Here is a 906,620-nt window from a genome sequence, read left to right on the forward strand (position 1 = left end):
CTCAACCCCTACTGGCGCGCCACGCTGGTGGGCGTGGACGTGGATGAGGACGGGGTGGGGGACGCCATCGACACGCTGGGGCTGAGCGCTCCCGTCGCGGCACAGACCTTCCGCGAGCTGCGCAACGCGGGCTTCAAGGGGCTCCAGAGATGAACGCTCGTCACGCACGTCGCTCGAAGTCCCGCGTGGCCCGTGGACAGGCCTTGCTGGAGGCCGCCATCGGCGTCACGCTCTTCGTCACCATCGTCGCCTTCGGCATCCACTTCGCGGAGGTGGGCTTCCTGTCGCTGAAGGTGCAGGAGGCCGCGGTCTCCGCGCTGTGGGACGGCACGCACGGGCAGATGCACCACATCCCCGTCACGTACACGCAGGCGGGCAGCTCCATGCGGGACGCCGCCGCGAGCGCGCAGGAGCGCTACGCGGACTTCAAGGGCCTGTCCTCCACGCCGGGCGGGGGCCGCGTCACCATGGCCTTCACCCGCGGCACCGGCATGCAGGTGAGCTGCGGCATGGACGCGGGCGTGGGCTGGGCGGGCGCCATCGCCACGCGCCTGGTCTACCGGGACAACGGCGGCACCGCGTGTGGTGCCTCGGCCACGTTGAGCGCGTGGCGCTTCCCCCGCTCGTTCCTGGACGGGCCCGATGACGGCGCGCTCTACCAGAAGCAGAACCTGGACGACTCGCTCGCCAACCTGCAGGTGTGCGCGGTGGGCCGCGCGGTGGGCGGCGCATGCCAGGGCCGCTTCTCCATGCTCGTGGACGACTGGGGGCTCGCGGGGGCGCTGGAGTCCGCCACGTGCAACATCCTCATGCAGGACCAGCTCATCCCCTGCACCAACGTGCCCTTCCACGCGGCGGCGTGGTCCACCTACGCGCCCACGACGCTGCCCATCCAGGCGTCCGCGAGCAACCTGGCGGAGGCCACGCTGTTCTGGAACCCGCTGCCGCCGACGGCGCTCGCCATGGTGGGCCTGGGCATGAAGGAGCACACCTTCTGGATGAGCGCCGCGGGTGAGGACGTCGTCAACTTCGTCCAGACGCCCCCGCTGATGGACCCCATCTCCCGCTTCTACCCCACCACGCCCGGCTCCTACATCGGGCTCACCACGTTCCCGTACAGCCTGGCGCACGCGCAGCGCTTCGGCAACGGCGCCTGCTTCCTCGGAAGGGATTGTGATTGAGATGACGCGAGGACTCCTCTCGTGGACCCGGGGTGCCTTCCTCCTCGTCGCCGTGCTGACGGCCGGCCTGGCGCGGGCGGATGGCAGTCAGTGCAGCGCCGATTGCATCACCAAGTCGGACGCGATGATGCGCTCGTGCATCGACAAGTGTCCTCCGCCCCCGGATGACCCGACCCGGCCCGGGCCCTTCCAGTCCTGCATGGCGCGCTGCCAGGAAAAGCAGGAGAAGAAGTTCGCGGAGTGCTCGGAGCGCTGCGTGGACCCGGAGGGAATCGAGACACCGCGCAAGGGCAAGAGCGGGCGCGTGCGCTAGCGGAGCGAGTGATGACCCACGCGAAGAGCTGGCTGCGATGCGCGGTGATGGCAGGGGTGCTCGTGTCCGGTGTCGCGGCCGCGCAGCGCGCGCCGTTCAAGTGGGAGGTGCCCGGCGTGGTGGGCGTGGTGGACGTCTCCGCGCCGGTCATCGCCAGCGGCATCCCGGTGAAGATGACGGCGGTGCGCAGCAAGGAGCGGCCGGAGGTCATCCTGCGCTCGCTCGTGGACCGCTTCCTCGTCTGGGGGCTGCACGTGCCCGCGGCCTCGCGCCAGCCGCAGCTGCTGCGTGAGCCGATGATCACCGCGCTCGATACGCGCGAGTTCATCTCGTACACGGCCATCGTCCAGCCCAACCCGGACGGCACGACGACGGTGTTCCTGGGACAGGCGGACCTGTCCAAGGCGCCGCGCGTCCAGTCCAGCGTGGCCCCGGTGTACCCGGGCGGCTCGGGGCTGTTGCAGTCGGAGATGGAGGGAGCGCGCACGCTCGTGTACTCGGCGAGCGCCAGGGCGTTGGACGTGGAGGTCTACTACCGCAACGAGCTTTCGCAGGCGGGCTTCGAGGAGGTGGAGCCGATGCTCTTCCGCTCCTCGCAGGACGAGCTCCACGTCCGGGTGACGCCGGCCAAGGAGGGCAAGGTGTCCGTCGTCGTCGTGCGACGGGGCGTCGCGCCCGAGGAGGCGCCGAAGCCGGCCGGTGATTGAAAGCGCCGCACCGAGCGTGTTACGGGCGCTGTCGACATGAGCGACGCGCCCTCCCAGGACAAGGACTTCAAGGACACCGTCAACCTGCCGCGCACGGACTTCCCGATGAAGGGGAACCTGGCGCAGCTCGAGCCGAGGATGCTCGGCTGGTGGGCGGAGCGGGGCATCTGGGGGAAGCTCCTGGAGAAGAACGCGGCCGGTGAGCCCTTCGTGCTCCCGGACGGTCCGCCGTACGCCAACGGCCACCTGCACGCGGGCCACGCGCTCAACAAGGTCCTCAAGGACATTGTCGTGAAGTACCGCAACCTGGTGGGTCGCCACTGCGACTTCATCCCGGGTTGGGACACGCACGGTCTGCCGATTGAGCAGGCGGTGGAGAAGCGGCTGAAGGACAAGAAGGTGGACAAGCGCACCCTGTCGCGCGACGCCTTCCTGGAGCTGTGCCGCGCGTACGCGCTGGAGTTCATCGACATCCAGAAGACGGAGTTCCAGCGGCTTGGCGTGTTCGGCTCGTGGGAGGCGCCGTACAAGACGCTCGACTTCTCTTACGAGGCGCAGGAAATCCGGGAGCTGGCCGGCTTCGCGCGCCGGGGCATGCTCTATCGCCGCAAGAAGCCGGTGTACTGGTGCCTCCAGGACCAGACCGCGCTGGCCGAGGCGGAGGTGGAGTACGAGGAGCACGAGTCCCCGTCCGTCTACGTGGCCTTCCCCGCCGGCCCCGAGCTGGCGGAGCGGGTGCCCTCGCTGAAGGGCAAGGCGGTCGACTTCGCCATCTGGACGACGACGCCGTGGACGCTGCCGGCCAACCTGGCCATCGCCGTCAACCCGGAGCTGGAGTACGTGTTCTACCAGCTGGGCGCGCGCGTCATCTGCGTGGCCAAGGACCTGCTGCCCAAGGTGCTGGCGGAGGTGAAGTCGGACGAGCTGGCGGTGAAGCACGTGGAGCTGCCGGGCGGTGAGGTCTCCGCGGCGGCGCTGGTGGACCCCGCGCGCATCCTCGCGTACGCGCGCGGCGAGGAGCTGGAGCACCTGACGTACCAGCACCCGTTCTACGAGCGGCGCGGGCGCATCCTGCTGGGCGAGCACGTCACGCTGGACGCGGGCACGGGCCTGGTGCACACGGCGCCGGGGCATGGCCAGGAGGACTACGAGGTCGGCCTGCGCTACGGCCTGGACATCTACAACCCGGTGCGTCCGGACGGCCGCTACGACGACACGGTGGGCCCGGCGCTCGCGGGCAAGCGCGTGTTCGAGGCGAACCCGCTGGTCATCGCGGTGCTGGTGGAGAAGGGCGCGCTGCTCAACGACGCGAAGGACACGGTGGCGCACAGCTATCCGCACTGCTGGCGCTGCCACAACCCCATCATCCTGAGCGCCACGTATCAGTGGTTCATCCCGATGGACGCGCCCTTCCACGGGGAGAAGACGTTCCGCCAGGAGGTGCTGGCGGAGGTGGACAAGGTGAGGTGGGTGCCCTCGTGGGGGCACAGCCGCATCCGGGGCATGCTGGAGACGCGGCCGGACTGGACCATCAGCCGTCAGCGCACGTGGGGCGTGCCCATCTGCATCGCGTACTGCGAGGGCTGTGACGAGGCGCTCGTGTCGCCGGAGCTGATGGAGAAGGTGGCCCAGGCGGTGGAGAAGGAGGGCGCGGGCGTGTGGTACCGCACGCCGGTGAAGGACTTCCTGCCGGAGGGCTTCGCGTGTCCGCGCTGCGGCAAGGGCGAGTTCCGCCGCGAGACGGACATCCTCGACGTGTGGTTCGACTCGGCGTGCATGTTCTCCGCGGTGCTGGAGCGCAGGCAGCGGCTGCCCGCGGACCTGTTCCTCGAGGGGAGTGACCAGCACCGCGGCTGGTTCCACTCGTCCATGCTGGTGTCGGTGGGGACGCGGGACCGCTCGCCCTACAAGGCCTGTCTCACGCACGGCTTCGTGGTGGACGGCAAGGGCGAGAAGATGTCGAAGAGCCTGGGCAACGTGGTGGCCCCGGAGAAGATCATCAACCAGTACGGCGCGGAGGTGCTGCGCCTGTGGGTGGCGGCGAGCGACTACCGCAACGACGTGCGCCTGTCGGACCAGATTCTCAAGGGCCTGTCGGAGGGCTACCGGAAGATTCGCAACACGGTCCGCTACGCGCTGAGCAACCTGTACGACTTCGACCCGGCGAAGGACGCGGTGCCGTACGAGCGGCTGTCGCCCCTGGACCAGTGGGCGCTGGGGCGGCTGGCCGAGGTCGTGGCCCGGGTGAAGCAGGCGTACGAGGACTACGAGTTCCACCTCGTCTACGCGACGGTGGTGGACTTCTGCGCCGGTGACTTGTCGGCGGTGTACTTCGACATCCTGAAGGACCGGCTCTACACGTGGCGCAAGGACGGGACGCCCCGGCGGGGCGCGCAGACGGTGTTGCATGAGGTGGCGTCCGTGCTGCTGCGGCTGCTCGCGCCGGTGATGAGCTTCACGGCCGAGGAGGCCTGGGGTTTCCTGCCGGGCAAGTCGACGGAGAGCGTGTTCCTGGCGGGCTTCCCGGAGCCGGGGACGAAGCTGTCGCCGGAGCTGGCGGAGCGCTACGCGAAGCTGTTCGCGGTGCGCGAGGCGGTGCAGGGCGTGCTGGAGGCGGCGCGGCGCGAGAAGCGCATCGGCGCGTCGCTGGAGGCGCGCGTGTTGCTGATGGCGTCCGCGTCCGTGCGTGACTTCCTGATGCAGCACCTGGACGAGCTGCCCGGGCTCTTCATCACCAGCCAGGTGGAGGTGGTGGACGCGGAGGGCATCGATGCGGCGGTGCTGGACGTGACGCGGGTGTTCGGCGACGGCGCGAAGCTCCTGGCCGAGGTGAAGCCCGCCGCGGGCCACAAGTGCCCGCGCTGCTGGACGTACTCGGAGGCGGTGGGGCAGGGCGGCGACGTGTGCCTCAAGTGCCGCGAGGCGCTGGCGGCGTGAGCGCCGGATGCCCGGTGGGCTCGCGCCAGTCCCAAGCGGACGGCGCGGGCTCTGGGGCGCGCTGAGATGAAACGGGCCCGCGCTTCCGTGAGGAGACGCGGGCCCGGATGTTTCAGGTGGTGTGTCGAACGCCTACGGAGGCGGAGGCGTGGTCGTGCACTCGGCGACGGGAGCCTGGGTTGCCCGGACCGAGTCACAGTCCAGCAGGGAGGCGAGGCCCGTGAGCGGCTCCACCATCAGCAGGCTGCGCGGGCGGCCCGACTTCGCCGAGAAGTTGAGCTGGAGGTTGCCCGGCGCCGCTGCGGTGAGCGCCGCGGTGTTGTCGAGCTGACCGCGCATACAGGTCAGGTTGCTGACGGCCCGGCCCGAGCCCGGCAGGTAGCAGAGCCCATGGACTGGCGTGGCGTTCATGGAGTCCGGGATGACGACGTCCGGGCCCGTCTCGGAACAGCACTCCGGGCTGGCGCGGCACGTGGTGCCGGTGCAGGCATCCCTGGGGCAGGTGTTGTTGTCGAAGTCGTTGTCACACGTCAGCCGCTCCCAACGGGCCACCCGCTTGCGGGTTCCATCGGGCAGCAGCACGTTGTTCTCCACCACGATGCGGACCGGCTGGTTGGTGGCGATGGCCCGCTGACGCGCGCGCAGCGCCGACGACCACAGCTCGCGGGTCGCCGTCGCCTCTCGCTGGCCATCCAGCGGCTTGCTGATGCCCACCACCGCCAGGGTCACCATCATCCCGACGACGGCGATGGCGATCATCAACTCCAACAGCGTCATTCCTCGCGTGCGCATCATCCTCAAGGCCCCGGAGCGGGCTGCAGGCCCGCCGACACGAAGTTCCGGGGAGACACCCGGAGGGTATAGGTCCGGCGCCTGAAGCCGTCCTGGGGGAAGCCGTCCTCATCCGGGATGTTGATCTTCGCCGGGTCCACCACCGTGCGGTCCGAGCGCGGCGTCCGGATGACCAGGTCGATCTCCACCTCGCGAATCCGTCGGCGAAGCAGGTTGCGAAGGTCGGCTTCGTTGGTGGGCGCAGCCTCGATGGGCGCCACCACGTTCACCGCGCATTCCGCATTGCCAGTCGTGCACTGGTCGATGGGCGGGCGAACCCCTTCCTCGGGGTACCACCGGTAGGCGAGGGCCGGCTGGGTCAGGTCGATGACCGCGAATCGAACCTGCATCCGCTCCACGTCCCGGCTCACCACGGCCCAGTTGGCCGCGCCCGGAGCCAGGTACTCCAGCGCCGGGTGTCCGCCCCTCCAGTTCACGCGATACGCCGCGCTGACGGTGCGCATGATGTTCCACCCGGAATCGGTGAACATGCCCACATCACTCGTGCAGGGCCCACTGGTGGTCGCGGCGGCGCCATGGCCTGGAGAGGCCTCGATGACGGAGTCACCGGTGCGGACGTTGGTCACCCGGAAGTGGCAGGCGAGCGCACCAGCCGTCGGGTTCGCGACGAGCGCGGGGGTCGGCTGGCCCGAGGTGGGCTGCAGGCGCGTGTGGGGGGCCGGGGCGGTGCACAGGATGTTCCCCGACTTGACGGATGTAATGTTGGGTCTGCCGGGGGCCGCGAATGCGTCACATCGCTCCATCGTCACCATCGTCCGCGGGTCACCCCAGTAGAGCTGCAACACATCGGACGTCATGTCGGCGTAGGGCGTGCCCGCGGGAGGCAGCGCGAAGGTCGCGTCCGCGGCGAACGGCGGGGTGGCCGTCGCCATGTCCAGTGCGGTCCAGCTCTGGATGGCATAGCGCTGGTCGCCTTCCGAGAACTGGATGGGGGAGTTGCCCATGCCGATTCCCGCGCGCTGCACGTCCAGGGTGAGCAGGTCCTTCACCGCCCGCCCCGTCACCTGCGCCACCATCGTCTGTTCCTCGGTGAGGGCACGCCGCTGCACCTGCATGCCCGCGACCAACCCGATGCCGAGCACGATGACGCCCAGCGCGCTGGCGATCATCACCTCCAGCAGCGTGAAGCCGCCCATGCGACGAAGGGTCTTCCTCATGGCGCCATCCGGGTCTGCATCACCACCACCTGGCGGCCCTGCCGGCCCCGCTCCAACCAGCTCACCGAGACGCGGACGTTGGCCACGTTCCCGGCAAGTCCCCCGCCCAACTGCCGGGTGACGGCCGGCAGCCCCGCCGCGCCGTTCTCGATGGAGCCCGGAAGGCCCACACTGGGACTGTCGATGTCCACCGCCACCTCGTACTCACGCGCGACCACGCCCGCGGCGGGCGCGACGGTCCGCAGCTCTCCTGCCGCCGTCTGCCACACCGTGGTGCGCCGGTTGTCCCACGGTGCCAGGTTGGCGCAGGGCGGGGTGGCCGCGCAGCCCTCGGACATGATGCTCTCGAGCGTGCGCTCGGCGATGAGCTGGGCCTGCGTGGCGGTGAGGGTGCGCCGGTTGGACGCGCTGATCTGCGTCACCAGCATCATCACCGCCGCGATGCCCACGAGCATCACGGCCATGGTGGCCAACACCTCCAGGAGCGTGACGCCCCTGGAGGCCTGCAACCGCGACGACTTCATCGAGGCAGTCTCCCGTCCGGAATCGGGTCGTAGATGAGCACTCGCGAGCGGGTCTCTCCCGAGTTCGCCGCCCCATTGTTCCACTTGTTCTTCTCACCCACCAGCAGGGGCTGTCCCGTGGCCGGCAGGATGAAGACGTGCTCGTCGTGCACCACCGGCGCGCTGGTGCCATGGCCCACCAGGGTGGAGCTCGTCAGCGTCGTCTTGCCCGCCCCATCCGGCGCCTGGTTCGCGGTGTAGAACCGGCCGCTCGTGGTCTCGCTCAGGTTGCAGACGTCCGCGGCCGCGCCCACGGCGGTGGTCGTGAACACCTTGTCTCCGCTGAGCGACACGCCGCCCCACACCGCCTGGCCCGGGTCGAGCGGCTGCACCCACAAGGGGTCGAGCAGCGCGCAGGGCTTGGAGCCGTCCGGGTTCGGGTCCTCGAAGGCCATCAGGTGGTAGCGGTAGTCCTCCTTGTTCGGAGGGCCGTCGCCAATCTCGTCCGGGTTGTCACCCGTGCCGAAGTAGATGCGCACCACGGGCTTGGCCGTGTCGCGCAGCACCTTCACCGCGAGGTTGGAGTGGATCTGCTGGAAGTGGGCCGTCCCCGCCGGGTTCGAGGCCGCGTCCGTGTGGGTCGAGGCCGCGACCGGCGCGCTCGCCACGCGGCAGGTCCGCACCTGCCGGCCATACGTCCGGGTGGAGTCCACCGAGTCCAGGTTGATGCGGTAGACGCTGCCGGCCGTGGTGGGCACGTACATGACGTCGTAGTGACCATCGCGGTTGAGGTCCAGCATGGCGGTCGCACCCGCGATGCCGGAGCCCTCGTCGAGCGTGATGACGCCCGCGTGGGCGCCCTTGCCGGTGCCCCGCTGCAGCGGCTTGCCCGTCTTCATGTCCAGCAGGTAGAGCGTGCCGGCGCGCCCGGCCGTGGGCTTGAAGTCCGTGCCGATGATGGCCGCCCAGGTGCCGGTCGTGTCGCCGGAGCCCCACTGGATGCGCGTGACGGACGCCGGGTGACGTGAGCCGGTCTGGTCCGGCAGCAGCACGTCATCGTCGTCGTCGGCCTCGTCCGTGAACGCGTCCAGCAGGGCGTCGTTCTTCAGGTTGTACTCCCACAGCGGCATCGGGTAGTCGGCGCGCGTCGCGGCCGGGTCCGTGCTGGGGTGGGTGACGTCGAGCGCGAAGATGATGGGGCTGCCCTTGCCCGTGGCCGACACGAGCGTCGTGCGGGCGCCCTTCAGGGGCCGCTGCAGGGCCGTGGTGGCCGTGGCGGGCGTCCACGCCTCGCCGAGCCCGCCGAAGTCCACATTGGCCAGCGTGGGCGAGGCATCCATCGTCGGCTTGGGCTTGGTCCCCGAGCCCGCGTACTTCACGTAGTGGTAGACGTAGTCCTTCAGCAGCCCGCCGGGCATGTACGCGAACAGCTCCTTGCCCGTGCCGTACTGCCGCGGCGCGATGGGCTTGGCGCAGGTGGAGCCCGAGTGCAGGAAGTAGCCGCGCAGCATGATGTCGTCGGAGCACTCGTCCTTCCCGTTGAGCCGGAAGGCGCCCGAGTCGAAGGCGTGCAGCACGCCCGTCATCGTGCCCACGTAGGCCACCGTCGGACGCTCGGAGAGCTTGGACATGAAGTTGCGGCGGTAGACGTCGCGCTCGGCCGGCAGGGCGTTCATCGCCCAGTTGTCGAGGTACGGGGGCACGGCCACGGCCACGGTGGACAGGTTGATGCCGCCCATGGCCCACGGGCGCTTCACGTTCGTCGCCCCGGGCAGCTGATGGTCCTCCCAGCCGTAGAGCCACTCGCGGAAGACGTTCCGGTCGTTGAAGCCCTCGGTGATTCGCGCGGCGGGGGCCATGGTGGGCGTGCCGCACTTGCCGTCGCTGTTCATGTCGAAGATCTTCTTGCCGGCATCGAGCTGGTTGCAGAGCGAGTCGGGGAACGCGACGCTGTTCGCGTTGTCCATGTCATCTTTGAGCGTGATGCGGCTCTGGTCCGGCTTCATCGTGTAGATGGTGCGGTTGAGCGGATCCTCGTTGCGCAGGGTCATGGCCATCACCCGGCCACCGTCCCAGCGCTCGACGACATTGGTCAGGTTCGTGTTCTCGGGGTCATAGAGCGAGCGGAAGTACAGCCGGCCTCGCAGCGAGTAGTCCTTGCGCCCGTCGTACAGCCGGGTGGAGGCCTCGGGCATGCCCACGCCGGGCCAGTTCTTGCCCCAGGCGCTGCCGGGCGTCTCGTTCACACCCCAGAGGATGGCGTTGCCCACCGTGGAGGGCGACGAGCGGGAGTAGCTGCCCGAGCGCACGGCCTGGTAGCCCACGTTGACGTTGTCGACCACGGGGACGCAGCGGTCGTCCGGGCTGGTGATGTCCACCTTCCAGCACAGCTGCGAGCCGGTGAAGCCCATCTCCAGCAGGTCCAGCTCCTTCACGTTCGGGTTGCCCGTGTCGAACTGCACCGGAATCCAGGTGCGGTTGGGGTTGGGCTTCTTCACGTAAACGCCACCCTGGAACTCGAAGGTGTGGCAGTCCACCGCCACCGAGTAGGTGATGGTCGGCGGCGCGCGACCCGGAACCGAGCAGGCCCCCGGCGTCTCCTCGGTCCAGCAGGGCGGGGACGAGCACATGTGGGCGGCGGCGGGCGCGACGTCGTCGTAGCGCGTGAAGCGCACCTTGGTGATGACGAAGTCCTCCGCGTCGCTCAGGTCGATGTCGTTGGACAGGCTGGCGGAGCGGAAGGTGCCGCCGTTCACCTTGTTGATGACGAACACCACGTCGTTGAAGTCGCGGTCACCGCCACCCGGGAGGTCCTCGAAGCCGAGAATCCAGCGGAAGGGGTCCGTGGACGGCGCGCCCACGATGACGTGGGGCATGGCATTGCGCACGCCGCCGGGCCGGTTGATCGTCGCGGCCTCCTTGGGCATGACCAGGTTGCCGTACGTCGCCTCGTTCTTCAGCCGGAAGAGCGTGTCGTCGTCGAGCCAGCCGCACAGCTTCGTGTTGCTGGTGCCGGCCACCACGCACTGGTTGGAGGCCGTCCCCTGGGGATTGTCGGCGCTGCAGTTGTCCTGGTACGGGCAGCCGATGTTGCGCTCAGCCACGAGCGCGGCGGAGCTCGAGTTCTGGTCCAGGTTCCAGGCGGACTTGGAGAAGAACACGTTGATGGGGGTCTGCAGGTGCAGCAGGCACTTGCCCGCGCTGTCCTGCTTCAAGCACGGATAGACGGTGCCCTCGTTCGGGCCGTGGTTGGAGCTGTAGTAGACGATGAGGAAGAACACGATCTCCCGGTTGCCCTGGATGGTGCCCAGGTCCACCGTGCGGTCGCCGAGGTCGATCTTGTCCGCGGGGTCCGGCGCGGGCAGCGGAACGCCCCGGTTGTCATACGTGCTGACGTTGTAGTCGGGGACCGCGTCGTAGTCGTCCGACATGTCCTTGACGGGGGTCATGCTGAGGAAGGTCGTCTTGTCGCTGTCGTCGTCCGCGAGCAGGAACACCATCTGCCCGATGCCCTTGCCGCCGTTCTTGTCGTCCGCGGGCTCGAGCAGGTTGGGGATGCGCGGGAAAAGACCCTTGTCGGAATAGTCATCGGTGGCGGCGGTGCCGCTGCTCTGGGACGTGCCGACGATGTCCGTGTCGATGTGCGTGGAGCCGCCGCCTGGGCGGGCATCCGCGAGTCCAGCGCCGCCGGTGACGCGCCGCCAGGTGTTCGCGCAGCTCGCCTTCATCGCGATGGCAGGCTGAGAGTACGACTCCCCGTCGGAGGTGAAGACAGAGCTCGCGCAGCGGCGGTCGGCCGGGTCTCCGATGAAGTCCCGCTTCTTGGGGCCCGACTGGGGCGCGATGTTGAAGAGGTCCTCGTGCAGGTCGAGGACTCCGTTGCCGTTCGAGTCGATCAGGTCTCCGTCCGCGTTCAGGTACTTCGCGGCCTGGTCCAGGTACATGTAGCCCAGCGCGTGCGAGGCGCCTGCGGACTCGAACACGTAGCTGATGGTGACGCGCTGGTCGTACGGGAAGACGATCTTCTCGGGGTTGAGCTTCTCGGGCGGCAGCAACTGGATGTCGGCGTCGCCGCTGCGTCCGGTGGGGACGAGCTTCAGCTCCTTGGGGAAGGTCATCTGGCCCAGGTCGTTCTCGGCGTTGCCGAAGCCGGGCTGCTTGTCCTGCGCCAGGTTGTCCTTGCAGAGCTGGGCCAAGCCGTCATCGGCGAGCGCGGCGGGCGTGGCCAGCAGGAGGAGCGTCGAGAGTGCTCGGTGGAGGGCTTTCATCGGGACTTCCCCTGGGCCGGCTTGTAGGTCTGGATGCCGTCGGTCCGCTGTTGCGCGCGGCGGGTCTCGAGGTCTTTCTGGAGCTGCTCACGCAGCCGTACGTCCTGAGGCGGCGACGGCGGGCGGGAGCTGGTCTTGAGGTAGGCCAGCAGCGCGTCCATCTCCGTCGGGGACATCCCCCGCGTGTCGCAGCGGGTGTCGTCCTTGACGCGATGGGGGTTGGCAATCCAGGTGCGCAGCTCCGCGCTGGGCGTCTGGCGCACCTTGCTGGTGAGCTCCACCCGCTTCTCACCCGCGGGACGTTGCTGCTGCTTCATGTGCGCGCCCCCCGACTTCTTGAGGGTCGCGGCCGAGGGCTGTGGCGTGAGGGTGTGGCAGCCGACACAGGCCTTCTGGAAGATGCGCTCTCCTTCAGGAGTCGCCGTGGCGAATCCTGGCAGGAGCAACAACGCGAGAAGCAAAGGGCGTTTCATGGATGACTCGCGGGACGGCGAGGAGTTCGTCAGGGAGGCGTGTTGTTGGGGAGCGTTTCGATCTGCGTGGTGTCGGGCGCGTTCTGCTCCCGCGAATTGTTGTAGTTGTTGTCAGAGCCGCAGCCGGCCATGTTGCAGCCGGGGCCGTAGGCCACCGCGCCGCTCTGGTTGGCGATGAGGGCCTGGACGACGGAGCGCGTGGGGCGGCCGTCGCGGCTCAGCACCTCGCCCACCGCGGCCACCCAGATGAGGCCGTTGCCGTCGGACGTGGGGTTCGAGTCGATGTCGTCGCGAACGAACACGCGGTAGCGCACGTTGTTCTGCTCCGGGTAGTCCGCGTAGGCGACGTTGTCCGCCCCCTGCTTCTCATGGGCGGGCATGTCGTTCGGCGTCAGCCGCAGGTAGTTCCACGGGTCGCCGGGGCTGGCGGGCAGCAGCTCGTACCAGGGGGGATTGGCGCCCGCGAGCCCCAGCTCCGTCACCTCGGCGCCCGAGTTGATGATCGTCGTCAGCGTGTTCTCGTAGGTGGTGGCGTCGAGCGCCGTGCGCAGCCGGATGGCCTCGCGACCCTCGGCCAGCCCCGCCTCCGCGGCGAAGAACGCCTCCTTCTGCCGGCGCGCGTCCGCCTGGGTGTCCGCCTCGCGGCCCACCACCCGGTAGCTCAGCATCACCGCCATCGTCACCACGAGCACGACGCCCAGCGCGACGAGCAGCGTGAAGCCTCCATTCGCTCGGGTTCGGGCCAGGTCTCGGTGCGTCATCGTCGCGGCTCCTCTGCGCTCCCCCCGTGCGGGGAATGCTGGAAGTGTCGCGAACTCAGCAACTCACGTGCCCGCTGGGGCATCCCCGCAACCCTCTGAAATCGTTTCGGTGCGGGCTTTCACCCTGGCGTCGCGGGTCATTGGTGACCTCGCAAAAAGTGCGAGGTGCGACTCTTTGCGAGGTGCGGGCTTCAGCTCTCGAGCTCCAGAGCGCGCAGCCGGTCGATCAACGCCTGCATGCGCTCCTGGTGTGTGCCGGGCCAGAACACGCGGCGACAGTCGTTGCACTGCTGGAAGTGGGTGTACCTGCGCGCCACGTCCGGGGGGACGCGATGGGTCACCTCGTGGGGTTGGGCGGGACTCAGGAGCGCGTTGCAGGCGATGCACCGGGAAAACGGCTTCATCCGGGAGCCGAGCCCATAGCGCCGCACCACCTCGACCAGCTGCTCGGCGGGGTCCGTGGCGCGAGGGAAGTAGCCGAGGACGACCTCGCTCCGCTTGAGCACGCCGAGGTCCCGGGTCAGCAGGACGCGCTCCTCGGTGCTCGAGATTCGCGCCAGCTCGGGGTCGTTGAAGTCGTTGCGCCACAGGGTGTCGAAGCCGAGCATCCGCAGGAAGCCCGACAGCCGCCCCAGTCCCACGTCGAGCACGAAGCGCGGCATGCCCTCGACGTGCCCGAGCGCCGGGAAGGCCTCGATGTGGGCTCCGGGCGTCACCCGATGCGCGAGCGCCACCGGGGCACCGTCGACGAGCACCTTGTCCAGCTCGGGATGCGGCGGGCCGAGTGACTCGATGAGGTCTTTGAGCGACGGCGAGCCCTGGGGCGCCACCTGCAGCCGCGTGCCCCGCTTCTCCGGCGCGACGAAGTCGTTCAGCCTTCCATGAAGTCGGACGGTCACCACGGTGGGTTGCTCCCGATTGCGTGACGAGGAGGACTCGGACCCTGGCCCGTGGGACGCCCCCGCTCGCGATTTTCACCGCTGTAAATGTACGATTTGGCGGTACGTAGCGGGACTGCGGGCTTGGCGCACTTCTATACTCCGCGCCCCGTCGGGCCGTCGTCGTCGGCCCGGACCATCTCTCGAATCGTCTCCACGGAAGCAGGCAGAGCGAATGAAGAAGACCCTTTCCTATCTGGCGTGCGCGGTGGTCTCGCTCACGGTTTTCGCTCTGGCGTGTGGGGATTCTTCGGAGCCGAAGACACCGCTTCCGTTGCCGGATGGCGGCGTGATGTGGGCCGAGTGCAATCCCCAGCAGGATGGCGGCGGCTGTGGTGCGGGTGAGGAGTGCCGCTTCGTCCCGTTCTACGACCGGTCCATCTGTGTCCGGCCGTGTGATGAGCAGGGCGCCTGTGGTCAGGCCGAGGCGGCGTGCTGTCCCACCGGCGAGGCGCGTGACGGAGGCGACGCCACCTTCTGTCTGCCGACCGAGGTGTGCGAGGCCACGCCGGACGCGGGCGCGGGCGATGCGGGCGAGGACGCGGATGGCGGCTCGCTGACGGACGACGGCGGGACGCTCGAGGACGCGGGACCGGGCACCGAGACCGACGCGGGCACGACGGACGCGGGCGGCCCCGTCATCGTGGACGACGCGGGCACGACGACGGACGCGGGTGGCCCTGTCATCGTGGATGACGCGGGTACGACGACGGACGCCGGCACGACGGACGCGGGTGGCCCTGTCATCGTGGACGATGCGGGCACGACGATTGACGCAGGGTCTCCGGTCGACGCGGGTCCTGGCACGACGGACGACGCGGGCACGACGATTGACGCGGGCTCCCCCATCGACGCGGGCACGGACGCGGGTTCCCCCATCGACGCGGGCACGGACGCGGGTTCCCCCGTGGACGCGGGCACGCCGGACGCGGGCTCGTCGACGGACGGTGGTCCCGCGCCGGGCGGCTACACCAACATCCGTATCATGGCGGCGAACCTGTCGAGCGGGAACGGCCAGGACTACGACCCGGGCCACGGCATCCGCCTGATGCAGGGCGTGGACCCCGACGTCGTGCTCATCCAGGAGTTCAACTACAAGAGTGACTCGGTGGCGGACATCACCTCGCTGGTGAACCAGGTGGGCCCGGGCTTCCACTACTACCGGGAGGGCGGCGCGCAGATCCCCAACGGCGTCATCAGCCGCTGGCCCATCATCGAGTCCGGCGAGTGGAAGGACCCGGAAGTCGACAACCGCGACTTCGCCTGGGCGCGCATCGACATCCCGGGGCCCAAGGATTTGTGGGCCGTCAGCGTGCACTTGCTGACCCGCAGCGCCGGAGCGCGCAACGCCGAGGCAGCTGAAATCGTCGCCAAGGTCAGGGAGAAGGTCCCGGAGAGCGACTACCTGGTCATCGGCGGTGACCTCAATACGGACAGCTTCAGCGAGAGCTGCTTCACCACCTTCAAGAACGTGGTCGTCACCAGCGCCCCGTACCCCGCGGACAAGAACGGCAAGACGGGCACCAACGCCAGCCGTGCGAAGCCCTATGACCACGTCCTGGTCGACCAGGACCTGAACCAGTACCGCACGCCCACGGTCATCGGCTCCAACTCGTTCCCCAACGGCCTCGTGCTCGACAGCCGCGTCTACACCCCGCTGTCGGACATCGCACCTGTGCAGTCCAACGACAGCGGCGCCCCCAGCATGCAGCACATGGGCGTCATCAAGGACTTCCGCGTCCCTGCCCCCTAGCCTGACGCGGCGGGCGCGCGGCGGCGCCGAGACAGGCCGCCGCGTGCTCCGCTCAGAAGTTCCACTTGTGCTTGTTGCGCTCGATGAAGCGCGCCACCGGCGGGATTCGCGCGATGAGCGGCGTGAGCACGAACACCGCCGCCAGCCGCAGGGGCTTCACCACCTGCGACGCCGCGTAGGCCGCCGCCCACGTGCCCGCCTGCTCGCCCGCACCGGACGGCTGGAAGCCCAGCCGGATGGCCGCGTAGAAGCCCACCAGCACCAGGCCGAAGATGACGTAGTTCGTCACCAACGCCAGCGGGCCGTACTCCAGCATCAGCGTCTTGAAGCGGGCCATCAACGACGGCTTCCCGGCCTTCGCCTCGGGAGTCGTTGTGGGTGGGGGCGTGTCGGAGACTGAAGGATTCACGTCGGGCTCAACAGGCGGCATGTCCACACCATGCCCCAAACGAGCGATGTCCGGGAAACAGAGCATGCTGCCCGCCGGGGGCCGGTCGGCCCTCCGGGTTGTCAGGGCTTGGGGGGCGGGTTAAGGGATTGGGACGCGTCATGAAAGCCTCCCTCCGCCTCCTCATTCTCGTGGCCACCACGGTCCTCGTCGCGGACCAGGTGACCAAGTATCTGGCTGTGTCCCGGTTGACGGATGCCCTGGACGGGCGTGAAGGGATGGCCCGGGTGACGGGCTACTTCACCCTCCACAACCTCGACAACGACCCGCCTCGCGAGGACGGCGAGCGCAACGTGCTGCGGCCCCACCGCTTCGTGGAGGACTACTGGCACTTCCGCTACGTGGAGAACCCGGGCGCGGCGTGGGGCATGTTCGCCGACCTGCCCGACAGCGTGCGGCGCACGTTCTTCCACGTGGTGAGCGTGGCGGCGCTGGCCTTCATCTTCCTGATGTACCGCCGCACCCCGCTGGACCAGCAGCTGGCGCGCCTGGCGCTGGCGCTCATCACCGGCGGCGCGCTGGGCAACTTCCTGGACCGGCTGATTCGCGGCTACGTCATCGACTTCGTCGACTGGCATTGGCGCAACCAGCCGGGCATGCGCTGGCCCACCTTCAACGTCGCGGACGCGGCCATCTGCGTGGGCGTGGCCTTCATGCTGCTGGACTCGCTGAAGGTGCGCCGCCCGGAGGCCGTTGCGGCGCCGCTCGCCCAGAGCCCCAATCCGTGACGGGTGGGGGCCGGGTGGTGTAAGCCCAGGCCCGTGCCTCGCAAATACGTCATCCTCCTCGCCGTCACCCTGGGCGTCATCGCCCTGGACCAGTGGACGAAGTATCTCGTCGTCCGTGAGCTGACCTCCCAGATGCAGGGGCAGCAGACGCTGGGCGGCCGGCTGGGCGCCATGTTCAGCGCGCCGCCCGAGCGCGGCTTCGATGGGCTGCACTACCGCTCCCGCCGCAGCATCGAGGTGTCGGAGTCCTTCTTCCGCCTGCGCTACGCGGAGAACCCGGGCGCGGCGTGGGGTCTGTTCAGGAACCTCCCGCCCGAGCAGCGCGGCCCGCTCTTCCACGTGGTGAGCCTGGGCGCGGTGGTCCTCATCGTCTTCTACTTCCGCAAGCTGTCCGGCTCGGACCCGGAGGAGAAGTGGGCGCTGTGGGGCCTGCCGCTCGTCCTGGGGGGAGCGCTGGGCAACTACATCGACCGGCTGGCCCGGGGCTTCGTCATCGACTTCCTGGAGGCCCACTGGTTCGACAAGGCGGCGTGGCCGTCCTTCAACATCGCGGACGCGGCCATCTGCGTGGGCGTGGGCCTGCTGCTGGTGGACGCGTTCGTGCGCAAGGAGAAGCCCGCGCCGGCGCCCACCAAGGCCGCCTGAGCGTCACCTCGCCGGAGGGCCGCCCGAGCGGGCCGGCGTGCTCCCCGCCTTGCTCCGACGCGTGGCGCGGGTAGCCTCCCGAGCGCTCACGCCGCCCCTCTCGTCCGCCGGCAGGTCTCCATGCTCCCCGTCCTCTTCCGCCTCACCTTCACCAGCCTGTGGGCGCAGTTGCTGCTGTACGCCCTCGCCGTGGGCACGGTGGGCTACATCGCCTTCAACGGGTGGCGCGGCGCGGTGGGGGAGGTGGACCCGAAGACGGGCACGCGCAAGGCGGTGGTGCTCGCGGACCGGCTCCTGCGCGCGGCGGGCTTCGGGCTCGCGGGTGCGGGGCTGGCGTGGTTCGGCCTCAAGTACGCGCTGCCGGAGGGCGCCTTCCCCGGCGGCAAGGGCGAGGGCATCCCCCTGCACACCTACGGCGTGCTGCTCGCCACGGGCTTCATGACGGCGGTGACGGTGGCCGGGCGGCTGGCGCGGGACGAGTGGCGCAGGGTCGAGCTCGTCGATGGCCAGTGGGTGGACGTGGAGGGGCCCAAAAAGCGCGAGCAGGTGATGGACCTGGCCTTCTGGGTGCTCATCGGCGGCATCGGCGGCAGCCGGCTGCTCTTCGTGCTGGTCAACTGGAAGGACTACTCGCGCGACTGGACGCAGGCGTTGTCGCTGGGGGGCGGGCTCGTCTTCTACGGAGGGCTCATCGGCGCGGCGGTGGCGGCGTGGTTCTTCGCGCGCGCCCACGGCATGGACTTCCTGCGGCTGGCGGACGTGTGCATCCCCACCGTGTCGCTGGGGCAGTGCCTGGGGCGGCTGGGCTGCTTCAGCGCGGGCTGCTGCTGGGGCGACGTGGCGCCGGCCCACTCCGCGACGGCGGTGCACTTCCCGGGCTCGGGGCTGGCGCAGGACCTGTTCGGCCAGGTGGGCAATGCCTCCAGCCTCGCGTACACCTCCCAGCTCGACGACACGCGCTTCGTCGTGGAGGCGACAGGCCAGATTCTGCACCAGGCTACGCCGGACGCGGTGCGCATCTCCGACTGGGTGGCCCAGCACGGACACACCCTGGGCGTCTACCCCACCCAGCTCTTCGAGTCCCTGGGGCAGCTCGTCCTCTTCGTGGCGCTGCTGTACGTCCGCCGCTTGCGCCGCTTCCACGGGCACATCTTCGCGCTGTGGCTGATGGCCTACGCGGTGCTGCGCACCACCGTGGAGCTGTTCCGCGGGGACGTGGAGCGCGGGACGCTGCACGGCCTGCTCGAGTCCCTGGGGGCCCAGGGGCTGGCGGACGCGGTGCCGTTGGAGGCCTGGTTCAACATTTCCACCAGCCAGTCCATCTCCCTGTGCATGTTCGCCCTCGGGGCGACGCTGCTCTACCAGAAGGGGCGGCGAGGGGCGGGCGAGGTGGCGGGCGAGGCCGGACCGACACCGTCGGCGGCGTGAGGTTGATCCCCGGACGCCGGTTGGGGACACTCTGAGACGTCATGCCGCCCCCCGACGCCCGACAGTCCGCCGCGAAGTCCCCCGCCACGAAGGCCCCGGCGGACACCAGCTCCAGCGAGGCCGTCCTTCATGAGTGCGAGGCGCTGGAGGCGGAGCTGGCCGCGCTGCGCAACCTCTTCGAGCAGTACTTCCTGGGCAACGAGCGCAACCCGCCCACGCGCGCCCACGAGGACTTCAAGAAGCGGGTGAACAAGCTGAAGACGTCGTTCATCCGCAGCACCGCGGCCAAGTTCCGCGTGGGCAGCATCCACAGCAAGTTCCTCACGTACGAGCGGCTGTGGGTGCGCACGCTGCAGGAAATCGAAGCGGGCACGTACAAGCGCGACCTGTTCAAGGCCCGGCGTCGCGCGGAGGTGCGCGGAGGCTCGGCGAACAAGGACGCGAAGAAGGGCGTCGTCGAGCTGCCGGAGGACATCTCCGACATGGACTTCGAGGAGGTGGAGGAGGTGCTCCGCCCCCGCCCCGTCAACGAGCCACCCCTGGCCGCGGCCATCGCCGCCGCGGCGGTCGCCGCCTCCACGCCTTCCGCCGGGGGCACGCCCTTCCGTGGCACGCCCGCGGTGGCCAGCGCCTCGGCGGCGCCGAGCGTGGCGCCGGTGGCGGCCCCCGCCGGGTCGCGCGGAGGCATCCCGGGAATCGCCCCGCTGACGCCCGCCGTGGCGCCGGTGACGGGGACGCCCGCGCGCGGACTGCCCACGGTGACGTCGCCGCTCGCGGGCACGCCGGCGCGAGGCTCGGCCGCGGTTCCTCCGGGCATGGCCGCGAAGCCCGCGGGGACCCCCGTGCCCGTGGCACGTCCCTCGGCGGCGCCGGTCGCGGCGTCCAGGCCCGCGGCGCCCGTGGCCTCGGCGGCGCCCAAGCCCGCGGCGGCGGGAGGCGGCGGCATGTCGGACGACAAGCTGCGCGCCGTGTACGACGCGTACGTCACCGCGAAGCGGCGCTGCCAGGAGGACACCTCGAAGATGTCCTACGAGTCGGTGGCCGCCACGCTGCGCAAGCAGGTGCCGGAGCTGCTCAAGCAGCACAACGCCAAGGCGGTGGAGTTCAAGGTCGTCATCAAGGACGGCAAGGCCTCGCTCAAGGCCGTGCCGAAGTAGGCGCCTTCGCGATGAATCAGGACCTGGAATCGCTCAAGGCGCGCGTGTCGCGTCTGTCGGTGATGATTTTCGACATCGACGGGACGCTCACGGACGGGCGCATCTTCTGGGTGCCCAACTCCGGCTGGACGCAGATGTACAGCGTGCGCGACGGCATGGGCATCAAGCGCCTGCAGGAGGTGGGCATCGAGGTGGCCGCCATCTCCGGGGGCGACAGCCTGTCCGCGCAGATGCGGATGCAGTCGCTGGGCCTCAAGCACGTGCACTTCGGCAGCCAGGACAAGGTCGCGCACTTCGAGAAGCTGCTCGCGCTGCTGAACGTCTCCGCGGACCGGTGTGGCTACATGGGGGACGAGGTGGTGGACCTGCCGCTGCTCAAGGCGGTGGGCTTCTCCTCCGCGCCGCCCGAGGCCCCTGACGAGGTCCGCGCCCAGGTGCACTACGTCGCACAGAAGCCCGCGGGCTTCGGCGCCGCGCGCGAGGTGTGCGAGTTCATCCTGCGGCACCGCTCGTAGCACCTGTCCGTCCCTCGAATTCCTCCAATCCACGCCTGGGTGCGGCGAATCGTCGGCTCCTGAAAAGTCGACGGGGTCGCTTGCCCGCACGGGTTGTCGCGTCATGGGGCCCTCCCTACCTTGGGCTTCGCACATGAGGCCGCTGGCCGGCGCGAGACACGTGGGAGGCGATGTGGGGATGCAGAGGTGGCTCGGGCTGTCGGTGGTGGTGGGCCTCGTGATGACGACGGGGTGCTCGACGCCGTCTGAAGAATCTCGGGAGCGGCTCGCGGTGCTGGAGGCGGAGGCCGAGGAGCTGGACGCGGTGCTGGACAATGTCGAGGAGCGACTGCTCGGCAACCAGGCCATGCTCCAGACGTGGCAGGAACTGGGGCGTCGTCATCAGGAGGTGACGCAGCTGCACTGCCAGACGTCGGAGCCGCACATCCTGGCGCGCATGAAGCACTACGAGAAGATGGAGGAGCGCGGACGCCAGACGCGCCGCCGCAACAGCGTGGCGGCGGTGGACCCGGTGCTCACCTCCGGCAAGTCGTCCAAGTCGCAGCACGGCGCCAACTGACGCGCGCTCACAGGCTCATGCGCTCGCGGAAGCGTTGGGACTGACGGCGTGACATCTCTATCTCCGGGCCTCCGCGAAGGCGCGCCACCAGCGTGCCGCCGGGGCCCGGCTCCAGGGTGTCGACGAAGTCCAGGTTGATGAGGTGCTGTCGACTCGCGCGGAAGAACCGCGCGGGGTCCAGCTTCTCCTCCAGGTAGCTCAACGAGCGCAAGAGCAGCGGCTGATGTCCCGCCAGGTGCAGCCGTGAGTAGTTGCCCTCGGACGTGATGAGCGGGACCTGCGAGAGCTGCACGAGCCAGCAGCGCTCGCCCTCCTTCACGAACACGCGCTCCAGCGGCGCTCCCGGGGCCCGCGTCGGCTCGGACGCGCGCTCCGTCTGTCGGCTGCGCTGCCGGACCCGCTCCAGCGCCTCGGTGAGTCGCTCCGCTTCGATGGGCTTGAGCAGGTAGTCGAGCGCGTTGACGGAGAAGGCGCGCACGGCGTGCGCATCGAACGCGGTGGTGAAGATGACGTCGGGAGGTTCGTCGAGTCGGGCGAGCACGTCGAAGCCGCTGCCTCCCGGCATCTGGATGTCGAGCAGGAGCAGGTCTGGCTCCAGCGACTCCACCTGACGACAGGCGTCGTCCACGTGGGTGGCCTCGCCCACGACTTCGACATCGGGGAACGCGGCGAGCAGTCGGCGCAGCTCCGCGCGGGCCAGGCGTTCGTCGTCGACGATGAGGACTCTCATGAGGGCAGGGGGATGCGGACGCGCGCGGTGGTGAGGGCGGAGCCGGTCTGGTCGAGCTGGAGCGACGCGGTGGTGCCGCACAGCAGCCGCAGCCGCTCGCTCGCGTTGTGGAGTCCCACGCCGCCGGAGTGGGGCGCGGGAGGTGTGCCGACGGGCGCGGGGGTGTTGGCGACCTCGAGGAGGAGTGAGCCCTCGCGCACGTGGGCCTGCACCGTCACCGCGCCGCCCTCGGGCGAGGGGGCGATGCCGTGCTTGATGGCGTTCTCCACCAGCGTCTGCACCAGCATCGCGGGCACGGGTACGGCGAGCGCCTCGGGAGACACGTCCTCGCGCACGCGGAGCCGCTCCTCGAGGCGGATGGCTTCCAGGCTCAGGTAGTCACGCACCACCTGGAGTTCCCGCCCGAGCGGCACCGTCTCCGCGTCCTTCGAGGCGAGTGCGTAGCGCAGCAGCGAGGACAGGTGGGTCACCGCCTGCTGGGCGCGGGCGGGGTCCTCGACGATGAGGGCCCGGACGCTGTTGAGACAGTTGAAGAGGAAGTGCGGCTGGAGCTGGGCCTTGAGGAAGCGCAGCTCCGAGGTCTGCGAGGCGATGTGTTGCTGCAGGCGCTCGTGCTCGGCGGTACGCGCGCGCTCGATGAAGTGGACCGCGAAGTACGTCAGGAGCCACATCATCATGACCACGGACCAGAAGGCGCCGCCGAAGATGATGTTGGTGAGCGAGAAGTCCTCGAACCCCTGGATGCGGAACACGAAGCGGGACAGGACGTGGGCCACCACGGACTGGGTGGCCCCCATCGCCAGACAGACGAGCAGCACGCGCGGCGCGAGGCGGGACAGGGACAGCCGGGCCCACTCCCGGAAGCCGAGCCGGACCCGGGCGACGTGGGTGATGAGCACGCCCGAGAGGCTCATCGCGACGAGCCAGAGCATCCTGCGCGCGAACTGCTCGTCGGGCCGCTGCATCATCACGATGGACAGCACGGACAGCAGGCCATTGATGATGGCGTACAGTCCCCAGCCGCCCACCTGGCAGGCGGCGTAGACCCGGGCGCGTCGGGATGACATGCGTGCTCCTGCCGTCATGAGGACCTCGAGTCCATCACGCTTCAGCGGTGGGACTCCACGCACGTCAGCGGGCGTGCTCGTTCAGGAAGCCGTCGAGCGTGGTGAAGAAGCCCTCGGGGTCATCCCACATGATGAAGTGCCGAGCGGTGTCGTGCATGACGAGACGCGCGGTGGACAGGCCCTGGTACTGGCCGCGATAGAGCGCCTCGATGTTCTCGCGAGGGACGCGGTCCTTGAGCGCGGCCCAGGTGCCGAACACGAAGGTGGGCGCGGTGATGCGAGGCAGCTCCGGGCGCAGGTCGGTGGTGGACATCTCGTACACGGCCTGCGCGACGGTCTCCACGTCGGAGTCGACGCCCCAGCGGACGCCGACCTCTTGCCGGGCCTCATCGGTGGCGTAGATGCGCATCGCCTGTCGTGAGGCCTGGGTGCGCTGCTCCAGCGTCTGCTGGCGCATGAGGGCGAGGCCCTGCTCGGCGAACGGTCGAGCGGTCTCGACGGTGGCGCCCGGGTACATCAGGGCGGGCAGGAAGGGCACGCTGTCCACGATGAAGAGGCCGCCCACCAGGTCGGGCGCCTCGGCGGCCAGCGAGAGTGCCAGCACGCCGCCCAGGCTGTGTCCGACGATGATGGGCTTGTCGAGCTTGTGCTCACGGATGTACGCGATGAGCGCCGTGCGCATGGTGGGGAAGAAGGGCGCGGGGACGGCGGGCTGACCGGCGAACCCGGCGAGCGTGAAGACGTGGCTGTCGTAGCCGCCCTTCAGGTGGGCCACGGTCTCGTCCCACACCGCGCCGGACGAGGCGAGGCCGGGGATGAACAGGACGGGGCGTCCCTTGCCGGAGCGCTTCACCTGGAAGGCGGCCGGGGCGGCGGGGGCGCTGGTGGGCGCGGCGGTGGTGGTGGGGCTGGAGGTGGTGGCGCAGCCGACGAGCAGGCAGAGGGTGCAGAGCGCGGTCAGGAGTGGCGTGGGACGCATGTGGACCTTCCTCGGGTGGAGGACGCCGCGGGAGGCGCGGTGTCGGACGAGGAGGAAGGTACGCCCCGGAATCGCGCACGCTCCGGATACTCCATGAGCGGTCCGTCCCGGGGATGAGTGGCGCGCAGCGGGGACGTGCTACCGCGCGCGGAGCTCCTCACGAATCTCCATGAGGATGCGGCCGAGCATGTTCTTGCCACTGCCGTCTCCGCCGTCGCCCCAGTAGTCATCCTGGTCCGTGTGCTCGATGAGCCGCGCGTCGCCCGTGTCCAGGAGCAGTTGGCTCAGGTCCTCGTGCTGGGTGAACTTGGCGCGCACGGCCTCGCGCATGACGGAGACCTTGATGGACTCCCAGTCCCGACGGAGCTTGCGCTTGCGGTCGCGCCCCATGCGCGCGGCGAGCATGGGCGTGCGCGCCTGACGGAGGGACTCCTGGTCCTCGGGAGCCTCGAACTTGCGAGCCTGGAAGTAGTGCTCGCTGGTGGGCCACGTCCTGCCGCCGAGCTTGATGGGGTAGGGCGCGAAGTTCGAGCACCAGCCATGTGCGTCGGTGACGCTGTAGAAACGGATGACCTCGCTCATGGGTGTCCCAAGCGTGCCAGGACTTCACCCGGTTTGCCTTTGCTCGCCGGTTCCACATGCAAGGCCGTCTCGAATCCGCCCATGTGTCGCTCTTTTGGGTGTGCCAACAGGCGTCATGCCCCGCGTCATGGCGGGTACTTCATGACACGCTCGCTTTCCAGACTTCACCCCCTGTGGAGCCGGGTCGCAAGGGATTCCGCTGGGCAGGCGAGCGGGCACACCGGTCCGTGACGACGTGGTCGAATCCAGGTAGAACCGCCGCCGTGACACGCACCGCGCACACGGTCCTCGCCGCCCTCGGGGCGGGGTTGCTGGGATGCAACGACCTGGAGGTCTGTGGCTCGACGTCCCAGGACGTCACCCGTGATGACGGGAGCGTCTATCGGTGTGTCACCTCCGAGGACTGTCCGCGGACCTCCCGTGTCGATGTGTGCGTCACCGACGTCTCGCCCATCGCCGAGTGCGTGAGCTGCGTGGAGTCGCGCTGCGTCACCATCATCCCGGAGAAGTGCTAGTGCGGACGCTGCGACTGTCGCTCGTGGTGCTGGCCCTGGCGGGTGCCGGGTGTCGCGACAAGCCGGTGGACCACCTGCAGCGCGCTCGCGACGCCACCTTCGAGAAGCGACCGGACGAGGCGCTCGTCGAGTACCGCAAGGCCTTCGACATGTTGCGCCACGACAGCACGCCGGAGGCGCTCGTGCTGCGCGCCCGCTCGCTCAAGGGCGCCGCGGACGTCTACTGGCTGGAGCAGCGCAAGGTGAAGGAGGCCGTGGGCGTCTACCGCGAGCTCATCCAGCAGTGCCCCGAGTCCCCCGAGGCGCTCGAGGCCCGCATCATCCTGGCGGAGCTGTTGCGCGTGCACTACCGCGACCTGCGCGGCGCCATCGACCAGCTCACCGCGGCGCTGCAGCGCAACCCGCCGCAGGGCGCGGAGCTGCACTACCAGGTGGCCAAGCTCTACTTCGAGCTGGGTGACTATCAGCAGTGCGAGCTGGAGACGCGCCGCCTCGTCGAGCGCTTCGCCACCAGCGTCTTCGTGGACGACACGCTGTTCCTCCAGGCCCAGGCCATCGCGATGATGGAGGGCCGTCGGCAGGAGGCCTCGCGCGCCTTCGCGGACCTGCGCACGCGCTTCCCGGACTCGGAGCTGTCCCCGCACGCGCTCTTCGAGATGGGCAAGCTGCGCTCGGACGCCGGCGAGCACGAGAAGGCCATCGAGACGTGGGTGGAGACGCTGAAGACGCATCCCGACCCCACGCTGGTGCAGGACTACATCGCGCGCGCCCGCAAGCGCATCGCCAACACCACCGCCGAGGGTGTGGGCCAGCGCGAGGTGGCGTTCGACCGCGCCCGTCCCGCGCGTTCCTCGCTCGAGGCCGTGGGCGGCAGGCCCGAAGAAGCCGCGCACGAGCACGACTGACCGGCGCCGCTACGCCGGGACGTCCAGCACCGCTTCCAAGAGGGGCGCCGCCACGGACGGGTCATCCGCGTCCGCCACCAGCAGCAGGTGCACGCGTCCACCCTCCACGCGCGCGTCCACGCCCTCCAGCTTCACCTTCGCGTCGACGACGTCCAGGAACAGCGGCGTCCCATCCGGCGCCAGCAGGCCCACCGCGGAGCCCGCCACCGCGCCGTCCGAATAGGTATCCGGCGAGGCCTCCGCCGTCGCCGTGAAGATCATCCGCCCATCGGGCAGGGGCGAGGCGTCCGTGAAGGACAGCCGCACGCCGCCCGTGCGGCCCAGCTCCCAGCGCAGCGTGGTGCGCACCACCTCCGGCCCCAGCGCGCCCACCTCGATGGCGCGCATCGCGCGCTCCCGGTCCAGGTCCACCAGCGCATCCACGCCCGCGTCGCCGTTGCCCCGCTGGAGCAGCCGCAGCCGTCCACCCACCACCGCCGCGCCCTCGATGTTGAGCGAGCCCAGCTCTCGCGAGAGCTGCTGGTACATCGTCGCGCAGTCCACCGTCCGGACCTCGCCCGTGAGCGAGCCATCCGCGCCCAGCGTCACCAGCGCCCCGCGCATGCGCGCCAAGGTGGAGCCCGAGGGCAGCGCCAGCAGGGCCCCATGAGGCGCACCCGCCAGGGGACCCAGCAGACAGAGCGCCTCCAGGTCCGGCTTGGCCGCCTTGCGCGCGGCGGGCTCCTCGGGCAGCTCACCTTCGAACAGTCGCGACAGCCGCCCCGGTGCATCCCCGCGCGCGGGGAACGTCGCCAGGTGCAGCGAGTCATCCGCGACGACGTGCAGCCAGTCTCCGACGCGCACCAGGCCGCTGGCGGCGCTGACATGCGCGGGGAGGCCCGGGGACTCGGGGGCCTCCAGGGTGAGGGTGCGCCGTGGGGTGGTGCGAATCATGGCCGGGCTCCCGTCGCGGCAGGCGCGTTCAGAGCAGCGTACCGCGCAGCAGGAGGCTGGCGACGGTGAAGTAGATGACGACGCCGCTGACGTCCACCAGTGTGGCGACGAAGGGCGCCGAGGCGCTCGCGGGGTCGAAGCCGAAGCGGCGCAGCACCAGGGGCAGCATGGAGCCCGCGAGCGTTCCGAACGTCACCACGCCCAGCACGGACAGCGCCACCGCGCAGCCCAGCAGGAACGCGTGCTCGCCATACGCGCCGGACACCTCCTGCCACACGACGATGCGCGCCAGGCCCACCGCGCCCAGCACGAAGCCCAGCACCAGGCCGGACAGCACCTCGCGCCGCGCCACGCGCCACCAGTCCTTCAGCCGCATCTCGCCCAGGGCGAGCGCGCGGATGATGAGCGTGGAGGCCTGGCTGCCGGAGTTGCCGCCGGAGGAGATGATGAGCGGCACGAAGAGGCTGAGCACCACCGCGCGCTCAATCGCACCCTCGAAGCTGCTCATGGCGGTGGCGGTGAGCATCTGCCCGAGGAAGAGCACCAGCAGCCAGCCGATGCGCTTCTTGAGCATCCCGAAGAAGCCGACCTCGAAGTAGGGGGCCTCGAGGGCCTCCATGCCGCCGACCTTCTGGATGTCCTCGGTGGCCTCTTCCTGGACGACGTCGACGATGTCGTCCACCGTGACGATGCCCTTCATCCGGTTCTGCTCGTCGAGCACGGGCAGCGCCATGAAGCCGTGCTCGGTGAACAGCTGGCTCACCACTTCCTGGTCCGTGTTCTCCGACACCGTGACGACGTCGTGCTGCATGACGTCCGCGACCTTCTTGTCGCTGGCGGCCTGGAAGAGCTGGCGCAAGGACAGCACGCCCTGCAGGCGCTGCTCGGCGTCCAGCGCGTACGCGTAGTAGACGGTCTCCACCTTCTCGCGCGCCTGCTTGCGCAGGTAGCCGATGGCCTCGTCGATGGTCATCTCCGGCCGCACGCGCGCGAAGCGCGGGTTCATCAGACCACCGGCGTCGTCCTCCGCGTACGCGAGCAGGACGTTGACCTCCCGACGGCTGGCGTCGTCCAGCTGCGCGAGGATGGCGTCCGCCTGCCCCGGCTCCACCGCCACCGCCTGCACCAGGTCCGCCAGGTCGTCCGGCGGCAACAGACGCACCCAGGTGCGCCGCTCGCTGGCGGGCAGGTGGGTGATGAGCTCCGCCTGTTCGCGCGCGGACAGGTCGAGGAAGAAGTCGTCCGCCACCGACGTCGGCAGGAGCCGGAAGCCCTCCAGGCGCTCGTCGATGGAGAGCACCGGCCACACCTCATGGAGCTCCTCCACGGAGAGGGAAGCGCTCTGAGGGCTGTCCATCATGGGGCTCGCCTCGGCTGGTGTACGCGCGCGGCCAGTCGCGACGCGCCGGCCTCTCTACACCCGCACGGCGAGCGCGGCGAGAGGCAGGCAACCATCCCCGCGCGCTTTTTCCACGGACGTCACCGGCCCCGAGCGGAAAGCTCGCCCGTGTGGGCTCCAAGGGAGGGCCTCGGGCGAGGCCTCTCAGGGCCAGGCCTGCTCGTAGACGGTGGTGAAACCTCCGAGGGGACGCGAATCGCCACTCCAGTGGAAGCGGGGGGAGGTGTCGCGAGAGCCCTCGGAGAGGGGGAAGTGGGTGGGCAGCAGCTCCAGCCCGAGCACGGGCTGTCCGCTCAGCCGACGGGGCTGGGACAGGCGGGGCTCCCCGGTGGTGGAGTAGAGGGTGGGCACGGTGGGGCCCAGGTGGAGGAACGCCTCGGTGACCCCCAGCGACAGCTCCAGGCCGAGCGCGCCGTCCTGCTCCAGTCGGCCTCTCTCGAGTGTCCATCGGTAGAGCGTCCGCTCGGGGAACAGGGGCTGGGCGGAGCCGAGCAGGGTCCACAGGGCGCCGTCTTCCAGGCCCACGGGGCGGCCTCGCAGCGGCGCGCAGGGCTCGTCCGTCACCGGCAGGAGGCTGCCCTCGACGGAGGGCTCGAAGGGGCAGGCCTGGCTGTCCTGTGCGCCACGGAGCATCGACAGGACGAGGACGCGCCGCGCCGACGCGCGCACGAGCAGCCCCGTCGACTGGTCCCTCCCGAAGCGCCCCGGAGTCGCCGTCCCCCACCAGGGCGTGGACGGTGGCGCGGTGAGCACCCCGGCGTCGGTGAGCACGAAGCGGTGGAGCCGTTCGCTGTCGAGCACCACCAGCTCGTTCTCCGAGGCCAGTCGCGCCTGGAGGGGCCGGGTGCCCAGCGCGTCCGTGAGCAGCGAGTCCGTGAGCTCCAGCTCGGTGCCGGTGTCCACGTAGCGGCGCACGCGCCCGTCTCCCACCACCCAGACGACGTTGCCGGAGACGGAGACGTCGGCGGGGGTGGTGGCGGTGCCCAGGCGCAGCGGGCGGTCCTCGGCGCCGCGCACGGCCACGCCATCACACAGCCACAGGCCTCGCGCGGTGCGGTCCAGCTGACCGCACCTGGGCAGCGGCAGGGTGACGGGCGTGGGGCTTCCACGCCACGCGCCGGCCACATGGACGCCGAGCTGGCGCACGCCGCCCACGGGCGCGAAGGAGAGCAGGACGTGGTGTCGTCCCACGGAGGTGGGAGTGAAGCTCACCGTGGCCTCGCCGCCCATGTCGCCCAGGGAGACCTCCGCGGGGACGCGGTGGTTCTCCGGGTCCAGCACCTCGGCGGTGGCGGTGTCGGGGGCCTGGGCGGGACTGCCGTTGTCGCAGGCCAGCATCAGGGTGGCGACGTCCATCCGCAGCGAGGCGGCGGTGCCCAGGGGGACCACCACCGGGTCGCGGGTGAACAGCCCCGTCGCGGGGCTCACGGTGCACAGGGGCGCCTGGTCGTCCGCCGAGCAACCGACGCTGGCGAGCACCGCGGCCAGGGTGAGGGGGAGGGAGGTCTTCATCCAGCGGCCATCTCACCCGACGTCCGAGCCTCCCCCGGCCAGGGAGCGCTGCGACGCGGGCTTCCACGAACCTCATAGCGCGAACGGGGGACGCGGTCAGCCCTGCTTCCGGGGTGGGTGTCACCTCGTGGATGCCCGGGGCTCTGGCGCGTGACGGGATGGGAATCACTCGCATGTCAGGGATGAAATATCCGCGCGTCTCTTTTCGCTGAAAGGAGCGGTGACCATGACGACGGCGAACCTGACGAGCCCGATGAACCCCGAGATCCTGAACGACACTGTCAGCGGCATCGATGCGCTCGCGCCCGCCGCGCTACGTCCCGCTCCTCTTCCCGCCCTGCTGGGCGATGCCGCCGGCGGTCGACCGCCCGGAACCTGAGACCCCAGGCCCGTCCCCTCAAGGACGTGGCCGAAGGTACCAGGGCCGGGCTCCCCTCGAGGGAACCCGGCCCTTCTCATGTTCCGGGCCTCCCGCCCCCCAGCACACGCAGCCTTGGCCGAGAGGCGAGGCACCTGAGCGCCACTCAGGACCACGCGGGTTCGACTCCCGCAGGCTGCTTCACGAGCACACCGCAGGGACGCATCGCAGCCTTGGCCGAGGGGAAAGGCACCTGAGAGCCACTCAGGACCGCGCGGGTTCGACTCCCGCAGGCTGCTTCACGAGACACATGTGGGGTCGTAGCTCAGCGGGAGAGCGCTCGGTTCGCATCCGAGAGGTCCCGGGTTCAATCCCCGGCGGCTCCATTCCATCACAGTCGTTGTCGTCTGTTTCAAACGCCGCGGTAGCCCAATTGGTAGAGGTGCTGCGCTCAGAACGCAGAGGTTGCGGGTTCGACTCCCGCCCGCGGCATGGTGCTTCACGGGACGTAGCTCAGCTTGGACAAGAGCGCGCGCTTGGGGTGCGCGAGGTCGCTGGTTCGAATCCAGTCGTCCCGACTCGTTGCAGGCAGTGGTGGTTTCCTGGATGTAGCTCAGTCTGGCCAGAGCGCACGGTTCGGATCCGTGAGGTCGCAGGTTCAAATCCTGTCATCCAGATGTGAAGTGTTTCATGCTCCGGGATGCGATTGGATCGCAGCACGGCCGTCTACCGTGTGAACAGGGTTCGATTCCCTGTCGGAGCGCTGGAAGCACCCCTTCAGGGACCGTGGTTCAACGGGAGAATGCTCGGACGGCATCCGAGCGGTCCGGGTTCGATTCCCGGCGGTTCCATTCACCTCAGGCGGAGATGGGGGAGCAGATCTCCACCAGCACGCCGTTGAGGTCCTGCACGTAGGCCACCGACTGTCCCCAGGGCTTCTGCTTGGGTGGTTGGACGGGGCTTGCGCCTGCCTTCACCGAGTGCTCGTAGGCGCCGGCGACATCGGGCGTGACGAGCGCCACCTCCACCGCGGCGGGAGTCTCCTTCGGCCGATGGAAGCGCACGGTGAGTCCGTTGTGTCCGGCCATGTCCTCCGATGCGAAGGCCAGGGCGGTGGTGCCCGTGTCCAGCTCTCCGTACGTGTTGCTCTCGTGGAGGAAGCGCCGCTTCAGGCCGAAGGCCTTCTCGTAGAACGCGAGGGTGGCGGGGACGTCCGGGACGTAGAGGATGACATAGCCGAGCTTCATGAGAGGGCTCCGAGGTGGGAGTGAGGACGCCGATGGAGGCGGTCTCTCATGGGCCCGCTGGGGTGTCTTGAAGAAATCGGACGCGGCTCATTCCAGCAGGCCGGTGGGAGACACTCCCGCCAGCTCTCGGACCTCCCGGGTGAAGTGGGCCTGGTCCGAGTAGCCGCAGTCGAGCGCCACGGTGCTCAGCGCGGAGTTCCCCGCGCGAAGCTGCCCCAGTGCTCGCTGGAAGCGCAGCACCCGGGCGAGCAGCTTGGGCGCGGTGCCTGCTTCCTCGAGGATGTCGCGATGCAGGGTCCGCTCGCTGATGCCCAGTTCGCGCGCCAGCGTGGACATGCGCACCTGTCCCGAGGACGACTGGATGCACTGGAGCGCATGGGCGGTCCGGGCCTTCGGCAGGTGTCGCGGCGAGGCATTGCGGCGCAGGAGCTCTTGTTGGAGCAGGGCCTGGGCGTGCTCGAGGGAGCGGCAGGCGGACAGGCGTTGCTGGAGGGCAACGAGGGCTGGCGCGCAGTCCTTCACGGGGACGTTGAGGTTGCACAGCTCGCGAGGGCTCACGCCGAGCAGCGCGAGCGCCCATCCGGGCTTGAGCCGGATTCCGAGGCTCACCGAGCCGGGGGCCTCCTTCACGAGCGCGAAGGACTCCATGGGGCCGACCACCGTCACGCGGGGTTCGTCGCCACGTCCCAGGGTGCGCATGTCCGAGAAGCGCACGATGAGGTCCGTGCAGCCGTCGGGGAGGATGCGGTGGAGGCCTGGCGCGGCGGTGGAGGGCGTGACGTAGCGCCAGAGCGCGTCCACCCGGTCGGCCATGAAGGCCGGCGGCGCCAGCTCCGTGTATCCACCCTCGAGCATCCCTCGGTCTCCTCCTGGGGAGAGGATAGTACCGGGCGGCTCATTCCGCGCGGGCTTCGAGCCGGGCGAGGGGGATGGCGCCAGAGGGCTCGCGGGCCGCTGTGCACGGTGTGCTCGCATTGAAGACACATGTCTTTGTCAGGGCGAGAAGTCGAGCGCGTCTGTCGTTGGCGAAAGGAGCGGTGAATCTGCCGATGGTGAATCCGATGAGCCCGATGAATCTCAAGCGCAAGAACGACACTGTCCGCGGCATCGCCGTGCTGTTCGCGAACACCGAGCAGGACACCGTCTCCGAGGACGAGCTGTGGGAGGGAATCGCTTCCTTCCGTAGCGCTCCACCCGGCCGTTGAGCTTCCTGGCCACGTCTCGATGACGTGGCCGGGCGGTTTCAGAGGCCGGGCTCCCAGAGGGGACCCGGCCTCTTCTCGTTTCCGGGTTCCCTCTCTCGCAGTACCTGCCGCCCCGTTCGTCTATCGGCGCAGGACACCGCACTCTCGATGCGGGAAGACGGGTTCGACTCCCGTACGGGGCACTCTTCGCGACATCTTCAGGTCCTGTAGCTCAGCGGATTCAGAGCGCTCGGGTGCGAACCGAGAGGCCGCAGGTTCGATTCCTGCCAGGACCACTGTTTCATCTGTTTCATGCACGCCGAGCCAGCGGGCGACGGCATCGGTTCGACATACCGACTTGGCCGGGTTCGACTCCCGGGGCGTGCACTCCCGAAACCTCACGCGGTCGCGGACGGTCGCTCCGGCAGCCGCTCCAGCGCGGGCAGCGCATCGGGCCGGTCCCACAACACGAAGTGGCTGCACCCGTCGAGCGTCACCACCTCGAGCTCCGGACGGCCCTTCTGCGCGCTCTCCAGCATCGACCTGGACTCCAGCACCCGGTCCTTCCCCGGGACGAGCACGGTGCCGCGCCGCACGTTGCGGAACAGCGACTCGTCGCGCTCCTCGAACCAGCGAGCCAGGTCCACCAGGTTGGTCAGCATGGTCGACACCCGCTTCGGATTGAACGGGAACGCCATGATGAGCTCGCGCTTGCGCGCATCCTCCAGCGGCCCCCACGCCCCCCGGTTGTGCCGGGAGATGGGCGCCAGGCGCCACAGCGGGATGAAGAACGGCAGCAGCCACAGCTGCGCCCGCGTCAGGCGCGTGTACGCACGAGCACGCGGAAGCACGGGCGCCTCCAGCACCACCTCTACCTTCTCGAACAGGTCCGGCCGCAGCTTCGCCGCCTCCAGCACCACCGCGCCTCCGCGCGAATGCCCATGGACGCGCACCTGGTCCGTCCTCGGCAGATGCTCCAGCGCCTGCACCAGCACGGCGGCGTCGTGGGCAATCGTGCCCTCCGGAGCGCTCGGCACCTTCGCCCAGGGCGCTGGCACCTCGCGAGGACCTGTAATCGGCAGGTGGTAGTCGCAGCTCGTCACCAGGATGAGCTGGAGCCCCGGGTCCTCGTAGTGGCGCGTGAAGTAGCGCATGTCCGCCACGAAGCCGTGCATGCACAGCACCGTGGCACGCGGGTTCTCACAGCGCCGCTCCGCGATGACCGCCTTGCCCACCCGGTGGATGTGCCCGTCGAAGGCCTCGCTCGGACAGGGCGTGCACTCGCGGACGAGCAGCCACTGCCGCAGGGCGAGCACGAGAACGACGATGCCGACGAGGACTGCGATGGCCACGGACATGCAGACTCCCAGGGGGCCAGGCCTCGAACGGACGGCTCAGGTCGCCTCGCGCATCATATTTCGCGCGATGACCAGCTGCTGAATCTGGCTGGTGCCCTCATACAGGCGGAAAAGGCGCACGTCGCGGTAGAAGCGCTCGATGCCGTAGTCCGCGATGTACCCCGCCCCTCCGAAAATCTGCACCGCGCGGTCCGCGACGCGCCCCACCATCTCGCTCGCGAACAGCTTGCAGCAGGACGCCTCGGTGCTGATGTTCTGGCCCGCGTCCCTGCGCCGGGCCGCGTCCAGCACCATGCAGCGCGCCGCGTAGGCCTCCATGCGGCTGTCCGCCAGCATGGCCTGGATGAGCTGGAACTCCGCGATGGGCTTGCCGAACTGCTCGCGCTCCATGGCGTAGCGCAGGCTCTCCCGGATGAGCCGCTCGGCCACACCCACGCACACCGCCGCGATGTGGAGCCGGCCCCGGTCCAGCACCTTCATCGCCGTCTTGAAGCCCTGTCCCTCCACGCCGCCCAACAGCTGCGTCGCGGGGACACGACAGTCCTCGAAGAGCACGTCCGCGGTGTGCGTCCCCTTCTGTCCCATCTTCCGGTCCGACGGACCGATGATGAGCCCCGGGGTGCCCGCCTCGACGAGGAACGCGGAGATGCCCGCGGCCCCCTTCTCGTCCGGGTTGGTGCGCGCCATCACCGTGAACAGACCCGCCTCGGGCGCATTGGTGATGAAGCGCTTGGTGCCGTTGAGCACGTACACGTCGCCCTCGCGCCGGGCCGTGGTCCTCAACGAGGAAGCATCCGAACCCGCGTTGGGCTCCGTCAGCGCGAACGCACCGACAATCTCTCCCGAGGCCAGTCGAGGAAGGTACTTGCGCCGCTGTTCCTCCGTGCCATCCAGGATGATTCCCTGCGAGCCGATGCCGTTGTTGGTGCCGATGAGCGAGCGGAAGGCGGGCGACGTCTGTCCGAGCACGAAGGCCACCTGCACCTCCTGGCTCATGTTCAGCCCGACGCCGCCGAACTCCACGGGTGTGGACAGGCCGAACAGGCCAAGGGCGCGCATCTCCTCGATGATGTCCCGGGGGATGGCATCCTCGTCCGCCACGCGGTGCTCGTTGGGAATCAGGCGCTCCTTCACGAAGCGCTCCAGCATGGAGAGCAGCTGCTCCAGGGTCTCGTCCTCGCGGGCGGTGAGCATGGTGGTCCTTGTCAGCGGTGCTGCAGTGCCGCCTCGACGTTGCGCACCAGGTTCACCAGCCGGGGACCGATGTCCAACAGCAGTCGCTGACGCGGCAACAGGAACGACGGCCCGCCACAGTTGAAGGCCAACAGCCCGCTGCCATCCGGCGCGATGAACGGCACGCCCACCGCGTTGACGTCCCGGTCCCAGTCTCCGACGGAGAGCGTGAAGCCGTGCGTGCGGTACTCCTCCAGCGCCTGCTCGATGCTCGCCTGGAGGCGCGGCCACTTCTCCGGCTCGCGCTTGGCCATGTGTCCCATCAGGTAGCGACGCTCGCCCTCGGGGAGCGCGGCGAGCAGCGCCCGTCCCATCGCCGTGGTGGCGAGCGGCAGCCTGGAGCCGATGTCCAGCCGCAGCGTCACCGCCGCGGTGGAGCGACAGTGCTCCACGTACACCACGTTGAGCCGGTCCCGACTGCCCAGCGACACCGGGACGTTCGCGTAGTCCGCCAGGTCCTGCATCAGCGGCCGGGCCACGTCGCGCACGCCCATGTTGGAGAGCGCCGCGAAGCCGAGCGCGAGCACCCGCGTGCCGAGCTGATACTTGCCCAGCCGCTCCGAGTACGTGAGGTAGCCCAGCCGCGTCAGCGTATGGGTCAGCCGCGAGATGGTGGGCTTGGGCAGCCCCGTGCTCGCCGCGAGCTCCTGGTTGCCGAGCATGGGGCGCTGCGGGGTGAAGGCCCGCAGAATCTCCAACCCACGCGCGAGCGCCGTCACGAATTGACGGTCCTTCACTTCCTCTTCGCTCACCTGCTCCAGCGACTCCACGAACGGGGCACCGGCGTCACTGGGCGGAGATGAGGGGGCTGCGAAGCGTCTCATGACAGTCCTGACAAGAGCGGGATTGCCATCACGATAAACAGACAGTACAAATGGGTCAAGGTCTGCGAAATTCAGTTTCGCATAGCGAAACAAGGAATATCCAACCATGTCCCACGTGCTCGTCGAGAGGCCCGAGGAAGGCATCGCCTTGGTGCGACTGCATCGTCCCGAGGTCCGCAATGCATTGGGATTGGAGCTGCGCCAGGAATTGTCCGTGGCCTTCCGGGAGCTGGGCGCGGACGCGGCGGTGCGTTGCATCGTGCTGACGGGCGGACCGGAGTTCTTCGCGGCGGGTGCGGACCTGCGGGCCCTGGTGGACGCGACGCCGGTGGACCTGCTGCTGCGGGACACCCAGTGGCTCTGGCAGTCCCTGGCGGAGTGCCCCGCGCCGGTCATCGCCGCGGTGAATGGCTTCGCGCTCGGAGGTGGCTGCGAGCTGGCGATGCACGCGGACATGATTGTCGCGGGAGAGAGCGCCAGCTTCGGTCAGCCGGAGATTCGGGTGGGCATCATGCCGGGGGCGGGAGGCACGCAAAGGCTGACGCGCGCGGTGGGGAAGTTCAAGGCGATGAAGCTGCTGCTCACCGGCGAGCCGATGACGGCGCGGGAGGCGGAGGCCATGGGCCTGGTCACCGAGGTGGTCCCCGACGCGGAGGTGTTGGAGCGGGCGCTCACGCTCGCGCGGAAGGTGGCGAACATGCCGCCCCTGGCCGTGCGACAAATCAAGGAGGTGGTCCTCGCGGGACAGGACGCGTCCCTCGCGGAGGCGCTGCTCCTGGAGCGCAAGGCCTTCCAGCTCCTCTTCGCCACGCGCGACCAGAAGGAGGGCATGCGGGCCTTCCTGGACAAGCGCAAGCCCGCCTTCGAGGGACGCTGACATGGTCGACGTCCAAGCACCCTCGCTCACGTTGGGACTGGTCGGAACGGGCGTCATGGGTCGAGGCATCGCCCAGCTCGCCGCGCAGGCGGGAATCACCGTCCGCCTGTTCGATGCGCGTCCCCAGGCCGCGGAGGAGGCCCGCGCGTCTGTCGCGTCGACGCTCGAGATGCTGGTGACGAAGGGTCGCCTGTCGCCCGAGGAGGCGCGCGCGGCGACGGCTCGGCTCGAGCCTGTTCCCTACGAAGCGTCGCTCGCGGGCTGTGACGTGGTGGTGGAGGCCATCGTCGAGGACCTCGGTGTGAAGCAGGCGCTGTTCACCCGCCTGGAGGGCATCGTCGGGCCGGAGTGCCTGCTGGCCACGAACACCTCGTCGCTCTCGGTGACGGCCATCGCCTCGGTGTGCGAGCGACCAGGCCGCGTCGGCGGCTTCCACTTCTTCAACCCGGTGCCGTTGATGAAGGTGGTGGAGGTCATCGAGGGCGCGCGAACGGAGCCCTGGGTGGGCGAGGCGCTCGTGCTGCTCGCGAGGCGACTGGGTCACCGGCCGGTGCGCGCGGCGGACACCCCGGGCTTCATCGTGAACCACGCGGGGCGCGGCTTCGGCACGGAGGCGCTGCGCATCCTCCAGGAGGGCGTGGCCTCGTTCGAGGTGATTGACCGCGTGCTGCGGGACGCGGCGGGCTTCCGGATGGGGCCGTTCGAGCTGCTGGACCTCACGGGGCTTGATGTCTCGCACCCGGTGATGGAGTCCGTGTACGAGCAGTTCTACCAGGAGCCGCGCTTCCGTCCGTCGTACGTGCTGCGTCAGCGGCTCACGGCGGGACTGCTCGGGCGCAAGAGCGGGCAGGGCTTCTACTCCCACGAGGGAGGACGGCCTCACTCCGTGCCGGAGCCCGCGCTTCCGAAGGGAGAGCAGCGGCCGGTGTGGGTGGCCGCCGATGAGCCCGGCTGGCGCGAGGCGCTGCTGGCCGTGGTGCGCGCGGCGGGTTGGTTCCCAGATGATGGAGAGCATCCCGCGCCGGAGTCGCTGTGCCTGCTCGCGCCGCTGGGGCGGGACGCCACGACCACGGCACTGGCGCTGGAGCTGGACCCCGAGCGCACGGTGGCGGTGGACCTGTTGTTCGGTCCGGAGCGTCGGCGCACGGTGATGACGACGCCGGTGACGCGGCCCGCGTTCCTGGACTCGGCGCTCGCGCTGCTCGGGGCGGATGGAACGCTGGTGGCGCGCATCCACGACAGCACGGGCTTCGTCGCGCAGCGGGTGCTCGCCACCGTGGTGAACATCGCGTGCGACATCGCGCAGCAGCGCATCGCGAGCCCGGAGGACATCGATGCCGCGGTGACGCTCGGGCTGGGTTATCCGCTCGGACCGCTGGCCTGGGGTGACGCGCTCGGTCCGCGACGCGTGTTGAAGGTGCTGGACGCCATCCACGCCGCCTCCGGAGACCCGCGCTATCGCGCGAGCCCATGGTTGTCCCGCCGAGCCCGGCTCGGTGTCTCCCTCCTCACGCCGGAGAGGTGATTCGCATGAGCGCCTATATCTACGATGGGTTGCGCACGCCGTTCGGTCGTCACGCGGGAGCGCTGGCGCCTGTTCGCCCCGATGACCTGCTCTCCGGAGTCATCCGCGCGCTGCTCACGCGCGGCCCGTTCGAGCTGGGGGACATCGAGGATGTCGTCATCGGTTGCACCAACCAGGCGGGGGAGGACAGCCGCAACGTGGCGCGCCACGCCGCGCTGCTCGCGGGGCTGCCCATCGAGGTGGGCGGTGTGACGGTGAACCGGTTGTGCGGCAGCGGGCTCGCGGCGGTGCTGGACGCGGCGCGCGCGGTCATGACGGGGCAGGGAGAGCTCTTCGTCGCCGGGGGCGTGGAGAGCATGAGCCGTGCGCCCTTCGTGCTGCCCAAGGCCGAGTCGGCGTTCAGTCGCGACACCCAGGTGTTCGACACGACGATGGGTGCCAGGTTCCCGAACCCCCGCGTGGTGGCTCGCTTCGGTGGTGACACGATGCCGGAGACGGCGGACAACATCGCGCGCGACCTGGGCATCGGCCGCGCGGCCTCGGACCGGTTCGCGCTGGCTTCGCAGCAGAAGTTCGCGACGGCGCAGGCCCGGGGGTTCTTCGCGGGAGAGCTGGTCCCCGTGGAGCTGCCGGGACGCAAGGGGGCGGTCACCACGGTGACGGTCGACGAGCATCCCCGCCCGGACACGACGCTCGACAAGTTATCCACACTCAAGCCGCTGGCCGCGGAGGGGGTCGTCACGGCGGGCAACGCCTCGGGCATCAATGACGGCGCGGCGGCGCTGCTCGTCGGCTCGATTTGTGTCGGCGAGTCCGTGGGATGCAAGCCGCTGGCACGCATCGTCTCGGCCGCCATCGCGGGAGTCCCGCCACGCACCATGGGACTGGGGCCCGTGCCGGCCGCGCGCAAGGCGCTGGAGCGGGCGCAGTTGGCGCTGTCGGACATGGACATCATCGAAATCAACGAGGCCTTCGCTGTGCAGGTGCTCGGCTGCCTCAAGCTGCTGGAGCTGGGCGAGGACGACAGCCGGGTGAACCCGAACGGTGGAGCCATCGCCGTGGGACATCCACTGGGAGCCTCGGGTGCGCGACTGGCCCTGACAGCGGCGCGACAGCTCCAGGTCTCCGGTGGGCGCTACGCGCTCGTCAGCATGTGCATCGGGGTGGGGCAGGGCATCGCCGCCGTCCTCGAGCGCGTGTGAGTGGCTTCCTCTTCTGACGTTGGGAGAACCGAATGCAGGTCTACGACAAGCTCTACATCCAGGGTGAGTGGGTGGCGTCGCGAGGCGGTGGGCACATCGACGTGCTCAGCGCATCCACAGAAGAGGTGATGGGACGTGTTCCCGAGGGCACGGCGGAGGACGTGGACCGCGCGGTGCGCGCGGCGCGTGGTGCCTTCGAGGCCTGGGCCTCTTTGACCGTCCCGGAGCGGGCGGCGTTCTTGCGGAGGCTCCAGGCGGGGCTGACGGAGCGACAGGATGCGCTCGCGCGGACGATGACGGGCGAGGTGGGCATGCCCCTGGCGCTGTCGAAGGCCATCCAGGTGGGCACGCCCATCACCGTGACGGGGACCTACGTGCAGCTCCTCCAGGAGCACGCCTTCGAGGAGCAGGTGGGCAACTCGCTGGTGGTGCGCGAGCCGGTGGGCGTCGTCGCCTGCATCACACCGTGGAACTATCCGCTGCATCAGATTGTCGCGAAGGTGGCGCCGGCACTGGCGGCGGGCTGCACCGTGGTCCTCAAGCCCAGCGAGGTCGCTCCGCTCAACGCGTTCATGCTCGCGGAGATCCTCCACGAGGCGGGGCTGCCACCTGGGGTCTTCAACCTCGTGTCCGGAACGGGAGCGGTGGTGGGCGAGGCGCTCGTGCGTCATCCCGAGGTGGACATGGTGTCCTTCACGGGCTCGACGCGAGCGGGACGCCGGGTGTCGGAGCTGGCGGCGGCGACGGTGAAGCGCGTGTCGCTGGAGCTGGGTGGCAAGTCCGCGTCCATCGTCCTCGCGGACGCGAACCTCAAGAACGCGGTGAAGCGGACGGTGGGCAACTGCTTCCTCAACTCGGGTCAGACGTGCACGGCGCACACGCGCATGCTGGTGCCGCGGGCCTTGCACGATGAGGCGGCGCGCCTCGCCGTGGAGGTGGCCACGAGCTTCACCGTGGGCGACCCGTTCCAGGGAGAGGCGAAGCTCGGTCCCGTCATCTCCGAGGCGCAGCGTGCGCGCGTTCGTGAGTACATCCAGCAAGGCATTCGCGAGGGCGCGAAGCTCGTCGCCGGTGGGCCCGAGCAGCCCGAGGGCCTGCCGAAGGGCTACTACGTGAAGCCCACGGTCTTCGCGGGCGTGACGCCGGAGATGACCATCGCGAGGGAGGAGATCTTCGGTCCCGTGCTCGCCATCCTGCCGTACGACGATGAGGACGACGCGGTCCGCATCGCGAACAGCACCATCTACGGCCTGGCCGGCGGTGTCTGGTCGGAGGACGTGGAGCACGCGAAGCGAGTCGCGCGCCGGATGCGCACCGGACAGGTGGACATCAACGGCGGACGCTTCAACCCGCTGGCTCCGTTCGGTGGGTATCGACAGTCCGGCAACGGCCGAGAGCTCGGCCGCTACGGGCTGGAGGAGTTCCAGGAACTCAAGGCGATGCAGCTCTGAATCAGTCCCCCCTCATCCGAGTCAGGAGTCCCCATGAAGGCCGCGGTGTGTTTCGAGAAGGACGTGCTGACCATCACCGACGTGAGCTTCGAGCCGCCGAAGGCGCGCGAGGTGCTCGTTCGCATGGTGGCCTGTGGTGTCTGTCACACGGACCTGTCGGTGGTGAACGGCACGGTGAAGATGAAGCTGCCCTGTGTGCTGGGGCACGAGGGCGCGGGCATCGTCGAGGAAGTCGGGGAGGAGGTCTCCCATCTGCGGAAGGGGGACAAGGTCGTCCTCTCGTGGGTGGCGCAGTGTGGCGAGTGCTACTTCTGTCGCATCCAACGGCCGAACCTGTGCGAGCTCGGCGAGCGCATCAACGCGGGCAACCGGATGCCGGACGGGAGCACGCGACTGCGCAAGGACTCGCGCGAGCTGAACGTGTTCTCCGCGCTGGGGGCGCTGTCGGAGTACGCGGTGGTGCCGGCGCGGGCGGCGGTGAAGCTCCCCGAGGACGCGCCGCTCGACAAGGCGGCGCTGGTGGGCTGCGCGGTGACGACGGGCGTGGGGGCGGTGTTCAACACGGCGCAGATGCCGCCAGGGGCGACGGTGGCGGTGTTCGGCACGGGCGGCGTGGGATTGAACATCATCCAGGGCGCGGTGATTGCCGGCGCCGAGCGAATCATCGCGGTGGACGTGCACCCGAAGAAGCTGGAGTTCGCGAAGGTGTTCGGCGCGACGGACGTCATCGACGCGACGAGCGTGGACCCGGTGGTGGGCATCCGCGAGCTGACGCGAGGGCGGGGCGCGGACTATGCGTACGAAGCGGTGGGCCGCAAGGAGACCATCGAGCAGGCCTACCAGTGCACGCGAAAGGCGGGCACGTGCGTCGTCGTCGGCGTGGGGAGCGTGAAGGAGCAGATCTCCCTCAACGTCTTCGTGCTGCCGTTGTTCGAGAAGCGGCTGCTCGGCTCCTGGTTCGGCACCGCGGATGTGCACCGCGACATGCCTCGGCTGCTGGACCTCTACAAACAGAAGAAGCTCAAGCTGGATGAGCTGGTGACGACGACGTACAAGCTGGACCAGCTCGACCAGGCCTTTACTGACATGAAGAACGGAGTGAATGCACGGGGCGTGGTCCTGTTCTGAGGCCACGCTCAGTCGAGCCAGTCCTCGGCGACGCGCCACTCCGGACTTGGGGGGACCCTGGAGGTCCCCAATGCTTCGACCGCGACGGATTCCAGCTCATCGAGGGTCGCCGTGCGGCGCACCCAGTGAGGGCCTCCGTGAGGTGTGACGCGAGCTTCCCAGGCGTCTCCACAGGGAAGCAGGTGGACCGACCTGTCGAAGAGCCAGACGTCGGCGAGTGTGTACTCACCGTCGCGAGTCTCGGTCTCAGGTGCCGAGCGTCGTGGCGGTGTGGTGACGAAGATGCCCGAGGGAGCGAAGAAGGCGCGCCTGGAGAAGCTGAACCCCCTGGCTTCGAGACGTCGCCCGAGCTCGTCGAGAAGTTCCTGGTGCTGGGTCGTCATAGGGGCTCACGACCGACGCTATGACGTCCGGTGGCATGGGCACCAGGGGCAAGGCATCGAGCCCACTGGTGCCGCACTGACTCACGCCAGCTCTAGAAGAACACGTGCGTGAACCGAGCGCCGATGAACTGGCTCTTCGTCACGCCCTCGGACGCGGCGACGTCCGGCTGGAACTGGAGCATCAGCGTGGAGGCCTTCTCCAGCCGGATGCCCATCGTCAGCCGCAGCGACTGCACCGTGGTGCTCTTGGCGATCTCCAGCTCACCCGCCGGCGTGTCGATGGTGCGCTTGCCGGACGCCTCGACGATGTAGCCCGCGCCCGTGAAGAACGTGGACGACAGGTCCATGCCCAGGTGGAGGATGCCGCCGAACGACGGCGCCTGGCTCATCACCACCTTCGAGCCACCCTCCGCGCTCGGAATCAGGAACTCGTCGTTGTCCCCCTGGAACGCCACGCTGCCCATCAGCTCCGCCGTGAAGATCTTCTTGAAGCGCTGACCCGCGACCAGCTGCGGACGTACCACCCACCGGTTCGCCCCGATGTTCACCAGCCGGTTGCTGTCATAGCTGCCCACCGGCACCGTGACGTACGGCGTGAGCGCGAACCACGTGTGCGTGTTGTCCTCGGCGTTCTGCACCAACCCATATCCAATCGTCGGGATGTACGTCACATCGCCCACGCCCGAGGCGCGCAGCGCCGTCTTCGGACCCGCGGGCGACGCCGGGTTCGCCTGGAACACCGTCACGTCCACCACCGGCAGGCTCAAGTCCAGCGGCACCACCACCAGGTCGCCGAACTTCAGCACGTACGTGGCGCGGAAGGCCGCTTGGAGTTGTGAGAAGTCACGCTCACCGGACGCGGAGACGTGACGCAGGTACATGTTGGTGATGATGCCCCGGTGCGGGACGAAAAATCCCGCCTCGTAGTCTCGCAGGTCCGCCTGCTGGGCCTGAGCCCCGGTGGCCGAGAACAGCACTGCGAACAGGACACTGAGCAGCATGCGCTTCATGGTGATTCCCTCCCTCGAGGAACGTCGTCGATACGGTTTGCGTCAGTAACGGAACGGCCACGCCTGGAAGTACCGGCGGACCCGCAGCCACACGCCGAAGAGCCCCAGGGGCTCGAGCACCAGCACCACCACCACCACCAGCGACAGCAGCACCGTCGACTGCTGCGCGGACGTGAGCTGATTCACGAAGGGAATCGCGCCGCCCACCGTCTCCGCCAACGGGCTCAGGAACGTGAACGCGAGCGCGCCGCTGACGGCGCCGAACACCGTGCCCACCCCTCCCAGCACAATCATCGCGATGTACTGGATGGAGAGGTTCAAATCGAACGGCGGCTCCACCGTGATGTATTGCTGCTGGAACGCGAACATCGCCCCCGCGACGCCCGCCAGGAACGACGACACGCCGAACGCCTGCAGCTTCGCCTGCGTCGTCCCCACCCCCAGCACCTCCGCCGCCAGGTCCTGGTCCCGCACCGCCATCATCGCCCTGCCACTGTCCGAGCGCTGGAGGTTCTTCGTCAGCCACACCGTGAACGCGGCGAGCCCCGCGAAGAGGAAGTACAGCTTCCGCTCGAAGCCGAAGCGCACGCCGCCCACGCTCCACGCGGTGCTCATCGACGCCGCCGTGCCCGTCTCGTCGCGGAACCACCAGTACATCGGCACCGCCGTCCCGCTCAGCCCGCTCGTCACCTCCGGATACGCGAGCAACACATGCTGCGTGAGGAACACCAAGCCCAGCGTGACGATGGCCAGGTACAACCCCTTGAGCCGCAGCGCGAACGCGCCAATCACCACGCCCACCAGCGCGGACACACCGCCCGCCAGCGGCAACGCCAACCAGAACGGCCAGCCCAGCTTCGTGCCGAGCACCGCCGCCGTGTACGCGCCCAGCGCCAGGAACGCCGCGTGCCCCAGGCTCACCTGTCCCGCGAAGCCCGTGAGCACCATCAGTGACGCGGCGCCCACGATGGCCACCAGCCCCAGGTTGCCCACGGTGAGCCACCGCGTGCTCACCAGCCACGGGTAGCTCAACCCCACGGCCAGCGTCAGCAGCAGCCCCGCCCGCTGCCACAGGCCGGGAAAGAGCTTCAGGTCGTCCTCGTACCGAATCACCAGGGGGCGCGTTGGCATGATGTCGTCTCGCGCGCGTCGTCAGACGCGGCGCACCTCGTGCTCGCCCCACAGTCCGCGCGGGCGCAGGACCAGGAACAGAATCATCGCGGCGTAGGGGAAGACGGCGTGGAAGTTGTGCCCGAAGGCGCCCAGGTGCGGATTCACATACGCCTGCGACAGCACCTCCAGGAGCCCCAGCATGAACGCGGCCACCACCGCGCCCACCACCGACTCCAGTCCTCCGACGATGATGGCGGGGAACGCCCTCAACGCCACGTAGCCCAGGTTCGAATCCACCGAGCGCGGGAACATCCCCAGGAACACGCCCGCCACCGCCGCCGTCGCTCCCGCCAGGAACCACGTGAAGCCGAGCACCCGGCCCACCGGAATCCCCAGCACCAGCGCCACCTCCTGGTTCTCGCTCGCCGCGCGCATCGCCACGCCCAGCGGCGTGCGCTGCACCAGCGCGTGCATCCCCACCAGCACCACCGTCGTCGCGCCCAGCGACACCAGCGAGGACAGCAGCACGGTGGCGTTGCCCACCTGCACCTCCGCCATCGCATCCCACGGCGTGGGCATTCCACGCGTGTCCGTGCCGAATGCGATGACGATGCCCGCGCGCAACAAGAGCCCCAGGAACAGCGTCAGGATGATGGTGGTGAAGACAGGGCGCCCCACCATGCGGCGCAGCACCGTGCGCTCCAGGAGCGCGGCCAGGCCACCGGTGAGACACGCGGACGCGGCGAGCGCCAGCCACCAGGGCAGCACCTCCACCAGCGCCGTCATCAGGAACGCGCCCAGCGCGAGCAGCTCGCCGTGCGCGAAGTTGAAGAGTCGGGAGGCCCGATACACCACGGAGAAGCCCAGGGCGATGAGCGCGTAGCTCGCCCCGAGCGCCAGTCCGGAGATGCCGAGCTGGAGAAGCTGCGTCATTCGCGTGTCCTCGCGTACATCTCTTCCACCAGCTGGGAGTGCAGCTCGAGCACCGCCTTGCGGCGCACCTTGAGGGACGCCGTCACCTCGCCCGCGTCCTGCGTCATCTCGCGCTCGAGCAGTCGGAACGCCCGCACCTGCTCCACGCGCGCCAGCGTCTCGTTCGCGCGGGTGACTTCCTCCTCGATGAGCTTGCGCACCTCGGGCCGCTGCGTGAGGTCCGTGTACGAGGTGAAGGCCAGCTTGCGGCGCAGCGCCCAGTCCGCCACCGTCTCCGGGTCCACCTGCACCAGCGCGGTGACGAAGGGCCGCCGGTCGCCGATGGCCACTGCCTCCTTGATGTACGGACTGTTCTTCAGCGCGTTCTGGATGCGCTCGGGCGACAGGTTCTTCCCACCCGACGTGATGAGGATTTCGCGCTTGCGGCCGGTGATGCGCAGATACCCGTCCGCGTCGATTTCGCCCAGGTCCCCCGTGCGCAGCCAGCCCTGCGCGTCACGCACCTCGGCGGTGGCCTCCGGCTTGTTGAGGTAGCCGAGGAACACGTTGCTGCCGCGCACCAGCACCTCGCCGTCCTCGTCCAGCCGGCACTCCACGCCCGGCACCGGACGTCCCACGGTGCCCAGTCGCGTCGCGCCCGGGATGTTGAGGTGGCTGGTGCCCGCGCTCTCCGTCTGCCCGTAGCCCTCGTAGATGCGGACGCCCACGCTGTCGTACCAGGCGAGCAGCTCCGGGGAGATGGGCGCCGCGCCGGAGATGGGGAAGCGGCAGCGCCTCAATCCCAGTCGCTCCTGGAGCGGGCGGTAGACGAGCAGGTCGCCCACGCGCCACAAGAGCGCGTCCCACCAGCGACGCTGTCCTGTCCGCTCGCGCTCGCGAATCCCGGCGCCCAGGCGGGTGAAGGTCTCGAACAAGGTGCGCTTGAGCCACGATGCGTCGCGCATCTTCACCATCACCACCGCGTGCATCTTCTCCCAGATGCGCGGCACGCCCAGGAACACCGTGGGGGACACCTCGGCCACGTCCTGCTGCACCGTCTCCAGCGCCTCGCCGAAGTGGACCTTGCCTCCAACGGCCAGGGGCAACAGCAGGCTGAACAGCTTCTCCGCGACGTGACACAGCGGCAGGTACGAGACGACGCTGTCCTCCTGCCCCAACCCGAGCTGCGCGGTGAAGGTCGCCGAGCCCTCCAGCATGTTGCGGCTCGACACCAACGCGCCCTTCGGCGAACCCGTGGTGCCCGAGGTGTAGATGACCATCGCCGGCTCATCCGGACTGCGCGCCGCGAGCTGCGCCTTCAGCCACCCGGGCTCCCGCTCCAACAGCGCGCGGCCTTCCTCCAGGAAGCGCTCCCAGAGACGCAGGCGTGAATCCTCCACGCCGCGCAGGCCCCTCGGCTCGACGACGAGCACGTGCTCGACGGAGGGTGTCTCGTCGACGACGGCCGCCACCTTGTCGTACTGCTCCTGGTCCTCGCAGAGCACGACGCGACAGCGCGCGTCGTTGAGGATGTACGCCACGTCCGCGGCGGGGTTCGTCTGGTAGATGCCCACGCCGCGAGCGCCGAGCACCTGCGCGCCCAGGTCCGTGAACAGCCACTCCGGCCGGTTGTCGCTGAGGACGGCCACTGAGTCACCGGCGCGCACGCCCAGCTCCCACAGCATCCTCGCCGTCCACCCGACGCGCTCCAGGTAGTCCTGGAAGGACAGCTCCCGCCAGATGCCCAGGCGCTTCTCGCGAATGGCCACTGCTTTCGGATGTCGCTCCGCGCGCAGGTAGAGCTGGCCCGGCAGGCTCAGCGGCAGCGCCGTGCTCATGCCGCCACCGCCCCGCCGACGTACGCGCTGAGCACGCGCGAGTCCTCACGCAGCGCCGAGGGCGGCCCGTTCGCGATGACACGCCCGCGGTCCAGCACCGTCACCTGCGTGGCCAGGTCCATCACGAAGCGCAGCTCGTGGCCGATGAGCACCTGCGTCACCCCCAGCTCGTGACGGATGTCGAGCAGGTGGTTGGCCATGTCCTCGGTCTCCTCCTGGTTGAGCCCGGCGGTGGGCTCGTCCAGGAGCAGCAGCTTCGGCTCCATGCACAGCGCGCGGCCCAGCTCCACGCGCTTGCGGATGCCGTAGGGCAGCACCGACACGGGCATCCACCGGTAGTGCTCCAGGGAGAGGAAGTCGATGACCTCCTCGGCCTTCTCGCGGTGACGAACCTCCTCCTGCCTCGCGCCGCGCGTCCAGAAGAGGTGACGCAAGAGCCCCGTGCGGTACTTCGGGTGGCGGCCGAGCAGCAGGTTCTCCAGCACCGTGAGGTGCTCGAAGAGCGCCAGGTTCTGGAACATCCGCGACACACCGCGCCGGGCAATCTCCGGCGGCTCCAGTCCCGTGAGCGCCTGTCCTTCCAATCGCACGCGTCCCTCCATGTGCCGGTGGATGCCGCTGACGCAGTTGAAGAGGCTGCTCTTGCCCGCGCCGTTGGGACCAATCACGGCATGCAGCGCGCCGGCCTCGATGGAGAACGAGACTCCATCCAGGGCTCGCACCCCGGAGAAGGACAGGCCCACGTTGTCGAGCTCCAGCAAGGCCATGCTTCACCCTTCACGTTTCAGGACAACCAGCGACGCTTGCGGCGGTAGCGCTTCAGCTCGTGGTAGCCGCGCTGCCCCTCGCGGCCGAAGCCCAGGTAGAACTCCTGCACGTCCGGGTCCTCGCGCAGCTTCTCCGCCGGCCCGTCCAGCACCACCTTGCCCGTCTCCAGCACGTACCCGTGGCTGGCCATGCCCAGCGCCACGCGCGCGTTCTGCTCGACGAGCAGCACCGACACGCCCTCGGCGGCGATGCGCTGAATCAGCTCCGACACCTCGCCCACCGCCTTCGGCGACAGGCCCAGGAAGGGCTCGTCCAACAACAGCACCCGGGGCCTGCGCATCAGCCCTCGACAGATGGCGAGCAGTTGCTGCTCACCGCCGGAAAGGTAGCCCGCCTTCTGTCGCCGCCGCTCGCGCAGCACGGGGAAGCGCGAGTAGGCGGACTCGACCAGCTCCTTGCGCGCCTGCGCGCCCATGCCGAAGCCGCCCGCGAGCAGGTTCTCCTCCACGGACAGCTCGCCCAGGATTCGCCGACCCTCCAGCACCTGCACCACGCCCGCGTGCACCCGGCCGTCGGTGGACAGGGCCAGCAAATCCCGCCCGGACAATTCGACACGGCCCTGGGTGATGGCGCCGTCGTGCAGGTCGAGCAGGCCGCTGATGGCGCGCAGCGCGGTGGACTTGCCCGCGCCGTTGGGTCCGAGGAGGGCCACCACGCCCTGGTGGGGGACCTCCAGGGTGATGCCTCGCAAGGCACGTACCGCCGAGTGGTAGACGACCTGGAGGTTCTGCACGCGCAGCAGCGGAGGACTACTTGCTGTCATCGGCGGCCTTCGCGGCGGGCGTGCCCAGCGCCTTGGGCGGCGCGTAGCCCGCGACGACACTCCAGCTCCCCTGGTCCAGCACGGGCTTGAGCACCCGCACCTCCAGCGCCGTCGCGTAGGGGAAGCGGGATAGGTCCACCGGCTCCGCCGTCAGGCCGCCCGCGGTGGTGCGCTGGATGTTCCTGAGCGCCTTGAGGTAGCCGGCGCGCGTGACGTCCTTCGCCTCGATGGCGGCCTTCAGCGCCTCCAACTGGACGCGGCCCTGGACGTAGGACGCCAGCGTGTAGAAGTCCTTCGGCGTGTCGGGATACTTCGCGTGCAGCGCGATGAAGTCCTTCATGCCCGGCACGTCGTCGCCCCAGAAGGTGAGCCCGGTGGCCCAGTAGAAGTTGGCGAAGACGGGCGCGGGGATGACCTTCGGGTCGAAGAACCGGTCCACCCACGCGGGCGTCTGTCCAATCCAGGTCGGCTGATACTTGAGCTGCGCGGCCGTGCCGAGGATGGGCCCCGAGGCCCCGGGCAGCACCGTGAGCAGCACGTAGTTGGCGCCGGACTGCTGGAGCGCGGTGACGACGGCGGCGAAGTCCTTCTGCCCTGGCGCCACGCTCTGCTGCGAGACGACGGTGACGCCGTGGTGCTTCGCGGCCTCCGTCCAGCCCTCCAGCCCGTCCTTCCCGTAGTCGTCGCCCTGCGCGACGATGGCGGCCTTCACCTTGTCCGCGCCGCCCGCATGCTCCACCGCCCAGTCGAGGGCGCGCATCGCCTCCAGCTTGTAGGACGCGCCGATGGGCGGCGTGTACTGGTGCCGCGCCATCTCCGACGACTGTGACGCGGGGAAGGCGACCACGTTGTCCGCCGTGAGCTTGTCGCGCAGGGGCAGGGTGTTGGGCGTGCCGAAGCTGGTGCCCAGGAACAGCACCTGCTCGTGGAGGTCGCTGTACGCCTGCACCGCGTTCTGCGGGTTGTAGGCGTGGTCGCGCTCCACCAGCTCCACGCGCCAGCCCGGCGGCAACAGCCCCGAGTCCCCCGCGTTCACCTGCCTCGCGAGCAGCCGCTTGCCCGCGGCGAAGGGCTTGCCGATGGCGGCGCCAGGGCCGCTCTCGTCGTTGAGCGCGCCGATGTAGACGACCTTCTTCTCCAGGTCGACACCCTTGTCTGTCTTGATGTCCGACAGGGCGGCGGGACGCGTCTGCGTGCCCTCCGGAGCCGGAGCTTCTTCCTTCTTGCAAGCCATCAAGCAGAGAGCTGTCGCCAGGAGTCCGACCACGAGCCGTTGCATCGCAACCTCCCCGTCAGATTCGTGGCGGCACAGTAACCACACTCGCTCGGAAGAGAAAAGACAGTCACCGGTAATTCGATGGCTGTATTTCGCAGGGCGGAACTTCTCGGCGGCGTGTTTTGACTGTGTTTCGCACGGCGAAATGTCTCGCGCGGATGATGCATCGCGCAAGGCGCGCGGCGCGCAGCCTGGATGTGCTTTGTCAGGAGGAGCGGACGGGGACACGCGGGTGGCCGCGGTCCTCCCAGTCCAGCGAACACGTGGCCCACCCGGGCGTGTGGTTTCCCACCTGGTGGAAAGCCACGTGTCCCGCGCGCGGGGCGCTTCAGTCCAGCGACGACTCCGGCAGCGCGGTCTCCGACGTGACGATGCCATCCGCGTCCGCGTAGAGGTGGTGTCCGGGGCGGAAGGTGACGCCCGCGAAGCGCACCTCCACGTCGCGCTGGCCCTCGTTGCGCTTGAAGCTCTTGAGCGGGTGCGTGCCCAGCGCCTTCACGCCGAGCGCCATGCGGCCCACCTCTTCCGAGTCACGGATGCAGCCGTTCACCACCACGCCCGCCCAGCCGTTCTGCTGCGCGAGCAGCGCCAACTGGTCCCCCACCAGCGCGCAGCGGCGGCTGCCACCGCCATCCACCACGAGCACCCGGCCGTTGCCCTTCTCCTCCAGGGCCTTGCGCACGAGCGAGTTGTCCTCGGGGGCGCGCACGGTGCTGATGGGGCCGGTGAACGTGGTGCGTCCGCCGAAGTCGATGAAGCCGGGCTCGGCGACCTGGAAGTGGGCCGTGCCCGCGTGCGTGTCACACAGGTCCGCCGTCTTGAAGTCCATGGGGCTGCTCTCCTGGGAAGGGTGGCCTCGGGGCCGTCGTCGTCACAGCGCTGTATCACCCCCGTGTCCAGCCCCCGGGACATCGGCATCACGCCGATGTGCGTTCTGGTGTGATTCCCCGGGGATACGTTGACGAAGGGTCAACGCGGGCGGCGGTCGATGGGCCGTAGAAGGGGCGGGCATGGGGGCAGGCTACTCGGAGGGAGGCTCGCCTCGCGGCGCGTGCTATGGAACCCACATGAATCACGCTCACAGCCAGTCCCTGTTCGCCCGCGCGCAGGCGCGCATCCCGGGCGGAGTGAACTCCCCGGTGCGCGCCTTCCGTGGCGTCGGAGGAGACCCCGTCTTCTTCCGCGAGGGCTCGGGCGCCTGGCTCACCGACGTGGACGGCAACCGCTACGTCGACCTGGTGGGGAGCTGGGGGCCGCTCATCCTCGGCCACGCCTACCCGCCCATCGTCGAGGCCATCATCGAGTCGGCCCGTCGCGGCTCGTCGTTCGGCGCGCCGCACGCGGGCGAGGTGGAGTTCGCGGAGCTCATCTGCGCGACGATGCCGGCGGTGGAGATGGTGCGGCTGGTGTCCAGCGGCACCGAGGCCACCGTGGCCGCCATCCGCGTGGCGCGCGGCTTCACCGGCCGCGAGCACATCCTCAAGTTCGAGGGCTGCTTCCACGGCGCCGGAGACCCGTTCCTGGTGAAGGCGGGCAGCGGCGTGGAGACGCTGGGCCTGCCGGACTCGCCGGGCGTGCCGTCGGCGCTGGCGAAGCTCACGCTCACCGCGCCCTTCAACGACCTGGCCGCGGTGGAGCGCATCTTCGAGGAGAAGGGCCAGGACATCGCCTGCGCCATCATCGAGCCGGTGGTGGGCAACATGGGCGTGCTGGTGCCCAAGCAGGGCTATCTGCAGGGCCTGCAGGCGCTGTGTCAGAAGCACGGCGTGCTGCTGGTGCTCGACGAGGTGATGACGGGCTTCCGGCTGGCGCGCGGTGGGGCGCAGGAGCTGTACGGGCTGAAGCCGGACCTGACGACGATGGCGAAGGTGATTGGCGGCGGCATGCCGCTGGGCGCCTACGGGGGCCGCGCGGACATCATGCGCAAGGTGGCGCCGGCGGGGCCGGTGTACCAGTCCGGCACGTTGTCGGGGAACCCGGTGGCGGTGGCGGCGGGGCTGGCGTGCCTCAAGGCGCTGGCGGCGCCGGGGACGTACGCGCGGCTGGAGCAGGTGAGCCGGATGTTGGAGGAGGGCTTCATCGCGGAGGCGAAGGAGGCGGGGGTGCCCGTCACCGTCAACCGCGTGGGCAGCATGCTGACGGTGTTCTTCACCGAGCAGCCGGTGTTCGACTACACGAGCGCGAAGACGTCCGACACGGGGCGCTTCGGTCGCTTCTTCCACGCCATGTTGGATGCGGGCGTGTACCTGCCGCCGAGCCAGTTCGAAGCGGCCTTCGTCTCGCTGGCGATGGGCGAGGCGGAGGTGGCGCACGTGCTGGGAGCGGCGAGAAAGGCCTTCCGCGCGCTTGGCCAGACCGGTTGAGCCTCCGCCCCTGGAGGGGCCTGTTCGTTTCGGTCCCTACACCCTGGTGCGCCGCATCGGCGCCGGAGGGATGGGGGAGGTCTTCCTCGCGCGCGAGGAGGGCCCTCGGCGCGCCTGTGTGGTGAAGAAGGTCCTGCCGCAGTTGATGGAGAGCCCCCAGTTCGTGGGGCGCTTCCGCGACGAGGCCCGGGTGGTGGTGCGGCTGACGCACCCGAACATCGCCCGGGTGTACGCGATGGGCGAGGTGGAGGGGCAGCTCTACCTGTCGATGGAGTACGTGCGCGGCAAGACGCTCAGCCGCCTGTCGTATCGGCTGCGGCAGCTGGCGCGGATGATGCCCTTGGGCATCGTGCTGCACCTGGGCGAGCGGCTGTGTGAGGGATTGGCGTACGCGCACGACGCGACGGACGAGGAAGGGCATCCGTTGCACCTGGTGCACCGGGACTTGTCTCCGGCGAACGTGTGCATCAGCTACGCGGGCGAGGTGAAGATCATCGACTTCGGCGCGGCGCAGTCCACGCTGAAGGAGCAGCAGACGGCGCCCCGGGTGGTGATTGGGAACCTGACGTACATGTCGCCGGAGCAGGCGCGCAAGCGCTTCGTGGACCGGCGCGCGGACGTGTACGCGGTGGGCGTGTTGCTGTGGGAGCTGTTCGCGTGGAAGCCGCTGTCGCAGCGGGGAGACCCGGTGGAGCGGTGGCGGCGCGCGGCGTATCCGCAGTGGGAGCCGGCGGGGAAGCATCGGGAGGGGCTGCCGTCGAGCATCGAGGCGTTCCTGGCGAAGGCGCTGACGTCGGAGCCGGCGCAGCGCTTCCCGGACGCGGCGGCGATGGGCGCGGAGCTGGCGCGCTTGAAGGCGAAGCTTGCGCCCGGGGTGGGGGACGCGGAGCTGGGGAAGTTGTTGGCGCTGGTCTTCCCGCGGGAGAAGAAGGCGGAGGAGACGCTGCTCGAGGAGCTGCTGCGCGAGGAGGCGAAGCGCACGAACACCGAGCCGCAGCTCGTGGCCACGCTGGCGCCGCCGACGGCGCTCGCGTTCGAGCACAACGCCATCTACACGCCGGATGACTTCGTCCCGTCCGAGCGCGTCCAGGTGGGCCCCGCGCCGACGGCCGAGGACGAGACGATTCGTGAGCGGGGTGGGGGCGCGAGGCCCGGCGGCGACGAGACGATTCGTGAGCGGGATGGGCGCACGGGTCTCGGCGAGGACGAGCCGACGCACGCGATGGGCAGGCCCGGGCGCGGAGACGAAGCCCCGACGCTTCGGAGCGGGCGCACGGGGCAGGTCAGCGGTTCAGCCGCGGGCCCCGGCGATGACGAGCCGACGCATGCGATGGGCAGGCCCGGGCGCGCGGATGAGCTGCCCACGCTTCGGGGCGGACGAACGGGCGCGGGTGATATCGGGCCGTCGCGTGTCGGCGGTTCAGCCGCGGGCCTCGGCGATGATGAGGCGACGCACGCGAGTGGTCGGCCTGGGCTCCAAGATGACGTCCGTCTGCCTCGTGGTGGCAGTGCGGCGTCTGGCGATGATGAGCCGACGCGCGCGAGCGGCAGGCCGGGACGCGGAGATGAAGTCCCCACGCTACGTGGAGGCGCTGCGGCGCCTGGTGATGATGAGCCGACACGCGCGAGCGGCAGGCCGAGGCTCGGCCATGAAGTCCCCACGCTTCGCGGTGGGAGCGCTGGCTCAGAGAGAGATGCGCCGACGCACGCGGCGAGAAAGCCCGGGCTCGGAGATGACGTCTCCACGCTTCGTGGTGGGGGCGCTGCCTCGACTGACGATGAGCCGACGCACGCGGCGAGAAAGCCCGGGCTCGGAGATGACCTCCCCACGCTTCGTGGTGGGAGCGCGACCCCAAGTGATGCGGAGCTGATGCATGCGCGCGGGAGCCCACGGCTCGGAGACGAAGTCCCGACGCTTCGTGGTGGGAGCGCGGGGCCGGGCGATGATGAGCCGACGCATGCGGTTGGCGGACCCGGTCGCGGAGTCGACGAGCCGACTCCCACGCAGGGTGCTCGAGGTCCTGGCGACGATGAACCGACGCGAACGGAGGTCGACGGACGCCGCTTGGGTCACCCGGGGGCGGACACCGAGGCCGCTCGTGGTATGGGGCCGCAGGGCGCGATGCGAAGCCCGGTCATCCCCACGTCGAGCCGTCCGGAGCCGGCGCACGAAGAGGGCTGGCGACTCGCCGACGAGGACGAGCCCACCGCTGTCGCCGTGCCTCCGCGTGTGGTGGCGGCCGACCCCTCCATCACGCTCCCGCTCGATATCGAGGCCATCGAGTCGCGGACCGCGCAATACGGCGTCGACACCGGAGCGCCGCGAGCCGCGCCTAAAACCAATATCGAAGCCACCGAGGCGCTCGAGGCCGCGAAGGTCCTGGTGGCCATCGAGAAGCAGGTCCACGCCGCGCGGGCCAGCGCCCCCAGGTCCGAGGACACCGTGACTCCCGCCATGCCGAGCCCCCACCCCAGGCGCGCGCCCCGGGAGACACAGGTGGGCTTCGGCATCGACATCTCCCAGACGGTGGCCACCCAGGCCATCGAGGCCCGTCGGTTGGAGCTGGTCCGCGCCATCACCGGAGAGGACGAGGCGCCCGTGGTCGAACCCGAGCGCCCATCCGGGCGCTGGCTCCAGGCGCCTCGACTCGGGCTCGCCCTGGCGCTGTTCGTTGGCGCGGCCCTGGTAGGCCTGTTCGTGGTCTGGCTGACGGTGTGGCGGTAGGTCCCGCTCAGTCCGTCACCGCCATCCGGTAGCTGAAGCCCAGGCTCACCGTGGCCGTGGAGATCCAATTGCTGGTGAACCCGTCTCCGAACTCGTCGTCATTGTCATCGGACACGCCGCGCGCGCCGCCGCCCAGGTAGCGCAGGTTGAGGAAGGCCTCCAGCTGCGGCGTCACCCGAATCCCACCGCGCACCGACGCATCCAGCAGCGCGCCCGTGGTGTCGGAGTTGTCATCCCCGTTGATGAGGGCCGTGGGCGCATAGCTCCCATCCGCCTCCAATCCCAGCCACCACCGCTCGCTCAGCGCCCACTTCCCGCGCACCTTGAGCAATGGCACCGGCCCCACGTCGCGAGTCGCCCGCCGCAGCGTCCCATCCGCCGACGTGAAGACGAAGTTCGCGTTGCGCAGCTGCAATGAGACACCCACGGCCAGCTCGTCCTCGGAGACCCCGAGCAGGTCGAACAGGTAGCTGGCCCGATAGAAGGGGAAGCTGTAGCGCACGTTCAGCGGAGTCCCCTCGGGGAAGGTGAGCGCGTCGATGCGCACGTCGCGGCGCAGCACCACGTCCGTGTCGAACAACAGCGGCTGCACCAGGAACCCCACCGTGTGTCGCTTGCCGAGCGTCAGCTCCGCCGACAGGCGCACGAAGGTGTAGAGGTTGTCCTGTCCGCCATCCTCCGTGTAGCGGAACAGCGTCCCATCCCGCCCCTGGCGCAGGCTGTGCGAGAGCACGTCGAGGAAGCCCAGCTCACCCACGAACCGCAGGGACGTGCGCGGCTCCGCACGCGCGGGGATGCTCCCGCAGCACAGCAACACGACCAGGACGCCGACAGGACGGAGCATGGACCTTCCTTCTCGAGGAATCACGGGACGGCGAGCAGTGGACGCGAGGACGCGGGTGCCTCCAGCGGCAGGTAGAGCCGGAAGCACGTGCCGGTTCCCGGCTGCGAGTCCAGGGTGAGGTGACCCTGGTGCGACTCGATGATGCGCTTCACCACGGCGAGCCCCAGCCCCGTGCCCTTGGCCTTGGTGGTGAAGAAGGGCTCGAAGATGCGCGCGCGCACCTCGGCGGTGATTCCCGGGCCGGTGTCGCTGAACTCCACCATCACCTCGGGCGAGCCGGCCGCCCTGCGCACCGCTGCTCGCAGGCGTCCACCCTGGGGCATGGCCTGCATGGCGTTGATGGCCAGGTTGAGGAAGGCCTGTCGCATCATCCGCTCGTCCACCGTCACCGGCGGCACGTCCTCCTCCAAATCCAGCTCCACCCGCACGGCGCCAGGAGACTCCGCGAGCGCCCCGCGCACCGCGTCCTCCACCAGCGGCGCCAGGGGCACCGGATGTGGATGGGGCGCGGGCGGCCGCGCGAAGGTGAGCAGGTCCGCGACGATGCGGTTGAGCCGGTCGGCCTCCTCCGCGACGATGTCCACCAGCGGCTCGGCGGGGCTGTCCGGCCCGAGGATGCGCCGGATGGAGGCCACCGAGTTGAAGATGGCGCCCAGCGGGTTGCGCACCTCGTGGGCCACCACCGCGGACAGCTCGCCCAGGGCCGCCAATCGCTCACGGCGCACGAGCTGCTCCTGCGTCCGGGCCAGCTCCACGTAGCTGTCCTTCAGGTCCTCCACCAGCCGGGCGCCCTCGAGCGCCAGCGCGAGCTGGTTGGCGATGGCGCTCGCGCGCTCCACCTCCGCGGGCGTGAAGCGCCGGGTGCGCCGGGTCTCCGACGCGACCATCACCCCCACGGGCCGCTCGCGCACCACTAGCGGCAGTATCAGGAAGGATTGCGCGGAGGCGCTCTCGCGCAAGTCCTGGTCCACCCGGACGTCGGTGATGGCCTCCTCCACCATGAGCAGCTCGCGCGTCAGATAGGCCAGCCCCGTCGCGGAGCTGTCCGGCGCGCGCGCGGGCAGACACCGCCCGAGCAGCTCCGGGTGGCTGCCGCTCACCGCGCGTACCTCCAGCCACTCACCCGAGGGGTCCGGCATCAGCACGTATGCATCCGGTGTGTCGATGATGCGCGCCAGGCTGGTGACGCCCGTGGCGAGCAGCTTGTCGAGCTCCAGCGTGGTGGCCAGCGCGCGCGCCACCTCGTGCAGCAGCGCCATGTCCTCCGCGCGCCCGCGCAGCTCCTGCAACAGGCGATGCGTCTCGATGGCCGCGGCGAAGTGCGTGCCCATGGCCTGGAGCGTCTCCAGCTCCAGCGGCGTGAGCGTCCTCGGCTCCCGGAACAGGACGCTCAGCGTGCCCACGCCGCGCGAGCGCACGCGCAGCGCGATGATGACCACGGTGTGGAAGCCGCGCTGCTGCAAATCCTCACGCAGCCCGTCCGGGCACTCGCGTGTCTCCAGCACCCGGGGCGCGCCCTCCTGCTGCGCCTGCGTGCACAGCCCGCCCGCGAGCCACAGCCGCGCGAAGCGCTCCGTGTCCGCCTCCTCCAGGTCCATCCCGCGCGCGTACGTCACCTCCATCCCGTGGTCCTGCGGCAGCAGGATGGTCACCGCGTCACAGGCGACCAGCCCGACAATCTCCTCCGTGCCCGGGCCGAAGAACGCGCGAGGGTGGGGCGCCGACGCCGCCTCCGACGCCAGTCGGTTGAGCGCCGCCAGCGCGTTGTTCTGCGCGGACAGTCGGGAGATGGTGAGCGCCGCGTCGAGCGCCGCGGACACCTGCGCGCCAAACAGCCGCACCGGCGCGAGCTCCTCCTCGCGCAGCCAGTCCCCCGCCAGGGCCAGCATCGCCCGGGGACGTCCCTCCACGTCGATGCGCACCGCGACGGTGTGGGACGTGCTCGCCCGCGACAGGACGCCGCGAGCCTCCTCCGCCAGCGCGCCCTCCAGGAAGTGGCCGACCTCCACCGACAAGTCCTCGGAGTACGCCGAGCCCTCCTTCCATGCCCGGGCCAGCATCGTCGGCCAGCGCCCCACCACGTCCCGCACCCACCTGCCGCTCAGCTGCCGCGCGTCCGGCGGAACCAACGGGATGGGGACATAGGTCTGTCCCAGCCGGACGCCCTCGCCCTCGGGAGACAGCCACGCGAAGGCGAACCCCAGCTCCTCCAGCCCGGAGAACATCCGCCGCAGCACCTCGCCCTCGGTGCGCAGCGAGGGGAGCCCCGCGCCCAGCTCCGCCAGTCGTTGCAGCACGCCCCTGCGCTGACTGCGGGACGTGACGTCGCGGACCAGCGCCACCCAGTCCGGGCCGCTCGGGATGAGGGTCATCTCCACCTGTCGTTCTCCGGTGGCCGTGCGCAGCGCGGCCTCATAGGTGCTGGGGACCGATTCGCCGCGGAGCCTGCGGGACTGGCGCTCGGTGACCTCCATCACGCTCGACTCCGTCAGGAGGAGCGTCGCCGGGCGGCCCACCAGCGTCTCGCGCGGGTGCCCCACCAACATGCCCAGCGCGTCATTCACATACACGAAGCAGCGCTCGCGGATGACGCAAACGCCCACGGACATCTCGTCGAAGGAGCCATAGGGGGCCCCGCCCCGGAGGGATGGATTCACGGCACCCACGACTCTTCCACCGCGTGCAAGCGTCGAGAAGTGCACCCGCCCGCGCTTCGATGACCAGACCACAGACGCGGCCAACGACTCGCGGTTTCCCCTTACATCCAACGTCTGTCAGGACATATCCAGCCGCCTGGACCGTCCTTGGATGGATGCAAGGGAATGCGGGCGGGCCGCCCTCCCGCAGCCACACCCGCAAGTCATTGAGGTCGAGGCCCGCCCGTGCTCCCAACGGGCAGGCTCCCGGGAACGTCCGGCGTCCGGCTCAGGCCGACGCGCCCGGCACCGCCTCGGCGGCGCGGTGGTGGACCTTCTCGTACAGGCCGATGAGCTCCGCCTGCCCCAGGATGTGCCCCTCCATGGCCTTGAGCAGGTCCCGGCGGGTGGGCCGCCCCAGGTTCGGCAGCACCAGGTCCAGCGCGTACAGCTTGAAGTAGTAGCGGTGCCGGCCCACGGGCGGCATGGGGCCGCCGTAGGCCTGGTGGCCGAAGTCGTTCAGGCCCACGCGAATCCCCGGCGGCATCGTGTCCAGCTGGGCGCCCTCGGGCAGCTCCCGGGCGCCAGGGGGGATGTTGTAGAGCACCTGGTGGCAGAAGACGCGCTGGGGCCGTTGGGGGTCCGGCGCGTCCGGGTCCTCGACGATGAGCGCCAGGCTCTTGGTCCCCGCGGGCGGGTTCTCCCAGCGCAGGGGTGGGGCGATGTCCTCTCCCTCGCCGGTGAAGGCGATGGGGATGAGGTCCCCGTCGTTGAAGCGGGGGGACGACAGCACGAGGGGCTTGGGCATGGAGTCCTCCTGAAGTGGGCCAGGAGCAAGCTGGCGATGCGCCCACCCCGGCGCGGAGGGGCGACACCCCAGCCGCTGGAGCGCCGGGCACCAGGGGGACGAAGCGGCCGGGCCCTCGGTGTACCCCGGGGAGTCCTGCCTGCCCGCGCTGGAGGTGATAGCTGCGCTTGCGGCTCCCTCAACCCCCGCTGGGGGTGGCCCCTCCAGTGAGCTTGTACCGGTTGCACCTGTCGCGCATTCGGTGTTAAGCGGCGCCCGCGTGTGAAGGGGTTGGATCGGGTGGCATGGAAATCCGAGGGTTTCCCAGGGTTTGGGGAGGCGTCCGAATGGCGGCGAAGGAACCCCGGGAGCAGTCGGATGGGAGCGAGCTGGGGACCACGGCTCGCCAGATGAGGGCGGCGCAGCCCTACATCAACGCGGTGTGGAAGCTGGTGGGCGGGGCGGTGGTGGGGGTGCTGGGAGGCTACTGGCTGGACCGGAAGCTGGGGTCGGGGCCGTGGTTGCTGGTGGGGTTGAGCTTCCTGGGTATCTGCGTGGGCTTCTACGGATTCCTCCGGGAGATGGCCCGACTGGGGAAGCGCAAGTGACGGGGCAGGACGGCGAGGAGAAGGACCCGTTCAAGTCCCACGCGGGGCTGGCGGCCGGGGTGATGGTGGTGGGCGTGGCGGTGGGTGGGCTGCTCCCGACGGTGGTGGAGGACCGGGTGTCGGCGTTGTGGGGTGTGGGGCTGGCGTCGGTGACGGGCGTGGTGGCGCTGCTGCTCAAGCGGCGGGCGATGAAGCAGGACCTCAAGGCGGCGTTGAAGGTGGTCGGGGTGGTGTTCGGCCTGAGGATGGTGGCGGTGGTGGCGGGGCTCTTGGGGATGGTGTCGCGAGGAATGCAGCCGGTGCCGTTCATCGCCGGCTTCTTCGGGGTCTACTTCGCGCTGCAATGGATTGAAGTCAGCTACGTGATGGCCGCGTCGAAAAGCGCGGCGGGCGGAGACGAGTGATGCGCAAGGCAATGGTGCTGTTCGCCAGTCTGTTCGTGGCCACCGCGTGGGCCGCCGGGTCGGAAGGCCACGGCGAGGGGCACGAGCCGAGTGTGCCGGAGTACATCCTCCACCACGTCTCGGACACGAACGACTTCGAGCTCGAGGTCCCGCTCAGCAAGCCCATCCACCTGGGCGCGATTCCGCCCATCCGCATCGGCAGCTGCGAGCCGGTGATGACGGACCACGGGCTGGTGGCCCCCTCCGGTTGGGACGGGCTGGCCAAGGGCTGCCTGGACCTGTCCATCACCAAGCACACGGTGATGATGTGGCTGGCGGCGCTGCTGCTCTTGGGCTCCATGCTGGTGTGGAGCAACCGCGACAAGACCAAGCTGGTGCCGCGCGGCGCGGGCGCCAACCTCATCGAGATGCTGGTCCTCTTCGTCCGGGACGAGATGGCCATCAAGAACATCGGTAAGGAGGACGGCCCGCGCTACGTGCCTTATCTCCTGACCGCGTTCTTCTTCATCCTCTTCATGAACCTGCTGGGCCTGGTGCCCTGGATGGCGACGGCGACGGGCAACCTGGCCGTCACGGCGGGCCTGGCCATCTGCACGTTCCTGGTGACGCAGGCGGCGGGCATCCGCGCGGCGGGCCTGGGCGGCTACCTGAAGCACCTGACGGGCGGCGTGCACTGGCTCTTGTGGCCCATCATGATTCCGGTCGAAATCCTGGGCCTGTTCACCAAGCCCTTCGCCCTCACGATGCGTCTGTTCGCCAACATGCTGGCGGGCCACATCGTCCTCTTCTTCCTCATCGGCCTCATCTTCATCCTGGGCCACCCCGCGGTCGCGGTGGTGAGCGTGCCGTTCGCGTTCGCCATCTACCTGCTGGAGCTGTTCGTGGCCTTCGTGCAGGCCTACGTGTTCACGCTGCTGTCGGCGCTGTTCATCGGCATGGCGGTGGCGACGGGCCACCACCACGACGAGCACGGCCACGCGGACGACCACGGCCACGGGCACTCGGAGCTGGGCCCCAGCCACGACCACGGCAAGGCGCACGCCTGAGACACGTTAGCGGGGCGCCGGCAGTCGGGCGCTCCGGTCGGAGACCTGGCGATTCGAAAGGTCGCCAGAGGTAGTCCTGAAGGGCATCACGACCCCCCCACAAGCGGGTCCTTCGCTACGAAAAGAGAAGCACCGCCATGACCAACCTCGCTCTTGCCTTCCTCGCCGCCGGCCTCGGTGCCGGTCTCTCCATCATCGGCGCCGCCCTCGGCATCGGTAAGCTCGCCGCCGCCGCCATGGACGCGACGGGCCGTCAGCCCGCCGCCGGTGGCGACATCCGCACCACGATGATCATCGCCGCGGCCCTCATCGAAGGCGCCACGCTGTTCGCGCTGGTCGTTTGCGTGCTTCTGGCCACCAAGGCTTAAGGCCGCTTCGCAGGAAGCCTGGAACGCGCCGGCGCTCGCGACTTCGCGGGGGCCGGTGCTTCCCGGTGGTAGAACCCTCGAGATTTTCGCCGTCTGACTGACTCCCTCACGCCGGACACGCCGCCATGTTCCTGCCCTCCGTCCTCGCCGCCAGCAACCTCGTGAGCGTCCAGCCGGGCCTCATCTTCTGGACCCTCGTCACCTTCGTCATCGTCTTCTTCGTCCTGAAGTCGAAGGCGTGGGGCCCCATCCTGCAGCTGGTCGAGGAGCGTGAGAAGCAGATCTCCGCCGCCGTGGAGAGCGCCAAGCGTGAGCGCGCCGAGGCGGAGAAGCTCTTGGCCGACCAGAAGACGGCCATCGCCGAGGCCCGCCGTCAGGCCGCCGAGGAGACGCGCCGCAACCAGCAGGAGATGGAGAAGTTCCGCGAGGAGCTGATGGCCAAGAGCCGCAAGGAGGCGGAGGAGCTGAAGCTGTCCGCGCGTCGGGAGATCGACGAGCAGAAGACCAAGGCCATCGCCGAGGTGCGCTCCATGGCCGTGGACCTGGCGATGGAAGTGGCCGGCAAGCTCATCAACGAGCGCATGGACGACAGCAAGCACCGCGCGCTGGCCGAGCAGTTCGTGCAGGGCCTCCCCCTGAGCGGCACCGGCAACGCCGGCGTTCGCCGGTCGGCCTAGTTCGGGGAAGCGCGCCCACAGGCGCGCTTGTTCCAGGGAAACACCATGGCGCTATCCATCGGCATCGTCGGGCTGCCCAACGTGGGCAAGTCCACCCTGTTCAACGCGTTGTCGGCCGCGGGTGCGCAGGCGGCTAACTACCCGTTCTGCACCATCGAGCCCAACGTGGGCGTGGTGCCGGTGCCGGATGAGCGCCTGGACAAGCTTTCCGAGCTCATCAAGCCGCTGAAGAAGATCCCCACGTCGCTGGAGTTCGTGGACATCGCGGGCCTGGTGCGCGGCGCCTCCAAGGGCGAGGGCCTGGGCAACCAGTTCCTGGGCAACATCCGGCAGGTGGACGCGGTGCTGCACGTGCTGCGCTGCTTCGAGGACGACAACGTCACCCACGTCGAGGGCGGGGTGAATCCGGTGAGGGACCGGGACGTGGTCGACACGGAGCTGTGCCTGAAGGACCTGGAGACGGTGGACAAGCGCCGCGAGCGCACCCAGAAGAACACGAAGATGGGTGGCAAGGCGGGCGAGGAGGCCAAGGCGGAGATGGCGCTCCTGGACCGCGTGAAGGCGGGGCTGGATAACGGCGTCACGGTTCGCGCGCAGAAGCTGACGGAGGAGGAGAAGGCGGTCATCCACGACCTGTTCCTCCTGACGGACAAGCCGGTGCTGTACGTGGCGAACATCGGGGAAGGGGAGATTGGGAAGGAGGACGCCAACAAGCACGTCGCGGCGGTGAAGGAGATGGCCGCGAAGGAGGGCTTCGAGGTGGTGGTGTTGGCGGCGGCGCTGGAGTCGGAGATTCAGCAGTTGCCCGAGGCCGAGCGTCCGGGCTTCCTGGAGAGCGCGGGGCTGAAGGAGCCGGGTCTGCACAAGGTGGTGCGGGCGGGCTACAAGCTTCTGGGCCTGTGGACGTACTTCACGGTGGGCGAGCAGGAGTGCCGCGCGTGGACCATCCACCAGGGCTACAAGGCGCCGCAGGCGGCGGGCGTCATCCACTCGGACTTCGAGCGCGGCTTCATCAAGGCCGAGGTGATGCGCTGGGAGGACCTGGTGAAGCTGGGCAGTGAGTCCGCGGTGAAGGAGAAGGGGCTCCTGCGGATGGAGGGCAAGGAGTACGTCGTGCAGGACGGTGACTGCATGCACTTCCGCTTCAACGTGTGACGGTGGCGGCCCTGTGGGGCCGCGAGCCGGATGTACCGCGCGGGCGCGTTCTGGAGGGCCTTGGGGCCGTCTGGGAGCGCCCGCGAGGCGTTTGTGGGGTCAGAGGGTGATGCGGGGGCCGCGCACGGCGGTGAAGACCCAGAGGCCCAGGCCGACGAGGGCGATGAGGGTGGTGAAGATGGCGGCGCGCCGGGCCTGGGGGGCGGTGTCCGTCTGGCGGGAGGCGTAGAGCCACATGCCGCCCACGCGGAGGACGAAGAAGAGGGTGATGAGGATGCCGCCGACCACGGGCCAGCCCGAGGGGCGGGACAGGAGCACGCCCCAGGAGGCGAGGAAGGCGATGTTGCCCAAGAGGGCGGCGACGGCGAAGCGCGGGTAGGTGCGTCGAGGGTCCACGGGGACAGTGTCTACCGTGGAGGCCTTCCGGCCAACCCGGGAGTGAGTGGGTTGGCCGGAAGGTGACATCGCTATGGGCAGACCCGCAAACTCAATCTCCGAACTATTACACTCTAGTGAAGATGAGCCTGCAGTCTTTCAATGGTGTTGCACTGAAGTGGTAAGCAGGAACTCAGGACGGCCTCTCTCTCGACAAGGCTTCAAGACCTCCACATCAGCTCCCTTCCATGAATGCAAATCGGACCTGTACTTGAAGTTGTATAGTCCGTGAGTGCGGATTGAAGTTAGTCTACTCGACTGGCTATCGGACCACATACGTTTCTGTATGGCCCTCCTGTGGCTAAGTGAATCGCCCCGTAGGTGCAATTGCTTGTGTCGCAGTAGCAGACATGCGCAGTCGGACAATCTCTGTCCGAGTCACAGTGGAGGTATGCTGCCTCGTCGCCAAACCCGATTGTGTGGCAGGAGTTGCTGGAAAGCCCAGTCGAGCATCGCACGAACTCCATTCTTGGTCTGGAAGTGCAAGTTGCCAAGGAAAGGAATATTAATACAGGAAGGGTGAGCCATGCTTTTTTGGGTGTCGGAATTGGATTGGAGCTATTTCTTGATGTCATGCTCGTGTCGCCTGTGTCCTTCAGGTCTGAGTTGATTCTCAATGGAGAGAGAGACTTCCTTGATCCAGTAGTCGTTCGTGAAGCCGAGCCTGTTTGCCCAGGCGTGCCCCAATTCGTGGAGCAGGAGCATGTGGTACGGCATGCCAACACCAAGATGCTTTCTGATGTCCTGATGAGTCTTGTTGGTGTGCGCTCGATCAATCTGAATTACCGAGCACTGGTCATTGATTCTCCTTGTTCGGCCAGAGCTCTCGCTTAGGATGTTTGCCATCTCTAGGCGCACCAGGTAGTTGGATTTTTCGAGTAGGCTTATGAATTCAGACGTTCGCGGGTCACTTCTGAGGGTGTTTAGATGGTGAATTAGAAAAGGATCGGAGACTTCGATTACTAGTCCTGTGCGGTCAAAGTAGTAAAGAGGGTTGTGGGCGCCATAGGCGTAAACTGGAAGATGGGTTGGGTGACTAAGGAGTAGTGGCTCGGAACTTAGATAGCCGCCAATTGCGGGGTCGTAATATCGGTTCCAGTTTTCGAAGAGGTCGGTTTCGGCATCGTGGTACTGCCCTGGAAACCGCAGTGGAGTCCAGAATGGCGTCGCCCCCGACTGGAACCGCTGATACTCGTAGCCCTCCAGTGTGGCTCCATTGGACAAGCCACACTTGATGTTGCAAGGGGCTTGGTTCAGGTCACACGTTCCACAGATGGACGGATGTGCATCCGAGGAAAACTGTACGCGAAGCTGTGGCGTAGACGGTTGCGCCCAATGGCTCCAGACCCGTCCGCTCGCAGGTTGGGAAATGGCTGGGCCCTGAGGCAAGCCAGTGCCAACGTCTTCGAGGGTGACCGTGTCCGCACTGTCCTTGATGTCGACTTCCCCGAAGAGGGCGCGGAACCGTGTGCTGACCAGAGAACTGGTCGTTGCCTGTGAGAACGTTGCGAGGGCGGAGTTCGTGCTCGGAAGGTACGGATGTGATGTCTCGGCGGGTTGGGTGACCCGGTTTACGTACCCGAAAGGGTCGTAGTCCGCCGCGCCAGAGACCTTGCCGGAGGCGTCCAGCATCACCAGTGTCTTGCCCATCATGTCGGTGACGGGGAAGTAGACTCCGCAAGCCGCTTCCTCGCCATTGCGCGCGCAGTCGATGGCGGACCCGGTCTCCCGGTTCATCTGTGGGGACAGTTTCCCGCGCACGACCATGACAGGCCGTTGTCCGAGCCAGACATAGGTGTCGTCTACGTAGTGGTCGTAGCCTCCGCTGGGAGGAATCGCGCTGGGATTCCCACGGTCGATGAGAAGCCGGTTCGAGATGTCGTGGAAGAACTCATCTTCCGCCGTGCTCGGATACCGCTTGAGTCGGCGCCGGTTCAGTGCATCGTAGAAATACTCATAAGTACTTCCGTTGACCTGAACGGAGCGGAAGACCGTCTCGTTGCCGCCATTGGCGGAAGGTCCCGAGCTGAACTCCACCTGATGGCTGGGAGTCCCGCTCAATGGCCCCCAGCGCTTCACCGTCACTCGGCCGTCCGCATCGTGGGTGTACCCGAGGTGCAAGGCCGACGAAGTGCCAGGGCCGGTCCGAGTGCTCAGCCTGTCCACGAATGCGCCCGTCCCGTGCGCCAGCGAGAGCGTCTGTCCGTCTACCTCTTCTGTCAGGCGGTTCCCGCGTCCGTCATAGGTGTAGCCGCGCGAGCTGAACGATCCACCTGTCGCCGCGAAGTTCCCGGTTGGGCGCGTCGCGCTGGTGAGCCTCAGGAGCCCATCGTAGGTGAACTGCTCCGTCACGGGCGTCGTCGCTCCCAGGAGGCACGTGTCCGTCCGCACGATCTGGTCGGCCTTCCACGTGTAGAACCTCTTGTAGAGGTTTCCTGACCCTTGATTCAGCGCCAAGGAACCCGTGGAGACAAAGAGACTCCGAACCCGACCACTGAGATCCCAGGTGCCCGGCCATCCCCCCGCGGTAACTGCGCACGAGTCAGGCGCTGTTTCCGTGCTGGAACTGTAGGAGTAGTCGACGGACACCGGCTCCGAGGAAGACGGCGCGTTGATCTGGTACCCGCGCACATCTCCATAGGGCTCCCATTCGATGTTCGAGATGGACGCCAGCAGCGTCCAGGCCGAGCCGGACCACCGCTCCAATCGGATGCCACTCACTCGGTCAGACGAGATGGATGTGCTCTCGTGAAGCCGGTATTGATAGATGGCCCTGTGCCCATAGGGATACTCGATCGAGGTCAAGTCTCCCGCCGCCGAGTAGCCATAGGTCGTGTGAAGCGTGTTGCCCGGATTGTCGACCGGGCAGGTGAACGTATTCGTGGAACTCCTGCGGGCGCGGATTTCGCGTGTCACACGTCCATGAGCATCGTACGAGTACCAGGTCTGCCCGAAGGAGTCATTCCGGAAGCGCAAGCGTCCCTGGGTGTTCTGGGGCTGAGGGCAGCTTACGTCTGGTGCTTCGCTCGCATCATAGCCCAGCGTGTAGAGCACCTCGGTGGTGGCGTTCACTCCGGTGACGATACGCGCGGAGGACAGCGGTCTCCCCATGGAGTCATAGGCATAGGAGAGGTACTCCATGCCGAGAGCCATCTGAGGAGTCTGCTTGGCGCGAAGCTGCCCCATGGCGTCATAGCTGAAACGCGTCTTGCCGCTACCTCCCAACCAGGGCAGGGCGACTTCGATGATGTTTCCAAAGTCGTCGTACTGGTAGAGAGATTCCGGTTGTGTGCAGGCCGAGCAGTCATCCACGGCGCCGGTGGCCCCAGGGCATCCCGTACGCACTGAACGGACATTGCCTTGGCCGTCGTAGGAGAAGCAGGCACGAACTCCATCGGTGCGAGCGCCGATGTTCGGGTACTGCTCGGTTCCTGTCAGCCGGTTGGCCCGGTCATAGCTGAACGCCATGCAAAGTGGCGAAACGGGCCGGCCATCTGTCCCAAGGCCGTTGCACAGGACAGGTGGATTCGCATACGGCGCTCCTGCTGCCATGAGGCGTTGAGCGCCATCAAAAAGCTGAGGCCTCTCATAGTGGCTGAACCGAGCGTCGATGGTTCCTCCGATACGTGTATAGGCCGGCATTCCATCGAGATTGGCCTGTGAGTACTGCGCACGTCGCTCGATGACCTGGCCTCCATATCTGACAAGGTGGGTTGTCTCTCGATTGAGCCCGTCGCCACCTTTGCTGTACCTGATGGATTCATATGGGATTCCGCCAATGAACGGGAGTTTGCTGCGACTGCGCAATCCGTCGTACCAAGTCCCAGTGCAACTATTGGTCGCACCCATGTTATCGCGGTAGCAGAAGAGTTCATAGTCTCCTCGTGGTGACTGTACGAGAGTCAGGGCACCGTTGTCGTAGGTATAGTTCCAGGTGGCTCCCTGCGTCGTGATGGATGCGACGCGGTCTTGGTCGTAGGTGTAGCTGGTTTCAACTCCATTGGGGTCGACGACGAGCTGGGGTTGGCCCCAGAGATTGTAGTTGGAGTAGGTGGTCTCGAGACTCGCTTGTCCTGTGCACGAGGTGCTCCCTGTCGTTGACGGGAACCGCACGGACTTGTGGAGTCGATGTGCATTGTTGCCAGGAGCGTTGGCTGGCCAGTAGTGATGCTGGGTGACAGGGACTTGAGTGTTCAGGGTCGCTGAGCAGGTGGTCGCGGTCGGCCCGTCGACCCAGCAGGGCCCGTGAATCTCAAGGACACGGCCCAGGGGGTCATCCGCTGTAGAGCCTGTGCATGCGTGCCTGGTCAGGTAGAAAGTGCCGACATGCCGCAGGACAGGGCTTGTGTCCCAGGTGGTCCCGTCCAGTCTCCGGGTGTATCCGCTGCGAATCGTGGACATCAACCGGTTCGAGACAGGGTCGTGCGCGTACCGGGTGACTGTTTCGCCCGACATGGAGAGGACGGAGTCCTTTCGCTCCTCGGACAGTAGACGTTCACCGACCACCAGGCTCGTGCCCGCAGTAGCCGTCGTGTAGTCGTAGCTGACCGACTCCAAGGCACTTCCGCCGTCCCGGTCCTCCGCGCCGATGTGGACACGTTTCAGGTCCGGATACCCGCCAACACCGCCATCCGGGGGCCCGTCCCATTCCCGAACCGTCCAGCTGCCCTCGAAGTCTTTTTCGGCGAGGCTGACGGCGATTCCATTCCCGAACTGATGCCAGAGATACTCTTGGGTCTGAGTGCAACCCGAATGGAGACACGCACGGCTGACCTTTCGCACACGCCAAGCCTGTGCGAATGAAGTCTTCTCCAAGTCGTACGAGTAGGGATAGGCACTCAGGGAACTTAGGAGGAACCCATTGCCCGAGTAGCCAAAGTGTTGCGCCGTCTCGGTCTTGCGCCTCACGCAGAATGGAGAGGACGTGATTTCGCAGGGGAGCGACAGCGAATAGAGGGAGCTGAAGTAGACACTGCCGCTGCCTCCGTTCTTGGCTCTTCGAATGGAGGAATCCTGTCTGACTCTGCCTTCCTGGTTCAAATGGGTCGTGATCAGCTCTCCATCTTCTCGGAGGGTCCACTGGCCATTGCCGGTCTGCAGGTTGGGATAGGTATAGCTTTCGGTGGCTTTCCTGTCGTGATGAACCGGGGAACTCTCGATGAGGCCCGCCATCTCAATCCCACTCCCATTCTTGAGATAGTTGTACGAGATGATGGGAGTGGGTTGTGAAGAGCCCTGGACCGAGTCGACGAGGACCTGCTTCAAGACGCACTGGAGGGGGTGGTGGGCGTCAGTGCTTGAGATCAGCTTGTACTCGAACCGCAGCCGGGTCCCTTCTGCGCTCTCTACGGAGGCTAGATACGGTACGCCACTGTTGGCCCCGGTGCTGAGTCCAGGACAGGTGATGCCCGTGGGAGGAGCGTAGGTCAGTGTCGCGAGTACTCGAGGCTGCCCAGAGGGGGTCAGTTGCTGTGCATCCTCGATGCGAGTCAGGAAGTAGCGAGTGTCACCCGTCGTACTGCCGCTCGGTTGCCAGATGTCCGCGTAGATGAATCGACCGACTCCTGGCTGATGCAAGACGAAATAGCCGCTGGATGGCCCCGTGCTCTCCCACAGAAGTCGCCCCTGGGTTTCTCCTGAAAGAGGTGCCGGGTGCGCGAGGCAGGAAGTTGGCGAGCGTTGGCAGCCAAGGAACTCCAGCAACCTTCCACTGCCTTCTCGGATGTGCCAGCGCTCTGCCGAAGCGGAGGTCGCCTGTGGATAGACGAAGCTATAGAAGTTGTGCCACCAGTGGAGCGAGTTCGGGTGCGCAGGCGAATTGCCAAACGGAGTAGGGATGGTGGCACCGGAGGAGGTGACGAGGCTCTTCTCCAAGGCCCATCTTCCCTCGTTCGTGACATAGCTGCGCTTGAACTCGAGGTTGCCTAGTACGCCCGAGATGACGACATCTGTCGTATCGTGTTTGGTCGAACGGGAGCCCAGGAGGACTGGATCTCCGATATGTGTGTTGCCCCCCATGGTGTTGGAGTCACACATGTCGTCGGTGCCCTCGTTCTCGCTGGAGCAGTCGAGTTCTGAGGTGTATTCACAATAGGTGGTCGGAGTACTGAACTCGCCAGAGGTATGGCTGATGCCGCCGACGGCTCCCCGGCAGAAGCCTGCCTCGCAGGGGTCCGAGACGTTCTTGCAAGCCTGATTGATTTCACCGCATGCTGCCCAGGGCTCGTCGCAGTTTCCTGTTCCGCTCTCGATAGCCCAGTCCACGTCTCCGGTACAGAGCAGGCCCGTGGAGCAGCATTTGTAGTACCCGATATCTTCTGGATTTCTCGTGGGAGGGTAGAGGCAATTGCCGCTGGCGCAGGAGGGTTGTTGTGCACCATCGCAGTACATCTGTGCGTCCTGGCCGTTCTCGTCTTTGCCGCACGCACAGACCCAGAGATACTTTCGTTGGAGAGGATCTTCCGGATAAGGAGGGTGGCAGACCGAGAACTGCCCGGCGGCGGCGGCCCATGAGGGCAAGAACAACGACAAGAGAAGAAGCGTGCTTCTCCAGGACGTACCAATAGGCCTCGTCCAACCTCGGGTGGGCTTTGTCGGGAATGAATTCATAGGTTGGTTTACAGGCGGGTTCATGGGTGGCCCGTGTTGGGGAGTGCGTCAGCGGGGATGCACGCGGTCGCTGTCGGGTCGGAAGGATGGAGACGCCCGCACCGCCAGCCTCGCGGACACGGACTGCCCTGGTCGCAGCGCTGACTGCAGATGTAGCCACTCTCTCGGGACGCACCGAGGTGGATACAGACGTTGGAGATGCATTCGGCGGGGCCGGATGCGGAGCAGGAGTCGCCGAGGGCTTTGAGCGCCCCTTTGCTGGCGGACTTGAATCGATGCTCGCTGAGTACGGGGGTTGTCGAGGATGTGGATTTGGGCGGGCTCGGGGTGGGTTCCTCCGTGTCCTTGGCGCAATGGGTGTGTAGGAATGAGAGTGGAATCAGCAGGACTGCGAGCGTGAGGTGCCGTTTGGCCATTGGGTGGGATGGACTCCTTCGGGTCGGGGAATTGGCTGACAGCTACGCTGGAACGGGGCCGACGATGTTGCTCTCTCGGGCTGACAAGTGAGGCAGCGAGTGGGCGATACGCTGTTTGTCGTTGACTTCGATGGGTTGGCTGCTCAGCGCCGTCGACGGGTTCTGGCGCTTTCCTGGATACGCACGATTCGTGCCAGGGATTGTTGGTGTCCTGATGAAAGCGACCGTCCAGATTGCTGGACACGAGTCCGCGTAGCGAGACGCGCCTCGGAGTGAACCTGTTGGTCCACTCTCATCCTTCTTGTTGCAATGGGAATGTACGACGCAGCGATTCAGGAATTGGGGATGGAGGCCCTGGTTGCGGCTCCACTTGCTACGTAACGAGCCCTGGGACGCAGCAGGTGTCCCTGCTCACGTTGCTCCAGGATGTGCGCGACCCAGCCTGTCATGCGCCCCACGGCGAACAAGGTGGCTGCGGCGCCGGGTGGGAGGCCCAGGGCTTCCGCGAGCATGACCAACCCCAGGTCTATCGTCGGCTCCGGATGCCCGGCCTTGCGCATCGCATCGAGGACCGCCCTCGCCACGCGCACACTTTGCGCTTCGGGCTTCACCTCTCGCGCCGCGTCCATGATGGGCGGAGACCTCGGGTCGCCGTCGGGGTACAGCTGGTGCCCGAAGCCTGGCACCGCGTCACCTCGACGTAGGCGCTCGTGCACCACCGCCGTCGCTCGCTCGGGCTTCCCCACTTCCGACAACAGCGCCTCCACCCTGTCGCAGGCCCCGCCGTGCCTCGGCCCTGACAACGCCGCCAGTGCCGCGCTCACGCAGGCATAGAGGTCCGCTCCCGAGGAGGCCGTCACCCGGGCCGTGAACGTCGACACGTTCAGTTCGTGGTCCGCGCACAACACCAGGGCTCGATTGAGCAACTCCGGCGCTCGCTTCACCTGGGTGTCCCACGCGATGGCGAGCGACTCGGCCACCGTCGGTGCTCGCAGGGCTCGGGCCACGCGCCCGGGTGCCTGCGCCACGCTTGCCCAGCCCGCCAACTGTCGCAGCAGCCTTCGCGCCCGCGCCTTCTCTTGCTCCGGAGGCGCCGCGAAACGCCCCGCATCCCTTGCCGCCAGCAACGGCACCAGTGCCGACAACGCCGCCACCGGCGTCGTTCCTCGCGGCAACAGTCTCGCCAACTCGGAAGGCGGCAACGCGGGCTCCTCGCTTGCCCAGCGTGGGTCCTCCTCGGGCAGCGCCCCCGACCACAGCAGCTCCGCCACGGACTCGAGGCTCCTCCCACTCGTCGCCAGCTCCACCGCGGAGTGCCCCCGGTACGCGAGCCCCTCCGCTCCCACCTGGGACACGGATGAGTCGATGACCGGCTCTCCCCACCTCAGTGCACCTGACGCCACCGCCGCGTGCCCCGCCCGCGCGTCGTGCCGGACCTTCAGCCGCTCCAGGTCCGAGCGCACATAGCGGTTCTCCTTCGAGCCCGGCTCCGGCACGCAGCGCACGAGCCCTCGGCTCACGTAGGTGTAGAGCGTCGCCCGCTTCACTCCCAGGAGCGCCGCGGCCTCCACCGCCGTCACCAGCTCGTCCTCAGGTCGATGGACGAATCGAGATTGAGAGCGTCCACCCTTGCGTCTACTCATTCTCTCGCAACCTCCCGTCTCTCCATTCTCGACTCGACTCGATTCACTTGTCGATGTGAGCCTTTCCGCTCGCGTCCCACTCGTGATTGCGCCGAGAGGAGCACCGTCATGCCTTCTGTCGTCGACTTCGGACGCACGTCCTCCGACTACTCGAAACACCGCCAGGGCTTCCCGGACGCCTTCTTCACCCGGCTCGCTCGTGAAGGTGTGCTGCGTCCTGGCTTGCGCGCCGTCGACGTCGGCTCGGGAACCGGCACCGTTGCTCGGGGACTCGCCCGTCATGGCTGCTCCGTCACCGCGACCGATATCTCTGAGAACATGCTCTCGGCGGCCTGTCAGCTCGCCTCGGACGCGGCGCTCTCGATGGACTTCCGTGAGGCCCCCGCCGAAGCCACGGGGCTCCCCGCCAGTGCCTTCGACCTCGTGACCGCTGGACAGTGCTGGCACTGGTTCGACCGCCCCGCAGCGGCTCGCGAGGCACTGCGCCTGCTCGTCCCTGGTGGTCGGCTCATCATCGCCCACCTCGACTGGCTTCCACTGCCTGGCAATGTCGTCGAGGCCACCGAGGCGCTCATGAGCGCCTTCAATCCCGACCCTCCCGACCACGCACGCTTCGGCTGTGGCGTGGGGCTCTATCCCCAGTGGCTCCGCGACGTCACCGACGCTGGCTTCACGCCCCTGGAGACCTTCTCCTTCGATGTGCTCTTGCCCTACACCCACGAGTCCTGGCGCGGTCGCTGCCGCGCCAGCGCCCTGGTCGCCGCGACCCTGCCCCCCGACGACGTGGAGCGCTTCGACGCCGCCCACGCTCGTCTCCTCACCGAGCGCTTCCCACAGGACACGCTCGACATCCCTCACCGCGTCTTCGCGCTCCTCGCCACGCGTCCTTGAGAGGGGGCCCGTCAATCCCTCCATCTTCCTCGCCGCGCGTCCCTGTCACATCCCCACGGTGCTTGCACCTCGGGCGCCGCACCTCCCCGCGTTCACGGAGCACACCCCATGTCCTCACATCCCCACCTCATCCACGAGCCGGACCTCCCGTGGACGGAAGTCACACAGGGCCCCCGCGTGGCCTACCGTCGCAAGCAGCTCGGTGCCGCGGCGAAGGGACAGAAGCTCGGCTGCAGCCTCATGGAGCTCGCTCCGGGCAAGCACGCCTTCCCGCTCCACTTCCACCTGGCCAACGAGGAGGCCTACCTCATCCTCTCCGGCACCGGCCTCTTGCGCCTCGGTGACTCGACGCTCCCCGTGAAGGCCGGTGACTACGTGGCCCTTCCCCCGGGCGCACAGTCCGCGCACCAGCTCCTCAACGACGGCACCGGGACACTCCGCTACCTCGCGTTCTCCACCATGGTGGAGCCGGACGTCATGGTGTACCCGGACTCGAAGAAGCTCTGTGTCACCGCGGGCTCCGCGCCCGGGGGCGACAAGGCCTCTCGAACGCTGTTCACCGTCCTGCCCCTCTCCGCCGAAGTGGACTACTGGAGCGGCGAGGAGCGATAGGCTCCGCGCCCTCATGTCCTCCCTGCTCGACACCCTCACCAAGGAGCGCCTCCTCAAGGACCGCGATGCCGCCGCCGAGCTCGTGCGCCACGGCGAGCCGCCCCACGTCTCCCTACTGCGCCTGTGCGACGCGGGCCTCCTCCAGGGCGGCCTCTCCGTCGCCTACGGCGTCCGCCCCGACGAGCTCATGGGCCCCCTCACCACCGCCATGGGCGGCCCCGCTCGCAACCTCAAGGTCGTCGACGTCCGCGAGTGCCCCGTCCTCGAGCTGCACGTCCAGGTCGGCGACGTGACCGAGAAGTGGGAGGTGGAGGACCTCTCCGTCCTCGTCCACAACCTCAACGACCTCTACCGGGACGCCCCCGACGCCCGCGCCATCGCCGAGCTGGGCGAGTGGGAGGACGCACTCCAGCTCTGGTGTGTCGACAAGCGCACCCTGCAACGCTTCGCGCGGCAGCCCTTCTTCGCCCCTCGGAACGCCCGGGATCTGCGTTCCCGCACGGGGGAGTGAGGTGCGGGAGGACCTGTCACGCTCTCGCGATAATCCCGGGTTCTGAGGCAGCATGGGGGGACATGCGTCTCGTGTCCTGCCTCCCGCTGCTGTTGCTGTGGTCCTCGGCCGCCCTGGCCGAGCCTGACTCGTTCGGTCTGGGCGACGCGCTCAACGGCGCGCTCAGCGTCACCACCGCCAACACCGTCATCAACACCGCGATGCCCCTGGCGCTCGGCTCGGCGCGCGGGGACAGGTCGCTCGCGGTGACGTCCTCCGCGGCGCCTCCCGTGGGCGGCCTGGTGATGGTGCACCAGACGATGGGCTTCCCGGCGAGCACCCCCTCGGGCGGCACCGGCCAGACGAGTCCCGGTGGCGTGGGTCGCTGGGAGTTCGCGCGCGTGTCCCGGGTGACGATTGGCAGTCCTACCGTGCTCGAACTCTCCGCGCCGCTCGTGAATCCCTACACCGCGCCCGGCGCGCAGGTCGTCACGGTGCCCGAGTACTCCCGCGTCACCGTGTCCTCCTCGGGCTCGCTCGTCGCGCGGCCCTGGGATGGGAGCTCCGGGGGCATCGTGGCCTTCCTCTCCACGGGCGCGGTGAGCCTCGAGGGCAACATCTCCGCCGACGGCGCGGGCTTCCGTGGAGGCGCCGCCATCAACAACATCTCGAGGTCCGGCTGCGCGGGAAACGACCTCGCTCCGTCCCAGGGCGGCACCTTCAAGGGCGAGGGCGTGGTGGTGCAGCGCTACGGCACGGCCTCCGGACGCGGCAACCTGGTGAACGCGGGCGGCGGCGGTATCTGCCACAACTCCGGTGGCGGCGGTGGCGGACACCGGGGCTTCGGTGGAACGGGCGGACGATCCTCCTCCACGCTCGACAACTCGCGTGACGTGGGGGGCCTGGGCGGCACGTTGATGGAGTACTCCATCGTCGACGCCTTCCTCTTCGGCGGCGGTGGCGGCGCGGGCGAGGGCGACAACAACGTGGCGACTGGAGGTGGCGCGGGCGGCGGCGCGGTGTTCTTCCGGAGTGCCTCCCTGTCTGGCGGCGGGAGCATCACCGCCAACGGTCAGGCCGCGCTCTCGGTGACGGGGGAGGACGGTGCGGGTGGCGGCGGTGCGGGTGGCTCGGTCATCGTGAGGACCTCGGGCACGCTGGCGTGCAAGGTCGCGGTGCTCGGCGGGCGCGGGGGCGATGTGCGCGGCACGACCTCCCAGTTCGGACCGGGCGGTGGTGGCGCGGGCGGCTCCTTGCTGCTCCATGGCTCGTCGGTCTCGTGTGACATGGGGAGCTCGGGAGGCGCCGCGGGGGTGACGTCCACGGTGGGGGCGCATGGCCCCACGCACGGGGCGGGCGTCGGTGGCGGAGGTGACGCGAAGCTGTACTCGTATGCGTACGCCACGCCGACCAGGCCGGTCATCACCGCGCCCACCCAGAATCAGACCAACGTCTCCGAGCGTCCCCGCATCACGGGCCTCGCGGACCCGGGCATGCGCATCGTCATCTACGTGGATGGCGTGGAGGTGGCCCAGGTGACCTCGGGCGCCAGTGGTGACTTCTCCGCCGCGGTGGGCGATGGGCATCCGCCCCTGTCCTCGGGAGGCCACTCCGTCACGGCCATCGCCGACTCGCTGGGCGCGTACAGCAAGCCCGCGGACCTGGTGGCCTTCAATGTCTCGGGGCCGGATGCGGGCGCCATTCCCCAGCCCATCATCGTCGTGCCCGAGGAGGGCGAAGTGGTGGGGCCCACCCCTTACATCGCGGGCGTGGCGCCCAACGCGAGCACGGTGGGCCTGTACGTGGATGACCGCGAGGAGGTCATCGTCTCCGCGGACGCGTTCGGTCGCTTCCGCTACCAGATCCCCGACGACGCGCCGCTCGGGCCCGGCCCCCACCGTGTCAACGCGCATGGGCATGCCGCGAACAACCAGGACTATGGACCGGACTCGCCCAACACCGTCTTCGAGGTGGTGGAGGATGTCGACGGCGGGACGCCGCCGCCTGATTCGGGAACGCCGGACGCGGGTTCTCCGGACGCTGGTACGCCGGGTACAGGGGACGGAGGCTCCGTGTTCTCAGGTGACACGCCCGTGCTCGTGGTGCCCGCGGAAGGCGAGGTCGTCGACCCGACGCCCTTGTTCGCGGGTGTGGCTCGGCCCGGTGCCTCCGTGTCGCTCGACGTGGACGGGACTCGCGTGGCCACCGTCACCGCTGACTCGACGGGCGCGTTCCGTCACTCGGTGCCCAGCGACAGCGCATTGGCTTCGGGTGAGCATGCCGTGTCGGCGTACATGCTCAATGGCGAGTCCGGGACGCCGGGCCCCCGGTCCGCGGACACGGGGTTCCAGGTGCGTGGACCCATGGCGCTGGACGTGGGCTGCGGCGGCTGCGGCGCATCGCCCGTGGGCGCGGGGGCGTGGGTCCTGCTCGTGGGCGGGTTGGCGCTCCTGCGTCGTCGGCGCAGCTAGCACTCGAAGGGGGGGCGGAGGCCTCACGGACCTCCGCCGCCGCTGGAGACTTCCGTCCCTCAGTCGTCGCCGAGCAGCGAGCCCAGGCCGACGTTGCCGAGCACGCTGCCCTCGTCCCGCGCACCCCCCGGGCGCGCGGCGGAGAGGATGCGGCCCGCGAGCCGGCTGAAGGGCAGCGACTGGAGCCACACCTTGCCCGGGCCTCGCAGCGTGGCGAAGAACAGGCCCTCGCCGCCGAAGAAGGCCGTCTTGATGCCGCTCACCATCTGGATGTCGTAGTCCACCGTCGGCTGGAACGCGACGATACAGCCGGTGTCCACGCGCAGCACCTCGCCCGGGCCCAGCGTGCGCTCGCGCAGCGTGCCACCCGCGTGGATGAACGCGAGACCGTCACCCTGCAGCCGCTGCATGATGAAGCCCTCGCCGCCGAAAAGGCCCGTGCCCAGCTTCTTCTGGAACGCGATGCCCAGCGACACGCCCTTCGCCGCCGCGAGGAAGCTGTCCTTCTGCGCAATCAGCTCGCCGCCGAGCTCACCCAAGTTCACCGGGATGATCTTCCCGGGGTAGGGCGCCGCGAAGGCCACCTTGCGCTTGCCGCCGCCCCGGTTGAGGAAGACGGTGGTGAAGAGCGACTCGCCCGTCAGCAGCCGCTTGCCCGCGCCGAGCAGCGAGCCCAGAAAGCCGCTCTTCTTCTCCGAGCCGTCACCGAAGATGGTCTCCATCTCGATGCCGTCCTCCATGTACATGAGGGTGCCGGCCTCGGCCACCGCCGCTTCCTGCGGGTCCAGCTCCACCTCGACGAACTGCAGGTCATCGCCGTAGATGTGGAAGTCGACCTCGTGCATCTGCGCCATGGGATTGCTCCGCCGAAAAGGGTCGGCGCACCATAGCCGCCCCCTCGCGAGGCTCAACCCATGTCTACTGCGCGAGCACGATGGAGAGCGCTGTGACCAGCCCGGCGTCGTCCTCGGCCAGCGCGGGAGGAATGGACAGCGTCACGGCATTGTCCAACCTGCCGCCGCAGGTGCGCCAGCCGGTGTAGAGGTCCTTGCTCTTGCTCTTGGTGACGAGCTCATAGCTGCATCGGCCGACGTTCCCGGCGATCTGGTCGGGGCTCACCCGGAAGTTGGAGAGCTGGCCGCCGAACGTCCCCACGGCCTCGAGCATGTCCCCGTCCTCCGTCACCTTCAGGTCCACCGGCCCCTGGCCATAGATGCCCTTCACGGTGTCGCCCTCCACCTGGAGGTTCACCGGTCGACCGAAGGCCCGGCCGCGCACGACGTCATCGCCGAAGTACAGCTGGAGCTGAGGGCCCGAGAGGTTGTCCTCCGTGACGCGGAGACTCACGGCGCGCTCCCGCGTCCGCAGGTCGAGGTACTGGTCCGGGGAGTTCGCCGCCAGCACGGGAGCGCTGGCGAGCAGGCCGAGGGCGAGGAAGCGCGAGGGTTTCATGTCCTTGAACCTACGCAGCCCGTGGCGTGGGTGTGCTCAGTCCGCTGGCAGGGCGGGCGTGCTGCCTCCGGCGGGAAGCTCCACGGAATCTTCTCCCTCCGGACGCAGCACCAGCCTGCGCAGCGTCCATGTCTCCGAGGTGTAGACCACCTGGGCCTCCAGCACGCCGCGCCCCTTGGGGCCCTGCACGGTGAGGTCGAAGTCCACCTGTCCTCCCCGGCGGTCGGTGGCGTCATGGGAGCGCAGCGTGATGAAGCTGCTCGTCAGGGGCGCGCCCAGCCGCTCGGTGGCGAGCGGGCTGGCCTCCGCGGTGCGCAGCGCGAGCCGGTGCACGTCGTCCCGGCGCAGCGCCTGTTCGATGTCCTGGAAGAGCGAGCGCGACACCCAGGCCACCCCCGCGGCGAAGCAGCCGAGCCCCCCGAGGACGAGCGCGGCCGCCACCATCCAGCTCTGCCAGGGGCTGTCCACGCGGCGCGAAGGCATTCGGGTCTCCGGGAGCCCCACACTAACGGGCGGGCGCGCGGGTTGCCGGGCAGGCGACACGGGCGGCCATTATGCTCCGCCTTCGCAGCGGAGGTGCTGGACGTGGCGGAGCAGTCTCGAGCGGTGGAGCAGGAGTCACGACAGCGCCGCGCGGGCCCTGGGCGGGTGCTGCGCTGGCTGATGTCCCTGGGCGGCATCCTCGCGCTGATGGGCGGGCTGCACGCGTACCTGGCGGTGCGCCTGTTCGTGAGCCCTGCGTGGCCCCCGCCCTGGGGTGTGCTGGGCGTGGTGCTGATGGTGCTGCTCTTCGTGTCGATTCCGGCCGGCCTGTTCGCGGGGCGGGGTGAGCCCTCTGCGGCCCAGCGCGTGTTGCAGTGGACGTCGTTCCTGTGGCTGGGGAGCTTCGGCATCCTGCTCAGCGCCGTGGTGGTGGCGGACCTCGTGGGCGCGGTGCTGGGGTGGACGGGCGTGGTGCCGGACGCGCTGGTGCTCGCGCGAGGCAAGGCGCTGGTGGTGGGCGCGGTGACGGTGCCTGCGGTGCTCTACGCGTTCGTGACGGCGCGGGGGCGCGCGACGGTGGAGCGGGTGACGGTGCCGATGACGGGGCTCGGGCCGGGGCTCGATGGCCTGCGGGTGGTTCAGATTTCAGATGTCCACGTGGGGCCCACGCTGGATGGCAAATGGCTGCGGCGCGTGGTGGAGCAGGTGAACGCGCTGAAGCCGGACATCATCGCGGTGACGGGGGACCTGGTCGATGGACACGTGGAGGCGCTGCGCGAGGAGGTGAGCCCCCTGGCGGAGCTGCGCGCGTCGCTCGGCGTGTTCTACGTGACGGGCAATCACGAGTACTACCACGGAGGTCCCGCCTGGGAGGCGGAGGTGGCGCGGCTGGGGCTCACCGTGCTGCGCAACTCGCACCGCGTGGTGGATCGCGACGGCGCTCGGCTGGTCGTCGCGGGCGTGACGGACCACGACGCGGGACACATCATCCCGGCTCATGCGAGCCGTCCCTCCGCGGCGCTCGCGAATGCTCCCGAGGGCGTGCCGGTGGTGCTGCTGGCGCATCAGCCCCGCTCGGCGCTGCACGTGGCGCGCGACGGCGTGCGCGTGGACCTGCAGCTGTCCGGACACACGCATGGCGGGCAGGTGTTCCCGTTCATGTTCTTCATCAAGCTGCAGCAGCCCGTGGTGCGGGGGCTCGCGACCATCGCCGGCGTGCGCGTGTACACGCATCGGGGCACGGGGTACTGGGGCCCGCCCTTGCGCCTGGGGCCGTCGCCCGAAATCGCCGAGCTGACGCTGGTGCCGGCCACGGCGTGAACGGGGCCGGGCGTGTCATGCTCGGCGACGTGCCATCGTCGAGCCGTGGGGAGGTGTTCACATGACGTCTTCGGGATTCGAGGCGCTCCTCGAGGCCGTGCGCGGACCGGCCTCGGTGAATGTCCTGGTCCTCACCGGCGCGGGCATCAGCCTGGCCAGTGGCATTCCGACGTTCCGGGGCACGGACCCGGGCGCGGTCTGGTCCAACGAGGTGATGGAGAAGGGGACGCACGCGTTCTTCCAGCGCGCGCCGCACGAGTCCTGGAAGATGTACCTCCAGCGCTTCGAGCTGGCGCGGGCCGCGAAGCCGAACGCGGCGCACCGGGCGCTCGTGGCGTGGGAGGCGTGGCAGGAGGCGCAGGGGCGCGGCTTCGCCGTCGTCACCCAGAACGTGGACTCGCTGCACGAGGACGCCGGGAGCCGGCAGCTCGTGAAGGTGCACGGGAGCCTGCGATTGGCGCGCTGCTCCGCCCAGGGGTGCGAGCTGGGCGCTCCTCGCGGCACGGTGCCGATGGCGTCGGTGGACTTCTCGGCGTTCCACGCGAACCCGAGCCCGGAGACGGTGCCGCGCTGCCCTCGCTGCAACAGCCGCCTGCGGCCGCACGTGCTCTGGTTCGATGAGAACTACACGGAGCACGACACCTACGAAATCGAGCGGACGCTCATCCTGGCGCGACAGAGCCGCGTGATTGTCTTCGTCGGGACGTCCTTCTCCGTGGGCGTGACGGAGCTCGTCTACCGGCGGGGCCGGAAGCTGGACGCGAGGATGTTCAGCATCGACCCCTCGAACGTGTCGCTGGACCGGGGTATCGAGCCGGTGACGGCCCGCGCCGAGGAGGCCCTGCCCGAGCTGGTTCGCGCGCTCCAGTCCTGAGTCATCCCAGCACCTCCGGGCACCCTTGCGGCCCGGAGGTGCTGCTGTATGTCGAACCGAGGCACGCGGACGCACCTGTCAGGTCGATGAGAAACCCCTCGTCGGGTGGCGTCCGCCGTCGGGCGGCTTGAGTTCACACGACATGACGAGGGAGCGTAACCGTGACGACCTTCGCAGTGGACGCTGTCGAGGAAGCAAGGACTCCGCTGGACACCGTTCCGCTCGGGACGCTGGTGGGAAAGACGCACTGGATGGCGCCTGGCGCGGACACCCCGGTGGTGGACCCCCAGGGCATCCACCCGCTGCTCGCCGCGGTGCATCAGGCCTTCGCCGAGCACCGGCCCCTGGTGCTCTCCCCGGACGTGGTGTGGCTCACGCTGGCGCAGGGCGTGGCCCAGCACATCCGGTTGAATGCCGAGCGGCTCCGGGAGCGACTCGTCCGTCACGAGGGGCGCCGGAATCTCAAGGTCCAGGTGGGCGCGGTGCCTCGGACGGACGAGGACTTCCTCGCCATCCTGGAGGACTTCCGGGGACAGCTCCGCGAGGCGATGGGACCGGGCCTCCCCCGCCTGATGTCGTGTGACTTCTCCACCAGCACCGACATCGAGCGCATGGCTGGCGACGTCGTCCTGATGGATGCGATGTCGCCTTACTTCGACTTCACGTTGGCCATCCGGTGCGGCATCCCTCGGGTCACCTTGCTGGGCACGCCCGAGGACTGGCGGGCCATTCGTCGCCGCATCGACGTCATCGCCGAGCTGGACCTGGCCTGGTGGACGTCCTCGCTCATCCCCATCGCGGACGAGCTGGTGCGCGCCTCGGAGGGGCAGCCGGACCGTCAGCTCTGGACGGAGCTCTACAAGCCCGCGGCCGCGTATGGCTGGGACCGCATGGCGGGCTGGGTGATGCGGCTGTTCCCCTACATCGGCCAGTCCGGGAGCTTCGACCAGCGAAACCCGCTGCTCGCGCAGTCCCACGCGGAGTTCCTGAAGTCGCGGGACGCGGCCTTGGACGACTTCGATGTGCCGGGCGTCGCGCTGCACTGGGTGCCCGCGGGCTTGTCGTGTGTGCCGTTGCGCGTCCAGGACGAGCCGATGACCTGGCGGGAGACGTGGTCCCTGGAGGCGGGCGTGCTCGCGGTGACGGTGGAGGCCGACGGGGCCCTCATGCCTCGCGCGGGCGTCATGGTCCGCTCGGGGGGCGCCTCGGTGGACCTGCTCATCGAGCGGCTCGTCGCGGAGCACTCCGTCGTCCGGGCCACCCAGCCGAGCACGTACCGGGGCCTCGCGGAGCTCAACGCGCTCTATGACCACCTGGCCAGCGCCACGCTCTTCCCGGGGACACGGCCCTGGCGCGTGCGGCCCACCGCCGAGCATGCCGAGGTCCACATCCCCCTCGAGGGCGACGACTTCACGCCGGTGCGCTGCGTGGTGGACCTGCCGGACGGGACGGTGCTCGCGCTGCGCTCCTGCAGTGGCCGGCGCCCCTCCTGCTTCGTCCGGCTGCGCGCGGATGCGCTCGAGCCGATGGGGCTGCCACCCGGCGTGACGGCCGCGGAGACGGTGATGCTGGACTGCGAGACGCTGCGCACCCCCCTGCGCTCCCGCCAGCGGGCCACCGACATCCCCGTCGTGGGGACCTCGCTGACCGCGCTGCTCCTCCAGGCGCTGGACCAGGGCGGCGCCACCGAGCTGCCCGCCTCGGGCTCGCTCGCTGATCAGCTGGAGGCCTGGGAGAACCCCGGGGCCCGACGGCGACCGTCGTCTCCCTGACACTGTGTTGCGAGGGGTTGGGTTGAAAGAGACCCACTGAACGGATGGCACATCCCACGGGCCTGTGACGGGGCTCGTGGGATGTGGCATGGCTCCCTGGCGCAAGAGCGGACTAGTCGGATAATTGAAGTGAAATTTGATATTTCCGCTATTGCTGGCTACAGTCCGATGCGTGCCCCCCTCCACGATTGCCCAGCCCCGGCTGCTCAAGTCCGTTTCCGTGCCTCGCTTGAGGGAGGTGGGCGTCCTGGGCGTGTCCGGGGCGCGACGTTCCCTGAAGGGCTCGGGTGGGCCGACGGTGATGGTGGTCTCCGAGTCGCCGTTCTCGCGGCTGCTGATGGGGCGGGAGCTGGCGCCGTCCTTCGGGTTGATCCACGCGCAGGGCGTGGCGTCGGCGGGGCGCAGGTTGGAGATGGGGACGGTGCCGGCGGCGGTGGTGGTGGACCTGGACTCGGAGCCTCGTGCCGTTTCGCACGCGTTCCTGGCGCGGCTGGTGGAGAAGGACTTCCAGGGGCCGCGGGTGCTGGTGTCGGCGCGCTTCTGTCCGGAGCTGGCGGAGGCGTTCAGCGGCTCGTGCCTGACGCACTTCGCGCTCGCGCGGCCGTGGTGTCCGGGGATGCTGCGCTCGCTGGTGGAGTCGGTGCTGGGACAGCGCGCACCGCTTCGCGCCGCCGCGGGGCGCTGAGGGTTTCGTCGTGAGTCGGGTGTCTGGGGTTCCCGCCCGTCTGGCGGACGCGGGGTGGGGTCTGCTCACCGGTGCGTTGAGCGCCGTGCGCGGCCTGGTGCTGGGGCTGGTGGTGGTGCTCTCGGGCGTGGTGCGAGGGCTCGTTGCGCTCGTCCTGGGGCGTCGCCGCGAGGGGTGGTTCCAGCTGCGGCGGGGACTAGTGCGCGTGGCGCAGCTGCCGGTGGACGCGGTGCTGATGCTGGCCGGGCGGATGGTCAGCGCGGTGCAGGTGTTGCTGGGCCTGGAGCCGGTGGGACGTCGGCTCACGGGCTTCGAGGTGGCGCTGCTGCGGCCCGTGTTCGGCGCGAGCCTGGACTACGCGGCGGTGCGGGTGAAGGAGGGACCGGCGGGAGTGCTGGGCATTCCCGGGCGCGCCTTCGTGCATGGGGACACCGTGTTCATCCCGCCCAGGAGCGGGCCCACGGACGCGGCGTTGCTGGCGCACGAGCTGACGCATGTGTGGCAACACCAGCACGGTGGCACGGCGTACTTGAGCGCCGCGCTCGCCGCGCAGTTCTGGGGAGACGGGTACGACTGGCGCAAGGGCGTGCAAGCGGGGCTGCGCTGGGAGGAGCTCAATCCCGAGCAGCAGGCGCAGCTCATCGAGGATGCCACCGTGTCGGGCCTGGTCCACCCGGGCCAGGCGGCGCTGTCCCAGCGGGTTCGATTGAAGGGATGGACCGAGGCTGCGCTGCCGGTGCTCGATGAGGCCCTCGCGAGCCTGCGGGCAGGGCGGGGCGCGCCGTAGAAGCGCTGGCTCGCGGACAGGGTGAGGGGGCGTCACGCGAACTCGCGGGACGTTGGCGCGGTGGCGGCGCCTCCGTCGCCAGGCCCGCGACGCGGTGAAGATGCTCGGAGCCAGCCCACGACGAGGCCCTTGTGGGCGGTCGTCGCTCAGGCCTGGGTGGCGCAGGCGATGCACCGCGCGGCCTCGCTCGCCACGCAGCCGTTGAGCCCGGCGCCCCAGGCGGCGTTGGCCTCGAGGAGGACCCAGCCTCGTCCCTCGACGAGGGCCGCGTCGAGGACACAGGTTCTCGGGAGCCTCTCCCACGCCGCCACGGTGGCGAGGAATGCCCGTGCGTCCTCGACGCTGCCTTCACCTTCGTACAGTGCGCACGTGAGCACGCGGCCGTCGAGCATCCACGCACGGGCCTCGGCTCGCACGACGACGACCTCGGATGACAGCACCGGCGTCTCGGGTGGCAACCCCCGACACTCTTCCATCAAGGGTCCTGGCCCGGGCCACACGGCCGCGCGGAACACCTTGGGGACCATCGGCTTGATGAAGCGAGGGAAGGGGCCCGTGACGACACGCTCCAGCGTGGAGCCGTGCACCTCGCGCTTCACCCAGACCGCCTCCGCCTGGAGCAACAGGTCATCGGGCGGAGAGACGAGGGTGAGTCCCAGCTTCTGGGCGACCACGAGGCAGAACGTGTCGTTGCCATACAGACGGGTCCGCGCGGGCTCGACGTCGGGCGGGCTCCAGAAGCGGTCGAGTCGCAGCACCGTGCCGCCCCCATCTTCCCAGGCGCGCGCCACGGCGTCGCGCTCCGGGTCGACCTTGGCTGGAATCAACAACTGGAGTCCCTGGAACATCATCGCTCGACGTTAACGCATCCCGCGCGGACCCAAAGGTGACGCGGAAGCCGGCTACAGCTTCGGAGGCGCGATGGGGTCGTGCTCGGAGAGCATCTTCGCCACGCGCGCCTCGTCCAGACGGGCGCCGAGCTGCTCCATCTCGTGCTGGTCGCGCACCGTCTTCGACAAGCTGAACGCGGAGCCCACGCTGAACAGCAGCCCCATGGCCATGAAGGACTTCACCCACGTGTCCACCGGCAGGTGCCAGATGCCGATGGCGGTGACTCCCACGGAGAGGGCGAAGGAAAGCCAGGTCTGGATGACCCAGGCGGAGCTGTGCGCGACGACGACCTTGGGCGTGGAACGGGACATGGTTTCTCCTCGGGAGCGAGCCTTGGCTCGCTGATGGGGAAAACATGCCGCGTCCCATCGCAAAGCGCATGGAACTAATCGATGCGTGATTGATAACCTGGAGTGTATGATTCAGCTCCAGCGCCTCGAGGGCTTCTACCGCGTCGCCCGCGCCGAAGGCTACGCGCGAGCCGTCCGCTCATTCCCGTACCCCATCACCCAGCCCGGCATCCACCAGCAGGTCAAGCGACTGGAGTCCGAGGTGGGCGTGGCGCTCTTCGAGCGCGTGGGCAAGGACCGCGTGGTGCTCACCCCCGAGGGCCGCGCGCTGTACTCACACGTCGCGCCGTTCCTGGAGGGGCTCGACGCCGTGGTGCAGTCGCTGCGCAAGGGCGAGGTGGGCGGCACATTGCGCATCCACGCCTCCGGCCACGTCCTGCGCCACCTGCTGCCCGCGTGGCTGCGGCGACTGCAGGCCCGCCGCCCGGACATCGAGGTCGTCCTGCACGAGTCCAAGGTTCCCGCCGTGGACATCCTCTCCGCGGGTGACACGGACCTGGTGGTGGACCACCTCCCGGAGGTACCCGAGGACGTGGAGGCCCGCGTCGTGGGTCACACCGCGCCCTTCCTGGTGCTGCCCTCGAATCATCCCCAGGCGAAGAGCCGACGCGTGCGGCTGGACCTGCTCCGGGACGACGCCTTCATCGCTTACAGCACGGACAAGTACCTGCGTGAACTCCAACTGGCGGAACTGGCGCGCGCGGGAGTGCGGCCCCGGCGGTTGCACGCGGCGGACTCGTCAGAGACCATCCTCGGCTTCGTCTCGGCGGGGCTGGGCTATTCGCTGCTCGCCTCGCTGCTGCCGGGAGGTCCTCGCGAAGCGGGCGTGGTGGCGAGGCCGCTGCCGGGCGCACCATCGGGCGCGATTCAGGCCGCGTGGCGGCGGTCCTCCGCGCGCAGCCCGCTCATCCAGGCCGCGCTCACGCTCGCGCCGAAGCCTTGAGACGCCCCTGACGTACGACGGGGCCTCGCTTCCGCGCGTGGCGGAGGCGAAGCCCCGTGGGCACTGCGAAGGCTCGGTGTGGGCTCAGCCCTGGTACTGGTGCACCGACATGATGGGGTAGTTCATGCTGCTGATGGTGATGCGCTGCGAGCCGTCGGGGTTGACGTTGTTGGAGCCGATGAACATCGGCTTGCCGTTCTCCCAGCCGGCGAACATCACCACGTGCTGGCCGCTGCCCACCTTCATGGAGACCACGTCGCCGGGCTTGGCGTCCTGGAGCGACACGCGCTTGAAGTCCGGGTCCCGGTCCAGCTTGGCCTGAAGGCCCATCACGCTGTTGTCGTGCTGCGCGTCGGAGATCTGCCCCGCCTGCTCCAGACACGCGGAGACGAAGTTGGCGCAGTTGACGTTGTTGGGGACCCAGTCCTCCATGTCCGCCCCCACTCCGCTGCCCTCGAGCTTCAGCGAGCCCGCGTTCTTGTTCAGGTGCGAGCGCGCGATGTCGAACGGGCTGCCGCCGGGGCCCTTGGTGCCCTCGCCCGTCGTCATGTTGGCCGGGTAGTTCGTCGTGCCGCCCGTGAGGTTCGGACCCGAGCGCGACGGCGCCGAGTCGAAGCCGTCCTTGGCGCCGGGGATGTTGAGCGTGTCCCCCGTGTAGATGAGGTCCACGTCCTTGATCTGCGGATTCGCCTTCTGCAGGGCGTCCACGGTGGTGCCGTAGCGAAGGGCGAGCGTGGACAGGTTGTCGCCGGACTGGACGCGGTAGCTCATGTGCAAAGGCTCCGAAGGGGGCGGTGACGCGCGAGGAAGGTCGCGTACAACTTGCCCCTATTCTCGGAAGCCAAGAGCCCGAGTTGCGTGGGTGCGGGCCCAATTCCGCTGATCTGTCGATCACCCCGACACATGTCGCGCACTTGCGCGAGCGCGGCTCACCGAGGGTGTGACCTCGGCCCCCTGCGTCATGCACGCTGCGAGTCGTGCTGTCACACAGCCGCCATTGAGTCGGCCGTGGCACCAAGGTCCTTGAACAGGTGGGACGCTCCGCGCATGGTGGCCGGCGTGAGCACCTCCATTCCTCATCCCGACTTCGCGGCCGAGCAGTTCACCCGCTGCCCGGACGCCCGCTTCGAACCCGCGCCCGCGGACGGCGTGCTGCCGGAGGGTTTCTTCACCACCACGAACCTGCCCACCTACGTGCGAATCGATGGCGCGTGGCGCATGCCGCGGGAGCCGCGCATGGACGGCGCGCTGGTGCTGGATGCACAGGGCGAGTTGTGGATTCGCGAGGGGCGCCGCGTGAAGGCGGGCGAGCGCGTGGTGGTGGGGCACGCGGAGGACGGCTCCGAGGGCGTGTACGTGAACATGGCCTACCTGGGCGGAGGCGGGGAGGGCGAGTTCAAGTTCATGACGAGCGAGGTGTCTCGCGAGAAGCCCATCGACTACGCGCAGATGGCGCGGGTGCTGGTGGAGGAGCGCGAGCGCGGCGGTTATCCCATCTGGGTGACGGGGCCGGCGCTGGTGCACTCGCGAGCCCGGGCGGACATGACGTGGTTCATCGCCAACGGCTTCGTGGGCGCGCTGCTCGCGGGCAACGCGGTGGCGGTGCACGACATCGAGGCGTCCATCTTCGGCACCACCCTGGGCATGAGCGGCACGGGCGAGGCCACCAGCGGAGGCCACGGCCTGCACATGCGCGCCATCAACAAGGTGCGCGCGGCGGGCTCCATCGCCAAGGCGGTGGAGGCGGGCGTCATCACCAACGGCATCATGCACGCGTGCGTGGTGCACAAGGTGCCCTTCGTCCTCACCGGCTCCATCCGGGATGACGGCCCGCTGCCGGACGTGGTGACGGACAACGTGGGCGGTCAGGACGCCATGCGCCAGCACGCGAAGAAGGCCACCATGGCGGTGCTGGTGGCCACCGCGCTGCACGCCATCGCCACCGGCAACATGCTGCCCGCGTTCGTCACGGAGAAGGACGGCTCGCTGCGCGAGCTGGCCACCATCTGCGTGGACTCGTCCGAGTTCGTGGTCAGCAAGCTCAAGGACCGGGGCACCCACCAGGCCTTCGGCGTGGTGACCAACGCCCAGGACTTCATGCACATCCTGCGGCTGTACGTGGAGCGCGAGCTGTCCGCCCGGAAGGCCTGAGTCGCACGGGGACCCGGGCCCGAGCGCCGGGTCCCCCGCGCTGGGGCCTCACTGACAGGACGAGGCCTCGGCGCCGACGCAGCGGCCGCTCACGCAGCTGTTGTCGAAGTCGCACAAGCCCAGCGTGGGGCCGCAACGCTCTCCCTCGTGGACGATGGGCAGGCAGCGCGACGTGCTGCCTTCGAGGCAGGCGTAGCCCCTGGGGCAGAAGCGGCTCACGTTGTCGCACGCGTCGTCGGGACCCGTGGCCTTCACGCAGATGCCCCAGACCCCCGCCTCGGGACGGGCGTCCTTGCACCACATCCCCTCCTGGCACTCGGTGTCCAGACGGCACTCCTGCCGCTCGGCGCGGCGGGGACGGCACAGTCCAGGGTTGGACGGGTCCGCGTCGCAGAACAGCTCGCGCTGGCACACGGTGACTAGAAAACCGAGGCTCACGTCATAGGGGGGCGCGTTGCACAGGTGGCCCTCCTTCACGTGCGGCGCGCAGCGGTTGCCATTGCACACCAGCGAAGGGCCGCAGGGGTAGTAGCCCACGTCCTCGCAGACGTCCCCCTCCGCGCCCACGGGCCGACAGGTCCGGTAGCCATTCCAGTCGCACCAGAGCCCCTGCGCGCAGGGCAGCGAGAAGCTCGTGCCGTTGGGGTGCTGGCGCACGCACGAGACGTTCTCCTCCACGGGCTTCATGCAGGTCCGGGTCGAGCCCTCGAACACGAGCCCGGGCGCGCACTTCCAGGGATGGGTGACGGCCTGTCCCTCCGCTCCTCGCGGCGTGCACGTGCCCTCACAGGCGTTCTGGGAGGTGTGGCCGCAGTAGGCCTCCGAGCCGCAGTCCAGGTTCATCCCGCACCCGCTCGCGGGGCCCTGCTGGACGAACAGCTGACAGGCCGGCTCGTACTCGATGCCGTACTGCCACGCGGCGTCGGACAGGGCGGGCTCGGAACAGCTCCTGCCTCGGAGCGCGTCCAGACAGCGCTGGGCCGCGGCCCCATCGAAGCGCAGCCGACCGGACTCCAGCGAGTCCTCGTACCGCGTCCCCAGCCCCAGGGACTGGGGCCGGTTCCACTGGCGCATGTCGTCCTCGCACGCGCTCGCCCGGACGTATTCGCCGCACCGCTGGGCCCGCGCGCAGAGCGCCTGGACGACCTGGGTGCCGAAGTCCTCCATCGACACGTCCTCGTCGCCGCCACATGCCCACAGCCCCAGCAGCATCACCCCGAGTACCGCTCGCCAGTCGCGCATCGCTCGCCTGCCCATCCGTGATGGGGCCCGGCCCAGCAGGCCCCGCCTACGACATACGGACCGAATCCATACTTCAGGCTGAGCCGGCGCCGCACCCCTCGACGAGGTGCGGGTGGGCGACGGCTCGCGACTCAGTACGACTCCTCGGGGACCTCCATGAGGTCCAGCGTGCCGGACTCCACCATGCGCGCGGCGTGGGCGAGGCCCGGGAGTACCTCCGCGCAGTACCAGCGCGCGCTGGCGAGCTTGCCCACGTAGAAGGCGCGGTCGCCGGGGTTGGCCTTCATCCGCTCCAGCGCGACGCCCGCGTGACGCACCAGCAGCCAGCCGATGACCACCTCCGCCACGCCCGCCAGCACGCGGTTGCCCTGCAGGCCCACGTGGTAGACGGACTCGCCCAGCTTGCCCATCAGCGTGCCGAGCATCAGCTCCAAGTCACCGAGCGCCTTGCCCAGCGCGGCGCGCTCCGCCTGGAGCTCCTTGCCGCCCAGCTCACCCTCGGCCGTCTCGCGCACCTGGCCGAGCAGCGCCTGCAGCGTCGCGCCGCCGTCACGCGCCACCTTGCGCATGAGCAGGTCCAACGCCTGGATGTGCGTGGTGCCCTCGTAGAGCGTGTCGATCTTCTGGTCCCGGATGTACTGCTCCACCGGGTAGTCCGTCAGGTAGCCGGAGCCGCCGTGCACCTGGAGGCTCAGCGCGAGCAATTCGTACGCCTTCTCCGAGCAGTAGCCCTTCACCAGCGGCAGCAGCATGTCGTTGAGCGCGTCCATCTCACCGGCCTCGGTGGCGCGGTGGCCGCCCTTGAGCTCCACGCCGTCCTGCACGGAGGCGGTGTAGAGGCACAAAGCGCGCATGCCTTCCGCGAACGCCTTCTGGGTCATCAGCATGCGCCGCACGTCCGGGTGGCGGAAGATGGGCACGCGCGGCGCCGTCTTGTCGCGCGCCTGCAAGAGGTCCGCGCCCTGGAGCCGGTCCTTGGAGAACGCCAGCGCGCGCTGGTAGCCCGCCGACAGCGTGGCCATGGACTTCACGCCCACCGCCATGCGCGCCTGCTCGATGATGTAGAACATCTGGCGCATGCCGTCGTGGACCTCGCCCAGGAGCAGGCCGCGCGAGGGCTTGCCGTCGCCGAACGTCAGCTCGCACGTGACGGAGCCCTTCAGGCCCATCTTCTTCTCGAGCTTGGTGCACACGACACCGTTGTGCTCACCCAGGCTGCCGTCCTCGTTCACCCAGTACTTGGGGACGACGAACAGCGACAGGCCCTTGGTGCCCGGGGGACCGCCTTCCGGACGCGCCAGCACCATGTGGATGACGTTCTCGGACATGTCCGAGTCGCCGTTGGTGATGAAGCGCTTGACGCCTTCAATCTCCCAGACGTCGCCGCCCACCGGGCGCGCCTTGGTGCGCGCGGCGCCCACGTCGCTGCCGGCGTCGGGCTCGGTGAGCACCATGGTGCCGCTCCAGCGCTTGTCCAGCATGTGCGGCAGGAAGCGCTGCTTCTGCGCGTCCGTGCCCAGCCGGTCGATGATTCGCGCGAGCAGGTTGCCCAGCGTGTAGAAGGCGAGCGAGGCGTTGGCGCCCACCATCAGCTCGAACGCGGCCCAGCCCAAGGACGGCGGCGCGCCCAGGCCGCCCAGGTGCGGCGGCTGCTCCAACAGGTGCATGCCCGCGTCGAAGAACGCCGCCATGGACTTCTTCAGCCCGGGGGGCAGCGTCACCACGCCGTTCTCCAGCTTGGGCGGGTTGTGCTCCGCCTCGTCGAACGACGGCGCCAGCTCGTTCGCGCACAGCACGGAGAACGTCTGGAGCATCTGCCGGGCGGATGTCTCGTCCAGGTCGCCGAAGGGCGCGCGCCCCAGCGACGTTCGGCCGATGTCGAGGAACTCGAAGAGGTTGAACTCGATATCGCGCAGGTTGGGGACGTAGTGGTTGGCGGACGACGACATCTCAAGCTCCTCACGAGGACGAAAGGCCCACGAGGGTAGCCGAGATTGATTTTCGAGTCAGCCGAAGGCGCCCGCACCGCACCCATGGTGCATGACGCATGGAGCCGTGATGCACGAAGGGCCCCCGGGGAACCGGCCCCAGAGGCCCTTCGTCACGACAATTCCACGTGCGTGTGTGCTCAGCCCTTGAGCTGGAGCGACGGCACGGCGCCCTCGCCGAGGACCAGGTGGACCTGGCCCACCTTGGCGGCGAGGTCCTTGTAGGCCTCGAGCTCCTTGAGGCGCACGAGCAGCGGGTTCTCGGCGAGCACCTTGGCCGTCTGGGCGAGCGAGCGCGTGGCGGCGGTCTCCTCGCGGCGGGTGATGACGTTGGCCTCGGCCTCCTTCTGGGCCTGGATGACGCGGTTGAGCAGCTCCTTCATCTCACCGGGCAGCACGACGTCCTTGATGCCGAAGCGCAACAGCTCCAGGCCCACCGACTCGGCGCGCTCCTTCACCTGGGCGAAGAGGCCGTCGGCCAGGGCCTCGCGGGAGGCGAGCAGCTCGTCGAGCGTGCGGGTGGCGACGGCCTCGCGGGCGGCCAGCTGCATGGCGAGGTAGAGGATGTCATCCGGCGCGCGGGCGACGACGGCGAGCCGGCGCGCGTCCGCGACGCGGAAGGCGGTGGACAGGTTGAGGCGCAGCGTGACGCGGTCCTGCGTCATGACCTCCTGGCCGGTGACGTGGAGCAGCCGCTCGCGCAGGTCGATGACGGCCAGCTGCACCTTGTGGGCGACGGTCCACGCGGCGTGGCGGCCGGCGGGCAGCACGGCGTCGAGCGTGCCGTCCACGTAGCGCAGCGTCACCGAGCCCTCCGTGGCCGTGGCCTCCGTGTAGTCGCTCGCGGGGACGATGGCGCGCACGTCGTCGCGCAGGGGCGCGGTGGAGACGCCGGTGGTGTCCACGCGCTCCACGCGCACGGCGGGGGTGGGCGGCGTCAGGGCGCGCGCGGGGACGTGCTCCACGGTCCAGACCTGGTGCTGGCCGCGGCCGAGCCACTTCAGGGGGCGGCCCCGGTGGTAGAGGATGGCGCGCTCGTCGGCGCCCAGGTCGACGACCTGCAGGTCCGAGGGCGGCACGAGCGCGAGCAGCTCCGCGTCCAGGTTGGCCAGGGGCAGGCCCGTGGCGACGCGGACGATGCGCACGTTGCGGAAGGGGTAGGTGAGCCGGTAGCGGCCCGGCACGAGGTAGCGCGTCGGCACCTCGTCGACGAGGACGAACGCCCGCTCGTGCTGCACGACATCCACACGCATGAAGAAGCTCATCGCGCACCTCCTTTCCCCCGGAGGGGGGAGTGGTGAGACCGGGGCGCGAGGTGGCGCGAGAGGCGCGCGTCCCGGGGACTGCGAGAAAAGTGAAGGCTCCAGCCTTCGCGGGTGGAGAGCGCCGGCTGCGTGCCCGGGCCCCATCGACGCATCCCGCGCTCGCGGGCCGGACCGGGCGCGGACGACGACAGACATTCCGCTGACGGCGCGGAAGGGGACTGTCGTCCTGGCGGACGGCGTGGCTTCGCGGTGGGGGAAGGTTGGGTGGAGTGGGCCAGCGCTTCTACCGGCTCGGGATGGAGCCTTCTGGCGGAACCGATTTTTCAGATCGGGTCAGAACGAAGGATTCGAACCTTCTCCTCAAGATCCAATATCTTGTGCTCTACCGGGTGAGCTAGTTCTGAGCAGTCCCTGGAAGGGGGTGCTCGCTTTGGCTTTCGCGGCGGCCGGCCGGACGCCCCGATGTGAGGGAGTCACCGCGGACGATGGACCCGGGGGACACCCTGTCCGGGACACGAGCGCAGAGCACCCATGTCTGGATTCGGGAGCCCGGGGACAGCCCCGTGACACCTCTGGAATGCGTCGGGGGCGAGGGACGCGGGTGCCGCGCCGGGGCTGACAGTCAGCTCATCTTCTCCAGCAGGGCCCGCAGCTCCGCCTGCTGGGCGGCGGTCAGCCGGCCGAGCTTCGTGCCGAACGCCTCCGAGAGCAGCGTCGTCCCCTGCTGCATGACCTTGCGGCCGGCCGAGGTGAGCTGCAGCCGGTGACGCCGCAGGTCCGCGGTATCAATTTCACGGCGCAGGAACCCAGCGGCCTCGAGCCGCTTCACGTACAGCGTCACCGAGGGCTTGGGGATGCACAGGGACGCCGCCAGCTCGGCCGGGTAGGGGTGGTCGTCCACCTCCGCCAGCACGAACAGCTCCTTCGTCTCCAGGCCCAACGCGGCGATGTCCGAGGCGACACTGGCTATCACCGACATCAACAGCCGGTGGTTCAACGACCAGATTCTCGCCGGGTCGATTTTCGACATGGCCCCTTGCGCGGAAATTGGTTCAAAATTAATCCAGTTCCAGATTGAACTAAATCGTCGTCCTCACAATGTAGCACTCCCCTGGAGCCCACATGCCTCTCAACCACTACGTGACGCTGGGCCGCTCGGGCCTGCGCGTGAGCCCGCTGTGCCTTGGTGCCATGACGTTCGGTGAAGACCTCGGCTGGGGGTCCAGCGTGGAGGAGTCCCAGCAAATCATCGACCGCTACATCGAGCTCGGCGGCAACTTCATCGACACGGCGAACTTCTACACGAAGAGCCACTCCGAGAAGATTCTCGGTGACCACGTCGGTCGCCACCCGGCCCGGCGGGACAGGCTGGTCCTCGCGACGAAGTTCAGCGGGAATCTGTACCCCGGGGACCCGAACGGCGGCGGCTCGGGCCGCAAGTCCATCATCGCGGCCGCCGAGAACTCGCTGCGCCGCCTGCAGACCGACTACATCGACCTCTACTGGCTGCACAACTGGGACATCCACACGCCGATTGAAGAGACGATGGCCGCGCTCGAGGACCTGGTGCGCGCCGGCAAGGTCCGCTACCTCGGCGTCTCCGACACGCCCGCGTGGAAGATTGCCCAGGCCAACGTGATGGCCCACTTCCGCGGCTGGTCCTCCTTCATCGGGCTGCAAATCGAATACTCCCTGCTCGAGCGCAGCGTGGAGCAGGAGCTGGTGCCCATGGCGCTGGAGCTCGGCCTGGGCATCACCCCCTGGTCGCCGCTCAAGAGCGGCGCGCTCAGCGGCAAGTACACCCGCGCGAACGCCGGCCAGCAGAAGGGTGACCGCGGCGCCTTCGTGGAGTCGTACCTGAACGAGAAGACCTACGCGCTCGTCGACGCGCTCGGCGTCATCGCCAAGGAGCAGGGGACCAGCATCGCGCGCGTGGCGCTGGCCTGGGTGCAGGCACAGCCGGGCGTGAGCTCGACCATCATCGGCGCCCGGCGCCTGTCCCAGCTCGAGGACAACGTGGGCGCCCTCGAGGTGAAGCTGAGCGCCGAGCAGCTCGGCCGGCTCGACGCGCTCAGCAAGCCGACCTTCGGCTTCCCCCAGAGCATGCAGCCCATCTTCCCCGCCATCCACAACGGCGGCACGACGGTGAACGGCGTCTTCATGGAGCCGTCCCCGTTCGGCGTGGTGAAGGGCGAGAAGCCCTACTGAGGCTGGAGCCTGGGCAACAGCGGCAGGGGCACCGAGGCCGTCGTCTGGGATTGCGCCGGAGGCACGGGCGTGGGCTCGGCCTCGGGCGGCTCGGCGGGCGTCATCGGCTGACAGCTCGCCGGCTGGGGGGACGCCTCCGCCTCGCTCGACGTCGTGGCCCTCGGGGCGCCGCGCTTCGCGGGCAGCGAGCACATGGACGCGGGCGTCGCCACCGTGGGCCGTGCCACGCGGGGCGGCGTCGCGTCACCGCGCGCGCGCGAGTCGCCTCGTGACTGCGAGTCGCTGCGCGTGTCCGCCCGGCCTTCACTCGTCGACGAGGAGGTGGCGGTCGCCACCGCGGACGGGGTCGGGCGCTTCGCCGCCTCGCCGAGCGCCGTCGCCAGGCGCCCATTGCTCTCGTGCATCTGGTCTCGCACGCGGTCCAGGCTCGCCTGCGAGTGCGCGCGCTGCTGGTCCATGCTGTCCTGGAGCCGCTCGCGCTCCTTCAGCAGCTCCGCCTGGGCGGCCTCGCGCTGGGCATCCAGCTTCGCGCGGTACTGCTCCCGCTCCTGCTCCTGGTGGGCGCGCAGGCTGTCGCGCTCCTTGGAGACGTCGCTGAGCTGCGCCTCCAGCGCGCCCTTCTCCGCGGAGAGCATCCGCTCCGTGGTCACCATGCACGCCTCGAGCACCTTCTCGTCCGGCTCGCGCACGGGCAGGGGCTCACCCCGGTTCCACGCCACCATGGCGCTGCTCTGCCAGCGGTAGTCCGCGTGCATCACGCACTCCTGCACCAGCCGCGTGAGCCGATCCGCGGACCACTCGGGCTTCGGCCGCGAGCATGGGCCCACCTCCTCCCTGAATGTGGAGGGGAACGTGCGGGTCTGCTTCACCCAGCAACCGTCGCGCTGCTCCACCTTCACCGATGCGCACCCGCTCGCCGCCAGCACGAGCACCCACGTCGCCACTCGCCTCATGACGCCCCTCCTCCGTCCCACCCGCCGGCCCAGGCTCCGCGCTTCGCCCCGGATGCACGGTAGGAACGTCACCAACACCTGCCCATGCGGCGCAGCCCTCGCGCACCAGACGCATGTCGTGCATCGGACGCCTGACGGCAGACAGCCGAGCTCGCGATGACCCATCCCCGTGTGCTGCCCAACGCTCTCACCTGAATCCGAGGGTGAGCAGCCGGACGAGAGCCCTGCGCCTTGCTCGTGCGCGCGAGATGCGGAGGCTCAGCGGAGCAGGGCGCGGGTGTGGTTCAGCAGCTCAGGGCCACCCGGAGCGCCATGGCCCGGGACGATGATGCGCGTGTCGGGATAGCGCGCCTGCACACGCTCGAGGCTCGCGGGCCACTCGGAGACCACGGCGTCCCCCAGGTTGCCCAGGTCCTTCGCCGCCGCGTCCTTCACGAAGCACCCACCGAACAACACCTGGCTGTCGCGGTGCACCACCACGATGTTGTCGGGCGCGTGGCCCGCACCAGGGAAGAACAACTCCAGCGGACCGAGCGTCGCGACCTCCGTGAAGGCGCGCGTGGGCACCGGCTTGCCGCGCTCCTTCGCGATTCTCACGGTGTCCTCCAGGCCGTGCACCGGGATGCCCCTGGCGAAGAGCACGGGGATGCCCGCGGTCCGGTCGTCGTGGAAGTGCGTCGCCACGGCCGCGCGGACGGGCTTGCCCAGCGAGCTCGCGGCCCAGTCGACGAGCTGCTCGGCCTGCTGCTGGTTCCAGCCCGTGTCCACGAGCAGCGAGCCGTCCCCGTCCTCGACGATGAGCCCGTTGGCGGGAACGAAGCCGAAGTCCTCGTCCGAGAGCGTCGTGTGCATCCAGACCCCCGGAGCGATGCGCCGCACCGTGATGTCCTTCGCGAGCGTGTACTCACCTGCCCCTGTCGCCCGCGCCGCCTCCGCGGCGTTCGGACGCACGGGCGCCGAGGTGCAGGACTGCGTCAGCACGAGAAGGGGAACGAGGACGCGAAGCGGGCGTGAGGTCATGGGTTCAGTCTCGCGAGAGAGAGGAGCGGTGCACGCCTTGGCAACCTTCAGGCCAGTCCATCGCCCGGGTCCGTGTGCATCCTGGCGCGCGCGTGGCCCCCGGATGTGTCCGGGCAGCCACGGCGCCGTGTCCACGGGGCCGCGCTCCTGCCCGGGACTTCAGCTCGGCGCGTCGACGATGACGGTGCACTGGCCGGCGACCACCTGGGGGCGCTCGTCCACCCACTGCCAGACGCGCGTGTAGCGCAGCTGCGCGGCGAACCCGGTGCCCGCGGACTGGCCCGCGACGGAGGCCTGCACGACGACCACCGCGCCCGCGGAGAGGAACCGGATGACGGGGGGACCCAGCTCCAGCCGGGTGAGTCGCAGCGCGCCCGAGCCATGGCCCTCCAGGTCCGCATCCTTGTTGAAGACCTGTCCCAGGTGGTTGACGAAGACGAGGTCCTCGGAGAGGAGCTGGTCGAGCATGTCCACGTCGCTGGCGAGCATGGCCTGGCGCAGCGTCTCCTCCGCCGCCAGGATGTCTTCTTCCGTCATCATCCGCAGTGCGCTCCTGGCTGACCGACCGGGCAGTGTCGCCCGACACGTCGCGGGACTACCGACGCTCGACCTCCCACCAACCGAACCACAAAGTCCGCTCCTCGGCGAGCTGAACCCACCCGGGGGCATGCACGTAGGCACGCGGCTCCAGCCCCGCGTCCGTGACGGCGCGCGAGGCCTCCTCGAAGGAATACAAATGCAGCGTCACGGCGGGCCCCGCGGTCCGCACCTCGCGCGTGGGGGCCTCGTGTCCCTCGTGGCCGGGCCTGCGCTCCAGCGCGGTGAACAACAACCGCCCGCCCGGCGCCAGCATGTCCGCGATGTGCCGCAGCACGCGCCGCAGGTCGTCGCAGAAGTCCAGACAGCCCAACGCCAGCGCCACCTGGAAGCGCCCCCACTCCGCGGGGAACGGCTGGTAGTAATCATGCGCGTACCACTCGCCGGAGGGACGGGCCTGTCGCGCCAGCTCCAGCATCTGCGGCGACAGGTCCGTGCCCACCACGTGCACGGAGGGCTCCAGGCCCTTGGTGTGCAGCCCCGGCCCACAGCCCACGTCGAGCACCCTGCAGCCCGGGGACACCGCGTCCGTGAGGAACCGCTCGACGCGGTCCTCGTACCGGCCCAGCACGGGGAAGAGGGCCTCGTAGGCGGACGCAATCTCCCCGTAGATGGCCCGGACGGCCTCTTCCTGGGGACTACCGCGGGACATGGCGCTTCGCTCGCATGGGGACGGCCGTTCTACCGTGCCCCGAGTCCCAGGGCGCGCTGAACCTTCACGTGTGTCCACTGTCGAAGGACCACTCGGACGCAAAGTGTCTTCACTCGCGCACGCATCGCGCTCCAGGCGTGCGCGCACGCGTCCGCCGACAAGCGAGCACCCCGAGCCACGCATCGCCCGGGGTGCCGCGCTCCTTCAGCGCTCCACCTGCCGGAACACCGCCATCGAGCGCCCCTCCAGCTGGAACCTGCCTTGGGAGGGCACCTTCTCCGCGCCCCGCGCATCGTCCGCCGTGTACAGCTCCAGCTCCCACTTCTGTCCGTCCGTGAGGGCGGGCAGCGTGTAGGCCACCGGCTCGTGGTGGGCGTTGAGCAGCACCAGCAGCGCGTCGCCGATGATGCGCTGGCCGCGCTCGTCGGGCGTGGGGATGGCGTCGCCGCCGAGCAGGAACGCCAGCGAGCGCACGAAGGGCTTCTGCCAGTCCTCCTCGCTCATCTCCGAGCCGTCCGGACGGAACCACGCCAGGTCCTTGTGCTCGGAGTCCCACAGGTGCGCGCCCTTGAAGTAGCGGCGGCGCTGCAACACCGGCTGCCGGTGACGGAAGTGGATGAGCTTCTGTGTGAAGGCGAGCAGCTTCTTGCGCCGCTCGTCCAGCGACCAGTCCACCCACGACAGCTCGTTGTCCTGGCAGTAGGCGTTGTTGTTGCCCTGCTGCGTGCGCCCCATCTCGTCGCCCGCGACAATCATCGGCACGCCGGTGGACATGAACAGCGAGGCCAGGAGGTTTCGCTTCTGGCGCTCGCGCAGCGAGACGACGCCCGGGTCGTCCGTCTCACCCTCCACGCCGCAGTTCCAGGACTGGTTGTCGTCCGCGCCGTCGCGGTTGTGCTCGCCGTTGGCCTCGTTGTGCTTGTGGCTGTACGTCACCAGGTCGTGCAGCGTGAAGCCGTCGTGCGCGGTGACGAAGTTGATGCTCGCCTGCGGCTTGCGCCGCGCCTCCGCGTACAGGTCCGAGTTGCCCGTGAGCCGGTAGCCCACCTCGCCGGCGAGGTTCTCGTCGCCCTTCCAGTAGCGCCTCAGCGCGTCGCGGTACTTGCCGTTCCACTCGCGCCACGGCGCGGGGAAGCCGCCCACCTGGTAGCCGCCGAGCCCCACGTCCCACGGCTCCGCGATGAGCTTCACCCGGCTGAGCACCGGGTCCTGCTGGAGAATCTGGAACAGCGCCGCCCTCGGGTCGAAGCCGCCCTCGCCCGTGCGTCCCAGCACCGTGGCCAGGTCGAAGCGGAAGCCGTCCACGTGCATCTCGTCCACCCAGTAGCGCAGGCTGTCGACGATGAGCCGGGCGCCGTTCGGGTTGGACGCGTTGACGCTGTTGCCGCACCCGGTGAAGTCCAGGTAGTAGCGCGCGTCCGGCATCAGCCAGTAGTAGCTGGCGTTGTCGATGCCCTTGAGCGACAGCGTGGGCCCCAGGTGGTTGCCCTCGCACGTGTGGTTGTAGACCACGTCGAGGATGACCTCGAGCCCCGCGGCGTGCAGCGCGCGCACCATGGCCTTGAACTCGGCCACCGCGCTGCCCGGCGTCTTGCGGCTCGCGTAGTACTGCTCCGGCGCGAAGAAGCCGAGCGTGTTGTAGCCCCAGAAGTTGGACAGCTTCTTGTCGTCCAGGAACGAGTCGTCCGCGAAGGCGTGGATGGGGAGCAGCTCCACCGACGTGACGCCCAGCTTCTTCAAATGCTCGATGATGGGCGGTGAGGCCAGGCCCGCGTACGTGCCGCGCAGGTGCTCGGGCACCTCCGGGTGGCGCATGGTGAGGCCGCGCACGTGGGCCTCGTAGATGACCGTCTTGCGCCAGGGAATCTCCGGCCGGCGGTCATCGCCCCAGTCGAAGGAGTCGCTCACCACCACGCTCTTGGGCACGCCCGCCGCGCTGTCGCGCTCGTCGCGCGCCAGGTCCTGCTGCGCGTGGCCCAGCGGATAGCCGAAGACCGGCTGCTTCCAGTCCACCTCGCCGTACAGGGCCTTGGCGTACGGGTCCACCAGCAGCTTGTGCGGATTGCAGCGGTGGCCCTTGGTGGGCTCGTAGGGGCCGTGCACCCGCAGGCCGTAGAGCGTCCCGGGCTCCAGGCCGGGGACGTAGCCGTGGTGGACGAAGTCCGTCGCCTCCGGCAGCGTGAAACGTTCGATTTCGCGCGTCGGGTTCGCCGAATCGTAGAGGCAGACCTCGATGCGGGTCGCCGCCTGGGAGAAGACGGCGAAGTTGACTCCGGTGCCATCGAACGTGGCGCCGCGCGGCCAGGGCTTGCCCGGCCAGACCTCCCTGCTCATACAGGCTCTCGATTCCTCTCAAGGAAAATGCCCGCTGAATGTGGGATGGCCCTGGCGGACCGGCAAGCGTCAGGCCGCGGCGGCGTGGTCCAGCGAGCGCCATGTCCCCAGGGCCCAGTCCTCCTCCTCCGGGTCCGCGAAGCTCACCACGCACAGCGCCCGGTGGCGCCCGGAGCTGCACAGGGCCGTCAGCCGGCACTCGCCCGGCTCCATGTGCAGCGACGCGCGGCCGCTCACCCGCTCGCCCTGGTACTCCAGCTCCAGCGCGCGGCGCTCGGCCGTGGTGGTGGCGAAGTGCTCCTCCGCGTCGTCCTCGAGTGGCACGAATCGGACACTTCGCCGATGGTCCCGGGCCACCCACGTCCCGTCCTCCAGGTGCGCCTCCGCGAGCGAGCCGGGGATGCGGATCTCCCAGCCCGCCGGCAGCGCCACCTGCACCGCCCCGCGCCGGTAGCCGATGGACGGGCCGCGCGCCCCGTGGTGGTCCGCGTGGTGATGGACCGTCTCCGCCAGCGTGCCGCCCACGCCCAGGTAGCCGAGCACCTCGCGCCACTCGCGCCAGGGGTAGGCCAGCTCCGGGTCCTCGCGCCACGCCAGCTCCAGCGAGCGGGCCACGTCGCGCAACAGCCGCCGCTCCTCCTCGAGCAGCGGCGGGCGCCACACCACCTCCGTCCACAGCCGACACAAGGCGCGCCCCAGCCGCGCGTGCGCGCCGACGCCCTGTCGCCACCAGGGGAACACGTCCATGCCCACGCGCGGGTCCTCGTACACACGCCGCATCCAGCGCTCGTCGCGAGGCCCCAGCGGCGTGAGCAGCGCGCCGGGGTGCTCGAACATGTGGCCGAAGCGCAGGGACATGGAGAAGCCGGACTCACCCAGGCTGCGCATGCGCAGCACCTGGGCCACCGTCTCCTGCAGCCACGCCAGCATGTAGACCTCCACCGGCCCCGCGTCGCCCGTGTGGAAGTAGCCCGTGGGGTCTCCGACGTCCAACGTGTCGTCGGCCTGCACCCACTGGATGTCGAGCGCCTGGCCCAGGGCCTTGAGCGTGTCGCACAGGAACACGTGGTAGCCGGGGCCCACCGCGGAGGTCTCCGCGGAGATGACCACGCGCGAGCCGCTGGCCGCGAGGAACGAGACCTCGCCCGCGGCCGGATGCAGCCGCAGCCGCAGCTGCGGCGCGCCTCGGGGACCGGTGCCGAAGCGACTGCTCTCCAGCCACTCCGACACATTCATCTGGAACCAACGCTCGACCTGACCCAGCCACGTGCGCGCGTTCTCGGATGTCGGCGAGTGCGGTGCGTCCCCCCCACGCCAGCCGGCCAGCAGCAACTTCAAACTCATCACGCCTCTCTTGGGTTTGGGGCCCCCCGCGCATCGGGGACCGGGCATGTCTCCGCGCCTTGTCAGGAAAGCGCGTTTCACGCTGAACGTGCCACCGACCCGGTGTGCCGGCCGGCCCGTGCTCCACGTCGCGCGAAGGCCCGAGTGCGCGACGGAGCGCTGGCTCGCTCGGCTGCCGTGTGGACGGGCCAAGGCGAGGTGCCGGGTCTTCCGCGCCCCGGTGAGTGCGGGCGCGGAAGGTGAATGGTGATTCAGTTTTTCAAGAAGGGTGAAGCGTCAGTTCTGGGTGGTGGCGGCCGGGGCGTCCTTGCGGGCGTTGGCGGCGACCTTCTCGGCGATGCGGCTCCAGGCGGCGTGGGTGCGCACGGCCTCGAGCGAGGGCTCGGTGGTGAGGGACTGGGTGGCGGAGAAGCCCTCGTCGGCGGCGCGCTCCAGCCAGACGATGCACTCGTCGAGGCTGCCGGCGCGCGCGGCGATGACGCCCGCGTAATAGAGCCCGTCGGGGTGGCGGAAGCCGTCGTTCCACGCGCGGCGGTAGAGGAAGAGCGCGTCCTCGTAGCGGCCGTCCTCGAGCAGCTTGTCGGCCTCGGTGCCCAGGCGGCGCGCCTCGCTGGCGTCGGGCGGGACGGGACGCGGCACCGGCGGTGTCGGGTTCTGCGGGTCGTTGGTGTGCGTGGTGGCGCAGGCGGTGAGCTGGAGGAGGGCGAGGACCGCGAGGAGACGGCGCATGGCGTGAATACTCCGGGTTGCGAGGTTATCCGGAGAGGACGCTGCCAAGGCCGGGGCCACCATTCAAGCAGGCGCACGCTGCCCGCAGGCACTGGGGACATCACCTTGCGGGAAAGGAGGCCGTCATGAGCAAGAAGGACGTGTTGAAGATTCCGACCGAGAACCTCCCCACCATCCCCAAGCATGACGCTGGCGCCGAGGACGAGCCCAGGCGTCGTGCCCCCAAGACGCTGGACCCGAACACGGGGCCGGGTGGGACGCCGGGCGTGGATGACACCCCGCGCATCATCGAGCCGCAGACGACGCCCGGGCGCTATCCCGGCGTCAGCGTGAGCTGAGCGTCGACAGCGTGACGCGCGGCGAGCAGGCCCATGCCCGAGGCGGGGCGTGGGCCTGCTGTCGTTGCGCGGTCGTGACGGGGTGGGCGCGTCCCCGGGTCGGCCGGAAACACAGAGGCCCGCGCCGGTCGGGGCGCGGGCCTCCGGAGCTCCACTCGCCTTGGCGCCACGGTCAGCGCCTGGGCAGGGGGCTTTGCCTAGCGGCCGGACTCGGGCTCACGGGGCAGGGCGTCCGGAGCGTACGGGTCCTCGCGGTTGCTGGAGTCGGGCGCCGTCAGGTCGCCGTCGCCCGTGGTGCCGGGGTCCACGGCGGTGTCATCGGCGGGGTCCAGCGTGCCGGAGCCGCCGGTGCCCGGGTCCGTCGACGGGTCCATGCCCGTGGGCGGGCTCACCGGCGTGTCACCAGTGGAGGGCGGCGGGCTCATGGACGGGTCGTCCACGCCGGTGCCACCGGTGCCCGGGTCCAACGTGGGGTCCGTGGCGGGCGGCGGGCTCATCGTCGGGTCATCCATGCCCGTGCCGCCCGTGCCCGGGTCCTGGGTGGTGCCGGTCGGAGGCGTCGTCGTCGTGTCCGTGCCCGTCGTGGTGCCCGTGTCCGTCGTCGTGGGCGCCGTGGTGTCGTCGCGCTTGGCGCTCGAGTCGGACTTGCACGCGGTGCTGAACATGAGCGCGCCGGCGGCGAGCGAACCCAACACGACCTTCGTCTTCATGAACTTCTTCATGGTGGTTCCCCTCATTGGAAAGTTCTGGAGTGCTGCGGTGGTTGTGGCTGGCTGCTGCTGGCCGGGAACGTGAGCAGCCGGAACGCGGTGTGCAGGGAACGCTCCTCCGGCTGCCTGCTCTCCTGACGACGGCGGGGGCCCGACGTGGGGGCGACTTGTCGGGGCGGGACTGTCATTTGTCACCCGCACGGGGAGGCGGCCGCCGTTTCGATACCGTCCCGAGGTGCGGGGTGGAGTGTTTGTGATTGACGCCTGTCCCAGGCGTCGCGCGTCTCGTGGTGGTGTCGAGACAGGGCGTTTCCGGAGGTCCTTCGAGCGCCGCTTCGCGCGGCTCAGCCGTCGCTGTTGGGGCCGGTGAGCCGGGGGGCGTCGTCTCCCCGATTCCCCTGGGCGCGGCGGTGCAGGGACTCGCGCCACCTGGGGGTGAGCAGGAGACAGTCGGCCAGGGCCGCGGCGTCCTCGGGCCGCTGCTCGTGCATGGCCTGGTTGGCGAAGGTGACGGTGAAGCGGGGGTGGGGACGCTCCACGAGCTCCAACACGTCTCCCGCGCGGACCTCGCCCTCCTGGAGGACGCGGAAGTACCAGCCGGTGCGGCCGGTGCGTTGGATCAGCAGCGCCAGCTCCTTGTGGCGCCAGCGCCGCGCGGGCTTCCAGCAGGGCTGTCTCGGCTGGGACACCTGCACCACGGCGGTGCCGACCTTCAGCACGTCGCCGATGCAGACGCTCTCCTCCGCGCCGCCGGAGACGACCCAGTTCTCGCCGAAGGCGCCCGGGCCCAGGTCCTCGCGGCCGAGCTGCTCGCGCCAGAAGGCATGGTGTGACGCGGCGTAGGCGAGCACGGCCTTCTCGGGGCCTCCGTGCACGCGCAGGTCCGCCTGGCCGTCACCGGTGAGCCCCGTGCGGGTGAGCCACACGGGCCCCGTCACGGGCTGCTTGTGGATGCCGCTGGTCCACGGCCGCTCCATCGGGTCGGCGGCGCCGGGCGTGCCGAGCTCGCGGGGCATGCCGATGTGGAGCGAGAGGATGCGGGGCGTCTGGGTCTGCATCGGCTTCGCGACAAAGCAGGCGCGAGGGGGGCTGTCCAGCGTCGAGCCTGTGCCTGGGCCGCGCGACGGGAGCGGAAGACGTCTCCAGCGAGTCGCCCTCCGCTCCCTCAGGTCGCGCTCAGGCGCGAGCGGACGTCAGTACGTGCCGCCGTCCAGCACCGAGCCACCCGCGGGCGGCGTGAAGGTGCCGGAGGCGTTGTCGTCCGCGGGGCCCGGCACGGTGGTGGGGCCCGAGCCGCCCATGCCCGCGTCGCCGTCGAACGTGGGCAGGCTGCCGGGCGCCGTGGTCGTGCTGCCCGGAGCCGTCGTGGTGTCACCCGGCATCGTCGTGGTGCTGCCCGGGTTCGTGTCCGGCGTGCTCGGCACCGTGCCCGGCGTCGACTGCGTCGGGTCCTGCGTCATCGGGTCCGTCGTGGTGGGGCTGGGCGTCGTCGTCGTCGTGCCCGAGCCGCCCGTCGCGGGCTCACTCGTCGTGGTGCTGGGGTCCGCCTGGGCCACCATCACCGGCGCTTCCGTCGCGCTGCAAGCCGTGCCCAGCGCCAGGGTCCCCGCCATGGCACCCGCCCACATCCACCGCCTCATGTGCTTCACCATTGCCGCCTCCGTTCGTGGGTATGTGTTGCTTCAGCTCAAGGCGTCGCGTGCTCGGGCCCCGTGCCCCCCGCCGCCGCCCTCTCCTTCACCTCCGAGTCCAACCGCGCTCGCCGCTTGCGGTGCCCCCGCGCCGTCAGGACCAACAGCAGCGCGGGGAACGCCACCAGCATGACCAGTAGATTGGTGGCGAATCCCAGACTGGCCAGTGCCCCCACCGAGTTCAGGCCTGGATGCCTGGCCAGGAAGAGCGCGCCGAACCCCATGGCGCTCGTCAGCAGGCCGCCCGCAATCGCACGCCCCGTCTCCGAGTACACCGCCACGAAGTCGCTGCCCGGCGACGCCAGCCGTGTCAGCAGATGCACGCCCGCGTCCACCGTGGTCCCGATGAGCACGGGGATGATGAGGATGTTCAGATAGTTGAACTCCAACCCCACCACCGGCATCAGGCCAATCAAGGCCAGCAAGGACACCACCGTGGGCAGCAGGCACAGCACCGCCATGCGCAGCCCTCCCAGGGTCATCCACATGGCGAGCAGCACCGCCAGCGTCGCGCCTCCGAGGATGAGCGGCGCCTCGTGCGTCACCATGTCCAGGATGTCCGCCATCACCATGGACTCGCCCGCCGCGGACACGCGTCCGCCTCCCGGGGGCGTGACGCCGCGAATCTCGCGCGCCAGCGCTCGCACGGCCTGGCCGTCCGACTGGTTCACCGCCGGGTACACCAGCACGAAGCCACCCGTCGTCCCCTCGCGTCCGGTGAACTGCTGCCGCACGCTCGCCGGCAGGTCCGCGAGCGTGAAGGGCGGCGCCTGGGTCTGCCGACGCAGCTGCGCCACCTGCGCGCGCTGCTCCGCGGACAGCCGCTCCTCCGGGACGTTCTCGAGCAGCGCGTGGATGTCGCGCAGCACCACCTGTTTGCTCGGCTGGTCCCGGGGCACCAGCGAGGACAGCGAGGCCACGAAGTCGATGGTGGAGTCCTTGCCCCGCTCCCGCTGACGCCGGGCGAGCGCGGACGCCATCGCGTGCTCCTCCTGCTCGTCCCGCGTGAGCACCACCACGGGCGTCTGCGAGTAGCCGATGATGTCGTTGACCTGTCGGTCCAGGACGAACGACGGCAGGTCCTGGTCCTCGAGCGTCCCGAAGTTGTAGTCGAAGCGCACCCGAGGCACCTGGGAGAAGAGCCCCACCAGCACCACCGCGGAGATGGCGGTGATGGCCACGCGGTGGCGCACCAGCACCCGGCCCATCGAGGACTCGCGCGGCGCGACGCGCGCGTGTCGCGGCCGCCAGCCGAGGCGCGCCGTCAGCCCCAGCAGCGCCGGCAGCACCAGCACGTACGCCGCCACGAGCACCAGCATGCCGATGCCGGCGATGACGCCGAACTCGCGGAACGCTCGGAAGCGGGACGTGCCCAGCACGAAGAAGGTGAGCGCCGCCACCAGCGCGGACACCAGCGCCGCGCCGCCCGTGTGCGTGAAGGACTCGCGCGTGGCCCGCTCGGAGTCCTCTCCCTGCGTGCGCAGCTGGAGATAGCGGCCCAGGAGGTGGATGCCGTGCTCGACGCCCAGGCCCCCGAGGATGGCGCCCAGGAAGCCCGTCAGCAGATTCACCTGGCCATACAGGAGCGCGACCAGCCCGTACGTCCACGCGAGCCCCGCGCCCACCGGCGTCAGCACCAGCCCCACCGCCACGGGGCTCCGGAAGTGGAAGAGCAGGTAGAGCAGCATCAGCGCCGTGGCCACGGCGGACGACACGGCGATGTCGCGGACAATCTGCTGCTGCTGGTCCAGCTTCTTCTGGAAGGTGCCGGTGATGTCCACCCGGAAGCCGGGGCCGTACTTCGACAGGTCCTGCGCGTCGATGAGCCCGCGCACCTCGTCCACGATTCGCCGCGAGTAGCCCAGGTCCGCTGACGTCGTCTCCGGCTTGGCCAGCACGACGACGCGCCCGGCCTTGGCGTCCAGGTAGTAGTCGTCCTGGGCGCCCGACAGCTTCTGTCCGGCCGCGCCGCCGTACTTCGCCTCCAGGTCGGAGAAGTCGAGCGACGGCTCCGGCTCGTCCACCAGCGGCACGTAGAGCGGATTGGCCCGCTGCCGCTCCCACGCCAGCCGCGCGGCGAGCCGACGGTGGACCTCCTTCAGGTCCTCCTCCGACAGGAAGTAGAGCGCCCTGTCGCGGAAGAACGCGCCCGTGCGCTCCTTCTCCACGAAGCGGATGCCCGGCAGCTTCTCCAGCTGGGGCGCCAGGTCATCGGCGAAGCGGCGCAGCGACGCGGTGTCGCCTCCCTCGCCCACCACCGCCACCCAGCCGAGCGCGCCGAAGCGCGACTCCAGCTCCCCCAAATCTTGGACGCTCTCGAAGGAGCGGGGAAGCAGGTCCACCAGGTTGGCGTTGAGGCGGAGCTTGAGCGACAGCACTCCTCCCACCGCCGCGAGCAGCACCGCCAGGCCCAGCGCGAGCACCGGCCGCCGGTGGCTGCGCGCGGCCAGGGCGCCGAGCCCCCGCTCCACGCGCTGCATCCAACGGCGCTCTCCCTGCGTCGATGTGGTCGGCTCCGAGTCCATCCGTCGCGCGGGCGTCCCAGCCTCCCACCCCCGGAGAAGTCCGACGGCGTGGAAGGTGGCACGGCTTCCCCTCCCTCGGGTGTCCGCGAGAGCGGCCCCATGTGGGCGGGAACCTGGGGACGCGGCGCGGGGTGTGCAGTCCGCGCCGCTCGGCCGTCTGCCCTCCAGGAGGCCTTCGGGCCCGGTGCGCGCGGTCCAGATGCGCGACGCAGGGCCGTGGGCGTCACGAGCCCGCAGGCGGCCGTGCGGACAGTCGAGCGGGGGACGTGGGGGCCTGTTACAGAGGGAAAGTCATTCGGGGCCTTACATTCCGGCTTACGGCATAAACGCGTTGACTCCCCGGTTGGCGCATGCCCAAGGTGGGCCGCGGGTCGGCCCGAAAACAACACAGCAGGTGTCGCAACATGGGTGAGAAGCGTTGGTCGGAGCGGTTCGAGGGGGCGATGGGCCAACTCGCCGCGCGAAGCCATCGGCGTCCGATGCATGCGGTGGTGGTGGCGGTGGTGCTGACGCTCCTGGGCGCGTACTTCGCCAGGAACCTGACCCTCAGCGCGGACTTCGTGGGCCTGCTGCCCAAGTCGTTCCCGAGCGTCCAGGACATCGAGAAGATGCGCAAGCGCTTCGGTGGCCAGGGCAACGTGGTGGTGGTGGGGATGGGGGCGGAGCCCGAGGCGCTCAAGCGCTTCGTGGATGACCTGTCGCCGAAGCTCGCGCAGCTGTCGGAGATCCGCTACGTCAACTCGCAGCGGCCCAGCGAGTTCTTCAACGAGCACGCGCTGTATTACGTCGACCTGGAGGACCTGAAGACGATTCAGGGCCGCATCGACGCGCGCATCGCGTGGGAGAAGGAGCAGGCCAACCCGCTCTTCGTCCGGCTGGACGAGGAGCCCGCGCCGTCGGTGGACTTCTCCGACATCGAGCAGAAGTACACGGGCCGCGCCAACCAGCGCCTGTCGGGCCAGGGGGACCTGTACTACCTGGACACGACGGAGCGGATGGTGGTGCTGATGGCGAAGCCCAAGGGCAGCGCCGCGGACCTGAACTACTCGAAGAAGGTCGTCACGCAGGTGGAGGAGTTCCTGGCGACGCAGGACCTGTCGAAGTACGGGCCGGGCTTCAAGACGGCGGTGACGGGGACCTTCAAGAAGAAGATCGACCAGCAGCGCGTCATCGTGAGCGACCTGGCGCGGGCGTCCACGCTGGCCATGGTGTTGCTGGTGGTCTACCTGGTGTTCCACTTCCGCAGCGCGCTGTCGGTGGTGCTCACCATGGTGCCGGTGATGGCGGGCCTGGGGTGGACGTACGGCTTCGTGGGCCTGGCGTACGGGCAGGTGAATCTGCTGACGGGCTTTCTGGCGGCGGTGCTCGGCGGCCTGGGCGTGGAGCACGGCATCCATCTGCTGGGGAGATACGGGACGTTGCGCTCGGAGGGGATGACCTCCGAGGCGGCGGTGCAGGAGTCCTTCCGGCACACGGGCTTCTCCGCGCTCATCGCGGCGCTGGTGGCGGCGCTGACGTTCCTGAGCCTGGCGATGTCGGAGTTCAGGGCGTTTCGCGAGTTCGGCATCATCGCGGCGGTGGGCATGCTGGTGAGCATCTTCGCGTACGTGCTCATCCTGCCGGCGCTGTTGGGGATGGCGTCGCGCTTCGGGTGGGCGCCGCGCACGCAGGAGGAGGGGGCGGGGCCCATGGCGCTCCTGGGGCGCTGGCTGCCGCGCTCCTACCGTGGGGTGGCGGTGGTGATTGGGGTGGGCGTGGTGGTGCTCATCTCGCAGGCGTACCGCATCTCGTTCAACTACGACTCGCGCACGTTGGAGGACTACAAGCAGGCGTCGGCGGTGCTGGACCAGAAGGTGAACAACATCCTGGGCTACTCGCAGACGCCGGTGGTGGTGCTGACGGACTCGCAGGACATGGAGCGCGAGGTGGTGCGGCAGCTCGAGGCGCGCAAGGCGGCCCGGGGCAAGGAGTCCACCATCGACTTCGTGGGGGCGCTGGAGGACCTGGTGCCCCGGCAGCAGCCGGAGAAGCAGGCGGTGCTGGAGGCCATCCGGGCGCGGCTGGAGAAGCTGGACCCGGAGCGGCTGCCGGAGGACACGCGGGTGGCGCTGGCGCGGGCGTTGAACATGTCGAAGGCGAAGCCCTTCACGCAGGCGGAGCTGCCGGCGAGCGTGCGTCACCAGTTCGAGAGCCTGGATGGGAGCACGGGCGGCGTGGTGCTGGTGTACGCGGGCGGCGGGGTGAGCCTGTCGGACGGTGAGGGGACGCGGCGCTTCTCCAAGGAGGTGCGCGGGCTGCAGATGCCGGACGGCAGTCAGGTGTCGGCGGCGGGTGAGGCGCTCATCCTGGCGGACATCCTGGACATGGTGTCGCGCGAGGGTCCGCGCATCCTGGCGGCGGCGGTGTTGAGCGTGCTGGCGGCGATGTGGCTGACGTTGGGGAAGCTGCGCACGGCGCTCATCTGCATGGTGCCCACGCTCTTGTCGGTGGCGGGGCTGGTGGGGCTGATGGCGCTCTTGGATTTGCAGTTCAACTACCTGAACATCATGGTGCTGCCGGTGCTGGTGGGGACCACGGTGGACGCGGGTGTGCACCTGGTGCAGCGGTTGGGTGAGCCGGGGGCGGACTTCATCTCCGTGTACGCGGAGACGGGGCGGGCGATTACCGGCGGCCTGCTGACGAGCGCGATTGGCTTCGTGGCGCTGGTGTTGGCGAAGCACCCGGGGTTGAACTCGATTGGCGACCTGGCGAATCTGGGGTTCGGGTTGAACCTGGTGATTGTGCTGTTGGGGTTCCCGTCGCTGTTGCTGCTGGTGGAGCGCTGGCGGCGCAAGCACGGCGCGACGGCGGAGGAGCCGGCGCCGGGGGCGTAGCTCAGGAGGGCAGCGTGATGATGCGAGGCGAGGCGCTCGGGTGGTTCGCGGCGGTGTCGATGGCGGTGGCCCTGGTGGGGTGTTCCCACGGGGGCCAGCGTGAGGAGAAGAAGGGCGACACGCGCTGTGAGGAGTCGCGGAACCTCTCGTGCATCACGGGCACGGAGTGCTCCATGGACCGCGACCGGGGCTGTGAGGTGTGCCGCTGCTCGCCCGCGGATGCGCTGACGCCCACGGACAAGCGCCGGCCCACGGCGATGGAGCCGGAGCGGCGCTGGTAGTGGCTACGCGAGGTGGGCGACCTGGATGTCCAGGCGCTTCACCTTCTGCTCCTCCAGGAGCGCGTGCAGCTTCGGGGACATGAGCAGGAGCGGGTGAGGACGCAGGACTCCGCTACGCATGCCCACGTGCTGACGGGTGCAGGTCAGGTCGCTGCCGTCGTGGTCTCCGCGTCGGAGGGACAGCTCGGAGAGGATGTTCAGGCCGACGATGTGTCCCCTGGGGCAACGTTGCGCGTTGTCCTCGTCGAGGTCGAATGGGTCATTGCCCGTGCGAGTCGCAGGCAGGAGGTCCAGGGGATGGGCTGTCACGACGAGCTGGTGCCACTCCTTCACGGGTTCGGCTTTCGGGCCTGCGCGCCGGATGGGGCGGAAGTCCGCGCCTGTGATTCCATGCGCTCGCCAGAGGTCCGCGAGCCGAGCGGAGATGACCCACTCGTGGGCGAGGGTTCGCGCGAGGTCCGCGCGCTGGGGAATCCGGCGCGGGTCGAGGTGCAGGTCCGTGACCTGTCTGGCGCCTGCTCCGCAGAGCGCGCAGGCGGTGGACTCGTCGTAGTGAGTGCCGCACTCCTCACCGGAGGGCTCGAAGACCGCATCCAGGCGCAGCTCGAGCAACTCGGCGGACTTCAGCTCCTTGGGCGTGTAGTGGCGCAGGAGGCGCCAGCCCGAGAAGAACAACTTGCCCTGCTGTCGCAGGGCGCGGTCGAGTTCACGGATGCGTGGAATGCGCTCATCATCCGTGGGGAGTGTCAGCTTGCGCACCGTGCCACTCGGCAGCACGACACCCTCATCACCGCGGAAGAGTCGCGATGCTTCGGCTTCCTCGACACGGAGCTCGATGGTTTCGCGCATGAGCTAGGGCTGCAGTCCGATGAGCTGGGGAATGGGATGCTGGGAGTAGACCTGGACCAGGAGGAGCTGGAGCTTGTCCGGAGCAGGTCGCTCCTGACCATAGGCCCAGCGCTCGCGAAAGGCCTGGGTGATGGCTTTGTGGTACGCGGTCGGCAGTCGGTAGGTCGCACCTGATTTGGCGCCGCCCAGATACAGCGGGACCAGATGGTGCTCCTGGAATCCGGCGCTATTCGGATAGCGGGCCTGGGCTTCCTTGAGCCGCTGGGCATAGAGCTGTCGTGCCTGCTGGACGACTTGAAGGTTCGCCAGCCGATGCGCCTGGAGCTGACTCTGTTGCGGTGTCGGCGTCGGGGTGAGCAGAGGAGGGCGTCGCCACGGGCGTGCTCCGGGCCCTCGCCGAAGCGGCAGTCTCATACCCGCGCTCTCGCACGCAGTATCGGTTCGTGAGGCGCAGTACGCTTCCGGCTGCTCGAATTCGGCCCGGCCTGTGCCATCGGCTGCTTCGTCGGGCAGGAATGCCCCCGCAGTGTCTTCGTCCGTCGTGACGTGGATGCTCCCCCAGTCACGAAGATTGACGGTGGTGGCTCCGCAGCCCGCCTGAAGCAAGACCAGGACGTAACACCACAGGCTCAGGTGCCAGGCAGGTCGAGCACTCATTCGCCCTTCATAGCGCTTCCGGATCGTCTCGGGCTGCCCTGTTCAGCGCCGCGCACCCGGCTCGAAGCGCAGTGGCAGGCGCTTGGGGCCGTGGACGTGGAACGCCTCGCGGGGCTCCCACGGCGCGTCGCTCGCGAGCCTGAAGTCGCCCAGCATCTCCAGCAGGTCCGTGAGCGCCACCCTCGCCTCCATCCGCGAGAGCGCCGCGCCCAGGCAGAAGTGGATGCCGTGCCCGAAGGCAAGGTGCGCATTCGGCTCCCTCCCGATGTCGAACCGCTCCGGCTCCTCGAAGTGGCCCGGGTCCCGGTTCGCCGAGCCAATCATCGGCAACACGAACTTCCCCGCCGGAATCACCCGTCCGTTCAACTCCACCGCCCGCTTCGTCGACCGATACATCGACTGCACCGGCGAACGGAATCGCAGCACCTCCTCGATGGCCGAGCCCAACAGCTCCGGCCGCTCCCGCAGCCGCGCCAACTGGTCCGGATGCTCCAGCAAGCACAGGAGCGCGTTGTCGATGAGGTCCATCGTCGACTCCGTCCCCGCCACCAGCAAGAGCTCGAAGAAGGCGATGAACTCCCGCTCGTCCAGCCGCTCTCCATCCACCTCCGCCTCCACCAGCCGCGTCAGCAGGTCATCCTTCGGCGCCCTCCGCCGCTCCTCCAGGATGACCGGGAGATACGCCCGCATCTCGTCGCGCATCGCCACGTACCGCGCTCGCGCCCGCTCCGCCTCCTCTCCCTCGGAGATGGTGTGGCTGAGGTTCAGCATGATGTCCCGCCACCCGAGGAGCCGGGCCCGGCCCTCCACGGGAATCCCAATCATCTCCGCGATGACCATCGTCGGCAGCTGACTCGAATACTCCGCCACCACGTCCATCTCCCCCCGCCCCACCAGCGGCGCCAGCAACCCACGCGACAGCTCCCGCACGTGCGGCTCCAGGTTCGCGATGGAGCGCGGCGTGAAGGCCTGCATGATGATGCCGCGCAGCTTTGTGTGCTGGGGCGGGTTCTTGAACAACAGCCAGTCCGGCGTCCTCCCTCCCGGCCTGGTGACGACGGAGCTGAACACCGCATGGTCCTGCAGCGCCCGCTTCACGCTGTCGTAGTCGAACAGGAACCACAGGTCCGCTCGCGGCTCATGCAACAGCGGCGAGCGCTCACGCAACCATGCGTACAGCGCGAAGGGACTCCGACGCGTGTCATCGGTGAACAGGTCCAACATGTCGAGCGGTCTCCCATCGGAGGGACACGTCGAGCGCCCCGCCGCGCCATGCCTCCAGCGTAGGAATCCCCCCTCCGCGAAGCGCAGACCCCTCGCCCTCGAGTGTCCTCTCGTGGAAGGCACGACCGTCGTCAGGCATCGAGTGTCCGAGACACCCCACGCCATCCGTCAGACAACGAGCCGCCGCTACGCCGCGCGCCCGGACCGACGGGCCACCCACGCGGTGACGAAGTCCGCGAGGCCGCCGAGCTGCCGGTCATTCAACGTGCACTGCCACCGGGCCTTCCTCAGCGCGCGGTACGCATCCGGCGCCTCCCAGCCCTTCGCCACCATCACCGCCAATCCCATCAGCGGCCCACGCCCGACACCGTGCTCGCAGTGCGCATACAGGTGCCCGCCCCTCTCCAGCCGGGGCAGCGCCCACTCCACGCCCTGCACCAACTGCTCCACTGTCGGCGGATACCGGTCCGTCACCGGCAGGTTGAGCAGCTCGATGCCCAGCGCCGCCAGCACCTTCGCGTCGTCCACCCGCTCCGCGCGCAAATCAATCACCGCCGTGATTCCGCGCGCCTTGAGCTCCGCGTACCGAGACGGCGACACCGAGCCGCCCACGTGCAGCCACTCGTTCACCTGCGACACGTTGAGGCCCTGGCCCGGCAGCTTCGTGGTCCACTCCACGCAGCGTGCCACCGAGCGCAGCACCTGCTTGCGCACCCAGCCTCGAACCCCCGGCACGTGATGCACGTCCCGCAACAACGACACGCTCACAAATCACCCTCGAGCGTCACTTCCATCAGCCCCGCCACCGGCGTCTTCCCCGAGCGCTCCAGCACCGCCCGGTGCAGGTACGTCACCGGCGAGCCCACCACCGGCTTGATGAGCCCACCCAGCATGCCCAGCTCCTCCACGGGCGCGCTGCGCTGCAGGAGCGACGTGGACTTCAGCACCATGGCCTTCGCGCCATCGCCGCCGAACACGTCCACCGTCCACACGCTGCGCTCCTTCGCGCCCTCGCGGCTGAGCGTGAACGACTCCATCGCGTTCGGCGCGCCACCCTCCGTCCACGAGTACACCGGGCCGAACTCACCGTCCTGTCCCTCGCGCGCGAGCAACACCATCCGCTCGCCACCGTCGCGCAGCGCCCGGAAGCGCACCCACCGCCGCGCCAGCTTCCCCGGGGGAATGGTGGACCGCGTGTGGTCCGCGTACCCGCCGCCCGACAGCGTCACCGCCGCGCCCTTGGGCTGCTGCACCGTCGCCTTCAGCGGGCTGAACGCCAGCGTCACCTCGTGACGGTAGCGCGCGCTGCCCACCTCCACCTCGGAGCCCTCCGGCGAGCGCGGCTCCACCTGCGCCGCGTACTCCAGCACCACCCGCCCGCCCTCCAGCCCTGCCTCCACCTTCGTCACCCCGTCCGCGGAGCGCGCCGAGCACGCTCCCACCCGGAAGGTGCTGGTGGCCGCGTCATAGCTCCACTCCTTCGCGCCCACCTTCTTCTGCGGCGTCCACGCGCGCTGCCCCGGCTTGAGCACCGTCGCGCGGCAGATGCCCGTGCGCGAGCCCGGGCCGATGTTCGTCACCTGCAACTGCACCAGCACGAAGGTGCCGTCCTCCAGGTCCCCGATGAAGGTGAAGCTCTCCCCGTAGTTGTCGCTCGGGGAGAGCGTGGGCTCCAGCGCCGCGCCCGCCGCCGCCACGGTGGGCAGCAGCAGCGTCAGCAGGAGTCCCAGGACCTGGGACCGTCCCTCACGCCGCATGGGGGCGCTGCTCCATGAGCGCGTCCGACGAGTTCGTGTCGTTGAAGACGTAGTCGCGCTGCAGCGGCAGGTTCCACGCGAAGTACACCACGCCGCGCACCAGCCACCAGCCCAGCGTGTACGCCAGCTGCGGATGCAACGTGAGCAGCGCCACGCCGCCCGCGTTGAGCAGCGCGCTCGTACCGCTCACCACCGCGTAGCGCATCATCTGCCGGCCCACCGCGGCCGTGCTGCGGAAGGTGAGCACCCGGTTGATGGAGTAGTTCACCACCGCGCCCAGCAGCGCGCCCAGCACCGTCGCCCACGCGGGCAGCAGGCCCATCCACTCCACCAGCGCCAGCACCACCGCGAAGTCCGCCACCGTCGCGATGGCGCCCGCCGCCGCGTTCAGGCTCACAATCGCCTTCTCCGAGCGCGCCTCCTGGCGCTTCGGCGCCAGCGCCTTCACGAGGTTCCTGAACCGGGAGATGGCCGTCAGGTTGCTCATGATGGCGACGAAGACCAGGCCCACCACCGCCATCCAGTGCATGGGGTGCTTCTCCTCGGGCCAGAACACCGCCTCCAGAATCGGCGACAGCGCCGTGCCCGCGCCCAGGAACAGCACGCGCTCCAGTCGCTGCATCGCGCCGTCGCGCACGTTGACGCCCAGGCCCTCGCCCTTGGCGCGCACGTACGGCACCAGCGACGAGCCGAGCAGCGCGCCCAGCGCGGGCAGCAGCACCCACGTGTCCCGGTAGTACCAGGCCAGGCCCATCAACATCGCCGAGTCCACGTACCGGTCCAGCACCGAGTCCAGCGCCGCACCCGCGGGGTTGGCCTCCTTGCGCGTGCGGGCGATTCTCCCGTCCATCACGTCCAGGATGCCCGCCGCCAGGAACAGCCAGCCACCGAGCGCGAAGCGCCCCGCCGCCACCGCCACGCCCGAGGAGATGCCCAGCAGGCCCGACAGCATCGACAGCGCGTTGGCCGGCAGCCCCGAGCGCAGGATGACGGCCCACAGCGGCTGGATGACCCAGAAGAAGTAGTGGCGCAGGAAGTAGCCCACGAAGCCCGCGTTGCCCCGCTTGAGCGTCTCCTCGTCGCGCGGCACGCCCTTGAAGGCGACGCGGATGCAGAAGATGAGCAGGCCTCCCAGGAAGTACACACAGGCGAGGATGGCGGGGCCCAGCGCGGTCCAGATGCGGGCCGACGGAGACAGGTTTCCGGTCAACCAGGCAACCAGGTTCTCAAGCACGGGTGTCCCCTCCAGGTGTCAGCGGCATCGAAACAGTCATGGGCGCGCTCTTGCGAGAGAACGCGAGCTCCACCGCCAGGAAGGCCGCGAGCGCGAAGGCGAGGCCCGCGAGCACGTCCAGGACATAGTGGTGCGTCAGATAGATGGCGGAGAATGCGACGAGCAGGGCGAACGCCCCGGTGCCCACCCGCCACTTCCACCCATCCCTCCACACGAACAGCATCACCATGAAGGGGTAGGCTGCGTGCAGCGAGGGCATGGCTCCGAACACGTTGGGATTGCGCGCGTAGAAGCCGGCGAAGTAGTTGATGCCCAACAGGGCATCGAAGCGCGCCGTGCCCGCGGGGCTGGGCAGGGCGGCCAGGTTGGCGGGACCCGGGCCGTAATCCAGGATGTACCAGGGCGGCGCGGCCGGATAGAGCAGGTAGGTGACCACGCCCAGGGCGTTCACCACCAGGAAGGCCCAGCACAGCTTCTCGAAGCGCGCGTCCTTCTTCACGAAGAAGAAGATGGCCATCAGGAAGACTTCGTAAAGGTAGGCCGCGTAGGCGAAGCCGCACAGCAGGTCCAGCACGACGTTCGAGCGCGTGCTCCACCACTGGGGCCAGTTGACACCGCCGGGGGCGGGGAACCACTGCGTCTCCCACACCCACAAGTCACCTGTATGGATGGGGCCGCGCAGGAACAGCCAGAGCCCCTGGCTGTCCAGCAGCATGCCGGTCAGCCACAGCGGGAACCCACCGAAGAGGAAGCGGCGCGTGCGGGGGCCCGCCCAGGCCACCCCCAACAGCGCCGCGTCCGCCGCGACGTGGTCCCACCGGAGCCGACCGGTGGCCGTCACCAGCATCAAATGGCCCATCGCCAACAGGGTGACGAGCCAGATGAACGCCGGAGTCTTAGCGAGCGAGCGGGAGGTCATCCCCGTAGTAGTCGAGTCCGAGGTGGGTGATGGGCTCCTCACCGGCCACGACGCGCAGCGTGTTCTTCAGCTTGGTGAGCTGGATGAACAGGTCGTGCTCGACGGGCAGGCCCGGCTGCGCCATGGGGCTCTTGAAGTAGAAGGACATCCACTCCTGGATGCCCCGCCACTCCAGCCGCTTGGCCAGGTCCAGGAACAGCGCGATGTCCAGCACGAGCGGCGCCGCCAGGATGGAGTCGCGGCAGAGGAAGTTGACCTTGATCTGCATCGGATAGCCGAGCCACCCGATGATGTCGATGTTGTCCCAACCCTCCTTCGCGTCGCCGCGGGGCGGGTAGTAGTGGATGGACACCTTGTGCGAGTACTTGCTGTACAGCTCGGGGTAGAGCTCCGGCTGCAGGATGGTGTCCAGCACGCTCGACTTCGTCACTTCCTTGGCCTTGAAGGCCGCGGGGTCGTCGAGCACCTCGCCGTCGCGGTTGCCGAGGATGTTGGTGGAGAACCAGCCCTCGAGGCCGAGCATGCGGGCCTTGAGCGCGGGGGCGATGACCGTCTTCATCATCGTCTGGCCGCTCTTGAGGTCGCGGCCCGCGATGGGGACGCCCGCCTGCTTCGCCAGCTCCTGCAGCGCCGGCGTGTCCACGCTGGCGTTGGGCGTGGCGTTGGCGAAGGGCACGCCCTCCTTGATGGCCGCGTAGGTGTAGAGCGCGGTGGGGTTGATGTCCGGGCTGTTCTCGTCGAGCGCCTTCTCGAAGGCGGCCAGCGTCTTGAACGCCTCGGGCAGCGGACGGAAGGTCTCCACGCTGCTGCACACCACCATCACCGCGCGGGTGGCGCCGAGCTCCTTGATGAAGTCCCGGATGTCCTGGCGCAGCGCCTCGACGCTCTCGCGATGCGTCTTGGTGGACTTGGTGTGGTTGGCCTCGATGCGGCGGACGAACTCGGGGTCGTGCACGCCCTTCTTCGGCTTGATGCCCTGCAGGAACGGCTTGACCTGCTCCAGGTGCTTGTCGTGCAGCACGCCGGAGCGCACCGCCACCTGGTACGCGTCCTCGCTGATGATGTCCCACGCGCCGAAGACCACGTCACCCAGGCCCGCCAGCGGCACCAGCTCGCCCAGCTTCACGGTCCGTCCGTCCGTGCGCTTGCCCAGCCGCGCCGTGCCCATCTGCGTCAACGAGCCGATGGGCGCGCCCTTGCCCTGCCGCGCCAGCTCCACGCCCGCCATCAGCGTCGTGGACACCGCGCCCAGCCCGGGCACCAGCACCGCCAGCCTGCCCTCGGGCTTCGTGACCGACTTCTTGTTCTCCATCGTGGGGTTCCTTAAGGGGGGCGGGGGGCCGCCCTGTGGTGAGTCTTCTCGGACTTGCCGCTGCGCACCGACTGGATGCCGTGGGGTTTGCGGAAAATCTCGGATGCGGATGGTTGATACGCTAAAGCGTTCGTGACTTCAACGTGATGTGGGGCAGGCTGGTTACCACGGTGTGGCGCGGACTGATGGATCAGCGCAGGCCCAGGTACAAGCCGCCGCGAACGCGCCTGTCAGAGAAACACCACGTCGTGAGAAAAATGACACCTACCTGACCTTCCATGGGCGTGGAGGGTAGGTCCGGGGTCGCTAGGACCCGGGGTGAACTGACAGGGTGAGTGTCGAGGGGTGGGGGAAGCCTTCGAGGGGTGTGGGACGGCCCGCGAGCCAACAGTCGGCTGCGGGCCTGTCATGGCGCCCATGTCGCCGTGGCGCAACCCCAAGTGTCAATGGGAGCGCGGGTCGCCCAGCACCAGGGACTGGTGGTCGCCCGGGGCGTAGCTCTTGCCCGTGAGCGCGGCCTTCACCATGCCGACCAGCTGCACCATGCGGCTGGAGGGGGTGTCCCAGTACTCGGCGCGCTCGACGCGCACGCACAGGAGCGCGAGCTCGGGATCATCCATGCCGTCGGGGAACCAGGCCTTGAGCGCGGGGCTCCACAGCTCGCGAAGCTTGCGTGGGTCCTTCACCAGCCGGCAGCGGCCGCTGACGGAGACGTAGCGCTCGCGCGCGGGGTCGGAGAAGGAGACGTTGACGTGGTGGTCCTGCTCCACCTCGTCCACCTTGTGTGAGTGCTCGCGGGTGAAGAACCAGAGCTCTCCGTCGAAGTCATGGTCCTGGGTCCACATGGGACGGCTGTGCAGGCTCCCGTCGGCATCCACCGTGGTCATCATGGCGACCTTGATGCCGTGGATGAGCTGCCCCAGGTGTTCGACGGCGCCTCGCGTGCCCTGCTCCTGCTTCTTGCTCATGGCTGCCTCCTGACCTTGAAAACTAGGCAGTGTCCGGAGGCCGGGGCGGGTGGGGCCGGCTGGATGGCGCCAGGGCAGGCGGGCGGTGTGGTAGTGGGCGTGGAGAGCCCTCACGGTGGCGGGGTGGTTGCCGTGTCCGGGGATGGAAAGCGAGTGCGACGATGCTGAAGACCGCGTGGAACGAGTGGTGCCTCAAGGCGCTGCAGATTGAGACGGCGCTGCTGGCGCTGGAGGAGATCGAGCTGCCCGAGGAGATGCACGGGCTGCAGGACGCGGCGGAGGAGAAGCTGTTGGAGCTGGGGCGGGCGTGGAAGGAGCGGCAGCCGGCGAAGGACGGGCGTCGGTGGGAGAAGCAGACCCTGGACAAGGGCACGCCGAGCGACGCGGAGCTGGAGGAGATGGTCCGCGAGTTCCGCGAGGACGGCAAGCCGTGGACGCTCCTGCGCGCGACCAGCGACAAGCAGGAGGTGGTGGAGACGGTGGTGTCGGACGGCCGCGCGTGCATGGTGGCGGGCGGCTCGTACTACCTGGGCCAGTGGGACGCGAAGGACGAGGTGCTGGAGGTCGGCCGCGATGACGACGCGGGCGAGCCGGGCACCGGCGTGGTGCTCGCCGCCACCGGTGAGGTGCAGTACACGCCGGACCCGGAGCTGTAGCTCAAGTGTCCAGCACGCGGGCCATGCGCTCGCGTGTCTTCGCGTCGGGCATGCGTCCGAAGCCCGCGCGCACGTTGTCGGCCACGTGTCTGGGATTGCTCGTGGCGGGCAGCGGGCAGTTCACCGCGGGGTGGCCGAGGATGAACTTCAGGAAGAACTGCGCCCAGCTGTCGCAGTCGAACTCCTGGGCCCACTCCGGCAGCGCGCGGCCCTTCACGCGGCTGAACAGGTCGCCGGTGGCGAAGGGCTGCATGACGAGCACCGCCACGCCATTCGCGGCGGCGGCGGGCAAGAGCCGCTTCTCCGCCTCGCGGTCCGTGAGCGAGTAGGGCAGCTGGATGAAGTCCAGCGTCTCCTCCTTCAACAGGCGCTCCAGCTCCGGGAAGGCGCTCTTCTGGTAGTGGGTGATGCCCACGTAGCGCACGCGCTTCTGTGCCTTCCACTCGCGCAGCACGGGCAGGTGGGTGCGCCAGTCGACGAGGTTGTGGACCTGGAGCAGGTCCATGCGTCCGCGCCCCATGTCGCGCACGGACGTCTCCAGCTGCTCGAGCCCCGCCTCCTTGCCGGTGGTCCACACCTTGGTCGCGAGGAAGGGCCTGGGCGCGTCCGGCAGCTGGGCGAGCACGTCGCCCACCACGCGCTCGGCGCGGCCGTACATGGGGGACGAGTCGATGAGGCGCGCGCCCGAGTCGAGGAAGCGTTGCAGCACGTCCTTCAAGGGGGCGCGCTCGGCGGGGGAGGCGCCCACGTCGAAGGTCTGCCAGGTGCCGAGGCCGATGACGGGCAGCGCCTCGCCGGATTTGGGGATGGGGCGGGTGAGCATGGTGGGCTTGGGGACAGGCTGGGCGGCGTGGGTGAGCGGGGACAGCAGCGCGGCGCCGAGTCCCGCGACGAGCACGTCCCGACTCGAGGGTGGGGAGGGGGGCTGGGACATGGCGGGACTCTAACGGGTGACAGTATTTCGTGGGACCGGTGTTCCGTTGCGCGAGGGGGGCGTCACAGCCTCCCGCGAAGCAACCGTGGCTCGTGTGCCCGCGTGAAGGTGGGCCGAGCCCCTCTGGGAAACAACTCAGGAAGGTCCAGCGATGAAGCGCAAGGTCTCGGTGTGTGCGGGCGTCATGGCGGCAATGGTGGCGATGGCCGCGGGGGCCGAAGAGGCGAAGGCGGGCGACCAGGCGCCCGTGGCCTCGGCGGGAGGGGAGGGGTTGGTGGAGGGGCCTGGCGCGGAGCGGGTGATGGCCCCGCCTCCGCTGGTGGAGGCGACGACGGTGGCGGGGAGCTCGGCGCCGGTTGCTGACGCGCCCACGGAGGTGGAGGCCAAGGCCGCCTCGGAGGCTTCGCAGGAGGCGGAGGTCCACGTGCCCTTCAGCTTCACCGTCGTCCCGGGGCTGAGCACGTCGGGCTTCAGCCAGAAGAACCAGGTGCACGACGTGTCCATCGGCCTGCTCGCCACGCACGCCAAGCGGGTGCGGGTGATGGGGCTGGCCTTGGGCGGCAACTGGGTGACGCATGGCGCGAGCGGCGTGCTCGCCTCGGTGGGCGTCAACGTGTCGGGCGGACCGGTCAGCGGCACGCTGCTGACGGTGGGGGGCAACGTGGTGGGGGCGGACACGGAGGGGCTGCTCGCCGGCGTGGGCGCGAACATCGTGCGCGGCACGATGAAGGGCACGCAGCTCACGGTGGGCGCCAACGTGGCGACGCAGGCGCTGGACGGCGCGCAGCTGGGCGTGGGCGCCAACGTGGCGGGCGCCAACGTGGTGGGCGCGCAGCTCTCGGTGGGCGGCAACTTGGCGGGGGGCACGCTCAATGGCTTGCAGATGGCGGTGGGCGCGAACGTGGCGCGCGGCGTGTCTCGCGGCGTGCAGATGGCGGCGGGCGTCAACGTGGCCTCGGAGCTGACGGGCCTGCAGATGTCGTCGGGCGTCAGCTACGCGAGCAGGCTGGCCGGCGCGCAGGTGTCCATCATCAACGTGGGCGGCGACGTGGACGGCGCGCAGGTGGGCCTGGTGAACGTGGCGCGCCACATGGACGGCGCGCAGGTGGGGCTGCTCAACTTCGCGGGTGAGACGGAGGGCGAGTCGGTGGGCCTGTTGAGCTTCGTCGGCAACGGCCAGGCGCACGTGCAGGTGTGGGCCAGCGACGTGGCGCTGACCAACGTGGGCGTGAAGCTGGGCGGACGTCACCTGTACACGCTGTTCACCGTGGGCCTGAACCCGCCGATGGGCGGAGAGCGGCGGCGCTACACGCTGGGCGCGGGCGTGGGCGGGCACATCCCCGCGGGGCGGTTCTTCTTCGACGTGGACCTGCTCGGCTCCAGCGTGCACGCGAACCGGCTGTTCGACTTCGACGACGACACGAACCACGTGCTCGGGCAGCTGCGGGTGATGGCGGGCTGGCAGCTGTCCAAGCGCTTCGCGGTGTTCGGCGGCGTCAGCGCCAACACGCTCGTCACCTGGAACGGGAGCGACCCGTGGAAGGACCTGGGCATCGGTCCGGAGTGGCGGGAGGTCTCCGACAGCGGGCGCACCATCGTGCGCACCTGGCCGGGCATCCTCGCGGGCGTGCAGATTTGAGCGGGAGGGGCGGGTGCTTCCCGACGTGGAGGGCCCGCCCCATGTTCCCCTTGGACGCGCTCACCTGGGGTGGGCAGTCCGGGGGGCGGGCCCATGGAAGGCACCATGCGCGTGATGGCGCTGCACGCGCCGGGACAGCCGCTGCGCGAGGAGCGCTGGCCCATCCCCCAGCCGGGGCCGCAGGAGGTGCTGTTGCGCGTGAGGGCCTGCGCGGTGTGTCGCACGGACCTGCACTTGGTGGACGGTGAGCTGCCCCGCCCCAAGCTGCCGGTGGTTCCCGGCCACGAAATCGTGGCGAGCGTGGTGGAGGTGGGCTCCGAGGTGCTGGGGCTGGAGCCGGGCACGCGCGTGGGGGTCCCCTGGCTCGGCTGGACGTGTGGCCAGTGCCGCTTCTGCGTCTCCGGGCGCGAGAACCTCTGCGACTTCGCCCGCTTCACCGGCTACCAGATGGATGGCGGCTACGCGGAGTACACGCTGGCGCATCACGCGTTCTGCTTCCCGCTGCCGCAAGGGCTCGATGACGTGCACGCAGCGCCGCTGATGTGCGCGGGGCTCATCGGCTATCGGAGCCTGCGGATGGCGGGCGCGGGCGCGCGGCTGGGGATGTATGGCTTTGGCGCCGCGGCGCACCTGCTCATCCAGGTGGCGCGTCACCAGGGGCGGCGGGTGTTCGCCTTCACGCGTCCGGGTGACGAGGCGGGGCAGGCCTTCGCCCGGGAGCTGGGGGCCGAGTGGGCGGGAGGCTCGGAGGTCATTCCCCCCGAGCCGCTGGACGCGGCCATCCTCTTCGCGCCCTCGGGGAGCCTGGTGCCGGCCGCGCTGCGCGCCGTGGACAAGGGCGGCGTGGTGGTGTGCGGCGGCATCCACATGAGCGACATCCCCACGTTCCCCTATGCGTGGCTCTGGGAGGAGCGCGTGGTGCGCTCGGTGGCCAACCTGACGCGGGCGGACGCGGTGGAGTTCCTGTCGCTGGCCCCCCGCGTGCCGGTGCACACGCGGGTGCAGGTGTTCCCCCTGGCGGCGGCGAACGAGGCGCTCCTCGCGCTGCGCGAGGGACGGGTCCACGGCGCGGCCGTGCTGGAGGTTCGCGGGTAGGTGGGGCCATCCGCCCCGCAGGCTCTGCGCGCTGTCCCATTCCTCCGCAAAGCCTGCGGCCCGTGCCGCGCGAACCCCTGACATTCCGCGGGGTTGGTGCTGGCAGGGGTGATGCAATGAGAAGGGGTGCAACCCGAGCCCCGCACGAGCGGGGACAGCACCCGAGGTCGACGATGAAGCGAGCGTTGCAGATCACCTACCGGGGCATGGCGACGAGCGAGGCACTGAACGAGCACATCCGCGACCACGCGGAGAAGCTGGAGCAGTTCTTCGACGGCATCGTCGGATGCCATGTGGTGGTGGACGAGCCGCATCGACACAAGCACCAGGGAAACCACTTCCGGGTGCGTGTGGACCTGCATGTGCCCGGCAAGGACCTGGTCGCCGCCAGGGACCCCGACGAGCACGCCGCGCACGAGGACCCGTACCAGGCCGTGACGGACGCGTTCGAGGCCGTGCGCCGACAGCTCCAGCACTACACCGGAGCGCTGCACGCGCATCACCGCCACGGTTGAGCGCGGTGTGGGTCGGAGAGGGTCCGCGTGAGGGGCCCTCTCCGGGGGCTCATGCCGCCGCGCGCACCATGCCCAGCACCACCACGAAGTGCAGGGCCGCGGCGACGAGCGTCAGCGCGTGGAACACCTCGTGGTAGCCGAAGACGCCAGGCAGGGGGTTGGGGCGCTTGAGGGCATACGCGAGCGCGCCCAGCGTGTACGCCAGGCCGCCGGCGAGGATGAGCAGCGTGGCGCCGAGCCCCACCGCGCGGAAGACGTCGCCGAAGTACGGCATCATCGTCCACCCGACGCCGACGGCCAGCGCCGCTGTCACCCACTTGGGCGCGTTCACCCAGAACATCGACTGGAGGATGCCCAGGAGCGCGCCCGTGTAGAGCCACGGCATCAGGCGGTTGCCCACCTCGGGCGGCAGGCCCAGCAGCATCACCGGCGTGTACGTGCCCGCGATGAGCAGGAAGATGGCGGCGTGGTCCGCCCGGCGCATCCAGGTGCGCCCGCGCGGCGACCAGTTCACCCGGTGGTACGTCGCGCTGATGGTGAACAGGGAGACCAGGCTCACCGCGTACGCGCCGGAGGCCACGGCCGTGCGCCACGTGGGCGCCATGGCCACCAGGACGATTCCCGCGCCCACCGCGAACGCCGCCGCCCACTGGTGCAGCACGCCGCGCAGCTTCGGCTTCTCCCCGGCGAGCACCGCCGCGGTCATGGCGCCACCCCGCCGGAAGCGCTACCCATCCAGACGGAAGCATTCATGATGGCGATCCTCTTGGTGCGTCCCTACCGTCGGGTAGGTTCCGGTCGGGTAAGTTACTGGTGAGTAGGTTCGAGGTCAACGTGAAGAAGAAGCAGCGGCTCACGGGCGCCGAGCGCCGGGTCCAGTTGATGGAGATTGGCCGGGAGGTCTTCGCGGCGAAGGGCTATGAGCCCACCTCCATCGAGGAGGTCGCGCAGCGGGCGGGCGTGTCCAAGCCCATCGTCTACGAGCACTTCGGCGCGAAGGAGGGGCTCTACGCGGCCATCATGGAGCGGGAGATGGACGACCTGGTGGCGCGCGTGTCGTCGAGCATCACGGACGGCTCGCCGCGCCGGCGCTTCGAGGGCGCGGTGCTCGCGTTCATGGCCTACGTGAAGGACGAGCCCGCGGGCTTCGCGGTGTTGACGCGGGATTCCCCCCTGGCGACGGCGCGGCGCGGCCTGACGCGCGTCATCGACGACCTGGCCCACCGCGTGGGGGATGTGTTCCGCAGCGAGTTCGAGCGCGCCGGGTATCCATCGAAGGTCGCGCCCATCTACGCCAACGCGCTCGTCGGGATGGTGACGCAGGTGGGGCACTGGTGGGCCGCCGAGGGGAAGTCGTTCTCCACCGAGAGCGTGGCCCGTCACGTGGCGGCGCTCGGCTGGATGGGGCTGCGGCACCTGCCCAAGGCCCCGTCGCTGCCCGCGCGCGAGGGGGGGGTGGACGGCAAGCCCGCGAAGGCGAAAGCCGCGCGAAGTGCTCCGCGCGCGAAGTCCCAGGGGCGGTGAGGAGCGGGCGCCTCCGGGGCGAGACGGCGCGACGCCTCGCCCGCGAGTCGCCAGGGAGATGGCTGGCAACGCGAGATCGCCTCCTCCAGCGCTTGGGATGGAGCGCGCGAGGTCGCCTGCCCGACGCGCGCGTTCGACGATGTGGCGCGGACAGCGCGAGCTCGACCCTTCCATCGCTTGGGACGGAGCGCGCGAGGTCGCCTGCCCGACGCGCGTTCGACGCCGCGGCGCTGGCCCGCATGGCGCGCCCTCGGAGCGCCGAAGCGCTTGCCGCCGTGTGCGGGACGTCCGCCGGATGACGCCTGTCGCCTCCCCCGCGCGGGTGTGGGTGCTCGCCATCTAGCGCTCGTGTGCAGGGGGCCAGTGGGTGGCGAACAGTCCTGCGCATCCGCGGACGCGCGCGTGGACCGCTCGTTATCCTCGGCGTCTGCCCGCCATGAATGCTCCGCGGCTCCAGGTCCTGGTGGTGGATGACGAGGCGCCCGTCCTCGCCACCACCGCCGCCGTGCTCTCCGAGGACTTCGACGTCCAGACCGCGCGCGACGCGTTCGCCGCGCGCCGGCTGCTCGCGCGTCATCCGTTCGACGTCCTCTGCACGGACCTCCACATGCCCGGGCCCAGCGGCATCCAGCTGTTGCGCCAGTCGGTCATCCGGGACCCCTTCCTCGCCGGGGTGCTCGTGACGGGCTCGCGCGAGTACCTCGACTGGCGAGACAGGCTGGACACGCAGGGCCTCTTCTATCTGGTGCTCAAGCCCTATCAGCCCTCGGACCTCATCGGGATGATCCGCCGCGCCGCCGAGTCCGCCCGCCTCAAGCGGGAGATGAGCCAGCTCTCGCTCGGCCTGGCCGAACACAAGTGGGGGCCTCGATGAGCCCTCCCTCCGGTCCTCCGGGGGGAAGCTCACGACGAAGCCCCCTCGACACACGGCGCTCGCGGCCGGGCCTCGCGCCCTCGTGCCGACATCCCCTCACCCCGGGCCGTTCCCCACGAGTCCTCCACCACCCTGGCGCACGACGCACGGCGCCGTGTGTTCCCAGGGCCGCTGCTTCCAGGGGAGCGAGCAGGCACGCGGGTTTGCAGTCATCACTTCCGGACATTCCTTGGCCTATGATGCGAACGGTCTACGGCCCCGTACCGGAGGAACCGCCCGCGGCCCGGGCCACGAACACCCCATGAAGCCCACGGAGGATGTCAGCGGCCCCACGGTGGCTCTGAAGGAACGCGCCGTCCTGCTGTTCCACGAGCACCTGGGTGCCGTGCGCCGTCGCACGGACCGGCTGTTCGCGGGGTTGATGCTCGCGCAGTGGGCCGTGGGGGTCCTGGTGGCCCTCTTCGTGTCGCCCTATGGCTGGTCCGGCGAGGACCGCGCGCTGCATGCGCACGTGTACGCGGTGCTCTTCCTGGGCGCGGCGCTCACCGTGTTCCCCATCGCGCTGGCGCACTGGCGGCCCGGGGCCACCTCCACCCGGCACGGCGTGGCGCTGGCGCAGGTGCTGTGGTCCTCGCTGCTCATCCACCTGACGGGGGGGCGCATCGAGACACACTTCCACATCTTCGTCTCGCTCGCCTTCCTCTCGCTGTACCGCGACCCGTGGGTGCTGCTCACGGCGACGTGCGCCACCGTGGCGGACCACGTCATCCGGGGCCTGCTCTGGCCGGAGTCGGTGTACGGCCTGCCCAATCCGGAGTGGTGGCGCTTCCTGGAGCACGCGCTGTGGGTGGGCTGCCTGGACCTGGTGCTGCTGCACGCGGGGAGGGTGATGCGGCGGGAGATGCGCGAGGTGGCGGTGCGGCGCGCGGAGCTGGAGCTGGCGCGCGAGCGCGAGGAGGAGAAGTCCGCCGAGCTGGACCGCGCGCTGCGCGAGCTCAGCGGCTTCCAGGAGCACCTCATCCGCGTGGAGAAGCTGGCCGCCGTGGGTCAACTCGCCGCCAGCGTGGGTCACGAGCTCCGCAATCCCCTGGCCGCCGTGCGCAACGCGCACGCCTACCTCTCCCGACGGTTGAGCCGGGATGCGATTGGGGCCGCGGATGACCCACGCGTGCCCCAGTTCCTGGGCGTCATGGAGCGCGAGCTGGGGGCGTGCGCGAAGATCATCTCCGACCTGCTCGACTTCGCGCGCGAGCGTCCCCCCGCGCTGCAGCCGTGTCCTTTACGACCTCTGGTGGATGAGGCCATCGGCGTGGTTCCCTCCCGGGAGGGAGTTCGCATCGTGAACGATGTCCCGGAGTCATTGCCCGTGCCCAGCCTGGACAAGGAACAATTCCGTCAGGTGCTGGTGAATCTGGTGCAGAACGCGGTGGAGGCCATGCCTCAGGGAAGGACGGGACAGGTTTCAGTGCTGGCGGAAGGTGGAGACGCGGGGCCCTGGGCCATTCGCGTGGTAGATGACGGGACGGGCATCCCACCGGATGTGCTGCCCAAGATTTTCGAACCGCTGTTCACAACCAAGACGCGCGGCACCGGCTTGGGGCTGGCCATTGTGGCCAACATGGTGCAACGTCACGGAGGCACAATCTCTGTGCGAAGCGAAGCCGGCCGGGGTAGTGAATTCCATATTCATCTCCCGGCAACCGCGGCGGCGCAGGCCGCATGATGGAGGACGTGGCTTTGGGCCCCGCTCGCATCCTTTTGGTCGACGACGAGGAGGGGCTGCGCATCACGCTCGCGGCGAACCTGGAGTTGGAGGGCCACACCGTTCTGGAGGCCTCCAACGGCGAGGAAGCGCTGCGCCTGCTGGGTGAACACCCGGTGGACGTGGTGCTCAGCGACATGCGCATGCCGGGCTTGCACGGGGTGGACCTGCTCCGCCGCATCAAACAGGCGCGACCGGACATGCCCGTGGTGTTGATGACGGCCTTCACGGCGGAGGAGCTGGTGGAGGACGCGCTCGCGGAGGGCGCGTTCACCGTGTTGCCCAAGCCCTTCGACGTGGCGCACGCGCTGGACACCATCCTGCGTGCAGCGCGGGCGCCGCAGGTGTTGGTGGTGGACGACACGGAGCCGGTGGCGCGCGCCATGGTGCGTGCGCTGAGCACCGTGGGGCTGCGCGCGCGGGCCGTGTACAGCGGCGAGGAAGCGCTGACGTGGCTGCGCTCGGGCGACTTCGACGTGTGCGTGCTGGATTTGGTGATGCCGGAGATGAGCGGGCCGGAGCTGGTGGCCAAGGTGAAGGCGGCGGACCTGTCGGTGGCGGTCATCGCCATGTCGGGCCACGTGGTGCCGGAGCTGCTCCGGAAGGTGGCGGCACAGGGGGCGGTGGTGTGCATGACCAAGCCCGTGCCGCTGCGGGAGCTGGTGCAAGCGATTGCCCGGGTGAGGGGTCAGCCGAGGGCGCAGGGGCCCGCGGGGACCCAGGGCGCGAGGAATTGACGGATGGGCGCGCGCGCAGACCTCCAGGCTCGGGAGCGGGCCGCGGTGGCGGACGTCGTGGCCTCCACGTTGCGGCATGACCTGCGCAACAAGCTGGCCAGCGTCCGCAATGCCTCGTTCTACCTGATGCGGAAGATGCAGAAGACGGACGCCTGGGGCGCGGATGCCCGGGTGGAGGCCTTCTTCCAGCTCATCGACAAGGAGCTGGCGGCCGCGGAGGAGGTGCTCACGCGCCGCGCGCCGGTGTCGAGCAGTGACCGGCCGCTGTGTCACGCCAGCGAGGCCGCCGAGCGCGGGCTCGCGGAGGCGCGGGTGCCCGAGCACGTGCGGGTGGTGCGCGAGCTCAAGGCGCGCGACACGGTGCCGCTGGACGTGGAGGACCTGGCGCTGCTGGTGCGCTGTCTGGTGGACAACGCCGTGGAGGCGATGCCGCGCGGCGGAATGCTCACGCTGCGGACCTGGGACGTTGAGGAGGGTGAGGGCGGCGTGGGGATTCGCGTGGAGGACTCGGGAGAGGGGCTGACGGCGGAGGCGTATTCGCGTGCCTTCGAACCTTTCTATTCCACGCGCCCGGGACACGCGGGGCTGGGGTTGAACATCGTGCAGCGGTTGGTGCTGCGCCAGGGTGGGAAGGTGACGCTGGATGGGGGGCCCTCCGGGGGGACCCACGTCGAGGTCATCTTTCCCCATCGCCCGGAGGCGCGCGGCCGGACGCGGCTGGGGCAGGACGAGATACGGGGGAGCAAGTGATGGAGACGAGTTGGACCTTCGGGCGATGCCTGCTGCTGGTGGAAGATGACCCGTCCAACCGGATGACGCTCGCGGCGCTGCTGGAGGAGGCGGGGTTCGCGGTCGTCACGGCGGGCTCCTATTCGGAAGCGGAGCGGTGGCTCAACCAGCCGCGGCCCATCGACGCGGTGCTGCTGGACCAGAGCCTGGGGGACGGCTTCGGGACGGGGCTGATTCCGCTGGTGCGTCACCACATGCCGGGCGCGAAGGTGGTGTTCGTCACCGGAGCGGACAGTCCCATCGACATGCCGGTAGACGCGGTGTTCCGCAAGGGCGACCACTTCGACAACCTGCTGGCCTTCCTCTTCAAGCTGTTGCCGCAGCGGCCGCTGGGGATGTCGTCGTCCTCGGGCCCGCGTCGTCCGTGACGCGGGAGTCGCCGGCCTCCGGGCGGGCTGCCTCGGCGTCAGGGTGCTCCGCCGTGTGACAGGGTGTGAGCGCCCCGCTGGAGTGTGATGTCGGTGTGCAGGCGTGGCACGTCGCCGTGTTCGTGCATGAGCGGTGATGCAGCGGACAGCGAGCGCGCGCCCGGGCGGTGAAGCGTCGTGCATCGGACAGACGCGCTGGCGTGCGCCGGACCCATCCCTACGTTGCGAGCCCTGGCGCGAGACGGGTCGCGCGGTCGAGGGGAGGGGTGTGTGGGCGAGCTTCTGACTGGAGGCGAGGAACGGTTCCGCGCGCGGGACCTGGGTGCTCCGGAGACGGAGGGCCTGGGGCCCGGGGATGCGAACGACGCGCTGAACGTGATGGAGGCGCTGGAGGGAGACCTCGACGCGTACCTGGACCGTGAGCTCACGGTGGGTGAGCTGGCGGATGCGCCGTCGTCGCGCGAGGTGACGGAGGGCATGCGCGCGCTGCTGGAGCTGGCCGAGGAGGAGACGCGGTGGCTGGCGGGCCTGCCCGCGCCCTCGTGCGCCGATGAGGCGTCGGACGGGGTGGCCACGCCGGAGTCGGTGCCCGTGGTGCTCCCCGAGTGGATGCGCGCGAACCCCCAGGTGCCCGTCGCGGACCCGGTGCGGATGGCGTGGTCGTACTCGAAGGAGGCGCCGCGGGCCGTGCGCGCGACGGGGACTTCGGAGGCTCCGCTCAATCTGCAGGAGCGACCATGGGGGATTCCCCTGGTGCCGCCCTCCGCGCTGGAGGGGAGTGGCGCCGAGGGCGCGCGCACTGACTGGGATGGCGCCATCGCGCCGGGGATGTCGAACCCGTGGAGCGCGACGAGTGGTGCCGTGGCGCACGGGCGTGGCGCGCAGGCGTCGCGTCGGAGCCGTGATGTGGTCTCGGGCGTCCTGCTCGGTGTCGCGGGCGTGGGCGTCGTCGCGGCGGGGATGCTCGTGGTCGCGAGCGTGCGCATCTGGGAGCAGGGCTCGAGCGCGTCGGTTCCGTACGAGCGCGCGGGCGCGATGGGGAGCGTCGCTGGCGCGTCCGTGAACACGGCGGGTTCACCGATGCACGCGTCGGGTGCATACGCCGGGGGCGCCTCGGGTACGTCCGTGAACGTGGAGGGCTCGCAGGTGGGGAGCCTCACGGGTGTCTCGACGCAGGCCTCGGGCTCGTACGTCGGCGGCGCTGCGGGTGTGTCACCGAACGCGGCGGGTTCGCAGGTGGGGAGCCTCCCAAGTGTCTCGACGCAGGCCTCGGGCTCGTACGTCGGAGGCCCTGCGGGTACGTCACCGAGCGTGGCGGGTGCGCAGGTGGGAGTCCTCGCGGGCGCATCGATGCTCGCTTCGGGTTCGTATGTCGGGAGCGCTGCGGGTGTGTCACCGAACGCGGCGGGTTCGCAGGTGGGGGAGGTGATCCCCGGTGTGTCCACCTGGACGGGCATCGGCTCGACGGGCCCCATCGGTGTCCTGCGTCCCGTGCCCTCGGAGGCGTGGTCCCTCGGCGGTGTCCCGGGCGTCTCCGCCGGTGCTGCCCTGCCGGGTCTCGCGAGCGTCGGCACGCCGGGCGCGAGCGTGGGCACGAACGCACGTCCCACGTCGAGCACGGGCCCCAGCAACGCGGACCTCATGGCCCACCGTGACACGCAGGCGGTGAAGAACGGCGAGCGTCGCTCCCGCGTGGAGCCCCCCGCGCCCGTGCCCACCGCGAAGCCCGCGGCCCCTGCGGTCGCCGCCGTGGCGACCGCCGCCGTGCAGGAGATGACCTTCGACGAGCCCGACACCGGCAACGACGCCGCTAGCGCGCCCGCCGACACCGGGGATGACTCGGACGCCGCCAACGAGCCGGAGTCCGAGCTGGATGAGGAGTTCGCGCGCGAGCTGGGCTTCACGGAAGAGGCCGACGCCCAGGCCGAGGAGGACACCGCGCCGACCCGCACGGTGTACGTGCCTCCGGCGCTCGAGGCGAAGCAGCACCTGACGCCGGAGGACGTGAAGCAGGTGGTGCTGGCGAATCAGCCCGCCATCACCGCGTGTCTGCGCCAGCACGCGGCAGACACCTCGGCCGAGAAGAGCGGCCGCTTCGTGATGCGCTGGTCCGTGCAGCCCGGCGGCGAGACGACGAACGTCGCCATGGACACGCAGGCCCTGCGCGCCACGCCGCTCGCCGGCTGCATCGAGGGCGTGGTGCGCACCTGGAAGTTCCCCGTGCACGCGGTCCGCATGCAGGAGCCCATCCGCTTCCCGTTCGTCTTCTAGTCCGCGCGTCGACGAGGGGGCGGGGCCGTGCTTCAGGCCTCGCCTGTCTCGTGTCCGAAGACCTCGCCGGGGTTCGGCGCGGCGGGGCCCTCCGGCGCCTTCTTGACCAGCGGCGTGCGCCACCGGCCGGAGAAGTAGTAGGCCATGCTCACGGCCAGCGACACCGCGAAGCTCAGCGCCATCGCCAGCCACACGCCCGTCACGCTGTTCATCCGGTGCGACAGCCAGTACGCCACCGGCACGCGCACCACCCAGAGGCTCACCAGCGAGAACACCGTCGTCACGAACGTGCGCCCCGCGCCGTTGATGATGCCGTTGCTCACGAAGATGAGCGCGAACAGCACGTAGGTCGTCCCGACGATGTGCAGGTAGGAGACGCCCGGCGCGATGACCGCCGGGTCCGAGATGAAGATGCGCAAGAGCGCTTCCGGGAACGACACCGCCACCAGCGAGATGAGCAGGGTGATGCCGCCGCTGAACAGGCAGCCCCACTTGAAGATCTCCTGCACGCGGTCATACCGCCCCGCGCCCAGGTTCTGTCCCGCCAGCGTGGACACGGCCATGCCGAACGTCATCGCCGGCATGAACGCAATCTGGTCGATGCGCGACGCCGCGCCGAAGGCCGCCGTGGCCACCTCGCCGAAGCTGTTGACGATGCCCGTCACGAACACCATGCCGATGGAGACCAGCGACTGCTGCACCGCCGCCGGCACGCCGATGCGCAGCGTCTTCAACGTGGTGGGGCCCAGGTGGCCCAGCCGGGGCATGCGCGGCGCGACGGGCACGTCCTTCTTGCGCAGGTAGATGATGAGCGCGGTGAGCGCGAGCAGCTGCGAGACGACCGTGGCCCACGCCGTGCCGTTCAGCCCCAGCTTGGGCAATCCCATCCAACCGAAAATCAGGATGGGGTCCAGCACCGTGGTCAGCAGCAGCGAGGCCGCCTGGAAGTACAGCGGCGTCTTCGAATCCCCCACGCCCTGCAGCAGGCTGCGCGTCAGGAACAGGCCGAAGCCCAGCGGCATGGAGAGCAGGAAGATGCGCAGGTAGCTGACCGACTCCGCGTGGATCTCCGGCGGCGTGGCCATCAACGTGAGGATGGTCGGCGCCAGCCACTCGCCCAGCAGCGTGAGCACCAGGCCCAGCGCGTAGATGAGCAGCGTGGAGCTGTCCACCACGCGGCGCAGCTCGTCCATCCTCTTGGCGCCGTAGCTCTGCGACACCAGGATGCTCGTCGCCATGGTGAGGCCCATGCCGATGGAGAACAGGACGAAGACGACGGGGAAGCTCACCGTCACCGCCGCCAGCGCCTCGGTGCCCAGGAAGCGTCCCACCCAGATGGCGTTGACGAAGCTGTAGGCCGTCTGCAGGAAGCTCCCCACCAGCATGGGGATGGAGAAGGCGACGATGTGACGGGGGATGCTGCCGGTGGTCAGGTCGCGACCGAATGACGGTTTCATGAGCCGAAGCTCTCGTTCAGGGGGTCCATCGAAAGTCCCTCAGGAGCGGCCCTCACCCGAGCATGGGCCATGAAAGGAACTCGCCAGGAGCCTGAGCGGGCCACGCGATTCCAGCGGAGGGTGACGTCGTCTTTCCGGGTCCGGGCGTCCCTCGACACCCATGAGGCAGCTTACGGAGCCCCCCTGTCGTCGCAAGGTCTTTCGTGGGCGCGCCAGGGAGCCTGTCAGGCGAGCATGTGTGCGGCGCGCGGCGCGTGTTGGCCTTAATGTTTCGAAATGTCGCGCAAGCCACCCCCACCCGAGGCCCCGCCTGGCGCTCCCGCGACGGAGCTGCACGTCTGTCACAACTGCATGGTGCGCCTGGACTCGAGCCTGGGTGGCGTGGATCTGCCGCGCCGCATCCGCGAGGCCGTGGCCGCGCGAGGCCTGGGACCGACGACGCGCGTGTTCTCCTCGGGATGTCTGGGCGAGTGCCCGCTCGGCCTCGTCACCGTGCTGGTGCTGCCTCCCAACGGCACGGGCTCGAGCCTCCAGCTCATCGACGCGGCGAAGGACGGCGAGGACCTGGCCGAGCGCCTCGCGAACCCACCGCCGCCAGCTGGGCGGCCTTGAGCAGCGCCTCCACCATGGGCACGCAGCTCGCCTCGCCCTTGCCCGCAATCGCGTAGGCGGTGCCGTGGTCCGGCGACGTGCGCGGCACCGGCAGCCCCAGCGTCACGTTGACGGTGCGCTCGAAGTCCAGCGCCTTGGCCGGGATGAGCCCTTGGTCGTGGTACATGGCCAGCACCGCGTCGTACCTGCCGGCGATGTCATCCGGCCTGGCGAACAGGCCGTCGGCGGGGAGGGGCCCGTGCGCGTCCACCTTCGCCGCGCGCGCCCTGCGGATGGCGGGGCCGATGACCTCCACCTCCTCGCGTCCCAGCAGGCCACCCTCGCCCGCGTGTGGATTGAGCCCCAGCACGGCGATGCGAGGCTTGCGGCCCACCACCGGCTCCAGGCTGCGTGACAGGAGCTTGAGCTGCGCGACGAGCTTCTCCACCGTGAGCAGCGAGGACAGCGAGGACAGCGGCACGTGGTTGGTGGCCAGCGCGATGCGCACGCGCGGCCCGTCCATCATCATGAGCACGTCCGCGCCGAACGCCTCCGCGAGCACCTCCGTGTGGCCCATGAAGGGAATGCCCGCGCGCGAAATCTGCTCCTTGGACACCGGCGCGGTGCACAGCGCGTCCACGTGTCCCTCGCGCATCGCCTCGATGGCGCGGGTGATGAACGCGAACTGCGCGCGGCCGCCGACGCGCGAGGGCTTGCCCGGCACGCGCTCCGGCTCGTTCAGCCGCGTCACCTCCACCACGGTGGGGGACTCGACGCGGCCCAGCGCGGCGAGCTCCACGCGGGCATAGCGGCGGAAGAGGGGGAAGCGCTCCAGCGTGGGCCCGTCCCCGAAGACGACGGGGATGAGCGCGCGACGCACGGCGGGGCGGGCCAGGGCACCGGCCGTCACCTCCGGCCCGATGCCCGACACATCACCCAGGGAGATTCCGACGAGGGGGAGGCTCACGCCCCCGAGCATCCCCCGCCGGACCTCCGTCCGGCTACATCTTCACTTCGACGTTCGCCTTCTGCCGCAGCTCCTGCACGTACTGGTCGAGGAACTTGTCCGTCTTCTCCTGGAGCAGCTTGTTCTCCAGCTTCGGACGCATCTCGTCGTACGAGGTGGCGGCCACCGAGCGGCGCTCCTCCACCTTCAGGATGTGCCAGCCGAAGTTGGTGCGCACCGGCTCGCTGACCTCGCCCTCCTTCAGGTTGAAGGCGACCTTCTCGAACGCGGCCACCATCACGCCGCGCTTGAACCAGCCCAAGTCTCCGCCGTCCTGCGCGCTGGGGCCCTCGCTGCGCGCGCGCGCCAGGGAGGCGAAGTCCATGCCCTCGCGGCGGGCCTCCTGGGCGATGCCCTCGGCCTTCTTGCGCGCGGCGGCCACCTGCTCCTCGGTGGCCTTCGGGTCCACCTGCACCAGGATGTGGCGCGCGTGGACCTCCGAGTCCTCGCTCTCCACGCGGGCGTACTGGTTGTAGGCCGCCTTCAGGTCCTCCTCGGTGACCTTCACCTTGGGGCCCACCTTCATGCGCAGGAGCCTGTCCCGCAGGATGCGCTTGCGCAGCATCTCCCGGTAGGCCTTCATCGTCAGCCCCTCGGCGGCGAGCACCTGCTCGAACTGTGCGGGGTCCGTGATGTTGTTCTGCCGGCGCACGTCGTTGACCAGCTCGTCCACCTCGCCCTCGGTCGCGGAGATGCCCATCTCCGTGATTTCGGACTCCATCAGCTTCTCGCCGATGAGCGTGTCGAGCGCCGTCTTCATCAGCTGCGCGCGCATCTCCGCGCGCTTGCGTGGATCCGGGTCGTTCAGGCGCGACACCTCCGGCGCCGCGCGCTGCTGCACTTCCGACAGCGCGATGACGTCGCGGTTCACCACCGCGGCCACCTTGTCCACCAGCTCCGCGCGCGCCGACGTGGCGCCCCCCAGGAGCGCCGCCGCAGCGACGAATGCCACCAGCTTCTTCATTCCGTGCATCCTTCCGCACCACCCAGGCGCCGTCCAACCTTCCGACGACCCCCTGCATTTCCCGTCACTTCGCCGCCTGCGGGACCACCGCGGGCACTCCGCGGATGGCCTGCAGCGTGGCCTCGTTCACCTGGACCTGCGCCTTGTCCCGCAGGTCCTTCTCGAAGGCTTCCTGGGCCTCGGTGCGCTTGTGCTCCAGGAGCTTGGCCTCCACCCACTGCCGGGCCTCGGCGAAGTCCCGCTTGCGGGCGGGCTTTCGCTCCAGCACCTTGAACAGGTGGTAGCCGTACTCGGTGGACACCACGTCCGAAACCTGACCGACTCCCAGCTTGAATACCACCTCGTCGAAGGCCGGCGGCATCTGTCCTCGGGGGAAGAAGCCCAGGTCGCCTCCCACCTTGGCGTCCGCGCTCAGCGAGTACCTGCGCGCCAGGTCCGCGAACTTCTTGCCCGACTTCAGCTGCGCCTGCACCCGGCGGGCCTCGTCCAGGCCCTTCACCACGATTTGCGCCGCGTGCACCTGCTCGCTCTCGTTCAGCTCCGCCTCGTGCGCGGAGTAGTACGCGCGCAGCTCCTCCTCCGTCACCGCGACGCGCGAGTACACGTGGCTGGCGAAGAGCTTCTCAATCGTGAGCCGGCTCGCCTCGCGGGCGCGCAGCTCCGCCATGGACAGCTGGCCCTGGGCCAGCACCTCGTTGAAGTTGCCGGCCGGGTAGTCGCCCGACAGCCGCAGCACGCCCCGGTCCACCTCTTCGGGCGTGACGGTGAGGTTGTTCTTACGGGCCGCCTGCAAGAGCAGCATCCGGTGGATGTACGTGTCCAGCAGCGTGCGCTTGAAGGGCTCGATCTCCTCTGGCGTGCGCTGGGACACGTCCGTGGACGCCAGCTCCCGGGCCAGCTCCTGCTCGAAGTCCGTGCGCGACAGCACCTCGCCATTCACGGTGGCGACCACCGTGTCTTCCGGCGCGGACTTGACCGGGGTGTTGCAGGCCGGGCCCAGCGCCAGGGCGAGCACCAGGGACAGAAGGGGGGCGCGGGTGGGAGAAAGACGCATGCGCGAGGTCCTGGGGGAAGGGTGGGGGCGACTCCCAAAGGTGGGGATGGCCCCCCGAGCTGGCAAGCGAGCCCTCATGGGCTGTGCGCCCTGTCGGACGCCCCGTCGTCGCGCCGCCCGCCGTCCCGGGCGCGCTCGGCCGGCACGTGTCCACCAGGGGCGGCGGCCAGCGGGGCGGGGCGTGGGAGGCGGGGGGACAGACTCATGGGGGAGAGGCTCAGCGGGGTAGCACGCGGCCGAGGAGGGGACAACCCGGGCCCAGGCCCTCACGTCGGCCGGCTCACGGCCGGGTGGCGTGCGCGGAGAGGAACGCCTCCACCAGGGGGAAGATTTCATCCGGGGCGCGGCGGCCCAGCACCAGGTCCGCGTGCCCGTAGTCCGCGCCGAAGCCGTGCCCCCGCCCGGCGACGAGGAACTTCACCGGGCCGCCCAGGGCCTCCTTCGCCCGCGCCACCGACATGGGCGGGGCGAGCAGGTCCTTGCTCCCCGCAAGCAGCAGGAAGGGGATGCGCACGTTCGACAAAGCCTCGCGGTAGTCGAAGCCGCCGTCGTAGGTGGTGAAGCGGTTGGTCGAAATCCACCGGGCGAACTGGCGCCCCACGCCGCCGGAGATGTTCGCGGGCACGTTGGCCAGCGCGCGCCGCACCACGTCCGGCTCCATGTTCTCCGCCAGCATCATGTACCGGCTCAGCGGGCCCGGCGGCGCGCCGAGCAGCGCGATGCTGGTGACGCGGCCGGTGGGGATGACCTTCAGCCGCAGGAGCGGCTCCACCTTCTGGATGAAGGTGCGCAGCCCCGGCTGCACCGCGAAGGTGAAGGGGCTGCCGAGGATGGCCGCCGCGCGCACCGGCGCTTGCGGATTTCGCGCCAGGTGGGCGTAGAGCATCAGCCCGCCCTTGGAATGCCCCACCCAGAGTACTTCCTTGGAACCGGTGGAGACCACGGTGCGCAGCGCGGTGCGCACGTCGTGCTCGGCCTGATCATCGAACGTGAAGTCCGAGCAGTCGCCCGCCAGCCCCCGGCCGCGCAGCTCCATCACCCACGTCTCGAACCCCGAGCGGGCCAGGTAGCGGGCCAGGCTGTACTGCTCGTCGAAGTCCAGGTGGAAGCGGTTGGCGCCCAGCCCGTGGCAGAGGATGACGGGCTCGGCGTGCCGGCGCTCCCCTCGGGCGTGGTAGCGCCCCAATGAGATGGCCGCGCCGTCGTCCGTGGGCACCCGATAAAGCTCGTCCGGGCGGAACGTCAGCGTCAGCAGCCCCTCTTTTCCGCGCGTCATCGTCCGCGAGAAGAGGTCCGCCATCCGCCCCAGCCGCGCCGCCTGTCTACGTGTCACACCCCTACTCTACGCCGGTCCAGGGCTCGTTGCCGTGTCCAATCCTGGGCAGTCACCCCTGTCGGCAGGGGGGTTGCAAGGAGATGTAGGCATATCCGTTCGGAGGAAACTGGATGCGGCAAAACCGGGCAATCAAGGAAGCATTGTCATCCTTCATCGCCACCGTTTTTCCCACAGACACCCTCCTGCGTGCCCTGAGGGTGATGGAGCGGCACCAGGTACAGCTGTTGGGCGTGGTGGGGGAGGGGGGCGGGCTGATGGGGTTGGTGAGCGAGCAGCACATCCTGGCGGCGTGGCGGGGAGATCCGCTGGCCCCGGTGTCGGCGGTCATGGCGAGGGTGGGCGAGCCTCCTCCGGAGCGGCAGCGCTTCCGGCTGAGGTTGCCGAAGCTGACCCTGCGGCGTGGGGGCAAGGGGCGCCTGCCCACCTGACGTCCGGGGGCGCGCCGGGCGCGGCGTGGCGCTACAGTGGCGCCCCCCGTGCCGGACGACGCCCCCCGCTGGACTGTCTACATGCTGCGCTGCCGTGATGGCTCGCTCTACACCGGCGCCACCAACAACCTGGAGCGCCGGGTGGCCACCCATGGTCGGGGGCGGGGCGCGGCCTACACGCGGGCGCGGCTGCCGGTGACGCTCGTCTGGAGCGAGGCGGCCGAGGACCGGAGCGCGGCCCTGCGGCGGGAGGCCGCCATCAAGCGCCTGTCCCGGGGCGACAAGCTGCTGATGGTGGAGGCGGCCCGTCCACCCGCCAGGCGTCGCCCGCGCTGACGGCGGCGGCTCGACGTCATACCTCGGAGCGGGGATGTCTGTTGCTCGGTGAGCCTTTCTCCGCGCATGTGTTTTCATCCCGGAATCCGGGTCTTTTCCGTTCCGGATGCCGATACACGAAACCCGGCCCACGCGTTACCGTGCAGTCATTCCTCACAGCAGGGGTCGGTCATGCTTCGGTCTCGTTCGGGAGTCTTCCTCGCGTTGGTCATCTCCGCCCTGGGTACCGGTTGCGGGATGGTGGTGAACCACTCCCCCGAGGTCACCGCCGGGCCCATCCCCAGCCCGAAGACGGTGGCGCCGGGCGAGGTGGTGCAGATGCTGTTCGAGGTGAAGGACCCGGACGGGGACGGCATGGAGTACTACTGGACGCAGTCGCCCGCGGAGCCCGCGGGCCGGTTCAGTGACCCTCACGCGCGCGCCCCCACGTGGACGGCGCCGGACGTGGATGGGCCCAAGCACTTCCTGCTGCAGGTCAACGTGGTGGACAACGAGGGCGGCGGCTTGCTCGGCACGGCGCCGTCGGTGCTGGTGCGGGTGCCGTAGTGCTTCAGGGGGCCGTCTGGGGGGCGGCCGGGGGCGGAGCGCCCGTGTCCCGGGCCTTGCGGTTGGCGCGCATGACGAAGAGCACGCCCAGCACCAGGAAGATGAAGGCGCCCACGCCGGCGCCGATGGTCTGGTAGTGGATGAGGTCCGTGGTGACGTTGCGAATCACCTCGGGCAGGTTGCACATCGTCTGGCTGGCCAGCGGCGTCTCGTTGTACCAGCCCAGGTAGTTGGGGCCCACCCAGGACGCCACGAGGACGCCCAGCAGCGTTCCCAGCAGGACGAAGTTGAGCAGCGTCTTGGCGGCGTTCATGGGCAAGCACCTCGGAAGGAGGACGGCGGGCCGTGCTTAGTATGTGCACGGCGCGCGGGCCAGGGGGGAACGTGTTAAGGGAGGGGCGTGCCGCTGCTCCCGCTCGCCCTCCTGTTCAGTCTCGTCGCGCTGGTGTGCGCCGCCTTCCTCCTCGTCCACGCCTTCCGTCGCAGCGTGGGCACGGGGGTGATGGTGCTGCTCATCCCCTGCTACGTGTTCTTCTACGCGTTCAGCCAGTTCGAGCACCGCCACAAGGGCTTCATCGTCGCCGGCTTCGTGTCGTGTGCGGCGCTGGCGGCGGTGTTCCTGGGGCTGGGCGCGCATGCGCTCGCGCCGCCGCCCATCCGCTTCCCGCCGCCGGGCTTCTGACGCTCCGCCGTGGCGCGCTGCGGCCTTCATCCGGAAGAGCCCGCGGTCGCCACCTGCGCGCGCTGCGGCACCTTCCTGTGTGCCGAGTGCGTGGAGCTGGTCCCGGAGGGCTCCGTGTGCGAGCCGTGCCGGGCGCGGCTGCGCATGGACGGGCCCGCTTCGCGCGTGGCCTGGGGTGCGCTGGGGTTGGGCGTGGCGGGGCTTGTGCTCCTGCCGTGCTCGCTGGGGATTCCCCTGCCGCCGCTGGTGGCGGGCGCGGGCGCCCTGGTGCTGGGGCTGCGTGAGACCGGGCGCATCCGCAGGGCCGAAAGCCCCGTCCGGGGGAAGTGGCCCGCGCGCGTCGGCTGGGTGCTGGGAGGGCTGACGCTCCTGCTGGTGCTCGTCTGGGTGGCGATGTTCCTGTTCCTCGCCATCGACAGGTGAGGCCCGTCGTCAGACGCCGCGCTCGTTCGGGTCCCACATGTACTTGTGCATCTGGAGCTGGAAGCGGACGGAGAGCCGGTCCTCGATGGTCCACTCCGCCAGCTCGCGCGGGTGCAGCTTGCCGAACACGGTGGAGAACAGCAGCGAGAAGGGCTTCTCGGTGAGGCGGTGCTCGGCGATGAGCGCCTTGGACCACTCGTAGTCCTCGCGCGAGCCGATGACGAACTTCACCTCGTCGTTGGCGTTCATCGACGAGAAGTTGCGCAAGTCGTTGCGCGCGCACTCGCCCGAGGACGGCGTCTTCATGTCGACGATCTTGTGCACCGCCGGAGGGACCAGGCGCACGTCGATGGCGCCGCTGGTCTCCAGCAGCACGATGAGCCCCGCGTCGAGCATCGACTGCATCAGCGGATACACGCCGGGCTGCAAGAGCGGCTCGCCGCCCGTCACCTCCACGCGCGGCGTGCGCAGGGCCTTCACCTGCTCCACCACGTCCGCGTTCTTCATGCGCGTGCCGCCGTGGAAGGCGAACTCGCTGTCGCAGTACGTGCAGCGCAGGTGGCAGCCGGTGAGGCGGACGAAGGCGCACAGCAGGCCCGCGTGCGAGGACTCGCCCTGGAGGGAGAGGTAGATCTCCTTCACCACCACGGAGTCGGCGGTGGGGACCAGACGGGGCTCGATGTGCGGACGCGCGGCGGGCATGGCTTCTTCGTGAGACGGGAGGGAGCGGCGCTTCAACCCCAGTCAGCCCACGAGGTCAAGCCGCTCCCCCAATCCCGAGCCAACGCCCCGGCCGCGCCACCGGATTCCCCGCCCGGCCCCAGGGCGCCAGGGGGCGGGAACCCCGAGCAATCTGGAGGACTTGCGGCTGTCCGGACGCCCGGGTGCGCCCAGGCCTTCAGGTGCCGGCGGTGCCCTGACGGGGCGGAGCGGCCTCGGGCTCCGCGGTGGGGGCGGCGGCCGTGCGGTGGTGATGCACGGGGCAGCCCTTGGGGAAGGTGCCCAGCTTCTCGACGTCGAAGCCCTGGGGGTAGGTGCGCAGGTTGGAGCCCTCGCGCCCGAACAGCGGCGTCTCGCGAGGCGACAGCGCGTAGCGCACGAACCGGCCGCGCAGCCACAGCGCGGAGCGGAACACCTTCCGGCTGAGCGAGGACGGGCGCGGGTAGTGGAAGGCGTCCAGCAGCGCATCCTCCATGAGCGTGCGCGCGAAAAGCGTGACGAGCGGCTTGGGCGCGAGGTTCGACGGAGGGAAGGTGGTGAGCAGCTCCAGCGTGGCGTCGGCGACGGCGCGGCTGCGCGTGTCGAAGGCGAAGTGCTTCGCCTCGTAGCCGTCCATGAAGCTGACGAAGTCCTCGTACGTCCCGGGGATGTCCTGGATGCCCATGTGGCGACCCATGGCGCGGTAGTAGTGCGTCCACGCCGTCACCTCGTGGGGCGTCAGCGCCCTCCAGCCGAACTCCGCGAGCCAGCGCACGGGCGTGACGACGAAGGTGGACAGCACGTAGCGCATGTCGTCGTTGGAGATGTCATAGGCGCCGTGCATCTGGTTCATCCGGCGCAGGGCCGCGCGCCCCGCGGTGCTGGCCATGCCGTGCTCGAGGATGGCGTCGAGGATGAGCACGGTGTCGTCGTAGCGCTTCTGGGGGCGCGCGGTGAACTCGCCGGTGTCGTGCAGCAGCACGCCGATGCTCGGCACCGCGTAGGTGCGGAACAGGGCGAAGCTGAGCGCCTGGGTGATGTCCCAGGGGAACTCCTGGGTGGCGAGGATGCGGACGATGTCCTCGTACTGCGTCACCGCGTCCAGGCGGTCGGTTCGGTCGCGCAGCGCGAAGCGCTTCATCCGGGTCCCTCCTGCGAGAGCTGGCGGGCACTGTACCGAATGCCCGTGGCGCCCGCTTGTTGGCACTCGCGGGCTCACCGCCCGGTGGGAGGGCGGGCCTTCACGCGCTCGACGAAGGCGTCGATGAGGTGTCGGGCGATGCTCAGGCGCGGCGGGACGCGGGGCAGGTTGTCCGGGTGGAACCAGTGGGCCTCGGCGATCTCCTTGCCGTCGACCTGGATGTCGCCGCCCGCGTACTCGGCGGTGAAGCCCACCATCAGCGAGCGCCCGAAGGGCCAGGGCTGCGAGCCGAAGTAGCGGATGTTCTTCACCTCGATGCCGACCTCCTCCTTCACCTCGCGCGCGACGCACTCCTCCAGCGACTCACCGGCGTCCACGAAGCCCGCGAGCGTGCTGAACATGGGCTCCGGCAGGGTGGAGTTGCGCGCGAGCAGCATCGTGTCGCCCCGGGTGACGAGGACAATCATCGCGGGGGAGATGCGCGGATAGAACGGAGTGTTGTCCACCGGGCACCTGCGGGCGCGCTCTCCGGAGACGAGCTGCGTGGGCTGGCCGCAGCGTCCGCAGAAGCGGTGCTGCACGTCCCACTCGGAGATGGCGAGCGCGCGCCCCGCGATGGCGAAGCGCACCTCGTCCAGCCGCTTGTAGAGCGCGCGGGCGGGCACCAGCGTGGTGCCCTCGGGCGGCGTGAAGTCCCGGGGAAGCGGCGCGGTGTAGCAGTCCACGCCGTCCAGCGTGCCCAGGTAGTGCGCCGCCGGGACGACGTCGGGGAACGCCGCGCCGGTGGGCAGGACGATGGCGCCATCGCGCTCGGAGATGAGCAGCTCCATGCCGCGCGCGAGGAAGAGCAGCGCGTTGTCGCGAGGACGCGCGGGCGGCTCGTGGCTGGGGAGGAAGATGGGGGTGGGGCTCACGGGGGGCAGCTTAATGGGCCGGGCCCACGCACGCAGGACTCGTTCCGGGGGCCCCGGGTGGCTTCACGGGGGCGTGGCGCGGGGGGCTGGGACGTCACGTCAGCCCTCCCTCGCGTGGGGACGGGGGCTTTCAGGTGCCCTGCTCGATGAGCTCGACGCGGTAGCCGTCCGGGTCCTCGACGAAGGCGATGACGGTGGTGCCGTGCTTCATCGGCCCCGGCTCGCGGACGACCTTGCCGCCGGCCTCGCGGATGGCGTCGCACGTCTTGCGGATGTCCTTCACGCCCAGGGCCACGTGGCCGTAGGCCGTGCCCAGCTCGTACTTCTCCACGCCCCAGTTGTGGGTGAGCTCCAGCGCGGGATGCGTGTCCTCGGGGCCGAAGCCGACGAAGGCCAGGGTGAACTTCCCATCGGGGTAGTCGCGGCGGCGCAAGAGCGTCATGCCGATGATCCGGGTGTAGAAGTCGAGCGACTTCTCCAGATTCCCCACGCGCAACATGGTGTGCAGGATTCGCATGCCGCGCTTCATAACGCCCCGGGCGCCGCGCGTCTCGCGCGGGCTGTCGGCACTCGGACTATGGGTTCACGGAGGACTCGTTCGCCCGGACCTTCCGTGGAACGGTGAACGTCCCCACGGCCACCCGGCCATCGGACATCGGCCGTCCCGGCGCCTCGAGCAGGGGCACGCGCGACTGGTCGCCGCCCGCGTGCCACAGCCCCACCATGACCGTCCACTCGCCCTGGGGCCAGCCGCGCGTGGACACGGAGAACGCGTCGCGCAGCAGCGTGTCCCTGGGTGCGTCGGTGAAGAACCAGGTGCCGCCCACCACGTCGTGGTCCGCGCCGAGCCGACGACCGTCCGCCGCGACGATGTGCACGAAGATGCCCACCGAGCGCGGCACCGGCCCCGTCACGCGCCAGTTCAGCACCATGGACGCGATGCCCTCCGCGTCGGGCTCCTCGGGAATCTCCGCGGCCACCAGCTCCACGGGCACACCGAAGCGTGCGTTGATGGGCGTGGCCTTCGCGGGCAGCTGCGCCACCGTCAGCGGAGAGCCATCCTGGTTGCGCGGGTCCGGCTTCGCCACGGGCTCGCTCCAGGCGGTGGCCACGGCGCCCCACGCGACGAGGGGCACCAGGGCCACGCCCACCGTCGCGGGCCAGGACAGCCGCTGTCCCCGACGCTCGCGCCACAACAGGAAGCCGAGCCCCACCCACGCGAGCACGGACACCAGGGTGCCGCCGAGCCCCGAGCGGGGCAGGAAGCTCAGCACCACCTGATGGCGACCCTCGGGCACGCGCACGCCGAGCAGCCCGTCGCGCGAGACGACCTCGCCCTGTGAGGACTTCCAGCCGGGGTGCCAGTTCTGGTTGACCAGCAGCACGGTGGGCCGCGTGGCCTCCACGTCCACGGTGACGCGGTTGGGCGTCCACTCCACGCGGCGCGCGGTGCCGGAGCCGGGCTCCTCCAGGTACTCCTCCTGGTTCAGGTCGCCGCGCAGCTTGGAGGACATGGGCACGGGCCACGCTTCACCGCAGGCGATGGAGCCTCGGTTGAGCGCGAGCAGGTGGCCTTGGGACCAGCGGTTGCCGCGCGCCTGCGCGAAGGGCTGCTCCTTCTCGACGGGCTGCGGAATCATCTGCGCCCAGTGAGAGAGGTTGTCGAAGGCGCGAAGCTGGAGCCCCCAGCTCGCCAGGGCCACCGCGCACGCGGCCGCCGCGGCCCAGGTCCACCGCGCGGGCGAGCGCCACGTGCGCGCCAGCAGGACGGCGAGGCCCAGCGCGGCCAACTCGGCGAGGAAGAAGCAGGTGGGGACGAGGAAGCGCTCGGGGTAGCGGAACGTCTCGAAGATGGGCAGCGTGCGCAGGCCCGCGAACAGGGACGGTGACGCCGCGTAGCCCGCGGCCATCCACGCGCAGAGGCCGGCGACGATGGCGGGGTACAGCGCGCGCCGCCACGCGAAGGCGAGGGCCGGCAGCGCGAGCGCGAGCGCGGCGGGGGCGAAGTAGAAGTTGCCGGTATCGCTGTAGCCGGAGCGTGCCGGCAGCTCGAGCAGCATCTTCACGAGGGGCGTGAGGTCGTTGCCCGGCGTGCCGGCCATGACGCGCGGCGAGGAGCGCATCGTCTCGAGGATGGGCCACAGGCGGAAGGCACAGGCGGCCAGCGTGAAGCACGCGGTGGCGCCCAGGGACCACAGGGCCTGGAGGCGGCGGGGCGTGCCGCGAAGGGTGTAGAGCGAGCGGCCCGTCTCGAGGACGACGAAGAGGGCGCCCATGGGCACCGGGTAGGTGCCGCCGAAGGCGAGCAGCAGGGAGAAGACGGCGGCCACGAGCGCGGCGCCGGACAGTCTGCCCTCGACGGCGCGGCGGGTGCCGACGAGCAGCCACGGCAGCAGGAGGAAGCCCGCGAAGTTGAGCCAGCCGATGGACCAGGACAGCGCGGTGAAGCCCATCAACCCGAAGAGGGGCGCGGCGCCGAGCGCGCCTGCCGCGGAGCCCACGCGTCGTCGGGCGTAGTGGAAGAAGCCCTCCATGCCGAGCACGAGGAACATCCACAGCAACACGGGCTCCGCGCGGCGCGGACCGATGAGCGAGGACACCAGCACGGTGGGCGCGAAGACGCGCGTCTGCGGACTGCCGAGCGCGTACTGCCCGCCGCAGGACCAGGGGTTCCACAGCGGGAGCTGTCCGTAGTTCGTCACGCTGCGGGTGCCCGCGTCCTCGTACGAGTCGAGCAGGTGCGAGTCGCGGAAGTCGTTCAGCCCGCCGGCGACGGACAGGGGCCGCCAGCACGCGATGAGCGCGATGACGCCGAAGAGGGCCAGGCGCACGCTGGTGAGCGAGGCGGCGCGGTGCACGGCGCGGAGCAATCCGTGGGACGAGGTCGTCATGCGCGAAGGGGCGCGCCGTGGAGCGCGAGAGCGGGAGAGGTGGCTCGCATCCGTCGAGGATGGAGTGAGGAAGCGGTGGGGCGGAGCGCTTCATCGGCTCCGGGCGGCGTCACGCGCGAGGTACTTCCGCGCATCGGCGAGTGAACATCGGCCGTCGCCGCCCACCCAGAATGCAGTGAGGAAGCGGTAGGACGGAGCGCTTCATCGGCTCCACACGACGTCACGTGTGAGGTGCTCCCGCGCATCGGCGAGAGCGCATCGGCCAGCGGCTCCCACCGAGGAGCCAGTGAGGAGTCGGCGGGGCGATGCGCTCCGTCCGTCCCGGGCGACGCCTCGTGTGGGAGGCTCGCCCGTGGCATCGGGAGGTCAGCGACTGTCGCTGCCCACCGTGGTTGCAGTGTGCAACCGGCGAGGCCAAGCGCTCCGGTTGCCCCGGGCGACGTCACGCGCCGGAAGCCCCCTTGCGTCGGAGCGCACGCATCATCCGCCCGCTCGCGAGCGCCGCCGTCGCGCGAGGCACGCGCAGACCACGCGAGGTGAGAGGTCTCGCCGCGCATCAGTCGTAGAACGGCCGCGGCTTGCACGGGCTCGCGGTGGCCTTGCGAGGCGCCGTCACGGGCGACGAGGCGCGCAGCTCCGTGTCGATGGCGTCGAACACGTCCGTGACCGGCACGTCACGTCGCCGCGCCTCGTTCATCACCCAGCCGCGCTCGGAGGCGCCGAAGTCGTCATCCTGGGACCAGTGGTCGCCGGGGAACGAGTGCATCGAGCGCCGCCGCCAGTGGGGCTCGGCCTCCGCGGCCATCCTGCCCAGCAGCTCGCGCTCCTCCGGGGACAGGCGCCGCGAGGGGGCCCTCACCTCCGAAGTCACCGCCCGCGCCACCACCACGCCGCCGCACAGCGCGAGCCCGAGCCATCCCGAGAGTGCCACGCGTCGCCAGTGCGCCTGCGTCTTCGTCATCGTCATGGAGCCCACCCGTCGTCGATGGGTTCCTACTCCAACTCCCACGGCCGCATCACCCGAATCCTCCGCCCGAGACCAGGCGGGCGGAGCGCCGTCCGTCCGGCCTCAGGAGCGGTCGTTCTCGTCGGTGTCCGCTTCCAGCTCGTACGGGTTCGCGAGCAGCCGGTGCGCCCCCTCCATCATCTCCACCACGATCTGCCCGGCGGGCTGCACGCTCTCGATGCGCGCCATGCTGGAGCCGCTGGCGGGCAGCACCATCTCCTCCAAATCCCCCTGCGTGTCGGGCGTGGGCACGAAGGCGCTGAAGCGCGGCATCGTGTACAGCGCGTCACCACCCGCGAGCCCCGGGAACAGCCGCGTCGTGCCGATGGTGTCCTGCGTCTGCGTCGGCGCCTTCGCCTCCCGGCCCGCCCACTCGCGCACCACGCGGTTGCGCAGCACCCGCTGCCTCGGGCCGCTCCACTCCGGACCGAAGAGCGTGGTGAAGTCCGAGTCGCGCGCGTCCCCGTCCACCAGGCGCTGCTTGTAGCCCGGATGCGCGTACGCCTCCACGGAGGCCACCATGCGCGTGCCCACCCAGACGCCGTCCGCGCCGTGATACATCGCGCGCGCCGCGCTCAGCGCGTCCGCGATGCCTCCCGCGGCCAACAGGGGCAGCTCGCTCGTCAACGCGCGCAGCTCCCGCACCAGCTTCAACGTGGGCGTGGTCCCCCGGTTGTAGCCCGCCGCCTGTCGCCCCTGCGCGATGAGCCCGTCCACGCCGAGCGCCAGCGCGTCCTTCGCGAACTCCACCGAGCCCGCCTGCACCCAGACGCGGATGCCCGCGGCCCTCAAGTCCTTCACCCACGCGGCCGGAGGCAGGGCCCAGTGGAACGCGACCACGGGGACACGCTCGCTGATGCACGTGTCGATGTGCTCGCGCGTGGTGAGGTCCCCGGCCCGCGCATGGTCCAGGATGAAGTCCACGCCGAAGGGCCGCTGGGTGCCGGCGCGGATGGCCTGGATGCGAGCGCGCAGGAACGGAGCGGGCTCGGGCGCCGAGCCCAGCATGCCGATGCCACCTGCTTCCGACACCGCGATGACCAGCGGCGGCAGCGCCACGAAGGCCATGCCCGCGCTGACGAAGGGGTAGTGCACCCCCAGGTCCTTCGTCAGCCGCGTGTGCAGCGTGTTGTCCTCCATCACCTGGATGGGGCGGCGAGGCGCGCGCTCGGCCTCCGCGTCGGAGGCGAGGCCCTCGTCCTCCAGCTCGCTGTCTCTGGGAGCTCCCGAGGGGCCGGCCCGATGGGAAGGGGGCGCGCCGCGTCCGTCGTTCGTTCCGTTCATCGTCTCTCCTCGATGTCGCTGGCTCGCTGACCGCGCTGGAAAGGTTACCAGCATCCCCCGGTTGTTGAGGTCAGGGGGCGACACGGCGATGGTCCGCCCGGATGCTCGACGACATGCGCCGGTGTCCGCTGGTGAGCAACGCTCCCGCGCCTACGTCCCGAGTGACTTCCGCATGTGCCGATGTGGAATGCCGACTTCCAGGAACGCTTCCGCGTACGTGGAATAACCCAGCCGTTCGTAGAAGGGGACGACCGCCTGTCGGGCATGCAGGTGGACCTGGGTGAGGCCTCGCCGCACGAGCTCCGCCTCCAACGTCCGGACCAGTCGGGCGCCCAGCCGCTGACCCTGGAGCTCGGGCGTCACGGCCATCTGGAACAGTCGGCCTCCGTGCGTGTCCTCGGGATGGAAGAGGACACAGCCGCGCACCTGTCCGCCCACGTGCGCCACCAGATGGAGGCTTGTGTCCTCGAAGGGGAACGTCACCTGCTCGCGCGTGTAGCCGAGCGGCTCGCGCAGCACCCGGAAGCGCAGCTCCAGCTCCCCGGCGTACAGCGCGTGGCCGGGTTGGATGAAGTCGAGCGCGAGCCCGGACGGCGCGGCGCCGGACGCGCTCATCAGAACGTCCCGGTCAGCTGCAGGGTGAAGGTGCGACCGTACTGGGGCACCGGCGCGATGGAATTCTCGTCCGACACCGGAATCCGATAGCTGGTGTCGAGCAGGTTGTGGACGCCGGCGAAGTAGCGCAGCGGGCCGTAGTCACCGGAGAGGCCGAAGCTGATGAGCAGCGCCTCGCCGCTGTCGGCGCCGCCCTCTCCGGTGGGGCGCGCGCTCTGGTAGGTGGCTTGGGTGGCCAGCCGCATGTCGCCGCCGCCGATGGGCATCAGCAGGCGACCGGAGACCAGGTGCGCGGGGGCCGCGGCGGCCACCTCGTCCGAGGCGTTGCGCAGCCGCACGTACGAGTAGCTCATGTCCACCAGCAGGTAGCGACCCGGCTGCCAGTGCACGCCCGCCTCCGCGCCCCACGCCAGCGTGGTGCCGCTGTCGTTGCCGAACACGAGGCACTGGGTGCTGGTGCCGCACTGGCCGGAGGGGTTGGCCTCCTCCTGCAGCCGAACCAGGTTGGAGATGCGGTTGTGGTAGCCGGCCACGGTGAGCCGCAGCTCGTCCGTCAAATCGTGGCCGTGCTCCAACTCGAAGGTGGTGATGGTCTCCGGGTCCAGCGCTTCCGGCGCGGCCTGGGTGATGCCGTCCGCGTAGTGCAGCTCGTAGATGGTGGGCGCGCGGAAGGCGTTACCGGCCACCAGCTTGGTGAGGCCCGCGTCGTAGGGGCGGGCGATGAGCGCCACGCGCGGCGTGATGGGGGTCTCGTCCACGTCCGTGTACTTGTCCAGGCGCAGGCCCGCCGACAGGCTCAGCCGGGGGTGCAGCTTCCACTCGTCGAGCAGGTACGCGGACAGGATGGTGCGCGTCTTGGTCTCGAGGATGGGGCCGGGGTTCGTCGACTGCCGCACGCCCAATTGGCCCTGGGCCTCCACGCCGAGGGTGAGCCGGTTGCCCTCGAACAGCCCCACCCGCGCGCGCAGCTCCGCGTTGACCCAGTCCGCGTCGCCGGTCTCCTCGCGCGGGCCGCCGGCCGACTCCTGGTACACGTAGATGCCGTCGTAGCGGCTCAGGTCGAACGAGCCGCGCGCGGACAGGCTGAAGTTCTCCGAGAACTCGTGCTCGTAGCGCCCCTCCGCGAAGAAGCGCAGGTCCTTCACGCGGTTGCCCTCCGTGCCGGGGACGGTGCCGTAGGGGGCGGTGGGCAGCTCCTTGGAGCGCACGTTGAGCATGGCCTGGAAGGCGAAGTCGCCCACGCGCGCGCGCATGGAGCCGGTGGCGGCGCGCTCCGCGTCCAGGCCGGTGACCAGGTACTCCTGGTCGGCGAGCAGCCGCGTGGTGTCCGCGCCCGAGGCCGTCAGGGCCGCGGCGCTCACCAGGATGGAGCGGTTGCCGTTCGCCCACGCCGCCGTGGCGTGTCCACGCGTGGTGCCCAGCGCGCCCACGGCGCCCGTCACCTCCAGGTGCTTGTCCTGGCCGAGCGACTCGCGGGGCACCACGTTGATGACGCCGAAGAAGGCGCCGGTGCCGTAGAGCGAGCTGCCCGGGCCGCGCACCACCTCGATGCGCTCGATTTCGAGCAGGTCCACGTTGAAGTCGTGCGCGGCGAAGCCCTGGCCGGCCCACACGTCGTTCATGGGGTGGCCGTCCCAGAGGATGCTGATGCGCGTGTTGAGGTCGCCCGGGGGCGAGAAGCCGCGCACGCCCAGATAGGTGTACGTGCGGTCGTCGGTGAGGAAGAAGCCGCGCACGCCGGACAGCGCCTCGGCGAGCGTGCGCCAGCCGAACGCGCGCAGCTCCTCCTGGGTGAGCACCGTGGTGGAGGCGGGCGCGTCGTCGACGGCGACCAGGCTCTTGGACGCGGCGCGCACGGGCGGGGGCGCGTACCTCAGCTCCGCGTGGACCTTCACCTCCTGGTCGGCGATGACCGTCACCTTCTGGCGCAGGGGGCGCACCTCGCGGCTCTCGACCTCCAGCTGGTGCTCGCCCTCGGGGAGGGTGACGACGGTGGGCGTGAAGCCCGCGGGCTGGCCGTCCACGCGCACGGTGGCGCCGTCGCGGTTGGCGGTGACGACGAGCCGGCCCGAGGGGCGGTCCTGCACGCGCAGCGACACGGAGAGCGGCACGCTGCCGTCGGCGGGCACGTCCACCACGTACTGGCCGGGGGCGTAGCCGGGCGCGCGCACGTAGAGGATGCGCTGGCCGGGCGGCAGGCGGGCGCGGCCGGGCAGCTTGGTGATGACGGGGCCGTTGGGGGCGTCACGCACCTCGGCGCCCTCGGGGGTGCCGGTCAGCTCCACGCCGCCGGTGATGAGGAACAGGTCGAAGGTCTGCTCCGTCTCCTTGCCGCGCGCCACCACGACGGTGGCCTCGGTGGGACGGTAGCCGTCCTTCTTCACCATGATTTTGTGCCGGCCCGGCGACAGCGCGAGCGTCTGCGGCGAGCGGCCCCGGCTGCCCAGGTCCATGCGGTCCACGTAGACGTCCGCGCCCTTGGGCACGGTGGTGACCTTCACCAGCGCGACCTTGGGGCGCAGCCGGTCCAGCGAGCGGGAGACCTCCGAGGCGTCCTCGGTGGGCAGGTCCTCGGTGAGCAGGTCGTTGTAGTAGCGGTACGCCTCGTTGAACTTGCCCAGCGCCTCGAAGCAGCGGGCGATGTTGAAGAGCACGTTGCGGTTGGGCACCAGCCGGTAGCTGGTGAAGTACGAGCGCAGCGCCTCGGTGTACTGCCCCTTGGCGTAGGCGTCATTGCCCAGCTCGAAGGCGATATCCGCCTCGTCGGCGTTGTTGTCCGCCCACGAAGGGGAGGACAGGAGCAGGAGCGACAGGACGAGCAGGCCAGAGCGTGAGGGAACCATGGGGCGGCGACATTCTTCCCTCTATGGAATGGGAGGTCCATGGGGGCTTTTGGGTGGGGGTTCAGATGTCAGACCCATGAAGTAGGAATGAGTGGACACGCGGTATGGGGTGGGGTTCCACTTCGGGGAGGCGGCGCGGATGTTGGAGGGGTGGGGTGCGGGCGGTGAGAGGAGCAAGGCGATGGGAGAAGGACCGAAGCGACCGGCGACGTACGAGGACCTGCTCGCACTGCCGGAGCATGTGGTCGGGCAGATAGTCGACGGGGAGCTCATCGTGATGCCCCGGCCGGCGAGTCCGCATGCGAAGGCCAACTCGGGTTTGTATGGCGAGCTCTATGGTCCCTTCGAGCGGGGACGAGGCGGGCCCGGTGGGTGGTGGTTCCTCGTGGAGCCGGAGCTGCACTTCCGCAAGGACGTGCTGGTGCCCGACCTGGCGGCCTGGCGAAGGGAGCGGATGCCGGAAATCCCGGACGTGCCGTATTTCACGCTCGCGCCGGACTGGGTCTGTGAGGTGCTCTCTCCCTCCACGGCGCCGTTGGACCGGGTGAAGAAGAAGCGCATCTACGCGCGCGAGGGTGTGGGCCACGTGTGGCTGGTGGACCCGAAGGCGCGCACGCTGGAGGTGTTCCGACGGGACGGGGCGCGGTGGGTCGAGCTCGGCACCTACTCGGGAGACGAGCGGGTGCGGGCCGAGCCCTTCGAGGCGCTGGAGCTGGCGCTGGGCGACCTGTGGCTGACTGCGGAGGTGAAGCCCGGGTCGCCCTGAGCCGGGTGCTCAGTGCAGGGCGCGCTTGTCGGGTGTGTCCACGGTGAGCGGGGCGGGCTGGCGCATGAGCACCTCGCCCACGCGCTGGAGCACCTGGGTGGTGGCGCCCTCCGGGTCACGGAAGAAGTGGGGCGTCCAGAGCCGCACGAGCTTCCAGCCCTGGCCCTCGAGCACGCCGGTGCGGAACAGGTCCCACTCCACGCGGTCCGCGGCCTTGGGGTAGCGGGTGCCGTCGCACAAGAGGCCCACGGTGACGTCGCCGGGCGAGGTGGGGTGGTGCAGGGCCACGTCCACACAGAAGCCGTCGTTGCCCCAGTGCACGTCGGAGGAGACCTGGTGGCGGCGGGCCAGGTGGTGGGCCAGCGCGCGGGCGAAGGTGGAGCCCGCGTCGGTCTCGCGCTCGTGGACGACGAGCTCCCGGGGGGCGGCCTCGGGCGTGGTGGGGCGCTGGGGCTGGGAGAGGGACTCGGCGAACTGGAGGTAGGCGAAGAGCAGCCAGCCGCCGTTGGGCTGCCGGCCGGGCTCCACGGGGGGCAGGGCGGTGTACGCGTCGCGAGGGATGGAGGTGACCAGGTGCACCTGCTGGCGTGCGCGGGTGACGAGCACGTTGAGGCGCCGGCCACCGCCCGCGCTGCCGAGCGGTCCGAAGCGGCGGTAGAAGTGGCCCTGTCGGTCCGGGCCGTAGGTGGTGCTGATGATGAGGTGGTCGCGCTCGTCGCCCTGGACGTTCTCCAGGTTCTTCACGAAGAGGCCCTCGAAGGAGCCGGCACCCCGGCGGGTGCGCGCGGTGGCGAGTCGTGCGGAGAAGGTGGCGTCCTCAGCGGCGAGTTCGTCGAGCACATCGGTGATGGCATCGCGCTGGGACAGGTTGAAGCAGGCGATGCCGATGGATGGGGGCTCGGGCCGGGCGAGCAGCTCCTTCACGAGCTGGCCCACGGCATGGGCCTCGACCTGGTTGACGCGCTTCTCATAGGTGCCGCCCACGGGGAGCAGGCGCAGGGCCGCGTGCGGCGCGCGGTGTGAGGGGTGGGCGGGGATGGCCTGGAGGCGCTTGTCGTAGAAGTGCTCGTTGCTGAAGGCGATGAGGTCCGCGTCGCGCGAGCGGTAGTGCACGTCGAGGTAGCACTGGTCGATGTCCAGGTTGAGGGCGGCGGAGAGCAGGTCCTCCACCTCGGACTGCTGCTCCTCGAAGAGGCCCTGTTCGGTCTCGGCCTCGGCGTCCTGCTGGCTCTGGACCACGGCGGACTCGAAGAAGCGCGTGGGCGGAAGCTGCTTCGGGTCTCCGGCGATGACGACGCGCCTGGCGCGCGTGAGCACGGGCAGGGCCTCCTCCAGTCGGCACTGCGAGGACTCGTCGAAGATGACGACGTCGAAGATGGGGCGGCGCGGGAAGATTTGCGCCACCGTCTGGGGACTGGCCATCCACACGGGTCGGGCGTCGAAGAGCGGGTCTCCGCCGTCGATGTCCAGGCCGGTGGCGATGACCTGTCGCACGCGCATGGCGCGCTCTCCGCGCAACATGAGGCGTCGGCGCAGCTCCGCGCCCTGGCTGTTGAGTCGACCGCCGTTGGCCGCGAGCAGCCGCTCACGCTGGCGCTGCGTCCACCGGTGGAGGATGGCGTCGCGCACGAGGCCGCGCTTCTTCTCCTCGAGCACGCGGTAGCGCGCCTGGGTGGCCTGGGTGCGCTCGGCGTCGACGTGCTGGAGGGTGGAGTCCTCGCGAAGGCGCGAGGTCGCCTCGGCGGCGAGCGTGGCCTTGAGCACGGCCGTCCAGCCCGTCCGCGCGTCCGTGCCCAGGCGCGCGAGCGACTCGACCGAGGTCGCCAACGCCGATGGCATGCCCGACAGGAGCGAGCGCAGACGCAGCATCCCCTCCACCGTGGACAGACGTGACTGGAGCGCGGTGGCGACGGGAGTGAGCAGGGCGCTGGCGCGCAGTTCGTGCACGCGGAGGGTGAGCCACTCGGAGGAGCACAGCCCTGTCTCGGCGAGCCGCTGCTCCAGCCTCGCCACGGCCGCGCCCCGGGCGGCGGAGCGTCGCAGTCCCGTCAGCAGCGCGGCTCGTGTCGCGGCGTCCGTCGTCAGGGCCCGTCGCACGGCGTCCCGGCACGAGGCGAGTCGTGGCGTCGAGTCCAGCGCACCGAGGACCTCGAAGAGCGCGGCGTGGGCGCGCAAGTCCCGGGCGAGCGTCTCATCGGGCAGGCTCGCGGAGGTGGGGACGAGGGTGGCGCGGTGGAACTCGCCCAGGAGCGCGCGAGCGCGGGCGCCAGTGAGGAAGTGACGGACGCGCTCGGCGGTGGCCGCGCCCAGGGTGAGGCCGAACTGCTGGAGCACCTTTCGCGCGCCGGCCTTCCGGGCGAAGCAGAAGAACGCGTACCACTTGCGGGCGATGCCCAGGTACGCGCCCAGCGTGGCGAGCGCGGTGGACAGCGCACCCAGGGCCTGCGGCTGCTCGCGGTGAATCAGCGCGAGCTCGGTGTCGAGCGGGCCCTCGGAGAGCACCTGGACTTGAGGGGAGAGGCTTTCGAGCTGGGCCTTCGCGGTCCGCACCGTGTCCGGTGAGGCCGCGGCCCAGCGGGCGAGGGACTCCGGGTTCGTGGTCTCCAACACGGGGGCGAGCTGTTCGGCGAAGTGGGCGCGCGCGAGCCCCTCGGCTTCCGGCTCCGCGCCGAAGGCTGGGATGTCCGGCGAGGTGAGCGCGTCCGCGTCACGGGCCGCCTCGACGGTGGCGCCGAGTCGCTCGCGCCAGGTGGTGAGGGGCGTGGCGAGGTAGGTGGCCAGGTCGATGCCCAGGGCTTCGCGCCAGGGGTTGTCCGGGTAGCTCTCCTTGAGGGCGCGCTCGAACACCTCGCGTGCCTCGCGCTCGCGAGCGGTGACGTCGGCGAGGCGCGCGGAGGTGAGTGACGCGGTGGCGGGCGTGAGCGCCTCGGGGGACTCGAGGGCGAGCCACTGGCCCACCAGCTCGTGGAAGGACGGGGCGGAGCCGTCTTCGGGGCGCGCGGAGAGGGCGTGCTCGGCGGTGGTGAGCTCGTCGTGGAGCGTCTGGAGTTCCGTGTCCACGCGGGACAGCTCGCGAGGGACAGCGGCGTCGGTGCGGGTCTCCGCCAGCGTGTCGAGCTGCTCGCGGATGCCCATGTAGAGGTCGCGCTGGTCTCGCTGGGCGTCGTGCACGACGGCGCACAGGCTGCCGAGGCCCAGGTGGTCCAGGCGGTGCTTCACCACGTCGAGCGCGGTGCGCTTGTCGCAGACGAACAGCACCCGCTCACCCCGGGCGAGATGGTCTCCGATGGCGTTGGCGATGGTCTGGGATTTTCCGGTGCCCGGAGGGCCGTGGATGACGAGCCCTCGGCGACTGCGCGCCAGGCGCACGGCGCGGGCCTGGCAGGGGTCCGCGATGGTGACGAGCCGCTCGTCCTCGGCGCGCTTGAGTCCCTCCAGGTTGCGCTCTCCGCCGCCTGGGTGGGCGGGCTGGTCGAGTGACACGTCCACGCGCAGGAAGCTCTCGATGGGGCCGGAGAAGGGCTCGCCGTCCACGAGGGCGCGCATGTCGTCCACGAGGCTCTGGTTGGACAGCGGGTACAGGCCGAGCACGGCGCTCGGGAGGATGGCGGCCTGCGTGGCGGCGTCCTCGTCCGGACGGGGCACGGCGGACAGGGCCGTCTGGGCCGTGAAGGGCTCGGGGGCGGGCAGCTCCAGCGACTTGGAGACGAGGGCGACCAGCTCGTTGACCTCGCGCCACGGATCCTCGCCGGTCTCGTCGGCGAAGAGCTCGCCGAAGCGCTGGCCCGTCTGCTGTTCCAGCCACGCGAGCAGGGCGGTGTTGGGGGCGACGCGGTCGACGCCTTCCTCGGCGCCCTCGAGCTCCACGCACGGGGTGCGCCCCTTCTTGAGGGTGATGCGCACGGGGACGAAGGCGATGGGGGCGAGGATGCGCCGGGTGCCGAAGCCGCGCTTGTCCTTGGGGCCCGGGGGGAGTTGCAGCAGTGGGAAGCCAACGTGGAGGACGTGCGCGCCGGTGTCCTGCTCGAAGATGCGCGCGTCCTCGACGATGGCGGCGAGCTTGCGAAGCAGCGCCTGTTGCTCCTCCTCGGCGCGGGTGGGGGATGGGCGGTCGTCACGGGCTTCGTCCTCGAAGGCACGCTCGTCGCGGATGAGCGCTGGGGTGTCGCGCTCGATACTCAAGTCGCTTTCGGGCCGGGAGGATGCGGCGAGCGCAATCGCGTCATCCCCCACGGGGGTGGTGCGCTCGTCGCGGGTGTTGTCCTCGTGGCGCGTCGAGGTGCTCGCCGCACGAGGAGGGGTGGGGTTCTCGTCGCGGGTGTTGTCCTCGTGGCGCGTCGAGATGCTCGCCGCACGAGGATGGGCGGGGCTCTCGTCACGGGCGTCGGCGGCCAGGCGATCCGAGGTGCCTCTGGTGCCGCCGGGCGCGGCCAGACGCCCCTTAGCCACGGGAGGCTTCACGGCGAGCCGGACGGCGGCCTTGTCCCCGAGGAGCGCGGCCAGCACGGCGTGGGGCGAGGTGCCGTCCAGGCGGGTCAGCGTGGCCAGGTCCAGGCGCTGGCGGCTGTGGTGGGGGCGGCAGTTGAGGCTGGGGCCGGAGGCGAGCGCGGCGTAGAGGCGCTCGAGCATCTTCTCGAGGACGCGGTTGCGGGGCTCGGACGACACGGGCGGTACCTCTCGGGAGGAGGGAGAGGGTGGGTCTAGCACGTCCCCCCGAGTGGGGACCTCAGCCGGACAGTGCGGCGGCCAGGGCGCGAGCGGCGGCCTCCAGCGCCTCGGCGGGCAGGTGGTCGGCGGGAGGGGCGTCGAACACGGCGCGGCCCCACAGGCGCTGGGGCGTGCCGGCGAACCGCGGCACCAGGTGCAGGTGGCAGTGCCGGAGCACGTCGCCGATGGCGAAGGCATAGGCGTGCTCGGCGCCGAGGACCTCGCGTTGGGCCCTCATGACGCGGGCGGCGAAGGCCCCCAGCTCTCGGGAGGTCGCGTCGTCCAACTCGTACCAGGCGCGGGCGTGCTGCTCGCTGGAGATGACCACCCATCCTGGCACGGGGCTGGGACCGGCGACGCCGTGAAGCACGAGCCCGGGGGCGCGAGCCAGGATGCCTCCGACGGGGCGGTGCTCACCGCGAGTGATGGCACAGCCGAGACACGGTTCGTTCACATCCACCATGCGGGCAAGGTATCAGCCATCTGCTCAGGTAACGCGTCTCAATGGATGAGATTCAACCCAACGGGGTCTGGATGGACCCCGTTGTCGGACCCTGGAGGTATGTGATCGCCGGGGCACGCCACCGAGTGGCGATGCACCCGCGACTGTCACCTTCTTGACGTGGAGGGCCCGGGTCGGAGAGTGTCCGATGCGCGCTCTTTCGGGGTTTTGGGGCGTCAGAGCCAATCCAATACAAGGTGGGGAAGATGAAGAAGCATCTGGTCATGGCCGTTGTGCCGTTCCTGGCGCTCGGGTGTGGAGACGATTTCAAGGACGAGAACGGGGACGGAATCGCGGACGGCGTGCGTGAGCCGGACAACGTCACGGTGGTGACGCCGGCGACGCCGAAGGGGACGGTGTCGGGCCAGGTGTTGGGGACGGACCTCAAGCCGCTGGCGGATGCGTCGGTGGAGATCACGATTGGCAGCTCGGATGAGCCGCTGGCGGGGACGACGGACGCGAAGGGCAACTTCGAGTTCAAGGGTGTCCCGGCGGGCTCGCAGGTGCTGCTGACGTTCACGAAGACGGGCTATGCGACGCTGCGCGCCACTTCGGAGGTGCCTTCGTCGGCGGGCAACGTGCCCATCAACAACGCGAACGTGAGCTTCGGTCCGGTGACGCTGACGCGGCTGGACGGCTCGCTGCGCTTCCTGCTGGTGACGCCGCAGGGGCGTCCCGCGGCGAACGTGCGCGCGACGCTCGAGGCCTCGCCGGCTGGCACGGTGGTCTTGAGGAACAGCGATGACACCACGAGTGTGGTGAGCACGGTGGTGGTGGAGGCGACGTCCGACGAGCAGGGCGTGCTGCTGTTCCAGAACATCCCCGCCGCGCAGGAGCTGGCGCGCTTCACGAACCAGACGGGGCAGTACCGTCTGTGGGTGGCGCCGACGGACTCGAACGGCGATGGCGTCCCGGAGATCAACGGCTACGTGGATACCTACTCGGCCGCGTCCGTGGTGTCGGTCGGCACCACGCGCATCCTGAACCTGCCGGCGTCGCGGCCCACGGGCAGCGCGCTGTTCGTCGAGTCCAGCAACGTGGCGATGCTGCGTGGAGCCTCGAGCTCGCAGCCGCTGCACAACATGGTGCGCCCGGGCGAGCCCATCTATCTGTACTTCAACCAGCCCGTGCAGCAGGGCTCGCTGCTGGCGCGCCTGACGGACGAGTACGCCAAGGAGGCGCTGCCCGCCACCGTGGCACTGGGGAACGGCGGCTACAGCGCCACCATCACCCCCTCTACCGGCGCGATTCAGACGGGCAAGGAGTACAACCTGGACCTGAGGGCCGTCTCCGTGGAGACGGGGGAGATCTACGAGCGAGTCGGCTTCTTCTTTGGCGGTGAGCCGACGGCCCCCGCGGCGGTGACCGTCACGGAAGCTCGTTACAGGGAGAGCTCGCTTCCTCCCGTTGCGCAGCAGCTCACGACAGGGGAACGCGTTTACTTCACCTTCAGCTCGCCCCTCTCCCCGTTGCGTGTCGGGGACGGGCAGGTCCAGGTCTTGTTCAATTACGACCTCGACGGCAACGGCACTGTGGGTGGTGTCTCGTACGGTGAGGTCAATAACATCAGTGGACAGGGCTTCCCCCTGTACATGGATGAGCCGACCGCGCCGTTCATCACGAATGCAAGCCAGCCCGAGCGGCCCGTTTTCGCCATCACGGAATCCGGATTCAGCACCCGTTATTACTTCACGTTCCAGCATCCCTCGGGGGCGGCTTATGCGCCCATCAATCCGACCCTCGTTTCCGGGTTCACGGTTGCATTCTCGAAGCTGGCCAGCCGTGGCATCAACCAGACGTACGAGAACATCTGGGGCCAGCCTGTCGTCACGGACCTCACGGTGACTGGCCTGGGCATCACCCCCGCCCCGACTCCCTGAGACAGCCCCGCCGAATGATGGCTCGACGTAGCGCCGTCCGAGGCTGATGACGCCCCCGTGGATTTCCACGGGGGCGTTGCTGTTTGTGGAGGCCCATCGAGGATTCCAGGCCCCCTGGGTGGACGGTGTGTCCTTCCATGTGGACGCCCGTCTGCTGCGTGAGATTTCTTCAGGGGCCTCGTGAGTGACCGGGCTCCGTCTGGGGGCTGCGCGAGGCCCGGCATCGATGGAACGCAAATTGCCCTCCTGTCACGTCATGCGTCATTCCACATTGCGTCTTGTCGTCGTCTCCCTCGGGCTCCTCTGGAGCGCTTGCCTCGATATCCCAGACATCCATGTGGAGGAGCCTCCCATGGAGGTGCCCGACGCTGGGCTGCCCACCGTGGGGGCACGGCTCATCCTGTCCCGGGCGGCGACGAACGGTGGTGTCGACCTCCAGGTCGAACTGACGGGAGCCTCACCGGAGAAGGTGGAGTTGCTGGTGGATGGTATTGCGGTGGAGACGTTGCTTCCTCCGTACAGGCTGCGCCTGGAGACGCAGGCGTTGTCAGAGGGAGACCACGAGCTGCTCGTGCGGACGACACTGGCGGAGCGGGTGTTCCTGAGCGAGCCACGATTGTTGAGGGTGGATAGAACAGCTCCGGTCCTCTTGTCGCGCGTTCCCTCGCCAGGCGACTCTCAAGTCCGAGCTGGTCATACGGTTCGCGCTGAGTTTTCAGAGGGGCTCGAGCCGTCGACAGTTCATGTGTCCTCCGTTCGTCTGGAGGTGGACTCCAAAGTCATCGCAGGGGACGTGGCCCTGTCCTCAGACGGTAGGGTGTTGACGATAAGTCCAGCGAGCCGACTGCCGAAGGATGTGGCTGTCCAGGTGGTGATGGATTCCTCTGTGACAGACTTGGCTGGAAACTCAATTCAGCAGGGTGATGAATGGCGCTGGACGGTTCCTGGCTTCCTCCCGCTGGGCAATGCGCTTACGAGCGACCCTCCTCAATACAGCACGCCCAGCTTTCCCGAGGTGCTCGTCCCGACGTCGGGCAGGCCCCTTGTCGCATGGGGAGACAGCGGTAGCGGAGGCGTGTTCATTCATCAATGGGCGGGCGCTGCCTGGGAATTGCTGGGCGGAACTCCACTGAGGGTTGCTGGGAGGGTCACCTATTTCAATGCGCGCCTGGATGAGAGTCAGCACCCGGTGGTGGGGTGGCTCGACGATGAAGTGGGGGAAGTTCATGTCCGGCGATGGACGGGGAGTGAATGGGTCTCGATGGGTGCCGTGATTCGTGCCCCGAAAACCTACTGTTGGGGACTCTCCTTGAGAACGAATGGGAAGGGGCGTTGGTTCGTGAGCTTCGCCATCCGCGAGGAGTTCTTCGTTTATGAATGGGATGGCACAACCTGGCTTCGACGGGGCCTGTTTCGACCCGCAGAAAATTGGAGTGTGGGCTCGACGGCGATGGAACTCGATGGGGGCGGGAATCCAGTTGTCATCTGGGGAGAGATGAATGCCTCGGGTGATACCATTCGCTACGAGACGCGCTGGTGGAGTGAGGGAGAATGGAAGAGCACGCCATTGACGCTGGGGCACCCGAGTGGATGGGCCTGGGGTGTGGGGGCCCCTGGGCGCCCTCTCGTGGCGATTCATGATGCGGCAAAACTCTCTTTTTGGGAGTGGCGGAGCGCTGCATGGCGCGAGCTTGGCAGTGCCTTCGAAGAACGGTTCCCAGCTGGGGCTAGGGCTGAAGTGCGTCGCTTCGCTTTGGATTCCTCGGGGGCGCTGGTGGTCCTCCTGGGGGAGCCGGAGGCCGCTGGGCAGCCCGAGACGCTGCACATGCGAAAGCTCGTTGGTGGCGAATGGGTTCCTCTCGAGGGGCTGCTGCGTCCGCCGCCCGATTTGACTCCGAATCCCTCGCCCCGATTCGGAGTCACTCCGGACGGACGGTTCCTGGTGACTCGAATCGAATCCACGGGTCAGCCGCCGAATGCGCAGCACTTCATCCAGGTCTACATCTCCAACGACTGACCCCCGCGACACGGGCCACGCCGTGCACCACCGTTCTCCATTGAACGGTGGTGGGGTGCCCCCTGGGGCGATGTGGGGTGGGCGCGATGACGGATGCGTGCATAGATTGTCCTGTCCACCGCTGTTTCCCTACACGCGAGGCACCTGCTTCATGAAGCGCACGGCCATCCAGACTTCGGAAGAGCCGGTGGCGGACGCGACCCCGGCCGTGTCTCCCGGGAATCGCAAGCGCATCCTCGTCGTCGACGACTTCGACGATGCCCGCGAGATGTATGCGGAATACCTGGAGTTCGTCGGCTTCGAGGTGGACACCGCCCGGGACGGCGTCGAGGCGGTGGAGAAGGCCCAGACGAGTGAGCCGGACATCATCCTCATGGACCTCTCCCTGCCCGTCATGGACGGCTGGGAGGCCACCCGACGTATCAAACAGGACACTCGGACCCGCGATATCCCCGTCATGGCGCTGACGGGGCACGTGCTCGCGGGCAACGCCGAGCACGCCCGCGAGGCCGGCGCCGACGAGTTCGTCGCCAAGCCGTGCCTGCCTTCGGACCTGGAGAACAAGATCCGAAACATGCTCAAGCCGAGCAAGACGCGTAAGCCGAACGGGCAGGAAGGCTGACACCTCCCACCGGCGGGAAGTGACGACCACCCGACATCGGGTGGCCCCTTCCGGCGCGCTCCTGCCCTTTCGGACGGGGGAAGGGGTTGCCGCGGGACGTCCGGATGCCTAGCCCGTGGGAGTGGGCACCCCCGCCACCTTCCGGCCGCCAGACTCGTGGACTCCTCCGGAGGAGTTCGACGAGTACCGAATCGTTCGGCCCATCGGCCGGGGACGCACGGGGCGGGTGTACCTGGCCCAGGACACCCTGCTCGAACGCCCCGTGGCGGTGAAGTTCATCCCCGCCCTCGGCCCCAATGCCCTGGCGCGCTTCCTCGTCGAGGCCCGCGCCGCCGCCCGCATCCAGCACCCCAACGTCGTCACCCTCTACCGGGTGGGACAACTCGACGAACAGCCCTACCTCATCTCCGAGTTCATCCGCGGCGTCAGCCTGGACCGGCTCGTCAAACCCCTGCGCTGGGAGCGCGTGCTCGCCATCGGTCGGGACCTCGCCCGGGGCCTCAGCGCCGCCCACCGTCGGGGCGTGCTCCACCGCGACATCAAGCCCGGCAACGCCGTGCTCACCGAGAGCGGCGCCGTGAAGCTGCTCGACTTCGGCCTCGCCAAGCTGCTCGACGGCGCGGTGGGCGACGAGGTGCCCTCTCCTCGCACCACCACCCCACCCGAGCTCCCCATGGACCTGGACCCGGAGCTCAACCCGCACTTCTCCGCCCGCTCGCTCGACGGCGTCTTCCTGCCCTCGCTGCCCCAGGGCGCCCTCGTCGGCACGCCGTACTACATGTCCCCCGAGGCCTGGGCCGGCGAGGACCTGTCGGCCCGCAGCGACGTGTACTCGCTGGGCATCGTCCTCTACGAACTCTGCGTGGGCCGGGGCCCCTACCGCGACGTCGTCTGGCGCGAGCTGCCTCACGTCGTGCGCACCCAGGACGCCCTGCCCCTGGGCGAAGTCTCTCCGCAGGTGGACCCGACCTTCGCCGCCATCATCGACCGCTGCCTGCGCCGCGAGCCCTCCGAGCGCTTCGCCTCCGCCGCCCAGCTCCTCGAGGCCCTGGAGGCCCTGTGCCGCGAAGACACGCCCACCCACGTCCCCGAGGGCAATCCCTATCGCGGCCTGCGCGCCTTCGAGGCCGAGCACCGCGCCCTCTTCTTCGGCCGCCGCCGCGAGTGCCGCGCCGTGCTGGAGCGCCTGCGCGGCGAGTCCTTCCTGCTCATCACCGGCGACTCCGGCGTCGGCAAGTCCTCCCTGTGCCTCGCCGGCATCCTCCCCGCCGTCGTCGAGGGCGGGCTCGAGGACGGCCGTCGCTGGCACACCGTCCGCCTGGTCCCGGGACGCAAGCCCCTGGTCGCGCTCTCCGCCGCGCTCGCCGCGCTCCTCGCCACCGAGGAGGAGCTCCTCGCCGAGGCGCTGCGCGCCGAGCCCGCGTGCCTCGCCCGTCGCCTGCGCGCCCGTCTGGGCGCCCGTGAGGGCCTGCTCGTCTACGTGGATCAGCTCGAGGAACTGGCGACGCTCGCCGAGCCCAACGAGGCGGCGCTCGCGGGACAGGCCCTCGGCAGCCTCGCGGAGGGGGCCAGCGGGGTGCGGCTGCTCGCCTCCAGCCGCAGCGACTTCCTCACCCGGCTCACCGCCGTGCCCGGCCTGGGCGCCGAGGTCCCCCGCGCGCTGTACCTCCTGCGCGCCCTCACCGCCGAGGAGACCCGCGAGGCCGTCACCGGCCCCTCACGCGTCAAGGGCGTCCGCTTCGAGTCGGAGTCCCTCGTCGACGCGCTCGTCACCGCCGCGGCTGAGGGTGGCCTGCCGCTGCTCCAGTTCGCGCTCGCCGAGCTCTGGGAGGCCCGCGACACGAAGACGCAGATGATCACCCAGGCCGCGCTCGATTCGATGGGCGGCGTGGCCGGAGCCCTGGCCCGACACGCGGACGCGGCGGTGGAGCGCCTCTTGCCAGACCAGCGCGTCGCGGCGCGAGGCGTCCTGCTCCGACTCGTCACCGCCGACGGGACCCGCGCGCGCAAGACGGACCGCGAGCTCGCCGGAGACGACCCGCGCTACCAGGCAGCGCTCGAGGCCCTGGTCCGCGCGCGCCTGCTCGTGGCGCGCGAGGCCCCGGAGGGCACGTCCTATGAGCTGGCCCACGAGGCGCTCCTGTCGGGCTGGGACTCGCTCGCGCACTGGCTGACCGAGGCCGCCGAGCGGCGCGAGGTCCAGGCGCTGCTGGAGACGGCCGCGGCCCACTGGGAGAAGCACCACCACTCGCGCGAGCTGCTCTGGGGCTCACGTCAGCTCGCCGAGGCGGCGGTGCTGGACGTGGCCGAGCTCAACCGCCGCGAGCGCGACTTCCTGCGCGCCTCCCGCCGCACGCTCATCCGCAGCCGCGGTCTGCGCCACGCGCTCGTGGTGGGCTTCGTCCTCTCGCTCGGCCTCGTCTACGGGGGCCTCAAGCTGCGCGAGCGCTGGAGCCTGGAGCGTCAGGTGCGCGCGGAGCTCGAAGAGGCGCGCAAGTCACTCGAGTCCGCGCTGGAGACCAAGGACCTGCTCCACTCCGAGCGCTCGGAGGCCTTCCGTCTCTACGGCAGCGGCCAGAAGCCCGAGGCGGAGCGGCTGTGGGGCAAGAGCGTCGCGCGCGCCGCGCAGGTGCGCCATCGCTTCGATGGAGTCGCAGGACGACTCGAGCGGGCCCTCGCGCTCGCGCCCGAGCGGCCCGAGGTCCGCGACGCGCTCGCCGACTTCCTCTTCGAGCGCGCCCTGTGGGCCGAGCAGGACGGAGAAGTGGCCATGGTGCCCACGCTGCTCCAGCGCCTGCGCCTCTACGACGCGCACGGTGAGCGCTGGCGGCGATGGACCGCGCCCGCCCGGCTCACCCTGGGCGTCGCCGCGCACGACGTGCAGGTGGAGCTGCGTCCGCTGACGCGCGACACGCTCGGCAACGAGCAGCCCGGTGAGCCGCTGCCGCTGGAGTCCGAGCCCTGGATGGACGTCTCCGTGCCACCGGGCGCCTATCGGCTCACGTTGCGCGCGCCGCACCACGAGGCCGTGACGCAGCCGCTGCTCCTGCGTCGCGGAGAGGCACGACGACTGGAGTTGCGCCTGCCGCGCGAGGGCTCGATTCCCTCGGGCTTCGTCTTCGTTCCCCCGGGCGAGGTCCGCTTCGGCAGCGCCGCGGACGCCAGCGTGCGCGAGTTCTTCAACGCGGTGCCGCAGCACGCGGTGCAGGTGCCGGGCTTCCTCATCGCGCGGCACGAGGTGACGTACGCGGACTGGCTCGTCTTCCTGGAGACCCTGTCCCCCGAGTCACGCGCCGCGCACAGCCCCCGCGTGGGCACGGGGGGCTATGCGGGGCACCTCGCGCTGGACCAGGTGGACGGTGTCTGGCGGCTGCGCTTCCAGCCCGGCAACGTGCCCTACGAGGCCCGCGCGGACGAGCCCATCCGCTACGCGAACCGCACCCGCCGCGGGACGCAGGACTGGCTGCGCTTCCCGGTGAGCGGCATCTCCTTCTCCGACGCGGAGACGTACGTGTCCTGGCTGTCCTTCAGCGGAAGGGTGCCGGGGGCGCGGCTGTGCTCGGAGCTCGAGTGGGAGCGCGCGGCGCGCGGTGTGGACGGACGCGAGTTCCCGCACGGCGACAGGCTGGGCCCGGACGACGCGAACATCGACACCACGTACGGCAAGCAGCCCGGAGGCTTCGGTCCGGACGAGGTGGGCAGCCACCCCGCGTCACGCAGTCCGTTCGGCGTGGATGACATGGCGGGCAATGTCTGGGAGTGGACCCGCTCGTGGCTGGAGCCAGGGCGCGCGGTGGCGCGAGGTGGGAGCTTCGCGTTCGCGGCCACCTCCGCGCGCTCGACGAACCGCGAATTGCCCGAGCCGTCGTTGCGCGACGTGACGATGGGCCTGCGCGTGTGCGCGGACCTGTCCGCACCCAGGCCGTGAGCCTGCCCGGATGTGGGTCCGGGGAGTGGCCCGGCACAGGACGTTGGAAGCGCCCGTTCACCCTGTCGTGCCTGCTCGCCACCCCCTCGAGGGTGGGACGATTGTCGTGGGGTCATCACTCCTCCTTGCGAGCGGGCAGGCTCCTGCGAACCTTGTGTCCAGTAGCGCAGGGTCGGGGAGGGTCGGGGCATGGTGGCGAGGCGGATGGTGGGGGCGATGGTCATCGCCTGCGGGCTTTGGGGTTGTGGAAGCGCGGTGGAGGTCGAGGAGTCCCGGACGCTGGGGACCCAGGTGGCCGGGTTGTCGTCGCCCAATGGGCGCAACCTGAATGGCCGCAACCTCAACGGGCGCAATCTCAACAGCACGGAGCTGGGGCAGATGCTGGTGTCGGTGCGCTTCGCGGGCGCCGAGCGCGCGGACGCGGGCGCTCCCGCGCTGTCGGACACGTGGCTGGACGGCAGCGTCCTCCACGGCGCGACGTCGCAGGGCGTGGTGTCCGGGATGGACTTCCTCGGGGCGCGCTTCGTGGGGGAGCTCGGGAGCGGGGACACGGTTCCCCTGCGCATCGATGACATCCAGCCGGCCACGGGCGCGAGCGCGGATGTCTGGGTGTATCGCGTCTCCTACTACGCGGCCGACGAAGGGGCGTGGAAGCCCGCGTGCCAGGCGGCGGATGGCTCGGCGCTCGGGGCGATTGCGCTGACGGGGCGCTGGGACTACCGGCAGGGCGTGGCGGGCGGCGGCGCGAAGCTCGAGGACGCGCAGGCCTTCACCTTCGCGTGCGAGGGCGCGGCCCTGGCCAAGTGCGTGCGCTTCGGCTACCGCCCGTGGGCGGGCAGCGTGAATGGCCAGAGCCTGGGCGAACTGCACCAGGCCTGCACGCGCATGGTGCGCGCGGACTTCTGTGGCGACGGCACGTCGTATACGACGGATGGGAACTGGGTGAACCTGTACGACGCCGCGGGCGTGCAGCAGGACACCGAGAGCTGGAGCCTGGAGGCGGAGTGGGACGCGGCGGGAGCGCGCTGCCGCTCGCAGACGACGCGCGCGGGGACGCAGGCGGTGGCGTGCGCGTCGGGCGCGGTGGTCCCCACCTGTGGCCCGTCCTCCAGCTTCGAGACGGGCACGCTGCTGATGAGTGAAGTCCCGGTGGCGCCGTAACCACGGACACGAAGGGCGCGGCATCCGCTCGGTGAGGCTGGTTGCCCGCTGTGCCCGGGAGCAGGCGGCCTGCCTTTGTCTCCTGGGGTGGGCGACACGAGAGGCCGACTTCCGGAGGCGAGGGGCCGACACCACGTTTAGCCGGCCCGCCAGGGGCAGGGGAGGGACTGGCGGAGGACGGAGACGCGCGGTGAGACGAGCCCGACGGATGAGAGGGACGGTCGCTGGCGGAATCAAGGTCGTGCTGCTGGCGGCGGCCTGCGCGGTGGCTGCATGCAACAAGGGCTCGGAGGAGCAAGCGCCTCCGGCCCCGCCCGTGCTGACCCTGGGGCAGGAGAACGTGGCGCGTGTCCAGGCGAGCGAGCTGCGCTCCGGCCCCGGCATCTCCGGCACGCTCCAAGCCCGCACCGCGGCGGCGGTCCGCGCGCAGGTGGGCGGCACCATCCTCGACCTCAAGGCGCAGCAAGGCCAGGTGGTGAAGCAGGGCCAGGAGCTGGCGCGCATCGACGACGCGACGTTGCGAGACCAGGTCATCGCCGCGCGCACCGCGGTGGCGACGGCGCGCAATGCCTTGCAGGTGGCCGAGGCCGAGCAGGAGCGCAGCGCGAAGCTGGCCAAGGCGGGGGTCATCACCCAGCGGGACTTCGAGCGGGCCCAGCTCTCCGTGGCTCAGGCGAAGGGGCAGCTCGCGGAGGCGCGCTCGCGCTACGCGTTGGCGCAGGAGCAGTTGGGGCGCACGCGCGTCGTGGCGCCCTTCGCGGGGGGCGTCAGTGAGCGGCAGGCGAGCGCCGGTGACGTGGTGCAGCCCGGTGCGCCGCTGTTCACGGTGGTGGACCCGCGCACGTTGCGCCTGGAGGCCTCCGTGCCGGCGGCGAACCTGGACCAGGTGAAGGCCCGGACGCCCGTGGAGTTCCGGGTCACTGGTTATGGGAACCGCGCGTTCACCGGACAGGTGGAGCGCATCAACCCGGTGGTGGACCCGAACACGGGGCAGGTGCGCATCTACGTCGCGATTCCGAACACGAACCTGCAATTGCTCGCGGGTTTGTTCGCGGAGGGACGCGTGGCCTCGGAGTCGGTGCGAGCGCTGGCGGTGCCGTTGGACGCCATCGACGACGCGGAGGGCAAGCCCTCCGTGCTGCGCGTGCGCGACGAGAAGGTGGAGCGCGTGAGCGTCACGCTGGGGCTTCGTGACGACGTCGAGAAGCGGGTGGAGGTGCGCCAGGGGCTCCAGCAAGGAGACGTGGTGCTGCTCGGCTCGGCGCGCGATGAGGTGAGCGAGGGCATGCAGGTGAAGGTCTCGCCGCCGCGTGAGGGGGACTCGCCGCGCGGGGACGAGGGCCCGGGCGTCGGCGGTGGTGGCGCGCAGCAGGGCGAAGGCGCCGCGCCCAGGTCACCACCGGCCGGGCGCGACGACGGTGCACGTCCCACGCAGTCGCCGCGAGGCTCCACCGAGGGCGCGACGCAGCCCACGCCCTGAGCCCACGTCGTTCCTTCTCCTCCTGTCGGGAGTCACCCCGTGTTCATCTCCGATTTCGCCATCAAGCGGCCCATCGTCACCATCACCGCCATGGTGACGCTGGTCGTCTTCGGCCTTGTCGCCTTGTGGCAGCTCGAGACGGACGAGTTCCCCGACGTGCAGGCGCCCGTCATCGCCGTCACCATCGTCTACCCGGGCGCCTCGCCCGACACGGTGGAGCGCGAAATCGTCGAGCCCATCGAGGACGCCATCTTCGCCATCAGCGGCGTCGACCCGAAGGAGACGACCGCCACCGCCACCGACGGCCTGGCCACCTTCACGGTGTTCTTCGAGTTCGAGAAGGACATCCAGGAGGCCTCGCAGGACATCCGCGACGCCATCTCCAGCAAGCGCGCGGACCTGCCTCGCGAGATGGAGGAGCCGGTCCTCACGCGCTTCGACCCCGCGGATGCACCCATCGTCTCGCTGACGCTCACCTCGGAGCGGCTCGATGTCGCGGCGCTGTCGCGCGTGGCGGACCCGCTGGTGGTGGGCGAGCTGCGCTCGGTGCCGGGCGTGGCGCAGGCGGACGTCGTCGGCGATGTCGAGCGGGAGATGACGGTGCAGCTCAAGCCCGAGGCGCTCCAGGCCGCGCGCGTCTCGCTGGCGGAGGTGGTGCAGGCGCTGCAATCGCAGAACCTGGCCGCGCCCGTGGGGCGCATCAACTCGAAGCTCGAGGAGGAGTCCATCCGCCTCAAGGGGCGCCTGGAGAACGTGGACGAGTTTCGCGACATGGTCGTGGCCACGCGTGACGGACAGGTCATCCGGCTGGGACAGCTGGCGGATGTCTTCGTGGGCTCGGAGGAGCCTCGCACGCTGGCGCTCTACGACGGCGCGCAGGCGGTGGGCATCGACGTGCTGAAGTCGAAGGGCTACAGCACCACGGAGGTCGCGGACGCGGTGCGCGCGCGCGTGGAGGCGCTCCAGAAGAAGCTGCCTCCGGATGTGAAGCTGGCCATCGTCCGCGACGCGGGCGTGCGCGTGGAGAGCGCGGTGGAGAACGTGCAGTCCGCGCTGGTGGAGGGCGCGCTGCTCACGGTGTTGGTGGTGTTCATCTTCCTCAACTCGTGGCGCTCCACCGTCATCACGGGGCTGGCGCTGCCGGTGAGCGTGCTGGCGGCGTTCATCAGCGTGTGGGCCTTCGGCTTCACGCTCAACACGATGTCGCTGCTCGGCCTGACGCTGGCCATCGGCATCCTCATCGATGACGCCATCGTGGTGCGCGAGAACATCGTCCGCCACATCGAGATGGGGAAGGACCACTACACGGCGTCACGCGAGGGCACGTCGGAGATTGGCCTCGCGGTGTCGGCGACCACGTTCTCCATCGTCGCCGTCTTCGTGCCGGTGGCCTTCATGTACGGCGTGGCCGGACAGTGGTTCAAGCCGTTCGCGCTCACCATCGCCTGCGCGGTGCTGGTGTCGCTGTTCGTCTCCTTCTCGCTGGACCCGATGCTCAGCGCGTACTGGGCGGACCCGCAGGTGGAGAAGGGGGCTCGCAAGGGCTTCATCTCGCGCATCCTCACGCGCTTCAACGATTGGTTCGACCGGCAGGCGGACCGCTACAAGCGCGTCATCGCCTGGGCGCTGGACCACCGGCTCATCATGGTGCTGGTCGCGGTGGGCTCGCTCGTGGGCGCGCTGGTGCTCCAGGGCACCGTGGGTGGCGCGGGCTTCGTGCCGGTGAGTGACCGCTCGGAGGTGGAGCTGCTGGTGGAGACGCCGTCCAGCTCCAGCCTCGAGTACACGCGGCGCAAGGTGGAGGAGGTGACGCGCATCGTCCGCGCGCACCCCGAGGTCGCCTATACGTACAGCACCATCGGCGTGCCGCTGCCGCTGAGCGCTCCGGGCGTGGACCAGGCGTTGGTGTACGTGAGGCTCACGCCCAAGGCGGACCGTGATTTGAGCCAGGACGCGCTGGGCAGCAAGCTGCGCCAGGAACTCGCGGCCGTGGGTGGTGCGAAGGTGTCTGTCTTCACGTCGGGCTTCGGCGGGGCGATGAAGCAGATCCAGCTGGAGCTGCGCGGGCCGGACCAGAAGACGCTCACCCAGCTCGCGCAGCAGGTGCAGCGCGCGGTGGAGCAGGTACCCGGCGCGGTGGACGTGGGCCTGTCCACGCGAGGGCAGAAGCCGGAGCTGGTGGTCGACCTGAATCGAGGGCTCGCGGGTCAGCTCGGGGTGACGGTGGGGCAGGTGGCGCAGGTGCTGCGGCCGGCCTTCGCGGGGCTGGACGTGGGCGACTGGGTGGACCCGATTGGTGAGACTCGGGATGTGATGGTGCGCCTCGCGCCCGAGGCGCGGGACAATCCAGATGACCTGGCGCGGCTGCCCATCCTCGTGGGCGCGGTGCCGGGAGGGACGCCGCAGCTCGTCCCATTGGGACAGGTGGCGGACATCCAGCAGGCGCTCGGCCCCGCGCAAATCACGCACCTCAACCGCGAGCGGGTCATCAACATCCAGGCGAACGTGCAGGGGCGCTCGTTGACGGAGGTGATGCGGGACATCCAGGCGCGGGTGGACAAGGTGCAGATGCCCGCGGACTACGAGCTGACCACGGGCGGTGAGTCCGCGGACCAGGAGGAGGTGTTCTCGCGGGTGTTCATCGCGCTGGGTGTGGCGGTGATGCTGATGTACCTCATCCTCGTCATCCAGTTCGGCTCGTTCCTGGACCCGCTGGCCATCCTCATCTCGCTGCCGCTGTCGTTGATTGGCGTGGTGGGCGCGCTGCTGATTACCGGGGACACGCTGAACATCATGAGTCTCATCGGCGTCATCCTGCTGATGGGCATCGTGGCGAAGAACGCCATCCTCCTCATCGACTTCGCGAAGTGGTCCCACGAGAAGGGCATGCCGTTGCGCGAGGCGCTCATCGAGGCGGGGCGCATCCGTCTGCGACCCATCATCATGACGACCTTCGCCCTGGTGGCGGGCATGATTCCGGTGGCGATTGGCGCGGGCGAGGGCGGTGACTTCCGGGCGCCGCTGGGCCGCGCGGTGATTGGCGGCACGATTACGTCCACGCTGCTGACGCTGCTGGTGATTCCGACGGTGTACGAAATCCTGGTGGATGGCCGGACGTGGATGGGACGCAAGCTGCGCAAGGTGTTCCACTTCCGCGCGCCGCAGGGGCCGGGACATCAGGGCCCGCCGCAGAGTGGCGGTGGGGAGCCGCGTCCCGTGCCCCAGTCGCCGCAGAAGTGACACTGGGTCCGCTCCGGGTGTCCGCGTGCACGCTCGGAGTGTCGTCCTCGGACGGATGTTGAACGTCGGCTCAGATGAAGGGTTGGCGTGTCCGGCTCGGGCACCTAGGGTCGGTCGTCATCCGCCATGTCCCGAGCCCCGCTGCCTGAAGACCATCATCGACTCGTCACCCAAGCCCTGGCCGCGCTCGATGTCCGTAACCTGGTGCTGAGCATCCACGACCCCAGCTTCCCCAGCCTGCCGTCCGAGGACTCGGGACGGGGCTCGCCCTACTCCGAGGGCGCCGCACTCTTCCTGGAGTCCGCGCGCGCCCTGGGCTTCACCGGCATCCAACTGGGGCCCCAGGGGCAGACGACGGAGGCGAACGCGTCGCCGTATGACGGCACCCTGTTCTCACGCAACATCCTCAACATCGCGCTCGCGCCACTGGAGCACGAACCGTGGGGCGCGCTGCTGCCTCCTGGCCGCGTGGAGGCGCTCTCACGGTCCCGGCCCCATGCGGCCCATCCCGGGGAGCGCTACCGGTGGGCGTTCCGCGCGCAGCTCGCGGTGCTCGATGAGGCATGGGCGTCTTTTCGACGGCAGCGCGCGGAGCCGAAGCCGTCCGCTGCCATCCAGGACCTGTCCCGGCGCTTCACCTCCTTCCGGCAACGCCACCGCGCATGGCTCGTGCGCGATGCCCTGTTCGAGGTGCTGTGCGAGGAGAAGGGCGTTCCGGACTGGCGGCCCTGGGCGGACTCGCTGGACGGGCGTTTGTGGAACCCGGCTCCAGGTGAAGAGTCCGCGGCGGCGGCTCGGGTGCTCGCGCTGGAGTCGCGATACGGCGACACGTTGGAGCGCTATGCGTTCCTCCAGTTCCTCGTGCACACGCAACACGAGGTGCTCCGGGAGCGGACGGCCACGTGGCGCCTGAAGCTCTATGGCGACCTGCAGATCGGCTTCTCGCCGCGCGACGCGTGGGCGTGGCAGGGACTGTTCCTGCGCACGTACCTGATGGGCGCGCCGCCCAGTCGCACGAACCCCGACGGCCAGCCGTGGAACTACCCGGTGCTGGACCCGGAGCAGTTCTTCATGGAGGGCGGAGAGGGCCCGTCCCAGGGCTTCCGCCCGGGCGCGGTGCTGCGCTTCATGGATGCTCGGATGGACAAGATGCTCGCCGAGTACGACGGGCTGCGGCTGGACCATCCGCATGGGCTCGTGTGCCCCTGGGTGTATCGCTCCAACCAGTGGGACCCCGTGGCCGCCGTTCAACAGGGCGCGCGGTTATTCTCGTCACCCGACCTGCCCGAGCACCCCGAGCTGGCGCGCTATGCGCTCGTGTCACCGGAGCAGGTGGACCGCTCGGTGCCTCGCTATGTGGACGGAGAGGTGAAGTCGCTGACGCCCGAGCAGGTGGAGCGCTTCAGCGTCCTCTTCGACACGGTGGTCGCCGCGGCCAGGCGCAATGGTCGCGAGCTGGGGGACCTGCTGGGGGAGGTGCTGAGCACGATGCCGTATCCGCTGGGCCGCGTGCTCGCTCGGTACGGCATGGGCCGCTTCCGCGTCACGCAGAAGGCGGACCTGCGCAATCCGGCGGACGTGTATCGCAGCGAGAACGCGGCGGCCGAGGACTGGATGATGGTCGGCAACCACGACACGAAGTCGCTATGGCGCCTCGTCGGCGACTGGCAGTGGCGTGGGACGCTGCGGGCGCAGGCGGACTATCTGGCGACGCGGCTGTGCCCGGAGGTCGAGCACCGTGAGGCCTTCGCGCGTGAGCTGGCGACGGACCCGGGGCGACTCGCGCAGGCGAAGCTGGCGGACCTGTTCGCCAGCCGCGCGCGCAATGTCATGGTGTTCTTCACGGACCTGCTCGGGATGCCGGAGACGTACAACGAGCCGGGCACCATCGACGAGCGAAACTGGTCGCTCCGAGTGCCCGCGGACTGGATGCGTGAGTATCGCGAGCGGCTTCGCGGCGATGCGGCCATGAACCTTCCTGGCGTGCTCGCGATGGCCCTGCGCGCGGGGGGCGCTCCCGTGAGACAGAAGCACCGCGAGCTGCTCGCGGGACTGGACCGATTGGCGGCGGAGCTGCGTGGCGGGGCGTGAGGGGCCCCTACCCGTTGCTTGATGACAATGGGGCCGACCCGCGAACGCATCGAGGCGAGCAGGACTCAGGGTGGGCGAGAGATGCGGTGAGGTGCTACCGCATCAGACTCGTTCCCGCGCATGACCGAGGGAGCGCAGTGCAAGCGCTCGCCCCGGAACGAGCACCTCAGTGCTTCACGTCCACCACGAGTCGCGTCGGCTCGCGCAGCTCCAGGATGCGGAACGGCGCGTTGCTCTTGTTGCCCAGCACCCACGTCACCTCGCCCTCGAAGTCACACGTGCGCTCCAGCTCGAGCAACACCGGCAACGCGGGCTTCAGCTCGCGCGTGGCCACCGTGGGCTCACCCGCATCCGTATGCGCCTTCGCCGGCGTGAAGCTCACCTGGAGCTGGCCCTTGCCCGCCAGCGTCACCGGGTTGCCCGAGCCACACTGCACCACGGGCTCCTTCGCGTACTCCACGCGATAGCCCGGCAGCTGCGTCCCCTCGAACTCGAACACCACGCGGTCGTAATCCGGATGCGCTCCCGCGCGCACCGAGCGCAGCGTGGCCTGCGGCACGTCCCTGCGGTCCAGACTCACCGCATCCGTGGTCCACTCGCGGTTCTTCGGGTTCTCGGGCGTGACTCCACCCGAGCCACCGCCCGACGGCGTCCCTGTCCCCGCGCCAGTCGCGCCGCCCGATGGCGAGCCCGTGCCTGACGGAGCGCCCGCGCCCGCCGATGGCGAGCCCGCTCCCGAAGGAGCCTCCGCACCAGGCTCCTCGGGAGGCAGCTCTCCCACGGCCACGGGAGGCTTCGCGGCGGCTTCACCTCCCCGCGCCACGGCGCCCTCGGGCGCACCCGAGGGCCGCGCGGGAGTGTCATCGGGCGCTGGCAGCTCGGCCGCCGGATGCGGCGGGGCCTCTTCCTTCTTCGAGCACCCGGTGCCCACGAGGCATCCGGCCAGCCACAGCGATGACAGCCAGCGTCCCGCACGCTTCATCGTTCCTCCCCAGGGGGCCCGCGAAAGAGGGGCCACGGAGGACACCCTCTCTCACGACAGGGGGGCCACGTGCCAGCACCACCGGCCCGTGACGAGAAGCCGACAGTGTCACTCCGCCGAGGCCGTCGCCCGCGTCAGCGCCCCCAGGTCCGCGTCCCGCAGGAACTTCACCAGCACCCCGTCCATCTTCCGCGTGCCGTTCTCCACCACCGTCGGCTTCAGGAAGAAAAGATTGTTCCAGTTGAAGTCGTACAGCGCCTGCTCCGCCGCGTCGGACCAGCTCCCATCCATGGGCCCGCGGTAGTACCCGAGCTTGCGCAGCACCTGCTTCACGTCCCGCGCGATGTCCGCCGTCAGCGTCACGCGGTCCTGGGCGTACACGTCCGCGAGCGTGCCCTGGTAGCGGTTGAGCTGCACGCCCAGCTCCTGGAGCGCCTTCGTGCTGCCGTGCACCACCGCCTCCGCGAGCACGTGCGTGTAGAACGCCGTCTCGCTCGTGGTGTTCCACACCCGGATGACGCCCGAGCGCTCGCCGTTGTTGTCCCCGCCCACGCGCGCGCCGTGCACGAGCGACGCATACAGCCGCTGCGGCAGGCTGCCCTTCGCGCGCTGGAATCCCGCGGCCATGGCCGTGCACATGTCCGGCGTGGACATGTTGTTCGCCTGCACCACGAACGTCGCGCCCTGGATGGCACAGGTGTGCGCGCTCGTCTGCGCGCCCGAGCGCTGCCCCGTCGTCACGCTCCCGTCCGGATGCAGCTTCACCGCGGCGAGCTGACGGATGGGCGCGTACGGGTCCAGCGCCAGCACCGCGTCGATGGCGGCCTGGGGCGCCTCGCCCGCGTCGATGCGCGCGATGACACCCTGGGCATCATCCACCGACGGCAGCGCCATGGTGGCCACCGCGATGTCCGAGCGTCCATAGGGCACCAGCCCGCTGACCCCGCTCGGGAAGGAGATGACGGCCATCCCGCACGACTGCTCCGCCGCGTCACACGCGACGATGGCGCGCGTGCCGAACAGGCTCCGGTTGAGGGGCCGGCTGCCTTCCGCCGACGCCTGGGTGGAAGCGAGCAACAGGAACGCCATGAGCCACGAGCCCCGCTCGAACAGCTTCATACGGACACCTCTGGGCAAGGCGCTCCCGTGGCGGACCGCGACGTCCCGCGTGGAGGAGCCCTTCCTGTCAGGGATGGATGTCGGTGCGCGGAACCCGCCCACGCCCCGAAACTGCTGGAGCCCTGAACGGAAGGCCCTTCCGGGACATATCGGGAAGGCTCGCCAACCGTTGCGCCCGGCAAACACCCGTGGGCCGGGCCGGGGAGGGCCCGCCGGGCCGGGTGCCCCGCGTGTTCCGCTTCCGGTACGTGCGAAGCCGTGGCACTCCCACCCCGGGATTGCAGGACGCACCCCACAAGTTGCCGGGTGGCGGGTATGGTGCGCGCCCGGCCGCAGCCCGCGTCCCCCTTACGCGCACGAACCGGAGACACATCCCCCATGGCTCTCGACCTCACCTCCCTCCCCCGTCCCTCGAGGGACGACGCCACCGTCGGCACCATGGCGCGGGGCCTCGTCGGCAGCGAAATCCTCCGCATCGCCGCGGAGGTCCGGGAGCTCGTCGCCAAAGGTCGCAAGGTGTGCAACCTCACCGTGGGCGACTTCAGCCCGCGCGAGTTCCCCATCCCCGAGGGCCTGCGCACGCACATCACCACCGCGCTCCAGGCGGGCGAGACGAACTATCCGCCCTCGGACGGCGTGCTGGACCTACGCCAGGCGGTGCAGCGCTTCTACGAGCGCGCCCTGGGCCTGAAGTACCCGCTGGAGGGCATCGTCATCGCGGGCGGCGCCCGGCCCATCATCTACGGCACCTTCCGCAGCGTGCTCGATGACGGGGAGACGGTCGTCTACCCGGTGCCGTCGTGGAACAACAACCACTACATCCACATGATGAACGCGAAGGGCGTCGTGGTGACGACGGACCCCTCGCATGGCTTCATGCCCACGCTGGAGCAGCTCACGCCGCACCTGGGCACCGCGCGCCTCTTGTGCCTGTGCAGCCCGCTCAACCCCACGGGCACCATGATTTCGAAGGACGTGCTCGGCGCCATCTGCGAGCGCGTGGTCGCGGAGAATCGCGAGCGCGAGAAGACGGGCAAGAAGCCCCTCATCCTGATGTACGACCAGATCTACTGGGTGCTGAGCTTCGGCTCGGAGAAGCACGTGACGCCGGTGGAGCTGGTGCCGGAGGTGGCGCCCTACACCGTGTTCGTGGACGGCATCTCCAAGGCCTTCGCCGCCACGGGCGTGCGCGTGGGCTGGGGCGTGGGCCCGCCGAGCATCATCGCGCGCATGCGCGACGTGCTGGGCCACGTGGGCGCGTGGGCGCCCAAGGCCGAGCAGGTCGCCGTGGCGCGCTACCTGGACGACGTGCCCGCCACCGAGTCCTTCCTGAAGGAGATGCACCAGCGCGTGGACGCGCGCCTGGAGGCGCTGCACAAGGGCCTGTCGCGCATGCGCGAGGCGGGGCTGCCGGTGCGCCACATCGCGCCCCAGGGCGCCATCTACCTGTCCGTCCAGTTCGACCTGGTGGGCAAGAGCGGCCTGAAGACGAATGACGACATCCGCAAGCTCCTCCTGGAGAAGGCGGGCCTCGCGGTGGTGCCCTTCCAGGCGTTCGGCCTGAAGGAGGACACCGGCTGGTTCCGCCTGTCCGTGGGCGCCACGTCCGTGGCGGAAATCGAGGACGTGCTGCCCCGCGTGGAGGCCACCCTGCGCGAGGCGCTCGGCGCGAAGTAGTCGAGCTGGCTCGAAGCCCGGGCCCACGTCCCCCTGGACGCGGATGTGGGCCCGGGAATACACGGAAAGGACCGGAGTTCAGCCAGGGACGCGCCCGGCTGACGCATCCGTTGTCGCCGGTCCCCACCCGAGACGCGCGCGCCTTCGTGCCCATGCTCAAGCGATTCGTGGATGTCCGTGACGAGGAGGTCCGCGCAGTCCTCGGGTCGTTCGTCTATTTCTTCACGCTGATGTGCGGCTACGCCATCCTGCGCCCCATCCGCAACGAGATGGGGACGGCGGGCAGCGTGAAGGGGTTGCCGTGGCTGTTCACGGCGACGTTCCTGGTGATGCTGCTGGCGGTGCCCGCGTTCTCCGCGCTGGTGGCGCGCTGGCCCCGGCGCGTGGTGCTGCCGCGCATCTACCGCTTCTTCCTGGTGTCGCTGCTGGTCTTCTTCGCGCTCCTGAAGCTGGAGGTGGCGAAGGAGCCGGTGGCGCGCGTCTTCTACATCTGGCTGAGCGTCTACAACCTGTTCGTGGTCTCCATCTTCTGGAGCTTCATGGCGGACGTCTTCGCCAGCGAGCAGGGCAAGCGGCTGTTCGGCTTCATCGCCGCGGGTGGCACCACGGGCATGCTGGTGGGGCCGTTCCTGGTGGGGCGGCTGGCGGAGCCGGTGGGGCCGGTGAACCTCATCCTCATCTCCGCGGTGCTGCTGGAGGTGAGCGCGCAGTGCGTGCGATGGCTGAGCCGCTGGGCGCGTGACGTGCAGCATCAGCCGCCCTCGGCAGAGGGGCCCGTGGGGGGCGGGGTGCTCGCGGGGCTGAAGCTGCTGGTGGCGTCGCCGATGTTGTTGGCGCTGGGACTGCAGGTGCTGCTGTACGCGGCCACGTCCACGTTCCTGTACTTCCAGGAGGTGCAGCTGGTGGCGCAGGTGGGCAAGGACGCGGCGTCGCGGACGGCCCTCTTCGGGGACATCGACTTCTATGTGCAGTTGTTGACGTTGGCGCTGCAGACGCTCGTCACCGGGCGCATCATCTCGCGCCTGGGGTTGGGGGCGGCGCTGGCGGTGGCGCCGGTGGTGACGGGGCTGGGGTTTTTGGGGCTGGCGGCGGTGCCGGTGCTGGGCGTGCTGGTGGCGTTCAAGGCGCTGCGCGGGGCCAGCCACTACGCGCTGGAGCGGCCGTCGCGCGAAATCCTCTTCACCACGGTGGACCGCGAAGCGCGCTACAAGTCCAAGAGCTTCATCGACACGGTGGTGTACCGGGGCAGCGACACGGTGAGCGCGTGGTTGCAGGGTGGGCTCACCGCGCTGGGGTTGGGGATGACGGGGCTGTCGTTGGCGGCGGTGCCGTTGGCGGGGCTGTGGCTGGGGGTGTCGCTGTACCTGTCGCGGGAGCAGCGGCGGCTGTCTCGCGAGGGTGGGGACGTGCTGGCGCCCGCGGCGCCGGACAATGTCGCCGCCCGTTGAGCAATCTTCCTCGCAGTGCTTCCTCGTGGCAGGAGACGACACGCTATGAAGCTGTCTCGCAGGGATGTGATTCAGGGTGCCGTGGTCGCGGGCTCGTTGTTCGCCATGGGCTGTGCGTCCTCGAAGGGCGCGTCGGGTGGTGGCACGGCGGAGCCGACGCCGCGGGGGCAGGGGAGCGGAGGGACGAAGGCGGACAAGTCCCTGAGCATCCTCATCCTGGGGGGCACGAAGTTCCTGGGGCCGGCGCTGGTGGAGTCCGCGCAGGCCCGGGGGCACACCGTCACGCTGTTCAACCGCGGCAAGACGAACCCGGGCCTCTTCCCCAACGTGGAGAAGCTGCAGGGAGACCGCGACCCGAACAAGGGCGAGGGGCTCAAGGCGCTCCAGGGCCGCAAGTGGGACGCGGTGGTGGACACGTCGGGGTACGTGCCGCGCATCGTGAAGGCGTCCGCGGAGCTGCTCGCGCCGAACGTGGGGCACTACACCTTCGTGTCCAGCATCTCGGTCTACAAGGACGCGTCGAAGCCGGGCCTCACGGAGACGGCGGCGGTGGCCACGGTGGACGAGCCGAACTCGGAGGACGTGAACAAGTACTACGGCGGCCTGAAGGCGCTGTGCGAGAAGGCGGCGGAGACGGCGATGCCGGGCCGCGTGTTCAACGTGCGCCCGGGGCTCATCGTCGGGCCGGACGACCCGACGGACCGCTTCACGTACTGGCCGGTGCGCGTGGCCCAGGGCGGCGAGGTGCTCGCGCCGGGCACGGGGCATGACCCCACGCAGTTCATCGACGTGAGGGATCTGGCCGCGTTCATCATCCTGGGCGTGGAGAAGAACCTGGCGGGGCCCTACACGGCGACGGGGCCGGACAAGCCGCTGTTGATGCGGGACTTCCTGGAGCGCAGCAAGAAGGCGCTGCGCAGTGACGCGACGTTCATCTGGGCGCACCCGTCCTTCCTGGCGAAGCACAAGGTGGAGGCCTTCGGAGACATGCCGGTGTGGGTGACGCCGACGGGCGAGGAGGCGGGCCTGCTCCGGGTGAACATCGACAAGGCGCTGGCGGCGGGGCTCACGTTCCGGCCGCTGGAGGAGACGGTGCGCGACACGGTGGAGTGGTTCAAGTCGGAGCCGCCCGAGCGTCAGGCGAAGCTGAAGGCGGGCATCGCTCCGGCGCGCGAGAAGGAGGTGCTCGCGGCGTGGCACCAGGAGCACGACCAGGGCACCGCGACTCCCACGCGCTAGGCGCGGATGACGGTGACCTGACGTCCCGAGGGCGTCCGGGCCTGTTCGGCCCGGGTGCGCTCGGCGATGGGCGGCTGGTTCGAGCGACGGTCGAAGAGCATCAGCCAGCCGCTGTCCAGACCCAGGCCCTGGAGATAGCCGTCGAGCTGCTCCAGGCCGTCGTTCAGCGGGTCCGACTCCCTGTCGCGCCAGACCTTGATTTCGATGGCGAGCGTGTCCGGTCCATGGCGCACACACAGGTCCATGCGGCCCCGGCCGACGGCGTACTCGCGCTCGATGGTGCCGCCTCCGTTGACCACGCGGTGGAGGAAGGCCATGAGCACCAGATGCGGCGCCACCTCGTGGTACGGCGCCGTGGCGAGCAGCGGCTCGCCGTGCTGACGCCAGAAGGAGAGGAACGCCTCTCGCAACTGTTCGAGGTCCATTCGCCCGTCGGCACGCAGCCACGATGGGTGGATGGAGGGAAGCGCCGCTCGTGACGGGAAGGCCAGCTCCCGGACGATGATCTCCCGATAGATGGGGTTGACGACCTCCAGGCCTCCTTCTGGTTTGAACCGGACGAGGCCCAGGTCGACCGCGAAGCGAACGTCATCCGGAGGCAACGGAGGCGGAATGTCGCCGGAGAGCATCGGCTCGAGGATGGCTTGGATGCGAGGCTCGCGAAGACGGGCCGCGAGGCTGTCCAGGTGGGTCTCCTGGCGATAGATGAGAGTCGCCTTGGCGCGCTCGATGTCCTGACGGCGCACGGGCTGGCTCACGTCAGTGACCAGCTCCTCCACGGCCACCTTGGCCAGCGCGTTGACGAGCCAGGGCTGTCCCTGGGTGAGTTCGAAGGCGAGTGAGATGGCCTCGGACTCGAAGCCTTGTCCCGTGTCGGCGGTGTGCTGGGCGTAGAGCTCTGCGACCTCCTCCTCCGTGAAGTCGCGCACCGTCAGCGAGCGCACCTTGATGTTGAAGGGGCTGGAGGTTCCCAACCGGCTCGAGTCCCCCGAGGCCACGTTGTAGTCGCGGACGTCCCTCAAGCCGATGAGCGCCATCGACGAGGGGAAGTGCAGGGGGCGGTTGCGATAGCCGTCCCGGAGCTGGCGCAGCACGGAGACGAGGACTTCGTTCTTCAGTGCATCGACCTCGTCCAGGAAGACGACGAGCGGCTTGCCCGTGGCCTCGGACCAGGCCGAGAGCGCGGAGGCGATGCGGTATCCAGGAGGCGCGTCCGGGAACTCCGGGGGCTGATGCGTGGCGGGCAGTTGTGCTCGCGCTGCGGACCGCCAGCTCGAGAGGATGGCATCCGCGGCGGCGCCGGTGTCGTCGGGAAACCCCGCGCCCACCTCCATGCTGACGAGGGCCGCCACGTAGCGTCCCTCCTGCGAGAGCTCGCGAGCGAAGGACAGCAGTGCCGTCGTCTTGCCCACCTGCCGAGGTGCGTGGACGACGAAGTAGCCCTGCTGCTCGACGAGCCGCCGGACCTCGGGCAGCCGGCGCATGGCCGGCAGCATGTAGTGGTGGTCCGGATTGCACGGACCGGCGGTGTTGAACCAACGGGGCATACCCGGAAGGTACTTGCGTCTCCTTCCTGGGCAAAGGCCCATGGACCCGAGGGTGTCCGGACCTGTTCGGCCCGGATGCTCAGAGTCGCCCGAGGATCTCCGCCTTCTTGCGCTCGAAGTCGTCCATCGTGATGAGCCCCTCGCCCAGCATCCGCTGCAGGTCCGCGAGGGACTTCACCGGGTCCTTCGGAGCGCTGACAGGTTTGCCCGCCAGGAGCGCGGCGAGCTGGCTCAGGTCCTGCTCGACGACGGGCCCGACGACGGCGACCCGCTGGGGGTCATCGGGGTCGACCTTGACGTTGAGCTCCAGGCCCGGCGTGAACACTCGCACGTTCCAGTCGTGGTAGCGGTCCAGCACCCAGACCTCGTAGCTCGGGCGGTCCGGCAGGGTGACTTCGAGCAGATGGTTGTAGCGGGCGCGCTTCTGGTTGCTCATCGCCGTGCGCTCGCTGCGCAGCAGGATGGCCCGGGCCGGCAGCCCCTGCTCACGCACCTTCCGGTGCTTGAGCCACGTCCCGAGGATGCGGACGGTGAGCCAAACGCCGACGCCGGTGCCTATCAGGATGAGCAGGGGAACCAGGAACCGGGCTGCGGACAAGGGCGTTTCGGCGTTCATCTTGCTCTCTCGACGGTGACGGCACGGCCCCGACCGCGGCCGCGTCCAGCGACTCTAGACGCACGGCCTCCGGCTCGAAACCCGTCATGTCCGCACGACATGCCATGATGTCGCGGAATGCGGACCCTGACTCCGCGAGAGGACTCACGATGATGTCTCGCCCGTCCTGGTGCTCGCCCTGGCGGCAGGGTGCCGTCGCGCTGCTCGCCCTGTCGCTCGTGGCCTGTGGTGGCAAGGAGGTCCGTCCGGAGGGCAACGCGGGGACTCCGGACGCGGGCCCCGGTCAGGCACATCCCTGTGTCCCGGTGAGCCTGGAGCGCGACGTGGACCTGGAGGGCTTCCACACGGACCGCTACACGTGGCGCGACGGCGACTGCGCGCCCCGCTCGGCCTTCCTCGTGCGCAACGACTCGCAGGACCCCGCGGGCTGGCACGGCGGCTACCTCCGTCGCTACGTCTACGAGGCCCACGGCGCCGCGCGTACCTGCGACGGTGCCACCAACGAGGTCCCCGGCTGGGGCATGGTGACGTGCCACGTGCGCGCCGGCGCCGACTGGGGCAACTGGACCGAGAAGGTGACGGGCACGGGCCGCACCCTCTTCGAGGGACGCCACCACGCGCTGCACGAGTTCCGCTGGCCACTGCCGCTCGATGGCCACATCGTCGACGTCACCGTCCACTACCTCTTCGCCACCGGACGCGACCACCCGCTCTACGCCATCACCCACGATGTCTCGCGCGTCGCGCCCGACGCGCTGGAGGCGGACGTGCGCTCGCCCTATGGCGACCTGCTCTTCGACGGCAACGCGAACGCCGAAATCGCCGGGCTGGGCTGGGGAGACCGCTACCGCTTCCGCACGCTCGCCTCGCCGGTGACGATGGCCAGCGGCTGGGACTACCGCGAGCCCAACGTCGTCCCCTTCACCCGCATGTGGACCACCACCCCGGACGCGGAGATGGGCGTGGTGCAGACGCAGACCTGGCAGCAGAAGCCCGCGGGCGGCTACTGGCTCTACTCGAGCTGGGGCCAGCGCAACGAGCGCGGCCCGCTGCCGGACGACTGGAACTGGACCTTCCAGCTCAACCAGTACCAGCTCCCCTCCACCACGCGCTCCCACCGCATGGCCTGGGGCAGCAACTACGGCGCGCTCGGCTGGCGCCAGTACGCGCGCTACGGCGACGACGGCATGCTCTCCGGCCACCCCTACCAGAGCTACTCGGTCTTCATGGTGCTGGGCACGCACACGGAAGACTCCGTGCTCCGCCGCGTCTCGGAGGTCGAGTCCTGGCAGCGCGTGCGCCTCACCGCCACCCGGGGCACCGTGGTGACGCAAGGGCCCGGCGGCGTGGGCCGCACCGACTCCGTGCCCTTCGACGTGCCCGGCTACAACCCCGTCTACGCGACGTGGGAGGCCCGCGCCGCGGACAACCGCGCCGAGCTGCGCTTCGACACCGGCACCCAACCGCTCGAGCACCCCGTGCTGGTGCTGCGCGGCTACACCGCCACGACGCCCCCTTCGCGCGTGCTCCTGGACGAGCGGGTGCTCACCGCGGACGCGGACTACTTCGCCTCCGTCGACGACGCGGGCGACGCGCTGTGGCTCACCCTCCACCGCACCCTCACCGGCACCGCGACGCTGCGCCTGGAGTGACGTGCCCTGGAAAAGCAACGGGGGATGCTCCGGTGTACGCGGAGCACCCCCCGGATGAATGACCTGGCTCGGAGTCCGCTCTCCCCCTCTGGCGAGCGTCACTCCTCCGGGTCCCCTGCCACGGACGACGCCGCCCCCGCGACGCCACCCTCCTACCCGCCCTGAGTGTCCGGAGGGCCTTGGACCCCTCCAGCGAAGACCTCGACTGCGACTCGAGCGCTCCCCCCGGTGCGCTCGCCGACGGCCGGACCCTCGGGTGCCCCAAGCACCCGGTGTCTCAGCTACCGGCTTCAGGGCCAGGACCGCGCCGGCTGCGAGATGGCTCGCATCCGCGCCAGCGTCTGGGCCCAACCGAACGTCTGCGGGCGCATGGAAGCCACCCGCGTCACGTGCTCCATCTCCTGCCTCAACACCCCCAGCGCCTTCGACTTCGTCAGCGCCACGAGCTCCCTGCGCTTCGCCCCCGCGAAGACAGCCAGCTCCGGCACCGCGATGTCCCCCTCTCGTGCTTCGAGAGCGCTGGGGTGTCCCCCCTGGATGCGACCCCGGGCCCTGTGTGCCGCGGCCCCCCGTCCCCTGTCCGTACGCTTCACACCGCCTGGCCCGCTGTTTCCCCCCGGAACCCGCTGGCCCGACTCATGCGCGACGTGCGACATTCGCCTCTCCCTTCGCACCCACTGATGACCGCCGTCCCCCCGGCCACACGCTCCGTGGCGTGTGTCGACCAGGGCATACTGGCTCAGTCCGTGGAACGAGTTTTCCGCGCTAGCGCCAAATGCTTGCGCGAACGCGCCAGCTTGTCGGCAGGGCTGGCGGCGGGACGAACGTGGTGGGTTCCACCCGGAGTGGAGGGAGACCTGGGAGGTGGGTGGGTGGAGTGAGAGGGTCCGCCTCGACTGGCGGAGGGGCGAGCGGGCGTCGTGGGTAGGGACAGTGAGGGGCTGGCCATGTCAGCCTGACGCGGTAGGGAAGACGGTTGCGACGTGTGCCTGGGGCGGATGTCCCGGGTATTGGGCGGCGGGAGGGGACAGGTTTCATGAGGTGGGAAGCGATGGGCCAGGTGCCCGGCGAGGACAGGCGAGGTGGGGAGGGCGCGGCGGCGCGGGGCGCGGGGCGCTCGTCGTTGCTGGCGGTGTTGGCGGAGAAGCCAGCCGTGGCGCGGGACATCGCGCGGGTGTTGGGCGCGCAGGAGCGGGGTGACGGCTTCCTGCGTGGCAACGGCTACGTGGTGACGTGGGCCATCGGCCACCTGGTGGGCCTGGCGCAGCCGCACGAGATAAGGCCGGACTGGAAGAAGTGGAGCCGCGCGCTCCTGCCGATGCTGCCGGAGGGCTGGCCCCTGGTGGTCTCCGAGCAGACGCGCTCGCAGTTCGACGTGGTGCGCCGGGTGCTGACCTCGCCGGAGGTGGGCGCGGTGGTGTGCGCCACGGACGCGGGCCGCGAGGGCGAGCTCATCTTCCGCTACATCTACGAGGCGGCGGGGTGTCGCAAGCCGGTGCGGCGGCTGTGGGTGTCGTCGCTGACGGAGCGGGCCATCCGGGACGGCTTCCAGAAGCTGAAGGACGGGCGGGAGTACGAGCCGCTCGCGGCGGCGGCGATGGGGCGCAGCCGGGCGGACTGGTTGGTGGGGATGAACCTGTCGCGCCTGTACACGCTGGCGCATGGCGGACAGGGGGAGATGTTGAGCGTGGGGCGGGTGCAGACGCCCACGCTGGCCATGGTGGTGGAGCGGGAGTGGGCCATCCGCAACTTCGTGCCCCGCGACTACCTGGAGGTGGTGGCCACCTTCGCGCCCCGGAGCAAGGACGTGGCGCCGGGCGCGCGGTACGACGGGACGTGGTTCCGCTCGGGGCCGGATGGCAAGCCGGTGATTCCTCCGGGGATGGAGGGCGTGCGCGAGGCGCGCCGGCTGGACGCGGACGGGGTGGAGGCCCAGGCCATCATCGACCGCGTGAAGCGGGGGCAGGCGACCATCGAATCGCTGGAGGCGGAGGAGAAGAAGATGGCGCCTCCGCTGCTCTACGACTTGACGGAGCTGCAGCGCCACGCGAACCGGCTGTATGGCTTCAGCGCGCAGCGCACGTTGGAGGTGGCGCAGGCGCTCTACGAGAAGCACAAGCTCTTGAGCTATCCGCGCACGTCGAGCCGGCACCTGTCGCAGACGGTGGCGGACACGCTGCCGGAGGTGGTGGGCACGGTGCGCGGGCCCTACGAGGAGGACCTGGCGCCGGGCACGGGCGTGCGTCCGCTGGGTCGGCGCTACGTGGACGATGGGAAGGTGACGGACCACCACGCCATCATCCCCACGCCCACGTCGCCGCACGGGCTGCGCCTGTCCTCGGACGAGCAGCGCATCTACGACCTGGTGTGCCGGCGCCTGTTGCAGGCGTGGCACGAGGACCATGTGTGGCGCGTCACCACGGTGGTGACGGCGGTGACGTCGCCCGGGCCGAAGAGCGCGGTGCCGGTGGTGGACCGCTTCCAGAGCACGGGCACGCAGGTGGAGCGCATCGGCTGGAAGGTGCTGGACATCGGCGGGGGCAAGAAGGCGCCGAAGCCGAAGTCGGACGCGCGCAAGGGGGACGAGGAGGCGGAGCCGGAGGATGACTCACAGTCGTTGCCCTCGGGGCTGGCGCGGGGGCAGCCGCAGACGGTGGAGGACGTGGAGGCGGTGAAGAAGCGCACGCGTCCGCCGCCGCGCTTCACGGACGCGACGTTGCTGACGGCGATGGAGACGGCGGGCCGGCTGCTGGACGAGAAGGAGCTGGCGGAGGCGATGCGCGAGACGGGGCTGGGGACGCCCGCCACGCGCGCGGCCATCATCGAGGTGCTGCTGGACCGCGAGTACCTGGTCCGCAAGGGCAAGGTGCTGGAGGCGACGGAGAAGGGGCTGAACCTCATCCACGTGGTGCACCCGGACGTGAAGACGCCGGCGATGACGGGCCAGTGGGAAGCGTGGCTCCAGCGCATCGAGCGGGGCGAAGGGCAGCTCGACGAGTTCATCCGGGGCATCGAGAAGTACGTCATCGAAGTGGTGGGGCAGGGGCCCTCGGGGCCGGTGCGCGCCGGTGTCCCGGGTGGGCGCGGTGGGCCGGTGGCTCACGAGGGTGGGGTTGGAGGGTGGGGCGGCGCGATGGGGACGGAGCATCGTGCGGAGACCTCGTTCTCACGGGGCACTTCGGACGCGCCCGGTGGCGCAGGACGTACCTCGACGGACTCGTTCACTGGCGCATCGAGGGATGAGGCCTCACGTGGAGGCGACTTCGCGACGGCAGGCCGTGGCTCTCCGCGCAACGCTTCGCTTGGAACTCCCGCCTCGTTCGGCGGTGGCTCCTCGGAGCTGGAGCCTGCTCGTCGCACGGCGCGAGGCACTTCGCCCGGTGGTGCCGCCGACGGTGGAGGGGCCTGGCGCGCGGAGGCCTCAGCCGGCTCGCGCTCCTCACAAAGTGCAGGGTTCTCGGAAGCAGCCGTGGTGTCGGCGCCTCGTCGGACGAGCGCTCAGGGCTCGTTCAACACGGGCGTGTCTCGTGGGCCGGGCTCCTCACGGGGCGGTGTCTCCGTGTCGACGGGGGGGCGCCCGGAGCGTGTCCCTCGCGCTCCCACGCCTCCGGACCGGCTCCGACCGCTCCTGAAGGAGGCCTTCGGCTTCTCCGACTTCCGTCCGTACCAGGAGGCCGTGTGCCGCGCGGCCACGGCGGGCGAGGACCTGCTGCTCGTCATGCCCACGGGCGCGGGCAAGTCGCTCTGCTATCAGCTCCCGGGTCTGGCGCGGGCGGGGACGACCATCGTCGTCAGTCCGCTCATCGCGTTGATGGAGGACCAGGTGCTGCGGCTCCAGTCGCTCGGCTTCGCGGCGGACCGCATCCACTCCGGCCGGGACCGCGCCACCTCGCGACAGGTGTGCTTCGACTACCTGGAGGGGAAGCTCGACTTCCTGTTCATCGCGCCGGAGCGACTCGGCGTGCCGGGCTTCGTGGAGTTCCTCGCGCGGCGCCCTCCCACGCTCATCGCCATCGACGAGGCGCACTGCATCTCGCAGTGGGGCCACGACTTCCGTCCCGACTACCGGCTGCTCGGCGCGCGGCTGCCCCTGCTGCGTCCCGCGCCCGTGGTGGCCCTGACCGCCACCGCCACGCCGGACGTGCAGCGGGACATCGTGCAGCAGCTCGGCCTGCTGGGCGCGGGAGGCAAGGCGCGCACCTTCATCCACGGCTTCCGCCGCACCAACATCGCCATCGAGGTGCGCGAGCTGAACCCCGGCGCTCGCGGAGACGCCATCCACGGGCTGCTCCAGGACGAGGAGAACCGGCCCGCCATCGTCTACGCGGCCACGCGCAAGCACGCCGAGCAGCTCGCGGAGTTGCTCGCGGGCGACTTCCCTTCGGCCGCGTACCACGCGGGCCTGCCGCCGGGAGACCGCGACAAGGTCCAGGCGGAGTTCCTCGGGGGCTCGCTGGAGGTCATCGTCGCCACCACGGCCTTCGGCATGGGCATCGACAAGCCGGATGTCCGCACCGTCATCCACGCCGCGCTGCCGGCCAGCCTGGAGGGGTACTACCAGGAGCTGGGGCGCGCGGGCCGTGACGGGAAGCCGTCTCGCGCCGTGCTGCTGCACTCGTACATCGACCGGCGCACGCACGAGTTCTTCCACAAGCGCGACTACCCCGAGGCGTACGTCCTGGAGCGCCTGTTCCAGTCCACGGCGCTGGAGCCCGAGCCGAAGCCGTCGCTCCAGGGCCGCGTGCGCACGGACCCGGAGGTGTTCGACAAGGCGCTCGAACAGCTCTGGATTCACGGCGGCGTGGTGATGACACCCGACGAGACGGTGCGGCGCGGACGTCCCAACTGGTCCGCGGCGTACAACGCCCAGCGTGAGCGCAAGCTGCTGCACCTGGAGCAGATGGGGCGCTACGCGGAGGCCCATGGCTGCCGGATGAAGCAGCTGGTCTCTCACTTCGGTGACACCCAGGACTCCGGTGAGGCGTGCGGCCTGTGTGACGTGTGCTCGCCCGAGTCGTGCGCCACGCTGCGCTTCGCCGAGCCGTCGGCGTCCGAGCGCCACTGGCTCGAGCGCATCCTGGAGTCCCTCCAGGAGCGGGATGGACAGGCCACCGGGCGACTCCACCGCGAGCTGTTCGGGGATGCGCTGCCCCGGCGTGACTTCGAGCGACTGGTGGGGGGGCTGGTGCGCGCGGGGCTGACGCGGCTGGAGGTCGACTCGTTCGACAAGGACGGCCAGGTCATCTCCTTCCAGCGCCTGTCGCTGACGGACGAGGGCCGCCGCACGCGCGTGGTGGACCCGCAGCAGGTCTTCCTGCCGCTGGCGCTGGAGAAGGCGTCCAAGAAGAAGCGCGGGAAGACGACCAGACGCGCGACGAAGAAGCGCGCGGGCTCCAGTCGGAGCGAGGCCGGCGGCCGACAGTGGCGGGCCTCCTCTCCCTCGGACGACTTCGAGCAGCGCTCCTCATGGAATGCGTCCAGGACCGCGCTGTCTCCCGAGTCCCGCATCCCCGTGGGGCGAGGCACCCCCGAGGAGCCCGTGTCACGGGGGGCTCGCTCCTCGCGCGGCCGTGGGGTGACGCAGGAGGAGGCCCCCGCGGGGCTGGTGGATGCGCTGAAGGCGTGGCGGCTCGCCGAGGCGCGCAAGCGCAAGGTGCCCGCGTTCCGCATCCTCACGGACCGGGTGCTGGGCGCCATCGCCGCCGCGCGGCCGGAGAACGGCGCCGCGCTGATGGCCGTCCACGGTGTGGGGCCCGCGCTCACCGAGCGCTACGGCTCCCAGATTCTCTCGCTCGTGGCTCGCAAGCGCTGAGGGACGCCCACGCTCGGAGCGGGGCTCGCGCCTGGGTGCCTGCTCCAAGCGCCGCGCCCCTCCCGAGCCATGTCTCGAACCGGGAGGCCCTGGTGTCTCCACTCGCGAACATCGTCGACGTGGACGCGGGTGGCTGCCTCCTCTCACGCGAGGGCGGTCGACCCGCCCGCCCGCGCCGTGCACTTGTCACCCGTGACGGTGTGTCCCTCGCGCGCGGCGACCCCTCGCGAGGCTCCATCGCGCCGTGTCCGTGCCGTTCCGGCTCCGCGGGAGGGCGTGCCCGATGCCGTGCCCGGGGAAAACATCTTCCCCTCCACCGGGCCTCGGGCAGCCTGCCGGGCGTGCAGTCCTTTTCGCTGCACGCGGGGGCAGTGGGTCTCTCCCCCGTTGCGCGTCACCTTCCGGCCTGTGACCGCGATGGCGAGCAACCGCGCGGGCCTGAGGGGGGAGCGGAAGATGGAACTCGGATTCGAGACAATCGGAAACGCCACACTCATCTGCCACGACAACGGACCGGTGCTGGTGACCGACCCGTGGACTCACGGTGCCGCGTACTTCGGCAGCTGGACCCTGTCCCACGACATTCCCGAAGAGCAGCGCGACACCATCCAGCGCTGCCAGTACGCGTGGCTGTCCCACGGACACCCGGACCACCTGAGCCCCGAGTCCCTGGAGAAGCTGCGCGAATTGACCATCCTGGTCCCCAACCACTTCGGCGGACGCATCCGCGATGACCTGCGCGAGCAGGGCTTCAACGTGCACGTGCTGGTGGACCGCGTGTGGACGCAGCTGTCGCCGCGCATCCGCGTCATGTGCATCCCCGACATGAACCAGGACGCGGTGCTGCTCGTCGACGTGGGCGGACGGCTGCTCGTCAACCTCAACGACGCGGGAGACCGGGGCTGGGGCCGCTTCGTGCGCGGCCTGGTGCGCCGGTATGACCAGTCCTACCTCCTGGCCCTGTCCGGTTACGGCGACGCGGACATGATCAACTACTTCACCGAGGACGGGCAGCGAATCGCGCCCTACGCCGCGGCGAAGACGCCCGTGGGGCGCACCATCGCCCGGCAGGCGGAGTTCTACGGCGCGCGCTACTTCGTGCCCTTCAGCTCCATGCACAAGTACCAGCGCGCCGACAGCATCTGGGCCTCCGAGTACACCACCACGCTGGAGGACTACTCGCGCGGCTTCGAGTCCCCGACGTGCTCGCTCCTGCCCGCCTTCGTCCAGGTGGACTTCGCCCAGGACGACGTGCGGCTCATCCGCCCCACCGAGCGCGCGCTGACGCCCGTGGACCCGACGGAGTTCGGGGACGACTGGGGCGAGATGCTCGAGGCCGACGAGTCCCGCATGCTGCGCGAGTACTTCGGCGCCATCGAGCACCTGGGCTCGGTGCTGGACTTCCTGCGCTTCCGCGTGGGCGGCCAGGACCACGTCATCGAGTTCCACCGCCGCCGCTTCCGCCGGGGCATCACCTTCGAGGCCCCGCGCCACTCGCTGATGACCGCGGTGCGCTACCGCGTCTTCGATGACCTGCTCATCGGCAACTTCATGAAGACGACGCTGCACGGCGACTTCGGCGAGGGCCGGCTCTACCCCGACTTCAGCCCCTACGTGGCCAAGTACGCGGACAACGGCAAGGCGCGCACGCGCAACGAGCTGCGCACGTACTTCTCCGAGTACCGCCGCAGGGACCCGGTGGGCTTCCTGCGCGGCCAGGTGGAGGCGCACTGCGTGCGGCCGCTCCAGACGCAGTCGGCGGAGCTGTTGCGCTCGTTCCTGCCGCCGGACTCGCAGGCCTTCCGCACCGCCAAGGAGGCCTTCTGGAAGGTGCGCCGCGTGCTGCTGTAGCGCGGCGCGCGTCGCTTCAGAGGTACGGGGACAACAGCCGCGCCAGCCCATCCCTCAACCGGATGGGCAGGGGCCGCGCGTCCACCTGCTCCCGGGTGAGGGGACGCGCGCGCGATAGCCGCTCGTCCACCACCGCATCCAGGCGCCGGGCCAGCCCGGCGTCGTAGCACTCCACGTTCAGCTCGAAGTTGAGCCGCAAGGAGCGCGGGTCCCAGTTCGCCGAGCCGATGAGGCCCCACTCGCCATCCACCACCATCAGCTTGGTGTGGTCGAACGGGGGCTCGGTGAGGAACACCCGGCACCCGTCCGCCAGCACCTGCCAGAGCTGCGCGGTGCTCGCCCACTGCACCACCGGCAGGTTGCCCTTCCTGGGCAGCACCACGTCCACCCTCACCCCGCGCAGCGCCGCCACGTTGAGCGCGGTGATGAGCGACGCGTCCGGCAGGAAGTACGGTGTGACGATTCGCACCGACGCCCGCGCGGTGGACAGCGCCCCGAGCAGCACCGTGCGCAGCGTCTCGAAGTTCTCGTCCGGCCCGTCCGGCACCACCCGCGCGAGCACCGCCCCCGCCGACTGCTGCTCCGGGAACCACGCGTCCCCGCTCAGCCGCTCGCGCGTGGTGAACACCCAGTCCTCGGCGAAGGTCTCCTGCAGCTGCGCCACCACCGGGCCCTCCAGCTTGAAGTGCAAGTCCCTCGCGGCCTGCTCCCCCGGCCAGAAGTGCTCGCGGATGTTCATGCCCCCGGTGAAGCCCACCTGTCCGTCCACCACCAATATCTTGCGGTGGTTGCGCAGGTTCATGAACGGCAGCCGGTACGGCATCAGCGAGGGCAGGAAGCGCGCGGCCGTCACACCCTCACGCGACAGCCGCCCCAGGATGGTCGGCCACGTGTAGCGCGCGCCCACCGCGTCCACCAGCACCCGCACCTGCACCCCACGCCGCACCGCCTCACCCAGCGCCCCCGCGAAGTGCCGGCCCGCCACGTCGTTGTCGAAGATGTAGCTGCACAGCGAGATGGAGGTCCTCGCCCGGGCAATCGCCTCCAGCATGGCGGGGTACGCGTCCGTGCGGGACTCCAGCACCGTCACCTGGTTGCCCGGCAACAGCGGCCGGTGCAGCACCGCGTCCCCCAGCCGCGCCAGGGGCGCCAGGTGCGCGGCCTCCGGCTTCACCCGGGACACGCCCTCGGCCACCACCGCCTCCACGCCGCGGATGGGCGGGAACATCCCGTGCCCGCGCCGGGGCGTCAGCGAGCGCGCGCGCCGTCGAATCCGGTTGATGCCCAGCACCAGGTACAGCGCCGCGCCCAGCACCGGCACCAGCCACACCAGCCCCACCCAGCCCACCGCCGCGCGGACGTCCCGCTTGTGCAGCACCACGTGCGCGCTGGCCAGCACGCTCACCAGCACCGTCAGCCCCGCCGCCAGGTGCGGCCACACCGCCTCCAGCCAGGACAACCACCACGCCATGTCGAACGGAAGAGGGCCCACGACGCCTTCGGCTATACACGACGCCACGGCGCGGCGCGCCGCGAGCTGTCCGCCGCGCCGCAGCTGCTTGACGCGCCCCGGCGGTGATTGCATGGTGCGTGGCTGATTGCGCCCCCAAGCGTGTGCGGGGAAACCCTGACCCGGTTTCCGACAGCCCCTGGGCGACTGACTGATTCGCAGACAGAACCGTCTGATTCCCGAACAGTCCCGGCGCGAAACGAAAACCCTCACCGCCACGCCGACTTCCACCGGACTTTGTCAGGCCCATTTACAGTCGGTCTGTTTTGACATGGAGTGCTTACTATCCAGTTTGTGCTCGAAAAACAGTCTATCCAGCTATGTGGGCGTCGTTGGCCCGACAGTTGCTCAAGGCCGGGGCGCGCCGTTGCCGCGGCTGGTGGAGGGACCAGGTGGGGCGGCGCATCCCCCGCAGTCGTGTGTTTCCGAGGAAAGACCGATGCTCAAGTTCCGCTCCATGGCGCTGCTGGCTGGTGTGACGCTCCTGGGTTCCGCGTGTGGTCCCGACAGCGCCGAGACGCTGGCGCCGAAGATGACGTGGGAGGAGTTCAAGGCGGGCGCCGTGCAGGATCCGGAAGGCAAGTGGATCTTCGACATGGACCAGGCCGTGGACAGCGAGGAGGAGCTGCGCGCCTACTACGACAACAACGTGGTCGCGGACCATGGCAAGACCCAGAACGGGCTGGCCGTGTACAACAGCGGCGGCACCGCGGCGGGCGACATCAAGTGGAGCTCCGCGCAGAAGGGCAACCTGACGTACTGCATCAGCAACACCTTCGGCACCACCAACAAGGCGAAGATGGTGACGGCGATGAACAGCGCGACGGCGGCCTGGGAGGCCACCGCCAGCGTGAACTTCACGCACAGCACCAGCTACGACGCCAGCTGCACCGCGTCCCAGACGGGCGTGCTCTTCGACGTGCGCCCGGTGAACTCCGGTGGCCAGTACCTGGCGCGCGCGTTCTTCCCGAACTCGGGCCGCTCGGGCCGCAACGTGCTCGTGGACAACACGGCCTTCGGCAGCATCGCGCCCTGGACGCTGGCGGGCATCCTGCGCCACGAGCTGGGCCACGTGCTGGGCTTCCGCCACGAGCACACGCGCGTCAACGGCTCCTGCTACGAGGACGCGAACTGGCGCGCGCTGACGTCCTACGACCGCTCCTCGGTCATGCACTACCCGCAGTGCAACGGCACCCAGACGGGCGACCTCATCCTCACCACCCTGGACAAGCAGGGCGCCCGCGCGCTGTACCCGTGATTCGCGCTTGAAGCACCGGCCGACCCCCATCCCCGTCGCGACGGCGGGGACGGGTGAAGGCCACAGGCCGGAAGGTTCCTTCTCCCGCGGAGGGGGGTGCCTTCCGGCCTTTCTGATATGGGCGCGGGGGGGCGCCCTCCCAGGCTCAGTCCATCTTGCGCGCGCCGGCCGTGGTGGCCTGGCCGAAGTAGATGAGCGTCTTGGTGTTGTCCTCGCTGCTCTCGATGTCGAGGCACTCCAGCTCGCCGCTCTCGCTCTCGTCCGCGTAGATGTGGTCCGGCTTCTGGATGCGGTGGGTGATTTCGCCGCCGGGGCCGCCGACGATGATTTCCACCACGCCCCGGTCGCTGCCCTTCTCCTCCAGGCTGATCTCCACCAACGGCAGCCCCGAGGCGAGCGGCTGGTCTCCCAGCTCCATCCCCTCCACCTCGATGCGGACGGGCTGCTCCTTCTCCATGTTGCTGAGCAGGGCCAGATAGTCCGCCCAGCCCTCCCGGGGAATCTCTCGCGTGTGGTCCGTGTGCGCCATGTGTGCGACCCTCCGGTGTTCGTGTTCCCGCTCAAACCGTAAGGTGCGTGCGGGCGGGATGGAGGCCGGACCCGGTTCCCCGCTCGGTGGGGGAGGGAGCGTCGGGCGCTATTCCGTGCAGGAGCGCACCCGGTCACCCTCCAGCACCAGCCGCACGGTGGAGGCCGCGTCCGGGCGGCCGAAGTGCTCGTAGGCCGCCTGCTCCAAGAGCGGCGCCAGCGTGGTGCGCAGGCCGCGCGCGCCCGTCTCGCGCTTGAGGGCGCCAGCCACCACGTGCTCGCGCACGGCCGGCTCCACGTGCAGGCGCAGGCCCTCCTGCTCGAACTCGCGCTCGTACGCGCGCAGCACGTTCTGCTGGAGGATGTCGCCCAGCGTGGCCGCGTCCAGCGGGGTGAAGGAGACCAGGCGGTTGAAGCGGCCGATGAGCTCCGGGATGAAGCCGTAGCGGGCGAAGGCGGTGGTCTGCTCCAGCTGCTCCTGGGTGACGGCGGTGGCGATGGACTCCTCGGGCTCGCGGCGGGGCTCGCGGCCGAAGCCGAGCCGCTCGGTGCGCGCCATGCCCTCCGCCGTCGCGCGCAGGCCGCTGAACGCGCCGCAGGCGATGAAGGTGACACACGCCATCTCCATGGAGTCCGGCGGCATCCGGCTGGTGAAGCCGAAGTCCGGCGGGAAGTCCGCGTGCGCCGCGGACAACAGATGCAAGAGGCTGCGCTGCACGCCGAAGCCGCTGACGTCCTTCGTCGTCTGTTGTCCGGCGAAGCGGCTGTCGGAGCGGCTGGTGGCGAGCTTGTCGAACTCGTCCATGCAGATGACGCCGCACGCGGCCCACTCGGTGTCGCGGTCGGCGGCCTCGTACAGGCGCGACAGCAGGGTGTTGACGTCGTCACCCACGTAGCCCGTCTCGGAGAACTGGGTGGCGTCCGCGAGCACCGTGGGCACCGCGAGGATTTCGCGGAAGAGCAGCTCCACGAGGAACGTCTTGCCGGAGCCGGTGGGCCCCAGGAACAGGCAGTTCTCCCGCAGGCCCGGCTCGGGGGCGAGCCCCTCCAGGTGGAGGCGGCGGATGCGGCGCAGGTGGCGGTAGGCGAGCACGGACGCGGCGCGGCGCGCCTCGGGCTGGCCGCGGTAGCCCAGGTCCGTGAGGCGCGCGTCGATTTCGCGCGGGGACAGGACCTCGATGGCGGCGACCCGCTCGACGACATCCTCGCCGCGGGGAGAGGGCCGGGGCTCCAGGCCATGGCGGACGACAGTCATCGAGGATGGCTCCGGGGGCGTCGGGCCGGAGGACCCCGGACCCGAGAGGCCGCATCATCCCGGCGCTCCGGGGTGTCCACAAGCAGCCCGGCGAGCTCGAGCCCCCTCCCGAGCGGCAGGGCCCGGCGCCCAGCCCCCGGGAGGGCGGACGGGCAGGTGCGCGCGGGCGCGGGGCGTCCGGCTGCATAGCGTGGGGGAATGAGCCTCCCATCCCTGTCCCTGCCCTCGCTCGTGCCCGTGACCCAGCCGCGCCGGTACGGGGAGTGGCGAGCGCTGTTCCGCACCCTCCCCACCCCCGCGCGCGACACGCTGCCGGGGCGCTACCGGGGAGAGCTGCTGGGGCCCGCCTGGTTCCAGGGCCTGGTGCGACAGGGGCTGGGGCTGCTGGGCTTGCGTGGCTGGTGGGGCAAGGACTTCGCGGCGGGAGGGCGCGACGGGGTGAACCTGGTGCGGCGCGAGGGGGGGCTTTCGCGCTCGGTGCCGCTGGTGCTGCGCGACGGCGTCTCTCGCGTGGACGGACGCGCCTCGCTCCAGGTGGAGTACCCGCGTGGGGCCGGCTGGCAGTGGCGTCCCTTCGTGGACGAGGTGCGCTGGCTGGAGGGGCACACGCTGCTGGCGATGACGCACCTGGAGCTGCCGCTGCTCCGCCACGTCATCATCCCCTTCCTCCTGCACCGCGAGCCCACGCTGCACTGAGGCGGACGAGCGGTGGCCCCGTGTCGGGCGGGAACGCCCACCCGTGAACATCCGCGGGGGACGGCTCGGACCTCCTCGCGCGCAAGTGCTCCCCAGGCAGGCCCGAGCGCATTACAGGGATGCCCCTCATGGGTGCTCTGTCGGAGAAGCGGAACGTGAAGCCGTCTCAAACCTCTTCGTTGGGTGCATGGGTGGAGGCGGGCCCCCGGGTGCGCTGGCGGGTCTGGGCTCCCAGTCACTCGCGGGTCGAGGTGGTCCTGTTCGACGCGAAGGGCGCGCCGGGTCGCGCGCTGCCCATGACGTCGGAGGCGGATGGCTGCTTCGGCGCGGTGCTGGAGGGGCAGGGCGCGGGCGTGCGCTACAAGCTGCGCGTGGACGGGGAGGGCCCCTTCCCGGACCCGTGGTCGCGCTCGCAGCCGGAGGGCGTGCATGGCCCGTCCGAGGTGGTGACGGCGGACTTCGCGTGGACGGACGCGGGCTGGGAGGGCGTGGAGCCCCGCTCGCTCGTCCTGTACGAGGTGCACGTGGGCACCGCCACGCCCGAGGGCACCTTCGAGGCGCTCATCCCCCGGCTGCCCGAACTCAAGCAGCTGGGCATCACCGCGCTGGAGCTGATGCCGGTGGCGAGCTTCCCCGGCCGTCACAACTGGGGCTACGACGGCGTGGACCTCTTCGCGCCGGCCCAGGTGTACGGGGGACCCCAGGGGCTGCGCCGCCTGGTGGACGCCGCGCACGCAGCGGGGCTCGCGGTGGTGCTGGACGCCGTCTACAACCACTTCGGCCCGGACGGGAACTACCTGCGGGCCTTCTCGCCGCACTACTTCACCGGCCGCCACCACACGCCGTGGGGCGACGCGGTGAACTACGACGGCGAGCACAGCCGCTTCGTGCGGGAGATGGTGCTCGCCAACGTGGAGATGTGGATTCGCGACTACCACCTGGACGGCCTGCGGCTGGACGCGGCGCACGCCATCGTCGACGACGGCACGCCCCACCTGCTCACCGAAATCTCCGAGCGCGCCCGCGCCAGCGCTCCGGGCCGCCGCGTGGTGCTCATCGCCGAGGACGAGCGCAACGAGCGCAAGCTGATGCTGCCCGCATCCGAGGGCGGCCACGGCCTGGACGGCGTCTGGGCGGATGACTTCCATCACCAGATGCGCCGCGCCTTCGCGGGGGACTCGGAGAGCTACTACCAGGACTACACGGGCAGCGCGGAGGACCTGGCGCGCACGCTGGTGCGGGGCTGGTTCTACGAGGGCCAGCCGTCGAAGAACCTGGGCCACGCGCGCGGCACGAAGGCGGAGGGACTGGAGCCGTGGCGCTTCGTGTACTGCATCCAGAACCATGACCAGGTGGGCAACCGCCCCCTGGGCGAGCGGCTGGGCCACGACGTGTCCCCGGCGGCCTTCCGCGCCATGAGCACGCTGCTGCTCGCGTCGCCGTACACGCCGCTGCTCTTCATGGGCCAGGAGTGGAACGCGAGCACGCCGTTCCTCTACTTCACGGACCACCACGCGGAGCTGGGGCGGCTCGTCACGGAGGGGCGCCGTCGCGAGTTCGCCGGCTTCTCGCGCTTCGCGGGCGAGGAGGTCCCCGACCCGCAGGCCCAGGACACCTTCACGCGCTCCCGGCTCGACTGGAGCGAGGCCCAGCGGCCCGAGCACGCGGGCGTGCTGGCCCTGTACCGCGAGCTGCTCGCGCTGCGTGCCTCGGACCCCACGCTCACGGACGCGCGCCGGGGCACCTATGACGCTCGCGCGGTGGGCCCGGACGCGCTGGTGCTGGAGCGGCGCGGCGGAGGCCAGGTGCTCCAGGTGCTGGTGGCCCTGCGCGGCGAGGTGGAGCACGCGGTGCCCGCCGACGCCCAGGTGGTGCTGTGGAGCGACGCGCCGCGCTTCGGCGGAGACGTGTCGGCCTCGCCGCTCACCGGCGGCACGCTCCGGCTCAGCGGCCCCGGCGCCGTCGTCATGCGATACGCGGATGCGAAGCGGGGCTGACCGCCCGTGAAGTCCCACGGGGCACCGCGCGCTGACGCGGTGCTTCCTCGTGTGGGCGCCAGGGAAGCAGGTGACAGGCGCGCCGATGGGCCCCATCAGGGCGGCGCGTCATGGCCTTACGAGGGGCCTTGCCGGTGTCGACAGGGGGGCCCTCCCGTGCTCAGCATCGCGGCCATGAACGTCCTGAACGTCCAGACCGCCACCGAGTCCTCCGACCGCATCTGGGAGAAGGAGATCCTCCCGGCGCTCGAGCGCTACATCCGCATCCCGAACAAGTCGCCCGCCTTCGACCCGGACTGGGTGAAGGCCGGACACATGGAAGCCGCGGTGCAGCTCATCGTGGAGTGGTGCCGCGCGCAGGCCCCGCACCTGCCCGGCCTCACGCTGGAGGTCATCCGCCTCAAGAACGAGCAGGGCGCGGAGCGCACGCCGGTCATCTACATGGAGGTGCCGGGCACCAAGGGGGACGACACCGTCCTCATGTACGGCCACCTGGACAAGCAGCCGGAGATGACGGGCTGGCGCGAGGGCCTGACGCCGTGGACCCCCGTGCGCGAGGGCGACAAGCTCTACGGCCGAGGCGGCGCGGATGACGGCTACTCGGCGTTCGCGTCCCTGGCGGCGCTGCGCTTGTTGCGCGAGCAGGGCGTGGGCCACGCGCGCACGGTCATCCTCATCGAGGCGTGCGAGGAGAGCGGCAGCTATGACCTGCCGGCGTACATCGAGGCGCTGGCGCCGCGCATCGGCAAGCCGTCGCTGGTGGTGTGCCTGGACTCGGGCTGCGCCAACTACGACCAGCTCTGGATGACCACGTCGCTGCGCGGCATGGTGGCCGGCAACCTGCGCGTGGACGTGCTCACGGAAGGCGTGCACTCCGGTGACGCCAGCGGAATCGTGGCGTCGAGCTTCCGCGTGCTGCGCCAGGTGCTCTCGCGCGTGGAGGACGAGTCCACGGGCCGCGTGAAGGTGGACGGCCTGCACGTGGAGATTCCGAAGGAGCGCCGCGAGCAGGCGAGCGCCGCGGCGAAGGTGCTGGGCGAGGAGGTCTTCGGCAAGTTCCCCTGGGTGTCCGGCATGAAGCCCATGTCCGAGGACGGCGCGGAGCTGGTGCTCAACCGCACCTGGCGTCCGGCGCTGTCGGTGACGGGCGTGGACGGCCTGCCGCCCCTGCAGAGCGCGGGCAACGTGCTGCGGCCCTTCACCACGGTGAAGCTGTCCATGCGCATCCCCCCGCGCCTGGAGCCGAAGGCGGCGCAGAAGGCGCTCAAGGACGCGCTGGAGCAGGACCCGCCGTACCAGGCCAAGGTGTCCTTCGAGGGTGACAAGGCCAGCATCGGCTGGGACGCGCCGCCGCTGGCCAGCTGGCTGTCGCGCGCGGTGGAGTCCGCGTCCGGCACGTACTTCGGCCGGCCCGCCATGGCCATGGGCGAGGGCGGCACCATCCCCTTCATGGGCATGCTGGGCGAGCGCTTCCCGGAGGCGCAGTTCCTCATCACCGGCCTGCTGGGCCCGGGCAGCAACGCGCACGGCCCCAACGAGTTCCTGCACATCCCCACCGGCAAGAAGCTCACCTGCTGCGTGGCCAGCGTCATCGCGGACCACTTCCAGCGCTAGGCCCCGCCTCCGCCGGCGCGTGGCCCCCGCCGCTCCCCGCACCTGGGAGCGGCGGTGCGGGGCCCGCCTCGCGAAGCCCGTCCCACGCCGACTCCAGGGCGCATCGATACATCCACCGAGACATCCGCCTCCGACCCGGGGGAGGGGCGTCGAGGTGTGTCTGTCTTCCAGCGCCCGTTCCACGAGACACGCGTGGATGCGTGGTTGCGAGGGATTGTCCCGAAGTCCTATCACCCGGCCCGCGCATCCAGATGGATTCACGGCGTTCGGGTCCGTGCTTCCCGACGAGCAGCGGTCTCGTCGGAGTCTGGTGGCGTGTGTCTTTTCACCCGAATGGACAGTCATCCAAGCAACGGAGCCAAGCGAATGAACGCCAGCAGGTCGCCCGTGGTCAGCACGAAGGAAGGGCAGGTGCAGGGTCTGGTGGAGGGCCCGGTCTTCGTCTTCAAGGGGATTCCCTACGCGCAGCCGCCGGTGGGCAACCTGCGCTGGAGGGCGCCGCTGCGGGCCCAGCCGTGGCGTCACATCCTGGATGCATCCGAGTACGGCCCGGCCTCCATGCAGTCGAGGCAGGCTTGCATCGAGTCCGGCGGCGGGGACCCCGGGGAGCCGGACGAGAACTGCCTGCACCTCAACGTCTGGACGCCGAAGCTGGACGTGGACGCGAAGCTGCCCGTGGTGGTGTGGCTCCACGGCGGCGCCTTCGTGCTCGGCGCCTCGCGCTTCGAGGCCTACGACGGCTCGCCGCTGGCGATGAAGAACGTGGTGGTCGTCACCCTCAACTACCGCCTGGGCCACCTGGGCTTCTTCGCGCACCCGAAGCTGCAGGAGGAGCAGCCGAACGGCCCCGCCAACTTCGGGCTCCTGGACCAGATGCTCGCGCTGGAGTGGGTGAAGGACAACATCGCCTTGTTCGGCGGGGACGCCGGCAATGTCACCCTCATGGGCGAGTCCGCGGGCGCCAAGAGCGTGCTGGCCCTCTACTGCTCACCGCTCATGCGCGGCCGGGACCTGTTCCACCGGGGCGTGGCCATGAGCTCGTATGTGCTCGCGGAGAAGCCCCTGGCGGACGCGAGATACTGCGGCGAGGCCACCGCCCAGCGGCTGGGCCTGGACTGGCACGAGGTCTCCATGGAGAAGCTGCGGGCCCTCCCCGCGGAGCGCTTCTGGCCGCTGCCGTCGGACGTGAACAACGCCCCCTGCCCCATCGCGGGGGACTCCGTGCTGCCCCTGGGCATCCGGGAGACCTTCCTGGCCGGGGAGCAGCTGGACCTGCCGCTCGTCATCGGCAACACCAGCGATGATTCCAGCGTGGTGGCCTCCTTCGGCATCGACCCGGGCACCATCCTGGAGAAGCTCGGCGGGCTCGCGGACACGGTTCGCGCGCTGTACGGAAAGCAGCTGGGGGACCGGGAGATTGGCCGGAGGATGTGTCGCGACTTCGTGTTCGCCGTGCTGCCGCGCTACCTGGCCACGCTCCACGCGTCCCGCGGCAACCCGGTGTGGCGCTACGCCTTCGACTACACCGCGGAGATGCTGCGCCCCCGCAGCCCGAACGGTGTGCCCCACGGCCAGGAGATTCCGTTCTTCCTCGGGACGACGGAGCTGGGCCCGCCGAACCAGGGGTTCATGAATGACAAGGACAGGGCCTGGGCCGGCCACATGCTCGACGCCATCGTCCGCTTCGCGCGCGACGAGAAGCCGGGGAGCGTGGGCGGCGTCGACTGGCACGAGCACACCCAGGAGGCGGACCGGCTGCTGCGGCTCGCGCCCACGGTGACGGCGGAGACGGACTTCGACAAGGCCATCCTCGACGTGGCCACGCTGTGCATCCCCCTCATCGATGCCTTCGCCAAGCCCAAGCCCCCGGCGATGCCTCGGGGGGCCGCGGGCGGCTCGAAGGGCGCCACCTCCACCGCCGCGAAGAGCAAGGGGCGGCCCCAGGCCACCCCTTGAGTTTCACGCGGGGATGAGGCGGGCCGTCAGCGGCCCGTCTTGATGCCCAGGTTGCCGCTCGGGGTGCCCCCGGGCGGCCGCTTCGTGGTGCCAGGGGACTTGCCGCCCTGGCGCCGCAGCTCCAGGCGCAGCTCGTCGTCCGCGGCGGAGACCTCGCGCGTCACCGGCTCGTAGCCCGCGAGCGCGAGCGTCACCGACACGATGGGCGCGCCCTTCTCCAGCGCCAGCTTCATGGGCGTCACGCCGCGCTCCTCGCCGGCGATGCTCACCGTGGCGCCGGGCGGCTCGGTGATGACGGGCAGCTCCACCGTCTTCACCGGCTCCACGGGCGGCGGCTTCGTGGGCTGCGCGGGCGGCTTCTCCGGCTCCACCACCACGGCCTGCACGGGCGGCTTCTCCGCCGGCGGGGTGACGCTCGCGGGGCCGCGCAGGAAGACGATGGCGGCGCCGGCCACCAGCAGGGCCGCGCTCACGACGATGACGGGCACCCACGGCACGCGCCTGGGCTCCACCACGCGCTCCATGGGCGAGGTGCCCCGCGTGCGGTCCTGCACCACGGGCCCGCCCACCGCGGCGGCCACGGCCTGACGCGAGCGCGTGCCCGGCGTGACGTTGCGCTGCTGGCGCGAGGCCGACGTGCGCGCGCCCTGCGCGGAGGGGCCCACGCCGCTCAACGACGAGTTGGAGCGCGAGTCCAGGTCCGCGTCCTCGGCCAGCTGGTCCAGCTTCGCCGGGTCCGTCTCCGTGGAGATGCGCTCGTTGTAGAGCTCGCGCAGGTACGCGGACAGGTGCGCGCTGCTCGTGGGCAGCCGCAGGTTGAGCGCGTAGTCCTCCAGCGCCAGCCGGAACGCGCCGCAGTCCGGGTAGCGCTCCTCGGGCGTGGGCGCCAGGGCCTTGAGCACCACCTCATCCAGCCCCGGTGGCAGCTTGGGGTTCAGCTGCGAGGGCCTGGGCACCTGGCAGTCCTTCACCAGCCGCAGCGTCATCAGGTCGGAGTCGCCCTTGAACAGCCGCTTGCCGGTGAGCAGCTCCCACATCACCACGCCCAGGGCGAACAAGTCGCTGCGCGCGTCGATGGCCAGGCCGCTCGCCTGCTCCGGGGACATGTAGGGGTACTTCCCCTTCAGCACACCCGTGGCGGTGTTGGCGCTGCTGGTGGCCGCCTTGGCCACACCGAAGTCGATGACCTTCACCCCGCCGTCGAAGCCGACCAGGATGTTCTGCGGGGACACGTCGCGGTGCACCAGCCGCATGGGCCGGCCTTGTGGGTCTCTTGCCTGGTGCGCGTAGTGCAGCCCCGCGGCCGCGTCCGCGATGATGCGCAGGATGAGGCCCACCGACAGGGGCTTGCCCTGGGTCCGGGAGAACTTCTCCAGCCGCCGCACGTCGTCGCCCTGGACGTACTCCATGGCGAGACAGTGACGCCCTTCAATCTGCGTCAGGTCGAGGATGGTGATGAGGTTGGGGTGGGTGAGACGGGCCACCAGCCCGGCCTCGTCCAGGAACATGGACAAGAACTCATCGTCCTCCGCCAGGTGCGGGAGGATGAGCTTGAGGACCACCAGCCGCTCGAATCCCGTGCCGTGCTCACGGGCCAGGAACACCTGGCCCATTCCGCCCGACGCAATCTTCCGCAGCAACTCGTACTTACCGAATGGCACCGCCATGATGTGTCCGGGAGGATATCTCCCTTTCTCACCGTGCGGGAAATGGCCAGTCGTCTGTCACCCCACATTGACGGAATGGGGTGAAGGTCCGGGTGGGTCTCATGCCTTCATCCGGTAGCCCGAACGGAGCACGAAGTAAACGGCGGCGGTGGCCACCAGCGCGACGCCCGCGAGGATTCCGGCGCCCAGCGCGGGGGAGAACATGCTCTTGCCGAGCATGCCGTAGCGCAGCCCCTCCACCATGTAGACCATGGGGTTGAAGAGGCTGATGGTGCTCCAGGGCGCGGGCAATTCGCGCACCGAATAGAAGACGCCGCCCAGGAACGTGAGGGGCAACATCACGAAGGTGGGGAAGAAGTTGATCTGCTCGAACTTCTCCGCCCACACGGCAGCAAGCAGGCCCAGCACGCTGAAGACGTAGGAGGCGATGAGCAGGAAGTAGGCGGCCACCCACGCGTGCTCCAGGCTGAAGCCGGTGAACAGGCCGGCCACGGCCCAGGTGAGGCCACCGACGACGAGGCCGCGCACCATGGCGCCGCCGATGAAGCCCGCCATCAGCTCGCCGGGGCCCAGCGGGGCCACGAGCAGGTCCACCACGGTGCCCTGGATCTTCGTGATGAACAGCGACGAGGAGCTGTTGAGGAAGGCGTTGTTGGCGATGCCGAGGAAGACCAGGCCCGGCACGATGAAGTGCAGGTACGGCGAGCCCTCCACCTCGGCGACGCGGCCGGAGATGGAGTAGCCGAAGACGATGAAATACAGCGTGGTGCTGATGAGCGGAGAGAGGACCGTCTGCCCCGGCACGCGCATGAAGCGCCGGACCTCCTTCACGAACAGCGTCTGCATCCCGAGGACGTTCATGGTGGTGTCATGGCGGCGCGGCCCCGAGGCGTCGCCTTGGGAAGGCGCGTCCTCGTGGGCGGGCGCGAGAAAGGGGTGGGGTCAGGCGGCCTGGGGCGAGGGACGACCGCGGAGCACTTCCAGGAGGACATCCTCGAGGCGCGAGCGGCGCGTCTCCACGTCGGCGATGGGGAGCCCCTCCGCGTACAGCACGCGCAGCAAGTCCCCGGCGGGGGCGGCGCCCTCGCGCTCGACGTAGGTGAGCGAACGGCCGTCCTCGGACAGGCGCGAGGTGAAGCGGCGCGCGGCCTCCGACAGGCTGGACTGCGGCTCGGTGAAGCTGACGACGACGCGCTTCTCGCCGAAGCGGCGCAAGAGCGTGGCCTTGTCCTCCACCATGAGCAGGCGGCCCTCGTTGATGATGCCCACGCGGTCGGCCAGCTCCTCCGCCTCCTCCAGGTAGTGGGTGGTGAGGACGATGGTGGTGCCCTCGGAGGCCAGCTTGCGCACGTACGTCCAGAGGTCGCGGCGCAGCTCCACGTCCACGCCCGCGGTGGGCTCGTCGAGGAACACCAGCCTGGGCTTGTGCACCAGGGCCTTGGCGATGAGCAGGCGGCGCTTCATGCCGCCGGACAAGGCGCGCGTGAGCGAGTCCTTCTTGCCTTGGAGGTTGAGCGCGGTGAGCACCTCGTCCACGCGGGCCTCGTCCTGCTTCTGGCCGTAGAAGCCCTGCTGGATGCGCAGGGACTCCGCCACGGTGAAGAACGGGTCGAAGTTGATCTCCTGCGGCACCAGGCCCACCTGGTAGCGCGGGCCCACGCTGTCCTGGTCCAGGTCCTGGCCGAAGACGCGGATGGTGCCGGCCGTCTTGCGGACCAGGCCGCACACGCTGCCGATCATCGTCGTCTTGCCGGCGCCGTTGGGGCCGAGCAGCGCGAAGATCTCCCCTGCCCGGATGGTGAGGTCCATCTGCTGCAAGGCGGTGAAGTCGCCGTAGCGCTTGGTGAGTCCCTGGAGCTCCAGGGCGGGGGTGGGGGTCGACATGGCGCCGCCTCGTGTAACACCTTCGATGGCGGGGCGCTTGGCTTGTGAGAGCCCGCATGCGCCCGGGGATGACGAGGTGTGTCGTGTCGACCCTCACCCCGCGAGGAGGCGGCGTGCCTTGCGCCCTCGGGAGAGGGACCGCGCGTCCGGGCGCCCTGTCACACCGTGCAGGGGAAGAAGACGTCCGTGGTGACGGAGGCGCCCGCGGAGTCCCAGACGATGTACTGGACGTGGGCCTGGAGGCCGGCGGTGCAGCGGCCGTTGGCGCGCGACAGCACGTCGCCCATGGGCAGCATGGTGAGGATGGTGGCGTTGCTGACGCCGACCCAGTTGAAGCCGTAGGGCGGGGTACCGCCGCTGATGATGCCCTCGCACGTGAAGGTGGGGCGTCCGAAGCCCTGCATGTTGCAGGAATGGATGGTGCCGGTGAGCGTCGTCAAAGGCTGCTCGCCCTGGGTGGGGGCGGGCGTGTCCTGGGCGACCTCGGGGCCTTGGCAGGCACACAGGAGCAGGGGGACGGCGAACAGGGGAAGGCGGCGCATGGCGACCTCGGGGGGGCGAAGTGGGTCGTGGTGCCGGACGCGATGAGCCCGGGAGCCAAGCACGGCGGGGTGGAGAGGGGAAGGTGAGGCGGGCAGTGGACTTCCGCCGAGGGGCGGGACGCTCTCGCCTTGAGTGCGTTGTTCCACCCTGGTATCCGCGAGCCCCCACCCGCTCAGAGCAGGAAGCCCCAGATGGCCCAGAATTTCATCTTCACGATGCAGGACCTGCGCAAGGTCAAGAACGGCAAGGAGATCCTCAAGGGCATCTACCTGTCGTTCTTCCCCGGCGCGAAGATTGGCGTCATCGGTCCGAACGGCTCCGGCAAGTCGACGCTCCTGCGCATCATGGCGGGCGTGGACACGGAGTTCTTCGGCGTGGCCAAGCCGGACCCGGGCGCGAAGGTCGGCTACCTGGCGCAGGAGCCGCAGCTGGACCCGTCGCTGGACGTGAAGGGCAACGTGGAGCTGGGCCTGAAGGAGATTCGCGCCTCGCTGGACCGCTTCAACGAGGTCAGCGCGAAGTTCGCCGAGCCCATGAGCGACGCGGAGATGGAGAAGCTCCTGGCCGAGCAGGGCCGGCTGCAGGACGCCATCGACGCGGTGAACGGCTGGGAGCTGGACCGCACCATCGAGATGGCCATGGACGCGCTGCGGCTGCCGCCGGGCGACGCGGACGTGACGAAGCTGTCCGGTGGTGAGAAGCGCCGCGTGGCGCTGTGCCGCATCCTGCTGGAGAAGCCGGACCTGCTGCTGCTCGACGAGCCCACCAACCACCTGGACGCGGAGAGCGTCGCGTGGCTGGAGCAGGCGCTCAAGGAGTACAAGGGCACCATCGTCTGCATCACCCACGACCGGTACTTCCTGGACAACGCGGCCGAGTGGATCCTGGAGCTGGACCGCGGCGAGGGGGTGCCCTGGAAGGGCAACTACTCCAGCTGGCTGGACCAGAAGCAGAAGCGGCTGGAGCTGGAGGAGAAGTCGGAGAGCCACCGCCAGAAGACGCTCAAGCGCGAGCTGGAGTGGGTGCGCCAGTCGCCCAAGGCCCGCCAGGCCAAGAGCAAGGCGCGCATCGCGGCGTACGAGGAGCTGCTCAACCAGGGCCAGGAGAAGCGCGACGCCACGGGCGAGGTCATCATCCCGCCCGCGCCCCGCCTGGGCGGGCTGGTGGTGGAGGCCAAGGGCCTGCGCAAGGCGTACGGCGACCGGCTGCTCATCGACGACCTGAGCTTCAAGCTGCCGCCGGGCGGCATCGTGGGCGTCATCGGCCCCAACGGCGCGGGCAAGACGACGTTGTTCCGGATGATGACGGGCACGGAGAAGCCCGACGCGGGCGAGCTGAAGATTGGCGAGACGGTGGTGATGGCCTACGTGGACCAGAGCCGCGACGCGCTCAACGGCGACAACAGCGTGTTCGACGAGGTCAGCGGCGGGCTGGACCACCTGGACCTGGGCCGCGCGGGCCAGGTGCCCAGCCGCGCGTACCTGGCGGGCTTCGCCTTCAAGGGCCAGGACCAGCAGAAGCGCGTGAAGGACCTGTCCGGCGGCGAGCGCAACCGCGTGCACCTGGCGAAGATGCTCAAGAGCGGCGGCAACCTGTTGCTGCTCGACGAGCCCACGAACGACCTGGACGTGGAGACGCTGCGCAGCCTGGAGGACGCGCTCTTGAGCTTCGCGGGCTGCGCGGTGGTCATCAGCCACGACCGCTGGTTCCTGGACCGCATCGCCACGCACATCCTCGCGTTCGAGGGGGACAGCAAGGCCTTCTTCTTCGAGGGCAACTTCGAGGACTACGAGGCGGACAAGAAGAAGCGCCTGGGCCCCGACGCCCTCAATCCGCACCGCATCCGCTACCGCCCCGTCTCCAAGTCCTGAGCGCCGGGCCGCGCGTGGGAAGGTCTCCCACTCTCTCCTGGTAGAGAGGGTGTGGAGACCTTTCCGTTCTTGATGTGGCTTCACGGGGGGTTCTAGCGTCCCGGCGCATGAACCTTCGAACCCGTGGGCTGTTGAGTGTGGTGGCTGTCGTGATGTTTGGACTGACGGCGTGCAACGCCGGGGACCCGAGCGAGGAGCAGGGCGTGCTCGAGTCCTCCGAGGCGGCGCTGTGCAGCGTGGAGCAGTCCTGTCCGAGCGGGATTCCGGTGACGTGCTCGTCGGCGGGCAGCACGTGCACCTCCAGCCCGGACAACGGCGGCTGGGTGGAGTGTGATGGCATTCGCACCTATTGCCCGCCCGCGTGTACGTGCGGGAGCACGCGCTACACGGCGACGCGCTCGGGTGAGGGCGCCACCTGCGGCGCGGCGATGAGCCAGGCGCGCACGCTGCTGACCTCCACGGTGGCGGCGAACTGCCCGGCGGGCGGCTGCAACATCTCCGACACCCTGGGCCAGTGCATCCCGCTGGGCCCCAACCGGACGGATGGCTTCCGCGCCAGCGTGACCCGGACGTACTCGTGCAAGGAGCCGGCGAACTGCCAGTAACCCCCGTGGCACCGCGACGGTCCCGGTTGACCCTTTCGTGACATTCATTGCGGTCGGAAACTTTGAATGTCGTGGGATTGAGTCGCCGGGACCTGTCGCTGGTTGTGGCGTCTTGATGCGCCCGTGGGTGCTCGACGCTGGTTTTAGTCAGGCAGAACATTTTGACTTTCACTGCGTCCCAGGCCTCGTCCGCCCGGGAAGTGTCGGCGTCCAGACAGACTCACTGTCGGCCAGAGCAGACACCCGACCCGCAAGTGATTGCAGGTGATTGGGTCAAAAAATAGTCGTGAGGCTGAAAATTGAGTGTGGCAATCAGGTCACGGGCTGTCCGGAATTCCCCAGATAATGCACCGCATTAACAGGCGGACAGGGGGTGCGGGAGCGCGTGGTTTCCCTCTGTAGGGGAAGGTGAATTTGGGTGGGTTCGCAACTTTGGGTGGGTGATCTGGAAAATCCGTTTGGCGTCTGTTGATGCGCTTTCCCGGCTGACAGCCATTGGGGAGGGGCGCGTCGGACCTCATAGGGAGCCATCCACATGTCTGTCAGGAACGTCAGCAACCGCGAGCGCGACACCCGCAGCTACAAGATCCAGGAGCGGGACACGCTCACGAAGATCGCCAAGCGCGAGGGCACCACGGTCGACGAGTTGGCCCGTCTCAACAACCTGGCGGACCCGAACAAGATTCGCGCGGGGGCCACCCTGCGGCTGCCCGGCCAGCAGGACGGCTTCGAGGCGGCGGCGTCCACGCAGAACAACCAGGGCCTGCGCCGCCAGCAGACGCAGACCCCGGGCGACACCTTCGACGCGGGCACCACGGCGGCGGCGGGCATCACGTCCAACAACGTGTCCGGCACGCAGAACGGCTACCGCAACATCCAGGACCTGGGCGCCTTCACGCGCGGCGGCTCCAACTCCGAGGCGGCCATCATCGTCGGCACCTCCGAGGGCAACCGCCGCCCCGACGGCTCCACCACCTCCAGCTACGGTGGTCACACGGACCCGGGCAACGCGAAGCACAACCGCGGCTCGTTCTCCTACCAGGGCGGCGGTGCGCGCTCGCCCGAGCACGCGGACCAGATCTGGAACCGCGAGCTGACCAACGCCACCCCCGCCTACGAGCGCGCCGCTCGCGCCGCGGGCCTGGACCCGAACAACGCGCTGCTCGCGTCCACGTTCTTCGACCTGCACACCCAGTCGCCTCGCGCCGCGCAGAACTTCATCAACCGCGAGATGCCCAGGCTGGCCCAGGACCCGCGCGGCGTCACCCGCGACTCGCTCATCGACGCGCGCGTGAACGCGTACCGCAACGACCAGGGTGTCCTGCGCGCCGCGGGCTTCGACCACAGCGAGAGCCGCCTGCGCGCGGACCAGACGCGCCGCGAGACGGCGCTCGTGTCGGCGCTCGACGCGCGCGGCTACCGCACCGGCAACACCGACCAGGCCCAGCCGAGCAACGTCCCCATTCCCCAGCCGCGCCCGGTCTCCGAGCGCCCCACGTCGGACACGGTGCTGCCGGACAACGTGCCGATTCCCCGCCCGCGCCCGTCCTCGGAGCGCCCCGTCACCACGACCGGGGGCGCGACGCCCACGGACATGAGCGACACCGCGCAGGTCGCGGCGGCCACGGACCGCGCCGCGGTGCAGACGCGCACCCCGTGGATCAGCCAGTACGACGCCTCGCAGGTGGAGCGCGCGGGTGACAAGGCGTGCTTCCGCGCCGCCACCGCGATGGCCCGCCAGGCCGGCGCCAACGTGACGAGCGTCGACCAGCGCATCCAGGTCGCCACCAGCGAGGGCCCCAACGGAATCACGGTGGACCGCGCGGCGGCGGAGCGCGGGCGCAACTACATTGACCAGCAGCTGGCCGCGGGCAAGCCGGTGGTCGTGGGCGTCAACCACAAGACGGGCCGCAACGTCGGCAACGCGGACGGCATCACGGACCACTTCGTGGTCATCACGGGTCGCGGCACGGACGCGCAGGGCCGCACCTACTACACGTTCAACGACCCGGCGACCCGCAACCAGAGCCGCGGCGCGGACACCAACGCGAACAACCGCTTCTACGTGGACCCCAACACGGGCAACCTCACCCGCCCCGGTCCTCGCGACGGCTACGTGGTCGGCCGCCAGTTCGACGTGACGATGGTCCGCCCGAACGCGTAATCACCCGCGTCGCATGGACGAAGACAGCCCGGCGGCCCCTGGTGGGTCGACCGGGCTGTTCCATGTCCAGGGCCGGGGGACGAGCCTCGCCGCGAGTGGCCTGGCCCCCGCCTCGCGCCTGGTGTGGGGGCAAGCGGCGCGGCACGAGCTCGGCCTGGCTCCGCGGGAGGGCCTCGTCGCGAGAAGCTCGACCTGGCTCAGGGCGAGCGCCGCGCCGCGACGAGGCCTGGTTCCTGTCTCGCGTCCTGATGTGGGGCAAGCGGCGCGGCACGAACTCGGCCCGGCTCAGCAGGAGGGCCTCGCCGTGAGAAGCTCGACCCGGCTCAGGGCGAGCGCCTCGCCGCGACGAGGCCTGGTTCCTGTCTCGCATCCTGAAGTGGGGGCAAGCGGCGCGGCACGAGCTCGGCCCGGCTCCGCGGGAGCACCTCGCCGCGAGAAGCTTGACCCTGCTCAGGGCGAGCACCTCGCCGCGAGGAGGCCCAACGTCGGGGCCCGACGCGCGCGCCGTGCGGCTCGCCTCCGTCACCTCGGGGAGGGTCGCCGTTCCGGAGCGGGCGCGACCTGCTCCCCGGACTCCACGCTCACGTCGCGCGGCGCGAGGCGAGCGCGCCCCTCAGCTCCCGCACCTCCGCGAGCAGCTCCTTCGCGGCCGCCACGGGGGACGTCGTGGCGACGGGCCCCTCGGGCCGCGTGATGAGCTCCGAGGGCTCGCCCAGGCCCGTGTCGCGGTGCATCCGCACGCGCTCCAGGATGGCGTCCCGAATCGCCTCGGGGTCGCTCACGCCTCGAAATCGCGCCTCGTGCAGGTGCTCGGCCGGGTCCAGGTCCGCGTCGTTGCCACGCGCGCCGCTGCCGCCACCCGCCGTCTCCACCTTCACGTCCGCGATGCCCAGCAGCCGCTGGAGCGGGTTCTGCTGGATGGAGATCTGCTGGATGTTGGCGAACGTCATCGTCTTCTCGCGCAGCGACATGACGCCCTCGTGCACGCGCAGGCTGCGGTCCGTGAGCGCGTACCAGCGCAGCTCGTAGTCCAGCCGGATGACGAAGAAGCTCACCGGGAACATCACCAGGTAGCCCACCCACACGAACGCCTCGAGCGCGTACATGACCGGCCGGGTGTACGGGAAGTCGAGGATCATCGGCACCCAACGGCTGATGAACAACCAGCCCACCACCGTGCCCGCGAGCACGCCCACCTGCTTGAGCGCGAGCAGCACCCGCCGGTAGTTCAGGTACGCGGGCGCCGCGTTGAACACCCGCACCGTGCCCTCGGGGAGCTGGCGCTCGGAGGGCACCTTCAACCAGCGCAGCAGCCATGCATGGGGCACGTCAGCCATTCGTCTTCTCCGGGGTGACGGCGGGCGTGCCCAGCTCCTGTCGCAGCGCGCGCACCTCGGCGGCGACCTCGCGCAGCGCGGCGGCCAGCGCCTCCGACTCACCGGACACCAGCGCTGCGGGCTTCACCTGCGCGTCCGCCTTCGTGTCCCGGGCCCCGCGCATCTTCGAGTAGAGCAGGTCTCTCATCGCCTCGAAGTCCTGCACGCCCTCGATGGTGATCTCCGCCTGGGCGCTGCCGCTGGCCGTCTGGATGAGGATGCGCGCGAGCCCCAGCCATCGCTCCACCACGTGGCTGGACAGGTGGATGTCCTGGATGCGCGCGTACGTGAGCGACACCTCGCGGCGGAAGAGGATGCCCCACCGCATGGTGATGCCCTCCTCGTCCAGCTCGTAGCGCAGCGTGCGGTACTTGAAGTACCGGATGAGCGCGAGGATGGGGAAGCCCGGCCCCGCCAGCAGCGAGCCCAGCAGGTAGTTGGCCAGGAGGTTCTGGTGGGGCTGGAGCACCACCGGCAGCTTCCACGGTGAGGCCGCTTTCGCGGGCGTCATCGCGTGCTGGGGCGGGCGCGAGGAGGTGGCGGGTCCGCCAGGAATCATGGATGGCTCACCAGGGTGTCTCGGACGGTCACTGTCTGTTCCCAACGCGGGAACCCGACACCCATTTCATACACCGGTCCACCCCCCCGTCGTCATGCCCCCGCCCCCGCGCACGCGCGGGCAGATGGATGCCCGGGAAGACAGGGGAAATGCTCCTTTCCGCCAGAGGTCGGGACCGCCGTGCGAACACCCCGGAAGGCAGCCGCGCGTCGCGCCATCGACACCGCGCCGCGGGTGCTTCCGCGGGGAAGGGGAGGCTGACCACTCGGTGACGCGCGGGCTGTGGAGCACGTCACGCTTGCCGGAGCGTGCTGACGTCTCAGAGACAACCTCGCGGGTTTCCACGTATCGGGCGCTTGGTTCAGCGCCGCGCGACCCTACCGTGGCGCCGCATGAACGTGATGCGCTGGTTGGGTCTCGAGGAGATGTTGTCGGGTCTGGATACGCCGGTGGGTTGCACGGCCGAGCAGCTCTCTCGAGACGACATCCCCCGGCTCACCACGCTGCTGTCCACCTGGTACCCGGACATCCGCGTGGGCACGGAGAGCCGTCACCTGGACCCGTCCTTCTACGAGCGTGAGGTCTATCTGCGCGGCGAGTCACCCGAGCGGCCGCTGTACGCCATCGTGTGTCGCGAGCAGCGCAGCGGGGACATCATCGGCCTGCTGACGCTGGAGCGGAACGTGCGAGGGCTCCAGCTCTCCGCGGCGCTGGGCGTCGTGGAGCCGTCGCGCCGGGGTGTGGGCATCGGCTCGCTGGGCACCTCGGCGCTGGAGGTGGTGGGGCGCAACATCGGCGCGGAGGTGGTGCTGTACTACTCCACGCTGAAGACGCCGCTGGGGCAGCGCAACGCCGAGGACCGCGGCTACACGCTGGTGGGGCTGGTGCCCGCCTTCGACGTGGACGCCATCGCCCCGGGCACGGTGAAGCGCGTCTACGAGGCGCTCTACGCGAAGGTGCTCGTCGCCGAGGAGCGCGTCCACGTGCCCGCGTGGGAGATGCTCACGCCTCCGACGCGGGCGCTCTTCACGCACCTGTTCGGTCCCCACCCCGCGCAGACCGCTGTCACCCCGGAGGTCCGGGAGCAGTGCCATGGTTGAGGTGCGGACGTACGAGGGCGGCGCCGAGGACGCGTCCCGCTTCATCAACCGCGTCTGGGGCGAGTACTACGCGTCCCAGGGGCCACTGACGGACTTCCAGCCGCGCATGCTCGACTGGGTGCTGTTCGGCAACCCGCTCGCCACGCCCGAGTACCGGCTGGGTGCGTACGTGCATGGCAAGCTGGCGGGGGTCTTCTTCGCGGAGCCCATCCGCCTGCGGCTCGGGGGCCAGGACGTGGATGGCACCTATGGGAGCTGGCTGAGCGTGGACCCGGCGTTCCGGGGCCATCGCGTGGGCCACAAGCTGGTCGAGGAGCTGGGGGCCCGTCAGCGCGAGCGCGGCGCGGCCATGACGCTGGCGTGCGTGGGGCTCGGTTCGGTGGGGGAGCGGTTCTGGAAGAGGGTGCGGGGCACCCGCGCCTTCGGCTCGCTGGGGCTGTGGCTGCACGTCTTCGACCCGGCCGCGGTGGCCCGCTGGGCGGCGTCCTTCCCCGAGCGCGCCTTCTTCTCGCTGGCCAGCCGGCTGCCACGAAGGCGGCCCGTCGACCTGGACACCCACGGCATCCGTCCCTACCGCCCCGAGGACCTGCCCGCCTGCATGGCGCTGGTGGAGCAGTCCATGGAGCACGTGAGCCTGGGCTACGGCTACACCGCGGAGCGGCTGGCCCATCAGCTCCAGTACCGCGACGTGCCGCGCACCCTGGTGCTGGAGCGGCACGGCGCGGTGCGAGGGCTGGTCAACTCCTACCTGTTCCAGATGAACGCCCGGGACACGCTCACCATCGCCCTCGTCGACCTCCTGGCGCTGGACGCATCGGTGCCGCGCGAGGAGCGCAAGCGCTTCCTGCGTGTCGCCATGCGGGACATGGCCACGCGCGGGGCCCACTGCGCGGCGATGGTGCGCAGCCCCTGTGTCCCCGCCGGGCTGATGCTCGGCTCGGGGTGGGTGCCCTGGTCCGGAGGCATGCGCATCGTCTGCGCGCTGGCCTCTCCCGAGGTGGCCTGGCCCGCCTCGCCCCGCGTCTTCACGCACCTGCGCTGAGATTCCCTCGGGGAGCGTCCCCTCGCGCGGGGGGCCCGCTCGGCGACGGTAGAATCTACCGTCGCCTGGGGGCTCGGGGCTCGACAAGGAACTGGGAGAAGGCGCCCGGCGCGCTATGGTTCATGGAGAGCCGGGACTGTCGCCCCGAGGAGCCATGAACTTCGTCTTCATCTCTCCGCACTTCCCGTCCCACTTCTTCCACTTCGTCACCGCGCTGCGCGAGCGGGGCGTGACGGTGCTGGGCATCGGTGACGCGCCCTACGAGTCCCTGCGCCAGGAACTGCGCGACTCGCTGCGCGAGTACTACTTCGTCCCCAGCCTGCACGACGAGGACGCGCTCACCCGGGCGGCGGGCTACCTCACCTGGCGGCACGGGCGGCTGGAGCGCATCGACTCGCTCAACGAATCCTGGCTCGAAGTCGAGGCGCGCCTGCGCGAGGACTTCCACGTCCCCGGCCTCCACCCCGCGGACATCCACCGCATGCGCTCCAAGTCGGGCATGGCGCAGGTGTTCCATCAGGCGGGCGTACCCCATCCGGACCTCATCCGCGTGCGCGACGCGGCGCAGGTGAAGCAGTTCGCCGCGCGCGTGGGCTACCCGCTGGTGCTCAAGCCCGACGTGGGCGTGGGCGCCGCCAACACCTTCAAGGTCGCGAGCGACGCGGACGTGGACACGGCCCTGGCCCACCCGCTGCCCACGACCTACGTCGCGCAGCCCTTCGTGCGCGGCACCATCGTCACCTACGACGGCATCGTGGACCGCCACGGCGTCATCGTCTTCACGCTCAGCCACGAGTACAGCGACGGCGGCATGGAGACGGTGGTCGAGCGGCGCGACATCTCCTTCTGGAGCCACCTGGAGATTCCCCCCGCGCTGGACGTGCTCGGCCGTCAGGTGGTGGAGGCCTTCGGCCTGCGCGAGCGCTGGTTCCACCTGGAGTTCTTCCGGCTGCCCGACGGCCGCTTCGTGGTGCTGGAGGCCAACCTGCGGCCGCCCGGCGGCTTCATCCCGGACATGATGAACTACACGTGCGACATCGACGTGTACCGGCTCTGGGCGCGGGTGATGACGGGGGACCCGGTGGCGGACTTCCGCTACACGCCGCGCTACCACGTGTGTCACAGCGCCAGGCGCCACGGCCGGCGCTACCTGCACTCGCACGACGAGGTGGTGAAGAAGCTGGGGCCCGCGCTCCTGCTGCACCGCGAGCTGCCGCCCATCTACCACAGCCTCCTGGGCGAGGAGATGTACCTGTCCCGGCACACCGACCTGGACGCGATGCGGGAGGCGGTGCGCTTCATCCAGGCCACGAAGAAGTGACCAGGCCTCAGCGCTCCTTCCACGTGAGCAGGTACGTGGTGTGGCCCTCCTCCACGGACAGCGTCGTCACCTTGGGGGACTCCGCGCCGCCCACGCGCAGCATGTTCTCGAAGAGGGACTCCGCGTAGCCCGGGGTGTCGAGCACGGAGTTCATCCGCATCTCGAACTCGGTGGGGCTTTTCTCCACCAGCTGCACCTCGGTGTAGTTGTCCGTGGCGCGCAGCGTCTGGGGCAGCCGCAGCACCAGCCGCCGGGGACCGAGCAGCCGCATGACGCCGAACACCGCGCGGCCGATGAACGTGCGTCCGTAGCCCTCCACGTGCGCGGCGGCGAGCTGGCGGAAGCCCTCCTCCAGCGTGAGACCGGGCCAGGTCTCCTCAACGATGACGCGCAGGCAGCGGCTCCACATCACCACCGGATAGGTGGGGTTCAGCGGCCCCTTCACGTTGATGCCGGCCTGCTCGAGCCGCTTCTGGAGCCGGGGGGAGATGCGGCCGGAGAGCCCGTGCTGCAACAGGCCCTCCACGACCTGCGAGTAGACGATGCGCTGCTCGAGGGGGACGGAGGTGCCGGACTTCACGCCAGCAGCCAGCGCATCGCCAGGGGCAGCCGACGCTGCCAGTCCCGCTCGTGGTGTTCACCGCCCGGCTCCAGCACCAGCGACACCTCGTGGTCCGCGTAGCCCAGCGTCTTGAGGTGCTCGTAGAACGCGCGCGTGCCGCGCCCGTAGTCGAGCGGGACGCCGTCGGCGTGGATGAACTCCTGCTCGCCGGCGTCCAGGTAGATGCGCGTCCAGCGGCGCGGGTGGGTGCCCCACTCGGAGAACAGCCGGCTGTTGCTCCACATGACGGTGGGCGACAGCGCGCCGATGCGGCCGAAGATGTTCGGGTAGCGCGAGCCCAGGTACAGCGACATCAGCCCGCCGAGCGACGAGCCCATGGCGCCCGTCCACTCGGCGCCCTCGCGGGTGCGGTAGTGCTGGTCGACCAGGGGCTTCAAGTGTTCGACGAGGAAGCGCGCGTAGGACTCGCCGCGCGCCTTCACCCGGCCCGTGGTGTCGTCCCAGGGGGAGTACTCCTGGAGCCGCCCCTGGCCCGAGTCCACCGCGACGATGATCCACGGCTCCAGGTGGCCCGAGTCCACCGCCTGTTCGAGCGCGAGGTTGGCGCACCAGGTGTCGAAGAGCGCGGACTCCGGATGGGCGAAGACGTTCTGCCCGTCGTGCATGTACAGCACGGGGAAGCGATGCCAGGGCATCGAGTCGTACGCGTCCGGCGTGTAGATGCGCACGGTGCGGGAGAAGCCCTCCTGGGGGGAGGGAAGGTCTCGGACGATGTGGACGTGGCCCATGTGGATGCGGCCGACAGCATACATGGATGGGCCCCCGGCGCCCGCTCCGGCGCGGCCAGGGGTTCTGGGGCGCACACCCGAGGGGTCATCCGCCTGACAGGACGGCTGGCCTCGGGAGTGCAGCCCGACACGGGGACCTGGGGTCGTCGGTGCTTCCTGTCATACTGGGAAGGCAGCGGCCGCCCCCCTCCGGAGTCCCCCTTGTTGGAACTGAACCGACTGCACCTGTCCGCGTTGTTGATGTTGACCGAGGCCGACCTGGAGCGCGCGAGGGCGGCGCTGGATGGCAGTGACGAGGCGCGGCTGCGCTATGCGGCGGCGCTGGCCCGGGCGGTGGCGGCCCGGTCCGTCATGGAGGAGCTGCTGCTGGTGGACTCGCGGCATCAGGTCCTCGCCTGAGGCCTCGCGGGGTGTCCGGAGGCTGGACGCTCAATCCCAGGTCCGGATGCGGGAAGCGTGGGGCGCCACTGTAGGGAAGCGTGGTCTGTGGCGTGCAGTGCCGGCGCCGCGTGCATCGGTTCCTGGGGTGGTGGGGGTGGTTGTGGCTGTGGGGGATGTCGTCGGCCTGGGCGGCCCCGTACGAGGTGGAGCCCGACGTCGACGGTGAGCTGGAGCTGTTCGGGCTGTTGGAAGAGGGGACGCTCTCCGCCGAGAGCTGGGCGGCGCTGGTGGCGCTGCGCCGGGCGGGGGTCGAGCCGGAGCGGGCGACCCGGGACATGCTCCATTCGCTTCCGGGCCTCACGTACGCGCAGGTGGATGCGTGGTTGCGTGCGCGTGACGCCGGTGACGCGTCAGCGCTCCTGACGGAGGCGGAGGTGCGGCGGCTCGCGCCGTTCCTGGTGGGGGAGGAGTCGGGGCGCGTGACGGGGGACGCGAGGTTGCTGACGGCGTTCGCGCTGTCGGACTCGCGAGGGCCTCCGGTGGCGCTGCAGATGCGGGCCGGAGGACTTCGGGGGCTGCGCGTCGGAGTGCTCGCGGTGTGGGCGCGTCGCAAGGTGGGGATGCCTCGGCGGGATGCGCGGAGTCGGGCGCTCGTGGTGGAGGCGCCGGGCTCGGCGGTGTTGCTGCCCAAGTTCCATGCGCGGTGGACGGGGACGCGGGCCTCGGTGCTGGTGGGGACGTATCGGCTGGGGTTCGGTCAGCGGCTCACGCTGGACACCACGGCGCTGCCCTCGCCGGAGGGTGTCCTTCCGGATGATGGCGTGCGTCCTCCAGGCGCGCTCGAGCGGGAGTGCCTGCTGACGTCCTCGGCGTGTGACGAGGACGCGCGCGACGCGGACATCACCCCGGACTTCCGTTGGGACGAGGCCTTTCGCGGGGTCGCGGGGAGCGTGCGTGGGGCGCTGGGTAGCGGAGTGGAGCTGACGCTCACGGGCTTCGGTTCGTATCAGGGGCGCTCGGTGCGGCGCTCGGAGGTGTTGGACAGGGGCGGGTGTTCCTCGGGCGCGTGCGCGGCGCCGGAGGTGCTGGTGGCGGGGGTGCGCAGGGAGAAGCTCCGGGCTGGTTCGTTGCCAGGGGTGTTTCGTGAGTGGGCGGGAGGGGGCAACGCGACGCTGGCGGTCTCGCCGCGAGCGCGGCTCGGGGTGACGGGGTGGGGGGCGCGGCCCGGGTTCGCGGTGGAGGGCGCGGTGCTCGACTTCCAGCCGGGCGCTCGCTACCCGTCGGGCGGGGGCTTCGGCGCGGTGGGCGTGGATGCGGCGTGGGGGGCGGGGCCGGTGGATGTCTTCCTGGAGCTCTCGCGCAGCTTCGACTCCGTGCCGGGGGCGGGTGGGGGTTGGGCGGCGCTTCAGCGCACGGTGGTCTCGGGAGTGGGGCGAGAGCTGGAGGTGTCGCTGCGCTACTACGGACGGGGCTTCGTGAATCCCTACAGTGGCGCGACCTCGGGAGCGGACGTGTTGGAGGGGCAGCGGGTTCGCAACGAGCTGGGCGTGCGATTGCGCTACCTGCACCGCGACGAGGGCGCGTGGCGGCTTCGCGGACAGGTGGATGGCTGGACGCTGCCCTCGGATGGCGTGGTGGAGGGGACCGCGGGGCTGACGCGTCTGAGGGCCTCGGCCCGGGTGGATGTGCTGGCCTGGACGTGGTTGCAGCCGTCGCTCCGGCTCGATGCGCGCTTGTCCGGCGCGGGGTTGTCCACGCTGTGCGCGGAGGTGGAGCGGGACGGGGACGCGGAGCCGGAGGAGATGGCGGCGTGCTCGAACGGAGGGCGGCAGGGCGCCACGGCGCGGGTGCGCTCGGTGTTGTCGGAGCAGGTCGAGGTGGCCTGGGAGTACGGCCATGCGCGCGTGGTGGAGACGGGGGCGACGACGGCGCGATGGGATGGGCGGGCGCTCGTCGAGCTGAAGCTTCGGCCGGCGGAGTCCTGGCGAGTGGGAGGTCGGGTCCAGTGGAAGGACGAGGACCTGTCTGAGAGGACGCGGCTCCGACAGGAGGTGCGCACGACGGTGGACCTGCGCTGGAGCGTCCTGGAGAGGACGACGATGCGAGGGCGCTACGCGTGGGTCGTGGACCTGAAGGACGCGCGGACCGCGCGCACGCCGCCGGATGAACCGCGCCACCTGTTCCAACTGGATGTGGAGACGCGGTTCTGACGTGGCCTGCGCTGAGCACCTTCGCGGGAGGACGAGGAGGGGCTGGTGGTGGAGACGCGGTTTCTGAAGCGTGGAGTGGTGGGGAGGGGAGTCGGTGATGAGGAGGGGTGACGTGAGGCGCTGGGGATGGTGGTTGTGCGTGGTGGGGTTGAGCGGCTGTGGGGCGCCGGCGGAGGAGTGGGCAGAGGACGCCTGCGCGGACCTGTTGCCGGGGGACGTCGTCATCACCGAGTACCTGAACGACCCCGACGGAACGGACACGGGGCGCGAGTACGTGGAGCTGCACAATCCGCTCTCGGTGCCGGTGAGCCTGGAGGGACTGACGCTCCATGCCTCGCGCTCGGATGGCTCGCAGGAGAAGACCTTCCTGTTCGACGCGCCGCTGTCGTTGGCACCCGGTGACTACCTGGTGCTGGGCGACGTTCGCGAGGGAACCGTGCCCGCGCACGTGGACCTGTCCTACGGCGATTCGCTGGGCGCGCTGGGGAACTCGTCGGGACGGCTGGGGCTGCGGTGTGGGTCCCGGGTGGTGGATGAAGTCCCGCTCACGGCGCCCGCGAAGAGTGGTGTCGCGCGTGTGTATGACGGGCGACTGGTGCCGGACTCCGCCGGCAATGACGACCCGACGCGCTGGTGCGACTCCGAGGGCTCCACCGTGGGTGGTGGGTTCCAGGGGAGTCCGGGCGCGGCGAACGCGCCCTGTGCTCCGACGGAAGGAGCCTCCGGAGGCGAGGCGGGCGTGGAGCGCTGTTCCCCGCTGGAGGGCCTGGCGGCGCGTCCGGTGCGGTGGCCCCGCGTGGGTGAGCTGGTCATCACCGAGCTGATGGTGAACCCCATCGGCGATGACACCTCGGCCGAGTGGGTGGAGGTCCTGGCCCTGGCTCCGGTGGACCTGAATGGATTGACGGTGGGCTCGGACACCTCGGGGACACGGCTGCAGGGGACGCAATGTCTGTCGCTCCCCGCGGGAGGGTCCGCGCTGCTCGCCCGTCGCGCGGATGCGGTCCTGAACGGAGGGCTGCCCACGCCGCTGGCCACGTTCGGTGTGGACCTCCGCAACGCGGGCGGTGTCGTGCTCGTACGAGCAGGGGACGTGGTCGTGGACGCGGTCGAGTACGGCCCCGCACGCGAGGGCGTGGCGACCCAGGTGTCGGTGGAGCGAGCGAATGCGTCCGACAACGATTCACTGTCGTCATGGTGTCCCGCACGGGAGCGCTATGGCGAGCGTGGCAACCTGGGGACTCCAGGACGCGGGAACGCCCGATGCACCGAGGGGGACACAGACGCCGGGACCGCGGATGGCGGCGGAGGGGACGCCGGTGCATCGGATGCAGGGCGCGACGCGGGCTCTTCAGGTGGAGGCTCCACGGATGGCGGGCGCGATGCAGGTTCGACCTCGGACGCGGGGCCTCGCGACGCCGGTCCGCCGGATGCTGGACCGCCAGATGCCGGTCCCCCAGGCTCCACCTGCATCGACCGGGTCACGGGACGCGCTCGCGCGGTCCGCGTACCGGAGGTCGGCTCTCTCGTCCTCACGGAGCTCATGGCGGACCCGACCGTGGTCGCCGACGGCGTGGGCGAGTGGGTCGAAATCCTCGCGACACGCGAGGTGGACCTCAACGGCGTCACGATGATGAACGAGAGCGGAGCGAGCACGCCGCTCGACGCCGCGCTCTGTTTGTCGCTGAGGACTGGCAGCCGCGCGGTGCTCGCGCGCAGCCTGGACCCGGCGCTCAACGGGGGCCTGCCGGCGGTGCTGGCCACCTTCTCCTTCAACCTCGCCAACACCGCGGGAGCCCGCTCGCTCCGGTTGATGAGGGACGGCAGGGTGCTGGACGCCATCAGCTGGTCGAACGCCGCGACGCCGGGCGTGTCCTGGCAGGTGGACCCCGCGAGCAGTGATGCCCAGCGCAATGACCTGCCAGGCAGCTTCTGCGCCGCGCCTTCGAGCGCGCGCTATGGCCTGGGAGACCGGGGCACGCCGGGACTGGAGAACCGCGCATGCCCGCGCTGAACCCCATCCCCGCGACCTGGTGGTTCGTCCTCCTGACGGCATGGCTCGTCACGAGCGCCCTCGGGTGCGGTGCGGACCCGGGTGGCAGGTGTGGTCCCTCGACGGGGCTGGTGACGGAGGTCCTCGACGGTGACACCCTCGTCCTGGAGGGCGGCGTGCGTGTCCGCTATCTGCTCGCGGACACCCCGGAGCTCACGGTGGGCAGACGCGAGTGCTTCGGCCGCGAGGCGCACGCGTTCAACCGGAGCCTTGTCGAGGGCCGCCAGGTGACGCTCGTCGACGCGGAGGCGTGTGAGGACCGCTTCGGTCGCCGGCTCGCCTACGTCTTCGTCGATGGCCGCGACGTGAGCGCGCTGCTCGTGGAGCGGGGCCTCGCCTGCGTGCTCCATGTCCCGCCCGCGGGTGACTCACGCCGTCGGGAACTCGAAGCCCTGGAGGCCCAGGCCCGGCGTGCCCGACGTGGCTTGTGGGGCGCCTGCTCGCCGGTGCCCTGCGCATGAATCACGCAGAGCACACGCAGCGCCCTGATGCCCGCCTCCCGAGCGGGGCTGCGTCCAGTCGGCACGAGAGGGCAAGGAGCCCGCAAGCCTCGGGCGCAATATCCCATTGCTGACGGCCATGCCTCCGCGCGAATCATCCAGCACGGTCCGCTCCCACGAGCGACCGGCCAAGGGCGGGCCAGCACGAGCGCGCCCCCGGGAGGACGCGCGCTGCGTGGCTGGGACGTGTCGGTCCTGGCCTCGCTCGAGACGGGGGAGGAGGGCGTGCCCATGAACCCCTGCCCCATGCCCACCAGCCTCCTGCTGGACCTCCTGTCCTCGCGGCGGGAGGACATCGCCCGGCGCTGGGAGGCCCGCGCGGGTGCGGCGGCAGACGAGGCCCCGCGCCGACGCCTCGAGCAGCTGACGGGCTCCCAGGCCTGGGTGGACTCGGTGGTGGAGCTGCTGCGCGTGCTCAGCGTCTCGCCTGATTGGAGCGGTCCGCTGGCCCTGGGCGGGCGCGGCGCGGAGCATGCCCGGGAAGGCTCGGACATCGCCGCGGTGGTGCGCGAGTACGGCCTGCTGCGGGAGGTGCTCGTGGAGGTGCTGGAGGACGCGGGGTGGGCCCCGGACTTCGAGGGCCTGCGCGCGCTCAACCGCGTCATCGACGTGTGCATCGCGGACGCGGTCCAGCGCCACTCCCACCAACGGGAGCGGACGCTGCGCGAGACGGAGACGAAGCTGCACGACATCCTGGAGCACGCGCCCGCCGCCATCTACGCGAAGGACGCCTCGGGGCGTTACCTCTTCGTCAACCGGGCCTTCGAGGTCCACGGCAGCGTGCGCAGGGAAGAAGCGGTGGGGCACTCCGATTACGAGCTGTTCTCCCGCGAGGTGGCGGACGTGTTCACCGCCAATGACCGCCGCGTCCTCTCCACCGGCCAGCCCCTGGAGTCCGACGAGCACGTGCGGCGCCCGGACGGCTGGCATACCTATCACTCGCTCAAGTTCGCCCTGCCCGGCGTGGGCGGACAGGCGCATGCGGTGTGCGGCATCTCCACGGACGTCACCGAGGCGCGCCTGGCGCAGAAGGAGCGCGACGAGGCCCGGGAGCGGCTGCGCCGGGTCATCACCGAGCTGCCCGTCGTGCTGTGGGCCACCGACGCCGTGGGCAACATCACCCTCTTCGAGGGACAGGGCCTGAAGGCCATGGGCGTGGAGCCCGGCACCATGGTGGGCCGCAACACCGCGGAGGTGTACGCGGGCCGGCCGGAGCTGCTCGACGCCGCGCGCCGCGCGCAGGCGGGCGAGACGTTCTCCCTGGAGATGGAGGTCGGCGGCGGGTGGTTCATGGCCTACGTCTCCCCGGACCTGGGCCCGGACGGGCGGGTGCGCGGCGTGTCGGGCGTGTCCCTGGACATCACCGAGCGCCGCCGCGCCGAGGAGGTCCTGCGGCAGTCGGAGATGCGCTACCGGCTGGCCACGCGCGCCACCAGCGACGTCATCTACGACTGGGACCTGGCCACCGGGCGCATCGAGTGGAGCGAGCTGGCCCTGCACCAGTTCCGCGTGGCGTCCCACGACGCGCCGATGGACATCGACTGGTGGACCCTCAGCATCCACCCCGATGACCGCGAGCGCGTCGCCCGGGACATGCAGGCCGTCATGGACCAGGGCCAGGAGCACTGGCGCGACGAGTACCGCTTCCGCCGGGGTGACGGCACCTGGGCCGTCGTCGAGGACCGGGGGCAGGTGGTGCGCGACGCGGCCGGCCGGCCCCTGCGCATGGTGGGCGCCATGCAGGACGTCACCGAGCGGCGCGCCACGGAGGAGGAGGCCCGGCGCCGCGCCGAGTTCGAGCAGCTGCTCATCGGCATCGTCGGCCACGATTTGCGCAACCCCCTGTCCGCCATCACCATGGCGTCCACCACGCTCCTGCGGCGCGAGAACCTGGACGAGCGCCAGCGCAAGGTCATCGACCGCATCCTCTCCAGCGCCAATCGCGCCACGCGCATGCTGCGCGACGTGCTGGACTTCACCCAGGCCCGGCTGGGCGGGGGCATCCCCATGCAGCCCCGTCCCCTGGACCTGCACGAGCTGACGCGGCAGGTGCTGGACGAGGTGCGGCTCGCGCACCCCGAGCGCACGCTGGAGCTCGAGTACGGCGGCAGCGGCGCGGGCCTGTGGGACGCGGACCGGCTGGCCCAGGTCATCACCAACCTGGTGAACAACGCCATCAGCTACAGCCCCAGCCACTGCCCGGTGCTGGTGCGCACCCATGGCACGCGCGACTCCGTGGTGCTCTGCGTGCACAACATGGGCGACCCCATCCCCACCGAGCTGCTGTCGCGCCTGTTCGAGCCCATGAAGCGCGCCGAGCGCCCCGAGTCACGGGACGGCCGCGGCGGCCTGGGACTGGGCCTCTTCATCGTGAAGCACATCGTCGATGCCCACGGCGGCCGGCTGCGCGTGCGCTCCAACGCGCGCGACGGCACCCTCTTCATGGTCCGCCTGCCGCGTGTGCTCTCCGCCCCGGCGCATGTGGCCGCCTGGCCCTGACGCCTCGCCTGCCCTGGACGACTCCACGGGGTATTCCGGACCTGCCGAGCAGGCATGGCGCACTTGCTCCTGGGGACGCACCCGGATAGCACGGGGGGCATGACTCGTTTTTCTCGGAGGGGTGAATGAAGAAGGTCCTCATCGGGGTGGGAATCGGCTGTGGCGTCATCATTCTCGGCATCGTCGGGTTCATGGTGGTGGGCGGGCTGTGGGTCGCGAACAAGGCGAGCGACGGCCTGGCGGCCGTCAAGAAGATCGAGACGCAGCAGAAGGAGCTGGTGGAGCTGAACAAGGCCCACCCCTTCACGGTGCCCGCCGACGGTGAGGTGCTGGCGCTGAAGGAGGACCGGCTGACGACGTACCTCTCGGTGCGCGAGTCGTCGCTGCCCGTCTTCAAGACCTACGAGGAGAAGTCCAAGGCCTTCGGGGACAAGCACGGCTCGGGGGCGGACGCGAAGCCCTCCTTCGACTCCGCGATGGAGGCGATGAACCTGCTGGGCAGCATGATGGCGGACGTGCGCGCCGCGTACATCGAGAGCCTGAAGAAGCACGGCATGTCGCCCAACGAGTTCCAGACCATCACCTCCACCGTCTACGCGTCCATGGTGGCGGAGAGCTCGGCGGCGGTGCAGCAGATGAGCGCCAAGGCCGTGGAGGCCATGGAGAAGCAGGTCGCGGAGCTGGACAAGAAGCTCGAGGACGGCTCGCTGTCCGCCGATGCGCGCGCGCAGCTCGAGGAGGCGCGCACGGGCCTGGAGGAGCAGATCGAGGCGCTGTCGGACACCGCCAACGGCACCGGCGAGACGCTCTCGGAGGCGTCCAAGAAGGCCGCCGCGGCGAACATGGCGCTCATCAAGAAGCACGAGGAGCGCGTGAAGGTCATGGCCAACGCGGCCTTCGACGGCTTCGTGCTCGGCGACGCCACGGACGACCTGTCCGGCGCGGGCGCGGGCGTCGAGGACTGACGCCGCGCTGTCGCGTCCGGCTCCGGCCCCTCCTTATTGGGGGGTGGCCGGGGCCTCCCGGCGGCGGGCGATGACGCTGGCCACGACGGCGGTGCCCACCAGCGCGACGATGACGAGCACCGACGGCAGCGGCGGCACGTGGAACCAGGGCGTCACCACCATCTTCAGCCCCGCGAACGCAAGCACGCCCGCAAGCCCGTAGTGCAGGTAGCGCAGCTTGCCCAGCGTGCCCGCCAGCACCAGGTACAGCGCCCTCAAGCCCAGAATCGCGAAGGCGTTGGAGCTGTAGAGGATGAAGGTGTCCTTCGTCAAGGAGAAGGCCGCCGGCACCGAGTCCACCGCGAAGAGGATGTCCGTCAGCTCCAGGCCCAAGAGCGCCAACAGGAGCGGCGTGGCCACGCGGCGGCCGTCCTCGCGACGGACGATGAACTTCTTGTCATGCAGGTGCTGCGTCACCGGCAGGTGACGCGACAGCCAGCTCACGGCCCGGTTGTCCCGCTGCTTCGCCGGGTCCTCGCGCAGCACGCGCCAGGCGGTGACCAGCAGGATGGCGCCGAAGACGTAGGACACCCAGGACCAGCGCTCCAGCGCGGCCGCCCCCACGAAGATGAAGAGCGCGCGGAAGATGAGCGCGCCGAAGATGCCCAGGAACAGCACCTGGTGCTGCGCGCGCACGGGGACCGACAGGCTCTGGAAGATGACGAGGAAGACGAAGGCATTGTCCAGGCTGAGGCTCTTCTCGATGAGCCACGCCGCCAGGTACTCCTGGCCCGCGTGAGGGCCGAGCACCGCCCACACCAGCCCGCCGAAAGCCAGGCCCGCGGTCACCCACACGCCCGTCCACATCCAGGCCGCCCGGCGGGACTCGCCGTGGTGGCCCCGGTGTCCGAGCAGGTCCACCACGAGCAGCGTCAACACCGCAGCCCAGAAGACGCCCCAGAGCCATGTGGGAATCGGGTGCATGGTCGTCGCCTGAACCTATGCATCCTCTCCTGCGGGGGGCCCGGTGTCCCGCAGACGAGCGTTGACCAATGGGGCAGGGCAGACACCCCCGGGCTGTCCGCTGTGGCCTTACCAACCCATACAGACAGACAAGGGCCTTTCCGCTCTCTTTGCGAGCATCCCTTCACGGGATGTGTCAGTTTCCGCGCGGGGCAGCCCATGAGGGGATGCCCTCATGACGAGCGTCGCGCGGGGGAGGGGCGCGGCGCGGCCAGGGACCAGGAGGAGTCGTAGCGATGAACAAGGTCATCTTCGCCTGTGTGCGGAACGCGGGTCGCTCGCAGATGGCGGCGGCGTTCTTCAACGTGCTGGCGGACCCGGACAAGGCGCGGGCCATCTCCGCGGGGACGCAGCCTGGCGAGCAGGTGCACCCGGAGGTGCTCGAGGCCATGCGCGACGCGGGCCTGGACCTGACGGGCGCCCGACCCCAGCGGCTCACGGACGAGCTGGCGAAGGACGCGCATTGGCTCATCACGCTGGGCTGTGGCGAGGCCTGCCCGAGCGTGCCGGGGCTCAAGCGCGAGGACTGGCCGCTGGATGACCCCCAGGGCAAGTCGGAGGTGCTGGTGCACCGCATCCGCGACGAGGTGGCCGCCCGCGTGGTGGGGCTGCTGGAGCGCGAGGGGTGGCTGAAGGCCGGTCAGCCGGGGACGTAGGCCGGCCAGGTGGCGCGGGCGACCGCTCGCCCGCTCCGAAGCCCGGCGTGCACGGGCAGGACGCATCCTGCGGACGTCTTCAGCCGACGTCCGTCCGGGGTGCGCCGTCATGTCATCGTCCTTGCCTGCTGTTCCCACGACCGCCAGGAGCGCCGCTCCCGTGGAGCCCGTCGTCCGGCCCCGGGTGAAGCCCTTCGCGCCCCGGCGCACGCTCGGCGTGGCCCTGGCAGTGGGCGTGCTCGCGGAGGTGCTCCTGGGGCGGGAGCACTGGGGTGTGTCGTTCCCGTTGGTGGTGCTGGCGCTGGTGGGCGCGCTGCTCGGGGTGGGGGGCCGCGAGGGCTGGCAGCGCGCCGCGCCGAACACGTGGCTCCTGACGCCGCTGCTGGTGGTCGCGGGCTTCATGGCGGTGCGCGACAGTCCGTGGCTCCAGCTGTTGAACCTGCTGACGGTGGGGGCGCTGTTGGCGCTGGTGGCGCACTTCTGGGCCGCAGGCCGCGTGGAGCGGCTGGCGTTGGGGGACTACCCCGGCGTGGTGGTGTCCACGGTGTTCCGCAGCCTGGTGCAGCCGCCCGCGATGGTGCGCGAGGCGGTGGACCTGCGCGGAGCGATGGCGAGGGCGCCCGGGGTCTTCCCGCTGCTGCGCGGGTTGGTGCTGACGCTGCCGGTGGTGGGGGTGTTCCTGCTGCTGCTCGGGTCGGCGGACGCGGCGTTCGCCTCCGCGCTGGAGCGGGTGATGGCGCTGGAGGTGGGGACAGTGCTGGAGGAGGGGGTGGGGCGGGTGTCGGGCGTGCTGTTCTCGGCGAGCGTCACGGCGGCGCTGGTGGGGCACGCGCTGCGGCGCCGGACGAGGAGGGAGCCAGGCGAGGAGGAGGTGGGCGAGGGGCGGGCGTGGCTGGGGCTCACCGAGGCACTGACGCTGCTCATCGCGGTGGATGTGTTGTTCCTGGTGTTCGTGCGCTTCCAGGTGGCGTACCTCTTCGTGGGGGACGCGGTGGCGCCGGCGCCGGGGTACTCGTATGCGGAGTACGCGCGCCGGGGCTTCTTCGAGCTGCTGCTCGTGTCGATGCTGACCTTGTGCCTCATCATGGGGCTGGCGCGGTGGACGGTGCGCGGGACGGCGAAGGCGAAGGTGGCCTTCCAGGTGGCGGCGAGCGTGATGACGGTGCTGACGGTGGCCATCCTCGCCTCGGCGATGAAGCGGCTGGGGATGTACGAGGATGCCTTCGGGTACACGCGGCTGCGGGTGTTCACGCACGTGTTCATGGTGTTCCTGGGCGGGGTGCTCGCGTGGCGCGGCGTGACGCTGTGGTGGCGGCCGGAGCGCTTCGCGGTGGGGGCCTTCGCCGCGGCGCTGGGGGCGGTGGTGACGGTGAATGTCATCAACCCGGACGCGCTCATCGTCCGGCACAACCTGGCGCGGGAGCTGGCGCAAGGGGCGGGCGAGGCGAGCGTGGACGTGGGGTATCTGCACGAGCTCTCGCTGGACGCGGTTCCGGAGCTGGTGCGGGGGCTGTCGTCGACGAGGCTGCTGAGCGACGAGTTCCGGGCCCGGGCGTGCGAGGACGTGTCCTGGCCGGAGTGGAGCCTGGCGCGGTGGCGTGCGTGTCGGGCGCTGCGCGTGTGGGCGCCGGCGCCGGTCAGCGCAGGTGGTAGTTGAAGGGCAGCTCCACGGTGACGCGGGGGCCGAGCGCGGACGGAGGCGGCGGGAAGGGGGCCGCCTCGCGCACGGCGGCCATCGCGGCGTCGCAGAGGACGTAGTGGGGGCAGCGGCCGACGATGGAGAGGGCGAGGAGCTGGCCTCGGGCGCCGACGGTGATGCGCAGCGCGAAGCGGCCCTCGATGCCGGCCATGGCGGCCTGGTGCGGGTAGCGCACGTTCTCGAAGCGGTCGCGGAACATCACCTCGAAGTAGTCCTCCTCCCAGGCGGCGCGCTGCTCGGCGGTGGGCGGGGGAGGGGTGACGGGCAGCAGGCCCGCGCTGCTCGCGACGAGCACGCTGTTCACCATGCCGCCGATGATGCCCCCGGCGACGCCCCCGGAGACGCCCCCGGGTGTGGCGGCGGCGACGGTGTCGAGCGCGGCGACCTGGGGCCGGGCCACGGGCGGGTCGATGACGGGCGGTGTCTCGGGCCGTGGGTGCTGGGGTCGAGAGAGGGTGGGCTTGGGGAAGGGTCGGGCGCGCCGGGCGGTGGCGAGGCGCGGAGCGGAGGGCGTGGTGGCGGCGGGGGCGGGCGGGGGCGGAGGTGGCGCGGCGAGCAGGCGCAGGACGAGGGTGTCCTCGTCCTTCGTGGTGAGCGTGGGGGTGCGCGTGGAGCCGTGCCAGATGCTGTCGAGGCCGACGAGGAGGAGGGCGTGGAGGGCCACCACGAGGGGGGCCACCCAGAAGGTGCGCGTGGTGTCGGCGGTGCTTCGCGAGCGGGCGTCGACGACGGAGGCGAAGAGCCTCGTGTCGGCGGCGTCGTCCTTTGGACTTGCGTCCGGCATGTCCATTCCCCCTTCCCTCACGCGGTAGACCGGAGTCTAGCGAAGGGCCCCATCCATCCGACACCGTGTTAGTGGCGAGCCCCTCGTTCGTGAAGGGAAGCTGCCCTCGGAGGCGAGGGGGCGATATCCTCCGCACGCGCTGGCGGCCCCCGGGGCCATGTGCCCGGTGCGCCGCTGCGGGCGAGCGCGGAGCTCGCGTTGCCTCAGCTTCCAGCGGACGCGCGCCACGCTTCGACGAGCCCCTTCCCATCGTCACCGTATCGCACGGTGTAGACCTCACGCCGGAGCGCGCCCGACGTCTCGCGCGAGTGGTGGACGATGAGCGGCGCCACGGGGAGCCCTGGAATCGCCTCGCGCAGCTTCTCGAGCACCCCCTCCGGGCTCGCCGCCTCGAGCACGAACGCGGTGGCGTGTCCGGTGAGCGCGCAGTTGAGCAGCAGCTCCAGGTCCTTCACCGTCCGCGCCTCGTCCGCCAGCACCACATCCGGGTCCTGCCGCAGTAACGCGCGCAGCACCTGCGCGAGCGGCATCGACTCCCCCACGCGCGCCGTCCCCAGCCGCGCATCCGCCGACCTCGGCTGCTCCAGCGCGGCGAGCACATTCGTGAAGTCCGGCAGCACCTCCATCACCGCGTGCAGTGACGTGCTGCGCCCCGTGCCCTTCTCTCCCGAGAACACCACGGGCGTCCCCTGGAACAGCGAGTCCAGCCGCAGGAACCGCTCCGAGAGATACACCGCCTCCTCGCGTCCCAGGCTCAGCGTGGAGAACGCCGGCTGGTCCGCGCGCAGCTGCCGGCTTCGCGCATGGGCGACGATGCTCGGCGCCACCTCGCTGTCCGCGAACGTCACCCAGAACAGGACCTCCGGGTCCGTCTCCACGTCGAACGGAGATGTCACCGTGCCGCGCGCGGGACGCGCCGTGTCCCGCCCCCGCTTCGACAGCTCCGCGATGGCCCGCGCCAGCGGCGCATGCAGCTGCCGCGCGAACGGCTGACGCACGGGCTTGCGCTGCTGCCCGAGCAACCCCTCATGCCCAGGCGCGTCCGCGACCGGGAGGAAGAACGACGCGCCGGCCTCATCCGTCTCCGCGTCCGCCCACACCGAGAACACCAACGTCCCCGTGCGCGCAGCCAGGGAGAACAGCGCCGACGCGGCCTCGGCGGGGGACTCGGGCCAGGCCGCGGGCTCGGGGACGGCGAGGCCCTCGGCGGTGAAGCCCGCGTGCAGACCGGAGAGCAGCTCGACGAAGGAGGTGGCGGGGTTGCTCAAGGACGCTCCTGGGTGGGCAGCGATGATGACACGGGCGAGGGTGACGAGGGGACGGCCCCGGGTTACGAAGGGACATGAGCCAGGACTGGAACGCCACCAACGCCCCCACGACGCAGTTCGACGCAGGGCCGCAGCACCAACTGCTGCACCGGATGACGGGCGACTGGGAAGGCCCCACGCGTACCTGGTTCGACCCCACCGCCACGCCCGAGGAGTCCCGCACGCACGCGCGCATCGAACCGCTGCTCGGCGGCCGCTTCGTCCGCGTCGACTACCACTCCACCGCCATGGGCAAGCCGCACGCGGGCCAGCTCATCCTCGGCTTCGACAAGACCGAGGAGCACTTCACCGCGGCCTGGGTGGACAGCTTCCACATGAGCGCCAACATGATGCTCTCCACCGGCGCGCCCCGGGAGGACGGCCACGTGTCCGTGCTCGGCGGCTACACCGCGAGCATGTGCGACGAGCAGGGCGTCACCCAGAAGCAGCAGTGGGGCTGGCGCACCGTGATTCACCAGCCCGACGCGGACACCCTCGTCCTCCAGTCCTTCAACATCTGGCCCGAGGGCCGCGAGGACCGCGCGGTGGAGACCCGCCTGACGCGCCGCCGTCAAGCCTAGCGCCCCCAGCCCCGGGAGCGTCGACGCCCGACACTCGGGGGAACAGACGTGCCCACGCGGGCGCGAGGGCATGGGATAACGAAGGGGGACGGGTGCCCGTGATGGGAGGGACGCGTGGGCCGGAAGGCCCGCGGGTTCCGGGAGAGGACGTGCATGAAGCTGGATGACCTGGTGCTGGCGTTGACCGTGTCGCTGCTCCGCGTGGAGAAGGAGCGGTGGCTGGACGTCCTGACCCGCCTGGAGACGGAGCTGGGCTCGGGGTGGACGCTGCGGCTGTTGGAGGTCCCAGGCACGTACTCGGTGGGCGCCCGCACCAGGGAGGGACGCGAGCTGCCGCTGGAGGCGTGGCGCGAGGTGCTCGACGGCGAGGAGCTGGTGAGCGTGCGCGCCATGGACCTGGGCGGCATGGGCCCCGGGGAGATGCCGGACCACGTGGCCGCGGCCTTCGTCAACTCGGAGGCGCTGGTGCTCGACGTGCGCACCCAGCGCGGCAACAACCTGTACCAGCTGGAGGTCGTCTTCAGCAGCGCGTCGCTCATCACCCCGCGGCAGTTCGTGGACTTCGCGCGCGCCCAGCCCCACCCCGAGAAGGTCCTGGAGGCGCTCTCACGCGTCATCACGGACTCCAATCTATTGAACCAGCGCCCCGCCGTCGCTCCGTCCCAGGTGGCCGACTACCTGGCCTCGCGCGAGGGCTCCGCGCTGTTCGACCTGCTCGGCGGAGACCTGCTCAAGGAGCTGCAGTCCGCCGTGCTCCGCGGCGGCGCGCAGGTGGTGCTCACCGAGGCGTTCCAGCCGTTCTTCCGCACGCTGGACCCGGACGACTTCGAGCGCGGCCTGCTGCCCCCGGAGCGCCTGTCGGAGTTCGTGCCCTCCGACGAGCGCGTGTACCTGGCCAGCCCCGACGCCGCGAAGGACTTCGCGACGCTGACGGACGCGCAGCCCTTCGCGGAGCAGGTCTGGGCGCGCGCGGCGGAGAACCTCAACCGCTTCCTGCCGGAGGGCGAGTCCCCCCACACCGGCGAGTCCCTGCGCGTGCTCCTGCGCGAGGGCCCCGAGGAGAAGACGCAGGGCATCCCCATGGGCAACCTCATGGAGGAGCTCCAGATGACGTGCAAGGCGCGCGGCGCGGAGCTCCTCATCCCGGACGGCTTGCGCGAGCGCGTCAAGTCCATGGGCCCCACGAAGGAGGAGCGCGCCCGGGACCCGGGGATGATTCCGGAGCGCGAGCGGCTGCGGCTGGCACCCAATGACGCCCGCTACCAGATGTATCTCTTCAACGCGCTGAAGGTGGCGCGCTCGCCGCTGCTGTCGCCGCGCGCGACGACGGACACCCGCGCGGAGCTGCTGTCGAGCCTGAGGGACACCGAGGAGTTCGCCGCGCGCAAGGGCTCACCCTTCGCGGAGGCGTTCCGGCTGGCGCGCTTCGTCCTGGAGAACACCGGCTTCCAGCTGCGCGACGCCACGCCCGAGCGGCTGGCCGCCGTGCGCGAGGCGCTGCGAGCCGAGGGCCTGGGCGAGCGCGCGTGGGACGTGTTCGAGCGCCGCTTCTCCCTGGTGACGCTGTTCCAGGTGTTCCCCTCGTCGGAGGAGCGCCTGCGGGGACTCTTCGCGTGCTCGCTGGCGGACGTGTTCGGCGGCATGGGCTCGTGGAACGACGAGTTCTTCGAGTCCGACGAGGACCAGGCCTGGTACGAGCGCGTCACGCAGCGGCTGTTCCGCGCGCTGCGCGAGTTCTTCGTGACGATGGTGAACGCGCGCTGAAGCGCTCAGTCGTCGCGGTGGACCGTCTTGGGGGAGAAGGCGGGCAGGCAGATGGCGACGTACTCGGCGCCCTCGGCCTCCGGGGTGCTGTAGCGCACCCACTCGCCGGGCTCGCAGATGACGGCCTGTCCGCCGCGCACGTCGAGCACGCCGCCCTTGTGCTCCACGCGCAGCACGCCCGCGAGCACCAGGGTGATTTCCTTGAACTCGGGCCGCTGCCCCGGCTCCTCCCACCCACCGGGGCTGTTCATGTGAGCCACGCTGACGTCACCCGTGCGCGTGGTGGCCTTGCCCACGAACTCGTGGATGAGCTTCGGCTTGTTGCCCACGGCTGTCACGCGCAACGGGGCGGGAATCAGGGTTGGCATCGAGCGCTCCGGGTCGGGGTTCTCGGCGAAGGCCGCACACTACCGCACGCGGCGCGCCTCACCCACCTCTTCGCTCTCGCCCAACAGCCCCCACACGTCGAGTCCAATCTGGGCCGGCGGCCGGTAGTCCGCGAGCCGGGGCATGGGACTGGGCTGTCCGGGCTCGCCCATCATGTCCGCGAACTCCAGCCAGCGCCCGTCCGGCGCGGTGACGCGCAGGATGTAGTCCCACTCGAAGGCGTCGCTGAAGATGACGAAGCACCATCCGTTCGAGCACACGAAGGGCACGCCCCCGCTGGGCGCCTCCTCCGCGCGCAGGCGCTGCGCGGTCGGGATGGTGACCTCCTCCTTCTCCAGCGCGTACAGCACGGCGAGCACCTCGTCCTCGGTGAGCTTGTGCTCGCTCGGGTGCTCCTGGAACTCCAGCCGGTTGCCGAACGGGTCCTCGCCGTGGAAGCGCCGCACGTCGGGCACCTCGTGGCTCCACTTCACCGGCGCCTTCGCCTGGGACAGGCGCTCGGCCAGCAGGTCCAGGGTGAGCACGCGGAAGGCCGGGTGCGCCTTCTTCGCGGGGACGAAGGGCTCCTCCACGCCCAGGTGCAACCCGCGCCCGTCCGGGAGCTCGAACCAGAGGCCGCCGCGTTTCGCGAGTTCTGGCGGTTTGGGAATCTCTCTCAGTCCCAACAGCTCGCCGTAGAAGGCGCGGGCGCGAGGCTCACCGCCCGGGGGCATGGCGAGTTGGATGTGATCAAGCCCTTGAATCATCGCGTCGCTCCCCCTGTCGAGGGGCATGAGTCTGCCTGGACTCCGGGTGCGGCAGAAGGCCCTCGTCGGCGCCTGCGCGCGTGGTTGCCTGCCCGCGCCCATGACGCGCATCGACGGAAATCCGCGAGGTTCCGCCCCTATTGACGATTGGCAGGCGACTTGAAATGGAAGGTGGAGGGGGCGCAGTCTGCCCGTCACCGACACCTCTGTCGGGCCCATTTCCTATCAAGGACGCGTGATGCTTCCCGTCATCCTCGCCCTGCTCTTGTCGCAGACGCCGCCCGCCGCCAACCCGCGCCAGCAAGGTGTGCCCATCGGCAAGGGCAAGACGCTGCCGACGGTGCGCCTGAGCGCGCCCTCCGGCGGCTGGACGGTGGACCGCATGATGCTCATCGAGGGCACGGTGAGCGACGCCACCATCGACCCCGTCGTCGTGTCCATCAACGGCGACCGCTACCTGATGCGCACGTTCAACGGGCGCTTCAGCCGCAGCTTCCCCGCTGCGAGCGGGAAGAACGTCGTCACGGTGATGGCCACGAACCAGGCGGGCACCGCGCGCGCTCAGGCGACCAGCTACGCGCAGGTCCCGCCCGTGCCCTTCAAGGTCATCCTGACCAGTGACACGGATGGCGTGTACACGGACCTGCACGTCTACGAGCCCACGGACTCGAGCGTGAAGGACGGCCAGCTGACCATCTCGTCCATGGCGCACGTGTACTGGGCGGACACGGCGAGCCCGTCGGGTGGCACGTTCTATCTGAACTCGCAGGGCGGTGACTTCGACCAGCCCGCGTACGGCCCGTACCTCTACATCCACCGCGCGCCGCCCAAGGGCGTGTACCTGGTGGCGACGAACTACTGGCCCAGCGGCGACAAGGCGCACACCGTGGCGACGCTGAACCTGTCGCTGTTCGAGGGCACGCCGCAGGAGGTGCGCCGCATGGTGCGAATCCCCCTGGCGACGCCGGGCACCACGCGCGTGCTCGCGTGGGTGAACGTGCTCGGCGACGGACAGGCGGAGGTCTACGTGCCGTCGGCGGACCCCAAGCCCACGCGCGCCGGCTGGCCGAAGAACCTGGCCGAGGCGCTCAAGGAGCTCCAGTCGAACGGCGACAGCGGCGGCGGCGAGGGCGACTACTGACGCGTCCGTGTGACGCGCTCCGGTCCTCCGTCATGCTCGCCCTGCCTCTCATCCTGCTCGTGAGTTCCTCCGCGCCCGTGTCCCTCGGGGCGCCGAGGGATGTGTCCGCGCTCGCGCCGCAGGCGGGCTCCGCGTCGCACGCGGCACCGTGGGAAGCGGCCGCGCTCGTGGCGCACGCGGCACCGCGAGAGGGCTTTGCGTCGCATGCGACGTTGAGGGATGCCTCTGCGCCGCTCGTGGCGTATGCCGCGCCGCAGGCGGGCTCCACGCCCGCGGCCACCTCGGGGACGCAGGCCGTGCTGGTCCCAGCGCCCGAGTCGCGCGACGTGCTGTTGCGCCGGCAGGTGGCGCAGGTGGCGCTCGCGCAGGTGCGCAAGCAGGACCCCGCGTGGCATCCGGACCAGCGTGACTGCGCGGGCCTCATCCGCTTCGCCGTGCGCACCGCGTACAAGCGCATCGCCCCCGCGCGGCTGGAGACGCCGCTGTGGACCGACGCGCGCGGCACGCCCACCGACTTCGCGGACGCGGAGACGCTGGTGCGCCGCAACATGGTGCTGCTGGGCCGCGACGACGCCACGCGCGAGTCGCTGCGCACCGGCGACGTGCTCGCGTTCCTCCACGAGCATGACTCAGGCCCCGTCTTCCATCTCATGCTGGTGGTGCGCCCCGAGGACCGGGCCCACGCGCCAGCGCGTGTCGTCTACCACCCGGGGGAGAAGGGCGCCCAGGTGCGCACCGGGCTCCTCCACAATCTCGCCGACGAGGCGCCGCGCGAGTGGCGCCCCGTGCCCTCCAACAACGCCTTCGTCGGCTATTTCCGTCTCAAGGAGTGGATGCCATGACGTCTGTGTCGAGCCCGCCTCCGGGCACGCCGCCGCCCCCGGCGAGCCCTCCGCCCCGCTCGGGCCCTCCCAAGGGAGTGCTCATCGGCGCGGGTGTGGTCGTCGTCGGCGCGCTGGTCGCCGGCGCGTTCCTGATGGGCCGTCGCACCGGTTCCACCGGCGGCGACGGCACGCCCCACACGCCCCTCATCACCGGCGCGAGCGCCAACGGCTCCGTGCCGCCTCCCGAGGTGGACGGCCTGCCGGAGCCCACCACGGCCGACATGGAGGTGCCCGGCTCGGGCGCGCCCCCGGCCGTGTGGCTGGACGTGCACCACCCGGCCAGGGTGCGTGACGCGCTGGCGCGCAACGCGTGGCTGCGCTCGCAGCTCTCCCAGCCCCTGGGCCAGGGCTTCGTCGGAGGCTGGGCCGCGTTCTTCGGCTCCACCGGCGAGGACCTCAAGGCCGACTTCAAGGGCGCGGTGCTGGACCTGATGCTCGGCAAGCTCGGCGACACGCCCTTCCGCGTGACGTGGTTCGCCGGTGACGCGCGCGCGAGCACGCCCGCCTTCATCGTCCCCGGCTCGCGGACCTCCATGGTCTCCGCCTACGACGTGCTGGACTCGGTGGCGAGCCGCGGCACGCTGACGGCGAAGACGTGCCCGGGCGGCACGCCCGCGCCGAAGGCGGACGGCGTGGAGCTCAAGCGCTGGCTGGTGGCGGAGCAGACGCTGTGGGCGGCCAAGGTCGCCGACCGGGTCGTCTTCGCGCGCCACCCGGTGGCGGTGCTCCAGGGCCTGTGCGCGGACCTTCCGAAGCTCGAGGCCAGCGACGGCGTGGACGTGGAGCTGGGCTTCCAGCCGCAGACCTTCGGCCGTGACGCGCACCTCTTCACCCACGTGCTGGGGCTGTCCGAGGACACGCGCCTGCAGTTCGGCGTGGAGGGCGACCGGCTGGTGGGCCGTGGCATCGCGGGAGCGCTGATGGAGGGCACCGCGCGCCTGGACACGGCGCCCCTGTCCGACGAGCTGCTGAAGCTGGTGCCCGAGGAGACGCCGGTGCTGCTGGCCATGCAGCTGAAGCTGCCCGAGACGCTGACGGCCGAGTCGCTCAAGGCGTTCTGGGCGTCCGGAGGCGAGGGGCCCACGCGCACGCGCCAGGTGGCGGTGACGTGGACGCCGCGGGGCGACGCGTCGCTGCCGCAGGAGGTGGCGGTGCTGTGGGGCCGCGCGGAGGACGCGCCGGCGCTGGAGGCCATCTTCACCGGCGGCAGCCACACCGTGCAGCGGGCCACCCTGTGCAATCACGTGGTGCTCGCGTCGAGCGAGTCGGAGATGAACACGCTGCGCATGTCGTGCTCGGGCAACAAGCCCAGCATGCTCGCGGCGGCGGGGCCGGTGGTTGCGGGGCTGCGTGAGCCCACCTCGCTGTCCTTCGGGGTGAACCTGGGACGGCTGTTCGGCGGGCTCACCATGGACGGGTACCTGTCCGAGTCCCGCGTGGGGCGTGGCGCGCCGATGCAGAAGGCGACGCCCCCTGAAATCGAAGCGGCGCGGCGCGACCTGGAGTCGCTGCCGTACCTGGGCCTGCGCGGCACCGTGCGCGGCGATTCGTTGGTTCCTGGAGGTTTCGGGTCATGAGGATGGTAGCTCGACTCGCGGTACTGGCGGCGGTGGCGCTGTCCGGCGTGGCGATGGCCAAGCCGCTCTACATCACCGTGCCGCGCGCCTATGGCAGCGGAGAGCCGGTGGCGGTGGACGTGGCCTTCGAGGACAAGGGGCCCGTGGAGCTGCGCGTGCTCAAGCCGGACAACCTGGACGCGTTCATCCGCGCCCAGGGGGATTTGCGGCGCGCGTACCAGACGCCGCCGACGATGAACAACCCGGGCCGCGCGCTCAGCCGCGGCGTCAACGCGGTGACGCTGCCGGGGCACTGGCTGCTCAACTCGCTCAACGTGGGCTTCCGCGACACGGTGAACGACGCGCTGCCCGAGGCCGCGGACGTGCCGGGCTCCAGCGAGCCGCTGGCCAAGGTGTCCGAGGGTCCCAAGAAGCTGGTGGGTGTGCCGCCGGGCTTCACCGTGACGCGCAGCCAGTGGCTCAACCTGGACCTGGGCGGCGCCGAGCGCGACTTCAACGTGCCGGGCTTCAGCTCGGGCGGGGGCTACGGCTTCCAGGAGCGCCGCGTGTTGCTGGCGCCGCTGCCCGCGGGCACCTACGTGCTCCAGCTGGTGCAGGGCCTCATCGAGGGCCAGGTGGTGCTGGTCGTCACGGACCTGACGGTGCAGCTGAAGCAGACGGACAATGAGGTGCTGGTGCGCGTGGCGGGCAAGGACCAGAAGCCCGCGGTGGGCGCGCAGGTGCAGGTGTTCCTGTCCAAGGGCAAGGGCCCCACGGGCAAGACGGACGCGAAGGGCGAGGTGCGGCTGGAGGTGACCGAGCCGCGCATCATCGCCACGGCGTCGGCGGGCGGGGACACGGCGATTGTCGACACGGACTTCTACTCGACGCTGGCGGTGACGCCGGACGTGTTCATCTACAGCGACCGTCCCATCTACAAGCCGGGCCACGAGGTGAAGTTCCGCGGCGTGGTGCGCCAGCCGGACACGTTCCTGGCGCGGCTGTTCACGCCGAAGAAGCGCGAGGTGACGGTGAAGCTCATCTCGCAGGAGGGCCGGGCCCTCACCACGCGCGCGTCGGTGGACGAGTTCGGCGCGTTCAACGGCACGCTCAAGGTTCCGGACGACCTGGGCACGGGCGTGCTGCGCGTGTCGGCGGAGCTGGACGGGCAGCCGCACCAGGGCGAGGCGCGCGTGCAGGACTACGTGAAGCCGACGTTCTACCTGGAGGCGGAGCCGGAGTCGGAGACGGTGGTGCCCGGCCAGGCGCTGCGCGTGAAGGTGCGCGCGCGTCGGTACGCGGGCGGCGTGCCCGACGGCGCGAAGTACGAGGTGTTCCTCTACCGCAGCCTGCTGGACGCGCCCGCGTGGGTGGATGACGCCGGCAAGGGCGGGCAGGGCAGCGACGTGACGTACGGCTCGGCGTCCAGCACCGAGGGCAAGCTGAGCGTGCCCGAGCGGCTGTACTCCTCCGTGGCCGAGCGCGGCGCGAGCGAGGACCCGTGGGCGAGCGCCACCGCGTTCAGCGCGGAGGGCGAGGCGCAGATTGAAGTGGCGGTCCCGGAGCTCAAGCCCGGTGAGGACCGGCTGCCGTACCGTTACTCGCTGACGGTGCGCGCGCGGGATGACCAGGAGACGTTCGCCAACTCGACGACGTCGTTCTTCCTGTCGAAGGTGGAGGTGCTGGGCACCGCGCGCTACTCGGACGCGGTGGTGTCCAAGGGCGGCGAGGCGACGCTGTCGGTGCGCGCCACCACGCTGTCGGGCAAGGCGTACGGCGTCACGCAGGGCGAGGTGGAGTTCGTGCTGCGCCGCGCCGACGGCTCGGAGAAGAGCCTGGGCAAGCGCTCGTTCACCACGGCGGCGGACGGCACGCACCGCGAGAAGGTGCCCACCTCGGACGTCGGCGCGGTGCTCTCGCGCGTGACGGTGAAGGACAAGCGCGGCGAGGTGTGGCAGGGCGAGGAGTCGCTGCTGGTCATCGGCTCGGCGGACGAGGCGGTGGCGCAGGTGCCCAACCTCACGCTGGCCTCGCTGTCGGGCACGCTGGAGCCGGGCGACACGGCGCGGCTGGTGGCGCTGATGCCGGATGGCTGGGGCGCGGGGGGGCGCGACGAGGGCCCGGTGTGGGTGACGCTCGCGGGGGCCACGCTCTTCGACACGCAGGTGGTGGCGCTCAAGGGCCGCACGCTGGTGCACAGCTTCAACGTGGAGAAGCGCTTCGGCGGCGCGGTGTACGCGTCCGTGGCGTACCCCACGTCGACGGGCCGCTGGGAGGAGCGCACGGTGGCGTTCCGGGTGATTCCGCGCGAGCGCACGCTCACCGTGGAGCTGCAGCCGCGCCGGGCCGAGGCCACGCCGCTGACGGAGCAGACCATCGACCTGCGCGTCACGGATTACGAGGGCAAGGGCGTGGTGGCCCAGCTCTCCGTGGGCGTGGTGGACAAGGCCGTCTACGCCATCCAGTCCGAGTTCCGTCCGCGCGTGCTGGACTTCTTCTACCCGCCGGCGCGCAACAACGTGTCCAACTTCTACTCGGCGGAGTTCCAGGGCTACGGCTACGGCGAGGCGCTGGCGCGCAAGATGGCGGGCCTGCCCGACCATGCCTTCGCGTCCATCAAGCCTCCGAACCGTCAGGCGAAGGACCTGGAGAAGGACACGGCGCACTGGGACCCATCGGTGGTGACGGACCGCGATGGCCGCGCCACGGTGCGCTTCACGCTGCCGTCCAACCAGACGCTGTGGGTGGTGACGGCGGTGGCGGCGGACACGTCCGGTCGCTTCGGTGAGAGCACCTCCGAGTTCGCCACGCGCGGCGGGCTGAACCTGTACGCGGCGCTGCCGCAGTTCCTGCGCGAGGGGGACGAGGCGCTCGCCTCCATCCGCCTGTCCGCGGGGGAGAAGTCGCCGGCCAGCCAGCTGCTCGACGTGAAGCTCGCGTCCGCGGGTGCGCTGAAGGCGGACCAGTCCCAGCACAAGGTGGAGCTGGCCAAGGGCGGCGAGAAGGTGGTGCCGCTGACGCTGCGCGCCTCGGCGACGGGCGACGCGCAGCTGCTGGTGGACGTGGCGGGCGCGAAGGACCCGCTCAAGGACCGCAAGCTGTTCCAGGTGGAGCCGGCGGCGGTGCGGGACGTGGTGAAGGTGAGCGCCTGGGGTGGCGGCGCGCTGGAGGTGCCCGCGGCGAAGGAGGCGACGCTCGCGAGCGTGGAGCTGGTGCTCCAGCCGTCCATCGTCGACGCGGCGCTGTCCAACGTGCGTGAGCTGCTCACGTACCCGTACGGGTGCCTGGAGCAGCTGGTGTCCACGACGGTGCCGAACGTGGCGGTGTACCAGGTGCTGCAGCAGGCGGGCGCGGTGGCGAAGCTGGACACCGACACGCAGGCGCTCTTGGCGGAGGCGCGCAGCCGCTCGGTGCAGGGCACCGCGCGCATCCTCAACCTGTCGGTGAAGGGCGGCGGCTTCACGTGGTTCGGTGGCTACGAGACGCCGAGCCTGCCGCTCACGCTCATCGCGCTGGACGGCCTGGCGTACGCGGCGGAGGCGGGGCTGGTGGAGCGCACGGATCCGCGGCTGGTGGAGAGCGCGCGCTGGCTGGAGGCGCAGCAGGACCTGTCGCCCGAGTACGACGCGACGCGCGCGTACGTGCTGGCGCGGCTGGACGGTCCGAAGCAGGCGGCGCGGGTGCGCGCGCTGGTGGAGTCCTCCGAGTCCGGGGAGCTCTACCCGCTGGCGCTGGCGGTGCTCGCGGCGGAGAAGGCGGGCGTCATCAAGGAGCCGGCGCTGCAGGCGCGCATCAACGCGCTGGTGAAGCGCAGCTCCGAGGGCTTCACCACGCTGGCCGCGTACAAGCCGGGCCAGCAGCTGGAGCAGTCGGAGGCGTTCTTCCGCTTCCCGCTGCGCCGGGTGGGCCTGACGGCCATCGCCGCGCACGCGGCCTCGTTCGGCACGCTGGACATCACCCGCGCGCGCCGCCGCATCCTGGAGATGCTGTCGGAGCCGGACCTGTCCACGTTCGACCGGAGCACGGCGCTCTTGCACTCGCTGTGGCTCCTGGAGCGTGACGCGAAGGCGTTCAAGGGCATGACGCCGCCGGAGGTGAAGGGCCTGAAGGGCGCGGTGAAGTTCTCGCCGCGCGGCATGGGCCTGGTCGCGACGCTGCCCGCGGGGACGCGGACGGTGGACGTGGGCGGCTTCGACGGCGTGGCGACGCTGCAGGCCACGACGCTCACGCCGCTGTCCGCGGTGCGCGAGCAGTCCGAGGGCATGTCGCTGCAGCGCGCCTACTACGTGCTGCGCGAGGGCGGGAAGGTGAAGCTGGGCGCGGGCGACACGGTGGCGCAGGGCGAGGAGGTCTACGTGGAGCTGACGATGGACGCTCGCGGCGGCAACAAGGTGCGCTCGGCGTACTACGTGGTGGAGGACGCGGTGCCCGCGGGCTTCGTGGCGCTGCAGGAGGACAAGGCGTTCCGCGGTCCTCCGCACTCGCTGCCCCTGGTGCCGGAGGCGCTCAAGCGCCGGGTGCTGAGCCCGGAGCGCGCGACGTTCTTCTTCGAGGAGCCGGCGTGGTGGAGCGACAGCCCGCGCACGGTGGGCTACGTGCTGCGCGCGCAGTTCCCCGGCACGTTCTCCGCGCCGCCCGCGCGCATCGAGGACATGTACGCCGCGAGCATCCGGGGCCGCACGGCCGCGGACTCGCTGAAGGTGGTCCCGTCGAAGAAGGGCACGGGAGACCTGTAGTCGATGGGGTGGGCTTCCATGGTGGCCGTGTTGCTGGCGGCCACCCCCACCTTCGTCACGCGAGGTGACGTGACGCCCGAGTCGGAGCTTCGCCGCGAGGCGGAGGCCGGCTGGGCGTCGCTGGAGGCGGTGTATTCCGCGGAGGCGGGTGGGGCGCCGACGAAGGCCCCGGTCTCCATCCTCCTCCAGCGAGGCGCGGCCCTGTCCCCCGAGCGCAACGCGCAGGGTCGGCCGGGGCTCGTCGAGCTGCGGCAGAACACGCCCGGCGTGTTGGATGAGCGGCTGCGCGTGGCGCTGCGGCACGAGCTGGCGCACCAACTGCTGTGGTGGGCGTGTCCGCAGTCGAGCGAGGACCGGCTGTTCCACGAGGCCTTCGCGGTGGCCGTGAGCGGTGAGCTGCCGGCGTGGCGCGAGGGCGGCTATCAGTCCCTGTCCCGCGCGGCGTCGGAGCTGGCGTCGTCGCCGGCGGTGGACTCGACGCGGGCGCGGCGGGCGCTGGCGCGGCTGCTCAGTGAGTCGGTGGGGTTCCCCAAGGCGCTGTCGCGCCGGCTGCGTCAGTGTCACGACGGCGCGCGGTGGGTGGTGCCGCTGTCCATCGACGAGCTGGCGGAGGTGGAGGTGCGCGCCGCGGGGCCGGCCACGGTGGTGGTGAGCCGGCACTCGGGTGAGGTGCTGTTGTCGGAGGGCGAGGCGCGGCGCGCGCTGCCGTATGGCTCGGTGCTCAAGCCCTTCGTGTACGCGGCGGGCGTGGGGCACCCGGTGCTGGCGCCGCGCGTGGACGTGCAGGAGTGGAGCTGCGGGCCCGGGCTGCCGGCGAAGGTGGACGCGCGCACGGCGCTCTTGCGCTCGTGCAACGGGTACTTCCTGGACTGGGAGGCGGCGGGCTCGGCGCCCAGGGCCTTTGGTGCCTGGGGCCCGGTGTTGTCGGCGCTGGGGCTGACGGGGACGCCCGCGGACATGGCGGACATGGTGGGGCTGCGCTCGACGCTGTCGCTGTCGCCGTGGGGCGTGGCGCAGGCGTATCGGCTGCTGGCGGAGGCGCGGCCGGACGTGCTGGCGCTGCTCGCGGACAACGCGGACCGGGGGACGCTGGCGGAGCTGCCCGCGTCGAAGGCACTGTCGGGCGTGTCGACGAAGACGGGGACGGTGCGGGACGCGGCGAGTCGTCCGCAGTACGGCTGGATTGCCGCGGTGGACGGGGACCTGGTGGTGGTGGCGGTGCGGCCGGGGAAGATGCCTCGGCAGTTCGCGGAGGAGATTCCGGCGGCGCTGGCGCGCGCGCGCAAGCAGGCGGGAGTGGAGGCGGCGCGGGTGCAGGTGTTGGGCCTGGTGCCCGCGCGGGAGGTGGAGGCGCGGTGTCCGGGCGTGGGGTTCTCGGTGGACGGTGGAATGCCGAAGCCCTCTCCAGTGGAGTGGACGCGGCTGGAGACGTTGACGACGAAGGGCGCGGCGGTGTGCCTGGGCGCGCCGTGGCGCGTGCGCTTCCCGAAGGGGCCGGAGGAGGGGCGCGACTACGCGGGCGTGTTCACCTGGTCGCCCCCGCCGGCGTACCGGCCGCCCGAGGGTGTGCCCACGTCACCGAGCGCGATGAAGGCCCGGCGGGGCTCGGACTTCGTGTTCCGCACCACGCGGCTGCAGTACACGGCGGGCGTGGTGGCGGCGGAGGACGTGACGCTGAAGGGCGAGCCGCGCGTGGCGCTGGCGCGTGTGGTGGCACACAACGAGCGACACAGCCGACACCCGGGCCGCGCGGTCTGCGACACGACGCACTGTCAGGCCTTCCGGGGCACGGTGCGCGTGCAGCGCGATGACGCGAAGGCGCTGGGGATGCCCGCGCTGAAGTGGAAGGAGTGGCTGCTCTTCTCGCAGGGCGGCGAGGAGCCGTGGAGACAGGAGCGTCCGCGTGGCGAGGTGGAGCGGCTGCTCGGGCGCGGGCTGGTGTCGCTGCGCTTCGAGGCGGGTCGGGTGAACTACCTGCTCACCGAGCGCGATGGGACGGCGACGTACGAGGAGGGGCGCTCGCTGCCGTGTGAGCTGTTGCGCTCGGGGTTGAAGCTGCCGTCATGTCCACGCACGGCCTCGTTCAACGGGAGCGTGCTGGTGTTCGAGGGACGCGGACGGGGACATGGCGAGGGGCTGGACGTGGAGGCGGCGAAGGCGAGCGGCCTGCGCAGCGATGCGATTCTCGAGGCGGCCTATGGGAAGAAGCGCCCGGCGCCTCGCGACGTAGATGGGGAGTAGGAATGGATGCGAAGACGTTGGACGGGATGGGTCGGGAAGTGTCCTTCGAAGAGCTCGCTGAGCGCTTCAAGGGCCACGACATGCGGGACTGGCTGCTGGAGAACCGCACGCTGGTGAGCGAGGAGCCCAGGCCTCGGCTCCTCGAGGGCGGCCTCCACGTGGACCACGACCTGACGACGGGGGATGGGCCGTGGGTGCTGGTCATCGACGGTGACCTGGTGACGACCGGTGACCTCGTCTGCACGACGGACGACTACGCGGTCAGCACGTTGTTCATCACGGGCCAGCTCCAGGCCCGCAACATCCGCTTCGAGAGCAGCGCGCGCGTGTCGGTGGACGGTGACGTCGTGGCGTCCGGAGTCATCGTCGGCACGGGGGGTGACTCGGAAGCGAGCCTGGGCACGAGCAGCACGCTCACCGCGAGGGCCGTGGTGCTCGACTCGAACACGGCCATCTGGGCCAAGGCCGGCAAGCCTCGCTCGGTGCCCGAGGCCTACCGCGCGCTCATCGTGGGAGGCAAGGGCTGGCAGTCCTTCACACCGGACGTCGACGTCGGCGACCCGTCGCATCACCCGCAGACCTTCGTCCCCGAGGTCATCCGGGGCGGGGTCCTGGATGCGTACAAGACCTGGTCCCATGTGCGGACGGGCGGCGGCCCGTTCCTCCCCGAGGTCGAACAGGCGCTGAGGCATAAGAAGGGTCTCTGACCTCAGGCCGCGGATTGGAGGCCCGGCGACTTCGGAAACACGAGCGTCGCGCGGGTGCCCTTCTCGGCGGCGTGCTGGAACGACAGCGTGCCGCCGTGCGCCTCGACGATGCGGCGCACCAGCGTGAGCCCCAGCCCGACGCCGCCTGTCTCCCGCGCGCGGCTGCGGTCCGTGCGGAAGAAGGGCGTGGTGAGCTGAGGCAGGTCCGTGGCGCTCACGCCGATGCCCCGGTCCTCGACCTCCATCCGCACCGTGTCCCCGTCCTCGGCGGCCCGCAGCGTCACGGCGCTCCCCGGCTCCGAGTACTTGCGCGCGTTGTCGAGCAGGTTGTGGAGCGCGCGTCGCACCAGCACCGGGTCCACCTCCAGCGTGGGCAGCGTCTCGGGCAGCTCCAGCGCGAGCGGGCACTCGGGCGCGGTGCGCTGGAAGCGCTCGGCGGTGTCCCTCAGGAAGTCCGGCAGGGACACGCTCACCCGCTGGACGCGCGGCCCGGGCTGTCCCGCCTGGTTCGTCTCCAGGTCCAGCCGCGCCATCTGCATCACCCCGTCGACCAGCTGCTGGAGCTCGCCGATGTCCCGACGCAGCTCCGGGAGTCGGGTCGCCAGCTCCTCGGGCTGACCGTCCTCGACCAGGTCCAGCGTCACGCCCAGGCGTGCCAGGGGCGTGCGCAGCTCGTGGGAGACGTTGGCCATCAGCTCCTTCTGTCCCCGGATGAGGGCCTCCTTGCGCGCCGCCATCTCATCGAAGGCGTGGCCCAGCATCGCCACCTCGTTGCGTCCCTTCAGGTTCGCGCGCGCGGACAGTCGACCCTGGCCGAACTCGCCCACCACCTTCGTCAGCCGCTCCAGCGGAGACGCGATGGCGCGCGCGAGCGGAATCGACAGCAGCGCGAGCACCAGCAGGACGACGGTCACCACGAGCCCGAGGAACATGTAGCTGCGCCGGGTCGCGGAGGCCTCGCGGAGCATGTAGCCATCCAACGTGGAGCCTCGCCACGTGAGCGTCACCCAGAACAGGGTCCCCTCGCGTGTAATCCAGCTGTAGCCCAGCCGGATGGTCTGCCACTCGGTTTCATCGAGCATGCGCGGGGGAGGATTCGCCGTGCTCCGCCGCAACCGCCCCTGGACGTCGAACAGGGTGATGTGGTGCCCATGCTCCGCGACGATGGACTGCATCAGCGGCTGGAGCTCGGGAGCATCCGTCGGCGCGAGCTTCACCACCTGCTCCAGCTTGTGGTCCAGCTCCTTGATGCGTCCGCCGCCCTGGGCCTCGATGGCCTCGGCGACGATGGCCAGGGCGATGACGGAGCCCCCCAGCATCAGCAGGCCATACAGGTAGATGCGCCAGAACATCCGGCGCGGGCGCAGCTGCTCGGAGAGCTTCATGACTCCTCACCCTGCTCCAGCACGTACCCCACGCCGCGCACCGTCTTGAGCATGCGCGGGTTGCGCGCGTCGTCCCCCAGCTTCTGGCGCAGCCGGGACACGTGCACGTCGATGGCCCGGTCCACGGGGCCGTCAGGGTCGCCGCCCTTCGCCAGCTCCAGCAGCTGCTCCCGGGACAGCACCCGGCCCGCCCGCTCGGCGAGCCCCAAGAGCAGCGTGAACTCGTGCCGCGTGAGCGACAGCGCCTGTCCGTGCAGCGAGGCCCGCATGGCGCTCCGGCTCAGCGAGAGGCCACCCACGCGGACCACGTCGCGCGTGGGGCCCAGGTGCCCCCGGCTGCGGCGCACCAGGGCCTGGATGCGCGCGAGCAGCTCCCGCGAGGAGAAGGGCTTGGGCAGATAGTCATCCGCGCCCAGCTCCAGCCCCATCACCCGGTCCGCCTCCTCGCCGCGCGCGGTGAGCATGAGGATGGGGACCGCCGAGCGCTCCCGCAGCTCCCGGCACACGGTGAGCCCGTCCTTCCGGGGCAGCATGATGTCGATGAGGATGGCGTCGAACGCGCGGCGCGAGGCCTCCACCAGCCCCTGCTCCCCGTCCCGCGCGAGGCAGGTCTTCACGCCCTGGCGCTCCAGGTACTCGGCGGTGAGCCGCGCCAGGTGCGCGTCGTCCTCGATGAGGAGCACTTCGATGGCGGAGGCGGGTGACGAGGCCATTGGTAGATGGGTGGCGCGGTACCGGTCAGCGGCCCGTTTCCACCCGCCTCCTTTCAAACCGTACGTGCGGTTTTCCCGCATACGGCTTAACGAGAGTGTTGTCGTGCAGCATGCACGGTTTCGGGTAACGAATCGTCCCACGCAATCGGTGGAGCCCCTGTCCCCAGAACCATTCCCGATTCCACTCGTGAGCCTGTCCGGCTCGCAGGTTCCTTCCCCTGCGCTTCACCATGAACTGGTGCAGCCGCCTGCACACGTAGGAGTCGAGCTGATTGAACTTCCGGGCTGCATTCCCGCTGCGGAAGTAGTTGCCCCACCCTCGCAGCACCGGATTCAGGTCGGCGATGATGACTCGCACGTCCTTCACCCCGTACCGCTGACGACTCGTCAGCTCCTTCACCCGGGCCCTCACCCGCTTCATGCTCCGCGCTGACGGCCATCTGTGCAGGTAGTAGCGCTTGAGGCCACGCTCCTCCAGCAGCTTGCCCGACATGCGTTGATGCAGGTGACAGCCCAGGAAGTCGAAGCCTTCCTTGCCCTCGGTGAGTTCCACTCGCCGCGTCTTCTCCGGATGCAGTCGTAGCTTCAGCCTCTCGAAGATGATTCGCACTCTTCGTTCAGCCTCCTCGACAGCTTCGCGGCTTTTGCACAGCACCACGAAGTCATCCGCGTAGCGCACCAGCTCGCCTACCCGCGCGCACTGCCGCTGCCACACGCTGTCGAAGACGTGCAGGTAGATGTTGGAGAGCAACGGAGAAACCACTCCGCCCTGCGGCGTCCCCGAGACCGTCTCGGAGTACCGGCCCTCTTCTACCACTCCCGCACTCAGCCACTGCCTCAGCAGCTTGAGCACCCTGCGGTCCGACACCCGTCGCTCCACCCGCTCCATCAGCAGCTCATGCTCGATGCTGCCGAAGTAATCGCGGATATCCGCGTCGAGCACGTGGCGACATCCGGCATTGACTACCTCCCGGATGCGCTCCAGGGCCTGCAACGCGCTTCGGCGAGGCCGGAAGCCATACGAGGACGGCAGGAAGTCCGCCTCGAATACCGGCTCCAGCACCAACTTCACCGCCATCTGCACGATGCGGTCCTTCACCGTCGGAATGCCCAGCGGCCTTCGCTTCCCGTCCGCCTTGGGGATGTACCGCCTCAGTACCGCGGGCGGCCTGTACGCTCCTGCTCGCAGCACCTCGCCCAGCTCCTCTACCAGCCGCTGCGCGCCGTACCGCTCCACCGCCGCCAGCGTGACTCCATCCACGCCAGCCGCGCCCTTGTTGCGTCGAACCCGCTCCCACGCTTCCCACAGGACGTCACTCCGGTGGACTCGGTCATACAGCGCATGGAAACGGCGCTCCTTGCACCGCTTGGCTGCCACGAAGAGCTTGCGCTGGAGTCGTCGAACTTTGTCGGTGGACTCTGGTCCACCGGGGAGATTGGAGCCGCCGTGGCGGCTCATGCCCTCGCTCTTACCTCCCACCCAAGCACCACTCAAGCAGGGGCCCTTCCCTCCGGGCGCGTTGTCCTGCACGCCCCTCATCGGTACTACGGCCCCCTCGGACTCCCGCTGCACTCCCCTCGCTTTCGCCTTCGGCTTATACGCGGGGCCCTGCCGCGACGACGGCTGCGCAGTCGGGTCTCTCCTGTTCCCCACCACTCCTTGAACACGTGCCGCGCCCCATACCCCGGGGAGTTCCGCTGCTTCACACCCGGACTCGTCCGCAGCGGACCTGGCCTTCACCGTGACATGCTCGGCTCGGCTCTCCCATTGTGTCTCTGTCGAGGCGGCAGGCTTCACTTCATGTTGCGGCCCGTGCTCTTGCTCCCTCCCTGTCGGAGGCTTTTGACGCCCCGCTGTAGCCTGCCGCCTCTCGGCGACCGGCTGGGGCCTGCTACCGGGCACTCCGGTGTCTACCCGGACGGGACTCTCACCCGCAGGTCTGGTGGAGCATGGACGTGCTCCTCTTTCTCGTCCTTCAGGACGCACCATGGGTCCAGTCTAGTTCCGCTCGGCGCGAGCGCCCGAGGTCAGCAGCTGCTCCACCCACGCCCGGGGATGCAGCCTGCGCAACTGCCACACGCTCCCGTCCACCAGCCACTGCCCCCACTGCGCCGGGCTCGAGGGGCGGCGCCACAGGTCGACCAGGGCCGCGTGGTGCACGGACAGGTCCGTCAGCGGGGAGCGGGACACCGCTTCGGTCCAGGCATCGGCGCGAGGGCGCTCCCGCAGGACGGCATACGTCGACGTCGCCACCAGCAGGCAGGCGGCGGGGGCCAGGAGCACGGCGCGGGACACATCGGTACGGCAGGTCTGACACAGGGACATCGCGAACCCCCAGGAACCTTCGGACCGCTCGGGATGGTGCGTACTCAAGACGCGCGATGTCGCGTGGGTATGTGGCGAATGTAAACGATTGTAACGACGGGACGGGCACACCCTGTCTCCGGATGGGAATTGGCGCGTCGGAGCGGATGGGCCCTGGTCGCGCGCAGAGGGGCAGTCCATCCGTCTTGGGGAAGGCGACATGCCAGCCCATCCGCTTCGAGTCTCGCGAGTCGGGCAGGCCGTGGGGCGGGTTGCTCCTCGGCGCGGGAGGTTCGGCGCGGCTGGCATGGGGGGTGTTCTCGGGGGGCGGGGCACCCGAGGCGGCGCAGGCCACGGTGCGGGTGACTGCGGGCGCGGAGCTGCCCGGTCCCCGCCGCTGTTCGTCCTGCACGTCACCATCGAGAGTTCGCAGGGACCCGGCATCGTACTCAACGGCACGGCGGGGTTCGCGGAGGGCTCCTCGGACCTGACCATCCGGGGCGCGGGGAACGAGGCGCGGCCCCATCCGATGATGGTCAATCCCAACGCCCTGGAGACGCTGCCCGCGGGGACTTATACGGGCAACGTGGAGGACACCGTCTACGTGGGGCCGTCCATCGCGTCGTCGTCGGTGTACTACCCGGGGCGGACGCGACGTTGAGGGATTTGGGGGTGCCGTATCGGCTGGAGGGGCTCCAGGTGGGTGGGCCGGACGCGCCCGCGAAGCTCACCATCGAGGCGGGCGTGGAACTGCGCTTCGAGCCGGAGACGCTGCTGCGCGTGGTCGACGCTAGCAGCACGCTCGTCGCGGCGGGCACGGCGGCGAAGCCCATCGTCTTCACGTCGGCGCGGGAGCAACCCGTCCGCGGGCGCCTGGGCGGGCATCGCCTTTGACGAGCTGAACCCGGAGTCCTGGCTGGAGTCCGTGGTGGTGCGCTACGCGGGCGGGCCGTGCCAGTGCTCGGGGTTCGGGTGCAACGACCTGCCGGACTCGTTCGACGTCAGCTCGGCCATCCTGGTGTTCAAGGAGTCCGTGGCGCCGTTCATCGCGAACGCGCGCATCGAGGACAGCGCGGGGCACGGCATCCTGCGCGGGTGGGATGGCGCGGACGTCGACCTCGCGGCGAGCACCACGTTCGCGCGCATCGCGGGGTGCACGCAGACGGCGCCGAAGGACGCGGGCGGCCGCTGCCCCTCGGAGCCGCCCGCCTGCCCGCGCAGTCCGTGACGGAGGGCCGGGCTCAGGGGCAGGGCGTGCCGGGGTCCGCGTACTGGCAGCGGTCCGCGTACGGGTACGTGTAGGCGTGGCAGGCGGTGGGCAGCGGCACGGTGCGGCTCGCGAGGAGCGGGCGCACCTGCCGGCCCCGACACGCGAGCCAGGTGCCCTGGCTCCGGTCCGCCCCGAAGGCCACGTCCCGGGCGGCGGTGTCACCGGTGAAGGCGTAGACGGCGAGCGCATGCAGGGGGCGCCAGACGGCCTGGCGGTCCTGGCTGTTGAGGACGTTCTCCGGGTTCTGGGTGAGGCTCGCGCGGGACATCGGCACGGTGTGCGTGGCGTTGAGCCCGCAGCCACACGCGTCGCTCACCACCGTGTGCCACGCGCGCTCCAGCCCCGTGGGCAACTTGTTCCAGAGGTCCTGGACGGCCGTCGCGTGGTCGTTGACCTCGTCGTCCGCGTACACCTGGATGACGGCGCGCACGTCGGGCGGCAGCGTCGCGTAGTCGCGGCCCCACGAGTACCAGGGGGCCATCGAGAAGAGGAACCGCCCGTTGCTTCCCCAGCCACGGTCGACGAAGCCCCGGCGCGCCATGTCCGGTGTCGCGGCGCCGCCGTAGCTGTGACCGAAGAACCCCACGCGCGTCAGGTCGAAGCGGCCCTGCTGCTGGGCGACGGCGGCGAGGAAGCCCTGCCACAGACAGTCGTAGCGGGCTTCGTTCGGACGCTCGACGTCCGGGGTGAGCGGGTAGGGGACGAAGACCACGGCGTAGCCCTGGCTCGCGAGCATCTGGAACAGCTCGGCGTACAGGTCCGCGTCCGTTGCGCCGAACGCGTGCGAGAAGAAGAGCACGGGAACGGAGGTGAGCCCCGTCGGGCGATAGGTGATGACCTGTCCGCGTGCCACCGGGTGCGGATTGGCCACGCGCTCCACGGTGACGGCGTGGGGGCCAGGGACGCCCCAGTCGCTCACCGCGGTGACGAGTGTCCCGGGCTGCGGCTCGACACAGGGCGTGGGGAAGGGAAGGGTGGAGCAGACGCCCGCGGTGATGTCCTCGCCCTCCGTTCCGGCGTCAGCGGTGGGGTCCACGGGCGTGCCGCCGTCCGTGGGGAGGCCTCCATCCTCCGGGAGGCCGGCATCCGGGCCCGTGAGGACGACCTCGTCGGGAGGAGGGCCCTCCGAGCCATCCGCTGACGAGGAACACGCCGAGACGAGGGACACACCGAGGAGGGCAAGCAGGCGAAGGCGGGACATGTCGGGGCTCCGGATGTCCCCATCAACCCGCGTGCACCCGATTGGTTACATGCGACCCGGAGGAATCGCACGCAACCCGACACGACGACGCCGGAGCCTCCCCATGGGAGACCCCGGCGTCGGGTCCGACAGGCTGTCCGTCGAACGTCGTCGCGACTAGCGGTACGCCGCCGCCATGTCGTCGGCGCGCGTGACCTGGCCGGCGCTGAAGGTGTTCATGCAGCTGTCGTCGGTGTAGTCCATGAAGTTGGTGATGGGGTCCAGACCGCCACCCGAGCAGGTGTCGCGGCCGGTGGGGCAGCCGTACGCCGGCGAGGCCTCGGCCGGGGTGTCGCTCACGCTGTCGCCCGTGGCGGTGCAGCCGCCCTGGAACGTGTGGTACAGGCCCAGCCAGTGGCCGACCTCGTGCGTGCCCGTGTCACCCTCGTTGTAGGGCGCCGCCGTGCCGCCGGGGACGCTGCTGTAGAGGATGACCACGCCGTCCTGCTGCGGGTTGGACGCGTAGCTGGAGGGGAACGTCGCCCAGCCGAGCAGCCCGCCGCTCAGGTTCGCGGAGTAGATGTTGAGGCTCTCCTTGCCACCCTGGCGCAGGGCCTTCTTCATGGCGCGCTCGTTGGCGCTGCCGCTCTTGAGCGCGTACCACTTGGAGTTCGTGGTGCGGGTGATGCCCTGCAGCACGAAGCGGAACGGCGTGTTCTGGTAGGCCGCGTTCAGCACCGCCATCTGCGCGTTGATCTGCGACTCGGGGATGTCACCGTTCGCGATGCCCGTGCCCTTGTTGACGACGTGGAAGTACGTCGGCACCGTCACCGAGCCCACCGCGCGCAGCTGGCTCTTGCGCGAGGCCAGGAACGCGTCGATGGCCTGACGCTCCTCCGTCGACGGCTCCTCCGCCGCGCAGCCGCGGTGCGCCGCGACCTGCTCCGTGGTGTCCGCCGGGGCCTCCGCCTCCGGAGCCTCGTCTCCGCGACACGCGGCCAGGCTCAACAGTGCACCCGCGACCACGGCCAGACGACCATTCCTCTTCGCGACGCTGCCAATCATTGTCAACTCCAGGGAAGTTGGTGATTCATTGGATACTCGAATGATTCAACCAGAGTCAATCCCTGCCCAGGCGGAAGCTCATGCGGGCCGGTGTGTGAGACATGGATGCACCATTGGGAAATCTGTATGTAAAATGTCTTTAATTGGCGCGAAAATACCCGGAGAGCGGCCACGGGAAATCGACAGCGCCCGGAGCGGGAGCGTCGGGCGGCGCACGCGGGCGCGGGGCCCGGGGGAGGGGCTGACGAGCGGGCGTCGTTTGCCGGGGCGCGGGGGCCGGACCACTTTCGGGCAATCCCTGTCCAGGAGGACGGCATGGCTCGAAGGATTCGTGGTGGTGGGGTGGCGGCCCTGGCGGCGGCCCTGGTGTTCGGCTCGATGACGGGCTCCGCGCTCGCGGACGACGCGAAGAAGGACCGCAAGGAGCAGAAGCGCATCGGTGAGGCCGTGGCCGAGAAGGAGCTGTATGTCGGCAAGCTGGCGCTCTTCGATGCCAAGCAGATTGCCCTGGGCAATCTGGCGTTGGAGAAGACCCAGGACGAGCAGGTGCGCACGTTCGCCCAGAAGCTGGTGGATGACCACAAGCAGCACCTGTCGGGCCTGAAGGCGTGGGCGGACAGCAAGCAGATCGAGGTGGCCACCATCGACCTGAACCAGCCCGCGTCCGGCACGGGCGGCTCCGGCGCGATGCAGGAGGGCTACGACAAGAAGATGGAAGGCGTCGACGAGCGCCTGAACAAGGCCATCACCGAGGCCGAGAAGGACCTGGACAAGCTGCGCGAGAAGAGCGGGAAGGACTTCGACAAGGACTTCCTGTCGCGCGTCGCCGATGACGGCAAGAAGGGCCAGGACATGGTGGCCGATGGCATGAAGAAGTACGAGACCGACGCCGCCTTCAGCGAGCTCTTGCGCCGCACGCGCCAGGGCATCGCGAGCAACGAGCGGCAGGCCAAGGAGATGGAGAAGGCCCTCCGCCGCTAGGACTCGCGCGCTCGACGCATGACAGCACCCGCGCGGTGACCCGGTGCTTCCGGCGTCACCGCGCGGTGTCGTCTCGGGGAGGCGCTGTGTGCGCCGCTGGGCGCCTTTCGCGCTCCCGGGTTGACGCGGTGGGCGGTGGGTGTTTATCCCGACGCATGGCGAATGCCTGGAAGTGGGTAGCTGCCTGGTGGTGTGTCGTCCTGTGCTCGTGCGCGACGTCCGCGCCCCAGGTCCCGCCTGTCCCGCCGGAGGGCGCCACGCCCGTGGGGCCGTTCCTGCCGGCGGCGCGCGCGCTCTTCGCGGGGTGCACGCCGGTGCCCGACGGCCCCACGTCGCGTGTCTATCAGTGTGGCGACTCCACGGTGTGGCTCGTCGAGCGCAAGGCCGTGACGTCCGAGCGTGTGCTGGCGCTGGCCCGGGCCCGGCTGGTGGAGCGGCTGGGCGAGCGCGTGGTGGTGGCGGAGGGCGCGCTGCCGTTGGCGGACCGCTCGTGGCCCGCGGCTCGCTTCGCGGTGTGTGACGCGGAAGGGGGAGGCACGGAGGCCTCGACGCCCTGCCGCGCGGGCGGCTACCTGGTGTCCGTGGCGGGGCCGCTCGGCCGGCAGCGGGAGCTGGGCTGCGTGGCGAAGAACAACGCCCAGCCAGCGGTGGCGCGCTGCCTGGAGCTGTTCGAGTACCTCGCGGCGAAGGGCAATCCCGAGGGGGAGCTGCTCGACGAGCAGGCGATGTTGCTGCCGCCGCGCCTGCCCTGGCGCTCGCTGGCGGTGCCCGAGAAGTGTCAGCCCTCCGAGTCCACCAGCCGCGCGGGACGCATCCGCTGCGACGACGCGTCCTTCGTGTGGAGCGTGTATCGGCCCGCGCGCACCGAGGTCACGGTCCGCTGGAGGGACCAGAGCGTGTCGGAGCTGCGCGCCGCCCTGCCCGGCGCCGGGCCCGTGAAGGAGGTGGCCTGCCTGCTGGAGCAGCAGCCCGCGCGGTGCCTGCGCTTCACCGCGCCCACGTCACGCGGGCCCCTGGTCGTCTGGGCGGGGGCGACACACTGGGATGACCGCGCGGTGTTCGCGGCGTGCAGCTTCCTCGAGTCCGAGGAGCCCGCGTTCCCCGCAGTCTGCAATGGCGCCTTCTCCGTCCCCTGAACGCAGCGAGGAAGGAGTCCGCCCGTGTACGCGTTGCAGCAGGTCTCCAAGCGCTTCGGTGACACCCTCGCGCTGGACGCGGTGACGCTCACGCTCCAGCCGGGGCGGACCACGGCGCTGCTCGGGCCGAGCGGCTGCGGGAAGTCCACGCTGGTGCGCCTGCTCAACGGGCTGCTGCGTCCGGACACGGGGCAGGTGCTGTACGCGGGACAGCCGCTGCCCACGGACGAGAAGGCCTTGCTCGCGCTGCGCCACCGCGTGGGCTACGCGCTCCAGGGCGGGGGACTCTTTCCTCATCTCACGGGTGAGGAGAACGTCGTGCTGATGGCCCGGCATCTGCGCTGGCCGGAGGCGCGCATCCGGGAGCGCCAGGCGTTGCTGGTGGAGCTGACGCGGTTCCCACCCGAGGCGCTCGCGCGCTACCCGGCGCAGCTGTCGGGAGGACAGCGGCAGCGCGTGGCGTTGATGCGCGCGTTGATGCTGGACCCGGAGGTGCTGCTGCTCGACGAGCCGCTGGGCGCTTTGGACCCGCTGGTGCGGCATGAGCTCCAGGCGGACCTGCGCGCCATCTTCGCGCGGCTCGGCAAGACGGTGGTGCTGGTGACGCATGACCTGGCGGAGGCGGGGTTCCTCGGGGATGACATCGTGCTGATGCGGGACGGGCGCGTGGTGCAACAGGGCTCGCTGACGGAGTTAGAGACCCAGCCCCAGGACACGTTCGTCACGCGCTTCATCCAGGCCCAGCGGCTGCCTCCCGGGGGAGGCGTCACCGGATGAGCGCTCGCGCGAGGTGGACCTTGCTGGTGCTCGTGCTGTCGATGGGGGCCTGTGCTCGCGCGTCGAGCACGCCGGAGGGCACGGCGTCCGTGCGCGTGGGCTCCAAGAAGTTCACCGAGTCCGTCATCCTCGGGGAGATGGTGACGCAGCTCGCGCGGAGCACGGGGGCGAGCGTGAGGCATCGGCGCGAGCTCGGCGGCACCGCGGTGCTCTGGGAGGCGCTCAAGCGGGGCGAGCTGGATGTGTATCCCGAGTACACCGGCACGCTGCGCCAGGAGCTGCTCTCCGGCCGCGCGCTGCCCGATGACGCGGCCCTGCGCGCCGCGCTCGCCGAGGTGGGCCTGCGCATGAGCAAGCCCCTGGGCTTCAACAACACCTATGCCCTGGGCATGAAGGAGGCGGAGGCCGAGCGGCTGGGCATCCGCCGCATCTCGGATTTGCGCGAGCACCCGGAGCTGCGCTTCGGCTTCAGCAACGAGTTCATGGAGCGCGCCGACGGGTGGCCCGCGCTGAGAGACACGTACAAGCTCCCGCAGCGCGACGTGCGCGGCCTGGACCATGACCTCGCGTACCGGGGACTGGAGGCCAGCTCCGTGCAGGTGACGGACCTGTACTCCACGGACGCCGAAATCGCGGCCTACGGCCTGCGGGTCCTCGAGGACGACGCGCGCCACTTCCCCGCCTACGACGCCGTGCTGCTCTATCGCGAGGACCTGGAGTCGCGCGCCCCCGACGCCCTCGCGGCCGTGCTGCGCCTGCAGGGCAGCCTCTCGGAAGACGCGATGGTGAAGCTCAACGCCCGCGCCCGACTGGAGCGCGTGCCCGAGCCGCGGGTGGCCTCCGACTTCCTCGCCGCGAAGCTGGGCGTCTCCACCGAGGTCCACGGCGAGGGGCTCGTGTCGCGCGTGCTGCGCCGCACCCGCGAGCACCTGTTCCTCGTCGGCGTGTCGCTCCTGGCCGCGCTCGCGCTCGCCATCCCGCTGGGTGTGCTCGCCGCGCGCAGCCCTCGGCTGGGGCAGGGCGTGCTGGGGCTCGCCGGCATCATCCAGACGATTCCCTCGCTGGCGCTGCTGGTGGTGATGATTCCGCTGCTGGGCATCGGCTCGCGACCGGCCATCGCCGCGCTGTTCCTCTACAGCCTGCTGCCCATCGTCCGGAACACCACCGCGGGCCTCACGGGAATCCCGCTGGAGGTTCGCGAGTCCGCGGACGCGCTCGGCCTGCCTCCGCGCGCCAGGCTCTGGCGCATCGACCTGCCCATGGCCTCGCCCTCCATCCTCGCGGGCATCCAGACGGCCGCCGTCATCAACGTGGGCACCGCCACGCTGGGCGCGCTCGTCGGCGCGGGAGGCTACGGGCAGCCCATCCTCACCGGCATCCGGCTGGACGACACCCGCCTCATCCTGGAGGGCGCCGTCCCCGCCGCCGTGCTGGCCCTGCTCGTCAGCGGCCTGTTCGAGGCCCTGGGCCGCGCGCTCATCCCCAAGGGGCTGCGCCTGCGCGCCGAGTCGGAGTCACGCTGACGCCTCAGGCGGCCGAGGCGTGCGTCGGCACCGGCTCCGACACCCGCTCCGCGCGGGGCGCGTCCTTCGACAGGCCCGCCGCGCACAGCCGCACCACCGTCATCCACACGAAGTCCGCCAGCAGCAGATGCACCAGCTGCAGCCACACCGGCGCGAGCAGCACCACGTTGACGAGCCCCGCCCCCAGCTGCAGGACGTAGAGGCCGGTGAGCAGCATCGCGGACTGCTTCACCTCCGGCGACGGCCGCAGCCGCGACATCCACCGCCCCACGTACACCAGCGCCGCGCCCATCAGCACCGCGATGATGGGGTGATAGATGCGCCGGCGCACGAAGAGGTGGGCCTGGTCGTTCGCGTGCTGCGCCAGCCCCTCCGCCAGCGTCTCCGAGGGGAACAGCGTGTCCCCCAGCGCCGCCACCGCGCCGCTCACGCCCAGCAGCATCATCCCGGCCACGCACACGCCCACCAGCACGCCCACCCAGCCCTGGCCCCGGAAGGCCAGGCTCGCCCGGCCCTTCGAGAACCACACCACCAGCGTCTGCGCGCCCACCAACAGGAACGTGTTCACCAGGTGCACGCCCATCCACACCGCGCGGCCGACGGACGCATTGTCCGCCACGTACTGGAGCAGCACGATGCCGGCGCCCACCAGCGCCTCCGTCATCATGAAGAACAGCGCCCAGTTCGCCGCCTTGCGCACCGGGTGGCCCTTGGCGTGCGCCCGCATGGCCCACACGCTCAGGGCCACCGCGAGCAGCATCACCACGCCGCTGGTCAGCCGGTGGGTGTACTCGATGAGCGTCTGGACCGTCGGCTCGCGGGGCACCACCTGCCCGTTGCACACCGGCCAGTGGTCGCCACAGCCCGCCCCGGAGCCCGTGGCGCGCACGAAGGCGCCCCACAGAATCACCCCCAACGTGAAGACGAGCACGCCGAGGCTGAAGCGCTGGAACGAGCGGGTCGAGGCGGGATGAGTCATCGCGCTCCCCCCTTATCGCAACCGGGCTCCACCCGCCGCCCACGCACCCCATCCAGCGTCACCCCGCCCATCAGCCCGCCTGCTCGGCGCCTCCCTCGCTCGGCGCCGGGGCATATCCGGATAGGGCCCGCCGGATGTCCCACCCGGCCCATTGGATATGTCTGCTCCCTTTGACTACCTCATTGGATGATGTCCATTGGACACTTCCCTGCCCCTAAGGGCTGGCACGTAGAGTGCTTAGCGATCGCTCAGTGCGCGACGGACCTCTCCGGAGGCTGGCGACACACGGTTTGAACAGGTGACCACCCTCGGGCGGTCCCGGCACCCAGGGTCGAAGCTTCCCCCCTCTTGGGCCCATGGGTGTGTTCTTTGAGAGGCAACAGTCGGAAGCAGTACCGCGCTTCGGGCCGGGGTTCCCCCCCTCCCCGGCCCGGAGCGGACCTCTTCCGACGCGCGCCTCATGAGGTTCCCACAGGGGTGTGGGGAAACAGGGCGGGGCGCATCGCGGGTTGGGGTGGTTCCTCGACTTCAGCCCGCGATGCGCATCTGCTTTGCCCCCAGCACCGCCGGCAAGGGCCCGTACGCCATGGAGCGCTCGATGACGTTGCGCAGCTCGCGCACGTTGCCGGGCCACGGGTGGGCCATCAGCGCCTCCAGCGCGTCGGAGCCCAGCTGCGGTGGCGGCTGTCCCTCGGGCGTGAGCTGCCGCACGAAGTGCTGCGCCAGGGCCACCACGTCCTCGCGCCGCTCGCGCAGGGGCGGCACGCGCACCGGCACCACCTGGAGGCGGTAGTAGAGGTCCTCGCGGAAGCGGCCCTCGCGCACCAGCTGGCCCAGGTCCCGGTGCGTGGCGGCCACCACGCGCACGTCGACCTCCACCGGGCGCGTCTCGCCCAGGGGGAAGACCTCGCCGTTCTCCAGCACGCGCAGGAGCTTGGGCTGCACGTCCAGCGGCAGCTCGCCAATCTCATCCAGGAACAGGGTGCCGCCGTGGGCCGCGCGCAGCACGCCGGGGTGGTCCGTGGCCGCGCCGGTGAAGGCGCCCCTGCGGTAGCCGAAGAGCTGTCCCTCGAAGAGCTCCTTGGGGACGGCCGCGCAGTTGAACGCGACGTAGGGCCGCTGCGAGCGCGTGGAGAGCAGGTGCAGCGCCCGCGCGACGACCTCCTTGCCCGCGCCGGACTCGCCCGTGACGATGACGGTGGAGCGGCTGGCGGACAGGCGCGAGAGCTCCGCGCGCAGCCGCTTCATCGAGGGTGACGCGGCGATGAAGCCCGGCAGCTCCGTCTCGCGCCCGGGCTCCTCGGACGCGGGCTCGCTCGTGCCCGACACGCCCGCTTCCACCGCCGTGAAGCCGCGCAGCGTCGCCACCTCCAGCGCGAAGCCTCCCAGCCGGGACAGGAGCGTGAGCAGCGCGCGGCCATCCACCGGCAGCGGCCCCACGACGCCCAGCCGCAGCCTGCGTCCACACCCGTCGCCGAACTCCACCTCGTCCGTGGCCGGCCGCGCGTCCAGGCCCGCGAGCACCGTGACGCGGCCCTGCGAGTCCACCTCTTCCAGCCGGGGCGCGCAGCCGGGGAACAGGCCCTCCAGCACGCCGAGCAGCTCGCGCTGGATGAGCGGCGCGCCCATGCCGCGCACGGACAGCCGCTCGAAGGGCACCACCAGCGCCTCGGAGCCCAGGCGCGTCGTGGCCCCGGGCTCGGAGGCGGGGCTGCCCGAGCCGGCCGGGCGCGCCGTGGCGGGGATGAAGTTGGGCTGCGGCGCCATGCCGATGCGGCGCAGCTCCGCGTCGCTGGCGGCCAGCAGCTCGTCGGCGGCCGGGTCTCCCTCGTGCTTGCCCAGCCACGCCAGCAGGCTGCGCGTGAAGGCCGCCATGCACACGTCGCCGGAGAGGCGGAAGGTGCCCAGCGAGGCCTCGAGCAAATCCCTCGCCTCGCGCGTGCGGCCCTCGACGACCAGGAGCATGCCCTCGAAGCGGTGGAGCAGCGCGGAGTGCCACGCCGACGGCATCCGCTCCAGGAAGGCGCGCGTGCGGCGCAGCACCACCCGGCCTTCCTCCCGCTGCCCGGCGTAGGCGCGCGCGGCCGTCTCGTACAGCAGGCACTCACGGCGCAGGTAGGGCCAGCCGCCCAGCTCCATGCCGCGCGCTCCGGCGGCCGCGAAGCCCGCGGCGGCGCGCTGGGCGGTGCCCTCGCTCAGGTCCGCCATGGCCTCCACGAAGAGGGCGTACGCGCCGGTGAGCGAGCGCTGGATGTTGCCGTCGTACGAGGACAGGCGGGAGGCCAGTTTGCGCAGCTCCGCGGGCCGGTTCACCGTCAGCCACAGCTTCGCGCGCGTCACCGCGAGCTGCAGCGGCGTCCAGCTCAGCTCCTCCACCACCGCGTCGGCCTCGTCCAGCGCGGCCTCCGCCTCGGCGAAGCGCGCCAGGCGAATCAGCGCCTCCGCCTCCGCGCGCGCCGCGAAGATGAACGAGAAGCCGCGCGCCATGCGTCCGCCGTACGCGGCCTCGCGCGCGCGGCGCACCAGCAGCAGCGCCTCCTCCGGCTCGCACGCCTCGTCCAGCCGACGCTGCGCGAGGAAGGCGAGGTTGCGCGCCTCCAGGAACGCGTATCCCAGCCGCGCCGCGCCCTGGGCCACTTCACGGAAGCGGCGCGTGGCCTGCGTCGTCTCTCCGCGGATGGCCTCCTCGTGCGCGCACACGTCCTCGGCGAGCAGCCGCAGCGCCGGGTCCGTCACGTGGGCGAGCGCCTCCGCCACGCGCCCCGAGTAGCGCGCCACCCGCTCCGTCTCGCCCAGGTAGAAGGCGCCCGCCGTCTGCGCCATGCGCAAGAGGCAGCGCGCGTCCGAGTCCGGTTCCTCGACCAGCAGCGCCTCCGCGCGGGCCACGTGCGCGTCACTCTTCACGGCGTCGAACAGCTTCCCATCCGGCGACGCGTAGAGGTTCGCCGCGAGCGCGTGCACCTGCAGCTCCACGCCCCGCGGCAACAGGCCCATCTCCGCCTCGCCCAGGTGCGGCAGCAGCGTGGCGAGCGCGCCCCGGCTGTCCTCGCGTCCCCAGCGCTGCAGGTGGGACAGCCCCACCGCGGCGAGCGCCCTCGCGCCCGGGGTCCGCAGCACGCCCGACGCCAGGAGCGTGAGCAGCTCCTCCTCCGCCGCGCGCCACTCGGCCCGCTTCAGTCGGTCCAGAGCAGGCTGCAGCCGCTGGCTCTCCTCGGGGCGCAGCTCCTGGCGGGACAGGGAGGGCAGCCGAGCGCCCGTGAGCCCGCCACCCTGCAGCTGCTTGAGCGCCTGCGCCACCCGACCTCGGGGACGCCGCGCCTGGGGCGCGTCTTCCGGCAGCTCCCAGCGATACACCGTCAGGGGGGTGACTCCCAGCATCCGGGCGAAGGCAGCACGACTCTGGCCCCCACGCAGCGCGCGGATGGCCTCGGGGCTCAGCTCCCCGCCTTCCCCCTTTTCCTCGATGCTCTCCACGACACCGAACCCCTTGTGCCCCCCGCGAACACAATCTCATGGGCCTTTTCCAGGGGGAATGCAAACGATTGAGCATTTCCCCGGATTACCCACGAGTATCACCCGTCTCGACTCGGTGCGGGGGAGCACGAAGCGCCCAACATGATGTGGGATTCACCTCCCCGATGGCGGGGGAGGTCGTTATCGTATCGCGTGCCCCGAGCCTCCGAGCCACCTCCTCCGAGCGCGCCTCCCCGCCAGCAGGACGAGCGCCTGCGCCGTCTGGAGGACGCCTTGTCGGAGGGCCAGGCCCGCGAGGACGCGGCGGTGGAGGCGTGGGTGCGCAAGACGGGGCGCCTGCCTCCCCGGAAGGTCCGCCGGCAGTGGGAGAAGCAGTGGCGCAAGGAGGCCCGGCGGGACGCGCGCAAGGCGACGCGGCCCCGCTCACGGCGGCGCTCCTCGAACGCCTCCAGGGACCCGGTCAAGGCGGCGGCCTTCATCGCGCCGGCGATCGTGTGCCTGCTCATCGCCATGGGACAGCCCCGTCGGCTGTGGTGGCTCGTCTTCGTTGCGCTGGGACTCTTCCTGGCGTCGGCGAAGTACCTGAGGCGCCCCACGGAAGAAGAGGAGGCGCAGGCCACCGGGCTCGGGGTGAAGCCCGCCACGTCCGCCGAGCCCGTGGACCCCAAGGTGGCGCGCGTGGACGCGGTGTGCGCGAAGCTGCTGGCGGAGCTGGCCCAGGGGCCCGCGGTGCTGCGCGAGGTGGTGCACGCCCCCGAGCGCACGGTGGAGGCGCTGCGCCAGGGCTGTCACGCGCTGGCGAGCCGGGAGCGGACGCTGCGCGCGCTGGCCACACCCGAGGAGGCGAGCCGGCTGGAGGAGGAGCACCGCGCGCTGTCCGCGAGGGTGGCGACGGAGCAGGACGCGGTGGTGCGTGAGCGGCTCCAGGGCGCGCTGTCCGCGCTCGAGTCGCAGCGTCAGCAGCGCGCGGAGCTGTCCACGGCGGCGGACCGGCTGGAGGCCGAGTACACGCGGCTGTTCTACACGCTGGAGGGCCTCTACGCGCAGGTGCTGCGGGTGCGCACGGCGGACGCGTCCGGCGAGGACGTCGCCGGACTGGGTCTGCGCCAGAGCGTGGAGCAGCTCGGCGCCGAGGTGGAGGCCGTGACGGAGGCGCTGGAGGAGGTCCACCGCCCGCCGGACGGCCGGGTGCGCACGCGCTGAAGCGCTACTCGCTGAGCGCGCCGCCGCGAGCCGCAGGCGCGTCCCCACCGGTCGCGACGCGCACCGTCTTCGCGTTGAGGAACTCGTGGATGCCCAGGTCCGCGAGCTCGCGCCCGTGGCCGGAGTTCTTCACCCCGCCGAAGGGCAGCCGCGCGTCGGACACCACCATCTGGTTGACGAACACCATGCCGGACTCGATGCCGTCGATGAAGCGGCGCTCTTCGCCCGCATCGCGCGTCCACACGCTGGCGCCCAGGCCGAAGGGCGTGGCGTTGGCCAGCTCCACCGCGTGCTCCACGTCGCGCGCACGCAAGAGCGTGGCCACCGGGCCGAACAGCTCGTCATGGAACGCGGGCGCGGAGGGCGGCGGGTCCGCGAGCACGGTGGGCGGATAGAAGTTGCCGGGCCGCTCCAGCGGCTTGCCGCCGAGGAGCAGCCTCGCGCCGGCCTTCACGCTCGCCTCCACCTGCGCGTGCAGGCCCTGGAGGATGCCCTGCGTGGCCAGCGGGCCCAGGTCCGTCTTCGGGTCCATGGGGTCGCCCACGGTGACCTTCTTCAAACGCTCGACGAAGCGGCGCTCGAACTCGGCGGCGATGGGCTCGGCGACGATGAAGCGCTTGGCGGCGATGCAGGACTGGCCGTTGTTGATGAGGCGCGCGGACGCGGCCGTCTCCACCGCCTTGTCCAGGTCCGCGCTGGGCATGACGATGAACGGGTCGCTCCCGCCCAGCTCCAGCACCACCTTCTTGAGCGACTTGCCCGCGGACTGGCCCACCGCGCGGCCCGCGCCCTCGCTGCCGGTGAGCGTCACCGCGCGCACGCGGGCGTCCTCGATGACGCGGTTGACGTCGGCGGTCTCGATGAGGAGCGTCTGGAACGCGCCCTTCGGGAAGCCCGCGTCCAGGAACAGCGTCTCCAGCGCGAGCGCGCACTGGGGCACGTTGTGCGCGTGCTTGAGCAGGCCCACGTTGCCCGCCATCAGCGCGGGCGCGGCGAAGCGCACCACCTGCCAGAAGGGGAAGTTCCACGGCATGATGGCCAGCACGGGCCCCAAGGGTTGGTAGCGCACGAAGGCGGTGTCTCCGCCCACGTCGATGGGCCGGTCCTTGAGCAGCCCCTCCGCCTTGGCCACGTAGTAGCGGCACGCCGTCGCGCACTTCCTCGCCTCGGCCTTGGCGGCCTCCAGCGGCTTGCCCATCTCCTCGGTCATGATGCGGCCGTAGTGGTCCGCCCCCGCGTCCAGCAGCTCCGCGGCGCGGCGCATCCAGCGGGCGCGCTCGGCGAAGGGCGTCTGGCGGTACGCGCGGAACGTGTCCGAGGCGAGCTGGAGCCTCGACTCCAGCTGCTCCGGAGTGAGGGCGTCGAACGTGCGCAGCGTCTTGCCGGACGTCGGGTCGATGGTGGCGATGGCCATGGGAGGCTCCTTGCGGGAGCGCGGTGATAGCAGTCGGGCGCGCGTGCACAATGCCCGGTGGTGGCCAGCGTCAGGGCCCGCACGCGCCGGGGCCCCCGTGTTCCTGATATGCGACACATGTCGCCCGCGTCCGCCATGCCCCAATTCCTCGTCCTGCCCGACGGCCACCGCCTCCCCCTGGACAAGCCCGTCCTCTCCCTGGGCTCCGACGCCACGTGCGACGTGGTGCTCACGGGCACGGGCGTGAAGCCGAGCCACGCGCTGCTGTTTCGCGACGCGCGCGGCTGGAGCGTGTCCCCGGCGGGGCGCGGCTGTGATGTGCGGGTGAAGGGGCGGCGCGTGGACCTGGCGCCGCTGGAGCCCGGCGACCGCATCCGCCTGGGCACGGTGGAGGTGGAGCTGGTCGAGATGGGGGAGGGGCGCGCGGAGGGCTCGCGGACGCCCGAGCCCCGGCGCCTGGTGGCGGTGATGGCGGAGCTGTCCTCGCGGCTGCTCGCGCAGCGGCCACCGTTGGAGTTGCTCGACGTGGCGATGCGGGGCCTCGCCGACGTGGTGGGCGCGGACGTGGGCTTCCTGGTCGCGGCGGACTCGAGTCAGGGGCCCCGGCGCGTGTTGTTCGCCACCGGCGCGAAGGCCGACGCTGGGGTGGTGGACAGCCTGGTGGACCGGGTGCTGACGTCGGGCGCGCCCGTGCTCGTGGCGGACGTGGCGGCGGACGCGGCCTTGGCGAGGGCTCCGAGCCTGGAGGCGCTGCGCTTGGGCTCCGCGCTGGTGGTGCCGCTGCGCGTGGAGGTGGTGCCGTTGTCGGTGGTGTACCTGGGGCGCAAGCTCGGCGCGCCCGCTTTCACCTCGGCGGACCTGGAGGAGGCGCTGGCGCTCTGCGCGATGACGGCGCTGCTGCTGTCGACGCGGCGCGAGCTGACGGAGCTGCGCTCGCGCGTGGAGGGGCTCACTCGGCGCATCGAGGCGGCGACGTTCGAGGGGCTCATCGGCGAGTCCCCGGCGATGCGCGCGCTGTATCGCCAGGTGGAGCGGCTGGGCCCCACGCCGCTCAACGTGCTCATCCAGGGAGAGACGGGCACGGGCAAGGAGCTGGTGGCCCGCGCGCTCCATCGCCGCGGAGGGCGTCCGGGGCGGCTGGTGGCCATCAACTGCGCGGCGCTGCCGGAGAGCCTCATCGAGCGCGAGCTGTTCGGCCACGCGCGCGGCGCCTTCACCGGCGCGGGCGCGGAGCGGGCGGGGCTGGTGGAGGCGGCCGACGGAGGCACGCTGTTCCTGGATGAGATTGGCGACATGCCGCTGTCGCTCCAGACGCGCCTGTTGCGCGTGGTGCAGGAGCGCGAGGTGACGCGGCTGGGGGAGCACACGCCGCGCAAGGTGGACGTGCGGGTCGTCTCCGCGACGCACGTGCCGCTGGAGGAGGCGGTGCGCAAGGGCACCTTCCGCGCGGACCTGCGCTACCGGCTGGAGGAGGTGCGCGTGGACGTGCCGCCCCTGCGCGAGCGCGGTGACGACGTGCTCCTGCTCACGCACCACGTGCTGACGCAGGAGTCGCGCAAGGCGCGGGGCCTCACCCAGAAGGCCATGGAGGCGCTGCGAGGCCATCCGTTCCCCGGCAACGTGCGCGAGCTGGTGTCGCGCGTGCGGCGCGCGGCGGTGCTGGCCACGGACGAGCTGCTGCGCCCCGAGGACCTGGAACTGGGCGCGGAGGACGGGCCCATGGTTCCGCTGGAGGAGGCGCGCGAGGCCTTCGTCCAGCGCTACGTGCGTGAGGCGATTGCCCGCTGTGGCGGCAGCAAGAAGGACGCGGCGGCGGCGCTGGGCATCGGCCTGCGCTCACTGTTCCGCTACCTGGGCGAGGGGGACTGACACGCCGCCTCCTCGGGAGGCCCTGTCCGCGTGCCAGTCCTGGCACGTTTCCCCCGTCGCTGCGCGGCTGTGAGCGCCGTTCTTCGCGCAACCCCTCGGAATCGCGGGGCTTCGCACTCGCATGAGCCCGCGGCACGGCGGTTGCGATGGGGCCTGGCCATACGCCGCTGACGGAAAGGGCCGGCGCGCGGCGAGAACGACCTTCACGGAGACGAACATGAAGCGATGGCTGATGGCGCTGTTCCTGGCGGTGGTGGTGACGGGCTGTGGCAGCACGAGCGAGGACGACGACAAGAACCCGAACAACCCCGACCCGAACGACCAGGAGAAGATGCTCTGCAGCGCGAGCAAGGCCTGTCCCTCCGGGCAGTTCTGCTTCAACGGCTTGTGTGCGCTGGGCTGCCAGTCGAACGCGAACTGCGCGGCGGACCAGTACTGCGACACCGAGGACACGGGCGCGCTGGCCTCGTACTGCAAGAACAAGAAGGTGCCGACGTGCACCTCCGACACCCAGTGCCTGAGCAACCAGACCTGCATCGAGGGCCTGTGCAGCCTGCGTCCGCCCGCGAACCCGCCCACGTGCGACCCGAACACGTCCGACTTCAAGGATGGCTGCGACACCTACTCGGTGTGCATGGACCCGGATGACGACGGGGCGCGCCAGCCGTACTGCGCCAGCTTCGCGCCGTGCGCCGAGGACGGGGCCTGCCCGGTGGGCCTGGGCGGCGCGGTGTGCAACGACGGCTACTTGTCGAACAAGGGCCGCTTCTGCATGCAGGGCCTCTGCCGCGACAACTCCAACTGCCCCTCGGAGTGGAGCTGCGTGAAGCCCTTCACGGGCTCGGTCATCGGCTTCTGCAGCCCGGGCGCCTTCGGCTTCCCGTGCCAGGAGAACTCGCAGTGCAAGAGCGGCCAGTGCTTCGGCGCGCCGGGCTTCATGGGCACCTGCATGTAGCAGGGCGCTGAAGTCGGTCCTCGTGCTTCCAGGGAGCACGAGGGCCGTGCCTCGCGGGGGCTCGCGCTCCCGCGGGGATTTGCGCGTAGAGTGGCGAGGCCTTGTTGATGCGTCGCTTCCTTTCCTGCTGTGGGCTGGTCGTGCTCGTGCTGCTGTTCGCGCCGGGCTGTCCTCTCGACATCCGTGTCCGCTGTGACGAGTCACACGCCTGCGCCTCGAACGAGGTCTGCGTGCGGGGAGGCTGTGAGCCTCGGGCCGTGGAGCGGGTGGGGGAGGACTGTGACGGGGACTCGGAATGCGGCCCCGGGCTCACCTGCGGCCTGGGCTTTCCGGGGGGGTACTGCCTGCTCGAGTGCTCCGCCGACGCGCCATGTCCCTCGGGCACCGTGTGCGCGAAGGACCTGGGGGTCTGCCTGCTCGGGTGCGGCGAGGACTGCTACCGCCCGGGCTACGGCTGTGGCCCGGTGCCCGACTCCTCGGGACTGCTGAACGCCTGCGTGCCCGTCGCGACGCAGGCGGATGGGGGTGGCTCGGACGGCGGCGGTGGCGCGGATGGGGGTGGCGGCCTGGATGCCGGGTGCACGACCGCGGTTTGCGAGGCGCCGGACGCGGGCTGCTCGGGTCCGACGTGTGGTTCGTCGGATGGGGGCTGCGCGGCCACGGTGGGGATGGGGGGCGCGTGTACTCGCGCCTGTGAGTGCCTGGAGGCAGCCGCGGCCTGCGTGGAAGGGCGGTGCGCGGAGACGTGCACGTCCGACTTCACGTGCCGGGATGGGCGACGTTGCAACAACGACGAATGCGAGGTGGGGCCCCGGTTGGGTGAGGCCTGCAAGGACCCGTTCGACTGCGCGGACACCGCGAGGTGCCGTCCGGAGCGGCCCCGGTGCGAGGAGTCCTGCAACCCGAACGCGGGAGGCGGCATCTGTCCCGCGGGCTACCAGTGCGCGTTGGATGGGCTGTGTGTGCGGGAGTGCACGGGAATCCCTGAATCGACGGGGGAAGTCTGTGAGAACTCGTGGGACTGCGCGACGTGCGCGGTGTGCCTGAGCTCGGGGGCGGAGTCGCGGTGTCGGCGCACCTGTCGGCTGGACAGGGACTGCCCCGGGGGTGCTGTGGGAGCGTGCGAGCAGGTGGGCGAGACGAAGGCCTGCCGGCTGTAGCACTTGGGTTGCTCGCGGGAGGCGGCTCCCCGAGAATGCGCCCGTGATGAAGGGTGAGGTGGTTTCGGGCCGCTACCGACTCGAGCGGGAGCTGGGGCGTGGGGGGATGGCCACGGTCTTCCTGGCCGTGGACCTGCGCCTGTCCCGGCCCGTGGCGTTGAAGCGGATGCACCCCGGCAAGGACCCCGGGCGCGTGGAGCGCTTCCGACGCGAGGCGGAGCTGGCGGCCTCCCTGCGCCACCCCAACATCCTGGAGGTGCACGACTTCGGTGAGGACGCGGAAGGGCCGTTCCTCGTCTGTGAGTGGGTGCGGGGCGAGGACCTGCGCAGCCTCGCGGCGAGGCTCGGGCCGGTGCCGCCCGAGGCGGCGCTGGTGCTGGGCTGGGAGCTGGCGCGGGCCCTGTCCGCGGCGCACGCGAGCGGCGTCGTGCACCGCGACGTGAAGCCGGACAACGTGTTGGTGGCGGAGGGCGGGCCGCTGAAGCTGGCGGACTTCGGGCTGGCCGCGCTGGAGGACCAGGAGCGGCTGACGAGCACGGGCGCCGTGACGGGCTCGCTGGCGTACATGGCGCCCGAGCGCATCGACACGGGCGCGTTCACCCCGGCCTCGGATGTGTATGCCGTGGGGGTCATCCTGTTCGAGCTGGTCTCGGGCGGGACGCCGCACGCGGGCAAGGGCGCCGCGCACCTGGCGGCCTCGGTGATGACGCGGGATGCGCCGTCGTTGACGGAGGTGGTGCCGGGGACGCCCGAGTCCCTGTCGGCCCTGGTGTCGAGGTGTCTGGCGAGGGATGCCCGGAACCGGCCGACGGACGGCGGCGTGCTGGCGGCGGAGCTGGAGGCGCTGCTGCGGCAGGAGGTGGGGCCGCCCGCCGAGGTAGCTCGCGAGTTCTTGAGCAACCCCATGGCGGGTGCCATCCAGTGGCGGAAGTCTCGCTTCCAGCGATTGCTCGCGGAGGGGCGTACGCTGCTGGCGAAGGGCGAGGGTGCTCGCGCCGCGAAGGTGCTCAACGCCGCGTTGGCGTTGGAGCCTACGTCGTCCGAGGTGGTGGCCTTGCTGCGGGAGCGGCAGCGGCCCAGGAACTCGCGGGCGTGGTGGGCCGCGGGGTTCGTGCTCTGCGCGGCGACGGGGTTGGGTGGATGGACGTTGTCTCGCCATCGCGAGGCGTCGCGAGCCGAGGATGTGCTTTTGGTGCCAGGGGCCGGGGACTCGACGCTGTCCCCGGATGACGCGACACAGCTCCGTGAAGGTCCGTCGGGTGCACGCGCCGACGACGCGACGTCGCTCCGTGAAGGTCTTTCGGGTGCGCGGGCCGAGGACGCGACCTCGTCCCGGGATGGACAGGCAGGCGCAGAGGGCGAGGGCTCGACGCCGTCCCGAGGGGAAAGGGCGGGCGCACGAGCCTCGGACGTTGGAGAGGCAGGCGCGGGGAAGGCGTCGTGCGCGGAGGGAGGCTCCTCTTCGGAATGTCTGAAGGCGCTCGCGCGAGGGAGCGAGGACGCGGGGCGCGGAGCCGAGCCCCTCCTGGATGATGGGCTGGGAGGCGAGAGTGTCAGCGCGGCGCGCGAGGCTCTCGCCGAGCTGTCGCGGACGCAGGCGAAGAAGTCGATGGGTGCTCGGTCCACCGGAGGCCCTTCGGGGCGCGCTGGGAGCGCCTCCGTGCCTACGGCTCCGCGTCCGAGCACCGTGGGCGAGACGACCGCGGGGGCTTCGACGCAGCCGGAGCCGACCCCGGACACGGACGTCGCGGACGCTGGCGAATCGAATACACGGGGAGACGTGACGTCGGTAGCGCATGCCCCCGTGGGAGATTCAGTGAAGCCGGAGTCGATGGAGGGCTCCCCTGTCGTTCCCGTGACGGGTGACCCCGCGCCGACGGCGCGTTCGGACGCGAGTGCCGCCGCGCCCGCGAGCCCCGGGGTGCTGAAGCTGACGGCGCGCCCGTGGGCGGAGGTCTTCGTGAACGGAGAGAGCCGGGGGTACACGCCTCGGGTGCGCGAGGTCTCGTTGCCCGCGGGGACGCACCATCTGCGCTTCGCCAACTCGTTGTGTGACGAGGTGGAGATGCAGGTGTCGCTCGCGCCTGGGGAGACGGTGACGCGGGACGTGGTGTTGCCGTTGCGCAAGGCGGAGGTGCTCATCCTCGCGCCCGTGGGCTCGCGGCTCTTCGTGGACGGCCGGGAGGTGGGCGTGGCGCCGCTGGCGAGCGCGGTGAAGGTGGAGCATGGCCGCCACACCGTGACGGCGCGGCGCGCGGGTGCGCCCGTGTTGCAGCGTGAGGTGGACGCGGTGGCGGGACGGCAGCTCGAGGTCTCGATGGAGGGGCCGCCGTGATGATGGGGTTGGCCCTGGTGCTCGGGGTGCTCGCCGCGTCGCCGTTGGATGGCGCGCGGGAGGCCTACCAGTCCGGTGAGCTGTCCCGGGCGCGCGCGGAGCTGGAGTCATTGCTCTATCCATTGCGGCTCGATGGCGACGAGCTGGAGGCGCATGCGCACCTGCTGCTCGGGGCGACGTGGCATGCGCAGGAGGAGCTGGCGCGCGCCGAGGACGAGGTCGTGCGCGGGCTGGCCGCCCACGAGGGCGCGGCGTTGGACCCGCTGTTGTATCCGCCGGACTTCCTCGCCTTCGTGGAGCGCGCGAGGACCCAGCATGCCTCGCGCATCGCGGAGCTGCGGGCCGAGCGACGTCCTCGCCTGATGCCTCCGCCGACGCCCATCGCCACGCCGGTGCGCGAGGTCGCGACACGAGAGGCGCCTCCGACGATGTCCCGGGCCTGGTACCTGGCGCCGATGGGCGTGGGGCACTTCAAGCAGGGACGCTCGGGGATGGGCACGGCGCTGGCGGTGAGCCAGGGCCTGGGGCTCGCGATGGCGGGTGTGTCGCTGGGGACGTCGCTGTCGCTGCGGGGCCCGGATGGGCGCTACAGCGCGAAGGACGAGGGGACGGCGCGCACGCTGAACGTGACGTACCTGGTGGGCGCCTATGCCTTCGCGGCGGCGTATGCGTATGGTGTGTTCGACGGGCTGGTGCTGACGCCCGAGCCGCCCGCTCGCCCGGTGCCCTGAGGGACGGGCGGGATTTTCGTGCCGCGCCGCGCCCTTTTAGGGGAGGCAGGAGGACTGGAGACCGCCATGACGACCGACATCATCCGCGAGCGCCGCTTCAACCCCATCATCGCTGGTGTGTTGTCGTTCTTCTTCCCGGGGTTGGGGCAGCTCTACAAGGGGCAGCTCTTCCGGGCCATCCTGTGGTTCTGCTTCGTGGGCGCGGGGTACTGGTTCTTCGTGTTCCCCGGCATCGTGCTGCACTTCTTCTGCGTGCTGGGCGCCGCGTTCGGCAGTGCGGGGCAGGACCGGTTCCGGCTGTCGCGGTAGCGGCGCGCCGTGACGGAACGATGACCGCTCGCGGGACGTCCGCCCGCCAGCCGCGTCTCGCGTCCGTGTACCCAGGTGACTGTCCCTTCCAGCAAGGAGCAGCCGCATGGGTATGTCCGTCGGTGGTGGCCGGGGTGGCGTGAAGAGTGAGATCAACGTCACGCCCCTGGTCGACGTGGTGCTGGTCCTCCTCATCATCTTCATGGTGGTGACGCCGATGATGCAGCGAGGCCAGCAGGTGGCCCTTCCTCCGTCGCGACAGCCGGACGAAGAGAAGGCGACCCCGAGGGATCCGCTCATCCTCTCGATGACGTCGGACCGCCGTCTGTTCGTGGAGGCGGAGTCGTACGCGGACGAGAAGGCCTTCCAGGCGAGGCTCCAGGCCGCGATTCGAGCGGAGCCAGGCCGGGGGCTGTTGCTCAAGGCGGACCAGTCGCTCACCCACGGTGATGTGCTGAAGGTGATGCGACTGGCCCAGGGCGCCGGGGCGAAGCAGGTGGCGCTCGCGGTGGTGAAGCCCGGAGAGGGCGCTTCACCGTAGGCCCGTGTGTCGAGCGGCTACTCCAGCTCCAGCTCGACACCGCCTCCGAGGCGCAGCGCGAGGTTGAGCAGGGCGCCGGTGATGAGGCCGAGAACGAAGCCCGCGAGGCCGTAGAGGATGACGGCTCCCACCATCAGGAGGAGCCCGCCGCCCAGTCCCAGCTCGCCCAGGTGCAGGCCCTTGCCGAGGATGGCGTAGGTGCGAGACGAGCCGAGCAGCAGCACCGCCATGCTCGTCAGTGTTCCCACGGTGACGCCAATCAACGCATAGAAAGCACCCAGACACTTGCCGAGCGAGATGGCGCCGACACCGCGAATCACTGTCATTCCAAGTCCTCCCCCTCCGCCAGGACTGGCGGCACTTCGCTCCCCTCTAAGGGGCCGAGGACCTGGACGAAAATGAAGCTGCCGCGGAGGTGCTACCTTCGTCATGGCGACCCAGCGAGCGAGCCGGCATAGTGGCCTTTCGCTGTAGAACATGATCTTGGTGGGTTCCATGAGATGGGCAGTGCTGGTGGTGACGCTGGCGTCGGCCAGCATCGGTTGTTCCCACACTCGGCAACTGGAGCGGCAAGTCCACGTCATTTCCGAGGACGCTAACGGTGTCGGCGTTGACCACGGGAGTGGAACTGGCGGTTCGGGTGTGGAGGCGTACTGCAACGAACTGCAAAGGCAGTGCTTCCAAAAGTGCTGGGATCGCAAGCCAAGTATTTCAAGCATCAAGAAGGGCTCTGCGATGCACCATCATCACTGTACCCAGATATGCCGCGAAGAGTTCATGAGGTGCATCGAGAAGCAGGAGGAGGCAGAGCGGCAGGATTCTTCGCAGAAGGAGAAGCTTCAGCTTCACTTCCCCACGATGGATGTCGCGCTCGTCTGGCTCAGGGAGCACAAGTCCGAGGTGGCGATTGGAACCGTGGTCATCATCGCGGGCGTGGTTGCCGCGCCCTACGTCATTACCATCGCAGCGGGCGGCGCGCTGGTTCTGGCCCCGTTGTGAGCAAGTGACCTATGTCCCGTGACGATATGGCGAACACCCTCGGTCTCGATTTGGACAGCATGCTGCTGGCGCTGAACCCCTTTATCGACAGTCAGGAGGAGGGCTCGAAGGAGCAGGAAGCTCTCAAGCTTGCCCAGGCTGCCCTCCTCTACATTCGAGACAGTGCGAAGGAGGCTGAGTTCGCCAGGTACTACGCGCAGTTCTCCGAGACCTCCTTCACGGTCGAGGTCTCACAGGACTTTGAGTCGAGAGAGGAGGCGGACCAGTGGCTCGCCAGCGGGAAGGCCCGGGACTCCGAGCGGGTGAGAATCGCTGGCAAGGGCTTCATGGTCGTCCAGGCGCAAGGACGGTTGTTGTTCATGGCCGCGCCTCTTCCAGAAGAACTGAAGGCGGGTGAATCCGAGTAGGAACCCGGTCCGCCTCAGGGCATCCCGCCGTCAGTCGGACTCCTCCTCGTCGAACAGGCCGGTCGGCAGGCCGTCGATGCTGTGAGCGTTCTTCTTGCGCCGGTACTCCGTCAGCCCTTCCTCTCCCTTGCTCTCCGCCCAGCGCGTGAGCGTGGGCCTGTCCGCGGTGAACTCGTACAGGGGCACGCTGTAGCCACAGGACTTCTGCACGAGGTCGATGTCGAGCTTCACCATCTGCCGCGCCCCCAGCGGCTCCACGCCGCCGAACTCGTGGGCCAAGAGCCGCGTGTACTCGGCGCTGCCCCGACGCAGCACCTGTCCCCGCCCATAGAGGCGCAGAATCATCGGCGGCCCCTCGAAGGCGCAGAACATGAGCGTGAGTCGCCCGTCGGCGCGCAGGTGCGCGGCCGTCTCGTTCCCGCTGCCGGTGAGGTCCAGGTAGACGACCTCGTTGGGCCCGAGCACGCGCAGCGAGTCGAGCCCCTTGGGGGACAGGTTCACCCGTCCCGTGCTGGCGGCGGAGGCCGTGAAGAACATCCGCTGGCGCAGGATGAAGTCGCGGTGGAGGGGCTCGAGGTGCGGATACTGGGTGGCCATGAGGAGTCCCGAGGGCAGGCGCGTCGAAGGCGTGGAGGACAGCGGACACTCAGCGCTTCCCAGGAGTCTCGGGGCGCACATCCATGCATAGTGTCACGAACATGTGGCGTGGCTTGTGGGCTCAGTGGGCGCGGATGTCGGACCGGAACGTGGCGGTGACGCGGCTCTTCGGGATGCTGCTGCTCCTGGCGGTGTGCTGCCTGGGCTTCATCGCGCTCTCGGACGAGGTGACGGAGGGCGAGACGCAGGACTTCGACGAGCGCGTGCTGCGCCTGCTGCGCAGCCCCCAGGACCCGTCCCTTCCCCGAGGCCCCTGGTGGCTGCGGCTCACCGCGGAGGACGTGACGTCGCTCGGCGGCGCGCCGGTGCTCTTCCTGGTGACGCTCGCGGTGTGCGGCTTCCTGCTCCTGGTGCGTCGCTACCGGACGTTGCTGCTGGTGCTCGTGGCCACCGTGGGCGGCACGCTGCTCAACGGCCTGCTCAAGCAGTTCTTCTCTCGCCCCCGTCCCTCCGTGGTCCCGCACCTCAAGGAGGTGATGACGACCAGCTTCCCGAGCGGCCACGCGATGCTGTCCGCCATCGTCTACCTCACCCTCGGCGCGCTCCTGGCGCAGCTCACCGAGCGCCGACGCCTCAAGGCGTACATCCTCACCGTGTCGCTCCTGCTCCCGGTGCTCGTGGGCCTGACGCGCGTGTACCTGGGCGTGCACTACCCCACGGACGTGTTGGGCGGCTGGGTGGCGGGGCTCGCGTGGGCGCTGCTCACCGCGCTCTCCGCGCGGGGCCTGCGCCGTCGCAGCCCGGCCCTGCGTGAAGAGGCCCGGCGTCAGGTGGAGTGAACGCCGCCCTCGTCCACCAGGGCCGCTTGGTCGCCCGGTCGCCGACTTCCGGACCCTCTCAGCGGCTGAGAGCAAACGACCCCCGTCTGCGCGCCCACGAAAAAGCCCCCATGGGCCTCCCGCTGGGCGAAAGTCGCGCTCCCGTGCGCCGTCCATCCCGCTGCCCTCCGAGTCGTCCGCTCCCACCTCGCGCGAGGTGCGCGGCATGAGCGTGTGGCGCTGGCTGGGCCGGTGGCTTCCCTTCGCTCGCGGCGAGCACGTCCCCATCTTCTACGACGAGGACTACCGCCTCCCGCTCACCGGCATCGAGACCACCGTCGGCGTCGAGCCTCGCGGCGTGGACTTCACCACGTGGTATCTCCTCGAGAAGCACGTCGTCCGCCCCGAGGACGTCTACCACCCCAGGCAGGTCAGCTACGCGGAGCTGTCCCGCGTCCACGACGCCGCCTACCTGGAGTCCCTCGGCCAGCCGGAGACACTCGCTCGCATCTACGCGGTGGACCCGTCCGAGGTCCCCGTCGACACGCTCCTCTCCAACGTGCGCCTCGTCTGCGGCGGGACCCTGGGTGCCGCCCGGCTCGCGTTCGGCCGCAGAGGCCCCGTGGTCAACATGGCCGGCGGCTTCCACCACGCCGCCCCGGGACGCGGTGGCGGCTTCTGCGCCGTCAACGACATCGCCGTGGCGCTCGCCGCCCTCCAGGCCGATGGCTACGAAGGACAGACGGTCGTCCTCGACCTGGACGCCCACCCACCCGACGGCACCGCCGAGTGTCTCGCCGGCCACCCCAAGGTGTGGATCGGCTCCCTGTCCGGCAGCGACTGGGGCGCGCTGCCCGAAGGCGTCGACGAGACGCGCGTCCCCGAGGGCGTCACCGACGAGCAGTACCTCGCCCTCCTGGACGCGATGCTCGAGCGCATGCCCAAGCCTCGCCTCGCCTTCGTCATCGCGGGCTGCGACGTGCTCGCCGGAGACCGCTTCGGCCGCGTGGGCCTCACCGTGAAGGGCGCGCGGCGCAGGGACGAACTGCTCGCCCGGGCGCTGCGCGGCGTGCCCAGCGTGTGGCTCCCCGGCGGCGGCTACCACGCCGAGTCGTGGAAGGTCTTCGCCGGCACGGTGCTCGTGCTGTCCGGCATGGCGGGCCGTCGCATCAAGGCGCGCTATGACCCGATGAGCGCCCGCTACCGGCGCATCTCGCGGATGCTGTCCCAGGAAGGCGCGCCGCTCGATGAGCCGCTGACGCTCGAGGACCTGGAGGGCTCGCTGGGCCTGGGCGGCGCCGTGCAGCCGCGCGTGCTCGGCTTCTACACGGCGCAGTCGCTCGAGTACGCGCTGTTCCGCTACGGCCTGCTGTGGCAGGTGGAGCGCCTGGGCTACAGCCGCCCCCGCGTGGAGGTCAGCTCCACCGGCGCCGGAGACCGCATCAAGGTCCTGGGCCGCGCGGGCGGCGAGGAGCACCTGCTGGTGGACGTCGTCGTGGAGAAGCGCTCCATCACCGGCGCGCCGTACTTCTTCGTCAACTGGCTGAGCCTGCGCCACCCCCGCGCGCGCTTCAGCGAGCGGCGTCCCCAGCTCCCCGGCCAGGACGTGCCCGGCCTGGGGCTCGCGCGCGAGGCCACGGAGATGTTCGTGCTCATGGCCAGGCGCCTGGGGCTCGCGGGCGTGGCCTTCCGCCCCATGTGGTACCACCTGGCCGTCGTGGCCCGCGCGCGCTTCCGCTTCGCCGACCCCGCGCGCCAGGGGCGCTTCGAGGCGATGATGCGCGACCTCGCGTCCATGCCGCTCCTGGAGGCCACGCGCGCGATGGCCGAGGGCCGCGTGATGCTCGACGGCGAGCCCTACCGCTGGGAGGCCGACGACATGGTGCTGCCGCTCGAGCCCATCCCCGTCGACACCGACGCCATCACCGCCGAGCGCGAGCGCCACCACTTCACCGTGGCGCCCCGGCTCGGCTGAGCCCCCGCGCCCCCGCGCGGACATGGTAGGCAGTGGGCGTGGACCTGGACGCGCTCCGCCGTGAGCAGCACAAACGCCGCCTCTCCTGGATGCCGTGGCTCTACTTCGTCCTCAAGCCCCGCCACCGGGGCTGGGCGGAGGCGTGGCAGCAGGAGGTCCAGGCGCTCCTGATGGAGCTGGAGACCGTCACCATCGCCGAGGGCTGCTTCGTCGCCCCCGAGGCCCGCATCTTCGCCGAGCCCGGTCGCACCGTCGCCCTGGGCCCCGGCTGCAGCATCGCCGCGGAGGCCTTCGTCCACGGGCCCGTCACCCTCGGTCCGCGCGTGAGCCTCAACGCCCGCGTGAGCCTGGATGGTGGCGCGGCCGGCATCCGCGTGGGCGAGGGCACCCGCATCGCCAGCGGCGCCACCCTCTACGCCTTCGACCACGGCCTCGCCCCGGACCGTCCCGTGCGTGACCAGCCCGTCACGTCCCGGGGTATCAACGTGGGCGCGGATGTATGGATAGGTGCCAACGCGGGCGTGACGGATGGCGTCACGATTGGCGACCACGCGGTGGTGGGCATGGGGGCCGTCGTCACTCGCGACGTGCCGCCCTGGGCCATCGTCGGAGGGGTGCCCGCCCGCGTGCTCGGCGACCGCCGCGAGCGCCCCCGCTCGGGGATGCCGGGCGGGTGGGAGCCAGGCGACCAGGGGTGAACCTTCTCCGCCTTCATTGACTTCCCGACATTCGCCGCCCCTATGCTGGAGGGGAGGTCGCCACCGGGAGGGGCACAGGGTCTGGAGCGGTTTTCACCCGACCCCCCGACGCGGGCGCAGGAGGCCGAAGTGGCAGACGAGCGGCGGGACGAGGGGCGCGTCGAGGCCCTGGCACAGGTTCCCGAGGCGAGCACGAGCGGCCTGACCGCGCGGCCCGCGTCCACGGATGGAGGGGCCGCGGTGGCGCGGCGGCTCCAGTCCCTGGATGGGCTGCTCAGCGAGGTGGTCTTCCAGCTCGACGCCCAGGGGCGTGTCACGTACCTGGGGCCCGGGTGGGAGAAGCTCACCGGGACGCTGGGTGTGGTGTCGCAGGGACATCCGCTGACGGACGTGGTGCATGGGCTGGACCGCGAGAGCGCGCGTCACCTGCTGGAGTCGGTGGCCACGCAGCAGGTGGCGGACGCCCGGCAGGAGCTGCGCCTGTTCGTCGGCGGCGAGTCGCGCTGGGTGGTCCTCACGGCGCGCGGCGTGCCGGGGCAGCCCGGTGAGGTGGTGGGCACGCTGCTGGACATCGACTCGCGTCGGCGCGCCGAGGAGGCCGTCGCCACGCGCGAGCGCTACCTGGAGACGATGGTGGAGGTGCAGCGGCGGATGATGCCGCACCAGGACCCTCGGGACTTGTACACGTCCGTCGTCGAGCCCCTGGGGCGCGTGTCCGCCGCCTCCCGCGTCTACGTCTTCGAGATGCACCGCGCGCAGAACGGGGCGCTGCTCGCCTCGCAGCGCGCCGAGTGGTGCGAGCCGGGCATTCCTCCCAACCTGGAGGACCCGAACATGCACGGGCTGCCGCTCCTGGAGGCGCTGTGGCCCGAGCAGGCCGCGGACCTGATGCGCGGCGAGCCGGTGCAGGGCTTGCCCCAGGACTTCACCGAGGTGCTCACGCCCATGCTGGAGGCGCAGGGCGTGCGCTCGGTGCTGCTGTTGCCGCTGCACGTGCACGGACAGCTCTTCGGCGTCATCGGCTTCGACAACTGCCGGGAGGCGCGGCCCTGGGGGCCCATCGAGGTCAATCTCCTGTCGGGCGCGGCGGGCACGCTGTCGCTCGCGCTGGAGCAGCGCAACGACAAGGCCCTGCGCGTGCGCACGGAGACGACGCTGCGGCGCACCGAGGCGGGCGTGCACCTGCTGCTCGAGTCCTTCCCGGACCCGGTGATGGTGCACGTGGGGGACGGGGTGTTGCTGTCCGTCAACCCCGCGCTGGTGCAGTACCTGGGCTATCGGGACGCGTCGGAGCTGCTCGGGCGGCACGTGCTGGAGCTGGTGCGCGAGGAGGACCGGAGCGCGGCGCAGCTCTACCTGGGGCAGGCGCTGGAGGGGAAGGGCGCGGCGCGCGCGGTGGAGGTGCCGCTGGTGCGCCGCGACGGCGAGACGGTGGTGGCGGACCTGGTGACGCTGGCCGTGGTGTTCGACGGGACGCCCGCGTGGGTGACCATCGCGCGGGACTTCACCGAGCGGAAGCGCTCGCAGGCGCAGCTGATGCTCGCCGACCGCATGGCGTCCATGGGGTTGCTCGCGGCGGGCATCGCGCACGAGCTGAACAACCCGCTCGCGTATGTGTTGTCCAACCTGGACTTCCTGCACGCCACGGTGGGCCCGCGCGCGCGGCCGCTGACGCCGGACGACCTGGTGGAGTGTCGCCAGGTGCTGGACGACGCGCGCGAGGGCGCCGAGCGGATGCGGCAGATTGTCCGCCAGCTGCGGGTGTTCTCGCGGGTGGACGACACGCGCGAGGAGCCGGTGGACGTGCACCGGGTGCTCGACTCGGTGGCGCAGATGGCGGCCAGCGAGGTGCGGCCCCGCGCTCGACTGGTGAAGAGCTACGGCGAGGTGCCGCCGGTGCGCGGCAACGAGGGCAAGCTGTTCCAGGTGTTCCTCAACCTGGTCATCAACGCCGCGCACGCGATTGAAGAGGGCCAGTCGGAGACGAACGAGATTCGCATCACCACGCGGCCGGACGACGGCGCGCGCGTGCTGGTGGAGGTGAGGGACACCGGCGGCGGCATCCCCCCGGAGCACCTGCGCCGCATCTTCGACCCGTTCTTCACGACGAAGTCCGCGGGCATCGGCACCGGCCTGGGCCTGTCCATCTGCGACACCATCGTCACCGCGCTCGGCGGACACATCTCCGTCGAGTCGTCCGTGGGCGTGGGCACCACCTTCCGCGTGGCCCTGCACGCCGCGCCCCCGGGCATCTCCGACGCCCACCGGGGGCTGTGACGCGCTGTCCGGTGACACGCCACCGGGTGTGGCGTGTCGTCGAGACCTGAGCAGGCCTGTCCGGTGAGTCGTCACCTCGCGCGGCGAGTCGTCGAGACCTGAGCAAGCCTGTCCGGTGATTCTTCACCTCGCGCGGCGTGCCGACACGGCTTGAGCAAGCCCGTCCGGTGAGTCGCCACCTCGCGCGGCGAATCGTCGAGACCTGAGCAAGCCTGCCCGGTGATTCGTCACCTCGCGCGCTGTCGTTGGACGGAGCCTGCGCAATCCTGCGCGGTGAGACACAGCTCGCGTGGCGCAGGAGTCGAGTCATCCTTCTGGGGGGGCGTCGCCTCACCCGATGTTCGGTGGGACAGCGCGCTCCATGACACGGGCGCGCTCGCGTCATGACTCGCGCTCGCGTCATGACTCGCGGTCGCGGGTGGCTCGACATGCAACCGTGACACCACCAGGGCTGTCGACGTGCTCGTTTTCGGCACGCGCATGCGGTTCCCCTCCACGGCGCAACTGTTTCCGCGCGCGACGCGAATCCGACGGGTCCGCCCCTTTGATTCGTTGCCCGCACTCTTGCGTGGCGTATCCCCTCGAGGTCTCCCGATGCCTTTGTTCCTCCGCTCGTCCTGGGTGCTCTCCGTCACATGGGGTCTGCTTCTCTGCGCATCCCCAGGCTGCCGCGACAAGTCAGACCCCCCACCCGATGCCGGCTCGCCCGTGGATTCGGGCACCCCCGACGCCGGGTCGCCACCCTGGGATGGCACGTACACCGTGCTCGAGGAGCTCGGCGACGGCACGGGAGACCCGGGGGCGCTCGCGCCCTGCGACGTCGTCCCCCAGGTGGGTGAGAGTCCCGCGGGGGGATGCCTGGACCCGTCCGTCTTCGACCTGTCCGCCTGCGACACCTCGACGCTCGCGAATGTCCCGGCGGACGGCATCTTCCACACGCGACTGCGACGGGAGACCGCGCAGCCGGACGGCGGCCTGGTGGGCTCGTACTACACCGTGACGATGGACCTGGTCGGCGACGGCGGCCCCAGCAAGTTCTACTACGCGCCCGTCACCCATGAAGTGCGCGAGGCGAACCGTCTGCTCCTCGGCATCCACACCGTGGGCCGCGACGGAGGCAGCACCACCACCGTGCTGGCCGGCTGCGAGGCGCCGGACCACCGCTCCTTCACGGGCTGCTTCGCCCGGTGCACCAACGGCCGGGTGACCCAGCGGGCCACCGCGCACGCCGACCGCATGCTGTGGCGTGAGGGCGAGGAGGAGTCCTCCGGTGGCCTCTCGCTCGTGTCGGAGACGTACGTCGCGCAGGGCACCCCGCTGGACATCTACGTCGCGAAGAACCACGCCTATGTCGTCTCCGCCAACGCGTATCTGCGCCCCGGCAAGCCCGGCGGCATCACCGTCTTCGACGTGACGGACCGGAGCCACCCGGTCCTGAAGAAGGTCATCAGCCTGCCGGACGACCAGCTCTGGAACAGTGTGTGGGTGAAGGGGGACGCGCTGTACGTCGCGAGCCAGGACACCGGCATCGTGGTCTTCGACATCTCCGACCCCGCGGACCCGAAGCTCGTGCGCCGCGTGCCCTCCAGCGCGCCCTACGCCGTGCACACCGTGCTGGTGGACGGAGACCGGCTCTACGGCATGGGCCTGTGGCCCTCCAGCAACACGCTGGTGTTCGACGTGTCGTCGCCGCTCGAGCCCGTGCTGCTCCAGCGGCTCGCGTTCCCCCTGGCCGGGGCCTACGACGGCGCCCATGACGCCTTCGCCTATCAGGGCCGGCTCTACATCAGCCACTTCGAGGGCGGCCTCAAGGTGGTCGACGTCGCGAACCCGGACGCCATGCCGCTGCTCGGGACGTACACGTACCCGAACACCACCGCGCACCACAACGCGGTGGGCACCTTCGCCGGCCGCACCCTCGTCTTCGAGGGCGGAGAGAACCACGGCGCGCACCTGCGCGTGCTGGACGCGACCGACCCGGCGAACATCGTGAAGATTGGCGAGTTCCGGCTGCGCCCCACCACGTCCATCCACAACATGCTCCTGGTGGGCTCACGCCTGTATGTCGCGTGGTACCAGGAGGGCGTGCGGGTGCTGGACGTGTCCAACCCCACCAAGCCCCGGCAGATCGCCTACTACAACACGCACCGCGAGACGGACCCGGAGCGGACCGATGACGTCTTCGAGGGCGCCATCGGCATCCGCATTCCGGGAGACGGCTACGTGTACGTCGTCGACACGTCACGCGGCCTGCTCATCATGAACGAGCTGGCGGGCCCCTAACTGCAGATGCCCAGGGGCTGTGAGCCCTCCACGCCGAGCAGCGGTATCTTGTGGGTGATGCCCGCCCACTGCGCGATGGTGATCCACCAGGTCTTCTTGAAGAAGAGCACGCGCACCTTCGCGTAGGCCTTGAGGGTGCCGGACAGCGCGTTGAGGTCCAGGTCCGTGCGCAGCTTCCAGTCGAGCGAGCACACGGGCCAGAACACCTCGCCGGAGGCGGGGAGCGTGGCGTTGATGAGCGCCAGGCTCCCCTCCACGCCGATGGCCACGACGATGACGTCCACCGACGCGGACGCGGTGACGTTGGACCAGCCCCCCGGCGTCGCCGACAGCCTGGCCACCGTGGGGCCCACCAGCCCGTGCACCGTCAGCTTCACGCCGCCGGACAGCGAGCCCTTCACCGTGACGGGCACCGGCCCAATCATGAACGTCTTGGACGCGGAGAAGAACGTGCGGCTCCAGTTGATGGGCGGCGGCGCGTACGTGGCGTACAGCGGCGTGGACCAGACCTCCTGACCCACCACGTACAGCGCGGCGGTGCCGCTGTTGTCGCCCCCGTTCTGCCCCACCACCTGCGCGCGGCCGCGCACCAGGTCGTGCTCCGAGGAGAACACCTGGGCGAACAGCTTGCCCTCGGCCACGGCCACGACCTTCTTGTCCGCGTTGACCGTCGCCGTCTCCGCCGTCAGCACGGCGTTGAGGTGATAGCCCGCGCCGAACAGGCTGTTGCCGAAGCGCTCCGTGCGCACGTAGGACTTGTTGAACGTCTGAGACGGATTGGTCCACGGCATGATCTCCGTGGGCGGTGGCACCATCGGCGTGAAGGCCTCCGGAATCGTGGCCTGCTGGATGTCGATGTTGTGCGTGAAGTCCGTGGCGTCGTACTGGAGCTGGCCTCCCGTGCGGTTCGCCTCGTCCTGGAGGATGGCGTACTCCTGCGTGACGCTGTAGCTCGCGGCCGGCGAGAAGGGCGCCACCTGCGACTCCCAGGGCACCTTGTCATTCAACGTGTAGCCCGGCGCATACGTGACGAAGGGGTACTTCGAGGGCTGGACGACGTACGGCGTGGAGTCGACATAGCTCTGCGCCGCGACGAGCCCTGGAACGACGACCAGCATCAGCGCGAGCGCGCGCGATACCGCCTTGTTCATGGGACCTCCCGAGGGGTGGATGGAGAGGTCTATTTACTCCGAGTGAAGTCGAGGATGTGATTGAAAGCGGCGGTCTCATCCCGGAGTGAGGCGTTGTGTCTGCCTTCTCACGCTCGTCAGGGTTGAGGTGTGATGAGGGGGTACCCATTCACCGTGGAACGTTCGGACTCGCTCGCCCTCGGTGGGCGGGCGATGCACGGACGGGGCTGCTCGGCTACGGCGTAGCGCATGCCATGGGGAGTTGGCACGTCGTAGTGTCGATGGGCAACGACGGGACGTTGGCGCAGTCCCGCACCGGCGTGCCGACGTAGCATCCCGTGCAGCACCTGTAGGCGGTGCTGTACCCGTTGTATCCCGCAGGCACCGGAATCTGTGTCCCGTCGTAGTAGGACCAGTGCGCGACGTTGCATGTGTTGCAGCGCGCGTAGACGGTGTCTGTCAGGCGGCATTGGGTCAAGACTGGGTCAATCACGCCTCGGCCGATCCACGCAAGAAAGTCCTCGCACCCTCCCATGCTCGCCTCAACCATCTTCCATCCGCACGACAGCTTCTGGTCTCGTGCCGCGCATCGGGCGCAGTCTGCAGCCGGGTCTCCTCCCCCAAACCCAGCGGTGGTGCACCGGCTGCAGAAACGGGCGCACGACCACACCTGGTCCGTCCCGTTGTCTCCTTCTTCGTGGTGCAGGCCCGTGCTCCAGTGCAGCAACTCATGGATGAGCGTCCGTTCGAGCCCCTGTCCGGCGACGACGTAGGGCGCGAGGTTCATCCGATAGGGGCCAGAGCGCAGCTCATCCAGTCTCAAGGGCGGTCCAGGGTCGGTTGCGGCGCGAATGCCAGGGCACTGTCCTCCACACCCGATGAAAGTCTTGATGTCGGAGGCCAGCGCGGACTGCATCATTGTCCCGAGAGTGCTGTTGGTCGCCCCCAGGCATTTGGTTGAATCCGGTATCTGCTTGAGTGCCTCGATGAGCTTCGCCGTCTGCTCGCTGGTGCAGGCCCCGGGCGAAGTCCCGGTGACGATGTTGACGGCGGGCATCGAGGCCACCGACGTCGTCGACGTCATGTCCGCCGGGAAACCGGCCATGCTGTCGCAACGCGTGCCAGCGCTCCAGTGGGTTTCCCGCTCCTCTTCGGGGTACGGCTGAATGGCTGGAGCCTCTCTGTCGGACTCCACCCGCCAGCCGCGCCCGCCTCCATCCAGCGACACCAGTCGTTCTCGGATGATTCTGATGTCTTGACGGGAGCCTAGCTGGGTCCGGCGCTGGTCGAACTCTCCGTCTCCATTCGTGTCCTCGAGCCACAGTTGCACCATCACGCCGCCGTCGAACGAGAGGTCATACAAGGAGTCGGTTCGCGAGTCCTCGTCGTAGTCGCCCCAGTGAGTGGTGAGGTCTCCCTCGCGTCGTATGGTGAGTACCGGACGGGTGCTTTCACCGTTGTAGTATTCGACGAATCGCGCACCCCCATCCTCCACCCGGGAGACGATGCGATTCGTCGTCCCGTCGCGATTGGGAATGGTGATGCTGCCTCCGAGTCGCTCCACTTCGCTGATGGCTTGAAGCTCCTTCGCCGCGGGTGACTCGTCCACCACGACGACGTGGTGTCCACGAGACGGTGTGCCTCCGTCCGGCCGTGCCTCGGGTCGGCTCCGCTCGGCGCCGTCCTGACAGCTCGCCAGTCCGAATGCCGCCATGGCCGCGACAGCTCCAGCCGTGATTCGCATGCCCCGAGCTCCTCGCGCCGTTGCCGGGTCTGGATACCGCGGCGAGGCAGGGTGTCCTCTTGCCCTCGGGGGCAGCGTCGTCTTCTCGGCAGATGTGTTCGCTGCCTCCACCGAGCGGGTGAACGCTCACCCCAAGGTGTCAGGGCTGGGGCGTCGTCGGGGTTTCCACGTAGGTGTTGGCCATGCGTCGCAAATCAGGGTTCTTCTCGTGCTGGCTCGCCCAGCGCAGCAGGGCCAGGGCGCCCGGGGTGGCGTGGCGGTGCTGGCCGAGCAGCTGGAGGATGTCGGAGCGCACGCCATCGGAGGGGTCCTCGCGCAGGGCCTGCCCCAGCACGGGGAGCAGCAGCGGCTCGAGCGGGCGGAAGCCGCAGGCGAAGACGGCGGCGCGGCGCACCTCGGAGGCGGTGTCGTTCACCAGCCGCTCCACGAGCAGCCGGTCCGCCTCCGGGCCAGGGATGTTGCGCAGCGCGACGAGCGCGGCCTCGCGCACCCGGGAGGCGTCGGAGCGCAGCGCCTCGGTGAGCGTGTCGAGCACGCCCGGCGAGCGGGTGTTCCCCAGCGAGCGCAGGAGCAGGGCGCGCTGCTCGGCGTCGCGCGCGGCGCGGTAATCGTTCTTCAGCTCCTGCACGAGCGCCTCCGCGTCGCGGCCCGCGGTGTCGCTCATCTGGAGCGCCGCGTTGCCCAGGGCCAGCGTGGCGGTGCCGCGCAGCTTGGGGTCATCGGTGCGCGACAGCTGCCGCAGCGTGTCCACGCCCTCGCGGATGGGGTTGTCCGCCATGCCCAGCGCGGAGACCGCATCCATGCGCACGTCCGACGTGAGCGCGGTGTCCCCCGTGGCCTGGACGAGCGCGCGCAAGGACTCCGGCGTGCTCGCCGCGGAGAGCGCGCCCAGCATGGAGCTGGCGGCCAGCGGGGACAGGCCCTGGGTGCGCAGCAGCGCGGGGATTCGCGCGGCCTCCTCGGGGCGCAGCAGCAGGAGCGCGCGCAGCTGCTCCAGGGCGCGCGTGCGCGCGTCGTCGCGGGCCTTCTCGTCGGACGGCAGCGAGAGCAGGTCCGCGAGGATGTCCTCCAGGCGGCGCTTGCCCAGCACCTGCCGGTGGTGCGCGAGCGGGTCCGCCGCCTGGCCCTGGAAGCTCGCCAGCGCGGCGGCGCGCAGGCGTCCGGAGCGCGCGGCGAAGGCGCCCACGAGCGTCGGCTCCTCGCGGCGCTCCAGCAGCCGCAGCGTCAGCTCCATCGCGTTCGTCACCGTGGGCATCCCCTGGCCGGACTCCACCGTGAGCTGCTCGCGCGATTGGAGCGACTGGAGCCCCCCGTCCTCGCCCAGCTCGAAGGTGGCCCCCCCGCTGACGCTCATGCGCGGCGACGTCCCGAGCGGCTGCAGCCCCTGGGGCGTGGCCACGGCGGTGTACTCGCGCTTGCGCTTGTCGAAGCGGCGCTCACCCTGGCGCTGGTACTCCGCCGAGTACTGGCCGGAGGTGTCCTGCTCCTCGGTCCGCCACGTCGGCGTGGGCGCGCCCTCCCGCACGAACTGGGACGTGGCCACCACCGAGCGGAGCAGCCCCATCGCCAGCTCGTCCACGCCCTGCTCGAAGTGGGTGAGCGTCACCGCGCCGCGCGCGTCCCGCGTCACGAAGAAGGGCTGCGACAGCGCCGCCTCCATCGCCTGCCGCGTCTCGGGCGACAGCGCCCCCTGTCCCTCCACGTCGAGCGTGAAGGCGGTGGGCCGCAGCTGGAGGCGCACGATGACCTCCGCGCCCTCCGCCGAGACCAGGCCCTCGTCCCACTCGCCCTTCAGGGTGATGCGCATGCCGGGCGGCGCGCCGCCCTGGGACGCGGGCTGTCCGGTGAAGGACATCGTCAGCCCCAACGTCAGCGCGTGACGGTGCAGCGTGCCCGGCGCCCAGCTCCGGGAGCCTCGTGGCGCGAGCGGCTCCGAGGGCGCCGCGCCGGGGCTCGGGAGGGTATGCGTCTTCGCGCGGACGTGGGCGACGGTGGGGTCGGAAGACGTCGTGTCGGTGGCATTCTTCCACCACACGCCACCCAGTCCCGCCAGGAGCAGGACGGCTGCCAACGCGACGACGTTCAGCCGCTTGCGGCGCATGAGTCCCCCGGGACGATTCCTTGACTTGGGTACGGCACCCAAACCACGCTTGTGATTGCTGGGTCGGGAACGGCCAGGTCCCGAGGATATAGCGAAACCCGTCGGTGGGGGGCTGACCCGATGAAGCCACATCGCTATCGTCAGCTCGCACTCCCCGTGTGCGAGCTTGAAGCGCCCTCGAGGTCGAGGTGGAGCGGGTGGTGGGGAGTCGTCGCCGTGTTGGGATTGATGGCCTGTGGTTCCCGGGAGCAGGCGCCGCCGCCCCTGGTGCTGGGCGCGAGCGTCCAGGCGATGCGGGGCTGTCCCGCGGCCCGCTCGGCGTCGGTCCAGGACTCCTGCATGGCGGGCTGTCACCTGGGCTGCGGTGACGGGGTCTGCCAGGACGAGACCGAGGCCACCTGTCCCGTCGACTGTTTCTGCGGAGACGGTGTCTGTACCGCGGAGGATGTGAACAGCTGCCCCGTGGACTGTGGCTGCCCCGGCTCCTGCGCGGGGGCATGTCATACGGCGACGCTCGTCTCGGCCCGGCACGCCTGCCCGCGTGAAGCGGTCCCCGGACGTCTGCTGCCGGGTGACCCGTTCGCGATTCCCGACCTCCGGCCCTAGGAGCCGACATGTTCCGGTACTTCTCTCTCGGGTGGGCCTGCTGCGCGCTGCTGGCGTGCTCGTCCTCGACCATCTCGCCCCGGGGCTTCCCGGACGTTCAGTGGCTGGGCTTCACCGAGGCGCGGGTGACGCACGCCGCGGGAGGCACCCAGGCGCGCGGGCTGCACACGGCCGACGTCGACGGGGACGGCGTGAAGGACCTGGTCCTGGTCGCCTCGCAGACCGAGCAGGTCTGCATCCTCGACGGAGCGGGGAAGGGCGCCTTCGCCGCGCCCCGCTGTCTGTCGGCGGGCACCACGCCCATGGACGTGGCGGTCAGCGACGTGAACGCGGACCGTCGCCCGGACCTGCTCATCGTCGGCCACTTCGCCAATGCGTTGACGGTGCGGCTGGGCGCGCAGGACGGCACCTTCCGCGAGGGCGTGCCCCACTCGCTGGGCAATCACTCGCAGCAGGTGCGCGTGGCGGACCTGGACGGTGACGGGCTGGTGGACGCGATGACGAAGAACGCGGGCTCGGGGGGGTACTTCAACATCACCTTCCTGAAGGGGAAGGGAGACGGCACGTTCGGCGCGGCGGTGCCCCACTCCGTCACGGGGCTGCCGAGAGATTTGGTGCTCGCGGACGTGAACGCGGATGGTCGGCCCGACGTGCTGGTGCTCAACACCAACAGCTTCACGGTGGACGTGCTGCTCGCGACGGAGCGCGGCGAGCTGTCCGCGGCGGCGCCCGTGCGCTTCGCCGGCTCCGCGGACGACGAGCCCTTCCGCCTCGTGTCCCTGGACGTGAACGGGGACGGCCTGCTGGACCTGGTCATCTCGCACAGCGTCTCGGACTCCGGCTACCTCTCCGTGCACCTGGGGGACGGAAGGGGCGGCTTCACCGAGGTGTCCTCCCTGCCCGCCGACGCGCCGGGCGAGCTGGTGGTCGCGGACTTCAACCAGGACGGCCGGGAGGACGTCGCCTTCGCGGGACTCGAGGGGGGCGTCTACCTGCTGCTCGGCGAGGAGGCCGGGGGGCTGGGTGCGCCCACGCGCGTGGCCGCGGGCACGACGCCTTCCTCCCTGGTCGCGGAGGACCTGGACCAGGACGGCTTCCCGGACCTGGCCTGGACGACGCGCGACTCGGTGGAGGTGCTCCTGGGCTCCACCGTCCGTGTCCCGCGCCGTTGAGGCTCGCGCAGTGAATCCCTCGAGGAGGTTGGCATGAAGCAGCTCTGGGTCGTCATCTGTCTCGTCACCGCGGGCTTCGCCAGTCCCGCCTGGGCGCAGCTCAGCGGCCGATGCGGCGGGGACGACAACCTCACGCCGCAGCAGGTCGCCGGACGCAACGCCTGGGCGCGCAAGTGCAACTACATCTCCGCGGCGAAGGAGGCGATCCTCAACGCGGACAACGAGTATCAGGTCTTCGCCAACGGCTGTTTCCAGTACCCCTGCTCCACGAACAACTGTCAGTACTTCGTGCCCGTGTCGGCGAGCGCGCCGTGCGTGTCCGGGCTCATCAACCTCGGCTCGTGCGTGGCCCACCGTGAGCCTCAGGCTCCGCGCGAGGGGCTGCTCGCCTATCTGGAGACGCTCGAGGCGCCATGGCCGCCCGCGTGGCTCCGGTTCGCCGCCGCTCGCGACGCCTCGCGGGACGCGGCGGGCCCGACATGAGCGCGGCGAGGTTCGCGGTGGTGGCGCTGTGGCTCGCGGCCTGTGGCCCCGTCGCGCCGGTGGAGTCGGAGCTGGGCGAGGCGTCCCAGGCGCTGCCCTACTGCCCCTGTCCGATGGTGCCGCTCCAGGAGACCTCGGACGTCGACCCGATGTTGCCCCAGTGCAACCTGCTCTATTGCGAGGTCTGCGGGGACGGCTACTGCGCGGCCTCCGAGAGCCCGTGGAGCTGCCCCTACGACTGCGGCCCCGCGAGCGTGTGCGGAGACGGCGCCTGCAACGGCGGTGAGTCCGAGGGCAACTGCCCGTCGGACTGCTACTGCGGCGACGGCCAGTGCAAGGGCGAGACGGTGTACACCTGTCCCGTCGACTGCGGCTGTCCCAACCCCTGCGGCGACGGTGTCTGCGGCGCGGGAGAGTCCACCGCCACGTGCCCCGCGGACTGCGGCACGGCGTGTGGTGACGGCACGTGCAACGGCACGGAGAGCGTGTACACCTGCCTGGACGACTGCGGCTACTGCGGCGACAGCTACTGCGCCAGCACGGAGAGCTGGGGCTCGTGCCTGGATGACTGCGGCTTCTGCGGCGACGGACTCTGCTCTTCCAGGGAGTCGCCCTACACGTGCAGCCAGGACTGTGGCTTCGCCGGCTCCTGCCTGCTGCCCGAGTACCCCTGCAACATCCCCTGACGTGTCAGGGAGGCGGGGCTCCGGCCGTGCTGACCGGAGCCCCGTGACGACGGACGGTGTGGGGACTACAGCCCGCCGACGTCGACCTCGTCCCTCAAGGACAGCCGGTAGTCATCCTGCGCCCACTCGTTCTGGAAGCGCACGGAGCCGGTGAGGAAGCCCTCCGCGTTCATCACGTTCTCCAGCTTCACCTGGCTCTCCGGCCGGACGTTCCACACCTGGCCCTTGAAGCTGAAGACGGTGACGCGCGTCAGGTGCAGCGGCTTGCCGTCGGCGCCCATCAGCGTGTCGCCGGCCTGAAGCGTGCGCGCCTTCACCATCGTCCCGTCGCCGAGCACCATCGGGTGCTCCGCGGTGACCTCCAGCCGGCGGCCTTCCTGGGTCTCCAGGGCGAAGATGTCCTCCTGCGTGTCACCCGCCACGTAGCTGCGGATGGTCTGCTCGCCGTAGCGCAGGAGCCCCGGCTCGGAGGTGGGGCTCAGCGCCGTGACGGTGGTGACGCCGGACGCGTACGCCTCCGGAATCGGCAGCATGCGGCCGTCGAAGGCCACCTTCTGCGTGGGCGTGGTGCAGCCCGCCACGCAGGTGCCCAGCTTGTTCAGGCCGGTGATGCACGCGGAGGCCTCGTCCGCGGGCACGTGGAAGGTGCACGTGGAGCCCGCGGGCACCGCCGGGTACGCGAAGCAGCCGTTGGTGAAGACCTGGTACTCGTTCTCCGTGTTCAGGTACGCCTCGCGCGAGGCGGTGATGAGGCCACACTTGCGCGCCCAGGCGTTGCGGCCCCGGGCGAGGTCGATGGTGACGAGCTGGTCGTCCTGGAAGCAGCGCGTGGACAGCTGCGCCAGGGCGGTGCTCGACAGACAGATTGAGAAGACTGCGGCTGCGATGAAGACGTTCTTCATGGGTTCTCCTTGAGGTGGTGGGGTGGGACTTCCGCTCGGCGCCGCGTGTCAGGGCACGCCCGCGGCGCTCCAGGCGTCGCGCACCGAGTTCACGACCGAGGCGTCGTACCGGTCCGTCGCGGCCTGCACGGTGTAGGCCTTGGCCTGGGACATGGTCGTCGTCGACGTGAAGTAGGTCGTCGCGGCGAAGTAGAAGGTCTGCGCCGCGCGGTTCATGCCGATGCCACCCACGTTGATGGGCGACTTGCCGCGCGGGTGCGTGCCGCCCGTGACGAGCAGCTTGAAGACCAGGTTGGGGATGCCCGAGTTCCAGTGCACGCCACCGTTGTCGGCGGTGCCCGTGTAGCGCTCGGGGTAGAAGTCACGCGACGAGTTGTCGCGCGTGGGGTTGTCCATGTAGCGCAGCGCGTCCCCGGAGATGTTCGGCGTCCAGATGTCCTCGCCAATCTTCCAGACGTCCGCGTCCAGCGCCCCGCCGCGCGCCCAGCTCTCGCAGATGGCCGCCGCGATGTCCGACAGGCTCTCGTTCAGCGCGCCGGACTCGTTGCGGTACACGAGCCCCGACTCGTACTGCGTCACCGCGTGGGTGATTTCGTGCGACACCACGTCCAGGTCCAACCCGAGCTGGCCCGAGTTCACGTTGTCGCCATCCCCGAACACAATCTGGATGCCGTCCCAGTACGCGTTCACGTACGCGGAGCCGTAGTGGACGGTGCTGGTGATGGTGGCGCCCCGGTCGTCGAACGAGTCGCGACCGAAGATGGTCTCGTAGCAGGCGTACGTGGTGCCGATGTGGTCGTAGTTCCGGTCGATGTGGGCGTCGCCCGTGGCCCCGCCACCCTCCTGGCGCCGCAGGGTGCCGGGCGTGGTCCACTGGTTGTTGGCCGAGTGCACGCGCCGGTTGAGTCCCCCGTGGATGAGCGGGTGCACGTCCAGCACCCGGCCCGACGACGCGTCCACGTAGACGCGGTCCTTCGCGGGCGCGTCCTCGCGGGTGCCCACGCGCAGCACTTCATAGGCGGCCGACAGCGGACCCTCGGCGCCCAGGAAGTAGACGAAGCGCGGCTCGCCCTCGACCTTCAGCGTGTCCAGGCCCTCCAGCGCCGCGTCGGTGACGGCGTGCAGCGGCAGCCGCGCGAGCGTCGACGGCTCCCCCGCGCCCCGCGCCGAGCCGTTGGCCGCGTACACGACGCCCTTGTCGTCCACGTGCACCACCAGCTCGCCGCCCTTCACGGGGACGCCGTGGCGGGTCTGGTCGTAGCGCACGTGGGTGTAGCCCAGCTCGTCAGTGCGGCTGTTGCGCACCGTGAGCTCCTCGGCGCGCAGGCCGAACACCGGGGCCAGGGTGCGCAGCACGGGCGCGAGCGCGTCCGCCGCCTTCAGCGAGACGAGCGAGCGGTCCACCGTGCCGAGCGAGCCGCGGATGAAGCTCGGGGTGCCGTCCCGGCCCGCGTCGACGACCTCCACGCGGCCCAGCGCCGCCAGCGCGGCCTGTCGAGTCTCCGGGGTGTTGTCCCGGGTCGGGTCCACGGGGGCCTCGCCGCAAGCGGCGCCCCACATGGCACAGCACGCCCCAATCAATCCCAGTTTCCAAGTCCGAGTCACGACGCGCTCCTTGTCTTGCGGGTAGGTGCTGCTCTGCATGGCTCCAGCGCGTGCGGGCCTCCCACGCCTGCGCTCGCGCGGCAGGGGCGGAAAGGGACGGACGTGTCGTGTCGTCGTCGGAGGCCGACGGCGCTGGCACTGCGGGACCCATGGGGATGGGTCCAGTCCGATGGCGGACTAGAGGTGCGCGGTCATCCGCTGGACCTCGGCGGGGCTGGCCCCCGACTCCGCGAGCCCGGCCATGAGCGCCTCCCTCAGGAGGCTCTTGAGCCGGGGATTGTCGAGCCGTGTGTACGTGTCCACGGCGAGCTGCCGGTCCACCTGCGCCAGGCGGAAGAGCAAATCGTACTTCTCACCCACCAGCCCCTTCTTCACCGAATCTGACAGGCCGCTGTCGATGGGCGACAGCGCCAGCGACGTCATCGCGTCGCGGGCGGCGGGCTCGTCCGGCGCCAGCTCGAAGAGCAGGTCGATCATCGCCATGCGCTCGAGCACGGGCTCCGGCTTGTCCTCCATGAACCGCGCGTCGGCGGGGAGCTGCTGCAGGGCGGTGGGGTCCGCCAGCTCGCTGCGCAGGCCGTCGATGCGGGAGGCCCCGTCGCGCGCGAGCTCCTCCACGAAGACCTCCTTGCGGAAGAACGCGTTGAAGCGCCCGGCCCGGTACTGACGCGCGGACTGGCGCGCGGCCTCGCGCCGTGTCTTCTGCTCCGCGTCGTCCGTGGGCGCAGCCGCCTCCGGGCTCGTGGCCCGGGCCGTGGGCGCGGTGGGGCGCGGCGACAGCGTGCGCGTGGCCTGGGGCGCGGTATGCGACGCGGGAGCGCGGGGCTCGGTCGGCGCGGGCTCGTGCGCGGAGGGCGAGCGCGGATGGACGAGCGCATACAGGCCCGTGCCCCCGAGCACGACGAGCGCGAGGCCCGGTCCCATCCATCGCCAGCGTCGGGGAGCTGGGGGCCGGGGATTGTCGGCGGGAAGTCCGTTCATGGCTCCACTCCTTGAAGGAATCAGAACAGCCAGCGCGGGGGGGCCGGCTCGGCGTCGAGTCCGAGGAAGCGGCGGTTCACCACGCGGTTCTCGGGGTCCACCGTCACCTGCACCACCGGCTCCGGGAAGGGCACCGTCACGCTCAGCGTGTCCGACTGCGGCGACAGCCCGTAGTTCAGCGTCACCCGCCTGCGCTCGGTGGCGCCCTCGACGAGGACGTCCACGGAGACGGGGTAGCGCGTGCCGGACACGGAGCGCTGGACGGCGGTGAGGGTCAGCTCGCCGTCCTCCAGCGCATGGCTCACCTCGAAGAAGGGCCAGTCCGGGTCTCCGCCGCCGTACACCCACGCGTCGAAGTACGGCCCCAGGTCCTCGCCGGACGCCTGCTCCAGCGCGACGCGCAGGTCCGCGACGCTCCGGTCCCCGGGGACGGACAGGAAGTTCTTGATGGCCTGCAGGACGATGTTCTCGCCCAGCAGCGGCTCCAGCTGGAGGAACAGGAGCATGGGCCCGGTGCCGTAGACGTCCGACGCGAAGGAGAGGAAGACGGGGGCCGGGTCGTCCTCGGGCTGCGGGTAGTACGCGGCGGTGCGCGCCAGCCGGTCCCAGTACGCGCGCGTCTGCTCGGCCTCGCCCGCGGGGCGGCCCAGGCGCTCGTAGCGGTACGTGAGGTACTCGGCGATGGCCTCCTTCCACACGAAGTCGAACGGGCTCGACAGCGTGGTGCGGTTGCCCGCCCACTGGTGCACCACCTCGTGCATCAGCGTGTGCATCGTCATGTTCGCGTAGTCGCGCCGGAGGTCCGGCAGGTCCTCGCGCAGGATGAGGTTGGCGGGGTGCTCCACGCCCAGCCACTCGGTGGGCGCGCCCGCCACGCGCAGCTCGGTGCCGTACGGCAGCGGGCCCAGCTCGCCGATGACCCAGTTGAGGTACGCCTTGACGTCCGCGGCCACCAGCGACGAGGCGAGCTTGCCGCCGGCCACCTCGTGGAAGACGACCTTGAACTTGCTGGACTGCTCGGTGAACGTGCTCGAGCGCCACGCGGGATTGGAGGCCACCGCGAAGGACGAGTACGTGGGAGCCTGGGTGAGCCCGGTCAGCGTGCACTTCGTGGTGGTGCTGTCGGGGCGCGTCAGCTGTCCCGGGCACAGCACCCGCTCGCCCGTCGCGTGCTTCACGGTGAAGACGTACTGCGTGAGCTGGTCCGTGCGGTCGTCGCACGGGCCGAAGCGGTCGCACGACTCCACCCAGCTCAAGAGATACGAGAAGGTGTTGCCGGCCCTGTCCGTGCGGCGCGAGAAGCCCACCTGGGTGAAGTCGTACGTCTCCAGGGGCACCGTGTAGCGCGCCTCCAGCTTCACCTGGCCCGCGAACTGGCCGCGGCCGCAGACGCGGATGCCCTGCTCGGTGGACTCCGAGCGGGTCGGCTCGGCGTCGTTCCAGCGCAGTCCCGTGAGCCCCTGGGGCGCGTTCACCACGAAGCAGTCACCGCCTGGCGGCGCGACGTCCAGGTACAGCGTGGACTTCGCCTCGCCCGTCTGCGTGGCGAAGTCGTACTCGTAGCGGGTCACCCGCGCGGAGAAGTCACCCTCGGGCCACAGGGGCACGAATGGGTGTGACTGCGCGTCGAGCGCGTCGAGGGCGCCCTCCGGCTCCACCGTGGGGCCACAGCCGAGCGCTCCGAGCGCCCACAGCCCCCAGACCACCCGTGTGAGAACACCTGCCAGCGGCTGCGCGGACCATCCTGGGATGCTTCGCATGGCGTCCTTGTCGTGAGGTGACGAGCACGATGAAGCGCGAGAGCCCCGACCCGAGCCCCCCTGGGGGGCCCTCGCGCAGGTCCAGACAGGGTGTGCGCGGGACTACAGGCCGTCGACGCTGGCCTCGTCACGCACCGACAGCCGGTAGTGGTCGTCCGCCCACTCGTTCTGGAAGCGCACCGAGCCCGTCAGCAGGCCCTCCACGTCCAGCACGTTCTCGATCTTCTCCTTGCTGAGCGGCTGCACGTTCCAGGTGGTCCCCTCGTAGCGGAAGACGGAGACGTCCTGGAGCTCCACCTTCTCGCCGCGCACGCCGAGCAGCACGTCGCCCGCCTGGAGCGTCTTGGCCTTCACCATCTCACCGGTGGCGAGCACCATGGGGTGCTCGGACGTCACCTCGACGCGGCGGCCGTCCACCGTCTGCAGCGCGAACACGTCCTCCACCGTCTCGCCGGCGACGAAGGCGCGGATGGCCTGCTCGCCCGTGGTGGGCGCCACCAGCGAAGCGTCCTTCGTGAGCGCCGTCACCGTGCGCACGCCGGACGCATACGCATCCGCGATGGGCCAGTACTCACCACCGAAGGACACCTTCTCCCTGGCCGTGTAGCAGCCCGTCACGCACGTGCCCAGCTTCACCAGTCCGGCGATGCACGGCGCGTTCTCGTCCGCGGGGATGAAGAAGGAGCACGTGGCCGTCGGGCCCGTGGCGGCGAAGGAGTAACAGCCGCTCGCGTACACCTGGTACTCGCCCTCCGCGTTCAGGAAGTCCCGCTTGGCCTGGGTGATGTAGCCGCACCGGAAGGACCAGTTGTTGCGACCCTGCGACAGCGTGTACGTGGTGAGCTGGTCGTCGGTGAAGCAGCGCGTGGACAGCTGCGCCGACGCCGTCGTGGAAAGCACCGCGCACGCGAGGACAACCAGATACGACAGTCGCTTCATGGCTCGCTCCTGGAGGCTGGGGCTGCTGGGTTTCGCTGCCCCGGGATATATCGAGGGTTTACTCGCAGTAAAGTGGATTCCCGCCGAACATGGGATTCCTGGCGACGAATGTTGGCTGTTATTGATTTGCAGTGTCTGCTGATAATTCCATCCGCGCGTCGCGCTGCGGGGTGGAGTGTTCGCGGGTGAAAGCCCTGAATCCACGGGGGCTTGTGTGGACTCCTGGTCGGATACGGGCGGGGCCTGCGGACGTGCGGGCGTCTCAGGGATTGCCGCAGGTATGCCTTGCGCGGGTCAGGTGCGGGTGGGGCCCGGTGGGGGGCTCCATGACTGCCATTGGGTTGCACTGGCAGTGTGGATTGCGTGTGGCGGTGGGGCGGAGTGTCGTCCCCCGACGCGAAGTGGCTGGACGGGGGCGGACGGACGCGCGAGTCCTTATGACGAGGCTCCACCCTGGCGAAGGCGACCTCGGGCGCCTTGGAGGAAGGCATGCGCGTACACCCGGTCCGGCTGGTGCTGGCATGGGTCCTGGTCTGGGGGACGGTGGCCTGGGGCGCCGCTCCGGGCACGGGGCCCGGGGACTGCGAGGGCAACACGCGCTTCCTGGTGGGCGCGGGCCTGGGGGACATCACCGGCCCCGCCGCGGAGGTGGGGATGATGGGCTACGGGCAGCTCTCGCAGCAGACCGCGGGGCTGCACCAGCGGCTGCGCTCGCGGGCCTTCGTCATCGTCTCGCCGTGCAACGGGCGCCGGGTGGCCATCGTCAGCGCGGACCTGGGGATGATGTTCCAGGCGGTGAAGACGCAGGTGGTGGAGCGGCTGCGCGCCCGCTTCGGCGCCGTGTATTCGAATGACAACGTGCTGCTCGGCGCCACGCACACGCACTCGGGGCCGGGCGGCTTCTCGCACCACACCTTGTACAACCTGACGACGTTCGGCTTCGTGCCGCAGAACTTCGAGGCCATCGTCTCGGGCATCGTCACGTCGATTGCCCGGGCCCACTCGCGGCTGGGCGAGGGGACGCTGCGGCTGGAAGCGGGGGAGCTCGTGGGAGCCAGCCGCAACCGCTCACCGGAGGCCTACCGGCTCAACCCGCCCGCCGAGCGCGCCCGGTACGCCCACGACGTGGACACGCGGATGACGCTGCTGCGGCTGACGCGCGCGCAAGGCGGCGACGTGGGGCTCATCAACTGGTTCGCCGTGCACGCGACGTCCATGGGCAACGACAACCACCTCATCAGCGGGGACAACAAGGGACTGGCCTCGTACTGGTTCGAGAAGGCGCACGACAAGGGGGACACCTTCGTCGCGGCCTTCGCGCAGGCGAACGCGGGGGACGTCACGCCCAACATCCTGGGCGGCACGAATGGCGGTGGGGCCGACGACTTCGAGGACACGGAGCTGTCCGCGCGCAAGCAGCACGACTTCGCCGCGCGGCTGTGGGCCCGGGCCACGACGCCGCTCGTGGGGGGCGTGGACTTCCGGCACACCTTCGTGAAGATGGACGCGGTGGACGTGGCGCCCGAGTACGCGGATGGGAGGCCGCGCCGCACGTGTCCCGCGGCGATTGGGCTGTCGATGCTGGCGGGCGCGGAGGACGGGCCCGGCTATGGCGTGGAGGGCGCGTCGTGCGCCGTCATCCATGACCTGTGGAGCCAGTTCACCTGCGCGCTCACCACCACGCCGTGTCAGGGGGAGAAGCCCATCGTGCTGGAGATGGGCGCCATGCTGCCGCACCCGTGGAGCCCGGACGTGTTGCCGCTGCAGCTGGTGACGGTGGGGCCGCTCGCGCTGGTGGCGGTGCCGTTCGAGGTGACGACGATGGCGGGGCGGCGGCTGCGTCGGACGGTGCTGGAGCGGCTCTCGCCCCGGGGCATCACGGAGGTGGTCATCGTGGGGCTGGCCAACGACTACGCGGGCTATGTCGCCACGCGCGAGGAGTACGCGCGCCAGTCCTACGAGGGGGCGTCGACGCACTTCGGGCCGTGGACGCTCGCGGCGCTGCAGCAGGGGTTCGATTCGCTCGCGGTGGGGATGCGCGAGGGGCATCCGGTTGCTCCGGGGCCCCTGCCCACGGACCTGCGCTTCATCCAGGCGAGCCTCCAGCCCGGCGTGGTGTACGACGACAAGCTGCTCTGGGTGTCGTTCGGCGACGTCATCACGGACGCGAAGGCGTCGTACGCGCGAGGGGACTCGGTGAAGGTCACGTTCTGGGGCGCGCATCCGAAGAACGACTTGCGCCTGGAGGGGACGTATCTGCGCGTGCAGCGCAAGGGCTCCATCGGCGCGTGGGTGGACGTGGCGGATGATGGTGACTGGGAGACGCGCTACCGCTGGGAGCGCGAGAGCTGTGTGCCCACGCTGGGGTGCTCGCACGTCACGGTGGAGTGGCACATCCCGCGCGACGCCGCGCCGGGCACGTACCGCATCCTCCACGAGGGCGAGTGGAAGTCCGGCTGGGATGCGCGCGTGCGCCCGTACTACGGCGCCTCGCGGGTGTTCACGGTGAAGTGACGGCGTCCTCTGGGGCGTGGGGCCGGGAGAGCAGCTCGCGCAGCCGGGGAGGCGTGGGTTGGAGCTGCACGCCGATGCCCGCCGTGGAGCCCCAGGTGCGGGCGTGCGCGGTGTCGACGTGACGCACCACCTCGCCCTCGCAGGTGAAGTCCTCGCCGTCCAGGCGCAGCGTCAATGACAGCCGCGTGAAGAGGGGAGGGAAGGGCTCCTCGCAGCCGAGGAACAGGCCGCCCTTGCAGACCTCGACGCGGTGGGCCTCGAGGCCCTGGGGATGCTGGATGCGCACGTCACAGGGGGCGGGAGTCCGCGTGATGGGGCGATGGGGGCTTGTGCGCGACGCGGCGTGACGACGCGCGGCGGGTGGGCATGGCAGTGCATCGGAGTGTTCCGACAGGCAGCGCTCGCAGTGCATGGTCACCTCGCTCGGGGGCTCCCGCGGGGGCGGAAGGGGCGACACCTGGCTGTATACCGGGTGCGGGAGCCGGTGTGACGAGGCCTCCGGGGCAGCACGAGTGGGATGACGGCTAGCGCACAGAGGGGCTCTCGGGGCCTGGCCCGCATGGGCGGGGGCGTGTCGGCTGCGGGACGTCTGTCTCGCTCGCCCAGCGCATTGAGGCAGCGGGGTGAAGCGCGGAGGCTCGCGGCGGTGATGGGACGTGCCCCGTCATCCACTGCCACCCGACGGGCAGTGCGCTTGTTGGAGAAAGGCCCATCCATGAGCATCCATGGTCTCGAAGGGAAGAATGTCCTCATCGCGGGGGGCGCCAAGAACCTGGGCGGGTTGATGGCTCGCGACCTGGCGCGACATGGGGCCAAGGCGGTGGTGATTCACTACCACGACGCGAGCGCGAGGAGCGCCGCCGAGCAGACGCTGCGTGCCATCGAGGCCGCGGGGGCCAAGGGGGTGGCTCTCCAGGGAGAGCTGACGAGCGCCCGGGGGATGGAGCAGCTCTTCGCGGAGGCGAGGGCCGCGGTGGGCAGGCCGGACATCGCCATCAATACCGTGGGAAAGGTGCTCAAGAAGCCCATCGTCGAGACCACGGAGGCGGAGTTCGACGAGATGAGCGCGGTGAATGCCAAGACGGCCTTCTTCTTCCTCAAGGAGGCGGGGCGGCACCTGAACGACAACGGCAAGGTCTGCACGCTCGTCACGTCCCTGTTGGGGGCATACACGCCCTTCTACGCGACCTATGCGGGCATGAAGGCCCCCGTCGAGCACTTCACCCGGGCGGCCTCGAAGGAGTTCGGCGAGCGGGGCATCTCCGTGACGGCGGTCGGCCCGGGCCCCATGGACACGCCCTTCTTCTACCCGGCGGAGGGAGAGGACGCGGTCACCTACCACAAGACGGCGGCGGCGCTGTCGAGGTTCTCCAAGACGGGCCTCACCGACATCGAGGACATCGTTCCGTTCATCCGGTTCCTCGTCACCGAGGGCTGGTGGATGACGGGCCAGACGATTCTCGTCAACGGCGGATACACCACGAAGTAGTCGCCGGGAGTGGGATGCGAGTCGCTCACCTTCGATGGAGGCGAGCGACTCGGGCCCGACGGGGGATGCCGTCAGGCGCTCTCCGGGGATGACCGCGACACGGGCTGTCGCTCCAGCAGTCGCTGGTAGGCGAGCACCAGGACGAACTGGTGCAGGCTCACCGACGCCATGACCATCAAGGTGGCGACGAGGTTGGCGGCGAAGGAGAAGGGCGCCGGCAGGTGCTCCGTCGCGTCGGTGAGGAGGGAGCCCACGGTGTCCGAGAGGGGCATGAGGATGAGCACTGGGAGCAGTGCGCTGAGAAGCCTCCTGCGATGGCCTCGGACGAGTTGATAGGAGAACCGGAGCGCGGCGAGTGGACCTTTGCCGTCCACCGCGACGGCGGCGGGGGCCAGGCTCGTGCAGAGCGCCATGTAGACGCCTGGCAGCACGAGGAGGAACGAGCCCCCCAGGACGACGAGGAACGTCAACACGTACGTCAGGAGCAGGAGGGGGATGCGCCCGAGGACGACCCATGGGGAGCTGACGTCCGGGGCTGGCAGCCCGGCCTCCTCGCGCAGCCGCCGGGTCACCGCGCGCATGAGGAGGATGCTCAGGCCGAGCTCCGCCGCGACCAGGGACGTGATGCCGGGCAAGGTGCTCTGGGTGAGGTGGAGGAGGGCCCCGGAGCCCATGAGGCAGAGCCACTGGAGGATGAAGAGCCCCGCCAGGAGCACCCGGTGCTGGAGCAGGAGCGAGCAGGCATCTCGCAGGAGCCGCGTGGGGGCCATGGCCGTCGGGTCCTCCCGAATTCGACGTACGCACGGCGCGCAGCGGGCGGCCTCCGGGTGGGCGCGACAGCCGGCGCAGCCGAAGCTGCCACACCGGTCGCAGACGAAGACGGAGTCCTCCAGGGGATGCACGGCACACGTGGGCGCGATTTCGGAGGCGGCGGACGACATGGGACGGCTCGGGGCAAGAGGTAGCCCGGGCCGCTCGCGCGCCCTCGGGCGCCGCCACCCTATGAACCGGGGTCCCTGCGCACCGGTCCTCCTCCGGAGGCTCGCCCCTAGGGGCCGCTCCGCCCATCCGCGAGCGGACAGGGCCCGCGTGGGCCCTGTCACCCCGTGGAAAGACTCCCGTCGGTGCGGGCGGCGCTCAGCCCTTCGCCTTGAAGGGCGCCGCGTCGATGCGCACGCCGATGTACGAGGGGAAGCGCGGCACGCCGTCGTTGGACAGCTCCTGGTAGCGGAACGTGATGAGCGTGCCGAGGGCCGGCGGCGAGGCGCGCTCCGCGTCGGAGAAGCCCGTGCCCACGCTGAAGCGCTTGCCGTTGCGCAGCTCCACCTCGAGCGCGCCCAGCCGCCCCTTGTGCCGGCCCGCGCCCGCGACATGGCCAATCACCACGGCCTCGTCATCCTTGAAGCTCTTCACCTTCAGCAGCGTGTGCGAGCGGCCCACCTCGTAGCGCGAGCCCGGCTGACGCAGCATCAGCCCCTCGCCGCCCAGGCCCTCCACCCGCTCCAGCTCCGCGCGCAGGTGCGCCGTGCCCTGGCAGCGCTCGTGCGGATGCCACCGCGCGTACCCGGGCTTCGTGTCATCCACCCACTTGCGACAGTGCTCCAGCCGCTGCTCGAAGGCCGCGTCCACGCTCGGGGCGTCGAACACCACGAAGAGCAGCTCCTTCCAGTCCTGGCTCTTGTCCTGCCGGCGCACCACGCTCACCGTGCGCTGGAAGCGCTTGCGGCCACCGAACAGCTCTCCGTCCAGCGGGAAGTCCGGCAGGCCCGCGGTGAACCAGTCCGGCGCGAAGAACTCGTTGCCCAGGCGCGACCAGAAGCGCTTGCCATCCCAGTACGCGCGCACGCCGTCGAGCTTCTCGCTCATCCACCAGTCCGTGAGGTCCACGTCGTTCTCCCACGGATGGGCGAGCAGGAGCGGTGGAGCCTTCTCGGTGGCGTCCTCGCCGGACTCGGACTCCTTCGCCGTCTTGACGCGGGTGGCCTTGGGGAGGGCCTCGGCGCCGCCGACGCGGGCGGCTTCGGCGTCCTCACCGCGCAGCTTGCGCAGGTGCTTGCAGGTGCGCCGCTCGATGCCGATGGACTGGTTGCGCCACGCGGGACAGGAACACGAGTAGACACCTCCGGTGTTCTTGAGGATGTAGGGCTTGGCGCCCGAGCCCTTCATCTCCGCCTGCTCACCGTCCGCGAGGTCCGCCACTGATATCCCCTCCGTGCCGCGTGTCCTCGCGGCGACCGTGAGGAGAATCGTACCCCTGGGGTCTGACGTTTCCCAAGCACGGTGGCGGTGTGGCGCCGTGTTCCGCGCGCTGGACCCGCGACGTTGGACGGGTATCCGGAGTTCGACGGGGCGCCACGGGGGCAGGCGGGCGGCCCGGTGTCGCGCGTGAGGGGCCCGCGGGACGTGGAGAGGTGGTCATTCGACGCGCGAGGCAGTGGCGGACGGGCGGCAGGCGTCGCACCATGTCCGGAGGTCCACGTTTCATCGAGGAGGCGTCACGGGATGGTGGTCATCGTCATGGGCGTCTCGGGCGCCGGCAAGTCGACGGTGGGGCGCGCGCTGGCCCAGAGCCTGGGCTGGCGCTTCCTCGACACGGACGACCTGCACTCGGCCGCCAACGTGGCGAAGATGGCGGCGGGCATCCCGCTGACGGACGAGGACCGCTGGCCCTGGTTGGCGGACGTGCGTGGTGAGCTGGAGCGCTCGCTGGCGCGCGGTGAGGACGTGGTGCTGGCCTCGTCCGCGCTCAAGCGCTCCTACCGCGAGCGGCTGGAGGTGGACCCGGCGCGAACGCGGTGGGTGTTCCTGCATGCGCCGCGCGAGGTGCTGGCGCACAGGCTCGCGCAGCGGCACGGGCACTTCATGCCGCCGGAGCTGTTGGCCAGCCAGCTGGCGACGCTGGAGGTGCCCGAGCAGGCGCTGCCGGTGGACGTCTCGGTGCCGCCGGAGGAAGTCGTCGCGCGCATCCGTGAGGGCCTGAAGCTCTGACGTCAGCGCCCCGCGCGGGCGAGGAAGTCGGACGTGCCCTCCAGCTTCGCGTAGGCCATGCCGAGCGCGGCGAGGAACGCGGCGTGGACCTGGGGCGCGGGCACGCTCACACCATTGAGCTCGAGGGCGCGGGCGGCGCAGGCGTCGTGGAGCACGGTGACGGAGTAGCCGAGGTCCGCGGCGGCGCGCACGGTGGCGTCCACGCACATGAGGGTCATCATGCCGGTCACCACGAGGTGCTTGATTCCGAGCGCGCCCAGCTGCTTCTGGAGGTCCGTCTCGCGGAAGCTGTTGGGGTAGTGCTTGAGGATGATGCGCTCGTCGGGGCGGGGCGCGACGAGGGGGTGGGTCTCCGAGCCCGGGGTGTTGGGGAGGAAGAAGGTGGCGCCGGGCTGCGCGGAGATGTGGCGGACGTGGATGACGGGCAGGCGGTGCTGGCGGAAGTGGTCGAGGGCCGCGCGGGCCTGGGTGGCGGCGGCGTCGGCGCGGTCCAGCTCGGCGCGGCCGCCGGGGAAGTAGTCGTTCTGGATGTCGATGAGCAGCAGGGCGGTGGTGGGGTCCAAGGGGTCCTCCATGGGGTGGGGCTTCATGGGATGGAATAACCAGACGGGATGCACGCGACGAGTGCCTGGATTGACAAAATCCGGGCGGAAAACGACAAGCGGCCATGGCGTCGTCTCCCACACGAATCGCGGTGTTGTCGCTGGAGGGGTGTGTGGCCTCCAGCGTGATGGGGCCGCTGGACGTGTTCGCGATGGCGAACCTGTTGAGCCGGGACGTGGGGATGTCGGAGCCGTTCGTGGCGGAGCTGGTGTCGCCGGGTGGGCGGCCCGCGAGGAGCTTCCACGGGCTGGAGTTGATGGCGGCGCGGGTGCCGGAGCCGGCGGAGCGCTTCGACGTGGTGTTGGTTCCGGCGATGGTGGGTGGATTGGAGGAGGTGTTGGGGGAGCGGGTGCTGACGCGGTGGTTGAAGGCGCAGCATGCGAGAGGGGCGAAGCTGGCGGCGGTGTGCGCGGGTGCGTTCGTGTTGGCGGAGACGGGGTTGTTGGAGGGGCGCGAGGCGACGACGCACTGGGGGTTGGCGCAGCGCTTCGCGGCGAGCTATCCGGGGGTGAGGCTCAAGCCGGAGCTGTTGTTGGTGGACCAGGACGACGTGCTCACGGCGGGAGGAATCACCGCGTATCTGGACCTGTGTCTGCATCTGGTGGCGAAGCAGGCGTCACCGGAGCTGGCGGCGTTGTGCGCGAAGATGTTGTTGGTGGAGCCGGGGCGCAGGTTGCAGGGGCCGTACGCGGTGCACTCGGCACCGAGGGACCACGGGGACGCGGCGGTGCTGCGCGCGCAGGAGTGGCTGGAGGCGCACTACCAGGGCCCGGTGACGCTGGCGGAGGCGGCGGAGGCCGCGAGCCTGGGCGCGAGGACGCTGCTGAGGCGCTTCCAGAAGGCGACGGGGGACACGCCGCTGGACTACGTCCAACGCCTGCGCGTCGAGGCGGCCCGGCGGATGCTGGAGACGAGCCCGCGCACCGTGGAGGACATCTCGCAGGCCGTGGGCTACGCGGACACCACGTCGTTCCGGCGACGGTTCAAGGCGCGCACGGGGCTGACCCCGGATGCGTACAGAAGACGGTTCGCGCTGCGGTGAGCCGCGTCTGGGGTAAGGTAGACCCCGTCTGGTCGGGGCTGTCCAGGTCCGGCCCGAGATGCGGGCTCCCAACACCGATGCAAGGCCACGTCAGTCTGGCGGTGGCCAATGGTGGTCTGGTGCGACCCGGCTCGTCATTGAGCCTCGTCTTCAGCGCACGCGGCTGGCTTGGTGCAGGGGGGCGCTTGACCGAGTTCGCGAGGGCACATGAAATCGAGCCATGCGCTTAGCAATCGCCGTCTGCATCTGCCTTCCACTCGCTATGGGGTGTGCATCTCCTGAGAGGGAAAGACGGGCGCAGCGACTTGCGGCGATTCGCGCCCTGAATACTCAGGGTGCCGCATGGCGGAGTGCTGAAGGGTTCCAGGCGACAAGATGGGGGATGACGCGCTCAGAGGTTGTCGCTGTGCTGGGGCCGAGAGCAGCTGTCGAAGACGGCAAGGTGGTCGCCGATATCGTGGTGGCTGGTTATGAGGCCGAGGTGTACTGCTCGTTCGCGGGCGGACGCCTCTCAGATGTCTCTTTGTGGCTCCCATCACTCGCTTCGGCACGAAGCTCGTATGCCGACATCAAGGGGCTCCTCTCGAGCAAGTATGGAAGGCCAGCTCGGGAGAGGACGACGGATACCGTCATCGATGACCTTGAGACCCTTCATGTCCTGCGGCAAATCGGCGACTCGCTCAATCAGTCCGCACGACTGGCTTCGGGAGTCCGCTCCGCTCAGGACAGCACTGCTGCTGCCATCCACAGTGAAGGGACATCCATGCGTGTCGCGATGGAGAGGGACCGACTGCTGAAGTCGCCGTTCGAAGCCAGGGCTGCGTGGGCTACTGGCGAAACGGTGGTGACGCTCGCATTGACGCAAGAGCGCGGCGTAGGGGCTGATGTGCTCGTGAGGTACCGCAGTTCCATTCTCTGGAAGGAAGCGGCGGCACAGAGGCGGGTGGAGCAGGCCCGCAGGGCAGCGGACTTCTGACCGAGAAGCAGTCGGTTTCTTTGCTGGAGCCTGCCAGTTCACCCTTCGTTGTCGTCCACCCACTGGAGCACTGAAATGAGCAATCATGAGTGGAGCGAGGCTGACGATATCGTCGCCTTCTATCTCTATCGATTCGGTACAGCCCTGCTTCCGTGCGACATGGCTGCCATCGCGGAGCAACGAGGAATCAAGCTGGGAAGCATGAAGATGCGGATCAGCAACTTCAAGGCGTACGCGGGCGCAGGTCGTCTGGGGAATATCGCGCGACAATCCGCGCAGGTCTTCGAGCGGTACAAAGACACTCCTGAGCCTCAGCTCCGGGACAAGGCATTCCCTGAGTGGAGTGAATCGACGAAGACTGGAGTCGGATTGAAGTAGTCGAGCAGCGGTGGGACTGGGACTACCGTGCGCAGCCATGTCGCAGTTCGTACAGACGCTCGAAGGAGGGCCTCCATTGGATGAGGACACGGTCCGCGCCTTCGAGGCGTCGCACGGCTTCCAACTCCCAGGCGAGTACCGAGACTTCCTGCTCGCCACGAATGGGGGGCGCCCAGTGCGGGACCTCTTCAGTGTCGAAGGTCTTCCTGGGGGGCGTTGGTTCGTGTCCACCTGTTCTTCGGTCTCAACGACTCCATCGAGTCGTGCAATCTGGACTGGAACCTTCGCGTGTTCGAGGAGCGCATTCCGACGAAGCTCCTTCCCATCGGGACGACAGAGGGTGCCGACAAGATCTGTCTAGCCGCCGGAGGCGATGCTCCGGGCGGCGTCTTCTTCTGGGATGCTTCCGCGCAGGCCGATGGGAAGCAGCTCTTCTTCATCGCCGAAGACTTCGGTGCCTTTGTCGCGTCCCTTCAGGCGGACGACCTATCTCCCACGATTGCCATCTCGTGACGGGGGCGCCGCCCGCGGAGAGCGCGAGCGCCGTTTCCCACGGGCCTCTCCGGCGGACAGAATCTCCGGGATGCGCGCGGCGAGCAGGTCGATGGCCGCGCGGACCTTCGAGGGCAGGTGCTTGTTCTGCGGCCACACGGCGAAGACTTCATTCCCGTGTCGCCCCTCTTCCTGAAGCAACAGCGTCAGCTCTCCCTTGCTCAATCGCGGCGCGACCAGCCAGCAGGGCAGCCACGCGAGCCCCGCGCCCCTCACCGCCTCGTCGGTGATGGCTTCCAGGTCATCGAAGCGCAGTCGCCCTCGCATCGACACCAGCCGCTCACCTCCTCGTGGGTCCGGGAACCGCCAGGGCTTGGTTGTCCCCTGTCGTCCGTAGAGCACGGCCTCATGCTTCCCCAAATCCTCGAGGGACTTGGGTCGACCACGTCGCGCCAGATACGCGGGTGACGCGCAGACCACCATGTTCTGCACGCCCAGTCGCCGCGCCGTCAGTCCCGCATGGTCCGACAAGGGCGCGACTCGAATCGCCAGGTCGAACCCCTCCTCGATGAGGTCCACCACCCGGTCGCTCACGGACAGCTCCACCTCGAGCCCCGGATGCTGTCGCGCCAGCTCCCCCAGCAGCGGCGCCACGCAGTGACGACCGAACAGCACCGAGGCCGTCACCCGCAGCCGCCCCGTGGGCGCGCGATGCCCCGAGTCCAGCTCCGCCTCCGCCGCCTCCAGCTCCGCCAGCGCCCGCACGCACCGCTCGTAGAAGACCTGTCCGTCCTCGGTGAGCCCCTGCTTGCGCGTGGTGCGCAGGAACAGCCGCGCCCCCAACCGCTCCTCCAGCCGCGCGATGCTCTTGCCCACCGCCGACCGCGACAACCCCAGCCGCTTCGCCGCGAGCGCGAAGCTCCCCGCCTCCGCGGCCTGCACGAAGGTCAGCACTCCACTCAGCCGGTCCGTCACGACACGCCTCCCATTGGCGAATTCCTGTCTCCAGTGAAGCCTCCAAAGCTCTCCACTGGGGACCTGCCCTCCCCCGTATATCCCCCAGGCCCTCGAATGGCATGACCCTGGAGACAGCAACGATGGATGGCGTGATGAAGCGGTGGGAGCTGCGCAAGCCGGGCCGCGTGAACCTGCAACTGGCGAGCGTGCCCATTCCCCAGCCCGGCGCGGGCGAGGCCCTGGTGCGCGTGTCCGCGGTGTCCCTCAACTACCGCGAGAAGCTCTTCATGGACGCAGGCGGATACTCCGACGTGCCGTGGCCCTTCGTGCCCACCTCCGACATGGCGGGGGAGGTGGTGGCCACCGGCGCGGGTGTCTCGCGGGTCCGGGTGGGCGAGCGCGTGCTCGCGGCCTTCAACACGGACTGGGTGGACGGCCCACCTCCTCGCGCACCGCGAGCCCTGGGAGGGAGCGTCCCCGGCGTGTTGTCCGAGTACGTCGTGATGCCCGAGGGCTGGCTCGTCGCCGCGCCCAGGACGCTCGATGATGCCCAGGCCAGCACGCTGCCCTGCGCGGGGCTCACCGCATGGACGGCGCTCGTGGAGCAAGGCGCGCTCAGGCCCGGACAGACGGTGGTGACGCAAGGCACCGGGGGCGTGTCGCTGTTCGCCGCGCAGCTCGCCTCCGCGCTCGGCGCGCGCGTCATCGTCACCTCGGGAGACGACGAGAAGCTGGCTCGCGCGAAGACGCTGGGCGCGGCCCATGGCATCCATCGTCGCCGCACCCCCGACTGGGAGAAGGAGGTGCTGGAGCTGACGAGCGGACGTGGCGCGGACCAGGTGCTGGAGTTGGTGGGCGGCGACAACCTGGGGCGCTCCGCCAGCGCCCTCGCGTCAGGCGGACGCATCTCGCTCATCGGCGTGCTGGAGGGCTTCGACATGCGCTTCCCCGCGCTCCCGCTGCTCCGGAGCCACGGCATCATCCAGGGCGTGCTCGTGGGACACCGCCGGGGACTCGAGGACCTGGTCCGAGCGGTGGACACGCTGCGCGTGGCGCCCGTCATCGACGCGACGTACCCGCTGCGCGACTTCCCCCAGGCCCTGGCGCACCTGGACCGGGGGCCGTTCGGCAAGCTGGTCATCCGCGTCCGCGAGTGAGCCGGAGGCCAGGGCCCGGGAGGGCCTCATGCCGATGAATCGTTGCTCACGATGCAGTTCGTCGGCCTCACCCCTTTCCCTTCACGCGCTGGACGCAGGTAGGGTTCGGGGACTCTGCCGGCCGGGGGCGAGAGGTTGGCCGCATGAGAGGTGGTGGGTTCGTGAGACTCGCCGGATTCGTCATTCATGGAAACAACCAGGACACGCTGCCCCGGTGCCTGGAGAGCCTGCTGGCTGTCTGTGACGACGTCGTGGCCGTGGACTCCATGTCCACGGACGGTTCCTCGGACATCTCCCGGCGCATGGGGGTGAGGTCCGTGTCGATGGCCTGGGAGGGATATGGCGCCGCCCGGGCCGCGGCCGTCGCCTCGCTGAGGCCCTCCGATTACGTCTTCTTCCTGGACTCGGACGAGCACCTGGACGCAGACGCCGTGCGAGCCATCGTCGGCTGGAGGGAGAGCCACCCGCGCGAGGCCGTCTACCGTCTGCCCTTGCGCGACTGGGCCGAGGTCGACGGTCAGCGCTTCCTGTACCGCACGCATTGGCGCTCGCGCCTCCTGCGCAGGGAGGTGGCCGCCTGGCGTCCGGAGATGATTGTCCATGAAGCGCTGCCTCGCCGACGTGCACAGCGGCTCCAGGCGTTCATCGAGCACCGGTTCGCCACGTCCGTCTCCCTGCGCTCCGCCAAGGAGCACCGCTACGCGCTGCTCTGGGCGGTGATGGCGTTCGTGGAAGGGCGCACGTCCAAGCCCGCGTCGCTCCAGCGCCCCGCGCACCTCCTGCGAGATGGCCTGCTGCATGGAGCGCTGTGGCGCGGCGGATGGAGGGCGCTGAAGCTCGCCTGGGTGGTGGCCGGATACCACGTGGCGAAGTACCGCTACCTGTGCGAGCTGAAGCAGGGCCGCCATCCCGAGCTGGTCCAGGCCTTCAAGGAGCGACGCTTCGGCGAGCTGTTCCAGCGGGTTCACGCCCTGCGGCTGACCCCATGACACCCGAGGTGGCGCGCGCCTACCGGAACGCGGGCCAGGTGAACGAGCCGGTCCCGGCCCAGCGCTCCGCCAGGCGCTCCTCGAGCGCATCCAGGGTGCGCGACAGGGCGGGAATCGGGTCCACGTCCTCCCGCAGCGCCCGGGCGCGAGCGAGGTGACGCAAGAGGGCGGCGCGCTCGGAGAACCCGGGCGCCCACTCCCTGTCCCGCTCCAGCGCGCGAGGCGACATCCACTGGAACATGTTCACCGTGCGCGCGGTGGCGAGCAGCGCGCGGGCGCGCAGCCATGTCGCGTCGATGCGCGCCGCCTCGCACGAGGGCGCCAGGGTGATGCGGTACGTGACGTCCGCGCGCGTGATGAGCTCCTCGGGCAGCGGCACCACCAGCAGCCACATCAGCGCGTCGTACAGCGCGTGGCGCATGCCGCAGTACTCGAAGTCGAGCAGCCGCGGGCCGCTGGCCGTGAACAACGTGTTGCCCGGGGCCATGTCCCCATGCGTGAGCGCGAGGAACGGACCGGGCTCGGCCAGCTCGCGCGCCACGTGCTCCAGGTCCTCCTGCGTCCCCGGCTCCAGCTCCGCGTCGACCGCGTCCGTCCACCGTCGCAGCCGGTCCACGTGCTCCAGCAGATAGCGCGCGTTCTCGATGCGCACGCGCCCGGGCCGAGGGCTCAGCGCATGGCGGAGCATGTCGAAGTCCCCATGCAGGCCCCAGGTCCGCGCGTGGAGCTGCCCGGTGAGGCGGGCCACGGCGAGCAGCCCGCCGATGGCCGCCTCCGGGTCGTCCCCCTGGAGCAGGTCCTCCAGGGTGGGGCCGAGGCCCAGGTCCTGGAGCACGAGCAGCCGCGAGTCGACGCTGCCCGCGATGAGGCCCGGGGCGATGGTGAGGTTGTGCCGGCCGAGCAGCTCCAGCCCCGCCCACTCATCCAGCCCGAGCACCAGGTCCTGATGGAAGTGCTTGAGCACGACGCTGGTGACGTCTCCGCCGCGCACGCGGGCGCGCACGACGTGGCAGCGCGACTGGGTCCGCAGGACCTGGGGCTCGGTCAGCAGCACGGGGCGTCCCCAGGCCGCGGAGAGCGAGCGCGCGCCATCGGCGAGCAGCCGCGCCAGGTCCAGGGCGCTCAGGGGAGTCGCTCCACGGTGGCGCCGGCTCTCTCCAGCAGCTCGCGGTACCACGCGAAGGCCCGCGCGGTGCGGTCTCCCAGGGCCTTGGCGCCCCAGAGCACGGTGAGCGTGCGGCGGGTGTCCGCGTTGGTCTTGGTGCGCTGCGCGTCCTTCACGGCGTTGGCGCACGGGCCCTCGGCGTCGAAGAGGCACAAGAGGCCCGCGAGGTCGATGGTCTGGCCGGAGGCATTGAAGACGTACTGGGCGCCCTCGGGCGCGATGCCGACGCGGAACGGCTGGGTGGCGCGGTCCAGGTCCACGACGCTGATGGGCAGCCCGCTGTGCAGCGACACCGCGTTGCACGCATCCACGGCCGTGTTGATGCTGCCGAGCGAGCCATCCCCCGCGGCGCGCACCAGGTACTCGGAGGCGGGCTTGCCCCGGCCCGTGGGCTTGTAGCCGCCGTGGCGGAGCATGTCGCGCACGGCGCCGCGCACGGTGTCGTCGCTGGAGAGCGGCGCGGCCGCGTCCGACCTCAGCAGCGCCACCAGCCACTGCGGCGAGGGCGACGCGCCCAGCGACGCGGGGAAGGTGGTGGTGAAGCTCAGCGTGTCCAGGGACGGATGCGGGTCGACGGTCAGCACGGCGGGCCACTCTACGCCACCCGGCGCGCCCGTGCTGGGCTGGGAGCGCGCCAGGGCTTGTTGGCAAGGACCTCGGCGAGCGTCATGCCCGCGGTCGGGCGTGTTCGTGACGCCAGTCCCGGGGCGTCATGCCGTAGGCCTTCTTGAACGCGCGGCCGAAGTGCGTCAGGTCCACGAAGCCCCAGCTGATGGCGATGTCCGCGATGCCGCGCGCGTCCATGTCGGGGTCCTCGAGCGCCTGGCGGCAGCGCTCCAGGCGGCGCGAGAGGACCTGGCGCATGAAGCTCTCGCCGCCTTCCGCGAACAGCCCATGCAGATAGCGCGTGGACATGCGGAAGTGGGCGGCGGCCGTCGCCGGACTCAGCGAGGGCTCCGCGAGGTGACGCTCGACATAGAGGCGGAGGGCATGTCGCCGGGCCTCTCGCACGCTCGCGGCGTCGGTCTGGAGGGTCCGGCCCTGGGTGTTGAAGGCCAGGGCGAGCAGCTCGAGCAGGTTGTCCGAGACGGAGCCCGCGACGGGCTCGGCGAGCTGGTTCACCGCGAAGGCGCGCAGGTAGGCGGAGACCAGGGCCCCGACGCCCTCCTGGGTGTGGAGCACGCTGCCCACCAGGTCATCCGGACGTGAGAGCCGTGGCCGCAGCGTGGAGTAGGGCGCCACGATGACGATGCGGCGGTAGTCCGCGTCGAACGAGAGCTCTCCCGGTCGGGTCCCATCGAAGAGCTCCACGTCACCGGGGTGGGAGTACCGCTCCTCGCGTCCCTGGCGCAGCCGGCAGACGCCCTCCACCTGCATGCAGAGGTAGTAGCACTCGCGCGGGGCCCGGGCGATCTCCGGCTCCCCCCGATAGACGCTCTGGGCCGAGGAGTGCAGGTACGTCACGCCCAGCGGTCCTGCGTCGTGATGGTCGAGCCGCCCGAAGAAGGGACTGGAGGAGGACTTGTGCTCCGTCCTCAGTCCCAGGAGCACCTTGCTCGCCAATTCCTGCCAGTACTCATGCCGCTGCTGCTCGGAGACCCCGTCCGTCGAGAAGACTGTGCGCAAGTGCCGCCCCCAGATGTCGTGGCACGCATCCTCCCACCCACCTCCGACACTCCCAGCGCCCACGGCCGAATCCCCGTGCACCCTCGGCCGAGCCCCCCTGCCGCCCATTCCCTATACCTGCCTCCGACCGACACCGATGCTCGGTTCCTCTCAAGGAGAGTCTTCATGAAGCAGTTCCTCGCAGCGTTTGTGCTTTCGTTGGCCGTCGCGACCCCCGCCATGGCGCAGCATGATGGGCCGTTCGCCGACACGGACGCGCTGGTGAGCTATTGGTCGGCGCAGGACACCCAGAGCTCGCTGACGCAGATCTACGTCAATGGCAAGCGCGTGTACCAGCGCTCCGGCTTCGGGCCGGCCTTCGTCAAGGAGTACTTCGATTGCCACGACGGCTCCGGCATCAAGTCCTTCTGCAACAACATCTTCGACGGCTACTTGACCGTGGAGGGCACGTACGGGACGTACAGCCCCGGGCTCGCCGTCTACCTCGACGGCGTGCTGTATCGCTCGGGCAGTCCCTTCTCTCGCGTGGACATCAAGACCTGCTACGGCGACGCGAGCTATTACGGCCCGGTGAGCTACTACATCGTCGAGAGCGTGATCGACGGCTTCGGCCCGCCGTATCCGGGCAACGACTGCTTCTGACCCATCGTCCCGAGCCGCGCCCGTCCTGTGTCGGAGGGGCGCGGCTGTCGGGCCGCTCAGTCGGGTTCGGACAGTCCGAAGTAGTGGGACAGGTAGTCGCCGAAGCTCTTGTACTTGAGCCAGAACTCGAAGCGGTTGTGGCAGCCGAGGACGGGATACTCGCCGCGACGGTTCGCTTTGTGGAAGAGCAGCAGGTGCTCCTGGCTCCCCGAGGGCAAGAGCTCCAGGGCGAGCGCGTTCACCATGGTGGGGTCGGGCAGCAGGTCCACCCAGGCCTGGACCAGCTGCTCTTCCGTGAAGGACTCCGCCGCCGGCGCGTGCTTGGTCATGGCCCGGGACCAACCGGTGAGGATGTCCCGCAGCGGCCGGACCTCCAGCTCGGGTGGGGTGCCTTTCGCCAGGCGAAACCAGCTCGCATCGAAGGCGAGCCACTCGCGGAGGCTGGGTGGGAGTGGACGCGCGTCCGGGAGGGTGAGCGCGTTGATGGACTGAGCATCGAGGGGACGCGGGTCCTGGTGCTGGTGGAACCAGCCCTTGCCGCGTCCGCCGTGTTGCACCAGGTGTTCGATGACCTGCTTCGTCGCGCTCAGGTTCATGTCGGCCTCGCTCTACTTCGGAACGCACGACGAGGGGAGAGGGTCTCGCGTGAGTTGCTCCTCGCGCGGCGTGAGCGTGGAATTGTGTGCTCACACTCCATTGGCCCGCACAGGGCGAAGCGGATGAATCTCGCGTGTTAGGTTCGGCGCCTTCCGAGCTTGAGCGCGCGCGTGTGTGTGGCCGAGGCGTGGCGCAGAGGAGTCAATCGATGGCAGACGCGAACCAGCGGACGATGCGGGCGGCGCGCTTCGATACGGCGACGAAGACGCTGACGGTGACCACGGTCCCGGTGCCGCAGCCCGGTTCCGGTGAGGTGCGGGTCCAGGTGAAGGCGTGCGGCATCTGTCTGTCGGACGCGCATCTGCTGGATGGCTCGTTGCAGTCGCCGCTGCCGGTGGTGACGCCGGGGCACGAGTCCTCGGGAGTCATCGACGCGGTGGGGGTGGGGGTGCCGCGCTGGACGGCGGGGCAGCGCGTGGCCATGGCGGGCGGCAAGCCGTGTGGACGGTGCGCGAGGTGCTCCAACGGGCAACCGGCGGAGTGCCTGGACTTCCACATCATGGGCTTCCACTACGACGGCGCGTGGGCGGAGTACGTGGTGGTGCCTTACTTCGTGCTGTCTGCGATTCCGGACCATCTGCCGTTCGAGCAGGCGGCGATTCTCGCGGACGCGGTGGCGACGCCGTACGCGGGGCTGGTGGAGACCGCGCAGCTGCGGCCCGCGCAGTCGGTGGGCCTGTGGGGCATCGGTGGGCTGGGAGTCCACGCGGTGCAGATTGCGCGGATGATGGGGGCGACGCCGATTCTCGCGTTCGACACGAACGAGGCGGCGCGGAAGCGGGCGCTGGAGTTCGGCGCGGACGTGGCGTTGGACCCGCGCGCGCCGGACGTGCGCAAACAGGTTCTCCAGCACACGAACGGCATGGGGCTGGATGTGGCGGTGGACCTGGTGGGCGCGAACGCGGTGCTCGCGCAGGCGTCGATGAGCCTCGGGCGGCACGGGCGCGCGGTGATGGTGGGCCTGTCGCCGGAGCCCATCCAACTGGGCGCGGGGGTGAACTTCGGCGTGCGCTCGCAGGCGCTGCTCGGCCACCTGGGCTACGAGAAGAAGCACCTGGACCAGCTGGTGGCGCTGGTGGGCGGCAAGCGCCTGGACGTGTCGCGCTCGGTGACGGCGACGCTGCCGCTCAAGGACGTGGCCAAGGGCGTGGAGCGGCTGGTGAGCAAGGAGGGCAACCCCATCCGGCTCGTCATCACGCCGTGAGCCTGAGGACCCGGGCACGCGAGTGCTCGGGTCCCATCGAGCGTCACGCGGTGCTCACCGCGTGCTGGCGGACGCGGCGAGGAGGCGGGCCACGTCTCCGAGCGTCGTGACTCCGGGGAAGCGCGCCGTGCCGGGCGCGGGGGCCGGCCTCAGCCACGCCGCGATGATGACCCCCAACAGCGCCGACATCCCACCGACGAACAGGGGCATGGAGCCCAGGCGGTAGCCTGCGGCTGTGCTCACGAGCGCCAGGACGAAGAGCCCGAGGCTCGCCTTGCGAAAGGGCGTGGACGGGATTTCGACGCGAGGCAGCGCCCGGGGTGAAAGCAGTCCCACGACGTCCTGGAACGTCGCCAGCTGTTGCCAGCTCTGGAAGGACAGGGGTGTGGACGGGCGCGCTCTTGCGACGGGGAGCCCCGCGCCCAGCAGCGCGGTCCGCAAGGTGATGAAGGCACCCGCCGTCAGGCAGGACGTCCCCGCCACGCGCAGGGGCTCGAGGACGGGCAGCCGCAGCCGCGGCGCGAGGAACTCACACAGATGTCCCATCGTCGGCGCGCGATGCGCGCGCAGGGCGGCGTCGAGCGCATGCGGTGGAACCTCGACGTACAGCCACGACTGGAGCCAGGCCGCGAGCGGCTTCCATCCGAGCCAGAAGTCCCGGAACCCAGCATCCAGGGCTGCTTCCCAATGGGACAGTGGAGTCTCGAAGTCGAGGGGCGGGTCCTCCTCCACGCTCGCATCCAGCGCGGCGTCGTGCGCGAGCTTCGCGCGCAGCAACGCCAGTACATCCTCCGGGGTCGCGGAGCGTGTCCGCCAACGTCGCGTGTCGCGCATCGACTCCCTCCCAATCAGGCCCGAGGTTAGTGGACCCGGCCTTCCGCCGCGAACCCAGGATGCGAGCCTGCGAATCCGCTCACGGCGGAACGCGGCCCCCGCCCCATGTAGGTCTCCCTCCCGGCCCGGGGGCGTGCGCCACCCTGGCTGGCCGCCCTCGGGCATGGGAAGCGATTGCCGGAGGTTCGGAACAGTCCTCCTCTGGCGTCCCCCATGGCATAAGGGCGCCGCGCCCGCTTTCTCCGGGCACCCCCTACGCACATGATTCGTCTCGACAACATCAGCAAGCAGCACGGCCAGCAGATTCTCTTCATCGAGGCCTCGGCCGCTCTCCACAAGGGGGAGAAGGTCGGCCTCGTCGGCCCCAACGGCGCCGGCAAGTCCACGCTGTTCCGGATGATCACCGACCAGGAACACCCCGACGAGGGCCAGGTGGCCGTCGACCGCGGCGTCACCATCGGCTACTTCAGCCAGGACGTCGGTGAGATGTCCGGCCGCAGCGCCGTCTCCGAGGTCATGGATGGCGCCGGCCCCGTGAGCACCGTGTCCGCCGAGCTCAAGCAGCTCGAGGCCGACCTCGCCGACCCCGACAAGGCCGACGAGATGGAGAAGCTCGTCGAGCGCTACGGCCTGGTCCAGGGACGCTTCGAGGAGCTGGGCGGCTACGCCCTCGAGGGCCGCGCGCGCGAGATTCTCGCGGGCCTGGGCTTCAGCGAGGAGATGATGGACGGCGACGTCGGCGCCCTGTCCGGTGGTTGGAAGATGCGCGTGGCGCTCGCCCGCATCCTCCTCATGCGCCCGGACGCGATGCTCCTCGACGAGCCGAGCAACCACCTGGACCTGGAGAGCCTCATCTGGCTCGAGGGCTTCCTCAAGGGCTACGAGGGCGGGCTCCTGATGACCTCGCACGACCGCGAGTTCATGAACCGCATCGTCACCAAGATGGTGGAGATCGACGGCGGCACGCTGACCACCTACTCGGGCAACTACGACTTCTACGAGCAGCAGCGCGCCCAGAACGAGAAGCAGCAGCAGGCCCAGTACGAGCGCCAGCAGGCCATGCTCGCCAAGGAGCTGAAGTTCATCGAGCGCTTCAAGGCCCGCGCCTCCCACGCCGCCCAGGTGCAGAGCCGCGTGAAGAAGCTGGAGAAGATTGAGAAGGTGGAGCCCCCCAAGCGCCGCCAGACGGTGCTCTTCGAGTTCCAGCCCGCCCCGCGCTCCGGTGACGACGTGGTGAGCCTCAAGGCCGTGCACAAGGCCTACGGCAAGAAGCGCATCTACGACGGCATGGACTTCCTCGTGCGCCGCGGCGAGCGCTGGTGCGTCATGGGCATCAACGGCGCGGGCAAGTCCACGCTGCTCAAGCTCGTGGTCGGCTCCACCACGCCGGACCAGGGCACCGTGGCCATGGGCGGCAGCGTGAAGCTCGGCTACTTCGCCCAGCACGCCATGGACCTGCTCGACGGCGAGCGCACCGTGTTCCAGTCGCTGGAGGACGCGTTCCCCCGCGCCGGTCAGGGCTCGCTGCGCGCGCTGGCCGGCTGCTTCGGCTTCTCCGGCGACGAGGTGGAGAAGAAGTGCCGCGTGCTCTCCGGTGGAGAGAAGGCGCGTCTGGTCATGGCGAAGATGCTCTTCGACCCGCCCAACTTCCTGGTGCTCGACGAGCCCACCAACCACCTGGACATGGCGACGAAGGAGATGCTGATCACGGCGCTCTCCCGCTACGAGGGCACCATGCTCTTCGTCTCGCACGACCGGCACTTCCTCGGCGCGCTGTCCAACCGCGTGCTGGAGCTGACGCCCGAGGGCATCCACCAGTACGGCGGCGGCTACACCGAGTACGTCGCGCGTACCGGCCACGAGGCCCCTGGCCTGCGCACCTGAGGCATCCGTGAGACGGCGGGCCGGCTACTCGAACAGCCGGCTCGCCAGTCGCGCCAGCTTGCGCGCCTTGCCCGTGTACGGCGGGAAGAACAGGTGCGCCAGCGACGTGCGCCCCTGCCGCAGCACCGCGCGCTCGTGGCTGAAGGCCTTGAAGCCCGCCTCGCCGTGGTACGCGCCCAGCCCGCTGTGGCCCACGCCCCCGAAGGGCAGGTGCGGGTTCACGTTGTGCAACACCACCGTGTTGACGCACGTGCCGCCCGCGCTCGTCTCCTGGATGAGCCGCTCCACCGCCGCGTCGTCCTGGCTGAACACGTAGAGCGCCAGCGGCTTGCCGCCCGCGCGCACGTGTGCCACCACCTCGTCGAGCGACTCGTACCGGAGCACCGGCAACACCGGCCCGAAGATCTCCTCCTCCATCAGCGGCGCGTCCGGCGTCACGTCCGCCACCACCGTCGGCGCGATGAAGCGCGTCTGCGCGTCCACGCTCCCGCCCACCACCACCCGCGCGCCCTGCGCCACCGTGCGGTCCAGCAGCCCGCGCACCCGCGCGAAGGCGCCGTCATCCACCATCCGGCAGAAGTCCGCGCTCGCCCGGCGCGCCTCCTCGGTGCGCCCGTAGAAGCGCTCCACCGCCGCCTTCAGCGCGGCCAGGAACGCCTCCTCCTGGGACGCATGCACCCAGACATGGTCCGGCGCGATGCACGTCTGGCCGCCGTTGAGGAACTTGCCCCACGCCACCCGCTCCGCAGCCGCCTCCAGGTCCGCGGACGTGTCGAGGATGGCCGGTGACTTGCCGCCCAGCTCCAACGTCACGCCCGCCAGGTGCCGCGCCGCCGCCTCCATCACCCGCCGCCCCACCCGGGGCCCTCCGGTGAAGAAGAAGTGGTCGAACGGCAGCCGCAAGAGCGCCTCGCCCACCTCCGTGCCGCCCTCCACCACGTGGACCTCGTCCTCGGGGAACGTGTCGCGCACGAGCTGCGCCAGGAAGCGCGAGGTGTTCGGCGTCTTCTCGCTGGGCTTGCAGAGCACGGTGTTGCCCGCCGCCACCGCGTCCACCAGCGGCGCCACCAGCAGGTTGAACGGGTAGTTCCACGGCGCCATCACCAGCACCACGCCGCGCGGCTCGTAGCGCACGTGGCTGGAGGTGCCGGTGAGCACGAGCGGCGTCGTCACCTTGCGCGGCTTCATCCACCCCTTGAGGTGCTTGCGCACGTGCTCCAATTCCATGAGCACGGGCAGCACCTCCGTCGACTCCACCTCCGCGGCCGGCTTGCGGAAGTCCGCGTGGAGCGCCTGGGCCAGCGCCTCGCGCCGCTCCAGGATGAGGGCCTTGAGCTTCTCCAGGCGGGCGAGCCGCTCACCGGGGCCGCGCCTGCCCACCTCCCAGCGGCGGGCCCGCAGGCGCTCGAACGCCTCCCGCAGGCCCTGGGGCACCAGCTCCTCCTCCTGTTTCACCACGCGCATCCCGGCTCCTCGAGGCTGGCTGCCCTATTCCAACAACCGCGTCGCGCGGGAGGCCCAGTCCTGGGCCTTTCCGCGGTACGGCGGGAAGAACACCGACGCGAGCGACTTCATCCATTGAACCGACACGGCCCGCTCATGGCTGAAGGTCCGGAAGCCGTAGACGCCGTGGTAGTGCCCCAGGCCACTCATGCCCACCCCGCCGAAGGGCAGGTTCGGGTTCGCCACGTGGATGAGGACGTTGTTCACCACCGCGCCGCCGGACGTCGTGTTGCGGAACACGTCCTCGATGGCCCGCTTGTCCTGGCTGAAGACGTAGAGCGCCAGCGGCTTCTCCCCCCGCTGGATGTGCGCGTACACCTCGTCCCGCGAGCGGAACGTCATCACCGGCATCACCGGTCCGAAGATTTCGCCCTCCATGATGGGCATGTCCGGCGTCACGCCCGTCAGCACGGTGGGCGAGATGTAGCGCGAGGGCCCGTCCGCCACCCCGCCCATCTCCACCTTCGCGCCCGCCGCCACGGTGCGGTCCACCAGGTCCTTCACCCGCCGCCACGCCGCCGGCTCCACCAGCCGGGCGAAGTCGGGGCTCGCCTGCCGGGCCTCCTCCGTCTCACCGTAGAAGCGCGTGATGACCGCCTTCACCGCGTCCACGAACTGCTGCTTCTTCGACTCGTGCACGAAGATGTAGTCGGGGGCCACGCACGTCTGGCCGCTGTTGAGGAACTTGCCCCACGTCAGCCGCTCCGCCGCGGCCTGCACGTCCGCGGACTCGTCGATGATGGCGGGCGACTTGCCGCCCAGCTCCAGCGTCACGCTGGCCAGGTGCTGCGCCGCGGCCTCCATCACCTTGCGGCCGATGCGCGGGTTGCCCGTGAAGAAGAAGTGGTCGAACGGCAGCCGCAAGAGCGCCTCCGCCGTCTCCGCGCCGCCCTCGAACAGCGCCACCTCGTTCTCCGGGAACACGTCGCGCACCAGCCGCGCCAGGAAGCGCGCGGTGTGCGGCGTCTTCTCGCTGGGCTTGCACAGCACGGCGTTGCCCGCGGCGATGGCGGCGATGAGCGGCGCCATCAAGAGCTGGAAGGGATAGTTCCAGGGCGAGAGCACCAGCACCACGCCGCGCGCCTCGTAGCGCACGTGCGCCGACGAGCCCGCGAGCAGCATGGGCGTGCCCACGCGCGTGGGCTTCATCCACGACGACAGGTGCTTCACCGTGTGGTTCAGCTCCTCCAGCGTGGGGTGGATCTCCGTCAGCTCCACCTCCAGCGCGGGCTTGCGGAAGTCCTGGTGGATGGCCTCGGCCAGCTCGTCGCGGCGGGCGATGATGGCCTCGCGCAGCCGCTTGAGCTTCGCGACGCGCTCGGCCGCGGTGGTGCGCGACAGGGCCCAGCGGTTGGCGCGCAGCGAGTCGAACGCGGCCTGCAGGCGCGCGACGTCGGCCTGGGGTTTGGACTCGGTGGAAACGGGGACGAGCTCCAGCATGGTTGGCTCCTCGATGAAATCAGGTGGGTGCTTCAGCGGGCCTCGAGCCCGCGCAAGAGGGTGGTGAGCGCCGTCGTCAGCTCGGCGGTGAAGTCGATGCGCAGGGGGGCCATGTGCGGCAGGGCGAGCACCTCGCGCGCCACGGGCGCCACGTCCGCCATCTGCCGCAGGCCCGTCACCAGCGCGTGCAGGTGCACGAGCACGCGGGCGCCCTCACCTGGGTGCAGGAAGGACAGCCGCGACTCGAGGAGCGCGCCCGTGCGCGCCATCGCCTCCAACAGCCGCTCCTTGAACCGGCGCGCCTGCTCCACGGAGACGTTCTGCTCCAGCACCGTCTGCAGCATCGCGAGCAGCCGCGTCAGCGACAGCTCCGGCTCCAGCGACTCGGCCACCGCGCGCGCCAGCCACGGCCCCGTCCACGCCCCCTCCACCGTGCCCAGCCTCGCCTCCAGCCGGGCGAACCAGGCGAAGAGCAGGTCCTCCAAGAGCGCGAGGAACAGCGCCTCCTTGGTCGGGAAGTAGAGGAACACCGTCCCCTTGGCCAGATGGGCCCGCTCGGCCACGTCCGCCATCTTCACCTCGGAGTACGAGGTCGCCTGATAGAGTGCGAGCGCCTCGTCCAGCAGCACCCGCCTGCGCGCCTCCTTGTCCTCGTCCTTGCGCGCGCGCTTGGGTGCCACCCGCCCCACCTGCTCCCCGGAATCGCTGACCATGCCCTCAGTGGTAGGTGACCTCAGGTCATTCGTCAAGTGACCAAAGGTCATTTCCGCTGGCCGGCACCTGGAGTGTGGTGGGTGGGTGTGAGATGATGTCCGCCATGCGTCCCATCCAGACGGAGCTGCTGTCCGGAAGCGAGCTGTACCGGGAGGTGGTGCTGGAGAAGCTGCTCCACGCCCGCGAGTCGGTGTGGCTGGCCACGGCGAACGTGAAGGCGATGTACGTGGAGTCGAAGGGGAAGTTCGTGCCGCTGGTGGACGTGCTGGACGGGCTGGCGGCCCGGGGCGTGTCCCTGCGGCTGCTGCACGCGGAGCTGCCGAGCCGCCCGTTCCGCGCGGCGTTCGATGCCCGGGCGCGGCTGGTGAAGGGTGGCTTGAATCTGAAGGTCTGCCCCCGCGTGCACTTCAAGGCAGTGGTGGTGGATGGGGCGTGGACCTATCTGGGTAGCGCGAATCTGACGGGGGCGGGCCTGGGGGCCAAGGGCGACGCGGTGCGTAACTTCGAGCTGGGCTTCGTCACGGAGGACTTCGACGTCATCGACCGGGTGACGGCGCTCTACGAGGCGGTGTGGAGCGGGGCCGAGTGCAGGGGATGCAAGCTGCGGCACGTGTGCCCGGACCCGATAATCCCCGCACCCGGGGGGCGGGAGGAGATGAGAAGCTCCCGCGGCGCTCCTCGGCTCGGCAAGTCCCGTCGGTTGAGGCGCGCCACCTCGGAGTCGTCACGACGATGATGAAGCTCTACTTCGCGCGGAACACCCGGGCCACCCGGCCCCGGTGGTTGCTGGAGGAGCTGGGCGTTCCCTACGAGCTGGTGCCGGTGGACGTGCTCCAGCGCGAGCACAAGAGCCCCGAGTACCTGCGCATCCACCCCATGGGCTCCATGCCCGCGCTGGAGGATGACGGGCAGCCCATCTTCGAGTCGGCGGCCATCCTGCTGCACGTCGCGGACAAGTACCTGGAGCAGGGCTTCGCCCCGCCGCTCGGCTCGCCCGAGCGCGCCGAGTACTACCAGTGGATGTTCTTCTGCATGTCCACCATGGAGCCGCCCTTGTCCGCGTACTCCGCGCACAGCCGCTTCCTGCCGGAGGAGCAGCAGGTGGTGGGCGAGGCGGAGCGCGGGCGTCGTCGCTTCACGGACATCGCGCGCATGCTGGAGTCGCGGCTGCAGGGGCGCACGTTCCTGGTGGGCGAGCGCTTCACCGCGGCGGACGTGGTGATGACGTCCATCCTGGAGTGGGGCGGGAGCATGGGGCTGCTGGAGGACTTCCCCGGCTTGCGCGCCTATGTGGAGCGGCACCTGGCGCGTCCCGCGGCGCGGCGAGCCCTGGAGTAGGCGGCCCCGTGCATCAACCCGTCGTACCCAGTCCCTCGCCCTCGGAGCTCGCGGCCCACGTCGGGTTGAAGCGCCGGGGCTTCATCGTCTCGGCGTGCGTGCTGCTGCTGTCGCTCGGCACGCACCCGCTGCTCTTCGGCGGCTTCATCCCGACGGTCATCGTGGTCCACATCGCGTGGGCGGCGGTGCTCGTGGGCACGGCCGCGGCCATGGGCTCGCGGTGGGTGACGGTGCATCGCGCCAGCGTCGTCACGGGCGTGGCCAGCATGGTGGCGCTGGTGCTGGACATCCACTTCACCGGAGGGCTGTCGAGCACGCTGTACCCGCTGCTCTTCGCGATGCCGCTCATCATCGCCGTCTTCGCGCCGGGGGACGTGGTGACGGTGTGGGCCTCCGTCGTGCTGACGCTGGTGGGCATGCTGGTGGCATCGTGGCACTCGGACGTCTCCGAGCAGCGGCTCGTCGGGCAGGTGACGCTCTTCTTCTTCCTGGCCTGGGTGGCCGTCTTCAGCTGCAAGCAGTTCCGCCGGATGCGCGACACCGAGCGCGACGCCGTGAACGCGCGGCTGGCGGCGCTGGAGCAGCTGGCGCGCAGCGAGCACCTGCGCGCGGACGCGGTGCGCAGCCAGGCGGAGATGGAGCGGCTGGCCCTGGTGGGGCGCCTGGCCGCGGGCGTGGCGCACGAGGTGAACAACCCGCTGGCGTACGTGAAGTCCAACCTGGGCTACCTGGAGGAGGTGTCGGGCGAGGGCGCGCAGGACCTGGAGGACCTGCGCCGGGTGCTGTGGGAGACGCGGCAGGGCGTGCTGCGCATCGAGCAGATCGTCACGGACCTGCGCCGCTTCTCGCGCGACGCGTCGGACGCGGAGGAGGCGGGCAGCGTGGCGGAGGCGCTCGACGAGGCGGAGCGGCTCGCGTCGGTGCGGCTGCGCAGCCTGGGGCAGGTGGTGCGCGAGGTGGAGCCGCACCTGGTGCGCGTGCGGCTGGGCCAGCGTCAGCTGGTGCAGGTGGTGCTGAACCTGCTGCTCAACGCGGCGGACGCGCTGGACGGGGCGCGGCCCTCGCGCGCCGCGCGCATCGTGCTCAGGGCCTCGCGGGTGGAGGGGGGCGTGCGTCTGGAGGTGGAGGACAACGGACCGGGCGTTCCGGAGGCTGTCCTTCCGCACCTGTTCGAGCCGTTCTTCACCACCAAGGCCCCGGGCAAGGGCACCGGCCTGGGCCTGGCGCTGTGTCGCGAGTACCTGGCCCGCGTCGGCGGCACGCTGACCGTGGCCAACTGCCCCGATGGCGGCGCGTGCTTCACGCTGCACCTGCCCGCCGTCCCCGAGAAGGAGCCCCCGGCCTGAGGACGCGGGCGGCTACGACTTCGCGGGCTCGGTGCCGGTGGGCGCGATGGGCTCCTCGGCGGCCTTGTCCGGCTCAGACTCCGACGAGGACTTGCCCAGCTGCCGCTCGCGCCACGCGCTGGGGGACTCACCCACGAGCTTGCGGAACAGGCTGCTGAAGTGCTGCAGCGACGCGCAGCCCACCTCCACCGCGACGGCGGTGAGCTTCATGTCCGTTTCCAAGAGGAGCCCCTGGGCCATGCGCACCTGCACGGCGTTGAGCTCCGCCTGGAAGGACGTGCCGGCCTCCTTGAGGCGGCGCTGCAGCGTGCGCTCGGACATGCCCATCTCCCGGGCGACGTCCGACAGGTTGATGTCCGGCAGCTTGCCCTTCATCGCCTGGTGCAGCTCGCGCAACAGCGGCGACTGGCCGGTGGCCTCGGCCACCAGGTCATTCAGCTTGGAGAGCAGCGGCGCGGCGCGCGCCTCGGGCTGTCCCAGCCACGCCAGCGCGGCGGCCGGCTCGGTGAAGACCTTGCTGGGGTACGCGCCCGTCAACAGCGTGTAGAAGCCGCCCACCACCGCGCCCGCCACGCCCTCCGGACGCACCAGCGCCTGGCGCTGCACCGACGTGCCGAAGGACTTCTCGCGCGCCTGCATGTACTTCACGAGCACCGCGAAGGCCGCGGGGTCCGCCGCCTCCAGCCGGCGCGCGTCCACCAGCGAGGCATGGGGCGCCGCGGGGGCCAGCTCCACGTCGAGCACGTGCACCAGCCTGCGCACGTGCGCCTCCGCGGGGCGTCCCCACAGGATGAAGCCGCACAGGTCCGCCGAGGCGTACCAGTGCAGGAACCCTTCCCCGACTAGGTAACGGCCGTGGGGGTCCCGGAAGTAATCGTCGACGCCGTCTGCCGATCGCACGGCTCGGCAGAATAGCGCTTCGCCACCTGGAGCACCCAGCGGGGATTGATGGGCGACAGTCCCGTCACCAGCTCCGGCCTCACCAGGGCCACGCCCTCCAGCTCCCGGGTGGTGGCCGGCAGGTCCCGCCAGGGCACCTGGGGCTTCACGTGGTGGGCCTGGTGGTAACCCGCATTGAAAAAGAACAGGTTGTACAGACGGGACGTGGACGTGGTTCCCAACGCACCGCGCTGCGTGGAGTCGGTCTCGAAGTGGGCGGCCAGGTTGAGCCAGTGGATGCAGAACTGGCCCACCAGCAGCACGCCGAACCACGCCAGGCCCAGGGCGGGCCGCCAGACGATGACCGCCAGCAGGGCCCCGTCCACGACGAGGAAGTCCAGCGCCAGCTCCAGGCGCTGGTTGCGCTTCTTGGCCCAGCGCCAGACGTTGGCCACGGCCTCGAAGGGCCAGAACCAGGGCGTCAGCGCCGAGCGCAGGCAATAACGCACCACGCCTTCGCCGGGCTTGCGCTGGCCCCAGTCACCCGGGCCGTCGTTGTACCGGTGATGGTTGAAGTGGTGGATGTAGTAGCCGCGATAGGGAAACCCACACGCCATGCCCAGCGTCCGGGATACCAGCCAGTGCAGCACGCGCGGCTTCGCGATGCTCACGTGCATGTGGTTGTGCAGGACGGCGTAGTTCCAGAACATCACCGCCCAGCCCACGGCGCACATGCCCACGCGGCCCCAGGCGCCCAGGTGGTCCCAGCTCCAGAGGAAGGAGGGCAACCAGGCCCACCACAGCGCGTGTACCGCGAGCTGCGGCAGGTCGAGAGCGGGGGCGGGGAGGGGGCGAGTCATGGGGCACGAAGCTAGGCCCGCCCCTGTCTCGCCGCTTCATTCCATGCGCCAAGCGATTGCGAAAACGCGCAACCTCGAGCGTCCTTCGCTGGCATCGCCTTCAACCCGGGTCCACCCCGCCCCGGTGCTGATTCCGCCCGCGCTCGCCGTCTTCCACGTGACGGGAATGGGCGAGCGCGAGCGGCGCCGCCGCGCTCACGACTCCAGCGCGTTGGCGACCTGTCCCAGCAAGCGCAGCCGGGGCGCGTCCAGCTTGCGCACCGTGCGCAAGAGCCGGCGGACCTCGGGACGCTCGCGGTACTCCGGCGGGTCCTCGGCGAGCGTGGGCGCGCCTTCGACGCCGGCCGTCATGCCCAGCAGCACATCCGAGGAGCAGTTGAGGACCAGACACAGCTTCCTCAGCGTGCGGACGCTGGGGAGCATGTGACCGCGCTCCAGCCGCCCGTACACCTCGGTGGCGATGCCCACGCGCTCGGCCACATCGGCCTGGGTGAGCTCCAGCCGCTGCCGCGCCGCGCGAACTGCATTTCCAATGATGGTGGCCAATCGTTGTTCCATGGCGTGCGGAAACCTGTCGAAAAGAGGGCTTCGCCCCCCGCGCTCGGGCGGAGAGGTTCCGGGGAGAAGTGACTGCGGGTTCGGTGCCTCGTGGAACACAGACTACGGGTGGGGTCTGACATTCAGGTGCTTCCGGAATGGCGTGCGAAAGCGCTTGAAAAAAGCGCCGCCGGCACGCCCCGCGGGAGGCCCTCGGAAGGCCCCTCCGGCGAGGCTCCGGACGTGGTTTCCGGCGCGCTCCGGGCGTGCCTCGCGAAGGTGGGTGGTGTCGCGCGGTCGACACCGCTGGGGCCCGAAAACTCGGCGCGGGGGCGATTCGCACGCGGCGCGTGGGGCGTTCGCGTCGCGCGGACGCGGACCGTCCTCGCGCACGTCGCCGTGAGCGTGGGCGAAGCTCACCGCGGGCGTCTTGCTTCGCGTTCGTCCGGTGCTGGACGTCACCGGCCGGACGGCCGCACTCGCGGTGCTGGGGCGCGGGGGTGGCGTCCGGGCCGTCGGCGTGCGGCGGAAAGCCGGGGCTCACGTCCGAGGCCGAAAATTCGGCCCGCGCGGCGTTGTCAATGGACGGGTGGGGACTTCACGGAAAAGCCCTGGTGTTTCCGTGGTTTACGAAGGCGGGACGTCTGACGTAGGGTGGGCCCCCCCGGTGGGTCGGGGGTGCACCGCGTGCCTCGCGGGGAGGGCCGTTGAGGTCGTGAGCGACGAGCGTCCGGACGCGCTGCTCAAGAGCGCACTCGAGAAAATTGTCTACTTCGAGGCCCGTGCGGAGCAGTTGCTCAGCGAGCTGGGCTCGACGCGTGAGGAGATGGAGCACCTCAAGCGCGAGCTCGCGGAGACGCATCAGCGCGAGCTGAAGCTGCGGCGCGAGGTGGCGGAGCTGGAGGTGCGCGTCGGGCGCGCTCAGGCCGAGCGCGAGGAGTCGGTGCGGCTGACGCAGGCGCTGCGCGGCGAGCGCGACCAGCTGATGGACCGGCTGCTGACGGCGAGCCGGCTGCGCGCCTCCACGCAGGAGCGCGACGACGAGGACGATGACCTGGGGTTCGACCTGGCGTCGTTCATCTCGCAGCTTCGCAGCGAGGCGCTGCTCAAGAACGAGACGGGCAAGGGCGCGGCGGCGACGGTGATGTCGATGAAGGTGCCCGTGCGAGCACCCGCGGTCCCGCTGGCCGAGCCGGTGGCGAAGGCCCAGCCTCCCGCGGCGGCCTCGAGCGCGCCGCCCGCGTTGCTGGAGCCGCTGCTGGAGGGACTGTCGCCGGTGGCGCGCGAGGCGCAGCGCTTCCTGCAGGCGGGGCGGCTGGGCGTGAGCGCGGCGCAGCTGGCGGAGCTGTCCGGGCAGGGTGGGCTGGGGGCTCCGACGGACGAGACGCTGTTCGGGTTCTCGGTGCGGGAGCTCTCGGCGCAGGACCCCGCGGCGCGCATCCGCGCGGCGGAGCGGCTCAAGGCGCTGTCGCAGCCCGCGGCGGCTCCGGCGCTGGCGAGCGCGCTGCACGCGGAGACGGACGCGGCGGCGCAGGTGGCGCTGCTCCAGGCGTTCGCGGCGCTGTGCCGGGAGGAGGGCGCGCAGGTGGTGTCGCCGCTGTTGTCCTCGCCGGTGCCGGAGGTGCGCATCGCGGCGCTCAAGGCGCTGTTGACGCTGGCGCCCCGGGACGCGGCGCCGCACCTGGCGCAGGCGATGAAGGACCCGGACCGCTCGGTGCGTCGGCGCGCGTCGCTGCTGGCGCTGGGGCTGGAGGGTGAGACGGCGCGCCGGCTCGGTGAAGAGGCCATCCACGACGCGGACGCGGAGGTCCGTTCGCTGGCGGCGCTGGCGCTGGGCGCGGGGAGTGGCGAGAACGCGCGGGCCTTGTTGCTGGAGGCGCTCGGGGACCGCGAGCCTCGCGTGCGCAAGGCGGCGGCGCAGAGCCTGTCGCGCATCCTGGGGCAGGATGTGTCCGGCGTCGTCGCGCTGGACGACACGCACCGGCGCCGTGAGATTCGTCGACTGGCGACGTTGCCGGTCAAGCCCGTGCGCGCGCGGCTCGAGGAGCCGGCGCGAGGGGTGCCCGCGGTGGCTGTCGCGGCGACCCCCGTGGCCTCGCAGGGAGCCCCCGTGGGAGCGCAGTTCGCGACCCAGGCAGCCTCTGTCGGCGCTCCGCAGGGAGCGCAGTTCGCGGTCGCGACCCAGGGCGCTCATCGTAGCGCGGGCGCCGTGGTTGGCGCCGCTCAGGGGATGCAGTTCGTGGTCGCCGCGCAGGGCGCCGGCGCGGCGCAGGTGGCGGGTTCGGTCCAGGGTGGAGTTCCTGTCGCGCTGGCCTCGGCGCAAGCCCGTCAGGGTGCGATGGCGCCCCCCTCGATGGGGGCTCGTCCCGTCGCGCCGCCCACGCACGTGGCGCAGGCCCCGCAGGCCCGTTCCTCGGTGCCTTCGTCGACGCACGTGGCGCAGGCCCCGCAGGCCCGTTCCTCGGTGCCTTCGTCGACGCAGGGAGTCCAGGCGCCCCAGGTCCGCCCGGTTCCCCAGCCCGCGCAGCCCGTGGCCGCCCCGCCGAATGCTGGCGCCCCGCAGCGCGCCGCGCCTCCGCCTTCCCGTCCCGCCGCCCCGGCGCCCCGGCTCTCGCCCGTCCAGGCGGCCCTCGTGGCCATGGGCGCCCCGGCGCCGCAGCCCGCGACGCGCTCCGAGGAGCCCCGGCCCGTCGCCGCGCGCCCGAGCGCCTCGCCCGTGGAGACGCTCTGTGCCCCCATGCTCCACGAGGTCCGCGTGGCGGTCCGTGGTCGCTCGCTCGCCGAGCTGACGGCCGCCCTGGGGGTGCCCGTCGAGCTCGCTCAGGAAGCAATCACCCTGCTCTCAGCCCGGGGGGCCGTGGTCCGAAGGGGACACAAATACTTCGCCGCTTGAGGCAAGGTAGCCGCCCCGTACGTCTTTCGAAGGGTCGTTCATGGAAGCGCCGACATACAGCTCGAAGCAGGTGGCCGAGATGCTCGGCGTGTCTCCGAAAGCGATTCCGGAGGACGCGAGGAAGGACGTGTACACCCCGGACGACGTCTGGGACCTGCGCACGACGCTCGACCGCTTCCCGGCCAAGGTGGGCCACCGCCGCCAGCTCTTCCTGAACTTCAAGGGCGGCACCGGCAAGACGTCCCTGTCCACGTCCTACGCGTGGCGCGTGGCGGAGCTGGGCTACTCGGTGCTCCTCATCGACCTGGACAGCCAGGGCCACGCCACCAAGTGCCTGGGCTACGAGGGCGAGGAGTTCGAGAAGACGCTGCTCGACGTGCTGGTGCGCAAGACGCCCCTGGCCAAGGTCATCCAGAAGTCCCCGCTGCCCAACCTGGACTTCGTCCCGTCCAACCTCAGCATGTCCACCATGGACCTCTCGCTGATGCCCATGGCCGGCCGCGAGTTCAAGCTGCGCAACGCCCTCAAGGACGTGGAGGCCCAGTACGACGTCATCGTCTTCGACGCGCCGCCGTCCTTCGGCCTGCTCAACCTCAACGCGCTGATGGCCGCCAACGACCTGTTCGTCCCCGTGCTGGCGGACTTCCTGTCGTTCCACGGCCTGAAGCTGCTGTTCGAGACCGTGCAGAGCCTGGAGGAGGACCTCAACCACGTGCTGGACCACGTGTTCATCGTGGTGAACTCCTTCAACGCCACCTTCAAGCTGGCGAAGGAGGCGCTGGAGGCGCTCCAGACGCACTACCCGGAGTTCCTGCTGCCGACCATCATCCGGCAGTGCACCAAGTTCGCCCAGGCCTCGAGCGAGGGGCGCCCCGTCTTCGTCGCGGACCCCACGTCGAAGGGCGCCAACGACATCCAGGCCATGATTGACAACGTCCTGCCGCGCCTCGTCGCCGCGGCCGCCGCCGCCCCGAAGAAGGGCACCCAGCAGGCTGGCTGAGATTCGCCATGAAGAAAGCCTTCGAACAGAACGTGTCTCGCGCCAAGCCGCGCCTCCGCCTGGGGGCGTTCACCGGCGCCGTCGAGCAGACCGAGCCCACCGAGCCTCCCGAGCAGGCCGCCGACGTCGCTCCCCCCGAGCCGACGAGCGCCGACCTGTCCGCGGAGGTCCGCGCCCGCATCGAGCGCGCCCGCGCTCCTCGCCCCACCGCCGCCGAGGCGATGGAGGTGGCGCTGTCGCAGCCCGAGGGGCCGCGCGCGCGGGAGCCGGTGTTCACCCAGCAGGTCGCCGAGCCGGTGACGTATGCGTCGCCGGAGCCGGAGGCCGCCGTCTACGACGACGGGGTGGGTGAGGCGCCCGTCACCTTCGCTGCTCCGCCCACCATGGCGTTCCACCTGGACGGCCTCGAGGCCGAGCCGTCGTCGGAGGCGCACCCCATGACGCAGGGCTCTCCCCACGCTTCGCTCCCCCACGTCACCGCCACCGTCGCGGAGCCCGTGGCCCGCGTCGAGGCGCCGCCGCAGGAGGTGGAGGTACAGACGCCCGCGCCGCCGCGCGAGGAGGCGATGGACTCGGACGCGCGCCGCGAGCGGCTCAAGGCCCGGCTCAAGGCGGTGCGGGAGAATCCGCGTCCGGAGCCCCTGCCGGCCACCGTCGCGGAGGCGGGTCAGCGCGCGGTCGAGCGCATCACCCACCTGCAGGCGGAGCTGGTGAAGGTGAAGGCGGCGAACCTGTCCCTCACGCAGGAGCTGGAGGTCGCGCGCCGTCAGGCGGAGAAGGCCACCGAGGAGGCTCGGCTGCGCATGGACGAGGCGCGCCGGCTGTCGGCGGAGATGGAGGGCCGCGTGAAGCTGCTCGCGGACCTGGAGCGGGAGCTCGCGGCGCTGGAGGGTGAGCGCGACGAGGCGCTGCTGTCCCTCCAGGAGAACCGTCAGGCGCTCCAGGCCTCCGCGAAGGAGCACGAGAAGCTCGAGGAGGAGGTCTCCCGGGGCAAGCAGGCCCTGGTGGACAGCCTCGCCGAGGAGGAGCGGCTCGCCACCGAGCTCGAGTCCGCGAAGGACGAGTCGATGTCGCTGCGCCGCGCGGTGGAGGCGCTGCAGGGAGAGCGGGACGTGCTCGCCCAGCAGGTGGCCTCGCTCACCGCCGAGCGCGCCGAGCTGCTCGAGGCGCGCAAGGCGCTCGAGGCCGTGCACCGCGCGCTGAGCCAGGCCGCGTCGCGCTGAACGCGTCGTGGCCATGGGCGCCCCGAACGGGGGGCGCCCGAGCCCGCGCCTACTTCCCGTCCTTCGCCACGTTGCTCCGCCCCGCGCCCTTCTTCACCGCGGCGACGAGCTCCGGCTGGAGCGGCGGGCTGCGCAACCCCTCCAGCGACAGCTCCGCGAACTCACCCTCGCGCGGCCTCAGGCTCGCGAGGAAGGTCTTCAGCCGCTCCTCGCGGTCCGCCTTCTTCGGGTGCCGCGAGCCCAGGCGGGAGCCGTCCTTCGTCTTGCCGAGGACCGCGATGTACTCCTTCGGGTCGTAGCCGGCCGAAATCATCAGCCGCGCGGCGAGCTGGTCCGCCGCGTACTCCTGCTCCTTGTCGTTGCCGCTCTCCGCCAGGCCGATGACCTTCTCCGTCAGGTCACCGAGCAGCGCCGTGTCGCTGTCCAGGTCCAGGTTGCCACCGCTGCCTCCCGCGGCGATGAGCTGACCGGAGCCCGGCACGTTGGCCTCCATCGTCACCGCCACCTTGCACAGGCTCACCTTCGCGGCGTTGTACTGCTGGATGGAGTGCTTGAGCACCACGTGCGCGATTTCATGCGCGAGCACGCCCGCCAGCTGGCTCTCGTTGTCCAGCTCCGACAAGAGCTTCCGGGTGACGAAGACGTAGGCCCCCGGCGTGGACACCGCGTTGAAGTTCTGGTCGTCGTTGAGCACGCCGAACGTCCAGTCCAGCGTGGGCCTCGGCGACTGCGCGCCCAGGTTCTTGCCCACCGTGTTGAGGTACTCGTGCACCGCGTGGACGCTGGTGTCCTTCGCGCCGCCGGTGGTGCCCATCAGCCCGCCGCCGCCCTCCACCCAGTGGACCGCCATGGCGCTGCCGATGGCGTACTCCTCCTTCACCGTGGGCTCCACATCCAGCTTCGCGCACTCGTCGCGCTGCTTCTGCGAGGCCACCGAGTTGTTGACCGTCTTGCCGGCCACGTCCGCCACCTGCGCGAGCGTGACGCCCTTGCACGACACCGTCAGCAGCCCCAGGCCCAGCAGCGCCGCCGTCCTCCCGAGCGCCTTCATCACGAGCCTCCCTTCGGCTTGCTCTTCGCCCCGCCCGAGCGGGCCGTCGTCTCCGCGCCCACCACCGGGTGCAGCCCCGCCGCCGCGGCGTGCTTGGCGATGTCCTGGGTGGACACGTCCTTGGCCGCCTTCTCCAGGCTCTGCAGCTGCGCCACCGCCTGCTTGTGCCCGCCGCCCTTCTTGTTGCCATACGCGACGGCGCCGGGGCTGAGCGCCTTCACCGCCGCGCCGCTGGACACGAAGCCCTCCGGGTTCACCTTGCGCTTGCCCTGGTCCCCGACGACGAGCTCCAGGTTGGGCGCGGTGGTGGACAGGTTGGACTGGAACACGAAGCCGCGCTTGCCCGTGGACGTCTTCACCTTGTGCCACTGCTTGTTCTTCGCGTCCGCGCCCTCCCACTTCACCTGCTCACCCGGCTGGAGGATGACCACCGCGTTCGCCGTGGGCGAGGGGCTCTCCATCACCCGCGTGTTCTTCGCCTTCACGTACAGCGAGCCCCCCACCGCCACCGCCGAGGACAGGCCCGGCAGCCCCATCATCAGCAACGCGGCCACCCACGCCGCTCTCGTTCTCATCCCCATGACTTCAGACTCCTTTCACTTGTCCAGGCTCGCCACGCCATCGAAGCCCGGCGGCGGCGACTCGGCATACTTCCGACAACGCTCCAGCAGCGCTTTCGTCGGCCCGTCGTCCACGTCCTCGGCCGCGAGCCGCTCCAGCGCCGACGCGGCCTCCTCGAAGCGCCCCTCCCGGTAGAGCGCCAGCGCCGCGTGGTAGCGCTCCACCGTCGCCCGCTTGCGCGCGCCCAGCCCACCCTTGAGCGCGAGCAGCTCGTACACCGTGACGGCCTCCGTCTTGCCCGCCACCCGCACCCGGTCCAGCTCGCGCACCTCGATGTGCTCGCGCGCCAGCTCGTACGTGCGCGGGCCAATCATGATGACCGAGCCGTACGCCTTGTTCGCGCCCTCCAGCCGCGCCGCCAGGTTCATCCCGTCGCCGATGGCCGTGTAGCTGAAGAGCTGCTCGCTGCCGAAGTTGCCCACGAAGTTCACCGCGGAGTTCACCCCGATGCGCGTGTAGACGTCCGGCAGCCCCTTGGCGCGGAACTCCTCGCGCATCGCGTCCACCTCCGCCTTGGCCGCAAGCGCCCCCCGGCACGCGCGCACCGCGTGGTCGTCCTGGCGCATGGGCGCGCCGAACAGGCACACCACCGCGTCACCGATGTACTTGTCCAGGCACGCGCCCTCCTTGAGCAGCACGCCGCTCACCCGCGTCAGGTACGTGTTGAGGATGCGCACCAGGCTGCGAGGGTCCTCCTTGAAGCGCTCGCTGAAGGTGGAGAAGCCGCGGATGTCGCTGAAGAACGCGCTGATTTCGACGTTCTCCCCGTCGAGCTTCGGCAGCTTGCGCTCGGCAATCATCTGCTCCACGAGCTTGGGCTCCATGAAGCGACTGAACGCCGCGCGCACGAACTCCGTCTCGCGGTTGGCCACCAGGTGGTTGAAGGCCACCGCCGCGACGCCCGCGAGCAGCCCCGCCATCGAGGGCAGCGCCGTCAAGAGATGCCAGCCCTTCGACAACACCAGCCCCGCGACCAGGTACATGCCCACCGGCAGCACCACCGGCCACGCAATCTCCAGCGGCGTCCAGCGCGTCGTCATCAGCAGCACCACCGACACCAGCGCCACCACCAGCGTGAGCCCCAGGTCCACCGCGAGCGGCGTGCGCGTGATGAAGCGGCCATCCCCCAGGAGCGTGTCCAGCACCGACGCCTGCTTCATCACGCCGGGCACCTCCGCGAGGAACGAGGTGGCCTTGATGTCGCCCAGCCCCAGCGCCGTGCCGCCGATGACCACCACCTTGCCGCGGAACACCTCCCGCGGCAGCCCCGAGGGCTGTCCGTTCTCCCGTCGCACCCAGCCGTCCAGCACGTCCAGCAGCGGCACCGTGCGGAAGCGCTCGTGCAGCGGGCCCCCGCCGTAATCCATCGCCGCGCCGCCATCCGCGTCCACGCGGTACTGGCGTCCCCCCACCCTCAGCAGCCCGTCGGAGAGCTCCACCTTCTCCGCGCTGAAGAGTCCCGCGGCCACGCGCACCGGCAGCGTCGGGTACGTGTTGACGCCGTCCGAGTACGCGAAGCGCGTGCGGCGCATGAACCCATCCGGGTCCGTCTCCGTGTCCACCAGTCCGAAGCCATCCACCGCGCCCACCAGCACCGGAATCGGCGGCACCGGATGGCGCACGGCGCGCGTCCCGTCCGTGTCTCCAGGGACGTGGTGCTCACCCGCCGCCTCGCGTCCCTCCAGCAGCGGCGGCGCGTGGCCCTGGACCTTCACGGGGAAGGCGAGCGCCCGTGCCATCTCCTCGGGCGTGACGGCGGGCAGCACGCTGTCATCCGGCGTGTCGGTGAAGGCCTCGCCGTCTTCCTCCGGGAAGGTCTCCTCGCCCACCGGGGGCGCGGCCTCCGGAGTCGCCACGGGGACGGGAGGCGGGGCGAGCGGGGACGGCGGCGCCGCGTCGAAGTCCGCGCGGGGCAAGGGCTGCGCGTTGACGTTGGTGGAGACGCCGAGGAAGAACGGGATGCGCGTGTCGCGCAGCACCTGGGCGAAGGCCAGGTCCGTGGACGCGTCCGAGGAGCGCTCGTCCATCACCGCGTCGAAGACGATGGCGCGCGCGCCCTCCGCCTCCAGCTGTTCCACCACGCGGGCCCAGAGGTTGCGGCTGTAGGGCCACGTGCCGAAGTTGAGCGTGTAGCGCTCGTTGGCGCGGATGCCGTCCAGCGTGCCCTGGTCGATGACCACCACCGACACGGTGGGTGACAGGCCTCGTCCATCCGTGAAGGCCGTCAGCGCCTGGTCGTACGCGCCGCGCTCCAGGTCGTCCAGCCAGCCGCCCCACCACGCCAGGGCGGACAGCACCGTGGACAGCGCCGCGATGCCCAGCATCAACCGCCAGTGGTCACGCCAACGCTGACGGATGATTCTCCCGGTCTCGCCTGCCACGGCCCCCTCTTGCCATGTGTGGGGTGTATCGCGCGTCACACTAGCCCAAGCCTTCGCGTCCTCACGGCAGACGAGCGTGAAAACAAAAAATCCCAGGTGAGCCTCGATACCCGGCTCGAGCGTGCTCCTCCGTCCGCCCTCCAGACGGAGGACATCCCGTCCTATTCTCGGGCGTCTCACGGGCCCGCCCACGCAGGGGCCGCGAATCGCACACCCGGCGTGTCCCGCTCCCCGCGGGCGGCGGTGTGGGCAGCGACAGGGCTGCCGAGCCTCCGTCAGTCCCATGCGGTGGCGGGGTGACTTGCTGGCGGGGTTTGCCGGAGTCCCGGTGCGACCGGACCTTACCTCCCAACACGGCGGGCGCGACGCCTTCCGTCCTCCTCTTCTCCGCACGCGCAAAAGGAGTCCGACGTGGCCCTGGACATCTTCCAACAGAAGGGCGTCCCCCTCGACAAGCAGGTCTTCACCTGGAAGGACCTGGTGCGCAGGCCCTACAGCAAGCTGGACGACGACGCCTTCACCCGGGTGCGCGTCATCTACATGAACGGCATCATGGCGGATGCCCTGCGCACCAAGCACATGATGGCGCGCATCAACGCGTCCTTGCGCGAGCCGCTCGCCCGCATCCGCCGCGTGGAGCACTTCGAGCAGACGCTCATCAACTGGCTCAACCCCGCGGACCAGAACCCGCTGGAGACGACGCTCGGCTTCGAGCAGGTGGCCATCGAGGTGACCGCCAGCGTGGCCCTGCGCGAGCCCGACCCCTACCTGGCGCAGACCTACCGCTTCGGGCTCCTGGAGGACTTCGACCACCTGTACCGCTACTCGGCGCTCTACGACCGGCTCGAGGGCAAGGACCCCAACAACATCACCCAGTCCTATACGGACATCATCCCCGGCCGCCCCACCGTGGTGGAGCACCGCCACCCCGTGGATGACCTGCGCCGCCCGTACGACAAGACGCGCGCGCACCCGCTGACGAAGATTCACGCCATCAGCATCACCGCGGCGGAGAACCAGACGCACGACTACTACATGACGGTGGGCCCGTTCTTCGCGGACCCGGTCGCGCGTCAGCTCTACGCCGAAATCGCCGCCATCGAGGAGCAGCACGTCACCCAGTACGAGTCCCTGCTCGACCCGGGCGAGACGCTGCTGGAGAAGTGGCTGATGCACGAGGCCGCGGAGGTCTACAACTTCTACTCCTGCCTCGAGTACGAGACGAACCCGCGCGTGAAGGAGGTGTGGCAGCGCTTCCTGGACTACGAGCTGGGGCAGCTGCACTTCGTCAAGGACCTGTTCGAGAACGTCGAGCGCCGGGACGCGGCCGAGGTGCTACCGAAGACCTTGCCCGAGCCCATCGAGTACAAGCAGCACCGCGAGTTCGTCCGCAAGACGCTCAGCCAGGAAGAGGACCTGGCCACCAACGGACCGGACTACGTGCGCATGGCGGAGCTGCCGGCGGACCACCGCTCGCGCGTGTACCGCGACCAGCTCAACTCGGAAGGCTCGCCGTCGGAGATCGCCGCGGCCGGCTACCAATGGACTCCTGGCACGGAGCTCGCCGCGCGGGCACAGCGCATGGGCTCGGTGGTCGAGGGAAGGAAGGTTCACTGACATGAAGAAGACGACCAGTGACATGGGACTCAACCGCACGGGCATCGCCACGTCGCCCATCGACAGCGCGGACATCTTCCAGCAGGCGCAGGAGCGGCTGCCCAGCTCCGCGGGGGATGGCTCGCTCATCCTGGAGGTCCGCCAGCAGTACGCGCGCGAATCCGATGGCCTGGGCAGCGTGCCGCCGCCGGCCAACCTCAAGGGCGTGGCCAAGACGGCGGTGGAGCTGCTCAAGGGCGCCAGGCCCACCGTGTTCCTCGACAAGCTGGGGGAGCGGCTCGCCTTCGAGCGCTCGGGCTCGCGGCTCTACGAGGGCGCGCTCGCCAAGCTCGACGTGTACGGCACGTGGGAGGGCGGCCCCACCCGCGAGGGCCTGGAGCGCATCCTCGACGACGAGCTGGCCCACTTCGGCCTCGTCTCCGAGACGCTGACGAAGCTGGGCGCGGACCCCACCGCGATGACGCCGTGCGCGGACCTGGTGGCCGTCACGTCCATGGGGCTTCCCGCGGTGCTGTCCGACCCGCGCACCAACCTGCGCCAGTCCCTGGAGGCGCTGCTGGTGGCGGAGCTGACGGACAACGCGAGCTGGGAGCTGCTCATCGAGCTGGCGCGCGGCCTGGGCCATGACACGCTGGCGGACCGCTTCCAGCTCGCGCTGGACGCGGAGGCCGAGCACCTGACGCTGGTGCGCGGCTGGCTCGCCTCGGGCATCACCCTGGAGGCCCGCGCCTCGCAAGCCGAGCCGGCCGGCGCTCCGGCCTGACGTCGACTCAGAAGGACGAGCCCGGCTCCTGGAGGAAGCGCGCTTCCTCGGGAGTCGAGGCCCGTCCCAGCGCGTCGTTGCGGTGCGGGAAGCGCCCGAAGCGCTCGATGACGTCCCGGTGCCGGCGCGCGTAGTCGAGCGTCTCCAGGCTGCCGGAGTGGTGCATCGTCAAGAGCTCGAAGAGGTCCACCGACAGCCGCTGGTCGTACAGCTCCTCGCTGTGCTCGAACGGCAGGTACATGAACCAGCGCCACACCGAGGGCAGCGTCACGTCCAGGCCCCGGGCCAGCGCGTGGCGGGCCACCGAGCGGGCCTTCGCGTCCGTGGCGAACGCGCGCGGCGTGCCCCGGAAGAGGTTGCGGGGCACCTGGTCGAGCAGCAGGAGCAGCGCCAGGCACGTGCGGGCTTCGTTGCGCCAGGAGTCCAGCTCGCCCGCGGCCGCGCGCTCGTGGGCTCCCTGGAAGCGCTCCCTGCACTCCGCGTCGAAGGCCGCGTCGCGCTGGAACCAGACGGCCCGAGGTCGGATGCACGCTGGATTGCGAACCGGGTCCGCCGGCTGACCGAACCAGAAGTCGAGGACTTCCTCCGCACTCACCATGTCGTTCCTCCCCAAAGGCTCGATAGAGCGCCCACCCGTCAACAGTCAACGGGGGTGGACCCGGGGGCAGGTCGTTACCACCTTGCAGCGAACACTGCGCCCGCACACCGCGCGCAAGGAGACAGACCATGCACACCTCGTGGGAGACCTCGACGCGCACCGTGCCGGGGCCGGTCAAGCGCACCGCCCTCAACCCCACGCTGCGCACCGAGTCCATCATCGCGCTGGGCGCGTTCGGCGCGCTCACGCTGGGCGCCGCCGCGCTGGGGGCCCGCCACAGCACCGCCGACACGCGCTGGTACCGCCACCTGCGCAAGCCGCCCTTCCAGCCGCCGCCCGCCGCCTTCGGGCCGGTGTGGACCGCGCTCTATGCGCTCATCGCCGTCTCCGGGTGGCGCGTGTGGACGGCGCCGGCGGGGCCCTCTCGCTCCCGGGCGCTCGGCTGGTGGGGCGTGCAGCTGGGCCTCAACGCCGCCTGGTCCTGGCTCTTCTTCGGCAGGCACCAGCCCAGGAAGGCCCTGGCCGACAACCTGGCGCTCCTGGGCAGCATCGGGGCCTACATCGCCGCGACGCGCGAGGTGGACCGGCCCGCCGCGTGGCTGGTCGCGCCCTACCTGGCCTGGGTGGGCTTCGCCAACGTCCTCAATGGCGAAATCGTCCGGCGCAATCCCTCTTCCGGACACTGAGCCCCGGCGGCGATGGCCCCGGCGGAAAATTCGCCGGGAAATCCGGCCGGGAAGATGGCGGCGGGGCGTCGTTGAGAGGGGCGACCCGCCATGGATGCTTTCGCCCTGCAACCACCTGCCGCACGCGCCCGTCGCCCCCGGTCCCGGGGCTTGACGGCCCATGACGCGCCGGTCCAGCCTGCACCCCGCGTGGATAGCGGGCCTCCCTCAACGCCGACCCTGGACAATCGCTGGTTCTCCGCCTTCGTCCGGACGCACGAGGCGGCGTTGCGCGCCACGGCGCTCCGGCTGTGCGGAAACGCGGCGGAGGCCAACGACCTCCTGCAGGACACCTACGAGCGCGGGTTTCGCAACCTGTCCCGCTACCGCCCCGGCACCGACGGACGCGCGTGGCTGCTCACCATCCTCCACCACATCTTCATCGACAAGTGCCGCTCGAAGACGCGCGAGCGTCGCTCGGACGTGTCGGCGGAGGAGCTGGAGGAGCGCATCGCCGCGCCGGAGCCGGAGGCCGCCCCCGCGTGGGCTTCCATCAGCACGGAGCAGCTGCGCGAGGCCCTGACGCGGATTCCCGAGGAGTTCGCGACGGTGTACCGGCTCCACGCCCTGGAGGGGATGCCCTATCAGGACATCGCCGAGCGTCTGGGGATTCCCAAGGCGACGGTGGGCACGCGCCTCATCCGCGCGCGCCGCAAGCTGAAGGAGCTGTTGATGCCCGGCGCCACCGGCAAGGCGGAGGCGTCATGAGCGCCCCGGAGCCCATGGACCCGCACGACCTGGTGCACGCCTTCGCGGATGGCGAGCTGTCCCAGGAGGAGGCGGAGCAGTTCCGCGAGCACCTGGCCACGTGCGAGGCGTGCCAGGAGGAGCTCGACGACATCCTCCAGCTCCAGGCGCTGGGCACCCGGCTGGGGGCCGAGGAGGCTCGCGAGGCCCCGCGCGACGTCACCGCACCCGTGCCGCAGCAGCCCGTGGCGTCCGCGCCCCCGCGCGCGTTTCGTCCCGCGTGGAGCCGCCGCAAGTGGGTGGCCGCCGCCGCGCTGTCCGGCTCGCTGGCCGCCCTCCTGGTGCTGGTGGCGGTGCGCTCGGGGCCGTCGAGCGTGCGTGACGATTCGCAGCTCTTGGCCCTGGCGCCCACGCGCTCCATGGAGGCGCGGCTGAGCTGGTCCGGCGCCAGCGCGCACCGTCCCTACGGCGTGCTGCGCTCCGGCGACGAGCGCCCGCGCGAGCTGGTGCCGCTGCAGGCGCTGGCGAAGCTGGAGGAGCAGGGAGATTTGCAGGGCCTCGCGGTGGGGCACCTCTTGCGCGGTGAGCGCGAGCAGGCGGCCGACTACCTCCAGCGCGCGCCCGCGTCGCCGGACGTGGACAGCGACAAGGCGGTGGTGGCGCTGACGAAGGGCGAGCTCGAGTCCGCGCTCGTCCTGCTGGACGGTGTGCTGGAGAAGCACCCGCGTCACCCGCAGGCCCTGTGGAACCGCGCGCTCGTGCTGCGCGAGCTGGGCCTGGACGCGCTCGCGGCCGAGGCGTTCGACACCGTCGCCTCGCTGGGCGAGCCCGGCTGGGCCGAGGAGGCGCGGGAGCGCGCCGCGGTGATGCGCCGTCAGCTGGAGGGACGTCGTGGGGCGTGGGACTCCGCGCAGCAGGCCGGCCGTGCGCTCGCGCTGCAGGGCACCGCGTTCCCGGAGGACGTGGCGCGGGCGGTGCCGGGCACGGCGCGCAACTGGCTCAACATCGCGCTGTGGACCGCGCCCTCCGCCGAGCGGGTGCGCGAGCTCCTGCCGCTGGCGCGGGTGCTGGACGCGCGCTACGGCGGCGACACGGTGGTGGCCTCCGTGGAGCGCGTGGCGGGGCTGGACTTCGCGCGCCGCGCGCCGTTCGCGGCCCGCTTCCGCCAGGTGCTGGAGGGCACCTTCGATGCCGCCTCGCTCGAGCCGCTGGTGAAGGAGCTGTCCGGCTCGCGGCACCAGGACATCCTGCTGGGTGTGCTGCCGCTGGCGGGCGGGCTGCCGGCGCACATCGACGTGTACGAGAAGGTGGCGCGCGCGCTCGGTGACTCGTGGCTGACGCTCAACGCGGAGCGCGAGCGCGCGCTGGCCGAGTACGGCAAGGGAGACCTGGCCGGCGCGGAGGCGCGGCTGTTGCGCGCGGTGGCGGCGTGCGAGGTCGCGAAGGCGGACTACCGCTGCGGCCAACTGGAGCACCTGCTGGCGCACATCTACAAGGACGAGCACCGGCTGGTGGAGGCGCGCGAGCACGCGCTGGCGGGCCTGGGCTGGGCGCGGCAGACGCAGGAGTGGACGCTGCAGGCGGACCTGCTGCTGGTGCTGGGCGACATGGCGCGCTTCCGCAACGCCTTCGCCCTGACGCGCGCGTACCTGGGTGAGCAGGCCCTGCGAGACCGGGGCTGCGCGGCCGACCGGCACGTGCACGAGAGCCTGGCGTCGCTGCACGTCTTCGCGCTGCGCCCGCAGGCCGCGCGCGAGGAGCTGGAGAAGGCCCCGGTGTGCGACGTGCCCTTCTTCCTCAACGGCGCGTTCGTGCTGGCGGACCTGGCGCGGCTGGACCCGAAGCCGGGCGACGTGGAGAAGGTGCGCGAGGGCCTGGCGAAGCTGGACGCCGCGGGCTGGCTGCGCCCCGGTGAGAAGGTCATGGCCACGCACATCCAGGGCCGCGCCGTCATCGGCTCGGACCGCGCGGAGGGCCAGCGACTGCTGGGGCAGGCCATCGTCGCCGGTGAGCTGCTGGGCGCGGCGGACCCCGTCGCCGCCAAGGCGCGCGCGTACAGCTACTCGTCGCTCATCCTGGACGCGGGCTCCACCGGGGACTGGGCGCGGGCGCTGTCCCTCTTCGCGCAGGAGGCCCGCGTGCCGGCCCCCGAGCGCTGCGCCCTGGGCGTGGAGGTGCACGACGAGCGCACGCTGACGGCCGCGCGCGGACCCACGGGTGAGCTGCTGGGCCACCAGGACGCGAGCCGCCGCTCGCCCGACTTCGACGTGGCCTCGCTGGTGCCCGCCTCCGTCATCGCCGCGCTCAAGCCCTGCGAGCACGTGAGCGTGTTCGCGCGCTACCCCGTGCACGGACAGGCGGGCCTGCTGCCGCCGGACATCGCGTGGAGCTACCACACGGGCACGAAGGCCCAGGCGCCGAAGGTCTCCGCGCCGCGCCCGCTGGTGGTCTACGACGTGGACGCGCCCGCGTCGCTGAACCTGCCCCGGCTGCGCAGCTGGGAGCTGTCCGGCGGGCCGTCTCCGCGCCGCGTGGAGCTGACGGGCGCGGCCGCCACGCCGTCGCGCCTGCTGGCGGAGCTGGCGCAGGCCACCGAGGTGGAGATCCACGCGCACGGCCTGGTGAACCTGGGCGTGTCGGACGCGTCGCTGCTGGTGATGGCGCCGGAGGCGGGCGGCCGCTACGCGCTCACCGCGGGCCAGGTGCGACAGCAGAAGCTGCAGGGCGCGCCGGTGGTGCTGCTCGGCGCGTGTCAGGCGGCCCGGACTGCGCCCTACCTCCACGCGCCGTGGAGCCTCCCCGTGGCCTTCGCCGAGGCGGGCGCGCGCGCCGTCATCGCCTCACCCATCGACATCCCGGACGCCGAGGCCGGGCCCTTCTTCGCGCGGGTCATGGAGCGCATCCGCGCCGGTTCCTCCGCCAGCCTCGCGCTCCGAGACGAAAGGCTGCGCGTGTTGTCCACGCAGCCCGACAGCTGGGTGAAGACGGTCGTCGTCTTCGAGTAGCCCCGTCACCGCCGTCAGTCCCTCACCTCGGCTCGCACGAGCCGAGCACGCTCCACGTGTCTCTTCACACCAAGGAAACCCCGCCCATGAAGACGCTTCGCTCCGCGCTGCTGTGCCTCGTCACGCTGTCCACCTTCGCCGCGTGCGGCGTCGACTCCATCGACCAGGCCTCGCCCGAGACGCTGGAGTCGCTGGGCTCCGTGTCGCAGCAGGCCGTGCTGCCGCCTCCGCCGATTCCCAACTACTGCCCGGGCACCACCATCCCCGGCACGCCGTGGGTCATCCCCACCGCGCCCACGGCGCTGTCCAGCATCCCCAACGGCACGCCGATGTATCCCAACAGCGCCTCGCTGCTCAGCGCGTACACCGTCATCGTCACGGACCCGAACGACGCCAACGCCTTCTACGCCTTCGGCTTCGACGTGCGCGCCCAGCGGCTCATCTTCTGGGTGTCCGGCGCGAAGACGGAGCTGCGCCGCCTCAACAGCCAGCTCGCCACCGACATCACCGTGCTGGAGACGTCCAGCGGCATCGACCTGGGCTTCTCCTGGGGCACCAGCGGCCAGGTCGGCGGTCCGCTCATCCCTCGGCCGGGTGTGGCCGAGGGCGCGTGGAAGGTCGCGTTCAACAACTGGGCGCAGCTCGACAACTATCTCATCAGCCCGCCCGCGCCCGGCACCGCCCCCGTTCAGTGACGCAGCTTCGAGGGGGGAGGCGGATTGAGGGCCAGCACACCCGCCATGTAGCGCGCCTGGCCTTCCGTGGTGCAGCGGACCTCCTGGATGCGCCCCGCCACCTTCACCCGAACCAGCCAACCGTCATTGTCGCGAGTCCAAGCCGGAGTTTCCGTCGTCATGTCCCTGCTCCTCTCGGGTTCGACTTCTCTGACGGGATGAAAAGCAGCCCTCGTGCCAGCGTCTGAAACACCTGAATCCAGGTGCTGGCGCGCAGCGGATGCACGGTGGTGGACACGGGGGGCTGTAGTTCTTTCGGGAGCGGGGGTGGCGAAAGCTTCAGTGGACGTGGCGCTCCGGCTGGGAAGCGGGCGGGTGAGAGGGGGCTCCCGTCAGCAGGGGCAGGGCGACATGGAAGGTGGAGCCTTCTCCCACCCGGCTCTCCACCCAGATGCGGCCGCCGTGGCGCTCGACGATGTCGCGGCTGATGTACAGGCCCAGGCCCAGTCCGCCGTACGAGCGCGTGGACACGTTGCGCGCGCGGAAGTAGCGCTCGAAGAGCAGCTTCTGCTGGTCCTCGGGGATGCCGATGCCCGGGTCCTTCACCGACAAGAGCGCCAGCTCTCCGCGCGTCTCCAGCTTGACGTGGATGACGCCGCCATCGGGGCTGTACTTGAGGGCGTTCTCCACCAGGTTGGTGACCACCTGCTCCAGCCGGTATGGGTCCGCGAACACCTGCACGTCGTGCTCGGGCCGCTCGTAGCGCAGCTCGTGTCCGCCGCGCTGTGCCTCCATCGCCTGCAGCACGTGCTCCACCAGGCTGTCCAGGCGCGTGGCCTGCGGATGCAGCGCCAGCCGGCCCGCCTCGATGCGGGACGCGTCCAGCAGGTCGTTGATGAGCCCGGTCATGCGCAAGATGTGCTGGCGCGCGTGGCGCAGGGTGGTGGGGTCCACGCTCTCGCCGCGCTCGAGCCTGCGCTCCAGCGTGGCCAGCCGGAGGCTCAGCGGCGTCAGCGGCGTCTTCAGCTCGTGCGAGGCGATGGACAGGAAGTCGTCGCGCACGCGGATGGCCTCACGCGCCTCGCGGTAGAGCCGCTCGCGCTCCTCCTCGGCGAGCCTGCGCTGGGTGATGTCCTCCACCAGCACGCCCACGCCCAACAGGTGTCCGTCCGGCGCGCGCACCGGGTAGCAGCTCCCCGTGAGCAGCCGCCGGGGGCCGGGATGGCCCACGGCCTGGGTGTCCACCTCCTGGCCCACCACGGGCTCGCCGGTGTCCAATACCTGTTGCAGCATGGCCGCCGCGGCGCTGCCGCCCTCACCCAGCACCTCGTAGGGCGTGCGCCCCAGGTGGGCCTCGGGGGGCAGGCCGTTGATGCGCGCCAGCCGCCCGTTGACGCGCACGTAGCGCAGGTTCGTGTCGAGGAAGCCCAGCGCCACGGGCGCGGTCTCGAACAGGGTGATGAGCAGGGCCAGGTTCTCGTCGCGCTGGCGCTCTGCGCGGCGGCGCTCGGAGACGTCCTCGACCAGGCCCACGCCGCCCTCCACCTGTCCCGCGTCGTTGTAGCAGGGCGCGAAGCGGATATGGACGGGCGTCACCTTGTGGCTGGTCACCGCGGCATAGTCCCCCACGTAGTCCGCGCTGTGGCCGGAGAGCGTCTCGCGCACGCACGCCATGAGCTGCTCGTCGCGCAGCGACATGAGGTTGAGCCCCACCACCACGCGCTTGGGGGTACCGACGATGGTGGCCAGCCGCTCGTTGCAGGCGGTGATGATGGGCGTGGTGTCGTAGTGGAAGATGCCCAGGGGGACGTTCTCCACGACGAGGCGGTAGAGGTCGTCGCCGCTGGTCCGCCTGGCCTCACCACCATCGCGAGGCGGCTCCATGGGCTCGCGGATGGTGTCGATGACCTCGTGCAGGCGCCGGAGGCTGAGGACGATGCGCTCGTCCTCTCCCTCGCCGGAGGTGCCCACCGTGAGCTCCACGAGCACCTCCACGCCGTCCTGGCGTCGCGCGAGCACCCTCGTGGGCCGCCCTCCCAGCGCCTGCCTGCGCGAGAGCAGGTATCGCACCAGGCTCTGGTCGCCGTGGTTGAGCCGCTGGGGGAAGAGCTCGGCCACCGGGTGTCCCTGGAGCTCCTCGCGCGTCCAGCCGAGCAGGCGCTCCGCGGCGCGATTGATGAGGTACACGTGCTCATGGGAATCGCAGGCGATCCACGGGTCGACCGCGGCGTCCAGCCAGGCACTGAGCTCCTCGTTGGCTGCGGCCATGTCGTCCCCTGCGCCCGTCGTCGGACGGAAAGACGCGAGCCGCCCACGCGCGCCATGGGCGTGGCCCCTCGAAGGGGCTCATCCCGTGGTGCCTTACAGGTAGCCACGACGGACCTGGGACGCGCCGGTGCGCGGGCCCGGCGCGCCTGGACGCTCAGCGCCGACGCTTGCCGGCGGGAGGCTTGCCCGGCTTCTTGCGCGCGGCGGCCTGCTTGCCTCGCGCGGGCCTCGTGGCACGGGCCTTCGACGCGGGGGGCGGCGGAGGCTTCGCCAGGCAGAGCCCCTCCAGCTTCTCGCGCATCGCGCGCGTGGCCTCCTTCAGCAGGTCCACCTCCTCGCGCAGCGACGCCAGCTCACGCGCCTGGGGCTCGCCCTCGCGCAGCGCTCGCACCGTCTCGCGCGCGGCGCGGCGGGCGCGGGCGTCGCTGAGCGGGGTGCCCTCCAGCGCGGGGATGATGCGCCGGTCTCCCAGGGTCCTTGCTGCCTCGAAGACGCCCATCTGCACGCGGAACATCGGGTCCCGCAGCAGCTCCGCCAGCAAATCTACCGCCTCGCGCTGACGGCCGGCCACCTCCGCCAGCCGGGCCACGGCCTGCGTGGCCGCGCGGCGCAGGAAGGCGGGCTGGCCATACGCGGTGCGCGCCTCCACCAGCGGGAAGGCGGCGGGGTCCTGCGACTCGGCCAGCCCGTCCATGGCGCCCACGGCGATGGCGTCCTGGAAGGACGGGCGCGTGGAGGTGGTCTCCAGCACCGTCAGCGCGTCCGCGGCGCGCAGCTTGCCATAGCTGCGCGCGGCCTCCGCCTCCACGAAGTAGCTGGTGTCTCCGGATTGCAGGAGCGAGCGCAAGAGCGCGATGACCTCCGCGTCGCGGCGGAACTCGCCCAGCGCGGCCACGACGGCGCGGCGCACGCGAGGGTGCTCGGCGCGCAGGCTCGCGAGCAGCCGGGCGCGGGCCTCCGGCGTGCGGATGCGGCCCAGGGCCTTGGCGCACGCGGCGCGGGTGCCCCAGAACAGGCGCGCGTCCGCGAGCGCGGTGCCCAGTGTCTCCACGGCGCGGTGGCCTCCGTCGCGCCCCAGCGCGTGGGCGGCCTCGGTGCGGGCGCGGGACTCGGGCGCGGCGCGCAGCTCCTCCAGCCAGAGGCCCACGGCCTTGTCCACCTCCAGCGTGCCCAGCACGTCGCGGCGCGGGTCCACGCGCACCTGCGAGGGCGCGGTGGGGCAGGGCAGGTGGAAGAAGTGCTCCGCGTCCGTCACGTCCAGCCGGTGGCGGGTGTCCCGGCCCTCGACGGTGACGACGACGTCCAGCGGCAGGCGGAACAGGGGCGTGCCCGCGTCGGTGCGCTGCGTCTGGCGCACCTTGAGGCGCAGCCGGCCCTCCTCGGCCTCGTGGCGCACCTCCACCTTGAGCTCCGGGTGGCCGGGGGCGAAGACGTACTGGTCGAAGAAGGCGTCCAGGTTGTGGCCGGTGGCCTGCTCGAAGGCGCGCGACAGGTCCACCGTCTCCACCGAGCCGTGCCGGTGGCGCGAGACGTAGTGGCGCAGGCCGCGGAAGAACAGCTCGTCGCCCAGGCGGCGGCGCAGCTCGTGGAGGACCAGGCCGCCCTTCTCATAAAGGTGCCGGTCGAAGACATCCAGCGGGGCGTGGAAGCGGCGCGAGACGATGGGCCGCGCGTAGCGCTCCTTCACCTCGCCCAGGTAGGCCTCCAGGTCCGCCTGCCGGTGGTGGTCGGCCTCGTCCTGGCCGTCCGCGCGCTCCTTCCACAGCACCTCGAACCAGGTGGCGAAGCCCTCGTTGAGCCAGCCGTGGGGCCAGTCGCGGCAGGTGAGCAGGTCCCCGAACCACTGGTGCGCCAGCTCGTGGGAGATGAGCGGCTCCGCGTTGTAGTCCGCGTGCGCGCGCGCGTCGTGGAGGACGGAGTCGGTGAGGCTGGTGGCGGTGGTGTTCTCCATGCCGCCGAAGATGAACTCGGTGAGGAACACCTGCGCGTAGCCGCTCCACGGGTAGGGCTCGCCGGTGGCCTCCTGGAACACGCGCACCATCTCCGGGGTGCGGCGCACGCACCGCAGCGCGTCCTCGCGTCGACCGCGCGGGAAGAGGTAGCGCAGCGGGACGGTGCCCGCGGTGTCGGTGAGCTCCTCGAAGTCGCCCACCGCGAGCGTGACGAGGTAGGGCGCGTGCGGCTGCTCCATGCGGTAGTGCTGGGTGCGCCGCTGGTCCTGCACGGTGTCGGAGACGAGCACGCCGTTGGAGAGCGCGGTGAGGCCGTCGGGGAAGGTGGCGATGAGCTCCGAGGTGGCCTTCTGCGCGGGCGTGTCCAGGCAGGGGAACCAGTGCCGTGCGTCGGTGTCCTGGTTCTGGGTCCAGGCCTGACGGGGCCGGTCCGGGTAGGCGGCCTCCGGGCCCCAGAAGTAGAGGCCCCGGCGTGGGCGGGCGGTGTAGTGGATGGCCACCTGGGCGGCCTGGCCGGGCGGCAGCGGCGCGGGCAGCTCCACGCGCACGTGCGAGCCGGAGTTGGTGAAGCGCACGGGGCGCTCGTCGACGAGGACGCGCGAGACGTCCAGGTCCACCGCGTCGAAGGTGAGGGTGGACGACAGCCGCACGGCGGACACGCGGGTGGTGCAGACGCCGGTGACGCGGCCTTGCTCGAAGTCGAGCTCCAGCTGGATGCGCACGTGCTCGGCGCGCAGGGGGCGCTCCGCGGCGTAGTGCTCGGTGGCGCCGGGGAGGCTGAAGGCGCGGGACTGGGGGAGGGCGGGCTCGGAGGAGTGACGGTGGCAGCAGCGCATAAGCGGGGATGACTCTTCCGCAAGCGCGCGAAACCGTCGAGCCGGTGTTTCGTCGCACTGTTCCGCCCTGCACCCTCTTGCCGCGCCAGGACATAACGCCTGTCTGGATGGCGCGGGACGGACTACGTTGTCCACCGTGCAGTTCGTCCTCTTCTATTCGGACAAGCGGGTGCGCGAGCAGCTCTTCGCCCATGTGGACGGGACGCGAGGGGTGTTGCTGGTGACGGGTGTGCGTCATGGGGCGGCCATGCGCGCGCCCGAGCTGCGCGAGCCCTTCGCCACGCTGGAGTTCCTCCACGGCCGCGTGTTGACGCAGGTGCTGGTGGCGGACGAGGGCACCCCGGACGGCATGTGGAGGGACCCGCTGGGAGACCTGGGCGACAGGCTGCACCCCGACAGCAAGGATGACGCGTACGCCGTCACCACGGGCTACCTGCTGCTGGTGGATGGCCAGCCGCGCCAGGTGGTGCGCAAGCACGGCCTGCCCGCCGAGGACCTGTGGTTCCTGGAGGACGCGCTGAGCCGGCTGGAGCCGCGCATCCCCGCGCCGGACCCCGCGCGCCGACCGGGGAAGAAGCGCCCGGAGCCCGCGCCTCGCGCACCGCGTCGTCCCGCCAGCACCGGCGCGGCCCGGGAGCCCGAGGAGGCGGGGGGGCGCCGTGCGCGGGACGAGGAGCGGGAGGGCGGCGAGAGTCCGGGGCGTCGCTCCCGAGGCGCCTGGAGCGGTGACGACGAGCAGGTCGGAGGCGAGCATCCGGGTCGTCGCTCGCGAGGCGCCTGGGGCGGTGACGACGAGCAGGTCGGAGGCGAGCATCGCGCACGCGGGGCCCGGAGTCCTCGCGACCCGGAGGCCACGCCGCCCCGGGGCACCCGGGTACGCAGCGAGGCCCCCGCGCGCAAGGACGCATGGGAGGTGCTGGGGCTCGAGCGGGGCGTGTCGCGGGACGAGGCGCGCAAGGCGTTCCGCGCGCTCATCGCTGGCTACCACCCGGACAAGGTGGCGCACCTGGCGCCTGAGTTCCGCGAGCTGGCGGAGCGCCGCACGCGCGAACTCCTGGAGGCGTGGGAGACCGTGGAGCAGGAGCTCGGGTCGTAGCGGCGCGCCGCGGCCGCCCCTGTCATCCGGGCACGGGCCGCACGGTCAGCCCACGCTCGGCACCCCGGGCACGGGCATCGTGACGGGGAGCGCCTCCAGCGCGAAGCGCGCGACGATGGGCATGTGGTCCGACAGCCCGTGGAAGCGGCTCTTCAAGTCCCCGAACGGGTGCGTCTCCTCGGTGTCGAGCCAGCGCACGCCCCCGCCGGAGAACATGTGGTCCAGGTGCATGCGCATGTGCATGAAGCCCGCGGTGGGGAAGCCCCGCGACACGCTCGGGTCAATCTGTCCCACGGCGGCCTGGGCGCACGTGAAGGAGACCTCCCCGGTGAGGTAGCGGAACACCGGGGACGACGGCGGCGAGTTGAAGTCCCCGCAGACGATGAACGGCTCGTCGGCGCGGAGGCTGCCCACGAACTCCGCCAGCTTGCGCGCCTCGTGGAGCTGGTTCACGCCGCAGCCCATCTTGTCCTTGGTGGACCAGAACTCGCGGGCGAAGGGCGTGGGCAGGCTCAGGTGGGTGTTGAAGACGTGGAAGGGGCGCCCGTCCTCGCGGCGCAGCAGGCGCATGTGCGCGCAGATGCGGCTCTGCTTGCGGTCCTTGAGCCGCTGCACGTGGTGGTGGGTGATGGACATGGGCGCGTCCACGTTGTGCTTGTCCACCTGGAGGGTGCGCTTGTTGACGAGCACCGCCAGCCCCGTGGTGTAGAGCGACACCTCGCCCAGCTTGTAGTGGTGCGCGCGGAAGTAGAACGCCTCGTAGGGCATGTCGCGCCCCTGCGCGGCGAACGTCTCCTCCATGCGCCCCATGAAGGCCATCAGCTGCGTCTCGCCGGGCAGCTTGGGGCGGTGGGCGATGGTGCTGCGCAGCGAGGTGGTCTCCACCTCCTGCAGGCACACCACGTCCGGCAGCGGGTCCAGTCCGGCCAGCGCGAAGGCCACCCGGCGCTTGGGGCCCACGGTGCTCGCCAGGCCCCGGAGCATGTGGCCGAAGTAGCGGACGTTGTACGTGACGATTCGAAGCGAAGAGTCGGGCATACGAGGTGCGTGCCCGTCCCGGGCACGCCGCAAAGCTACTCATCCGCCCGCCCGCGCGCCCCCGATTCCTCACCTGCCGGACAGTTGACAGACGGTCGTCCCCGGTCGGGAAGCTCGCGCCGGCCCGTGGGTTCCCTCGCCCTGGAGGCCATGCTTTCCTGGTCGGGAGGAAGGCGCCCGCCTGCCCGGTGGGGTGGCGGACGCCCAGGGCCGGCGAGGGTGGTCTCCCGTGGAACTGGAGGGTCGATGAACGCGATGGGATGGGCGGCGCCGCTGGTGCTGCTGGTGGCGGGCTGTGGCGGCTTCGAGCAGGAGACGTATGACGTGGAGCTGGACGCGGCCCAGGCGGCGGCCGTGCCCTACTCGTGCACCGACAAGACGGCGAAGGAGCCGGTGGCGGTGCCGGGCATCGGCGGCGTCTCCGGCCTGGCGCTCCAGCAGCGCTGGACGGTGCGCGCCGAGGAGTACGGCGCCACGAGCATCGAGGTGCCCGACGTCTCCTTCACGCTGCACCGGGGCGACGTGGCGACGCTCGACGAGGACGACGCCCCGGACATCCTCCAGGGCACGCGCTCCGATGAGGGGCCGTTCCAATACGTGGACATCCGCTCCATCCCGTCGACAGTGGCCGGCGAGTCGAACATCGTCTACGTGCTGCGCTTCTACATCGCCAACGACTCGCTGGAGGACGACGACATCGAGGGCTTCATCGACGTGCGACGCACCTCGTTCGAGGGCCTGGGCATCGACGCGAGGGAGCTCGAGGAGTGCACGTACAAGGTCCGCCTCGCCGGTCGCCGGGTGAAGTGAGCCCGGGGCGCGAGGGCCCCGGGCCCGGCCTCATGGCGCGCGCTTGAGGCGCACCACGGTGTCGAGCAGGTGCTCCAGCGCGGCCTGGGGCTCCAGGCTCAGCCCCGAGTGCACCGGCCCCGTCTGGAGCATGGTGCTGCGCGGGGCCACGAGCCAGTGCCAGCGCTCCTTCTGCGGCAGCTGGCCGATGGGGCCCGCGCCCTTGCCGCCCATGCAGACGCGCTGGAAGCTGTCCAGGTGGCAGCGCACCGTCTCCAGGTCGATGTCGGGCGCGAGCGCCTTCAAGCGCGCCTCGTCCACCTCCACGCGCGCGCCCAGGAAGCGCTGCGTGGTGCAGAAGAGGACGACGCCCACGTTGATGAACTCCTCGCGCTCCACGCGCGGGACGACGCGGATGATGGCGTAGTCAAACGAGCTGTGCGCGGGCACGGGCGGCCTCCTCGATGAAGGCCGGCAGGGCCTGGGCACGCTTGCACAGCCAGCTCACGTAGGCGGCGCGGTGCGCCTCCACGGTGGGGAAGGGGGACTCGGCCGCCTTCAGCCAGCCCTCCGGAATCCCCGCCACGGTGGTCTCCATCAGCTCCCGCGTGAAGTGCGTGGACAGCAGCGCCTGGGCCTGGGGGAGCTGGCTGGCCCACGGCAGCAGCACGTGGTCCTTGATGGGCGCGAAGCGGCTCTGGCTGCGCTCCTCCCAGTCCTCCCACGCGTGGTGGAAGTAGAGCGACGCGCCATGGTCGATGAGCCACAGCTCCCGGTGCCAGCACAGGAGGTTGGGGTTCTTCGGCGTGCGGTCCACGTTGGTGATGAACGCGTCGAACGCCACCAGCGACGACGCCACGTCCACCTTCGGCGCCGGCCCCGCCACCGGGTCGAACGTCACCGAGCCGGGCAGGTAGTCCAGCGCCAGGTTCAGCCCCGCGCTCGCCTTGAGCAGCTCGCGAATCTCGCTGTCCGGCTCGTTGCGGCCCAGCGCCGGGTCCAGCTCCACCAGCACCAGCTCCGGCACGCGCAGCCCCGCGGCCCGGGCCAGCTCCGCGGCGATGTACTCCGCGATGAGCGCCTTGGCCCCCTGGCCCGCCCCCCGGAACTTCACGACATACAGCCCCGCGTCGTCCGCCTCGACGATGGCGGGCAGCGAGCCCCCCTCTCGCAGGGGCGTCACGTAGCGCGTGGCGACGATGGTCCTCGGCATCCTTCCCGTCCTCGCCCCACGCCGCGTCCGGGCCAGGGCCTGGGGCCAAACCCCCGGAAGGAGGGGCCCGGCCGCGCTCTACCACGCCTGACGCGCCTGCCCACCCGCCAAGGGGGTTCACTTCAGGTGGAAAAAGCAGCCCTCCAGGAAACTGATCCTGACGAGCTGCGACAATCAGGGACAGTCGTTGATTCCGCTTCCCCCCGGAGCCGCCAACATGACCGTCACCCGCAAGCCCCTGTCGCTGCCGTCGCCCACCACCCGTACCGGGGAGGCTGCTCGTCCGGAGGCGCCCGCGACGCCCGCCGCGGAGCGCGTGGTGGCCCGGCCCGGCAAGAACGGCACGGACGGCTTCGAGTCGGCCAAGTCGGCGCGGCCCTCGAACTTCGTGGACCGTCCCACCGGTCACCGCCCGGACCCGAACGCCCCGGTGCTGCCGGCCACGGCGTTCGCCTTCGGCCCGAGCAAGGCCACGCTGGCCGGCCGTGACACCTCCACGCCGGTGACGCTGACGGCGTCCGCCACGCCCAACGCGGCGGTCAAGGACCTGGCGACGGTGACGTCCACGGTGAGCTTCGACAAGGACGTCTCGCTCGACTCGCTGAAGCTGAACCTGGACCTGGCGCACTCGTACCGGGGCGACCTGGTGGTGAAGGTGACCAGCCCGTCCGGCAAGACGGCGACGGTGTCCAACCGCCAGGGTGGCAGCGCGGACGACGTGAAGGGCTCGTTCGACCTGAGCACCACGTTCAAGGGCGAGTCGGCCAAGGGCACCTGGACGCTGTCCGTCGAGGACAAGGCGCGCGCGGACACGGGCACGCTGAAGAGCTGGGGCCTGGAGGCCACGGGCAAGGCGCCGGGCACGGACCCGGTGGACCCCAAGCCCCCGCGCCCCACGGGGGACCCGGTCATCGCGGTGTTCGACGGCGGCGTGGACTTCAAGCACAGCGACCTCGACAGCGCGATGTGGACGAACCCGAACGAGATTGCCGGCGACGGAATCGACAACGACGGCAACGGCGTGAAGGACGACATCCACGGCTACAACGTCGGCTTCAACAGCGGCGACGTGATGAAGGGCCAGGGTACGGACCACGGCACGCACGTGGCGGGCATCATCGCGGCCGAGGACAACGGCGAGGGCAACACGGGCATCGCCGCCGGCAAGGCGAAGGTGATGAGCATCGGCGGCCTGTACGACGGCGCGGACCTGCTCACCAACTTCGAGCGCGGCGTGGACTACATCGTCAACATGAAGGAGAACCACGGCGTCAACGTGCGCGCGCTCAACGCGAGCTTCGGTGACGAGTACCGCGACGCGGCCTCGCAGGCGCGCTGGAAGGCCGCCGTGCAGAAGCTGGCGGACGCGGACATCCTGCTGGTCGCGGCCACGGCCAACGGCAACGGCAGCAACATGAACAACGTGCAGGACTTCCCGGCCAACATCGACCTGCCCAACGTCATCACCGTGGCGGCCATGGACCAGCGCAACGACAAGCTGGCGCGCTTCTCCTCGCACGGCGACAAGGTGGTGGAGCTGGCCGCGGTGGGCGAGAACGTCCTGAGCACCGTGCCCGGCGGCGACTGGGAGAAGATGAGCGGCACGTCCATGGCCACCCCCACGGTGGCGGGCGCCGCGGCCCTGATGTTCGCCGCGAACCCGGACCTGACGGCCGCCCAGGTGCGCGACCTGCTGGTGCAGACGGTGGAGCTCGACCCGGACCTCAAGGGCAAGGTCAGCACGGGCGGCAAGCTGGACATCGCCGCCGCCGTGAAGGCCGCCGAGGAGTTCGTCACCACGCCCCCCGCGACCGTCGCGGGCCGCTGAAGCGCCCACGGGCCCGGACGTCCTCCGGGACCTGAGCGGTCGGGTGGGTGGATATCCGGCCCCTGTCTTCCGCGGGTTTCGCGGTGGCAGGGGCCTTTTTTCGGCCCGAATTGATTGCGCGCGATTGAATTGCGCCCTAGATAAAGGGGGTCGAAAAGAAGCGACTCTGAACTTCCAGGAGAACAAGCCATGGCTCCCGTCACGATTTCGCCGCTGTACACCGCCCACGCCACCGCCCACGGAGGCCGGTCGGGCAAGGTCCAGTCCTCGGACCAGGTCATTGATTTGCCGCTGGCGATGCCGAAGGAGCTGGGCGGCGCGGGTGGGGCGGCGACGAACCCGGAGCAGCTGTTCGCGGCGGGGTATTCCTCGTGCTTCGAGAGCGCGCTGCGGCTGGTGGCGGGCAAGGCGGGCAGGAAGCTGGGGCCCGAGGTGGGCATCACCGCGTCGGTGACGATTGGGAAGACGCCGGACGGGGGCTTCGGGCTGGCGGTGGAACTGAAGGGCATCCTGCCGGGCATCCCCCGTGACGAGGCGGAGAAGCTGATGCACGCGGCGCACGAGGTGTGCCCGTACTCACGCGCCACGCGCGGCAACATCGACGTGAAGCTCTCCGTCGCGGAGCAGTGAGCGAACAGCCGTTCAGGCCTGCAAGGGAGTTGGTATGGGGAGGAATGTCGAACTCCTCCCTGTCCGCTCCCTCGCCTCGCGCATCCCTGTCCCTCGTCGCCCGTGAGAAGGGGGCGGTACGCGCCTGGTCCTTCGAGCGGGCTGGAGCGGCGGTGACGTTCCGAGAGGGCCCGCTCGGTGGGAAGTCGAAGCAGACCGAGAAGACGTTCGAGACCGAGGCCGAGGCGATGGCCTTCTGCGAGAAGAGCCTGCGCGCGAAGGTGGAGAAGGGGTACTTCGCCTCGGAGCTGGGCTTTCGCGCCGTGCCTGTCGAGCAGGTGCGCGCCGAGCTGAAGGTCGCGGACGCCGCCGAGGGCCGGGTGCTGGTGCATGACGGTGACCTCGTCATTCCGCACGACCTCATCCTGGATGACGGGTTCGGGTTGCTGGCGCCGGAGCAGGACGCGCAGGCCCCGTTGGTGGGGCTGTGGGTGCGCGGCGCGCTCACCGTCGAGGGCTGCCTGCTCAACTTCGAGGACGACACGGGGCCCTTCCTGCAGGTGGGAGGCGCGCTGGTCGCCCGGGGTATCGGCGTGGGTGGCTCCCAGGTCCGGGTCGATGGGAGCGTCCGTACGGGCGAGCTCATCGGCGTCTACAACCACGGGCTCGTCGATGTGGGCGGCGACCTGGACGCGCGCATCGTGGCGACCGAGCACACGGTGAGCGTGGCGGGGACTCTGAACGCGATGCGCTTCCTGGGGTGGGGCGCGAGTGTGTTCCGAGTCGTGGACGGTGTGGAGGAGGTGAGTGACCCGCATGAGGCCTCGGGTGTCTTCGTGGCGGGGGTGCTCAAGAAGCCGGAGGGGCAGGTGGACCTGTCGCTCGCGCGCAAGCGGCTGGCGGAGGGGAAGCCGAACCTGCTCGAGGCGCCGGTGAGTGTCCGCGCCGAGTTCCGCAAGCAGATGGCGAAGAAGCTGGAGGCGCCGGAGAAGCTCAAGAGCCTGGTGCTGAGCCGGAAGAACCTCCGCGTCCTGCCGGCGGAGTTGTTCCAGTTCCGTCGGTTGGAAACGCTGGACCTGTCGGGGAACAAGCTGCGCAGGCTGCCCGAGGAGCTGGGGTTGCTGACGGAGCTGCGAGAGCTCCGGCTGGGAGGCAACGGGCTGCAGGAACTGCCGGAGTCGGTGGGGGAGTTGGGGAAGCTCGTCCACCTGGACCTGGAGGCGAACTGCCTCTGGCGGCTGCCGGAGTCCCTGGCGCGCTGCACGGAGCTGCGGAGCATCAACCTCGTCAACAATCCCTATTCGTACGTGCGCGCCTCGTTCGGGAGCTGGCGGCAGGTGAAGGTGCTGCGGGACTTCCCCGAGGTGCTCACACGGTTGCCGAAGCTGGAGGTGGTGGAGTTCAACGGGACCTTCCTGCGCGCGTTGCCGACGCGGACCTTCGACAGTCGGGGCTTGCAGCGGGTGAGCATCAAGGACTCGCTCATCACGGAGGTGGACAAGGCGTTGCATCCGTTGGTCGAGGTCGACCTGGAGGCCGCGAAGAAGACGGCGGCGGACTTCGTGCGCTTCTGGTTCGCGCACGACTCCGTGCACCTGGAGGACTTCTATGACGCGAAGACGCGGACGTATGACTTCGCGGACGTCATCGCGCTGGTCCACATGCTGGTCGAGAGCGCCCTGCCTGTCACCGCGGCGTACGAGGGGGTGCTGGCGACGTGGAAGGACCAGGTTGAACGTGTGGGCCACGTCATCGACCGGGCCGAGCGGAACCCGGAGCACTCGCGCGCGCTGTTCGGCGCGCTCCGGGATTCCCTCGACACGGTGGGCAACACCACGGGGGCGAACGTGCTCGTGGATGGGCTGCGTGGGCTGTTCGACGAGCGAGCGCGCGCGGGGGGGTAGAGCCCGGCACGCTCCGTGTCGCGGGGGACACGCTGTGCCATGAAGGACGCACGGGTTTTCCCTTAAGGACGCGGTGTCATGTGCGTGCGAGAGGCACGCGGGTGCGTCACTCCTCGACGCCCTCCCTCGGAGGACTCGCGGGAGGCGCCTTGGGGGGCCTCCTGGCATGTCCCTTGAAGTCTCCCCGGGGTGAAGGGGGGAAGCCTGTATGCATGAGCGTCAGCTCATTCCGATGGATGTGGCGGGGACCGCGGTCCTGGTGGCGGCTCGGATGTTGTTGGAGGAGCCGGACGTCGAGGAGTTCTTCGGGTGGTGGCGGCCCGAGGCGGGAGGACGTCCGCCAGGGCGGTGGAGCGCGGCGGAGGGGACCCGGTTGTATGCCGTGGCCGAGCGGGGCAACGGCGTCATCGGCCTCGCGGCGCTGACCCACATCCGCCGCGAGGAGCATTACGCCCGCGTGTGCTGCTCCATCCTGGCGCAGCATCGCCAGAATGGCGCGGGGCACTGGACCCTGTCGGAGCTCATCCGGCAGGGCGTCAGGCTGGATGGACTGCGACACCTGGAGACCTCCGTCCGCGCGGGGCATTCGACGTCGCTTTCGACCCTGGAGTCGCTCGGCTTCCGGCGCCTGGACGTTTCAGGCCAGCTGTCCGGCGACATGTCTCCGAGCGGGTATGTCTATCTCCGGTTGGATTTGCCCTCCGGGTCGGTGGGGTACTTCCCACGTGTCATCGCGCGCAATCTCTGCGCGTGACGCGGCCGCTGGCGGGAGACGGACTCCCGCCCCGCGCATTCCTGTCGCGGGTGGCGGCGCGTGAGCCGGCGCAGCGCCCTGGCGGGCTTGCCGGGCCGGCGGGGCCACCTCCAAGCGGCTTGGTTGGAGTTTGTGACTTTGCAAGTCAATCTCAAATTTGTATGCTTGGGTCCATGGCACAGGTCCAGACGGTCGAGGCGCTCGAAGGGGTGGTGGGCTCCCGCCCGCTGGGCGTGATGCTCAAGTCGTTGGACTCGCTGGACGACCACTGCGTCAAGCTGCTGGCGTGTTCATCGTTCGCGGTGCTCGGCTATGTCGACGTGGACGGGCAGGGGCGCGCGACGGCGGTTGGCGGGCCCCTGGGGTTCGCGCGCGTCGTGGACTCGACGCACCTGGAGCTGCGGCTGGACGCGCCCATCCCGCTCAACCCGACCGTGGGCTGTGGCCTGCTGTTCTTCATCCCGGGCCTGGGCGAGACGCTGCGGGTCAACGGGCACGCGACGCTCGAAGGACACACCCTTCGCGTCACCGTGGAAGAAGCCTTCGTGCACTGCGCGAAGGCCATCATCCGCTCGGGGCTCTGGAAGTCACCGAAGCCCGCCACCTCGGACACTCGCGCCGCGGGCACCTGGAGTGGTGACCCCGAGGTGCACGACTGGCTGTCACGCACGCCCTTCGTCGCGCTGGCCTCGTGGGATGCGCAGGGCCTCGCGGACGTGAGCCCCAAGGGCGACCCCACGGGCTTCCTCCGACTCGACGGCACGCGCGTGGCCGTGCCCGACCGCCCCGGCAACCGTCGCACGGACACGTTCCACAACGTCCTCGAACAATCCCGCGTGGCGCTGCTCGCGCTCATCCCTGGTGAGACGCGCTTCCTGGAGGTCTCCGGCGTCGCCTCGCTCTCCACCGAGCCCGCGCTGCTGGCCTCGATGGCTGTCGAGGGCAAGGTGCCGAAGATGGCGCTGCTGCTGGAGTCCCACGCGGCGCGTCTCCACGCCAGTCAGGCCATCGTCGACGCGGGGCTGTGGGACACCGCGCGTCACGTGCCCGCGAGCCAGCTCCCCAAGATGGCGGATGTGTTCGTCGACCACGTCCGGCGCAGCCCCCAGAAGGGCGCCGCCGCCGCGACGGTGCGCGCCCTCGTGTCCAGGAGGATGCTGAGCTGGGCACTGGAGCAGGACTACAAGAAGAACCTGTACTGAGTCCGCGAGGGCTCCCGTGTCTCGCGACGCAGGGAGCCCTCGTGCACCGTCAGAACCGCTTCACCTCGGTCAACACCTGCCGCGAGTGCCGCGTCACCGTCCCGAAGCGCGCGAGCGACTCCGCGCGCAGGTGCTTCGCCGCGTCGCTCGTGGTGTAGCGCTGGAAGTCCGCCTCACTGGCCAGCTCGAAGTGACACACGTACCGGGTCCAGCCATCCGGGGCCCGCTCCGTGTCCTTCCACTTGCGGCACCCCAGGAACCCCGGCTCGCGCAGCACCTCGGGGACGTGCGTCCCTTCGTGCCACTGGTTCCACGCAGCCTCCGCGCCGGGCTCCACCTCGATGACCACCGTGTACAGCGCCGTCACGGCTGCCACGCACCGAAGCCCGTCAGCTTCGCGCCACCCTGGGACTCACGCTTGCCCTTGGACGAGACGCGATAGGTGAAGTCCGACAGCGGCTCGAACCGCGCCTCGTGCGCCAGCCCGCCGAGCGTCTTCTCCCACGGGTCCGCGGCGAACAGCAGCGTGCGCACCTGCTTCGCGTTCGTCGGCCCCTCGTTCGCGTCCACCTGGAGCACCGGCACCCGCTTGGTGCCCACCGCCAGCGTCTCGCGCACGGCCGGCGCAGAGTTGGGGACCGCGGGCGGCCACTGCTTGGGCTCCAGCCCCAGCGAGATGAACGACAGCAGCACCTCCTCCAGCGGCATCACGCTCGCCTGCGAGAAGTCCTGGCACGGCGCCTCGTCCGTCGCGGGGTTCACCGGCGCCTCCGTGCGCAGCACGTAACCGGCCTCCGCCGACTGGCACGTGCGCAGCACCGTCTTCGTGCCCTCCGACTCCATCTCCCGGTCGAACCACGTGCCAGGACCCAGCGGCCACTCCAGGTCCGGCGCCATGCCCGCGCCCTCCTTGCCCTGGCGCATCGACACCAGCGTGAGCTGATGGCTGCCCGCGCCGCCGAAGCCCGACAGCGTGGTGCTCGCGTCGAGAAGCCCGTTCGTCAGGTACAGCGGCCCCGCGTCCACCGCGTACAGCCGGTTCTCCAGTGGACCATCCACCGGGCGATTGTCGCGCAGATAACGCTTCGCCTCCCACGTGCGGCCCGCGGCCGTGGGCTGCTCGGACGTCGCGGTGCCCTCGCGCGCGACCTCCAGCGGCCGGGAGGCCTCCACGCGCATGGGAATCGCCAGCCGCCGCGACAGCCGGGGCTGCGTCAGCTCACCCCCCTTGTCGCTCTGGAGCGTCAGCGTCAGCCACACGCGCGAGCTCTCCACCGCCGCGACCTCCAGCGTCAGCTGACCCGCCGCGGCCGAGCCACCCTGCGCGTCGCGCGGCGGCGTGCGAATCGCGGAGAACGAATAGACGACCTGGTCGCCCACCCGGGCGCGGTGCCAGGCAGAGGTCCCCTTCGTCGAGGCAGGAGCCTCGGGCGCGGCGGTGCCCGTGGGCGTGTCCGTGGCGCTCCCGGACGTGCCGCCTTGCGTCACCGGCACACCATCAGTGGGGCCCGCGGCGCGGGGCTTCGTGCTCTCACAGCCGGAGCCGAGCGTCAGCGTCGCGCACAGGAGCGCGGAGCGGGACAGGAAGGAAGCGGAGGGCTTTCGCATTCGGGCGTCACCTCACGAGAAGGGCCTTGCGCGGCATTGCGCGACCCCAGGCGGGGCTTGATACACCGGGGGACAGGTCATCCCCAACTTCCTGGAGTTTCCGCGCTCATGCCCACCCCACTGTCCATCCGCCGGGTCGTCCTCTACAAGCATGGCGTCGGGTACTTCGAGCGCCGGGGCAGCGTCACGGGCAGCGACACCCTGCACCTGGACTTCAAGGCGCGGGACATGAACGACGTGCTCAAGTCGCTGACGGTGTTGGACCTGTCGGGCGGCTCGGTGTCGGCGGTGAGCTACGACTCGACGAAGCCGCTGGAGCAGCTGCTCGCGGAGGCCACCATCCGGATTCCGGAGGACGGCAGCCTCACGGCGCTGCTCGGGCAGATCAAGGGCGCGCGCGTGCGGGCGCGCGTGGGCGGCGGTCAGGTGGAGGGCGCCATCATCGGCCTGGAGTCGCTCGCGGTGGCCGCCGGTGAGACGAGCGTGGTGCGCCCCTTCCTGTCGCTGCTGGTGGGCGCGTCGCTGCGCACGTTCGACGTGCTGGACATCACCGAGCTGGAGTTCCTCGACGAGGCGGTGCGCAAGGACTTGGAGTTCTATCTGTCCACGGTGCTGTCCTCGTACAAGAAGGACAGCAAGCGCATGAGCATCCTCACCGCGGGCGAGGGCGAGCGCGAGGTGTTCGTCAGCTATGTGGTGGAAGCGCCGGTGTGGAAGACCAGCTACCGCATCCTCCTGGACGAGGGCGAGTCGCCGCTGCTCCAGGGCTGGGCGCTGGTGGACAACACGGGGGACGAGGACTGGGTGGACGTGGAGCTGGCGCTCGTCGCGGGCCTGCCGGTGTCGTTCGTGCACGACCTCTACAACCCCCGCTACATGAAGCGTCCCGTGGTGGAGGTGAGGACGGAGGCCGCCGCCGCGCCGGTGATTCCGGAGGAGAGCTACGCGAGCGCCCCGGCCGTGATGGATGAAGAGAGTGATGCCATGCCGATGATGGCCGAGCTGGCGCCCGCGCCGGCGATGGCGCCGGGCCGCTCCCGCTCGCTGATGCGAAGCAAGGGCGGAGCGACCTCCGGTGGTCCTGGTGGGCCCCGGCTGCGCGATGTGCTCGAGCAGCAGGGCTCGAAGGTGACGACGCTGACGAAGGACGTGGGGGACTTGTTCGAGTACGGCGTGGACCGGCCGGTGACGGTGCACCGCAACCAGAGCGCACTGGTGCCCATCCTGCACAAGCCGTTCGAGGGGCGTCGGGTGCTGCTCTACAACCGGGCCACGCGCGAGAAGAACCCGATGGCGTGCATCGAGCTGAAGAACACCACGGGCCTGACGCTGGAGGGCGGCCCGGTGACGGTGACGGAGGACGAGCGCTACGTGGGCGAGGCGATGCTCGACACGATGAAGCCGCAGGACACGCGCTTCGTGCCGTACGCGGTGGAGCTGGGCTGCGTCGTCACGGTGGAGGAGGGCGCCGAGGACGGGCCCGTCTTCCGCGTGGTGGTGAGCCACGGCAGCCTGATGGCGGAGTACCACAACGTGCGGCGCACGACGTACGTGGTGCGCAACAAGGCGCCCCGTCCGCAGGTGCTGTTCATCGAGCACCCGCGCATCGGCTGGGAGCTGGCCAAGGACATGCCCGCGCCCGAGGAGACGACGGACGGCTTCTGGCGCTTCAAGCGGACGCTGGCCGCGGGCGCGCAGGAGACGTTCGTGGTGTCCGAGCGCACCACGGGCCATCGGCACTACGCGCTGTCCTCGGTGGGGCCGGACGACGTGGCCTTCTTCCTGTCGCAGCGCTACGTGGACCAGGCGATGTCGGACGCGCTGCGGGAGGTGATTGCCATCCGCGAGCGCGTGGCCACGCTCACGCGCGACGAACAGCAGCTCACCCAGGAGCGCGCGCAGCTCTTCAAGGACCAGGAGCGCATCCGCTCCAACATCGAGTCGCTCAAGAGCGGCGTGTCGCAGCGGGAGCTGGCCGAGCGCTTCGTGGCCAAGCTCAACGAGCAGGAGGACCGGCTGGAGGCCATCGCCCGCGAGCTGGAGCGGCTGGCGAAGGAGCGACAGGCGGCGCAGGAGGAGCTGCACCGCCGCGTCCAGTCGCTCAGCCTGGTGTCGAACCTCTAATCACAGCTCACGGGGTGGCGCGGTGGACTTCATCACCGCCCACCACGGTGAGGTGGACCTGGGCGCCGGGCAGCTCGGAGACGGGCGCGTCCACGGGGTCCACGGACAGGGCGACGAAGTCCGCGTCCATGCCGGGCTGCAGGCGGCCACGGCGCGCCTCGGCGAAGGAGGCGTAGGCGGCGCCCACGGTGAAGCCCTCCAGGGCCTCCTGGCCGCTGAGGCGCTGGTCGGCGTACCAGCCGCCCTCGGGCGCGCCTTGCGCGTCCTGGCGGGTGCGCGCGGCGTACAGGCCGGCGAGCACGTCGGGGCGCTCCACGGGGAAGTCGCTGCCCAGGGCGAGCACGGCGCCGGAGGACTTCAGGCGCTGCCATGCGTAGGCGCCGCGGATGCGCTCGGGACCCACGCGCGCCTCGGCCCAGGGCATGTCGCTGGTGGCGTGCGTGGGCTGCACGCTGGCGATGAGGCCGATGCGGCCCAGGCGGGTGATGTCATCCAGGCCCATGATTTGCGCGTGCTCCACGCGGTGGCGGCCCGCTTGGGTGGACGTGGCCTGCATCGCGCGCGCGAGGGTGTCGAGCACCAGGGTGTTGGCGCGGTCGCCGATGGCGTGGGTGCAGACCTGGAAGCCGGCGCGCATGAAGTCGGTGACGCGCTTCTCGTACTCCTCGGGGGTGAGGAGCAAGAGGCCGCGGTGGCCGGGCTCGTCGCTGTAGTCCTGGTGCAGGGCGGCGCCACGGCTGCCGAGCGCTCCGTCCAGCACGAGCTTCACCGCGCGAAGGGTGAGGCGCTCGCCCTGGTAGGGGCCCATGCGGAGGAACTCGGCGCGCTCGGGGGCCTGGCCGTCGGCCATAGCGTAGACGCGCAGGGGCAGCTTGCCTTCCTTGTCCAGGCGCTGGAGCAACTGGAAGGTGGCCAGGTCCATGCCAGCGTCGTGTACGCCGGTGAGGCCCACGCGCGCGGCGCGGTGGAGGGCGGCGGTGAGCTGCGCGGTGCGCTCGGCCTCGGTGAGGGGCGGCAGCACGGCGTGAATCAGGCCGATGGCGTTGTCGACGAGGATGCCAGTGGGCTCGCCGCTGGCGTCACGGAGGATGCGGCCGCCGTTGGGGTCCTGGGTGGTGCGGGTGATGTTCGCGCGTCGCAGCGCCTCGCTGTTGACCCAGGCGGCGTGACCGTCGATGCGCGTGAGGTAGACGGGCGTGCGCGGGTGCTTGGCGTCGAGGTCCTGTCGGGTGGGGAAGGTCTTCTCGGGCCAGTCGTTCTGGTCCCAGCCTTGTCCGACGAGCCACTCGCCCTGGTAGGAGGTGCTCGGCGCGTTGGCGACGCGGGCGAGGGCCTCCTCCTTGGTGGTGGCGCCGAGCAGGGTGACGGTGGCCTCCCACTGACCGAGCGAGGACAAGTGTCCGTGCGAGTCGGTGAGGCCGGGGACGATGGTGGCGGAGCCCAGGTCCACGACGCGCGCGCCGGGACCGGCGGCGGCGAGGACCTCGTCACGGGTGCCGGTGGCGAGCACCTTGCCGTCGCGGACGGCGAGGGCCTCGACGACGGGGCGGCCCGGGTCGAGGGTGCGCACGCGCGCCGCCACATAGACGGAGGTGCCCGCGGTGTCCGGGCGCGGGGTGTTCCGCGTGCAGCCGCCGAGGAGGGAGAGGAGCAGTACCGCACCGAGGAGCCCGCCGATTCGTCGCAGCATCGTTTCGCGCACCTGTCTGGATGGAGGGCCGCCCCGAGCCTGGGGCGGGCGCGCGACACTCTGGCGCACCCGGTGGTCGGGGGCCAGTCTGCTCACGACGACCGAGCGTTCGGCATGGGTGCTAATCGTTCTCGTCATTCGCCCGAGGTCGGTCAACGGGAGGAGGTTGGTCATCCGACCGATGCGGCCTCCCGCTCACGTCGGGTTTCGCCTTCGTTTCGGCTCCTCGGGTGGAAGGCGACGCAAGCGCCACACGTTCCAGGCCTCCAGGGCCGTCGTGGCCGTGAAGAAGAGGGCCAGGACCCCTGTGATTTTCGTGGCCCACGTCACGCTGAAGAACATCGCGCACAGCCACAGGGCCAGAAAGAACAGGACCAGTCGGATGCCGCTGCGGAATGCGACCTCGGACTGACGGATGCGGGTAGCTCGCTTCATGGTCGACCCGGGACTCGATTTATCGGAAGTGTTCGAACCCAAGACATGATGGATGTCCGATGTCCTCACTGGCCATGAGCAGGAGCCCGTGGAGGACCGTTCCTTGGGCGCTGTCCGCAAACTCTGACATGCATCCTCGCGCGTTGATGAGTCATGGACGCATGGCCTCTGGATGGAGACCTGTCTCTGCCACGGACTGCTAGCTTGCGCCCTCATGGACACCGACACCCCCGCGCTCGCCTCGCTGTCCATTCCCCTGGTCTCGCTGCGCATGCAGGCCTTGGAGGCGGGGCCCGCGGACGGCCCGCTCATGCTCCTGCTGCACGGCTTCCCCGAGCTGTCGGAGAGCTGGCGTGACGTGCTGCCCGTGCTCGGCGCGGCGGGCTATCACGCCGTGGCTCCGGACCTGCGCGGCTATGGCGGCACGGACCGTCCCCGGAAGGGCTACGACCTCGACACGCTCGCCGAGGACATCTACCAGCTCGCCCGCCACCTCCAGCCCGACCGCCCCATCCACCTCGTGGGCCACGACTGGGGCGGCGGCATCGCCTACCACGTGGCCGCCACCCGCCCCGACATCGTCGCCACCCTCACCGTCGTCAACTGTCCCCACCCCTCCGTCCTGCTGCGCCGCATCTGGCGCCCCGCCCAACTGCGCCGCTCCTGGTACATGTTCTTCTTCCAGCTCCCCTGGCTCCCCGAGCGCGCCCTCTCCGCGAACAACGGCGCCCGCGTCCCGGGCCTCATCCGCCGGGGCATGTCCCGCAACTCCCAGGTCAGCGACGCGCGCCTCGCCCCCTACGCCCAGAACCTCTCCCACCCGGACGCCGCCCGCGCCGCCGTGGATTACTACCGCCAGTCCTTCCGCGACCTCCTCACCCCCAACGGCGCCCGCCGCCTCCTCCAGGGCTACCCCCGCATCCGCGCCCCCTTCCGCCTGGTCTGGGCCGAGGAGGACCGCGCCCTGGGCCGCGAGCTCACCCACGACCTGGAGCCCTGGTTCGAGCTGCCTCCCCAGGTGCGCTTCCTCCCAGGCGTGGGCCACTTCGCTCCCCTGGAGGCGCCCGCCCTGGTTTCCGCGCAGATCCTCGAACACGTGGGCACACACCCGCCCCAGCCCATACGCCGAGCGTAGACAGACACGGAGGAGATGGTTGTCCCCGGCAACCTTCCCCCCGGGGACTTGGCGGCGGGGCAGGGGTGAGGGATGTTCCGGCCGTCTCACATTCCCTGGAGTCAAGCGCATGAACCCGTCCCAGTCCCGCCTCGGGGCGTTGTCGTTGCTCGTCGTCGCCGCCCTCTGTCTGACCTCCGCCACCGGCTGCGCCGGCCGCCGCCGCGAGGCCTTCCTCAACGACAAGGCGCGCACCCACGTCTACCGCAAGCCCGCCGCCGAGGTCTGGCCGCAGGCCATCGCCCTCCTCAAGGAGAAGGGCTACTCCATGCGCGCGGGCAAGGACGGCTTCGAGGCGTCCACCGAGTGGCTCATGCACGGCGCCCCCTCGTCGCTGGGCACCACCCAGGTGCGCTACCTGGTGAAGGCCGTCGAGCGCGGCCCCGGCCAGTGCGCCATCGAGTACTACAAGCAGCTGTCCACCGAGTCCCGCGGCGCCCAGAGCGGCGGCCGTCAGCAGTCGGAGTTCAACGACCCGGCCCCCCGCGCCGACGGCACCACCTTCAATCGCGACCCGGAGATGGAGTGGGAGCTCTTGCAGAAGGTGGACGCGGAGTCGGCCACCGCCCTGCGCGCCGAGGCGGAGAAGATCCAGTAACGAAGTCGAGCGTCCCCGAGGAGCCGCCGCGCGTCAGTCGCGCAGCGGCAGCTCCAGGGTGAAGCCGTCGTACGCCACCTCACAGGGCCCCTTGTACTCCTCGCGCGCCTGCGCGAGCAGCTTCGCGGGGTCCGTGTCGTGGCGGCTGGACAGGTGGGTGAGCACCAGCCGGCGTGCTCCCGCCTCGCGGGCCACCCGCGCCGCCTCGCGCGCCGTGGAGTGATGCGTCTCCAGCGCCCGCGCCTGCTCGTCGTCGGAGAAGGTGGACTCGTGGATGAGCAGGTCCGCGTCCTGGGCCGCCTTCACCACCGCGGCGCACGGCCGCGTGTCCCCGGAGATGACCAGCTTGCGCCCCGGCCGCGGCGCGCCCAGCACGTCCTCGGGCTTCACCACGCGCCCGTCCTCCAGCGTGACGCTCTCGCCCCTCTGCAGCTTGCCGAAGTGGGGCCCCGACGGCACGCCCAGCTCGCGCGCCTTCTCCAGGTTGAAGCGCCCCGGCCGCTCGTCCTCCACCAGCGCGTACGCCAGCGCGTTGATGCGGTGGTCCACGCCGATGGCGTGCAGCGCGTACCCGTTGCGCCGCACCACGTCGCCGTCCTTCACCTCGTGGATTTCGACGGGGAAGGACATGGCCTCCACGCCCAGGTGCACCGCTTGGTGCAGCAGGCGGCGGGCCGGCGGCGGGCCGTACAGGTGGATGGCGTGCTCGCGCCCCATCATCCCCAGCGTGCGCAGGAAGCCGATGATTCCCAGGTAGTGGTCGGCGTGGAAGTGCGTGAAGAAGACCGCGTCCACCGTGAAGCCGGTGCCGAAGCGCACCATCTGCCGCTGGCTGCCCTCGCCGCAGTCGAACAGCAGCAGGTCCGTGTCCGCCTTCACCGCGAGGCCCGACAGGTTGCGGTGCAGGGTGGGCTGGGCGGCGGAGGTGCCGAGGAAGGTGAGCCTGAGGAGGGACATGCCGGCACTTCCCACGCGAAGAGTGTCTCCCGCGCCCGGACCGCCAGGGCGCGAGGCGCCATTTAGCAGGCTTTGGACCCGCCCGTGCTATGTGAGCCGCCCCCCAGACACCGCCATGCCCGAATCCCTGACGTTCGCCCCCACCTCGGACCCCCGCCGCGTGCGTGCCCCGGATGGCCGCGTGCTCTCCGTGCCGGAGGGCTGGGTCCTGCTGCCCCCCGGTGACGCCGGGCTCACCCGCCGCGTGAAGGCCGCGGGCCCCACCTGGACGGTGGTGGAGAAGGTGGGCCGCAAGCTCTTCTCCCGAGGCGTGTGGGCCCCCGAGCCGCACATCCTCCAGGCCAAGGCCGCGCTGGACGCCGAGCGCGCCACCCCCGCCTACGCCAGGAAGCTGGCCGCCGGCCGCGACCGGCGCGCCCGCGAGCAGGAGCAGTACGAGGTCGACTTCGCCAACAGCGTCCTGCGCTTCCTCGCCTTCTCCCCCGCGTGGCTGGCCCACGCCAAGAAGCTGGCCGTGCTCGTCTCCGCGCACGCCACCCCCGTGGGCAGCGGCACCGTGGCCCGGACGGAGCGCATCCCCGTGGAGCGCCGCGCCGAGGCCGCCGTCATCGCCTGGATGCGCCACCAGACGACCCAGTACGACGACATGAGCATCGCCCGCGTGAAGGGCGCCCGGCGTGAGGTGCGCCGCGAGCTGGCGGAAATCTCCCGCGCCGTGCTGGACCTGCACCGCCGCGACGTGCCCCACGGCCCCTCCGCGTGTCCGCTGTGCACCGCCCTGGCGCGTGTGGGAGCGGGTACTCCCCAGCCCTGAGCCCGGCCTCCGGGGTGGAATGACGGTGGGGTTTCTGACCCGCCGTTCACTCACATTGCGTCATTACTGACCGGCGGGTTAATAACGGGTCCGTCATGCCGAGACCCGCGGACCCCCACGCCAGGGAAGCCCTGATGACCGCCGCCCGGGCGGAGTTCGCCCGCAAGGGGCTGCGCGGGGCGCGCATCGAGGACATCACCGCCGCGTGCGGGCTCTCCAAGGGCGCCTTCTATCTGCACTTCGAGTCGAAGGAGGCGCTGTTCGCCGAGGTGCTGACCTCGCTCGAGACGCGGCTCAACTCGCTGAACACGCGGCGGATGGAGGCGGTGGAGCGCCACTTCCGCGAGCAGGGGCTGCCCGGCCCCCGGGACAGGCGGGATTTCATCGAACGCTACCAGCGCTTCTTCCAGACCGAAATCGACTTCGATTTGGAGTCGCTGGAGCTGATGTGGTCCCACCGGGACATCGTCGCGGTGCTCGTCAGCGGCAGCCAGGGCACGCCCTTCGAGTCGCTCTTGTGGCGCATGACGGACGCGCAGGTGGAGCGCGTGGCGCGCGACTTCCGGCGGATGCAGGAGGCGGGGGCGGCGGACTCGGAGATGGATGCGCGCCTGTTCGCCTCGTTCATCGTCGGCGCGTACGTGCTGCTCGCGCAGCGCATGGTCCACCTGCAGCAGAAGCCGGACCTGACGGCCTGGGCGCACACGCTCCAGCGCCTGTGTGAAGGCGGCACGGTGCCGCGCTTCGAGCCCTCCGCTGTCGCCCGGCCCTCCGTACGCGCGCAGCGGCCCAAGACTTCCACGCGACGGGCACCCGCCCGCGCGAAGACCCGTCACACCCCGAGGAAACGTCCGTGAACCTCCCCAGCAACCCCCGCGCCCCCAGGGCGCTCGCCATGGCGGGGCTCGTCGCCGCGACGCTGTCCGTGTCCGCCTGCTCCCGCGCGGATGCGTCCTCCACGCCCGCCGCCGGAGCCAAGACGGAGGCCGCGCCGCCGTCCGTGAAGCTGGTGTCCGCGCGCACGGTGAAGGCCGCGCCGCGCGAGGAGGTGACGGGCACGCTGTTCCCCGCGCAGATGCTCCAGGTGGGCTTCGAGGTGGGCGGGCGGCTGGCCGCGGTGAAGGTGGGCAAGGGGACGGTGGTGAAGAAGGGGGACGTGCTGGGGCAATTGGACGTGGAGATTGCCGACGCGCAGGTGGCGCAGGCGGAGGCCGCGGTGGCGGCGGCGCAGGCCGGGGCGGACATGGCCGCGGACGTGGCCGCGCGCAACCAGACGCTGCAGAAGGAGGGCGGGGTGAGTGATTTGCAGAACCGCTCCACCGCGGCGCAGGCGGCGCAGGCCCAGGCGCAGCTGCTCGCGGCCAAGGCGCAGCTGGCGCAGGCGCGGGCGGCCCGACGTCGGCACGACCTGAAGGCGCCCTTCGAGGGGACGCTCATCGACGCGCCGGAGCAGACGGGCGCCACGGTGGGGCCGGGCACGCCGCTGTTCAACCTGGAGCGGCTGGACACGCTCCTGCTCAAGACGACGGTGGCGGAGTCGCTGCGCGCCCGGCTCAAGCCCGGCCAGAAGGTGCGGGTGGAGTCCATCGCCGGCGGCGCCTTCACCGAGGACGCGGTGGTGCGCACCATCCTGCCCTCCGCGGACCCGGCCACGCGTCGGGTGCCGGTGGAGCTGGCGGTGCCCAACGCGGACGGCCGCTTCGTGGCGCACACGCTGGCGCGCGCGGTGCTCCAGCTGGGGGATGACCAGGACGCGCGGGTGGTGCCGGGCTCGGCGCTGTCCTCGGCGAACGGGGACCACGTGCTCATCGTCGGCTCGGGCGGCGAGGTGAAGCGGGTGGACGTGCAGGTGCTGGAGCGGCGCGAGCGCGAGGTGGTGGTGCTGGCGCGCTCCGAGTTCGAGTCGGTCATCGACCACCCCACGCCGAGCCTGTCGCAGGGCTCGCGCGTCACCGTGAAGTAGAGGGACGCCGCCATGCTCCTGAGCGACGTCTCCATCCGTCGGCCCGTCTTCACCACGATGCTGTCGCTGTGCCTCGTCGTCCTCGGCCTGATGGGCCTGGGGCGGCTGGGCACGGACCTGTATCCGGACGTGGCCTTCCCCGTCGTGGTCGTCAGCACCGTCTACAAGGGCGCGGGTCCGGGCGAAATCGAGACCCAGGTCGTCAAGCCCATCGAGGATGCCGTCGCGGGCATCAGCGGCGTGGACAAGATCCACTCCTGGAGCCGCGAGAACCTGAGCACGGTGGTGGTGCAGTTCAAGCTGTCCACCAACATCGACCGCGCGGTGCAGGAGGTGCGCGACAAGGTGGCGGGCATCGCCAACAAGCTGCCGCAGACGGCGGACGCGCCGGTGGTGGGCCGGGTGGACCTGTCTGCCACGCCCATCCTCACGTACGCGGTGTCCGCGGACCTGCGCTCCCAAGATTTGCGCCGGCTCATCGATGACCGCATCAAGCCCGCGCTCGCGCAGCTGGAGGGCGTGGCGGAGGTGCGAATCACGGGCGGCGACACGCGCGAGATTCAAATCGACCTGGACCTGGACAAGGCGCGCTCGGCGGGCGTGTCCCCGCTGGAGATTGCCCAGCGGGTGGGGGCGGAGAACCTGGACCTGCCGGCGGGCCGGCTGCAGCTGGGCTCGAGCGAGCTGACGGTGCGCTCGCTGGGGCAGTTCAAGGACGTGGAGGAGATCCGCCGGTTGCCGGTGGCGCGCAGCCGCACGGGCGCGCAGGTGCGGCTGGAGGAGATTGCGACGGTGACGGACGGGGTGGCGGAGCGGCGCACGGTGGCGCGGCTCAACGGGCAGGACGCCGTCATCCTGGACGTGGTGAAGCAGCCGGGCTCCAACACCATGGCGGTGAGCGACAACGTCAAGCGCGTGCTCAAGGACATGGGGCCGGAGGTGGGGCAGGGCTTCACGGCGCGGCTGCTCATCGACCAGTCGGACCTCATCAAGGAGAACGCGCACGAGGTGTGGGTGGCGCTCATCTTCGGCGGCGCGATGGCGGTGCTCATCATCCTGCTGTTCCTGCTGGATGGTCGCGGCACGTTCATCTCCGCGCTGGCGCTGCCCACGTCGGTGCTGGGGACGTTCTTCGCGATGTACCTCTTGGACTACACGCTCAACCAGATGACGCTCCTGGGGTTGTCGCTGGCCATCGGTCTGCTCATCGACGACGCGGTGGTGGTGCGCGAGGCGATCACCCACCGGCTGGAGAAGGGCGAGGACCCGATGAGCGCGGCGGCCAACGGCACGCGCGACGTCGGCCTCGCGGTGCTGGCGACGACGCTGTCGCTGGTGGCGGTGTTCGTGCCGGTGGCGTTCATGCCGGGCATCGTCGGTCAGTTCTTCAAGCAGTTCGGCATCACGATTTCGGTCGCCGTGCTCATCTCGCTGTTCATCTCCTTCACGCTGGACCCGATGCTGTCGGCGCGGCTCGCCAAGCAGCGCAGGCCGGGCGAGGTGCACAAGGACAACGCGGTGGCGGCGTGGCTGCGCGCCTTCCTGGACGGCACGGAGCGCGTGTACGAGCGCATCCTGCGCTGGGTGCTCGCGCACAAGTGGCTGACGACGGGCATCACCGTGGTGGTGCTGGTGGTGTCGTTCGGCGCGTCGAGCCGGCTGGGGTTGGAGTTCCTGTCGGCGGAGGACCGCTCGCAGTTCATGGTGGATTTGCAGCTGCCGGACTCGGCGAGCATCGCGGAGACGGAGTCGCGCACGGGGGAGGCGGAGGAGTTGCTGCGCAAGCTGCCGGAGGTGACGGCGGTCTACTCGGTGGTGGGCACCAACGGCGACGTGAACAAGGCTCGGCTGCGCGTGCTGACGGTGGGCAAGGGCGAGCGCACCAAGGGCATCCCGCAGTTGAAGGAGGAGGCGCGCGAGCTGCTCACGGGGCTGGTGGCCACGCGGGTGAACCTGAGCGACCCGCCCATCCTCGAGGGCATGGGGGGGGACTTCTATCCCATCATGGTGCGGGTGACGGGGCCGGACCTGGCGCGGGTGCAGGTGGAGGCGGAGCGAATCGCCGACATCCTGCGCAAGCTGGAGGGGACGGCGGACGTGCGGGTGGAGGCGAATCCGCCCAAGCCGGAGCTCCAGGTGCACATCGACCGGGCGCGGGCGAGCGACGCGGACATCAACGCTGCGGGGCTGGCGACGCAGCTGCGGCTGGCGATTGGCGGCGACGTGGTGGCGAAGCTGCGCGAGGGCACGACGGAGACGGACATCCGGGTGCGGCTGGCGGAGAAGGACCGGAGCACGCCGGAGCGGGTGCGGCAGCTGGAGGTGTTCACGCCCCGGGGTCTGAGGCCGGTGACGGACGTGGCGAGCGTGGAGCTGCGGGACGGGCCGAGCGTCATCGAGCACGAGAACCGCGAGCGGCAGATTGCCGTGTTCTCACAGCTGGGCAAGGGCGCGGCGCTGGGCAACATCGCGGCGAAGCTGAAGGAGCAGGTGGCGCTGGCGCCGCTGCCGCCGGGGTACACGATTGTCTACGACGGCCAGATGAAGAGCATGGATGAGCAGAACGAGGCGTTCGGCACGGCCTTCATGCTGGCGTTCGTGTTCATCTACATGGTGCTGGCGAGCCAGTTCGAGTCCTTCAAGCACCCGTTCACCATCATGGCGTCCTTGCCGCTGGCGCTGGTGGGCGCGTTGTTGGGATTGGTGCTGACGGGCTACCACCTGTCGATGGGCGCGATGATTGGCATCATCCTGTTGATGGGATTGGTGACGAAGAACGCCATCCTGCTCATCGACGGAGCGTTGCAGCACCTGCGCGAGGGTGACTCGGTGGACGAGGCGCTGATGAAGGCGGGGCCTCGTCGGTTGCGTCCGATCCTGATGACGAGCGCGGCGATGGCGATTGCCATGGTGCCGACGGCGGTGGGCACGGGGACGGGCTCGGAGTTCCGGGCGCCCATGGCCATCTCGGTGATTGGCGGCGTCATCACGTCCACGTTCCTGACGCTGCTGGTGGTGCCGGTGGTGTTCGCGGCGATGGAGCGGGTGGGGCGCTTCGGTCGCAAGAAGACGCCCGCGGCCGGGCCCGCCGTGAAGCCGGTGGAGTCCGGGCCCAGTCAGGCCGCGTGACACCGTCTGTGTGAAACACGGGGCCCGAGGCGGTTGGCTCGGGCCCTGTCTCCGGAGTGGCTCACCCGCCCGTGTACACGGGCGTCATCGTGTCGAGGATGGCGCGCATGAGCGCCTGTCCGTCCGGCGTGTCCGGACACAGTCCTCCCCAGACCAGCGTGAGGCGCTCGGAGACGGGGCGGAAGTACATGCGCCCTCGCATCCTCACCGGCTCATAGCTCTCCCGGCCACCGGCGAGGTAGTCCTCCTCCGGCAGGCCGAACACCGCGTAGTAGCTCAGGTCCGGCGCCTGCGCGTCCTCGGTGCGATGCAACCCGCTGGGGATGAGACAGGCCACGTCCGCGCTGTGCCACGCGCCCTGCCGCCCCGTCGTCACCTCCAGCGGCTCGAAACACATCCGCGACGCCGGGCACCCCATCTCCCCCGCCGTCAGGAAGTTGTAGTCCAGCCGCGGAATCTCCAGCATCTCCTCCACGTCCACCCGTCCATCGCTCCGGAAACCCCATGGGTTGCCGTCCCGCTTGTACGAGCGCACGCCATAGGCGCCGTAGAACACGTTGTACCAGGGGCTGTGCGGATTGAAGTAGTCCGAGCACCCCACGTCGTCCGGGAAGTCCGCGATGGTGAAGGCCACCAGCAAGTCGAACAGCCGCTTGTTCTCGAACGCGAGGAACGGCTCGTGCGCCACCGCCCCGATGGAGCCCCGGACCGCCGGCACCGGCGTCACCCACCCCAGCTCGTCCAGGAAGTTCGTCTTGCCCGGCAGCGGCGTCGCGTTCATGGCCATCACGGCCAGCTCTCGTTGGAGACCCATGGTGTTTTCGTTCCCCGCTGCAACGACAGATGGGTCCAGAGTACACTGGTGAACATGCCGGAGAAGCTCGTCTTCGAGCACACCTTCGAAGGGCTCTTCGTGAGGGGACTCGCGGGGCGCGTCACGCCCGTCCTGCGAGACCGCCTGCACGAGGTCGGCCTGGACCTGAAGAAGAAGCTCCGGCCCGCCTACGACTTCGACATCTGGTGCTCCGCCGTCCGCGTCGCCGCCCAGGAGCTGCACCCCGACGTGCCCCCCGAGGAGGGCTATGCCCTGCTGGGTGAGCGCATGGTGGACGGCTACCGCGAGACGGCGATGGGGCGCGCCCTCTTCAGCGTCATCCAGCTTCTGGGCCCTCGACGCGGCGTGGGCCGCGCCCAGCAGATGTTCCGCTCCGGCAACAACTACACCGAGGCCCGCATCGAGGATGTCTCCTCCAACGAGGTGGACCTCTGGATGAACGAGGCCGGCCCCATCCGCTACTTCACCCAGGGCGCCCTGCGCGCGGGCCTGCGCGCCACCGGCGCCGTGCAGCCGCTCGTCACCGTGGCGGGCTTCACCTCCGCCGACGTCACCTACCGCTGCACGTGGCGCAATGGAGTCTCCTGAGCCCTCCCTGCCGGGCCTGCTCGCCGTGGACCTGGGCCTGCGCTCGGGGCTCGCCCTGTACGGACCGGATGGGCGGCTGCGGACGTACCGCTCGCAGAACTTCGGCAGCCAGTCGCGGCTGAAGCGCGCGGTGCCCTCGGTCCTCGCGGGCTCGGGCGAGCTGGCCTGGCTCGTCCTCGAGGGCGGCGGACCCGTGGCGGACGTCTGGGAGCGCGAGGCGTCACGGCGCGCGCTGCCCGTGCTGCGCGTCTCCGCCGAGGACTGGCGCGAGCGGCTCCTGTACGCGCGTGAGCAGCGCAGTGGCGGACAGGCGAAGGACGCGGCGGACGGACTGGCGCGCAGGGTCATCGCGTGGTCCGGCGCGCCGAAGCCGACCTCGCTGCGCCACGACGCCGCGGAGGCCATCCTGTTGGGCCTGTGGGGCGTGCTGGAGGTGGGCTGGCTCGCGCAGGTGCCGCCCGAGGTCCGCGCCCGGTAGGGGCCCTTGCCGCGTCCCTGCTATGACGGGGGCTCGGGTTGCGCCGGAAGGAGGCCACGGTGAAGCGGTGGGTGGATGCGCTCGCGCGCACGGGGTACCGGGGCGCGTACACGCTGGCGCGGCTGTACTGGCTCGTGCGTCACCCCAGGACGCAGGGCGTCTTCGTCGGCGTGTGGCACGCCGGCCGGGTGCTGCTCCTCCAGAACTCCTACAAGCACCCGCTCAGCATGCCCGGCGGAGGCATGGACGGGGGCGAGTCCCCCGAGCAGGCCGGCGCCCGCGAGCTGCACGAGGAGGTCGGCCTGCGCGTGGACGTGTCCTCCCTCGCCCCGTCTTCGAGACCGTGGGCACCTCCGAGAACAAGGAGGACCACGTCCGCTTCCTCGAGCTCGACGTGGACCACGAGCCCACGCTCACCATCGATGACCGCGAGGTCACCTGGGCGGCGTTCATCGACTTGGACACCGCCTTGCGCCTGCCCGTCTCGCCCCTGGTCCGTGCCTACCTGGAGCACGCGCGCTCACGCCGCTGACCCCCGGCAATCCCACGCGGGCAGACGATGGGCCCACGGGGCCATGCCCGCTCCCGCCGCGTCACCTCCGCGGCCGTGTCTCGAGACATGGCACCGCCAGGCCGGGGTGAGCCGGCGTCCTCGAGACAGGGATTGCCAGGGTGAGAAATCCCCGTGCGGGCGCGACAGTGACGTCGAGGAGGGGGCCCGTGCGGGGAGAGGAGACCGTCGTCAGCGGGCGTGGGCGACCGCGGGCTCGTTGACCAGGAAGTGCTGGGTACGGGCCTTGGCGAGCTGCTTGTCCGCTTCCTCGATGGACACACAATTCACGGTGATGTCGCCGTTCTCCGTCACCGTCTCGGAGGCCACGCGCGCCGTCTGGAGCCGGGCGATGACCGAGTCCGACACATGCACGCACACCAGGCAGCCCCGCTCGCGGCCGTACTGGACGACCTCGCCGAAGATGGCCGCCGACTCCGGCTCCAGCGCCTTCAAGCCCCGCATATCCGCCAGCACCAGGTGCCGGCCTTTCGCATACGTATCCGTCGCGGTCCGGTAGGCCGCGGCGAAATCCTTCATCTCATTGGGTCGGACAAAGCCCTTCAACCGCACCGTGACGGTGCGGCGGTTCGTATCGTTGGAGACCTCGAACATGGAGCCCTCCCTCCTGGGGAGGACAAACAATAACAAACATCCGGGCCACTCCGAAACCACCCCCGGACAGTCTGTCCGCCCTGGAATAGTCGAAAGGAATTGTGTCGCAACAGACCCGGGACGATGGAACATTGCCACCAGCGCGCATCCCCATCTCACGCCAGCGCAATCCTCCGCGCCCAACGTGAAGTCGAGTCACATCCGACTCAGGCGCGCTGACTGCTCTCTCCGGTGACGACCGCCGAGCCGATGAGGTGCGCCAGCCGCAGCGCCTCCGGCACGTGGCCCCTGTCAGTCACGCGCCGGAGCGCCTCCGCCACGTCGTCGGGCCCGGCGCCCTGCACCTGGAAGGTGAAGCCCGCAAGCTGATGGATGGGCCCCGCACGGCAGAGCGTGGCCCAGCGCTCGTCCGCGCGCGGCAGCCGCCTCAGCGCGCGCTCCACCGCGTCCAGGTCCGGCGGCCTGCGCATCACCGCCACGCACGGCTTGCCCAGGCGCGCCGCGAGCGCGGGCAGGTCCACCACGTTGAAGCCGCCGAACGCGATGCCATCGAGCAACACCAGATGCACTTGCGGCAGGAACTTGCCGCCCTCCAGCAGCCGGCACACCTCGCGCGTGCCGTTCCAGCCGTCCCTGCGCACGCGCCCCCAGACGAGCCCCTCGAAGCGCGTGCCCGCGCAGACCACGCCCGCCAGGGGCACGGAGACTCCCGCGCGGCGGGGAAAGGGCCCATCGTCGAAGCCGATGACTCGGGGGAAGCGGGGCAGGCGCATGGGCGGCCCAGCCTCGCAAAGCCCGCCCCCCGTCGGAAAGGAAGAAGCCCGACCCCGCGCGACGCGGAGACGGGCTTCAGGGACGTCCGGACTGGGAAGAAGGCTCAGCCGGCGCGAACGTTCTGCGCCTGGAGGCCCTTGGGGCCGCGGCCGACCTCGAACTCCACCTTCTGGCCTTCCTGCAGCGTCCGGAAGCCATCCATGTTGATGGCCGTGTGGTGGACGAACACGTCCTCACCGCCACCGTCCTGCACGATGAAACCAAAGCCCTTCGCATCGTTGAACCACTTCACGGTACCAGTTGCCATGAATCGCGTTCTCTCGGGTGGTGCGGCGCGCCGCGGTTATCGGCCTCTGAGAATGTAGAGGCCGTAAGTCGGACATAGTCTGCCTGGGGCGGCCGGCTGAGTGGAAGCCCCCTCGGCCGCTTGCCGTGCGGGAGGGGTGAGGAGTGGTGGCCGGGATTCCTACTTCCGCGGGCATGCGGGGAGGGGCGCTGGCGGTGGGCGTGCCTACCGTCAGGAGGAGCCCTCGGTACCGCCCCGGAAAGGACCCCGCGATGAGCCTGTCCATCCTGCCTCCCCCTCCCATCACCCCCCGGGCGGAGAGCGCCCCCCGCCGGGTGGCGCGCCACCTGGTGGATACCAGCGCCCGGGCGGGCATCCTCTCCCGGCCGCTCCTGGAGCGCTTCCCGCTGCGCCGCTGGGTGCCCTCGGAGGTCCACACGCTGCTGGACTACCGCGCCGGCGTGGCCGCGGTGGTGGCGGGCCACCTGTCCGAGGATGGGACAGCGCGTCGAGCGGGCTGGGCCCTGGGCGCGTCGCTGGTTGGCATCACGCTGCTCACCGACGCGCGGCTGAGCGTCTCGAAGCTCATCCCCATCGAGGTGCATGAGCTGTTTGACTACGTCCACGGCGCGGCGGCGGCGCTGGCGCCCTTCGCGCTGGGCTATGCGAAGAGGCACCCCCTCACCGCCGCGGCGCACGTGCTGCTGGGCCTGTCGTCGCTGGCGGTGGCGCTGGTGACGGACTACCGCTGCCAGACGGGCATGCACCTGGGCGGCGAGCACCTGACGGACCCCGAGGGCATCGGCGCCTGAAGACGCGAAGCGGCGGGGCCCTGGGACAGGCACCCCGCCGCTGTTGAATCACGAAGGGAAGGCGGCGCTCAGGCCGTCTTCACCGCGGCCTGGGGCTTGGACTCGGGCGCGCTGGCGCCGGCGACGCTCTGGATGCGCATGCCGTAGAAGCTGCGGTAGACGAACACCGTCGAGAGCACGAAGAACACCACCGACAGGATGCGGGTGAGCTGGCCCTGGCCCGCGGCCTCCAGCTCCACCGCCAGCTCCACGGCGAGCAGGCCGAAGAGGGTGGTGAACTTGATGACCGGGTTGAGCGCCACGGAGGACGTGTCCTTGAACGGGTCGCCCACGGTGTCACCGACGACGGTGGCCGCGTGGAGGTCCGTGCCCTTGGCCTTGAGCTCCACCTCCACCAGCTTCTTCGCGTTGTCCCAGGCGCCACCCGCGTTGGCCATGAAGACGGCCTGGTACAGGCCGAAGATGGCGATGGAGATGAGGTAGCCCACGAAGAAGTACGGCTCCAGGCAGGCGAACGCGAGCGTGCTGAAGAAGACCGCCAGGAAGATGTTGATCATCCCCTTCTGCGCGTACTGCGTGCAGATTTCGACGACCTTCTTGGAGTCCGACACGCTGGCCTTCTCCACGCCCTCCAGCTTGATGTTGGCCTTGATGAACTCCACCGCGCGGTAGGCGCCCGTGGACACCGCCTGCATGGAGGCGCCGGAGAACCAGTAGATGACGGCGCCGCCGGTGATGAGGCCCAACAGGAACGGGGCGTGCAGCAGGGACAGGTACTGGGCCTTCTCCGGGTCGAGCACGCCGTTCTTGATGCCGACGAGCAGCACGATGATGGAGAAGATCATCGTGGTGGCGCCCACCACGGCCGTGCCGATGAGCACCGGCTTCGCGGTGGCCTTGAAGGTGTTGCCCGCGCCGTCGTTCTCCTCGAGGTACTCCTTGCCCTTCTCGAAGTCCGGCGTGAAGCCGAAGTCGCGCTTCACCTCGTCCTTCACGTCGGGGACGTTCTCGATGAGCGACAGCTCGTAGACGCTCTGCGCGTTGTCCGTCACCGGGCCGTACGAGTCCACGGCGATGGTGACCGGGCCCATGCCCAAAAAGCCGAAGGCCACCAGGCCGAAGGCGAACACCGGCGCGGCAATCATGAGCTGGCCCACGCCCTCGCCCGCGACGCCCGAGCCGCTGAACCAGAACGCCAGGCCCATCAGCATGGCGATGACGAGCCCCATCCAGTACGCGGAGAAGTTGCCAGCGACCAGGCCCGAGATGACGTTGAGCGACGCGCCGCCCTCGCGGCTCGCCGTCACCACCTCGCGCACGTGGCGGCTCTCCGTGGAGGTGAAGACCTTGATGACCTCCGGGATGATGGCGCCCGCCAGCGTGCCGCAGGTGATGATGGCGGACAGCTTCCACCACAGCGACGGGTCGCCGTTGAGGTTGGGGATGAGCAGGTAGCTGACCAGGAACGTCAGCGCCACGGAGATGATGGACGTCACCCACACCAGCGCGGTGAGGGGGTGCTCGAAGTTCATGTGGTCCGCGTTCTTGTACTTGGCGGACTGGTACACGTTGTTGAGCGCGTAGGCGGCCAGCGACGCGAGCACCATCACGATGCGCATCATGAATATCCAGACGAGCAGCTCCACCCGGAAGCCCTCGCCCACCGCCAGCAGGATGAAGGTGATGAGCGCCACGCCCGTCACGCCGTAGGTCTCGAAGCCGTCCGCGGACGGGCCCACGCTGTCACCCGCGTTGTCACCCGTGCAGTCCGCGATGACGCCCGGGTTGCGAGCGTCGTCCTCCTTGATGCGGAAGACGATCTTCATCAGGTCCGAGCCGATGTCGGCAATCTTGGTGAAGATGCCGCCCGCGATGCGCAGCGCGGACGCGCCCAGCGACTCGCCGATGGCGAAGCCGATGAAGCACGGGCCCGCGAAGTCCGCCGGGATGAACAGCAGGATGGCCAGCATCAGCAACAGCTCCGTGCTGATGAGCACCATGCCGATGGACATGCCCGCCTGCAGGGGGATGGCGTAGGTGGGGTAGGGCTTGCCGCGCAAGCTCGCGAAGGCGGTGCGGCTGTTGGCGAACGTGTTGACGCGGATGCCGAACCAGGCGACGCCGCACGAGCCGGCGATGCCCACGAGGCTCGCGACGAGGATGATGCCCACCCGGCCCGCGTCCATGTGACGCAGGAAGCCGAAGTAGCCCACCATCACCACCGCGATGAGCGCCCACAGCACGCCGATGAACTTCAGCTGCGTCATCAGGTACGTCTTGCACGTCTCGTAGATGAGCTCGGAGATCTCGAGCATCGCCCGGTGCACGGGCAGCTTCTTGAGGCTCGCGTACTGGAGGAAGCCGAAGACGAGCCCCAGCACGCTCACCGCGATGCCGGACAACAGCAGTTGATGGCCATTGAGTCCGCCGCCCAGGAACGTCTTGGAGGCGAAGTCGGGGAGGACCAGGTCCGCCTCACTGGCGTGAGCGGACGTGGCGGCGAGGACCGACAGGAGCCCCAGGGCCCTGGCGACCACGCCGGTGACGCTCCGGGACGGAGCGTCCTTGCGTGAAACGGTGCTTGTCATGGGGGTGCAACTCCTCACAGAGACTCGGCCGGAAGCGCGACCCACAACGCCGCGCCCCGGGATGACAGGGAGTGGTGTCGAGGGGTTGGCCGTCTGCGAACGAAGTTGCCGCGCGCCGACGCTTCAGCACAGCCTCGCCCTTCAAGGCGCGCGAACGGCACGCGTCCGAAGGCGAGACGGCGAATACCATGGCCGCCCGTGGGAAGTCGAATCCGAGACAGGCTTCGATTGCCCGCAAGACAAATGATTGGGATGCCGCGTCTAAGTATTTCCCGCCATTTTTCGTGTCAGGGTTTCAGGCGGAAAAGAAAACCATCCTGCGGCTGCGGATAGGGCGTCCCTGGCGGAAGCTTTCGCCGCAGCGCGCCAGCCACCAATGTATGCCCTGTGACATCCACGGCCACAGTGCGGGCTGACGGCTGCTGGGGGCTTTCGAGCGTGCGGACCCAGAGCGCGTCGCCCTTCTCGGGCTGGAGGCGGGCGACGTAGAGGCCCGCGGGCGCGGCGGTGCGGGCCAGCTCCAGGGCGCCGTCGTGGGTGCCGGAGACGGTGAGCTGTCCGGCGTCATCCGTGGCGAGCGCGGTGGCGGTGGCGGCGAAGGAGCGCGCCCAGCGCTCCTGGCCGTCCGCGCTGAAGGCCGCGACGAAGCCGTGGTGGTTGCCCGCGTCGTGGGGCTGGCCCTGGAAGTAGAAGCGGCTGGAGAAGGCGCCCGCCACGTAGACGCGGTCGGGGCCCACGGCGAGCGCGTTCACCGCGCCGGTGGAGCCTCGGAAGTCGCGGCTCCACGCGTGGGTGCCCTCGGGCGTCAGCTTGAGGACGAAGGGCGTGCGCTGGCGCACCGTGAGGAACTGGCCGCCGCCGAAGCACACCGCGCCCGCGTAGGCTCCGCCCACGTAGATGCCGCCGAAGGCATCCACGCCCGCGGCGCGCGCGGTGACGAAGCCCTCCGCGCCCGCGGACCAGACGCGGCTCCAGCGCGTGCGGCCCATTGCGTCCAGGCGCAGGACGAAGGCGCCGCGCTCACCGTCCGGAGGCGAGCGCACGGCGTCGCCGAAGTCGTGCTCGCCGCTGAAGTCACCCACCACCACCACGCCGCCCGCGTCGGAGGTGACGGCCTGGATGGTGAGCGCGCCCTCGCCCGTGAAGCCCTTCACGGCCTCGACGGAGCCCGTGGGCGACAGGCGCGCGATGAAGGGACCATCCGGCAGGCGCGTGCCCGAGAGCGTGGCGCCGGAGATGGCGCCGCCCAGCCACGGCCGTCCCTGGGTGTCGATGACGAGCCCGCCCACGCGCACGCGCGAGGTGCCCTCCTCCGGAACGACACCGTGGGCCCAGCGCAGGGCCCCGTCCGGGGAGAAGCGCGCCACCAACAGATGAGGCTTCGATGCACTCCGGTTGAAAGGCAGGGGGCCGCCCCCCACGTCCATAGGCTCCCGGTATGTCGCCGCGACGAGGACGTCCCCGTCGGGAGCAATCACCGCGTGTGGCGCCTCGCTGTCCCCGTGCGCCAGCGGACGCGACCACGCCATGACCCCCTCGCCCTCGCCACCCCGCTCAGCCGTCCCCACCACCACCACCGGGCCTGGAGCACGTGGTGCTGCAATCGCCTGCTCCCCGCACGCCACGAGTGCAGGCGCCAGCAGACACACCACGCTCAACCACCGCCAACCCGCCATCGCCCGCCCCAGCCTCTCCCGCCGCCCAACCCCCCGACGACCCTCTGCCCTTCAACCGTGGGGATGCTTCTGCAAGCAGGTTGCCAGCGGCGTCCCCGCAAGGGTTTTCCCTCTGAGGGGCCCGGGGACATGGGCCTGGAGGGCGGGGTGGATGTCCTGTCTCCTGAAAAAATCCCTGTCCACCAGCCAACGCGGGAGGAAAAACGACGCGGCCGGCAGGAAGGCAGACAGGCCTGTAGCACCCACGAGCAGGCGAGGTGGCGGGGTGTGGGTCCGGCAGCTGTCAGGTGTCTGACATTGCGGCCGCGCGCGCCACGAACGCGCCACGAAGCGGCTGTGAATGCTGCCGCACGGCGGGTGTGACACGGCGCTGGCCAAATCTTGACCAAGTTGAGTCAGCGCCTGTCTGGCCATTGAGGCACCTTGCGCCTCGTCGAAGCCCGGGCCTCCGGGTTCGACGGTCCTCTCCAGGCACTCGAAGCCACACCGCTCCCCAGTCCGCGGGGAGAGGGCCGCGTCTTGCCGTCAATCCCCCGCGATACCTGAGGAGTCGTCCATGAACAGCATGAAGTGGGTGATGTCCGCCACGGTGGTGGCGATGTCGGTCGTCGGTTGCGGTGGTCAGTCGGTGGTGGGAGGGCAGCAGGTGGAGTCGAGCCGCGGGCAGGCGCTGGCGCAGGCCTTCTACGGCTCCGACACGCTGAAGGACACGTTCATCGCCGGGTCGCTGCAGGCGGGCTCCGGGCTGAGCGTGGAGGGCAAGGGCTCCGGCGTGGGCGAGGCGTGCATGCGCAACGGCGTGGGCTCCAGCGGCTTCTGCGGCGCGGGCCAGCAGACGCTGGCGCCCATGTCGCGTGACTTCGCCGCGCCGAAGACGGCGTCGGGGGCCACCTGTCTGGGGGGCGCCGCCGCGGACGCGAAGGGTTGCTGCCCCGGCGAGCGCAGCAACACCATCGCGCTGGACGCGGTGAACGCGTTCGTGAAGACGAGCACGTACACGGCGCTGGCGAGCAACGGCCTCACCACGCAGGAGCTGCGCCGCATCTTCTTCGCCACCGACAACGCGAACGTGGCCATCCCCGGCGCGTGCCCCACGGACTGGAGCGCGTTCGGCCTGCCGTCGGCGCCCATCGTCAAGTACCGCCGCGACGACCTGTCCGGCACCACGGACACCTTCAAGTCGCTGCTCAAGGGCGGCACGTTCTGCCCCGGCGTGACGGTCATCGTGGACGAGTCCGCCGCCAACCCCAGCCCCTGCACCGCGTCCGACGGCGCCACCGCCTGCATCGGCAAGCTGACGGAGGCCAGCGCCAACGCCATCGGCTACGCCGGTGACTCCGCGTCCCGCCCGGGCAACTCGAAGCTCAAGCTGAAGGCCGTCTCGCCCATCTCGCCCACCACGAGCCTCTACGTGGAGTCCAACGCCACCAACGTCCGCAAGCTGCTCCAGGCGGGCGCCACGGACGTCTACCCGCTGTCCCGCCGGCTGTTCCTGAACGAGAACCGCACCGCGGCCCGCTCGTTCGACGAGGCCACGCTGCACGAGTGGATCTACGACACGAACTCCGAGGACTTCGAGGCCATCCTGACCGAGCAGGGCTTCATCGCCTGCAGCGACCTGGGCGCGCTCGACTGCGGCGGCGACAAGGGCCGTGGCCAGGGCCTGTGCAACTAGTCATCGGCTGACCCGCTGGAGCGAGGGAGCGAGGGGCTCCCTCGCTCCCTCTCGTCTTTTCAACGCGTTCCCAACCGAAGTCCTGCTCCCATGCGCTCGAACCTTCATGTCGTGCTTCGCTCGTCGCTGCTCCTCGTCTCCACCTCGCTCGTGGGCGCGCCCGCCCTGGCGTCCGACCCCCAGGCCGCGCCCTGGGTCTGCCGGGATTCGCGGGGCGCGGTGGGGGACGTCTCGGAGCTTTCCCTGCCCGCGGGCTCGGGTCCCCTGAGCATCACCGTGGGTCCGGACCTGGCGCTCTGGTTCACCCAGGCCGGCTCCAACAAGGTGGGGCGCGCCACCCGGAGCGGGGTGCTCACCGAGTTCCCGCTCCCCACGTCGGGCGCGGGCGTGCAACAGATTGCCTCGGGCTTCGACGGGCACCTGTGGTTCACGGAGCTGGCCGCCAACCAGGTGGGTCGCATCTCCCGTGACGGGGTGGTGACGGAGTTCCCGCTGCCCAGCCGCGGCTCGAGCCCCGCCGGCATCGCCGCCGGCCTGGATGGCAATGTCTGGTTCACCGAGGTGGTGGGCAACCGCATCGGCCGAATCACGCCCGAGGGCGTGGTGACGGAGTTCGCGCTGCCGACGGCGGGTGCCCAGCCTCGCGCCATCACCCAGGGCTTCGACGGCAACCTCTGGTTCGTGGAGCAGGCGGCCAACAAGATTGGCTCCATCTCCTTCGACGGCGTCATCCGGGAGTTCGAGCTGCCGGTGGCCCGGAGCGCGCCGTCCGCCATCGTCGCGGGCTTGGATGGCAATGTCTGGTTCACCGAGCAGGCCGGGGACCGCATCGGCCGCATCACCCCGGAGGGCGTGGTGACGGAGTTCGCCCTGCCCACGCCGGGGAGCCAGCCCAATGCCATCGCGCTGGGGCCGGATGGTCAGCTCTGGTTCACCCAACTCGCCGGCAACCGCATCGGCCGCATCTCCTACGCGGGCACCATCACCGAGTATGCCCTTGCGTCACCCAACAGCCGGCCCTCCGGCATCGTGCTCGCGCCGCCGGGCTCCTGGTGCCTGGATGCGCACCTGTGGTTCACCGAGCGCGGCACGCACAAGCTGGGACGGATTCGCGCCATCGCCGTGCCGTGACATGGCCGGGACCTGAGCGCCTTTCTTCGCATCCGGCCGTGACGTGTTCGTGAGACGTCGAAAGGCAGACGTCTTGTGTCATGGCTGGGTGCGGGCGGGGGCGTGTCTGGTTTTGTTGCAAGGACTTGGCATTGACTGCCGGTGCGCGCGGCTAGGGTGCGCCCCATCCTGGCAGGTCTCCTTCATCCAGCTGGACCCGGTGGGGGAGGCCTGGGGTGGTCACGGTGCATCCGGAGAATGCGGGAGGGACATCATCATGGGGATGACACGGATTGGGCCGGGCCCAGGCCGCGCGCTGCTGTTGTGTCTGACGTTGATTCCAGTCGCGCTGGCCTGTTCGCCCGGGTCGGAGCCCGTGAAGGAGGTGCCGGTCGAGGTGCCTGCCTACAAGCGGGCGTGTCTCCCCGCGCGTTCGGCGGAGCGGATTCCGCTGCGTCAGGCGGGCACCCGTCCCACGGTGACGGAGACCTTCGACCACCTGAAGACGCGGGTGGATGCGCAATGCGCCTCCTGCCACGTGGCGCCCAACATCCAGGGTGGCTTCCAGTACACCTCCGATGTGGAGGGGTTGAAGCGGGACGGCGCGCGCATGGCCTTGAAGGCGGCCCAGGGCGAGATGCCGCCGCGCGCGACGCCCTCGCAGCTCAAGGAGGCGGTGGAGGTGTCCTGCGCGCTCCAGTCGTGGCTGGCGCAGGGCGCTCCGGCGGGGGCGTTTCCCGTCCGATGTGAGGCGTCGTCCGAGGGCGGTGTCGCGGTGGCGCGCGAGGTGGGCGACGCGATGACGGACCTGGGCAACTGCGTGCCCTACGTCTCCCCGGAGTATCCGCTGGGCAGCGATGCTCCGAAGGACACCTTCTTCGCGGGGCTCACGAAGCTGCCGCGCCTGCTGTCGGAGACGGACACCGACATCATGACGTTCGACATGGCGAAGCTGGTGGAGCACGGCACCGTGGCCTTCGCGCCCACGTACCCGCTCTTCTCCGACAACGCCAAGAAGCTGCGGCTGGTTCATGTCCCCGCGGGACAGTCCATCCGGTACGACGCGGAGACGAAGCGGTTCCACATCCCGCCGAACACGCGCTTCTACAAGACGTTCTTCAAGGCGGTGTCCGATGGAAACGGGCACCGGCGCTATCGAAGAATCGAGACGCGGCTCATCGTGGTGCGCGAGCCGTGGAGCCAGTCGCTCTTCGGCACCTACCTCTGGAACGAGGACGAGACGGTGGCGGAGCTGCATGACCTGCGCTACCGGGACAACGAGCCGTTCTCGGACCGGGTCCTCGTCTACAAGGCGTTCGAGATTGGCGGCGCCACGCGCAACTACGCCGTCCCCGGAGCCCACCGCTGCGTCCAGTGTCACACGGGCGCGGAGGCCCGGAACTTCGTCCTCGGCTTCACGCCGCTCCAGCTCAACCGCCGCGCCTCGGGCGAGGCGGGCGTGGACGCGAAGACGCGGGTGGAGGAGGACGAGCTGAACCAGATGGACCGGCTGGTGCGCTACGGCGTCGTCACCGGCGTGCCCGTCTTCCGGGAGCTGGCGGCGCTGGAGGAGCACCTGCCCCGGCTGGAGCGCTTCGCCGAGGCCCGCGCGCTGCCCGGGTCGGAGGAGGCCCGGAAGGCGGCGCTGGAGCTGCAGGGGTACTTCGTCGGCAACTGCGGCCAGTGCCACAGTCCTCATGGGTTCGCGGTGCGGAGCAACCCGGCGATCGCCTCGCTGGACTTCACGGCGGAGGGCATCCTGTTCGGCTGGAACCCGTGCGGCGTGAAGGAGAGCAACGGGCAGCGGGTCTACGCGGACTGCGAGGTGCCCAGCTTCCAGCAGGACCTGGTCCTCCGCACGCCCTCCAGCACGCTCTACCAGCGCGTGGCGCGGGACACGGATGCGCGCGTCATCCATATGCCCACCAACGTGCCGGGCAAGGACTGCCGCGCGTCGCTCCTGGTGGCGCGCTACCTGGCGACGCTCGAGTGGCCCGCGGAGAAGTCGTTGAGCCCGGAGGCGAAGCTGGAGGCGGTGCGGACTCGGCTGCGGCAGGCGGACACCGCGGTGGCGGGCTCGTGCTCGGACCCGGCGGACGTCACCTGGATTGCCGAGGACTTCACCGACAAGGTGCCGTACGAGCCGCGCGGACATGACTGGTGTCAGGCCATCGGCCACGGGCCGTTCGAGTTCCTCACGCGGTACGCGATCACCGAGCGCCACGAGCAGCTGGCGAAGAAGCGCTTCCCCACCAACTGGTGGCAGCCCAAGCGCGTCTGCTCGTTCCCCACGCGGAGCAGTCCTCCCGACGGGCATGACCCGTGGAACGACTCGCGCGACAAGTGGATGGTGAACGCGCTGGGCAACCCGCGCGCGCCTTGGGGCGAGCTGTACTACTCCACGCCGGGGGCCACCGCGTACCAGGGCATCTGCGCCAACTGTCACGGACGCGCGGGGGATGGACAGACGGGCGCGGCCAAGGTGCTGGTGGCGCTCAACGGGGGCCGCGTGGCCAACCTGGTCAGCGGCATGTTCGGCGCGACGGACGGGGTGTCGAACCTGGGGTTGTTCGACACCCTGAACCCCCATGGGGCGGCTCGCTACCTGGCGTACATGGCGTCGGGTGGGACGACGGTGCAGTTCACGCCGGAGTTCATGAGCGCGTGGATCAAATACGGCGAGGTGGACATCGACTTCTCGCCGCGCGCCTCGGACTGGAGCAAGTGGGGCGCGAACATGCTGGGTGCGGGGCGTGGGGCGTGTGACCTCATCCGCACGGGGAGCTTCGGCACCGCGTCGGCGGAGCCTCCCAGCGGCAATCGCAACGCGGTGGGCGGCGTGCGCATGTGGGAGGAGGTCTGCACGCTCGACAACGTGCTGACGGACGCGGTGCGCGGCGGACAGGAGCCCGCGCTCACCGAGTGGCTGCAGCGCGCGCAGTTCAACGTGGGGGTGATGGCCTACTTCTACCTGCGTGACGAGCTGTCGCGTGGCGCGAGCGCCATCCATCCCCTGCGGACCGAGTGTGAGCGTGGAGTGACGCCGTGAGCGGCCCTGGCCGTGTGAGTCCTTTCTTCCGGAGCGCCAACGTGACCCAGAGCAGACTCCTGCGTGTGTGGCTGTTGATGCTGGCGGGCCTGTTGTCGGTGGGGCCCATCGGGTGTGGAGATGATTCCGAGGACCCGAGGCCCGACTCGGGCGTGCCGGACTCGGGCGTGCCGGACTCGGGACGGGACTCCGGCCCCGGACCTGTCGACAGTGGTCCGGATGGGGGCCCTGTCGTCCCGGATGCGGGGGCTCCGGATGCGGGCCCTGTCGTGCCGGACGCGGGGACTCCGGATGCGGGGATTCCGGATGCGGGGCCGGACACGCGGCCTCGGGCGCGGGTGCGCTTCGTGAATGCCTTCCTGGGTTCGAAGGGCAATCCCACGGATGTGACGGACCAGCCCTGGGCGCCCTTCTCGGTGGACCTGCACGTGGGGGACTCGAAGCTGTTCACCTCGGTGGAGGCGGGGGGCGAGGCGGTGACCGCGTTCCAGGAGGTGATTCTCACGGGCGACACTCAGGAGGTGGTGTTCGTGGCGCGCGACACGGAAGGAGGCGAGTCGGCTCCGGTGCTCGCGCAGGTGGGCTTCACGCTGGAGGCGGGGACGTGGGTGACGGTGGTGGGCGCGGGCTCGTTGCTCCAGGTGGGACAGGAGCGACCGGACCGTCCTCGGCTGGTGGTGTTGAGGGATGACGCGTTGGGGGTCGAGACGGAGCCGGACCTGGTGCGGGTGCGCTTCATGTCGGCGGACCGGGTCACCTCCGCGACGGCGACGCGGCGCCTGGCCGACGAGGCGGGCAATCCCTACGAGGGCAACACGGTCAATGCCTACTCGGTGGACGAGCACGAGGAGGGGGTGCGGGTTCCACGGGAGGACGTGAGGGTGAGCGTCACGGGGGCGAGCCCGGCCTTCACGCCCTCGCAGAGTGGATGGCTCTACTACAACCTGCCGCCGCGGACGCTCGAGGAGGGGCGGGCGTACTATGTCATCAACACCGGTGAGGACCGGCGCACGCTGCCGGATGATGGGGCCTCCGCGCTGCTCATCATCACCGCGAAGCAGGACCAGGTCGTGCGGCTGCGGCGCGGACCGCTGGTCTACTTCTTCAACGGGCTGCTCCCCGCCACACCCGGGGGCACGGCGTCCTCGCTCCAGGTCGTCTACCAGTCGCTCAACATCGCCACGGGCATCACCTACGGCACGTCGCCGAAGGTGGCGGACCTGCCCGTGTCGGAGACAGGCGTACCCGTGCGCGTCACCGTCAATGGTCAGCCCGGGCAGGCGGTGCTCGAGTCCGCGAACAGCGGGCCGCTGGAGGCCGGTGGCCGCTACCTGGGCGTGCTGTGTGGACGACAGGGCGCCTCGCCGACGCTCACCGTGGTGAGGGAGCGGTTCGCGGCGGAGGTGCCTCCGTCGGCGTTCCTGCGCTTCATCCACTGTTCGGCCAGCGCGCCGACGCCGCTCGACTTCGGGTCCTATTCGATGCTGGAGGATGGCTTCAGTCGGGGGGACTTCTCGCCGCTCCTCACGGGGGCCTCGTTCCTGACCGCCACCGAGCCCGCGGCGGGTGTGGTCTTCTCTCCGCCCGTGTCCAACACGTCCCCGGCGTACACGTGGCTGGGCGTGCGCACGACGGGTGGGTCCTCACTGGAGCGCTTCATCCGGGGCAGGGTGCTCGCCACGCCATCCTTCCTCATCCTCATCGGTGAGTGGGAGGGCTCCCTCACGTACCGGACGCTCAACGTCCGGCAGAACAACTGGGGCGCCTCGGGCCCCAACGACGCCAGCTTCAGTCCGCTGCCGGCGCCGTGAGTCGGGCCTGACGGTTCCGACGCCCACCCGGGCCCTTGCAACAGGGGCTCGAGGTGGGCGCGGTGTTTTCAGCGACCCGGGGTGTCAGACGTCGATGTAGCAGAGGCACATCCCATTGATGCAGGCGCCATTCGCACCCGACAGGCTGCACTGGTATTGGCACTGGGACCTGCTGCAGATGGGCGGGATGGAGGGGCCCGCGGCCTCCGCCGCCAGCGGGAAGGCTCCCAGGGTGAAGCCTCCGCCCAGTCCCACCATCAACGCCGTGCTCATCATGATTCGATACATGTGTCCTCCCATGCGCGGAGGATTCCGCGCGGGAGGACTACCCGGGCGACGCCGTGCTCATTTCCAGCCGGAGACCGTCGACCTGGAGTTGTTGCTTTTTCAGCCTCATTCCCTGGGCTCGGGAATGGTTGTCGTGAGATGGAAATATCGGCTCAGGTCTGGTGTCGCGCCACCGCACGGAAGAACTGGGTGAGCGAGGAGTCCAGCAGGGACTGCACCGACTCACACGAGCACGGGTTCCGGCGGCGCTCCCTTGCGCGGCAGCTTCTTCTCGGGAGGCGGGCCCATCACATCCTCGACGGCGACACCGCTCTCGTCGAGACGTGCGGCGAACTCCGCGAAGCGCTCGCTCACGAGGATGTACACCGGCATCGCAGCGAACCGGACCACGTCGAGCGTCGGCACGCTCCCCGCGTCGAGCCACCACGTGTCGGACGTGGCGTACTTGGACTGACCACACGTGACACACGGCTCGCCGTAGTGCACGCGCTGGCACCCGGCGCCCAGCGCGCCTTGTCGGGTGAGGGCCAGTTCGTAGAGCGGCCCGCGCTTGTTCCCCGTGATGCGGCTCTCCACGGGCGCGATGCCCGTCAGGCCCGCCGCCGTCATCTGCTCGAGCACGTCGCCGTGGACCAACATCGTCCATGGGTCTTGCAGGACGAAGGGCGGGAGACTGCCGCTGGCCTTCCCAACGAGAGGGCCCAGGCCCACGCCTGGCTGAACGACGGCTCCCTCCGGCAGGTAAGGCATCACTCCATCACGGAGCCGCACGTACTCATCCCAGGGCACCTGCCGTGCCTTGCGGAACTCCTTCTCTCCGGGGTGGTTCGAAAGGTTCACGGGGGGGAGTTCCAACCCGAGGTCCGAGTACTCGGTATCGCATGTCGGGCAGACCGAGTCGGGCAGGCGCCATTGCCGTTTCGCGATGTAGCTGCCTCGGTGCTTCGAGCCCGTTGCGGACGTCTTCAGCCGAAAATAGCGCATCACCCACCTCCCTCTTCCGCGAGACTCCAGTCACCGAGCTTCTGCCAGTACGACATGGGCATGCCCACCAGACCGTACTTTTGAATCATGTAGCCCGCCTGCTCCATCAACTCCCACCTCTCCGCGCGCTTCCCGTCCTTCTCCACCCGCTGGATGAACTCTCGCCAATCGCTGTTCCACGGTCCACCGTACCCGTCCCGATGGATTCGCTTGTGCTGGGCCACGTCGATGGCGAGGGCGAACTCGTGGATGTTGATGCCACGCCTGGTGAAGTACTCCTCCAGCGCCCTGGGGAAGATGTGGTGCTTCTCCTTGGGCCCGGACGCCCATTCGGCATGAGCCTTGCGCACGCGGGCCTGACTGGGCAGTTCCTCGTCTCGGTGGAACTTGAAGACCATGACCGGCTCGCGGCCCGGCATGGGCATGGAGGGGAGCCAGTTACGCTGTGGGGCTCGCGCGGCCCTCGTGGGCGCACTCCCACGCAGCGCCAGCGGAGGTGTGGCCACGTCCTCGCACCGGTAGAGGCCACACGTCTCGCCCTCACACGCGACGACCGTGCACCCGGCATCTTCTGACTCCGCGGCGCACTCCGAGGCCGACTGTCCAGCCCCGTCGCCGAGTCGTGCCCTATCGCCAGCGTCTGTCGTAGCGCAGCCGATGAGCAACCATGCGGCCGTCACCCACAACCACTTCCAGATGGTGTTCATGCATCCCCGCTTTTGCAGGCGAGAGTAATCACAACCCAAGCCAGGGTTCGCGAACCTCCCTCACCTGTCCGGCCCCATCACCCCCGAAGTGCCTCCTCCAGCAGCATCTCCAACTTCATCCGAATGGCTCCCAGGAACAGCGTGCGCACCGGCACGTGGGAATACCGGCCAGGAGCGGACCGTCACCTGGAAGCACGCCACGCCCCACCTTCTCCTGGGCGTCCACCCCAATCTTCCAACGCCCCAGGCCTACGCATGCACATCGACGCCTCCGTGGATTGCCCTTGAAGGGACTTTCAGGACATGCCTCGACCCCTCGAGAGGTGGTAGGGCCCGCAGGAATGGCCAGGCGACAAGTGCTATCCGAAGACGAGGTCGTGCGTGTCCGATGAACTGGACTGGGACCCCATCCGCACCCTTGCCCGTCGTGTGTTGCAGGGCGGTGAAGGCCTCGTGCTCACCGATGACATCCGCACCCTGCTCGAGCGCACGGCCCGTGAGGTTGGTATCGGTATCTCCGAAGCCACCGATTTGCTGGCAACGGACGCTGGCGCCCGGACGCTCTTGGAAGAGTGCGCGCGGCGCATTCGCGAGGGCTCCAGCCGCATGGTGTCTTCACTGAACCAGATGTACCGTCACAAGCGAGCCGGCGACTTCGATGCTGCTCGCCAGGTGATGCGGGACGTGCTCGCCGTCGAGCGGGTGCCGCACTATCGCGAAGTGGCCCAAGGACAGCTCGACGAGATGTCCGACGACCCGTGACGTGAGTCGTGGCTCGGAGACACCACGTCTTGCGGTCCCGTATCCGCGAAGCCCCCGCGTGGTGCCGTGCTAGCGTCCCCGCACCTTCCTGCCCTCTTCACCCACCATGCGCTTCCGGACATTCACCTGGGTTCTCTCCTCCTGCCTGCTGGGCGCCGCGACCGCTGTCGCCACACCGCCGGCTCAGCCGAAACTCCCGCCGCTTCCACAGTTACAGGCCTACACCGTGGATGCGCCCTGGTTGCAGCCCATCCTGCCGCTGCGCATCGCCGACCACACCTGGCAGATTGGCACCGAGGAGCTGACCGCCCTGCTGGTGGAGACCCAGGACGGTGTCGTGCTGCTCGACGGCGGCATGCCCCAGATGGCCGACCATCTGCTGGAGAACCTGCGGCGTCGTGGCTTCAAGCCCCAGGACCTGCGCCTGCTGCTGAGCAGCCACGCCCATGCCGACCATGCCGGTCCCTTCGCCGCGTTGAAGCGCCGCACCGGCGCGCGGGTCGTCGCCAGCGCCGAATCCGCGGTCCTGCTGGCTCGCGGGGGCGTCGATGATCTGCACTTCGGTGATGACTTCGTCTTCGCCCCCGTCGTGGTGGACCGCGTGGTGATGGACGGCGAGGTCGTCAAGCAGGGCAGCGTCGAGTTCACCGCGCACTTCATGCCAGGGCACACCCCTGGCAGCACCGCCTGGACGTGGACGGATACACGAGACGGCAAGCCCGTGCGCATCGCCTACGTCGACAGTCTCAGCACCCCCGGGTATCAGTTGCTGGGCAACCCGCGCTACCCCCGACTGGTCGACGACTATCGACGCAGCCTCGCCACCGTGCGCGCGCTGCCTTGTGATGTCTTGCTGTCACCTCATCCGAGCTTCAGCGGCTGGGAATACTCCGCCGGAGACAAGGCCGGCGCCAAGGCGCTGACCTGCAAGGCCTACGCGGACGCCGCCGAGCACGACTTCAACGCCAGGCTGAGCGAGCAGCGTCGCAAGCCTCGTTGAACCACGCGTGCCCACCCGAGCCCTCGAAACAGGGGCTCGTGGCGGGCCGTGCCTTCTTCACTCCGCGCTGAGCCGGGCCTCCGGCCACCGCTGACCCGAGCTGTAGTTGAGGGGCACCCACCGGTAGCTCCGCCCCTCCGCGCTCAGTCGGCCCAGTCCAGGAAACGGCATGTGCGAGAGCCCAATCAGGTCTCCGCGCGCCGCGGCGTCGGCGAACACGCGCGCCCGCTGCGCGGCGGCGGACCGGTCATCCACGTCATAGGCCACCGTCACCGACGGCTCGCGCAGCTGCACCGAGCCGAAGTGCATCAGGTCGCCGAACAGGACCAGCCGCTGGCGCCGGCTCTCGATGATGAAGCTGCTGTGCCCCGGCGTATGTCCCGTCGTCGGCATGACCCGGATGCCCGGGACGATGGTGTCCCCACCGCCGAATGCCCGCAGCTTCCCGGCCGCGCGGTAGGGCTCCACCATCGCCCGCGCCTCCTCGAAGTACTTCGGGTCCACCGTGCCCGTGCCCTTGTCGCGCCCGAGCCAGAAGTCCGCCTCGCGTGCATGCACCTGGAGGAGGGCGTTGGGGAACAGCCGACGCGCGCCGGACATCAGCCCTCCGGAGTGGTCGGAGTGGATGTGCGTGAGCAGCACCACGTCGATCTGCGCGGGCTGGTAGCCCGCGGCCTGGAGGCTCTGCTGAAGCCGGCCTCCCACGTCGGGACCAAAGAGGCCCCCCACGCCCGTGTCCACCAGCACCAGCGCCTTGCCCGTGTTGACCAGGAACGCGTTGATGGACAGCTCGACGGGGTCCTCCAGGTGGTCGCGCGAGAGCAGCTCCTTGACCCGCTCGGGCGTCGTGTGGGTCGCCACGTCGCGAACCGTCTGCGGAACGGTGCCGTCGGACAACGCCGTGACTTCGAAGTCCCCGAGCAACATCCGGTGGAAGCCAGGTGCCTGCGTGCGCACCTGGGGCGCGGCCGCGTGGACAGCGGTCGGGATGACGGGCGCCGTGGCCAACACCCACATCGTGAGGGCGCGTGAGACTGCGTGGAAAGCACCGCGGGAGAGAGGTCTTGTCATGGGCGATGAAATAGCCCCCGGCCCTGTCTGGGATAAACGGGCGCCCGCCCTACACACTGTTTCACCCCGGAAACAATCGAATGCGATATGCCACGCGCGGAGGTCGTGATTGGACAAGTTCATGGCCATGGAGGCCTTCGTCCGCGTGGTGGAGAGCGGCACCTTCACCAAGGCCGCGGACGCGCTGGGCCTCCCGAAGACCGCCGTCACCCGGCTCATCCAGCAACTGGAGTCGCACCTGCGCGTGAAGCTCCTGCACCGCACCACGCGTCGGGTGACCGTGACTCCCGAGGGCCAGAGCTACTACCCCCAGGCCCTGCGTCTGCTCGGCGAGGTGCGCGAGCTCGAATCCACCCTGTCCCAATCCAAGCGCGGCCCCAGGGGCCGCCTGCGCGTGGAGTCGAGCGGCACCTTGTCCCGGCTGCTCCTGGTGCCAGCGCTGCCGTCGTTCTACGCGCGCTACCCCCAGATGCACCTCGAGCTGGGGGTGAGTGACCGCGTCGTCGACCTGCTCTCCGACAACGTCGACTGCGCGATTCGCGGAGGCGGGGTCAAGGACGAGTCCCTGGTGGCGCGGCACCTGGTGGACCTCACCTATGGGCTGTGCGCGTCACCCGCGTACGTGGAGCGCCACGGCTGGCCGCGCCATCCACAAGAGCTGGCGGGCCCCTCGCACGCGGTGGTGAGCTACTTCTCCTCGCCGAGCGGCAAGGAGCTCCCCTTCGTCCTGCTCCGCGACGGCGAGCGGCTGGAGGTCCACGGCCGCAGCCTGCTGACGCTCAACGAGACGAACGCGTACCTGGCCGCGGGGCTCGCGGGCCTGGGCGTGATGTTCGCGCCCCGCTTCGTGCTGGAGCCCTACATCGCCAGGGGCGAGCTGGTGCGCGTGCTGGAGGGCTGGCGGCCCGAACCCCGGCCCCTGTTCCTGGTCTACCCTCCCGCGCGCCAGCAGGCCGCCGGCCTGCGCGTCTTCATCGAGTGGGTGACCGAGCTGTTCTCAAGCCGCCCCGACCTCTGACACCAAGACGCCCACCCAAGGCCGCAAGGGGCCTCGTGGTGGGCGTCAGGTGCTTCACGCATGCGCTCGAAGTGAGCGCGGTGCGTGACTCAGTTCACCTTGACCTGCAGCTCCTTGAGGACCTGGTCACCGCGCATCACGGAGACCGTCCAGTTGCCCGGCTTGTTGAGCCGCACGCCCGTCCACTGCCGCGCGCGCCAGCCGTCGCCCTTGAGCTTCACGTCCTTGGTCTCACGCACCACGTTGCCCTGCTTGGTCTGCACCATGACGTCCTCGACCGAGTCGCCCTGGGGCACCAGGTAGGCCTGCCACAGCATCACGGTGGTGTTCGCCTTGATGCCCTCGGCGGCGACCTCGGCGATGCACTCGTACTTGTTGGGGCCGTCCTTGGCCACCTCCGTACAGAGCTTGGCCTCCACCAGCACGGGTCCCTGGCCCTTGCCGTTGTAGAAGAAGTTCCAGGTGTCACGGACCGCGTCCGCGCTCGGAACCTTCGCGGGCTCCTTGGCCGGAGCCTCCGCCGCCGCGTCCTGCGCCAACGCCAGCGACGACATCCCCAACACCGCACACACCATGGTCCGCGTCATCAGCTTCTTCATGCTCGGGGTCCCCTCGTTGGATGAGTTGGGATCCGCCTTCCCCGGCGGGTCCTGCCCGGAGGTCTAGCACGGAACCCCGTCGCGTCTCATCCGAGCCACCAGAACGCCAGCGTCACCAGCGGCAGGTACACCAGGAACGCCACCAGCAAGAACCCCAGGATGTCCTTGAACTCCAAGCGGGCCACGGCCAGGAGCGGCAGCGCCCAGAAGGGCTGGATGAGGTCGGTGGCCATGTCACCCCAGGCGTACGCGAGCACCACCTTCTCCGGCGCCACCCCCAGCCGACTGGCCGCGTCGAGCAGGTAGGGCGCCTCGATGGCCCACTTGGAACCCCCCGACGGGACGAAGTAGTTCACCACGCCGCTGTAGAGATAGACGATGGCCGGGAAGGTCTGCGGCGTGGACAGCGACACGAAGAGCTGGCCGATGCGGTCCGTCAGCCCCGTGGCCTTGAAGATGCCGTAGATGCCCGCGTACAGGGGGAACTGCAGGACGATGCCGTGCAGCACCGTGCCGGCCTCCTCCGCCGCCTTGATGAGCCGCGCGGGCGTGCCGTGCAGCAGCACCGCGAGCACCAGGAAGGTGAAGTTCACCACGTTGAGGTTGAGCGCCCGCCAGCCGCCGTTGAGCCACAGGTACTGGCCCAGCCACAGCAACCCCAGCACCCCGAAGAGGACGTTGAGCAGCCGCGCGTGGTCCAGCCAGACGGCCAGGCTCTGGTCGGCGGGGCGCTCGGGCGGAACGAAGTCCCCCAGCTTCTCCAGCACCGCCGGGTCCACCCGCACCACGTGCTCGGGCCTGGGATGCAGCGCCCACGCCAGCAGCGTGAGGCCGGCGACGACGCCCACGGTGAGCGAGACGTTGAAGGGCGAGAAGAGCGTCCGGTCGATGGGGATGAGGCCCATGCTCTTCTCGAGGAAGTGGCCCGGCGTGGCGACCAGCAGCGGCGCGGAGGCGGACAGGCCCGCGTGCCACGTCGCGCCCAGGCCGAAGTACGCGCACGCGACGAGCAGCCGGTAGTCCACGTCCGGCCGGCGCCGCGCGACGAAGCGCACCAGCATGGCGCTGGCCACCAGGGACAGGCCCCAGTTGATGTACGCCAGCGCCATGGACACGAAGGCCATCAGCGCCACCGCGCCGCGCGGCGTGCGCGCCAGGCCGGACGCCTTCTCCAGGAGCGCTCGGACAGGCGTGGTGAGCGCGAGCAGGTAGCCAGTGAACATCACCAGTGCCATCTGCATGGAGAACGTGAGCAGCTCCCAGAAGCCGCCGCCCCACGCGTCGAGCACCTTGGGGGGACTTGCGCCCACCCAGCCCATGGCGAGGCCCATGGTCAACAGGCTCAGGAGTACGGCGATGGAGAACGCGCTGGGCACGAAGCGCGCGGAGAAACGGCCAAGGGCTTCGGCGATGCGGACGAGGGTGTCCACGCGGGGCAGGGGCTCCTGGAGGGTTCCAGGTCCGTTCTACGGCATTCCGAGGGCTTGTCGTGCTCCCTGTAAGCAATCCAGGCGCGCGGGACGTACGTTTTGCGGTATGAGCGCTCCCATGTCTCCTTCCGAGCAAGCGCCGCGGCAGGACGCGCGTGTGTCCACCGGCGTGCCCGGCCTGGACGCCGTGCTGGGCGGTGGCCTCATCACCTCGGGTGTCTACATCGTCGTGGGCGAGCCCGGGGCGGGCAAGACACTCTTCGCCAACCAGCTCTGCTACCACCAGGGCCGAGCCGGGGTGCGCTGCCTCTACGTGACGCTCCTGGCCGAGTCGCACGCGCGCATGCTCGCCAACATGCGGGACATGGCCTTCTTCGACCCCGCGCTGCTGCCCGATGGCGTGTACTACGTCAGCGGCTTCCGCACGCTGGAGGAGCAGGGGCTGCCGGGGCTGTTGGAGCTGTTGCGCCGCGAGGTGCGCAACCACAACGCCAACATCCTGGTGCTGGACGGCCTGGTGCAGGCCCAGGAGGCGGCGGGCAGCAGCCGCGACTTCAAGAAGTTCATCCACGAGCTGCAGGTGTCCGCGGGCCTGTCCCGCTTCACCGCGCTGATGCTCACCAGCTCCAACGGCCCCACCGTCCACCCCGAGTACACCATGGTGGATGGCATCCTGGAGCTGCGCGAGCGGACCCTGGGCGTGCGCTCCTGGCGCGAGCTTCAGGTCCGCAAGTTCCGCGGCGGCGCGACGATGGGGGGGGTGCACACCTTCCGCATCTCCAACGCGGGGCTGGAGGTCTTCCCCCGGCTGGAGGCCCGGATGCGGCGCGGCCCGCCGCCCGAGCCGCGCGAGAAGCGGGTCCACTTCGGCATCCCGTCCATGGACGCCCTCTTCCCCGGCGGGCTGGCGGCGGGCTCCACGTCGCTCTTGCTGGGGCCGCCGGGCAGCGGCAAGACGCTGATGGGCAGCAGCCTGCTCGTCGAGGGACTGAGGCAGGGCGAGAGCTGCCTGTACATGGGCTTCTACGAGTCGCCCGAGCGGCTGCTGCACAAGGTGGCGGCCGCCGGCATGGACATGTCCGGCGCGGTGAAGGAGGGCCGGATGCACCTGCTCTGGCAGCCCCCCGCCGAGTGCATCCTGGACGTGCTCGCGGACCAGCTGTTGAGCGCGGTGCGCAAGCACGACGTGTCGCGGGTGTTCGTGGACGGGCTGCCCGCCATGAGCCAGGCGGCGCCGGACCCCGCGCGCATGCCGTCGTTCTTCGCGGCGCTCACGCAGGAGCTGCGCTCCTCTTGCGCCACCACCATCTTCAGTCTGGAGACGCCGCGCCTGTTCGGGCCGGTGCTCGACGTCCCCCTGGAGCCGGGGCCCTCCGCCGTGGCGGAGAACCTCTTCTTCCTGCGTCACGTGGAGCTGGAGGGGCGTCTGCGCCGGCTGTTGACCCTCTTCAAGCTGCGGGACACCGACTACGACCCCTCCATCCGGGAGTTCGTCATCTCCCGCCAAGGAATCGAGGTTCAGCCTCCCTTCGACGTCGCCCTGGACACCCTGTTGACGGGGCTTGCCCGCCACCGGAGCGGTGGCCATCCCTGATTCGCGAGGAGCGCAGCCCGCCCGTATGGAGACGGTCCTGGTGGTGGATGACGAGCAGGGCATCCTGGAGGCCCTCGCGGACCTTTTGCGCGAGGAGGGCTACCGGGTGCTGACGGCCTCGCATGGTCGCGAGGCGCTGGCGCGCATGAGCGAGCTGCGCCCGGACCTGGTCCTCACCGACTGGATGATGCCGGTGATGGACGGCCCCGCGCTCATCAAGCACATCCGCACGGAGCCGGAGTGGAAGGGCGTGTCGCTGCTGGGCATGAGCGCGGTGGACGTGGCCGCGCTGCGCGCGGAGTACCCGGGCATCCCCTTCCTCCAGAAGCCCTTCGACATCCCCGCCCTGATGAAGCAGGTCCGCAAGGCCCTGGACGGCAAGCGCGCGCTCTAGAAGGGCCCCCATGTTCTACCTGCTGAAGCTCGGCCCGGTGCCGCTCTCCCAGGGCACGACGGACGTGTACCTGCGCATCACCGACGCGGGCGAGCCGTCCGCGCCCGTGTTCGAGCGCGACGACGTGGCGGGGCTGACGGTGCTCCTGGAGGGGCTGGAAGCGCGCGAGTCGGTGCGGTGCGAGCCGGCGTTGGCCCAGGCTGGCGCCGCGCTGGGCGTGCGGGCGGAGGAGCCGACGGAGGCGGCGTTGTCGTCGCGGGCGGCCATCGCCACGTTCCTGGCCTGGGGACAGCGGGGGTTGTCCGGGCTGGGCTCGGACAAGGCGCTGTTGTTCGTGCAGGCGGCCACCGAGTACTGGGAGGCGCGGCCGTGGACGCATTGGGATGACAGCCAGCCCTTCGAGGTGGCGGTGTCCGGTCCGCTGACGCACACCTTCGAGGGCTGCGTGTTCCACACCGGCGATGGCCGGGCGGGGCTGGCGCTGTACTTCCAGCCGGGCGCGCTCCAACAGCTGATGCACATGCAGGCGCAGGGACAGGCGGAGGCGGCGCAGGGGCTGCCGGCCATCGCGGTGACGCTGGACACGACGCCGGCGTACGCGGTGGAGGCGCTGTCCTCGGCGGGGCGGGTGCCCCGGCTGCCCATGCCGCTGAAGACGGGCGCGGGCGGCGTGGGCGTGCCGTCGACGGTGGAGGCGCTGTTGCTGGTGGCCACGCTGCGCGCGGTGGCGCGGCTGGGGCCCGAGCAGCAGGAGGTGCTCAGCAGCGTGGTGGCGGGGGACGCGCGCATGGAGGTCCATGTGCGCGCCCCGAAGCCGCGCGTGCGGCACTGAGGCGGCCTTACCCGCGCGGGGCCGCGCCCAGGCCGTGGCGCTGCAGCAGGCGGCGCAGGTGCGTGCGGTGCATCCCCAGCGCGCGGGCCGCGGCGGCCACGTTGCCTCCGTGGGCGCGCAGGGCCTCCTCCACGCGCGCGCGCTCCGAGTCCTCCAGGGGCGGGCGGGGGCGGGGCGGCCTGGGCGCTGGCGCCTCTTCTGGAGTCCGCTCCCGTGGGTCGGTGTTGAACGCGTGGCCCGCGCCCGGTGCCAGGTGCCCCGCCTCGATGCGTCGGGCGCCGCGCAGGAGGGCCTCTTGGCTGGCGCCGCGCACCTCCACGCGCAGCTCGCGCACGTTGCCCGGCCAGGCGCGCAGCAGGCAGGCCTCGAACAGCGAGACGTGCGCGCCGAGGCCCTCGGGGCCCTCCTGGAGGAAGCGCGCCACCAGGAGCGTGAGCTCCTCCGGGCGTTGTCGCAGGGCGGGCAGGCGGACCTCCGGGCGACCGAGCCGGAAGTACAGGTCCTCGCGCAGCCGTCCGGTGGCCACCTGCGCTCGCAGGTCCCGGTTGCTGGCCGAGCACACCCGCACGTCCACCTTGCGGGCGCGCGAGCTGCCCAGGGGGAGGACCTCGTGGGTCTCCAGCGTCCGCAGCAGCTTGGCCTGCACCTGGAGGTCCAGTTCCGTCACCTCGTCGAGGAACAGCGTCCCGCCGTCCGCGGCCTGGAGGTAGCCCTCCGCGTCGTCGGCGCCGGAGTAGGCGCCCCGCTTCGCGCCGAACAGCAGGCGCTCGGCGAGCCCCTGGGGGATGGCCGCGCAGTTGACGGCCACGAAGGGCCCCGCGCGCCTGGGGCCCAACTCATGGAACGCCCGCGCCACGCCCTCCTTGCCCGCGCCGCTCTCGCCGTGGATGTGCAGCGTCAGGCCATGCTGGGCCAGGCGTGACACCTGCTCCAGCAGCCGCCGCATCGCGGGCCCGCGCACGAAGCCCCCGTCGTCGATGACGCCCTGGCGCGCGAGCGGGCCCACATCCGCGCTGGGGATGAACAGGGAGTCGCCCAGGCGCAGGACGCGGTGCACCTGGCGCCGCTCGCCGGAGGGGAGCGGCTCTCCGTCCACGAAGGTGCCGTTCTGGCTGCCCAGGTCGGTGACCCAGCAGCGCTGGCCGTCGTGGCTCACCCGCGCGTGGTGGCGTGACATCCTGGGGTCGGCCGGCTCGCTCAGGCCGGGCGTGCCCCGCCCCAGCGCCTGCTCGCCGTGGAGCGGCACTGCCACGGCCACCGGAGCGCCCGCGCCGAGGACCTGCACCAGCCCGGGCCGGGGTGGCTCGTCCGAGTCCCGCCGCGCGGCGGCGTCGCTCTGCCCCAGGGTCGACCCCTCGTGTTCCATGGGGCCCATCTTACGTAAACCGGCGGTGTCACCAGGCACTGTGCCACCTGGGTGTGCCACGTGCGCCGCTGGCGGGGGGGCGCCGCTCGGGCGTGGGCGCGGGAGGGGGTTGGCACGGGGCTGGCTAACGTGGCCACCGCGAACGACCCGCGCCCTTGGCGCGGCTCTCGAGGAGACATCTTTGGCGAGGATTCAGCAGGCGTGGCTCGTGGGCACTCTGGCGTTGTTGGCGGTGGGTGGAGGGTGCCGGCTGACGGCGCCCCCGGGGCCGCTCCAGGCGGGGCGGTCCGACGGTCCGACGGGGGGCGGGGGCTGTCCCACGGGGCAGTGCGACCCGGACCCCAACGGCCTGGGCATCTACATCGCGGAGGGCGACGACTACTGCTTCCAGCACGAGGGGCGGCCCGTGTGGTGTCCGGAGGGCTTCCTGAACACCGCGGAGGGCGTGCTGATGCGGGTGCGCTCCACGGCCGAGCGGCGCACGGTGCTCGACGTGCCGGTCCGGCTCACCCGTCCGTCGGAGCCGGAGCCGGAGGCCATCGGGGTGCTCACGGGCCTGCACGCCAGCCCCGCGGACTTCTTCGTGGCGCTCACGCAAGGGGGCGAGTCGCGCAAGGTGCGCGGGGCCTCGCTGGCGAAGCTGTCGTTCTACTTCCACCTGCCGGTGGACGTGGGGGGCGGAGACCGCCGCCAGGTGCTCCACGAGCTGTCGCTGGGCGCGCCGGAGGCGGGCCGCTTCCAGGTGCGCTACCGGGTGGTGGGGACCGGGGACTGGCAGCCCCAGTGCCGGGCGACGGGGGGGCAGGGTGACGCGCGGTCCGTCTTGCTGCCGGGGCGACAGGTGGATGGCCTGAGCGCCGCGGTGCGCGAGCGCGCCAGCGCGGTGACGCTGGCTTGCGAGACGGGCGCCATCGCGGCGTGCCTGAAGTGGAAGTATCAGCCGTGGGACCCGGAGACGCACCAGGACGACGCGGAGCGGGAGCTCGTCTATCGGTCCTGTCTGCAGGCCAAGCGCGCCGCGTACTTCGTGGGACAGGGGGACCTGCGCGCGTTCACGGTGAGCGGCACGCCGTTCCTGCGGCGTGACGCGCACGGGTTCGACCCGCGCTCGGGAGCGCGGCTGGAGGATCTGGAGGCGCTGGAGGCGCTCTGGGGACCTCGGGGGGCGGTGTGCCTCAACCCGGAGAACCGTCGCCAGTCGACGCCGCCGCTGCCGAAGGGGCTGTCGCTGCCCAGGTGCGGCCCTGCGCCTCAGTGGCGCACGGACGCGCCGCTGGCGACCGGCGTGCCCAGGGCGGCGGAGCGCTGAGGCGCGCAGCGGGGGCGAGGTGGCGGAGCGCTGGGGCGCGGGTGGCCAGCGTGTGCGAGGTGGCGGAGCGCTGGGGCGCGGGTGGCCAGCGTGTGCGAGGTGGCGGAGCGCTGGGGCGGGGCGCGGGTGGCCAGCGTGTGCGAGGTGGCGGAGCGCTGGGGCGGGGCGCGGGTGGCCAGCGTGTGCGAGGTGGCGGAGTGCTGGGGCGGGGCGCGGGTGGCCAGCGTGTGCGAGGTGGCGGAGCGCTGGGGCGGGGCGCGGGTGGCCAGCGTGTGCGAGGTGGCGGAGCGTGGAGGCGCGCCGAGGGGGAGCCAGCGTGCGCAGGCCGGCGGAGTGCTGAGACACTTCGCAGGTGCTCCCGCCACCTTGTTGCGTCGGACTCGCGCGGGGAGGGGCGGTTCAGGGGGCCGCGGGCCGGGCTCGGAGTGCGGCCCCGGTGTGCGCGGGCTCGGCGAGGTCCTGGACCAGCCGGGGGTACGCGCGGCTCAGCCGTGGTGCGCGCTCGAGGACCTGGTCGAGCACGGTGCGAGCCTCGCCCAGGGTGGCCTCGCGCGAGGCCGTGTCCGACAGGCCCCGGGCCCGCGCCCACAGCAGTCCGGCCCGGAGGGCTTCGGCCTCCGCCAGCCCTGGCGACAGCCGTAGCGCCTTCTGCACGTGGGACAATCCCTCCTCCTCCACCTCGTGCGAGACGGAAGGGGACGCGGCGCGGGCCCATCGCCAGCATGCGCGCGCCATCATCAGGTGGCTCTCGTCATAGGCGTACAGCGCCACCGCGCGCCGCGCCTCGTCGAGCGCGCGGCGCAGGCGGGGCAAGCCCGAGCCGCCTCGAAGTTGTTCCAGGTCCGCCGCCGTCAGCTCCAGCCAGGCCCCCATCACCCGGCAGTCCGCGCAGGAGGGACTCAGCCGATAGGCTTCCTCCAGAGCGCGTCGCCCTGCCTCCAGCGCGGCAGTCGCTTCGCCCTCGCGCAGCGTCCACCGTGCGTGCTCCTCTTGGACAGTGCGCGGGAGGGTGAAGGCGCTTTCCGAGCGCGTGTCGAGCCGCTGCGTCTCCAATGCAGCCGTCGTGTCACCGGCCTCGCGCAGCGTCCACCGTGCGTGCTCCTCTTGGACAGTGCGCGGGAGGGTGAAGGCGCTTTCCGAGCGCGTGTCGAGCCGCTGCGTCTCCAGTGCAGCCGTCGTGTCACCGGCTTCGCGCAGCGTCTTCGCCGCTTGCCCCTCCTGGAGCGGAGTCTGGAGGGGGATGGCACGCTCCGAGTTCGCAACGAGCGTGGCAGTTGCATCGCCGCTCTCGTGCCGCATCTTCGGCGCTTGCGCCTTGTAGACCGAGGTCTGGAGGGGGATGGCACGCTCCGAGTTCGCGTCGAGCGTGGCAGTGGCATCGCCGGCCTCGCGCCGCGTCTTCTGCGTGCGCGGGGCGTGCTCCGAGCGCGTGTCGCGTAGCGCGGCCGTCGCATCACTGCCCTCGCGGAGCATCCACCGCGCGCGCTCCACGTGGACCGTGGCCTGGTGGAGGAGGGCGCGCTCCGAGCGCGCGTTGAGCCGCTGGGCCTCGAGCGCCGCGCTCAGCGCCCGCTCCAGGGCCGGACCCGGGTCCTGCTCCGTCTGCTCCAGGTGGCGCGCCCGCGTCAGCTCCGCCGCCGCGGTGTGCTCAAGCGCGGAGTGGAACCGGGCGTCGATGGCGCGCGCCCGCCCGCTCGCCTCCAGCGCCCGCTGGACGTCGTCCTCCGGGTCCTGGCCGAGCCCCAGCCGGTGGCCCGCCATCGCCACGTAGAGCTCCGCCAGGTTCGAGTGGGCGAACAGGTACTGCGGGTCCACGCGCGTGGCGTCGAGGAAGGCGCGCGCGGCCTGTTCGTAGGCGGGCAGCGGGTCCCCACCGTGCTCCCGCAGGTGGTTGCCCCGCCACCGGTGCACGAGCCCCAAGTCGTTGAGCGCCCAGGGATACAGCGGCTGCAGCTCGAGCGCGCGCGACAGCCAGCGCAAGGCCTCGCTCCAGGAGGCCTCCGGCGCCTCGCCCGCGCGCGCCTGACGCAAGCCCCGCATGAAGTGGCTGTAGCCCAGCGAGTCGAGCGCGAGCACGTCGCGCGGGTCCAGTTCCACGGCCCGCGCCGCCGCGCGCGTCCACTCCTCGAGGAGGGCCGCAGCGCCGCGCGAGTCCGGCTCCCCCTGGAAGTTCACCGCGCGATACTGATTCATCAGCACCTGGGCCCGCTGGGTGTGGCCCGCCGCGCGCTCCGGGTCGGCGGTGAGCGAGCGCTCCACGGCCCGCTCCGCCTCGTCGAGCGCGGCCTTGCGAGAGCGCCCCTCGCGCTTGTCCAGCTCGGAGCGCTGCAGCCACACCTCGGCGAGCGCCGCATGACCCCACGCGTCGCTGCGGCCCAGCTCCAGCGTCTTCTCGTAGCGCTGGCCGGCCTCCTCCAGCCATCGTCGTGCCTGGACGTAATCCCCTTGCTCCAGCAACATCATGGCGCGAGCACGGGCCACGTCCCCCGCGAGCGCGCGGGCCTCGGGCATCCAGGAGGCCTGGGCCATGGCCTCTTGGGCGGCGTGCTCGGCGGCCTCGTGCTCGCCGCGGTACAGGGCGATGAGCCCCTCCAGGTAGCGCGGCGACTCCAGCTCCAGGCTCCGGCTCCGCTCCAGCGAGGCGAGGGCGGGCGTGAGGAAGCGCGCCTCGAGCTGCCGTCGCTGCTCGTCCACCCACCGCGCCCCGCCCTCGCGCCGGGCGTCCTCCAGGCCCTGGCGATAGCGCTCGCCGAGCGCCCGGCCCAGCGCGTAGTGCAGCCCCGGCGTGTCCACGCCCAAGGCGTGCGCGCGCTCCAAGGCTTCGTGGGCCTGCTCGAACTCGCGCAGCGCCAGGTGCCCCCGACCGAGCGCCTGACGCACGAGCCCCTCCTCCTGGGGGCCGAGCCCGGTCTCCATGGCCGACAGCTTCGCCAGCCGCTCGCGGGCCAGCCGCAGCTCGGGGCGGGTGTCGTGCAGGGGCAGGGCCTGGAAGGCGCGCACGAACGACTCCAGCTCCCGCACCTGCTGGCCCAACTGCTCCGCCAGGAGCACCCGCGAGGCGGTGCGCGCCTCCAGCTCCCTCCGGGACAGCCACGCCTGTCCTCCCGCGGCGCCGAGCAGCAGCATGCCGGACAGCGAGCCGGCCGAGAGCCAGAAGGCGACGCGGTGCGCTCGCGCCAGGCGCCGCACGCGGTCCACCAGGCCGGGCCCGCGGCCGAGGATGGGCTGCCCGTCGAGGATGCGCCCCAGGTCCTCCGCGAGCGCGAGGCTCGAGCCGTAGCGCTGGTCCGGCTCCCGGGCGAGGCACTTGAGGCACACCGTGTCCAGGGCGGCGTCCAGCGTGGGCACGCGCGCGCGCGGCGGCGTGAGCTCCCCATCCAGCACCTTCGCGAGCGTCTCCAGGGGCGTGGCGCCCTGGAAGGGCGGGGCCCCCGTGAGCAGCTCGTACAGCGTGGCGCCCAGGGCGTAGATGTCGGCGCGGTGGTCGACGGCGCGCACCTCGCCGCGGGCCTGCTCCGGCGCCATGTACGCGGGCGTCCCGAGCACGGCGCCCGTGGTGGTGAGGCCATGTCCCAGCGCCAGCTCGTAGGCGAGGCCGAAGTCCAGGATGACGGGCGTGGGGCGGTCCGAGTCCGCGCCGCGCACCATGATGTTGGAGGGCTTGAGGTCGCGGTGGATGACGCCCAGCGCGTGGGCGGCGTGGACGGCCTCGGCCACGTGCTTCATCAGGCGCAGCTTGCGCGTCAGCGTCATGCGCGCCGCGGCGTGCTCCAGCAGCTCCCCCTCCACGAGCTGCATGGCGATGAACGTCCGGCCATCGACCTCGCCGACCTCGAAGACCTTGCAGACATGCGGGTGGTCGATGCGCGCCTGGGCGCGGGCCTCCTGCACCAGTCGCATGGCCCGCTCAGGGGCCGCGCCCTGGATGAACTTGAGCGCCACCTGTCGCCCCAGCCGCGTGTCGCGCGCGCGGTGGACCTCACCCATCCCGCCCCGGCCCAACAGGCCGAGCAGCTCGTAGTGTCCCCAGGACGAGGCCGCGGTTGCGCGCGGGGCTTCGTCGCGCGAGGCGCCGGAGACCGAGCCCTCCGCCGTGGCGGCGGTCGCCGGTGAGTGCTCCAGCGCGGGCGGGGTGGGCGTCAGGGGCGGTCCATCTGCGCCGTGCGGCGGCATGGCCCGACGCTACCACACGCGCGCGTGCACCCAGGTGGCACACCCGGAGGCATGTGCCATCCGAGTGCCATTCGTGGTGCCACGTGAGGGGCGAGGACGGGCGCCCGCTCGGAGCGCGCGACGACACGCATGCGGCATGTGCCTTGCTCAAGCAGGCGGCGGCGCGAACGCGCGCCCCAACCCATCACCGAGAAAGACACCCTCATGTCGAAGCTGCGTCACACCCTGGTCATGCTCACGATTCCCGCCGTGCTGTGGGGCTGCGGCCCCGAGGACCTGACCGAGGCGCCTGGGCAGAACGGCGCGTCCACGCCCGGCGCCGAGTCACTGGCCAGCACGTCCGCCGCGCTGGTGGCGAGCAACGAGTTCACCTGGTCCCAGGGCAACCTCGCCAAGCCGATGGGAGGCACGGACGGGCGCTCGTGCTTCCTCACGCGCGTGGGCGGCGACCTCCAGGGAGGTGGCGAGCGCGTGGACATCTTCCAGTCGGGCGGCTCCTGGTACCTGGGCGGCGCCTCGCAGCAGACGGGCATCCACGGCGCGGCCCGGTGCGTGGAGGCCGAGGGTGACACCACCGAGTACCAGTGGACGCAGTCGATGGCGTACCCCGTCTACATGGGCACCGCGACCAACCGCGTCTGCTACCTGGTGGGCATCGCCGGCAAGTTCAACGGCACCGGAGAGTGGGTGCACGCCTACGTCAGCGGCGGGAGCTGGTACCTGAACGGCAACTCCAGCCAGAGCAGCGTGCGCGCCCGCGCGCGGTGCATCGACGTCTCGCCGTCCGGCACCGACCCCGCGTATACGAATGAAGTCGCCTGGTACCAGGGCTCGCCCGCGTCCTACCTCATGGCGACGCCCTCGACGCGCGCTTGCGGCCTCACGTTCGTGCGCGGCAAGTTCGAGGGGAGCGGTGAGTACGTGCGCATCTACAACGACTCCGGTTACTGGTACCTGAGCGGCTCCTCGAACCAGACCGGTGTCGCCGCTCGCGCGCGCTGCTTCTGACGCGGGGCTCGCACGCCGGCGCTTCGGGCGGCCTCGGGCGACAGGGCCCGAGGCCGTGCCGGCGTGAGTCCAGGCGTTCCGGGAAGGGCGCGGGGCGCGCCCGGGAACCGCCGGGCGCGCCTTCCTCCCGGGCGGGCGGGCAGGCTCGGTCCGCGTGTCCGACTTCACGCGCCGTGGCGGACCTCCCCTGGGTCAATGTTGGCTGGCGCACGAAGTCGCGAGCGAGTGTCCGGTGGTGGGCACTGTGCCCTCCCGAGGGGGCTGTCGGGGGCGGGGAGTCGCGGGACAACGGAGAGGCCGCGCCCATCCCAGGGACGTGCAGGGGCTCTCCATGACTGTGAAGAAGGTTGTCTCGCGTCGCGCTCGTGCGGTGGTGCCACCGCAGCGCTCCGTGGAGGACGACTCGGATGCGTTGGACTCGCGGCAGCTGCTGCGCGTGCTGACGGCGGTGCGCAAGGGTGACTTCTCCGTGCGCATGCCCGTGGACAAGGTGGGCAACGCGGGCAAGGTCGCGGACTCGCTGAACGAAATCATCGAGCTCAACGAGCGCATGGCGCACGAGTTCGAGCGCATCGGCAACGTGGTGGGCAAGGAGGGCCGCATCACCCAGCGCGCGCACGTGGTGAGCGCGGTGGGCTCCTGGGCCGACTGCGTGGAGTCGGTGAACACACTGGTGGCGGACCTGGCGCAGCCGACGACGGAGATGGGCCGCGTCATCGGCGCGGTGGCCAAGGGCGACCTGTCCCAGACGGTGGCGCTGGAGGTGGACGGCCGGCCGCTGAAGGGCGAGTTCTTCCGCACCGCCCGGCTGGTGAACGGCATGGTGGAGCAGCTCGGCGCCTTCGCCTCCGAGGTGACGCGCGTGGCGCGCGAGGTGGGCACCGAGGGAAAGCTGGGCGGCCAGGCCCGCGTGAAGGGCGTCGCCGGCACGTGGAAGGACCTCACGGACAACGTGAACTCGATGGCGTCGAACCTGACGTCGCAGGTGCGCAACATCGCCGAGGTGACGACGGCCGTCGCCAAGGGCGACCTGTCCAAGAAGATCACCGTGGACGTGCGCGGTGAGATTCTCGAGCTGAAGAACACCATCAACACGATGGTGGACCAGCTGTCGTCCTTCGCCTCGGAAGTGACGCGCGTGGCGCGTGAGGTGGGTACGGAGGGAAAGCTGGGCGGTCAGGCCGTGGTGAAGGGCGTGGGCGGCACGTGGAAGGACCTCACGGACAACGTGAACTCCATGGCCTCCAACCTGACGTCCCAGGTGCGCAACATCGCCGAGGTGACCACGGCCGTCGCCAATGGAGACCTGTCGAAGAAGATCACCGTGGACGTGCGCGGCGAGATCCTGGAGCTGAAGAACACCATCAACACGATGGTGGACCAGCTCAACTCGTTCGCCTCCGAGGTGACCCGCGTCGCGCGTGAGGTCGGCACCGAGGGAAAGCTGGGCGGACAGGCCGTGGTGAAGGGCGTCGCCGGCACGTGGAAGGACCTCACGGACAACGTGAACTCGATGGCGTCGAACCTGACGTCGCAGGTGCGCAACATCGCCGAGGTGACCACGGCGGTGGCCAACGGAGACCTGTCGAAGAAGATCACCGTGGACGTGCAGGGCGAAATCCTGGAGCTGAAGAACACCATCAACACGATGGTGGACCAGCTCAACTCGTTCGCGTCCGAGGTGACGCGTGTCGCGCGTGAAGTGGGGACGGAAGGAAAGCTGGGCGGCCAGGCCGTGGTGCGCGGCGTGGGTGGCACGTGGAAGGACCTCACGGACAACGTGAACTCCATGGCCTCCAACCTCACCGCGCAGGTGCGCAACATCGCCGACGTGACGACGGCGGTGGCCAAGGGTGACCTGTCGAAGAAGATCACCGTCGATGCACGCGGCGAGGTGCTGGAGCTGAAGAACACCATCAACACGATGGTGGACCAGCTGTCGTCCTTCGCCTCCGAGGTGACGCGCGTCGCGAAGGAGGTCGGCACGGAAGGAAAGCTCGGCGGTCAGGCCGTGGTGCGCGGCGTGGGTGGCACGTGGAAGGACCTCACGGACAACGTGAACTCCATGGCCTCCAACCTGACGTCCCAGGTGCGCAACATCGCCGAGGTGACGATGGCGGTGGCGCGCGGTGACCTGTCCAAGAAGATCACCGTGGACGTGCGTGGCGAGATTCTGGAGCTCAAGAACACCATCAACACGATGGTGGACCAGCTCAACTCGTTCGCGTCCGAGGTGACCCGCGTCGCCCGTGAAGTGGGGACGGAAGGAAAGCTCGGCGGTCAGGCCGTCGTGAAGGGCGTGGGCGGCACGTGGAAGGACCTCACGGACAACGTGAACTCCATGGCCTCCAACCTCACCGCGCAGGTGCGCAACATCGCCGAGGTGACCACCGCCGTCGCCAACGGTGACCTGTCCAAGAAAATCACGGTGGACGTGCGCGGCGAGATCCTGGAGCTGAAGAACACCATCAACACGATGGTGGACCAGCTCAACTCGTTCGCCTCGGAGGTGACCCGCGTCGCGCGCGAAGTGGGGACGGAAGGAAAGCTCGGCGGACAGGCCGTGGTGAAGGGCGTCGCCGGCACGTGGAAGGACCTCACGGACAACGTGAACTCGATGGCGTCGAACCTGACGTCGCAGGTGCGCAACATCGCCGAAGTCACCACGGCCGTGGCGCGCGGTGATTTGTCGAAGAAGATCACCGTGGACGTGCAGGGTGAAATCCTGGAGCTGAAGAACACCATCAACACGATGGTGGACCAGCTGTCGTCCTTCGCCTCCGAGGTGACGCGCGTCGCTCGTGAAGTCGGCACGGAAGGAAAGCTGGGCGGTCAGGCGGAGGTGAAGGGGGTGGCCGGCACGTGGAAGGACCTCACGGACAACGTGAACTCCATGGCCTCCAACCTGACGACGCAGGTGCGCGGCATCGCCAAGGTGGTGACGGCGGTGGCCAACGGCGACCTGAAGCGCAAGCTCGTCGTGGACGCGAAGGGTGAAATCGCCGAGCTGGCGGACACCATCAACGGGATGATCGACACGCTGGCGGTGTTCGCCGACCAGGTGACCACGGTGGCCCGCGAGGTGGGAATCGAAGGGAAGCTGGGTGGACAGGCGCGCGTGCCCGGCACGGCCGGCATCTGGCGCGACCTCACCGACAACGTGAACCAGCTCGCCGCGAACCTGACGACGCAGGTGCGCGCCATCGCCGAGGTGGCCACGGCGGTGACCAAGGGTGACCTCACGCGCTTCATCACGGTGTCCGCGCAGGGCGAAGTGGCCGCCCTCAAGGACAACATCAACGAGATGATCCGCAACCTGAAGGACACCACGCGCAAGAACACGGAACAGGACTGGCTCAAGACCAACCTGGCCAAGTTCACCCGCGTCCTCCAGGGACAGCGAGACCTGCTCACGGTGTCCAAGGTCATCCTGTCGGAGCTGGCGCCGCTGGTGGACGCGCAGCACGGCGTCTTCTACATCTCCGAGCGCGCCGAGGCCGGGGAGCAGATCCTCAAGCTGCTCGCGTCCTACGCGTACCGGGAGCGCAAGGGCCTCTCCAACACCTTCAAGCTGGGCGAGGGCCTGGTGGGCCAGTGCGCGCTGGAGAAGGAGCCCATCCTCCTGTCGGACGTGCCGGACACGTACATCCGCATCTCCTCCGGGCTCGGTGAGGAGGTGCCGCGCAACATCGTCGTGCTGCCGGTGCTCTTCGAGGGGGAAATCAAGGCCGTCATCGAGCTGGCCTCGTTCCACCGCTTCAGCGAGGTGCACCTGGGCTTCCTCGCGCAGCTCACCGAGTCCATCGGCATCGTGCTCAACACGATTGCCGCCAACATGCGCACCGAGGCGCTGCTCAAGCAGTCCCAGGCGCTCACGGACGAGCTGCGCAAGCAGCAGGAGGAGCTGACGGAGACGAACAAGCGCCTGGAGCAGCAGGCCACCTCGCTCCAGCAGTCCGAGGAGCTGCTCAAGCGTCAGCAGGAGGAGCTGCGCCGCACCAACGAGGAGCTGCAGGAGAAGGCGAAGCTGCTCTCCGAGCAGAAGACGGAGGTCGAGCGCAAGAACGGCGAGGTCGAGCAGGCCAAGCGCGCGCTGGAGGAGAAGGCCGAGCAGCTGAGCCTCACCTCCAAGTACAAGTCCGAGTTCCTCGCCAACATGAGCCACGAGCTGCGCACGCCGCTCAACTCGCTGCTCATCCTCAGCCAGACGCTCAGCGACAACGTGGAGGGCAACCTCACCGGACGTCAGGTGGAGTTCGCCAAGACCATCCACGCCTCGGGCGCGGACCTCCTGGAGCTCATCAACGACATCCTCGACCTGTCCAAGATCGAGTCCGGCACCATGACGGTGGACGTGGGCCCGCTGCGCTTCAGCGACCTGCGCGAGTTCGTGGACCGCACCTTCCGCCAGGTGGCGGACAAGAAGGGCCTCCAGTTCGACATCGACCTGTCGCCGGGCATGGCGGGCGAGGTGGAGACGGACGCGAAGCGGCTGCAGCAGGTGCTCAAGAACCTGCTGTCCAACGCCTTCAAGTTCACCGAGTCCGGCTCGGTGTCGCTGCGCATCGGCATGGCGAGGAACGGCTGGACGCCGGACCACCCGGTGCTCTCCAGCGCGCCCTCGGTGGTGGCCTTCTCCGTGCGCGACACGGGCATCGGCATCCCCAAGGACAAGCACCACATCATCTTCGAGGCCTTCCAGCAGGCGGACGGCTCCACCGCGCGCAAGTACGGCGGCACCGGCCTGGGCCTGTCCATCAGCCGCGAAATCGCACGCCTGCTCGGCGGCGAAATCCGGCTGGAGAGCGAGCCGGGCCAGGGCAGCATCTTCACCCTCTACCTGCCCCTGGACTTCATGGCGGAGCGGCCCGGCGTGGACAACCGCCTGGTGTCCAGCGTGCTGGCGCAGTCGGTCGCCATGCTGCCGCCGCCCCTGCACCTGGAGGAGCCCTCCTCGGCGCCCACGGGGCTCGTCACGCTGTCCATCGATGATGACCGCGCCACCATCCAGCCCGGGGACAAGGTGCTCCTGGCGGTGACGCACGCGCCGGACCACGCGGCGCGGCTGCGCGCGGCGGCGCAGGGCGCGGGCTTCAAGGTGCTCGTCTCCACGGAGGTGGAGGGCGCGCTGGACGTGGTGCGCGACTCGCGGCCCGTGGCCGTGGCGGTGGATCTGGACCTGCCGGAGATGGCGGGCTGGGTGGTGCTGGACCGGCTCAAGCACGACGCCAGCACGCGCGCGCTCCCGGTCTACACCGTGTCGGATGACGACCACCGCGAGCGCTCGCTCAACCTGGGCGCCATCGGCCACCTGCGCGCGGCGGCGGACCCGGCCGCGGCGGTGGCGGCGCTGGCCTCCCTGCGCGACTTCGTGGAGCGCAAGGGCCGGGGGCTGCTCATCGTCGAGGACGACGCCGTGCACCGCCAGTCGCTCCAGGAGCTGCTGGGCAGCGACGACGTGCAGACGATGGCGGTGGGCACCGCGGCGGCCGCGCTGGCCGCGCTGGCGGAGCGCCGCTTCGACTGCATGGTGCTGGACCTGGGCCTGCCGGACCTGCCCGGCACGGAGCTCATCCGCCGCGTGCGCGAGGCGCATGGGGCCGGCGGGCCGCCCATCATCGTCTACACCGGCCGCGAGCTGTCGCGCGCGCAGGAGACGGAGCTGCGCCGGGTGGCGGAGGCCATCGTCGTCAAGGACGCGCAGAGCCCCGAGCGCCTGCTGGAAGAGACGAGCCTGTTCCTGCACCGCTCACCCGCCACGCTGTCGGAGACCAAGCGCCGCATGCTGGAGAAGGCGCGCGAGCGGGACCCGCTGCTCGTCAACCGCAAGGTGCTGGTGGTGGACGACGACGTGCGCAACATCTTCGCCCTCAACACCGTGCTGGAGCGCTACGGCATGAAGGTGGCCTTCGCGGAGAGCGCGCGCGAGGGCCTGGCGCAGCTGGAGACGGACGAGGACATCGAGCTGGTGCTGATGGACGTGATGATGCCGGAGATGGACGGCTACCAGGCCATGCGCGCCATCCGCCGCATGGAGCGCGTCTCGCACCTGCCCATCCTGGCCCTCACCGCGAAGGCGATGAAGGGTGACCGCGAGAAGTGCCTGGAGGCGGGCGCGTCCGACTACATCACCAAGCCGGTGGACATCGAGAAGCTGCTCAGCCTCCTGCGCGTGTGGCTGCACGCGCCCCGGGGTGCTCAGGCCAAGGGCCCGCGCACGGAGGTCTCCGGGTGAGCGCCGGGGCCCAGTCCTCGGCGCTGGAGACGCTGGAGGCGGAGCTCCTGCTGGAGGGCGTGGCCCGCCACTGGGGCTTCGACCTGCGCAGCCACTCGCGTCCGCAGTTGCTGCGGCGGCTGCGGCGTCACCTGCGCGAGGAGCGCCTGGAGTCCTTCTCCGCGCTCCAGGCCCGCGTGCTCCACGACAGCGACGCGCTGGAGGGGCTCCTGCGCGCGCTGTCGTGCACACCGCCCACGCTCTTCTCGGACGCGGCCTTCTTCCGCGACTTCCGCGCGCGCGTCGTCCCCGTGCTGCGCACCTGGCCGTCGGTGCGCGTGTGGCACGCGGGCTGCGGCACGGGCGAGGACACCTACTCGCTGGCCATCCTCCTGCATGAAGAGGGGCTGTGGGGGCGGTGCCGGCTGTACGCGTCCGACGCGAGCGAGGGGCTGCTCGCGGACGCGCGCACGGGCGTGGTGCCCCTGCCCGCCGAGGACTGCGCGCGCCGCCACGCGGAGTCGGGTGGCAAGGGCTCGCTGTCGGACCACTACACGCGCGACGGCAACTGGGCGCTCCTCCAGCCGAAGCTGCGCGACGGCATCTTCTTCACCCAGCACAACCTGGCCATCGACGGCTCGTTCAACGAGTTCCACGTCATCGTGTGCCGGGACACGCTGCTGTCCTTCAACCGCGCGCTGCACAACCGCGTGCACTCGCGGCTGTACGAGAGCCTGGCCCGCTTCGGCTTCTTGTGCCTGGGGCGCAAGGAGTCGCTGTCGCGCACGCCCCACGCCCAGGCCTTCGAGGAGCTGGAGGGCAGTGGTCGCATCTTCCGGAGGGTGTCATGAGCGTGGGGTTGCTGGTGGTGGGCGCGCCGCGTGTCGCCGCGGCGGACCTGGAGACGCTGCTGTCCGTGTTGCCGGCGCACCTGCCGGCGCCCGTCGTCGTGGCGCTGCACCGGGGGCCGCACGACCGGCTGGTGGAGCCCCTGGGCCGCCGCTGCGCGCTGCCGGTGGTGGAGCCGGACGACAAGGACGACCTGGTGCCCGGCCGCGTGTACCTGGCGCCGTGGGGCTACCACCTGCTGGTGGACCGGGGCTCGGTGTCGCTGTCGGTGGAGCCTCCCGAGCACGGCTGTCGTCCCGCCATCGACGCGCTCTTCGAGTCCGCGGCGGACAGCCACGGCGCCGCCGCGGCGGGGCTGCTCTTCGGCGGCCATGACGACGGCCTCACGGGGCTGGGCCTGCTCCAGGCGCGCGGCGGACGCGTGGCGCTGGTGGGCGGCGAGGACGTGGAGCTGTTCGACGCGGAGGTCGAGCGCTTGTCACTCGGGGACGTGGGAGGTTGGCTCGCGCGACTGGCCTACGTGTCGCGCGGCAGGGTGCAGCCATGAGCCCCGTGTCCGTCCTCCTGGTCGACGACCAGCCCGAGGGGCTGCTCGCGCTGGAGGCGACGCTCGCGCCGCTGGGGCTCCAGCTCGTCACCGCGCGCAGCGGCCGCGAGGCGCTGCGCCACCTGCTCTCCCAGGACTTCGCCGCCATCCTCCTGGACGTCGTGATGCCGGGCATGGACGGCTTCGAGACGGCGAGCCTCATCCGCGAGCGCGAGCGCAGCCGCCACACCCCGCTGCTCTTCCTCACCGCCCTGTCGCGCGGCCAGCTGCCGGAGCTGCGCGCCTACGCCGTGGGCGCGGTGGACTACCTGCTCAAGCCCTACGAGCCGGAGATCCTCCGCTCCAAGGTGAGCGTGTTCGCGGACCTCTACCGCAAGACGGAGCTGGTGAAGCGTCAGGCGGAGGTGCTGCGGCAGACCGAGCGGCGCGAGCACGAGAACGAGCTGGCCGAGGCCCAGCGCCGCGTGGACGCCGAGCGCGCCCGCGCCCGCGAGGAGCTGCTGCGCCGGGAGATGGAGACGCACCGCAACCAGCAGCGCTGGCTGGAGGCCGTGCTCGCGGCGCTCCCCACGCCGCTCGCCCTGGTGGAGCCCGGCACGGGCCACACCCTGCTGGCCAACCGCGCGGCCCAGGGGCTCGCTGGCGGAGGGCTCGCGTACCGCGAGGCCCAGGGCCTCCACGAGGGCCTCGTCGTGCGAGGCCCGCAAGGCCAGGTGCTCTCCACCGACGAGCAGCCCCTCATGCGCGCGGCCCGCGGTGAGGCCCTCCAGGGCTTCCATGTGGATTGGGAGTGGGGTGGCCAACAAGGCTCGGTGCGCGCCTTCAGCACCTGGCTGCCCCGGATGCATGGCCGTCCGGAGACGGTGCTGCTCGCCCTGCTGGACGTGGCGGCGCCGAGCGCCACGGTGCAGCTTGTGGAAGGACTCAGGCAGCTTGCGCCCGCCCACCCGGGACGGGAGGACATGGAGGGCCCGCTTCCCGTGAGGCAGGGCGAGCGGGCGAGGGACACGTCCGCGCCGGAACCTGAACATCCTGTTGCGAGAAAAGGTTGACGCACAAAATAACGTGGGCATGGTGGCCCTGTGAGCGACGCCGGACTTCCGCCGCGGGTCCAGCGCTTCATCACGACGCACATCGACTCCCTGGAGAAGCTGGAGGTGCTCCTCCTGCTTCGAGCCCAGCCGGGGCGGGAGTGGACCGCGTCATCGGTGAGCCTGGAGCTGCGCATCACAGAACCTTCCGCCGCCGCGAGGCTGGCGGACCTCACCGCGAGGAGCCTGCTGGTGAGCGACGGCGGACGTGTGCCCGTCTATCGCTTCAGTCCGGCGAGCTCGGAGGACGTGCAGGCCGTCACGGAGCTGGCGGCGGTGTACGGTGCGCGCCGGGTGAGTGTCATCTCCTTCATCTTCTCCCGGCCCCTGGACAAGGTCCGGGGCTTCGCGGAGGCCTTCGTGCTGAAGAAGGACAAGGACGGCGACCATGGCTGAAGCGGTCTACATCCTCTGTGCCTTGACGAGCATGGCGTGCGCGGTGCTGCTCCTGCGCGCATGGAAGCGCAGCCAGTCACGGCTCCTGCTGTGGAGCGGGCTGTGCTTCGTGGGCATGGCGGTCAACAACGTCCTGTTGTTCGTGGACCTGGTGGTCCTGCCGACGACGATTGATTTGTACCTGCCCCGCCAGCTCACCACCCTGGCCAGCGTCTCCGTCCTGCTGTACGGCCTCATCTGGGACGGCTCGTAGCGAGAGGAACCCCCCATGTTCCACTCCATGCTCAATGGCGCGGTGGCGATGGCGTGGCTGGCCTGCGCGCTGTTCTTCCTGCGCTTCTGGAAGCAGTCGCACGACCGGCTGTTCGCCTTCTTCGCGCTGTCGTTCGCGGTGCTCGGGGTGAACTCGGTGGTGGCCGCGCTCATCGACGTGCAGGACGAGCGGCGCTACTACATCTACGTGGCCCGGCTTGTCGCCTTCCTCATCATCCTCTACGCCATCTGGGACAAGAATCGCGAGAGTCGACGCGGCTGATGTGTCCTGACGCGCACCCGTCCTCCGCGTTCAGTGGTGGGGCGGCGCGCGGGTGGTTCTCCTTCCCGGTACAGGAGAACCACGCATGCGGCTCGGTCGTCGCGACTTCCTTCGTCTCTCCGCGCTCGGGGGGAGCGCGCTCGCCTTCGGCCCCGGGTTCTGGAAGGCCGCCTACGCGGCCCCGGCCCAGGCGGGCCCCGGTCCCTACGGCGCCATCTCCGGCTCGCCCGACGCCAACGGCCTGAGGCTGCCGGCGGGCTTCACCTCCCGCATCGTGGCGCGCTCGGGACAACCGGTGGGGCCCACCGGTTACGTCTGGCATCCGGCGCCGGACGGGGGGGCCTGCTTCGCGCGGCCGGAGGGTGGCTACGTCTATGTGTCCAACAGCGAGGCCATCTCCGGCGGCGCGAGCGCGGTGCGCTTCGACGCGGGCGGCCGGGTGCTGGCGGCCTATCGAATCCTCGCGGGCACGCGGCTGAACTGCGCGGGCGGGCCCACGCCGTGGGGCACGTGGCTGTCGTGCGAGGAGCACCCGACGGGTTGGGTGTGGGAGTGCAACCCGGCGAGGCCGTCGCAGGGCGTGGAGCGGCCGGCGCTCGGCGCGTTCCCGCACGAGGCGGTGGCGGTGGACCCGGTGGGCCAGCGGCTGTACCTGACGGAGGACCAGCCCGAGGGGCGGCTGTACCGCTTCACGCCGTCCGTGTGGCCCCGATTGTCGGAGGGCACGCTGGAGGCCGCGAAGGTGTCGGGCGACGCGCTGGCGGGTGAGGCCCGGCTGTCGTGGGTGCGGTGCTCGCCGGAGAAGTCCGTGTCGCGTCAGCCGGACGTCGCGGCGCGCACGACGGTGTTCGAGGGCGGCGAGGGCTGCTGGTACGACGGCGGCACCGTCTACTTCACCACCAAGGGAGACAACCGCGTGTGGGCGCACACGCCGGCGACGGGGAGGCTGGAGGTCATCTACGCGGCGTCGCTCCTGCCGCTCGCGCCGCTGACGGGCGTGGACAACGTGGTGGTGTCGCGCTCGGGGGACCTGTTCGTCGCCGAGGACGGCGGCACCATGGACCTGTGTCTCATCACCCCGGGACCCCAGCGCGTGGTGTCGTCGTTCCTCCGGCTGAGGGGACACTCGGGCTCGGAGCTCACCGGGCCGGCCTTCAGCCCGGATGGGCGGCGGCTGTACTTCAGCTCGCAGCGCGGCACCTCGAACTCCATCAACGCCGGTGTCACGTTCGAGGTGTCCGGTCCCTTCCGCTGAGGCAGGCGCGCGGCTTGACGACGCGGGAGGGCTCTTGCAGATACGGGGGCCATGTCCACGCTCCCTTCCTTCTCGCCCCGCCGCGCGCTGGGCCGCACCGGCTTCGTCGCCACGGCGGTGGGCATCGGTGACATCGCCGACCGCTCGACGCCCCGCGAGGTGCTCGTCGCCACGCTCACGCGCGCGCTGGACGCGGGGCTGAACGTCATCGACACCGCACCGAACTACGAGGAGGGCCTGAGCGAGGAGGTGGTGGGAGAGGCGCTGCGCGGCCGGCGCGAGGGCGTGTTCCTCATCGACAAGGTGGACGTGCTCGACGCGCCGGTGGGGCCCCAGGTCGCGGCGAGCCTGAAGCGGCTGGGGCACGCGCACGTGGACCTGTTCGTCTTCCATGCCGTGTCGGAGCTGCCCGCGTGGGAGGCGCTCGCCGCGCCGGGTGGGGGACTGGCGCAGCTGGGCGAGTGCGTGCGCGCGGGACAGGCGCGCTTCCGGGGCATCTCCAGCCATCATCCGGAGGTGCTGCGCCGGGCGGTGCTGTCCGGGCTGTGTGACGTGGTGATGTTCCCCCTGGGGCCCTTCGTGGACGCGCGCTACGTGGAGGACGTGCTGCCGCTGGCGCGCTCGCGCGGCGTGGGCGTGGTGTCGTTCAAGACGTTCGGCGCGGGCAAGCTCCTGGGCGACACGGAGGGCTATGGCCGGCCGCTGGAGTCGCGGCCCCGGGGCAAGGTGGGCTCGGGTGGACGTGAGGACCGGGAGGCGCCGCTGCTGCCGCACCTGGGCGTGGAGGAGTGCGTGCGCTTCACGCTGACGTTGGACCCGGACGTCATGTTGATGGGGATGAGCCACCCCAACGAGCAGGACGCGGCGCTCGCGGCGGCCCACGCGTGGCGTCCGCTCACGCCCGAGGCGCTGGAGGACGTGCGCGTGCGCGCGCGCCGGGCCATCGACGGCAAGGGCGCCGTGTGGTGGAACCCGACCGCGGCTTGAGTCGAAGACCCCGAGTCATTTCGCCTGAAACACACCCCGGGCGTGGGGGGTGTGGCCATTCAACGTCTGGCGGGTCTGGGATTGGACAGTCCTCCCGTCCGCGGAGGTGGGCGGCATTGTTGCGGGCGTCGGGACGCTCTTAGCTGCGGGCTTCACCGCGCTCTCGGGGTCGCCTTCATGTCCGCCGAGCCGAACCCACTCGACGACCTTCCTGGCGACACCGCCGGGACACCGCGAGGCGCCGCGGCGACAGGGCCTCGCGCCGAGCCCGCGTCCTCCGAGTCCGCGCGGCTGGCCTTCCTGTATCGCGCGGGTGAGGCGCTGGGGGCCTCGCTGGAGTGGCGCACGGTGTTGCGGCGGCTGGCGGAGCTGGTGGTGCCGGAGCTGGCGGACTGGTGCGCGGTGGACGTGCTGGGGGACGACGGCCGCGTGGAGCGCGTGGCCGCGGCGCATCGGGAGCCGGGGCGGGTGGCGCTGGTGCACGAGCTGTTCCGCCTGCGTCCGGTGGACCTGACGATGTCGGACGTCATCGCGCAGACGCTGCGCACCGGTGTCGCGTCGCGGATGGAGGCCGTGTCGGAGCGGGCCTGGGAGCGCGAGGTGGCGCTGGGCGCGCGGGTGGGGATGGTGTTGCCGCTGGTGGCGCGCGGCCGGGTGTTGGGGGCGATGTCGCTGCTGCGCGGTGACGCGGCGGCGGGCTTCACGGAGCAGGACCTGGAGGTGGCGCGGGAGCTGGGGCGGCGCGCGAGCCTCTCCATGGAGAACGCGCTGTTGTACGAGGAGGCCCGGGTCTCCCAGGCGCTCTCCGCGCGACTGCAGACGGTGACGGCGGCGCTGTCCCGGGCGGCCACCGCGGAGGACGTGGCCCGGGTGCTGGTGCATGACGGGCTGGAGGCCTCGGGCGCGGCGCGTGGCACGGTGATGAGCCTGACGGACGAGGGCTTCATCCACTTCATCGGCGCGTTCGGCTATTCGCGGGAGTTCAGGGCCGCGCTGGAGGGGAAGCGTCCGCTGGTGGTGCCGGTGCTGGCGCGCGCGGCCGAGCGGCGGGAGGCGCAGTGGTTCTCGCGCCTGGAGGACCTGTTGCCCCTGACGGGCATCGTCCGGCGCGAGGTGGCGGTGCTGGGGGGCGGGGCGCGCGCGGTGCTGCCGCTGCTCACGGAGCGGGGCGTGCGCGGCTTCGTGTGGCTGGCCTGGGAGGGGCAGCGCGACTTCACCGCGTCGGAGCGCTCGTTCCTGGAGGCGCTGGCCCAGCAGTGCTCGCAGGCGCTGGAGCGCGCGGTGCTGTACGGCACGCTGCGCGAGCGGGGCGAGCGGTTGCACCACGCGCTCCAGATGGGGAAGGAGGCCGAGGAGCGGCTGTTCTTCCTGCTCGAGGCGAGCCGCGCGCTGGCCGAGCACCTGGACGACGTGGAGTGGACGCTGGAGCACGTGGCGCGCGTGGCCGCCAGCAGCGTGGCGTCCAGCTGTCTGGTGGAGCTGGTGGGGCCGGATGGCACGCTGCGGTGCGTGGCGTCCGCGCACCAGGAGCCCTCGCGCGATGCGTCGGTGCTCCAGGCGCTCGGCGGAGAGGGCGCGCTGTCGCTGTCGCGCGAGTGCTTCCATTCCGGAGAGCCGCGCTTCGTGCCGGACGTGGACGCGGCGCTGTGCGAGCGATTGTCGGACAGCTCCGAGCAGCGGGCGCTGTTGCAGGCGCTCAGGCCGGCGTCGCTGTTGGTGGTGCCGGTGCGCACGCGCGGACGCACGCTGGGCGTCATCACGTTGGGGACGTCGCCGCCGCAGCGGCCGCTGGCCATGTCGGACGTGTCGATGATGGAGGAGCTGGCGCGACGCGTGGCGGTGGCGCTGGAGAACGCGTCGCTGTATCGGGACGCGCAGGCGGCGGTGCGGCTGCGCGACGAGTTCCTCTCCGTGGCGAGCCACGAGCTGAAGACGCCGTTGACGAGCCTGAAGCTCCAGCACGGGCTCATCGACCGGGCGCTGGGGCCGGACTCGCGCGAGAAGGTGGCGCCGAGGTTGTCCACGGCGATGCGGCAGGTGCAGCGGCTGGCGTCGCTGGTGGACCACCTGTTGGACGTGAGCCGTGTCTCGCTGGGGCGGCTGGCATTGGAGCCCACGGAGGTGGACCTGGGGCAGGCGGTGCGCGACGCGGTGGACCGGATGGAGGAGGTCTTCGCGGTGGCCGGGTGCACGGTGCGGGTGGAGATTCCAGAGCCGCTGCAGGGGCGGTGGGACGCGCTGCGGTTGGACCAGGTGCTGGTCAACCTGCTCACCAACGCGGCGAAGTACGGCGCGGGGCGGCCGGTGCAGGTGTCCGCCTCCGCCGAGGGCGAGGCGCGGGTGCGCCTGTCGGTGCGCGACGAGGGCATCGGCATCTCGGAGACCGACCTGCCGCGCCTGTTCGGCCGCTTCGAGCGCGCGGTGTCGGAGCGCCACTACGGTGGGCTGGGGCTGGGGCTCTACATCAGCCGGCAGATCGTGGAGGCCATGGGCGGGAGCATCGAGGTGGAGAGCCGCGAGGGCGTGGGCTCCGTCTTCACCGTGCTGTTGCCTCGTTCAGCAGGCTGAGGGCGCGCTCGAGCACCTCGTCGCGTCCGGCGCGCAGGCCCTCGAGGGTGGGGTGGACCTCCACGTCGGGGCGCAGGCCCACGCCCTGGACTGGCTGGCCGTCGGGTGTCTCGAAGCGCTGACCGGTGAAGAGGACGCAGAGAGCGCCGGGGAGGCAGACGTTGGTGGTGTCACCCACGGCGCCCGCGGTGGCGCTGCCCACGAGGCGTGCGCCGGACGCGGCGCGCAGCATCATCGCGGTGTATTCGCCCTGGCTCAGCGTCCGCGCGTCGACCAGGAGGATGACGTGTCCTCGGTAGAGGGGACCGTTGTTGGGTGGGAGCAGGGTGGGGAAGCGCTCCTCCAGGCGCTCTCCGGCGGAGAGCCGGGGGCGGGAGATGAGCGCGGACGTCGTGGCGCCGCGCGTGTTGAGTCGCGGCGCGAGCGCCCAGGCGCTGCCCTGGGGATAGCCGCGCAGGTCGAGCACCAGGCCCCGCGTGTCCTTCATGGCGGTGAGCATGGGGTCCACGGACTCGGCGCGCAGCCTGCGCAGGTCCACGTAGCCGATGCCGCCGCTCAGCATCTTCCAGGGGGCGTCGTCGCGGGGTGGGGGACGCAGGAACGGGAGGAAGTCGCGTGAGCGCGGCAGGCGTGACTCCTTGAGGCGGCCGTCGGAGCCCTGGAGCATGACCTCGACGTGCTTGCCGTCCGCGCCCGCGAGCAACAGGCTGGCGACGCGCTCGGCCCTCGCGGCGTCGTGTGAGGCACCGAGGAGGGAGGTGAGTCGCCGCGCGTGCAGGGCGACGGGCTCCTGGTCCACGGCGACCACCTCGTCGCCCACGTGGATGCCGGCGGCGCGGGTGACCTCGGGCGCGGGCAGCTCCGTCACGATGAAGCGCCCCTGCACGGGCCGCAGGACGACGGGCGCGGTGGCCTCGGCGAGAGAGCGCAGCGGCTGGCCCTGCTCCGCGACGAAGATGTGTCCGTCGTGGACGCGCGCGGCCAGGGTGTAGAGGACCTGTGTGTAGGCGCGAGCGTCCGCCGCCGCGCGAGCCTGACCGAGGAACGTGGGCAGGACGGCGTCCCAGTCCCGCAGGGCTTTCGGGTCGGGATGAAAGAAGCGCATCACGTTCCAGAACCGGATGACGGCGAGCAGCCGATGCGGTTCCGGTGGATACCCCGGGTGCTCGTACATGGCCTCGGCGCTGATGATGGGGAGCGCGGAGGCGGACCTCGATGGGGCTGCGCTCGCGCGAGTCCGCGTCCCCGACGTGCCCGAGCGCACCCGTTGGAGCGCGTCCTGGAGCGCGGGCCCCGAGTCACCCTCGTCCGCCTCCACCGGCACGGTGACGTCCGCGGACAGTCCCGAGGCGCCGGAGGCGAACACGAGCTCCGAGGCGCGCACCACCGCGCGATATCCCCCGGGCAGCGGCAGCGTGCGAGTCCTCACGGCGGAGGACTCGTCGAGCCCACCCTGCGCGATGACTCGCGTGCGAGGCGTGGACATCAGCGCGAGCACCAGCGGCGTCAGCGGCGTCCGCGCGTTGACGAGCAGCGCCACCGAGCGCTTCGGCGTCCCGGACACCGGCGTGAAGCTCCGCGCGAGCCGCGTCTCGACGGACGCGCTGTATCCCCCGGAGCTGGGCCCCCACTGCACGGGATGGCCCGAGTACACACGGAAGCGCTCCGCGGGCGCCGTCAGCTCCTCCGCCACCAGCGAGCGCTCCAGGAAGCCGAGCGCCATCTCCGCCCACGCGGCCGCGTCATCCCCACTCATGCGCAGGTCGATGACCACGCGGCGAGCTCGCGCGAGCTCCGGCTCCAGCGCGCTCATCGCGGGATACAGCGCGTCGACATTCGCGAAGGTTCGGTCCAGGTCCAGCACCAGCGCGTCACCCACCCAGCGCGACAGCGGCCCAGGTGCCGTGCTCGTGGCCACCACCGGCCCATCCCGCACGACCCGGGTGAGCGGGTCCTCGAGCGTGCGCAGCATGCCGCCCACCGTCGCGGCGAGCGCCTCGGGGGTGCCCGCCGCGAGCGCACCGGGCAGCGCGGCGAGGAGCGCCGCATCCCAATCGACCGCGCCCGTCGCGAGCGCCGGATGCGCGTACTTCACCTCGCCCCAGACGCGCCCCAGCGCCGCGGCGTTCTCCAGCGCGGGCGCGACGCTCGCACCCGGTCCACCCGGCTCCGCGCCCGCTCCGACCCCCGCGCCGAGCAGCACCGTCAACACCCCGACACCGAGTGTCCAGCTCGGCACCCGTCGGATTCTCACGTGCTCCACAACCACCTCCGATGACGGCCCCGCCCGCTCGACACCACCCTCACGGAAAAGTTCCCGAGCGAACCGCTCCGAGGCGTCTGCCGGCGCCCTCATCGAGGCTCCGCGTTCAAGCGCGTCCACGCCTGGTGAAGCGCGTGGCCGGGGGCGTGGGTGCCGGGTCTTCTTCGCGTGGTGGAAGTGCTCGCGGGGAGCAGTCGTCTACAAGGGCTGGCTCCCTCGCTCCAGGCGTGTGGCCCGGCCATGCTCATGGCTCCGAGGTCTCGCGCGGCGCTCGACACCCGTACACCTGGAACTGGAGAACGTTCATGCGACGTCTGAACCTCATTGCGACTCCCTCTCTCGTGGTGGCCCTGTGCGCGTTGCTCGCGAGCGGATGCGGTGGCTCACCCGGGCCCGACGCGGAGCCGTCCACCGGCGCGCCCCAGTCCGGCGGCCTGGAGGGTGCGCCCGGCACCGACGAGGGCGAGGCCGCGGGAGCCGACTCCGATGATCCGTTCCACCCGCTCAACGCGGGCAAGGTCACCCTCTGCCACATCCCGCCGGGCAACCCCGACAACGCGCACTCCATCACCGTGGGCCTGGCCGCCGTGAAGGCCCACGTCAAGCACGGCGACACGCTGGGCGCCTGTGACAGCGAGCCCGACGCGGGCACGGGTGGTGAGCCCGACGCGGGCACCGGCGGTGAGCCCGACGCGGGCACCGGCGGCGAGCCCGATGCCGGCTCCTGCCAGCCCGTCGAGGCGCCCTGTGGCGAAGGCGCTGCCTGCTGCTCGGGCCTGGCCTGCTCGACCGACGGCTACTGCGAGCCCATCATCGGCTGATGAACAGGGCCCACCGGCCCTCCCGAAGACGACGCCTCACCCAGACCCCTCCGGCGGCGCCCCCGTGGCTCCGCCCGAGGGGTCTTCCTGTTTCCGGGGAGCCACGCCCCTCGGTTCATCCTCATCACATCTTTTGACTCAAGGAACCCGACCCCCTGCGTCTTCCCTTCAGGGGGGCGGCGAGACAGGGAAGGCGTGAAACGTGTTCCACAAAACATGGGAGTGAGACGGAGAGAAAAGGAATCCCAGAAACCCAACCGCGCATTGCGAGCCGAGCGGTAAAGTTTTCAACCGAATGGCTGTAGTTTCTGCGGAGAGAGCAGGGGAGACTTCCAGCAATGAGGGCGCGTTCCTCCCTCACTGTCCGGAACCTGAAGTCACACGACTCCTTTCGCATGAAGCGCCGGTGCCAGCGCGGTTGAATCGAGGGTGGCACACGACTCGCAACCCGTCTTCCGAATCACCCTGTCCCCGCGTCCCCCAATCGCCCCGTGTTCGTCCAGAACGTCATCTGCTCCTGCGTGCCTCCGCACTCCGACCCCAGTGAGTGTCCGACCTGGGTGCGTCCTCACCGGCACACGCCGGCGGAAGGGAACACGATGTTGTACGCGGGGACGCCGCCGCCGCCCGTCCGGGTGGAGACGCTGACGCCGGTCCCCACGCCCGTGCCGGGCTCGTTGGTGGGGCACCAGCTGGGGCACTTCAAGCTGCTGAAGGAGCTGGGCCGCGGCGGCATGGGCACGGTGATGCTGGCCGAGCACGCCCTCATCCAGAAGCGCGTGGCCATCAAGGTGCTGCACTCGCACCTGGCGCAGGACCCGGACCTGGTGGCCCGCTTCCTGTCGGAGGCGCGCACGCTGACGGTGGTGCAGCACGAGAACGTCGTCGCGCTCTACGACTTGGACACGCGCGACGGCCGTCCCTACCTGGTGATGGAGTACCTGGAGGGGCAGAGCCTGGCGGCCTTCGCCAAGGAGCCGCTGCCGCCCGCGCTGGTGGTGGACCTGCTCTCCCAGGTGTGTGACGCGCTGGGCGCGGCGCACGCGCACGGCATCGTCCACCGTGACTTGAAGCCGGCCAACGTCTTCCTGGTGCCGGGGCCGCAGGGCCGCCAGCGCGTGAAGCTCCTGGACTTCGGCATCGCCAAGCTGCTGTCGCGCCCGGCGGGCGTGCACACCACGGAGGTGGGCGTGCTGCTGGGGACGCCGGAGTTCATGGCCCCCGAACAGTGCGGCGACGAAGTGGTGGACGCGCGCACGGACCTCTACGCGGTGGGCGTGCTGGGCTACTTCCTGCTCACCGGACGCGTGCCCTTCGCGGGCCGCACCGCGGCGGAGGTGCTCATCGGCCACCTCCAGAAGCCGCCGGTGCCGCCGCACGAGGTGCGCCCGGACGTGCCCAGGACGCTGTCGCGCGTGCTCCTGCGCGCCTTGGCCAAGCGCCCCGCGGACCGCTTCGCCCAGGCCTCGGACCTGCGCGCCGCGCTCGCCACCGCGCTCGTGCCCGAGCCGGAGCCCGCGGCGCCCGGCTTCACCGCCCGGGTGCGCATGGCGGGCGCGCCGCACTCGCACGAGCTGTCGTGCGAGTGGGTGGGCCGCGCCGGCCTCTTCCTGCACACGCCCGCCGCGCCGCCGCCGCTGCTCTCCGACGTGGGGCTCCTGCTGCGGCTGCCCGGCGGCGAACTCGCCTGCACCGGCCAGGTGGTGCGCCACGTGACGGAGGAGCAGGCCAGGGCCTGGCGCATGTCGCCGGGCTTCGGCGTGCAGCTTCGCGACACGTCCCCCGCCTTCCAGGAGGCGCTCGCCCGGCTGAAGTCCGGCGTGCGCCTGGAGCCGCCCACGCCGCCGCCGTCCCCCATGCGCGAGGACGCCGAGGCGGAGCGCGTGCTCCAGGGCTTCCGCAACCGGATGTCCGGGGACCACTACGCCGTGCTGGAGGTCCCCCGGGACGCCACGCCGGAGACCCTGCGCGTGGGCGCCCAGCGCGCCCGCACGGCGCTCGAGCCCCTCAAGGCGCGCAACCTGTCCCTGGGGCAGCGCGCCCAGCTCGAGCGGGTGGGGGAGCGGGTGGCCGCGGCGCTGCATGTGCTGGGGCACGTGGAGCGCCGGGCGGAGTACGACGCGCGCCTGGGCAACGTGGAGGGCGTGGAGCGCTGCCTCGCCGCGGGCCTCACCGCCACGGCGCTGGAGAACTGCCGCCGCCGCTTCCTCGCCGAGTTCCCCGGCCGCGACGGCCGCGCCGCGGTGCAGCGGCTGTCCGGTGACGCGCTGTCCTCGGTGGGCCGGCTGCAGGAGGCGCTCGCCGCCTACGAGCAGGCGGTGCGCATGGACCCGCTGGATCTGGAAGGGCTCAAGCGCTGGCGCATGCTCCGGGCCCGGCTGCGCAACACGCCCACGCCCCGGTAGGCGGGCGGGCGGGCGCCAGGGGTGGACCGCCGTTCCTTGCGTCCCGGGGTGGGCTCCTTGTTAATCCACCCTGGACCCATGGCCTCCGACTCCGACGACTCGCTTCCACCCCAAGGGCGCTTCACCCGGCTGCGCAAGCTGGCGGGCCTCTCCATGCAGGTGGGCACCGACGTGCTCAAGAGCAGCGCGAAGCGCCTGACGGGCGGCACGCCGGAACTGCTCAGCAGGAACGCCGCGGAGAAGCTCGTCTCCACCCTGGGGGAGCTCAAGGGCGCGGCCATGAAGCTGGGCCAGGCGCTCTCCATGGACCCGGACCTGCTCACCCCCGAGGTGCGCCAGGTCCTCGCCCGCCTGCAGAACCAGGCCCCTTCCATGTCCTACGACATGGTGTCGCGCGTGGTGCGCGAGGAGCTGGGCTGTCCCCCCGAGGAGGCCTTCCGCGAGTTCAGCCGCGAGCCCCTGGCCGCCGCCTCCCTGGGCCAGGTGCACCGCGCGGTGCTCGCGGACGGGCGCCCCGTGGCGGTGAAGGTGCAGTACCCGGGCATCGCCGAGTCGCTGACGCACGACATGGAGAACCTGGGCCTCGTCGTGAAGACGATGTCCAAGGCCTCGCGGCTGATGGACGGCTCGGCGTACTTCCAGGAGTTCCGCGACGAGCTGCTGCTGGAGCTGGACTACCGGCGCGAGGCGGAGCTCGCCCGGGGCTTCGCCAGGAGCGTGGCCCGGCTTGAGGACCTCCACGTCCCCGGCGTCGTCGACAGCCACAGCGCCGGGCGCGTGCTGACCATGGAGCTGCTGGAGGGCCTGACGCTCAAGGACTGGGTGACGAAGGAGTCCTCCAACGAGGAGCGCTTCCGCGTGTCGCGCCAGCTCATCCGCGCCACGTACGGGCCCTTCTTCGGCGCGGGTGAAATCCACGCGGACCCGCACCCGGGCAACTTCATGGTGATGCCGGACGGGCGCCTGGGCCTGCTCGACTTCGGCTCCATCAAGCGCTTCAGCCCGCGCTTCGTGGACGCCAACCGGCGCATGTTCCAGCAGTCCCTGAAGCTGGAGCCCTTCGACGTGCTGCGGCTGAGCCTGGAGGTGGGCTTCACCGTGGAGCTGCCCGGCGACGAGGCCGCGGACCTCATCCGCGAGGTGCTGCACATCGCCGGCAGGCCCATGCGCACCACCCCGTACGACTACACGTCCTGCGAAATCCCCCGCGACATGCGCAACCACTTCACGCGCAACGCGGCCCGCTTCCTCAAAATCAAGCCGCCGCCGGAGGCGGTGATGTTCTTCCGCTCCACGGGGGGGCTGGCGCAGAACCTGCGGCTCATCGGCGCCCGCGGGGACTTCCGCGGCGTCTTCCTGGAGATGGCGGAGCTGCTCGGCTGAGAGGAGCCCGCGCGCGTGCTACGGCGCGGACGAGGCCGCCTGGCCGCGGCCCTTGGCGTGGATGGCGTGGAGCCTCCGCGCCAGCTCCTCGCCCTGGGTGCTCTTGGTGATGTAGCCGTCCGCGCCGGACTCCAGCGCCAGCTTGCGCAGCTGCGCCTCGTCCGACGCGGAGAAGAGCACGAAGCGCGTGCCCGCCGGGGCCTGCCCCCGCGCCAACGTCAGCACCCGGTCCCCGGTGAGGGCCGGGATGTTCACGTCCAGCAGCACCAGGTCCGGCATCGTCGTGCGCACCAGGTTGGACACGCCCAACGAGGAGCGGTGGGTGCGCACATCGAACCCGTACGCCGACAGCGAGCGCTCCGCGAGCGTGAGCTGCTCCTGATCGTCATCCACCACCAGCACTCGGATTTTCATCTCCGACATGACTCCTCCCCCTCATGGGCGCCCGACGCCCACCGGATGTCGCCACCAGGCCGGGTGGCCTACGGATTATCACCTAGCCGAGGGCCGCCTGTCGCCCCCTTGCGCCCTCGCGAAGTCGCCCTTCGCGCCGCCGTGACAGGACGTGGTGGGTGGACCGGGTGTACCTCCACCCGCCCCGTCCACCCCGGCCGGGGCCCCGTGTCTCAGCCGGAGCGGTACTCGGAGGCCCGGCCGCCCCGGCCCGTGGCCGTCCGCCTGAGCGAGGGGAGGGTGAGGGTGAAGACGGCGCCGCCCTCCGGGCGGTTGGACGCGACCAGGGTGCCGCGTGCCCGCGCCACCACCTCGTGCGCCATGGAGAGGCCCAGGCCCGTGCCGTGCTGGCCCTTCGTGGTGAAGAAGGGCTGGAAGATGGAGAGCAGGTGCTGCTCGGGGATGCCCGTGCCCTCGTCCTCCACGGTGATGACGACCTGGCCCGCCGAGGTCTGGTGGCCGCGCACGCGCAGGGTGCCGCCCCGGGGCATGGCGTCGCGTCCGTTGCGCAGCAGGTTGAGGAACACGCAGCGCAGGTCCGCCGCGGAGCTCTCCACCAGCGGCATCCGGGGCACGTCCACGTCCAGGTGCAGGCTCAGCCCCTCGCGCGCGGCCCGCGACTCCAGCTCCCCCCGGGCTATCTCCACCGCGTCACGCACCACGTCGGCCAGCTGCACCGGCTCCACCGGAGACTCGGGCTTCTGCCGCGCGAAGTCGCGCAGCCGCGACAGCCGCGTCGTCGCGTCCGCCACGATTCGCAACAGCGTGTCCACGTGGGCCGGCGTCTCCTGCTCACCCTGCTTGCCAGGGCGGGTCTGGAGCAGCTCCAGCCGCAGCTTCATGGCCACCAGCAGGCTGCTCAAATCATGGGCGATTCCCGAGGCCTGCTCACTGAGCATGCGCAGGTGCTCGCGCTCCGCCAGGGCGCGGCGCTCCTTCTCCAGCGCCTCCTCCTGACGCGCCTGCTCGGTGATGTCCCGGGCGAGCACCAGGACGACCCTGGGCGCCAGGTCCGCGCGGACATGCCGGACGCCCACCTCCAATTGCTGATGCCCCCCCGCGTAGGTGTAGCGCGAGATGCGGGCCGGCTCCTCCGGCGTCGAGTCCAGCGCCCGCACCTCCGCGGCCACGACGCTGCGCAGCGTCAGCAGGGCGGGCCCCTCCTCCTGTCCGCGCTCTGTCAAACGCCGCCACGGACCCCGGGCCAGTGTGAGGGATTGCCAGCGCAGGTTGACATACAGCGCCGCATCCCCTCGGAGCAGGGCCACCGCGCCGGCAATGCCTTCCAGGGCCGGCGAGTGTCGGGAGGGCGTCAGGGGCTCGTCCTCGAAGTCGGGCCCGTGTGTCTTGTTCACCTTTTCGAGGAGGGCCGCCAGCTCATGCTCGGTCGACGACGCGGGTGACATGCGTTGAGCTGTAACCCAGGGCGCGGCACGCGGCAAGGGAGGGTCCCCCGCCCTCACGGAGCCCCAGCCCGCACGGGTATGTCTGATGTGGACTGTACTGCCATTCCCCCGTGCGCCGACTGCGAAAGACTGACATACGGATGGGTGCCCGACATGGACAGCATCCCTGGATGGAGGCTCCGCACGCCAGTGAATGGCTTACCTTGAACAGTCCCTGAACAACTTTTGAACATCGCCTGATGAACAAGGTCGCGGAAGGGCTCTCGTCGGAAGTGAATCCCGAGGGCTCTCATCGCATCTGGAGTGATGATGACGACAGACATTTCCAATGAGAGAATCCGGGTGGCGCTCCTGGAGGACCAGCAGGTCTTCAGGGAGAGTCTGGTATTGGTCCTCGAGAGTGCGGGCATGGACGTGGTGGCGCGCTGCTCCCAGACGCCGCCCTTCCTGGCGCGGGTGCGTGAGCAGATGCCGCACGTGGCGGTGTTGGACCTGAAGCTGGAGCCGCCGGACCAGGATGGGACGGCGACGGGGATGACGGCGCTGCAGTGCCTGCATGACTTCTATCCGTCGGTGAGGTCGCTGGTGTTGTCGAGCCACCACGAGCCGGAGGTGGTGGAGCAGTGCCTGCAGGCGGGCGCCGCGGGCTACCTGTGGAAGCACAACGTGGGCTGCGCGGAGGTGGTGGAGGCGGTGACGCGCGTGGCGCGCGGGGAGCGGCTGATGCCGCCCGGGCTGTCGTGGGTGCCGTCGCTGCCGGGCTTCATGCTGCAGCACGAGGTGCCGACGGGCGGCGCGGAGCTGGGGCTGCTCACGCCGCGCGAGCGCGAGGTGCTGGGGTATGTGGCCGCGGGCGCGGACAACCTCAAGATTGCCGCGTGCCTGAGCATCACCGAGCGCACGGTGAAGGCGCACATCACCAGCATCTACAAGAAGATTGGCTCGGAGAACCGCACGCAGCTGGCGGTGCTCGCGCTGCAACTGGGCGTTCAGCGCCCGGCAGGCATCTGAGACCGCGGTGCGCCAGCACTTGCAGGCAATGGGCGCGGGCGCGGGCGCATGAGAGGGTGGGTGGACCCGTGGCGCTCCACTCCCGAAAACCCCCGCGCGCGGGTCTTCGCGTCACCGTCCCCGGCGGGCCAGGGCAGCTCCGAACGCAGCGGCTGCCCTGGCCCGTTCACTGTCGACGCCGCACGGCGTCAGGGCTTCTGGGCCGTCACCAGCTCGAAGGGGCCGCCGGGCAGCACGCGCACGTGGTGGAAGCCCGCCTGCGTGAGCATCCGCTCGTAGAGCTCCACCTCGCGCAGCCGGCTGACGCACGAGTCCACGCCGATGAGGAAGTAGGTCCAGAAGAACTGCGCGGCCAGGCGCTCCGGGGTGCGGAACTCCTCGCAGATGATGACGCGCCCGCCCGGGGGCAGCGCCGCCCACGCCGCCTGCAAGAGCGCCTGCGCCGTCTGCGGCGCCCAGTCGTGCAGCACGCGCACGAAGCTCATCACGTCGTAGCCCTCGGGCAGCGGCTCCTTCAGGAAGTCCCCGGCCACGAAGCCCAGGCGCGAGGCGGACAGGCCGAAGCGCTCGCGCGTGCGCTCCACCAGCGCGAGCGTCGCCGGCAGGTTGAAGACATCCACCTTCAAGCCCGGGTGCTCTCGCGACAGGTGCGCCGCGAGGCTGCCGTCGCCGCCGCCCACGTCGAGCACGCGCTGGCCGTCCCTCCACAGCGCGGGCGCGTGCAGGCGCAGCGCCTCGAGGATGGGCGGCAGCCCCGCCGCCATGCTCGTCTCGAAGCCCTCCAGCTGTTCGGGGGTGCGCAGGGGCCAGTCGAAGTCCGCGGGGGCGATGGAGTGGTGCCCGCGCAGCACCTCCGGCAGCCGGCCGTGCAGGGTGCGCCAGGCGAACTTCTCGCGGTCCGTCTCCCGGCCGTCGGGCCCCAGCACCGCGAGGGCCGCGTCGCGCAGGCCCTCCACCGCGTGGTAGCGCGCGGACGCGAGCGCGTCCGTGTCCTGCTCGCGCGTCACCAGGCCCAGGCTCTCCAGACAGTCGAGCAGCTTGTAGAGCCGGCCCGGCACCAGGCCATGCCTCGCGGCCAGCTGGGCCAGGGTGATGGGCTCGGGGCCCTCCAGCGACTCGAGCAGCCCCAGCTCCAGCGACGCCGTCAGCACGTCCACCGCCTTGGCGCCGTTGTAGAGCAGGTGCAGCAGCGCGCGAGGCGAGCGCTCCACTCCGCCCGCCCTCGACGTCACGACTCGCCCCGGGTGGGCGTGAAGCCCGCGTGCGCCACCGGGCACCCGCCGCCCGTCCTGGCGGGCGCCGCGTAGGCCGCCGCGCTCATCGCGCCCTCCATGCAGCCGTCACGGCGCGCGCCCGGGGAATGGCCTCCCTCCCGGCGCCAGCCGGCCGTCAGCTCCACGCGCACGTCCCAGAGCTGACGGAACAGCGGCAGCGTCATCCGCCCCGCGAGCACCTGCGTGGGCAGCCCGTCCAGCGCCTTCACCGAGCGGTCCACGCCGATGGTGCGCCGCACCAGCTGGAAGTGTCGGTACAGCCAGCCCTGGAAGGCCTCGTCCACGTCCACGAACTGCTCGCACAGCCGCTTCAGGTCGTCCGGCCCGCCGCCCGAGTACACGTCCAGGAGCGTGCGCGAGCGCCGCGCGAGCAGCCGCTCCAGCGCGGCCTCCAGTCCCTCGGACGCCTTGCGCAGCATGTTGTAGCCCGGGGACTCCTGGCCGCTGCCGTTGCCCAGGCTGCGGCGGATGACTTGGTAGGTGTCCGGCGTCATCGTCTCCATCACCCCCAGCTCCGCCTCCAGGCTCCGGAGGATTCGCACCAGCCGCTCCAGCCGGGCGGACGCGGCCCACAGGGCGTCCCTGTCGAACTCCGCCACCACCTCCACCGCCTCGCGCGAGCCCAGCTTCAGCCACAGCTCCTGCGCCTGGTGCACCACCTGGAACATCAGCTCGTCGTGCGAGACGCGCTCCTCCTCCGACGCCTGCAGCGACAACAGCTGCTGCGTCTTCAGATAGACCTCGTAGTCCAGCTCCCCCTTCCCCACCCACTTCTTCAACAGGGGGTTGAACAGCGGTGCATCTAGTTCTTGCCGTAACTTTTCCGCAGGACTGTAATCATTGAACGTGTGCATGGACCCCTCCGGAGGGGAGAAATGGGCATTCAGGGGCGGAGAGCGAAGCAGACGTGCCCGACGGTGACGGCCAGAGGCTCGCGACGACGACGGTGCTGCTGCTGCAGGTGGAAGCCGCGCCAAGGCCCTTTCGGGCACGAGGCGCGGCGGTGAGGGCTTCAGGGTGAAGGCGGGCGCGGCTTGAGGCGGAAGGTGCGCAGCCGGTTGGCCAGCTCCTCCCCCTGGACGCTCTTGGAGATGTAGCCGTCCGCGCCGGACGCCAGCGCGAGCGAGCGCAGCTTCGACTCGTCGGAGGCCGAGTAGAGGATGAACTTCGTCTTGGCGGACGCGTACTGGCGCGCCAGGTTGACGACCTTGTCGCCCTTGAGGGCGGGGAAGTTCACGTCGATGAGCACGAAGTCCGGCTCCGACTGGCTCACCAGGTTGGACACACCCAACGCCGAGGTGTGCGTGAGCACCTCGAAGCCATACGCGCTCAGCGAGCGCTGCACGAGGTCGAGCAGGTCCGGGTCATCGTCCACCACCAGGACGCGTGCTTTTTCTTCAGCCATGGCTTCTCCCTAGATGCTTGCGGATCATCTCGAGCAACTGGTCACGATCAAGGGGCTTGGTGAGGTACGCGGTGCAACCGGCCGCGTGCGCCTTGTCCTGATATTCACGCCCCGCGTGAGCCGTCACCGCGATGACGGGCACGTTGGCCACGGAGGGTACCGCACGCAAGCGACGTGTTGCCTCCCAACCATCCAACCGCGGTAGGGACAGGTCCATCAGGATGAGGTCCGGATTGTCGCGCGTGGCGCGCTCCAGGCCGTGCTCTCCGTCCTCCGCTTCGATGACTTCGAACAGTCCGCCCAGGTAGCGCCGGACGATGTCCCGATTCTGGGCACTGTCCTCCACGTACAGGATGCGCGGCAGCCGCCCCGCGGACGCGGCGCGCTGGGAGAGCAGCAGGCCCTTGGCCTGGGCGATGACGTCCTCGAGCGCGTGGCCGCCCTTCTTCACGAAGCCGGCGAAGCCGTCGCGCAGCAGCGCCTCCTCCTCGTGGGTGAGCGACTTGCCGGTGAGCACCACCACGGGCACCTGGAGCTTCTCGGCGCGCAGGCGCCGCAGCACCTCGAAGCCGTCCAGGTTGGGCATCATCAAATCCAACACGACGAGCGACGGCGGGGACACGCGCGCCTTGAGCAGCGCGTCCTCGCCGCTCCGGGCCTCGGCGGTGCTGAAGCCCGCGCGGCGCAGGTTGCGGCTGACCAGCTCGCGCGTGGCGGAGTCGTCGTCCACCACCAGCACTTCGCCCACCCCGGCGGACGAGCCCAGCGACTGGGCCAGGCTGCGCTGCACCACCTCCACCAGCCGCTCGGGCTCCACGGGCTTGACCAGGTACTCGCACGCGCCCAGCGAGAAGCCGCGCGAGCGCTGCTCCTCCACGGAGATGAGGATGACGGGGATGCCCGCGAGCGCCGGCTCGCTCTTGAGCTGGCTGAGCACGCTCCACCCGTCCAGCTTGGGCAGGTGGATGTCCAGCAGGATGGCCTGGGGCTTGAGCTCCCGCGCCCGCTTGAGCGCGATGATGCCGTCCTCGGCCACCACCACCTTGAAGCCCACGGGCTCCAGCTGGCCCGTCACCAGCTGCTGGATGAGCGGATCATCATCCACCACCAGCACGGTGCTGCCCGGCTGCGCGAGCGCGCCCACGTGGCTGGCCACCTCCGCCACGGGCACGCCGCGCTCGGCGTGCTGTGAGGCCTGCGCGCCCGTCGGCGCCGCGTCCGGGGTGTTGGGCAGGCGCACCGTGAAGGTGGTGCCGCGGCCCAGCGTGGACGTCACGGAGACGGTGCCGCCCAGCACGCGCGACAGCTCGCGCACGATGGCGAGCCCCAGGCCCGTGCCGCCCACCTTGCGCGTGGTGGAGCCGTCCACCTGGCGGAACTTCTCGAAGATGAAGGGGAGCTGGTCGGCGGGGATGCCCACGCCGGTGTCCTCGACAATCATCACCACCTCGTCCCCGTTGGGGACCAGGCTCAGCGCCACCTCGCCCGTCTCGGTGAACTTGGCGGCGTTGCTCAACAGGTTGAGCATGATCTGCCGCAGCTTCAGCGCGTCGGTGCGCAGGGTCTCGACCGCCGCGTCCACGTGCACCGTGAGGGCCACGTCCTTGCCCTTGAGGTACTCCTTCACGGTGGCCATGCACTCCTCGGCCAGCTCGCGCACGTCCACGGGCTCGGTGACGACGTCCACCTTGCCCGACTCGATCTTGGACAGGTCCAGGATGTCGTTGATGAGCGCCAAGAGCGTCTTGGCGTTCGTCTTGACGACGTTGAGGTCGCGCCGGCCGTGGGCCGTCAGCCGCGAGCCCTCCTCGCGCATGAGCAGGTCGCAGTAGCCGATGATGCCGTTGAGCGGCGTGCGGATTTCATGGCTGAAGTTGGCCAGGAACTCGCTCTTGAGGCGGGCGGCGGCCTCGGCCTCGCGGGCGCGCTCCTCCTCGTTGCGCTTGGCCACCGCCAGCTCCTGGGCCAGCCGGTCCAGGTCCTCGTTCTGCTGGCGGATGATCTCCATCTGCAGCGCGCGCTGCTGATAGGACGCCAGCGAGCGGGCGGACACCGCGCGCGTGCGCTTGATCTCCTCCAGGCTCGCGGCCAGCTGCTTGTTGGCCGCCTCCAGCTCCGCCTTGGAGGCGCGCAGCATCTCCTCGTTCTGCTTGCGCTCGGTGATGTCCTCGGTGACGCCCAGCACGTAGCGGGCCTCGCCGGAGGCGTCGAGCAGCGGCAGCTTGCGCGTGGCGAAGATGCGGTCCACGCCGCCGGCGCGCGCCACCTCCTCGAACGAGCGCATCTTCTTGGACGCGAGGATGTCCGAGTCGATGGCGATGAACGAGTCGGCCTGCTCCTTCGGGAAGTAGTCGTGGTCCAGCTTGCCGAGCAGCCACTCCTTGGTGACGCCGAACGCGTCCGCGAACGTCTTGTTCGCCACCACCAGCCGCCGCGTCGCCGCGTCCTTCACGAAGAGGACGAAGGGCAGGGCGTCGATGATGTTGCCCAATATCCAGTTGGCGTGATGCAGCTGCTCCTGGGTGGCGTCATGGCGCAGCCGGTCCCCGGCCAGGGGCAGCTCGCGCCGCAGCACGTGCCCCAGCCGGTTGAAGCGGTCCTCGCTGACGTAGTCGCGAGCGCCCGCGCGGGTGCTCGCCTCCAACAGCTCGTCGCTCCACTCGCGCGACAGGACGACGAACGGCAGCTCACGCGAGTGCTTGCGCCACAGGGCTTGCGCCTCGGCGAAGCCCAGGCCGGGCAGCTCCGAGCCGCACACGACGAGCGACCAGGGGCGGGCGAGCGCGGCCTCCAGGGCGGGGGCGCTGGTGGCGCGCTCGACGTGGGCGATGACACCCGCGTGCCCGAGCGCCTCTTCCACGCGCTGACACTCGCGCTCACTGGCGACGAGCAGCAGGGACGTGGCGTCCGCCACGGGGACGGAAGGGGGGAGGGAGGTGGCCATGACTCAGTTCGCCCCGAACACCAGCGCGGTCAACGTGGTGTTGATGTGGAACCCTGAATAGATTTCGAAGTGCACGTTCATCCCAGCGGCGGTGGGTGCGGCCTTCAGGGTCTCCGCGAGCTGGGCCACGCTGTTGGTCGCATGCGCGTACCACATGCGCCCGCCGCAGTGGAACAGGAGAGCGGCCTGGGGGTTCTGCACCCGGCGGGGCATCTCGTCGGTGAAGAAGCCGCGCGTCATGCCCGCCATGTCCCCCAGCTTCATCAGCTCCAGCTCCGTGCCCTCCTCCAGCAGGTTGGCGAAGAGGATGGAGCCGTCCTCCTGGGGCCGCCACGCGGCGCGGATGAAGTACTCGCGGCCCACGCGCAGCGCGGTGGGGCGCACCGCGAAGCCCTCGGGCGTGCCGAACTCCAAATCCTTCACGTCCTTGACGCCCAGGATTTCAGCGTAGCGCCTGGCGGCCGGGTGCCCGTCGATTTCCAGCGCGCGGGTGTGGCTCTCGTCCACCTTGGTGATGGTGAGCTTCTCCCCGGTGGGCACGTACCAGTGCGAGCGCAGGGCCGCCCAGGGCGCGCTGGTGCGGAACAGCGCCACCAGCACCGCGTCGGTGGCCACCTCGCCGTCCACGTGCACCAGCGCGGACTGCTTGGCCGGGTCGCGGTTGTCGTCGCTGGCCCCGCCGCCCACCAGCACCAGCGTCTGGCTGCGCTCCAGGATGCCCAGCAGCAGCTCTTCTTTCTTGTAACGAAAGCCGTCGTCGATGACGAGGCCCACGTACCGCCTGGGGTCCAGGTCCTGCTGGCGCACGCCCAAATCCTCGCACGCGCGCTTGATGGCGTTCTGCCCGGCGGTGATGGCGTCCACCGACAGCTGCGTGCCCAGCCCCAGGCCCACCTCCACGTCGCCGGAGAGCGCGGACAGCACCACGCTGCCCTCGTGGATGCCGGTGTTGTCCAGCTCGCCCGCCGTCGTCGCGCCGATGAGGCGCGTGCCCGGGGGGAGCCGCTCGCGCACCGCGCGGTTCAACGCATGCTGGTCCCGGTTGCGCGAGGCGAACATCGTCACCAGCACGGGCTTGACGTTGCCCAGCTGGCTCAAGAGGTCCTCCGCGGCCGCGGCCGGCTCCGTCAGCGTGGTTCGAGCCGTCTGCATCTTCACTTGGGCCATGGAGGACCTCCGAGGTGTCTGGCGGCGGCTACAGGCCGCTGCGCGGGTGCTGGGTATGACAGGCGCCGGTGCACTGCTGGAAGGACTCGGGTCCTCCGCCGACGTACATGCTTTCAATCTTCCCGAACTGGGCCTCGTGGCTCTTCGGGTAGCTCTTGTGGCACGACAGGCACGCGGCCTTGCTCGTGCGCTGGATGCTCTCCTTCGTCAGGTGGCAGGAGGAGCACTGCTCCAGCGGCTTGTCGAAGCGGTTGGAGCGCGAGTGGATGAAGTGCGTGCGCACGAAGATGGGCCCCTCCAGCTCGAAGCCCAGGGGCGCGTGGCAGCCCGAGCACGCGGCGCGGTTGTCGTTGCCGTGGAGCACCTGGGAGAGCTCTCCGCCCTCGCTGTGGCAGCTGTTGCACGGGCCGGTGGTGAGCCTCGCCTCGGTGCGGCGCGGGGTGCCCACCTGGATTTCAATCGTCCGCGAGCCGGGCAGGTCCTCGCCCAGGTACACGCGGCGGCCCTTCACCGTCACCAGGTAGGTGCCGGGCGTGGCGTCGGCGGGAATCTTGTACTGCCACTTGTCCGTGTTGGGCCGGTCCCACAGGCCCTCCTCCGGGAAGAAGGCGCCGCGGAAGACGATGTTGGCGAACGGGAGGATGGCGAACTGCGAGTACACGCCGTCGCGCGCCTCGGTGGCGACCACCTGCTCGTCCACCTCCGGGTCCAGGAAGGCCTCCAGCGCGATGACGCTGCGGATGGGCTGGATGTTCTGCGCGGGCCCGATGATTTGGGACATCAACATCCGCTCCCGGTGCTTGCGCCGGTAGTACGTCGTCGTCGCATCGAAGAAGGCCCGATAGTACTGGATGCCCGCCGCGTTTCCGTCCGGCGCGACCTCATTGTAGGACGGCAGACTGCCTTCGGGGTGCAGTCTGTTGCCCGCCCCGTCCTTCAGGGCGACCTGGAAGGTGATTTCGGACCCTGGGGCATACGTGCCATCGCGGCGCGGCGGGGTGAGCGCCTTCACGTCGATGCCGAAGCCATAGGCGTAGTCGGCGTCGCGCACCTGCTCCACGGGGATGATGTAGGGCGTGAAGGGGCGCAGGCTCCAGCGCAGCCGCAGCGCGGTGGTGGTGGTGGTGAGCGTGAAGGCCTTCGCCTTGGCGTGCTCGTACGCGTTGCGCACCTCCACCAGCGCCTCCTCCTCGAACTTCCGGGCGCCCGTGCAGTTGGTGGGGGACTGGCAGTCGGTGATGGACTGGATGGCGCGCAGCCGGCGGATGAAGAAGTCGTCGGTGCGCTCGCGTCGCGAGTCCTCCGAGCCGATGTTGAGCACCACGGGCAGGCCCGTGAGCCGGCCGCGCGAGTCCACGGGCTCCACCGTGAAGATGCTGGGCACGTCCATCCACGCCGCGCCCCGGTAGAAGCGCCGGCGGGTGAAGGCACCCGGGCTGCCCAGCAGCACCGGCTCCTCGTCCACGGCCTTGAGGCCCGACCAGCCCAGCCCCGCGAAGTCGCTCTGCGTCTTCAGCGCGGCGAGCCCCGTGTCGCGGTTGGACAGCACCGAGGCGCGCAGGTCGATCTGGTTGATGTAGAAGCTCGAGCCCGCGCGCACGCGCAAGAGCTGCCCCTTGCCGTTGTCCACCTCGAGCGCCAGCCCCACCGGCTTGGGCGCAGGCGGCCACGGCCAGCCGAACAGCTCCTGGGACTCCGACGCGGTCTCTCCGGCCTCCGGCGCCAGCGCCGCCTCGTCCAGTGACGCGTCTTCTGGTCCGCCGCAGGCCACCAGCAACCCCGTCACCAGGGCCCACGCCAACGTCTGGCGGGCCGTGGGGTAACCGAGCGAGCGGTGCGTACACGCTTCGCGCTGGGACCAGGGTGCTCCAAGTCCACCCATGGGTGACTCTCCTCGTACATGTGGTTGAGGGCACCACCATTGGCGCCCCGGCCAGCGGACCCTGTAGCCCTTCGCCCGCAGGGGGCGAGGGGGGCCGGATCTCTCCCGTTTCCGGGTTTCCCCGGTTCGAGCCTTTTTAGCCGTACGAAGAATATCTGGACTGAACAGACGCCTTCAACTTCTGGGAAAATAATCCGCCCTCTTTAAATCCCGGAAGCCTCCAACTGTTCGGATTTCCTCAATACGCTGCGGGCTGAACCGACTCAAGCGGTCGCTTGCAGGGGGATGTGAGCCCTGCCCTGCAGGGCACGGGGAAGTTCAACAGTGAATTCCGCGCCTTCCCCGATTCGGCTCCGGACGTGGATGGAGCCGCCGTGGGCCTGGACCAGCTGTTGGACGATGTAGAGGCCCAGGCCGGTGCCGGGGTGGCGGCGGCCGTCGCCGTGGACGCGCTCGAAGCGGTGGAACAGGCGCTGCTGGTCGCCGGGGGCGATGCCCAGGCCCGCGTCCTTCACGGTGACGCGCGCGTGGGAGGCGTCGGCGTGGACACTGATTTCCACGGGGTGGCCGTGGCCGAACTTGAGGGCGTTGTTGATCAGGTTGGTGAGGACGCGGTCCAGGCGCAGCCGGTCCCACGAGCCGGTGGTGTCCTGCTCCTGCACGCGCACGGTGAGCGCGCAGCCGGCGGCGGTGGCCTGCTCCGCGTGGCGCTCGGCCACCTCCCTGGTCAGCGCGGCCAGGTCCATCTGCTCGCGGTCCAGCGTCATGGGGCCCGCGGACAGGCTCGACAGGTCCAGCAGGTTGTGGAGCAGCCGGCCCATGCGCCGGGCCTCGCCCTCCACGCCCACCAGGCCCTCGCGCAGCCGGGGCTCGTGCGCGTTCACCTCCAAGAGGCGCAGGCGCCTGAGGCGCAGCTGGAGCGAGGACAGCGGGTTGCCCAGGTCATGCGCTGCCACGCCGATGAGCTCCAGCGCGCCCTGCGCCTCGGAGAGCAGGCGCGCGTTGTCCAGCGCGAGCGCGGCCCGGGCGGCCAGCTCCTCCATGAAGGCGCGGTCCACCTCGCCGTAGCGCCGCGCGCCGGTGGACAGCAGGCACAGCGCGCCCAGCACGCGCGAGCCCACCGCCAGCGGCACGGTGAGCGAGGAGGTGACGCCCAGCACGCGCAAGAGCTCGCCGTGGGCGCTGCCCTCGAGCGCCACGGGCAGGTGCTCCGCTTCCACCTCCGAGAGGAGTTCCGCGCGGCCGGTGCACACCACGTGACAGGGGCCCACCTCGTCCGCGTCGGGGCAGCGCAGGAGCGGCTCCCACAGGCGGCTGGCGGCCTGGTCGTCCGCGCACGCCACGGCCTGGGGCCGCACGCGGCCGTCGGCGGAGGGGAGGAAGAGGATGCACGCGTCGGCGACCTCGGGTACGCACAGGCGCGTGAGGGCCTCGCCCACCTCGCGCGCGCCGGACAAGGGCTGCAGCACGCGGCCCGCCTCGGCGAAGAGCGCCTGGGCGCGCTCCATGCGGCGCCGCTCGGTGATGTCGCGCGTCACCTCCGCGAAGCCGCACAGCCGCCCGCGCGAGTCCGACAGCGCGGTGAGCAGCGTCTCCGCCCAGAAGCGCGTGCCGTCGCGCCGCACGCGCCAGCCCTCGGACAACAGGCGCCCCTCGCGTCGGGCGCGCTCCAGCTGGGCGCGAGGCAGGCCCGCGGCCACGGCGTCCTCGGGGTGCAGCCGCTCCAAGGCACAGCCCGCCACGTCCTCGGCGGCCCAGCCCGTCAGCCGCTGCGCGCCGGCGTTCCAGGCCGTCACCCGGCCGCGCGAATCCAGGAAGCACAAGGCGTAGTCCGTCACCGCCTCCATGAGCAGGCCCAGGCGCTGCTCGCTGTGCTCGTGGCGCGCGTGCAGCGGCGCCAGCAGGTGGCTCAGCACCAGCCCCAGCGCGCCCACGCCGGCCAGCCCCACGAAGCCCGCGAGCAGTGCCTGTCTCAAGGCCAGGCGCGAGACCTCCTCATGGGTGAACAGTCCGTGCACGACGGACAGGAGCGTCGCGAACAACAACAGGCCGGCGAGCATGCAGGCGGACACCCCCGCACCCACCCGCTGGGCGAACGTCCAACGTCGCATCATGTGAGGCTCCCCCCGCTCCTGGCGAAAGCCCGCAACCGGCCCGCATCAGGAAGGTGATGGACAGCATCCCCGATGCGAGGACAGCGGAAAATTGCCCGGTTGGACAAAGTCTGAGTCACCCCAGGGAGGTTGCTGACACTCCCTGGGTGGAAGGACTCCCCATCTGGAATGGCCATCGCCAGGGCGCGGGGTTATGAGGCGTGCCCCCTCTCATTCGTCTCGCGTCTGTCCACACCGCCTATGTCTCTCGTCGAAGGTCTGAAGGTCCGCTATCTCCCCCAGCCCGAATGGGGTGTGGGTCACCTGCTGTCCCTCCAGGAGGACGGAGCCAAGGCGCTCGTCGTCTTCCCCGCACGGGAGGACGCCCCGGTGCTGGTGTCCACCAAGGGCGGCGCCCTGGTGTCCTACCCGCTGCCTCCGGGAGAGCCGGTGGTGACGTACAAGGGGCGGCTGGCCCTGGTGGTGGCCGAGGAGCCGGGAGCGCGGGGCCTGCGGCGCTACGTGCTGAGGTACGCGGACACGGGCGAGGAGGACGAGCTGCCGGAGTCCGAGGTGCGCGCGCTGCCGCCGCGCTCGGACCTGTTGTCGACACTTCGCGAGGGTCGGGTGGGGGACGCGCGCGCCTTCACGCTGCGCAAGCAGGCGCTGGTGCTGGACGACGAGCGGCGGTGTGACGCGCTGGGCGCGCTGCTCGCCAGCCGCGTCATGGTGAAACCCCACCAGGTGGGCGTGGTGCAGCGGGTGTTGTCCGCCCGGCGTCCGCGCTTCGTGCTCGCCGACGAGGTGGGCCTGGGCAAGACGATTGAAGCGGGCATGGTGTTCAGCGCGCTGCGGCTGTCGGGCCTGGTGCGGCGCTGTCTGGTGGTGGCCCCCAGCCACCTCACCGTGCAGTGGCTGGTGGAGCTGTTCCACAAGTTCAACCAGCTCTTCACGCTGATGGACTCGGACCGCTACGCGCAGTCCCTCAAGGAGGCCCCGGGCGTGTCGCCCTGGGCGCGCTTCCCGCTGGTGGTGACCAGCCTGGAGCTGCTGTCGCGCAGCGAGGAGCACCGCCAGGAGCTCGCGGGCGAGGACGCGTTCTGGGACCTGGTCATCATCGACGAGGCGCACCACCTGAAGGGCGAGCGCGCCTTCGAGGCCGCCTCCGTGCTGGCGAAGAACTCCTGGGGCATCTTGCTGCTCACCGCGACGCCCATGCAACTGGACCCGGCCGAGTACCACGGGCTGCTCACGCTCATCGACGCGGCCACGGCCCCGTCCGTGAAGGGCTTCGAGGAGCGGCTCGCGCGCCAGGAGGAGCTGTCCACCGCGGTGCGCGCGCTGCGCGAGGGCGGCAAGGCCCAGGCCACGGCGGCGGTGAAGGCCCTGGCCCAGCGCTTCCCCGAGGACGCGCGGCTCAAGACGCTCAAGGAGCCCGAAGCGCTCCTGCAGCACCTGGCGGAGACGTACAGCCTCAGCGACACGCTGGTACGTAACCGCCGTGCGGTGGTGGGTGGTTTCTCCACGCGCAGGCTGCACCGGCACCCGGTGGCGCTGCCCGCCGAGGAGCTGAAGGTCCGCGACGCGGCCTTGGAGGTGCTGGCGCAGGGCACGCTGAGGGGCGCGCCCCTGGGCAACGTGCTGCGCCGGCTGGAGTCCAGCTCCGCGGCGTTCTCCGGCGCGGTGAAGTCCAACCCGGTGCTCAAGGCGAAGGCGGACGTGCTGAAGCTGCCGTCGCGCGACGCGAAGTTCAGCGCCTTCGTGGGCGTGCTGCGCGGCGTGTGGAAGGCGGAGCCCTCCGCGAAGGTGCTCGTCTTCACCGAGAGCCGCGACACGCTGGAGATGCTCCAGTCGGAGCTGTCGCGCGAGAACGTGGAGGCCTTGGGCTACCACGGAGATTTGCCGCTGGTGGAGCGGGACCGGCAGGTGGCGCGCTTCAGGGATCCGGAGGGCCCCAAGGTGCTGCTCTGCACGGAGGTGGGCGGCGAGGGCCGCAACTTCCAGTTCGCGCACCACCTGGTGCACTACGATTTGCCCTGGAGCCCGGCGACGGTGGAGCAGCGCATCGGCCGGCTGGACCGCATCGGCCAGACGCACCCGGTGGAGATCCACGTCTTCGACGTGGCGGGCACGCTGGCGTCGGACGTGCTGACGCTGCTGGCGGACGCGGTGGGCGTGTTCGGCGAGACGGTGGGCGGCCTGGACGCGGTGCTGGAGGAGGTGGAGGACCGGCTGGCGGAGCTGGCGCTGCTGCCGCGCGAGGCGCGCGTGGCCTATGCGGGCGAGCTCAAGGCCAAGGTGGAGTCGGCGCGCGAGCAGGTGAAGCGCGCGTATGATCCGCTCCTGGACGTGCGCAGCTTCGACCGCCCCGCGGTGGAGCGCCTGGTGAAGAAGGCCCAGGAGCGCATGGGCATCGAGTCCGACGAGGAAGGCGACGACGGCGAGGCGCCCGGGCTGGAGGACGGCCTGTGGGGCGTCGCGCGGGACCTGGACGAGCGGCTGGAGGAGACCGTCACGGAGCTGGCGCGCCGGGTGGGCATCGGCGTGGACACCGACGAGCAGGTGGAGGCCTTCCAGGTGGCGTTCCAGTTCGGCCACGCGCTGAAGGTGGACGGCCTGCCGGGGCTGGACGTGCTGGAGGACCGCACGCAGCTGGGCACCTTCTGGCGCGACACCGCGGTGGAGGCCGAGGAGCTGGAGTACTTCGCCACCGGCCACCCGCTGGTGGAGGCGCTGTTCGGCTTCCTGCGCGACGGTCCCTATGGCCGCAGCGCGTTCCGCTTCATCGAGAAGCGCGGGCCCCAGAAGGCGCGCGGCGTGGAGCTGCTCTACCACCTGCAGCTGCCGGAGCCGGAGGACACCTCGCCCGGCGCGCGCGTGCCCAGCCGTCAGCTGGCGCGCTTCCTGGAGCGCACCCTGGTCCACGTGGCCGTGGTGGACGGGGGCGCCTCCGGCCCCAGGGCCGACGACGCGCTGCTCCCCGCGCTGGAGACCGAGGGCAAGACGCTCAAGGGCGACGAGGTGTCGCGCGCCTTCCCGGGCTTCGACACCTTCCTCGACGCCGCGGTGCCCGTGGGCCAGAAGGCCGCCGAGGCCGCGCTGAAGAAGCTCACCACCGCCGCCCGCGAGGCCATCGAGGCCGAGCGCGACGCCGGCCTGGAGCGCCTGCGCCTGTCCCTGGACCACCAGGGCCTGTCGGATGACGCCCTCGCCACCCAGCTGGGCGCCGAGCATGCGCACTACGAGCGTCTGCTCCACGCACTGCGTGACGCGAAGGTGACACTCGACTCGGCTTGCGGTTTCATTCTCAACCGCTGAGACGTGCGGGGCAGGGCGGGGTGTTGCGCCCGTGACGCGAGGTGTCGGAGGCTCGCGCGGACAGTCCCACTGTGTCGTGGACAGTGGGGCTGGGTACCGAATTTGGCTACGGTCCAGTTGACCGATTCCTCAATCAACAAGATTCAGGGAATTGGAAGGTGTATGCTTCCCCGCGCCATTTCACCCACATCCAGGCAGTCCGGACAGGCAGCGGTGGAAGCGGCGCTGACGCTCCCGCTGGTGGTGTTCCTGGTGTTGGGGACGCTGCAGCTCTTCATGATGCTGCAGGCGCGAATCCTGGCGCAGGTGGCGGTGTACCGGGCGGTGCGGGCTGGCAGCCTCAACCACGCGGACTGCCTGCCAATGATGCACGCGGCGATGGTGACGATGCTGCCGTCGGTGGTGCGCACGGACAGCCCGCGCGCGCTGGCGGACGCGTTCCGGGTGCGGCGGGACAACGAGTACCGGGTGACCAGCTCCTACGGGAACCTGTTCCGGGGCCCCATGGTGGAGATCGTCCGCGACTCGCCGGACGTCGCGTGGGTGCAGTCGCTCGCCTTCAACGAGGACCTGCTGTTCGACCAGTCCACGGACAGCGACGCGGCGCTCGACAACCGCACGTTGGAGATCCGCATGGTGGCCTGGTACTACATGCGCATCCCCTTCGCGAACTGGGTGATGAGCCGGATGTTCCTGGCCCACTTCGGTCTGCGTCGCTACACCGCCACCAACCCGCTGATGCCGGCGCAGAAGCAGTCGGACTGGTGGAACGACGAGGCGCCGCCCCTGGGGCCGGATGACTGGCCCGGTGGCGCGCTCGACGAGCGCATGGTGGCGTGGAGCCGGCAGGGTCACTTCGTGTTCCCCATCCAGGTCCACGCGGCGATGCGGATGATGACGCCGGTGATGGCCCAGAACTTCCCGCGAGGCGCCGAATGTCCCGTCACCGGCTTCTGAGTGCTCCGCGCGGTCAGGCGCTCGTCCTCTTCGCGCTGACGCTGCTGCTGCTCGCGTTGATGGTGCTGATGACGCTGGGCTTCGGCATGCGCGCCAAGGAGCGCGTCGAAATCCAGATGGCGGCGGACGCGGCGGCCTACAGCCAGGCGGTGGCCGCGGCGCGCACGTTCAACGCCATCTCCGTGATGAACCGCGCGCAGGTGGCGCACATGGTGGCCATGGCCGGCACCCAGGCGCTCATCAGCCGCAGCAGCCAGGTGTACGCGGCCCACATGGTCTGCGCGCCCAAGTACACCGTGACGGAGTGGGAGGCGCGGGACAAGGACGCCGCCACGCAGACGAAGCTGGCCCAGGGCAAGGCGGGCAACCTGTACCGCGCGGGGCTGGAAATCTACGCGCACCTGCTCACCGAGCACATCGCCGGACAGAAGCTCGCGGTGCGCATCGCCCGGGGCGCCAACCCGGAGCTGGAGGCGACGGCGGACGGCGCGGCCAAGAGCTTCCTGGAGCTCAACGGCTCCGAGGACGTGCCTCGCCACGGGCCGCTGATGGACGCCGTGCGGCGAGGCGGCGGCGCCTGTGGCGGCGGCGCGGTGTGCCCGGTGGGCGGCGCCTCGCGCGCGCACCTGAACGCCACCATGGGCAGCCTGGGCTGGACGTGGGTGCACAACCGGCCCACCGGCAGCGCGGGGTTCGGCACGGGCGGCGCGGCGCGCTCCACGGCCTTCCGTCGCTACGGCTCCGCCGCGGAGATGGACCCTTCGACCTACAACACGGTGTCGGGGCGCAACGCCACGGGCCATGACCACGGGACGGCCATCGTCCCCACGCAGTGCGCGAGCAACGCGCCGCCCGCGCCGGTGCCGGTGACGGACGCGTGGGTGATGTCCGACGAGCAGCAGACGCCGCAGGACCAGCACGTCTACGGCCTGCGCCTGCCGCCGGGGCAGGCGCCCGAGGCGGGCGAGCCCCTCTACGAGCGGCACACGCTGGGCGCGTGCGTGACGTGCCCGGGCATCTGGCCGTTCGCCATGAGCTACAACGTGGACGAGATGTGGCGCGGGCCGAGCAACCACTACGCGCAGCCGAAGCTGTACTCGGTGCTGCATCGCGATTACGGCAGTGACGCGCGCCGCAGGAACCCGGACCCGTGGAACCTGTTCTTCCGCTTCAAGTTCTCGGAGGAGAACACGACGGAGTTCGACCTCTCGATTCCGCTGGGGCGCTCGCGTCCGACGGGGCGTGAGAGCGTGCAGCGCAACCAGGTCGCGCTGTCGGCGGGCATCGTCTACTACCACCGGCCGCGCGCGGCGGCGCAGGGGGGAGGCTGGCGCGAGCCGCCCAACTTCCTCAACCCCTTCTGGCGCGCCACGCTGGTGAGCGCCGAGGGCGCGGTGGACGACAGGCCGGCTCAGAGCCTGGAGACGGCGGGGTTCGCGGAGCACGGCCGGACGCTGCGGGAGCTGGAAGAGGCGGGTTACCGCGGCGGCAGCCGGCGGGGAGCGGGGTACTGACATGCGCTCGCGACGCGCGGCACGACGAGGTCAGTCGCTCATCGAGACGGCGCTGGGGTTGATGGTGTTCGTCACCATCCTCCTGTTCGGCATCTACTTCGCGGAGGTGGGCGCGCTGACGCTGAAGGTGCAGGAGGCCGCCAACTTCGCGCTCTGGAACGCCACGGGGCGCGTGATGCACGACCCGGCGGCGGGGGAGTGGCAGCGGCCCTCCGCGGTGACGGGCGCGCTGGCGGAGGCGAACGGGCGCTACGTGGATTACGACGGGCGCAGCCGCATGGACGGAGCGGGTGGGGTGCCGGTGCAGCTCGCCGTCGCTCGCGCGCAGCCCATCCAGGTGGACTGCGAGCCGGAGCTCCCGGCGGGAGTCCCCACGCTGGAGCCGCAGCATGCGGGAGGGCCGCTGGCGACGATGCGGGTGGCGTCGCCGGGCATGCGCTGCACGGCGTCCACGCGGCTTCGCGCCGAGCGCATCGGCCGCTTCATGGAGCCGAGCTTCTTCCAGACCTCGCAGCGCGCGGCGGCGGCGACGTTCCGCGTGTGCGCGGCGGGGCGCGCGACGGCGGGCGAGTGCCGGGGGCGGTTCGGGGTGTTCCTGGACGACTGGGGTCTGTCGACGGTGGCGGAGGGACGGGCCTGCGCGCTGAGCATCAACAGCGGCAGGGTGTGTGGCAACCCGGACTACTACCTCTGGGCGGAGCGGGTGTACCGGCGCAACGGTGGTGGCGGGAACGCGGGCTCGGCGCTGGCGGGCCTGGTGGGCGCGGAGTCGGTCAACGAGGACCAGTTCTTCATGAGCTTCCGGGGCGAGGAGGACCGCTACGAGGAGAACATCGGCGCCACGCACGCGGGCGGCCAGTCCGTCTGGGAGACGACGCCGTTCCGGGCCTCGAACCTGGCGCGCCGGTACGACGTTCCCCGGGAGAACCGGTGGCTGGGTGGAGTGCGGGTGCGGTGAGGTCCGTGCTCGCCGTCCTGTGCCTGCTGGGCACGGCGCCTGTCGCCGCGAGCACGCCGGGGGGCGAGCAGGAGCCCGTGAAGCGAGGCTCGCCGAGCACGGGCATCTCGGAGCCGAAGTCTCGGCGCGCGGCCCGGGCGAGCGACCTGGCGCGGCCTGATTCAAACCTGGTGCGCCCTGGTGCGAGTCCGAACACCGCGCCATCGGGCACTCCGAGCGTCGTGGGCGCGGGCACTGCCACCGCGAAATCGAGCACTGCGCCATCGAGCGCATCACGCGCAGGTCGCGCGGGCACGCCCGCAGCGAAGTCGGGCCCCACGTCATCGAACGCGTCTCGTGCCACAAGCGCGAGCGACGCCGCGAAGTCCGGCGCAAGCCCCTCCGCGGACACCGGACCACGCTTCGCGTGGCCGTCGCTGCGCGTGCTCGAACAGGTGGACGCCAGCGAGGTGCTCGACGCCAACGGCGTACCCGTGGTGCTCCGCGCCGTGGTGGTGAAGGACTCCGCGCAGGACCTGGTGCAGCGCTTCGCGGATGCCTTCCGCGCGGGCGGCCTCCACGTCCCTCCAGGCTCCGAGCAGCCGCAGCTCGCCAGCGGCGCGGCCATGCTCACCGGCGTCGACATGTACCGGGGGCTCACCTACACCGTCATCCTCCAGCCTCAGGAGGGCGGCGTCACGCTCGTGTACCTGGGCGAGGCCAACCACGCCCTGGCCCGCGAGCCGAGCATCGCCGGTGACGTCGCCACGCTCCCTCCCGGCGCGCACGGCGTGATGCGCGTGAGCGACGAGAGCTCCAGGACGCTGTCCTTCCAGGTCCCCATGTCCGAGGCCGAGGTGCGCACCTTCTACGCCCAGGCGCTGGGGCGCGACGGCTGGCGGCTCGCCGACGGGGAGACGTCCGTCTACACCCGTCCCGGTGAGGAGCTGCGCATCATCCAGGCGCCCGCCGAGAAGGGGCTGCGCTCCGTGGTGCTCGTGCACCGGGGTCGACTTCGCGGGCCCTGAGGCGCGTGTCGTCGCGCCACGTCCCGCGTCGGACACCACCCTTGCGACTCAGGTGCGCAGCTTCTCGCGCAGCGCCTTGGCGCGGCCCTGCATGTCCGGGTCCATGCTGGTCAGCTCCACCGACTTCAGCCGCTGGTCCAGGCTCTGCGGCTTCTTCTGCAGCTTGCCTTCCTCCACCAGCACCTCCAGCCGGGCCAGCGCCTTGTCGACGATGCGCTCGCGCGGGTGGTCCAGCAGGCTGTCGAGGAAGTACGCGTCCTCGGGCAGCTCCGGGTACTTCTCCAGGTAGTCCACCACGGCCTTCACCCAGTCGGCGCGCGTCTCGGACTCCGTCACCTTCTGCATGGCCTGCTTCTGGGCCTTGCGCTTGCCCTCCGGGTCGAACGTCTTCGCCAGGCCCTCGGGCAGCTCGCCGCCCGTGAAGAGCGCGTCCGCGGCGGCCTTGTACTTCTGGTAGCTCGCGCTGCGTTCAATCTTCTGCTGCGCGGGGTCATCCTGGCGCGAGTGGTACTTGCTGCCCTTGGCGCGGCCCGCGTCGATTTCGCGCCACGTCTTGTTGCGCTTCCCGGAGAAGCCGCCGCCGTCGTCGTTGTCCTTGGCCATCCTTCATCTCCCCTTGCGTGCGCCCCAGAGCGCCGCGAGTCCGCGTTGGACGAGGGTGCGCACCACCTCCAGCTCCTGTGCGGTCAGGGGCTGCTCCTCGTCCTGCTCCGCCTCGAAGAGCGCCTCGGCCGCGTACGTCCGCAGCGACTCGGGCACCGGTGGAGCCGTCGTGTCCGCCACCAGCGCCGCCGGGCGCACCGAAGCGACTCCCGGCGACCAACCCAGCTCCAGCATGGCGTACAGCTCGAAGAGCAGGTGGCGGGCGACCCCGTATCCTTCGTCCGTGAGCCCCGCGGCGTCAAGCGCGCCCAGCAGGGCATCCTGTCGGTTCTCGAAGGCGTGCATCAGCCGCGTGCGCGCCTTCTCGTCATCCTCCAGATAACGCCAGGCCGCCTCGATGAATTCGCTCGAGGGCTCGCCCGGGTGGAAGTCCGCGGGAAGGACGGGACGGCTCTTCTTCGGCCGGGGCGGCCGCTCCCCGTCCTCCAGGCGCACCCCGCGCCCCTCCACCACCAGGTCCCAGAGCCCCAAGAGGTTCTGGTAGAGCTTGCGCGCGATGTCCGGCGACGGGAAGCGCGGCTCGCCCTCGAAGAGCCCCGGGATGACGTCGCCCTGGGGGCGGCCCCTGGCGTGCGCCGCCTGCATGCGGGCGAGCACCTCCGCGGTGTCGTACGGGCTGCCGGACAGCTCCAGCAATCCATCCAGCATCGACGCGCCCTCGAACTGGCGCTGGAAGTCACTGCCTCGGTCCTTGGAGCGGCTCATGGCGGCGGGACGCTTACCCCGGCGGGCTGCCGAGCGCACGCGGCATCAGGAGTCCTGGGGCCACTCGCCCATCAGGTCGTCCTGGCGCTCCTTCGGGTTGGACGTCCACTCGAAGTCCTCCGGGACGTGGCCGCCGCCGTGCTGGCGCGTGCCGTCCCAGCTCACCTGTCCGGTGAGGAAGTGCTCGTCGGGCTCCCCCGTGATGGGCGCGCGCTCGTCGGGCAGCGTGAAGGGCGTCTCCAGGGGTTCTTTGGGGATGAGGATGGGCATGGCGGACCTCGCTGCGCAGGCGTCGGGCGCGCCAGGTGTTGGCTGGCGCACGCGCCCGTCACCCCTTCAACGTGGGCAGGCGGCCGCGGCCGCGGGAGCCTTTGGGGGCGGGCGGGCGGGGGCATGGCCGCCTTCCGTTTCGGAGCCGGCGCACCTAGTCTCCCATCCCGAATGGCCGAGTCCTCGCCGGAGACGTTGAAGACCGCGGTGCTGGCCCTCTCCCGCGTCCACGCGGTGGAGGGTCCGCCGGGAGAGAACGGGCTGCGCACCGTCTGGCACATGGGGACCGACGGCGCGGAGCTGATGTCCCAGGTGGACTCCGACGGGCGCGTGCGCAGGCAGGAGCTGACGCTGCTGGAGGACCACTACATGTGGGCCAGCGGCGAGGGCGTGCGCACCGGCCGCGTGGAGGCCCACGGCGGCCCCACGGTGCCCGTGGTGAAGGCGGACCCTCAGCTGGTCCCCCACCGGCTCGTGCGCGCCGCCCAGGCGATGGGCACGTACACCGGCCAGGACCGCTACATCCTCCACATGCAGCGCGTGCTGGCGCTCGCCCGCGAGGGCCTGGAGATGGCCGGCGCGGGCGTCATCGTCCGCGAGTCCCAGCGCCCGTCCGAGCCCACGTTGCCCTCACTGGAGTCCGCGCCCGTGTCCCCGCCCGTCACACCCGAGCCGTCGTCGCAGGCAGAGCAGGTCCAGTACGTGTTCGGCGCGCCGCATCCTCACGAGGTGGCCCCGCCGGTGTCGCGCGGCTCCGAGGGCATGGTGATGCTCGCCGTGTTCGGCGTGGGCGTGGTGGTGGGCCTCCTGTTGCTCATCTGGCTGCTCTGAGCGGGGGCGATCTCCAGGCCGAGCAGTCGCAGCATGTCCAGCGTGGTGGGCACCGTGTCGCCAGGAAGGGTGACGTGGGTGGTGCGCGCCACCGAGCGCACCGGGTGCAGGTCCATCACCAGCAGCGCCGTCACCGCGGCCGCGGGCACCAGCCTGGGGACCCAGCGCGGCCTGCGGTGGGAGGGGTCCTGGCGGCTGAGGCCGCGCGCCAGCAGCATGATGCCCAGCACGACCAGTACCGACGTGCACATCCACCGCAGCTCGCGCAGCCGCACGGCGGACTCCATGCCGAAGGACACCCACTCCTCGCGCCCGGCATGGGGCACCTCTCCCAGGCCGGTGAGCATCTCCAGGAAGTGACGCGCCTCCAGCGCGCCCACCGCCGCCACGGACGCCAGCGCCGCCGTCACCCCGCTGGCCAGCAGCAGCCCCCGGGCACGCCGCGCGCCCCCGGCCTCGTCCGCGCACGCAGGGCCGAAGCGCGCCAGCGCCAGCCCCAGCGAGAGTCCCAGCAACAGCGCGGTGCTCGTCCACGCGCCCAACAGTCGGGGGGCCATGGCCTGGCCGGTGCTCAGGGCGACATCCAGCGCGGTGTCCTGCGTGGACAGCCGAGTCAGGCTGGACATCGCGCGGCCCACCAGCACCTCGGTGCCGAGCAGCCCCACCATCCACGGCAGCGTGGCCATGCCCAGCATCACCGCCAGCGGTACCCGACGACCCAGCCCCGTGCTCGCCAGGGCCAGCGACAACAGCGGAAGCTCCACCAGCAACGACAGGGCCACCATCGCGGCGAAAGGACCCGCTGCGTCCACCACCTCCGCCAACGCCTCCGGGCCGTTCATCAGCGGTGCGAGCGTGAAGCACCACACGACGACAGTGACCGGCACGGCCGAGGCGACGCAGAGTGCAGGGGCGAGACGGGGCCGCAGAGTAACAAGCATTCCCGGATAGACTAGTCTCTCCAGGTAATTCTTGGAATTCAGACTGGGGGACGACCGATGAGCCAGTACACGACGGTGGAGAGCGCGCCGGCGATGGGGGAGGCGAGCACACCCAGCAGGTAGAGCTGCGGGCACCCGCCCTCGGCGCAGCCGATGCGGCCGTAGGCGAGGGCGCCGGCGAGCAGGAGCGGCACGTGCATGCCGATGAAGAAGATGCCCAGGCCCCGCACGACGAGCCCGCGGTACCAGGTGCGGGTCCACAATCGGAAGACGACGGGGACCAGGACGAGGGTGCTGGTGGTGGCGGCGGCGAGCACCCCCTGGCGCGCGGACACCGCCACGCACGCGAGGGCGGCGAGTGCCAGGGAGGGCACCAGGAGCAACGCGTTGAGGGACAGGGGCTTCCGGTGACGCATGACGCGCTCGGGACGCTGGCAGAGCAGGTGCCCGGAGGCAAGCACCGCGCGCGCGGGTGTCGGGCACTTGCCGCGAGGCGGGAGCGCTCCTTCCGGTATCTCCGTGAAGGAGAACCCACGGAGGTCGCGGATGCTGGAGCGGGGCGAGGGGAATCTGTTGGACGCGAAGGTGGACGCGCTCGTCAACGCGGTGAACACCGTGGGCGTCATGGGCAAGGGGCTCGCGCTCCAGTTCAAGCAGGCCTTCCCGGAGACCTTCGCGCCCTATGTGCATGCGTGTGAGACGGGAGCGCTCTCCATCGGACGTGTGCACGTGGTGCGGCGCACAAGCCCTCCGCGCTTCATCATCCACTTCCCCACCAAGGCACATTGGCGAGAGCCGTCGCGGCTCGAGTACATCCGCGATGGGCTGACGAGCCTCGTCGCCGTCGTGCGCGAGCAGGGGATTGGCTCGTTGGCGCTGCCAGTGCTCGGCTGTGGCCTGGGTGGGCTCGACTGGGCGGACGTGAAGCCAAGGGTGGAGCGCGCCTTCGCGGACCTGCCCGACGTGCGCGTCGTGGTGTTCGAGCCCGGTGGACCCCAGGCGCCGGCGAAGCAATCCCGGCGGCGCGGTCCGACACGCAAGCCCTGACCCGCGCGCGCCATGGCGCGCCCTTGCTTGCGGCCTCGCGGCGCGTGTGCGGCTTCCGCGTGAGTGTTCTCCGCGATGAAGCGGGCCTTACGCTGCGACCGCGCCCTCACCCAGCAGTCGCGTGTACCGGCCGCGCAGCGCGAGCAGCTCCGCGTGGGTGCCCGCCTCGACGATGCGGCCTTCTTCCACCACGGCGATGACGTCCGCGTCGCGCACGGTGGACAACCGGTGCGCAATCACCAGCACCGTGCGCCCGCGCATCAGCGTCTCCAGCCCCGCGCCCACCGCGGCCTCGCTCGCCGCGTCCAGCGCGCTCGTCGGCTCGTCCAGCAGCAACACCGACGGCTTGCACAGGAACGCGCGGGCCAGCGCCAGCCGCTGCCGCTGTCCACCCGAAAGCCTCGCGCCGCGCTCGCCCACGGACTCGTCCAGGCCCCCCGGCAGCGCGCGCACGAAGTCCTCCGCGTGCGCCAGCTTCAGCGCCTCCCACAGCTCCGCGTCCGTCGCCTCCGGCCGTCCCAGCCGCAGGTTGTGTCGCACCGTCCCCGAGAACAGCACCGGCTCCTGCGGCACCCACGCGAGCTGTCCGCGCACGCTCGACGGCTTGAGCGACGACAGCGGCGTGTCATCCCACAGCACCTGTCCGCCCGACGTCGGCAGGAAGCCCAGCAGCACGGAGAACAGCGTCGTCTTCCCCGCGCCCGATGGCCCCACCAGCGCCACGCGCTTGCCCGCGGGCACCACCAGGTCCACGCCGCGCAGCGCCTCGCGCCCATCCTGGTACGTGGCCTTCACGTCCTTGAGCACCAGCGCCCTCGACAGCGGCCGGGCGTCGTCCCCCGTGTCCGGAGGCGAGGGCTCGTCCGCGATGGCGAACAGCCGCTCCGCCGCGGCCAGGCCCGTGAGCACCTGCGACAGCGTGCCGCTCAGCGACTTCACCGGCTGGTACAACAGCAGCGCCGCGGCCAGGAACGACAGCAGCCGCCCGGCCAGCTCCGGGTCCGCCGACACCGCGCGCGCGCCCCACGCCACCGCCATGGCCACGCCCGCGATGCCCAGCAGCTCCACCGTGGGGCTCACCGCGCCGCGCAGGAACAGCGAGCGGCGCATCTCGCCCAGGTACTTGTCCGCCTCCACGTCGAAGGCCTCGAGCGCGCGCGCCTGCCCGCCGTAGGCCTGCACCACCGGCAGGTTCTGGAGCTGCTCGGCCATCAGCGACGTCTGCACGCCCAGGCTCTGCAGCGAGCGGGCGGCGACCTTCTTCAGCGAGCGGGCGAAGCGATTGATGGGCAGCACGGTCACCGGCACCACGATGAACGTGAAGAGGAAAAGCTTCGCGTCGATGAGGAAGCACGTCGTCAACAGGGCCAACGCCTGCAGCCCGTCCTTCACGTACGATGACAGCGCCTGCGTGATGGAGAACTCCACCAACGGTACGTCCGACGTGAAGCGCGCGAGCAGCTCTCCCGAGTGACGCCGCTCGAAGAACGCGGGCGGCTGTCCGAGCAGGCGCCCGTAGAGGAAGCCTCTCAAATCCGCCATCACCCGCTGGCCCAGCCGCTGCATCAGCCCGCCCTGGAGGAACTGGGCCGCGGCCTTCACCAGCGCGAGCGCGATGACCACCAGCGGCAGCCGTCGCAACAACGCATCACCCGGCAGCGACACGCCCGCCACCGTGACGGGCTGACTCGTCAGCACCGCGCGCAACAGGGGGCCGACGACCCACGCGTACGCGGACGTGGCCATCGCGGCCACCAGGGACGCGCCCACGCCCGCCGCGAGCAACGGGCGGTAGGGACGCAGATAGCCGAGGAGTCGGCGGTAGACGTGTGCGGAAGGACGAGGAGCCACTGTTCGGCGGCGGACTCTGTCACCGAGTCGTCGGGAGGTCCACGTCCAGGGGCGACCGGAGCGTCGTGCCTCGTCGCCTGCCCTGCCACCAAGCATCATTGGCAGGCAGGCCCATTCCATTGCCCCCCTCCATCCCTGCGGACAGCTTCAGGGGAGCCATGGACACCAATAACGAAAAAGAGGTCCTTTTCAATCCGGGCTGCGAGCCGGTGGTTGAAGACGAGGAGCGCCGCCGGCTCCTGTGGCTCATGGCCGAGTACTTCCGCACCATCGGATACACGGACATCAAGGCCCGTCTCCCCGGCTTCATGCCGCCTCCCATCCTGTCGGGCACCATCGAGGATGCGCGTCCCGACTTCACCTGCCGCCAGTCCGACTCGGCGCGCACACCCATCATCCTGGAGATCGTCACCCCGAGCATGGTCGAGGAGCCGACCGCGGAGAACCGCTGGAGCCTGCTCGCCAGCGCCGCCAAGCTCTACAACGCGGAGCTGCACTTCGTGGTGCCCAAGTGGGCCTCCACCGGCGCCGTGGACCCGACGCTCAAGCGTCGCCTCGCCCGCATGGAGCTGACCGCCAACCGCGTGTGGACCGTCTAGGCCCACCCGCCCCAACCGAGGCTCGACGCCCTCTTCGACCGCCCGGCGGGCCCCACGGCCCCCGGGCGGCCCTCGTTTCCGCCCCCTGGATTGCTGGCGCGTTCGGCTGCGTTATAGTGACTCAGAGTTTTTCGCTGAGTCAAAAAGTCCAGCAAATTCCAGGGGTTGAAGCGAATGCCAGCGGCGGCGGGACAGAAACGCGACTACTACGAGGTCTTGGGTGTGGCCAAGACCGTCTCCGCGCAGGAGCTCAAGAGCGCGTTTCGCAAGGTGGCGCTCCAGTACCACCCGGATCGCAACCCGGGGAACAACGAGGCCGAGGAGAAGTTCAAGGAGGCCTCGGAAGCCTATGAGGTGCTGAGCGACCCCGACCGGCGGGCGAAGTACGACCGCTTCGGGCACTCGGGCAACCCCTTCGAGGGCTTCGGCGGCGCGGGTGGCGGGTTCCAGGGCGTCAACATCAACGACATCTTCGGCGAGATCTTCGGCGACATCTTCGGCGGCGGCCGGGGTGGCGGACGCCGCACCAGCTCGCGTGGCGCGGACCTGCGCTACAACCTGGAGATCACCTTCGAGGAGGCCGCGTTCGGCAGCCGGCCCAAGGTGACGATTCCCCGGCCGAAGAAGTGCGAGACGTGCAGCGGCTCGGGCAGCAAGAGCGGCGCGGGTCCGCGGCCCTGCGGCACCTGCGGCGGCAACGGCGAGCTGCGCTACACCCAGGGCTTCTTCGCGGTGTCGCGGCCGTGCGGTGACTGCGGCGGCACGGGCGCGGTGGTGCCGGACCCGTGCGCGCGCTGCAAGGGCTCGGGCAAGACGCCGTCCGAAGAGGTCATCGAGGTGGCCATCCCCGCGGGCGTGGACAACGGCACCCGCGTGCGGCTGACCGGCATGGGCGAGCCCGGCGACCGGGGCGGCCCCGCCGGCGACCTCTACGTCACCGTCATCGTCAAGGAGCACCCGCTCTTCCAGCGCGAGGAGTACGAGGTCTTCTGCGAGGTGCCCATCTCCTTCACGCACGCGGCGCTGGGCGCGAAGATCGACGTCCCCACGCTCGACGGGAAGGTGAAGATGACCATCCCCGCCGGCACCCAGTCCGGAAAAGTCTTCAGGCTCAAGGGCAAGGGCATCCCCCATCTGCACAGCCAGCAGCGCGGAGACCAGCACGTGCGCGTGGTGGTGGAGACGCCCACGGAGCTGTCCTCCAAGCAGCGCGACCTGCTCGAGAAGCTCGCGGAGCTGTCGGGCGAGGAGTCCCATCCCCAGTCGAAGAGCTTCTTCGCCAAGGTGAAGGAGCTGTTCGGCTGAGGCGTGTGAGGCCGGACCTGCCGTGTCCGGCCGGCCGCCCCACGTGGAGGCCCGGGAATCCATGGAGCGTGGCCCCCGGGCCGCGCGGGCGTGGTCCGGGTGCCGCGCCAACGTGAGGAAGTCAACGCGGCCTGGGGCAAGCGGCCGCATGGGCATGAAGGGTGCAGCAGGGGAGGGGTTCCGCGAGGAATCTTCTCCCCGCTCCGTTGTCGACGGAGGCGCGTCGCCGCTGCTATGCACCCCACTGCCATGGAAGTCCTGCCTACCTTGCGCCGCTCGCTCATCGTCGCGCTGGCCCTGCTGCTGACGGCCTGTCCTCGTTCCTCCCGCATCCCGTCCGGTGGCACCACGGGCGAGGACGTGCCCACGGGGGACCCGTTCCCGAAGAAGCCCGCCATCGAGGTGCGCAAGGACGCGTCCGCGGACGCGGCGCTCGCCCAGGCGCGGCAGACGGCCCAGGCCACGCCGGACAAGAAGCGGGCCGCGGAGGCCTACCTGTCCGTGCGCAAGGCGTACCCGGCGACGACGGCGGGCCAGGACGCGCTCTATCAGGCGGGTGTCCTGTTCTTCGAGTCGAAGGACTACGTCAACGCGCGCAAGTCCTTCAACGAGCTGCTCTTCGAGAACCCGCTCTACACCCAGGCCGAGGACGCCAAGCGCAAGCTGGCGCTGTCCGCCATGGAGGTGGGCGCGTACCGGGACGCGTACCAGACGCTGTCCAGCCTGGCCGAGCGCGCCGAGGGCGCCGAGAAGGAGCAGCTGCTGCGTGACGCGGCGCGCGCCGCCGAGGGCGCGGGCCTGTACGGCCAGTCGCTGACGATGGCGGTGGAGGAGGCGGGGCAGGCGAAGACGCAGGCGGAGCGTGACGCCGCGGTGGCCCGGGTGGAGGCGCTGGTGGAGGGCCGCGCGGACTTCGTGGACATCGCGCGCGTGGCGGACGGGCTGTCGCCGTCCAACCCGGCCTGGCCCGTGCTCACCTTCAAGCTGGCGCGCGTCTACTACCACCTGCGCGAGTGGAACCGGCTGGAGGAGACGCTCAACCGCTTCCTCGCGGAGGCGCCTGGCAGTCCGTTCGCGCCCCAGGCCCGGGAGCTGCTCGCGCGCGCCACGCGGCGCGTGGAGGCCAAGCCCCGCACGGTGGGCGTGCTGCTGCCCATGACGGGCCGCTACCAGCCCATCGGCGAGGCGGTGCTGCGCGGCATCCAGCTGGGCCTGGAGGGCAGCGACATCGAGCTGGTGGTGAAGGACACGCAGGGCGACGTGAACAAGACGGGCCAGGCGATGGAGCAGCTCGCGTTCGACGACGGCGCCATCGCTGTCTTGGGGCCGGTGCTCGCGGAGGACTCCAAGCGCGCGGCGCTGGTGGCCGAGGAGCTCCAGGTGCCGCTGCTGACCATGACGCGGCAGGATGGCGTCACGGACCTGGGCGCGTACGTCTTCCGCAACATGCTGACGAACGCCGCGCAGGCCAACGCCGTCGCGGACTACGCCATCAACGTGAAGGGCTACAAGAAGTTCGCCCTGCTGTACCCGAACATCCCCTACGGCGTGGAGCTGGCGAACGAGTTCTGGGACCAGGTGGTGGACCAGGGCGGCGTGGTGCGGGGCGCGGAGCGCTACTCGCACGACCAGACGACGTTCACCCAGGAGGCCAAGAAGCTGGTGGGCCGCTACTACCTGGAGGACCGCGGCGACTACGTGGAGGGCGTGAGGGATTTGCAGGGCGAGAACCTGGACGCGTTCCGCCGCCGCAAGGCGCTGGAGAAGGTGAAGAGCAACGTCGAGCCCATCATCGACTTCGAGGCCATCTTCATGCCGGACGACTGGCGGCGGGTGAGCCTGGTGGCCCCGGCGCTGGCGGTGGAGGACATCGTCACCAACGCGTGCGACCCGCGCGATTTGGAGCGCATCCGCAAGACGACGGGCAAGAAGGAGCTGAAGACGGTGACGCTCTTCGGCGCCAACCAGTGGAGCAGCCCCAAGGGGCGCTCGGGCCTGCCGGAGCTCATCGAGCGCGGCGGCAAGTTCGTCACCTGCTCGGTGTACGTGGACGGCTTCTTCGTGGACTCGCAGCGGCCGGCCACGCGCAACTTCGTGCGCAAGTACCGCGAGTCGTACAAGCAGGAGACGGGCAAGGACCCGGGCCTGCTGGAGGCCATCGGCTACGACTCCGGCCGCATGCTCCGCCAGCTGGTGGAGAAGAAGGAGGGCGCTCCGCGCACGCGCGCGCAGATGCGTGAGTCGCTCGCCAACCTGAAGGACTTCGACGGCGCCACGGGCCGCACCTCGTTCAACGACAAGCGCGAGGCCGTCAAGCAGCTCTTCCTCCTGTCCATCGACAACAAGGGCGTCACCGAAATCAACGTGGACAAGGAGCGCGAGAAGGCGGCCTCCGCGACGGGAGGCTCGGGTTCATGAGGGGTGGGGTGGGGCTGCTGGCGGCGGCGCTGCTGGCGGCGGGCGGTGGTGGGTGCGCGCATGGTGTCGCGACGCTGCCTCCGGACGTGGTGTCCCGGCTGGACGAGACGCCGGGCGCCTATGTCACGGGCGCGACGGCGGGGCTGGGCAAGGGCGCGGTCCTCAACCGGACGGACTTCATCTGGGGCCTGGACTTCTCGCCCCGGCAGCGGCGCGTGGCGTACACGCGGCTGGGCTCGCGCTCCTACTTCCTGACGCTGTGGGCGCTGGAGACGCCGCCCCGGAAGCTGGGCGACCCGGCCATCAACCCGTACGAGTTCGACGTGGAGGGCGTGGCCTTCTCGCCGGACGGCAGCCTGGTCGCCACCGCGGGTCGTGACGGCGCGGTGCGCCTGTTCGACGCGGCCACGGGCGAGCCCAGGGGCGTGCGCGCCACTGAGGAGCCGCTGTCCGTCGTGGCCTTCCACCCCGAGGGCCAGTGGCTGGTGGCGGGCGGCGTGAAGGGCCTGCTCACGGTTCTGGCGGTGCCGGACCTGGCCTATGTGTCCGAGGAGCGCGGGCACGAGGGGCCGGTGAGCGGCGTGGCCTTCTCTCCGGATGGGACGCTGTACTCGGGCGGCTGGGACAAGCACGTGCGCGCGTGGACCACCGAGGTCCAGTCGCTGTCGCCGCGGGAGGCGCGCGTGCGCTTCGAGCGGCGCGGGGGCTCGGCCATCGTGGTGGGCGCGCTCAACGGCAAGACGCCGGTGGGCTTCACGCTGGATGCGCGCGTGCCCCAGGTGGTCATCACCCGCGAGGCCGCGACGCAGGCGGGCATCGACCTGTCGCAGCTGAAGGACACGGTGGACGTGCCGGGCGCGCTGGGCACGACGCAGGCGCGGGTGGCGCGGGGACAGTCGCTGCGCTTCAAGTCGCTGGAGGTGCGCGACGTGGACGTGGCGGTGTGCGACGCGTGTGTGCCGCAGGGCTTCCAGGGCGTGCTGGGCGCGCCGTTCTCCGACCAGGTGGACGTGGCCTTCGACGAGCAGACGCTGGAGGCGCGCCTCGCGCTGAAGGGCGGTGCCGAGGCGGGCGCGGCGGTGGTGGACACGCTGGTGCTCGCGCGGCGCTCGGACTTCACGTTCCCCGCGTACGTCAGCGACGTCACGGTGGACGCGCGGGGCGCCCGGCTGGGCGTGGGGTTGTCGGAGCAGAAGCCGGAGAGGGACCGCGCCGTGTACGAGCGCGAGCGCAAGGGCGTCGAGGAGCCTCGGGGCGACTTCAACGCGGGCGCGGTGGTGGACGCGGCGACGGGGAAGGTGCTGCACAAGTGGCCGGTGCACCGGGGCGTGGTGTCCACGGCGGCGATTTCTCCGGATGGGCGCTCGCTCGTGTCCGGGGGCTGGGACAAGCAGGTGCACCTCTTCACCGAGGGACAGGAGGCCGCGCGGGGCTCGTACGGCTTCGATTGGTCCGTGCGCCGCGTGCGCTTCAGCCCGGATGGGCGCATGGTGGGCGTGGCCGCGTGGACGCCGCAGGTGGCCAGCAGCTCCGGGGAGAGCGACCCGTCCGCGGTGCTGCTCGACGTGGGCTACGTCGACGGCGCCACCGTGGTTCCTCCCGGGGCGCCCGTCGCTCAATAGTTGAAGAAGATGTGCTCGCGGGGCACGCCGCGCTCACGCAGTGCCTCGATGACGCCCTGGGACATGCCGGGCTGTCCGCAGACGAAGGCGCGGGCATCCGCGACGGCCTCCTCGCCCAGGTGCGTCTGCACGTAGCCGGTGAGCCCCTGCCAGCCGCTGGCGCCGGGCTGGCTGACGGTGCGCACCACCTGGACGCCGCCTTCCTCCCACGTGTGCAGCTCGCCCTGGTACGCGAAGGCCCCGGGCGTGCGCGCGCCGAAGTAGAGCTTCACGCGGCCGAAGTGCGAGCGGTCCCTTCGCACGGTGGCGATGACGGGCCGGATGGCGGAGATGCCGGAGCCGGTGGCGAACAGCAGCACGTCGTGCCCGCGGGCCCGCTCCACGGGGAAGCCCTTGCCCTCGGGCGCGGACACCTGCACCGGCGCGCCGAGCGGCAGACGGATGAGCGCGTCGGGCAGCGGGCTGCCGTCCTTGAGCAGGAACTCCCAGCGAAGCCCCTGGGCCTCGGGCGGGGAGGCGATGGCGAACATCCCCGGCTGCAGCCCGGGCAGGCACATCCGGACGTACTGGCCGGGGTGCGCGTGGGTTCCCACCAGGGGTGTGCCCTGGATGTCGAGCACGAGGTCGGTGAGCCCATCGGCTGCGGGGGTGCGGGCGGTGACGGTGGCCGGATGCCAGTCGGGCATGGTGAGTGCGGTTCTAACCCGTGTGTCGGGCGCGTGCTGCCCCTGGTAGCCTGGGGCGGTGAAGAGTCTCTTGTGGATAATCCTGTTCATGCTCGGCCTGGCCGGCGTGCTCATTCCGCTGACGTATCTCTATACGGCCAGCAAGCTGCCCCAGCTCGAGAGCGAGTTCGACGTCGAGAAGCTGCTCAAGCACAGCATCGAGGGCGAGCGGATGAGCCTGCGCGCGGGCCAGTTCGAGCGCAACCCGCGCCCCATCACCTTCAACCGGCCTGACTTCTCCCGGCTGCCCAAGGACCTGGTGGCGCTCTACATCCGCCACATGGACTGCCCGCGCTACTTCCAGACGCCGCGCGAGGACGGCGCGGCCTGGGCCTGGCGCCTGTTCGTGGGCGCCACGATGGGCTCGTCCCCGCCGGGTGAGGGCGCCTGTGAGCGGCTGCTGGCCATGCGCATCGCCCAGTCGCTGGGCATCTCCGGCAAGCTGGAGCTGACGGTCGCCGCGCACCGGCTGCACACCTTCATGCAGAAGGACCAGCTCATCGCGTACGACCTGGCCATCCTCTACTTCGAGCGAGGCATCGTCGGCGTGGAGGACGCGGCCTTCCGGCTCTTCAAGAAGGAGCTCAACGAGCTGCAGCTGGCGGAGTTCGCCGAGCTCCAGCTCGCGCTGCCGCCGTTCTACCGCTACTGGGACATCCGCCAGTGCAAGAACCCCACGGTGCTGCGGCAGGACCGCGACACGCTGCTGGGGGACCTGGCCGGGTGGAAGCTGGTGAGCGAGGACCGCGCGCGCAACGCGACGTCCCAGAAGCTGGGCTGCATGGAGTGAGCGGGACGCTCGGGCGCGCGTCGGTCCGCCCGGGCCTCACTTCTTGATGAACATCCTCTCCAGCAGGTCGATGCCCTGCTGGACATTGCGGAGGGACTCGGCGTCGCCGGCGTCCTTGGCGGCGATGCGGAGGTTGTCCAGCCGATTCAACATGGCGCCCGGGCTCGTCACCCGCTTCTGAGCCAGGAGCTCGGGCAGGGCTTCCTCCAACGATTCGATGCGCTTGAGCACCTTGGCGCGCGACTGCGGGTCCAAGGGGGGGGGGGTGGGCTTGCTCGCGCTCGAGGGCCGTCCGGCACGGGCCAGTGTCTCCGGCTCGTCGGTGGTGGAACTCGTCTCTCGCGTGGACTTCGCGAGGGCCAGTGATTTCCTCGTGGCGGTTGCCGAGCCCTCGGACCCTGCTTCGGACTCGGACGGGGCTGCGACGGGCGCGCTCGCGACGGTGGGAGCCTGCTGTGCGGTGGAGCCCGCGGGATTCTGGCCATCACCGACGGCCGAGGTTCCGACGGCGCCACCCACCCCAGGGACCTGCTGCCCGGCGCGGGTTTCATCCCGGGGAAGCGCGGCGAGCTGCGCGGTGCCAGCCTCGTTCCGAGCCGCCCCGGCGAGCTGCGCAGACCCAGCCTCGTTCCCCGCCGCCTCGGCGTGGGCTTCGTCCCGAGCCTCCGCTGCGAGACGCTCGGCGGGAGCTTCGTTCTCCGCCGCCGCGGCGTGGGCTTCGTCCCGAACCTCCGCGGCGAGCCGGTCGGCGCGAGCGTCCACCTCGCGCTGCGGCGTGAGCGGCACGGCGCGGGCCGGCTCGCGCAGTATCAACGCCGCGGCGCCGACGAGCAGCAGCGCGGCCGTCCCCACCGCCACGGGCAGGTGCTTGCGCGCGGGCGCATCCAGCACGGCCGTCGGCCGCAGGCTCCGCTCCGCGCCCAGCTCCGTCGGCGCGGGCACGGGCGCGGTGGGCCTGCGCGAGGCGGCGTCGTCCGGGACGGACGGCTTCGGCTGGGTGGGGGCGAGCGCGCTCGCGTTGGAGTGCGTGGTGGAGCGCAGGGAGCGGCGCAGCTTGTGGAGCTGCTGCCGGAGCGCGTCCGCCGAGTTGGGGCGCGCCTCCGGGTCCTTGGTCAGCATCTGCAGGATGAACGCATCCAGCGCGGGCGGCAGGTCGGGCACGAACTCCGACGGCCGGGGCGGACGCGCCTCCACGTGCTTCATCAGCAGGTCCACCGGCGAGCTGCCGATGAAGGGCAGCCGCCCCGTCACCATCTCGAAGGTGACGACGCCCAGCGCGTAGAGGTCGGTCATCGGACCCACCTCCTGGCCTCGCGCCTGCTCCGGGGCCATGTACTCCGGCGTGCCCACCACCATGTCCGTGCGCGTCTGCGCGGTGCGGCCGGTGGGGCCCTGGCCCCGCTTGGCGAGGCCGAAGTCCAGCACCTTCACGTACCGCGAGCCGTCCGGCTGGTGGACCATGAAGATGTTGCTCGGCTTCAAATCCCGGTGCACCACGCCCGCGCCGTGCGCCGCGGCCAGCGCCGCCAGCACCTCGTCCAGGATGGGCAGCGCCTCCAGCACGGGCAGCCGCGTCCGCTCCGAGAGCACCGCGTCCAGCGGCTGGCCCTCCAGGTACTCCATGACGATGTACTGCCGGCCGTCAGGGACCTGGCCGAAGCCGAAGATGTCGATGATGCCGCGGTGGCGGATGGCGTTCACCGCGCGCGCCTCGGCGAGCAGCCGCTCCACCTGCTCGGTGGAGTGCGCCAGCTCCGGGCGCAGCACCTTCACCGCCACGCGCTTGCCGATGAGCGGCTGGATGCCCTCGTACACCAGCCCCATTCCGCCCACGCCCACCCGAGCGCGCAGCTCGTACTCACCAAGCTTCAGGCCGATGAGCGGGTCCCGCAGGGACTCCGCCGAGGCCTCCAGGGTGCTCTGCACGATGACCTTCGGCTCGTCGGCCTCCGGCGATGCCGGTGCCGGCGGTGGGACGTGGAACGCAGCGAGTGCCACGGTGCCATCCCGCGGGCACACACCGGTGTCGGCGGGGACGGGGAGACCACAGGTTTCGCAGTTCAGCTCGGAAGCCATCTCGGGAAGAAAGGCCAGCGTAGCAAGACCGGGAGGGGGGCGCGATGGGCTTCGGACCTGGGTGCAGGGCGAGCGTTCAGGCGACGCACACCCCAAGTGTCCCCGACGCCCCTCCAGCGTCGGTCAGCCGACGGATGTCCCTCACGGTGAGGTCGGGCAGCCCAACGTCGGCACCGACGCGCCGGGTTCGCCCGCAAGGCCCGTGCTCGGTCCACCATCGCCGCCCGGACCCTGGGTGATGGTCGTCCCCGCGTCGTCCTGCGTCACCTGCGAGCGTGTGCACCAGATGCCCACCGAGGGGCCGCCGCCACCACCGCCGCCAGGCCCGCCCGCGCCTCCGTTGCCGCCCTTTCCGCCAGGGCCGCCGGCGCCACTCTTGTAGGTCATGTCCTCGAGGTTGGTGCGCCCCACGGTCAGGCCTCCCTCCCCGCCGGCCCCCCCGCGTCCACCCGTGCCTCCCCGGCCACCCGCGCCGCCGCCGAGCGTCTCGATGGACGTGGCCGTCTCCAACGCCACGTTCGAGTCGAACACCAGCAGGCCGATGGACGCACCGCCGCCACCGCCACCCGCGCCGCCCTGGCCGCCGCAGCCGCCCGCGCCGCCGCCGCTGCCTCCGGGGCTGGCGGGCTCGGTGATCTGGGGGCTCGACTGGATGAGGCAGCTGCCACCGCTGCCGCCGCCGCCACCACCCGTACCGGACGTCCCCGGCTCACCCGCGCCGCCGTTCTGGCCCGCGCCCACCGTCCACGTCCCGTCGACCTCCGACAAGGTCCCCATTCCCGCGCCGAACGCGCCCGCGTCCCCGGGGATGCCCGCGACGCCCGCGTCTCCCGCGAAGCCGTCGCCAGCGGTACAGCTGCAGGAGGAGGGGGAGGCCCGGCAGTCCTTCGTGTCCAGGGCGCCACCCGCGCCGCCCGTCCCTCCCGTCGGAGGACCTCCCGCCTGGGGCTGCCCGGGGGCTCCGTCGTTGCCCACGGTCTTGTGGACTCCGGGGGCGCCGTCTCCGCCTGAGCGCGAGCCCTCCTCGCCGGGGCACGCCAGGTTGATGCCGCCCGCGCCACCCTCACCCGGCACGGTCGGGCTTTCTTGGAGGGTCTTGGTGCCCTCGCCGCCGTCGGGGCCCGGTGCTCCGGCGTCACCGTTCGCGCCATCCTGTCCCGCGGCGCCGTGTCCCGCCGTGAGCACGGTGTGGCGCAGCCGCACGTCCGAGCCGATGACGCGCAAGGCGATGGAGGGCTGTCCCGGCGCCTGTCCATCCGCGGAGCGCACGCGCAGGTACTCCAGCACGATGCCGGCGTCCGACAGTCCGCGAACGGTGAGCGCGGTGGGGCCGGCCTCCAACCGGGCCACCTGGGTGCCGGCGCGGCGCCAGCCGCCATCGCGTCCCGCGTAGCCGCCGTGGAGCGACACGGGCACGTCCAGCGTCAGCTCACCCTCCTGGTACTCCCCGCCCGCCAGGTACACCCGCGTGGGCGCGCCGCCGTCCCACTGGCGCACGAGCGACAGCGCGTGGCCGAGCGTGCGCAGCGGCGCGTCGCGCGTGCCGGTGCCGTTGACGTCGTCGCCCGTCACGGGGTCGACGAACAGGCCCTCGCTGGCGCGGCCGTCCACGCCGTCGCAGTCGGAGTCCTCGAAGGTGTCGTCCGGGGTGTCGTCGATGGCGGTGTTGGGGATGCAGCGCCCGGCGTCGGGCACCTGCTCGCACCGGCCTTCGTCGAGGCAGCGCTTCCGCGCGGCGTCGAAGTCGTAGCAACCGCCGGCGGCGAGCACCGCGCCGAGCGCCGCGCCCAGGGCGCCGAGCGTCCAGGTCTTCCGCATGGGTCCTCTCGAGGTCATGGCCACGTCCCGGACAGGCCCACCATGGCGCCACCCGACGTCACGGCGGCGGAGGGGACGACCTTCGCGGGAGGGTCGTCCTCCGGCCACAGGAACATCACCGCGCCGGCGACGAGCCCCGCCGCGCCCACCCCGAAGGCCACGCGGCTCACCGTCTGCGCGCTCTTGCCCTGGGACACCAGCGCGTCCGAGTCACGCAAGGGGATGTCCGCGCCGCCGGTCTCCAGCGTGTCGTAGCGGTCCTTCGCCTTCAGGTAGAACACCGTCCCCACGCCCGCGAGCACCACGCCGCCCGCCGCGGGCAGCCAGGCCCAGCGCCGCGCGGAGGAGGAGGTCTGCGCGAGGGCGGGCTCTGGCGGCACGGGCGTCGGCTGGGAGCCGGGGTCGGAGGTGCCAGGCCGGGTCACTCGCGTGGGCGGGGGAACGTCGTCGATGCGCGGCGGGGGAGGCGGTGGCCGCAGCGCGCGCAGCGTCGCGGGCAGCACCACGTCCAGCGTCTGCGTGAGCGCGTCCAGCAGGCCGTCCTCGAGCACGTCGGAGACGAAGTGCTCGGCGATGAGCGCGCCGTCCTTCGCCGCGTGGAGCTTCATTCCCGCGCGGTACCCCTGGGGCTTTCGCACCAGCTCCGTGACGAGCACGACCTCCGCCTGGCTGGTGGTGCCCAGCCATTGGATGCAGGGCGCCTCGGTGCGCTTGCAGCGCAGGAGCGCGCGCCGCTTCGTGGCGGGCAGCCTGCGGGTGACGTTGTCCATCCGGATGACGCGCACGCCTCGCGACTCGAGCTGCTCCGTGATGTGCTCGCGCGCGAAATCCACGACGTGAGTGGGAGTTCCCGTCGCGTCCGGGGGCGCGACCAACACGCTCAGGGGCCCCTGCGGGGCGGGGAGCGCGGGCGCCTGGGCGGCGACCACGGTGAAGACGGCGACGAGGGAGATCAACACGTGAGCACTTTCCCCCCGACACGACCTCCTCGCAAGAAGGGGAATCAGGGGCGACCCACCTCGGGTGGCATCACGCTCGCGGGCGGTGCGTGCGGTGACGGGAGACTCCACCACCCGGGTAGGGCGGCGGAGTCGTGACCCGTGGCCTCAGCGCCGAGGCCGCTCCGACGGAGCGGGGCGGATCTGCGTCTTCTCGGCGCCGCCCTGGGGCTCGGCCGTCGCGCCCGTGTCCTCGTCCTCGTCGTCCACGTGGGCGGGCATGGCCGGCGGGGGCCTGCGCGCGGCGAGCGCGGGGCGGGCCCCGGGAGGCGGAGGCCTGGGCGGCGGCGTGCCCGGGCGACGCGGCGGGGGAGGCCGGCCCGTGTCGGTGAGCAGCTCCTCGTCCACCTCCACCTTGGCCTCGGCGGCGTGGTCCATGCCGCTGGCGAAGGGGCTGCGGGTGGGCGGCGGCGTCTTGTCGTCGTCGCTCTCGGGAGGAGGCGGCGGGCGCGCGGCGGGAGGCCGGGCGGCGGCCTGTCCCGCGGGCGGCGTGGCGCTGGCCACCCTGGGAGGCGCGGCCGTCGTGGCGGGCTTCGAGGTGGGCAGGTTCGCGGGCACCTGCACCTGCACGGGCGCGGCGGCGGGCGCGGGCGCTCCACCGGCCTTGGCGGCCTTGGCCTCGCGCGCGCTCTGCTTGAGCTTCTCCTCGAACGCGGACCACTCCTGCTTGTAGTGCGCGGGGTCCGGCTGTCCCTCCTCGCGGTGCTTCAGCGAGGGCGCCCACCGCACGGTGTAGGACTCACCGGCGTGGAACGTGGGCGGAGGCGGCAGGCCATAGGTGGCCGGGTCGAAGAACGAGTCCTCCAAATCGCTGAAGCCGTACGCCTTCGCCTTGGCGACGAAGTTGGGGATGATGCCCGTGGGCGCGTGGTAGCCGAGGATGTGGTCGTCCTCGTCCTTGGCCACCGGCGTGAAGACGAAGATGTCCTGCGTGCGGTAGTCGCCCTTCTCGTTGAGCGGCAGCACCTCCGACAGGGCAATCGTCTTGCGGCTGCCGTCGTGCAGACGCTCGCAGCAGATGACGAAGTTGATGGCGCTGGCCACCTGGGCGCGCACGGCCACCATGGGCAGCTCCACGCCGGACATGAGGCACAGCGACTCGATGCGGCGCAGCGTGTCCGTGGGCGTGTTGGCGTGCGTGGTGGCCAGCGAGCCGCCGTGGCCCGTGTTCATCGCCTGCATCAGGTGGAACGCCTCGCCGCCGCGCACCTCGCCGACGACGATTCGGTCCGGACGCAGACGCAGCGCCGAGTGCAGCAGGTCTCCCATGTCCACGCCGCCCTTGCCGAACTTGTCGGGCGGACGGCTCTCGAAGGCGACCACGTGTGTCTGGTTGAGCTGGAGCTCGGCCGAGTCCTCGATGGTGAGGATGCGCTCCTCGTCGGGGATGAGCGACGAGACGATGTTGAGCAGCGTCGTCTTGCCGGAGCCCGTGCCGCCGGCCACCAGCATGTTGAGCTTGGTGGCGATGCCCGCCTCGATGAGCCGCGCCATCTGCGGCGTCAGCGAGCCGAACTTCAGGAGCGACTGGACGGTCAGCTTCTCCTTGAAGAACTTGCGGATGGAGATGGTGGTGCCGCGGCGGGCAATCGGCGGAATCACCACATGGATGCGGCTGCCGTCCGGAAGGCGCGCGTCCAGGCGCGGGCGCTCCTCGGTGAGCATGCGGCCGACGAACTGGGCCATGTTGCGCGCGGCGCCGATGAGGCCTTCCTCGGTGAAGGCCGCGTCCGTCTTCGTCAGTCGGCCCTTCTTCTCGATCCACACGTCGGTGGGGCCGTTGATCATGATCTCCGACACCGACTCGTCGTCCAGATAGGGCAGGACGGGCTTGAGGAAGGCGCGGAGTGACTCGGTGTACATCGTCATGGCGCCTCGCAGGCTAGCGCGCCCGGGGCCTTCTCCCCAAGAACCCGTCCCGCCCGCCCGGTCGCTTCCAGTGCGGCTGTCACCCCCTGGACGCCGGGACGAAAGCGATGGGCCCCCCGCGCGGGCGGTGCTTCAATGCCCGACCTCGCAGGTCGGACGGGGAGTCACGCCATGTTGAAGGACGGGTTGCCGGAGGACTGGAAGCGGGAGCTGAAGTCCGCGCTCGATTCACCCTCGTTCCAGGAACTGGAGCGCTTCGTCGCCCAGGAGCGCGAGGCGGCCACCGTCTTCCCCTCGGAGGAGGACCTCTTCTCCGCCTTCCGGCTGACGCCCTACGCGGACGTGCGCGTGCTGCTGTTGGGCCAGGACCCGTACCACGGGCCCGGGCAGGCACACGGGCTGGCGTTCTCCGTGAAGCCCGGCGTGCCCTCGCCGCCCTCGCTGGTCAACATCTTCAAGGAGCTGGAGGCGGACGTGCAGGAGCCCCGTCCCAAGACGGGCTCGCTCATCCCCTGGGCCGAGCAGGGCGTGCTCCTGCTCAACGCCGTGCTCACCGTGCGCCAGGCCCAGCCCAACAGCCACGCGGGCCACGGCTGGGAGGACTTCACCGACGCCGTCATCCGCGCGGTGAGCGCCAAGCAGGACGCCGTCGTCTTCCTCCTCTGGGGCAAGTACGCCCAGAAGAAGAAGAAGCTCATCGATGCGAAGCGCCACGTCGTCATCGAGGGCACCCACCCCTCGCCCCTGTCGGCCAGCAGCGGCTTCTTCGGCAGCAAGCCCTTCAGCAAGGTGAACCAGGCCCTGGAGTCCAAGGGCCGGCCCCCGGTCGACTGGCGCCTGTCCCGGTGAAGCGGCGGGCCGCACCGCGCGTCCGGGCACGAAGGCCGTGCCTCCGGGACGAGGCTTGATACGGTGCGTCGCGACATGACCGCCGCCTTCGTCGCCGCCTCCACGCCCGAGCTGCTGGAACCCAACGTCTACCGCACCCGCTTCCACGCGGACTGGTACCAGGGGAGGGGGGCCTATGGCGGCGTGGTGGCGGGCACGGCGCTGCGCGCGCTGGAGCACACGCTGGCGGACGCGGCCCGGCCGGTGCGCTCCTTCACCATGCACTTCTGCTCTCCCGCGGTGGAGGGCGAGGCGCGGGTGCTGACGCGCATCGAGCGCGCCGGGAAGCTCGTCACCCACGCCACGGTGCGCGTGGAGAACGACGCGGGCGTGGTGGCCGTGGGCAGCGCGACGTTCGGCGCCTCGCGCGGCGGGGCCCTGGAGTACCTGGACCTGACGCCCCCCAAGGTGCCGCCCCCGCTGGACGTGCCGGCGACGCCCGACGACGTGCCCATGCCGGACTTCTGCCGCCACTTCGAGTTCCGCTTCTGCCTGGGCTCGGCGCCGTACTCGGGCTCGGACGTGGCCGAGACGGGCGGCTGGCTCCGCCCCCGTCAGCCCACGGTGCTGGACGCGCCCCTGTTGGTGGGGTTGATGGACGCCTATCCCCCGGCGGCCCTCTCCCGCGTGGAGGGCTTCCGCCCGGCGGCCACGGTGGACTTCACCGTGCACTTCTTCCACCCGCTGCCCAGGCCCGGGCTGAAGCCGGACGCCCACTTCCTGCGCACCGGGCGCTCGCGTCAGGCGGGCGAGGGCTACGCGGACGACTACCAGCAGCTGTGGACCGAGGACGGCGTGCTGCTGGCCCAGTGCCGCCAGCTCTTCGTGGTGATGGGCGGCTGAAGTCCCGCCATCTGGTAGTGTCGGCGGCGTGCAAGTGCTCTGGGTCGTCGTCACCGCCATCGCCGCGCTGCTCGCCGCGGTGGGTGTCCTCTTCGTGGTCGCCGGTCTCAAGGACGTCCAGCGCGCCCGGCGCACCCTGAGCTGGCCCACCGCGCCCGGCACCATCCGCTCCGCCGAGGAGTTCGAGCGCCGCCTCCCCGTCGCCGGCCCGGCCGAGCCCCGCATCCACTACGAGGCCGTCATCCAGTACGAGTACACCGTGGGCCGCGTCCTGGTCGGCACCTCCACCCTGCGCGTGGACCCCGCCGCGTACACCAACCCGGAGCACGCCCAGTCCGTCCTCCGGCGCTATCCCCCGGGACAGGCCGTCCGGGTCGCCTACAACCCGGCGGACCCCACCGACGCGGTGCTGGAGCCCGGCGCGCACGCGCCCAGCTTCGTGCGGCTGGGCGTGGGGCTGGGGCTGGTGGCGCTCGGCGCCTGCATCCCGCTGGTGGCGCGCTGGTTCGCGGCGCGCCTGTAGGAAAATCTCCGTCCTGGACGCAACTGATCCACGTCCCCCGCGACAATCCCTTCACATTCTTTCCCGGCCAGTCCCCGGCCGAGGTCCGCCATGAGCGATCGCTCCTCCATCCGTCGCGGTCAGCAGAACCCGGTTCGCACCACCCAGACGCCGCAGAACGCCGCGGTGGTGAAGAACACGACCACGGACAAGGTCGTCAAGGACACCAACACGGGTGTCCAGACCACCTTCGAGAACGGCCGGCTCCAGAGCCACTTCGAGCGTGAGAAGAGCACCACGCAGAACTGGAACACCAGCTACAGCCACGAGTCCCAGCACGAGTCCACGGGCCGCGTGACGGGCGCCATGGCGAGCCTGCTGGGCGCCATCCCGAAGGTCGGCATCGACGGCCAGTTCACCAAGGGCGCGGCGGTCAAGAAGTTCGAGGGCGGCTTCGGCGACGCCAACAGCGTGGCCCAGGGCTACGGCAAGGTGAGCCTGCTCGAGGCCGAGCTCAAGGGCTCCGGCGAGGTGGGCATCGAGGGCGGCAAGCTGTTCGCCCGCGGCGACCTGGACGCGAAGGCCACGCTGGTGGACGCCGAGGGCACGCTGCGCGCGGGTGTCGGCCCCATCCAGGCGGAGCTGCAGGGCAAGGCGTGGGTGGGCGCGAAGGCGGGTCTCCACGGTGAAGTGACGGTGGACCCCATCAACGGCAAGTACGCGGCCCGCGTCGGTGGTGACGCGTTCATCGGCGCCCGCGCCGGTGCCACGGGCACGGTGAAGCTGGGCGACTACGGCGGCGTCACGGGCCGTGCGGAGGCCTGGGCCGGTGTGGGTGTCTCCGCCCGTGCCGAGGCCAGCTGGGACAACGGCCGCTTCAAGGCCCGCGTGGACTTCGGCGCGGCCCTGGGCGTGGGCTTCAAGCTCGGCTTCGACGTGGACATCAACTTCGGGAAGATCGCCGACGCGGTGAAGAGCGTCGTCGAGAAGCCGGTCGAAGTGGTCAAGGATGTGGTGAAGTCCGTCGGGAACTTCTTCAAGGGGCTGTTTGGCTGATGGCGGAGACCGCCAGGTACGACGCACTTCTCGCAGCCGGGGAGCTGGACCAGGCACGTCGGGAGGCCGAGGCCGCGCTCAAGCGCGATGCCTCGGACCTGGCGGCCCGGGTCGCGCTCGCCCGGCTCGCGGCATTCGATGGCAACGAGGCCCAGGCCGAGTCATGGCTCGCGGGCGTGAGCGCGGAGGAGCCGGACGTGCAGCTGGTCCGGGCCGCGCTGCTCACCCGGCGAGGTGACGCGGCGGGCGCCCTGGCGCTCTACCGGAAGGTGGCGAAGGCGCGCCCCCAGAAGGCCGAGGCCTGGTTCGGCCAGGGCTACCTCCTGGCGGAGCAGGGCGACAACGCGGGTGCCCGCACCGCGCTCGAGCAGGCGGTGAAGCTGTCGCCGAGCACGGCCATCCATCACTTCCACCTGGGGCGCGTGCTCTTCGCCCAGGAGAACCTGAAGGACGGCTTCCACCACCTCCAGGAGTCGCTGCGCCTCAACCCGAGGCACGGGCCCAGCTACCTGGTGCTCGCGGTGGCGCTCCAGGCGGGCGGTGAGCTGGGCGCGGCCGAGGAGCTGCTGACCACGGGCATCAAGGCGCTCGACGGCGACCCGTACCTGCTCAACGCGCTGTGCAACGTGCAGCTGGCGCGCGGCAACCTGAGCGGCGCGGTGGCCACGGCGGAGACGCTGGCGCGCGTGGAGCCGGACGCTCCCGCGGCGCAGGCGAACCTGGCGCGGCTGCGGCTGGCGCAGGGGCGGCTGACCGACGCGCTGGAGCTGTGCAGGAAGCTGGCGTCGCGCGGACAGGCCACCTCGCAGAGCCGCATGGTCGAGGGCATGGCGCTGGAGGCCATCGAGCCGGTGGACATCCCCGCCGCGCTGACGGCGTGGCGCGAGGCCATGAAGCTGGACCCGGACGACTGGGCCCCCGCCAACAACCTGGGCAACCTGCTGATGCGCATCCCGGAGGATGAGCTCCCGGGCGCGGGCCAGCAGGCGCTCGAGGCGCTGGAGGAGGCGCACCGCCGCGCGCCGGAGCGGCCCGAGCCGCAGCTCAACCTGGCGCTCGTGAGCGCGCGCCTGGGCGACAAGCAGCGGGCGACGCGGCTGGCTCAGTCGCTCTTGAAGCTGGAGCGCCTGGACCCCGAGTGGCGCGAGCAGGCCGAGCGGCTCATCAAGGCGCTGGCCTCCTGAGCTGAGGTGACGGACGGGCGCTCACGGGCGCCCGTCCGGTGGCGTCGCGGCACGCGGTGTGGTTCCCGCCACGGCGCGACAGCCGGGCCAGGCCGCCGCACGGGTGTGTCGATGTCTCTGGCCTGCGCCGCGCGTGGCCGCCGTCCGAGCGCATTGATGCATCTGGCGCTCCGCTCGCGCGCGTGGCCATCGACCCGCCGCGCGGATGTGTGTGTCGATGTCTCTGGCCTGCGTCGCGCGTGGCCGCCATCCGAGCGCATCGATGCATCCGGCGCTCCGCTCGCGCGCGTGGCCATCGACCCGCCGCGCGGATGTGTGTGTCGATGTCTCCGGCCAGCGTCGCGCGTGGCCGCCATCCGAGCGCATCGATGCATCCGGCGCTCCGCTCGCGCACGTGGCCATCGACCCGCCGCACGGATGTGTGTGTTGATGTCCCTGGCCTGCGTCGCGCGTGGCCGACATCCGAGCACACTGATGCATCTGGCGCTCCGCTCGTGCGCGTGGCCATCGACCCGCCGCGTGGCGTGGCACCGCCTCCGCCTGTGAAACATGTATCGAGCCCGTCGCGGGTGGCTGGTTTCACCGCACGGGGCTCGGCGTTCACGCCGCCACGTTGGCGAGCTGCTTCATGAGCAGTCGAATCAGCTCCACGGGATGGATGGGCTTGGGCAGCAGCTCCGCGCCGTAGCGGATGGCGACGGGGATGAGGTCATCGAGCTGCTCGTGGCCGGTGAGGAAGATGAAGGGCGCGTTGCACTCCTTCAGCTCGCGCATGGCGATGAGCACGTCCGCGCCGTTCATCGACGGCATGTTGTAGTCGCACAGGATGGCGGAGATGTTCCCCAGCTCCTCCTGGAACGCGCTCTCGGGTGACTGCACCGTGCGCACCTGGAAGCCGGCGCTCTGCAGGATGTCCGTCACCAGCGAGAGCACGAACAGGTCATCGTCAATCACCAGCACGGTCTGCATCGCGCGCTCTCCCGGCAAGCCTGTCTCATCCTACGAGCCGGGCCAGCCAGGAGAGTAGGGCGAGCAACGCATTCCGTCAGCGCGGTGCGGGAGCCACGGGGCTCGGCTGACCCGGGGTGCCCGGCGACGGGATGAGCACCAGGTCCTCCTGCGGCGGAATCAGGTACTCGGCGCCCGTCTCGGTGACGACGGCCATCTCCTCCACGGAGAGGACCCGCATCGCGTCCGGGCCCTCCTTCCACGCGAAGAACCCGTCGAAGGCGAACACCTGCCCCGTCCGGATGATGCGCGTGGACTGGCCCTGCTTGGGCTTGTCCTTCGCCCCGCCGGAGAGCGCGGGCCCCACGTCATGCGCCCAGTAGCCCACCGGGTGGCCGGTGCCGAACATGTTCATCGGCTCCGAGCCCGCCTCCTTCATCCACACGCGCTGCGCCTTGTCCACGTCCCAGCCGCTGGCGCCCGGCTTGAGCGCCGCCAGCGCCACGCGGTTGCCCTGCCGGCCCTTCTCCCACTTCTCCAGCGCGTCCTTCGGCACCTCTTTCTGCCCCGGCGCGAGCACGTAGGCGAAGCGCTGGATGTCCGTCACCCACAAGTGGCCCACGCGGATGCCGAAGTCCGTCTGGATGAAGTCCCCGGGCTGAATCACCTTCTCCGTGGCGTGCGAGTGGCCACGCAAGGGCCCGCTGTTGACCGCCGGGTTCTGGTCCGGCGCCCACGCGTCCCCCACGCCCAGCTCCGCCATGCGCTTCTTGAGGAACTTCGCCACGTCCGAGTCCCGCGTCTTGCCCGGCACCACCGTGGCGTACGCCTCGACTTGCAGCTGCGCCGTGAGCGCCGCGGCCTTGCGCAAGATGTCCACCTCCTCGGGCAGCTTCACGGACAGCCACTCGGAGACGACGTCCTCGGACGACACCAGCTTCTTGCGCAGCGCGGGCGACAGCGCCTTCTCCAGCGCCGCGCGCTGCGAGGACGACAGCCCGTCCGCCACCGTGACGGACGTGGACGCGTTGATGGCGATGCGCGCGGGCTTCGCCGCCGCCAGCCGCGCGGCAATCTGCGCGTACAGGTCCTGCCCGCGCTCCACCGAGATGACCTCGTCCAGCGGCGCCACCTCGCGCAGCGCCGTGGCCTCGCTCACCGGCGACAGCGCGAGCGAGCGCACCGTGTCCCCCTGCCGCAGGAACAGGAACGCCGCGGTGCCGCCCGCGTTCTCCCCGCCGACGTGGATCGCCAGCGGGTCGTTGTCGTTCTCCCGGCAGAGCACCACCCAGGCGTCCACGTTGGCGCGCGCCATGGCCTGCGGCAGCAGCTTCTGGATGCGCTCCTTGCGGATGCGCGGCCACGGGTCGCCGGAGACGATGGAGTCCTTGCCCGCCGCGCTCGCCAGGGGGGCGGCGAGGAGCAGGGCGGTGACGAGAGCGGACCGGACGCGCTTCATGCTTCGGGAATCCTTTCGGGAGAAGGCGCCGCCATCATCCCCGACCTCGTCCGCCCCAGGCACCGCCCCCGTGTGAAGTCCCGTCGCGCCGTCATGAAGAAACGCGCCGCTAAACCGGAGAAAACCGCGAGCGCAAGCGCCACCGCCGTCGCTCGTTTAAGGTGATGACCATGGCCAAGAGCTCCTCTCGCAAGTCCGCCGCGAAGGCGAAGGTGAAGGTGAAGAAGCCCGCCGCCCCCCGTGCCGCCGCTCCCCGGAAGAGCCAGGCGAAGCGGCCCGCCCGGCCCCCCGAGCCGCCGCCCATCGTCCTCGAGGCCGAGCCCGTCTTCCCCGAGGAGCCCACGCTGGAGGACACCCCCAAGGCCCTGCCCGCGGGCGAGGAGGGCTCAGGCCGCGTGCTCCCCTTCGAAATCGACCCCAAGCGCATGGAGGAAGGCCTGCGCAAGCTCCAGGGCGAGGTGGTGCACTGGGCCAACAAGGGCCGCTACACCCGCGTGCGCTTCAAGTTCCGGGGCAAGCAGCTCTTGCCGGACCTGCCGCTCGCCGCCGTCGTGGCGGCGGAGGGGCTCACGTTCTACTGGGGCGGCATCCTGCGCGTGCTCATCGCCAACGTGGTGGGCGGCAGCGTGTTCCAGGTGGAGCTGGTGAACGACGCGGAGAAGCGCGTCCAGGCCGGCAAGGAGGCCCTGCTGTCGGGCGACGTGGACCAGGCCCTGGCCCTGTTCCGCGAGGCCGTCGCCATGGACCGCGACTCCGCGCCCGCACACCTCAACGTGGGCGTGGCGCTCAAGCTCAAGGGCGACAAGCCAGGGGCGCTCGCGGCCTTCGAGAAGGCCAAGGAGAAGGACCCCGAGGGCCCTGTCGGCACCGAGGCCGAACGCCTGGCCGCGCCCCTCCGTCCCTCGCCCGTCTAGCGTCCGTCCCGGGCGGCTCGGGAGGCCCGTTTTTCTTCGTCGGAAGCGGGCTGAAAACGGGGTGTTCGAGCGTTCAGTAGGGGGCGTTTTCCAGCGCTCCGTTGACTTGATTCCGGACCCCATCGCATGTGGGGTGTCCACCCCCTCGTTTCCCTTGTTGACGTAGGGAAATCCAGGGGTTACGAACGCTCCCTCACTGGACGGCGGCCCTTCACGGGGTCCCTCCGCGAACCTCCCAGAGCCCATGGCTGACGACACCACCGACAAGCCGGCCCCGCCCTCCCCGCCTCCTCCTCCGGACGGCGCTGGAGAGCTCATTCCCGTGAACATCGAAGACGAGATGCGCCGCTCGTATCTCGACTACTCGATGTCCGTCATCATCGGTCGCGCGCTGCCCGACGTACGCGACGGCCTCAAGCCCGTGCATCGCCGCGTGCTGTTCGCGATGAACGACCTGGCGAACTACCACAACCGCCCCTACAAGAAGAGCGCGCGCGTGGTGGGTGACGTCATCGGTAAGTACCACCCGCACGGCGACTCCTCCGTGTACGACGCCATGGTGCGCCTCGCGCAGCCGTGGAGCCTGCGCTACCTGCTGGTGGACGGTCAGGGCAACTTCGGCTCGGTGGACGGCGATATGCCCGCCGCCATGCGCTACACCGAAGCGCGCATGGACCGCCTGGCCGAGGAGCTGCTGGCGGACATCGACAAGGAGACCGTCGACTTCGGCCCCAACTACGACGACTCCCTCGAGGAGCCGCTCGTGTTGCCGGCGCGCTTCCCCAACCTGCTCGTCAACGGCAGCAGCGGCATCGCGGTGGGTATGACCACCAACATCCCGCCGCACAACATGACGGAGGTCATCAACGGGACGCTGCACCTCATCGAGAACCCCACGTGCACCGTGAGGGACTTGATGGAGTTCATCACCGGCCCGGACTTCCCCACCGGCGCGTTCATCACCGGCCGCGAGGGCATCCACCGCGCCTACGAGACGGGCCGCGGGCAGATCACCGTGCGCGCCCGGTCGGAAATCGAGACGTCGAAGAAGGGGGACCGCGAGTCCATCATCTTCACGGAGATTCCGTACCAGGTGAACAAGGCGCGGCTCATCGAGAAGATCGCCGAGCTGGTGCGGGAGAAGAAGCTCGAGGGCATCAGCGACATCCGTGACGAGAGCGACCGTCAGGGCATGCGCATCGTCATCGAGCTCAAGCGCGACGCGATTTCGCAGGTGGTGCTCAACAACCTGTACCAGTCCACGGCGCTGGAGACGACGTTCGGCGCGGTGATGCTGGCCATCGACGGTGGCCAGCCGCGCACGCTGAACCTCAAGGAGCTGCTGGACCGCTTCATCGCCCACCGCCGCGACGTGGTGACGCGCCGCACGCGCTACGAGCTGCGCAAGGCGCTGGCGCGCATGCACATCGTGGAAGGTCTGCTCGTCGCGCAGGACCTCATCGACCTCGTCGTCAGCCTCATCCGCGCGTCCAGGGATCCGGACGAGGCGCGCTGGGGCCTGATGAACATCCTGTCGCCCACGCTGTACGAGCACGAGCGCTTCGCGAACCTGCAGCGCATCGACTACGACAAGGCGAAGGCGCAGATGGAGCTGCTCGTCTCGCGCGCGCGCAACGAGGAGCCGCAGTACCGGGGGCTGGCGCACAAGTACGAGGGCGCGGGCTTCAGCCAGGAGCAGGCGCAGAACATCCTCGAGATGCGCCTGCAGCGGCTCACCGGCCTGCAGCGTGAGGAGCTGTTCCGCGAGCTCATCGGCCTGGTGCGCGACGTGGCGCGCCTGCAGGACATCCTCGCCAACGAGAAGAGCCTGCTCAACGTCATCAAGACGGAGCTGATGGAGATTCGCGAGCGCTACGGCGACAAGCGTCGCACCGAGATCATCGGCGCCGTGGACGACATCACCAGCGAGGACCTCATCGCCGAGGAGACGATGGTGGTCACGCTGTCGCACACCGGCTACGTCAAGCGCTCGCCGCTGTCGGAGTACCGGGCGCAGAAGCGCGGTGGGCGCGGCAAGACGGGCGCGGCGACGAAGGAAGACGACTTCGTCAGCAAGCTCTTCGTGGCGAGCACCCACGCGTACCTGATGCCGATTACGACCAAGGGCAAGCTGTACTCGCTCAAGGTGCACCAGATTCCGGCCGCCAGCCGCACGTCGCGCGGCAAGGCGATGGTGAACCTGGTGCAGTTCGGCGAGGGCGAGAAGCTGGCCCAGGTGCTGGTGACGAGGGACTTCCCGGAGAGCCGCTACGTCTTCTTCGTCACGAAGAAGGGCGTGGTGAAGCGCACGGACCTGAGCGCGTTCGAGAACGTCCGCTCCAGCGGCATCATCGCGCTGGGCATCGACGAGGGCGACGAGCTGGTGGCGGTGATGATCACCGACGGCTCGAAGGACATCCTCCTGTCGACGGCCAGCGGCATGAGCATCCGCTTCCCGGAGTCGGAGGTCCGCTCCATGGGTCGTCAGGCCTTCGGCGTGAAGGGAATCACGCTGGAGGAGGGCGACGAGGTGGTGGGCGCCGTGGTGGTGGAGAACGAGTCCGCCATCCTCACGGTGACGGAGAACGGCTACGGCAAGCGCACCGAGGAGGCCGAGTACCGGCAGCAGGGCCGCGGCGGCAAGGGCATCATCGACATCAAGACCACCGAGCGGAATGGCAAGGTGGTGAGCGTGGTGCAGGTGAAGGAGTCGGATGAGGTGATGCTCGTCACCAACGGCGGGATGCTCATCCGCATGAAGGTGAAGGAGATCTCCGTCATCGGCCGCAACACGCAGGGCGTGCGCCTGATTGCGCTGGAGAACGACCAGGAGAAGGTGATGGCCCTCTCCAAGCTCCCCGAGGGCGAGGAGTCCGAGGAGGAGTCGGAGACGGCGACGCCCGCCGAGGGCGCTCCGGAGGGTGTGGTCGCGGAGGCCGTGGCCACCGAGGCCGAGGCCGCTCCCGCCGCCGAGGAGGCTCCTGCCTCCGAGACGCCGACCGAGGGCGGTGGCTCCGAGGAGCCGCAGGCCTGAGTCGGACCGTGATTTGAAACACCGAGGCCCCTCTTCCCCGTGCGTGGGGAGAGGGGCTTCGTCTTGGTGGGCGTGAGGCTAGAGAAGCCCGAGGAAGGTGAGGGTGGAGGGGCCGCTCAAGCGCCGCAGTCCCTCCGGGCCGCTGCACGCATCCAGGTCCGTGGAGAGGAACGTGGTGGTGCGCAGCACGGTGGCGCTCTGGAACTTGCCGGACTCCACCGAGCCGACGTGGGTCAGCGTGAGCAGGAGTCCCTCGACGCGAGCGGCGACGCGGGTCTGCACGAGCGTGGAGGTCTCGCCAGTGTTCCAGACGAGCGTCCCACGAGCCCGTCCGACCTCCAGCAAGTCGAGACAGGAGAAGGGCGAGGCCCCCAGGTTGCCCACGGTGTACGTGGCGGACGTCAGGGTGGGGTCGAGCAGGGCCAGGCAGTTGCTGAAGACCGACGTGCCCGAGATGCCCACGTCCTGGCGCTCGTTGCGAAGCGGCGGTGCGTAATGGAGGTCTCCCGAGCCCACCGGGCAGCTCGCGAGTGTCAGCAACGCCTGCTCCGCTCGCGCGGGCGCCTCCGCTGGAGTGCCTTCGTTGTCCCGGGGCTCGGGAGGAGGTCCGCAGGACATCAGTGCTCCACTGACGAGCAGGGAGATGGTGATGCATCGCAGCAGGTGTTTCATGCGCGTGCTCATGGCAGCCCCAGCAGTGTCAGCGTCGTCACACCGGACATGCCCGGGACGCCGCGAGACGAGAAGCAGTCGAACAGGTTCACATCGAAGTACGTCAGGGTCCGGATGGCGGTGGCTCCCTGGAACTTCCCGGACTCGACCGTGCCCACGTAGGTGATGGCGACGGTGGCGTTGCTGACCTGGACGGAGCCTCGCGTCTGAAGCAGGGTGGAGGACTCGCCCGTGTTCCAGGTGATGTCCGCGCGTGCCGAGCCCACCTCCAGCAGGTCCTGACAGGCAAAGCCGGGCAGCTCGACGTGAACAGAGAGCTCGCCGGACGTCACCTCACCGGACAGTGAGACGCAGTTGGAGAACGTCGACGTCCCGGTGACGGTCGTGTCTCGAGGAACCACCGAGAGGGGCGGTGAAAAGCGATTCATCGTCGAGCCCACCGGACAGCTCATCACCGTCGGCAACTGCTGCCCCTGCGCGATGTCCTCGGGGGGCACGGGCGCGGGAGCCTCCCCACCGCAGCCCGACAAGACGCTTCCCATCAAACCTGACACCAGCAGGACGAGCCTGGACCCTCGACGCATGAGTGAACCTCCACGGAGTGCAAAGAGGCCGCAGGGATAGGGAGGACTTTCGACGTGGGCGACGTGGGACCCACACGCACCGTTCGCGCGTGGGCTCAGGGGTTGGACCTTCGTCCACTCCGGGAGGAGGAACGGTCAGGTCGAGGGCAGGACGTCCAAGCGCTTCGAGACATCCCTGCGGAAACGCCGCCCCGCACCACCGCCCGCATACGGTGTCTAGAGCAGCCCGAGCAACGAGAGGGTCGCCGTGCCGCTGTGCCGGGCGAGGCCCTCTGGCGAGGAGCAGGCGTCCAGGTCGGTGTTGAGCACGGTGGTGGTCCGAATCGCTGTGGCGCCCTCGAACTTGCCCGAGACCACCGAGCCCACATGCGTGAAGACGACGGAGAGCCCCTCCACCCGCGCGCCGAGCCGCGTCAGGGTCAGGGTGGAAGTCTCGAGGGTGTTCCAGGTGACGACCGAGTTCGTCGTGCCGATGTCCAGCAAGTCGGAGCAGGCGAAGCTGGGCCGGAAGACGTTGAGGGGGGTGTTGCCGGAGGTCACCCCGCCGAACAAGGAGTAGCAGTTGGAGTAGGTCGTCGTGCCCGTGGTCGTCACTGCCTGGGAGGTGTTCTTCAAGGGCGGGGAGTAGTCGAGCACCGTCGAGCCGATGGGGCAGGAGACGAGCGTCACCAGGCCCTGCTCCGCCGTCGCGGGCTCCTCGATGGGTTGTGGCGCGGCACTCTCCTCGAGCCCTCCGCAAGCGGTGAGGACACTTCCTGTCAGCATGAACAGCACGACCGTGCCCCATGATGGGTGACGCATGATGGCCTCCTGGATGTGAGGCATTGGCTATAGTTGTCTCGGTTTGGCGCGTGCCAGTCACGGCGCGAAGCGCTGTTCGAGACGGCTCAAACGTCTTGGACTCCAGTACAGGCGTCCAGGCTCAGCGCAAGGTGTCCGGGAGCTTCGAGAACTCCACGCGCGGGACACCGACCTGTGTCACCGCCTGCGCGCCGAACCAGTTCGCCAGCTCCGCGCACTTCGTCATCGGCCAGCCCCGCAGCAGGCCCAGGGTGAAGCCCGCCAGGAAGCAGTCCCCCGCGCCCGTCGGGTCCACCTCCTCGACGGGGCTGACAGGAAGCTCGAGCGAGTCCTTCGCCGTGAGCAGCGTGCACCCGCGCTTGCCCCGGGTGATGACCACACACGTCCTCGTGCGCACGGCGTCGAGGTCCATCGCGCGCGCCTCCTCCTCGCTCGCCTTGAGCACGTGCAGGTGCCCCAGCAACTCCGCGTAGGGCGTGTCCTCCAGCCGCTGGTTCCACACGCGTCCTTCGTCATCCAGCGCGCGCAAGAGGCCCTGCGCGTCGGCGAGGACATGCCGGGCCCGCTGCGACATCCGGACGAGCGTCTCCGGCGGCACCTCGCCCATCACCCCGCAGGCGAGCGCCACGCGCGCATCGAAGAGGATGTCCTCGGGCGCAATGCTCGCCGAGCGCGCGTCGACACGGAGCACGCGCTCCTCCCGGCTGAAGTCCGCGAGGAACCGCGTGGTGCGAGTTCCCGGGACGATGCGCGGTGGGTACCGGACGCGGTCCACGTAGGCGAAGTCCTCGCCCGCCACGGCCACCACCGCGTGGTCCACCCCGGTGGCGTCGAACACCGAGGAGATGTACGCCGCCGAGCCGCCGAGCGTGTGCACCTCCCCACCTCCGACCGAGGGCAGCACGTCATGGCAGTAGTTGCCCACCACCAGCACGTCGCACGAGGAGCGTCCCGCCACGGGCGGCTACTTGCGCGTGAAGGTCGCGGGCACGGGCGCGCCGGCGGCCTTCTCGTCCGTCCAGGAGATGTGCAGCACCCACCAGCGCTGACCGTCGAAGACGAGCTGGATGTTGTTGACGCCCTTCGTGAGCACCGCGCCCTCCGGCGCCTCGCGGGCCTCGTACGCGCTCAGCACGTTGACCAGGTCGCCATAGCCATACACCTGGCGGTGCGTCTCCTTCTCGAAGAAGCCGTGCGCCTTGAAGAACGTCTCGCCCCAGGCCACGTAATCATCCGGGGTGATGGGGGACACACCCGGGAGCCCGCCGGGCTTCGCGCGATGGACGGACGCCATCTGCGCGCCCGGATAGAACAGCGAGCGGAAGCGCTGCCAGTCACGCGCCTTGCCCGCGGGGCCGCTGATGACGTCATAGAGCGCGGCCAGCAGCGCCTCCTGCGTCTTCACGTCCTCCGGACGCCCGGGAGGATGTTGCTGGAGCGCCGCCTGGGTGCGCTCCGCCGCGAGCTTCATCGGGCTGGGCGCGGCGGGCGGCTTGGGCGCGACGGGCGGCGGCTTCGCGGACTGCGCGAGGGCGGAGGCGCAGCTCAGCAGGACGACGACGGGGACCGCGGTGATGAAGCGGGGCATGGGATGGACCTCCAGACGTCGAGGAAGCACCGCGCGGCACGTTACCCTGACGTCCGGGGAATGTCTGACGCGGTTCGAAGCGGGCGTGTGTGTTCGCGCTTCGACACTCGACGCACGGCGCAAAAGCCCGGGCTCCGGGTGGCACGGTGAGGGCCCGTCCGTTAGGGTGCCCCGCCATGATGCGACGACTCCTGCTGACCCTGTTGTTGTCCGTGTCCTCCACCGCGATGGCGGCGGAGACGCTCACCGTCTACTCCGGCCGCAACGAGAAGCTCGTGGGGCCGCTCCTCAAGAAGTTCACGGAGAAGACCGGCATCGAGGTGAAGGTGCGCTACGGCGAGACGCCGCAGCTGGCCGCCACGCTGCTGGAGGAGGGCGACAAGACGCCCGCGGACGTGTTCTTCGCGCAGGACGCGGGGGCGCTCGGCGCGCTGAGCAACGCGGGCCGCCTGCAGGCGCTGCCCAAGGCCACGCTCGACAAGGTAGACGCGCGCTTCCGCTCGCCGACGGGCCAGTGGGTGGGCGTCAGCGGCCGCGCGCGCGTGGTGGCGTACAACACCCAGAAGGTGAAGGCGGCGGACCTGCCCGACAGCATCCTGGGTTACACGGATGCGAAGTGGAAGGGCCGGCTGGGCTGGGCGCCCACCAACGCGTCCTTCCAGGCCTTCGTCACCGCGCTGCGGCTGCTCAAGGGCGAGGACGCGGCGAAGCAGTGGCTCCAGGGCATCCAGGCCAACGGCGCGCGCGTCTACAAGAACAACGCCGCCATCATCGAGGCGCTGGGCCGCGGTGAAATCGACGCGGGCTTCGTCAACCACTACTACCTGTACGCCGCGAAGAAGAACAACGCACAGCTGCCGGTGGCCAATGACTTCTCCGCGCCGGGCGACCCGGGCGCGCTGGTGAACGTGGCGGGCGTGGCCATCCTGAAGGGCTCGAAGAAGGTGGACGCGGCGCGCAAGTTCTCCGCGTGGCTCCTGGAGAACGACGCGCAGACGTACTTCTCCCAGCAGACGCACGAGTACCCGCTGGTGGCCGGCGTGAAGACGGCGCAGGACCTGCCGGCGCTGTCCAAGGTCGGCTCGCCGGACCTGGACCTGTCGAAGCTGGATGACCTGCGCGGCACGGTGAAGCTGCTGCAGGACACCGGCGTCCTCTAGAAGGAGCGGGCTTCGTGACACGGCGGGCTCCGCGGTGGTTGTTGATATCGGGCGGGCTGGTGGCGGCGCTCGCGGTGCTGCCCGCCGTGTACCTGGGGGTTCGCGCGGCGGAGGCCGACGCGAGCGCCTGGGGGCTGCTCTTCCGGGAGCGCACGTGGGGCCTGCTGTGGCGGACCTTGGGGCTCGCCGCGGCGGTGACGGTGCTCGCCGCCGCGGTGTCCCTGCCGCTCGCGTGGCTCACCACGCGCAGTGATTTGCCGGGCCGTCGCCTGTGGACGGTGCTGTTGTGCGTGCCGCTCGCGGTGCCCACCTTCGTCAGCGGCTATGTGCTGCTGGCCGCCTTCGGCATCGGCGGAGTACTGGAGGAGGTGCTGACGCGCTGGGGGCTGCCGGTGCCGCCGGTGTATGGCTTTCCCGGCGCGCTCGTGGCGCTGACGGTGTCCACGTATCCGTACTTCTTCCTCGCGCTCCGGGCGGGACTGCTCGCGCAGGACCCCGCGTGGCTGGAGGGCGCGCGCAGCCTGGGGATGAGTCCGACGCGGGCCTTCTGGAAGGTGACGGCGCCGCTGTTGCGTCCGGCCTTCGTGTCCGGCGCGCTGCTCGTCGGCTTGTATGTGTTGTCGGACTTCGGCGCGGTGGCGCTGGTCCAGTACGACGCCTTCTCGCGCGCCATCTATGTGCAGTACGAGGGCGCGTATGACCGCGCCTACGCCGCGCTGCTCGGGCTGGCGCTGGTGGCGGTGACGGTGGTGGTGCTGGTGCTGGAGGTGCGGCTGCGCGGACGTGCCGGCTATCACCGCAGCTCCAAGGGCGCCGCGCGGGCCTCGGCCCCGGTGACGCTGGGGCGCTGGCGGGTGCCCGCGCTGCTCTTCTGCGGCGCGGTGGTGCTGGCGGGCGTGGTGCTGCCGGTGGGCGTGCTCCTGTACTGGGGCGCGCGAGGGCTGGCGCAGGACGAGGCGTCGCTGATGCAGCCCGCGCTGGGCTCGCTGCTCGCGTCGGTGCTGGGCGCGGTGGCGTCGGTGCTGGGCGCGCTGCCGCTCGCGTTCCTCGCGGTGCGCTACCCGAGCCGGCTCACCCTGGCGATGGAGCGCGTGTCCTACGTGGGCTACGCGCTGCCGCCCATCGTGCTGGCGTTGTCGCTCGTCTTCCTGGGCGTGCAGGCGCTGCCGTTCCTCTACGGGACGCTGGTGATGCTGGTGCTCGCGTACGTGGTGCGCTTCCTGCCGCAAGCGGTGGGCACGGTGCGCTCGGCGCTGCTGCAGCTCAACCCGCACCTCGCGGAGGCCGCCGCGTCCCTCGGCGAGGCTCCGGCGGGGGTGTTCCGCCGCGTCACCGCGCCGCTGCTGCGTCCGGGGTTGCTGGCGGGAGCGGCGCTCGTCTTCCTCACGGCGATGAAGGAATTGCCGGCGACGCTGCTGCTCGCGCCCATCGGCTACGAGACGCTGGCCACGCGCGTGTGGGGCGCCACCGCCGAGGGCCGCTTCGCCGAGGCCGCGCTGCCCGCGCTGGTATTGATGGCTGTCTCCGCGCTCGGTGTGGGGTTGCTTGTATCGCAGGAGGGTGACGCACCTCGGGGCTGAGACACGGCCTCGGAATCCGAGACACTGAGAGGTGCTTCATGTGGCTTGGCCTCCCCCTTCGCAGGCGGTATCACGTCGGGCTTCATGTCCCTGCCAGAGTCTGTCCTTCCTCCGCTCGCCGCCGACGCTTTCGCCACCACGGAGAATGCTCTCGGTGAGCTGCCCTGTGGCCCGCCGTACTCCGCGCGGCACGCCCAGTCCGTGCTCGAGGAGAAGAAGCCCACCACGTTCGACGGCGCGGTGAAGGCGCTGGGGTCCGCGGGCAGCTCCACGCTCGCGTTCGTGGCCTCCGTCTACAAGGACGCGCCGCGCACGGCCGCCACGCTGGCGGGGCCCTTCATCGTCACCGAGCCCACGGGGCATGTGGGGGATTTGCACGTCCAGGGGGACCTGACGCTGGAGAAGTCGCTCGTCGTCGTGGGCGACCTCACGGTGGACGGCGTGCTGCACGATGGCGAGCACACGAAGCTGGTGGTGGTGGGGCAGGTGCGCTGCCGCGCGATGCACACCTCGGGCTGGGTGACCATCATCGGCGGGCTGACGGTGGAGCACGCGCTGTATGGCCGCTACAACGATGACTCGGTGGAGGTGCTCGGCCCCATCACCGCGGGCCTCATCGTGAGCGACGACCACCTCATCTACGGCAAGCCGAAGACGGCGAAGCTGCGCCCGTCCCAGGGGGGCGCCTGGGGGCCGGACACCTTCGACGCCCGGGACCGGGCCCACAAGGCCGAGCTGCCCAAGGTCCTGGTGGACGGCATCACCTCCCTCGACGAGGACGGAGAGGTGAAGGTGGACGGGGAGAAGCTGGTGGCCGCTCGGCCGCCCTGGAAGTAACGGCGGAACGCGGTAGGGTGCGTGGCGCTTTCGCCATGCCCCTGCTCTCGCTCGAAGCCCTGTCCCTTCGCTACTCCGCCAGCGGCACCGCCGCGGTGGATGGCCTGTCGCTGTCGATGGAGCCCGGTGAGGTGGTGGCCCTGCTGGGCCCCTCCGGCTGTGGCAAGACGACGACGCTGCGCCTGGTGGCGGGCTTCGAGCGCCCCGGCGCGGGCACCATCACCCTGGACGGCCGCGTGCTCGCGGGCCCCGGGACGTTCGTCGCGCCCGAGCAGCGCAGCGTGGGCATGGTGTTCCAGGACTACGCCCTGTTCCCGCACCTGTCCGTGCTGGAGAACGTGACGTTCGGCCTGTCGAGAATGCCGCGCGCGGAGGCCGAGAAGAAGGCGCGCGCGATGCTGACGCTGCTGGGCCTGGGTGAGTTCGGCGCGCGGATGCCGCACGCGCTCTCCGGTGGACAGCAGCAGCGCGTGGCGCTCGCGCGGGCCTTGGCGCCGGGGCCTCGGGTGCTGCTGTTGGACGAGCCCTTCTCCAGCCTGGACAGCGCGCTGCGCGCCTCCACGCGGGTGGAACTGCGGCGCGTGCTCAAGTCGCTGGGTGTCACGGTGCTGCTCGTCACGCATGACCAGGCGGAGGCCATGGCCTTCGCGGACCGGATGGCGGTCATGCGCTCGGGGCAGGTGGAGCAGGTGGGCACGCCGGAGGCCGTCTACTCGACGCCGCGCACGGCTTTCGTCGCGTATTTCCTGGGGGGCACCAACCTGTTGCCCGGGATGGGCTTCGGCGGCGCGGCGCGCACGGTGCTCGGCAACCTGCCGGTGGTGGGGCAGGCGCGCGGCAAGGTGCTCCTGTCGCTGCGCCCCGAGTCGCTGCGCCTTACGCCGGATACGGACACCGTGGCGGTGGGAGGCGCCCTGCGCGCGGAGGTGTTGTCGCGCGAGTTCCAGGGCCCCAGCGCCGAGTTCACCATCGCCTGCGGCGGCATGGAGCTGGTGGTGCGCGGCGCGCCGGAGCTGCCCCTGCGGGCCGGCGACAGGGCACGCCTGGAAGTGGTCGGCCGAGCGGGCGTCCTGGAGGACAGTCCCGATTAGCTCGGCTGTCCTCCGAGCGTGCGGACGGCATACGCTGGAGGTGTCCCCCGGGTGCAATCACCCGGGCTCTCCGTGCGTAGAGGTGGGTATGAACATCGCAGGTCTTCGTGGCATGGGCACCCGCTTCTTCCGGTACGTGAGAGACCCTCGCGTGTCGCTCTGGCGCAAGCTGGCCGGAGTGTTGGCGGTGGTCTACTTCGTGTCGCCCGTGGATGCGGTGCCGGACGTCATCCCCGTGCTGGGCTGGATGGACGACCTGGGCGTGCTGTCCGCGGCGGCGCTCTTCATGATGCGCGAGGTGCAGCGCTACCGACCCGAGCAGCCCTGGGACGGTGTGCCTCGCGACCAGGAGGGACACGAGCGCGTGCCGCCCACCGTCCGCAAGCACGTCTGAGCGGGAAGGTTCCGCCGGGAATCCCCGGCTCCAGCACTGTCCCAGGAATGTGACGCCGCGCGTCCGCGAGTTCCCGTGGTGCGCGCGGAAGGGACGCGGAATCATGGGCGTGCATGGACACGTCCCAGGGAAGCAAGGTGGTCCTCGTCACGGGAGCCTCCTCGGGTATCGGCGAGGCGTGCGCGGAGCTGCTGACGGTGCGCAAGCACGTCGTCTACGGCACCAGCCGTCGTCCTCCGCAGACGCAGTCGGTGGGCTACCGGATGCTGGCGCTGGACGTCACCCAGGAGGACTCGGTGCGCCGCGCGGTGGCGGAACTCCTCGAGCGCGAGGGCCGCATCGACGTGGTGGTGAACAACGCGGGCCACGCGTTGGCCGGAGCCCTGGAGGACACCTCCGTGGAGGAGGCGTGGCGCCAGCTCGACACCAACGTGCTGGGCGTGCTGCGCGTGTGCAAGGCGGTGCTGCCGCACATGCGTGAGCGGCGCTCGGGCCTCATCATCAACATCGGCTCGCTGGGCGGCGTGGTGGGGCTGCCGTTCCAGGGGCTCTACAGCGCCAGCAAGTTCGCGCTGGAGGGGCTGACGGAGAGCCTGCGCCAGGAGGTGGAGGCGTTCGGCATCCAGGCCTCGCTGGTGGAGCCCGGTGACGTGCGCACGCGGCTGACGGACAACCGCGTCCGCGCCGAGGGCTCGCGTGACGGGTCCGCGTACCGCGAGCCCTTCGAGAAGGTGCTGGCCATCATCCAGAAGGAGGAGCGCGAGGGCGTGCCCGCGGAAGCGGTGGCGCGCAAGGTGCTCGAGGTGATGGAGGCCAGGGAGCCCGACGTGAGGTACTCGGTGGGGAAGCTCTCCCAGCGCGCCGCGGTGGTGGCGAAGACGCTGCTGCCCGCGAGGACCTTCGAGGGCCTCCTGATGTCCATGTTCGGCCTGAAGCGCCGCTGAGCACGGTGCGACGTCGTCAGAACTGACCACCCATGGCGAGGCCCGCGCCGTTGCGACCCATCAGCGTGGGCGTCACCGCCACCGGAGGCAGGCGGCGGGCATCGAAGTTGCGCGTCAGGTAGGCCGTCAGCGCCAGGCCGCCCATGACGCCGATGCCCGTGCCGATGAGGATGGGGTCCTCGTCGTTGTTGCCCGTGAGCAGCAACATGGAGCTCGCGCCCATCAACCCGCCGATGATGCCGCCCGCGTCGATGATGAGCATGCGGCCCCGGCTCACCGGCAGGTTCCGCGACAGCAGCGAGAAGGCGATGATGCCCGCGGACGCCGACGCCATCTGCGCGCCGAACAGCGTCTCCGTGCTCTCTCCGTCGACGGTCCCCAGGAACAGCGTCGTCAGCACGCCGGCCCACAGGCCACCCGAATTCGCCATCGACACCTGCCCCGCGGTGGGCTTCAGGGTGGTGGCGAGCACGATGCCGATGCCGGTGAAGGCCGCGCCGCCCAGCGCCACCGAGCCGAACGCCTCGTCCTCCTCCAGGTCGAGCGCGATGAGCGAGGCGACACCGAAATAGAGCCCCCACATCGTGCCGGAGTTGATGACCGAGGCCTGCCCCGGGGTGACTCCGTCCTGGACCAGCAGCAGCGTGCTGAGCGTGCCCAGGCCCGCGCCGAGCAGCGCGGAGGCCGGATAGGCCCGGTCCGCGCACTCCGCGATGGCACACAGCAGCAGCCCCTGGACCGCGCCATGCATCGTCTGAATCACCGTGAGCGAGGCCGCCGCGCCTCGTGTCGGGCGCTCCGTGTTCTCGAACACCGCGGCCTGCGCCAGCTTCGCGCCGGGCTTGAGCCGCGCGCGGGCCAGCCGCTCCAGCTCGGGCGCATGCGAGTGCTGCGGACACAACTCCAGGACCTGGCGGAAGCGCTCCGCGGCCTGCTCGTCGTCGCCCTTGCTGAGCGCGTCGAAGCCTTCCTTGTAGAGCGTCTCCGACTCGGGAGGACACGCCTCCGGCGTGGCCATCAGCGGCGGCGCCGTGAGCGTGTCCGACGAGCGGACAGGGGCTTCGTCGTGGGAGGGTGAGACCTGGGCAGCACCGAGAGCGACGAGCAGGAAGGTGGCGAGCGTCATGTGCACCCACCACTTTACGCGACGACCCCGGCCCGTCCACGAGGGGAGGGGCCGAGGTCGCCGATGACTTGCAGCGTCGAGCCAGACGACCCGGGGTCAGCGCGTGGCGAGCGTGTCCACGTGCTGACGCAGCTCGACGTCATTGCCCAGCCGGGCGGCGAGTCCGGACAGGGGCTTCGCGGCCTGCTCGATGCGGCCGCGGGTGCGGGGCCCCGCCGCCACGAGCCAGGCCACGCCCAGCGCCAGCTCGGCCACCTCGGGCGCGCCGGTGAGCTGGCTGGCGAGGTTGAGCAGCGCCTCCACCGCCTTCTTCACCTGGGCGCCGTGCAGCGCGTGGCCGCTGGTGATGCCCTCGCGCAAGAGCTCCAGCAGGGCGAGCGCCGTGCCGCGGGCCTGCCGCACGGGCTCGGGACCCGTGCCGGTGCCATCCCAGAGGCCGTTGGCCAGCTGGCGGCCCAGCAGCGCCTCCACGCCGCCCTCCTCGCGCTCCTCGGCCATGGGGGCCAGGTCGCGCGACTCGCGCATCACCGCGTCCTCCGCCAGCGAGTCGTCGTACGAGTCCATGGGCGCCATCTCCGCGCGCTCCATCTCCTTCGCCTGCTTGCGGGACTTCTTCATCCCGCCTCCGCCGAAGATGCCGCCGAGCAGTCCGCCCGCGCTCTTCGCCATCTCGCCGACGGCGCTGCCTCTGGGCATCATGGGGGACGCAGGCGGAGGCGCCATGGGCGCCGCGGCGGCGGGCGCGGGGATGCGCATGGGCGGGGGCGGAGACGGAATCTGCGCCGAGCCTCCACGGCTGCGCGCCCCGGGGCGCTGCACGACGTTGCCACCCCCCTCGGCGGCCTCCTCCTGCTTGTCCTTGCCGAACATGGCCCAGCCCGCGGGCGCGTTCACCGGGACGACGCGCGTCTCCGGCTGGCCCGAGGCGCGGCGGTCGCCCGTGCGCTCCTCGACGACGACGAAGGACGTGTAGCGCGTGACGATTTGATGGGCGACGGCGAGCTCGATGATGCGCTTCTTCATCGACTCGGCGCGCCGGCCGATGAGGCCCGTGGACTCCCAGCCCTTGATGCGCTCGGCGGCCCACAGCTTCTCCACCGCGGGGCGGTCCGACTCGGCGGGGAAGCTCACGCTCACGTTGAGCGCGAAGGGCTCCTTGCCCGAGCGTCCACGCAAGGTCAGCTTGCCCGAGCCCGGCGTGGTGTAGCGGCCGAGCAGCGTCCAGGGCACGCCGTCCACCATCGTCGGCAGCTCCGCGGGCGCCAGCTCCGTGCCCTCCACGCCCTCGAACGTCGCCTGCAGCTCGGTGACGCGGGGGGCGAGCGCGCGGGCGAACTGGGCCACGACCTTGTCGTCGATGCGCTCGCCGGGGTGGATGAACTCCACGTCGCCGCCCGTCTGGCGGGCCAGGTCGCGCAGCAGCGCGTCGCTCACGTTGGTGCCGATGCCGAACGAGTACACGCGCGCCGTCTTGCGCTCGGCGAGCACGGCGCGGAGGATTTCGTCCTCGTTGCCCACCTGGCCGTCGGTGAGCAGCACGAGCACGCCATCCGGCGCGGTGCGCGCGGCGGCCTGCATGGGCCCGAGCAGCTCGGTGCCACCGTCGGCTTGCAGCGCGGCCACCCACCGGTCCGCGTCCTCCAGCATGCGCTGGGTGAAGGGCACGGGCTGCGGCTGGAAGGAGCGGAAGCTGCTCTCGAAGGCGATGACGTTGAAGCGGTCACCCTCGCGCAGGTGGCGCAGGCACAGCCGCAGCGCGGCCTGGGCCTGGGGCAGGCTGTCGCCGTCCATGGAGCCGGAGACGTCCACCAGGAAGATGACCTCCTGCTTGGGCGGCGTGGACGCCATCGCGAGCAGGTCGGGCACCACGGTGAGCGCGAAGGTGCCGGGGTTGTCACCCTTGCGGTGGGTGACGAGCGGCACGAAGACGGCGCTGGTGTCGGGGCTGCGCAGGGTGAGGACCAGGTCGCGGTCCAGGGCCACCTCGCCGCGCGCGAAGCTCACGCGGCCCCGGGTTCTGCTCTCGCGGGTGAAGGTGATGGCGTGCGAGGGGCTCTCGACGACGACCTCGCGGCCCAGGTCGACGAGCAGGTCCAGGCGCAGGCCGTACTGCACCTGGCCGATGGGAGGGCTGATGCGGTCCGCGTCGGGGACGCGGGCGGTGGGCTCGGCGGCGCCGTGGCCGGTGCGGTCGCCGGAGGGTGCGCCGGGGATGTAGCGCGGGGCGACGAGCGTGGGCAGCATCCAGCGCACGCTGCCCTCCTCGGCGGTGACGGCCTGGAGGAACTCCACCTCGATGACGGTCTCCTCGCCGGGCAGCAGGTTGCCCACCTGGGCGGTGAAGACGTTGGAGCGCTCCTCGTCGAGCAGCGCCGCGCCGTGACCGGCGGTGACGGCGTCGTCGTAGGTGCGGAAGGCCTCCTCGCGCTCCTTGACGACGCCGTCGATGCGGCGGCCCGCGCACGTCATGGAGAAGGCGGACAGGGTGCCATCGGAAGGAAGGGGGAAGGTGTAGACGGCCTCGACGGGGCGCTTCTCGTCGTTGAGGTAGCGCTGGCGCACGCGCACGCGCGCATGACCGCCGAGCAACTCACCGGTGACTTCGACGCCCTGCAGCGGCACCTGCTTGCCTTCGCGCGTGAACAGCCCAGCTTGCTCCTTCGTCATGGCTTCTCCTTGTCCTGGAACTCTTCGATGAGGGCGCGCACCCGCTCGGCGAGCGCGCGAGTCTTGGCTTCCGCTGAATCCGACACGTGCAGCTCCAGCCCGGGAGCCAGCTCCCACCGCTGGTAATTCGACGCTCCGTTGGGACGCCGGACGGGCGGCGCCGGTGCCACGTTTTGTGGCTCAGGCGAGGTCGCCGGCCCGTACGTGGGCGGCGTGGGGGTGGGGTCCGACTCGGCGAGCTTTCGCAGCTCGTCGGGCGTCAGCCGGAGCAGCTCCGCCTGGATGGCGTCCAGGGGGAGGAACCGTGCCTGGAGGACCCGGATGGCCTTGAGCCGGATGAGGTGCTCCTCGCCATACACGGTGTCCGGTCCCTTGAAGGGAGGCGCGGGGAGCAGGCCCCGCTGGACGTAGTAGCGCACCGTGCGGGGCGAGACGCCCGCTTCCTCGGCCAGCTCCGCCAGCTTCCACTCGCTCTGTGTCTTCCGCGTGTTCACGACACGAACAGTAGGACTCGACATGCGTGCTGTCAAGTCGACAGTGTCGAATTGTCGCGAGGGGAGTGTCGAGATGTAGGGCGGGTTGGTGTCGGATTGGACAGTGCTGGTGTCGAGATGGGCGGATGGGTTGCGTGGGGTGGGGAGGGGTGGAACAGAGGGGGGATGAACGGTGCGGAAGGGTTGGACGTCTCGTCGATACGGTTGATTGGGACGGCGGTGACGCCGGCGGTGATGGTGTCGGCGTGCGGCATCGTGGCGACGGGGTTGGACAATCAGATTGCGCGGATGACGACGCGGATGCGGGAGATGTTGCGGGAGGTGCGGCTGTTGCCGGAGGGGCACTCGCGGCGGGAGGTGTTGCGGCAGGAGGTGGACATCCTGGACCGGCGGCACGCGATCCTGGCGAGGGCCATCGCGCTCACGTACACGGCGCTGTTGTCGTTCGTGGTGACGTCGCTCTTGTACCTGACGAAGCGTCAGCTCGACATCCCGGAGCCGTTGCCGGTGGTGGCGTTCGCGTTGGGCGTGTTGCTCCTGGGCGCGGTGGCGGTGCTGGCGCTGGCTTCATTGAGACTGAGCCGGCTGGCCATCCAACTGGAGCGCGAGGAGCTCTTCGGGAGCAAGCGCGGGCCGCGGTCGAGTTAGGTGAGTCCGCCCGCGGGAGGGCTCTCCTCATCGTCATCGAGCCCATGGCGTGAGTCGTCACGCGAGCCGAAGCCGCTCCGGGCCGCCGCGGCGCCGACGGCGCGCAGGATGTCGAGCGGGATGGGCAGGATGGTGTGGTTTCCGCCCGTCGTGATCTCCACCAGCGTCTGGAGATAACGAAGCTGGAGCGTGGCCGGGTTGCGGCTGAGCACGTCCGCCGCCATGGAGAGCTTCTCCGCGGCCTGATGCTCGCCCTCGGCGGCGATGATCTTCGCGCGGCGCTCGCGCTCCGCCTCGGCCTGTCGAGCGATGGCCCGCTGCATCTCCAGCGGCAGGTCGATGTGCTTCACCTCCACGTTGGAGACCTTGATGCCCCACGGGTCCGTGTGCGAGTCGAGCACCTGCTGGATTTCGCGGTTGATGCGCTCGCGCTCCGTGAGCAACTGGTCCAGCTCCACCTGCCCCAGGATCGCGCGCAGCGTGGTCTGCGCGAGCTGACTGGTGGCGTAGAGATAGTCCTCCACCTGGAGCACGGCCTTGTCCGCCTGGATGACGCGGAAGTAGACGACGGCGTTGACCTTCACGCTCACGTTGTCCCGCGTGATGACGTCCTGTGGCGGCACGTCCCGAGCCACGGTGCGCAGGTCGATGATGACCATGCGCTCCACGAAGGGGATGAGCCAGCGGAAGCCCGCGCGCTTCAGTCCCACGTAGCGTCCCAGCCGGAACACCACGCCGTTCTGGTACTCGGTGACGATGCGCACGCCGGAGAGGAACAGCAGGAAGACGGCGCCCAGGGGGATGAGGAACCCGAGCAGTCCGAATACGTCGGTCATGGCTTCACCTCGTCGACGAAGAGGGTGAGCCCGTCCACACGACGGACCACCACGTGGGTGCCCTGGCGGAGGGGCTTGGGAGAGGTGGCGCGCCAGCGCTCACCGTGGACGAAGACCTCGCCGTTCTCGGGCGAAGTGGGCGAGAGCGTGGTGCCCTCCTCGCCGACGAGCCCCGCGTCACCGCCGAGCTGCGGCAACTTGCGCGTCTGCGCGCCGCGCCACGCGATGTAGGCCGTGGCCCCCGCGAGCACCAGCGTGGTGGGAATCAACCAGGCCCACGTCACGCGGAAGGACGGGTCCACGAACCAGCCCGGGTCGAACCGGTCCACGAGGAACAGTCCACCCAATCCCAACAACACCACGCCCGAGGCCCCGAGCAGCCCACTGGTGACGAACAGCTCCGCGACGATGAGCGCCACGCCGAGCAGCAACAGCAGCAGCGCCCCCGTGCGAACCGGCAGCGCGGAGGACGCCATCAACGCGAGCACCAACGCCACCGCGCCGAGGAGCCCCGGAGCGATGCCGCCTGGATGCGTCAGCTCGACGACGAGCCCGAGCGCGGCCATGAGGAACAACAGGTAGACGAGCGAGGGATGCGCGAGTGCATGGACCAGCCGCTGCGACAAACCGGGCGTCAGCTCCACGAACCGCGCATCGCGGGTGTCCAGGCGCACGGTGTCCCCGCTGGCCACCTGGACCGCGCGTCCATGCACCTGGTCGAGGAACTCTTCCTCACTGGAGGACAGGTACTCCACCACGCGCAGCTCACGGGCCTGGTCCGCGCTGACGGCGACGCTGTCGCGCACGGCGGAGGCGGCCCAGGAGGCATTGCGCCCGCGCTGCTTCGCGATGCTCTCCGCGAAGGCGACGGTGTCGTTCTCCACCTTCCGCGCGAGCTGCGAGCCTCCCGCCGCCTCCGGGGCCTCGCCGGTGAGTCCCACCACGGGATATGCGGCGCCGATTCGGGTGCCCGGAGCCATGGAGGCCACATTCGAGGCGAGGGTGATGAACACACCTGCGCTGCCCGCATGCGCACCAGAAGGGCCCACCCAGACGAGCACGGGCACGGACGAGCCCAGGAAGGCGCGCACGACGGCGTGCGTGGCCTCCAGCGAGCCACCCGGCGTATCCAATCGGACCAGCAGCGCCGAGTGCCCACCCAGCTCCGCGCGTCGCACGCAGTCGACCAGATAGGCGCCCGAGCCCGAGTCGACCACGCCATCCAGCTCACAGCGAGCCACCGTGTCGTGAGGAACCTCTGTCGGCGGTGTCGCCGCGAGCAACCCCAGTGACAGTGACAGCAGGAGCCCCATCGCTCCGAGTCGCCGCGTGTGCTGGAGTGTCGAGGCTCCCATGGAACGAGAGGGCCACACGTCACACCTCCTGGAGCTGGAGCGAGCCGTGGAGGGTGACCCGCGGGGCGTCGAGCCGTCCCGGACAGACGTTGCTGCGCCGCCGCCAATCCGCCTCGGAGCCGGTGCTGTTGCCGCACGACCTCGGCCTCCACGCGGCTTCGACGCACCGGTCGAGGTCGCGCGACCTCCGAAGGAGGAAGTTGCCGAGGCGCAGGGCGGACACTCCATCACCGTGGAAACCCTCCCAGTCAGTCTCGAGGCAATGGACGGAGCCGCGTGACTCCAGGGCGCGCAGGATGGCCGCGACGTAGCTGTCACCAAGCACTCCGCTCAGCGGCTCAGCGCGGCCTCCACGCAGGAGCGCGGCGCGGCGCGGAAGCACGTCGAGCGCGACGCCACGATGAATGGCGGGTGCTCGCTTGCCGGCATCGACGACATCCCGCATGGCCGTGAAGCTCCCAGGGGTGAGGCCCTCCCGACACAACGGTGCTCATGGCCGACGGCCTCTTCCTCCAGGGCGCTCCGCATGTCCGGTATCCGGCATCGTGAGCGGGCGCCCCCCTGCCAGGCCGCTCAACGGCTGGTGGGACCCGGCGTCATGCCCAGATTGGGTTCAGGAGGTTCGCGCGGCATGGGCCGCCACAGGCAGTCCCATCATCTTGGACGAGGAGGATTCATGCGCCGTGTCGTTCTCATCGCAGCCCTGGGCTTGGGTGCCACCGCAGCGTTCGCCTGTAAGACCACGCAGCCGCCCGGGACTGAGACGCAGGCGCCGATACAGGGACCCGATCAGGTGAGAGAGCCTGTGCAGACGGTGCCGAACGAACCGCCAGGTCCCGCCACGCCCATGCCCGCCGAGGCGGACGCGGGCACGACGCAGACGCCGTAGCGGCGAGCGCATGGCGGACCCTCGTCTTACGCAGCCATCATGATTCGAGCGGCACGGATGCCTCCGTAGGGACGTCCGTGCCGAGCCATCTGGATGCGGCCCGTGACAGCACGCCGAGGCTCGCGCACAGTGCGCGGGCACAGGCAAGCACCCACGGAGGCGCACGGTGGCGACCACGGTCTATCTGGCGGAGCGAATCTGGACACTGGATGCCGAGCATCCCCGGGTCCGAGCCCTGGCCGTGCGCGATGGCCGCGTGCTGGCAGTGGGCTCACCGGACGACGTGCGAGCCGCGGCTCCTGGCGCGCGAGAGGTGGACCTGGGTGACGCCACGGTGGTCCCCGGTCTGGTGGATGCGCACGCGCACATCCACGGGCTGGGCCGGAGCCTCACCACGGTGCGCCTGGAGAAGGCGCCCTCGGTGGACGAGGTGGTGCGTCGCCTGGCGCAGGCGCCTGCCTCCAGCTTCCAGGGGGACTGGTTGCTGGGACGTGGATGGGACCAGAACGAGTGGCCCGGCGGAGCCTTCCCAGGGCGCGAAGCGCTCGACGCACGCTTCCCGTCGACGCCGGTGTTCCTCACGCGAGTGGACCACCACGCGGCGTGGGTGAACGGTGAGGCGCTCCGACGCGCTGGCATCACCCGAGACACCCAGGACCCGGAGGGCGGCCGCATCTTGAGGGATGCGCGGGGAGAGCCCACGGGAGTGCTCGTGGACAACGCGATGGACGTGGTCGCCGCGGCGATGCCTCCGCCCACGAAGGACCAGCTCGAGACGCGACTGCGCGCGGCGCTGGAGCGCTGTGCCCGGGTGGGCCTGACAGGCATTCACGACGCGGGCATGGACCTGGAGGCCTTCCGCGTCCTCCAGCAATGGGACGCACAGGGCACGCTGCCCCTGCGAGTCTACGCGATGGCGGCAGGGCAGGGCGACGAGCGGCACGCGTACCTGGAGCAGGGTCCCTGGCAGGGGCGGATGCTGACGATGCGCGCGGTGAAGTTCCTCGCGGATGGCGCGTTGGGGAGCCGAGGCGCCGCGCTCCACGAGGACTACAGCGACGAGCCCGGCCAGCGCGGGCTGTTGTTGATGTCCCCCGAGGAACTGGAGGCGAGGACGCGCGCGTTCATGGCGAGGGGCTTCCAGGTCTGCATCCACGCCATTGGAGACCGTGCCAATACCTTGGTCGTGGACGTGCTGCTGCGAGCCTCCGAGGCGACGGGGACTCAGGCACTGCGACACCGTGTCGAGCACGCGCAGATACTTCGACGCGAGGACATCACGCGCCTGGGCGCGGCGAAGCTCGTGGCGAGCGTGCAGCCCACCCACGCGACCAGTGACATGCCCTGGGCGGAGGCGAGGCTGGGCCGCGAGCGGCTGCGCGGCGCCTACGCGTGGCGCAGCCTGAAGGATGCGGGAGCGAACCTCGCGCTGGGCAGCGACTTCCCCATCGAGAACCCGGACGTGCTGGCGGGCCTGTACGCGGCGCGCACTCGGCAGGACGCCACGGGCAGGCCCGAGGGCGGCTGGAGGTCGGAAGAAGTCCTGACCGGACAGGAGGCCCTGGAGGGCTTCACGCTCGGCCCCGCGTGGGCGTCGTTCGAGGAGGCACGGCGCGGACGACTGGTGACAGGGCAGGACGCGGACTTTGTGGCCCTGTCCGTGGACCCGGTGGAGGGCGCCGCGAGGGGCCTGGTGGACGCGCGAGTCCTCGCGACGGTGGTGGCGGGCGTGGAGGTGTTCCGCGAGTCGCCGTGACTGCCGCTCACACGCTGAAGATCTGCGAGCGCGCCGCCTCGGCGATGGCGACGACGGCGGGGTGGCGCAGGCGTCGCTCGACGGTGATGGCGTAGAAGCAGGTCTCGATTTCGTCGGTGCGCCCGATGACGGAGCAGTTGAAGGCGCGCTCCATCTGCGACTCGATGACGGAGGGCATGGCGAACACGCCGTGCCCGCTCTGCCCGAAGGCCTGGAGCAGCGCGCTGTCGTCGAAGTCGCCGGCGATGAGCGGGCGCAGGTTCTGTCGCTCGAACCAGAGGTCCAGCGAGCGGCGCACGGAGGACTCGTCCGAGGGGAGCAGCACGGGCGCTCCGTCGAGCGAGCGGGGGAAGTCCTTCTTCAGGTGGCGCAGGTTGTTGGCCGCGAAGAAGGACACGCCGCACTTGCCCAGCAAGTGATTGAAGGAGCGGACGCTGACCGGCTCGGAGCTGGGGGCATCGGCGAGCACCACGTCCAGCTCATGCAGCGCCAGGGAGGCGAGCAGCTGGGGCAGCGGGCCCTCGCGGCAGATGATGCGCAAGGAGGGTCCCGCCTCGAGCGCGGGCTTGAGGAGCTGCTCGGCCACCAGCTTCGGGATGACGTCGAGGATGCCCACGTTGAGCCGCAGCTGCTGACCCGGGGGGAGGCCCGCGACCACGTTCTTCAGCTCGTTGCCCAGGCGGAAGATTTCGTCCGCGTACCGCATGACGGTGCGGCCCACGTCGGTGAGGACCAGCTTGCGGCCCTGGCGCTCGAAGAGCTTGTGGCCCAGCGACTCCTCCAGCAGCTTGAGCTGGCTGCTGATGGTCGGCTGGGCGAGGTGCAATTCCTCGCCCGCCTTGGCGATGCTGCCCGCCCGCGCAACCGTCCAGAAATACAGGAGATGGTGGTAGTTGAGCCAGCTCATGGGCTTAGAAATAACCTATGGATTCAGTTCAAACTACCTAATTTTTTTAAGGATGGCGGTGACTTATCTCTTGGGGCGTTCGCGGCGATTGGTTCGCCGCGAATGACCCGGAGGAGGTCCATGGAAGCCATCAAGGTGAGCGAGTTCTGCGAGTCCCCTGAGCTTGAGGTGTCGGGCGCGGTGGTCGAGGCGCGGGTACGAGAGCACCTGAATCTGGTGGAGCGGTTGGCATGGAAGTACCGCTGGACGGGGCTGCCGCAGGACGAGCTGGTGGCGGAGGGCAACGTCGGGTTGATGGAGGCGGCGGGGCGGTTCGAGGAGCGGGGGGTTCCGTTCGGGGCGTACGCGAGTCAGTGGATCCGGGCGCGCATCCGGGCGTACGTGGGGCGCAACTGGAGCATGGCGGGTGGGCGGGCGCCCTGGGTGGTGTTCCAGCTGCGGCGGGAGCGGGCGCGGCTGGAGGCCCGGTGGGGGGAGGGGCATCCGGAGGTGGTGCGGCGGCTGGCGGACGCGCTGGGCAAGAAGGAGGAGGACGTGGCCCGGGCGGCGGAGTCGCTGACGCGCGATTTGTCGCTGGACGCGCCGGTGACGCAGGACGGGGACGTGACGCGGCTGGAGGTGTTGGAGGGGGACTTCGAGTCGCAGGAGGACTCGGTGGACCGGGCGCAGTGGGCGGCGAGGCTGCGGGCGAGCGTGGAGGCGGCCTGGCCGGAGCTGGACGCGCGGGAGCGGGCGTTGGTGGAGGAGCGGATGATGGTGGAGGAGGGGGTGAGCGCGGAGTTCCTGGCCCAGCGCTTCGGGGTGACGGCGGTGCGCATCCGGCAGATCGAGCAGGGGCTGAGGGCGAAGCTGAAGAAGAGGCTCACGGCCAGTCTGACGACCTGGGACGCGGAGGCGATGCCGCGGGCGGCGTGACGTGGAGGTGAAGGGCCGTCAAATGGGTGCTTGACGGCCTGGGGACGGGCTCGATATGAGAGCGCGGCTTCTCGCGGTGACCCGTACGCCCAGGTAGCTCAGTCGGTAGAGCAGGGGACTGAAAATCCCCGTGTCGGTGGTTCGATTCCGCCCCTGGGCACACGTTGAAGACTTCAGGGCCCTGGACCTCTCTGGTTCAGGGCCCTTTGTTTTTCCGGCGGGTGTGCGGATTGAGCAGGGGCGGGCCGCAGGAGAGGGCGCCACCCTTCACCTGGTTCTCCAGGCTCAGGGCGGAGGCGCCGTCCGGGACCTGAACGAACCGGTAGCCGAGGTGCGCGTGGATGAACGCCTGGGTCCGCTCATCCAGTGACAGGACTCCGCTCGAGACTTGCTGGATGTCCTCGGGTGACAAGGTGGGGAGCACCAGCCGGTCGCAAACATAGACACAGAACTTGTCTCCGCTGCGCCGTCCGCTGGCGTGGCTCCTGAGTCGGTCCGCCAGTCCCCTGGGTTTGGTGGAGGAGGGCTCTTCCACGAGCGGACCTCTGCCTGCCATTCCCACGTAGACGAGCTGCTGGTCTCTCCAGATGGAGTACACGCCCGCGGCGATGCTCGGCAGGGTGCGGTGGGGCCAGCCGGAGAACGCGAACAGCGGCCCGTGCTCGAGATGATGGAGTGCGGCCGTCCAGTCGGGTCCCTGGAAGCGTGGGCTCGTCATGATGTGTGCAGGCTATCCCGCGCGGCGTGGTGGGCCCATCGTCGAGCGAGGTGACGGCGAGCAGACGACCTCGTGCGAAGCCGGGTGCACAGGACGCCTGGGGCAGGGTAGAGAGAGGGCTCGGAGGAGTGACTCGAGATGGACGCGAACGCAGTGGCGGAGCTGGAGAAGGCGGGCGTGAAGGCGGATGCGCCGGACCGGCTGTTTGTCGCCGTGGAGTGGGACGCCGACAAGAAGCACGTGGTCCCCGTGGGCCCCCGCGCCCTGGTGCGTGATGGCGAGAAGCTCGCGCACGTCACCCTCCAGCCCATCTCCAAGCTGTGGACCGGTGACAAGGTTCCCCCCGACTTCACCAAGACTCCGCCCTCCGAGTACCACCCGTTCTTCATGCTCCTCGAGGCCACGGCCGCCGGCTACTGCCGCGCCGTGCGCAACACGGAGACGGACCAGGAGTTCGAGCGGCTCTATCGCCACCTCGCGCGCCGCCCGGATGGCACGGACCGCAACCCCCTGTTCTCGTACCTGCAGGGCGCCGCGCGCCTCTACATGTCCCTGCGCGACGTGAGCAAGGCCGAGTTCGAGGCCGTCGTCCTCCGCCTGCACCAGTCCGCCAGGCACCACCAGACGCACGTCGGAAGCATCAACTACTTCCAGGACGTGCTGCGCGGTGTGCTCGGCGCCTGAGCGCGTCATCCTCCCCGCTCGGTAGGCCCCCCGCCCGAAAACGGAATATCGTGCCCCGCCGCCCGTTCCCGGGCGTCTTCCTCCACCTCAGGAGCACGGATGTTCCGTCAGTCCCTCCTCTGGACGTCGTGCCTGGCGCTGCTGGCGGCTCCTGTCGCCGGCGCCCAGACACAGGCCAAGGCCCCCAAGCCCGCCGCCGCGTCCTCCCAGAAGCTCGGCGCCAACGTCGAGACGCGCACCTTCAAGAACGGCCTCAAGGTCATCGTCTGGCCGGACCATGACATCCCCAACGTCGCCCTCTTCAACTGGTTCCGCGTCGGCAGCCGCAACGAGTACCCCGGCATCACCGGCCTGTCCCACTTCTTCGAACACATGATGTTCAACGGCGCCAAGAAGTTCGGCCCCGGTGAGTTCGACCGCGTCATGGAGGCCAACGGCGGCTCCAACAACGCCTTCACCTCCGAAGACGTCACCGTCTACCAGGACTGGTTCCCCCGCTCCGCCCTCGACATCATCTTCCAGCTCGAGGCCGACCGGCTCCAACACCTGTCCTTCGACCCCAAGGTCATCGAGTCCGAGCGCGGCGTCGTCTACTCGGAGCGCCGCTCCAGCGTGGACAACAACAACATGGGCGCCCTCGCCGAACAGGTCCAGGCCACCGCCTTCGTCGCCCACCCCTACCAGTTCCCCGTCATCGGCTGGCCGTCCGACATCGAGTCGTGGCGCATCGAAGACCTCCAGCGCTACTTCAAGACCTACTACGCCCCCAACAACGGCACCCTCATCATCACCGGCGCCGTCACCCCCGCCGAAATCTTCACCCTCGTCGAGAAGTACCTCGAGCCCATCCCCTCGCAGCCCGCCCCCGAGCCCGTCCGCACCCAGGAGCCCGAACAACAAGGCGAGCGCCGCGTCGTCGTGAAGAAGGTCTCCCAGTCGCCGCTGCTCCAGCTCGCCTACCACGGCATCGCCGGCAACGACGCGGACGCCGAGGCCCTCACCCTGCTGCTCAACATCCTCGGAGACGGTGACTCGTCCCGGCTCCACCGCCGCCTCGTGGAGGAGGAGCGCGTCGCCATCCGCGCCGGCACCATGTACTCGCCCGGCTTCGACCCCGGCCTCGTCTGGCTCACCGCGGACCTGCCCGCCGGCGGCGACCTCGCCCGCGCCGAGGCCCTCCTCACCGAGGAGGTCACCCGCGTCGCCAAGGACGGCGTCACCGAGGCCGAGCTGCGCAAGGCGCGCAACATCACCCTCGCCAACCACTGGCGCTCGCTGGAGACCATCAGCGGCCGCGCATACACGCTCGGCGCCTCCGAGGTCTTCCGCGGCGACTACCGCAAGGTCTTCGACGCCCCCGCCCGCTACGAGCGCGTCACCCGCGAGCACGTCCGCAAGGTCGCCGCCCGCATCTTCGTCACCCAGCGCCGCACCGTCGGCTGGCTCGTCCCCACCGACGCCGTCGAAGTCGCCACCCCCGCCGCTCGCAAGGACGCCACGCGATGATCGCCCCCCTCACCTGGAAGACGGTCCTCGCCGCCGTCCTGCTCTCCTCGGGCACCGCCGCCGCCCAGGGCGCCGCGCCGTCCAAGCCCACCCCGACCGCCGCGCCCGCCGCCGCCCAGGGCGTGAAGCTGCCCAAGCCCACCACCGTCACGCTCAAGAACGGCGCGAAGCTGCTCCTCGTCGAGCGCAAGGAGGTGCCCCTCATCGCCTTCAGCGCGTGGCTGCGCGGCGGCGCGCTCGCCGACCCGTCCGGCAAGGAGGGCCTGGCCGCCCTCACCGCGGAGCTGCTCCAGAAGGGCGCCGGCGCCCGCGATGCCCGCCAGTTCGCCGAGGCGGTGGACGGCGTCGGCGCGATGCTCGACACCCGCGCCGACCTGGAGAACCTGGTCGTCAACGGCCAGTTCATGTCTCGCGACAGCGCGCTGATGGTGGAGCTGCTCGCGGACCTGCTCACCCGCCCGCGCTTCGCCCAGGACGAGCTGGAGAAGACGCGCGATCGCATGGCCTCCGAAATCACCGCCGCCAAGGACGGTGACCCGCGCGGCCTCATCAACACCTACTTCGAGGCGTACCAGTTCTCAGGCCACCCCTACGGCACCCCCGTGGGCGGCACCGAGGCCTCGCTGCCCACGCTCAGCCGCGAGGACGTGCTCGCCTACGCCAAGAACCAGCTCGGCGGTGACAGGCTCATCCTCTCCATCGTCGGTGACTTCGACAGCAAGGCGCTCGCGGCGAAGCTGGAGGCCGCGCTCGGTGGTTGGGCCAAGGCGGCGAGCCCCGCGCCCCAGGTGCCCGCCACCACCGTCTCCCAGGGCCGCCGCGTCCTGCTCGTCGACAAGCCCGACGCCACGCAGACCTACTTCACCATCGGCAACACGGGCATCGCGCGCAACGACGCGGACCGCGTCACCGCCAACCTGGTGGAGACGGTGCTCGGCGGACGCTTCACCTCGCTGCTCAACACCGAGCTGCGCGTGAAGTCCGGCCTCACCTACGGCGCCCGCGCCTACTTCGCTCCGAGCGCCCACCCGGGCACCTTCGCCATCTTCTCCTTCACCCAGACGGAGAAGACGGACAAGGCCATCGACATGGCGCTGGAGGTGTACAGCCGCTACCGCAAGACGGGCATGGATGACGCCATGCTCGCGTCCGCCAAGTCCTACGTGCTGGGCCAGTTCCCGCCCCGGCTGGAGACGGGCGGCCAGGTGGCCAACAAGCTGTCGGAGCTGGCCTTCTACAACCTGGACGCGAGCGACGTGGATGGCTTCGCCACCGCCGTGTCCGCCGCCACCCGCGAGTCCGTGGGCGCCGTCCTCCAGCGCACGCTGCCCGCGCCGGAGAACCTGACCTTCGTCTTCATCGGCAAGGCCTCCGCCATCCGGGAGATGGCCCGCAAGTACGGCCCCGTCACGGAGATGAAGATCTCCGACAAGCGCTTCGCCCCGGCGGCCGCGCCCGCCAAGCGCTGAATCCCAGGCGGTCCCATCGCGCCCTCCGGGTCCGCCGACACCACGTCGGCGCCGGGGGGCGCGGTGCGTTCGGTCCATGGACAGACATCCTTGCGAGGAAATGGCCCGCAACACCTGACGGGCCTGGATTGCGCAAACCTCGCACGGATGCTTGCTGGATGTGATTCATCGCGAGCGCCCCCTGGGCCGTCTGGAGGGCCTCGGCTAGCGTGCCGGGGCTTTCTTCCGAAGGGGGCTCTCATGAAATCGCCGCGATGGTCTTTCCTGCTGGGCGCGACGTGCGTCGCGTGGCTGGCGGGATGTGGAAGTGGTGCGCCCGAGTCGAGCGGACTCGGCGCCGGGCTGGCTTCCGTCGATACGGACACGGACTCGACCGGGGATGGGACGTGGATGGGGGAGCCCATCGCCGAGGGCTGCGAGCCGGATGGCGGCGTGCCCACGGATGGCGGCGTGCCCTCCGTCGACGGGGGCGTGCCCTCGGCTGACGCGGGAGTGCCCTGGGGGTTGGTGTGGGTGAAGAGCACCACCCGTTTCCACACCTCCGTGGGCGTCGCCCAGCAAGAGGAGGACCTGTCCGCCAATCCTCCCGAAATCCTCGTGCCCACCGGCTCGACGTTCGAGCTGCACCTGGGCTCGGCACACCCGGAGGGTGGCTGGCTGTTCACCGGTATCCGCCAGGGGGCGTACTACCTGCGCAGGGGGTCCACCTCCCTCATCACGAGCGCGAGATACGTGGACGTCGGTCGCAACCGCCTGGGCCGCTCCGACGCGCAATACGTGGACGTGGCCTCCTCGCCGCTCCAGGTCAACCTGCTGAACCTGGCGCCGTGGCAGAACTGGGAGAGCGGCACGCAGCCCGGCTCCAGCCTCCAGCTCACCTCGTCGCAGGTGGACCTGTACTCCACCGCGAGCGTCTTCGACTTCATCCCGGATGGCGCGACGTCCATCGTCACGTCCAACGCCGTGATGGACTCGGGCCTGGGCAACCTTCCGGTCTTCGAGGCGGACAAGGGAGACCGGCTCTACGTCAACCAGCTCAGCGAGTTCAGCGCGGGCTCCCTCCCGGATGGACGCCCGCTGGGCTACACCGCCGTGGAGCGCTCCGCGCAGGTGGGAGCCTTTGACTTCCTGCCGGATGGCTTCACGCCCATGCCTGTCACCGGGCTGCTCCAGCCGGCGCGGATGCGGGAGTTCCCCATCGAGTGGCGGCTGCCTGACTTCGCGCGCTTCGCCTCGCACGTCCACCCCAATGCACAGCCGGGGATACCGCGCCTGGACCTGGTGCCCGGCCCCCACGGATTGCAGGAGGGGTGGATTGGCTATACCGGCGAGCTGCTCAGCCTGAGCCTGCCGCGTGGCACCGCGTATGACCTCACGGCGCGTCTGCGGTTCGGCAATCCCTATCCGTCGAACTGGGGCGTCATCGGCGTGGTGTCCTATTCGTTCCGCAACCAGGAGCGCATGCCGGATGGCTCGGGCCGGCTGGGCAGCATCACCGGGGGCTATACGGAGTGGGACTCCATCGACAACCTCATCGCCGGGCCCCTGGTGCCCAAGCTGTCGCCTCCGCTCGCCTTCACCATCGATGGCGTGCCCGCCACGATTCCGCGCAGGGTAGGGACCGTCAGTCCGGTGCTCGCATGGACGCCGCCGCTGGTGGGCACGCCCAGCGCCTACCGGGTCAGCATCCAGCGGTTCGACCCGGACCTCGGCTTCGCGTTCACCTGGCGGGTGCTCTACATGCCCGGCTCCGTCACCCAGGTGCGCCTGCCTCCGGATACCCTGGAGCCCGCGACCAGCTACATCGCCACGGTGAGCGCCATCGACAGCCCGAACGTCGCCATCGAGAACTTCCCCTTCCGGACGTTGGATCGACTGCCGTATCGCTCGTTCGCCACCACGAGTTCGTACTTCACCACGCCGTGACGCTCGGCGCGTGAGCTCGCCGGGGGCCCTCCGTGTCCGGGGCTCCCGGTGGACGGGTCACTTCGCGCCCTGGATGTCCCGGGCGCGAGGTGGCGGCTTCGTCGAGTCGCGGTAGCGGCCCTGGCACTTCTGGAAGCGCGCGTCGACGGAGCGGGCGAACCAGGCCGTGGTGCGCTCGCCCTTCAGCTTCGGGCTCTGGAGCGTCACCTGCGGCAGCTGCGCGTAGACGGGGGACTGGCCCGTCTGGTTCGCGAAGACGCGCTTCACCGCGCGGAAGGTCTCCGTGGACTCGAAGGACTCCTCCTTCTCCTTCTTCACGTCGCGGCGGACCTGGCGCTCGCTGAGGTCCGGGGCGAGCGTGCGACGGAAGGTGAGCAGCGCGGTCAGCGACTTGCTGTCCTGGCTCTTGGGCTCGCCGTTCTTGTCGTAGAGCTGGAGGTCTCCGTCGAGCACCAGCGACACGCCGGTGAGCTGGCTGACCTGGGCCTGGAGGGCGGTGTTGCGCGAGGCGTAGACCCCGGCGTTGTAGTCCGCGAAGCGGAAGAGGGGCTGGGGGTAGGCGGCCTCGAAGCCGAGCAGTCTCGCGGTGCCGTAGCGCACGCCGCCCGCGCGGGTGTACAGCGCGTCGCGCACCTTCACCGGGTCCGCGTCCTCGCCCGCCTTCTCCACCGCGTAGCGGACGCTCACCTGCATGGAGCCCGCGGTGGTGACGGGGTTCAAGTCCTCCAGTCGCCGCGAGGAGAACAGGGCGCTGGCCAGGTTCATCGTGGCGTAAGTGGTGGGGTACTCGGCCTCGTAGAACGCGAGCATGTCGCGGAAGAGCTTGTCGAGGTCCCGCTCGGTCTGCACGGCGCGCAGCCGCTCGTCGAACGTGCGCTTCTGGCCGGGCGCCTTGCCGGAGAGCACGGAGGCCAGGGCCTTGTGACCGAGCGGGCCCAGCGTGTCCGCGTGCTCCTCCAGCTTCGCGCGCACCATGCGCGAGAGGTTCGGCACGGCGGGGTCCGCCTTGTAGCCGGACTCCTGCTCGATGATGGCGAGCACGGAGCACACCGCGACGGGAGAAGGCGGCACGTCCTCCGCCTCCAGCGCGGCGAGCACGTCGCGGGCCCAGCCCTCCTTCTCCTTCACGTGCGTGGGGATGAGGCGGGTGACCTGCTGGACGGAGAGCCTGGGAGGGGGCGGGACGGTGGGCTCGGGCGTGCCCGCGCCTCGGGGGGCGCAGGCGGTGACGAGACACAGCAGGGCCCAGGCGACGCGCTGAGCTCCGCGGCGTCGCGTTCCGGTTCCACCTGGGCCTGGGTCATCCATCCGCGCGCCTCCGAGATGCGGCACACCGCTCCACCGATGTCGGACGGTGGAACAGCCCGTACGGCGACTTCCTCCCGCCGCCGTGCTCGTCGACGGCGGGACCGCGGAGGCATTCAGTCCGTGACTCGGGGCGTCATCCTACCTTGGCTCAGGTGGAGGCGGAATGTGTTCGCACGGGAGCGCGGGTGGGTCGCACCTCGCGTGCGACGTGGTGACGACTCCAGGACGACGAAGCCCGATGGCTCGGGCGTGTCCTTGTGGCGTGATCGTCTGCACCTGCTTGGCCGTGGCGGAGGCGTGCGTCGCGGGGCACCGCGACCTTCCATGAAGACGAAGCCCGATGGCGCTCGGGCGTGTCCTCGTGGCGTGGTCGTGGACTCGGCTCGGCGAGAGGCGGACGTATGCTCCCGTCAGCAACTGCCTGTCAGCGGCGGATGCGCACGTCGCGCGCGACGCTGCGGCCTCCCATGAGGACGAAACCCGCTCGCACCGGCGTGCCCTCCTGGAGCTGGCGCAACGACACGCGCCGGCCCTGGCGCATGCCCTGGCTGCGCTCGTCGAGCGTGAGCACGTAGTCGTTGCCCTCGCGGTCTCGCACGGTGATGGTGTCGCGGCCCACGCGCTTGACCCGGCCGCTCACGGCGCTGGAGGCGATGACCACGTCCTCGAGGGAGCGGTTCGACGTGTCCTCGGGGAGAGCGGCCTGCGCCGCTCGCGCGGCTCCCTTGAACCAGTCCTCGTCCTCGCTCGCCTGCACCGCCTCGGTGCCAATCATGATGCGACCCGCGCCACCGGTCCCCGTGCTCGCGATGGCGTTGCCCTGCGCGCCCGTGCCTTGCGTGGTGCTGGTGTCCCGCGCGCCCGTGCTGGCGTTGCCCGTGCTCGCGGTGTTGCCCTGCGCGGTGCCCGTGCTCGCGGCGTTGCTCTGCGCGGTCCCCGTGCTCGCGGTGGCGTTGCCCTGCGCGTTGCCCGTGCTCGCGGCGTTGCCCTGCGCGGTGCCGGAGTTCCGCGCGCCCGTGCTGGCGTTGCCCGTGCTCGCGGCGTTGCCCTGCGCGGTGCCGGTGTTCCTCACACTCGTGGCAGCGTTGCCTTGCGCGGCGCCAGCAGTCCGCGAGCCCGTCGCGGTGTTGCCCGGGGCTGTACCCGTTACAGGGTTGCCTCGCGTGTCGCCGCCCGTGCTCGTGCCGGTGTTCTGCTCAGTACCCGTCGGAGTCCCGACGAGGCCCGCCAACTCGGGAGACTCGACCTGCTCGGACTGTCCACTCGTGGCGCGAGCCGCCCTTCCACCTTCGTGTCCCTGGCGCTCGGCACAGCCCGTGACGCACGCGCAGAGACCCAACATTCCCACCCACGCCCATCGACTACCCATCCGCGCACCTCGCGTTCTCATTCGGAGTGACCTGCGAGGAGGTCCGTGCAAACGCCGTGCTCCAGCCAACCAGCCCGGGGGCCCGTGCCCTCGTCAGTCCCTGACGGCGTCTGCTCGCCTGCCAGCCCTCGATGCGTCCGGCCCCGACGTCGCTCAGCGCGGGCTCGCCATCGCGCGCGCCACGGCCTTCACGTGGGTTCGCACCAGCTCGCGCGACGCCATCAGGTCCGTGGCGTTGTCGGGCGTGTAGCCCAGACACAGCACCACGTCGTCCTCGGGCGAAGCGCGCACACCGAGCTTCATGTAGTCGAGCATTCGAGGCACGGGCTCGCCCTCCGTGTCCTTCGTGAAGCGACCGAAGACGCCCGCCTTCGGGTCCCTGCGCGGCGCCGTCTCCTTCAGCGCGAACAACTTCCGCACCGCCGCGAGCACCCCGGGCTGCTCCACCATCTGCTCCGGCCGAGCCGGTCCACCCAGCTCCCACTCCAACAGCCGCAGGCAGCCACGCACGTACTCCACATCCGTGATGACCAACCCATACAGATACCAGTCCGCGCACGCCGCCTGGACCAGGCGCGCCTGCCCATCCGTCAGCCACCCGAACGACGGACACGTGAACGTTTCACACACCGACGCGCGATACACGCCGCAGTCCCGCAGGTCCGTCCCACCCGTCGTCAGCGGATGCCCCAGGCACCCCACCTGCTTGCGGTCCTTGTCCAGGAACCCCAGCAGCGGACACACCCTGACCGCCGGGAACATCGGCGCCGCTCGGCGCGCGTCCACCAGCTCCTTCGCCGCCGCGCTCCAGGCAGACGCCTCGTACGGCACCCGACGCAGCCGCTCGGTCTGCATCGCGAGCTGCTCCATCAGCGCCCCGCGCGAGTGGTCCCTGAAGTTGTAGAGGCCACAGCAGGCGCCACACGAGGCGCCCCCACCGGGCTGGCAGAGGTGGAAAGAGACAGACACCCTTCACATCTTACGAGCACCAACGATTAATGCAGCCGAAACGTAGCGAGCGAGCAGTCGTTTCACACACTCCGAGCAGGCGGCCGGGCGTCGGAGTGTGAAGCCCGAGTGGGGTGGGTTCAAAACCACTCGGGGCGCATCCGGGCGTAGGAGTCCTCGCCGGTGCGGCACAAGTCGACGAGCAGGGGCACGCGGGGCAGCTCCACCGCGAACCAGTACTGCGCGGCGGCGAGCTTCCCCTCGTAGAAGTCCGAGTCGCCCTGGCCGCGCGCCAGGCCCTCCTTCGCCGCGGCGGCCTGCTCCAGCCAGCGCCACGCCACCGCGAGGATGCTGAACAGCTCCAGGAAGTCCGCGCTGTGGCGCAGCATCAGCTCCACCTCGCCCGCCATGCCCTTGGCGCCGAGCTCCGAGACGAGCTCCGCCACCTCGCCACACGTCCGCTCGAGCGCGTCACCCCACCCAGCGTCCACGCCCGCCGTCTTCGCGCGCGCCACCGTGCGGCCCACCTCCCGCGCGAAGGTCGCCAGCGCCGCGCCGCCGCCCGCCACCACCTTGCGGCCGAGCAGGTCGAGGCCCTGGATGCCCGTGGTGCCCTCGTGGATGCTGTTGAGCTTCTGGTCCCGGAGCCACGCCTCCGGCAGGTACTCGCTGGAGTAGCCGTAGCCGCCGTGCACCTGCACCGCGAGCGCGTTCGCCTCGAAGCCGCGCTCGGCCGGGAAGCTCTTCGCCACCGGCGTGAGCAGGTCCACCAGCAGCCCCGCGCTCCGGCGCGTGTCCTCGTCCGCGGCGTGTGACGCGAGGTCCGCCTGGTACGCCGCCGTCACCAGCAGCGACAGGCCGCCCTCCACGATGGCCTTCTGTCTCAGCAGCATGCGCCGCACGTCCGCGTGCTCGATGATGGGCGACTGCGGCCGGGTGGCGTCCTTCGCCCCGGCGGGCCGACCCTGGGGCCGCTCGCGCGCGTACGCCACCGCCTCGTGGTACGCCGCCGACGCGGTGGCCACGCCGTTGAGGCCCACCATGATGCGCGCCTCGTTCATCATCTGGAACATGCACGCGAGCCCCCGGCCCGGCGGGCCCACCATCCAGCCGCGACAGTCACCCGCCTCGCCGTAGTTGAGCGCGAGGCTGGGGATGCCCTTCCAGCCAATCTTGTGGATGACGCCCGCCACGCGGACGTCGTTGTCCACCAACGCGTCGCCCTCGCGCCGCCGCGCCGGCACCGCGAACAGGGAGATGCCCCGCGTGCCGCTCTCGGGGCCCTCGGTGCGCGCGAGCGTGAGGTGCACGACGTTCTCGGTGAAGTCCTGGTCGCCGCCGCTGATGAAGATTTTCGAGCCCTGGATGCGCCACGTGCCGTCCCCTGCGGGCGTCGCGCGCGTGCGCACGTCCGCGAGGCTGCTGCCCGCCTGCGGCTCGGTGAGGGCCATGGTGCCGGTCCACTCGCCCCGGTACAGCGGCTCCATGAAGGCCTGCTTCACCTCCGGCGAGCCGAAGACCTCCAAGAGGTGGGCCGCGCCGTGCGTCAGCCCCAGGTACGCGTACGCGCTGAGGTTGGCGGCCATGAGGTACGCGCTGGCCAGCGCGTGCACCGTCATCGGAAGCTGTTGTCCGCCCACGTCCGGAGGCCGGGTGGCGGTGAGCATGCCCAGCTCGACGAGCCGCGGGTACAGCTCGCGCATCAGCGGGTGGACCTTCACGCGGCCGCCCTCGAAGGACGGGGGCTCCAAATCCAGCGTGCGGTACGTGGGGTAGAGCACCTCGCGCGCGAAGCGGCGGGCGCTGTCGAGCAGCAGGCCGAAGGTCTCGCGCGAGTGCTCGGCGAAGGCGGGAAGCGTGCAGAGATGCTCGACGTGAATCACCTCGTCGAGCTGGAAGTCCACGTCGCGGTCCGACAGCAGCGGATTGGGGCGGGGCGCGCTCATGCCCGCGTTGTTAGCAGGAGCGCTACCAGGAGGCGATGGCCTCGTCGAAGTCCACGGCCTCCTCGTCGTCGTCGCGAGGCGCGTGGGTTCGCAGTGCGGAACGGCGCCACCGCTTGCCGGGACCGCGAGGCGTCTGGTGCCGCTCGCCCAGGACCTCCAGCAGGCCGGACGTCATCGCCGCTTCACCCAGGCCTTCCAGGCGCATGGGGCGACGCAGGCGCCCCAGGAGGCGTCGCCGCGCCGGGCCCGAATCCCAGTTCGAAGATGTTGTGCTCCACATGACACGCTCCTGCTCCGGGAGGCACCCGCTGCTGCTTGCACGTACGACTCCTCAACTTGGGTCTGCCCTCCGGTCCGTGCCATGTGGGGAGCGCTCGCCCCCTCGCCGGCCGCCGGCTGGACGACACGGAGACCGAGCGCCCGTCCGCTCGGCCCCCGGCCTCGAACGACCGCTCAGCTGTCCGCGTTGACCGTTCACCGGCGTCGTCCACGGAGGCACTGTCCGCTGGCGGATAACCCGGGGCATGCGACGCATGCTCCTGCTGCTGCTGGCGATGGCGGTGTGGGTTCCCTCCCTGCAACTGGGGTTTCGTCCCGACAATCCCCGGGACTGGGTGCCGGCGCTCGCCGCGCGGCAGCGGGCCCTGGCCCTGGTGGCGGAAAGCCCCGAGCGCGACGTGCTGCGTCGGTCCAATCCGGAGTGGGACCTGATGGCGCGCACCTTCTGCGTGCTCGCCTTCGCGAACCTGGCGCTCCACGAGCCGGAGCGCAGGGCGGAGCACCTGGCCGTCGTCGACACGCTCATCACGCGCACGCTGGAGGACGAGCGGGGAGGGGTGGACACGTTCCTCCTGCCGTACGTGCACGCCGCGCCGTTCAGGGACGCCTCGGGGCGCAGCCTCTTCATCGAGGGCGAGGTGGCGTTGATGCTCGCGGCCCGGCAGCTGGTGGAGCCGCGCGAGGCGTGGGCGTGGCCGCTGCGCGAGCGGGTGGACCGCATGGCCGCGCAGCTGGAGCGGGCCCCGCTGCTCTCGGCGGAGAGCTATCCCGACGAGGGCTGGATCTTCTGCAACACCGTGGCGCTCGCCGCGCTGCGCCTGTCCGACGCGGTGGATGGCCGCAGCCACGCCTCGCTGCGCGAGCGGTGGGTGCGCTCGGCGCGCGAGCACCTGCTGGACGCGCGCACCGGGCTGCTCGTCTCCAGCTTCACCCACGAGGGCGCGACGCGGGACGGACCCGAGGGCTCATCGCTGTGGCTCGCCGCGCACATGCTCCAGCTGGTCGATGCCGACTTCGCGCGCGAGCAGTTCGAGCGCGCCCGGGCGCTGCTCATCGGCGAGCGCCTGGGCTTCGCCTGGGCGGCGGAGTGGCCCGCGTCGGATGCGCGCGCGGGCGACATCGACTCCGGTCCCACGATTCCGCTGGTGAACGCGAACGCGGGCTCGAGCGGATTGGCGCTGGTGGCGGCCTCGGCCTTCGGCGACGAGGCGCTGCTCATGGGGCTGTCCACCAGCCTGCGATTCGCCGCGTTCCCCATCCTGGAGGACGGCGGCCTGCGCTTCGCGGCGGGCAATCCGCTGGCCGATGCCGTGTTGCTGTACTCCCTGACGCAAGGTCCGCTGTGGCGGCGAGCGCTGTCACCGCGAACGCTGGAGGCCCACCGATGATGCTCACCCGGATGTCGCGCGCGCCCAGGGTCCTCATGGCGCTGGTGTGGGTCGCCGTCTTCCTGCTGCTGCACCTGGCGGGAGGCCGGCAGTATGTCGGCGTGCTGTCGGGCACCCGCGTGGGGGGCGCGCCCGAGCTCGTCTTCGGGCTCCTGTACGCGCTCGCGTGGTTCGGCGCCGTGCTGCTGGCGCCCATCCTGCTCCTGGCGGGCCTCGCGGACGCGGCGCTGCCCCGGCCGCCTTCGGCGAAGCGGCGCTGAGCCTCAGTGGCTCAAGCGCTCGGTCAGCCAGACGCGCACGTAGGACCAGTCCCGGCGCGCCGTCGCCTGGGACACCTCGAGCACCCCGGCCGTGTCGGGCAGGCTCAGGCCCGCGAAGTAGCGCAGCTCCACCAGCCGCGCGAGCCGGGGCTGGAAGGACTCCAGCTCCGACAGGGCCTCCTCCAGCTGGAGCACCTCCAGCTCGGCGCCCGCCGGCGCTTCGTCTCCCAGGTGACGCAGGCTCACCCGCTCGCGCCTCGCCGCGCGACGCAGGAGGAGCGGCGCCCGGGCCCGGTCCACCAGGACCTTGCGCATGGCGCGCGACGCGGCGCACAGGAAGCGGGGACGGGACTCCAGGGGGACGCCCGCCGCGAACAGCCGCGCCCAGGCCTCCTCCACCAGCCGCACGGGGTGCTGGGGCGTGAGCTCGGACACCTCCGGCGAGAGCCTCCACTGGAGCTCCCGACAGGCCGCCGCCATCAGCGCATCCCGAGCGCCCGAGTCCTCTTCCCGCGCCCCTTCCAGCAACTCCGCCAGCTCCGCCGTGCTCATGTATCCCCCTCGGTCCTACCTGGACCGCCCCCGGAACCATCTCCGTGCTCCTTCTTAACGACGGATTAGCCGGAAATCCTTGAGCGGCCGGAAGTAACCCTCACCGGGCAACAATCCCACCCGGGCAGGTGGGGAGGCGGCCCGGACCGTTGACCCGCTCGGCGGAGGGCCTCTTCGGGGCCGGCGCCCCGATACAGCGTGTCGACATGGATACATGCATGACACAGCTCGCGGTTTGTTCGTGATTGGCTCGCGTGACGCGAGTTTGTTCCATGAAGACAGTGGAGCAGTGTTCCAAGTGTCGACGTCCGTCTCGAGCCTGCTCACACGCGGGGAAGGAGCAGACGGGCGGGGTGGGGTGGACCCGTTTACAGCGATGTCTCGAACACACGAGCATCGCCATACATGTCTTGGTCTCCTGTCTCGCAGCGCGTGTCGTCGTCGTGTCGTGTCTCGCGTCGCGGTCCTGCTGTTTGCAGAGGGCGTCACCGCGTGTCGCAATCCACGCGTTGGCTGGTGGTGCTGTGCTGGATGCTGGTGCTGGCGTGGAGCTCCGCGGCCCAGGCGCAGACACGCGCCGCGAGCGTCATGGAGTTGAAGGACGGGTGGCTCCATCACTGGGGAGACTCACCGCTGGGGCCGGACGGCGTGCCCACGTGGGCGAAGGAGCCCGACAAGGTCGACTGGAAGTCGATGGAGGCGCTGAAGGTCCCGCCGGGTCGGGAAGCGCACACGATGTTGTGGGTGAGCATCCCCGTGCCTCGAGGTGGATGGGGTGAGCCCGCGCTGATGCTGGGCTCGGTGACCAACGCGTACGAGGTCTATGTCGACGGCCAGCGTGTCTACGCGAACGGGAAGCTGAACCCGTCGGGGACCGAGGTGCGCGAGTCCATCTGGGCGCAGCTGATTCCGCTGCCCGCCTCCGCGCAGGGCTCGCGGGTGCTGCTGCGCATCCAGAGCAGCACGGCGGCCATGGGCGTGAGCCAGCACGCGCGGGTGGGGCCTCGCCACGAGCTGCTGGCGCGGGTGGTGCGCACGGGGCTGGGCTGTCTCGTCACCGGCAACCTGCTGCTGGTCATCGCGCAGGTGGCGCTGGGCATGTCGCTGCTGGGGCGGCAGCGGCGCATGTTGTTGGCGCTCGGCGTGTTCTCCGGCGGCGCGGGCGTGCTGCTCGTGGGCATGAGCGGGGTGGTGAGCGCGGTGTGGGGCGTGGAGCTGTCGCTGTGGCGCGCCACGTTCCTCGCGGCCTACTGCGTGCTGCCGGGGCTGGGCTGGTTCATCCAGGAGGGCATCCTGGAGGGGCGCGCGCGCTGGTTCAGCGCGGTGGTGTGGACGGTGACGGTGCTCGCCGCGCTGCAGGCCGTGGTGGCCATGGTGGACCTGGGGACGGCGAGCCGGCTGTTCCAGGTGCTCATGCTGTACTCCATCCCGGTCCTGCTGACGTACGTCATCGTCGCGGTGGTGGCCGCGCTCCGGGGCAACGTCGACGCGCGCATCTTCAGCGCGGGCCTGGGGGTGCTCACCCTGGTCCTGGTGGCGGCGATGCTGCCGCTGTTGGGCTGGGTGAAGATGGAGGGGATGTTCATCCACTGGGGCTTCCTCGCCTTCACCGCGTCGCTGGTGGGAATCGTGGCGCGGCGCTCCTCGCATGTGGTGCGCTCGCTGTCGTCGCACGCGAGCCAGCTGGAGGCGCGGCGCAAGGACGTGCGCGAGCTGGCCGAGGGCATGGGCACCGGCGCCGGGGAGCTGGCCACGGTGGCGCAGCAGCTGCGCACCTCGAGCGAGGAGCAGACGGACGGCATCGGTCGTCAGGCGACGGCGCTCAAGGAGCTGGAGCAGACGGTGCAGGAGATTCGCCAGGGCTCGCTGGTGACGGCGGACAAGGCGCGTGTGCTGGCCGAGTCCATCGTCGCCGCGGAGGAGGCGGGGCGCGACGGCGGCGCGGCGCTGGACAAGACGCTGACGAACCTGGAGGCCATCCGCGAGGAGGTGTCGGAGATGGCGCGGCGCATCCTCGCGCTCGATGAGCGGACGCGGGAGATCGCGGGCATCGTCGACACGGTGAAGGGCCTGGCGGACCAGTCCAACATGCTCGCGGTGAACGCGGCCATCGAGGCGGCGCGCAGCGGCGAGCACGGCCGGGGCTTCAGCGTGGTGTCTCGCGAGGTGCGCAGCCTCGCGGACCAGTCCATCCTGGCCACCCAGCGCATCCGCGAGGTGCTGGAGGGTGTGAGCAGCAGCATGCGCGAGGCGGCGAAGATGAGCGAGCAGGGCGAGCAGCGCGTCCGGGTGAGCGTGGAGGCGGTGCGCGTCTCCGGCACGCAGCTGCGCAAGCTCGCGGGCATCATCGGCGACACGAGCAACAGCGTGCGGCAGATCTCGGCGGCCGTGTCACAGCAGGACGCGGGCACGTCGCAGATCGCCGTGGCCATCCAGGACATGTCGGGGCAGATGCAGCAGACGCTGCGGGTCGTCGAGGAGACGCGCAACGTGACGCGCTCGGTGCAGACGCTGGCGCAGAGCATGGCCGGCTCGGCGCGCAAGGCGCTCGAGTCCGGCACGCTGGGCAGCTGAGGGAGTGCGTCTCGTCCACGCTCCTCGCGGCGTGGACGAGAGGGAGGAAGCGGCCTCAGTGGGCGGCTTCACCGCCGCCGCACAGGCCACTCCAGTAGTAGTAATAGGGCGTGGGCGTGGTGTCGCCCCAGGTCTGGATGACGCCGCGGCACTTGCAGATGACCACGCCGGTGGGCTCACCGCTCATCGAGGGGTCCGCGTAGTAGTAGTACTCCCAGGCCGTCGTGCCGTCGCAGACGTCGCTGGCGCTCCGGGACATCCCGTCCTGGACCTGCTCCTCGCCGTCGTGAGCGACTCCACAGCCCGTGAGGACCGCGGCCGTCAGCATGACTCCCAGGAAGTTGCGTGGATGCATGTCGTGCTCCTTGAGGGGTGAGGAACAGATGCTATTCCATGACGGATGCCATCCGGCTTACGGCTCGATGGGGCCGGCGCAGAGCGGGTGGAAGGGGCCACACGCGAAGCGCTGGGTGCAGAATCCACCCCCCTGGGTGGGCCAGGCGTAGGCGACCGTCTCGGGGGCGCCGGGAGGGCAGTCGAGGGTGTGTGAGTCGACCCGGCACCAGTCCGCGGGGTCACACGTCCACGGGTCCGAGATTCGCTGGTGCGTGGACGTGTCCCGGGCCTGGGGACTCCCGGCATCGGAGTCCGGACCACAGGCCGTCAGGAAGAAGGCCACCACGACAACTCCACTTCGCTTCCGAAGGTTCATTGCGTGCTCCCTTTGCGTGAGGAGGCACAGCCTCGCCCGAAGGGCTGACACGGGGCCAGGGCCGTGAGGCGGGCGCCGTGGCCGGGTGCGTCACCCGGTGCCGAGGCCGTGGCGGCGCGGGGCGGGGATGGAGGGGTGCTCGCTCCCGGCGCATTTGCGTGTTTGCCACGTGGGTGTGGTCGAATCGCGCAAGAAACCGCGCTCCAGGACTCCTAGGGTTGCATGCGGGAGGCCCGGGTGGAGGGAGTGGTCCGCATGCGGCGCATTCGAGTCATCGACAGTCATACAGGGGGTGAGCCCACGCGGGTGGTGACGGAGGGCGGCCCGGAGCTGGGCACGGGCGACCTGGCGAGCTTGCGCGAGCGGTTCCGGGAGCGCTTCGACGACTTCCGCAAGGCCATCGTCTGCGAGCCCCGGGGCTCGGACGTCATGGTGGGCGCGCTCCTGTGTCCGCCCGTCAGCCCCTCGAGCGTCGCGGGCATCATCTTCTTCAACAACGTCGGCTACCTGGGCATGTGTGGCCATGGGACCATCGGCGTGGTGAAGACGCTGGAGCACCTGGGCCGCATCGGCCCCGGCGTGCACGCGCTGGAGACGCCCGTGGGCGTGGTGAAGGCCACCCTGCACCCGGACGGGAGCGTCAGCATCGCCAACGTGCCCAGCTACCGCTGGGCGCACGACGTGAAGGTGGACGTGCCCGGGCATGGCGTGGTGCACGGCGACATCGCGTGGGGTGGCAACTGGTTCTTCCTCTCGCGCGCGACGAACCCTCCGCTGGAGCTGGCGCGGGTGCCGTCGCTGCTCGCGTACACGTCCGCCATCAAGCAGGCGCTCGCGGACCAGGGCATCACGGGGGAGGGGGGCGCGGAGGTCGACCACGTGGAGCTGTATGCGCCGTCGCCGACGCCGGGTGTGAATGCGCGCAACTTCGTGCTGTGCCCGGGGCTCGCGTATGACCGTTCTCCGTGTGGCACGGGGACGAGCGCGAAGGTGGCGTGTCTGGCCGCGGAGGGCGCGCTCGCCGAGGGCGACACGTGGGTGCAGGAGAGCATCATCGGCAGCCGCTTCCAGGCGCGCTACGTGCGTGATGGCGAGCGTGTCCTGCCCACGATTACGGGCACGGCTTCTGTCAACGCGGAGGCCACGCTGCTGGTGGACCCGAAGGACCCGTTCGCGTGGGGCATCGGATGAGCGCCTTCGACTGCGTCATCGTCGGCGGTGGCATCGTCGGCGCGGCGCTCGCGGAGGCACTGTCCACCGAGGGGATGTCCGTGGCGCTAGTCGAGGCGCGCTCCATCGGCACCGCGACCACCGCGTGCGGGATGGGACACCTGGTCGCGATGGATGACAACGCGGCGGAGCTCGCGTTGACCGCGTACTCCGTGTCGCTCTGGCGGCAGCTCGCGCAGGGACTGCCGCGCACCGTGGAGTACGACGCGTGCGGCACCTTGTGGCTGGCGGCGGATGACGAGGAGATGGCGGCTGTCTCCGCGAAGGTCGCCAATTATCGCGCCGCGGGTGTTCGGGCCGAGGTGTTGGATGCGGCCGCGTTGTACGAGGCGGAGCCTGCGTTGGCCCCCGGGCTCGTCGGTGCGCTGCGGGTGCCGGATGACGCCGTGTTGTATCCGCCGGTGGCCGCGCGGACCTTCGCGCAGAGGGCGCAGGCGCGTGGGGCGAAGGTGAGGACGGGATGTCCGGTCCGGGAGCTGCGGCCCGAGGGCGTCTTCCTGACGAACGGGGAGGTACTGAAGGCCGGGCGGGTGGTGCTCGCGGCGGGCGTGGCGAGTCCCTCGCTCTGTCCGGAGCTGCCCATCTCCCCGCGCAAGGGACACCTGCTCATCACGCGGCGCGGTGCTCCCGTGGTGCATCACCAGCTCGTGGAGCTGGGGTACCTGAAGAGCGCGCATGGCACGGATGGGGCGTCGGTCGCGTTCAATGCGCAGCCCCGGGTCACCGGGCAGTTGCTGCTCGGGTCGTCGCGGCAGCCCGGGGAGGCGAGCCGTGAGGTGGAAGCCGTCATCCTGGAGCGCATGCTGAAGCGCGCGGCGATGTTCCTCCCGGGACTCGATGGCTTGCAGGCGCTGCGCGTGTGGACGGGACTGCGTCCGGCGAGCCCGGATGGACTGCCGCTCTTGGGAGCGCATCCGGAGAAGCCGTGGCTGTGGCTGGCTTGTGGGCATGAGGGATTGGGCATCACCACCGCCACGGGGAGCGCGCGGCTGGTCGCGGACCAGATGCTCGGGCGTAAGAGCGCCATCGATGTGTCGGCGTACTCGCCCTCTCGCTTCCTGGGTGGGGCGACTCGCGAGGTGGCGCATGCGTGAGTGGGTGCCGCAGGGCGCCTCGACGGACGTGCGCCGCCCATGGATGGGCGCTTCGTCGCTCTACGCCGCCGGTGGGCTGATGCATGAGCAGGAGTCGCAAGGCTCCTGGAGGCCGCGTCGTCGCGAGGTGCCCCATGGGTGAGCCGTCGCGCAAGGCACCTGCCTCCGTCACGCTGCGTATCAACGGGCAAGCCGTCACCGTTCCCTCGGGCACCTCCGTGGCCGCGGCGCTCGCGATGACGGAGCGGTTCGTCAGCCGCGCGGACCTGGGTGGACGTCCTAGGGGCCCGCTGTGCGGCATGGGCGTGTGCTTCGAGTGTCGGGCCACCGTCGACGGCGTGTCCGAGGTCCTCACGTGCCTGACGCCGTGTCGTGACGACCTGGAGGTGGTGACCGATGGGTGAGGGATTCATGCCCGGAGTTGCGCGTGTCTCCTCCTCGTTGCCGAGTGGGTGCGAGGCTCGCCGTCTCCTGTGCGTCACGGCCCGCTGTGTGTCCGAACAGGAGGGCCCCGATGCGTGAGACGTGTGACGTCGTCATCGTCGGCGCGGGACCCGGTGGGCTCGCCGCCGCCTGTCATGCGGCTGAGGCGGGATTGAAGGTCCTGGTCCTCGATGCGCAGCCCGAGCCCGGTGGGCAGATCTGGCGCGGTGAGGCACGGACGGGGAAGAACCCGCTCGCGCGCAAGTGGCTCACGCGCTTCGCCGCCTCTGGGGCCCGCTTCCGTCCTGGTGCGCGGGTCATCGCCTCGCCCGAGCCCGGTGTGCTCCTGGTGGAGGAGGGTGCCTCCTCGTTCACCGTGCACCATGGCCGCGCCATCCTGGCCACGGGTGCACGTGAGCGCTTCCTCCCGTTCCCCGGCTGGACGCTCCCCGGTGTGCTCGGTGTCAGCGGTCTCCAGGTGCTCGTGAAGGACGGCCTGCCGATTCGCGGCAAGCGCGTGGTGCTCGCGGGCACGGGGCCGCTGCTCCTCGCCGCCGCCGCGACGATTCAGTCCCACGGCGGAGAGGTCCTCTCCATCGCCGAGCAGGCTCCCGCCGCGGACCACTGGCGCTTCGCGCTCCAGCTCTGGCGCCATCCCTCGAAGCTGCTCCAGGGCGCGGTGATGACCGCGAAGCTCATCAGCGTCCCCACGTCCACGGACGCGTGGGTGCTCGCCGCCGAGGGCACGGACCGCCTGGAGTCCGTGCGCCTGTCCGTGCGAGGCCACGAGGAGCACCTGCGCTGCGACTACCTGGGCGCGTCCTATGGCCTTGTGCCCAACCTGGAGCTGCCCCGGCTGCTGGGCTGCGAGGTCTCCCACGGCGCGGTCCTCGTGGACGACCGACTGGAGACCCGCGTCCCTCGCGTGCACGCCGTGGGCGAGCTGCTCGGCATCGGCGGTGTGGACCAGGCGCTCGTCACCGGCGAGCTCGCGGGCCTCGTCGCCGCGGACCGTCCCGTCCCCGAGTCTCTCACCCGTGCCTGGCGAGGCGTGCGCGACTTCTCCGTCCACCTCGCGCGGCACGACGCACCCCGCGAGGAGCTGCGCCGACTGGCCCGGCCCGACACCCTGCTGTGCCGCTGTGAAGACGTGCCCCTGTCCGCGCTGGAGGGCTGCACGAATCTGCGCGAGGCGCGCCTGTACGCCCGGCTGGGCATGGGCGCGTGTCAGGGGCGCACCTGCGGCCCCGCGGCGCAGACGCTCTTTGGTTGGTCGGGCGAGGACGTGCGCCCGCCCTGTCTCCCCGCGCGCATCGGCAGCCTGCGCCTTCCTCCTCCCGACGTTTCCCCTTCCCACACGAGCAAGTCATGAGCCTCTGGTCCGGTGTCCTCCCCGCCATCACCACCCCCTTCAACGCGGACCTGTCCGTCGACCACGGCGCGGTGCGCTCGCACGTGCAGTGGCTCATCTCGCAGGGCTGCACGGGCATCATCCCCTGTGGCTCGCTGGGTGAGGGCGCGACGCTGACCTCCGAGGAGAAGGTCGCGCTGATGCGCACGTGCGTGTCCGCGGTGAAGGCGCCCGTCATCCCCGGCATCGCCGCGCTGTCCACCGCGGAGGCCGTGCGGCTGGCCCGCGCCGCCGAGGAGGCCGGGTGCGCCGGCCTCATGGTGCTGCCGCCGTATGTCTATTCGAGCGACTGGCGCGAGATGAAGGCGCACATGTCCACGGTCCTCCGCGCCACGAAGCTGCCGTGCCTGCTCTACAACAACCCCGTGGCCTACAAGACGGACTTCACGCCCGCGCAGCTGGCGGAGCTGGCCGCCGAGCACGACAATGCGGTCGCCGTGAAGGAGTCCTCCACCGATGCCCGCCGCGTCACCGGCATCCGCGCCCTGCTGGGCGACCGGCTGACCCTGGGCGTGGGCGTGGATGACTGCCTCGTCGAGGGCGTGGAGGCGGGCGCGCGCTTCTGGGTGGCCGGGCTGGTGAATGCCTTCCCCGCCGAGTCGGTGCGCCTGCTTGAGCTGTCCCTGGCCGGCAAGAAGGACGCTGCGTTCGCGCTGTACCGGTGGTTCCTGCCGCTGTTGCGCCTGGACACCGTCCCCAAGTTCGTCCAGCTCATCAAGCTGGTGCAGCAGGAGATGGGCTGGGGCCACGAGCGGGTGCGCGGGCCCCGGATGGAGCTGGTGGGCGCCGAGCGTGAGGAGTGCCTGCGCGTGCTGCGCGAGGCGTTGGCGAACCGCCCCGCGCTGTAGGGCCGATTCGTGGTGTGACGTAGCCGAGGTCGAAGCTTCGAGGGGCACGGCCGTGTCCCTCCCCGACGTGAGGTAGTGGCATGAGCTGGATGGGATTGTCGTTGATTGGCGCCGGGCGCGGCGAGCCCGGTGGCGCGACGTTCACCGGATGGAACCCGGCGGAGGGCGTGGCGCTGGAGGTGCGCTTCCACGCCGCGCGGCCGCATGAGGTGGAGCGGGCGTGCTCGCTCGCGGCGGAGGCGGCGCCGTCGCTCGCGGCCCTGTCCTCGCGGCAGCGCGCGGTGTTCCTGGAGCACATCGCCGAGGCGCTCCTCGCGGCGGAGGCGGACTTCCTCGCGGTGACGCCGAAGGAGACGGGCCTGCCTCCCGCGCGCATCCAGGGGGAGCTGGGCCGCGCGGCGGGACAGTTCCGCCAGTTCGCGCGACTGCTGGAGGAGGGCAGCTGGGTGGACGCGCGCATCGACCACGCGCTGCCCGACAGGAAGCCCCTGCCGCGCGCGGACCTGCGCTCGATGCTGCGCCCGGTGGGACCGGTGGCGGTGTTCGGCGCGAGCAACTTCCCGCTCGCGTTCTCCGTGGCCGGAGGTGACACCGCGTCCGCGCTGGCCGCGGGCTGTCCCGTCGTGGCCAAGGCCCACCCCGCGCACCCGGCGACCTCGGAGCGCGCGGCCCTGGCCATCCGCGCCGCCGTGTCCGCGTGTGGCCTGCACGAAGGTGTGTTCTCGCTCCTGTTCGACGCGGGCACGGAGGTGGGCGCGGCGCTCGTGCGTCACCCGGCCATCCGCTCGGTGGGCTTCACGGGCTCGCGGCAGGGAGGACAGGCGTTGATGGCGCTGGCTGCCTCCCGTCCCCTGCCCATTCCCGTCTTCGCGGAGATGGGCTCCATCAATCCCATCTTCGTGTTGACGGAGGCCCTGTCCGCGCGACCCGAGGCGATGGCGGACTCGCTGGCCGCGTCGATTCTCCAGGGGGCGGGACAGTTCTGCACCTCGCCCGGCCTGGTCGTGGCGGTGGAGGGTCCGGGGTACGAGGCCTTCCGCGCGCGGCTGGCGGAGAAGCTCGGGGCGGCGTCGCCCGCGCCCATGCTGACGCCGAACATCGCCGAGCGCTTCCGTGAGGGCGTCGGCCGGCTCGCGGCGCGCACGGACACCCGGACCTGTGTGCGGGGTGAGTCTCGGGCGGCGCTCGGGGCCGCGGCGCTGTTCGAGGCGCCGGCCACGGTGGTGCTCGCGGAGCACGCGCTGACCGAGGAGGTGTTCGGTAGCTGCGCGGTGCTGACGCCGGCGAAGGACGCGGCGGAGCTGGTGCGCGTGGCGTCCGGACTGGAGGGACAGCTCACGGCGACGGTGTTGATGGACGCGGGGGACACGGCGGTGGCGGCGGAGCTGTTCCCCGTGCTGACGGACCGCGTGGGGCGCGTGCTGGTGAACGGGGTGCCCACGGGCGTGGAGGTCTGTCCGGCGATGGTGCACGGCGGTCCCTTCCCGGCCAGCTCGGATGGGCGCTTCACCGCGGTGGGCACCGGGGCCATCCGCCGCTTCGTGCGGCCCGTGTGCTACCAGGACGTGCCGGATGCGCTGTTGCCGCTCGAACTGCGCGAGTCGAACCCGCTCGGCCTGTGGCGCACGGTGGATGGCGTGCTGAAGCGGGAGTGACTCGACTCCCAGGTGGCGCCACGTCCACCCGGGAGTCGCGCCGCGTCTTACGGCCCCGTGTCGAAGCGGGCCTCCAGCTTCACGCCCGAGTACGGCGTCCGGGCGTTGAGCATCAGGTAGATGTAGCTGCCGGTCGGCGGTGACGGGATGTCCACTGTCTCGTCATTGCCTGACAGGTAGGGCCGGTGGTCGTATGTCGTGAGGCTGGGCCACGTCGAGGCGCGCACGTACAGGTCCGCGTTGCCCGTGCCGCCGCTCATCTGGAAGCGCAGGTTGCGCGCGCCATTGGGCACCCACAGGTAGAAGTACTGCAACCCGCTCGTCGCGGACAGCGGCCCGCGGTAGCAGCCATTGCCCAGCATCCTGGAGTCGGAGCCCGTGCACGGTGTCCCCGTCCCTGGCCCCGGACCTGGATTCACACAGGTGCTCGGGTCGCTCGCGGTGGCCACGCACGTCAACCACTCGTGGAACTCCGGGTCGTTCGCCGTGCCCAGCGCGTCGAGTGACTGGCGATACGCGGCGTAGCTCCCCGCCCGGAACTGTCCCAGGAACGTGCCCACCTGGTCCGCGTGCCGCTCGAACATGAAGCGCACCGCGAGGTAGCCCCATGTGTACACGCGCTCCGTGCCGCTGTTGTAGTCGTTGCGCAGAATCTGGCTGAGCTGGAACGCCTTGCCGGCCCCCACCGCCACCGCGCTCGCGTTGTCGCTCTTCTTCGAGATGTACTCGGCCAGGCCTTCAATCCACCAGATGGTGGGCTGGCTCACGCTGGCGCCGAAGTCGCCCTTCATGTCGAAGCGGCCATCCAGGTAGTGCACGTACTCGTGCTCCAGGTTCCATATCTGGAACGTGGGCCGCACCCACTCCGCCTCGTAGGCGATGAACCGCGCCTGGTTGCCCGACGCGGAAGGGTCTCCCTCCAGGTACATTCCACCGTTGTTCGTGTCGATGCCGAAAAGCGCCCCCGCGTACGTCTGGTAGTCCAGGCTGCTGTCGAAGATGACCATCTCCAGCGCGGTGTTGTTGTCCCCCGCCACCGGCACGCGCCCCGTCTTCAGCGTGTCGTGGAAGTACGTCTCCTGCGCCGCGAGCCGGGAGCAGCTCTGGCTGAACTGCGCGGACGTCATGTCCTGCGCGCGCATGCGCAACGTCGCGCCGCAGTTGTACGTCACGCGCAACACCGCCTGCTCCAGCGTGCGACGGAAGTCACAGATGCCGTAGTACGCGCAGTTCGCGCCGTCGTAGTAGTCCGCCATCTCCGCGGCGCCCACCCAGACGCCCGCCGTGGGCCCCGTCATCTGGTGGTTCGCGATGAGCGCCCGCACCTTGGGACGCGACTTGTCCTGGAGCGCGCCCGGGTACTGGAGGAAGCGCGCCAGCTCGCGCGCGGCGTTGACCGTGAGGTACTGGTTGTCCGTGCCCAGCAGGTGCTCGGTGCGCAGGCCGAAGGACTCCAGCGCGTCGATGATGGCGCTGTCCTGCTGCACGGCCGCGATGAAGGCCGCGTCGTAGTGTCCCCGGAACAGGCCGACGAAGACGTTGTTGGTGGCGGCGCGCATGTACCAGAACGTCTCGGCGGTGGTGTTGAAGCGGTCCAGGAGCCCCTTGAACGTCGCCAGGTGCCGCGCGCTCTCCCCCGCGCTGTCGATGAGCGTGACGAACTCCCGCAGCACCGCGCCGTGCGCGTCGTTGACGTCCCGGAAGTGGCTGTTGGCGACGAAGGCCGCCAGCGCCGGACGGATGGCGTTGCCGAGCGCCGTGCCGTACGCCCCCACCACGTCCGGGCTGTAGAACTGCACGTAGTACCCGGCCCGGAGGAACAGGATGAGCTGGAGCGTCTGCCCGCTGTTGTCCCCCACGTAGCCCTGTGCGCTGGTGGTGAGCGCGTTGGCGATGGTGACCATCTTGCTCTCGATGAACACCTGCCGCGCCAGCGTGCCGGTGACACCGAACAGCGTGTTGACGCACGCCTCCGTGGAGCCCTTCACCAGGGTGACGAGCGCCGCGCCGCTGGCCGAGCCGAAGGCCGCCGTGTCACAGGCGGCCAGCAACGCCCGGGCGGGAGGCGGTGGGGCGAGCTCCTGACGGAGTTGCTCCGGCGCGACGTCGGGCGAGCGCTCTTCGGGCAGGATGCGCTGATGGGCATGCTCCAGCCCGTGAAGGCGCTGGGCGGACCCGGTCGGCGGGGGAGCCCCGGGGCGGGCGTCCGCTCCAGGGGCGAAGACTCCGATACAGAGGGCGAGGACGATGTGACAGCGACACCAATCCGTGATTGGACTGCGCATGCTCGTGCTCCTCGGGGTGGGGGCTTTGCCGCACGGTGTCGACAGGACTGGACGACGCCGACGTGGGTTTCACGCTGTGTTCAAGGTATTCCTGGGCCGGTGCGCTGTTCTTGTGTCTTTCCCACGCGGGGATGAATGGAAACGACCAAAGGGCGAGAGGCGTTGGAGCACTGGCGGGTGGAGTTCATGGGGCGGGTGACGAACCCGCTGTTCGCGGAGGCGCTGTTCGACCGGGTGCCGGACATCGTCTTCTCGGTGAAGGACATCCAGGGCCGGTACGTGTGCATCAGCGAGGCGTGCGCGGAGCGCTGCGGGCTGAAGAGCAAGGCGGCGGCGGTGGGGCGCACGGCGCACGAGCTGTTCCCCCAGCACATGGCGGACCGGTACGTGCGTCAGGACGAGAAGGTGTTCCGCACGGGGCGCCCGCTGGTGGACAACCTGGACCTGACGCTGTTCAACAACCGCGAGCCGGGCTGGTGTCTGACGAGCAAGGTGCCGCTGTTCGACGCCACGGGCGACGTGATGGGGCTGGCGTGTCTGTCCAAGGACATCCACGAGCCGGGGCGCGCGGGGCTGGTGGACGAGCGCTTCGCGGCGACCATCGACTTCATCCAGGCGAACTACGGGGAGCGGCTGCGCATCGACTCGCTGGCGCGGCGCGCGGGCATGTCCGCGGCGCAGTTCGAGCGGCGGATGCGGCGCATCTTCCAGCTCTCCGCGGGGCAGTTCATCATGAAGACGCGCATCGACGCCGCGGCGGAGCGACTGGTGGAGGACGTGCGCGAGCCCATCGCCGCCATCGCGCTGTCCGTGGGCTTCTGCGACCAGAGCGCCCTGTCACGCCAGTTCAAGCAGGTGACGGGCCTGAGTCCCCGCGAGTACCGGCAGCTCGTCGAGTCCGTCCCTGGCACTGCCGTGTCCCGGCGCAAGCGCTGAGGGGCCTGGGGGGCTTCCCCAAAGCCTGTCAGGTGTGATGCGCTCCGGGCTGGTCATGAAAGCCTTCACGCTGCCCGTGTCCACCGTCCTGTTCCATGTCGTGGCCCTGGGGTTCTTCGGGGCCTGCGCGGCGTGGCTCGTCCAGGAGTCCCTGCTGCTCGGCGGACGTCGGGCGATGATGGGGTTCGCGGTGGCCGTGGCCTCGGGCGCGCAGGTGCTGTTGTCATTGGGCACCGTGAGGGGGCTCTGGGTCGCGCGACGCTGCTGTCCGCCCGCGCGCGGGTGGTGACGTATCTTCAGTTCAGGGGTTGGTGCTGGGGCCGTCCTCTCGCTGACGCTCACTTCCGGGCGGCGGGCGCGGGGACCGCACGCTTCTTCCACGGGTCTCCGCCCACGCCGGAGTCCACGAGCTGGAAGGGACTCTCTCCGCTCATCCGCACCAGCCCGAGGCTGGGCACGGAGGCGGACCACCCGGCGGTGATGCCGCCGCAGTAGGAGTACTCGCTCACCTCCAGCGTCCTGCCGGCGAGCGTCTCCAGTTGGATGATGCCCAGCACCCTGAAGACCCTCATCGGCACGACAATGGCGGTCTCCACGGCGACCTGTCCGGACTGCCTCCCGGCAATCCCGCGTCTGTCACTCGAGTTCATGGCCCTCCGGCCGGTTGAACCCAGACTCGCTGGAGGCGCGTGCCGTGCTGGAGATGTCAGGCATTGGGGCGCAATGAAATGACAGGTCGCGTGTCTGGTATCAGGTATGGAGCGAGGGATTCCCAGCGGGTCGCGGCCGTCCCTCCCGGGGAGGGAGCCGCCGGGGCCTTGTCCCTGGGGACGATTGTCGGATGGTGGAAAACCCAGGGGTGCCGAAAGGGCGGTCCCTGTGCGGACTGTTAAGGTCACGTGCGCTCCATGTCCCCTCCCCACTCCCCCCCGGAGGCGCCGGTCCCCACCGTGGACCTGTCCCCGGGCGCGCTGTCCCTCCAGGTCCTGGAGAGCCTCCCCCAGCTCGTCTGGATGACCCGCCCCGACGGGCACCACGTCTACTTCAACCGCCGCTGGTACGAGTACACCGGCCTGACGCCCGAGCAGGCGCTGGGCGACGGCTGGTGGCGCATCTTCCACCCGGAGGACGCGCAGGAGGCCGGCAGGCGCTGGGCCCACTCGCTCGCGACGGGGGAGCCCTACGAGGTGGAGTTCCGCTGCCGGCGCCATGATGGCGCCTGGCGGTGGATGCTCGGCCGCGCCAGCCCCCTGCGCGGCGCCAAGGGCGACATCCTCCAGTGGTTCGGCACCACCACGGACATCGAGGAGCCCAAGCGCGCCTCGGAGTCCATGCGCTTCCTGGCGGAGGCGGGGGCGCTCCTGTCCTCGTCCGCGCTCGACCTGGACGACACGCTGGCGCTGCTGGCGAAGCTGGCGGTGCCTCAGCTGGCGGACTGGTGCGCGGTGGAGCTGATGGAGGAGGACGGCGGCACGCGCCAGGTGGCGGTGGCGCACGTGGACCCCAGCCGGGTGCGGCTGGCCGAGGAGGTGCGGGTGCGCTACCCGCCCCGCGAGGACGACCCGAACGGCGTGCTGGCCGTCATCCGCACGGGCAGGCCCGTGTTGCTGGAGTCCGTGTCCGACGACGTGCTGGCCCTGGCGGCGCGGGACCGGGAGCACCTGCGCTTCCTCACGGCGCTGGGCCTGCGCTCGGCCATGCTCATCCCCCTGAAGGCGCGCGGCCGCACCCTGGGCGCGCTCACGCTGGTGACGGCCGAGTCCAGCCGGCGCTTCGGACGGGCGGACCTGGCCTTGGGCGAGCAGCTCGCCTCGCGCGCCGCGCTGTCGGTGGACACCGCGCGCCTGTACCGCGAGGCCCAGGCCTCGCTGCGCCGCAGCCAGGAGGAGCGGCGCACCGCCCAGACGCTGCTGCGCATCGGCGAGACGCTGTCGTCGGAGCTGGACCCGGGCGTGCTCGTCCAGCGCATCACCGACGAGACGGTGGCCCTCACCGGCGCGGGCTTCGGCGCCTTCTTCGAGAACCGCGTGGACGAGCGCGGCGAGTCCTACCTGCTCTACACGCTGTCGGGCGCGCCCCGGGAGTCCTTCGCCCACCTGCCCATGCCGCGCAACACCGCCATCTTCGGCCCCACCTTCCGGGGCGAGGGCTCGCGGCTGTACGACGACGTGACGCGCCAGCCCGACTACGGCAGGAGCGCCCCGTACCACGGCATGCCCCAGGGGCACCTGCCGGTGAGGAGCTACCTGGCGGTGTCCGTGAAGAGCCGCTCCGGGGAGATTCTCGGCGGGCTGTTCTTCGGGCACGCGGAGCCGGGGCGCTTTGGCGAGGAGCACGCGCGGCTGGTGGAGGGCGTGGCGTCCCAGGCCGCGGTGGCGCTGGACAACGCGCGCCTGTTCCGCGACGCGCGCCGGGCCGAGGAGCGCTTCCGCTCGCTCGTCACCGCCACCGCGCAGGCCGTGTGGGTGACGCGGCCGGATGGCTTCATCGAGGAGGACAGCCCCTCCTGGCGCGAGTACACCGGCCAGTCGTATGACGAATGGAAGGGCACGGGCTGGCTGGACGCCGTCCACCCCGAGGACCGGGACGCGGCCAGCCGCGCCTGGACGGCGGCGGTGACGGACGTGAAGCCGTACGAGGTGGAATACCGGCTGCGCCGTCCGGACGGGACGTACTCGCCCACGCTGGCGCGCGCGGTGCCGGTGCTGCACTCGGACGGCAAGCTGCGCGAGTGGATTGGCACCAACACGGACATGACGGCCCAGCGCCGCGTGGAGGAGGGCCTGCGCCGGTTGGACCGCGAGCAGGTGGCCCGCAGGCTGGAGGCGCTGCGCGCGGAGATGAGCGGCGCCCTGGCGAAGGAGGGCTCCGTCGCCGACATCCTCCAGGGCTGCGCGGAGGCGCTGGTGCGCCACCTGGACGCGCAGGTGGCCCGGCTGTGGCTGTACTCGCGCAGCTCCGCCATGTTGGAGCTGGTGGGCAACGCGGGCGTGTCCGCGCCGCCGCGCGAGAAGTGGGCGCGCGTGGCGGTGCACGGCGGCAGCCTGGTGGCGGAGGTGGCCCGCACGCGCGAGCAGGTCTGGGTGGACAAGATGGAGCACGACGCCCGGGTTCTGGACCCGACGTGGATTCGCGAGACGGGGCTGCGCTCGTTCGCGGGCATCCCCTTGCTGGTGCGCGGGCAGCTGGTGGGCGTGATGGGGCTCTACAGCAGGACGGTGCTGGGCGAGGACAAGGTGGCGGCGCTGGCGGCGGTGGCGGACGCGCTCGCGCAGGGGCTGGAGCGCAGGCGCGCGGAGGACTCGCTGCGGCTGCGCGCCAAGGAGCTGGCCCGCTCCAACGAGGAGCTCCAGCAGTTCGCCTACGTGGCCTCGCACGACCTGCAGGAGCCGCTGCGCATGGTGGCCGGCTACACGCAGCTGCTCGCGCGGCGCTACCAGGGCAAGCTGGACGCGGAGGCGGACACCTTCATCCACTACGCGGTGGACGGCGTCACGCGCATGCAGCGGCTCATCCAGGACCTGCTGACGTACTCGCGCGTGGGCACGCAGGGCCGCGAGCCGCGCGCGGTGGACGCGGGGCGCGCGGTGGAGCGGGCGCGGGCCAACCTCCAGGTGGCGCTGCAGGAGTCGGGCGCCCAGCTCGAGACAGGCCCGCTGCCGATGGTGCTCGCGGACGAGACGCAGCTGGTGCAGCTGTTCCAGAACCTCATCGGCAACGCGCTCAAGTTCCACGGGGCCGCGCCGCCCAGGGTGGAGGTGGCCGCCGAGGTGAAGGGCGCGGAGGCGCGCTTCACGGTGAGGGACTGGGGCATCGGCATCGACGCGCAGGACTTCGAGCGCATCTTCGTCATCTTCCAGCGCCTGCACGGCAAGGAGTCGTTCGCCGGGACGGGCATCGGGCTGGCCATCTGCAAGAAAATCGTGGAGCGTCTGGGAGGTCGCATCGGCGTGGAGTCCAAGGTGGGCGAGGGCAGCACGTTCTGGTTCACCCTGCCGCTGGCGCCGTCGGTGCCCGCGTCTTCCGAGGTGTCGTCATGAGTGACATCGGCACCGAGGAGCGCCCGCTGCGGCTGTTGCTGGTGGAGGACAACCCGGGCGACGCGCTCCTGCTCCAGGAGGAACTGCGCGAGGTCACCGCCACGCGCTTCGAGGTGCTCCACGTCGAGCGCCTGGCGGACGCGGTGCGCGTGGTGAGCGAGGGGCCGCCGGTGGACGCGGTGCTCCTGGACCTGTCGCTGCCGGACGGGCACGGGCTGGGCAACATCCCACCGCTGCTCCAGGCCGCGCCGTCGGTGCCGCTGGTGGTGCTCACCGGCACGGACGACGAGCGCCTGGCGGTGCGCGCGGTGCACGAGGGCGCGCAGGACTACCTGGTGAAGGGCCAGGTGTCGGGGCCGCTGCTGGTGCGCGCGCTCAGGTACGCCATCGAGCGCAAGCGGGTGGAGGAGGGGCTCAAGCGCGAGGAGGCCGCGCGGCGCACGGCCACGTTCCGCGAGCAGTTCCTGGGCATCCTCGGCCATGACTTGCGAAACCCCCTGCAGGCCATCGCCGGCAACGCGTCACTGCTGCTGCGTCACGGGGGCTTGAGCGAGCCGCAGCGCAAGGCCATCAACCGCATCTCCATCTCCGCGGACCGCATGGCGCGGATGATCAATGACTTGCTCGACTTCACGCGCACGCGGCTGGGCGCGGGGTACGTGCTGGAGCGGGCGCGGATGAACCTGCACGAGGTGCTGCGCCAGGTGGTGGAGGAGCTGGAGGTGGCGCACCCGCGCCGCCAGTTCGAGCTGTCGCTCACGGGCAACGGCTGGGGGGACTGGGACGGGGACCGCATCGCGCAGGCGGCGTCGAACCTGGTGGGCAACGCCGTGCAGTACTCCCCGGAGGACACCGTGGTGCGCGTGACGGTGGCGGACGCGGAGGGCGGCGTGCGGGTGGAGGTCCACAACTGGGGCCTGCCCATCCCCGCCGAGCGCCTGGGCTCCATCTTCGACCCCTTCGGCCGCGCGCAGGACAAGCGCAGCGCGCAGCGCAACGGCCTGGGCCTGGGGCTCTACATCACCCACGAAATCGTCCGGGCCCACGGGGGCCTCTTGGGCGTGTCGTCCTCCGCCCAGGAGGGGACGGCCTTCTGGCTGAGCCTGCCGCGGCAGTTCGTCACCGAGGAGTGAAGGGACACCCCGGCAACCCCCTGGCCGCCCGCCCGCTGACTCGAGGGGCGGGCCGGGCGGGCGCGCGGCACGGGTCGCGGCGGGAAGAAGGAGGACACACCCTTCAGGGGTGCGTTCAACCTGGCCGGCGCTCTTCGGGTGGCGGCCCCCAACCTCGAGGTCCAGCGATGACCATTCTCGGCGCGGCGCTCATTGGAACGCTCCTCTTCGGCCTCATCATCTTCGCCGTCATCCTCTTCGGCGCGGCCGGCAACAAGTGGGAGAAGGACATCCGCGAGGTGACTGAAAACCAGCGGGCGCGCGGCATCGTCGGTGACGTGACGATGAACGACCAGGACGATGAGCACCACCACCCCGGCCCCCACGTGCACGCGCACGCCTGAGGCGGCGGCCTACCTGGGCCGCGGGCTGTAGTAGCGACGCAGCCAGCGGCTCAGCCCGTCCAGGCCGGGGAAGAGCACCCGCTCGGTGAGGTTCGCCTGGTCCAGCTTGTCGCGCACCTCCCACTTGAGGTCCGCGGGGATGATGAGCCGGCGCACGCCCTGCTTGCGCCGCTCCAGGAAGCTGTCCAGGCGCGCGTCCGGCCCGTTCATCACCGAGAAGAGCGCGAACTGGTTGACGATGCGCGCGTCCAACGACGGCGGCTCGAAGAAGAGCACGAACGGGTGGCGCGCCAGCCGGTCCAAATCAGAGATGGACGGCGCCACCTCCGCCAGCATCTCCCCGGAGAACACGTCCGCGCCCTCGCGCTTGAGCAGCGTCTTGAGCGGGCGGGGCAGCAGCCGGTTCGTCTCCCGGTAGTCCACGCACCACACCACGCCGTCCTCGTGCGCCAGGTCCGTGTCCTCGGTGAGGAAGTGCAGCGCGACGTAGGGGCTGAACGTCCAGTCCAGCATGCGCGTGGGCAGGCCGTGGTGCTGCGCCAGGGCGAGCCAATCCCAGACGGAGTCCAGGGGCTCACGGGGCGTGCCGCGCGCGTACTTGCGGAAGGCGCGCAGCAGGTCCTTCTCCTTGCGGACGAACAGGCCCCGGCGGTTGAGCGCGGTGGACAGGTCGTGCTCGGCGTGGGGCATGCCGCGGAACACGTAGCTGGCGCGGTGGCGGCCCAGCGCCTCGTTCCAGGAGTCCGCGAACAGCGCCTCCTGGAGCTCCAGCCATGAGCTGACCCGGTGCTCTTGCATGCGAAGGCCCGTGTCCCCACGACAGGGGACACACGGCCTTCAAGATGCGGCGCGAGGGGCTGCTTGGGAAGCCGCGCGTCAGACGACGCGCGAGTCGGTGGGCGCGAAGGACCGGGCCGGCGTCGTGGAACGCGTCGGGTGGGTGAGCCGGTGGAGGATGCGCGACAGCTCGGTCGAATCGAAGGGCTTGCGCAACAGGCACACCGCGCCCTCGAAGCTGGGCAGCTCCAGCTCCAGCCCCGTGGTGAGCACCACCGGCAGGTCCGACAGCTCACGCTGCGCGTGCAGGAGCCGGATGAGGTCCCGGCCCTCGATGTCGGGCAGGAGCCAGTCGAGCACCAGCACGTCCACGCGGGGCTCGGCGAAGAAGGCCTTGAGGGCGGAGAAGCCGCTGTCGCACGGCACGACGCGGTAGCCCTCCAGCTCCATGGCCTCGGCCACCGCCTCTCGAAGGAGGCCATCATCCTCGGCCAGGACGACGACGGGACGGTAGGTCATGCGCTCGGGCTCACAGCGGCCGGAAGGAGACATCCAACGAGCGGCGCGTGGGTCCGGCGCTCCCACCGCCTTGCGAAGGACAAGAACCCCGGAGGCCCCCGGCCCTCCTCCCGCACCTGGAGGAGGGACCGGTCCGTCGGAGTCCGGACGGGCGGCCTAGGGCCTGCCGTTCTCCGCGGGCTGGTTGAAGGCGTACTGGTCCGCGCCGGGCGCGGTGTCCTGCTGGAACAGGGGGCACCTGGAGCAGGTGAAGCTGTCCCAATCCTGGCGCACCGCCACGTCGATGCAGCCGCCATAGAAGCGGCAGTGCACGTTGCGGTGCTCCTCGATGGAGAAGGACTCCGCGCGCATGGGCAGGCGGAACTCGGTGGGACGTGGCTGTGGACAGGACATGATGACTCTCTTGCCCCCCTCGTGGGTGCGATGAACCGTTTACCGGCTGGTGCGACGCGTCATTCCCATCTGCGAGTCCGGAGCGCGGGCACCACGAGGTGCACCTGATAAGGGCCAGCAGCAAGGGTTGCCAACCCGCGGGGTCGTCCGTTCGAGGGGCGAGGTGCCAGGCGTGTGGGAGGGGCCTGGCGGGCACGGGCGGGGAGGGCTGGCTTCATCCGAACACTTCACCCGGTGGCGCCTTTCCCGGAAGATGCGGGCGTGTCCGCCCCCCTCCGTCCCCCTCGTCCGGCTCCCTCGTCGTCCCGCGGCGCGCTCGGCGCCTTCGCCCTGGCCGCGCTGCTGGCCCTGACGGCCTGCTCGGCCTTCTCCCGCGCCGTGAAGGAGGGCGACACCGCCAGCCAGCAGCAGAAGTGGGCGGAGGCGGAGGCGGCCTACCTGCGCGCGCTCGCCGCGGACCCGGAGGCCTCCGAGGTGACGGTGAAGCTGCGCGAGGTGCGCCGCGCCTGGAGCCAGGTGGTGCTGGAGGAGGCCCGGAGCGTCCATGACGCGGGGGACCTGGACGGCGCCATGAAGCGGCTGGTGCGCGCCCTGGAGCTGGACGCGGAGAACGTGGCGGCCAGGGAGCTGCTCAACGTGACGCTGGACGAGCGGGTGGCCGTGGCGCTCACCGCGCTCAAGGCGGACAAGCTCCAGGAGGCGCGCGCGGAGCTGGACGCGGTGCTGGCGGTGGCCCCGGACCACGCGGGCGCCAAGAAGGCCCTGGACGCGGTGCAGGTGGCGTGGGCCAAGCGCTGGTTCAACACGGGGGACGGGCTGGAGAAGGCGGGCAAGCTGGGCAACGCGCTCGTCGCCTATGTGCGCGCGGACCAGGAGCGCGTGGGCGCCACCGCGGCGCGCGAGCGGGCGGAGGCGGTGCGCCAGAAGCTGCGCGACGAGGTGGCCTTCCTGGTCGTGGCGACGCCGGTGGAGGACCGCGCGGGCGCGCCCGACGTGGCGCAGCGGCTGGCGGCGGGGCGGCTGGCGGCCATGCTGCCCACGCACCTGCCCCTGCGCGTGGTGACCGAGGCCCCCGAGGGGCGCGAGGGCGTGAAGCTGGACCTGTCCCTGGAGCGCGTGCTGCCGCTCAAGGCGGTGGAGGACTCGCAGCGCTCGCACCGCTACCTCGCGGGCAAGACGTCCGTGCCCAACCCCCGCCGCGCCGGCTTCGAGACGAAGCTGCTGCAGGCCGAGCGCACCCAGGAGGAGGTGGACCGCAAGCAGGCCCAGGCCCTGCGCGAGTACCTGCGCCTGCAGACGGAGCTCAACCTGCTGCGCGCGGGGACGGAGCGCTGCCGCGAGCGCGAGCGCCGCGAGTGCCTGGAGGCGCTGAAGGAGTGCGGCGAGGCCGCGCGCGAGGCGGAGAAGCCCGGCACGCTGCCCGGGGAGTGCAGCCCCGCCCGCTGCGCCTCCAGCTCCTGCGCGAAGGAGGAGCAGGCGCTGGCGCTGCTGCTGGCGGCGGTGAAGGTCAAGGAGGCCAGCCTGGAGGCCGCGCTGGAGAAGTCGGAGACGCAGCGCATCGAGGTGCAGCGCCACCGCGACACCACGTTCCGCGAGCCCGTCACGGTGGAGGAGCCGATGTACTCGGACTTCGTCTACGACGTGCAGCTCCACCGGCTCACCGTGACGGCCTCCGTCACCGCGGTGATGCGGGACCTGCTCAAGTCCCAGGTGCCCGCGCCGCACACGGATGACTTCTCCGTGATGCACGAGGACCTGGCGCACAAGGGCTACGACCGGTACGGCGTGCTGGCGGACCCGGTGCAACTGCGCAACGAGCTGGAGCTGCGCGTGGAGGTGGGCGACAAGGCCGTGTCGGACCTGGCCCGCCGGGTGAAGGAGCGCTTCGATGCGTACCGGGGCAAGCGCGTGGAGGACGCGCGCCGGGGCATGGTGCGCCCGGGCGCCGAGGACGTGGTGGAGACCGCCGTGCGCGCGCTGCTGCTCACCGCGGACGCGCCCCCCGCGGATGTCCTCCAGCCCCTGGCCCGCGCGCGCGGCCTCAACCGCCCCGAGACGCTGCTGGGCCTGTAAGTCGCCGCTGCCCCTGTAACCAGAGTCCGTACGGACCCGCGACACCTTTCGACTCAGGTGTCCTGTCCCAGGACACTTTGGTTACGGGGTTGTAACCATTTGGAATCAAAGGACACGGACTTCAAAGTGTCATGAGTCTTTACGCCGTGGTCCCCGAGGCGTGGAGTCCAGGCGCTCCGTGGATACCGGGTGTTTTAGTGGGAAGCTAAGGGAAATCCGCTAGTTACCTGGATGGCATGACACCTGCTCAGGGCAGGGGTCCCCGGGCTGTGGGAGTCCGGGAGCCTCATTCCTCTGCGAAGAAGGATGTTCATGTCCCAGTCCAAGATTGTCGGTGCCCTCGCGGGCCTGGCGCTGCTGGCCGGTTGCGGCGGCGAAAACACCACCCCTCCCCCCTCCGAGGAGGTCAGCCAGGGAATGTCGTGGGAGGAGTTCCTCGCGGGCGTGTACCAGGAGCCCGACACCGGCATCTTCATCGCGGATGGTGACACGCCGTTCGCCAGCGAGAAGCACCTGCGCGAGTTCTATGAGAACAACGTGCGCAACGGGCAGCTCATCGTCCACACCGCGGGCGGCGTGGACGCGGCCTGGAACGCGACGCAGAAGAAGAACATCACCTACTGCGTGAGCTCCTCGTCGTTCGGCACCCGGTACAACACCGCGGTGGCGGCCATGAAGAGCGCGGCCGAGGCCTGGGAGGCCGTGGCCAACGTGGACTTCGTGCACGTGGTGGCGCAGGACGGCAACTGCACCGCGAGCAACGGCAACGTCGTCTTCGACGTGCGCATCGTGAACTCGGGCAACCAGTACCTGGCCCGCGCGTTCTTCCCGAACGACACGCGCGCCAACCGCAACGTGCTCATCGACACGTCGGCCTTCGGCAGCATCCCGCCGTGGACGCTCGAGGGCATCCTGCGCCACGAGCTGGGCCACACGCTGGGCTTCCGCCACGAGCACACCCGTCCCCAGGCCGGCACGTGCTTCGAGGACAACAACTGGCGTCAGCTGACGGCGTACGACTCCGCGTCCGTCATGCACTATCCGCAGTGCAACGGCACCCAGAACGGGGACCTGGTCATCACCGCGCTGGACGCGCAGGGCGCCGTGGCGCTCTACGGCGCGCCGGGCGGCACGGACCCGGAGCCGCCGGGTCCTGGCACGGGCACCCCGACGACGACGACGCTCACGGGCTCCGTGGCGGCGAGCACCAACAACGCCTTCCCGGCCATCAACGTGGTGCCCGGCACGGCCTTCAACGTGACGATGACGGGCACGGGTGACCCGGACCTGTACGTGCGCTTCGGCGCGGCCCCCACCACGACGACGTACAACTGCCGCCCGTACCTCAGCGGCGCGTCGGAGTCCTGCAACCTGACGGTGCCCGCGGGCGTGACGACGGCGTACGTCATGGTGCGTGGCTACACGGCCGCCACCTTCACGCTGACCATCAACTACACCCGTCCGGACGCGGGTGGCACGCCCGCGACGGACACGAAGTCGGGCTCGGTGGCCTCGGGCAGCGTCACCGACTTCCCCGCGTACACCGTGGTCGCGGGCAGCACGTTCAAGGTCGTGATGACGGGCTCGGGTGACCCGGACCTCTACGTCCGCTTCGGCTCCGCGCCCACCACCACGGCGTACAACTGCCGCCCGTACCAGACGGGCGCCGCCGAGACGTGCGAGCTGACGGTGCCCGCCGGCCAGACGAGCGCGTACGTCCAGGTCCGCGGCTACACGGCGGGCACGTACAACCTGGCCATCAGCTACACCAAGCCGTAGTCCACGCTCCCGACACCCGGGAGTGAAGCACGGGCGGTCTTCCCGAGTCGGGGAGGCCGCCCGTGGTCTTTTCAGTCGATGAGCGGGCTCAGCTGCGCGCCCACCGCGCGCTGGGCATCCAGGCGGCGCCGGCGGGCGGGGGCGATGACGAGCTGCCACACGGCGCAGACGAGCCCCAGCACCAGACACCCGAGCCACAGCGCGGACGTGCCCGCGCGCCCCAGCACCCGCCCTCCGAGCGCGGGCGCGGCGCTGGAGGCCAGGCCCCAGAGCATGTGGTACGCGCCCTGGTAGCTGCCGCGCAGCCGCGTGGGCGCCAGGTCCGCGACGACGGAGGGCGCGACGGGGGCCTGGGCCATCTCGCCGAGCGTCCAGATGGCCACCGCGAGCGCCGCGAGCGCGACGTTGCCCGTCAGCGCGTGCAGGCCGAAGCCCAGGCCGGTGAGGGCCGCCGCCAGCGCGAGCGAGTGCGCGCGGCGCAGGTGCTTGAGCGCCCGGTGGGACAGGGGCTGGAGCGCGACGATGAGCAGGCCGTTGACGGACAGCACCGCGCCGAACTGCGCCTCGCTCAGGCCGCGCGCGCTCAGGTCGAGCGGGAGCGACACCTGGCTCTGATGGAAGATGATGGCCACGCCGAGGATGGGCAGCGCGAAGGCGACGAAGGTCGGGTCCAGGAAGGGCGTCAGGAGCGAGCGCAGGGCGCCGGGGGCCTGGGCGTCCTCCGACGCGGTGCGGGCGGGGCGCGTCTCCGGCAGGAGCAACCAGATGCAGCACCCGTAGGTGAACGTGGTGATGGCGTCGGCCACGAACAGCGTCACGTAGCCGAAGCGGACCATCAGCCCCGCGAGCGGCAGCGCCACGGCGAAGCCCACGTTGATGACCCAGTAGAGCAGGCCGAAGGCGCGCTGCCGGTCCTCGGGGGTGACGACGTCCGCGACCGCGGCGGACACGGCGGGACGGTAGAGCTCTCCGAGGATGCCCAGGCAGAAGGCGGCGAGCGCGATGGAGGAGGGCTCGCGCGCGAAGCCGAGCAGGAGCATGCCCACCGAGCCGAGCCACAGGCCGCCCGCCAGCGTCAGGCGCCGGCCCACGCGGTCCGCGAGCATGCCGCCCAGGGGGCTCGCGATGACCGCGCCCACGCCGTAGAGCGACACGGTGAGGCCCGCCTGCTCCACGCTGAAGCCCCGCTCGCGCGTGAGGTACAGCGCGAGGAAGGGCACCACGAAGCTGCCCAGTCGATTGACCAGGGTGCCCACCCACAGCACCCAGTAGGTGCGCGGCAGGCCGCCGGCCATCTCATGCACGGCCCTGCCCAGCGCGCTCGTCGTCCATCGCGAACTCATGTGCGCACGCAGCATGTGTCAGCGCGAACGCCCTTGCACGAGCGGCCGCGGGAGCCCGTGGAACGTGGTGCTGCTTGGTGCTCCGAGGAGTTCAGGTGGGGCGGATGGGGGAGGTCGGGCATGGGCGGGAGGGCGGTGGGAGTAGGGGGCTTCGCGCTGGGCTAGAGGCTTCGGGGACGACCTCTCGATGAGGCCCTGACGGAGGCAGGGGCGAACCGAGTCCACGGGGTGTGCTGGGCTCCCGAGTGGGTGTGGTGCGCGGGCCTCGTTGGGGCGCTGGCGAGGGTTGCTCGCCTTGAGTGAGGTGGCGCGGGCCGCTTGCCGGGGCGCTGGCGCGGTTGACTTGCCGGGCCTATGAGTGAGCGCGGGGTGGCGTGGGCCTCGCGGACACTGACGGCTGAACTTGCCGGAGCCTGTGAGTGAGCGCTGGGTGGCGCGGGCCTCGCGGACACTGGCGCGGCTGAACTTGCCGGAGCCTGTGAGTGAGCGCGGTGGCGTGGGCCCATGGTGGCGCTGGCGCCGTTGGGTCGCGAGGGAGCTGGCGTGGGCCCGCCCTGCGCGCTATCAGCGCGGGACGTCATCGCCCGCGAGGCAGGGGTGGGACGGTGGCGAAGCCGGAGGGCGTGGGCGTCATGAGTCAGGTCATCGGGTTGCTGGGCACGTGTCTGGTGTTGGGCGTGCTGGCCCGCAGGAGCGGGAAGTTCCCGGAGGGCTCCGCGGGGCCGTTCAACACCTTCGTGCTGTACGTGGCGCTGCCCGCGCTGGTGCTGCGCGTGATGCACCGGCTGGAGTTCGTGCCGTCGCTGCTGGTGGCCGCGGTGGTGCCCTGGCTGTACTACCTCGCGGCGGGGCCGTTCTTCCGGTGGCTGGGGCCGAAGCTGGGGCTGTCCAAGGAGTCCGTGGCCGCGCTGGTGCTGACGGGCGGCCTGGGCAACACGGCCTTCGTGGGCCTGCCGATGGCGGAGGCCCTGCTGGGCGCGGAGGGGCTCGCCGTGGCGGTGGTGGTGGATCAGCTCGGCTCGTTCCTGGTGCTGTCCACGCTCGCGACGCTGGCGGCGGCGAGGGCGAGCGCGGAGGTGGCGCTGCCCCTGGGCGCGCTCGCGAAGAAGGTGGCGACCTTCCCGCCGTTCGTGGCGCTGGTGCTGGCGCTGCTCCTGCGCCCCGTGGGCTACCCCGTCTGGGTGGACTCCGTGCTGGAGCGGCTGGGCGCGCTCCTGACGCCGCTGGCGCTGTTCTCCGTGGGCCTGCAGCTTCGACTGTCCGGGGTGAAGGCGCGGCTGCCGGCGCTGTCCCTGGGCCTGCTCTACAAGCTGGTGCTGGTGCCGGGCGTGGTGATGCTGGGCCTGTGGGCCCTGCCCGGCCTGTCGCCCATGGTGGTGCAGGCCACGGTGCTCCAGGCGGCGATGGCGCCCATGGTGAGCGCGGCGATTCTGGCCGCCGAGCACCGCCTGGACCCGGAGCTGGCGGTGCTGATGGTGGGCGTGGGCATCCCCCTGTCCTTCGTCACCGCGCCGGTGATGCTGTGGTTGGTGCGCTGAGTCATCCTCGGGGGGAGGTGAGCGGGCGTCTGGTCTGCCCGCCTGCTCTGCGGGCGGGTGCGCGGACGGCTCACTGACGTGTAGCCGCAGCTCCCCTATCTTCCGTCATGGCCGAGCAACCACCGAAGGCTTCCGGGGCACCCGGAGGAGACCCGAGGCGGATGGAAGTGCGGCGCTCCGTGGCGGAGCTGGGCGCGCGCACCTACGCCATCCAACTTCTCACCGACGCAGGCATCCCGTTCCTCGTGGGTGGGGCCTACGCCTTCGCCCACTACACGGGCCTCTACCGCGACACGAAGGACCTGGACCTCTTCCTGCATCGCAAGGACGGGGACCGCGCCGTGGAGATGCTCGCGCGCCACGAGTGGCGCACCGAGAGCGAGGTCCACGGCTGGCTGCACAAGGCCTTCTGGGAGGACTTCCTCGTCGACCTCATCTACGGCTCCGGCAACGGCTTCACCGCCGTGGATGACGCGTGGTTCGAGCACGCGGTGCCGGCCCAGGTGCTGGGCTGTCCGTGCCGTGTCCCGCCCGCGGAGGAGATCTTCTGGAGCAAGGCCTTCGTCCTCGAGCGCGAGCGCTTCGACGGCCATGAGCTCACCCACCTGCTGCTCAAGGCGGGGCCCACGTTCGACTGGCAGCGCCTGCTGCGCCGCTTCGACCGGTACTGGGAGGTGCTGCTCTCGCACCTGCTCTTCTTCCGCTTCGCCTACCCGTCCGACCGCGCCACCGTGCCGGAGTGGTTGATGCGCGAGCTGCTCTCGCGCGCGAACGGCTCCGTGGACGCCGGCAACTGGCAGGAGCGCATCTGCCGGGGGCGCATCCTGTCCAAGGTCAGCTACCAGGTGGACGTGGACGAGTGGGGCTTCCAGGACGGGCACAGCTGGGACAGGGAGGAGCGCCAGCGCGAGGCGGACTCCGTCGCGAGCGGCGAGGCGCCGGGCCTGCACGGGCCCCACTGAGCGCCCTCACTCGGGGGGCTCCACGTCCCACCGTGCGAGCCCCCGAGTCGTGGGCCCATGTGCCTTCCGGGCTCACGGCCCTACCTTGCTTCCAGTGTCCCTTCGCGAACAAGGCAGGTGTCCCGTGGCCCGTTCCCCGTCAGGACCCCGACGCGCGCTCGGCCGCTTCGGCGCGGTGCTGCTGTCCCTCGGCGTCGTCGCGCCCGCGAGCGCGCAGCTCGCCACCTCCCAGCGCTCGGGGCCCATCCGCCTGCAGGTGGGCGACCAGTCCCTCGCCATCTCCCTGGGCAAGGAGCGCCTGAGCGGTGGCGGCTTCGACCTGCGCCGCACGGGTGCGTCCTTCCGTGGCCAGCTTCGCGGCGGCGACGTGGAGCTGGGCTGGCGACGGGGCCCCATCGTGGGGCGCGTGGGCGTGGAGGACACGCGCCTGGAGCTGTCGCGCTTCTCCTCCGAGCAGGGCATGCGCGTGGACGGTGAGCTGTCGAACTGGCCCACCTCGCTCGTCTTCTCGCCCGTGGGCATCTCCGGGGACGTGGGCGGGTGCAGCTACTCGCTGACGGTGGCGGGGGGCCGCTACACCGGGTGGCGCACCTGTCAGCCGGACCTGGAGGGCGAGCCGACCGCCGTCACGCTGAGCCTGCCGGAGACGGTGCTCGCGCTCGACACCGCGGAGCAGGCCGCGCTCCTGTCGCTGCTGCTCTCCGCGAAGGGCCTGCCACCCGCCCCGCCGCGCGAGGCGCCCGCGAACACCGGGCGCACGCTGGAGGGGCCTGGCCTGAACGAGACACCTCGGCGTTGAGGTGGGCCCGGTGCGGGCCGGTCGAGCCGCTCCGCGCGGAATCGTGCAATCCAGATGCATCCGTCATGGTGAGTCACGTGGCACTCGCGGGAGTCTCCGCGCGGCCCGTGCTTCAATCCCTGACTTCCGCTCGCGCACGTCGGCGCGTGGATGGGCATGCGGGCCCATCCCTGGCGGAAGAAGGAGTCCCACCATGAAGCTGTGCCTGGGTGTGTTGTCGGCCCTCGTCGTGTCCGGCCTCTTGGCCTGCGGTGGCACCGGAGCCGTGGAGCCGGAGGAGGAGACGCTGGGGCAGGTTTCGAGCGCGGTCGTCTGTTCGACGACGTGTCCGAACGGCTCGACGGTGACGTGCGAGGGCACGACGTGCAACACCTACCCGGGGGAGTCGGTGGAGTGCGACGGGCTGCACAACATCTGCCTCCCCACGATTCCCAGCGTCTGCCTGTCGCCCAACAGTGCCTGCTCGTACCTGGCGGGACGCACCTGCTCACCGGTGGGCGGCACGCGCTCGTGCTGCATCAACCGCCGCGCGGGCAACTGCTACTGCATGCCGACGGGCCAGTGGGCGTGTAGCGCGTCCTGAGTCGTCGGCAGGTGGATGCGTCGAGCCCGCTCTCGGGCTCGACGCGAAAGAAAGACTTCAGGCGGTGGCGGTCGCGCCGAAGGACAGCTCCACGCCGTTGTCCTTCACGCGCATGCGCGGCTTGGACAACCAGTGGCAGTGCGCGCAGTAGCTGTTCGCGCCGGAGGGAGTGGCGCGCACGCTCACCGCTCCGCCGCAGAGCACGCAGCCGTCGGGAAGGACGAATTCGGCGAATCGCTCGCCGAGGTTGCTCTCGATTTCGGTCATGTCCCACAAGTAACGCAGGAATCGCGCGGCACAAGCAGACCGCACCAGGCCACCCGCATCCTCCTGGCCCTCCCCCCGCAAGAGGCAGGCGGACAGGCGAGCGCACCTGCATTCCTTACGGGCTCGGACGCGAGTGACGTCCTGACGACATCGCAACCCCCGGCTCCGACGTGGCGCGACTGGCACGTGGATTGATCTGCCCCGCGCCGGGAACACGAGAGGGGGAGGGCATGGGTGGTGTGGAGCGTGTGGATGTGCGCGAGGAGAAGAAGGGGTGGGGCGTCGAGGTCGTCACCTCGGACGGCGAGGTGAGGCGCTACCGGTACGCGAGCGAGGCGCAGGCGCGCTACTTCGCGGCCATCTTCGAGCTCGGCCCCCGGGTGTGGCCGCCCGTGCGACGGGGGAAGGCCCGGAAGGCCGCCTGAGGAACCCTCGTGCCCGGGCGTGGGGAGCCGGGCACCGTGGCTTCCCACTACCCTTGGGGCCGGGTTTCGGAGAGGCTTGTGCCATGAGCGACGCGAGCAAGAACTTCCTCCACCGCCCGAACCGGGAGCACATCACCCAGGAGCCGGACCCCGCGGGCCGCTGGAGCACGCAGTTTCCGGACATGATTGGCTACCGCAGCCAGGGGGGCGGCAAGGTGCCGGCGGACTTCGGCTGGAACACCAGCCCCAAGCAGTGGCAGGAGGAGCTGACGCCGCAGACGCTGGCGGAGCGCTTCAACGAGCTGCGCGTGCTGCCGCCGAAGCCCGAGGCGCCCGCGCTGCCCGCCGACACGCAGCCGAAGTAGTCAGCTGAAGGGCAGGGCCGCCAGGCGCTCGCGGAAGCGCTCGAGCAGGCCCCATGAGCCCGCCTCGTCCAGCCCCTCGGCGGCCTCCTGACGCGCCTTGCGCAGGAAGCCGTCGAAGGGCGTCGAGCGGCCGTAGAGCGCCGCCGCCGTGTCCACCGCGTCCGCCAGCACGCGCGCCGCGCCCTGCGAGCCGAGCGTCAGGTGCATCTCCGCCTGCTCCAGCTTCGCCCCGCACGACGCCCACAGCTCGCGGTCATGCACGGTGAGCCACGTGCGCGTCACCTCGTCCATCGCCTCGTCGAGGAAGCCGAGGAACGGTTCGACCAGCTCCGGCAGCGCCTCCGCGGGAAGCTCGCTCCTGCCCGCGGCCTCCTGGATGCGCGCGCGCAGCGTCAGCACGTGCTGCTTCTGCGGCGTGCGCAGCGCCACCGAGGCGGGCAGGGTGATGAACGCCGACAGGCTCTCGGCCGCCTGCCTCGCCAGCGTGGGCCGTGACGGCGCCTCCGCCTTGGCCGCGCGCTCCAGTCGCCCCTGCAGCGAGCGGCGCAGGTCCGCCGCCGCCGCGCGCAGGGCCGCGCGGGCGCCCACCTGGTGCACGTAGCCGGGCACCACGTCCTCGCGCCGCACGTCCTCGAAGGCCGCGGCCGTCAGGTAGACGAGGTCGCCGATGCGCACGCGGAAGTCCGCGCGGAAGGCCTGCAGCTTCGCCATCAGCGTCCACTGGTCGCTGACCACCTCGGGTCGCCGCATCTGCTGGCCCAGCTCCGACACGCGCTTGGACAGCCGCTCCGCGATGGCGTGCAGCACCGTCTCCACCTCCTGCGCCAGCCGCTCGTCGGAGCTGGCCGGGGGAGGTGCCCAGCCGCCGTCCGAGGCGCCTCGCGTGGGCGGCGGGGGGAACTCGTGGTGGATGGCGGTGACGAGCTGGTTGACGCCCACCAGCGTGTCGCCGATGGCGGGCGCCATCGTCTCCCACAGGGCCAGGTCCGCGCCGCCCTCGGGCTCCACCGTGGTGGGCTCGTACTTCGCGATGCTCAGGTGCCCCAGCCGGTCGATGGCCACCGCCGCCGCGCGGTGCACGCGCTCCAGCCGGTCCGCCAGGTGTCGGTCCGTGAGCGAATGCAGCAGCGCCTCCAGGCGGGAGGGCAGGGCATCCTGGGGAACACGGGGCGCGCGGGGCTTGGGTGGCGACACGGGCATGGAGCGCTCGACGCTACCGCATGGGTGCCGTGTACGCGAAAACGGACGCTGGGAACGGTTTGGGGGTTTCCCGGCGTACAGTAGGGACTCGGGGAGGATGCATGACAGAGCGGTTGCGACGCCGTCCATGGCTGACGGGGGGCCTGGTGGCGTTCCTGCTGGTGGGCCTGTGGGCCTTCACGGCGTGGGACGTGTGCGTGTCCACGTGGATGCTGCGAGGCGTGAAGCTCGCGCGCTGTCCGGTGGGGACGCTGCGTCAGACGGTGAGCCTGGGTGCGCAGGGACTCGGTCGGAACCTCCCTGGCGAGGTCTTCGCGTGGGCGGATGCGCACGGCATCGACTCGCGGGGCGAGCGGATGACGGCGCGGGTGCGGCGCGGCTCGGTGTCGCTGTTCCTGGTGGATGCCGAGGGCAAAGAGACGCCGCTGACGCCCGAGAAGGACGGCCCCTGGAAGCGCGACGGCGGCGAGGTGTCGCGGGCCACGGTGAAGCTGCCCGACGTGCCGGATGGTGACTACCGGCTGAGCGCCCGGCTCTCCACGCCATTGGGCGAGGACACGGTGGAGATACCGCTGCCGCTCTATGCGCCCGCGGTGGCGCACGTGCTGACGGACCGGCCGCTGTACGAGCCCGGCAACGAGGTGCGTTTCCGCGCGGTGGCGCTGCGCGCGAAGGACCTGGCGCCGCTGGATGGGCGGCCCGGGACGTGGTTCTTGAAGGACCCCTCGGGTGAGGTGGTGCTCGAGGAGCGCGCCCCCGCGGGGCCGTGGGGCGTCGTCGCGGGAGGCTTCCCGCTGGACCGGGGCGCGCCCACGGGAGCGTGGACGGTGGAGTGGGCGAGCGGCGAGACGGTGGCCCGCGCGCAGTTCACGGTGAAGCCGTTCACCCTGCCGCGCTTCCGCGTGGAGGCGCAGAGCCCCCGCCCCTACTGGCGCGCGGGCGACGTGCCCCAGGTGGAGGGACAGGTGGTGTACGCGTCCGGCGCGCCGGTGGCGGACGCGGAGGTGGAGCTGTCGTGGGACGTCTCGGGCGCGTGGCCGCCGCCCCCCGAGTGGGGCACGGGCGGGCTGCCAGGCCAGGCGCGTACGGACAAGGCGGGCCGCTTCCAGGTGACGCTGCCGCGCGTGCCGGAGGACCTGCGGGGCCAGGCGCGGCTGTCCGCGAGCGTGGTGGCCAAGGACGCGGCGGGGGACCGCGTCGCGAGCGGCGTGTCGTTGCTGCTGTCCGAGGACGCGCTCGCGGTGTCGTCGGTGACGGAGCTGGAGGACGGGCTGGTGGAGGGCTTCAGCAACCGCGTGTACCTGCGCGCCACCACGCCGGACGGGCGGGTGCTGCCGGGCGCGGAGCTGACGGTGACGCGCGCGTGGGACTCCCAGGACGAGGGCGTCCGGGGCGTGACGGACGAGGACGGCGTGGCCGCGTTCCAGCTGGACCCGGGCCCGCCCGTCAACGTGGTGGTGCCGCCGATGCCGGTGCGCCGCCCGCCGCCGGCGCCGTCGGTGACGCTGACGGAGGTGCGCAGCCTCCTGGAGGAGGACGGCGAGGAGTCGCTCCAGGACCGCGTCGCGGTGGAGGCCTGGCTGCCCGCGCTCCTCCCGTGCGCGCGCTTCGTGCTGCCGGAGGACCCGGTGCGCGAGGTGCCGCTGGCCGTGCGCGTGGGCATGGGCGGCGCGGTGGTGGACGTGGTGGGCGCGAACGACGCGCTGTCCCGGTGTCTGGCCCAGGCGGTGCGCACGCGTGCGCTGCCGGCGGGGCGTGAGCGGATGCTGGCCCTGAGCCTCGAGGTGCAGGACCCGGGGCTGCCGTGGGTGGAGCTGGCGGTGCATCCGGCCTTCGGCACCGCGACGGCGTTGATGGACTCGCTGGGCACGGCGGCCCGGGATGCGCGCGCCTGTGTGTCCCCGACGCAGTCCACGAGCAGCCCCTTCCCGATGTCGCTCACCTGGAGGTTGGGCGCGAAGGGCGCGCTGACGACGTCCTGGTCCTCGCGGCCGTGGGTGAAGAGCGAGCTGGGGGCGTCCACGGTGGCGTGCATCCAGGAGCGCTTCTCGCGGCTGAAGGCCTCCGCGTCCGCCTTCGGCTCCGGTGAGGACGCGGGGCTGGAGGCGATGGGCATCGCCGAGCTCACCGTCCACCCCGCCGGAGGTGAGGGGGAGGACGACGGCGAGGGACAGGCCACCACCTTCCTGGGCTACGAGCTGAAGGTGGTCGCGACGGTGGAGGGCAAGCCGGTGGGTGACACGAAGTGGCTGCTGCGCCCCGCGCGCCTGCCGCCCTTCCGCCTGCGCGCGACGCCGGTGCTGGCGCGCGGTGGCGACGAGGTGCGCATCGACCTGATGCGCGGTCCGTCCTTCCAGGGGAAGCTGCCCGAGGAGCTGCGGCTCCAGGCCGGCAAGCAGACGCTGGTGACGAAGCTGGAGAAGGGCGCCACCTCGGCGCGCTTCCGGCTGCCGGACGACTTCGAGGGCTGGGCGGAGGCCGAGTGGGCGGGGACGCGGGCGCGGGTGTACGTGGCGCCGCGCGCGCGGCTGTCCGTGGAGGTGTCGCCGGAGAAGCCGGCGTATGCGCCCGGGGACCTGGCGCGGCTGCTGGTGCGCACGCGGGTGGATGGCAAGGACGGCCCGGCGGCGGTGGGCCTGGTCGGCGTGGACGAGACGCTGGGGCAGTTGGTGCCGCTGCCGGGGGGCGACGCGCTGGCGAGCCTGCGTCCCGCGCCGGCGGTGTCCTCGCCCGCCTTCGGGGTGCTGGATGGCGTGGCGCTGGCGCAGGGCCGCATCCGCGGCTCCAACGCGGCCGCCGCGGCGCTGCTGCGGGTCAGCTCGGTGCCCACGCTGGTGGACACGGAGACGCGGGTGCGGGGCCTGCAGGTGGGCGAGTTCGACCCGGACGTGGAGCTGACCGAGCCCTTCTACACGGTGCTCGGGGAGCTGCACGCGCGGGTGCGTGAGTGGGAGGAGAAGGCGCCCGAGGGCGAGACGCTGGCGCCCGAGGGCCTGGCGAAGCTGTGGGCCCAGGCGCTGTCGGCGTGCGAGGCGCGCGGGGAGAAGGTGACGGATGCGTATGGCCAGCGGCTGCGGTTGTCGCGGCTGCCCCAGGCGCTGCTGGAGCTGACGGACCCGCGCGCGGTGGTGTCGCGCGGGACGCGGCTGCCGGAGGACGTGGAGAACTGGAACGCGTGGGTTGCCCGGGAGGCGCCATGAAGCGCACGGTCATCGTCGGAGTGGTGTGCTTCATCGCGGGCGTGGTGGCGGTGTTCGGGGCGCTCTTCGCCGCGCGGCCGCTGATGGGCATGTCGGCGGACGCGCTGAGCGGCTCGGCCGAGCCGGAGATGATGGTGAGGCTTCAGTCGCCGATGAAGGCCCAGGCCGCCCCGGCGCCCATGGAGGCGTTGGCCGAGCCGGTGATGGAGGAGGTGGAGGGCGGTGCCCCGGGCGCCGTGGCCGTCGGCGGCCTGGACGATGCCTTCGGCGCGAAGAAGAAGGGCGCCTCGCGAGGGGGCCCGATGAAGGACGAGGCCTCGCCCCAGGCCGAGGGCGCGCCGAGCCGCGCGTGGTTCCCCGAGACGTTCCTCTTCGAGCCGCTGGTGGTGACGGACGACTCCGGCGCCGCGACGCTGCCGGTGCGCGTGCCGGACCGGCTCACCCGCTGGCGGGTGCTGGCGCTGGCGCACTCTCGCTCGGGCGCGCAGGCCGGCGCGGTGACGAGCTTCGCGGGCACGCTGCCCACGTACGTGGACCCGGTGGTGCCGGCCTTCCTGCGCGCGGGGGACACCGCGCGGGTGCCGGTGCAGGTGGTGAACACCACGGAGTCCGCCGTGGAGGCGCCGCTGAAGGTGGCCGCGACGGGCGCGGTGGTGGAGGGCGGCCTTCGCACCGTGCGCGTGCCGGCCCGGGGCAGCGTGGTGGAGTACGTGACGGTGCGCGTCTCGGGCCCCGGGCCCGTCGCGGTGCGCGCGTCGCTGGGGGACGCGGACAGCGTCGAGCGGCCCCTGGATGTCTGGCCCACGGGGCGGCCGGTGGTGCAGACGCGCAGCGGCATGCTGGCCACGCCGCGCACCCTGTCGCTCACCGGCCCCGCGGACGCGCAGGAGGGCAGTGAGCGCGTGCGGCTGCAGGTGTACCCGGGCGGCCTCGGCGTTCTGCGCTCGGAGCTGTCGTCGGCGGGCGCGCGCGAGAGCGTGGAGGACGTGGCGCACGCGCTGCTGCTCGCGGGCAAGGCGCCCGAGCTGCTCACGGCGCTGGGCGAGCCCGACGCGGCGAAGGTGGTGCGCTCCGCGCTCTCGCCGAGCCAGGGCCGGGTGGCGATGCCTCCGGAGTCCTCGGGAGGGCTGGTGGACGCGGAGTCGATTCGTGTCCTGGTGGCGCGGGCCACGCAGCGCGCGTTGAGGATGTCGCGCACGCCGGACGTGGCGACGGGGACGCTGCTGGTGGAGGGCGCGCTCGCGCATCCGGACAACCCGGTGCTGGCGCGGCTGGGCGAGCGGCTCGCGGGCTGGGTGGCGCAGGCGCAGCGGCCGGACGGCACGTGCCAGGGCGGTGATGGCTGGACGCTGCAGCGGCTGCTGGTGGCCACGGCGGACTGCGCTCGCGCGGTGGTGGCGGCGTCGGGGAGCCCCGCGGGACAGCGGCGCGCCTCGCGCTTCACGGCGCTGGCGGAGGGCGCGCTGGAGCGCAACCGGGCGCACGTGAAGGACGGCTACACGGCGGCGGCGCTGCTGTCGAGCGGCGTCGTGAAGGGCTCGCTGCGGGAGGCCCTGCGGGCGCAGGTGCGCGACGCGCTGAAGAAGCGCGAGGACGGCGCCGTGTACCTGCCGGTGGAGTCCGGCGTGGTGGCGGCCAACGGCCAGTCCCCCAACGAGGCGGAGGCCACGGCGCTCGCGGTGCTGGGCCTGGAAGGAGACCCCCAGGCGCCCCTGGCGGACCTGGGCGCGTCGCTGCTGTCCGGCTACGCGCCGTCCACGGGCTGGGGCAGCGGCCGCGCGAACCGGCTGGCGCTGCGGGCCGTGGTGGCGCTCTTCAAGGAGCCGCTGCCCGCGCGGGTGAGGGTGGTGCTGGAGCGCGACGGCCAGGCGGTGACGGAGGGCACCTACGACGCGAAGGCGCTGCGCGAGGTGCTGGTGATGGAGGCCCCGGCGACGGGCTCGGCCGGAGCGCACGCGTGGACGGTGCGCGCGGAGCCGGCGGTGCCGGGGCTGGGCTTCGCGCTGGCGCTGTCCGCCGCGGTGCCGTGGGCGAAGGAGGACGCGCGAGGGCTGGAGCTGGCGGTGGTCTCGTCCCAGGAGGCGAAGGTGGGCCAGCCGGTGGAGGTGACGGTGCAGGCGACCACGCCCTCGGGGCTCGCGCTGGAGCTGCGGCACGGCCTGCCGGCGGGGGCGCAGGTGGACGCGGCGAGCCTGGATGCCCTGGTGGCCTCTGGCAGCGTGTCCTCGTGGACGTCCGAGGACGGCGCGGTGACGTTGAAGCTGCCGCCGCGCGGTCCGGGGACACCCTTCCAGGCGCGCTTCCGTGTCATCCCCACGCTGGGGGGCACGCTCCAGACGGGCGCGTCGTCGCTGCGCGTGGAGGCTCGGCCGGACCTGGTCTCCTACGTACCTCCCGCCACCTGGGCGGTGCGCTGAGACCGGTGTCCGCGTGGACTCCCGGCCCCGGGCCCCAGGGGCTGGGGCTGGGGGGTGGGGTGTCCTGCCAGCCGGTGGGGCCCTGCACGTCAGGGCATGCGGGCTGCTTCCACTGGGAATCCCGTCGCGCCGTGCGGAGAATACGGAAGCGTCACGGCGGCGGCGGCGGGCCGGGGCAGGCCTCGTCAGCGGTTCTTCACGGGTGGCACCATGGAGCTCGACGGCGCGGAGAGAGACGAGTTGCTGCTGGCGCTGCTGGGGGCCTTCCCCTCGGTGGAGGAGCTGCGTCGGGTGGTGGCCAATGTCTGTCACCGGGACTTGGAGTTGCTCGTGCCCAGGGGAGGCCCGAGGGAGCGGGCGTCGGGGCTCATCCTCCGCGCGGAGTCGGAGGGGTGGACACGCGAGCTGGTGACGGGCATGCACGGCGCCCAGCCGCGCCATCCCCGTCTGAATCGCTTCATGCAGGGCTACCTCGCGTCGGTGCAGCGCAGCGTCCCGCGTCGCAGCCTGGAGCGCATCGTCGGCCCGACGTGGGAGCAGGGCGCCGCGGACGGGTGGCGCAAGCGCCTGTCCGCCATCGAGCGGCGCGTGTGTCGGGTGGAGCCCGTGGTGGGGGCCTCGCTGGGCACGGGCTTCCTGGTGTCGCGCGACGTGGTGCTCACCAACTTCCATGTCATCGAGAACCGGCTGTTGGAGTCCTTGCGCGTGCGCTTCGACCACAAGGTGCTGCCGGACCGCACGCTCCTGCAGCCGGGCAGGCAGTACGTGGTGAAGCGCTGCATCGCGCGCAGTCCGTACAGCCCCGCGGACCTGATGCACCCGCGCCCGAGGGAGGCGATGGTGAGCGAGCTCGACTACGCCTTCCTCCAGGTGGAGGGCTCGCCCGGTGACGAGCAGGTGGAGGACGCGCCGCGGGGCTGGTTGGAGTTGCCCGAGGAGCCGACGCCCATCATCCCTGGCCAGCTGGCGCTCATCGTCCAGCACCCGGAGGGGCAGCCGATGAGCGTGGCGCTGGACGAGTTCCTGGGCGTCAACGCCTCGCGCACGCGGGTGTCCTATCGGACGTCCACGAGCCCGGGCTCCTCGGGGGCGCCTTGCTTCACGCAGGAGCTGCGGCTCGTCGCGCTGCATCACAGCGGCGGGCCGCGCATGCCGTCCGCTACTGGTCACAACGAGGGCATCCCCACGGACACCATCCGCCGCGGGCTGTCGCCGGAGGTGAAGGCGCTGCTCGGCTGGACGTGAGGGCGGGTGTGAACTGGAGGCGGGGGGCGCGCCTGCTATCGTCGGTGGATGTTCGTCCTCGATGCCCGCTTCCTCCGTGGTCGGGGCTTCTGCGTCCTGGCCCTGCTCGTGTTGTTCGTCGCGCCGTGGCGTGGCGCGAGCGCCCAGTCGCGGCTGCGCGTGGCCGGCGCCACGGCCAGCAACGAGGTGAAGCTGCGCACGACGTCGGAGGACTTCCGCGCGGTGCTGCGGGTGGACCTGCTGTCGCCTCCCTCCGCGGACGCGGGCGTGCAGGACGGGCTGCCCGGCGGCGTGACGGTGCTGGTGGACCCGCTGCAGGCGAGCGACGGCTCGCAGGTGGCGCTGGCGGCGGTGGTGCGCGAGACGGCCTCGGCGGACGCGGGCGTGGCGCCGTTGTCCCCGCGCTCGCCGCTGCACGTGGAGGTGTCCGGGAAGCTGCCGGCGGCGGGAGACTACACGGGGCAGGTGGTGTTGGTGCACGAGGGCGGGCGCGAGACGACGTCGCTGCTCGTCACGCGGGTGCAGGCGGTGCCGGCGGTGCAGTTCGTGGCGACGTCGCCCGCGGTGGCGGCGCCGGGGTGGGGCTTCGGCGCGGTGGACGCGACGGTGCGCCTGCCGTTCAAGGAGACGGCGGGGGTGACGGGGAAGGTGTCGGTGCCGAGGCTGCTCCAGCTCTCGCACAAGGCGCCGGACCTGGGGGCCACGCTGGTGCAGCCGCGCTTCGGTGGCGCGGACTTCTGGTTGGAGGGTGGGGGCAAGGACGGGGCGGACTTGGACCTGGCCACGGTGGAGGGCGTCACGGTGGCGGCGAATGGCAGCGGCACGCTGCTGATGCGGCTGAGGGGGCTGGACGGGCCGGGCGAGTACACGGGCACGGTGCGCATGGCGGTGCCGCAGGGGGTGGCGGTGGAGCAGCCGTTCACGGTGTGGGTGAGGACGCCGTGGCTGTGGGGCGCGCTGCTCATCGCGGCGGGCGCGGTGTCGTCGTATGGCGTGCGGCTGTACACGCAGAGCATCCGGCCGAGGGCGCAGCAGCTCCAGCGGGCGCGCGTGCTGCGGCGGCGGATGAGCGTGCTGTTGGAGGGGCAGGAGGAGGACGCGCGCAAGGTGGGGCTGGAGGTGCGCGGGCGCATCGACGCGCTCATCTCGCGCATCCGCTCGCCGGTGAGGGGTGGTCGGGTGGCGGACGGGGAGCTTGCGCGGGTGGAGTCCGAGCTGCGGCTGTACGAGGCATGGCGCGGCTGTTCGCGCGAGCTGCGGGCGCTTCCGCCGGAGATGCGCCCCGAGTCGGCGAGCGCGGCGCTGGAGGAGGCGGAGACGTCGCTGCGGCTGGGCACGGTGCCGGCGGAGCGGCTGGAGGAGCAGCTCAAGGTGCTGCGCGGGCAGAACGTGCAGGAGCTGGCGCGGGCGGGGCTGAAGGCGAAGCTGGAGGAGCTGGAGGCGCAGGCGCGAGCGCTGGCGCAGAAGCTGGGGGAGGACAGCCTGGGGTTCCGGCTGACGTATGAGCTGTTGCCGTTGCTGCAGGACGTGAGGGCGCGGCTGGGGCAGGGGGACGTGGCGACGGCGCGGCAGCAGTTCGAGATGGCGCGTCGCTCGTACTTCGATGTGCTGTGCGCGGAGCTGTCCCAGGCGGTGGCGTCGCCGCGCAATCCCCGGGGCTTCTCGTTGGAGGAGTGGCGGGAGCTGACGTCGGACGTGAAGGAGCGGCTGAAGCAGGCGCGAGCGCGCGCGGACGTGAACGTGGACGAGGGCTTCCGGCTGTACCAGGGGGCGTACGCGCACTACGTGCGGCGGCTGCTGTTGGAGCTTCGCGGCGCGGTGGAGGAGGCGCGGAGCGCGGCCACGGAGGCGCAGAAGACGGACCTGGACGCGGCGGAGGCGAAGCTGCGCGAGGCGATGTTGGCGCTGGCGGCGGAGTCGCCGCACGAGGCCTCGGCGAGGTATCGCGAGGCGCGGGACGCGCTCCACCGCGCGCAGACGGGGCAGGTGCGCGTGCGGATTGCCGGGTTGCGCGCGGAGGTGTCGCGCAAGCGGGGAGAGGCGGAGGGCGAGGGGCAGTTGCATGAGCTGGGGCACATCAACGCGTTGCTGAACGAGGCGGAGCTGGCGCTGACGCCCGAGACGTTGCAGGACGCGGAGTACAAGGCGGACAAGGCGCAGCTGGCGTTGGAGGGGTACCCGAGCTCCCAGGGGGTCGGGATGGGGCGACCGGGGACTCCGCTGTCGTTCGTGGAGCGGGGCTCGACGGCGTCGGTGCCGGAGGTGCCCTCGGCGAGCGCGCCCACGGGAGGCAGCCTGCCCGCGTTGCCGGAGGCGCCCGTGGGGGCGGAGGACGCGGGTGGGGCGCTGGGGGAGCTGGAGGGAATGCCGTTGCCGGCGGCGCGCCATCTGTGGCTGGTGGAGCTGGCGATGTTGGTGTTGCTGACGGGCGTGGCGGTGGTGTTGGGGCTTCAGTTGCTCAATGTCTTCTCACCGACGTGGGGAGGCTTTGGCGCGGGGATGACGGCGTTCCTGTGGGGCTTTGGCTTGCATCAGGTGGGCAATGCGAGCTTCGAGGGACTGGCGGGCCTGTTGACCCGCGTGGACCGACGGGGCGGCGCGAGCGCGGGTGGGGACTCCTGAGATGCTGCAATGGTGAGTATGCGGGCGTCTCTGTATCTGCGTCATGACGTGTATGAGCGCATGGGTGACGGGGATGTGATTGTCTACCGCTGCCTGGAGTTGATTCCGGGTGGCGGGTTCGTGGTGCAGAGCGCGGACAGGATGCGAGGAGGGGACGGTCATGAGCGGCAGTTTCTCGAGCTCATGAGTGAGAGCGCGCCCGAGGAGCGGTCGGAGCCGTGCGCCAGTCTTGTCGAGGCGATTGCGAAGTTCAGGGCAGGGTTTGGTATTTGACTGGGCATTGTGAATCACAGGGACGGCGGCGCGTGTCGGGGGCGGCGACGGACCGCTTCCACCCTGCGCTGAACGCGGCGGGGGGCCGCATCACTGCGAGATGTATGGCCGGCCGTTGCCGGGACAGAAGCCGTTCGGTTGTGACGGGGGCCACAACTTCAGCTGCTGGAACTACGCGTTCTACGACGTGCTGCCACGGATGCTGGCGGTGCTCGACGGGCCGTGAGTCGACGGCGGTCCTGGAGCGAGGTCAGACCTCTTCGAACTCGGCGCCCGTGACGTTCGCTCGCTCCAGGGCCGTTTTGATGTCCTCGGAGACAATGAGGGCAACACAGGAATCGTCAGTCGGCCCCTCGGATGGGCGGCGCGCCCCGACGTGAACTCCCGGAGGTCTTCCAACTCGTGCCCGCGCTCATCCAACGGGGTCCCCAGGTACCAGTTCCCTGCCTGCACGGCTTCGTTGAGCCTGAAGTATCGATGGGGAGTCGGCATGGAGGAGGTCTTCCTGGCGTCCTCATTCCAGCAGGTCCCCGAAGGACCTGCCACCCGCTCTCTGTCTCTACCCCTCGGGTGGTATGGCTGGTGATGAGGCTCCGCTCGATGCTGGCGTGACTCATTGCTGGAAGGGGGCCCCTGTATGACCGGGTGGTGTCTGCTGCTCCTGGCGGTGGCGTTCGCGGAGTTCATCGCGCTCTCCGTCCTCGTCGGGCTGAAGAAGGATGCGGAGGCGACACTTCGCTCGGTGAAGGATGAGGGTGAGCGGCAGCTCTCCGCCCTGCGTGAGCGCAATCGCGTGCTCGAGAAGTACCAGGCCATCATCGACGTGGAAGCCCACGTGGCGACGCTGCGAGACGAAGCCGAGAAGAGCGCCGCCGAGGTCCTGGCCAGCGCTTCAGCGGAAGCCGCTTCCCTGCGGAGCCGTGCCGACGCGGATGCCTCGGAGATTCGCATGCGTGCCGAAGGCTCCCTCGCGGATGCGAGCCGCGAGGCCAGTCGGCTCATCGAATCCGCGAACAAGCGCGCCCAGGAGATCGCCGGCGAGGCCTTCACGGCCATCCAGAAATCGAAGCAGCTGGAACAGACCGCCACGGCGATGCGCAACATCATCGAGGGATACGGAGACCGCTACCTTGAACCCACCCAGGGCGTGCTCGACGAACTGGCAGAGCAGTTCGGCTTCACCGACGCCGGTGCCAGGCTCAAGGCCTCCCGCGAGAAGATGCGCTCGATGATTCGCACGGGCAAGGCGGCCACCTGCAACTACGCGGAGGCCCACCGCCGCGCCACCGCCATCGAGTTCGTCCTCGACGCCTTCAATGGCAAGGTGGACTCCATCCTCGCGGACGTCCGCCACGACAACCACGGCACGCTCTCACAGAAGGTGCGCGACGCCTTCAGCGTCGTGAACCACAACGGGCAGGCCTTCCGGGAGGCACGAATCCAGCTGGACTACCTGAACGTACGCCTCGATGAGCTCAAGTGGGCCGTGGTGGTCAACGAGCTGAAGCTGAAGGAGCGCGAGGAGCAGCGGCTCATCAAGGAGCGCATCCGCGAGGAGGAGAAGGCCCAGCGGGAATTCGAGCGCGCCCAGCGGGAGGCCGAGAAGGAAGAAGACGTCCTTCGCAAGGCGATGGAGAAGGCCCGGAGCGAGTTCGAGAAGGCGGGGGACGCGCAGAAGGCCAGATACGAGGAGAAGCTCGCCGAGCTCGCCCTGAAGCTCCAGGAGGCGGAGGAGAAGAACAAGCGAGCCCTCTCCATGGCCCAGCAGACGAAGACAGGCCATGTCTACGTCATCTCCAACATCGGCTCCTTCGGCGAGGACGTCTTCAAGGTCGGGCTCACCCGCCGGCTGGAGCCGCTGGACCGCATCCGGGAGCTGGGGGATGCGAGCGTGCCCTTCGAGTTCGACGTGCACGCCCTCATCCACAGCGAGGACGCCCCCTCCCTCGAGCGCGAGCTGCACAAGCGCTTCGTCCGGGCCCAGGTCAACAAGGTCAATCCCCGCAAGGAGTTCTTCCGGGTCGCGCTCCGTGACATCCGACAGGTCGTCGACGAGATGGGCCTGCAGACCCAGTGGACGATGACCTCCGAGGCCCGGGAGTACCGGGAGACGCAGGCCGTCGAGCGCTCCATGCAGAGCCAGTCCTTCGAGGAGAGCACCTGGCTCAAGAAGCAGCTCGAGGCGCAGGACGCGATGCGCCTCGAAGCCACCCGTGGCGCCGAGCTCGCGGGATGACGCTCCCGCGCCCCGCCTACGGCGCCGGCAGCGGCTGCCAGTTCGGGTCCGGCCAGACGAACGGATTGCCCCCCTGGCCCGGATTCGCGTTGCCGAAGTACCGCTGGCAGCCCGCGGTGTTCCCCGGCTCCCCCCGAGACTCCCAGAAGCCCGGACATACCTCCGCCGGGATGCGCGTGCGGCAGTCCGCCATCGTCCGCTCGCCCGCGCTCGGCTGCGCGTAGTACGCGCTCACGAAGTTCCACGCGATGCGCTGGAGCGCCTGCACCGTGGCCGCGTTCGCACCCGCGGGCCCCGCGGCCCCCTCGGGCGAGGACCGGAACACGGAGGCATGGTGGACCGCGGCCATGAAGTACGCGCCCAGGTTCGTCAGGTGGACGTTGTCGCTGAAGAGCACGTTGAGCCGCTGCGACGTCGTCCCCGTGATGCCCGGCACCTCGCCCGCGATGACCCGCTCCACCAGGTCCACCAGCGCCGCGCCACCCGGAAGCGCACGCACGCGGTCCGCCCGCCCCTCGGCCTGCAGCGTGAGGTTCACCTTCGAAGACACACACTCCCACGCGACCCGCGCGTTCTTCTCATAGGCAATCCACCGCGAGGGGTTGGCTTTATCGATGTCCAACCACGTGTGATAGAAATACGTGACGGCCCGCGGGTTGCCGGCAATCAACCGGTCATGGAAGTGCCGCAGATAGCCGATGGTGTTCTCCCACTCGATGGTGCCCAGCAGGTCGTGCCGCTCGGTGATGAGCAGGGTGTCGTACTTCTCGCCCGTGCCCAGCGTCCGGGGGGACAAGAGCTCCTGCACCACGTCCATGCCGGAGCCCTCGCGGTTCTTCCCGCTGCGATACCCCTCCCAGCCCCCGTTGCCCCAGGTCCGCACCCGGATGGGTGAACCAATCACATTCTGCTGGTTCCACTTGGAGTCCTTGCCCTTGCTCGCGGCGATGTCCGCGAAGTGGTCGGGCATGGGGTTGTCGAGCAGGCTGTGTCCGGAGAAGAAGACCCGGGCGCTCGTGATGGGCGCGGAGTCGGGCCCGCCCGCGTCCGGAACCCCCGCATCCGGAGTCCTCGAGTCTGGAGCACCGGCATCACCCGGACCGGCATCAGGCCCGCCCCCGTCCGGTGGCTGTGTGCCCGAATCCACGACATCGGGCGGGTCCTTCATGATGTTGGCCTCGCCACAGGCCAGTCCGAGGGAGCAGAGCAACAGGGCGCACAGGCCCCGACGTGATGCATTCATGGTCCAGGCCTCATCTCGTGAACGTGAACGCTCTATCGCGGGCCTGAAGAGGAAGTCAGTACGTCAGCCGGCCTGCGATTTCGCACGGGACAGAGGTCTTCAGCCGGACTGTGATGCCCCAGGCCGCGGACGCCTTGCAATACCCCGAGTATGGGTTCGTAATGTCTGACGTCCGCACGGATGCGGACGGCACGGGAGACACGATGAAGAACCTGCGATGGCTGATGTGCGCGGTGGCGCTGTCTGTCGTTGGCTGTGGTGGCCCTGTCCCGGAGGAGGAGGCGCTCTCCGAGGACCTCTCCGAGGGTCAGGTGTCCCAGGCCGCGGTGACGTGCACGGAGACCTGGGGCACGTGCAACGTGGGACGGTGCGAGCTGGGAGCGCTCGACCGGTTCGCGATCCTCACCACGACCTGTTGTGACGCGAACGGCGCCTGTACCACCACGCGCAAGCGCATCTGCGGCTGCTAGCCACGGACGGCCTCCCGGTCCACCGCCGTCACGGTGGACCGGGGCCCGCGCGCCCTACCGCCGCCGGTCCTGGATGGTCTTGAACACGATGCGGTCCAAGAGGCCCGGGGTGAACAGCTTGAGGTACTGACCCACCTTGCCCTTGGTGGTCATCACCACCTCGCGCTCGCGCTGGTCCATGGCGCGCAGGATGATGGCCACGCAGGTGGCCACGTCCATGTTGTTGCCCTCGCTCTCGTCATGGGCGCTCACCTGGAGCGGCTTGCCGTCCTTGCCCAGCGCGTTGGCGCGCACGTTGGTGGACACGAAGCCGGGACACACCACCGTGACATCCACCCCCGTGCCCATCAGCTCCACGCGCAGCGAGTCGAAGAACCCGTGCATCGCGTGCTTGCTCGCCGCGTAGCCGGTGCGCGTGGGCACGCCCGTCTTCCCCGTCAGGGACGAAATCGCCACCAACAACCCACGCCGCGCCTTCAGATAGGGCAGCGCCGCGTGCGTGCAGTACACCGCGCCCAGGTAGTTGATGCGCATCAGCCGCTCGAAGATGCCCAGGTCCGTGACGTCCTCGAACTTCGCGTCCATGGAAATGCCCGCGTTGTTGACGAGCACGTCCACGCCGCCGAAGGCCTCCACCGCCTTCTCCACCATCCGCCGGCACGCCTCCGGGTCCCCCACGTCCGTGGCCACCGCCACGGCCTTGCCCCCCGCCGCCTCGCACCGCTGCTTCACCCGCTGGAGCGCCTCCTCGCTCCTGGCCGCCAGCACCAGGTTCGCGCCCCGCGCCGCCAGCGCCACCGACAGCTCCTCGCCGATGCCCATGGAGGCACCCGTCACGACCACGCACTTGCCTTGCATGGCCCGCATTCTCACCTCGCAGGAACGGCCCGTCGAGGGTCGCCTGCCCTGGGGCCTACACCCACGCACAGGGGTTCAGATCCACCGTGAATCGACCGGGTGACACTTCCTGGCGCCCCCGGTGTTCCAGTCGCGCCAACGCATTTCACGAGGGGAAGGAACACCATGTCGTCCATCGCGGTCATCGCCCAGGCTCATGCGGAGAACCTCGGGTGGCTCAGCAGCAAGCTGCTCGGCTTCACGCTCACCTCCGCCGAGTGGGTGCTCTGGATCCTGGTGTGCCTGTCGGTGCTGTCCATCGGCATCATGCTGGAGCGCGCGGTGTACTTCGCCCGGTACCGGCTGGCGGACTCGGAGGCGCTGGCGGTGCGGCTGGCGCGCGGCGAGCACGAGGCGGTGCGCGTGGCCATCCAGGGCAAGCGCGGCATGGAGGCGGCCATCATCCGCGAGGGCCTGGCCTCCAGCGAGCAAGGCGCCGACACCGTGGAGCAGGTCATCGCCTCCACCATGGCCCGCGAGCGGCCCCAGTACGAGCGCTTCCTCTCCTTCCTGGGCACGCTGGGCAACAACGCCCCGTTCATCGGCCTGTTCGGCACGGTGCTCGGCATCATCAAGGCCTTCAATGATTTGGGCGCCAGCAACGTGAAGGGCGCGGCCATCCAGCAGACGGTGATGGGCGGAATCTCGGAGGCGCTCGTCGCCACGGCGGTGGGCCTGGCCGTCGCGATTCCCGCCGTCGTCGCCTTCAACATCTTCAACCGTCAGCTCAAGACGCTCACCAGTCGCGCCAACGCCCTGGGCCACGCCCTGGTCGGCAGCCTGCGCGCGGAGGCCCGCTAGCCATGGCCGGAGGCGCGCAGGAGAACGAAGAGGAAATCACGGGCATCAACGTCACGCCGCTGGTGGACGTGGTGCTGGTGCTGCTCATCATCTTCATGGTGACGGCGAACTTCATCGTCCGCGAGACGGTGGAGGTGGACCTGCCCCGCGCGGCCAACGGCGGCGAGACGGTGCAGGGCCTGGTCAACGTGGTGCTCGACAAGGAGGGCAAGCTCTACTTCGACGGCGCGCTCGTCACCGAGCCGGAGCTGTCCGCCAAGGTCGCGGAGGCGGTGGCCAAGGACAAGGACACGCGCGCCATCATCAGCGCCGACCAGACCATCGCGTACGGCCAGGTGATGCGCCTCATCGACACGGTGAAGGGCCAGGGCATCGCCAAGTTCGCCCTCAACATCGAGAAGGACGCCGCGCCCGCGCCGCGGGGCTGACGTGAAGGCCATGAGTACGAGCGCGCTCGACAGTGAGTTCGTGTTGCCCCGCCGGGGCGGCAACGGGTTGTTCGTGGGGTTCGTCGCGGGCTCGCTCGCGCTGCACGGGTTGGGGTTGGTGGTGCTGCACACCCGTCCTCCCGAGCGCGCCGCGCCGCAGCGGCCCGTGGAGTTGGTGATGGTGGAGGTGACGAAGCCGCCGCCTCCGCCGCCCGAGGTGAAGGAGGAGCCCAAGCCCGAGCCGCCCCCGCCGCCCAAGGTGCGCGTGAAGCCCCCGCCGGTGAAGGTGGCCCAGGCCCCCAGGCCCCTGCCGCCTCCGCCCACGGAGGCCCCGCCGCCGCCCAACGAGACGCCGCCGCCGAGCGCGAAGCCCGCGCCCCTGGTGGTGGGCATGTCCCTGTCCTCCACCACCAGCGCCGGAGGCTTCGCGGCCCCGGTGGGCAACACGCTCTACGGCCGCACCGCCGACAAGGCCAAGGCGCCGCAAGAGGTGAAGGCCTACAGCGCGCCGAAGTACACGCCCATCTACCAGGTGGACCGTGAGCCGCAGCTCGCCAGCGAGGTGAAGGTCCCCTATCCCGAGGAGGCGCGCCGGCTGGGCGTCGAGGGCACGGTGACGCTGTCCATCACCATCGACCCGGAGGGCCGCGTGGTGAATGCGCGCGTGCTCAACGGGCCGGGGCACGGACTGGAGGAGGCCGCGCGCAACGCCATCCTCCGCTTCCGCTTCCGTCCCGCCTTCAAGGGCGGCGAGGCCGTGTCCACGGAGATGAAGTACGCCTATACCTTCCTGCTCGACTGAACCCCCGCTCCCGCTGGGAGAGGGCCGGAGCGAGGAGATGCATCGGTGGGCCTCATCCACATCCACGGCCCGGAACTGCCCGCCGACTCCTCCAGCACACCCTCACTCCGTCCCTTTGCCGGCGGGAGCCCACACGCCGTCTCCACGTCCCCGCTCCTGAAAGACCTATGTCCTCGAATGTGAATGCCCGCGCCGCGCTCGCCGCCGCCTCCCTGTGGGTGGCGACTCCGGTGCTCGCCCAGGCGCCCACGCCTCCGGCCCCGGGCGCGCAAGCCGCGGCCCAGCCTCAAATCACCAGGCCGCCCGCGCTGGTGCAGCCCGTGGAGGCCGTGTATCCGCCGGAGGCGCTCGCGCAGGGCCTCACCGCCTCGGTGCGCCTCATCATCACCATCGCCGAGGACGGCAGCGTCTCCGACGTGCAGCCCACCGAGCCCGCGGGCCATGGCTTTGACGAGGCCGCGCTCGCCGCCGTGCGCCAGTTCCGCTTCTCGCCCGCCGAGGTCGACGGCGTGCCCGCGCCCGTGCAGGTCGAGTACGTCTACCACTTCACCCTCACCCCGAAGGCCCCCGCCGAGGGCGCCGCCACCGAGGAGCCCGAGCAGCCCAAGGCCGTCCTCACCGGTCAGCTCATCTCGCGCGGCAGCCGCTCGCGCGTGGCCGGCGCCACCGTGCGCTGTGGCGACGACGCGGACGCGGCGGAGGCCGTGTCGGACGCGGACGGCCGCTTTACCCTCGAGGTGCCCCCGGGGGAGTGCGCGGTGCGCGTCGTCGCCTCCGGCTACCAGCTCTACCAGACGAAGGAGACGCTGAAGGCGAACGAGACCACGGAGGTGAACTTCTACCTGGCCCCGGCCGGGAGCGCCTTCGAGACGGTGGTGCGCTCGGACCGCCCGAAGAAGGAGGTGGTCCGCCGCACGGTGACACGCGAGGAGGCGCAGAAGACGCCGGGCACCTTCGGTGACCCCATCCGCGTCCTCCAGACGCTGCCCGGTGTCGCGCGCGCGCCGTTCATCTCGGGGGACCTGCTGGTGCGCGGCTCCAACCCGGGCCAGACGGCGACGCTGATGGACGGGGTGCGCATCCCCAACCTCTTCCACCTGCTCGGCGGCCCGTCGGTGGTGAACGCCGAGTTCATCGACTCGCTCGACTTCTTCCCGGGCGGCTACGGCAGCCAGTACGGCCGCGCGGTGGGCGGCGTGGTGGACGTGACGACGCGCAAGGGCGCGGCGGACACGGTGCACGGCTCGGTGAAGGTGGACCTGCTCGACGCGGGCTTCTTCCTCGAGGCGCCCATCACCGACGGCATCAGCGTGGCGGCGTCCGCCAGGCGCTCGTACATCGACACCATCCTCCCCGCGGTGCTTCCCAAGGACGAGGGCACCACGCTCTCCATCGTCCCGGTGTACTGGGACTACCAGCTCCGGCTGGACTTCGGCGCCCCGCGCGGCTCCACCCCGGAGCCCGGCGCGGCGCGCAGCACCGGCTACGTCATGGCCTTCGGCAGTGACGACAAGCTGCGCCTGGTCACCGGCGGCGAGGAGTCCTCCGCGGACATCGAGCTGAACACGCACACGCGCTTCCACCGCGTGAAGGGCGACTGGACGTACCGCAAGGGCAACTTCAGCTCCGTCTTCACGCCGTACGTGGGCGTGGACTACTTCGACATCTCCTTCGGCAACTACATCGAGGACGACACCATCTACTCGCTGGGCGCGCGCGAGGTGATGGCCCTGGACGTCTCCTCGCTGCTCACCGTGCGCACGGGTCTGGACGTCTACTTCGACCACGTGAAGATCGACGTGCAGGCCCCCTCCGTGGGCGGGGCCGAGTACGTGCCCTTCCCGGGCTCGGAGCCCGTCTCGGAGCTCATCTACGAGAAGCGCACCATCAACGGCTTCGACGGCGCGCTCTTCGCGGAGGCGGACCTGAAGCTCGGCCCCGTCACCATCACGCCGGGCGTGCGCGGCAACTTCCAGAAGGTGGGCGGCACGCGCAACTTCCTGTTGGACCCGCGCCTGTGGGTCCGCTACGGGTTCAGCGAGCGCACCGCCTTCAAGGGCTCGCTCGGCCTCTACAGCCAGCCGGCGGACACCTTCCAGTTCGTCTTCGCCCCGTACGGCAACCCGCTGCTCGGCTACCAGCGCGCCTTCCAGTCCAGCCTCGGCGTGGAGCAGCGCCTCAGCGACGTGTGGAACGTGGACGTCACGGGCTTCTTCAACCGCCGCTTCGAGAACGTGGTGTCTCCGGGTGACGTGCGCCCCTCGGACAACGGCAGCTTCGTCCAGGACCGCTTCGTCAACATGGGCATCGGCAAGGCGTACGGCGTGGAGTTGATGGTGAAGAAGGAGCGCGCCTCCGCCACCGACAAGTGGTACGGCTGGCTGTCGTACACCCTCAGCCACGCCGAGGACGGCCGCGCGGGCCCCAAGCCCCGCGCCGAGGGCCCCCTGGGCGGCGACGGCCTGCCGGGCGTGGGCGAGGAGACCTACGGCCCCAGCCCCTGGGACCAGACCCACATCCTCACGCTGGTGGCCAACTACGTGCTCGGCAACGGCTGGGAGCTGGGCGGGCGCTTCCGCCTCACCACCGGCCGTCCGGTGACGCCCCTGGTGCACCCGCATGACATCTACAACTCGGACTCGAACAACTACTCGCCGTCGTACGGGCGCTATCTCTCCGGGCGGGCCTCGAGCTTCCATCAGCTCGACGTGCGCGTGGAGAAGGGCTGGCGCTTCGACAACTGGACGCTCGCGCTCTACCTGGACGTCCAGAACCTCTACAACGCGGAGAACGTCGAGTTCGTCTTCAACGACTACCGCTACCGCAAGGAGATGGAGATTCCCGGCATCCCCATCCTCCCCGTGCTGGGCGTGAAAGGGAGCTTCTGACCATGGGGACCTGGTTCAAGTGTGGCGGACTGTTGTTGATGGCGCTGGGCGCGGTGGCCTGCGTCGACCCGGATGACCACTCGTCCCACGTGCGCGACCTGCGCGTGCTGGGTATCGCCGTGGAGCGTCCGGAGCTGATGGCTCCGACGTGCGAGCCCACCGCGGAGGCGCTGGAGGTGCTCACCGAGCAGGTGTCCTACCGGGCGCTGCTGGTGGACCCGTTGGGGCAGGGGCGCTCCATCGCCTACACGCTGACGGCCTGCGCGGACCCGGAGGACTCGCTCTGCGAGGACGCGTCGAAGCGCGTGGAGCTGGCGCGGGGCACCACGACGGCGGGCGAGCTGGTGCTGCCCATCCGGCCGGGCGCCTCGCAGCTCGCGGACGGGACGCTCTTGCTGGACGCGGTGCGCGAGGCGGACCCGTACCAGGGCTTCGGGGGCCTGCGCATGCCGCTGGTGCTGCACGTCACCGCGGGCGAGGAGGGCGTCTACGCGCAGAAGCTGATGGTCTTCACGTGTCCGCTGGTGCCGGGCATGGCGCCCAACCAGCAGCCTCGGCTGCAGGGGCTCACGCTGGACGACGCGGCGTGGGACGCGGAGGCGCTGCCCGAGCTCAAGGGGCCGGGGCCCTTCGTGGTGCGCGCCAATGACATCTCCGCGCTCGAGGAGTCGTACGTGGTGCCGGGGTTCCGCAAGGAGGCGGTGCAGCTCAAGGAGTCCTGGGCCATCACCTGGCACGCGACGTTGGGGAAGTTCTCCGTGGAGGAGACGGAGAGCGTGGAGTTCAACGGGCAGCCGGGCCGCCACCGCACGGAGTGGGAGCCGCCGGAGAAGGACGGGGTGGCACAGGAGGTCACCTTCTGGGCGGTGGTGCGAGACGGGCGGGGAGGCAGCTCCTGGCTCGTCCGTCGGGCGCGCTGGACGCCGTGACGTGGTAGCGGATGGCTCGCAAGGGGGCAGCCATCCGGGGTATGCCCGGTGCTCGCGCGAGGCCGGGCCGGAGCTGGAGCGGAAGTGGGACGCGGATGATGAGTGGGAGCACAGCGCGCCGGTGGGGACGCGTGGCCTGCGTGTTGGCCATGTGGGTGCTGGGCGTGTGGACGCGTGAGGCCCACGCGGCCCGTCGTGACGAGGCGCCCGACGCCACGTTGCGCCGCTTCGCGCTCATCGCGGGCTCCAGTGAGGGCGGCCCGGGGCGCGAGCGCTTGCGCTACGCGGGCTCGGATGCCCTGGCGATGTCGCGGGTGCTGCAGGAGCTGGGCGGCGTGGCCTCGGCCGACCAGGTGCTGTTGCTGGAGGCGGACCGGGGCGCGTTGCTGGCCGCGCTCGAGCGGCTCGTGACGCTGGTGGAGGCCGCCGCCGTGCCGGGGCTCCGGCGCGAGCTGGTGGTGTACTACTCGGGCCACTCGGACGCGGACGGGCTGTTGCCGCGCGGCGAGCGCGTCTCCTACGACGATTTGCGCAAGCGGATGTCCCGCGTGCCGGTGGACGTGCGCATCGCCATCCTGGACTCGTGTGGCTCGGGCGCGCTCACGCGCTACAAGGGTGGGCTCAGGCGGCCCTCGTTCCTCACGGACGCGTCCGCGCAGGTGCGGGGGCATGCGTACCTGGCCTCCAGCTCCGCGGACGAGGTGGCGCAGGAGTCGGACACCATCGGCGCGTCGTTCTTCACGCACTTCCTGGTGACGGGGCTGCGCGGGGCGGCGGACACGTCCGGGGACGGGCGCGTCACGTTGCACGAGGCGTATCAGTTCGCGTTCCACGAGACGCTGGCGCGCACGGAGCGCTCGCAGGGTGGACCGCAGCACGCCGCCTATGACATCCAGCTGGCGGGCAGTGGCGAGTTGGTGATGACGGACCTGCGCGGCTCGAGCGCGCGTCTGGGGATTGCCGAGGAGGTGCACGGGCGGCTGTTCGTGCGCGACTGGGGCAACCAGTTGGTGGCCGAGCTGCGGAAGCCGTTGGGGCGCAGGCTGTCGTTGGGGTTGGAGCCGGGGCGCTACCACGTCACGTTGGAGCGTCCGTCGCAGCGCTTCGAGGCGGAGCTGGTGGTGGGGGTGAAGGGGGGCGCGCAGCTGCGGGTGGGGGACTTCGTCCCGGTGACGCTGACGCGCACGGTGTCGCGTGGGGGCGTGGTGACGGATGTGCCGCTCGCGCGGGAGTCCTCGGGTGCGCGGGAGGATTTGCCGTCGGTGCCGGTGAACCTGTCGCTGGTGCCTCCGCTGTCGACGACGTCGCTGTGGGGTGGGGGTGGGCTCAACCACCTGGCGTTGGGGGGGCTGGCGGTGCGCTCGTTCCAGTTGCGTGGGGTGGGGGTGGCGGGAGGGTTGGGGTGGGTGGATGGGACGATGGAGGGGGCGCAGGTGGCGGGCATCGCCAACGTGACGGGGGGCGAGGTGTTGGGGCTCCAGCTGGCGGTGGGTGGCAACCTGGCCTTCGGCGGGGCGACGGGGGCGCAGATGGCGGCGGTGGTGAACTACTCGGAGCGGGCGTTCAGTGGGCTGCAGCTCTCAGTGGTGGGCAACCGCGCGGACGAGCAGATGCAGGGCTCGCAGCTCGCGGTGGGCGTCAACATGGTGGAGCGGCTGACGGGAGCGCAGGTGGGGCTCTTCAACCTGGCGGGCAGTGTGTCGGGCGCGCAGGTGGGCTTCATCAACGTGGCGGGGAACGTGAAGGGGGTGCAGCTGGGGCTCATCAACATCGCGGATGACGTGTCGGTGCCCATCGGCTTGTTGAGCCTGGTGCGCAAGGGGCGCATCGCGTTCGAAATCTGGGCGGACGAGGTCTCTCCGTTGTCGGTGGGAGTGAAGTACGGCAGCCGCACGGTGCATGTGATTGCGAGCGCGGGGGTGTCGCCGTGGAAGGATTCGTGGCGGACCTTCAAGTCGTTGGGCGTGGGGGTGCACCTGCCGGTGGGGGCGGCGGACCGCTACTACGTGGACCTGGACCTCTCGCTGGGCGGGTGGACGCCGCAGTTGTTCGAGGAGGGGATGCCGAACAACCTGTATCGGCTGCGCGCGAGCTTCGGCTGGGAGCTCAAGCGGCGCTTCGCGGTGTTCGGCGGGTTGTCGCTGAACGCCTACAAGCCGCCCGAAGAGGACCCGGACGAGGACGTGACGTGGATGCCGCAGTGGCAGACGGGCCGAGGGGCCTCCGGCACGCGCATGTGGCCCGGCCTGTTCCTGGGCGTGCGCATCTGACGCGAGTCAGACCTCCTCGAACGCGGCCCCGGCGACCTTGGCCTGCTCCAGGGCCACCTTGAGGTCCTCGGAGACGATGAGGGCGATGGTCCATCCCCAGGTGCGGAACACCTTGGCTCCGCCCACTTTCGTCGAGTCGATTCGCATGCCGAAGACACTGCGGTACTGGCCGAGCTTGTCCGGACGTTCATCCTCCGGCTTCCAGTAGAGGACCTCTTCGGTGGCCTGGTCGTCGATGCAGCGGATGAGCTTGGTGGCCACGAGCATGACGTACTGCTCTGGAGCGCCTTCGACATCGACGGGGAAGAGCTGAACGTCGTCGGGCGCCAGCTCCGCGAAGAGGTGGGCCACGCGGACATGGACGATGGGCGCGCTCCCGACGCCTGCCATACAGAAGTCCAATCGTCGTCCAGGCTCTCTGATGGGAAACGTCAGACGGCCTGGAGGCGGGATGGGCTGTCCCATCGCGAAGGCCCAGATGTCCTCGACCTCCTGACCCGTCTCGCCCGAGGGGTCTCCCAGGTACCAGTTCCCGCCTTGGACGTCTTCGCTGAGCCTGAAGTAGCGCGGTGGGTTCGGCATGACGGATGCTCTAGCTATCACACTAGCCCTGCGTCAGAAGCTTATGGAGTCGTGTCCCGGGCGTCTGTGCTTCCTGGGCGAGTTTGCGCAGCTCGCTGGTGAGTGCCTTGCGACAATCCACCACGGTTCGACATCCTGACAAAGCCTGCCTCAGTCGCTCGTCGATCTGCTTGTGATAACGCATGGGATGGGGGCCTTTATGGCCTGCGACCTTGACGATGTTCTCCGGGTCCTTGAGTTCCATCCCGGCGCGGGTGAAGAGCTCTCGGAATCGTGGCGTCCAAGGTCCTCCTCGCGCCGTGGAGACGTCGTTCTTGTTCGTGGCGATGTGATGCTTGTGGGGCTTGCCCATGCCCTGGTTCGCCATGGCCAGCGCATTCGGCGCGAGTGCGACGGTGAATCCCTCCGAAGTGAGCGCGATGGACCGGACGCTTCCCACCGCCGCATATTGGAAGCCGGCCTGGGTCTCCACGGCGAGGGCTGCCTGCGCCGAACCTGGGAGTCGAGGGGCCTTCGCCGCGAGCCCGGCCGTGTTGCCGATGGCGGCCGTGGCCAACATCAAGAAGACGCGTGCTGAGTTCTCCCCGAGGACTTCGCCGTAGGCCTCGCCGGCCGAGTGGAGCTGCTCGAAGGTCCTGGCCTGGTCGACCGCGCGGACCAGCGTCAGCCATCCATCCAGCAGGCTCCACACCGTGTCCACGCCGAGATAGGCGATGGCGAGGGCCGTCAACGTGGCCGCGACGCCCTTGGACACGGGCTCGGGGAGCGCCCAGAGCAGCAGGTACATGGTCACCGCGGAGGTGAGGGTGGCCATGACCGCGCTCGGGTCCGTCATGTCATCGAGGGACTCCAGCGACGCTTCCCATACGGAGCCGAGGGCGATGGCCAGCGCCAGCGTGTACTTGCCATCGCTGGCCAATAGAGGGCCTTCATCGAGCAGACGTAAGCAGTCTCCGGGCTGGTCACGTCGTTCGCACCACTGGCCATAGGCGCGCGTCAGCTCGTCGTCCGCATAGGACTCGAGCAGGTGGGGGCCCGCCCCATCCTCCTGGGACTGGGGAATGAGCCGTGATGGGCCGCGCTCGTACCGGTACACACCGCTGCGTGTGGGCACGCCGAAGAGCTCCCGTGCCTCCTTCATGGGATGGCGGAAGGGCGGAACGTCCCGGGCCAGCGCCGCCAGTGACTCCTCGAACTCAGCGTCGTCGATTCTGGCTTCTTCGACCTCACCGCCGACGTCTTCGTACGGGGTGAGCGTCACGGAGCCGTGCACCGTCTCCAGCCGCACGACCCGGCTCGTCGCACAGCCGGGGATACACATCATCACGAGCAGCGGTAGTGCTCTGCGGAGCCACATGGAGAATCCCCCGGCGAGTCGCCAGCAATGCGCGGGCATCATCGTTGAGTGCCGGGTGTGTGCTCCACATGTCGCCTCCTCGCGGCCCTGGCTTCGAGCAGGGCCTCACTCGCGCAGGAGCCACTCCAGCAGTTCCTTGGCCGAGTCCACGTGGACGAAGTGGCCGGCGTTGGGGAACGTCGTCACCGGGCAACCAGCGGCCTCCAGGCGCGCGGCCTCGGCGTCGGAGACGTAGCGCGAGCGGCCTCCTCGGACAGCGCGCATGGGCGGACGGTCCGGACGCTCCACCGCGGCCCACAGGTCCGTGCCGTTGACGCGCGAGTGCAGCTCCGCGAGCGCCTGCCGGTCGAAGCGCCAGCGCACCCCTTCTCCCTCTGGCATCAGGTTCATCACCAGCCAGTCGGCCAGATGGTCGGACAGTCCACGCGAGGTGAGCTCGGCGCGCATGTCCTTGCGGTTGGGCGCGCGCGGCGGCGCCTGGAGGAGGAGGCCCAGCACCATGCCGCTGTCGGACAGGTCGTACGGCACGGGGCCCGGCGCGATGTCGAGCAGCGAGACGTGGGCGACCGCCTCCGGGACGTGGAGGCTGGCGGCGAGCGACACGCGGCCTCCGAGCGAGTGGCCCACCCAGTGGAGCGCGCCGCTGAAGCCCTGGGCCCGCGCGGTGTCCACCACGTCGCGCGCCACGCTGAAGAGGTCCGAGCTGGGCGGCGGGACAGGGGAGGCGCCATGGCCGGTCAGGTCCGGGAGGAGGAAGCGGCGCCGAGGGTCCGCCGCGCTCCACGCCGTCGCCAGCGAGCGCAGGTTGCGCCCCGTGCCCAGGAAGCCGTGCAGCAGCACCGTGGGCACATCCCCCTCACCGACCTGGAAGCTCTCGAGGACCACGCGACTCACACCTTTCTGGCCAGCCCGGGTGCGCTTGACCCGGGGGTGGGCCGTGCCGCTTCATACCGCGAACTTCTCTTCGACGAGGTCGCTTCGCGTGTCCACTGTCTCCCTGTTGTTGTTCGTGCTCGCCGCCGCCCCCGTGACGGGCAAGGCCGCTGACCCGAAGGCCGGCATCACCACGGTGCTGGATGACTGGCACCTGGCCGCCGCCCAGGCGGACGAGGCGCGCTACTTCAAGTACTTCACCCCCGACGCCGTCTACCTGGGCACCGACGCCACCGAGCGCTGGACGCGCGACGAGTTCCGCGCGTGGGCCAGGCCCTACTTCTCGAAAGGCAAGGCGTGGACCTTCAAGGCCACCTCGCGCCACATCACCCTGTCCAAGGACGGCAAGGTGGCCTGGTTCGACGAGGTGCTCGACACGCCGAACCTGGGGCCCAGCCGTGGCAGCGGCGTGCTGGTGAAGGACGGCGCCACCTGGAAGATCGCCCAGTACAACCTGTCCATCCCCATCCCGAACGACATCGTCGATGACGTGGTGAAGCGCATCGCGGAGGCGTCGAAGCCCGCGGCGGCGCCCGCGCCGAAGAACTGAGTTGCCGCCGAACCCCTGCGTGGGAGCCCTCGGCCTGGAGGTATCGCCGACAGTGGCCCCTTGCAGGGTGAACCTCATGCAGGCACGAGGTCTGCACTGGCCTCCCCGTGGCTCCTCTCTCCGGTGGTCGGAGAAGGGCCACGGGGCAGCGCTGCGCGTGAAGCCAGACGCTGGAACGACATGGCGACGCACGCGACGAAAGCGCCCCTGCCAGAACGTCACATGAGGTGAAGAACAGTCATGAACCGGAACAAGTCCAGGCAGTACCGGCGTCACCGTCGCGGCATGACGCTCATTGAAATCATGGTGGTCATCACCATCCTCGGGCTCATCGCCGCGGCGGTCGGCGTCGCCGTCATGCCCATGCTGGGAGAGGCGAAGGAAGACAGGGCCTCGTTGGACATCAAGAACATCGAGACCGCGCTCAAGCTCCACTACACGAAGACCGGACGCTTCCCGGACACGAGTGCGGGGCTCGGCGCGCTCGTGGAGAGCCGGGTCCTGGAGCAACTCCCCAAGGACCCGTGGCAGAACGACTACGTGTACCTCAACGAGGGCGGTCGCCCCGTCGTCCTCTCCTACGGCGCGGATGGCGCCGCGGGCGGTGAGGACGAGAACGCGGACATCGCGTCCTCCGCACAAGCCCACAAGGGTTGAGCCGGACCGAGAGACTCGGGGGGCGACGGGCCCGAAGCACCGTCGCCCCGTGACACGCCGCTACGGCGTGTACAGCTCCGCCGAGGGCTCACCGGCGGGCCCGCAGCCCACCGCGAGCACCTCCTGGGTGTACAGCGGCGTCAGCGTGAAGCCCGCGCGGGCGACGCGCATGCCCGCCGTCTCCTTCCAGGTGTTCGTCGCCGGGTCGAACAGCTCCGCGCTGGCCAGCGTGGTGGTGACGGGCTGTCCGCCCCCCACGCGCGACAGGCCTCCCGCCGCCATGAGCGCGCCCGACGCGAGCAGGGCGCTCGAGTGCTCGTGGCGCGTGGTGGCGAGGCTCCCCACCGGAGTCCACGTGCCCGTGGTGTGCGAGTACACATCCGCCACCTTCACGGAGAACGCGCCGAAGTTGAGCGAGTTGCCCGTGCGTCCGCCCGCGGCGAGCGCCAGCCCGGAGCCCAGCACGTCCAGCGTGAAGTCGCTCCTCCCGGCCCAGGCGATGTTGGTGGTGTACGTCCACGCCCCCGTGGTCGGGTCATAGAGCTCCACCGTCGGCGTCTGCGTCGTCATGGAGTTGGCGAAGTACGTGCCGCTCGCCGCCATCACCTTGCCATCCGGGAGCAGCACGGCGCTGTGGTCCGCGCGGCCGAAGTTGAGGCTGCCCGTGACCGACCAGGTGCCCGTGGCCGGGTCGTAGACCTCCGCGCTGGTCAGGTAGTTGATGGTGTTGATTCGTCCACCGGCCACGACCACCTTCCCGGTGGGCAGCACCGTGGCGGTGAAGCCCTCGCGCGCGTTGTTCAGGCTGCCACGCGCCGTCCACGTGTGGGTGTCCGGGTCATACAGCTCCGTCGTGGTCTGCGTGGTGGACGCATTGCCGCCGATGACCAGCACCTGTCCCCACGGCAGCCGCACGGCCACGTGTCCGCTGCGCGCCTGCGTCATCGAGCCCAGCGACGTCCAGGTCCTGGTGGCCGGGTCATACGACTCCACGCTCGCGAGCGGGGTGCCGGAGCTCGAGCCGCCCGCCACGAGCACCGCCCCCGAGGGCAGCTCCGTGGCGGTGTGCTGGCAGCGTCCCACCCACAGCGAGCCGGTGGCGCTCCACGACTGCTGTCCCGGCTCATACAGCTCCGAGGACGCCGTGGGCGTGGCGCCGATGGCGCCGCTGGAGAGCAGCACCTGCCCGGAGCGCAGCAGCGCGGACACGCCGCCGGTGCGGCTGGAGAGCAGGGGCGCGGTGATGCTCCAGGTGCCCGTGGCGGGGTTGTACAGCTCGCTGGTGCCGCTGCTGTCGAAGACGAGCACCTTGCCGGACGGCAGCAGCGCGGCATGGTGACTGGAGCGGGCGCGGGACATGGAGCCGGTGGGCGTCCAGGTGTTGGTGGCCGGGTCGTACAGCTCCGCCGTGTTGGTGCCGCTGCCACCGGCGATGAGCACCTTGCCGGAGGGTAGCATCGTGGCGGTGTGGCTGTGGCGCGCCCGGCTCATCGGGGCGGCATGGGTGAAGCTGTTCGTCGCGGAGTCGAACAGCTCCGCGGTGCTCAGCGTGCTCAGCCGGCCGCTGCCACCCGCGACGAGCGCCTTGCCGCCGGGCAGCGCGGTCAGCGTGTGCCGGTAGCGACCTCCGTTCATGCTCGTGGCCGTCCAGCTGTTGGTGAACGGGTCATAGAGGTCCGCGCTGGAGAGGATTCCGATGGCGCCCGAGTAGCCACCGGTGATGAGCACCTTGCCCGTGGTGAGCTTCGCGGCCTGCCCCACCGTGCGCGTCGAGGGAGAAGCGGCCGCGGCGGTCCAGGTCCCCGTCGTCGGCCAGTAGATCTCCGCGGTGTTGAGCACGACGCCCGCGCCCCCGCCGCCGTAGCCGTTCGCCACCAGCACGCGGCCATTGTCCAGCAGGGTGGCGGTGTGCTCGCTGCGAGCGCCCGTCATCGAGCCCGTGGACGTCCACGAGGCGTTGGCCGGGTTGTACAGCTCCGCGGTGGTCGTCACGGCGCCGGAGACGCTGCCTCCGACGACGAGCACCTGCCCGGTGGCCAGCCGCGTGGCGGTGGCGTTGCTCCGCGCTTGGAGCGCCGAGGTGGTCGGAAGCCATTGCGGCGCCGCCAGCGCGGAGGTCTGGGTATCCGTGGCGGGAGGCGGTGACTCCACGGTCGGGGGACCGCAAGCCGCGCAGGCGAGGAGCGTGAGCAGGGCAGGGAGGAGCGCAATTCGTTTCATGGGAGCGCCCGACGGCGCGGGAATCGCTCTCCGCTCGGGCGCGGCGAATCCTGGACCCTTATCCCAGTCAGTTCAAATGGACCCTGACCGGGTCGGTCGCCACCTCGACGCTGGAAGGAAAGTTTTGAGCGTGGTGTGTCAGGCGTTGCATCTCATTGGATGTAGGTGACGACCTGGCTCCGGCAGGTGGAGGGGTCGAAATAGGATTGCGTCGGGTCGATGGTGCAGAGGACCCCCTGATTGCCGGCGGAGGCCTGGTTGATGACGCCGGAAAAGACTCCGTTGCTGTCGCGGGTGACAGAGAATTGCCAGATGCACGTCTTCGCGTCGGTAAACGCGTTCATGAGATCGGTCGTGAAGAGGTACTGGTGGGTTCCCGGAAGGTTGGTGACCACTCCCGCCGAAGCGAAACCGCCGGCGGCGACGGAGTTCGGGAAGGGAGGGGTCAGGGTCCCGGATGACGAGACCGTGACGCCGGTGAGGTTCAGGACGTAGTACTCCTGCCACGCCATGCACAGCAGGGGCATGGCACCGGGAGTCGAGGGGCGCGAAGGCAGCACGAAGGTCTCTGTCCAGGATGGCTCGGCGAGACCGCTGGTCGGGGCAAGGGACAGCGGCAGGGCGAAAGCCAGCAATCGCTTCACGTTCCGGGTCACGAGAACCTCCTGGAATGCCATTGCGGGGATGGGCTCAATTCCTAACATGGCTGCCGTTGGCGCTGCAAACGCGGTGGGTGGGATTGAAGTGGGAGCAGATGTTTTCGAGGAGGCGTGGACCGGCCTGGAATACAGGGAGGTCGGGCGCACCTGCGTCGCGCGCCGGGCTCCGGGATGAATTCGCGCTTCCCCCACGGATTCGGATGCGGGTAGGGAGCAAGACATGCCGAAGAAGTCCGTGTCGCCGACGACGCAGTGGAAGAAGGTGGAGAAGCAGGCCACCCAGGTGCTGGGGAAGGGCTCCACCGGGCGCTACCAGGAGGACCTGGAGCCGCGCGTCGTGCCGTTCTCGGCCGTGCCCGACGTCGCGCCGCTGCTGCCCGCCGAGTACGTCGGGTTCATCGAGGCGCTCGGCTACCGCTGGTTGTCGACCTCCGAGTCCACGCTGGGCTTCCTGCCGCCGCGCTGGCGGGTGAGCCTGTCCCAGCAGACCGGTGTGCCCGACCGGAGCTGGGACGAGGTCCGCGCCGAGCGCGAAGCGGGGACGCACACGTACGCGTTCGTGATGTTCGCCGCGCGCGACCTGGAGGACGTCAACGGCTTCGCCTTCGGCCAGGGCACCCAGGGCGACGGGCTGGTCGTCTGGAGCGTGGAGGAGAGCCTCCCCGTGGACGAACTGGGGCCGTTCTCCGCCTGGCTCGCGGAGGAGCTGGGCTCGATGGCCGAGTCACTCCAGGGCGCGGAGGAGGGCGCCACCTCCCAGGAGCCGCCGGACCTCGCGCAGGCCTCCCTCCCGAGGGCGGCCGCGTCCAAGGCCAAGGGCGCCTTCGTCCTGTTCGACAGGTTCCCGCGCGACTCCAAGGAGCTGCTGTTCAACGGCCGCAAGCTGGGGGAGCTGCCGCCGGTCATCGGCGAGTTCACCGAGCTGGAGTCCCTCTGGGTGCGCACCACGGGCATCCAGCAGGTCCCACCGGAGCTGGGGCGACTCACGAAGCTCAAGAAGCTGGACCTGTCCTTCAACCCCGCGTTGGCGCAGCTGCCGCCGGAGCTGGGGAACCTCGAGTCACTCGAGTCGCTCAACCTGCGGCAGACCGGCGTGACGACCTTGCCCGACTCGCTGGAGCGGCTGCGTCGCCTGACCTTCCTCGACCTCCAGTCCACGCCCCTGACGACGGTGCCCCCGGTCCTCTTCCGGATGCCGTGGCTCAGGACGCTGGACCTCTACTCGACGACGCTGCCGCCCCAGGAGCTCGAGCAGCTCCGGCTCGCGCTCCCCGAGTGCAAGCTGGGCCTGAGCTGACGCCTCACGTTCCGGGCGGCGTCAGTTTCACGCGCGGGACCACGCCCAGCAGCCTGCCGAGACGTGAGTCCTTCTCCAGCGTCCGCAGTCGCTCCTTCGCGATGACCAGGAGGAGCGCGTTGAACCCGAAGGCCACCAGCACGTGCCACCACGCATGGAACTGGGGGTTGGGGATGCCGTGCGCGGGGAGCGTCTCGTTGAGCGTGGGGCAGAACTGGATGTCGCTGACCCACAGCACGATGGCGAGCGCATAGGACGCGATGCCGAGCTGGAACAGCCGCTTCGTGCTCGCATCCGGGCTGCGCCGCTGGAGGACGTAGGTGCGGCCGAGCGCGAAGAACTCCAGCGACGCGAAGCTCACCTGGAAGAGGAAGAACTGGAGCGCGCCGCGCGTGAAGGCCGTCAGGTACGTCACCAACACCGCGTGACCGAACAACAGCCACGGGAACCAGCGCCCGAAGCGCCGCTGGGGTCGGTCCTCCAGCAGGATGTAGACGATGACGATGGCCAGATAGAGCATCGGCAGCTCGTCCAGCATCTGGTGCTCGCGGCGCAGCGTCGTGTGGAACGCGGTGCTGCCCACGCCCACCAGCGCGAGCAGTCCGAAGGCGAGCAGGAACCGGCGCTCCAGCACGCGCCAGTGGAGCACGACGCCCAGCACGCCGACGAGGACCAGCACCAGGCTGGAGGCCGAGTTGAACAGCTCGCCGATGTGGAAGAAGTGCTGGTAGTTCGTCTCGCACCAATCCACGGTCGAGGTGCTCGGGCCCCAGTAGCCCGTGGGAGTCGCGGACATGTGGAGCGGAGCGTAGCACCTCGCGGCCTCAGCCCGTCCGGGCCCCGGTGCGCTGCTTCCACGCGGTGAGCAGGTGCTCGACGACGACGTCCAGGCCCACGCCCTGGGTGACCTGGGTGAAGACGAAGGGGCCGTCGCCGCGCATCTTCTTCGCGTCGCGCTCCATGACGCCCAGGTCCGCGCCCACGTGGGGCGCCAGGTCCGTCTTGTTGATGATGAGCAAGTCGGACTGGGTGATGCCCGGGCCTCCCTTGCGCGGCACCTTGTCCCCGCCCGCCACGTCGATGACGTACACGGTGTAGTCCGCCAGCTCCCGGCTGTACTGCGCCGCCAGGTTGTCGCCGCCGCTCTCCACGATGAGCAGCTCCGGCGTCAGCTCCTCCATGAGCTGCTCGAGCGCCAGCAGGTTGTGGCTGATGTCCTCGCGGATGGCCGCGTGCGGGCAGCCTCCCGTCTCCACCGCCTTGATGCGCTCGGGTGAGAGCGCGTGGTTTCGCACCAGGAACTCCGCGTCCTCCTGGGTGAAGATGTCGTTGGTCACCACGCCCAGCCGGTGGCGCTCACGCAGCGCGCGGCACAGCGCCAGCACCAGCGCCGTCTTCCCGCTGCCCACCGGCCCGCCGATGCCGATGGTGAAGGCGCGCGCCTGGTAATCACGCCGCTTCGGCTCCTCGCGCTCGTGGAAGTGGCCCGGATGCTCCCACTCCTCATGCGTGTGGTCGTGCTCATCGTCGTGGCCGTGGCCCCTGTGGTCGTCGTGCATGTGCGCTTCACCTCAGGACAGGAAGAGCCTCGAATAGAGGCGGTCGTGCGTGGAACCCAACAAGTCCAACAATGGCGAGGGCTGCGCGAGCGCCTCCAACCCCAGCCCCGCGCAGCGCTCCAGCACCGCGTCCAACAGCGGCGTTGCCTGGTGCTGGAGCTGGTGCGACTCGTGCGTGCCGACGATGCCCAGCCGCACCGCCGCCGACAGCGCGCCGCGCAGCGTGAGCGACAGGTGCAGCCGCTGCGCCTCCGACAGCTCCACCTCCAGCGCGCGGACCACCGCCCCGAACACCGGCGCGTGGTGGAAGCCAATCCCCGCGGCCCGCGCCGACTCGCGCAGCGGCCCCACCGGCCCGGGGAAGATGCGCGCGCACGTGTCGAGGAAGGCCCGGCCCTGCGTGCGGCTGGCCCGGTGCGCGACATGGCTGGTGAGGAACGCGTCCGCCCGCGCGTCCAGCTCCGGCAGTCGCGAGGGCTCGCGGTGCGCCGCGCTCAACAGCGGCAGGGCGCCATGCCCCGCCTGCCACAACAGCTCCCGCGTGAAGCGGCGAAGCTCCGGCGCGCCGCGCACCTCGCCGGCCTGCACCGCCGCCTCCAGCCCTCCCGAGTGGGCGAAGCCCCCCGTGGGAAAGCCCGAGTCCGCCAGCTGGAGCACCTTCCAGGACGAGCCCATGCGCGGAAGTCCCCGTCCTTTCAGAACAGCGAGTAGCGCTGCGCCAGCGGCAGTCGGACGGCGGCCTCGCAGCGGAGCAGCTCCCCGTCCGCGCGCACCTCGTAGGTCTCCGGGTCCACGGTGATGACGGGCAGGGCGTCGTTGAGCCGCATGTCGCGCTTGCCCAGTCCCCGGCACCGCTTCACCGCGACGGCGCGCTTGCCCAGACCCAGCTCGCGCGTGGTGCCCTCGGCCAGCGCGCGCGGTGAGACGAACACGAGGCTGGTGGCCCCGAGCGCCCGGCCCCTGGCGCCGAACATGGGCCGCATCATGAACGGCTGCGGCGTGGGGATGGACGCGTTGGCGTCCCCCATCTGTCCCCAGGCGATGAAGCCGCCCTTGAGCACCAGCTCCGGACGGATGCCGAAGAAGGCCGGGCGCCACAGCACCAGGTCCGCCAGCTTCCCCACCTCCACCGAGCCCACCTCGTGCGACAGCCCTTGGGCGATGGCCGGGTTGATGGTGTACTTGGCCACGTAGCGGCGGATGCGCAGGTTGTCGTTGTCACCCTGCTCGCCGGACAGCCGCCCGCGCTGCTCGCGCATCTTGTGCGCCGTCTGCCACGTGCGACAGATGACCTCGCCCACCCGCCCCATGGCCTGGCTGTCCGAGGACATGATGCTGATGGCGCCCAGGTCGTGGAGGATGTCCTCCGCGGCGATGGTCTCGCCCCGGATGCGGCTCTCCGCGAAGGCGACGTCCTCGGGGATGCCCGGGTCCAGGTGGTGGCAGACCATGAGCATGTCCAGGTGCTCGTCCAGCGTGTTCACCGTGTACGGGCGCGTGGGGTTGGTGGACGAGGGCAGCACGTGGTCCACGCCGCACACGCGGATGATGTCCGGCGCGTGGCCGCCGCCCGCGCCCTCCGAGTGGTACGTGTGGATGGTGCGGCCCTTGATGGCCGCGAGCGAGTCATCCACGTAGCCCGACTCGTTGAGCGTGTCGGTGTGGATGGTGACCTGCACGTCCTCGTCCTCGGCCACGGTGAGGCAGGTGTCGATGGCGGCGGGCGTGGTGCCCCAGTCCTCGTGCAGCTTCAGGCCGATGGCGCCCGCGCGAATCTGGTCCACCAGGCCGTGGGGCAGGGACGTGTTGCCCTTGCCGGTCAGGCCGATGTTGAGCGGCAGCGTGTCGGTGGCCTGGAGCATCCGCTGCAGGTTCCACGCGCCCGGCGTGCACGTGGTGGCCTTGGTGCCGGTGGCGGGGCCGGTGCCGCCGCCCACCCAGGTGGTGATGCCGCTGGCGAGCGCCTCGTCCGCCTGCTGCGGGCAGATGAAGTGGATGTGCGTGTCCAGGCCGCCCGCGGTGACGACGTGTCCCTCCGCGGAGAGGGCCTCCGTCGTCACGCCCACCACCATGCCGGGCGTCACGCCGGCCATGATGTCCGGGTTGCCCGCCTTGCCGATGCCGACGATGCGGCCCGCCTTGACGCCGATGTCCGCCTTGTAGATGCCCGTCCAGTCGAGGATGAGCGCGTTGGTGATGACCAGGTCCAGCGCGTCCGCGTCGCCCACGCCCGCGCGCTGGCCCATGCCCTCGCGCAGCACCTTGCCGCCGCCGAACTTGCACTCGTCGCCGTAGACGGTGGCGTCGCGCTCCACCTGGGCCCACAGGCCCGTGTCGCCCAGCCGCACCTTGTCCCCGGTGGTGGGGCCGAACATGTCCGCGTAGTGGCGACGGTCCATCTTCCGGCTCATTCGCGCTCCTCCTCGTGGCCGAAGCCCTGCTCGCGGACCTGCGCCATCGCGCGCTCACGGTTCTCGGCGGACACCTTGCCGCTGCCCAGCGCGTTGCCGCCCCGCACCACCTGCTCGCCCGCGATGGCGACCAGGCTCACCGTCTTCGTCTCCCCCGGCTCGAACCGCACCGCCGTCCCCGCGGGGATGTCCAGGCGGTGGCCGTAGGCCTTCTCCCGGTCGAACACGAGCGCGCGGTTCGTCTCGAAGAAGGGGTAGTGGCTGCCCACCTGGATGGGGCGGTCTCCCCGGTGCGTGACGCGGAGAAAGACGCTGTCGCGGCCCGCGTTGAGCTCCACCTCGCCGGGCAGCACGCGCACCTCGCCGGGGATGCCGTCGTCCGCCGCGGTGGAGGCCGTGAAGCGCTCCCGTGGGGGCACCGGCAGGAAGCTGCCGTACAGCGCGAGCTCCAGGTCGCCGTGCTCGGCGACGATGGGGTGGTGCACCGTCACCAGCTTGGAGCCGTCCGGGAAGGTGCCCTCCACCTGCACCTCCGCGAGCATCTCCGGCACCCCCCGCATCACCTGCGCGCGCCCCAGCAGCTTGCGCCCCAGGTCCATCAGCTCCGCCACGCTCCTGCCGTCACGGATGAACTCCAGCAACTGCGTGGCGATGAGCGCGACGGCCTCCGGGTAGCTCAGCCGGACGCCTCGGGCGAGCCGCTTCTGGGCCAGGAAGCCCGCCTGATGCAGCAACAGCTTGTCGACGTCTCGAGGGGACAGGTGCACGCGCGCGACTCCCGGGGTTCGACGGCGCCATGACTTGATGCGTCAACACTAGTGCAGGGCCGGGGTGCGCCGCCAGGAGGGGGCTCACACGCGGCGGGCCCAGGGGTCGTCCCCGAGGAGGGCGGGGAGGAAGGACAGCCAGTCGTGGGTGGTGCGCACCAGGGACTCGACGGAGACGGCGGCGGCGCGCAGGAGCAGGCCGTGGGGGCCCAGGGGGCTGGCGGAGGGGACGAGGTCGGCGCGTGGGGTGACGGGCAGCGCGGTGACGCGGGCGAGCAGGGCCTCGCGGGCGGTGGCCAGGGCGGGGCCGACGAGGAGGAGGGAGGCCATGGCCTCGAAGCGGCCGAGCCGCTCGCGCAGGGGGCCGTGGGTGGGGTCCAAGAGCCAGCGCTCGTCGACGAGGGCGCGCTCGCCCACGTGGACGCGCAGGGTGGAGGCGTAGTGGGAGAAGGCCCAGCGCTCGCCGCTGGCGCTGCGGCCGGAGGTGACGATGTCGGCGAGGACGAGCGACGCGGTGGGCGCGAGCCGGAAGGCGAGTGTCTGGGCGTAGCGCGCGCCGGAGAAGCACGCGGTGGGGTCCGGCACCCACGCGAGCAGGGCGTCGTCGCCCACGCGGGCGGACACGTCGCTCGTGCAGCCGGAGGGGGAGCGGTAGACGCGGTTGGCGCCCTGGGAGGACAGCCACGCGGTGGCGCCGGGGGCCACGTCGAGGTCGAGGCGGAGCGAGTCTCCGTCCACCAGCCCGCCGCCGAACGAGCTGGTGTACGCCCACGCGGCGTGGCCGTGGTTGCGCGGGGTGAGCAGTCGCAGCGGGCTGTGCGCCAGCGCGGTGCTCACCACGGTGCGCCCCCCCGCGCGCTCGAAGGCGAGCCGGGCGAAGCCCGCGCGTCGGGGTGTCTCGGAGGAGGGGACCTGGCTCACGTGGCTGGAGCCTGGACCAGTTGGCGCCGGAGGGAAAGGGGCCACCTCGCGTCAGACCTCCAGGGGCGTCGCGCGACGTTGCTCCCCTTGGACAGGCATTCTCCCGAGCCCCCCGCCGCATCACCTCTCTGCGGGGCTCCCGTGGCGACACGGGGGCCGGGGCTCGGGGAGCTCATGCGGGTGATACCCAGACACGATGTCTGGTGTTGCAGCGAAACGGCAGGCAGGGAAGCCCAGGGTCGGTCCAGTCTGCGGGATGGCGGACGCCTCGTTCGTTCCGGTTGATGCAGTTCTCCTGAATTGACAGACAACCTGTGTCTCCCAGTGATTTCCCTGGGATTTATCGCGGGCCGGCGCATCGGCGGACCGGTCACGGTGAGGAATGTCATGCGTGTGCAGGCGGAGCTCGAATCTCTCAAGCCCCGAGTGAACATCGGCGTGCTGGGCCACCAGGGCCACGGCAAGACGACCCTGGCGGCGGCCATCACGAAGCTGCTGGCGAAGTCGGGTGATGCCCCGGTCTGGTCGCCGACGGGGTGGGGCACGGCCAGACAGACGCGGGCCCGGGGAATCTCCCTCTCGATGATGCACATGGAATGTCAGACGTCGAATCGGCGCTACTCGCACGTGGACCCTCCGTCGCATGTGGACTGCGTGAAGGGGCTGCTGACGGGGGCGACGCCGATGGATGGGGCCATCCTGGTCGTGTCGGCGGACGAGGGCCCCATGCCCCAGACGCGCGAGTACATCCGCCTGGCGCGCGAGGTCGGCATCAAGTCCATCGTGGTCTTCCTGAACAAGTGGCGCCTGATGGACGACCCGGAGATCCGCGAGCTGGTGGAGCAGGATGTCCGGACGCTGCTGAAGTCGTATGACTTCCCGGGCGATGAGACGCCCATCGTCATCGGCTCGGCGCAGAGGGCGCTGGCGGGCGACACGGGGGCGTGGGGGGAGCCGGCCATCCAGCGACTGCTGGAGGTGGTGGACCGCTCCATCACCCCGCCCAGGTGCGCGACGCGCGAGCCGTTCCTGATGCCGGTGCAGGGGGTGCGCTTCATCATCGGTCGCGGCGCGGTGGTGGGAGGGCGGGTGGAGCGCGGCACGCTCCAGCTCCACGAAGAGGTGGAGGTGGTGGGCCTGGGGCCGACGCTGAAGACGGTGGTGACGAGCATCGGGCGGTTCCACGAGCCACTGCGTGAAGGCCGGGTGGGCGACAAGGTCGACGTGCGGGTCCGCGGCCTGGAGAGCTGGAGCCTGAAGCGTGGGCAGGTGCTGGCCAGGCCCGGCAGCATCCGCGCGCACCACCGGTTCATCGCGCGGGTCTACCTGCTGCCCCGGGCCGATGGGGGGCGACACGGCGTGCTGCTCGACGATGACCGCCTGCGGTTCTGCCTCCATGGGACGGACATGATGGGGGCGGTGAAGCTCTTGGAGGGGGAGCGGCTGGGGAAGCCGGGCGACAGCCTCCTGCTGCTGGTGGAGCTCACCGACCCCGTCGCGCTGGAGGAGACGCTGCGCTTCGAGGTGCGCGAGGGCGGTCGCACCGTGGGCGTCGGCATCGTGACGAAGGTCTGCTGAGCCGCCCCCTCGCGGTCATCTCCAGGTACCGGGCTGCTGGCTTCCTTGTCGAGGCCGGGGGGAGAGGTGCGTCGTGTCCTTCGTTCCGGTCGCCCCGATGCGCTCCAAGGCTGCTTTGCTCTCCTCCGAGACGATGATGGCGATGGGCCATCCCCCTGTCCGGAACACCTTCGCCCCGTCCACCTCCGGCTCCCGGGCGATTGTCGTGAAAATTAGGTCGAACGACCTATATTGTCCTCCCGTGAGGCACGGACGGTCCGTGTCCGTGCACGGGAGTCTTCATGGAGTCCGAGGGAAGCGTCGTCCTGGTGGGTGGCTATGGCGTGGTGGGAGTCCGGCTCGCCCGGCTCTTGAGGGAGCGGCACCCGAAGCTGCCGCTGGTCATCGCCGGACGCCGGCAGGAGCAGGCCGCCGCGCTCGCCTCCCAGCTCGGGCTGGCCCAGGGCGTGGCGATGGACATCCGCGCCAGGGACCCGCTGGCCGTGCTGAAGGGCAGGCCCGCCGCCGTCGTCACCCTGGTGAACGACCCCGAGGACCACCTCCTCGTCTGGGCCGCGCGCGCCGGGGTGCCGCTGTTGGACATCACCCGATGGACCTCGCGCATGCGCTCCGCGATGTTGCGCCTGTCGGGCACGCCCCCTCGCGCGCCCGTGCTGCTGGGCTCCTCGTGGATGGCGGGGCTGGTGCCTCGCCTGGTCGCCGTGGCCGCCGCGCGCGTGGGGGCGCTGGCCCAGGTGGACGTGGGCATCCGCTTCGCGCTCGCCGACGTGGCGGGACCGGACTCCCTCGAGTACATGGACCGGCTGGCCCTGTCCTTCGAGGTGAAGGAGGACGGCCAGGAGCGCCACGTGCTGCCGCTGACGGATGGACGGAAGGTGACCTTCTCCGACGGGAAGAGCACGCGGGTGTTCCGCCTGGACACGCCCGAGCAGGCCACGCTGCCCGCGGTGCTGGGCGCGCGCGGCGTGGCGACGCGGATGGGCTTCGACGCGGACTCCGCCACCTGGGCCCTGGTGGTCCTCCAGCGGCTCGGCGTGCTCAAGCTGCTTCAGCATCCCCGCCTGACGCGCCTGCGCCGCGCGCTGCTCGCCACCAGCAACAAGGGCGGTGACGCGGCCTGGGTCGCGGACGTGGTGGGCGAACGCGGCCGCGTCCGGGTCGAGGTGGTCGACCCCAAGGGCCAGGCCCACCTGACGGCCGTGGGCGCGCTGCTCGGCGTGGAGCGGCTGCTCGGCGTCGACGGCGCGCCGCCGCACGCCCCCGGCGTGTGGTTCCCCGAGCACGAGCCCCGCGCCGAGCACGCCCTCGCGGCGCTGCGCGCGTGCGGCGTCCAGGTGCGCCTCGACGAGTCGCTCGTCGGCGCCGCCCCCGTCCCGTCGATGGTGGCCGCGTGAGCCCCCGCCGCGCGAGCAAGCCGCCCGGCACGCTCCCCTCCGCGAAGCCCCGCGCGGGCACCGCCGTCCACGCGAAGGGCCACGAGCGCGTGGAGCGCATCCTCGACGCGGCCATGGACGTCCTCGTGGAGGAGGGCTCCGCGGGCCTCGCCCTGCGCGGCGTGGCCCAGCGCGCGGGGCTGAGCCTGGGCAACCTCCAGTACTACTTCCCCACCAGGCAGGACGTGGTGCGCGCGCTCCTGTCGCGCTACCTGGAGGCCGCCATCCGCCACGTCCGCGAGCGCATGGACGGCGCGGGCACGCACCCCGACCAGCGGCTGCGACACGCGCTGGACGCCATCCTGGAGGACCAGGAGTCCCCCCGGCACTTCCAGCTCTTCGCCGAGCTGTGGGCCCTGGCCGCGAGGGACACCATGGTGGCCGAGGCGCTCGGGGTCTTCTACGCGGGCTATCGCGAGGGGCTCGTCGAGCTGCTCACGCCGCTGACCCCCGGGCTCACGCCCGCGCGCCGTGAGCGGCGAGCCGCCCTGTTGATGGCCTTCTTCGAGGGCCTGTCCCTCTTCCGCGGCGGCGGCAGCCTGCGCTCCGTGGCGGTGCCGGGACTGGAGCAGGAGCTGCGCGCCCTCTGGGCCGACTGGACGACCCCGCCCGAATGACGGCGCGCCTTCAGTCCTCGGCGACGAGCACCGACTTGAGGCGCTCGAGCGCCTCCGGGGTGACGTCCATGAACGCGAGCCCCACCTCGTAGACGGCCGCCGCGTCCTTGGGCAGCTTGCGCAGCCACGCGACGCGCGCGCGACACTCCAGCGTCGTGCCGTCTCCCAGGAACAGGTCCACCTCCAGGTTGCTGCCCTCTGTGTACGCGTCGTCGGAGTAGATGCGCACGCCGCCGAGGCTCGCGTCCAGCACCCGCTGCTTGTCCCCGAACTTCAGTCGCGCCGGGCGCGCATAGAGCGGCGCCTGGAGGCGAGGGAACGAACGGCGGTCATCCGCCAGGCTGCTCTTCTGACTTGCTGGGTTCATCATCGGCGCTCCCCCCGTCAGGATCCGGCGGGTCTCACGGGCCTGTCACGAGCATAGGGGATTCAGACGCGCCGTGCAGGTGGGTCACTGGAACAACCCCGCCACCACCGCGAGCAGCCCGCCCACGGCCGCGGAGACGACCTCGCCCCCCTCCACCGCGGCTTCGACGGCCGTGCCCACCCCCTCGGCGGCGCTGCCCGCCAGGTCCACCGCCCCCACCGCCAGCTCCACCACGTCCACCGATTCGGCCGCCTGCTCCATCGTGGACTGAAGGACTTCTGTCACCCGGGTGCGGGTCGGGGTGTCGCCCGCCACCTGGGAGAGCGCGACGGCCGCGGCCGCCGTGGTGCCCGCCGCCGTCAGCCCCACCACCAGCGGACGCTTCCAGCGGCGGTGCCAGTCCATCAGCTGCTTCAGCTCGTTCGCGTCCAGCCACAGCCCGTGGCAGCGCGAGCACACATCCACCGCGCAGACCTCCGTGCGCACCTGGGACAGCGTCTCGTCGCAGGACGGACAGCGCGCGGCGGGTGAGCCACACAGGCCACATTCTTCGCGCGTGGCCGGAACATGGTGCCGCGCGTGGCGGCAGCGCCGGGTCGCGGAGGGCAGCGCGGCCTGGAGCGCCTCCGTCCTCCAGCCCGGCGCCAGCCGCTCCAGCTCGCCCGCGTCCAGCCAGTGTCCCTGGCAGCGCGCGCAGGTGTCCACGGGGACACCGCGCAGGTCGATGACGCGCAGCGGGGGCGCGGGGGGCGGGCAGACGGGGCAGGAGCGTTCCATGACCCGGGCATCCTTCCATGAATCCGCCGGGGCCCGCAGGGGGTGTCGACGCGGGGCTCACGGGGGCGGGATGCGCAGCCTGCGGCCGTACGAGGGCACGCCCGCGTCGTTCACGATGAAGAGCTGGTAGTAGCCCGGCGGCGCGAGGTTGCGGTTGGGGGGCGCGGTGACGGTGAGGGCGCCGGAGGTCCGGGTGAAGGCCAGGGTGAGCAGCCGCTGGTTCATGTCGAAGGTGTGCGTGGTGGAGTTGAGCGCGATGAGCGACACGCGGGTGATGCGGGCCGCGTCGGGTGTCGTGATGGAGAAGGTGGCGCCGGGCTGGGACGTGGTGGGCGCGGCGGTGATGACGGGGCGCGCGCCCTTGAAGAGGTAGGGCGGGGAGAAGACCTCCGCGGTGCGCTCGTTCGCGCCGCCGGCCGACAGCACGCGCCCGTCCGGCAGGAGCGCCGCGGTGGAGTGATAGCCGCGGTAGCGCACCTGGCTGGCCAGCGAGGTCCAGGTGTTGGTGGCGGGGTTGTAGAGCTCCGCGTGGCGGACGGGCGAGGTCGCGTCGTCGAAGCCGCTGCCGCTGCTGCCGCCGACGATGAGCACGGTGCCGTCCGGCAGCAGCACCGCGTTGTGCTGGCGCCGGCGGATGCTCATGGGCGCCACGTACCGCCAGCTCGGCGCCGCCACGGTGAGGTCTATCTGCTCCACGGTGGCGGTGGGCGGCTCGCCTCCGCCGAAGAGCGTCACCTTGCCGTCGATGAACACCGCGGGCCCATAGCTGCGTCCGCCGAAGTTGCTCAGGGGGCCGGTGGTCCAGGCGCCGTTGCCATTGGGGTTCAGCCAGAGCGAGCCGCGCAGCGAGCCCGCGTAGAAGAGCTGGCCGTTGGGCGCCAGGAACATCTTCGGATAGAAGGGCAGGTTGCGCCGGGCGCCCGTCAGCGTGCGCCACGTGTTGGTGCCCGCGATGAAGCGCTGGGGAATCTCGTTGATGTCGCCCGCTCCGGCGATTTCTCCGGAGATGACCACCACGTCGCCGTTGGAGAGCGTGGTGTTGGTGGGGTACCAGCGCCCGGCGTTCATGTCCGGCAGCCGGGTCCAGGTGTTGGTGTTGAAGTCGAACGCGCTGGTGTCGGGCAGGCCCACGTGGCTGGCGATGTGGCCGCCCGTCACCAGCAGCTTGCCGTTGGACAGGAAGCTGTGGCCGCTGCAGAAGATGTTGTAGCCCGCGTACGGATACGTGGTGAGCGCCCCGGTGGACGGGTCCCAGCGGCGGGGTGGCAGCGCGCCCTCGTCGAACTCGCCGAAGAAGAGCACCTTGCCGTCCGGCATCAGCGACAGGTGCGTGGCGGAGATGGGCCAGGTCAGCACGCTGGACCAGCGCCCCGTCAGCGACGGCACCTGGGCCCTGGCCGAGGTGGCGCCCAGCACCACGAGGCCCAGCAGGTGGACGGCGAGGACCGCGCACCGACGAGGCAGGGGAGGGTGGCGCATTGGCGGGCTCCAGGCGGGGTCGGGCGGACGAGGGGCCAGAACCTAGGGACGTCGCGCGCGGGCGCGAGCTGTCCGCCCGTCGCAAGTCACTGACGGCTGGGTGACGAGCCGTGCCACCGGAGGACCGTTGTCCGCGGAGGGCGCGAGGTGGCTTGGTCCTCTGTCTGGCTCGATCCGTGTCGACGAAGGAGATGTCCCGATGAGGTGCCGTTGGCTGCTGTGGGTGGGTCTGCTCGTGGGGTGTGCCCCGGCCTCGGGAGCGCCGGAGCCGGTGGAGGCGGCGGCTTCGCCCTTGTTGGAGTCCTGGGAGTACTGCTCGCGCACGGCGGTGTCGCTGGGGGTCACGCTGGTGGAGGACAGGCCCTACACCCCGCCGATGGCGCCGAGCACGGGCGGCATGGTGTTCAGCGCGGAGGACGCGGAGCGCGGCCGCGAGCCCTGGGTGAGCTCGGGCGCGCCGGGCGCGGGGACGCGGCTGTTGAAGGACGTGTTCCCGGGGGGGGGCGGCTCGGAGCCGACCTGGTTCACGCGGGTGGGCGCGAAGGTGTTCTTCGCCGCGAACGACCCGGCGGCGGGGCGGGAGCTGTTCGTCTCGGATGGGACGCCGGAGGGCACCGCCCGGGTGAAGGACATCTGGCCCGGCGAGGTGGGCTCGTTCCCGAACGCGCTCTTCGAGTACCAGGGGCTGTTGTACTTCACGGCGGGAGACCCGGCGCATGGGCGGGAGCTGTGGCGCAGCGACGGCACGGCGGCGGGAACGGTGCTGGTGGAGGACCTGGAGCCGGGGGTGGAGGACTCCTCGCCGGACCAGCTCACCCGGGGTGGGGACGGCGCGCTGTACTTCGTCATCTCGTCCCGGGGGTTGTTCACGCGGCTGATGCGGCTGGGGGTGGGGCCGAACGCCGCCGAGGTGGTGCGTGTGCCCAGTGACCTGGGCTTCCAGTTCCCGTTGGTGCCCGTGGGCCGCAAGCTGTTCTTCGTCAGGAGCCAGCAGCACCACGGCGCGGTGGGGTTGATGGTGTCGGAGGCGGGAAGGGCGCCGGTGATGCTGGGCACCTTCGCGCGCGTGGGGGAGCTGGCGGCGGTGGGGGAGCGGCTGGTGTTCAGCGCCGCGGCGCACATGGAGGACGAGAACCTGGAGTTGTGGCGCAGCGACGGCACGGCGGCGGGCACGGTGCTGGTGGAGGACGTGCGCGCGGGCAACGTCGGCTCCAATCCGCGGAACTTCGCGGTGCTCGCGGACACGCTCTTCTTCGCCGCGGACGACGGCACCCACGGCGTGGAGCTCTGGGACAGCGACGGCACGGCCGCGCGCACGCGCATCTTCGGGGACCTGGAGCTGGGGCCGGGCGGCTCGTTTCCGCAGGCGCTGACGGTGGTCGAGGACCACCTGTTCTTCAGCGCGGACATCCGGGGGCGGGGCCAGGAGCCGTGGGTGAGCAACGGCTTTCGCGTGGGCACGGTGCCGCTGACGGAGCTGGCGCCGGGGCCTCGGGGCTCGTCGCCGAGGAGCTTCCGGCGCTCGGGGTGGAGCGTCTTCTTCTCGGCGGAGGATGCGACGGGGGTGCGGCGGCTCTTCACGCTGCCGTTCCGGCCGGACGGCAGGTGCCTTGTGCCGGGGCCGTGAGCGCCTGGAGGAAAACAGGTCCCGGGACGTTGTAGACAGGGGGCATGGCTCCCTTCTGGGACAATGGCGCCGTTCGCGGCGCGCGGGTGCGGTGTCCGGGCTGCACCCGCTTCAATCCTCCCGGTGTCCGGTGTCCGAGCTGCGCCTGTGGTCCGGTGGCGCCCGAGCACTACGGCGCGGCGCGCATGCTGTTGCACGCGGGGGTGGACCGCTTCGCGCTGACGGGGCGACTGGAGGCGCTGGAGCCCGGGCTGGCCCGACAGCTGGAGGCCCAGTACTCCGGGCAGTGGGCGGGGGTGTTGCGCATCGTCGAGGACGCGCGGCGCTGCGAGCCCTTCCTGACGCTCGGGGGCTTCGTCGAGGAGGCGGAGGACCGCTGGGCGGACGTGGTTCCTTGGAGCCAGCCGCCGGTCTCTCGTGACGCGGCGGCGGAGGCGGATGACTCGCTGGAGGCGCTCTACCAGCGGAGCGAGGACCCGGGCGTGCGACAGCTCGCGGCGCTCGCGGCGGTGAACCGGGGGCGGCCGTCGCGAGAGCTGTACTCCGCGGCGCAGGGCGCGCTGTACGCCGACGGGCTCGCCTGTCTGGAGGCCGCGCTCGCGTTGACGCGCTGGCGGGTCTGGTTCGTCGCGCCGTCGAGCCGGCCGCAGCGGGAGCTCATCGCCCGCCATGCGCGCGACGTGTTCGCGAATCATCCGGAGCATGCCGCCCGCGCCGCCGTGGCCTGGGTGCGCGCCACCGGCAAGGCGCCGGAGGTGGACCTGCTGCTCGCGCTGCGCGAGGGCCTGCGTGCCGAGGACAAGGACCTCGCCTTCGAGTGCGCGCTCGTGTTGGGGGACGAGAGAGGGCTGCTCGCCGCGCTGCGCTCGGACGCCGAGGCCAGGGCCGCGCGGGGCTCGGACGGTGAGGGCAGGGCCGCGCAGGGCTCGGACGATAAGGGCAGGGCCGTGCAGGGCTCGGACGATGAGGCCAGGGCCGCGCAGGACTTGGACGATGAGGCCAGGGCCGCGCAGGACTCGGACGATGAGACCAGAGCAGCGCAAGGCTCGGACGATGAGGCCAGGGCCGTCCAGGGCGCGGACGACAAGGCCAGCGCAGCGCAAGGCTCGGCCGATGAGGCCAGAGCCGTCCAGGGCGCGGACGACAAGGCCAGCGCAGCGCAAGGCTCGGAAGACAAGGCGAGGGGCGCGCTGAACTCGGACGGTGAGGGCAATGCCGCGAAGGACCCGGATGCCGAGGACCGGGCCGCGCTGGCCGCGAGGACGCTGGCCGCGATGGGCGCCCCTGCATTGCTCGCGGTCCTGAGGGAGACGCGCAGCGCGGTGCTCGCGCGCGAGGTGATGCGACGCTGGCCCTCGCCCGCCTCGTGGGAGGTGGTGGACGCGCTGCTGACGGTCTCCGCTGGATTCGATGACGGGCTCATCGAGCCGCTGTCCCAGTGGGCGCGCCAGACACCCTTCGCGCACCTGTCGCCCGAGGTGCGCGAGCGCTGGCGGCAGTGGGCCGATGACCGCCTGGGGACGTTGCCCGCGGCGCGTGTGCTGAAGATGCTGGAGTGGGTGCGCGATGGCGACGAGGCCCCGGACGATGCGTCCGCGACAGCCTTCCATCGCGCCGCCGCCCAGGCCCTGTCCTCCGCGTCTTCATCCGAGCGCGCGGAGTTGCTCCACTCACGCGCGCTCGTGGACTTCCTCGTCCACGGAGACGTGGAGGAACTGGCCCTGGTGCACACCTGGGCGCGGGACGCGGCGTGCGCGGCGCCGCTCCTGGAGTTGCTCGTGTCGCTGCCCGGACGCCTGCGTCGCGAGCGCCCGGTTCCGGGGCGGTGCGCGCGGCTGCTGATGGCCGCGTGGGAGCGCCCCGCGCGCTCGACGATCCTGGCGCCCTTGAACAAGGCGGTGCGCTCCTGGAGCGGCATCTCCGGACGCGAGGAGCTCATCGACGCGGTGTGGCTGCGCTTCCAGCGTCACCCCGTCGAGCGCGCGGAATTGCTGGCCGTGTTCGAGCCCTGGCGACAGGAGCTCTGGGAGCGTCAGCTCGCGGCACAGCCGGACGCCATCGCCATCTTCGAGACGTGGTGGCGCGTGGACTCACAGAAGAGGCTGCCCGACCTGGTGTCCTTCCTCGTGGAGAACGCGCCCGTGGACACGCTGTCCGCCAGGCTTCCCTCCATCTGGGCGGCGGCCGAGGCGCGCGTGGACACGTGGCCTCGCTCCACGTCACACGCCGTCTTCCTCGCCGCGGCGCCGCTGGCCGGGGCCCTGCGCTCGGGACACGACGCCCTCGTCCCCGACGCGGAGCGCTTCCTCGCGTGGTTCCCCGGCTTCGAGGCGCGGGTGCTCGCGGCGTCCTCGCCCGAGGCCGAATCCAGCTACCAGCGGGACCTGCTCGAGGACCTGCACGTCGAGGTGCGGCTGATGCGCGAGGCCCTCGAGCGTCGAGCCGAGGAGGCAGAGGCCCTGCGCCAGGCCGAGCTGCGCAAGCGGGTGGAGGAGTCGCGGCGCCGCGACCAGGAGCGTCAGCTCGAGCTCGCCCGTCTCGAGGTCGAGGCCGCCGCGCTCGAGGCCGCACAGGCCCGCGCGGAGCAGGAGGCACACCAGGCCCGCCTGGCGGAAGCGCTGGCGCGGTTGGGGCCGCGTCCCACGCAGCTGCGACGGTTCGACGCGAACCCCCAGGTGGAACTCCTCCCCATCGACGTGGAGGTCATCTTCCCCGGCGCGACGATGGCCTCGGTGCTGGACTACTCGCGCATCCTCAAGGCCCTCAGCATGGGCGACGACGCACTGGAAGTGTTCGCCGCCAATGGCCTGTCCGTGACGTCGTGGGGCACGGAGGGCCGCGCCTGGGGCGAGGCGATGATTCGACGCCCGGAGCTGGGCCTGCGCTTCTCCCAGCTCTTCCACGCGCCTTGGAGCTGAAGCGCTACTGCGCGGTGGAGCCGCCGTCGAGAATCATCTCCGCGCCCGTCATCAGCTTCGACTCGTCCGAGGCGAGGTAGACCACGGCGTTGGCCACGTCATCCGGCTCCCCCATCGCGCCCTGCGGAATCGTGCGCCGCAGCCCCTCGCGAGCCCGCTCCGGCGAGCCCGAGGACGCAATCAGCGCCTTCACCATGTTCGTCTCGATGAACGTGGGGTGGATGGAGTTGCACCGGATGCCGTAGCCGTGGTGCGCGCAGTGCAACGCCACCGACTTGGTGAACATGTGCACGGCGGCCTTCGCGCTGCCGTACGCCACCAGCGTGGGCACGCCGATGAGCCCCGCCACGGAGGAGATGTTGATGATGGAGCCCCTGGCGCCTGACTTGCGCATGGCCTGGATGCCGTGCTTGCAGCCCAGGAACGTGCCGTCCAGGTTGACCGCGTGCACCAGCCGCCACTCGGCCAGGGTGATGTTCTCCACGTCCTTGGGCACGCCCAGGCCCGCGTTGTTGACGAGCACGTCCAGCCGGCCGAACTTCTCCAGCGTCACCTCCATCGCGCGCACCCAGTCCTCCTCGCGCGTGACGTCCAGCGGGACGAACAGGCCCATGCCCTCACCCAGGGACCTGGCCACCTCGACGCCGGCCTCCTCCTGCTGGGGCCGGTCCGTCACCACCACCCTGGCGCCCTCGCGCGCGAGCATCCGCGCCGCCGCGCTGCCCAGCCCGCCCGCCGCGCCCGTAATCAGTGCCACCTTGCCTTCCACGCGCTTCATCGTCGTGCCTCCCGTCGAACAGCGTGTCTTCAGACAGGTCCATTGGGCGTGAGCAGCACCTTGCCGCCGCGTCCACCCTCCATCGAGCGCGCCAGCGCCTCCTGGATGGCGTCCAGCGTGAAGGTGCCCTCCACCGCCGTCTTCAGCGTGCCGTCGGCCACCAGCTTCGCCAGTCGGCCGAACGTCTCCTGCTGCTGCTCGCGCGGGGCGCGCTTGAGCCACAGCACCAGCCAGAAGCCGCGCAGGGTGATGTCCTTGAAGATGGAAGCCGCGGCCGACAGCTTGGGGCCCTTGCCGGACATGACGCCGTAGTTCACCACCGTGCCGCCGGTGGCGAGCGAATCCCCCAGCCGCCGCGTGGAGTCGCCGCCCACCGCGTCGATGGCCAGCCGCACCTTGGCGCCGCCCGTCGCCGCCTTCACGCGCTCGGGCAAATCATCCGTGTCCGTCAGCACCACGTCCGCGCCCAGCTCGGTGAGCTCCTTTGCCAGCTCCTCGCGGCGCACCACGTTGAGCGTCTTGTAGCCGGCCTGCTTCGCCAGGGTGATGAGGTAGCGGCCCACCGCGGAGTTGGCGGCGTTCTGCAGCACCCAGTCCCCGGGCTTCAACGCGCCGAACTCGCGCAGCAGGATGTCCGCGGTGGGCGGGTTGACGAACAACATGGACGCCTGCTTCAGGTCCGTGCCGGGGGGCACCGTCACCAGACCCTCGGCGGGCGCCACCAGGTGCGTGCGCCACGTGCCCGCGCCCAGCGGCAGGAACACCAGGTCTCCCACCTTCACGGCCGAGGTGTCCTTCACCTCCACCACGCGGCCCACGCCCTCGTTGCCCGGCACCGCCGGCAGCTTGGGCAGCGAGCCGTACTGACCCGACAGGGTGAGCACGTCCGACGGGTTGATGGGCGTGGCCAGGACCTCGATGCGGACCTGCCCCGACTCGAGCGCCGCGTCGGGCTCCTCCACCAGCTCCACCACCTTCAACGGATGCCCGAACTTCGAAAACCGGACCGCTTTCATGGGTTGCTCCGAGTGCGCGCGGGAATTCGGGTCCGCACCCTAGCGACCTTCGGGCCCGGAGCCGAGCACGCACTCCAAGTCGTCGCGGCAACCCGTTCGCCAGGGTGGGGGCGCCAGGCACGGTGTCCACCGGCGGACGCGAGGGGAGGGGCAGGGGAGCACGAGGGCCTCGCATTCCCGCGTCGCGCTGCTCACCTTGCGTGGTGACTCGGGGCGGCTGGGTGGCGAGGAGGCGACAGTGGGCAGCAACGTGCGCGCGGGGATGACCCTGGGCCGACCGATGGAGGCCGCGACGGTGGCGGCTCCGCTGGCCGTTCCGTGGAGACGCAGGATGACGGGGCTCCTACGGCCCCTCTTCGCGGTGGCCGGGGTGGGCATGCTGGCGCTGCTGGTGCGCAAGGTGGGCCCGCATGAGCTCGGGAGCGTGCTGCTGGGCGCCGCGCCGTGGCTGCCGTGGGTGGTGCTCCTGGAGGTGGGACGTCAGGGCATGGACGCGCTCGCCACGCGCGCCTCCTATGGCGCGAGCGCGGAGCGGGTGCCCCTGAGGGTGCTGGCGCGCGCGCAGCTCATCGGCACCGCGGTGTCCAGCATGGCGCCCGCGGGCCGCGCGGCGGCGGAGGCCACCAAGGCCGCGCTCCTGTCACCCCACATGGGTGGCGGCACCGCGGCGGCCGCGGCGGCCACGTCCCAGGCGGCCTCGCTGGCGGCCGGCGGCCTCATCTCCTTTCCCTGCGCGGCGGCCTCGTTCCTGCTCACGGGCTGGTCCGTCTTCACGCTGGCGATGCTCGGCCACGGCGTGGTGCTGGTGCTGGCCTCCACGGGCGTGCGTGCGTGCATGCGCGCCCAGGGACCGTGCGCGTGGCTGGCGAAGCGCTCGCGCAGGTGGGCGCAGCTCACGGAGCAGTTCCGCCAGACGGCGTGCCACGGCCCGCTGCTCCCGAAGAGCCCCGTGCTGGCCTTCCTGGGCAGCCGCACGCTGCAGGTGGCGCAGTACGCGGTGCTGACGCACGCGGTGGGCATCGACACGTCGGTGGTGCAGGCGCTCTTCTCGCAGGGCCTCTACCTGTGCGCGCTGGCGGTGGGCTCGCTGGTGCCCGGCCAGGTGGGCGTGAGCGACGGCGCCTTCGCGCTGGCGGCGGGCGTGCTGGACACCACCGCCGCGCGCGCCATGTCGGTGGCGCTGCTGGGCCACCTGGTGCAGCTGGTCTTCGTGCTCGCCGGCGCGCTCACGCCGCTGGTGTGGCGGATGCCTGGGGTGGCGCGGCCGGCCTCACCCTCACCGGCGTGCCGTTGAAGGCCGCGTTGCCGCTGACGGCGTCCACCGCGTGGTCGTCCGTCAGGTCGTTCTGGCTGATGCCCGCGTGCTCGCTGGCCACGCGCAGCTTCGTGCCCTGGCGGCGATGGCCATAGCCGTGCGGCAGGCTCACCACGCCCGGCATCACCTCGTCCGTCACCGCCACCGGCACCGTCACCTCGCCCACGCGGGAGGTGACGGTGGCGTCCACGCCGTCCGCCAGCCCCAGCCGCGACGCGTCCTCCGGGTGCACCATCAGCGTGCAGCGCGGCTTGCCCTTGAGCAGGCCCGGCACGTTGTGCATCCAGGAGTTGTTGTCGCGCAGGTGTCTGCGGCCGATGAGCAGCAGCTCGCCCGCGCGCGCGTCGGGCGCCCCGCCCTCCGGGAACGTCTGGGCGAGCCGCTGCACGTCCGCGACGAGCAGCGGAGGGGCCAGGTGCAGGCGCCTGTCCTTCGTCTGAAGCCGCTCGGGCAGGCACGGCTTGAGCGGGCCCAGGTCCACGCCGTGCGGTGAGGCGCGCAGCTTCGACAGCGACAGGCCCTGGCGCAGCGGATGGAACCGGCTGCCGTGCGGGCCCAGTCGCAAACCGATGTCCAGCATCCGCTCCGGCCCCAGCCGCGTGAGGGTCTGGTAGCGCAGCGTCTGGCGCACGGACGGACGGCCCTTGCGCAGGGTCTCCAGGCGGTGCTGCAGCGCGAGGACGATCTGCCAGTCGTGACGCCCCTCCGGCCCGGGCTCGAACAGCGGCGGCGAGTACTTGGCGGTGTTGCGCACGGCCAGCGCGTGGAAGGCCACGTCGTAGTGGCCGCGCTCCAGCGGGGACACGGGCGGCAGGATGATGTGCGCGTGGCGTGTCGTCTCGTTGAGGTACGGGTCCACGCTCACCATGAAGTCCAGCCCCTGGAGCGCGCGCTCCAGCTGCGCGCCGTTGGGCGTGGACAGCACGGGGTTGCCCGCCATGGTGACGAGCGCGCGCACGCGGCCATCACCTGGGGTGAGCATCTCCTCGGCGAGCACGGCCGAGGGCAATTCGCCGCCCGTCTCCGGCAGCCCACGCACCCGGCTCTTCCACCGGCCATGGCTGCCCCGGCCGAGCGCCATCGCCTTGGGGCCGCAGATGATGTCGAAGGCGGGCTGGGTGAACATGGCGCCGCCCTCCTTGTCCAGCTGGCCCGTCACCGCGTTGAGCACGTTGATGAGCCACTGGCACAGCGAGCCGAAGGGCTGCGTGGACAGGCCCATGCGCCCGTAGCAGACGGCCGCGTCGGCGGCGAGGAAGTCGCGCGCGAGCGTGCGCACCGTCTCGGCGGGGACTCCGGTGTGCGGCGCCACGCGCTCGGGCGGGAAGTCGCGCGCGAGCGCTCGCACGGTGTCGAGCCCGTCCGTGAGCGCGTCCAGGTGCCCCGTCCTCGGCGGGTGCTCGTGGAGCACGACGTGCAGCAGCGCGAGCAGCAGCAGCGCGTCCGTGCCGGGGCGGATGAAGACGTGGGTGTCCGCGATGGCCGCCGTCTCCGTGCGGCGCGGGTCCACCACCACGAGCTTGCCGCCGCGCTGCTGGATGGCGCGCAGCCGGGTGCGCACGTCCGGGGCCGTCATCAGGCTGCCATTGGACGCGAGGGGGTTGGCGCCCATCACCAGCAGATAGCGCGTGCGGTCCAGGTCCGGGATGGGCACCAGCAGCTGGTGGCCGAACATGAAGTACGACACCAGCTGGTGGGGGAGCTGGTCCACGGACGTGGCGGAGAAGCGGTTCTTCGAGCGCAGCGCGCGCACCAGCTCCGAGCCGAACACCATGTTGCCCAGGTTGTGCACGTTGGGGTTGCCCAGGTACGACGCCACCGCGTCGCGCCCGTGCGCCTCTTGCACCGCGTGCAGCCCCTTCGCCGCCTGGTCCAGCGCCTCGTCCCACGACACGCGCTCCCAGCCCGTCGGGGTCCGCCGCATCGGGTGGCGCAGCCGGTCCGGGTCCTCGTGCAGGTCCTTGAGCGCCAGCGCCTTGGGACACACGTGGCCCCGGCTGAACGGGTCCTCGTCGTCTCCCCGGATGGAGGTGATTCGCTCCTCCTGGAGTTCGATGCGCAGGCCGCACATGGCCTCGCACAGGTTGCACGTACGGAAGTGGACCCGGGACGTGGCCTTGGCGCTCATGCCGCGCACTCTACACAACGCCAATGCCTGACGCGGATGGCGGTGCCATGAAAGGATTGTGTCACGAGGAGAACACATGCGCCGGATGGAGCCGTGGGTCATCGCCGTGGGGTTGTTGGCATTGTCGCCGCTGGACGTGGGGGCCACCGAGCCGCCCCGAATCGTCGTGTCCAAGGCCCGGGCGCTGAGCTTCACCCGCCAGGACGCGGTGGTGGGGCGGGCCGAGGAGGTGCGGATGGGGATGACGATGCAGCAGGACTTCTACATCACCGCGCCCTTCATGGAGCCGGAGCCCATCGACGTCTCCACCGAGATGTTCCAGGCGCAGGTCTTCACCCCGCTGGAGGTGAAGGGGCCCCTCGTCACCAAGGCGAAGCTCGCCTATGGCGACGTGGTGGACGTGATGAAGGACCCGCAGGGACGGCAGAAGCGGCAGGTCACCGTCGTCCACCAGAAGACCTATGTGGGTGAGGCCAGGGCGGGCCGAGTCGAGGTGACGGACGCGAACGGCCAGCCGGTGCCGCCGGAGGAAGCCGAGCTGGTGCGCAAGGACCTGGACGGGCTGGGCGCCGAGGACCCCATCGCCGCCGCCTTCCCCCAGGGGCCGGTGAAGGTGGGCGCGAAGCTGGACGGCGTGGCGCGCGCCTTCGAGAAGCTCCTGCAGAAGGGCAACCCCGCGAGCGTGAAGTTCCGCAAGACGCGCGTCCAGCTCCAGGAGATCCACGAGGACCCGCGCGGCCTCGTCGGCCTGTTCCTCGTCTCCACCACGATGGAGCTGGCCCCGGACGAGCAGAACCCCATGACCACCACCATCGCCTACCAGGGGACGATGCACGTGCTGGGCGAGGGCACCGAGCTGACCGCCTTCAACCTGCAGGGGCCCGTCGTCTACACCCCCATCCCCGCGATGAAGGCCAAGGGCATGCAGGTGAAGGGCAAGGGCGACTCGGTCCTCTTCTTCTCCGTCCAGCCCGTGAAGAAGCCCTGACGACACGTCGCGTCAGTCCCCGTCGCGTCGGGACTGGAATGGCCCGGCGCGACGCCCGCATGGCCGGCTGCTCCGCGGAGCAGCGCGGGCGTGACAGCACGCTGACAGAGAATGGGCAGGGTTGGGCGTTAGAGGGTTCCCATGTTCCTGCACGCGCTCGGTCACTTCCATCCGCCCAACCTCCTCACCAATGCCTTCCTGGAGGAGCTGGGCCTCGAGACCTCGGACGCGTGGATATTGGAGCGGGTGGGCATCCGCTCCCGCCACACGGTGCTGCCGCTCGACTACCTGCGGCAGACGCGCAACCGGGACGTGCGGGCCGCGCAGGAGGCCGCGCTCTACAGCAACGCGCAGACGGGTGCCCACGCCGCGCGCCTGGCGCTCACGCGCGCGGGGCTGAAGCCCTCCAACATCGGCCTCGTCGTCGCGGGCGGGTGCAGCCCGGACGAGTGCATCCCGGCCGAGTCCAACCGCGTGGCGCAGGAGCTGGGCATCGACGCGCCGGCCGTGGACCTGCAGAGCGCCTGCTCGTCCTTCTGCACGCAGCTGCACTTCCTGACGGGCATGCGCCCGGAGCGGCTGCCGGAGTACGTGCTCGTGGTGAACATGGACAACTCCACGCGCGTGGTGGACTACGCGGACCGCTCCAGCGCGGTGCTGTGGGGCGACGGCTCCTCGGCGGCGGTGCTGTCCCCCCGCGTGCCGGGCCGCTGGCGAATCACCGAGACCCGCCTCGCCGGAGACCCCTCGGGCGCGGACAAGGTGCGCGTGCCGCGCATCGGCCACTTCACCCAGCACGGCGCGGAGGTGCAGAAGTTCGCCATCCGCCGCGCGGGAGAGACCTTCCTGGACCTGCGCGCCGACTACCTGGCCCGACACCCGGACCAGGGGCCCGGCGACGTCACCTTCATCGGCCACCAGGCCAACCTGCGCATGCTGGAGGCCGTCCAGCGCCGCTGCGAGGTCCCCGAGTCACGCCACTTCTTCAACGTCCACGTCCGGGGCAACACCGGCGCGGCGGGCGCCCCGGGCGTCCTGAGCGAGCACTGGGACGACCCCGGCCTGGGCGACGCCCTGGTCCTGAGCGTGGTGGGCAGCGGGCTCACCTGGGCCGGCGCCCTGCTCGAGCGCACTCGCGCCGCCCCCTGACGCACCCTGGCACCCCGGTCCGAAGTGTCCGACCGGGCGCCCGTCATGCAGCCTCCTTCCCCGCACGTCGGAGAGCGCTGGTATGTTCTCCAACGAGCGTCATGGCCCCGACACCCCGCGACATCCCCCTCCCGAGCTCCCCGTGGCTGACGGCCCCGGGCCCGTGCGCCTCGACGCCGGGCGTGGGCGGGGCCTCACCCCGGGTCCGCTCCGTCCACTGCTCCACAGGGAACTGGAACGATCTGCTGGCGGTCGCGTCCAGGCATGCGCACCTATCCGGGCACCGTACTCGGACAGGGCGGGGGTCGGACGCATGAGAGAGCAGGCGTGGAAGAGCGCGCGGTGGCTCGTGCTGGGGTGGGTGCTGGCAACGGGCGCGGCGCAGGCGGGACAGAAGCAGGTGGGTGGAGTCCACATGCCGGACTCCCTGCAGCTCCAGGGGCGCACGGTGGAGCTGGCCCACATGGAGCTGCACAAGCGCTTCTTGTTCAAGGTGTACGTGTGGAGTCTCTATCTGGAGTCGCGGCCGAGGAGCGCCTCGGAGGCCATCGCCTCCAACTCCGTGAAGCGGCTGCACTTCCGCTTCCTGCGAGACATCACCCGCTCGCAGCTGGTGGACAGCCTGCGCAACGGCCTGTACCGCAACCCGGAGCTGCGCGAGGGGCCTCTGTCCCAGCAGCTGGGCGTCATGCTCGCGTCGCTGCGTGACGTGGAGAAGGGCGGGGACCTCATCATCACCTACACCCCGGATGGCGGCCTGGAGGTCGGCGGCGCGGCCAGCGGCGGCGTGTTCATCCCCGGCAAGACGTTCGCCGACGCGCTCTTCGCCGTCTGGCTGGACGTGCACCCCATCTTCCCTCGTTGAAGCTTTACACCCGGGCCCTCTGGCGGGGGTCCAGGCTGGCGAAATGCCCGTGTGGGTTCTTCCTGACCTTGGAACTTCCAGGCAGTAGGCTGGAGCTCCAACCATCGCTGTCAGGAGAATACATACACATGCGGACACGGCTGATTCTGGCTGCGCTCGTCGCGCTCTCCACCACGGGATGCGTCTCTCAGGGCAAGTTCGACGCGAAGGCCCTGGAGGCGGAGAACCTCACCAAGGGCCTCAACGACGAGAAGGGCGCGCGTGAGGCCGCCGAGGCCAAGGTCAAGGAGCTGACGGAGAAGATCGCCGCGCTGGAGGAGGAGAAGAAGGCGCTGGAGACCCGGCTGACCACCTCCGAGTCGCGCCTCACGGCGGGCGCCGCCGAGCGCCGCGCGTTGCAGGACCAGAACGCGCAGCTCGCCGCGCTCAACGAGGAGCTGGCGCGCAACTCCAAGAAGCTGGCCCAGGCCAAGGAGGAGCTGGAGAAGAAGAGCTCCGAGTACGAGAGCCTGGCGCAGAGCCTCAAGTCGGAGATCTCCGAGGGCAAGATTGAGTTGTCCGAGCTGAAGGGCCGCATGACGGTGCAGCTCAAGGACAAGATCCTCTTCGCGTCTGGCTCAGCGCGCGTGGGCAAGGAGGGCGGCGAGGCGCTGAAGAAGATCGCCGACGCGCTCAAGAGCGTGCAGGGGAAGATCATCCGCGTCGAAGGACACACGGATGACGTTCCGACGGGCGGCGGCCAGTTCCCCACCAACTGGGAGCTGAGCCTGGCGCGCGCCATGGCGGTGGTGCGGGCGCTGCAGGACGCGGGCGTGGACCCGACGACGCTGTCAGCGGCGGGCTACGGGCAATACCAGCCCATCGCGGTCAATGACTCGCCCGAGAATCGCAGTCTGAATCGTCGTATCGAAATCGTTCTCGCACCCAAGTTGTGAAAGCGTTAGGGAGGTCGGGCGCCTTCGCGCCCTTCCCCCCATGAGAACGTTCCTGGCCGTTTTGTGTTTCTGCCTCGCCGCCGGAGCCTGGGCACAGGCTCCGGACGGCGGTGTCGCCGACCCCGACGCGGGCGTCCCCACGGGCGTGTTGACGAAACCGCCCGAGCTGCTGCGTCAGGTCGAGGCCCCCTATCCACCCGAAGCCGCCGCCCAGCAGCTCGAGGGCACGGTGGTGATGTTCATCGACATCTCGGAGACGGGCGCCGTCACGAATGTCGAAATCACCCAGCCCGCCGGCCACGGCTTCGACGAGGCCGCCGTGGAGGCCGTGAAGCAGTTCGAGTTCTCCCCCGCGGAGGTCGACAACGTCCCCGCCCCGGTGCGCATCCAGTACGCCTACCAGTTCGTCTTCCGGCCGGTGGCCCCGCCCACCGACGCGGACGGCGGCACCGTGGAGCCCGAGGCCCCGGTGAACTTCAGCGGCCAGGCGCTGGAGCGCGGCACGCGCAAGCCGCTCAACGGCGCGGAGGTGGTGCTCCCGGAGCTGGACCGCTCCACCGTGGCGGACTCGGAGGGGCGCTTCTCCTTCCGGGGCGTGCCGCTGGGCACCCACGAGGTGCTGGTGGTGCAGGGCGGCTATGACCGCTTCAAGACCCGGGAGACGGTGTCCGAGGGCCGCGAGACGCGCGCCACGTACTACGTGCAGAAGCGCATCTTCAGCCCCTTCGAGACGGTGGTGCGCAGCGACCGTGAGCGCAAGGAGGTGACGAGCACCACGCTCCAGGTGGCCGAGGTGCAGCGTGTGCCCGGCACCCAGGGCGACACGCTCAAGGTGGTGCAGAACCTGCCCGGCGTGGCGCGCCCGGCCTTCAACGGCGGCGCCCTGGTCATCCGCGGCACCAGCCCCCAGGAGTCCGGCGTCTTCCTGGACGGCCAGCGCATCCCCCTGCTGTTCCACTTCGGCGGCCTGACCAGCGTCTACAACTCCGAGCTCCTGGAGTCGCTGGACTACCTGCCCGGCAACTTCTCCTCGTACTACGGCGACATCACCGGCGGCGTCATCAACGTGAACAGCCGCGAGCCGAAGATGGACCGCATCCATGGCACCGTGGGCGTGAGCCTCATCGAGTCCAACGCGGTCATCGAGGGGCCCATCACCGACACGCTGGGCTTCGCCATCGGCGGCCGGCGCTCGTACATCGACCTGGTGCTGGGCGTGATTCCGGAGGGCGACGACGGCCCGAGCCTCCAGGTGGCGCCGCGCTACTACGACGCGCAGCTCAAGCTGGTGTGGAAGCCGATTTCACGCCACACCTTCACACTGCAGGGCATCACCTCTCGGGACCGGCTGGGGCTGGTGTTCGACCGACCGTCGGACGACGACCCGTCCGTCAACGGCAACCTGGACGTGACGACGGGCTTCAACCAGCTGCGCCTGCGTCACCAGTACCGCGGGGAGCGGCTCACGCTGGACACGCACGCGCTGGTGGGCAACACGCTGGTGGAGTTCGAGATTGGCGAGCGCAACCTGCGCATCGCCTCCACGGACCTGAACCTGCGCGCCACGGCGGAGTACGCGCTGGTGGAGCCGTTCACCCTGGCGGGTGGCGTGGACGTGACGAGCAGCTTCGCGAACGTCAAGGCGCGCATCCAGCGCCCGCCTCGTGAGGGTGAGCCGCCCAGCCCGCTCGTCACCGAGGACCTGCTCGACACCGATGGCGACTTCCTCCAGTACTTCCCCTCGCTGTGGATTGAGGGGCGCTGGCGTCCGTTCAAGGGGCTGCTGGTGGTGCCGGGCGTGCGGTACGAGGGGTATGTCTTCACGGACCAGAAGAAGGCCAAGCGCACGCTCAACCCGCGCCTGGCGGTGCGCTACGCGCTGACGGACACGCTGACCTTGAAGGGCGGCGCGGGCGTGTACCACGGGCCTCCGGTGCAGGATGAGCCCAGCCTCGCGTTCGGCAACCCGGACCTCTCCGCGAAGCGCTCGCTCCAGTACGGCGTGGGCGCGGAGTGGCAGCCCGTGCAGGAGTGGTTCGTCAGCGGCGAGGTCTTCTACAACGATTTGGACAACCTCATCAGCCGCTCGGACGCGCTGGTGGAGCGCGACGGGGAGCTGGTGCCGGAGCGGCTGAAGAACGGCGGCATCGGCCGGGTCTACGGCTTCGAGCTGCTCGTGCGCCGCGCGCTGACGGAGCGCCTGTTCGGCTGGATTGCATACACGCTCAGCAAGAGCGAGCGCCGGGACGCGCCCGGGGCGAACTGGCGCCTGTTCGACAACGACCAGACGCACGTGCTGACTGCGATTGCGTCCTACAAGCTGCCGAGGGGCTGGGAGGTGGGCGCCAGGTTCCGCTTCGCGTCCGGCAACCCGACGACGCCGGTGGTGGGCTCGGTGCGTGACGACGGCACCGACGTGTTCCTGCCGCTGTTCGCGGCGGTGAACTCGCGGCGGCTGCCGTCCTTCAACCAGCTGGATGTCCGCGTCGACAAGATCTTCGTCTTCGACAAGTGGACGCTGGACCTCTACCTGGACTTGACGAACGTCTACAACAACGCGGCGGTGGAGGGCATCGCCTACAACTACAACTACACCCAGAGCGCCTACTTCGAGGGACTGCCCATCCTCCCCGTCATCGGCGCCAAGGGGAGCTTCTGACCATGCGCGCGTGCGTCTTCCTCTCCCTGGCCGCGGCGCTGCTGGCGTGTGGCCCCGACTTCGAGCTGCAGAGTGAAATCCGGCGGGTGCGGGTGCTCGGCATCCGCGCGGAGCCGCCGGAGCTGGTGCTGGACCCGGACACGGGCGCCTTGCCTGGGCCCACGTCCTTCACCGCGCTGGCGGTGGCGCCGGACGCGCGGCCCGTCACCGTCACCTACGCGCTGTGCCGGCTCAACGGCAACCCGTACGACGGCCGCTGCCCCGGTGAGAACGGCGTGCCGCTGGCGGATGGCACCCTGTCCTTGCAGAACCCCGACGTGCAGGCGGTGCTGCTGCAGGCCATCCAGGCCGCGAACCCCAACGGCGGCGCCACGCCCGACCCGGACGACCCGCGCACGCGCGCGGCGCTGGAGAAGGGCATCCCCCTGTTCGTGGGCTACGAGGCGACGGACGGCTCCGGCACGCCCGAGGGCACCGAGCGCGGCGTGCGCCAGGTGCTGGTGCGCATGACGCGCGAGCCGAACCACAACCCGGGCGTGGCGGACATCCTGTGGAACGACGCGCCGCTGGTGGGGCCGCTGCCCTTGGACCAGGAGGTGGTGTTCCGCCCCACGCTCACCGAGGGCAGCCTGGAGGTGTTCACCGGCGAGGACGGCGCGGAGACGGAGCAGGTCTTCTACAGCTGGTTCGTCACGGGGGACGGCGAGGTGAAGGAGTTCCGCTCGCTGGAGCCGGTGGACGGCAAGCCGGGCGACCCCACGTCGAAGTACGAGACGCCCAAGACGCCCCAGCGCCTCACCGTGTACGTGGTGGCGCGCGACGGTCGTGGCGGCGTGGGCTGGCTCAGCCGCGAGGTGGACGCGGGGCCGTAGTCGAGCACCTGTCGATGGGGAAGCGGCCCGCCTTCGAGCGGGCCGTCTGCCTTTGAGGGAGGGGTCAACGGCTCCCGGCCCCGGAGGGCGGTGGGACTGTCTGGAATTGTCGCCACGTCGCGAGCGTGATGGGCCCGGGACACGGGTCCTGTATGTCTGGCGCGGACCGTGGCCCTCCCCCAGCGCGCGCCCCACGTCGCGCCACGGTCCTTCCCCGTCGGCAAGGAGCGTCCCTCATGGCTAACAAGTCCCAACCGGACTACGCCGGTCGTGCCCTCGACAGCTTGAAGCAGGCGTTGCGCGAGCGATTGGACCGCAATCAGCTCGTGCACCGAGAGGTCCCCTGGGATTCGGCGCGCACGGAGGTGTCGCCGCTCGCGGGCGGACGCGACGTGGAGGCGTGGTTCCTGGGCCCGCGCGCGGAGAACGCGGAGCTGTTCGAGCAGCTGGTGCTGGAGGCCCTGAGAGACCACTCCTTCTGGCGCCGCAACTTCCACCCCACGGACCCGCCTGCAATCACGCAGAGCATCAAGAGAGACCCGGGCTACCTGCGCGCGCTGGACACGCTGCACACGGAGTTCGACACGCTGCTGGCCGAGCTGAAGAAGTCCGCCCCGTTCTTCAGCATGCGCTACCAGGGCCACATGACGTGGGATCAGACCTTGCCGGGCATGGCGGGCTACTTCGCGGCCATGCTCTACAACCAGAACAACGTCGCGCTGGAGGCCTCGCCGCAGACGACGGTGCTGGAGGTCCGCGTCGGCGAGGACCTGTGTCGCATGGTGGGCTACGCCGAGCAGGGCCAGGTGCGGCCGTGGAGCCACCTGACGTGTGGCGGCACCACCGCCAACATCGAGGCGATGTGGGCCGCGCGGAACCTCAAGTTCTACCCGCTGTCCCTGCGCGAGGCCCTGGGCAAGGAGCCCGCGCTCGCCGCCGCGAAGGGGCTGGAGGTCACCCTGCCGTCCGACACGAAGGCGCGCCTGTTGGACCTGAGCCCGTGGCAGGCGCTCAACCTGGGGGTGGACGAGGTGCTGGGGCTGCCCACGCGCATCCAGGAGCAGTTCGGCATTCCGGTGGAGACGCTGACGGCGCGGCTGTCCGACTACACGCTCCAGGACCTGGGCCTGGTGGAGTTCACCCGGCGCCACCTGGGGGACGTGAAGGCGCCGGTGTTCATGGTGCCGGGCTCCAAGCACTACTCGCTGCCCAAGGCCGCCGCGATTCTCGGCCTGGGCGCGGACCACATGTACAGCATCCCGCTGGATGAGGCGGGGCGCATGGACCTGGAGAGCCTGGAGTCACGGCTGGACCAGTGCCGCGCGGACAAGCGGCCGGTCATCGCGGTGACGGCGGTGATGGGCACCACGGAGGAGGGGCTGGTGGACCCGCTCGCGTCGGTGGTGGCCTTGCGCAAGCAGAAGTACCACCCGCTGGACATGTCCTTCTGCGTGCACGCGGACGCGGCGTGGGGCGGCTACTTCGCGTCGCTCTTGCGCCCGGCGCCCGGGCCAAAGGGCGCGCGCTCGGGCCCGCCGGCGCCGGTGCTGCAATTGAGCACCTACGCGATGAAGCAGTTCGAGGCGCTGCCGGAGGCGGACACCATCACCGTGGACCCGCACAAGACGGGCTACCTGCCGTACCCCGCCGGCGCGCTGTGCTATCGCAACCAGGCCATGCGCAGCCTCGTCGCCTTCGAGGCGCCGTACATCAACACCGCGGGCAGCCAGGAGGACCTCACGGTGGGCAAGTACGGCATCGAGGGCTCCAAGCCCGGTGCCGCGGCGGCGGGCGTGTACCTGAGCCACGCCGTCGTGCCGCCGGACCAGCGTGGCTACGGCAAGATCCTCGGCAGGGCGCTCTACAACTGCAAGCTGTTCCACGCGCGCCTCCTGATGATGAACGCGGTGGCGGACGACTACCGGGTGGTGCCCGGCCCGCGCTTCGAGCTGCCGGAGAACCTGCGCAAGAAGTACGGCGGCACGCAGAAGGCGCTGGAGACGCTGCGACACCAGCTCTCCAACAGGCGCCACGAGGAGCTGCTCGCCAGCGCCCAGCCCGAGGAGCTGGAGCTGCTGCGCGAGATGGGCGCGGACCTCAACATCCTCACGTATGCCTTCAACTTCCAGACGGCGGACGGGCTCAATCCCAGCCTCGCCAAGGCCAATGACTTCAACCGGGGCATCTATGACAGGCTCGGCGTGAAGGCGGATGGCCGCGACATCTACGGCTACCGGCTGCTCGTGAGCACCACCGACTTCATCGAGGCGGACTACGGCAAGAAGTTCTTCGCCGACTACGAGGAGCGGCTGCTCGGCACCGCCACGCCCGAGGATGCCGAGGAGGGGCGCATCACCGTGCTGCGCTCCGTCATCATGGACCCCTGGATTACCGAGGACCTGGAGGGCCGCCCCTTCCTCGACACCATCATCCAGGAGCTGCGCGCCGCGGTGGAGGACACCCTCCACGAGCTCAAGGGCACCGCCCCCCGCCGCACCCGCTAGCCCGGGGCTCCGGCCACCTCGGAGGGCTCCGAGGTGGCCGATGTAACCCGAGTCAACGGAAACCTTGTTTTGTCACTGTAAATAAGAATTTGCGAGAAGGCCTCTTGGCTCCCTTCGCGGGGAATGCTTGTTTGCGCGCTCCCCCTCACCTGGAAAGGTGCGCATCGAATGCGGAACTTCCTCGCAGTGACGGCTTCCATCCTCTCGCTCTCGCTGTTCGGCTGCGGCAACGCGCCGGCGGAGCAGACCCCGGCCGAGCCGACGCCGGAGACCACCGAGCAGACCCAGAGCCTCTATCCCACGGGCAGCGGCTGCCAGTATGACTCCGAGTGCGGTTCGGGCCTGTGCTGGCAGGAGGCGGACTCCTACCCGCTCTACAACCCGTACTGGATTCGCGCGAGCTCCTGCACGGAGGAGTGTGGCGAGGGCGACCACCAGAGCTGCCGTGACCTGGCCGCGTCCCTGAACGCCCCGTCGCCCAACACGGCGCGCTGCATCCCCGCGCGCGGCGTCTACGACGACTACCCCTACGACGACATCTTCTACGTGTGCGACATGGTCGCCGCGGGCCTGGGCCACGTCGCCTGGGTGGAGTGATGTCCCTCGCGCCGTCCGGAGCGGGTGTCTCCGGGCGGCGCGGTGCTGTCGGGAAATCCATGCCGATTCCATGATTGGCGTAAGGGGCCTTCCGCGCGGAATGCTCCGAGCCCATGGAACGCAGGCTCCTGGTCGTGGGTGTGATTGCAGGGCTCGTGCTGGGCGCGTGTGCCCCGCGCGGGGTGCGTCCGGTGCCTCCCCTGGGGAGCGAGTCCGACGTGCGGACGCGGCCGGGGACGTACGACGGCTACTCCGTGAAGGTGGACTTCAAGCAGGTGGCCCGCCATCAGGGACACGTGGGGGAGGTCGTGGTGACGGGCCTGGGGGATGTGCCCCTGGTGATGACGTTACGGCGGCAGGGCGATGACGCGCTGGAGCGGCGGCTCGCACCCGGCCTGCGCATCGAGCACCCCGTGATGATGGCGCCCCAGGAGCCCTCCGCGGCGCGGGACGAGCGCGTGCGGTGGCGCGTCGAGGGGCTCGACTACGAGTATCTGCGCAAGCAGGGGTGGCTGTTCGAGGGCTGCCAGCCCGACTTCCAGCCGCTCTGCGAGCTCGGCGGCACGGCGCTGGTGACCTCCAGCTTCCAGGCGGTGGATGCGCTCGTCGCATATCTGGGGCGCTGGATGACGGAGGGCCATCGCCGGGGCTCCATCCTCATCGAGGTGTGGGCGCACCTGGGCACGGTCGACCAGGTGAAGACGCGCATGGGCGCGCAGGATGGCTACACCGTCGCGTGGTGCAAGCTGGAGGAGTCCGCGGACCACCGTCTCCTCGTGCTCACGGGGCAGGGGGCGCGGGTCTTCGCGCCGCTGGTCGACGGCGAGCCCGAGGCCATCGAGCAGCGCGGCAACGCCGGTGTGGTGATTGGCGCGGCCGGGACGGAGCGTGGGTTCACCACGGTGTCCCGGCCCGGCTGCCATGCGCCCTACGCGGCCTGGGTCGACGTCCACGGGTATGGACAGGTCGACGCGGCCATCGCGTGGTGGGGCCGCCGCCTGAAGGAGGGCGACCACGCGGGAGAGGTCTTGCTCCGGGTGTCGGGGCCGGAGCTCCTCATCCTCGAGTGAGCGGGCTCAGCCCAGGGTGGCGGAGGCCCGGCCGAGGCCCTCGGCGACGGAGGTGAAGGCGTCCGCGGTGCGCACGCGCTCCTCGCCGAAGCGGCGCACGTAGAGCTGGCGCACGGCGGGAATCTGCGACGAGCCGCCGGTGAGGAACACCGCGTCGATGTGCGCGGCCTCCGGGTGGCGCTCGAGCAGGCCTTGGGTGCACTGCTCCAATTCGTCGAGCAGCGGCTTGCTGAAGGCGTCGAACTCGGCGCGGGTGATGGGCTCGTGGAGGTTGATGCGGGCCTCCTCGAAGTCGATGGTGGCGACGTCGTCGCGGGACAGGCGCACCTTGGCGGCTTCGATGGCGCGGAAGAGGCGGTAGCCCAGGTTGTCCACGACCAGGTCGTGGAGGGCCTCGATTTCGGCCGGCTTGTCGCTGGTCTCCATCATCGTATTGAGCAGCTCCTGGGTGGACTTCTCACGGATGAAGGACATCTCGTGCCAGGACAGCAGCTTGGCCATGATGTGCTGTGGAATCGGCAGGCGCTTGTCGCTCAGGCCGCGCACCCGGTACGTGGAGCCGGCGCCGAAGCGGGGCAAGAGCTTGTGGCGCATGATTTCCGCGTCGAAGCGGTCTCCGCCGATGCGCACGCCAGTGGAGCCGACGACGTCCGGGCGGCGGTCCTTGGCGCCCCGGCGCGAGGGGCCCAGGCGCATCAGGGTGAGGTCGGTGGTGCCGGCGCCGAAGTCGGCCACGAGGACCAGCTCGTCGCGGGTGAGCTGGGCCTCGTAGGCGAGCGCGGCGGCGATGGGCTCGATGAGGAACTCGATGTGCTGGAAGCCGGCGAGCTCGGCGGCGCGGTGCAGGCGCTTCTGGGCGAGCGCGTCCGCGTCCGGGTCCGGCGTGAAGACGGCGGGGCGGCCGAGGATGACGGCCTCCGGGGGCGTGCCCATGTGGGCGCCGGCGGCGTCGCGCACGCGGCGCAGGAGGATGGCGACCAGGTCCTCGATGGTGAAAGTGCGGCCCTTGACCTGGGTGGCGCGGAAGGAGCTGGAGTGGAGGAAGGACTTCACGGACTGGATGAAGCGTCCGGTGTTGTCCTCGAGGTAGCGGTTGATGGCGTCGGCGCCCGTGTAGATTTCGCGCTCGTCGTCCGGGAAGAACATGACCGAGCGATAGAGGCGGGGCTCCGAGGTGTGGGGTTGCAGGGACAGCACCGTGCCGTCGGGCAGGGCCGCCGCGGTGTTGCTGGTTCCGAAGTCGAGTCCGCAGGCGTGCATGGGGGTGCGCCCCTTATCCCCAAAGTCCCGGAAAGGGTAGGGCGTCGTGAGGTGGGCTGCCCGATGCAGGACGGCCGAGTGGACGGCCGCCCGGAGAGGGCGTGGGTTGGCGGAGTTCGATGACTTCCCATGTTTCTTGTTCGGGCAGTCACGACAGGAGGACTCATGAAGCTCCGCGCGAAGTGGGCGGTGGCCGCGGGCGCCGCGTTGCTCGTCACGGGATGTCGGTCGAAGTCGTCGCAGGAGGACGCGCAGCAACAGCAGGCCGCCCAGGCTCGCGAGGACGTCCAGCGAGAGCAGCGCGAGCTGGACGAAGCGAAGGGTCGGGCCGAGCGGGAGTCGGCGGAGGCCCAGCAGGCCGGCGCGTCCGGGCAGGAGTCGGCCGAGGCTGGTCAGCAGCCGGGCCAGGGACAGGCGGGGCCGCAGCAGGGCGTTCAGGCGGGGGCGGATGCACGGCAGCAGGCCGCGCAGGCGGGACAGCAGGCGACCGAGGCGCAGCGGAAGGCCACACAGGCGGGACAGCAAGCCATCGCGGCTCAACAGGCCACCGAGGCTCAACAGCAGGCCACGCAGGCGGGACAGCAGGCCACCGCAGCTCAGCAACAAGCCGCACAGGCGGGACAGACACAGCCGCAGGCTTCGCAGGCGGGTCAGGTGGACCCGACACGGCAACAGGCGCAGGCGGGACAGCAAGGCGCCGTTGCGCAACAGCAGTCCGCACAGGCGGCTCAATCGGGCCAGACACCGCAACAGACAGCACAGACGGCACCGCAAGGCGCGGACGCTCAGCAGCAAGCACAGGCGGGACAGCCAGGCGCGGATGCACAGCAGGCCAGTGAGGCGCAGCAGCAGGCACAGGCTCAGCAAGGCGCGGGCGCCACGGGGACGCTGACGGACGACGCCAGCGACATCGAGTCGGAGGAAAGGCAGGCGGAACGCGCGGCGGAGCGGCAGGCCGAACTGCGCGCGGAGCAACAGGCGCGACAGTCCAGCGCGGCGGCGGTTGGTGGCTCGGGCTCGGAGACCTCATCATCGAGCCCCTCGGTCTCGTCCCAGTCCCAGTCCACCACGGAGCCCGGAATCGGAGGTTCCTCCGCGGCGGGTGAATCGCAGACGTCACCCTCGACTGATTCGAGCAGCTCGGCGCAAACCTCGCAGCCGGTCGAGGAGCCGCCCCAGCCGCTCTCTCCCCTCGAGCAACTCGATGCACGGCAGCAGCAGGAGCAGATTCTCGGAACGGCGGAGCCTCAGCAGCCCACCGCGGACACCCAGCAGCAGCAGCCCATGGCCACCGCGCCCTCCACCGACCTCCAGACACAGTCGCAGCCCGGAACCTCCACCGGAACCACCGGCACCCAGACGCAGACCGGGGCAGTCACCCAGCAGCCCATGGTCATGCTCCCCGTCCCGTCCACGGGGACGTGGCAGGGCAGCACGGCCTCCTCCGGGGCCCAGCTCGGCGCCGAGCAACAGTTCATCGGCGAGGTGGTGCGCGCCTCCGACACGGAGGTGCTGCTCAGCGAGAACGGCGAGCCCCAGCTGCGCTTGACGGTGAGCCCCTCGACGCTGGTCATGGTGAACGGCATGCAGTCGGTCGCCGAGGACGTCCCGGAGGGCGCCCAGGTTCGCGCCGCGTACACCATGGATGAGTCAGGCGAGGCGACGGCCACGCGCATCGAGGCCACCTCTCCAGGTGGGCCCACCGGCTCCGGCACCCCACTCCAGGAGTCGCAACCCACACCACAGCAGTAACCCCATCGCTCCGGTGACGGAGTGTCGGAAGGCGCCTCGTGATAGGAAAGGCCTCCTCACATCCGAGGAGGTCTCATCATGAAGCAGCGTCTCGTCGTCATCCTGGGAGCACTGGGGTTGGGCGTGGTGATGGGCTGTGGTGGAGCCGTCGAGCAAGCCCCCGAGCCGACCGCCAGCGTGTCCGCGTCCCTGTGGGACGAACAGCAGGAGCCCGCGCTCTGCAAGAAGGATGGGGAGTGTGGCTCCGGCGAGGACTGGGTGACGTGTCCGGCGGACTGCGAGCCTCCAACGGACACGTGCGGGGACGGCGCTTGCCTGGGTGCGGAGACGCACCAGAGCTGCCCTTTGGACTGCGACGCTCCGGTTGACGGGTGCGGTGACGGCTATTGCACCGGTGCGGAGACGCACCAGAGCTGTCCTTTGGACTGCGACGGCTGAGCGTCGGGCCGCGGGGCCCTATCGTCCGCCGGACAGTGGCAACGGTTCCCGCGCCCATACCGCTCGCACCTGCCCCTCCCCAACCTCCGCCAGCCTGGGTGGAGAACGGGGAGGGGACATGCACGGGGTGAGAGGGTGGATGGGCGCGCTGCTGGCGGGCGTGGTGGTGTTGGCGATGGGCTGCATGAACGAGTCGAGCGAGAGCCCGGTGCCGGGGCTCAGTACCCAGACGGTGGAGCTCACGGACGCGCAGATCCTCCGGGTGATGCAGGTCGCGAACGAGAGCGAGATTGCCTTCGGGGCGCTCGGGCAGTCGCGAGCGAGCACCGCGTCGGTGCGGGACTTCAGCGTGAAGATGGTCACCGAGCACTCGGTGGCGCGCGAGGAGCTGGGCCTGCTGGCCGTGGACCAGCAGCTGCGGCCCGCGGACAGTGAGCTGTCCTCGATGCTGATGGCGGATGCCCAGCACATGATGGCGGAGATGGACTCGCTGGAGGGGACGCGCTTCGACCTGGCGCTGATGGACGTGCAGCTCACGCTCCATGCGCGCACGGCGATGCTGTTGGACTCCCTGCTGCTGTCCCAGTCGGACAACGAGGCGCTGCGCCAGGTGCTGACGACGCAGCGCAAGGCGGTGCAGGGACACCTGGAGGAGGCCCTGCCCGTCCAGAAGGCCCTCTTCGACGCCCCGGCCCCCTGAGCCCGCCCCGCGTTACGAGAGGACCTGGAGCAGCCGCCGGGGGATGTCCTCGGCGTGCCAGCGCTGGAGCTCGCGCGCAATCTCGGCGGAGCGCTTGGCGCGGCCCTCGCGGATGAGGGGCAGCAGGGCGCGCGCCGCCTTGCGCTCCTGGGGTTTGCCGCCCGCGGCGAGCCGCTCGAAGACCTCCAGCCGGACGTCCGCGTCGTGCAGCTCGCCGAGTCCTTCCTGGAGTGGGACGAGCATCTCGGTCAGCGCCCCGAGCGTCCGCCGGAAGGCGGGCTGGAAGATCTCGAGCTCGTAGCGAAGCTTCTTCAATTCCTTGCGCAGCACATGGGCGGAGACGGCGTCGGGCGCGTCGATGTAGACCTTCATCCGCTTGTGCACGCGGCGCACGCGCCAGTGCAGGGGCTCCTTCACGCGGCGCCCGCCGAAGCGGTGGTCATCCTCCAGCCCATCCACCTTGCGCAGCATGCGAGGCAGGGTGCGGGACGACCAGCGCTTCAGCTCCGAGCGCAGTCGCTTCTCCCGCGACTCCAGGTCGGACAGCCGGGCCTTGCCCAGCGCGGCGATGCCCTTGCGCGTCTCCGGCTTCTCCTTGCGCGCCTTCTTCGCGACATCCTCCAGCCAGGAGGCCTGGACGTGCAGGTCCCTCACGTCGCCCAGCGCGTCCTGGAGGCGCTTCACCTCGTGCTCCAGCTTGGTGAGTCCACCCAGCGGGCGGAACACCTGGAGGGCGGCGCGGAGCCTGCGGGTGGCGACGCGCATGTCGTGGACGGCGTCATCGTCGATGGTGCCGTTGAGCTTGGACTCCGGCTTGCGGACATCGGCGAGTCGTCCGGCGAGGATGCGGCGCGCGGCCTGTCCCAGCTCGCTGTCGGGGCCGAGGCCTCGGATGGGCGTGGGTTGAGCCATGGGGCTAGCCTCCCTTCGCGGCGTAGGTGCGAATCATCTGCTCGGCGGCCTCGGGGCCTTCCCAGCCGAGGACGTGGGCGTCCTTGTCGGCGAAGTGCACGACGGTGAGGAAGAAGTGCGCGAGCTCATCGCGCTCGCGATTGGAGATGTCCTGGTAGGTGCGCAGTTGTTCGGCGCGGGGCGCCTGGGTGGGGATGGCGAGGATGCGGTCATTGCGCTCGCGCTCGCCGGGCTGGCCGTCCTTCTTCTTCTGGTCGACCTGGAGGACGCCGAGGGCGCGGCAGGGCAGCACGACGCCGGGCCAGGTGGAGTCGTCCCACAGGACCATGGCATCGAGCGGGTCGCCGTCCGGGCCGAGGGTGGAGGGGATGAAGCCCCAGTCGAAGGGGTAGCGCAGTCCCCGGGTGAGGGGGCGCGAGAGCGAGAAGGCCGAGAGCGCGGTGTCGTACTTGAGCTTCACCGTCGAGCCGCGAGGCGACTCGACGACGACGTGGAAGGCGCCCTGGGGCCCGCGCGTGGGCAGGCGGGAGAGGTCCGTCGTCATGGAAGGTGAAAGGTCATGCCGGAGGTGTCGCGCGGCAAGAGCCCTGTGGGCGACGTTACGGGTCGCCAACCTTCCGAGTGTCGGGAAGTCTACCGGGCCTGGGTGGGCTGGCCCTTCCAGAGGAAGCGGCCGACGTCCTGGAAGGAGGCGCCCCTCCACTTGAGGATGCGCTCGGGGCGGGCGGTGGGTTCGCGGGACTGGCGGAAGACGATTTCCGGGAGGCCATCGCCATCGACGTCCTGGAGGGCGCCCACGGAGCAGGCGCTGGAGGTGCAGCCGTTGGTCCATTGCTCTGAGGTGAGGCGCTTGCGGTTGGGGACGTCGTAGACGCGCACGTAGGTGGTGGAGTTGCCGACGTCGTAGTGCTCCACGGCGATGAGGCCCGTGCCGAGCTCATGCAGGCAGGTGGTGATCCGCGCGGCGCAGGGCGTGGCGTCGACGACGGTGGCATCGGGCTTGCCGCAGCTCGACAGGGTGAGGCTCTTGATGGACTGGTCCTGGCCGCAGACTTTCGAGCTGCCGCGGATGAGGGCGTCGTTCTTCTCGAGGAACCAGAGCGCGTCGGGTTGCCGGGAGAGGGTGCAGAGTCCCCAGGTGACGCGGCCGCTCCAGTCCTTGTCGCACGAGCGTTCGGGGGCCTTGTCTCGGGCGTCGTCGAAGTTCGGAATCAGGGACGAGGGACGGGCCGTCTGGGCCTGGGCGAAGGAGGCCAGGAGCACGGCGAGGAGCAGCAGGGCGCGCATGCGGACATCCTGGGGGAGCGCGGGGCGGGAACTCAAGTGCCCCATCATGCAAGGCAGTCCAGGTGGCTGGACTGCCTGTCCGAGGTTCGGACCCTGTTCTCCTGACGCTCGCTCTTCCTCGCGCACCTTTTGGGGCGTGTCAGTGCATGGATTTCAATGAATTCTCATTTCGATAGGTCGGCGCCTCGCCGAGCTCGTCTTGGCAGTCCACGCGATTCCTTGTCAGACCTGTGTGGTTGAAGTGTCTGCGCTGGGCATGCGCATTGCTGTTGGTTTGAATTGGTAAGGGACGAACTCATGAGGTGCGTGTCTGTGCGTTTCCACTGTTCGCGGCTGGCAGGAATCATTCTCCTGGTGATGGTGCTTGGGGGACGAGAGGGCTGGGCTACATGTTTCCCAGAGGGATCCATCCAGGCTTGCAGCAAGGGCGCATGCGTGGGTACGCAGACGTGCAACGAGCAATGGAGTGAATGCTCGTACGTGGCAAATTCGACCCAGTCTTGCTCTGTCTGTGGTCGCTCCGGCTTTCTCCAGTGTGACTCGGATGGCGACGTGCTCGCGGGTTCATGTACGGCCTTGGGGGCGGAGGTCTGCAACAACTGCGATGATGACGGGGACGGTCTTGTGGACGAGGGGCTCACGGCGGGGGCGTGTGACCCTCAAGGTAATGGTTGCACAGGAACGATGACCTGCGTAGCTGGGGGGTGGGCCTGTATCATTCCCGCTGACAAGCAGGTGCCGTGCAGCGGTCAATGTGGCGCCGAGGCCTATCGACAGTGTGGCCAGGACGGCTCGCTGGGGGCGTGTACGCGACTGATTCCCTCGAGTGAGGTGTGCAACGGGTGCGACGACGACCGTGATGGAATCGTCGACAACGCGCCCGGTCAAGGACCGGATACGTTGACCACCGTTTGCGTGGGCCCCAACGGCGCCTGTCCCGGATCGACGACTCACTGCACGGGGGGAGCGTGGTCCACCCAATGTGAAGCGCCTCCTGAACAGTGCAACGGGGTGGACGACGACTGTGACGGAGAGTTCGACGAAGGCGGCGTTTGTCGTTCGGACACGCTCGTGTGTCAGTGTGAGCCCTGGACCTGTGCGCGTCTGGGGGCCAACTGTGGCTCTACGCCAGATGGTTGTGGTGGGACGCTCGAATGTGGCGCCTGTCCTCAGGGACAGATCTGCGGTGCCGAGGGCCTCGCCAATGTGTGTGGCGCTGCCAACGGGTGTGCCCGCGTGCCGCAGTCTACTGCGTGTGCCGGTCGGGACTGTGGCTCCGCCGCGGATGGCTGTGGTGGTGAGTACCCTTGCGGAGTTTGCACCGGTCATGACTCGTGCGGGGGCGGTGGGACTCCAGGGGTGTGTGGGTGCACCCCGTTGTCCGCGCCAACAGCTTGCGTTGGCAAGAACTGTGGCTGGGTCTCCGATGGTTGTGGCGGCGCGGTTCCGTGTGGCTCTTGTGGCAGTCCCCAGACGTGTGGCGGTGGAGGTACGCCGAACGTTTGTGGATGCACCGCCGTGTCCAAGGCGTCAGCCTGCGCGGGAAGGAACTGTGGGCAGGTCTCCAATGGGTGCGGAGGCTTCCACGACTGCGGTTCCTGCGTCAGTCCTCAATCGTGTGGAGGAGGCGGCACGCCCAACATCTGCGGGTGCACCGCCATCCCCAAGGCACTGGCTTGCACAGGGAAGAACTGTGGCCTGGTGCCCAACGGCTGTGGCGGGACGCATGACTGTGGTGCTTGCTCTGGTACGAACTCGTGCGGAGGTGGGGGAACCCCGAATGTCTGTGGATGCACGCCAATGCCCAAGGCCGAAGCTTGCGCCGCTGCGGGACGCCAGTGTGGCTCGGCGACGAACGGCTGCGGAGGCACTGTGACCTGCGGCCCGTGCCCGACTGGCACCTTCTGCAAGGCGGGCGTGTGTGAAGGCAACGTGGAGACTCGGCAGAGTCAAGACTAGGTGTTTGATTCTGTTTCTGGATGAAGACTCGTGGTGATGGTCGAGGCTGCCCGATGAAACGATTGATTCTCTCCGCATGGTGCGTGGCCATGGCCACGGGGTCCTGTGGGCCCGCTGATATGTCGACGTGGGAGCGCCAGGACGCCCTGGGGCGCAACAACGGACGGATGGTGGAGGCCCCGAGTGATACCCTCCTTCCGACCGAGGTCGGTGCGGATGGCTACGCTGCGGAGCGTGTGACGGGGATGTCCGGGGTGGGGCCGGATGGCTCCGCCACCTATGCGCTGCCCTTGTGGCTGCCGACGGGGCGGGCGGGCATCCAACCTGACCTCGCGCTGCGTTACAGTAGCAATGGCTCCAATGGCTCGCTCGGGCGAGGGTGGAGCCTGTCGGTGAAGTCTAGAATCACCCGATGTTCCAAGACCGTGGCCCAGGATGGGGACGCCGCGGCAATTACCTTCACAAACTCAGATGTCTTCTGTCTGGATGGCCAGAGACTCGTTGCCGTCCAGGGGGCTTATGGTGCCTCCAACACGGAGTACCGTACAGAAGAGGAGAGCTTCGCGAAGGTGGTGTCGCTCTCCTCCGACGCAGGGGGGCCACTCCAGTTCAGGGTCTATGAGAAGAGCGGTCGCATCCTGACCTACGGCCTGCTCCATGGTTCGACGTTCGCAGGTCGGCGCGTCAGTGTTCGGCCTGCCGGGTTGGAGGGCGTCTCCACCACTGTGGATGCACACGACAGTCGCTTTGCCTGGGCGCTGGCGAAGGTCGAGGACCGCAGCGGTAACGCCATCACCTACCACTACACCGTCCATCAGGACGCCGCGGGGGCAGGCTATGAACAGACACTGGATCGCATCGCCTATACTGCTTCCTCCATTGGGGCGGGGGTGGCTGCTACGCGCTTTGTCGAACTGGACTATGAGCCTCGGCCCGATACTGCGGTCATCTATGTTTCGGGCCTTTCGCTGAAAATGTCGCGGAGGCTGCGCGAGATTCATGTGAGTGCGCCGAACCCCGCCGCTGTGGGGCTTGTTCGCATCTACCGTTTCACCTATACACAGGACGCCCTGAGCAACCTCAGCCTGCTGCAGAGCTTCCAGGATTGTGATGGTGCTGGGGTCTGTCTGCGCCCCATCACGTTCAACTACACCCAGAATGACCCTGGCTTCGACGAAGTGGACACGGGGTTCACGGACCTGACCCAGGGAGTCACCTACAATCGCTTCTGGGTGCTCAACCCCGTGGACGCGAACGGAGATGGTCGCGACGACCTTCTCTATCGCACTCCCTATGACTCGTCGGGGCGCTACAGGTGGAACCTCCGCCTTTCAGCCGGGACGGGGCAGTTCACGACAGGTGAGGTGGGCAATCTCCCCCTCGCGTGCTGGGAGGCTTCATCGGGGCTGGATGGGCGCTGGGTTGACACCAATCTGGATGGCTTCATCGATGTCAGCCTTGAGGAGTACGAGGGCTGTCTCTTGAGCCCGCCGCGCCGCTTGAAGCACTTCCAGAAAACCAATCAGCCTCCCCCGTCCTACAACTGGTACTCGGAGACGGGCGACGATGGCCGGGGTGGGAACTTCTGGTACGCCGAGCTCAATGGTGACGGCTACCCGGACCTGGTCCGCGAGGGACAGGTGAATGGCTCCATGCAACTGGGCTACCGACTCAACGTAGGAGGAACGCTCCAGTCGTTCCAGCCCATCGTGACCTCAGTCCGCAATGACAACGCGCAGATGGTGGTCGACCTTGAGGGAACCGGGAAGTCCAGCCTGCTCATCCTCGAGATGAGGGACAGGCCCGGTGTTCCTGGCGCCTATGACGTGGTGGGGCCGAACTACTGGGCGGTGACGATGCGTCAAGGGGTCTTCACGAAAGAGGAGACGACCCTCGTGCGAACGGATGTGTCGGAGAAGCAGTATTTCTTCGCGGACTTGAATGGGGACTTCCTGCCGGATGCATTGCGTGCGAAGCCTGATGGGACGGAACTCGAGGTTCTGATGAATACGGGCAACGGCTTCGCCGAGCCTGTGGCTGTTGTGCTGCCGCCAGGAGGTGGCCTCGGGAGTTTCACCCGTGACAATGGCATCCGCGTATTCGACTACAACGGTGACGGGCGCCAGGACCTGTTGTTGATGGACCGCGTCGGGAATGTGCGCACCGAGTTGGCGGTGCTCGAGTCCCAGGGGACGAGCTTCACCGTGCGTCCACTGTCGATCCCGGTGGGGCAGGTTGCTTCGACGCGAGGCTACAAGCTCTCCCAGCTTTTGGATTACGACGGTGATGGCCTGATGGACATGGCCCAGGTCGTCGATGGCTCGTTGCGCCTCTACAAACGCAAGGGAGTCCAGGGGGGATTGCTGGCCAACGTCAGCGACTCTCTGGGTGGGCAGGTGCGCTTCACCTACAAACCGATGATTGATTCCTCCGTATACACGCCAGGGACCACCTGCGCGTGGCCACAGCACTGCCTTCGGAAGGGCATGTGGCTGGTGTCGGAGCACCTCTCCGATGCTGGAGAGCATCCGATGCGGGTGAGACAGTATAGCTATGAGGACGGGCGCGCGGATCTCCTAGGGCATGGCTGGATTGGCTTTGGTGCAGTGACGGTTCGAGAGGTTGCGGCGGGCACGCAGATGCGGGCCGAGTTCGACAACCAGACGCGCGTGGGGACGGGATACCCCTATGCGAAGGAGCCACGGAAGGAAGTGGCCCGTGTCGCCTTGGGAGACCGACTCCTGGTTCAGACCCGGCTGATGTCCTACGAGTACCGCACTTGGAGCGGTGTCAGTTCGGGTACGGTCGGCACGCTGCTGCCCGTGGGATTGACGGAAGAGGTCCATGACCGGTTGGTCTCGGAATCAGAGACCTCGGGACTTCTGCGGCGCTTGGAGAGCACCAGGGAGTACGACTGGTCCTACGGCAATGTGACGAACTGGCGCGAGGTTGTCGGTTCAGAGGTGAAGACGGGGACGGAGTCCTTCCACAACGACTCGACGGCATGGCTCATTGGCTTGACGCTGAACCGGACCGTGACGAGTACCATCGGCGGGCGGTCCGTGACGCGGACCCAGTCGTTCACCTACCAGCCAGGGACGGCGTTGCTGGCCAGTGAGACGGCGGAGCCTGGAAATCCGAGCCTGGCGATGACGACGACGTACGTCCGGGATTCGGATGGGCTGGCAAGGCAGATCGTCCGTACGGCGGGGGGATTGCCGGCACGGAGCATGTCCATCACCTACGACACGCTGGACCGCACCTGGCCGGCAGTGATGAGCAACGCCTTGGGGCACTCGGTGAGTCTCGCCTATCACGGAGGCTTGGGGTTGCTCGCGGTGAAGGTGGACGAGAACGGTCTCACCACGCGCAACCAGTATGATGGCTTCGGTCGGCTCCGACGCATTGATGCTCCTGGACTGGCTGACACGACCTTCAGCTACGCGGCTTGCGCCGACAGTTCTTACTGTGCGCTGACGAGCACGACGAGGATTCGCACCTCCGCGGCGACCGACGGTTATCAGGAAGAAGTTGCGACGGTGGATCGGCTTGGGCGCCGCAAGAGCTTCAGCCGGAGGGCCTTCGATGGAGGGCTTGCGACTACGACTCTCGAGTATGACAGCCTGGGCCGGCTGCGGAAGGAATGGATACCGTCCCCGACCGGCTTCGAGCGGGTTGCCACCACCTTCACTTACGACAATCTGGGCCGCCGCCTCCGCGTGGACGCACCGGATGGGACGCATCAGGCCTGGAAGTACGAGGGCTCGAAGCAGTCCTGGTGGGACGAGAAGGGCAATCTGGTGGAGAGCTGGTTCGATGCACAGGGGCAATTGCTGCGCACCGAGGATGTCCTGGCCACTCGGCGTCTGGCGTCGAGCTACACCTACGCGCCCTTCGGGCTCTTGGAGTCGGTGACGAACGGGTACGGGCAAGGGCCTCGGTACACTTACGACACCTTGGGACGTGTCATCCAGGTCCAAGAGCCGAACTCCGGCTCGCTGGCGACGCAATACAACGCTTGGGGCGAAGTGACGCAGGAGACCCGTGCGAATGGAGATACGACGACCTATGACCGGGACGTGTTGGGCCGCGTCGTCACGAGGTTGGATCGGACAGGGGTGTCGCGCTTTACATGGGACGTCTCTGGGGCACTGGGCAAGGTGGGGGCGCTGCTGAGCAGCTCGCAGGAAGGGGATCCAGGAACCAGTCTGGACGACATCAGTGTCGTCTACACCTACGATGCGCTTCTGCGTCCCGTTGACGAGACGTGGAGCGTTGAAGGCAACGTCTTCGCTTTCTCCCGCACGTTCGATGACTACAACCAGTTGCAGCGGTTGTCCTATCCCTCGGCCGGAGGACAGCGCTTCGCGGTGGACCACCAGTACAAGCCGTGGGGGGCTCTGGAGAGGGTGAAGAGTGCCGCCACTGGCCAGAGCTACTGGCAGGCGCAGTCACAGAATGGCTTGGGTCAGATGACGTCCGAGGTGTTCGGCAATGGCGTGGTGAGCCAGCGCCGGTACGACACCCGAGGGCGTCCGCTGTTCATTGAAACGAAGTCAGGGACGCAGGCACGCCAGATCCTGGCCTACGAGTACGAGGCGAACGGTAACCCGCGCAGCAGGCATGACCGGGTGGCGCGGACAACAGAAGATTTCACCTACGACGCGCTGGACCGACTCAAGAACTGGACGGCGTTCCAGAACTGCGGCTCGACCGCAGTGGATTTCAGTTACGACGACCTGGGAAACTTGTTGGGGCGGACGGTTCGCCAGGGACCAGGGGAGAGTCTCTCGTACTTTTACGAGGGCACGGGAGGAGCGGGCCCTCATGCGGTGTCTCGTTCCTCGTTGGGGGCATACACCTACGACGCGAATGGCAACCAACTTACAGCCCCTGGAAGAACGGTGGAGTACACGCCCTTCAACCTGCCTTCGCGCATCACCAGCGGTTCTCATGACCTGACCTTCCGCTACAACGCACTCGACCAGCGCACGGTGAAGCGCTCCTCGTCAGGAGATGTGACGTTCTACGTGGGCGGGCTCTACGAGATGCGTCGCTCGGCGGCGGGGGCCGCGCTCCATGCTTTCAATGTGATGGGCGGGAGTGGCGCCGTGGCGCAGGTGTCGTGGACGACCGATGCCCAGGGACAACAGGGGGCGCAGAAGACGCTCTATATCCACAAGGACCATCTGGGCTCGGTCGATACGCTGACGGACGAAGGGGGCGTAGCCTTCGAGGTGCTGGCGTACGAGCCTTTCGGTGGCAGGCGGTATTCGCATGCGGTGGGGAGCCCGCAGGTGCGTGGAAACCCGAAGGTGCGTCAGGGCTTCACGGGACATGAGCACGACGAGGAGGTGGGGCTCATCAATATGAGGGGCCGCATGTATGATCCGAGGCTGGGTCGCTTCCTCAGCGCGGACCCTTTGTACGCGGGACCGCGAATGAGCCAGACACTCAATCGCTACAGCTATGTGCTGAACAACCCGCTGCGCTACACGGATCCTTCGGGATTTGTTCCCAGCGAGCTGCCGGTCATTATCTATGACAGCTGGTACGGGGGCTCGGCGATTGCGGGAGGGCCCCGCGTCGACCCTGGGTCTCCTTGGAGTTCGTGTTCGGCTCCGACAAGTCGAACATCAAATGATGGCAAGTGCAATGAGCAGTACGTGGGCACGCTTCCGCAGTCGCACAGAATGTCTCTGGAGTTTGCCTACTTTGTCCTGCGGACCCTGCTCTCGCAGCATGGTATCTCCGAAACATCTGTCGAGTATCTGAAAGGCGCGTTCCTGGGTGGGATTAATGGAGCGGTTCCTTTCCTAAGTATGGTGGCACCTCCCGAGGGTCAAACCCGGGAGTTCTATACGGGCTACGCGGGGGCGCAGTTTGCGTGGGCTGGTGTCCGGTTGTATGGCGCTGCGGCTGCGGCCTCTGGCGGTACTGCCGCTGTAGGAGTGGGAGGTGCGGCATCTGCTACGGGGGTCGGGGCAGGTGTGGGAGTTCCTGTCGTGGCCCTGGGCGGTGTTGCGATAGGGACAAGCGTGGTTGCTGTGAGCTTGGCCGGGGCGAACGTGGCGGGCGCTGTCCAAGCCGTGCAGATGGCGAATCAGGCCGGGAGTGGAGGAGGGGGCGGGAGCGATGGAGGTGGAGGGAGTGACGTAAAAGCGCCACCGAATCCATACGGAAAGAAGGGCGGGCCAGCGCACCAAGCCAAGGTCAAGGAGGTGGAGAATGAGGTTGCGGCTAGAGGCCTTGAGCCGCAGACTGAGCTTCATGTGCGGACCCCGGGCGGGTATAAGCAGAATCGCTTTGTTGATGTTTCGGGCCGAGACCCCGCTACTGGACAGGTAATGGAAATGCATCAAATCGGACGACAGACCGTAGGTGGAAATCCAGTGTCGCGCGAAGTGAAGGCTCTTGATGATATCGAGCGAGCGACTGGAGTCCGCCCGCAGTTTCACCCCTACAACTGACGAGGCCTTTGTGGGACGACAAATATCGGTGTGTCTGACGAATGTGGACGTGAAGGCATTGGAGAGTGTTCTTCGTACGGGAGAGGATTTTCGAGTTATCAATGGACTGGCAGAGAAACCTGAAATCATCGAGGCTGAAGGTGCGCTTGCGGATCAGGAACGCATGGTTTTCCTGGCCAGGGCTGTGGACTTGCGTGAAGTTCGATTTCAACCAGTGCCTGGCAAGAGTCTCTACAGAGTAGACTCGATTGATTCGCCAGTCGTTGAGTTCAGCCCCTGTAGGGTGAGTAACTCCGTGATACGTCCAGGGCGTCTGTTCTTCAAGACCCGGTACTATGAGGGAGAGAGGGGGGTGGACAAGTCTCCAGGTTTCTTGACGTGGTCCGCATGGTTGATGGCTCGTTGTAGGAAAGAACTGATGGCTGATAGTGCGACGCGTACCTACTGGGGTAGGGACGCAGCTAGCTTGCGCGATGCATCGCAATTGACGCTAGAGTTCTTGTGAGAAGACTCTGTGGAGCCCAATGATATCCAGGGTGCATCGCTTGGTGAGGTCTGCGTCATTCTCCGCCCCAGGATTTCTTGCGACACCTCTCTGGGGATAGCTTCCCCTCGTGAGGTCGATGTGAAGAAGCAGCAAAAGCAGGACAGGACAGGACAGGACGGCATATCTCGGTCGGTTCTCGGCGAAGCGGAAAATGGAGGCCGTGCTCCGGCTGCTCAAGGGCGAGGAACTCGACGCACTCTCGCGGGAACTAGGCGCCACGGCGACAGTGCTGAGCGAGTGGCAGGAGAAGTTCCTGGTTGGAGCGGAAGCCAACCTCAAGAGCCGGGAGCCCGAGCCTGCGGACGACGAGGTGCTGCGACTCAAGGCCATGGTGGGCGAGCTGATGGTGAAGAACGATTTGCTGGCCGAGAAGGCCCGGCTGCTAAACCGAAGTTCGTGATTCTCGATCAGGCTGAAGGGCGGGCAGGCGGGAAGTGAGCGGGAAGAGGGAGCAGGGGCACTTCTCGTTCGGCTCTGTGTGCGCAGAAGACCTGAGAGCGAGAAGGCCCTGCCCGAGGGCAAAGGTAGGCAGTGGCTGAAGAGGAAGCAGCGGCAGGCGCTGCTGAGGTGGGGTGAGAGGAGCGGCTGCCCGCTCACCATGCGGCGGTGCATGGCCGTGGCGGCTGTGGGGCGGGGAGCCTCATGCAACGCGGCAGCCCGGGAGTTGGGCTGTGCAACCTCCACCGTTGTCAGCGCAGTGCGCCGCTACCGGGAGGACGGACGCGGAGCGTTACGAGACAGGAGGGAGGGCAACGGCCAGCGCAAGGTAGACGAGCGATTCCGAGAGAGGCTGGCGCGGGTGCTGGTGGGAACGCCCGAGGACTGGGGCTGGTGCCGGCCCACCTGGACACGGGAGTTGCTGTGCCTGGAGCTTGAGCGCCGCGGGATGCCCCAGGTCTCCGTGGCGACCATGGGCCGCGCGCTCACCTGGCTCGGCGCGCGGCGCAAGGCCGCCAGGCCCATCGTCAAGTGTCCCTGGCTCGCGTGGAAGCGTCGGCGCCGGCTCTACGAGTTGAAGTGCCTGCATGCACACACGCCCCCCGAAAGGGTCAAGTCCCGAATCGTGTGTAGTTGTTCGGAGGGGGGTTCGGGGGAGGAATGCTCCTTGGCGGGGTCAAGCAGCGGCAGTGTCTGGGGTTGAGTTGAGCAGGGCCATGTCGAGGTAGCGGCGGTCGTCCCAGATACCAGTCACTTCGAGGGCGACGGCGGTGATGAGACGCAGCGCGCTGGCACGGTCCGGGAAGGCGCCCACGGAGCGGATGCGGCGCTTCACTTCGCCGTGCAGACGCTCCAGGCCGTTGGTGCTGCGCAGGCGCTTCCAGTGGGCCTTGGGGAAGGAGAAGAAGCAGGTGGCGGCGGCGAAGCCCTCGCGCAGGCACTCCATGGCCTCGGGGACCTGGCGGCCCAGTCCGGCCTGGAGCGCCTCCAGACGCTTCCTGGCGTCCTGGAGAGAGGGGGCCTCGAAGACGGCCGAGGTCTCCTTGCCGAGGCGTCCTCGCAGGCGCCAGGGAGCCTTGGCGAGGACGTTCCGGGTGAGGTGCACCGTGCAGCGCTGGAGCTGGGCCTCGGGCAGTGCCTGCCGGGCCGCGGCGGCCAGCCCCGCGTGCCCGTCGGCGATAACCAGGCGCACGCCCCTCAACCCTCGCTCGAGCAGTTGGCGCAGCAGCTCCAGCCAGGAGTCCTGCGACTCGCTGCCCCCCAGAGTCACGGCCAACAGGTGCCGGTGCCCATCCTCTCCCACGCCGTAGGCCACCAGGGCCGAGACGTTCTGCACCGTGCGCGCCCACCGGGCGTCCAGGAAGGTGGCATCCAGGTACAGGTAGGGGAAGGCCTGGGTGAGAGGCTGGGTGCGAAGGCCCTCCACCTTCTCTTCGAGGGACTTCGTCACTCGGCTCACCGTCGAACGCGAAACCTCCTCGCCCATGAGCGCTCGCGTCACCCGACCCATCTTCCGCGTGGAGACGCCCTGCACGTACGCGCTGGTAATCGCCTCGTCGAGTTCCTTGCTGCGCCGCTTGTAGCGGCCCAGGACGGCCTCCGCCGAGCCGCTGGCCCGCGTCCGGGGCACGGCCACCTCCAGGTGCCCCATGGACGTCAGCAGGCCTCGCAGGTAGCTGCCGTTGCGCTGGTCCTTCCGCCCTGCCGCCTGCTGCCAGCGCCCGGCCCCCACCAGCCCTCGAATCTCCTCCTCCAGCAGCATCTCCAGCGTCATGCGGATGGCTCCCAGGAACAGGCCTCGCACGTCGGTGCGCACCTCCTCGTGCGAGGGCGCGGCAAACTCGGTATCGTCCACTTCAGGGAACTCCTCGGCTCCCCTGCCAGGGGGAGACCGTCTCGGTTGGTTTCACCGAGGAGCTTCCCTCTTTCCCGCTCGTCCCTGCTCGCCGACTACACACTTATAGGGACACGACCCCCGAAAGAGCCCGTGCTCCACGTAGATGAGGTGGACATCCATCTCAACCCCAAGGTCGGACACGACTGGTGTCTTCCGGGGCAGCGTCGGGTGGTAGTGACCCCGGGCAACAACCAGAAGCGCTTCCTGGCTGGAGCGTTGAATGTCCGGACGGGAAAGCTGACGTGGGTGGAGGGCAAATCCAAGGCCAGCGACCTCTTCATCCAGTTGCTCTGGCGGCTGGCGGGGGAATACCGGCGCGCTCGTCGCATCCACCTCGTGCTGGACAATGCAGCGGTCCACACCAGTCAGAAGACTCGCAAGGCGCTGGTCCAACTCAAAGAGCGCATCGTGCTCCACTTCCTGCCGCCCTACTGCCCCCAGGGCAACCGCATCGAGCGCGTGTGGCTCGACCTGCACGCAAACGTCACGCGAAACCACCGCTGCCGCACCATGGCCCAGCTCATGGTGCGGGTACATGCCTACCTCGACGCGCGGAATGCACAGCGCTCAGCCTGTCCATCCCTGCGCCGAGCCGCCCTCAGGCGCGCCTCCTGACGTCGTGCGAGAATCGAGATCGTTGGTTTAGAGGGCAACGCGCCGGTTTTTCCCTGGAGGAAGTCGAGAGGATGAGCGTCCAGCTCTCGCCTTCCAGTGGCAAGCCATACGGCCTGGCGCTCGTGACAGCCACCTGGAGCGTGTCCCGTGCCACGGTTTACCGGCACCGGGCCCGTCGTCAGGCCCAGGCCCTCCCAGCGGCCCAGCGTGGCCCCAAGACGGCATTGACGGACGAGGCGCTGCTGGAGGCCATCCGCGGCGTGCTGGCCCGCTCGCGGTTCCTGCGCGAGGGGCACCGCAAGGTATGGGCTCGGCTGCGTGCTCAGGACGTACGCACCTCGAAGGCCCGCTGCTTGCGGCTGATGCGCCAGGCGGGTCTTCTTGCACCGGGCCGCGCCGGCCGGGCGCTGGGGCCGCGCCACCACGACGGCACGATTACCACCGACAGGCCCGATGTCATGTGGGGTACCGATGCCACCTGTACCATGACGACACTGGAGGGCCAGGCCACCGTCTTCATCGCCGCCGACCATGGTACCTCCGAGTTCGTTGGCATCCATGCCGAAGGTGGGCACGCGCTTCGAGGCCCTCGAGCCCAGTCGCCAGGGCATCAGGGCTCGCTTCGCTGCGTACGGCCGAGGTGTGGCCACGGGGCTTTCCATCCGCCACGACAACGGCAGTCAGTACACCTCCGACGCATTCCAGAAAGAGCTGCGCTTCTTGGGCGCCGAGTCCAGTCCGTCCTTCGTCCGTAGCCCCGAGGGCAACGGCTGCGCCGAGCGCTTCATCCGCATCCTCAAAGAGCAGCTGCTCTGGGTGCGCACCTTCGCCACCGTGGAGGAACTGCGGCAGGCGCTGCTGGACTGGGCTCAACGCTACAGCGAGCACTGGCTGCTGGATCGTCACAACTTCCTCTCTCCGAGGCAGGCCCTGCGAGATTTGATGCAGTCGAGGCAATCGGCCTGATTACGACCAGCCTGGTGTTTCAACAATCCGGTGCGGTACAAAGGGTCGGACTTGCGAAAGCTCATTGTAGGGGCTGCTCGGGAGTAGGTCATGGAACGGCGCTTCTTCAGCGCGACGTTGGATGTCTATGTGAAGGGCCGTTGGTATCTCGACGACCCGACGGACCTCCAGGGGACGGAGGTCGAGGACATCTGGCAATTCCGGCGAGGGCGTTCCTTGGAGCTTCAGGAGAAGCTTCGTATCCCCGTGTCGCGTCCCGGGTGCTCCTTGGAGATGGATTTTGCGGGAGTGGGTCTCACGCCGGTTCTTGGAGCGCGAGCGGCATCGGTGTTCCGGGACCTGGCCTCCGAGGATGTGCAGCTGTTTCCGGTCGAGGTCGGAGACGAGGTTGGACCTCACTACCTCCTCAATGTGCGGACCGAGAGGCGGTGTATCGACGATGCCGCCTGCAAGTCGGTGCAGTACTTCACGGAGGAGGACGTGATGCCCAAGAAGGCTGGGCAGTACCGCTCCGTGCTGGGACTGAGGATTGACAAGTCCAAGGTCGGAGTCGCTCGGGCATTTCGACTCTGGGGATACAGCATCCCCATCATCGTCGACGAAGCCATCAAGGACGCTCTGGAATCCATGGGCTCCCTGGGCGTGAAGTTCGACGAGGTCTGAACCACGAAGTTCAAGAGTCCCGAACTGAGCTTGGACACATGATGAACGCGGAACTGCTGGCGGAGATGGAGCTTGTAAGGCATCCATGGTCGTCCTTGCGAGTCATCCAGGGAGTCGCGGATGCGATTCCAACCGCGCTTCGGAGCCTGTTCTCTGCTCGGGCGCCCTCCGAAATCCAGACGGCATACTGGCGCATCGAGAATCAGGTCGTGGTCCAGGGGCAACTCTTCGAGTCGGCGGTCGCCACGACACAGGTGCTGATGGCCTCGCTCGTGGACGCGAAGCGCCCCATGCCAGTTCGAATCGGGATCCTCGAACTCCTCTTCCAGCTCACGTCAGGCGAATCGCATCAATCCGAAGTCGACCGTGGCAACGGCAACCTGGGCGAACAGTGCCGAGCCGCCGCCCGAGAAGGCCTCTGGTTGCTCTATCGGGAGCTGGTGGAAGGAGAGGCCGCGGCGGCAAGGGAGGTGCTTGAGGTGATAGAGCGCACCCCAGACCGTCTCGTCATGCTCGACGAGCTCGCGACGGGGGCATGAGCGTCGCCTCGTCGCTCAGTCCCGCAGGTCGCCCCCCAGCAGCCAGACCAGCAGCGTGATGGCGAAGCCAAGTCCCGAGCAGGCGAGGCCCGCGATGGGCATCCAGCGCAGTCTCGCGAGCTCGGGCGTCTTCTCCACGCGGCTCATCATCACGAGGTTCATGATCACCGCGCCCGCCTGCAGGATGAAGCAGAAGGGGAGTAGTGACAGCACGCCCAGAACGAAGCCCGTGATGACCGTCGACTTGCTGGTGCCCTCTGCCGCCGGCACGACGCGCGAGCGCAAATCCCAGCACGTCGGACACATGGGCCGGGCCTCCGGCCGCACCCGACGCTCACACGCCGGGCAGATGAACGTGCCACAGCGCAGACACACCCAGCTCGCCGCGGCCTCCGGATGCGCCGCGCAGCTCGCTCCCTCCGGCGGTGCCTCCACGCTCATGCCGAGCGCACCTCACGCGCCGGCATCGCCCGCGAGGCCTGTCCCGCCTGCAGATGCCTCAGGATGGCGGACGCCGCCTCGTCGCTGGGAAGCCGCAACGTGACCTCCCGATTGTCGATGCGCACCACCTGCGGCACCTTCCCCTGCACCACCGCGGAGTACGCCACCACCGGGATGAGCACCGCCACCAGGACCCCCACCATCAGGTAGCTCCCGGTCTGCGTGTTCCCGGCGAACGCGAAGATGGCGCCGCACAACACGGCGATGGTCCCCAGGAACGACAACCCGAAGACGAGCTTCGCGCGCTTCCACTGCGCCCAGCCCTCCTCGCTGAACGGCAGCGTCCCCTGCGCCCGCTTCGTCAGCAGCATCGCCACCAGCAGCACGATGAGCGCCGCGAACGGCACGAAGATGAGCAGCCAGCGCGGATACCACGAGAACTTCACCGGCTGGAACGTGATGCCTTCCGTCTGCCCCGTGATGACGCACACCCGGGGCAAATCGAACTCACTGAGCTCGTTCTTGGGAATGACGACCTGACGCATGGCCGTCCTTCTAATCCACCGCTTCCCTCGAACACCAGCCAGCCCCTCAAGAGCTGCAGCTCACCACCAGGTGCCGGCCCCAGGCCGGCGGCGCCACCGTGTACTCCTCGTACTCGGGGCGCTGGGTGAACGGATCCGCCAGTGCGGACAGCAACCGGACGACCTCCGAATAGTCCCCCTGCCGAGCCCGCTCGATGGCCGCCTGCGCCATCCAGTTGCGCAGCACGTACCGCGGATTCACCCGCTCCATCCGCCCCCGGCGCTCCTCGTCCACGCTCCCCTCCGCCGCCAGCCGCGCCCGGTAGCGCTCCGCCCACGCATCGAACGGCACGCGGTCCGCGAACATCACCGCCGCGTCCTCCACCCGCCCGAGCGCCCGGAAGAAGCGCGTGTAGTCCACCGCCGCCTCGGCCATCACCGAGAAGAAATCCCCCACGAGCGCCCGGTCCTCCTCGCGCGCCTCCTGGAGCCCCAGCTTCTGGCGCATCAATGACAGGAACTGCCCGCTGAACGTCGGCTCGAACGTGGCAAGCGCCGCGCGGGCCTCGTCCTCGGTCATCAGCGTCAGCAGAGCCTCACCCAGACACGCCAGGTTCCACATCGCGATGCGCGGCTGCTGGTCGAACGCATACCGGCCCCGGTGGTCCGAGTGGTTGCAGATGAACCCCGGCTCGAAGTCATCCAGGAACCCGAACGGCCCATAGTCCAGCGTGAGCCCCAGGATGGACATGTTGTCCGTGTTCATCACCCCGTGCGCGAAGCCCACCGCCTGCCATCGCGCCACCAGCCGCGCCGTGCGCTCCACCACCTCCGCGTAGAACCGCGCATACCGCCCCTCCACCCCGGACAGGTGCGGGAAGTGCCCGTCGATGACGTGGTCCGCCAGCCGCGCCACCTGCTCGGGCTGCTCCGTGTAGTGGAAGTACTCGAACGTCCCGAAGCGCACGTGCGAGGGCGCCATCCGCACAATCATCGCGCCGGTCTCCACCTCCTCGCGGTACACCGGCTCATCCCCACCAATCAGACACAACGTCCGCGTGGTCGGGATGCCCAGCCCGTGCATCGCCTCACCGCACAGGTACTCACGGATGGACGAGCGCAGCACCGCGCGCCCATCCCCACCCCGCGAGAACGGCGTGGGCCCGCCTCCCTTCAGGTGCAAATCCCACTTCGCCCCGTCCGTCGTGCGCACCTCGCCCAGCAGCAGCGCACGCCCGTCCCCCAGCCGAGGCACGTACACGCCGAACTGATGCCCGGCGTACACCATGGCGAAGGGCTCCATGCCCGGCAGCGGCCTGCCACCGCCGAAGACCTCGACGAACTCCGGCCGCCGAGCCTCCTCCGGCTCCAACCCCAAGAGCCGCATCGCCGAGGGGTTCACGCTCAACAGCCGGGCGTTCGGGAAGGCGCGGGGCGCCACCCTTGCTCCAAATCCAGACGGCAGGCGGGCGTAGGTGTTGTCGAAGACGAGTTGTTCGAGCGTGGGCATGACGGAGGACAACAAGCGGGGACGCGGCCGTCGTCCGGCCGCATCCCGGGAGGACGACTCAGGGGACCTTCATGCCCCGCTGCACGGCGGGGCGGCTGCCCACGCGCGCGAGCCACTGCGGCACGCGCGTCAGGCCCGCGAACAGCTCCGGGAAGTAGCTCTGCGAGCCCGCCACCCACGGGTACAGCGCGATGTCCGCGATGGAGTACGCCCCCGCGACGTAGTCACCCTTGCCAAGCTGCCCGTCGAGCACCTTGAGCAGCCGCTTCGACTCCTGCGTGTACCGGTCGATGGCGTAGGGAATCTTCGAGGAGTGGAAGCGCGCGAAGTGGTTGAGCTGCCCGAACATGGGGCCCACGCCGCCCATCTGGAACATCAGCCACTGCGTCACCTGCGCCTTGCCGCGCAGGTCCGAGGGCATCAGCTTCCCCGTCTTCTCCGCCAGGTACAGCAGGATGGCGCCCGACTCGAACACGGTGATGGGCTGTCCACCCGGCCCCTGCGCATCGACGATGGCCGGAATCTTGTTGTTGGGATTGACGGCCAGGAACTCGGGCTTGAACTGCTCGCCCTTGGAGATGTCCACCGACTTCGCGGTGTAGGGCAGCCCCAGCTCCTCCAGGGCGATGGAGACCTTGCGCCCGTTGGGCGTGGCGAACGTGTACAGGTCAATCATGGTGTGCTGACTCCCGTGAGCCGCGCGCTTTCGCGCCAGAGTTGCTCTGCGAGGGCGTCGTCCCGCGCGGCCGCGGACGGCTTCCTCTTCTTGCGTCGGACGAAGTACTTCCCGGAGACCTTCTCCACGTCGGGCGAGGTGGCCAGGTAGATGGACGTCCTGGCGCCGCCGGCCGGCGACAGGAAGAACGGCCCGCCCAGCTTCACGATCCACTTGAAGAAGCCCAGCGTGTTGTGCCCGAACCCCGAGCGCACCACGCCCGGGTGCACCGCGTTCGTCGTCACGGCCGTGCCCTCCAGCCGCTTCGCCAAGGCGTGCGTGAACAGGACGTTGGCCAGCTTCGACGTGGCGTAGACGCGGAAGCCGTCATAGCGGCGCTCGCTCTGCAGGTCGTCGAAGTCCAGCTTGCCGATGTAGTGCACGTCCGACGACAGGTTGATGACCCGCGCGGCGCCGCTGGCCTTGAGCGTGTCCAGCAGGAGGTTCGTGAGCAGGAAGGGCGCCAGATGATTCGTGGCGAACGTCGCCTCCAGCCCATCCACCGTGACCTGTCGCCGGTCGATGATGAGCCCCGCGTTGTTCACCAGCACATCCAGCCGCGAGTAGCGCGAGAGGAACACCTTCGCCAGCGCGCGCACGGCGGACAGCGAGCTCAGGTCCGCGAGGATGAAGTCGACCCGGGCGTCCGGCGCCTCCGCCTTGACGGCGTCCACGGCGGCCTGGGTGCGGGTGGCGTCACGGCCCACGAGCACCACGGTGGCGCCCAGCCGGGCCAGGGCCTTCGAGGTCTCCAGGCCGATACCGCCGGTGGCCCCGGTGATGAGGCACACCTTCCCGTCCATCCGTGTCTCGGCGCTCATATGACGTCCCCAGGATTTCGAGGACGCCTTCTATATGCCGACGCGGGCCCGGACGCTCGTGGAAGCGCCGGGCCCGTGTGGAAGGGAGGACCCTTGTCGCGGCCTCAGGCGTTGGTGGGGCGCGAGGGCTCGGCGCCGGCGTCCCGGCCACCCTTGCCGGGGCGAATGCCCGGGCGCGCGCCGCCGTTGAGGTGGCTCTCCAGGAACCACATGTCCAGCTCCACGTCCCCGAGCACCTGGGTGAGCAGGTCCACGGTGATGGGCTCCTCCAGCTCGTCGCAGCGCTGGATGCCGCCGCGGATGGAGGCCGCGTAGCGGGCGAAGCGGTCCACCAGGGCCTTCAGGTGGTCCTCGCTCTCCACCGCCTTGAGGTCGTACTCGGGCAGCTCGCTGTTCTTGGCGGCCAGGCGGATGGTGCCCTCGGCGTAGCCGCCCAGGGTGCCGGCGCGCTCGGCGAACTCGTCGGCCTGCTTGCGCGCGTGCTTGGCCAGGTCGTCGAACAGCAGGTGGCGGCTGTAGAAGTGCGTGCCCCGGATGTTCCAGTGCGCTTGTTTGATCTGCCAGTGCAGGTCGATGGAGTCGGCCAGCAGCGTGTTGAGCAGGTCGATGATCTCCTCACGCTTCTCACTGGGGACATTCACATGGCTGGGAAAGTTCATGGTTTGGCGCTCCCTCCAGAAAGCTTTCCGAAGAGTGGGGATGACCTCCCACATGCGCCATGGCGCCCCATCACGCCCGCAGAGCGGCCGGCCGACCGGGCGGTCTCCCCGACGACACGTGGCGGCCAGCCCCGTCGTGAGCATCGCGAGGCGCGCCCGGGTTCCCTGGAAGACGGGCCTGCTCACGGGGTCGCTGACGCGGCTCCAGGCCCCCTTCGTCGTGGGAGGGACCGGGTAGGGGCTCGGGGCCGGACATTTCGAGCGGCGAAGTGCTTCTTCTCGGGAGGCACTGGAGGCAGACTTCAGGTGTGTCCCGGCGCTCCTCGTGGTCCATCGCGGTCGTCCTGTCGCTGCTCCTGCACGCGGCGCTCTTCGTGGCGCTGTCGCGGATGAGCGGACCCGTGCCCGCGCGGCGGACGGCGACGGTGACGGAGCTGGACATCGTCTACGTGCCCATGAAGGCACCGCGGCAGGTGGCCACGCCCGCTCCGGCGACGAGCCCCTCCGCGCCGCAACCGCCGAAGCCCCCGCGCAAGGCGGAGCGTCCGCCGGCGGACATCGCGAAAGCGCCCGCCACGCCGCCGTCCTCGCCGTCGACGGAGCCCTCGCGGGTCGCGCAGGCGCCCGGTGGCGGGAAGAGGGAGGACGCGCCCGGTTCCGAAGAGCTGCCCGCGGATGCTCCGCGCGCGAGCGGGCCTGCGATTTCACTGATGCCCAAGGGCTGGGTGGGCGGCATGCCGGTGGGCCCATCGCAGTCCGGGCGGACGCTGCGCAACAACGGCGATGCGGGGACGGACCCGAGCGTGATTGCGCGCGAGCAGGCGGAGGAGGCCCAGGCGCGCGTGGATGGCTGGGCGGCGGACGCGGCGGCCTCGGCGCGCGCCGAGAGTGGCGCGGTGAATCCTTACTTCACGAACCTCCAGGACCGGTTCGCCAAGAAGCTGGTGAACCCGCCGTCGCCGGACCTGAAGGTGCTGGCCTCGCGGATGAAGCGCGAGCAGGTGGACGCGGTGAAGCGCTTCGGTGAGACGGGCTCGCCCTACGTGGCGACGAAGCGCGACCGCCGTCTCGAGGAGCGCAACCGCATGCAGGCGGCCGTGGAGGCGGGGCGCGCGGCGAACATGTTCATGGTGGATGTCACCGAGCCCATCCTCGCGCTCGCCGCGGTGGTGGAGGTGCGGCAGACGCGCGACGGTGAGCTGGTGGACCTGCGCGTGCTGGAGGGCTCGGGTGACCCGAAGTTCGACCAGTGGGCCGTCGCGCACCTGAAGGAGGCGCTGGCCAGCGCGGACGCGCCCCCGGAGTCGGGCCATGGGCTCCGCTCGGACGGGCTGCGCAGCCGTTGGCGCCTGGAGGAGTACGTGGGCAACCCGCGCGTGAAGGTCATCCTCATCGGCGTGTACTGACGGGCTCAGCGCTCCGCGTACACGGGCTGTCCCTGGGGCGCCGTGCCCTCGGTGGCGTAGCCCTCCTTCACCCAGTACTCGATTCCTCCCAGCATCTCCTTCACGCGGAAGCCGAGCGCGGCCAGCTTCGCCGCCGCGCGGGTGGAGCCGTTGCAGCCCGGGCCCCAGCAGTAGGTGACGATGACGTCGTCCTTGCTCAAGTGGGCGGTGGTGGTCTCGGAGATGCTCCGCGTGGGGAGGTTCCGCGCGCCCGGGATGTGGCGCTGCGCGTAGGCGTCCGGCGAGCGGGTGTCCACGACGACGAAGCCCTTCTTGCCGCGCTCCAGGTCCAGGTGCACGTCGGCGGCGTCCGTCTCCACGGAGAGCTTCGCGAGGAAGTGGCGACGGGCCTCCTCGGGTGACGCGGCGGGGACTTCGAGGACGAAGGAGAAGGGCGTGGTCATGGGAGGGCTCCTGGTGGGTGGGCCGTGACGCTCGGAACAGTGCGCTCCCAGTGGCCCATGGGAAAGCACCACTTCGGTGCACAGGGGTGGACCATTTCACGAGGCCCGGTTACGTGAGGGGCCATGACGAAGCGCTCCCAGGGCGTGCCCCTGTCCTTCCTGATGCTGGACTCGAGTCGGGGGACAGGCCCGCTGCATCGGCGCCTCTACGAGCGGCTGCGCGAGGCCATCCTCTCGGGGACGCTGGCACCTCGGAGCCGGCTGCCCTCCACGCGCACGCTCGCCCGGGAGCTGGGGCTCTCTCGGGGCACGGTGGAGGAGGCCTTCGCGCAGCTCGACGCCGAGGGCTTCCTGGAGCGGCGCGTGGGCTCGGGGAGCACCGTCGCGCTGCCGGAGCATTCACGCGCGCCCCGAAGCACCCCAGTGCGAGGTGGCTCGCCACGGGCCCGGGGCGATGGGCTCTCCCGTCGGGGACGGCGGATGGCGGGTGACGTGCTTCCACCTGAGCCTCGGGACGTGCGGCCCTTCACGCCGTGTCTCCCCGCGCTGGAGCTGTTTCCCGCGAAGGCCTGGGCGCGCGCCGTCGCGAGGCAGGCGAGGGCGTGGGGGCCGGAGCGGATGCTCCACGGTGAGCCCGCGGGCTTTCGTCCCCTGCGCGAGGCCATCGCGGCGCACCTGGGGCCCGCGCGCGGCGTGCGCTGTGACTGTCGTCAGGTGCTGGTCTTCTCCAGCACGCAGCAGGCGCTGGATTTGACGGCGCGGCTGCTGCTGGACGAGGGCGATGGCGTGTGGCTGGAGGAGCCGGGCTATCTGGGCGCGCGCGTTGCGTTCGAGTCCGCGGGAGCGCGGCTGCATCCGGTGCCGGTGGACGCGCAGGGGCTCCAGGTGGACACGGGCAGGACGCGGGCGCCGAGGGCGCGGCTGGCGTACGTCACACCCTCGCACCAATACCCGCTGGGCGTGACGATGAGCCTGCCGAGGCGACTGGCGTTGTTGGAGCACGCGCGAGCCTCGGGGATGTGGGTGCTCGAGGACGACTACGACAGTGAGTTCCGCTACGCGACGCGTCCGCTGGCGGCCATCCAGGGCATGGACGCCGCGGGGCGGGTGCTCTACGCGGGCACCTTCAACAAGGTGATGTTCCCGTCGCTGCGACTGGCCTTCCTGGTGGTGCCCCAGGGGCTGGTGGAGCCCTTCACCGCGGCGCGCGCCTCGACGGAGGGACACACGCCCACGCTGCCGCAGGCCGCGATGGCGGACTTCATGGACTCGGGCCACTACGTCACCCATTTGAGACACATGCGGCAGGTCTACTCGGAGCGACGCGATGCGCTGTTGGATGCATTGCGACGTGAAGGCAATCCCAGACTTCGACCCGGCGCGGCGGAGGCGGGAATGCATGTCACGGCATTCCTGGCGTCCGGGTGTGAGGACCTGGCGCTGGTCGAGCGGACGGATGCGAGGCGCCTGGGCGCACGCCGGCTGTCGCCGCTCTACCTGGGACGCAAGCGGGAGCAGGGATTGGTGCTGGGGTTCTCGGGGGCGAGTCCCGCCGGCCTCCGCGCCGCCGTCCGGGAGCTGGTCCCACTGCTCGCGGAGAGCGAGGCGTCACCTCACCTCAGCGCGCCTCGTCCTCGAAGATGAAGTCGGTGATGCTCTTCCAGGTGGCCTCGAACTGGGGCCGACGGAAGCCGGAGCCGGAGATGAGCCAGTCCACGTGCGGCGGCTGGTGCGCGGGCTGATCGAAGTGTCCGATGGCATCCAGGTGGTCCGCTCTCACCGCCGCGAGCACGCGTCCGTAAACCTGCGAGCGCGTGGGGACGATGCCGTCACACGCCGTGGGCCCCGGCATCGCGCCATACGCCTGCACCAGCGCCGCCGTCTGCGCGGGCGAGTGCAACGGCAGCGCCGTCAGCGGCATGCGCTGCGTCTGTCCATACACGAACGCGTAGATGGTGTGCGTGAGCTGCGCGTACGGGTCCAGGCCCGCGGACACACGCGTGCGCAGCGAAGGCGGCCTGGCCTGCGTCACCACCGAGCCGTAGCGCACACCCGGCCGGTCCACGGTGCTCGCGTTGAACAGGTCGATGCCCTCCGGCGTGAGCTGCGGAATCAGCGACGTGTCGTTGCCCACGTCGCTCAGGAACTTCGACACCGCGTCGCGCCGCTCGGAGGAGAAGTCCCCCAGGAGCTGGTCATAGAGCTGGTCCAGCAGCGTCTGCTTCCAGCCGAGCTGGTCATCCGCGCGCGCCATCAGGTGCCCGAAGCGGAACACCACCCGCAACGGCAGCCGGCCGAAGCGCAGCACGTACACCGTGAACAGCGACAACAGCTTCAGCAGCCGCTGACCGAACAGCCCCAGGAAGAACGACGCCAGCGGCGTGCCCGCGTGCGGCGTGGACACCGTCACCACCGAGCGCACCCTGCGTGCGAACGGCTCCAGCTCCAACCCCTCCGCCAGCTGCGCGCCGGGGCTCGCGAACAGCCGCGCGTCCAGCCCGCCCGTCGAGTGCCCCACCAGGTGGATGGGCCCGTCGTCTCCACCCGCGGTCTCCTGCACCACCTTGAGCAGGTCCGCGGTGCGCGTGCGGATGGATGCCGTCGGATGCGACAGGACGATGGTGACCTCCGAGTCGGTCATGCCTCGCCGGGCCAGCTCCGCCTTCAAGTAGTCGAGCGCGTGTCCGAAGTAGACGAGCTCGCCCAGATTGATGAACCCGAAGAAACCGGGGACGAGATAGATGTGGTGCTTCGCGGCCATTGCCTCCACCATACCTGACGCGCCGCGTGATTCCCCTCGGGAATGCTGCCGCCGAGCGGGCGTTGTGCGGCGCCTTTCTCACTCGACTTCCAGAAGGATGAACACCCGTGGACCGTGCACTGCTCGCACTTGGCCTGCTCCTGTCGCTGCCCGCCGTGGCGGACGAGGGCATGTGGACCTACGACGCCTTCCCCGTGGAGGCGGTGAAGAAGGCCCATGGTTTCACGCCGACCCAGGCGTGGCTGGACAAGGTCCGGCTCGGCTCGGTGCGTCTGGCGGGCGGCTGCTCCGCCAGCTTCGTGTCCCCGGAGGGGTTGGTGATGACCAACCACCACTGCATCCGAGGATGTATCGAGGACTTGGCCTCGCCGAAGGAGGACCTGCTGGCCAAGGGCTTCCAGGCCCGCACGCCCGCCGAGGAGCGGCGCTGCCCCAAGGTGGAGGCCAACCAGCTGGTGAAGATGACGGATGTCACCGAGCGGATGAACACGGCGACCAAGGGCCTGTCCGGCGCGGCCTTCAACACCGCGCTCAAGAAGGAGATGTCCGCGGTGGAGTCCGCGTGCGCCACGTCCACGGACGTGCGCTGTGACGTGGTGACGCTGTTCAATGGCGGCAAGTATCACCTCTACGAGTACCGCCGCTTCCAGGACGTGCGCCTGGTGTTCGCGCCCGAGTTCTCCATGGCGGCGTTCGGCGGGGACCCGGACAACTTCAACTTCCCGCGCTTCGGCTACGACGTGGCCTTCCTGCGCGTGTGGAAGGACGACCAGCCGGCGAAGAGCCCGGACTACCTGCCGTGGGCGAAGACGGGCGCGAAGGACGGGGACCTGGTCTTCGTCTCCGGCCACCCCGGCGGCACCGAGCGCAAGGCGAGCGTCGCGGAGCTGGAGTTCCAGCGCGACGTGAACCTGCCCTACACGCTGCTGATGCTCGCGGAGGTGCGCGGCAAGCTGAAGGAGTACGCGAGCACGTCGCCGGAGCGCTTCCGCACCACGCGCTCCCGGCTGCGCGGCGTGGAGAACGGGCTGAAGGCCCTGCGCGGCCGGCTCCAGGCGCTCGCGGACCCGGCGCTGCTGGCCAAGAAGCGCGAGGACGAGGCGGAGCTGCGCCGGCGCGTGGAGGCCAACCCCCAGGTGAAGGCCGCCACGGCGGGGGCGTGGGAGGAGACGGCGAAGGCGCTCGACACGTACCGCCGCATGCTGCCCGAGTACCGCATGAAGGAGGCCGGGGACGCGTACGGCTCGGAGCTGTTCGGCATCGCCCGGCAGCTGGTGCGGCTGTCGGAGGAGCAGGGCAAGCCGAACGCGGAGCGCCTGCGCGAGTACACGGACGCGCAGCTGCCCTCGCTGCGTCAGCAGCTGCTCAGGAGCGCGCCCATCGCGCTGGAGCTGGACGAGTCGATGCTCGCCTTCGGCCTGGGCCGGCTGCGGGAGACCCTGGGCGCGGATGATCCGTTCGTGCGCGAGGTGCTCGGCACGGAGTCCCCCGAGGGGCTGGCCCGCGCGCTGGTGCGCGGCACGAAGCTGGGCGACGTGAAGACGCGCAAGGCGCTGCTCGAGGGTGGCAAGGCCGCGGTGGACGCGTCCAAGGACCCGATGCTGCTGTTCGCGCGCAAGGTGGACGGCCCGGCGCGCGAGGTGCGCAAGCGCTACGAGGACACGGTGGAGGCGGTGCTCAAGCGCAACGGCGAGCGGCTGGCCAAGGCGCACCTCGCCGTGTACGGCACCTCGGGCTACCCCGACGCGACCTTCACTCTGCGCCTCAACCCCGGTCAGGTGAAGGGCTGGGAGGAGAATGGCCGTCCTGTGGCGTCGCTGACGACGTTCGGCGGGGCCTACGCGCGCCACACCGGCAAGGAGCCCTTCAAGCTGCCCGACACGTGGATGAAGGCGAAGGGCAAGGTGCCCGACGCCACGCCCCTGGACATGGCCACCACCAACGACATCATCGGCGGCAACTCCGGCTCGCCCGTGGTGGACCGGGACGGGCGCGTGGTGGGGCTCATCTTCGACGGCAACCTGCACTCGCTCGGCGGGCGCTACGCCTATGTCCCGGAGACGAACCGCGCCGTGGCGGTGCACGGGGACGGCATCCTCGCCGCGCTGGAGCACGTCTACGGCGCGGCCCGCGTGGTGCGCGAGCTGAAGGCAGCCAGCGACGTCGAGGCCCCACCCGCGAGGTAGGTTGGATTCAGGACGCTTCCTCGAGGCTTCCTCAAGCTGTGAGAAGTCGATACCCCGAGGTGTCCTCGCTGAGGGCACCTCGGGGTGCAGTGTGCCTGCGGAAATTCGGCGGGGACGTGCGTGGATGGCTGATGACTGGCCGAGGCATGTCAGGGGTTCCAGGATAGAATGAGGTTTCCGGTGTGAAGGCCGGCTTCATCCATGGGCTCCTCGCCAACGAATGACATCCCGCTCGGTACGGTCCTGCGGGACACGTATGAGATCTCCGGCGTGCTGGGCCGAGGGGGGATGGGGACCGTCTTCCTGGCGCGGCATCTGCGGCTGCCGGGCAGGCACGTGGCGGTCAAGGTGCTGCGGCACGACGCGAGCCTGGGGGAGGAGGTCTACCTGCGCTTCCGGCGGGAGGCGGAGATTGCCTCGCGGCTGGGGCATCCGAACATCGTGGAGGTCATCGACTTCGACACGCTGGCGGACGGCTCGCCGTTCCTGGTGATGGAGCACCTGAAGGGGATGCCGCTGTCCCGGCGCATCCGCAAGGGCGCGCAGCTGACGCTGCCGGAGGTGTTCTCCATCGCGCGGCAGATGGGCTCGGCGCTGCAGGCGGCGCACGGGGCGGGCGTGGTGCACCGGGACTTGAAGCCCGGCAACGTGTTCCTGGTGCCCACGGAGCTCGGAGGGATGTCGGTGGAGCACGTGAAGCTGCTCGACTTCGGCATCTCGAAGATCATCGACTCGAAGACGGTGCAGACGCAGGACGCCATCCTGCTGGGCACGCCGCAGTACATGGCGCCCGAGCAGGCCACCGGGAAGAACCGGGAGGTGGACCCGAGGACGGACATCTTCTCGTTCGGGTGCATGGTGTACGAGATGCTCGCGCGCAAGCTGCCCTTCAAGGACGGGGGCATCCTGCCGGAGCTCATCTACCGCATCGTCTATGATCCACCGGAGCCGCTGCTGGAGGTGGCGCCGCAGACGCCGGTGCACGTGGTGCGAGCCATCGAGCAGGCGCTGGCGAAGCGCCCGGAGGACCGCTTCCCGGACGTGAGCGCGTTCATCGCGGCGCTGACGGGGACGCCCTTGCGCACGGCGACGCCGTCACCGGATGCGCCGGCGCCCGTGGTGGTGCGGCCCGCGGCGCAGGTGCCGACGGCGACCGTGCAGCCCCGGCCCATCGCGTCGCCGCCGTCGAAGCCCGCGACGCAGGTGGTCTCGCCCTGGCGGGCCTCGAGGCCGCAGGCGGACGCGGCGTCGCGCGCGAAGCCGGCGGAGGCTCCTCGCGAGGAGGTCTCGTCTCGAGCCGTGCTGGAGGGCACCGGACACGCCCCGAATGGCGTGGCGGCCTCCGCGCATGGAACGGGACGCGGGGCGAACGGCGCGGATGCATCGGCGCGCTCGGCGCATGGCACGGGACGAGACGCGAACGGCGCGGATGCGTCGGCGCGCTCGCCACAGGGCGCGGGACTCGTGGGACGTGCCGCGAACGGAGCCGAGGCGCATGGCACGGGACGAGACGCGAACGGGGCGGATGCGTCGGCGCGCTCGGCGCAGGGGCCTGTCGCGACGGGCCGTGGCCTGGAGGCTTCGGCGCAGGGCGCGGGACGTGCCGCGAACGGAGCCGAGGCTCCGGCGCGCGCGCCACTCGGTGCCGTGGTGCATGGCGGTGATGGCTCCACGCGTCCCGCGCGCGGCGTGGCGGCTCAAGCCGCGAGGGCGTCGTCCGATGCCGAGCGGGGCAGCGCGGGGCAGGACGTGGACAACCCTTCCGTCGATCCCTCGCGTGCACCCGCGTCGGGGCTCGTCGGCAGGTCGGTGCGCGTCTCCCCTCCGAAGCCCGGAGTCGTCGCGCGCCCTCCCGTCGCGGAGCCTTCCCCTCCACTCGAGCTCCCCCGGCCTCCCGTCCCGGACACCCCCGCCGTCCCGCTGGAGGTTTGGAGACCTCCCGCCGCGAACGCGCCTGCCATGGAGCCCGACTCGGATTCCGAGCCGGTGACGATCCGCTCGCCCTCGGGAGGTGTCCCGGTGGTGGGCCGCAGGCGCTACGGGCGATGGCTGCTCGCGGCCGGCGTGGTCGCCCTCGTGGGCGCGGGCCTCGTGGTGACCCACAAGAACCGCTCCGCCACCAACGTCCCGCTGGCGACGACGCCCACCCAGAACGCGCCGCCGCCCGAGGTCGCGCCCGCCGCGCCAGCACCGCCGCCAGCGCCGGAATCACAGACACGGCTCGTCCAGGGCACGCCTCCCGCGGAGAAGAACACGCAGGCCCCCTCGCCACCCCCGACGGGCATCGGTCAGATGGAGTCCTCCGTGAAGCCATCTCGCGAGGCCAAGGCGAAGCGCGAGGGCAATGACACGAAGCCCACGGACCTGGAGCTGGCCGAGGAGGCCCTGGCCCGTGGTGACCCCGGCGAAGCCATCCAGCTGGCCCGCCGCAGTCAGCGCGACCAGGCCACCGGCGCCTCCTTCGCGCTCCTCGCGCGCGCCCACTGCCACCAGAAGGACCTCTCCAGCGCGCGCTTCGTCTGGCTCCGCGTCCCTGCCTCCGAGCAGGCCGAGGTGCGCAGGTACTGCCAGCAGCACGGCATCACCCTGTGAGCACCGGCGAGCCCCGCTCGCCTCTGTCATCCGTCAGACCCCCGCCCGACCCGCCACGTCGTTGGCCAGACACGACCCACCACGCCCTCCTGCGGACGGGTGTTGCGCTGCGTTAAAGATGAATTCTCCTGATGGTGTCGAATAGGATGGTTCAGCTTCGCGAGGCAGCGCCCTACCAGGGCAAGCGGCCGTCCGAGGTCCGGTCTCCGCCGTGAGGGGGGCCCGGCGGGGACTGGGAACCGCGTCCTGGAGTAGGCTTTCGAACAGTTGGCATCGGGGGGAGGGGAGATGAGCGATGGTGGTGGAGGCACCCGAGCCGGGGAAACTGTCGGCCATCCTGTTCACGGGCATCGAGGCCGTGAGCCGTCAGTCCTGGCGTGATGAAGCGCTCCAGCAGGTGGTGCGCGAGGAACACGCGTCGTTGGTCCGAGAGCTGCTGCCGCGCCATGGAGGGCGCGAGGTGAAGCGTCTGGAGGATGGGTTCCTGTTGGAGTTCGAGGGCGGGATGTCCGCCGTGGACTTCGGCCTGGCGCTCCAGCGGGAGCTGGAGACCCACAACGGCACCGTGGCCGCCGAGCGCCGCGTGGTGCTGCGCGTGGGTGTTCACGTGGGCATGGTGGTGCACCGCGACGGCGACGTGTTCGGCGAGGGCGTCAACCTGGCCGCGCGCATCGAGGCGCTCGCGAGGCCCGGCACGCTCTATGTCAGCGAGTCGGTGGCCCGACAGGTGGAAGGCCGGCTGGCGTCGCCGCCGGTGCGCCTGGGCCGGGGCGAGATGAAGAACATCCGCCTGCCGGTGGCCGTCTATCGCATCGACCCCCGGGAGCATCGCGGCCGTCGGCCGTGGCTGTCCCGGATGCGCTCGCTGTTGAGTCGCACGCCCACGGCGAACTGAAGCGCGGGTATTCACCGGACGCTGGCGCTACGGTGCGCGCCATGCCCCAGCTCACCCTCGTCGTCGCCTCGAAGAATTACTCCTCGTGGTCGCTTCGGCCGTACCTGGCGCTCTGCCATACCGGGCAGCCCTTCCAGGAGGTCGTCATCCCCCTGGACACGCCAGGGACCCAGGACCGCATCCTCCAGCACTCGCCCAGCGGACGGGTGCCGGCGCTCCGACACGGAGACCTGGTCATCTGGGACTCGCTGGCCATCTGCGAGTACCTGGCGGAGACCTTCCCGGAGGCCCGGCTGTGGCCCGAGTCGCGCGAGGCCCGCGCGGTGGCGCGCTCGGTGACGGCGGAGATGCACTCGAGCTTCTCGCGGCTGCGCGAGCACATGGGGATGAACCTGCGCGCACGCAAGCCGGGACAGGGGCGGGCGCCGGGCGTCGCCGAGGACATCGCCCGCATCCAGGCGCTGTGGAACGACTGCCGCTCGCGCTTCGGTCAGGGCGGGCCGTTCCTGTTCGGCCGCTTCAGCATCGCGGATGCGTTCTACACGCCGGTGGCCACGCGCTTCGTCACCTACGACGTGACGCTGGACCCGGTGAGCGCCGCGTACCGCGACACGCTCCTGTCCCAGCCCGCCTTCCAGAAGTGGGCCCAGGCCGGACTGCACGAGCCGCCCGTGGCGAAGTACGAGGACTGAGCGCGCTGGCTCACAGCCCCAGCCGGGCGAGCTGCGCGTCGAACGCGTCGGCGGTGGTGAACAGCTGCCCACGCAGCCCCAGCGCGTCGGCGGCCTCCACGAACTCCGGCAGGTCGTCGAAGAAGGCGGCCTCGCGCGGCTCGACGCCGGCGCGCTCCAGGGCGATGCGGTAGATGTCCGGCTCGGGCTTCACGAAGCCCACCTCGCAGCTCATCACCAGCGCGTCGAAGCGCTGCAGCAGCGGCAGCCGGGGCCGCAAGTACGCCGCGTGCAGCGCGTTGGTGTTGGACACCAGCACCAGCTTCACCCGGCCGATGAGCGACTCCACCCGGGGCAGCACGGCCTCGTGGGTGGTGAAGTGGCTGCTCCACAGGGGCGCGAACTCCGCCATGGGCAGCTCGACGCCCAGCGCCCCGCACACGCTCTTGCGGATGCCCTCGGCGTCCAGCGTGCCCCGGTTGGCCTCGGTCCACCCGGCGCCCATCAGCCGCTGGGCGACCTCCGCGGCGGACATCCGCGCGCACGCGCCCAGCCGCGCGAAGAGCAACGCGTTGTCGTGGAAGACGAGCACGTTGCCCAGGTCCAGGAGGACCGCCTTCACCTCCGCCATGCCTGCTCCTCGCACCGGGTCGCCTGGCGGCCCGGTCATCAGAAGGGCAGGCGAGGCTAGAGGAGCGGGACGCGCTCAGGCAAATCCCGCGCGGGCACCGTCGAGTAGTCCGAGCCCACGTCCAGGAGGACCCGCTGACGCACCCGCGTGCTCAGCGCCTTGCGCAACCTGCCGAGGAACTCCGGCGGCGCCGCGATGATGAGCTTGTCGAAAGCGTGGCGGTCATGCCCCTTGTCGAGCACGCCGGACAGCTCGCGCGCGAAGCGGTCGTGCTCCAGCTCCCGACGACCCTGCGGCTCGTTCTCCCCGGGAGGACCGTGCAGGGTGCCCGCGTTGGGGTTGTCCGGCTGCTCGCGCAGCTGCTCGCTCTTGACGCGGCTCTCCTCGTGGAAGAACTCCTCGACCAGACTCCACTCCTCGCGCCCCTTCGCGTCCGTCTCGAAGAGCCGGGCCCGGCTCGCGTTCCCCACGAGAATCCAGAGCTTTGCGTCCGCCATGTGTCACGCCTCCTTAGGGTGGGAGATGAGGACCCACGCGGCGCCCGGCAACCTTCCTGTCCCGAGCCGCTCCCCCGTCGCGCGCAGGGCAGGCGGGCGTGTCACGCGGGTTTGACACCCACATCCGGAGTTCCGGTGTTCGGAACCGGACCGATCATTCCGTTGGGAATGGCAAAGGAGTAGAACGGCGGCATGCGCATTCCCGCGTTGTTGCCTGTCGCCGTGCTGGCGCTCGCGCTCTGGGCTCCGCCCGCGAGGAGCCAGGAGCAGGGTGGCCTGGGGTTGGACCTCAGCTCCGAGACGTCGTCGTCGGAGTCCGCGCCCCAGGAGCAGCCGGCGCCGGGCATGGGCCTGGACTTGCGCGAGGGCGAGGAGAGCGCCGTGTCGCTGACGCCGCGCTTCATCCTGTTGGGGCTGGAGACGCCGGAGCGCGCGGGCTCGCAGCAGGCGTCGGCGTGGCTGCGGGAGCTGGCGAAGGGCGCGATGTCGTCCGGCATGGTGGAGTTCGCCGCGACGCCCAAGCAGGCGCGGGAGCGACTGGAGGCGGGCTACGAGGCGGCGCTGAGCTGCGCCCAGGCGTCGTGCATGACGGAGCCGGCGGAGCAGCTGGACGCGGACCTGCTGACGACGGCGCGGCTGTCGCTGGAGGACGCGGGGTGGACGCTGCGCGCGTGGACGTATGACCGCGACCGCGGCGTGGTGCACGAGGACGTGGTGTCGGGGCGCAACCCCAAGGACGAGGCCTTCCAGAAGGAGGCGGCCACGAAGCTGGGCAACCGGATGATGGCGCTGGCGCGTCCGCGCGCGCTCTTGAAGGTGAGCGTCAACGTGCCCACGGCGGTGGTGAAGGTGGGCGAGCGCATCCTCGGCGTGGGCAGCGTGGAGGCGCGGCTGGCGCCGGGCACGGTGCAGCTGGAGGTGTCCGCGGACGAGTACGCGTCCTTCACGAAGGCGGTGGTGCTCAAGCCCGGCGCGCGTGAGGAGGTCCAGGTCCGCATGGAGATCTCCGGCCCGGCGCCGGAGGGCCCCGAGGACGGCGTGGCGCGGGTGTCGTCGAAGCGGCGCGGCGGCGCCAGCACGCCCATCTACAAGCGGCCTGCGTTCTACACGGCGCTGGTGGGGCTGGCGGTGGCGGGCGCGGGCGCGGTGATGAGCATGAGCGCCAAGGACGTGGAGAAGCGGGCCACGGACACCAACGGGGACGGCATCATCGACGTGACGCGCAAGGAGATGCTGGACGCGAAGTCACAGGCCAACCTGGCCGCGGGGCTGCTCATCGGCGGTGGAGCCGTGGCGGCCGGCAGCGTGACGTGGCTCCTGGTGATTCCGTCGCGCAGCGAGCCGGCCGCGCCCGTGGGCACGGTGAGCGCGGGTGGCGCGTCCACGGCGGTGCACGTCGTCGTCGGTGGGAGCTTCTGAGCCTTATGAAGACCTTCGAATCCTGGCTGCGAGCCCTCACCGCGGTGCTGCTGCTCTCCGGCGTGGCGGGCTGCAAGGTGACGTTCCCCGACAACGCCGCCTACACCTGTGAGAAGGACGGGGACTGCGGCGGCGAGGGCTTCGTCTGTACGTCGCTGCCCGATGACGGGCCCCGCTACTGTTGCCTCCCGGAGGGCGCGGAGCTCTGCAACGGCCTGGACGACGACTGCGACGGCGCCATCGACGAGCTGGAGGCGACGTGCTTCTCGGGCAAGGACGACAACCGCGGAAAGGGCGCGTGCCGCGACGGCCAGTCCGTCTGCACCCGTCAGGGCACGGTGGCGTGCGTGGGCGACGTGCTGCCCACCGTCGAGCGCTGCAACGGCGTGGATGACGACTGCGACGGCGAGGTGGACGAGGACTTCAATCGGCTCACGGACCCGTTCAACTGCGGCACGTGCGGCGCGGTGTGCACCGCGCTGCAGACCTGCGTGGAGGGCGTCTGCCAGAAGCGCGGCGAGCTCGACTGCGGCAACGGCATCGACGACAACCGCGACGGGGCCACCGACTGCGCGGACCGCGACGACTGCGATGGGCAGGCCTGCGGCGCGGGCTGCCTCTGCGAGAACGGCCGGCAGACGGAGTCGGACTGCGGCAACGGCGAGGACGACGACGAGGACCGGAGCATCGACTGCGCGGACCGCGACGACTGTGAAGGCAAGTCCTGCGGCGCCGGCTGCGTGTGCACGGACGGCCGCAGGGCGGAGTCGCTGTGCACGCCGGACAGCGGCGACGAGGACGGCGACGGCCGGCTCAACTGCGCGGACCCCGACTGCGAGCGCAAGGAGTGCGGGCCGGGGCTTTCGTGCAACAACGTTGGCAGCTGTGTCGAGGGCGCCTGCGACAACGGCGAGGACGACGACGGGGACGGCCAGACGGACTGCGCTGACTCGGACTGCAGCGGCCAGTCGTGCGGCGTGGGCTGCGCGTGCCGCAACAGCGCCAAGGCCGAGGCGAACTGCACCGATGGCATCGACAATGACGGGGATGGCACGACGGACACTCCCAGCGTCGACTGCCAGGACTCCGACTGCGGCGGCCAGCTGTGCGTGGCCGGTGAGCCGAACGCCGTGTGCGGCGTCACGTCGAAGCGCTGCGCCGAGGTGAGCTGCAACGACCTCGTCGACAACGACAAGGATGGCCTGACCGACTGCGCGGACACCCAGGACTGCCCGAACAACTCCCGCTGCTCGCGCCTGGTGGATGGCAACCGCGTGGCCGGCGTCTGCCGCTCGGGGGTCTGCACGTGATCCACGCCGCCCCGCCTGGATGCCCGGCCCTCGCGCCTGTCCACGAGTGGACGGTGGCGGGGGTGTCGCCGGGGCCGTGCGGGGTGGAGGGGTTCGGGGTTCGGACAGGGTCTTCGTCGACCTCCGTCTCGCGAGCACCGCTGGGGACGTGGGACGTGGGCGTTACGTGGAAGACAGAGGGGCCGCGGTGGGTTGCCGTTGGGCCTGAGCATGGAGAGTTCTTCACACCATGGGCAACGATGACCTCTTCGCGCAGACCTTGTTGTCCTCTCGCGGAGGGCCCGTGAGCGGCGAGCAACGTGTCGGCGTGGAGCTGCGGGAGGGCTCGCAGCTGGGCAGCTACCAGCTGGAGGCGCTCCTGGGCGAGGGCTCCATGGGCCGGGTGTTCCAGGCGCGTCACGCGCGGCTGGGGCGCCAGGTGGCCTTGAAGGTGCTCAAGCCCGAGCACGCGCGCGACGGCGGCTTCGTGCAGCGCTTCTTCCAGGAAGCCCGCACGGTGAATCAGATCAACCACGAGCACATCGTGGAGATCTTCGACTTCGTGGACGAGGGCGAGGGCGGCCACGTCTATTGCGTCATGGAGCTGTTGCGCGGGCAGGGCCTGGGCGCGCTCCTGAAGCAGGAGCCCCTGTCGCTCGCGCGCATCCAGCGCATCGCGGTGCAGGTGTGCGCGGCCCTGGGCGCGGCGCACCAGGTGGGCGTGGTGCACCGGGACATCAAGCCGGACAACCTCTTCCTCACCCAGCGCGCCGGGCAGCCGGACTTCGTGAAGGTGCTCGACTTCGGCGTCGCCAAGCACCTGGCCACCGAGGGCGCGACGCCCACGGGCACGCTGGACGGGACCATCATCGGCACGCCGGCGTACATGTCCCCGGAGCAGGCCGCGGGCCTGACGGTGGACGCGCGCTCGGACATCTACGCGGTGGGCAACATCCTGTACGAGATGCTCACCGGCCACCCGCCCTTCCAGGCGGAGGCCTTCGGGCAGCTGGTGGTGCAGATCATCACCCAGCCGCCGCCGCCGCTGCCCACGCAGCTGGCGACCGGGGAGCCGCTGCCGTCCCAGCTCGCGGAGCTGGTGATGCGGTGTCTGGCGAAGGAGCCGGAGGCCCGGCCGCAGACGCTCGCGGAGGTGACGACGGGGCTGTTGCTGTTGCCCGTGCAGGTGCCCTCGTCGCCGGAGGCCGTGGCGGCGCTGGAGCCGTCGGAGCGGCCCACGCGGCGGATGCCCGTGGTGATGGGCCCCCATCGTCGCCGCGCCCTGTGGGCCGCGGGGGCGGGCGTCGTGGCGCTGCTCGCGGCCGGTGCGCTGGTGTGGCGCGGCACCGGGACAGCGAGCGCGCCGGTCATCGTCCCGAGCGCGTCGGAGTCCGTCGTCTCCCCGGAGCGCGCGCCGGAGCCCCTGGTGCTGGCGGCGGCGCCCGAGCAGGTGGTGGTGCCCGCGGTGCGGCTCACCGTGCACTCCTTCCCGGAGGGCGCGCAGGTGGTGCGCTCGGACACCGGTGAGGTGCTGGGCGTCACGCCGCTGGTGCGCGAGCTGCCGCGCCGCGAGGTGCCGCTGCACCTGCGCGTGGAGCTGGCGGGGTACGTGTCCTCGGAGCGCTCGGTGCGGCTGGATTCGCACACGGAGCTGGAGGTGCCGCTGGCCAAGTCGCTCACCGCGCCGAGGGCGAACTCGAGCAAGAAGCCGAGCGCGAAGAAGCCGTCGCAGGACGCCGCCGCCTCGCGCAAGACCAAGGCGCGCTCGGCGAGCGCCGAGTCCTCGGGGCGTTAGGCCTGGCTTCGTGGCGGCGGGAGGCCCTCGCCGCCGCCTCGGCCTGGACCTTCAGCGCGAGGTGGCCGTCTGGGCGAGCACCTGCGCGGCGATGCGGGAGATGCGCTCGTCGAAGCCCGCCGCGTCGTGGAAGGTGAGGCGCACGTCGCCCACCTCGAGCTTCGCGCCGGGCGTCAGCACCACGCCCGCGTCGGGCAGCTCCCGGCCGTCCAGCTTCACGGGCCTGGCGTCGGCCACGCGGGCCACGTGCCAGGTGGCCTCGGACTGGGGCGTGAGGATGAGCTGCTCGCGCGACACCGTGGCGTCGTTGACCACCAGCGCGTTGTTCTGCGAGGCGCGGCCCAGGCGGATGGGGCCTCGCTCGGCCAGGGCCACCAGCTCGAAGCACATGGCGTCCCCGGCGGGCAGGCAGTCCTTCAGGTCCGTGAGCGGCAGCCGGGTGGCGCCCACGTTTCCGTCCACGGTCTCCGGGACGTTCCACGCGCCTGCCTCCCACACCAGCCAGGGGTGCGGGTACTTGGCGCGAAACTTCTCTTTGAGTGCCAGGTGCTGCCTCACCAGCAGCGAGAGCAGCAGTGCGCGAGCCATGGATGACTCATAACCCCTTCGGCCCCCGCAGCGCGCGAGAAGGTGCATTCCGGTGTCCACGAATCGTCTGAAACCCGGCGGGTGGCCCCCCACTCGCGCGCGGAGTGGGCCCTGTAGTACACCCGCGCCCACATCCTTCTGGAGGTCCCATGCGTCGTCTCCTGCTCGCCCCGCTCCTGCTCCTCGTCCCCGCCTGCAAGGGTGAGACGGCCAAGGACGTCACTGCCACGGTGGTGGGCAAGACGGTGGAGGTGGCCAAGGGCGCCGGCAGCGGCGTCGTCGAGGGCTTCAACGAGGGCCGCAAGGGCGCCGCCAGCGCGGACGGCTCGCGCACGCTGTCCACCGCCGAGGAGGTGGCCGCCAACACCGAGCTGTCCGTCCTGGAGGCGAAGCCCTCCCACGGCGGCGGCGTGGAGGTGGTGCTCGCGGTGACGAACAAGACGGACCAGCCGCTGCACCTCTTGGGCCTGCACGAGGGCGGCGGCGCGCAGCTGCTGGACAAGGACGGCTTCGCCACGCCGCTGCAGGCCCGCTCCCCCGGACAGTCGGCCGACTCCATCAAGGTGCCGCCCTCCGTGAAGGTGAAGGCGAGCATCTACTTCGATGGCGAGGCGGAGAAGGCCACGAAGGTCCGGGTGTGGGGGCGCGAGCTCACCGTGCCCGCCGCGGCCACCGCCGCCAAGCCGCAGCCGTAGTCCGTCCCTGCTTCTCGCCTGTCGCCGCCTGGAGTCGCGATGCGCCGTCTGTCCCTGGTCCTGCTGTGCGCGAGCCTCTCGTCCGCCTGTGATGATTCGGAGGGCGCGCCCGTCGTCCCGCCGCCGCCCTTCACCCAGTCCTATCCGGACGCGGGGTCAACGCCCGACGGGGGAGGCGGTCCGACGACGTGGGCCTGTCAGCGGCAGGCGGTGGTGAAGGGCGCGCCCATGTCGCTCCTGGCGGACCTGCAGCTCGCCATGGGTCGGGCCACGACGTCGAACGAGCGCACCCAGGCCATCGACCGCTTCGTGGAGCAGGTGGAGGCCCAGGGAGGCACGCCGCTGGTGAGCGACGCGAGCGCGGGCCGCCAGCGCGTGGCCTTCTTCGCCCGGGGCGAGTCCGCGCGCGACACCTTCGTGGCCGGTGAGTTCAACGAGTGGTCGCCCACGGCGACGCCGCTCGGGCAGGTGCGCGACACGGACCTGTACCTCGCGGAGGTGGAGATTCCGCGCACGGGGCCGCAGCCGTACAAGCTGGTGAAGGGCGGCAGCTTCTTCGAGGACCCGCGCGCGCGCAACGTCGTGTGGGACCGCCTCAACCGAAACGACGTGGGCCAGTTCAACTCGCTCGTCTATCCGGACGCGCAGGACCCGGCGAAGGGCCGGCTCACCGCGTGGTACGACGTGCGCGCCACGGCGCTGAACGACGCGCGCGATGTCTTCGTCTACACGCCCGCGTCGTACGACGGCCCGGAGTGCCCGTCGCTGCCGGTGATGTACGTGCACGACGGCAACGAGAGCATCACCCGCGAGTCCTTCGTGGACGCGGCGGACGCCCACTACAAGGCGCGGCCCCAGGACTCGGCGGTGCTCGTGTTCATCGCGCTGCCGAGCCAGGACGTGCGGCTGGGGCAGTACACCTTCCCGCCCGCGCTCGCGCCGGGCTGGCCCACGCCTCGGGGTGACGACTACCTGGCCTTCATCGTCAATGACTTGATGCCGCGCGTGGAGTCGGGCCTGCGCGTGAAGACGGGGCCCCAGGAGACGGGCATCTCCGGCGCGTCGCTGGGCGGGCTCATCTCCGTGTACGCGGGCTTCCGCGCGCCGGAGAAGTTCGGCTTCGTGGGCACGCAGTCCGGCACGCTGTTCTGGCCGCACGACGGCGAGGTGGACCGCAACGACGGCAACGCCATGGTGGTGCGCGCGAGCGCGGACCCGGTGGTGCCGGTGCGCTTCTACGTGGACCACGGCTCACCCTCGGCGGGCTGCACGCGCGACGGCGAGCAGGGCGCGGACGACTGTCAGTCCAACCTCCAGTTCGTCTCCGCGCTGCGCAACAAGGGCTACGGCGTGGTGCACGTGAACGAGGTGAGCGGCGCGCACGACTGGGCCTTCTGGAAGAAGCGCCAGCCGGGGCTGCTGTGCGCGTTCCGCAACACGGACGCGAAGGAGTGCGGCCTCTAGGCGCGCACTCCCTCGGCGACGCCGCTACAGCTTCGCGGCGATGGCCCGCGCCAGCCGGTGCGGGGCCTCGGCGTCCAGGGTGAGGAAGAGGGCGGGCTCGGTGACCTCCACCTCCTGCAGCCGGGTGACGCCTTCGTTGTCGGTGGCCACGTCCACGCGGGCGTAGAGCAGCGGGGCGCCCATGGCCTCGAGCACGCGCTCGGACAGCTTCAGCTCCTTGGCGTCGGGCGTGAAGAGGGTGGGTTCCGAGAAGCCGCGCGGCGCGGACTTCAGCGTGGGCGGGCGGCGCACCGCGTGGCTGAAGGCGCCGTCGAAGAAGATGTAGCTGCGCTCTCCCTCCGACTCGAAGGCCCGGAGGTAGGGCTGCACCATGAGCTCGCTGGTGGCGGAGAGTCGGGTGACGAGCGCGTTGCCGGCCGCGGCCTCGGCGCGCGGGATGATGTGCGTCTCCACGGCGCCGGCGGACACGGCGGGCTTGAGGACCAGCGTGTCCCAGCCCCGGGCGCGGGCGACGATTTCGAGGTCCAGGGTGCCCTCGCGCTCCACCCACGCGGTGGGCGTCACGGGGATGCCCTTCTCCTCCAGCTCGCGCAGGTAGAACTTGTGCGTGTTCCAGCGCAGCACGTCGGCGGGGTTGTGGAGCTTCGTGAGCCGGCCGACCTTCTGGGCCCAGGCGACGAAGGTGTCGCGGCGCAGGTGGCTGTCCCAGGTGCTGCGCACCACGGCGAGGCGCACGGTGTGGAAGTCCACCGTCGGGTCGTCCCAGACGACGGGCCGCGCATCCAGGCCCAGCGCGCGGAGCGCGGGGAGCAGGGGACGCTCGAACTCGGCGAGCTCGGGCATGTCTGAATAGGTGAGGACAGCGACATCCATGGTGAAGGGCTCCAGGTGGGGCGCCGAGGGGTGTGGGCGGTGGCCGGGCACGGACGCCTCGGACAGTCGAGGCGGACCGGGCGGCGCGCATCGACACGATACGTAGCGCGCGGTCGTCCGGGCAGCAGGAGTTTCGCGGGGGCGCGCACTGTGATGGTCCGCGGCGTGGGGAGGTGTGCTCCGGCTTCACCGCGGGAGCGCGGAGCGCGGCCCTGGGGCGCGTGCTCCCTCGGTGTGTCGTCAGCGCCTCACGCCGAGCGCGCCGATACGGGCACACGCGCGGGAGCCTCGGGCGAGGCCTGGGCCGCCTTCTCCTGCTGCTGCCGCTCCGACGCCTCGCGCAGGACGCTGGCGAGCAGCGCCTGTCCTCGCGGATACGGCGCGGCTTCTCCCTCCAGCGCGAGCAGCTGCTGCCGCAGGATGGCCCCGCTGGCCGTGCGCTGCTCGGGCCGCTTTTCGAGCAGCCCCATCACCGCCGCGTCCAGCGCGGGCGGCACCTCCGGGTTGAAGCGCGAGGGCGGGAGCACCTCCTGGTCCAGCGTGGCGCGCAAGAGCGCCTCCTGCGTGGAGCCCTGCAGCGCGCGCCGCCCCGTGAGCGCCTCGTGCAGCGTCAGGCCCAGCGCGAAGAGGTCCGCGCGCCCATCGAAGGGCCTGCCCGCGGCCTGCTCGGGCGCCATGTAGCCCAGCTTGCCGCGCACGCTGCCCGCGGCGGTGAGCTGCGAGCGCGCCGAGTCCCGCGCGATGCCGAAGTCCGACAGCTTCACGTCGCCGAAGCGCGACACCAGCACGTTGGGCGGGTTCAGGTCACGGTGCACCAGCCGCAGCGGCTGTCCATCCGTGCCCGTGCGGCGGTGCAGGTAGTCGAGCGCCGACGCCAGCTCCGCCCCCAGGAATGTCACCGCCGCGACCGGCAGCGGCCTGCGCGCAAGCCCCCGCATCAGCGTGCTCAGCGGCATCCCATCCACGAACTCCATGGCGAGGAAGTACGTGCCCCCGTGCCGCCCCAAATCGAAGACCTGCACGATGTTGGGGTGGTTGAGCGACGAGCACAGCTCCGCCTCCCGGCGGAACATTGCGACGAAGTCGTCGTCGTCCGCGAACGAGGGGAGGATGCGCTTGAGGGCCACCTGCTTCTGGAAGCCGCCCTCCGGGCAGTACGTGGCCCGGTACACCTCCGCCATGCCGCCCGCGCCCACGCGCTCGTGCAGCACGTACTTGCCCATGACCTCCTGCTCGCGCAGCGCGGACAGCGCCCCCCGCGTCAGCTGAAGGAAGTGCCGCGCCAGCGTGGCGGTGAAGACGCCCGCGGCCACGAAGAAGAAGGCCCGCGTGGCGATGAAGCGCGGCGTCAGCGTGATGAGCGCCGACTCCGGCAGCAGCGGCTGGACGAAGAGGAAGTAGATGCCCAGGTACTCGGCGGCCACCAGCAGGCCCGCGGCCAGCGCCAGCCGGGGGTTGCTGCGCAACGTCGCGAGCGTAATCAGCGTGGGCCAGATGACCAGCGTGGGCGCGGTGAGCGCGTAGATGGGCCCCTGGAAGCGCAGGTCGAACGCGAGCACCACCGCGGGGATGCTGACCTCGATGGCCACGTTGAGCCAGGGGATGGCCGGATGGAACGCGCCCGAGCGCAGCACGCGCCACAGCGCCGTGTAGTAGAGCGCCAGCACCGCCGACAGCCCCATCAGGGCCTGCGTCAGCCCCCAGCCCAGCGAGGGACCCAGCGCCGCCGCCACCACCACCGACGCGCCCGACAGGCCCGACATGAAGCGCGCCACGGACAGCTCACGGCCCTGCGCATCGCGTCGTAGGTGTCCGTCGAGGAAGCGGGAGACGGGGCTCGTCAGGGTGTGGGCGGTCATCGGCTTCTCAGTCTACAGAAAGGTGGGAAGCGGCTGCGGGGGGTGCACCCGAGCCCCTTGCATTTCGCCAGGGTGGATTGCCCCGGGGACGTCTGTCGCTGAAATGTTTCACAGGCTACTCTGCGCGGCGTTTCAAGTACGTGCCGTCCGCGCACCCAGGCGGGTGCCATCAGGAGACCCCCGAGATGCGAATGTCGCCTCGCTCGTTGTTGGCCGCGCTCAGCGCGGTGTTGCTGTTCCAGGTCGGGTGCTCGCGGGAGGACCCGAAGCCCTGTGAGGGGACGGGCTGCACCCAGGCCGCGGTCTGCGGCAACGGGGTCCAGGAGGAGGGGGAGGCGTGCGACGACGGCAACAAGGTGGGCGGCGACGGCTGTGAGGCGGACTGTACCTCCACGCCCACCCGGCCGCAGGCGGCCTGTGGCAACGGCCGGCTGGAGGGCACGGAGGTCTGTGACGACGGCAACCTGACGGGCCAGGATGGCTGTGAGGCGGACTGCTCGCTGACGCTCACGCGCTGCGCGGCGGCGGACGCTCCGCCCCTGGCGAGCGGCGCCACGTGCGAGGTCTCCAAGCCCGGCAACGGCGCGCGCCTGTTCACGGGCCTGGTGCTCAAGGACGACGAGACGCTGGTGGGCGGCCAGGTGCTGGTGGACGCCAGCGGCGTCATCACCTGCGCGTCGTGTGACTGCTCCGCGGAGGCGGGCGCCGCCGAGGCCACGCACGTGGCGTGCCCCACGGGCGTCATCTCCCCGGGCCTCATCAACACGCACGAGCACGTCACCAAGCAGAACGGTCCGTTCGCCATGACGGACGAGCGCTACGAGCACCGGCTGGACTGGGTCGTCGGCCTGGGCAACCACACGCGCATCGCCAACAGCACGCGCTCGGCGGTGGACGCGGTGAGCTACATCGAGCTGCGCCACCTGCTGGCGGGCACCACGTCCATCGCGGGCCTGGGCGGCGCCGCGGGCCTCTTGCGCAACGTGGACCAGCCGATCAGCCGTCTGGAGGGACTGGACCAGTGGAGCACCGCGTCCGTGGACTTCCCGCTGGGCAGCCGCGAGACGGACATCAAGACCAACACGTGTGACTACGTCAGCATGCCGCGCACCTCGGGCCTGCCGAACCACGGCACGTACCTGCCGCACCTGGCCGAGGGCATCGGCGAGGAGGCGCTCAACGAGTTCCGCTGCCTGTCGACGGGCATCAACGACGTCATCCAGCCGCGCACGTCCCTCATCAGCGCGGTGGGCGTGACGGCGAAGGAGATTGCGCTGATGGCGGAGCGGGGCACGGGCCTCATCTGGTCGCCGCGCTCCAACGTCGCGCTGTACGGCGACACGGCGATGGTGACGGCGTACAAGCGGCTGGGGGTGAACATCGCGCTGGGCACCGACTGGGTGCAGTCGGGCTCCATGAACCTGCTGCGCGAGCTGAAGTGCGCGGACACGCTCAACACCGTGCAGTTCGACCGGGCCTTCAGCGACGTGGACCTGTGGCGGATGGTGACCAGCCAGGCCGCGGAGGCGGTGGAGATGCAGGCCGGGGTGGGCCGCATCGCCCCGGGCAAGCTGGGCGACCTGGCCATCTACTCGCTGCGCACGCACGCCGCCTCTCCGCACCGCGCGGTCATCAGCGCGGAGGCCGCGGACGTGGTGCTGACGATGCGCGGCGGCAAGGCGCTCTACGGAGACCAGGCGCTGGTGGGCGCGCTCGTGTCCGGCGCGGAGCCGTGTGACGCGCTGGACGTGTGCGGCAGCGGCAAGACGGTGTGCGTGCAGTCGGAGCTGAAGAAGACGCTGGCCACGCTGGAGGCGGCGAACCCGGAGGCCTACAAGCTGTTCGCCTGCGGCGTGCCCGAGGGCGAGCCGGTGTGCGTGCCCCGCCGCATCTCCAACAACCCCAGCTTCCCCGCGTCGGTGAAGCGCTCGAACGTGTACTCCGGCGAGAGCCGCTCGGATGACCCGGACGGCGACGGCCTGAAGGGCAACGCCGACAACTGCCCGTTCGTCTTCAACCCCATCCGTCCGATGGACGGCGGCAAGCAGGCGGACTCGGACGGCGACGGCGTGGGCGACGCGTGCGACGTGTGCCCGCTGAACGCGAACACGACCACATGCACGACGTACACCGCGGGCGACGACGACCATGACGGCCACCCCACGTGGCAGGACAACTGCCCCTACGTGGCCAACCCGGACCAGGCGGACCAGGACGGCGACGGCAAGGGCGATGCGTGCGACGCGTGTGCCTCCGACCCGAACCCGGGCCACCTGGGCTGCTCGGCCGCCTCGGTCCACGAGCTGAAGACGCAGGACGGGGATGGGCGCTATCCGTGGGTGGGCAAGACGGTGACGTTCAACGACGTCGTCGTCACGGCGCTGGTGCGCGGCGCGCTGACGGAGATGGGCTTCTGGGTCCAGGTGCACCCGCTGCCGCCGGGGCTGGGCGTGGAGAACTCGGGCATCTACGTGTACGCGCCCAAGGACGACCTGGTGGTGGGGGACCGGCTGGACATCGTCACGGCGACGCTGACCATCTACCAGGGGCTGCCGGAGCTGGTGGACGTGAAGTACCGCAAGCGCGGCGCGGGCAGCGCGCTGCCGACGCCGGTGGCCGTCACCACGGCGGACGTGCGGACCGGTGGGCCTCGGGCGAAGGCGCTGGAGGGCGTGCTGGTGGACGTGTTCGACGTGACGGTCTCCAGCGGCGTCGACTCCTTCTCGCAGTTCCTCGTCAACGAGAGCGGGGACCCGGGGCAGGCGGGGTTGATGGTGGATGACTTCGCCTACAGCTACCGGGACCCGGCGGTGGGGACGAAGTACGGCGCGCTGCGCGGGGTGCTGACGTACATGTTCAGCGACTCGAAGGTGTTGCCGCGCAGCTCGGCGGACCTGATGCCGCCCATGCCGACGCTGGCGAGCTTCGGGCCGGGGGCGTACGTCCGCCTGGGCGGGACGGGCGCGGTGAGCACCTTCCCGCAGGTCCTCACGCTGACGCTGTCGGGCACGTACACGGAGGCCATCGACGTGGCCGTCACCTCCAGCAACAGCGCCGCGCTGCGCGTGGTCAACGACGTGGTGCGCGTGCCGCGCAACCAGAGCTCGGTGGAGGTGAAGGTGGAGGCCCTGGCGCCCGCGGAGAGCGTGGTGCTGACGGCCACGCTGCGCGGGGTGTCGCGGCAGGCCACGGTGCGCGTGCTGGGCCAGGACGAGCAGGCGCTGGTGGCGCGATTGTCGCCCGCGGAGGTGACGATGGTGCCGGGCGGCTCGGTGACGTACACGGTGTCGTTGGACCGGCCCGCGGCGGACAACGCGTCCGTGGCGCTGTTCGCGGTGCCGGAGACGGGGTTCGGCACCTTCACGCCGGCGGTCTCCGTGCCGGTGGCGAAGAACGCGCTGCAGACCACGTTCACCTTCACGCTCGACGAGACGGCGGCGGGGCCCTCGGGCACGGTGACGGCGGTGGTGGGGACCAGCCAGGCCAGCTCCACGGTGACGGTGGACCTGTCGTCGCCCAGGCTCGTGTCGCTGTCGCCGGCGGGGCCGGTGTCCGTGCGGTACGGCGAGACGCAGGAGTTCCGGGTGACGTTGTCCTCGGCGCCCGCGCAGGACCTGGCGGTGACGTTGGGGGCGGCGCCGGGGACGGGGGTGACGCGCTACGGCTCGGTGCCCGCCACGGTGACGGTGCCAGCGGGGAGCACGGAGGCCACGTTCCTGTTCACCGCGGACGTGGAGGGTGAGGGGACGGGCACGGTGACGGCGTCGCTGCTCGGCGTGAGCCGCGCGGCGACCGTCACGGTGACGCCGCCTCCGGCGAAGCTCGCCTCGCTGACGCCCTCGACGGCGACGGTGTTCTTCGGGGCGAAGCAGGGCTTCACGGTGACGTTGGACCGCGCGGCGCAGGCGGGTGGCGCCGTCGTCGCGGTGGCGCTGACGCCGGAGACGGGCCTGGGGACGCTGGAGTCCGCCACGGTGACGGTGGCGGAGGGGCAGCGGACCGCGCAGGCCCTCTTCACCGCGGGCACCGAGGCGGCGACGGGGACCTTGAGCGCGACGTACGCGGGGGTGACGCTGACGGCGCAGGTCTCCACGGCGGAGCGCCCCGAGCTGAATCACCTGTTGGTCAACGAGGTCGACTACGACCAGCGCAGCACGGACACGCGGGAGTTCGTGGAGCTCTTCAACCCGACGCCGGCCGCCGTCTCGCTGGATGGGTTGTTCCTGGTCTACGTGAACGGCGGCGTGGCGCAGCCGGCGAGCTACGCGAAGATCGACCTGAAGAGCGTGGGCACGCTGGGGCCTGGGGAGTACCTGGTCGTGGGACCGGAGGCGGTGATTGGCGTGCTTCGTGACCAGCCGGGCGTGAAGGTGCTGCTGTCGACGACGGCCATCCAGAATGGTGGCACGGCGAGCAGCCCCTCGGCGGACGCGGTGGCCCTCTACGACAGCCTCCAGGACGCGATTGTGGACTCGCTGTCGTACGAGGGCCCGGTGATGCAGGCCACCATCAGCGGTTCGCAGAAGCGGTTCGACCTGCAGGAGGGGCCGCGGAGCACCGTGGGTCTGGTGGACATCGACACGGTGGAGGGCTCGCTGTCGCGGATTCCGAACGGCTCGGACACGGACGACAACGTGGAGGACTTCCGGTTCACCACGCAGCTGACGCCGGGGGCGCCGAACGTGCTCGTCGCGCCCTGACATGAGTCGGGGTTGAGGTTCGGGCGGCTCCCGGTGTCTGGGGGCCGCCCGAGTCGTTGTTGGAGTCAGCCGTCCTTGCGCGCGAGGGCGCCGTTGGCCAGCAGGCCGTCGAGGGCGGCGGCCATCGGGTCGTAGTCGAGGGTGGTGCGGAAGAGGTTCTGGTACATGAGCGCGCCCATGTAGCCGCCGAAGATGCCCTGGGCGGCGACGTGGGGGTCGAAGTCCTGGCGGAACTCACCGGTCTTCTGGCCGTGGCGGAGGATGCCGCCGAGGATGTGGGAGTACAGGCCGAGCTTCTCGCGGATGGCCTCGGCGACGCGCTCGTTGGAGTCGGCGGCCTCGGCGGCGAGCATGCCGAAGAAGATGCCGCACTCGCGATGCTCCCCGAGGAACTCGTGGGTGCGGCGGGTGAAGGCGAGGAGCTGCTCGCGGGCGGAGAGGGAGCGGTAGTGGGCGAAGAGGGGCTCGAAGGCGATGACGTAGCGTTGGTGGAGCTCGTCGATGGCGGCGAGGAGCAGGTCTTCCTTCGCGGGGAAGTGCCAGTACAGGGCGCCGGGCGTCATGTGGATGGCGCGGGCGAGGTCGGCCATGGTGGTGGCGAGGAAGCCACGCTTGGCGAACAGGGTGATGGCGGCTTCGAGGATGTCCACGCGGGTTCGCGCGGAGCGTTCCTGCTTGAGCTCTCGTTTCGCTGGTTCCTTGCCCATGGCGGCGAAAACCATACCCCGAGGGTCTCGGGTCACCAGCGTCACCGTGTGGATTTCGGGCGGAACGCTAACGGGTGGGCAGCTCGTGGAAGGTGAGGCCGGACAGCTCCAGGCGCTGCACGGCGTGCATGAAGCGCTCGGTGACGACGCTCACGGTCGCGAAGTTGCCCACGCGGAACAGGTCCAGGTCCGGAGGCAGTGAGGCTGCGTCCAGGATGGGCTCATCCGGGAGGCGGAAGTACCGGTGGCCACACAGTTCGCACGGAGGGGGCACATCCGGAGGGATGCAGTCCGGGTGCAACTGGCCATGAGGCTCGAGCTGGAGCTCCAGCAGCTCCGGTGGGTTCTTCTTGCGGAAGCGCAGCTCGGTGGGGCCGCCGAGGAGGCCGCGGATTCCTTCGGCCTGGAGGCGCTCGAAGGCATCCTTGCGAACCACCCAAGGCAGATGGCCCAGGGACGTGAACGCGCCGAAATCTCCGGACGCGGTGCCCACGAGGGGGCCGAAGAGTGTGCCGGGAAGGAGCAGGGCGTTGGGTGGCGCGAGAGGTCGCACCAGCTCTCGGAGCCGTGCGAATTCGGCGAAGGGTTCGGGGCGGGCTCGCTCGAACTCGCGGCGCTCCGGCAGTTGGGACAGGTCTACGGCCGGGTACAGGAGCCCAGAAGTAGCCCAGGTGGTTTTGCAAGCGGGGCAATGGACGCCAGGAAGGCCCCACTTGTGACTCGCGTCGAAGCTCGCCGTGACGGTTGCCTTGTTCTCGCGCAGCCGAAAGTACCGGATCATGAGTGAGAGGCTCTCATGTCCCGGGACGCTGGTAGTAGGGTCGAATGGGCCCGCCCACCAGTTCGAAGCGGTGGATCAACTCACCCGCGAACCGGAAGATCTCCGTTGGAGGAGCGCCTGGGTTGTTTGCCATGAATTCGCGCCAGGCATCATTCCACGCCCCTCCTCGTGCGCCTCCATCATGGATGCGTCGATGGACATGGAGTGGAATGGGCATGGTGTAGTCGTGGATCTTCACCCCCTGTCGGTCGAACCACCTGGCGAGGTCCGATGACTGGGGAAAGATGTGGTGCTTCTCCCAACGTCCCTTCGGGAGCTGATGTGAGGGCGGGATGACCTGGGAGGGCGCGCCGTTCCAGTTGGGGAACGTCATCACCCAACCCTTGGGAAGTTGCTGCGCGCCTCCCCAGTTCCTCCTCGGTCCACTGCCCGGAGCCGCGGCGGCGGCAGGTGGCCGCGAGGGAGGAAACCGCGTCAGCTCGATGGCGCCGGGCGTGCTCTCGCAGGGATAGAACCCACAGGTGTCTCCCAGACACAGCAGGGTGACGCACTGGTCCTCGCTCGAGGCGTCGCACTCGGTCTCCGCCTCCTCCCAGGCCTGCTGTGCCACGGAGGGCGCGACGCTGGCGCAGCCCAGCCAGGAGACGGCGAACAGCGAAAGGCAGACGGCGGGTCGGGTTCGCATGGTCAGACAGACCTAGCATCCAGGTCTGTCATGACTTGTCAGGCCAGCAGCGTCACCTTCACGATTTCGGGCGGCGCGCCGACGCGCAGCGGTGGCCCCCAGAAGCCCGTTCCACGGCTGACATACAGGTGCTTGCCGTCCTCCTGGAAGTGTCCCGCGTCGTGCTCCCAGATGGCCGACACCGCGAGCGTGAAGGGGAAGAACTGTCCTCCATGCGTGTGCCCCGACAACTGCAATCCCATCCCCGCCTGCGCCGCCACCCGCCAGTTCGAGGGCTGATGCGCCAGCAACACCGCCGCCCGCTCCGGCTCGCGCCCCTTCACCGCCGCCTCCAAGTCATACCCTCGCACGCCCGTATGCCCGCCGGACCAGTCATCCACGCCCACCAGGTCGAACGACGCCCCCGCATCGCCAATCCTCACATGCCGATTGCGCAGCACCTGGATGTCCATTCCCTCCAGCGCCTGCGCCCACGCGTCCTGGTCCCAGTAGTACTCGTGGTTCCCCGTCACGAAGTACGTCCCGTGCCCCGCCCGGAGCTCCCGCAGCGCCGCCACCGCGGGCCCCAGTGATGCCACCTTCCCGTCCACCAGATCTCCGGTGATGGCCACCAGGTCCGGACGCAAGTCATTGCACCGGGCCACCAGCTCATCCATGAACCGCCGCTGGATGACCGGACCCACGTGGATGTCACTCAGGTGGACGATGGTGAACCCATCCAACGCCTTCGGCAGCCCCGGCAGCTTCACCGCCACCTCGTTCACCACCGGCGGATGGAACGCCCGCCACGCCCCGTAGCCCGTCAGCCCTCCCGACGCGAGCAACGCCCCGCCCGCCGTGGCCCGCGCCAGGAACCGCCGCCGCTCCACGTTCACCTCGGCGGGCGCCACCTCCACCTCCAGCCCGCTCCCCGCGCCCTCCACCACGGCCATCAACCCGCCCGCCACCACGCTCCCCGTGTCCGCCTTCGGCACGCGCGCACGCGTCAGCCGTCGACCCAGCGCCCGTGCACCGCCGATGCCCCACAGCGCGAGCAGCAGGTACAGCGCCGCGCCCATCCACATCCACACGCCCGTGGCCACCGCGAACAACGCGTCCATCGGCAGCAAGCGCGTCACGGACCAGGACAACACCAACAACGTGCCCAGCGCCGTCAGCACCCCCATCCCCACCCGCCGCCATCGCGCGTCCTCCAGCGTGTCCGCGAACAGGCGCCGATACAGGTAGATGTGGACGGCCACGGTGATGAGCCCCGTGAGCACCGCGAAGACGATGAAGCGCGCCGGTGAATCCATGTCCCCCAATACTCCCCCGAGCCCCACGCGCCGCAAGGCGCTCCTCCGTGAAGAAACGTGAATCACCCCGCGTGTGCGCCCATGGCCCGCCTGCCCGCCCGGGAGGCACCAGGGTCCCTCCTGACGCGGGCCGATGACGCGACGTCACGTGCACGCCCGGGCGAGCAAGCTCACGCTCCGTGCTTCTCATTCCCCAAGGACACGATGTATGGACGGCCGCTTCTCGCTGGAGGCTGAGTGATGCGGATGGACAACCTGAGGGTGGGCGCGGGTCTCCCACTGTTCCTGGTGCTGGGCCTGCTGCTCGCAACGGGATGTGACGGTACACCCTCTCCCGAGGCCCTCCCCGAAGCGCGGACCTCCCGCTCCCAGGCCCTGGAGGCCGCGTCGTCCCGGGTCGCCGCTGGTGGCCAGCACTCGCTCTACGTCACCCCGCTCGGCACCGTGTGGGCCTGGGGTGGCAACGCGTCCGGACAGCTCGGCTCCGGCAGCATGTCCTTCCAGCGCGTCCTCGCCCGACAGGTGCCGGGACTGAAGGACGTCCTCGCCGTCTCGGCCGGCAACCTCCACTCGCTCGCGCTGCGCTCGGACCGCACCGTGTGGTCCTGGGGCGGCAATACCTCCGGGCAGCTCGGCGATGGCACCCTCGTCGACCGCGCCACGCCCCGTCCGGTGCCCGGCCTCTCCGAGGTGGTGTCGGTGGCCACCGGCGAGTTCCACTCGCTCGCGCTGCGCTCGGACGGCACCGTGTGGGCGTGGGGCAGCAACTTCTACGGACAGCTCGGCCGGGGCCACACGCAGCAGGGCCCCTCGCCCGCGCAGGTGGTGGGCCTGACGGACGTGGTGGCGCTCGCGGCGGGCTTCGACTTCTCCCTGGCCGTGCGCTCGGACGGCACCGTGTGGGCGTGGGGCGCGAACGCCTCCGGTCAGCTCGGCGATGGCACCACCACCCAGCGCCTGTTGCCCAAGCAGGTGCTCTCGCTCGACGGCGTCACCTCCGTGGCCGCGGGCCTCTATCACGCGCTCGCGCTGCGCAAGGACGGCACGGTGTGGAGCTGGGGCAGCAATGGCTCCGGGCAGCTCGGCGACGGGTCGTGGGCGGACCGCTCCACGCCGATGCAGGTGCTCGACGTGAAGCACGTCCGGTCCGTGAGCGCGCAGGAGGCCGGCTCGCTGGTGCTGCTCCAGGACGGCACCGTGGCCGCGTGGGGCCGCAACACGCAGGGGCAGCTCGGCGACGGCACCACGAACGACAGCAACTTCCCGGTGAAGACGAAGGGGCTGGGCTCGGTGACGGAGCTGTCCGCGGGAACCCAGCACGCGCTGGTGCTGCGCGCCGACGGCACGCTGTGGACGTGGGGCGGCGGCGCCTCCGGTCAGCTCGGCCATGGTGGCGCGGAGCGCCTGCTGTCACCCGAGGTCGTCACGCGCCTGTCCGGTGTCACCGCCGCCGCGTCCGGCAGCTTCCACTCCCTGGCCACGCTGTCGGATGGCTCGGTGTGGAGCTGGGGCCGCAACGCCAACGGGCAGCTCGGCGACGGCACCACCACCGAGCGCATCGCGCCGGTCCGGGTGACGAACCTCACCGCCATGATCTCCGTCGCCGCGTCCGGGCATCACTCGCTCGCGCTGCGCTCGGACGGCACGGTGTGGAGCTGGGGGCGCAACGCCAACGGGCAGCTCGGCGACGGCTCCACGAGGGACCGCGCCATCCCCGCGCCCGTGGCGGGGCTCCAGGGGGTGACGTCGCTGGCCGCGGGGGGCGGGCATGTGCTGGCGCTGCGCGCGGACGGCACCGTCTGGGCGTGGGGCTACAACGGCGTGGGGCAACTCGGCGACGGCACGACGAAGGACCGCCTCACTCCGATACAGGTGCCCGGCCTGTCCGGCATGGTGGCCGTGGCCGCGGGCACGTACTTCTCGCTGGCGCTGCGCTCGGACGGCACCGTGTGGGCGTGGGGCGACGGCTTCGAGGGGCAGCTGGGGGATGGGACCGGAGCCCAGCGCGTCGCGCCGGTGCAGGTGGTGGGGCTGACGCGCGTGGTGAAGCTCGCGGCGGGTGGGGCGCATGGGCTGGCGGTCCGCGACGACGGCACCGTGTGGGCCTGGGGCGACAACGCGGACGGACAGCTCGGTGACGGCTCGTGGACGGACCGCTTCCGCCCGGTGCAGACGGCGGGGCTCACGGGCGTCGAGTCGGTGTCCGGCGGCCAGTATCACTCGATGGCGGTGATGAAGGATGGGACGCTTCGCTCCTGGGGCGCGAACACGTACGGCCAGCTCGGCGATGGAAGCATCGCGTCGCGCGTGGTGCCCGGTGGAGTGCCCGGTATGTCGCAGGTGAAGGTGCTCGGCGCCAACTACATGCACGTGCTCGCGGTGCGCCGCGACGGGCGGCTCCTGGCGTGGGGCTACAACCGCTTCGGCCAGCTCGGCCTCGGCGCGGTGGGGTGGAGCGCGCAGCCCGTCCTGGTGCTGGGGCTGGGACAGGGACGGCGGCTGTCGGCGGGCAGCTCGCACTCGATGCTGGTGCGCTCCGATGGTGGGGTGCTGGCGTGGGGACAGAACACGTCCGGACAGCTGGGTGATGGCACCACCACGCACCGCGCGGCGCCCATCGCCGTGCAGGGCTTGCCGTGCACGCGCTCGGTGGCGACAGGGGCGCGGCACTCGCTGGCGCTCGCGTGTGATGGCTCCGTGTGGGCGTGGGGCGCGAACGCGCGTGGACAGCTCGGTGAGGGCTCTCTCGAGCCGCGTGTCACGCCGGTCCCCGTCAGTGGCCTGCAGGGTGTGGTGGCCGTGGCCGCGGGCGGTGACGCGTCGATGGCGTTGCGCGCGGATGGCTCGCTGTGGACGTGGGGAGCCAACGAGCGCGGACAGCTGGGCGATGGCACCCATCTGGACCGCACCACACCCGCGCCGTTGAAGAGTCCGTCGAACATCGCCTCGATGGTGATGGGCGTCGGGCATGCGCTCGCGGTGGGCACGGACGGCGCGGTGTGGGCGTGGGGGACGAATGACAGCGGGCAGCTCGGCGATGGGAGCACGGTGTCCAGCGCCACGCCGATGCGGGTGAAGGGCCTGGAGGCGGCGACGGGTGTGAGCGCGGGGCTGTCCTACTCGCTGGCGGTGCTGAGTGACGGCACGGTGTGGGCGTGGGGCGCGAACACCAGCGGTCAGCTCGGCGACGGCACCAACGAGTCGCGCGGCACACCGAAGCCCGTACCGCTGCTCGCGGGCATCAAGGCGGTGGCCGCGGGCGCGCATCACGTGATGGCGCTGAGCCAGGACGGCTCGGTGTGGGGGTGGGGCGACAACGGCTACGGGCAGTTGGGGGACGGCACGCACTTCCTGCGCTTCAAGCCGGTGCCGGTGGTGGAGCTGTCCAACGTGGCGGAGGTCGTCGCCGGTGAGCAGCACACGCTGGCGCTGCTGGGCGACGAGAGCGTGCGCTCCTGGGGCAGCCACGAGTATGGCCAGCTGGGTGACGTGGAGTCCGGCCCGCGGACGATGCCCGTGGATGTGAAGCTGCCGACGTCGAAGGACTTCGCGCCCGTGGTCGCCGTGCGCGCCTGGCATCAGCATGCCGCGGCGGTGCTGGCCGACGGCTCCGTGCAGACGTGGGGCATCAACTCCCACGGGCAGCTCGGGGATGGCACCACGGAGAGCCGGTCCATGCCCACGACGGTGGAGGGCCTGACGAAGATGCGCGACGTCGCTCCGGGCGCGTGGCACACGCTGGCGCTGGCCGAGGACGGCACGGTGTGGGCGTGGGGCAACAACGTCTTCGGACAGCTCGGTGATGGGACCACGACGAACCGCACGCGGCCGGTGCAGGTGCTCGGCCTCCTGAATGTCGTGGCCATCGCCGCGGGCAGCTACCACTCGCTCGCGGTGGACGCGGACGGCGCCGTGTGGAGCTGGGGCTACAACGTCTTCGGACAGCTCGGCGACGGCACGGCCGAGGCGCGCGCGTTGCCCACGCGCATGGTGGACATCGACGGCGCGGTGGCCGTGTCGGGCGGAGACCATCACTCGCTGGTGCTGCGCGGCGACGGGACGCTCTGGGCCTGCGGCCACAATGCCTACGGGCAGCTCGGCGAGGGGACGTCCACCAACCGGATGACCCCCATGAAGGTGATGGACCTGGAGGGCGTGAGCGCCGTGCAGGCGGGGGGCTACCACTCGCTGGCGCTGCGCTCCGACGGGACGGTGTGGTCCTGGGGCGACAACAGCCACGGTCAGCTGGGCGATGGGAGCCTGTCGACGCGCATCTACCCGGAGCCCGTCCCGGGCCTCTCGGCGGTGAAGCGCCTGGGCGCGGGCGCCTACCACTCCTTCGCCGTGGGCGACGAGGTGTGGACGTGGGGACGCAACTCGCACGGGCAGCTGGGCACGGACGACTGCGACAACCGGCTGGAGGCGACGCCGGTGAAGGGGCTCGCCGGCGCGAGGATGGTGTCGGGCGGCGGCGAGTTCTCCGTGGCCCTCGACATGGAGGGACAGGCGCGCAGCTGGGGCACGAACTTCCACGGCACGCTGGGCGTGGGGCTCCCTGGTCAGCGGGCCGTGCCGGGCGTCGTGTCCCTGCCCTGAGTCGAGCCCTCGTCGTCCGGAGCGGGTGTGGACCCACCGCTCCGGGCGCCGTGCCCGAAGCTCAGAACCGCAGCCCGGGGCCCAGCCGCTTGATGAGCGGAGCCAGTTCGTCCGGGTCCAGGCCGATGTCGAGCAGCTCCAGGCGACGCAGCGACGGCAGGGACTTGGGCGAGCGGAACGCCAGCGCGCCCTCCTCGGTGACCTCGTTGCGCGACAGCTCCAGTCGCTCCAGGCGGGGCAGTCCCTTGCTCTTCGAGAGCGCCACCGCCGCTTCATCGCTCAAGTCATTGCGGTTGAGCGCCAGCCACTGGAGCGTGTCCAGGCCCTTGGCGCGGGCGAGCGTCGCCACGCCGTCGTCGGACAGGCCGCTCCCGGACAGGTACAGCCGCTCCCAGGGGACGGTCGCCTTCGCGAGCACCGCGGCGCCCTCGTCTGACAGCGCGCTGCTGGAGAAGCTCACCGAGCGCAGCGTTGGCAGCACCGGCTGCTCCGTGAGCGCGCGCAGGGACGCGTCCGTGGCGCCCGCGAGCACCAGTCCCGACAGTCGCTCCGTGCGAGGCGCGGACACCAGGGCCCGGACCGCGGCGTCGACCCCCGAGCCCTTCAGCCGCAGCCAGCGCACCTGGGAGAACCAGGGCTGCTCGGCAGAGAGCCCCAGACCCACACCGTCCCGGACCGCCACGCACAGTCGCGACACCGGCTCCCGCGCGAACAGCTCGTGCCCGTGCAGGGCCAGCTTGTCCTCGGCGAGGTCCAGCTCCTCGATGAATCCCCGGTGGTAGGTGGGCTCGTGCACGCGCGCGTCGCGCAGGGGCTTGAGCCAGGCCGCGCCATGCTCGTCGAGCAGCGCGCGCTGACGCAGCTGGAGCGACCTGCGTCGGGCCGGGTCCATGCGTCCGGGCAGCGCGAGCTGCACGCGGATGAACTCGGCGCGCGCGGGGTCCAGCGCTTGAAGCGCGTCCGCGCAGGCGAGCCTCGCCGCGTCGTCGTCGGGCGCCCGCACCACCTTCGAGAGCAGCGTGTCGAAGTCGCTCATCGCCCCAGCAGCTCCTTCACCTCGGCCTGCCAGCGTGCGCCCAGCTCCGGGTGCACCATGCGCACGTAGGCGGCATAGCCCTCCAGATACGCCGGGAAGTCCGGACGGCCGCGCGCCTGCGAGTCCACGCCGTGCTTGCGGCAGTTGGCGAGGATGGCCTTGAAGCGGCGGCGCTCCTCGCGCGGAATGGCCACGCGTTGGTTGACGGTGAGCCCCGTCACCCGCTGGCGCCCCGCTTGTCGCATGACACGGCGCTTGGGGGCGTTCTCCGTGAAGCCCTCCTGCTGGAGGATGGCGTTCACCCACCAGAAGAAGCGGCCCAGCTTCTCCGGCGGCTTCGCGAAGGAGAAGGACAGGTCGTCCGCGTAGCGCGTGTACGCGGCGCCGGCCTTCGTCGCCAGCGCTTGCAGGCGCGCGTCCATGCGGCGACAGACGAGGTTGGCGATGGCGGGCGAGGTCGGCGCGCCCTGCGGCAGCACGCCCGGCCACACCACGGTGCCGTCCGGCAGCCGGGGGCGCCAGGTGGTGAGCCCCGCGAGCGTGGAGGCCACCTCGTCGTTGTAACCGTACGCCTCGAAGAGGCCCTTCACGCGCCGGTAGTGCACGGTGGGGAAGAAGTCCTCCAGGTCCACGCGCACCACCACGTTCGCGCCCACGTGGGCGTTCGCATTCGTCACCGTGGAGCGGCCCGGCACGAAGCCGTGCACGGCGTCATGCGTGGGCAGGTGCGCGAGCAGCCCCTCGAGCAGGGCACGCTGCGCGGACTTGAGCTTCTCGCGGGGCGCGCAGATGCGGCGCACGCCACCGGAGCGCTTGGGGGCCTCGAACTCCACGTAGCCGGAGCCAGGGCCGGAGCCGGGGCGCATCAGCGCCTCCAGCTCCGACTCCTCCACGCCCACGAGGCGCGCCACGTCCTGTCGGCTCTCGAGCTTCGGCAGGGTGGGGAGGTCGGGCTTCTGCTTCACCTTGCCGCGCGAGTGGGGATACAGGCCGTAGAACCAGCCGGTGGGATTCCAGCCGCCCAGGGCCATGGGACGGGGACGTCGCGGCGGCGCGATGCGCGTGTCGGGCAGGGACACGTCCGCGAGGCCCAGCTTGCGCACGGCGGCGCGCGCGGCGGTGGCCACGCGGGTGTCTGCGTCCTTCACGCGGCGACGCAGGTGCCCGGCGGCGATGAGGCGCGGGAAGAGCAGGGGGATGAGGCGCACGGCCTCCAGGCGCTCGCGCGGGTCCTGGCTGTTGAGGCGACGGGAGACGGCCTGGCTCCAGTGGCGGCTGACGTAGAAGCGGGCGACCTCGTACTCGGCGAGACCCTGGTGGCGCTCGAGCAGGCCGGTGATGCGGCTGAAGTTCCCCTCGGGGTCCTCCATCAGCGGCTTGAGCTCGAGGAGGAGTGAGACCAGGTCCATTCACGTGCTCCGGGACCACCGATGAGACTGCGCGCTCCTGGGGACGCCGCCACCTGCACGGCAGAGGCGGACGAGGTCGGGGAAGCCCGCCAGGCGGACCTCGTACCGCGTCGTCCTTCAATGGGTGTCATGGGCAGCCGCGACGTGACATCGCGGACGGAAGGCTGGCTGCACGCGACCCCAGGAGCGGAGCGAAGCTGACCACATCCTTCACGATGAAGGAAGGTCGTCCAGCTCGGCCGGGCCTTCTTCGTCCATCAGGGCGAGCAGCGCTTCGCGAGGGCCTCCGGGAGCCCGGCGCACCAGGGAATCGAGGAGTCGTCCCTGGGCGCGCACGCGCTCACCGTGGGCGCGCATGGCCCCCAGCGCGTCGGGTTCCATGGCCGGGCGGGACAGCACGTCGAGGTTGTGGAGCAGCTCGCGTCGGTTGCGCGGCGCGGTGAGGCTCGCGCTGACGCCCGGCTGGGAGAGGGAGTAGCGGTAGCAGTCCACCGCGGTCGGGAGGGGCGTGTCCTGGGGCCCGCCGGGGACGGGCTTGAGCAGCCGGCCGTAGCAGGTGGTGGTGAAGGTGAGGACACCGGTGCCACGACGTCGGGCCTCGGGGAGGAAGGCGGCCTCTGCGCCCGGGTGCGCGGCGCTGTGGCGGGTCATCACCACGGGCCAGTCGCGTCGGTCGAGGGCGTCTCGCGCGAGGTCTCTCAGGTGCGTGGAGAAGCCGAAGGCGCGCAGCTTGCCCTCAGCGCGGAGCTGCTCCAGCACGGCGTGGTTCTCGTCGGAGAGGCGCTCGGGTGCGCGGACCCAGAAGAGCAGGAAGACATCGAGCCAGGTGGTGCGCAGACGGCGCAGCGCGGACTCCACGTCACGACGGATGGCGGCGGCGCCCGAGTGGTAGGTGCCCGCGATGATGACGGACTGCTCGCGCGTGTTCCGGCCTCCGCGGAGGAACTGCGTCAGCGCGGCGTAGCGGGGCTCCCAGAAGAACGTGTCGATGCCGGCGTCGCGGGCCTCGAAGAAGGGCTCGCGCGTGGTGAGGTGCGCGCCGGAGAGGACGAGGGGAGAGACCGTCAGGCCCGTGCGGCCGAGAGGACGTGCGCTGGCGCGTGGGATGAAAGGGCGGGGCGCGGGGCGCTCCCGGGGTCGCGAGGAGGTGGTGGGACGCTGACGCGCCAGCTCGGGTTCGTCGGCGAAGAGAGGCTCGGGGAAGGTGAGCGCGAGGGCTCGCAGGTGGGGGGCGACGCGAGGGGACTCGGTGGTGCCGCCGAGGGATTCACGGAGTCGGGCGAAGGCGTCGTCATCCGCGCGGCGCAGACGCCACGTCCATGCGGCGATGCGCAGGTCCACGGTGTCGTCGGTGGCGGGCTGGCGGAGGAGCGCGTCGAGGCGGGCATCGAGCGTCTCACAGGACTCCAGGGGCGAGGCCGCCGCCGTGCGGACCATGAGCTCGGTGTCGCGTGACAGGCGCAGGAGCGCGCGCAGCTCCGTGTCTCCGCCCTCGGGCGAGAGGTGCTCCGCGGCGCGGGCACGTATCCACGGGTCCGGTGAGCCGCAGCAGGCGAGGGCCACGACGGTATCGAGAGCGGGGGCTTCAGCGCTCTCAGGCGAGAGCCGCTCGGCGTGGCGGGATTGCATCCACGCGCCAGGCGGGCCACTGCGTGTGAGCGCCTCGGGCGCTGAGGTCTCATCGCTCTCAGCGGGGTGAGTCCGCATCGCTGGAGCAGGCGGGCCATTGCGTGTGAGCGCCTCGGGCGCTGAAGTCTCATTTCTCGCAGCGGGGTGAGTCCGCATCGCTGGAGCAGGCGGACCGCTGCGTGTGAGCGCCTCTGGCGCAAGGGCCTCATCGCTCTCGGTGGAGAGCGGCTCCCTGGAGTGGGCTCTCTTCCTTGGCGCACGCGAACCGTTGCGTGCGAACTCTTCGGTGGACTGGGGCGCTGGGGCGTCGTTGTCCTCGGACGAGGGATGGCACGTGGCTCGGGTGCGCATCCCAGCGCCGGGTGAGTCGCCGCGTGAGAGAATCTCGGTTGCGGGGCCTTCGTCAGCGAGCTCACGTGCGTGTGTGAGCATCCACTCCAGCGCCTGGCGTCGCACGGTGGCGTCCGCGTCGTGCAGGCAGACGTGTGCGGCGTCGTCCACGTCCAGCACGGCGGCTCGCAGCCACGGGTCTTCGTGGGCACGGGCTTGCTGTCGCTCCGCGTCGCTGAGTCCACCCAGCGCGGACAATGCGGCCAGGGCCGTCGCGCTCGTCGCGGAGTCCTCGTCCCATGCGAACTGTCGGAGCACGTCGAGGTCCTGCTGATGTGCCGCGGCGGAGGTGACAGCCCTGCGCTCTCTCGCCGTCCGTGCCTTGGGCGCGAAGGCCATCAGCGCCTCGACGAAGTCGTCGAACGCGGCGCGGGCCTTGGGCCGTTGCTCCCACGCCGCGATGACCTCCTCGCGCACCGTCTCGTCCCCGTCGCCGAGTGCATTCAACACGTCGCGACGATGCGTCGGAGCATGCACGAGCGCACCGAGCGCCGCGCGGCGGTACGCGGCGTCCGGATGCGCCATCCAGGCACGGAGCTGGGACACGGAGTCCTGGAGACCGTGCTTCACCGCGATGCGCCCGGCCCACGCCAACGCGCCGGGCCTGGGCTTCGGAAGGGACTCGAGGACCCGCTTCGCGAGCGCGACCTCATCCACGGGTGGCCGGTCGAGCAGCGCCTGCGCCTCATCGCGCGCATGCGGGACACGCGGCTCGTCCAGCCAGCGCATCGCGAGACGGATGGCCTCGACGTCCTTGCGCTCCCGCAGTCGCCGACGCGCGAGCGCACGCAGCGGCTCGTGTGGATCTCCCAGCCACTCCACCAGCTCACGCGCGGAGACGGACTCGGCGGAGCGTGCCTCCAGCCGCGCGGTGGTCACCGCCGGGTCCTCGCTGGAGAGAGGCTCGGCTCCGGGCACCACCGCGAGAGCCGCGAGCGGCGCGGGGAGCGGGACGTCGTCCCGAGCACCGGTGTTCCACTCGGACTCCAGCCACGCCACCGCCGCGCGCACGGGGCCTTGGGTGTGTCTCGTCGCGGCCTGTCGGACCTCTTGCCGCAGGGCTTCGTCCTCCGCGCCCAGCCACGCCAGGGCCTGCACCGACGCGTGGCGCACGCGCCAGAACGGGTCCTCCAGCGCCGACAGCAACACCTCCACGGCGTCCGCCCCAGCGACGGAGGCAGAGGCGCGCACCGCGGCCCGCCGCACCCACCACACGGGCTCCTGCCGCACGGCCCGTGTCGCGGGCGCGAGCAGCTCCTTCGCCCCCAGTCGCGCGAGCGCGCGCCACGCCCTGTCCCGCACCATCGGCATGGCGTCTCCGAGTGACTCCACGAGCGCGGGCGCGAAGCGTCCGTCCCGCGCGTCCCCCAGTCGCCGCGCGGCGATGGCGCGCACCTGCGCGTCCTCGTCCGTGAGCAGCGCCTGCCTCAGCGCGTAGCGCCCGTCGAGCCGCGAGCCGTCGACGGTGCCCGCCGCCTCGCGCCGCACCGTGACGTCCTCGTCGAGCAACCGCACGGTGGCCAGGTCCCAGTCGAGCATCGCCCGCGGACTCTATGCGCCCTGGTACACTGCGGACATGCCCGACATGCTGGCCATCATCAGCAAGGCGATTTTCGAGAAGGAGGCCGTCGGTCTGTCTCCCGGCAAGGTGCTCCCCACGGACCGCTATCGCAGTCAGAGCAAGCACCTGGCGCCGCTCGAGAATGGCGGTCGCCTCTTCCTCGTCACCGTGCGTCCCCCGGACGAGGCCCTGTGGCTCGTCGCCGTGCTCGAAGGGCTGTCCCTGGATGACGACGGCTGGGTGGGCCGCAAGAACCGCGTGCCCATCACCGACGTCACCACCGCCATCCCCAAGCTGCGCTTCGAGTCCGGCAAGGGAATCCAGGCCGCGAAGGGCGCGCTGGGCATGTCGCTCCAGACGCCGCGCACGCTCACCGCCGGGGACGTGGAGCTGCTCCTCTCCAGCGCGGGCGCAGGCCCCCTCAATCTCACCGCGCACCAGGAGGGCTCGGCCCTGCCGTGCCTGTGCAAGCAGTGCCTGCCCGCGAGCCAGGAGCACGCGCAGGCCCAGGGCATGCGCTTCGTCCGCGCCCAGGTCGAGACGGGCGGCAGGCTGCTCTACTACTGGCTGCCCGAGGAGCTCACGAAGCAGGCGCGCGCGGTGTCCAACGCGGTTCGCGGCGCGCTCGTCGGACGGCTCGGGGCCTGAGTCGGGGCTGGCGCTTCGTCCGCGCCCAGCGCTGATTCTCGAGGAGCGCCGCGGTCCGCCGGGCATGCCCCGCCGCTCGGCGTGCGCTCATCGCCACCGTCGCGGCTCGGAGGGGCGATGGCCCCTCGCCCGTGGGACTACGGCTTCGCGTCCGGAGCGGACAGCTCGGAGCCGATCTGCCGCCACTCCTGCGCGTAGGCGCCGCGGGTGAACGAGCGCAGGTCGTCGCTCGTCACCGTGCCCCGCGCCATCGCGGTGTCGAGCGCGCGGACGACGGCGGCCCGGTGCGGCTGCTCGACGTACGGGTTGCCCTCGCGGAACACCTCGCCGAAGAGCGACTCCAGCCGGCCATCCTGCTTCAGCCGCTCGACGATGCGGGCCTGCGAGGCGGGCTCGTCCGCGTGCGCGTGCAGCATCGCGGAGGCCATGCCGCCCTGCGCGTCCGCGTCGGAGAACTCCGAGAGCAGCTCCAGCTCCGCGTCCGCACCGGCGATGGCCGAGGCCTCGGAGGAGGCGGGCGTCAGCGGCCCCCCCCCCAGCGCCACCGCCGGCGTGGCGCGAGGCGTCGGACGGCGGTCCGGCTCGAAGTCGCTGCGCCCCTGGAACGGACTCACCGCGCGAGTTGCCTGGGCGTCCTTCTTTCCGGGGTTCTGCTGCGCGCCCTTGTTGGCGGCGGAATCCGCCCGCTCCGTGCTGGAGCGCTCCGGCACGGAGCTCTTCGGCGACGACGAACGGTTTCCACCATCAATGCGCGACATGCGTGCGCTCCAGGAAGACTGCGAGCCGGTGCTGACATGGCTCCGGGAAGTCTCAGGGAAGTTATCGGACGCCCCCGGCGCCAGTTGCGTCCAGCCCGAAGGTGGATCCTCCGTCGACTGTGCGCGAGTCGAATGACCACCGGTAGACAATCCAATTCGTTCAGCAACTACCGGCGTTTGGCGGCGGGGGTGGGAGGGAACAGGCACTCCAGCCCACGCACCACGTCATCCCGCCAGGCCGTGTAGTTGTGACCTCCGCTGTACTCCCGGTCCTCCACCCGGTGGCCGCTGGCCCTCAGCAGGGGGGTGATGCGCTGGTTTCCCTCCAGCAGCCCCTCGAACCGGCCGCAGCTCATCCACACCTCCAACGGGCGGCGGGGCACCTGCCGCGCCAGGTCGAAGACGACGAACTCGTGGTTTTCCACCACGAAGGCGCCCGACTGGGACAGCACCCGCCCGAAGGTCTCCGGCGCGCGCAGGCCGATGAAGAGCGACATCAGTCCGCCCAGGGACGAGCCCAGCACCCCATGGGCGCCCGGGTGGTGGCGCTCGTCCACCAGGGACAGGTGCTCGCGGGCCAGGGGCAGCACCTTCCACACCAACAGGCCCACCGTGTACTCGCTGCACGTGTACTCCACGTCGCGCATGGGGCCGCCGTGGGAGACGAGCGCGAGGGCGACGGGGCTCATGCGGCCATCGGCGATGAGCGTGTCCACCAGCTCCGGCAGCCGCACGCGGCGCAGGTACTCCTCGCCGTCGAGCACCACCACCAGCGGCACGGGCCCCTTCGTCGGCGGGGCATACAGGTGCACGGTGCGCTGGCCCGTCAGGCCCGTGTCGGACATGTCCACGCGGTGCCGGGTGACGCGGCCTCGGGGAAGACCTCGGGGCCTGCGCGAGGGGAGGGCGGGCCCGCCGTCGGGCATGTAGAAGACGTGGTTGCTCTCACCGAAGCTGTTGTCACAGACGCGCGCGTTGAAGTCGTCCCGCACCCGACGGCCCTTCGCGTCGAACAGCGCGTACTCCACATAGGCGTCCCGGGGCAGCGCCAGCGAGCGCGTCCAGAGGCCAGGGCCCGCGCGCTCCAGCGGCAGCGGCTCGCCCTTCCAGTCCTGGAAGTCCCCCTGGACGAAGACGGGCCCGCGCCCGCGCCACACGAAGGTGGCGGTGTCGCCGATGATGACGGGTGTCCCTTCCGCTCGCGCTCGCGCTTCCAGCTCCCTGGCATCCATCCCGCGTCGCTCCTAGGCAGTTCCCGCCGCTGTTTCTAGCCCGAGTCACCCACGCGAGCGCCCGGGCTTCGTCGCTCAGCCGAGCAGCTGCTTCAGCGCGCCTTCCAGCTCCGGGAAGCCGAACGCGAAGCCCGCCGCCCGGGCTCGCGCGGGCAACACCCGCTGGCCCTCGAGCACCACCTTGGACATCTCCCCCAGCGCCGCCTTCACCATGAAGGCCGGGACATGCATCACGCTGGGGCGCCCCAGCGCGTGGCCCAGCGCGTGAGCGAAGGCCGTGTTCGTCACCGGCTCCGGCGCGGTGGCGTTCACCGGCCCCTCCAGCTCCGGGTGCGCCAGCGCGAACTGGAGGAGCGCCCGCGCGTCGTCCAGGTGAATCCAGCTCACGTACTGCTTGCCGCTGCCCACCGGCCCTCCGGCGCCCAAGCGGAACGGCGGCAGCATCTTGTGCAGCGCGCCGCCGTCCGGATGCAGCACCATGCCCATGCGCACCACCGCCGTGGGAATCCCCGCCTCCTCGCGCGCCCGGAGCGCCTGGGCCTCCCACGCCACGCACACCCGCGCGAGGAAGTCGTCGCCGGGGGCGCTGTCCTCCGTCAGGGCCTGCGCCTCGCGAGCGCCGCCGTAGTAGCCGATGGCTGACGTGGACACGAAGCGCTTCACCGTGCCCGCGGCCTTCATCGCGTCCACCAGCACCCGCGTGCCCTGCACCCGGCTGTCGTGGATGCGCTGCTTCGCGTCCTTCGTCCACCGCTGCGCCACCGGCTCGCCCGCCAGGTGCACCACCGCGTCCACGCCCGCGAGCGCCTCGGGCGCCATCGCCGTCCGCCCGTCGAACACCGCCCCCGTCACCCCCGCGGGCAGCCGCTCCAGCGCCCGGGCCACGTCCCGCGTGAGCACCTGGACCTGATGGCCATGACTCAACAAACCCTGGACAAGTCCCGGGCCCAGGAACCCCGTGGCCCCCGTCACCGCCACCTTCATGGGGTGGCTCCCGGGGCGGCCGGCGCGGCCACCGGCGTCGTCAGGTCCACCCCCACCAGCTTGCTGAGCGACTCGAAGAAGGCCGTCTGCTCCTCCGGCTTCATCTTCCCCGAGTGTCGGTAGACCAACACTCCCTGTGCATCCAGCAGCAGCACGTTGGAGGTCTTCAGCGGCAGCATCCACGGCGCCTCGCCCATGGCTCCTTTCAGGTCCACCAGGATGGGCACGCCCACCTTCTTCTCCTCGTCCCGGACGTAGGAGAGGGCAATCTGCCGAGCGGGAAAGAAGTCGAACTTCATGAGGTTGGCCACCGCCACCACCGTGGCCGCCCCCAACAGGTTGCGCTCCTTGCCCCGCGCGAAGAGCTCCTCCTTCAGCCCCGCGTTGAGCTTCGTGGAGTCCTTGTCCTCATAGAAGAGAATTACCGGTTTTCCACGCCAGCGAGAGAGACGCACCTCTTCTCCGCTCGAGGTTCGTAACGTCGCGTCCTGCGGACCGTCCGGAAGGTTGGACGCGAGGGCTCCCTGGGAAAGCAGGGCGGCCGCCAGTGTGCCGGTGATCCACGTCTTCATGAGGTGACCCCTGGTGGACAAGGTTGATACAAACCATGGACATAGCCTTGACAAGGCCTGGACGCAAACGTTACCTCTCAGCAGCAGCCGCCTGAATCCGGAGGATCAACCGATGGCCCTTCCCCGTCCCGCTGTACAGCCGATGTCGGGCGAGCTTCCCCTGGAGCAGGCCTGGCTGAAGCTCGTGCAGGCACAGGTGGAGACGTCGTTGGGCGAGCTGTTCGACCTGCCGGACGAGGCCCGCCTGGACGCGCGCTGGACGTGGGCCATGGCGCAGGCGCGCACGTACGCCCTCAGGCCGGCCAAGCGGGTGCGGCCGGCGCTGGTGATGGCGGGGCACTGTCTGGCGAAGGGCACGCCGGTGGTGCCGGGCGAGCTGTGGCGCTTCGCGGCGGGGCTGGAGCTGCTGCACACCTTCCTGCTCATCCATGATGACGTGGCGGACCGGGCGCACCTGCGGCGGGGCGGCGCGGCGCTGCACCACCTCCTGGCGCCGGGGCGCGGCGGCGAGGACCTGGCGGTGGTGGTGGGCGACCACCTCTTCGCGCGCTCGCTGGAGGCCATGCTGGAGTCGGGCCTGCCGGGCGTGGCGAGGGTGGTGCGCTACTACCTGTCGGTGTGCCGTCACACGGCGGCGGGCCAGTACCTGGACCTGGCGCTGGGCGGCGCGCCGCTGTCGCAGGTGTCGCTGTTCCAGACGCTGCGCGTGGCCTACCTCAAGACGGCGCGCTACGGCTTCTGCGCGCCGCTCGTCTGCGGCGCCATGCTGGGCGGCGCCAGCCCCGAGCTGGTGGCGGGGCTCGAGCGCGTGGGCCGTCAGGTGGGCCTGGCCTACCAGCTGAAGGACGACCTCATCGGGCTCTTCGGTGACTCGAGCGTCGCGGGCAAGGCGGCGGACGGTGACTTCATGCAGGGCAAGCGCACCTTCCCGGTGCTGGCGGCCTATGTGCGCGCCCCGCCGAGGGCCCGCGAGGAGTTGGAGCTGCTCTGGTCGCTGCCCGAGTCGCTCAAGGACGCGCGCGCCCTGGCGCGTGCCCGGACGCTGGTGGAGGAGTACGGCGGCCGTGAGGCGTGCGAGCGGTTGGTGACGCGCGGCTCCCACGCGGCCCGGCGCGCCTTGCACTCGCTGCCCAACCCCAACGGGGCCCGGGACCTGTTGGACGCGCTCATCGCGCGGCTGGCCCATCGCATCGCCTGAGGACCTCATGAGCTCGCGAATCCAGGGCAGACGCGTGGTGGTGGTGGGCGCCGGAGTCGGAGGCCTGGCCGCGGCGGCGCGGCTGGCGCACCAGGGCTTCGACGTGCGCGTCGTCGAGAAGACGGTGGGGCCGGGAGGTCGCTGCAACCGGCTGCGGGTGGAGGGGTTCACCTGGGACATCGGTCCCACCATCGTGCTGATGCCGGAGGTGTTCGAGGAGACCTTCCGCGCGCTCGGTCGGCGAATCGAGGACTACCTGACGCTGCTCAAGTGCGAGCCCAACTACCGGGTGCACTTCCGCGACGGCTCGGACGTCACCTTCACCTCCGAGCTGTGCGCCATGGGGCGCGAGCTGGAGCGGGTGGAGCCGGGCAGCTACGCGCGCTACCTCGCCTTCCTCGCCCAGGGGCGTGTCCAGTACCGCACGAGCCTGGACCACCTGGTGGGCCGCAACTACGAGGGCATCACCGACTACCTGTCCCCGCGCGTGCTCGCCCGCATCCTCCAGGTGCGCGCGCATCGGCGCATGTACCCGGACGTCAGCCGCTACTTCAAGGACGACCGGCTGCGCGCGGCGATGACCTTCCAGACCATGTACCTGGGCGTGTCTCCCTTCGAGTCGCCCGCGGTGTATGGACTGCTGCCCTTCACCGAGCTGGGCGTGGGCATCTGGTTCCCCAAGGGGGGCCTGTATGCGATTCCGCAGGCGCTGGAGAAGCTGGCGCTCGAGGAGGGCGTGCGCTTCCACTACGGCACCCCCGTGGAGCGCATCCTCACGGAGGGCGGCCGCACCACCGGCGTGAGGCTGGAGGGTGGCGAGGTGCTGGAGGCGGACGCGGTGCTGTGCAACGCGGACCTGCCCTACGCGTACGAGAAGCTGCTGGACCCGGAGGCCACCACGCTCAAGCGCCGCGAGTCGCTGCGCTACACGTCCAGTGGCTACATGCTCTACCTGGGGATGCGCCGGAAGTACCCGGAGCTGGGGCACCACAACGTGGTCTTCGGCCACGACTACAAGGGCTCGTTCGACGACATCTTCCAGCGCTTCCGCGTGCCGGACGACCCGAGCTTCTACGTCAACGCGCCCACGCGCACGGATTCGTCGCTCGCGCCCGAGGGCAAGGACTCGCTCTATGTCCTGGTGCCCGTGCCGCACCAGCACCCGTCGCTCGACTGGAAGGTGGAGGGCCCCAAGGTGCGCGCCAAGGTGTTCGCGCGCCTGGCCGAGCTGGGCCATCCGGACCTGGAGTCGGACATCGAGGTGGAGCGTGTCTTCACTCCCGACGACTGGGCGGGCACGTTCAACCTGGCCAAGGGCAGCGCGTTCGGACTGGCGCAGAACTTCCTGCAGATTGGTCCGTTCCGGCCGTCCAACCAGGACGCGCGGGTGAAGAACCTCTTCTTCGTCGGTGCGTCCACGCAGCCGGGCACGGGGCTGCCCACGGTGCTCATCTCCGCGCGGCTCGTCACCGAGCGGCTGATGTCGTGGGCTCGTGACCGCGGGGTGAAGTTGTCCCCGCGCGCGGACCCGGCGAAGTCGGTGGCGGCGGAGGTGGCGGCATGAGCACGACCGACGAGAAGGCGCTGGTGCGTCGGGGATACTGGCTGGCCCGGCGGGTGACGCGGCATCACGCCAAGAGCTTCTTCTTCGCCTCGTATCTGTTGTTCGGTCAGCGCCGGAAGGCGGCGTTCGCGCTGTATGCGTTCTGCCGGCGGCTGGATGACCTGGTGGATGAGGCGGGGCCCGACGGCGAGGAGCTCGCGGTGCGGTTGGACCGGGCCCGACGCATGGTGGCGGAGCTGTACGTGCCCATGCCGGAGCTGGCCTCGCGCGAGCTGGGGCCCCCGAATGACCGGGTGGCGGGTGTGGCGGCGCGCTCGCCGTGGGACGCGGGGGAGTTCGCGGCGCTGGCGCACACGGTGCGGCTCTACCGGATTCCGGAGCAGCCGTTCCAGGACCTCATCTCCGGCATGGAGATGGACCTGACGAAGAACCGCTACGAGACGTGGGAGGAGCTGGACCTCTACTGCTACCGCGTGGCGGGCGTGGTGGGGTTGATGTTGACGCCGGTGCTCGGGTGCTCGGACGTGTCGGCGCTGCAGCCGGCGGCGGACCTGGGCCGGGGCATGCAGCTCACCAACATCCTGCGCGACGTGCGCGAGGACCTGGAGCGCGGCCGCGTGTACCTGCCCGCGCGGGAGCTGGCGCACTTCGGGCTGTCCGAGGAGGACCTGCACCGCGGGAAGGTGGACGCGCGGTGGCGGGACTTCATGCGCTTCCAGGTGGCGCGGGCCCGCGTGTACTACGCGCGCGCGGCGCAGGGGGTGCCCTCGCTCACCGGGTTCGGCAGTCAGCGCATGGTGCGGCTGATGGGCGCCATCTATGGCGACATCCTCCGGGAGATTGAGGTGCGCGACTACGACGTGTTCAGCTCGCGCGCCTTCGTGCCGACGGGCCGCAAGCTGTCACTGGCCGCCGCGACGTTCCTGCGTCCCATGAGTGTGCTGCCCGCGCCCCTCGGCGAGGCGCGCGTGCCGTTGCTGCCGAGCGAGGCGGGGGGCCGACACCATGGCTGATGCGTGTGTTCGGAGGCGGGGGTGCCCCGGCTTCCACGCGAAGCGGGGCGATGACGCCATGGGGGACGTACGTGCTCGCGGACGTTTGGAGCCGCGGCGAGGGGGGCATGGCCTCCGCGCGATGCAGGGTGGTGACGCCGCGGAGACCCCGTGCGTTCGCGAGTGCCCGGAGGCGCGGTCATGAGGGCCTCCCGGGTCGCCGTCATCGGTGGAGGCATCGGCGGGCTCACCGCCGCGGGGCTCCTGGCGAAGGAGGGCCACGCGGTGACGCTGTTCGAGGGCAGCGCGTCACTGGGCGGCAAGGCGCAGGCGGTCACCGTGGACGGCGTGACGCTGGACACCGGGCCCACGCTGTTGACGCTGCCGGACCTGGTGCGTGGCACCTTCGAGCAGCTGGGCGCGATGGACCTCCTGCCTCCGCTCACGGAGCTGGAGCCGCAGTGCTCCTATCGCTTCTCGGATGGGTGCTCGTTCACCGCGTACAAGGACGTGGAGCGCACCGCGGACAGCGCGGGGGACGTGAAGCCCTCGGAGCGTCGAGGCATCCGCGGCTTCTACGCGGAGGCCGCCGCCATCTGGGCCGCCGCGGGTGAGCCCTACCTGGAGGCGCCCTTCGAGGGCATGGCCGGCTTCATGGGCCGCGTGGCGAAGCGGGGCATCGGCGCGGTGCTCGCGGGCATGCAGCTGTCGTCGCTGCACGCCCTGGCGGTGAAGCACCTGCGCACCGAGCACCTGCAACAGTACGTGGGGCGCTTCGCCACCTACGCGGGCGCGTCGCCGTACGAGGCGAGCGCGGCCTTCGCGCTGATTCCTCACATCGAGCACGCCTACGGTGTCCACCATGCGCGCGGTGGCGTGGGCGCGCTCGTGGACGCGCTGGGACGCGCGGTGCGCAGGCTGGGCGTCACGGTGCACCTGCGGACGCGGGCCCGCTTCGAGCGCACGCACGAGGGCTACCGCGTGGGCCCGGAGGAGGACGGCGCGCTGTTCGACGGCGTGGTGGTGAACGCGGACCCGCTGGAGTCGCTGCGGCGCGAGGGCGAGGCGCTGGCGCTCTCCGGCTTCGTGCTGCTGCTGGACGTGGAGGGACGACTCCCGCTGCCGCACCACGCGGTGCTCTTCGGCAGCGACTACCCGCGCGAGTTCAGGGAGCTGTTCAGCGGGCAGCTCGCGTCGGACCCGACGGTGTACTTCTGCAACCCGTCCGCGACGGACCCCACGATGGCCCCCGTGGGCCGCACGGGCCTGTTCGTCATGGTGAACGCGCCGCCGTTGTCAGGCGGCCCTGGGGCGCTGGAGACCAGCGCGCGCGAGTGGGAGCAGCACGGCGAGCGGGTGAAGGCGCAGATGTTCGAGAAGCTGTTCGCGCACCACCCGGAGCTCCGGGGGCGGGTGCGTGTCATCGGCCAGCGCTCGCCGGTGGACCTGGCGGCGCAGGGCGCTCCGGGGGGCTCCATCTACGGCTTCCTGCCCCACGGCAAGCTGGGGCCCTTCCGGCGTCCTCGCATCCGGGGCAACACGCCGGGCCTGTTCTTCGCGGGCGGCGGCACACACCCGGGCGGTGGGGTGCCCCTGGTGATGCTGTCCGGCCGCTTCGCCGCGGAGATGGCCTCCGCGCATCTGCGGAGGGGCGGATGATGAACACCTTGCGAGACATTCCGGCGCTGCCCGGCGAGGCGGGGGCCTATCGCTGGTTCTACGCGGACGTGACGGCGGGTCCGTTCAGCGCGGTGTGCATCTTCATGCTGGGCTCGCTCTTCTCGCCCCGGTACTCGGTGGCGGCGCGTCGAGGCGGACGACCCATGGAGTACAGCGCGGTGAACTTCGCGCTGTACCACGAGGGCGTGCGTCGTCTGTGGGTGCTCAGCGAGTATCCGCACGCGCAGATGGAGTCGCCGGGGCGGCTGCGCATCGGCCGCTCGACGCTGACGTACGGCGAGGACGGCGCGGTGCGGATGGAGGTGGACGACTGGACGGCGCCGTGGGGACGGCCCGTCAGCGCGCGCCTCACGTTGGAGCCGCTGACGCCCATGGGCGAGGTGGTGCGGTTGATGCCCGAGCTGCCGCACTACTGGCAGGCCCTGGCGCCGCGCGCCAAGGCGAAGCTGGAGGTGTCCTCGCTCGGCGTGACGGCGGAGGGGCTGGGGTACCACGACACGAATCACGGTGAGGAGTTGCTGGGCGCGCGGCTCGCCGGCTGGCACTGGGCGCGCACGCACCGCGAGGACACGACGGTGGTGGACTACCACCTGCCGGATGGCGTGGCCCCGCTGCGGATGACGGCCTGTTCCAGCGGTGTGCGCTGCGAGCGTGGCGAGGAGCCTCAAGCCCGGCCCACGGTCATCACCGGCTGGGGCCTTCGCGTGCCCTCGCGCCTGGAGTCGGGCAACACGGTGGTGGGGCAGGCGCGGCTGTTGGAGTCCTCGCCCTTCTATGCGCGACTGGAGGCTCGCAAGGGCGCGCTGGACTGCATGGGCGAGGTGGCGGACTTCCGCCGGTTCCACTCGCCCTTCATCCGGTGGATGGCCCACTTCCGCACGCGCCTGGGGAGGGCGGCATGAGTGTGCCGATGGGGTGGATGAGGCTCGCCTCGGCCTTCAGCGCGATGACGCCCACGCGCCACGCGTGCTCCGGGAGGGCGGCATGAGTGTGCCGGTGCTCCTGGTCCTGGGGTGGACGGTGCTCGCCACGGGCTTCAGCGCGGTGACGCTCGTGCGGCTCCTGCGCATGCGGACAGGTCGCGCGGCGCGAGCCCCCTCGACGGCCCGCGTGCTCCTGCTTCGTCCCGTCGACGCGCCGACTCCGCGCGAGCTGGAGAATCTCGCGCTCCCCATCGACTTCGCGGGTGAGCTGGAGCAGGTGGTCGTCTCGCCCTACCGTCCGCGCCTCGGCCCGGACGTGCGCTGGCTGCCGAGCGACCCGCTCACCCCGAACCGCAAGGTGGGCCACCTCCTCTACGCGCTCTCGGTCCTCCCCATCGAGGGGCGCGTGGTGCTCGCCGTGGACGCGGATGTCGCGGTGACGGGCGCGCTGGTGGAGGGGCTGGTGGCTCCGCTGCTCGCCGGCGCCGCGCTGAGCACCGCCGCGCCCACCCCCGTGGATGCGCGCGACGGCGCGGGCCGCGCGATGGCGGGCCTGCTGCGCTACACGCACCACAGCTTCCTCGCGCTGCACGCGATGAGCGCCGGCGCCCCGGCCGTGTGCGGCAAGGCCCTGGGCCTGTCCGCCGAGGCCCGGGCCTCGCTCGAGTCCCTGGCCGACCACATCGGCGAGGACCTGGAGTTGTCCAAGCGCCTGCACGCGCGCGGGCTCGACGTGGCGCTGAGCGCCGCTCCCGCCGTGGTGCCGCTGGGCGAGGTGGGCTCGTGGGACATCCCCCTGTCCCGCTTCACGCGATGGATGCGCGTGCTCGCGAGCCACCGGCCCGGCCTGTACCCCACCGTGCCGCTGCTCTTCACGCCCACCGTGCCGCTGGTGCTGTGCGCGGCGCTGCTGGGCTCGCCCGCGTTGTCCGCCGCCGTGGCGCTGCTGGTCGCCGTGCGCGCGGCGCTGGCGCACCGGCTCGGGGTGCTCGGAGCGCCCCAGGGGCCCGTCCCAGGACGCGGCCGCGCCTGGACGGACTGGCTGCTGGGAGAAGTCTTGCTCCTGGCGGCCTTCGCCGTTTCACTGGGCCGGCAGGGGACGGTGACGTGGCGCGGACGGACGTACACCCTCTTGCGCGGTGGCCGCATGGTCCGCGTGTCGCCAGAGCTGACGGGAGGACCCGGATGACCTACGCACGTTTCCTCGGGCTGTTCGTCGTACTGCCCATCCTCATCCAACTCTGGCGCTACCGGCGGACCTTCTCCGCCAGGTCGCTGGCGCCCATGGGGATGCTCCTCATCGTCGTCTACGCGGCCACGTCCCCGTGGGACAACCTGGCCGTGAAGTGGGGCCTGTGGGGCTTCGACGCCGAGCGCATCTGGGGCATCAAGCTGGGCTACCTGCCCCTGGAGGAGTACCTCTTCTTCGGCCTCCAGACGCTGCTGGTGGGCCTGTGGGCCCGCGCCCGCCTGGCCCGCGCGCTGGAGGCTCCGTCCGCCGAGACGAAGGCCCCCGCCGCGGCGCCGTCCGAGCGCGCGCTGTCCCCGAGCGAGGTGTCGCCATGATGGAGTCTCGCTGGGCCTACCTCATCCACCTGCTCGCGTGGACGCTGCCCCTCATCGCGTTCCAGCTGGTGGTGCTCGTGCGCCACTACAAGGAGCGCTCGGGCGCGGTGCTGCGCGCGGTGCTGCCGCCGGCCTTCATCCTGGGCCTGTACCTGGCGGTGGCCGACCACCTGGCCATCTCCACCGGCATCTGGAACTTCGGCGAGGGCAAGCACCTGGGCATCTACCTGGGCCTCGTCCCGCTGGAAGAGGTGCTCTTCTTCGTCATCACCAGCGTCCTGGTGTCGCTGGGGCTGGCCCTGTTCACGGGGCTGGCGGAGCTCGTCTGGAAGAAGGAGGCGCGCTCGCCGTGATTCCCGCGGCCAAGGGAGGCCCCTTCGGGTGGGCGCTCGACCGGTACATCGGGTGGAAGTTCCGCTCGGCGTTCCGGGGGCTGTGGGTGCGCGGCGAGCTGCCGGCGTCCGGGCCGGGGCGGCTGGTGTACCTGAACCACACCAACTGGTGGGACGGCTTCATGCTGCACCAGCTGTCGCGCGTGGCGGGGTGGGACGCGTACTGCCTCATGGACGAGGAGAACCTGCGGCGCTACCGCTTCCTCGCGCGCATCGGCGCCTTCAGTATCCGCCGCAAGGACGCGATGTCCTCCATCGAGTCGCTGCGCTACGCCAAGGAGCTGCTGCGCCGCCCGCGCGCGGCGCTGTATGTCTTCCCCGAAGGCGAGCACCGTCCCTTCGGCGAGCTGCCCCTGCGGCTGGAGCGCGGCGTGGAGATGCTGGCGCGGGTGGCGAAGGTGGAGTGCGTGCCCATCGGCGTGCGCTACGCCTTCTTCGAGCACGAGCTGCCGGACGTGTTGTTGGAGGTGGGCACGCCGCATCCACCCGGACCGCTGTCCGTCTTCCAGACAGGCCTGGAGACGGTGGTGAAGCGGCTCATGACGACGACGAGCCTGGAGGGCTTCACGCGCAAGGTGTCCGGCGCGCGGGGCGTGGCCGAGCGGTGGGACGCGGCCCGGGGAGTCCAAGCATGATGTTGCGCATCCGCACCATCTCCCGCCTGACGGGCGTCCGCGAGGCGACGCTGCGCGCGTGGGAGCGCCGCTACGGCTTCCCCCGGCCGCTTCGCAGCGAGGGCAACAACTACCGCGTGTACTCGCGCGAGGAGGTGGAGGCCGTCCGCCGCGTCGTCCGCCTCATCCAGCTGGACGGTCTGGCGGTGAGCGAGGCCATCGCCCAGGTGGTGTCCTCGCCGCTCAAGACGATGCCCGGCGCGGAGCGGCTGCAGGAGCGCTTCTGGAGCGCCGCGATGCTGCTGGACGAGGACGAGCTGTCGCGCGTGCTGGACGAGGCCCAGCGCTCCATGGACGTGGACACGTACTGCGACGGCTTCCTCATGCCGCTGTTGCGCGAGATGGCCACGCGGGTGGACGTGGCGCGCGAGCACCTGGCCTCGGGCTACCTCCGCCAGCGGCTGCGCCAGGTGCTCTCCAGCCTGGAGACCACGGCCGGCGGGCCCCGGGTGCTGCTGGCGTGTCCCCGGGGGGACTCGCACGAGGGGGGGCTGTTGGGCCTGGCCGTGCAGCTCAAGCGCAAGGGCTGGCGCACCACGTTCCTGGGCGCGGACACCCCCGCCGAGGCCCTGCGCGTGGCGTGCGAGCAGGTGCGGCCGGACCTGGTGGCGCTGTCCTTCGTCCACGGGCGGTCGCCGGAGGAGTTCCTCACGGTGCTGTCCGAGGCGCTGCAGGCCTGCGCCCTCTCGTCGGTCGTGGTAGGAGGGCCCGGCGCGCGCGAGCACCTGAAGACCGTCTTCACGCTCGGGGCGCAGTTCGCCGAGTCGTCGCAGGAGTTGATAGCCCTCTGGAACCAGGTGCGGACCGCGCAGAATCGCCCCTGAACCGTCCGCCCCCATGGCCGAGCGCACCTACCGAATCCACGTCGCGGCCGAGCTGTCCGGGGTTCGGGTGGAGCTCATCCGCGCCTGGGAGCGGCGCTACGGCGTGCTCCAGCCGCTGCGCACGCCCGCCGGCTACCGCGTCTACACGGAGCGGGACGTGGCGCTGCTCAAGCGCCTGAAGAAGCTCACCGACGAGGGCGTGGCCATCAGCGAGGCGGCGAAGATGCTGCCGCAACTGCTCGCCGAGCTGGACGCGGCGAGCGTGGCCTCCGGGGAGGACCCGCTGACCTCGGGCTCGGGGCTGGACTTCTGGCGTGACGCGGCCCTGCTGGCGGCCGAGGCGTATGACCAGGGCGGCGTGTCCGCGGTGGTGGACGAGGTGCTGTCCGCGCTGCCCCCCCTCAAGGCCTTCGAGGGCGTGCTGGCCCCCCTCCAGCGCGAGGTGGGCGAGCGCTGGCACCGGGGCACGCTGACGGTGGCGCAGGAGCACCTGGTGACGCAGGTGGTGCGCGCGCGGCTGGTGAGCCTGCTGCATGCGGCGCCGCAGGGGGGGCGCAAGCACGCGCTGCTCGCGTGCCTCCCGGAGGAGGAGCACGAGTTGGGCCTGCTCGCCGTGGCCCTGCGCCTGCGCCACGCGGGCCACCGGGTGACGCTGCTGGGCCAGCGCGTGCCCGCCGTGGACCTGGGCCGTGCGGTGACGCGGCTGCGTCCGGACGTGGTGGGGCTGTCGGCGGTGAACAACCCCGGCGAGGCCGTGTTCGAGGCCACGCTCACCCAGGTCCTGCGCGAGCTGCCCCCGGGCATCCCCGTCTGGGTGGGCGGCGCCGCGGCGGTGGCCCACGCGGACCTGGTGGACCGGCTGGGCGCCCGGCTGTTCAGCGCCGAGGGCGACTGGGCGCGGCTGGTGGGTTAGCCCGGGACGGCCGCGCGCGTTGGAGCGTGGCGATGAGGCCCGCCTCCCCCACGGCCCAGACGCGGTTGCCCGAGCGCGAGGTGGAGACGGCGTGGAAGCCGGTGGAGCCCAGGGGCATCCACGTGCGCGCGCCGTCCACGGACAGCTCCGAGCCGGACGGGCCCACGGTGACGAGCGTGGGGCCCGGCGCGCCGTGCACCTGCGCGACGCACGAGCGATAGCCTGCGGGCCGTGTTCCCGGGGGCACCGTCCACGTCCTGCCCCCGTCCTTCGTGAGGGCCAGGTTGCCGGTGGCGTCCGTGGGACGCTGGTGGTTGCCGCCCACGGCGATGCCCTCGTGCTCGCTCCAGAAGAGCAGCGAGAAGATGCCGCCGCCGTCGCCCGTGGCCAGGGGCGTGGTCGCCACGCTCCAGGTCTTGCCGCCGTCGGCGGTGCGCACCACGCGGGCCGCCTTGCCGCCCAGGCCGAACCACGCCTGCCGGGGGGCTCGCACGGTGATGCTGGTGCCGCTGGCCGCGAAGCCCGCCTCGCCCGGCAGCGCGGGCGGGAGGGCCTCCGCGGGGAAGGGGGTCCAGGTGGCGCCGCCATCGGAGGTGGTGATGACGAGGAAGCGGCCCTGCACCGGGTCGCTGAAGGCCACGCCGTGGCGCTCGTCCCAGAAGGCCATGCCGTCGAAGAAGGCGCCGGGCGTGGTGTTGGTGAACTGCAGCCGCCACGTCTCGCCGCCGTCCTCCGTCTTGTAGATGCGGGACTTGTCGCCCTCGCCGATGGAGAGCAGGTACGCGGTGGTGGCGCTGAAGGCGTCCACGTCCCGGAAGTCCAGCGCCTCCGCGCCCGGCACCTTGCCCGGCCTCCACGTCTGGCCTCCATCCGTGGTGCGCACGAAGGTGCCCTGGTCTCCGCTGGCCCAGGCCACGCGGGCGTCGACGGCGCTGACGCCGCGCAGCCTCACGGAGGTGAGGCTCGGCTGGGTCTCCCACCGCATGCCCGCGCTCCCCACCGACAGCATCGCGGCCAGAAAGATGGCTCCCGTCATCATCCCTGAAGTCCTCCTCGTGAGGACGGGAGGCTAGCTCACGGCTGGGGCGGGGCCAGCGATTCGTTGGATTGGGAGTTGTTGAAGACGACGCTCTGGTAGCGCTGGGCCGCCTCCTGCGCGTTGTCGCAGATGGGCGAGCACTTGGACGCGGTCGAGACGTTGTTGGGGTCGCGGCAGTCGTTGATGACGTTGCCCTCGGAGTCCTCGATGGGGGGCTGCAGCTCCACGCACCCGGCCTGCAGGTGCTTCCAGCGCCAGTGGCTCAGGCACGCGGGGCCGTTCGTGTCCCACCCCGCCTCGAACTTCATGTCGGAGCTGCCGCCCGCCTCTGGCGCGGTGATGATGTTGGGCGTCAGGGCGTCCCATGGCTGGATGGGGGTGCCGTCCTGGGTGAAGGGCGTGCCGTTGCCGCAGTAGTCCGCGCGGGCCATGCGGGTGCAGGCCCAGTGGGCCTTCGTCACCGCGCCCGGCGAGGCGCCGTCGAGCCAGGGCTTGTAGCCCCAGCGGTAGCACTTGGCGAGCACGCCCGGGTCGCAGCCGAGGGTGAAGCTGTTGGGAGTCTCCTGGCGCGCGCCGCTCGCGTTGAAGTAGCCCTCCAGGGGCACGGCCCAGGCCCAGCCCACGGCGGGATTCGCGCCCGTCGTGCACAGGTCGACGGTGGTTCCGGACGGGGGCGTCACCTGCACGCGGTAGAGGAAGGTGGCGCCGGTGGCGTCCCAGATGCCGGGGGACTCGGGGATGGTGACCTGGTTGGCGTTGACGGCGTCCACGACTTCAATCGTGGAGTTGTAGTGCGCCGTCGAGAGGCTGCGCAGCTGCGTGCCGATGAGCTGCTTGCCGCGCAGCTCCTTGTGCTCCGCGGGGAAGCGGCCGCCGCTGGCCCTCGGCGAGGCGCTCCAGGGCTGCCCCGGGAGGTAGGGCCCCGCGAGCACGGTGAAGATGCCGCTCTTGGGACAGGTGAAGCGCACCGAGGGACATTCGAGGGGACAGCTGGGGTCGGGCTTCACGATGCCCTCGGACGAGCCGAGGTAGCCCTGGCGCGCGTGCTCACAGGGCTTCTCCCCCGCGCAGACGCGCAGGACGGGGCGACCGGTGCAGCTCCCGGTGGTGCCCGCGCACTCGCCGCTGTCGAGCGTGACGACGGTGTCCGGAGTGCACACGCCCTGGCCCTTCACGGTGAAGCCGCAGGTGCGCGCCGCTCCCGACTCGGCGCGCAGGAAGCAGGGGCTGAGGCTGGCGGTGGTGCCCGAGACGGCGAGCGGCATCTTCGCCGCGAGCTCTCCGCGGAAGATTCGCAGCAGCGCGGGGCGGCGGACGTTCTCGAAGAGGACGGTGGCGGGGTCGTAGAAGAACGAGCCGATGCTCGTGCCGTGGAGCTGGGTCCCCTGGGAGTGGGAGTCGTCGCCGTCGGCGCGGAAGTCCTGGACGGAGAGCTGGGGGGAGGCTTCCTGGGGGGGCAGGGGCTCGCAGGCGGCGAGCAGACACAGACACAGCGCGGATGACAGCAATCGCGAGACGGCGCTCATGCGAGGGACCTCGGGTTCGTTCAATCCATCCAGACGCGGCGCGGTGGAGCATCCGGCATGCCATGGACGGGGCAGGGGACACACGGTGCGTCACGGGGTCGGGGTGGCAAGGGCTGCCGGCAAGACTTGCCGGGGTCGGGCGAGGCTTGCCGTCCGGGCCTCAGGGCCGAGGGGTGGCGCACACGCGCAGGCCAGTGAGGGCCTCGCGTTGGGTGGGCTCGACGCGGTCCCGGTTGGCGGAGTGGGCGGTGAGGTCGCTCTGGTACCAGCTGCCGCCCTGGGCGGAGGGCTTGGTGGGGTCCACGCTGGAGCGGGTCCATTCCCAGACGTTGCCGGCGAGGTCATCCACGCCGAAGGGACTGCGAGAACCGGGGTGGCTCCCCACTTCGTCGGGGCCGAAGCCCCAGGGCTCGCGGCCGTAGGTGACGTCGTGGTTGGCGTCGTCGGGGGAGAGCCAGTCGCCGGAGGGGTAGCGGCGGCCGTCGGCGCCTCGGGCGGCGCGCTCCCATTCGTGCTCGGTGCAGACGCGGGCGCCGGGGACGCGGCCGGTGTGGTCCAGCCAGGCGACGTAGGCGAGGGCGTCCTCGAAGGAGATGGCGGACACGGGAAAGCGCAGCCAGTCCTGCTCGGCGCGGCGGGTGCGCTTGCCATAGCGGAGGGGCTCGCCGTCGAGGACGCTGTAGCTGGCGGAGGCGGGGCGCAGGTTGAGGCGCCAGCGGCCATCGGGTTCGCGGGTCAGGTCCACCACGGTGAGCCGGCGCCGGGAGCCCGGCATGCGCGCGGCGCGCTCCTCGGGGGAGAGGGTCTCGAGGAAGGCGATGTAGTCGCCGAAGGTCACCTCGTGACGGGCGATGAGGTACGCGCCGGTCTCGACTTCGTGGAGGGGTGGGGCGAAGAAGAAGGCGCGGCGCAGGTACTCGCTCTCGGACGCGCCTTGCAGGAAGCGGCCGGGCGGGATGTAGACGAAGCCCTCGGGGACCTGGGGGGGCTCCGGCAGGGTGAGTTCCTGGGAGAAGGATTCACCCGGGCGCAGGAGGACGGGGACGCGCACGGGGACGCGGCCGGGCGCTTCGATGAGGAGCAGGTGCGAGCCCGCGGGGAGCGAGAGGTCTCTCAGCGGTGTCTGGCCGAGGAGTGTGGTGGCGGACTGATTCGGCGGTGCGCCCGCGGGGCCAGACCGCGCGGCGATGTTCGACTCGCTCGCGGAGCCCTGCGCCTGGCTCTCCGTGCCTGGCGTCGAAGCAGGAGGCGCGAGGTCCGCGTTGTCTGCCGTTGGCTGCGTGCCGACCGGAGCGATGTTCGTATCGCTCGCGGAAGCCTGCCGCGGGCTCTCCGTGCTTGGCGTCGAAGCAGGAGGCGCGAGGTGCGCCTTGTCTGCCGTCGGCCGCGTGCCGACTGGCGCGATGTTCGTATCGCTCGCGGAGGCCTGCCGCGGGCTTTGCATGCTCAGTGTCGAGGCAGGAGGCGCGAGGTCCGCGTTGTCTGCCGTTGGCTGCGTGCCGACCGGAGCGATGTTCGTATCGCTCGCGGAAGCCTGCCGCGGGCTCTCCATGCTCGGTGTCGAGGCAGGAGGCGCGAGGTTCGCGTTGTCTGCCGTTGACCGCGTGCTGACTGTAGCGATGTTCGCTTCGCTCGCGGGCTCCGCACTCGGTGTCGATGTGGAGCCAGCGCGTGCATCCAGCAAGGTCACCCGTGCGCCTGGAGGCGACGTGATGAGGGAGATTCGCGCGGGCGCATCGAGCCGCCGCTGTCGCTGTCCTCCGGTGTCATAGGCGGCGAGCCGTGCGAGGAGCTGCGCACGCACCTCGGGCTGGCGCTGACGGTCCGCACGCTCCACGCGCTCCGCGAGCAGGTCCGCGAGCAGCTCGTTCAACCGGGTGCTTCCCGGGTCCAGTCCCCACGCCGTCTCGAGCGCGGCCTGCGCTCGGAGGCTGAGCGTCTCCACTGCCTGCTCTTCCTCCTGGACCTGTGTCCACAGCGCCTCGGCGGCCTCGCGATTCTGGGGGCCCGGCGTGTCGAACAGGGTGAAGGCGTCCTGTCTCATCTGCTGGGCTCGCGCATCCTTCGCGCGTGCTTCGTCGTGATGTCGCCGTGCTTCGCTCAGGTGTTGGGAGATGCGTGCGTCGAGCTGCGCGCGTGACTGGACCCGGGTGACGGCCACCACCGCCAGCAGGGCGAGCGGCGCGACGATGGCCACCGCCCAGCGGGCGACGCGGCGGTGGCGCACCACCTGCCTGGAGCGCGCGAGGAAGTCCTGCTGGAGGGCGGCTCCGGGAAGGACGTTCGCGGCAGCGGCCTCGGAGAGCTGTCGCTCCGCGTAGAGCAACTCCGAGGGACGTCCCAGTCGCTCCCACTCCGCCGCCGCGCGCGCGAGCCGGTGGCGGACGGCGCGATGCTGTTCGTCCTGTCCCAGCCATCCGCGCAGCGTGTCCCAGTGGGTCAGCAGGCTCTCGTGCGCGAGCGTGTACACGCCCTCGCCACTCTCCGCCTCGCTCGCCGTGAGCAGTCGACCGCGCACGAGCCCGTCCAGCACCGCGCGACCGGTGTCATCGTCGGGCCCGCGGAGCAGCTCGTCACGGGTGCGACGCAGCCGGGTCCCCTCGGAGGTGACCAGCTCGAGGAGCAGCTCCCGCGCCCGAGGTCGCTGCTCGGGTCTCAGCCGGTCCACCACCGCGTCCGCGTGCCGGGCCAGCGCGCCCTCCACGCCGCCGAGCGCGGTCAGCGCCGCCATCGGGATGATGCCGCGCGAGACGTCGCGTGCCTCCCACAGGGCCTCCAGGACGAACTGCAATGACGGCAGTCCCCCCTCGGCGCGCGTGGCGGAGGTGACGAGCGCATCGACCAGCTCGGTGGACTCGAAGGCCACGCCGAGCGCACGCGCGGGCCCTTCGACAGCGTCGCGCAGTCCGCGCTCCGTCAGTGCGCGAACGAGGTAGAGCGCGCGAGGCAGCTCGTCGCCCAGTCCCGGCAGGGCCACCAGTCGGGTGAGACAGTCGCTCCGCGCGGTGGCCAGCACCCGGATGCGAGGCACCCGGTGCAGCGCGAGCGCCAGCTCCTCGGCGAGTCGGGTGGCCTGCGTCAGCTCGGAGAAGGTGACGAACTCCTCGAGTTGGTCGATGAACAGGAGCACCGGATGGGCGCTCCTGCGGCGTCTGCGCAGCGCGCGAGCCAGGGCGCCCGGCTCCTCGTCGGCCACCTGTGACAGCAGTGCATCCGGGCTCTCATCGAGTATCGGTGCGAGCGCGACCGCCAATGACTCCAGGGGGCGCCGTCCAGGTGTCCACGAGACGATGTCCCACGACGTGTCACTCCCGGGGTCGGTGAGCGCGGGGAGGACGCCCGCGCGACACAGTGAGGACTTGCCGACGCCGGAGTCACCCGCGAGCAATACGAAGCGCTCGCCACGCAGGCGGTCCATCACCTCACGCAGCTCCGCTTCGCGGCCGAAGAAGACCGCGCGGTGCTCGGCCTCGAAGGCGCGCAGTCCGCGATAGGGATTGCCGGAGGGCAGGGGCGTCGCCTGCACGGGAAGGGACAGGGCTTCGAGGGCCTCCCGGAGCGCATCGCCGGAGTCGAAGCGCTGGTCTGCTTCCAGCGCGAGACATCGGTCCACGACGGAGGCAAACCCCGCCGGCAGGTCGAGCCGTTGTCCCTCGAGCAGCGGTGGGCGCTCGGCTGTCACGGCGCGGCCCAGCTCCGCGAGGGGCACGTGTTGATGGGGTGCGCTGCCTGTACACAGCTCGTGCAGCATGACGCCCATCGCGTAGATGTCGGTGGCGCGACTGGCGGGCTCGCCGCGCCAGAGCTCGGGCGCGAGATAGAGCGGCGTACCGGGCACGGTGAGCTGCGGCGCGCGATGCACGGGAGCGACCCCGTCCCTGGCTCCTCCAGGCGCCGAGTCGTCGCCAGGGCTCGCGGGCTGCATTGGCGCGCCGAGGCCCGGGCTCATCACGCGACGCGGTGACTCAGCGACTCGCTCGCCGAAGCCTGGCGCAACGCCGAACGCCGCTGGCGGATGCTCGAACCCTCCGCGTCCCGGAGCTGTCTCGCGCTCCGAGGGGCGAGCAGATACTGCCGGCGCATCGAGTCCCACCGTCATCGACGGATGTGCTGGCGTGCCGAGGTCCCGCGTCTTCCCAGGATGCTCCGGCTCGACGAAGCCAGGACTCATCGCGGGCTGCCCGGGCGAGTCGAGGCCCGGAGCCCGCGTCTCCATCACCGACGCCGGTACTCCCTCGTGAGGCTCCGCCGGAGCCATCGGCCGTGTCTCCACCTCCGGCTTGCGCACAGCGCGGTCCGAGTCGAGGTGACGGCGCTCGTCCCGTGTCGACTCGACGCGCGTGCCCTGCTCGGAGCCTGTTCCCCGGTCCGTATCCGGCGTCGCGCGCGGCCCCTCCTGCGCCACGCTGTACGAACGCCTGTCCCCCGACCACGCCTCCGCCAGCCCGAAGTCGAGCAGCTTCACCTCACCGTCCTCGGAGAGGATGGCATTGGCGGGCTTGAGGTCCCGATGCAGGACGCCTCGGCGATGCGCGGCCGCGAGCCCGCGCGCCAGTCCGATGGCGAGCGCCAGCAGCCGTCTCCCCTCGACCGGCAGACTCAGCGTGTCCAGCGTCTCGCCCCGGATGAGCTCGGACACGAGATAGGGCTGTCCGCGCACCTCGCCCACGCGGTGGATGGCCACCACGTTGGGGTGCTGCAGGCGCGCAATCGCCCGGGCCTCCTGGAAGAAGCGCGCCCGGGCCCCCGCGTCCGGCAACCGCCCCGCCGGCGTCGCGATGAACTTCACCGCCACCAGCCGGTCCAGCAGGGTGTCGCGCGCCAGGAACACCTGTCCCATCGCCCCGCGTCCGAGCGGCCGGAGCACCTGGTACTCCTCGAACTCGCGGGGCGGCTCCAGCAGCCCGGGCGGAGTGCTCATCCCGTCGGTGGGCCCCGGCGCGGGGCCCGCGGTTGGAGTCCGAGCTGCTTCAACTTGAACGAGAACGTCCGGATGGGCATCCCAATCAGCGCCGCCGCGCGCGTCTGCACACCCTCCGCCTCCTCCAGCGCCTCCTGCATCCGCCGACGCTCCAGCTCGCGAATCTCCTGCGCCAGCGGCAACCGCGCGCGTCGGGACAGCTCCACGGGCGCCGCCTCGGGAGCCACGGGCTCACCCACCGGCGCCCCCCGTCCGCCGCCGAGCATGCGCGCCGGAAGATGGTGCGGCTCCACGACGTTCCCCGTCACCGCCGCGGCCACGTAGTCCATCAGGTTGCGCAGCTCGCGCACGTTGCCCGGCCACCCATGCCGCGACAGCGCATGCATCGTCCCCGACGCCAGCTCCAACCCGGGGCGCCCGAGCGCCGCGCACGCCCGCTCCAGGAAGTCCCGCGCGAGCATCGGCACCTCGCGAGGCCGCTCCCGCAGCGACGGCAGCAGCACCGTGGCCGCGCCGAGCCGGAAGTACAAATCCTGTCGGAAACGCCCCTGCGCCACCTCCGCCTCCAAATCCCGATGCGTCGCCGCCACCACGCGGATGTCGATGGGCCGCTCCCGCGTCTCTCCCACGCGGGTGATGCGACGCACCTCCAGCGCGCGCAGCAGCTTGGCCTGCGCGGACGCGGGCAGCTCGCCCACCTCGTCCAGGAACACCGTGCCGCCCTGCGCGCTCTCCAACAACCCCACGCGCGCATGGGTCGCCCCGGTGAACGCGCCGCGCTCGTGGCCGAACAGCTCGCTCTCCACCAGCCCCTCCGGCAGCGCCGCGCAGTTGACCGGAACGAAGGGCCCACCCGCACGCCGGGACCAATGGTGCACGGCGAACGCGGCGTTCTCCTTGCCCACGCCCGTCTCACCGCGGATGAGCACCGGCAGCTCGCTCGCCGCCAGCCTCCGCAGCAGCGCATACAGCTGCGCCATCGCCGGGTCCGCCACCAGCACCACGCGCTCCGCCAGCGCCAGCCGCGTGACGCCCTCCGCCGCCGACGCGAAGCCTCCCGGCGCCGCCGTCTGCGCGGCCGTGCGCGCCGCGGCCACCAGCGTCTCCGCGTCACACCCATCCGACGGACACGTCGCCGCGCCCAGCCGAGCGCGAGGGCTCGCGGACAGCAGCGCCTCCACGCGCTCCCCCAACCCCTCCTCACCCGGCTCTCCGGCCACCTCGGGCAACAGCCACAGCAGGTGCCCCGCGTCGAGCCAGCCCGCCGCCTCCGCCGGGCCCGCCTCCGACGTCAGCACCGCCTCCACCAGCTCGCGCCCCCCCGGCTCGCCGAGCGCGAGCGCCAGCACCGTCAGCGGCCGGCCATACCGCAGCGCGCGCTCCACCTCCTCGCGCAGCCGCCCCATCAACCGCTCCGAGTCCAACGCGCGCCGCGCCGGCATGGGCCGATGCCGCGCGCGCACCACCGCCACCACCGCCCCGAAGGCGACCACGTCCCCGGACAACAGCGGCCGGGCATCGTCGATGGGCCGGCCGTTGAGGCTCGTCCCGTTCTGGCTGCCCAGGTCCACCACCCTCGGCCCCTCGTCCGTGACGAGGATGCGCGCATGTCGGCGCGAGACGCTCTCGTCCTTCAGTCGCAGGTCCGCCTTGTCGTCGCGCCCCACCAGCACCACGCCCTCCGCGGGCAGGGGGAAGCGCCACGACGACTCGCCCTCCAGCACCAGCAGGTACGCGGCGCTCGTCTCGGCGGACTCCAGGCCGGAGCCGAGGGGACGGGTGTCTCGGGCGCTGGGAGGCGGAGCGGACGACATCGAGCGGGCGTCCATGCTGGCACGCCCGTGTCGATTCGGGCAACTCGTGTGCGTCCTGGAAATCTGGAGCCACATGAAACCCAACCGGAGCCTGCTCACCGGCGCAGCGTCATGGGCAGGCGTTCACCGGCGCGCGACAGGTAGACGCGCGACGTCACGCGGCCCCCTTCGTTGTGCGGGCGGACCACCGTCTGTCCGCGCAGGCCCGGCACGCGGGAGAGCGACATGAGCAGCTCCGCCTGGGCATCGCTGCCCTCGTGCTCCACCTCCAGCGTGCACAGGTGGGTGCGGCACTCCACGCGGGTGAGCCGCGAGCCGGCGAAGTCCTTCCCCCGGAAGGACTCCGTGACGAGCGACTCGGTGCTCCCCGCCCACGCCGTGTCCCGAGGCTCGGTGTTCATCGCCACCTCCAGCTCCGCCTCCAGCTCCAGCACCCGCTCCTGGCGCCGCTGCTCGTGAACCACCATCGCCGCCTCCCGCGAGGGCGCGGAGTCCTCCGCTGCTGGCGCGTCCTCGCGCGTCTGGGGGGCCCCCTGCTCCAACGCGCCCGCGGAGGGCGGCTGCTCCAGACGCCCCTGTCGTTGACGCAAGGACTCCAGCTCCGCGCGCAGCGCGCGCACCTCCCGCTCCAGGTCCGCTGGGGTGTTGGCGGAAGCCCCGGCGGCCTCCACGGGCGCGGCGCCTCCCCCAGGCGCCTCCCCCTTCCAGCTCCAGACTCCCGCGGTGAGCACGACGGCTCCCGCCCAGCCCATCACTCCCCAGCGGACCTTGGACATGGCGGCTACTCCGAGATGTAGAAGCTGGAGAGCGCGGAGTTGTAGCCGGAGTAGGGCGCCGGCAGCTCACAGCGCAGGGCGATGAAGCCGTTCGAGGAGGCGAACGTCGTCGGCACGCTCAGGCTGATGGTCTTCGGGTTCGCGGTGTCGGCGCCCGACGTGCAACCCGAGTCGGAGGCGATGGCGCTGCCGTCGGGCTCCGTCACCGTGGCGGTGCAGCACACGTTCTCGGTGAGGTGGGGGTCCCTGGCGGTGACGAGGAAGGACACCGCCTCGTTGAAGCTGGGGATGGAGACGTTGCGCTGCACCGGGCACACCACCTCGAGCGCGCTGCCCGTCTGGTTGATGAGCCGGCCGCTGCGGAACATGCTGGGCGCGCTGAAGCCCGACACGGAGGTGCACAGCGCGCCCGCGTAGGTCGCCGGACCCGCGAACGTCGGCATCGCACCGAGCACCGCGAGCGCGGCCACGGACTGCTTGAACAGGTTCTTCGTCATGGAGGTCTTCCTCGTCGAGCGCGTCCCCCTCGAGCTGTCGCGTCATGCGCAACCTGGGGTGACGTGCTGACCGGGAGGAAGAGCAACGCGAGTGCCAGACAGTCTCGGCCCGGAGCGGCCCGCGAGCACGGCAAGTCTTGCCGGACTCCCGCGCGCGTCGGCCGGCAAGCCTTGCCTTCGGCCGGCGAACCTTGCCGGTGGGAACGACGAAGCCCCGGCCAGGTGCTGGCGCCGGGGCTTCGGGACTCACGACGCTGGGGGGACTACTTGCGCGCGGGCGCGCTGTGCGCGACGTGGCTCTGCGACTGGAGCGCCGGGGGCGAGGCGTTCAGCGTGCCCAGGTACAGCCGCCCGTGGAAGCCATCCGCGCGCGCCTCGCTGGCGAGCGCCACGCCGGGGCGCTGCTTCGAGGACTGCCGCGCCTGGAGCGTGGGGCTGATGCCGAAGACGTTGCACTCCACGTCGTCCCAGACGCTGTAGCGGCAGGCGAACTGGGTGCCGCGCTGGAAGCCCACGTCCAGCGCGCGCACGGAGGGCAGCGCCTTCGCCACGCGGGCGCCCATGGGCTCCAGGTCGCCGTCCCAGTCCACCTTGGTGGTGCGCGCGTGCACGCTGCCGGTGAGCACCAGCGTCCACGCCTGGGCGCGCTGGGCCTGGAAGGAGAGGAGGTTGGCGGCCAGCTGCGCCTCGCGCTCGTTGCCCTGCGCCTTGTCCGCGTCGATGGCGGCCAGCGCCACGTCCTTGCCGGAGGCGCGCAGGCGGCGGGCCTGCTCCACGAGCCACAGCATGGCGCGGCTGCTGCGCCCGTCCTGGTGCGCGCGGCGCCAGAAGGCGCTCTCCCGGAGCAGCTCCTGCGCGTCCTGCGACGTGCCCGCGCTGGCGAGGTAGCGCGTCAGCAGCGGCTGCTCGGAGGCGGGCACCGACAGGGCCAGCGTCACCGGCAGCCCCTGGGCGGTGGCCTCGCACAGCATGCGCAGCGCCGCGGAGGGCAGCTCCTGCGTGCCCAGCGGGTCCGCCATCAGCACCACCCCACCGGCCGACAAGAGCGACGTGGCGCCCTCCACCGGCTCGCCGCAGTCGGGGGTGGCGGCGGACGCATCACCGGCCTCGCCCCAGCCCTCCATCATCACCGAGCGCATGGACACCGGCGCGTTGCCACCCACCAGCTCCAGCGCGGGCACCATCTCCATCCGGGCCAGCAGCGTCTGCTCGACGTCCAGGTCCCGGTAGCCGCGCACGTAGCGGAAGCGCTCCAGGCCGGGCGCGTTGGGGAAGGGGTTGCGCATGGCGATGGTGCGCAGGGCGTTGTGCCGCGCGGGGGGCGCGCTCAGGTGGGCCTCGGACCGTGCGTCGAACGCGTGCTCGGTCTCCTCGAGCGACAGCTGGCTGTCGCGGCTCGTCATGTCGCCAATCTGCTTGGGCGTCTCCTCGATGAGGTTCTCCATCTCGGAATAGCTGAGGCGGAACACCCGGATGAGCGTCTGGCGGGGCCCCAGCCGCTCGCCCTTCACGTAGTAGCGCTCGTGATTGCGCAGGCCGTTGCGGTTCTTGCCGGGCTCGTGCGCGGAGGAGAACAGCTCCAGGCCGCCCTCCTTCTCCATCACGTCGTAGCGCTGCTCCTCGAGCACGCGCCGCGCCATCATCATCGCGTCCTCGGGGGGCGCCAGGTACACGGTCTCGTGCGTGGGCGTCTCGTACTCCCCCGTCTCGGGGTTCAACTGGGTGTCGAGCCCCCGGGTGAGGGTGGCACACCCCGCACACCCCAGGACGCCCATCAGCAAGCCGATTCGACGCATCACTTCCTCCGTGCAGCCCAGCGCATCCGGGCCGCGGTGTCTCGAGCTGGAACCGCGGCGGGAACGGCGGGGACACGGGGAGTATATCGCGGGGAAAGTCACCTCCCCAGCCGGTGGGGATGGGCCGTGCGGTGGGGGACACGCGGCCGCTCGGAGGGCGCCAGGCCTGTGCACCCGTCGACGGGGACGAACCGGCGCCCGTCCGGTGGCCAGCGGCCCCATGCACGCAGAGCGAGCGTTCGGCGGGCCTTCTTTGACGCGGTGGGTTGGTGTCGGGCCCCGGGCTGTAGTGAACTTCCCCTCCGTGCCTGCCTCTCCCGCTGTCTCCTCCGTGGCGCAGGAGCGGACCGTCGGTCCGCTCCAGCTGCTTGCATTGGGTGTCAACGGCATCGTCGGCGTGGGCATCTTCTTCGCGCCCGCGGAGGTGGCCGCGCGCACGCCGGGCCTGGGCGCGGTGCTCGCGTTCGCGGTGACGGGCCTGGCGCTGGTGCCGGTGGCGCTGGCGTTCGCGGTGCTGGGCCGGCGCTTCGACGCGGATGGCGGGCCCGTCGTCTTCGCGCGCGCGGCCTTCGGTGAGCGGGTGGCCTTCCTGGTGGGCTGGGTGGCCTACGTCAGCGCGTTCCTGAGCACGTCCGCGGTGGTGGCGGGGCTGTCGCAGGCGGTGGCCCCGTCGCTGGGCTGGGAGGGTGCGTGGGGGCAGCGGGCGCTGGCCTCGGCGCTCGTGACGGTGCTGGGGGCGATTGTGGCCTCGGGCATCCGAGTGTCGGCGAGGGCGTGGACGGCGCTCACGGTGCTCAAGCTGCTGCCGCTCGGGGCGCTGCTCGTGGCCTTCGCGGCGGTGGCGCTGTCGGGGCCGCTGCCCGTCGCGGCGAGCCCCGTGGCGTGGACGGCGGGGGCGTGGCTGCCCGCGGGGCTGACGGTGATGTTCGCGTACCAGGGCTTCGAAATCGTGCCGGTGATTGCCGGGCAGGTGCGCTCGTCGGAGCGGAGCGTGCCGTGGGCCACGGTGGGCTCGCTGCTGGGCGCGGTGCTCCTCTATGTGGGCCTGGTGTGGGCGTGCGTGACGGCGCTGCCGGAGCTGGCGTCCTCCAGCGCGCCTTTGGCCTCGGCGGCGGGCGTGTGGGGAGGGGCGGGGCTGTCGCGCGTGGTGGCGATGGGCACCAGCGTGTCCGCGCTGGGCATCTGCGTGGGGATGATGGTGACGACGCCGCGCTACCTGTCCGCGCTCGCGTCGGGGGACAGGGCGCTGTTGGGGCTGGAGCGCATGTCACCCAGGGGCGTGCCCGTGCGGGCGCTGGGCGTCACGTGGGCGGTGGTGCTGGTGTTCGTGAACCTGGGGAACCTGTCGGAGCTCTTCGCGCTCTCCAGCATCGCCGTGCTGATGCAGTACGGCGTCACGGCGGCGGCGCTGGCGTGGCTCTCCTTCAAGCGGGAGCGCGCGCTGACGCCGTGGCATGCGGTGCTGGCGGTGCCCACGCTCGCGCTCGGCCTGACGCTGGTGGCGTTCGGCGCGAGCGTGCGGGAGGCCGCCACCACCGGTGTGGCGGTGGTGGCGGGCCTGGTGCTCTGGGGCCTGTCCCGGCCGAGGGCCTAGAACTGGCTCCAGAGGTACTGGTTGGTGATTTCGTGGTGGAACTGGATTTCGGACGTCTTCACGCGCGTGCCCAGCTGCTTGGGGCAACGCTCGGCGGAGGCCGTCTTCAGCTCCGCGAACTTGCTCTGCACGTTCTCGCCCAGGATGTTGGCGACGAACGAGCTGCCCTTGAAGAGGCGGATGGCGTCGAAGATGTTGTCGGGCAGGAAGCGGGTGCGGCTGCGCTTGGACTCGGCGTCCTCCTGCGGCTGCGGGCCCTCCAGGCCGGTGCGCAGCAGGGTGTAGAGCACCAGGTACGGGTTGGCGTCCGGGCCCACCGAGCGGCACTCGACGCGGGCCGAGCGCTCGTTGCCATAGGGGATGCGCACCATGGCGCCGCGGTTGTTGGCGCTGGCCTTGATCTGGTTCGGCGCCTCGAAGTGCGGGTCCAGGCGGCGGTACGCGTTGACGCTGGAGTTGAGGACCAGGCAGATGTCGTTGGCGTTGGTGAGCAGCCGGTCGATGAAGTCCCAGCCCATCTGGCTCAGGTTGTCCTGGCCGGCCTTGTCGTAGAACAGGTTCTTGTTGTTCTTCGACAGCGACATGTTCATGTGCATGCCGTTGCCATTGACGCCCGTCACCGGCTTCGGGAGGAAGCTGGCGGTGGTGTCCATCTGCGCGGCGACCTGGCGACACAGCAGCTTGTAGAGCTGGATCTGGTCCGCGGAGATGAGGGCCTCGCTGTACGTGAAGTTCATCTCGAACTGGCTGGGGGCCACCTCGGGGTGGTCCTTCTCGTTCTGGAAGCCCATGGCGCGCTGGGCCTCGGCGGCCTTGTCGATGAAGGCGCGCAGCGGGTCACCGGGCAGCGAGTGGTAGTAGCCGCCGGTGGAGATGAAGTCGAACTTGCCCGTCTCGTGGTAGTGGCGCTCGGCGTCGCGGCCCTTGAAGAGGAAGCCCTCGACCTCGGGCGCGGCGTGGAAGACGGTGCCGTCCTTCTGGTACAGGGCCTCGGTGACGCGCTTGAGCTGGCCGCGCATGTCGGCGTGGTAGGGCGAGCCGTCGCGCTCGAGGACCTCGCTGAACACCAGCACCTTGCCGGGCCCGAAGATGTCCGAGGGCAGCCAGTAGAACGAGCCCCAGTCGATGTTGAGGCGCAGGTCGCTCTCCGCCTGCTGGGAGAAGCCGCGGATGGAGGAGCCGTCGAAGGTGAGGTTGTCGGCGCTCTTGAGGAGGAACTTCTTGTCGTAGTCCAGCATGTGCAGCCGACCCTCGAGGTCGGTGAAGCACACGGTGACGGCCTTCAGGCTGCGCTCGTCGGTGAGGTACTTGATGCGCTCCTCGCGGACCTTGTCGGCCGACACGTGCTGGAGGCGCTGCTCCTTCACCTTGAGGTTGCGCTCTTCCAGCTCGTCGTAGGGAATCTCCAGGAACGTCCGCAGCCCCTTCGTGTCCATGCTTGCCGTGCCTCCAGGCCGGTCGTCACCGTCAGCGCGGTGATTTCGAATCCGTGGGCGCAGGTATTTACATTTGGGGACGGGAAATCAAGCCTAAATTCCGCGCCACGAAGCTTAAAAGATTGGTCCAAAAAGCTTTAGAGCACGGTGGGCAACACTCTGGAGGGGGGCTGGAGGGCCTGGGATGACGCCCGGTGGACACTTGGGCGCCTCGGGAGCCTGCCTGCCTGGTCCACGGGGAGCGGGGGAGGTGCGGAGTAGAGTGGCCGCCGTTCACGGTGTAGGTGGAGGGAGGCGGGGATGTTGGGACCGAATGACATCAAGGAGCAGCTCAGCGTCGCGTACGTGCACGCGGTCGCGGCCAGGGCGGGCTGCTCGGTCGAGCGAGTGGGGATGGATCGGGACAGTATCGACCTGAAGGTCTGTGCCCGTGGGCTGCTGGCGGAGAACGCGGCGCTGACGTCGCCGGAGCTGGGCATCCAGCTCAAGGCCACGGCGAGGGTGGCGCATCTGGGCCAGGAGGGCGGCTTCCCGTTCGCCCTGTCGCGCAAGAACTACAACGATCTGGTGGCGCCGTCGCTGGTGCCGCGCATCCTGGTGGTGTTCGTGATGCCGGCGGCCGAGGAGTCGTGGCTGACGCAGACGCCGGAGTCGCTCGTCCTGCGGCACTGTGCCTATTGGACGTCGCTGCGAGGCCAGCCGCGCACGCTCAATGACACCGGGCAGACGGTGCGGCTCTCCCGGGAGCGGTGCTTCACGCACGACACGCTGCGGCGCTTGCTGGAGAAGGTGGCTCGCGAGGAGGAGCTGGAGTCATGACGAGCACGCCGCTTCATGGGTTGGGCAGTCGGGTCGACTACCTGGAGGTGCGGGCGTACCTGGAGGCGCGGGGATGGACGCGGGTGCCCTCTCGTCGGGCCTATGCCGCCATCTATCGGAGCCCGCGCGAGCCCGTGGCGGAGGTGCAGGTCCCGTTGGACCGTGACCTCGCGGACTACGCGGAGGCGATGGGGGTCGTCGCGCGGCGGGTCTCCGAGTGGGAGGGGCGCTCGGCCGAGTCCGTGCTGCATGACCTGTTGCAACCCCGGAGGGACGTGCTGCGCTTCGGGTTGGAGGGCGAGGTCACTCGCGATGGGGGCGTGAGTCTGGCGGACGGGCTGGGGCTGGCGAACGGCGTGCGCAAGGCGTTGCTGGCGAGCGCCTGCAGCGTGAAGCGGCCTCGCGCCTTTCATCCGCGCCTGGGCCTGGCGGAGGCGGAGAGCTTCGTGCGCCAGTGTCGACTGGGACAGACGGAGGTGGGCAGCTTCGTGCTCACCGTCGAGACACCGCTCGACCTTGGTACACAGGGTGGAGAGCCCTTCGGACGGCAGACGGCCCTGCTCCTCTTGCGGTCCGTGGCGCACCTGGCGAGGTCCGTTCGGATGGGGGAGCCACAGCGGGTCCTCGATGCCGTGGAGGATGCGCCGAGGGTGAGCGCGAACCTGTGTGAGGCGCTGGTCGAGATGATGCCCTCGGACGAGTCCGCGGACCTGCGACTGCGGGGCTCCTGGTCGCCCCTGCTGCCTGTTGTCGGGGAGGTGCCCGCGGAGGTCCATGTGGACCGGAACATGTACGAGCGCCTCGAGCGCCTTGCGCATCAGCTCCGCCCCATGCGCGAGACGCAGCCCGACCAGTTCGTGGGCCGCGTCACGGAGTTGATGGGGGCGCCGGGAGAGCAGGGGACTGTCGAGGGGCCCGTGGTGCTCCAGGTGCAGGTCGAGGATGAGCTGCTGCGGGCGCGAGTCGTGCTTGGCGCCGTGGACTACCGGCAGGCGGCCAGCGCGCATCTGGAGCAGCGCTATGTGACGGTTCGCGGCGTGCTTCGCCGGGGGCCGAGGACGCACTGGATTGAAGATGCGTCCGGTTTTGGCATCGTAGGCGCGGCGGTGACGCGGCTCTGAGTGGTTGTCGGGTGGGGTCTTGGTTCCTTGGAGGAGAGCGGGATGAGCTCGATGTGGATTCTGGACGAGGCACCTCCGGCGCCGGATGCGCGCATCCCCTATGGACCGGGGACGCATCACTTCGGAGAGCTGCGGCTTCCCTCGGGGCCGGGGCCGCATCCTGTCGTCGTCGCCATCCACGGCGGTTTCTGGCGCGCGAAGTACGACCTGGCCCACCTGGGCCACGCGTGCGCGGCGCTCACCGCGAGCGGCTTCGCCACGTGGAGTCTGGAGTTCCGACGCGTCGGCCATGAGGGCGGCGGCTATCCCGGCACCCTGGAGGACGTCGCCCTTGGCGCGGACTTCCTGCGCACCCTCGCGGAGTCGCATCCCCTGGACCTGTCGCGCGTCGTGTTCCTCGGCCACTCGGCGGGAGGTCACCTCGCGCTGTGGCTCGCCGCGAGGCCCCGGCTGCCCTCGGGCAGTTCGCTCTACAGTCAGTCGCCGCTGCGCCCGCTCGGCGTCGTCTCGCTCGCGGGCGTGGCCGATGTGACGCGCGCCTATGAGCTGGGCCTCAGTGACAACGCGGCGGGACAGTTCCTCGGGGGCTCGCCCCTGGAGGTGCCCTTGCGCTACCAGCGCGCCTCTCCCGCCGCGCTCCAGCCGCTCGGTGTCCCCCAGGTCCTCCTGCATGGCTCCGAGGACGACACCGTCCCCGTGTCGATGAGCGCGGACTTCTGCTCGCGAGGCCGCGCGCACGGGGATGAGGTTCGCTGCGTCGTGCTCCCCGGCGCGGGCCACTTCGAGGTCGTGGACCCACGCTCGCGCGAGTGGGCCCAGGTTGTCGACGCCGTGCGCTCGCTGCTGTGACGCGAGCGCTTCAGTTCACGTCACCGAAGACGATGTCGTATCCCACCGTGTTCGTGCCGCCCGTGCCCCCGCTCATGCACGTGAAGGTGCTGGTGACGTCGTCGTAGGCGTACGTGTACGCCGTGGGACACGCCTTCTTCAGGAACGAGAGCCACGGCTGGACGCTCTGCGCCCACGCCGGGTTGTTCGCGTAGCACTGCCCCTGGGCCTGCTGGCTCGGGTTGTTGCCGGGCTCCAGCAGCGTGGGCCAGAAGCTCCCCGCGTCGTTGCCCGGATACGTCGCGCAGCCGCAGCAGGCCGGCGTGTTGCCATTGCTGTTGTAGCAGGACGCACCGAAGTTGCCGGCGCACTGGAAGAGGTTGCTCAGCGTGTCCTGCACGGTGCCGCCCTGAACCTGCACGGTCATCATCTGGCTGCAGTCCAGGGGCCCGTAGCCGAAGCTGGTGCTCGCCGAGCACAGGTCTTCATAGGACCACCAGCCGATGGACTGGCCACACGTCTGGACGAGCGGAGACGTACCGCCGACTCCTGGCAGGAACGCCGTTCCGCACACGGCGCCCCCCGCGCAGTCGCTGTCCGACGTGCACGTGCCGCAGTAGCCCGCGTCCGGGTTGTTGGGGTTGCCGCACACCGCGCCGTTCGCACACGTGGGGCCGCACTTCGTCCACGTCGGCTGACACACGCCGCCGGTGCACGTCGTCCCCGTGCCGCAGTCACTGTCCTGTCCGCAGGCCGGCAGCACGACGGCCCGGAGCAGGGTGGTGTAGTCGGCGGGGAGGCCCGCGCTCGTGTCGGGCGTGAAGCTCCACGAGCACGCCTCCAGCATGCCCAGGGTGCTGTTCCCCTGGGCGCTCGTGGAGCCCGCCGTGCCGCACGAGTACGGCGAGGGAGGGTTCGCCGCCGCGAAGCCCCCGTCACCGCTGGGACCCATCTGGAGGCTCACGTTCGCGCCGTTGATGACGGTGACGTCGTAGAAGTCGACCGTGTCCGGCTGGAGTGTGAACTCCGCGGCCGTGAAGGGATTGGTTCCGCCCTTTCCGAGCGGGCAGGGCATGCCGGCCGCGTTGCCGCAGTCCGCGCTCAGGCAGCCCGTCCCATCGGACTGACAGCCCAGCCGTCCGAACAGACCGCCGCTCCAGCCGATGGGAGAACGGCACAGGCACGCGACGCCGCCATCCTCCGGGCACTGCGTCGGCGGATTCGCGAGGTTGACTCCGTCCGCGAGCAGGCAGCGGCCACTCTGGCACTGGGCGTTCTGCGTGCACGCCGTCATCCCGGGCTGGAGGTTCGCGAACGCGGGAGGCAGCGACGAGGGCATGCACAGCGTCGTCGACTCCTGGGCCGTCAACTTCAGTGAGTCGAGCGGAACCCCGCCATCCGTCCTCGGGTACTGGCAGAGCCCCAGCGCCACCGTGCAGGACTGTCCGCTCGGACACGGCGAACTCCCGGAGCTGCACGCCTGGTTCTCACCGGGGACGACGGACTGGAAGTAGCACGTCCCGCCATTGGCGAGGCTGCACTCCTGCACCGTGGTGGAGCAGGTCGTGCTGCCGGGGCACGCGGCCTGCCCTCCGTCGGCGCACTTGCACAGGCCCGTGGTGGAGTCACAACCCTCGGAGCCGCAGTTGGCGCACGCGGGCACCTGCGTCGCACCCGTGCAAAGCGCGGTGGGGAGATTGACGGTGACGATGGGAGCACCGCCGTTGCACGTCGTGCCCGGGGCCACCATGCACTGTCCCGTGTTCGTGTCGCACATATTGCCCGCGTTGCAATCCGCGCTGCTGGTGCAACCGGGGTTCAGACAGGCCTGGTTCGGACCACAGTCGCTGTCCGTGGTGCACGTGAAGGGCGGAGGCGCCGCGCCCGCGGTCTGGCCAATCCAGACCGTCTGGCTCGCCTGGTTCGTCAGCGTGAAGGGACGGAAGCCGGGCGGGCAGGTCGACGAGCCCGCGTCGCCCGGAGCCGGTGTGTCCGTGGGCGCGCGGCCCTGGAGCGTGCCGAACACCACGAGCGCGACAGCCAGTCCGAGTGACACCGCGGGGATGAGCAGACGACGTGATGCCATGACGGGCCTCTCAATCAGGTCTGCCGAGCGACGGTAGTGAGCGGCCGCCTCCAGCCCAAGGATTCGGGGCGTCGGCTGCTCGCACGCGCGCGAACGAACCCAAGGCCCGTGATTCCTGGGGGCATGGGCCCCACCTTCTTTGCCGAGTCGGGGCCGACGCACTGCCCGTCGTGGGATTTCGCGCCCCAGGACTTGCGCGAGAAAGAGCCATTGCTAAACTGAACTATATGGTTCAGTATCAGGCCCGACTCGATGCGACGTTTGGAGCACTGGCGGATGTGACGCGCAGGGGAGTCCTGGAGCGGTTGGGCCAGGGGGAGGCGTCCATCACGGAGCTGGCGGAGCGCTTCGACATGACCCTGACGGGCATGAAGAAGCACGTGCACGTGCTCGAGGAAGCAGGGTTGGTCATCACGGAGAAGCAGGGGCGGGTGAGGACCTGCCGGCTAGGGCCATGTCGCCTCGAGGACGAGGTGGCGTGGATGAATGGCTATCGGCGTCTGGTGGAAGCGCGGCTCGACCGGCTCGGCGAGTTCCTCGCGCGAACGAAAGGGGAAGAGGAATGAACACGGCACTCAGGGAAGCACTCGTCACGCAGCCGACGGACCGCGAGATTCGCATCGAGCGCATCTTCGATGCGAAGCGCGAGCGGGTCTGGAAGGCGATGACGGACCCGAAGCAGGTGGCGCAGTGGTGGGGGCGGGGCAACAAGCTCGTGGTGGAGCGCCTGGAGGTGGAGCGGGGTGGCCACTGGCGCTTCGTCGAGCACGCGGATGGACAGGAGCACGGCTTCGAGGGGCGCTTCCGCGAGGTGACGCCCGTCGAGCGCCTGGTGCAGACCTTCGAATGGGACGGCATGCCCGGCTACGTCATCCTCAACACGACGACGTTGGAGGACCTGGGCGACGGGCGCACGAAGGTGGTGGCGGTGTCGTTCTTCTTCACGACGGAGGAGCGCGACGGCATGGCTGCCTCCGGCATGGCGGACGGCCTCAACCAGAGTTACCGCGCGCTCGACGCGCTGCTGGCCCGCGAGCCGTAGCCGAGAGAGCTTCGTGGCGCCGGGCCCGAATGGGCTCGGCGTCACGGAGGTACGTCAGAACCCGCGCGCCGCGCCGCCGTCGACGGCGATCGACTGGCCGGTGATGTACGAGGACTGCTCGGAGGACAGGAACGCCACCAGCGAGGCCAGCTCCTCCGGACGCCCCAGTCGCCGCGCGGGAATCTGCGGGGCCACCTTCTCGTCCGTGAGGCCCAGCTGCGTCATCCGCTCCGTCGCGTGGAAGCCCGGCAGCACCGCGTTGAGCGTGACGCCGTGCTGCGCCACCTCGTTGCTCACTGTCTTCACCAACCCGAGCAACCCCGCGCGCAGCCCGTTGGAGATGGTCAGGTTCGGCATCGCCTCACGCGCCGCCAGCGACGTCACCAGGATGATGCGCCCCCACTTGCGCTCCTTCATCCCCGGCAGCGCCGCCTGGATTCCATCCACCGCCGCCATCCACAGGCTCTGGAACCCCAACTGCCACTGCTCCGCCGTCAGCGACTCGAAGCCGCCCGCGGGAGGCCCGCCCGTGTTCACCACGAGCACGTCCACGCCGCCCAGCTTCGCCACCACCTCGTCCACCAGCCGCTTCGCCGCACCCGGCTGGTTCAGGTCCGCCGACACCGCGAGCGCCGCGCTCAGCGACTTCGCCGCCTTCTCCAGCTTCTCCCCACCGCGAGAGCAGATGGCCACCGTGGCGCCTTCCTTCACCAGCACCTCGGCCGTCGCGTAGCCCAGCCCCGCCGACGCGCCCATCACGAGCGCGCGCCTACCCTTCAGTCCGAAATCCATCCGCGTGCTCCTTCATGAATGGCACCAGCCGCTCGTGGATGAGCTGCTTCGCCCGCTCCAGGTCCACGTCCTCGGCGCGCGTCAGCCCCTCGGACAACTCCGAGACGATGCCACCGGCAATCGCCCCCACCTCGTACGCCAACCGGTACGGCACCCGGCTGAAGCTCACCATCGAATACCGACTGACGAACTCACCCGGGAAGGTGTTGAGCAACACCTTCTCCACCGCCTTCTCCAACAGGAAGCGCGGGTTGCCCGTGCTGTCGCGCATCTCCACGAAGTTCTCCACCGCCATGTCCGCGATGGCATCCGCGTTCGTCTTGCGCAGCCGCGCCAGCTCCCCGAACAGCGTCTCCCAGTCCCCGCCCTTGCCGAGCAGCCCCTCGAGCACCGTGCAGTCCTCGAAGCCGCAGTTCATCCCCTGCCCGAAGAACGGGACGATGGCGTGCGCCGCGTCCCCCATCACCACCGCCTTGCCCCCCACGTTCCACGGCGCGCACTTCACCGTCACCATGCTGCCCGTGGGCCGCGCGAAGAACGCCTGCGTCAAATCCGGGATGAGCGCCTTCGCGTCCGGGAACTGCTCCTCGAAGAACGCCTCCAGCCGGGCAGGGGAGTCCAGCGACTCGAAGCTCACCGGCCCCTTCCACGGGAGGAACAACGTGCACGTGAAGCTGCCATCCTCGTTCGGCAGCGCAATCAACATGTACGTCCCGCGCGGCCAGATGTGCAGTGCGTGCTTCTCCATCTGGAACGCGCCGCCCGGGCCCGGAGGAATCGTCAGCTCCTTGTACCCGTGCCCCAGCGTCTCCGACGTCGACTCGAACCCCGGCACCTTCTCCAGCGCTTGCCGCACCGCCGAGCCGGAGCCGTCCGTGCCGAACACCACGCGGCCCTCCTCGCGGCGCTCCTCACCCGTGGCCTCGTCCACCACCGTGAGCACGCCCTGGTCCAGGTCCGCGCCCGACACCCGCTGCCTGAAGCGGATGCGCACCTTGCCCGTGGCCTCCGCCGCGCTCATCAGGAACTTGTTCAGCCACGCGCGCGACAGCGAGTTGATGTGCTGCGAGTCATCCTTCCCATAGGGCTGGTACATCAGCGCGCCCTTCGGGGGGTGAATCATCCGCCCCCGCATGGGAATCGCGTGGCGCAGCGCCTCCTCCTCCAGCCCCACCTGCCTCAGCGCGTACAGCCCCCGCGTGGAGATGGCCAGGTTGATGGAGCGCCCCGCGTCGATGACCTCGCGCCGCATGTCCGGCCGACGCTCCAGCACCTCCACGGTGTGCCCACGCCGCGCCAGGAACACGGACAGCAGCGAGCCCACCAGGCCCGCGCCCACCACCGTGACGGCCTCGTTCCGCTCACCCACGGGCGTGTCCCTCCAGCGTCTTCACGAAGCGGTACACATCCGTGAACGAGCAATACAGCGGCGCGGGCGCCGCGCGGATGATGTCCGGCTTGCGGAAGTCACAGATGATGCCCGCGTCCGCCAGCCGCTTGAGCATGCTCGGCGCGTCGCCCTGGAACCGCAGGGACAGTTGCGCCCCGCGCTGCTTCACGTCGCGCGGCGTGGTGATGCGCACGTAGCCGGGCGGCAGCTTGTCCAACAGGAACTCCAGATACCCCGTGAGCCGCTCGCTCTTGGCGCGCAGCGCCGCCATGCCCGCCTGGTCGAACAGCTCGAACGACGCGCGCAGCGTCGCCAGCTGGAGGATGGGCGGATTCGACAGCTGCCACCCCTCCGCGCCCGGCAGCGCGTCGAAGTGCGGCCCCATCTGGAAGCGCGTGGCCTTGTCGTGCCCCCACCAGCCCTCGAACCGGGGGATGTCCTTCGAGCGCGCATGTCGCTCGTGCACGAACACCCCACCCAGGCTCCCCGGTCCGCCGTTCAGGTACTTGTACGAGCACCACACCGCGAAGTCCGGCCCGTCGTCGTGCAGCGACAGCTTCAAGTTGCCCGCGCCGTGCGCCAGGTCGAACCCGACGAAGCAGCCCTTCGCGTGCGCCGCGTGCGTAATCGCGGGGATGTCGAACGCCTGGCCCGTGAGGTAGTTCACGCTGCCCAGCAGCACCAGCGACACCTCGTGGCCGTGCTGCTCCAGCGTCGCCAGGATGTCCTCGGTGCGCAGCGTCTCCTCACCGGCTCGCGGCTTGAGCTCCAGCACCGCCTCGCGAGGGTCGAACCCGTGGAAGCGCGCCTGCGAGGCCACCGCGTACTGGTCCGACGGGAACGCGCCGCCCTCGACGAGAATCTTGAAGCGCTCCTTCGTGGGTCGGTAGAACGACACCATCATCAGGTGCAGGTTCACCGTCAGGGTGTTCATCACCACCACTTCCTGCGGCTTCGCGCCCACCAGCCGCGCGGCCTGCTCCGTGACGAGCTCGTGGTAGTGCAGCCACGGGTGGCGCCCGTGGTGGTGCCCTTCCACGCCGAAGCGGGCCCAGTCCTCCAGCTCCTCCTGCACGTAGCGCGCGGCGTTCTTCGGCTGGAGCCCCAGCGAGTTGCCCGCCAGGTACACCACCGGCTTGCCATCCGGGCCGGGCGGGAAGTGGAACTGCTCGCGGAAGGAGCGCAGCGCATCCTCGGCGTCGGCCTTGCGCGCGAAGTCCTGGGAGTCCTCGAAGGTGTACGTCGTCATGGGGCGAAGTCCTCGCGCGAGCGCCCCAGCCACGCCAGGGCGTTCTTCCACAGGAGCTGCTCGCGCGCGTCGGATGAAAGCTCCGTCAGCGATTCGATGAGGGTGCCCGGGCGCAGCTCGCCCAGGGGGAACGGATAGTCACTGCCCAGCGCCACCTTGTCCTGGCCGAACAGCTTCACGATGAAGCGCAGCGTGTCCGCGTCATGCACCAGCGAGTCCACCCAGAAGCGGCCCAGGTACTCGCGCGGCGGCACCTTGTTGTCCACCGCCACCAGGTCCGGCCGCGCCTCGAAGCCGTGCTCGATTCTCCCCAGCGTCCCGGGGAACGCGCCGCCGCCGTGCGCGAAGGCGAAGCGCAGCCTGGGCAGCCGCTCCAGCACGCCGCCGAAGATGAGCGAGCACATGGCCAGCGACATCTCCGCGGGCATGCCCACCAGCCACGGCAGCCAGTACTTCTGCATCTTCGCCTCGCCCATCATGTCCCACGGGTGGACGAAGATGGACGCGCCCAGCTCGCTCGCCGCCTGGAAGAACGGGAAGAGCTTCTCGTCGGAGAGGTTCCAGTCGTTGACGTGGCTGCCAATCTGCACGCCCGCCAGCCCCAGCTCCTTCACGCACCGCTCCAGCTCCCGCACCGCCAGCTCCGGCGACTGCAGCGGCACCGTGCCCAGCCCCACGAAGCGCTTGGGGTGCTCGCGCACCACCGAGGCCACGTGGTCGTTCAGGAAGCGCGACAGGTCCAGCCCGTGCTCCGGCTGCGTCCAGTAGCTGAACATCACCGGCACGGTCGAGATGACCTGCACGTGGACGCCCACGTCGTCGCATTCCTCGATGCGCTTCACCGGGTCCCAGCAGTTGCTCTCGACCTCGCGGAAGAACTTCCCGTCGTCGCGCAGCATCCGCGCGCGGCACGGCGCGTGGTGGTCCAGCGTGATGAAGCCGCCGTACCCGTAGCGCTCGGCGAAGCGCGGCAGCTTCTCGGGGAGCAGGTGCGTGTGGATGTCGACCTTCAACGAGAAGGCCCTCCCTTGGTCACCTTCGTCCCGCACTTCTTGCAGGTGCAGTTCGCGTCGTTGCCGTAGAAGTGCTCGAAGATGGGCGGCAGCTGCGTCACCAGATTCGTGACGTGCACGAACTCCTCGTAGAGCTTCTCGCCGCAGGAGGGGCACATCCACATGAAGCCATCCAGCTCATGCGGCAGGCGGCGGCGCTCCAGCACCAGCCCCACCGTGCCCGCGGGGCGCTGGGGCGAGTGCGGCACCTTGGGCGGCAGCAGGAAGATCTCCCCCTCGGAGATGGGGATGTCCACGGGCTTGCCGTCGTCGAGCACGCGCAGGTTCATCGTGCCCTCCAACTGGTAGAAGAACTCCTCGCCCTCGTTGATGTGGAAGTCCGTGCGCGCGTTGGGGCCGCCGACGACGGTGACCATGAACTCACGGTCCGCCCACACCTGCTGGTTGCCGACGGGCGGCTTGAGCAGGTGGCGGTGCTCGTCGATCCACTTCTTGAAGTTGATGGGGGTCAGCCGGCCCATTCATTCATCTCCGATGGTGGCGATGCACTTGAGCTCGATGGCGATTGGCGTGGGCAGCCGGTTGATCTCGAGCGTCGTCCTGCACGGCGGGTTGTCCTTGAAGTACTCGGCCCACAGGCGGTTGTACGTGGGGAAGTCCTTCTTCATGTCCGTCAGGTACACCGTGACGTCCACCAGCTTGTCCCAGGAGGAGCCCGCGTCCTCCAGGATGTAGCGGACGTTGCGGAACACCGAGTGGCACTGCGCCTCGATGTCGTACGAGGTGATGTTGCCCTCGGCGTCCAGCTCCACGCCGGGAATCTTCTTCGTCCCGCGCTCGCGCGGGCCCACGCCCGACAGGAACAACAAGTTGCCCACACGCCGTGCGTGGGGATACAGGCCCACCGGCTCCGGGGCCTTCTGGGAATCGACTCGCTCACTGGTGCTCACGTCGCGTCTCCGTCCAGCGCGTCACAGCTTGATGCACACGTTCTTCGGCTCGGTGAAGAAGCGCAGCGCCTCCCAGCCGCCCTCGCGCCCCACCCCCGAGTCCTTCACCCCGCCGAACGGCGTGCGCAAGTCACGCAGCATCCAGCAGTTCACCCAGACGATTCCGCTGTGCAGCCGCGAGGCGAAGCGGTGCGCCCGCTTCACGTCCCGCGTCCACACGCTCGCCGCCAGGCCGTACTTCGTCGAGTTCGCCCACGCGAGCACCTCGTCCTCGGTGTCGAACGGGATGAGCGTGGCCACCGGGCCGAAGATCTCCTCCTGGTTGGTGCGGCAGCTTGCGTCCAGGCCCTCGATGAGCGTGGGCTCCACGAACCAGCCCTCGCGGCAGCGGCCCGTCAGGCTCGCGCGCTTGCCACCCGCGAGCACGCGCCCGCCCTCCTGCTTCGCCAGGTCGATGTAGCCCATCACCTTGTCGAAGTGCTGCTGCGACACCAGCGCGCCCTGCTCGGTGCCGGCCTCCAGCGGGTCACCGACCTTGAGCGCCTGCGTGCGCGCCACCAGCGCGTCGCGGAAGCGCTCATAGATGGGGCGCTGCACGAAGATGCGCGGGCCGCAGAGGCAGATCTGCCCCTGGTTGGAGAACGACGAGCGCACCGTCGTCGCCAGCGCCTCCTCGAAGTCGCAGTCCTCGAAGATGACGTTGGGGTTCTTCCCGCCCATCTCCAGCGACAGCTTCTTGAAGCTCGGCGCGGCCACGCGGGCAATCTCCGCGCCCACGCGGGTGCTGCCGGTGAAGGAGATGGCCGGGATGTCCGGGTGCTCGCTCATGGCCGCGCCCACCTTGGGGCCCAGGCCGTGGACGATGTTGAGCACGCCGGGCGGCAGGCCCACGTCGCGGCACACCTGCGACAGGAGGAACGCCGTCATCGGGGTGACTTCGGAGGGCTTGGCCACCACGCAGTTGCCGATGGCCAGCGCGGGCGCGAGCTTCCACGTCAGCAGGTACAAGGGCAGGTTCCACGGCGAGATGCAGCCCACCACGCCCAGCGGCGAGCGCAGCGTGTAGTTGAGCGCGACGCCGTCCGTGGCGTGCGCCTCGCTGGAGAACTGCGTCACCGCGTCCGCGAAGAACTCGAAGTTGAGGATGCTGCGCGGGATGTCCACGCTGGACGCCACCGACAGCGGCTTGCCGGAGTCGATGGACTCCGCGCGGGCGAACGCGTCCAGACGCTCGCGAATCGTGTCCGCCACCTTGCGCAGGAGGCGCGAGCGCTCGGCGGCGGGCGTGGCGGCCCAGGCCGGGAAGGCGCGCTGGGCGGCCTCCACCGCGTGCTGGAGGTCGGTGGCGTCCGAGTCCGGCACCTGCGCGTAGCCCTTGCCCGTCGCGGGCTCGGGCTTGTCCAGCCACTGGCCGCCGCGCGCGGGGATGAGCTCTCCGCCGATGTAGTTGAGCACCTTCTGCATGTCCGAGCCCTCCGTGCGCCCGTCCCCGGGATGGCTCGCGAGCGCCTGGTCCCTCGGGTGCCGGGAGACAGGGGGAGCGCGGGGGCCCGGGTCGAACGGGGCGCAATGTACGCAACCGAGCCAGCCGTCACCAGCATCACGGAAAGCGCGCCTCGGAGCGTCGTCCTCTCGCGTCAAACGGGTGACGACTCCGGCTGCCCGGAGGGTGGGCGAGCGGCGGGGGAATACAGAGCACTGGAGGCGCGAGGGGCCGGACCGGGTTGTGTGTAAAGGGAGTCAGACATGCCCATGGAACCTGTCGCGCCGATGTCCGAGGAAGAGGCGCGCGCGGCGGCGGATGCGGATTCACGGCAGCTCCTATCGGCGGCCACCGTCGAGGAGGCGCTCACGGTGCTCGTGGAGGTCGCCCGCCGGCTGACGCGCGCGCACCAGGCGACCGTGGTGCTGACGCCTGCTCCCGGCAGGACGCGGGGGGCGAGCGTCACCTCGCTCTCGCGCGCCTACGAGGTCTGGGGCGGCTACGCCGTGCCCTCGGCAGGCGGTCGAGCCCGGCGGGAGCGCCGCGCCGCCACGCGGGGCGCGGAGCCCCGGGGTCGGCTGGCGGTGGCGCTGCCCTCGAACGCGGGGGTGCTCTACCTCTTCGACCGGGAGGTGGGGGACTTCAGCCACGAGGATGAGGTGGCCCTCTCCCGGCTCGCCCGCCTCGCGGGCCTGGCGCTGGAGTCCGCCCGCCTGCTGCGAGAGGAGCAACAGGCGCGCACGGAGGCCGAGGACGCCGAGCACCGCGCGGCCTTCCTCTCCGACGCCAGCCGCCTGCTGGCCTCGTCGTCGCTCGACCCCAAGGTGACGCTCGACACGCTGGCCCGCCTCAGCGTGCCCGTCATGGCGGACTGGTGCTTCGTCGACATCATCGACGAGGGGGGCGCCGTGCAGCGCACGTCCGTGGCGCACGCCGACGCGCGCGATGCGCCGCTCGCCCTGCGCGTGCGCGAGTTCCCTCCCGGGCCCGAGGGCAGCATCCACCCCACCACGCGCGTGGCCCGCCACGCCGAGTCCCTGCTCGTCGATGACGTCGACGACGCGTGGCTGCATCGGGTGTCGGTGAGCGAGGCGCACTACCAGACGATGCGCGAGGTGGGCTTCCACGGCATCATGTCCGTGCCGCTCGTCGCGCGGGGCCGCTCGCTGGGCGCGCTCACGTTCCTGGCGGTGCGCCCCTCGCGCCACTACAGCCAGGCGGACCTGGAGACGGCGCAGGACCTGGCCCGCCGCGCGGCGCTGTTCCTGGACAACGCCCGGCTCTACCGCGAGGCGCGCCGCTCGGTGCTCTTGCGCGACGAGTTCCTCGCCGTGGCCAGCCATGAGCTCAAGACGCCGCTCACGCCGTTGCAGCTGCGCCTGCAGTGGCTGCGGCAGCAGACGCCCAAGGACAGGCCCTACCTGCCCACGTCGCTGGTGCTCTCGCAGCTGGACGTGGTGCAGCGCCAGGTGGACAAGCTGTCGGGGCTGGTGCACGGCCTGCTCGATGTCTCGCGCATGTCCAGCGGACGGCTGTCCTTGCACCGTGAGGACGTGGACCTGGAGGTGCTGGCGCGCGAGGTGAAGACGCGCCTGGCGCTCGCGGCGAGCCAGGCTGGCAGCGAGGTGTCGCTCACCACGCACGGGGACGTGAAGGGGCACTGGGACCGCTGCCGGCTGGAGCAGGTGTTGACGCACCTGCTCGCCAACGCGCTGAAGTACGGCGCGGGCCAGCCGGTGCGCCTGGAGCTGGAGGACGCGGGGGACGACGTGGTGGTGCGCGTGGAGGACGCGGGCATCGGCATCGCCCGCGAGTACCAGTCCCACATCTTCGAGCGCTTCGGCCGCGCCGTCAGCGAGCGGCACTACGGCGGCCTGGGCCTGGGGCTCTACGTCACCCGGCAGATCGTCGAGGCCCACGGCGGCACCATCCAGGTGGCGAGCGAGCCGGAGAAGGGCAGCCACTTCGAGGTGACCCTGCCCCGACGCGAGAGCACCTGACGTGCGTCCCGCTCCCGCTCGGCTATAAACGCCCCGGGAGGAAACAACATGTCACGCAAGGTGGCCCTCATCACCGGAGCATCGGCGGGGTTGGGCGAGCAGTTCGCGCGGCGCTTCGCTCGGGACGGACACGACGTCATCCTCGTCGCCCGCAGTGCCGAGCGCCTGGAGGCGCTCGCCGCGACGCTCCAGAAGGAGCACGGGGTGACGGCCCACGTGCTGCCCGCGGATTTGACGCGGCCGGAGGCGCCCGAGCAGCTCTTCGCGCAGGTGGCCGAGCGCGGCCTCGTGGTGGAGTTCCTCGTCAACAACGCGGGCTTCGGCTCCGCGGGCCCCTTCCTGGACCAGGACGTGAAGCGCGAGGGGGAGATGGTGGAGGTCAACTGCACCGCGCTGTTGAAGCTCACGCACCTGTTCGCCCGGCCCATGCGCGAGCGCGGCCACGGCCGCATCCTCAACGTCGCCTCCACCGCCGGCTTCCAGCCGGGGCCCTACATGGCCACGTACTACGCGACCAAGGCCTTCGTCGTGTCGCTGTCGGAGGCGCTCTCCTACGAGCTGAAGGGCACGGGCGTGACGGTGACGTGCCACTGCCCCGGCGCGACGCACACCGAGTTCGCCCAGCGCGCGGGCAACGACAAGACCCGCCTGTTCCAGCGCACCGGCGTGGCCAAGGCCCCGGACGTGGTGGAGCACGCGTACGCGAAGATGATGCGCGGGCGCGTGCTGGCCATCCACGGCGTGGCCAACGCGGTGGGGGCCTTCATGGTGCGCCTGAGCCCGCGCGCCGCCGTGCGCGCCATGGTCGCCGGGCTCAACCAGCAGGGCTGAGCGCCTGATGCGGACCGGGCCGTGAGCTCCTCGGCTCGAGGCGGCGTCACGGCCCGGCGCGCGACCTCACTTCAGTTGAAGGTCGCGGTGAACAGCAGCGAGAAGTGGGTGACGTTCCAGTCGTCGTTGCCCTCGCCGCGGATGCGGCCCAGCGCCAGCTCCGCGCCGATGCCCACGCCCCAGTTGTCGCTCACCCACCACTCCTTGCCCAGGCCCAGGTGCAGGCCCACGCCGGTGTCGGTCTCCGCCTCCGTCTCGCCCTCGTACGAGGCGCTGAGCTGGTTGGCCACCACCGCGCCGGAGAGGTAGAAGTTGACGGGCATGAAGTAGTACGCGAGGCCCACGCCGATGGCGGCGTAGTTGCTGGCCACGTCGTCGTCCTCGTCCCCCTCGATGGTGACGCCCTCCACCTCGATGTCCGGGTTGGGTGTGGAGGTGCCGAACAGCTTTCCGTAGAGGATGAAGTTGTTGATGGGCGCGAAGCCCAGCTCCAGGTTGAGCGTGCCCGCGCCGCCCTTGAGGGCCAGGTCCACGCCTTGTCCCACGGCGGCCGAGTGCGTGTAGCCCAGGCCGAGCTGACCGCGCAGGTAGAAGCCATCGTGGGTGTGTCGGCCGCGGTCATCCGCCAGCGCGATGGAGGAGGGAAGCAGCACTGCCGCGAAGAGCCAAGAGTAGCGCATGAAGTCGAGTCCTTGCTTCGGTGGAGCCCGCCCCGGCCGGGAGGTCTCGTCGGGGTGATGCCGCATGGCGACCGCTCGATGCCAGCCCGGGAGACACCCCCATTCCCGGGTCCTCGGGCTTATACCCCGGTGACGGCCGATGCGAGCAACCCTCGCCCGACACCGCGAAAGCTGCTCTGCTGCGCGCCCCCCGGCGCCGGCTTTCCGCGCCGCGGACTCAGAAGAGGGATGCGATGACTGGGACTGTGAACCCCGCGGAGCTGGCCCGACGACTGGACGACGCGAGGCGGGAGCGGCGGGAGGTGCCGCCCCTCACCAACGAGCTGCCCGCGCTGTCCGTGCCGGACGCGTACGCCATCCAGGAGGAGGGGCTGAAGCTGCGGCTCGCGGCCGGTGAGCGCCTGGTGGGATTGAAGATGGGCCTGACGTCCGAGGCCAAGCGCCGGCAGATGAACCTGGACTCGCCCGTGTACGGCGTCCTCACGGACAAGATGCGCGTGCAGGCGGACGGCGTGGTGTCGCTCGCCCAGGGCATCCACCCGAAGATCGAGCCCGAGATTGCCTTCCGCACCGCGCGCGAGCTCAAGGGCACCGTGACGCGCGACGAGGCGCTGGATGCGTGTGAGTCCGTGTTCGCGGCGATGGAGATCCTCGACTCGCGCTACCGCGACTTCAAGTACTTCTCCCTGCCGGACGTGGTGGCGGACAACGCGTCCTCGTCCCTGTTCGTCCTGGCGACCCAGGAGCACCCGCCGCGCGCCATGGATTTGACGCGGCTGGAGATGAAGATGTTCGTGAACGACGCGCTGGCGCACTCGGCCCGCTCGGACGCCATCTCCGGGGACCCCGTGTTGTCGTTGGTGCAGCTGTGTGAGCTGCTCGCGAAGCGCGGACAGGTGCTGCCGGCGGGGAGCATCGTCCTGGCGGGCGCGGCGACCATCGCGCACATGTTCCAGCCGGGAGACCGGGTGAAGCTCGTCGTCGAGGGACTCGGCTCGGTGGCGGTGTCGGCCGCCTGAGTCCTTACTGGAACCAGGAGGAGGCCACGTCCGCGCTCTGGTGGCGCGGGCGCACGTCCGTCTCCAGCCATTGCACGGCGTAGCGCTCACCGTGCTGCTTCAGGAACGCGTCCAGTTGCTCCGGCCTCAAGCGCTCGCGGGTGGAGTGATGCGCGGACAGCGCGCGCCGCATCGCCGGGTGGTAGCGCACGAAGGACGCGAAGTCGCGCGGGTACTCCCGCGCGTCCACGCCGAGCAGCTGGCCCCGGGTGCGGCCTCGCGACAGCAGCTCGCGCCAGTGCTCCATCGTGGCGAGGCCGATGGACTCCACCCCGCGTGAGCAGAGCGTCAGGTACATCGCGTCCCACGGCGTGGAGCGGTCCAGGTAGCGCTCGAGCGCGCGCGCCGAGGCCCGCGTGTTGAGCACCATCCAGAACGGCACCGCGCCGGTGCGCAGCGTCCACCAGGGCTCCAGGAGGATGGAGCACTCCGCCAGCAGCTTGCCGGAGGGCATCTTCCGCTCGCGGTACCAGTGCCGGTACAGGTCCGCCACCAGCGGGCTGAGCGCCTCCGGCTCCGGGTAGACGATGCGCTTGAGTCTCCAGCGCCGCTTGCGTGCGAGCCGCAGCAGGTCCTCGCGCAGGGCGGGCTCGAAGCCCCACTCCGCCTCCGGGCTGTCGCTGTCCGGCGGTGGTGACGGCCAGCGCGTCAGGGAGGAGCCCTGCTTGCGCAGGTAGGCCTCCACGCGAGGGCCGCCCAGGTAGTACTCGTCCGGGCTCGCGCCGCCGAGCGAGCCTTGCTGGAAGACATGTCGCTCGCCCTGTTGGAGCGTGGGCCAGCGCAGCTCGCACTCGGACACGAAGAGGGTGGCGCCGGGCTCCAGCGCTTCTTCCAGGAAGCGGACGTACGCGGGGCTCAGCCCGCGTCGCTTCACCCGGAAGTGCGTCAGCCCCTGGAGGAGGAGCCGGTCGTGGTTGGCGTCGTGGGTGTGGTGGAGCTGCAGGTCCGGATGGGATTCCAACAGACGACGTGCGGGCTCGCGCGCGAAGCCGAGGGTCTTCATCGGCTCGTCCACGGGCACCTGGCCGTCATGGCGCACGGAAAGTAGATGCGTCTGCGGCAGCCACGGGATTCCCAGCGCGGCGCACAGGTGGACGAGCGCGCCGTTGGTGGCGCCCACCACGGCCGCCGGGTAGCGGCGCCTCGGGTAGCGGCCCACGACCCAGCGTGCGAGGGCCTCCGCGTCGAAGCGCGCGAGCGCCTTCGGCGTCAGCGCCTCCGCCAGCGCGCCGCGCACCCACGCGACCTCGCGCAGCGGCACCGACAGGCGGTTGACGGCGGGCGCCAGCGCCTCGAACAACGGATGCGTGTGGCGGTGGGCGCCCAGCGCGGGAGCGTCCCGGCCGTGCAGGAAGGCCGCGAGCGCCCGCAGCAGCGCGGCCGAAGAGTCGAGGTCCGCGACGAAGCGGCCCGCCCTCATCGCGCCAGCTCCGCGCGACGAGCCTCGGGCGGATTCGGTGCGAGATGACGTGCGCCAGGCGAACTCCGCGCCGCTTGCTCCGGGTCCACGCGCCGAGGCCCGTTCGTGTCTGGCACGCGCCGACGGGCATCGGGCGAGCACCGTGCCTCGCGTGCCGACTCCTCGCGACGAGCCCCGTGCGCGTCCGACGCCGCACGACGTGCGTGTGGTGGATTCATCTCCCCCTCCAGGGCTCTGGCTCGGCGTCCTCAGGCAAGGTAGCCCTGACGCACCAGCCGGGCAGGCCGCTGACCGTGGCCTGCTCGCCTGCAGTCCCGGGAGGCGCGGGTGGACGCCGTGCGTCAGGGCCCCGGCTGTCGCGCCAGGTCCGCCGTCACGCGCAGCCCCTGGGCCGCGTACGCGCGCGAGCAGGGACGCAGCCGGGCCTCGGTGGGCCCCATCGGCTCCAGCACGAAGGAGGAGTCCTTGTGGCGGGGCGGCGAGTCCGGCCAGTGCCCCCGCTCGGCGCGCGCCAGGTCCACCTCCGCCAGCGTGATGAGCGCGTCGTGCTGCAGCCGGCGCAAGTCCAGCCGCTCCGCGTACTCGCCATACGTGACGACGTCCGGACCGTGGAGGCTGAGCGTGCCCAGCTCCAGCAGCGCGAACGCGCGCCGGCGCGCCCCCGTGGGCAGGTCCGCGGCGGCCGTCAGCGCGTCGAAGCCCTCCACCAGCTGCCACCACGCGCGCCGCGCCGTCAGCGCGTTGTCGTCCGGAGGCGAAAGCCCCAGCAGCTCCGGCGGGACGATGTCCTGGCTCCCCGCCGGCAGCCGCGCCAGCGTCTCTTCGGAGAGCAGCGGCCGGAAGTGGACCAGCTGCAGCAGCACCGACTCCTGCCGCAGCGTGACGGAGAAGGGCGCGTACCCATCCGCCAGGCGCGCCAGCTGCGAAATCGCCAGGCGCTTGCGCTCCAGCGGCGCGGCGTCCAGCGCGTCCGCGCAGGGGTGATAGAGCACGCCGTGGCCCGTGGCGGAGAGCAGCTGCCCCTCCATGCCTCCCCCCAGCTCCAGCTCCCGGCTGAGCGCCAGCGCGTCCAGACACACATCCAGCGCCGCCGAGGCCTGCCCATGGGACAGCCGCACCCGCGTCTCCAACGCCGCCAGGTGCACCACGTACATCAGCGCGAACCGCCCATTGGCGCGGGCGGGCGTGAGGGGCGCCAGCGCCCCCAATCGCTCGGGCAGCCCCCCCACCTCCGCGTGTGTCGCCAGCAGCACCCGCGCGAGCAACGGCCGGGCCCGCTCCAGCGCCTGCTCACAACCCTGCGTCAGCGCCGACGTGGGCAGCTTCCCGTCCGCCACGTCCCGACAGGGCTGCCCCTGCGCCGAGTTCCCCTGTGGCTTCTGTTGCTCCTGATACAGCTGCAGCACGGGCTCGAGCAGCGGCTCCAGGTGGCGCGCGAAGCTGCCCGGGACCGAGGGATTCACGTGCGAGGGCCGCGCGTAGCTCGTGCGCGACAGCTCCCCCACCTCCCGCACCAGCCGCTCCTCCAGGGGCCCCGTGCGCAGCTTCACGTACGCCCACCCGCCCCCGCAGGCGAGGAGGACGGCGAGTGCGCCGCCAGCGAGGGTGTAGAGGGGACGGTGGAGGGCCATGAGGGGGAGTCCGGCGGGCGGAGCCTCGCATGAAACCCCCGCTCCGGGGACTCGCCGCGTCATCCTTCCGTGACTTCACTCGCCGTCTGGGCCTGGGGGCCAGCGTCCGGCCCGAGGGTCAGCCGGCACTGCGGCGGGGAGGCAGGAGGCCATGGTTCAGCCGGGCCAGCAGGTGGTCCGCGAGCGCGCGGGCCTGGGCGCGAATCTCCGGCACGGCCGTGGTCTCCCACAGCTCCCCCCGGCGCAGGGGGCCCAGGGTGTAGAGGAGCCCTCCTGTCCGCCCGCTCGCGTCCAGCAGGGCGCCGTGGCTGTCGGTGTCCAGGCCCATGCCGAGCGTGTCCGGCCGCAGCCGCCCCTCGTCCGCCAGGCGCTTGAGCAGCGGGTGGCCGTGTCGGGTGACGGTGCCCTCGGGGCCGGTGCAGTTCACCACGTGGCGGACCTGGAGGTGCTCCTCGCGGCCCTCGCCTCGCGGGAGGATTCGCGCGTGGACCGTGCCGGTGTCGTCCAGCCGGAAGCCGCGCACCCGGGCCGCGCGCACCGTCAGCCGTCCTGTTTCCATCAGCTGCTTGAGCCCATCGGCGACGCCGGGCGCCATCCGGTGGCGGTGGACGTCCCAGTAGGAGCGCAGGTGGCGCAGGAAGCGCCGTCGCTCCACGTCCGACAGCCGCTGCCACAGGGGCACCGTCACCGGCCTCAACGCATCCACCACCGCGCGCCAGCTGGCCCCCGCGTCCGTGGCCCGGCGCACCTCGCGCCGCAGCACCCGGAGCAGCGCGCGCACGCGCACGGGGATGGGGTGCAGGGTGGTGTCGTCCTGGGGCCGCAAGCCCTCGCGTCGCAGCGCGCGCAGCACGTCGCGGATGCCGGGCGAGTCGTACGTGCCCGCGGCGGCCCGCACGTGCCGGTGGGGCAGCAGCCCGTGCCGCGACAGCGCGTACAAGGGGCCCGTGTGGCCCTGCTCCTCCAGCGACAGCACGGCGTCCACCATGGTGAGCCCCGTGCCGATGAGCAGCACCGCGTCCTTCGCGCCGATGCCGGCGAGCGCGTCAGGGACCCACGGCGAGCGGTGGTAGTGGGGGCTCGCGTACAGCCCGCCGTCCTCCACCCGGAGGTCCGCGGGGTCCGCGTTGCCCAGCGCCAGCACCGCGCGGCGCGCGACGTGCTCCGCGCCGTCCCCGGTCGTCAGCGTCACCAGGCCGCCGTGCTCGCGCATCGAGACCACCTGCGCGGACCGCGTCTCCAGCCGCACCCCCGGGGCCGCGCGCGCGCGGGTCTCCTCCAGCACCTCCGCCAGGTATTGGCCATAGCGCTGCCGGGGGACGAAGTCTCCGGGCGCCGTGTCGGGCGCCTGTCGCCGCACGGCGCGCAGGAAGTGCTCCGGGTCCTCCATGAAGGCGCCCATGCGCCCGGCGGGGACGTTGAGCAGGTGACGCTGGCTGCGGGTCGAGTAGGCGAGCCCCTGGCCCACGCTCCGGCCTCGCTCCAGCAGCAGCACCCGCAGGGGCGCGCGTGCCTGCTTCAGGAGGTGGATGGCCAACAATGTTCCGCTGGCCCCGCCCCCGACGATGGCCACATCCCATGGGCTGCTGTGTCCTTGCACGCCGCAATCCTATGTCCGCCTGCGCGTGACGGCATCCACGCTGGCGGTGTGGACAATCGGATGGCAACCCCTGGTCAGGGTCCGAGGGCGTGTCCACACTCCCACGCACATCCCGGGAGGACCCATGCGAGAGCGCTCCACCACAGGAGAGTGGGACCGTGAGGTCCCGGACACGAAGAGCCTGCTCGGCTGGTCTCTGCCAGAGGGTCGGGACGCCGTCCCATCGCTGACGTGGCTGGTGGAGCGGCTTCGTCACAGCCGCCCCGACTGGGGGCTGCTGGGCTCGCTCGTCCGGTTCGACGACGCGCGCTACGTGCGCAGGACGCTGGCGAAGACGGACGCGTGTGAGCTCCTGCTCGTGTGCTGGATGCCGGGGCAGGGCTCGCTCGTGCATGACCATGGCGGCTCCGCCGGCGTGTCGCTGCTCGTGCAGGGGAGCCTGGACGAGACGCGTTACGACTGGGCGGGAGACAGGCTGCTGCCGGCCGTCGTCGAGCGCGCGCGGGAGGGCGACTTGTTGATCGAGGCGTCGGACACCATCCACCACGTGCACAACTCGTCGCGTCGGGGCGCGGTGTCGCTGCACCTGTACGCGCCGCCGATGGAGGGCATGACGCCCTACGACAGCCAGGTGGTCAGAGCGCCGCGTCCAGTTGCCGTGGGGGCTGGGCGAAGGCGCCGGCCACGGGCAGGGTGACGCGGAAGATGCTGCCCCGGCCGGGCGCGCTCTCCAGCGTGAGGGTGCCGCCCAGCGACGTGACGATGCCGTGGCAGACGGCGAGCCCCAGGCCGGTGCCCACGCCCAGGGGCTTGGTGGTGAAGAACGGGTCGAAGATGCGCTCGCGGTGCTCGGGGGAGATGCCGCAGCCGGTGTCGCGCACCTCCACCGCGACGACGCGCCCGGGCATCGCCTCGCTCGCGACGACGCGCACCTCGTTGAGCTCCACCTGTCCGGGGACGATGGCCTGCGCCGCGTTGAGCAGCAGGTTCAGGAACACCTGACCCAGCCGGGCGCCGTTGCCCTGCACCGGGGGCACGCCGTCGCACTCGACCACCAGGCGCGCGCGGTGCCGCAGCTCGTGCATGGCCATCTTCGCCGCGGTGCGCACCACCGCGCCCACGTCCGACGGGCCGCTGCCCACGTCCTCGGAGCGCGAGAGCGTCTGCAAGTCCCGCACGATGAGGCGGATGCGCTCGGCGCCGTCGCGCGTCTCGGCGAGCGCCTCCAGCACCTCCTGGCGCTCGCGCTCCGGCAACTGCTCCTTCTGCTGGAGCTCCTGGTGGATGTACTCCAGGTTGCTGAGGATGAAGGCGAGGGGGTTGTTGATTTCGTGGCCCACGCCCGCGGCGATGCGGCCCAGGGCGATGAGCCGGTCGGCGAAGAGCAGCTGGGCCTGGGTGGCGTGGAGCTGCTCCAGGCTGCGCGACAGCTTGGCGTTGGCGGCCTCGAGCTCCGCGGTGCGCTCGCGCACCGTCTCCTCCAGCGCCTCCGAGGCCTCGCGCGCGCTGGTCGTGCTGGAAGCTTCCGGGCCGGACGGTATCCCCTGACGTGCCAGGAAGGCGCGTCGCAGCGTGCCTCGCCGCTGCGCCACCGCCGACATCAACAGCACCCTGGCTCGTAGCGTCATCACGTCGCAATCCCAGCGTCAGGTGTCCATCCCGTGGAACGCGCGGGGACGGGTGGACAGCGCCAGTCAACACCGCCAGGACGGCCTGGGCAAGGAGCCGATGTCGTCTGGCGAGGCGGCGAAAGCACTTCCAGGTGGGTAGTCGACGGCGGCGCGCCCCCGTGTCGGAGCCAGCGTTGGGCGGTGGAAGCTTGGGCGCGAGGTGTGTCACCGCGCGCGCGGAGTCTCGGAGGCGTGGCGGTCCGACGCCACCGAGGGCTGCGCGCGCCGGGCCCAGCACGCGCCACCCACCAGACACGCACCCATGACCACCGCGAGCAGGAGGCTCGACACGCCCTTGAGCCGCGCCGTCCCCGTCGCGGGCCGTGCCCGGACCACGAGCCGGGGCACCTCGGGCTCGGACGCCGGCCGGTACGCGGGCAGTCCACCCGAGCTGGCCGCGCCGCGCCGCCCTCTCGATGGTGGCCGAGTCCCCTCGGTGGAGGCGGGCACGTCCGCCACATCGGGGAACAGCGGCGCGTCCCACGCACCGTCCGCCGACGCGAGCTCCGCCTCCAGCGCCGAGCACCACGTGCTCGCGGTGCCGCGCCGCCAGGGCTGCTTGGACAACAGCCGCGAGCACAGCTCGCTCAACGCCCACGGCACCCGCGGGTTGAGCACGTGCGGCGACACCGGAGGGTGGTGGATGACGGCCAGCTCGCCCTCGGGCGTCTCCACGTCCACGAACGGGTGGCGCGCGGTGAGCATCCAGTAGAGCACCACGCCCAGCGCGTACAGGTCATCCGCGGACGTGGGCGGATACACCCCGTCGGGATGCGCGCGTCGGAACGCCAGCGCCTCCGGGCTGCGGTAGCGCGGCGTGCCCGGCGGCAGCACCCCGCGCGGCAGCCGGGGCGCCCCCGAGTAGTCCCCCACGCCGAAGTCCATCAACACCGGCGTGCCGTCCTCCTCGCGCACGACGACGTTGTCCTCCTTGATGTCGCGGTGGAGCACGTCCGCCGTGTGCGCCGCCTCCAGCCCCCGCGCCATGCCCAGCGCCAGCGTCGCGGCCCCTCTCGCGGACGGGTTCTCCTCCTCCACCCACTGCGCCAGCGGACGCCCCCTCACGTACTCCATCGCCAGGTAGAGCCACGCGGGAGACTCGGAAGGAAAGAGCCCGCCCGCGCGGAAGCCCACCACGTTGCGATGCGCCAGCCGCGTGAGGATGGCCACCTCGCGCAGGGCCCAGCCCCCCAACTGCTCCAGCGACTGCAGCTTGAGCGCCACGGGGGCCCCGTCGCGAGAGGCGCGGTACACCACGCCGCACCCTCCCGCGCCCAGCAACGCCTCCACCCGGTAGCCCGCGATGTCCGCGCCCTCGGGCGCGTCCAGGACGTGATGCTTGTCCATGCCACCTCCCCAGTCGGACACGACCTCGGGAATGGGGTGAAGCTAGCACCACCTCCGAGGATGTCCCCCCCGACAGCGGGGAGGGGCCCACACGCCCCGGCCGCGAGTGTGCGGCAGCGGATGGCGCGCTGCCCTCAGGGGCAGGCGCCGCAGTCGGCGTTGCAGCTCGTCGCGGTGGTGCCCGTGCCGCAGCGCTCGGTGAACTGGCAGACGCCATCCCCGCACCGATAGATTTCCGCGGGGCGGATGCGCGCGGTGATGGGCTGGTAGGTCTTCGCGTTGTGCGTGCACGACGCGTAGTAGGGCAGGGGGTTGTTGCCGGCGTCCCTGGCCACCGTGCACAGCGAGGCGCACATGCCCAGGTGGGTGATGGGCGGGCACTGCTGCGTGGTGCCCGAGGCCAGCCCACACGTGCGAGGCGTGCTCCGCTCCGCGGTGAGGTACGGCTGGTCATTGGCCGCGAACACGCCCGTGCCGTCGAAGAGGTTGCCGAAGTAGCAGGCCTCCTTCTCGCTGTAGAGGTCCAGCTCCGCCTGCGTGTAGGGGATGGCTGGAGGCGTGGAATCGCTGGTCGCCGCGACGCGGCCCAGCACGGAGATGGGCACGTGCAGGCCGTACTTGTTCGCGTGCGCCGCCAGGCACGCGGACACCACCTGCTGCTCCGCCTCCGTCGCCGCCGCCCCGTTCGCCCAGTTCGTCGCCAGCCCCAACGAGCCCAGCCACGTGTACTGCACCCCCGTCACCGGGTTGGTGAAGGTGCGCGTCTGCCCCGCCGCCACCGCGCACGTCACCACGTAGGACATCACCGCGTCCGCCGTGCTCGGGTCCTGGTTGAACCAGTCCTTGAAGCCATTGGTCGACAGGCCGTTGGTGGACAGGCCATTGGTGGAGAGCCCGTTGGTGGACAGGCCGTTGGTGGAGAGCCCGTTGGTGGAGAGCCCGTTGACGGACAGCGCATGCACGCGCAGCTGCCCCAGCTCCTCCCCCACCGGCTCCAACTCCACCCCGCAACCCGCCGCCCCCATCCCGAGTCCCCAACCCAGGAGCCCCACCACGCCTCCGCGAGCCCAACGGCGGATGGAGCGGGTGTGGCGAAGCGACTGCGAAGCTGGAATGCGGTGCATGCGTTTCCCCCGTGTGTGGTGGTCAGCGAGGGCTGACCACCTTGTCGTCCACCCGCTTCAGCGCTCCCAATCGCGCTGAAAACTGATGGGCTCGACAAGATTCGTAGGGGATTTCCCTGCGCGCATGCTGCTGTGGAGGAATTTTCTTTTCCCGTCGAATCAATAACAGCAGGGTTGTAAAGTCCTAGACCCAGTCAGGTCTGGATGGATTGGATTCAACGGATAATTTGTATTTCAGGAAAAACTAGAGAGGCTCTGGAAACTCCAGGCTCAGCGCGGCGGCGGGGGTGAGGGCGAAGCCCTCCGGTCCGCGCAGCCTCCAGGCGCTCACGTCGGTGACGGGGCCGCCGACGATTTCGGATTCGCCGGTGTCCCCGCGCGTCTCGGCCTGGCCCAGGTGCAGGCACAGGTGGACCTTGGCATCCACGGGGTCGGCGAGCTTCTGCGCGGCCTGCTGGAGGATGCGCAGCGAGCGCTCCGCCTCGCGCAGGTAGGTGGTGCGCTCGGGGGTGGGCGCGCCGTTCTCCAGGGGGCGCACGGCGAGCAGCGTGGTGCCGGACTGCAGCGCCAGCAGGAAGCCCCCGCCGCGCAGGCCCTGCTCCAGCCCGTCCAGCACGTCCGCGAGCACCGCGTACATCGCGTCGTCGTCCTGGGCGGCCGCCGTCGACAGCACCACCTCCGCGTGGACGGCGAGCGCCAGCCGGGTGCGGTGGGTGGGCTGCACGGGCTCCTCGGCGGCGTCGGCGAGCGCGGCCAGGAACGCGCCCACGCTGCCGAAGCGGCGGCTGGCGTCCTTCTCCAGACAGCGCAGCACCACCTGGTCCACGGCCGGGGACACCGGGGCGATGGCGCTGGGCCTGGGCGCGGGGGCCTCCAGGTGCAGCCGCTCCAGCTCCATCCGGTCCTCGCAGAGGAAGGGGTAGCGGCCGGTGAGAAGCTGGTGCAGCAGCACGCCCAGCGCGTAGATGTCCGTGTGCGGGCCGATGGCGCCCCCGCGGAACTGCTCGGGCGCCATGGCGTGGGCGGTGCCCAGCCGCTGGCCGGCGATGGTGAGCCCCTCCTGGGTGGCCTCGGCGGACAACAGCTTGGCGATGCCGAAGTCGAGCAGCTTCACCCGCGGCTTCTCGCCCTCCTCCACGACGAGGATGTTGCTGGCCTTCAGGTCGCGGTGGACGACGCCCGCGCGGTGCGCCGCCTCCAGCGCGCCGCACACCGGCTCCAGGTAGGCGCGCGCGCGGGACGCCGACAGCCGCCCGCGCTCCTGCACCACCTGGCCCAGGGTGCGCCCGGCGAGCAGCTCCATGACGTAGTAGGGGCTGCCGTCCGGCATCAGCCCGAAGTCATAGACGTCCACGATGTTGGGGTGGCGTATCTGGTTCACCACCCGGGCCTCGCGCACGAAGCGCTTGAGCATCTCGCCCTGATCCGCCAGGTGGGGGTGGAGCACCTTCACCGCGGCCCGTCGGCCCAGGATGCGGTGCTCGGCTTCATAGACGCTGCCATGTCCGCCGGAGGCCAGCAGGGCCTTGAGGACGTACTCGCCCGCAAGTGTTCCCGGGCCTCGGCCCGCATCGCCTCTTGTCCGCTCGGTGCCATGGAGATCCGCGCGTGCCTGGATGCGGAACGTGCTCTCGGAGTCGGCCGCCATGTGGCGTCGTACCCTAGCACCGCGCCCGGGACGCCTGCTGCATGGCCTGGGCCCGAAGCGTCCGCCGCGACGCGGCAATCCTACCTGGGCGTTCACCACCCATCACAGCGGGTGGCGGAGGCAGGGGCAGATGTTGCCTGGCGTATGCTCCAGGGCCCCATCACCCCGGGTGGTTGGACGCTGGGCCCGGGGACTGCTGGATTCTCGGGACGTGACACCACGCGTGCAAGCTGGGGCAGGTGGAGTGGACGGACGCGGCGCGGGGTGCCGGGGGGCTGCTTGATGACGACATTGGATGACCTCACGACCTGCGCCGGTCTGGCGCTGGCTCCGCCGTCCTCGACGGGAGCCTGCCTCATCCTCATCAGCACCACGACGCCCGCGGCCATCGGCAAGGCGTACCGGCTGGAGCCCGGCGAGCACATCATCGGCCGGGGCTCCGAGGCCACGGTGCGCATCGACGACCATGGCGTGTCGCGCAAGCATGCCCGCATCGTCCGCCTGCCGGACGGGGGCTGCCACGTCACGGATCTGGAGTCCACCAACGGCACCCTGCTCAACGGCACGCCCATCGCCACGGCGGAGCTCCAGGAGGGCGACAGGCTCCAGATTGGCACCGTCACGGTGTTCCGCTTCTCCAAGCGGGAGCTGCTCGAGCAGCGCGAGGAGGCCCTGCGCCAGGCGCTGTCCGCCGCGCGCGTGGGCATCTGGGATTGGAACGCGCAGAGCGGCCGGGTGACGTGGAGCGAGCAGGTGGACCGGCTGTTGGGGCTGCCCGTGGGCAAGCTGTCCGGCCGCGCCATGGAGCTCGAGGAGGTGGTGCACCCCGCGGACCTCCCGCGTGTGCGGGAGTCCTTGTCCATCGCGTTGGAGAAGAAGACGCAGGTGGACGTGGAGTACCGCATCGAGCCGCAGGGCAGCGGGTGGCGCTGGATTTCGTGCAAGGGCGACGTGCTGTGCGACGCGGCGGGGATGCCCGCGCGCGTGACGGGCACGGTGATGGACATCACCGCCCGCAAGCAGGCCGAGCAGGAGCTGGCGCGCCAGGCGCTCATCTTCGAGAGCATCTACGACGGCGTGGTGATCACCGATTTGGGCGGCGGCATCATCGACTGGAACGCCAGCGCGGAGCGGATGTTCGGGCGCAACAAGACGGAGGCGCTGGGGCAGACGCTCTTCCGCGTGCTGCACCCGGACGAGCCGGACCGGATGACGGGCATGGTGCTCGCGGGGCTGGAGAAGCAGGGCCGGTGGTCGGGGGAGCTGGAGTTCAAGCGCCGCGATGGCACCACCTGCTGGTGTGAGTCCGTCGTCGTCCCGCTGCGCGACAGCGAGGGGCGCACCATCGCCAACATCATGGTCCACCGCGACACGTCGGAGCGAAAGCAGCTCCAGGCGCACCTCGTCGTGGCGGACCGGCTGGCGTCGGTGGGTACGCTGGGCGCGGGCGTGGCGCACGAAATCAACAACCCGCTGGCGTACATGCTGGTCAACCTGCACCTGGTGCGCGAGGGCCTGGAGCGGATGGAGAGCCAGGTGCCCGCGGCGGCCATCGCCTCGCTGCAGCAACTGGTGCGGGAGACGACGGAGGGCGCCGAGCGCATCGCCACCATCGTGCGCGACTTGAAGGTCTTCGCGCGCGGCGAGCAGGAGGTGCGGCTGATGCCGGTGGACGTGCGGCGCGCGGTGGAGCTGGCGTGCAAGATGGCGGACAACGTCATCCGTCACCGCGCGCGGCTGGTGACGGAGTTCGAGCCGGTGGCGCCGGTGGAGGCCAGCGAGTCGCGGCTGTGCCAGGTGTTCCTGAACCTGCTGCTCAACGCGGCGCAGGCGATTCCGGAGGACCGCTCGCCCGAGCACGAGCACGAAATCCGGGTGGTCATCCGCGCCGGGGACCGGGGCCGGGTGCTGGTGGAGGTGCGCGACACGGGCATGGGGATGACGGCGGAGGTGATGGACCGCATCTTCGACCCGTTCTTCACCACGAAGCCCGTGGGCGTGGGCACTGGGCTGGGGTTGTCCATCTGCCACGGCATCATCGAGTCCATGGGCGGCTCCATCCACGCGGAGAGCGAGCCGGGCAAGGGCAGCACGTTCCGCGTCGTGCTGCGCGCGGCCACGCGGGAGCTGGAGCTGTTGCCCAGGCTCCAGACGGTGGTGCCGACGAACGCGCGGGCGCGCATCCTGGTGGTGGACGACGAGCCGAACGTGACGCTGGCGCTGCAGCGCTCGCTGGCGGCGGACCACGAGGTGGCGACGGCGAACAGCGCGCAGGCGGCGCTGCGGCTGCTCAACGAGGGCAGCCGCTTCGACCTCATCCTCTGTGACGTGATGATGCCGGGGATGACGGGCATGGACCTGTACAACGAGCTGGGCCGCAGCGCGCCGGAGCAGGCGGGCCGCATGGTGTTCATGACGGGTGGCGCCTTCACGCCGCGCACGGTGTCGTTCCTGCGCGAGGTCCCCAACCTGAAGATTTCCAAGCCGCTGGACCTCACCCAGCTCCGCGAGCTGGTGGGGCGCTCGGCGGAGGCGAGCCGATGACGGGCTCGGCGGAGCGCGCTGTGTCTTCCTCGACGACCGCACCTGACTCCGCCGACGACGTGCGCTTGAGCGCGGTGGCCCCGGCCCCCGCGGCCCCTTCGCCCGAGGCGCGCGAGTGGACGCCGCGCGCGGTGGGCATGGGGTTGCTGGTGGGCTCGCTGTTGGCGGTCACCAACGTGTCCATGGGGTTGAAGCTGGGCTGGTGGGAGAGCGGCTCGGTGATGGCGGCGGTGCTGGGGTTCGGCGGGCTTTCGGCGGTGTCTCGCCGACGCGGGGCTCCGTACACGACGCTGGAGAACAACCTCACGCAGGTGTCGGCGGTGGCGGTGGGCGCGATGCCCGCGGCGGCGGGGCTGTTGGGGCCGCTGCCGGCGCTGATGTTGCTGGGGCTGGAGGTGCCGGGCGTGGCGGTGGCGGCCTGGAGCGTGGCGCTCGGGGTGTTGGGCGTGCTGGCGGCGCACCTGCTGCGGCGGCGGTTGATGGAGGAGGAGAAGCTCGCGTTCCCGACGGGCATCGCCACGGCGGAGCTCATCACGGCGATGCACGCGTCGGCGCCCGAGGAGAACCGGGGGCGGGGCTGGTGGCTCGCGGCGGCGGCGGCGCTGTCCACGGGCTTCACGGTGTTGCGGGATGCGTTCCAGAAGGTGCCGGGGATGGTGGCGGCGCCGGGCACGGTGGGCGGCGCGTCGGCCGCGTCGCTGACGTGGGGGTTGGCGTGGAGCCCCATGCTGGTGGCGGTGGGGATGATGGCGGGGCTGCACCTGGGGATGAGCATGCTGCTGGGCGCGCTCGTGGGGTGGGGTGTGCTGTCGCCGTGGCTGGTGTCGACGGGGGTGGTGAAGGAGGCGGGCTTCGATGCGCTCCAGACGTGGCTCACGTGGCCGGGCGTGGGGCTGCTGGTGGGCTCGGCGGCGGTGTCGCTCACGGCGCAGGCGCGGGACTTCTGGCGAGCGGCGAAGGACCTGGGCTCGCTGCGGAGCGGCGCGGGATTGCCCCGGTGGGCGTGGCTGAGCGGGGGCGTGGCCTGTGTGCTGGCGCTGGGTCTGGGCGTGGGCGTGTATGGGATGAGCGCGGCGCAGGGGGTGCTGGCGTTGGTGTTGGTGTTGCCGCTGTGCGCGGTGTGCGCGCGAGGCGCGGGGCAGCTCGACGTGTCGCCGGTGTCGCAGGTGGGCCAGCTGTCGCAGGTGGCGGCGGGCGTGCTGCTGCCTGGGGGCGTGGGGCCCAACGTGGCGGTGGGAGGCGTGGTGTCCGGGGCGGCGGCGCAGACGGGCGTGAGCCTGTGGGCATTGAAGGCGGGGCACCTGTTGGGTGCGTCGCCGGGGCGGATGCTGGGGGCGCAGCTGTTGGGCGTGCTCGCGGGTTCGTTGGTGAGCGTGCCGGCGTACCTGTTGCTGACGCGGGCGTATGGCTTGGGTTCGGAGGCGCTGCCCGCGCCGTTCGCGCAGCAGTTCCGCGCGGTAGCGGAGCTGGCGTCGAGAGGGCTGGATGGCTTGCCGCCGAACGCGCTGTTCGCGGGGAGCGTGGCCGCGGGCGTGGGCGCGCTCCTGACGTTGCTGGCGCGAGGGCGCGCGGCGCGGTGGGTGCCCTCGCCGGTGGCCATGGGCATCGGCTTCATCCTGCCGGCCTACTTCGCGGTGACGTTGTGCCTGGGCGGTGTGCTGGCGGCGGTGGCGCGCTGGCGCTGGCCGGCCTCGACGGGACGCAACGTGCCCGCGCTGGCTGCCGGGGCGATTGCCGCGGAGTCTCTCGTGGGCGTAGCGCTCGGCGCGCTCAAGCTCTTGGGCTTCATGGCGTAGCGAGACGCGCAGGGGCAACGAAGAAACGACGACCGTCGCGGTGCCCTCGTACTCTCGCCGCCTCGTCGCGTGAACCTCGGGAGCGTGCTCGGCGGGCGACGCTGACTACACGGGCAATTGGCCATCCCGTGCGCGTTCGAGTGAACGGCGGATGCGAACCTCCATGAGGTTGGGCATCCGAGAGGCGAGCTGGAGTGCCTCCGTGAGGATGCGCACCGCTTCATGTGTCTCGTCCCGCCGCAGCGCCGCCAGGCCCATCATCTCCAGCACCTCCAGCGGCTCCTGCTCCACGGACACCTGGCTGGAGCGCTCGCGCAGCGCCGCCCACTCCTTCGCCGACGCATCCCGTGTGGACAGCTCCACCATGGAGAACAGCACCTCCTCGGGGGGACTCAGCTCCACGCCATTGCGGTTCTCGGAGAGCACCTGCTTCACCTGCGCGAGCAGCTCTCGCGCCCGCGCCTGTCGTCCCGTCCACGCCATGGTGCGAGCCTGGAGCAGCAGCGCCCACGGGCGCGGCGCCACCTCCGGGTGCCGGCGCTCCAACGCAATCGCCCGCGCGATGTGCGGCGCGGCGGCGTCCACGTCACCCGCCTGGTAGTGCAGCTCGCCCAGGTTGTGCTCCGCGAAGTACTCCCAGCCCACCATGCCCAGCTCGCGACCCAGGTGCATGAAGCGCTGCTGGTCCTTCAGCGCGCTCGCCAAATCCCTGCGCGCCACCCACAGGTTGCGGCGGTTGTTGATGGCGCTGCCCAGGTGGAACAGGTCTCCGCGCTCCGTGCACGCGGCGACCACCTCCGCCAGCACCCGGTCCGTCTCGTCGATGTCGCCCAGGTTGGGGAGGATGACGGCCAGCAGCAGCTGCGACACCACCTGCGTCTCGTAGCCCGCGTCCCCCAGCCGCTTCGCGAAGACCGCCGCGGCCTCCAATGGCTCGCGGGCCTCCTGCCACTCACCCTTGCGGAACAGCGCGCGGCCCAGGGCCAGGAGCAGCCGGCTCTGCACGTACGCCGACCGCACCTGCATCGCCATCGCCTGGGCTTCCAGCGCGCGCTCCTCGCTGGCCGCGTAGTCGTTCACCCAGTCCAGCGCCATCGCCTCGTCCAGCAGCAGCTCCACCTCGGAGCGCACATCCCCCAGCTTGCGAGCCCGCTCCCGCGCCGCCGCGAAGTCCGCCAGCGAATCGTCATACCGACCGATGCGGATGCGCATCAGCCCCCGTCCCCGCAGCGCGGTGAGGCAGCGCAGCTCATCCTCCGGGTCCAGCAGCTCCAGCGCGCGCGTGTACATGGCCTCCGCGTCGAGGAACGCATGACGTCCCCGCGCGGACTCCGCCAGGTCGATGGAGAGCGCGGCGGCCTCCTCGCGCAGGTCCGCCGCGGCCGCGTGCAAGGCCAGTCGAGGCAAGCGCTGTCGCTCGCTGGCGCCCGCGGGCCCCAGGTAATACCGGTACGCCGCGCGGTGGATGCGCTGTCGCTCGGCGGCCGGCAGCGTGGCGGCCACCGCGTCACGGAGCAGCTCGTTACGGAAGCTCAACCCCTCCTGCCGATGCGACACGAGCAACCCGGAGTCCAACAGCCGCCGCGTCGCGTGGCCCGCATCCAACGGGAACCCACCCGCCGCGCCATCCCGCTCCAGCTCCCGCACCACGCCCTCCGCCGTCGCGGCGGTGAAGTCCGTGCCCAACAAGGCACACAGCCGCGCGTGCGCGGCGAGCGTCGAAGGCAGCGCGCCCAGCTCCCGGTCCGCCAGCCACTCCACCAGCCGCAGCTCGGGGACCTTCTCCACGCCGTCGGTGACCAGGTACCAGCTTCCACCCGGCGCGCGCTGACGCACCAGCCCCTGGCGCTTGAGGCCGCGCACCAGCTCCACCAGGTACAAGGGCACGTGCTGGGCGCGCTCGACGATGCGCTCCACCGCCTGCGCGGGCACGTTCTCCACCGGCTTGAGGAGCATGCGGCACAGCTCCTGCGACGGCTCCGCCGCGAGCGCCCGCAGCGACACGGTGACCTGCCGCGCGGCGCGAGCGCCCCACAACGGCCGGCTCTTCTCGAACCCGGGCCGCGCCAGCACGCACACCCAGATGGGCACGCTCGCCTCGGCGAGGCACGCGTACTCCAGCGCGTCCAGCGCCGTCTCCTCCGCGAAGTGCGCGTCGTCGATGATGAGGCACAGCGGCCGCTCACGGGCGGTGGACGCGAGCAGCTCACCGGTGGCGCGCATGGCCAGGGAGCGCAGGGCGCCCGGCGCCGCCGCCCAGCTCTGCAGCTCCGGCCCGCCCGGCGCGTACCAGCCCAGCGTCGCGGCCACGCCCGGCCACAGCTCCGAGCCCAGCGTGGGCCCCAGCCGCTGCATGATGGATGCGCGGCCCTGCTCCTCGGTGTCCGTGTCGTCGCTCTCGAAGGCGTTGAGCGCGCAGCGCAGCAGCGTGCGCAGCGTACCGTCCGGGTCGCCCTGCACCGGCTCGCGCGAGCGCGTGCTGTACATCCGCGCCAGCGGCAGCTGCAACTGGAGCTCCCGCACCAGGGCCGCGGACAGGTGGCTCTTGCCCAGCCCTCGCTCGCCCAGCACCGTGACGAGCGTGGGCGCCGCCTCACCCACCGCCGCGCGCGCGCTGTCCACCAGCGAGGCCAGCTCCGCGTCGCGGCCCACCAGCACCTCGCTGCCCAATTGCAGCACGGTGATGTCCGGCCGGGGCGCGGCCCCCGGTGACGCCGGACGCAGCAGGCCCGGATGGTTGGGCACCTCCGTGCACGGCACCTCCGGCACGGCCTCCGCGGCGGCGGGGGACAACAGGAGCCCGTGCGCGTCCGGGCCCGTGGGGTAGCGGTCCGCGCGGGCGAAGATGGCGCCCAGGTAGCGCGGCGCTCCGGTGGGACGGCGCTGCACGGTGACGGCGGACACGTCCACGAGCGCGCTCGCGGCCAGGCCCCGCTCGGCCATCCCCTCCGCGGCGCGCATGGCGCGGCGCACGGGGTTCTCTCCGACGTCCGGGTCGAACACCGCCGCGATGCGAGGCCCGTCCGTATGCGCCAGGTGCCCGCCGTAGGAGCCCAGCCCCTTCTGCACGCTGACCGGGTTGGAGCGCGAGGTGAGGAAGAGCACGGCGACGGAGCGGCGCACCTGCGCGGGCCGGGGCTCGCCGGGCGCGGTGGGGCGGGGCGTGACGGGCTCGAGGGGGCGGTGCGCGTGCGAGAAGGCCTCGCGCAGCGCGGTGGCCAGCGCGGCGGCGTCCTCGGGCCGGCGCGAGCGCTCCTTGGCCAGACACCGCAGCACCACCTCCTCCAGCGCGGGCGGCACCGGCGCGAAGTCCGACGGTGGCGGCGGCCGCAGCGCCAGGTGGGCCTGGAGCACGTCGGGCGTCGAGCCGAAGAAGGGCGGCCGGCCGGTGAGCATCTCGTAGAGCAGCACGCCCAGCGCGTACACGTCCGTGCGCGCGTCCACGTTGGCGTTGCCCGCGCACTGCTCGGGGGCCATGTACTCGGCGGTGCCGGCGAAGCCCGAGGTGTCGCTCGTCGTCGCGCCCTCGCCGGGCAGCGCGGTGCCCTCCTGGGGTGTGGTGCCTCGCACCAGGCCGAAGTCGAACACGCGCACCTGTCCGCCGCCGTCCTCGTTGAGGAACAGGTGCTCGGGCTTCAGGTCGCAGTGCGCCAGCCCGAGCGCGTGCACGCGGGCCACCGTGTCCGCCACGGACAACGCCAGCTGGGGCAGCTCCTGCGCGGGCACGGGCCCGGAGGCGCGCGCCAGCCGCTCCGCCAGCGTGGGCAGCGGCACGTGCTCCATGACGAGGAAGCGCACGCCGCCGGCGAGCACGCCCTCCTCGTACAGCGCGGGCACGGTGGGCGGGCCCAACTGGCGCAGCGCCTCCGACTCGCGGATGAGCTGGGCGCGCGCCAGGGCATTGCCCGTGCGGGCCAGCTTGATGGCCACGCGCTGGTGGTCCGTCTCCCGCCGAGCGCCGAGCAGCACGCCGAAGCCGCCCTGCGCCAGCACGCCCTCCACCTGGTAGCCGGGGATGCGCGGCGGCGTCGGCTCCACGGACGTCGCTCGTCCCGCCCCGTCTGGGGATGGACTCGGCGGGCACGGCGCATGGGAGCCTTCCCAGCGCCGCCCACATGTCTGGCAGCGCGGCACGGCGACACTCTACGCCAAACGCCCTGGGGATTCAGGACACCCGTGGGAAACCCCTGGGGTCGCTTTCGCATCACCTGGACCCGGGGGCCGCCTGCCCGGCAAGGGCGCGTTGGTTGCCCCAGTCAAGCGTCGGTGCTGTCATGCCGGCCCTCCCTCCTCAACCGGGACATCCTCTGGAAGCGGCTGGCGAAGGAGGGCATCGACAGCGTGCGTCAGGTCTCCGTGGACGACGTGTGGAGCGCGCTGCGCTTCCGTCCGGCGAAGTGACGCGTGGAAACGGGGTAGGGTGCCGCCCTTCTCGTGGAGGGAGGACGGCAATGCCCTACGTCGATGGTTTCCTGCTGCCGCTGCCGAAGAAGAACGTGGCCGCCTATCGCAAGATGTCGCGCAAGGCGGGCAAGCTCTGGCGCGAGCACGGCGCGCTCCAGTACATCGAGTCCATCGAGGATGACATCCCCGAGAGCCTCACCCGCGTCTCGTTCGCCCGGGGCGTGAAGCTCAAGCCGGACGAGGCCGTGGTGTTCGCCTTCATCGTCTACAAGTCGAAGGCGGACCGGAACCGGGTCAACAAGAAGGTGATGGCCGACCCGCGGCTGGGCTCGCCCGAGGACGTGCCCTTCGACAGCAAGCGGATGATCTGGGGCGGCTTCAAGTCGATTGTCTCGCTGTAGCCGCCCTCACGGATGAGGACTCGACGACGTCCGGCGGGTGGGAGGGGAAGACGTCCCGCCGGACGTCGTGAGCGACTCAGGGAACTTCGAGCGCGCGCAGCACGGTGTTCTCGGACTCCGGGGCGCGCACGCGCAGGAGCAGGGCGGCGCCGGACTTCGCGCCCGTCAGGCTGCGCACGGCGTCGGAGGCGCTGGACACCTTGTCGTCGCCGACCTGCACCAGGATCATCCCGGGCTGCAGGCCCGCGCGCTCGGCGGGGCCGCCGGGCTCCACCTCGGTGATTTGCGCGCCGCCGTCGGGCGCGTCACGCAGGCCGATGCCCAGCTTGCGCGTGGAGGGCGCGGTGCTGTTGCGCGGCGTGAGCTCCTCCTCTCCGCGCTGGGCCGGGCGGGTGCCGAGCGTCACGTTCACCGTCATCGGCTTGCCGCCGCGCACCAGGTCCACCTTCACGCTGCTGTCGGGCTTGAGCAGCGCGACGGCGCGGGTGAGGGCTCCGGCGGAGTCCACCGCGCGGCCGCCGACGGAGGTGATGATGTCCTCCTCCTTGAGGCCCGCGCGGTCACCGGGGCCGCCCCGGCTGACGCCCGCCACCACCGCGCCCTTGTTCGCGTCCACCTTGAGGGCCCGCGCCAGCTCCGGCGTGAGGTCCTGGATGGACAGGCCGAGGAAGCCGCGGCGCACCACGCCCGTCTCCTGCAGCTGGGGCAAGAGCGCGCGGATGAGGTTGCTGGGCACCGCGAAGCCGATGCCGCTGGCGCCGCCGATGATGGCGGTGTTCATGCCCACCACTTCACCCTGCATGTTGAACAGCGGGCCGCCGGAGTTGCCGGGGTTGATGGCCGCGTCCGTCTGGAGGAAGTCGTCGTAGGGGCCCGAGTGGATGTCCCGCGCCCGGGCGGAGAGGATGCCCGCGCTGACGCTCGAGTCCAGGCCGAACGGGTTGCCGATGGCCATCACCGGGTCGCCCACGCGCAGCGCGTCCGAGTCACCCAGCGGCACGAACGGCAGGTTGCCCGCCACGCCCTTGAGCTTGAGCAGCGCCACGTCGGTGAGCGGATCTCTCCCGAGCACCTCCGCCTCGTACGAGCGGCCGCCCTCCAGCTTCACGCGCACCAGGTCCGCGCCGTCCACCACGTGGTTGTTGGTGAGCACGGTGCCGGAGGCGTCGATGATGAAGCCCGAGCCCAATCCCTGCCGCGGCGGCGCGTTGCCCTGCATCCCGGGCGGCAGGCCGAAGCGCTCCGCGAAGCCGGGAGGAAGGCCCTGCATGCCGGACATGCGGCGCGGGCGGGCCTGCACCTCGACGTAGACGACGGCGCCCTTCACGGACTCGACGAGCGGGGCCAGCGAGGTGACGGTGCCGGCCGTCGCGGGGTTGAAGCGCGCGGGCTGCACGGGCGCGCCGGAGGGCGTCGCGGCGGCGGCGACGGCCGCGGGCACGGTGGACGCCGCGTTGGAGGTGTTGGGCGAGCCGAGTGCCTGGGCCTGTCCGCACGCGAAGCCCAGCGTCGCGGCGGGAAGGAGGGCCAGGGCACCGAGGAAACGGCGAGAGGGGAGCGAGCAGGCCATCGTTCGTTCTCCGAAGAGGCCGGAGGTGAGTCCGGCTGGGAAAGGGGTGTCAGGAGTCGGTCCGGAAATGGGGAGCCCGTGGAGAAGCTCCTCCTGGAGGTGGAAAGGTCTGCCGCTGGTCGTCCCCCGACTCCCGACGGCTTCCTGGCTCGGGGCTCGTTCCGCGAGTCCCCACTTCCGAACCGACGTCGGGCTCCATTGCAGATGCCGGGCCAGCGCTTCGTGCGAGGGATTCCCTCGGAGGGTGGGGGCGTGGGGGCAGGGGGCGCGGGGCAAAGTGCCCCGGTCGGGGCAAATCTCCCCGGGGCGGTTTGCCTCGCCCTCCCGGGGAAGGGCGTGGCACGTCGAATGCTCTGGCCCGGGCACGCCTCGCCCTGTGGGCGCCCTCGTCGGGAGGGCACGCGGGCGGGCATCCCACCACGCCAGGAGGAGGACGTCTTGATGGGGCCAGACGAGGAGCAGGGAGTCGGAGTCCAGCCGTGGCCGCTCCCGAGCACGGGGCGCGAGCAGGCGCCTCGGGTGTTGGTGGCGGAGGATCAACCGGAGATGCGCGCCCTGCTGCATCGGGCGCTCAAGCGCCGGGGCTATGAGGTGGTGGAGGCGGCGGACGGGCCTGGGTTGGTGAAGGCCATCATCGATGGGTTGCTGGCGGACCAGACGCTGGTGCCGGACCTCATCATCACGGACGTGCGCATGCCGGGGTACTCGGGGCTGGAGGTGGTGGCGCGGCTGCGGCGGGAGGGGTGGACGACGCCGGTCATCCTCATCACCGCGTTTGGAGATGCGCAGCTGCACCGGGACGCGGCGCAGCTGGGGGCGGCGTGTGTGTTGGACAAGCCCTTCGCCATGGAGGACTTGTGCGCCACGGCGGAGGCGCTCGTGCCGCCGTCGCGTTGAGGGCCTGGGTGCCCTTCGAGTGCCCTGGCGCGGGCGGGTGAGCACCGTACGGGGGTGTTCTCGAGGAACCTGATGAAGCGGGCGCTCCTCGCCTTGCTTCCCCTGGGGTTGCTGGCGTTGGCGTTCGTGGTGCTGCGGCACGAGCTGCGCCAACTGCACGGTGAGGACGTGGCCCGGGGGCTCGCGTCCATTCCGCGAGAGCGCATCGCGTTGGCGGTGGTGTGCGCGGCGTGCAACTACCTGGCGTTGACGCTGTATGACGTGTTGTCGCTGCGTCACCTGGGGAAGCGGCTGCCCTACCGGCAGGTGGGCTTCACGTCCTTCGTGGGCTACGCGTTCGGCCACAACATCGGCATGTCGTTCCTCACGGGCGGCGGCGTGCGCTACCGGCTGTATTCGGCGCGTGGGCTGACGGCGCTGGACGTGGCGCAGGTGGGGACGTTCAACGCGCTGACGTTCTGGGTGGGGCTGTTGGCGGTGGCGGGCGTGGCGCTGGTGGTGGACGCGGGACAGGGGGCGATGTCCGCGCTGTCGCTGTCGCCGTGGGTGGCGCGGGGACTGGGGTGGGGGTTGTTGGGGGTGTTGGGCGTCTACTTCGCGGCGTGCGCATGGATGCGGCGGGTGTTGAGGGTGCCCAGGCTGCATCTGGAGGTGTCGCTGCCGACGGGGCGGCAGGCGCTGGAGCAGCTCGCGGTGTCGTGCATGGACTGGACGCTGGGGGCGATGGTGCTGTGGGTGTTGCTGCCGTCGGGTGCGGGGATTTCGCCGCTGACGATGGTGGCGCTGTTCGCGGTGGCGCAGCTGTTGGGGATTGCCAGTCAGGTGCCGGGAGGGTTGGGGGTGTTCGACTCGGTCATCCTGGCGGCGCTGACGCCCTCGGTGCCGACGTCGGTCGTGATTGGCACGCTGGTGGTGTACCGCATCGTCTACTACCTGCTGCCGTTCACGGTGGCCGCGCTGATGCTGCTGGGGCATGAGCTGGTGGAGCACCGGTGGTGGGGCCGGCGGCGGCAGTCGGCCTAGGGATGTGGTGTCGCTTCCTCGTGACTGCCTTTGTCAAGGCATGTGTTCGCCGCGGGTCTACCCCTGCGGTGGTAGGTCGTGAGGTTGAGAGGGATTGAGCCCCTCACCCAGGATGCGCGCGTCTTCATGGCGCCTTCCTGGGGGATGTCTTGCGCGGGTCTGGAATCGTCTTGCTGTGTCTGCTCACGGGCTGTGCCACCACGCGCGTCGTCAACCTCGACGCGGGGCACGGCAAGAGAATCACCTACACGCCGATGGAGGTCGCGCCCGTCGAGGTGGAGGAGGACGACTTCCAGCGGGCGCTCTCCGAGCTCCTCCTCGCCTTGAAGCTGGAGGTCGCTTTTCGCGAGGCGGACGCGGCGGACCAGCAAGGTTGGGTCCGGTCAGGAGCGCTGCTTGCGTCCTCGAAGGGCATTGTCGACTCCAGCGTGGAGAACTCCCCTGCGTCGCTCTACTCGCGCATCTGCCCTGTGCGGGATTCCTGCCTGACGCTGATAGGTGGGACGGGCCTGTCCTTCTCACGCAAGGACCGCACGTTGATGGCCCTGTCCTTCGCCTTGGATACTGTCTGGGAGAGCGTCGAGGACGAAGTGGGGCACATGCTCAACCCCGTCGTACTCAAGGCGATGATCAGCTCGGCCGCGCTGGCGCTGCTCCTGACGATGACCTTGCCCGAGCCCGTCACCAAGACCATCGCGGTCGCCCTGACGGCCTCCCTCATTGCTTATCTCGGGGTCGTCCCGGTGTGGGAGATGGGGCAGGGGTTCCTCCGGCTATGGGAGGCCTCCGAGCGGGCGACGAGCATCGTCGAGCTGCAAGACATCGGTCATCGCTTCGGCAAGGTGCTCGGGACGAATGGGACCCGCGTGTTGGTGCTGCTGCTCACGTCGGCACTCGGGGGCCGCGCCGCGATGGCGGCACAGGGGCCGACGTTGCCAGGGTTCTCCCAGGCGGCGCTGCGCGCTCAGGTCGAGGGAGGGTTCAAGCTCGAGGCGGCGCTCGGCGCGGGAGTGGGGTCCATCGCGCTGCCCGCGGCGGGAGTGCTCAACGTGGCCCTGGCTCCCGGCGCCGTGGCGGTGATTGCGTCGTACTCCACCGGGCGCATTCCCGGGGACGCCGAGGGCCCGGTCCATCACATCTGCACGAACAAGAGCACCGTCTCGACATTGCGCGGTGGGCCGTGGACGCCGCTGTGCGAGGAGGTGTTCGAGATGGCGGGGATGAGCTTGGAGGACGCGGCCAATAAAGTGCGCCTCAAAGGGCACGAGGGGCCACATCCCGAGCTGTACCATTCCCAGGTGGTGCCCCGATTGCAGCGAGCCGTCAAGGACTGTAGGGGAACCGAGGATTGCCGCGTGCGACTGGTGAACGAGCTGGCGAGGATTGCGAACGAGTTGCTCACGCCGGGCTCGGAGCTGCGCGGCTACATCGTGAAGGCAGGGGATTGAGGTGGACCGTCACTTCTATTGGGTCGAAATCGCCGATGTCCCTCAGTGGTACCTCGCGACTCCCGCGCCGGCCTCGGGGGGGAGGTTCGAGGACCCAGGGATGTTCACCGACGGGCGTCCCCTCTCCGACCCTGGACCCATCCTGGCGCGAGTGCGTCATCGGGGCAGCCCACGTGCGTTCGTGTTCGCCGGCGTGCAGCGAGTTCCTGTCGTCAGCGAGGAGGTGGGCCAGGCCTTGAAGACCCTCGCGCCCGGCGATGTGCAGCTGTTCCCGGTGTCCGTCGAGGATGTGGACGAGCGCTTCTTCATCGTGAATGTCGTCAGGGTCGTCGACTGCATCGACGAAGCGGGTTCCACGGGAGTCCAGCACTACGCCGAGGACGACCCATTCCCCGAGCGTGCGGGAGAGTTCCGGTGGATCTCGGGTCTGCGAATCCTCCCCGAGAAGACGGAGGGTGCGCGTGCCTTCATGCTGAAGCGCTTCAAGCACCCCATCATCGTCGCGGAGGAGGTCAAGGAGGCGCTCGAGCGAATCGGCAACCTGGGCGTCATGTTCAAGCGCGTCACGGGGAACCCGGGCGCTTGATGGGAAGTCGCCCCTCGGCGGACGGCGGAATCGTTCGCCAGTGCAATCCTCCGCCGGGCCCGGGGACGCAGCGCCTCACGTGTTCATTGCGGACAGCGGCACCGAAGAGGTAGTGGTGTGCGCCTTCCACCCTCTACCTCCAGGGAACCTTCCATGCCCACGGTCGAACTGACGACGAACTTCGGCAACATCACCATCGAGCTGGACGAGGCCAAGGCGCCCAAGTCCGTCAGCAACTTCCTCGAGCTCGTCGGGAAGGGCCACTACGACGGCACCGTCTTCCACCGTGTCATCGAGAACTTCATGATTCAGGGCGGCGGGTTCGAGCCGGGAATGAGGCAGAAGCCGGTCCCGACCGCGCAGATCCAGAACGAGGCCAACAACGGCCTGAAGAACGAGCAGTACACCGTCGCGATGGCCCGCACCAACGATCCGCACTCCGCCTCCGCGCAGTTCTTCATCAACACGGTCAACAACTCGTTCCTGAACCACACCGCGCCCACGGTGCAGGGCTGGGGCTACGCCGTGTTCGGCAAGGTGGTGAAGGGGCAGGAGGTCGTGGACAAGATCAAGAAGGTGCGCACCGGCAACAAGAGCGGTCACAGCGACGTGCCCCTCGAGGACGTGGTCATCCAGAGCGCCAAGGTCGTCTGAGGCGGAAGGCGTCGTCCACGCCGTGACACGTCCCGGTCCTCCCGGGCCGGGAGTGTGTTGTGCCGGTCCGCGTTTCCTGCTTCCGTGCGCGACTCGATGCACTTGAATCAGCGAGCGTGGATGTCGGCCATCTGTGTGCTGGGGCTGGGCGTGGGCTGTAGCTGTGGACCTGTCCATCGTCGACCGACGGAGGGCGGCCCCACACGGAAGGTGGCCCGCATCGTCCAGGAGTATCCGCACTCCACCGAGGCCTTCACCCAGGGCCTCGTCTTCCACCAGGGACGCCTGTTCGAGAGCACCGGCCAGAAGGGCTCGCTGCGCGAAATCTCGCTCGAGTCCGCCACGCCCCTCTGGATCGAGCGCCTGGGTGACGTCTTCACCGAGGGCCTCGCCAGCGACGGCGAGCGCCTCTACCAGCTCACCTGGACCGAGGGCCTGCTCTTCACCTGGAGCGGCCTGCCCCCCACCCGTGAGCGCACCACCCCGTACGAAGGCGACGGCTGGGGCCTGTGCTACTGGCAGGGCCGGCTGGTCCGCAGCGACGGCAGCTCCACGCTGACGTTCCACGACCCCGACACCTTCGAGCCCCTGGACTCCGTCGAGGTCACCCTCCAGGGCCAGCCCCAGGAGCAGCTCAACGAGCTGGAGTGCGCCAACGGCGTCATCTACGCCAACGTCTGGCACTCCACGGACGTGCTCGAAATCGACCCGTCCACCGGCCGGGTCACCGCCGTCATCGACGCGTCCGCCCTCGCGCGCTCCGTGGCCTCCCAGGTCCGAGGCATCACCGACGCCGTCCTCAACGGCATCGCCGTGGAGCCCGGCACCGGCCGCATGCTCATGACGGGCAAGCTCTGGCCCAAGCTCTTCGAGGTGAAGCTGGAGACGCTCGACTAGGGCTTCTTCGCCTCGTCGTCGCGCTCCAGCTTCCGGTACAGCGTCTTGCGGTCCACGCCGAGGATTCGCGCCGCCAGCGTGCGGCTGCCGCCCACCGTCTCCAGCACGCGGTGGATGTAGCGCCGCTCCAGCTCCTCCAGCGTCACCAGCTCCGAGGGGTCCGTGTTCTCCGGCACCACCTTCGGCTGGCTGTAGTTCCGGATGCGCTCGGGCAGGTCATCCACGGTGATCTGCTCGAACGACGTCAGCGCCACCGCGCGCTCCATGCTGTTCTGCAGCTCGCGCACGTTGCCCGGCCACCCATACGCCAGCAGCCGCTGCGCCGCCGCCGGTGACAGCCCCACCACCCGCTTGTTGTTGCGCGCGGCGAACTGCTCGATGAACCGCTGCGACAACAGCAGCACGTCGTTGCCCCGCGCCCGCAGGGGCGGCAGCTCCACGCCGATGACGTTGAGCCGGTAGTACAGGTCCTCGCGGAAGCGGCCCTCCTCCACCGCCAGCTCCAAGTCCCGGTTCGTCGCCGCGACGATGCGCGCGTCGAACGGCACCTCTGTGTCCCCGCCCACCGGCCGCACCACCCGCTCCTGCAGCGCGCGCAGCAGCTTCGGCTGGAGCGTGAGCGGCAACTCGCCCACCTCATCCAGGAACAGGGTGCCGCCGTGCGCCTGGATGAAGAGCCCCGCGCGCGCCGCCTTCGCGTCCGTGAAGGCGCCCTTGGCGTGGCCGAACAGCTCGCTCTCCAGCAGCGCCTCCGGCATGGCCGCGCAGTTGATGGCCACGAAGGCCCCCTGGGCCCTGCGTCCACGGGTGTGCACCGCCCGCGCGGCCACCTCCTTGCCCGTGCCGCTCTCGCCGGTAATGAGCACCGTCGAGTCCAGGTCCGCCACCCGGTCGATGAGCGCGTAGGCCTGCTGCATGGCGGGGCTCTCGCCCACCACCGCGCCGCTGTCCTGCTGCCGTCGCCCCAGCTCCTGCCGCAGCCGGCGCACCTCGTCTCGCAGGGCGCGGTGCTGCACCGCGCGCTCCAGCACCAGCACCAGCGCGTCGATGTCGATGGGCTTGGTGACGAAGTCGTACGCCCCCGCGCGGATGGCGGCCACCGCCGTCTCCATGCTGCCGAACGCCGTCATCACCACGACGGGGATGTCCGGCCGGTTGAGGACGATTCGCTCGCACAGGGCCAGCCCGTCCATGCCCGGCATGCGCAGGTCCGTGAGCACCACGTCGAAGTCCTCGCCGGCGAGCTTCGCCAGCGCCTCGTCGGCGGCCCCCATGGCCACGGGCGTGTAGCCCCGGCGGGTCAACCCCTTCTCCAACATGGCGCGCATCTCGCGCTCGTCCTCGACCATCAGGACGCGGCCTGGCATGTGTCCCCTCCGCTCGGCAGATAGATGGAGAAGCAGCTACCGCGTCCCAGCTCGCTTCGCACGGCAATCCAGCCGCCATGGTCCCTCACCAGACCATAGGACACGGACAGCCCCAGCCCCGTGCCCTCGCCCACATCCTTCGTGGTGAAGAACGGCTCGAACACGTGCGCCAGCACGTCCGGGGCAATCCCAGAGCCCTCGTCCTCCACGTCCACGCGCACGTAGCTCCCCTCGGGGCCGCCCACGTCCTGGGGTGGCGTGGTCCGGGAGTGGGCCGCGTGCACGCGCACCGTCCCCGGCTGGTTCATGGCCTGCAACGCGTTCATCACCAGGTTGGTCAACACCTGCTGCACCTGGCCTCCATCCGCCTCCACCGTGACGCCGGGGGGGATGTCCTCCACCAGGGTGATGCTCTTCTTGGCGGCCATGGGCTTGAGCAGGGACAGCGAGCGCGAGACGAGCTCCCGCACGTCCTCCGGGGCCCGGTGGGGCGCGCGGCGCCGCGCGAAGTCGAGCAGTTGCCGGATGATGCGCGTCATGTGCTGCGCCTGCTGGCTGATGATGCGGGCGCTCTCGCCCACCTCCTCGCCCTCCGCCTCGCCCGACGAAATCATCTTCGCGCGGCCCATCACGACGTTGAGCGGCGTGCCCAGCTCGTGCGCCACGCCCGACGCCAGCTTGCCCACCGTGGTGAGCCGGTCCGCGTGCCGCAGGTGCTCCACCGCGGACAGCCGCGCGGCCGTCTCCGCGGACAGCCGCGAGCGCGTCTCCTCCAACTGCTCGCCCATGCGGTTCATCGCGTTGGCCAGCGTCGTCAGCTCGTCCCCCCGCCGCTGCGGTGGCAGCCGCACGCGCGCGGACAAATCCCCATGGCCGAAGCGCTCCGCCAGCTGGACCAGCTGGTCCACCGGCTCACCGACGAGCCTGCGGCCCATGGCCATGGCGACGATGAGGAACGCGAAGGTGATGGTGCCCGTGGCGACGATGGTGCCCACCACCGTGACGAAGACGTGCTGGCGCTCCTCGCCCAGCGACTCGGTGATTTCGATGGCGCCGAAGCGCGGGCCAATCTTCACCGGCGTGTACGAGTGCAAGAGGCCCGGCGCCGGGTCCGGGTCCACCATGGAGCCGTCCCTGCCCTGGCGCAGCGTGGCCATCAACCGGGGCGGGAAGCCCGCGAGGGACGGCGTCCCGGGACCGCCATCCAGCCAGACCCAGCGCAGGTGGACCTGCTCCTGGTAGTTGTTGGACTGGTTGAGGAGATTGAGCGCCTCGCGCTCACCCGCAAGCTGCCACGCCTTGCCGATGGTGCCCGCGAGCGTGTGGCCGAGCAGCCGATGGTCATGCTGCATGTCCAGCGCCGAGCGCTCCAGCTCGCGGCGGACCTGGATGACCTGCAGCGCGGCGATGACGGCCACGGCGAGCAGGACGAGGGCGAGGGTGAACTTGCGTGCGAGTCTCACGGTGGGTCGAGGCTATTCCGGTCCATGCACGTGGGAGGGGTCGAGAATGCATGGACCGGAAGGAAGTACTCAGAAACTACCGCGACTGCCGTGAGAAGGCGTCAGGACGTCGCGTCGGGCTCCTCGGCGGGCGAGCAATCGCCCGAAGCTCGGCGTGGGTGCACGAGGACCGACGTGCGCTGCGTGACGCCTCCTCCGGTTTCCGCCCCGCGATGTGGCCGGGGCACGCGGAAGCTCTAGAGCATCCTTTGTGCCAGCGTCTGGCTCGGGGCGGCTCCCTCGGAGGAGGGCCCCGGACGGGGTGGAATGTCCCGCCGGGGCCGGGGCACATTGCCCCATCGGGGCGAAGTGCCCCCGAGGTGCCCTGGAATCAGGGCAGGGCCACCACGTCGCTGACCAGCGAGAAGCCGCTGGCGGGGCAGGCGGCGATGGCGGGCTCGGAGGTGTCCTTCAGGCCCCGACGCTCGACCAGGGTGTTGCCCACGATTTCGTGGACGAAGACGCGGCCGCCGTTGGTGTCGCCGGTGTAGATGCGCGGGCCCACCACGGCGAACCGGCCGGCGGCGGGGATGGGGCAGGAGCCGATGCCCGGCGAGCAGGCGATGGGCTCCGAGGCCACCACGGTGTCCTGCGCGTCCAGCATCACCAGGCCCGTGCGCTCCACGGACACCAGCTTGAACTCGGCGTCATAGGTGGACTTGCCGCCGCAGCTCACCACCAGGTGCTCGCCCACGGAGGCCACCGCGTTGGGGTTGAGGCAGTCGTCGCCCAGGCCGACGAGGCTCACCGCGCCCGTCGCCGGCTCGATGCGCGCGAGCAGGCCCGGGCCGCCGGGGGCGTAGGTGGCGGGGTTGAGGTTGTTGAGGGCCACGTACACCTTGCCGCGGTGCTGGGTGATGCCCGCGGGCGTCGACAGCGTGGTGTTGTCCGGGAAGGGACGCAGCGCGGCGCCCGTGGGCAGGTCGATGGTGCTCGTCACGCGCGGCTCGGACGGGGACGCCAGCGAGACGCGCGCCACGCGGCCTCCGGCGCTCGGGTCGCCCACGAGGTTGCCGTAGAGGGTGACCCACAGCTCGTTGCCCACGCGCGCCATGCCGAAGGGGTTGGTGTTGGCGCCGAAGCTCACGCTGGCCACGTTCTGGAGCGAGATGCCCTCGGGGTGGCGCTTGCCGGGCGGGAGCGGCTCGGTGCTCCGCAGCACCTGGAGCGTGTTGTCGGTGGAGTTGAGGATGTAGATGAACGGCCCCTCGACGAGGACCTGGTTGGGCGCGCGGCCCGTGTCGTGGCGCGGAGGCAGCACGCCGTAGTCGTCCAGCCGCGCCTGGATGAGCTTGCGCGTAGAGTCGAGCACCAGCAGCACGTCGCTCATCCGCGCGGCGCTCTGCGGCGACGACGCCACCAGCGTGCCGGGGCCCTTGAGGTCCACGCCGGACTGGATGCCCACCACCTGGCCGGTGTTGAAGCACGTGGCCACGATGTCGTACGTGCACACGCCGCCCCGGCACGTCCGCGCGTCGCCGCAGACGTTGCCGCAGGCGCCGCAGTTCAGGTTGCTCGAGTCCCCGTCCACGCACGCGTTGCCGCAGCGGAGCAGGCCCGCGGTGCAGTTCAGCTGGCACGTGCCCTGCTCGCACACCTCGCTGCTGTCGCACGTCGTGCCGCAGGCGCCGCAGTGCTGGGGCGAGGACCGGGTGTCGACGCAGGCGCCGTCACAGGCCGTGGTCCCCGTCAGACAGCGACACGCGCCCTCGGCGCAGAGCTGGCCTTCGCCACAGGCGTTGCCGCAGGCGCCACAGTTCGCGGACTCGCTGGTGAGGTCCGCGCAGGTGTCGCCGCAGCGGGAGAGGCCCTCGCTGCAGACGACGCCCTCGTCGGGACAGCCGGTGAGCAGCAGGCAGGAGAGCAGGGAGCAGAGGAGCGCCAGGTGGCGTCCTGGAGGAGGCGAGGGCTTCATGGGGTGTCCGCCTTTTTGGCAGTGGAGGGGGAGGGTGGGACGTCGAGCGCCAGGGCCACGGAGGCGAGCACCGCGCGGCCCGGCAGGGGATAGCCGTCGAAGTCGTCGACGTGGACGTCGAGCACGTTCTTGAGGTCGACGGAGAAGGTGAAGGCGGGGCGCTGGCCCACCGTGGTGGACAGGCCCGCGTGCAGGAGCGTGCGGCCCGGGAGCACCAGCTCGCCGGTGCGGTTGCGAAGCTGTGAGGACTGGGCGCGCACTTCCACGCGGCCCGTGAGCCACGAGGGGCCCGCCGTCACTCGCGCGGCGAGGGTGTGGCGCGGCCGGAGCGGGATGTCCTTCAGGTAGTAGCGCGGGTCATCCCGGAGGTTGCGGGAGACGAGGAACGTGTACGCCAGCGAGCCGGACAGGAAGGAGAAGGGGCGCGCCTCCGCGTCCACCTCCAGGCCGGAGACGCGCGCGGAGGCGAAGTTGCTCGGCTTCGCGGCGAACGGCGGATACGCCTCGTAGGTGATGAGGTCCTCGTAGCTCGCGAAGAAGCCGCCCACCGACACGAGCGAGCGCTCCGTGCGGTGCGCCAGCGCCACGTCCGTGGACACGGCGCGCTCGGGGCGCAGGTCCGGGTTGGGCAGCAGCGTGCCCTGGCGCACGTACAGCTCCACGAGCGAGGGGGCCCGGTGCGCCTGGCCCACGTTGGCGCGCAGCTCCAGGCGCGCGGGCAGCGTCACGCGTGCGCCCAGCTTGGGGGACAGCAGCGTGAACGCGCCCACGCGCTCCACGCGCAGCGAGGGCGTCACGTGGAGCCGGCCGTCGAGCAGCGCCAGGTCGTCCATGACGCGGACGCTGGCGCGCAGCCAGGACGTGCGTCCGTCCGAAGTCACGGGCGCGCCATCGGTGGCCACGCCTTCCCCGCCGAGGCTCGCCAGCGCGGAGGCGACGTTCCAGCTTCCCAGCGGCAGGCTGCCCTCGGCCTCCACGCCGCCCGTGCGCAGGGTCTGCACGCCCTGCTGTGGCAGCGGACCGCCCGACAGCTCCAGCCGCTCCTGGCGATAGTGCGCGCGAGCGGACACGTGGACGTGGTGGCCCAGGTCGCCCAGCACGCGCAGGCTCAGGATGCCGCGACGGTTGGACTGACGCGCGTCCGCGAGCGGGTTCTGCGCCGTGCCAGCGAGCCCTCGTCCTTCCAGGGTCCCTTCGCCCATCGCGTCCAGCACCACGCCCTGGGAGAGGCGGCGGCGCAGCCGCACGAGCGCCCCGGCGCCCCGCGCGTCGTTGTTCTCGCGACGTCGCAGCTCGGGCGCGTCACCCGGCAGCGTGGGCGTGGCATCGAACGGATAGGCGAAGCGCCCGGACGACGTGCCGCCGTGGAGCAGCAGGAGCAGCTCGCTGTCCAGCACGGGCCCGGTGAGCGACAGCCACCCGGTGGTGGTGTTCCAGCTCCCGTGGCTCAGCTCGCCGGCGAGGCTCAACGTGTCACCGGGGGCGCGGGTGATGATGTTCACCACGCCGCCGAGCGCGCCGCTGCCGTGGCTGGAGCCGGCGCTCCCGCGCATCACCTCCAGCTCACGGGCGAGCGCGAGCGGGACGCGCGACAGGTCCATGCTCCCGCCCGCGCCGTTGAGGGGGATGCCGTCGAGCAGCACCAACGTCCCGTTCGACGAGGCGCCGCGCACCACCAGGCTCTTTCCCTGGCCGTATCCGCCCGAGTCCTGGATGGAGACGCCGGGCGCGGTGGACAGCACCTCCGCGGTGTCGCGCGCGGTGCCGCCGCGCTCCTCCACGGAGATGACGGTGACGACGCTGCTCGGGTCGCGACGAGCGGCGCGGTCCATCGGCTCCGGGTCGGGCACCTCGCCCACCACGTCGATGACCTCGGACATGGGGGGCGTGCCCGCATCCTCGGTGGACTGGGCCCGCACGGAGGCGCACGCCAGCAGCCCCAGGCCCAGCAGGCCCCTGGCGAGCGCCGTCCTCACACGCCCGGACCGAACTGGAGCACGTGCGCGCGCCGCAGCGTGCCGAGCATCCGCGTCAGCTTCTGCTCATCAATGTTCGAGTCCTCGCGAGACACCCGCTCCAGGAGCTTCCAGCCGGTCATCCCGCGCTCCACCTGGGCCACGAGCATCGACAGCTCGCTCGACACGAGCTGCACGGCCGCGCCCCACGGCGTCCGCACCTTGAACGCGCCACCCTGTTGCCCGCTGCCCAGCATCCGGCGCGCATCCTCCAGGTTGCGTCCCGAGGCGTCCAGGCCAAAGCCCAGCGGCTCCTTCAAGAGGGGACGCAGGTCCAGCGTGTCCTCCGCGCTTTCCGAGGACAGGGGCGCGATTCGCTCTCCGAGGACGAGCACCTCCAGGTCCAGCAGTGAATGCAGCGCCTCGTGCTTGGACACGAAGCGGTCCAGCAGCACGCAGCCCTCCAGCCCCGTGGACAGCAGGCCCCACAGCGCGTCCTCGGGCGTCTCGACGATGGGCTCCCCGGCGATGTTGAACGAGGTGTTGAGCAGGACGGGGACGCCGGTGCGTTCATCGAACGCGGTGAGCAGCGCGTGCAGCAGGGGCGTGTGCTCCCTCGTCACCGTCTGCACGCGGCCGGTGCCGTTGACGTGGGCGACGGCGGGGACGCGCTCGCGCTGCTCCTCACGGAAGCGCCACACGCGGAGCATGAAGGGGCTGTCCGTGGAGGCCGTGTCGACGTCGAACCACTCGCGCACCTTCTCCGCGAGGATGACGGGGGCGAAGGGACGGAAGCCCTCGCGGAACTTCACCCGCGCGTTGAGGGTGTCCTTCATGTCGCGAGGCCGCGGGTCGCAGAGGATGCTCCGCTGGCCCAGGGAGCGTGGACCCAGCTCGGAGCCGCCCTGGAACCAGCCGAGCATCTTCCCCTCGGCGAGCAGGTCGGCCACCTCGGGGACGAGTCGCGGCAGCCTGCGCGACACCACCGCGGGCACGGTGCGCAGCGCGGTGTCGCAGTCCTTGGCGGAGTACGTCCTGCCCGTGCTGTCATGGCCCAGTCGCCGCGTGGAGCGCCGCCCCGTGAGTTGCCAAAGCCCGTGGTACGCCGCGCCGATGGCGGTGCCGCTGTCCTCCGCGGCGGGCATCACGTAGAGGTCCTTGAAGCCGCTCTCGGTGAAGAGCCGCTCGTTCGCCACGCTGTTGAGCGCGACGCCCCCGGCGTAGCAGAGCGCGTCGCAGGACGTGCTCGCGCGCAGTCGACGCACCAGCCGCAAGAGCCCGTCCTCCAGCGCCGCCTGCGCCGAGGCCGCGAGGTTCCGATACTCCACCTGTCGCGCGGGCCAGCGCTCGTCATGCGTGAAGCGGCGAGGCACGGTGTCGTGGAACACGAAGCGCCCGTCGACGATGTCGAAGAAGTCCGACACGGGGGTGTCCGCCACGCCGTGAGGCGCCAGGCCCATGACCTTGCCCGGCCCCTCCAGGACATCCGAGAAGAGCTGCCGTCCGACGGCGGAGTACAGCCCGCCCAGGCTGCCGAAGCGAGGCATGCCCCGGAAGCGCTCCAGGTCCACGGAGGACGTCACCTCCAGGAACGTGCCCAGGTGCTTCTCCACCGGCACGAAGCCCTCGCGCGACGCGTGGTAGACGGACAGCGTCTCCTCTCCGCGTCGCTCGGTGACGACCGCCGCCAGCTCCTCGGGGGACAGGTCCTGGACGTTGGAGCCGAACCCGTCCACGACGAGCACCAGCGACTCGTCGAAGCCGGACGTCGCGAACGCGCCCACCGCGTGGCCCAGGTGGTGCGAGAGGTAGCGCACCGGGACACCCGGAGCGAGGTCCGGGTTGGCGCGTACGTCGTACAGCGGCCCGCGAGGCCCCATCAGCGAGCAGCACGAGACGAGACTGAGCTCGTCCGCGCGGATGCCCGCCGTCTCCAGGCAGTAGCGCACCGCGAAGGACACGGCCCCGCCAGGGAGCCACGCCCGCTTGCGGCGGAGGAGTCGCTCCTCCTGCACGGCGACGACCAGCTCGTCACCACGCAGGAGGCACGCGGCGCCGTTGTGATTCGACGCGCCGATGCCCAGCACCCACGGAGCGCTGTCCCGGGACATCGCCGTGCTCAGTGGACCAGCGACGGCGCTTGAGGCGGCGCGGCCTTGGGCGCCTGCTGGCGTTGCGCGGGCGCGGGCGGAGCGACGTTGAAGAGGTTGACGAGCACGCCCACGGCGGCGAGCTGCGAGGTGGCCGGGTTGTAGTCGATGGCCTCACCGATGGGGAAATCCACCGAGCTGACGGCCTGGACCTGGAGCTGTCCGTCCGGCGTGACGAGCACCGTCCACAGCAGACCCTCCTGCGTGGTGGCGAAGACGTGGGGCTGCCCGCCCACGCTGGCCATCGCGGCGCGGAACGCGAAGGACTGCGGCAGGGACAGGTTCTGCTTCAGGTCCACCGAGCCCTGCGACTGGAGCTCCGCGGGGCGCACGCGGAACAGCCACGTGTTCTTGTCCGACGGGCCCACCGAGCAGGCCACTGCCACCAGGTGGTCATCCAGGATGGCCAGGCCGTTGATGCCGCGCTGGGCCGCCGGGTTGTAGCGCTTGCGGGCCAGCACGTTGCCCTGGGGGAGCTGGAGCATCACCAGGTCTCCGTCCTCGGAGCCGGTGATGACCACGCCGTCGCGCCACGAGACGATGTCCCGCACGTTCCACAGCTGGAACGGGCTGGGGATGGGGTCGGGCGAGCGCACGTCGATTTTCTTCAGCACCGCCAGCTGCCGGCCGTTGCGCGTGACGCTCCAGATGAGGACGAAGCCGTTCTCGTGGCCGGTGACGAGGTACTCCCGGTTCCCATGAGTGACGAAGACGGCGCTGTTGGCCGTGCCCACGTCCGCGTCGTAGGCGAAGTTCTGGTAGCGGAACGCGCGCGGCAGCCGGTCCAGCAGCGCGGGCTCGGCGTCCTCCGCGACGGAGAGGTCCCGCTCGCGCCACAAGGTGATGGTGGTGCTGTCGTTGGATGTCACGAACGTCCGCTCATCCCGCACGGCCATCATCTCCACGCCCCGGTTGGCGGGCGTGCGCAGCACGTCTGTGAGCATGGGACCCCACTCGGTGGGTCCAGGCGGGCGGAAGAGCGTCATCGAGCCATCCAGCCGTCCCACGATGAACCGCCCCGCGTCCAACCACTGCAATTGCTGGGTGTAGGGGTACGTCGTGCCAACGGGCGTGAGGACCTGCTGGGTGAGTGTCTTCGGGGCGGTGTCGAGCTGGTCCTGCGCGAGCGCGCTGTGCTGGCAAGCCATGGCCAAGAGCAGCACCACGCGCGGAAGGACACGAGCGAATCCATCGAGCTTCACGTTGAGCCTCCTCCTTACATTCGCCTGTCGTCGGGAATCCCCGAGCGCCCCCTTTGGCGGGATGAAGAGTCAGTCGATGGATGTCATGTGCTCGGCCAGGGCGGCAGCGAGCCGATTATAGCTGTCCTCCCGACGGGTGTCGTGGTTGCACAGGGGCGCTGTCAGGACTGGCAATCCCTTGCGCTGGCGCAGCGTGTCGACGAAGGCGCGGCTCAGACGAGGATTCTTGAACAGGTCATGGATGAAGGTGCCGAAGATGGGCAGCCGCTCGTGCACCGCGCCATCGAAGCCGCCGGGGTGGGCATACATCGGCCGCGCGCTGTCGTACCGGATGAGCCCGGAATGAATCTCATACCCGGACACCTCGCCCGCATCCCGCAAGGGATTGTCCTTCGTCGGGGTGTAGTGGCGGTTGAAGACCGTCTTGCCCGGCAGGAACTCCACGTCGATGTCCAGCAGGCCCAGGCCGGTGGTGCTGCCGTGCTCGGACTCGCGGCGGTGCTCGTCGAGCAGGTGGCGCCCCAGCATCTGGAAGCCGCCGCAGATGCCGACGATGGGCGTGGTGGCGCTCAGCTCCTGGAGCACGCGCTCGAAGCCGATGCGCCGCAGGTGGACCAGGTCCCCCACCGTGTTCTTGGTGCCGGGCAGGATGATGGCGTCGGGCGCACCCAGCTGGTCCACGGAGCGCACGAAGCGCACGCGCACGTGGGGCTCCTCCTGGAGGTAGTCGAAGTCGGTGCTGTTGGAGATGTGGGGCAGGTAGAGGACGGCGATGTCGACCTCGGGTGTGCCGTGCATGCGGGGCTGGACGCGGTCCTCTTCTTCCAGCGCGAGGGACAGGTAGGGCAGCACCCCGACGACGGGCTTCTTCGCGTGCTGCTCGATGAAGTCCACGGCGGGCTGGAGGACCTGCCGGTCTCCCCGGAACTTGTTGATGATGAAGCCACAGATGCGCGCGACGTCCTCGGGGGCGACGAGCTCCAGGACGCGCAGCGTGCCGAGCAGCTCCGCCACCACGCCGCCCTTGTCGATGTCCGCGGCCACGAAGACGCGGGCGTCCAGGCGGTGGGCCACCTCCATGTTCACCACGTCGAACGGGCGCAGGTTGGGCTCCGCGCAGCTCCCCGCGCCCTCGGCGATGACCAGGTCGTAGTGGCGGTTCAGGTGGTCGATGGACTCCTGGATGGCGGCGAGCTTGAGCGCACGGTGCGTGTCGGCCAGGAAGTACTCGCGCGCGTCGACGTCCCGGTGGGGCCTGCCGTGGATGATGAGCTGGCTGACGCTGTCCGACTTGGGCTTGAGCAGCAGCGGGTTCATGTGGACGATGGGCCGCTGCCTCGCCGCGAAGGACTGCACCGCGGTGGCGCGGGCAATCTCCTCGTTCTCCTCGGTGACGAAGGAGTTGAGGGACATGTTCTGCGACTTGAACGGGGCCACGCGCAGGCCCCGGTTGGCGTACAGGCGGCACAGCCCGGCCACCAGCGTGGTCTTCCCCACGTGGGAACCCGTGCCCTGAATCATGAGGTGGGGGTGCTTCGACATGGCGGGCCTCCTCTGGCGGGTGCACTATAAGGCGCTCGTCACGCACTCCTCGGTGCGTGATTGTCCTCCCATGTCCCCTTCGCGCTCCTTTCGGCTCCTCGGTCTCGCGCTCCTGCTCCTCGCGGGCTGCCAGCGCTCCTCGCCTCCGGCCCAGGAGCCGGGCGCGCGGCGGCTCGTCTCGCTGTCCCCCGGAATCACGGAGACGCTCTACGCGCTGGGGGCGGGGCCGCAGGTGGTGGGGCGCTCGGACTATTCGTCCTGGCCCCCCGAGGCAGAGGGCGTGCCCAAGGTCGGCTCCACGCTGGCGCCCAACTACGAGGCCATCGCCCGGCTCAAGCCCACGCTCATCCTGGATGAGCAGGTGAAGCAGGCTCCCGCGGGCTCGCTGGCCGCCGTCGCGCCGGTGAAGGTGCTGCCCTGGCTCACGGTGGACGACGTGGCGAACGGGGTCCGCGAGCTGGGGCGGCAGACGGGCCGCGAGGCGCAGGCGAACGAGCTGGCCGCGAAGGTGGAGAGCACGCTGAAGCGGGCACCTCCGAAGGACGCGCCCCGGGTGCTGCTGGTGATTGGCGACGCGGAGGCCGGGCTCTCCAGCATCTGGTACATCCGCAAGGGCTCGCTGCACGGCGCGGCGCTGGAGGCCGCGGGCGCGCGCAACGCCGTGGCCGAGGACCCGGGTGGTCCGCCGAACATCTCCGTCGAGCAGCTCATGACGTTGGACCCGGACATCATCCTCGTGCTGCTGGAGGGCCCCGTGCCGACGCCCGAGGAGGAGGCGCGGCAGCTGGCCGCGTGGAAGCAGCTGTCGGTGCTGCGCGCGGTGAAGGAGGGGCGCGTGAAGCTGGTGGCGGGGCCGGGAGTGCAGTCCACCGGTCCGCGCATCCTGGACCTGGTGGAGCGACTGAAGGTCGCGCTGCGCTTCGACGCGAAGACGCCATGACGTCCACGCTGGAGGTCTCCGGGGCGACGGTGCGCAAGGGGGAGCGGACGCTGCTGGCGGACGTGTCCCTTCGGCTCGGGGCTGGAGACTTCGTGGCGGTGGTGGGCCCCAATGGGGCGGGCAAGACGACGTTGATGCGCGTGGCGCTCGGGCTGGAGCGTCCGGACGCGGGGCGCGTCACGGTGGACGGGCGCGACGTGGCGGCGCTGTCGCCCCGGGAGCGCGCGGCCCATGTCGCGTGGCTGCCCCAGCGTGTGCAGGTCTCCGAGCCCATCACCGCGCTGGAGCACGTGGCCGCGGCGCGCTATCGCTTCCGGGAGTCGCATCGCCGCTCGGAGGAGCAGGCGCGGGCGGCGCTGGAGCGGGTGCAGGCGGAGGGGCTCGCCTCGCGGCGAATCACGGAGCTGTCTGGAGGAGAGCAGCAGCGGGTCGCGGTGGCGGCGCTGCTCGCGCAGGAGTCGCCGCTGGTGATGCTGGACGAGCCGGCGAACTTCCTGGACCCCGCGCAGCAGCTGGAGTTGTACGCGCTCGTGGGGCGGCTGTGGCGCTCGGGGCTGGGGGTGCTGTGCATCACGCATGACATCAACGTGCTCGCCCACGCGGTGAGGCACGGGGGCGAGGGACGGATTCGGGTGCTGGGGTTGTCGCGTGGCCAGGTGGCCTTCGAGTCGCACTACGACGCGCCGGAGCTGGGCGAGCACCTGGGGCAGGTGTTCTCCGTGCGGATGCGTGGCGTGGAGGTCGAGGGCCGGAGGGTCTTCGTGGGCCTGCCGCTGGAGGGTGGCGAATGAAGGCCCGGCTGGTGGTGATGTTGCTCTTGTGCGGGCTGGTGGTGGTCGCCGCGCCGTTCATCGGGCCGCCGATGCCGCCGGACGCGCGGGACTTCATCCTCTGGCAGCTGCGCATCCCCCGGACGCTGATGGCGCTGCTGGTGGGCGGCACGCTGTCGCTGGTGGGGGCGGTGTATCAGTCGCTCTTCGCCAATCCGCTCGCCGCGCCGAGCACGGTGGGCACCACGGCTGGAGCCACGCTGGGCGCGCTGGTGGCCATCGTGCTGGGGGCCCGCTCGGCGCTGTGGGGCTTGCCGCTCATCACCGCGTCGGCCTTCGCCGGGGCGCTGGGTGTCAGCCTGTTGGTGGCCGCCATCGCCGCGGGGCGGGGCGTGCGGATGAACGATTTGGTGCTCGCGGGCATCGCCTTCTCGATGGCGGCGGGCGCCATCTCCACGGGCGTGCAGTTCTCGGCCGACTCGGCGGAGCTGCTGGCGGCCACGCGGTGGACGATGGGGCACCTGCCGCAGGTGGGCTACCAGGGAATCGTCGCGCTCGTGCCCATCGCGGCCGTGTCGGTGGTGGGGCTGTTGTCGCTGACGCGGGCGCTGGAGGTGTTCATCTCCGGCGAGGAGCATGCCGAGTCGCAGGGCGTCAACGTGCGTGTGGTGCGCATGGCCTCGATTGGCTTGGGGGCGCTCGGCGTGGCGGGCTGTGTCGCGTGGTGTGGCCCCATCGCGTTCGTGGAGCTCATCGTTCCGCACATCGTCCGGCGCGTGCTGGGCGTGAGCCGGCGCGTGCTGCTGCCGTGCTCGGTCATCGTGGGCGCGAGCTTCCTGGCACTCTGTGACGCGGCCTCCCGAGTCATCTTGCCTGGGCGAGAGCCGCCCGTGGGGCTGGTGACTGCGGCGCTCGGTACACCGCTGCTCGTGTACCTGGTGGCGCGAAAGTCGCGCTGAGCCCAGAGTCAGAGCTGGCAAGGCAGGGTGACGGCGGCGCCAAGCACATCGCTGCTCATGTCCCTGGTGGCGCGTAAGCCGCGCCGAGCGCGGAGTCAAAGTTGGGGACGGCAGCGCCAGGCACGCCGCTGCGCGTGTCCCTGGTAGCTCGCAAGCCGCGTCGAGTGCGGAGTCAGAGCTGGCAGGGTGACGGTGGCGTCAGGCGCATCGCTGCTTGTGCCCTGGTGGCGCGCAAGTCGCGCCGAACCCGGTGTCAGAGCTGGCAGGGCAGGGTGGTGAGGCCACGGAACACGGCGGTGTCGCGCCGCTTCCACGCGCCGGGCACGAGCCGAAGCTGCGGTAGTTCGCGCGCCAGCGTCCCGAACGCGCTCTGTGCCTCGATGCGCCCGAGCGCCGCGCCGACGCATTGGTGGATGCCGTGGCCGAAGGCGAGGTGCTGGAGGTCCGTGCGCTGGATGTCCAGCGCATCGGGGTTCTCGAAGCGCCTGGGGTCCCGATTCGCCGCGCCGAGCAGCACCCACGCCCACTCACCCGCGCGGACGTGAGTCCCTCCCACGTCCACGTCCTCCTGTGCCATGCGCGAGACGAGCTGCAGGGGCGTGTCGAAGCGCAGCACCTCCTCCACCGCGCCCTTGGCTCGCGAGGGCTCGGCGCACAGCGCCTCCCACTGCGCGCGGTGCTCCATCAGCGCGAGCATCCCATTGCCGATGAGGTTGACGGAGGTGTCGTAGCCGCCGAAGAGCAGCAGCATGCACGTGGGCAGCAGCTCCTCCTCGCTCAAGGCCTGTTCGTCTTCCTGCGCGGCCACCAGCAGCCCGAGGACATCCGTGCGTCGCGACTGTCGGCGCCGGGTGACGGCGGCCTGGAGCGCCTGGTGCACCTCTCGTGTCGCGGCGCTCGCGGCCTCGCGAACCCCCAGCGGAGCGGAGGCATCCGCGCACCGTGCGAGGCACAGCGCCCAGTGCTGATAGAGCCCCTCATCCAGATCATCCGCGCCCACCAGCTGGCGCAGCGTGCTGCGGGCCAGGGGCATGGCGAACTCGGAGATGACATCCATTCCCCCACGCTGACGCGCCTGGAAGACCAGGGACTCCGCCAGGGCCTGGATGTGGATGGCCAGCTCCTTCATGCGAGGGCCCAGGGCACGCTTCGTCACCGCGCGCAGGCGCGTGTGGTCCGGCGGGTCCATCAGCAGGAACCACTGGTTGTGCATGGCGGACAGCGCCGCGAGCGCCTCGGGTGGGGGAGGGTAGTCCTGGGGACGGCGCTTCCTCGCGCTGGCGATGTTCCGACTGAAGCGGGGATTGGCGAGCACCTCCAGGCAGTCCGCGTGCCGCGAGAACAGCCACAGCTGGGACTCGGCGCTCCAGCACGCGGGCTGCTCGAGGAGCCGCGCGTAGACGGCGTAGGGGTTGTCGAGCGCCTGCGCGGAGAAGGGGTCGGGCGTCTTGCCGGGGGCGCGGATGACGGGACGTCCGCTGGCCTCGCCTGGCGGTTGGGTCTCCATGCGCGTGACGCCCCCTTGTGCACGACGGAACTTCAATCCCAGACAAGCCACCAAAGGCTACGCCTCGCACGGAAACACCGTCAAGCCGAGGCGTGGTGCGTCACGGCTCCGCGTTCATCAACTTCACCACGGGCTCATCGCCATAGAAGTCGATGACATTCACCGCCGCGTGCACCTGGTCCAGTCGGAACAGGTGCTCATCCGACATCCCGAGTGCCTCGCAGAGCAGGGTGCGATTGACGCCGCCGTGGGACACCAGTGCGAAGCACTGGCCGGGATGACGTGCCCGCAGCGCCCGACCTCCTGCGCGCACGCGCTCGCGCATCTCGGAGAACGTCTCTCCCTCGGGGAAGCGCACCTGTGCGGGGTGTGTCATCCACTCCGCGTACACGGCGGGGAAGCGGCGCTCGGCCTCCTCGTAGGTGAGCCCCTCGAAGAGACCGAAGTCGATCTCCCGGAAGGCCTCCTCCACCCGAAGCTCCAGCCCCCGGCCCTCCGTGAGCCGCTTCGCCGTGTCGAGCGCGCGGAGCCGGGGACTCGAATACAGGCCGTGCAGCTCCACCCGCGCGAGCAGCCGCGCCGCGCGCTCGGCCTGGACGTGTCCCTCGGGCGCGAGGCCCACGTCGAGCCTCCCGTAGCAGCGGCCCTTCATCTCCTCGGAGGGCTTGCCGTGCCTCACCAGAACCATGCGCGTCACGCCGCTCGGCAGTCGCCAGTCCACGCGTCCGTTTCCTTTCGTCGAGAGCGCGTCAGCCGAGCGCCAGCGCGAGCACGAGCACCACCGCCTCGCACACCTCGGTGTTGGCGCCCATCGTATCGCCCGTGATTCCGTCAATCTTCTTCCGGCACCACAGGGCCTGGAGCATCGACACCAAGGCCACGGCCCCCATGATGACACCCCCCTTCCAGCCCATGAGCCCCACGGCGATGCCGAGCCCCAGCACCGTGGCCCCCGCCACCTCGACGCGCCCGACATAATCCGTGATGGCCATGCCGATGCCGCCGGAGCGGCGCGCATAGGGGAACAGCCACCCCTGGGGCACCGAGCCCCACCGGCCCAGACTCAGCGCCACCACCAGTGCCACGTCCGCCTGTCCCCGCTCGAGCAGGGCCGCCAGCGCGCTCGACTTCAGCCCCACGTTCAACAGCAGGGCCGTGCCGCCATACGCGCCGATGACGTGGTCGCGCATGATGCGCAGCACGTCCTCCTTCGTGCGTCCGCCCCCAAAGCCGTCCGCCATGTCCGCCAGCCCGTCCAGGTGCAGCGCGCCGGTGAGCAGCGCGTAGACGATGAGCAGGATGAACGCCGTCACGGTGGCGGGCAGCAGGGGGAAGAGCGCGTGGCGCACGCCCACCAGGATGGCCGCGAGCAGCGCGCCGACGAGCGGGAAGCACAGCGTGGCGCGGCCCACGTCGCCAGCGTCGAACGTGGCCGCCCCGGGGACGGGGATGCGACTGAGGAACGCGATGCCGGCGAGAAGTCGCTTCATGGGAGCCCAGGTATGGCGCGACTCCCGCCGGGTTTCCAGCCGGGGACACGCGCTTCAGCGCTGTGACTTCTCCGCGACGCCGGCCGAGGCGAAGGTCGCCATCTCGTGCAGCACGTGCAGGCTGCTGTCCACCAGCCCCATCGCGAGCACCGCGCCGGTGCCCTCGCCCAGCCTCAGCCCCAAATCCAACAGGGGCCGCAGCCGCAGCGCCTCCAGCACCCGCCGGTGGCCCGCCTCGCGCGACATGTGGCTGGCCATGAGGAAGGGCATCACCCGGGGACACAGGCGCGCCGCCACCAGCCCGGCGACCGAGGAGATGAAGCCATCCAGCATCACCGGAACGCGCTTGGACGCCGCGCCGAGCGCCGCGCCCGCGAGCCCCGCGATTTCGAACCCGCCCACCTTGGCGAGCACGTCCAGCGGGTCCGCCGCGTCCGGCTGGTTCACCACCAACGCCCGCCGCACCACGTCCACCTTGCGCGTCAGGCCCGCGTCATCCACGCCCGTGCCGCGCCCGGTGGCCATGTCCGGCGACACACCCGCGAGCACACACGTCAGCGCCGACGACGCGGTGGTGTTGCCGATGCCCATGTCACCCAGGCCGAGCAGCGTCACGCCCGACTCCGCCAGCTCGATGGCCAGCAGCGCGCCCACGCTCAGCGCCTCCTCGGCCGTCTTGCGCGACATCGCCGGCCCCTTCGCCAGGTTCCCCGTGCCGGGGCCCATGCGGTGGTGGCGCACGCCCGTGAGCCCCTCCACGGGCACCCGCACGCCCATGTCGACGACCTCCACGCGCACGTCGTGCTGCCGTGACAGCACGTTGATGGCCGCGCCGCCCCGGGAGAAGTTGGCGACCATCTGCGCGGTGACCTCGGCGGGATAGGCGCTCACGCCCTCCTCCGTCACGCCATGGTCCGCGGCCATCACCACCATGCCCTTGCGAGGCATCGCCGGAGCGGGCTCTCCCCGCAGCGCGGCCCACTGACACGCCAGCTCCTCCAGGCGGCCGAGGCTGCCCTGGGGTTTGGTCTTCATGTCCAACAGGCCCTGGCACTGCCTGCCGGCCTCGACGTCAGGTTCGGGAATCCTGCCGAGCACGTCACGGTATGCGGGCATCGGGCCCCCTTCGCGGGAAGGGCTTCAAGCTAGGCGCTGCGCGTCCGGGGACACAACCCCGCACCGCGCCCGCGGGTCCCCGTGCTCGAGATATGTCACGGCCCCTACAGCGCGGTTGTCTCGTGGGACAGGTGAGGGCCTTCAGCCGTTGGGCTTCGCGGCGGGCTCCTCGCCCTTGAAGCGCTTGCGCAGCGTCTGCGTGACGACCGCGTCCCAGCGCGCGGAGAACACCTCGACGAACGTTCGACGCCCGGGCCCCAGCGCGCACGCGAGGACGGCCAGCGTGGTGAAGAGCCCGATGACCGAGTTCTGCCACGACGACAGGTCCCACTGCCCCTGCCAGAACCACTCCCGCATGCTCGTGGGCCAGGAGTAGTGGATGGGCCAGCCGGGCCCGCTTCCCGCCAGGTCGCAGACGAGGTGCAGGTGGAACGCCACCATCGCGAGCACCGCCACCCGGGCGCGCTGCCTCGCCAAGGCCACGCACACCGCCGTGGTGACGAGCGCGCCCACATAGCCGTGGAAGAGCACGTGGTGGTAGCGCGCGTACCACTCCTCGCCACCCAGCAGCGTCAGCCCATCCAGGTCCGGCGCCAGCCCCGCGCACGTGACGAGGATGCGGTCCCTCCGCTCACGCAGCCCCTGGGCCGTGAGCCACGCCAGCTCCGCATGGACGATGGGGTTCATGTCCCCACGAGCTTACGGCGCTGAGGGCCCGCGCTCACAAGGGCAGGGGCGCCACGCGCGGCGTCCCCAGGAGCGCCAGCGTCCGCGCCGCCACGTCCACCAGCGTGGCCGAGCAGGGCTGGCAGCCGCCTCCGCAGCAGCTCGGCCACTCGCCCTCCGGCTCGCGCAGCAGGGGGTACACGCAGCTGCGCAGATAATCCGGCAGACCGGCCTCGTCGCTCGCCTGCCGCAGCGCCGCCTGCACGGTGGGGTCTTTCACATCCAGCACCTCCCCGTCATAACAGCGCGTCCGTTTCCTCCCACCGGCTCCACTATTTCGTTGCGCGCGGTAGTTAGGAGCCTTACGACTCAGGGGCGGCGGGGTCTTCGCCGCGCCTCACCATGAGCGTCACGCCTCCCATCACCCGCTTCGAGCGGCTGCAGCGACTGTCGCAGCGCTTCCCTCAACTGGACGCGAGCGCCATCGAGACCTGCGTCCTCTTGCTGCGCATGTCCAACGAGCTGTCGAGCGCCTACGAGGCCAACCTCGCGCGCCACGGCCTGTCCACGGGCCGCTTCACCGTGCTGGCCCGCCTGCTCTCCTACAGCGAGAGCGAGGAGGGCAAGGGCCTCACCCCGGCCGAGCTGGCGGAGAGCTCCTGTGTGAGCCGCGCCACGATGACGGGGCTGCTCGACACGTTGGAGAAGGACGGCCTCATCTCCCGCGCCGACCATCCCGATGACCGGCGCATGTACACCGTGCACCTCACGCCGAAGGCCCGCGTGCTCCTGGAGGAACTGCTGCCCGTGCACTTCCGCCGCGTCGCCGCGCTGATGTCCACGCTGAGCGAGCCGGAGCGCGCCACCCTGCGCGAGCTCTTGACCAAGGTCTCCTCCGGACTGCCTGCCTTCCGAGAGCCCTGAGCTTCCCCTCGAACCCTCGATTCCCCTCGGGCCCGGCCCGACGGACGTCTTGTCATGGCCATGTGGTTAGGCCCCTTATCATCGACCCGTTGAACCTTCGAGAACACCCATGAGCACTGCCTCACCCTCCCTGGATGCCCAGGACACCGACGTACCGAAGAAGAGCCCCTCGCTCGTGAAGGAGCCGGCGGCGCCGCGCTCCAGGGCGAAGCGGGTGTTGCCCGCGCTGTTGGGGATTGCGCTGTTGGGCGGCGCCGCGCGCTGGGTGCTGACCCGGGGCGAGGAGTCCACCGATGACGCGCAGGTGGAGGGGCGCATCGCCAACGTGTCGCCGCGAATCGCGGGGCAGGTGGCCCGGGTGCTGGTGACGGACAACCAGCAGGTGAAGGCCGGCGACGTGCTGGTGGAACTGGACGCCACGGACCTGGAGGCGAAGCTGGAGGTGGCGCGCGCGGACGTGTCGAGCGCGGAGGCGCAGTCGGCGAACGCGCAGGCGCAGCTGGCGCTCACCGAGGTCAACGCGGGGGCCAACCTGCGTCAGGCGCGCGGCGGCGTGGTGCAGGCGAATAGCGGCATCAGCTCGTCCAAGGCGGCGCTGGACCAGGCGCGCGCGGACGTGGTGGCGGCGGAGGCGCGCTTCAAGCTGGCGGACACGGACCTGACGCGGGTGAAGACGCTGAAGGCGGAGGGCGCGGTGACGCAGGCGGACCTGGATGCGCGGCAGTCCACGCATGACCAGGCGAAGGCGGCGCTGGACGTGGCCAAGGCGCGGCTGACGTCCACGGAGGCGGGCGTGCAGGGCTCCTCCGGTGGCCTGGAGACGGCGCAGGGCAAGCTGGCCGCCGCGGAGACGGGGCCGGTGCAGGTGCAGGCCGCGCAGGCGGCGGTGAAGCTGGCGGACGCGAAGCTCAAGCAGGCCCAGGCCGCGTTGCACCTGGCGGAGCTGGCGGTGTCGTACACGAAGGTCCGCGCGCCGACGAATGGCGTGGTGAGCCGCCGCACGGTCGAGGTGGGCCACATGGTGGGCCCGGAGCGTCCGCTGATGGCGGTGGTGCCGCAGGATGACGTGTGGGTGGTGGCGAACTTCAAGGAGGACCAGGTCGGCGAGATGAAGGCGGGGCAGGCGGTGGACGTGGAGGTGGATGCCTTCAGCGGCCATCACTTCAAGGGCCATGTTGACAGCCTGGCGGGGGCCAGCGGGGCGCGCTTCGCGCTGCTGCCTCCGGACAACGCGTCCGGCAACTTCGTGAAGGTGGTGCAGCGCATCCCCGTACTCATCCGTTTCGACGGTGACGCGAAGGACGTGGCCCTCAAGCCGGGCATGAGCGCCGTCGTCACGGTGAACACGAGGGGCGAGTAGTCGTGAAGGGCGACGTCATCACCGGCTCGAAGGCCGGTATCACCATCGCCGCGATGGCGGCGGCGTTGATGTCCGTGCTGGACATCTCGATTGTGAATGTCGCGCTCAGCGACATCCGCGCGAGCTTCGGCACGCCGATGGACCAGATTGCGTGGGTCTCCACCGGCTACATGATGGCCAACGTGGTGGTCATCCCGATGACGGGCTGGCTGCAGCGTCGGTTCGGGTTCCGGCGCTACTTCACCGCGTCCATCCTCATCTTCACGGCGGCCAGCCTGTTGTGTGGGCTCGCGTGGAACCTGCCGTCGCTCGTGGTCTTCCGAATCCTCCAGGGCGTGGGAGGCGGCGCCATCATCCCCACGTCGCAGGCGATTCTGTTCGCGCGCTATCCGCAGAAGGAGCACGGCATGGCCGGCGCGCTCTTCGGCCTGGGCGCGGTGACGGGGCCGCTCTTGGGTCCGACGGTGGGCGGGATGCTCATCGAGGTGGCGAGCTGGCACTGGATATTCCTCATCAACCTGCCGGTGGGCCTGTTCGCCGCGTACATGGCGTGGCGTCACATCGAGCAGAAGGACTTCGAGGTGTCCCACGAGCGGGTGGACCGCTGGGGCATCGGCCTGTTGGCGGTGGGCATGGCCGCGCTGCAGTTCGTGCTGGAGGAGGGCACGCGCGAGGACTGGTTCGACAGCATGAAGATCACCGTGCTCGCGGTGGTGGCGGGGGTGGCGCTCATCACGTTCATCGTGCACGAGCTGGAGACCCCGCAGCCGGTGGTGGACTTGAGGGTGTTCGCGAACCGCTCGTACGCGGCGGCGACGGGGGTGAACTTCCTCATCGGCACGGCGCTGTTCGGCGGCTCGTTCCTGTTCAGCCTCTTCTGCGGAACGGTGATGCGCTACTCGGCGCTCGACATCGGGCTGGTGTTCTTGAAGGGCAGCTTCATCCAGGTGTTGTTGATGCCGCTCATCGGGAAGTTCGGCGGCAAGGTGGACGGGCGGATGCTGGTGGGGGTGGGCATCATCGGGATGTGCCTGTCCTTGTGGACGAACGGGCACTTGAGCAGCACGGCGGACGAGGCGGCGCTGATTGCGCCGGTGTTCATCCGGGCGTGTTCGATGGGGTTCATCTTCGTGCCGCTGTCGGTGATGGCGCTGAGCAACCTGCGTCCGGACCAGCGAGGCAACGCGGCGGGGCTGTTCAACCTGACGCGTGAATTGGGCGGGTCCATTGGCACGGCGTGGATGAGCAGCGCGCTCAACCGGCTGACGCAGGTGAACAACACGGCGCTGGCGTCGCATGTGGATGCGTACAGCCAGGTGACGCAGGAGCAGCTCGCCGCGATGCAGGCCACGGTGGCCTCGCGGGTGACGGACCCCCTGGCCGCGGCCTATGGCCTGTTCAGCCAGCGCATCAACCTGCAGGCCCTGGTGCGGGCCTTCAACGCCAACTTCACCGTGCTCACGGCCATCTTCGCGTGCTCACTGGTGCTGGTGTTCATGCTGCGCCGCGCCGACCCCAACGTGAAGGTCGAGGGCGCGCACTGAGGGCTGGGCGCTGGCTGGGTCGATGAAGCGGGTCCTCCCTCCTGGGGTGGACCCGCTTCTTCGTGGGCGCCTTTCTGAAAAGACGAAGCGGGCCCGCCCTGCTGGAGGACGGACCCGCTGTGGACCTTCACGGTGTCGCGGTGGCTCAGCGACGCGCGCCGCGAGCACGCACCGTCGCCGGCTTGCGCCGACGGCTCAGCAGCGCCGCGAACGCGAGCAGGCCCGTGGCGGCGATGAACGGAGCCCCGCCCGTCGCCGTCGCACCGCAGCCCTGCGCCGCCTGCGGATTGTCCGTGCCGTCATCCGTGTCGATGACACCCACGCGCGGCGTGCCCGTGCCCGGCAGCGTGGGCACGTTGACGATGGGCGGCGTGGTGGGCGTCGGCGTGGGCTCGGGCGTCGGCTCCGGGGTGGGCGTGGGCTCGGGCGTCGGCTCCGGGGTGGGCTCCGGCGCGGGCGGAGGCGGCAGGACGTCCTCCAGCGCGGTGCTCATGGTGAAGCCATCGTGGTACACGCTCGCCTCGGGACGGATGCTGTCCTCGCGGTACAGCCCGAGCTTCAGGTAGTTCATCTCCTTGCCGAACTGCGTCGCCCCCATCGTCTTCGGCAGCACCAGCTTCCCGTTGTGCCACAGCTGCACGAAGCCGACCTTCGCGTTGGACGACCACTTCACCTGCAGGATGAAGTCGTGCCACTGGCCCTTGTTGAGGGGCCCCTTCCAGGGGATGTCACCGTCCGCGCCACCCACGCGCAGGTGCATCTGGTCCCCCTTCACGAAGAACTCCAGCGGCGGCGAGCCACAGCAGCCCTCCTGGTGCCACTGCGCGAAGACCTGCCACCCATCCGAGATGGGGTAGTTCGACGGGAACATCGTGCTCCACTTGTAGAAGTACGTGGAGCCCGCCTTCTCCTCGCTGATGTAGAGCAGCTCGTTGCGGTTGCCGCTGGCGCCGATGGGGTCATCGCCCTGACGCACCGTGGCCTTCAACGCATAGCGGCCCTCACGGACCACGTCCGACACCACCTGCAGGCGGCTGTTCGCGACGCTCTGCGAGCGCGTCCACTGCGAAATGTTTCCGGTCTCGAAGTCGCCCTTCCACACCACCTCCGCGGACGCGAGGGGGGGAACCAGCAACACCAGGGCGGCGAGTCGAAGGAATGCGGTCAAACGAGGTCCTTTCATTCCGGGTTGGCGCATTGGGACATCCGGCCGGCCGTGCTACTTCCCGCTCCCGCTCGCCCGCCAAGCCCCTGAGGTCCCTGCCCCCGGTCCGCTGCTCGGTGGGGCACGAGGAGTCGGGGCGCCCTCGGCCCCGCTCGTCGCTTGCCGTCCACCGCAATGATTCCCGGAGGATGAAGCGACGCGCCGGAAGTGGGAGCGCGCGGCACCTTGGGCTCCCGCGGCGCTCGCCCGCTGTGCGGCCCGGGGACGCGGCGTCTTCTTCCGTGCCTGCGCCCACGCGGGAAATTCGCCCAAGAAATGCCGGCGCCCAAGGACCCGGTGGGATGTGCGTTCGTACAGAGGCGACAGGTCCGGTGTGGGCCTGGAGTCGTCGCCAGCCGGAGGGTTGGTGTAGAACCCGACCGGTGGGCGCCTGTCTGGGGGAGACAGCACCCGAGGGGGCAGCATGTGGAAGTCGAAGTCCGACAAGGCCCTGGTCCTGGCGTTGGCCGCGCCCGTGCTTGTCGTCACCGCGCTGCTCGTGCGCACGCCGTCCGGGGGAAGCGGCGTGGAGGCGCGCTTCTGGGCCGAGCGTCGGGCGTCCGCGCGCATCGAGGCCCGCCTCACCTATCCGGAGGCCGACCGCTACCGACCGCGTGTCTCGGCCGGCGGCTGTCTGGTCCCCGCCGAGCCCATCCCCCTCAAGGAGCTGGCCCGGCTGGAGGAGGAGGGCAACTGGGCGGGCATCGCCGCCGCCTACGGCCTGCAGGGTGAGTGGAACCAGGCGGGCTCCTTCCTCGAGCGCATGTCGTCCTCCGTCGACCGCGACAGTGACCTGGCCGCCGTGCAGCTCTCCCGGGGCGCACACGAGCAGGCCCTGCGGCTGCTGGACCGCGTGCTGGCCAAGTCCCCCGCGCATCCCCAGGCGCTGTGGAACCGCGCCCTGGCGCTGCGCGACATGGGCCTGACGATGAAGGCCGCGGAGACCTTCGAGAGGGTGGCCGCGCTCGGCGAGCAGGGCTGGAGCAGGGAGGCCAAGGCGCAGGCGCTGACGCTGCGCGAGGAGACGCAAGCGCGCTCGCGCAAGTGGCACGGCGCGCGCGACGCCACGCTGGCCCTGCTGGAGGACCCCAAGGCGCCGCTGCCCCTCCAGGAGGCGCGTCAGACTCCCGGCGTGGTGCGGCAGCACTTCTACGACGTGGTCCGCGCCGCGCCCTCCAAGGAGCGCGTGCTGGCGCTGATGCCGCTGGCGCGGGAGCTGGACCGGCTGCAGGGCGGCACGTCGCTCGGCGACTACGTGACGCGGGTGTCCGGCCGGGACTTCACGCGGCGCGGCGCCCTGGCCCAGGGGTATTCCGAGTGGGTCCGGAAGCGCGCGGGCGCGCCGGAGTCACTGGTGGAGACGGTGCGCGCCTCGGGTGAGGAGGACCTGTTCGTGGGCATGGCCCTGCACAACAAGGCCGCCGCGCTGCGCTACCTGCCGGACCTAGTCTCCCACGTCCAGCGAGAGAAGGACACCTGGCTCGGCCTGTTCCTGGAGCGCGAGCAGGCCCGCAAGGAGACGGCGGACGGCGAGTGGTGGAAGGCCGAGCAGCGCCTGTTCAACGCGCTCCAGCGCTGCCGCGAGGGCGCCTTCTCCGCGCGCTGCGTGGACCTGGAGCTCCGCCTGGGCATCCTCTACGCGGAGCTGCGCCGGCTGACGGAGGCCGAGCAGCACGCGCGCACCGCCTGGTCCTGGGCCCGCCAGCTCCAGGAGTGGGAGCTGGAGCTCACCACGCTGGAGCTGCTCGTGCACATCTCCCGGGACCGCGGGGACTTCTCCAGCGCGCTCGCGTACGTGGAGGAGTGGACCGCGCGCGGCGGCCGCGTCATCGACACCTGCTACTGGCCCCACATCAACCAGGCCCACACGCACTACCTGGCCCTGCGTCCGGAGGCCGCGCGCGCCTCGCTGGAGGCCGCCGCCGCGTGTCCCAACGCGAAGCTGGACCTGATGTTCGGTGCCACCTTCGCGGAGATGGCCCGCGCCCGTCCGGACCCGAAGGACGCCGAGCGGCTGAGCCAGGCGCTCGACGTCGCGCGCGCCAGCAACCCCACGCCCGGCGACGCCATCTACGCGCGCTACCTGGAGGGCCGCTTCGTGCTGGACCACGAGCACGAGCGCGGCGTGGCGCTGCTCACGCGCACCCTCGAGGACGCGCGCAAGCTGCCGTCCACCGAGCCTTTGGCGCGCGAGGCGTGGACCCTGGCCTACTCCTCGCTCGTCACCGACGCGGGGCGCCGGGGCGAGTACGCGCGCGCCCTGGAGCTGCTCGCCGAGCAACTGGGGACCCAGGTGCCCGCGACGTGCGCGCTCGGCGCCGCCGTCCACAACGAGCGCTCCGTGGCCGTCGCCCGGGGGCCCGGGGGTGAGCTCGTCGGTGACTACCAGGGCACGCGCGAGGTGCCCTTCGCGGAGAGCCCCAGCGTCAAGCTCGTCCCCGAGCACGTGCGCCAGGCGCTCAAGGGCTGCGCCCAGGTGGAGGTGCTCGCGTGGGCGCCCGTCTTCGGCCGCACGGACCTGTTGCCCGTGGACCAGCCGTGGAGCTTCCGCATGGGCCGCATCGTCCCGGGCGTGTCCGCGCCGTCGCGGCGCCTGGTCGTCTCCAGTGTGGAGGCGCCCGCGCTGTTGCAACTGCCCAGGCTGCCCACGTGGACGCCGCCGCCCGAGCCGGAGCCCACGACGCTGGAGCTGTTGTCCGGCTCGGACGCCACGCCCTCGCGCGTGCTGTCCAGCATGTCGGACGCGACGGAAATCGAGATTCACGCGCACGGCATCAGCGACCCCGTGCTGTCGGACGCCTCGCTGGTGGTGCTCTCGCCCGAGGGCAACGGCCGCTACGCGCTGACGGCGGACATCGTGCGCAAGCAGAAGCTCGCCGGCGCGCCCATGGTGTTCCTGGCCGCGTGCAGCGCGGGGCGGCTCGCCTCCACCACCACGCACGAGCCCTTCAGCCTGCCCGCCGCCTTCATCGAGGCCGGCGCGCGCGCGGTGCTCGCCTCCACGGTGGACATCCCCGACGCCGCCGGGCGCTTCTTCGACGGCGTGCGCCAGCGCATCCGCGGCGGCACCGCCCCCGCGGTGGCCCTGCGCGACGAGCGCCAGAAGTGGCTCGCCCGCGACGCCCGCAACGGCTGGACGCACCACGTGCTGCTGGTGGAGACGTCCGACTGACACCCCTACAGCGGCGTGGGCAGGTACGTGTTCCCCTGCGGCACCTGGAAGTGGTGGAACGTCACCGACGCGCTCACGTCGAGCGCGCGCACCCAGTGCCACCAGCCCACCGGGATGAACACCAGCTCCCCCGGTTCCAGCACCGCCTCCACCACGTGCGCCTCCGCGTAGAGCGGGTGGCGCTCCACGTCCGGGCGCTCCGCGTCCACGTGGCTGAACGTCCCGTAGCGGGGATACATCAGGTGCCGCTGGAAGGAGGGGATGAGCTTCACGTGCTTGCGCCCCATCACCTGCGCCAGCAGCACGTTCATGTTGTCGTGGTGCAGCGGCGTCACCGTGCCCGCGGGGCCCAAAAGCAGCGTCATCATGTCCGGCCGCAGGCTGTCGTCGATGATGCCCTGGGGCGCGCGCACGTCCTCGCGCAGCGGCTCGAAGCCCTCGCGCTGCCAGTTCTCGTTGCGCGGCACCATGTAGTAGTCGTTCGTCTCGCCCCCCGTCGCCACCCGGTGCACGTAGTCGCCAAAGCGCATCGTCTCGCGGTGCTTGTCCGGCTCGGGCGCGTGGTCAGGGTTGGATTCACGCCGCGTCATCACCTCCACCTCCACGTCCCCCACCCGCTCGGCCAGGTAGGAAAGCGACCAACGTCCGAGCGCCGGCCAGTCCTTCATCCGCCCCGTCAACACCACCGGCCGGTGTCCGAAGTAGTAGCGCGTGAAGAACTCCTCCGCGGACAGCTCGTGGCGTCGCTCCAGCGCCAGGTGTCCACCGGATTGCCGATGCAACGTGCTGTACGTGTCCATCACCGACTCGAGCCACCCGTAGCGTCGTCCCACCCGCTGGCAGGCCTGGAAGAACGGATGCGCCTCCACCCGCGCCACCTCCTCTCGCGCCACCTCCTCGGACACGCCCGCGCCCGCCAACGCCAGACACGCCTCCTCGCGCGTCACCCCCATCGCCAGGTTCTCCACCAGCCAGACCTGCCACTCCAACGCCAATCGGGATGTATCCACGCTCATTTGGAAAACCTCGAAATCCGAGACGCAATCCACCCCGCCGCCTCTCACGGAATCGGACCGGAGCATGGTAAGGACGGCGACAGATTCAAAGTTTCATCCACCAGCAACTTGTCCGTGCTGCTGTATCCCAGCACGAGGAGCGAGCGAATGACGTCCGGTTCCAAGCCCGTCGAGTCGAGTGCCGCGGACGCCCACGTGAAGAACAACTACGTGGACTGCGCCACCACGGTGGGGGTGCAGCGCGCCCGCAAGCCCCTGCCCATGCCGTCCAGCCCCGCCCTGGCCTCTGCCCCGCAGCAGCCCTAGGCGCCGTCTCCCCTCCAGACCTACATCCGCTGGAGATCCATGCCCGGACTGGGATTCCATCCCTTCCGGGCATTGCCTTGTTGGTGCCCTTGCACTTTTTTCTCAAGGAACGGACGGCACCGCGTCTTTGACTGGGAAACCTGCCGCGCGAGGCATGTAGGACATCATGGCCAACCTCTTCAACCGGGAGCGGAGGCGCTTCGAGGCGTTCATCCGACAGCACCGGCCCAGCCTGCTGGGACTGGCGCGTCGTCTGTCCGCCCGCTCCAGCCTGGAAGCCGAGGACCTGGTGCAGGAGACCTTCGAGCGCGCGATGCAGGAATTCGAGTCGTTGAAGGACCGGACGGACGCGGCGGCGGCGGCGTGGCTGTGCACGACGATGACCAACCGCTTCCTGGACTATTGCCGCAGGCAGCGGACGGAGTCCCGGGGAATGCCCCACCTCGCGCTGGTGCAGGAGGGGGTGGCGCAGGCGGAGGCCCAGGAGAACTGGGAGCTGGTGAGCACCGAGGAGTTCCAGAAGGCGGTGGAGCGGCTCAAGCCGCACCTGCGTGATGCCTACCGGCTGCACGCGGAGGGCAAGCGCTACAACGCCATCGCCGAGCATTTCAACGTTCCCGTGGGCACGGTGGGCAGCTGGCTCACCCTGGCACGCAGGGACCTGAAGGACTTGCTGCTGCCACAGGTAGCGGTGGCCCGGGAGCAGGGGGCAACGAGCTCATGACGACGCCATGCACCAACAACCGACTGCATCTCTTCGTGGACGGGGAGCTGTCCGCCACGGAGGCGGATGCCTTCCGCCAGCACCTGACGCGGTGCGCGGAGTGTGAGTCGGGACTGAGGGATTTGTTGCAGCTGGAGCTGCTGGCGGCCCGGGCCCTGGGGGGAAGCGCGCCGGTGACGCAGGGCGCCGACGTGGCCGAGCCGGTGATGGGCGGCAACGTGGTGTCCCTGAAGGCGCGGCTCCAGAAGGGCCTGAAGCTGGCGATGCCGCTGGCGCTCGCGGCGGGGCTGGCGGCGGTGGTGGTGGTGCGCGGCCAGGCGGAGCCGGAGATTCCGGGCGAGGTGTGGCTGTCGGGCGCGGACACGCGCACGTTCGAGGCGCGGCTCTCGCATCCGAAGGCGGACCGCTTCCTGCCCTACAGCCCCATGCGCGGCACCAGCCACTCGGCGCAGATGCTGCCGCTCAGGCCGCTGGCGGAGCTGGCGGAGCGGCACGACTACCGGGGCATCGCGGCGGCGTACGCCCTGCGCGGCGACTGGCAGCAGGCCGAGGCGTTCCTGGGGCAGGAGCCCGAGTCCGCGGACAAGGCGAACGACCTGGCCGTCGTCGCGCTCAGCCGTCAGCGCTACGAGGAGGCGCTGGGGCTGCTCACGAGCGCGCTGAAGCTCAATCCGAACCACGCCCAGGCGCTGTGGAACCGCGCGCTGGTGCTGCGCGAGCGCGACCTGCTGGACCGCGCGGCGGCGTCGTTCGACACCGTGGCGTCGCTGAGCGAGGCGGGGTGGAGCGGCGAGGCGCGGCGCATGGCGGCGGAGCTGCGCACGCAGCTGGCGGAGGAGCGGGTGCGCTCGCGCCGTCAGGTGATGGACGTGTGGACGACGCTCACGGGCGAGGCGCCCTGGGACGCGAAGCAGCTCGCGCAGCGGCCCGCGGTGGCCCGCGCGGCGCTCTACGACGCGGTGCGCACGGTGACGTCGAAGGAGCGCGTGGAGGCGCTGCTGCCGCTGGCCCGCGAGCTGGACGCGCTGGGTGGGGGCTCGGTGCTGCAGGACTACGTGCGGCAGATTGCCGCGCGGGACTTCACGGCGCGGGCGCCCTTGGCCCAGGGGTACGCGGGGCTGTTGCGTGACAGCGACACGAAGAAGGACGCGACGGTGCTGCTGGACTCGCTGCGCCGCTCGGGGGAGCGGGACATCTACTTCGGCGCGCTGATGCACACGGGCTCCGCGGTGTCGGACGCCACGGCGATGAGCGCGCTGCGCGGCTTCGCCGAGGGGACGCCGGACCCGTGGCTGCACCTGCTGGCCGAGCGCGAGGGCATCCGCCGGGAGCTGGCCGCGGGCCGCACCGCGCAGGCCGAGAAGCAGTTGATGGACGCGATGCTCACGTGCAACGGGATGGGCAACATCGTCCCGTGCATGGAGCTCAACTGAGTCCAGCGTAGGTTCTCCTCGTCACACACCGGGGTCGGTCCTCTCTGAAGGGCCGGCCCCTCTGCTTTTCGCGGCGGGCGTGTTGTCCACCGTGCGAAGCGGGGGCGTGTGGACGGACGTCGTGAGGAGGGGCGTGGCAGGCTCGCCCGCATGGCCCAGTCCACCCCTCGCAACATGCGCGACTACGCGGCGACCCACCGGGACTTCCGGTGGGAGCGGCCCGAGCACTTCAACTTCGCCACGGACGTGGTGGACCGGCACGCCGCCGAGCGAGGGGAGTCGCTGGCGCTGCTCTGGTCGGACGAGACGGGCCGCGAGCAGCGCTTCACGTGGCAGGGCGTGAAGCAGCGCTCGCTGCACGCGGCGCAGTTCCTCACCGGATTGGGGCTGAAGAAGGGGGACCGCCTCTTCATCATGATGCCCCGGGTGCCGGAGTGGTGGTTCCTGGTGCTGGGCTGCATCCGCGCGGGCATCGTCTTCATGCCGGGCACGCCCATGCTCACCGTCAAGGACATCCGCTACCGGCTGGTGGCGGCGGACGCGAACGCGGTCATCGCGGACACAAGCTGCCTGGAGCGCTTCGAGGGGCTCGCGGGCACCGGCCGCGTGGAGACGTGGGTGGCGGTGGGGGAGGGCGCGCCGGCGCCGTGGGTCCGCTACGAGTCGGGCACCGTGGGCACGGGCGCGCACGGACAGGACTTCGCGCCCACGCGCGCGGAGGACCCGCTGCTCATCTACTTCACGTCCGGCACCACGGGCATGCCGAAGATGGTGCTGCACACGCACGTCAGCTACGGGCTGGGCCACGTGATTACCGGTCGCTACTGGTTGGATTTGACGCCCGAGGACCGGCACCTGACGTTGAGCGACACGGGCTGGGCCAAGTGCGCGTGGGGCAAGCTCTTCGGGCCGTGGAGCCAGGGCGCGTGCAACGTCGTCTACGACTTCCGGGGGCGGTTCGAGCCGCGGAAGCTCCTGAAGGTGCTGGCGTCCCAGCAGGTGACGACCTTCTGCGCGCCTCCCACGGCGTGGCGGGCGATGGTGCTCGAGGAGTTGAAGGCCCACGACCTGTCGAGCCTGCGCCACACGGTGAGCGCGGGCGAGCCGCTCAACCCGGAGGTCATCGACACGTGGAAGGCGGCCACGGGGCTGCACATCCGCGAGGGCTACGGGCAGACGGAGACGGTGGTGGTGGTGGGCATGTTCCCCTCGGTGGAGCCGCGCGTGGGCTCCATGGGCAAGCCGTCCCCGGGCTTCACGGTGGGCGTCATCGACGACGCGGGCCAGGAGGTGGCGGACGGGCAGGAGGGGGACATCGCGGTGCGCGTGGCGCCGGAGCGGCCGGTGGGGTTGTTCCAGGAGTACCTGGGTGACGCGGCGGCCAACGCGGCCTGCCGTCGAGGCGACTGGTACGTCACCGGGGACAGGGCCGTGCGGGACGCGGACGGCTACTTCTATTTCGTGGGCCGCGCGGACGACGTCATCAAGACGTCCGGCTACCGCGTGGGGCCGTTCGAGGTGGAGTCCGCGCTGCTGGAGCACGCGGCGGTGGCGGAGTCCGCGGTGATTGGCGTGCCGGACGACAAGCTGGGCCAGCGGGTGAAGGCGTACGTGGTGCTGGCGCCGGGCTTCATCGCGTCGCACGAGCTGGCGAAGGAGCTCCAGGAGCACGTCAAGCGCACCACCGCGCCGTACAAGTATCCGCGCGAGGTGGAGTTCGTGCTCGAGCTGCCGAAGACGGTGAGCGGCAAGATTCGCCGCGCGGAGCTGCGCGCCACGCCGCCGAAGCCCGGGTGACTCAGGCCGAGGCGCGGCGCAGGGACAGCTCTTCCCTGAAGGCGCTGATGACGTCCTCCACGAGGGGAATCTCCCCGGCGCGCCGCTCCATCAGCCGGGAGAGCACGGCGATATAGGCCTCGCCGAACAGGGTGGTGAGCGCGGTGGCGGTGGAGGCGGCGATGAGCGCGCCGACCAGCGTGCCCGCGCCGGGGATGACCTTGAGCAGTCCGGACACGATGGCCTGTCCGGAGAAGGTGGCGCCCAGCCCCGTGGCCACGGAGCTCACCAGCGTGGAGAGGAAGGCCTCGGTGAGCGGCAGGCCGAAGACACTGCTAATCCCCGCCAGCATTCCGACCTGCGTGGGGACGAGCAGGGCGGCGTCGGCGAAAGGGATGGGGGTGGCTCCGATGGCCGCGGCGGCCGCGGCGGCGCTGGCGACGATGCCGTGGGCCCGCTTGCGCTTCTGTTCGATGCTCACCCGCTGCGCGGCGGCGAAGGCGTTGCGCTGCCCCTCCGGCACCAGCTCCATGGTGAGCTCCACCAGCTCCACGAGCCCCTTGGCCTGGAGCGTGTTCCCCTCGTCGTCCGTCTCCTGGAGCGCGCGCACGCGCATGACGTTTCGGGCCATGGGCAGGAGCCGCTCCACCTCGGCGCGGAAGCCCTGGTCGTTGCGCGCCTTGGTGACGACCGCCACCACGGGCATGTGCCGCGAGAGCATGCGCGCGACCTCCAGGTCTCCATCCTCCACGCGTCGCGAGTCCTCTCCGATGCAGAGCCACGCGCAGTGCAGGTGCCGCGTCGCGTCCGCGTCCCGGCCCCGCGTGGCCACCAGGTCCTCGAGCAGCGTCAGCGTCTGCTTGTAGGCGCCCAGCTCCAGGCCCCGGGTGTCGAGGATGCTCACGGGGACGTCGCTCTTCGTGTACTCGCGCGTCTCCTGCGTGACGGGGCGGCCCTGGCCGGTGTCCGCGATGCGCCCGTGGAAGACGGCGTTGATGAGCGTGCTCTTCCCCACGCCGCTGCGTCCGGCGATGACGATGTTGACCCGCCCGCGTCTGCGGAAGGCCTCATCCACCTGCTTGCGAATCTCTTCGGTGAGCTGGAACTCCATGACACGCCTCGTGGGTCCTTCGTCCCGGCCGCGCGGAACGGGCTTCTGGGGACAAGCCTAGCGGACCTGGGCCGTCCGACACGATGCACACGAGGGTGCGTCCAGGCGGGCGAGCGGGCCTCCGGACGCACCATCGCACCCGCTGTCATGTGACGCGTGCGGGCCCCTGGGTGCTGCGGGCTGTTGGCGGACCGGCGTGCTCCCCTCGCGACTGTCCGGTGCCGTGCATGGATACGCACGCCCCGTCGGATGGCCGCGCGGGGCGTGGGCCCTCACCTTGGGCCCTCCGGGGGTGTGGCGGATGGTGGTGTTCCTCATCGATGGCAGGGCGGCGCCCGCGAGCGTGGCTCGGCACGCCGTGGCCTCGCGCCGGCTCCGGCTGGTGGTGCCGGGGTTGTTGGGTGACCGCCACCTGGGACGTCGATTGGAGCGCACGTTCCACACCTGGCCCGGCATCGAGGAGGTGAAGGCGGAGCATCGCAGCGGCCGGGTGCTGGTGCGCTACGGCCCCGACGCTCCGCTGCTCACGCGCTTGAAGGAGACTCCCGAGGACACCGGCCCCGCTGTCGCGCGCGAGCGGCGTCCCGCGCCGGTCTCCGCGTCTCGTGACGAGGTGGCGTGGCACGCGCTGAGCGTGGACGAGGCGCTGCATCGGAGCGGGACGGACGCGCACGGCCTGTCTGGAAGGGAGGCGGCGACGCGGCTGCGACGTCAGGGGGCGAACCTGGTGGCGGGCGTGCCGCCGCGCTCGCGGTGGTCGCTCCTGCGCGCGCAGGTGGCCACCGTGCCCATGGGGCTGTTGATGGGCTCGGCGGCGGCGTCCGCGCTCGTGGGAGACGTGCTGGAGTCGACGGCCATCCTCGCGGTGGTGGGGCTCAACGCGGGCATCGGCTATCGCATCGAGCGGCGCAACGAGTCGCTCCTCGCGTCCTGGCAGAGGCTGGAGGCGGGGCAGGCGCAGGTGCTGCGCGACGGTGTCCTCCAGGCCGTGCCCACGGCGGACCTGGTGGTGGGGGACGTGCTGCTCGTGCGCGCGGGAGATGTGCTCCCCGCGGATGCGCGCGTGCTGGAGGCGCACCGGCTCAGCGTGGACGAGGCGCCCCTCACCGGCGAGAGCGAGCCACAGGCCAAGGGCGCGGAGCCGGTGGCCGAGGACGCGCCCTTGGCCGAGCGTCACTCGATGCTCCACGCGGGCACGGTGGTGGCGTCGGGACATGGGCGCGCTGTCGTCGTGGCCACGGGCGGGAACATGGCGCTCGCGCGGGTGCGCAAGCTCGTGGAGGAGACGGCCTCGCCGCCCACGCCGCTGTCGCGCAAGCTGGAGCGGCTCGACAAGCGCGTGGCGCTGTTCTCCGTGGGCGCGGCGGCGATGTCCGGCGTGGTGGGGCTCGCGCGCGGACGTCCGATGGGACAGGTGCTGCGGGGCGCGGTGGCGCTGGGCGTGGCGGCGCTCCCGGAGGGGCTGCCCATCGTCGCCACCGCGGCGCTGGTGCGCTCGATGCAACGCCTGCATGCGCGCGGCATGGTGGTGCGCCGCGTGTCCTCGGCCGAGGCGCTGGGCGGCGTCACGGTGATTTGCACGGACAAGACGGGGACGCTCACGCGCAACGACATGTGTCTGGAGGTCCTGGACGTGGGCGCGGGCCCGGTGGACCTCGCCTCCTTGCGCGCGAAGCCGAAGGCGGTGCTGGAGGATGCGCCGACGCTGGCGCTCGCCGCGGCGCTGCTCAACAGCGACGTGGACGTGCACCGCAACGGGCACGAGGTCATCATCGCGGGCAGCTCCACCGAGCGCGCGCTGGTGACCGCCGCGCACGCCGCGGGGTTGGACGGTGCGGCGCTGCGCAAGGCCTTCCCGCGGCGTCGCCTGTTGGAGCGCACGAATGGCATCCACTACGTGGTGAGCCTGCACGACGCGCCGGGCGGCGGCGTGGCGTTCATCAAGGGCGCGCCGGAGCAGGTGGTGCGGCTGTGCTCCCGTGACTCGAAAGGCCCGCTGGGCCCGAAGGGACACGAGCGCCTGCTCGAGCGCAACCGCGCGCTGGCCCGGGAGGGCCTGCGGGTGCTCGCGCTGGGCTGGCGACGCGTGGACGCGAGGCACGTGGGAGCGCCGGAGGGCGATTACACCTTCGTGGGCTTCATGGGCCTCAGGGACCCGCTGCGTGAGGGGGCCGAGGAGACACTGCGTCAGTCCCGCGTCGCGGGCATCCGCACCATCATCCTCACGGGGGACCAGCGGCACACGGCCGAGGCCGTCGCGCGCGAGGTGGGCCTGCGAGGCGAGACGCTCACGGGCAAGGAGCTGACCCAGCGACTGGCCGGGGCCGAGCGCGGGGACTGGCTGGACCGGGTGGCGGTGCTCGCGCGGGTGGCGCCCGAGGACAAGATGGCGCTGGTGCGAGCCCTGCGCGCGCGTGGCGAGGTGGTGGCCATGGCGGGCGACGGCGTCAACGACGCGCCGGCGCTGAAGGCCGCGGACGTGGGCGTGGCGGTGGGCGCGCGCTCCAGCGACATGGCCCGGCAGATGGCCGACATCGTCATGGCGGGCGAGGACCTGCGCGGCATCCTCCACGCGGTGGGCGAGGGGCGCATCGTCCAGGACAACCTGCGCCGCGCCCTGCGCTTCCTCTTCGCCACCAACCTGTCGGAGATGGCGCTGGTGGTGGGCGCCTCGCTGGTGGGCAGCCGCGAGCCTCTCGCTCCGATGCAGCTGCTCTGGCTCAACCTGCTGACGGACACCTTTCCGGGGCTCGCGCTGGCGCTGGAGCCGGGGGACGCGGACATCCTGGACCGGCCGCCCGCGCCTCCCGACGCGCCGCTGCTGACGCGCGACATGTCGCGGCGGGTGGTGCGCGACGCGCTGCTGCTGGCGGGCGTGGGCGCCGCGGGCCTGGTGCTGGGCGGACCGCCGCTGGCCTTCGGGATGCTCACCGCCGCGCAGCTCGGGTACGCCTCGGTGTGTCGGGCGCCTCGCACCGGGGCTCGGGGGCGCTCGCTGGACTCCGGGCGCTTCACGCTATGGGTGGGCGGCGCGGTGGCCATGCAGGCCCTGGCGCTCACCGTGCCCCCGCTGCGCGCCGTGCTGGGGTTGCCCACGCCGTCGTGGCTCACCCTCGGTGGGGTGGCGGTGGGGTGGGCGCTGCCCGGGGCGCTTCACGGTCTCTCCCGCCGCGTCCCCCGGGGCGCGGCGCATCGTCGTCCCTTCCTCATCCCCGCTTTCGCGGAGGCTTCCCCATGACGTTCCATCTCCCGTCGTTCCTGTTGGGCTACACCGCTGGCGCCGGCTCGGTGATGTTGAGCAAGCACCTGCGCCCGTTGCTGGTGGAGCTGGCCACCGCCGCCTACCGCTTCGGCGACATGGTGATGTCGAGGACCGCCATCAGGCAGGAGGACCTGGAGGACCTGCTGGCCGAGGCGAAGGCCCGGGCCCGGCGGGCCGCGAACGGTCACCCGCAGGGCCAGGCCGAGGCCTGAGGAGGCTGCCCGTGTCACGCTTCATCTATGTGGTCCATGTCCTGCCCGGCCGCGTACGGCTGAGGCTCCCGTGGCTGCGCGAGCATGGCTCGGTGGCCAACGAGCTCGCCGAGGGGCTCTTGCGCATCCGCGGCGTGGACGAGGTGGAGGTGCGCCCCTTCACCGGCAGCGTCCTGGTCCTCCACGACGCGGACGCTCTTGATTTGGAGGACGTGCTCGCGATGGTGCGGAGGCTCACGGGCGTGGACCTCGTCGTGCGCCAGGGCGAGGAGGCGCCCGAGGAGGAGGTGCTGCTGGAGGCGCTGGCGATGGGCAGCGACGTGGCGCTCGCGACCAGCCGCTTCGTGAAGGGGCTGGACGTGGAGGTGCTCCGCGCCACGGGAGGCAAGGTGGACCTGGGCTCGCTCGCGTCGCTGGGCTTCGCGGTGGCGGGCGCGGCCAAGGTGATTGCGACGAAGAAGCTGCCCACGCCGGACTGGTTCAACCTGGCGTGGTGGGCCTTCGCCACCTTCTCGGGCGTGGAGCGCACCGCCATCGGCAACACGGCCTCGCCGGTGCGCACCGGGCCCCGGGAGTCACCGTCCCCCGACGATGACGTCCCGGCGGGCGAGCCCTCCTAAGTAGGTCGCCAGAAGTTCTCTAACAAATCGCGTAGCCAGAAGCCCTCGGCGAGGCAGCCGGCCTTGCGGAGGGCGTCCCGTGCAGAAAGGCCCAGCACCCATCGGATGGCGGCGCCGACGTGCTGCTCGACCGTGGGGTACTGACGGTTGGCGGAAACGCGTTGCTTCAGGGAGCGCCACAAGTGGTCCATGCAGTTGAGTTCTGAGCGCTGCTTGGGCAACAGCAGCAGGTGGATTCCGAGGCGAGCGGCGAGCTGCTGGGACTTCTGGGCCGTGTGACAGCTGGCGCGGTCCAACACCAGCAGCAGAGGGCGACCGGGGTAGGCGGCACGCAGGGCGCGCAGAAAATCCATGAAGTCTTCGCGTCTGGCGCGCTGGGTTGCCAGCAGCACGCGCTTGCCGGTGCGAGGGTTGATGGCGCCCCACAGTGTGCGCTTGGCGTTCTCGCCTGTAATCGGCACCACGGCCTGCTCTCCCCTGGGGGCCCAGGCGGCGCGCAGCGGCGGAAACCACCGCAGCACCGTGCTGTCCATGACGAGCAGCACGGCCCGGGGGAACAGGCGTTTGAGCCGTTTCAGACGGCGGACAAGGCCCCCTTTTTCTGCCCTGGATGGGGCGCCGCCGTGGCGTACACGTACCGTGGCCGCTTCCACGCCAGGCCCGCCTCGTGCAGCCGGCGGCGCAGTGTACGGGGCGACACCTCGATGCCCTGTCGCTTCAGGTGCGTGCACAGCAGCGGCACCGTCCAGCCGTGGCTCGCCCAGGACTGCTTCTCTGGGCTGCCTCGGACGACTTCGCGCAGGCGCTCGGCCGTCAGGCGCGGCGCATTCCTCGGCCGCCCCTGCCGCGGGGCATCTCGCAGCGCTTCGGGGTCACGCTGCGCCAGATAGCGCTCCAGCCAGAAGTAGACGGCTGGCCGACTCAGGGCTGCCAGATGCGCAGCCTCGCCCGGGCCTTTGCCCTCTGCGAGGAGTCTCACTGCCAGTAGTCGACGGAAGTGGCGGGCGTCGCGCACGCTTCGCAGCGCATGCTCCAGCTTCCGCCTGTCCTCTGCTGTCAGCCCCAGTTCGGCAGGGCTCCTTGCCGGTCGCATGGTCCAGAAAATGCGCATGCGACCGGCATTTGTCTCGGAACTTCCGGCGACCTACTTAGCTGTTCCAGTCGCTGTGCACGAAGCCGGCGTCGGGCTTGTCCCGGCGCTGGTACGTGTGCGCGCCGAAGGCGTCGCGCTGGGCCTGGGTGAGGTTCTGCGGCAGCTCCGGGCTGCGGTAGCTGTCCAGGTACGCCAGCGACGCGCTGAACACGGGGACGGGGATGCCCACCTTCGTCGCCGTGCCCACCAGCTTGCGCCACGCGGGCGCCAGCTTCTCGAGCACCGGCGCGAACGCGTCCGACACCAGGAGGTTGGGCAGGTCCGGCTGCTTCGTGAAGGCCTCGCGCAGCGGGGTGAGCAGCTTCGCGCGGATGATGCAGCCGCCCCGCCAGATGCGCGCCATCTCCGCCAGGGAGATGTTCCACTGGTACTCGTCGGACGCGGCCTGGATGAGCCGCAGGCCCTGCGCGTACGTCACCACCCGCGCCGCGTACAGCGCGTCATGCGCCCACGCCGCCAGGTCCGCCTTCTCCTCCGCGGACAGCGAGGCCCCAGGCCCCGGCAGCTTGTGGCTCGCCGCCACGCGCTGGTCCTTCATCGAGGACAGGTTTCGCGCGTCCAGCGCGGAGGCGATGGAGGGCACCGGCACGCCCAGGTCCAGCGCCACCTGCACCGTCCACTTGCCCGTGCCCTTCTGCCCGGCCTTGTCCAGCACCAGGTCCACCAGCGGCTTGCCCGTCTCGGCGTCCTTCTTGCGCAGCACCTTGATGCTGGTCTCCAGGAGGAAGGACTCGGCGATGCCCTGGTTCCACTTCGTGAACAGCTCCGCCACGCCCTCCGCCGACAGCCCCAGGCCCCGGCGCAGCACGTCGTACGTCTCCGCGAGCAGCTGCATGTCCGCGTACTCGATGCCGTTGTGCACCATCTTCACGAAGTGGCCCGCGCCATCCGGCCCCACGTGCGTGACACACAGGCCCTCGTCCGTGCGCGCGGCGATGGCCTCCAGCACCGGCTTCACCAGCGCGTACGCCTCCGGGGGGCCGCCGGGCATGATGGACGGGCCGTGGCGCGCGCCCTCCTCGCCGCCGGACACGCCCACGCCCAGGAAGTGCAGGCCCTTGGACTTGCACAGCTCCTCGCGCCGCCGCGTGTCCTGGAACCAGGAGTTGCCCGCGTCCAGGATGACGTCGCCCGGCGACAGCAGCGGGAACAGCCGCTCCATCATCTGGTCCACCGCCGTGCCCGCCGTCACCATCAGCAGGATTCGCCGGGGGCGCTCCAGCCCCTTCACGAAGTCCTCCAGCGACGCGAAGCCCTTCAGCGACGGATGCCCGTGCTGCTGGTGCATCTCGTCGATGCGCTCCGCATGCCGGTCCCACACCGCCACCCGGAAGCCATGGTCCGCGATGTTGAGGGCCAGGGCCGCGCCCATGACTCCCATGCCCGCCACGCCGAACTGCGCGCCCGTCTGGGCGCTCGCTGCCGCACTCATGATTCCTCCGACAAGGCCCGCTCACCGTCCCGCGGCGGCGGTGTCCATCATCCACTGCGCATTCGTCACCCGGGCCGCCGGCAGCGCGGAATCCCGCCCGAGCGCCCGCTGCACCGTCTTTCGCTTCCCCGCGCCCGCCACCAGCATCAGCACCGCGTTCGCCGCCAACAGCGTCGGCATCGTGAGCGTCATCCGCCAGGGCGGCGGCTTGGGGCCCACGACGGACAACACGCGCCGGCTCTGCTCCTCCAGCGCCGGGTGGCCGGGAAAGAGGCTGGCCGTATGCCCGTCCTCCCCCATGCCGAGCAGCACCACGTCCAGCACATCGGGCAGGCGCGCCTCGTAGTCCTTCGCCGCGGCCTCGCGGTCCTCGCGCTCGCCCTCCATGCGGAACACCTGCGAGGGCGACAGCCGCAGCGGCCCCACCAGCGCCTCCTCCACCAGGTGGTAGTTGCTGTCCGGGTGGTCCGGCGGCACGAAGCGCTCGTCCACGAAGTACAGGTCCACCCGCTCCCACGGCAGCGTCAGCCGCGACAGCTCGCGGTACGCCGGCGCCGGGGTGCTGCCACCGGACAGGGCCAGGCTCGTCCGCCGCTTCATCGCCAGCGAGGTCTGTAGCGCGCGGCCCATCCACTCCGCGGCCTCGCGGGCCAGCAACTCCGGGGGAACGACGCGCGGAGGCAGCGCGCTCATAGCAGCGTCCACCGGCGGCCGTCGCGGGCCAGCAGCGCGGAGGCGGCCTGCGGCCCGATGCTCCCGGTCGCGTAGGGGTGCAGCGTCCCGCCCTCGCCGGACTCGAGCGCCTGGAGGATGGGCGTCACGTACGCCCACGCCTGCTCGACGCTGTCCTGCCTGGCGAAGAGCGTGGCGTTGCCGCGCATGCAGTCGAGCAGCAGTCGCTCGTACGCCTCCGGCACCGGCTTGTTGAAGCTCTCCGCGTAGTTGAAGTCCATGGTGACGCCCGCGATGTTCACGTCCTCACCGGGCACCTTGGATTCGAAGGAGAGGGCGATGCCCTCCTGGGGCTGGATGCGCAGCGTGAGCACGTTGGGCTGCAGGCGCTGGCAGGTGGCGCCCTCGCCGGAGAACAGGCCGATGGGCACCGAGCGGAAGTGGATGGACACCTCTGTCAGCCGCTTCTTCAGCCCCTTGCCGGCGCGCAGGTAGAAGGGCACGCCCTCCCACCGCCACGAGTCGACGCTCAGCTTCATGGCCACGTACGTGGGCGTGCGCGAGTCGGGCTTCACGCCCTTCTCACTCAGGTAGCCCTCGTACTGACCGGCGACCACGGAGCGCGACACCTCCTTGCCCTCCACCGGACGCAGCGCGCGGAACACCTTGTTCTTCTCGTCGCGGATGTCCTCCGCGCCGAAGGACACCGGCGGCTCCATGGCGCACAGCGCGAGCACCTGGAGCAGGTGGTTCTGCACCATGTCCCGGATGACGCCCGTCTCGTCGTAGAAGCCGCCGCGGCCCTCCACGCCAATCTGCTCGGCCGCCGTGATTTCGACGTGGTCGATGTGGTTGCGGTTCCACAGCGGCTCGAAGATGGCGTTGGCGAAGCGGAAGACCAGGATGTTCTGGACGGTCTCCTTGCCCAGGTAGTGGTCGATGCGGAAGATCTGCTTCTCGTCGAGCACCGCGGCCAGCTCGCGGTTGAGCTCGCGAGCGGTCTCCAAGTCCCGTCCGAAGGGCTTCTCGATGATGAGCCTGTGCCAGGGCGTCTGGTGGGGGCGCTCCTCGCGCTTGAGCAGCCCCGCCTCGGCGAGCCCGTGGAGGATCTGGGGGAAGGTGGAGGCGGGCGTGGCCAGGTAGTAGAGCTGGTTTCCCTGGGTGCCCTGCTGCTGGGACACCTGCTCCAGCTTCTCGCGCAGGCGGGCGAAGGCGGCCGGGTCGTCATAGGCGCCGGAGACACCCTCCAGGCGCGGGGCGAACTTCTGCCACGTGGCCTCGTCGAGCGGCTGGGTGCGCGCGAACTTCTGGAGGCCCTCCTTCACGTGCTGACGGAAGGCGTCGTTGTCCAGGGTGGAGCGGCTGAAGGCGACGACGGAGAAGTGGTCCGGCAGGAGGTTGGCGCGCGCCAGCTCGAAGAGGGCGGGGAACAGCTTGCGCTGCGCCAGGTCCCCTGTCGCGCCGAACAGCACCACCGTGCAGGGGTCCGGTCTCGTTGCCCTGAGCAGCGGGTCTCCCTCTCGGGGATGCGTCTCGATGTGCAGGCCCTGCGCGTCCATTCCGCTGCCTCCTCGATGTGACTGCCGTGGGCGGCCACCTTACGCCCCCCTCGTCGCCTCGCGGCAAGCCAGAGTGCGCGCAGTGACGTGCGCGTGACGTCTGGAGCGTTCGAAAGCGCTCCCCAGGGGCCTGCTCTAACAGTCGGAGGGCACCCTCGCCATGGCTGTTATCCTCGCGCCGCCATTGCCTGTGCTTCGGCCCAGGCAGGAGTTGTCGGGCTTGGGCGGAGTGATGCGCGTGCACGCTTGCGGCCCGGGACGGATGACGCCGCCTCCAGCCGACGGCGGACCCGGTCCTCCGCGAGGAGGCCTGTCCGAGTCCCGGGTGCTGCGCGGAGGCCTGGTCGGGATATCGTCGTCCCTCGCCGGCTGGCTGCCCGCCTGTCGGAGGGTCATCCCATGCGCTGGAGGTCCCTGCTGTATGTGCCAGCCGGGTCGCGCTATGTCGGTGAGCCGATGCGCCCCCGTTCCGAGCACGCACCCATGAGCCCTCCGCGATGAAGTACGTCATCACCGTCTGGTTCTGGCTCGTCTTCCTGACCACCGCGCCCATCCTCTTCACGCTGGGGGCGCTGCTGCTCCTGGTCACCTATCCGGTCGACAAGGACCGCCGGATGCTGCACTGGCTCGTGTGTCACTGGTGCCATGGGCTGTGGCTGCACGTGTCGCCGTTCTGGCGCACGCGCTTCGAGGGCAAGGAGCTGTTGCCCTCCGGGCCCTGCGTCATCGTGGTCAATCACCAGTCCGCCATGGACATCCTGGCGGTCATGGGGCTGTACCACCCGTACAAGTTCGTGGCGAAGGCGTCGCTGTTCTCGCTGCCGCTGGTGGGCTGGATGATGACGCTGCTCGCGTACGTGCCCATCGTCCGCGGCTCGTCGCAGGCGATGCATCAGCTCCTGGACCCGTGCCGGCGCTGGCTGCGCCGAGGCATGCCCGTGCTCATCTTCCCCGAGGGCACGTACGCGAAGGGCGGCCAGCGTCTGCCCTTCAAGCGCGGCGCGTTCCAGCTCGCGGTGGAGGAGCACGTGCCCGTGGTGCCCGTCGTGGTGGAGGGCACCACGGAGCTGCTCGAGGGCGACGGCCCGTGGCTGAATGCCCGCGCCTCCATGCGCGTGCGCGTCCTGCCGCCGCTGCCGCCCGAGTCGCTGGGACAGGACCCGGTGGAGCTGGCGGAGCGGGTGCGCGGGCTGTACGAGCGCACGCTGTCCGCCAACGGCTGAGCCGCGCATGGGCTGGGTGCTCTGGGCGCTGGAGACGTCATGGGCGGTGGCCGCCGCGTGGGCCCTGTCCGCGGCGCTCCTGCGTGAGCGCTCCACGCTGGAGCGCTGGATGGCCGCGCTCCTCTTCGGCACCGCGAGCGTCCTCACCAGCGTGCAGGCGCTGGGGCTCGTGGGGCAGCTCGGTCGACTCCAGCTGGCCCTGGTGGGCTGCGCGCTCCACGGCGGGATGCTCGGCTGGAGCGTGCGGAGGGTGGGGCTCGCGGAGCTGCGCTCTCGGCTCGTGTCGGATGTGACGGCGCCGGTGCGGCTGTGGCGTGACATCCTCGCGCGTCAGGAGCTGGCCGCGTGGGCGCTGTTGCCGGCGGCGTGTGCGCTCATCGTCTCCGGCTCCATCGCGTGGCACTTCCCCAACTGGGCCTGGGACGTCGTCTGGTACCACACGCCGAAGACGAGCTACGCGGTGCAGACGGGCCGCATCACCTGGGTGGACACGTCGGTCTGGTACGTCAACGGCTACCCCGAGCTGACCGAGCTGCTCTCCGTCTGGCACGTGCTGCTGCCCCATCACTCGCGGCTGGAGGACCTGGCGCAGCTCCCCTTCGGCCTGCTGGGCGCGCTCACCGTGGCCGCGTTCTGTCGTCGCGCGAGCGCCAGCCCCGCGCTGTCCGCGTCGCTGGGCGCGATGTGGCTGGCCCTGCCCGCGGTGGCCCTCCAGCTCCACACCACGCACGCGGACGTCGTCGCGGGCGCGCTGTTCATCACGGCCTTCTACTTCCTCACCGAGCGCGACTGGAGCCCCACCGCGCGCACGCTGACGCTGCTGGCGCTCGGCCTGTACGCGGGCACCAAGGTGACGGGGCTCTTCCACCTCGCGCTCGTGTCGCCGCTGCTGCTCGTCAGGGGCGCGCTCGTGCTGCGCGCGGCGAAGGGGGCGCGAGGGCGGGTGCTGGGGCAGACGGGGCTCGCGCTGCTCCTGCTCTTGTGGATGGGGGCGCCCACGTACGTGGAGAACTCGGTCCGCACGGGCAACCCCTTCTGGCCCGCGCGCATGAAGATGCTCGGGCATGAGCTCGAGGGGCCCATCGGCGCGGAGGAGATCGCCGGTCCTCCCGCCTTCTTCGGCGCGCCCGGCGCCTTCGAGCGCATGGTGCGCAGCTGGACCGCGCCGGAGGGCATGTACTGGCCGGACGTGCGCGAGCGCGCCTTCGGCTGGCTCTTCCCGTACCTCCTGCTGCCCGCGCTCCTGTGGGTGAGCGCCACGGCGGTGTTCAGTCGGGAGCGACTGTCGCGGCTCGCGCTGCCGTTGCTCGCGGGCCTGTCCGTGCTGGTGCCCGCGGCGTGGTGGGGGCGCTTCACGCTGGGGCTGCCCGCGGCGGGGCTCGTCGCCTTCGCGGTGCTGCACCGTCAGGTGGGGACGCGCTACCTCCAGGTCCTCTTGTCCGCGCTCGCGGCGTTCCTCTGCGTGGCGTCCTATGCGAAGGCCTCGGTGGGGTATCAGGTGCTGCCCACGATGGGGCGCCGCGCGGACCCGTCCCTGCGCGACGAGGACCGGGTGCGCATGCGCATGGGCTGGCTGTGGACGCCAGAGGCGGCGCGCCTGCGTGAGCGGGAGCTGCGGCCCGGTGACGTGGTGGCGTACGACAGCGCCACGTCGTTCCTCGGTGAGTACTGGACGTGGGATTTGCGCAACCGCGTCGAGTACGTGAATCACGAGGGGAACGACGGGGTGTATCTCGACCGACTGCGCGCGCTGTCGCCGCGCTGGGTGAGTGTGCGCAAGCACAGCCCCGCCGAGCGCCTGCTGCTCTCGCGCGCCCGCGCTTTCGAGAGACTGTTCGACTGTCCGTTGAGCTCGGCCGTCATGTATCGCGTCACCGGGACCGACTGGTAGGTGGATGGCACCGCCCGGGGTTGGATGGCACAGCCTCGCTGAAAGGATTCGGTGGGGCGGAGTGCTCGGGTGTCCTGCGTCTGGATGACCGAGCAGGTCTGCACGTCGTGTGCGGTATCTTCCCGCGCCATGCGCCAACTCGTCCCCCTGCTCCTGCTCCTGGCGGCGCCCGTCTGGGCCGCGGTCCCCTCGGGTTTCGTCGAGACTGTCTACACCTCCAATGATTTGAGTCAGGCGACGGGGATGGCGTGGGCGCCGGATGGCTCGGGCCGCCTGTTCATCACCCTCAAGAACGGTCCCATCCGGGTCGTCTCGTTGAAGGACGGCCTCCCGGAGACGCAGCCGGGGAACACCACGCTGGTGACGCGCCTGTTCGCGACGGAGCCCGCGGTCCACACCAACAGCGAGTGCGGTGTCATCGGCATCGCGTTCGACCCGAACTACGTGGCCAACCGCTACGTCTATGTCTTCGTCACCGTGTCCCCGACGGAGCAGCAGATCGTCCGCTACACGGACGTCAACGGCGTGGGCACGGCGCGCACGGTGCTTGTCTCGCGGCTGCCGACCCGTGGAGAGAACCACGATGGCGGCGGCATCGGCTTCGGTCCGGACGGCAAGCTGTACTTCGCGATTGGTGACCTGGGCAACGGCACGGGCGTGGACGCGGACCTGACGTCGCTGGCGGCGAAGGTGGGCCGGGCGAACCGTGACGGCACGCCGGTCAACGACAACCCGTTCAACGATGGCGTCGGTCCGAACAACGAGTACATCTGGGCGCGCGGCTTCCGCAATCCGTTCACGCTGACGTTCCAGCCGAGCACCGGCCAGCTGTGGGTCAACGTGGTGGGCACCGGCTACGAGCAGACCTTCGTGGTGCCCCGGCGCGGGCACGCCGGCTACAACGACTACGAGAACAACCAGCCGGCCGGCAACGACTACATCACCCCGGTCATCAAGTACCGCACCAACGGCTTCGACACCCGCACCCTCACGGCCACCGGGGCCGCGCGCACGGGCGGCGTCACCACCTTCACCACCACGGGCAATCACGGCTTCCGCAAGGGCGAGAAGCTCACGCTCGAAGGGGTGGGCGATGCCTCGTTCAACGGGGACTTCTACGTCGCGAGCGTCCCCAGCGTGACCACTGTGGCTGTCGCGCAGCCGGGCCTGCCGGATGCCACGAGTGGCGGCGGCACCGCGAAGACCCAGCGGCTGGGTGGCTGCATGAACGGCGGCGTGTTCTACGACGCCACGCTCTTTGCGCCGGAGTACCGCGGCAACTACTTCTTCGGCGACTACAACGAATCCACCTTCATGCGCGCCACGCTGGCCCAGGACAACACCGTGGCGACGGTGGACATCTGGGGGACCAGCTTCACGTCGTACGTGGATGCCTCGGTGGGGCCGGACGGCGCGCTGTACACCATCGGTGTCTCGGGTGGGCGTCTGCGCCGCATCGTCCCCACCACCACGGGTCAGCGCCTGGTGGTGACGAACCTGTACCCGCGCGTGATGGAGGGTGGGAAGGCGACGTTCACGGTGGGCCTGGCGGAGGCTCCCACGACGTCCGTGGTGGTCGACGTGTTCCGCGCGCCGGGTGGCAGCTCGGACCTGCGCGTGTCCGGCGTGGCGACGTTCACCTTCACGCCGCGGGACTGGAGCACGCCTCGCGTGGTGACGATTGACGCCCTGGAGGACGCGGACAACGAGGTGGACACCGCCACCTTCACCGTGGCGTCGAGCGGCCTGACGTCCGAGTCCGTGCGGGCGACCACCATCGAGGACAACTCCGCGCAGCTGGTGCTCTCCTCGAGCAACGTCGCGGTCCCCGAGGCCGGCACGGCCACGTTCGACGTGTCGCTGACGCGCCAGCCCTCGCGCACCGTCACCGTCACCGTCAGCCGCGCCTCGGGCGATGCGGACCTCACCGTGGAGTCGGGGGGCTCGCTCATCTTCAACGCGAGCAACTGGAACGCGCCCCAGACGGTGACGCTGCGGGCCGCCGCCGACGCGGACAACCAGGACGGCGTCGCGCTCTTCTCGGTGGTGGGCTCGGGGTTGGACGCGCGCACCGTGACGGCGACGGAGGTGGACGACGAGGACCTGTCCCCCATCATCACCTCCACCGCGCCGACACAGGCCGTGGTGGGCAATGTGTATCGCTATGACGTGGAGGCGAGGGCCCGGCCCGCGGCGACGTACTCGCTCACCACCGCGCCGACGGGCATGTCCATCGATGCGGCCACCGGCCTCATCACCTGGACGCCCACCGCGGTGTCGACCACGGGCGAGGCCGTCACCGTGCGCGTGGCCAACAACGTGGCGCCCGAGGCGACGCAGTCCTTCACCGTCACCGTGAAGCAGGACGACGCGCCCGTCGCCGTCCTCACGCGTCCCACCGCGGACGAGCGTGTGTCCGGCGCGGGCGCCGAGTTCTACGGTGACTGCCAGGATGATGTGGGCTGCACGCGCGCGGAGTTCTTCGTGGATGGTGTGCAGCGCTACGTCGACGAGCGCACGGACAACCACTTCCACTTCGGCGGCGAGCACAACCGCTGGGACACGACGGAGCTTTCGCCCGGGGGACACCTGGTGCGCTTCGCCGTGGTGGACACCTCGGGACAGCGGCACCAGGTCGAGGTGAAGGTGTGCGTGGGCGAGGGCGACTGCACGCTGGTCCCGCAGCAGGAGCCCGACGCGGGCTCACAGCCGGATGCGGGGACGGGGCTGGACGGAGGCACGGGCTCCGATGGCGGGATGAGCCCGCCGGACTCGGATGAGGACAGTGGCTGCTCGTGCGGCAGCGCGCCGGTGGGCTCGCTGGCGTGGGCCGCGCTGACGGCGCTGGCGCTGATGCGCCGCAGGCGTCGTCAGGACTGAGCGCGTCGTCGCGAGTGCGGTGGGAGCGCTTGCCCGGTGGACAGATGCAGGGCGTCCGCCAGGGCGAGCGCGGGCGCGACGAGGGCCTCGAGGTCCTCAGGAGAGGTGGGCACGCCCTCCTTCGCCACCTCCAGCATCCCCGCGATGATGCAGAGGCGGTGGTAGTGCCGGTGGGCGCGCAGCAGGGGCTCGCGCAGGGACGGTGTCAGGAGCAGCTCCCGGGTCCTGGGGGAGAGGTCGCGCAGGTTCAGGGCCGCGTCCAGCGCCGCGTCGCCCACCTCCTCGTCCACCTTGCCGAAGAGCTTGAGGAACTTGTCGCCGACGGTCTCCGTCTCGAGCTGGAGCTCCTGGGGCAGGGCGTCGGTCAGCTCCAGGCGCAGCACCGTGACGAAGCGGGCGCCCTTGCCGGTGCCGTGCTTCTCGGTGAGCAGGGAGAGCTGCTGCTCGCGGTAGAGCCCCTGCACCTCGAGGACGTCACTGGCCTGGCTGAAGGTCCAGCCCTGACGGGTGGCGAAGATGCGCCAGGCCTGCCGCTGCTGGCGCTTCTCCCGGGCTCCCAGGACGATGATGCCGAGGGCGATGAGCACCATCAGCGCGAGCATGAGGTACGGGGCGTGCTCGGAGGACATGGCGCGAAGCATCTCCGTCCGGGACCTGGCGGGCCAGTCTCCCCAGCGGGTTCTTCCGTGTCTTCCAGACTCGCGGGGCCGGGTGGCTCGGCAACCCCCTGGAATTGCAGCGGCCTGGGCACATGTCAGAGGGAGCGTGTAAGGGAGCAGGCGCCCGGCGCTTGGAGCGGGTGGCTTCCCTGAAGGAGGCTGCCGGCCAGCCCGAGTGCCGTGGGGTGAGGGAGGGTGAACGCGGGATGCGCTTGCTGCACACGTCGGACTGGCATCTGGGACACACGCTGTACGACGTCTCGCGCGAGGCGGAGCACGGCGCGTTCCTGGAGTGGCTGCTGGACACGCTGGAGGCCCAGGCGGTGGACGCGCTGCTGGTGGCCGGCGACATCTTCGACACCGCCAACCCCAGCGCCGAGGCCCAGGCCGCGTGGTACCAGTTCATCGCGAAGGCGCGCCGGCGGCTGCCCCGGCTGGACGTGGTGGTCATCGGTGGCAACCACGACTCGGCCGCGCGCCTGGATGCGCCGGACCCGCTGTTCGCGGCGTTGGGCGTGAAGGTGGTGGGTGGGCTGCCGCGCGCGGGTGGGGTCTTGGATTTGGAGCGGCTGCTGGTGCCGGTGCACGACGCGAAGGGGCACGTGGGCGCGTGGGTGGCGGCGGTGCCGTACCTGCGGCCCTCGGACCTGCCGCCGGTGCGCGAGGAGGTCGGGGACAGGCTCGTGGCGGGGGTGAGGGCCGTGTACGAGGAGGTGCTGGAGGCGGCGCGGCTCCGGCGTCGGCCGGGGCAGGCGCTGGTGGCCATGGGGCACTGCTACATGACGGGCTCGGAGCTGTCGGAGCTCAGCGAGCGGAAGATTCTCGGCGGCAATCAGCACGCGCTGCCCGTGGAGCTGTTCCCCGAGGACGTCGCGTACGCGGCGCTGGGGCACCTGCACAAGGCGCAGCGCGTGGGCGGACGCGAGGGCGTTCGCTACAGCGGCTCTCCGTTGCCCTTGTCGCTGTCGGAGGCGAACTATCGCCATCAGGTGTTGGTGGTGGAGTTGAAGGACGGGGTGCTGGAGGGCGTGGAGTCGGTGCCGGTGCCACGTCGGGCGGAGATGGTGCGGGTGCCCGCGCGGGACGCGGCGACGCTCGAGGAGGTGGTGGGGTTGCTGGAGGCGCTGCCGGCGATGGAGGAGGGCGTGCCGGACTGGCGGCGTCCCTACCTGGAGGTGTGCGTCTCGTTGCCCCGGCCCGAGCCGGCGCTGCGCCTGAAGGTGGAGAAGGCGCTCGAGGGACGCGCGGCGCGGCTGGTGAAGCTGACGCCCGCGTACACGGGGACAGGCGGCGCGCTGGCGGAGGCGCGGCCGGGGCTGTCGCTCCGTGAGCGCACGCCGGAGGACGTGTTCCGGGCGCGGTATGCGCGTGACTACGAGGAGCCTCCCACGGAGGGGTTGTTGGAGGCGTTCCACACGCTGCTGACGCAGGTGCAGGAGGACGCGTCATGAAGGTCCTCGGCATCCGGGGCAGCAACCTGACGAGCTTCGCGGGGAACTTCGAGCTGGAGCTGGACCGGCCTCCGCTCGACCGGCTGGGGCTGTTCGCGATTACAGGTGCGACGGGGGCTGGCAAGAGCACGCTCCTGGATGCGCTGTGTCTGGCGTTGTTCGACCGGACGCCGAGGTTGGGGGGACGGGGCGGCGTGCCGGTGGGGCGCGCGGACGAGGAGGAGGAGGCGCGGCTGTCGGCGTACGACGTGCGCGGCATGTTGCGGCGGGGCGCGGCCGAGGGCTTCGCGGAGGTGGACTTCCAGGGGAAGGACGGCAAGCGCTACCGGGCGCGGTGGAACGTGTGGCGGGCGCGCGGGCGGGCGGAGGGCCGGTTCCGGCCGCAGGAGATGAGCCTGACGGAGGTGGCCTCGGGGCAGCAGTTCGGCCGCACCAAAAGCGAGGTGCTGGTGGCCATCCAGGAGCGGCTGGGGCTGTCGTTCGACCAGTTCCGCCGCTCGGCGTTGCTCGCGCAGGGAGAGTTCGCGGCCTTCTTGAAGGCGGACGCGAGCGAGCGCGCGGAGCTGCTGGAGCGGATGACGGGCACGGAGGTGTACAGCCGGCTGTCCATCCGCGCGCACGAGAAGAACAAGGCGGAGCAGGAGGCGCTGGCGAAGCGGGAGCAGGGGCTGGCGGCGATTGTGCTGATGGAGGCACAGGAGCGCGGGGCGGCGGAGGAGCGGCTCGTCGACGAGGCGCGCGCGCGGGCGGAGGTGGAGACGCGGCTCCAGCAGGCGGAAGGCGCGGCGGCGTGGCATGCGGAGCGCTCGGCGTTGGTGCGGGCGTTTCGAGAGGCGGAGGAGAAGGAGGTCCGGGCGGCGCAGGCGCTGGAGGAGGCGGCGCCACGGGCGAGGAAGTTGGAGGAGGTGCGCGCGGCGGAGTCGTTCCGGGAGGTGGTGACGGCGGCGGAGGTCGCGGGGCGGCGATGGGAGGACGCGGAGGCGGCTCGGCGAGCGCGCGCGGAGGAGGTGGAGGCGGCGAGGGCTCGGGCCTTCCAGGCGGTGGGGGTGTTGAAGGGGGCGGAGGAGGCGCGGGCGGCGGCTCGGACGGCGCAGGAGGAGGCGACTCCGGCGCTGGAGGAGGCGGCGGCGCTGGATGCGCGGTGCGAGGCGGCGGCGCGCGACGCGGACGAGGCGCGGGTGCGGGCGAAGGCGTCGCGGGAGGAGGAGGCGAAGGCGCGGGGGACGTTGGAGCAGGTCGCGGCGAGGGAGGAGGAGGCGCGGGCGAAGGGGGAAGCGGCGCGGGCGTGGTTGGTGGAGAAGGCCCACTGGGAGGCGTTGGCGAAGGAGTGGCCTCGCTGGCAGCGGGAGCTGGAGCGGTACGAGGTGGCGCTGGGGGAGGGGAGCGCGGCGCGGACGCAGGTGGAGACGCAGCGCGCGGAGGTGGAGCGGCTGCGGGAGTCCACGCGACTGAGGACGCGGGAGCGGGACGCGGCGGCGGAGGCCGAGGCGCGGGCGCAGGCGGCGGCGACGCATGCCGAGGCCGCGTTGGGAGAGGGCACGGCGGTGGAGCGGCGCGTGCTGCGCGAGTCGCTGCTGGCGAGGCGGGAGGCGCTGCGGGCGCTGGAGTCGGCGCGACAGGGTTTGTGCTCGGCGGAGTCGGAGGCTCGACGGGCGGAGCAGGAGGCGGTGGCGGCGCGTGGGGAGGTGGAGGTCGCGGCGGTGGAGGTGCGTCGGGCGGCGGAGCGTCGGCTGGAGGGTGACGCGGCGCTGAAGGAGGCGCGGCGGGCGCTGTCGGTGGCGCAGGCCACGCAGGGCCATGCGGCGCAGCGGGCGCTCTTGCGCGAGGGCGAGGCGTGTCCGCTGTGTGGTGCGACGGAGCATCCGTATCGGCACGAGCTGCCGGCGCTCGACGGGTTGGTGGCGCAGTCAGTCGCGCGCGTGGAGACGCTGGAGGCCGAGCAGGCCGAGTGCTCGCGAGCGGAGGTGGCGGCGAGCGCGAAGCAGGCCGAGGCGCGAGCGCGGATGTCCCAGTCCGAGTCGCGGCGTGACAGCGCGAAGGCCCAGTGCGCGGAGCACGGCGCGGCCTGGGGGCGCGGTCGTGAGCAGTGGCGGCGAGTTGAGCCATTGCGCGACGGGTCTCCGGTTGAAGGCTCGTCGTCCACCGAGCCGTCCGGCGCGGCGATGCCTCCGGAGGCAGGCGCCTCGGTCGAGGCCGGGACCTGGCTGGAGTCCACGGTCGCGCGAGTCCAGGCGCGGCTCGCTGCATTGAAGTCGGAGGAGGAGGCCGCGGAAGGCCTGGAGCGCGCGGCGCGCGAGGCCCGCGCGGCGCTCGAGACGCAGCGCTCCCGCCGCGAGGTCGCTGTCGATGCGCTTCGCCGCGCGGAAGAGGCCTTCACGCGAGCGGAGAGCTCGCTGCGTGAGGGATTGGCGCGAGTCGAGGCCGCCGACGTGGTGGTGCGTCAGGTGCTCGCGGACGTGGGGCCCATCTTCGCGGCGGACACCGGGTGGGAAGCGAAGCTGGAGGCGGCGCCCGCGGACTTCCGCCAGAAGTGCGGCAAGCGCGTCTCCATGTGGAAGGAGCGGGAGAAGCTCGTCGAGGATGCGAAGGCCCTCGAGAAGCAGGAGCAGGAGCAGCGGGCGCGCGCGCAGGGACAGCTGGAGGCGAGCACCCGGCGCGCCGAGGACGACGCGGCCCAGGCGGCGCTCAAGGAACAGGCGCGCGCGGACGCGACCCGGGCCCGCGCGGCGCTGCTCGGCGGCCGTCCGACGCAGGAGGTCCGCGCGGAGCTGCGAGCGAAGCTGGACGCCGCCATGGCCGCATACGAGCAGGCGCGGGTGGCGGCCGAGTCCTCACGACAGGCGGAGAGCGTCACCCTGGCGCGCCTGGAGGACGCCGTGCGCGGCCTCGCGAGCGCACTGGAAGCGCGCGAGGCCGCGCGGATGGAACTCGAGCGGAGGCTGTCGGCGCAGGGCCTCTCGCTGGACGTGGTGAAGGCGCTGCTCGCGCACGACGCGGCCTGGTGTGAGGCGGAGGCCCGGGCGCTGTCGGTGCTTCGCGAGGCGCAGGCCCAGGCCCGCGCGGTGCGCGACGAGCGGCGGGAGCGTCACACGGCCCACGAGCAGGGTGGACCGCCGAGCCTGTCGGAGGAGGAGGCCTCCGCGGCGCGGGCGCAGCTGCGCGACGACGTGGAGGTCCGTCGTCGGGCGGAGGCGATGTTGCGCGCGAAGCTGGAGGCGGACGACGCGGCGCGGGCGCGTCACGGCAGCGAGGCGCAGGCGCTGGCGGAGCTGCGGCGGGCGGGCGAGGTGTGGAAGGTGTTGGGAGACCTCATCGGCTCGCATGACGGCAAGCGCTTCAAGGTCTTCGCGCAGAGCCTGACGCTGGACGCGTTGTTGCTCCACGCCAACGCGCATCTTCAGGAGCTGGCGCGGCGGTATCGCCTGATGCGGGTACCGGGGCACGACCTGGACCTGCAGGTGGTGGACGGGGACATGGGCGACGAGGTGCGCGGCGTGGCGAGCCTGTCTGGAGGCGAGAGCTTCCTCGTGTCACTGGCGCTCGCGTTGGGGCTGGCCTCCCTGTCGTCGGAGACGACGCAGGTGGAGACGCTCTTCATCGACGAGGGCTTCGGGACGTTGGACCCGGAGACGCTGGAGGTGGCGCTGGCGACGTTGGACGCGCTCCAGGCGACGGGCCGACAGGTGGGCATCATCTCCCACGTCTCGGGGCTGGCCGAGCGCATCGGCGTCCAGGTGCGCGTGGTGAAGCAGGGCGGCGGCCGCAGCCGACTGGTGGTGGAGGGCGACCTGGGGATTCCGTTCGCCGAGGTGCGCCGACTCGCGTGAGTCCTGGTGGTGGGCTGTTTCCATGGGGGTGGGGCAGATGCGCGAGTCGAAAGACCTCCTCGGGGATGCCGGCGTCGAGGTGTGCTTCGAGACCGTCACGGGCGGCATGCATGTCGCCCAGGTCGAAGTGGAGCACACCAGCGGGGCGGACTATTTCAAGGACCCGCTCGGCCGTCCCTGGGTGCGCAAGGTCGACATGGGCTGGCAGGAACTGCTGGCGGAGCTCGTCGGCTGGTACCTGGGCAACGCGCTGGGGGTTCCGCAGCCTCACGGGGCTTTCTTCAAGGGCCCGGGCACGGAGGTGGGGTGGCTCAGCGCGCTGATTTCCTCGCCGCTGCACTGGAATGGTGCGCACGCGCACTTCGTCAAGAACCTGGAAGGACTCGGGGCCATGCTCACGCTCGATGCGCTCATCCACAACCATGACCGCCATGCGAAGAACATCCTCCTGACCTCGATGGGGGATGAGCTGGACGTCTGGGCGTGGGCCATCGACGCTGGGGCTTCGCTGGTGGGCTATCCCCAGGACTTCTCCGATGCGGGCCTGTCGATTCCAGAAAAGCCCAATCTGGCCCGGGGCCTTCCTGTAGGGCTGCTGGAGGTTGGCGCCTACAAGGCCGCGAAGAGGGCAGCCGAGCTGGCGGGCTCCGTCATGTTGCGGCAATGCGTCCAGCAAAGCTGCATGCTTGTCGGGGAGTCGGGCAGCGACCTACTGTTCTCGGCGCTCTCCAGGCGCATGGAGCAGGCCACACAGCTCGTCGAGCGCTACATCCAGGTGGTTGGAGCAATCCGGTGATGACTCGCATCCGTCTCGTACATTACGTGCCGGACCCCTTCTCGGGGGCGAAGGTCACCATTGGTGCGCTCGTGGAGAGCGGAGCCCGGGTGGAGTTCGCGCGCTCCCCGTGGCTGCCCGCGCCCGGCTGTATCGGCGGACGCAAGTCGCACTTCGCAATGCTGGCCATCCTCGATGCGCTGGCCAGCCCCACGCGCTTCGACCTCCCCTCGGGAGAGGTCAGCCCGCTGGCCCGGCTCGGAGAGGAGCTTCTGCTGCCCCAGGAGGTGACGAATCCTCGCGCCTGGGTGGAGAAGCATCTGCTCCCCCAGAAGCCCGCGAGCGAGGCTGATGCCCGGGAGACCGTGCCACGAGGACCTCACCGGGACACGCTGGGGCAACGCTTCCTCGAGCAGTGGCAGGTGGGCCAGTTCGTCCAGCGGCGCTACTCACCCAGCCTCCTGCCGAGTACGCATGCGAAAGCGGCCCAGGAGATTTCGCAGTTCGTCGAGGGGCGACAGGAACTGCTGTTGATGGAGCCCATCGTCGGGACTCGCTCGCAGCTCGAAGAGGACCTGCGAGACATCAGCCAGGAGTTCCTCGCCTTCCGCGAGCTGTTCCGGAGCGCGAACCTGGACAAGCGCCCCCTGTTCATCGCCTACGTGATGACGCGAGGCCGTCAGGCCGCTGTCGGCGCCGCGGAGCTGGTGCTGTCGAAGGCCGCGGACTGGGTCATCAACGTGGATGACGCCGCCCAGCGTGAGCGCTTCCTCAAGCGAATCGTCGACGTGGGACGCTCGGGGACGCCACAGGGAACGCTGCCCTTGCAGTAACCGGGCGTTGAGCCCTCAAGCCCCCGGGCCCATGAGGCCGCGCACCACGGCGGCCACGGCCAGGGGCGTGGCCACGCGGTCATCCGTCAGCGAGGACAGCGCCCGCGCGAACTGCTCGGCGGAGCCGAAGCGCTGCGCGGGGTGGGGCGCCAGCGCCCGGTCCAACACCAACGCGAGCGCGTCCGACACCTCCGGCACATGCAGCCGCACGGGCTTCACCCGCGCGCCCCGGATGGCGGACTCCACTTCCTCTCCCGGCCCGGAGGGGAAGGGCGACTCCAACGACAAGAGCTCGTACAGCAACACCGCCGTCGCCCACAGGTCCACCGCCACGGACACCTCGCCCGCGAGCAGCTCCGGCGAGCGGTAGTGCTGCTTGCCCAGCCGCCGGGCGTCCAGCGTCATCCCCGCCCGCGAGCGCGCCACGCCGAAGTCCGCCAGCTTCACCTCACCGGTCCGCGACAGCAGCACGTTGTGCGGCGACACGTCACAGTGCACCACGCCCAGCGGACGCCCCGTGGTGCTCGTCGCCTGGTGCGCATGCGCCAGCGCCTCCAACACCTGCCGGACGATGAGCACCGAGATGTCGATGGGCAGCTCGATGCGCCGCTTGCGGCACTGCGCCAGCACCCGCCCCAGGTCCGGCCCCTCCACCAGCTCCAGCGCCAGATAGCCGCCGTCGCGAAGCTCCCCGTACTCGACGAAGCCCACGATGTGCGGATGGCGCAGGCACCTGGCCAGCTCCGCCTCATGGAGCAGCTGCTCGTGCGCCTCGTCGTCATGCGCGCGCTCGGGACGCACGCGCTTGAGGGCCACCTGCTCCCCCGCGCGCGGCCCCTCCTTCACCCGCGCCAGGAACACCTCCGCCATCCCGCCGCGCCCCAGTCGCGACAGCAGCTCGAAGCGACCACAGTCGCGCGGCCAGTGCTCTTCTCCCCCCACGTCCATGTCCTATCCCGCCCCACCCACCAGGCTCGCCAGATAGCCGTCGAGCGTCCGCGAGAAGGTGGCGTCGTCGCTCAGGAACGCCAGCCCCACGCCGCCGTTGTACGGGTCATCCACCACGTGCACCACCACCGCCTCGCCCTGCAGGTGCTCGCCGTTGGGCAACGTCACGTCCACCGTGACGACGCTGTCGGGAGGAGGCCGGTGCGCGGTGCGCACGAACAACCCGCCGTTGGAGATGTTCAGCGCGTGCTCGCGCACGAAGTCCAGCTCCGTGCGGAACGCCAGCTCCAGCCGCACCGCGAAGCGCCGTCCCCGCCGCTGCGGGCTGCCCGGCGGCGCCGCGGGCACCTTGCGCGGGTCCTCCTCCGACTCCGGCGTCGCGACGGGCGCGGGCGCGGGGGGCGTCGCGGGCTCCGCGGCGGGCTCCGGCCGCGTCGCCAGCGCGCTCACGTGCTGCGCCAGCGTGCGCGCCGCCAGGGCGCGCTCGTCGCCTCCGAACGTGCGACCCTTCGCGAAGGTGGTGTTGCGGAACGCATCCCGCTCCGCCTTGGGCAGACGCCACAACTCCACGAACGTCCCGCCGCTCTTCTTCACCTCATCCGCGAGCTGCTCGACGGACGCGCGCGGATAGCCCGGCGCCTCCACCTTCAGCTCCACGCCGGCCTGTTCGGCCTGCATCGCCACCACGAGCTGCATCGATTGCGCGGTAGGCAACAGCTTGCCCAAGCCCTCCACCACCGCCGCCGCGAGCTCGGGCGAGGCCCTTCCATTCCACAACGCCGCGAGACCGAAGACAGGCACGAAAGAGACGATAACCGACGCCTCCCAGGGCGCGAACACTGTTCGCAAACAGTCACGCGGCAATCCGTCCATGACGGTGAACAGAGAGCATACGAAGAGCGACGGTAAACTCGTACGCAGGGGAATAGACGCTGACCCGGGGGCCCGACTCTTCATAGACTTCGGATTCCCCCTGGCTCATCCAATACCCCCCCGGAGTCAGGGCCCTGGAGTCGAATGATGCGCAAGCCCCTCACCCGGCTCATCGCCTGCGTGCTCGTGTCAGCTTCGTTGCTGGCCGGCTGCGGTGGATCTGACCCCGACCCCAACCCTCCCGACAACACAGACGATGGCGGGACGAACAACCCGGACAGTGGCACGGATGCGGGCCCGCCGCCGCCGGAGGACGCGGGCGTCGAGCCGGACCCGGACCCGGACCCGGGTCGTGTTCCCACGGATGTGAACGACACGAAGAACCCGACCAAGGACTCCGACTGCGACGGCCTGACGGACGCGGAGGAGTTCGCCAACGTCTATCCCGGTGGGTTGAAGACGGACCCGGGCCTGCGTGACACCGACGGCGACGGAATCCGTGACGGCGTCGAGGTCGGCCGCACCAGCAGCGTTGATCCCAACTGCTCCTTCCGCGCGGACCTGGACCCGGACTCGCGCACCTCCCCCGTGAAGGCGGACACGGACGGCGACGGAATCCCGGACGGTCTGGAGGACACCAACCGCAATGGTCGCCGCGACCCGGGTGAGACGGACCCCAACGCCATCGACTCGGACGGCGACGGCCTCCCCGACGGCGTGGAGGACGCGAACAAGAGCGGCACGGTGAGCCCCGGCGAGACGGACCCGCGCAAGCGCGACACCGACGGCGACGGCCTGCAGGACGGGCTGGAAATCCAGATGGGCACCGACCCGCTCAAGCCCGACACGGACGGCGACTCGTGCGCGGACGGCGACGAGGACCGCAACCGCAACGGCGTGGTGGACCCCGGTGAGACGGACCCGAAGGTGCGCGACTGCGCCGCCTCCATCCCCGACGCGGACTTCGACGGCATCCCGGACTCGGTGGAGACGGCCACCGGCACGGACCCGAACAAGGCGGACACGGACGGTGACGGCCTGCCGGACGGCGTCGAGGACGAGAACAAGAACGGCAAGGTGGACGCGAACGAGACCGACCCGCGCCTGACGGACACGGACTGCGACGGTCTGCAGGACGGCCCGGGCCGCGACGGCTTCCTCGGCGAGGACGCCAACGGCAACGGCAAGGTGGACGGCAACGAGACCGACCCCACCAACCCGGACACGGACGGCGACGGTCTGCGCGACGGCCTGGAGCGCGGCGTGACGACGGCCAACGCGCCCCGCAAGGACTGCGGCTACTCCGGCGACGCGCAGCCCTCCAGCACGACGAACCCGAACAACCCCGACTCGGACGGTGACGGCATCGCCGACGGCGCCGAGGACGCGAACCAGAACGGCCAGGTGGACCCGGGCGAGCTGGACCCGAACAACCCGGCGGACGGCGCGCCCAACACCCCCGCGGGCCAGGCGTGCCGCGCGTCGAACCTGCGCCCGGTGACCTTCAAGGAGGAGAACGGCGCGGACATCCGGCTCGCGCTGCCGGCCACCTTCAAGGACGCCAACCTCACCAACATCACCGTGGCGGGCTCCACGGTGGGCGTCATCGGCTGGGACGACACCCGGCAGGTGACGGTGATTGCGTACAAGCGCGGCCAGGCGGGCGGCTCCACCACGCCCACGGGCGACGAGGCCGCCATCCGCGGCGCGTCGTTCAACACCGCGGCGCGCGAGGTGTCGCAGACGTTCACCACCTGGGATGGCTACGCCGCGCTGTCGGCGCGCTACACCCTGGCGGGCACGCAGGACCTGAAGGCCCTCACCAACACGCTGGTGCGCTCGATGGTGCCCAACAGCACCGGCTCGCTCGCGGGCACGGCGGGCATCACCGGTCCGTTCACCCTGCAGGGCCAGTACGTCCACCGCTCCAACGACAGCGTGCTGGTGGTGCTCGCCATCACCCCCACGTCCCGCTACAACGAGGCCGGCAGCCTGTTCACGCTGACGGACACGGCGGGCGGCTCGTCGCTGGCGCAGTTCGGTGACGCGGACGCGGTGCAGTGCGAGCTGTTCACCACGCGCGCGGCGGTGGTGGACTTCATCTTCGTGGTGGACGACTCCGGCTCCATGGCCAGCAGCCAGCAGTCGCTGGCGAACGCGGCCACGGCCGTGGCGAACAAGCTGGGCAACTCCACGCTGGACTGGCGTCTGGCGATGGTGACCACCAGCTACACCTCCACGAACACCAACCACGCCAACCGCAACGTGGTGCGCGGCTTCACCACCAACGTCAACCAGTTCCGCGCGTGGCTGACGGAGAACAGCGCGTGCTCCGGTGGCGCGTGCACCGTCGTCACCGAGGCCACGACCTGCTCGAGCAACCTGGACTGCTGGGTGCGCACCAGCGGCAACGGTGACGAGAAGGCGATGGACGCGGCGCGCGCCGCCATCAACGGGCCCATGGCGCCGTCGTCCACCAGCTCCGAGCCGGCGCGCATCCGCGCGGGCGCCAAGGTGGTGGTCGTCATCCTGACGGACACGCACGACTACTCGACCGACTCCATCGCCACGTTCGAGCAGTACTTCAAGGGCACGGGCACCACGCCGGCCACGAAGAACCCGCTGGGTCAGACCATCCAGGTCCACGGCATCATCTGCCCGCCGGAGCTGGCCACCAGCGACACCGCCACCTGGTGTCACGTGCAGGAGGACCCGCGCAACCCGAAGCACCTGGACATCATCCAGGCGACGGGCGGCGTGGTGGGCTCCATCCGCAACGCGGGCTCCATCACCACGACCATCAACGGCATCGTGGACAGCGTCATCGCGTCGGTGGGTCACCGCACGCAGCAGCCGCCCATCGGCGCCTCGGTGAAGGTGTCCGTGGGCGCGGTGGCCAACCCCACCACGTGCCCCACGCCGGCGGACCTGCCGCGCAGCCGCACCCACGGCTTCGACGTGGACGGCATCAACCGCACGCTGTCGTTCTTCGGTGGCTGCCGCCCGCAGGCGGACAACACCCAGGCCGCGGTGTCCTACCGCTACTGGAGCGACCGCACGACGAACCCCAACGGCGTGCCGCCCCCGTGCCGCAATGACCCGTACTACGACGCGACCGAGGCCGACTACTGCGACGGCAAGCTGTCGTGCAACCGCACCACGGACAAGTGCGAGTGCCCGTCGGACTGCGGCGGTGGCGGCGCCTCGGGCCAGGTCTGCAACACGGACCCGGCGGTGTGCTCCTTCACGTGCGCGCCGGACTGCGGTGGCACGTGCGGCACCTACGAGTCGTGCAACACGGCGACGTGCAGCTGCTCGTGCGTCCAGACGGCCACGTGCGCGGCGGGCTACAAGTTCGACCCGAACGTGTGCGCCTGCGCGTGTGACACGACGACGCTGAACTGCGGCCCCACCGCGCAGCCGGACGCGGCGTCCTGCTCGTGCGCCTGCAAGCCGGACTGCGGCGGCTGCCCGTCGAACACGGTGTGCAACCCGAGCCTCTGCGCCTGCGAGGGCGTCATCGGCTGATGCAGCCCCTCCGCGCGTCGGCCCCTCGTCGTGAGGCGGGGGCCGGCGTGGGAGGTGGCCCGCTCCCGGGGTGACTCGGGAGCGGGTCGAAGCAAGTACCCCGGCCCCGGAGGCTCACCTGCCTCCGGGGCCGTCGTGTCTCAGCGCGAGGCCGTTGGCGCGGCGGCGGTGCGCACCACGGGGTAGACGCGCAGCCGCGTGTCGCGGGCGGGGTGGCGCTCGTAGAAGAAGCGCAGCCGGGCGCGCGGGTCCTTGGCGAAGGCCGGGTCCTTGAGCTTCGCGTCCCACTCGGCCTTCACGGCGGCGTCCCTGGCCAGCAGCTCGCGGGCGAAGGGCTCCAGCACGTAGTCCTCGATGTATTCCTTCTGCTCGAAGTGGGGGTTGAAGAAGCCCCACGCGAGCAGTGAGTCGGAGCCCGAGGGCTCGAACAGGTGCGCCACCAGCTCCACGCCGGGCTGGGCACTGGGCACGTACAGCGAGCCCGCGGGGAGCTCGCGCGACTGCTTCTCCCACGCGCCCTTGACCGACAGCGTCTGGCGTCCCTCGTTGGACTGTGTGCCCCACTTCAGCTCGGTGGCGCGGAAGACCTCCACGTCGGTGGCGGGTGAGGCGCGCGTGAGGCGCTGGAAGGTGAGGCCGTGGGTGGTGAGCTTCTCGGCGACCCAGGCCGCGTGGGCGGGCGGCACCACGTACCCGCCCGCGGGCATGCTCACGGTGAGCGCGGGCTCCACGGTGTCGAAGTAGGGCACGTTCCACACCTGCGGCTTCGTGTCGTCGTAGCGAATCCACGTCTGGCCGGAGACCTCGGACGGCCCGCGCTCGTAGGCGTAGCCCTTGAAGGGGAGGACGCGGCTCTTCTTCGTGCTCTTCCACGCGAGCACCACGTCGCGCACCTTGCCGGCCTGGGCCTCGGCGTCGGCGGCCTTCACGGCGGCGAGCAGCGTGGCGCCGTCCCGGGAGACCAGGCGCAACAGCCCCGCGACGACGTCCCGCGTGGCCTTCACGCGCACGGCGTAGGGCTTCCACGAGTGGGTCTCCACCAGCACGCCGAAGCGGTGGTGCGCGGCGGCGTAGGCGTGGCTGAAGCGCGGCGTGGGGACGCCGTAGGCGAAGCCGGAGGCCGGGTCGTCGTCCTCGAGGAAGGACGGGTAGAACTCGAGCGGCTGGTGGCCCTCCTTCTCCAGCTCCTGGAAGAGCTCCTCGCGCAGCTTCACGCCGAGGGCGCGCAGGGCCTGGGGCCCCGACTGCTGCGGCTCGATGCCGACGGAGACGTCGGGCTGGAACTTGGCGCCGTCGGTGACGTGCAGGTCCGCGTACACGAGCGCGTCCCACGTGTGGAGGTAGCGCAGCAGGGCCACCATCTCCGGGGCCTCGGCCTTGACGTAGTCGCGGTTGAGGTTGAGGTTCGACGCGGTGGCGCGCCAGCCCATCTCCTCGGGGCCCACCTGGTTGGGGCGGTGGTTGGGGGCGAAGCGCTCGTGGCCGTCCACGTTGAAGACGGGGACGAACACGGCGGTGACGCCCTTGAGCACGCCGGGCAGCGTCTTGCCGGACAGGATGTCGCGCAGCAGCGCGAAGCCCGCGTCCTTGCCGTCGATTTCGCCCGCGTGGATGCCGCCCTGGAAGAAGACGACGGGGCGGTTCTTCTTCGTGTTCGCGGCGGGGGTGAGGGCGCCGTCGGCGCTGGCGACGAGCGCGAGCATGGGCCTGCCCTCGGGCGTGGTGCCGAAGGTGTCGCAGCGCACCTTGCCGGGGAAGGCCTTGGGGAAGGCGCGGCAGAGCGCCTCCACCTCGGAGTAGCGGCCGGTGCGGACCCAGCCGCTCTGCTCGGACACGGTGGTGAGGGGGGGCGGCGCCTGGGTGAGCGCCAGGGACAGGGCGGTGGCGAGGAGCATGGGCTTTCCACAGCACAGGCTCCGGTGTGATTCAACCGGCGCGCACCGTGAGCGTTCCTCCCACCGGCAACACGTGCAGGTCCTCGCGCGGCCAGCCCCGGCGGTTCCACTCGGTGTCCAGGCGGCGGGGCGGCTCGTCGAGCGGCTCATCGGTGAGCTTGAAGGTGCCCCAGTGCATCGCGAGGAAGCGCTTCGCGCCGAGCGCGTCGTAGGCGCGCGCCGCGTCCTCGGGGTTCATGTGCTGGCGGCTCATGAACCACTCCGGGTCGTACGCGCCAATAGGCAACAGCGCGGCGTCGAGCCCGGGGAAGCGCTTGCCGATGTCGGCGAAGCCGTCGAACCAGGCGGTGTCGCCCGAGTGGTAGACGCGGGCCGTGGAGCCCTCCACGACGAAGCCGCCCCAGAGCATCTGGTTGGCGTCGTTGAGGCCGCGGCGGCTCCAGTGCTGGGCGGGGACGAAGTGCACGGTGACGGGGCCGACCTTCGTGGACTGCCACCAGTTGAGCTCGGTGACGCCCAGGCGCGTGCCCTTGAAGACGGGCGCATGGCCCAGGCCGGTGACGATGGGCGCGCCCACGTCGAGGAGGGTGGGCAGGTCCAGGTGGTCGTAGTGGTTGTGGGAGACGAGGCTTGTGGCGATGGGCGGTAGCTGGTCGATGGGAACGCCGGGCGGGACGTTGCGGCGGATGACCACGTTGATGGCGTCGCGCAGCACGGGGTCGATGAGGAGCGACAGGCCGTCCAACTGGACGAGCCAGCTGGCGTGGCCCAGCCAGGTCAGCCGCGCGCCTTCACCTGGCGCCGGGGGCGTGTGGAGCAGGGTGAGGTCCGGCTCCACGCGAGGCACGGGGGCGTGGTCGGGGGACTTGCGGCGACGGCCGGCGAGCTTGTCGGCGACTGCCCACTTGAAGACGGTGCCGAACGGCTGGGGGCCGCTGCCATCCAGGTTCTTGAAGCGCGTCGTCATTCGGAAGGAACTCCTCGGGAGCGGGCGCGGGTGGCGCCCCTGTGGGCTCTCATGCTCGCGGGCCGGTGGGGGCGCAAGGGGAATGACATGGGGGTGTTGCTCGGCAAGAGTGGGCGGGGACGGGACGGCCGTGTCCGCGCGAATCATCCAGGGCCTCGGCGCCGAGGCGGAAGTGAACCGAAGGAGGAGTCGACATGAGCGACATCACGCATCGCACGTTGGAGACGAACGGCATCCGGCTTCACGTCGCGGAGGCGGGGACGGGGCCGCTGGTGTTGCTGCTGCATGGGTGGCCGGAGTCCTGGTACTCGTGGCGGCACCAGCTCATCGCGCTCGCGGCGGCGGGGTATCACGCCGTGGCGCCCGACATCCGAGGCTATGGGCGCAGCGACAAGCCCGCGGCGGTCGAGGCGTACAGCATGAAGCAGCTGGTCGCCGACGCGGTGGGGCTGCTCGATGCGCTGGGCGAGGAGCGCGCGGTGGTGGTGGGGAACGACTGGGGCTCGGCGATGGCGTGGACGTGCGCGGCGCTGCATCCGGAGCGCTTCCGCGCGGTGGTCGGGATGAGCGTGCCGCACCTGGGCCGCACGCCGATGCCTCCGACGCAGCTCTTCCAGGGGGCGTTCGCGGGGAAGTGGTTCTACATCCTGTACTTCCAGGAGCCGGGCGTCGCGGAGGCGGAGCTGGAGGCAGACGTGCCCCGGACGATGCGCACGATCCTGGCGGGGGAGCCGGGCTTCGACCTGGGCGCGGGAGCGGTGCGTGCGAAGAAGCCTGGAGATGGCTTCCTCACGCCGCCGCCCGCGTCGTTGCCGGCGTGGCTCTCGGAGGAGGACGTCGCGTACTTCGCGGGGGAGTTCGAGCGGAGTGGTTTCCGAGGCGGCTTGAATCGCTATCGGAACATGGACCGGGACTGGGAGGAGCTGCCCGAGCTGGCGACGGCGCGAATCGAGCAGCCCGCGTTGTTCATCACGGGGGAGAAGGACCCGGGGCGCCTGTTGGCGCCGCTCGAGCCGATGAAGGCGCTGGTGCCGGGGTTGACGGAGGTGCGGGTCATCCCGGAGGCGGGGCACTGGGCGCCGCAGGAGCGACCCGCGGAGGTGAACGCGGCGCTGCTGTCGTTCCTGTCGAAGCTGCCTGGGTGACGAGGGCGCGGCTCAGCTGAAGACGGTGGACAGGTGGAGGGGGCCGGCGGGGACGCCGACGTCGCGGCCGACGGGGCTGTCGGAGGGCGTCTGCCAGGCGTTGGCCTCTGTCACCTTGGCGCCGGTGGCCTGGTTGGAGATGGACATCTTTCCCTGGTGGCCGGCGGGGCTGATTTGGCTGGTGTCGTAGCCGCTCCAGCCGGTGGCGGCGTGGCCGAAGGAGGCCTCGCCCCAGGTCTGTCCGTAGTTGGCGCTGGGGTTGGCGGTGCCGTCCTTGGAGACGCACCAGGCGACGCTGGTGTTGGTGTCGAAGGCGACGAGCTGGGATTGGCCGGGCTGGAGGGTGAAGGTCTTGGGCGTGCTCTTGTCGAAGTGCTGGCCGTCGTTGGGGCCGCCGTGCTCGCCGGTCTTGTTCCAGAGGGTGATGGTCTGGGGCTGGTTCGTGCTGTTGGTGAAGGTGTTGGTGTACTTGAACTGGTCCTTCTGGCCCGGGTCGATGAGCTGGATGTTGCTGTTGTAGGGCGAGCCGACGTTGTTCTTGGCGAGCCACGGCTGGTCGACGGGCGCGGGCACGGTGGAGCCGGCGGAGGGCGCGCCGAAACCGGGGCCCGCGTCGCTGGTGGGGTGGGTGCGCGGGGCTTCGGCGGTCTTGGCGGCGAGGCTGGGCGCGGAGGGCTTCTGGGCGGAGATGCTCGCGGGTGCGGGAGGTGCTTCACCGCCGAGGGACGCGGGGGCCTGGACACCGAGCGACTGGAGTTGTTGCGTGAGTCCGCCGAGGAGCTGGGACAGTTGGGCCTGGAGCTTCGCGAGGTCGCCCTGCTCGAAGGAGTCGGCCTGGAGCTTGCGCTGGACGTCATTGCCGGCGCGGGGCGTCGGAGTGGACTGGGGGAGGGAGGAGGTGGGCTCGAGGCAGGACGTGCGCGGGAGGGGCGAGCGGTTCTGGATGGCGATGGACATGTCGGCCTCGGGGGAGTGGGGCGGGCGCTGCGTTGCGCGACCTGTGGGGGGATTGAGCAGGAGCTGTGCCACTCAGGGGCGCGCGGGGCGGGGCGTTACCTCTCGTGGGAAATCAGGGGTTTGGGATGCTCGTGCACGGTGCTGAGTGAGCACGGTGCGATGACGACGGGCATCACCTGATGACTCGGGTCACCAGTCGGGGTGACAGACCCAGGGGCTGGAGGGACGACGCTGGAAGCAGCGGTAGCCCTCGTCACAGGTGTTGGGGCCCTTGGGGTCGCAAGGCTGTTTGCAGGACCAGCCGTCGCAGACCTGGGCGTCGGGGCAGGGAGGGAAGCGGTCGCCGCAGCGCTGCTCACACTCGGACCAGATGCGGTCCGGCTGCTGTGGCGCTTGGATGACTCGACAGGTTTGTCCGTGAGGGCATGGGGTGGTCTGGCACTGAGGTCCCGAGACGTGAGCACAAGCGGAGGCTCCTTCTTCGTGCCGGATGCAGTGCTGCCCTTCGGGGCAGGTGATCTGCTCGCATGAAGGGAGACAGACGGGGACAGGGGGCGTGTCCGCGCAGAAGAAGCCTGAGCCGCAGTCGTTGGGAGAGGTGGGCGCGCAGGGACGTCCGCAGAAGCCGGTTCGGCCGCCGCAGGTCAGGCCACGGGCACAGGCCTCTTCGAGCGTGGCTGGGACCTTGACGCAGGGTTCGCCTTCGCCGCGGAGGCCGATAGGGAGACAGTGCCGGACGAAGGGCCCATCGCCCTCCGTTGCGAGGAGCTGGCAGATCTGTCCGTCTGGACATTGCGAATCCGCGAGGCACTGGCTGTCGGCGCAGTACTGGGCATGCGCGCGCGCATCCATGAGGCAGCCGAGGGGGGGCACGCAGCCGGAACTGTCCCGGCAGTTGCGGTGGTAGGTCCTGAGCTGACCGCGAACCTCCTCGGAGAGGATCGGGCTGACCTGACGACCGTGAATCGATTCCGTGCGTTCGGTGCGCAGTGCGCTCGCGAAGAGAAGGACGAGCGGCAGGGGAAGCAGCAGCGCGGCTATCAGGCCTGCGAAAGAGCGCCAGTTCATTCGGGCTCACCACAGTGCTGGATGCACTCGGGGTCGTCCGGTGCCTTGCCGCCGCAATACAGCTCACGTTCCTTGCTGGTGCACCGCGTGGGGATGTTCTCCAGCGAGTCCCTGTGTGCAGCCCGGTCCACGAGCCCGTCACGCCGATGCACCTCGGGACAGCCCAGCAGGGCGCAGGACAGCGCACAGACCCGGATGGTCGGCCACGTCATCGCTGTGCCCCCCGGCGCAGGAAACGACAACGTGGATTCTATCCCAGGTGGTCCGTCCGGGAGCTGACCTCAAGGGTGGGATGCCTCAGACTGTGCACGCGCCGACAGGGAGAATCTCTCCGCGAGAGCGCCCGCATGCTCGACGCCCCTCTACCTGCATCCCGCCCACACGGCCCCGCTCTCCCTTATATAGAGCGCGATGCTTCCGACCTCCGGCTCCACGACTCGCAAGCTGCTGCTCGCCTTCGGTGCGTTGGTGGCGCTGTTCACCGCGGCCTCGGGCTTCGCGCTCGCCCGGCTGGCGGACATCCACGATGGCTCCCACGAGCTGCGCGAGGCCGGCGGCCGTGTCCGCGAAGCCCTCGAGCTCGCCACCGCCGTCCGCGACCAGTACGCCCACCTGGCCCACACCATCATCCTCGGCAACGCCAGCCACGTTCACTTCCACGAGGAGTCGCGCGCCCGCGTCGAGGAGCTCACCCGCCGGCTCCGCGAGCAGGCTCAGGACGCCGAGGAGCGCGCCTGGGTGGCGGACATCCAGGAGAACGGTGACGCGCTGGACCGCCTCTACCGGGAGACCCTCCTCCCCGCCGTCCTCGCCAAGGACCACGCCACCGTCACCTCCGCCCACGGTCGAGCACTCGAGCGCGTCTCCCTCATCCAGGCTCGCGCCGAGGCCCTCGCCCGTCGCTTCGACACCTCCATCGGCTCGTTCGAGGAGCACGTCGCCGCCGTCGAGCACACCAGCTTCCGCTGGGCCCTGCTCCTGCTCGGTGGCGCCACCCTCTTCGCCGTCGGCGTGGGCATCTACATCGGCAACTCCGTCGCCCGCCCCGTCGCGCGTCTCTCCGAGGGCGCCGCTCGGCTCGCCGAAGGCAACCTCGACACCCGCATCCCCGAGGACGACCCCGGAGAGCTCGGCCGACTCGCCGCGCAGTTCAACCGCATGACCGAGGCCCTCCGCACCCATCAGGCCCAGCTCGTCCAACACGAGAAGCTCGCCAGCGTGGGCCGACTCGCCGCGGGCGTCGCCCACGAAATCAACAACCCGCTCGGCGTCATCCTCGGCTATGTGCGCATCCTCCAGCGCAAGGCGGAGGGCGCCCTCGCGGAGGACCTGAAAGTGGTGGAGGAGGAGGCGGTGCGCTGTCAGCAGATTGTCGAGGGACTGCTCGACCTGTCCCGGCCGGGCCAGGGCCCCGTGGAGCAGCTCCCCCTGCGGGAGACGTGCGAGGACGTGGTGGCCCGGCTGCGTGAGGCCGAGCGACTCGGCCAGGTCCAGGTGCGCGTGGCGGGCGCGGCGAATGTCTGGGCCCAGCCCTCGCGCCTGCGTCAGGTGCTCCTCAACCTCGTGAAGAACGCCGCCGAGGCCGCTGGAAACGGCGGCACCGTCGAGGTCCACATCGCGCCCTCCCAGGACGGCGGCGCCACCGTGGCCGTCTCCGACTCCGGCCCGGGCGTGAAGCCCGAGGACCGACGTCGCCTCTTCGAACCCTTCTTCACCACCAAGTCCACGGGCACCGGACTGGGCCTCGCCGTGAGCCAGGCCATCGCCGAGGCCCACGGCGGCCGCATCGAGGCCGACACCGGTCCTCTCGGCGGCGCACGTTTCACACTCCGCCTGCCCCCCGTGTCCGCGGAGCGGGAGGCCATGTCATGAGCTCCTCCAACAAGCCCACCGTCCTCGTCGTCGACGACAAGGAGAACATGCGCAAGCTGTTCTCGCGCATGCTCGGAGACGCCTACGCCGTGACGGAGGCCGCGGATGGAGAGCAGGCCATCGCCTGCCTCGCCTCGCGCGACTTCGACGTGGTGGTCACCGACATCCAGATGCCGGGCGCGGATGGCTTCGCCGTGCTGCGCGAGGTGAAGCGCCGCGCTCCCGAGACAGAGGTCCTCCTCGTCACCGCTTTCGCGAGCATCCCGAAGGCCGTGGAGGCCATCAAGGAGGGCGCCTACGACTACCTCTCCAAGCCCTTCGACCCGGACGAGGTCGCGCTCGTCGTGGCCCGCGCGCTGGAGAAGCGTCGCCAGGGCCGCGAGGTCTCGTCCCTGAAGGCACGCCTCGCGGTGGCCCCCGGCCTCCACGGCATGCTCGGCGAGAGCCCCGCGATGCGCGCGCTGCACGGCCTCTTGTCCCAGGTGGCCGCCAGGGACCTCACCGTGCTCCTCACGGGAGAGACCGGCACGGGCAAGGAACTCGCCGCGCGCGCCGTGCATCGCGAGAGCCCCCGCGCCTCGAAGCCCTTCGTCGCGGTGAACTGCGGCGCGCTGCCCGCGGAGCTCGTGGAGAGCGAACTCTTCGGCCACGCCAAGGGCGCCTTCACCGGCGCCACCGTGGCCAAGCCCGGTCTCTTCGAGGAGGCCCACGGCGGCACGCTCTTCCTCGACGAGATTGGGGACCTGCCGCTGCCGGTGCAGGTGAAGCTCAACCGCGCGCTCCAGGAGCGAGAGGTCCGCCGCGTGGGCACCACCGTGCCGGTGAAGGTGGACGTCCGTGTCGTCGCCGCCACGCATCGCGACCTGTCCGCCGAGGTGGCCGCGGGCCGCTTCCGCGAGGACCTCTACTACCGCCTCAACGTGGTGACGGTGCGCCTGCCCTCGCTGCGAGAGCGACGCGAGGACATCCCGCTGCTCGCGATGCACTTCCTCTCCCGCGCCGGGAGGCCCGAGGTGGACAGCTTCACGCCCGAGGCGCTGCGCGCGCTCTCCACCTACGAGTGGCCCGGGAACGTGCGTCAGCTCGAGAACGCCGTGGCGCGCGCGGTGGCCGTGGCGCAAGGCACGCGAATCACTCCCGAGGAGCTTCCACCGGAAGTGCTGACAACGCCCCGCGCGGCCAGCACCGCCCCGGGTGTCCGCGCCACGACCGAGTCCCTCGCGAAGCTGCCCTACCGCGAAGCCGTGGACGGCGCGCGCGACACCGTGTCGCGCGAGTACCTCACCGCGTTGATGCAGGAGTTCGGAGGCAACGTCACCCACGCCGCCGAGCGCGCCGGCATGGAGCGCGAGAGTCTCCACCGGCTGCTCAAGCGCTACGGCGTGCGCTCCGACGACTTCAAGCGTTCCGAGTAGCAACCCCGCTGGACTCAACGAGTCCTGGCCGCGTGCGGGCCGTTGTCAGTCGCGCCTCGCAGGACGTGAGCGAAGGCTCCAACCGCCCTGCCTCGAGCGCACGAGATGCGCGTCCCGACCGCCCTCTGTGTCGCACGACAGCCTGACCGAGGCAGGGGCCATCCTTCGGCACGTCTCGCCAGGCGTGACGAGAACCACCAATCGGCAGGCTCCACGGGCGGCGCCGCCAACATCCTCGGCGGTGCACCCAGGGCTCATCAGAACGCCGGCACCACCGCGCCGCCGTAGTTCGACTCGATGAACCGCCGCACCTCCTGGGACTGCAAGGCCTTGAGCAGCGTGCGGACCTCGGGGCGACCCTCGTCACCCTTCCGCACGACGAGCACGTTGGCGTACGGGTTGCGCGTGGCGGACTCACGGGCCAGCACCTTCGCGTCCAGGTTCAGGTGCTTCTGCGCCTCCAGGAAGTAGTTGCCGTTGATGACGGCGGCGGCCACGTCCTGCAGCGTGCGCGGCTGCTGCTCCGCGTCGATCTCCCTCAACTCCAGCTTGCGAGGATTGCCCACCACGTCCTGCAACGTCGCGCCGGCGCCCGCTCCCTCGCGCAGCCGCAACAGCCCCTGGTCCGCCAGCAGGTGCAGCGCGCGGGACGCGTTGCTCGGGTCGGCGGGAATCGTCACCTGCGCGCCCTCGGGCAGCTCCGCGAGCTGACGGAACTTCGTCGAGTACAGCGCCAGCGGCTCCAGGTGCACCGAGCCCGCGCTGCGCAAGGACAGCTTCCGGTCCTCGGCGAAGCGCTCCAGGTAGGGCACGTGCTGGAAGTAGTTCGCGTCGAGCTGCTGGTCCGCCAGCGCGATGTTCGGCTGCACGTAGTCGGTGAACTCCACCACCTCCACGCGCACGCCGTCGCGCAGGGCCACGGGCACCGCCGCGCGGAGAATCTCCCCGTGGGGCACCGGGTTGACGCCGACCTTCAGCGTGGGAATGCCAGGGGCCTCGCCGGTGGCGGGGGCTTCCGACTTCTTGCAGCCCGTCCCCACCAGCAACGCGGCGGAGACGGCCGCGAAGGCCAGGGGGATGAGCAGGAATGACGCGGGTGGCTTCATGGGGTGGGGGTTCCGCATGTCCGAAGGGGAGAGGGGCGCGGGCCAACAACAGACCCGCGCGGAAATTTCACTCGAGTGCGCGGCTGGGACGCTGCGTGGTGTGGTCGAAGCGGGACGCCAGGCCGTCACCGAGCCACTGGACGAGCTGCACCAGCGCCAGCAACACGGCGAGGCAGCCCAACATGACGTCGGTGCGGAAGCGCATGTAGCCGTACTTCACCGCCAGGTCTCCCAGCCCACCTCCGCCCACTGCGCCCGCCATGGCGCTGTAGCCGAGCAGGCTGATAACCACGAGCGCGATGCCGCGCACGAGAGACGGCAGGGCCTCCGGCAACAGCACCCGGAAGATGACCCGCCGGTGCGTGGAGCCCATCGCGATGGCGGCCTCCACCAGCCCTCCATCCACCTCGCGCAGGCCCTGCTCCACCACCCGCCCCATGAAGGGAATCGCCGCGACCACCAGCGGGACGATGGCCGCCGTGGTGCCGATGGTCGTCCCCACCAGCAACCGCGTCAGCGGGACGATGGCCACCATCAAGATGATGAACGGCACCGAGCGCCCCACGTTGACCAACGTGCCCAGCACGCGGTTCAGCGCCGGCCGTTCCCACAGTCCGCCCCGGTCCGTGAGCACCAACAGCACTCCCAGCGGCAGCCCCAGCACCACCACCAGCACGGTGGCCACCGATGTCATGTAGAGCGTCTCGAGGGTCGCCACCCACAGCGCCCGCGCCAGCTGCTCACCAGGCATGGGCCGCCTCCTCGGACGTCAGGCCCTGCTCACGCAGGAACGCCAGCGCCTGGCTCACCGCGTCCGGCGCGCCGGTGAGCTCGAACAACAGCCGGCCCACGCGCGCTTCACCCACGCGCTCCAGCGAGCCCTCCAACAGGTGCGCGTCCACGTCGAACCGCCGCGCCAGCGTGGACAGGATGGGCCGCGTCGAGTGCTCACCCGACAAGGACAGCGACACCCGCTGTCCCCCTCGCAGCACCGAGGCCTCGCCCGTGGCGAACGGCGGATAGCACAGCTCATGCAGATGCGTGCCCGGCCGCGACAGGAGCTCCACCACCTTGCCCTGCTCCACCAGCCGGCCCTGCTCCAGCACCGCCACCGAGTCGCAGATGGCCTTCACCACCTCCATCTGGTGCGTGATGAGCAGGATGGTGAGCCCCAGCTGGCGATTGAGGTCCTTCAGCAGTGACAGCACCGAGCGCGTCGTCTCCGGGTCCAGCGACGACGTCGCCTCGTCCGACAGCAGGATGCGCGGACGCGGCGCCAGCGCCCGCGCGATTCCCACCCGCTGCTTCTGCCCGCCCGACAGCCGCGAGGGATACACGTCCGCCTTGTCCGACAGCCCCACCAGCGAGAGCAGCTCCGCGACCCGCTCGCGAATCTGCTCGCGCGGCAGGCCCGCCACCTCCAGCGGGTAGGCGACGTTCTGCGCCACCGTCTGCGAGGAGAACAGGTTGAAGTGCTGGAAGATCATCCCGATGCCCTGCCGCGCCTGGCGCAGCTCATCGGGACTCAGCGACAGCATCTCCTTCCCGTTCACCCGCACGCGCCCCTGGGTGGGACGCTCCAGCAGGTTGACGCAGCGGATGAGCGTGGACTTGCCGGCGCCGCTCTGTCCGAGCACGCCGAACACCTCGCCCGGGTCCACCCGCAGCGTCACGTCCTGGAGCGCAGACACCTCGCGCCCGCCCTGCCTGTACACCTTGCTGATACCGCGCAACTCAATCATCCAGCGACTCCCTGCGGTGTCTTCGCCAGCTCCTCGGCGAAGGCCGCGAACAAGCTCCAGTAACGCTCCCCGGTATCCGGCAGCACCGTGAGCACCGTCTTGCCGGGCCCCAGACGCCGCGCCACCTGACGGGCCGCGTGCAGCGCCGCGCCACTGGAGATACCGACGAGCAGTCCCTCCTTGCGTGCCAGGTCCTTCGCGGCCACGTACGCATCCACGTCCGCCACGTCGATGACCTCGTCGTACACGGCGCGGTCCAGCACCTCCGGGACGAAGTTGGCGCCGATGCCCTGGATGCGGTGCGGCCCCGCCTTGCCCTCGGTGAGCAGCGGCGAGCGCAGCGGCTCCACCGCGATGACCTGGAGCCGCGGGTTGGCCTTCTTCAACACACCGCCCGCGCCGGTGATGGTGCCGCCCGTGCCGATGCCCGCCACGAAGGCGTCCAGCTTCGTCACGTCCAGATCGCCCAGGATTTCCTTCGCCGTGGTGCGGCGGTGGATCTCCGGGTTGGACGGGTTGCGGAACTGCTGCGGCATGAAGCCCTTGTCGCCCAACTGATTGAGCAGCTCGTCGGCCGCCTCGACGGCGCCGTTCATGCCCTTGGCCGCGGGGGTGAGCACCAGCTCCGCGCCATACGCCTCCAGGATGCGCCGGCGCTCCACGCTCATGCTCTCCGGCATGGTGAGGATGATGCGGTAGCCCTTCACCGCGGCGACCATCGCGAGCGCCACGCCGGTGTTGCCGCTGGTGGGCTCGACAATCGTCATGCCCGGACGCAGCCGGCCGTGGTTCTCCGCGTCCTCGAGCATGGCCAGGCCGATGCGGTCCTTCACGCTGCCGCCCGGGTTGAAGAACTCGACCTTGGCCAGCAGCGTGGCCTCTTCCGGCGTGCCGATGCGCGACAGGCGGACGATGGGCGTGCGGCCGATGAGCTGCGTCACGTCGGGGTAGATGTTGTGGGGCATCCGGTCTCTCGGTGGGAAGGGCCGGGACCTCGATGCAGCGCCCCGGCGTGTGGGGAAAAAGAGAACGGCCCGTCTCCAGGTGCTGGGGACGGGCCGGACACGCCTGTGCGCGAAGGACGCTCAGTACGCTCGAACGGACGGACCCGTCGTGACGCGACAACACATGCCGCGACAACAGGTTCCGGACGTGGCGACGAAGACGAGCATCGGCCTCCAGACGTAATCAATCCGTCCCGCACTGTCAATCCGACCGCCTCCTCAAGCGGCCTCCCGGAAGGCTCGACCCAGCGCGTTCGCCAGGTCCGCCTGGAGGTCTTCCACGTCCTCCAGACCCACGGAGAAGCGGATGAGCGCGTCGGTGATTCCCCGACGCTCGCGCTCGGCGGCGGGCACGGAGGCATGCGAGTGCCTCGCCGGCACCGTGAGGATGCTCTCCACCGCGCCCAGAGACACGCCGAGCAGCGGCAGCTTGAGCGCCTCCACGAAGCTCGACGTCATCGCGTCGCTCGCCAGCCGGAACGACACCACCGCGCCGATGCCCGGGTAGTAGACCTTCTCGATTTCATGACGGCCGGCGAGCCAGCGAGCCAGCGCCGCGGCCGTCCGCACCTGTCGCTCCATGCGGACCTGGAGCGTCTTGATGCCGCGCTGGAGCAGGAAGCAGTCCTGGGGGCCGAGCACCGCGCCCACCGCGTTCTGGAGGAAGTAGACCTCCTTCGCCAGCTCCGGCGTGCGCACCGCCACCGTGCCCGCGATGACGTCGCTGTGCCCACCCAGGAACTTGGTGGCCGAGTGCACGACGATGTCCGCGCCCTCGGTGAGCGGCCGCGAGAGGTAGGGTGACAGGAACGTGTTGTCCACGATGAGCAGCGCGCCGTACGTGCGCGCGAGCGCGGACATGGCCTTGACGTCGGTGCGCCTGAGGAACGGGTTGCTCACCGTCTCCACCAAGAGGCCCTTCGTCTCGGGCCGGAACGCGGCGCGCACGGCCTCCGGGTCGCTCGTGTCCACGAACGTGGCCTTCAGCCCGAAGCGACTGAACACCCGGGTGAGCACCCGATAGGTGCCGCCGTAACAGTCATCGGTGACGACCAGGTGGTCGCCCGCGCTGAAGAGCATCAGCACGGTGGACAGCGCGGCCATGCCGGAGCCGAAGGCGAACGCCCCCGCGCCCTCGTCGAGCGTGGCGAGCACGCCCTCCAGCGCCTTGCGCGTCGGGTTGCCGGAGCGCGCGTAGTCGAACTCGCCGGGCGTCTCCAGGCCCGGCTGGTCGAACATGGACACCTGGTAGATGGGCACCGCCGCGGCGCCCGTCACCGGGTCCACTTCATGGCCGGTGTGCAGCAGGCGCGTGGCGAACGTCTTCGGAGCGGGAGTGCCCGTCGAGCGCCTGGGCCAGGTCGGAGATGATGTCATGGCAGTCCTCGATACCCACGGAGAGGCGAAGCAGTCGGTCAGTGATGCCAAGCTGTTCCCGGCGCGCGACGGGGATGTCCGCGTGGGTCTGCGTGGCGGGGAAGGTGATGAGCGTCTCGACGCCGCCGAGTGACTCGGCGAAGAGGCACAGGCGCACGCCGGCGAGCACCTGGGGGACGAGGGCCGCGTCCTTCACGCTGAAGGACAACATGCCGCCCTGGCCCGAGTAGTGGACGCGCTCCACCTTGGGGTGGCCGGACAGGAACGCGGCCACCTCGCGCGCGTTGGACTGGTGGCGCTCCATGCGCAGCGCGAGTGTCTTGAGGCCGCGGATGACCAGGTACGAGTCCTGCGGCCCCAGGATGGCGCCGATGCCGTTCTGGAGGTACGCGAGCTTCTCGCCCAGCGCCGCGTCGCGCACCACGAGCGCTCCGGCCACGACGTCATTGTGTCCCGCCAGGTACTTGGTGGCCGAGTGCACGACGACGTCCGCGCCCAGCTCCAGCGGACGCTGGAGGTACGGCGTGAGGAAGGTGTTGTCGACGATGAGCAGCACGCCCGCCTCGCGCGTGAGCGCCACCAGCGCGGGCAGGTCCGCGGACTTCATCAGCGGGTTGGTGGGCGTCTCCACCACCACGGCCTTGGTGTTGGGGCGCAGCGCGGCGCGCACGGCCTCTGGCTTCGTCGTGTCCACGAAGGTGTGGGGCAGGTGGAGCAGCCGGTCCACGAGGCGGAACGTGCCGCCGTAGAGGTCTTCGGTGAGGACCACGTGGTCCTCGGGGCCGAAGAGGCTGAGCGCGGCGTGCAGCGCGGCCATGCCGGACGCGAAGGCGAGTCCTCGGGCGCCACCTTCGAGCTGCGCGAGCGCGTCCTCCAGCGCGGCGCGGGTGGGGTTCTTCGTGCGCGAGTAGTCGTAGCCGGTGGACTGGCCGAGCGCGGGGTGTTGGTAGGTGGCCGAGTGGTAGACGGGGACGGCGATGGCGCCGGTGGCCGGGTCGCGGCGGGTGCCGGCGTGGACAAGGGCGGTGGCGAGCTTCATGGTCGTGATTCCTTTCGGAGCCGAGGGTGCTTCATCGACCGCGCAGCGTCTGGGAGACGCGGAGGATGTCGGCCAGGACACCGGAGGCCGTCACGGCGCCCCCCGCGCCCGCGCCGCGCACGGTGAGCGGGAACTCGCTGTGCCGTGTGGTGGTGAAGGACACGAAGGACTCGGAGCCGCGCAGGTCCGCGGCGGGCTGTCCCGCCTCCACGGGCGCGAGCCCCACGCGGATGACGGGGGTGTCGGTGCCCAGCCGCGTCGGGTCGATGCGGGCCAGGTAGCGCAGCACGGTGCCGCCCTTGCGGGCGTGCTCCACCTTTCGGGTGTACTCGGCGTCGAGCGCGCGGAGGCTTCGCAGGTAGGACTCGGCGGTGTCGCCCGCGTCGGCGGGCTCGGGGACGAAGGGCTCCAGCGCGACGTCGGAGAGGGACAGGGGCAGGCCCAGCTCGCGGGCGAGGATGAGCGCCTTGCGCGCGACGTCGGCGCCGGAGAGGTCCTCGCGCGGGTCGGGCTCGGTGAAGCCGCGCTCCTTGGCCGTGCGCACGGCGGTGGACAGCGGCACGCCCGCCATCAGCTCGTTGCAGATGAAGCCCAGCGTGCCGGAGAGGGACGCGGTGATGAGGCGCACGGTGTCGCCGGTGCGCACCAGGTTGGCGAGCGTGTCGATGACGGGGAGGCTGGAGGCCACCGTCGTCTCGTAGTGGTAGGCCACGTGGTGACGGCGGGCCTCGGCGAGCAGCGCCTCGCGCTCGTTCCACGGCAGGGCGAGCGGCTTCTTGTTCGCGGCGACCACGTGGATGCCCCGACGGAACGCCTCGATGTAGAGCGAGGCGACGTCACCGTTGGCGGTGCAGTCGACGAGGATGGGCACGGGCAGCCGGCGCAGCTCGTCGAGCAGCGGCGGCAGGGCGCGCGTGCCGGACTCACCGCGGACGACGCGCGCGAGCTGCTCCTCGAGTCCCTCCAACGGCAGGCCGGCCGGGTTGAACAGGCTGCGCCGGCTGTCGGCGATGCCCACCACGCGCAGGGCGATTCCATGTCGCTCGCGCAGCAGCGACTCCTGGCTGCGCAGCTGGGTGAGGAGCTGTCCTCCCACGGTGCCCTTGCCGAGGAGGAAGAGGCTGACCTGCTGGTGGGCGAGGTTGAAGGCCGCGTGCGTGGTGCGCACGGCGATGGCGGTGTCCGCCGCGTCGACCACGCAGGAGATGGAGCGGGAGCTGGCGCCCTGGGCGCTGGCGCGCACGCCGACGCCCACCGCGCCCAGCGCGCTGAAGAAGCGGCCGGCCACGTTGACGCCGTGGCCCATCGCCTCGGCGACGAGCGTGACGAGCGTCACAGGCTGACGGATGCCGAGCGGCTCGACCTCGCGGCGGGCGAGCTCCTGGGCCAGCTCCCTCTCCAGCGCGGTCCTGGCGCGCTCGGTGTCGGGGCGGGGGATGACCACGGCGATGGACTGGCCGTTGGCGGACTGGGCGGTCATCCACACGGTGACGCGGGCCGAGCGCAGTGCGGCGAGGACGCGCTCGCCCAGCTGGAACTGGTCGGAGAGCTTGCGCACCTCGATGCCGAGCAGGGCCAGGTCCTCGCGGGTGGCGATGCAGGTGGGGCGCTGGACGTCGCTCGAGCCGACGGCGTCGATGAGCGTGCCCGGGTGCTCCGGGTGCATGGTGTTGCGGATGCGCAGGGAGATGCCGGACTCGATGAGCGGAATCATCGTGCGCGGGTGCAGCATGCGCACGCCGACGGCGGCCAGCTCCAGGCCCTCGCCGTGGGAGAGGTGCGGGACGGGGTAGGCGTCGCTCACCAGGTCCGGGTCCGCGGTGTGCAGTCCGAGCACGTCGGTCCACACGGTGACCTCGGTGGCGCCCAGGCCCTGGGCGACGAGGGCGGCGGTGTAGTCGGAGCCGTTGCGGCCGAGCGTGGTGGTGCGGCCGTCGGGCGTCGACGCGATGAAGCCGGGGATGACGGGCACGGTGGTGCCCCACTCGGCGCTGCTCGACTGGAGCCGCTCGCGAGTGCGAGGCACGTCCACGCGCGCGGTGCCGAAGGCGTCGTCGGTGACGAGCAGGTGCCGTGCGTCGCGGAAGCGGGCCTGGGTGCCGGAGGCGTCGAGCAGCTCGGCGAGGAGCGTGGCGGAGACCAGCTCACCGAAGGCGAGGACCTTGTCCTTGGACGCGGGGGAGCACTCGCGGGTGAGGGAGAGGCCGTGGAGGAGCCGTTGCAGGGGCGCGAGGAGCTGGTCGACGCGCGCGGCGAGGGTGGCGGACTGCGCGGGGTGGAGCGCGGCGGCGTTGGTCTTGGCGAGGTGGGCGATGCGGCTCACCACCGTGAGCGCGCCCTCCAGCTCGCCCCGGGTGGCGAGGTCCGCGGCCTCGAGCAGCCAGTCGGTGGTGTCGCCCATGGCGGACACGACGACGGCGAGCGGGCCCGTGCGCGCGTGTTGTCCAATCAACTCGATGACCTGACGCAGTCGGCGCGGGGAGCCCACGGAGGAGCCGCCGAACTTCATCACCCGATAGGAATTGCTGCTCATCTGCGAACCTCGAACGAGGGCCTGGGGCCCTGAAGACATGGAGGCGCCCGTCCGCGGCGCCGACGCACACGTCGAGCGAGCGCGGCGCTGGAGCGCCGACGGAAGAAATGAAAGGAAGGAGAGGTTGAAGCCCTAGCCGGCGTGCACCGGCCCGCGCATTCGCGCGAGCGCGCGGAGCAGGGCGGGGCGCATTCGGACGCTCTCGAGCGAGCGGAACGCGCGACGGGCCTTCGCGGGGTACAGGGGGGCGATGCGAGCGGTGGGAACCACGAGGTCCTCTCTCACCGAAGCGGAGGGACTGCCTCGCCTCGGACACTTGGTTTGCCCGGGGAGCACCTGCTCTCCGGACCGCATCGTTTGGACACCTTGGAGGTCCGTCTCCAGGTTGTCGGGCCACCGCCGAAGCGGGACCGCTCTTGATGCTGCATGCGAGATAAACGGGATGCGGGGGCTTGTCAATCCCACGCAAGCCCGCATGGTTGCCCGTGCGAGAACCGGCAACGTCGCCGCTGGCTGTGCTTGCGGGACTTCCTGGAAGGTGCCGCCGGGTGTGGCCCTCATGACCCCTTAGGATTGTCAGCCCCCGGAGTCACGATACCCCGCCTCCTTCCGCCGGGAGGCAGCTTCGGGGAGTTCCATGAGATCGATTGCGGTAGCGGCTTTACTGCTTCTGTCGATGGGCTGTACGAGCACTCGTGTTGTCCATATCGACGTCGGGCGTGGACAGCGGGTCGTCCATGAGTCGGTGGATGTCGAACCGGTCGAGGTGAGTGACGACGAGTTCAGGTCTGCGGTCGTGCGCCTCATCCTGGACACGCGGATGGCCGTTGCGTTCCGGGAGACTGAAGAGGTGGACGAGCGCGGGTGGTCTCGGTCCCAATCACTTCTGGCATCGTCCCATGGCCTCGTCGATTCGGGCTTGGGGAGCTCGCTGGAGACGCTGTACTCGCGCATCTATCCGGATGTGGACGACTGCTTGACCCTGGTGGGCGGAACGGGGCTGACGTTCTCCCGAAAGGACCGGACGCTGATGGCCTTGTCCTTCGCGCTAGACACCGTATGGGACAGCGTCGAATCCGAGGTCGGCAAGATGCTGAACCCGGTCGTACTCAAGGCCATGGTGACGTCAGCGGCGTTGACGATGCTTCTCACGATGGCGCTACCCGAACCTGTCACCAAGGTCATCGCGGTGGCGTTGACGGCGGCGATGGTGGCCTACCTCGGGGTCGTACCGGTTTGGGAGATTGGGCGCGGATTCGTCCGCTTGTGGGATGATGCTGGCAAGGCGATGAGCGTCATCTAGCTACAGGACATCGGACATCGGTTCGGGAGCGTGCTGGGGGCGAACGGCACGCGCGTCCTGGTGCTCGTCGTCATGGCGGCGCTGGGTGGAAAGGGCGCGATGGCGGCTCAAGGGCCGAAGCTCCCAGGCTTCTCCCGCGCCGCGCTCAGGGCCCAGGCCGAGTCAGGCTTCCAGCTCGGGGCCGCCATGAGTGGTGGCGTGACTTCCATTGCGATGCCCGCCTCCGGAGTGCTGAATGTCGCGCTTGCACCGGGGGCTGCCGCTGCCCTTGCGATGTACGGGGAAGGACGGTTCCCTGGCGATGAGTCCGGGCCGGTTCACCACATCTGCACGAACAAGAATCCCAACTCCAGCGTGACGGGCGGCCCTTGGACGCCAGAGTGCGAGAGGATCTTCAAGAGGGCGGGGATGTCGCTCGAGGATGCGGCAAACAAGGTGCGGCTGGATGGGCACGAAGGGCCTCACCCTGAGTTCTATCACAATCAAGTGCTGACCCGCCTCGAGCGCTCCGTCGCGCGGTGTAGAACGACGGAGAGCTGCAGGGCCAGTCTGCAGAAGGAACTCGCGAAGATTGCGGACGAGTTGCTGACTCCCGGCTCGGAGTTGCGCAGCTTCATCGTGAGATAGGAGGCCGGGTGGAGCGGAACTTTTATTGGGTGGGGTTGGCGGACGTGCCTCGATGGCTCGTGGAGACGCCCACGCGGGCATCCGGCGAGGCGTTCGAAGAGCCTTGGCTGTTCACGGATGGGCGCGTGCTTGCGGACCCTGGCCCCATCGAGTCCCAGGTTTCACACCCGGGGACGAAGCGCGCTTTCGTGTTTGGAGGAGTTGAGCGCACCCCAATCGTCAGTGAGGCACTCGCGAACGTCTTCAGAACGCTGGCTCCCGGTGACGTCCAACTGTTTCCGGTGACGGTGGAGGGAGCGCCGGAGCGATTCTTCGTCGTGAATGCAACCAAGGTGGTCGATGCCATCGACGAGGCACGATGCCGGGAGGTGCACCATGATGACGGGGATGCGCCAGCCCCTGGCTATGAAGGGGAGTACAGCTGGATCTATGGCCTGCGAATCGACCCCGCGAAGACTGAAGGCGCCCAGGTCTTCCGGCTGAAGCGGTTCAAGGTCGCGTTCGTTGTTTCGGAGGACATCAAGACTGCGCTCGAAGGAGTGGGGAACCTTGGAGTGTCGTTCGAGCGTGTGACCGGGCCGCACGAGCCTCGATGATGAATGATTGGCGTCACATTGCTTCCTTGGAGGGATGAGGGCGTCGGCCGGAGGCGGCCAGCGTTCTCTTGAATGCAGTACGGGCCGTGGCTCGCCGGCTGGCTGCTCATCCGGGTGACTTCCATCGCGGCCCATGAGCCCGGCAGGCGGTGATGTGCGCCGTGAGGCCACAAGGCCGTGCTCCGCTCGGGGCCATCACAGTGTGATGGATTCGGTCACACCTGTGGCCGTGACGCTGGCTCGCAACCTGTTGGAATCGCTGGGGTTGGGCGTGGGTACGGGGCTTGCGATGGTGACGGGCATGCCGCTCGTGTCCGCCGCCTTGTCACTCGTGCTGGCCGCCTCGCCCTCGGAGGCGTGGTCGCTGGAGCGCGTGGTGTCGGAGGCGCTGGCGCGCAGTCCGGAGGTCGCGGCGGCACAAGCGGAGGAGCAAGGCGCCAAGGGCGTCCGCGCGACCGACGGCCGCTGGCCCCGCGCGAACCCCTCCATCGAGCTGGCCCTGGTCACGGATGCGCTCACGGGGAACTCGGGTGAGCAGCGCACGGAGCTCGTGTTGAGTCAGTCCCTGGAGGTCGCCGGACAGTCGGGGCTGCGCGTGGAGCGCGCGAGCGCGGCCCTGGCCGCTGCCCGTGCACGACGTCACGCGGTGATGCTGAGTGCTTCGGCGGGCGCCGTGGAGTCGGCCGTGGAGCTGGAGCGTCGTGAGGCGCGCGCGACGCTGGCGCGTGAGTCGCTCGAGCTGACGCGTCAGATGGAGGCGGCCACGGTGCGTCGCTTCGCCGCGGGCGATGTGTCGGAGCTGGACCGCAACGCCGCTGCCTTGGAGCGCGCGCGTGCGGAGGCTCGCGCGGCGCAGGCGGTGGCGGAGGTGGTGGCGGCTCGGGCCGAGCTGAATCGTCGCCTGGGTCGCTCGATGGACGCGGCCTTGCGTGTCTCGCTCGTGGACACCGCGACCCAGCCGCTGCCCTCGTCGCTGGAGGGTGAGCCCCCGAGCCTGGTCGCGGCGCGCGCCGAGGTGGCCGCGGCGGGCTCGGAGGTGGACCTGCTGCGCCGGGAGCGCATCCCGAGTCCGACGGTGTCCCTCGGCTACGAGCGTGAGCGACGGCCGGAGTCCCACGGCGCCTTCTCGGATGTGCACACCGAGCACCTGCTCATCGCGCGGCTCTCGGTGCCGCTGCCGCTGTGGGACCGGAACCAGCCCGAGCTCGCGCAGGCGCGGGCCCGACGCAAGGTGCGTGAATCGGAGCAGGTGGCGAGTGAGCGAGATGTGTCCGCGGAACAAGCCGTGGCGCGAGCGACGTTCGATGCGGCGCGCTCGGCGCATGAGTCACTGATGTCGGTGCGCCCCTCGGTGGACCGCAACCTGGAGCTGGTGCGTCGCGCGTACGAGGCCGGAGAGCTGGGGCTCGATGCCTTGTTCCTCGCGCGAGACAGGGCGTTCGCGGCGGCGGCGGAAGGTGTGGACGCGGCGGCCGCGCTCGTCCGGGCCCGTGTGGCCCTGCTGCGCTCGGTGGGGCGGCTCCCGACGGGACAGGTGCCGGAATGAGCACGTCGTCGAAGCATGCGGTGTGGATGTGCGCGCTCCTGGCGCTCCCCGCCCTGGCGCACGAGGGCGAGTCGCACGGTGGACCGGTCGTGTCCTCCGGGGTCCGTGATGCGCAGCACGTGCTCGCGGCGACAGGTGACGTGTTCGAGGTCGTGCTCAAGCATCCCGAGCACTCCGAGACGCCGAAGACCCAGGTCCGCATCTGGGTCGCCGAGACGGAGACGAACGCCCCGGTGAGCGGCGCGCAGGTGGAGCTCACGCTCACGGGCAGCACCGTGCAGAAGCTGCCCGCGCGAATGCTGTCGGCGGGCGTCTACGAGACAGAGGCCCTGCTCGAACCCGAGACGGAGTGGGCCGCCGTGGTCACGGTGACGCGCGGCAACGACGTCGACGTGCTGGCGCTCGGCACGGTGCATCTCGAGGACGACCACGACACGTCGGGCGCCACCGGAGCCACGGAAGGCTGGCGTTGGGGCGCTGTAGGCGGCGCATCGCTGCTGGCGGTCGTCGGGGCGTGGTGGACGTCCCGCCGCAAGAAGGTGCGGACATGAGGTCGGTGATGCGGTCCACGTTCTCGCTGTTCCTCTGTCTCTCCCTGAGCGGCTCCGTCGCCCTGGCGCACACGGGCGAGTCCCACGCCGCCGCCCAGCCCGTCGTCACCGGCCCGTCCTTCTCCGTCCCGAAGGAGACGCAGTTCCTCCTGGAGGTCCGCACGCGACGCGCGGCGGTGCGCTCGGTGGAGTCCCGACTGGTGACGCCCGGGAAGGTGGTGCCTCGCACCGACCGCATCGCCCAGGTGTCCGCGCCCGTCGCGGGACGGGTGCTCGCGGCGAACGGCGCCGTGCCGCTCGTCGGCCAGCGCGTGAAGCGCGGCGAGGTGCTGGCGCTGGTGCAGCAGAGCCTCTCCACCTCCGAGTCCACCGGCCTGTCGACGAGCCACTTCCAGGCGGAGGCCGAGGTCTCCCGCGCCCAGGCCGCGCTGGAGCAGGCTCGACGGGACCTCACGCGCCTCGAGTCCCTCCAGGGCGTGGTGGCGGAGAAGGAGGTCCAACAGGCACGGCTCGCGGTGAGCACCGCCGAGCAGGAGTGGAGCCGGGCGAAGTCCGCGCGCGAGGTCCTCGCGGGCGCACGCCAGGGGCAGGGCACCGCGCGGGTCTCACTGGTCGCGCCCATCGACGGCGTGCTCGTGGAGGCCCGAGCCTCCGTGGGTGAGCAGGTGGACCCGTCGCGTCCGCTCTTCACCGTGCTGGACGCCTCCATCGTCTGGGTGGAGGCGCACGTCTACGAGGCCGAGGTCGCCCGGGCCGAGGGCACCACGGGTGCGCTCATCTCCACCGCGGCCTATCCCGGCCAGCACTTCCCGGCGAAGCCCTATCACGTGGGCCAGATGGTGGACGAGGCGACGCGCAGCGTGCGCGTGCTCTTCGAGGTCGACAATCGCGAGGGCCGACTGCGCCCCGGCATGTTCGTGGACGTGGCGCTCGGAGAAGGTGGACGCAAGGACGAGCTCGCCGTGCCGACGGATGCAGTCGTGGAGGACGAGGGCCGCGCCTTCGTCTTCATCCACACCGGGCCGGAGACGTTCGAGCTGCGCCCCGTGGTGCTCGGCGGCACGGATGGCGCGTGGAGGGCGGTGCGCCAGGGCTTGAAGACAGGAGAGCGGGTGGTGGTCTCCGGCGTGGCGGCGCTGCGGCTGGCGCGAGGGGGACGGTAGTGCTGGACCACGTCATCCTCTTCTCGCTGCGCCATCGCCTGTTCGTCGTGCTCGCGGCGGTGGCGGTGCTGCTCTATGGCGGCTGGGCCGTCACGCGGCTCCCCGTGGACGTGTTCCCCGACCTCAACCGTCCCACCGTCACGGTGATGACCGAGGCGGGCGGCCTGTCCCCCGAGGAGGTGGAGACCCTCGTCACCACGCCCATCGAGACGTCGATGAACGGCGCGCCCGGGGTGCAGCGGGTGCGCTCGTCCTCGGGCGTGGGCCTGTCCATCGTCCACGTGGAGTTCGACTGGGGCACGGACATCTACCTGGACCGGCAGCTCGTCTCCGAGCGGCTCCAGGTGGCGCGTGAGCGCCTGCCGCGCGACGTGGCGCCCCACCTGACGCCCGTGTCCTCCATCATGGGGGAGATCCTCCTGCTCGGCGTGCAGAGCGAGGAGGGGCGCACGTCGCCGCTGGAGCTGCGCTCGCTGGCGGACTGGGTGCTGCGCCAGCGCCTGCTCACCATTCCCGGCATCGCCCAGGTGACGGTGCTCGGCGGCGGCGTGAAGCAGTTCCAGGTCCGCGTGGCGCCCGGGAAGCTCCTGGCCTTCGGGCTCACCTTCGAGGACGTGGAGCGCGCGGCGGGGCTGTCCCAGGGCAACACCACGGGCGGCTTCGTGGACAAGGGCGGGCGCGAGTACCTGGTCCGCAACCTCGCGCGCAGCGCCTCCGTGGAGGACCTTCGCGCCACGGTGGTCGCGATGCGGGACGGTGTCCCGGTGCGCCTCTCCCAGGTCGCCGAGGTGGACGTGGGCCCGGCGGTGAAGCGCGGTGATGGCGGCATGAATGGTCGCCCCGCGGTCATCCTCGCGGTGCAGAAGCAGCCCGGCGCGAGCACCCTCGCGCTGACGGAGCAGGTGGACGTCGCGGTCAAGGAGCTGCGCTCCACGCTGCCCGGGGACGTGCGCGTGGAGACGCTCTTCCGTCAGGCGGACTTCATCCAGGCCGCCATCGGCAACGTGGTGGAGGCGCTGCGGGACGGCGCGCTGCTCGTCGTGGTGGTGTTGTTCCTCTTCCTCGTCAACCTGCGCACCACCGCCATCACCCTCACCGCGATTCCGCTCTCCTTCGTCATCACCGCGCTGGTGATGAAGGCGTTCGGCCTGTCCATCAACACCCTTACGCTCGGGGGCCTCGCGGTGGCCGTGGGCGAGCTGGTGGACGACGCCATCGTCGACGTGGAGAACGTCTACCGGCGCCTGAGGGAGAATCGGGCGAAGGAGCAGCCGGAGCCCGTGCTCCGCGTCATCTACCTCGCCTCCTCGGAGGTGCGTGGGTCCATCGTCTTCGCCACGCTCATCGTGGTGCTGGTGTTCCTGCCCCTGTTCGCGCTCGGTGGAATCGAGGGCCGCCTGTTCGCGCCGCTCGGCGTGGCCTACGTGGTGTCCATCCTCGCCTCCCTGCTCGTGTCCCTCACCGTGACGCCCGCGCTGTGCGCGTTCCTGCTCCCCAAGGGGCGCTTGCTGGAGCACGGCGATGGCGCCGTGGTGCGGTGGTTGAAGGCGCGGGCGCGCCATGTGCTCGACTTCTCGCTGGCCCATTCGAGCGCGGTGATGGTGGGGGCGACGGTGCTGGTGCTCGGCGCGGTGGCGGTGGTGCCGTTCCTCGGGCGCTCCTTCCTGCCGCCGTTCAACGAGGGCACCGCCACCGTCAACGTGCTGGCACCTCCGGGCACGTCGCTGGAGGAGTCCAATCGCTTCGGGCTGCTGGCCGAGCGGCTCATCGCCTCCGTCCCCGAGGTGAAGACCGTGGGGCGCCGCACCGGCCGCGCCGAGCAGGACGAGCACGCGGAGGGCGTGCACTACTCGGAGCTGGACGTGGACTTCAAGGAGGGCGGGCGTCCTCGGGACGTGGTGCTCGCGGACCTGCGCGAGCGGCTGTCCGTGCTGCCCGGCCTGTCCGTGTCCGTGGGACAGCCCATCTCGCACCGACTGGACCACCTGCTGTCCGGCATCCGCGCGCAGGTGGCGGTGAAGCTCTTCGGGCAGGACCTGGAGGCGCTGCGCGGCAAGGCGGAGGAGGTGCGCTCCGTCATGGCGCAGGTGCCCGGCGTGGTGGACCTCCAGGTGGAGCAGCAGACGCTGATTCCCCAGCTCCAGGTGCGCCTGAAGCGCGAGGAGGCGGCGCGGCTGGGCGTCCAGCCGGGCGCCATGGCGGAGCAGCTCGAGAAGGCCTTCAACGGCGTGGTGGTGGGGCAGGTGCTGGAGGGCCAGCGGACCTTCGACGTGCTGGTGCGCTACGAGGAGCGCGCGCGGGTGGACGCGGAGGCCTTCCGTCGGGCGCTGGTGGACACGCCGTCGGGCGCGCGGGTGCCCGTGGCCGCGGTGGCCGAGGTGGTGGAGTCGCGCGGCCCCAACGTCATCCACCACGACCACCTCCAGCGGCGCGTGGTGGTGATGGCCAACGTGGCGGGCAGGGATTTGGGCAGCGCGGTGGAGGAGGTCCGCGAGCGCGTGGCCGCGAGCGTGGTGCTGCCGACGGGGACGTTCCTCTCGTACGAGGGGCAGTTCGAGAGCCAAGAGGCCGCGACGCGGCTCATCGCGCTGCTGTCGCTGGTGTCGCTCGTGGGCATGTTCCTGGTGCTGTACGCGCACTTCCGCTCGGCGCGCCTCGTGGCGCAGGTGATGCTCAACATCCCGCTCGCGCTGGTGGGCAGCGTGACGGCGGTGGTGCTCACCGGGCAGCCGCTGTCGGTGGCGACGCTCGTGGGCTTCGTCACGCTGTGCGGCATCGCCAGCCGGAACACCATCATGCTCATCTCGCACTACCTCCATCTGGTGGAGCACGAGGGCGCGGTGTTCGGCCGGGAGATGGTGGTGCGTGGCTCGCTGGAGCGACTGGTGCCTGTGCTGATGACGGCGCTCACGGCGGGGCTGGCGCTGGTGCCGCTGGCGCTCGCCTCGGGCGCTCCCGGCAAGGAGATATTGCACCCGGTGGCCACCGTGATTCTGGGCGGGCTCATCAGCTCCACGCTGCTGGACCTGCTGGTCACGCCGGCCGTGTTCCACCGCTTCGGACGTCCCGCGCTGGAGCGCTACCTGTCGCGCAAGGCGGCGGCGCGGACCGAGGATGACCTGACGCTCCCGGGGCCCCGGCCCGAGGGAGAGCGACTCGCGGGCTCGTATTGAGGCCCTCGCGGGCCCGCATTGGGATTGAGGAGAGAGATGAGACACGGATTCATCGCGGTGGTGGTGGCGGCGGGGATGGCGGCCGCATGCAGCAAGAAGGAGTCACCGGCGCCTGCGCCCGTCGCCGCGCGCTCGCACGTCGAGGAGGCGCCGCATGCGCACGCCGCGCCCCACGGTGGGCTGGTGGAGGCGACGCCTCGGGGGCATCTGGAGTTGGTGACGACGCGGGCCGGCGGTTATCGCGTGTACCTGCTCGATGCATCGCTCGCGTCGCGTCCGGTGGACGGGGCCACGGGCTCGGTGAAGGTGGCCAAGGGCGGCTATCCGGACGTCACGCTGACGCCCGCGGGAGACCACCTGGCGGGACAGGGGCCCGAGCACGGCGATGACCACCTGGCCATGGTGGTGACGGTGGTGAAGGACGGGAAGCCGGAGGTCGCTCGCTTCGCCGCGCACCTGGAGGCGAACGGACACGGCAACGGGCTCGTGGGGACGCTGCGCGTGGCGCCCTGTCCCGCGACCCCTCCCGAGGGCCTGAGCGCCGCGGACTGCGCGAAGCAGGGCGGCGTGTACTCGCTGGTCCGGGACAGTGGCGCCACCGCGCTGGTGCTCGCGGCGCCGGGACAGGACGCGAAGAGTCTGCTGAGCACCCGCGTGGGGCAGCGCGTGCATGTGAAGGGCACAGAGGCCGAGGGGCGCGTGGTGGCCGAGGCGGTGGCGCTGGAGCACGACCACACGCCCTTCCACGGTGGCGTCGTGGCGATGAGCGGCGACACGCATCTGGAGGTGCTGTCCCTGCGCTCCGGCGAGGTGCGGGTCTGGGTGACGGATGCCTTTCGTCAGCCGCTGCCGCTCGCGGGACGCAAGGGCGTGGTGGAGGTGACGGGCGTGTCCTCGCCGCTGGTGCCCGAGGCGGGTGGCGCGTACCTGAGCGGCATGCTGCCTCCTGCGGACACTGAGCGGGAGGTGACGGTACGCCTGCCGATGCCCGAGGACGCGGAGTACTTCATCGGCTTCCTGCTGACGCCCACGGACGCGCCGAAGTCCGCCGCGAAGCCCGAGGCGACGGGCGGCGACGCGGTGCAGGAGGTGACCATCACGGTGCAGGGCGGCTATCAGCCGAGCGAGGTGACGCTGAAGCAGGGCGTGCCCGCGCGGCTGCGCTTCGTGCGCAAGGACTCGGGCGGCTGCGGCGACGAGCTGCTCATCCCCGACTTCGGCATCCGGCGTCCGCTGCCCGGTCTGACGGAGACGGTGGTCTCCTTCGTTCCGGACAAGGTCGGCACGTTCGCGTTCACCTGTGGCATGCAGATGATGAAGGGCCAGCTGGTGGTGAAGTGAGCACCTCCGAGAACACCGAGGCGATGCGCGAGGAGGGCGACGCGGTGACGCGGGCGCTGGTGGAGAACCATCGCCAGTTCCTCGCCTTCGTGGAGCGGCGCGTGGGCAACCGCGCGACGGCGGAGGAGATCCTCCAGTCCGCCTTCGTGAAGTCGCTGGAGAGCCAGCGTGTCCTCGACGACGAGGAGGGCGCGGTGACGTGGTTCTACCGGCTGCTGCGCAACGCGCTGGTGGACCACTACCGCCGTCAGCAGGTGGAGGGCCGTGCGCTGGCGCGCGAGGCGCTCGGAGCCGAGGAGCCCTCCGAGGACCTCGAGCTCAGGCAGGCCGTCTGCGCGTGCGTGGGCGAGCTGCTGCCCACCCTCAAGCCCGAGTACGCCCAGATGGTCCGCGAGGTGGACCTGGAGGAGCGCTCCGTGCTGGACGTGGCGTGGGAGGCGGGAATCACCCCCAACAACGCGGGCGTGCGTCTGCACCGCGCGCGGCAGGCCCTCAAGAAGCAACTGGAGCGCAGCTGCGGCACCTGTGCGTCCCACGGCTGCCTGGACTGCTCGTGCAAGGCGCGCTCCTGAGCAGGCGGCGAGCGGGGCGCTCGGGTCCGGCGAGAAAGCCCTTGCCGAAGTCCCGGGCGCGCCGTTAACTCTTCCGCAGGTGCCGAGGGGCGCCTGCCCGAAAAGACGACGTCACCCTCGCTTCATCCGGCAGGTCCGACAGTTTCCGATGAGTTCCTTCCACGGCCCATGACACGGGTGGGGCCGCCGTTCAGGGACTTCTCATGGGAACCGTTGCAGACACCTCCGAGCCCCTCTCCCTCCAAGAGTGCAAGGTCCGCGCGTCGCTCCTGCTCAAGGCGCTCGCCGCGGACGACTCCGCGAAGGCCTCGCGCGCGGCGGAGCGGCTGCGCGTGCTGCCCGGCTTCGCCAGCCTGTCGCTGGGCGAGGTGCTCGCGCGCCGTGACTCCATCCAGCGCAAGCACGCGCTCGCCGTCATCGCGAGGGAGCAGGGGCACGCCACCTGGAGCGACTTGAAGCAGGCGCTGGAGGCGCGCGATGCGCCCCGGGTCGACTTCGAGCGGCTGCTCTCCCGCACCGGCGGCACGTACCTCAACCGCTGGTTCACCTCCTACGAGGCGGCCGCCGCGTCGCTGCGCGAGTTCGGGGGCTACCTCTTCCCCTTCCGCGAGCAGTTCTTCATCTGCGAGCCCGGGCTCTTGGGCCTGCTCGGGCTGGACCCGGCGGACCCGGACTGGGCGAAGGCCGGTCCGGACTGGCTCGCGCCTCGCGATGCCCAGGCCCACGCGCGGCTCGAACAACGCCTGCTCCAGCGCTGCCGCGAAATCCCCACCCACCCCACGAGGAAGCCGCCCATGTCGTCCCCTGATGCCAACGCAAGCCGGGCCCGTCGCTCGGACCTCAAGCGCGAGTACAAGGAGAACCCTCCCGAGATGGGCGTGTTCGCCGTGCGCAACCACGCCAACGGCAAGGTGCTGGTGGGCTCGGCGCTCAACGTCCCGGGCATGCTCAACCGCATCCGCTTCGAGCTGACCATGAACATGCCCCGCATCCCCGCGCTGCTCGAGGACTGGAAGCGCCACGGCGCGGAGAAGTTCACCTTCGAGGTGCTCGACGTGCTCGAGCCGCCCAAGGAGCCCGGCGTGGACCTCAACGAGGAGCTGCGCGTGCTGGAGAACCTGTGGCTCGACCGCCTGAAGCCCTACGGCGACGCGGGCTACAACGCGCCACCCAAGTAGGCGGGCACGCCGCCGGTGCGGGTGCGCACCCTTACGGAAAATCGACTGTAAGAGTCCGCCGGGTGTCTCGTTGGCCCGGGGGAAAGGAGACGCACCATGCATCGCCACTCCCACCCGGGCTCCCACTCCCACCCGCACCCTTCGGCTCCCCCTCCTCCGAGCGAGGGGGCGCACGCCATCGACCCGGTCTGCGGGATGAAGGTGGACCCGAGCGCTCCCAAGGGCGGCAGCCTGGAGCACGAGGGGCGCACCTTCCACTTCTGCAACCCGAAGTGCCGTGAGCGCTTCGCCGCGGACCCGGCGCGCTACCTCGCGCCGCCCCCGGAGTCGCCCGAGCCGCCGCCTCCCGCCACGCCGGGGACGATGTACGTGTGCCCCATGGACCCGGAGGTGCGTCAGGACCATCCCGGGGCCTGCCCGAAGTGCGGCATGGCGCTGGAGCCGGAGACGCTCTCGGTCCCCGAGACGCGCGTCGAGTACGTGTGCCCCATGCACCCGGAGGTGGTGCGCGAGGGGCCGGGGAGCTGCCCCATTTGCGGCATGGCGCTGGAGCCGCGCACGGTGCTGCCCGAGGACACGCCGGACCCCGAGCTGACGTCCATGTGGCGGCGCTTCCTGGTGGGCATGGGGCTCACGGTGCCGCTTCTGGTGCTGGCGATGTCGGACATGATTCCGGGGCAGCCCGTGCAGCACGCGGTGCCCGCGTCGGTGCTGGCCTGGGCGCAGCTGCTGCTGGCGACGCCCGTGGTGCTGTGGGGCGGCTGGCCCTTCTTCCAGCGCGGCTGGGCGTCGGTGAAGAACCGGCACCTCAACATGTTCACGCTCATCGCCCTGGGCACGGGCGCGGCGTATGTCTTCAGCGTCTTCGCCACGCTCTTCCCGGACCTGCTGCCCCACGGGCTGCGCACCGGACACGGAGGCACCGCGCCGCTGTACTTCGAGGCCGCCGCCGTCATCGTCACCCTGGTGGCGCTGGGGCAGGTGCTGGAGCTGCGGGCGCGGCACGCGACGTCCGGGGCGCTGCGCTCGCTGTTGAGCCTGGCGCCCCCGGTGGCGCGGCGGATTCGCGAGGACGGGCACGAGGAGGATGTGCCGCTCGCGCACGTGCACCCCGGTGACCGCCTGCGGGTGCGGCCCGGTGAGAAGGTGCCGGTGGACGGCGAGGTGCTGGAGGGCGCCAGCGCCGTGGACGAGTCGATGGTGACGGGCGAGTCCTTGCCGGTGGAGAAGTCACGCGGGGAGAAGGTGACGGGCGGCACGGTGAATGGGACGGGCTCGCTGGTGATGAAGGCCGAGCGCGTGGGCAAGGACACGCTGCTGTCGCGCATCGTCCAGCGGGTGAGCGAGGCGCAGCGCACGCGCGCGCCCATCCAGCGGCTGGCGGACAAGGTGGCCGCGGTCTTCGTGCCGGTGGTCATCGCGGTGGCGGTGGTGACGGCGGTGGTGTGGGGTGTGTGGGGGCCGGAGCCCCGGCTGGCGCACGCGCTGGTGAACGCGGTGGCGGTGCTCATCATCGCGTGCCCGTGCGCGCTGGGCCTGGCCACGCCCATGTCCATCATGGTGGGGACGGGGCGGGGCGCGCAGGCGGGCGTCCTCATCCGCGACGCGGCGGCGCTGGAGCGGCTGGAGGCGGTGGACACGCTGGTGGTGGACAAGACGGGCACGCTCACCGAGGGCAAGCCGAGGCTGGTGTCGGTGGTGGCCTCCGAGGGCATCGACGAGGCGACGCTGCTGCGGCTGGCCGCGAGCCTGGAGCGGGGCAGCGAGCACCCGTTGGCGGAGGCGATTGTCTCCGGCGCGAAGGAGCGCGGGGCGGTGCTGACGGCGGTGGAGGACTTCCGCTCGGAGACGGGCAAGGGCGTGGTGGGGCGGGTGGACGGCGTGGAGGTGGCGCTGGGCAACGCGGCGCTGATGTCGGCGCGCGGCGTGGAGGCCACGGCGCTGACGGCGCGGGCCGAGTCGCTGCGTCAGGAGGGGCAGACGGTGGTGCTGGTGGCGGTGTCGGGCCGCGCGGCGGGGCTCCTGGGCGTCGAGGACCCGGTGAAGGAGTCGACGCCGGAGGCCTTGTCGCTGCTGCGCCAGGAGGGGCTGCGCGTGGTGATGCTGACGGGGGACAGTCAGACGACGGCGGAGGCGGTGGCGCGCAGGCTGGGCATCTCCGAGGTCATCGCGGGGGTGTTGCCGGAGGGGAAGGGGGACGTGGTGAAGCGGCTGCAGCAGGAGGGCCGCGTGGTGGCGATGGCGGGGGATGGGGTCAACGACGCGCCGGCGCTGGCGCAGGCGGATGTGGGCATCGCGATGGGGACGGGGACGGACATCGCGATGGAGAGCGCGGGTGTCACCCTGGTGAAGGGGGACCTGAGGGGTATCGTCCGGGCGCGCCGGCTGAGTCAGGGGGCGCTGCGCAACATCCGGCAGAACCTCTTCTTCGCCTTCATCTACAACCTCCTGGGCGTTCCCCTGGCGGCGGGGGTGCTGTACCCCTTCTTCGGCCTGCTCCTGAGCCCCATCTTCGCCAGCGCGGCGATGAGCCTGTCCTCGGTGTCGGTCATCGCCAACGCGTTGAGGTTGCGGCGGCTGAAGCTGTAGGTCCGGGAGGCGCCGGGGGAGGGCGACTGCTCGCCCCCCGACGGGCGGCGCGGGCCCGCGAGGGAAGACGTGCACCGGCCGTGCGGGCCATTAGACTGCGTCGTATGAGCCCGCCCGCCGGTCACGTCTCCGTCGTCAACCTGCCGAATGCGTGGTTCATCCTCTGTTCCTCGCGTGAGCTGAAGGACAAGCCGCTGGCGCGCACGCTCCAGGGCACGCCGCTGGTGCTCTTCCGGGGTGAGGGCGGCACGCCTGGCGCGCTGGTGGACCGCTGCCCGCACCGCAACGTCCCGCTGTCGCTGGGGCGCGTGAAGGGCGGACAGCTCCAGTGCGGCTACCACGGCTGGAAGTTCGACACGGGCGGGCAGTGCCGCGCCATCCCGGGGTTCATGGGTGAGCCGGAGGCCCGCTCGCGCTGCGCGACGTCGTATGCGACGCGGGAGCAGGATGGGTTCATCTGGGTGTACTCGACGCCCGGCGCGGTGCCCACGACGGAGCCGTTCCGCTTCCCGCTGCTGGAGGCGGGGGACTACACCACGGTGCGCCGCATCCTGCGCGCGCCGGGCTCGCTGCACGCGACGCTGGAGAACACGCTCGACGTGCCGCACACGGCGTACCTGCACGGGGGCTTGTTCCGCACGGAGGAGAAGCGCAACGAGATTGACGTGGTGGTGCGGCGCAGCGCGGACCGGGTGGAGGCGGAGTACATCGGCGAGCCGCGTCCCAGCGGCGTCGTGGGGAGGCTCCTGGCTCCGGGCGGTGGCGTGGTGCAGCACTTCGACCGCTTCCTGATGCCGTCGATCGCGCAGGTGGAGTACCGCATCGGCGAGGGGAGCCACATCATCGTGACCTCGGCGATGACGCCCGTGTCGGAGTGGGACACGATGGTGTACGCGGTGGTGACGTTCCGGCTGCCGCTGCCGCGCTGGCTCCTGCGCGCCGTGCTGCCCGTGGCCATGCCGGTGGCGCTCCACATCTTCAACCAGGACGTGCGCATCCTGAAGACGCAGACGGAGACCATCCGGCGCTTCGGCACGGAGACGTATGCGTCCACGGAGATTGATGTCCTGGGCCCCGGCATCCTCCGCTTGCTGCGCGCCGCCGAGCAGGGCAAGCCCGGTGCGGTGGGCGACGCCGTGCACGAGACGCGGCTGAAGATGAAGACCTGAGCGCGGCACGTCGCCGTGGATGAGGCGCGCCTGAAGATGAAAGCCCGCGCGAAGCGTGGACACCGCGAGCGGCCCGGCGCGGTGCCGCTCACCGGGTGAAGGCGGTGTGCTCCTCGCGAGCCCCCGGGGTGGCGGGCGGATGGGCCGTTCTACTTCGCGAGCTTCAAGTGTGCCTCCCAGCGTCGCCGCAAGGCCGCGCGGCGCTCGGGGTACGGTGTGTCGAGGAAGTCCACGCTGAGCAGGCGCTCGGTCCTGAAGTAGCGGAAGTCGCGCCTCAGCTCACACCATGCAATCAATACGCGGACGCCCGTCACGTAGCCCACGAGGATGGGCCACACCGTGCGCTGGCTCGTGAGGCCCTCCGCGTCGGTGTAGTGGAGGTGGAGCTTCAGTTGCTTCCGTGACCACTCCCGCAGCCGCCCCAGGTCGACCGTCCCGTCGGGGTGCTTGTGCCTCGCCGGTGGAGTGCCCACCACCGGGTCGTCGACCAGCTCGCGCAGGTGCTCCGGGACGATGGCGGCGACCTTGGCCAACACGCCTTCCGCAGCCGCCGACAACGTCTTGTCCGCGTTGGCCGCCACCCACTGCGCGCCGAGCACCACCGCCTCGATTTCGCTGGGTGTCAGCATCAACGGCGGCAGGTCGAAGCCGCGCTCCAGCACGTAGCCGACCCCTGCTTCTCCTCGAATCGGCACGCGGCGGGCCATCAGCGCCGCGAGGTCCCGGTACACGGTGCGCTGACTGGTCTCGAGCTTCTCGGCGATGGCGCTGGCCGTCATCGGACCCTTGGCCCGCCGCAGCACCTGGAGAATCTCGAACAGCCGGTCCGCGCGTCGCATGCGTCCTCCGCGCTACGCCATGGCGGTGAGGATAGCGCAGCTCACGAGGTTGCTGACCAGGAAGTAGGGCGCGTTGATGACCCCGTAGAGCAGCGGCCTGGGCATGTTGGGATTGATGGCCACGTTGAACACCGTGGCGACGAGATAGCCGAGCCCGCTGATGACGCCGAACGCGAGCGCGTTCGGCATCGTGTCGAGGTGGAACGAGCGCAGCAGGACCGCGTTCGTCAGCGTCACCACGAGTCCGCAGAGCAGGGGACCCACGATGAAGAGGGGCTCCGGCTTGCGGCCCGCCAGGTCGGTGCGCGCGAGCGCCAGCGCATATGGCTTCGGGATGACCCCCATGTACCACGCGGCGCCGAGCACCTGCAGCGCCACGGTCGAGAGGAGAACGGCGAGCCAGTTGATTGAAAGCGTGAACATCGTGTGCGCCCCGGTGGAGGTGAGGCGCACGGAGTACCGCCACCCTGCTGCCACCGTGGTGGCAGCAGTGAATGGGACGCCGTCCTAGGTGGCGACGGTCGGAGCGCGGGCCTCGATGCGCCAGCAGGCGGCGGTGAGCCGCACCTCGTCGCCGTGGACGAAGGGGCTGAAGGCGGCGAGCAGGGTGTCGACGAGCTTCGCCCGTGCCTGTTCGTCGAGCTCCTGAATCACCCGGCCCACGGGCCCGAGCCGGGTGACGTACCGAGCCAGGCTCCGCGCGGGCATGGTGCACGGGACGTCGATGGCGCGCAGGGTGATGTCCGTCCAGCCGCTCTGCTCCAGGATGCGCTGGACGCGGTTCGGGTCCGCGAAGGCGAACTGTCCCGGCGCGTCCGGGAGGCGGGGAGGGATGTTCGTCAGGAAGGGCGCCGCGGCCTTCTCCGCGGTCGTCATGAACGGGTTCTCCTCCGGGCTCCTCCAGGCGATGCAACACAACCGGGCGTCACGGGTGGCCGCGCGTCGGAGGTTCGTGAAGGCCCGGACCGGGTCGTCGAAGAACATGACGCCGAAGCGGGACATCACCAGGTCGAACGACGCGGGCTCGAAGGCATGGGTCTCCGCGTTGGCCTCGATGAAGCGGGCGGCCACGTGCTGTGCCTCGGCCTGCTCCCGCGCCACGGCGAGCATCGGCGTGGAGACGTCGAGTCCGACGCACTGTCCCGTCGAGCCGAGATGCCGGGCGACGGCGAGCGTCGTGCTCCCCGTCCCGCAGCCCACGTCGAGCACACGGTGAGCCCCAGCGGCTCGCACGGCCTCGATGAACAGGGACTCGAAGGGCTTGAACAACTGCTCGAGCACCTCCCGGGTGTCCACCCAGGCGTGTCCCGCGGGGCCCTTCCAGAGGGCCTCCTGCTCCAGGGGGGATGGGGTTCCGGCGGTCATCGCGTGTCTCCTTCCTCTACCGATGAGATGTGCTGAAGACGCTACAGTGCCAGTTCAAGTCGACTTGAGGTCAAGCGAATGAGGGACCTGGACATCACCGAGGTGGCGCGACGCTCGGGCGTACCCGCCTCAACGCTGCGCTTCTACGAGGAGAAGGGGCTGCTCTGCTCGACGGGCAGGCGGGGCCTGCGCCGCCTGTTCGGTCCGGACGTGCTGGAGCGGCTCGCGCTCATCGCGCTGGGACGGGAGGCCGGGTTCTCGCTGGAGGAGATCGCCCGGATGTTCGCGCCCGATGGACGCCTGGCCATCGACCGGAGGTTGCTGGTCCAGAAGGCGGAGGAGCTCGACAGCTCCATCCGGCGGCTGAGCGCCATGCGCGACGGCTTGAGGCACGCCGCGAGCTGTCCCGCGCCGAGCCACCTGGAGTGTCCCCGGTTCCGCCGACTGCTGTCGGCCGCCGTGTCCTCCCGCCGCGAGGGCGCCGCGACGAAGGACCTGGACCGAGCGCCGAGGAAACGGGCACCTGCCGGGCGTCGTCCGAGGCCGTGAAACACCCCAGGCCCCCACCTCCAATCGACGTGCGGGACCGCATCGAGCGCACGTGCGGGGTCGAGGGCGCGCCGGACCTCCCTGGTCTTGTCGGCCGTGGACCGCGCATGGGGCGTCGGACGCCTGACAATCCTTCGCGGATGTGAGGGCTTTCAAACCCTCCGCGCCCGCCCGGCTTTGTCCTGAGTCGATGAGGTCCGCCAACGTCTCCGCGCTCCGGCTCCCTGCTGCGTGTCCAGGGGCCATGCGCGGGGTGGGCCATGGGACCGAACACGAGCCTGGACAGTCTCCGCGCGCCCATCGTTCGCCGCGTCGAACGACTCCAGGCGCAGTGGGCTGCCTTCGCCGAGGACGACGATGCGCGCCTGCTTCGCTGGGTCCTCGCGCCGAACGAGCGGAAGCTCATGGACACCTTCTTCGTCGTCGAGGAGCACGACGGCGGCGTGTCACCGGACCTGTTCCTGCGGTTGGAGGTGCCCTTCGCCACGCCCTCCCACCATGGCCTGGAGCTGGTGGAGGCGATGACCTCGCAGTACCACGCGCTCCGGTATGACCTGGAGCAGGCAGGCGTGGATGCGTCCTGGGTGCCGCCTCGTCGGGAGCCGGGCCAGGACGACGCGCGCGTCTTCCTGCGCGCGGCGGAGTCCTTTCACGAGCACCACCAGCCCTTGTTCCGCCACCTCGTGCTCGTGCTCCTCCCGGAGGAGGTCTCCTCGAGCGCGGACTGGACGGCGTGGGTCGAGCGAACGGTGCTCCAGGCGCACGCGACCCAGGTGCGGCTGGTGTGCTTCGATGACCCCTCCTCGCCCACGTTGGCGGAGGTGGCGCGGGCCCAGGCCCGCCGGGTCCGCACCTGCGTGGCGGGACTCGACATGGGCGCGGCGATGGAGGAGGTGTCCTCGGCGGCCGGGCACCTGGACACGCCGCAAGGCCACTTCCGGCACCTGTACGTGAAGCTGGGCCGCGCCCTGGAGGCGCGGGACCTGGAGGCGGCGCGGGGCCTGGCGACCGAAGCGGTGGCGGTGGCGAAGGCCCAGGAGTGGAGCCACCTCGTCGTCGCGACCCACGTGGCGCTGGCCACGGGGTACATGACGAAGGAGGACTTCCCGGCGGCCGTCGCCTGCTACCGCTCCGCGGAGGCCGAGGCCCTGGCCGCGCATCAGCGAGGTGAAGCGCAGGGCCTCCCCTTGCAACTCAAGGTGCGCATGGCCCTGGGGGGCGCGCTCATCTGCGCGCGCACCTATTCGCGAAGCGCAGACCTGTATCGCGACACGGCGCCGCTGGCCGAGCAACTGAAGGACGACCGCATGCTGCTGGAGTGCTGGCGCATGGCGGCCTACGGCTATGAGCTGGCCCGGGACCATGACGCCTCCTGGGCCTGCGGGGTGCGCGCCTTCCCCGTGGCGCACCGGATGGACGAGGAGACGCGCCGCACGTCCACGCTGGGCTACCTGGGCGACGGGCTGATGCGCCTGACGCGGACGTGGAAGTACCGCGCGCACCGAGGCGTCGTCGAGGAGCAGATGTCGCGGCTGCTGGGCCCGGCGTGGCGCCCCCCGGACTCGCGGAGGCCGTCGTCATGATGCCGGCCGCGAAGCACTTCGACCTGCTGCTGGGCATCGACATCCACCTCGTCCAGCCGCCGGGCCCCGTCCCCCCGGTCCCCATCCCTCATCCGCACCTGGGGCTGGTGTTCGACCCCGTCGACTACGTGCCCGTCCTGGGGGCCACGGTGCTGGTGGGCGGACTGCCGCGCGCGCAGGCGGGCTCGTCCGGCATCGCGCTGCCACCGCACATCCCCCTGGGCGGCGTGTTCGTGAAGCCTCCGGCCAACGAGTCGGAGCTCTTCATGGGCAGCAGCACGGTGTCCGTGGATGGAGACGCCTTCAGCTACCTGGGCCTCCCGGTCCTGAGCTGTCAGGACATCGGCATCCCGCCCATCCCCCGGCTCAAGAAGAAGAAGACCACGAAGTCGCTGGTGCTCCCCACGACGGTGGTGCTGTCCATCCCGCTGCCGGTCCTGGTGGGCGGCACGCCGACCGTCTCCTTGATGGCCCTGGCCATGCGCGCGGGCTTCGCGCTGCTGGGGGCGTTGCTGCGCAAGGTGAAGGCGCTGCGCAAGACGCGCAAGGCGCAGAACGGGGTCCACTGCACGGGTGGACATCCGGTGGACATCATCACCGGGGCCAACTTCGACGAGTTCACGGACGCGGTGTCTCCGCCGCCCGGCCTCTTTCGCTGGCGGCGGCACTACACCACGGCGCGCGTGACCGAGCAGGGCCCGCTGGGGTGGGGCTTCCGACACGAGTACCAGCACACCCTGCGCTTGATGCGACAGGCCTGGCGCTACGAGAACGGCCAGGGACGCGTCATCGACTTCACGCCGATGGGGTCCGGGGAGGTGGAGACGCTCCAGCAGGGCGTGGTGCTCCGGAGGTTGGACGCCCGGCGCTTCGAGGTGTGCGAGGCGGATGCGCCGCGCTTCGAGCTGGAGCTGGCGGGCGCGGAGCCGCTGGCGCGCCTGCGCTTCGTCCGGAGCCCGGACGCGGAGCTGGAGCTGCGCTATCGGGGCGCGCGGCTCGTCCTGCTCATCGAGCGGACGCGGCACGGACGTCAGCGCTACGCCTGCGCCTACGACGCACGGGGCCGGATGACGTCGCTCCTGCGGCTGCGCGATGGCGGTCCTCCTGAATGCCTGGCCTCGTACGGCTACGACAAGCGGGGACGGCTGGTGACGTCGTGTGACGCGGAGGGCGGCCGTCATGCGCTGGTCCATGACGAAGCGCACCGCTGGACGGAGATGACCACGCCCGGCGGCTACCGCTTCTGGTGGAAGTACGACGACCAGGGGCGCTGCGTGGAGACGTCCGGAGAGGACGGGCTCTGGTGGGCCCGCTTCGAATACGACGCCGAGCGTCGCGAGACGCGCGTCACGGAGCGCCAGGGCGGAGTCTCCGTCTTCAAGTACGACGCGAACGACACGTTGCTGGAGCGGGTGGACCCCTACGGCGGGGTGCTCCGGCGGGAGGTGGATGCGGACGGCGGCATCGTGCGTGAGGTGGACTCAGGGGGCCGGGTCACCCGCTGGCTCTACGATGCACAGGGCGCCCACACGGGGCTGCTGGACCCCTTCGGGCAGCGCCTGCCTCCGGCGGAGACGCAGGCCGACCCTCCGGGCCCCGACCTCTTCAGTCATCCCGTCACGCCCCTGGGCCACCTGCTGGGCCTCCGCATGGAGGAGCTTGCGTCCGTGGCGACGCGGGACCTCCCGACGCTGCTCGAGCGTGTCCCCGCGGAGCTGTCCACCGTCCTGGCCACGCTGGTGAGGGCCCACCCCTCGGCGGAGGAGGCGACCGCCCCGGTTCGCGAGTACGACCGACTGGGCCGCTGCATCAAGGAGGTGGACGCAGCGGGCCGGGTCCAGGCGTGGAGCTACGACACCGGCGGCAACCGGGTGTGGCACCAGGACGCGGACGGCTCCATCACCCGGTGGGGGATAGGCCGGTGGAATCTCGTCGTGTCCGAGACGGACGCGCTCGGACACACCCTGCACGTCGCCCACTCCTCCACGGAGGAGGTGGTCCGTGTCGAGGACGCGGGAGGCGCCGTCAGCGAGTACGCGCGGGATGAGAAGGACCGGCTCGTCCGGGTGACGCGCCACGGGGTGTCGCGGGACGAATACGTCTGGGACGTGGGCGACCGCCTGGTGGAGAAGCGGGACGGACACGGCAGGTGGCTGCTGAGGCTGGACTACGAACAGGAGGGGCACCTGGTGACGTGCGCCCTCGCCTCGGGGGCAACGCACTTGCTGGCCTTCGACCTGGAGGACCAGGTCATCCGCGCCTCCACGGACGCGCACACGGTGGCGCTCGAGCGCGACGCGCGAGGACGCATGCGAAGCGACCTGCGCGATGGCCTGGGCGTCGTGCACACCGTGAGGGGCCGTGAGCGGCGCACCGAGGTGCTGGGCTTCACCTCCACCGTGGTGGACGAGCAGGGGTCGCTCGTCCAGGTGGTCGACCCGACCGGCGGAGCGCACGCCATCTGGAAGCACTCGGCGGGGTGGGTGCTGCGGGAGCACGCCCAGGGCACCCGCGAGCTTCGCCAGCATGACGACCGGGGCTGGCCGCTTTCGACACTGCGGTGGCGCTGGACCGACGACGGGCAGCTCCAGCACCACGGGGTCCGCTACGAGCGCACCTCGGAGGGCGACTGCATCGGCGTCCACGACAGCGTGGACGGCGAGACGCTGTACACGGTGGATGCCGCGCACCGGCTGGTGGAGGAGGACGGCCCCGGCGGGCGACACCTGTACCACCTGGACGCCGCGGGCAACCTGCTGGCGAAGCCGGGGCTGCGAGGCGTGGTGCTCCAGGAAGGCAACCGGTTGGTCGAGGCCAACGGGGAGCGCTTCGTCTACGACGACCGCAATCACATCGCGGAGCGACACCGCGAGGACGGCTCGCGGGTCCGCTACACCTACGACAGCGCGGACATGCTCATCCGCGTCGAGGATGGCCACGCGGAGCCGTGGACGGCGGACTACGACGCCATCGGTCGGCGCATCCGGTGTGGACGCGGGGCGCGGCAGACCTGGTTCTACTGGGATGGCGAGCGACTGGCGGCGGAGCACGCTTCCGACGGCAGGCTGCGCATCCACGTGTATGGGGCCCACGACGCCCTGGTGCCGCTGCTGTTCGTGGACTACGAGCACCCGGAGGCGCACCCTTCGACGGGGCGCGTCTACACGCTCTTCACGAGCCCCAACGGCACGCCGACCCGCATCGAGGACGCGCGAGGTCAGCCGGTCTGGCGCGCCACGCGCATCGAGCCGTATGGGCACGTGGAGGTCGACGCCGCGTCCACGGTGGACTGCCCGCTGCGGATGGTGGGGCACTATCACGACGCGGAGACGGGGCTCTTCTACAACCGCTTCCGCTACTACGAGCCTCGCCTGGGGCGGTATCTCCAGAGCGACCCGCTGGGCACGGGGGGCGGCAGCAACCTGTATGCCTATGCGCCCCATCCGCTCGACCAGGTCGATGTCCTGGGGCTGGTCCACTCGAAGAAGGGAAAGGCCAGCGCCAAGGGGGGCAAGTCCGCCAAGGGCGTCACGCGGGTCGAGACGCTGCTGACCCTCCCCATCAAGAGCCGCATCCACAAGAAGAAGAAGCTCCAGGCGCAGAAGAAGATTGTCTACACCGACCCCCAGGGCCGGAAGTCGACGTACTTCCTGGACGGCAAGGGGCGGACGGTGCTCAGCGAGGTCCCGTTGGATCCACCCAAGAAGTACAAGAAGGAGGGTGTCAGCCACATCAAGCCGGATGGGTACCAATCCGGAATCGACCACCGGGGGCATCTGGGGCCGGAGCGCGGCGTGGCGAACCAGGACCTGGTGAACGTGCCCGAGAACGTCATCGCGGAGCACGGCACCAAGTCGAACCTCAGCGTCAAGAAGCGGCTGGAGAACAAATCCATCGCCACCGCGAAGACCACGCCGAACACCCTGTTCGTCAGCGAGCCGAAGTACTCAGGTTCATCGGGCCGGCCCACCGAGGTCGCTCACTCGCTGCTCGATGGCTCGGGTAAACCCATCACGGGTCACTCACAAGTCATTCCCAATCCCAAGACCTAGGTCGTCCTCTTTCCCGAATGGTAAGGGTGCTGCATGGCCACGGAGCTTTCAGAAGAACAGTTGCCCGTCGACCGCGAGCTGGGCGCGGCGGTCCTCTCCCTCCTGCCCGATGAGTGGACGGGTGCGCTCCTCCGGGTCGAGCGGGTCCCCGGTGAGGAGGATGTGGAGCGCTACCGCATCCAGATCACCCCCACGGGGAAGGGACAGGGGAGCGTCACCCCGGACGAGGAGGTCGAGGTCGCCGTGCAGAAGCTCTTCCTCCTGCACCAGCGCTTCAAGACGGGCCTCCAGTCGATTTCGTACACCTATCGCCAGAAGAAGGACGGGAGCTGGGGACAGGTCGGCGAGTACGAATACGACGACTCCGACGAAGAGGCCGTGGGCTGAGCGAGCACCCGGCTCAGCCGTGCGCCAGCCCACCCGGAGACGCGGGCTCCGCCTTCGGCGGCGCGTCCACGTCGATGCCGTCCTGGCTCAGCTCGGACGTGCTGGCCGCCATCGCCAGCGTGCCGGGCGGGTTCTCGTACCAGCCCGGGTCCGCGTTACCCGTCAGCCGCTCGCGCACCTTGAGCACCGTGAACATGCCGCCCATGGTGATGACGTCGTGCTTGCCGCGCGCTCCGCTCATGGGGATGGAGTTGGTCGGCACGGGCATGCCCATCTCCACCATGTCGCCCATGCCCGTCTGCCCCATCGTCATGTAACCCGGCAGGAGCTTGCGCACCTTCGCGTCGAGCCCTCCCGGATCCACGCCGATGAGGTTCGGGATGTCATGCCCCATCTGGTTCATCAGATGGTGCGTCATGTGGCAGTGCATCGCCCAGTCACCGGGCGCGTCCGCGACGAACTCGATGCTGCGCGTGCTGCCCACCGGCACGAGCACCGTGGTCTCCGGCCACTGCGCGGACTCGGGGATGCGGCCCGCGTCCGTCTCCGTGATTCGGAAGTGGTAGCCGTGCAGGTGGATGGGGTGGTGGTCCATCGCGCTCAGGTTGCCCAGGCGGATTCGCACGCGCTCGCCCTGGCGCACCACCAGCGGCTCCGTCCCGGGGAACGCCTTCGCGTTGAACGTGAGCAGGTTGAAGTCCGTCATCTCGTTCGGGTCCGGTCGCCGCGTGCCCGGGTCCACGCGCCACTCGTGCAGCATCAGCGCGAAGTCCTTGTCCACGCGCGGACCCACCGGACGACGCGGGTGCATGATGAACAGCCCCACCATGCCGAGCGCCATCTGCGTCATCTCGTCGTGGTGCGAGTGGTACATGCCCGTGCCCGACTGGCGGATGGTGAACTCGTAACGGAACGTCTCTCCCGGTGCGATGGACTTCTGGTTGAGCCCCCCGACGCCGTCCATGCCGTTGGGCAACAGCAGCCCGTGCCAGTGCACCGTCGTGGGCGCGGGCAGCCGGTTGGTGACGTAGAAGCGGACGCGGTCCCCCTCCACCACCTCGATGGTGGGCCCGTGCACCTGGCCGTTGTAGCCCCAGCAGTGGACCTTCAGGCCCGGGGCGAGCTCGTGCTCCACCTCCTCGGCCACCATGTGGAAGACCTTCACGCCGTTGACCAGCTTCCACGGCAGCTTCGTCCCGTTGGGCACGATGACCGGGCGGTAGTCCCGGTTCGGCATCCCGGGGGACTGCCAGTCGCGCCGCGCCGGTGGGCTCGCGCGAGGCGCCGCCGTCTGCGCCTGCGCGGCGCCGCCCTGGAGCAGCAGCGCCCCGCCCGCGAGCGTGGCCCCCGCTGTCGCCAGCATGCTCCGTCGGCTGAGCTTGCCGGAGACCTCCGTGTCGTGGGTCGACGCGGCGTCGGACGTGGCGCTGGGCGCCCGCTCGTCCGTGGAGGTCCTCTTGCGCGCCGTCGGGTCCTCCGTGTCCGTCGTGCTGGAAGCGAAGGGAGAGAGGAGGGACTTCATGGTGTGACTCCGTGGCCAGGCTCGGGCGCGTGGCCGTGGCCGGAAGGCGTTTCGGTTTCAGTGGGCGTTGGGCGGGGATGCTCCGGCGCGGCGGCGGGCGTCGCGCGGCTCCCACCGGGGAGCCGACCTCCGACGAGCTGCTCCAGCTCCGCGTGCGCCATCCAGTAATCTCGGACCGTCTCGATGTACGCGCGGTACGCCTCGACCTGTGACTGCTTCGCGTCGAGCAGCGCGTACAGGCCTATCTGCATCGCGTTGTATTGGAGCTGGGATTGCTCGACGACCTGCTCGCGCAGCGGCAGCACCACGCGCTGATACCGCTCGGACACACCTCGCAGCGTCAGCAGCCGGGCCCGCGCCGCGCGGACCTCCGAGCGCGCGTTGACCGACAGCTCCGTCTGCCTCCGTTCGCTCTGTCGGTGCTGCGCCTCCAGCTTCGCGATGAGCGCCTGACGCTGGTCGAAGATGGGCAGCTCCAGCGAGAGCGTGGGCCCGAGCAGCCGCGGACCGTTCGCGTCTCGGTGCGTGTGCACGCCCACGTCCACCCGCCCGAAGAAGCGCGTGCTGCGCGCCAGCTCCAGCGCGTTCCACATCAGCTCCGTCTGCTTGCGCGCCGCATCGATGTCCAGCCGCTGCCGGATGGCGAGCGACTCCAGCCGCTCCAGCGTCGCCTCCTCCTCGGGCGGCGCGGGCAGCTTCTCCGCGATGGCCCACTGGGTCCTCCCACCCCACAGCCCCAGCAGCCGGTTGAGCCGCTCGCGGTCCTCCACCAGCGTCAGCTCCTCGCGCGCCAGCTCCAGCCGGGCCTCCTCCGCCGCGGCCTTCTCCGTCGCCAGGTCCAGGTCCGTGATGTTGCCCGCGGCGTGCTGGAGCGTCGCCAGCTCGGCGGCGGCCTCCGAGGCCTCGAGCACCATCCGCCGCAGCTCCACCAGCTGCTGCCGCGCCTGCACCTCACGGAACACCTTGCGTGCCTCCGCGGCCGTGGCGAGCGCCTCGTGCGCGACGCGCAGCGTGTCCGCCATGAACTGCTCCTGCGCCACGCGCTTGCGCAAGGGCAGGGTGAACAGCTCCACGAAGCCCTGCACCAGCGAGAACTCCGTCTCGCTCACGCCGTCACTCGTGAGCGGAAAGCCGATGCTCCCGTCGAACGTCGGGTTGCTCAACAGCCCCGCCTGCACCATGTCCGCCTGGGACACCCCCAGGTCCTCGTATGTCGCCTGGAGCGCGGGGTTGTTGAGCAGCGCCACCTCCACCGCGTGGTCCGAGGTCAGCGCTCCCGCGAGCAACGTGTCCAGATGCCGCGAGACCTCCGCGTCCTCCGGCGTCCCCTGATTCCAGCGCGTCTTGCGGCCGATGCGCTCCTCGACGAGCGTGGCGACCTCCGCGTGGCCCTTCTCCTTCTGGATGGAGGCACAGCCGCCCGTGAACACCAGGGCGGCGGCGACGAGCGCGCGTCTCACCGGTGCTCTCCGTGTCCCTCATGGCCCGACGTGGGCTTCGCCGGCGTCAGCTTCATGTTGCACTTGGGGCACACGCCGGGCTTGTCCGACTGGACCTCGGGGTGCATCGGGCACGTGTAGAGCGGGGTGCCCGCATCGGGCGGCGCCGGTTTCTCGGCCTCCGGCACGCGCGGCGGCTTCGCGTCGGGAGGCGCCGCCGCGAGCGCGCTGGAGAGTGGGGCGGCCGGGGACTCGGGCGCCTCGGGGTTCGATGGGTCCAGGGACGGCGCGAGCCGCCTCGGCTCGGAGGCACAGGCGGCGAGCGTGGTGAGGCTCGCGAGGACGCTGAGGAAGGTACGCATGGATGACCTCGATGAGGCGCGCGGTGAAGCGGGCCGAAGACGCCGCGCGGTTGAGCAAGCCCCAGGCCATGCCGGCGCGAGCGCCAACCGTGCGAAGGGACGACGCTCTCGAGGTGCAGGGACGCGATGCCGCGCGGGCCCCGGTGTAACCGGGGTCATCACAGTGTGATGAGCGCCGTGAGGCCGGCTGTTCAGCCGCGCACTTCGCGTATGCCCGAAACACGAAGCGCGGGGAGCACCCTGTCAGGCACTCGACCCGCGCTTCACCTGCTTCACTTCACGGCGACGCTCAGGAGATGCCCTTGCGCAGCCGCGCCCAGTCGAAGTTGGGCGCCGGGTCGTTCTTGCGGCCCTTGGGCACCGCGACGTCCGCGTGACCGACGATGTTCTTCATCGGCACGTCGTACTTCTCCTTCAGGTGGCTCGTCAGCTCGGTCAGCGCCTTGTACTGCGCCTCCGTGAAGGGCGTCTTGCCGCTGCCGTCGTTGACGATTTCGATGCCGATGGAGCGCGCGTTGACGTCCGTGGGGACGCCGTGCAGCTCGCTCTTGCCCGCGTGCCACGCGCGCTTGTCGTCACCGACGAGCTGATAGATCTTGCCGTCGCGGTCCACCATGTAGTGCGCGGACACGCCGCTCTTCGGGTTGCGCATCCACGACAGGTCGGCCTTGCCGTCGTTCGACGCCGTGTGGTGCATCACGATGGTGTCGATGTCCGCCCCGTTGCGGCTGTCGGAGTTGGGCGAGGGCGCGCTGATGACCGCGGGCTTCGTGCCCGGCGTGGTGGGCGTCGTCGGCGTCGTCGGCGTGCCCGACAGCGCCTTCTTCAGCGCCGCCTGCGTCTGCTCGCCGTAGTACCCCGTCGTGGGAAGTTTCTTGTCGGCCTGGAACTTCTTCACCGCGGTCTCGGTCTGCGCGCCGAAGGTGCCGGGGCCCGTGGCCACCTGCTTCGTCGTCAGGTAGCCGAGCTTCACCAGCGCGTCCTGGAGCTGCTTCACCTTGGGGCCCGTGTCGCCCTTGCTCAGGCCCGCCGGAGGCACCGTGACGGTGTTGGTGGCGGCCGCCGCCCGGGTGGTGGTGCGGGTCGACGTGGAGGGGGGAAGTCGCAAGCTCATGAAGGGCCCCAGGTTTGGAAGTGTGAAAATCACGGGATTGTCGGTGCTCCGGGTCGAAAGTTGCGGACCCAAGACCCGGAGCACCTCTCGTGTTCTTCAGGACACAGTGGGGCCGCGAGCGGCCACACCCCGTCGACGCACCTTCTCCCTGACGCCGTGCACCCAGACGTAAAAAGTCGGCAACACCAACAGGGTGAACAGCGTGGAGGTGACGAGCCCGCCCACCATGACGACGGCCAGGGGGCGCTCAATCTCCGTTCCATGCAGAGGCAAAACCAACAGTGGCAGCAGACCGAGGATGGCCGTGGCCGCGGTCATCAACTTGGGACGTACGCGACCCAGGCTCGCTTCTCGCACCGCGTCATCGAAGGACCTGCCGCGTGAGAGCAGCTCCTTGGTTTGAGAGACGAGCACCAGGCCGTTCTGCACGGCGATTCCGAACAGGCCGATGAGGCCCACGAGGCTGGAGACGTTCCACGTCTCTCCCGCGATGAGCAGCGCGAGGATGCCGCCGACGAAGGCGTCGGGCAGCGTGGCGAGGATGACCAGCGCCTCCGCCACGGAGTCGAGCGCGAGGTACAGCAGTACGAACACCGCGAGGATGGCCACGGCGATGGCCATGGCCAGCGACTGCGCGGCGCGCTGCTGGCTCTCCACGCGGCCGCCCACGTCGACGAAGTAACCGGTCGGCAGCTTCAGCTCCGCCGCCAGTCGCTCGCGCACCTCGGCCGCGGTGCTGCCCAGGTCCCGCCCCGACACGCTCGCCTCCACCGCGAGCCTGCGGCTGCCCGCCTCGCGGCGCACGCTGCCCGCGCCGAAGGTCTCCTCGATGGTGGCCAGCTGGCTCAAGGGGATGCGCGTCCCGTCGTGCCCGTCCACCAGGAGGTTGCGCAGCGCCTGCAGGTCGCCGCGTCGGTGGTCCGCCAGTCTCAGCACCAGCTCGTGCCGTCGCTGGCCCTTCCAGACCTGGGAGGCCTCCTCGCCCACCATGCCCACGCGCACCGCGCGGATGACGTCTCCGGGCGTCAGGCCCACGCGCGCCACGGCGGCGCGGTTCACGGTGATGCGCAGCTGGGGCAGGCCGCTGAGCTTCTCCACGCGCAAATCCTCCACGCCGTCCACCTTCGCGAGGATGGCGCGCGTGCGCTCCCCCAGCGTCGCGAGCGTCTCCAGCTCCGGCCCGAAGACGCGCACGGACAGGTCCGCGGGGCTGCCGCCCAGGCCCTCGTCGATGCGCATGCCCAGGGGCGTGGTGAACAGCGTGGTGACGCCGGGCACCCGCGCCACGGCGACGCGCAGGTCCTCCTCCAGCTTCTCCAGGCTCCTGCCGCGCTCCGGCTTGAGCACGACGAGCACGTCCGACACCGTGTGCGGCATCGGGTCCTCGGTGCGCTCGGCGCGGCCGGTGCGGCGCACCACGTCCTCCACCTCCGGAAAGCCGAGCAGCACGTCCTCCACCAGGTGGTTGAGCCGGTCCACCTCCTCCAGTGACGCCTCCGGAGGCAGCACCGTCTGGAGCAGGAACGCGCCCTCGTCCAGGCGGGGCATGAAGTCGCTGCCCACCGCGAACGCGAGCCCCAGCGCGGGCACGGTGATGGCCAGCGCCACCAGCCGCACCAGCCCCGCCCGCCGCATGCACGCGTCCAGCAGCGGCGAGTACACCGCCTTGACTCTGCGGATGAGCCACACGTCCTCGGGCGTGCCCTCGCGCGGACGCTTGAGCAGGAGCGAGGAGGCCACCGGCACCAGCGTGAGCGCCAGCGCCAGGGACGCGGCCAGGCACGCCACCACGGCGGCGGCGAGCGGCTGGTACATGCGCCCCTCGATGCCCGTCATCGCGAACAGCGGGATGAAGACGGACACGACGATGAGCGTGGCGAAGGCGATGGGGCGCCCCACCTCCATCGACGCGGACAGCGCCTCCTCGCGCACGGACCTGCGGCCCTGCCCCTCGCGCAGGTCGTGGATGATGTTCTCGGTGACGATGATGGCCGCGTCCACCAGCAGGCCCACGGCGATGGCCAGCCCGCCCAGCGTCATGGTGTTGATGCCGATGCCCGCGACCTTCAACAGGATGCCCGCGAGCGCCAGCGACAAGGGCAGGGTGAGCGTGACGATGAGGGCCGCGCGCCAGTCCCCCAGCAGCACGAAGAGGACGAGCACCACCAGCAGCGCGCCCAGCAGGATGGCCCGGCTGACACCCCCCAGCGCCGAGTCCACCAGCTCCGACTGGTCGTAGACGACGCGCAGCTGCACGCCCGGAGGCATGGACTGCTTGAGCTCCTCGAGCGCCGCGCGCACGCCCTTGGCCACCGCCTGCGTGTCCGCGCCGAACTGCTTGATGACGCGGCAGCTGACCACCTCGCCCTTGAGCCGGTGGGCGATGCCGCGGCGCACCGCGGGCCCCTCGCGCACGTCGGCCACGTCCGCGAGCAGCACGGGCGTGCCGTCACGCAGCGCCACCACCGTGGTGTTCAGGTCCTCCACCGTCTGGGCGCGCCCCACCGCGCGCACCGTCCACTCCATGGGCCCCTGCACCACGAAGCCTCCGGAGGCGTTGAGGTTGGCGCCCTCCAGCGCGTGCTCCACCTCGTTCAGGCTGACGCCTCGGGCCACCATCTGGTCCGGGTCCAGCAGCACCTGGAACTGGCGCAGGTAGCCGCCCAGCCGCTCCACGCCGGCGACCCCGGGCACGGCGAGCAGCCGGTTCTTCACCTCGAACTCGGCCAAATCCCGGAGCGCCATCAGGTCCGCGGAGCCGGGCTCGGCCTCGAGCGTGAACTCGAACACCTCGTTGAGGCGGCCCGTGAGGCTGGAGACCAGCGGCGCGTCGGTGCCGGCGGGCAGCTCGCCCTGGGCCTGCGCCACGCGCTCGGCGACGTACTGGCGGCTGCGGAAGTAGTCCGCGTCCGGCTCGAACTCCACCGTCACCTGGGTGACGCCCAGCTGCGAGGTGGAGCGGATGCGCCGCACGTCGGGCAGGCCCGCGAGCGCCACCTCCATCGGGATGGCCACCGCCGTCTCCAGCTCCTCCGCGCCCATGGCGGCGTTCTGGACGATGACGTTGAAGATGGGCGCGGACAGGTCGGGGAACACGTCGCGCCGCAGGCCGTTCAGCGACACCGCGCCGAACGCGGACAGGGCCAGGGCGAGCAGCACGGTGAGCCCGGGCCGCGCGAACGACGCGCGCAGCACGCGGGCCACCCAGGATGAGGCGTCAGTGGCCATGGTGGTCCGCTCCTCCCGCCGACTTCTCCACCTCGGCCTTGAGCAGGAACGCGCCGTCCACCACCACCTGCTCGCCGACCTTCAGGCCGGAGAGCACCTCCACGTGGTCGCCCAGCGTGCGGCCCCGGCCCACCTGCCGCCGCTCGAAGGAGCCGCGCTCGCCGGTGGGCAGGAACACCACCCAGCCGTTCTCCAGCCGCTGGAGCGCGGCCGCGGGCACGGTGGTGATGGTGCCGTCGGGTCCGCCCAGCGGAATCGACGCGGTGGCGGACATGCCGGGCTTGAGGAGGCCCTCGGTGTTGTCCAGCACCAGCCGCACGGGGATGGTGCGGCTGGCCGCGTCCACGCGCTGGCCCACGTGGCCCACGCGGGCCAGGACCTCCTTGCCCGGGAAGGCGGCGAAGGTGATGCGCGCCTCGGTGTCCGGCCGCATGCGCACGGCGTCGCGCTCGAAGGCATGGACGATGAGCCACAGCGAGCCCAAGTCACCGACGCGGAAGAGCGTGTGCTCGGCGTCCGCCATCTGGCCCATGCGCGCGTCGCGCTCGATGACGGTGCCCTGGATGGGCGAGCGCAGGATGAAGCCGGCCACGCCCGCGGTGTCCTCGCTGGCGCCCAACGCCGTCAGCTCCGCGCGGGCCGCGGCGAGCTCCGCCTCGGCGCCGGCCGCGTCCACCTCCGCGGCCTGCACGTCCTTCTGCGCGACGATGCGCTCGGCGGCGAGCGCGCGCTTGCGCTCGGCGGCCTGTCGGGCGGCGGTGGCCCGGGCCTTCGCGGACTGGAGCGCGGCGCGCGCCTTGCCAAGCTCGGGGCTGCGCAGCTCCGCCAGCTTCTCGCCCTCCTTCACGTGCTGGCCCGTGGTGACGAACACCGTCCCCACGCGCGCGGAGATGGGCGAGGCCACCTCCGCGTAGGCGTCCTCGCTGAACGTCAGCTCGCCCAGCGCGTTGACGCTGTCGCCGCCGGGCCGCGCCGCCGCGGGGGCGGTGGTGACGCGCAGGTCTCGAAGCATCTCCGGGGCGATGTGGACGTGGGACTCGTCATGGCCCTCGTCGTTGCCACCGGAGGGCTGGGGGCCCTCCTCGTGGTCGTGCTCGTCCGCGTGCTCGGGCTTGGACTGCTTGCAGGCCGCGAGCGCGAGGACCAGGGAGGCGATGATGAACGCGAGGCGCTTCATGGCAGGACTCCCATCTCGACGGCGAGCTGCACCCGGGCGAGCGCCGCCTGCAGGTGGCTGTCGAGCAGCGCCACGCGCGTCTCGAGCGTTTCACGGCGCACGAGCAGCAACCCCGCGAGGTCCATCTCCCCGGCCTCGTAGGACCTCTTCGCCAGGGACTCGTTCTCATCGAGCAGCGGCAGCGCCTCGGTCTCCAGCACGGCCAGGGCCTGCTGCCGCGAGGCATCGCGCACGCGCGCGGCCTCCACCTGCGCGTCCCGCGCGCGGCGAGCGGACTCCAGCGCGGTGCGGAGCCTGCGCACGCGCGCATCCCCCGTCACCTTCGCCTCCTGCCCTCGGGAGAACACGGGAAGGGGCACGCTGAGCGTCCCGACGAGCGCCGTCTCGTCGACCTCCTTCTCGTAGCGCACGCCCACGCTGACATCGGGCCAGCCCTCGGCGCGGCCGAGCTTCAGGTCGGCCTCCGCCTGCGCGAGCTCCGACTCGATGGCCACCAGGTCCGGCCGCTCCTTCGTCCCGGAGGCCGCCGCCACGGGCAGCGAGGTCAGCTCCCGCAGCACGCCGCGCACCGCGAGCGCTTCCCGCGGCGGCAGGCCCAACAGGGCGCGCAGCTCGTCGAGCAGGGCCTGCTCTTCGCCTCGCGCCGTCACCACCGCGGCGCGGGCGCGGGCCAGCGCCACCTTCGCCACGTTGACGTCGACGACGGGCACGTCCCCCGCGTCGAAGCGCTTGCCGGTGGAGTCGGACAGGCTCCTCGCGGCCTCCTCCGTCTGGTGCATCAGCCGCGACAGCTCCCGGGCATACAGCGCGCGCAGGAAGGCCGCGCCCACCTCACCGAGCACGCGCCGCTCGGCGTCCTGCTGCTCGGCGTCCTGTCGCTGGAGCCCCGCGCGCGCGGCGTCCCGGCGTGCGCCCTGCTTGCCGCCGAGCTCGATGGGTTGGGAGATGCCGAGGGACAGCTGCGTCCCCCGGAGGTCGTCGTGCGTGCGGGGCCCCAGCTCGAAGCTGACGGTGGGGTTGTCACGCAGCCACGGCGACGCGCCGGCGACGGGGCCCTGGGCCTCGGCCACGCGCCCCGCGGCGTCCAGCAACGCGGGCGCGCGCTGACGGGCGAGGGAGAGGACTTCTTGAAAGGACAGCTCGGAAGGTGAAGCGGCGCTGGCGAAGGGCCAGACGAGGGCGGCGACGAGCCCGAGGGCCGCCGGCGCGGAAGGTTTGAACACGGGAAGAGACCTCGCGAAAGGGAGGCGCGCGTCAGGCCGACGGTGCCACGGCCACGCCATGGACACACGTCACCTCGGCACGGTTCGCGCGCGGAAGACGGACCACCACCACGTCAGGCGAGGTCGGCTCTGGGGACGTGCAGGATGTCGTCGAGGTCGGCGGAGGCGGGGGCGTCCTCGTCCACCCGCACCGGGCGCGGTCGAGGTGCAATCCACAGCAGGGCGGGCGACGCGACGGGCGCGGCGCTCACCGAGCGCACGTGGCCGCAGCAGGTGCAGTCCGCGCAGTCCGGCGCGCACTGTCCGCTGGAGTCATCGTCCGGGCAGCGCTGCGTGCACACGGTGTCCGTCGCGTCGGAGAAGGCCATCCACAGGCCTCCCTCCGTCGGGGCGAACAGCAACAGGCTGAGGCACAGCCAGATGCGCGGCAGCACGAAGTCGGCTTCTAGCACGCACCCCGACAACGCGCACGCGGATGCCCCCCGCGCGTGAAGTACCTGTCGGAAGGGCAGGCGCGCCCGCTCGGGGGCGGGGCGGGGTGACGCGGTGGGACATGGCGCGTCTGTCCCCGTGCGGACGCTCGACGTGCCCCGGGAGGCGAGGCGCGGGAGGCCCGAGCCGTCACGCGGTTGAAGCCCGGCGCGGGCCGCGCGCGCGGCGCCTCGAGGCATCGCGGATGCGCCGAAGCGCCCGCGCGACGCTCCTGGCGCCGCTCGGGTGTTCGCTCCGAGCGGCGCACCCGCCGCGTCAGCTCACGCCACGCCGCGCGCGGCGACGGGGCGCTGCTGAATCAGCTCCGTGGAGAAGTAGCGCTCCATGCGGTCGGGGAACACGGTGACGACCTGCGCGCCCGGCCCCAGCCGCCGCGCCGCCTCCACCGCGGCCACGTAGTTGAGCCCCGACGACGGCCCCACCGGGAAGCCCCGGCGGATGAGCGCGCGCGCGGTGCACATGGCCTGCTCGTCCGACACGTCCAGCTCCACCCGCCCCGGCATGTCCGCGTCGCGGTACAGCTTGGACATGCCGTCCACCACGCCGGGCACGCGCGGGCTGAAGCTGCAACACTCGATGTCGCAGCCCAGGCCCGCGATGGGCCTCGCGATGAACGCCGTCACCGGACAGCCCGCCTCCGCGAACGCCTGATACAGGCCGACCACCGTGCCGCCCGTGCCCACGCCGCTCACCACGCCGTGCACCAGCCCGCCCGGAATCTGCGAGAGCACCTCCTGGCCCGTCCACACCCGGTGCGCCTCCGCGTTGTCCGGGTTCTCGAACTGGCGCGGCGCGAAGGCCTTGCGCTCGCGGGCCAGCTCCTCCGCCTTCTGGATGGCGCCACGCACGCCGCTCTCGCGGGGCACCAGCACCACGTCACCGCCGTAGGCGCGGATGGTGAGCACGCGCTCGTCGGTGACACCCTCGGGCATCACCGCCGTGAAGCGCACGCCCATCTGCGCGCTGGCCAGCGCCAGGGCGATGCTCGTCGAGCCGCTGGACGCCTCGACCACTTCGCCGCCCGGGCTCAGCTCGCCCATGCGCCAGGCCTTCTCCAGCATGTAGCGCGCGATGCGGTCCTTCGTGGACCCGCTGGGGTTGAGGAACTCCAGCTTGCACCAGATGGTGGGTCCCTCCGCGTCCAGTCGGACGGGGACGAGGGGGGTCGGAGCGATGGCCTGGAGGAAGCGGCCATCCGCGGGCAGCGGGCGACAAGGAGGACGCATGGGCCATCCCTATCGCGAAATTGTCCGCTCCGTCAGGGTCCTGGCGTGTCCGGGGGCACTCCGAGGCCCTCCGTCCGTCCGCCCGTCCTGTAAGGAAGCACCCGGGGTCGGAGATGGATGTGGCGCGCCCCCGGACTGACGGCTACGAAGGACTCCAGCTCCGTACATCATGAGTCCTCCTTCTCCGGTCATTCTGAACGTCAATGATGATGTCGCCAGCCGCTATGTGACGAGCCGCGTGCTGGGGCTCGCTGGCTACCAGGTGGTGGAGGCCGGCTCGGGCAGCCAGGCCCTGACCCTGGCGGACGAGCGCACCGACCTGGTCATCCTGGACGTCCGCCTGCCCGACATCAGCGGGCTGGAGGTCTGCCGCCGGTTGAAGTCGTCTGCCCGCACGCGCGACGCCCTGGTGCTGCACCTCTCCGCGCAGGCCGTGGGGCCCGGGGACCGGGCGCAGGGCCTGGAGCACGGCGCGGATGGCTACCTGGTGGCCCCCGTGGACCCGGAGGAGCTGGTGGCCCAGGTGCACGCGCTGCTCCGGCTGCGCCGCGCCGAGCGCAAGGTGCATGCGCTGTCCGAGGAGGTCGAGCACCAGCGCAGGCTGCTCGCCATGGCCATGGCCTCCGCGGCGGACCCGATGGCCCTCTATGACGCCACCGGCCGGCTGCTCTTCGCCAACCAGGCCGCCTACGAGGTGAGGGGCACGGCCTCCATGTTGTCGCCCGGCGTCTCCCTGGAGGAGTACGGGGCGAGGGACGCCTCCCTGGCGCCCTTCATCCGGACCATGCAGACCGCGCTCGCCACGGGGCAGGTGCAGCGGGGCTCCGTGACGCTGGCGGCGCTGCGCGGCCCCCGCCACTACGACTTCACGCTGTCGCCCGCCCTGGGCGCGGACGGCCGGGTGGCGGCGGTGATGGCCACCGCGCGCGACGTCACCGAGGAGCGCAGCGCGGAGGAGTTCCGCGAGCAGTTCATCGGCATGCTCGGCCACGATTTGCGCAACCCCCTCAACGCGCTGTCCATGTCCGCGCAGCAGCTCAAGCGCAAGGGCAACCTGGACGAGCGCCAGTCCGCCCTCACCGAGCGCATCCTCACCAGCGCCGAGCGCATGGACCGGATGATTCGTCAGCTGCTGGACTTCGCGCGCTCCCGGCTGGGCGGTGGGGTGCCGGTGGTGGCGTCCGACTGTGACGTGTTCGACGTGGCGCGGCGCACGCTCGAGGAGATGCGCGCCAGCCACCCGGGCCGGCTGCTCGTCCTGGAGGTGGTGGGGGACGGGCGGGGCTCGTGGGATCTGGACCGGCTGGAGCAGGCCTTCAGCAACCTGCTGGCGAACGCGCTCAAGTACAGCCCCGGGGACAGCCCCGTGCGGATGTGGGGCGAGGCGAACGGGCAGGGCGTGGTCTTGCGGGTGCACAACGGCGGGCCGCCCATCCCCCCGGACGAGCTGCCCCATGTCTTCGCCGCGTGGCGTCGAGGCTCCCGGGCGGTGCAGCACGAGTCGAAGGCCGCGTCGGGCCTGGGCCTGGGGCTCTACATCACCCGGCAGATCCTGCTCGCCCACGGGGGCGAGGTGACGGTGGAGTCCAGTTCCGGAAACGGGACGACCTTCACGGTGCGGCTGCCGCGCGGATGATGACCAGTTGACGGTTGGAATGCGGAATGGCTCGCCGTTGCGGGGGGCCATTGCCACCTTTCCGTCATGTCGCCCGGGAAGCTCATCTTCGCGCAGTCCGTGGAAGCCCTCTTCGTGCGGGCCCTGGGGCCCTACCTGTCGAAGCAGGGGCGCCAGCGCCTGAAGGACGTGGGCCTGGATTTGTCGGAGTCGCTGCGGCCGCACTACTCACTGGAGCAGTGGCACGCGTTCCTGCGCGTGGCGGTCCAGGACGTCTTCCCGATGCTGCCTCCCAACGAGGCGTGGCTGATGCTGGGCGCGCGCTACCTGCAGGGCTTCCGCCAGACGTCGGTGGGGCGCGCCAGCCTGTCGCTCGTCACCCGGCTGGGGCCGATGCGCACGCTGGAGCGCGTCCCCTTCAACGTGAAGGCGGGCAACAACTTCAACGAGGTCCGCGTCGAGGAGTCCACCGAGGGCGCGGCCACGCTGTGGATGAAGGACGTGGTGGCGGACAACCCGTACTTCTCCGCGGGCTTCCTCGCCGAGTCGCTGCGGGTCGCGGGCGCGGGCAACGTCGTGGTGGAGCCCATCGCCTTCGACGGCACCGCCGCCACCTACCGCATCACCTGGGGCCGCGCGGCCGCCGCGCCCGTGGGCGAACTGGTTCCCGCTCCGGGCGTCTAGTCGAAGCGCCTCCCGCTCGACGCCGTGCATCCTGGCGACGGTGTCGCGGGCCTGGGTGTCCTTGAATGGCCTGGCCTCTCTGCTGCCCGCGAGCGCGCTGGCTCTGCGGGCCGGAATCGCGCGCGCCTACCACCCGGGAGGGAGTGACTTCCCTGGGCTCACGCGCAATCCTTGGCTCCATCAGTGGGGGGCCAGGATGCGTGATGAAACGATAGGTCAGCGTCATTCAGGGCACTTGTGCTGCCGTGGCCATCTGGATGCTACTCGGGGGGTGATGCCTCCGCCCGGGGCCGATGCCTATCTGATGGGTAGCATCATGCAAAACAAGATTTGCCCTGAATCGGCTTGCGTCAAGTGAGACAGGGTCGTGCCGGATGACGCGCACGGGGGGAAGCACATGGTGAAGTTGAATGCTCGACTGCGGCGGTGGGTGATGATTCTGGGAGCCGCGGTCACGCTGGGGGCGGGGACGGCGTACGCGCAAATCATCCGGGAGGGCGCTTGCTGTGTTCCCTGTTCGTGCAATCCGGATGGAAGCACCGGCAAGTGCTGTGCGCCCTGCTAAGGACATGCATTCCACGTGAGTCCGGACATGTCCAATGCGATGCGGATGGCGATGCGCCTGGGGCGAGGCTCCCTGGTCCTGGGGGTGTTCGCGGCGGTGGCGTGGGTGTCCTGGTTCGCCACGTCGTCCGTGTTGACCTCGCGGACCTCCGCCAATGCGTGTGTCGCGCCCGTGGTGGAGGAGGTGCCGGTGGTGGAGGCCTCGCTGCTGGCGGCGAGCACCGAGGCGTTCCAGGTCTCGCGGGGCGTGGCGCCTGAGCGCATCGAGGGCATGGGGGGCTCGGGGGGGCTCGCGCACGTCTTCCAGGGGCAGCGGCTGGCCCGTCCGGGGCTGAGTCTGATGACGGGCGCGGTCCGGGAGACCCGGCGGGTGGGGCGCGCGCAGGCTCCGTCCCCTCCGCACGAGCCGGAGCCGGTGCGCGAGGAGCTGCGCGTGCGTCCGGCGATGCAGCTCGACTGCTCCTTCGACAAGGGGAGCTTCCGCTGCGGCGAGTGCGCGACGGATGGGGACTGCCCTCAGGGGCAGGGCTGTGTCATCAACTATGACAAGCGTCGGTTCGAGTGTGCCGACAGCGAGTGCGAGGACGACTCGCATTGCTTCCCCGGGGATGTCTGTCGGGTGGCGGCGGGGGAGTTACCGGGGCCGGTGGTCCGTCGGTGTCTGAAGGCGGGCGTGCGTCAGGCGGGGGAGACCTGCAGCCGGTTGCCGACGACCGCGGACGAGGCCTGCGTGGAGGGGCTGCTCTGCATCAACCACCATTGCGGACCTCCGTGTGAGCCGGGGCAGCCGGGGACCTGTCCGGAAGGGGAGACGTGTGAGCAGAGCTCGATGGGGGCCGCGTGTCTGCCGGACTGTCGCAAGTCCGGGTGCATGGAGGGGCGGGCGTGCGCGGCGCTCAATGGGGGCTCGTTCCAGTGTCTGGAGTTGGTGGTGGATGAGTGCTCGGACGAGCAGCCGTGTGGGGGCGGGAAGAACTGCGTGGTGAGGGGCGGGCGTGGCGGGCGCGCGGGTCGGTTCTGCTCCGCGGCCTGTGAGTCCTGGCGGCCGGAGAGCTGTGGCAAGCAGAGCGTGTGCGGCGTGGGTGGGCCCACGGGCAGCACGTGCTACACGCAGTGCGATCCGGACAAGGTGGATTCGTGCCCGGAGCGGTGGATCTGCTCCACGGTGACGGAGGACCTGCAGTCGTGGGGCTGCATGCCGGACTTCCTGAGCGGCGCGAGCACGACGCGGCCGCGGCGCGGCGACGAGCCTCCTCCGTTCTGAGGACTACTGCGACTGGCTGCTGTCTCCGAGCGGCGTCACCATGGGGGGCGCGTCCTGGATGGTGCCGGGCTTGATGCGCTGGATGGCGAACTCCGGCAGGGTGGCGAGCAGGTCGGCCATGGAGAGGGCGAGGGCGAACTTGCCCTGGTTCTCCTTCCACTCACCGGCGAAGTGCAGGCCCACGACGACCTTGTCGTCGCGCAGGTCGACGAGCGGCGCGCCGGCGACGCCGACGGTGGTGCTGACATCGCTGCGCAGGGCGCGGACGACCGAGGGCCGGGGCTCCTGGCTCGGGGTGAGCGACACCACGCGGCCGGGCATCAACCGGCGGATGTCGTAGAGGTCGCCCAGCAACGGGCGCAGGAAGTTCTTGGGCAGGTTGCTGCCCTCGGAGGGATAGCCGATGACGTAGACGTACTGGTCCACGTGGGACTTCACCGACTCGGGGTTCCACTCGAGGGTGACGGGCGGGTGGCGCTGCGTGTCGTGCTCGGCCAGCTCGAGCAGGGCGATGGTGCGCGGCGCGGTGGATGACGTGTCGTGGTGGGCGAAGATGACGTGGGTGACCCGGTGGGTCTGCTTCGGGCTGTTGCCATCGTCGTCGAAGGTGAACCGCCAGGTCTCTCCGGTGAGCGGCTGGGGCTCGGGGTGGTCGAGCATCAAGGGGGGGACGTGGTCTCCGACGGTCATGATGACCCGTGGCGCCACGGCGAACGCCGTCAGGTAGGTGGTCTTCCCGTCGGGCTTGGTGATGAAGAGCGAGCCGGTCGCGCGGCTGACGGGGAAGCCAGCGTCCTGGCCTGACTTCAAGAGCTGTTGCCAGCTCTCCGGGAGCACGTCCGAGACGCGGTCACCCTGCATGCGCAGCGCGGGCCGCACCTGGGCCATGACCTCGTACTTGTCGGGCGGCGCGGCGCGCGCGGCGAGGGCGACGCCTTGCTTCTCGGGCTCGGTGGGCTTGCGCCCCATCATGGCGTACTGCAAGCGGTCGTTCTGGGCCTGGATGAGGTCCTCCTGGGTCTTCTGCTCCGCGGGGAGCAGGTCCAGGAGGTCCGCGCGCAGGAGGTAGACCTCCGCGAGTTGCGTCGAGCCGGCGACCTGCCGGTCGAGGAACGCGCGCAGCTTCTTCACGCTCTCGAGGCTGTCGGGGCTCAAGCCCGTCAGGGTGGCGCTCCGCTCGCGCAGGTCGATGTACTGGCTCCAGACCTCGGCCCAGGCGCAGAACTCGGCGCGAGACACCTTGGACAGCACCTCGTCGTCGGCGGCGAGCTGCGCCCAGATGAGTCCACAGGCGACGTGGAACGAGGCCCGCTCCACGTCGGGCTGTCCGGCGATGTCCAGGACCTGTCCGTCGACCCGGTGCCCCTCGGAGCGCAGCGGGCCCCGCGTCCAGCTCGCCAGGGCGCGGACTCCGGTGGGGTGCTTCTCCACGACGCCCGTGAGCTCGTTGGGGGTGCTCACCCTTTCGCGGAGCCAGGTGAGCAGTTCCTTGATGTTGATGCCCTGGACGGTGAGCTCGACGGAGGTGAGGTCGTTGGCCGAGGAGAGCAGGGCGTCGAGATTGCCATTCCCGAACGTGGAGTCGGGCAGGGGTGTGCTGGCGCCGAAGGTGGCGGGGTTCTCGGATTCGTTCGCGCGCTCTCGCCGCTGGCGCTCCTGGTCGAGCAGGGTCTTGAACGCCCGGTGGTGGTAGGCGATCTGCCGCGCGAAGGCCTTGGCCTCCGTGGCCTTGGCCTCACCCGTCTCGAAGAAGTCGAACCGGCCGATGTACAGGCGCTTGTCGAACCAGACGCGCTGAATCTCGGAGAAGAAAACGGCACCGAGGCCCAGACACACCACCGCCAAAACCGAGGTGTAGAGGACCTTCGCCACGAAATCCGAGAACGCCATGCCTGGAACCTCTGTCGACCGCGCGGCCTGGCGGCTCAAAACCCATCCCGAGGAGCCTGAAATGCTAGCGAAGGCGAGGAATCGCTGACAAGGCAGCGCTCCGAGGGAACAGGGCCTCAGTGTCTGTCTTTCCTCGGGGCTCGGCCCGGATGAGAGTCATTGGGTTGGATGGAGACCACAGGATGTGTCGGGTCGTCCCGCGCATGGGGCCTGACACGTCGGCGCGGGCAGCCTGTCCGCCCTCCTGGCGACTACCCGGGCGGAGGGTGTGGGCGTGGGTCCTCCCACGCGGTGCGCGCGTTGACGCCCGCCTGTACCTGTGTTCAGGCTGCCACCTGGAGAGGTGTGCATGGCCCCGCAAATCAGCCTCGACTTCGCCGCCGAGTGCGCGGCCCACCCGGCCCTGGCGAGCTTCCACCCCGTGGTGCGTCGTTGGTTCGCCGAGCGACTGGGCGAGCCCACGCGTCCTCAAATCGAGGGCTGGCCCCTCATCCAGGCCGGGCACGACGTGCTCATCGCCGCGCCCACCGGCTCCGGCAAGACGCTCACCGCGTTCCTCGCCGCGCTCGACTCGCTGTTCCGGCTGGCGCTGGAGGGGAGCCTGGAGGACCGCACCCAGGTGCTCTACGTGTCGCCGCTCAAGGCCCTGGGCAACGACGTGCAGAAGAACCTCCTCCAACCCCTGGAGGAGCTGCTCTCGCGCGCCCGTGGCGAGGGCTACACCCCGCGCGAGCTGCGCGTGCAGGTGCGCAGCGGCGACACGCCCGCGTCCGAGCGCGCGCAGATGGTGCGCCGTCCTCCGCACATCCTCATCACCACGCCGGAGTCGCTCTACCTCTACCTCACCGCCGAGCGCGCCCGCGCCACGCTCAAGGGCGTGCGCACCGTCATCGTCGACGAAATCCATGCGCTCGCGCGCGACAAGCGCGGCAGCCACTTCACGCTGTCCATGGAGCGGCTCAAGGCCCTCACCGAGGTGCGCCCGCAGCTCATCGGCTTGTCCGCCACCCAGAAGCCGCTGGACGCCATCGCCGGCTTCCTCACCGGCGCGAGCCACCGCCCGTGCCGCAAGGTCGAGGTGGGCCACCTGCGCCCGTGGGACTTGACGCTCGAGATTCCGGACGCCGAGCTGTCCTCACTGGCCACCCACGAGATGTGGGGCCAGGTCTATGACCGGCTCATCGCGCTGACGGCCTCGCACCGCACGACGCTCATCTTCGTCAACACGCGCAAGATGGCCGAGCGCGTGGCGCATGATTTGGGCGAGCGGCTGGGTGAAGGGCTCGTCGCGGCCCACCACGGCAGCATGTCGCGCGAAATCCGGCTGGCCGCCGAGGAGAAGCTCAAGGACGGCCGCCTGCGGGTGATGGTGGCCACCGCGTCGCTGGAGCTCGGTATCGACGTGGGCAATGTGGACCTGGTCGTGCAGCTGGGCACCACGAAGGCCATCTCCGTGCTGCTCCAGCGCGTGGGCCGCGCGGGCCACCACAAGGCCGCCATCTCCAAGGGCATCCTGTTCGCGATGACGCGCGACGAGCTGGTGGAGTGCGCCGCGCTGCTCAACGCCGTGCGCGAGGGTGACCTGGACCGGGTCATCATGCCGGAGAAGCCGCTCGACGTGCTGGCCCAGCAGGTGGTGGCCGCGTGCGCGTGCGAGGAGTGGGACGAGCGCGCCCTCTTCAGCCTCTTCCAGCGCGCGTACCCGTACCGCGACCTCACCTGGGAGGAGTACCAGGGCGTGCTCGAGGTGCTGTCGGAGGGCATCAGCGACCGCCGCGGCCGCGCGGGCATCCACCTGCACCGCGACCGGGTGAACCAGCGCCTCAAGGGGCGCCGGGGCGTGCGCATCACCGCGCTCACCAACGGCGGCGCCATCCCGGACACCTTCACCTTCAGCGTCACCGCCCAGCCCGAGGGCAAGGTGGTGGGCACGCTGGACGAGGACTTCGCGGTGGAGTCCTCACCCGGAGACGTGTTCCTGCTGGGCAGCACCGCGTGGCGCATCCAGCGCGTGATGGGCAGCACGGTGATGGTGGAGGACGCGCGAGGCGCCGCGCCCAACGTGCCCTTCTGGCGTGGCGAGGCGCCGGGGCGCACCGACGAGCTGTCACTCCAGGTGGGGCGGCTGCGCGAGGACCTGCTCGCGCGCGAGGACGCGCAGGCCTTCCTGGAGAAGGAGCTGCGCATGTCCCCGCCCGCGGTGGACGCGCTGCTGGGCTACCTGCGGCTGGGGCGCAAGATGCTGGACGCGCTGCCCAGCCACAACCTCATCGTCGCCGAGCGCTTCTTCGACGAGGCGGGCGGCATGCAGCTCATCATCCACGCGCCCTTCGGCAGCCGCATCAACCGGGCCTGGGGCCTGGCGCTGCGCAAGCGCTTCTGCCGCTCGTTCGACTTCGAGCTCCAGGCGGCGGCGACGGAGGACGGCATCCTCCTGTCGCTGGGCGAGCAGCACTCGTTCCCGCTGTCGGACATCTTCGACTTCCTCCACCCCGAGCACGTGGAGGAGGTGCTGGTGCAGGCGGTGCTCCAGTCGCCGCTGTTCGGCACGCGCTTCCGCTGGGTGGCCACGCGGGCGCTCGCGCTCCACCGGATGATGGGCGGCAAGCGCGTGGCGCCCAACCTCCAGCGCGCGCGCAGCGAGGACCTGCTGGCCGCCGTGTTCCCCGCGCAGGTGGGCTGCCAGGACAACCACGGCGGCGCGGACGTCGAGCTGCCGAACCACCCGCTGGTGAAGCAGACGATGGACGACTGTCTGCACGAGGCCATGGACGTGGAGGGGCTGCGTGAGGTGCTCCGGCGCATGCGCGACGGCCGCATCCGCCTGGAGGCCCGCGACGTGCCGGAGCCGAGCGTCTTCGCGCACGCGATGATTCACAGCCAGCCCTACACGTTCCTGGACGACGCCCCGGCGGAGGAGCGCCGCGTGCGCAACGTGGCCCTGCGCCGCGCCATGCCAGCCGAGGACGCGGCCGCCTTCGGCGCGCTGGACGCCGCCGCCATCGCCACGGTGGTGGAGGACGCCGCGCCGCCGATGCGCGACGAGGATGAGCTGCACGACCTGCTCCTCCAGTGGGTGCTGGTGCGGGACAGGGATGTGCCCCGGGGGCTCGCCGAGCCGCTCTTCCAGCAGGGGCGCGTGTCGTGGCTGACGCTCCCCGGCGGGCGCTTCCTGGTCGCGGCCGAGCGGGGCAGCGCGGTGCGCGCGCTGTTCCCGGACGCCATGACCCAGCCGCCGCTCCCGGTGCTGGAGCACGACCGTCCGGTGGAGCGCGAGGCCGCGGTGCTCCAGGTGGTGCGCGGGCGCATGGAGAACGTGGGCCCCGTCACGGTGGCGGAGCTGTCGCGCCTGTGTGAGCTGAGCGAGGACGAGGTCAACGCGGCCATGCATCAGCTGGAGATGCAGGGCACCGTGCTGCGAGGCCGCTTCCGTCCGCTGGAGCAGCCGCTGGCGCCGGGCGAGGCGCCGCCGCTGGAGTGGTGCGACCGGCGCCTGCTCCAGCGCATCCACCGGATGACGGTGGGCCGGCTGCGCCGCGAAATCGAGCCGCTGAGCGCGCGCGACTTCATGCGCTTCCTCTTCCGGTGGCATCACCTGGAGGACGTGGACTCGCTGCGCGGCTCCACGGGCCTGCTCAAGGCGGTGCGCCTGCTCCAGGGCTACGAGGCGCCGGCCTCCGCGTGGGAGCGCTTCCTGTTGCCCGCGCGCATGCGCGGCTACACGCCCGACCTGCTGGAGCGCGCGTGCTACGGCGGCGAGGTGGCGTGGGGCCGGCTGACGATGAAGGAGCCCAAGCCCGTGGCGGGGCCTCGTCGCGGCGCGCCCGTGACGCCGGAGCCGGAGCCCGCCCCCACGCGCTCCAGGGCCTCGCCCACGCGCAACGCGCCGCTCACCTTCGCCCTGCGCGAGGACTTGGAGTGGATGCTCGTCGCGGCCCGGCCCCACGCGGTGCTCGCGGACGGGGACGTGTGGACGCCTCCGGACCTCAGCGTCGCCGCGAAGGACGTGGTGTCGGTGCTGGAGCGCCGGGGCGCGTGCTTCTTCCAGGACCTGGTGTCGCGCGCGCGCCGGCTGCCGGCGGAAATCGAGGACGCGCTGTGGGAGCTGGTGGCGCGCGGCCTGGTGACGGCGGACGCGGTGCAGAACCTGCGCGTGCTCCAGAGCCCCGCGCACCGCAAGCGCCAGAAGCTGCTCCAGCGCGGAGGCCCGGGACGCTGGAGCCTCCTGGCGCCCGCGGAGCCGAAGACGTCGGACGAGGTGATGGACTCGCTGGCGCGCCTGTTCCTCCAGCGCTACGGCATCGTCTGGAGGGATTTGGTGATGCGCGAGGCGCTGGCGCCCACGTGGCGCGAGCTGCTCTTCGTGTACCGGCGCATGGAGGCGCGGGGCGAGGTGCGGGGCGGCCGCTTCGTGGCGGGCTTCGTCGGTGAACAGTTCGCGCTGCCGGAGGCGGTGGACACGGCGCGCGCGGTGCGCCGTCAGCCTCCGTCCGGCGTGCGAATCCAGATTTCGGGAGTGGACCCCCTGAACCTGACGGGTGTGGTGACGCCGGGGCCTCGCGTGCCCGCGCTGCCGGGGAACGTCGTGACGTACATCGACGGTGTCCCCGGAGATGTGAACGCCCTGGCGGATGAGGCCGATGCGAACGTTCGGGAGGACACGGACGACGACGAGGTGGCGCAGGCGAGCTGAGAAAGCACGTCCGCGCGGAGGCGCGATGTTAGGGTGCCCCCTTCTGTCCGCGGTGAGGGGGCATCCTGAATGCGTCGTGCATGGCTCGTGGGGTTGTGGCTGCTGCTGTCCGTCAGTGGGTGTGACGAGAGCAAGGGGGGCGGAGGTGCCGACGGTGGCACGGACCCCAACAAGGGCACCGTCACGGGGACGTTGACGCCCTTTCGCAGCAACGAGCAGTCCACGGAGGGCGGCGTCTCGCGCGAGCTGAAGCTGCCCTTCGGCAGGTCGGTGGCGAACCGGCTGGCGGAGCAGATTCGCGAAGCCCGGGCGCAGTCCTCGCGCCGCGCCGCGCTGGAGCAGACGGACCCTGAGCTGCCCATCATCCCCGCGCCGCTGGGGCCGCCGCCGCTCTCGCGCGTCCCGGATGAGGACCCGACCATCCCCGGTGACGTCGTCGTGCGCTTCGAGGAGTCCTCCGTCTCCCCCGAGCGCGTGCTCGCCGCCGCGAAGGTCCCCGGCTATCGCGCCGTGCACAAGGGGCACGCCAGCGAGCACCTGCACCTGGTGGGCTTCGAGGCCGAGGATGGCCACGGGGTGACGGCGGACGAGACGCGGGAGCTGGTGTCGCGGCTCGCCGCGCTGCCCGGGGTGCGCTTCACGGACCGCAACCTGCGGATGCACAAGCTCGCGGTGCCGAACGACAAGGGCTACAGCCTCCAGTGGCACTACGCCGCGCTCAACCTGCCGGCGGCGTGGGACGTGGAGTCGGACGCCACGGGCGTGGTGGTGGCGGTCATCGACACCGGCATCGTCGCGCACCCCGACCTCGACGGCCACGTGGTGCCTGGCTACGACATGATTTCGGACCCGGCCAACGCGGGGGATGGCAACGGGCGTGACGCCAACCCCCAGGACGAGGGCGGCGACATGCCGTCCGGGGGCTCGTCGTGGCACGGCTCGCATGTGGCGGGCACGGTGGCCGCGATGACGAACAACGGCTTCGGCGTGGCGGGTGTGGCCTGGAACGCGCGCATCCTCCCGGTGCGCGTGCTGGGCCGGCAGGGAGGCAGCAGCTTCGACATCGCGGCGGCCATCACCTGGGCCACGGGGGGCGCGGTGCCCGGCATCTCCCAGTCGCCCGCGGTGGCCGCGAAGGTGGTGAACATGAGCCTGGGTGGCACCGCGCCACCGCAGCGGCTCTACCAGGACGCCATCGACGCCGCCGTCGCGCGGGGCGCCACCATCGTCGTGGCCGCGGGCAACGAGAACATGGCCGCCGCCGACAGCACGCCCTGCAACCAGCAGCAGGTCATCTGTGTGGGCGCCACCGGCCTGTCCGGCCGTCGCAGCAGCTACTCCAACTACGGCTCGGGCGTGGACGTGGTGGCCGCGGGCGGCGAGATGGTCGAGGACCTCAACGGCGACGGCTACGCGGACGGCGTGCTCTCCACCGTGCTGGATGACAACCGTCAGCCCGCGTACTCCTTCTCGCAGGGCACCAGCATGGCGTCGCCGCACGTGGCGGGCATCGTGGCGCTGCTGCACGCGCACTCGGGCGGGACGCTCTCGCCCGGACAGGCGGAGAGCATCCTGAAGAGCACCGCCACGCCCGTCGCCGGCTCGCAGTGTCCGGGAGGTTGCGGCGCGGGCCTGGTCAACGCGCAGGCGGCGCTCCGACAGGTCGCCAACACGGACCCGGGCACCGTGCCTCCGAAGCTGAGCGTGTCCACCTCCACGCTGTTCTTCCAGGGGACGGAGACGCAGCACCTCACCCTGAGCAACATCGGCGGGCGTCAGGGCGGCGAGCTGGTGGTGACGGCCTCCGTGGACGGCGCGGCCCGCGCGACGGTGTCGTTCCCCGGAGGCACCACGAAGACGGTGCCGGCGTTCGGCTCGACGTCGTTCGACGTGGCGGTGAACACGGCGGGGCTGGCGGATGGGGACTACCTGGCCACGCTGAACCTGGTGGGCTCGGGCGGGGCGGGCTCGGCCACGGTGGCGCTGAAAATCGCGGTGGGCGCCGCCGCGGGCCGCGACGCCATCATCGCGTTCCTCTGGCAGGACGACCTGACCGGCGAGTGGGAGACGGACCGCGACTCGCTCACCGGCGTCTCGGCCGCGCGGGGCTACGCGTACTCCATCTCGCTGGTGCCCCGGACGTACTACACGCTGGCGACCATCGACGAGGACGACGACGGCAACCTCTTCGAGGACGGGGAGCTCACCGGCTTCTGGCGCAACGTCGACTCGTTGGAGGCCATCGACGTGACGGCCCGCTCGACGACGCGCAACATCGACTTCGCGCTGCTCCCGCTGGCGCCCATCGACGATGACCCGTCGCTCCAGGTGGGCGCGCCGTGCTCGCTCGACTCGGAGTGCGGCGAGGGCCTCTGCAACACGAACTTCCCCGGCGGCTACTGCACGCTCCAGTGCAACTCGACGGCGTGCCCCGCGGGCTCGAAGTGCTACGTCGTGAACTCGGTGACGGGCCTGAAGAGCTGCCTGGACAGCTGCTCGCGGGAGATTGGCACGGGGCAGGGTGACTGCCGCTCGCAGTACCGCTGCTACAGCGACGGCACCGGCATCGGCGCGTGTCAGCCGAGCTGCCTCGGGACGGGGCTCAGCTGCGCGGCTCCGGCGACCTGTCGCTCCGACGGCTTCTGCCGCTGAGGGCATGAGACGGCGGCGGAAGGGGCCTCAGCTCTTCGCCGCCGCGCGCTCCAGCAGCACCGCGCGGCTGTCCACGTTGAGGACCTGCGTGCCGCTCGGCAGCGTGGCGAGCGGCTCGTCCCAGTGGGCGTGGCCACAGATGACCAGCGAGCCCGGGGCCCTCTCCACGGCCTCGCGGATGACGGGGCTGCCGCGCAGTCGCGTGCCCTCGACGTCCGGCCCCTGATGCAGCACCAGGACGTCCGGCCCGGTGCGCAGCACGTCGACGAGATGGCCCAGGAACTGGGACTCCTCGCGGCGGCCCGGCTTGCCCGGGTGTCCGATGATGCCGCCCACGCCGCCCACCTTCAGCCCGTCGAGCTCCACCACCTCCCCGTCGAGCAGGCTGACGCCGGGGCGCTGCTGGAAGCGCGTCTGCTCCCGCGCGCCGCCGAAGGTGTCGTGGTTGCCGGCCACGCCCACCACCCAGCGGAAGTGGGACGCGAAGGCGAGCCACACCGAGCGCACGTCGCCGGAGGCTCCGCGCACGTTCGCGCCCGGCTCGGAGAAGAGGTCACCGGCCAGCACCACGCCGATGGCGCTCGGATGCGGCAGCTCGCCCAGCTCCCCCAGGAGCGCCAGCTCGTCGGCGAGCACCTCGCCGAGCAGCGCCACCGCGCCGTCGTGCAGCGCATGGGGCGCGACGCCCTGGAGGTCGGAGAGCACGAGCAGCGCCGAGACGTCCTCGGGCAGCACGTCCACGGTGCCCCGCAGCAGCGGGAAGAACACCGTCTCGGAGCCTCCCCGGGGCGCGGCGGATTGATAAGGCCAGCTTTGACACGGCGTCGGCTGAAGCGTCTGGATTCGCATGGCGCCCAGGTCGCCCGTCCCCACGTGTTCCTGACAGGCGCCCCCGGCCGCTGCCCGGGCGGGCGGGCCCACGCCGTGGATTTCGTCGTTCCTTCGGCGCGTCCGTGACGGCATCTTCCCCGCAGTGTCCCTGCCGCAGCGACTGAAGACGGAGACCCGCCCCCATCACGAGCGCGCCGAGTCCGCGGTGCGCCTCCTGGAGCCGGGGCTGACGCTCGATGGCTACCGCCGTCACCTGGAGGCGCTGTACGGCTTCCACCAGCCGGTGGAGGCGCGCCTTCACGAGGTGCTCGCGGAAGAGCTGCCCGCGCTGCACCTGCGCGAGCGCCTGAAGCTGCCGTGGCTGGAGGCGGACCTGCGCGCGCTCGGCCATGACGCGGCGTCGCTCGCGCGGCTGCCCCGCTGTCCCGAGCCGCCGCCGCTCCGCTCGCTGCCCGAGGCGCTCGGGGGCTGCTACGTGCTGGAGGGGGCCACGCTCGGCGGCCAGCTCATCCTGCGTCACCTGCGCCGCCACTTCGAGGGGACCCAGGCGGGCGACTTCGTCTTCTTCCGCGCCTACGGCGACGACGTGGGCCCGAAGTGGCGCGGCTTCGCGGAGGTGCTCGCGCGCGCGGCCGACAACACGTCGGAGCTGGACTTCGGGGACCGCGTGGTGAGGGGCGCCCAGGACACCTTCGACGCCTTCGAGCGCTGGCTCCGGCGTGCCCTGGGCTGACCGTGCCTCAGGGCATGGACGGCACGCTGCCGCGCAGCATGAAGAACACCACCACGCCCGTCACCGACACGTACACCCAGATGGGCGCCAGCCACCGCGTCACCTTGCGGTGCCGCGTGAAGTCCTTGCGCCACACGAAGTAGAAGGCCGCGAGCGCCATCGGCACCACGCCCATGGACAGGAGCACGTGGCTGGCCAGGATGCACAGGTACAGCCCGCGGAAGTCGCCCACGTAGCGCGTGTCGCCGTGCACGTAGTGGTACGCGAGGTAGCACACCAGGAACAGCGCGGACGCCGCGAAGGCCGACACCATGAGGTACTGGTGCACCCGCCGCGCGCCCTGCTTGATGGCCACCCACCCGGCGATGAGCAGCGCCGCCGCCGTCGCGTTGAGGCTCGCGTTGACCGCTGGCAGGAAGCGCAGATCCACGCCCTCCACCGTGGCCCCGCGTCGGCCCATCAGAATCCAGCCGATGAACGCCAGGGCCGCCACGGACACGACACCGGTGAAGACATAGAAGGCCCGGTCACTCACCCGGGGCGGAAGCGGAGCGGAGCTGACGTTCGACATGCGCCCTATGTCTCGCGCCCCGTCGAGAGATTCAACCGGCACCCGCGTCTGTCACAGGTTTGTGCCACCTTGTGGGATGAAGGAATCTGCTAGGTCGACTGGATCTCTTATCTGTAATTCTTGCATACTAGGAGACAGTCGCCCCCGACTCCCCCTCCACGGAGGTTCCCCGTGCTCCGCGAGCGTTGCCTTGCCATCCTGGCCGGCGCCGCCTTGTTCCTGGCCCTGCCAGCCTCCGCCGATGAGGCCGCTGTCTGCGCGCCCGTCGCGAAGGTGCGCCCCGAAAGACACCTGCGGCAACTGACGCTCGACCTGCTTGGCCGCCCTCCCACCTGGGACGAATACAAGGCCGTGCAGGAGAAGGGCGCCGTCACGCAGGAGGACATCCGGAAGATGATGGACAGCGAGGGCTTCTACACTCGCATCCGCAACTTCCACCGCGCGTTGATCCGCTCGAACATCAGCGGCAGCGTCAACAACAACGGCAACTCGCGCCTGGGCGGCAACGGCACCACCACCGCCTTCGGCTTCGCGAACAACCCGTCCACGGCGCTGCGCGGTGTGAACGGGCAGTCGTGCAACTCCGACATCGAGCAGAGCGCGTGTCTGACCCAGACGCAGGACCCGCACGCCGCCCCGCTGACGGCCGCGACGCGCACCTCCTGCAATGACGCCATGGGCGTGCCCATGCCGGTCAGCTTCGACTACGACACCAACTTCTACCGCTGCACGGACCTGGCGGCCGCGACCACCAACGCGGTGACGGACTGCTCGCAGCTGACGGCCTTGCCCTCCAGCAACACCTGGGCGAAGTACCGCTACTTCTGTGACAACCGCGGCTCCGGCACGGGCATCAAGCCGTTCCTCTGCCTGCCGGACCCGGCCAAGAACACCACCTCCGCGCTGACGGTGGAGACGAAGGACGCCAACGGCTACGTCATCTCCTTCGACCACCCGAACCCCGACTCCAAGCCCAGCCTGACGACGCTCAAGCGCTGCACGCTGGACCTGAACCTCAACAACAACATCAAGGGCGCGTACGCCCCGGTGCGTGGCTGCATCCAGCGCGAGGGCTTCGTGAACCGGCCCGCCGGCTACTGGGCCCCGGAGGGCGCGCCCGCGACGGTGAAGGTGTGCGCAATCGAGGCGCAGGAGCGCGTGGAGAACCCCTGGACGCGCGAGTCCTGCGAGGCGGCCCGCTTCGCCAATGACCGCAGCTGCGGGTGCGGCGTGGGCATGCGCCGCTGCGAGGTGCCGGCCATCGGCAACACGACGGACCCCCTGTACGTGCGCAACGTCTACGACTCGCGCGTGGCCGCCTTCAACGAGGAGCCGCTGCGCATCGCCGACTCGGTCATCCGCAACGACGAGCCCTACTACAACATCCTCACCACCCGCCGCTCGTTCGTGAACGGCCCCATGTCGGAGCTGTACCGCCAGCGCCAGGGCGTGGGTGTGTTCAACGTCACCGCGCCCGCGCCGCTGGAGGCCATCCCCGCCGTCGCCTACACGGACTCGGCCACGTGGCAGCCCTACACGCGCGATGCGTCGCACTCCGGCATCCTGACGACGCCCGCGTTCCTGTACCGCTTCCCCACGCACCGCGCCCGCGTGTCGGAGTTCTACGAGGCCTTCCTCTGCAAGACCTTCGTGCCCGCCTCGGACGGCAACCTGCCGGCGCCCGAGGACGCGTGCAACCGCGAGAACAACCTGGCCAAGCGCTGCGGCTGCAACTACTGCCACGCCACCATCGAGCCCACCGGCGCCCACTGGGGCCGCTACGGCGAGCGCACCGCGCAGTTCCTCTCCCCGGACCAGTTCCCGCGGCTGGACCCGAAGTGCCGCGACTGCGCCATCGCCGGCGACACCAACTGCGGCGGCGAGTGCTCGCAGTACGTGATGCAGGCCTACGACGGCGATGGCGCCAGCAGCCTGGGCATGCTCAAGACGTACCTGTACCGCACCGCGGACGAGGAGCAGAACATCGAGGCGGGCCCGCGCCTGCTGGTGGAGCGGATGTTCCAGTCGGGTGAGCTGGAGCGCTGCACGGTGAAGCGCGTGTGGAACGAGTTCCTGGGCCGGCCGATGTCGGCGGAGGAGCAGCGGATGTACCTGGCGCCGCTGGCCAGCGAGTTCGCGAAGAATGGCCACCGCTTCAAGGCGCTCATCGAGCGCGTGGTGACGACCGACGCCTACCGGAGGATCGACTGATGCGCCGCTGGCTCCTGACCGCCGCGCTGCTCGCGCTGAGCGCGGGCTGCACCAAGTCCCCCGACGAGAAGTCCGGTCCCACCGAGGACGGGACGCTCGAGCCCATCGCCAACCCCCACCAGCCCGGGGACTTCGACCCGCTGCCGGACCCGGAGGCCCAGGGCGGCAGCGTGGGCCGCGCCCCGCGCCGGCTCACCGTCGCCCAGCTGGACGCCGCCATCCTGGAGGCCGTGGGCCGCCGCTGGGTGAACGGCGGAGACGGCATCGACGCGCGCGCCTCGTCGCTGGGCCGCGCCGACTACGCGCTCGTCAACAGCGAGAACACCGAGCCCAACCTGGTGTTCGCCAAGTTCCTGGAGGACGGCGCGCGCTTCGTGTGCATCGGCCAGGCGAACGACGAGCTGAAGCTGGCGGACGCCTCCAAGCGCACGCTGTCGCGCACGCTGCCCGACGTCTGGGGGGATTTGCGCAAGCTGACGGACGCCCAGGTGCGTGAGTTCCTCGTCTACAACTCCCTGCGCTTCTGGGGCGCGCCCCTGGAGGGCGAGGAGCTGGACAAGTGGGCCACGTTCTTCACCCAGGCCGCGGCCCGGGCGGAGACGGCCAAGCGGCGCTCGGACGTGCTGGCGGTGATGTGCATCGCCATGCTGACCGACACGCGGTTCATCACCTACTGAAGCGCGGAGTGACTTCGATGAAGAAGAATCGCCTCGACGAGAACCACCGTCCCGAGCGCCGCACCTTCCTCAAGGCCGCCGCCGGCTTCATGGGCTCCACCCTGCTGGGCGGACTGCCCTTCCGCTCCTTCGCCCAGGCCGCCGCGCTGGCCCCGGCGGACCGCTGCTTCGTCTTCGTGTACTTCAACGGCGGCTGGGACCAGCTGCTCGCCTTCGACCCGAAGGACCCGGAGGAGTTCACCGCGGACCGCGCCGCGGAGACGCGCATCCTCCCCGGCTACAACCTCATCAACGACTCGCGCTTCTCCTCCATCCCCCTGCGCCCGGACATCGCCGGCAAGGGCCGCTCGAACATCGACTTCGGGCCGGCGGTGGGGCGGCTGGCGGACCACTACGATTTGATGACGGTGGTGCGCGGCATCAACATGAACACGCTGGGCCACGAGGTGGGCTACCGCTACTTCCTCACCGGGAAGATGCCCATCGGCAGCGCGGCGCGCGGCTCCTCCACCGCGACGGAAATCGTGGGGCAGATGAAGCCCCGCGTGCCCATCTCCAACATCGCGTTCAACGTGGAGTCGTACAACGACCGCTACCCCGGCTACGCCAACGCGCTGCGCGTCAGCCGCAAGGACGACCTGCTGCTCACGCTCAAGCCCAGCTCGCAGCTGCTGGACAGCGAAATCGAGAAGCAGCTGGTGGACTTCCGGGGCCAGCCCATCAACTGCGAGCAGGCCGCCTACGGCGCGCGCGGCGTGGGCACCACGTACCAGAACAGCCGCGACCAGATGCAGCAGGTGATGACGCAGCAGCTGGAGTCGTCGTTCCGCTTCGAGCTGAACAACGACGACATGGCCGCGGTGCGCCAGCGCTACGGCCTGGACCAGAGCGGCCGCTACGACAACGAGGCGGGCCGCGCCGCCATGGTGGGCACCGCGCTCAAGAAGGGCATCGCCCAGTGCGTCACCATCAACCTCACCGGCGGCCTGGACACGCACTTCGGCACCCAGCTCACCCACGCGAGCAACCAGCGCCGCGGCTTCGACGCGCTGGCCAGCCTGGTGGATGACCTGCGCGCGTCCCAGCACCCCTCGGGCGGGACGTTCATGGACCACACCACCATCATGGTGTTCTCCGAGTTCTCCCGCACGCCGCTCATCAACAGCTCCGGCGGCCGCGACCACCACATCTCGAACTCGTGCATGGTCATGGGCGCCGGCGTGAAGCACAACTACGTCTTCGGCAAGAGCGGCGACATCGGCATGGCCCCGGGCACGTTCGACTTGCGCACCGGCGCCGCCAACCCCAACGGCGAGAACATCCTGCCCGAGCACGTCATCGCCACGGTGCTGGCCTCGGCGGGCCTGGACTACAGCATCACCCGTGTGGAGCCCCTCCGTCCCATCCTCGCCTGAAAGCCGCATGCGCACCCATCCCCGAGCCCCCCGGGACCTGGCCCAGGGGCGGTCCTCCGCCCCCGGCCTCCTTCGCCTCCTCCCTCTCTGCGCCGCCGTCCTCGTCGCCGCGTGCGGCGAGGACTCACTCCCGCTGGACAGGCCCCGGCCCGTCTCGTTCCGGCCCACCGAGGTCCGGGCGAAGACGGCGTTGGCGTCCGCCCCGGGCTTCGCGGACCAGTCCGGTGGCGGCATCTTCGCCAACACCAGCGGCAAGGTGGTGCGCCTGCGGCTGGACGGCTCGCTCGGCGCGCTGGAGCCCCACCCGGGCAACAGCGCCCAGCCGGGCACGGTGAACGCCGTGTTCCGGATGGGGCCGCACAGCGCGCTCGTCGAGGCGCAGAACGGCCTGTTCCTCGCCGAGTCCGGCTGGCTCATCTCCCCGCCGTGGCGTGACGCGCTGGGGCTGGGCATCAGCGCGACGACGCAGGCCGCCGACGGCGCGGTGTGGCTGGCGCATCCCACCGGCCTGTTCCAGCTGCGCGACGGCACGCTGTCCGCCCTGAAGGTGAAGGGCGAGGCGCTCACCGGCATCACCGCGCTGGCGGCGGCGCCGACGGCGGAGGGCTCGGCGGGCGTGTGGTTCCTGCGCGGCGGCAAGCTGTACGTCGCCGTGGCCACCAGCCTGGTGCACTTCGACGTGCGCGAGGAGGGGGCGCCGCTGGCGGAGGGTGAAGAGGTGCAGTCGCTCGCCGGCCTGGGGCCGGGGCTGGGCACGGCGGGTGAGCTGTGGCTGCTCACCAGCCAGGGCCTCCTGCGCCGCCCGAAGGAGGGCTGGCGTCGGGTGACGCTGCCGCAGCGGCCCGCGCAGCTGCTCGCGTCGGGGCGCTTCTTGTGGGTGAAGTCGAGCGACGCGCTGCTGCTGTACGACGCGGACGCGAACGAGTGGGGCCTGGCGCAGGGCATCGACACGCGCGAGTTCCGCTTCCTGTCCGCGGACGAGAGCGGCTGCGCGTGGGTGCAGCTGGGCGGCGAGACGGTGGCGGTGAGCAGGTCCCCCGCGCCGCGCGTGACGGGGCTGCACCAGGGCATGCAGGTGGTGGAGGACGGCCTGGTGGTGCGCGCGGTGATGCCCGCGGGCGTGGACCCGGAGGAGGTCGTCTTCCAGCTCGGCGGCGCGGAGTTCCGCGCGCAGGGCGAGGGCCCCGTGTACAGCCTGGGGGGCACCGAGGACGACGGCACGCCCAAGGCGTACTCGTTCGCGGGCCTGCCCGCCGGCCGTCTGGCCCTGGGCGTGGTGGCGCGCTTCCTGGATGGCACCGAGGCGAAGCGGCTGGTGCCCTTCGACTACCAGCCGGTGAGCACCGCGGTGCTGAGCTGGGCGACGGACATCCAGCCCATCCACGTGTCGCGCTGCGAGAAGTGCCACATCACCGGCCCCGGCCGGGCGCTCAACACGTACGAGCTGTGGAAGGAGAACGCGGCGCTGATCACCGCCGCGGTGAGAGACCAGCGCATGCCCGCCGACGGGCCGCTGGACCCGCAGCTCATCTCCCTCATCCAGCGCTGGGCCGCGTCCGGCGCGAAGCCCTAGTCGTCCCGCCTTACCCCCGAGGCACCCCCATGATTCGATTTCCTCGCGCGGCTCCCCTGCTCGCGCTCCTCGTGACGGCCTGCTCCGACGACCTGGACCCCGCACGTGAGAACGAGCCGCCTCCGGAGGTGGACCGGTGCACGGGGCTGTCGCCCGTGAGCCTCCGCGCCGAGCCCTCGCGGGTGCGCGTGGGGTCCCCCGTGGCGCTGGTGGCCACCGGCGGCAGCGGCCAGTACCGCTACACGCTGCAGGACGGAGGCTCGTCGGGTGAGCTGCGCGGCAACCGCTTCATCGCGGGGCACACGCCGGGCAGCGACACGCTGGTGGTGGAGGACGCGCGCTGTCCCGGTGACGCGCGCGCCACGGTGGACGTCATCGCCGCGTTCGACATCGCGCCCGGGCGCGCGGACGTGCGCCCGGGCGTGTCCTTCCAGGTGGCGACGCAGGGCCTGCTGGGCACGGCCACCTACAGCCTGAAGCAGAACCGCTCTGGCGCCACGCTGACGCCGGAGGGCCGCTACACCGCGGGCGCGAACGAGGGCCTGGACCTGGTCTCCGTGCGCGACTCGCAGACGGGCGACGAGGTGGAGCTGCAGTACACCGTGAGCAGGACGGCGCGGCTGGCCGGCGCGCCCGCGTACCTGGCGGTGCCCTCGGGCTCGTCCGTGCCGCTGTTCACGCGGGGCGGCAGTGACAGGGTGGTGTGGAGCAAGGTGTCCGGGCCGGGGACGCTCGCGGCCGGGCGCATCGGCTTCCTCTCGGGCGACACGGGCGCGGCGCTGCTGGAGGCCTCCGACCCGTTCACCGGTGACAAGGCGTCCGTCACGGTGGTGGTGCTGGACGAGCTGACGCGGCCGGGCCTGGCGCACGGACGGCTCACCGACGCGGCCACGATGGTGACGGCGGACTTCGACGGCGACGGCGTGCTGGACCTCGCCGTGGGCCAGCGTGAGAGTGACCTGGGCCGGCCCACCGGCGGCGCCGTCTTCATCTACAAGGGCGGCAACGGCGGGTTGGACCCGCAGCCCTTGTGGGTGCTGACGGGCGACACGGACACGGCGCAGTTCGGTGACGCGCTGGCCGCGGGTGATTTGGACGGCGACGGGCGCGCGGAGCTGGTGGTGTCCTCGCCGGGCGCGGACGTGGCGGTGAGCAACGCGGGCGCGGTGTACCTCTACACCTTCAAGGGCGGAGCCCCGGCGCCGCTGCGCCTGCAACTGGCGGGGCTGCTGCGCGACGCGGCCTTCGGCGCGGGCATGGCCGTGGCGGACATGGATGGGGACGGCAAGGTGGACCTGGTGGTGGGCTCGCCCGTCGGAGACCTGGCGCCCACCAACGCCATCCGCGCGCGTGGCACCGTGGACATCTACCTCTCCTCGGCGAGCGCCCCGGTGCCGGACCTGCCCTCGATTCGCCTGGGGGGCTCGGACCTGACGAGGGACGGAGCGCCCATGGCGCGCACGGGCTCGGACATGGGCCGCGCGCTGGTGACGGCGGACTTCAACAAGGACGGGCGGCTGGACCTCGCCGCGCTGAGCAAGGTGTCTCGCTACAACGCGGAGGGCGCGGTCTCCGGCACGCAGGTGGCCATCTCCGTCTTCTTCGCGCGCTCGGAGGGCATCCGCTTCCGGGCGACCCCGGACGTGTACGTGCTGCCCGCCAACCTCGCGGACTCGAACGAGGGCACGTGGCGGCTGGGCGCCATCCCCGGTGATGACACGCGCCCGCCGTTGCTGATGGCGGTGGCGGACCGCGCGGACTCGCCGGACCTGAGCGCCAGCGGCGGCAACCGCGCGGCCAGCGACGCGGGTGGCGCGCTGCTGTTCGACCTGAGCACCCACGCGCCCACCGGAGACCCCGCGGCCACGCCGCCGCAGGTGAAGCGCGAGGAGGCCTTCGCGCGCATCTACGGCGAGTCGGGCGGCATCGTCGCGGGACGCAGCTTCGCGGTGCTCGACGTGGACGGCGTGCCGGGGCCGGAGCTGCTCCTGGGCGCCCCCTACGCACAGCCCGGCACGGGCGCCACCGCGCTGCGCTTCGGTGGCAAGGTGCTGGCGTACCCGCTGGCCACGCTGACGAAGGGCGCGGTCATCAACAAGCCGCTGCTGTCGCTCAACGGCACGGCCCGGTCCGACACGCTGGGCGCGGGCCTGGCGGTGTGGAAGCTGCCGGAGGGGGACTCGCTGGCGGCCTTCGCAGGACGCGCGTCGTCGGAGGCGGGCGCGTACACCGGCCGCGTGGAGCTGTTCCGCCGGGGTGGCGCGTCGCTGACGGAGTGGGCGCGCACGCATTCCTATGTCCCCGCGCGGCCCAGCGTGGAGCGCGTGGGCGAGCAGGTGGCGGTGACGACGGGCGCCTCGGGCGCGCTGGCGCTCCTGGGCGCGCCGGGGTGGTCCGGCGCGGGCGCCAATGGAGATGGTGACGCGCTCTCCATCGGCCGCGCGTACGTGCGTCCGGTGGCGCGTACGGGGGATGCGACGGTGGCCGCGGAGGGCGCGCCGTCCCCGCATACGGCGGGCCGCTCGGTGGGCGCGGACGTGGCCTTCACCGACTTCAACAAGGATGGCCGCCCGGACCTGGTGGTGGGCGCCACGGGCCTCATCGTCCCGGCGAGCACCAGCGCGGAGCACGCGGCGCAGTACCACACGACGCGCGCCGAGTGCCTCACCACGGGCAGCCAGTCCGTGGGCGGCGTGCTGGTGTCGCTCGGGCAGGCGGACGGCAGCTACAAGCCCGCGTACCGCATGTGGGCGCCGCTGCAGATTGCCGGCTGCACGCCGGAGACGGACGCGAAGTGCAAGCGCTCGGCGCTGGGGCGTGGGCTGGTGGGCGGCTTCGACTTCAACAACGACGGGTTCCAGGACGTGGGCGTGCTGCGCGACCGCGGCATGGAGGTGTTCCTGGGCCGCGCGCCCGACGACACCGGGCTGAGCAAGCTCACCATGGTCTGCGACCCCGTCTACACCTGGCCCTCCATGGCGCTGCAGACCAGCGCGCTCACGTCGCTGGGCGACATCGACGGCGACACGTGTGACGACCTGGCGTGGCGCTACGCGGAGGGCACCCGCTCGGGCGTGGCCATCCTCCTGGGCTACGGCGCGAAGTGCTCGCGCACCACGGCCACGGTGTGGCGCATCGCCGCGGACAGCGAGGTGCAGCTCAACAACCAGGGCCTGGGGCTCGCCATCGCTCGCGCGGGCAAGGTCCTGGGCAACGCGGGCGGTGGTGGAGACGCGCGCGACTTCCTGGCCATCAGCGCCACGTCCGTGCCCTTCAACGGCACCACCCAGCCGGTGGTGCTGCTCGTCGACATCGCCACGCTCCGGGCGGAGATGGCCAAGCCCGAGCACGTGGCCTCGGGCGTGGTGGGCCTCTTCGGTGACGGGCTCAGCCCCATCGTCCTGGTGCACAAGTCGCGCGCGGTGGGCTTCGGCACGTCGCTGGCGGGCAACGTGGACCTGTCGGGCGACAAGGTGCCGGACCTCGTCGTGGGCGCGCCGGGCGCCTCCGAGGCCTCGGATGGCGGCGGCGCCGTGTTCATCTACGCGGGCGGCCCCGGCATGCAGGGCGCGCTGTCGCCCTTCCTCCTCGTCGCCGGGGATGGCTCCGAGCGAAGCCAGATTGGTCAGGATGTCGCGCTGACGCCGGGTAACCAGACTACGCCGCCCACGCTGGTCATCGGCGCGCCGCGCAGCTTCCGGACGGGCACGCAGAACGGGACGGCGTTCTCGCTGCCGCTGCGCTTCTAGCGGCGGGCCAGTGGGAAGCGGAGGCCGTCGGTCCTATCCTGGGCCCGGCCTCTTCGCGGGAGTCGCATGGCAAGGGATTGGGAGCAGGAGTGGAGCCACGGCGCGCAGCGTGCGTGGTTGGAAGCGCCGGACATCCTGTGGGCGCGCTTCCGGGGCGCCATCACCGAGGACACGTCGCGCTGGTCCTGTGGCCTGTACCAGTCGCTGTCCGCCGAGGGGCGCTTCTACCTGGCGGCGGACATCGCCGACTCGCAGCTGAGCCCGGAGTCGCGCCGCTACCTGGTGGAGCACGCGAAGGCGGACTGGTTCCTGGGCATCGTCTACGTGGGCGCGGCGCTGGAGCAGAAGGCCACCACCAAGAGCCTGATGGTGGGCTCCATGCTCACCGGTGGACGTCCGCTGGACGTGCGCTACGTGGACACGCTCGACGAGGCGCGCGCGTGGATTCAGGAGCACCGCGCGCTGAACGCGCCGCGGTGAGCGAGTGCCCTCAGCCCCGGGCCTGTTCGTCGGGCCGGGGCGGGGACTGCTGGGGCAGCGCGTTGGCCAGGGCCGCGCTCCCGAGGATGAGCGAGCCGCCCACGACGAGCGACAGCGTGAGCGGCTCGCCGAGGAACGCGACGCCCAGCACCACCGCCACCAGCGTGTCGAGCAGCGCCATGATGCCCAGCGCGGTGAGGGAGATGCGCGGCAGGAGCCAGTAGAGGCACAGGTAGGTGAACGCGGTGCCGAAGATGGCCAGGTAGAGCACCGCTCCCACGGCGCGCGGCGTCCACGTCACGGCAGCGTTCGACTCCAGCAGGAACGAGAGCGCGAGCAGGGGCGCGGCGCTGCTGAGCGCCTGTCCGAAGACGAGCACGCGCGGAGGCACGTGCGCCATGTGGCGACGGACGAGCACGTTGGCCACGGCGATGAGGACCACGGACAAGAGCGTCATCCCCACGCCCAGCAGCATCTTGCCGGACAGCGCCATCCCCTGGATGTCGGAGGACTGGAGCAGCACCACGCCCGCCACGCCCAGGCCCGCGGCCAGGAGCTTGCCGGGGGTGAGGGGTTGGTCCGGCAGGAGGAGGCGGCCGACGAACAGCAGCCACACCGGGAAGGTGGAGAACAGGAGCGCGGCCCAGCTGGATGGAATCCACTGCTGCGCGAAGAAGAGCAGGGTGAAGGGCGCCGCGAGCTGGAGCAGGCCCAGCGCGGCGATGCGTCCGCCGGTGCGCAGGTCCACCTGTCCCGCGGCGCGGGCGAAGGGCAGCAGGACGAGCCCCGCCACCAGCATGCGCGTGCCGAGGAAGCGCAGGGGCGGCAGGTCCTCCAGGCCCACCTTCACCACGGACCAGGTGGAGCCCCAGAGCAGGAAGCAGGTGCAGTAGGCGAGGGCGACCTTCAGACGGCTCGCGGGCTTCACGGGGCCGGAGGCGACAGCGGAGTCCATGGTGGCGTCGCCCCATAACACCGGCCCCGACGTCATGCACGGTGTGTCGCGAAGGGGAGCGGCGAGCGGCCGGGCGTGTCAGTCCGGCAGCCGCTGCGGATGCTTCAACGCGGGGGCGAACAGGTCCCCCACCTGGTCCAGGCGCTTCTTGAGCGTGCGGAGGTTGAAGCGCGCGGGGTCGAGGCGTCGGGTGACCTCGCTCCACTTCAGGGGCGCGGAGAAGGGGGCGCCCTCCTTGGCCCGGAGGGAGTAGGGCGCGACGACCGTCTTGCCGCGCGCGTTCTGTCCCGCGTCCAGGTACAGCCGGCCCTTGCGCGCGCGGATGCCACGCACCGTGGTGGCCAGCTCACCCAGTCGCGCCTCCAGCGCATGGGCCAGCGCGTCCGCGTGGGCCTGGACCTTCGCGTACGTGTGTCCGGGGGCCAGGGGAATCATGACGTGCAGGCCGCGCTTGCCGGAGGTCTTGGGATAGCTGTCGAGGCCCTGCTCCTCGAGCAGTCCGCGCAGCGCGAGCGCCACCGTCACCACGTCGGACCAGCCGCCCTTGCCCGGGTCCAGGTCCATGGCCAGGAAGTCGGGCTGCGAGAGCCTGGGCGCGCGGCTCAGCCACATGTGGAGCGTGAGCGCGGATTGGTTGGCGAGCCACAGCAGGGGCTCCTCGCCGTTCACGTTCACGTGGCGCAGCGTCTTGTCCAGGTGTCGCACGCGCTGGGTGGGCACCCACTCGGGGATGCCCGACAGCTCGTGTCGGAAGAAGCCCGGCGCCTGGATTCCCGCGGGCCACTGCTGCACGGAGATGGGGCGGTCCTCGAGGACGGGGACCATCAAGGGCGCGACCTCTCGGTAGTACTCGAAGACATCCGCCTTCGTCAGGCCGGCCTCCGGGAAGAGCACGCGGTCCCCGTGCGTCAGCGTGGCGTGCCCGTCGCGCGATGTGGGCGGGGAGGTGCGCGCGGCCTGGGCGCGCGGTGCGCTGAGCGAGCCCGTCGAGTGACGTTGTCGTGAGCCGCCAGCGGAGGCCGTGCGCCGCGAAGCGCCACGCACGGGCGCGGCGGCGCGACGCTGTCTTGTGCCAGCCGCCGTGGAGGTCTCATCCGAGGTCTTCCGTGCCCCTCGCGAGGCAGGCGCGGGACGCTCACGGACCACCTCCGTCGGAGCCTTGTCGATGCGCAGCCCCTGGTACACGGGTTGGCGCAGCCGGCCGTCCTCGGTCCACTCGCTGAAGTTCACCTGCGCCACGTGCCGGGGCTTCACCCACACCGCGCCCTTGCGCGGCTTCGCGTCCACGGCCGCGGGCTTGCGCACCACGTCCTCGTCGAGCAGCCGCCGCAGCTCGCGCCGGTCCTTCGACGTGAAGCCCGTGCCGACCTTGCCCACGTCGTGGAAGCCGTCCTCGCGATGCACCCCGACGAGCAGCGCGCCGAGCTCCGTCCTGGAGCGCTCGTTCTGGATGGGCAGGTACCCGAGGATGACCACCTCCTGTCCCGCCACCACCTTGAGCTTGAGCCAGTCGCCCGAGCGCGTGTCCACGTACGTGGAGCCTCGCCGCTTCGCGATGAGCCCCTCCCAGTCCTTCCTGCGCGCCTGGTCCAGCGCGCGCTTCATCGGAAGCTCGATGCGCTCCGAGAGCTGAAGCGGGAGCCGCGCGTGCTTCATCACCCGCTCCAGCCGCGCCCGTCGCTCCTCCAACGGCAGGCCGCGCAGGTCCTCACCGTCGAGCCACGGGATGTCGAACACCACGAAGCGCTGCTCCACGCCCTCCAAGCCCTGCTGGAGCAGTTGGAAGCGCGAGCGGCCCTTCGCATCCAGCGCGACGATTTCGCCGTCCAGCACCACGTCCTTCACGCGCAGCCCGCGCAGGGCCTCGGCGAGCGCGGGGAAGCGCTTCGACAGGTCATTGCCCCGCCTGCTCCGCAGCGCGAGCTTGCCGCCCACGAGCGCCGCCAGCGCGCGGAAGCCGTCGTACTTCACCTCGTAGACGTGCGTCGCGTCGGTGACCTCCTCCGGCACCGACAGTCGCGCCAGCATGGGCGCGCCCAATCGCTCCAGCAGCTTCGCCGGCGTGCGAGGTGTCGCCAGCGCACGAGGCTTGCGCTGCTTCGTGGACGTGGTCGTGACCTCCCGCGCGCGCGACGCGGGCCGCTTCCTCGCGCCCCGCTTCACCGGGCCCCGCGTCTGGACCTGTCCGCTCTTCACCGACTCGGGCCGCTCCGTGGTGATGTCGAGCGAGGGGTCCGCCGTCTCGTCGTTCGCCTTGAAGAGCAGCCACTGCGGCTTCTTCGCGCTCCCCCGGAGCCGGGTGCGGATGAGGTGCCAGCGCCCCCGCAGCTTCTCGCCCTGCAGCTCGACGTGGAGCCGCCCGTGCTCGCGCTGCGCGTGGGCCTGTCCCGGAGAGACCGTGTCGAACGTGCCCCGGTCCCAGAGCAGGGAGTCCCCACCGCCGTAGGCATCGTCGGGGATGTGTCCCTCGAAGTCGGCGTACGCGAGGGGATGGTCCTCGGTCTCCACCGCGAGCCGCTTGTCACCCGGGTCGTAGCTGGGCCCCTTGGGCACGGCCCAGCTCGCCAGCGCGCCATCGACCTGCAGGCGCAAGTCGTAGTGGAGGCTGGTGGCATCGTGCTTGTGCACCACGAAGACAGGCGCGCCGTCCGAGGAGGCCGGCGCCTCCGGAGCGGGCTCCGGGGTGCGGCGGAAGTCCCGCTTGCGGCGGTAGGTCTGGAGTCGTGTGCGTGCGCGGTTCACGACTCAACGGTCGGCATCCAGGAAGCCCATCGCAATGTCGACCGCGCCGTCCCGCGTCGAGCGCCCGCGTCACCTGCATCCGAGCGGGCGACCCGACAAGCCCCGGCCACGTCGCCTGGACAGCGGGGTCTCCATGAGCCTCCGAGGAATGCGCAGCTGTCGCCGTGCCCGCACATGCGCATCTGTACGCGGGAGGCGCTGCATGGGCATCGAGGCGGTGGGGTGGTTCAGTTCCTTCATCTTGTTGCTGACGTTGGGGACGCAGATCCACAAGCAGTGGAAGACCGGCTCCAGTGAGGGCGTCTCGCAGTGGCTCTTCCTGGGGCAGATCACCGCCTCCGTGGGCTTCACCACCTACAGCGTGCTGGTGGGCAACTGGGTCTTCGTGGTGACCAACGCGCTGATTCTGCTGAGCGCCCTGGTCGGCGAGCTCATCGTGCTCAAGCACCGCCGCGCCGAGCGTCGGGGCGCCCGCGGCGAGGGCTCGCTGCCGCTTCGCCCCGCGCATCCCCGCTCCTGAACCCACCTCCAGGCCGCCTGCCCGGTGTCGGAGCGGCCGGGCCGAGGCACCGGGGGACGGGTTGGCTCGTGGGAAGAGGCTTCTCACATTGCCTGCGGTCCCTAGGCTTGGAGGATGTCGACATGGCCGAGAAGTCCGAGGTGGCACGCCTGCGCAGCCTTGCGCAGCTCGACGCGGACGCGGTGGGCGCCTATGACGCGGCGCTCGCGCGCATCCCGGAGCCGCTGGTGCGTGAGCGGCTCGCCGAGTTCCGTGCCGACCACGTGCGCCATGTCCGGGAGCTCAACGGCTTCATCCACTACTTCGGAGGCGCGCCGCTGGACCTGAAGCCCGACTTGAAGGGCGCGGCGATGAAGGGCCTGACGGCGATGTCCAGCCTGATGGGTACCGAGGCCGCGCTGGTGGCGATGCTCGGCAACGAGGAGTACTCGAACCGCTCCTACGACGTGGCCCTGCGCTTCGACTGGAGTCCCGATGTGCGCCTGCTCATCGAGCGACACCGCGAGGACGAGCGCCGTCACATCCTGTGGATCCGCGAGGCCGTCCGGACCCGCCCCTGGGAGAAGGAGCGCGCCCCGCTGCACGAGGGCTCCGAGGTCCAGGCCTGACCCGGGGCCCGCACCTGGGGCGGACTTCCCCCGGGCGATATGCCAGACGTGTGCCGCCGTTCTAGGCTCCCGGACAAGGACTTCCGGGAGGCAGCATGGTGCGGTCCGCCGTCGTCGCGGTGCTGGCAGGTTTGTTCGTCATGGGCTGCGCGGC

General features: G+C 70.6%; 738 protein-coding genes, 11 tRNA genes, 5 pseudogenes and 1 riboswitch (2 of these 755 cut by a window edge). Of the genes and pseudogenes, 405 read left to right on the forward strand and 349 right to left on the reverse strand.

What is annotated here, in order from left to right:
• The 5 genes in view from AC6JA9_RS02095 to ileS are tightly spaced (at most 36 nt apart) and all read left to right on the forward strand, a layout consistent with a single transcriptional unit that may run on beyond the window.
• Window positions 1–153, forward strand: partial view of a TadE/TadG family type IV pilus assembly protein gene (locus AC6JA9_RS02095; RefSeq protein ID WP_141324166.1) — the 3' end only. 1,503 nt of this gene lie to the left of the window's left edge; 153 of the gene's 1,656 nt are visible here — the last part of the coding sequence; its start codon lies off the left edge, out of view; its stop codon occupies window positions 151–153.
• Window positions 150–1,181: a pilus assembly protein gene (locus tag AC6JA9_RS02100; protein ID WP_141324165.1), complete on the forward strand. Its 1,032-nt coding sequence runs from the start codon at window positions 150–152 to the stop codon at window positions 1,179–1,181. The genes AC6JA9_RS02095 and AC6JA9_RS02100 overlap by 4 nt, the downstream gene beginning before the upstream one ends.
• A 1-nt stretch (window position 1,182) precedes the next feature.
• On the forward strand, window positions 1,183–1,494 hold the full coding sequence (locus tag AC6JA9_RS02105; protein ID WP_223751431.1) for a hypothetical protein: 312 nt from the start codon (window positions 1,183–1,185) through the stop codon (window positions 1,492–1,494).
• 11 nt (window positions 1,495–1,505) lie between these two features.
• Window positions 1,506–2,201, forward strand: coding sequence for a hypothetical protein (locus AC6JA9_RS02110; RefSeq protein WP_497959009.1), 696 nt, complete (start codon window positions 1,506–1,508; stop codon window positions 2,199–2,201).
• Between the two features lie 36 nt (window positions 2,202–2,237).
• Window positions 2,238–5,138, forward strand: a complete 2,901-nt coding sequence (gene ileS, locus AC6JA9_RS02115; RefSeq protein WP_497959010.1) for an isoleucine--tRNA ligase — start codon at window positions 2,238–2,240, stop codon at window positions 5,136–5,138.
• Between the two features lie 132 nt (window positions 5,139–5,270).
• Here ileS and AC6JA9_RS02120 read toward each other — a convergent pair whose 3' ends face one another.
• From AC6JA9_RS02120 to AC6JA9_RS02150, 7 genes are all read right to left on the reverse strand, one after another.
• A complete protein-coding gene (locus AC6JA9_RS02120) occupies window positions 5,271–5,933 on the reverse strand; it encodes a pilus assembly FimT family protein (RefSeq protein ID WP_141324161.1) in 663 nt (220 codons plus the stop codon).
• A gap of 2 nt (window positions 5,934–5,935) precedes the next feature.
• The gene (locus AC6JA9_RS02125; protein WP_223751429.1) at window positions 5,936–7,147 is read right to left on the reverse strand and encodes a prepilin-type N-terminal cleavage/methylation domain-containing protein; all 1,212 of its coding nucleotides are present in this window, start codon (window positions 7,145–7,147) and stop codon (window positions 5,936–5,938) included.
• Window positions 7,144–7,671: a type IV pilus modification PilV family protein gene (locus AC6JA9_RS02130; protein WP_497959011.1), complete on the reverse strand. Its 528-nt coding sequence runs from the start codon at window positions 7,669–7,671 to the stop codon at window positions 7,144–7,146. Before AC6JA9_RS02130 ends, AC6JA9_RS02125 begins: the two co-directional genes overlap by 4 nt.
• Window positions 7,668–11,918: a DUF4114 domain-containing protein gene (locus AC6JA9_RS02135; protein ID WP_483576801.1), complete on the reverse strand. Its 4,251-nt coding sequence runs from the start codon at window positions 11,916–11,918 to the stop codon at window positions 7,668–7,670. The genes AC6JA9_RS02130 and AC6JA9_RS02135 overlap by 4 nt, the downstream gene beginning before the upstream one ends.
• On the reverse strand, window positions 11,915–12,391 hold the full coding sequence (locus AC6JA9_RS02140; protein ID WP_141324158.1) for a c-type cytochrome: 477 nt from the start codon (window positions 12,389–12,391) through the stop codon (window positions 11,915–11,917). Before AC6JA9_RS02140 ends, AC6JA9_RS02135 begins: the two co-directional genes overlap by 4 nt.
• 29 nt (window positions 12,392–12,420) lie before the next feature.
• Entirely contained in the window at window positions 12,421–13,152 is a 732-nt protein-coding gene (locus tag AC6JA9_RS02145; protein ID WP_141324157.1) for a hypothetical protein, read from the reverse strand.
• 191 nt (window positions 13,153–13,343) lie between these two features.
• Window positions 13,344–14,054, reverse strand: coding sequence for a Mut7-C RNAse domain-containing protein (locus tag AC6JA9_RS02150; RefSeq protein ID WP_497959012.1), 711 nt, complete (start codon window positions 14,052–14,054; stop codon window positions 13,344–13,346).
• A gap of 211 nt (window positions 14,055–14,265) precedes the next feature.
• On the opposite strand from AC6JA9_RS02150, the gene AC6JA9_RS02155 reads away from it, so the two are divergent.
• Window positions 14,266–15,843 (forward strand): endonuclease/exonuclease/phosphatase family protein, encoded by a 1,578-nt coding sequence (locus AC6JA9_RS02155; RefSeq protein WP_497959013.1) that lies wholly within the window; start codon window positions 14,266–14,268, stop codon window positions 15,841–15,843.
• A gap of 52 nt (window positions 15,844–15,895) precedes the next feature.
• Here the strand turns inward: AC6JA9_RS02155 and AC6JA9_RS02160 are convergent, their stop codons facing one another.
• On the reverse strand, window positions 15,896–16,252 hold the full coding sequence (locus AC6JA9_RS02160; RefSeq protein ID WP_267698406.1) for a hypothetical protein: 357 nt from the start codon (window positions 16,250–16,252) through the stop codon (window positions 15,896–15,898).
• 140 nt (window positions 16,253–16,392) lie between these two features.
• Here AC6JA9_RS02160 and lspA (AC6JA9_RS02165) point away from each other — a divergent pair, with 140 nt between their 5' ends.
• The 6 genes from lspA (AC6JA9_RS02165) (at window position 16,393) to AC6JA9_RS02190 (ending at window position 21,323) form a co-directional block, all read left to right on the forward strand.
• On the forward strand, window positions 16,393–17,019 hold the full coding sequence (lspA, locus tag AC6JA9_RS02165; protein ID WP_223782223.1) for a signal peptidase II: 627 nt from the start codon (window positions 16,393–16,395) through the stop codon (window positions 17,017–17,019).
• A gap of 33 nt (window positions 17,020–17,052) precedes the next feature.
• Window positions 17,053–17,664 carry a signal peptidase II gene (gene lspA / locus AC6JA9_RS02170; protein WP_223751421.1) on the forward strand — a complete coding sequence of 204 codons (612 nt, stop codon included), beginning with the start codon at window positions 17,053–17,055 and terminating at the stop codon, window positions 17,662–17,664.
• Between the two features lie 120 nt (window positions 17,665–17,784).
• A complete protein-coding gene (locus tag AC6JA9_RS02175; protein ID WP_497959014.1) occupies window positions 17,785–19,092 on the forward strand; it encodes a prolipoprotein diacylglyceryl transferase in 1,308 nt (435 codons plus the stop codon).
• A gap of 41 nt (window positions 19,093–19,133) precedes the next feature.
• The gene (locus tag AC6JA9_RS02180) at window positions 19,134–20,249 is read left to right on the forward strand and encodes an MXAN_5187 C-terminal domain-containing protein (RefSeq protein WP_223751419.1); all 1,116 of its coding nucleotides are present in this window, start codon (window positions 19,134–19,136) and stop codon (window positions 20,247–20,249) included.
• Window positions 20,250–20,260: 11 nt separating this feature from the next.
• Window positions 20,261–20,764, forward strand: a complete 504-nt coding sequence (locus AC6JA9_RS02185; protein ID WP_141324151.1) for a KdsC family phosphatase — start codon at window positions 20,261–20,263, stop codon at window positions 20,762–20,764.
• A 178-nt stretch (window positions 20,765–20,942) separates the two neighbouring features.
• A complete protein-coding gene (locus AC6JA9_RS02190; protein WP_046710570.1) occupies window positions 20,943–21,323 on the forward strand; it encodes a lipoprotein in 381 nt (126 codons plus the stop codon).
• Between the two features lie 7 nt (window positions 21,324–21,330).
• On the opposite strand, the gene AC6JA9_RS02195 is transcribed toward AC6JA9_RS02190, so the two are convergent.
• From AC6JA9_RS02195 to ybiA, 4 genes are all read right to left on the reverse strand, one after another.
• Complete coding sequence (locus AC6JA9_RS02195) at window positions 21,331–22,053, reverse strand: LytR/AlgR family response regulator transcription factor (RefSeq protein WP_223751418.1); 723 nt, start codon at window positions 22,051–22,053, stop codon at window positions 21,331–21,333.
• On the reverse strand, window positions 22,050–23,120 hold the full coding sequence (locus AC6JA9_RS02200) for a sensor histidine kinase (RefSeq protein ID WP_497959015.1): 1,071 nt from the start codon (window positions 23,118–23,120) through the stop codon (window positions 22,050–22,052). Before AC6JA9_RS02200 ends, AC6JA9_RS02195 begins: the two co-directional genes overlap by 4 nt.
• A gap of 64 nt (window positions 23,121–23,184) precedes the next feature.
• Window positions 23,185–24,099 (reverse strand): alpha/beta fold hydrolase, encoded by a 915-nt coding sequence (locus AC6JA9_RS02205; RefSeq protein ID WP_497959016.1) that lies wholly within the window; start codon window positions 24,097–24,099, stop codon window positions 23,185–23,187.
• 138 nt (window positions 24,100–24,237) lie between these two features.
• Window positions 24,238–24,681, reverse strand: a complete 444-nt coding sequence (gene ybiA / locus AC6JA9_RS02210) for a riboflavin biosynthesis intermediates N-glycosidase (RefSeq protein WP_497959017.1) — start codon at window positions 24,679–24,681, stop codon at window positions 24,238–24,240.
• Between the two features lie 263 nt (window positions 24,682–24,944).
• Here ybiA and AC6JA9_RS02215 point away from each other — a divergent pair, with 263 nt between their 5' ends.
• Window positions 24,945–25,196: a hypothetical protein gene (locus tag AC6JA9_RS02215; RefSeq protein ID WP_141331850.1), complete on the forward strand. Its 252-nt coding sequence runs from the start codon at window positions 24,945–24,947 to the stop codon at window positions 25,194–25,196.
• On the forward strand, window positions 25,196–26,101 hold the full coding sequence (locus AC6JA9_RS02220) for a tetratricopeptide repeat protein (RefSeq protein WP_223751414.1): 906 nt from the start codon (window positions 25,196–25,198) through the stop codon (window positions 26,099–26,101). Before AC6JA9_RS02215 ends, AC6JA9_RS02220 begins: the two co-directional genes overlap by 1 nt.
• 9 nt (window positions 26,102–26,110) lie before the next feature.
• Here AC6JA9_RS02220 and AC6JA9_RS02225 read toward each other — a convergent pair whose 3' ends face one another.
• The 3 genes from AC6JA9_RS02225 to AC6JA9_RS02235 form a co-directional block, all read right to left on the reverse strand.
• Entirely contained in the window at window positions 26,111–27,034 is a 924-nt protein-coding gene (locus tag AC6JA9_RS02225) for a DUF6929 family protein (RefSeq protein WP_223751413.1), read from the reverse strand.
• Window positions 27,035–27,062: 28 nt separating this feature from the next.
• Window positions 27,063–28,394, reverse strand: coding sequence for a magnesium transporter (gene mgtE / locus AC6JA9_RS02230; RefSeq protein ID WP_223751412.1), 1,332 nt, complete (start codon window positions 28,392–28,394; stop codon window positions 27,063–27,065).
• 183 nt (window positions 28,395–28,577) lie between these two features.
• Window positions 28,578–29,945: a hypothetical protein gene (locus AC6JA9_RS02235; protein WP_497959018.1), complete on the reverse strand. Its 1,368-nt coding sequence runs from the start codon at window positions 29,943–29,945 to the stop codon at window positions 28,578–28,580.
• A gap of 226 nt (window positions 29,946–30,171) precedes the next feature.
• Here AC6JA9_RS02235 and AC6JA9_RS02240 point away from each other — a divergent pair, with 226 nt between their 5' ends.
• From AC6JA9_RS02240 to AC6JA9_RS02275, 8 genes are all read left to right on the forward strand, one after another.
• The gene (locus AC6JA9_RS02240) at window positions 30,172–30,324 is read left to right on the forward strand and encodes a hypothetical protein (RefSeq protein WP_170300441.1); all 153 of its coding nucleotides are present in this window, start codon (window positions 30,172–30,174) and stop codon (window positions 30,322–30,324) included.
• A gap of 108 nt (window positions 30,325–30,432) precedes the next feature.
• A tRNA-Gly gene (locus tag AC6JA9_RS02245) sits at window positions 30,433–30,504 on the forward strand.
• A 26-nt stretch (window positions 30,505–30,530) separates the two neighbouring features.
• Window positions 30,531–30,602: transfer RNA gene (locus tag AC6JA9_RS02250), tRNA-Gly, on the forward strand.
• 15 nt (window positions 30,603–30,617) lie between these two features.
• Window positions 30,618–30,689 (forward strand) — tRNA-Ala (locus tag AC6JA9_RS02255).
• A gap of 32 nt (window positions 30,690–30,721) precedes the next feature.
• Window positions 30,722–30,795: transfer RNA gene (locus AC6JA9_RS02260), tRNA-Leu, on the forward strand.
• Between the two features lie 10 nt (window positions 30,796–30,805).
• Window positions 30,806–30,881, forward strand: a tRNA-Pro gene (locus tag AC6JA9_RS02265).
• Window positions 30,882–30,905: 24 nt separating this feature from the next.
• Window positions 30,906–30,980, forward strand: a tRNA-Pro gene (locus AC6JA9_RS02270).
• Between the two features lie 103 nt (window positions 30,981–31,083).
• Window positions 31,084–31,154, forward strand: a tRNA-Ala gene (locus AC6JA9_RS02275).
• Window positions 31,155–31,160: 6 nt separating this feature from the next.
• Here the strand turns inward: AC6JA9_RS02275 and AC6JA9_RS02280 are convergent.
• Window positions 31,161–31,550 (reverse strand): VOC family protein, encoded by a 390-nt coding sequence (locus tag AC6JA9_RS02280; protein WP_267698395.1) that lies wholly within the window; start codon window positions 31,548–31,550, stop codon window positions 31,161–31,163.
• Window positions 31,551–31,637: 87 nt separating this feature from the next.
• Window positions 31,638–32,405 carry a helix-turn-helix domain-containing protein gene (locus AC6JA9_RS02285; protein WP_497959019.1) on the reverse strand — a complete coding sequence of 256 codons (768 nt, stop codon included), beginning with the start codon at window positions 32,403–32,405 and terminating at the stop codon, window positions 31,638–31,640.
• 182 nt (window positions 32,406–32,587) lie between these two features.
• Between AC6JA9_RS02285 and AC6JA9_RS02290 the strand changes: the two genes are divergently transcribed.
• The 3 genes from AC6JA9_RS02290 to AC6JA9_RS02300 all read left to right on the forward strand — a co-directional run bounded on the left by AC6JA9_RS02290 (window position 32,588) and on the right by AC6JA9_RS02300 (window position 33,030).
• Window positions 32,588–32,755: a hypothetical protein gene (locus AC6JA9_RS02290; protein WP_408888359.1), complete on the forward strand. Its 168-nt coding sequence runs from the start codon at window positions 32,588–32,590 to the stop codon at window positions 32,753–32,755.
• Window positions 32,756–32,864: 109 nt separating this feature from the next.
• Window positions 32,865–32,937, forward strand: a tRNA-Glu gene (locus AC6JA9_RS02295).
• An 18-nt stretch (window positions 32,938–32,955) separates the two neighbouring features.
• Window positions 32,956–33,030 (forward strand) — tRNA-Arg (locus tag AC6JA9_RS02300).
• 102 nt (window positions 33,031–33,132) lie between these two features.
• Here the strand turns inward: AC6JA9_RS02300 and AC6JA9_RS02305 are convergent.
• Genes AC6JA9_RS02305 through AC6JA9_RS02315 form a run of 3 tightly spaced genes read right to left on the reverse strand, consistent with a single transcriptional unit; the run spans window position 33,133 to window position 36,149 of the window.
• Entirely contained in the window at window positions 33,133–34,092 is a 960-nt protein-coding gene (locus AC6JA9_RS02305; RefSeq protein ID WP_223749716.1) for an alpha/beta fold hydrolase, read from the reverse strand.
• Between the two features lie 36 nt (window positions 34,093–34,128).
• Window positions 34,129–35,286, reverse strand: coding sequence for an acyl-CoA dehydrogenase family protein (locus AC6JA9_RS02310; RefSeq protein WP_223749717.1), 1,158 nt, complete (start codon window positions 35,284–35,286; stop codon window positions 34,129–34,131).
• A gap of 11 nt (window positions 35,287–35,297) precedes the next feature.
• On the reverse strand, window positions 35,298–36,149 hold the full coding sequence (locus tag AC6JA9_RS02315) for an IclR family transcriptional regulator (RefSeq protein WP_141331840.1): 852 nt from the start codon (window positions 36,147–36,149) through the stop codon (window positions 35,298–35,300).
• 106 nt (window positions 36,150–36,255) lie between these two features.
• Here AC6JA9_RS02315 and AC6JA9_RS02320 point away from each other — a divergent pair, with 106 nt between their 5' ends.
• From AC6JA9_RS02320 to AC6JA9_RS02340, 5 genes are read left to right on the forward strand one after another with little or no spacing between them, the layout of a single operon-like run.
• Entirely contained in the window at window positions 36,256–37,026 is a 771-nt protein-coding gene (locus AC6JA9_RS02320; RefSeq protein ID WP_223749718.1) for an enoyl-CoA hydratase, read from the forward strand.
• A gap of 1 nt (window position 37,027) precedes the next feature.
• Window positions 37,028–38,551, forward strand: coding sequence for a 3-hydroxyacyl-CoA dehydrogenase (locus AC6JA9_RS02325; protein ID WP_223749719.1), 1,524 nt, complete (start codon window positions 37,028–37,030; stop codon window positions 38,549–38,551).
• Between the two features lie 5 nt (window positions 38,552–38,556).
• On the forward strand, window positions 38,557–39,753 hold the full coding sequence (locus AC6JA9_RS02330) for a 3-oxoadipyl-CoA thiolase (RefSeq protein WP_223749720.1): 1,197 nt from the start codon (window positions 38,557–38,559) through the stop codon (window positions 39,751–39,753).
• A 32-nt stretch (window positions 39,754–39,785) separates the two neighbouring features.
• Window positions 39,786–41,204, forward strand: a complete 1,419-nt coding sequence (locus AC6JA9_RS02335) for an aldehyde dehydrogenase family protein (RefSeq protein WP_223749721.1) — start codon at window positions 39,786–39,788, stop codon at window positions 41,202–41,204.
• 33 nt (window positions 41,205–41,237) lie between these two features.
• Window positions 41,238–42,332: a Zn-dependent alcohol dehydrogenase gene (locus tag AC6JA9_RS02340; protein ID WP_223782237.1), complete on the forward strand. Its 1,095-nt coding sequence runs from the start codon at window positions 41,238–41,240 to the stop codon at window positions 42,330–42,332.
• 8 nt (window positions 42,333–42,340) lie between these two features.
• Here the strand turns inward: AC6JA9_RS02340 and AC6JA9_RS02345 are convergent, their stop codons facing one another.
• From AC6JA9_RS02345 to rraA, 9 genes are all read right to left on the reverse strand, one after another.
• Window positions 42,341–42,715 carry a hypothetical protein gene (locus AC6JA9_RS02345; protein ID WP_426748394.1) on the reverse strand — a complete coding sequence of 125 codons (375 nt, stop codon included), beginning with the start codon at window positions 42,713–42,715 and terminating at the stop codon, window positions 42,341–42,343.
• Window positions 42,716–42,807: 92 nt separating this feature from the next.
• On the reverse strand, window positions 42,808–43,725 hold the full coding sequence (locus tag AC6JA9_RS02350; protein WP_141330198.1) for a transporter: 918 nt from the start codon (window positions 43,723–43,725) through the stop codon (window positions 42,808–42,810).
• Between the two features lie 42 nt (window positions 43,726–43,767).
• Window positions 43,768–44,856, reverse strand: coding sequence for a branched-chain amino acid ABC transporter permease (locus tag AC6JA9_RS02355; protein ID WP_497959020.1), 1,089 nt, complete (start codon window positions 44,854–44,856; stop codon window positions 43,768–43,770).
• 21 nt (window positions 44,857–44,877) lie between these two features.
• A complete protein-coding gene (locus AC6JA9_RS02360; protein ID WP_046710593.1) occupies window positions 44,878–45,771 on the reverse strand; it encodes a branched-chain amino acid ABC transporter permease in 894 nt (297 codons plus the stop codon).
• The gene (locus AC6JA9_RS02365; RefSeq protein ID WP_497959021.1) at window positions 45,768–47,588 is read right to left on the reverse strand and encodes an AMP-dependent synthetase/ligase; all 1,821 of its coding nucleotides are present in this window, start codon (window positions 47,586–47,588) and stop codon (window positions 45,768–45,770) included. The genes AC6JA9_RS02360 and AC6JA9_RS02365 overlap by 4 nt, the downstream gene beginning before the upstream one ends.
• Window positions 47,585–48,355, reverse strand: a complete 771-nt coding sequence (locus tag AC6JA9_RS02370; protein ID WP_223749725.1) for an ABC transporter ATP-binding protein — start codon at window positions 48,353–48,355, stop codon at window positions 47,585–47,587. Before AC6JA9_RS02370 ends, AC6JA9_RS02365 begins: the two co-directional genes overlap by 4 nt.
• Window positions 48,356–48,372: 17 nt before the next feature.
• A complete protein-coding gene (locus AC6JA9_RS02375) occupies window positions 48,373–49,179 on the reverse strand; it encodes an ABC transporter ATP-binding protein (protein WP_074948513.1) in 807 nt (268 codons plus the stop codon).
• A complete protein-coding gene (locus AC6JA9_RS02380; protein ID WP_223782242.1) occupies window positions 49,166–50,413 on the reverse strand; it encodes an ABC transporter substrate-binding protein in 1,248 nt (415 codons plus the stop codon). Before AC6JA9_RS02380 ends, AC6JA9_RS02375 begins: the two co-directional genes overlap by 14 nt.
• A gap of 370 nt (window positions 50,414–50,783) precedes the next feature.
• Window positions 50,784–51,284 (reverse strand): ribonuclease E activity regulator RraA, encoded by a 501-nt coding sequence (rraA, locus tag AC6JA9_RS02385; RefSeq protein WP_223749727.1) that lies wholly within the window; start codon window positions 51,282–51,284, stop codon window positions 50,784–50,786.
• 238 nt (window positions 51,285–51,522) lie between these two features.
• On the opposite strand from rraA, the gene hemL reads away from it, so the two are divergent.
• Window positions 51,523–52,818: a glutamate-1-semialdehyde 2,1-aminomutase gene (gene hemL, locus AC6JA9_RS02390; RefSeq protein WP_141330184.1), complete on the forward strand. Its 1,296-nt coding sequence runs from the start codon at window positions 51,523–51,525 to the stop codon at window positions 52,816–52,818.
• A 70-nt stretch (window positions 52,819–52,888) separates the two neighbouring features.
• Window positions 52,889–55,543, forward strand: a complete 2,655-nt coding sequence (locus AC6JA9_RS02395) for a serine/threonine-protein kinase (RefSeq protein WP_497959022.1) — start codon at window positions 52,889–52,891, stop codon at window positions 55,541–55,543.
• Between the two features lie 7 nt (window positions 55,544–55,550).
• On the opposite strand, the gene AC6JA9_RS02400 is transcribed toward AC6JA9_RS02395, so the two are convergent.
• From AC6JA9_RS02400 to AC6JA9_RS02410, 3 genes are all read right to left on the reverse strand, one after another.
• Window positions 55,551–56,387 (reverse strand): hypothetical protein, encoded by an 837-nt coding sequence (locus tag AC6JA9_RS02400; protein WP_426733882.1) that lies wholly within the window; start codon window positions 56,385–56,387, stop codon window positions 55,551–55,553.
• 20 nt (window positions 56,388–56,407) lie between these two features.
• Window positions 56,408–59,044 (reverse strand): ATP-binding protein, encoded by a 2,637-nt coding sequence (locus AC6JA9_RS02405; protein WP_324289132.1) that lies wholly within the window; start codon window positions 59,042–59,044, stop codon window positions 56,408–56,410.
• 268 nt (window positions 59,045–59,312) lie between these two features.
• The gene (locus AC6JA9_RS02410; protein ID WP_223749731.1) at window positions 59,313–59,831 is read right to left on the reverse strand and encodes a YbhB/YbcL family Raf kinase inhibitor-like protein; all 519 of its coding nucleotides are present in this window, start codon (window positions 59,829–59,831) and stop codon (window positions 59,313–59,315) included.
• A 326-nt stretch (window positions 59,832–60,157) separates the two neighbouring features.
• Here AC6JA9_RS02410 and AC6JA9_RS02415 point away from each other — a divergent pair, with 326 nt between their 5' ends.
• From AC6JA9_RS02415 to ychF, 6 genes are all read left to right on the forward strand, one after another.
• A complete protein-coding gene (locus AC6JA9_RS02415) occupies window positions 60,158–60,418 on the forward strand; it encodes an AtpZ/AtpI family protein (RefSeq protein WP_223749732.1) in 261 nt (86 codons plus the stop codon).
• Complete coding sequence (locus AC6JA9_RS02420) at window positions 60,415–60,822, forward strand: hypothetical protein (protein ID WP_046710601.1); 408 nt, start codon at window positions 60,415–60,417, stop codon at window positions 60,820–60,822. The genes AC6JA9_RS02415 and AC6JA9_RS02420 overlap by 4 nt, the downstream gene beginning before the upstream one ends.
• The gene (gene atpB / locus AC6JA9_RS02425) at window positions 60,822–61,868 is read left to right on the forward strand and encodes a F0F1 ATP synthase subunit A (RefSeq protein ID WP_463749164.1); all 1,047 of its coding nucleotides are present in this window, start codon (window positions 60,822–60,824) and stop codon (window positions 61,866–61,868) included. The genes AC6JA9_RS02420 and atpB overlap by 1 nt, the downstream gene beginning before the upstream one ends.
• A 137-nt stretch (window positions 61,869–62,005) precedes the next feature.
• Window positions 62,006–62,236, forward strand: a complete 231-nt coding sequence (locus AC6JA9_RS02430; protein ID WP_141324688.1) for an ATP synthase F0 subunit C — start codon at window positions 62,006–62,008, stop codon at window positions 62,234–62,236.
• 125 nt (window positions 62,237–62,361) lie between these two features.
• Window positions 62,362–62,913, forward strand: coding sequence for a F0F1 ATP synthase subunit B (gene atpF / locus AC6JA9_RS02435; protein ID WP_046710604.1), 552 nt, complete (start codon window positions 62,362–62,364; stop codon window positions 62,911–62,913).
• Between the two features lie 45 nt (window positions 62,914–62,958).
• Window positions 62,959–64,068, forward strand: a complete 1,110-nt coding sequence (gene ychF, locus AC6JA9_RS02440) for a redox-regulated ATPase YchF (RefSeq protein WP_141324687.1) — start codon at window positions 62,959–62,961, stop codon at window positions 64,066–64,068.
• A gap of 99 nt (window positions 64,069–64,167) precedes the next feature.
• Here ychF and AC6JA9_RS02445 read toward each other — a convergent pair whose 3' ends face one another.
• The 3 genes from AC6JA9_RS02445 to AC6JA9_RS02455 all read right to left on the reverse strand — a co-directional run bounded on the left by AC6JA9_RS02445 (window position 64,168) and on the right by AC6JA9_RS02455 (window position 73,171).
• Window positions 64,168–64,464 (reverse strand): hypothetical protein, encoded by a 297-nt coding sequence (locus tag AC6JA9_RS02445; RefSeq protein ID WP_046710605.1) that lies wholly within the window; start codon window positions 64,462–64,464, stop codon window positions 64,168–64,170.
• A 597-nt stretch (window positions 64,465–65,061) separates the two neighbouring features.
• Window positions 65,062–70,893, reverse strand: coding sequence for an RHS repeat-associated core domain-containing protein (locus AC6JA9_RS02450; RefSeq protein WP_497959023.1), 5,832 nt, complete (start codon window positions 70,891–70,893; stop codon window positions 65,062–65,064).
• Between the two features lie 967 nt (window positions 70,894–71,860).
• On the reverse strand, window positions 71,861–73,171 hold the full coding sequence (locus AC6JA9_RS02455) for a citrate/2-methylcitrate synthase (RefSeq protein ID WP_483576832.1): 1,311 nt from the start codon (window positions 73,169–73,171) through the stop codon (window positions 71,861–71,863).
• Window positions 73,172–73,279: 108 nt separating this feature from the next.
• On the opposite strand from AC6JA9_RS02455, the gene AC6JA9_RS02460 reads away from it, so the two are divergent.
• The 4 genes from AC6JA9_RS02460 (at window position 73,280) to agmC (ending at window position 77,635) form a co-directional block, all read left to right on the forward strand.
• Entirely contained in the window at window positions 73,280–74,062 is a 783-nt protein-coding gene (locus AC6JA9_RS02460; protein WP_497959024.1) for a class I SAM-dependent methyltransferase, read from the forward strand.
• Between the two features lie 108 nt (window positions 74,063–74,170).
• Window positions 74,171–74,674, forward strand: coding sequence for a cupin domain-containing protein (locus tag AC6JA9_RS02465; protein WP_223749739.1), 504 nt, complete (start codon window positions 74,171–74,173; stop codon window positions 74,672–74,674).
• Between the two features lie 13 nt (window positions 74,675–74,687).
• Window positions 74,688–75,185 carry a hypothetical protein gene (locus tag AC6JA9_RS02470; RefSeq protein ID WP_483576833.1) on the forward strand — a complete coding sequence of 166 codons (498 nt, stop codon included), beginning with the start codon at window positions 74,688–74,690 and terminating at the stop codon, window positions 75,183–75,185.
• A gap of 62 nt (window positions 75,186–75,247) precedes the next feature.
• On the forward strand, window positions 75,248–77,635 hold the full coding sequence (gene agmC, locus AC6JA9_RS02475) for an adventurous gliding motility protein AgmC (protein ID WP_483576834.1): 2,388 nt from the start codon (window positions 75,248–75,250) through the stop codon (window positions 77,633–77,635).
• A 59-nt stretch (window positions 77,636–77,694) separates the two neighbouring features.
• Here the strand turns inward: agmC and AC6JA9_RS02480 are convergent, their stop codons facing one another.
• The 3 genes from AC6JA9_RS02480 to AC6JA9_RS02490 all read right to left on the reverse strand — a co-directional run bounded on the left by AC6JA9_RS02480 (window position 77,695) and on the right by AC6JA9_RS02490 (window position 79,570).
• On the reverse strand, window positions 77,695–78,489 hold the full coding sequence (locus AC6JA9_RS02480; RefSeq protein ID WP_046710615.1) for a TIGR00266 family protein: 795 nt from the start codon (window positions 78,487–78,489) through the stop codon (window positions 77,695–77,697).
• Window positions 78,490–78,553: 64 nt separating this feature from the next.
• Window positions 78,554–79,087: a hypothetical protein gene (locus AC6JA9_RS02485; protein ID WP_223749742.1), complete on the reverse strand. Its 534-nt coding sequence runs from the start codon at window positions 79,085–79,087 to the stop codon at window positions 78,554–78,556.
• A gap of 36 nt (window positions 79,088–79,123) precedes the next feature.
• A complete protein-coding gene (locus tag AC6JA9_RS02490) occupies window positions 79,124–79,570 on the reverse strand; it encodes a cytochrome c oxidase assembly factor Coa1 family protein (protein WP_141324679.1) in 447 nt (148 codons plus the stop codon).
• A gap of 180 nt (window positions 79,571–79,750) precedes the next feature.
• Between AC6JA9_RS02490 and AC6JA9_RS02495 the strand changes: the two genes are divergently transcribed.
• The 5 genes from AC6JA9_RS02495 to AC6JA9_RS02515 all read left to right on the forward strand — a co-directional run bounded on the left by AC6JA9_RS02495 (window position 79,751) and on the right by AC6JA9_RS02515 (window position 85,008).
• A complete protein-coding gene (locus AC6JA9_RS02495; protein WP_408891791.1) occupies window positions 79,751–80,890 on the forward strand; it encodes a metallophosphoesterase in 1,140 nt (379 codons plus the stop codon).
• 61 nt (window positions 80,891–80,951) lie between these two features.
• The gene (locus AC6JA9_RS02500) at window positions 80,952–81,764 is read left to right on the forward strand and encodes an SIR2 family NAD-dependent protein deacylase (protein WP_483576835.1); all 813 of its coding nucleotides are present in this window, start codon (window positions 80,952–80,954) and stop codon (window positions 81,762–81,764) included.
• Window positions 81,765–81,925: 161 nt separating this feature from the next.
• Window positions 81,926–83,536: a DUF4419 domain-containing protein gene (locus AC6JA9_RS02505; protein WP_497959025.1), complete on the forward strand. Its 1,611-nt coding sequence runs from the start codon at window positions 81,926–81,928 to the stop codon at window positions 83,534–83,536.
• Between the two features lie 172 nt (window positions 83,537–83,708).
• Complete coding sequence (locus AC6JA9_RS02510) at window positions 83,709–84,221, forward strand: hypothetical protein (RefSeq protein ID WP_497959026.1); 513 nt, start codon at window positions 83,709–83,711, stop codon at window positions 84,219–84,221.
• A 205-nt stretch (window positions 84,222–84,426) separates the two neighbouring features.
• Window positions 84,427–85,008, forward strand: a complete 582-nt coding sequence (locus AC6JA9_RS02515) for an eCIS core domain-containing protein (RefSeq protein ID WP_497959027.1) — start codon at window positions 84,427–84,429, stop codon at window positions 85,006–85,008.
• A 146-nt stretch (window positions 85,009–85,154) separates the two neighbouring features.
• On the opposite strand, the gene AC6JA9_RS02520 is transcribed toward AC6JA9_RS02515, so the two are convergent.
• Both AC6JA9_RS02520 and AC6JA9_RS02525 read right to left on the reverse strand, forming a co-directional pair.
• Window positions 85,155–85,859 (reverse strand): ATP-grasp domain-containing protein, encoded by a 705-nt coding sequence (locus AC6JA9_RS02520; protein WP_473566701.1) that lies wholly within the window; start codon window positions 85,857–85,859, stop codon window positions 85,155–85,157.
• A 51-nt stretch (window positions 85,860–85,910) separates the two neighbouring features.
• Complete coding sequence (locus AC6JA9_RS02525; protein WP_074948559.1) at window positions 85,911–86,210, reverse strand: YiaA/YiaB family inner membrane protein; 300 nt, start codon at window positions 86,208–86,210, stop codon at window positions 85,911–85,913.
• Window positions 86,211–86,316: 106 nt separating this feature from the next.
• Between AC6JA9_RS02525 and AC6JA9_RS02530 the strand changes: the two genes are divergently transcribed.
• Window positions 86,317–87,192 (forward strand): LysR family transcriptional regulator, encoded by an 876-nt coding sequence (locus AC6JA9_RS02530; RefSeq protein WP_223782256.1) that lies wholly within the window; start codon window positions 86,317–86,319, stop codon window positions 87,190–87,192.
• 84 nt (window positions 87,193–87,276) lie between these two features.
• Here the strand turns inward: AC6JA9_RS02530 and AC6JA9_RS02535 are convergent, their stop codons facing one another.
• Window positions 87,277–87,963 carry a LysM peptidoglycan-binding domain-containing protein gene (locus AC6JA9_RS02535; RefSeq protein WP_267698369.1) on the reverse strand — a complete coding sequence of 229 codons (687 nt, stop codon included), beginning with the start codon at window positions 87,961–87,963 and terminating at the stop codon, window positions 87,277–87,279.
• A gap of 288 nt (window positions 87,964–88,251) precedes the next feature.
• On the opposite strand from AC6JA9_RS02535, the gene AC6JA9_RS02540 reads away from it, so the two are divergent.
• A complete protein-coding gene (locus AC6JA9_RS02540; protein ID WP_223749751.1) occupies window positions 88,252–89,343 on the forward strand; it encodes a putative NPN-dependent ornithine cyclodeaminase in 1,092 nt (363 codons plus the stop codon).
• A 48-nt stretch (window positions 89,344–89,391) separates the two neighbouring features.
• Here the strand turns inward: AC6JA9_RS02540 and AC6JA9_RS02545 are convergent, their stop codons facing one another.
• The 5 genes from AC6JA9_RS02545 to AC6JA9_RS02565 all read right to left on the reverse strand — a co-directional run bounded on the left by AC6JA9_RS02545 (window position 89,392) and on the right by AC6JA9_RS02565 (window position 94,868).
• Entirely contained in the window at window positions 89,392–90,585 is a 1,194-nt protein-coding gene (locus AC6JA9_RS02545; protein ID WP_223749752.1) for a Dickkopf N-terminal cysteine-rich domain-containing protein, read from the reverse strand.
• A gap of 131 nt (window positions 90,586–90,716) precedes the next feature.
• Window positions 90,717–92,534, reverse strand: a complete 1,818-nt coding sequence (locus AC6JA9_RS02550) for an acyl-CoA dehydrogenase (RefSeq protein WP_223749753.1) — start codon at window positions 92,532–92,534, stop codon at window positions 90,717–90,719.
• Between the two features lie 179 nt (window positions 92,535–92,713).
• Window positions 92,714–93,838 carry a slipin family protein gene (locus AC6JA9_RS02555; RefSeq protein ID WP_408888338.1) on the reverse strand — a complete coding sequence of 375 codons (1,125 nt, stop codon included), beginning with the start codon at window positions 93,836–93,838 and terminating at the stop codon, window positions 92,714–92,716.
• Window positions 93,839–94,170: 332 nt separating this feature from the next.
• A tRNA-Gln gene (locus AC6JA9_RS02560) sits at window positions 94,171–94,242 on the reverse strand.
• 218 nt (window positions 94,243–94,460) lie between these two features.
• Window positions 94,461–94,868: a MarR family winged helix-turn-helix transcriptional regulator gene (locus AC6JA9_RS02565; protein WP_408888337.1), complete on the reverse strand. Its 408-nt coding sequence runs from the start codon at window positions 94,866–94,868 to the stop codon at window positions 94,461–94,463.
• 92 nt (window positions 94,869–94,960) lie between these two features.
• Here AC6JA9_RS02565 and AC6JA9_RS02570 point away from each other — a divergent pair, with 92 nt between their 5' ends.
• Window positions 94,961–96,046 carry an aldo/keto reductase gene (locus AC6JA9_RS02570; RefSeq protein WP_223782262.1) on the forward strand — a complete coding sequence of 362 codons (1,086 nt, stop codon included), beginning with the start codon at window positions 94,961–94,963 and terminating at the stop codon, window positions 96,044–96,046.
• Here AC6JA9_RS02570 and AC6JA9_RS02575 read toward each other — a convergent pair.
• The 7 genes from AC6JA9_RS02575 to AC6JA9_RS02605 all read right to left on the reverse strand — a co-directional run bounded on the left by AC6JA9_RS02575 (window position 96,040) and on the right by AC6JA9_RS02605 (window position 103,675).
• Window positions 96,040–96,999, reverse strand: a complete 960-nt coding sequence (locus AC6JA9_RS02575) for a hypothetical protein (protein ID WP_223749758.1) — start codon at window positions 96,997–96,999, stop codon at window positions 96,040–96,042. The two genes, AC6JA9_RS02570 and AC6JA9_RS02575, sit on opposite strands and share 7 nt — an antisense overlap.
• Window positions 97,000–97,257: 258 nt before the next feature.
• Window positions 97,258–98,019: a subclass B1 metallo-beta-lactamase gene (gene bla / locus AC6JA9_RS02580; RefSeq protein WP_497959028.1), complete on the reverse strand. Its 762-nt coding sequence runs from the start codon at window positions 98,017–98,019 to the stop codon at window positions 97,258–97,260.
• Between the two features lie 159 nt (window positions 98,020–98,178).
• Window positions 98,179–98,559: a nuclear transport factor 2 family protein gene (locus AC6JA9_RS02585; RefSeq protein WP_223749760.1), complete on the reverse strand. Its 381-nt coding sequence runs from the start codon at window positions 98,557–98,559 to the stop codon at window positions 98,179–98,181.
• Between the two features lie 55 nt (window positions 98,560–98,614).
• The gene (locus tag AC6JA9_RS02590) at window positions 98,615–99,268 is read right to left on the reverse strand and encodes a class I SAM-dependent DNA methyltransferase (protein WP_223749761.1); all 654 of its coding nucleotides are present in this window, start codon (window positions 99,266–99,268) and stop codon (window positions 98,615–98,617) included.
• 204 nt (window positions 99,269–99,472) lie between these two features.
• A complete protein-coding gene (glgX, locus tag AC6JA9_RS02595) occupies window positions 99,473–101,602 on the reverse strand; it encodes a glycogen debranching protein GlgX (protein WP_267698362.1) in 2,130 nt (709 codons plus the stop codon).
• Between the two features lie 69 nt (window positions 101,603–101,671).
• Complete coding sequence (locus AC6JA9_RS02600; protein WP_223749763.1) at window positions 101,672–102,946, reverse strand: hypothetical protein; 1,275 nt, start codon at window positions 102,944–102,946, stop codon at window positions 101,672–101,674.
• A 276-nt stretch (window positions 102,947–103,222) separates the two neighbouring features.
• Window positions 103,223–103,675, reverse strand: a complete 453-nt coding sequence (locus AC6JA9_RS02605; RefSeq protein ID WP_223749764.1) for a hypothetical protein — start codon at window positions 103,673–103,675, stop codon at window positions 103,223–103,225.
• A gap of 125 nt (window positions 103,676–103,800) precedes the next feature.
• On the opposite strand from AC6JA9_RS02605, the gene AC6JA9_RS02610 reads away from it, so the two are divergent.
• Complete coding sequence (locus AC6JA9_RS02610; protein WP_141324659.1) at window positions 103,801–104,013, forward strand: hypothetical protein; 213 nt, start codon at window positions 103,801–103,803, stop codon at window positions 104,011–104,013.
• A gap of 197 nt (window positions 104,014–104,210) precedes the next feature.
• On the opposite strand, the gene AC6JA9_RS02615 is transcribed toward AC6JA9_RS02610, so the two are convergent.
• The 4 genes from AC6JA9_RS02615 to AC6JA9_RS02630 all read right to left on the reverse strand — a co-directional run bounded on the left by AC6JA9_RS02615 (window position 104,211) and on the right by AC6JA9_RS02630 (window position 108,894).
• The gene (locus AC6JA9_RS02615) at window positions 104,211–104,735 is read right to left on the reverse strand and encodes a hypothetical protein (protein WP_223749765.1); all 525 of its coding nucleotides are present in this window, start codon (window positions 104,733–104,735) and stop codon (window positions 104,211–104,213) included.
• A gap of 332 nt (window positions 104,736–105,067) precedes the next feature.
• On the reverse strand, window positions 105,068–105,781 hold the full coding sequence (locus AC6JA9_RS02620) for an MOSC domain-containing protein (RefSeq protein WP_223749766.1): 714 nt from the start codon (window positions 105,779–105,781) through the stop codon (window positions 105,068–105,070).
• Between the two features lie 135 nt (window positions 105,782–105,916).
• Complete coding sequence (locus tag AC6JA9_RS02625; RefSeq protein ID WP_223749767.1) at window positions 105,917–106,336, reverse strand: Erp protein; 420 nt, start codon at window positions 106,334–106,336, stop codon at window positions 105,917–105,919.
• A 74-nt stretch (window positions 106,337–106,410) separates the two neighbouring features.
• Window positions 106,411–108,894, reverse strand: a complete 2,484-nt coding sequence (locus AC6JA9_RS02630; protein ID WP_497959029.1) for an efflux RND transporter permease subunit — start codon at window positions 108,892–108,894, stop codon at window positions 106,411–106,413.
• Between the two features lie 449 nt (window positions 108,895–109,343).
• On the opposite strand from AC6JA9_RS02630, the gene AC6JA9_RS02635 reads away from it, so the two are divergent.
• On the forward strand, window positions 109,344–111,812 hold the full coding sequence (locus AC6JA9_RS02635; protein WP_223749769.1) for an efflux RND transporter permease subunit: 2,469 nt from the start codon (window positions 109,344–109,346) through the stop codon (window positions 111,810–111,812).
• A 17-nt stretch (window positions 111,813–111,829) separates the two neighbouring features.
• Window positions 111,830–112,093, forward strand: coding sequence for a hypothetical protein (locus AC6JA9_RS02640; RefSeq protein ID WP_223749770.1), 264 nt, complete (start codon window positions 111,830–111,832; stop codon window positions 112,091–112,093).
• 3 nt (window positions 112,094–112,096) lie between these two features.
• Here AC6JA9_RS02640 and AC6JA9_RS02645 read toward each other — a convergent pair whose 3' ends face one another.
• The 9 genes from AC6JA9_RS02645 to AC6JA9_RS02685 all read right to left on the reverse strand — a co-directional run bounded on the left by AC6JA9_RS02645 (window position 112,097) and on the right by AC6JA9_RS02685 (window position 121,013).
• Window positions 112,097–112,870: a hypothetical protein gene (locus tag AC6JA9_RS02645; RefSeq protein WP_223749771.1), complete on the reverse strand. Its 774-nt coding sequence runs from the start codon at window positions 112,868–112,870 to the stop codon at window positions 112,097–112,099.
• Window positions 112,871–112,945: 75 nt separating this feature from the next.
• Window positions 112,946–113,356 (reverse strand): hypothetical protein, encoded by a 411-nt coding sequence (locus tag AC6JA9_RS02650; RefSeq protein ID WP_497959030.1) that lies wholly within the window; start codon window positions 113,354–113,356, stop codon window positions 112,946–112,948.
• A gap of 285 nt (window positions 113,357–113,641) precedes the next feature.
• Window positions 113,642–114,823: a cytochrome P450 gene (locus AC6JA9_RS02655; protein WP_497959031.1), complete on the reverse strand. Its 1,182-nt coding sequence runs from the start codon at window positions 114,821–114,823 to the stop codon at window positions 113,642–113,644.
• Between the two features lie 186 nt (window positions 114,824–115,009).
• Window positions 115,010–115,591 carry a protein-tyrosine phosphatase family protein gene (locus tag AC6JA9_RS02660; protein ID WP_497959032.1) on the reverse strand — a complete coding sequence of 194 codons (582 nt, stop codon included), beginning with the start codon at window positions 115,589–115,591 and terminating at the stop codon, window positions 115,010–115,012.
• Entirely contained in the window at window positions 115,588–116,580 is a 993-nt protein-coding gene (locus tag AC6JA9_RS02665) for a hypothetical protein (RefSeq protein ID WP_223782268.1), read from the reverse strand. Before AC6JA9_RS02665 ends, AC6JA9_RS02660 begins: the two co-directional genes overlap by 4 nt.
• Window positions 116,570–117,814: a GtrA family protein gene (locus AC6JA9_RS02670; RefSeq protein ID WP_223749776.1), complete on the reverse strand. Its 1,245-nt coding sequence runs from the start codon at window positions 117,812–117,814 to the stop codon at window positions 116,570–116,572. Before AC6JA9_RS02670 ends, AC6JA9_RS02665 begins: the two co-directional genes overlap by 11 nt.
• Entirely contained in the window at window positions 117,807–118,733 is a 927-nt protein-coding gene (locus tag AC6JA9_RS02675) for a phosphatase PAP2 family protein (RefSeq protein WP_223749777.1), read from the reverse strand. Before AC6JA9_RS02675 ends, AC6JA9_RS02670 begins: the two co-directional genes overlap by 8 nt.
• Window positions 118,711–120,045 (reverse strand): inositol-3-phosphate synthase, encoded by a 1,335-nt coding sequence (locus AC6JA9_RS02680; protein ID WP_141333149.1) that lies wholly within the window; start codon window positions 120,043–120,045, stop codon window positions 118,711–118,713. Before AC6JA9_RS02680 ends, AC6JA9_RS02675 begins: the two co-directional genes overlap by 23 nt.
• 443 nt (window positions 120,046–120,488) lie before the next feature.
• The gene (locus AC6JA9_RS02685; RefSeq protein ID WP_497959033.1) at window positions 120,489–121,013 is read right to left on the reverse strand and encodes a pyridoxamine 5'-phosphate oxidase family protein; all 525 of its coding nucleotides are present in this window, start codon (window positions 121,011–121,013) and stop codon (window positions 120,489–120,491) included.
• A 161-nt stretch (window positions 121,014–121,174) separates the two neighbouring features.
• On the opposite strand from AC6JA9_RS02685, the gene AC6JA9_RS02690 reads away from it, so the two are divergent.
• Window positions 121,175–121,669 carry a hypothetical protein gene (locus tag AC6JA9_RS02690; RefSeq protein ID WP_223749779.1) on the forward strand — a complete coding sequence of 165 codons (495 nt, stop codon included), beginning with the start codon at window positions 121,175–121,177 and terminating at the stop codon, window positions 121,667–121,669.
• Window position 121,670: 1 nt separating this feature from the next.
• On the opposite strand, the gene AC6JA9_RS02695 is transcribed toward AC6JA9_RS02690, so the two are convergent.
• On the reverse strand, window positions 121,671–122,603 hold the full coding sequence (locus AC6JA9_RS02695; RefSeq protein ID WP_497959034.1) for an aldo/keto reductase: 933 nt from the start codon (window positions 122,601–122,603) through the stop codon (window positions 121,671–121,673).
• Between the two features lie 151 nt (window positions 122,604–122,754).
• On the opposite strand from AC6JA9_RS02695, the gene AC6JA9_RS02700 reads away from it, so the two are divergent.
• The 3 genes from AC6JA9_RS02700 (at window position 122,755) to AC6JA9_RS02710 (ending at window position 125,852) form a co-directional block, all read left to right on the forward strand.
• Window positions 122,755–124,242, forward strand: coding sequence for an LA_2272 family surface repeat-containing protein (locus tag AC6JA9_RS02700; protein WP_223749780.1), 1,488 nt, complete (start codon window positions 122,755–122,757; stop codon window positions 124,240–124,242).
• A gap of 93 nt (window positions 124,243–124,335) precedes the next feature.
• A complete protein-coding gene (locus AC6JA9_RS02705; protein ID WP_497959035.1) occupies window positions 124,336–125,337 on the forward strand; it encodes a zinc-dependent alcohol dehydrogenase family protein in 1,002 nt (333 codons plus the stop codon).
• 173 nt (window positions 125,338–125,510) lie between these two features.
• Complete coding sequence (locus AC6JA9_RS02710; RefSeq protein ID WP_046710649.1) at window positions 125,511–125,852, forward strand: HPF/RaiA family ribosome-associated protein; 342 nt, start codon at window positions 125,511–125,513, stop codon at window positions 125,850–125,852.
• A 49-nt stretch (window positions 125,853–125,901) separates the two neighbouring features.
• Here the strand turns inward: AC6JA9_RS02710 and trhA are convergent, their stop codons facing one another.
• Window positions 125,902–126,558, reverse strand: a complete 657-nt coding sequence (gene trhA, locus AC6JA9_RS02715; RefSeq protein WP_483576845.1) for a PAQR family membrane homeostasis protein TrhA — start codon at window positions 126,556–126,558, stop codon at window positions 125,902–125,904.
• A gap of 107 nt (window positions 126,559–126,665) precedes the next feature.
• Between trhA and AC6JA9_RS02720 the strand changes: the two genes are divergently transcribed.
• The 7 genes from AC6JA9_RS02720 (at window position 126,666) to AC6JA9_RS02750 (ending at window position 134,177) form a co-directional block, all read left to right on the forward strand.
• Entirely contained in the window at window positions 126,666–127,376 is a 711-nt protein-coding gene (locus AC6JA9_RS02720) for a TetR/AcrR family transcriptional regulator (RefSeq protein ID WP_497959036.1), read from the forward strand.
• A gap of 436 nt (window positions 127,377–127,812) precedes the next feature.
• Window positions 127,813–128,250 carry a response regulator gene (locus AC6JA9_RS02725; RefSeq protein ID WP_141331305.1) on the forward strand — a complete coding sequence of 146 codons (438 nt, stop codon included), beginning with the start codon at window positions 127,813–127,815 and terminating at the stop codon, window positions 128,248–128,250.
• 301 nt (window positions 128,251–128,551) lie between these two features.
• Entirely contained in the window at window positions 128,552–129,973 is a 1,422-nt protein-coding gene (locus AC6JA9_RS02730; protein ID WP_141331303.1) for a sensor histidine kinase, read from the forward strand.
• On the forward strand, window positions 129,973–130,749 hold the full coding sequence (locus AC6JA9_RS02735; protein WP_267701146.1) for a response regulator: 777 nt from the start codon (window positions 129,973–129,975) through the stop codon (window positions 130,747–130,749). The genes AC6JA9_RS02730 and AC6JA9_RS02735 overlap by 1 nt, the downstream gene beginning before the upstream one ends.
• Window positions 130,750–130,752: 3 nt before the next feature.
• Complete coding sequence (locus AC6JA9_RS02740) at window positions 130,753–131,499, forward strand: ATP-binding protein (RefSeq protein WP_223749784.1); 747 nt, start codon at window positions 130,753–130,755, stop codon at window positions 131,497–131,499.
• Entirely contained in the window at window positions 131,499–131,906 is a 408-nt protein-coding gene (locus tag AC6JA9_RS02745; RefSeq protein WP_046710657.1) for a response regulator, read from the forward strand. Before AC6JA9_RS02740 ends, AC6JA9_RS02745 begins: the two co-directional genes overlap by 1 nt.
• A 270-nt stretch (window positions 131,907–132,176) precedes the next feature.
• Window positions 132,177–134,177: an AgmX/PglI C-terminal domain-containing protein gene (locus AC6JA9_RS02750; RefSeq protein ID WP_497959037.1), complete on the forward strand. Its 2,001-nt coding sequence runs from the start codon at window positions 132,177–132,179 to the stop codon at window positions 134,175–134,177.
• Between the two features lie 32 nt (window positions 134,178–134,209).
• Here AC6JA9_RS02750 and AC6JA9_RS02755 read toward each other — a convergent pair whose 3' ends face one another.
• On the reverse strand, window positions 134,210–135,634 hold the full coding sequence (locus AC6JA9_RS02755) for an MATE family efflux transporter (RefSeq protein WP_473566715.1): 1,425 nt from the start codon (window positions 135,632–135,634) through the stop codon (window positions 134,210–134,212).
• A gap of 276 nt (window positions 135,635–135,910) precedes the next feature.
• Between AC6JA9_RS02755 and AC6JA9_RS02760 the strand changes: the two genes are divergently transcribed.
• Window positions 135,911–136,246: a (2Fe-2S) ferredoxin domain-containing protein gene (locus AC6JA9_RS02760; RefSeq protein ID WP_223749787.1), complete on the forward strand. Its 336-nt coding sequence runs from the start codon at window positions 135,911–135,913 to the stop codon at window positions 136,244–136,246.
• Here AC6JA9_RS02760 and pdxA read toward each other — a convergent pair.
• From pdxA to AC6JA9_RS02780, 4 genes are all read right to left on the reverse strand, one after another.
• Window positions 136,170–137,192 carry a 4-hydroxythreonine-4-phosphate dehydrogenase PdxA gene (gene pdxA / locus AC6JA9_RS02765; protein ID WP_267698349.1) on the reverse strand — a complete coding sequence of 341 codons (1,023 nt, stop codon included), beginning with the start codon at window positions 137,190–137,192 and terminating at the stop codon, window positions 136,170–136,172. The two genes, AC6JA9_RS02760 and pdxA, sit on opposite strands and share 77 nt — an antisense overlap.
• A 34-nt stretch (window positions 137,193–137,226) precedes the next feature.
• On the reverse strand, window positions 137,227–138,195 hold the full coding sequence (locus AC6JA9_RS02770) for a peptidylprolyl isomerase (protein ID WP_223749789.1): 969 nt from the start codon (window positions 138,193–138,195) through the stop codon (window positions 137,227–137,229).
• Between the two features lie 64 nt (window positions 138,196–138,259).
• A complete protein-coding gene (locus AC6JA9_RS02775) occupies window positions 138,260–139,249 on the reverse strand; it encodes a peptidylprolyl isomerase (RefSeq protein ID WP_141331287.1) in 990 nt (329 codons plus the stop codon).
• A gap of 280 nt (window positions 139,250–139,529) precedes the next feature.
• The gene (locus AC6JA9_RS02780) at window positions 139,530–140,549 is read right to left on the reverse strand and encodes an alpha/beta fold hydrolase (RefSeq protein ID WP_223749885.1); all 1,020 of its coding nucleotides are present in this window, start codon (window positions 140,547–140,549) and stop codon (window positions 139,530–139,532) included.
• Window positions 140,550–140,785: 236 nt separating this feature from the next.
• Between AC6JA9_RS02780 and AC6JA9_RS02785 the strand changes: the two genes are divergently transcribed.
• From AC6JA9_RS02785 to AC6JA9_RS02795, 3 genes are all read left to right on the forward strand, one after another.
• On the forward strand, window positions 140,786–141,013 hold the full coding sequence (locus AC6JA9_RS02785; RefSeq protein ID WP_370640400.1) for a hypothetical protein: 228 nt from the start codon (window positions 140,786–140,788) through the stop codon (window positions 141,011–141,013).
• A gap of 81 nt (window positions 141,014–141,094) precedes the next feature.
• Window positions 141,095–141,349, forward strand: coding sequence for a GIY-YIG nuclease family protein (locus AC6JA9_RS02790; protein ID WP_141333092.1), 255 nt, complete (start codon window positions 141,095–141,097; stop codon window positions 141,347–141,349).
• Window positions 141,350–141,520: 171 nt separating this feature from the next.
• On the forward strand, window positions 141,521–141,895 hold the full coding sequence (locus AC6JA9_RS02795) for a hypothetical protein (RefSeq protein WP_141333091.1): 375 nt from the start codon (window positions 141,521–141,523) through the stop codon (window positions 141,893–141,895).
• A gap of 4 nt (window positions 141,896–141,899) precedes the next feature.
• Here AC6JA9_RS02795 and AC6JA9_RS02800 read toward each other — a convergent pair whose 3' ends face one another.
• A complete protein-coding gene (locus AC6JA9_RS02800) occupies window positions 141,900–142,208 on the reverse strand; it encodes a hypothetical protein (RefSeq protein ID WP_223749791.1) in 309 nt (102 codons plus the stop codon).
• A gap of 87 nt (window positions 142,209–142,295) precedes the next feature.
• Here AC6JA9_RS02800 and AC6JA9_RS02805 point away from each other — a divergent pair, with 87 nt between their 5' ends.
• Window positions 142,296–142,577: a hypothetical protein gene (locus tag AC6JA9_RS02805; RefSeq protein ID WP_046710668.1), complete on the forward strand. Its 282-nt coding sequence runs from the start codon at window positions 142,296–142,298 to the stop codon at window positions 142,575–142,577.
• Window positions 142,578–142,586: 9 nt separating this feature from the next.
• Complete coding sequence (locus tag AC6JA9_RS02810) at window positions 142,587–143,000, forward strand: B-box zinc finger protein (protein ID WP_267698348.1); 414 nt, start codon at window positions 142,587–142,589, stop codon at window positions 142,998–143,000.
• Window positions 143,001–143,009: 9 nt separating this feature from the next.
• Here AC6JA9_RS02810 and AC6JA9_RS02815 read toward each other — a convergent pair whose 3' ends face one another.
• The 9 genes from AC6JA9_RS02815 to AC6JA9_RS02855 all read right to left on the reverse strand — a co-directional run bounded on the left by AC6JA9_RS02815 (window position 143,010) and on the right by AC6JA9_RS02855 (window position 154,393).
• Window positions 143,010–143,702: a radical SAM protein gene (locus AC6JA9_RS02815; protein WP_267698347.1), complete on the reverse strand. Its 693-nt coding sequence runs from the start codon at window positions 143,700–143,702 to the stop codon at window positions 143,010–143,012.
• A gap of 196 nt (window positions 143,703–143,898) precedes the next feature.
• Entirely contained in the window at window positions 143,899–144,840 is a 942-nt protein-coding gene (locus tag AC6JA9_RS02820) for an oxygenase MpaB family protein (RefSeq protein ID WP_267698346.1), read from the reverse strand.
• Window positions 144,841–144,914: 74 nt separating this feature from the next.
• Window positions 144,915–145,754, reverse strand: coding sequence for an NAD(+) diphosphatase (gene nudC, locus AC6JA9_RS02825; RefSeq protein WP_223749794.1), 840 nt, complete (start codon window positions 145,752–145,754; stop codon window positions 144,915–144,917).
• A gap of 130 nt (window positions 145,755–145,884) precedes the next feature.
• Window positions 145,885–146,271, reverse strand: a complete 387-nt coding sequence (gloA, locus tag AC6JA9_RS02830) for a lactoylglutathione lyase (RefSeq protein ID WP_223749795.1) — start codon at window positions 146,269–146,271, stop codon at window positions 145,885–145,887.
• A gap of 58 nt (window positions 146,272–146,329) precedes the next feature.
• Window positions 146,330–148,645, reverse strand: coding sequence for a hypothetical protein (locus tag AC6JA9_RS02835; protein WP_426748357.1), 2,316 nt, complete (start codon window positions 148,643–148,645; stop codon window positions 146,330–146,332).
• Window positions 148,646–149,201: 556 nt separating this feature from the next.
• Window positions 149,202–149,612 (reverse strand): hypothetical protein, encoded by a 411-nt coding sequence (locus AC6JA9_RS02840; protein WP_408888318.1) that lies wholly within the window; start codon window positions 149,610–149,612, stop codon window positions 149,202–149,204.
• Window positions 149,613–149,714: 102 nt separating this feature from the next.
• The gene (locus AC6JA9_RS02845) at window positions 149,715–150,935 is read right to left on the reverse strand and encodes an NAD(P)H-dependent flavin oxidoreductase (RefSeq protein WP_223749798.1); all 1,221 of its coding nucleotides are present in this window, start codon (window positions 150,933–150,935) and stop codon (window positions 149,715–149,717) included.
• A gap of 150 nt (window positions 150,936–151,085) precedes the next feature.
• A complete protein-coding gene (locus tag AC6JA9_RS02850) occupies window positions 151,086–151,550 on the reverse strand; it encodes a GNAT family N-acetyltransferase (RefSeq protein ID WP_473566718.1) in 465 nt (154 codons plus the stop codon).
• Window positions 151,550–154,393: a TonB-dependent receptor domain-containing protein gene (locus AC6JA9_RS02855; RefSeq protein WP_408888315.1), complete on the reverse strand. Its 2,844-nt coding sequence runs from the start codon at window positions 154,391–154,393 to the stop codon at window positions 151,550–151,552. Before AC6JA9_RS02855 ends, AC6JA9_RS02850 begins: the two co-directional genes overlap by 1 nt.
• Window positions 154,394–154,574: 181 nt before the next feature.
• On the opposite strand from AC6JA9_RS02855, the gene AC6JA9_RS02860 reads away from it, so the two are divergent.
• Window positions 154,575–155,159 carry a Uma2 family endonuclease gene (locus AC6JA9_RS02860; protein WP_141333526.1) on the forward strand — a complete coding sequence of 195 codons (585 nt, stop codon included), beginning with the start codon at window positions 154,575–154,577 and terminating at the stop codon, window positions 155,157–155,159.
• A 9-nt stretch (window positions 155,160–155,168) separates the two neighbouring features.
• Here the strand turns inward: AC6JA9_RS02860 and AC6JA9_RS02865 are convergent, their stop codons facing one another.
• On the reverse strand, window positions 155,169–159,824 hold the full coding sequence (locus AC6JA9_RS02865) for an AAA domain-containing protein (protein WP_497959038.1): 4,656 nt from the start codon (window positions 159,822–159,824) through the stop codon (window positions 155,169–155,171).
• A gap of 61 nt (window positions 159,825–159,885) precedes the next feature.
• Entirely contained in the window at window positions 159,886–160,329 is a 444-nt protein-coding gene (locus AC6JA9_RS02870; protein ID WP_408888312.1) for an HIT family protein, read from the reverse strand.
• Between the two features lie 245 nt (window positions 160,330–160,574).
• Here AC6JA9_RS02870 and AC6JA9_RS02875 point away from each other — a divergent pair, with 245 nt between their 5' ends.
• The 8 genes from AC6JA9_RS02875 to AC6JA9_RS02910 all read left to right on the forward strand — a co-directional run bounded on the left by AC6JA9_RS02875 (window position 160,575) and on the right by AC6JA9_RS02910 (window position 176,787).
• On the forward strand, window positions 160,575–162,248 hold the full coding sequence (locus AC6JA9_RS02875) for a carboxypeptidase-like regulatory domain-containing protein (protein ID WP_223749803.1): 1,674 nt from the start codon (window positions 160,575–160,577) through the stop codon (window positions 162,246–162,248).
• A gap of 352 nt (window positions 162,249–162,600) precedes the next feature.
• On the forward strand, window positions 162,601–164,265 hold the full coding sequence (locus AC6JA9_RS02880) for an Ig-like domain-containing domain (protein ID WP_223749804.1): 1,665 nt from the start codon (window positions 162,601–162,603) through the stop codon (window positions 164,263–164,265).
• Window positions 164,266–164,416: 151 nt separating this feature from the next.
• The gene (locus tag AC6JA9_RS02885; protein WP_497959039.1) at window positions 164,417–164,887 is read left to right on the forward strand and encodes a response regulator; all 471 of its coding nucleotides are present in this window, start codon (window positions 164,417–164,419) and stop codon (window positions 164,885–164,887) included.
• 121 nt (window positions 164,888–165,008) lie between these two features.
• Complete coding sequence (locus AC6JA9_RS02890; protein WP_223782497.1) at window positions 165,009–168,815, forward strand: nSTAND1 domain-containing NTPase; 3,807 nt, start codon at window positions 165,009–165,011, stop codon at window positions 168,813–168,815.
• Between the two features lie 189 nt (window positions 168,816–169,004).
• Window positions 169,005–169,976 (forward strand): ADYC domain-containing protein, encoded by a 972-nt coding sequence (locus AC6JA9_RS02895; protein WP_497959040.1) that lies wholly within the window; start codon window positions 169,005–169,007, stop codon window positions 169,974–169,976.
• 208 nt (window positions 169,977–170,184) lie between these two features.
• Window positions 170,185–171,456, forward strand: coding sequence for an efflux RND transporter periplasmic adaptor subunit (locus tag AC6JA9_RS02900; RefSeq protein ID WP_497959041.1), 1,272 nt, complete (start codon window positions 170,185–170,187; stop codon window positions 171,454–171,456).
• 39 nt (window positions 171,457–171,495) lie between these two features.
• A complete protein-coding gene (locus tag AC6JA9_RS02905; protein ID WP_497959042.1) occupies window positions 171,496–174,696 on the forward strand; it encodes an efflux RND transporter permease subunit in 3,201 nt (1,066 codons plus the stop codon).
• 126 nt (window positions 174,697–174,822) lie between these two features.
• The gene (locus AC6JA9_RS02910) at window positions 174,823–176,787 is read left to right on the forward strand and encodes a 4-alpha-glucanotransferase (protein ID WP_483576860.1); all 1,965 of its coding nucleotides are present in this window, start codon (window positions 174,823–174,825) and stop codon (window positions 176,785–176,787) included.
• A 166-nt stretch (window positions 176,788–176,953) separates the two neighbouring features.
• Here AC6JA9_RS02910 and AC6JA9_RS02915 read toward each other — a convergent pair whose 3' ends face one another.
• Window positions 176,954–177,769, reverse strand: a complete 816-nt coding sequence (locus AC6JA9_RS02915; RefSeq protein ID WP_497959043.1) for an AMIN-like domain-containing (lipo)protein — start codon at window positions 177,767–177,769, stop codon at window positions 176,954–176,956.
• A gap of 108 nt (window positions 177,770–177,877) precedes the next feature.
• Window positions 177,878–178,888: a DUF1028 domain-containing protein gene (locus AC6JA9_RS02920; protein WP_497959044.1), complete on the reverse strand. Its 1,011-nt coding sequence runs from the start codon at window positions 178,886–178,888 to the stop codon at window positions 177,878–177,880.
• 378 nt (window positions 178,889–179,266) lie between these two features.
• Between AC6JA9_RS02920 and AC6JA9_RS02925 the strand changes: the two genes are divergently transcribed.
• The 3 genes from AC6JA9_RS02925 to AC6JA9_RS02935 all read left to right on the forward strand — a co-directional run bounded on the left by AC6JA9_RS02925 (window position 179,267) and on the right by AC6JA9_RS02935 (window position 183,252).
• A complete protein-coding gene (locus AC6JA9_RS02925) occupies window positions 179,267–180,565 on the forward strand; it encodes a pyridoxal phosphate-dependent aminotransferase (protein WP_223749812.1) in 1,299 nt (432 codons plus the stop codon).
• Between the two features lie 152 nt (window positions 180,566–180,717).
• Window positions 180,718–182,013, forward strand: a complete 1,296-nt coding sequence (locus AC6JA9_RS02930) for an NTP/NDP exchange transporter (protein ID WP_497959045.1) — start codon at window positions 180,718–180,720, stop codon at window positions 182,011–182,013.
• Window positions 182,014–182,058: 45 nt separating this feature from the next.
• The gene (locus tag AC6JA9_RS02935) at window positions 182,059–183,252 is read left to right on the forward strand and encodes an NAD-dependent epimerase/dehydratase family protein (RefSeq protein ID WP_497959046.1); all 1,194 of its coding nucleotides are present in this window, start codon (window positions 182,059–182,061) and stop codon (window positions 183,250–183,252) included.
• Here the strand turns inward: AC6JA9_RS02935 and AC6JA9_RS02940 are convergent.
• Window positions 183,249–184,799 (reverse strand): hypothetical protein, encoded by a 1,551-nt coding sequence (locus tag AC6JA9_RS02940; RefSeq protein WP_497959047.1) that lies wholly within the window; start codon window positions 184,797–184,799, stop codon window positions 183,249–183,251. The genes AC6JA9_RS02935 and AC6JA9_RS02940 overlap by 4 nt on opposite strands.
• Window positions 184,800–184,878: 79 nt before the next feature.
• Window positions 184,879–185,415, reverse strand: a complete 537-nt coding sequence (locus AC6JA9_RS02945; protein WP_223749816.1) for an SHOCT domain-containing protein — start codon at window positions 185,413–185,415, stop codon at window positions 184,879–184,881.
• A gap of 149 nt (window positions 185,416–185,564) precedes the next feature.
• Between AC6JA9_RS02945 and AC6JA9_RS02950 the strand changes: the two genes are divergently transcribed.
• Window positions 185,565–187,067 (forward strand): hypothetical protein, encoded by a 1,503-nt coding sequence (locus AC6JA9_RS02950; protein ID WP_497959048.1) that lies wholly within the window; start codon window positions 185,565–185,567, stop codon window positions 187,065–187,067.
• A 290-nt stretch (window positions 187,068–187,357) separates the two neighbouring features.
• Here the strand turns inward: AC6JA9_RS02950 and AC6JA9_RS02955 are convergent, their stop codons facing one another.
• Window positions 187,358–187,555 (reverse strand): hypothetical protein, encoded by a 198-nt coding sequence (locus AC6JA9_RS02955; protein ID WP_074948654.1) that lies wholly within the window; start codon window positions 187,553–187,555, stop codon window positions 187,358–187,360.
• 563 nt (window positions 187,556–188,118) lie between these two features.
• Here AC6JA9_RS02955 and AC6JA9_RS02960 point away from each other — a divergent pair.
• Together AC6JA9_RS02960 and AC6JA9_RS02965 are read left to right on the forward strand one after the other, a co-directional pair.
• Window positions 188,119–192,879 carry a DNA topoisomerase 3 gene (locus tag AC6JA9_RS02960; RefSeq protein WP_497959049.1) on the forward strand — a complete coding sequence of 1,587 codons (4,761 nt, stop codon included), beginning with the start codon at window positions 188,119–188,121 and terminating at the stop codon, window positions 192,877–192,879.
• A 456-nt stretch (window positions 192,880–193,335) separates the two neighbouring features.
• Window positions 193,336–194,730 (forward strand): MBL fold metallo-hydrolase, encoded by a 1,395-nt coding sequence (locus tag AC6JA9_RS02965; RefSeq protein ID WP_223749819.1) that lies wholly within the window; start codon window positions 193,336–193,338, stop codon window positions 194,728–194,730.
• Between the two features lie 16 nt (window positions 194,731–194,746).
• Here the strand turns inward: AC6JA9_RS02965 and cls are convergent, their stop codons facing one another.
• Window positions 194,747–196,201 (reverse strand): cardiolipin synthase, encoded by a 1,455-nt coding sequence (cls, locus tag AC6JA9_RS02970; protein ID WP_223749887.1) that lies wholly within the window; start codon window positions 196,199–196,201, stop codon window positions 194,747–194,749.
• Window positions 196,202–196,679: 478 nt separating this feature from the next.
• Between cls and AC6JA9_RS02975 the strand changes: the two genes are divergently transcribed.
• Complete coding sequence (locus AC6JA9_RS02975; protein WP_223782299.1) at window positions 196,680–197,498, forward strand: M57 family metalloprotease; 819 nt, start codon at window positions 196,680–196,682, stop codon at window positions 197,496–197,498.
• A gap of 145 nt (window positions 197,499–197,643) precedes the next feature.
• On the opposite strand, the gene AC6JA9_RS02980 is transcribed toward AC6JA9_RS02975, so the two are convergent.
• The gene (locus AC6JA9_RS02980) at window positions 197,644–198,027 is read right to left on the reverse strand and encodes a DUF5335 family protein (protein WP_046710694.1); all 384 of its coding nucleotides are present in this window, start codon (window positions 198,025–198,027) and stop codon (window positions 197,644–197,646) included.
• A gap of 108 nt (window positions 198,028–198,135) precedes the next feature.
• Window positions 198,136–199,281 carry an AAA family ATPase gene (locus AC6JA9_RS02985; RefSeq protein WP_223749821.1) on the reverse strand — a complete coding sequence of 382 codons (1,146 nt, stop codon included), beginning with the start codon at window positions 199,279–199,281 and terminating at the stop codon, window positions 198,136–198,138.
• 198 nt (window positions 199,282–199,479) lie between these two features.
• On the opposite strand from AC6JA9_RS02985, the gene AC6JA9_RS02990 reads away from it, so the two are divergent.
• From AC6JA9_RS02990 to AC6JA9_RS03005, 4 genes are all read left to right on the forward strand, one after another.
• Complete coding sequence (locus AC6JA9_RS02990) at window positions 199,480–199,977, forward strand: hypothetical protein (RefSeq protein ID WP_223749822.1); 498 nt, start codon at window positions 199,480–199,482, stop codon at window positions 199,975–199,977.
• 128 nt (window positions 199,978–200,105) lie between these two features.
• Window positions 200,106–201,974 carry a malto-oligosyltrehalose trehalohydrolase gene (treZ, locus tag AC6JA9_RS02995; RefSeq protein WP_497959050.1) on the forward strand — a complete coding sequence of 623 codons (1,869 nt, stop codon included), beginning with the start codon at window positions 200,106–200,108 and terminating at the stop codon, window positions 201,972–201,974.
• Between the two features lie 174 nt (window positions 201,975–202,148).
• Window positions 202,149–203,588: a M20 family metallopeptidase gene (locus AC6JA9_RS03000; protein ID WP_223749824.1), complete on the forward strand. Its 1,440-nt coding sequence runs from the start codon at window positions 202,149–202,151 to the stop codon at window positions 203,586–203,588.
• Between the two features lie 366 nt (window positions 203,589–203,954).
• Window positions 203,955–205,544, forward strand: a complete 1,590-nt coding sequence (locus AC6JA9_RS03005) for a carboxylesterase/lipase family protein (RefSeq protein ID WP_497959051.1) — start codon at window positions 203,955–203,957, stop codon at window positions 205,542–205,544.
• A gap of 26 nt (window positions 205,545–205,570) precedes the next feature.
• Here the strand turns inward: AC6JA9_RS03005 and AC6JA9_RS03010 are convergent, their stop codons facing one another.
• From AC6JA9_RS03010 to AC6JA9_RS03025, 4 genes are all read right to left on the reverse strand, one after another.
• Window positions 205,571–207,211: a serine/threonine protein kinase gene (locus AC6JA9_RS03010; RefSeq protein WP_497959052.1), complete on the reverse strand. Its 1,641-nt coding sequence runs from the start codon at window positions 207,209–207,211 to the stop codon at window positions 205,571–205,573.
• Window positions 207,212–207,310: 99 nt separating this feature from the next.
• On the reverse strand, window positions 207,311–208,072 hold the full coding sequence (locus AC6JA9_RS03015) for an ABC transporter permease (RefSeq protein ID WP_223749827.1): 762 nt from the start codon (window positions 208,070–208,072) through the stop codon (window positions 207,311–207,313).
• A gap of 81 nt (window positions 208,073–208,153) precedes the next feature.
• Window positions 208,154–209,095 (reverse strand): ABC transporter ATP-binding protein, encoded by a 942-nt coding sequence (locus tag AC6JA9_RS03020; protein WP_223749828.1) that lies wholly within the window; start codon window positions 209,093–209,095, stop codon window positions 208,154–208,156.
• A 158-nt stretch (window positions 209,096–209,253) separates the two neighbouring features.
• Entirely contained in the window at window positions 209,254–209,637 is a 384-nt protein-coding gene (locus AC6JA9_RS03025) for a hypothetical protein (RefSeq protein ID WP_223749829.1), read from the reverse strand.
• A 192-nt stretch (window positions 209,638–209,829) separates the two neighbouring features.
• Between AC6JA9_RS03025 and ettA the strand changes: the two genes are divergently transcribed.
• The 3 genes from ettA to AC6JA9_RS03040 all read left to right on the forward strand — a co-directional run bounded on the left by ettA (window position 209,830) and on the right by AC6JA9_RS03040 (window position 214,278).
• A complete protein-coding gene (gene ettA / locus AC6JA9_RS03030; protein ID WP_141327170.1) occupies window positions 209,830–211,509 on the forward strand; it encodes an energy-dependent translational throttle protein EttA in 1,680 nt (559 codons plus the stop codon).
• Between the two features lie 149 nt (window positions 211,510–211,658).
• Window positions 211,659–212,114 carry a hypothetical protein gene (locus AC6JA9_RS03035; RefSeq protein WP_223749831.1) on the forward strand — a complete coding sequence of 152 codons (456 nt, stop codon included), beginning with the start codon at window positions 211,659–211,661 and terminating at the stop codon, window positions 212,112–212,114.
• A gap of 535 nt (window positions 212,115–212,649) precedes the next feature.
• Window positions 212,650–214,278, forward strand: a complete 1,629-nt coding sequence (locus tag AC6JA9_RS03040) for a LysM peptidoglycan-binding domain-containing protein (RefSeq protein ID WP_223749832.1) — start codon at window positions 212,650–212,652, stop codon at window positions 214,276–214,278.
• Between the two features lie 581 nt (window positions 214,279–214,859).
• On the opposite strand, the gene AC6JA9_RS03045 is transcribed toward AC6JA9_RS03040, so the two are convergent.
• On the reverse strand, window positions 214,860–215,615 hold the full coding sequence (locus tag AC6JA9_RS03045; protein WP_497959053.1) for a PH domain-containing protein: 756 nt from the start codon (window positions 215,613–215,615) through the stop codon (window positions 214,860–214,862).
• Window positions 215,608–216,213: a PH domain-containing protein gene (locus tag AC6JA9_RS03050; protein WP_223749834.1), complete on the reverse strand. Its 606-nt coding sequence runs from the start codon at window positions 216,211–216,213 to the stop codon at window positions 215,608–215,610. The genes AC6JA9_RS03045 and AC6JA9_RS03050 overlap by 8 nt, the downstream gene beginning before the upstream one ends.
• Window positions 216,214–216,605: 392 nt before the next feature.
• On the opposite strand from AC6JA9_RS03050, the gene AC6JA9_RS03055 reads away from it, so the two are divergent.
• From AC6JA9_RS03055 to AC6JA9_RS03065, 3 genes are all read left to right on the forward strand, one after another.
• Window positions 216,606–217,313, forward strand: coding sequence for a hypothetical protein (locus tag AC6JA9_RS03055; RefSeq protein ID WP_223749835.1), 708 nt, complete (start codon window positions 216,606–216,608; stop codon window positions 217,311–217,313).
• A complete protein-coding gene (locus tag AC6JA9_RS03060; RefSeq protein ID WP_497959054.1) occupies window positions 217,306–218,355 on the forward strand; it encodes a GNAT family N-acetyltransferase in 1,050 nt (349 codons plus the stop codon). The genes AC6JA9_RS03055 and AC6JA9_RS03060 overlap by 8 nt, the downstream gene beginning before the upstream one ends.
• Before the next feature lie 154 nt (window positions 218,356–218,509).
• Window positions 218,510–219,676 (forward strand): ATP-grasp domain-containing protein, encoded by a 1,167-nt coding sequence (locus AC6JA9_RS03065; protein ID WP_223749837.1) that lies wholly within the window; start codon window positions 218,510–218,512, stop codon window positions 219,674–219,676.
• 7 nt (window positions 219,677–219,683) lie between these two features.
• Here AC6JA9_RS03065 and AC6JA9_RS03070 read toward each other — a convergent pair whose 3' ends face one another.
• Together AC6JA9_RS03070 and AC6JA9_RS03075 are read right to left on the reverse strand one after the other, a co-directional pair.
• On the reverse strand, window positions 219,684–220,256 hold the full coding sequence (locus AC6JA9_RS03070) for a TIGR02265 family protein (RefSeq protein ID WP_223749838.1): 573 nt from the start codon (window positions 220,254–220,256) through the stop codon (window positions 219,684–219,686).
• On the reverse strand, window positions 220,253–221,026 hold the full coding sequence (locus AC6JA9_RS03075) for an alpha/beta hydrolase (protein WP_223782498.1): 774 nt from the start codon (window positions 221,024–221,026) through the stop codon (window positions 220,253–220,255). Before AC6JA9_RS03075 ends, AC6JA9_RS03070 begins: the two co-directional genes overlap by 4 nt.
• A gap of 201 nt (window positions 221,027–221,227) precedes the next feature.
• Between AC6JA9_RS03075 and AC6JA9_RS03080 the strand changes: the two genes are divergently transcribed.
• The 6 genes from AC6JA9_RS03080 to AC6JA9_RS03105 all read left to right on the forward strand — a co-directional run bounded on the left by AC6JA9_RS03080 (window position 221,228) and on the right by AC6JA9_RS03105 (window position 229,634).
• Window positions 221,228–221,425: a hypothetical protein gene (locus AC6JA9_RS03080; RefSeq protein ID WP_223749839.1), complete on the forward strand. Its 198-nt coding sequence runs from the start codon at window positions 221,228–221,230 to the stop codon at window positions 221,423–221,425.
• A gap of 155 nt (window positions 221,426–221,580) precedes the next feature.
• A complete protein-coding gene (locus tag AC6JA9_RS03085; protein ID WP_408888294.1) occupies window positions 221,581–223,617 on the forward strand; it encodes a hypothetical protein in 2,037 nt (678 codons plus the stop codon).
• Between the two features lie 112 nt (window positions 223,618–223,729).
• On the forward strand, window positions 223,730–225,631 hold the full coding sequence (locus tag AC6JA9_RS03090) for a lamin tail domain-containing protein (protein WP_497959055.1): 1,902 nt from the start codon (window positions 223,730–223,732) through the stop codon (window positions 225,629–225,631).
• Window positions 225,619–226,131: a thermonuclease family protein gene (locus AC6JA9_RS03095; protein ID WP_223749841.1), complete on the forward strand. Its 513-nt coding sequence runs from the start codon at window positions 225,619–225,621 to the stop codon at window positions 226,129–226,131. Before AC6JA9_RS03090 ends, AC6JA9_RS03095 begins: the two co-directional genes overlap by 13 nt.
• 270 nt (window positions 226,132–226,401) lie before the next feature.
• Window positions 226,402–228,669 (forward strand): PAS domain-containing sensor histidine kinase, encoded by a 2,268-nt coding sequence (locus AC6JA9_RS03100; protein WP_497959056.1) that lies wholly within the window; start codon window positions 226,402–226,404, stop codon window positions 228,667–228,669.
• 125 nt (window positions 228,670–228,794) lie between these two features.
• Window positions 228,795–229,634 carry a hypothetical protein gene (locus AC6JA9_RS03105; protein ID WP_223749843.1) on the forward strand — a complete coding sequence of 280 codons (840 nt, stop codon included), beginning with the start codon at window positions 228,795–228,797 and terminating at the stop codon, window positions 229,632–229,634.
• Between the two features lie 33 nt (window positions 229,635–229,667).
• Here AC6JA9_RS03105 and AC6JA9_RS03110 read toward each other — a convergent pair whose 3' ends face one another.
• Window positions 229,668–230,597 (reverse strand): TerC/Alx family metal homeostasis membrane protein, encoded by a 930-nt coding sequence (locus AC6JA9_RS03110; RefSeq protein ID WP_497959057.1) that lies wholly within the window; start codon window positions 230,595–230,597, stop codon window positions 229,668–229,670.
• A 275-nt stretch (window positions 230,598–230,872) separates the two neighbouring features.
• On the opposite strand from AC6JA9_RS03110, the gene AC6JA9_RS03115 reads away from it, so the two are divergent.
• Together AC6JA9_RS03115 and AC6JA9_RS03120 are read left to right on the forward strand one after the other, a co-directional pair.
• Window positions 230,873–231,292 carry an arsenate reductase ArsC gene (locus tag AC6JA9_RS03115; RefSeq protein ID WP_223749845.1) on the forward strand — a complete coding sequence of 140 codons (420 nt, stop codon included), beginning with the start codon at window positions 230,873–230,875 and terminating at the stop codon, window positions 231,290–231,292.
• Window positions 231,293–231,452: 160 nt separating this feature from the next.
• A complete protein-coding gene (locus AC6JA9_RS03120; protein WP_267698315.1) occupies window positions 231,453–232,949 on the forward strand; it encodes a DUF4153 domain-containing protein in 1,497 nt (498 codons plus the stop codon).
• Here the strand turns inward: AC6JA9_RS03120 and AC6JA9_RS03125 are convergent.
• Both AC6JA9_RS03125 and AC6JA9_RS03130 read right to left on the reverse strand, forming a co-directional pair.
• Window positions 232,930–233,775 (reverse strand): TonB family protein, encoded by an 846-nt coding sequence (locus AC6JA9_RS03125; RefSeq protein WP_497959058.1) that lies wholly within the window; start codon window positions 233,773–233,775, stop codon window positions 232,930–232,932. The genes AC6JA9_RS03120 and AC6JA9_RS03125 overlap by 20 nt on opposite strands.
• 203 nt (window positions 233,776–233,978) lie before the next feature.
• Window positions 233,979–235,043: an ATPase, T2SS/T4P/T4SS family gene (locus AC6JA9_RS03130; RefSeq protein WP_497959059.1), complete on the reverse strand. Its 1,065-nt coding sequence runs from the start codon at window positions 235,041–235,043 to the stop codon at window positions 233,979–233,981.
• A 74-nt stretch (window positions 235,044–235,117) separates the two neighbouring features.
• Between AC6JA9_RS03130 and AC6JA9_RS03135 the strand changes: the two genes are divergently transcribed.
• Both AC6JA9_RS03135 and AC6JA9_RS03140 read left to right on the forward strand, forming a co-directional pair.
• On the forward strand, window positions 235,118–235,663 hold the full coding sequence (locus AC6JA9_RS03135; protein ID WP_223749848.1) for a DUF1579 domain-containing protein: 546 nt from the start codon (window positions 235,118–235,120) through the stop codon (window positions 235,661–235,663).
• 153 nt (window positions 235,664–235,816) lie between these two features.
• Entirely contained in the window at window positions 235,817–237,427 is a 1,611-nt protein-coding gene (locus AC6JA9_RS03140) for a hypothetical protein (RefSeq protein WP_473566735.1), read from the forward strand.
• 5 nt (window positions 237,428–237,432) lie between these two features.
• On the opposite strand, the gene AC6JA9_RS03145 is transcribed toward AC6JA9_RS03140, so the two are convergent.
• Window positions 237,433–237,795, reverse strand: coding sequence for a cupin domain-containing protein (locus tag AC6JA9_RS03145; RefSeq protein WP_046710723.1), 363 nt, complete (start codon window positions 237,793–237,795; stop codon window positions 237,433–237,435).
• A gap of 39 nt (window positions 237,796–237,834) precedes the next feature.
• On the reverse strand, window positions 237,835–238,560 hold the full coding sequence (locus AC6JA9_RS03150) for a VOC family protein (protein WP_408888285.1): 726 nt from the start codon (window positions 238,558–238,560) through the stop codon (window positions 237,835–237,837).
• 238 nt (window positions 238,561–238,798) lie between these two features.
• Between AC6JA9_RS03150 and AC6JA9_RS03155 the strand changes: the two genes are divergently transcribed.
• Genes AC6JA9_RS03155 through AC6JA9_RS03180 form a run of 6 tightly spaced genes read left to right on the forward strand, consistent with a single transcriptional unit; the run spans window position 238,799 to window position 249,825 of the window.
• Window positions 238,799–239,701: a DUF2135 domain-containing protein gene (locus AC6JA9_RS03155; protein ID WP_223749851.1), complete on the forward strand. Its 903-nt coding sequence runs from the start codon at window positions 238,799–238,801 to the stop codon at window positions 239,699–239,701.
• A gap of 32 nt (window positions 239,702–239,733) precedes the next feature.
• Window positions 239,734–240,543, forward strand: coding sequence for a DUF1175 family protein (locus tag AC6JA9_RS03160; RefSeq protein ID WP_223782317.1), 810 nt, complete (start codon window positions 239,734–239,736; stop codon window positions 240,541–240,543).
• Window positions 240,540–242,162 carry a hypothetical protein gene (locus AC6JA9_RS03165; RefSeq protein ID WP_497959060.1) on the forward strand — a complete coding sequence of 541 codons (1,623 nt, stop codon included), beginning with the start codon at window positions 240,540–240,542 and terminating at the stop codon, window positions 242,160–242,162. Before AC6JA9_RS03160 ends, AC6JA9_RS03165 begins: the two co-directional genes overlap by 4 nt.
• A complete protein-coding gene (locus AC6JA9_RS03170) occupies window positions 242,159–246,877 on the forward strand; it encodes an alpha-2-macroglobulin family protein (RefSeq protein ID WP_497959061.1) in 4,719 nt (1,572 codons plus the stop codon). Before AC6JA9_RS03165 ends, AC6JA9_RS03170 begins: the two co-directional genes overlap by 4 nt.
• 3 nt (window positions 246,878–246,880) lie before the next feature.
• On the forward strand, window positions 246,881–249,118 hold the full coding sequence (locus AC6JA9_RS03175; protein ID WP_497959062.1) for a hypothetical protein: 2,238 nt from the start codon (window positions 246,881–246,883) through the stop codon (window positions 249,116–249,118).
• A 2-nt stretch (window positions 249,119–249,120) separates the two neighbouring features.
• The gene (locus AC6JA9_RS03180; RefSeq protein WP_497959063.1) at window positions 249,121–249,825 is read left to right on the forward strand and encodes a hypothetical protein; all 705 of its coding nucleotides are present in this window, start codon (window positions 249,121–249,123) and stop codon (window positions 249,823–249,825) included.
• Window positions 249,826–249,827: 2 nt separating this feature from the next.
• On the opposite strand, the gene AC6JA9_RS03185 is transcribed toward AC6JA9_RS03180, so the two are convergent.
• From AC6JA9_RS03185 to AC6JA9_RS03200, 4 genes are all read right to left on the reverse strand, one after another.
• Window positions 249,828–251,210, reverse strand: coding sequence for a sensor histidine kinase (locus tag AC6JA9_RS03185; RefSeq protein WP_223782322.1), 1,383 nt, complete (start codon window positions 251,208–251,210; stop codon window positions 249,828–249,830).
• A complete protein-coding gene (locus AC6JA9_RS03190; RefSeq protein WP_223749858.1) occupies window positions 251,207–251,923 on the reverse strand; it encodes a response regulator transcription factor in 717 nt (238 codons plus the stop codon). Before AC6JA9_RS03190 ends, AC6JA9_RS03185 begins: the two co-directional genes overlap by 4 nt.
• A gap of 25 nt (window positions 251,924–251,948) precedes the next feature.
• Entirely contained in the window at window positions 251,949–253,382 is a 1,434-nt protein-coding gene (gene ltrA / locus AC6JA9_RS03195; protein WP_408888341.1) for a group II intron reverse transcriptase/maturase, read from the reverse strand.
• A 540-nt stretch (window positions 253,383–253,922) separates the two neighbouring features.
• Window positions 253,923–254,249 (reverse strand): hypothetical protein, encoded by a 327-nt coding sequence (locus AC6JA9_RS03200; protein WP_223782323.1) that lies wholly within the window; start codon window positions 254,247–254,249, stop codon window positions 253,923–253,925.
• Window positions 254,250–254,535: 286 nt separating this feature from the next.
• Here AC6JA9_RS03200 and AC6JA9_RS03205 point away from each other — a divergent pair, with 286 nt between their 5' ends.
• Genes AC6JA9_RS03205 through AC6JA9_RS03215 form a run of 3 tightly spaced genes read left to right on the forward strand, consistent with a single transcriptional unit; the run spans window position 254,536 to window position 255,456 of the window.
• On the forward strand, window positions 254,536–254,889 hold the full coding sequence (locus AC6JA9_RS03205) for a hypothetical protein (protein ID WP_497959064.1): 354 nt from the start codon (window positions 254,536–254,538) through the stop codon (window positions 254,887–254,889).
• 11 nt (window positions 254,890–254,900) lie between these two features.
• Window positions 254,901–255,122, forward strand: coding sequence for a beta-helix domain-containing protein (locus AC6JA9_RS03210; RefSeq protein ID WP_223782324.1), 222 nt, complete (start codon window positions 254,901–254,903; stop codon window positions 255,120–255,122).
• A gap of 34 nt (window positions 255,123–255,156) precedes the next feature.
• Window positions 255,157–255,456 carry a hypothetical protein gene (locus AC6JA9_RS03215; RefSeq protein WP_223782325.1) on the forward strand — a complete coding sequence of 100 codons (300 nt, stop codon included), beginning with the start codon at window positions 255,157–255,159 and terminating at the stop codon, window positions 255,454–255,456.
• A gap of 13 nt (window positions 255,457–255,469) precedes the next feature.
• On the opposite strand, the gene AC6JA9_RS03220 is transcribed toward AC6JA9_RS03215, so the two are convergent.
• Complete coding sequence (locus AC6JA9_RS03220) at window positions 255,470–256,699, reverse strand: alpha/beta hydrolase family protein (RefSeq protein WP_408888279.1); 1,230 nt, start codon at window positions 256,697–256,699, stop codon at window positions 255,470–255,472.
• A 156-nt stretch (window positions 256,700–256,855) separates the two neighbouring features.
• Window positions 256,856–257,743: a zinc metalloprotease gene (locus AC6JA9_RS03225; protein WP_223749861.1), complete on the reverse strand. Its 888-nt coding sequence runs from the start codon at window positions 257,741–257,743 to the stop codon at window positions 256,856–256,858.
• 315 nt (window positions 257,744–258,058) lie between these two features.
• Between AC6JA9_RS03225 and AC6JA9_RS03230 the strand changes: the two genes are divergently transcribed.
• The 4 genes from AC6JA9_RS03230 to AC6JA9_RS03245 all read left to right on the forward strand — a co-directional run bounded on the left by AC6JA9_RS03230 (window position 258,059) and on the right by AC6JA9_RS03245 (window position 262,160).
• Window positions 258,059–258,724, forward strand: a complete 666-nt coding sequence (locus tag AC6JA9_RS03230) for a DUF4142 domain-containing protein (RefSeq protein WP_223749862.1) — start codon at window positions 258,059–258,061, stop codon at window positions 258,722–258,724.
• A gap of 155 nt (window positions 258,725–258,879) precedes the next feature.
• Window positions 258,880–259,860 (forward strand): hypothetical protein, encoded by a 981-nt coding sequence (locus AC6JA9_RS03235; RefSeq protein WP_223749863.1) that lies wholly within the window; start codon window positions 258,880–258,882, stop codon window positions 259,858–259,860.
• Window positions 259,861–259,884: 24 nt separating this feature from the next.
• On the forward strand, window positions 259,885–260,637 hold the full coding sequence (locus AC6JA9_RS03240; RefSeq protein WP_408888278.1) for an ATP-binding cassette domain-containing protein: 753 nt from the start codon (window positions 259,885–259,887) through the stop codon (window positions 260,635–260,637).
• Window positions 260,634–262,160: an ABC transporter permease/substrate-binding protein gene (locus tag AC6JA9_RS03245; protein ID WP_497959065.1), complete on the forward strand. Its 1,527-nt coding sequence runs from the start codon at window positions 260,634–260,636 to the stop codon at window positions 262,158–262,160. Before AC6JA9_RS03240 ends, AC6JA9_RS03245 begins: the two co-directional genes overlap by 4 nt.
• Before the next feature lie 4 nt (window positions 262,161–262,164).
• Here AC6JA9_RS03245 and AC6JA9_RS03250 read toward each other — a convergent pair whose 3' ends face one another.
• Window positions 262,165–263,139 carry a COX15/CtaA family protein gene (locus AC6JA9_RS03250; RefSeq protein ID WP_223749866.1) on the reverse strand — a complete coding sequence of 325 codons (975 nt, stop codon included), beginning with the start codon at window positions 263,137–263,139 and terminating at the stop codon, window positions 262,165–262,167.
• 528 nt (window positions 263,140–263,667) lie between these two features.
• On the reverse strand, window positions 263,668–266,613 hold the full coding sequence (locus tag AC6JA9_RS03255; protein ID WP_497959066.1) for a sigma 54-interacting transcriptional regulator: 2,946 nt from the start codon (window positions 266,611–266,613) through the stop codon (window positions 263,668–263,670).
• A 192-nt stretch (window positions 266,614–266,805) separates the two neighbouring features.
• On the opposite strand from AC6JA9_RS03255, the gene AC6JA9_RS03260 reads away from it, so the two are divergent.
• Window positions 266,806–267,816: a hypothetical protein gene (locus AC6JA9_RS03260; protein WP_223749868.1), complete on the forward strand. Its 1,011-nt coding sequence runs from the start codon at window positions 266,806–266,808 to the stop codon at window positions 267,814–267,816.
• Window positions 267,817–267,820: 4 nt separating this feature from the next.
• Here the strand turns inward: AC6JA9_RS03260 and AC6JA9_RS03265 are convergent, their stop codons facing one another.
• The gene (locus AC6JA9_RS03265; protein ID WP_408888274.1) at window positions 267,821–269,230 is read right to left on the reverse strand and encodes an NAD-dependent succinate-semialdehyde dehydrogenase; all 1,410 of its coding nucleotides are present in this window, start codon (window positions 269,228–269,230) and stop codon (window positions 267,821–267,823) included.
• Between the two features lie 135 nt (window positions 269,231–269,365).
• Between AC6JA9_RS03265 and AC6JA9_RS03270 the strand changes: the two genes are divergently transcribed.
• From AC6JA9_RS03270 to AC6JA9_RS03300, 7 genes are all read left to right on the forward strand, one after another.
• Window positions 269,366–271,099: a sigma 54-interacting transcriptional regulator gene (locus tag AC6JA9_RS03270; protein ID WP_267698294.1), complete on the forward strand. Its 1,734-nt coding sequence runs from the start codon at window positions 269,366–269,368 to the stop codon at window positions 271,097–271,099.
• A gap of 217 nt (window positions 271,100–271,316) precedes the next feature.
• On the forward strand, window positions 271,317–272,054 hold the full coding sequence (locus AC6JA9_RS03275) for a Dickkopf N-terminal cysteine-rich domain-containing protein (RefSeq protein WP_141331118.1): 738 nt from the start codon (window positions 271,317–271,319) through the stop codon (window positions 272,052–272,054).
• Window positions 272,055–272,161: 107 nt separating this feature from the next.
• The gene (locus AC6JA9_RS03280; RefSeq protein ID WP_223749871.1) at window positions 272,162–273,214 is read left to right on the forward strand and encodes a hypothetical protein; all 1,053 of its coding nucleotides are present in this window, start codon (window positions 272,162–272,164) and stop codon (window positions 273,212–273,214) included.
• A 46-nt stretch (window positions 273,215–273,260) separates the two neighbouring features.
• On the forward strand, window positions 273,261–275,549 hold the full coding sequence (locus AC6JA9_RS03285; RefSeq protein WP_497959067.1) for a serine/threonine-protein kinase: 2,289 nt from the start codon (window positions 273,261–273,263) through the stop codon (window positions 275,547–275,549).
• Window positions 275,549–276,280 (forward strand): hypothetical protein, encoded by a 732-nt coding sequence (locus tag AC6JA9_RS03290; protein ID WP_426748316.1) that lies wholly within the window; start codon window positions 275,549–275,551, stop codon window positions 276,278–276,280. The genes AC6JA9_RS03285 and AC6JA9_RS03290 overlap by 1 nt, the downstream gene beginning before the upstream one ends.
• 66 nt (window positions 276,281–276,346) lie before the next feature.
• Window positions 276,347–276,589, forward strand: a complete 243-nt coding sequence (locus AC6JA9_RS03295) for a hypothetical protein (RefSeq protein ID WP_046710746.1) — start codon at window positions 276,347–276,349, stop codon at window positions 276,587–276,589.
• Window positions 276,590–276,695: 106 nt separating this feature from the next.
• Entirely contained in the window at window positions 276,696–277,130 is a 435-nt protein-coding gene (locus AC6JA9_RS03300; RefSeq protein WP_223749874.1) for a biopolymer transporter ExbD, read from the forward strand.
• A gap of 17 nt (window positions 277,131–277,147) precedes the next feature.
• Here AC6JA9_RS03300 and AC6JA9_RS03305 read toward each other — a convergent pair whose 3' ends face one another.
• Window positions 277,148–277,456 carry a hypothetical protein gene (locus AC6JA9_RS03305; RefSeq protein WP_497959068.1) on the reverse strand — a complete coding sequence of 103 codons (309 nt, stop codon included), beginning with the start codon at window positions 277,454–277,456 and terminating at the stop codon, window positions 277,148–277,150.
• A gap of 181 nt (window positions 277,457–277,637) precedes the next feature.
• On the opposite strand from AC6JA9_RS03305, the gene AC6JA9_RS03310 reads away from it, so the two are divergent.
• Both AC6JA9_RS03310 and AC6JA9_RS03315 read left to right on the forward strand, forming a co-directional pair.
• On the forward strand, window positions 277,638–278,129 hold the full coding sequence (locus AC6JA9_RS03310) for a hypothetical protein (protein WP_497959069.1): 492 nt from the start codon (window positions 277,638–277,640) through the stop codon (window positions 278,127–278,129).
• A 59-nt stretch (window positions 278,130–278,188) separates the two neighbouring features.
• Window positions 278,189–278,536: a hypothetical protein gene (locus tag AC6JA9_RS03315; protein WP_497959070.1), complete on the forward strand. Its 348-nt coding sequence runs from the start codon at window positions 278,189–278,191 to the stop codon at window positions 278,534–278,536.
• 30 nt (window positions 278,537–278,566) lie between these two features.
• Here the strand turns inward: AC6JA9_RS03315 and AC6JA9_RS03320 are convergent, their stop codons facing one another.
• Window positions 278,567–279,133, reverse strand: a complete 567-nt coding sequence (locus tag AC6JA9_RS03320) for a pyridoxamine 5'-phosphate oxidase family protein (protein WP_267698289.1) — start codon at window positions 279,131–279,133, stop codon at window positions 278,567–278,569.
• A 134-nt stretch (window positions 279,134–279,267) separates the two neighbouring features.
• Between AC6JA9_RS03320 and AC6JA9_RS03325 the strand changes: the two genes are divergently transcribed.
• From AC6JA9_RS03325 to AC6JA9_RS03345, 5 genes are all read left to right on the forward strand, one after another.
• Window positions 279,268–279,972, forward strand: coding sequence for a phosphatase PAP2 family protein (locus tag AC6JA9_RS03325; protein ID WP_223749879.1), 705 nt, complete (start codon window positions 279,268–279,270; stop codon window positions 279,970–279,972).
• 205 nt (window positions 279,973–280,177) lie between these two features.
• Entirely contained in the window at window positions 280,178–281,926 is a 1,749-nt protein-coding gene (locus AC6JA9_RS03330) for a histone deacetylase family protein (RefSeq protein WP_497959071.1), read from the forward strand.
• A gap of 38 nt (window positions 281,927–281,964) precedes the next feature.
• Window positions 281,965–282,624, forward strand: a complete 660-nt coding sequence (locus AC6JA9_RS03335) for an acyltransferase (protein ID WP_046710754.1) — start codon at window positions 281,965–281,967, stop codon at window positions 282,622–282,624.
• A 240-nt stretch (window positions 282,625–282,864) separates the two neighbouring features.
• Window positions 282,865–284,901, forward strand: a complete 2,037-nt coding sequence (locus AC6JA9_RS03340) for an ATP-binding protein (RefSeq protein WP_426736479.1) — start codon at window positions 282,865–282,867, stop codon at window positions 284,899–284,901.
• A gap of 708 nt (window positions 284,902–285,609) precedes the next feature.
• Window positions 285,610–287,184, forward strand: a complete 1,575-nt coding sequence (locus AC6JA9_RS03345) for an LVIVD repeat-containing protein (RefSeq protein ID WP_324289131.1) — start codon at window positions 285,610–285,612, stop codon at window positions 287,182–287,184.
• On the opposite strand, the gene AC6JA9_RS03350 is transcribed toward AC6JA9_RS03345, so the two are convergent.
• From AC6JA9_RS03350 to AC6JA9_RS03360, 3 genes are all read right to left on the reverse strand, one after another.
• A complete protein-coding gene (locus tag AC6JA9_RS03350) occupies window positions 287,181–288,335 on the reverse strand; it encodes a hypothetical protein (protein ID WP_141327915.1) in 1,155 nt (384 codons plus the stop codon). The two genes, AC6JA9_RS03345 and AC6JA9_RS03350, sit on opposite strands and share 4 nt — an antisense overlap.
• A 214-nt stretch (window positions 288,336–288,549) precedes the next feature.
• Window positions 288,550–290,058 carry a hypothetical protein gene (locus tag AC6JA9_RS03355; RefSeq protein ID WP_497959072.1) on the reverse strand — a complete coding sequence of 503 codons (1,509 nt, stop codon included), beginning with the start codon at window positions 290,056–290,058 and terminating at the stop codon, window positions 288,550–288,552.
• 139 nt (window positions 290,059–290,197) lie between these two features.
• Window positions 290,198–292,159, reverse strand: coding sequence for a HEAT repeat domain-containing protein (locus AC6JA9_RS03360; RefSeq protein WP_497959073.1), 1,962 nt, complete (start codon window positions 292,157–292,159; stop codon window positions 290,198–290,200).
• 216 nt (window positions 292,160–292,375) lie between these two features.
• Here AC6JA9_RS03360 and AC6JA9_RS03365 point away from each other — a divergent pair, with 216 nt between their 5' ends.
• Genes AC6JA9_RS03365 through AC6JA9_RS03380 form a run of 4 tightly spaced genes read left to right on the forward strand, consistent with a single transcriptional unit; the run spans window position 292,376 to window position 295,106 of the window.
• Window positions 292,376–292,765: a hypothetical protein gene (locus tag AC6JA9_RS03365; RefSeq protein WP_223749147.1), complete on the forward strand. Its 390-nt coding sequence runs from the start codon at window positions 292,376–292,378 to the stop codon at window positions 292,763–292,765.
• A gap of 8 nt (window positions 292,766–292,773) precedes the next feature.
• Window positions 292,774–293,937 carry an FG-GAP repeat domain-containing protein gene (locus AC6JA9_RS03370; protein ID WP_223749148.1) on the forward strand — a complete coding sequence of 388 codons (1,164 nt, stop codon included), beginning with the start codon at window positions 292,774–292,776 and terminating at the stop codon, window positions 293,935–293,937.
• Window positions 293,938–293,970: 33 nt separating this feature from the next.
• Entirely contained in the window at window positions 293,971–294,420 is a 450-nt protein-coding gene (locus AC6JA9_RS03375) for a hypothetical protein (RefSeq protein WP_223749149.1), read from the forward strand.
• The gene (locus AC6JA9_RS03380; protein WP_223782345.1) at window positions 294,417–295,106 is read left to right on the forward strand and encodes a hypothetical protein; all 690 of its coding nucleotides are present in this window, start codon (window positions 294,417–294,419) and stop codon (window positions 295,104–295,106) included. Before AC6JA9_RS03375 ends, AC6JA9_RS03380 begins: the two co-directional genes overlap by 4 nt.
• 65 nt (window positions 295,107–295,171) lie before the next feature.
• On the opposite strand, the gene AC6JA9_RS03385 is transcribed toward AC6JA9_RS03380, so the two are convergent.
• The 5 genes from AC6JA9_RS03385 to AC6JA9_RS03405 form a co-directional block, all read right to left on the reverse strand.
• On the reverse strand, window positions 295,172–296,008 hold the full coding sequence (locus AC6JA9_RS03385; protein WP_223749151.1) for a hypothetical protein: 837 nt from the start codon (window positions 296,006–296,008) through the stop codon (window positions 295,172–295,174).
• Between the two features lie 48 nt (window positions 296,009–296,056).
• A complete protein-coding gene (locus AC6JA9_RS03390) occupies window positions 296,057–297,538 on the reverse strand; it encodes a M4 family metallopeptidase (protein ID WP_483576903.1) in 1,482 nt (493 codons plus the stop codon).
• A 252-nt stretch (window positions 297,539–297,790) separates the two neighbouring features.
• Window positions 297,791–298,594, reverse strand: a complete 804-nt coding sequence (locus tag AC6JA9_RS03395; RefSeq protein ID WP_223782347.1) for a hypothetical protein — start codon at window positions 298,592–298,594, stop codon at window positions 297,791–297,793.
• Between the two features lie 20 nt (window positions 298,595–298,614).
• Window positions 298,615–300,354, reverse strand: coding sequence for a M1 family aminopeptidase (locus AC6JA9_RS03400; RefSeq protein WP_483576904.1), 1,740 nt, complete (start codon window positions 300,352–300,354; stop codon window positions 298,615–298,617).
• A gap of 102 nt (window positions 300,355–300,456) precedes the next feature.
• Complete coding sequence (locus AC6JA9_RS03405) at window positions 300,457–301,293, reverse strand: Hint domain-containing protein (RefSeq protein WP_223749155.1); 837 nt, start codon at window positions 301,291–301,293, stop codon at window positions 300,457–300,459.
• Window positions 301,294–301,782: 489 nt separating this feature from the next.
• Here AC6JA9_RS03405 and AC6JA9_RS03410 point away from each other — a divergent pair, with 489 nt between their 5' ends.
• On the forward strand, window positions 301,783–303,807 hold the full coding sequence (locus tag AC6JA9_RS03410; RefSeq protein ID WP_223749156.1) for a neutral/alkaline ceramidase: 2,025 nt from the start codon (window positions 301,783–301,785) through the stop codon (window positions 303,805–303,807).
• Here the strand turns inward: AC6JA9_RS03410 and AC6JA9_RS03415 are convergent.
• Window positions 303,794–304,093, reverse strand: coding sequence for a PilZ domain-containing protein (locus AC6JA9_RS03415; protein WP_223749157.1), 300 nt, complete (start codon window positions 304,091–304,093; stop codon window positions 303,794–303,796). The two genes, AC6JA9_RS03410 and AC6JA9_RS03415, sit on opposite strands and share 14 nt — an antisense overlap.
• A 429-nt stretch (window positions 304,094–304,522) precedes the next feature.
• Between AC6JA9_RS03415 and AC6JA9_RS03420 the strand changes: the two genes are divergently transcribed.
• Window positions 304,523–305,296 (forward strand): SDR family oxidoreductase, encoded by a 774-nt coding sequence (locus AC6JA9_RS03420; protein WP_223749158.1) that lies wholly within the window; start codon window positions 304,523–304,525, stop codon window positions 305,294–305,296.
• Window positions 305,297–305,367: 71 nt separating this feature from the next.
• Here AC6JA9_RS03420 and AC6JA9_RS03425 read toward each other — a convergent pair whose 3' ends face one another.
• Together AC6JA9_RS03425 and AC6JA9_RS03430 are read right to left on the reverse strand one after the other, a co-directional pair.
• Window positions 305,368–306,237, reverse strand: a complete 870-nt coding sequence (locus AC6JA9_RS03425; protein ID WP_223749159.1) for a DUF7847 domain-containing protein — start codon at window positions 306,235–306,237, stop codon at window positions 305,368–305,370.
• Window positions 306,238–306,433: 196 nt separating this feature from the next.
• The gene (locus tag AC6JA9_RS03430) at window positions 306,434–307,495 is read right to left on the reverse strand and encodes a DNA ligase (RefSeq protein ID WP_223749160.1); all 1,062 of its coding nucleotides are present in this window, start codon (window positions 307,493–307,495) and stop codon (window positions 306,434–306,436) included.
• Between the two features lie 303 nt (window positions 307,496–307,798).
• Between AC6JA9_RS03430 and AC6JA9_RS03435 the strand changes: the two genes are divergently transcribed.
• A complete protein-coding gene (locus AC6JA9_RS03435; protein ID WP_426748298.1) occupies window positions 307,799–308,284 on the forward strand; it encodes a gluconokinase in 486 nt (161 codons plus the stop codon).
• 2 nt (window positions 308,285–308,286) lie between these two features.
• On the opposite strand, the gene AC6JA9_RS03440 is transcribed toward AC6JA9_RS03435, so the two are convergent.
• Window positions 308,287–308,874 carry a cysteine hydrolase family protein gene (locus tag AC6JA9_RS03440; protein ID WP_426748297.1) on the reverse strand — a complete coding sequence of 196 codons (588 nt, stop codon included), beginning with the start codon at window positions 308,872–308,874 and terminating at the stop codon, window positions 308,287–308,289.
• 77 nt (window positions 308,875–308,951) lie between these two features.
• On the opposite strand from AC6JA9_RS03440, the gene AC6JA9_RS03445 reads away from it, so the two are divergent.
• The 5 genes from AC6JA9_RS03445 (at window position 308,952) to AC6JA9_RS03465 (ending at window position 311,796) form a co-directional block, all read left to right on the forward strand.
• Complete coding sequence (locus tag AC6JA9_RS03445) at window positions 308,952–309,929, forward strand: GlxA family transcriptional regulator (RefSeq protein WP_426748296.1); 978 nt, start codon at window positions 308,952–308,954, stop codon at window positions 309,927–309,929.
• Between the two features lie 382 nt (window positions 309,930–310,311).
• Window positions 310,312–310,905, forward strand: a complete 594-nt coding sequence (locus AC6JA9_RS03450) for a hypothetical protein (RefSeq protein WP_473566755.1) — start codon at window positions 310,312–310,314, stop codon at window positions 310,903–310,905.
• A gap of 75 nt (window positions 310,906–310,980) precedes the next feature.
• Entirely contained in the window at window positions 310,981–311,283 is a 303-nt protein-coding gene (locus AC6JA9_RS03455) for a hypothetical protein (RefSeq protein ID WP_223749165.1), read from the forward strand.
• 37 nt (window positions 311,284–311,320) lie between these two features.
• Window positions 311,321–311,644, forward strand: coding sequence for an SMI1/KNR4 family protein (locus AC6JA9_RS03460; protein WP_408888261.1), 324 nt, complete (start codon window positions 311,321–311,323; stop codon window positions 311,642–311,644).
• The gene (locus tag AC6JA9_RS03465) at window positions 311,554–311,796 is read left to right on the forward strand and encodes an SMI1/KNR4 family protein (protein WP_473566864.1); all 243 of its coding nucleotides are present in this window, start codon (window positions 311,554–311,556) and stop codon (window positions 311,794–311,796) included. Before AC6JA9_RS03460 ends, AC6JA9_RS03465 begins: the two co-directional genes overlap by 91 nt.
• Here the strand turns inward: AC6JA9_RS03465 and AC6JA9_RS03470 are convergent.
• Complete coding sequence (locus AC6JA9_RS03470; protein WP_497959074.1) at window positions 311,770–312,750, reverse strand: LysR family transcriptional regulator; 981 nt, start codon at window positions 312,748–312,750, stop codon at window positions 311,770–311,772. The two genes, AC6JA9_RS03465 and AC6JA9_RS03470, sit on opposite strands and share 27 nt — an antisense overlap.
• A 122-nt stretch (window positions 312,751–312,872) precedes the next feature.
• On the opposite strand from AC6JA9_RS03470, the gene AC6JA9_RS03475 reads away from it, so the two are divergent.
• Both AC6JA9_RS03475 and AC6JA9_RS03480 read left to right on the forward strand, forming a co-directional pair.
• Window positions 312,873–313,889: a zinc-dependent alcohol dehydrogenase family protein gene (locus tag AC6JA9_RS03475; protein ID WP_497959075.1), complete on the forward strand. Its 1,017-nt coding sequence runs from the start codon at window positions 312,873–312,875 to the stop codon at window positions 313,887–313,889.
• A gap of 161 nt (window positions 313,890–314,050) precedes the next feature.
• The gene (locus AC6JA9_RS03480) at window positions 314,051–314,878 is read left to right on the forward strand and encodes a glycosyltransferase (RefSeq protein WP_426748294.1); all 828 of its coding nucleotides are present in this window, start codon (window positions 314,051–314,053) and stop codon (window positions 314,876–314,878) included.
• Window positions 314,879–314,897: 19 nt separating this feature from the next.
• Here AC6JA9_RS03480 and AC6JA9_RS03485 read toward each other — a convergent pair whose 3' ends face one another.
• From AC6JA9_RS03485 to AC6JA9_RS03495, 3 genes are all read right to left on the reverse strand, one after another.
• Window positions 314,898–315,932, reverse strand: coding sequence for a phosphotransferase (locus AC6JA9_RS03485; RefSeq protein WP_223749170.1), 1,035 nt, complete (start codon window positions 315,930–315,932; stop codon window positions 314,898–314,900).
• A 68-nt stretch (window positions 315,933–316,000) separates the two neighbouring features.
• Window positions 316,001–316,627: a phenylalanine--tRNA ligase beta subunit-related protein gene (locus AC6JA9_RS03490; RefSeq protein WP_223749171.1), complete on the reverse strand. Its 627-nt coding sequence runs from the start codon at window positions 316,625–316,627 to the stop codon at window positions 316,001–316,003.
• Window positions 316,628–316,709: 82 nt separating this feature from the next.
• Complete coding sequence (locus AC6JA9_RS03495; protein WP_497959076.1) at window positions 316,710–317,669, reverse strand: helix-turn-helix domain-containing protein; 960 nt, start codon at window positions 317,667–317,669, stop codon at window positions 316,710–316,712.
• A 219-nt stretch (window positions 317,670–317,888) separates the two neighbouring features.
• Here AC6JA9_RS03495 and AC6JA9_RS03500 point away from each other — a divergent pair, with 219 nt between their 5' ends.
• The gene (locus AC6JA9_RS03500; protein ID WP_408888257.1) at window positions 317,889–318,311 is read left to right on the forward strand and encodes a hypothetical protein; all 423 of its coding nucleotides are present in this window, start codon (window positions 317,889–317,891) and stop codon (window positions 318,309–318,311) included.
• Between the two features lie 56 nt (window positions 318,312–318,367).
• On the opposite strand, the gene AC6JA9_RS03505 is transcribed toward AC6JA9_RS03500, so the two are convergent.
• Window positions 318,368–318,907 (reverse strand): hypothetical protein, encoded by a 540-nt coding sequence (locus AC6JA9_RS03505; protein WP_497959077.1) that lies wholly within the window; start codon window positions 318,905–318,907, stop codon window positions 318,368–318,370.
• Between the two features lie 209 nt (window positions 318,908–319,116).
• Between AC6JA9_RS03505 and AC6JA9_RS03510 the strand changes: the two genes are divergently transcribed.
• On the forward strand, window positions 319,117–320,172 hold the full coding sequence (locus AC6JA9_RS03510; RefSeq protein ID WP_497959078.1) for a zinc-binding dehydrogenase: 1,056 nt from the start codon (window positions 319,117–319,119) through the stop codon (window positions 320,170–320,172).
• A 54-nt stretch (window positions 320,173–320,226) separates the two neighbouring features.
• Here AC6JA9_RS03510 and AC6JA9_RS03515 read toward each other — a convergent pair whose 3' ends face one another.
• On the reverse strand, window positions 320,227–321,006 hold the full coding sequence (locus tag AC6JA9_RS03515) for a hypothetical protein (protein WP_408888255.1): 780 nt from the start codon (window positions 321,004–321,006) through the stop codon (window positions 320,227–320,229).
• Between the two features lie 261 nt (window positions 321,007–321,267).
• Here AC6JA9_RS03515 and AC6JA9_RS03520 point away from each other — a divergent pair, with 261 nt between their 5' ends.
• Window positions 321,268–322,890, forward strand: a complete 1,623-nt coding sequence (locus AC6JA9_RS03520; RefSeq protein WP_223749176.1) for an ABC-F family ATP-binding cassette domain-containing protein — start codon at window positions 321,268–321,270, stop codon at window positions 322,888–322,890.
• A 24-nt stretch (window positions 322,891–322,914) separates the two neighbouring features.
• On the opposite strand, the gene AC6JA9_RS03525 is transcribed toward AC6JA9_RS03520, so the two are convergent.
• From AC6JA9_RS03525 to AC6JA9_RS03535, 3 genes are read right to left on the reverse strand one after another with little or no spacing between them, the layout of a single operon-like run.
• Window positions 322,915–324,354, reverse strand: a complete 1,440-nt coding sequence (locus tag AC6JA9_RS03525; RefSeq protein WP_267698265.1) for an aldehyde dehydrogenase family protein — start codon at window positions 324,352–324,354, stop codon at window positions 322,915–322,917.
• Between the two features lie 24 nt (window positions 324,355–324,378).
• The gene (locus AC6JA9_RS03530) at window positions 324,379–325,833 is read right to left on the reverse strand and encodes an aldehyde dehydrogenase family protein (protein ID WP_223749178.1); all 1,455 of its coding nucleotides are present in this window, start codon (window positions 325,831–325,833) and stop codon (window positions 324,379–324,381) included.
• Window positions 325,834–325,865: 32 nt separating this feature from the next.
• A complete protein-coding gene (locus AC6JA9_RS03535; protein ID WP_497959079.1) occupies window positions 325,866–326,546 on the reverse strand; it encodes a TetR/AcrR family transcriptional regulator in 681 nt (226 codons plus the stop codon).
• 104 nt (window positions 326,547–326,650) lie between these two features.
• On the opposite strand from AC6JA9_RS03535, the gene AC6JA9_RS03540 reads away from it, so the two are divergent.
• From AC6JA9_RS03540 to AC6JA9_RS03550, 3 genes are read left to right on the forward strand one after another with little or no spacing between them, the layout of a single operon-like run.
• Window positions 326,651–327,283, forward strand: coding sequence for a phospholipase D-like domain-containing protein (locus tag AC6JA9_RS03540; RefSeq protein ID WP_223749180.1), 633 nt, complete (start codon window positions 326,651–326,653; stop codon window positions 327,281–327,283).
• Window positions 327,280–327,885 carry a glutathione S-transferase family protein gene (locus AC6JA9_RS03545; RefSeq protein ID WP_141328883.1) on the forward strand — a complete coding sequence of 202 codons (606 nt, stop codon included), beginning with the start codon at window positions 327,280–327,282 and terminating at the stop codon, window positions 327,883–327,885. Before AC6JA9_RS03540 ends, AC6JA9_RS03545 begins: the two co-directional genes overlap by 4 nt.
• Window positions 327,886–327,893: 8 nt before the next feature.
• Window positions 327,894–329,231 carry a sensor histidine kinase gene (locus AC6JA9_RS03550; RefSeq protein WP_223782361.1) on the forward strand — a complete coding sequence of 446 codons (1,338 nt, stop codon included), beginning with the start codon at window positions 327,894–327,896 and terminating at the stop codon, window positions 329,229–329,231.
• Between the two features lie 12 nt (window positions 329,232–329,243).
• Here AC6JA9_RS03550 and AC6JA9_RS03555 read toward each other — a convergent pair whose 3' ends face one another.
• The 3 genes from AC6JA9_RS03555 to AC6JA9_RS03565 form a co-directional block, all read right to left on the reverse strand.
• Entirely contained in the window at window positions 329,244–329,993 is a 750-nt protein-coding gene (locus tag AC6JA9_RS03555; RefSeq protein WP_223749182.1) for a helix-turn-helix transcriptional regulator, read from the reverse strand.
• 80 nt (window positions 329,994–330,073) lie between these two features.
• The gene (locus tag AC6JA9_RS03560) at window positions 330,074–330,898 is read right to left on the reverse strand and encodes a fatty acid desaturase family protein (RefSeq protein WP_497959080.1); all 825 of its coding nucleotides are present in this window, start codon (window positions 330,896–330,898) and stop codon (window positions 330,074–330,076) included.
• 267 nt (window positions 330,899–331,165) lie between these two features.
• Window positions 331,166–331,528 (reverse strand): helix-turn-helix transcriptional regulator, encoded by a 363-nt coding sequence (locus tag AC6JA9_RS03565; RefSeq protein WP_046710788.1) that lies wholly within the window; start codon window positions 331,526–331,528, stop codon window positions 331,166–331,168.
• Window positions 331,529–332,222: 694 nt separating this feature from the next.
• Here AC6JA9_RS03565 and AC6JA9_RS03570 point away from each other — a divergent pair.
• The 3 genes from AC6JA9_RS03570 to AC6JA9_RS03580 are packed head-to-tail and all read left to right on the forward strand — an operon-like array spanning window position 332,223 to window position 336,623.
• A complete protein-coding gene (locus AC6JA9_RS03570) occupies window positions 332,223–334,400 on the forward strand; it encodes a HEAT repeat domain-containing protein (protein ID WP_497959081.1) in 2,178 nt (725 codons plus the stop codon).
• A gap of 40 nt (window positions 334,401–334,440) precedes the next feature.
• A complete protein-coding gene (locus AC6JA9_RS03575; RefSeq protein ID WP_141329317.1) occupies window positions 334,441–335,400 on the forward strand; it encodes a ParA family protein in 960 nt (319 codons plus the stop codon).
• Between the two features lie 8 nt (window positions 335,401–335,408).
• The gene (locus tag AC6JA9_RS03580; protein WP_223749186.1) at window positions 335,409–336,623 is read left to right on the forward strand and encodes an extensin-like protein; all 1,215 of its coding nucleotides are present in this window, start codon (window positions 335,409–335,411) and stop codon (window positions 336,621–336,623) included.
• Window positions 336,624–336,672: 49 nt separating this feature from the next.
• Here the strand turns inward: AC6JA9_RS03580 and AC6JA9_RS03585 are convergent, their stop codons facing one another.
• The 3 genes from AC6JA9_RS03585 to AC6JA9_RS03595 are packed head-to-tail and all read right to left on the reverse strand — an operon-like array spanning window position 336,673 to window position 340,676.
• Window positions 336,673–337,674: a M48 family metalloprotease gene (locus AC6JA9_RS03585; RefSeq protein WP_223749187.1), complete on the reverse strand. Its 1,002-nt coding sequence runs from the start codon at window positions 337,672–337,674 to the stop codon at window positions 336,673–336,675.
• Window positions 337,674–338,249 (reverse strand): SH3 domain-containing protein, encoded by a 576-nt coding sequence (locus AC6JA9_RS03590; RefSeq protein WP_324289130.1) that lies wholly within the window; start codon window positions 338,247–338,249, stop codon window positions 337,674–337,676. The genes AC6JA9_RS03585 and AC6JA9_RS03590 overlap by 1 nt, the downstream gene beginning before the upstream one ends.
• A gap of 21 nt (window positions 338,250–338,270) precedes the next feature.
• Window positions 338,271–340,676 (reverse strand): CHASE2 domain-containing protein, encoded by a 2,406-nt coding sequence (locus AC6JA9_RS03595; RefSeq protein WP_223782363.1) that lies wholly within the window; start codon window positions 340,674–340,676, stop codon window positions 338,271–338,273.
• A 411-nt stretch (window positions 340,677–341,087) separates the two neighbouring features.
• Between AC6JA9_RS03595 and AC6JA9_RS03600 the strand changes: the two genes are divergently transcribed.
• Window positions 341,088–342,293: a hypothetical protein gene (locus AC6JA9_RS03600; RefSeq protein WP_223749189.1), complete on the forward strand. Its 1,206-nt coding sequence runs from the start codon at window positions 341,088–341,090 to the stop codon at window positions 342,291–342,293.
• A gap of 1 nt (window position 342,294) precedes the next feature.
• Window positions 342,295–343,056, forward strand: a complete 762-nt coding sequence (locus AC6JA9_RS03605) for a ferritin-like domain-containing protein (protein ID WP_223749190.1) — start codon at window positions 342,295–342,297, stop codon at window positions 343,054–343,056.
• Window positions 343,057–343,063: 7 nt separating this feature from the next.
• Here AC6JA9_RS03605 and AC6JA9_RS03610 read toward each other — a convergent pair whose 3' ends face one another.
• The gene (locus AC6JA9_RS03610; protein ID WP_223749191.1) at window positions 343,064–343,654 is read right to left on the reverse strand and encodes a DUF924 family protein; all 591 of its coding nucleotides are present in this window, start codon (window positions 343,652–343,654) and stop codon (window positions 343,064–343,066) included.
• A 128-nt stretch (window positions 343,655–343,782) separates the two neighbouring features.
• Here AC6JA9_RS03610 and AC6JA9_RS03615 point away from each other — a divergent pair, with 128 nt between their 5' ends.
• The 4 genes from AC6JA9_RS03615 (at window position 343,783) to AC6JA9_RS03630 (ending at window position 348,766) form a co-directional block, all read left to right on the forward strand.
• A complete protein-coding gene (locus AC6JA9_RS03615; RefSeq protein ID WP_223782364.1) occupies window positions 343,783–344,340 on the forward strand; it encodes a TspO/MBR family protein in 558 nt (185 codons plus the stop codon).
• 189 nt (window positions 344,341–344,529) lie between these two features.
• A complete protein-coding gene (locus AC6JA9_RS03620) occupies window positions 344,530–345,087 on the forward strand; it encodes an RNA polymerase sigma factor (RefSeq protein WP_223749193.1) in 558 nt (185 codons plus the stop codon).
• A complete protein-coding gene (locus AC6JA9_RS03625) occupies window positions 345,084–348,071 on the forward strand; it encodes a CHAT domain-containing protein (protein ID WP_497959082.1) in 2,988 nt (995 codons plus the stop codon). The genes AC6JA9_RS03620 and AC6JA9_RS03625 overlap by 4 nt, the downstream gene beginning before the upstream one ends.
• Window positions 348,072–348,157: 86 nt before the next feature.
• Complete coding sequence (locus tag AC6JA9_RS03630; protein WP_223749195.1) at window positions 348,158–348,766, forward strand: hypothetical protein; 609 nt, start codon at window positions 348,158–348,160, stop codon at window positions 348,764–348,766.
• On the opposite strand, the gene AC6JA9_RS03635 is transcribed toward AC6JA9_RS03630, so the two are convergent.
• The 3 genes from AC6JA9_RS03635 to AC6JA9_RS03645 all read right to left on the reverse strand — a co-directional run bounded on the left by AC6JA9_RS03635 (window position 348,760) and on the right by AC6JA9_RS03645 (window position 353,801).
• Window positions 348,760–348,927 (reverse strand): hypothetical protein, encoded by a 168-nt coding sequence (locus AC6JA9_RS03635; RefSeq protein ID WP_170300435.1) that lies wholly within the window; start codon window positions 348,925–348,927, stop codon window positions 348,760–348,762. The two genes, AC6JA9_RS03630 and AC6JA9_RS03635, sit on opposite strands and share 7 nt — an antisense overlap.
• Before the next feature lie 157 nt (window positions 348,928–349,084).
• On the reverse strand, window positions 349,085–351,013 hold the full coding sequence (locus AC6JA9_RS03640; RefSeq protein ID WP_497959083.1) for a PAS domain-containing sensor histidine kinase: 1,929 nt from the start codon (window positions 351,011–351,013) through the stop codon (window positions 349,085–349,087).
• A 154-nt stretch (window positions 351,014–351,167) separates the two neighbouring features.
• Window positions 351,168–353,801: a M1 family aminopeptidase gene (locus AC6JA9_RS03645; RefSeq protein WP_497959084.1), complete on the reverse strand. Its 2,634-nt coding sequence runs from the start codon at window positions 353,799–353,801 to the stop codon at window positions 351,168–351,170.
• A gap of 136 nt (window positions 353,802–353,937) precedes the next feature.
• Here AC6JA9_RS03645 and AC6JA9_RS03650 point away from each other — a divergent pair, with 136 nt between their 5' ends.
• The gene (locus tag AC6JA9_RS03650) at window positions 353,938–354,897 is read left to right on the forward strand and encodes a J domain-containing protein (protein ID WP_497960624.1); all 960 of its coding nucleotides are present in this window, start codon (window positions 353,938–353,940) and stop codon (window positions 354,895–354,897) included.
• A 45-nt stretch (window positions 354,898–354,942) separates the two neighbouring features.
• On the opposite strand, the gene AC6JA9_RS03655 is transcribed toward AC6JA9_RS03650, so the two are convergent.
• On the reverse strand, window positions 354,943–355,935 hold the full coding sequence (locus AC6JA9_RS03655; RefSeq protein ID WP_426748273.1) for an endonuclease/exonuclease/phosphatase family protein: 993 nt from the start codon (window positions 355,933–355,935) through the stop codon (window positions 354,943–354,945).
• Between the two features lie 246 nt (window positions 355,936–356,181).
• On the opposite strand from AC6JA9_RS03655, the gene AC6JA9_RS03660 reads away from it, so the two are divergent.
• Complete coding sequence (locus AC6JA9_RS03660) at window positions 356,182–356,745, forward strand: hypothetical protein (protein WP_141329407.1); 564 nt, start codon at window positions 356,182–356,184, stop codon at window positions 356,743–356,745.
• Between the two features lie 30 nt (window positions 356,746–356,775).
• On the opposite strand, the gene AC6JA9_RS03665 is transcribed toward AC6JA9_RS03660, so the two are convergent.
• Entirely contained in the window at window positions 356,776–357,174 is a 399-nt protein-coding gene (locus AC6JA9_RS03665; protein ID WP_497959085.1) for a DUF3037 domain-containing protein, read from the reverse strand.
• On the reverse strand, window positions 357,152–357,937 hold the full coding sequence (locus AC6JA9_RS03670) for a HipA family kinase (protein WP_497959086.1): 786 nt from the start codon (window positions 357,935–357,937) through the stop codon (window positions 357,152–357,154). Before AC6JA9_RS03670 ends, AC6JA9_RS03665 begins: the two co-directional genes overlap by 23 nt.
• Before the next feature lie 217 nt (window positions 357,938–358,154).
• Between AC6JA9_RS03670 and AC6JA9_RS03675 the strand changes: the two genes are divergently transcribed.
• From AC6JA9_RS03675 to AC6JA9_RS03695, 5 genes are all read left to right on the forward strand, one after another.
• On the forward strand, window positions 358,155–359,765 hold the full coding sequence (locus AC6JA9_RS03675) for a S8 family serine peptidase (RefSeq protein WP_223749201.1): 1,611 nt from the start codon (window positions 358,155–358,157) through the stop codon (window positions 359,763–359,765).
• Between the two features lie 189 nt (window positions 359,766–359,954).
• The gene (locus tag AC6JA9_RS03680) at window positions 359,955–360,395 is read left to right on the forward strand and encodes an organic hydroperoxide resistance protein (RefSeq protein WP_223749202.1); all 441 of its coding nucleotides are present in this window, start codon (window positions 359,955–359,957) and stop codon (window positions 360,393–360,395) included.
• Between the two features lie 44 nt (window positions 360,396–360,439).
• Complete coding sequence (locus AC6JA9_RS03685; RefSeq protein ID WP_497959087.1) at window positions 360,440–362,278, forward strand: leucine-rich repeat domain-containing protein; 1,839 nt, start codon at window positions 360,440–360,442, stop codon at window positions 362,276–362,278.
• Between the two features lie 208 nt (window positions 362,279–362,486).
• Window positions 362,487–363,032: a GNAT family N-acetyltransferase gene (locus AC6JA9_RS03690; protein ID WP_497959088.1), complete on the forward strand. Its 546-nt coding sequence runs from the start codon at window positions 362,487–362,489 to the stop codon at window positions 363,030–363,032.
• Window positions 363,033–363,205: 173 nt separating this feature from the next.
• Entirely contained in the window at window positions 363,206–364,234 is a 1,029-nt protein-coding gene (locus tag AC6JA9_RS03695; protein ID WP_497959089.1) for a pyridoxamine 5'-phosphate oxidase family protein, read from the forward strand.
• Between the two features lie 49 nt (window positions 364,235–364,283).
• On the opposite strand, the gene AC6JA9_RS03700 is transcribed toward AC6JA9_RS03695, so the two are convergent.
• Both AC6JA9_RS03700 and AC6JA9_RS03705 read right to left on the reverse strand, forming a co-directional pair.
• Window positions 364,284–364,610 (reverse strand): DUF4286 family protein, encoded by a 327-nt coding sequence (locus AC6JA9_RS03700; protein ID WP_426748268.1) that lies wholly within the window; start codon window positions 364,608–364,610, stop codon window positions 364,284–364,286.
• The gene (locus AC6JA9_RS03705; protein WP_223782371.1) at window positions 364,598–365,842 is read right to left on the reverse strand and encodes a DUF6068 family protein; all 1,245 of its coding nucleotides are present in this window, start codon (window positions 365,840–365,842) and stop codon (window positions 364,598–364,600) included. The genes AC6JA9_RS03700 and AC6JA9_RS03705 overlap by 13 nt, the downstream gene beginning before the upstream one ends.
• Window positions 365,843–365,950: 108 nt before the next feature.
• Here AC6JA9_RS03705 and AC6JA9_RS03710 point away from each other — a divergent pair, with 108 nt between their 5' ends.
• The gene (locus AC6JA9_RS03710; protein ID WP_497959090.1) at window positions 365,951–367,966 is read left to right on the forward strand and encodes a hypothetical protein; all 2,016 of its coding nucleotides are present in this window, start codon (window positions 365,951–365,953) and stop codon (window positions 367,964–367,966) included.
• A 7-nt stretch (window positions 367,967–367,973) separates the two neighbouring features.
• Here the strand turns inward: AC6JA9_RS03710 and AC6JA9_RS03715 are convergent, their stop codons facing one another.
• Window positions 367,974–369,656, reverse strand: coding sequence for an amidohydrolase (locus tag AC6JA9_RS03715; RefSeq protein ID WP_497959091.1), 1,683 nt, complete (start codon window positions 369,654–369,656; stop codon window positions 367,974–367,976).
• 195 nt (window positions 369,657–369,851) lie between these two features.
• Window positions 369,852–370,091, reverse strand: a complete 240-nt coding sequence (locus tag AC6JA9_RS03720) for a hypothetical protein (protein ID WP_497959092.1) — start codon at window positions 370,089–370,091, stop codon at window positions 369,852–369,854.
• A gap of 214 nt (window positions 370,092–370,305) precedes the next feature.
• On the opposite strand from AC6JA9_RS03720, the gene AC6JA9_RS03725 reads away from it, so the two are divergent.
• Window positions 370,306–371,226, forward strand: a complete 921-nt coding sequence (locus AC6JA9_RS03725; protein ID WP_497959093.1) for an alpha/beta fold hydrolase — start codon at window positions 370,306–370,308, stop codon at window positions 371,224–371,226.
• Window positions 371,227–371,335: 109 nt separating this feature from the next.
• Window positions 371,336–371,863, forward strand: a complete 528-nt coding sequence (locus AC6JA9_RS03730; RefSeq protein WP_223749212.1) for a hypothetical protein — start codon at window positions 371,336–371,338, stop codon at window positions 371,861–371,863.
• Between the two features lie 33 nt (window positions 371,864–371,896).
• Here the strand turns inward: AC6JA9_RS03730 and rnz are convergent, their stop codons facing one another.
• Entirely contained in the window at window positions 371,897–372,820 is a 924-nt protein-coding gene (gene rnz, locus AC6JA9_RS03735) for a ribonuclease Z (protein ID WP_223782374.1), read from the reverse strand.
• A 115-nt stretch (window positions 372,821–372,935) separates the two neighbouring features.
• On the opposite strand from rnz, the gene AC6JA9_RS03740 reads away from it, so the two are divergent.
• From AC6JA9_RS03740 to AC6JA9_RS03755, 4 genes are all read left to right on the forward strand, one after another.
• A complete protein-coding gene (locus AC6JA9_RS03740) occupies window positions 372,936–373,634 on the forward strand; it encodes a DUF2293 domain-containing protein (RefSeq protein WP_223749214.1) in 699 nt (232 codons plus the stop codon).
• A gap of 134 nt (window positions 373,635–373,768) precedes the next feature.
• Window positions 373,769–374,491 (forward strand): TetR/AcrR family transcriptional regulator, encoded by a 723-nt coding sequence (locus tag AC6JA9_RS03745; RefSeq protein WP_223749215.1) that lies wholly within the window; start codon window positions 373,769–373,771, stop codon window positions 374,489–374,491.
• A 38-nt stretch (window positions 374,492–374,529) separates the two neighbouring features.
• Window positions 374,530–375,597, forward strand: coding sequence for an efflux RND transporter periplasmic adaptor subunit (locus tag AC6JA9_RS03750; protein WP_267701139.1), 1,068 nt, complete (start codon window positions 374,530–374,532; stop codon window positions 375,595–375,597).
• Between the two features lie 12 nt (window positions 375,598–375,609).
• On the forward strand, window positions 375,610–378,726 hold the full coding sequence (locus tag AC6JA9_RS03755) for an efflux RND transporter permease subunit (RefSeq protein WP_497959094.1): 3,117 nt from the start codon (window positions 375,610–375,612) through the stop codon (window positions 378,724–378,726).
• Window positions 378,727–378,787: 61 nt separating this feature from the next.
• On the opposite strand, the gene AC6JA9_RS03760 is transcribed toward AC6JA9_RS03755, so the two are convergent.
• On the reverse strand, window positions 378,788–379,540 hold the full coding sequence (locus tag AC6JA9_RS03760; RefSeq protein WP_497959095.1) for a hypothetical protein: 753 nt from the start codon (window positions 379,538–379,540) through the stop codon (window positions 378,788–378,790).
• A gap of 54 nt (window positions 379,541–379,594) precedes the next feature.
• Here AC6JA9_RS03760 and AC6JA9_RS03765 point away from each other — a divergent pair, with 54 nt between their 5' ends.
• From AC6JA9_RS03765 to AC6JA9_RS03780, 4 genes and pseudogenes are all read left to right on the forward strand, one after another.
• Entirely contained in the window at window positions 379,595–380,149 is a 555-nt protein-coding gene (locus AC6JA9_RS03765; RefSeq protein WP_223749218.1) for a DUF2378 family protein, read from the forward strand.
• Complete coding sequence (locus tag AC6JA9_RS03770; protein WP_497959096.1) at window positions 380,136–380,627, forward strand: hypothetical protein; 492 nt, start codon at window positions 380,136–380,138, stop codon at window positions 380,625–380,627. The genes AC6JA9_RS03765 and AC6JA9_RS03770 overlap by 14 nt, the downstream gene beginning before the upstream one ends.
• A gap of 227 nt (window positions 380,628–380,854) precedes the next feature.
• Window positions 380,855–380,950: pseudogene (locus AC6JA9_RS03775) on the forward strand (NUDIX domain-containing protein); the annotation flags it as partial.
• Window positions 380,951–380,970: 20 nt separating this feature from the next.
• Window positions 380,971–381,159: a hypothetical protein gene (locus tag AC6JA9_RS03780; protein ID WP_497959097.1), complete on the forward strand. Its 189-nt coding sequence runs from the start codon at window positions 380,971–380,973 to the stop codon at window positions 381,157–381,159.
• Between the two features lie 210 nt (window positions 381,160–381,369).
• On the opposite strand, the gene AC6JA9_RS03785 is transcribed toward AC6JA9_RS03780, so the two are convergent.
• The 3 genes from AC6JA9_RS03785 to AC6JA9_RS03795 form a co-directional block, all read right to left on the reverse strand.
• Complete coding sequence (locus AC6JA9_RS03785; RefSeq protein ID WP_141331705.1) at window positions 381,370–381,792, reverse strand: hypothetical protein; 423 nt, start codon at window positions 381,790–381,792, stop codon at window positions 381,370–381,372.
• A gap of 206 nt (window positions 381,793–381,998) precedes the next feature.
• The gene (locus AC6JA9_RS03790) at window positions 381,999–382,565 is read right to left on the reverse strand and encodes an endonuclease dU (protein WP_473566781.1); all 567 of its coding nucleotides are present in this window, start codon (window positions 382,563–382,565) and stop codon (window positions 381,999–382,001) included.
• Between the two features lie 104 nt (window positions 382,566–382,669).
• On the reverse strand, window positions 382,670–382,873 hold the full coding sequence (locus tag AC6JA9_RS03795; RefSeq protein WP_046710823.1) for a cold-shock protein: 204 nt from the start codon (window positions 382,871–382,873) through the stop codon (window positions 382,670–382,672).
• A gap of 251 nt (window positions 382,874–383,124) precedes the next feature.
• Between AC6JA9_RS03795 and AC6JA9_RS03800 the strand changes: the two genes are divergently transcribed.
• A complete protein-coding gene (locus AC6JA9_RS03800) occupies window positions 383,125–383,664 on the forward strand; it encodes a hypothetical protein (RefSeq protein WP_497959098.1) in 540 nt (179 codons plus the stop codon).
• Between the two features lie 68 nt (window positions 383,665–383,732).
• On the opposite strand, the gene AC6JA9_RS03805 is transcribed toward AC6JA9_RS03800, so the two are convergent.
• Both AC6JA9_RS03805 and AC6JA9_RS03810 read right to left on the reverse strand, forming a co-directional pair.
• A complete protein-coding gene (locus AC6JA9_RS03805; RefSeq protein WP_473566782.1) occupies window positions 383,733–386,252 on the reverse strand; it encodes a sodium-translocating pyrophosphatase in 2,520 nt (839 codons plus the stop codon).
• Window positions 386,253–386,539: 287 nt separating this feature from the next.
• Entirely contained in the window at window positions 386,540–387,781 is a 1,242-nt protein-coding gene (locus tag AC6JA9_RS03810) for a hypothetical protein (protein ID WP_497959099.1), read from the reverse strand.
• A gap of 703 nt (window positions 387,782–388,484) precedes the next feature.
• Between AC6JA9_RS03810 and AC6JA9_RS03815 the strand changes: the two genes are divergently transcribed.
• From AC6JA9_RS03815 to AC6JA9_RS03830, 4 genes are all read left to right on the forward strand, one after another.
• Window positions 388,485–389,603 (forward strand): substrate-binding domain-containing protein, encoded by a 1,119-nt coding sequence (locus AC6JA9_RS03815; RefSeq protein WP_497959100.1) that lies wholly within the window; start codon window positions 388,485–388,487, stop codon window positions 389,601–389,603.
• A gap of 90 nt (window positions 389,604–389,693) precedes the next feature.
• Window positions 389,694–390,734 (forward strand): Vgb family protein, encoded by a 1,041-nt coding sequence (locus tag AC6JA9_RS03820; protein ID WP_223782382.1) that lies wholly within the window; start codon window positions 389,694–389,696, stop codon window positions 390,732–390,734.
• Between the two features lie 256 nt (window positions 390,735–390,990).
• Window positions 390,991–393,762 (forward strand): c-type cytochrome, encoded by a 2,772-nt coding sequence (locus AC6JA9_RS03825; protein WP_497959101.1) that lies wholly within the window; start codon window positions 390,991–390,993, stop codon window positions 393,760–393,762.
• 41 nt (window positions 393,763–393,803) lie between these two features.
• Window positions 393,804–395,573, forward strand: a complete 1,770-nt coding sequence (locus tag AC6JA9_RS03830; RefSeq protein ID WP_497959102.1) for a DUF4397 domain-containing protein — start codon at window positions 393,804–393,806, stop codon at window positions 395,571–395,573.
• A gap of 84 nt (window positions 395,574–395,657) precedes the next feature.
• On the opposite strand, the gene AC6JA9_RS03835 is transcribed toward AC6JA9_RS03830, so the two are convergent.
• From AC6JA9_RS03835 to sitA6 (AC6JA9_RS03845), 3 genes are all read right to left on the reverse strand, one after another.
• Window positions 395,658–395,861 (reverse strand): hypothetical protein, encoded by a 204-nt coding sequence (locus AC6JA9_RS03835; RefSeq protein WP_141331950.1) that lies wholly within the window; start codon window positions 395,859–395,861, stop codon window positions 395,658–395,660.
• A 222-nt stretch (window positions 395,862–396,083) separates the two neighbouring features.
• Window positions 396,084–396,845: a SitI6 family double-CXXCG motif immunity protein gene (gene sitI6 / locus AC6JA9_RS03840; protein ID WP_267701138.1), complete on the reverse strand. Its 762-nt coding sequence runs from the start codon at window positions 396,843–396,845 to the stop codon at window positions 396,084–396,086.
• Window positions 396,845–397,552 carry a SitA6 family polymorphic toxin lipoprotein gene (sitA6, locus tag AC6JA9_RS03845; protein WP_497959103.1) on the reverse strand — a complete coding sequence of 236 codons (708 nt, stop codon included), beginning with the start codon at window positions 397,550–397,552 and terminating at the stop codon, window positions 396,845–396,847. The genes sitI6 (AC6JA9_RS03840) and sitA6 (AC6JA9_RS03845) overlap by 1 nt, the downstream gene beginning before the upstream one ends.
• A 381-nt stretch (window positions 397,553–397,933) precedes the next feature.
• Here sitA6 (AC6JA9_RS03845) and AC6JA9_RS03850 point away from each other — a divergent pair, with 381 nt between their 5' ends.
• Together AC6JA9_RS03850 and bla (AC6JA9_RS03855) are read left to right on the forward strand one after the other, a co-directional pair.
• Window positions 397,934–398,314, forward strand: coding sequence for a DUSAM domain-containing protein (locus AC6JA9_RS03850; protein WP_223749231.1), 381 nt, complete (start codon window positions 397,934–397,936; stop codon window positions 398,312–398,314).
• A 106-nt stretch (window positions 398,315–398,420) separates the two neighbouring features.
• The gene (gene bla / locus AC6JA9_RS03855; RefSeq protein WP_497959104.1) at window positions 398,421–399,314 is read left to right on the forward strand and encodes a subclass B3 metallo-beta-lactamase; all 894 of its coding nucleotides are present in this window, start codon (window positions 398,421–398,423) and stop codon (window positions 399,312–399,314) included.
• A 57-nt stretch (window positions 399,315–399,371) separates the two neighbouring features.
• On the opposite strand, the gene AC6JA9_RS03860 is transcribed toward bla (AC6JA9_RS03855), so the two are convergent.
• Window positions 399,372–400,331 (reverse strand): MBL fold metallo-hydrolase, encoded by a 960-nt coding sequence (locus AC6JA9_RS03860; RefSeq protein WP_497959105.1) that lies wholly within the window; start codon window positions 400,329–400,331, stop codon window positions 399,372–399,374.
• A 163-nt stretch (window positions 400,332–400,494) separates the two neighbouring features.
• On the opposite strand from AC6JA9_RS03860, the gene AC6JA9_RS03865 reads away from it, so the two are divergent.
• Window positions 400,495–401,403 (forward strand): LysR family transcriptional regulator, encoded by a 909-nt coding sequence (locus AC6JA9_RS03865; protein ID WP_426748249.1) that lies wholly within the window; start codon window positions 400,495–400,497, stop codon window positions 401,401–401,403.
• An 89-nt stretch (window positions 401,404–401,492) separates the two neighbouring features.
• Here the strand turns inward: AC6JA9_RS03865 and AC6JA9_RS03870 are convergent, their stop codons facing one another.
• A complete protein-coding gene (locus AC6JA9_RS03870; protein ID WP_223782387.1) occupies window positions 401,493–402,002 on the reverse strand; it encodes a hypothetical protein in 510 nt (169 codons plus the stop codon).
• Between the two features lie 86 nt (window positions 402,003–402,088).
• On the reverse strand, window positions 402,089–403,432 hold the full coding sequence (locus tag AC6JA9_RS03875) for a short-chain fatty acid transporter (RefSeq protein ID WP_223749235.1): 1,344 nt from the start codon (window positions 403,430–403,432) through the stop codon (window positions 402,089–402,091).
• Between the two features lie 118 nt (window positions 403,433–403,550).
• Here AC6JA9_RS03875 and AC6JA9_RS03880 point away from each other — a divergent pair, with 118 nt between their 5' ends.
• From AC6JA9_RS03880 to AC6JA9_RS03890, 3 genes are read left to right on the forward strand one after another with little or no spacing between them, the layout of a single operon-like run.
• Window positions 403,551–405,026 carry an ATPase domain-containing protein gene (locus tag AC6JA9_RS03880; protein WP_223749236.1) on the forward strand — a complete coding sequence of 492 codons (1,476 nt, stop codon included), beginning with the start codon at window positions 403,551–403,553 and terminating at the stop codon, window positions 405,024–405,026.
• 25 nt (window positions 405,027–405,051) lie between these two features.
• Window positions 405,052–405,420, forward strand: coding sequence for a response regulator (locus AC6JA9_RS03885; RefSeq protein WP_046710836.1), 369 nt, complete (start codon window positions 405,052–405,054; stop codon window positions 405,418–405,420).
• 10 nt (window positions 405,421–405,430) lie between these two features.
• Window positions 405,431–406,252: a hypothetical protein gene (locus AC6JA9_RS03890; RefSeq protein WP_223749237.1), complete on the forward strand. Its 822-nt coding sequence runs from the start codon at window positions 405,431–405,433 to the stop codon at window positions 406,250–406,252.
• 7 nt (window positions 406,253–406,259) lie between these two features.
• On the opposite strand, the gene AC6JA9_RS03895 is transcribed toward AC6JA9_RS03890, so the two are convergent.
• The gene (locus AC6JA9_RS03895) at window positions 406,260–407,618 is read right to left on the reverse strand and encodes a sigma 54-interacting transcriptional regulator (RefSeq protein WP_223749238.1); all 1,359 of its coding nucleotides are present in this window, start codon (window positions 407,616–407,618) and stop codon (window positions 406,260–406,262) included.
• Between the two features lie 181 nt (window positions 407,619–407,799).
• Here AC6JA9_RS03895 and AC6JA9_RS03900 point away from each other — a divergent pair, with 181 nt between their 5' ends.
• Entirely contained in the window at window positions 407,800–408,927 is a 1,128-nt protein-coding gene (locus AC6JA9_RS03900; protein ID WP_223782390.1) for an ADYC domain-containing protein, read from the forward strand.
• 399 nt (window positions 408,928–409,326) lie between these two features.
• On the opposite strand, the gene AC6JA9_RS03905 is transcribed toward AC6JA9_RS03900, so the two are convergent.
• The gene (locus AC6JA9_RS03905) at window positions 409,327–413,100 is read right to left on the reverse strand and encodes a protein kinase domain-containing protein (RefSeq protein WP_497959106.1); all 3,774 of its coding nucleotides are present in this window, start codon (window positions 413,098–413,100) and stop codon (window positions 409,327–409,329) included.
• A 204-nt stretch (window positions 413,101–413,304) separates the two neighbouring features.
• Between AC6JA9_RS03905 and AC6JA9_RS03910 the strand changes: the two genes are divergently transcribed.
• The 11 genes from AC6JA9_RS03910 to AC6JA9_RS03960 all read left to right on the forward strand — a co-directional run bounded on the left by AC6JA9_RS03910 (window position 413,305) and on the right by AC6JA9_RS03960 (window position 428,550).
• On the forward strand, window positions 413,305–414,108 hold the full coding sequence (locus AC6JA9_RS03910; protein ID WP_223749241.1) for a hypothetical protein: 804 nt from the start codon (window positions 413,305–413,307) through the stop codon (window positions 414,106–414,108).
• Window positions 414,109–414,439: 331 nt separating this feature from the next.
• Window positions 414,440–420,343 (forward strand): HAMP domain-containing protein, encoded by a 5,904-nt coding sequence (locus AC6JA9_RS03915; protein ID WP_223749242.1) that lies wholly within the window; start codon window positions 414,440–414,442, stop codon window positions 420,341–420,343.
• Window positions 420,340–421,173, forward strand: coding sequence for a CheR family methyltransferase (locus tag AC6JA9_RS03920; protein ID WP_267698218.1), 834 nt, complete (start codon window positions 420,340–420,342; stop codon window positions 421,171–421,173). The genes AC6JA9_RS03915 and AC6JA9_RS03920 overlap by 4 nt, the downstream gene beginning before the upstream one ends.
• Window positions 421,170–421,718: a chemotaxis protein CheB gene (locus AC6JA9_RS03925; RefSeq protein ID WP_497959107.1), complete on the forward strand. Its 549-nt coding sequence runs from the start codon at window positions 421,170–421,172 to the stop codon at window positions 421,716–421,718. Before AC6JA9_RS03920 ends, AC6JA9_RS03925 begins: the two co-directional genes overlap by 4 nt.
• The gene (locus tag AC6JA9_RS03930; RefSeq protein WP_305070677.1) at window positions 421,715–422,770 is read left to right on the forward strand and encodes a response regulator; all 1,056 of its coding nucleotides are present in this window, start codon (window positions 421,715–421,717) and stop codon (window positions 422,768–422,770) included. The genes AC6JA9_RS03925 and AC6JA9_RS03930 overlap by 4 nt, the downstream gene beginning before the upstream one ends.
• 30 nt (window positions 422,771–422,800) lie before the next feature.
• On the forward strand, window positions 422,801–423,205 hold the full coding sequence (locus AC6JA9_RS03935) for a hypothetical protein (protein WP_223782394.1): 405 nt from the start codon (window positions 422,801–422,803) through the stop codon (window positions 423,203–423,205).
• Window positions 423,198–423,458, forward strand: a complete 261-nt coding sequence (locus AC6JA9_RS03940; protein ID WP_223749246.1) for a DUF5985 family protein — start codon at window positions 423,198–423,200, stop codon at window positions 423,456–423,458. Before AC6JA9_RS03935 ends, AC6JA9_RS03940 begins: the two co-directional genes overlap by 8 nt.
• Before the next feature lie 15 nt (window positions 423,459–423,473).
• The gene (locus AC6JA9_RS03945; protein ID WP_223749247.1) at window positions 423,474–423,740 is read left to right on the forward strand and encodes a DUF5985 family protein; all 267 of its coding nucleotides are present in this window, start codon (window positions 423,474–423,476) and stop codon (window positions 423,738–423,740) included.
• 85 nt (window positions 423,741–423,825) lie between these two features.
• Window positions 423,826–424,995 (forward strand): alkaline phosphatase PhoX, encoded by a 1,170-nt coding sequence (locus AC6JA9_RS03950; protein ID WP_223749248.1) that lies wholly within the window; start codon window positions 423,826–423,828, stop codon window positions 424,993–424,995.
• A gap of 51 nt (window positions 424,996–425,046) precedes the next feature.
• Window positions 425,047–425,982, forward strand: a complete 936-nt coding sequence (locus tag AC6JA9_RS03955; RefSeq protein WP_497959108.1) for an aldo/keto reductase — start codon at window positions 425,047–425,049, stop codon at window positions 425,980–425,982.
• A 177-nt stretch (window positions 425,983–426,159) separates the two neighbouring features.
• The gene (locus AC6JA9_RS03960) at window positions 426,160–428,550 is read left to right on the forward strand and encodes a GAF domain-containing protein (protein ID WP_223749250.1); all 2,391 of its coding nucleotides are present in this window, start codon (window positions 426,160–426,162) and stop codon (window positions 428,548–428,550) included.
• Here the strand turns inward: AC6JA9_RS03960 and AC6JA9_RS03965 are convergent.
• The gene (locus tag AC6JA9_RS03965) at window positions 428,519–430,804 is read right to left on the reverse strand and encodes a S41 family peptidase (RefSeq protein ID WP_497959109.1); all 2,286 of its coding nucleotides are present in this window, start codon (window positions 430,802–430,804) and stop codon (window positions 428,519–428,521) included. The genes AC6JA9_RS03960 and AC6JA9_RS03965 overlap by 32 nt on opposite strands.
• A 314-nt stretch (window positions 430,805–431,118) precedes the next feature.
• Here AC6JA9_RS03965 and AC6JA9_RS03970 point away from each other — a divergent pair, with 314 nt between their 5' ends.
• The 3 genes from AC6JA9_RS03970 to AC6JA9_RS03980 all read left to right on the forward strand — a co-directional run bounded on the left by AC6JA9_RS03970 (window position 431,119) and on the right by AC6JA9_RS03980 (window position 435,422).
• Window positions 431,119–431,634: a hypothetical protein gene (locus tag AC6JA9_RS03970; protein ID WP_223782396.1), complete on the forward strand. Its 516-nt coding sequence runs from the start codon at window positions 431,119–431,121 to the stop codon at window positions 431,632–431,634.
• A 599-nt stretch (window positions 431,635–432,233) separates the two neighbouring features.
• On the forward strand, window positions 432,234–434,039 hold the full coding sequence (locus AC6JA9_RS03975) for a serine/threonine-protein kinase (RefSeq protein WP_223749253.1): 1,806 nt from the start codon (window positions 432,234–432,236) through the stop codon (window positions 434,037–434,039).
• A 78-nt stretch (window positions 434,040–434,117) separates the two neighbouring features.
• The gene (locus AC6JA9_RS03980) at window positions 434,118–435,422 is read left to right on the forward strand and encodes an ABC1 kinase family protein (protein WP_223749254.1); all 1,305 of its coding nucleotides are present in this window, start codon (window positions 434,118–434,120) and stop codon (window positions 435,420–435,422) included.
• An 18-nt stretch (window positions 435,423–435,440) separates the two neighbouring features.
• Here AC6JA9_RS03980 and AC6JA9_RS03985 read toward each other — a convergent pair whose 3' ends face one another.
• Window positions 435,441–435,845, reverse strand: coding sequence for a response regulator (locus AC6JA9_RS03985; RefSeq protein WP_046710851.1), 405 nt, complete (start codon window positions 435,843–435,845; stop codon window positions 435,441–435,443).
• 203 nt (window positions 435,846–436,048) lie between these two features.
• Window positions 436,049–437,281 (reverse strand): sensor histidine kinase, encoded by a 1,233-nt coding sequence (locus tag AC6JA9_RS03990; RefSeq protein ID WP_497959110.1) that lies wholly within the window; start codon window positions 437,279–437,281, stop codon window positions 436,049–436,051.
• Window positions 437,282–437,590: 309 nt separating this feature from the next.
• Here AC6JA9_RS03990 and AC6JA9_RS03995 point away from each other — a divergent pair, with 309 nt between their 5' ends.
• Complete coding sequence (locus tag AC6JA9_RS03995; RefSeq protein WP_267698214.1) at window positions 437,591–438,292, forward strand: LuxR C-terminal-related transcriptional regulator; 702 nt, start codon at window positions 437,591–437,593, stop codon at window positions 438,290–438,292.
• 188 nt (window positions 438,293–438,480) lie between these two features.
• Here the strand turns inward: AC6JA9_RS03995 and AC6JA9_RS04000 are convergent, their stop codons facing one another.
• The 7 genes from AC6JA9_RS04000 to AC6JA9_RS04030 form a co-directional block, all read right to left on the reverse strand.
• Window positions 438,481–439,503, reverse strand: coding sequence for a methyltransferase (locus AC6JA9_RS04000; RefSeq protein WP_223749256.1), 1,023 nt, complete (start codon window positions 439,501–439,503; stop codon window positions 438,481–438,483).
• A gap of 17 nt (window positions 439,504–439,520) precedes the next feature.
• On the reverse strand, window positions 439,521–440,345 hold the full coding sequence (locus tag AC6JA9_RS04005; RefSeq protein WP_497959111.1) for a tryptophan 2,3-dioxygenase family protein: 825 nt from the start codon (window positions 440,343–440,345) through the stop codon (window positions 439,521–439,523).
• A gap of 233 nt (window positions 440,346–440,578) precedes the next feature.
• Window positions 440,579–440,971 carry a response regulator gene (locus AC6JA9_RS04010; RefSeq protein WP_046710855.1) on the reverse strand — a complete coding sequence of 131 codons (393 nt, stop codon included), beginning with the start codon at window positions 440,969–440,971 and terminating at the stop codon, window positions 440,579–440,581.
• Window positions 440,964–443,915 carry a response regulator gene (locus AC6JA9_RS04015; RefSeq protein WP_223749258.1) on the reverse strand — a complete coding sequence of 984 codons (2,952 nt, stop codon included), beginning with the start codon at window positions 443,913–443,915 and terminating at the stop codon, window positions 440,964–440,966. The genes AC6JA9_RS04010 and AC6JA9_RS04015 overlap by 8 nt, the downstream gene beginning before the upstream one ends.
• 3 nt (window positions 443,916–443,918) lie before the next feature.
• Entirely contained in the window at window positions 443,919–445,082 is a 1,164-nt protein-coding gene (locus tag AC6JA9_RS04020) for an FIST signal transduction protein (RefSeq protein WP_223749259.1), read from the reverse strand.
• Window positions 445,083–445,110: 28 nt separating this feature from the next.
• Window positions 445,111–446,964, reverse strand: a complete 1,854-nt coding sequence (locus AC6JA9_RS04025; RefSeq protein WP_223749260.1) for a cytochrome C — start codon at window positions 446,962–446,964, stop codon at window positions 445,111–445,113.
• Between the two features lie 263 nt (window positions 446,965–447,227).
• A complete protein-coding gene (locus AC6JA9_RS04030) occupies window positions 447,228–449,078 on the reverse strand; it encodes an ATP-binding protein (RefSeq protein ID WP_408888214.1) in 1,851 nt (616 codons plus the stop codon).
• Window positions 449,079–449,318: 240 nt separating this feature from the next.
• On the opposite strand from AC6JA9_RS04030, the gene AC6JA9_RS04035 reads away from it, so the two are divergent.
• From AC6JA9_RS04035 to AC6JA9_RS04055, 5 genes are all read left to right on the forward strand, one after another.
• Window positions 449,319–452,375 carry a helicase-related protein gene (locus AC6JA9_RS04035; RefSeq protein WP_497959112.1) on the forward strand — a complete coding sequence of 1,019 codons (3,057 nt, stop codon included), beginning with the start codon at window positions 449,319–449,321 and terminating at the stop codon, window positions 452,373–452,375.
• A gap of 162 nt (window positions 452,376–452,537) precedes the next feature.
• Entirely contained in the window at window positions 452,538–453,332 is a 795-nt protein-coding gene (locus tag AC6JA9_RS04040) for a TadE family protein (protein ID WP_223749263.1), read from the forward strand.
• Window positions 453,311–454,846 (forward strand): pilus assembly protein, encoded by a 1,536-nt coding sequence (locus tag AC6JA9_RS04045; RefSeq protein ID WP_223749264.1) that lies wholly within the window; start codon window positions 453,311–453,313, stop codon window positions 454,844–454,846. Before AC6JA9_RS04040 ends, AC6JA9_RS04045 begins: the two co-directional genes overlap by 22 nt.
• A 1-nt stretch (window position 454,847) precedes the next feature.
• Window positions 454,848–455,804 (forward strand): hypothetical protein, encoded by a 957-nt coding sequence (locus tag AC6JA9_RS04050; RefSeq protein ID WP_223749265.1) that lies wholly within the window; start codon window positions 454,848–454,850, stop codon window positions 455,802–455,804.
• A 422-nt stretch (window positions 455,805–456,226) separates the two neighbouring features.
• Complete coding sequence (locus AC6JA9_RS04055; RefSeq protein WP_223782403.1) at window positions 456,227–456,811, forward strand: hypothetical protein; 585 nt, start codon at window positions 456,227–456,229, stop codon at window positions 456,809–456,811.
• A gap of 48 nt (window positions 456,812–456,859) precedes the next feature.
• On the opposite strand, the gene AC6JA9_RS04060 is transcribed toward AC6JA9_RS04055, so the two are convergent.
• The 3 genes from AC6JA9_RS04060 to AC6JA9_RS04070 are packed head-to-tail and all read right to left on the reverse strand — an operon-like array spanning window position 456,860 to window position 458,449.
• Window positions 456,860–457,414, reverse strand: coding sequence for a hypothetical protein (locus AC6JA9_RS04060; protein WP_223782404.1), 555 nt, complete (start codon window positions 457,412–457,414; stop codon window positions 456,860–456,862).
• A 3-nt stretch (window positions 457,415–457,417) separates the two neighbouring features.
• Complete coding sequence (locus tag AC6JA9_RS04065) at window positions 457,418–458,179, reverse strand: hypothetical protein (RefSeq protein ID WP_497959113.1); 762 nt, start codon at window positions 458,177–458,179, stop codon at window positions 457,418–457,420.
• Window positions 458,180–458,224: 45 nt separating this feature from the next.
• Entirely contained in the window at window positions 458,225–458,449 is a 225-nt protein-coding gene (locus tag AC6JA9_RS04070) for a hypothetical protein (RefSeq protein WP_141326892.1), read from the reverse strand.
• Between the two features lie 171 nt (window positions 458,450–458,620).
• Here AC6JA9_RS04070 and AC6JA9_RS04075 point away from each other — a divergent pair, with 171 nt between their 5' ends.
• Window positions 458,621–459,280: a hypothetical protein gene (locus AC6JA9_RS04075; RefSeq protein WP_248543139.1), complete on the forward strand. Its 660-nt coding sequence runs from the start codon at window positions 458,621–458,623 to the stop codon at window positions 459,278–459,280.
• On the opposite strand, the gene AC6JA9_RS04080 is transcribed toward AC6JA9_RS04075, so the two are convergent.
• The gene (locus AC6JA9_RS04080; RefSeq protein WP_497959114.1) at window positions 459,172–460,167 is read right to left on the reverse strand and encodes a hypothetical protein; all 996 of its coding nucleotides are present in this window, start codon (window positions 460,165–460,167) and stop codon (window positions 459,172–459,174) included. The genes AC6JA9_RS04075 and AC6JA9_RS04080 overlap by 109 nt on opposite strands.
• A gap of 92 nt (window positions 460,168–460,259) precedes the next feature.
• Window positions 460,260–460,637 carry a hypothetical protein gene (locus tag AC6JA9_RS04085; protein ID WP_497959115.1) on the reverse strand — a complete coding sequence of 126 codons (378 nt, stop codon included), beginning with the start codon at window positions 460,635–460,637 and terminating at the stop codon, window positions 460,260–460,262.
• Between the two features lie 130 nt (window positions 460,638–460,767).
• On the opposite strand from AC6JA9_RS04085, the gene AC6JA9_RS04090 reads away from it, so the two are divergent.
• The gene (locus AC6JA9_RS04090) at window positions 460,768–461,268 is read left to right on the forward strand and encodes a macro domain-containing protein (RefSeq protein ID WP_497959116.1); all 501 of its coding nucleotides are present in this window, start codon (window positions 460,768–460,770) and stop codon (window positions 461,266–461,268) included.
• Window positions 461,269–461,355: 87 nt separating this feature from the next.
• Here the strand turns inward: AC6JA9_RS04090 and AC6JA9_RS04095 are convergent, their stop codons facing one another.
• Window positions 461,356–463,119 (reverse strand): ABC transporter ATP-binding protein, encoded by a 1,764-nt coding sequence (locus AC6JA9_RS04095; protein ID WP_473566803.1) that lies wholly within the window; start codon window positions 463,117–463,119, stop codon window positions 461,356–461,358.
• A 158-nt stretch (window positions 463,120–463,277) separates the two neighbouring features.
• On the opposite strand from AC6JA9_RS04095, the gene AC6JA9_RS04100 reads away from it, so the two are divergent.
• From AC6JA9_RS04100 to AC6JA9_RS04115, 4 genes are all read left to right on the forward strand, one after another.
• Window positions 463,278–463,718, forward strand: coding sequence for a hypothetical protein (locus AC6JA9_RS04100; protein ID WP_046710872.1), 441 nt, complete (start codon window positions 463,278–463,280; stop codon window positions 463,716–463,718).
• Between the two features lie 174 nt (window positions 463,719–463,892).
• Entirely contained in the window at window positions 463,893–465,023 is a 1,131-nt protein-coding gene (gene dnaJ, locus AC6JA9_RS04105) for a molecular chaperone DnaJ (protein WP_223749272.1), read from the forward strand.
• Between the two features lie 249 nt (window positions 465,024–465,272).
• Window positions 465,273–467,441, forward strand: a complete 2,169-nt coding sequence (locus tag AC6JA9_RS04110) for a penicillin-binding protein activator (RefSeq protein ID WP_223749273.1) — start codon at window positions 465,273–465,275, stop codon at window positions 467,439–467,441.
• Window positions 467,438–469,063 (forward strand): WD40 repeat domain-containing protein, encoded by a 1,626-nt coding sequence (locus tag AC6JA9_RS04115; protein WP_497959117.1) that lies wholly within the window; start codon window positions 467,438–467,440, stop codon window positions 469,061–469,063. The genes AC6JA9_RS04110 and AC6JA9_RS04115 overlap by 4 nt, the downstream gene beginning before the upstream one ends.
• Here the strand turns inward: AC6JA9_RS04115 and AC6JA9_RS04120 are convergent.
• Window positions 469,057–469,749, reverse strand: coding sequence for a ferredoxin reductase domain-containing protein (locus tag AC6JA9_RS04120; RefSeq protein WP_223749275.1), 693 nt, complete (start codon window positions 469,747–469,749; stop codon window positions 469,057–469,059). The genes AC6JA9_RS04115 and AC6JA9_RS04120 overlap by 7 nt on opposite strands.
• Before the next feature lie 88 nt (window positions 469,750–469,837).
• On the opposite strand from AC6JA9_RS04120, the gene AC6JA9_RS04125 reads away from it, so the two are divergent.
• Window positions 469,838–470,578 (forward strand): transglycosylase domain-containing protein, encoded by a 741-nt coding sequence (locus tag AC6JA9_RS04125; RefSeq protein ID WP_223749276.1) that lies wholly within the window; start codon window positions 469,838–469,840, stop codon window positions 470,576–470,578.
• A 36-nt stretch (window positions 470,579–470,614) separates the two neighbouring features.
• On the opposite strand, the gene AC6JA9_RS04130 is transcribed toward AC6JA9_RS04125, so the two are convergent.
• From AC6JA9_RS04130 to AC6JA9_RS04145, 4 genes are all read right to left on the reverse strand, one after another.
• Window positions 470,615–472,654 carry a serine/threonine-protein kinase gene (locus AC6JA9_RS04130; RefSeq protein WP_497959118.1) on the reverse strand — a complete coding sequence of 680 codons (2,040 nt, stop codon included), beginning with the start codon at window positions 472,652–472,654 and terminating at the stop codon, window positions 470,615–470,617.
• A gap of 141 nt (window positions 472,655–472,795) precedes the next feature.
• Window positions 472,796–474,472: a hypothetical protein gene (locus AC6JA9_RS04135; protein WP_255653416.1), complete on the reverse strand. Its 1,677-nt coding sequence runs from the start codon at window positions 474,470–474,472 to the stop codon at window positions 472,796–472,798.
• Window positions 474,473–474,486: 14 nt separating this feature from the next.
• Complete coding sequence (locus AC6JA9_RS04140; protein ID WP_223749278.1) at window positions 474,487–475,431, reverse strand: hypothetical protein; 945 nt, start codon at window positions 475,429–475,431, stop codon at window positions 474,487–474,489.
• A 147-nt stretch (window positions 475,432–475,578) separates the two neighbouring features.
• Window positions 475,579–477,339 (reverse strand): TadA family conjugal transfer-associated ATPase, encoded by a 1,761-nt coding sequence (locus AC6JA9_RS04145; protein WP_497959119.1) that lies wholly within the window; start codon window positions 477,337–477,339, stop codon window positions 475,579–475,581.
• A 171-nt stretch (window positions 477,340–477,510) separates the two neighbouring features.
• Here AC6JA9_RS04145 and ung point away from each other — a divergent pair, with 171 nt between their 5' ends.
• The 5 genes from ung to AC6JA9_RS04170 all read left to right on the forward strand — a co-directional run bounded on the left by ung (window position 477,511) and on the right by AC6JA9_RS04170 (window position 481,812).
• Window positions 477,511–478,188: a uracil-DNA glycosylase gene (gene ung, locus AC6JA9_RS04150; RefSeq protein WP_223749280.1), complete on the forward strand. Its 678-nt coding sequence runs from the start codon at window positions 477,511–477,513 to the stop codon at window positions 478,186–478,188.
• Between the two features lie 63 nt (window positions 478,189–478,251).
• On the forward strand, window positions 478,252–479,070 hold the full coding sequence (locus tag AC6JA9_RS04155) for an acyl-CoA thioesterase (RefSeq protein ID WP_223749281.1): 819 nt from the start codon (window positions 478,252–478,254) through the stop codon (window positions 479,068–479,070).
• 28 nt (window positions 479,071–479,098) lie between these two features.
• On the forward strand, window positions 479,099–479,593 hold the full coding sequence (locus AC6JA9_RS04160; RefSeq protein WP_223749282.1) for a DUF3592 domain-containing protein: 495 nt from the start codon (window positions 479,099–479,101) through the stop codon (window positions 479,591–479,593).
• Window positions 479,594–479,683: 90 nt separating this feature from the next.
• Window positions 479,684–480,628: a hypothetical protein gene (locus AC6JA9_RS04165; RefSeq protein ID WP_223749283.1), complete on the forward strand. Its 945-nt coding sequence runs from the start codon at window positions 479,684–479,686 to the stop codon at window positions 480,626–480,628.
• Window positions 480,628–481,812 carry a tetratricopeptide repeat protein gene (locus AC6JA9_RS04170; RefSeq protein ID WP_497959120.1) on the forward strand — a complete coding sequence of 395 codons (1,185 nt, stop codon included), beginning with the start codon at window positions 480,628–480,630 and terminating at the stop codon, window positions 481,810–481,812. The genes AC6JA9_RS04165 and AC6JA9_RS04170 overlap by 1 nt, the downstream gene beginning before the upstream one ends.
• Window positions 481,813–482,412: 600 nt before the next feature.
• Here AC6JA9_RS04170 and AC6JA9_RS04175 read toward each other — a convergent pair.
• Together AC6JA9_RS04175 and AC6JA9_RS04180 are read right to left on the reverse strand one after the other, a co-directional pair.
• A complete protein-coding gene (locus tag AC6JA9_RS04175) occupies window positions 482,413–482,781 on the reverse strand; it encodes a response regulator (RefSeq protein WP_141326776.1) in 369 nt (122 codons plus the stop codon).
• A 76-nt stretch (window positions 482,782–482,857) separates the two neighbouring features.
• Window positions 482,858–484,219, reverse strand: a complete 1,362-nt coding sequence (locus tag AC6JA9_RS04180; protein WP_497959121.1) for a M24 family metallopeptidase — start codon at window positions 484,217–484,219, stop codon at window positions 482,858–482,860.
• A gap of 170 nt (window positions 484,220–484,389) precedes the next feature.
• On the opposite strand from AC6JA9_RS04180, the gene AC6JA9_RS04185 reads away from it, so the two are divergent.
• Window positions 484,390–485,133 (forward strand): tetratricopeptide repeat protein, encoded by a 744-nt coding sequence (locus tag AC6JA9_RS04185; RefSeq protein ID WP_223782414.1) that lies wholly within the window; start codon window positions 484,390–484,392, stop codon window positions 485,131–485,133.
• A 244-nt stretch (window positions 485,134–485,377) separates the two neighbouring features.
• Window positions 485,378–488,167, forward strand: coding sequence for a DNA gyrase subunit A (gyrA, locus tag AC6JA9_RS04190; protein ID WP_223749287.1), 2,790 nt, complete (start codon window positions 485,378–485,380; stop codon window positions 488,165–488,167).
• Between the two features lie 78 nt (window positions 488,168–488,245).
• On the opposite strand, the gene AC6JA9_RS04195 is transcribed toward gyrA, so the two are convergent.
• The 5 genes from AC6JA9_RS04195 to AC6JA9_RS04215 all read right to left on the reverse strand — a co-directional run bounded on the left by AC6JA9_RS04195 (window position 488,246) and on the right by AC6JA9_RS04215 (window position 491,812).
• Complete coding sequence (locus AC6JA9_RS04195) at window positions 488,246–488,851, reverse strand: hypothetical protein (RefSeq protein WP_473566807.1); 606 nt, start codon at window positions 488,849–488,851, stop codon at window positions 488,246–488,248.
• The gene (locus AC6JA9_RS04200; RefSeq protein ID WP_473566808.1) at window positions 488,848–489,381 is read right to left on the reverse strand and encodes a hypothetical protein; all 534 of its coding nucleotides are present in this window, start codon (window positions 489,379–489,381) and stop codon (window positions 488,848–488,850) included. Before AC6JA9_RS04200 ends, AC6JA9_RS04195 begins: the two co-directional genes overlap by 4 nt.
• Before the next feature lie 258 nt (window positions 489,382–489,639).
• Complete coding sequence (locus AC6JA9_RS04205) at window positions 489,640–490,224, reverse strand: hypothetical protein (protein WP_473566809.1); 585 nt, start codon at window positions 490,222–490,224, stop codon at window positions 489,640–489,642.
• A gap of 121 nt (window positions 490,225–490,345) precedes the next feature.
• Entirely contained in the window at window positions 490,346–491,182 is an 837-nt protein-coding gene (locus tag AC6JA9_RS04210; RefSeq protein WP_473566810.1) for a PfkB family carbohydrate kinase, read from the reverse strand.
• 6 nt (window positions 491,183–491,188) lie between these two features.
• On the reverse strand, window positions 491,189–491,812 hold the full coding sequence (locus tag AC6JA9_RS04215; protein ID WP_426748222.1) for a nuclear transport factor 2 family protein: 624 nt from the start codon (window positions 491,810–491,812) through the stop codon (window positions 491,189–491,191).
• A 176-nt stretch (window positions 491,813–491,988) separates the two neighbouring features.
• Between AC6JA9_RS04215 and AC6JA9_RS04220 the strand changes: the two genes are divergently transcribed.
• The 6 genes from AC6JA9_RS04220 (at window position 491,989) to AC6JA9_RS04245 (ending at window position 497,818) form a co-directional block, all read left to right on the forward strand.
• Window positions 491,989–492,972: an iron ABC transporter substrate-binding protein gene (locus tag AC6JA9_RS04220; protein WP_223749293.1), complete on the forward strand. Its 984-nt coding sequence runs from the start codon at window positions 491,989–491,991 to the stop codon at window positions 492,970–492,972.
• 14 nt (window positions 492,973–492,986) lie between these two features.
• Window positions 492,987–494,552 carry an ABC transporter permease gene (locus AC6JA9_RS04225; RefSeq protein ID WP_223749294.1) on the forward strand — a complete coding sequence of 522 codons (1,566 nt, stop codon included), beginning with the start codon at window positions 492,987–492,989 and terminating at the stop codon, window positions 494,550–494,552.
• Between the two features lie 84 nt (window positions 494,553–494,636).
• Complete coding sequence (locus AC6JA9_RS04230; RefSeq protein ID WP_497959122.1) at window positions 494,637–495,389, forward strand: hypothetical protein; 753 nt, start codon at window positions 494,637–494,639, stop codon at window positions 495,387–495,389.
• A 35-nt stretch (window positions 495,390–495,424) separates the two neighbouring features.
• Complete coding sequence (locus AC6JA9_RS04235) at window positions 495,425–496,480, forward strand: ABC transporter ATP-binding protein (protein WP_223749296.1); 1,056 nt, start codon at window positions 495,425–495,427, stop codon at window positions 496,478–496,480.
• Window positions 496,481–496,568: 88 nt separating this feature from the next.
• Complete coding sequence (locus tag AC6JA9_RS04240; protein WP_046710893.1) at window positions 496,569–496,874, forward strand: YkvA family protein; 306 nt, start codon at window positions 496,569–496,571, stop codon at window positions 496,872–496,874.
• A 113-nt stretch (window positions 496,875–496,987) separates the two neighbouring features.
• Window positions 496,988–497,818, forward strand: coding sequence for an SDR family oxidoreductase (locus AC6JA9_RS04245; protein ID WP_267698187.1), 831 nt, complete (start codon window positions 496,988–496,990; stop codon window positions 497,816–497,818).
• A 16-nt stretch (window positions 497,819–497,834) separates the two neighbouring features.
• On the opposite strand, the gene AC6JA9_RS04250 is transcribed toward AC6JA9_RS04245, so the two are convergent.
• The 3 genes from AC6JA9_RS04250 to AC6JA9_RS04260 all read right to left on the reverse strand — a co-directional run bounded on the left by AC6JA9_RS04250 (window position 497,835) and on the right by AC6JA9_RS04260 (window position 502,105).
• Window positions 497,835–498,944 (reverse strand): tol-pal system YbgF family protein, encoded by a 1,110-nt coding sequence (locus AC6JA9_RS04250; protein WP_497959123.1) that lies wholly within the window; start codon window positions 498,942–498,944, stop codon window positions 497,835–497,837.
• A 96-nt stretch (window positions 498,945–499,040) separates the two neighbouring features.
• A complete protein-coding gene (locus AC6JA9_RS04255) occupies window positions 499,041–501,611 on the reverse strand; it encodes a VIT domain-containing protein (RefSeq protein WP_497959124.1) in 2,571 nt (856 codons plus the stop codon).
• Entirely contained in the window at window positions 501,608–502,105 is a 498-nt protein-coding gene (locus tag AC6JA9_RS04260) for a MerR family transcriptional regulator (RefSeq protein WP_223782419.1), read from the reverse strand. The genes AC6JA9_RS04255 and AC6JA9_RS04260 overlap by 4 nt, the downstream gene beginning before the upstream one ends.
• Before the next feature lie 165 nt (window positions 502,106–502,270).
• On the opposite strand from AC6JA9_RS04260, the gene AC6JA9_RS04265 reads away from it, so the two are divergent.
• Window positions 502,271–502,753: a DUF2721 domain-containing protein gene (locus tag AC6JA9_RS04265; protein WP_046710898.1), complete on the forward strand. Its 483-nt coding sequence runs from the start codon at window positions 502,271–502,273 to the stop codon at window positions 502,751–502,753.
• Here AC6JA9_RS04265 and AC6JA9_RS04270 read toward each other — a convergent pair.
• Genes AC6JA9_RS04270 through AC6JA9_RS04280 form a run of 3 tightly spaced genes read right to left on the reverse strand, consistent with a single transcriptional unit; the run spans window position 502,750 to window position 505,389 of the window.
• Window positions 502,750–503,589 carry a slipin family protein gene (locus AC6JA9_RS04270; protein WP_223749303.1) on the reverse strand — a complete coding sequence of 280 codons (840 nt, stop codon included), beginning with the start codon at window positions 503,587–503,589 and terminating at the stop codon, window positions 502,750–502,752. The two genes, AC6JA9_RS04265 and AC6JA9_RS04270, sit on opposite strands and share 4 nt — an antisense overlap.
• Window positions 503,586–504,944, reverse strand: a complete 1,359-nt coding sequence (locus AC6JA9_RS04275; protein WP_497959125.1) for an NfeD family protein — start codon at window positions 504,942–504,944, stop codon at window positions 503,586–503,588. The genes AC6JA9_RS04270 and AC6JA9_RS04275 overlap by 4 nt, the downstream gene beginning before the upstream one ends.
• A 19-nt stretch (window positions 504,945–504,963) precedes the next feature.
• Window positions 504,964–505,389: a hypothetical protein gene (locus AC6JA9_RS04280; protein WP_483576950.1), complete on the reverse strand. Its 426-nt coding sequence runs from the start codon at window positions 505,387–505,389 to the stop codon at window positions 504,964–504,966.
• 610 nt (window positions 505,390–505,999) lie between these two features.
• On the opposite strand from AC6JA9_RS04280, the gene AC6JA9_RS04285 reads away from it, so the two are divergent.
• The gene (locus tag AC6JA9_RS04285) at window positions 506,000–507,589 is read left to right on the forward strand and encodes an amidohydrolase (protein WP_223749306.1); all 1,590 of its coding nucleotides are present in this window, start codon (window positions 506,000–506,002) and stop codon (window positions 507,587–507,589) included.
• Window positions 507,590–507,596: 7 nt separating this feature from the next.
• Here the strand turns inward: AC6JA9_RS04285 and nhaR are convergent, their stop codons facing one another.
• Window positions 507,597–508,496 (reverse strand): transcriptional activator NhaR, encoded by a 900-nt coding sequence (gene nhaR / locus AC6JA9_RS04290; RefSeq protein WP_046710904.1) that lies wholly within the window; start codon window positions 508,494–508,496, stop codon window positions 507,597–507,599.
• A gap of 120 nt (window positions 508,497–508,616) precedes the next feature.
• On the opposite strand from nhaR, the gene AC6JA9_RS04295 reads away from it, so the two are divergent.
• Window positions 508,617–509,411 (forward strand): sigma-70 family RNA polymerase sigma factor, encoded by a 795-nt coding sequence (locus AC6JA9_RS04295; protein ID WP_497959126.1) that lies wholly within the window; start codon window positions 508,617–508,619, stop codon window positions 509,409–509,411.
• A gap of 87 nt (window positions 509,412–509,498) precedes the next feature.
• Window positions 509,499–509,571: transfer RNA gene (locus tag AC6JA9_RS04300), tRNA-Phe, on the forward strand.
• A gap of 36 nt (window positions 509,572–509,607) precedes the next feature.
• On the opposite strand, the gene AC6JA9_RS04305 is transcribed toward AC6JA9_RS04300, so the two are convergent.
• On the reverse strand, window positions 509,608–510,129 hold the full coding sequence (locus tag AC6JA9_RS04305; protein ID WP_267698181.1) for a hypothetical protein: 522 nt from the start codon (window positions 510,127–510,129) through the stop codon (window positions 509,608–509,610).
• 138 nt (window positions 510,130–510,267) lie between these two features.
• Here AC6JA9_RS04305 and AC6JA9_RS04310 point away from each other — a divergent pair, with 138 nt between their 5' ends.
• The 4 genes from AC6JA9_RS04310 (at window position 510,268) to AC6JA9_RS04325 (ending at window position 515,714) form a co-directional block, all read left to right on the forward strand.
• On the forward strand, window positions 510,268–510,813 hold the full coding sequence (locus AC6JA9_RS04310; protein ID WP_497959127.1) for a hypothetical protein: 546 nt from the start codon (window positions 510,268–510,270) through the stop codon (window positions 510,811–510,813).
• Between the two features lie 99 nt (window positions 510,814–510,912).
• A complete protein-coding gene (locus AC6JA9_RS04315) occupies window positions 510,913–512,319 on the forward strand; it encodes a M16 family metallopeptidase (RefSeq protein ID WP_497959128.1) in 1,407 nt (468 codons plus the stop codon).
• On the forward strand, window positions 512,316–513,788 hold the full coding sequence (locus tag AC6JA9_RS04320) for a M16 family metallopeptidase (RefSeq protein WP_497959129.1): 1,473 nt from the start codon (window positions 512,316–512,318) through the stop codon (window positions 513,786–513,788). Before AC6JA9_RS04315 ends, AC6JA9_RS04320 begins: the two co-directional genes overlap by 4 nt.
• Before the next feature lie 240 nt (window positions 513,789–514,028).
• Complete coding sequence (locus AC6JA9_RS04325; protein WP_223749312.1) at window positions 514,029–515,714, forward strand: hypothetical protein; 1,686 nt, start codon at window positions 514,029–514,031, stop codon at window positions 515,712–515,714.
• A gap of 57 nt (window positions 515,715–515,771) precedes the next feature.
• Here the strand turns inward: AC6JA9_RS04325 and AC6JA9_RS04330 are convergent, their stop codons facing one another.
• The 5 genes from AC6JA9_RS04330 to AC6JA9_RS04350 all read right to left on the reverse strand — a co-directional run bounded on the left by AC6JA9_RS04330 (window position 515,772) and on the right by AC6JA9_RS04350 (window position 521,490).
• Window positions 515,772–517,022 (reverse strand): DUF1615 family protein, encoded by a 1,251-nt coding sequence (locus AC6JA9_RS04330; protein ID WP_223749313.1) that lies wholly within the window; start codon window positions 517,020–517,022, stop codon window positions 515,772–515,774.
• A 424-nt stretch (window positions 517,023–517,446) separates the two neighbouring features.
• Window positions 517,447–518,094, reverse strand: a complete 648-nt coding sequence (locus AC6JA9_RS04335) for a hypothetical protein (RefSeq protein WP_223749314.1) — start codon at window positions 518,092–518,094, stop codon at window positions 517,447–517,449.
• A gap of 450 nt (window positions 518,095–518,544) precedes the next feature.
• Window positions 518,545–519,360: a hypothetical protein gene (locus AC6JA9_RS04340; RefSeq protein WP_223749315.1), complete on the reverse strand. Its 816-nt coding sequence runs from the start codon at window positions 519,358–519,360 to the stop codon at window positions 518,545–518,547.
• A gap of 119 nt (window positions 519,361–519,479) precedes the next feature.
• Window positions 519,480–521,285 (reverse strand): acyl-CoA dehydrogenase, encoded by a 1,806-nt coding sequence (locus AC6JA9_RS04345; protein ID WP_408888191.1) that lies wholly within the window; start codon window positions 521,283–521,285, stop codon window positions 519,480–519,482.
• 22 nt (window positions 521,286–521,307) lie between these two features.
• On the reverse strand, window positions 521,308–521,490 hold the full coding sequence (locus AC6JA9_RS04350; RefSeq protein WP_223749317.1) for a hypothetical protein: 183 nt from the start codon (window positions 521,488–521,490) through the stop codon (window positions 521,308–521,310).
• A 319-nt stretch (window positions 521,491–521,809) separates the two neighbouring features.
• Here AC6JA9_RS04350 and AC6JA9_RS04355 point away from each other — a divergent pair, with 319 nt between their 5' ends.
• Entirely contained in the window at window positions 521,810–522,952 is a 1,143-nt protein-coding gene (locus AC6JA9_RS04355) for a linalool dehydratase/isomerase domain-containing protein (RefSeq protein WP_223749318.1), read from the forward strand.
• Window positions 522,949–523,212, forward strand: a complete 264-nt coding sequence (locus AC6JA9_RS04360) for a hypothetical protein (RefSeq protein ID WP_473566823.1) — start codon at window positions 522,949–522,951, stop codon at window positions 523,210–523,212. Before AC6JA9_RS04355 ends, AC6JA9_RS04360 begins: the two co-directional genes overlap by 4 nt.
• A 3-nt stretch (window positions 523,213–523,215) precedes the next feature.
• Here the strand turns inward: AC6JA9_RS04360 and AC6JA9_RS04365 are convergent, their stop codons facing one another.
• Window positions 523,216–523,764, reverse strand: a complete 549-nt coding sequence (locus AC6JA9_RS04365) for an ECF-type sigma factor (RefSeq protein WP_223749320.1) — start codon at window positions 523,762–523,764, stop codon at window positions 523,216–523,218.
• A gap of 492 nt (window positions 523,765–524,256) precedes the next feature.
• Here AC6JA9_RS04365 and AC6JA9_RS04370 point away from each other — a divergent pair, with 492 nt between their 5' ends.
• Window positions 524,257–526,338, forward strand: a complete 2,082-nt coding sequence (locus AC6JA9_RS04370) for a methyl-accepting chemotaxis protein (protein WP_426748208.1) — start codon at window positions 524,257–524,259, stop codon at window positions 526,336–526,338.
• A gap of 55 nt (window positions 526,339–526,393) precedes the next feature.
• Here the strand turns inward: AC6JA9_RS04370 and AC6JA9_RS04375 are convergent, their stop codons facing one another.
• On the reverse strand, window positions 526,394–526,693 hold the full coding sequence (locus AC6JA9_RS04375) for a hypothetical protein (protein WP_497959130.1): 300 nt from the start codon (window positions 526,691–526,693) through the stop codon (window positions 526,394–526,396).
• A gap of 57 nt (window positions 526,694–526,750) precedes the next feature.
• Window positions 526,751–527,050: a hypothetical protein gene (locus AC6JA9_RS04380; RefSeq protein ID WP_223749322.1), complete on the reverse strand. Its 300-nt coding sequence runs from the start codon at window positions 527,048–527,050 to the stop codon at window positions 526,751–526,753.
• 255 nt (window positions 527,051–527,305) lie between these two features.
• Between AC6JA9_RS04380 and AC6JA9_RS04385 the strand changes: the two genes are divergently transcribed.
• The 7 genes from AC6JA9_RS04385 (at window position 527,306) to AC6JA9_RS04415 (ending at window position 533,711) form a co-directional block, all read left to right on the forward strand.
• Window positions 527,306–528,241, forward strand: a complete 936-nt coding sequence (locus AC6JA9_RS04385) for a 4-hydroxyproline epimerase (RefSeq protein WP_497959131.1) — start codon at window positions 527,306–527,308, stop codon at window positions 528,239–528,241.
• Window positions 528,238–529,374 carry an NAD(P)/FAD-dependent oxidoreductase gene (locus AC6JA9_RS04390; RefSeq protein ID WP_497959132.1) on the forward strand — a complete coding sequence of 379 codons (1,137 nt, stop codon included), beginning with the start codon at window positions 528,238–528,240 and terminating at the stop codon, window positions 529,372–529,374. Before AC6JA9_RS04385 ends, AC6JA9_RS04390 begins: the two co-directional genes overlap by 4 nt.
• Complete coding sequence (locus AC6JA9_RS04395) at window positions 529,367–529,516, forward strand: hypothetical protein (RefSeq protein WP_223749325.1); 150 nt, start codon at window positions 529,367–529,369, stop codon at window positions 529,514–529,516. Before AC6JA9_RS04390 ends, AC6JA9_RS04395 begins: the two co-directional genes overlap by 8 nt.
• Complete coding sequence (locus AC6JA9_RS04400) at window positions 529,509–529,778, forward strand: (2Fe-2S)-binding protein (protein WP_223749326.1); 270 nt, start codon at window positions 529,509–529,511, stop codon at window positions 529,776–529,778. Before AC6JA9_RS04395 ends, AC6JA9_RS04400 begins: the two co-directional genes overlap by 8 nt.
• Before the next feature lie 110 nt (window positions 529,779–529,888).
• On the forward strand, window positions 529,889–531,169 hold the full coding sequence (locus tag AC6JA9_RS04405) for an NAD(P)/FAD-dependent oxidoreductase (RefSeq protein WP_223782435.1): 1,281 nt from the start codon (window positions 529,889–529,891) through the stop codon (window positions 531,167–531,169).
• A complete protein-coding gene (locus AC6JA9_RS04410) occupies window positions 531,166–532,056 on the forward strand; it encodes a dihydrodipicolinate synthase family protein (RefSeq protein ID WP_408888186.1) in 891 nt (296 codons plus the stop codon). Before AC6JA9_RS04405 ends, AC6JA9_RS04410 begins: the two co-directional genes overlap by 4 nt.
• An 80-nt stretch (window positions 532,057–532,136) precedes the next feature.
• Window positions 532,137–533,711: an aldehyde dehydrogenase (NADP(+)) gene (locus AC6JA9_RS04415; RefSeq protein WP_497959133.1), complete on the forward strand. Its 1,575-nt coding sequence runs from the start codon at window positions 532,137–532,139 to the stop codon at window positions 533,709–533,711.
• Between the two features lie 47 nt (window positions 533,712–533,758).
• Here the strand turns inward: AC6JA9_RS04415 and AC6JA9_RS04420 are convergent, their stop codons facing one another.
• Window positions 533,759–535,996 carry a M9 family metallopeptidase gene (locus AC6JA9_RS04420; protein ID WP_497959134.1) on the reverse strand — a complete coding sequence of 746 codons (2,238 nt, stop codon included), beginning with the start codon at window positions 535,994–535,996 and terminating at the stop codon, window positions 533,759–533,761.
• A 135-nt stretch (window positions 535,997–536,131) separates the two neighbouring features.
• Between AC6JA9_RS04420 and AC6JA9_RS04425 the strand changes: the two genes are divergently transcribed.
• Both AC6JA9_RS04425 and AC6JA9_RS04430 read left to right on the forward strand, forming a co-directional pair.
• Entirely contained in the window at window positions 536,132–536,932 is an 801-nt protein-coding gene (locus AC6JA9_RS04425) for an AraC family transcriptional regulator (RefSeq protein WP_223782439.1), read from the forward strand.
• 55 nt (window positions 536,933–536,987) lie between these two features.
• Entirely contained in the window at window positions 536,988–537,221 is a 234-nt protein-coding gene (locus AC6JA9_RS04430; protein WP_497959135.1) for a hypothetical protein, read from the forward strand.
• Between the two features lie 49 nt (window positions 537,222–537,270).
• Here AC6JA9_RS04430 and AC6JA9_RS04435 read toward each other — a convergent pair whose 3' ends face one another.
• On the reverse strand, window positions 537,271–537,528 hold the full coding sequence (locus tag AC6JA9_RS04435) for a hypothetical protein (protein ID WP_497959136.1): 258 nt from the start codon (window positions 537,526–537,528) through the stop codon (window positions 537,271–537,273).
• A gap of 312 nt (window positions 537,529–537,840) precedes the next feature.
• Between AC6JA9_RS04435 and AC6JA9_RS04440 the strand changes: the two genes are divergently transcribed.
• The 3 genes from AC6JA9_RS04440 (at window position 537,841) to AC6JA9_RS04450 (ending at window position 542,488) form a co-directional block, all read left to right on the forward strand.
• Window positions 537,841–540,972, forward strand: coding sequence for a GAF domain-containing protein (locus tag AC6JA9_RS04440; RefSeq protein ID WP_497959137.1), 3,132 nt, complete (start codon window positions 537,841–537,843; stop codon window positions 540,970–540,972).
• A complete protein-coding gene (locus tag AC6JA9_RS04445; protein WP_223749335.1) occupies window positions 540,969–542,105 on the forward strand; it encodes an ATP-binding response regulator in 1,137 nt (378 codons plus the stop codon). Before AC6JA9_RS04440 ends, AC6JA9_RS04445 begins: the two co-directional genes overlap by 4 nt.
• Window positions 542,106–542,272: 167 nt before the next feature.
• Window positions 542,273–542,488, forward strand: a complete 216-nt coding sequence (locus AC6JA9_RS04450) for a hypothetical protein (RefSeq protein WP_223749336.1) — start codon at window positions 542,273–542,275, stop codon at window positions 542,486–542,488.
• Between the two features lie 9 nt (window positions 542,489–542,497).
• Here the strand turns inward: AC6JA9_RS04450 and AC6JA9_RS04455 are convergent, their stop codons facing one another.
• The 3 genes from AC6JA9_RS04455 to AC6JA9_RS04465 form a co-directional block, all read right to left on the reverse strand.
• Window positions 542,498–543,286, reverse strand: coding sequence for an FRG domain-containing protein (locus tag AC6JA9_RS04455; RefSeq protein WP_267698164.1), 789 nt, complete (start codon window positions 543,284–543,286; stop codon window positions 542,498–542,500).
• A gap of 78 nt (window positions 543,287–543,364) precedes the next feature.
• Window positions 543,365–543,784, reverse strand: a complete 420-nt coding sequence (locus tag AC6JA9_RS04460; protein WP_223749338.1) for a response regulator — start codon at window positions 543,782–543,784, stop codon at window positions 543,365–543,367.
• Between the two features lie 156 nt (window positions 543,785–543,940).
• The gene (locus AC6JA9_RS04465; protein ID WP_046710939.1) at window positions 543,941–544,177 is read right to left on the reverse strand and encodes a hypothetical protein; all 237 of its coding nucleotides are present in this window, start codon (window positions 544,175–544,177) and stop codon (window positions 543,941–543,943) included.
• Window positions 544,178–544,438: 261 nt separating this feature from the next.
• Between AC6JA9_RS04465 and traC the strand changes: the two genes are divergently transcribed.
• Window positions 544,439–546,250: an outer membrane exchange accessory lipoprotein TraC gene (traC, locus tag AC6JA9_RS04470; protein ID WP_223782443.1), complete on the forward strand. Its 1,812-nt coding sequence runs from the start codon at window positions 544,439–544,441 to the stop codon at window positions 546,248–546,250.
• A 312-nt stretch (window positions 546,251–546,562) separates the two neighbouring features.
• Window positions 546,563–548,029, forward strand: coding sequence for a M57 family metalloprotease (locus tag AC6JA9_RS04475; protein ID WP_223749340.1), 1,467 nt, complete (start codon window positions 546,563–546,565; stop codon window positions 548,027–548,029).
• 71 nt (window positions 548,030–548,100) lie between these two features.
• Here the strand turns inward: AC6JA9_RS04475 and AC6JA9_RS04480 are convergent, their stop codons facing one another.
• Entirely contained in the window at window positions 548,101–549,372 is a 1,272-nt protein-coding gene (locus tag AC6JA9_RS04480) for an MDR family MFS transporter (protein ID WP_223749341.1), read from the reverse strand.
• Window positions 549,373–550,004: 632 nt separating this feature from the next.
• On the opposite strand from AC6JA9_RS04480, the gene AC6JA9_RS04485 reads away from it, so the two are divergent.
• From AC6JA9_RS04485 to AC6JA9_RS04500, 4 genes are all read left to right on the forward strand, one after another.
• Window positions 550,005–550,910, forward strand: coding sequence for an AEC family transporter (locus tag AC6JA9_RS04485; protein WP_223745875.1), 906 nt, complete (start codon window positions 550,005–550,007; stop codon window positions 550,908–550,910).
• A gap of 161 nt (window positions 550,911–551,071) precedes the next feature.
• Window positions 551,072–551,872, forward strand: coding sequence for a nucleotidyltransferase family protein (locus AC6JA9_RS04490; RefSeq protein ID WP_223745876.1), 801 nt, complete (start codon window positions 551,072–551,074; stop codon window positions 551,870–551,872).
• Between the two features lie 124 nt (window positions 551,873–551,996).
• Window positions 551,997–552,671 (forward strand): hypothetical protein, encoded by a 675-nt coding sequence (locus AC6JA9_RS04495; protein WP_223745877.1) that lies wholly within the window; start codon window positions 551,997–551,999, stop codon window positions 552,669–552,671.
• Between the two features lie 193 nt (window positions 552,672–552,864).
• A complete protein-coding gene (locus AC6JA9_RS04500) occupies window positions 552,865–553,254 on the forward strand; it encodes a hypothetical protein (protein ID WP_223782446.1) in 390 nt (129 codons plus the stop codon).
• Window positions 553,255–553,311: 57 nt separating this feature from the next.
• Here AC6JA9_RS04500 and AC6JA9_RS04505 read toward each other — a convergent pair whose 3' ends face one another.
• Entirely contained in the window at window positions 553,312–553,521 is a 210-nt protein-coding gene (locus AC6JA9_RS04505; protein ID WP_141332979.1) for a hypothetical protein, read from the reverse strand.
• A gap of 230 nt (window positions 553,522–553,751) precedes the next feature.
• Between AC6JA9_RS04505 and AC6JA9_RS04510 the strand changes: the two genes are divergently transcribed.
• Window positions 553,752–553,946, forward strand: coding sequence for a hypothetical protein (locus AC6JA9_RS04510; protein ID WP_046710946.1), 195 nt, complete (start codon window positions 553,752–553,754; stop codon window positions 553,944–553,946).
• A gap of 83 nt (window positions 553,947–554,029) precedes the next feature.
• Window positions 554,030–554,311: a hypothetical protein gene (locus tag AC6JA9_RS04515; RefSeq protein WP_141332980.1), complete on the forward strand. Its 282-nt coding sequence runs from the start codon at window positions 554,030–554,032 to the stop codon at window positions 554,309–554,311.
• Here AC6JA9_RS04515 and AC6JA9_RS04520 read toward each other — a convergent pair whose 3' ends face one another.
• Complete coding sequence (locus AC6JA9_RS04520) at window positions 554,312–555,505, reverse strand: hypothetical protein (RefSeq protein ID WP_370640321.1); 1,194 nt, start codon at window positions 555,503–555,505, stop codon at window positions 554,312–554,314. It lies immediately after the preceding gene.
• Window positions 555,506–555,612: 107 nt separating this feature from the next.
• Here AC6JA9_RS04520 and AC6JA9_RS04525 point away from each other — a divergent pair, with 107 nt between their 5' ends.
• From AC6JA9_RS04525 to AC6JA9_RS04545, 5 genes are all read left to right on the forward strand, one after another.
• Window positions 555,613–558,711, forward strand: coding sequence for an MG2 domain-containing protein (locus tag AC6JA9_RS04525; protein WP_223745880.1), 3,099 nt, complete (start codon window positions 555,613–555,615; stop codon window positions 558,709–558,711).
• A complete protein-coding gene (locus tag AC6JA9_RS04530; protein WP_497959138.1) occupies window positions 558,708–561,128 on the forward strand; it encodes an alpha-2-macroglobulin family protein in 2,421 nt (806 codons plus the stop codon). The genes AC6JA9_RS04525 and AC6JA9_RS04530 overlap by 4 nt, the downstream gene beginning before the upstream one ends.
• Before the next feature lie 210 nt (window positions 561,129–561,338).
• The gene (locus AC6JA9_RS04535; protein WP_223745882.1) at window positions 561,339–562,373 is read left to right on the forward strand and encodes a trypsin-like peptidase domain-containing protein; all 1,035 of its coding nucleotides are present in this window, start codon (window positions 561,339–561,341) and stop codon (window positions 562,371–562,373) included.
• A gap of 48 nt (window positions 562,374–562,421) precedes the next feature.
• Window positions 562,422–564,995 (forward strand): hypothetical protein, encoded by a 2,574-nt coding sequence (locus tag AC6JA9_RS04540; RefSeq protein ID WP_497959139.1) that lies wholly within the window; start codon window positions 562,422–562,424, stop codon window positions 564,993–564,995.
• Window positions 564,996–565,905: 910 nt separating this feature from the next.
• On the forward strand, window positions 565,906–567,504 hold the full coding sequence (locus AC6JA9_RS04545; RefSeq protein ID WP_497959140.1) for an SNIPE associated domain-containing protein: 1,599 nt from the start codon (window positions 565,906–565,908) through the stop codon (window positions 567,502–567,504).
• 16 nt (window positions 567,505–567,520) lie between these two features.
• Here the strand turns inward: AC6JA9_RS04545 and AC6JA9_RS04550 are convergent, their stop codons facing one another.
• Window positions 567,521–568,747, reverse strand: a complete 1,227-nt coding sequence (locus AC6JA9_RS04550; protein ID WP_497959141.1) for a hypothetical protein — start codon at window positions 568,745–568,747, stop codon at window positions 567,521–567,523.
• Window positions 568,748–568,908: 161 nt separating this feature from the next.
• On the opposite strand from AC6JA9_RS04550, the gene AC6JA9_RS04555 reads away from it, so the two are divergent.
• The gene (locus tag AC6JA9_RS04555) at window positions 568,909–569,217 is read left to right on the forward strand and encodes a hypothetical protein (RefSeq protein WP_497959142.1); all 309 of its coding nucleotides are present in this window, start codon (window positions 568,909–568,911) and stop codon (window positions 569,215–569,217) included.
• Window positions 569,218–569,271: 54 nt separating this feature from the next.
• Here AC6JA9_RS04555 and AC6JA9_RS04560 read toward each other — a convergent pair whose 3' ends face one another.
• Window positions 569,272–570,084, reverse strand: a complete 813-nt coding sequence (locus AC6JA9_RS04560) for an SDR family oxidoreductase (protein ID WP_223745886.1) — start codon at window positions 570,082–570,084, stop codon at window positions 569,272–569,274.
• 156 nt (window positions 570,085–570,240) lie between these two features.
• Here AC6JA9_RS04560 and AC6JA9_RS04565 point away from each other — a divergent pair, with 156 nt between their 5' ends.
• From AC6JA9_RS04565 to AC6JA9_RS04590, 6 genes are all read left to right on the forward strand, one after another.
• A complete protein-coding gene (locus AC6JA9_RS04565; RefSeq protein WP_046710965.1) occupies window positions 570,241–570,915 on the forward strand; it encodes a MotA/TolQ/ExbB proton channel family protein in 675 nt (224 codons plus the stop codon).
• Window positions 570,916–570,917: 2 nt separating this feature from the next.
• Entirely contained in the window at window positions 570,918–571,343 is a 426-nt protein-coding gene (locus AC6JA9_RS04570) for an ExbD/TolR family protein (protein ID WP_141333083.1), read from the forward strand.
• Between the two features lie 10 nt (window positions 571,344–571,353).
• Window positions 571,354–572,145, forward strand: coding sequence for an energy transducer TonB (locus AC6JA9_RS04575; RefSeq protein ID WP_223745887.1), 792 nt, complete (start codon window positions 571,354–571,356; stop codon window positions 572,143–572,145).
• A 167-nt stretch (window positions 572,146–572,312) separates the two neighbouring features.
• Entirely contained in the window at window positions 572,313–575,033 is a 2,721-nt protein-coding gene (locus tag AC6JA9_RS04580) for a TonB-dependent receptor (RefSeq protein WP_497959143.1), read from the forward strand.
• A gap of 2 nt (window positions 575,034–575,035) precedes the next feature.
• Window positions 575,036–575,962 carry a hypothetical protein gene (locus AC6JA9_RS04585; protein WP_497959144.1) on the forward strand — a complete coding sequence of 309 codons (927 nt, stop codon included), beginning with the start codon at window positions 575,036–575,038 and terminating at the stop codon, window positions 575,960–575,962.
• A 95-nt stretch (window positions 575,963–576,057) separates the two neighbouring features.
• A complete protein-coding gene (locus AC6JA9_RS04590) occupies window positions 576,058–578,232 on the forward strand; it encodes a caspase family protein (protein ID WP_497959145.1) in 2,175 nt (724 codons plus the stop codon).
• Between the two features lie 6 nt (window positions 578,233–578,238).
• Here AC6JA9_RS04590 and AC6JA9_RS04595 read toward each other — a convergent pair whose 3' ends face one another.
• The 3 genes from AC6JA9_RS04595 to AC6JA9_RS04605 all read right to left on the reverse strand — a co-directional run bounded on the left by AC6JA9_RS04595 (window position 578,239) and on the right by AC6JA9_RS04605 (window position 581,056).
• Window positions 578,239–578,814 carry an imm11 family protein gene (locus AC6JA9_RS04595; RefSeq protein WP_497959146.1) on the reverse strand — a complete coding sequence of 192 codons (576 nt, stop codon included), beginning with the start codon at window positions 578,812–578,814 and terminating at the stop codon, window positions 578,239–578,241.
• A 22-nt stretch (window positions 578,815–578,836) separates the two neighbouring features.
• Window positions 578,837–580,171, reverse strand: a complete 1,335-nt coding sequence (locus tag AC6JA9_RS04600) for an AHH domain-containing protein (RefSeq protein ID WP_497959147.1) — start codon at window positions 580,169–580,171, stop codon at window positions 578,837–578,839.
• Window positions 580,172–580,276: 105 nt separating this feature from the next.
• The gene (locus tag AC6JA9_RS04605; RefSeq protein ID WP_497959148.1) at window positions 580,277–581,056 is read right to left on the reverse strand and encodes an alpha/beta fold hydrolase; all 780 of its coding nucleotides are present in this window, start codon (window positions 581,054–581,056) and stop codon (window positions 580,277–580,279) included.
• 97 nt (window positions 581,057–581,153) lie between these two features.
• Here AC6JA9_RS04605 and AC6JA9_RS04610 point away from each other — a divergent pair, with 97 nt between their 5' ends.
• The gene (locus tag AC6JA9_RS04610; RefSeq protein WP_408888178.1) at window positions 581,154–581,654 is read left to right on the forward strand and encodes a nuclear transport factor 2 family protein; all 501 of its coding nucleotides are present in this window, start codon (window positions 581,154–581,156) and stop codon (window positions 581,652–581,654) included.
• A 240-nt stretch (window positions 581,655–581,894) separates the two neighbouring features.
• Complete coding sequence (locus tag AC6JA9_RS04615) at window positions 581,895–582,311, forward strand: type II secretion system protein GspG (RefSeq protein ID WP_497959149.1); 417 nt, start codon at window positions 581,895–581,897, stop codon at window positions 582,309–582,311.
• A 60-nt stretch (window positions 582,312–582,371) separates the two neighbouring features.
• On the opposite strand, the gene AC6JA9_RS04620 is transcribed toward AC6JA9_RS04615, so the two are convergent.
• The gene (locus AC6JA9_RS04620; RefSeq protein ID WP_497959150.1) at window positions 582,372–584,531 is read right to left on the reverse strand and encodes a Kelch repeat-containing protein; all 2,160 of its coding nucleotides are present in this window, start codon (window positions 584,529–584,531) and stop codon (window positions 582,372–582,374) included.
• 152 nt (window positions 584,532–584,683) lie between these two features.
• Window positions 584,684–585,187 carry a hypothetical protein gene (locus AC6JA9_RS04625; RefSeq protein ID WP_497959151.1) on the reverse strand — a complete coding sequence of 168 codons (504 nt, stop codon included), beginning with the start codon at window positions 585,185–585,187 and terminating at the stop codon, window positions 584,684–584,686.
• A gap of 223 nt (window positions 585,188–585,410) precedes the next feature.
• Here AC6JA9_RS04625 and AC6JA9_RS04630 point away from each other — a divergent pair, with 223 nt between their 5' ends.
• Window positions 585,411–586,487, forward strand: coding sequence for a leucine-rich repeat domain-containing protein (locus AC6JA9_RS04630; protein WP_497959152.1), 1,077 nt, complete (start codon window positions 585,411–585,413; stop codon window positions 586,485–586,487).
• A 4-nt stretch (window positions 586,488–586,491) separates the two neighbouring features.
• On the opposite strand, the gene AC6JA9_RS04635 is transcribed toward AC6JA9_RS04630, so the two are convergent.
• From AC6JA9_RS04635 to AC6JA9_RS04660, 6 genes are all read right to left on the reverse strand, one after another.
• The gene (locus AC6JA9_RS04635) at window positions 586,492–587,283 is read right to left on the reverse strand and encodes a ceramidase (protein ID WP_497959153.1); all 792 of its coding nucleotides are present in this window, start codon (window positions 587,281–587,283) and stop codon (window positions 586,492–586,494) included.
• Window positions 587,284–587,311: 28 nt separating this feature from the next.
• A complete protein-coding gene (gene ureG / locus AC6JA9_RS04640) occupies window positions 587,312–588,046 on the reverse strand; it encodes an urease accessory protein UreG (RefSeq protein WP_223745905.1) in 735 nt (244 codons plus the stop codon).
• Window positions 588,047–588,058: 12 nt separating this feature from the next.
• Window positions 588,059–588,721 (reverse strand): urease accessory protein UreF, encoded by a 663-nt coding sequence (locus AC6JA9_RS04645; RefSeq protein WP_223782466.1) that lies wholly within the window; start codon window positions 588,719–588,721, stop codon window positions 588,059–588,061.
• A gap of 20 nt (window positions 588,722–588,741) precedes the next feature.
• Window positions 588,742–590,457 (reverse strand): urease subunit alpha, encoded by a 1,716-nt coding sequence (gene ureC, locus AC6JA9_RS04650; protein WP_497959154.1) that lies wholly within the window; start codon window positions 590,455–590,457, stop codon window positions 588,742–588,744.
• On the reverse strand, window positions 590,454–591,224 hold the full coding sequence (gene ureA, locus AC6JA9_RS04655) for an urease subunit gamma (RefSeq protein ID WP_223745908.1): 771 nt from the start codon (window positions 591,222–591,224) through the stop codon (window positions 590,454–590,456). The genes ureC and ureA overlap by 4 nt, the downstream gene beginning before the upstream one ends.
• An 84-nt stretch (window positions 591,225–591,308) precedes the next feature.
• Window positions 591,309–592,145 carry an urease accessory protein UreD gene (locus tag AC6JA9_RS04660; protein ID WP_324289123.1) on the reverse strand — a complete coding sequence of 279 codons (837 nt, stop codon included), beginning with the start codon at window positions 592,143–592,145 and terminating at the stop codon, window positions 591,309–591,311.
• Window positions 592,146–592,532: 387 nt separating this feature from the next.
• Between AC6JA9_RS04660 and AC6JA9_RS04665 the strand changes: the two genes are divergently transcribed.
• From AC6JA9_RS04665 to AC6JA9_RS04675, 3 genes are all read left to right on the forward strand, one after another.
• Window positions 592,533–593,723, forward strand: a complete 1,191-nt coding sequence (locus AC6JA9_RS04665; protein WP_497959155.1) for a GTP-binding protein — start codon at window positions 592,533–592,535, stop codon at window positions 593,721–593,723.
• Window positions 593,724–594,004: 281 nt separating this feature from the next.
• Entirely contained in the window at window positions 594,005–595,117 is a 1,113-nt protein-coding gene (locus AC6JA9_RS04670; RefSeq protein ID WP_223745910.1) for a saccharopine dehydrogenase family protein, read from the forward strand.
• Complete coding sequence (locus AC6JA9_RS04675; protein WP_223745911.1) at window positions 595,114–595,773, forward strand: TetR/AcrR family transcriptional regulator; 660 nt, start codon at window positions 595,114–595,116, stop codon at window positions 595,771–595,773. Before AC6JA9_RS04670 ends, AC6JA9_RS04675 begins: the two co-directional genes overlap by 4 nt.
• Window positions 595,774–595,783: 10 nt before the next feature.
• On the opposite strand, the gene AC6JA9_RS04680 is transcribed toward AC6JA9_RS04675, so the two are convergent.
• The 3 genes from AC6JA9_RS04680 to AC6JA9_RS04690 form a co-directional block, all read right to left on the reverse strand.
• Window positions 595,784–596,143 carry a PilZ domain-containing protein gene (locus AC6JA9_RS04680; RefSeq protein WP_046710982.1) on the reverse strand — a complete coding sequence of 120 codons (360 nt, stop codon included), beginning with the start codon at window positions 596,141–596,143 and terminating at the stop codon, window positions 595,784–595,786.
• Between the two features lie 81 nt (window positions 596,144–596,224).
• Entirely contained in the window at window positions 596,225–596,917 is a 693-nt protein-coding gene (locus tag AC6JA9_RS04685; protein ID WP_255652663.1) for a TFIIB-type zinc ribbon-containing protein, read from the reverse strand.
• A 57-nt stretch (window positions 596,918–596,974) separates the two neighbouring features.
• Window positions 596,975–598,396, reverse strand: a complete 1,422-nt coding sequence (locus tag AC6JA9_RS04690) for a galactose oxidase-like domain-containing protein (RefSeq protein ID WP_223782470.1) — start codon at window positions 598,394–598,396, stop codon at window positions 596,975–596,977.
• Window positions 598,397–598,595: 199 nt separating this feature from the next.
• Between AC6JA9_RS04690 and AC6JA9_RS04695 the strand changes: the two genes are divergently transcribed.
• Both AC6JA9_RS04695 and AC6JA9_RS04700 read left to right on the forward strand, forming a co-directional pair.
• Entirely contained in the window at window positions 598,596–600,023 is a 1,428-nt protein-coding gene (locus tag AC6JA9_RS04695) for an ELWxxDGT repeat protein (protein ID WP_483576976.1), read from the forward strand.
• Between the two features lie 44 nt (window positions 600,024–600,067).
• Window positions 600,068–602,941, forward strand: a complete 2,874-nt coding sequence (locus AC6JA9_RS04700) for a hypothetical protein (RefSeq protein WP_497959156.1) — start codon at window positions 600,068–600,070, stop codon at window positions 602,939–602,941.
• A gap of 4 nt (window positions 602,942–602,945) precedes the next feature.
• Here AC6JA9_RS04700 and AC6JA9_RS04705 read toward each other — a convergent pair whose 3' ends face one another.
• Window positions 602,946–603,719, reverse strand: coding sequence for a glucose 1-dehydrogenase (locus tag AC6JA9_RS04705; RefSeq protein WP_483576977.1), 774 nt, complete (start codon window positions 603,717–603,719; stop codon window positions 602,946–602,948).
• A gap of 29 nt (window positions 603,720–603,748) precedes the next feature.
• Window positions 603,749–604,735, reverse strand: coding sequence for a zinc-dependent alcohol dehydrogenase family protein (locus AC6JA9_RS04710; protein WP_223745917.1), 987 nt, complete (start codon window positions 604,733–604,735; stop codon window positions 603,749–603,751).
• 196 nt (window positions 604,736–604,931) lie between these two features.
• On the opposite strand from AC6JA9_RS04710, the gene AC6JA9_RS04715 reads away from it, so the two are divergent.
• Window positions 604,932–606,029, forward strand: a complete 1,098-nt coding sequence (locus AC6JA9_RS04715; protein WP_223782473.1) for a lysylphosphatidylglycerol synthase domain-containing protein — start codon at window positions 604,932–604,934, stop codon at window positions 606,027–606,029.
• On the opposite strand, the gene AC6JA9_RS04720 is transcribed toward AC6JA9_RS04715, so the two are convergent.
• Complete coding sequence (locus AC6JA9_RS04720; protein WP_497959157.1) at window positions 605,962–608,178, reverse strand: molybdopterin oxidoreductase family protein; 2,217 nt, start codon at window positions 608,176–608,178, stop codon at window positions 605,962–605,964. The genes AC6JA9_RS04715 and AC6JA9_RS04720 overlap by 68 nt on opposite strands.
• Window positions 608,179–608,254: 76 nt before the next feature.
• Here AC6JA9_RS04720 and AC6JA9_RS04725 point away from each other — a divergent pair, with 76 nt between their 5' ends.
• The 9 genes from AC6JA9_RS04725 to AC6JA9_RS04765 all read left to right on the forward strand — a co-directional run bounded on the left by AC6JA9_RS04725 (window position 608,255) and on the right by AC6JA9_RS04765 (window position 619,817).
• Entirely contained in the window at window positions 608,255–609,166 is a 912-nt protein-coding gene (locus AC6JA9_RS04725; protein WP_497959158.1) for a hypothetical protein, read from the forward strand.
• Between the two features lie 141 nt (window positions 609,167–609,307).
• Window positions 609,308–610,315, forward strand: a complete 1,008-nt coding sequence (locus tag AC6JA9_RS04730) for a 3-oxoacyl-ACP synthase III family protein (protein ID WP_223782476.1) — start codon at window positions 609,308–609,310, stop codon at window positions 610,313–610,315.
• A gap of 313 nt (window positions 610,316–610,628) precedes the next feature.
• Complete coding sequence (locus AC6JA9_RS04735; RefSeq protein WP_223745922.1) at window positions 610,629–611,180, forward strand: chalcone isomerase family protein; 552 nt, start codon at window positions 610,629–610,631, stop codon at window positions 611,178–611,180.
• A 128-nt stretch (window positions 611,181–611,308) separates the two neighbouring features.
• Window positions 611,309–612,115: an OmpA/MotB family protein gene (locus AC6JA9_RS04740; RefSeq protein WP_141327593.1), complete on the forward strand. Its 807-nt coding sequence runs from the start codon at window positions 611,309–611,311 to the stop codon at window positions 612,113–612,115.
• A gap of 40 nt (window positions 612,116–612,155) precedes the next feature.
• Entirely contained in the window at window positions 612,156–614,774 is a 2,619-nt protein-coding gene (locus AC6JA9_RS04745; RefSeq protein ID WP_497959159.1) for a TonB-dependent receptor, read from the forward strand.
• A gap of 2 nt (window positions 614,775–614,776) precedes the next feature.
• Window positions 614,777–615,646: a hypothetical protein gene (locus AC6JA9_RS04750; protein ID WP_408888167.1), complete on the forward strand. Its 870-nt coding sequence runs from the start codon at window positions 614,777–614,779 to the stop codon at window positions 615,644–615,646.
• A gap of 236 nt (window positions 615,647–615,882) precedes the next feature.
• Window positions 615,883–618,150, forward strand: coding sequence for a pyridoxal phosphate-dependent decarboxylase family protein (locus tag AC6JA9_RS04755; protein WP_497959160.1), 2,268 nt, complete (start codon window positions 615,883–615,885; stop codon window positions 618,148–618,150).
• 168 nt (window positions 618,151–618,318) lie between these two features.
• On the forward strand, window positions 618,319–618,747 hold the full coding sequence (locus AC6JA9_RS04760) for a hypothetical protein (RefSeq protein ID WP_473566855.1): 429 nt from the start codon (window positions 618,319–618,321) through the stop codon (window positions 618,745–618,747).
• A 113-nt stretch (window positions 618,748–618,860) separates the two neighbouring features.
• A complete protein-coding gene (locus AC6JA9_RS04765) occupies window positions 618,861–619,817 on the forward strand; it encodes a hypothetical protein (RefSeq protein ID WP_473566856.1) in 957 nt (318 codons plus the stop codon).
• A gap of 6 nt (window positions 619,818–619,823) precedes the next feature.
• Here AC6JA9_RS04765 and AC6JA9_RS04770 read toward each other — a convergent pair whose 3' ends face one another.
• Window positions 619,824–621,077 carry an Hsp70 family protein gene (locus tag AC6JA9_RS04770; RefSeq protein WP_267698115.1) on the reverse strand — a complete coding sequence of 418 codons (1,254 nt, stop codon included), beginning with the start codon at window positions 621,075–621,077 and terminating at the stop codon, window positions 619,824–619,826.
• Between the two features lie 165 nt (window positions 621,078–621,242).
• Between AC6JA9_RS04770 and AC6JA9_RS04775 the strand changes: the two genes are divergently transcribed.
• The 3 genes from AC6JA9_RS04775 to AC6JA9_RS04785 all read left to right on the forward strand — a co-directional run bounded on the left by AC6JA9_RS04775 (window position 621,243) and on the right by AC6JA9_RS04785 (window position 623,967).
• The gene (locus AC6JA9_RS04775) at window positions 621,243–622,829 is read left to right on the forward strand and encodes a hypothetical protein (RefSeq protein WP_497959161.1); all 1,587 of its coding nucleotides are present in this window, start codon (window positions 621,243–621,245) and stop codon (window positions 622,827–622,829) included.
• Between the two features lie 78 nt (window positions 622,830–622,907).
• Window positions 622,908–623,267, forward strand: coding sequence for a tenascin-X (locus AC6JA9_RS04780; RefSeq protein WP_497959162.1), 360 nt, complete (start codon window positions 622,908–622,910; stop codon window positions 623,265–623,267).
• A gap of 118 nt (window positions 623,268–623,385) precedes the next feature.
• Window positions 623,386–623,967 carry a DUF4142 domain-containing protein gene (locus AC6JA9_RS04785; RefSeq protein ID WP_497959163.1) on the forward strand — a complete coding sequence of 194 codons (582 nt, stop codon included), beginning with the start codon at window positions 623,386–623,388 and terminating at the stop codon, window positions 623,965–623,967.
• Between the two features lie 12 nt (window positions 623,968–623,979).
• Here AC6JA9_RS04785 and AC6JA9_RS04790 read toward each other — a convergent pair whose 3' ends face one another.
• The 3 genes from AC6JA9_RS04790 to AC6JA9_RS04800 form a co-directional block, all read right to left on the reverse strand.
• Window positions 623,980–624,879 (reverse strand): CHAD domain-containing protein, encoded by a 900-nt coding sequence (locus AC6JA9_RS04790; protein ID WP_497959164.1) that lies wholly within the window; start codon window positions 624,877–624,879, stop codon window positions 623,980–623,982.
• A 4-nt stretch (window positions 624,880–624,883) separates the two neighbouring features.
• Window positions 624,884–625,423, reverse strand: a complete 540-nt coding sequence (locus AC6JA9_RS04795) for an inorganic diphosphatase (RefSeq protein ID WP_497959165.1) — start codon at window positions 625,421–625,423, stop codon at window positions 624,884–624,886.
• A gap of 89 nt (window positions 625,424–625,512) precedes the next feature.
• Window positions 625,513–626,166 carry a hypothetical protein gene (locus AC6JA9_RS04800; RefSeq protein WP_497959166.1) on the reverse strand — a complete coding sequence of 218 codons (654 nt, stop codon included), beginning with the start codon at window positions 626,164–626,166 and terminating at the stop codon, window positions 625,513–625,515.
• Window positions 626,167–628,178: 2,012 nt separating this feature from the next.
• Here AC6JA9_RS04800 and AC6JA9_RS04805 point away from each other — a divergent pair.
• From AC6JA9_RS04805 to AC6JA9_RS04815, 3 genes and pseudogenes are all read left to right on the forward strand, one after another.
• A complete protein-coding gene (locus tag AC6JA9_RS04805) occupies window positions 628,179–634,595 on the forward strand; it encodes an RHS repeat-associated core domain-containing protein (protein WP_497959167.1) in 6,417 nt (2,138 codons plus the stop codon).
• A 689-nt stretch (window positions 634,596–635,284) separates the two neighbouring features.
• Window positions 635,285–635,542, forward strand: a pseudogene (locus AC6JA9_RS04810) (IS3-like element ISMtsp5 family transposase); the annotation flags it as partial.
• 210 nt (window positions 635,543–635,752) lie between these two features.
• Window positions 635,753–636,283: a helix-turn-helix domain-containing protein gene (locus AC6JA9_RS04815; protein WP_497959168.1), complete on the forward strand. Its 531-nt coding sequence runs from the start codon at window positions 635,753–635,755 to the stop codon at window positions 636,281–636,283.
• On the opposite strand, the gene AC6JA9_RS04820 is transcribed toward AC6JA9_RS04815, so the two are convergent.
• Entirely contained in the window at window positions 636,257–637,435 is a 1,179-nt protein-coding gene (locus AC6JA9_RS04820) for an IS256 family transposase (protein WP_497959169.1), read from the reverse strand. The two genes, AC6JA9_RS04815 and AC6JA9_RS04820, sit on opposite strands and share 27 nt — an antisense overlap.
• Here AC6JA9_RS04820 and AC6JA9_RS04825 point away from each other — a divergent pair.
• From AC6JA9_RS04825 to AC6JA9_RS04845, 5 genes and pseudogenes are all read left to right on the forward strand, one after another.
• Entirely contained in the window at window positions 637,403–638,092 is a 690-nt protein-coding gene (locus AC6JA9_RS04825) for an IS630 family transposase (protein WP_497959170.1), read from the forward strand. The two genes, AC6JA9_RS04820 and AC6JA9_RS04825, sit on opposite strands and share 33 nt — an antisense overlap.
• A 71-nt stretch (window positions 638,093–638,163) precedes the next feature.
• Window positions 638,164–638,469: pseudogene (locus AC6JA9_RS04830) on the forward strand (IS3 family transposase); the annotation flags it as partial.
• 181 nt (window positions 638,470–638,650) lie between these two features.
• Window positions 638,651–639,058 (forward strand): integrase core domain-containing protein, encoded by a 408-nt coding sequence (locus AC6JA9_RS04835; protein ID WP_370641934.1) that lies wholly within the window; start codon window positions 638,651–638,653, stop codon window positions 639,056–639,058.
• 90 nt (window positions 639,059–639,148) lie between these two features.
• Window positions 639,149–639,721, forward strand: coding sequence for an imm11 family protein (locus AC6JA9_RS04840; RefSeq protein ID WP_223783609.1), 573 nt, complete (start codon window positions 639,149–639,151; stop codon window positions 639,719–639,721).
• Between the two features lie 38 nt (window positions 639,722–639,759).
• Window positions 639,760–640,260 carry a hypothetical protein gene (locus tag AC6JA9_RS04845; RefSeq protein WP_223783608.1) on the forward strand — a complete coding sequence of 167 codons (501 nt, stop codon included), beginning with the start codon at window positions 639,760–639,762 and terminating at the stop codon, window positions 640,258–640,260.
• Window positions 640,261–640,275: 15 nt separating this feature from the next.
• On the opposite strand, the gene AC6JA9_RS04850 is transcribed toward AC6JA9_RS04845, so the two are convergent.
• The 6 genes from AC6JA9_RS04850 to dps form a co-directional block, all read right to left on the reverse strand.
• Window positions 640,276–640,701 (reverse strand): B-box zinc finger protein, encoded by a 426-nt coding sequence (locus tag AC6JA9_RS04850; protein ID WP_223783607.1) that lies wholly within the window; start codon window positions 640,699–640,701, stop codon window positions 640,276–640,278.
• A complete protein-coding gene (locus tag AC6JA9_RS04855; protein ID WP_267698108.1) occupies window positions 640,698–641,246 on the reverse strand; it encodes a hypothetical protein in 549 nt (182 codons plus the stop codon). The genes AC6JA9_RS04850 and AC6JA9_RS04855 overlap by 4 nt, the downstream gene beginning before the upstream one ends.
• Before the next feature lie 46 nt (window positions 641,247–641,292).
• Window positions 641,293–642,735: a protein adenylyltransferase SelO gene (locus tag AC6JA9_RS04860; protein ID WP_408888153.1), complete on the reverse strand. Its 1,443-nt coding sequence runs from the start codon at window positions 642,733–642,735 to the stop codon at window positions 641,293–641,295.
• 58 nt (window positions 642,736–642,793) lie between these two features.
• Complete coding sequence (locus tag AC6JA9_RS04865; RefSeq protein WP_141330020.1) at window positions 642,794–643,411, reverse strand: glutathione S-transferase family protein; 618 nt, start codon at window positions 643,409–643,411, stop codon at window positions 642,794–642,796.
• Complete coding sequence (locus AC6JA9_RS04870) at window positions 643,408–644,271, reverse strand: SDR family oxidoreductase (protein ID WP_248542505.1); 864 nt, start codon at window positions 644,269–644,271, stop codon at window positions 643,408–643,410. The genes AC6JA9_RS04865 and AC6JA9_RS04870 overlap by 4 nt, the downstream gene beginning before the upstream one ends.
• 104 nt (window positions 644,272–644,375) lie before the next feature.
• Complete coding sequence (dps, locus tag AC6JA9_RS04875; protein WP_497959171.1) at window positions 644,376–644,930, reverse strand: DNA starvation/stationary phase protection protein Dps; 555 nt, start codon at window positions 644,928–644,930, stop codon at window positions 644,376–644,378.
• A gap of 308 nt (window positions 644,931–645,238) precedes the next feature.
• Here dps and AC6JA9_RS04880 point away from each other — a divergent pair, with 308 nt between their 5' ends.
• Window positions 645,239–646,336: a TonB C-terminal domain-containing protein gene (locus AC6JA9_RS04880; protein WP_426748149.1), complete on the forward strand. Its 1,098-nt coding sequence runs from the start codon at window positions 645,239–645,241 to the stop codon at window positions 646,334–646,336.
• Between the two features lie 5 nt (window positions 646,337–646,341).
• Here AC6JA9_RS04880 and AC6JA9_RS04885 read toward each other — a convergent pair whose 3' ends face one another.
• A complete protein-coding gene (locus AC6JA9_RS04885; protein WP_223745945.1) occupies window positions 646,342–646,779 on the reverse strand; it encodes a rhodanese-like domain-containing protein in 438 nt (145 codons plus the stop codon).
• Window positions 646,780–646,902: 123 nt separating this feature from the next.
• On the opposite strand from AC6JA9_RS04885, the gene pdxR reads away from it, so the two are divergent.
• Complete coding sequence (gene pdxR / locus AC6JA9_RS04890) at window positions 646,903–648,423, forward strand: MocR-like pyridoxine biosynthesis transcription factor PdxR (RefSeq protein ID WP_497959172.1); 1,521 nt, start codon at window positions 646,903–646,905, stop codon at window positions 648,421–648,423.
• Here pdxR and AC6JA9_RS04895 read toward each other — a convergent pair.
• The gene (locus tag AC6JA9_RS04895; RefSeq protein WP_194869405.1) at window positions 648,398–649,540 is read right to left on the reverse strand and encodes an esterase/lipase family protein; all 1,143 of its coding nucleotides are present in this window, start codon (window positions 649,538–649,540) and stop codon (window positions 648,398–648,400) included. The genes pdxR and AC6JA9_RS04895 overlap by 26 nt on opposite strands.
• Before the next feature lie 107 nt (window positions 649,541–649,647).
• Here AC6JA9_RS04895 and AC6JA9_RS04900 point away from each other — a divergent pair, with 107 nt between their 5' ends.
• The 4 genes from AC6JA9_RS04900 to AC6JA9_RS04915 all read left to right on the forward strand — a co-directional run bounded on the left by AC6JA9_RS04900 (window position 649,648) and on the right by AC6JA9_RS04915 (window position 655,905).
• The gene (locus tag AC6JA9_RS04900; RefSeq protein WP_141330029.1) at window positions 649,648–651,726 is read left to right on the forward strand and encodes a S46 family peptidase; all 2,079 of its coding nucleotides are present in this window, start codon (window positions 649,648–649,650) and stop codon (window positions 651,724–651,726) included.
• A 288-nt stretch (window positions 651,727–652,014) separates the two neighbouring features.
• Complete coding sequence (locus AC6JA9_RS04905; protein ID WP_497959173.1) at window positions 652,015–654,318, forward strand: serine/threonine-protein kinase; 2,304 nt, start codon at window positions 652,015–652,017, stop codon at window positions 654,316–654,318.
• A 295-nt stretch (window positions 654,319–654,613) separates the two neighbouring features.
• Window positions 654,614–655,213: an adenylate/guanylate cyclase domain-containing protein gene (locus tag AC6JA9_RS04910; protein WP_223745949.1), complete on the forward strand. Its 600-nt coding sequence runs from the start codon at window positions 654,614–654,616 to the stop codon at window positions 655,211–655,213.
• Window positions 655,214–655,254: 41 nt separating this feature from the next.
• A complete protein-coding gene (locus AC6JA9_RS04915) occupies window positions 655,255–655,905 on the forward strand; it encodes a glutathione S-transferase family protein (protein WP_223745950.1) in 651 nt (216 codons plus the stop codon).
• A gap of 10 nt (window positions 655,906–655,915) precedes the next feature.
• Here AC6JA9_RS04915 and AC6JA9_RS04920 read toward each other — a convergent pair whose 3' ends face one another.
• Complete coding sequence (locus tag AC6JA9_RS04920) at window positions 655,916–656,515, reverse strand: HAD family hydrolase (RefSeq protein WP_141328960.1); 600 nt, start codon at window positions 656,513–656,515, stop codon at window positions 655,916–655,918.
• Window positions 656,516–656,571: 56 nt separating this feature from the next.
• On the reverse strand, window positions 656,572–657,012 hold the full coding sequence (locus AC6JA9_RS04925) for a host attachment protein (RefSeq protein WP_046711014.1): 441 nt from the start codon (window positions 657,010–657,012) through the stop codon (window positions 656,572–656,574).
• 192 nt (window positions 657,013–657,204) lie between these two features.
• Between AC6JA9_RS04925 and AC6JA9_RS04930 the strand changes: the two genes are divergently transcribed.
• The 3 genes from AC6JA9_RS04930 (at window position 657,205) to AC6JA9_RS04940 (ending at window position 661,515) form a co-directional block, all read left to right on the forward strand.
• The gene (locus AC6JA9_RS04930) at window positions 657,205–658,431 is read left to right on the forward strand and encodes a hypothetical protein (RefSeq protein ID WP_426748141.1); all 1,227 of its coding nucleotides are present in this window, start codon (window positions 657,205–657,207) and stop codon (window positions 658,429–658,431) included.
• Window positions 658,432–658,436: 5 nt separating this feature from the next.
• Window positions 658,437–659,741: a hypothetical protein gene (locus AC6JA9_RS04935; protein WP_497959174.1), complete on the forward strand. Its 1,305-nt coding sequence runs from the start codon at window positions 658,437–658,439 to the stop codon at window positions 659,739–659,741.
• Between the two features lie 229 nt (window positions 659,742–659,970).
• Complete coding sequence (locus tag AC6JA9_RS04940) at window positions 659,971–661,515, forward strand: serine/threonine-protein kinase (RefSeq protein WP_497959175.1); 1,545 nt, start codon at window positions 659,971–659,973, stop codon at window positions 661,513–661,515.
• A 51-nt stretch (window positions 661,516–661,566) separates the two neighbouring features.
• Here the strand turns inward: AC6JA9_RS04940 and AC6JA9_RS04945 are convergent, their stop codons facing one another.
• On the reverse strand, window positions 661,567–662,103 hold the full coding sequence (locus tag AC6JA9_RS04945) for an FHA domain-containing protein (protein ID WP_141328968.1): 537 nt from the start codon (window positions 662,101–662,103) through the stop codon (window positions 661,567–661,569).
• A gap of 149 nt (window positions 662,104–662,252) precedes the next feature.
• On the opposite strand from AC6JA9_RS04945, the gene AC6JA9_RS04950 reads away from it, so the two are divergent.
• Window positions 662,253–662,798: a hypothetical protein gene (locus AC6JA9_RS04950; RefSeq protein ID WP_223745954.1), complete on the forward strand. Its 546-nt coding sequence runs from the start codon at window positions 662,253–662,255 to the stop codon at window positions 662,796–662,798.
• Between the two features lie 39 nt (window positions 662,799–662,837).
• Window positions 662,838–664,262, forward strand: a complete 1,425-nt coding sequence (locus AC6JA9_RS04955; RefSeq protein ID WP_497959176.1) for an alpha/beta hydrolase-fold protein — start codon at window positions 662,838–662,840, stop codon at window positions 664,260–664,262.
• A 24-nt stretch (window positions 664,263–664,286) separates the two neighbouring features.
• On the opposite strand, the gene AC6JA9_RS04960 is transcribed toward AC6JA9_RS04955, so the two are convergent.
• Both AC6JA9_RS04960 and AC6JA9_RS04965 read right to left on the reverse strand, forming a co-directional pair.
• Entirely contained in the window at window positions 664,287–665,135 is an 849-nt protein-coding gene (locus AC6JA9_RS04960; RefSeq protein ID WP_497959177.1) for an ATP-grasp domain-containing protein, read from the reverse strand.
• Between the two features lie 248 nt (window positions 665,136–665,383).
• Entirely contained in the window at window positions 665,384–666,994 is a 1,611-nt protein-coding gene (locus AC6JA9_RS04965) for a serine/threonine-protein kinase (protein WP_497959178.1), read from the reverse strand.
• A gap of 185 nt (window positions 666,995–667,179) precedes the next feature.
• Between AC6JA9_RS04965 and AC6JA9_RS04970 the strand changes: the two genes are divergently transcribed.
• Entirely contained in the window at window positions 667,180–671,694 is a 4,515-nt protein-coding gene (locus tag AC6JA9_RS04970) for an amidohydrolase family protein (protein WP_497959179.1), read from the forward strand.
• 65 nt (window positions 671,695–671,759) lie between these two features.
• On the opposite strand, the gene AC6JA9_RS04975 is transcribed toward AC6JA9_RS04970, so the two are convergent.
• The 4 genes from AC6JA9_RS04975 to AC6JA9_RS04990 all read right to left on the reverse strand — a co-directional run bounded on the left by AC6JA9_RS04975 (window position 671,760) and on the right by AC6JA9_RS04990 (window position 675,162).
• Window positions 671,760–672,401 (reverse strand): TetR/AcrR family transcriptional regulator, encoded by a 642-nt coding sequence (locus tag AC6JA9_RS04975; RefSeq protein ID WP_223745957.1) that lies wholly within the window; start codon window positions 672,399–672,401, stop codon window positions 671,760–671,762.
• A gap of 67 nt (window positions 672,402–672,468) precedes the next feature.
• On the reverse strand, window positions 672,469–673,182 hold the full coding sequence (gene sitI6 / locus AC6JA9_RS04980) for a SitI6 family double-CXXCG motif immunity protein (RefSeq protein ID WP_223783592.1): 714 nt from the start codon (window positions 673,180–673,182) through the stop codon (window positions 672,469–672,471).
• 13 nt (window positions 673,183–673,195) lie between these two features.
• A complete protein-coding gene (sitA6, locus tag AC6JA9_RS04985; RefSeq protein WP_223783591.1) occupies window positions 673,196–673,867 on the reverse strand; it encodes a SitA6 family polymorphic toxin lipoprotein in 672 nt (223 codons plus the stop codon).
• A 38-nt stretch (window positions 673,868–673,905) separates the two neighbouring features.
• Window positions 673,906–675,162 (reverse strand): metallophosphoesterase, encoded by a 1,257-nt coding sequence (locus tag AC6JA9_RS04990; protein WP_497959180.1) that lies wholly within the window; start codon window positions 675,160–675,162, stop codon window positions 673,906–673,908.
• A 240-nt stretch (window positions 675,163–675,402) separates the two neighbouring features.
• On the opposite strand from AC6JA9_RS04990, the gene AC6JA9_RS04995 reads away from it, so the two are divergent.
• A complete protein-coding gene (locus AC6JA9_RS04995) occupies window positions 675,403–679,758 on the forward strand; it encodes an RCC1 domain-containing protein (RefSeq protein ID WP_497959181.1) in 4,356 nt (1,451 codons plus the stop codon).
• Window positions 679,759–679,819: 61 nt separating this feature from the next.
• Here the strand turns inward: AC6JA9_RS04995 and AC6JA9_RS05000 are convergent, their stop codons facing one another.
• The 3 genes from AC6JA9_RS05000 to AC6JA9_RS05010 all read right to left on the reverse strand — a co-directional run bounded on the left by AC6JA9_RS05000 (window position 679,820) and on the right by AC6JA9_RS05010 (window position 685,761).
• On the reverse strand, window positions 679,820–680,794 hold the full coding sequence (locus tag AC6JA9_RS05000; RefSeq protein ID WP_497959182.1) for a TIGR02996 domain-containing protein: 975 nt from the start codon (window positions 680,792–680,794) through the stop codon (window positions 679,820–679,822).
• The gene (locus AC6JA9_RS05005; protein ID WP_497959183.1) at window positions 680,791–682,203 is read right to left on the reverse strand and encodes a reverse transcriptase family protein; all 1,413 of its coding nucleotides are present in this window, start codon (window positions 682,201–682,203) and stop codon (window positions 680,791–680,793) included. The genes AC6JA9_RS05000 and AC6JA9_RS05005 overlap by 4 nt, the downstream gene beginning before the upstream one ends.
• 210 nt (window positions 682,204–682,413) lie before the next feature.
• A complete protein-coding gene (locus AC6JA9_RS05010; RefSeq protein ID WP_497959184.1) occupies window positions 682,414–685,761 on the reverse strand; it encodes a HEAT repeat domain-containing protein in 3,348 nt (1,115 codons plus the stop codon).
• A 37-nt stretch (window positions 685,762–685,798) separates the two neighbouring features.
• On the opposite strand from AC6JA9_RS05010, the gene AC6JA9_RS05015 reads away from it, so the two are divergent.
• A complete protein-coding gene (locus AC6JA9_RS05015) occupies window positions 685,799–686,431 on the forward strand; it encodes a hypothetical protein (RefSeq protein WP_223783586.1) in 633 nt (210 codons plus the stop codon).
• 137 nt (window positions 686,432–686,568) lie between these two features.
• Here AC6JA9_RS05015 and AC6JA9_RS05020 read toward each other — a convergent pair whose 3' ends face one another.
• The 4 genes from AC6JA9_RS05020 to AC6JA9_RS05035 all read right to left on the reverse strand — a co-directional run bounded on the left by AC6JA9_RS05020 (window position 686,569) and on the right by AC6JA9_RS05035 (window position 689,977).
• Window positions 686,569–687,189: a hypothetical protein gene (locus AC6JA9_RS05020; RefSeq protein WP_223745966.1), complete on the reverse strand. Its 621-nt coding sequence runs from the start codon at window positions 687,187–687,189 to the stop codon at window positions 686,569–686,571.
• Between the two features lie 167 nt (window positions 687,190–687,356).
• Window positions 687,357–688,421: an alpha/beta hydrolase-fold protein gene (locus AC6JA9_RS05025; protein ID WP_497959185.1), complete on the reverse strand. Its 1,065-nt coding sequence runs from the start codon at window positions 688,419–688,421 to the stop codon at window positions 687,357–687,359.
• Window positions 688,422–688,496: 75 nt separating this feature from the next.
• Window positions 688,497–689,405 carry a TIGR01777 family oxidoreductase gene (locus AC6JA9_RS05030; protein ID WP_408888137.1) on the reverse strand — a complete coding sequence of 303 codons (909 nt, stop codon included), beginning with the start codon at window positions 689,403–689,405 and terminating at the stop codon, window positions 688,497–688,499.
• On the reverse strand, window positions 689,402–689,977 hold the full coding sequence (locus tag AC6JA9_RS05035; protein WP_497959186.1) for a peroxiredoxin family protein: 576 nt from the start codon (window positions 689,975–689,977) through the stop codon (window positions 689,402–689,404). Before AC6JA9_RS05035 ends, AC6JA9_RS05030 begins: the two co-directional genes overlap by 4 nt.
• Before the next feature lie 112 nt (window positions 689,978–690,089).
• On the opposite strand from AC6JA9_RS05035, the gene AC6JA9_RS05040 reads away from it, so the two are divergent.
• The 11 genes from AC6JA9_RS05040 (at window position 690,090) to AC6JA9_RS05090 (ending at window position 700,703) form a co-directional block, all read left to right on the forward strand.
• Complete coding sequence (locus tag AC6JA9_RS05040) at window positions 690,090–691,175, forward strand: polyprenyl synthetase family protein (protein WP_141330955.1); 1,086 nt, start codon at window positions 690,090–690,092, stop codon at window positions 691,173–691,175.
• 7 nt (window positions 691,176–691,182) lie between these two features.
• Complete coding sequence (locus AC6JA9_RS05045) at window positions 691,183–692,739, forward strand: phytoene desaturase family protein (protein WP_223745969.1); 1,557 nt, start codon at window positions 691,183–691,185, stop codon at window positions 692,737–692,739.
• Window positions 692,736–693,752 (forward strand): phytoene/squalene synthase family protein, encoded by a 1,017-nt coding sequence (locus tag AC6JA9_RS05050; RefSeq protein WP_141330951.1) that lies wholly within the window; start codon window positions 692,736–692,738, stop codon window positions 693,750–693,752. Before AC6JA9_RS05045 ends, AC6JA9_RS05050 begins: the two co-directional genes overlap by 4 nt.
• Before the next feature lie 180 nt (window positions 693,753–693,932).
• The gene (locus tag AC6JA9_RS05055) at window positions 693,933–695,390 is read left to right on the forward strand and encodes a phytoene desaturase family protein (protein WP_223745970.1); all 1,458 of its coding nucleotides are present in this window, start codon (window positions 693,933–693,935) and stop codon (window positions 695,388–695,390) included.
• Window positions 695,390–696,313: a carotenoid 1,2-hydratase family protein gene (locus tag AC6JA9_RS05060; protein ID WP_141330961.1), complete on the forward strand. Its 924-nt coding sequence runs from the start codon at window positions 695,390–695,392 to the stop codon at window positions 696,311–696,313. Before AC6JA9_RS05055 ends, AC6JA9_RS05060 begins: the two co-directional genes overlap by 1 nt.
• A gap of 82 nt (window positions 696,314–696,395) precedes the next feature.
• Window positions 696,396–697,523, forward strand: coding sequence for a glycosyltransferase family 2 protein (locus AC6JA9_RS05065; RefSeq protein WP_141330947.1), 1,128 nt, complete (start codon window positions 696,396–696,398; stop codon window positions 697,521–697,523).
• Window positions 697,520–697,900, forward strand: a complete 381-nt coding sequence (locus AC6JA9_RS05070; protein WP_223745971.1) for a lycopene cyclase domain-containing protein — start codon at window positions 697,520–697,522, stop codon at window positions 697,898–697,900. The genes AC6JA9_RS05065 and AC6JA9_RS05070 overlap by 4 nt, the downstream gene beginning before the upstream one ends.
• A complete protein-coding gene (locus tag AC6JA9_RS05075; RefSeq protein WP_046711043.1) occupies window positions 697,897–698,253 on the forward strand; it encodes a lycopene cyclase domain-containing protein in 357 nt (118 codons plus the stop codon). Before AC6JA9_RS05070 ends, AC6JA9_RS05075 begins: the two co-directional genes overlap by 4 nt.
• Window positions 698,250–698,927 (forward strand): lysophospholipid acyltransferase family protein, encoded by a 678-nt coding sequence (locus AC6JA9_RS05080; protein WP_141330941.1) that lies wholly within the window; start codon window positions 698,250–698,252, stop codon window positions 698,925–698,927. Before AC6JA9_RS05075 ends, AC6JA9_RS05080 begins: the two co-directional genes overlap by 4 nt.
• Window positions 698,924–699,790, forward strand: a complete 867-nt coding sequence (locus AC6JA9_RS05085; RefSeq protein WP_223745973.1) for a MerR family transcriptional regulator — start codon at window positions 698,924–698,926, stop codon at window positions 699,788–699,790. Before AC6JA9_RS05080 ends, AC6JA9_RS05085 begins: the two co-directional genes overlap by 4 nt.
• Before the next feature lie 13 nt (window positions 699,791–699,803).
• Entirely contained in the window at window positions 699,804–700,703 is a 900-nt protein-coding gene (locus AC6JA9_RS05090) for a MerR family transcriptional regulator (RefSeq protein WP_223783583.1), read from the forward strand.
• Here the strand turns inward: AC6JA9_RS05090 and AC6JA9_RS05095 are convergent.
• The 7 genes from AC6JA9_RS05095 to AC6JA9_RS05125 form a co-directional block, all read right to left on the reverse strand.
• Window positions 700,666–701,742, reverse strand: coding sequence for a WD40/YVTN/BNR-like repeat-containing protein (locus AC6JA9_RS05095; RefSeq protein WP_267698080.1), 1,077 nt, complete (start codon window positions 701,740–701,742; stop codon window positions 700,666–700,668). The two genes, AC6JA9_RS05090 and AC6JA9_RS05095, sit on opposite strands and share 38 nt — an antisense overlap.
• Before the next feature lie 35 nt (window positions 701,743–701,777).
• Window positions 701,778–703,268, reverse strand: coding sequence for an ADYC domain-containing protein (locus AC6JA9_RS05100; RefSeq protein ID WP_223783581.1), 1,491 nt, complete (start codon window positions 703,266–703,268; stop codon window positions 701,778–701,780).
• A 160-nt stretch (window positions 703,269–703,428) separates the two neighbouring features.
• Window positions 703,429–708,189 (reverse strand): nSTAND1 domain-containing NTPase, encoded by a 4,761-nt coding sequence (locus AC6JA9_RS05105; protein WP_497959187.1) that lies wholly within the window; start codon window positions 708,187–708,189, stop codon window positions 703,429–703,431.
• Entirely contained in the window at window positions 708,186–710,003 is a 1,818-nt protein-coding gene (locus tag AC6JA9_RS05110) for a sigma 54-interacting transcriptional regulator (RefSeq protein ID WP_497959188.1), read from the reverse strand. The genes AC6JA9_RS05105 and AC6JA9_RS05110 overlap by 4 nt, the downstream gene beginning before the upstream one ends.
• 95 nt (window positions 710,004–710,098) lie before the next feature.
• The gene (locus AC6JA9_RS05115; protein ID WP_497959189.1) at window positions 710,099–710,779 is read right to left on the reverse strand and encodes a hypothetical protein; all 681 of its coding nucleotides are present in this window, start codon (window positions 710,777–710,779) and stop codon (window positions 710,099–710,101) included.
• Between the two features lie 5 nt (window positions 710,780–710,784).
• A complete protein-coding gene (locus AC6JA9_RS05120) occupies window positions 710,785–711,276 on the reverse strand; it encodes a hypothetical protein (RefSeq protein ID WP_223745980.1) in 492 nt (163 codons plus the stop codon).
• A 263-nt stretch (window positions 711,277–711,539) separates the two neighbouring features.
• Window positions 711,540–713,072, reverse strand: coding sequence for a hypothetical protein (locus AC6JA9_RS05125; RefSeq protein ID WP_223745981.1), 1,533 nt, complete (start codon window positions 713,070–713,072; stop codon window positions 711,540–711,542).
• A gap of 304 nt (window positions 713,073–713,376) precedes the next feature.
• On the opposite strand from AC6JA9_RS05125, the gene AC6JA9_RS05130 reads away from it, so the two are divergent.
• The gene (locus AC6JA9_RS05130; protein WP_497959190.1) at window positions 713,377–714,666 is read left to right on the forward strand and encodes an APC family permease; all 1,290 of its coding nucleotides are present in this window, start codon (window positions 713,377–713,379) and stop codon (window positions 714,664–714,666) included.
• Here the strand turns inward: AC6JA9_RS05130 and AC6JA9_RS05135 are convergent.
• On the reverse strand, window positions 714,663–716,102 hold the full coding sequence (locus tag AC6JA9_RS05135; RefSeq protein WP_223745983.1) for a glutamine synthetase family protein: 1,440 nt from the start codon (window positions 716,100–716,102) through the stop codon (window positions 714,663–714,665). The two genes, AC6JA9_RS05130 and AC6JA9_RS05135, sit on opposite strands and share 4 nt — an antisense overlap.
• Window positions 716,103–716,402: 300 nt before the next feature.
• Here AC6JA9_RS05135 and AC6JA9_RS05140 point away from each other — a divergent pair, with 300 nt between their 5' ends.
• The 3 genes from AC6JA9_RS05140 to AC6JA9_RS05150 are packed head-to-tail and all read left to right on the forward strand — an operon-like array spanning window position 716,403 to window position 718,891.
• Window positions 716,403–716,921, forward strand: coding sequence for a DUF4365 domain-containing protein (locus AC6JA9_RS05140; protein ID WP_223783576.1), 519 nt, complete (start codon window positions 716,403–716,405; stop codon window positions 716,919–716,921).
• A complete protein-coding gene (locus tag AC6JA9_RS05145) occupies window positions 716,918–718,042 on the forward strand; it encodes a hypothetical protein (protein WP_497959191.1) in 1,125 nt (374 codons plus the stop codon). The genes AC6JA9_RS05140 and AC6JA9_RS05145 overlap by 4 nt, the downstream gene beginning before the upstream one ends.
• Window positions 718,043–718,084: 42 nt before the next feature.
• Complete coding sequence (locus tag AC6JA9_RS05150; protein ID WP_223745984.1) at window positions 718,085–718,891, forward strand: alpha/beta hydrolase family protein; 807 nt, start codon at window positions 718,085–718,087, stop codon at window positions 718,889–718,891.
• Between the two features lie 10 nt (window positions 718,892–718,901).
• On the opposite strand, the gene AC6JA9_RS05155 is transcribed toward AC6JA9_RS05150, so the two are convergent.
• On the reverse strand, window positions 718,902–720,956 hold the full coding sequence (locus AC6JA9_RS05155) for a thaumatin family protein (RefSeq protein ID WP_497959192.1): 2,055 nt from the start codon (window positions 720,954–720,956) through the stop codon (window positions 718,902–718,904).
• 227 nt (window positions 720,957–721,183) lie between these two features.
• On the opposite strand from AC6JA9_RS05155, the gene AC6JA9_RS05160 reads away from it, so the two are divergent.
• Window positions 721,184–721,522: an ArsR/SmtB family transcription factor gene (locus AC6JA9_RS05160; RefSeq protein WP_046711055.1), complete on the forward strand. Its 339-nt coding sequence runs from the start codon at window positions 721,184–721,186 to the stop codon at window positions 721,520–721,522.
• On the forward strand, window positions 721,519–721,998 hold the full coding sequence (locus AC6JA9_RS05165) for an SRPBCC family protein (RefSeq protein WP_426748109.1): 480 nt from the start codon (window positions 721,519–721,521) through the stop codon (window positions 721,996–721,998). The genes AC6JA9_RS05160 and AC6JA9_RS05165 overlap by 4 nt, the downstream gene beginning before the upstream one ends.
• 54 nt (window positions 721,999–722,052) lie before the next feature.
• On the opposite strand, the gene AC6JA9_RS05170 is transcribed toward AC6JA9_RS05165, so the two are convergent.
• From AC6JA9_RS05170 to AC6JA9_RS05200, 7 genes are read right to left on the reverse strand one after another with little or no spacing between them, the layout of a single operon-like run.
• Window positions 722,053–722,790, reverse strand: a complete 738-nt coding sequence (locus tag AC6JA9_RS05170; protein WP_483577007.1) for an SDR family oxidoreductase — start codon at window positions 722,788–722,790, stop codon at window positions 722,053–722,055.
• Window positions 722,768–724,159, reverse strand: a complete 1,392-nt coding sequence (locus AC6JA9_RS05175) for an FAD-dependent oxidoreductase (protein WP_497959193.1) — start codon at window positions 724,157–724,159, stop codon at window positions 722,768–722,770. Before AC6JA9_RS05175 ends, AC6JA9_RS05170 begins: the two co-directional genes overlap by 23 nt.
• Complete coding sequence (gene kynU / locus AC6JA9_RS05180) at window positions 724,152–725,429, reverse strand: kynureninase (protein WP_497959194.1); 1,278 nt, start codon at window positions 725,427–725,429, stop codon at window positions 724,152–724,154. The genes AC6JA9_RS05175 and kynU overlap by 8 nt, the downstream gene beginning before the upstream one ends.
• The gene (locus AC6JA9_RS05185) at window positions 725,426–726,442 is read right to left on the reverse strand and encodes an amidohydrolase family protein (RefSeq protein WP_223745991.1); all 1,017 of its coding nucleotides are present in this window, start codon (window positions 726,440–726,442) and stop codon (window positions 725,426–725,428) included. The genes kynU and AC6JA9_RS05185 overlap by 4 nt, the downstream gene beginning before the upstream one ends.
• Window positions 726,439–726,963 (reverse strand): 3-hydroxyanthranilate 3,4-dioxygenase, encoded by a 525-nt coding sequence (gene nbaC, locus AC6JA9_RS05190; protein WP_223745992.1) that lies wholly within the window; start codon window positions 726,961–726,963, stop codon window positions 726,439–726,441. Before nbaC ends, AC6JA9_RS05185 begins: the two co-directional genes overlap by 4 nt.
• The gene (locus AC6JA9_RS05195) at window positions 726,964–727,392 is read right to left on the reverse strand and encodes a RidA family protein (RefSeq protein ID WP_141324887.1); all 429 of its coding nucleotides are present in this window, start codon (window positions 727,390–727,392) and stop codon (window positions 726,964–726,966) included.
• Window positions 727,393–727,413: 21 nt separating this feature from the next.
• Window positions 727,414–728,856 carry an aldehyde dehydrogenase gene (locus AC6JA9_RS05200; RefSeq protein ID WP_223745993.1) on the reverse strand — a complete coding sequence of 481 codons (1,443 nt, stop codon included), beginning with the start codon at window positions 728,854–728,856 and terminating at the stop codon, window positions 727,414–727,416.
• Window positions 728,857–729,138: 282 nt separating this feature from the next.
• Here AC6JA9_RS05200 and AC6JA9_RS05205 point away from each other — a divergent pair, with 282 nt between their 5' ends.
• Both AC6JA9_RS05205 and AC6JA9_RS05210 read left to right on the forward strand, forming a co-directional pair.
• Complete coding sequence (locus AC6JA9_RS05205; RefSeq protein ID WP_223745994.1) at window positions 729,139–730,875, forward strand: GAF domain-containing sensor histidine kinase; 1,737 nt, start codon at window positions 729,139–729,141, stop codon at window positions 730,873–730,875.
• A 48-nt stretch (window positions 730,876–730,923) separates the two neighbouring features.
• Window positions 730,924–731,706 (forward strand): SDR family NAD(P)-dependent oxidoreductase, encoded by a 783-nt coding sequence (locus AC6JA9_RS05210; RefSeq protein WP_267698062.1) that lies wholly within the window; start codon window positions 730,924–730,926, stop codon window positions 731,704–731,706.
• A gap of 71 nt (window positions 731,707–731,777) precedes the next feature.
• Here the strand turns inward: AC6JA9_RS05210 and AC6JA9_RS05215 are convergent, their stop codons facing one another.
• Entirely contained in the window at window positions 731,778–732,386 is a 609-nt protein-coding gene (locus AC6JA9_RS05215) for a hypothetical protein (protein WP_141324897.1), read from the reverse strand.
• A 233-nt stretch (window positions 732,387–732,619) separates the two neighbouring features.
• Here AC6JA9_RS05215 and AC6JA9_RS05220 point away from each other — a divergent pair, with 233 nt between their 5' ends.
• Window positions 732,620–733,405, forward strand: coding sequence for a 2-keto-4-pentenoate hydratase (locus AC6JA9_RS05220; protein ID WP_141324899.1), 786 nt, complete (start codon window positions 732,620–732,622; stop codon window positions 733,403–733,405).
• Between the two features lie 4 nt (window positions 733,406–733,409).
• On the opposite strand, the gene AC6JA9_RS05225 is transcribed toward AC6JA9_RS05220, so the two are convergent.
• The 3 genes from AC6JA9_RS05225 to AC6JA9_RS05235 form a co-directional block, all read right to left on the reverse strand.
• Window positions 733,410–734,864 (reverse strand): hypothetical protein, encoded by a 1,455-nt coding sequence (locus AC6JA9_RS05225; RefSeq protein ID WP_497959195.1) that lies wholly within the window; start codon window positions 734,862–734,864, stop codon window positions 733,410–733,412.
• Window positions 734,865–735,205: 341 nt separating this feature from the next.
• Entirely contained in the window at window positions 735,206–736,495 is a 1,290-nt protein-coding gene (locus AC6JA9_RS05230) for a hypothetical protein (protein ID WP_497959196.1), read from the reverse strand.
• Window positions 736,496–736,613: 118 nt separating this feature from the next.
• A complete protein-coding gene (locus AC6JA9_RS05235) occupies window positions 736,614–738,095 on the reverse strand; it encodes an FAD/NAD(P)-binding protein (protein ID WP_497959197.1) in 1,482 nt (493 codons plus the stop codon).
• Window positions 738,096–738,219: 124 nt separating this feature from the next.
• Here AC6JA9_RS05235 and AC6JA9_RS05240 point away from each other — a divergent pair, with 124 nt between their 5' ends.
• Window positions 738,220–738,792: a cysteine dioxygenase gene (locus AC6JA9_RS05240; RefSeq protein WP_223746001.1), complete on the forward strand. Its 573-nt coding sequence runs from the start codon at window positions 738,220–738,222 to the stop codon at window positions 738,790–738,792.
• Here AC6JA9_RS05240 and AC6JA9_RS05245 read toward each other — a convergent pair.
• From AC6JA9_RS05245 to AC6JA9_RS05260, 4 genes are all read right to left on the reverse strand, one after another.
• Window positions 738,731–739,723 carry a sensor histidine kinase gene (locus AC6JA9_RS05245; RefSeq protein ID WP_046711070.1) on the reverse strand — a complete coding sequence of 331 codons (993 nt, stop codon included), beginning with the start codon at window positions 739,721–739,723 and terminating at the stop codon, window positions 738,731–738,733. The two genes, AC6JA9_RS05240 and AC6JA9_RS05245, sit on opposite strands and share 62 nt — an antisense overlap.
• A 207-nt stretch (window positions 739,724–739,930) precedes the next feature.
• Window positions 739,931–741,112 carry a serine/threonine-protein kinase gene (locus AC6JA9_RS05250; protein WP_267698058.1) on the reverse strand — a complete coding sequence of 394 codons (1,182 nt, stop codon included), beginning with the start codon at window positions 741,110–741,112 and terminating at the stop codon, window positions 739,931–739,933.
• Between the two features lie 134 nt (window positions 741,113–741,246).
• On the reverse strand, window positions 741,247–742,236 hold the full coding sequence (locus tag AC6JA9_RS05255; RefSeq protein ID WP_497959198.1) for a hypothetical protein: 990 nt from the start codon (window positions 742,234–742,236) through the stop codon (window positions 741,247–741,249).
• 244 nt (window positions 742,237–742,480) lie between these two features.
• Window positions 742,481–743,884: a serine/threonine-protein kinase gene (locus AC6JA9_RS05260; RefSeq protein ID WP_223746004.1), complete on the reverse strand. Its 1,404-nt coding sequence runs from the start codon at window positions 743,882–743,884 to the stop codon at window positions 742,481–742,483.
• Window positions 743,885–744,166: 282 nt separating this feature from the next.
• Between AC6JA9_RS05260 and AC6JA9_RS05265 the strand changes: the two genes are divergently transcribed.
• Both AC6JA9_RS05265 and AC6JA9_RS05270 read left to right on the forward strand, forming a co-directional pair.
• The gene (locus AC6JA9_RS05265; RefSeq protein ID WP_194869594.1) at window positions 744,167–746,428 is read left to right on the forward strand and encodes a serine histidine kinase EspA; all 2,262 of its coding nucleotides are present in this window, start codon (window positions 744,167–744,169) and stop codon (window positions 746,426–746,428) included.
• 20 nt (window positions 746,429–746,448) lie between these two features.
• Entirely contained in the window at window positions 746,449–748,224 is a 1,776-nt protein-coding gene (locus AC6JA9_RS05270; protein ID WP_497959199.1) for an OPT/YSL family transporter, read from the forward strand.
• Window positions 748,225–748,329: 105 nt separating this feature from the next.
• Here the strand turns inward: AC6JA9_RS05270 and AC6JA9_RS05275 are convergent, their stop codons facing one another.
• On the reverse strand, window positions 748,330–752,358 hold the full coding sequence (locus AC6JA9_RS05275; RefSeq protein WP_497959200.1) for a protein kinase domain-containing protein: 4,029 nt from the start codon (window positions 752,356–752,358) through the stop codon (window positions 748,330–748,332).
• Between the two features lie 132 nt (window positions 752,359–752,490).
• On the opposite strand from AC6JA9_RS05275, the gene AC6JA9_RS05280 reads away from it, so the two are divergent.
• Window positions 752,491–752,625, forward strand: coding sequence for a hypothetical protein (locus tag AC6JA9_RS05280; protein ID WP_255652667.1), 135 nt, complete (start codon window positions 752,491–752,493; stop codon window positions 752,623–752,625).
• A 50-nt stretch (window positions 752,626–752,675) separates the two neighbouring features.
• The gene (locus AC6JA9_RS05285) at window positions 752,676–753,029 is read left to right on the forward strand and encodes a DUF1428 domain-containing protein (RefSeq protein ID WP_223746007.1); all 354 of its coding nucleotides are present in this window, start codon (window positions 752,676–752,678) and stop codon (window positions 753,027–753,029) included.
• A gap of 76 nt (window positions 753,030–753,105) precedes the next feature.
• On the opposite strand, the gene AC6JA9_RS05290 is transcribed toward AC6JA9_RS05285, so the two are convergent.
• On the reverse strand, window positions 753,106–754,599 hold the full coding sequence (locus AC6JA9_RS05290; RefSeq protein WP_223746008.1) for a Do family serine endopeptidase: 1,494 nt from the start codon (window positions 754,597–754,599) through the stop codon (window positions 753,106–753,108).
• A 441-nt stretch (window positions 754,600–755,040) separates the two neighbouring features.
• Here AC6JA9_RS05290 and AC6JA9_RS05295 point away from each other — a divergent pair, with 441 nt between their 5' ends.
• From AC6JA9_RS05295 to AC6JA9_RS05320, 6 genes are all read left to right on the forward strand, one after another.
• Window positions 755,041–755,496: a response regulator transcription factor gene (locus AC6JA9_RS05295; RefSeq protein ID WP_141333523.1), complete on the forward strand. Its 456-nt coding sequence runs from the start codon at window positions 755,041–755,043 to the stop codon at window positions 755,494–755,496.
• A gap of 72 nt (window positions 755,497–755,568) precedes the next feature.
• Window positions 755,569–756,519 (forward strand): lysylphosphatidylglycerol synthase domain-containing protein, encoded by a 951-nt coding sequence (locus tag AC6JA9_RS05300; protein WP_223746009.1) that lies wholly within the window; start codon window positions 755,569–755,571, stop codon window positions 756,517–756,519.
• Window positions 756,520–756,668: 149 nt separating this feature from the next.
• Window positions 756,669–757,967 carry an AHH domain-containing protein gene (locus tag AC6JA9_RS05305; protein WP_497959201.1) on the forward strand — a complete coding sequence of 433 codons (1,299 nt, stop codon included), beginning with the start codon at window positions 756,669–756,671 and terminating at the stop codon, window positions 757,965–757,967.
• Window positions 757,968–758,067: 100 nt separating this feature from the next.
• Complete coding sequence (locus tag AC6JA9_RS05310; protein WP_342394475.1) at window positions 758,068–758,553, forward strand: imm11 family protein; 486 nt, start codon at window positions 758,068–758,070, stop codon at window positions 758,551–758,553.
• Between the two features lie 153 nt (window positions 758,554–758,706).
• Entirely contained in the window at window positions 758,707–759,207 is a 501-nt protein-coding gene (locus AC6JA9_RS05315; RefSeq protein WP_141326829.1) for a peptidylprolyl isomerase, read from the forward strand.
• A gap of 120 nt (window positions 759,208–759,327) precedes the next feature.
• On the forward strand, window positions 759,328–760,104 hold the full coding sequence (locus tag AC6JA9_RS05320) for a glutaminyl-peptide cyclotransferase (RefSeq protein WP_223783550.1): 777 nt from the start codon (window positions 759,328–759,330) through the stop codon (window positions 760,102–760,104).
• Here AC6JA9_RS05320 and AC6JA9_RS05325 read toward each other — a convergent pair.
• The 8 genes and pseudogenes from AC6JA9_RS05325 to AC6JA9_RS05360 form a co-directional block, all read right to left on the reverse strand.
• Complete coding sequence (locus tag AC6JA9_RS05325) at window positions 760,101–761,471, reverse strand: sigma-54-dependent transcriptional regulator (protein WP_223746013.1); 1,371 nt, start codon at window positions 761,469–761,471, stop codon at window positions 760,101–760,103. The two genes, AC6JA9_RS05320 and AC6JA9_RS05325, sit on opposite strands and share 4 nt — an antisense overlap.
• Complete coding sequence (locus AC6JA9_RS05330; RefSeq protein WP_223746014.1) at window positions 761,453–762,934, reverse strand: sensor histidine kinase; 1,482 nt, start codon at window positions 762,932–762,934, stop codon at window positions 761,453–761,455. The genes AC6JA9_RS05325 and AC6JA9_RS05330 overlap by 19 nt, the downstream gene beginning before the upstream one ends.
• A gap of 370 nt (window positions 762,935–763,304) precedes the next feature.
• Window positions 763,305–764,285 carry a hypothetical protein gene (locus AC6JA9_RS05335; RefSeq protein WP_497960844.1) on the reverse strand — a complete coding sequence of 327 codons (981 nt, stop codon included), beginning with the start codon at window positions 764,283–764,285 and terminating at the stop codon, window positions 763,305–763,307.
• 144 nt (window positions 764,286–764,429) lie between these two features.
• Window positions 764,430–764,888, reverse strand: a pseudogene (locus AC6JA9_RS05340) (MXAN_6577-like cysteine-rich protein); the annotation flags it as partial.
• Complete coding sequence (locus AC6JA9_RS05345) at window positions 764,885–766,864, reverse strand: TonB-dependent receptor plug domain-containing protein (RefSeq protein ID WP_408888115.1); 1,980 nt, start codon at window positions 766,862–766,864, stop codon at window positions 764,885–764,887. The gene AC6JA9_RS05345 and the pseudogene AC6JA9_RS05340, both read right to left, overlap by 4 nt.
• Window positions 766,861–768,954 (reverse strand): carbamoyltransferase family protein, encoded by a 2,094-nt coding sequence (locus tag AC6JA9_RS05350; RefSeq protein WP_483577023.1) that lies wholly within the window; start codon window positions 768,952–768,954, stop codon window positions 766,861–766,863. Before AC6JA9_RS05350 ends, AC6JA9_RS05345 begins: the two co-directional genes overlap by 4 nt.
• An 8-nt stretch (window positions 768,955–768,962) precedes the next feature.
• Window positions 768,963–770,195, reverse strand: coding sequence for a hypothetical protein (locus tag AC6JA9_RS05355; protein ID WP_223746018.1), 1,233 nt, complete (start codon window positions 770,193–770,195; stop codon window positions 768,963–768,965).
• A gap of 69 nt (window positions 770,196–770,264) precedes the next feature.
• Window positions 770,265–771,737 (reverse strand): cobyric acid synthase, encoded by a 1,473-nt coding sequence (locus AC6JA9_RS05360; RefSeq protein ID WP_223746019.1) that lies wholly within the window; start codon window positions 771,735–771,737, stop codon window positions 770,265–770,267.
• A 70-nt stretch (window positions 771,738–771,807) separates the two neighbouring features.
• On the opposite strand from AC6JA9_RS05360, the gene AC6JA9_RS05365 reads away from it, so the two are divergent.
• From AC6JA9_RS05365 to AC6JA9_RS05375, 3 genes are read left to right on the forward strand one after another with little or no spacing between them, the layout of a single operon-like run.
• Complete coding sequence (locus tag AC6JA9_RS05365; protein WP_223746020.1) at window positions 771,808–772,677, forward strand: ABC transporter substrate-binding protein; 870 nt, start codon at window positions 771,808–771,810, stop codon at window positions 772,675–772,677.
• Complete coding sequence (locus AC6JA9_RS05370) at window positions 772,674–773,468, forward strand: ABC transporter ATP-binding protein (RefSeq protein WP_267698043.1); 795 nt, start codon at window positions 772,674–772,676, stop codon at window positions 773,466–773,468. The genes AC6JA9_RS05365 and AC6JA9_RS05370 overlap by 4 nt, the downstream gene beginning before the upstream one ends.
• Window positions 773,465–774,406 (forward strand): FecCD family ABC transporter permease, encoded by a 942-nt coding sequence (locus tag AC6JA9_RS05375; protein ID WP_141326809.1) that lies wholly within the window; start codon window positions 773,465–773,467, stop codon window positions 774,404–774,406. Before AC6JA9_RS05370 ends, AC6JA9_RS05375 begins: the two co-directional genes overlap by 4 nt.
• Before the next feature lie 253 nt (window positions 774,407–774,659).
• On the opposite strand, the gene AC6JA9_RS05380 is transcribed toward AC6JA9_RS05375, so the two are convergent.
• The 6 genes from AC6JA9_RS05380 to AC6JA9_RS05405 form a co-directional block, all read right to left on the reverse strand.
• The gene (locus AC6JA9_RS05380) at window positions 774,660–775,913 is read right to left on the reverse strand and encodes a cytochrome P450 (protein WP_408888111.1); all 1,254 of its coding nucleotides are present in this window, start codon (window positions 775,911–775,913) and stop codon (window positions 774,660–774,662) included.
• A gap of 100 nt (window positions 775,914–776,013) precedes the next feature.
• The gene (locus AC6JA9_RS05385; RefSeq protein ID WP_223783544.1) at window positions 776,014–776,634 is read right to left on the reverse strand and encodes a histidine phosphatase family protein; all 621 of its coding nucleotides are present in this window, start codon (window positions 776,632–776,634) and stop codon (window positions 776,014–776,016) included.
• A 28-nt stretch (window positions 776,635–776,662) separates the two neighbouring features.
• Window positions 776,663–777,403, reverse strand: coding sequence for an adenosylcobinamide-GDP ribazoletransferase (gene cobS / locus AC6JA9_RS05390; RefSeq protein ID WP_223783543.1), 741 nt, complete (start codon window positions 777,401–777,403; stop codon window positions 776,663–776,665).
• 54 nt (window positions 777,404–777,457) lie between these two features.
• On the reverse strand, window positions 777,458–778,519 hold the full coding sequence (cobT, locus tag AC6JA9_RS05395; protein ID WP_223746026.1) for a nicotinate-nucleotide--dimethylbenzimidazole phosphoribosyltransferase: 1,062 nt from the start codon (window positions 778,517–778,519) through the stop codon (window positions 777,458–777,460).
• 141 nt (window positions 778,520–778,660) lie between these two features.
• A complete protein-coding gene (locus tag AC6JA9_RS05400) occupies window positions 778,661–779,206 on the reverse strand; it encodes a metal-dependent hydrolase (RefSeq protein ID WP_223746027.1) in 546 nt (181 codons plus the stop codon).
• Between the two features lie 34 nt (window positions 779,207–779,240).
• The gene (locus tag AC6JA9_RS05405; RefSeq protein ID WP_141326798.1) at window positions 779,241–779,474 is read right to left on the reverse strand and encodes a hypothetical protein; all 234 of its coding nucleotides are present in this window, start codon (window positions 779,472–779,474) and stop codon (window positions 779,241–779,243) included.
• A gap of 113 nt (window positions 779,475–779,587) precedes the next feature.
• Between AC6JA9_RS05405 and AC6JA9_RS05410 the strand changes: the two genes are divergently transcribed.
• The 3 genes from AC6JA9_RS05410 (at window position 779,588) to AC6JA9_RS05420 (ending at window position 783,013) form a co-directional block, all read left to right on the forward strand.
• Complete coding sequence (locus tag AC6JA9_RS05410; RefSeq protein WP_426748085.1) at window positions 779,588–780,109, forward strand: MarR family winged helix-turn-helix transcriptional regulator; 522 nt, start codon at window positions 779,588–779,590, stop codon at window positions 780,107–780,109.
• 109 nt (window positions 780,110–780,218) lie between these two features.
• The gene (locus tag AC6JA9_RS05415) at window positions 780,219–781,469 is read left to right on the forward strand and encodes an HlyD family secretion protein (RefSeq protein ID WP_483577025.1); all 1,251 of its coding nucleotides are present in this window, start codon (window positions 780,219–780,221) and stop codon (window positions 781,467–781,469) included.
• Window positions 781,470–781,471: 2 nt separating this feature from the next.
• A complete protein-coding gene (locus tag AC6JA9_RS05420) occupies window positions 781,472–783,013 on the forward strand; it encodes a DHA2 family efflux MFS transporter permease subunit (protein WP_223783540.1) in 1,542 nt (513 codons plus the stop codon).
• Window positions 783,014–783,158: 145 nt separating this feature from the next.
• Here AC6JA9_RS05420 and AC6JA9_RS05425 read toward each other — a convergent pair whose 3' ends face one another.
• Window positions 783,159–784,181, reverse strand: coding sequence for a heparin lyase I family protein (locus tag AC6JA9_RS05425; RefSeq protein ID WP_223746031.1), 1,023 nt, complete (start codon window positions 784,179–784,181; stop codon window positions 783,159–783,161).
• Between the two features lie 460 nt (window positions 784,182–784,641).
• Between AC6JA9_RS05425 and AC6JA9_RS05430 the strand changes: the two genes are divergently transcribed.
• Window positions 784,642–787,389, forward strand: a complete 2,748-nt coding sequence (locus tag AC6JA9_RS05430; protein ID WP_497959202.1) for a CHAT domain-containing protein — start codon at window positions 784,642–784,644, stop codon at window positions 787,387–787,389.
• Window positions 787,390–787,394: 5 nt separating this feature from the next.
• On the opposite strand, the gene AC6JA9_RS05435 is transcribed toward AC6JA9_RS05430, so the two are convergent.
• On the reverse strand, window positions 787,395–788,405 hold the full coding sequence (locus tag AC6JA9_RS05435) for a cupin-like domain-containing protein (protein WP_497959203.1): 1,011 nt from the start codon (window positions 788,403–788,405) through the stop codon (window positions 787,395–787,397).
• 147 nt (window positions 788,406–788,552) lie between these two features.
• Between AC6JA9_RS05435 and AC6JA9_RS05440 the strand changes: the two genes are divergently transcribed.
• The 4 genes from AC6JA9_RS05440 to AC6JA9_RS05455 all read left to right on the forward strand — a co-directional run bounded on the left by AC6JA9_RS05440 (window position 788,553) and on the right by AC6JA9_RS05455 (window position 792,665).
• Window positions 788,553–788,711: a hypothetical protein gene (locus tag AC6JA9_RS05440; protein WP_170300394.1), complete on the forward strand. Its 159-nt coding sequence runs from the start codon at window positions 788,553–788,555 to the stop codon at window positions 788,709–788,711.
• Window positions 788,712–788,877: 166 nt separating this feature from the next.
• Complete coding sequence (locus AC6JA9_RS05445; protein ID WP_046711104.1) at window positions 788,878–789,435, forward strand: RNA polymerase sigma factor; 558 nt, start codon at window positions 788,878–788,880, stop codon at window positions 789,433–789,435.
• Entirely contained in the window at window positions 789,432–790,868 is a 1,437-nt protein-coding gene (locus AC6JA9_RS05450; RefSeq protein WP_483577026.1) for a zf-HC2 domain-containing protein, read from the forward strand. The genes AC6JA9_RS05445 and AC6JA9_RS05450 overlap by 4 nt, the downstream gene beginning before the upstream one ends.
• A gap of 150 nt (window positions 790,869–791,018) precedes the next feature.
• Window positions 791,019–792,665, forward strand: coding sequence for an acetate--CoA ligase (locus tag AC6JA9_RS05455; protein WP_497959204.1), 1,647 nt, complete (start codon window positions 791,019–791,021; stop codon window positions 792,663–792,665).
• A gap of 1 nt (window position 792,666) precedes the next feature.
• Here the strand turns inward: AC6JA9_RS05455 and AC6JA9_RS05460 are convergent, their stop codons facing one another.
• Complete coding sequence (locus tag AC6JA9_RS05460; RefSeq protein WP_497959205.1) at window positions 792,667–793,755, reverse strand: YcjF family protein; 1,089 nt, start codon at window positions 793,753–793,755, stop codon at window positions 792,667–792,669.
• A gap of 301 nt (window positions 793,756–794,056) precedes the next feature.
• Here AC6JA9_RS05460 and AC6JA9_RS05465 point away from each other — a divergent pair, with 301 nt between their 5' ends.
• From AC6JA9_RS05465 to AC6JA9_RS05475, 3 genes are read left to right on the forward strand one after another with little or no spacing between them, the layout of a single operon-like run.
• Window positions 794,057–796,993 (forward strand): cation-translocating P-type ATPase, encoded by a 2,937-nt coding sequence (locus AC6JA9_RS05465; protein WP_223746036.1) that lies wholly within the window; start codon window positions 794,057–794,059, stop codon window positions 796,991–796,993.
• Window positions 796,990–797,229: a hypothetical protein gene (locus tag AC6JA9_RS05470; protein WP_141327577.1), complete on the forward strand. Its 240-nt coding sequence runs from the start codon at window positions 796,990–796,992 to the stop codon at window positions 797,227–797,229. The genes AC6JA9_RS05465 and AC6JA9_RS05470 overlap by 4 nt, the downstream gene beginning before the upstream one ends.
• A gap of 11 nt (window positions 797,230–797,240) precedes the next feature.
• Window positions 797,241–797,849, forward strand: coding sequence for an HMA2 domain-containing protein (locus AC6JA9_RS05475; protein WP_223746037.1), 609 nt, complete (start codon window positions 797,241–797,243; stop codon window positions 797,847–797,849).
• On the opposite strand, the gene AC6JA9_RS05480 is transcribed toward AC6JA9_RS05475, so the two are convergent.
• From AC6JA9_RS05480 to zwf, 5 genes are read right to left on the reverse strand one after another with little or no spacing between them, the layout of a single operon-like run.
• Entirely contained in the window at window positions 797,846–798,502 is a 657-nt protein-coding gene (locus tag AC6JA9_RS05480) for an IS630 family transposase (protein ID WP_223786110.1), read from the reverse strand. The two genes, AC6JA9_RS05475 and AC6JA9_RS05480, sit on opposite strands and share 4 nt — an antisense overlap.
• Window positions 798,424–798,960: a helix-turn-helix domain-containing protein gene (locus AC6JA9_RS05485; RefSeq protein ID WP_408889046.1), complete on the reverse strand. Its 537-nt coding sequence runs from the start codon at window positions 798,958–798,960 to the stop codon at window positions 798,424–798,426. The genes AC6JA9_RS05480 and AC6JA9_RS05485 overlap by 79 nt, the downstream gene beginning before the upstream one ends.
• 37 nt (window positions 798,961–798,997) lie before the next feature.
• Window positions 798,998–800,434: an NADP-dependent phosphogluconate dehydrogenase gene (gnd, locus tag AC6JA9_RS05490; RefSeq protein WP_223746038.1), complete on the reverse strand. Its 1,437-nt coding sequence runs from the start codon at window positions 800,432–800,434 to the stop codon at window positions 798,998–799,000.
• A gap of 21 nt (window positions 800,435–800,455) precedes the next feature.
• Window positions 800,456–801,127 (reverse strand): 6-phosphogluconolactonase, encoded by a 672-nt coding sequence (gene pgl / locus AC6JA9_RS05495; RefSeq protein WP_497959206.1) that lies wholly within the window; start codon window positions 801,125–801,127, stop codon window positions 800,456–800,458.
• Window positions 801,124–802,665: a glucose-6-phosphate dehydrogenase gene (gene zwf, locus AC6JA9_RS05500; RefSeq protein WP_267698029.1), complete on the reverse strand. Its 1,542-nt coding sequence runs from the start codon at window positions 802,663–802,665 to the stop codon at window positions 801,124–801,126. Before zwf ends, pgl begins: the two co-directional genes overlap by 4 nt.
• A gap of 497 nt (window positions 802,666–803,162) precedes the next feature.
• Here zwf and AC6JA9_RS05505 point away from each other — a divergent pair, with 497 nt between their 5' ends.
• The 3 genes from AC6JA9_RS05505 (at window position 803,163) to AC6JA9_RS05515 (ending at window position 808,659) form a co-directional block, all read left to right on the forward strand.
• Entirely contained in the window at window positions 803,163–803,888 is a 726-nt protein-coding gene (locus AC6JA9_RS05505) for a lysophospholipid acyltransferase family protein (RefSeq protein WP_223746041.1), read from the forward strand.
• Between the two features lie 7 nt (window positions 803,889–803,895).
• The gene (locus tag AC6JA9_RS05510) at window positions 803,896–805,779 is read left to right on the forward strand and encodes a hypothetical protein (RefSeq protein WP_497959207.1); all 1,884 of its coding nucleotides are present in this window, start codon (window positions 803,896–803,898) and stop codon (window positions 805,777–805,779) included.
• A 129-nt stretch (window positions 805,780–805,908) separates the two neighbouring features.
• Window positions 805,909–808,659 carry a PQQ-dependent sugar dehydrogenase gene (locus AC6JA9_RS05515; RefSeq protein WP_497959208.1) on the forward strand — a complete coding sequence of 917 codons (2,751 nt, stop codon included), beginning with the start codon at window positions 805,909–805,911 and terminating at the stop codon, window positions 808,657–808,659.
• Here the strand turns inward: AC6JA9_RS05515 and AC6JA9_RS05520 are convergent.
• Window positions 808,650–809,288 (reverse strand): hypothetical protein, encoded by a 639-nt coding sequence (locus AC6JA9_RS05520; protein ID WP_223746044.1) that lies wholly within the window; start codon window positions 809,286–809,288, stop codon window positions 808,650–808,652. The genes AC6JA9_RS05515 and AC6JA9_RS05520 overlap by 10 nt on opposite strands.
• A gap of 236 nt (window positions 809,289–809,524) precedes the next feature.
• On the opposite strand from AC6JA9_RS05520, the gene AC6JA9_RS05525 reads away from it, so the two are divergent.
• From AC6JA9_RS05525 to AC6JA9_RS05540, 4 genes are read left to right on the forward strand one after another with little or no spacing between them, the layout of a single operon-like run.
• Window positions 809,525–810,769, forward strand: a complete 1,245-nt coding sequence (locus AC6JA9_RS05525; RefSeq protein WP_223783532.1) for an exonuclease SbcCD subunit D C-terminal domain-containing protein — start codon at window positions 809,525–809,527, stop codon at window positions 810,767–810,769.
• Window positions 810,766–814,596 (forward strand): AAA family ATPase, encoded by a 3,831-nt coding sequence (locus AC6JA9_RS05530; RefSeq protein WP_497959209.1) that lies wholly within the window; start codon window positions 810,766–810,768, stop codon window positions 814,594–814,596. Before AC6JA9_RS05525 ends, AC6JA9_RS05530 begins: the two co-directional genes overlap by 4 nt.
• A gap of 37 nt (window positions 814,597–814,633) precedes the next feature.
• Window positions 814,634–815,392: a hypothetical protein gene (locus AC6JA9_RS05535; RefSeq protein WP_408888096.1), complete on the forward strand. Its 759-nt coding sequence runs from the start codon at window positions 814,634–814,636 to the stop codon at window positions 815,390–815,392.
• Between the two features lie 26 nt (window positions 815,393–815,418).
• Window positions 815,419–816,204: a hypothetical protein gene (locus AC6JA9_RS05540; protein ID WP_497959210.1), complete on the forward strand. Its 786-nt coding sequence runs from the start codon at window positions 815,419–815,421 to the stop codon at window positions 816,202–816,204.
• Window positions 816,205–816,219: 15 nt separating this feature from the next.
• Here the strand turns inward: AC6JA9_RS05540 and AC6JA9_RS05545 are convergent, their stop codons facing one another.
• Both AC6JA9_RS05545 and AC6JA9_RS05550 read right to left on the reverse strand, forming a co-directional pair.
• The gene (locus AC6JA9_RS05545) at window positions 816,220–817,152 is read right to left on the reverse strand and encodes a serine/threonine-protein kinase (protein ID WP_223746048.1); all 933 of its coding nucleotides are present in this window, start codon (window positions 817,150–817,152) and stop codon (window positions 816,220–816,222) included.
• A 3-nt stretch (window positions 817,153–817,155) separates the two neighbouring features.
• A complete protein-coding gene (locus AC6JA9_RS05550; protein ID WP_223783529.1) occupies window positions 817,156–817,953 on the reverse strand; it encodes a TIGR02266 family protein in 798 nt (265 codons plus the stop codon).
• A 219-nt stretch (window positions 817,954–818,172) separates the two neighbouring features.
• Between AC6JA9_RS05550 and cglD the strand changes: the two genes are divergently transcribed.
• Window positions 818,173–821,553: an adventurous gliding motility lipoprotein CglD gene (gene cglD / locus AC6JA9_RS05555; protein WP_497960628.1), complete on the forward strand. Its 3,381-nt coding sequence runs from the start codon at window positions 818,173–818,175 to the stop codon at window positions 821,551–821,553.
• A gap of 140 nt (window positions 821,554–821,693) precedes the next feature.
• On the opposite strand, the gene AC6JA9_RS05560 is transcribed toward cglD, so the two are convergent.
• Together AC6JA9_RS05560 and AC6JA9_RS05565 are read right to left on the reverse strand one after the other, a co-directional pair.
• Window positions 821,694–823,448, reverse strand: coding sequence for a M14 family zinc carboxypeptidase (locus AC6JA9_RS05560; protein ID WP_497959211.1), 1,755 nt, complete (start codon window positions 823,446–823,448; stop codon window positions 821,694–821,696).
• Between the two features lie 31 nt (window positions 823,449–823,479).
• Complete coding sequence (locus tag AC6JA9_RS05565) at window positions 823,480–824,415, reverse strand: MBL fold metallo-hydrolase (protein ID WP_223783527.1); 936 nt, start codon at window positions 824,413–824,415, stop codon at window positions 823,480–823,482.
• Window positions 824,416–824,609: 194 nt separating this feature from the next.
• On the opposite strand from AC6JA9_RS05565, the gene AC6JA9_RS05570 reads away from it, so the two are divergent.
• The gene (locus AC6JA9_RS05570) at window positions 824,610–825,560 is read left to right on the forward strand and encodes an alpha/beta fold hydrolase (RefSeq protein WP_497959212.1); all 951 of its coding nucleotides are present in this window, start codon (window positions 824,610–824,612) and stop codon (window positions 825,558–825,560) included.
• A gap of 12 nt (window positions 825,561–825,572) precedes the next feature.
• Here AC6JA9_RS05570 and AC6JA9_RS05575 read toward each other — a convergent pair whose 3' ends face one another.
• Together AC6JA9_RS05575 and AC6JA9_RS05580 are read right to left on the reverse strand one after the other, a co-directional pair.
• Window positions 825,573–826,517: a hypothetical protein gene (locus AC6JA9_RS05575; RefSeq protein ID WP_497959213.1), complete on the reverse strand. Its 945-nt coding sequence runs from the start codon at window positions 826,515–826,517 to the stop codon at window positions 825,573–825,575.
• 1,064 nt (window positions 826,518–827,581) lie between these two features.
• A complete protein-coding gene (locus AC6JA9_RS05580) occupies window positions 827,582–827,797 on the reverse strand; it encodes a hypothetical protein (RefSeq protein ID WP_223746054.1) in 216 nt (71 codons plus the stop codon).
• A gap of 199 nt (window positions 827,798–827,996) precedes the next feature.
• On the opposite strand from AC6JA9_RS05580, the gene AC6JA9_RS05585 reads away from it, so the two are divergent.
• Together AC6JA9_RS05585 and AC6JA9_RS05590 are read left to right on the forward strand one after the other, a co-directional pair.
• On the forward strand, window positions 827,997–829,457 hold the full coding sequence (locus AC6JA9_RS05585; RefSeq protein ID WP_223746055.1) for a sensor histidine kinase: 1,461 nt from the start codon (window positions 827,997–827,999) through the stop codon (window positions 829,455–829,457).
• Window positions 829,454–830,872, forward strand: coding sequence for a sigma-54-dependent transcriptional regulator (locus tag AC6JA9_RS05590; protein WP_497959214.1), 1,419 nt, complete (start codon window positions 829,454–829,456; stop codon window positions 830,870–830,872). The genes AC6JA9_RS05585 and AC6JA9_RS05590 overlap by 4 nt, the downstream gene beginning before the upstream one ends.
• A 257-nt stretch (window positions 830,873–831,129) precedes the next feature.
• Here the strand turns inward: AC6JA9_RS05590 and AC6JA9_RS05595 are convergent, their stop codons facing one another.
• From AC6JA9_RS05595 to thrA, 7 genes are all read right to left on the reverse strand, one after another.
• Window positions 831,130–831,978 carry a MetQ/NlpA family ABC transporter substrate-binding protein gene (locus AC6JA9_RS05595; RefSeq protein WP_223783523.1) on the reverse strand — a complete coding sequence of 283 codons (849 nt, stop codon included), beginning with the start codon at window positions 831,976–831,978 and terminating at the stop codon, window positions 831,130–831,132.
• 67 nt (window positions 831,979–832,045) lie between these two features.
• Window positions 832,046–832,729, reverse strand: coding sequence for a methionine ABC transporter permease (locus AC6JA9_RS05600; protein WP_223783522.1), 684 nt, complete (start codon window positions 832,727–832,729; stop codon window positions 832,046–832,048).
• Window positions 832,719–833,720 carry a methionine ABC transporter ATP-binding protein gene (locus tag AC6JA9_RS05605; RefSeq protein WP_426748061.1) on the reverse strand — a complete coding sequence of 334 codons (1,002 nt, stop codon included), beginning with the start codon at window positions 833,718–833,720 and terminating at the stop codon, window positions 832,719–832,721. Before AC6JA9_RS05605 ends, AC6JA9_RS05600 begins: the two co-directional genes overlap by 11 nt.
• Window positions 833,717–834,685, reverse strand: a complete 969-nt coding sequence (cysK, locus tag AC6JA9_RS05610; RefSeq protein ID WP_408888086.1) for a cysteine synthase A — start codon at window positions 834,683–834,685, stop codon at window positions 833,717–833,719. Before cysK ends, AC6JA9_RS05605 begins: the two co-directional genes overlap by 4 nt.
• Before the next feature lie 258 nt (window positions 834,686–834,943).
• Window positions 834,944–836,101, reverse strand: a complete 1,158-nt coding sequence (locus AC6JA9_RS05615) for a trans-sulfuration enzyme family protein (protein WP_267698010.1) — start codon at window positions 836,099–836,101, stop codon at window positions 834,944–834,946.
• A complete protein-coding gene (locus AC6JA9_RS05620; protein ID WP_497959215.1) occupies window positions 836,013–837,140 on the reverse strand; it encodes a trans-sulfuration enzyme family protein in 1,128 nt (375 codons plus the stop codon). The genes AC6JA9_RS05615 and AC6JA9_RS05620 overlap by 89 nt, the downstream gene beginning before the upstream one ends.
• 31 nt (window positions 837,141–837,171) lie before the next feature.
• A complete protein-coding gene (gene thrA, locus AC6JA9_RS05625; protein ID WP_497959216.1) occupies window positions 837,172–839,673 on the reverse strand; it encodes a bifunctional aspartate kinase/homoserine dehydrogenase I in 2,502 nt (833 codons plus the stop codon).
• 307 nt (window positions 839,674–839,980) lie between these two features.
• Window positions 839,981–840,101: riboswitch (SAM-I-IV-variant riboswitch) on the reverse strand.
• Window positions 840,102–840,310: 209 nt separating this feature from the next.
• Here thrA and AC6JA9_RS05630 point away from each other — a divergent pair.
• The 11 genes and pseudogenes from AC6JA9_RS05630 (at window position 840,311) to AC6JA9_RS05680 (ending at window position 855,481) form a co-directional block, all read left to right on the forward strand.
• Window positions 840,311–841,603: pseudogene (locus AC6JA9_RS05630) on the forward strand (AHH domain-containing protein).
• A gap of 8 nt (window positions 841,604–841,611) precedes the next feature.
• On the forward strand, window positions 841,612–842,199 hold the full coding sequence (locus tag AC6JA9_RS05635) for an imm11 family protein (protein WP_223746064.1): 588 nt from the start codon (window positions 841,612–841,614) through the stop codon (window positions 842,197–842,199).
• 223 nt (window positions 842,200–842,422) lie between these two features.
• Complete coding sequence (locus AC6JA9_RS05640; RefSeq protein ID WP_497959217.1) at window positions 842,423–843,745, forward strand: TolC family protein; 1,323 nt, start codon at window positions 842,423–842,425, stop codon at window positions 843,743–843,745.
• Complete coding sequence (locus tag AC6JA9_RS05645) at window positions 843,742–844,296, forward strand: hypothetical protein (protein WP_497959218.1); 555 nt, start codon at window positions 843,742–843,744, stop codon at window positions 844,294–844,296. Before AC6JA9_RS05640 ends, AC6JA9_RS05645 begins: the two co-directional genes overlap by 4 nt.
• Before the next feature lie 8 nt (window positions 844,297–844,304).
• Window positions 844,305–845,459, forward strand: coding sequence for an efflux RND transporter periplasmic adaptor subunit (locus AC6JA9_RS05650; protein ID WP_497959219.1), 1,155 nt, complete (start codon window positions 844,305–844,307; stop codon window positions 845,457–845,459).
• Entirely contained in the window at window positions 845,459–848,632 is a 3,174-nt protein-coding gene (locus AC6JA9_RS05655) for an efflux RND transporter permease subunit (RefSeq protein WP_497959220.1), read from the forward strand. The genes AC6JA9_RS05650 and AC6JA9_RS05655 overlap by 1 nt, the downstream gene beginning before the upstream one ends.
• A 36-nt stretch (window positions 848,633–848,668) precedes the next feature.
• Complete coding sequence (locus AC6JA9_RS05660; protein WP_223746069.1) at window positions 848,669–849,973, forward strand: cupredoxin domain-containing protein; 1,305 nt, start codon at window positions 848,669–848,671, stop codon at window positions 849,971–849,973.
• Between the two features lie 23 nt (window positions 849,974–849,996).
• Window positions 849,997–850,545 (forward strand): RNA polymerase sigma factor, encoded by a 549-nt coding sequence (locus AC6JA9_RS05665; protein ID WP_497960630.1) that lies wholly within the window; start codon window positions 849,997–849,999, stop codon window positions 850,543–850,545.
• A gap of 203 nt (window positions 850,546–850,748) precedes the next feature.
• Window positions 850,749–851,723: a GIY-YIG nuclease family protein gene (locus tag AC6JA9_RS05670; protein WP_497959221.1), complete on the forward strand. Its 975-nt coding sequence runs from the start codon at window positions 850,749–850,751 to the stop codon at window positions 851,721–851,723.
• A gap of 96 nt (window positions 851,724–851,819) precedes the next feature.
• Window positions 851,820–854,312 carry a heavy metal translocating P-type ATPase gene (locus AC6JA9_RS05675; protein ID WP_497959222.1) on the forward strand — a complete coding sequence of 831 codons (2,493 nt, stop codon included), beginning with the start codon at window positions 851,820–851,822 and terminating at the stop codon, window positions 854,310–854,312.
• A 104-nt stretch (window positions 854,313–854,416) separates the two neighbouring features.
• A complete protein-coding gene (locus AC6JA9_RS05680) occupies window positions 854,417–855,481 on the forward strand; it encodes a Rieske 2Fe-2S domain-containing protein (protein ID WP_141328262.1) in 1,065 nt (354 codons plus the stop codon).
• Window positions 855,482–855,630: 149 nt separating this feature from the next.
• On the opposite strand, the gene AC6JA9_RS05685 is transcribed toward AC6JA9_RS05680, so the two are convergent.
• The 3 genes from AC6JA9_RS05685 to AC6JA9_RS05695 form a co-directional block, all read right to left on the reverse strand.
• Complete coding sequence (locus tag AC6JA9_RS05685) at window positions 855,631–856,320, reverse strand: helix-turn-helix transcriptional regulator (protein WP_267697995.1); 690 nt, start codon at window positions 856,318–856,320, stop codon at window positions 855,631–855,633.
• A 12-nt stretch (window positions 856,321–856,332) separates the two neighbouring features.
• Window positions 856,333–856,743 (reverse strand): DUF1761 domain-containing protein, encoded by a 411-nt coding sequence (locus AC6JA9_RS05690; protein ID WP_223746073.1) that lies wholly within the window; start codon window positions 856,741–856,743, stop codon window positions 856,333–856,335.
• An 84-nt stretch (window positions 856,744–856,827) separates the two neighbouring features.
• Window positions 856,828–857,685 (reverse strand): class I SAM-dependent methyltransferase, encoded by an 858-nt coding sequence (locus AC6JA9_RS05695; RefSeq protein ID WP_497959223.1) that lies wholly within the window; start codon window positions 857,683–857,685, stop codon window positions 856,828–856,830.
• A gap of 78 nt (window positions 857,686–857,763) precedes the next feature.
• Here AC6JA9_RS05695 and AC6JA9_RS05700 point away from each other — a divergent pair, with 78 nt between their 5' ends.
• The 4 genes from AC6JA9_RS05700 to AC6JA9_RS05715 all read left to right on the forward strand — a co-directional run bounded on the left by AC6JA9_RS05700 (window position 857,764) and on the right by AC6JA9_RS05715 (window position 864,256).
• Window positions 857,764–858,234: a helix-turn-helix domain-containing protein gene (locus AC6JA9_RS05700; protein ID WP_223746075.1), complete on the forward strand. Its 471-nt coding sequence runs from the start codon at window positions 857,764–857,766 to the stop codon at window positions 858,232–858,234.
• Between the two features lie 260 nt (window positions 858,235–858,494).
• A complete protein-coding gene (locus AC6JA9_RS05705) occupies window positions 858,495–859,817 on the forward strand; it encodes a hypothetical protein (protein WP_497959224.1) in 1,323 nt (440 codons plus the stop codon).
• On the forward strand, window positions 859,814–863,869 hold the full coding sequence (locus AC6JA9_RS05710) for an RHS repeat-associated core domain-containing protein (RefSeq protein ID WP_497959225.1): 4,056 nt from the start codon (window positions 859,814–859,816) through the stop codon (window positions 863,867–863,869). The genes AC6JA9_RS05705 and AC6JA9_RS05710 overlap by 4 nt, the downstream gene beginning before the upstream one ends.
• A 33-nt stretch (window positions 863,870–863,902) precedes the next feature.
• Window positions 863,903–864,256, forward strand: coding sequence for a hypothetical protein (locus AC6JA9_RS05715; RefSeq protein WP_223746078.1), 354 nt, complete (start codon window positions 863,903–863,905; stop codon window positions 864,254–864,256).
• Between the two features lie 13 nt (window positions 864,257–864,269).
• Here AC6JA9_RS05715 and AC6JA9_RS05720 read toward each other — a convergent pair whose 3' ends face one another.
• From AC6JA9_RS05720 to AC6JA9_RS05760, 9 genes are all read right to left on the reverse strand, one after another.
• Window positions 864,270–865,619, reverse strand: coding sequence for a multicopper oxidase family protein (locus AC6JA9_RS05720; RefSeq protein ID WP_408891782.1), 1,350 nt, complete (start codon window positions 865,617–865,619; stop codon window positions 864,270–864,272).
• A 155-nt stretch (window positions 865,620–865,774) separates the two neighbouring features.
• Window positions 865,775–867,238 carry a TolC family protein gene (locus AC6JA9_RS05725; protein WP_408888073.1) on the reverse strand — a complete coding sequence of 488 codons (1,464 nt, stop codon included), beginning with the start codon at window positions 867,236–867,238 and terminating at the stop codon, window positions 865,775–865,777.
• A complete protein-coding gene (locus AC6JA9_RS05730; protein ID WP_223783498.1) occupies window positions 867,235–867,579 on the reverse strand; it encodes a heavy metal-binding domain-containing protein in 345 nt (114 codons plus the stop codon). The genes AC6JA9_RS05725 and AC6JA9_RS05730 overlap by 4 nt, the downstream gene beginning before the upstream one ends.
• A gap of 289 nt (window positions 867,580–867,868) precedes the next feature.
• Window positions 867,869–868,693, reverse strand: a complete 825-nt coding sequence (locus AC6JA9_RS05735; RefSeq protein WP_483577049.1) for a peptidoglycan recognition protein family protein — start codon at window positions 868,691–868,693, stop codon at window positions 867,869–867,871.
• Window positions 868,694–868,789: 96 nt separating this feature from the next.
• The gene (locus tag AC6JA9_RS05740) at window positions 868,790–871,921 is read right to left on the reverse strand and encodes an efflux RND transporter permease subunit (protein WP_497959226.1); all 3,132 of its coding nucleotides are present in this window, start codon (window positions 871,919–871,921) and stop codon (window positions 868,790–868,792) included.
• A complete protein-coding gene (locus AC6JA9_RS05745; protein WP_223746082.1) occupies window positions 871,911–873,098 on the reverse strand; it encodes an efflux RND transporter periplasmic adaptor subunit in 1,188 nt (395 codons plus the stop codon). The genes AC6JA9_RS05740 and AC6JA9_RS05745 overlap by 11 nt, the downstream gene beginning before the upstream one ends.
• Window positions 873,095–874,321 carry a TolC family protein gene (locus AC6JA9_RS05750; protein WP_473570267.1) on the reverse strand — a complete coding sequence of 409 codons (1,227 nt, stop codon included), beginning with the start codon at window positions 874,319–874,321 and terminating at the stop codon, window positions 873,095–873,097. The genes AC6JA9_RS05745 and AC6JA9_RS05750 overlap by 4 nt, the downstream gene beginning before the upstream one ends.
• Before the next feature lie 113 nt (window positions 874,322–874,434).
• Window positions 874,435–874,755, reverse strand: a complete 321-nt coding sequence (locus tag AC6JA9_RS05755) for a hypothetical protein (protein WP_223746084.1) — start codon at window positions 874,753–874,755, stop codon at window positions 874,435–874,437.
• A 318-nt stretch (window positions 874,756–875,073) separates the two neighbouring features.
• Window positions 875,074–876,039, reverse strand: coding sequence for a PLP-dependent cysteine synthase family protein (locus tag AC6JA9_RS05760; RefSeq protein ID WP_223746085.1), 966 nt, complete (start codon window positions 876,037–876,039; stop codon window positions 875,074–875,076).
• A gap of 169 nt (window positions 876,040–876,208) precedes the next feature.
• Between AC6JA9_RS05760 and AC6JA9_RS05765 the strand changes: the two genes are divergently transcribed.
• The 3 genes from AC6JA9_RS05765 (at window position 876,209) to AC6JA9_RS05775 (ending at window position 880,166) form a co-directional block, all read left to right on the forward strand.
• A complete protein-coding gene (locus AC6JA9_RS05765; protein WP_223746086.1) occupies window positions 876,209–877,675 on the forward strand; it encodes a sensor histidine kinase in 1,467 nt (488 codons plus the stop codon).
• Window positions 877,676–877,741: 66 nt separating this feature from the next.
• Window positions 877,742–878,338 (forward strand): DUF2378 family protein, encoded by a 597-nt coding sequence (locus AC6JA9_RS05770; protein WP_267697983.1) that lies wholly within the window; start codon window positions 877,742–877,744, stop codon window positions 878,336–878,338.
• A gap of 592 nt (window positions 878,339–878,930) precedes the next feature.
• A complete protein-coding gene (locus AC6JA9_RS05775; RefSeq protein WP_223746088.1) occupies window positions 878,931–880,166 on the forward strand; it encodes a hypothetical protein in 1,236 nt (411 codons plus the stop codon).
• A 3-nt stretch (window positions 880,167–880,169) separates the two neighbouring features.
• Here AC6JA9_RS05775 and AC6JA9_RS05780 read toward each other — a convergent pair whose 3' ends face one another.
• The gene (locus AC6JA9_RS05780) at window positions 880,170–882,056 is read right to left on the reverse strand and encodes a trypsin-like serine peptidase (protein WP_408888066.1); all 1,887 of its coding nucleotides are present in this window, start codon (window positions 882,054–882,056) and stop codon (window positions 880,170–880,172) included.
• Window positions 882,057–882,405: 349 nt separating this feature from the next.
• Between AC6JA9_RS05780 and AC6JA9_RS05785 the strand changes: the two genes are divergently transcribed.
• Both AC6JA9_RS05785 and AC6JA9_RS05790 read left to right on the forward strand, forming a co-directional pair.
• Complete coding sequence (locus AC6JA9_RS05785) at window positions 882,406–886,749, forward strand: DEAD/DEAH box helicase (RefSeq protein WP_497959227.1); 4,344 nt, start codon at window positions 882,406–882,408, stop codon at window positions 886,747–886,749.
• A 69-nt stretch (window positions 886,750–886,818) separates the two neighbouring features.
• Window positions 886,819–889,401, forward strand: coding sequence for a S8 family peptidase (locus AC6JA9_RS05790; protein ID WP_473570279.1), 2,583 nt, complete (start codon window positions 886,819–886,821; stop codon window positions 889,399–889,401).
• Between the two features lie 27 nt (window positions 889,402–889,428).
• Here the strand turns inward: AC6JA9_RS05790 and AC6JA9_RS05795 are convergent, their stop codons facing one another.
• Window positions 889,429–890,169 carry a metallophosphoesterase family protein gene (locus AC6JA9_RS05795; protein WP_223746092.1) on the reverse strand — a complete coding sequence of 247 codons (741 nt, stop codon included), beginning with the start codon at window positions 890,167–890,169 and terminating at the stop codon, window positions 889,429–889,431.
• Between the two features lie 205 nt (window positions 890,170–890,374).
• Here AC6JA9_RS05795 and AC6JA9_RS05800 point away from each other — a divergent pair, with 205 nt between their 5' ends.
• Complete coding sequence (locus tag AC6JA9_RS05800) at window positions 890,375–890,965, forward strand: biliverdin-producing heme oxygenase (RefSeq protein ID WP_497959228.1); 591 nt, start codon at window positions 890,375–890,377, stop codon at window positions 890,963–890,965.
• Between the two features lie 7 nt (window positions 890,966–890,972).
• Here AC6JA9_RS05800 and AC6JA9_RS05805 read toward each other — a convergent pair whose 3' ends face one another.
• Window positions 890,973–891,536 (reverse strand): DUF420 domain-containing protein, encoded by a 564-nt coding sequence (locus AC6JA9_RS05805; protein ID WP_074949357.1) that lies wholly within the window; start codon window positions 891,534–891,536, stop codon window positions 890,973–890,975.
• A 171-nt stretch (window positions 891,537–891,707) separates the two neighbouring features.
• Here AC6JA9_RS05805 and AC6JA9_RS05810 point away from each other — a divergent pair, with 171 nt between their 5' ends.
• The 6 genes from AC6JA9_RS05810 to AC6JA9_RS05835 all read left to right on the forward strand — a co-directional run bounded on the left by AC6JA9_RS05810 (window position 891,708) and on the right by AC6JA9_RS05835 (window position 901,641).
• Window positions 891,708–893,747, forward strand: a complete 2,040-nt coding sequence (locus AC6JA9_RS05810; protein WP_497959229.1) for a DUF1585 domain-containing protein — start codon at window positions 891,708–891,710, stop codon at window positions 893,745–893,747.
• On the forward strand, window positions 893,747–894,424 hold the full coding sequence (locus AC6JA9_RS05815) for a hypothetical protein (RefSeq protein WP_141323349.1): 678 nt from the start codon (window positions 893,747–893,749) through the stop codon (window positions 894,422–894,424). Before AC6JA9_RS05810 ends, AC6JA9_RS05815 begins: the two co-directional genes overlap by 1 nt.
• Before the next feature lie 17 nt (window positions 894,425–894,441).
• The gene (locus tag AC6JA9_RS05820) at window positions 894,442–895,839 is read left to right on the forward strand and encodes a DUF1501 domain-containing protein (RefSeq protein ID WP_223746095.1); all 1,398 of its coding nucleotides are present in this window, start codon (window positions 894,442–894,444) and stop codon (window positions 895,837–895,839) included.
• A gap of 7 nt (window positions 895,840–895,846) precedes the next feature.
• Window positions 895,847–897,412, forward strand: a complete 1,566-nt coding sequence (locus AC6JA9_RS05825; RefSeq protein WP_223746096.1) for a hypothetical protein — start codon at window positions 895,847–895,849, stop codon at window positions 897,410–897,412.
• Window positions 897,413–897,441: 29 nt separating this feature from the next.
• Entirely contained in the window at window positions 897,442–901,161 is a 3,720-nt protein-coding gene (locus AC6JA9_RS05830; RefSeq protein WP_497959230.1) for an FG-GAP-like repeat-containing protein, read from the forward strand.
• Window positions 901,162–901,227: 66 nt separating this feature from the next.
• Window positions 901,228–901,641: a hypothetical protein gene (locus tag AC6JA9_RS05835; RefSeq protein WP_426748040.1), complete on the forward strand. Its 414-nt coding sequence runs from the start codon at window positions 901,228–901,230 to the stop codon at window positions 901,639–901,641.
• A gap of 10 nt (window positions 901,642–901,651) precedes the next feature.
• Here AC6JA9_RS05835 and AC6JA9_RS05840 read toward each other — a convergent pair whose 3' ends face one another.
• Entirely contained in the window at window positions 901,652–902,596 is a 945-nt protein-coding gene (locus tag AC6JA9_RS05840; RefSeq protein WP_497959231.1) for a DMT family transporter, read from the reverse strand.
• 78 nt (window positions 902,597–902,674) lie between these two features.
• On the reverse strand, window positions 902,675–905,338 hold the full coding sequence (gene ligD, locus AC6JA9_RS05845) for a DNA ligase D (protein ID WP_497959232.1): 2,664 nt from the start codon (window positions 905,336–905,338) through the stop codon (window positions 902,675–902,677).
• Between the two features lie 202 nt (window positions 905,339–905,540).
• Here ligD and AC6JA9_RS05850 point away from each other — a divergent pair, with 202 nt between their 5' ends.
• From AC6JA9_RS05850 to AC6JA9_RS05860, 3 genes are all read left to right on the forward strand, one after another.
• The gene (locus AC6JA9_RS05850; protein WP_141323359.1) at window positions 905,541–905,858 is read left to right on the forward strand and encodes a PQ-loop domain-containing transporter; all 318 of its coding nucleotides are present in this window, start codon (window positions 905,541–905,543) and stop codon (window positions 905,856–905,858) included.
• Between the two features lie 122 nt (window positions 905,859–905,980).
• Entirely contained in the window at window positions 905,981–906,466 is a 486-nt protein-coding gene (locus AC6JA9_RS05855; RefSeq protein ID WP_497959233.1) for a ferritin-like domain-containing protein, read from the forward strand.
• Window positions 906,467–906,564: 98 nt separating this feature from the next.
• Window positions 906,565–906,620, forward strand: the 5' portion of a protein-coding gene (locus AC6JA9_RS05860) for a TraB/GumN family protein (protein WP_223746471.1). 1,414 nt of this gene lie beyond the right edge of the window; only the first 56 of its 1,470 coding nucleotides appear in the window; the start codon lies at window positions 906,565–906,567; the stop codon falls past the right edge of the window.

It is taken from the genome of Myxococcus sp. MH1 (assembly GCF_059738865.1).

What these genes read in the sequence shown, in the direction of transcription:
- AC6JA9_RS02190 (WP_046710570.1), top strand. Translation starts at nt 20,943, where the DNA reads ATGCAGAGGTGGCTCGGGCTGTCGGTGGTGGTGGGCCTCGTGATGACG.
- AC6JA9_RS04125 (WP_223749276.1), top strand. Translation starts at nt 469,838, where the DNA reads ATGCTCGGCCTGGCCGGCGTGCTCATTCCGCTGACGTATCTCTATACG.
- AC6JA9_RS04380 (WP_223749322.1), bottom strand. Translation starts at nt 527,050, where the DNA reads ATGAACCTTCGGAAGCGAAGTGGAGTTGTCGTGGTGGCCTTCTTCCTG.
- AC6JA9_RS04600 (WP_497959147.1), bottom strand. Translation starts at nt 580,171, where the DNA reads ATGTGGCTCCGCAGAGCACTACCGCTGCTCGTGATGATGTGTATCCCC.
- AC6JA9_RS05245 (WP_046711070.1), bottom strand. Translation starts at nt 739,723, where the DNA reads ATGACGCTACGAGCCAGGGTGCTGTTGATGTCGGCGGTGGCGCAGCGG.
- AC6JA9_RS03380 (WP_223782345.1), top strand. Translation starts at nt 294,417, where the DNA reads ATGAGCGCGGCGAGGTTCGCGGTGGTGGCGCTGTGGCTCGCGGCCTGT.
- AC6JA9_RS05260 (WP_223746004.1), bottom strand. Translation starts at nt 743,884, where the DNA reads ATGGCGGCCGACTCCGAGAGCACGTTCCGCATCCAGGCACGCGCGGAT.
- AC6JA9_RS05700 (WP_223746075.1), top strand. Translation starts at nt 857,764, where the DNA reads ATGAGGGACCTGGACATCACCGAGGTGGCGCGACGCTCGGGCGTACCC.
- AC6JA9_RS02100 (WP_141324165.1), top strand. Translation starts at nt 150, where the DNA reads ATGAACGCTCGTCACGCACGTCGCTCGAAGTCCCGCGTGGCCCGTGGA.
- AC6JA9_RS05060 (WP_141330961.1), top strand. Translation starts at nt 695,390, where the DNA reads ATGAACACCTTGCGAGACATTCCGGCGCTGCCCGGCGAGGCGGGGGCC.
- AC6JA9_RS03165 (WP_497959060.1), top strand. Translation starts at nt 240,540, where the DNA reads ATGACGTCTGTGTCGAGCCCGCCTCCGGGCACGCCGCCGCCCCCGGCG.
- AC6JA9_RS03685 (WP_497959087.1), top strand. Translation starts at nt 360,440, where the DNA reads ATGTCGAACTCCTCCCTGTCCGCTCCCTCGCCTCGCGCATCCCTGTCC.
- AC6JA9_RS05290 (WP_223746008.1), bottom strand. Translation starts at nt 754,599, where the DNA reads ATGGCCTGCTCGCTCCCCTCTCGCCGTTTCCTCGGTGCCCTGGCCCTC.
- AC6JA9_RS05505 (WP_223746041.1), top strand. Translation starts at nt 803,163, where the DNA reads ATGAAGTACGTCATCACCGTCTGGTTCTGGCTCGTCTTCCTGACCACC.
- AC6JA9_RS04805 (WP_497959167.1), top strand. Translation starts at nt 628,179, where the DNA reads ATGAAACGATTGATTCTCTCCGCATGGTGCGTGGCCATGGCCACGGGG.
- AC6JA9_RS02840 (WP_408888318.1), bottom strand. Translation starts at nt 149,612, where the DNA reads ATGACGATGACGAAGACGCAGGCGCACTGGCGACGCGTGGCACTCTCG.
- AC6JA9_RS03545 (WP_141328883.1), top strand. Translation starts at nt 327,280, where the DNA reads ATGATGAAGCTCTACTTCGCGCGGAACACCCGGGCCACCCGGCCCCGG.
- AC6JA9_RS04115 (WP_497959117.1), top strand. Translation starts at nt 467,438, where the DNA reads ATGAGGGGTGGGGTGGGGCTGCTGGCGGCGGCGCTGCTGGCGGCGGGC.
- AC6JA9_RS02735 (WP_267701146.1), top strand. Translation starts at nt 129,973, where the DNA reads ATGGAGGACGTGGCTTTGGGCCCCGCTCGCATCCTTTTGGTCGACGAC.
- cysK (WP_408888086.1), bottom strand. Translation starts at nt 834,685, where the DNA reads ATGCCCCACAACATCTACCCCGACGTGACGCAGCTCATCGGCCGCACG.
- AC6JA9_RS04690 (WP_223782470.1), bottom strand. Translation starts at nt 598,396, where the DNA reads ATGCGCCACCCTCCCCTGCCTCGTCGGTGCGCGGTCCTCGCCGTCCAC.
- AC6JA9_RS02775 (WP_141331287.1), bottom strand. Translation starts at nt 139,249, where the DNA reads ATGCGTCTTTCTCCCACCCGCGCCCCCCTTCTGTCCCTGGTGCTCGCC.
- AC6JA9_RS04895 (WP_194869405.1), bottom strand. Translation starts at nt 649,540, where the DNA reads ATGGCCGCGAAGCACCACATCTATCTCGTCCCCGGTTTCTTCGGGTTC.
- AC6JA9_RS03970 (WP_223782396.1), top strand. Translation starts at nt 431,119, where the DNA reads ATGCGACGTCTGAACCTCATTGCGACTCCCTCTCTCGTGGTGGCCCTG.
- AC6JA9_RS02105 (WP_223751431.1), top strand. Translation starts at nt 1,183, where the DNA reads ATGACGCGAGGACTCCTCTCGTGGACCCGGGGTGCCTTCCTCCTCGTC.
- AC6JA9_RS03630 (WP_223749195.1), top strand. Translation starts at nt 348,158, where the DNA reads ATGAAGACGCTTCGCTCCGCGCTGCTGTGCCTCGTCACGCTGTCCACC.
- AC6JA9_RS04440 (WP_497959137.1), top strand. Translation starts at nt 537,841, where the DNA reads ATGTCCCCTCCCCACTCCCCCCCGGAGGCGCCGGTCCCCACCGTGGAC.
- AC6JA9_RS03000 (WP_223749824.1), top strand. Translation starts at nt 202,149, where the DNA reads ATGAACGTCCTGAACGTCCAGACCGCCACCGAGTCCTCCGACCGCATC.
- AC6JA9_RS05065 (WP_141330947.1), top strand. Translation starts at nt 696,396, where the DNA reads ATGAGTGTGCCGGTGCTCCTGGTCCTGGGGTGGACGGTGCTCGCCACG.
- AC6JA9_RS02545 (WP_223749752.1), bottom strand. Translation starts at nt 90,585, where the DNA reads ATGCGCGACTGGCGAGCGGTACTCGGGGTGATGCTGCTGGGGCTGTGG.
- AC6JA9_RS04665 (WP_497959155.1), top strand. Translation starts at nt 592,533, where the DNA reads ATGCGTGTGCAGGCGGAGCTCGAATCTCTCAAGCCCCGAGTGAACATC.
- AC6JA9_RS02800 (WP_223749791.1), bottom strand. Translation starts at nt 142,208, where the DNA reads ATGAACGCCGCCAAGACGCTGCTCAACTTCGTCCTGCTGGGAACGCTG.
- sitI6 (WP_267701138.1), bottom strand. Translation starts at nt 396,845, where the DNA reads ATGCGCTATTTTCGGCTGAAGACGTCCGCAACGGGCTCGAAGCACCGA.
- AC6JA9_RS04425 (WP_223782439.1), top strand. Translation starts at nt 536,132, where the DNA reads ATGGAAACGACCAAAGGGCGAGAGGCGTTGGAGCACTGGCGGGTGGAG.
- sitI6 (WP_223783592.1), bottom strand. Translation starts at nt 673,182, where the DNA reads ATGATCCGGTACTTTCGGCTGCGCGAGAACAAGGCAACCGTCACGGCG.
- AC6JA9_RS02935 (WP_497959046.1), top strand. Translation starts at nt 182,059, where the DNA reads ATGAAGCTGTCTCGCAGGGATGTGATTCAGGGTGCCGTGGTCGCGGGC.
- AC6JA9_RS04535 (WP_223745882.1), top strand. Translation starts at nt 561,339, where the DNA reads ATGGAGCTCGACGGCGCGGAGAGAGACGAGTTGCTGCTGGCGCTGCTG.
- AC6JA9_RS02350 (WP_141330198.1), bottom strand. Translation starts at nt 43,725, where the DNA reads ATGAAGCGCATGCTGCTCAGTGTCCTGTTCGCAGTGCTGTTCTCGGCC.
- AC6JA9_RS02535 (WP_267698369.1), bottom strand. Translation starts at nt 87,963, where the DNA reads ATGAGCTACCGCGTCCAGTCCGGCGACAACCTGTCCACGCTCGCCCTT.
- AC6JA9_RS02855 (WP_408888315.1), bottom strand. Translation starts at nt 154,393, where the DNA reads ATGGTTCCCTCACGCTCTGGCCTGCTCGTCCTGTCGCTCCTGCTCCTG.
- AC6JA9_RS04085 (WP_497959115.1), bottom strand. Translation starts at nt 460,637, where the DNA reads ATGCGTCACCGGAAGCCCCTGTCCCTCAACGCGTTGCTCCTGGTGCCC.
- AC6JA9_RS03020 (WP_223749828.1), bottom strand. Translation starts at nt 209,095, where the DNA reads ATGTCGACCCCCACCCCCGCCCTGGAGCTCCAGGGACTCACCAAGCGC.
- AC6JA9_RS03955 (WP_497959108.1), top strand. Translation starts at nt 425,047, where the DNA reads ATGTCCACGCTCCCTTCCTTCTCGCCCCGCCGCGCGCTGGGCCGCACC.
- AC6JA9_RS05585 (WP_223746055.1), top strand. Translation starts at nt 827,997, where the DNA reads ATGCTTCCGACCTCCGGCTCCACGACTCGCAAGCTGCTGCTCGCCTTC.
- AC6JA9_RS04060 (WP_223782404.1), bottom strand. Translation starts at nt 457,414, where the DNA reads ATGGCCAAGGACAACGACGACGGCGGCGGCTTCTCCGGGAAGCGCAAC.
- AC6JA9_RS03150 (WP_408888285.1), bottom strand. Translation starts at nt 238,560, where the DNA reads ATGATTCAAGGGCTTGATCACATCCAACTCGCCATGCCCCCGGGCGGT.
- AC6JA9_RS05485 (WP_408889046.1), bottom strand. Translation starts at nt 798,960, where the DNA reads ATGCGCATTTTCTGGACCATGCGACCGGCAAGGAGCCCTGCCGAACTG.
- AC6JA9_RS03580 (WP_223749186.1), top strand. Translation starts at nt 335,409, where the DNA reads ATGAAGAAAGCCTTCGAACAGAACGTGTCTCGCGCCAAGCCGCGCCTC.
- AC6JA9_RS04240 (WP_046710893.1), top strand. Translation starts at nt 496,569, where the DNA reads ATGAACATCGCAGGTCTTCGTGGCATGGGCACCCGCTTCTTCCGGTAC.
- AC6JA9_RS04560 (WP_223745886.1), bottom strand. Translation starts at nt 570,084, where the DNA reads ATGCGGGCCATGCAAGGCAAGTGCGTGGTCGTGACGGGTGCCTCCATG.
- AC6JA9_RS04430 (WP_497959135.1), top strand. Translation starts at nt 536,988, where the DNA reads ATGAAAGCCTTCACGCTGCCCGTGTCCACCGTCCTGTTCCATGTCGTG.
- AC6JA9_RS03785 (WP_141331705.1), bottom strand. Translation starts at nt 381,792, where the DNA reads ATGTTCGAGGTCTCCAACGATACGAACCGCCGCACCGTCACGGTGCGG.
- AC6JA9_RS05160 (WP_046711055.1), top strand. Translation starts at nt 721,184, where the DNA reads ATGGTTCAGTATCAGGCCCGACTCGATGCGACGTTTGGAGCACTGGCG.
- AC6JA9_RS02860 (WP_141333526.1), top strand. Translation starts at nt 154,575, where the DNA reads ATGGGAGAAGGACCGAAGCGACCGGCGACGTACGAGGACCTGCTCGCA.
- AC6JA9_RS04700 (WP_497959156.1), top strand. Translation starts at nt 600,068, where the DNA reads ATGGCTCCCTTCTGGGACAATGGCGCCGTTCGCGGCGCGCGGGTGCGG.
- AC6JA9_RS04740 (WP_141327593.1), top strand. Translation starts at nt 611,309, where the DNA reads ATGCGGACACGGCTGATTCTGGCTGCGCTCGTCGCGCTCTCCACCACG.
- AC6JA9_RS02820 (WP_267698346.1), bottom strand. Translation starts at nt 144,840, where the DNA reads ATGAAGCGCTTCGCGCTGCGCGACCGAACCGACCGCCTGGACGCGGTG.
- AC6JA9_RS03290 (WP_426748316.1), top strand. Translation starts at nt 275,549, where the DNA reads ATGATGGGGTTGGCCCTGGTGCTCGGGGTGCTCGCCGCGTCGCCGTTG.
- AC6JA9_RS04075 (WP_248543139.1), top strand. Translation starts at nt 458,621, where the DNA reads ATGGCCGAGTCCTCGCCGGAGACGTTGAAGACCGCGGTGCTGGCCCTC.
- AC6JA9_RS02640 (WP_223749770.1), top strand. Translation starts at nt 111,830, where the DNA reads ATGATGCGAGGCGAGGCGCTCGGGTGGTTCGCGGCGGTGTCGATGGCG.
- AC6JA9_RS02550 (WP_223749753.1), bottom strand. Translation starts at nt 92,534, where the DNA reads ATGTCGTCGTCCGCCAACCACTACGTCCCCAACCTGCGCGATATCGAG.
- AC6JA9_RS02465 (WP_223749739.1), top strand. Translation starts at nt 74,171, where the DNA reads ATGTCCTCACATCCCCACCTCATCCACGAGCCGGACCTCCCGTGGACG.
- treZ (WP_497959050.1), top strand. Translation starts at nt 200,106, where the DNA reads ATGGGTGCTCTGTCGGAGAAGCGGAACGTGAAGCCGTCTCAAACCTCT.
- AC6JA9_RS04410 (WP_408888186.1), top strand. Translation starts at nt 531,166, where the DNA reads ATGAGCCTCTGGTCCGGTGTCCTCCCCGCCATCACCACCCCCTTCAAC.
- cobS (WP_223783543.1), bottom strand. Translation starts at nt 777,403, where the DNA reads ATGAAGCGACTTCTCGCCGGCATCGCGTTCCTCAGTCGCATCCCCGTC.
- AC6JA9_RS05415 (WP_483577025.1), top strand. Translation starts at nt 780,219, where the DNA reads ATGAGCACTGCCTCACCCTCCCTGGATGCCCAGGACACCGACGTACCG.
- AC6JA9_RS04205 (WP_473566809.1), bottom strand. Translation starts at nt 490,224, where the DNA reads ATGCGTCACCCATCATGGGGCACGGTCGTGCTGTTCATGCTGACAGGA.
- AC6JA9_RS05125 (WP_223745981.1), bottom strand. Translation starts at nt 713,072, where the DNA reads ATGCGTCGAATCGGCTTGCTGATGGGCGTCCTGGGGTGTGCGGGGTGT.
- AC6JA9_RS03710 (WP_497959090.1), top strand. Translation starts at nt 365,951, where the DNA reads ATGCCCACCCCACTGTCCATCCGCCGGGTCGTCCTCTACAAGCATGGC.
- AC6JA9_RS05050 (WP_141330951.1), top strand. Translation starts at nt 692,736, where the DNA reads ATGAGCACGACCGACGAGAAGGCGCTGGTGCGTCGGGGATACTGGCTG.
- AC6JA9_RS04320 (WP_497959129.1), top strand. Translation starts at nt 512,316, where the DNA reads ATGATCGCCCCCCTCACCTGGAAGACGGTCCTCGCCGCCGTCCTGCTC.
- AC6JA9_RS03640 (WP_497959083.1), bottom strand. Translation starts at nt 351,013, where the DNA reads ATGGCCGCAGCCAACGAGGAGCTCAGTGCCTGGCTGGACGCCGCGGTC.
- AC6JA9_RS03810 (WP_497959099.1), bottom strand. Translation starts at nt 387,781, where the DNA reads ATGGCGTGGTCGCGTCCGCTGGCGCACGGGGACAGCGAGGCGCCACAC.
- AC6JA9_RS02530 (WP_223782256.1), top strand. Translation starts at nt 86,317, where the DNA reads ATGATTCAGCTCCAGCGCCTCGAGGGCTTCTACCGCGTCGCCCGCGCC.
- AC6JA9_RS02345 (WP_426748394.1), bottom strand. Translation starts at nt 42,715, where the DNA reads ATGACGACCCAGCACCAGGAACTTCTCGACGAGCTCGGGCGACGTCTC.
- AC6JA9_RS04015 (WP_223749258.1), bottom strand. Translation starts at nt 443,915, where the DNA reads ATGGCCACCTCCCTCCCCCCTTCCGTCCCCGTGGCGGACGCCACGTCC.
- AC6JA9_RS02760 (WP_223749787.1), top strand. Translation starts at nt 135,911, where the DNA reads ATGTCGCGCAAGCCACCCCCACCCGAGGCCCCGCCTGGCGCTCCCGCG.
- AC6JA9_RS02285 (WP_497959019.1), bottom strand. Translation starts at nt 32,405, where the DNA reads ATGCTCGAGGGTGGATACACGGAGCTGGCGCCGCCGGCCTTCATGGCC.
- trhA (WP_483576845.1), bottom strand. Translation starts at nt 126,558, where the DNA reads ATGACCGCGGCGGTGCTCGCCGGGGAGAAGCCGAAGCTGCGCGGCGTG.
- AC6JA9_RS05210 (WP_267698062.1), top strand. Translation starts at nt 730,924, where the DNA reads ATGTCACGCAAGGTGGCCCTCATCACCGGAGCATCGGCGGGGTTGGGC.
- AC6JA9_RS04775 (WP_497959161.1), top strand. Translation starts at nt 621,243, where the DNA reads ATGAAGCTCCGCGCGAAGTGGGCGGTGGCCGCGGGCGCCGCGTTGCTC.
- AC6JA9_RS05685 (WP_267697995.1), bottom strand. Translation starts at nt 856,320, where the DNA reads ATGCGACGCGCGGACCGGCTGTTCGAGATTCTCCAGGTGCTGCGGCGG.
- AC6JA9_RS05460 (WP_497959205.1), bottom strand. Translation starts at nt 793,755, where the DNA reads ATGGAGTTCCAGCTCACCGAAGAGATTCGCAAGCAGGTGGATGAGGCC.
- AC6JA9_RS03915 (WP_223749242.1), top strand. Translation starts at nt 414,440, where the DNA reads ATGACTGTGAAGAAGGTTGTCTCGCGTCGCGCTCGTGCGGTGGTGCCA.
- AC6JA9_RS05600 (WP_223783522.1), bottom strand. Translation starts at nt 832,729, where the DNA reads ATGCCTGGTGAGCAGCTGGCGCGGGCGCTGTGGGTGGCGACCCTCGAG.
- AC6JA9_RS04330 (WP_223749313.1), bottom strand. Translation starts at nt 517,022, where the DNA reads ATGGATGACCCAGGCCCAGGTGGAACCGGAACGCGACGCCGCGGAGCT.
- nhaR (WP_046710904.1), bottom strand. Translation starts at nt 508,496, where the DNA reads ATGAGCTGGCTCAACTACCACCATCTCCTGTATTTCTGGACGGTTGCG.
- AC6JA9_RS03675 (WP_223749201.1), top strand. Translation starts at nt 358,155, where the DNA reads ATGACCGTCACCCGCAAGCCCCTGTCGCTGCCGTCGCCCACCACCCGT.
- AC6JA9_RS05760 (WP_223746085.1), bottom strand. Translation starts at nt 876,039, where the DNA reads ATGCGTCCTCCTTGTCGCCCGCTGCCCGCGGATGGCCGCTTCCTCCAG.
- AC6JA9_RS04930 (WP_426748141.1), top strand. Translation starts at nt 657,205, where the DNA reads ATGCGCATTCCCGCGTTGTTGCCTGTCGCCGTGCTGGCGCTCGCGCTC.
- AC6JA9_RS05075 (WP_046711043.1), top strand. Translation starts at nt 697,897, where the DNA reads ATGATGGAGTCTCGCTGGGCCTACCTCATCCACCTGCTCGCGTGGACG.
- AC6JA9_RS02835 (WP_426748357.1), bottom strand. Translation starts at nt 148,645, where the DNA reads ATGACGACCTCGTCCCACGGATTGCTCCGCGCCGTGCACCGCGCCGCC.
- kynU (WP_497959194.1), bottom strand. Translation starts at nt 725,429, where the DNA reads ATGACGACGTACACCTTCGAGGACTCCCAGGACTTCGCGCGCAAGGCC.
- AC6JA9_RS04910 (WP_223745949.1), top strand. Translation starts at nt 654,614, where the DNA reads ATGGTGGTGGAGGCACCCGAGCCGGGGAAACTGTCGGCCATCCTGTTC.
- AC6JA9_RS04405 (WP_223782435.1), top strand. Translation starts at nt 529,889, where the DNA reads ATGCGTGAGACGTGTGACGTCGTCATCGTCGGCGCGGGACCCGGTGGG.
- AC6JA9_RS02325 (WP_223749719.1), top strand. Translation starts at nt 37,028, where the DNA reads ATGGTCGACGTCCAAGCACCCTCGCTCACGTTGGGACTGGTCGGAACG.
- AC6JA9_RS02145 (WP_141324157.1), bottom strand. Translation starts at nt 13,152, where the DNA reads ATGACGCACCGAGACCTGGCCCGAACCCGAGCGAATGGAGGCTTCACG.
- AC6JA9_RS04465 (WP_046710939.1), bottom strand. Translation starts at nt 544,177, where the DNA reads ATGTCCTGTCCACAGCCACGTCCCACCGAGTTCCGCCTGCCCATGCGC.
- AC6JA9_RS03045 (WP_497959053.1), bottom strand. Translation starts at nt 215,615, where the DNA reads ATGGCTGACGTGCCCCATGCATGGCTGCTGCGCTGGTTGAAGGTGCCC.
- AC6JA9_RS04590 (WP_497959145.1), top strand. Translation starts at nt 576,058, where the DNA reads ATGATGAGTGGGAGCACAGCGCGCCGGTGGGGACGCGTGGCCTGCGTG.
- AC6JA9_RS05670 (WP_497959221.1), top strand. Translation starts at nt 850,749, where the DNA reads ATGGGAACCGTTGCAGACACCTCCGAGCCCCTCTCCCTCCAAGAGTGC.
- AC6JA9_RS02125 (WP_223751429.1), bottom strand. Translation starts at nt 7,147, where the DNA reads ATGAGGAAGACCCTTCGTCGCATGGGCGGCTTCACGCTGCTGGAGGTG.
- AC6JA9_RS04745 (WP_497959159.1), top strand. Translation starts at nt 612,156, where the DNA reads ATGAGAACGTTCCTGGCCGTTTTGTGTTTCTGCCTCGCCGCCGGAGCC.
- AC6JA9_RS04695 (WP_483576976.1), top strand. Translation starts at nt 598,596, where the DNA reads ATGAGGTGCCGTTGGCTGCTGTGGGTGGGTCTGCTCGTGGGGTGTGCC.
- AC6JA9_RS04395 (WP_223749325.1), top strand. Translation starts at nt 529,367, where the DNA reads ATGCGTGAGTGGGTGCCGCAGGGCGCCTCGACGGACGTGCGCCGCCCA.
- AC6JA9_RS04175 (WP_141326776.1), bottom strand. Translation starts at nt 482,781, where the DNA reads ATGCAGACCGTGCTGGTGATTGACGATGACCTGTTCGTGCTCTCGCTG.
- AC6JA9_RS05785 (WP_497959227.1), top strand. Translation starts at nt 882,406, where the DNA reads ATGGCCCCGCAAATCAGCCTCGACTTCGCCGCCGAGTGCGCGGCCCAC.
- AC6JA9_RS04630 (WP_497959152.1), top strand. Translation starts at nt 585,411, where the DNA reads ATGCCGAAGAAGTCCGTGTCGCCGACGACGCAGTGGAAGAAGGTGGAG.
- AC6JA9_RS05095 (WP_267698080.1), bottom strand. Translation starts at nt 701,742, where the DNA reads ATGATGACGGGAGCCATCTTTCTGGCCGCGATGCTGTCGGTGGGGAGC.
- AC6JA9_RS03025 (WP_223749829.1), bottom strand. Translation starts at nt 209,637, where the DNA reads ATGCGCCGCCTTCCCCTGTTCGCCGTCCCCCTGCTCCTGTGTGCCTGC.
- AC6JA9_RS05120 (WP_223745980.1), bottom strand. Translation starts at nt 711,276, where the DNA reads ATGACGAAGAACCTGTTCAAGCAGTCCGTGGCCGCGCTCGCGGTGCTC.
- AC6JA9_RS02495 (WP_408891791.1), top strand. Translation starts at nt 79,751, where the DNA reads ATGTCCCTGGGCGGCATCCTCGCGCTGATGGGCGGGCTGCACGCGTAC.
- AC6JA9_RS04485 (WP_223745875.1), top strand. Translation starts at nt 550,005, where the DNA reads ATGAGTCAGGTCATCGGGTTGCTGGGCACGTGTCTGGTGTTGGGCGTG.
- AC6JA9_RS03590 (WP_324289130.1), bottom strand. Translation starts at nt 338,249, where the DNA reads ATGAGAACGAGAGCGGCGTGGGTGGCCGCGTTGCTGATGATGGGGCTG.
- AC6JA9_RS02940 (WP_497959047.1), bottom strand. Translation starts at nt 184,799, where the DNA reads ATGCCCCGTTGGTTCAACACCGCCGGTCCGTGCAATCCGGACCACCAC.
- AC6JA9_RS02620 (WP_223749766.1), bottom strand. Translation starts at nt 105,781, where the DNA reads ATGCAGACCCAGACGCCCCGCATCCTCTCGCTCCACATCGGCATGCCC.
- AC6JA9_RS04200 (WP_473566808.1), bottom strand. Translation starts at nt 489,381, where the DNA reads ATGGGAAGCGTCTTGTCGGGCTGCGGTGGGGAGGCTCCCGCGCCCGTG.
- AC6JA9_RS02370 (WP_223749725.1), bottom strand. Translation starts at nt 48,355, where the DNA reads ATGGCCTTGCTGGAGCTCGACAACGTGGGCCTGTCCTTCTCCGGGGTG.
- AC6JA9_RS02155 (WP_497959013.1), top strand. Translation starts at nt 14,266, where the DNA reads ATGAAGAAGACCCTTTCCTATCTGGCGTGCGCGGTGGTCTCGCTCACG.
- AC6JA9_RS02930 (WP_497959045.1), top strand. Translation starts at nt 180,718, where the DNA reads ATGCTCAAGCGATTCGTGGATGTCCGTGACGAGGAGGTCCGCGCAGTC.
- AC6JA9_RS02885 (WP_497959039.1), top strand. Translation starts at nt 164,417, where the DNA reads ATGAAGCGCACGGCCATCCAGACTTCGGAAGAGCCGGTGGCGGACGCG.
- glgX (WP_267698362.1), bottom strand. Translation starts at nt 101,602, where the DNA reads ATGAGCAGGGAGGTCTGGCCGGGCAAGCCCTGGCCGCGCGGCGCCACG.
- gloA (WP_223749795.1), bottom strand. Translation starts at nt 146,271, where the DNA reads ATGCGAATCCTGCACACCATGTTGCGCGTGGGGAATCTGGAGAAGTCG.
- AC6JA9_RS03755 (WP_497959094.1), top strand. Translation starts at nt 375,610, where the DNA reads ATGCTCCTGAGCGACGTCTCCATCCGTCGGCCCGTCTTCACCACGATG.
- AC6JA9_RS03660 (WP_141329407.1), top strand. Translation starts at nt 356,182, where the DNA reads ATGAACGCGATGGGATGGGCGGCGCCGCTGGTGCTGCTGGTGGCGGGC.
- AC6JA9_RS02850 (WP_473566718.1), bottom strand. Translation starts at nt 151,550, where the DNA reads ATGAGCGCGTCCGGCGCCGCGCCGTCCGGGCTCGCGCTCGACTTCATC.
- AC6JA9_RS02520 (WP_473566701.1), bottom strand. Translation starts at nt 85,859, where the DNA reads ATGATGTTCCAGGGACTCCAGTTGTTGATTCCAGCCAAGGTCGACCCG.
- AC6JA9_RS03275 (WP_141331118.1), top strand. Translation starts at nt 271,317, where the DNA reads ATGAAGCGATGGCTGATGGCGCTGTTCCTGGCGGTGGTGGTGACGGGC.
- AC6JA9_RS04855 (WP_267698108.1), bottom strand. Translation starts at nt 641,246, where the DNA reads ATGCGTCAGGTCGTCATTCCCAAGAACGAGCTCAGTGAGTTCGATTTG.
- AC6JA9_RS05350 (WP_483577023.1), bottom strand. Translation starts at nt 768,954, where the DNA reads ATGTCCCGGGACAGCGCTCCGTGGGTGCTGGGCATCGGCGCGTCGAAT.
- AC6JA9_RS04945 (WP_141328968.1), bottom strand. Translation starts at nt 662,103, where the DNA reads ATGGCTCGCGCACTGCTGCTCTCGCTGCTGGTGAGGCAGCACCTGGCA.
- AC6JA9_RS02240 (WP_170300441.1), top strand. Translation starts at nt 30,172, where the DNA reads ATGACGACGGCGAACCTGACGAGCCCGATGAACCCCGAGATCCTGAAC.
- AC6JA9_RS03170 (WP_497959061.1), top strand. Translation starts at nt 242,159, where the DNA reads ATGAGGATGGTAGCTCGACTCGCGGTACTGGCGGCGGTGGCGCTGTCC.
- AC6JA9_RS05380 (WP_408888111.1), bottom strand. Translation starts at nt 775,913, where the DNA reads ATGGAGACCCAACCGCCAGGCGAGGCCAGCGGACGTCCCGTCATCCGC.
- AC6JA9_RS03680 (WP_223749202.1), top strand. Translation starts at nt 359,955, where the DNA reads ATGGCTCCCGTCACGATTTCGCCGCTGTACACCGCCCACGCCACCGCC.
- AC6JA9_RS04730 (WP_223782476.1), top strand. Translation starts at nt 609,308, where the DNA reads ATGTTCCTGCACGCGCTCGGTCACTTCCATCCGCCCAACCTCCTCACC.
- AC6JA9_RS03720 (WP_497959092.1), bottom strand. Translation starts at nt 370,091, where the DNA reads ATGAAGCGAGCTACCCGCATCCGTCAGTCCGAGGTCGCATTCCGCAGC.
- AC6JA9_RS03540 (WP_223749180.1), top strand. Translation starts at nt 326,651, where the DNA reads ATGCGTCCCATCCAGACGGAGCTGCTGTCCGGAAGCGAGCTGTACCGG.
- AC6JA9_RS04220 (WP_223749293.1), top strand. Translation starts at nt 491,989, where the DNA reads ATGATGCGACGACTCCTGCTGACCCTGTTGTTGTCCGTGTCCTCCACC.
- AC6JA9_RS03740 (WP_223749214.1), top strand. Translation starts at nt 372,936, where the DNA reads ATGCCCGAATCCCTGACGTTCGCCCCCACCTCGGACCCCCGCCGCGTG.
- AC6JA9_RS03880 (WP_223749236.1), top strand. Translation starts at nt 403,551, where the DNA reads ATGTCTCCTTCCGAGCAAGCGCCGCGGCAGGACGCGCGTGTGTCCACC.
- AC6JA9_RS05295 (WP_141333523.1), top strand. Translation starts at nt 755,041, where the DNA reads ATGGGGCCAGACGAGGAGCAGGGAGTCGGAGTCCAGCCGTGGCCGCTC.
- AC6JA9_RS02610 (WP_141324659.1), top strand. Translation starts at nt 103,801, where the DNA reads ATGAGCAAGAAGGACGTGTTGAAGATTCCGACCGAGAACCTCCCCACC.
- AC6JA9_RS02790 (WP_141333092.1), top strand. Translation starts at nt 141,095, where the DNA reads ATGCTGCGCTGCCGTGATGGCTCGCTCTACACCGGCGCCACCAACAAC.
- AC6JA9_RS05400 (WP_223746027.1), bottom strand. Translation starts at nt 779,206, where the DNA reads ATGAACCCCATCGTCCATGCGGAGCTGGCGTGGCTCACGGCCCAGGGG.
- AC6JA9_RS04555 (WP_497959142.1), top strand. Translation starts at nt 568,909, where the DNA reads ATGTCTGACGTCCGCACGGATGCGGACGGCACGGGAGACACGATGAAG.
- AC6JA9_RS03410 (WP_223749156.1), top strand. Translation starts at nt 301,783, where the DNA reads ATGCGCGTACACCCGGTCCGGCTGGTGCTGGCATGGGTCCTGGTCTGG.
- AC6JA9_RS05140 (WP_223783576.1), top strand. Translation starts at nt 716,403, where the DNA reads ATGTTGGGACCGAATGACATCAAGGAGCAGCTCAGCGTCGCGTACGTG.
- AC6JA9_RS02845 (WP_223749798.1), bottom strand. Translation starts at nt 150,935, where the DNA reads ATGAACGGAACGAACGACGGACGCGGCGCGCCCCCTTCCCATCGGGCC.
- AC6JA9_RS03270 (WP_267698294.1), top strand. Translation starts at nt 269,366, where the DNA reads ATGCCCCAATTCCTCGTCCTGCCCGACGGCCACCGCCTCCCCCTGGAC.
- AC6JA9_RS03445 (WP_426748296.1), top strand. Translation starts at nt 308,952, where the DNA reads ATGGCGTCGTCTCCCACACGAATCGCGGTGTTGTCGCTGGAGGGGTGT.
- AC6JA9_RS02960 (WP_497959049.1), top strand. Translation starts at nt 188,119, where the DNA reads ATGGGCCAGGTGCCCGGCGAGGACAGGCGAGGTGGGGAGGGCGCGGCG.
- AC6JA9_RS02575 (WP_223749758.1), bottom strand. Translation starts at nt 96,999, where the DNA reads ATGAGGCGAGTGGCGACGTGGGTGCTCGTGCTGGCGGCGAGCGGGTGC.
- AC6JA9_RS04835 (WP_370641934.1), top strand. Translation starts at nt 638,651, where the DNA reads ATGCCGAAGGTGGGCACGCGCTTCGAGGCCCTCGAGCCCAGTCGCCAG.
- AC6JA9_RS03125 (WP_497959058.1), bottom strand. Translation starts at nt 233,775, where the DNA reads ATGCCGGACGCAAGTCCAAAGGACGACGCCGCCGACACGAGGCTCTTC.
- AC6JA9_RS04870 (WP_248542505.1), bottom strand. Translation starts at nt 644,271, where the DNA reads ATGAGCGCCGAGACACGGATGGACGGGAAGGTGTGCCTCATCACCGGG.
- ureC (WP_497959154.1), bottom strand. Translation starts at nt 590,457, where the DNA reads ATGAGCCGGAAGATGGACCGTCGCCACTACGCGGACATGTTCGGCCCC.
- AC6JA9_RS02600 (WP_223749763.1), bottom strand. Translation starts at nt 102,946, where the DNA reads ATGAGTTTGAAGTTGCTGCTGGCCGGCTGGCGTGGGGGGGACGCACCG.
- AC6JA9_RS03530 (WP_223749178.1), bottom strand. Translation starts at nt 325,833, where the DNA reads ATGCTGGAGCTCGTCCCCGTTTCCACCGAGTCCAAACCCCAGGCCGAC.
- AC6JA9_RS05230 (WP_497959196.1), bottom strand. Translation starts at nt 736,495, where the DNA reads ATGGCCCTCCACCGTCCCCTCTACACCCTCGCTGGCGGCGCACTCGCC.
- AC6JA9_RS05310 (WP_342394475.1), top strand. Translation starts at nt 758,068, where the DNA reads ATGTTCACCGACGGGCGTCCCCTCTCCGACCCTGGACCCATCCTGGCG.
- AC6JA9_RS04215 (WP_426748222.1), bottom strand. Translation starts at nt 491,812, where the DNA reads ATGCCCCGCTTCATCACCGCGGTCCCCGTCGTCGTCCTGCTGAGCTGC.
- pdxR (WP_497959172.1), top strand. Translation starts at nt 646,903, where the DNA reads ATGACGAAGCGCTCCCAGGGCGTGCCCCTGTCCTTCCTGATGCTGGAC.
- AC6JA9_RS05015 (WP_223783586.1), top strand. Translation starts at nt 685,799, where the DNA reads ATGCCCGACATGCTGGCCATCATCAGCAAGGCGATTTTCGAGAAGGAG.
- AC6JA9_RS05545 (WP_223746048.1), bottom strand. Translation starts at nt 817,152, where the DNA reads ATGGACGTGGGGGGAGAAGAGCACTGGCCGCGCGACTGTGGTCGCTTC.
- AC6JA9_RS03085 (WP_408888294.1), top strand. Translation starts at nt 221,581, where the DNA reads ATGTCGTCGGCCTGGGCGGCCCCGTACGAGGTGGAGCCCGACGTCGAC.
- AC6JA9_RS03520 (WP_223749176.1), top strand. Translation starts at nt 321,268, where the DNA reads ATGATTCGTCTCGACAACATCAGCAAGCAGCACGGCCAGCAGATTCTC.
- gnd (WP_223746038.1), bottom strand. Translation starts at nt 800,434, where the DNA reads ATGAGTGCGGCAGCGAGCGCCCAGACGGGCGCGCAGTTCGGCGTGGCG.
- AC6JA9_RS05675 (WP_497959222.1), top strand. Translation starts at nt 851,820, where the DNA reads ATGCATCGCCACTCCCACCCGGGCTCCCACTCCCACCCGCACCCTTCG.
- AC6JA9_RS03145 (WP_046710723.1), bottom strand. Translation starts at nt 237,795, where the DNA reads ATGCCAACCCTGATTCCCGCCCCGTTGCGCGTGACAGCCGTGGGCAAC.
- AC6JA9_RS02225 (WP_223751413.1), bottom strand. Translation starts at nt 27,034, where the DNA reads ATGATTCGCACCACCCCACGGCGCACCCTCACCCTGGAGGCCCCCGAG.
- AC6JA9_RS05205 (WP_223745994.1), top strand. Translation starts at nt 729,139, where the DNA reads ATGCCCATGGAACCTGTCGCGCCGATGTCCGAGGAAGAGGCGCGCGCG.
- AC6JA9_RS05775 (WP_223746088.1), top strand. Translation starts at nt 878,931, where the DNA reads ATGTCCAATGCGATGCGGATGGCGATGCGCCTGGGGCGAGGCTCCCTG.
- AC6JA9_RS05170 (WP_483577007.1), bottom strand. Translation starts at nt 722,790, where the DNA reads ATGGATTTCGGACTGAAGGGTAGGCGCGCGCTCGTGATGGGCGCGTCG.
- rraA (WP_223749727.1), bottom strand. Translation starts at nt 51,284, where the DNA reads ATGGACTTCAAGACGGCGGACCTGTGTGACACGCACGCGGGCACGGCC.
- AC6JA9_RS03400 (WP_483576904.1), bottom strand. Translation starts at nt 300,354, where the DNA reads ATGCGAAGCATCCCAGGATGGTCCGCGCAGCCGCTGGCAGGTGTTCTC.
- AC6JA9_RS04120 (WP_223749275.1), bottom strand. Translation starts at nt 469,749, where the DNA reads ATGCCCGACTGGCATCCGGCCACCGTCACCGCCCGCACCCCCGCAGCC.
- AC6JA9_RS02395 (WP_497959022.1), top strand. Translation starts at nt 52,889, where the DNA reads ATGGGGGAGGTCTTCCTCGCGCGCGAGGAGGGCCCTCGGCGCGCCTGT.
- AC6JA9_RS02755 (WP_473566715.1), bottom strand. Translation starts at nt 135,634, where the DNA reads ATGAAACCGTCATTCGGTCGCGACCTGACCACCGGCAGCATCCCCCGT.
- AC6JA9_RS04445 (WP_223749335.1), top strand. Translation starts at nt 540,969, where the DNA reads ATGAGTGACATCGGCACCGAGGAGCGCCCGCTGCGGCTGTTGCTGGTG.
- AC6JA9_RS04415 (WP_497959133.1), top strand. Translation starts at nt 532,137, where the DNA reads ATGAGCTGGATGGGATTGTCGTTGATTGGCGCCGGGCGCGGCGAGCCC.
- AC6JA9_RS05720 (WP_408891782.1), bottom strand. Translation starts at nt 865,619, where the DNA reads ATGCTGGCGACAGCGGGGGCCACGCTCGCGGGCGGGGCGCTGCTGCTC.
- AC6JA9_RS04965 (WP_497959178.1), bottom strand. Translation starts at nt 666,994, where the DNA reads ATGACCGCCCACACCCTGACGAGCCCCGTCTCCCGCTTCCTCGACGGA.
- AC6JA9_RS03220 (WP_408888279.1), bottom strand. Translation starts at nt 256,699, where the DNA reads ATGTCCCGCCTTCGCCTGCTTGCCCTCCTCGGTGTGTCCCTCGTCTCG.
- AC6JA9_RS03750 (WP_267701139.1), top strand. Translation starts at nt 374,530, where the DNA reads ATGGCGGGGCTCGTCGCCGCGACGCTGTCCGTGTCCGCCTGCTCCCGC.
- AC6JA9_RS02450 (WP_497959023.1), bottom strand. Translation starts at nt 70,893, where the DNA reads ATGTACTGCGATGGTGCACAACAACCCTCCTGCGCCAGCGGCAATTGC.
- AC6JA9_RS03960 (WP_223749250.1), top strand. Translation starts at nt 426,160, where the DNA reads ATGTCCGCCGAGCCGAACCCACTCGACGACCTTCCTGGCGACACCGCC.
- AC6JA9_RS02695 (WP_497959034.1), bottom strand. Translation starts at nt 122,603, where the DNA reads ATGTCCCAGCCCCCCTCCCCACCCTCGAGTCGGGACGTGCTCGTCGCG.
- AC6JA9_RS02410 (WP_223749731.1), bottom strand. Translation starts at nt 59,831, where the DNA reads ATGCCCAAGCCCCTCGTGCTGTCGTCCCCCCGCTTCAACGACGGGGAC.
- AC6JA9_RS03575 (WP_141329317.1), top strand. Translation starts at nt 334,441, where the DNA reads ATGGAAGCGCCGACATACAGCTCGAAGCAGGTGGCCGAGATGCTCGGC.
- AC6JA9_RS03140 (WP_473566735.1), top strand. Translation starts at nt 235,817, where the DNA reads ATGAAGCTGGATGACCTGGTGCTGGCGTTGACCGTGTCGCTGCTCCGC.
- AC6JA9_RS05040 (WP_141330955.1), top strand. Translation starts at nt 690,090, where the DNA reads ATGGCCCTTCCCCGTCCCGCTGTACAGCCGATGTCGGGCGAGCTTCCC.
- AC6JA9_RS02630 (WP_497959029.1), bottom strand. Translation starts at nt 108,894, where the DNA reads ATGCAGCGCGTGGAGCGGGGGCTCGGCGCCCTGGCCGCGCGCAGCCAC.
- AC6JA9_RS03435 (WP_426748298.1), top strand. Translation starts at nt 307,799, where the DNA reads ATGGTGGTCATCGTCATGGGCGTCTCGGGCGCCGGCAAGTCGACGGTG.
- AC6JA9_RS05660 (WP_223746069.1), top strand. Translation starts at nt 848,669, where the DNA reads ATGAGACACGGATTCATCGCGGTGGTGGTGGCGGCGGGGATGGCGGCC.
- AC6JA9_RS02120 (WP_141324161.1), bottom strand. Translation starts at nt 5,933, where the DNA reads ATGATGCGCACGCGAGGAATGACGCTGTTGGAGTTGATGATCGCCATC.
- AC6JA9_RS05765 (WP_223746086.1), top strand. Translation starts at nt 876,209, where the DNA reads ATGAGTCCTCCTTCTCCGGTCATTCTGAACGTCAATGATGATGTCGCC.
- AC6JA9_RS05705 (WP_497959224.1), top strand. Translation starts at nt 858,495, where the DNA reads ATGGGACCGAACACGAGCCTGGACAGTCTCCGCGCGCCCATCGTTCGC.
- AC6JA9_RS04915 (WP_223745950.1), top strand. Translation starts at nt 655,255, where the DNA reads ATGCCCCAGCTCACCCTCGTCGTCGCCTCGAAGAATTACTCCTCGTGG.
- AC6JA9_RS02705 (WP_497959035.1), top strand. Translation starts at nt 124,336, where the DNA reads ATGGAAGGCACCATGCGCGTGATGGCGCTGCACGCGCCGGGACAGCCG.
- AC6JA9_RS03315 (WP_497959070.1), top strand. Translation starts at nt 278,189, where the DNA reads ATGCTGCTGGCGCTGAACCCCTTTATCGACAGTCAGGAGGAGGGCTCG.
- AC6JA9_RS03280 (WP_223749871.1), top strand. Translation starts at nt 272,162, where the DNA reads ATGCGTCGCTTCCTTTCCTGCTGTGGGCTGGTCGTGCTCGTGCTGCTG.
- AC6JA9_RS05535 (WP_408888096.1), top strand. Translation starts at nt 814,634, where the DNA reads ATGCGCGAGTCGAAAGACCTCCTCGGGGATGCCGGCGTCGAGGTGTGC.
- bla (WP_497959028.1), bottom strand. Translation starts at nt 98,019, where the DNA reads ATGACCTCACGCCCGCTTCGCGTCCTCGTTCCCCTTCTCGTGCTGACG.
- AC6JA9_RS04490 (WP_223745876.1), top strand. Translation starts at nt 551,072, where the DNA reads ATGGAAGTGCGGCGCTCCGTGGCGGAGCTGGGCGCGCGCACCTACGCC.
- AC6JA9_RS05470 (WP_141327577.1), top strand. Translation starts at nt 796,990, where the DNA reads ATGACGTTCCATCTCCCGTCGTTCCTGTTGGGCTACACCGCTGGCGCC.
- AC6JA9_RS04510 (WP_046710946.1), top strand. Translation starts at nt 553,752, where the DNA reads ATGGGTGGTGTGGAGCGTGTGGATGTGCGCGAGGAGAAGAAGGGGTGG.
- AC6JA9_RS02985 (WP_223749821.1), bottom strand. Translation starts at nt 199,281, where the DNA reads ATGACTGTCGTCCGCCATGGCCTGGAGCCCCGGCCCTCTCCCCGCGGC.
- AC6JA9_RS04475 (WP_223749340.1), top strand. Translation starts at nt 546,563, where the DNA reads ATGTCCCAGTCCAAGATTGTCGGTGCCCTCGCGGGCCTGGCGCTGCTG.
- AC6JA9_RS03425 (WP_223749159.1), bottom strand. Translation starts at nt 306,237, where the DNA reads ATGTCGTCCGCCGCCTCCGAAATCGCGCCCACGTGTGCCGTGCATCCC.
- AC6JA9_RS03760 (WP_497959095.1), bottom strand. Translation starts at nt 379,540, where the DNA reads ATGGGTCTCCAACGAGAGCTGGCCGTGATGGCCATGAACGCGACGCCG.
- AC6JA9_RS04170 (WP_497959120.1), top strand. Translation starts at nt 480,628, where the DNA reads ATGGCGGAGACCGCCAGGTACGACGCACTTCTCGCAGCCGGGGAGCTG.
- AC6JA9_RS02305 (WP_223749716.1), bottom strand. Translation starts at nt 34,092, where the DNA reads ATGTCCGTGGCCATCGCAGTCCTCGTCGGCATCGTCGTTCTCGTGCTC.
- AC6JA9_RS03765 (WP_223749218.1), top strand. Translation starts at nt 379,595, where the DNA reads ATGCCGGAGAAGCTCGTCTTCGAGCACACCTTCGAAGGGCTCTTCGTG.
- AC6JA9_RS02375 (WP_074948513.1), bottom strand. Translation starts at nt 49,179, where the DNA reads ATGACAGCAAGTAGTCCTCCGCTGCTGCGCGTGCAGAACCTCCAGGTC.
- AC6JA9_RS05110 (WP_497959188.1), bottom strand. Translation starts at nt 710,003, where the DNA reads ATGTCGTCCGCTCCGCCTCCCAGCGCCCGAGACACCCGTCCCCTCGGC.
- AC6JA9_RS03910 (WP_223749241.1), top strand. Translation starts at nt 413,305, where the DNA reads ATGTCGAAGCTGCGTCACACCCTGGTCATGCTCACGATTCCCGCCGTG.
- AC6JA9_RS02795 (WP_141333091.1), top strand. Translation starts at nt 141,521, where the DNA reads ATGCTTCGGTCTCGTTCGGGAGTCTTCCTCGCGTTGGTCATCTCCGCC.
- AC6JA9_RS04620 (WP_497959150.1), bottom strand. Translation starts at nt 584,531, where the DNA reads ATGAAACGAATTGCGCTCCTCCCTGCCCTGCTCACGCTCCTCGCCTGC.
- AC6JA9_RS03940 (WP_223749246.1), top strand. Translation starts at nt 423,198, where the DNA reads ATGGCTGAAGCGGTCTACATCCTCTGTGCCTTGACGAGCATGGCGTGC.
- AC6JA9_RS03440 (WP_426748297.1), bottom strand. Translation starts at nt 308,874, where the DNA reads ATGAAGCCCCACCCCATGGAGGACCCCTTGGACCCCACCACCGCCCTG.
- dps (WP_497959171.1), bottom strand. Translation starts at nt 644,930, where the DNA reads ATGAACTTTCCCAGCCATGTGAATGTCCCCAGTGAGAAGCGTGAGGAG.
- AC6JA9_RS05115 (WP_497959189.1), bottom strand. Translation starts at nt 710,779, where the DNA reads ATGTCCAAGGTCCGCTGGGGAGTGATGGGCTGGGCGGGAGCCGTCGTG.
- AC6JA9_RS03065 (WP_223749837.1), top strand. Translation starts at nt 218,510, where the DNA reads ATGAACTTCGTCTTCATCTCTCCGCACTTCCCGTCCCACTTCTTCCAC.
- AC6JA9_RS04450 (WP_223749336.1), top strand. Translation starts at nt 542,273, where the DNA reads ATGACCATTCTCGGCGCGGCGCTCATTGGAACGCTCCTCTTCGGCCTC.
- AC6JA9_RS05360 (WP_223746019.1), bottom strand. Translation starts at nt 771,737, where the DNA reads ATGTCGAAGCACCCCCACCTCATGATTCAGGGCACGGGTTCCCACGTG.
- AC6JA9_RS03795 (WP_046710823.1), bottom strand. Translation starts at nt 382,873, where the DNA reads ATGGCAACTGGTACCGTGAAGTGGTTCAACGATGCGAAGGGCTTTGGT.
- AC6JA9_RS04250 (WP_497959123.1), bottom strand. Translation starts at nt 498,944, where the DNA reads ATGACGCTCGCCACCTTCCTGCTCGTCGCTCTCGGTGCTGCCCAGGTC.
- sitA6 (WP_223783591.1), bottom strand. Translation starts at nt 673,867, where the DNA reads ATGCGAACCCGACCCGCCGTCTGCCTTTCGCTGTTCGCCGTCTCCTGG.
- AC6JA9_RS04885 (WP_223745945.1), bottom strand. Translation starts at nt 646,779, where the DNA reads ATGACCACGCCCTTCTCCTTCGTCCTCGAAGTCCCCGCCGCGTCACCC.
- AC6JA9_RS04800 (WP_497959166.1), bottom strand. Translation starts at nt 626,166, where the DNA reads ATGCGCGCCCTGCTGCTCCTCGCCGTGCTCCTGGCCTCCTTCGCCCAG.
- AC6JA9_RS02340 (WP_223782237.1), top strand. Translation starts at nt 41,238, where the DNA reads ATGAAGGCCGCGGTGTGTTTCGAGAAGGACGTGCTGACCATCACCGAC.
- AC6JA9_RS04725 (WP_497959158.1), top strand. Translation starts at nt 608,255, where the DNA reads ATGCGCCGGATGGAGCCGTGGGTCATCGCCGTGGGGTTGTTGGCATTG.
- AC6JA9_RS04480 (WP_223749341.1), bottom strand. Translation starts at nt 549,372, where the DNA reads ATGAGTTCGCGATGGACGACGAGCGCGCTGGGCAGGGCCGTGCATGAG.
- AC6JA9_RS02675 (WP_223749777.1), bottom strand. Translation starts at nt 118,733, where the DNA reads ATGACCTCCCGCTCGCTCGCTAAGACTCCGGCGTTCATCTGGCTCGTC.
- AC6JA9_RS05805 (WP_074949357.1), bottom strand. Translation starts at nt 891,536, where the DNA reads ATGTCGAACGTCAGCTCCGCTCCGCTTCCGCCCCGGGTGAGTGACCGG.
- AC6JA9_RS05145 (WP_497959191.1), top strand. Translation starts at nt 716,918, where the DNA reads ATGACGAGCACGCCGCTTCATGGGTTGGGCAGTCGGGTCGACTACCTG.
- AC6JA9_RS04365 (WP_223749320.1), bottom strand. Translation starts at nt 523,764, where the DNA reads ATGAGCACGGCGGAGCTGGCGGAGTTGCTGGAAGGGGCGCGGGAAGAG.
- AC6JA9_RS03135 (WP_223749848.1), top strand. Translation starts at nt 235,118, where the DNA reads ATGAGCCAGGACTGGAACGCCACCAACGCCCCCACGACGCAGTTCGAC.
- AC6JA9_RS03645 (WP_497959084.1), bottom strand. Translation starts at nt 353,801, where the DNA reads ATGCGCTGCTGCCACCGTCACTCCTCCGAGCCCGCCCTCCCCCAGTCC.
- AC6JA9_RS05520 (WP_223746044.1), bottom strand. Translation starts at nt 809,288, where the DNA reads ATGTCCTCCGAGCACGCCCCGTACCTCATGCTCGCGCTGATGGTGCTC.
- AC6JA9_RS03535 (WP_497959079.1), bottom strand. Translation starts at nt 326,546, where the DNA reads ATGGTCAGCGATTCCGGGGAGCAGGTGGGGCGGGTGGCACCCAAGCGC.
- AC6JA9_RS03395 (WP_223782347.1), bottom strand. Translation starts at nt 298,594, where the DNA reads ATGAACGGACTTCCCGCCGACAATCCCCGGCCCCCAGCTCCCCGACGC.
- AC6JA9_RS03515 (WP_408888255.1), bottom strand. Translation starts at nt 321,006, where the DNA reads ATGCGCGACACGCGACGTTGGCGGACACGCTCCGCGACCCCGGAGGAT.
- AC6JA9_RS05615 (WP_267698010.1), bottom strand. Translation starts at nt 836,101, where the DNA reads ATGACATCATCTCCGACCTGGCCCAGGCGCTCGACGGGCACTCCCGCT.
- AC6JA9_RS03060 (WP_497959054.1), top strand. Translation starts at nt 217,306, where the DNA reads ATGGTTGAGGTGCGGACGTACGAGGGCGGCGCCGAGGACGCGTCCCGC.
- AC6JA9_RS03825 (WP_497959101.1), top strand. Translation starts at nt 390,991, where the DNA reads ATGGGGATGACACGGATTGGGCCGGGCCCAGGCCGCGCGCTGCTGTTG.
- AC6JA9_RS05070 (WP_223745971.1), top strand. Translation starts at nt 697,520, where the DNA reads ATGACCTACGCACGTTTCCTCGGGCTGTTCGTCGTACTGCCCATCCTC.
- AC6JA9_RS04420 (WP_497959134.1), bottom strand. Translation starts at nt 535,996, where the DNA reads ATGCGCAGTCCAATCACGGATTGGTGTCGCTGTCACATCGTCCTCGCC.
- AC6JA9_RS04905 (WP_497959173.1), top strand. Translation starts at nt 652,015, where the DNA reads ATGGGGACCGTCTTCCTGGCGCGGCATCTGCGGCTGCCGGGCAGGCAC.
- AC6JA9_RS05730 (WP_223783498.1), bottom strand. Translation starts at nt 867,579, where the DNA reads ATGCGTACCTTCCTCAGCGTCCTCGCGAGCCTCACCACGCTCGCCGCC.
- AC6JA9_RS05030 (WP_408888137.1), bottom strand. Translation starts at nt 689,405, where the DNA reads ATGAAGGTGGCGGTGACGGGGGCCACGGGGTTCCTGGGCCCGGGACTT.
- AC6JA9_RS04570 (WP_141333083.1), top strand. Translation starts at nt 570,918, where the DNA reads ATGGCCGGAGGCGCGCAGGAGAACGAAGAGGAAATCACGGGCATCAAC.
- AC6JA9_RS04515 (WP_141332980.1), top strand. Translation starts at nt 554,030, where the DNA reads ATGAGCGACGCGAGCAAGAACTTCCTCCACCGCCCGAACCGGGAGCAC.
- AC6JA9_RS04940 (WP_497959175.1), top strand. Translation starts at nt 659,971, where the DNA reads ATGGGCAACGATGACCTCTTCGCGCAGACCTTGTTGTCCTCTCGCGGA.
- AC6JA9_RS04785 (WP_497959163.1), top strand. Translation starts at nt 623,386, where the DNA reads ATGCACGGGGTGAGAGGGTGGATGGGCGCGCTGCTGGCGGGCGTGGTG.
- AC6JA9_RS02745 (WP_046710657.1), top strand. Translation starts at nt 131,499, where the DNA reads ATGGAGACGAGTTGGACCTTCGGGCGATGCCTGCTGCTGGTGGAAGAT.
- AC6JA9_RS02895 (WP_497959040.1), top strand. Translation starts at nt 169,005, where the DNA reads ATGGTGGCGAGGCGGATGGTGGGGGCGATGGTCATCGCCTGCGGGCTT.
- AC6JA9_RS02235 (WP_497959018.1), bottom strand. Translation starts at nt 29,945, where the DNA reads ATGAAGACCTCCCTCCCCCTCACCCTGGCCGCGGTGCTCGCCAGCGTC.
- pgl (WP_497959206.1), bottom strand. Translation starts at nt 801,127, where the DNA reads ATGAGCGCGCTGCCTCCGCGCGTCGTTCCCCCGGAGTTGCTGGCCCGC.
- AC6JA9_RS05135 (WP_223745983.1), bottom strand. Translation starts at nt 716,102, where the DNA reads ATGGACACGAAGGGGCTGCGGACGTTCCTGGAGATTCCCTACGACGAG.
- AC6JA9_RS02950 (WP_497959048.1), top strand. Translation starts at nt 185,565, where the DNA reads ATGATGTCTCGCCCGTCCTGGTGCTCGCCCTGGCGGCAGGGTGCCGTC.
- ychF (WP_141324687.1), top strand. Translation starts at nt 62,959, where the DNA reads ATGGCGCTATCCATCGGCATCGTCGGGCTGCCCAACGTGGGCAAGTCC.
- AC6JA9_RS03175 (WP_497959062.1), top strand. Translation starts at nt 246,881, where the DNA reads ATGGGGTGGGCTTCCATGGTGGCCGTGTTGCTGGCGGCCACCCCCACC.
- AC6JA9_RS02990 (WP_223749822.1), top strand. Translation starts at nt 199,480, where the DNA reads ATGAGCCTCCCATCCCTGTCCCTGCCCTCGCTCGTGCCCGTGACCCAG.
- AC6JA9_RS05580 (WP_223746054.1), bottom strand. Translation starts at nt 827,797, where the DNA reads ATGACGTGGCCGACCATCCGGGTCTGTGCGCTGTCCTGCGCCCTGCTG.
- AC6JA9_RS03420 (WP_223749158.1), top strand. Translation starts at nt 304,523, where the DNA reads ATGAGCATCCATGGTCTCGAAGGGAAGAATGTCCTCATCGCGGGGGGC.
- AC6JA9_RS02565 (WP_408888337.1), bottom strand. Translation starts at nt 94,868, where the DNA reads ATGTCGAAAATCGACCCGGCGAGAATCTGGTCGTTGAACCACCGGCTG.
- mgtE (WP_223751412.1), bottom strand. Translation starts at nt 28,394, where the DNA reads ATGATGGACAGCCCTCAGAGCGCTTCCCTCTCCGTGGAGGAGCTCCAT.
- AC6JA9_RS02400 (WP_426733882.1), bottom strand. Translation starts at nt 56,387, where the DNA reads ATGCTCCGTCCTGTCGGCGTCCTGGTCGTGTTGCTGTGCTGCGGGAGC.
- AC6JA9_RS03690 (WP_497959088.1), top strand. Translation starts at nt 362,487, where the DNA reads ATGCATGAGCGTCAGCTCATTCCGATGGATGTGGCGGGGACCGCGGTC.
- AC6JA9_RS03360 (WP_497959073.1), bottom strand. Translation starts at nt 292,159, where the DNA reads ATGCGCCGCAAGCGGCTGAACGTCGTCGCGTTGGCAGCCGTCCTGCTC.
- AC6JA9_RS04035 (WP_497959112.1), top strand. Translation starts at nt 449,319, where the DNA reads ATGTCTCTCGTCGAAGGTCTGAAGGTCCGCTATCTCCCCCAGCCCGAA.
- AC6JA9_RS04375 (WP_497959130.1), bottom strand. Translation starts at nt 526,693, where the DNA reads ATGCATCCACGCAACTTCCTGGGAGTCATGCTGACGGCCGCGGTCCTC.
- AC6JA9_RS04100 (WP_046710872.1), top strand. Translation starts at nt 463,278, where the DNA reads ATGGACACCAATAACGAAAAAGAGGTCCTTTTCAATCCGGGCTGCGAG.
- AC6JA9_RS02875 (WP_223749803.1), top strand. Translation starts at nt 160,575, where the DNA reads ATGAAGAAGCATCTGGTCATGGCCGTTGTGCCGTTCCTGGCGCTCGGG.
- AC6JA9_RS05770 (WP_267697983.1), top strand. Translation starts at nt 877,742, where the DNA reads ATGTCGCCCGGGAAGCTCATCTTCGCGCAGTCCGTGGAAGCCCTCTTC.
- AC6JA9_RS02730 (WP_141331303.1), top strand. Translation starts at nt 128,552, where the DNA reads ATGAAGCCCACGGAGGATGTCAGCGGCCCCACGGTGGCTCTGAAGGAA.
- AC6JA9_RS04400 (WP_223749326.1), top strand. Translation starts at nt 529,509, where the DNA reads ATGGGTGAGCCGTCGCGCAAGGCACCTGCCTCCGTCACGCTGCGTATC.
- sitA6 (WP_497959103.1), bottom strand. Translation starts at nt 397,552, where the DNA reads ATGAACACCATCTGGAAGTGGTTGTGGGTGACGGCCGCATGGTTGCTC.
- AC6JA9_RS02195 (WP_223751418.1), bottom strand. Translation starts at nt 22,053, where the DNA reads ATGAGAGTCCTCATCGTCGACGACGAACGCCTGGCCCGCGCGGAGCTG.
- AC6JA9_RS03155 (WP_223749851.1), top strand. Translation starts at nt 238,799, where the DNA reads ATGCTTCCCGTCATCCTCGCCCTGCTCTTGTCGCAGACGCCGCCCGCC.
- AC6JA9_RS02525 (WP_074948559.1), bottom strand. Translation starts at nt 86,210, where the DNA reads ATGTCCCGTTCCACGCCCAAGGTCGTCGTCGCGCACAGCTCCGCCTGG.
- AC6JA9_RS03230 (WP_223749862.1), top strand. Translation starts at nt 258,059, where the DNA reads ATGGCTCGAAGGATTCGTGGTGGTGGGGTGGCGGCCCTGGCGGCGGCC.
- AC6JA9_RS03245 (WP_497959065.1), top strand. Translation starts at nt 260,634, where the DNA reads ATGAGCGCTCGCGCGAGGTGGACCTTGCTGGTGCTCGTGCTGTCGATG.
- AC6JA9_RS02455 (WP_483576832.1), bottom strand. Translation starts at nt 73,171, where the DNA reads ATGAGTAGACGCAAGGGTGGACGCTCTCAATCTCGATTCGTCCATCGA.
- AC6JA9_RS04500 (WP_223782446.1), top strand. Translation starts at nt 552,865, where the DNA reads ATGAAGCTGTGCCTGGGTGTGTTGTCGGCCCTCGTCGTGTCCGGCCTC.
- AC6JA9_RS04755 (WP_497959160.1), top strand. Translation starts at nt 615,883, where the DNA reads ATGGCTAACAAGTCCCAACCGGACTACGCCGGTCGTGCCCTCGACAGC.
- AC6JA9_RS04315 (WP_497959128.1), top strand. Translation starts at nt 510,913, where the DNA reads ATGTTCCGTCAGTCCCTCCTCTGGACGTCGTGCCTGGCGCTGCTGGCG.
- AC6JA9_RS04790 (WP_497959164.1), bottom strand. Translation starts at nt 624,879, where the DNA reads ATGGCTCAACCCACGCCCATCCGAGGCCTCGGCCCCGACAGCGAGCTG.
- cls (WP_223749887.1), bottom strand. Translation starts at nt 196,201, where the DNA reads ATGGCGTGGTGGTTGTCCTGGCTGGAGGCGGTGTGGCCGCACCTGGCG.
- AC6JA9_RS02690 (WP_223749779.1), top strand. Translation starts at nt 121,175, where the DNA reads ATGCTGAAGACCGCGTGGAACGAGTGGTGCCTCAAGGCGCTGCAGATT.
- AC6JA9_RS03585 (WP_223749187.1), bottom strand. Translation starts at nt 337,674, where the DNA reads ATGAAGGCGCTCGGGAGGACGGCGGCGCTGCTGGGCCTGGGGCTGCTG.
- AC6JA9_RS04090 (WP_497959116.1), top strand. Translation starts at nt 460,768, where the DNA reads ATGCTGGAGCGGGGCGAGGGGAATCTGTTGGACGCGAAGGTGGACGCG.
- AC6JA9_RS04325 (WP_223749312.1), top strand. Translation starts at nt 514,029, where the DNA reads ATGAAATCGCCGCGATGGTCTTTCCTGCTGGGCGCGACGTGCGTCGCG.
- AC6JA9_RS04390 (WP_497959132.1), top strand. Translation starts at nt 528,238, where the DNA reads ATGAGCGCCTTCGACTGCGTCATCGTCGGCGGTGGCATCGTCGGCGCG.
- AC6JA9_RS02900 (WP_497959041.1), top strand. Translation starts at nt 170,185, where the DNA reads ATGAGAGGGACGGTCGCTGGCGGAATCAAGGTCGTGCTGCTGGCGGCG.
- AC6JA9_RS05325 (WP_223746013.1), bottom strand. Translation starts at nt 761,471, where the DNA reads ATGCCAGGCCGCGTCCTGATGGTCGAGGACGAGCGCGAGATGCGCGCC.
- AC6JA9_RS04575 (WP_223745887.1), top strand. Translation starts at nt 571,354, where the DNA reads ATGAGTACGAGCGCGCTCGACAGTGAGTTCGTGTTGCCCCGCCGGGGC.
- AC6JA9_RS04530 (WP_497959138.1), top strand. Translation starts at nt 558,708, where the DNA reads ATGAAGCGCACGGTCATCGTCGGAGTGGTGTGCTTCATCGCGGGCGTG.
- AC6JA9_RS02785 (WP_370640400.1), top strand. Translation starts at nt 140,786, where the DNA reads ATGGAGCGGCACCAGGTACAGCTGTTGGGCGTGGTGGGGGAGGGGGGC.
- AC6JA9_RS05825 (WP_223746096.1), top strand. Translation starts at nt 895,847, where the DNA reads ATGCGCACCCATCCCCGAGCCCCCCGGGACCTGGCCCAGGGGCGGTCC.
- AC6JA9_RS05855 (WP_497959233.1), top strand. Translation starts at nt 905,981, where the DNA reads ATGGCCGAGAAGTCCGAGGTGGCACGCCTGCGCAGCCTTGCGCAGCTC.
- AC6JA9_RS04795 (WP_497959165.1), bottom strand. Translation starts at nt 625,423, where the DNA reads ATGACGACGGACCTCTCCCGCCTGCCCACGCGCGGGCCCCAGGGCGCC.
- AC6JA9_RS03205 (WP_497959064.1), top strand. Translation starts at nt 254,536, where the DNA reads ATGGGGGGTGTTCTCGGGGGGCGGGGCACCCGAGGCGGCGCAGGCCAC.
- AC6JA9_RS04505 (WP_141332979.1), bottom strand. Translation starts at nt 553,521, where the DNA reads ATGACCGAAATCGAGAGCAACCTCGGCGAGCGATTCGCCGAATTCGTC.
- AC6JA9_RS05370 (WP_267698043.1), top strand. Translation starts at nt 772,674, where the DNA reads ATGACGTCCACGCTGGAGGTCTCCGGGGCGACGGTGCGCAAGGGGGAG.
- AC6JA9_RS03725 (WP_497959093.1), top strand. Translation starts at nt 370,306, where the DNA reads ATGGACACCGACACCCCCGCGCTCGCCTCGCTGTCCATTCCCCTGGTC.
- AC6JA9_RS04685 (WP_255652663.1), bottom strand. Translation starts at nt 596,917, where the DNA reads ATGGAACGCTCCTGCCCCGTCTGCCCGCCCCCCGCGCCCCCGCTGCGC.
- AC6JA9_RS05570 (WP_497959212.1), top strand. Translation starts at nt 824,610, where the DNA reads ATGAGCGACATCACGCATCGCACGTTGGAGACGAACGGCATCCGGCTT.
- AC6JA9_RS05745 (WP_223746082.1), bottom strand. Translation starts at nt 873,098, where the DNA reads ATGAAGCGCCTCGCGTTCATCATCGCCTCCCTGGTCCTCGCGCTCGCG.
- cobT (WP_223746026.1), bottom strand. Translation starts at nt 778,519, where the DNA reads ATGCCCGCATACCGTGACGTGCTCGGCAGGATTCCCGAACCTGACGTC.
- thrA (WP_497959216.1), bottom strand. Translation starts at nt 839,673, where the DNA reads ATGAGCAGCAATTCCTATCGGGTGATGAAGTTCGGCGGCTCCTCCGTG.
- AC6JA9_RS05285 (WP_223746007.1), top strand. Translation starts at nt 752,676, where the DNA reads ATGCCCTACGTCGATGGTTTCCTGCTGCCGCTGCCGAAGAAGAACGTG.
- AC6JA9_RS04735 (WP_223745922.1), top strand. Translation starts at nt 610,629, where the DNA reads ATGAGAGAGCAGGCGTGGAAGAGCGCGCGGTGGCTCGTGCTGGGGTGG.
- AC6JA9_RS05220 (WP_141324899.1), top strand. Translation starts at nt 732,620, where the DNA reads ATGACTGGGACTGTGAACCCCGCGGAGCTGGCCCGACGACTGGACGAC.
- AC6JA9_RS05215 (WP_141324897.1), bottom strand. Translation starts at nt 732,386, where the DNA reads ATGCGCTACTCTTGGCTCTTCGCGGCAGTGCTGCTTCCCTCCTCCATC.
- AC6JA9_RS03350 (WP_141327915.1), bottom strand. Translation starts at nt 288,335, where the DNA reads ATGAACAAGGCGGTATCGCGCGCGCTCGCGCTGATGCTGGTCGTCGTT.
- AC6JA9_RS04460 (WP_223749338.1), bottom strand. Translation starts at nt 543,784, where the DNA reads ATGACCTACCGTCCCGTCGTCGTCCTGGCCGAGGATGATGGCCTCCTT.
- AC6JA9_RS03800 (WP_497959098.1), top strand. Translation starts at nt 383,125, where the DNA reads ATGAGCCTGTCCATCCTGCCTCCCCCTCCCATCACCCCCCGGGCGGAG.
- AC6JA9_RS02555 (WP_408888338.1), bottom strand. Translation starts at nt 93,838, where the DNA reads ATGAGCTTCTTCATGCGTGTGGATGTCGTGCAGCACGAGCGGGCGTTC.
- AC6JA9_RS04845 (WP_223783608.1), top strand. Translation starts at nt 639,760, where the DNA reads ATGATGAACGCGGAACTGCTGGCGGAGATGGAGCTTGTAAGGCATCCA.
- AC6JA9_RS05315 (WP_141326829.1), top strand. Translation starts at nt 758,707, where the DNA reads ATGCCCACGGTCGAACTGACGACGAACTTCGGCAACATCACCATCGAG.
- AC6JA9_RS03695 (WP_497959089.1), top strand. Translation starts at nt 363,206, where the DNA reads ATGGCACAGGTCCAGACGGTCGAGGCGCTCGAAGGGGTGGTGGGCTCC.
- AC6JA9_RS03235 (WP_223749863.1), top strand. Translation starts at nt 258,880, where the DNA reads ATGGCGAATGCCTGGAAGTGGGTAGCTGCCTGGTGGTGTGTCGTCCTG.
- AC6JA9_RS02635 (WP_223749769.1), top strand. Translation starts at nt 109,344, where the DNA reads ATGGGTGAGAAGCGTTGGTCGGAGCGGTTCGAGGGGGCGATGGGCCAA.
- AC6JA9_RS04255 (WP_497959124.1), bottom strand. Translation starts at nt 501,611, where the DNA reads ATGACGAAGGAGCAAGCTGGGCTGTTCACGCGCGAAGGCAAGCAGGTG.
- AC6JA9_RS03745 (WP_223749215.1), top strand. Translation starts at nt 373,769, where the DNA reads ATGACCGCCGCCCGGGCGGAGTTCGCCCGCAAGGGGCTGCGCGGGGCG.
- AC6JA9_RS05710 (WP_497959225.1), top strand. Translation starts at nt 859,814, where the DNA reads ATGATGCCGGCCGCGAAGCACTTCGACCTGCTGCTGGGCATCGACATC.
- AC6JA9_RS05010 (WP_497959184.1), bottom strand. Translation starts at nt 685,761, where the DNA reads ATGCTCGACTGGGACCTGGCCACCGTGCGGTTGCTCGACGAGGACGTC.
- AC6JA9_RS02915 (WP_497959043.1), bottom strand. Translation starts at nt 177,769, where the DNA reads ATGAAGCGTGCGGGACGCTGGCTGTCATCGCTGTGGCTGGCCGGATGC.
- AC6JA9_RS03500 (WP_408888257.1), top strand. Translation starts at nt 317,889, where the DNA reads ATGGCGCAGCATGATGGGCCGTTCGCCGACACGGACGCGCTGGTGAGC.
- AC6JA9_RS02180 (WP_223751419.1), top strand. Translation starts at nt 19,134, where the DNA reads ATGCCGCCCCCCGACGCCCGACAGTCCGCCGCGAAGTCCCCCGCCACG.
- AC6JA9_RS04840 (WP_223783609.1), top strand. Translation starts at nt 639,149, where the DNA reads ATGGAACGGCGCTTCTTCAGCGCGACGTTGGATGTCTATGTGAAGGGC.
- AC6JA9_RS05025 (WP_497959185.1), bottom strand. Translation starts at nt 688,421, where the DNA reads ATGGATGCCAGGGAGCTGGAAGCGCGAGCGCGAGCGGAAGGGACACCC.
- AC6JA9_RS05155 (WP_497959192.1), bottom strand. Translation starts at nt 720,956, where the DNA reads ATGGCATCACGTCGTCTGCTCATCCCCGCGGTGTCACTCGGACTGGCT.
- AC6JA9_RS05090 (WP_223783583.1), top strand. Translation starts at nt 699,804, where the DNA reads ATGGCCGAGCGCACCTACCGAATCCACGTCGCGGCCGAGCTGTCCGGG.
- AC6JA9_RS02605 (WP_223749764.1), bottom strand. Translation starts at nt 103,675, where the DNA reads ATGCGCCGTCTCCTCGCGGTCCTCGCCCTCCTCCAGCTCACCGCCTGC.
- AC6JA9_RS03115 (WP_223749845.1), top strand. Translation starts at nt 230,873, where the DNA reads ATGAACAAGGTCATCTTCGCCTGTGTGCGGAACGCGGGTCGCTCGCAG.
- AC6JA9_RS04180 (WP_497959121.1), bottom strand. Translation starts at nt 484,219, where the DNA reads ATGAAGCGCGTCCGGTCCGCTCTCGTCACCGCCCTGCTCCTCGCCGCC.
- AC6JA9_RS05835 (WP_426748040.1), top strand. Translation starts at nt 901,228, where the DNA reads ATGGCAAGGGATTGGGAGCAGGAGTGGAGCCACGGCGCGCAGCGTGCG.
- AC6JA9_RS03370 (WP_223749148.1), top strand. Translation starts at nt 292,774, where the DNA reads ATGTTCCGGTACTTCTCTCTCGGGTGGGCCTGCTGCGCGCTGCTGGCG.
- AC6JA9_RS04540 (WP_497959139.1), top strand. Translation starts at nt 562,422, where the DNA reads ATGTTCGTCCTCGATGCCCGCTTCCTCCGTGGTCGGGGCTTCTGCGTC.
- AC6JA9_RS04850 (WP_223783607.1), bottom strand. Translation starts at nt 640,701, where the DNA reads ATGAGCGTGGAGGCACCGCCGGAGGGAGCGAGCTGCGCGGCGCATCCG.
- AC6JA9_RS03625 (WP_497959082.1), top strand. Translation starts at nt 345,084, where the DNA reads ATGAGCGCCCCGGAGCCCATGGACCCGCACGACCTGGTGCACGCCTTC.
- AC6JA9_RS03050 (WP_223749834.1), bottom strand. Translation starts at nt 216,213, where the DNA reads ATGATTCCTGGCGGACCCGCCACCTCCTCGCGCCCGCCCCAGCACGCG.
- AC6JA9_RS04295 (WP_497959126.1), top strand. Translation starts at nt 508,617, where the DNA reads ATGGAAGCCATCAAGGTGAGCGAGTTCTGCGAGTCCCCTGAGCTTGAG.
- AC6JA9_RS03180 (WP_497959063.1), top strand. Translation starts at nt 249,121, where the DNA reads ATGGATGCGAAGACGTTGGACGGGATGGGTCGGGAAGTGTCCTTCGAA.
- AC6JA9_RS03895 (WP_223749238.1), bottom strand. Translation starts at nt 407,618, where the DNA reads ATGGAACACGAGGGGTCGACCCTGGGGCAGAGCGACGCCGCCGCGCGG.
- AC6JA9_RS02175 (WP_497959014.1), top strand. Translation starts at nt 17,785, where the DNA reads ATGCTCCCCGTCCTCTTCCGCCTCACCTTCACCAGCCTGTGGGCGCAG.
- AC6JA9_RS03475 (WP_497959075.1), top strand. Translation starts at nt 312,873, where the DNA reads ATGGATGGCGTGATGAAGCGGTGGGAGCTGCGCAAGCCGGGCCGCGTG.
- AC6JA9_RS04925 (WP_046711014.1), bottom strand. Translation starts at nt 657,012, where the DNA reads ATGGCGGACGCAAAGCTCTGGATTCTCGTGGGGAACGCGAGCCGGGCC.
- AC6JA9_RS05250 (WP_267698058.1), bottom strand. Translation starts at nt 741,112, where the DNA reads ATGGACAAGCATCACGTCCTGGACGCGCCCGAGGGCGCGGACATCGCG.
- AC6JA9_RS04455 (WP_267698164.1), bottom strand. Translation starts at nt 543,286, where the DNA reads ATGCAAGAGCACCGGGTCAGCTCATGGCTGGAGCTCCAGGAGGCGCTG.
- AC6JA9_RS02310 (WP_223749717.1), bottom strand. Translation starts at nt 35,286, where the DNA reads ATGCTCACCGCCCGCGAGGACGAGACCCTGGAGCAGCTGCTCTCCATG.
- AC6JA9_RS02925 (WP_223749812.1), top strand. Translation starts at nt 179,267, where the DNA reads ATGGCTCTCGACCTCACCTCCCTCCCCCGTCCCTCGAGGGACGACGCC.
- AC6JA9_RS02490 (WP_141324679.1), bottom strand. Translation starts at nt 79,570, where the DNA reads ATGCCTTCGCGCCGCGTGGACAGCCCCTGGCAGAGCTGGATGGTGGCG.
- AC6JA9_RS05815 (WP_141323349.1), top strand. Translation starts at nt 893,747, where the DNA reads ATGCGCCGCTGGCTCCTGACCGCCGCGCTGCTCGCGCTGAGCGCGGGC.
- agmC (WP_483576834.1), top strand. Translation starts at nt 75,248, where the DNA reads ATGCGTCTCGTGTCCTGCCTCCCGCTGCTGTTGCTGTGGTCCTCGGCC.
- AC6JA9_RS04305 (WP_267698181.1), bottom strand. Translation starts at nt 510,129, where the DNA reads ATGACGAGCCCACGCTTCCAGGGACCCGACTGGACGGCCGCACTCCAT.
- AC6JA9_RS02185 (WP_141324151.1), top strand. Translation starts at nt 20,261, where the DNA reads ATGAATCAGGACCTGGAATCGCTCAAGGCGCGCGTGTCGCGTCTGTCG.
- ung (WP_223749280.1), top strand. Translation starts at nt 477,511, where the DNA reads ATGTTGAAGGACGGGTTGCCGGAGGACTGGAAGCGGGAGCTGAAGTCC.
- AC6JA9_RS05430 (WP_497959202.1), top strand. Translation starts at nt 784,642, where the DNA reads ATGTGGAAGTCGAAGTCCGACAAGGCCCTGGTCCTGGCGTTGGCCGCG.
- AC6JA9_RS03385 (WP_223749151.1), bottom strand. Translation starts at nt 296,008, where the DNA reads ATGAAGAACGTCTTCATCGCAGCCGCAGTCTTCTCAATCTGTCTGTCG.
- AC6JA9_RS04970 (WP_497959179.1), top strand. Translation starts at nt 667,180, where the DNA reads ATGCGAATGTCGCCTCGCTCGTTGTTGGCCGCGCTCAGCGCGGTGTTG.
- AC6JA9_RS04635 (WP_497959153.1), bottom strand. Translation starts at nt 587,283, where the DNA reads ATGTCCGCGACTCCCACGGGCTACTGGGGCCCGAGCACCTCGACCGTG.
- AC6JA9_RS05225 (WP_497959195.1), bottom strand. Translation starts at nt 734,864, where the DNA reads ATGAGGGCGGGCCGCTTCGTCGCGGACCTCGACTCTTCGGCCGCGCTG.
- AC6JA9_RS03990 (WP_497959110.1), bottom strand. Translation starts at nt 437,281, where the DNA reads ATGTCACCCGCGTCGTCGACCGAGCATGAGCTGGCGGCCCTCCTCGAA.
- AC6JA9_RS02480 (WP_046710615.1), bottom strand. Translation starts at nt 78,489, where the DNA reads ATGGCGCAGATGCACGAGGTCGACTTCCACATCTACGGCGATGACCTG.
- AC6JA9_RS05620 (WP_497959215.1), bottom strand. Translation starts at nt 837,140, where the DNA reads ATGAAGCTCGCCACCGCCCTTGTCCACGCCGGCACCCGCCGCGACCCG.
- AC6JA9_RS03860 (WP_497959105.1), bottom strand. Translation starts at nt 400,331, where the DNA reads ATGTGGGTGTTGGCCACGGCGCCCGTCATCCCGACCGCTGTCCACGCG.
- AC6JA9_RS05255 (WP_497959198.1), bottom strand. Translation starts at nt 742,236, where the DNA reads ATGCACCGCATTCCAGCTTCGCAGTCGCTTCGCCACACCCGCTCCATC.
- AC6JA9_RS04355 (WP_223749318.1), top strand. Translation starts at nt 521,810, where the DNA reads ATGCGACGCATGCTCCTGCTGCTGCTGGCGATGGCGGTGTGGGTTCCC.
- AC6JA9_RS03885 (WP_046710836.1), top strand. Translation starts at nt 405,052, where the DNA reads ATGGAGACGGTCCTGGTGGTGGATGACGAGCAGGGCATCCTGGAGGCC.
- AC6JA9_RS04030 (WP_408888214.1), bottom strand. Translation starts at nt 449,078, where the DNA reads ATGATGCGACGTTGGACGTTCGCCCAGCGGGTGGGTGCGGGGGTGTCC.
- zwf (WP_267698029.1), bottom strand. Translation starts at nt 802,665, where the DNA reads ATGGACGCGCAGGGCCTGCACATCGAGACGCATCCCCGAGAGGGAGAC.
- AC6JA9_RS04975 (WP_223745957.1), bottom strand. Translation starts at nt 672,401, where the DNA reads ATGGGCAAGGAACCAGCGAAACGAGAGCTCAAGCAGGAACGCTCCGCG.
- AC6JA9_RS03950 (WP_223749248.1), top strand. Translation starts at nt 423,826, where the DNA reads ATGCGGCTCGGTCGTCGCGACTTCCTTCGTCTCTCCGCGCTCGGGGGG.
- AC6JA9_RS05790 (WP_473570279.1), top strand. Translation starts at nt 886,819, where the DNA reads ATGCGTCGTGCATGGCTCGTGGGGTTGTGGCTGCTGCTGTCCGTCAGT.
- AC6JA9_RS03185 (WP_223782322.1), bottom strand. Translation starts at nt 251,210, where the DNA reads ATGAAGCTCTCCGAGCAGCTGCGCCCGCGCCGGATGTTCTGGCGCATC.
- AC6JA9_RS04165 (WP_223749283.1), top strand. Translation starts at nt 479,684, where the DNA reads ATGAGCGATCGCTCCTCCATCCGTCGCGGTCAGCAGAACCCGGTTCGC.
- ltrA (WP_408888341.1), bottom strand. Translation starts at nt 253,382, where the DNA reads ATGAGCCGCCACGGCGGCTCCAATCTCCCCGGTGGACCAGAGTCCACC.
- AC6JA9_RS02570 (WP_223782262.1), top strand. Translation starts at nt 94,961, where the DNA reads ATGCCTCTCAACCACTACGTGACGCTGGGCCGCTCGGGCCTGCGCGTG.
- gyrA (WP_223749287.1), top strand. Translation starts at nt 485,378, where the DNA reads ATGGCTGACGACACCACCGACAAGCCGGCCCCGCCCTCCCCGCCTCCT.
- AC6JA9_RS02585 (WP_223749760.1), bottom strand. Translation starts at nt 98,559, where the DNA reads ATGATGACGGAAGAAGACATCCTGGCGGCGGAGGAGACGCTGCGCCAG.
- AC6JA9_RS03605 (WP_223749190.1), top strand. Translation starts at nt 342,295, where the DNA reads ATGAAGAAGACGACCAGTGACATGGGACTCAACCGCACGGGCATCGCC.
- AC6JA9_RS05375 (WP_141326809.1), top strand. Translation starts at nt 773,465, where the DNA reads ATGAAGGCCCGGCTGGTGGTGATGTTGCTCTTGTGCGGGCTGGTGGTG.
- AC6JA9_RS04565 (WP_046710965.1), top strand. Translation starts at nt 570,241, where the DNA reads ATGTCGTCCATCGCGGTCATCGCCCAGGCTCATGCGGAGAACCTCGGG.
- AC6JA9_RS05665 (WP_497960630.1), top strand. Translation starts at nt 849,997, where the DNA reads ATGCGCGAGGAGGGCGACGCGGTGACGCGGGCGCTGGTGGAGAACCAT.
- AC6JA9_RS04990 (WP_497959180.1), bottom strand. Translation starts at nt 675,162, where the DNA reads ATGGATTCACCGGCGCGCTTCATCGTCTTCGCGGTGCTCACGGGGCTC.
- AC6JA9_RS04025 (WP_223749260.1), bottom strand. Translation starts at nt 446,964, where the DNA reads ATGGGTGGACTTGGAGCACCCTGGTCCCAGCGCGAAGCGTGTACGCAC.
- AC6JA9_RS05005 (WP_497959183.1), bottom strand. Translation starts at nt 682,203, where the DNA reads ATGGACCTGGTCTCACTCCTCCTCGAGCTCAAGCCGCTGATGGAGGAC.
- AC6JA9_RS03250 (WP_223749866.1), bottom strand. Translation starts at nt 263,139, where the DNA reads ATGACTCATCCCGCCTCGACCCGCTCGTTCCAGCGCTTCAGCCTCGGC.
- AC6JA9_RS05525 (WP_223783532.1), top strand. Translation starts at nt 809,525, where the DNA reads ATGCGCTTGCTGCACACGTCGGACTGGCATCTGGGACACACGCTGTAC.
- AC6JA9_RS05445 (WP_046711104.1), top strand. Translation starts at nt 788,878, where the DNA reads ATGGCCAACCTCTTCAACCGGGAGCGGAGGCGCTTCGAGGCGTTCATC.
- AC6JA9_RS05265 (WP_194869594.1), top strand. Translation starts at nt 744,167, where the DNA reads ATGACGACATTGGATGACCTCACGACCTGCGCCGGTCTGGCGCTGGCT.
- AC6JA9_RS05020 (WP_223745966.1), bottom strand. Translation starts at nt 687,189, where the DNA reads ATGTCGCGCATTGATGGTGGAAACCGTTCGTCGTCGCCGAAGAGCTCC.
- AC6JA9_RS02870 (WP_408888312.1), bottom strand. Translation starts at nt 160,329, where the DNA reads ATGGTGGATGTGAACGAACCGTGTCTCGGCTGTGCCATCACTCGCGGT.
- AC6JA9_RS03985 (WP_046710851.1), bottom strand. Translation starts at nt 435,845, where the DNA reads ATGTCGGAGATGAAAATCCGAGTGCTGGTGGTGGATGACGATCAGGAG.
- AC6JA9_RS03670 (WP_497959086.1), bottom strand. Translation starts at nt 357,937, where the DNA reads ATGCCGAGGACCATCGTCGCCACGCGCTACGTGACGCCCCTGCGAGAG.
- AC6JA9_RS05715 (WP_223746078.1), top strand. Translation starts at nt 863,903, where the DNA reads ATGGCCACGGAGCTTTCAGAAGAACAGTTGCCCGTCGACCGCGAGCTG.
- AC6JA9_RS05560 (WP_497959211.1), bottom strand. Translation starts at nt 823,448, where the DNA reads ATGCTCCTCGCCACCGCCCTGTCCCTGGCGCTCACCCAGGCGCCGCCC.
- AC6JA9_RS05365 (WP_223746020.1), top strand. Translation starts at nt 771,808, where the DNA reads ATGTCCCCTTCGCGCTCCTTTCGGCTCCTCGGTCTCGCGCTCCTGCTC.
- AC6JA9_RS02360 (WP_046710593.1), bottom strand. Translation starts at nt 45,771, where the DNA reads ATGACGCAGCTTCTCCAGCTCGGCATCTCCGGACTGGCGCTCGGGGCG.
- AC6JA9_RS04070 (WP_141326892.1), bottom strand. Translation starts at nt 458,449, where the DNA reads ATGCCCATCCTCATCCCCAAAGAACCCCTGGAGACGCCCTTCACGCTG.
- AC6JA9_RS05735 (WP_483577049.1), bottom strand. Translation starts at nt 868,693, where the DNA reads ATGAGCTTGCGACTTCCCCCCTCCACGTCGACCCGCACCACCACCCGG.
- AC6JA9_RS02665 (WP_223782268.1), bottom strand. Translation starts at nt 116,580, where the DNA reads ATGCGGCGTGAGGGACGGTCCCAGGTCCTGGGACTCCTGCTGACGCTG.
- AC6JA9_RS04050 (WP_223749265.1), top strand. Translation starts at nt 454,848, where the DNA reads ATGCGCTCGCGACGCGCGGCACGACGAGGTCAGTCGCTCATCGAGACG.
- AC6JA9_RS05035 (WP_497959186.1), bottom strand. Translation starts at nt 689,977, where the DNA reads ATGAAGACGTGGATCACCGGCACACTGGCGGCCGCCCTGCTTTCCCAG.
- AC6JA9_RS03305 (WP_497959068.1), bottom strand. Translation starts at nt 277,456, where the DNA reads ATGACAGTGATTCGCGGTGTCGGCGCCATCTCGCTCGGCAAGTGTCTG.
- AC6JA9_RS05410 (WP_426748085.1), top strand. Translation starts at nt 779,588, where the DNA reads ATGAGCGTCACGCCTCCCATCACCCGCTTCGAGCGGCTGCAGCGACTG.
- AC6JA9_RS04550 (WP_497959141.1), bottom strand. Translation starts at nt 568,747, where the DNA reads ATGAATGCATCACGTCGGGGCCTGTGCGCCCTGTTGCTCTGCTCCCTC.
- AC6JA9_RS02815 (WP_267698347.1), bottom strand. Translation starts at nt 143,702, where the DNA reads ATGCCCGCCGCGCGTCCGCACATCGAGCCCCGTCTGGTCCCCACCGCC.
- AC6JA9_RS05840 (WP_497959231.1), bottom strand. Translation starts at nt 902,596, where the DNA reads ATGGACTCCGCTGTCGCCTCCGGCCCCGTGAAGCCCGCGAGCCGTCTG.
- AC6JA9_RS04545 (WP_497959140.1), top strand. Translation starts at nt 565,906, where the DNA reads ATGACCGGGTGGTGTCTGCTGCTCCTGGCGGTGGCGTTCGCGGAGTTC.
- ybiA (WP_497959017.1), bottom strand. Translation starts at nt 24,681, where the DNA reads ATGAGCGAGGTCATCCGTTTCTACAGCGTCACCGACGCACATGGCTGG.
- AC6JA9_RS03525 (WP_267698265.1), bottom strand. Translation starts at nt 324,354, where the DNA reads ATGCGCGTGGTGAAACAGGAGGAGGAGCTGGTGCCCCAGGGCCTGCGG.
- AC6JA9_RS03100 (WP_497959056.1), top strand. Translation starts at nt 226,402, where the DNA reads ATGAACCCCTGCCCCATGCCCACCAGCCTCCTGCTGGACCTCCTGTCC.
- AC6JA9_RS05105 (WP_497959187.1), bottom strand. Translation starts at nt 708,189, where the DNA reads ATGAGCACTCCGCCCGGGCTGCTGGAGCCGCCCCGCGAGTTCGAGGAG.
- AC6JA9_RS03285 (WP_497959067.1), top strand. Translation starts at nt 273,261, where the DNA reads ATGAAGGGTGAGGTGGTTTCGGGCCGCTACCGACTCGAGCGGGAGCTG.
- AC6JA9_RS04230 (WP_497959122.1), top strand. Translation starts at nt 494,637, where the DNA reads ATGTCCCTGCCAGAGTCTGTCCTTCCTCCGCTCGCCGCCGACGCTTTC.
- AC6JA9_RS05565 (WP_223783527.1), bottom strand. Translation starts at nt 824,415, where the DNA reads ATGACGACGCGCTTCAAGAACCTGGATGGCAGCGGCCCCCAGCCGTTC.
- AC6JA9_RS03835 (WP_141331950.1), bottom strand. Translation starts at nt 395,861, where the DNA reads ATGTATCGAATCATGATGAGCACGGCGTTGATGGTGGGACTGGGCGGA.
- AC6JA9_RS04045 (WP_223749264.1), top strand. Translation starts at nt 453,311, where the DNA reads ATGTCCCGTCACCGGCTTCTGAGTGCTCCGCGCGGTCAGGCGCTCGTC.
- AC6JA9_RS04195 (WP_473566807.1), bottom strand. Translation starts at nt 488,851, where the DNA reads ATGAGCACGCGCATGAAACACCTGCTGCGATGCATCACCATCTCCCTG.
- AC6JA9_RS03450 (WP_473566755.1), top strand. Translation starts at nt 310,312, where the DNA reads ATGACGCGCTCAGAGGTTGTCGCTGTGCTGGGGCCGAGAGCAGCTGTC.
- AC6JA9_RS05465 (WP_223746036.1), top strand. Translation starts at nt 794,057, where the DNA reads ATGGTGGTGTTCCTCATCGATGGCAGGGCGGCGCCCGCGAGCGTGGCT.
- AC6JA9_RS02770 (WP_223749789.1), bottom strand. Translation starts at nt 138,195, where the DNA reads ATGAAGAAGCTGGTGGCATTCGTCGCTGCGGCGGCGCTCCTGGGGGGC.
- atpB (WP_463749164.1), top strand. Translation starts at nt 60,822, where the DNA reads ATGCGCAAGGCAATGGTGCTGTTCGCCAGTCTGTTCGTGGCCACCGCG.
- AC6JA9_RS04955 (WP_497959176.1), top strand. Translation starts at nt 662,838, where the DNA reads ATGCGCCGTCTGTCCCTGGTCCTGCTGTGCGCGAGCCTCTCGTCCGCC.
- AC6JA9_RS03635 (WP_170300435.1), bottom strand. Translation starts at nt 348,927, where the DNA reads ATGACGACGGAAACTCCGGCTTGGACTCGCGACAATGACGGTTGGCTG.
- AC6JA9_RS03565 (WP_046710788.1), bottom strand. Translation starts at nt 331,528, where the DNA reads ATGGAACAACGATTGGCCACCATCATTGGAAATGCAGTTCGCGCGGCG.
- atpF (WP_046710604.1), top strand. Translation starts at nt 62,362, where the DNA reads ATGTTCCTGCCCTCCGTCCTCGCCGCCAGCAACCTCGTGAGCGTCCAG.
- AC6JA9_RS05740 (WP_497959226.1), bottom strand. Translation starts at nt 871,921, where the DNA reads ATGGCCACTGACGCCTCATCCTGGGTGGCCCGCGTGCTGCGCGCGTCG.
- AC6JA9_RS03870 (WP_223782387.1), bottom strand. Translation starts at nt 402,002, where the DNA reads ATGAAGAAGCTGATGACGCGGACCATGGTGTGTGCGGTGTTGGGGATG.
- AC6JA9_RS04920 (WP_141328960.1), bottom strand. Translation starts at nt 656,515, where the DNA reads ATGGCGGAGGTGAAGGCGGTCCTCCTGGACCTGGGCAACGTGCTCGTC.
- AC6JA9_RS02380 (WP_223782242.1), bottom strand. Translation starts at nt 50,413, where the DNA reads ATGGCTTGCAAGAAGGAAGAAGCTCCGGCTCCGGAGGGCACGCAGACG.
- AC6JA9_RS04020 (WP_223749259.1), bottom strand. Translation starts at nt 445,082, where the DNA reads ATGGCCCAAGTGAAGATGCAGACGGCTCGAACCACGCTGACGGAGCCG.
- AC6JA9_RS03295 (WP_046710746.1), top strand. Translation starts at nt 276,347, where the DNA reads ATGACGACCGACATCATCCGCGAGCGCCGCTTCAACCCCATCATCGCT.
- AC6JA9_RS04525 (WP_223745880.1), top strand. Translation starts at nt 555,613, where the DNA reads ATGACAGAGCGGTTGCGACGCCGTCCATGGCTGACGGGGGGCCTGGTG.
- AC6JA9_RS02980 (WP_046710694.1), bottom strand. Translation starts at nt 198,027, where the DNA reads ATGGCGCACACGGACCACACGCGAGAGATTCCCCGGGAGGGCTGGGCG.
- AC6JA9_RS05650 (WP_497959219.1), top strand. Translation starts at nt 844,305, where the DNA reads ATGCGGTCCACGTTCTCGCTGTTCCTCTGTCTCTCCCTGAGCGGCTCC.
- AC6JA9_RS04815 (WP_497959168.1), top strand. Translation starts at nt 635,753, where the DNA reads ATGGCCGTGGCGGCTGTGGGGCGGGGAGCCTCATGCAACGCGGCAGCC.
- AC6JA9_RS04385 (WP_497959131.1), top strand. Translation starts at nt 527,306, where the DNA reads ATGCGGCGCATTCGAGTCATCGACAGTCATACAGGGGGTGAGCCCACG.
- ileS (WP_497959010.1), top strand. Translation starts at nt 2,238, where the DNA reads ATGAGCGACGCGCCCTCCCAGGACAAGGACTTCAAGGACACCGTCAAC.
- AC6JA9_RS03455 (WP_223749165.1), top strand. Translation starts at nt 310,981, where the DNA reads ATGAGCAATCATGAGTGGAGCGAGGCTGACGATATCGTCGCCTTCTAT.
- AC6JA9_RS02700 (WP_223749780.1), top strand. Translation starts at nt 122,755, where the DNA reads ATGAAGCGCAAGGTCTCGGTGTGTGCGGGCGTCATGGCGGCAATGGTG.
- AC6JA9_RS03510 (WP_497959078.1), top strand. Translation starts at nt 319,117, where the DNA reads ATGGCAGACGCGAACCAGCGGACGATGCGGGCGGCGCGCTTCGATACG.
- AC6JA9_RS03095 (WP_223749841.1), top strand. Translation starts at nt 225,619, where the DNA reads ATGCCCGCGCTGAACCCCATCCCCGCGACCTGGTGGTTCGTCCTCCTG.
- AC6JA9_RS02625 (WP_223749767.1), bottom strand. Translation starts at nt 106,336, where the DNA reads ATGGCGGGGACCCTGGCGCTGGGCACGGCTTGCAGCGCGACGGAAGCG.
- AC6JA9_RS02780 (WP_223749885.1), bottom strand. Translation starts at nt 140,549, where the DNA reads ATGGCGGACCTCTTCTCGCGGACGATGACGCGCGGAAAAGAGGGGCTG.
- AC6JA9_RS03200 (WP_223782323.1), bottom strand. Translation starts at nt 254,249, where the DNA reads ATGTCCCTGTGTCAGACCTGCCGTACCGATGTGTCCCGCGCCGTGCTC.
- AC6JA9_RS02460 (WP_497959024.1), top strand. Translation starts at nt 73,280, where the DNA reads ATGCCTTCTGTCGTCGACTTCGGACGCACGTCCTCCGACTACTCGAAA.
- AC6JA9_RS03905 (WP_497959106.1), bottom strand. Translation starts at nt 413,100, where the DNA reads ATGCCGCCGCACGGCGCAGATGGACCGCCCCTGACGCCCACCCCGCCC.
- AC6JA9_RS03105 (WP_223749843.1), top strand. Translation starts at nt 228,795, where the DNA reads ATGAAGAAGGTCCTCATCGGGGTGGGAATCGGCTGTGGCGTCATCATT.
- AC6JA9_RS04595 (WP_497959146.1), bottom strand. Translation starts at nt 578,814, where the DNA reads ATGCCGAACCCACCGCGCTACTTCAGGCTCAGCGAAGACGTCCAAGGC.
- AC6JA9_RS02355 (WP_497959020.1), bottom strand. Translation starts at nt 44,856, where the DNA reads ATGCCAACGCGCCCCCTGGTGATTCGGTACGAGGACGACCTGAAGCTC.
- nbaC (WP_223745992.1), bottom strand. Translation starts at nt 726,963, where the DNA reads ATGGGCCGGCTGACCCCCATCAACTTCAAGAAGTGGATCGACGAGCAC.
- AC6JA9_RS03375 (WP_223749149.1), top strand. Translation starts at nt 293,971, where the DNA reads ATGAAGCAGCTCTGGGTCGTCATCTGTCTCGTCACCGCGGGCTTCGCC.
- AC6JA9_RS03460 (WP_408888261.1), top strand. Translation starts at nt 311,321, where the DNA reads ATGTCGCAGTTCGTACAGACGCTCGAAGGAGGGCCTCCATTGGATGAG.
- AC6JA9_RS04670 (WP_223745910.1), top strand. Translation starts at nt 594,005, where the DNA reads ATGGAGTCCGAGGGAAGCGTCGTCCTGGTGGGTGGCTATGGCGTGGTG.
- AC6JA9_RS05085 (WP_223745973.1), top strand. Translation starts at nt 698,924, where the DNA reads ATGATGTTGCGCATCCGCACCATCTCCCGCCTGACGGGCGTCCGCGAG.
- AC6JA9_RS05515 (WP_497959208.1), top strand. Translation starts at nt 805,909, where the DNA reads ATGCGCCAACTCGTCCCCCTGCTCCTGCTCCTGGCGGCGCCCGTCTGG.
- AC6JA9_RS03055 (WP_223749835.1), top strand. Translation starts at nt 216,606, where the DNA reads ATGAACGTGATGCGCTGGTTGGGTCTCGAGGAGATGTTGTCGGGTCTG.
- AC6JA9_RS05690 (WP_223746073.1), bottom strand. Translation starts at nt 856,743, where the DNA reads ATGTTCACGCTTTCAATCAACTGGCTCGCCGTTCTCCTCTCGACCGTG.
- AC6JA9_RS05200 (WP_223745993.1), bottom strand. Translation starts at nt 728,856, where the DNA reads ATGCAGAAGGTGCTCAACTACATCGGCGGAGAGCTCATCCCCGCGCGC.
- AC6JA9_RS02365 (WP_497959021.1), bottom strand. Translation starts at nt 47,588, where the DNA reads ATGAGCACGGCGCTGCCGCTGAGCCTGCCGGGCCAGCTCTACCTGCGC.
- AC6JA9_RS04720 (WP_497959157.1), bottom strand. Translation starts at nt 608,178, where the DNA reads ATGAGCGCCAAGGCCACGTCCCGGGTCCACTTCCGTACGTGCAACCTG.
- AC6JA9_RS03320 (WP_267698289.1), bottom strand. Translation starts at nt 279,133, where the DNA reads ATGGCCACCCAGTATCCGCACCTCGAGCCCCTCCACCGCGACTTCATC.
- AC6JA9_RS02615 (WP_223749765.1), bottom strand. Translation starts at nt 104,735, where the DNA reads ATGAAGAAGTTCATGAAGACGAAGGTCGTGTTGGGTTCGCTCGCCGCC.
- AC6JA9_RS02140 (WP_141324158.1), bottom strand. Translation starts at nt 12,391, where the DNA reads ATGAAACGCCCTTTGCTTCTCGCGTTGTTGCTCCTGCCAGGATTCGCC.
- AC6JA9_RS02205 (WP_497959016.1), bottom strand. Translation starts at nt 24,099, where the DNA reads ATGCGTCCCACGCCACTCCTGACCGCGCTCTGCACCCTCTGCCTGCTC.
- AC6JA9_RS03405 (WP_223749155.1), bottom strand. Translation starts at nt 301,293, where the DNA reads ATGAAGCGACTGTCGTATCTGGTTGTCCTCGCGTGCGCGGTGCTTTCC.
- AC6JA9_RS03890 (WP_223749237.1), top strand. Translation starts at nt 405,431, where the DNA reads ATGTTCTACCTGCTGAAGCTCGGCCCGGTGCCGCTCTCCCAGGGCACG.
- AC6JA9_RS02280 (WP_267698395.1), bottom strand. Translation starts at nt 31,550, where the DNA reads ATGAAGCTCGGCTATGTCATCCTCTACGTCCCGGACGTCCCCGCCACC.
- AC6JA9_RS05595 (WP_223783523.1), bottom strand. Translation starts at nt 831,978, where the DNA reads ATGAAGCCACCCGCGTCATTCCTGCTCATCCCCCTGGCCTTCGCGGCC.
- AC6JA9_RS03015 (WP_223749827.1), bottom strand. Translation starts at nt 208,072, where the DNA reads ATGAACGTCCTCGGGATGCAGACGCTGTTCGTGAAGGAGGTCCGGCGC.
- AC6JA9_RS03330 (WP_497959071.1), top strand. Translation starts at nt 280,178, where the DNA reads ATGAGCGTGTGGCGCTGGCTGGGCCGGTGGCTTCCCTTCGCTCGCGGC.
- lspA (WP_223782223.1), top strand. Translation starts at nt 16,393, where the DNA reads ATGAAAGCCTCCCTCCGCCTCCTCATTCTCGTGGCCACCACGGTCCTC.
- AC6JA9_RS05510 (WP_497959207.1), top strand. Translation starts at nt 803,896, where the DNA reads ATGGGCTGGGTGCTCTGGGCGCTGGAGACGTCATGGGCGGTGGCCGCC.
- AC6JA9_RS03975 (WP_223749253.1), top strand. Translation starts at nt 432,234, where the DNA reads ATGTTGTACGCGGGGACGCCGCCGCCGCCCGTCCGGGTGGAGACGCTG.
- AC6JA9_RS03075 (WP_223782498.1), bottom strand. Translation starts at nt 221,026, where the DNA reads ATGGGCCACGTCCACATCGTCCGAGACCTTCCCTCCCCCCAGGAGGGC.
- AC6JA9_RS02335 (WP_223749721.1), top strand. Translation starts at nt 39,786, where the DNA reads ATGCAGGTCTACGACAAGCTCTACATCCAGGGTGAGTGGGTGGCGTCG.
- AC6JA9_RS02415 (WP_223749732.1), top strand. Translation starts at nt 60,158, where the DNA reads ATGGCGGCGAAGGAACCCCGGGAGCAGTCGGATGGGAGCGAGCTGGGG.
- AC6JA9_RS05045 (WP_223745969.1), top strand. Translation starts at nt 691,183, where the DNA reads ATGAGCTCGCGAATCCAGGGCAGACGCGTGGTGGTGGTGGGCGCCGGA.
- AC6JA9_RS04310 (WP_497959127.1), top strand. Translation starts at nt 510,268, where the DNA reads ATGGACGCGAACGCAGTGGCGGAGCTGGAGAAGGCGGGCGTGAAGGCG.
- AC6JA9_RS05165 (WP_426748109.1), top strand. Translation starts at nt 721,519, where the DNA reads ATGAACACGGCACTCAGGGAAGCACTCGTCACGCAGCCGACGGACCGC.
- AC6JA9_RS04360 (WP_473566823.1), top strand. Translation starts at nt 522,949, where the DNA reads ATGATGCTCACCCGGATGTCGCGCGCGCCCAGGGTCCTCATGGCGCTG.
- AC6JA9_RS04780 (WP_497959162.1), top strand. Translation starts at nt 622,908, where the DNA reads ATGAAGCAGCGTCTCGTCGTCATCCTGGGAGCACTGGGGTTGGGCGTG.
- AC6JA9_RS03505 (WP_497959077.1), bottom strand. Translation starts at nt 318,907, where the DNA reads ATGAACCTGAGCGCGACGAAGCAGGTCATCGAACACCTGGTGCAACAC.
- AC6JA9_RS03225 (WP_223749861.1), bottom strand. Translation starts at nt 257,743, where the DNA reads ATGATTGGCAGCGTCGCGAAGAGGAATGGTCGTCTGGCCGTGGTCGCG.
- AC6JA9_RS03995 (WP_267698214.1), top strand. Translation starts at nt 437,591, where the DNA reads ATGACGACAGACATTTCCAATGAGAGAATCCGGGTGGCGCTCCTGGAG.
- AC6JA9_RS04010 (WP_046710855.1), bottom strand. Translation starts at nt 440,971, where the DNA reads ATGGCTGAAGAAAAAGCACGCGTCCTGGTGGTGGACGATGACCCGGAC.
- AC6JA9_RS03930 (WP_305070677.1), top strand. Translation starts at nt 421,715, where the DNA reads ATGAGCCCCGTGTCCGTCCTCCTGGTCGACGACCAGCCCGAGGGGCTG.
- AC6JA9_RS02590 (WP_223749761.1), bottom strand. Translation starts at nt 99,268, where the DNA reads ATGTCCCGCGGTAGTCCCCAGGAAGAGGCCGTCCGGGCCATCTACGGG.
- AC6JA9_RS02110 (WP_497959009.1), top strand. Translation starts at nt 1,506, where the DNA reads ATGACCCACGCGAAGAGCTGGCTGCGATGCGCGGTGATGGCAGGGGTG.
- AC6JA9_RS02485 (WP_223749742.1), bottom strand. Translation starts at nt 79,087, where the DNA reads ATGAAACCCTCGCGCTTCCTCGCCCTCGGCCTGCTCGCCAGCGCTCCC.
- AC6JA9_RS03805 (WP_473566782.1), bottom strand. Translation starts at nt 386,252, where the DNA reads ATGACAAGCACCGTTTCACGCAAGGACGCTCCGTCCCGGAGCGTCACC.
- AC6JA9_RS03610 (WP_223749191.1), bottom strand. Translation starts at nt 343,654, where the DNA reads ATGGTGAGTGCGGAGGAAGTCCTCGACTTCTGGTTCGGTCAGCCGGCG.
- AC6JA9_RS04130 (WP_497959118.1), bottom strand. Translation starts at nt 472,654, where the DNA reads ATGGCTTCCGAGCTGAACTGCGAAACCTGTGGTCTCCCCGTCCCCGCC.
- AC6JA9_RS04350 (WP_223749317.1), bottom strand. Translation starts at nt 521,490, where the DNA reads ATGCGCCTGGAAGGCCTGGGTGAAGCGGCGATGACGTCCGGCCTGCTG.
- AC6JA9_RS04345 (WP_408888191.1), bottom strand. Translation starts at nt 521,285, where the DNA reads ATGAGCGCGCCCCGCCCCAATCCGCTGCTGTCGGACCGCGACGTGGAC.
- AC6JA9_RS03705 (WP_223782371.1), bottom strand. Translation starts at nt 365,842, where the DNA reads ATGCGAAAGCCCTCCGCTTCCTTCCTGTCCCGCTCCGCGCTCCTGTGC.
- AC6JA9_RS04110 (WP_223749273.1), top strand. Translation starts at nt 465,273, where the DNA reads ATGGAAGTCCTGCCTACCTTGCGCCGCTCGCTCATCGTCGCGCTGGCC.
- AC6JA9_RS05435 (WP_497959203.1), bottom strand. Translation starts at nt 788,405, where the DNA reads ATGAGCGTGGATACATCCCGATTGGCGTTGGAGTGGCAGGTCTGGCTG.
- AC6JA9_RS05645 (WP_497959218.1), top strand. Translation starts at nt 843,742, where the DNA reads ATGAGCACGTCGTCGAAGCATGCGGTGTGGATGTGCGCGCTCCTGGCG.
- AC6JA9_RS04280 (WP_483576950.1), bottom strand. Translation starts at nt 505,389, where the DNA reads ATGCGGGATGTCGTCGATGCCGGCAAGCGAGCACCCGCCATTCATCGT.
- AC6JA9_RS05695 (WP_497959223.1), bottom strand. Translation starts at nt 857,685, where the DNA reads ATGACCGCCGGAACCCCATCCCCCCTGGAGCAGGAGGCCCTCTGGAAG.
- AC6JA9_RS05320 (WP_223783550.1), top strand. Translation starts at nt 759,328, where the DNA reads ATGTCGGCCATCTGTGTGCTGGGGCTGGGCGTGGGCTGTAGCTGTGGA.
- ettA (WP_141327170.1), top strand. Translation starts at nt 209,830, where the DNA reads ATGGCCCAGAATTTCATCTTCACGATGCAGGACCTGCGCAAGGTCAAG.
- AC6JA9_RS03815 (WP_497959100.1), top strand. Translation starts at nt 388,485, where the DNA reads ATGAACAGCATGAAGTGGGTGATGTCCGCCACGGTGGTGGCGATGTCG.
- AC6JA9_RS04275 (WP_497959125.1), bottom strand. Translation starts at nt 504,944, where the DNA reads ATGGGAGCCTCGACACTCCAGCACACGCGGCGACTCGGAGCGATGGGG.
- AC6JA9_RS04935 (WP_497959174.1), top strand. Translation starts at nt 658,437, where the DNA reads ATGAAGACCTTCGAATCCTGGCTGCGAGCCCTCACCGCGGTGCTGCTG.
- AC6JA9_RS03945 (WP_223749247.1), top strand. Translation starts at nt 423,474, where the DNA reads ATGTTCCACTCCATGCTCAATGGCGCGGTGGCGATGGCGTGGCTGGCC.
- AC6JA9_RS02880 (WP_223749804.1), top strand. Translation starts at nt 162,601, where the DNA reads ATGGAGGTGCCCGACGCTGGGCTGCCCACCGTGGGGGCACGGCTCATC.
- AC6JA9_RS04865 (WP_141330020.1), bottom strand. Translation starts at nt 643,411, where the DNA reads ATGATTGACCTGTACACGTTCGCCACGCCCAACGGGCGCAAGGTCTCC.
- AC6JA9_RS04245 (WP_267698187.1), top strand. Translation starts at nt 496,988, where the DNA reads ATGGACACGTCCCAGGGAAGCAAGGTGGTCCTCGTCACGGGAGCCTCC.
- AC6JA9_RS02500 (WP_483576835.1), top strand. Translation starts at nt 80,952, where the DNA reads ATGACGTCTTCGGGATTCGAGGCGCTCCTCGAGGCCGTGCGCGGACCG.
- AC6JA9_RS03355 (WP_497959072.1), bottom strand. Translation starts at nt 290,058, where the DNA reads ATGCGAATCACGGCTGGAGCTGTCGCGGCCATGGCGGCATTCGGACTG.
- AC6JA9_RS05150 (WP_223745984.1), top strand. Translation starts at nt 718,085, where the DNA reads ATGAGCTCGATGTGGATTCTGGACGAGGCACCTCCGGCGCCGGATGCG.
- AC6JA9_RS03925 (WP_497959107.1), top strand. Translation starts at nt 421,170, where the DNA reads ATGAGCGTGGGGTTGCTGGTGGTGGGCGCGCCGCGTGTCGCCGCGGCG.
- AC6JA9_RS02430 (WP_141324688.1), top strand. Translation starts at nt 62,006, where the DNA reads ATGACCAACCTCGCTCTTGCCTTCCTCGCCGCCGGCCTCGGTGCCGGT.
- AC6JA9_RS05100 (WP_223783581.1), bottom strand. Translation starts at nt 703,268, where the DNA reads ATGAGCGCCGTCTCGCGATTGCTGTCATCCGCGCTGTGTCTGTGTCTG.
- AC6JA9_RS02910 (WP_483576860.1), top strand. Translation starts at nt 174,823, where the DNA reads ATGTCCCGAGCCCCGCTGCCTGAAGACCATCATCGACTCGTCACCCAA.
- AC6JA9_RS03770 (WP_497959096.1), top strand. Translation starts at nt 380,136, where the DNA reads ATGGAGTCTCCTGAGCCCTCCCTGCCGGGCCTGCTCGCCGTGGACCTG.
- AC6JA9_RS04615 (WP_497959149.1), top strand. Translation starts at nt 581,895, where the DNA reads ATGAACCGGAACAAGTCCAGGCAGTACCGGCGTCACCGTCGCGGCATG.
- AC6JA9_RS02650 (WP_497959030.1), bottom strand. Translation starts at nt 113,356, where the DNA reads ATGAGACTGCCGCTTCGGCGAGGGCCCGGAGCACGCCCGTGGCGACGC.
- AC6JA9_RS03040 (WP_223749832.1), top strand. Translation starts at nt 212,650, where the DNA reads ATGTCTGTCAGGAACGTCAGCAACCGCGAGCGCGACACCCGCAGCTAC.
- AC6JA9_RS02965 (WP_223749819.1), top strand. Translation starts at nt 193,336, where the DNA reads ATGGAACTCGGATTCGAGACAATCGGAAACGCCACACTCATCTGCCAC.
- hemL (WP_141330184.1), top strand. Translation starts at nt 51,523, where the DNA reads ATGAATCACGCTCACAGCCAGTCCCTGTTCGCCCGCGCGCAGGCGCGC.
- AC6JA9_RS03820 (WP_223782382.1), top strand. Translation starts at nt 389,694, where the DNA reads ATGCGCTCGAACCTTCATGTCGTGCTTCGCTCGTCGCTGCTCCTCGTC.
- AC6JA9_RS02135 (WP_483576801.1), bottom strand. Translation starts at nt 11,918, where the DNA reads ATGAAAGCCCTCCACCGAGCACTCTCGACGCTCCTCCTGCTGGCCACG.
- AC6JA9_RS05830 (WP_497959230.1), top strand. Translation starts at nt 897,442, where the DNA reads ATGATTCGATTTCCTCGCGCGGCTCCCCTGCTCGCGCTCCTCGTGACG.
- AC6JA9_RS04580 (WP_497959143.1), top strand. Translation starts at nt 572,313, where the DNA reads ATGTCCTCGAATGTGAATGCCCGCGCCGCGCTCGCCGCCGCCTCCCTG.
- AC6JA9_RS02130 (WP_497959011.1), bottom strand. Translation starts at nt 7,671, where the DNA reads ATGAAGTCGTCGCGGTTGCAGGCCTCCAGGGGCGTCACGCTCCTGGAG.
- AC6JA9_RS03160 (WP_223782317.1), top strand. Translation starts at nt 239,734, where the DNA reads ATGCTCGCCCTGCCTCTCATCCTGCTCGTGAGTTCCTCCGCGCCCGTG.
- AC6JA9_RS03980 (WP_223749254.1), top strand. Translation starts at nt 434,118, where the DNA reads ATGGCCTCCGACTCCGACGACTCGCTTCCACCCCAAGGGCGCTTCACC.
- dnaJ (WP_223749272.1), top strand. Translation starts at nt 463,893, where the DNA reads ATGCCAGCGGCGGCGGGACAGAAACGCGACTACTACGAGGTCTTGGGT.
- AC6JA9_RS02685 (WP_497959033.1), bottom strand. Translation starts at nt 121,013, where the DNA reads ATGAGCAAGAAGCAGGAGCAGGGCACGCGAGGCGCCGTCGAACACCTG.
- AC6JA9_RS04950 (WP_223745954.1), top strand. Translation starts at nt 662,253, where the DNA reads ATGCGTCGTCTCCTGCTCGCCCCGCTCCTGCTCCTCGTCCCCGCCTGC.
- AC6JA9_RS05000 (WP_497959182.1), bottom strand. Translation starts at nt 680,794, where the DNA reads ATGAGCGACTTCGACACGCTGCTCTCGAAGGTGGTGCGGGCGCCCGAC.
- AC6JA9_RS02710 (WP_046710649.1), top strand. Translation starts at nt 125,511, where the DNA reads ATGAAGCGAGCGTTGCAGATCACCTACCGGGGCATGGCGACGAGCGAG.
- AC6JA9_RS04265 (WP_046710898.1), top strand. Translation starts at nt 502,271, where the DNA reads ATGAACGGTGCGGAAGGGTTGGACGTCTCGTCGATACGGTTGATTGGG.
- AC6JA9_RS04065 (WP_497959113.1), bottom strand. Translation starts at nt 458,179, where the DNA reads ATGAGCCGCTCCAAGGACCGAGGCAGTGACTTCCAGCGCCAGTTCGAG.
- AC6JA9_RS03325 (WP_223749879.1), top strand. Translation starts at nt 279,268, where the DNA reads ATGTCGGACCGGAACGTGGCGGTGACGCGGCTCTTCGGGATGCTGCTG.
- AC6JA9_RS04960 (WP_497959177.1), bottom strand. Translation starts at nt 665,135, where the DNA reads ATGGATGTCGCTGTCCTCACCTATTCAGACATGCCCGAGCTCGCCGAG.
- AC6JA9_RS03615 (WP_223782364.1), top strand. Translation starts at nt 343,783, where the DNA reads ATGCACACCTCGTGGGAGACCTCGACGCGCACCGTGCCGGGGCCGGTC.
- AC6JA9_RS02920 (WP_497959044.1), bottom strand. Translation starts at nt 178,888, where the DNA reads ATGAAGCTGTTCGAGCGGGGCTCGTGGCTCATGGCGTTCCTGTTGCTC.
- AC6JA9_RS05780 (WP_408888066.1), bottom strand. Translation starts at nt 882,056, where the DNA reads ATGGCGTTCTCGGATTTCGTGGCGAAGGTCCTCTACACCTCGGTTTTG.
- AC6JA9_RS02680 (WP_141333149.1), bottom strand. Translation starts at nt 120,045, where the DNA reads ATGGAGAACAAGAAGTCGGTCACGAAGCCCGAGGGCAGGCTGGCGGTG.
- AC6JA9_RS05240 (WP_223746001.1), top strand. Translation starts at nt 738,220, where the DNA reads ATGCGAGAGCGCTCCACCACAGGAGAGTGGGACCGTGAGGTCCCGGAC.
- AC6JA9_RS03190 (WP_223749858.1), bottom strand. Translation starts at nt 251,923, where the DNA reads ATGGCCTCGTCACCCGCCTCCGCCATCGAAGTGCTCCTCATCGAGGAC.
- AC6JA9_RS03265 (WP_408888274.1), bottom strand. Translation starts at nt 269,230, where the DNA reads ATGGCCATCGCCACCATCGACCCGACGTCCGGCAAGACGCTGCGCACG.
- AC6JA9_RS04185 (WP_223782414.1), top strand. Translation starts at nt 484,390, where the DNA reads ATGGCCAAGAGCTCCTCTCGCAAGTCCGCCGCGAAGGCGAAGGTGAAG.
- AC6JA9_RS05820 (WP_223746095.1), top strand. Translation starts at nt 894,442, where the DNA reads ATGAAGAAGAATCGCCTCGACGAGAACCACCGTCCCGAGCGCCGCACC.
- AC6JA9_RS05590 (WP_497959214.1), top strand. Translation starts at nt 829,454, where the DNA reads ATGAGCTCCTCCAACAAGCCCACCGTCCTCGTCGTCGACGACAAGGAG.
- AC6JA9_RS03730 (WP_223749212.1), top strand. Translation starts at nt 371,336, where the DNA reads ATGAACCCGTCCCAGTCCCGCCTCGGGGCGTTGTCGTTGCTCGTCGTC.
- AC6JA9_RS04860 (WP_408888153.1), bottom strand. Translation starts at nt 642,735, where the DNA reads ATGCCCACGCTCGAACAACTCGTCTTCGACAACACCTACGCCCGCCTG.
- AC6JA9_RS05680 (WP_141328262.1), top strand. Translation starts at nt 854,417, where the DNA reads ATGAGCCCGCCCGCCGGTCACGTCTCCGTCGTCAACCTGCCGAATGCG.
- AC6JA9_RS02740 (WP_223749784.1), top strand. Translation starts at nt 130,753, where the DNA reads ATGGGCGCGCGCGCAGACCTCCAGGCTCGGGAGCGGGCCGCGGTGGCG.
- AC6JA9_RS05455 (WP_497959204.1), top strand. Translation starts at nt 791,019, where the DNA reads ATGGCCCAGTCCACCCCTCGCAACATGCGCGACTACGCGGCGACCCAC.
- AC6JA9_RS03790 (WP_473566781.1), bottom strand. Translation starts at nt 382,565, where the DNA reads ATGCGCCTGCCCCGCTTCCCCCGAGTCATCGGCTTCGACGATGGGCCC.
- AC6JA9_RS02725 (WP_141331305.1), top strand. Translation starts at nt 127,813, where the DNA reads ATGAATGCTCCGCGGCTCCAGGTCCTGGTGGTGGATGACGAGGCGCCC.
- AC6JA9_RS05300 (WP_223746009.1), top strand. Translation starts at nt 755,569, where the DNA reads ATGAAGCGGGCGCTCCTCGCCTTGCTTCCCCTGGGGTTGCTGGCGTTG.
- AC6JA9_RS03110 (WP_497959057.1), bottom strand. Translation starts at nt 230,597, where the DNA reads ATGCACCCGATTCCCACATGGCTCTGGGGCGTCTTCTGGGCTGCGGTG.
- AC6JA9_RS04235 (WP_223749296.1), top strand. Translation starts at nt 495,425, where the DNA reads ATGCCCCTGCTCTCGCTCGAAGCCCTGTCCCTTCGCTACTCCGCCAGC.
- AC6JA9_RS02315 (WP_141331840.1), bottom strand. Translation starts at nt 36,149, where the DNA reads ATGAGACGCTTCGCAGCCCCCTCATCTCCGCCCAGTGACGCCGGTGCC.
- cglD (WP_497960628.1), top strand. Translation starts at nt 818,173, where the DNA reads ATGCGCAAGCCCCTCACCCGGCTCATCGCCTGCGTGCTCGTGTCAGCT.
- rnz (WP_223782374.1), bottom strand. Translation starts at nt 372,820, where the DNA reads ATGTCCCTCCTCAGGCTCACCTTCCTCGGCACCTCCGCCGCCCAGCCC.
- AC6JA9_RS02655 (WP_497959031.1), bottom strand. Translation starts at nt 114,823, where the DNA reads ATGTTGGACCTGTTCACCGATGACACGCGTCGGAGTCCCTTCGCGCTG.
- AC6JA9_RS04040 (WP_223749263.1), top strand. Translation starts at nt 452,538, where the DNA reads ATGCTTCCCCGCGCCATTTCACCCACATCCAGGCAGTCCGGACAGGCA.
- AC6JA9_RS05850 (WP_141323359.1), top strand. Translation starts at nt 905,541, where the DNA reads ATGGGCATCGAGGCGGTGGGGTGGTTCAGTTCCTTCATCTTGTTGCTG.
- AC6JA9_RS04770 (WP_267698115.1), bottom strand. Translation starts at nt 621,077, where the DNA reads ATGCACGCCTGCGGACTCGACTTCGGAACCAGCAACACCGCGGCGGCC.
- AC6JA9_RS04585 (WP_497959144.1), top strand. Translation starts at nt 575,036, where the DNA reads ATGGGGACCTGGTTCAAGTGTGGCGGACTGTTGTTGATGGCGCTGGGC.
- AC6JA9_RS04705 (WP_483576977.1), bottom strand. Translation starts at nt 603,719, where the DNA reads ATGAAGCGCGTGGAAGGCAAGGTGGCACTGATTACGGGCGCGGCGGGC.
- AC6JA9_RS04750 (WP_408888167.1), top strand. Translation starts at nt 614,777, where the DNA reads ATGCGCGCGTGCGTCTTCCTCTCCCTGGCCGCGGCGCTGCTGGCGTGT.
- AC6JA9_RS04680 (WP_046710982.1), bottom strand. Translation starts at nt 596,143, where the DNA reads ATGATGAACCCAGCAAGTCAGAAGAGCAGCCTGGCGGATGACCGCCGT.
- bla (WP_497959104.1), top strand. Translation starts at nt 398,421, where the DNA reads ATGCGCTTCCGGACATTCACCTGGGTTCTCTCCTCCTGCCTGCTGGGC.
- AC6JA9_RS05440 (WP_170300394.1), top strand. Translation starts at nt 788,553, where the DNA reads ATGACGTCCGGTTCCAAGCCCGTCGAGTCGAGTGCCGCGGACGCCCAC.
- AC6JA9_RS02200 (WP_497959015.1), bottom strand. Translation starts at nt 23,120, where the DNA reads ATGTCATCCCGACGCGCCCGGGTCTACGCCGCCTGCCAGGTGGGCGGC.
- AC6JA9_RS02320 (WP_223749718.1), top strand. Translation starts at nt 36,256, where the DNA reads ATGTCCCACGTGCTCGTCGAGAGGCCCGAGGAAGGCATCGCCTTGGTG.
- AC6JA9_RS02975 (WP_223782299.1), top strand. Translation starts at nt 196,680, where the DNA reads ATGCTCAAGTTCCGCTCCATGGCGCTGCTGGCTGGTGTGACGCTCCTG.
- AC6JA9_RS04270 (WP_223749303.1), bottom strand. Translation starts at nt 503,589, where the DNA reads ATGACCGACGTATTCGGACTGCTCGGGTTCCTCATCCCCCTGGGCGCC.
- AC6JA9_RS04765 (WP_473566856.1), top strand. Translation starts at nt 618,861, where the DNA reads ATGGAACGCAGGCTCCTGGTCGTGGGTGTGATTGCAGGGCTCGTGCTG.
- ureG (WP_223745905.1), bottom strand. Translation starts at nt 588,046, where the DNA reads ATGCACGACGACCACAGGGGCCACGGCCACGACGATGAGCACGACCAC.
- AC6JA9_RS04995 (WP_497959181.1), top strand. Translation starts at nt 675,403, where the DNA reads ATGCGGATGGACAACCTGAGGGTGGGCGCGGGTCTCCCACTGTTCCTG.
- AC6JA9_RS05605 (WP_426748061.1), bottom strand. Translation starts at nt 833,720, where the DNA reads ATGATTGAGTTGCGCGGTATCAGCAAGGTGTACAGGCAGGGCGGGCGC.
- AC6JA9_RS03005 (WP_497959051.1), top strand. Translation starts at nt 203,955, where the DNA reads ATGAACGCCAGCAGGTCGCCCGTGGTCAGCACGAAGGAAGGGCAGGTG.
- AC6JA9_RS03010 (WP_497959052.1), bottom strand. Translation starts at nt 207,211, where the DNA reads ATGGCGGTGCCATTCGGTAAGTACGAGTTGCTGCGGAAGATTGCGTCG.
- AC6JA9_RS04760 (WP_473566855.1), top strand. Translation starts at nt 618,319, where the DNA reads ATGCGGAACTTCCTCGCAGTGACGGCTTCCATCCTCTCGCTCTCGCTG.
- AC6JA9_RS02945 (WP_223749816.1), bottom strand. Translation starts at nt 185,415, where the DNA reads ATGAACGCCGAAACGCCCTTGTCCGCAGCCCGGTTCCTGGTTCCCCTG.
- AC6JA9_RS02470 (WP_483576833.1), top strand. Translation starts at nt 74,688, where the DNA reads ATGTCCTCCCTGCTCGACACCCTCACCAAGGAGCGCCTCCTCAAGGAC.
- AC6JA9_RS04710 (WP_223745917.1), bottom strand. Translation starts at nt 604,735, where the DNA reads ATGAAAGCGGTCCGGTTTTCGAAGTTCGGGCATCCGTTGAAGGTGGTG.
- AC6JA9_RS05530 (WP_497959209.1), top strand. Translation starts at nt 810,766, where the DNA reads ATGAAGGTCCTCGGCATCCGGGGCAGCAACCTGACGAGCTTCGCGGGG.
- AC6JA9_RS05450 (WP_483577026.1), top strand. Translation starts at nt 789,432, where the DNA reads ATGACGACGCCATGCACCAACAACCGACTGCATCTCTTCGTGGACGGG.
- AC6JA9_RS04135 (WP_255653416.1), bottom strand. Translation starts at nt 474,472, where the DNA reads ATGCGGAAGACCTGGACGCTCGGCGCCCTGGGCGCGGCGCTCGGCGCG.
- AC6JA9_RS03715 (WP_497959091.1), bottom strand. Translation starts at nt 369,656, where the DNA reads ATGCTGCGACGAATCGGCGGGCTCCTCGGTGCGGTACTGCTCCTCTCC.
- AC6JA9_RS05575 (WP_497959213.1), bottom strand. Translation starts at nt 826,517, where the DNA reads ATGTCCATCGCCATCCAGAACCGCTCGCCCCTCCCGCGCACGTCCTGC.
- AC6JA9_RS05055 (WP_223745970.1), top strand. Translation starts at nt 693,933, where the DNA reads ATGAGGGCCTCCCGGGTCGCCGTCATCGGTGGAGGCATCGGCGGGCTC.
- AC6JA9_RS03655 (WP_426748273.1), bottom strand. Translation starts at nt 355,935, where the DNA reads ATGCCCGACTCTTCGCTTCGAATCGTCACGTACAACGTCCGCTACTTC.
- AC6JA9_RS02330 (WP_223749720.1), top strand. Translation starts at nt 38,557, where the DNA reads ATGAGCGCCTATATCTACGATGGGTTGCGCACGCCGTTCGGTCGTCAC.
- AC6JA9_RS03300 (WP_223749874.1), top strand. Translation starts at nt 276,696, where the DNA reads ATGGGTATGTCCGTCGGTGGTGGCCGGGGTGGCGTGAAGAGTGAGATC.
- AC6JA9_RS04645 (WP_223782466.1), bottom strand. Translation starts at nt 588,721, where the DNA reads ATGGGCTCGTCCTGGAAGGTGCTCCAGCTGGCGGACTCGGGCTTTCCC.
- AC6JA9_RS04145 (WP_497959119.1), bottom strand. Translation starts at nt 477,339, where the DNA reads ATGACGATGTACACCGAGTCACTCCGCGCCTTCCTCAAGCCCGTCCTG.